Genomic DNA, 922,746 nt, shown 5'->3' on the forward strand with positions numbered 1-922,746 from the left:
CCCGATGGCGCTGCAAGGGCTCGCCGTCGTGCCCCTCTTCGCCGGTTTCGACCTCGACCGAGGCGTCGGACGGATCTTCTCCTACGACGTGACGGGCGGTCGGTACGAGGAGCAGGAGCACCACGCCGTCGGGTCCGGCTCCGTCTTCGCACGTGGCTCGCTGAAGAAGCGGTGGCGCTCCGGCATGACGGCGGTCGAGGCGGTGCGCGTCGCCGTGGAGGCCCTTGTCGACGCGGCGGACGACGACTCGGCGACGGGCGGCCCGGACAGCGACCGCGGGATCTACCCCGTCGTCGCGACGGTCACCGAGGCCGGCTACCTGCGGGTGCCCGACCCGGAGCTGGCGGCGGCGACGGACGAGGTCCGCGCGGCTCGGCGCGAGGGACGAGGAGGGCCGGCACGATGAGCATGCCCTTCTACGTCTCGCCCGAGCAGCTGATGAAGGACCGCGCGGACTACGCCCGCAAGGGCATCGCGCGGGGGCGGTCGGTCGTGGTGCTGCAGTACGACGACGGTGTCGCCTTCGCGACGGAGAACCCGTCCCGCGCGCTGCACAAGGTCTCGGAGATCTACGACCGGATCGCGTTCGCCGCCGTCGGCAAGTACAACGAGTTCGAGAACCTGCGGGTGGCCGGCGTGCGGTACGCGGACCTCCGCGGGTACTCCTACGACCGCGTCGACGTCACGGCGCGGGGCCTCGCGAACGCCTACGCGCAGACGCTCGGAACGGTCTTCACCACCGAGTCGAAGCCGCTCGAGGTCGAGCTCGTCGTCGTCGAGGTCGGTCGCGAGCCGGCGGGGGACCAGATCTACCGCCTCAGCTACGACGGATCGGTCGCCGACGAGCACGGCTGGGTGGCGATGGGCGGGCAGTCGGACCGGCTGGCGGCGATCATCGGTGAGCACTGGCGGCCCGGCATGAGCCTCGCCGAGGTCCTCGAGCTCGGCGTCCGTGCCCTCGGCGCGCCGGCAGAGGACGGTGCAGCGCCTCGGGCCCTCGGCGCGTCGAGCCTCGAGGTCGCGGTGCTCGACCGCACGCGACCGCGGCGCGCCTTCCGTCGCCTGACGGGGGCGCTGCTGGAGGACGTCCTGGGCACCGGACCGACCGAGGCGCCCCGGCCGGGGCCGGGCTCGGCCGAGCCCGGCGGGGACGAGCATCCGCCTGGTCCGGAGGACGGACCGAGCGCCGAGCAGCCGGAGGACTCCGCTCGCTGAGCGGCACGAGCAGTCCGGACCCGACGAAGGGAGGAGCCGCCGTGGACCGACGGATCTTCGGCCTGGAGACCGAGTACGGCGTCACCTGCGCCGCGGTGGACGGGCGCGGCCTCTCGGCGGACGAGGTGGCGCGCTACCTGTTCCGCAAGGTGGTGGCGTGGGGCCGCTCCTCCAACGTGTTCCTGCGCAACGGGTCGCGGCTCTACCTCGACGTCGGCTCCCACCCGGAGTACGCGACGGCGGAGTGCGACGACTGGCGGCAGCTGGTCACCCACGACCGGGCTGGCGAGCGGATCCTCGAAGGACTGGTGCAGGACGCCCAGCAGCGGCTGGAGCACGAGGGTCTGCCCGGCAGCATCCACCTGTTCAAGAACAACACCGACTCCGCGGGCAACTCGTACGGCTGCCACGAGAACTACCTGGTGCGTCGGCAGGGCGACTTCGCCCGCCTCTCCGACGTGCTGGTGCCGTTCCTGATCACGCGGCAGATCCTCACCGGCGCCGGCAAGGTGCTGGCGACCCCACGGGGAGCGGTGTACTGCCTCTCGCAGCGCGCTGACCACATCTGGGAAGCGGTCTCCAGTGCGACGACCCGGTCCCGGCCCATCATCAACACGCGCGACGAGCCGCATGCGGACGCGGAGCACTTCCGCCGCCTGCACGTGATCGTCGGGGACTCGTCGATGGCCGAGACGACGACGATGCTCAAGGTCGGTGCCACCGACATGCTGCTGCGTCTGGTCGAGGCCGGTGTCCCCATCCGGGACATGGCGCTGGAGAACCCCATCCGGGCCATCCGCGAGATCAGCCACGACATGACGGGGCGGCACCCCATCACGCTGGCGTCCGGTCGGACCGTGACGGCGATCGACCTGCAGGAGGAGTACCTCGCCCGGGTGGCGGACTTCGTCGGCTCGGAGGTCGGCCCGTCGCCGGAGACGAAGCAGGTCCTGGACCTGTGGGAGCGGGGCCTGCGGGCGCTGCGCACCGGGGACCTGTCCCTGGTCGACCGTGAGCTGGACTGGGCGATCAAGTACCGCATGATCGAGCGGTACCGCGCCAAGCACGGCCTGGAGCTGTCAGACGTGCGGGTGCAGCGCCTCGACCTCGCCTACCACGACATCTCTCGCACCGAGGGCCTGTACAACCTGCTCGCCGCCCGTGGCCTCGTCGAGCGGGTGACCACCGACGTGGAGGTGTTCGAGGCGACCGAGCAGCCGCCGCAGACGACGCGGGCCAAGCTGCGCGGCGACTTCGTGCGGGCGGCCCAGGATGCTCGGCGTGACTACACGGTGGACTGGGTGCATCTGAAGCTGAACGACCAGGCGCAGCGGACGGTCCTGTGCAAGGACCCGTTCCGGAGCGTCGACGAGCGGGTGGACCGGCTCATCGAGTCGATGTGAGGACCCGTACAGTGGACGGCCGGGCCGCGAGGTGGCCGTTGTCCGCACGGTGGACGAAGGAGGGACGAGGTGCGCCTGCGCGCTGCGCTGCTCGCGCTCCTCGCGCTGCTGCTCACGGCCTGCGCCGGACCGGCGTCGTCGGCGCCTGAGGTCTCCGTCTCCGGTGAGCCGGGCAGCAAGCCGATCCTCACCTACGTCGCCCCGCTCGATCCGGGACGGACCTACCGGTCCACCATCTGGCCCGGCACGGGGCCTGAGCTGCGCGACGGTGAGCCGGTGCTGCTGAACTACTGGGTGGAGAACGCCCGGACGGCCACCGTCGTCGCAGAGAGCTACTCGGCGAGCCCCGTGACGCGCGAGCTGACCCCTGCCGCGCTCGGCGCGGACCTGTACCGGACGCTGTCCGGCGCCCACATCGGCGCCCGGCTGCTCCAGGTGAGCCCGCCGGGGACCGGGGCCGGGAACGACGTGCCCACCGTCACCGTGGTCGACGTCCTGCCGCTTCGCGCCACCGGCCAGCACGTCGACCCGCCGCAGGGTCTTCCCACCGTGAAGCTCGCCGCGGACGGTGCGCCGACGCTGACGCCGACCGGGACGGACCCGCCCACCTCGCTGGTCGCCCAGCCGCTGATCCGTGGCTCCGGTCGCCAGGTGACGCGGAGCGACACGGTGACGGTCCAGTACGTCGGCTTCTCCTGGAAGACGGGCGAGGCGTTCGACTCCACCTGGAGCCGTGGCTCGCCGTCGTCGTTCTCTCTCGTGGACGTCCCCGCGTGGGCCGACGGCCTGGCCGACCAGCCGGTCGGCTCGCAGCTGCTGCTCGTGGTCCCGCCGACGTACGCCCTGGGTGCGACGCAGAGCCAGGAGCTGTCCGGGCAGACCGTCGTGTTCGTCGTCGACATCCTGGCGGTCGCCGCCGGAGGGACCTCATGAGCCTCGCCCTGCGTGTCATCCCGTGCCTCGACGTGGACGCCGGCCGCGTCGTCAAGGGCGTGAACTTCGAGAACCTCCGCGATGCCGGCGACCCGGTGGAGCTCGCGCGTCGTTACGACGCGGAGGGTGCCGACGAGGTCACGTTCCTCGACGTGTCCGCGTCGTCCGCCGGACGGGAGACGACGTACGACGTGGTGCGGCGCACCGCCGAGCAGGTGTTCGTGCCGCTGACCGTGGGCGGCGGCGTGCGCTCGGCGGAGGACGTGGACCGGCTGCTCCGGGCCGGTGCCGACAAGGTGGGCGTCAACACCGCGGCGATCGCCCGGCCCGAGCTCATCGCGGAGATCGCGCAGCGCTTCGGCTCGCAGGTCCTCGTCCTGTCCGTCGACGCCCGCCGTTGCACCGGCGAGACCCGGACATCGTCGGGCTACGAAGTGACCACCCACGGCGGTCGGCGTGGAACGGGGATCGACGCCGTGGAGTGGGCCGCCCGTGCCGCCGAGCTCGGCGCCGGAGAGATCCTGCTCAACTCGATGGACGCGGACGGCACGGAGGCCGGGTTCGACCTCCAGATGCTGACCGATGTGCGTGCAGCGGTCAGCGTGCCGCTGATCGCGAGCGGCGGGGCCGGCACGCCGGCGCACTTCGTCGAGGCGGCGCGGGCGGGCGCTGACGCGGTGCTCGCGGCGAGCGTCTTCCACTTCGGGCAGCTGACGGTCCGCCAGGTCAAGGACGCGCTGCGCGCCGCGGGGGTCACGGTCCGCTGAGGAGGGCACCCGCACCCGGGTGCTGCCGATGGACCGGGACCCGGCTGCCCGGCGTCGCCGTGGCAGGATCCTGGGGTGCCCGCTGAGCCCTTCGCCGCCCCGGCCGTCCCTGGTTCCACCGGTCTCGACCCGGCCGTCTCGGCGCGCCTCGCGCACGACGCGGCAGGTCTGGTCGCCGCCGTCATCCAGCAGCACGACACGCACGAGGTGCTGATGCTGGGGTGGATGGACGACGAGGCGCTGCACCGGACGCTCACCACGGGACGCGTCACGTTCTGGAGCCGTTCCAGGCGTGAGTACTGGCGCAAGGGCGACACGTCCGGCCACGTCCAGCTGGTCCGTTCGGTCGACCTCGACTGCGACGGTGACGCCGTGCTGGTGCAGGTCGAGCAGGTCGGCGCCGCGTGCCACACCGGGGCTCGTTCGTGCTTCGACGCCGGCGGTCCGCTCCCCGCCGTGGTGGGCGAATGAGCGCGCCCGACCCGGCCGTCCCGGGGGGGACAGCGGCGGTCGACGCCGTCGAGGTCCCGTGGGGGTCCACCTGGCCGACGCTGGACGGGTTCCGTGAGCTGGCGCGGGACAACCGCGTGATCCCGGTGGTCCGGAGGCTGCTGGCCGACGCGACGACGCCTGTGGGCCTCTACCGCGCGCTGGCGGGCGGGCGTCCGGGAACGTTCGTGCTGGAGTCGGCCGAGGCGGACGGCACCTGGGGGCGGTGGTCGTTCGTCGGCGTGCGGTCGCGCGCCAGCCTCGGGGTGGTGGACGGCCGTGCCGTCTGGTCGGGCGACGTACCGGTCGGCGTGCCGCGGGACGGGGACGTCCTGGAGGTGCTGGGCGCGACGCTCGAGGTGCTGCGGACGCCGCCCGTACCGGGTCTTCCGCCCCTGACGGGCGGCCTCGTGGGTGCGCTGGGGTGGGACGTCGTGCGCCACTGGGAGCCGACCCTGCCGGCGAAGGCGCCCGACGAGCTCGGGGTCCCGGAGGTGACCCTGCTGCTCGCCACCGACCTGGCAGCGGTCGACCACCAGGACGGTTCGGTCTGGCTGGTGGCCAACGCGATCAACTTCGACGCGACGGACGACCGCGTCGACGAGGCCTACACCGACGCGGTCGCCCGGCTCGAGGCGATGCAGGCCGGCCTGGTGGGAGCCGCGGAGCCCGCCGTCGCGGTGCTCGACCCGTCGCTGCCCGAGCCCGAGCTCCGCTTTCGCACCAGCCGCCTGGACTTCGAGGCGGCGGTCCGCACGGGGAAGGACGCCATCAGGGACGGTGAGGTGTTCCAGGTCGTGCTGTCGCAGCGCCTCGACCTCGACTGCCCGGCCGACCCGCTCGACGTCTATCGCGTGCTGCGGACCGTGAACCCGAGCCCTTACATGTATTACCTGCAGCTCCAGGACCCTCGCGGCGAGGACTTCGCCGTCGTGGGCTCCAGCCCGGAGACGCTGGTCAAGGTGACCGACGGCCAGGTGGTCACCTTCCCGATCGCCGGGTCGCGTCCGCGAGGGCGGACCCCGGACGAGGACAGGGCCCTGGCGGACGAGGTCCTCGCGGACCCGAAGGAGCGGGCCGAGCACATCATGCTGGTCGACCTGGCGCGCAACGATCTCGCGAAGGTGTGCGAGCCGACGTCCGTCGACGTGGTGGAGTTCATGTCGGTGCGCCGGTACTCGCACATCATGCACATCTGCTCGACGGTGGTCGGCAGCCTCCGGGCCGGGGCGACGGCGTTGCAGACGTTCGTCGCGACCTTCCCCGCCGGCACCCTCTCCGGCGCGCCGAAGCCCCGTGCCATCGCGCTGATCGACGCCGTGGAACCCGCCCGCCGGGGGATCTACGGCGGCACGGTGGGCTACTTCGACTTCGCCGGAGACATGGACATGGCGATCGCGATCCGTACCGCTCTCCTGCGGGGCGGCACCGCGAGCGTCCAGGCCGGAGCGGGCATCGTGGCGGACTCGGTCCCGGAGGTCGAGTACGCCGAGACCCGCGCCAAGGCTGCCGCCGCAGTCCGAGCGGTGCAGATCGCGGCACGGCTACGTCCGGCGCAACGGTGACCGCCCGCGCGGGACGCGGACGGTGGGTGGTCGTCCTGCTGCTCCTCGCCGTCGTCGTCTGGGCCGTCGCCGTCCCCACGTGGGTGAGCGCCGCCGGAACGTCCGTGCTGACCGGGACCGTGCAGGTGCACGTCCCCGGTACGAGGGCCGCACCGGGGATGGTGGGCGCTGCGCTAGCCCTGGCGGCCGCCGGTGCGGCGCTCGCGCTGGCCGGTCGGGTCGGTCGGTGGGTCGTGATGGCGGTCGTGCTGCTGTGCGGTGTCGTGGTCGCCTGGTCGGCCGTCGCGCTGCTGGCGGACCCCGGGCCCGTCGCTCGCCAGGCGGTCGCGGCTGCGACCGGCGTGGACCACCTCGTCGGGACGCCGCGGACGACGGCCGCCCCGTGGGCCGCGATGCTCGTCGCGGCCATCGTGGTCGTGTGCGGTGCCGCCCTGGGCCGCGCTTCGGCCCGATGGTCCGTGACCAGCGGGCGCCACGAGCCCGCACCTGCCCGTGCAGCGACGGAACGCGACGTCGCGACGATGCCCCCCGAGGCTCGGGCTGTCGTCGGACAGAGCCAGGACCCGACGTCTGCGCGCACCGCCACGGCAGCGCCGGAGCGCGCGCTGCCACCGTCGCAGCCGGCTCCCGGCGAACGGTCCGACGCGCCCGGCGCGCGGTCGGACGAGCCCGACGAGCGAGCCGACTGGGATGCTCTGACCCGCGGGGAGGACCCGACGTGATCGCCGCCGGCTCCGCCGGTGGGCCTCTCAGCTCTCCGCTACTGTGTCCGACAGCCGAGCACGAAGGGTACGAACCGATGGCAGACCAGCCTCTCGCCGACCAGCCGAGCGACCGCATGCTCGGCGCCGGCCGCACCGAGGCGGTCCACCTGCCACCGGCGGCGGCGCCCCGCAACCACGGCCGCACGGTCGCGGCGTGGACGACGACGCTGATCGTGGTGGTGGGTGCCGTGGTGGCAGGCCTTGGAGTCGCTCTCGCGGAGCCGTGGCTGGCGTGGGTCGGCGGCGGGGTGGTCCTCGCCGGGCTGATCGTCGGCAAGGTGCTCCAGGTGATGGGCCTGGGCCAGCCGGGTAGTGCCCGGGCCCGCGGCGGCCGCTGAGCCACCGCATCGGTGCAGCGGCCGGGGAACGTCCGGCCGAGGACGACCAGGAGGACGAATGTCCAGCCCCGAGGGACCCGACGGCGGCGCCGGTTCCGACCAGCCGCCCGTAGTGCCGGCGCAGCCGCAGGCACCCGCCTACGGAGCCCAGCCCCCCGAGGGCCCGGCGCAGCCCCATCCCGGGTCGCCGGCCGCGCACCCCGGTCAGCATGCGCCGGGGTACCCCGGCGCAGCTCCGACGGGGGCGGACGCCCCCTACGGTGGCGGCTACCCTGCCCCGGGTCAGACCTACGGCACCGAGCCCTACGGGAGCCAGCCCTACGGGAGCCAGCCTTACGGGGCCCAGCCGCAGGCAGCCCAGCCGTACGCGGGCCAGCCGTACGGTTCGGCGCCCTACGGCGCCCCCTACCCGGGATACCCGGGATACGGCCAGGTGTACCCGCGCAACGACCTGGGGATCTGGTCGCTGGTCCTCGCGCTGGCGGGGATCGTCCTCGGCTTCACGCTGCTGACCGGCATCCCCGCCGTGATCGTCGGCAGGCGAGCCCGGCAGGCGGTGGCTCGCGGTGAGGCGAACAACGACGGGATCGCCGTCGCCGGCATCGTGATCGGCTGGATCGCCACGGCACTCGGGGCGCTCCTCGCCATCCTGTTCATCGGGGCGATCGTCTTCGGCATCTTCGCCTCGACGTCCGGTCGCACGTACTGACGACGTATCCGGCGCGCGGAGACTGACCCGGCTCACCGGCCACCCGGCCGCACCGCCGTGGTCGGTGCGGGCGGCCCGGCGCCTCGAGGCAATCGGGTGGTACGCACCGTTCCATCCCATGACTCGCGGACGGTCCCCCGGCGGGCCGCCTTTACGATGGCCGCAACCGGACGGACCGGGCGGGAGGGGTGGGGGCCATGACCGTGCTGGACGACATCGTCGCCGGTGTCCGCCAGGACCTGGCCGAGCGCCAGGCGCTGACGTCGCTGGACGAGCTCAAGGAGCGGGCGCAGCGTCGGCCCTCAGCCCTCGAGTGCGTCTCTCGGCTGAAGGTCGAGGACGCCGTCACGGTCATCGCCGAGGTGAAGCGCTCGAGCCCGAGCAAGGGTGCGCTCGCCAGCATCGACGACCCGGCAGCCCTGGCCGCCGAGTACGAGAAGGGGGGAGCCGCCGCGATCTCGGTGCTGACCGAGCAGCGGCGCTTCCGGGGCTCGTTGGCGGACCTGGACTCGGTGCGGGCACGGGTGGACATCCCCGTGCTGCGCAAGGACTTCATCGTCACGCCGTACCAGGTGTGGGAGGCGCGGGCGCACGGCGCCGACCTGCTGCTGCTCATCGTGGCCGCGCTGGAGCAGACGGTGCTCGAGTCGCTGATCGACCGGGTGCACTCGTTGGGCATGACGGCGCTGGTCGAGGTGCACGACTCCGAGGAGGCGCGCCGCGCGGTCGACGCCGGCGCCCGCGTGGTCGGCGTGAACGCGCGGGACCTGCGGTCCCTCGAGGTGGACCGCGGCACGTTCGCGCGGGTGGCCCCGAGCATCCCGAACCACGTCGTCAAGGTCGCCGAGTCCGGGGTCCGCGGACCGCACGACGTGATGGACTACGCGCGAGCGGGCGCCGACGTCGTGCTGGTGGGGGAGGCCCTGGTCACGGACGACGCTCCCCGCCGGTCGGTGGCGGACCTCGTCGCGGCCGGTGCCCACCCCTCCCTGCGGGCGGTCCGGCAGTGAGCCCGTCCAGCGGCGGCCGTCCGGTTCCGTCGGACGCCCACGGCCCCGCGACCACGGGGCCGTTGTCCACGCACCAGGGACCGTACTTCGGTCAGTTCGGCGGCCGCTTCGTCCCGGAGGCGCTGATCGCGGCGCTCGACGAGCTGGACACCGCCTACCACAAGGCGCAGGCGGACCCGGCGTTCGGCGCCGCGCTGGCGCGGCTGCACCGCACCTACACCGGGCGGCCGAGCCCCCTCACGGAGGTCGAGCGGTTCGCCCGGCACGTGGGCGGCGGGGCGCGGGTGTTCCTGAAGCGGGAGGACCTCAACCACACGGGGTCCCACAAGATCAACAACGTGCTCGGGCAGGCCCTGCTGGTGAAGCGGATGGGCAAGACCCGGGTGATCGCGGAGACCGGTGCGGGCCAGCACGGCGTCGCCACGGCGACCGCAGCAGCGCTGATGGACCTCGAGTGCACGGTCTACATGGGCGAGGAGGACACCCGCCGGCAGGCGCTGAACGTCGCACGGATGCGCCTGCTCGGGGCGGAGGTCGTGCCGGTCCGCCAGGGCAGCCGCACCTTGAAGGACGCGATCAACGAGGCGCTGCGGGACTGGGTCACCAACGTCGAGACGACCCACTACCTGCTCGGCACGGTGACGGGCCCGCACCCTTTCCCCGAGATGGTGCGCGACTTCCACAAGATCATCGGCGAGGAGGCGCGCGCCCAGCTGTTCGACGAGATCGGGCGGCTGCCGGACGCGGTCGCCGCGTGCGTCGGCGGGGGGTCCAACGCGATGGGCATCTTCAACGCGTTCCTCGACGAGCCCTCCGTGCGGCTGTTCGGCTTCGAGGCCGGCGGTCACGGGATCTCCTCCGGCGAGCACGCCGCCCGGTTCTCCGGTGGTGAGCCCGGCGTGCTGCAGGGCGCGAGGTCGTACCTGCTGCAGGACGACGACGGTCAGACGCGCCCCAGCCACTCCGTCTCGGCGGGGCTGGACTACCCGAGCGTCGGCCCGGAGCACGCGTGGTTGCACGACATCGGGCGGGCCGAGTACCGGCCGGTGGACGACGACCAGGCCATGGAGGCGTTCCGGCTGCTGTGCCGCACCGAGGGCATCATCCCGGCGATCGAGTCGGCGCACGCGTTGGCGGGTGCCCTGCAGCTGGGGCGGGAGCTCGGGCAGTGGGGCGTCGAGGAGCCGGTGCTGCTGGTGAACCTCTCGGGGCGTGGGGACAAGGACGTGGCGACGGCGGGTGCATGGTTCGGCCTGCTGGACGAGGAGCCCACGGTGCTGGCGGACCAGGGAGAGCAGCTGTGACCAGCACGGACGTCGTCTCGTCGACCGGATCCCTGCTCGACGCGTTGGCGGAGCGCGAGAACCGCGCGGCGCTGGTCGGCTACCTGCCGGTCGGCTACCCGAGCGTGCCGGCGTCGGTCGACGCGGTGCGGACGATGGTCGACGCCGGCGTGGACGTCGTCGAGCTGGGCATGCCCTACTCCGACCCGGTGATGGACGGACCGGTGATCCAGCACGCGGTCGAGGCCGCCCTCGCCCGCGGCACGCGCGTGCGCGACACGCTGCTGGCGGTGGAGCAGGTCGCTGGTCGGGGCGCCCCGATCCTCGTCATGACGTACTGGAACCTCGTGCTGCGGTACGGCGTGGAGGCCTACGCGCGTGATCTGGCCGCCGCCGGCGGTGCCGGCCTGATCACCCCCGACCTCATCCCGGACGAGGCCGCAGAGTGGATCGCGGCGTCGGACCGCCACGGGCTCGACAGGGTGTTCCTCGTGGCACCCAGCTCGACCCCGGAGCGCCTCGCGCTGACCGCCGCGTCGTCTCGCGGGTTCGTCTACGCAGCCTCGACGATGGGTGTGACGGGGGAGCGGTCGACGGTCGGCTCGCGGGCGCAGCAGCTGGTCTCGGACACCCGCGCGGCCGGCGCTCGCCACGTGTGCGTGGGCCTCGGCGTCTCCCGTCCGGAGCAGGCGGCCGAGGTCGGCGCCTACGCGGACGGTGTCATCGTCGGCTCGGCGCTCGTCCGCGCCCTGGTCGACGCACCCGACGAGCGGGCCGGGCTCGCGGCGCTGACCGCGGTCACGCAGAGCCTGGCGGCAGGTGTGCGGAGCGCGAGATGACGCTCGCCGCGTTGACGGCGGCGATCCCCAGCCCGTCGCGCGGCGTGTGGCACCTCGGACCGCTGCCTCTGCGCGCGTACGCGTTCGCGATCCTGCTCGGGATCGTCGCCGGAGTGGTGATCACCCGACGTCGCTGGGTGGAGCGCGGTGGTGACGGCGACACCGCCCTCGAGATCGTCTACTGGGCGGTCCCGTTCGGGATCGTCGGAGGTCGGCTGTACCACGTGATCAGCTCTCCCGACGCCTACTTCGGACGTGGGGGAGACCCGGTCCGTGCCCTCTTCGTCTGGGAGGGCGGGCTGGGCATCTGGGGGGCTGTCGCGCTGGGTGCACTCGGTGCGTGGATCGGCGCCCACCGGCAGGGGGTCCGGCTCGCGCCGTTCGCCGACGCGCTGGCGCCCGGGCTGCTCGTCGCTCAGGCGATCGGCCGGCTCGGCAACTGGTTCAACCAGGAGCTCTTCGGCGGCCCGACGACACTGCCCTGGGGCCTGCGCGTCGACGACGCGCACCTGCCGGCCGGCTACGCGTCCGGGACGCTCTTCCACCCGACCTTCCTGTACGAGGTGATCTGGAACCTGCTGGCTGCGGCTCTCCTCGTCTGGTTGGACCGGCGCTACCGGTTCGGCCACGGGCGTGCGTTCTGGCTCTACGTCGCGCTGTACTGCGCGGGCCGGCTGTGGATCGAGATGCTGCGGATCGACCCGGCGCACCACGTCCTGGGCCTGCGGCTCAACGTCTGGACGGCCATCGTGGTCGGTCTCGGTGCGCTGGTAGCGTTCACCGTGGTCGGCCGCCGGCACCCCGGGCGCGACACGACCCTCCTGCTGGCCTCACCGGTGCGGCAGGACGACGAGAGGAACGCGTCGGACCCGACGCGGTGACCGCACCGCACCGTGGGACCACGCCTTGGTGTGCGATGCGGCCCCGGTACGACCGGTTGGTAGTGTCACCCCACGCATGCGGGCCAACGACGTCCCACACGCACCAGCTGTACGTGCGACCTTGTGAGGACGGTTTGATGTCGACATCGCACGTGACCCCAGGGAGCCTGCGGGCGCCCCTGGCCCACGGGCTGTACGACCCCGACGCCGAGCGCGACGCCTGCGGGTTCGCGTTCGTCGCCACGCTGCGCGGCACGCCGGGGCGCGACATCGTCGACGCCGGGCTCACCGCGCTGCTCAACCTCGACCACCGCGGTGCGGTAGGCGCCGAGGAGGACAGCGGCGACGGCGCGGGCATCCTCACGCAGATCCCCGACGCGTTCCTGCGGGACGTGGTGGACGCCGAGCTGCCGCCGGCCGGTCACTACGCGATCGGTCTCGCGTTCCTGCCCGTCGACGCCGACGAGCGCGAGCGTGTCGTCGCAGCGGTGGAGTCGATCGCGGCGGAGGAGAAGCTCGACGTGCTCGCGTGGCGCGACATCGTGGTCACCGCCGACCTCGTCGGCCCCACGGCGCGTGCCTCGATGCCCGTGTTCCGTCAGCTCGTCGTCGCGGACCCCGCGCGTGAGCTCTCCGGGATCGACCTCGACCGCCGCACGTTCCGCCTGCGCCGGCGTGCCGAGCGCGAGGCCGGTCTCTACTTCGCCTCGCTGTCCGCCCGCACGCTGACGTACAAGGGCATGCTGACCACCGGGCAGCTGGAGCCGTTCTTCGCGGACCTGTCGGACCCGCGGTACGCCTCGGAGATCGTGCTCGTCCACTCGCGCTTCTCCACCAACACGTTCCCGTCCTGGGAGCTCGCGCAGCCGTTCCGGATGATCGCCCACAACGGTGAGATCAACACGGTGCGCGGCAACCGGAACTGGGTGGCCGCCCGCGAGGGGATGATGCACAGCGACCTGCTGGGCGACCTCGCGCCGCTGCTGCCGGTGTGCACGCCCGGTGGTTCCGACTCCGGCAGCTTCGACGAGGTGCTGGAGCTGCTGCACCTCGCCGGACGGTCCCTGCCGCACGCGATGATGATGATGATCCCGGAGGCGTGGGAGAACCACGCCCAGATGGATCCTGAGCGGCGGGCGTTCTACGCCTACCACTCCACGCTGATCGAGCCGTGGGACGGCCCGGCGGCGATGACCTTCACCGACGGCACGCTCATCGGGTCCATGCAGGACCGCAACGGTCTGCGTCCCGGGCGGTACTGGGTCACGGAGGACGGTCTGGTCGTGTGCGCCAGCGAGGCCGGCGTGCTCGACCTCGACCCTGCGACGGTCGTCGCCAAGGGGCGTCTCGAGCCCGGGAAGATGTTCCTGGTCGACACCCGCCGTGGCCGGATCGTGGCGGACGAGGTGATCAAGGGCGAGCTGGCGGCCCAGCGGCCCTACGCCGAGTGGATGCGGGACAACGCGGTCCACCTCGAGCAGCTGCCGGAGCGCGAGCACGTTGCCCACTCGACCGCCTCCGTGCGGCGTCGGCAGCGGACCTTCGGGTACACCGAGGAAGAGCTGAAGATCATCCTGGCGCCGATGGGCACCAACGCCGCCGAGCCGCTCGGGGCGATGGGGTCTGACACGCCGGTCGCGGTGCTGTCGTCCCGTCCGCGGCTGCTGTTCGACTACTTCACGCAGATGTTCGCCCAGGTGACCAACCCGCCGCTGGACGCGATCCGCGAGGAGCTGGTCACGGCCATCGGTGGGGCCATCGGTCCGGAGCCGAACCTGCTGACCGACGGACCGGAGCACGCGCGCAAGCTGGTGCTGCCGTTCCCCGTGATCGACAACGACCAGCTCGCCAAGATCGTGCACGTCGCACGGCAGCCGGACCTCGGCTTCCGGGCCACGACGATCCGCGGCCTGTACCGGGTCGACGGCGGCGGTGCCGCGCTGCAGGCGCGGCTGGAGGAGATCTTCGCCGAGGTCGACGCGGCGATCGCCGACGGCGTGAGCTTCCTCGTGCTGTCCGACCGCAACTCGGACGCGGACCACGCGCCGATCCCCTCGCTCCTGCTCCTCTCGGCGGTGCACCACCACACGCTGCGCCGGCACACCCGCACGCAGATCTCGCTGGTCGTCGAGGCCGGTGACGTCCGCGAGGTGCACCACGTGGCGCTGCTGATCGGGTACGGCGCCGCTGCGGTGAACCCGTACCTCGCGATGGAGACCGTCGAGGACATGGCGCGCCGCGGCTACCTGCCGGGCGTCGCCCCGGAGAAGGCCGTCGCCAACCTGATCAAGGCGCTGGGCAAGGGCGTGCTGAAGGTGATGTCCAAGATGGGCATCTCCACGATGGCGTCCTACCGCGGCGCGCAGGTGTTCGAGGCGATCGGCCTGTCCCACGCGCTGGTCGAGCGGTACTTCACCGGCACGACCAGCCGGCTGGACGGCGTCGGGCTCGACGTGATCGCGGCGGAGGTCGCTGCGCGGCACGCCGACGCCTACCCGGCGTCGGGCAACCGGCAGCCGCACCAGTCCCTGGCGGTGGGTGGCGAGTACCAGTGGCGCCGCGGTGGTGAGGAGCACCTGTTCGACCCCGAGACGGTGTTCCGCCTGCAGCACTCGACGCGTACGCGTCAGTACGACGTGTTCCGTCAGTACACCCAGCGGGTCGACGACCAGTCATCGCGGCTGATGACGCTGCGCGGCCTCCTGCGGTTCAAGGACGGCGTGCGCCAGCCGGTGCCGATCGACGAGGTCGAGTCCGTCGAGTCGATCATCAAGCGGTTCTCGACCGGAGCGATGTCCTACGGCTCCATCTCGGCAGAGGCGCACGAGACCCTCGCCGTGGCGATGAATCACCTCGGCGCCCGCTCCAACACGGGCGAGGGTGGCGAGGACCCGGAGCGTCTGCACGACCCGGAGCGCCGCTCCCGGATCAAGCAGGTCGCGTCCGGCCGGTTCGGCGTGACGAGCGAGTACCTGACCTTCGCCGACGACCTGCAGATCAAGCTCGCCCAGGGCGCCAAGCCCGGTGAGGGTGGTCAGCTGCCGGGCCACAAGGTCTACCCGTGGGTCGCCCAGACGCGGCACTCGACACCCGGCGTCGGCCTGATCTCGCCTCCCCCGCACCACGACATCTACTCGATCGAGGATCTCAAGCAGCTGATCCACGACCTGAAGAACGCCAACCCGAAGGCCCGCGTTCACACCAAGCTCGTCAGCGAGTTCGGTGTCGGCACGGTCGCGGCCGGGTGCGCGAAGGCGCACGCGGACGTGGTGCTCATCTCCGGTCACGACGGCGGCACGGGTGCGAGCCCGCTGACGTCGCTCAAGCACGCGGGTACCCCGTGGGAGATCGGCCTGGCGGAGACCCAGCAGACGCTGGTGCTGAACGACCTGCGCGACCGCGTCGTCGTCCAGGTGGACGGTCAGCTGAAGACGGGTCGCGACGTGGTGATCGGCGCCCTGCTCGGTGCCGAGGAGTTCGGTTTCGCCACCGCGCCGCTGGTCGTCTCGGGCTGCGTCATGATGCGGGTCTGCCACCTCGACACCTGCCCGGTCGGCGTCGCCACGCAGAACCCCGAGCTGCGGGCCCGGTTCACGGGCAAGCCCGAGTTCGTCGAGACCTTCTTCGAGTACATCGCCCAGGAGGTGCGCGAGCACCTCGCGTCGATCGGCTTCCGGTCGATCGAGGAGGCGGTGGGCCACGTCGAGCTGCTCGACACCGCGGCGGCGGTCGACCACTGGAAGGCCGCCGGGCTGGACCTCGGCCCGGTGCTGGCGGTGCCGGAGCCGAAGCCGGGTTCCTCGCTGCACCACGTCAAGGACCAGGACCACGGCCTGGAGCGGGCGCTGGACAACCAGCTGATCGCGATGGCAGCCGAGGCCCTCGACCACGGTGAGCCCGTCCGCATCGCCCTGCCCGTCCGCAACGTCAACCGCACCGTCGGCACGCTGCTCGGTCACGAGGTGACCCGGCGGTACAGCGGTGCCGGCCTGCCGGACGACACGATCGACGTGACGCTGACCGGGTCGGCCGGTCAGTCCTTCGGCGCGTTCCTGCCCAAGGGCGTGACCCTGCGCCTGTTCGGCGACGCGAACGACTACGTCGGGAAGGGCCTGTCGGGCGGTCGCCTCGTCGTCCGGCCGCACCGCAGCTCGGTGCTGTCTGGCCGGAACAACGTCGTCGCCGGCAACGTCATCGGGTACGGCGCGACGTCGGGCGAGGCCTTCCTGCGCGGGCTGGTGGGGGAGCGCTTCGGTGTGCGCAACTCCGGCGCGACGCTCGTCGTCGAAGGGGTGGGCGACCACGCCTGCGAGTACATGACGGGCGGAACCGTCGTCGTGCTCGGTCCGACGGGGCGCAACCTCGCGGCCGGCATGTCGGGCGGCACGGCGTACGTCCTGGACCTGCAGCCGGCGCTGGTCAACACGCAGGCGGTCGCCAGCGGTGAGCTCGCGCTCCAGCCGCTGGACGACGCGGACGTCGTGCTGGTCACGGGCCTGCTGCGCCGGCACCTCGACGAGACCGGTTCGCCCGTGGCGGCGCAGCTGCTCGAGGACCCCGAGGCGGTGCGCGCACGGTTCACCCGACTGCTGCCGACCGAGTACGCACGCGTCCGCGAAGCCCTGTCCAAGGCCGCCGCCGAAGGGCTCGACCCCACGGCGCCGGGTGTGTGGGAGCGGATCCTGGAGGTGGCGCATGGCTGACCCGCGCGGCTTCCTCAAGGTGCGCGACCGCCAGCTGCCGCCGAACCGGCCGGTCGAGGTCCGCATCCAGGACTGGAAGGACGTCCACGAGCAGCTGCCGGAGGGTCAGCCGTTCCTGCGCGCCCAGGCGGGTCGCTGCATGGACTGCGGCATCCCGTTCTGCCACAACGGCTGCCCGCTGGGGAACCTGATCCCCGAGTGGAACGACCTGGTCTGGCGCGGGCAGTGGGCGGACGCGATCGAGCGCCTGCACGCGACGAACAACTTCCCGGAGTTCACCGGCCGCATCTGCCCGGCGCCCTGCGAGTCGTCCTGCGTGCTCGGCATCAGCCAGCCGCCGGTCACCATCAAGAACGTCGAGGTGTCGATCATCGACGAGGCGTTCGAGCGCGGGTACGTCACCCCGCAGGTGCCGCAGCGCCTCACCGGTCACACGGTCGCGGTGGTCGGCTCCGGGCCGGCCGGCCTCGCCGCGGCCCAGCAGCTGACGCGTGCCGGCCACACGGTAGCGGTGTACGAGCGTGACGACGCGATCGGCGGCCTGCTGCGCTACGGGGTGCCGGACTTCAAGCTCGAGAAGCGCCACATCGACCGCCGGCTCACGCAGATGACGGCGGAGGGCACCCGCTTCCGGCCCAACGTCGAGATCGGTCGCGACATCACCTGGGACGACCTGCGGGCCCGGTACGACGCGGTGGTCGTGGCCACGGGTGCGACGGTGCCCCGCGACCTGCCGCTGCCGGGCCGTGAGCTCGACGGCATCCACGTCGCGATGGACTACCTGCACCAGGCCAACGTCGTGGCCGCGGGTGGGACCGTGCCGGACCAGATCACCGCCGAGGGCAAGCACGTGGTGATCATCGGCGGCGGCGACACCGGCTCCGACTGCCTGGGTACGGCGCTGCGGCAGGGTGCCGCCTCCGTCACGACGCTCGCGATCGGCAAGCGCCCGCCGTCGCACCGGACCGCGGACCAGCCGTGGCCGACCGACCCCGTGCTGTTCGAGGTGTCGTCCTCGCACGAGGAGGGTGGCGAGCGCGCGTACCTCGCGTCGACCGTCGCCTTCATCGGCGGCGAGGGCGACGACGCCGGCGCCGTCCGTCACCTGCGCCTGGCGCGCACCGAGTACCTGCCGGACGGGACCCGGGCCCCGACCCCGGGTACGGAGCAGGACGTGCCGGCGGACCTGGTGCTGATCTGCATGGGCTTCTCCGGTCCCGAGACGAGTGCGCTGGTCGACCAGATCGGCGTCCGGGTGACCCGGCGGTCCACCATCCAGCGCTCGGCCGACTTCGCCGTCGGGCTGCCGGGCGTGTTCGTCGCGGGCGACGCCGGCCGTGGTCAGTCGCTCGTGGTGTGGGCGATCGCCGAGGGTCGAGCCGCGGCGGCCTCGGTCGACGCCTACCTCAACGGCCTGTCGGAGCTGCCAGCACCGATCGATGCCAGCACCCAGGCGCTGCGTCCCTGACCAGCAGACGAACGCCGCACGACCAGCACGTGACACATCACACCCGTGACCGCGGATAACCCCTGCCCACGAGGCGGGGCCAGGACGTTCGGCTGCGGCCCGAAAACCGAGAGGGAATAGGCTCGAACCATGCGTAGAGCGAAGATCGTCTGCACCATCGGCCCCGCGACGGAGTCGCCCGAGCAGATCCAGGCACTGGTCGACGCAGGTATGGACGTGGCGCGACTGAACCGCAGCCACGGTGAGACCGAGGTGCACCAGCGCGTCTACAACAACGTGCGCGCCGCGGCGAAGGCGTCGGGCCGCTCCGTCGCCGTCCTGGTCGACCTGCAGGGCCCCAAGATCCGCCTCGGCCGGTTCATCGAGGGGAAGCACTTCCTCGAGGTCGGTGACGTCTTCACCATCACCACCGAGGACGTCGAGGGCACCAAGGACCTCGTGTCCACCACCTTCAAGGGCCTGCCGGGCGACGTGAAGCCGGGCGACCCGATCCTCATCGACGACGGCAAGGTGCTGGTCCGCGTCACCGAGGTGGACGGCCCCCGTGTGGTCACGCGCGTCGAGGTGCCGGGCCCGGTGTCCAACAACAAGGGCCTCAACCTGCCGGGCGTCGCGGTGTCCGTCCCCGCGCTGAGCGACAAGGACGAGGAAGACCTGCGCTGGGCCGTCCGCGTCGGTGCCGACCTCATCGCCCTCTCGTTCGTCCGCAACGCGCGTGACTACGACGACGTGCGCCGGATCATGGAGGAGGAGGGCCGGGTCGTCCCGGTCATCGCCAAGATCGAGAAGCCGCAGGCCGTCGAGAACCTCAACGAGATCGTGCAGACGTTCGACGGCATCATGGTCGCCCGCGGCGACCTCGGCGTCGAGCTGCCGCTCGAGCAGGTGCCGCTGGTCCAGAAGCGGGCCGTCGAGCTGGCCCGCCGCAACGCCAAGCCGGTCATCGTCGCCACGCAGGTGCTCGAGTCGATGATCACCAGCCCCCGGCCGACCCGTGCCGAGGCCTCCGACTGCGCCAACGCGGTCCTCGACGGTGCCGACGCGGTGATGCTGTCCGGCGAGACGAGCGTCGGCGACTACCCGATCGAGGCGGTCCGCACCATGGCCCGCATCATCGAGGTGACCGAGGAGCTGGGTCGCGAGCGCATCGCACCGCTCGGCTCGACCCCGCAGACCCGTGGTGGTGCCATCACGCGTGCGGCCGCCGAGGTGGGCGACGCGCTCGGGGTGAAGTACCTGGTCACGTTCACGCAGTCCGGTGACTCCGCACGTCGGATGTCGCGCCTGCGGTCGGCGATCCCGCTGCTCGCGTTCACCCCGCTGGAGGCGGTCCGGAACGTGCTGTCGCTCAGCTGGGGCGTGCAGACGTATCTCGTGCCGAAGGTCGAGAGCACGGACGTGATGGTCTACCAGGTGGACCAGACGTTGCGCGCCCAGGGCCTGGCCGAGATCGGCGACGTGGTCGTGGTCGTGGCGGGTACCCCGGTCGGCGTGACGGGGTCCACCAACTCCGTGGTGGTGCACCGCATCGGTGGCGAGGAGCCGGAGCGCCTGCGCGTCCTGTGACGTCGGCGTCGCTCGACGCCCCCGCAGCAACCAGAAGAGCTCGCCGCGCGGCCCCGGACGGGGCTCGTGCGGCGAGCTCTTCTGGTTCAGCGCCCGCTGAGGGCGACCGGGCGGTGGGCGTCGATCGACACGCAGTACTCGCAGCGCGGACGTTCGTCCGTGCCCAGCTGCTTGTTCCACCAGGGGATCTCGCGACCCGCAGGGCACTCGTCGTCGTCGTGGAAGACCTGGGGGTCGGACGGGTGTGCCGAGTGGTACGCCTTGACCTTCATCGCGCCGGCCTCCTTGCCGTCGAGACGTCTGACCTGCACGGCCAGTGGATGGGACGACGTTAGGGCCCCCTGACGGGCGGGGCTGAGACTTAGGGCCCTGGTCCGGTGGACGGCCGGCACGGCGGTGGTCGGGTCGCCGCACAGCCTGCGCGCCGACAGGATCTCGGCATGAGCGGCGACGATCGGACGGGAGAGCGCGGGTGAACGACATCGACGTGCGAGACGCGATGGCGGATCAGCGGTACGAGGCGCGGCAGGGAGAGACGGTCGTCGGGGTGCTCCTGTACGAGCGGGACGGTGACGTGATCACCTTCACCCACACCGAGGTGGAGCCGCGGGCCGAGGGCACCGGTGTGGGGTCGACCCTGGCCCGCCGTGCCCTGGACGATGCCCGGGCCTCGGGACGGCGGGTGGTTCCGGCATGCCCCTTCGTCAAGGCGTGGATCGACCGGCATCGCGAGTACGTGGACCTGGTGCAGCCCTCGGGCCCGGTGCGATGACCTCGGGGCGCGGCGTCGCCCGTCAGTCCCGGACGGCGAACGTGGCGTGCAGCAGGTCGCGGTCCCGTGAGGACGGGCCGACGAGCAGCTCGAACTCGCCGGGCTCGACGACCCGCGTCGCGTCCGCGTCGACCAACGTGCAGTCCCGTACGGGCAGCTCGAGCTCGACGACCCGTCGCTCACCGGGTGCCAGCGCCACCTGCCGGTAGGCCTTGAGCTCCTTCTGTGCCCAGGTCACCGACGTGACGACGTCGTGCAGGTAGACCTGGACGGTCTCGAGGACGGGGCGGCCCCCGGTGTTCGTGACGGTGACGCGCGCTCGCACGGCGTCGTCCCGGCCGACCACGGGCGTGGAGACGACGAGGTCGTCGTACGCCACGCTCGTGTAGCTGAGGCCCTCGCCGAACGTGAAGGCGGGGTCCTGGGTCAGGTCGGCGTACCGCGTGCCGTGCTGGCCGGGCAGCTGGTTGTAGTACGTGGGTTGCTGGCCGACGTGCCGGGCGAACGAGATCGGCAGCCGGCCGCTCGGCTCCACCAGGCCGAGCAGCAGCTCGGCGATCGCCCGTCCGCCGCGCATGCCGGGGTTGGCCGCCCACACGAGCCCGGCGGCCTCCAGGGCGGACGGCGGCAGGACCAGCGGCTTCGAGGCGACGAGGACGACGACCATCGGTGTGCCCGTCGCCGCGAGGGCGTCGAGCAGGGCGATCTGCCCGCCGACCAGCTCGAGGGTGGCCGTGGAGCGGCCCTCGCCGACCAGCTCGATCCGGTCGCCGACCACGGCGACGACCACGTCGGCGTCTCGGGCCGCCTGGACCGCCTCGGCGATCAGCGTGTCGTCGGGCGGGCAGGGCACCGCGACCGCCGGACGCGGCTGACCGTCGGGGAAGAAGGCACCCTCCGGGTCCGGGCCGACGGTGACGACGTCCGCACCCCGGGCGTGCGTCACGGTCCAGCTGCCCGGCGCGTGCGCGCGCAGGCCGTCGAGCACCGTGGTCGTCAGGTGCCGCGGGTGGCCGTCGGGCAGCCAGTCCGCCTGGCCGGACGCCCCGGCCCAGTCGCCGAGCTGCGCGTGCTGGTCGTCGGCGTTGGGGCCCACGACCGCGACGCGGTACGGGCGGTCGGTGGGGTCCGCGGCGCGTCCGGTCGCGTCGGCGGTGAACCCACCGGCCAGCGGCAGCGTGCCGTCGTTGCGGAGCAGCACCAGCGACCGGCGGGCCGTCTCGAGGTTGACGGCGGCGTGCTCGGGTGCACCCACGACGGCGCGCTGGCGTGCGGGCTCGGGGCGGCGCGGGTCCTCGAAGAGGCCGAGCTCGAACTTCAGCGTGAGGATGCGACCGACCGCTGCATCGATCTCGCTCTCGGCGAGCAGGCCTCGGGCCACCGCGTCCTGGGCGCCGGCGAAGAACTGCGGCGTCGTCATCACCATGTCGTTGCCCGCCCGGACCGCCCTGGCCGCGGCGTGGGTGTGGTCCGGCTCGATCCGCTGCTCCCACACCATGCGGCCGACGTTGTCCCAGTCGGTGACCAGCGTGCCCGTGTACCCCCACTCGCCGCGGAGGACCTCGTCCAGCAGCCAGTGGTTGACGGTGATCGGGACGCCGTCGGTGGACTGGTAGCCGAGCATGAACGTGCGGCAACCCTCACGTGCCACGCGTTCGAACGGCGGCAGGAACCAGGACCGCAGCTTGCGGCGGGAGATGTCGGCCTCGCTGGCGTCCCGCCCGCCCTGCGTCTCCGAGTAGCCGGCGAAGTGCTTGGCGGTGGCGAGGATCGCGGTCGGGTCGGTGAGGCCGTCGCCCTGGTAGCCGCGGACCATGGCCGAGGCGAGCTCGCCGATGAGGAAGGGGTCCTCGCCGAACGTCTCGTCGACGCGACCCCAGCGCAGGTCCCGCGCGATGCACAGCACCGGGGAGAACGTCCAGTGGATGCCGGTGGCGGCGACCTCCACGGCCGTCGCTCGCGCCGCTCGCTCGAGGAGGTCGGGGTCCCAGGTGGCCGCCATGCCGAGCTGGGTGGGGAAGATCGTCGCGCCCTCGAAGAACGAGTGCCCGTGGATGCAGTCCTCGGCGACCAGGAGCGGGATGCGCAGCCGCGTCCCGTCGGTGAGGTCGTGGGCCTGCAGCACGTTGTCGGGGGAGGCGTGCAGGATCGAGCCGACGTGGAAGTCCCTGACGAGCGGCTCGACGCCGTCCTTGGCGTTGAGCTGCAGCATCTGCCCGACCTTCTCGGGCAGCGTCATCCGGGCGAGCAGGTCGGCCACCCGGGCGGGGACTTCCAGGCTGGGGTCCTGGTAGGGCAGGAGCGCGGTCACGACGACGGGTCCTCTCTTCTGCTGCGCGACGCCATCTCGAATCGATTCGAGGGTGGTCGGCGGCCACTCTAGCGGTCTCGCGGCGCGACGTGGAAGCGCTCCCGCGCGGCGGTCAGGGCGAGGCAGAGGCCGTCGAGAACGGGTGCCTCACCGGATGCGTGCCGCCCTCGCCACCCGACGGCTGCCGGACACCGGCCCGGACGTTCGGGCGCCGAGCGGATGACCCTGGTCCGGCTGGATGCGCCTGCAACGGTGGCGGGACCTGCGGCAACGGGTGAAGCATCAACCCCGAGGCTGACCGGTAGAGGCGGCCCGGGGGACAACGCCACACCAGACAAGGGAGCAGCAGCCATGAAGGGCTTCAAGGACTTCGTCATGAGGGGCAACCTCGTCGAGCTCGCCGTCGCCTTCATCATCGGCGCGGCGTTCGGCGCCGTGGTGACCGCCTTCACCAAGGTGATCATCGAGCTGCTGGCGAAGGCCGGCGGTGCGCCGAACTTCGACCAGTGGAAGCCGGGCGGACTGGTGTCGGTGGGGCCCTTCCTCACCGCACTGGTCGCGTTCCTGATCCTGGCGTTCGTCGTCTACTTCTTCATCGTCAAGCCGTACGAGGCGGCCAAGCGGCGGTTCGTCCGCAACGAGGAGGTCGACGCGTCGCCCGACGAGGACACGTTGCTGCTGCGGGAGATCCGCGACGCGCTCGTGCGCGGCGGTGAGGGTCCGGCGCGCGTGTAGGGGGTCGCTCAGCGGCGCGGTGCGCCGACCGCGCTGCGGTTGGCGCACCGCGTCCCGGTCGGCCTCCCGAGGGACCGGCCGTCGAGGCATCGACCGGCTCGGCACGGTCCCGCCGGACGCCATCGGGACTAGTTTCGAGGTGTGGCCCGCGCAGCGGCGGGACCGCCTCGGCGGACCGACGCTCGCACGGGTGTCCGTGAGCGTCAGTCCCGCCTCGAAAGGGTCGTCATGGCCGACATCGTCGTACTCGGCGCCGGGGTCTCCGGGCACACCGCCGCGCTGCACCTCGCTCGACAGCTGGGCCGGACCGGTGCCGGCAGCGCCCACACCATCACCGTCGTCTCCCCGAACTCCCGCTGGAACTGGATCCCGTCCAACATCTGGGTCGGGGTGGGGAAGATGCGCAAGGAGCAGGTGGTGTTCCCGCTCGAACCCGTCTACCGCCGCAAGGGGATCGAGTTCCGGCAGGCGCGGGCGGTGGCGATCCGACCGCTGGGTGACGACGACGACCCGCGCGGTGCGGTCGACGTCGTCTACACGGGCCAGGGCCGAGTGGGCGAGGAGCAGCGGCTTCGCTACGACTACCTGATCAACGCCACCGGGCCCCGGCTGCGGTTCGAGGCGACCGAGGGGCTGGGACCGGAGGGTCACAGCGTCTCCGTCTGCACCGCCGACCACGCCGCCGAGGCTGCGCGGCTCCTCGACGCGGTGGTGCAGCGTCTGCGAGCCGGCGAGCGGCAGACGTTGGTCGTCGGGATGGGGCACGGCACGTGCACCTGCGAGGGTGCCGCCTTCGAGTACGTGTTCAACGTGGACCACGTGCTCCGGGACGCCGGTGTCCGGGACCGCGCGACGCTGTACTACCTGACCAACGAGGCTCACCTCGGCGACTTCGGCGTCGACGGCATGACGTTCGAGGACAAGGGCTTCCAGACCTCCAGCGAGCTGTGGACGTCGTCGCTGTTCCGGGAGCGTGACGTCAGGCCGATCCTCGGGGCGCACGTGGAGCGGGTGGAGGAGGGCCTGGTGCACTACGAGACCCTCGACGGGAGCCACCACACACTGGGCTTCGACTTCGCGATGCTGCTGCCGCCGTTCGGTGGGGTGGGCCTGGCGGCCTACGACCGGGAGGGGCAGGACATCACCGCGGAGCTGTTCGCGCCGAGCGGTTTCATGAAGGTCGACGCCGACTACACCGCCCGGCCCTACGAGGAGTGGAGGGCGGCCGACTGGCCCTCGACGTACGAGGTGCCGGGGTACCGGAATGTCTTCGCCGTCGGTATCGCGTTCGCGCCGCCGCACCCGATCTCACGACCCCGGAAGAGCGTGAACGGAACCGTGATCGCCCCGTCGCCCCCGCGGACCGGCATGCCGTCAGGCGTGATGGGCCGCAACGTCGCGATGACGATCGTCGACCGCATCCACCAGGGCCCGGCCGCCCGGCCGCACCGGGCGTCGATGGCGAGCATGGGCGCAGCGTGCGTGGCGTCCGCAGGGTCCGACCTGCGCACCGGTTCCGCCGCGGCCATGACGATGATGCCGATCGTGCCCGACTACGACCGCTACCCGACGGGCCGGGTGCTCACCGACACCCGTGGCGAGATCGGGCTCAGCGGGCACTGGGTGAAGCTGATGCTGCACTTCCTGTTCATCTACAAGGCCAAGGGTCGTCCTGGCTGGTTCCTGATCCCGGAGTGAGAGATGACGAGCCTCAACCCCCTGCCCGGCGACCAGCCGGTCGTGGACCTGACCACAGCACCGTTACCCACCGCGGGCACGCTCCGGCGTCGACGCAACGTGCCCTATCAGCTCACGCGGTTCGTGGTGTTCAACGCGCGCATCATGCGGATGGTGCTGCGGGGGAGCCACTGAGCTGACGGCCGCCGTTCAGGCGGGCGCGCCGTCCGGCGGGGTCGACGCGCGGTCGGTCGTGCGCGACCGCGGTGCCCGCGTGCCCGGGCTCGGCGGCCGCCGCTCGGTGTTCCTCCAGGCAGGGGAGAGCCGGACGACGTCGCCGACGACCGTGACCGCGGGCGATCGCACCCCGACCCGTGCTGCCAGGTCGGCGATCGTCGCGAGGGTCCCGACCGTCGTGCGCTCACCCGGACCGAAACCGTCCTCGACGATCCCGACGGGCGTGTCGTCGGGGCGGCCCGCGGCCCGCAGCGCCTGGCAGGCCCTGCCGAGGCCGGCCACCGCCATGAGGAGGACGACCGTGTGGTCGCGTGCCGCGGGGACGGCGGCGATGTCGTCGTGCCCGGTCACCACCGTGAAGCCGGTCGCCACGCCGCGGTGGGTGACCGGGATGCCCGCGACGGCCGGGACCGCCACGGCGCTGGTGACGCCGGGCACCACCTCCACCGGCACGCCGGCGTGCCGGCAGACCTCAGCCTCCTCGGAGCCACGACCGAAGACGTAGGGGTCGCCGCCCTTGAGGCGGACGACCCGCCGACCGGCCAGGGCGTGCTCGACGAGAAGGTGGTTGATCTGGTCCTGCGGCACGGCGTGATGGCCTGGGGTCTTGCCGACGTCGACCACCAGCACGTCCGGGTCGAGCTCGGCCAGGACGGCGTGCGGGGCGAGCCGGTCGACGACCACGACGTCCGCCTCGGCGAGCAGCCGTCGCCCGCGTACCGTGAGAAGACCGGGGTCGCCCGGGCCGCCCCCGACGAGGGCGACCGAGCCCACGGCGTTCGGGGCCTGGCTCGCGCCGGGTGTGGTGCGGCGTCGCCTGCGCAGCGGCAGAGAGCCTGTCTTCAGGAGCGCGCCGATGGCGTCCCGCAACCCGCTCGCGCGCCGCGGGTCGCCGCCGGCGTTCACCGCGACCACGACGTCGTCCACCGTGGCGACCGCCGGCACCCAGGCCGTCGCCTGCGCCGCATCGCCGGCGTGCACGCACCAGACCCGGGCAGCGTCGGCATCGGCGAGCACCTGCCGGTCGACATCCGCGTCTCCCGTCGCGGTGTGGACCAGCCACGCGCCGTCCAGGTCACCGGTCTGGTAGCGGCGGCCCGACCAGGTGATGGTGCCCTCGGCGGCGAGCTTCTGCAACGAGGGGTCCGCCTGCGGCGCGACGACGTGGACGGCGGCACCGGCGTCGACCAGGGTGCGCGCGCGCCGCGCGGCGACCGGTCCACCGCCGACCACCAGCACGCGGCGTCCCGCCACGGACAGGGTGAGCGGGTACTGCGGGAGCTCCGTCACCGTGCGGTCTCCGCCGACAGCCCGCGCCGGCGCAGCAGGCCGCGCTCGACGGGGGCGAAGAACGCGAGCTCGACGGTGACGCCCACCACGAGGATCAGCACGATCGCCGCGATCACGGTCGTCATGTCGCTCAGCTCGCGCCCCTGCTCCAGGAGGGAGCCGAGCCCGAAGCCGATCTTGCCGCCGACCGCGATGATCTCGGCCGCCATGAGGGAGCGCCACGAGAACGCCCAGCCCTGCCGGAGGCCCGCGACGTACCCGGGCAGCGCCGCCGGCAGCAGGATATAGCGGACCTGCTCCCACGGGCCGGCCCCGAGCACGCGCCCCACCCGTCGGAACAGCGGCGGGACCTGGTCGACCCCCGAGACGAGGCCGTTGACGATCGAGGGCACGGCACCCATCAGCACGACGAAGTACACCGTGGCGTCGGACAGCCCGAACCAGATGATCGCGGCGGGTACCCAGGCGACGGACGGCAGCACCTGAAGTCCCGAGATCAGCGGGCCCAGAGACACCCGCAACCAGCGCACCCGGGCGACCAGCAGCCCGACGGGGGTGGCGATAGCCACCGCGACGACGAAACCGGCGAGGCCGCGTCCCAGGCTGGTCAGCAGGGCGGTCTGCGCGTCACCCGCGTGCCACAGGCCCAGGAGCGTGCCCGCGACGTCGGCAGGTCTCGGCACCACGTACCGAGGCTTGAGCCCGAGCGCCACGAAGCCCTGCCAGCCGGCGAGGAGCAGCAGCAGCGCGAGGGCCGGCGGCCACGCCCCGGTCAGCCGACGGCGGACGCGACCGGCGCGGTCCTGGTCCACCGTCTGCAGCGCGTCGAGCCCGGCCTCGAGCCGGCGGTCCACGTCGGAGGTCTCGGTGGCTGGTGCGGGGAGCACCGTCCGGACGGTGCTGTCAGACGGCATGGCGGCGGATCTCCTTGCGCAGGTGGTCGGTGATCTCGACCGCGAGGGCGGCGACCTGGGGCGCCTCGATGCGCCGATGACCCTCGATGTCGACGGTCCACTCGCGCACGATGCGCCCGGGGCGGCTCGACATCAGCAGCACCCGCTGCCCGAGGCGAACCGCCTCGCGGACGTTGTGGGTGACGAAGACGACCGTCCGGCCCGTCCGCTGCCAGATGCGCTCGAGCTCGTCGTGCAGCAGGTCGCGGGTGATCGCGTCGAGTGCGGCGAACGGCTCGTCCATCAGCAGCACCGGGCGGTCCTGGGCCAGCGCCCGCGCCAGTGCGACCCGCTGGCGCATGCCCCCCGACAGCTCGTGCACCCGCTTGGTGCCGGCACCGGCGAGGTGCACCAGCTCGAGCAGTTCCGCCGCGCGGGCCGACCGCTGGGCGGCGGGAACGCCGTTCAGCCGCAGGGCGAGCTCGATGTTGCGGGTGGCGGTGAGCCACGGGAGCAGCGCGGGTTCCTGGAACATCAGGGCGGCGCTGCCACCCGGCACGTGCACCGTGCCGGCCGTCGGCCGCTCGAGGCCGGCGAGGATCGACAGCAGCGTCGACTTGCCGCAGCCCGAGGCCCCGAGCAGGCAGACGAACTCGCCCGGACGCAGGGTGAGGTCGATACCGTCCAGCACGGGTGCGCCGTTCGCGGCGAACTGCTTGCTGACGCCCTCGACGCGAAGGGCGTCCGCACGGACGGGACGCGCGTCCTGGGAGGTGGCGGTCGAGGTCATGGGTCAGTCCTTCCCGAGGCCCGCGGCGGACACCGGTGCGGTGCCGGACTGCCTGCGCAGCTCGTTGAGCAGGCGCAGGTCGTAGATGCCGTCGATCGAGGCCGGGTGCGCGGTGCCTGCCGCGACGGCGTGCGCGAGCGACGTCTTGAGCGTCGCGGCGAGCGGATCGGTGGAGAAGGCGGTCTCGGCGAACGCGCGTGCCAGCACCTTGTCCGACAGGGGCTTGCCGCCGGTGGCGACGAGCTGGGCGTTGACGGCGCTGGCTGCGGAACCAGGGTTGGCGTGCAACCAGTCGACCGAGTCCTGCAGGCCCTGCAGCAGCGCGCGGACCGTGTCCGGGTGGGCGGCCAGGTAGCGGCGCGACACGATGAGGTGCGTGGTGACGAAGCTGCCGCCCGGCCACAGGTCCTTCTCGTCGACCAGCACGTGGGCGCCGCCCTCGAGCACCAGCCGGGACGCCCACGGCTCCGGCAGCCACGCCCCGTCGATCCGGTGGTCGGTGAACAGCTGGAACGTCTGCGCGTTGTCCGTGGGTGTGATCGTCACGTCTCCGCCGCCGCTGAGGGGGCTGCGGAGCCCCTGGTCGTGCAGCCAGGACCGCAGCGCGACGTCCTGCGTGCCGCCGAGCTGCGGCGTGGCGAGGTCGGTGCCCACCAGGTCGTGCGCCGAGGTGATCCCCGTGCGGACGACCAGCTGGGCGCCTCCCGACGTGCTGCCGGCGACGATGCGCAGCGCGTCTCCGCCGGACTGGATGAAACCGTTGATCGCCGGGTTCGGCCCGACGAAGGCGGCGTCCACCGCGCCGGCGTTGAGCGCCTCGATCGCGGCGGGACCGGCGTTGAACACCTGGGTGGTCAGGGTCGGGGTGCCGGCTGCCTTCAGGCGGGCGGCGAACAGGCCGCGCCCGACGCCGACGAGCGCGGGGGCGTGGGTGACGTTGGCGAAGTAGCCGAGGCGCAGCTCGCCGACCGGGCCGGTCTGCGCCGGCGTCGCGGCGCCGACGGCGGGGCTGCAGGCGGCGAGCGTCGCGGCAACGACCGTGACGGCAGCACCGGTCAGGAGGCGGCGCAGCCGGGGCCGTGACGATCTGCGCTGCATCGCGCGCCCGGTGGGGACGGTGGTGCGGGACATGGAGGTGCCTCTCGGTGGGTGTGCTCGGGCAGCAGGGACCCGCCTCAGATCGCGTCCGGATCAGATCGCGTACTGGACGGGCCGTGCGCCCGGACACCGCGCCGCGCTCAGCGGGTCACCGACCATCCCGGCGGCGAGCGTCATGCCGTCGTGCGCGTCGACCAGCAGGAACGCCCCCGTGCGGCGCGCCACGACGTACTCCTCGGCGGCGACCGGCGAGGCGAGGCGCAGCCGCACCTGGCCGATGTCGTTCAGCTCCAGCGAATCGGCCGGCTCGACCTGCGCGGTGTCGAGGTCGAGTCGTCCGTCCACCTCGCGCACCACGGCCTGCACGGTTCTGGTGGTGTGCTTGACCAGCACGCGCGCACCCGGCCGGAGCGGCCGGTCCGACAGCCAGCAGACGGTCGCCTGCAGGTCCTGCGTCGTGGTCGGTGCGTCCACCGCGGCGGCGAGCAGGTCACCGCGGGCGATGTCGAGGTCGTCTGCCAGGCGCAGCGTGACCGACTGAGGCGCGAAGGCGACCTCGAGGGGACCGTCCGCGGTGTCGATGCCCTGCACGGTGCTGGTGCGACCGGACGGCAGCGCGACGACGGGGTCGCCGACCGCCACCACGCCGGCGGCGATCTGACCGGCGTACCCGCGGTAGTCCCGCAGCAGGGGGTCGCGCGCCGCGTCCTGCGGGCGCAGCACCACCTGGACGGGGAAGCGGAAGGCCTCCGTCACCGGATCGACGCCGGCAGGCAGCTCCTCGAGCAGCTCGAGCAGGCTCGGTCCGGTGTACCAGGGGGTGCGCGCCGACCGGTCGACGACGTTGTCGCCGTCCAGGGCGGACACCGGCAGGGTGCGGACGTCGTCGAGGCCGAGATCGGCCGCGGCGGCCTGCACCTGCGCCGAGACGTCGGCGAACACCGCCTCGTCGAAGCCGACCAGGTCGATCTTGTTCACCGCGACGACGACGTGCGGCACCCTCAGCAGGGACGCGACGGCGAGGTGCCGGCGGGTCTGCTCGAGCAGGCCCTTGCGGGCGTCGACGAGCAGGACGACGACGTCGGCCGTGCTCGCACCCGTGACCGTGTTGCGGGTGTACTGCACGTGACCCGGGCAGTCGGCCAGGATGAACGACCGGCGGGCGGTGGCGAAGTAGCGGTACGCCACGTCGATGGTGATGCCCTGCTCGCGCTCGGCACGCAGGCCGTCGGTCAGCAGCGCGAGGTCGGTCGCCTCGAGCCCGCGGTCGCGGCTGACGCGTGCGACGGCGTCGAGCTGGTCGGTCAGCACGGACTTGGAGTCGTAGAGCAGCCGGCCGACCAGGGTCGACTTGCCGTCGTCCACGGATCCGGCGGTGGCCAGGCGCAGCAGCGTCGCCATCAGAAGTACCCCTCCTTCTTGCGATCCTCCATGGCGGCCTCCGACAGGCGGTCGTCGGCGCGGGTCGCGCCTCGTTCGGTCAGCCGCGTGGCGGCGACCTCGTCGACCACGTCCTGCACGTCGGTCGCGTCGCTCTCCACCGCGCCGGTGCAGGACATGTCGCCGACGGTCCGGTAGCGGACCCTCCGGACGGTGACGGGCTCGTCCTCCCGGGGCTGGGTGTGCGGACCGACGGCGATCCACATGCCGTCGCGCCGGAACACCTCGCGGTCGTGCGCGTAGTACAGGGCCGGTAGCTCGATGCGCTCGGCCGCGATGTAGCGCCAGATGTCCAGCTCGGTCCAGTTGCTGAGCGGGAACACCCGGACGTGCTCACCGGGTGCGTGGCGGCCGTTGTACAGGTTCCACAGCTCGGGTCGCTGGTTGCGCGGGTCCCACTGGCCGAACTCGTCCCGGAGGCTGTAGATCCGCTCCTTGGCCCGTGCCTTCTCCTCGTCCCGCCGGCCGCCGCCGAAGACGGCGTCGAATCGGTGGTCGCGGATCGCGTCGAGCAAGGGGAGCGTCTGCAGCGGGTTGCGGGTGCCGTCGGTGCGCTCCCGCAGCCGGCCGTCGTCCAGGTAGTCCTGCACCCGGGCGACCTCCAGACGCAGGCCGAGGCGGTCGACCGTCGCTTCCCGGTACGCCAGCACCTCGGGGAAGTTGTGCCCGGTGTCCACGTGCAGCACGGGGAACGGCACGGGTGCCGGCCAGAACGCCTTCAGCGCCAGGTGCAGCATCACCACGGAGTCCTTGCCGCCGCTGAACAGCAGCACGGGGCGCTCGAACTCGGCGGCGACCTCGCGGAAGATGTGGACCGACTCGCTCTCGAGGGTCTGCAGCTGGGTCAGCCGGCGCGGCGGCAGCGCCTGCTCGCCGGTCCGGCGGCCGGCCGGTGCGGCCGTGGCCGTGGTCGTGGTGCTCATCGGTGGATCCCGCATTCGGTCTTGGCGAGGCCGGCCCAGCGGCCGGATCGGGGGTCGTCGCCCGGGGCGACCCGGGCGGTGCACGGCTGGCAGCCGATCGACGGGTAGCCGTCGCTCAGCAGGGGGTTGAGGGGCACCTCGTTGGCCCACGCGTAGGTCAGGAGCTCGTCGAACGTCCAGGCCGCCAGGGGGTTGATCTTCACCAGCCCGTGTGCGGCGTCCCAGGCGACGATCGGCGTGCTCGTCCTGGTCGGGGCCTCCTCGCGGCGCACGCCGGTCACCCAGGCCTCGTAACCGGCGAGCTGCTCGGCGAGCGGCTCCATCTTGCGCAGCCGGCAGCACGCCGCCGGGTCCCGGGCGAACAGGTCCTTGCCGTGCGCGGCGTCCTGCTCCGCGACGGTCTGCCTGGGCAGCACGTCGATGACGCGCACCGGCAGCCGTTCGGCCACCACCTGCCGCGTCTGCAGGGTCTCGGGGAAGTGGTAGCCGGTCTCGAGGAACAGCACGTCCACGCCCGGCGCCGCCTGTGCGACCAGGTGGGGGAGGACGGCGTCGGCCATCGAGCACGCCACCGCGAGCAGCGGGCCGAACTCCTGCGCGGCCCAGGCGGCGACCTCCGTGGCGGGCGCCTCGGCCAGCCGGGGCGCGGCCTCCTCGACCACCGCGCGGAGCTCGTCGTCGGTGCGGCGGGTGCGGGTCGGTGCGGTCACTGCAGTGCCTCCTCGTCGGCGCGGTGGGCCCACTCCGCGAAGGTCTCGGGCCGGTCGGGACCCTCGGTGCGGTCGGCGACGTACCGCCGGACCACGCGCTCGACGTACTCGGCGACACCGTCGACGGTCACCTTGAGGCCCCGCACGGTGCGGCCGAGCCCCGGCTCCTCGCGGTCCGCGGACGCCAGGCCGCCCCCGAGGTGAACCTGGTAGCCGGGCACCTGCCGGCCCTCCTCGTCCTGCACCAGCTGACCCTTCAGGCCGATGTCGGCGGTCTGGATCCGGGCGCAGGAGTTCGGGCAGCCGTTGATGTGCAGGGCGATCGGGGTCAGGGCGTCGAGGTCCCCGAGCCGTTCCTCGAGCGAGTCGACGACGCGCACGGCCGCCGCCTTGGTCTCGACGATCGCCAGCTTGCAGAACTCGATGCCCGTGCACGCGATGGTCGACCGGCGGAACGGGCTCGGCTCCGCCTCGAGGCCGTTGGCGCGCAGCCCGTCGACCACGGTGCCGACGTGCTCGGCCGGCACGTCCAGCACCAGGAGCTTCTGGAAGGGCGTCAGGCGCAAGCGGGTCGAGCCGACGCTCTCCGCCAGGTCGGCGATCGCCAGCAGGGACGGCCCGGAGACGCGGCCGACGTACGGCGCCGCGCCGACGTAGAACCGCCCGTCCTTCTGCTCGTGGACGCCCACGTGGTCCCCGGACCGGGTCGGCGGAGGGGCGGGCGGACCGTCGGGCAGGGCGTACCCGAGGAACTCGTCCTGCAGGACCTGGCGGAAGCGCTCGGGCCCCCAGTCCGCGAGCAGGAACTTCAGCCGCGCCCGGTTGCGCAGGCGCCGGTAGCCGTAGTCCCGGAACAGGCGGGTGACGGCGAGCCACACCTCGGGCACGCGCTCCTCGCTGACGAACGCGCCGAGCCGTTCGCCGAGCCGCGGCGCGACGCTCAGGCCGCCGCCGACCCACAGGTCGAAGCCAGGCCCGAGTTCGGGGTGCACCACGCCGACGAACGCGACGTCGTTGATCTCGTGCACCACGTCCTGGCTCGGGTGGCCGGTGAGCGCCGTCTTGTACTTGCGCGGCAGGTTCGACAGCTCCGGGTCGCCGATGTATCGGCGGACGATCTCGTTGATCGCCCAGGTCGGGTCGATGATCTCGTCGGCCGCGATGCCGGCGACGGGGCTGCCGAGGATCACGCGCGGCACGTCGCCGCAGGCCTCGGTGGTGCTCAGCCCGACCGCCTCGAGGCGGCGCCAGATCTCGGGGACGTCCTCGATCTGCACCCAGTGCAGCTGGATGTTGTGCCGGTCGGTGATGTCGGCCGTGCCGCGTGCGAACTCGGTGGAGATGCGGCCGACCGTCCGCAGCTGCTCGGTGGTGAGCGCCCCGCCGTCGACCCGCACCCGCAGCATGAAGTAGCGGTCCTCGAGCTCCTGCGGTTCCAGCGTCGCGGTGCGGCCGCCGTCGATGCCCGGCTTGCGCTGCGTGTACAGCCCCCACCAGCGGAAACGCCCGTGCAGGTCGTCGTCGGCGATCGAGTCGAAGCCCTGCTGCGCGTAGACCTGCTCGATCCGCTCCCGGACGTTGAGGCCGTTGTCCTGCGCTTTCATCGCCTCGTTGCCGTTGAGCGGCTCGCGGCCGTCGACCGCCCACTGCCCGTTGGGCTTGGACGACTGGTGGGCCGGACGAGCGGTGCGGGGTGCTCGGACGGTGCTGGTGGGGGACGAGGTGGACATGGATCTCCTCGGGTGACGAGCGGGTCAGCGCGCACGTGGCCCGTCCACCGGATCGGGGGCGAGCGTGCGGGTGCAGCCGGCGAGGGGCTGGTGCGGCGCAGCGGCAGGCGCACGACGGCGCTGCGGTCCTGGCCGAGGACGCGGACGAGGGGCCGCGTCAGGGGGTGGTCAGCGACAGAGCTGACACGAGCGCCGAGGAGCGCAGACAGCGCGGCCCGGCGCCGGTCGACAGCACGCCGTGGGCACGAAGGTGCTCACGGCGGCGGCGCGGGACGCGCTGGGTCGACCGGTCATGGGCCGAGGCTAGGAGCGGTGTCCACGATGTGTCCATGAGTGCCCACGGAGTGGGACGTTCCGCGCGTGCGGCCGAGCTTCGCGGCGCGGCCCGCGGGACACAGGGAGGGGACCGCGTCCGCACAGGCGGGCTCCAGGACCCCGTGCGAGGGTGCCTCGATGCGTCGCTCGATCACGCCCCGTGCCGGTTGGTTGCTCGCAGCCCTCCTGACCGTGGCGCTGACCGGATGGGCACCGGCGGTCCAGCACCCGACCGCGGTCACCCCGACGCCTACCTCGTCCGCCGTGACCAAGGCCCCGGCTCGGCACTTCGTGTCCCGCCCGGACCTCACGCCGCCCGTCATCACAGCCACCACCGCCGATGCGGGCCTGGCGCTGGCGCCTGCCGCCGAGAGCGCGGACGTGTTCCTCGGCCCGAAGGACCTGGACACGGGCGTCGCCATGCAGGGCGAGCTGATCGTCGACGCGCACGGCCAGCCGGTGTGGGTCGACGGCAACAGCACCGGGACGTTCGACTTCCGCGAGCAGACGTACCAGGGCAGGCCCGTGCTGACCTACTGGGCGGGGGCGTCCTCCTCGTACGGCCACGGGGACGTCGTCGTCCTGGACCAGACGTACACGCGGGTCGCCACGGTCACCACGGGTGGCGACCTCGGCGCCCACCAGGCCGACATGCACGAGACCACCATCACGACGCAGGGAACGATGCTGCTGACGTCCTACCCGGAGGTCCGCGCCGACCTGAGCAGCATCGGCGGCCCGAAGGACGGCTGGGTGCTCGAGGGCGTCGCCCAGGAGGTGGACATCGCCACCGGACGGGTCCTGTTCGAGTGGCGCTCGCTCGACCACGTGCCGATCTCCGACACCTTCCAGCCGCTGTCGCCCGGTCAGGGCACGCAGGCGAACCCCTTCGACTACCTGCACATGAACTCGGTGTCGCTGGACGGTCCGGACCACCTGCTGATCTCGGCGCGCAACACGCACACGGTGTACGAGGTCGCGCGGGGGACCGGGGCCGTCACGTGGCAGCTCGGAGGGCGGCACAGCAGCTTCACCTTCGGGCCGGGGGCCGCGTTCGCGTGGCAGCACGACGCGCGGCGGCAGGCCGACGGCACCGTCACGCTCTTCGACAACGAGGCCCCGCCGACGTCCTCCCGGGGTCTGCGGCTGTCTCTCGACACGTCGACCATGGCGGCGACGCTCGTCGTGCAGTACCTGCCGCCCGCGGCCAGGGCGGCGGCCACGCAGGGTGACGTCCAGGTGCTGCCGGACGGCAACGTGGTGGTCGGCTGGGGCCAGGAGCCGTACTACTCGGAGTACACCGGCGCCGGACAGCTGCTCTCGGACTCCACCTTCACCGCCGGCTCGAGCTACCGGGCGTTCGTCGCGCCGTGGACGGGCACACCGACGGCGCCGCCGGATGCCGTGCTGCGGCGCAGCGGATCGGCGGGGACGGTCTACGTCAGCTGGAACGGGGCGACCCAGGTGGCGTCGTGGCGGGTGCTCACCGGGAACGACGCCTCCGACGCGGCGCCGGCCGCGACCGTGCCACGAGCGGGGTTCGAGACCGCGATCTCCCTGAAGCACCCGGGCAGCTACGTGGAGGTCCAGGCCCTCGACGCCGCGGGGACGGTGCTCCGCGGCGTCGTCGTCGGGTAGAGGGCGTCGTCGTCGGGTAGAGGGCCAGGCCGTGTCGACGGGCCGGCTCAGCTGCGAGGCCGGCCGCTCAGCCGAACGCAGCAGAAGCCCGGTGCGGGCGCCAGCTCGGCCCCGACGGCCGGCACGCCCAGTCCCTCGATGACGCCGTTGATCAGCGCGAGGTTCATCGCGCACACCAGGTCGGTGTGCTCAGCGGCGAGCCGGTCGAAGGGGCAGTTCGCCAGGCGCACGTCGCCGTCGACCGTGCGTGGCTCGTAGCCGTGCTCGGCCAGCACCTGCGCCGTCCGCTCCAACCCGGAGCCGTCGTCGGCCGTCCCCTGCACCGTGGACGCGGCGGCGAGCCGTCGCCCCTCCGCTCTTGCGGTCTCGCTGACGGCCTGACCGATCGGGGTCCCGTCACCGAGCGCCCGGTCGATGGCCGTGGCGAGCACGTCTCCGGCGAGGTCGTAGTGCCGCTCCGGCAGGGAGACCGAGACCTCCCGGTCGGAGCGGCGGTAGAGCTTCGACGGTCTGCCCGCCCCCGGCCCGGACCTGCCGGACAGTCGGCGGAACTCGACCTCGAGCAGGCCCTCCTCGACCAGGCGGTCCAGATGGAACTTCGCCGAGTGCAGCGGCATGCCGAGGGCCGTCGCGGCCTGCTCGCGGCTGACGGCGCGCGGCTCGGACACGACGTAGCGGTAGAGCGCCCGCCGGGCCGGTTCGGCCAGGGCACCGATCGCCGAGAGGTCGTCCGCGAGCTCGTCCGGCACAACAGCCCCTTTCTATCGGAGAGTCCCATTGACCTAAGACTGGGTTCGTTCTAACGTCCACAAGGTACACCGTTAGAGAGCTCAGGAGGCCGCCATGACCGAGACTCGCACCCGATCACGGGCGGCTCGTCAGGCCGTCGGACCACCGCTGACAGGCGCTTCGAAGCCGGCGGCGCTGCTGATGGGGCGGGACGGATCTGCTGCACCTGACCGGCGGGGCCGATGACGGGGGCCCAGTCGCTGGACCGCAGCGACGAGGCGTCGAACCTGTTGTCCTGGCGGCCCCGGGTGGCGCACGAGGCGGCGCCGGTGGACCTGGACGCTGCGGAGCGTGCGGCCGGCGCCCTGCTCGCCGCGCTCGGCCTGCCCGTGGACGACCCCGGGATGGCGGAGACCCCGCGGCGGATGGCGACGGCCTACGCCGAGATGCTGGCGGCCCGCGCGTTCGACTTCACCACGTTCCCCAACACCGAGGGGTACGACGAGCTGGTCCTTGTCCAGCACATCCCCGTCCGGTCGGTGTGCGAGCACCACATGCTGCCGTTCGTCGGGGTGGCCCACGTCGGCTACCTGCCGCGCGACCGGATCCTCGGCCTGTCCAAGTTCGCGCGCGTCGTCGAGCTCTTCGCCCATCGTCCGCAGACCCAGGAGCGGCTGACCAAGCAGGTCGCCCAGCTGCTGCAGGACCGGCTGGCACCGCGCGGCGTCGGGGTCGTCGTCGAGGCCGAGCACACGTGCATGACCCTGCGGGGTGTGCGGGCAGCCGGCACCCGCACGGTCACCTCGGCCCTGCTCGGGGCGCTGCGGGAGAACGCCTCCTCGCGAGCCGAGTTCCTCTCCCTCACCCGCACCCACCTGGAGGTCTGATGGACACGTTCGTGATCGTCGGCGGCGGGCTTGCCGCCGCGACCGCCGTCGGCGAGCTGCGCGAGCGCGGGTTCGACGGCCGCCTGGTCCTGGTGGGCGCCGAGCAGCACCTGCCGTACGAGCGCCCGCCACTGTCGAAGGGCTACCTCCTCGGGGCCGCCGAGCTCGACGACGCCTTCGTCCACCCGTCGTCGTGGTACGCCGACCACGACATCGAGCTGCGGCTGGGGACCGCGGTGACCGCCATCGACCCCGGCGCCCACACGGTGACCGCCGGCCAGGAACCGCTCGTCTACAGCCGGCTCCTGATCGCCACGGGCGCCCGGCCACGTCGGCTCGGGATCGCCGACGACAGCGGTGCGCCGGTCGCGTACCTGCGCACCATCGAGGACAGCCAGCGCCTCAAGGCCGCCCTGGAGCCCGGTCGTCGGATCGTCATCGTCGGGGGCGGTTGGATCGGCCTGGAGGTGGCTGCCGCAGCCCGCACGGCCGGCGCGGACGTCGTCGTGCTCGAGGCCCTCGCGATGCCGCTCGTCCGCGTGCTCGGGCCGGAGGTCGCCGAGGTGTTCGGCGACCTGCACCGGGAGCACGGCGTGGAGGTGCGCACGGCGGTGTCGGTCACCGGCGTCGCTCCTGACGGCGACCGTGCGGTGGTGACGCTCGCCGACGGCTCGTCGCTCACCGCCGACCTCCTCGTCGTCGGTGTGGGGGTCGCTCCCAACACCGAGCTCGCGGAGGCTGCGGGCCTGGAGACCGACAACGGAGTGCTCGTCGACGAGCGCCTGCGCGCCTCCGACCCCGACGTGTTCGCGGCCGGCGACGTCGCGAACGCGTACCACCCTGCCCTCGGGCGCCGGGTCCGCGTGGAGCACTGGGACACCGCGATCGAGCACGGGCGGACCGCCGCCCGCAACATGCTCGGGGCGGCAGAGGCGTACACCCGGCTGCCGTACTTCTTCACCGACCAGTACGACCTCGGCATCGAGTACGTGGGCAGCATCGGCCCGGACGGGTACGACGAGGTGGTCCTGCGTGGCGATGTGGCGGGCCGGCGGTTCACCGCGTTCTGGGTCAACGGCGACCGGGTCGTGGCCGGGATGCACGCGAACGACCGGGACGCCATCGAGCCCGTCCGACGCATCGTGACGGCCGGCCGGGTCGACCTCGGCCGGCTCCGCGACTCGAGAAGCCCGCTCGACGAGATCGCCTAGGTGCTGATCGCCATCGGACGGCTGTCGCAGACGGGTGCCCCGAGTGGGATTCGAACCGTCACTGCGGGTCCTGCACAGTGGAATATGGCGAGGAACCAAGTAGCCTCTGATCTGCAGCGATGGCGGTGTTTCGGAGTGGGATTTCTGCACCGAGTGAACCGGTGATGAAGTGCATGGAAGAGAGATCTTCCACGTATCTTCCACGGCGAGGGGGCGCGAGGGATGAGGCGGAGCTCGTTCGGGTCAGTCGAGACGCTGCCGTCCGGGCGCTACCGCGCTCGGTACGCGACGGCGGTCGGTCGGTGGAGGGCGGCGCCGACGACCTTCACGACGAAGGCAGAGGCACGTGCGTGGCTCGCGCGTGAGCAGGTGGCGTTGGAGCAGACCGCGGCTGGTTCGCCGAAGGCGACGGCAACGGTGCGGCCACCGCGCCTGCGTGACTACACCGCCGAGTGGATCGCCGAACGGCGAAACGGTCGAGGAGAGCCGTTGCGGCCGTCGACCCGGCGCACCTACGAGACCTACTTGCGCCTCTATGTGGCGTCCGCGCCACTCGGCGGGAAGAGACTCGACGAAGTCACTACGGAGGACATCCGGTCCTGGCACCGCGGGCTCGGGCCCGACCGTCCAACCGGTCGGGCCAGGGTCTACGCGTTTGTACGAACCGTCTTTGGGACGGCCGTGGCTGACGGACTCATCGATGCGAACCCCTGCAAGATCCGGGGAGCGGGGCAAGCGCGGCCGGCCACGCCTGTGGAGATCCTCACGGTCCAGCAGGTCGCGGAGCTCGCAGACGCGGTGGGGGAGCGGTACGCCGCTGCGATCTACCTCGGAGCCTGGTGTCAGATGCGGGTCGGTGAGGTGCTGGCGCTCCGCCGGCGTGACATCGACCTTCAGAACGCCGTCGTCCACGTTCGCCGCGGCGTGACCTGGATCGACGGCGTGGCCTCGTTCGGCCCGCCCAAGACAGACGCCGGTATCCGTGACTTAGCTGCGCCCGTGGCTGTCGTCGACGTGCTCGCCGCCCATCTCACCCGCGTTGACGCGGGTCCGGACTCTCTGCTGTTCGTCGGACGCACGCCAGGGTCACCGCCGCCCGTGCAGACGTTCTCCGACGCGGTGAAGCGGGCTGCGCGCCGATGCGGGCTGCCGGCGACGTTCCGCTTCCATCACCTGCGCCACGCAGGCTTGTCGCTCCTGGCCGAGGCTGGGGCCTCGGTTGCCGAGCTCCAAGCGCGCGCGGGCCACTCCACGCCGGCCATGGCCCTCCACTATCAGCACGCCCGCGCCATCCGGGACCGCGACCTGGCAAGCCGACTTGACGCCGTCATCGCTGGTACGGACGTGCCGAGCAGCTCCTGAGCGCCGCGCGGCGTCCGCTACTCGGAAGCCACGCTTCGCATCGGCCGCAGGACCTGGTCGACGTCCTCCCGTCGGAGACGGATGGACCGCCGTCCGAGGCGCATCGCGGGCAGGGTGCCGTCCGCGATGAGCATCCTGATGAACCGCGTCGTCACACGCAGGCGGTCAGCGGCCTCGGCGACTGTGAGCAGGTCGTGCTCGATACTGATGGTCATCTCTGCTCCTTCCGCTTGAGCTGCGGGCCCGTGGGCCGACCGCGCAAACGCGGCCGCCGGATCGACTGGCCCCGATCCCTGGTCGCAGCAGAACGTCCACGCTGCCTCGCCGAGTGGTACATCACGGTGACATCCACAGTGACGCCGCGCCGTCGCCGTGAGCGGACGGTTCAACTTCGCAATGACACATCGGTGCACGCCCTGGTTTACGGGATGCACCAGTCGTTCCCGCAGCTGGCTGCGTGTGCGCGGCACGAAGGTGCCCGACGAGACGACTTCGGCATCTCGCCCGGCCGGTGAGCGCGGCCCAGTGTCAACGACGGCTGAATCCTGACCAGGGGTCGTCGGCTGAATCTTGACCACCCTGCCTGGTTGTCGTTCAGTCCGTGGTGGCCGCGGGTGGGCGGCCGAGGTCGCGGTTCTTGAGGCGGTAGGAGTCGCCTTTGAGGGCGATGACGTCGGCGTGGTGGACGAGGCGGTCGATCATCGCTGCGGCGACGGTGTCGTCGCCGAAGACCTCGCCCCAGCGGCCGAACGGCTTGTTGGAGGTGACGATCAGGGAGGCCCGTTCGTAGCGGGCTGAGACGAGTTGGAAGAACAGGTTCGCGGCCTCGGGCTCGAAGGGGATGTAGCCGACCTCGTCGATCACGATCAGGGGGTAGCGACCCAGCCGGCGTAGCTCGTCTTGCAGGCGCCCGTCGTGGTGAGCGGTGGCGAGCCGGTCGACCCATTCGGAGGCGGTGGCGAACTGGACGCGGTGGCCGGCCTGGCAGGCCCGGACGGCCAGGCCGGTGGCCAGGTGGGTCTTGCCGGTGCCGGGCGGGCCGAGGAACACCACGTTCTCCCGGGCCGTGACGAAGTCCAGGGTGCCCAGGTGGGCGATCTGGTCGCGGGCCAGGCCGCGGGCGTGGTCGAAGTCGAAGTCCTCCAGGGACTTGCGGGCCGGAAACCTCGCGGCGCGGATGCGTCCTTCCCCGCCGTGGGCCTCGCGGGCGGCGACCTCGCGTTGCAGGCAGGCGGCCAGGAACTCTTCGTGGGTCCAGGACTCGGCGCGGGCCCGCTCGGCGAGCCGGTCGACTGCGTCCCGCAGGGTCGGGGCCTTCAGCGCTCGGGTCAGGAACGCGAGCTCGCTGGTCACGTCCCTGGTCGGGGTCTTGGTGGTCATCAGGCCACGTCCGTCAGACCGAACGCGGCGTCATAGGCGCCCAGGTCGCGTTGCTCGACCTCATCGGCCGGGTCTGGGATCGTCGGCCGGTGCGCCGCAGCCGACGCCATCGCCAGCGCTGCGGCCCGGTGGGCGGGGTCGGTGATCGTCTGCCAGCGCGCCCAGCACCGCTCGTGGGACGCGACGGTCTTGGCTCCCAGGCTGACGGTGACTCGCTCGAGGTCGGCGACCACGTCGACGAACCTGCCGACCGCGACCGGGTCGACCGAGTAGTCGTTGGAGCCCAGGCGCACGTAGTGATCGCGCGGCAACCGGACCCGCGCCCGCCAGCCCAGCTGCGGAGCGACCGGCGGCAGGGCGAGCATCGCGTCGCGGTCCGCGGCCCACCGCTCGACGGGCTTGCAGCCCAACGCCCGATGCGAGCGACGGTTCGCAAGAGGCAACCACTCGCTGAGCTGGGCGTTGAAGTCGCCCGGATCGGTGAACGTGCGCCCCGGCAGGAACGACGACTCCAGGTAGCCGTTCGCGCGTTCGACCAGCCCCTTGGCCTCCGGGTCCCGCGGCCGGCACTGGTGCACCCCGATGCCCAGGACCCCGCGGAACGCCTCGAAGTCCTCGGTGAGCTTCGGCTTGCCCGCGCGCCAGGACCCGACCGCGGCCTCGTTGTCCCAGACCAGCTCGCGCGGGACCACACCCATGCCCGACAGCAGCAACCAGTGACCGGCGATCAGGTCCGGCGCCTGCCGGGAGGGCAGCATCGTGGCGAACATCATCCGCGAGTAGCCCGCGACCATCACCAGCACCGGCGGGGACCCGACCTGCCCGGCACCCAGCGGCACGTCGACCGGCGGGAACCACAAGTCGCACTGCACCCGCGCCCCGGCCTCGTAGCTGGTCCGGGTCGCCGGATCCGACGGCAGATAGTACGGGCGCAGCACCCGAACTCGGTCCTTCAAGATCGTCAACGAGTGCGCCCAGCCGATCCGCTGCGCGATCACCGTGGCCGGCATCGTCGGGCACGAAGCCAACAACCCGCGGATGACCGGTTCGACCTGGTCGACCAACGACCCCTTCGCAGCTCGCTCGTACTTCGGCGGCCGATCACTGGCCAACGCCTTCTTGACCGTGTTCCTCGCGATGCCGAGCTCGCGCGCGATCGCCGAGAGCGCCATCCCCTCGACCCGACGCAGCCGACGGACCTCAGCCCAGTCCTCCACACCGATCACCCTCCGCAGGATCACGGCAGCCTGGTCAGATTTCAGCCGACGATCCCTGATCAGTCTTCAGGCGTCGCCGACACCCAGGCACTTCTATCGAGGTCGCCTGTGGCGCGTAATGCGGACTGCTGGACCACGGTGTGCCGTCGATTGCGATGCCCGCTGTCTGAGAGATGCAGACCGTGGAGAAGGCTGCGGTCTGGCCCGCCTGATGCGAGGGCGTCGAGGCGCGGGTCCTCCGGCCGGAGCACCGGGGCGGGTCGCCACGGCGGGTCGCAGTGCCGGCGAGAAGCGGGCGGCCAGGCGCTCGCCTATGTATGCGAGGAGCCACACCGGCGGAGAGATCCAGGCCCCTACGTAGAAGATCGCGAAGGCGACGAAGTACTGCCAGACCGGGCCGGCGGAGCGGAACGCCACGAGGACCGCGCCGGAGGCGATGGCTGACAGCACGGCCATCCATCTGACCCACCGCCGGAGCTCGAAACGCTCCTCCGGTGTGGTGCGCACAAGGCTCATCGTCGTCCTCGGCTGTGCGGGTCGTCCTTGAACTCCCGGCCAGCATCAACGTACTCCGGAGCCGCCTCCCAGCGGAGGCTCTGTCGCGAAGGACCGTCCATGAGGCGGACCTGAGGCTGGTTCGCGAGAGTTCTGCGAGAGTCGGGGGTGCTACGTCCCTGGGGCGGGGTGGAGCGCGGCCAGTCGTACACTTGTTCGAGTGACCGACGATCGTCGAACGGCCGCAGACGACCAGGACGTCCTGGGCTTCGACGCTCACGCCGACCGATACCAGGGCATTCGCAACGAGAGGCCGATTCCGCCGTCGGAGCGGCAAGTGATCGCCAAGCCTGCGATCGACGTAACGGCCTGGATCGTGTGGGAGAGAGACGGTCTCGAGGTGATCGACAGCAGGGCGGAGGCATGGGCTGGCCGGGACGTGCTCGTCGCGATGCGAGACAAGCGGTGGCGGCTGCTCGGGGTGTGGCTCGCGGCGCAGGACGTGAGGCGGCGGTAGGAGAGCTCGGGCACCGTGCATGCCGGCCGAGCCGCACGAGCTCGGTTCTGCGGAATCACCCGCTCCTGGACTTTCGTCCAGGTTCCCCTAGTGCCTACGGTCGGCGCGCGAACGCAGCGCGAGCTGGGTGATGCGAACGGTCACGGGGTTCCCGGTTCCCAGGGGGAGAACCGGGAACCCCAACGTCTGTCTGGCGTCTGCCGCCGCACGCCTGAGCGGCGCGTTGCCCACTGTGACGAGGGTGCGGACTTGCGGCCGGGCGACGCACCCGGCTGACGCCGGGCACGTCCTCGTGGCGTGCGCTTCGAGGACATCACGGTGACATCTGTGTCAGCGCGGTGATGTCACTGCGTTGTACAGCGCCTCTGCGGAACCTCTCTCGTGTCCACGCGACACGAGGAGGCGAGCATGACGACCGAGCATCGACGTGACCAGCTGGAATCCCGCCCGAGGATCGTCCGCACGAGCGAGTGCCTGCTGCAGGCGCTCGACGTCATCGACGACGAGGGCTGGGACGGGCCGACGGGTACGGCTCTGCTGAGCTTCATCCGATCGGACCTGGCCCGGCCCCTGGCGATCGAGTGTGACCTGCGGGGCTTCGTGGCTGCGCAGGCCGAGGCCTCCGCGTGGCAGGCGGCGTGGCGCGTGCTCACCATGCCGCAGCTGCGCGTCGCCGACTCGCCGTGGGGCGTTGTCTGGCGTGCGGCGAGACGCGCCGTGCACGGCGAGGTTGCCGCTGCCTCGTTCGGCACGTCCGAGCGGCACGCGTGGCACCTGCTCGCGGCCGACGGCATTCCGACCCCGCGTCTGGAGAGCCTCGACAAGTGGGCGGGCGCAGGCCTCGATGCGGTGAGCGACGAGTATCTGGCCGTGGGCGTCGACTTCGTCGTCGCGCAACGGCGAGCGGAGGTCGCTCTGTCGCGGGTCGGTTGGAGCCGCGATCAGGCCCAGGACATCGTGGCTACTGCTGTCGACGTCCAGGCGCTACCGAGGGACCCGCGGTGCACCCTCGTCGGCTGGCGCACCATGGCCGAGGAGCTCCGTCTGCCTCCTTGGCAGGCCCGCCGCCTGTGCATCGTCCTGCTCGGCACCCCGGACTGGTCGGGGCTCATCCCGCGGTTGCTTGCCGACGGCTCCGCCGCGTTGCGGGAGCCGGGCATGCACGCCGCACTGCGATCGACGCGGGTTCGCCGACACAGGTCGCCGGTCCTTGCGGCGCGTCGGGGTCTCGGTGCTCGCGGCGGCTCGTGCGCCGTTGTCCGTCGAGCAGGTCCTGGCCGCGTGTGTCGCGATGGACGGGCAGGCGCACCGGGTGATGCTGCCCGGCGTCGCGGACCCGCGTCAGGCGCGGCCGCTGGCCGGTACGTGGAGCGCGCTGGTCGAGGTGGCCCGGGACTTGTCGGCTGGCGGGGTCGACGTGGTTGTGGACGTGGGGCGTCTGGGTCATCGGTCGGAGCCGAGCGTGTGGCTGGAGGCGGCCGACCTGCTCGCGGTCGTGGTGCGCGGGGAGTTGTCCACGGTGCTGCCGGCGGCCGCAGCCGTCCGCGCGCTTGGCGCGGCACGTGCCGCCCGCTCGGGTGTTGTGGGCGTGGTCGTGGACCCCGACCCGTACAGCACTGCGGAGATCGCCTCGGCTCTGGGCGTGGCGGACGTGCTGACGCTGCCGCGTGACGCCCGAGCTGCTCGCGCGCTGATGAATGGCGCCAGTGGCGGGTGGCTGGACCGGTCGCCTCTGATGCGGTCGGCACGGTCGCTCGTGCAGCGGTTGACCGATCTCGTCCCCGACGTGACGCCGGCGGTGGCACGGTGACCGGCCTCGACGACCGGCCCAGGTCGGAACTCGTCCCGGCTGCCACGTCCCTCGCGACGGCGATACCGCGGCCGGCCCCCGGTGAACCCGTGCTGCCGGCAGCGGACCCGGTCACGGTGCGTCAGGTGCGTGCGGTGGTGGCCGAGCAGCTGGCAGAGCGGTTGCAGGCCCGGTCGGTGCAGTCGTCGGATGCCCGCCGGGAGCTGGCTCGTTCGCTCGTGGCTGCCGAGCTGTCCGAGCGTGGACGCGAACGGGTCCGCCATGGCGACGAGCCGTGGCCGGTCGAGGTGGAGCTGGCGACGGCTCGCGCGGTCATGGCGGCACTGTTCGGGTTGGGCCGGCTGCAGCCGCTGATCGACGACCCGGACGTGGAGAACATCGAGGTCGACGGCCACGACCAGGTGTGGGTGTCCTACGCCGACGGTCGAGACGTGCGCCACCCACCCGTGGCCGACTCCGACGCCGAGCTGATCGAGATGCTGCAGCTGCTCGCCGCGCGCACGGGCGGCGCCGAGCGGACGTTCACCTCCGCGCACCCCGCGCTGCATCTGCGGCTGGGCGACGGGTCTCGCTTGGCGGCCGTGGCCTGGACCACGCCCAAGCCGCACGTGGTGATCCGCCGGCACCGGGTGCGGGACATCGACCTGGACGACCTGATCGCGCTGGGCACGCTGGACTCCGCGCTGGCCGCGTTCCTGCGGGCGGCGGTCCGGGCCGGCAAGAACATCGTCGTGACCGGTCTGCAGAACGCCGGCAAGACCACCCTGATCCGGGCCTTGGCCAACGAGTTCGACCCGATGGAACGGTTCGCCACCATCGAGAAGGAGTACGAGCTGCACCTGCACGACCTGCCCGACCGGCACCCCCGCGTCGTCGCCCTGGAAGCCCGGGAGGGCTCCGCCGAGCATGACGGCGCCGGCAGGCGGCCAGGGGAGGTGAGCCTGTCCGACCTTGTGGTGGACGCGCTGCGGTTGAACCTGCGTCGGATCATCGTCGGAGAGGTCCGCGGGCCCGAGGTGCTGCCGATGCTCGAGGCCATGTCGACCGGCGACGGGTCGCTGTGCACGCTGCACTCGCGCACCGCGACCCACGCGATCGACCGGATCGTCACCTTGTGCCTGTCGGCCGGGGTGCACATGACCGACACGTTCGCCTACCGGCTGCTGGCCGGAGCGGTCGACCTGATCGTGCACATCGAGCTGCTCACCGAGCACGGCCAGCGGCGCCGCTACGTCTCCCAGGTGCTCGAGATCAACGGGCTGGGGGAGACCAACCGCCCGGCAACGACCGCCGTCTTCGGTCCGGGCGTGGACGGGCGTGCGGTCCCGCTGCACCGACCGGGGTTCCTCCCCGAGCTGGTCCGCGCCGGCTTCGACGAGCGTGTGCTCGACCACCGCGACGGGACGTGGACGACGGCACTGGACGGTGCGCGATGAGCACCGTGATCGCCGCCGTGGCCGGTGCGCTGGTCGTCGCGGGAGTGCTGATGGCTCTCGTCGGCGTGCGGCGCTCGGAACCGTCGCCGCCCAAGCAGCGGCGACGCCGGCCGCGGCCACGCTCGGCGGCGGACTGGTGGGGCCGGTGGCGGTGGGGCACCGCCGGCGGCCTCGGGCTAGTTGTGTGGGCCGTGAGCGGATGGCCCGTGGCCGGGATGATCGTCGCCGCGGTGCTCGTCGGGCTGCCGTACCTGCTCGGGTCGGCGAAGGTCGCCGCCCGCCAGATCGACCGGGTCGAGGCCATCGAGGAGTGGACCCGCCGCCTGGCCGACGTCCTGGCGACGGGCGTCGGACTGGAGCAGGCGCTGACAGCGTCGGCCACGACATGCCCGCCGCCGCTGCGCAGCGAGGTCACGGCCCTGGTGGCGCGGCTGACGGCCCGCTGGCCGGCCGAGCAGGCCCTGGGGGCGTTCGCGGACGACCTGGACGACGCCGCCGGCGACTTCGTCGTCGCTTCTCTGTTGCTGGCCTCCCGACGCCGCGGCCCGGGGCTGTCCGGCGTCCTGACCGCGGTCGCGGGATCGGTGGCCGACGAGGTCGCCGCCCGACGCAAGGTCGAGGCCGAACGCGCCAAGCCCCGCTCCACCGCCCGCCTCGTCACCCTCATCACCCTCGGTGTGGCCGGCGTGCTCGCGCTCAACGGCACCTACCTGGCCCCCTACGGCGACGGGCTCGGTCAGCTGGTCCTGGCCGCCATCGCCGCCGCGTTCACCGGCTGCCTGCTGTGGATGCGCGCCCTGACGCTGACCCCGCCGGCCCCGCGGTTCCTGACGACCGGTGCGGATGGGGGTGCGCGATGACGCCGCTGTGGCTGACGCTGCTGGCCGGAGGGCTCGTCGGCGGAGGCCTCATCGTCGCCCTCGCGGGACTGTCACCGGCCCACCCAGACCTAGCCGACGCCGTGCACCGGCTCTTGCCCACCGACGAGGACCTGCGGCTCACCGCGAGACCAGTCGCGACGGGACGGGCCGCCCGGCTCAGAGCCCGGGCACTCCCGCAGGTGGCGCACGGGCTCGGCCTCGACCGGTTCGCCACCGACCTGCGCACGCTGCACCTGACGCCGGAGGATCTGGCAGCCAAGAAGGTCGGCTACACCCTCGTCGGCCTCGTCTTCCCACCCCTCATGTCGACAGTTCTGCTGGTCGCAGGGGTCCGCCTACCGTTCACGGTGCCGACCGCAGCCGGGCTCGTGCTTGGCGGGGTGTTCTTCTTCCTGCCCGACCTGTCCCTGCGGCAGGACGCCACCAAGGCCCGTGCGGCCCTGCGTTCGGCGACCTGCGTCTTCCTCGAGCTGGTCGCGATGGAACGCCTCGCCGACGCCGGCCCCACCGAAGCCCTCGACCGAGCAGCAGCCATCGGCGGATCGGCGCAGTTCACCCGCATCAGCGACGCACTCCTGCGCGCCGAGCTGGCCGGGCAACCGTCCTGGACCGGCCTGACCGACCTGGCCGCCGAGACCGGGGTGAGCGAGCTGGCCGACACCGCCGACATCATGCGGCTGGCCGGCCGCGACGGAGCCGCCGTCTACGCCACCCTGCGCGCCCGTGCCGCATCCCTGCGGACCCAGCTGCTGGCCTCCTCGACCGCCCAGGCGAACGCCGCCTCCGAACACATGGTCGTGCCCGTGTCCCTGCTCGGCCTGTGCTTCATGGCCCTGCTGGGCTACCCCGCCCTGATGCGCATCCTGCTGTCCTGAACGGAGAAGACCATGCCCGTCCTGCTCACGCTCAGCTACCTGCACGCGATGGTCACCACCACCCGCGCCGACGTGCGTCGGCACGTAAACAGCGACGTGGGAGCGACCACGCTCGAGCTGGTGATCATCGTTCTCGGGCTCATCCTGGTCGCCGGGCTCCTCGTCGCAGCGATCACTGCCGCCGTCCAGCGACGCGTCAACCAGATCAACTGATGCGCACGCGACAACCCCGTTGCCCGACCGCCCGCGACCGTGGGTCGGTCAGCGTCGAGCTGGCTATCGTCTTCCCCGCACTGCTGGTCATCGTCACCGCGCTGATCCAGTACGCGCTGTGGTTCCACGCCCGCTCGCTCGCCTTGGCCGCGGCCCAGCAAGGGGTGAGCGTCGCCCGCGCCTACCAGTCCGCGTCGGCAGCCGGACGCGACAGCGCCCTCAGCTTCATCACCCAGCACGGTTCCGACACCCTCCTCAACGCCGCGGCAACCGTGTCCAACCCCGCAACCGGGCAGGTCCAGGTGATCGTCAGCGGCCGGTCCGTGTCCGTGCTGCCGGGCTTGGCCGGCATCACGGTCTCCCAGTCAGCGGCCGGACCGGTCGAGCGATTCACGCTGGCAGGCCCCCGATGAGACACGCGGCGATCGGCGGCGAGCGGGGAGCGGTGAGCCTCGAGCTGGCCATCCTGGTCCCGGCACTCCTCCTGCTGCTGGGCGCACTGGTCCTGGTCGGACGAGTCGAGACGTCCTCGTCCGCGGTCGAGCAGGCAGCCCGCGCGGCCGCCCGCGACGCCTCGATCGCCCGCACGCCCGACGCCGCCCGAGCCACCGCCATGCAAGCCGCGCAACGCGAGCTGGCCGGATCGGGCTGCGCGTCGTCCAACGTCACCGTCGACACGGCCGGGTTCACCGCGCCAGTCGGGACGGACGCGGCGATCCACGTCCAGGTGACCTGCACCGTCTCCGTGGCAGACCTGGCGATTCCTGGCCTGCCCGGCACGCGCACCCTCACCGGGGCAGCGACCTCACCCCTCGACCGGTACCGATCGCGATGACCCGCCCGCCCGCACCCTGGCGCACCGACCCCGACCGCGGATCGGTGACAGTCTTCTTCGCCATCACCGCCGTCGGACTGCTCCTGCTGCTGGGACTCGTCGCCGACGGCGGGGCCAAGCTCCGCGCCACCCAGCAGGCCACCGCCGTCGCCGCCGAAGCCGCACGCGCAGGCGGACAAGCCCTCGACACCGCCGCCGCCACGGCCGGAACCATCGGCCACGTCGACCGCACCCAAGCACTCCAAGCCGCCCAGCACTACCTGACCGAGGCAGGCGCCACCGGCACCGTCGCCGTCTCCGCCGACCGCACCCGACTCACCGTCACCGTCACCCGCACCGCCCCCACAGCCTTCCTGTCCCTGATCGGCATCGACCAGCTGACCGTCACCGGCCACGCCCAAGCCGTCCTCGTCGGCTCCATCACCGGAGGTGGCACATGACCACAACCCACACCCGCCACAACGGCGCCGACCTGGCCCGCGGCCTCGGCGCGACCCTCGCCCTGCTCGGCTTCGTCGCCGGCGTCCCGGCCGCCCTCGTCGCCCTCGCGCCCGTCTACCTGCCCAACCAGGTGCCCACCTGGGGGCAGCTGTGGGACCGAGTCATGACACCGGACGACGGGTCCCTCCTCCTGGCCGTCCTCGGCGCCATCGCCTGGATCGCCTGGGCCGCGTTCACCGGCTCGGTCCTCGTCGAGCTCACCGCCTCCGCGCGACGCGTGCACGCGCCGCGGATCCCGCTGCTCGGTGGCCTCCAGCGCACCGCCGCGCGCCTGATCGCCACGGCGGGCCTTCTGGTCGCCACAGCGAGCGCCATCACCACGCCAGCGAGCCCCGCCGCCGCCAGCGCGCTGGTCGCCACCCTCACGCCGGATGCGGCAAGAGACACCGCGGCGGTTGCTTCGCCGGCGGCACCCACGACGACGCCCACGTCAGCCGCCGCGGAACCGGCCACAGCGCTGCCGTCAATCACCGTCCACCGCGGCGACACCCTGTGGGACCTCGCTGAGCGCCACCTCGGCGACCCACTGCGGTACACCGAGATCCGCGACCTGAACACCGGCCGGACCCAACCCGACGGTGCGCAGCTACGCGACGCGGACTTCATCCAACCGGGCTGGACTCTCCTGCTCCCCGCCGACGCCACGGCCCTCCCGCCCGCGGTGCGTACCGTCGCCTCCACTGGCGAGGGTCCGTCCGTGATCGTGGAGCCGGGAGACACCCTCTGGAACATCGCGACAGAGCACCTGGGCGACGGCCACCGCTACCCCGAGATCGCCACCCTCAACGCCGGGATCACCCAGGCCGACGGAAGTCACCTCTCCAACCCGGACGTGCTGCGACCGGGCTGGGTCCTCCGTCTCCCGACCACTGCGCCAGTACCCGGAGTCCCGCAGCAGCAGCCGAAAGCCCAGTCGGCGGTAGGGCCAGACCTTCCCCAAACACCGGCGCCGTCGCCCGCACCGACCCCCAAGGTCGCCCCGACACTCACCGCGACGTCCGCACCGGCGGCCATCACGACGAACCGCGACGTGCAGGAGGCTGCAACCGGCACGTCAATCGCCCCCGCGCACGAGGACGAGCGCCAAGCGGCGAGCGCCTGGTACCTCGGCCTGGCTGCACTCGGCGCCGCCGGCATCGTCGGCGAGATCGCCCGCCGCCGACACCTGCAACAACGAGCCCGACGCGTGGGGGAGACCATCCCCATGCCCGAGCCCACCTCGCTCGCGGCGTCCGCCGAACGCACGCTGCGCACCGCCGCCACCCCGGTGAGCATCGACGCGATCCGTACCACCCTGCACAACCTCGCCTGCCGCAGCTTCAACGCCGGCCGCGAGCTCCCGCGGGTGGCAGTGCTGCTCCTCGACGAGCACAACCTGACCCTGGTGCTCCTGCAGGACATGCCCGAGGCGGTAGCCCCGTTCACCGCGACGACGCCGCGCACCTGGGTCGCACCGACCGCCGATGTGGCCGCCGAGGAAGCCATCGACGACCCCGCACAGGGCACCCCGTACCCGCTGCTCGTCACCCTCGGCCACACCGAGGATGCGACCCTCATCCTCAACCTCGAGGCAGCCGGAACGCTGACCGTCACCGGCGACGACACCACCGCCGACGAGGCGCTGCGCGCACTGGTCATGGAGGCTGCCACCTCCGACCTGGCCAGCCAGCTCGCCATCCACACCGACGACACCTTCACCGACCTGACTGACGCCTTCGAGGACTTCCGGCTGCGCACCACCGACGAACGCGACGACCGCACCAGATGGGCCGAATCGGTCTCCGGCCTGCTCGCCAAACGGAGCCTCGCCGACGTCCTGCAGGCACGCGCACGCCGCGAACTCGACGACGTCTGGCTGCCGATCGCCTTCATCGAAGCCAGCCTGACCGCGCCCCCGAGCCCACCCTGGAGCGGCGTGGTCACCCTGACCCGCCAGGAGGTAGACGGTGCCTGGACCATCCGAGTCAACCGCGCGGGAAGCGCCAAACTCGAGCCGTTCGACATCGCCTTCCAAACCCAGCGGCTGAGTCCGGAACAGGCCGACCACCTACGAGCGCTGCTCATCACCTCCCTGCCACCCGAACCACAGTCCGAGGACGCGGCTCGAGCGACCAGCGCGCAAGAGGACGCCGCGGCTCTACGTGCAGCCCATCCCGTCATCTACGAGCCCGACCTCGCGGCCGCGGGGATCAAGCTCAACCTCCTAGGCCCGATCCAGGTGGAGGGCATCGGTGGGCGGCCGCTCAGCCCGCGGACCGTCGAACTGCTGGTGTACCTCGCCCTGCACGGCCCCGCTACCGGCCCGGACCTCGACGAGATGATCTGGAACGGCGAACGAGGGAACGCGAACACACGCAACGTGTTCATCCGACGCGCCCGAGAGCGCCTCGGCGGAGCCGTACTGCCGCCGGTCGGCGTTGACGGATTGTTCCGTCTCGGCGAGAACATCGACACCGACTGGCGGAACTTCCGGCACCGACTTGCGCATGCTGCGACGTTCGGCGGCCACGACCAGGTGGAGGAGCTCGCCGCTGCGATGGCGCTTGTACGGGACCGTCCCTTCCGAGGGATCGCACCGACAGCGTACGTATGGGCGGAGCACGACATCCAGACAATGGTCAGCGCCATCGCCGACACAGCGGGGCTCCTAGCCCGCATTCACCACGAAGAAGGCCGACACCGCGATGCCATCAGCGTGGCGACCCTAGGCCTGTTGGTCGAGCCCAGCTCCGAGGAGTTGCAGGCGATCGCGATCAACGCCACCCTGTCGCACTCAGGGCCACAGGAGGCCCAGAGGCTCCGACTCCGATACTCCGAGCTCATGCTGAGGCTTGATCCCGAACTCGCCTAGCCCGGCGGAGCGCGCGACGAACCCGCGCGGGGCACAACGTCGGAGTTGGTGTGCGACTCGTGGCGGAGAGGTTCTGTCGGTGCCAGGGGTCACACTGTCAGTGTGACCGTGGTAGTCGTTGAGCTCGCTGGCCGATCCAGATGCAGCGGTGCAGGACCGCACTTGACCCGGCTAATCAACGGCACAGTCGGAGACCATGAGCCATGGCCGCTGGTCAGCAGGAGCGCCTGCGACTTGGAGCTAGTGCGCGTGGATGAGGATCGGTTCTGTCCGCGCACCGAGCGCGCGGTCCTCCGTTGAAGCCCGCCGCGCGCGCTCGGATGACGCCTGAGTTGCGAGAGATCTTCCGTGCCGCCGCCGCGATGACAGAAAACGGTGAAGAGCCCCACAAGCACCATCTCGTTCCACGATTTTACCTGGAACGTTGGGCGGATCACGGGAAGGTTCTAGTCACTGAACTCGGGCCTCCGAAGAAGAGCTTCTTGCTCAAGCCGCTCAACGCGCTGTACGAGACCGATTACTATCGCGTGACTCCAGGTGCCTTTGAAGGCGGCTCCCCAGTAGTATGGGAAGCATGGCTTCAGAAGATCGAGAGCCAGGCCGCAGTCATTTTCGCAACCATCGATGACAAGGGTCTTGAATCGCTCACTGAGGCTGAGCTCGGTCTCCTGACCTATTTCATCGGCGTCCAAGCCACCCGCTCTCGCAGTTTCCGGTACCAGAGTCGTTGGTGGATGGGTCCGGGCTATTTCGCAGCGTTTGAGTTGGGCAAACCCGGGGCGCTAGAAGCTCACCTTGAGCGGGCCGGCGAAATCGCCACGCCAACGAGGCTTGCCGAATTGCGCGCCTACTTTGATGCGGTCTGCTCGGATCCGTGGCAGGTTCCGATGTCTCCCGAACTGGACCTGAAGATGGCAATGGACGGCGCGCGAGTGGTGGCCGAAAGCCTCCGCAAGAGGCGCTTCGTAATGTATCGCACTGCCAAACCACTGGTAACTTGTGATGAGCCGGTCGTCATCTTGTACGAGTCGATGGCAGTCGATCATCCCTCTTATGGCGGGTACGACCGCGCACCAATTGTTGTACTCCCCTTTGGCCCTCATCAGGTTCTCGCTATGTTTCACCCCGGGATGCCGGTGCTGCACGATCCTGGCCGAGAAATTCGATGGGACGAGACGCTTGAGCTCAATCGCGCGATAGCGGGCAATGCGCATCGCAGCCTCGTCGAACTGTCAGACGGAAGGCTGGGGCGGAACCTCTACATCCCTGATCCGAAGCCACCTGCTCGCCTCGTGACCCTTGAGTCATCCAAATCCGAAGCGGGCGAGATTCTCTGGATGCCGTCGCAGCGCAGGTGGAGTGGTGAGCCTGATGCGCCAGTTCGTCCGGTCGCGTCATGGTGGCCGGCCTAGAAATATCCCGTTCCGGTTCCGGTCCCGGTTCGGTTCGGGATGCGGTCTCGGCGACCGTTGTCGGGCCTTCGCAATGCCTATTATCCGCAGACTCCGACTCAGTGGGCGTCCAGACGAGACCGCGAAGGAATTGCGAAGTAGACCGGGCTGGTGTATCTGGAGAGCGCCCACCCATTCACTTCGGCAACGCGACTCCAAGTCAGGGCTCTCTGACGAGCCGAGACGTGCCGGGATGTCGACTGTGACGCTTCGGTGGCGAAGTGCCAGGTTAGCGGGTTGTCCGTGCGCTGGGCCCAGAGTGACCACTTAGCCCTTCGGACCGCAGTCGAGGCTCGTCCCGGTGCGTCGTTGGGTGCGCTCCCCGATCTCCGGGGCGCTTCGTTGAGCGTTCCCATCGGGGATCGCGTACTGGCGCGTATTCTCCTAGACCAGTGACCTTCACCAGCCGCTCTGGCGGTCGACAGACTCGGCTGCCGTGTACGTGTAGTCCCGACTTGAAAGGACAAGACGTCAGATGACTGCTAGCAAGACTCCGGTGTTCATCAGCTTCGACTACGACCACGACGCTACCCTCAAGGACTTCCTGGTCGGACAGGCGAAGAACGAGGACTCACCTTTCTTTATTGCGGATTGGTCAATCAAGGACGCGTCGGCTGACTGGAAGGACAAGGCGACGTCTCGCATCAAGCGCGCAGAACAGGTCATCGTCATATGTGGTAAGCACACACACACCGCGAGCGGCGTTAACGTTGAGATCAGGATCGCCCGTGAGGTCGGTACACCATACTTTCTTCTTGCCGGTTACTCGGACGGCGGTAACATGAAACCGACTGCGGCGCTGGACACCGACAAGGTGTACACATGGAGCTGGAACAATCTCAAGACGCTTATCGCTGGTGGGCGTTAGTGCTTCGAGGTATCTGCGATGATTCCCGCGACGAAGACGCCCGTCTTCATTAGTTTCGACTACGACAACGACGCCGCATTGAAGGATCTACTTGTAGGTCAGGCGGCTAATTCGAGATCTCCCTTCTTCATTGCCGACTGGTCGATCAAGAAGGCAACCAACGGATGGAAGATCGACGCGAAGAGGCGCATCCAACGGTCGAGGGTTGTGATCGTTATCTGCGGCCGTCACACAAGCAAGGCCGTGGGAGTTGCGACGGAGATCGAGATCGCGAAGGAGGTAGGCGTACGCTACGTCCTCTTGCGAGGCTACAAGGACGGCAAGATCGAGCGCCCGGGTGGCACGTCGTGGGTCTTCGACACGATGTACGACTGGACATGGGACAACATGCGGAGGCTGACAGACATGCGCCCGTGGTGGAAGAGAATACGGTGGGCATGATCACGCCCATTGCACGGGGACCGTCCGCGGAGCGTGATTGAAATGGCAGACGAGAATGCTGGGACCCTACTTGAGCTATACAAGACCGCGGTTGAGATGGCAGACCGCGTGTCGGCTCGACGTGCGGGCGCCAACAGTTTCTTCGTCACATTAAATACTGCGCTCGCCACATTCATGGGTGTACTGAGTGCCGCCCAAAGGCCGATCTCGCATCAGGACCGTAGTTCGTTTGACGCTTTCGGTCTCTATGTCGTGGCTGCCGCGGGTGTAGTTTTGGCGATCGTGTGGTGGTCACTTCTACGCTATTACCGTCGCCTCAGTGCAGCAAAATGGGACGTCATCAACGGGTTGGAGGTACAACTCCCCGCCAGTCCGTTCACGGATGAGTGGATTGTGCTGCATCCCGACGAACCGGAGGAAAGTGCCCCGTCAATGAAATCGGGTCCCATCCGTGCCTTGCGGCACCGGGTCCAGCACCGTGAGGCGACCGTGGTCGAACAGGTTGTGCCTTTCGTATTTGTCGTGCTCTATTTCATCATTGCCGTTCGGGTGGCGATTCAGTGATGTATCTCGACGAGTTGGCGGAAGCGATACGAGGGGCTGTCCCACCCGAGGCGCTACCGGACGGCGACTCACTCCAGTTGTTCCGGGTCTACGCGGTTCTGCTCCTTGCCAAGGGCGAGGAGGTTTCGCGATCAGACGTCCACAACGCTTGGGTGGCCTGGATGGCAGAGCAAGATGGCGACCACGATGCGCTCGTCCCTTTCAGCGACCTCGACTCCAGTACCCAGGCCGAGGATTCCCCCTACGCGAGTGCGATCCGCGCCGTCGCGCGTTCGCGTTCGCGGGAGCAGTGACCTTTAGCCGTTTAGCAATCCGAGACGAGCAGGCGTCGCCGCCTCGTCAACCATGGCCACGAGGAGCACACGTGCGCCGTCGGTAGACAATCCGTTGCCGTGCGCGTCGCGTGTTGTACCCGCGGGCGCACTCCCGCTAGTAGAGGCTCCCTGACGGTGGGCGCCCTGGACTGGCATGGGGTGCGCTATGAGGTCGTACGCGGACATGATGCTCCTCCTGCGGGCGGCTGACCCTGGGATCACGCCCAACGACAACGGGCTTCCCGGACTGGCTGTGATGCGTCAGATCGTCGGGGCACTCCTGACCTGGGGTCTGGTCGCGTGCGTCGCGGGTCTGGTGATCTCGGTGATCACGTGGGCCGTTGCTCGTCAGCAGGGCAACTACGGCTACGCCTCCGGTGCCAAGACGGGCGTGCTGGTCTCGGCGGGCGGTGCGCTGCTGATCGGTGGGGCGAACGCGATCGTGGCGTTCTTCTCCGGCATGGGCGGGCGGATCTGACGTGGCCGCCGTGGTGACGAGCGTGTGCTCTGGTCCGCTCGATCTGGTCTGCCAGGTCACGGACGCCGTGCAGAGCGCGGCGTCCGACTACGTGGTGGGTGGTCTCGGTTCTGCCTTCGTCGGCGGTTCGGCCCAGGCGGGCCAGCTTGCGCTGACCGCGCTGGACACGACCACGGCGATCGATCTCGGTGCGAGCTGGTTCCGGGCCAACGTCGCGGTGATCGCCTCGATCGCGCTACCTGCGGTCGTCGGCCTGTTCGTCATCCAGGTACTCACGTCGGTGCTGCGCCGCGAGCCGGGCGGCCTCGCGCGGGGTGTCGTCGGGGTGGGCAAGGCTCTACTGGGCGCAGCGCTGGCGTTGGCCGTGACGCAAGTCGCGCTCACCTTGGTTGATGCCCTCTGCCAGTACATCGCCGGCTCGGCCGGCTACACGGTCGGTTCGGCGGCGGCGCGGTTCTTCCGGTTCAGCTTCCTGACCGGGCTGTCGCCAGCGTTGCAGCTGCTGCTCGGGCTGCTGCTGATGGTCGGGTTCGTGCTGCTGTGGGGTGTGCTGCTGTTCCGCAAGGCGGCACTGATCTTGGTGGCGGTGTTCGCGCCGATCGCGTTCGCGGGGTCGGCGTGGGACCAGACGCGGGTGTGGACCCGCCGGTGGTTGGAGATCGTCGCCGCGCTGGTGTTCTGCAAGGTCGTCATCGTCGTCACTTTCGTCGTGGGCGCCTCAGCGTTCTCGGGCACCGGTCCGGCCGTCGGCAGCGTGCCGGCCGGCGGTGACAGCACGGGCCTGTCGGACCTGCTCGTCGGGGTGCTGCTGCTGGCGATCGCCATCTGGGCGCCGTGGTTGACGTGGCGGTTCGTGCACTGGTCGGGGATGGAGGCCGCGACCGTGATGCACGCCAACGTGGCCGCCAACCCGATCAGCAAGGTCGGGCAGTCCGCGGTGACCACCACCAAGTTCGCGGCTCAGCACGTGGCGTTGACCGCGGTCACCGGCGGTGCAGGCGCGGGCGCAGCCCCGGCTCGAGGCGCCGCGGCAGCGGCAGGCGCAGCGAGCGCCGTCCGTCCGCCCGGGCAGCCCCCTGCGGCGCCGCGACCCTTGAGTGGCGGTGAGGGTCGATGAGCGCGCAGCAATCTGGGTCGGCGACGGTGTTTGGTCGGCTCGAGCGCCGCGGCGTCCTGCTCGGCTTGTCGGCTGCCCAGCTGGTTGTCGTCGGTGTCGCGGCGACAGTCGCGGTGACGGCGGTCTACTCCGCCGGTAGCGGGGGACTGCTCGTGTCGGCCCCGTTGTGGGTGGTGCTGCTCGTCGTGGGCACCGTCACCGTCGGTGGCCGTCCACTGGTCGGTTGGCTCCCTCTGGTAGCTGTGTGGCGGGGCCGTCAGCTGCTCGGGGCGACCAGCGTTGCGCGGAGCACCAGCACCCGAGTTGAGCCCCAGCCCCGCACGATCGCGCTGCCCGGCGGGGCCGGACACCTCGAACTTGTCGAGGAGCCGGCCCTCGGCGGCGTCCTAGTTGTCGACCGAAGGGCCGGCACGGCCACCGCGCTTCTGGCGGTGAACGCGTCGGGGTTCTTGCTGGGCGACAGTTCGGTGCAGGAGCACAAGGTCGGCGCGTGGGGACGGGTCCTGGCCGGCGTCTGCCAGCAGTCGACGATCGTCCGGATTCAGATCCTGGTTCGGACCGTGCCGGGTGGTCTGACCCCGGCGCGGCAGTGGTGGCGCGAGCACCGCGGCGCGAGCAGGAGCCCGATCGCGGATGCCGTCTCCGCGATGTTGGACGACAAATTCGTGTCCGCGCATCGGCGCGAGACGTTGCTCGCGGTGGCTGCGCGTCTTCCCCGCGGCTACCGGGGCGGGCACCGCGAACGTCTGCAACCTGTCGTCGCGCAGTTCGACGCCGTGGCCTCGTCCCTGCGGGCTGCCGACCTGAACCCGTCGGGCTGGCTGGACACCGCTCGGTTGGCCGAGGTGCTCACCAGTGCCTACGACCCGGCCGCAGCCGCGCGGCGCGAGGGCCTTCCCGCCCGGTCGATGCCGCCAGCCGACGGCGTCCACGAACGTTGGGCGTCCATCGTCGTCGGGACGGAGTTCCACGCGACCTACTGGGTGAGCGAGTGGCCCCGCACAGCGACGCACCCGGGGTTCCTGCAGCCCTTGCTGCTCGGGGACATCGGCGCCCGGGTCCTGAGCGTGATCGCGGAACCGCTGCCGACCGTGCGTGCCTTGCGGGAGATCCGCAGGGCGAAGGTCGAGCACGCCGCAGATGCCGCGCAGCGGGAGCGGATCGGGCAGATCGAGGACGAGGCGACCCGCGCTGAGGTCGCCGACCTGCAACGCCGTGAGGCCGAGCTCGTCGCCGGACACGGTGACCTTCGCTTCACGGGCCTGGTGACGGTCTCCGCGGGGAGCGAGGTGCAGCTGGAGGACCGGTGCGTGGCGCTGGAGACCGCCGCAGCGCAGGCCATGTGCGAGGTGCGGCGTCTGGTCGGCCAGCAAGGTGTCGCGTTCCTGGCCGGTGCTCTTCCGCTGGCGCGAGGTGTGCTGTGAGCGCCCGGTTCCGTACCCGGACCGGTCACTACTGGGCCGGGCCGGCGCTGCGGCTGCCCGCGCACCGCGCGTCCTCGGCGGTCCTGGCGGGGGCGTACCCGTTCCTGGCGCCAGCCACCGTGGATCAGGGCGTGCCGGTGGGGGTGGATTTGTTCAGCGGGGGCGCGTTCTGCTTCGACCCTTGGACCCAGTACGCGGACGGGACCCTCACCAACCCCAACGTGCTGCTTGCCGGGGTGATCGGGCAGGGCAAGTCCGCGCTGGCCAAGTCGCTGGCTCTCCGTTCGATCGCCGCCGGCTGGACCGTCTATGTGCCAGGGGATCCGAAGGGGGAGTGGGCTGTGGTTGCCGACGCGGCCGGCGGCACGGTCCTTCGCCTCGGACCCGGGTCGCCCACCCGGCTGAACCCACTGGACGTCGTGGGGGAGGACCGGCAGACGCTGCGGTCGCAGCTGCTGGCCGGTGTGGCCTCGGCGACCTTGCGCCGGGACCTGACCGCTGCCGAGCACAGCGCCCTGGACGCCGCCCTCGCTCACCTCTTGGGTCGAGGCACGATCACAGTCCGAGAGGTCATCGACGCCCTGGTGACCCCGGATACCCGCCTGGCGCGAGCAGACGGGCTGCGGGTGCAGGACCGGGCGGCCGACGGCCGCGATCTGGTGCACGGCCTGCGTCGCCTGGTCTCCGGGGATCTGGCCGGCCTGTTCGACGCCCCGACCACCGACGCCCTCGATCCGAGGGCGCCGATGGTGGTGCTCGACCTGTCGGCGTCGGGGTCCGACGACGACGCCCTGGCGATCGCCTCCACGTGCGCTGCCGCCTGGGTCGAGGGTGCCTTGGCCTCGTCGTCGAACCCGAGGTGGGTGATCTACGACGAGGCGTGGCGGCTGCTGCGCCATCCCGGGCTGATCCGGCGCATGCAGGCCCAGTGGAAGCTGTCCCGGGCGTACGGGATCGCCAACCTCCTCGTGCTGCATCGCCTGTCCGACCTGGACGCGGTCGGCCACCGCGGGTCCGAGACCCGCGCGCTGGCCGACGGGCTGCTGGCCGACTGCTCCACCCGCGTCATCTACCGGCAGGAGGCCGACCAGCTGGCGGCCGCGACGGCGTCCCTCGGGCTGACAGAGCCGGAGCGGGACCTGCTGCCGCTGCTGTCCCGCGGCACCGGGCTGTGGAAGCTCCCCGGGCGCAGCCACGTCGTACAGCACGTCCTACTGCCCATCGAGGAGCCACTGGTCGACACCGATGCCGCCATGCGCGCCGGGGGGTGGTCGTGATGCTGCGGTCCGACGTCGAGCAGCTGGCCGAGCGGTCGTTGCTGCGTGCGCTGATGGACGACCCCACACCGGTCGGGGAGGTGCGGGGCTGGTTGCGGCCGGGGGACTTCGCGGACACGTGGCACCGTGCCCTTTACACCGGCGTCATCGAACGGCATGTCGCAGGGGAACCCGTTCACCCGCAGGCGATGGCCGACGCGCTCACCGACCGGCTCGGCGCACGGCTGGCGGACTGGCCGCGGTTCGCGGCGCTGATCACCGCCACCCCCTACACGCCGAACACCCTGGCGTACGCGCGGATGGTGCTCGACACCGGGCTCCGCCGCGAGCTCGTCGGATTGGGGGTGCTGCTGCGGGCCGGCGCGGTGCAGTCCGCGGTCGACCGCACCAGCGTCCCGCTGACCACGACGTGCAACCTCGTCGACGTCGGCCTGGACGCCGCTGCCAGCCGCTGGGCCGCAGCCACCGGCGCCCCGCAGCATGAGGAGAACGTTGTGCCCTTGGCGTTGCGGGCCGCGTTCGGCAACGGCGAGGCGCAGGAGGGCGCAGCCCGGTACCTGGAGGCCCACGCGGGGCGTGACGTGGAGGCCGAGCGGAACCACGTCGCCGAGCTCGTCGGCGCCCTGATCGCCCACCCCGAGGCGGTCGGCGAGGTCGCCTCGTGGTTGCCGATCGCCGCGATCGGCGATCCCGGGTGGCGGTTGATCTACGGCACGACGCTCGAGCTGACCGAGCTGGGCGAACCCGTCGACCTGGTCACCGTCGCGTGGACGGCCCGCCAGCACGCCCAGCACGGCCCCGCGCTGCCCTCCCTGGACGAGCTCGGCCAGGCCGTCGAGTCCGGCTGGTACGCCTTCCCGACGGTCACGGCCCGCACGGTCGCCACCGACCAGGCCCGCCGGCTGGCGGACACGGGCGCCCGCCAGCTGCAGCAGGCCGCTGCCAACCCCGGCGTCCTCATCGGCGACCTGGTCGACACCGGGCACACGATCACCCACGCCCTGCGCCGCACCGCCGCCGTCCTCCCCGTCGACCACGACACGACCGCCCGGGTCATCTCGCTGCCCGGCATCACCCGCGCCCAGGAGCTGGCCCGATGAACGGCCGACCGCCGGTCAACCGGCAGCACGCTGCGGCCGGGAGCGCCGACCTGACAGGTTGGGCGCTGGCCGCCCTCGGTGGCCTGCTCGCCCTCGCCGGGCTCGTCTGGGCCGGCGCATTGGTCGCCTGCATCCTGACCGGCCGCCCAGTGCCCGACGGGGGACTGCTGCCCGCGCTGGCGTCGCTTGCGAACGTCGGTGACCCAGCCGCGGCCTGGCCGAACCGGAGCCAGCTGCCCGGACCGATCACCTACTGGTCCGGCACAGCCATCGTCCTCGCCCTCGTTGCAGTCCTCGCCCTCGCCGGTCGCAGGCTCTACCGGCAACTGTCCGGTGCAGGCTCGGAGGCGAACCGGCTGAGGTACCTGCCGGGCACCGCCCACCCCGCCGAGGTGCACCGGGCCGCCGACGCCCGTGCCCTGCTGGCACGTGCCGCCGTCGTGCGACCCTCGCTCGACAAGCGGGCCGAACCGCAGCAGATCGGCTACCGGCTCGGGTCGCTGCGGGGCCGGGACCTGTGGTGCACGGTCGAGGACTCGGTGCTGCTGGTCGGCCCGCCCCGCATGGGCAAAGGCCTGCACCTGGTCATCCCCTGGGTGCTGGACGCTCCTGGCCCGGTCGTGACGACCTCCACCCGACCCGACACCCTCGCCGTCACCGTGCGCGCCCGGCGGCGCCAGTCCCGACCGGTCGCGATCTTCGACCCCCAATGCCTCGCCGGCATGGCCGGGGGACTGGCTTGGTCGCCGATCCGCGGGTGCGAGGCGCCGCACACCGCGATGGTCCGCGCCCGCGGCCTGGCCGCCGGCGCCGGCCTGGGCAAGTCCGTCACCGACGCGGACTTCTGGGCCGGGCAGACCGAAACCGCCCTGCGCTGCCTGCTGCACGCCGCCGCCCTGGACGGGCGACGCACCATCGACCTGTACCGGTGGTCCCTGAACCCCGCGCTGGCCGAAGACGCCATCACCATCCTGAACCGGTCCTCCCCGGCCGAAGGCTGGGCGGACGCCCTCGACACGGTGGTTCATTCCGATCCGCGCACCCGCGACTCCATCTGGCTCGCCGTCCGTCAGGCGCTGGGCGCGATGGCCGACCCCGACGTCCTCGCAGCCCTCGACCCCAAACCCGGCACCGAGTTCGACCCCGCCACGTTCCTGCGGGAGTCCGGCACCCTCTACCTGCTCGCCTCGTCGGTCGCCGCCGCCTCCTGCGCCCCGCTGATCGCGGCGTTCGTCGAGGACATCACCGAGACCGCCCGCACCCTGGCCGCCCGCGCACCCGGCGCCCGACTGGATCCGCCCCTGCTGCTCGCGCTGGACGAGATTGCCAACCTCACACCCCTACCGTCCCTGCCGTCGCTGATGTCCGAAGGGGGCGGGTCCGGGATCACCACGCTGGCCGTGCTGCAGTCCCTCGCCCAAGCCCGCAACCGTTGGGGCGAGCACGCCGCCGACACCATCTGGGACGCCGCCACCGTGAAGGTCGTCCTCGGCGGGTTGGGCAAGTACCGGGACCTGGACGAGGTCGCCCAGCTGCTCGGCCACATCGACGAGCTCGTCGAGACCCGCACCGCCGGGCGTGGCGGCGACCGCTCCTCGTCCACTTCCGTGCGGTCCGTGCCGGTCATGCCCCCCGCGGTGCTGCGCACCCTCCCGTTCGGCACCGGGGTGCTCCTGCTGCGGCAGACCAAACCCACCGTCATCGACCTGCACCCATGGACCGCCCGCCGCGACGCCACCCAGTTGGCAGCCGACCGGTCCGTCGTCGAGCACGCCACCGCGACCGGAACGCAGATGCCCGCATGATCGGCAAGCTCATGACTGGCGCCCTGCTCGTTCTCACCGTGCCGGCCCTGGCCACCGTGACCGCGCTGTCCGTCGGCTCCAGCACACAGCGCTGCATCACCTCAAGCAGCGCGGCCCCCGTACCGGAGGCGACGTTCACTGCTGAGGCACTGCTGCCGGACTCTGGGCCCACCCCCGCGCCCGGGCCGACGAGTGGCGGATGTGCGCCGGGCCTGGGCGCGGGCGCCACCGGGGCGGCCATCCCCGCGGGCACGTCGTCAGATGTGGCAGCCGCGGTCAGCACCGGGCTGGCGTACGTCGGGGTGACCAGCGGCTGGTACCAACGCTGCGACCAGCTCGCCTGCCGCGCCTACGGCTACGCCAACTCCGAGTACGTCTCCGCGCACACCCACTGGCTGGCGATGCTCGCCACCGGCCACGCCCACCCCGGCGACCCCTGCCCTCCGCTGGGATCGTTCGTCTTCTTCAACACCGGCCGCCCCGACGGGCACGTCTCCCTCGTCGTCCAAGCCGACCCCTCAGGCTGCGACCCAAACGTCATCCAGGTCACCGCCAACGAGATCTACGACCACGCCACCGGCAACCACGGCGGCGTCTACCAGCTGTCCCTCGGCCGGCTGGAAGGCATGTACCTGGGCGGGCACGGGTACCTCGGCTGGTCCGACCCCGTCTGCGCCGGCGCCCTGCTGCCCGCCGGCGCCCGACCCGTCGCGGCCGGGAGCTGACATGCGCCCCACCGGCGGCCCCTCCACGGAGGAGAAGCTCACGGCCCTGCACGCTCAGCTGGTCGATGCCGTCGCGGAGCTGGTCCACTCCGACAAGTGGGCGCAGATGCTCACCGTCGCGGCACGGCTCACCGAGTACTCACCCTCGAACGTCCTGCTGATCGCAGCCCAACGCCCAGACGCCACCCGCGTCGCCGGCATACGCACCTGGAACGGCCTGAACCGGCACGTCCTCAAGGGCGAACACGGCATCGCGATCCTTGCCCCCTGCGTGTCCCGAAGCCGCGAGGAAGTCCCGCAAGAGGCCGACCGTCTGGAGGCCAATCCGCGAAGGGCGTCGGACAACGAGGAGCCCATGCCACGACGAGAGCTGCAGGGGTTCCGGGTCGTGCACGTCTTCGACGTCACCCAGACAGAAGGCGCCCCGCTGCCGGACGTCCAGCCGCAACTACTCGCAGGGCAGGCGCCTCGCGAGGCCTGGGACGGGCTCGTGACCCTCACGACGAGAGCCGGCTACCGGCTCGAACGCCGCCCCTGCCCAGCAGGCGTCAACGGCTGGACCGCACACGAGGACAGGCTCGTCGTCGTCGCCGACGACCTCGAGCCAGCGCAGGCCACCAAGACGCTCGCCCACGAGCTCGGACACATCCGCGCCAACCACGCCGGACGATTCCCCGAATACGCCATCGACCGCACGTGCCGCGGCGCCGCCGAGGTCGAAGCCGAGTCGATCGCGTACATCGTCACGCGCCACCTCGGCATGAATCCCACCGAGTACTCGGTCCCGTACATCGCCGGCTGGGCCGACGACCTCGACGTCCTCCGCCACCACATGAGCAGCGTCGTCACCGTCGCCCAAGGACTCCTCGGGGAGCTCGAACGGGTCGAGGATGTCGCTGCTCCCCGAGGTTCAGGTCCCGATCGAACCGCTCCCGACAAAGGCCCAGTGCTCGCGGCGCAATTGCGCCCGGGCCTCTCCGCGGTGCACACCCAAGTGTGACTGCGTTCCCGCCAGAACTTGTGGGGGTTCGGTCACGTTGCCTCTCGGGCGCGTCTCGGGCGCGTCTCGGGCGCGTCTCGGGCGCGTCTCGGGCGTCGCCGAAGGTCCGTCGCCGCTCCTCGGCGCGGCACAGGCTCCAGCTACCGTCTATCGTCCGATCGGGCCCCACGCGCGCGAGGAGATTGGTGCGTATGTGCGACCCGTCACTCCAGGGTCTGTGCGGCACGGGATCGCCAGTAGTCCGCAGCTGCGGCGCCCGCCAAGAGGGCGTCCATCTCGGCGCGATCTCGACTGAGAATCGTCGCGACGTCCTCGCCCGTGACAAAGGACTCCAGTCCGACCTCAAGCGCGTGCCGGCTCAAATAGCTGGCGAAGTCGCCGACCGACTCCACGGCAGGCATACCCGCCGGATTGCCATGCACCAACGCATTGCGTACGCGTGCTCGCCGAAGGTTCAGCACCTCGGCGCAGCGTTGATACCCATGCATGAGACGCCGGTACTCAACCGGGTCGCTGACGGACCGAAGCAGGCTCTCCACCCAGCCACGCTCGGACTCCACACGGCAGACCGCCAGGAGGTCGTGTTCGTGTTCGGCCACGAAGACGAGCCAAGGGCGGGCGTCGCTGGTCTGGTGGAGAGCACCCCTTAGCCGGTTGACTTCTTCGTATCTTGGGCCTGCTCCCAGCAGGCAGATGCTTACGGCGAGCCGAACGTCCGACCTCCATCGGCTTTGAGGCCATAGATCCGCCAGGTCTGTAAATAACTGTGCGGACGAGATTCCGGCGTGGGCGGCGACGTGTTGCACCACTCGGTCCTCGAGCGGGATGACACTGCGAACATCGGCGTCCGACGGGCGGCGAAGGGCCATCTCGCGGCTGTGGGGCCTGTCTGCCGCGGCCTGAACCTCGACGGCCGCCGCGAGGAAACGGGGGAGGGGGGCCGCAGCGAGCGCCGCCCCGAGCCGGGGGGCCACCTCTTCGATCGCGGCGGCCGTCATATTGGCGCCGTAGTAATCGTTGGCGAAGGACGTCTCAGGCGTCCGGGCCATGCTCCCCCCCAGCACTCCGTTGCGTACTATCGCCCACTCGGTGAGAAGGGGCCGAATGCCTGCCGACCGATGCACGCTCAGGCTCAACAGGGCGTCGACGATGGCCTCGGCTCGTCGGGCGGAACCTGCAACCCTAGTGACGCCAAGATCTACGCGGGCGAGGACATCAACGTCAGACTTCTCGTCGACGCGTTCCGCGACTCGGAAGAGCGACCATCGGGTGATGTCTGCGAGTTCTTGCTTACCAACGAAGTCCTGGCGATCGGCCGTGGCGTTCGGCACATACCAATGGGCGTCCATGAAGATCACGTTTCCCGCAACCACGTGCTCGACCCGCCCGCCGACGTAGCCCAGCCACACCACGACGTGCTCGTTGGCTGGTACCTCCATGACAAGTGCCCGAGCGCTCTCGAGTCGACCCGTCAGAAGTGTGAGCTCGGGGGTGGCACGGGAGGGCCGCACAACGTCGTCGGCTGCCAAGGTGTGCGCGAGGCGATTGAACGTCTGGCCAGGCTCGTGTCCGCGCAGGCGCAACTGTTCGAACAACAGATCCGCGATGTGGCGATGTCGCCGGTCGCTGAACCTTGGCTCGTGAGCAACATCGACAAGGTCTTCCCAGCACGCGGCGACGGCCCGATCACTAGCAAGTGCGTCTTGGAGTTCGTAGGCGGCTCTTGTCGCTGCCGTCCATGCTGGATCGGTCCGCTGGCCCGGCAGCTGGTGGAGGACCTTTCCGCCGCTGGCGGTGAGTCCGCCACGGCCGAGTGTCTGCAAGGACTCCTCGAAGGTTCGGAGCTCGGGCGCCAGCGTCCGAAGTAGGCGCTGCCCTAGCCCTGAGACGGACTCCTCGAGATCTCTGGCCAGGGAGCTGCGGTTCCGACCGTTATCCCAGGCGTCCTTGCCAGCGGCGAGTTCTAGCCAGTCGACGATCTCCTCTATAACGACAACCAGTGGAAGAGTTGTCGTGGAGCCATGGCGGCGATCGAGCGAGCAAACGAGGGACTTGATCCACGTTGGCTCGTCGTCCGGCCAATCGTCGCGGACGTTGTAGTCGATCATCATCGCGCAGCTCCAGGAACTCGACCCAGATGGGGAGACGGGGGCGGTGCCCTCACCTCGTTCGTGTCGCGGTCACGTCGCAGTGCGGCCTTCACATGCCTTCTCGGTCTGCGACAGCGGGTGGCCAGGATTGCCGAAGTGGAGTGTCCGGGCGTCGGCGCACCTCCGCACGCGAACGTGTCTCACGGAGCACGGATCACGGCCGCTGGCGAGCGCCGGTTTCGTCACGGCCCTGGACTGAGACCGCCCGTTCACGGTACCGGTCGGCTGCGGAACGCCACAAAGCGACGTAGGTAGTCCTGACCTGCGAGGCGACCATGACCACCAGGATCCCGACTACGACGACAGTCACGGAACCGGCGCCGGGCACACGATGCGCGGAGAAGGATCCCACCGCGTCACTGACACCCACGCCCACGAATGAACCGGCCACCAAGATCGCGACGTCGGTAGCGAGGACTCCGGCCTGCGATCGTTCGCGAAGCTTGTTTGCATAGATTGGAAGTAGGTGGTCGGCCACGTCGAAGCCGGATGCCCACGGGTCTGGGCACCGTGTGCCCCGTACCCGAGCATGCACCGGTGCGGCCGTGAGGGCCGCTACCTCCTCGGGACGGAGGAAGTCCAAGTCGCGGGGGTCCGACGTGGGGACCCGGCCTCGCCGATCCTCCACGACCCGCCGCACGTCCCGCGCCTGTTGCACCGCGTTTCTCATTGCACGCGAAGCCGTCGCAACTACGGCGACAGCTACGGCGACCGAAACCCACAGCATCGCCTGCTCACCACCGATCAAGGTCGGCTGAGTACGGTCGCGTGCTGGGCTTGACGGTGTCGGCAAGGAGCGCAACCCCAAGCCCAACAACTCCGACGAGAACCGCAAGCCCCAGCCACAGGGGATGCCATCGCGAGCCGAACAGTGCCGCATCCAGACAGGCGACAAGAACGCAGACGGCCGTCGCTAGCACCCAACGGGTGGCACGCACCCTCGCCTTGATCCCGCGCCGGGCCTCGGGGGCCAGCAGGTACACCGGAACCGATCGCAAGGTTCCAGGCACCGAGACGGTTGGGTGTGCATCAGGAACAGGAAGGGCCCTAACCGTTCGCCACGTTCGCTGCAACAAGGTCAGAAATCTCACCCCTGCATGATGTCGAAGGGCACCGACATGCGCGCTCATCCGCGCGGGATGCGGTGGCATCGGGGGCCCGCGTGGAGCCTGACCCGCTTCTCCGGACACCTGGTCTGAGGTGATGATCGCCTCGGAGAGGAGTCCTGGATGCCTGCCGCCAAGCCGCCGGAGTTCCGGCGTCGAGCAGTAGACCTGGCCCGCAGCGGCCAGCAGCCGGTCGCCAAGGTTGCGTCCGATCTGGGGATCAGCGAGTCGTGCCTGCGCCGCTGGATGGCCCAGGACGACGTCGACGCCGGCCGCCGCGAGGGGATCAGCACCGAGGAGCGTCGCGAGCTGGTCGAGCTGCGTCGACGTAATCGGGTGCTGGAGATGGAGGTGGAGATCCTCAAGCGCGCCAGCGCCTACTTCGCCCGGGAGAACGTCCTCCCGAAATGAGTGCCCGGCTGGTCCAGGAGCTGGCCGGCGACGGGGTGCCCGTCGCGGTGACCTGCCGGGTGCTCGGTATCTCCCGCTCCGGGCTCTACGAGGCCATCGTGCGCGCGCCCAGCGCCCGCGCGGTCGCCGACCAGACGCTGACCGCGACGATCACCGCGATCCACCACGGCTCACGGGCGACCTACGGCGCCCCGCGGGTCCATGCCGAGCTGCGGCTGGGCCTGGGGGTCGCCTGCGGACGCAAGCGCGTGGCCAGGCTGATGCGGGCGGCGGGCTTGGTCGGGGTCTGCCACCGACGCAAACGGCGCGGCCAGCGGCCCTTGCCGGCCCCGCACGACGATCTCGTCCAGAGGCGGTTCAGCGCCGACGGGCCGGACCGGCTGTGGTGCACCGACATCACCGAACACCCCACGAGCACCGGGAAGGTCTACTGCGCCGCGGTGCTGGACGTGTTCACCCGCAAGATCGTCGGCTGGTCGATCGCCGACCACATGCGCTCCGAACTGGTCGTCGACGCCCTGCAGATGGCGATCTGGCACCGCCAACCCGCCCCGGGCGCGATCGTGCACGCCGACCGCGGCAGCCAGTACACGTCCTGGATCTTCGGGCACCGGCTGCGCACCGCCGGCCTGCTCGGGTCCATGGGCCGGGTCGCCTCCAGCGTGGACAACACGATGATGGAGAGCTTCTGGTCGAGCATGCAGCGCGAGCTGCTCGACCGCCGGTCGTGGTCGTCTCGCGAGGAACTCGCCTCGGCGATCTTCGAGTGGATCGAAGGCTTCTACAACCCCGTCCGACGCCACTCCGGCCTCGGCTACCGGTCCCCGAACGACTTCGAGGACCTCCACACCGCCGCCACCGCGGCAGCATGATCAACCAACCGCACCTGTCCGGGAAACCGGGTCAGGCTCCCGTTGACGTGAGGGCACGTTGTGAGAGCAGCGCGGGTCGACGTCAAGTCGGTCACACAGATCTCGTAAACCGTGTCTCGGCTAGGAGAGACGGCATTGGGCGAACCGTCGTTGCCGCCGCACTCGATGGCGACCGGGGCGACTTTGCCTTGCGCCGCCATGGCGCGGCGATGGCCCAAGTCGCCGGAGCCTCCGGCGGCGCTAGTGCGGTAGAACGTGTGGGCGCGTCACTCTCGGTGGCTGCCGGGCCTGCACCCGAGCCGCGCGACCCAGTCGCCGATTCGAGCCCGTGCGATGGCGAACCGTTCGTGCCACAGCAGCGGTGCGTCGTGCGGTGCTGTGGTCGCGAAGGAGCCCTTCCAGGACAGGTGCAGGGCGGAGAGCTCTTCGATGAGCTCGGGGTGTTGGCGCCAGCATTCGGGGAGGGTGCGGTGGTCGAGTTGGTAGCGGTCGGCGAGCCAGAGCACCCATAGGTCGAGGCTTTCGAGGAAGAGGTGTTCGTCGTCAGGTGTCTGGGCGGACCAGGCGAATACAACGGGTGGTTGTCGTGGCTGCGTCAGTCGGGGCGGCGGGTAGAAGCCGTCGGGCTGGGTCATTACGGGGTCCTCCTAGCGCGAGGTGGGCGGGGTTGAGCTGAGGGCGGCGCCGCGGGCTGCGGTCTTGGCGGGCAGCCTGTCGTGATGGGCCGAGGTGGTGGTGATCTCGCCGAGCCAGGCGGCGTGGGCGGCTGGGTCCAGGGGTTCGGGCCCGAGTCTGTCCAGCCAGTGCGGGTGGGTCTGGAGGGCTGCGTAGGTCAGCGCGTGTATCCGTTCGTCGATGAGCTGGTTGACCTGGGTGAGCAAGTCACTCCCGGTGGTGTCGAGCCCGGTCGCGTCTGGGACGGCGCCGATGTCGCGGGCTTCGTCGCCGTGCCGGTCCAAGTACGACCGAGCCCCAGACAGGAGCTCTGACGCGGGATCCGTGCGGGGCTCGAAGGCGGTGATGAGATTGCCGAGAATGACGTCCGCATCCGGCGCGAGTCTCGCGAGGAGGTCGAGCGTCGTGAACACGCGTCCGGCGTCGGGGGAGCGCGTCAACCGGTCTATTGCCGGTTGCGTCATCCCGTGGTCGGCGAGGGTCTGGGTCCATCGGGTTTGGGCGGCGTCCGCGTACAGGGTGCGGGCGATGGGTTCGAGCCGCCGCAGGGATGTGGCCTCGTCCTGCCGGGTGGCAATCGTGGCTGTGGCGGACTGTTCGGCGCCGGTGGTGGCCAGGACGCGAGTGAGGATGTCGTGGGCGTCGAGGCCGGCGTGCGGGTCGGGCAGACCGTCGCAGTCGGTGTCGAGGGTGTCGGTGGCGACGTAGAGGTGGTTGGCCTCGCGGCCCCGGGTCATGGCGACGTAGAGGTTCTCCCGGGTCATGCCGGCGTGGGTGAGCACGTGCGCCCGGTCGACGGTGATGCCTTGGGCGCGGTGCGTGGTGGTGGCGTAGGCCAGCTCGACGTGGTCGGCGACGTACTGGGCCGGGAGCACGACAGGGTCGCTGTCCTGCGAGCCGGCGGTGCCGACGACGCCACGGCGGGCCAGGCGGGTCCGTGCGGGGGCGACGGTGAGGGACCCGTCGGGGTTGATGTGGTGCACGTCCCACAGGTCCCCGTTGCGCACGTACCCGCCGGCGGTCCTCAGGTGTCGGTCGTTGAGGCGGGTGACGATCCGGTCGCCGACCCCGAGGGAGGTCCCGGTGCGGGTGGTCAGGCCGCCGGGGGCGACGAGCCCGTCTTGGACGCGGTCGTTGTGGGCGCGGGTGTTCAGCGCGGTGACGGTGGCGGTGTCGGGGGCGAGCAGGACGGTGGTGTAGCCGGCGGCCACGTCGGTCGACCAGGCGGTGTAGGCCTCCTCGAGCATCGATTCCCCGGGCCCGGCGTGGATCCGCCCTGCGTCTTGGTAGGTCTCGAGGACACGGGGGTTGCCGTCACGGAGGGCGGTCGTGGCGACCGCTTCCCAGGGGTGGGTGAACCGCCACAGGCTGCGCAGCCGGGCCCCGCCGATGCGGGTGGCGAGCAGACCGAACGCGCCGCCGGCGTCGACGGCGGACAGCTGGGCGTGGTCCCCGACGAGCAGCACCTTGGCCCCCGCCGCGACGGCTTGGCGGGTCAGCTCGTCCAGGGCGAGGGTCCCGGCGAGGGACGCCTCGTCGACGATGAGCAGCTGGTCCGGTTGCAGGGTCCAGTGCTGCTGCTGGCGGTGGTAGTCGACCAGGGCAGTGTCGATGGTCCGCAGCCGGGTCAGGTCGATCCCGCTGGCGCGCTCACGCAGCGTCGTCAGCTGGTTGATCACACCTGCGCGAGTGATGGCTCCGGGGCCGGTGGACTCGTGCAGCCACTTGGCCGTGTTCTCACAGCTGATGCCCAACGCTCCGGCGAGGTTGGCCGCTGCGGTGGAGGACGGTGCGAGTCCGATCACGGACCCGTGCCCGTGGGTCCGTTCCCAGACCGTGCGCACCGCGGCCAGCGTGGTCGTCTTGCCGGACCCGGCAGGGCCGACCAGCAGGTCGACCAACCGCTTGGATCCCGCGATCGAGCGGACCGCCTCAACCTGGTCGTTCGCGAGCCGGCCGTCCGCGTCGCCGGGGAGGACCAGGGCGTCGTCAAACAAGGGAGCGGTCGGCGCCGTGAGGTCGGCGGCCGCATTCAGGAGGCGGATTTCGGCGTGGAGGATGACGGCGTCGGTGTACGTGTGCTCGTCGGGCCGGTCGAACACCGTGCCCCCGTCGGGACGGGTGTACCGGCCCGTTGCCTGAAGCACGGCCGGGGCCTCGAGGCTGATGCACCGCCCCAACGCCGCGTCGGTGACCGTGTCCAGGAGCTCGAGGCGGTCGGCCGGGGAAGCGGTGATCAGTGCTCGGGTGACGCGTGCTGCTTCGGAGAACACGTTCCACCGGGTCCAGGTCGAGCGCCGTTCGCGCACCCCGGCCAGCACCTGCCCGGCCAGGTCGTCGATGACAAGGCCCGGAACAGCCCCTGCCTGAACGGGTCGCACTTGCGAGTGACGGAGGCCCGCCGCGGTGAGGTCGCGCGGTGACATTCCGGTGACATCGGTGGCCCGCCGCCGCCACCTGCTCAAGAGCTCGCGCAGCGGGGAGATCCGTTTGGTGGGGCGGGTGGCGCGGGTGACCTGCTGGCGCAGCCGGGTGATCTCGATCCGGTTCGGCGCCCGCCCGTGCCCGGCGGCGAACCCGGCCACGGCGGTCGTCATGGCTTCGTCGATCTGGCTGGTGCGCTGGGAGAACGCCGTCATGAGCTCATCGCTGATCCCGTCGAGCTCGAACGCCAACGACCGGTGCGCACCCCGGGACCGCCACCCCCACCCCACGGGCAGCCGACGGGACAGCTCGTCGACCAGGAACCCGTTGTAGGCCTCGGAGACTGCGACGACCGCGTGGTGCAGTGCGCGGGAGTCCACCGACCGCCACGCGCCGTCGCGGCCTTGGACCTTGTTGGCCAGGACCACGTGGGTGTGCAGGTTCGGGTCACCGGCGCGGGAGTCCCAGTGGTCGAACGCCACCGCGACCGCCCCCAGCGTCGCCTCCTGCCGACACCCGGCGTGCCCGGTCCGGGTGTAGAGGGCCCGGTCCTGCAGGACGTCCATCGCCTGCTCGACCGCCGCGGCGTGTGCGTCAGTGACAGCCTGCCGGGTCCTTTCGTCGGCCACCGCCCACAGGGTCGAGACGGACTTCATCGCGGTGAACGTCAGGTCGAACCCGGCGACCACCGGCGAGGTGTCCCGGCCCAGCTCCACCCGGGTGATCGCCTCGACCGCCGCCTGCCGGGCCGGCGGTGACATGTCCGCCGGGAGCGCCTTGACCTGGGCCGCGACGCGGTCGGCGGGCGAGACCACAGCCGGGTAGGCCCGACCGAGCGGGACACCGGTGAGCGGGTTCAGTCCGTGCGCGAACAGCCGCGACATCCCCACCTCCTCGACCACCGCGCCCGCAGAGAGCACCGATCGGTCGGTAGTGGGGTCCGCAAGACCGGCCAGGCCTCGGCCGAGCCAGCGGCCCGGCGGGTTGCCCGACTCCAGGTAGTACGCCGTGACCGGGGCCGGCCCGGTGCGCTGGCAGTCACCGGTGGCGACCTACCGCAGCAGGTACCGATACCCGGCCCCAGCGGACAGCCGGTGCGTCGTCATCACCACCGCCGACCACCCCACCTCGGGCCGCCGCGCGCGTAGATCCCCACATCAGCGGGAGGGCGGATCCGCCGAAACACGCGACGGCGTCGGCCCGAACCAGAGCCCGGGTGCCAGAGGTGTCTAGCGGGTTGATGGCGGGGGCCCGGCAGGTCGATGGCGGCGGGAGGGTCGGCAGGTGCTGCGGGGCGGGGGGAGTGGGGGGCGGATGCGGTGCGCGAGGAGTGATCGGGCGGTGATGGTCGGATCGATGGGAGCCGGGGCCTTGGGGGCCGGAGATCACGGGGCGCAGCGGATCTCGGCGTCGCGTGTTTCGTCGATTCCGCACACCCGCTCATGAGGGACGGAGTCGTCCACAGAACATCGGCTGCCGGCCACGTGGACGCTGGCGTCGCATGACCCTGGGGCCGAGCGGGATCGGAGGTCACTATGAGCTACACCTGGTCGACGGGCGCCGCTGCGGTGCTCGAGCACGTCGGGAACGACTGGGCAGGGGTGTGGTCGCTGCTGTTCGCCGCGACCAAGGCCACCTTCCGCCTGTCTCTGCTGGTGCCGCTCGACCTGGGAGCCGAGCTGGCCTACGCCGCGATGGATTCCGGGGAGGCGCGCGACGAGGTCGGCTGGGCGCACCCCGACGTGCCGCTGGCGGCCCTCGCTGTCGATCTGGGGCCCGCGGGCCCCAGTCTCGACGTGGCGGACACCTGCTCTGTGATCGTCGGCCTGCTGGATGGCGCACTGCACTGGCTGACTCCGCTCGGCGCCGTCGACTGCGCGCCGAGCGACCGGCAGCTCGCGCGAAGGGTCGGTTCGAAGGTCTTTGCGGCTCGCGACGTGCTGGCGGCCCTGCGGTCATGAGGGCGACCTACGGTGACCTCGTCGGGCGCGCCGGGGTCGACATCCACACCGGCCTGCTGCAGGTGATGCGCCGGGGTTTCCAGGACCCCACTCAGGCCCAGAACACCGTCGGCACGTACTACGACCTGCTGGCCGCCCTGCGCAACCACGCCTGGTGGCTGCTCGACCCGGCGAAGGCTCGCCCGGCGGACCTGCCGCCCCAGGGCCGGGGTCGGCCCGACCACGATGACCTGGACCTTGTCGCGGCGAACCTCTTCGCCAGCCTGGGTCCTCTCACGCAGCGACCCGTGCCGATGCCGTACCCCGAACCGACGTTCGACCACCCGTGGCGCGACGCGGCCGTCAAGCTCGGCGTGGCCACCGACCTGCTCGCCACGCACGTGGGCCCCCGCTACGAACCGCGCTCCGAGCAAGCAGCCCTGGTGCTGGACCCCGAGCAACGCCACGGCGCCCTTGCGTTCATCGCCGCACTAACGGACCTGACCCTGAACGCCGACTCCGCGATCGGCGCCGCATGCCGACACCGCGACATCCCCTGGGAGCAGGTCAACGCCTGGCTCCCGGACCGGTCGACCAGCAAGTCGCTGACCCACCGGCTGCACAAGCTCGCGGCTGACCACGAGCACGGACGCGGACTGCGCGACGTCACCACGAATCTCTACCCCGTGCGTGAGGGCGACCCGGTCGTCGAGCTCGGCGACCGCATGCTGCGCCTCCGACACGCCGCCTGGCAGCTCGCCGAGACGACCCCGGACTACTCCGTCGTGACGCTGCACGACCTGGCCGGCCTGGGCATGGCAGCTCATCTGCACACCGCCCACGCCCATGGCATCGACTTCCGCGCGTCCAGCTCGCTGTCCAATCGCCTCGTCTCAACCGCACGCGCGTTCCAACGACTCATGGTCGACCTGGACGACTACCTCGCCCCGGGCCCGCCGGACCCGGGGATCCGGGTCGAGATCCTCGCCGCTCGCCAGATCCTCGCCGAGACCGTGCCGCTGCACCGGCCCGCGCACACGCTGACGATCTCCGACCCGAAGACGCGCGAGACACTCGAGGTACTGCACGGCGCGTGCGACGTGCTTGCCCAGGTCGCCCGCATGAACCAGACCACGTACGCGACCCTCGCCCGCTCGGATTTGGTACACATCCCGACCCGTCTCGTGGATGGCGAGACTCTCAGCGAGGACCCAATCGCCGCTGCGGCCAAGTTGACCGGCGCCCGCCGGATCCCCGCGCCCGCAGCCCGCATCAGGGCGACACTGCACCTCTACGAGGCCATTGGTGCGGTCACCGGCCATGTCCCGCCATATGCGGTGCCCTTGGCACGAGCGAAACAGTACGGGCCTCCGATCCTCTTCCGACCTGCGGAGTTCGAAGGACGACCGTGGCTCTCGCCGGACCTGGACTGACCGACCCCGCCGATCTCTGCGGGTCGGTCGGACTTGTTGCTGCGGGCAATGCTGGGCACGGTCCCGGAGTCCCTCGCGATCTGCCCGCTCGACGCCTCGCCCCGGCAGACGACGGCCACGACATCCCTACGGAACTCCTTCGGATGAGGTTTGGGCACGGTGTACATCCTTCCAGCGGGACCCTCGTCCCCACAGGTCGGGTCTCACCTATCCGTGAAGCAGCCCCCCGCCCGCGGCCCCAACTCAATGTGACACAACATCTACTCATCGGCGCTTGAGAAGAGGCGCATCACCTCCTGCCAGGCAAGAGACTCCGTGGACCATGCGTCTACGTCGCGTCCGGCAGCGAGGGTTGCGCAGTTCACGGCGTACGACGTAAGAGTCTGCGAGACTTCGCCCCGGCCGGCAGCTAGATGCCCTAGCGCGCCCTTCAGCAATGCGTACTGTGAAGGCGTTGCAGCATCCAGAAGTAGTTCGTCAGCGATTCTCACCATCTCGGTCGCTGCCGAGATTAGCTCTTCTTTGGCAGCTATAGCTGACGCATAGGCACCGAGAACTTCAGCCTCGATGATGACGGCAAGATGGCGGCCAGCGTGGACCTGGAGATCGACGCATTGAAAAGGCACAAGTGTTTGGCCAAATCTACTCGATACCCGCCGAGCGCCTTTTACTACCGCTCTCACGTTGCCGTGGTTGCGCGTGAGCATGGTCACTAGAGAATCGGCCTCACCGAGCTCCGCGACGCGGAGAATGACAGCCTCGTCTCGATACCGCGACTTCTCCGCCCTGTCCGGCGAAGGTCGCGCCGGCTTCAACGGGCGGTCGAAAAGCTCCGCCTCGGCTTCGAAGCGGGAGTCATCGTCGCGGGGATACGTCTCAGTCGGATCTAGATACACCCCCGGGAATAACGAGGCGCGGATCCATGCGACATCGACCAATTCCGGAAGCTGACGCGCGCCATAAGCCTGCAGGTATTCCAAGTCGTGAAACCGATCCGGCCGGCTCTGGCGGAGCATTCGTATCGATCGCCAACTGGATGGCCAACGTTGTGCCACCCGGAGGCTGTACTCAAGGGCAGTCGAGAAGATGAAAAGGTCTTCCCGAACCGCCGGATCGGGAACGCGATGGGATCCAGCGAATGCAGATGCCACGCTCCCGGTCCATCGCCGCCACTCCGCGTCGTTGGATCCGACCACGAGATCGAGGTAAGCCACCGTCCCAACCGACAGTCCTGTCCACGATGACAACACCGCTCGACGCAATTCCTTCTGATACTCACCATGATTGGGGCCATTAATCGCATCCTGGCGGGCTGCGTCAAGCAACAGATTCCAACGATGCGCCTCTACATGAAAATAGCTGCCGACGACCCTCTCGGGATCCGCGTACGGCGAGTACCGTGTCGGCAGCCACTCGTCGAGCTGCGCAGTGGTTGAGTATATGAGATTTCGGAAATTCTCAAGCTCTAGCGCTATCACGTCGTCGCTCAACTCCATGCGCGACCACCTTCAACAAATACGTACGGTAGATCATATTTCAATGTTGGTTTGCAGACTGACCTGTGCGATTTTCCATCTGCTGCGTGGCTGTGGCGGTCCGTATCGTACCGCTCGGTGATCACAACGCGATCTGGGTTGGCCCACAACAGGTCTGCGCGAAGTGACTCGAAATGCCACTCGGTCACTGCCCGTTCCGTCCGTTGCCGCGTATTAGCGATGACTTGGGACCCCGGCTGTAGGTCGCTGTAGGCGGTAGCGGTCCTTAAGAGCATAGCGACGAACGGTCCGATTCCTGGTCCATAGGCAAGCGCAAGCCTTCCGGCTGGGCGAAATCCTGCGCTGGCCGGGCTGAATAGCCGAAGCTGCGCTTCAAGAAGCACCGGCGGCGCGCCGGTGCAGTTCGTACTATTGACCCATTCATCAGCGGCGTCAATAACGGCTCGGCGGATTATCAACCCACCTAGTGAGTGACCCACAAGAACCAATTCGTCGTACTCTACGTTACTATTCGCAGGGTCACTGAACCGTGCAGCCGTGAAATTGACCGCGGGCGTCGGGTAGAAGTCTCGAATGTAGCGGCCGAGCCGCGCGGCCATAGCTGTGATGTCTTCCCTCGTCGAGTCGTACCCTATGAAGAGAAGGTCGGCTTCTTGCCACCACTGGTCGTAATCAGGGCTCACCGCGAAGTCGCCCCAGCTCTTGATGATGTCGCCCCACCACCCGTGCAGGAATACCACGAGGCGTTTCGCCGTCGTCGTGGAGGCCAGTCCGTGGACCTGAAGTGGATGGCTGATGTGTGAGTAGATGTGCGCGGACATCGTCTAGCAGTCTAGGGGTCAATGGCACGACGGGCCGTGTGACGCGCTCGGATCGTGACAGCTGGCGGAACCCCCCTGGGTGCATGGTCAGGACCCGCCGACTTGTAGGGGCTGCCTCGCCGCGCCAAGACCTCGTGAGCGCGGACCGTCGTGCTTGGTCGGCGTATTGATGCCGCCGGGCGATCGGGATGCGTCACTCCTTTGGCCGTAGCGCGCAACCGTGGTCCCGACGCGCCGAGGGTGTTCCGCCCGTCGGCAGCCGAGCGAGTGCCGGTGACGTACCGGATAGCGACTCTCGGTGCGCCCGACGCGCGGCGAGCGCTCGTGGACGGACGCCAGTTCTAGGACCGCCGCAGCCGCACCGCTCCGACGGTTCCGGCCGCGGTGACGACGACCGCTCCCGCGAGCCACGTGACGGCGCTTGCCGCGAGCATCTGCCGGGCTCGGTGCCACGTCGACGCGAGGGAGGCTCCGGCGACCACCACGCCGGAGCCGCGCGGACCCGACGGGCATCAGCCCGGTGACGTTGCCGTACTACCTGAAGAGAGATGTTCACCGGACGCCGTTGCCTCCGACGTGCCGCTTCCACTGGCTTCGACGCCCCTAGATAGCGCGCACCGTCGTGTTCGGGCTCGAACTGATCAGAATCATCCGACGGCACCAGGCGCGTCCGTATTGGCGGGCAAAGGAGGCCGAGACGCCTTGACTTCGCGTTCACGCTGTGGCCACTCGAGCACCGTCCGACCCGCAAGACGCTCGTCCCGGCGTTGGCGGTCGCTGCGGTTGTCTACCGGAACCACTGAGCTCCTCGAGCCACAGCAGCAAACCTGGCCATTGACCGCTGGGTTTGGAATTGTAGGTATTTCAAACTCAGCGGGCTTCCTTCACCTGTTCGATTCGACGTCGATCGGGTCCGATGACACATCCAATGAGTTCGCCAGATTCGGTCACTACGAGACTCGTCGAGACCCCGTTGTGGCTGAATGCGTAGAGATCGACTGACGCGCAGCTCGTTGTACGCAGCGCGCCGACAAGCGCATCGAGGCCGACTATGTCGTCGGGTTGTGACCGAAGGCGGCGGGTCTCAATGCGAAGCAACTCAGACGTGCTGGTGCGCGCATGCGGAACATCCTGCGGCCCCGCACTTCGAAGCTGCCTTGCCGCCAACTCGGCCGTACCTATGCGCGATTGGGCTTCAAGCGCCAGTTTGACTAGTTCTTCCTTGTTCATCACGGGTGAGGCTCCCACGGAAGGACGTCTGCGCCTGTAACGCGGCCCTTGATCAGCACTTCGCTCTCGTTGTAAACATCCGGCGAGGCCACGCGGCTGAAGCCTGCGTCATCCGCGTTGGCTATTCGCATTACCACGCCCGGACCGTTGCCTTCTGACGCGATGTCTCGGGCGATCGACTCATCCGTCGTCCAGGAAGTGAACTCGCTCAGTGTGTTGCCCCCGTTGTGGAGTGAAGGGCTGGCGTGGCCTCCCCGGGGCTCGGCGATCCCCTTCGCAGCGTCTTGCAGACCCGGATGGTCCGCTGCCAACCCTCGGTAGAGGAAGCTGCCCTCGTCTGCGGTCTCGGCAGCACGGGCTGCCTTGGCGACAGTCTTTCCTTCATCGGCAGCGTGAAGTACTTTGCCAAACGCGATAGCCTTGGCGCCGAACTCTACCAGCCCTGCGCCATCGATCGCGAATGATGTCGCTATTCCGATCCCCTGGCCCCATTTGTATGCAGCGGTGCAACTATTGGCGGGGTCTTCTGTTTCGCCGTTGAGACCGTAGTTGATCAGCCTTCGGATCTGTTGGGTGCCGCCGAAGGTGATCGCGTCGCCGAAGGCGGCGATGCCGTCGCTGAAGTTGTCGAGCCAGTCGAGACCGAGTGGGTCGGTGAGTTGGAGGGGGTTGCCGGGTGTGTAGGCGTAGGGCTGGTGGGTGGTGGCCAGGAGGGGGTCGATGGTGAGGAACTGGCCAGTGGTGGGGTCGTAGTAGCGGGCTCGTAGGTAAAGCAGTCCGGTGGGGTCGGTGTACTGACCGGCGTAGCCGAAGGGAGTGACGGCCGAGACGGGCGCGTCGTTGATGTCGGTGGGGGTGCCGTAGGGGCTGTAATCGCTGTCGGCGACGACGTTCCCGGAGTGGTCGGTGACGCTTCGGACGGATCCGGTCTGGTCGGTGTGCAGGTAGTCGACGCTGTTGTCGGCGTTGACCTGGGCGAGGGGGGTGGACCCGACCCCGTAGACGTACTGGTGAGTGCCGTCAGAGAGCAGCTCGGGGACGGTGGCGGTGGAGTCCCAGACGAAGCGTTGGGTGCCGGCAGCGGTGGTCGTGGTGGACCGCAGCCCGGACGCCTCGTAGGTGTAGGTGCTGGTGGCGCCGGTCGGGTCGGTCAGGCTGGTGAGCTTGCCGGTCTGGTCGTAGGCGTAGGCGGTGGCCTGGTCGCCGGTGGTGGCGCCGGTGCGTTGCCCGAGCGCGTTGTAGGTGTAGCTGGTGACCTGCCCGGGGGTGCCGTCGGAGGCGGCCGCCGCGGTGCGGGTGGTGACCTGCCCGGCGCTGTCGTAGCCCAGGGTCGTGCCGTCGGGGAGCTGGGTGAGCTGGCCGGTGCTGGTGAACCCGTAGGCGCCGGTCTCGGTGCCGGTGACCTGGCCGAGCTGCCCCAGCGGGTCCCACGTGTAGGTGGACGTGGTGGTCGCCGTGGTGGGGGGTGCGCGCGGTCCGGTGGACCGGTCGGCGGTTTGGGAGGTCAGCTGCCCGGCGTTGTCGTAGGCGTAGGCGAGCTTGAGCAGCTGGGTGCCGGCGGAGGTGTCCGAGGTGATCGCGGTGGTCTGCCCGGCGGTGTCGTAGGCGTGGTGGGTGGCCACGCCGTTGGGGTAGGTGAGGGTGTCGACCTGCCCGTCCTTGGTCCAGGAGTACTGGTAGTCACCCCCGGTCCAGTCCGACACCTTCGTCAGCTGCCCCGCCGCGTCGTAGGAGTACCCGACCGTGTTCCCACCCGGGTAGGTCAGCGTGGCCAGCCGGCCACCGGCGGTCCAGGCGTAGCCGACGGTGGCCCCGTCGGTGGTGACCGTGGTCGGCCGCCCCGCGCCGTCATAGACGTAGGTCGTGCTCGAGGACCCCGACGTGGCAGTCGTCACCCGAGAGGCGGCGTCGTAAGCACGGGTGGTCGCCGGGGTGGTCCCCGAGTAGGTGGTCCCCGTCAGCCGCCCGAGCCGGTCGTAGGTGGACGTGGCCGTCCCGCCGTCGGGGTAAGTGACCGTGGCCTGGTGCCCGGCGGGGTCGTAGGCGTAGGCGGTGACCCGACCCGCAGTGTCGGTGGTGGTTTTCAGCCGGCCCGCGGCGTCGTAGGTGTACTTGGTCACCGCCCCGGACGCGTCGGTGTAGGACGTCTGCCGACCCGCCGCGTCATAGCCCCAGGCCAGCGTGGATCCGTCGGCGCGAGTCACCTGGGTGGTGCGCCCCGCCTTGTCGTAGGCCGTGCTCACCGCCCGGCCCAGCGCGTCGGTCACCGTGACCGGCCGGCCGGCCTGGTCGTAGGTGGTAGTGGTCGCGTGCCCGTTCGGGTCGACGAATTTGGTAACCTGCCCCGCCGCGTCGTAGGTGTACGAGGTCGTGGCCCCCGACGGGGTGGTGGTCGAGACGACCTGGCCCAGCACGTCGAACGTGCTGGTCGTCACCCGACCGTCCGCGTCCGTGCTCGACGTGCGGTTCCCCGCCGCGTCATAGGTGTAGCTGGTCACCCCACCGTCCGGGGCGGTGATCGTGGCCACCCGGCCGGCCTTGTCGTACGACCACTTCGTCACCGAGCCGTTCGGGTCGGTCGCGGTGAGGCGCTGACCGGCGGCGTCGTAGGTGAACGTGGTGACCTGCCCCAGCTGGTCGGTGCTCGAGGTCACGTTCCCCACCGCGTCATACCCCATCGCCGTGGTCGACCCGTACGGGTCCGTCGTCGACAGGGGCCGGCCCGCCGGGTCGTAGGCGATCGTGGAGGTGTACTGGGCCGGGGCCGCACCCGTCACGTTCCCCCGCGGGTCCGTGGCCGACACCTGCCGGCCCACGGCATCGAACACCGCCGTGGTCACCGCACCGGTCGGGTCGGTGGTCGAGGCCAGGTACCCGTGCGCGTCGTAGGAGTACCGGGTCACGTTCCCCGTCGCGTCCGTCGCCGACGCGACCGTCCCGTCCGGGTTCACCGTGAACGAGGTCACCGCACCCGTCGGGTCCGTCTTGGACTGCAGGTTGCCGTGGCTGTCGTAGACGAACGTGGTGGTCTCACCGGCCGGGTTCGTCACCGTCAACGGCTCGTTGAACCCGTTGTACGTCATCGACGTCGTGCGACCCAACGGATCCGTCGCCGACAGCCGGTTCCCCGCGTCGTCATACGTGAACGTCGCGATACGACCAAGAGCATCAGTCTGCGACGTCACCTGATTCGTCGGCCCGTACGTGAAGTACGTCGTGGCTTCCAGCGTTGTGCCGGCCGCCTTCGTCTCCGAGATGACCTGCCCGTTGACGTACCGCTCAACCGTCTTCGACCCATCCGGATCCGTGATCGTGGTCTGCCCGTCCCCGTACGCGAAGCTGGTGGTGCGCTCCAAGGCGTCGGTCTGGGAGACCACCCGCGACGCGGTGTCATACGCGTTCGTCGTCACGCCACCGTCCGCGGCCGTCATGGACACCATGCGGTGCAGCAGGTCATAGGCGTAGGACTGCACGCTCCCGTCGGGCGCCGTGACGGAGGTCAGGTCACCGTCGGAGGAGTAGCCGTAGCTGACGGTGCGCCCGGTGTTGTCCGCCGCTGAGGCGACGTGGGCACCGGACCAGGTCAAGGTAAGGCCGCGGCCGCGGTCGTCGCTCAGCGTGGTGACGTGCCCCGATGAGTCCCTGGTCAACGTCACGCCCTGCCCGTTTCGGTCCTCCATCCGGGCCAGGCGGCCGCTCGCATCGAACCGGTAGGTCTGGGTGGCCTTACGGACCAGGACGAAGGTGCCGTCAGGGTTCTGCTTGAGGGTCGCCTGCACTCGTGCCGGCGCGCTGTAGGTGCCGTCTGCTCCGCGCACGAAGTCCAATGAACTGCCGTTCTCCTGCGTGATCCGCAGCTCGGACGCGTTGCCGACGGTCGTGCCCGAGGCGCCAGCGGAGATGGCGATCTGCATCTCGAGGCTGGAGGACCATCCGTAGCCGAACGCGCCGGCGACTGCGGAACGGCTGGCGCCGTACGAACGCACGACTGACAACGGCGCCCCCGAGCCCGTCACAGCAAGATCCGTGGTCGACTCCCAGAACTCACCGGTGCTGGTGTTCACCGGGTCGGCGTGGCAGCGGTCACTGCAGGCGACCGACGGGTTTGACCCGCCCGACGTCTCACCGGCAGACGTCGGACCAGTACCTGCCGAGCTCAGACGGCCGCTGATGGCGCGCACGTCGTTGGTGGGCAGGGTGTAGTTGCCGGGGGCGTCCTGGGCGACGTAGGCCACGTAGGTGTGGCCGCCTGGAGTGGTGCTTACGTTGTTGCTGACGGTGTTGCGTGAGGTGCCGCCGCAGGTGGACTGATTGCAGACGGCGACCAGCCGGGCCGAGTCGTCGTAGATGCTCAGGTTGTAGGGGCCGTCCAGGGGTGCGGTGGCCGTAGCCGTGACGCTCACCCAGTTCGGAGTCGTCGTGGCCCTCACTTGAAGCGTGACCGAACCGTTCCATCCAATGTTGGTGACGTGCACGCTTCCCGAGGTGGCGCGTACGTCGTTGCTGGGCAGGGTGTAGTTGCCGGGGGCGTCCTGGGCGACGTAGGCCACGAAGTGCCGGGTGGCGTTGGTCGTGGTGCTGACGTTGTTGCTGGTGACGTTGCGTGAGGTGCCGCCGCAGGTGGACTGGTTGCAGGTCGCGATCAGCTGGTGGGAGTCGGCGTCGTAGATGCTCAGGTTGTAGGGGCCGTCCAGGGGTGCGTCGGCGGTGGCGGTGACGCTGGCCATGGTGTTGTGCACGTCGACCTGGGTGCGGGAGATCGTCAGCGAGACCGTCCCGGACCAGCCGGTGTTCGTCACCGCCACCGTGTTGGAGGTGGCGCGTACGTCGTTGCTGGGCAGGGTGTAGTTGCCGGGGGCGTCCTGGGCGACGTAGGCCACGAAGTGCCGGGTGGCGTTGGTCGTGGTGCTGACGTTGTTGCTGGTGACGTTGCGTGAGGTGCCGCCGCAGGTGGACTGGTTGCAGGTCGCGATCAGCTGGTGGGAGTCGGCGTCGTAGATGCTCAGGTTGTAGGGGCCGTCCAGGGGTGCGTCGGCGGTGGCGGTGACGCTGGCCATGGTGTTGTGCACGTCGACCTGGGTGCGGGAGATCGTCAGCGAGACCGTCCCGGACCAGCCGGTGTTCGTCACCGCCACCGTGTTGGAGGTGGCGCGTACGTCGTTGCTGGGCAGGGTGTAGTTGCCGGGGGCGTCCTGGGCGACGTAGGCCACGAAGTGCCGGGTGGCGTTGGTCGTGGTGCTGACGTTGTTGCTGGTGACGTTGCGTGAGGTGCCGCCGCAGGTGGACTGGTTGCAGGTCGCGATCAGCTGGTGGGAGTCGGCGTCGTAGATGCTCAGGTTGTAGGGGCCGTCCAGGGGTGCGTCGGCGGTGGCGGTGACGCTGGCCATGGTGTTGTGCACGTCGACCTGGGTGCGGGAGATCGTCAGCGAGACCGTCCCGGACCAGCCGGTGTTCGTCACCGCCACCGTGTTGGAGGTGGCGCGTACGTCGTTGCTGGGCAGGGTGTAGTTGCCGGGGGCGTCCTGGGCGACGTAGGCCACGAAGTGCCGGGTGGCGTTGGTCGTGGTGCTGACGTTGTTGCTGGTGACGTTGCGTGAGGTGCCGCCGCAGGTGGACTGGTTGCAGGTCGCGATCAGCTGGTGGGAGTCGGCGTCGTAGATGCTCAGGTTGTAGGGGCCGTCCAGGGGTGCGTCGGCGGTGGCGGTGACGCTGGCCATGGTGTTGTGCACGTCGACCTGGGTGCGGGAGATCGTCAGCGAGACCGTCCCGGACCAGCCGGTGTTCGTCACCGCCACCGTGTTGGAGGTGGCGCGTACGTCGTTGCTGGGCAGGGTGTAGTTGCCGGGGGCGTCCTGGGCGACGTAGGCCACGAAGTGCCGGGTGGCGTTGGTCGTGGTGCTGACGTTGTTGCTGGTGACGTTGCGTGAGGTGCCGCCGCAGGTGGACTGGTTGCAGGTCGCGATCAGCTGGTGGGAGTCGGCGTCGTAGATGCTCAGGTTGTAGGGGCCGTCCAGGGGTGCGTCGGCGGTGGCGGTGACGCTGGCCATGGTGTTGTGCACGTCGACCTGGGTGCGGGAGATCGTCAGCGAGACCGTCCCGGACCAGCCGGTGTTCGTCACCGCCACCGTGTTCGACGTGGCAGCGACCCCCGACTGCGGAGGTCCCGTTGTTGGCAGAGAGGTGCCCACGAACGCCGTGAACGTCCGTGTGGCGTTCGTGTCGATCCTGACGGTCGTCCCGATGCTCCCGGAAGCGCAGGCGCTGGAGCCGTTGCCGCAGCTCATGATCAGGACACCGGTGTTGTCGTAGACACCGACAACAGTCCCCGGCAGGTACGTGCCGTTGATCGCCGGGCTGAACGTCGCTGTGATCGACGCGGTCGGGTTGTGCACGTCCACCGTCGAAGCCGACGAGCTCAACGTGACCGTCCCGCTCCATGGGATCGGATCGGCCGCCAGTGCGGCCGGCGCCGCCACCGTGCCGGTGACGATCAACGCCAAGGTTGCGATGACCGCGCCCACGAACCGGCCCCAGCCACGACGTACCTGATTCTCGAGCACGGTCCCCCCAGTCTCATGCGAGCGCGACGAGCCTAGGGAGAGCCCCACTCATGCACTGGGGAATGGAGGAAGTTCGCCCGAATGCACTAGCCGCAGCAAGTTCTGCAGACGCTCTCCGGGGCGATGCAGATCGCCACACCCCAGCGCTCGAGCTGCGTCAACGGGACTGCTAGCGCGGCAGGCGAGGGTGTCGGCCACTGTTCCCAACTACTCGACCACTCCTGACGACGTCTGGATCGGCACGCGACGGCGGGCCGTGCACGCAGAGGGTCGCGGCCGCTGGGTGCCTCTCAGGGGGCGTCCTCGCGAAGGCCGGCAGCCATCCACCGTCCGGTGAGCCACCACGCCCAGGGCGCGCAAACGGGCCGCCTCTGCGAACGTTCTTCCACGTGTCTTCCACGCGGACGTATCACTGCAGGTCAGTGGGTGCCCCGAGTGGGATTCGAAGCCCTATTCCCGCATTTTGAACGGTTCGGAATGGAGCGGAAGTGAGCGGAAATATGACCGCTGACCTGCGACGACGCTCCGGGCGCTAGTGACGCTGAGTTGATGCGCGCGTACTCTGGCTATGACACGAAAGTGACATGAATGGCTGGAGTGGGATTATGGCAACTCGTCGAAGCGGCTTCGGTCAGATCGTGCAGCTGCCCTCGACACGATGGCGTGCCAGGTACACCGTCCCAGGATCGATCCCACAAGTGTGGGTCAACGCACCGGTGACGTTCGAGACCAAGAGGGAGGCGCAGGTCTGGCTCTCTCGGCAGCACACGGCCGTCGTGGACAAGGTCATCGAACCGCGGGCAGAGGCTTCTCGCATGACGTTCCGCGAGTACGCCAGCGGCTGGCTGGACGAGAGGCGCAGCGCGTCCGGGCAGCCCTTGCGGGTGTCGACGAGGCGCGGGTACCAGCACCTGCTCGAGCACCAGGTGTATCCGACGCTGGGGGACCGGAGGTTGTCGGCCCTGACACCGGAGATCATCCTCACCTGGTACCGGTCGATGCTGCCGAACCGGCCGACGTCGCGAGCGCGGACGTACGCGGTGCTGCGCACCATCCTGACCACCGCCGTCGACGACGGGCTGCTGCAGAGGAACCCGTGCCGGATCCGCGGGGCCGGGCGATCGGTGCCCGCGACCCCGACCACCGTCGCCACCCCGGCGCAGGTCGTCGAGCTCGCCGCGCACGTGCCCGAGCGTCTGGCGCTCGCCGTGCTGCTCGGCGCTTGGTGCCAGCTGCGGAACGGGGAGGTTCTCGAGCTGCGCCGCGGTGACATCACACCGGAGCGGGTGGCCGTGACCCGTGGCGTCACGTGGGCCAACGGCGAGCCTCACGTGGGCCCACCCAAGACAGCGGCCGGCGTACGAGTGGTCTCGGTGCCGCCGCACATCGCGTCGGCCATCACCGACCACCTGGCGCGGCACACCGCGGCCGAGCCGAGCGCCCTTCTGTTCCCGGCGGAACCGGGCGGCGTCCGGCAGATGAACCCGGTGACCTTCTCGTACTACCTCAAGCGGGCGGTAGGCCGGACGTCACTGCCGCCGACGTTCCGGTTCCACTGGCTCCGGCACACCGGCCTGACGCTGGCCGCGCAGTCCGGAGCGACGATCGCCGAGCTGCAGGCTCGGGCGGGGCACTCCACCCCATCGACCGTGATGCTCTACCAGCACGCGACGGAAGTGCGAGACCGTGCGTTGGCCGATGCGCTCTCGAGGTTGGCGGCGGCTGACGCGCTCTCCGCCGTCCACGGCGGCTGAAGTGCGCCAGAACCGGTCGTTGGTCACCGGTCGACAGGCGGTACACGGACTACTTCCCAGCCGACCATGGAGCGCCCCCAACGTGCCACCAGATCGTCCACGCTGACGTTCGCACTCTCGACGAGTTGTGGGACTTTGGCCCATGGTCACTAGAGTTCGTGCCCGCATAGCGGGCGGCTCTGGCGGCAGACACACTTGGCGTTCCCGACACCTTCGGGCAATGTCGGTGGGCGGCCGTACGGTGGGGCTCGTGGCACAGTGCACAGCACCCCGGGAAGGTCACCGCACCGCAAGCGGTGCCGCCAACTGCCCCGTCCATGGCGGCCGTTACGGGGGCTACGGGGCTGGCTACTACCCGCCCCGCACCGCTTACACGCCGTCGACCGTCTACGCGCCGGCGCAGCCCCGGACGTACCCAAGTTACGCCAGTCGGTCATCTGGTCGGAGCGGACGTAGTAGTTCGAGCCGGTCGCGTCGACTGATGGTCACCTACTCGGCTACCGATTACAAGACGCTCAACCCCGTGCACGAGCAGGTTGTGCGCATTGCCAAGACGGACACCGATCGCCGCGATCTCGGGTCTGCTGCACGGATAGGTGACAGCGGGTCTCAGGCGGCGAGTGCGACCTGAGTGTTCATGATGGTCTCGAACTCGATGGGTGTCAGGCGCCCGAGCCTTTGTTGGCGTCGGCGGCGGTGGTAGGTCCTTTCGATCCAGGTGATGATCGCGATGCGCAGGTCCTGGCGGGTGGCCCAGCGACGCCGGTTCAGGACGTTCTTCTGCAGCAGCGAGAAGAAGCTCTCCATGGCGGCGTTGTCGCCAGCAGAGGCGACCTGGCCCATCGAGCCGACCAGGTCGTGGTGAGCCAGGACGCGGGCCACCTTCCGGCTTCGAAACTGGCTGCCTCGGTCCGAGTGCACCACGCACCCAGCGACGTCGCGTCGCCGCTGCACGGCGCTGACCAGTGCATTCACCGCGATCTGGGAGGTCATGCGATCACTGATCGAGTACCCCACGATCCGGTTGGAGAACACGTCCTTGATCGCGCAGAGGTAGATCTTGCCCTCGGCGGTGGGGTGCTCGGTGATGTCCCACAGCCATAGCCGGTTCGGCCCGTCGGCTCGGAACTGGCGCAGCACGAGGTCGTCGTGGGCCGGCGGGCCGGCCTTCTTGCCGCCTCGGGAACGCTTCTTTCCGAACACGGACCACCAGCCATTGCTCGAGCAGATCCGCCACACCGTGCGGTCGCAGGCGACCATCCCGGCCCGGGCCGCCTCGTCGGCCAGGAGTCGGTGACCGAACTCCGGGTCGTCGAGGTGGGCGTCGAACAGGGTGTTGGCCAGATGCGCCTGCTCGAGCTCACGAGAGGTCACGGGTGCGGCAAGCCAGCGGTAGTACGGCTGCCTGGCGAGCTTGAGAACCCGACACGTCACCGCGACGGGCACCCCGTCGACGGCGAGCTCACTCACGAGCGGGTAGAGCCTTTTCCCGGCAGATTCGCCTGGGACAAGTACGCCGCCGCGCGGCGCAGCACCTCGTTCTCCTGCTCCAGAAGACGGATGCGACGGTTGGCCTCGCGCAGCTCGGTCGACTCCGACCGGGTCACGCCCGGACGGTTGCCGTCCTCGACATCGGCATCACGCAGCCAGTTGCGCAGACACGACTCGGCGATCCCGAAGTCGGCCGCGACCTGCTTGAGCGGAGCCTCACCGCGTCGGGCAACCGCCACGACGTCCCGGCGGAACTCCATCGGATAGGGCCTGGGCACGGTGCACATCCTTCCAGCGGGGACCCTCGTCCCCACAGGTCAGGTGTCACCTATCCGTGCAGCAGACCCCTCTTCCTGTGCCACGCTTGGGATGACCGACAGGGTGCCGCCCTGGATTTCTACAACCACCTTGAGCGTCTTGAGGTCAAGGTGTGGTTCAGTGAGAGAGACGTCCCCTTGGGGACCTCGCTCCTGCGGCAGATTGATAGAGGGCTGAAGAACTCTCGCGCCGGAGTCGTGCTCGTGACGCCCTCGCTGCTCAAGAGCCTGAACGCGGAAGGAATAGCAGACAAGGAACTCTCCGCACTCCTCGCCACCGATCGCGTGATCCCGGTTGCCCACGGCACCACGTTCGAGGCGCTGCGGGACGTGAGCCCTTTGCTCGCGGCGCGGTCGGGCCTGAGCACGGGAGAGTCGTCGCTGGAAGAAGTCGCCGCGAAGATCGCGGATACGGTGCTGCTCGACTAGTTGGTGCAGGAGCGGCACAAGGAGGCGGCAAGCCGCCCGCCGGACCGCCGAGACCGTCTCGAGAGCGACGGCCGGCCGACCCCAGTCGCGCGCTCTCGAGGCGATCAGGAAGCCCGGAAGTGCTTGGAGTACTGCTCGAGGAGCGGCGGGATTGCCGGGTCGATTCGGGGGTAGTCGTAGAGCAGCACCATCGGCTCGTATCCCATGAGGAAGCAGTGGGAGTTGAGCCGCCCCAGTGAGACCTGTTCTTCGAGGGTCGCAGGCTCCTTGCGGAGGAGCTTGCGGATGGCGTCGATGGAGTCGCTCGCCTTGATGGCGAGCTCGGCCGCGCTGGAGGCGATCTCTGGCGGTTCGTCGGTCCATGACCTCAACGGTGTGCCGTGCCGGTAGGCCGTCGAAACGTGCTGTGGGCGCATCGTGCCTTCTCTGTCCTCGCGCGCGGCACAGCGTCAGCTCGCGCGCCGATCCCCTTCAGGTCTGTGGGACTTCCTTCGACGGATCACCGGACTCGATGTCCACGGGGCGGGCTGCCTGGGCGAACCAGCCCGTAGTCGGAAGCTCGCGCTTCGGCGGCGGGGGCGGGGCGTCGATGGCCGGTTGCCTGGGCCACAGGATCGTCGACCTTGCGCTGGCAGTCGTCAGCTCGAGGTGCTCGACGACGTGCCTGGTCTCCGGGATGCCGCACACGGGCCAGGAACAGACGAAGGCGAGCGGCCCGTCGGGCGGAACGGGGGACAGGAAGTAGGCGTGGTCGACGCTGAACTCGTCGCCGCCGCCGCCCGTGGGCGCCAGCATGGGTTCGTCGGCGCTTGGTGCAGGCGATCCGAAGTCGTCGCTCAGGTTCGTGGCTGCCCGGCCGTCGGCGTACTCCACTCCGAAGAGGAGCCGGCGATCTAGCGGAACGTCCGGCTGGGGGTAGAGGCTCACGAGCCGGTACAGGTCACCTGGGCGGTCAAGCCCCGCTGGCGGGACCCGCATGCGGACCGCCACGGTGAGGGCCACGCCAGTGGTGAAGGCGGTGACGCTGGTGATTGCGACCGCAACGTCATCCGTCCGCACCAGCACCACCGAGACGGGGACGGCCGATCCGATCTCGTTCTCCGGGCGTCGAAGCCGCATCAGGAACGCCTCGTGCGCGGCTCGCGACTCGGGATCGGCGTCGGGTGCCGAGCTGGCGGCGAAGTGCATGGACTTCATGCTGCTCCTCGAGTGACGCACTGGCGCGCGCTTTGGCCACTACTTCGGCGCTTGGAGAGGCGTGATGGTCGGCGCGATCCTCGCGCCTCTCACCTGCGACGGTGATAGCGCCGTCGATGGGTGTGATGCGGCTGTCGATCACCCGGTCCTCGGCGCCGCGAGCTTGGACGAACGCCGAGTTCGATTGCCAGGCCCTGAGATCTTGCCTGCTGTCGAGACCGGAGGGTGGTCGTGCCTCGGGGACGCGCCAGACGGAGCGATGTCGGCAGCGAGACTCAGCCGCGATGTCGCTCGCGCCGATGACGTCATCGTGAGGGGGGCAGCACGCGAACGTTGGGCGAGATTCCAGAACCGGCGGCGGGCGGGAGGTCGTGCGCGCCGGCGGTACGAGCAGCAGCGCAAGACGTGGCTGCGCCGGCACCGGCGCACGTGGTGGGCCGTCTACGGCGCCGCGGTCGTGTTCTGGCTGATCTTCTGGGCGCTCATGCGGCTGTACCCAGGAGACCAGTCCTGGTCGACATCGGCGGTGGCCGGTGGCCTGGTCGCGACGATCCTGGTGATGAGGCAGTCCCCGCCGGTCGCCATCGCCAACTGGCAGGCCGGCGCGTACGGCGAGGAAGAGACCGCCAAGGTGCTGCGTCCGCTCGAGCGCGACGGGTGGATCGTCCTGCACGATCTGGTGAACGGGAGCGGGAACTTCGACCACGTGGTACTCGGCCCCAACGGGGTCTTCTGCCTGAACTCGAAGTGGTCGAGCTACCGGTTGGAGGAGACGGACGCCGGCCGGCTCATCGGGCGACACGAGTACGACGAGGACGTGACCCTCGACGTCGAGCACACCCTGCGGCGCGCTCGAGCGGAAGCCAGCGCCTTGTCACGGCAGGTGCAGGCACGATGCGGGCAGAAGCTCTGGGTCCAGCCGGTCATCGTCTGGTGGGGGCCCGTCGCAAACGGCGGCAAGCTGCTCGACGGCGTCGGCGTCGTGCAGGGCAAATACCTCGCCGACCGCCTCCGTACCCAGCGCGGCCAGCCGATCCGCAACTACGAGGCCGTCGTGGCGGGGCTCAGACCGGGCCGACACAAGCGTTAGTGCGCTCGGCACGGCTCCGGCGTTGTATCGCGTAGCGCTACGCGATACGCTCGTGTAGTGATCGTGAGCTTCGAGCACAAGGGGCTGGAGCGGCTCTACGTGGACAGCTCGAAGCGTGGGGTGCAGGCGGCTCACGTGCCGAAGCTGCTGCGCATCCTGTCGGCTCTGGACGTGGCGCAGAGTCCCGCGGACCTGGCGATCCCGTCGTTCCGCACGCACGCGCTGAAAGGCGATCTGGCGGGGCAGTGGTCGATCTGGGTCAACGGGAACTGGCGGGTCACGTTCCGGTTCGTCGAGACCGATGTCGAGCTTGTGGACTACCAGGACTACCACTGAACGGGGAGTGAGTGTGATGGTGATGAAGACTCCGGTGCACCCGGGCGAGCTGCTGCGGGAGGACGTGCTCGCCGATCTCGGGCTGCCCGTCGGTGAAGCCGCGTCGCGGCTGGGGATCTCGCGGGTTGCGCTGAGCAGGGTGCTGCACGGGCACGCCCGGATCAGCCCCAACCTCGCGGTCCGGCTCGAGGAGGCCGGCGTGGGGACCGCCCGCGCGTGGCTGGCGATGCAGTCGGCCTACGACCTGGCCGCCGAACGCGCGGCAGGGGCACCTAAGGTTCGCCGCCTCAGCGACGTCGCCTGAGGCGTACGGCCCGCGAGCGACGGAGACTGGTGATCGACCCGTCTCTCTCTCTCTCTCTCTCTCTCTGTGTGTGTGTGCCGCTGCTCGGGGGGACTCCGGCCATCACCATCCGTCCCACCATGACCCCCTCAACTCCCACCATCACCCTCCTCTCCCACCATCACCCTCACCTCCGCCCCCTCTTCCACCTCGCCCCTCGCCCCTCACCTCTCCACTCCGCCCGACCCTCCTCCTACCTCCACATCCCCTCTATCCGCAGCACTCTTCTTGCATCTCTGCGATGCTCGCGTCCTCTCGGTCGCCCGCGGCGCAACCGTGATGCCTCCTTCGGTTGCCGTCCGCCGGTGAGTGTCGGCTATCCGCTGGATCGATCTCCTCCTGTGCGAGCCGACCCCCGCGCCGACACCTCCCGGCTGGTGGACTACGTCCGGTACTGCAGGAAGGGAAGTCGGGAAGAACACGGCCGTTGGGCGAGGGACGCGAACCGCGTTGCTACACGCGTTGCTACATCTCGTCCCATGAGTGGCCGAAAGGCCGTTCCGGACGAGTCCAGAATGGCCCGTGACCTGCGGTGATGCTGGTGGGCGATGCTGGGATCGAACCAGTGACCCACGAGAGTGGTCCATTAGCGTCCATCGATTTCCGTCTGTGCAGGTCAGGCCCCACGGCGGACACCGGCGGACGCGACCGGACAGGGTCGATGACAATTCGTTCCGGCTCTGCCCGCGCTGGCGTGGACTGACCGTCGACGTCGCCCTGCCCGGCGGCAGCCGGACCGGCTACTCGATCGTTGGCCGATGCGCGCCGCGAAGTTCGTCGAGGACCCGGTGCTCGACCAGGAGCGGGACGAAATCGCGAACCCGTGCATCCTCGAAATGGGCGATGTGGTGGCCGACCCGCTCCCGAACGCGAAGCCGGTCCACCTCGGGATGTCTGGCGGCTACTCGTTCCACGACCTCGTCCAGCGTGTGAGCAGCCTTGGCTTCAGTGGCCATCAACCGACTGTCCGCGTCGGCGGGTGCGCGGTCAAGGTCCCCGGTCGGCGCAGCCCGGGAGAGAGCCACAACGCGGCCGGCTTCACCTCCGTCGCCGGCGCCCCGCGCGGAGCGTGCTCATGCCACTGGCCTCTCCTTCCGGGGCAGGTCCGCGGAGCGGCGCATCCGTCGCCGAGATCGCCCCCGCCGTGCTCACACCCGCGGCGACCCGTTGCACGCCGACAGCGCCCGACGCGCCCTCTTTATGCCGTTTAGTCCAGATCCCTTGTCGCGCCATGTGCCTAGGACTAACGTCCCGGTTCACCGGTGTGCCGACGACGGCGCGCAAGGTCCCTCGTCGCAGGCGACCGGCTCCATCCCCGCGGTCCGCCCGCGTGGCGAGCCGCCGTCCCTGGGAGGCGCAATGAGGCGTCGTGCGTTGTTGAGGTCGGCCGCGGCAGCAGGTGTCGCGGTGCTCGGTGTCATCGGTCTGACGGTACCTTCGGCATCAGCCGATTCGGTGACGATCACCCCGGTGGTGAGCGGGCTCAGCTCGCCCCGTGGCCTGACGTTCGACGGCCTGGGGTCGCTGTACGTCGCGCAGGCGGGGGCGTGGTCCCCGACTGCACTGACGCACACAGGCGCGGTGACCAAGTACGCGGCGGGCACGTTCAGCACGCTGTGGAGCACCGGGTTCACCACGCTCAGCGATGCTGAGCACGGTCCGGAGGTGCTCGGCGTCGGGGGGATCAGCGCGCTGGGCAACGGCTGCATGAAGCACAGCAACGGTGCGCGCAACGGCTGCCAGGTGCAGGTCATCTCCAACGAGTCCACCGACGGCCTGGCGGCCAGGGGGATGGCGGGCGTCACGACGGCCGGTCGCCTGTACCGCCTCGACGGCGCGACGGGAACAGCCTCGACGCTGTCCGACGTGGGCGACCAGCAGTACGCCTGGACCGGCGACCACCACGACCTGGCCCCGAACGACTTCCCCGACTCCAACCCGTACGGCGTGCTTGTCACCCGGTCACCGGGCAGCGACACGATCCGCACCTTCGTCGTCGACGCCGGCGCCAACACCGTCAGTGAGGTCATGCGGGACGGCACCACCCGGGTGGTCTCCTACATCCCGAACGACCCGGTCGCGGACTCGACGCCCACCTGCGCTGCCATGGGCCCGGACGGGATGCTGTACGTCGGCACCCTCGACCTGGTCTACAACCTGTTCGTGCCGGGCGGCCCCGGCCGGTCGCACGTGTGGCGGGTCGACCCGAACGCGAGCTTCCCCACAGCTCCCGCGGTCTGGGCCTCCGGCCTCACCACGGTGACGGCCTGCACGTTCGACCGGTCGGGCAGCTTCTGGGCCACGGAGATGTTCGCGCCGAACACCTCGGGCGCACCCGGGGACGTGGTCCGCATCCCGTTGGGTCACCCGACCCAGCAGACCCGCTTCGGCACCGGCAGCCTCCCGCTGCCCGGCGGGATCGCCCAGGGGCCAGACGGGGCGATGTACGTCACGGTCGGCTCCGCAGACCCGACAGCAGGCAGCGGCGCAGTCATGCGCTTGAGCTTCTGACACGGGGTTCCCGGAGCGCGTCAGGGCCGGGATGGCGGGCAGCGCGTCGCCGTCCCGGCCCTCCGCGTGAGCATGGGCGCCGAGCTGACGTGGCACGGTTCTCGCAAAGGCGTCGGCCCGGTGGCGCGAACGTGCCGGCTCCCCGTCATAGCCGCCACGCCGGCGCGGATCACGAGCAGGCCGCAGTCCTCGCCCGTCTCCGCAGTCCCTTCAGCGGGCGCGCCACGACGCACGGACCCCGGCCCCCACGACGGGGCCGTCGGTCGGTCACGCGCATGCGAGCACCGCACGCAGCTGGTCGAGTGTGGGCGCGCCCGCCAGGCCGTCCGGGGTGCTGTAGACGCGACAGGTCAAGCCCACGACGGCGCGAGGCGCGGGGAAGAGGTCGACGCCGTCGAGCAGGATGCTCGGGGATCCATGGAAACCGAGTCGCTCGGCCTCTTCGGCGCTGTGCACCTCGCGCCTGGTCACCGTGATGTCGAGCCCTTCCGAGGCGAGCTCCACCAGGCGGCGGTCCGCGAGCTTCCAGTGGGGGCAGTCGTCGAAGTACAACAAGGTGACGTCCACGTCGGGGACGCTAGACCTTGATCCGCGGTACAACGTCAAGGGCCTATGGTGGGCTGGTGCTGATCGGAGAGCTCGCCGACCGCGTCGGCGTGCCGAGCCAGACCATCCGCTTCTACGAGCGCCGGGGACTGCTGCCGGCGCCCGCACGTGCGGCCAACGGGTACCGCAGCTACGACGCCTCGGCAGCGGCCCGGGTCAGGTTCATCCGCGCGGGACAGTCCGCCGGCCTGAGCCTCGTCCAGATCCACAGCATCCTGGACCTGCGTGATCACGGCCAGGCACCGTGCGCCCACGTCGCCCAGCTCATCGAGGAGCGGGCGGCCGACGTCCGCCGGCGCATCGCCGAGCTCACCGCTCTACAGCACGAGCTCGATCAGCTCCGCGAGCGGAGCCGACGGCTCGACCCCGGCGACTGCAGCGACGCCGATATCTGCCACATCCTTTCCGTAGCTGGATCGCCGGCGCCTGCCTGACTGTTGGCGTCCAGCGAAGAAGTCGACGCCTCAGCATCCCGATGGCGGACCGTGCCGCCGACGGCCCCACGAAGCTGCTACCGCGGGGCGACCTGAGCGATGCGATCACGGCGCAGCCCGTTGCCGGAGCGCCGCGTCAACGCGCAGGACTTGCCCTTAGCTCTCGAGGTAGGCCTTGGCCCTGTGGAGTGCCCCCACCTCGGCGCTCATGGTGCGCTGGACCGCGCCCGCCATGGCCAAGGCCTTGATCCCGGACAGCTCGGCGGCCAGCGTGAACCTGACCTCAGTTCCGTTCGGGACGACGTCGAACTGATAGCTCCCGTGTGGACGCACCGGCCCCGAGGTCGTCACGAAGGTGAGGAGCCGATCCGGCTCGAACCCCGTGACTTCGATGTTCGCCGAGATCGACCGTCCGCCGGGACCGGAGACCGTCTGCTCGTAGCGAGTACCGAGGCCGAGCCCCCCGGACCGCTTGATGGACACCACGCCAGATCTCCAGAGCGGGTCGTGCTCCGCATCCGCGAAGAACGCGAAGACGTCGGCGATCGGGCGCTCGATGACCACGTGGGCCGAGGCTGTCACCTGCTTGCTCATGATGTCGCTCCTCGCTCAACTCGTCGGTGCGCGGCAGTTGGCCAGCGTGTGCTGATTCTGTCGCTCCCGACGCGGCTTCCCGAGCTGGCGGTGAGTCGGCGCCCAGCAGCGACGACAACTCCGCGACCGTGTCGCGGGGAAGCGGGCGGAGCGAGCCACACATTGCACGACGACGGCGTTGGCTCAGCAAGAGGCGGCAGTCAGGGCGCGCCGGCGGTGGCGTCGAGCTGGCCCGGTGTCGACGGTCCGGCCATCGAGACGACCGTCGCGCCGTAGCGGGTGCTGGCGCCTGCGGACCCGTCGGTCCGCGCTTGTCGACGTGCCTGATGACCTGGCTTGTGGGGGGTTCGTTGCGGTCGTCCGCGAGGAGGTCGAAGACCTCCTCGACCGGCCGGTCGGTCGATCGGCCGGTCGCCATGGGGCCACGCGCGGGCCTCACGATGCTGCCACGCACGTGCGTCACGATGCCGACACCTTCGACGACGGGCGCACCGCCCTCGGATCAGAGCAGTGACCCTCGGGAGGCTCTGCGCGTACCGCGGCGTCGCGGCACGCGTCCCCACCTCATGACCGAGGTCTCGGCGGTGCAGGGCCGATGGTCCCCGGCGGTTTCGGCGCGGCTGCCCGCAAGTTCCGCGAGAGTTGCCAACGTGACTCGGCGCACCTGCGTACGGGCAGGTCGAGAGGCTGCCCTGCTACCCAAGCGCCTACTGTGCCTCAGCCTCGAGCCGACGCCGCAGCTCATTCAGGTTGGCCGGCATCTCCCGGCGTGCTTGTGGCACGACCACCAAGGGCACGAGCAGTCGCCCGATGCCGTGGCCCTCGAAGTCGACCGCGATCGTCAGCCGTGAGCGCTGATCGGTCAGCGACTCGACGCGTACATCGACGCGTGCCCGGATCGGGCCGTCCAAGCCCCGGATGCTCCAGCGGTGCGGCGGTTCGACCACCGTGAACTCGGACGTGCTCGCGCGGTTGGCGAAACCGATCCGGCGGACGGTTACGCAGCGCTCGCCAACCGCGGCGGGATGCGACATTTCAAGGTGACCTTCCACCACCCCCTCTTGCCACTCGACGAACGTGCGGGGGTCAGTCGCGTAGTCGAACACCCGACCGGCGGGCCGGGCGACCTCGATCGTGACCACGACGGGCGTCATCAGTGCGTCGCCTCCCCGGCCAGGAGTGCGAACCGGTCCAGGTAGAGGCGCCAGCCCTGCTCGTCGGCGATCCCGTCGTGCACCGCCTTCCATCCGAGCCCGTGTCGGTCGAGGTGGCGGTGCTCGACCTCCACCCGAGTAGCCGCATCACCCGCGGCGATGAAGCGCACCTCCACCTCACTGACTCGCTCGAGGTCGGTCTCCACCTGCCAGGTGGGCCCGATGTCCCACGTGAACACCAGGCGGTCCGGGGGATCGAAGACGAGCACCCGAGCCCACCGGCACTCGCTCCCGTGGATGCCCCGGTCGACTATGGCGCCGCCTACTCGCGGCTCGAGCACGGTCTCGGCGATCGGCTCCGGGAGCATGTTGTGCTCGGGTGGTTTGAAGTCACCCAGCCGCTCGGTGAAGAGCACGAACGCCTCGGCGGGAACCAGGGGGACGATCACCGACCGCAACACCGTCGCGCTCACGACGTCGCTCATTCCTGAAGTCCCTTCGCTTTGCGCTGCTTGCTGTCGGCCGATTCCTGCGCGACCTCGGAGAACCCGGCCAGGGTGCGCTGCCAGAAGGTGTCCATCTGGTCCTTCATCGCGCTCAACGCGACCGCGTCAACTCGATACACCCGACGGGTGCCCTTCACCTCGCCCACGACGACGCCGGCGTCTTTGAGCACACGAAGGTGCTGCGAGACCGCCGGCCGAGATATGGGCAGCCGATCGGCGAGCTCACCCACCGCACTGGGCTGTTGGGCCAGCACGGACATGATCTGCCGCCGCGAGGCGTCACCGAGAACGTCCCACGGCACCGCGGACCCGTTAGTCACCACGAACGGTAAGTGTTCACTTACCCAACTGGGTCGTCAAGTGGACGACTTCGCATGAGCCGGGTGCAGCACGCGAGGGATGGGCCGCGCTCGACGCCGAGCTGCCGTCGCACGGGGCGATTACGGTCACAGGAGGATGCTCGACTCGCTCACGGGACGAGCGCGTTCGCCTACTGCGTCACCAGGTCGGAGGCAGGGGAGGGCGGGACGATCTGCTCGGCCGGCGCCGGTCTGGCGAGGTGGAAGCCCTGGACCAGGTCGCAGCCCACGTCCTGCAGTGCGCTGAGCTCCGCTTGGGTCTCCACGCCTTCGCCCACGACTTTCAGCCCGGCTGCGTGTGCGGCGTGCACAGCAAGGGCGACCAGCTCGCGAGCTCCGGGGTCGTCGAGCGCGATCAGGCTACGGTCGATCTTGAGGGCTGACGCGGGCAGGTTGCGCATCTGCCCGATGGAGGTGTAGCCGGTGCCGAAGTCGTCGATGTGGATCTCGACACCTAGTCGCCGCAGCGCGATCAGCTGCGCCCGCATCACTGGTGCATCCAGCGGCACGGTCTCGGTGACCTCCAGAACCAGCCGTTCGGGGGCGATGCCCGCCGCCCCGCACGCGTCCAGGACGTCGTCGACGATGACGCTGGAAGCCAGGTGTCGACCAGAGATGTTGACGGACATCTGCGTGTGCGGTCGGCTGTCGTGATCCCAGGCGGCAGCCTGCGCGGCGGCGGTCGTCAAGGCCCAGCGTCCGATGTCGCAGATCAGCGAGCTACGTTCGGCCACGGGGATGAAGTCGCAAGGCTGCACCAGCCCGTGCCCGGGACGTTGCCAGCGGGCGAGCGCTTCATAGCCGACGACCGTCCCGGTGCTCAGCTCCACCAGTGGTTGGTAGTACAAGAGGAACTCCCCGGCGGCCATCCCGCGTCGGATGGCGTCCTCGGCGTCAGCCCGCTCGCGCAGCTCCTCGCGAAGCTGCTCACCGAAGACCTGCACGCGTGCGCGACCTTCGGACTTGGCTTGGTATGCGGCGGCGTCGGCGTTGCGGATCAGCTCGTCGGGCTCGTCCATGCCGGGCTGCGAACGAGCCACGCCGATCGAGGCGGACAGCCACAGCGAGTGCTCCCCGACCTGCATGCGCCGCTCGATGGCCTTCAGCAGCCGTGTGGCGATGTCCACGAGAAGGCCTTCGGAGTTGGCGTCGTGCACGAGGACGACGAACTCGTCGCCGCCGACCCGACCGACCAGATCGTCGGCGCGTACGACGTGTCGGATGCGGTCCACCACCCGTTGCAGGACCTGGTCTCCGACGGCGTGCCCGAAGGTGTCGTTGACCTGCTTGAAGTGGTCCAGGTCGAGGTAGAGCAGGCCGACCGGGTTCTCGGCCGCGTCCAGCGCGCGCAACCGGTTCTCGATGGCGTCCAAGAAGTGCGCCCTGCTGGTGGCCTTGGTCAACGAGTCGTGGGCCGACTGGTGCACCAGGCGGTCGTGCAGCTGTTCGCGCTGCCGGACTGCGCGCTGGGCCTGGTGCAGGGCCAGCTGCAACCGGCTGAGCACCACGGCCATGAGCGCGGTCGAGAAGATCAGGACGGCCCACAGATTCCGACCCGTGCCGTTGAGCAGCTCCAGCAGTTCGGCTGTCGGGGCGACCAGGATGGCCAAGGTGAGACCCGCCAGCCGGCGCCCGGTGATACGGCGCTCCTGAATCGCCGGCTCGGACAGATCCACCATCGTCGGATGCAAGGCGGCGGCACCAGCGAGGACGTACGAAGTCAACCACGTCGCGTCCAGCCACCGCGACGACGCCGCCGCCGTGCTGCCCAGCAGCGTGTAAGCGCCATCCGCCACGGTGAGCAACACGATGGACGCGACCAGCAGCCGGTAGGCCAGAGGCCGGTGACCACGACCGAACGTGAGGCGAGCGGTTACACCGAGCAGCATCACGTCCGCAGCGGGGTACGCCATCGACAGCAGGCTCGACGGTGTCACACCCTGCTCGGCGACGATCGGAGCGCCCACCACGATCCACGCCACCAAGCCCAGGCTGAGAGTCACGACAGCTGCGTCCAGGATCCCGACCAGGTCGCGCCCCGCGCCGCGGGAGCGCACGAGAACCATGAGCGCGCCCGCGAGCACCGGGTAGGCGGACAGGTACACCGCGTCGGCCGGAGAGGGAAACGGGTTCACCCCGAGGACGTCCTGGTACCAGGAGTACATCGCGTCTCCGCCGACGAGCAGCAGGACTCCCGCTGCCGTCAGCAACCACGCCACCCGCGAACGGGGCGCCCGCACGACTGTGCCCAGCACGACTCCCGCGACCGCGACCAAGCCGATCAGCTCATAGAGCACGTCGCGGGACAGCGCGGTCGGGGCGACGACCCACGCCGCCGCCAGCACGACCACTGCCAGCACGTAGCCCCTTCGGCAGCGATCCACGTCGATACACATCGGCCCAGGCGCCACAGTTCTGAACGCATGTCCACTACCACCGCAGGACGACGGCGTCTGGCTCGGCAATGGCCAGAGTGAGGGCGCGCCACCGGACGAGATCGCTTTCCGGTCGTCGACGACGGACCGGGCCGGAGGCCCGCTGGCCACCGTCCGGCGCGGTCAGGCCACGGGCAGCAGGATGCGGATGGTTGTGCCGCCGTCGGGGTCGGTGGCCGGCATCGCCGCGGCCGTGCCGCCGTGCCGTGCGACCGTCTCGCGTACCAGGAACAGGCCAAGTGCCGGAGCAGCTCGGTGAGGCGCTCCCGGCACCGGGGCGGTCGGCGGCGGAGGGCGGTGGGCGAAGCGGTCGAACAGCCGGTCCGCCTCTGCAGCGCTCAGGGTGGGGCCGTCGTCGTGCACGTCGACCGAGACGAAGCGACCGGTCCGCGCCACGGCGACCCGCACCGCGCCGCCGGCAGGCGAGTGACGGAAGGCGTTCTCGAGGAGGGCGAGGACGCACTCGCGGAGCGCGGCCGTCGGTATGCGGACGGCGAGCGGTTCTGCGGCCGAGTCCACCACAACGGCGAGCCGTGCCGGACCGGCAGAGGTCTGGGCGGTAAAGACGGCGTCCTCGACCACGGCGTGCACGTCCGTGCCTTCGTCCGGCGCGGGGCCAGGCGTCGCGCCGGGCTCGTCGGAGGCGGCCAGCAGGTCGTTGACGATGCGGATCAGGTTCTGCGCATCGTCGGCCAGCTCCCGGACCACCGGTGCGGCCTCCGACTCCGGGCCCGCGCGGCGCCCCAGCAGCTGGATCCGTGCGTGCAGCACGGTCAGCGGGGTGCGCAGCTCGTGGCTGGCGTCGGCGACGAACCGGCGCTGCCGGTCGAAGGCGTCCTCCAGCGGCCGGACGGCACGGCGGGCGATGAACAGCGTGGCCACGCCGGCGATCACCACCGCGGCGCCACCGACCAGCGCCAGGCCCAGCAGCACGTGGCCGGCGTCGATGGACAGCGTCAGGTCGCCTGGCTTGGGCGGCTCGGCACGCTCCGCCGGTGTCGACTCCAGCCACAGGTACAGGGCGGTGACGGTCAGCACGCCCGCGACCAGGACGGCCGCGGTGACGGCGACGGCCACGCCGATGGACACCACGGAGGTGCGCATCGCCCGGCGGGCGTCCGCGGACAGGCGCGCGCGGTCGCTCACGGGTGACCCAGCCGGTAGCCCCGGCCGCGCACGGTCTCGATGAGGTCCCGGTCCGTCTTGCGCCGCAGGTAGTGCACGTAGGCGTCGACGGTGCCCTCCGCCTCGCCGTGCGGGAACACCGCCGTGAGGATCTGGGTGCGGCTGAACACCCGGTCCGGCTCGGCGGCCAGCATCGCGAGGAGGGCGTCCTCGCGGACGGTCAGCAGGATCCGGCCCTCGTAGGGCGAGTGGATCTCACCGGAGCCGGGGCGGTAGGTCCACGCGCCGAGCTGCTGCTGCGGGCCGGCGTGGTCGCGGGTGAGCGCGCGGAGGCGGGCGAGCAGCTCGTCGAGCTCGAACGGCTTGACGACGTAGTCGTCGGCCCCCGCGTCCAGGCCGGCGACCGCGTCCGCCGTGGTGCCCAGGGCCGTGAGCAGCAGCGCCGGGGTGGCGACATGGCGGGCGCGCAGCCGGCGCACCACCTCGAGGCCGTCGAGGGTGGGGACGCGGCGGTCGAGCACCAGCAGGTCGAACTCACCGGTCAACGCTCGTTCCAGCGCGAGGCCGCCGTCGCCGACGAGCGTCACGTCGTACACGTCCGACAGCAGCTCGGCGACGACGGGGGCGAGGCGCGGATCGTCCTCGAGGAGCAGCAGGGACAGGCGGCGGGTGGGCACCGTCATGGCTCACGCTTCCCGGTCGGCGTCCACCAGCTCACGGTCCTGATTCTGGCCGCGTCGGCGCAGACCCGTGGCCACCAGGGGCAGGACGGAGACGACCACGACGACGATCGCGAGCAGGTCGATGTTCTTGGCGACGAACGGGATGCCGCCCAGCAGCAGGGCGACGAGAGTCAGGCCGACCACCCAGAGGAGCGCGCCGGTGACGTTCCAGACGACGAACCGCCGGTACCGCAGCCGGGCGGTGCCCGCGACCAGCGGCACGTAGGTGCGCACGATCGGCACGAACCGCGCCAGCACCAGCGACACCGGGCCGTACCGGTCGAAGAACCGCTCGGCCTCCGCCAGCCGGGCGGTGGTCAGCACGCGGGCGTCGTCGCGGAAGAACCGACGCCCGAACCGGTGGCCCAACCCGTAGCCGGTCTGGTCACCGACCACCGCGGCGGCCAGCGCGACGCCGGCGATCGCCCACGGTGACAGCCCGAGCTGGGCGCGCAGCAGCACCGCGGTGAGGATCAGGGAGTCGCCCGGGAGGAACGGGAACAGCACCCCGGACTCGATGAAGATCATCACCGCGATGCCGACCAGCGCCCACGGGCCGAGGGTGTGCAGCAAGGGCTCGGGGGAGATCGAGAGGCCCGTGGTGAGCCCGGTGGACACACCTCCGGACACTCCTGCGACCAGGGACGAGATCACGCGTGGTCTCCTTCGTGGGCGGGGGTGTCGAGGCGCACCAGCGCCAGCGCGCGCTGGGCCGGCGTCGTCGTGACCAGGACGGATGCGAGCGTGAAAGCGGACACCGCGTAGACGAGGGCCGCGACGACGTCGAGCGGGTAGTGCGCGCCCAGGTAGACCCGGGACGCCGCGACGACGACCGCCAGCAGCACCCCGACCGGCGCCCAGAGGCGGCTGCGACGGCCGCCGAGCAGCGCCAGGGCGGTCAGCACGAGCACCGCCGCCACCGTCGTGTGCCCGCTGGGGTAGCCGAAGCTCGTGTCCACCGGCGGCGGCGAGGCGAGCAGGGCGACGTCCGGACGCGGCCGGTGCACCAGCACCTTGAGCACGATCCCGCCGGCGAGCGTCAGGCCGGCGACGCCCAGCAGGACCACGGCCCGGCGCACCCCGACGAGGCGGGCGCCCGCCGCGCACAGCACGACGAGCAGCCCCAGGCCGACTGGTGGCGAGGCCAGCGTGCCGATGACCCCGGTGACCGCGTCGAGCGCCGGCGTGTGGTGCGCGGAGAGCCACTGGACGACGCTCAGCTCGGCCGTGGTCCACGCGCGCAGCGGAGCGACCACGAGGCCTACGAGCAGCACGACCACCAGCCCGGCGCCGGCCGGCACGGCCTGCGCGGGGCCGGACCGGGCTCGGGAGGTTGCAGCAGGGACGGCCTGCCGGCCTTCGGGGACCGGGTCGCGTGCATCCCGCGCCCGGTGTGCGGGCGGTGGGGTGCTGACGGACGGGAGGTTGCTGGTGCTGCCGCTCACGGGACCGCCTTCCTGCAGGGTCCCAGCCAGCGTCCCGTGACGTCGCCAAGAAACCGCCAAGCCGACCGCCGGTCGCGGCTCCCGGACGGTGAGTGCCCTCGCAATTCAGCAGGCCGCGTCCGTTCGACGCTCGTCGGGCGCGTACTCGGCCTGCGCAGCTATGACGCGCCACGGCAAGACCGGGGCGGACGACCAGCAGGTGAAGGTGACGGCCGCAGCGTGCGTCCACCCAGTGGGGTCCGCTCTTGGTCCGGGGGCGCGCAAGTGCTGCACCGCTTCCTGGAGGTTGACAGCCGGAATCGACTAGCGACCATACGTGGGCACGACAGGCCGGTCCGTTGGGAGGAGCGGTTGAGGAGGAGCCATGATCGGCGATCGCTAGGGCGTCACCAACGATGAGGTCGGACGGCGCTACCCGTGCGACGACTCGTGGCTTCGCCGTGCTTGCAGGCCTGGCGCGGCGTCACGGTAGGTGTGAATCCCGCCGGCAGGTGCCGGCGGTCGCGGCCAACCCGATGGACCCGGACTGCCGGTCTAGGAGGCTGCGGCGGAGCGTGTTGACGTGCCGATGCACACGTACCTCTTGAAGCTGGTGTGCGGTTCTCCGTCGCGTCTTCGCGCGACGGTGCACACCTGTTGCTGGAGGGGTGTGCGGTTCTGCTCGGTGCAGCCCGTCGTGTGTTGGTACGCGCTCCGCACTCCCGCTTGTAGGAGACGAGCCCCTGCTCGACTCCGTGGGCCTGGGGGTGCGAGGTGTTGTCGATCCACAAGATGGTCGGGGCCGAGGGGTTCCGGTACCTGACCCGGCATGTGGCGGTCCACGACGGCGCCGCGCCGGCGGGCCAGTCGCCAACTGCCTACTACGCAGCGACGGGCAACCCACCCGGCCGGTGGGTCGGCCGCGGCGTGGAGGCGCTGGGAGGTGCCGGGCTGCGCGTGCGTGTGGGGGACCGGGTGCACGAGCGGGCGCTGGAGGCGATCTTCCGGGACGGCCGAGATCCACTCACTGCCGAGCCGATCGGACGGCGGTTGAAGGTGGCGGGCTACGACCTGACGTTCACGGCGCCGAAGTCGGCGTCGGTGCTGTGGGCGTTGGGCGACGAGCCGACGCGCGCGGCGGTCGCGGCTGCGCACGAGGCGGCGATAGGCCAGGCCTTGGGGTTCGTCGAGGCGTCGGTGCTGCGGACTCGGGTCGGGCACGACGGAGCCCACCAGCTGAAGGCCCGGGGCCTGATCGGTGCGGCGTTCGATCACTGGGATTCGCGGGCGGGGGATCCGAACCTGCACACGCATGTCGTGGTGGCCAACCGGGTACAAGGCGTCGACGGTGCGTGGCGCTCGATCGACGGGGCGACCGTGCACCAGGCGGCCGTGGCGGTCTCGGAGCTGTATGACGCGTTGGTCACCGACGAGACCGCCCGCCGGCTGCCGGTCTCGTGGTCCTGGCGGGACCGCGGCGAGTCCCACAACCCCGCCCTCGAACTGGACGGACTGCCCGACGGTCTGCTGGCGGAGTTCTCCACGCGGTCGCGGACCATCGCCGCCGGGCTGGAGTCTTGGTCGGACACGTTCCGGTCCCGAACCGGTCGAGCCCCATCGCGAGTGGAAACGACCCAAGCGCGTGAACGGCTGACCCGGGCGACCCGGCCGGCCAAGGTCGTCCGCTCGTTGCGGGAGCTGCTGGCCGAGTGGGCGAACCGGGCCCGCGCGTTGACCGGTCTCGAACCGGTGGACCTGGCCGCGGCCGCGCTGTCCGGGGCGTACGGCCGGGCGTTGCACGCCCACGACGTAGGCCCGCACGTCCGCGCCGACTTGGTCGCCGGGGCGTTGCTCGACGCGTCCACGCGTCGGTCGGTGTGGTCGACGTGGAACCTGGCAGCCAGCGTCCTGCGGGCGTCGGAGCACCTGCCGATGGCCTCCCCGGCCGACCGGTTCGCGCTCACAGATCAGCTGCTGGCCCAGGCGGTCGAGGGGTGCATCCGTCTGGATGCGCCGGTCCCGGACCGGCCCGTCCGGCGCGGGGAGGAGAAGTACACCACCGCCGAGCTGCTCGGGGCCGAGTGGCTCCTGCTGGACGCCGCCACCCCGACCGGCACCCGCCGCCTGCGCGTGCCGCTGGACCCGCAGGTGGCCGCGTTCGTCGCCGGGCTGGGTCCAGATCAGGCCGGCGCGGTCACGGCAGTCGCCGAGTCGCTGGCCGGCCTGGACGTCCTGGTCGGCCCGGCCGGGTCCGGGAAGACCACCACCTTGGGCACCTTGGCGGCGATCTGGCCGGAGCACCGGCTCGGACAAGTGATCGCCCTGGCCCCGTCGGCGACCGCGGCACACGTACTTGGCACGGCGATCGGAGTCCGGGCCGAGACGACGGCCAAGTGGCTGCACGAGTCCGTCGGTTCCGGCGCGGTCGCCCGCGCCCACGCCCTGCGCACCGCCGGATACGCCGGAGAAGCGCCGCTGACCGTTCGGGCCCGGGTCGACCAGCTGACCGGGGAGCAGGAGCGCTGGCGGCTGCACCGCAACGACCTGCTCATCGTGGACGAGGCATCCTTGGCCGACACCCGCACCCTGGCCCACCTGACCGGTCAGGCCGCCGCTGCCGGGGCCAAGATCCTGCTCGTCGGCGACCCCCTGCAGCGCGGGGCGATCGACGCCGGTGGGGCGTTCGCGATGCTCGCCAACCGCGGCCCCACCGCCCAGCTGGCCTCCCTGCGCCGGTTCACCCACCCCTGGGAAGCCCGCGCCGTCCTGGCCCTACGGCACGGGTCGACCATCGCGATCGACGACTATGCCCGACACAAGCGCATCCAGGTCGGCAGCCACGACGACCTGCTCGACCGGGTCGCCGACGCCACCGCCACCGCCCTCACCAGCGGTGAGCAGGTCATCGCGCAGACCGTCGACACGGCCACAGCCGTCGAGCTGAACGCGCGGATCCACGCCCGTCTTCGTACCGAGGGACTTGTCGGTGACATCTCGGTGACACTCGCCGACGGACTGCCCGCCGGGGCGGGGGATCAGGTGGTGACCCGCCGCAACGACCGGCACCTGACCTACGGGGATCACCGGTGGGTTCGCAACGGCACCCTCTGGCACGTCACCGCCACCCACCCGGACGGGTCGCTGGATGTCACCGACACGGAGGGCGCCCCCACCCGCCTGCCCGCCGGGTACGTGGCCGCACACGTCGAGCTCGGCTACGCGACCACCACCGCCCGCTCCCAAGGCCTCACCGTCGATCTCACGCACAACCTCGTCGCACCCGGGACCGCCCGCGAAGACCTGTACGTGGCGATGAGCCGCGGCCGGCACGCCAACCACCTCTACCTGGCCACCACGACCCCAGGAGCCGAGTGCCTGCCGGGGGAGCAGCTGCCCAGCCCACAAGAGGTGCTCACCCAGATCCTGGCCACCACCCGGCTGGAGACCTCGGCCACCGACACCTGGGACCAGCACCACCCCGACCGGCCCCTGCACGTCCCGCTGCCCGTCCCGGCGAGACCGTCCACGACCCCACCCGTACCGGTCCTGCCCGAACCGCCCGTCCTGACCCGCTAATCCGCACCACCCGACCGAGGAGGAACCATGACCGCCCTCAGCACCGAGCACGACCTGCTCACCGTCACCGAAGCCGCCGACCGGCTGCGCGTGACCACCCGATTCATCCGGGGCCTCATCGCCGACGGCACCCTGCCCGCCCTCCGACTCGGCCGACGCAGCCTGCGCCTGCGCCGCGACGAGGTCGACAAGCTGCTGCGGCCCGTACGGCGCTGGACTGACGCGTAGACGCTGGCCGAACTGATGCCGACCAAGTGTCCCGACGTCAGGACGACGCCACGGGGCTGTGGTTGTGTGCGCCGTCGACGACCGTCCGCTTGCCGAGCGGTGTCTGGAGAGTGACTTCGAATGACGTGATGAGCGCCGCGGCATCGCAGACCTGAGCGAGGCTCCGCGCCGACGCGTACAGGGTGACCTGTTCGGTCGACTCATTGACGGCTACTTGGACGTCGTCATCGCAGCCCGGGGTGCCGTGCTGGACTCGTAGGGACAGCTGCCTGCCGTCCGCAGACGCCGAGTAGCCGACAACCTGAGCTGAGACGCGCCCGTGATGCGACGTGAGCAGCATCACCAGGGCCGTCGCTGCGAGTGCCAGGACCAGGAGTCCGATCACCACCCGACGGCCCGCGCCCGTCGCCTGAGCGTCGTCTGTTCGTAGGTCGGTCTGCATCGTTGCTCCCAGGTGGGAGGGCTTCGGCGTCGTCGCCGCGTAGATCGACCGTAGTGAGGCCCTATCCGCCGTGGAGCGGCTTCAGCTCACTGACGGAAGGCGCTCTTGCGTCGCCGACGCGACTTCACCCGGCGCGTCATATCGGGAGGCGGGGGACCGGGGACGCTGCCTCGCGCCCAGCATCCCGGTTGCGCCAGTGTTGCCCCGTGATCACCAGCCCCCGAGACGATGTTCTGCTGTCGAACCTCGGGTGGGTGGACGAGGGCGCGATCTGGCGTCTCGACGGCGCCACGCAGACGCACGACCTAGTTCCCGTCGACGGTGGCACGCACCTCCGCCTGGCGGCTGGCGACGGCGTCGATTCCGTTCTCGTCCAGCACGGCTTCGGCGGCCGAGTCGCGCTGTCCGTGCGGTCGTGGTCAGCCCTGGCCGATCCGCTCGTCGCCGTCGACGTCCACGGTTGGACGGCGCACGTCGACGGTGACCTTGGCGCGTTTCGTGGCCACCGTCGGCTGTTCGTCGGCTACCTCGACGAGGACGCCACGGGTGCCGCAGGCTACTTCCTGGTCGAGGTCGGCGTGCACGACGTGAGCGTTCGCCGACTGGACTGGTTCAGCCTCGACACGTACGACCTCGGGTACCAGAGCGTCGTGTCCGCGCTGGAGCTCCCGAACGGGAAGTATCTCTTCGGAGTCCAGCGCAGCTCGGAGCTCGTGCTCTGCGACCCGACGGACCTCTCGGTGATCCGCGAGGTGCCTCTGGCGGGCCGTGGGGGCAACCCGATGCCCTTCCTTCGTGCCAACGGGTCAGAGCTGTGGGCGGTGGACTACGACACCGTGGTCAGGCTCGATGCCACATCGCTCACCGTCGAGGACCGATGGCTGGGCCAGGTCGCCGGGCACGACGGCGTTCGGATGTTCCTCGGCGACGTGTGGATGTCGCACGACGAAGACGAGCTCGTGGTGGCACGCCCGGGATCAGGCGACGTGGTGAGCCTCGACCCGGAGAGCCTCCGTGTCGTCCGCCGCTGGAGGACCGGTGGTCAGCCCCTCACGGCCGCCAAGCTCGCGAACCAGCTGGTGGCTCGCGACTGGCAGGCGGGGAATCTGCTCGTCCCCTACGTCGAGGACTAGAGCGCAGCACCCCCGTTCGCCGGTGGGGTCCATCAGCGTGGTCGTCAGACCCGCCCCAGGGCTCGAGGGGCCTGGCGCCGCTGCGCCGAGCGGTGCGCAGCGGTACCCGTGCGATCGACCTTGTGACACGTATATGACACGCCAGCACGTTCTCGCAGGTCAGAGCTGTGCCCCGAGTGGGATTCGAACCCACACTGGATCGGGTTTGAGCCGAACGCCTCTGCCGGTTGGGCTATCGGGGCCGTGCTGCGAAGGATAGTGCCCGTGGTGAGCACCACACGGCGTGCTGCGATGGGCGCGAGGGTCCTGGCCACGACGCCGACTAGGCTGTGCCCGTGAGCCCGAAGGACACGCCCGGCGCGGCAGCCGACCTCGACCTGACCACCCCGACCCGCACCGAGGCCGAGCGCCCGGCGCCCGCGGCCCGGCCCGCGCGGCGTGCGGTGGTCGCCGAGGACGAGGCGTTGATCCGCATGGACGTCGTCGAGACGCTGCGGGACGCCGGTTTCGAGGTCGTCGGCGAGGCGGGGAACGGCGAGGAGGCCTTCGCGCTCGCCACGGAGCTCAAGCCGGACGTCGTCGTGATGGACGTGAAGATGCCCGTCCTCGACGGCATCTCCGCCGCCGAGAAGATCGGCAAGGCGCACCTCGCGCCGGTGGTGCTGCTGACGGCGTTCTCCCAGACCGACCTGGTCGAGCGGGCGCGCGACGCGGGGGCGATGGCATACGTCGTCAAGCCGTTCAGCCCGGCGGACCTGCTGCCCGCGGTCGAGATCGCGATCTCCCGCTACGCGCAGATCACGGCGCTCGAGTCGGAGGTCGCGGACCTTGCGGAGCGGTTCGAGACCCGCAAGCGGGTGGACCGTGCCAAGGGTCTGCTGATGACCAAGATGGGCCTGACGGAGCCGGAGTCGTTCCGCTGGATCCAGAAGACGTCGATGGACCGGCGGCTGACGATGCGCGAGGTCGCCGACGCCGTCATCGAGCAGGTCGGCGGGGGCAGCGCCTCCTGAGCTCGTGCGGCCTTGCGTCGCGCGTCCCCCCGAAGTGGGACTGGCCCTCCAGGTGGACAGTGGTCCATGATCGTCGAGGCGCACCGCGGGGGCACAGTGAGCCGTGGCCAGAGCCGGTCCCTGCGAGGAGGTACGAGCAGCCGTGCGTCCAGGTGTCCTGACCAGAACAGCCCGCGTCGAGGACGTCACCGAGCTCGTCAGCCTGTGCCTGGAGGCGCGGGCGGAGCTCATGGTCGGCGCGCAGCTCTGCACGGATGACCCGGTACGGCTGCGCGAGCAGCTGTTGATGCTGCTCAACGCCCCGGGCGGCGTCATCGTCGTCGCGACGCTCGACGAGAGGGTCGACGGCCTCCTGCTGGCGCGCATCGTCGGCCCTGGACCGTTCACCGACGCCGTCGTCCTCACCCTCGAGTCGCTGTACGTGCGCCCGAGCGCTCGTCGTCGCGGACTGGGCCACGCGCTGCTGCTGGCTGCGGTCGACATCGCCGACCAGGCCGGCGCGCTCGAGGTGTTCGCGTCCCCGCTGCCGGGAGCCCGCGGCATGCACAGGTTCCTCGCGCAGGCGGGTTTCGCCCCGGCCGCCGCCCATCGCGTCGTCACGACGGCCGCTCTCGCGCGGCGCCTGACCCAGGACCCGGTCACGTCGGCCGGCGCCGGACGGCGACCCTCACGGCACGGTCTCGAGGACCTGATCGCCCGTCGCCGCCAGGCCCGTGCGCGGGAGGAGGACCCGCTCGCCCCCGTGGCGGCGACCGGCACCCACGGCGCCCGTCAGTCGCGGATGTCGATCAGCATGCAGGTCACCCGGGCGGTGCAGAGCCGTCGTCCGCCGTCGTCGTCCACCGTCACCTCGTAGGTCGCCAGCGACCGACCCAGGTGGACGGCGGTCGCCACCGCGTGCACCCAGCCCTCACGGGCCGAGCGATGGTGCGTGGCGTTCAGCTCGATCCCCACGGTCGTGCGGCCTTCCCCGGCGTGCCGCTGCGCGGCGAACGAGGCGAGCGTCTCGGCGAGCACCGCGGAGGCGCCACCGTGCAGCAGCCCGAACGGCTGGGTGTTGCCGGCGACGGGCATGCGTCCCTCGGCGCGCTCGGCGGTCACCCGGGTCACCTCGATGCCCATGCGTTCGAGGAGGGTTCCGGCGGTCGAGGCGGTGTCGGACATGGCAGATAGGTTGGCACCCGTGAGCCAGACGCAGCCAGCGACCGTGTCCACCCCCGGCTCCGGGCCTCGTCCGCGGCTCCTGCTGATCGACGGTCACTCGATGGCCTACCGGGCCTTCTTCGCGCTCCCCGTGGACAAGTTCGCCACGTCGACCGGTCAGCCGACCAACGCGGTGTTCGGGTTCACCTCGATGCTCGCCAACCTGCTGCGCGACGAGGTCCCCACGCACGTCGCCGTCGCGTTCGACGTTGGTCGGACCACGTTCCGCTCCGAGACGTACGAGCAGTACAAGGCGAACCGGGACGCGAGCCCCGAGCCGTTCCGGGGCCAGGTGGGCATCATCCGGAGGCTGCTCGACACGCTGCACATCCAGGTCCTGGAGAAGGCCGGCTTCGAGGCTGACGACGTGCTGGCCACCCTGGCGTCCCAGGGTCGCGACCAGGACATGGACGTGCTGATCTGCTCCGGCGACCGGGACTCGTTCCAGCTGGTCGGCCCGCACGTCACGGTGCTGTACCCGGTGCGCGGCGTCTCCGAGCTGAGCCGCATGACGCCCGAGGCCGTGGAGGAGCGGTACGGCCTGCCGCCGCACCTGTACCCGGACCTCGCGGCGCTGGTGGGAGAGACGAGCGACAACCTGCCCGGCGTGCCGGGGGTGGGCCCCAAGACAGCGGCCAAGTGGGTTCTCGGCTACGGCGGTCTCGACGGGGTCGTCGCCGTCGCGGACACCATCCCGGGCAAGGCCGGTGAGTCGCTGCGTGCCAACCTCGAGCAGGTGCAGCTGAACCGGCGCCTGAACCGGCTGGTGGACGACCTCGACCTGCCGCTCGGCCCCGAGGACCTCGCCGTACGCCCCTGGGACCGTCAGGCGCTCCACACGATCCTCGACGAGCTCGAGTTCCGGACTCTGCGCGACCGCCTGTTCGCCATGCTCCCGGACGAGCGCCCGCAGGAGGCGCCGGCCGCCGGCGGAGCGCTGGACCTCGTGTCGGTCGGAGCCGGCGGTCTCGGGACCTGGCTGACGGACCGCGCCGGTCAGGTGCTCGGGGTGGACGTCCGCGGCTCCGGTGCGCCGGCGGGCGGCGACGCCTGGGGCGTCGCGCTCGCCGACGCGGCGGGGGAGGCGGTCGCGTTCGACCTCGCGGAGATCGACCCCGCGGACGAGGCCGCACTGGCGACCTGGCTGGCGGACCCGGAGGCGCCCAAGTCCCTGCACGGCGCCAAGGAGTCGTGGCACGCGCTGATGGGTCGGGGTCTGCCTCTGGCCGGGGTGGTGTTCGACACCGAGCTGGCGGCGTACCTGTGCCAGCCGGACCGGCGCGCCTACGACCTCCCCGACCTCGCGATCGGCTACCTGCGGCGTGAGCTCGGTTCCGACGACGGGGCGTCCGGCGCTCAGGGGTCCCTGGACCTGGCCCTCGACGGTGCCGGCGAGGGCCGCCGGGCGGCCGTGCGGGCCGCCGCCGTGCGCGACCTGACCGACGTGCTCGGAGCCGAGCTGGTGGACCGCGGTGCGCGTCGACTGCTCGACGACGTGGAGCTGCCGCTGCAGGCGGTGCTCAGCCGGATGGAACGGACCGGCATCGGCGTGGACGGCGAGTACCTGTCCGGCCTCGAGCGCGAGTTTGACCACCAGGTGCAGGCCGCGGCCGCGGACGCGTACGCGGTGATCGGTCGCGAGGTGAACCTCGGCTCGCCGAAGCAGCTGCAGGAGGTGCTGTTCGACCAGCTCGGCATGCCGCGGACCAAGAAGATCAAGACCGGGTACACCACCGACGCCGCGGCGCTGACCGACCTGTTCGCGCGGACCCAGCACCCGTTCCTCGAGCACCTGCTGGCGCACCGGGACGCCATCCGGCTGCGCCAGACGGTCGAGGGGCTGCTGCGGTCGGTCGCACCCGACTCACGCATCCACACGACGTTCCAGCAGACCATCGCCGCGACCGGCCGGCTGTCCTCCGCGGACCCGAACCTGCAGAACATCCCCATCCGCACCGAGGCAGGACGGCAGATCCGCCGGGCCTTCGTGGTGACGGACCCGTTCGCCACGCTCCTGACGGCGGACTACTCGCAGATCGAGATGCGGATCATGGCGCACCTCTCGGGTGACGAGGGGCTGATCGAGGCGTTCCGCAGCGGCGAGGACCTGCACAGCTACGTCGCCTCGCACGTGTTCTCGGTTCCCACCGACCAGGTGACGCCGGCGATGCGGTCCAAGATCAAGGCGATGAGCTACGGCCTGGCGTACGGGCTCTCCTCGTACGGCCTGTCGCAGCAGCTGTCGATCGACGTCTCGGAGGCGTCGGCGCTGATGGCCGACTACTTCTCCCGGTTCGGGGGGGTCCGTGACTACCTGACCGGCGTGGTCGACGAGGCTCGCGCCACCGGGTACACGGCCACGATCCTCGGGCGGCGTCGGTACCTGCCCGACCTGTCGAGCGACAACCGAGCCAGGCGCGACGCCGCGGAACGGATGGCCCTCAACGCACCGATCCAGGGCAGCGCGGCCGACCTGATCAAGATCGCCATGCTCGGCGTGGACCGCGAGCTCACCCGACGCGGGCTGCGGTCCCGTCTGCTGCTCCAGGTCCACGACGAGCTGGTGCTGGAGGTCGCGCCGGGCGAGGAGCAGGAGCTGGAGTCCCTCGTCCGCGAGCAGATGGGCGCGGCAGGGGACCGGGTGCCGGGCGGCCCTCTCGAGGTGCCGCTCGACGTCTCGGTCGGTACGGGTTCCAGCTGGCACGAGGCCGGTCACTGACCCGTCGGCAGGCCACGGCACGCGGCGCCACGGCCGCTCGGCCGCACCACTCGTCGAGCGGGGTCAGTCCGGTCGGTGGGCGCTGACGATCAGGGTCCCGGGAAGCTGGGCGCCCCGTACCGGTCCCCAACCGCCCCACGTCCGGGTGTGCCCGGCCGGCCACTCTGGTTCGAGCAGCCCGTCCAGCACGAGCCCGGCAGCCAGGACGTCGGCGACCAGCTCGCCCAACGTCCGGTGGTACTCGGTGTAGAGCACGCGGCCGCTGGAAGCCGTCTCGACGTACGGCCGGCGGTCGAAGTACGACCGCGTGGCGGTGAGCCCGCCGATCCCGGGGTCGTCGGGGAAGGGCCACCGCAGCGGGTGGGTGGTGCTGAACACCCACCGCCCACCCGGTCGCAGCACGCGCGCCACCTCGGCGTGCACCCTGCCTGGATCGGGGACGAAGGGCAGCGCCCCGAACGACGTGAAGGCGACGTCGAAGCTCGCGTCGGGGAAGGGCAGTGCACGGGCGTCCGCCTGGGCGGTCGGGACCCGGATGCCGCAGGCGCGGTCCAGCACCGCCGCGGCCCGGAGCATCCCGGCCGACACGTCGGTCGCCACCACCTCGACCCCTCGGTTCGTGAGCCACCGGGAGCACTGCGCGGCTCCGGCACCGACCTCGAGCACGCGCGACGACGCCGGCTCGAGCTCGCCCAGCAGGTGGCGGTCGGCCTCTCGCAGGCCCTCCGGGCACCAGACGAAGTCCGCGGCGCCCAGGAAGTCGCCGTGCTCCTGGAGGTACTCCTCGGCATTCGCGTCCCACCAGCGGCGCGACGCCCGGCCGCCCTCCTCTTCGGGGACGTCTCGGTACCCGGCCTCCGCGAGCTCGTCGTCCTCCGTCGCCGCCATGGCCCCATCCTGCCGGGCGCGCCTGGGACGACGGTCCGGCCGGTGCCGTTCCACCTCTGACTACGCTGGACGCGCGGCGAGCCCGACGGCGTGCCCCGCAGATCAGCTGGGGTGGACCGGACAACGAAGGAGTACGTCAGGTGCGAGTCGGACTGCTGACCGGGGGCGGCGACGTCCCGGGCCTCAACGCCGCGATCCGCGCGGTCGTCAAGCGTGGCGAGGGGGAGCACGGCCACACGATCGTGGGCTTCCGCAACGGCTGGAAGGGCGTGGCGGACGGCGACGTGCAGCCGCTCGGCCGCCAGGACATCAGGAACGTGCTGGCGACGGGCGGCACGCTGCTCGGCACCGCACGCTTTCACCCGCACCGCAACGAGGGCGGCGTCGAGGCGGTGCTCACGACCCTCGAGGCGGAGCGCATCGACGCGCTGATCTGCATCGGTGGCGACGGCACGCTGGACGCCGCGAGCAAGATCTCCGAGGCCGGCATCAACGTGATCGGCATCCCCAAGACCATCGACAACGACGTCTGGGGAACGGACTACTCGATCGGCTTCGACACCGCGGTGACGATCGCGACCGAGGCTGTCGACCGCATCCACACCACCGCGGAGAGCCACAACCGCGTGATGATCGTCGAGGTGATGGGTCGGCACGCCGGGTGGATCGCCGTGACGTCGGGCATCGCCGGCGGCGCCGAGCTGGTGCTGGCCCCGGAGGAGCCCTTCGACATCGAGAAGGTCACCCGTTTCCTGAAGCACCGGCACCGGGCGCACGCCAGCTTCTCCATCGTCGTCGCGGCCGAGGGTGCGGTCCCTGCACCGGGCACGGCCATGCACTACGAGACCGAGGTCGGCAAGTTCGGCGAGATCGTCGCCGGCGCCATCGGTGAGCGACTGAAGTCCGAGATCGAGACCCGCACGGGCTTCGACACGCGTGTGACGGTGCTCGGGCACGTGCAGCGTGGGGGCATCCCGACGGCGTTCGACCGGATCCTCGCGTCCCGCTTCGGCGTGGCAGCGATCGACGCCGCCACCGAGGGGCGGTCGGACGTGATGACGGCCATCCACGGCGAGCGGGTGGACCTGGTGCCGATCGCGGACATCGCCGGCAAGGTGAAGTACGTGCCCGACCAGATGCTGGCGGTGGCGCGGGCGCTCGCCTGAACGGCCGAGCCGCGTCGCGCGGCACCGACCGCGACTTGGCTGGCACCGCCGTCCACCGATAGGGTGGACGGCGGTGCCGCGCGCCCACGTGCCCTCCGACCGGCTCAACCGGTGCGGGGGAAGGTTCGGTGGCGGTCGGCGGTTACCACCACATCACCATCCATCTGTCCGAACTACTCCCTGTCCGCATCGGAGCCCACCCCTACATGAGCATCTCCACCCCCGCGAAGCCCACCTCGCAGCAGGTCGCGGTCAACGACATCGGCACGGCCGAGGACTTCATGGCGGCGATCGACGCCACCATCAAGTACTTCAACGACGGCGACATCGTCGAAGGCGTGATCGTCAAGGTCGACCGTGACGAGGTCCTTCTCGACATCGGCTACAAGACCGAGGGCGTCATCCCCTCCCGCGAGCTGTCCATCAAGCACGACGTGGACCCCGGTGAGGTCGTCAAGGTCGGCGACGAGGTCGAGGCCCTTGTCCTCCAGAAGGAGGACAAGGAGGGTCGTCTGATCCTGTCCAAGAAGCGCGCCCAGTACGAGCGCGCCTGGGGCACGATCGAGAAGATCAAGGAGGAGGACGGCGTCGTCACGGGCACCGTCATCGAGGTGGTCAAGGGTGGCCTGATCCTCGACATCGGCCTGCGCGGCTTCCTGCCCGCGTCGCTCGTCGAGATGCGCCGGGTGCGCGACCTCCAGCCGTACGTCGGCAAGGAGATCGAGGCCAAGATCATCGAGCTCGACAAGAACCGCAACAACGTGGTCCTGTCGCGTCGCGCGTGGCTCGAGCAGACGCAGTCGGAGGTCCGCTCGACCTTCCTGCAGACGCTGCAGAAGGGCCAGGTCCGGCCGGGTGTCGTGTCCTCGATCGTCAACTTCGGTGCGTTCGTCGACCTGGGCGGCGTGGACGGTCTCGTGCACGTCTCCGAGCTGTCCTGGAAGCACATCGACCACCCGTCCGAGGTCGTCGAGGTGGGCCAGGAGGTCACGGTCGAGGTTCTCGACGTCGACTTCGACCGCGAGCGTGTCTCCCTGTCGCTGAAGGCGACGCAGGAGGACCCGTGGCAGGCGTTCGCCCGCACGCACGCGATCGGCCAGGTCGTGCCCGGCAAGGTCACCAAGCTGGTCCCGTTCGGTGCGTTCGTGCGCGTCGAGGACGGCATCGAGGGCCTGGTGCACATCTCCGAGCTGGCCGTGCGCCACGTGGAGATCCCGGAGCAGGTCGTGCAGGTCGGCGACGACGTGTTCGTCAAGGTCATCGACATCGACCTGGAGCGCCGGCGCATCTCGCTGTCGCTCAAGCAGGCCAACGAGGGCTTCGACCCCACCTCGGAGGACTTCGACCCGGCGCTGTACGGCATGGCGGCGGAGTACGACGAGCAGGGCAACTACAAGTACCCCGAGGGCTTCGACCCGACGACGTCCGAGTGGCTCGAGGGCTACGAGGCTCAGCGCGAGGCGTGGGAGGCCCAGTACGCGGCCGCTCACGACCGCTGGGAGGCGCACCGCAAGCAGGTCGCGGCAGCTGCTGCGGCCGACGCGGAGGCGGCGACCGGCGGCGAGTCGACCTCCGGTGCAGTCCCGACGTCGTACTCGTCGGCCACCGACGAGGCGACCGGCACGCTGGCCTCGGACGAGGCGCTCGCCGCTCTGCGGGAGAAGCTGACCGGCAACTGACCCGGTCCTGCGGTCGATCGACGGCCGGTCACCTCTCGGGGTGGCCGGCCGTCGGCGTCTCCACCGTGCCGTGGTGGGCCTCGACGGCAGGCTCCGCTCGGGGAGAGCACGCCGAGGAGGCGCATCGAGCGCCGCGGCAGGGCACGATGGGCTGATGCAGAGGATCGGGCTCACCGGCGGGATCGCGGCAGGCAAGTCCGTCGCGGCGCGGCGCTTCATCGAGCTGGGCGCGGTGCTGATCGACGCCGACGCCCTGGCGCGCGAGGTGGTCGCGCCAGGGACGCTCGGTCTGGAGCAGGTCGTCGAGACGTTCGGCCCGGAGGTGCTCGCGGCGGACGGCAGCCTGGACCGGGCCGCTCTGGCGGCGCGAGTCTTCGCAGACACGGAGGCTCGGCGGCGGCTCGAGGCGCTGCTGCACCCTCAGGTCCGGCGGCTCGCGGCCGAGCGCGAGGCGGCTGCGGCGGCGATCGACCCGGACGCGGTCGTCGTCCACGACATCCCTCTCCTGGTGGAGACGGGCCAGGCCGAGACCTTCGGCATGGTCGTCGTGGTGCATGCGCCGCAGGAGCAGCGGGTCAGCCGGCTCGTCGACGGCCGCGGCATGCCGGAGGCGGAGGCGCGGGCACGGGTTGCCGCGCAGGCCGACGACGACGCGCGGCTCGCTGCCGCCGACGTCGTGCTGGACGGGACGGGCACCGACGACGAGCTGCGACGTCAGGTGGACCTCCTGTGGTCCCGTCTCGCACAGGAGCGAACCGCCGAACGGGACGCGGACCTGGCGTCCGCCGAGGAGCACCGCCGGCGCTAGACGCCGCCCACGGCTACCCCGGCGGTGGCGCCCGACACGCGCACGACGGGTCCACCGGCTCGACCACGCGCACCGCTAGCGTCGCCCCGGACATCGGCGGGACGTGGGGTGGTGCAGGATGCGGCGGGGCGCAGCGCTCGCGACGGCTTCGCTGTCCGTGCTCCTCTCGCTGGCCCTCGGTACGTCCGCCGTGGCGCTGCGCGAGGAGCCTCCGGCGCACGTGGAACGTAGCGGCGTGGAGGCGCACGACGTCCCGTCGGGTGCGCTGGGCACCGAGCGGCTGGCCGCCCTGCCACGCTCCGCTGCCCCCACCGGTCCGGCGGCGGTCGCGGACGAGCGGCACGCGGTCGTGGACGACGGGCGCGCGGCCGGCGGGTCGGGAGGCGACACGTCGTCGACCACCGAGGCGCCGCCCGCACCGGCGCCCACGGCTGCACCCCAGCCACCTCCGGCGCCAGCGGCGGCGGCGGCCGCAGCGCCGGACTGCGCAGCGCTGGCATGCGTCGCCCTCACGTTCGACGACGGGCCGGGTCCGGACACGGGGAGGCTGCTCGACGAGCTGGCGGCCCGCGGCGTGCACGCCACCTTCTTCGTCGTCGGTCGGCAGATCGCGAGGGAGCCCGGCGCGGTGGCGCGCGAGGTCGCCGCGGGACACGTGGTCGGCAACCACACCTGGGACCACGCGATGCTCCCCAGCCTGAGCGACGAGGCGGTCGCGGCGGAGCTCGACAGCACGTCGCAGGCCATCGTCGCGGAGGGTGCACCAGCTCCGACCCTGGCGCGGCCTCCCTACGGCTCCCTGTCGCCGTCGGTCACGCAGGCCTTCGGGAGCCGCGGGATGGCGGCGGTGCTCTGGGACGTCGACACGGAGGACTGGAAGAACCGTGACGCCGGTGTCACCACCGAGCGGGCTCTTGCCGGTGCGCACCCGGGGGCGATCATCCTGATGCACGACATCCACCCGTCGACGGTCGATGCGGTGCCCGGCCTGGTGGATGCGCTCCGAGCGCGCGGGTTCACCCTGGTCACCGTCCCGCAGCTGCTCGGCGCCCCCGCTGCCGGAGCCGTGTACGCCCACCGATGAACGGACCTTGGCGCGGACGGGTCGATCTGCCAATCTGATGCGCGATCGGGCGCAAGTCTTCGGACCGAACGTCCGATAAGAAGTCGAGGAGGCGAGGACGCCTCTCCGGCCCGCAACGGGCCGCACGTGAACGGAAGGCGGTGTGGCCTTGTCGTCGGTGGGGACCAGAGGCTGGGCGGCTCGGCCGTGGCAGTCCAAGGCATCGGTGTCCGTCGCCTCCGCGTCGATCGATGTCCCGCGCATGCTGGAGCTGGCGACCGCCGGTGCGCGCGGCATCGAGGACGACCGGGGCTGGGTGACGGTCGGTCCGCGGACGCCGGTCCGCGTCGACTTCCTGATGCGCGACCTGGCCCGGCCGGAGGCCGGCGAGATCATGCGGTTCCGGGTCGAGGCCGAACGCGCGGCGGGCCGGGTGACGGCTCGGTCGGCGATCGAGTCCTTCACGGTGAAGGACTCCGGCGTCGGGGGCCTGGTGCCGGTGGCCAACCGACGGCTGATCGGGTTCTCCGCGTACCAGGCGTTCATGGAGCGCTTCGCGGCGATGGTGCAGGCGGACGACATCTACTCGGTGGTCTCGTTCACCAGCGGCCGCTGACACCGCGGGCCGCTCGGGCCGGCGGTCCCGGTCAGGGCCGTCGGCGACCGTGTCGGTGGCCCGACGTACGGTGGACGCATGCGTCCCGTCACCGACCTGCAGCGGACGGTCGCGCCGTTCGAGGTGATCTCCGAGTACACCCCTAGCGGCGACCAGCCGACCGCGATCGCCGAGCTGACCCGCCGCCTCAAGGCGGGGGAGAAGGACGTGGTGCTGCTCGGCGCCACCGGCACCGGCAAGTCCGCCACGACGGCGTGGCTGATCGAGCAGGTGCAGCGGCCGACGCTGGTGATGGCGCCCAACAAGACCCTCGCGGCACAGCTGGCCACGGAGTTTCGCGAGCTGCTGCCCAACAACGCCGTCGAGTACTTCGTCTCGTACTACGACTACTACCAGCCCGAGGCGTACATCGCGCAGACGGACACCTACATCGAGAAGGACTCGTCGATCAACGACGAGGTGGAGCGGCTGCGCCACTCGGCGACCAGCTCCCTGCTCACCCGCCGTGACGTCGTCGTGGTGGCGACCGTCAGCTGCATCTACGGGCTCGGTACGCCGCAGGAGTACGTCGACCGCATGGTGACGCTCAACGTCGGCGACCAGGTGGACCGGGACCAGCTGCTGCGCCGGTTCGTCACCATGCAGTACACGCGCAACGACATGGCGTTCACCCGAGGGACGTTCCGGGTCCGCGGGGACACCGTGGAGATCATCCCGGTGTACGAGGAGCTTGCGGTCCGGATCGAGTTCTTCGGGGACGAGATCGAGGCGATCGCCACGCTGCACCCCCTGACCGGCGACGTGGTCCGTTCCGAGCAGCAGGTGCACGTGTTCCCCGCGACGCACTACGTCGCCGGTCCGGAGCGCATGGAGCGCGCCATCACCGGCATCGAGTCCGAGCTCGAGCACCGGCTTGCCGAGATGGAGCGGCAGAACAAGCTCCTCGAGGCGCAGCGGCTTCGGATGCGCACCACCTACGACCTCGAGATGATGCGCCAGATCGGCTCCTGCTCCGGGATCGAGAACTACTCGCGGCACATCGACGGGCGGGCACCCGGCTCCGCGCCGAACACGCTCCTCGACTACTTCCCGGAGGACTTCCTCCTGGTGATCGACGAGTCGCACGTGACGGTGCCGCAGATCGGCGCGATGTTCGAGGGCGACATGTCGCGCAAGCGCGCACTGGTGGACTTCGGGTTCCGCCTGCCGTCTGCGGTGGACAACCGGCCGCTGCGCTGGGAGGAGTTCGTCGAGCGCATCGGGCAGACCGTCTACCTCTCCGCGACGCCGGGCAGCTACGAGCTGTCGATGTCCGACGGCGTGGTGGAGCAGATCATCCGGCCCACCGGCCTGGTGGATCCGCAGGTGGTGGTCAAGCCCACGAAGGGACAGATCGACGACCTGCTCGCGGAGATCCGTGACCGGGTCGACCGCGACGAGCGCGTCCTGGTCACCACGCTGACCAAGAAGATGGCGGAGGACCTGACCGACTACCTCCTGGAGAAGGGCGTCCGGGTGCGCTACCTGCACTCGGAGGTCGACACCCTGCGCCGCGTCGAGCTGCTGCGCGAGCTGCGGCTCGGGGAGTTCGACGTGCTGGTCGGCATCAACCTGCTGCGCGAGGGCCTCGACCTGCCGGAGGTGTCGCTGGTCGCCATCCTCGATGCGGACAAGGAGGGCTTCCTGCGCTCGGCCACCTCGTTGATCCAGACGATCGGCCGTGCCGCGCGCAACGTGTCCGGCGAGGTGCACATGTACGCCGACCGCATCACGGCCGGGATGGCCACCGCGATCGACGAGACGAACCGCCGGCGCGAGAAGCAGGTGGCCTACAACCGGGAGCACGGGATCGACCCGACCCCGCTGCGCAAGCGCATCAACGACATCACCGACCTGCTCGCGCGCGAGGACGCCGACACCGCCGAGCTGCTGGGCGGGGCCGGACGGCAGGCCAGTCGCGGCAAGGCACCGGTGCCTGGCTTCGGGTCCCGACGCGGACCGCAGGACGAGCGCACGAAGCTCGTCGGTGCGGCAGCCGGGGAGCTGGCGGAGCTGATCCAGGACCTCACCGACCAGATGCACGCGGCCGCCGCCGAGCTGCAGTTCGAGCTCGCGGCCCGGCTGCGCGACGAGATCTCCGGACTGAAGAAGGAGCTGCGGCAGATGCAGGCCGCCACCGCCTGACCCCCGCCCAGCCCCGGAGGGCAGCGCCGGGTCGACCCGCGCGGCGCCGGCGGCCGGCGGTTCGCAGAGCGCTTCCCGGAATGGGTCGCCTACACTGGGCGGCGGAGGGGAGTACTCCCTTACGACGTCATCGTCATCACGGTCGCCAACGAAGCCGACCCGGTGACGTCGGTCCGGGCACGCTGAGAACGACCGCCCGCGGCAGAGAAGACCTCCGGTGATCTCGTCATGTGCACCGGAGGTAGTTCCATGGATGTTCCAGGCTGGGTGTGGGCGCTGACCGTCGGCGTCGTCGTCGCGATGCTCGTCGCCGACTACGTCGGGCACGTGCGGGCGGTGCACGAGCCGTCCTTGCGGGAGGCGGCGCGCTGGTCGGCCGTCTACGTCGGAATCGCCGTCGCGTTCGGCGTGCTGGTGTGGGCCGTGTGGGGATCGGGCCCGGGCGGGGAGTACTTCGCCGGGTACGTGACGGAGAAGAGCCTGTCCGTCGACAACCTCTTCGTCTTCGTCCTGATCATGTCCAGCTTCCGCGTCCCGCGGAGGTACCAGCAGAAGGTGCTGCTGACCGGCATCACCGTCGCCCTGGCGCTGCGGACCGCGTTCATCTTCCTCGGCGCGGCGCTGATCGCCCACGCGACGTGGGTGTTCTACGTCTTCGGTGCCTTCCTGCTCTACGCGGCCTGGACGCAGCTGCGTGCCGGGGAGGACGAGGGCGAGTACCACGAGAACGCGGTGCTCCGGCTGACGCGTCGGCTGTTCCGAGTCACCGACGACTACGCGGGCGACCACCTGGTCGTCCGTCGGGACGGCCGCAGCTGGATCACGCCGATGCTGGTGGTGATGATCGCGATCGGCTCGGCGGACGTGATGTTCGCGGTCGACTCGATCCCGGCGATCTTCGGGCTGACCCAGGAGACGTACCTGGTCTTCGCAGCCAACGCGTTCTCGCTCCTGGGGCTGCGGCAGCTGTACTTCCTGGTCGACGGCCTCCTCGACAAGCTGGTCTACCTGTCCTACGGCCTCGCCGTGATCCTCGCCTTCATCGGCGCGAAGCTGGTGCTGCACGCGCTGCACACCAACGAGCTGCCGCTCGTCAACGGCGGGGAGCACGTCGCCGTCCCGGAGATCCCGACCGCTGCCTCCCTCGTGGTGATCGTCGCCGTCCTGGCCGTGACCACCGCCGCCTCCCTGCTGAGCACCCGGCACCGCCCCGAGCGTGACCGGAGCACCGTCAGCGCCGCCGACACCGAAGGGGACCCCACCCGATGACCCACGAGATGCCGGTGCTCTTCCAGGTCGTGTCGCTCATCGCCGTCGTCGGTCTGCTCCTGGCGGACCTGGCGGTGATCGGCCGCCGGCCGCACGTGCCGTCCACCCGCGAGAGCCTCCGGTGGGTGGCCGTGTACGTCGTGCTCGCCCTGGTGTTCGCGGCCCTCGTCGGCGTCGTGGGCGGTGCGGTGCCGGCGGGGGAGTTCATCGCGGGCTGGCTGACCGAGTACAGCCTGTCCGTGGACAACCTGTTCGTGTTCGTCCTGATCATGTCGGCGTTCGCCGTGCCGCGGGACCACCAGCAGAAGGTGCTGCTGGTCGGCATCATCGTCGCGCTGGTGCTGCGCGGCGGGTTCATCCTCGCGGGCGCCGCGGTGGTCACGCGGTACAGCTGGGTGTTCTACGTGTTCGGCGCGTTCCTGGTGTACACGGCGGTGCACCTGCTGCGGGGCGGCGAGAGCGGTGACGACGAGTACCACGAGAACGTCCTCGTCCGGGCGGCACGCCGGTTCTGGCCGATCTCCCGGGAGTACGACGGCGGCGCGGTGCGCACGGTGGTCGACGGTCGTCGCATGTTCACCCCGCTGCTGGTGGTCTTCCTGGCCATCGGTACCACGGACGTGCTGTTCGCCTTCGACTCCATCCCGGCGATCTTCGGCCTGACGCACGACCCGTTCATCGTCTTCACGTCGAACGTCTTCGCGCTGATGGGTCTGCGCCAGCTGTTCTTCCTGCTCGGCGGCGTGCTGGACCGCATCGTGTACCTGCCGTACGGGCTGGCCGCCATCCTTGGCTTCATCGGTCTGAAGCTGGTCTCGGAGGCGCTCCGGAGCAACACCGTGCCGTTCGTCAACGGCGGCCGTGCGGTCGGCTGGGCGCCGGAGGTGCCGACCTGGGTGTCGCTGGTGGTGATCGCCGGCTCCCTGGGAGTGGCGACCGCCGCGAGCGTCGTGCACGCGAACCGGCATCGTCTGCCGGGCCGGCTCGGGCGGCCGACCGGCGACCGGGCCGACGGGCCGGCGGCCGACGAGACCGGAGCGCTGGAGCGCTGACCGCTGTTGCGAGACGGTCGGACCGCAGCCGCGTCCGCGTCCGCCGTCCGAGCGCCGAGTCGCCTCAGATGCTCGTGGACCAGGGCCCCAGGATGACGTCCCAGGCTCGCACGTCCGTCGTGCGGACCAGACCTTCACGGGCGAACGGGTCCTGGTCGAGAAGCTGGGCCAGCGCCTCCGCGTCGGCCGCACGGAACACCAGCAGGGCGCCGGGCTCGCCGTCGGCGAAGGGCCCGGAGCCGAGCAGCGCGCCGCGGTCGGCCTGACCGGCCAGCCACGCGCGGTGCTCCGGGCGGACCTGGTCGCGCACGTCGGCGCGCTCGTCGTACGTGTAGCGGACGGCGTAGGTGGTCATCGTCCTATCGTGCCCGAGCCGGTGCGGTGGCCCCAGCCGGAACGGTGACCCGAGCCGGGGCCGTGGTCGGTGGCCGGGACGATGGCAGAGTGACGTGCATGCCTCGTCATCACCGCACGTTGCTCACCGACGACCTGATAGCCCGGGTCCACGACCGTGCTCCGGTGCACGACCGGGACAACACGTTCCCGCACGACGACCTCGCCGACCTCCGTGCCGCGGGCTACCTGACGGCGTTCGTCCCCGCGGAGCTCGGCGGTGCCGGGCTGACCCTCGAGGAGGTCGCCCGTGAGCAGGTCCGTCTCGCGGCCGCCGCGCCGGCCACCGCTCTGGCGGTGAACATGCACCTGGTGGTGACCGGGATGGCCGCCCTCCTCGCCGCCGACGGTGACGACTCGATGGGGTTCGTGCTGCAGGACGCGGCGGCCGGGGAGGTGTTCGCGTTCGGCAACTCCGAGGCGGGGAACGACCTGGTGATGTTCGGTTCACGTACCCGTGCCGAGCGCGCGGCCGACGGCGGCTACCGGTACGTCGGCACCAAGATCTTCACGTCGCTGTCGCCGGTCTGGACGCGCCTCGCGACCTTCGGTCTCGACGACGCGGACCCCTCGGACCCCCGTCTGGTCCACGGGGTCGTCGCCCGCGAGCAGGGCGGCGTGACCGTCGGCGAGGACTGGGACACCCTGGGGATGCGCGCGACCCAGTCGGCGACGACGCACCTGGAGGGTGCCTACGCGCCGTCCGACCGCATCGTCCGGCGGCTGCCACCCGGGCCGAGCGCCGACCCCTACATCGTCGCGCTCTTCTCCGTCTTCGAGATCCTGCTCGCCGCCGTGTACACGGGCATCGGACGGCGGGCCCTGGAGCTCGGCGCGGCCAACACTCGGCGACGCACGTCGATGAAGTACGACGGGCGCAGCTACGCCGACGACCCGGACATCCGGTGGAAGGTCGCGGACGCCGCCCTGGTTCAGGACGGCGCCGAGCTCCAGGTGTTCGCCCTGGCGCGGGACGTGGACGAGCGGGTGGACCACGGAGCACGGCTGTTCGCGCAGCTCGTGGGGCTGAAGGTGCGTGCCACCGAGTCGGCCCGGGTCGTCGTCGACCTCGCGCTGCGGGTCAGCGGGGGCGCCGCCTACTACACCGGCAACGAGCTGAACCGGCTCTATCGCGACGTGCTCGCCGGGATCTACCACCCGTCGGACGACGAGTCCGCCCACGCGACCGTCGCGCAGTCCGTCCTGGGCCCGGTGAACGCTCGGTGAAGGTCTGCGCCACAGGACCTACGGACGCGTAACTTACGCAGCCGTAGGTTAGGCTGGGAACGTGCCGACGACGTCAGGACCGACCACTCACAGCTCGCCCACGACGTCGGTCCCGCGAGAGATCGACGTCGCCGACGAGCCGTTGAGCGCGGCGCTCGACCGGGCCGCCACGTCGTTCCCGGACCGCGTCGCCGTCGACTTCCTCGGGGCGACCACCACCTACCGGCGGCTCGCCGACCGCGTGGCCCGCGCGGCGGCGGTGCTCGTGGAACTCGGTGTCCGCCGAGGTGACCGCGTCGCGCTGGTCCTGCCGAACAGCACCTCGCACGTCGTCGCGGTGTACGCGGTGCTCCGGATCGGCGCGGTCGTCGTCGAGCACAACCCGACGTACGCGGTCGAGTCGCTGCGGCACCAGCTCGCGGACAGCGGTGCCTGTGTGGCGCTCGTCTGGCGCAAGGCGGTGCCGTCGGTGCTGGCGGCACGCGGGCCGGCGCTGCGAACCGTCGTGTCGGTGGACCTGGCACAGGACCTGCCGCTGCACTCGCGTCTCGCTCTGCACCTGCCCGTGCCCAAGGCGCGCACGATGCGTGCCGCCCTCTGCGGTCCGGCGGTCCCGAGCGGCGTCCCGTCGTGGCACCGTCTCGTCGCGGCGGCGGCCCCGCTGCCGGCCGACCATCCGGCGGCGGACGCGTCCGACGTGGCGCTGCTGCAGTACACGGGCGGCACCACCGGCACCCCGAAGGGTGCCGTGCTCACGCACCGCAACCTCGTGGCCAACGTGGCGCAGGGCCGCGCGTGGACCGGTGCGCAGGACGGCGTCGAGGTGGTGTACGCCGTGCTGCCCTACTTCCACGCGTTCGGGATGACCCTGTGCCTCCTCTACGGCACGGGTATCGCAGCCACCCAGGTGGTCTTCCCGTCGTTCGACCCCGCGACCGTGCTCGCCGCGCAGCGTCGCCGTCCTGGTACTTTCCTGCCCGCCGTGCCGCCGATGCTCGAGCGGCTCGGGGTCGCGGCCGAACGGACGGGCGCCGACCTGACGTCCTTCCGGTGCGCGCTGAGCGGTGCGATGGCGCTGCCCCGGGCGACCGCCGAGCGGTGGGAGCGGCTGACCGGAGGCCTTGCCGTGGAGGGCTACGGCATGACCGAGACGTCGCCGGTCGCGCTCGGCAACCCCCTGAGCCCGGCACGGCGCCCGGGCGCGCTGGGCATGCCGTTCCCGTCGACGCGGATCCGGGTCGTGTCGCAGGACGACCCCGAGCGCGACGTGCTGCCGGGTGAGCAGGGTGAGCTTCTGGTGGCCGGTCCGCAGGTGTTCGCCGGCTACTGGAACCGGCCGGACGAGACCGCGCACCAGCTGCTGGCCGGCGGCTGGCTGCGCACGGGCGACATCGTGCACGTGGACCCCGACGGCTTCGTCGTCCTGGTCGACCGGCTCAAGGAGATGATCGTCAGCGGCGGGTTCAAGGTGTACCCCTCGCAGGTGGAGGACCATCTGCGGACAATGCCGGGCATCGCGGACGTGGCCGTCGTGGGGGAGCCGGCGGGGGAGCACGGGGAGAGCGTGGTCGCCGCGGTGGTGCTGGAGGAGGGCGCGCACGGCATCGACCTCGAGGCGGTGCGCCACTGGTGCGAGGCTCGGCTGGCCCGCTACGCGGTCCCACGTCGACTCGTGGTGCTGCCGGACCTCCCGAGGTCGCAGGTCGGCAAGGTGCTCCGGCGCGTGGTCCGCGACAACCTCGCCAAGGCCCAGGTGGTCGTGCCCGCCGAGCAGTGAGGCGGTTCCCGGCGCGAGCCGCGCCTCACCAGCCGCGCGCCCGCCAGGCGTCCAGCTGAGGTCGCTCGCCACCCAGGGTCGTGTCGGGCCCGTGCCCGGGATAGACCCAGGCGGTGTCGTCGAACCGATCGAAGATCCGTTCCGTCACGTCGAGGAACAGCTGGTCGAACCGCGCCCTGTCGTTGCCCGTCGCGCCGACCCCACCGGGGAACAGGCTGTCGCCGGTGAACAGGTGCGCCCTCCCGGCGACGGCGTCAGCCTGGTCCGCGTGCGCCGGCTCGCGGTAGACGAGGGCGATGGAGCCCGGCGTGTGGCCGCGCAGCGCGATCACCTCGAGGACGGCGTGACCGACCGCGATCGTGTCGCCGTCCTGCAGCCGACGCTGGACCGGCCGGTCCGCGGCGGCCGCGACCGCGTCGGCGTCCGGCGCTCCGGCCAGAAGGGGCGCTCCCGTGACCGCCACCACCGACGCCAGTGCCGACAGGTGGTCCGGGTGGCGGTGGGTCGTGACGATCCCGTCGAGCCGAGCCGACGCCGCGCCCTCGCGCACCAGCGCGAGCAGACGCTCCGGGTCGGCGGCGGCATCGACCAGGAGCTGTGCGCCCGTCCTGCGGCACGTGACCAGGTAGGCGTTGTTGTCCATCGGACCCACCGACGCCTTGCGGATCTCGACCTCGTCCAGCACCCGCACGTCGCTGGGGCCGCCCGGTCGGACGTCACCGCTGTAGGTCATGGCGTGCGCCGGCGCTGGGCGAGCTCGTACTGGTGCACCGCCCGGACCAGCGCCAGGTGGGACAGCGCCTGCGGGGTGTTGCCGGCCATCCGCCGGTGCTCCGGGTCGTACTGCTCGGCGAGCAGCCCGACGTCGTTGGTCAGCCCGACCAGGATGTCCAGGACCTCGCGCGCCTCGTCCACCCGGTCGGCCCGCGCGAGCGCGTCCGCCAGCCAGAACGAGCAGGCGAGGAACGGGTTCTCCCGTCCGCCCACGCCGTCGTCCGTCTTGTCGGCGCGGTAGCGCAGCAGCAGGCCGGCGGAGACCTCCAGCTCCTTGCGGATCGCGTCGAGCGTGGCCAGCATGCGGGGGTCGGTCGGCGGCAGGAAGTCCACCTGGAACATCTGCAGCAGCGACGCGTCCGTGTGGGTGGCGCCCGGGTACTGCACGAAGCTGCCGGCCGCGTCGGACCACCCGTGCGCCAGGACGTCGGCGTGCGCTGCGTCCCGCTCGGTGCGCCACCGGTCCACGTCGCCGGGGACCCCGAGGGCCTCGACGGCCTTGACCGCGCGGTCCAGCGCGGCCCAGGTCATGACCCGCGAGTGCGTGAAGGCACGGGGACGGCCGCGCGACTCCCAGATGCCGGCGTCGGGTTCCCGCCACGTCTCGACGAGATGGTCGATGAGGTTGCGCTGGAGGGCCCACGAGGTGGGCGTCTCCTCGATCCCGGCGGCCCGGGCCATCTCGAGCGCGCACATCACCTCGCCCAGCACGTCGTGCTGCACCTGCCCCGAGGCGGCGTTGCCGATCCGGACCGGCTTGGAGTCCGCATAGCCCGGCAGGTGGTCCAGCGTCCGCTCGCTCAGCTCCCGCGCCCCGTCGAGGCGGTACATGATCTGCATGTCCACGGCGTCCCCGGCCACGGCGCGGAGCAGCCAGCTGCGCCAGTGCTCGGTCTCGTGCAGGTAGCCGTGCTCCAGCAGCGCCTCGAGGGTCAGGGCCGCGTCGCGCAGCCACGTGAACCGGTAGTCCCAGTTGCGCGCGCCGCCGAAGGTCTCCGGCAGCGACGTGGTGACGGCAGCGACGATGCCGCCCGTCTCCGCGTGGGTGAGCAGCCGCAGGACGAGCAGCGAGCGCACCACGCCCTGTCGGTAGGGCCCCGGCACGTCCGCCTGGGCAGCCCAGGAACGCCAGAGCCGTGCGCTTGCCGCCAGTCCCTCGGCGACGTCGCCGATGCAGGCGACCGGCTGCCACGACGGCGACCACGTCAGGGTGAGGGTGACCGACTCGCCGGAATGCATCGTGAACCGGTCCTCGTGCCGGTTGTGCACCGCCTCGGGCAGGCGGTCGCCGTGGAGCACCAGTGAGTCCGGTCCGGCGATCGCGTGGATGGCCGGCCTGCCGTCGGAGTCGGTCACGCGCTGGACCCACGGCCGGTACTGCCCGTAGCCGAACCGAACGACCCACTCGTGCAGGACGTCCACGTGACCGCGCGTGCACGTGATGCGCCGGACGAGGTCGGCACGGCCGTCGCCGAGCGGCATCGACTCCTGCACCACGGCGGTGCCGGTCGGGCACTCGTACGTCGTCTCCAGGACGAACGAGTCGTCCAGGTAGCACCGGGTCACGCTCTCGGCATCGGGGACCGTGAGGACCCAGCGGCCGTTGTCCGGGTCGCCGAGAAGGGCGGCGAAGCAGGCGCGCGAGTCGAACCGTGGCAGGCACAACCAGTCCACGGACCCTCGGCGGGAGACGAGGGCGGCCGTACGGCCGTCCCCGAGCACGGCGTACTCGTCGATCGGAAGCTGGTTGCTCATCGAGCCCATCGTCGCGCCCGAGGCCACGGCCCGCACGTTCGCCGCGATCGAACATGTGTGCGAGATGTCGGTGGTGGCACGTACACTCGACCACCGTGAACGACCGCCTGGTGGTCCGGGGAGCCCGCGAGCACAACCTGCGCAACGTCGACCTCGACCTGCCCCGGGACCGGCTGATCGTCTTCACGGGCCTCTCGGGCTCCGGCAAGTCGTCGCTGGCGTTCGACACGATCTTCGCCGAGGGACAGCGCCGGTACGTCGAGTCGCTGTCGGCCTACGCCCGCCAGTTCCTCGGTCAGATGGACAAGCCGGACGTCGACTTCATCGAGGGTCTGTCGCCGGCGGTGTCGATCGACCAGAAGTCCACCAACCGCAACCCGCGGTCGACGGTGGGCACCATCACCGAGGTCTACGACTACCTGCGGCTGCTGTTCGCGCGGGCCGGCGTGCAGCACTGCCCGGTCTGCGGGGAGCGCGTCACCGCCCAGACCCCGCAGCAGATCGTCGACCGGCTGCTGGAGCTGCCGGAGGGCACGCGCTACCAGGTGCTCGCGCCCGTCGTGCGTGGTCGCAAGGGCGAGTACGCGGACTTGTTCGCGGAGCTGCAGTCGAAGGGGTTCGCGCGCGCCCGCGTCGACGGTGAGGTGGTGCAGCTGACCAGCCCGCCGACCCTGGAGAAGAAGCTCAAGCACGACATCGAGGTCGTGGTGGACCGGCTCGTGGCGCGGGAGGGCGTGCAGCGCCGGCTCACCGACTCCGTCGAGACGGCGCTCGGCCTGGCCGGCGGTCTCCTCGTCGTCGAGCTGGTCGATGCGGACCCGGACGACCCGGAGCGTGAGCGGCGCTTCTCGGAGCGCAGAGCCTGCCCCAACGACCACGTGCTGACGCTCGACGAGGTCGAGCCCCGGACGTTCTCGTTCAATGCGCCCTACGGAGCCTGCCCGGAGTGCACCGGAATCGGCTCGCGCCTCGAGGTGGACCCGGAGCTCGTGGTCCCCAACGAGGACCTGTCCCTCGCGGACGGTGCGGTCGCGCCGTGGGCGCAGATCTCCGGGGAGTACTTCACCCGCGTGCTGACCGCGCTGGCGGACGACCTCGGCTTCTCGATGACGACGCCGTGGCGGGCGCTGCCGCAGCGGGCCAAGGACGCCGTGCTGCACGGCGAGAACCACGAGGTGAAGGTCCGCTACCGGAACCGCTGGGGCCGTGAGCGGCAGTACTCCACGGGCTTCGAGGGGGTGCTGACCTTCCTCGAGCGGCGCCACTCGGAGACCGACTCCGAATGGAGCAAGGAGAAGTACGAGGCCTTCATGCGGGAGGTGCCGTGCCCCGTGTGCCAGGGTGCACGCCTGAAGCCTGAGGTGCTGGCGGTCAAGGTGGGCGGCCGGTCGATCTTCGACGTGTGCCAGCTCCCGATCCGCGAGGCGCGCGCCTTCCTCGACGGCCTCGAGCTCGGCGCTCGTGAGCGCGCGATCGCCGCGCAGGTGCTCAAGGAGATCCAGGCGCGCCTCGGCTTCCTGCTCGACGTCGGGCTCGACTACCTCAGCCTCTCGCGACCGGCGGCGACGCTCTCCGGCGGTGAGGCGCAGCGGATCCGGCTGGCCACCCAGATCGGTTCGGGGCTGGTCGGCGTGCTGTACGTGCTCGACGAGCCGTCGATCGGCCTGCACCAGCGGGACAACCGACGCCTGATCGAGACGCTGACCCGGCTGCGGGACCTCGGCAACACGCTGATCGTCGTCGAGCACGACGAGGACACCATCCGCACGGCCGACTGGATCGTCGACATCGGACCCGGTGCCGGTGAGCACGGCGGCCACGTGGTCCACTCCGGCGACCTGCCGGGGCTGCTCGCCTCGCCGGACTCGATCACCGGCGCCTACCTGTCGGGGCGTCGCTCGATCCCGATGCCCGGCACGCGCCGGCCGGTGGACCCCGGGCGCATGCTGCGGGTGGTCGGAGCCCGCGAGCACAACCTCCGCGGTGTGGACGTCGCCTTCCCGTTGGGTGTGTTCACCGCCGTGACCGGCGTCTCCGGCTCCGGGAAGTCCACCCTGGTGAACTCCATCCTCTACACGGTCCTCGCCAACGAGCTGAACGGCGCCCGCCAGGTCCCCGGTCGGCACAAGCAGGTGACGGGCCTCGAGCACCTCGACAAGGTCGTCCACGTCGACCAGGGCCCGATCGGTCGCACGCCGCGGTCGAACCCGGCGACGTACACCGGCGTGTGGGACCACGTCCGCCGCCTGTTCGCCGAGACCTCGGAGGCGAAGGTCCGCGGGTACACGCCCGGTCGCTTCTCCTTCAACGTCAAGGGGGGGCGGTGCGAGGCCTGCGCGGGTGACGGCACCCTGAAGATCGAGATGAACTTCCTGCCGGACGTCTACGTGCCGTGCGAGGTGTGCCACGGCGCCCGGTACAACCGCGAGACGCTCGAGGTGCACTTCAAGGGCAAGACGGTGGCCGACGTCCTGGCGATGCCGATCGAGGAGGCGGCCGAGTTCTTCGCCGCCGTGCCGGCGATCGCGCGGCACCTGCGCACGCTCGTGGACGTCGGTCTCGGCTACGTCAGGCTCGGGCAGCCCGCGCCGACGCTCTCCGGAGGCGAGGCGCAGCGCGTGAAGCTCGCGGCGGAGCTGCAGCGCCGGTCGAGCGGCCGCACGGTGTACGTGCTGGACGAGCCGACCACCGGGCTGCACTTCGAGGACATCCGCAAGCTGCTCGGCGTGCTGCAGTCTCTCGTGGACAAGGGCAACTCGGTGATCGTGATCGAGCACAACCTCGACGTGATCAAGAACGCGGACTGGGTGATCGACCTCGGGCCCGAGGGTGGTAGCGGCGGCGGTCTGGTGGTCGCCGAGGGCACGCCCGAGCACGTCGCCGGCGTCCCCGCGAGCCACACCGGGCGGTTCCTCGCCGAGGTGCTGGAGCCTGAACGGGAGCGCGCGACCGCCTGACGTCCGAAGGGTCCCGGGCGGCGTCCCCGGCACCGCCGCTCGGACTGACCGGGGTGCTGAGGGGCGCGTCAGGCGCGCACGAGCGGTGTCGGCTGCACGCGGACGGCGAAGTTGACGCTCCGCATGATGAAGCAGTGCTCGGCGGCCTCGCGGTGCAGGCGCGCCAGGACCTCGTCGTCCACGGGAGTCCCGTCAGGCAGCGTGGCATCCGCGGCGACGACGACGCGCGGGTGCAGCACGACCTCCTGGAACTGGCCCTGCGATGCGCCCGACACCCGCATCGTGCCCGTCGCTCGGTCGCTGTAGCCGAGCACGGCCACGCCGTCGCGCGCCGCGAGGTGCAGCAGCCACATCATCTGGCACTGGGACAGGGAGGTGACCAGGAGGTCCTCCGGCGACCACCGGTCCGGGCTCCCGCGGAAGTGGGGGTCGGACGTGCCGAGCAGCACGGGCCGCTCACCGGCGCGCACCTCGTGGTCCCGGCCGTAGGAGGTGTACGAGGTCGTCCCGTGCCCGCGGGCACCGGTCCAGGTCAGGTCCACGGTGTACGTGTGCAGCTGCGGCATCCGCCCACGCTAGCCGGGCCGGCCGTCGACGGGGATGTGGGCACCGCGAACTACTCTCGAAGTCATGGCCGATCCCGCCTCCTACCGTCCCGCGCCGGGCGAGATCCCGGACCAGCCGGGCGTGTACCGCTTCCGGGACGAGCACGGTCGTGTCATCTACGTCGGCAAGGCCAAGAGCCTGCGGCAGCGGCTGAACAGCTACTTCCAGGACCCGTACAACCTGCACCCGCGGACGTACCAGATGGTCACCACGGCCGCCTCGGTGCAGTGGACCGTCGTCGGCACCGAGGTCGAGGCACTGGCCCTGGAGTACTCCTGGATCAAGGAGTTCGACCCGCGGTTCAACATCAAGTACCGGGACGACAAGTCGTACCCGTACCTGGCGGTGACCATGGCGGACGCGGTACCTCGGGTCCAGGTGATGCGCGGCGCGAAGCGCAAGGGCACCCGGTACTTCGGGCCGTATGCGCACGCCTGGGCGATCCGGGAGACGGTGGACCTGCTGCTGCGGGTGTTCCCGGTGCGCACGTGCTCCGCCGGCGTGTTCAAGCGGGCGCACCAGCAGGGGAGGCCGTGCCTGCTGGGCTACATCGACAAGTGCTCGGCACCGTGCGTCGGCCGCATCTCCGAGGACGACCACCGGCGGCTGGCCCAGGACTTCTGCGACTTCATGGCGGGGGACACCGCGCGCTTCACCCGTCGCCTGACCGCGGCGATGAAGGCCGCCGCCGCAGAGCTCGACTTCGAGCGCGCCGCACGGCTGCGCGACGACATCGCCACGCTCGAGCGGGCGACCGAGCGGAACGCCGTCGTGCTGCCGGACGGAACGGACTGCGACATCTTCGCCCTGGTCGGCGACGAGCTCGAGGCCGCGGTCCAGGTGTTCCACGTCCGTGACGGCCGAATCCGCGGCCAGCGCGGCTGGGTCGTCGAGAAGGTGGAGGAGGCGGACGACGCCGACCTGGTCGAGCGTCTCCTGCAGCAGGTGTACGGCACCGCGGACGCCGAGCTGGACGGCGGCACGGCCGCGGTGCCGCGTGAGGTGCTCGTACCGGCGCTGCCGACCAACCTCGACCAGGTCCAGACGTGGCTGACCGGTCTGCGCGGCGCGCGGGTCAGCGTGCGGGTGCCTCAGCGTGGCGAGAAGCGGGAGCTCGCCGAGACGGTCCGTCGCAACGCCGAGCACGCTCTGGCCCTGCACCGCACCCGCCGGGCGGGCGACCTCACCACCCGCAGCCAGGCGCTCCGCGAGATCCAGGAGGCGCTGGACCTGCCGTCGGCGCCGCTGCGGATCGAGTGCTACGACGTGTCCCACAACCAGGGCACCTACCAGTCGGCGTCGATGGTGGTGTTCGAGGACGGGTTGGCACGCAAGAGCGAGTACCGCCTGTTCACGGTGCGCGGGCCCGAGGGCGACGGAGCCAGGGACGACACGGCGGCGATGCACGAGGTGATCACCCGGCGGTTCCGGCGGTACCTCGCCGAGCGCTCCCAGTCCGGGGACGTGGAGCTGGGCGACGGGTCGTCCGACGACGACGAGGACGCCCCGACGCGGTCGGGCCCGATCGACGAGCGCACCGGCCGACCGGCGCGGTTCGCCTACCCGCCGAACCTCGTCGTCGTCGACGGGGGGCCGCCACAGGTCGCCGCGGCGGCCGCCGCGATGGCGGAGCTCGGGGTCGACGACGTGGCGCTCTGCGGACTGGCCAAGCGGCTCGAAGAGGTGTGGCTGCCGGGCGAGGAGTACCCCGTCATCCTGCAGCGCTCCTCCGAGGGGCTCTACCTGCTGCAGCGGCTGCGGGACGAGGCGCACCGGTTCGCGATCACCGCGCACCGACGCCGGCGGAGCAAGGGCATGACGGTGTCCGTGCTGGACGACGTTCCGGGTCTGGGCCCGGCGCGCCGGGCCGCGCTGCTCAAGCACTTCGGCTCGGTGCGCCGGCTTCGGGCGGCGACCGCCGAGGAGATCGCGAGCGTGCCCGGCATGGGTGACCGGACGGCACGGGCGGTGGTCGACGCGCTGGCGGGCGGCTCGGCGCCGTCGACAGCGGTCGAGGCGCCCTCGCGTCCCGGCGCGTCGACAGACCTCACCCCGCCGCCTTCGGAGCCCGCTGGCATCCTGGGTCCATGACGGACGAGCCCTCGCCCCTGACGGTGCCGCACGGGATCCCCGCCATCGAGGCCACCACGGCGGCCCCGGTGCTGGAGCAGCCGCAGGTGCTGGTGATCACCGGGATGTCCGGCGCGGGTCGCAGCCGAGCGGCCGCCGTGCTGGAGGACCTCGACTGGTACGTCGTCGACAACCTCCCGGCGCAGATGCTGGTGCACCTCGTCGGGATGCTGACGTCCGGCACCGCGGGGCAGCACGCGCAGCGGCTCGCCGCGGTGATCGACGTGCGCGGGGGCGAGTTCTTCGGCCACCTCGACACGGCGCTGGAGAACCTCCGCGCCACCGGTGTGGACCTCCGGATCCTCTTCCTGGACGCGTCGGACGAGGCGCTGGTGCGGAGGTTCGAGCAGGTACGACGGCCGCACCCCCTGCAGGGCGGCGGCCGCATCCTCGACGCGATCGGCGCCGAACGTCGCCTGCTGACCAGCCTGCGCGAGCGAGCCGACTGGGTGATCGACACGACGGAGCTGAACGTCCACGACCTCGCCCGCACCGTGCGGGAGGCGGTGCACGGCGAGGAGGAGGCCGACCTCCGCATCTCGATCGTGTCCTTCGGGTTCAAGTACGGCCTGCCGCTCGACGCGGACCACGTCGTGGACGTGCGGTTCCTCGCCAACCCGTACTGGATCAGCGAGCTGCGCCACCTGTCCGGCCGTGACGAGCCGGTGCGCGACTACGTCCTCGGGCTGCCCGGCGCCCTGGAGTTCGTCGACCGGTACGTCGCCGCTCTCGAGCCCGTGCTCGAGGGCTACCGGCACGAGGACAAGCACTACGTGACGATCGCGGTGGGGTGCACGGGCGGCAAGCACAGGTCGGTGGCGATCAGCGACGCTCTCGCGGCACGCCTGCGGGACCGGGGTCTGCGGGTGAGCGTGACGGCTCGCGACCTCGGCAAGGAATGACGTCCGGCCCGTCGGCCGGCCGCGGCCGTGCGGTCGCGGGGACCGCCCGACGTCACCACCGCGGCCCCTCGATGGTGGCGCTCGGCGGCGGTCACGGGCTCTCGGCCAGCCTGTCGGCCCTCCGGCTGCTCACCGACCGACTGACCGCCGTGGTGACGGTGGCGGACGACGGCGGCTCCTCGGGCCGGCTCCGCGACGAGCTGGGTGTGCTGCCGCCCGGTGACCTGCGGATGGCGCTCTCCGCCCTCTGCGACGACTCCGACTGGGGTCGCACCTGGCGGGACGTGCTCCAGCACCGCTACTCGTCGGACGGCCCGCTGGACCAGCACGCCGTCGGCAACCTGCTGATCGTCGCCCTCTGGGAGCTGCTCGGTGACCCGGTGCAGGGCCTGGACTGGGTCGGCAGGCTGCTCAACGCCAGCGGCCGGGTGCTGCCCATGGCAGCCGTGCCGCTGCGCATCGCCGCCGACGTCGTCGGTCCGGACGGTGTGCGGCGGGTCGTCGAGGGGCAGAGCGCCGTCGCGACGAGCGTGGGCCGGATCGAGCAGGTGCGTCTGGAGCCGGAGGCGCCGCCGGCGTGCACCGAGGCCGTGGCCGCCGTCCGTGACGCCGACTGGGTGGTGCTCGGGCCGGGCTCCTGGTACACCTCAGTGCTCCCGCACCTGCTGGTACCGGAGCTGCACGACGCGCTCGTCGCGCATCGCGGTCGCACCATCGTCACCCTGAACCTGCAGCGCGAGGAGGCCGGCGAGACGGCAGACCTGCCCGTCCAGGAGCACGTGGCCGTGCTCCGCGAGCACGCGCCCGACCTGCGGATCGATGCGGTCGTCGCGGACCCGGCGGCCGTCGACGACGTCGCCGGGCTGTCGCAGGTGTGCGCGGAGATGGGCGCGCGGCTGCTGGTGCGACAGGTGCGCCGTGGCGACGGCACCGCGCGGCACGACCCGTTGCGGCTCGCGGCCGCCTATCGCGACATCCTCGAGGGCTCATTCGGCGACGTCGGCGTCCGCAGCTGAGCTCGGCCGACCGTCGCGGCGTCGAGGTGCCCGGCCACCGGGGCGATGCGTGCCGGGCCGTGGGAGCGGCGGTGATGGCAGGATGACCCGCATGGCGTTGACGGCACAGGTGAAGGACGAGCTGGCCCGGCTGAAGGTGGACCGGACGTCCTGCCGGAAGGCCGAGGTCGCCGCCACGCTGCGCTTCGCCGGCGGGCTGCACATCATCTCCGGTCGCATCGTCATCGAGGCCGAGCTGGACACCGGGGTGGCTGCCCGGCGCCTGAAGCAGGCCATCTCGGAGGTCTACGGCCACGAGAGCGACATCATCGTCGTGTCCGGTGGCGGTCTTCGCCGCGGGAGCCGGTACGTGGTGCGCGTCGTGAAGGAGGGCGAGTCCCTCGCACGGCAGACCGGTCTCCTCGACAACCGAGGACGCCCCGTGCGCGGCCTTCCGCCGCAGGTGGTGTCGTCCGGCGTGGGAGAGGCAGAGGCCGCGTGGCGTGGCGCCTTCCTCGCGCACGGGTCGCTCACCGAGCCGGGGCGGTCGTCGTCGCTCGAGGTGACGTGCCCCGGGCCGGAGGCTGCGCTCGCGCTGGTCGGCGCCGCACGCCGGCTCGGCATCGGCGCGAAGGCCCGGGAGGTGCGCGGCATCGACCGTGTGGTGATCCGTGACGGTGACGCGATCAGCGCCATGCTGACGCGGCTGGGCGCGCACGAGACGATGCTGGTCTGGGAGGAGCGGCGCGTCCGCCGCGAGGTCCGCGGCACGGCGAACCGCCTGGCGAACTTCGACGACGCAAACCTGCGTCGGTCGGCCCGCGCGGCCGTCGCGGCCGGGGCGCGGGTCGAGAGGGCCTTCGAGATCCTCGGCGAGGAGCTGCCCGAGCACCTGCGCGAGGCCGGGGAGCTGCGGCTCGCCCACAAGGAGGCGTCGCTGGAGGAGCTGGGCAAGCTGGCCGACCCGCCGCTGACCAAGGACGCGGTCGCCGGTCGGATCCGCCGTCTGCTGGCGACCGCGGACAAGCGGGCTGCCGAGCTCGGCGTCCCGGACACGGAGGCGGGCCTCAGCCCCGAGCTGCTGGACCTCTAGACCCTCCGCCGGGCCACCCACCGGGGAGTGCCTGTGCAGGCCGGGCGTCCGGACCTTCGTCACACGCGTCCGGAGGCGCACGGTATAGGGTCGTGTCATCCGATCGTCACACGACCGTCACGTGCTGGGCACGTTCCTCTCCAGTAACCATCCTCGAGGGACGCAGCGCATGGGCCTGGGTGGACGGCCGGGCCGCACACCGGCGTGCGAGTGTTCCCACCACCAATTGTGTGCGCCGACGCGATCGGCGCGTGCCGAGGAGGGCAAGTGACCATCAAGGTCGGCATCAACGGCTTCGGCCGGATCGGGCGCAACTTCTACCGGGCGATCATCGCCTCGGGCGCCGACATCGAGATCGTGGGCGTCAACGACCTGACGGACAACAAGACGCTGGCGCACCTGCTCAAGTACGACACCGTGCTGGGCCGCTTCCCGCTGAGCGTGGACTTCGACGACGAGAACATCATCGTCGACGGCAAGAAGATCCGGGCGCTCGCCGAGCGGAACCCGGCCGACCTGCCCTGGGCCGAGCTGGGTGCCGACATCGTCATCGAGTCCACCGGCTTCTTCACGGACGCCACCAAGGCCAAGGCCCACATCGAGGCCGGCGCCAAGAAGGTCATCATCTCCGCCCCGGCGAAGAACGAGGACGGCACCTTCGTCGTCGGTGTGAACCACACCTCGTACGACCCGGCGACGCAGCACATCATCTCGAACGCGTCGTGCACCACGAACTGCCTTGCGCCCGTCGCCAAGGCGCTCAACGACGCCATCGGCATCGAGCGTGGCCTCATGACCACGATCCACGCCTACACCGGTGACCAGAACCTGCAGGACGGCCCGCACCGCGACCTTCGTCGTGCCCGCGCCGCCGCGCAGAACATCGTCCCGACCTCGACCGGTGCTGCCAAGGCTGTCGCCCTGGTGCTCCCCGAGCTCAAGGGCAAGCTCGACGGCTTCGCGCTGCGCGTGCCCGTCATCACCGGCTCGGCCACCGACCTGACCTTCACGGCCTCGCGCGAGGTCACGGTCGACGAGGTCAACGCCGCGGTGAAGGCCGCTGCCGAGGGCCCGCTCAAGGGCGTCCTGGAGTACGTCGAGGACGAGATCGTCTCGACGGACATCGTGACGAACCCGCACCAGAGCATCTTCGACTCGAAGCTGACGAAGGTGAGCGGCGACCTGGTGAAGATCATCGCCTGGTACGACAACGAGTGGGGCTACTCGAACAGCCTCGTCGCGCTGACCTCGTACGTGGGCGAGCGGCTCTGACCTCGCCGCACCCCCGGTAGCACAGTCATGCGTCCGCGTGCGCCCCGGCCCAGTGGCCTCGGCGCACGCGGACGCTGCTGTGTCCAGCCTCTGCAGTACTCCCCGGCGGCCGGCCCGGCCGCCTCAGCGAGGTAGGTAGGAGACCATGAAGACCATCGACGACCTGGGCGACCTGCGCGGCAAGCGCGTTCTCGTCCGCTCCGACTTCAACGTGCCGCTCGACGGTACGACGATCACCGACGACGGCCGTATCCGTGCCGCGCTGCCGACGCTGCAGGCGCTGCTCGCGAAGGGCGCCCGCGTGATCGTGATGGCGCACCTCGGCCGCCCGAAGGGTGCTCCGGACCCCAAGTACTCCCTGGCGCCGGTCGCCGCTCGCCTCGGTGAGCTGCTCGGTCAGCCGGTCGCCCTGGCCGAGGACCTGGTCGGCCCGTCCGCCAGGGCCACGGTCGCCGCCCTCGAGGACGGTCAGGTCGCGCTGCTGGAGAACGTGCGCTTCGACGCCCGCGAGACGAGCAAGGACGAGGCCGAGCGCGGTGCGCTGGCCGACGAGCTCGCCGCCCTGGCGGACGCGTTCGTGTCCGACGGGTTCGGTGTGGTGCACCGCAAGCAGGCGTCGGTGTACGACGTCGCGCTGCGCCTGCCGCACGCGGTCGGCAAGCTGGTGCTGAAGGAGGTCGAGTCGCTGCGCAAGGCGACCGACGACCCGGCCCGGCCGTACGTCGTGGTGCTCGGTGGCGCCAAGGTGTCGGACAAGCTCGGTGTGATCGAGAACCTGCTGACCAAGGCCGACCGCCTGGTGATCGGCGGAGGCATGGCGTACACGTTCCTCGTGGCCCAGGGCCACCAGGTCGGCACCTCGCTGCTCGAGGCGGACCAGGTCGAGACGGTCAAGGGCTACCTGGCCCAGGCGGAGAAGTCCGGCGTGGAGATCGTCCTGCCGGTCGACACGATCGTCGCCCCGACGTTCGCGGCGGACGCCCCCGCCACCGTGGTCGACTCGGAGGCCATCCCGGCCGACCAGATGGGTCTCGACATCGGCCCGAAGAGCCGCGAGCTGTTCGCCTCCAAGATCGTGGACGCCAAGACCGTCGTCTGGAACGGTCCTGCGGGCGTGTTCGAGTTCGAGGCCTTCGCCGCGGGCACCCGTGCCGTGGCGCAGGCGCTGGTGGACGCCGGCAAGAACGGTGCCTTCACCATCGTGGGTGGCGGGGACTCCGCCGCGGCCGTGCGTCAGCTCGGCTTCGACGAGGCCGCTTTCGGCCACATCTCGACCGGTGGCGGCGCCTCCCTCGAGTTCCTCGAGGGCAAGTCCCTCCCTGGCATCGCCGTCCTGGAGGACTGACCCATGGCTGACCGCACCCCGCTGATGGCGGGCAACTGGAAGATGAATCTGGACCACCAGCAGGCGATCCAGACCGTCCAGAAGCTCGCCTGGCTGCTCCAGGACGCCAAGCACGACTACACGGCCGTCGAGGTGGCCGTGCTGCCGCCGTTCACCGACCTGCGTTCCGTGCAGACCCTGGTCGACGCCGACAAGCTCGACATCGTCTACGGCGCGCAGGACGTGTCGGCGCACACGTCGGGCGCCTACACCGGCGAGATCTCCCCGGTGTTCCTCACCAAGCTGGGCTGCACGTACGTGGCCGTCGGCCACTCGGAGCGCCGGCAGTACCACGCCGAGGACGACGCCCTGGTCAACGCCAAGGTGAAGGCGTCCCTGGCGGCGGGCCTGGTGCCGATCCTGTGCATCGGCGAGGAGCTCGAGATCCGGAAGGCCGGGACGCACGTCGCGCACACGCTGTCCCAGCTGGACGGCGCGCTCGAGGGTCTCACGGCCGAGCAGGTGGCGACGATCGTCGTGGCCTACGAGCCGGTCTGGGCCATCGGCACCGGCGAGACGGCGACCCCGGAGGACGCCCAGGAGATGGCCGGCGCCATCCGCGCGCGGCTGGTCGAGCTGTACGACCAGGCGACCGCGGACGCGGTGCGCGTGCTCTACGGCGGTTCCGTGAAGTCCGGCAACGTCGCCTCGATCATGGCGAAGCCGGACGTCGACGGTGCCCTCGTGGGAGGCGCGAGCCTCGACCCGGAGGAGTTCGCGGCCATCGCCCGCTACCGGTCGCACGCCGTCGGCGCCTGACCTGCGCACGCGACCGGCCCGGGTCCTAAGGCCCGGGCCGGTCGTCGTCCTGCGATGCGATGGTGGATCAGGGCCGCCGCGTCGCCTAACCTGTACGCGGCCTCGCCCCGCGGCCCCGTCTTCGTCCTACGAGTGAGGATCGACCCCACACCGTGAATGCCCTGCGCATCGCTCTTCAGGTGGCACTGGTGCTGACCAGCCTGCTGCTCGTGCCGCTCGTCCTGCTCCACAAGGGCAAGGGCGGTGGCCTCTCCGACATGTTCGGCGGCGGCATCACCAGCAGCGCCGGCTCCTCCGGCGTCGCCGAGCGGAACCTGAACCGCATCACGATCGGTGTCGCCGTCGTGTGGTCGCTCGTCATCGTCGGGCTCGGGCTCGTCCAGCGCTGGTCCTGAGGGGGCTGAGTAGCCATGGCAAGCGGAAGTGCTATCCGGGGTTCGCGCGTCGGCGCGGGCCCGATGGGTGAGGCGGAGCGCGGCGACGCCGCACCGCGCGTGTGGATCTCCTACTGGTGCGCCAACGGGCACGAGACCAGGCCGAGCTTCGCGGAGGAGGCCGTCGCCGAGGCGCCCGTGACGTGGGACTGCCCGCGGTGCGGCTTCCCGGCCGGTCAGGACCAGGCGAACCCGCCGTCCCCCGTGCGCAACGAGCCGTACAAGACCCACCTCGCCTACGTGAAGGAGCGTCGCTCCGACGAGGACGGGGCCGCGATCCTCGACGAGGCTCTCGCGGCGCTCCACGCCCGCCGCGGTCGCTGACCACCGCGGGCTGGGCTCAGCTCAGCGCACGACCAGGATCGCCATCCCGTCGTACCCCTTGCGGCCGACGGTCTGGATCACGGTGCCCTCGACGTCGGCGCGCTTCGCGGCGCGCTCGAGGAACTGCCGGGTGCCCTGGACACGATCGTCGGGGTGGTCGGCCTCGAGCACCGCGCCGCCGCGAACGACGTTGTCCACGACGATGACGGTCCCCGGCCGCGAGAGCGCGACGACGAGGTCGAGGTAGCGCGCCAACGACTGCTTGTCGGCATCGACGAAGACCAGGTCGAACGGTTCCGTGCCGTCGTCGACCATCCGCTCGAGGGTGCTGGCTGCGGGCCCGACCTCGATCTGCACCCGGTGGCCGATGTCCGTCGCATCGAGGGAGTGCCGGGCGACGGCAGCATGGTCGGCGGCGAGCTCGAGTGACACGACGACGCCCTCCGGGCCCGCTCCGCGTGCGAGCCACCACGTCGAGTAGCCGCCGAGCGTTCCCAGCTCCAGCACGCGGCGGGAGCCCGTGGCACGCGCCAGCAGCTCGAGCAGTCGCCCTTGCGGCGCGGTGACCGCGATCTCGGGCAGAGCGGCCGTCGTCGCCGCCGTGGCGATCGCGTCGGGGACCGTGAGGTCGCCGAGCAGCGGTGCGACGAGCTCGTCGACCTCGGCCCAGGTGGATGCAGGACCGGCCGCCGCGGGCCGCGCCGGGTGGACGGGTGTGTCGTCGGCGTCGACGGTCACGTGTGACGCCGCCGCCACGTCCAGGAGCCAGAGGGTCCGGGCGACGCCGACGGCGCCTGCGGCCGGCACCTCGGTCGCGGGTGCCCCGCGCAGGGCAGCGGCCACGGCGTCGGCCTTGCCGTCGCCGGCTGCGACGACCCACACCTCGGCGGCCGCCTGGATGGCCGGGAAGGTCAAGGACACCCGCGGGGGCGGAGGCTTGGGGGAGTCGTCCTCGCCGACGACGGTGCAGTCGGAGACGGACAGGGTCGCGTGGCCGGGGAACAACGAGGCGACGTGGCCGTCTGGACCCATCCCGAGCAGCAGCACGTCGAACGGCGGCACCGCGAGGGGGGCATCCGCAGGTGCGTGGCGAGCGAGCTCGGCGGCGTACAGCCGAGCCGCCGCGTCGGTGTCCGGCACCTGCGCCGTGCGCGCCGGCATCGCGTGGACGTGATCGGCCGGGAGGGCGTCGCCGAGCGCGTCCAGCAGCGCCTCGCGGGCCTGGACCTCGTTGCGATCCGGGTCACCGTCGGGCAGGAACCGCTCGTCGCCCCACCAGACGTGCACGTCGGACCAGTCGACCGCGCCCCGGACCGGGCTGGCGGCGACGGCCCGGAGCACGGCGATGCCGACGGTGCCGCCGGTCAGCACGACGTGGACCGGGCTGTGGTCCGACTGCAGATCGACCAGCCGGGTCAGCAGCCGTGCGGCGGTCGCCTCGGCCAGGACGTCCGCATCCGGGTGGACGACGACGTGCGGTGCGCGGTTCACCTGGTCAGCCCTCGATCCTGGCGAGGCCCTTCGTCAGCACCTCGCCGTACACCTCGTCCGGGTCCAGCCGGCGCAGCTCCTCGACCAGGCACTCGCCGAGCTGGCGGATCGGCAGGGCGATGCGGTGGTCGGGCTGATCCGGCTGGTGCAGGGCAGCGGTCTTGCCGTCGGGACGGTCGAGCACGATCGGCCCGCTGCTCCGCTCGAGGCGGACCTGGGTGATGGCCGGCGCACCCTTCACGCGCTCGACGTGCACCGGGCAGCGCAGTGCCCAGGCGAGCCAGGCGGCCATCAGGTCCACCGACGGGTGCGTGCTCTCGCCGACGACGACGGCCCGGTGCACGGGCTCGTACGGCGGCTGCTCGAGGGTCGCGGCGATCAGCCCGCGCCACAGCGTCGCGCGCGCCCACGCGAGGTCCGTGTCGCCGTCCTGGTAGACGGAGGCCAGTCGCTCGAGGGTCTTCGACGGCGACGTGCACTGGGTGGTGTCCGTGATGCGACGGCGCCCCATCCGGCCCAGCGGCGCGGCTGAGGGGTTCTCCGGGACCTCGTTGGGCCACCAGACGACCGTGGGCGCGTCCGGCAGCAGCAGGGGCGTGATCAGGGTGTCCATCTCCTGGTCCATGTCCCCGGCAGGCCAGAGCAGGATCACCTCGCTGGCGCCGGCGTCGCCGCCGAGCCGGATCTGCGCGTCCAGGTTGGGCCGACGCTTCCGGCTGGTGGTGGAGAGCACGATGATCCGGCAGGGGTGCTCCCGGCTGGCGAGGTTGGCCGCCGCGATCGCGTCCTCCGGGTCGTGGTCACCGGTGTCGATCAGCAGGTTCATCACCCGGCCGAGGGCGACGACACCGCCCTCGTCGCGCTCGCGCACCAGGCGGCGGTTGATCTCGCGCGTGGTGGTGCTGGGCAGGTCGATGATCATGGCCGCCTCCAGGCCCTGCCGTCGCGGGCCATCATCGCGTCGGCCGACTCTGGTCCCCAGGTGCCGGCGCGGTACGGGTCGGGACGGCCCTTGCCGGCCCAGTAGTCGATGATCGGGTCGAGGATCTTCCAGGAGAGCTCGACCTCCTCGTGCTGCGGGAAGAGCGGCGGGTCGCCGAGCAGCACGTCGAGGATCAGCCGCTCGTAGGCCTCGGGTGACGACTCGGTGAAGGCGTGGCCGTAGCCGAAGTCCATCGTCACGTCGCGCACCTCCATCGCGGTGCCCGGGACCTTGGCACCGAACCGCACGGTGACGCCCTCGTCGGGCTGCACCCGGATCACCACGGCGTTCTTGCCGAGCTCCTCGGTCGCGGTGGAGTCGAACGGCAGGTGCGGCGCCTTCTTGAAGACGACGGCGATCTCCGTCACGCGCCGGCCGAGCCGCTTGCCGGTGCGCAGGTAGAACGGCACCCCGGCCCACCGACGGGTGTCGATGTCGACCCGGATGGCGGCGTAGGTCTCGGTGGTGGAGTTCGGGTTGAACCCTTCCTCCTCCAGGTAGCCGACGACCTTCTCGCCGCCCTGCCAGCCGCCCGTGTACTGGCCCCGGGCGGTGTGCTTGCCGAGGTCACGCGGCAGCCGCAGCGCGGAGAGCACCTTCGTCTTCTCCGCCCGCAGTTCAGCGGCGTCGAAGGAGACCGGCTCCTCCATGGCGGTCAGCGCGAGCAGCTGCATGAGGTGGTTCTGGATGACGTCGCGCGCCGCACCGATGCCGTCGTAGTAGCCCGCGCGGCCCGCGATGCCGATGTCTTCGGCCATCGTGATCTGCACGTGGTCGACGTAGTTGTTGTTCCAGATCGGCTCGAACAGCTGGTTCGCGAACCGCAGCGCCAGCAGGTTCTGCACCGTCTCCTTGCCGAGGTAGTGGTCGATGCGGAAGATGTCGTCCGGCCGGAACGCCTGGGAGACGATGTCGTTCAGCTCCCGCGCGGACTGGAGGTCGTGGCCGAACGGCTTCTCGATCACCACGCGTCGCCAGGTGCCCTCCTTCGGCTGCGACAGACCCGATCGGGCCAGCTGCTCGCAGACCAGGGGGAACGCACTGGGCGGTACCGAGAGGTAGAAGGCGTGGTTGCCGCCCGTGCCCCGCGTGACGTCCAGGTCCTCGACCGTCTCACGCAGGTGGTCGAAGGCGACCGGGTCGTCGAACGTGCCCTGGACGAATCGGATGCCCTCGGACAGCTGCCGCCAGGTCGCCTCCCGGAACGGGGTCCGGGCGTACTGCTTGACCGAGTCGTGCACGATCTGGGCGAAGTCCTGCGTCTCCCAGTCGCGCCGGGCGAAGCCCGTGAGGGCGAAGCCGGGAGGCAGCAGGCCGCGGTTCGTCAGGTCGTACACCGCGGGCATCAGCTTCTTGCGGGCGAGGTCACCCGTCACGCCGAAGATCACCAGGCCCGACGGGCCCGCGATGCGGCGGAGCCGTCGGTCCCGCGGGTCGCGCAGGGGGTTGACGCCCTCAGCGACCTTGGCGGGGCTCACTGCACCGCCTCGGCGTCGGTTCCCGTCGGTTCACCTGCGGCCGCGTCCAGGCCCTGCTGCACGCTGCCGAGCAGCTCGGTCCAGGCTGTCACGAACTTCTGCACCCCTTCCGTCTCGAGGCGAGCGGTCACCTCGTCGATGGACACCCCGAGCTTCTCGAGGCGCTCGATCGTGGCGGCCGCATCCTGGAGGGCACCGGTCACCGTGTCCGGCCTGATGACGCCGTGGTCGGACACCGCGTCGAGCGTCTTGCCCGGCATGGTGTTCACCACGTCAGGGGCGACGAGCTCCTCGACGTACATCGTGTCGCGGTAGGCGGGGTCCTTGACGCCCGTCGAGGCCCACAGCGGCCGCTGCGGGCGCGCCCCGGCCGCAGCCAGGGCCTGCCAGCGGGGGCCGGCGCTGACCTCCATGAAGACGCCGTAGGCCAGGCGCGCGTTGGCGATGCCGGCGAGGCCGCGCAGGGCTCCGGCCTCGGGCGTGCCGAGGGCGTCCAGCTGGGCGTCCACGGCGGTGTCGACACGCGACACGAAGAAGGAGGCCACCGAGGCGATCGGCGCCAGGTCGAGACCGGCGACCTTCGCCCGCTCCATGCCGGTCAGGAAGGCGTCCAGCACCGCCCGGTACCTGTCCAGGGAGAAGATCAGGGTCACGTTGACGCTGATGCCCTCGGACAGGGCCTGCGTGATAGCGGGCAGCCCTTCCTGCGTCGCCGGGATCTTGATGAACAGGTTCGGTCGCTCGATCTCGGACCACAAGGTGCGCGCCGAGGTGACGGTGCCCTCGGTGTCGTGCGCCAGTCGCGGGTCGACCTCGATCGACACGCGACCGTCGACGCCTCCGGTCCGCTCGTACACGGGCCGGAGGACGTCGCACGCGTCCCGGACGTCGTCCGTGGTGATCCGCAGCACGGCCTCCTCCACGGCGGCGCCGTCGGCGGCGAGCTCGGCGAGCTGACCGTCGTAGGCGTCACCGTGGGAGAGGGCGCTGGCGAAGATCGAGGGGTTGCTCGTCACGCCGACCACCCCGCGCGCGGCGAGCTCGGCGAGCTCGCCGCTGCGGAGCAGCTCCCTGGACAGGTCGTCGAGACAGACGGCCACCCCGGCCTCTGCCAGCTGCCGCAGAGCCAGGTCCTGGTGAGAGTCGTTCGATGCCATGGTCGTTCCCCTTCCGGTGGTACGCGTCAGGCGGTGGCGCGCGAGCCTCGCCCCAGGATCACGCAGGCAGGTCTCCCGTGCCCTGCGCAGTGGGGGAGCCGGCGCTGGACGACGGTGCCCCGCCCCCGCGCGCCGCGGCCAGCGACTCGTGGGCTGCTGCCGCCACGGCCTCCGCCGTGATGCCGAACTCGCGGTAGAGCGTCTCGTAGTCCGCCGACGCGCCGTAGTGCTCGAGCGAGACGGCGCGGCCGGCGTCGCCGAGCAGCTTGTACCAGGACATCGCGATCCCGGCCTCGACGGACACCCGTGCGCGCACGCCGGACGGCAGCACCGACTCGCGGTACTCCTCGTCCTGCTCGGCGAACCACTCGAGGCACGGCGCGGAGACCACGCGAGTCGGCACGCCGTCCGCCTCGAGCTGCTCACGTGCGGCCACGGCCAGCTGCACCTCGGAACCGGTCCCGATCAGGATCACGTCCGGGGTCCCGGTGGACGCCTCGACCAGGGTGTAGGCGCCGCGCGTCACCCCGTCGGTGGTCGCGAAGCCCTGCTCGCCGCGGGGGAACGTCGGCACGTTCTGCCGCGTGAGGATCAGGCCGACCGGGCCGTCGGTGCGCTCGAGCGTGGCCCGCCAGGCGGCAGCCGTCTCGTTGGCGTCGGCGGGCCGGACGACGGCCAGGCCTGGGATCGCACGCAGCGCGGTCAGGTGCTCCACCGGCTGGTGCGTCGGGCCGTCCTCGCCGAGGCCGATCGAGTCGTGCGTCCAGACGTAGACCGTCGGGATGCCCATCAGGGACGCCAGCCGGACGGCGCCGCGCATGTAGTCCGAGAACTGCAGGAACGTGCCGCCGTAGGCGCGGGTCAGACCGTGCAGCACGATGCCGGACACGATGGCGCCCATCGCGTGCTCGCGGATGCCGAAGTGCAGGGTCCGGCCGTACTCGTCGCCGGCGAACTCCTTGGTGGAGCGCTTGGACGGGATGAAGCTCGGCTCGCCCTTCATCGTCGTGTTGTTGGAGCCGGCGAGGTCGGCGGAGCCGCCCCACAGCTCCGGCAGCACGGGAGCGAGAGCGGAGAGCACGTCGCCGGAGGCGGCCCGGGTGGCGACGGCCTTGCTGGCGGGGAACACGGGCAGGGCGTCCGTCCAGCCCTCGGGCAGCTCGTGAGCCGACAGCCGGTCCAGCAACGCGGCCCGGTCCGGGTTCGCGGCGCGCCAGGCGTCCAGCTTCTCCTGCCACCGGGCGCGCTCGGCCTTGGCCTTCTCGGCCAGGGAGCCACGGGTGTGCTCGAGCACGGCTGGGTCGACGTCGAAGTTCTTGTCCGGGTCGAACCCGAGCTCCTCCTTCAGGCCCCGGACGGAGTCGCCCCCGAGCTTCGAGCCGTGGGCGGCGTGCGAGTTGGTCTTGCCCGGCGTCGGCCAGGCGATCAGCGTGCGCAGCGCGATGAACGACGGCCGGTCGGTGACGGCCTTGGCCGCCTCGATCGCCGCGGCCAGGGCGTCGACGTCCTCGACGTAGCCGTCGGCGCCGCCGACCGTCCAGTCCACCAGCTGGGTGTGCCAGCCGTAGGCGGCGTACCGGGCCAGCACGTCCTCGTTGAACGCGATCTGGGTGTCGCCCTCGATGGAGATGTGGTTGTCGTCCCAGATGACGACGAGGTTGCCGAGGTCCTGGGTGCCGGCGATCGAGGACGCCTCGCCGCTGATGCCCTCCTCGAGGTCACCGTCGGAGGCGATCACGTAGACCATGTGGTCGAACGGGCTGGTGCCGGGTGCGGCATCGGGGTCGAGCAGGCCGCGCTCGCGGCGTGCCGCCATCGCGAAGCCGACGGAGGACGCGATGCCCTGGCCGAGCGGCCCGGTGGTGATCTCCACGCCCTTGGTGTGCCGGAACTCGGGGTGGCCGGGCGTCTTGGAGCCCCAGGTGCGCAGGGCCTCGATGTCGGACAGCTCGAGGCCGAACCCGCCCAGGTAGAGCTGGATGTACTGCGTCAGGCTGGAGTGGCCGGCGGAGAGGACGAACCGGTCCCGACCGAGCCAGTGGGTGTCCGCCGGGTCGTGCCGCATCACGTCGTGGTAGAGCAGGTAGGCGGCGGGAGCCAGGCTGATCGCCGTCCCGGGGTGCCCGTTGCCGACCTTCTCGACCGCATCCGCTGCGAGCACCCGGACGGTGTCGACAGCCTTCCGGTCCAGGTCGGTCCAGCCGACGGTGGTGGCCAGGGGAGCCTTCGCGTTCACCACACCTCATTCCCGCCCGGGCAGGGCCGGACGACGACGTCGAGCGGCCCGCGGAGACCCGCGTCGGGGACGTTCGGACCGGCAGGCAACCGGCGCGCGTCGCGCCGACGGATGCTGCGCCACGAGCCTATCGCCCACCTCTGAGCACTCGCTGGGCGGGCACCAGGCGTGGGACGGCACCTCGGAGGCTGCGGCACCTGGGACTCAGGTCCCAATCACGACGGGCGATGCGTAGCATGACAACGCCCTAGGACGACGAGCCGACGATCGGACAGCACCGCGTGCGACTGACCAGCCCAGCGGAACAGGCGGGTGCGCCCGCGACGTCCGGAGCGCCCCACCACCCGTCCGCGGGCGGTGCCGGCCTGCGACGGCCGCCGTCGGGACCGGGAGCCGTCGGGGCCGTCGTGGGACCCGCAGGTCCGCACGGGCTGGTCGCGCTGCCGCCGGAGCCGGTCGGCTCGGGCCGCTGGGCACGGCTGCGGCACCGCATCGGGCTCTACGTGGCGCTGACGAAGCCGCGCGTGATCGAGCTGCTGCTGGTCACCACCGTGCCGACGATGCTGCTGGCGCAGCGCGGGCTGCCGCCGCTGTGGCTGATCGCCGCCACGCTGGCGGGCGGTGCGGGCGGGGCAGGCGCCGCGAACGTCCTGAACTGCTACATCGACCGGGACATCGACCGGGTGATGAACCGGACCCGTCGGCGGGCGACGGCCACCGGGGTGGTCAGTCCACGGGCGGCGCTGACGTTCGGCCTGGTGCTCGCCGCCGCGTCGCTGACGTTCCTGTGGCTGGTGGTGAACCCGGCGTCGGCCGTGCTCACCGCCGCCGCGATCCTGATCTACGTCGTCGGGTACACGCTGCTGCTGAAGCGGCGTACCCCGCAGAACATCGTGTGGGGCGGCGCCGCCGGCTGCTTCCCGGTGCTCATCGGATGGTCCGCGGTCACGGGCGGGGTCTCGTGGGCCGCGGCGCTGCTGTTCGGCGTCGTCTTCTTCTGGACGCCGCCGCACTACTGGCCGCTGTCGATGAAGTTCCGCCGGGACTACGCCGCCGCGGGCGTCCCGATGCTGCCGGTCGTGGCACCGGACCTGAAGGTCGCGCGCCAGATGCTGGGCTACGCCGTCGCGATGGTGGCGTGCAGCCTGCTGCTCGGTCCGGTGGCGCACCTGACCTGGGTGTACACGGTGGTGGCGGCGGTGCTGGGGCTGTGGTTCGTCGGCTCGTGCCTGACCCTGCTGCGGGCGGCCCGGGACCCCGAGCACCACCGGATGCGCGCCATGCGGGTGTTCCACCACTCGATCACGTACCTGACCCTGCTGTCCGTCGCCGTCTCGGTCGACGTGTTCCTGCCGTTCTAGCGGTCACCGGGCCGCCCAGATGAGCGAGGGTCCCCTGGCCGGGTCGCTCGACGCGTACCTGGCGCACCTGACGGTCGAGCGTGGCCTGTCCCGCAACACCCTCGCGGCGTACCGGCGGGACCTGAGCCGGTACCTCGCGTTCCTGACCGGGCGCGGACGCACGGGACCGGAGGACGTGACCGAACGTGACGTGGAGGACTACGTCCTGGCGGCGCGGACCGGTACCGACGGCGGCGCCGCCCTCTCTGCCGCATCGGCAGCGCGTGCCGTCGTGGCGGCCCGCGGCCTGCACCGCTTCTGGCTGCTCGAGGGCCTGGTGCCGGCGGACGTGGCGCACGACGTCCGTCCACCGGCGCAGCCGCGGCGGCTGCCCAAGGCGCTGTCGGTCGACGAGGTGGAGCGGCTGCTCGGCGCCGCGGGGCTCGGTGACGGCCCGGCCGCGCTGCGCGACCGGGCGCTCCTCGAGCTGCTCTACGCCACCGGGGCACGCATCTCCGAGGCGGTCGGTGCGGACGTCGACGACCTCGAGCTGGACGTCGGCCGTGCCTGGATCCGGGTGCTCGGCAAGGGTTCCAAGGAGCGGGTGGTGCCCGTCGGGCGCTTCGCGGCCGCGGCCCTCGAGGCGTACCTCGTGCGGGGAAGGCCGGCGCTGGCCGCCGCGGGGCGCGGGACGCCGGCGATCTTCCTCAACACGCGGGGCAGCCGGTTGTCCCGGCAGAGCGCCTGGTCAGCGCTCCGGACGGCGGCCGAGCGCGCGGGGCTGCCCGCCTCCGCCCACGTGTCGCCACACACGCTGCGGCACTCGTTCGCGACGCACCTGCTGGCGGGCGGTGCCGACGTCCGCGTCGTCCAGGAGCTGCTGGGCCACGCCTCGGTGACCACCACGCAGATCTACACGCTGGTCACGCCGGAGACGCTGCGCGAGGTCTACGCGGCGAGCCATCCGCGTGCTCGCTGAGCAGGTGCACGGTGGCCGGTCTGTCGCAGGCTGCCTCGGCAGGGGCTCCGGTAGGTTGTCCGCGTGGTGAACGCACGGTGAGCCAGACGACCGACACGCAACGGGATGCCGTCGGGCGTCCGCTGCCGGACTTCCCGGTCCCCACGTCCTTGGCCTCGCACGGACCCGCTCGCGTCATCGCGATGTGCAACCAGAAGGGTGGCGTCGGCAAGACGACCACCACGATCAACCTGGCCGCGGCGCTCGCCGAGTACGGCCGCACGGTGCTGGTGGTGGACTTCGACCCGCAGGGTGCGGCGTCCGTGGGGCTGGGCATCAGCCCGCACGAGCTGGACCACACCGTCTACAACCTGCTGATGGACCGGGGCGTCGGCTACGAGGACATCCTGCGGACCACGTCGGTCCCCGGCCTCGACCTGCTCCCCGCGAACATCGACCTGTCCGCTGCCGAGGTGCAGCTGGTCGGCGAGGTGGCCCGTGAGTCGGCGCTGGCCCGCGCGCTGCGTCCCGCGCTCGACTCGTACGACGTGATCCTGGTCGACTGCCAGCCGTCGCTCGGCCTGCTCACCGTGAACGCCCTGACGTCGGCGCACGGCGTGCTGATCCCGCTCGAGTGCGAGTTCTTCGCGCTGCGCGGTGTCGCGCTGCTGGTGGAGACGATCGAGAAGGTGCGCGACCGCCTCAACCCCCGCCTGCAGGTGGACGGCATCCTCGCGACGATGTACGACTCGCGGACGCTGCACGCCCGTGAGGTCGTCGCGCGGGTGCACGAGGCGTTCGGCGACACCTTGCTGCAGACCGTGATCGGTCGCACCGTGAAGTTCCCGGACGCGACGGTCGCGGCCGAGCCGATCACCACGTACGCCCCGACCCACTCCGGTGCGGCGGCCTACCGACAGCTGGCGCGCGAGCTCGTCGCCCGTGGCGACGCCGCCTGAGGGCGCAGCCGCTCCGACGCAGCCCGTCGGCGACGTCGGCGCGCCCGTGGTCGACGGACCTATGGTCCGGGCCGGCCGCGGCGCGTTCGAGGTGCACCTCGACGTCTTCTCCGGCCCGTTCGACCTGCTCCTCGGCCTGATCACGAAGCACCGGCTCGACATCACCGAGGTGGCGCTCGCGCAGGTGACCGACGAGTTCATCGCGCACATCCGCGAGGCGGGGCGCGACTGGGACCTGGGCCAGGCGTCGGAGTTCCTCGTCGTCGCCGCGACCCTCCTGGACCTCAAGGCCGCCCGGCTGCTGCCCACGGGTGAGGTCGAGGACGCGGAGGACCTGGAGCTGCTCGAGGCCCGGGACCTGCTGTTCGCCCGCCTGCTGCAGTACCGCGCGTACAAGGAGGTGGCGGCCGACTTCGGCCAGCGCCTGCTGACCGAGGGGCGGAGGTTCCCCCGGGCCGTCCAGCTGGAGCCGCACCTGGCGGCGCTGCTGCCCGAGCTCGTGTGGCAGCTGGGCGCCGAGCAGCTCGCCGCCCTGGCGGCCAAGGCGCAGGCCCCGCGTGCGGTCCCCCAGGTGGACCTGTCGCACCTGCACGCCCCACCGGTCAGCGTGCGGGAGCAGGCCGCGGTGCTGGTGGACCGGCTGCGGCGGCACAGCACGGCGACGTTCCGCTCGCTGGTGCAGGACGCGGAGTCGACGCTCGTCGTCGTCGCGCGGTTCCTCGGACTCCTCGAGCTGTTTCGCGAGTCGGCGGTCGCCTTCGAGCAGGTGGTCCCGCTGGGCGAGCTGACGGTGCGGTGGACCGGTACAGACGAGGGCGAGATCGCGGTGGCCGACGACTTCGACCAGCTCGAGGCGGACGACCAACCGGAGCAGAGCTCTGCGGAGGAGGGCACGGCATGAACGAGGACCACGTCGACGGTGCGGAGGCGGACGACGAGACCGAGGGGGAGACGCTCGGCGTGACGGCCGACGGTCCCGTCGCTGGCGCCGTCGAGCCGTCCGGCTCGCGCTCGAGCACCCCGCAGCCGGCGGCGGACGAGCTCGCGTTCGACGTCGACCAGCTGCCCGGCGGCGCGACGGCGACGCTCGAGGCCGTCCTGATGGTGGCCGACGAGCCGGTGCCGGCCGTCCGCCTTGCCACCGTGCTGGCCCTGCCGGTCGATCAGGTCGAGCGGCTGCTGCACGAGCTCGCCGACGAGTACGCCGGGCGGGACGGTGGCCGGCCCCGCGGGTTCGAGCTGCGCTCGGCAGCAGGCGGCTGGCGCATCTACTCGGCGCCTGCCTACGCGGACGTGGTGGGTCGGTTCGTGCTGGACGGGCAGTCCGCGCGGCTGACCCAGGCGGCGCTCGAGACCCTCGCCGTGATCGCGTACCGGCAACCGGTCACCCGCGGGCAGGTGTCGGCCGTGCGGGGGGTGAACGTCGACAGCGTGGTGCGCACCCTCGCGGCGCGCGGTCTGGTCGCCGAGGTGGGCACGGACCCGTCGAGCGGTGCGCTGTTGTACGCGACCACGGGATACTTCCTGGAGCGGATGGGCCTGTCGAGCCTCGACGAGCTGCCCCCGCTGGCGCCCTACCTGCCGGACATCGACGCGCTGGAGGGCCTCGACGGCAACGGAGGAGCGGCATGAGCGACAACGGGACGACCGGAGGTGGTCGTGCACGGCGGTCGCCGCAGCCGGGAGGCCGGGGCGGATCGGGCGGTAGTGGCAGTGGCGGTGCCGGCGGGGGCACGCCTCGCGGTCGGGGCGGTGCGCCGCGAGGTGCAGCGCCAGGTGAGCGGCGGGGAGCATCCGCAGCCGGTCGACGCAGCGCGCCGGCCAGGGGCGGCGCCCGGCGCCCGGCGGCACCCGCCGTGCCCGAGCGGGACGTGCACGACCCCGAGGGCATCCGGCTGCAGAAGGTGCTCGCGGGCGCGGGCCTCGGCTCCCGGCGCGCGTGCGAGGAGCTGATCGCCGACGGACGGGTCAGCGTGGACGGTGTCGTCGTGCGCGAGCTCGGCGTGCGGATCGACCCGACGAAGGCCGTGGTGCACGTCGACGGCGAGCGCCTGCAGCTCGATGCGACCCTGGTCACGATCGCGCTGAACAAGCCGCGCGGCGTCGTCTCCACGATGCACGACCCGCAGGGTCGTCCGTCGCTGTCGGAGCTGGTGGCCGACCGCCCCGAGCGGCTGTTCCACGTCGGCCGGCTCGACGCCGACAGCGAGGGCCTCATCCTGCTGACCAACGACGGCGAGCTCGCCCAGCGGCTGGCCCATCCGTCCTACGAGGTCGCCAAGACGTACGTCGCCGAGGTCGAGGGCGAGGTGCGGCCGTCGCTCGGCGCGGTGCTGCTGCGCGGGGTCGAGCTCGAGGACGGGCCCGTGCAGGTGGACCGGTTCCAGATCCTGCAGACCACGAACCGCGCGAGCCTGGTCGAGGTGGAGCTGCACGAGGGTCGCAACCGCGTGGTGCGCCGGATGTTCGACGAGGTGGGGCACCCGGTGGTCCGGCTGGTCCGAACGAGGATCGGCCCGATCCGGCTGGGCGACCTGCCTCCGGGCCGCACGCGCGTGCTGGGGCGGGTGGAGCTCGGCACGCTGATGACGGCGGTGGGGATGTGAGCATCGCGACCCGTGGTCCGGTGCGGGTGGTCGGCACCGGGCTGCTCGGCGCGTCCGTCGGCCTCGGACTGCGGCGGCACGGCGTCGAGGTGCAGCTGACCGACCCGTCACGCACCGCCCTCGCGCTCGCCCGCGACGTCGGCGCAGGGACCCCGGCGGGTCCCGACGACCCGGAGCCGGTGCTGATCGTGGTCGCCGCGCCCCCGGACGTGACCGCAGACGTGGTGCGAGCCGAGCTGGCGGCGCACCCGACGGCGGTGGTCACCGACGTGGCGAGCGTCAAGGGCTACGTGCTGGCCGAGCTGCGGGGCGCTCGGGCCGACCTGCGCCGGTACGTCGGCTCGCACCCGATGGCGGGCCGCGAGCGGTCCGGTCCGTCCGCCGCCGTCCCGGACCTGTTCCTGGGACGGCCGTGGGTGATCGCCGACTCCGGCGTCTCGCACCCCGACGCCGTGCTCGCCGTGCGGGCGCTGGCGGTGGACCTGGGTGCGTTGCCGGTCGCCATGGACGCCTCGGAGCACGACGCCGCCGTCGCGAGCGTGTCCCACCTGCCGCAGCTGGCGGCCAGCCTGGTCGCGGCGCGGCTGCGCGACCTGGACGACGCGGCGCTCGGGCTGGCCGGTCCCGGCGTCCGGGACGTCACCCGGATCGCCGCGAGCGACCCCGCGCTGTGGACCTCGATCCTGGCGGCGAACGCCCTGGCGGTGCGGTCCGTGCTGATGGAGGTCCGGTCGGACCTCGACGGCGTGATCGCCGCGCTGACCGACGCGGCCCTGGCCACCGGCCCGGAGGACGTCGCTCCGGGCGCCCTCAGCACGATCGCGCGCGCGATCTCCGCCGGGAACGCCGGCGTCGCCCGGATCCCGGGCAAGCACGGTGGTGCGCAGCGCGCCTACTCGGTGGTCAGCGTGCTGGTCCCGGACAGCCCGGGCGAGCTGGCCCGTTTGCTGGGCGACGTGGGGGCCGCCGGTGTCAACCTCGAGGACCTGCAGATCGAGCACGCCGCGGGCCGTCCGGTCGGCGTGGCGGAGATCTCGGTGCTGCCCGGCAGCGCCGAGCACCTGCACACCGAGCTGACGGCCAGGGGCTGGAGGGTGGTGCGGTGAACTCGCCGTTGGTGGTGGCGATCGACGGACCGTCCGGGTCCGGCAAGTCGAGCGTGTCCCGGTTGGTGGCCCGGCACCTGCAGCTCGCGTACCTGGACACCGGGGCGATGTACCGGGCGTCGACGTGGTGGTGCCTGCAGGAGGGTGTCCGGCTGGAGGACCAGGGTGCCGTGGCCGACCTGGTCCGTCGGATGCCGCTGGTGATGGGGATGGATCCGATGGCTCCCGGCGTGCATGTCGGCGGTGTCGACGTGGCCGGACCGATCCGCGAGACGTGGGTCTCGGAGGCGGTCAGCAAGGTGGCGACGAACCTGGCGGTCCGGGCCGAGCTGAACCGCCGTCAGCGCGACCTGATCGACGCGGAGCGCGCCGTCGGTGGCTTCGCGCAGGGCCGCGGGGTGGTCGCGGAGGGCCGGGACATCACCACGGTGGTGGCGCCGGACGCCGACGTCCGGGTGCTGCTGACGGCCAGCGCAGAGGCGCGGCTCGCCCGCCGGGCACGCGAGCTGCACGGCAGCGCGTCGGCTGCGGCCGTCGAGGCCACCCGCGACCAGGTGCTGCGGCGGGACGCCGACGACTCGGCGGTGGTGGAGTTCCAGACGGCCGCGGACGGTGTGGTGACGGTGGACTCCTCGGACCTGGACCTGCTCGGGACCGTCGCCGCCGTCCTGGCGGTGGTGGCGCGCGTCTGCGGACGGACGGTGTGACCGCGTCCGTCCCGGCGGACCTCGCGCCCTGGGCCGGTGGGCCGGCGTGGGCCCGATGGGTCGGACGGTTCCTCGGCCGCGTCGTCTGGGACACCCACCTGATCGGGGCCGAGCGCGTTCCCCGCACGGGTCCCGTCGTGCTGGCCGCGAACCACACGGGGGTGATCGACGGGCCGCTGCTGATCGGCATGGCACCGCGGCCGCTGCACGTCCTGGTGAAGCAAGAGATGTTCCACGGGCCGGTCGGTGCGGTGCTGCGGGCGGCCGGCCAGATCCCGGTGGACCGATCGAACGGTCGGTCGGCGCTCCAGGCGGGTCTTGCCGTGCTGCGTCGAGGCGGGGCGGTCGGCATCTTCCCGGAAGGCAACCGGGGCCGGGGCGCCGTCGACGACACCCGTGCGGGTGCGGCGTGGCTGGCCGTGCACGGGGGAGCGGTCGTCGTGCCGGTCGCCATCCTGGGCACCCGGCGGACAGGTGAGACGTTCGGTCACGTCCCCGGCCTGCGGCGTCACCTGGTGATGGAGGCGGGCGAGCCGATCGCGGTGCAGTCGGCCGGGTCGCGCAGGGAGCAGATCGACCGCACCTCGACGCAGCTCCGCCTGGCCCTCGCGGCTCTGGTCGCGGACCTGCAGGAGCGGTCCGGGATGCGGCTGCCGGCCGACGACCCGCGCCGGGACACGCTCGCACCCTGACGGGCAGCGGCGCGCGGACCCCCGCGAGGCGGGCCCGGCGTACGCCGAGACGTCCTGGTCCCTGCCGGGCAGCCGGGCAGGGACAATGGTGCGGTGAGCCCCATCGATCCGACGCCCGACCTCGAGCTGCCCGACGAGTCGACGACCGTGCCGAGCACGGTGCCGTCCGCCGAGCAGGTCGCCGCGGCAGTGGCCCCGCAGCCCGAGGACGCTGCCCGTGAGCGGGCGCTCCGCGCCGGTCTCGAGGAGTACGAGCTCGAGGACGAGGACCTGCAGCTGCTCGAGGGCGACGCGGGTGGCGAGGGCGCCACGGTCGCGCCGCTCGCGCTGCCCGTCCTCGCGGTGGTCGGTCGTCCGAACGTCGGCAAGTCGACCCTGGTCAACCGCATCCTGGGACGCCGCGAGGCCGTCGTCGAGGACACGCCCGGCGTGACGCGGGACCGGGTGACATACCCCGCCGAGTGGTCGGGACGGGACTTCCTGCTGGTGGACACCGGCGGCTGGGAGGTGGACGTCGCCGGGATCGACAAGCGGGTCGCCGAGCAGGCGGAGGTCGCGATCGACCTGGCCGACGCGGTGGTCTTCGTGGTCGACGCGACGGTGGGCGCCACGGACACCGACGAGCGCGTGGTGCGCCTGCTGCGGCGTTCCGGCAAGCCCGTGGTGCTCGCGGCGAACAAGGTGGACGGTCCCTCGATGGAGCCGGAGGCCGCCGCGCTGTGGGCCCTGGGCCTCGGCGAGCCGCACCCGATCTCCGCCCTGCACGGCCGTGGCACGGGTGACCTGCTCGATGCCGCCATGGACGTGCTGCCCGCGCAGTCGGCGCGCGACACCGCGATCCCGGACGGGCCCCGGCGGGTCGCGCTGGTCGGACGGCCCAACGTCGGCAAGTCCTCGCTGCTGAACAAGGTGGCCGGGTCGGAGCGGGTCGTGGTGGACTCCGTGGCCGGCACCACGCGCGACCCGGTCGACGAGCTGGTCCTGCTCAAGGGTGTGCCGTACGTCTTCGTCGACACCGCCGGGATCCGTCGCCGCGTGCACCAGACCAGCGGCGCCGACTTCTACGCGTCCCTGCGCACGCAGGCCGCGATCGAGAAGGCGGAGGTCGCCGTCGTCCTCGTCGACGCGTCGCAGCCGCTGACCGAGCAGGACACCCGCGTGATCTCGCAGGTGGTCGACGCGGGGCGCGCCCTCGTGATCGCCTACAACAAGTGGGACCTGATGGACGACGACCGTCGTCCGTACCTGGAGCGTGAGATCGAGCAGGACCTGGTGCAGGTCCAGTGGGCGCCGCGCGTCAACGTCTCGGCGAAGACGGGCTGGCACGCCGAGCGGCTGGTGCCTGCCCTGGAGACGTCGCTCGCGTCGTGGGACACGCGCATCCCGACCGGCCGGCTGAACGCGTTCCTCGGCGAGCTCGTGGCGGCCCACCCGCACCCGTTGCGGGGCGGCAAGCAGCCGCGGATCCTGTTCGCCACCCAGGCGTCGTCCCGCCCGCCGCGGTTCGTCATCTTCGCGACGGGCTTCCTCGAGGCCGGCTACCGCCGGTACATCGAGCGTCGCCTGCGCGAGACGTTCGGCTTCGAGGGTTCGCCGATCGCGATCTCGGTGCGGGTGCGCGAGAAGCGCCGGCGCTGACCGACCGGGTCGGGCGTACCGCTGACGGGTGCCCGGTGGCGGGTCAGTCGACGGCGATCCGTCCGCGCAGCGACTCCGCGTCGGGCAGCGACCCGGCCTCGTGGAGCTCGTCCAGCAACGCGCTCGCCTCGTCGACCTTGCCGTACACGTCCCAGAGCAGCACGCCCTGCAGGCCCTCGTCCTTGACGTAGTAGACGATGCCGTGCTCGTCCTCGCGGCCGGGCGCCCAGTCCTCGACCAGCTGCATCGACGCGTCCAGCCGTCCGACCGCCTCGTACCCGAGCTCGAAGATGTCCGACCAGAAGAACGGCGTGTGGTCGTACACCGGCAGCTCACCGCCGGTCAGCGTGGCGGCCATCGCTCGGCCGGCGCACGCACCGGAGCTCTGCGCGTGGTCGACGTGCTCGACGCGCCGGCGGCCCAGCCGCACGTCCGGGTAGTCCACGATGTCGCCGGCGGCGAAGACGAACGGGTCGAGCGTGCGCAGGTGCTGGTCGACGCGCACCCCGGTGTCGTCGACCACGAGGCCCGCTGCCGCTGCGAGCTCCGCGTTGACCTCGATGCCGAGGGCCAGGACGACACCGGCCGCCGCGAACGCCATCGGGTGGTCGTCCGTCCCGGCGTGCACCGCCACGCGACCCGCAGCCGGGCGCTCGAGCCACCTCGCGCGGGCCCGGGTGACCACCTGAACCCCGTGCTGGTCGAACGCTGCCCGGATGCGGCGGACGACGCCCGGGGGATAGGCGCCCGCGCCGATCTCCGCGTCCGGCGTCAGCAGCGTGACCGCGGCGCCCGCGGTGGCCAGGCCGGCGGCGATCTCGGTCCCCAGGAACCCGCCGCCGACCACGATGACGGGGCCGCCCGTCAGCGCCCGCGCCCGGTGGTAGTCGCCGAGGGTCCGGAAGTAGACGACCTCCCGGGACGGGCCGAGGTTGAGCTCGCGGGGCCGGCCCCCGGTCGCCAGGAGCAGCACGCGGTACCCGTACTCGTCGTCGTCGTTGGCGACGACCACGCGCTGCGCCCGACGGACGGCGGTCACCCGCGTGGACGTGTGCACCTGCGCACCCGTTGCGGCCGCGGTGTCGAGGAACGGCTCCGCACCCTCCGGCTCGCGCCACAGGTCCTTGGAGAGCGGAGGCCGCTCGTACGGCGGCTCCGCGTCGTCCCCGAGGATCGCGATGGACCCCGTGGCGTCGAGCTCCCGGATGCCACGGGCCGCGGCGTCAGCCGCCATCCCGCCGCCGACGATCACGTAGTCGTAGTCGAATCGCATGGGGGGCCTCCTCGCGACGCTCCTGCAGGTCACGCTAGGCCCTCCGGTGGTGCGGAGCGCGCCGAGACATGCCGTCGACCCGCACCCGGGCACCGGCCGGCGGAGGAGGGCGGCCGACCGCGTGGGGTAGCATTGCGCGCGGTCCTGCGGGGCCAGCGGGCTGTGGCGCAGCTTGGTAGCGCACTTGACTGGGGGTCAAGGGGTCGCAGGTTCAAATCCTGTCAGCCCGACAGTGAAGGTCCGGGGCAGGGGCTTGCAGGGGGCGATCCCTGCGAGCCCCTGAGCTGTCACCAGAGGTCTCGGGACCGGTGTCCTGCCCTGGATCGTGCCCGGAGGTCAGCTCGGACCGCGGTCCGTGGTGGTCCGTGAGACGACGTCCGCACCCGAATGCCCTGCGGTCCGCACGCGGGGTGACAGCAGCATCCGTACGAGGAGGAGTCGACCGTGCCCCAAGGGACCGTCCGGTGGTTCGATGCGGAGCGAGGCTTCGGCTTCCTCGCGCTCGATGACGAGGCCGACGACCTGTTCGTCCACGCCTCCGAGGTGGTGAGCGACGGCGGATCGGGCCTGCTCCGCGAGGGCCAGGTCGTCGAGTTCGAGGTGGGTCAGGGCGACCGCGGCCCGCAGGCACGTCGTGTCCGCGTGATCGGGGACCTCGCTGCCGATGCGCCGGTGGGCCTGCTCGGTACCGTCTCCTGGTACGAGCCGGGCAAGGGATACGGCTTCGTCGCGCCCGACGGCGGTGGCCCGGAGATCTTCGTGCACAGCTCGGCGATCGTGACCGGTGGCGTGATCTCGCAGGGGCAGCGGGTGGCGTTCCTGGTGGTCGAGGGGGAGAAGGGGCCGCAGGCGGACCACCTGCTGCCGCTCGGAGCCGAGGCGGCCCAGCGCGCCGTGGCGTCCGACGGGGCAGACGGCACCGTGACCTGGTACGACGCGGACAAGGGCTTCGGGTTCGTCACGCCCGACTCCGGTGGTGAGGACGTCTTCGTCCACGTCCGGGCGCTCGCCGGAGGCCTGGCCGAGCTGTCCGAGGGCGATCGCGTCACCTTCGACGTCGCCGAGAGCGAGAAGGGGCCGCAGGCTCGCAACGTCCGGCTCGTGCGCGGCTCGGCACAGCGCGGTGCCCCCGCCGCAGCGGCGCGCGGTCGGTCGGCCGGGCCGGCGACCCCGGGCCGCTCAAGGGGGTCGGACGGGCCGGCGCGCGGCGGCGAGGGCGTCGTGGCGCGCTACGACGCCGATCGGGGGTTCGGTTTCATCACGCCGGACGCCGGTGGTGCGGACCTCTTCGTGCACGTGTCGGTGGTCAGGGGCTCCGAGGCGCTGCAGGAGGGCGACCGCGTCCGGTACAAGGTCCGACAGAGCGACCGGGGACCGCAGGCCGACGGCGTCGAGCGGGTCTGAGCCCCACCCGGCTCACTCGGCCGGGGCGACGTAGTACCAACGTCCGTCCTCGCGGACGAACCAGGACCGCTCGTGCACGGCCTCGACGCCGCCGGTGGGCAGGACGTACGTCGCCCGGAACTCGACGATGCCGGTGTCGTCCTCCGGTCCGCCGCCGACCACGTCGACGACCTGCAGACCGCGCCACACCGGGTTGTCGGTCAGGTCGAGGGACGTCGGGCGCGTCGACGGATGCCATGAGTCGAGCAGCCAGGCCGCGTCGCCGTCGCGGAACGCGGCGAACCGCGACCGCATCAGGGCCTCGGCCGTCTCGAGCCCCGGACCGCTCCACGACCTGGTCACCGCCACCTCCGTGGGAACGCTCCGCCGCCGCGGACACACCGCAAGTCTCCCATCCCCGTTGCGGTGGGCACCCGGGCGTCATCACCACGGTCTTTAGGCCCTGTACCAGGGCCGGAGATCGGCACCAGGGTGGAAGGAGCCGAGAGCCGTCCTGGAGGGAGGCTCGGGATGCCACGCATTCCCGGTCCGCTGCGGAGGTTCCTCCCAGCGGGTGCTCCGGGCCCGGCGGCCGTCGCCGGCGTGCCGCAGGACCGCGTCGCGGACGCGATCGCCGAGCTGGAGCCCGTGTTCGCCCGGCTGGCACCGACGGAGGCGCTGTGCGACGGGATCGTCGAGCGGGGTCGGCTCGACGCCGAGGAGCTGCGCAGGCGCGCCGCGGACGAGGTCCGGAGCATCGCGGCCGTGGCAGCGCAGCGGGCGGCCGCTGAGCGTGCCGACGCCATGGCACACGCTCAGCAGGTCGGCCGGCAGGTGTCCGAGGCCGAGCTCGCGGCCGCGCGAGCGCGGACCGCACGGCTGTGGGCGCGGGCCGAGCGGCGCATGGGGGACTACGTCGCTCACGTCGCCGCCGCGGTCACCGAGCTGGTCGACGCAGGCGGGGACGACCGGCGATGAGCACGGGGTGGGTCGCCGTCGGTGTCCGGTCCACGGCGATGCGGCGGCGACGGCTCGGCCAGGAGGCGGCGCGCGCGTTGGCGGCCCGGCCCTCGTTGGCTGCCGCATCGTCGGAGCTCGCCAGCGGTCCGTACGCCCACGACGTGCGTCCGGACCAGACGCTCGCCGAGGCGCAGCGCGCCGTCGTGGCGACCTTCGTCTGGAACGTGCGGGTCCTGGCGGGGTGGGCACCGCGGGACGGTGTCGTGATGCTCCGCGCCCTGGCGGCACCCGTCGAGGCCCTCAACATCGACGAGCACCTGCGGCGTCGGGTCGACCCCGCACCGCCTGCGCCGTACCAGCTCGGCGCACTCGGGACCGCCTGGCCACGACTGGCGGCCACGACCGATGTGCAGGGCCTGAGACGGGTGCTGGCGCAGTCCAGCTGGGACGACCCCGGCAGCGACGACCTCCACGACGTCTCGGTGGCGATCCGGCTGTCGGCGGCCGGCCGGATCGCCGTCGACGTCCCGAACGCCCGTGCCTGGGCATCGGCTGCCGCCGCCCTCGTCCTCGCTCGCGAGCTGGCGTACCAGGCCGCACCGGGCGCCCGCGTTCGGTTCCTCGCCTCGCGGGTGCTGGGCCCCGCCGCCGGCGACGCGCTCTCGCTCCAGGAGCTGGCGGGCGCCCTCCCGCGGGCGGCACGATGGGCCCTCGCCGACGTCAGTGCGCCGGAGCAGCTGTGGCGCGCGGAGGCCGGCTGGTGGGCGCGGGTCGACCGCGAAGCCGCTGCGATGGCCGAGCGAGATGCCGCCGGTGCGGGGGCGCTCGTGGGGACCGTCGCGCGGCTCGCGGTCGACGCGTGGCGGGTGCGAGCGGCCTTGGAGCTCGCGGCACGGGGTGGCCACGTCGCGGAGGACTTCGGTGCGGTGGCATGACGCCCTGAACCCCGTGGGGATGCAGCGGGTGGCGCTGCTGGTGCCCGCCGACCAGCTGCGCGACCTGCTGGTGACGGTCGCCGACCAGGGCTGTGTGGAGCTGGACGAGCTGGGGGACCGGAGCCCCGGCGCGGCGGAGTCGGGTGCCGCGGCTGCGCTCCGGCGCCTGGGCCGGGGCGGCCAGGTGACGCCGCTCCTCGGCCGCAGGCCCGACCTCCCCGCCTGGGAGCAGGACGGCCGTGCGGACCTGCTGGCGGGCGAGGCCGAGCTCGATGCGCGAGCCGCGGACGCGATCACGCGGGGACGCGTGTCGGCGCTGGCCGGCTGGGCGCCGGCCGACGCCGTGCAGCGGCTTGCTCCCGCGCTGGCAGCCGTCGACGCCTCGGTCGTCGTCCTGCCTGCGCCACGCGGCGTCGACCCACCCACGCTGCTCTCCGAGCGCGGACCCGGCCGTGACTTCGCCGGGCTGGTCCGCACGTACGCGACGGTGCCGTACCGCGACGTCGACCCGTCGCTGCTCGCCGGCATCGCCTACGTGGTGATGTTCGGGATGATGTTCGCGGACGCCGGTCACGGTGCGCTGCTGCTGCTCGCGGCGCTGGCCGTCCGGTCCCGGCGGTGGCAGCGCCTCGAGCGGCTGGCTCCGTACTGGCTGTTCCTGGCCGGCGCCGGGCTGGCCAGCACGGTGTTCGGGGTCCTCTACGGCGAGTTCTTCGGGCCGACGGGCGTGGTCCCCGTGATCTGGCTGTCCCCGCTGGAGAACGCCGTGACCCTGCTGCTGGTCGCGATCGCGGTCGGTGCGCTGCTGCTCGCCGGGGCGTACGCGCTCGGCTCGGTCAACCGGTTCCGGGAGGGTGGCTGGCGACGCGCGGTGTACGCCCCGTCCGGGCTGGCGGGTGCGTCGCTCTTCCTCGGGTTCGGCACGCTGGCCGGCGGCCTGTACCTGCACCTGGCCGCCATGACCGTCGCCGGAGCGGTCGTCGCGGTGGCGGCGCTGGTGGTCGGCTACGTCGGGCTGCTCGCCGCGGCGGGAGGTGGCGCCGCCGGTGCCAGCCAGGCGATGGTCGAGCTGGTCGACCTGGTCGTCCGCCTCGGCTCCAACCTCGTCAGCTTCGCCCGGCTCGCCGCCTTCGGGCTCACCCATGCCGCGCTGGGCCTGGTGGTCTGGCAGGGAGCGACGGCACTGGCGCACCGCGGGTTGCTGGGAGTGGCGGCGGCCGTGCTCGTCTTCGTCGTCGGCAACGCGCTGACGTTCGGCCTCGAGGGCTTGGTCGCCGGCATCCAGGCGCTGCGGCTGGAGTACTACGAGCTGTTCTCCCGGATCTTCGAGGGCGAGGGCCGGCCCTTCCGACCCTGGCACGTCCCGCTCGCACCGACGGAGGCCTGATGATCATCTGGACGATCTGCCTGCCCGCGATCCTCGTCGTCGGGCTCGCCACGACCTGGGCGCTGCGACGTCGGGGCAGACCCGCCCTGCGCGTCGTCCTGGCCGCCAACGGGCTGCTGCTGATCGCGGCGCTCGTCGTGGTGGCGATGGTGGCCGGTGCGGGGCCGTCCGCCGCGGCCACCGCGCCCCAGGCCGTCACCGCGGCTGCCTCGACCGCCGCCAACGGGTCGGCGCTGATCGGGGCGGCCATCGCGGTGGCCGGGTCCTCCATCGGCGCCGCGATCGCGGTCGCCTACACCGGTGCCGCTGCGCTCGCCGCGATCAGCGAGCGGCCCGAGCTGTTCGGGCGCGCGATGGTGATCGTCGGGCTCGCCGAGGGCATCGCGATCTACGGGCTGATCGTGTCGATCATCCTGATCGGCAAGGCATGAGCGACGTCGCGGTCATCGGGGCGCCGGAGCTGGTGAGCGGCTTCGCGCTCGCCGGTGCGCGCACCTACGCGGTCCGGGACGCCGAGGAGGCGCGGGCCACCTGGCAGCACCTGCCGCCGACCGTCGCGATCGTGCTCCTGTCAGCGGCGGCCGCGGACGCCATCGGCGAGGCCACCGGCGCACGCGGCGCACCCCTCACCGCGCGGCTGCCGTCATGACCGCCGGCACGGCGACCCCTCCCGGTGAGGTCAGGGCCGCCAACCCTCTCGAGCCGCTCGAGCAGGCGTTGCTGCGCCGGGCGCAGGCCGATGCCGACGCGGCCCGGGCGGACGCCGAGCTCTCGGCGCGCACCCAGACGGACGCGGCACGCGCCCAGGCGGCCGAGGCCCTCGACCAGGCACGTGCCGCCGGCGAGGCGGATGCCGAGCGACGGCAGGCCCTGGACCAGGCCCGAGCGCGCCGCGAGGCGCGACGCATCGTCCTCGCGGCGGAGCGCGCGGCGTACGAGCGGCTGTGCACCGCGGCGCGTGCGGCGGTGCAGGAGCTGCTGGCCGAGCCCGCCCGGCAGGCGCGGCTCGGTGCGCTGGTGGTGGCCCGGCTCGGCACCGAGGCGCGGCTGGAGCCGCACCCGTCCGGCGGGGTGGTCGGCGTGGCGCCGGACGGGCGCCGGGTCGACGCCTCGGTCGACGCGCTGGTCGCGCACGCTCTCGACCGGCTCGACCTCGCGGCGTTGTGGGACGAGCGATGAGCGGCCGGGTGACCCGGGTCAGCGGTCCGCTGGTCGAGGTGGACGGCCTGGACGGCGTCGCGATGGCCGAGGTGGTCGCGCTGGGACCGGCGCGGCTGCCCGGAGAGGTCGTGGCGATCGAGGACCGGGTCGTCTCGGTGCAGGCCTACGAGTACACGGGCGGCCTGGCGGTCGGGGACCCGGTCGAGGCGTTGGGGCACCCGTTGTCCGCCACCCTCGGTCCGCAGCTGCTGGGTGGCGTGTTCGACGGCCTGCTCCGTCCGCTGTCCGACGCGCCGACGTGGCTCGGTCCGCGCACCCGCCACGACGCGGGGAGGAGCGAACGGGAGTGGCGCCCCGCGATCGCGGTCGGCGAGCACGTCGGCGACGGCGCCCTGCTGGGCACGGTGCCGGCGGGCGGGCTCGACTACCGGGTCCTGGCACCGCCGGGGGTGTCGGGCACGGTCGACCACGTCGCCGCCGCCGGTGCCCGCGGCACGGAGGACGTGGTCGCGGTGGTCGGCGGCGTCGAGGTCACGATGAGCCAGCGGTGGCCGGTCCGCCGCCCGCGACCGGTGCGCGAGCGCCTGCCCGCAGCAGCCCCGCTGGTCACGGGCCAGCGCGTGCTCGACGCGGTCTTCCCCCTCGCGCAGGGCAGCAGTGCGGCGGTGCCGGGTGGCTTCGGCACGGGCAAGACGATGCTGCTGCAGCAGATCGCCAAGTGGTGCGACGCCGACGTGATCGTCTACATCGGCTGCGGCGAGCGCGGCAACGAGATGGCGGACGTGCTCGACGAGCTCGGCGAGCTGACCGACCCGCGGACGGGTCGGCTGCTCGCCGACCGCACGGTGATCATCGCCAACACCTCGAACATGCCGATGATGGCCCGCGAGGCGAGCGTCTACAGCGGGGTCACCGTCGCCGAGCACTTCCGCGACATGGGCTACCACACGGTGGTCATCGCCGACTCGACGTCCCGCTGGGCGGAGGCCCTGCGCGAGCTCGGCTCCCGCTCGGGCGCGTTGCCGGCGGAGGAGGGCTACCCGGCGTCGCTGTCCTCCGCGCTGGCCGCGTTCTACGAACGAGCGGGTCGCGCGGTGACGCTCGGTGGCGCCACCGCGTCCGTGACGATCATCGGCGCCGTGTCTCCCGCGGGTGGGGACACCACCGAACCGGTGACCGCCCAGACCGAGCGCTTCGTCCGAACCCTGTGGAGCCTCGACCGGGGCCTCGCCTACGCCCGGCACTACCCCGCTGTGGCGTGGTCGGGGTCCTTCTCGCGAGACGCCGAGGGGCTGGCTGCCTGGTACGCCACCAACGGTGACCCGGGCTGGGGCGCTCGACGCGCCCGCGTCACCACCCTCCTGGCGGAGGCCGACCGCCTGGGCGAGCTCGCGGAGCTGGTCGGCGCGGGATCGCTGCCCGGCCACGAGCGCGTCGTCCTGCTGGCGGGTCGCCTGCTGCGCGAAGGGGTGCTGCAGCAGAACGCGCTGTCGGACAACGACGCGCGCTGCGCACCGGCGAAGACGGCGGCCCTGATCGATGCGGTGCTCGACGTGGTCGACCGGTGCGAGGCGGCGGTCGAGGGCGGCAGCACCGCGACGGAGATCGAGGAGCTCGACTTCTCGCCGTTGCTGCGCGCGGCCCAGGACACGCCGCCCGACGGGGTCGGCGGCATCGCGAGCCGTCGCCAGCAGCAGCTCGACCGGTTGGCGGCGCTGCCATGAGCACCACCGACTGGTTCCCCGTCCGCTACGCCGGTGTGCGGGACCTGCGTGGGCCGCTCCTCGTGGTGCGCGGCGTGGAGCGGGTCGGCTGGGACGAGTTCGCCGTCGTCCGGATCGTCGGTTCGGCCGGCGAGCCGGAACGCCACGGCCTGGTGCTCGAGGTCGACCACGATCTCGCGGTGGTGCAGGTGCTCGAAGGCACCGACGGGCTGGCGCCCGGCAGGACGGAGGTGGCGTTCGCCGGTGCACCGCTGCGGGTGCCGATCGGCCCCGGGTGGCTCGGGCGGGTCTGCAACGGGCGCGGGGAGCCGGTCGACGGTGGTCCGCCGATCGTGGCGGCCAGGACGGCGCCCGTCGCAGGCAGCCCGCTGAACCCGGTGCACCGCCGACCGCCGGCCGAGCCGGTGCTCACCGGGATCTCGGCGATCGACGCGCTGATGACGCTGGTCCGCGGCCAGAAGCTGCCGATCTTCTCAGCCGCCGGTCTGCCGCACCTCGAGCTGGCGGCGCAGATCGCCGCCCAGTCCACGTCCGGCGACGAGCCGTTCTGCGTCGTCTTCGCCGCGATGGGGGTCACGCACCCCGATGCCGACGCCGTCCGGGCCCGTCTGGAGGAGCGATCGGCCGCCGGCGAGCTGGTGCTGCTGCTCAACACCGCCGACGACCCCGTGATCGAGCGGATCCTGACGCCGCGCATCGCGTTGACCGTCGCCGAGGACCTCGCCTTCGAGCAGCACCGCCACGTGCTCGTCGTGCTGGCCGACATGACGAGCTATGCCGAGGCGCTTCGTGAGGTCGCGGCGGCTCGCGGCGAGATGCCCGGGCGCCGGGCGTATCCCGGCTACCTCTACAGCGACCTGGCCTCGCTGTACGAGCGCTGCGGGCAGATCCGCGGCGTCGCCGGCTCGCTGACCGTGGTCCCGGTGCTGACCATGCCCGGTGGCGACATCACCCACCCGGTACCCGACCTGACCGGCTACATCACCGAGGGTCAGATCGTCCTCACCTCCGACGTGCACGCCCGCGGCATCTACCCGCCGGTGGACCCGTTGTCGTCGCTGTCGCGGCTGATGCGCAGCGGTGCCGGTGCAGGTCGCACGCGCGAGGACCACCTGGAGGTGGCCGCCCAGCTGCTCGCAGCGCTGGCTCGCGCCCGTCAGGTGCAGCAGCTGGCGGAGATCGTCGGAGACGCCGCTCTCAACGGCACCGACCAGCTCTACCTGGAGTTCGCCACCACGTTCGAGCGCGTGCTGACCGACCAGGGCCAGGGCGAACGGCGCACGCTGGACGAGACCCTGGAACGCTGCTGGCAGGTCCTCTCGGTGCTGCCGGCCCGGGAGCTCACGATGCTGTCCCGGCGGTTCCTCGCGCAGCATCCCCGGACCGAGGGGTAGCCCATGCCGGTCGCCCGCTCCGTCCTACCCGGGCGCGCCGGTCGCCTGTGGCTGCGCGCGCGCCTGAGCACGGCGCAGAAGGGCCGCGACCAGCTCGACCGCAAGCTGCGCATCCTCCTGCCCGAGCAGCAGCGGCTGCAGACCCGGCTGGAGCGACGCGAGGCCACCTGGTCGCTGGCGTACGCCGAGGCGCAGACGTGGCTGCTGCGAGCCGTGCTCCTCGGTGGGGAGGACGTGGTGCGGTGCGCCGCGCCGTCGGGGACGGCCGAGGTCGAGGTGGTCTGGACCTCGGCGATGGGCCTGAGCTACCCGGAGGACGTGCTGGTCCGCACGGGGCCCACCGACGGTGCGGTCCTGGCGGGGAACGCCGCCGTCGTCCCGGCGACAGCGGCGTTCCAGGCGGCCCTGGTCGCCGGTGCCCGCGCCGCCGCCGCTCGCGAGGCGGTGGCCCGGCTCGCCGCCGAGATCGCGGTCACCCGCCGCCGGATGCGAGCCCTGGACAAGCGCTGGCTGCCGTGGCTGCGCGAGCGCCTCGCAGCCTTGGAGCTCACGCTCGAGCAGACGGAGCAGGAGGACGGCATGCGGCTGCGCCGAGCCGTCAGCGGCACGGTCGACAGGAGGTCGCAGCCATGATCGAACGGATCCTCGTCGCCATCGACGACACACCCGACTCGCTGGCCGCCGCACGCTTGGCCATCGAGCTGGCCACCGCCCTGCACGCCGAGCTCCGAGCCGTGCACGTCGAGGTCGACCACGGCCTCCCCAAGGTGGTCCAGGCCGCGAGCGGTGAACCGGGTGCCGGCGCGCGTCTCGCCGAGGCGGGCGTCGCGATGCTGCACCGGGTGAGCGCCCTCGCGGCGGCTGCACACCTCGAGCTGCAGACCCAGGTGCTCACCGGCGAGATCGCTCCGGCGATCCTGCACGACGCCCGTCAGTGGCGGGCCGACCTGGTGGTGCTGGGCAAGTCCTCCCGGTCGGCCAGCGGCGAGCCGTACATCGGCGCGCGGTCACGACACGTCCTGGAGTTCGCCGACCAGCCGGTGGTGATCGTGCCACCCCCCGAGGCCGCGGCGCGCTAGGTGCGCTCGGTGCCGTGCCGCGACGGCGTACCGATCCCGGTGCGGGCCTCGCCACGGCGACGGAGGAACTCGGCGACGGCGGGGTCCGCTGCGAGGTCGGCCGCTCTGCGGTACGCCTCGGTCGCGTCGCGACCGGCACGCGCGAGGAGGTCGGCGCGGGCCGCCCAGTACGGCTGGAAGTCGTCGGCGGCGGTGGGCAGGGCGGCGAGGCCGGCGTCGGGGCCGTCGATCCGTCCGGTGACGACGGCGGAGGCGACCTGCGCACCGCGCGTCGGAGCCGTCGCCAGCAGCGCGGCGTACAGCGTCCGCAGCGACGCCCAGCTCGTCGCGCCGGTCCGGCGGCGTTCGCAGTGCACCGCCTGGATCGCCGCCTCGAGCTGGAAGCGGCCGGGAGGGGCGGCCGACCGCGCGCGGCGCAGGTAGCCCTCGCCCTCGGCGATGAGGTCCTCGTCCCAGCTGGTCGGGTCCTGCTCGTCGAGCGGGACGAACCCGCCGTCGGCCCGTCGGGCGAGCGTCAAGGTGGTGAGGGCAGCGAGGGACCACGCCTCGGGCTCGTCGCCCAGCAGCGCGGCCAGCGTCACCGCCAGGTAGCGCGCCTCGCCTGCGAGCGTCTCGCGCCCGCCGCGCCAGGACAGGGCGGCGCAGCCGTAGACCGCCTCGAGGACGGCCGGAAGGCGCTCGGGCATCAGCCGACGGTCCGGGACGGCGAACGGGATGCCGGCGTCCCGGATCCGCCTCTTGGCGCGGACCAGCCGCTGCGCCATCGTGGCCGCAGGCACCGCGAACGCCCGGCCGATCTGGGCGGCGTCGAACCCGAGCACCGTCTGCAGCATGAGGGGCGCACGGACGGACTCGTCGATCGCGGGATGGGCGCACACGAAGAGCAGCTCGAGGCGCCGGTCGCCGATGGCGAGGGCGTCGAGGTCCGCGAACGGGTCCGCGGCGGCGCCGTGGTCCTCGAGCGGAACCGAGCGGCGGGTCGCGGCCGACCGCCACACGTCGCGCTGCCGGTTGCGGGCCACGGTGAGCAGCCACCCCTCGGGGTTCGTCGGGACCCCGACCTCAGGCCAGCGGCGCAACGCCTCCTCGAAGGCGGCGGACAAGGCGTCCTCCGCCGACGCGAGGTCGCGGGTCGGGGCCGCGAGCAGGGAGACCAGCCGTCCGTAGGACGCCCGGGCGGCGCGCTCGGCGGCCGTCCGGGCATCCGCGTGGCTCACCCGTTCGCCACCCACACGCCCTCGACCGTGTGGGTCGCGCCCGGGCGGATCTCGACGGCACCCCACTGGACCGGTGGTGCCTGCCTGGCCCACTCGATCGCCGCGTCGAGGTCGGGGACGTCGATCACGATCGTCCCGCCGAGCTGGTCCTTGGTGTCCGCGAAGGGCCCGTCCTGCACGCGGAGGACGCCGTCGCGCACCCGCACGGTCGTGCTCGACACCGACGGTTGCAGCACCTCGGCGGCGACCAGGACCCGCGCGGCCTGCAACGTCGCCGCATAGCTGGCGAACGCCTCCATGCCCTGCGCGATCGCCTCGGCGCCGATCGTCTCGGCGGACTCCTCCGGGTAGTGCAGCAGCAGCGTGTAACGCATGTGACTCTCCGCTCGGCTCAACGAACAGCGTATTCGGCGATGACGACGCCGGTCGTGGTGGGGATCGTGCGCCCCAGCGTCAGGTCGGCCCGCTCTCCGTCCCCGAACAGCCGGGTGCCGGCGCCGAGCACGATCGGGTGCACCTGCAGCGTGAACCGGTCGACCAGGTGAGCGGCGTGCAGGGCTCGGACCAGCTCGCCGCTGCCCATCACCATCAGGTCGGGTCCCCCGGCAGCCTTCAGCTCACGCACCCGCTCGACGCCGTCCCCCGCCAGCAGGGTGGAGGCCGGGTGGCGGAGCACCGTGCCAGGGTCACGTGAGACCACGTACTTCGGCGTCGAGAGCAGCACCTGCGCGAACGGGTTCGGTTCCGGCCTGGTGGTCCAGTGATCCAGCACGTCGCAGTACGTGCGGTGTCCGAACAGCAGAGCGCCGGGCGTCCGCATGCCCTCGGCGGCGTACGCCATCGACACCTCGTCCCGGTAGTCGGCGGCCCAGCCGCCGGCGTGGAAGCCGCCGCGGGTGTCCTCGTCCGGCCGACCGGGGCCCTGCATCACCCCGTCGAGGGTGATGTTCTGGAAGGCGGTGATCGTCGTCATGCTCGTTCCTCTCGGCCAGCCGTCGCGTCGTGCCCTGTCAGGGGGATGACGAAGGAACCGGCTCCGGATCGACAGCCGACCGCACCGGCGCGCCCGAGGGACGTGCGCTGCGACCGCGACACGCGCAAATGCGGGCGCTCCGGGCACCCGGTGCGAAAGGATCGCTCACGGCTGCGCCCTGCCAGCCGATAAGACGACGGACGACGCGCGTACCCACGGCCGGCACCTTGCACGTCACGCCGCCCGTGGGCACGGCAGGGGGGCTGCGGCCGCAGGCGTCGTCCCCAGCCGAAAGGGACCGACACATGGGCAAGTGGAAGATCACCCAGAACAGCACCGTCGTCCGCATCGCCGCGAGCGCAGGCACGCTCGTCGCCGTGGCAGTGCTGGTCGGCGCCGGGTACAAGTGGTAGCAGCTCCTCCGGGCGTCGGTGGTGCCGGGCGCAAGCGCCTGGCACCACCGACGCCGCTCGGCGTCTACGTCACGGCGGTGACGAGCCTGGGCCTGGTCGGCCTGGTGGTCACCGTGGTGGCGAGCTCCTGGCCGGGCACCGTCTCGCGGATCCTCGTCTGGCCCAGCGTCGTGCTGGCCGTGGCCGCGCTGGCCGGCGAGGTGCGGCCGATCCGGCTCTCGGGGGAGGACGACGCCGGCACCCTGTCGACGTCGGCGCCGTTCATCCTGGCCCTGACCGCGATCGGCGGCGTCGCCGTCGCGGTCATCGTGCAGGCGGTCGCCAGCCTGCTCGACGACCTGCTGCACCGTCGCGAGGCACGCAAGTCCCTGTTCAACACGGCCCAGTACGCGCTGAGCGTGCTGACCGCCCGTGCGGTCTTCTGCTGGCTGACGCACGCGCCGTTCCTGGGCGGACCGAAGCTGGTCGAGGTGCGGGACGTGGTCCCGCTGCTCGTCGCGGGTCTGGTGATGATCACCGTCAACCGCGTCCTGGTCGCCGGCGTCGTGTCCCTGGCGACGCGCCAGCCCTTCATCGCGGTGGTGACCGAGGACGGCGTCGCCCACGCCGTCACCAACCTGGTGCTCATCTCCGTCGGCTGCCTGGCCGGCGTGCTCGCCGCGGACGGAGCGGGCGTGCTGGTGCTCCTCGTGCCGTTCGTCGTGGCGGCGCACCTGCTCGCGGGGGCCGCCGCTCGGCACGCGCACCTGGCCTCGCACGACTCGCTGACCGGTCTGGCCAACCGCGACCAGCTGCGGCGGTCGCTCGACGAGGGCTTCACGGCCGCTGCGCGGACCGACGGGAACGGGCCCGGTCTGGTGCTCGTGGACCTGGATCACTTCAAGGACATCAACGACACCCTGGGCCACCCGGTCGGCGACCAGCTGCTGCGGCAGGTCGCGCGCCGGCTGGTGTCCGACCTGCCGGAGGACGTCGCGGTGCACCGGCTCGGCGGCGACGAGTTCGCGGTGGTGGTCGCGGGCAACCTCGCGGACGCGCAGCACGTCGCCCGGGTGCTGCTGCGTTCGCTCGACGACCCGATCCGGGTGGAGGGCCTCGACCTGCTGATCCGCGCGAGCGCCGGCGTCGCGGTCGCTCCCGAGCACGGCACCGACCCGCAGGAGCTGATGAAGCGCGCGGACATCGCGCTGTACTACGCCAAGCTCGAGCGGGACCGCATCAGCACCTACGCGCCCGAGTTCGACATCAACACCCTCGAACGGCTCCACCTGCTCGCCGACCTGCGCGCCGCGCTCGAGGCGGGTGACCTGTTCGTCGACTACCAGCCGCAGGTGGACCTCGCCGACTCCCGGATCGTGGGCGTCGAGGCACTGGTCCGCTGGGAGCACCCGGTCCGCGGTCCGGTGGCCCCGGACGACTTCGTCCCCCTCGCGGAGAGCTCGGGCCTGATCACGGCTCTGACGGAGTTCGTGCTGGAGACGGCGCTGGCGGACCTGGCGCGGTGGCGTGCGGCCGGCCACGACGTCCGCGTCGCGGTCAACCTCTCCGCCCGGCACCTGTCCGACCTCTCGCTGCCGCCCCGGATCGCCGCGACGCTCGCGAGGCACCAGATGCCGGCGACGGCGCTCGTCCTGGAGGTGACGGAGACCGGCATCCTCTCCGACCCCGCGCGCGCCGACCTGGTGATCAGCGCCCTGCGCGCACTCGGGGTCGGGATCGCCGTGGACGACTACGGCACCGGGAACGCGTCGCTCAGCTACCTCAAGCGGCTGGAGGTGGACGAGCTCAAGGTGGACCGGTCGTTCGTCAGCGACATCGCCACCGACACCCAGGACCTGATCATCGTGCGGTCCACCATCGCCCTCGCGCTGGCGCTCGGCCTGCGCGTGGTGGCGGAAGGCGTGGAGGACGAGCCGACCGCCGCAGCGCTGAGAGAGATCGGTGAGGTCATCGGGCAGGGCTTCCACCTCGGTCGTCCCACCACGCCGGGACGGCTGGCCGAGCAGCTGGAGCGGCAGGGCGGCCACTCCGTCACCGTCGGTGCCCGAGGTCTCTGAGCGATGCTCGTGCTCGCCGCGTGCCTCCTCGCGCTCGCGACGCCTCTCGTGGTCGGCCGCTGGCCCGCCGGCCTCCTGCTGCACCGGTGGCGCGCCCCGCTGCTGATCTGGGCGACCCTCGCCGTGCAGGTCGTCGTCGTCGAGGTCCGTCTGCCGCACGGGCTCGCCCCCGTCGCGCACGTGCTGACGTACGTGCTCGCGCTCGGCTTCCTGTGGCTGAACCGACGGCTGCCGGGGGCCGTGCTCGTCGGCCTGGGCGCGGCGTCGAACGGCCTGACGATCGCTCTGAACGGGGGCGTCCTGCCGGCGTCACGCTGGGCGACTTCCGCCGCCGGCATAGACCCGCACCTGGCCTTCGCCAACAGCGCCGTGGTGGACCACCCCGTGCTGCCGTGGCTCGGCGACGTCTTCGCCTGGCCGGTCCCGCTCCCGCTGGCGAACACGTTCAGCGTGGGCGACGCGCTGGTCGTCGCCGGCGTGGCGGTGGCCGCGTGGACGGGCGCCCGACCGGTGCGCCGCGCGGCCTGACGGTCCCGGCTGCGGCCGCGGGTCCGCAGCCGAGCCGTGTCGTCAGGCGCTCCTAGCCGATCTCCGCCGCCGCGGACCGTCCCGCCGTCCGGCCCGAGAACAGGCAGCCGCCCAGGAACGTGCCCTCGAGCGCGTTGTAGCCGTGCATCCCGCCGCCGCCGAAGCCGCTGACCTCGCCTGCGGCGTAGAGACCCGGGATCGGGACGCCGCCGCCGTCGAGGACCCGTCCGCTCAGGTCGGTGTGCAGCCCGCCGAGGGTCTTGCGCGTCAGGACGCTCAGCCGGACGGCGATCAGGGGGCCGGCGGCCGGGTCGAGCAGCCGGTGCGGGGCGGCGACGCGGATCAGCCGGTCGCCGCGGTAGCGCCGCGCGGCGCGGATCGCCGTGACCTGCGCGTCCTTGGAGAACGGGTTGTCCAGCTCGCGGTCGCGCGCCTCGACCAGGGCCTGCAGGCGGTCGAGGTCGATCAGCGGCGCGCCGACGAGCCGGTTCATCCCCGCCACGAGCCGCGGCAGCGTGTCGGCCACGACGAAGTCCTCGCCGTGCCGCAGGAACGCCTCGACCGGACCGGGCGTGCCGCGCCGCACGCGGGACAGCAGCAGGGGCAGGTCCTTGCCGGTCAGGTCCGGGTTCTGCTCGGAGCCGGAGAGGGCGAGCTCCTTCTCGATGATCTTCCGCGTGAGGACGAACCACGAGTGGTCGTGGCCCCTGCTCCGCAGGTGCCGGAGCGTGCTCAGGGTGTCGAAGCCGGGGAAGCACGGCGCCGGCAGCCGGTTGCCCTCGGCGTCGAGCCAGAGGGACGACGGCCCGGGCAGGATGCGGATGCCGTGGTCGGCCCAGACGGGGTCCCAGTTGTGCAGACCCTCGGTGTAGTGCCACATGCGATCGGCGTTGATCACGGCGGCGCCGACGGCCGCACCGATCTGCAGCATCCGCCCGTCGACGTGCGCCGGCACGCCCGCGACCAGCTCGCGCGGCGGTGCGCCGAGGCGCTCCGGCCACATCCGGCGCACCAGGTCGAGGTTGCCGCCGATGCCGCCGGAGGCGACCACCACCACCTGCGCCTCGTACGAGAAGCCACCGACCTCGACGCGGGACGACGGCCTGCCACGGCCGACGGACGACGCCTCGAGGACCGCACCGCTCACCCCCGTCACCGCGCCGTCGTGCGTCACCAGGGCGTCGACCCGGTGCCGGAAGCGCAGCTCCACCCGTCCGGCCGCGACGTGCTCGCGCACCCGCCTCTCGAACGGGTCCAGCACGCTCGGGCCCGTGCCCCAGGTGATGTGGAACCGCGGGACGGAGTTGCCGTGGCCCTCGGCCCGGCCGTCGCCTCGTTCCGCCCAGCCCACCACCGGGAAGAACCGCACGCCCATCGCCCGCAGCCACGCCCTCTGCTCCCCGGCGGCGAACTGCAGGTAGGCCTCCGCCCACCGGCGGGGCCAGTGGTCCTCGGGACGGTCGAACCCGGCGGAGCCGAACCAGTCCTGCCGGGCCAGCTCCAGCCGGTCCCGCACGCCCATCCGACGCTGCTCCGGGGTGTCCACCAGGAACAGCCCGCCGAGCGACCAGAACGCCTGACCACCCAGCGACTGCTCCGGCTCCTGGTCCAGCACCAGCACGCGCCTGCCGGCATCGGCCAGCTCGGCGGCGGCCACGAGCCCGGCGAGCCCGGCCCCCACGACGACGGCGTCGGCGTCCACATCGCTCCCGGATGATCGACGGGTGTCCCGCCGCAAGGGTCGCCCGTGGCGGCGCAGCAGGCAACCGTCCCGCGTCCGTCTGCGTCGGCGGCTGGCGGCATGATGGGCGCCGCACCCGCCCGCACACCGTCCCACGGCCGCCGTTCCGTCAGCAGGGGAGCCCACCATCACCGACAGCCAGCCGCGCGCGCCGCGGCCCGCCGCCGTCCCGGTGGTCGCCCGGCGCAGCATCCCGCACCCGTTCCGGGCCCTCCCGGCGGAGGTCGCCGTGCTGACGGCGGTCGCGTTCTCGGTCGCCCTCGGCTTCGGGATCGTCGCGCCCGCCATCCCGTTGTTCGCCAAGGGGTTCGGGGTCAGCAACGCCGCCGCCGGTGCCGTGGTCTCGGTGTTCGCCCTGGTGCGCTTCGTGTCCGCCCCGGCCGCCGGCAGGCTGGTGGACCACCTCGGGGAACGGTCGGTGCTGGCGGCCGGCATCGGCATCGTGGGCGTCTCGAGCCTGCTGGCGGGGCTCTCGGGCAGCTACCTGCAGCTGCTGGTGCTGCGCGGGGTCGGCGGCTTCGGCTCCGCCATGTTCACCGTCTCGTCCTTCGCGCTCCTGCTGCGGGTGGTCGCCCCGGACCAGCGGGGCCGCGCCACCGGCGTCTACCAGACGGGGTTCCTGCTCGGCGGCATCGCCGGTCCCGCCTTCGGCGGCCCGCTGACCGCCTGGTCGCTGCGTGCGCCCTTCTTCGTCTACGCCGGGACCCTGCTGATCGCCGGGGGAGTGGCCACCGTCTTCCTGGCGCGCACCCCGTTGCGTGCGCACGAGGCAGCCGCGGGAACGGCGGAGCACGTGCCCACCGGTCTCGGCACCGCGCTGCGCAGCTCGGCCTACCGGGCCGCGGTCGTGAACAACTTCGCCGTCGGCTGGGCCGTCTTCGGTGTGCGGGCGTCGCTGGTCCCGGTGTTCGTCGTCGAAGGGCTGCGGCTCGGTGCCTCCTGGACCGGCGCCGGCCTGGTGGTGTCGGCGGTGGTGCAGGCGATCGTCCTGGTGCCGGCCGGTCGCCTGGTCGACAGCGGAGGGCGCCGGCCCTTCCTGCGCGCCGGTGCCGCGCTCGCGCTGGCTGCCGGGGTGGCGATGGCGTTCGCCGGTGGCGCGCCGCTGTTCCTGGCCGGGATGGCCCTGTACGGCGCGGGGTCGGCGATGCTGGGCGTGTCGACCGCCGCCGTGGTGGGCGACGTGATCGGCGGTCGGGGCGGTACGCCGGTCGCCGCGTTCCAGATGGCCTCGGACGCCGGGGCTTTCGTCGGACCTCTCGCGGCCGGGGCGCTGGCGGACGCCGCCTCGTTCCGGGTCGCGTTCCTCGCCACGGCCGGCGTCTCCGCCCTGGCGCTGGTGGCCGGCCTCGTCATGCCCGAGACGCGCCGCGCCCGGCCGCCGACGGACGCCCCTGCCTGACGGGCACGGGTGCCACGTCGGCGTCGGTCATCGGCCGGTGGCGTCCCGGCTCCCTGCGGCGTCCGTCGCGGGGTCCCGCAGGTAGCGCAGAAGCAGCATGTCGTCGGCCTGGAGGACGCTCGCCAGGTGCATGCGGCGCGGTGTCTCCTCGGGGCCCACCGCGATGCGGCCGGCGTGCCCGCCCTCCAGGACGGGGCTGAGGGTGAGGCACAGCTCGTCGACGGCATCCGCCGCCAGGAAGGTGCCGAACAGGTGCGGGCCACCCTCGCAGAGCACCTGCAGCAGCCCGCGCTGCTCGAGCGCCCCGCGCAGCAGCCAGGGGTCGACCGCGCCGGAGCCGACCAGCACCACGTCGGCGACGGACGCCAGCTCGTCGCGCGCGTCCGGCGGCGCGGCGTCGTGGGTCAGCACGAGCGGGCGCACCGGCGCGTCGGTGAACACCGGGTGGGTGGGCGGCAGACCGAGTCGCGAGCTGACCAGGGCGAACGTCGGGTGCGGGGTCAGGCCGTGCTGCTCCCGCCAGCGGACGGCCTCGTCCTCGAGGCGCATCGCGCCGTAGCCCTCGTCGCGCAGCGTGCCGGCGCCGAGCAGGATCACGTCGGACAGCATCCGCAGCGTGTCGAACACGAGCTTGTCGTCGGCGTTGTTCAACCCGCCGGACAGACCGCCCTGGGTCGCCGACCCGTCGAGGCTCGCGATGAAGTTCATCCGCAGGTGCGGCCGGGTACGGTCCGCGACGGCGTAGCGGTCGAGGACGTCGTCACGGTTCAGCATGCGCGCACCTCAGCGGTTGTGCCGGTGCTCCACCGGCTCCCGTCGGCCGAGCACCGCCTCGACCATGCGCACCGCGTCGACGGTGGCACGCACGTCGTGCGCCCGCACCACCCGCGCACCGTGCTCGACGCACCAGGCGGCGACGGCGAGCGACCCGGCCAGACGCTCGTCGGCCGGGCGACCGAGCGTCTCCCCGACGAAGTCCTTGCGGGACAGCGCGACGAGCGTCGGGCCGATCGCCGTGATCTCGTCCAGCCGCCGGGTCAGCTCCAGGGAGTGGCTCGTGTTCTTGTTCAGGTCGTGCCCGGGGTCGACGACGATCCGGTCCCGTGCCACGCCGTGCGCCACGGCGTGCGCGACGCGCTCCTGCAGGAAGGCAGCCACCTCGGCCACCACGTCCGCGTACTGCGGACGTGGCAGGTGCACGTGGGGCGCGGCCAGCGAGTGCGCGACGACGACGGTCGCACCGGTGCGGGCCACGACGTCGAGCATCGCGTCGTCCCGCAGGCCGTTGGTGTCGTTGACCACGTCGGCACCGGCCTCGATCGAGGCGGCGGCGACCTCGGCCTGGGTGGTGTCGACGGAGATCACCACGTCGGACACCGCACGGATCGCGGCGACGACGGGCACGACGCGGTCGAGCTCCTCCGTGACGCCCACGGCAGGGGTGTCCGGCGAGAACGGGACACCACCGACGTCCACCCACGCCGCGCCCTCGGCCACCGCCCGCAGCGCCGCCTCCACGGCGGCCTCCAGGGCGAACGTCCGGCCGCGGTCGTAGAAGGAGTCAGGCGTGCGGTTGACGATGCCCATCACCGCGACGTGCGAGAGGTCCGGCGCTCGAGGCGTCCGCCGCCCTGGCGCGGGGGAGGCCGTCGGCTCGTCGGAGCTGTGGGTGGCCGTCGTCGTGGTCATCTCACCTGCACCTTAAGCCGCCGGTGGAGGGGAGCCCCGGACCGCACGGTGACGTCCCGAGGCATGGACGCCACGCGAGGCCTCGTTCGAACACCTGTTCGGGTACGCTGACGGCATGACGGATCCGGAGGCGCGCCACGCACCCGTGTCCGGCTCGCCGCGGAACCTCACCGCCTCGCGGGCGCCGCAGCAGCTGCCGGCACGCCTGGTCGCCAACCGTGACCTGCCGACCGCCGTCCCCGTGCGGCCGCAGGGGAACGTGCCGGTGATCGTGCGGATCGTGTGGTCGGACGGTGCCGAGGAGTGGCGCCCGGCGCGCGCGGTCCGATGGACGGCGACGCACGTGATGGTCGCCTGGCGTGACGACGAGGCGAACCCCCGTTCCGAGCGGCACGAGTGGCTGAAGGCGGGTGACGTCGCGCGCTCGGTGAGCTGGTTGGTGCCGCCGGGCCGTCCGTCCTGACCCGCGCCCGCGCCCACGCCGGACGGCCCCAGATCCGGTCTGCCCTGCTCTTGCGCACGCGCGCCGCCGGGGTTCGGATGTACCCATTTCTCGTCCCGATGGTGGGACGGGTCCGTGTCGACTCTGATCGGGGAGAAGTCGTGCGCAGACTCTTGGCCTCATCCACAGCAACCCTCCTGGGCCTGGCAACCGCAGGCGCCGCGGTTCCGGCCGCCGGGCTGGCCGCCGTCGCCGGACCGGCGGTCGCACCGTTCGCCGTCGAGGCGCCGGACACGCCGGACGCGGCGACCGCTGCCGGCACCCCGCCGGCCTGCGTCTCGCCGGCACCCGTCAAGAAGTACGCCTACTACCACTGCAACACACCGGACCAGGTCCGAGCGGCGCACGGGCTCCCGCCGCTGACGGCATCGAGCACCGAGGGCGCCGGCCAGACGATCGTCCTGGTGGACGCCTACGGCAGCCCCACCGCGCAGCAGGACCTGACCACCTTCGCCTCCACGTTCGGCGGTCCGACGCCGAAGTTCGAGCAGTGGTTCCCGCAGGGCCAGCCGGGGTTCCCGACCACGACGGTGAACGGCAACGGCAACTCGCAGTCGGGCCCGGCCGCGGCATCCGGCTGGGCCGGTGAGGCCACCCTCGACATCGAGTGGGCGTACGCACTGGCGCCGGCGGCGAACATCGTGCTCCTGGCGACGCCGCCGGCGGAGACGCAGGGCGTGCCCGGCCTGCCGAACCTGATGAAGGCGATCGACGCCGCGGTCGACCGCTTCCCGGCCGGCACGGTCTTCTCGATGTCGTTCGGCACCGACGAGTCCGCCTTCGGCAGCCCGGCCGCCGCCCAGACGCAGTTCGCCCGGTTCGACGCGACGTTCGCGCGCGGTGAGGCCAAGGGCGACTCGTTCTTCGCGTCGGCGGGTGACGGCGGCTCGGTCGGCTACACACGGGCGCACCGGCAGACCGCCACGAGCCCCGACCCGCAGGTCTCGTACCCCAACGTCTCCCCGTACGTCACCTCGGTCGGCGGCACGCAGCTGCAGAACGGGTGGACGTGGAACCCCACGACCGACGTGCCGTACCTGGCCGACGGCAGCCAGAACCCCGCGTACTTCGGCTGGACCACCGGCGGCAGCACCGAGCCCGTCGACAACGAGAGCGCGACCGGCATGATCACGGGCGGGGGTCTGTCGACGGTGTACGCGCGGCCGGACTACCAGGCCGGGGTCGCGGGCGTCGTCGGCACCCATCGCGGTGTGCCGGACCTCGCCTGGAACTCGTCCGTCAACGGCGGTGTGCTGGTCTACACGTCCTTCTTCCCGGGCGTGAACCGCGTCGGCTGGCACGTGTACGGCGGCACCTCGGCGTCGTCGCCGCAGGCGGCGGCACTGACGGCCCTCGCCAACCAGCAGCGCATCGCGGCGAACAAGGCGCCGCTGGGCAACCTCAACCCCGTGATCTATGCGACGTCCTTCCCGCGGGCCACGGCCTTCGCCGACGTGGTCGCGCACACCTACGGGACCACCCCGAGCGGTGTCCTGGACTCGAACCGGGTGTGGGACATCGGCGCCGACGGGGTCATCACGCCTGGCCCGGTGCCGGGCTACGCGACGACGCCCGGGTACGACCTGACCACCGGCTGGGGTGTGCCGGCCGGCCCGTCGTACGTGTCCGCGCTGGTCGCAGCGCCGTAGCACCGCCGCCGGCTCCCGGCCGGATCGCATGGCACCGCCGCGGGCGGCGTCGAGGAACGAACTCGGCGCCGCCCGCGGCGTCGTGCGCCACCCCCCGCCGATCCGCGCGCTGCCCCCGGTGAGCGCGCCCGAGATCCTGTCCGCCGGTCTGGCGACGCGTGGCGGACGGGGGCAGGCTCGGAGCGTCGGCACTGGGAGCGGAGGCGCGACGTGCAGGCGTGGGTGGTGCAGCGACCAGGCCCGATGTCGTCCGGACCCCTGGTGCGTGCGACCGTGCCGGACCCGGAGCCCGGCGACGGGCAGCTGCGGGTCCGGGTCGAGGCCTGCGGCGTGTGCCGGACCGACCTGCACCTCGCCGAGGGCGATCTGGCGCCGCGCCGGCCGAGGACGGTCCCCGGCCACGAGGTGGTCGGTGTCGTCGACGCCCTCGGTCCCGGTACCCGTCGGTTCGCCGTCGGCGACCGCGTGGGCATCGCGTGGTTGCGGGCCACGTGCGGCCGGTGCCGCTGGTGCCGGTCCGGCCGCGAGAACCTCTGCCCGGACGCACGCTTCACCGGCTGGGACGCCGACGGCGGGTTCGCCTCGCACGCCCTGGTCGGCGAGGACTTCGCCTACCGGCTCCCGCGGGACGTGCCCGCACCGGACCTCGCGCCGCTGCTCTGCTCCGGGATCGTCGGCTACCGCGCCCTGCGCCGCGCCACGCTGCCACCCGGCGGACGCCTGGGCCTCTACGGGTTCGGCGCCTCGGCGCACCTGGTCGCGCAGCTGGCCCTCGCACAGGGCGCCGAGGTCCACGTGATGACGAGGTCGGAACCGGACCGCGAGCTCGCGCGGCAGCTCGGCGCGACCTCGGTGCAGGGCGCCGCCGACGCTGCTCCCGTGCCGCTGGACGCGGCGATCCTGTTCGCCCCGGTCGGCACGCTCGTCCCGCCCGCGCTCCGGGCGCTCGACCGCGGCGGCGTGCTGGTGCTCGCGGGCATCCATCTGAGCGACGTCCCCGGCCTGGTGTACGAGCGCGAGCTGTTCTACGAGAAGGAGGTCCGTTCCGTCACGGCGAACACCCGGGCCGACGGCGAGGAGCTGCTGCGTCTGGCGCACGCCCTCCGCATCCGGCCTCGCACCACGGTGCGACCCATGGACGAGGCGGCCGACGTGCTGGCCGATCTCGCGGCCGACCGGTACGCCGGCGCGGCGGTGCTGGTGCCGTGAACGCCGAGCGCCGCGCAGCGGACCGGCCGGCCGCCGACCGGTCCGCCGCCGACCGGCCCACCGCCAAGGCTGGCATGGTCCGGGAACCGACCGTGACCCGGGAGCTGGTGCTGACGGACGACGTCGACCTGCCGCACCTCGCCGAGCTGGTCCCGGGCGCGGTCCAGGAGGTGCGCGACGACGCCGTGACGTTCCGTCAGCTGCAGCACGACACCGCCGACCTGCGCCTGGCTCGTTGGGGCGCCGAGCTGCGGGTCCGGCTGGACGGCCCGGATGCAGGATGGCGGCTCACCCTGCCGCTCGGCGACGGTGCCGGGCTGGACGGGACGGCCCTGGACGTCGTCGTCCACGAGCTGGTGGACGGCGACTCCGGTGAGCATGCGCCGGTGGACCTGCTCGACCTGGTGACGGCTCTGGTGCGAGGGGCCGAGGTCCGGCCCGTCGCACGGCTGCGCACGACCCGTACCTCCGTGCACCTGCTGGACCCGGCCGGGGCGGAGCTCGCGGCGGTCCACGACGACCGCATCGTGGCGGAGGTGCGGGCGCGTGGCACCGACCGCCAGCGGCGGGTGCGGATCACGGCGTTCGGTCCGGCGGCGGACGCGGAGCGGGCGGTCACGCGCCTGGTCGACGCGGTCCAGGCGGTCGCCGGCGACGTCGAGCCCGACGACGTCCGGCCGGGCGGCGTGCCGACAGCCCACCTGCCCGAGGTCGTGGTCCCGCGCCGTCCCGGCCGCCACAGCACGGCTGGTGAGGTGCTGCGGTTCGCGATCGCCCTGCATGTACGGGCCTTCCTCGCGGCGGACGTGGGGGTCCGTCGGGACCGGCCCGACGCGGTGCACCAGCTCCGGGTGGCGGCACGGACCCTCCGCAGCGCGCTGCGGACGTTCACCCCGGTGTGCGAGAAGGCCTGGGCGACGGACCTGCGCGACGAGCTGGCCGTGGCGGCCGACGCCCTCGGAGCCGTCCGCGACACGGAGGTCCTGTACGACCGTCTGGAGCGGGACGTCCGGACGCTCGCCGCCGAGGATCGCGTGCGTGCGCTCCCCGCGCTCGACGCGCTGCTGCGACCGCGTCTGCTCGAGGCGCGCCGGGCTGCGCTGGAGGAGCTGCGCAGCGACCGCTACCTGCAGCTGCTGGTCGACCTCGTCGAGGCGGCCGGCCGCCCCCTCCTCGTGGACGCGGCCGACGACGAGGCCGCGGACGTCCTGCCCGCACTGGTGGTGCACGACTGGACGCGTCTGCGACACGCCGTGCGGACCCTGCGGAAGGAGCACCCGGACCCGCACGACCCGGCGTGGCACCGGGCCCGGATCCTGGCCAAACGTGCTCGCTACGGAGCGCAGGCCACCGCGCCGAGCCTCGGCGAGCGCGCGCGGCGGTGCGCCGAGGAGCTGTCCGGCGTGACGGACCTGCTCGGCGAGCTGCACGACGGCGTGGTCGCGGCGCAGGTGCTCCAGGACGCCGCGCACGCCGCCGACGGCGCCGCGGGCTTCGCGCTCGGACGCCTCCTGGCGGTGGAGGACGCGGCGGTCGACCGCGCTGCGGCCGAGTTCCTCGCACGCTGGCCGCGGGTCCGGCACCGGCTGGGACGCCGACCCGTCGGCTGATCAGAGCTGCCGGCAGAGGGGCTCAGAGCACGCGCGAGAGGAAGTCGCGCGTCCGCGCCTCGCGGGGGGCGCCCAGCACCTCGTCGGGCGTGCCCTGCTCGACGACGACGCCGTCGGCCATGAACACCACCTGGTCGGCGACCTCGCGGGCGAACCCGATCTCGTGCGTCACGACGATCATCGTCATGCCCGACCCGGCGAGGTCACGCATCACGGCGAGCACCTCGCCGACCAGCTCGGGGTCCAGGGCCGACGTCGGCTCGTCGAAGAGCATCAGCTCGGGGTCCATCGCCAGCGCCCGCGCGATCGCCACGCGCTGCTGCTGGCCACCGGACAGCTGTGCCGGGTAGTGCTCCATCCGGTCGTCGAGGCCGACCCGACGCAGCAGGTCCACCGCCCGCGTGCGCGCCTCGTCCTTGCTGCGCCGGAGGACCTGCACCTGCGCCTCGACGACGTTGCCGAGCGCCGTCATGTGCGGGAACAGGTTGAACCGCTGGAACACCATGCCGACCTCGGCACGCTGGTGCGCGATCGCCTTGGGGTGCAGCCGGTACAGCGTCGGCCGGCCGCCCCGCACGCCCTCGCGGTAGCCCATCAGCTCACCGTTGAGGATCACCCGGCCGGCGCCGATCTCCTCGAGCTGGTTGATGCACCGCAGCGCCGTCGACTTGCCGGATCCGGACGGCCCGAGCACCACGCAGACGGTGCCCTTGGGCACCACGAGGTCGATGCCGCGCAGCACGTGCGCGTCGCCGAACCACTTGTGCACGCCGCGCAGCTCGACCATCGGCACCGTGGCGTCGGTCGTCGTGCTCACTGGACACCCCCGGTGGTGTGCAGGCCGCCGCCCATCTCGTCCAGCGGGGTCGGCTCCGGCGTCGTGTGCGCGGCGTTGATGGCCGCCTGCCGTGCGGCCCGACCGCGGCGCGGTCCCTGCGGGCCGGCGTTCACCTTGTGCACGTCGAAGCCGCGGCCGTAGTACCGCTCCAGGTAGTACTGACCCACCATCAGGACGCTGGTGACCAGCAGGTACCAGAACGCCGCGACGATCAGCAGCGGCACCGGCTGGAAGATCCGGTTGCCGACGGCGCTCGTCGCGTAGTTCAGGTCGAGCGTGAACGGCACCGCCAGCACCAGCGACGTCGTCTTGAGCATGGAGATCGTCTCGTTGCCCGTCGGCGGCACGATCACGCGCATCGCCTGGGGCAGCACCACCCGGCGCAGGATGGTGCCCTCCTTCATACCGAGCGCCCGTGCGGCCTCGTGCTGACCGCGGTCGACGCTCTGCAGGCCGGCGCGGACGATCTCCGCGAGGTACGCCGCCTCGTTCAGGGCCAGGCCGAGCAGCGCACCTCGGAAGGCCGTGATGACGTCCTTGGTGGTGAAGCTCAACCACTCGGGGCCGAACGGCACCCCGAGCGAGATCTTCGGGTAGAGCACCGAGATCAGGCCCCAGAAGACCAGCTGGGTATAGATCGGGGTCCCGCGGAACACCCAGATGTAGAACCACGAGACGGCGCGGGTCACCGGGTTGTCCGAGCCCCGCATCACGGCGAGCAGCACCGCGAGGACGACGGCGATCACCATCGACCCGACGGTCAGCGCGAGCGTCCACAGCACGCCCTGCAGCACCGGGGTGGCGAACAGGTACTTGCCGACCGTCGGCCACGCGAACCGGGGGTTGGTGATCAGTCCGTGCACCGCCATCGCGGCGATCACCGCGACGACGACGGCGGCCACCCACCGGCCGGGGTAGCGCACGGGCACCGCGTGGATGCGCTCGGGCTCCCGGCCGGGGGTGGTCGCGTCGGACCCCGTGGGGCTGCTCACCGTCGCGGTCTCAGCTGACGGTCGGGTTGAGCTCGGCCGTCTTCACCGCGCCGGCCTGGTTGCCCCAGGCGGTGAGGATCTTGCCGTAGGTGCCGTCGTCGATCAGCTTCTGCACGGCCTTCTGGATCGCGGTGGTCAGGGCCGTGTCGTCCTTGGACACGACGATGCCCTGCGGCGCGCTCGAGAACACGTCGCCGAGCTGCTCGAGCTGGCCGTTGGTCTGCGCGATCGCGTACGCGATGATCGGCGAGTCCGCGTACATCAGGTCGGCCTTGCCGCCCACCAGCGCGGTTGTGACGTCGCTCTGCTTGGCGTACTTCAGCGGGTTCGGCGCCTTCTTGCCGTCCGCCTTGCACTTGTCGATCACGGCGTTGAACTCGTCGTCCTCGACCGTGCCCGTCTGGATGCCGACCGTCAGGCCGCACAGGTTGGTCGGGTCGACCTTGTTCGGGTTGCCCTTCTGCACCGCGTATGCCTCGCCGGCCTGGAAGTAGGCGATCATGTTCGCCTGCTTCTCGCGGTCCGCGTTGATGGTGAACGACGAGATGCCGACGTCGTACTTCGAGCCGATCGCCGGGATGATGCCGGTGAAGTCGGCCGACTGCACGGTCGTCTTCAGGCCGAGCACCGCGCCGATCGCCTTGGCGAGGTCGACGTCGTAGCCGACAGGCGTCTTGCCGTCCTCGGCGATGTACTCCGCGGGGGCGTACGAGGTGTCCGCACCGACCGTCAGCGTGCCCGCGCTCTTCACCTTGTCCGGCAGCAGCGCCGCCAGCGTGTCGTCCTTCTTCACCGACGACGGGTCGAAGGTCGCCGCGGCGCTCGCTCCGGCGGCCGAGCCCGAGGAGGAGGCGGCCGGCGTACCGCTGCCACCCCCGCAGGCGGTCAGGCTGAGGGTCACCGCGGCGACGGCGACGAGGGCGAGGGGCGTAGTACGCACGGAAGGCCTCCAGGCGGCTCGCATCCCGTCGGCAGGGCGCTGGCGGGAGTCGGCAGGATCAGGCACCGGAACTCGGTCGGCGCCCGGGGCGGAACTTAGCGGGCACATGTTACGGCGCCGTGTCGCACGGATGCGCTGCCGTCCGCGGGAGGATCGCACCATGACCCCCGCCTCGAGCCCGTCCGACGCCGCGCCCGCCCCCGGAGAACGCCTGACCGGGCTGCGTCCCGGCACCCTCGGGACGCCGGGGACGTCGACGGCCACCCGGGTGCTGCTGCTGGGGTCCGGCGAGCTCGGCAAGGAGGTGGCGATCGAGCTGGTGCGACTCGGCGTCGAGGTGGTCGCCGTCGACCGCTACGCCGCGGCCCCCGCGATGGCGGTCGCCGCACGGTCGCACGTCGTCGACATGCTCGACCCCGAGGCGCTGCGAGCGGTGCTGGCCGTCGAGCGACCCCACGTCGTCGTGCCCGAGATCGAGGCGATCGCCACGGCCGTGCTCGCCGAGGTCGAGGCGACCGGGGTGCGCGTGGTGCCGACGGCGCGGGCGACCCGGCTGACGATGGACCGTGAGGGCATCCGGCGCCTCGCCGCCGAGGAGCTCGGCCTGCCGACCTCCCCGTACCGGTTCACCGACTCGCTGGAGGGGTTGCGCGCGGCGGCCGGGGAGCTGGGGCTGCCCGTGGTGGTCAAGCCGGTGATGTCGTCGTCCGGGCACGGGCAGTCGCTGGTGCGGTCCCCCGACGCGCTCGAGGAGGCCTGGCGGGTCGCGCGGACCGGAGGACGCGCCGCTGCGGCAGACGACGACGCGCCGGTCCGGGTGATCGTCGAGGGCTTCGTGCCGTTCGACACCGAGATCACGCTGCTCACCGTGCGGCACGTCGACGGCGTGACGTTCTGCGACCCGGTCGGGCACACCCAGGTCGACGGCGACTACCGCGAGTCGTGGCAGCCGGCGGCCCTGGACCCCCAGGTGCTGGCGGAGGCGCGGCGCATCGCCGAGCAGGTCACGGGGGCGCTCGGTGGCTTCGGCCTGTTCGGTGTCGAGCTGTTCGTCGTCGGCGACCGCGTGCTCTTCTCCGAGGTGTCCCCGCGCCCGCACGACACCGGGTTGGTCACCTTGGTGTCGCAGGACGTGTCGGAGTTCGGCCTGCACGCACGTGCGGTGCTCGGTCTGCCCGCGCCCGAGCCGCTGCGCCTGGGGGCCGGTTCCGACCAAGCGGCAGCCGCCTCCTGCGCTGTCCTGGCGTCGGGCGACGGCGTCCCGGTGTTCACGGGTGTCGACGAGGCGCTGCGGGTGCCGACGGCCCAGGTGCGCCTGTTCGGCAAGCCGGTGGTGCACGGGCACCGGCGCGTCGCGGTCGCGCTGGCGCGCGGCACCGACGTGGCGCAGGCGCGCGAGCGGGCGCGCGCGGCGGCGGAGGCGCTACGCGTCGAGCTGCACTGACGCGGGGGCGGGGCGGCGACCGGATGCGGTCGCCGGACCACCGCGTGACAGTGGAGGAGCGCTCGGCCGAGCGCATCGGTGCGCACGCGCACCCGCCGGGTGCGCTGCCGGAGGAGAGGACGGCCACCATGCCTGGACGCCACCCCGGACCCAGCGTGAAGGACAAGGAGCTGTACGAGAAGCTCCGCGACGAGGGCAGCTCGAAGGAGAAGAGCGCGCGGATCGCGAACGCGGCGGCCGCCACCTCCCGTTCCGCGGTCGGCCGCAAGGGCGGCCGCAGCGAGCAGTACGAGGAGTGGTCGGTGGACGAGCTGCGCAAGAGGGCCGCGCAGATCGGCATCGCGGGCAGGTCCCACATGCGGAAGGCCCAGCTGGTCGACGCGCTCCGGCACCACTGAGGCCGGCGCAACCGGGCGCCGCCTCGCGGGCGGCGTCGCAGGTGTCGGTTACCCTCTCCCGGCGGGACGGTCCGCGCTGACGACTCCGGCGGACGGCACCCTGTCGCACCCCGCCGGCCGGCCTGGTCGGACGAGGGGAGTGGGACATGCTGCTCGCTGCGCTGCTCGGCGTGGCCGCCGGGGCGCTGCTGCCCGTTCAGACGGCGGTCAACACCCGGCTGTCGGCGTCGCTGCGCTCGACGTTCCTGGCGTCGCTGGTGTCCTTCGGCATCGGGACCGTCTTCCTCGCCGTCGTGGTCCTGGTGCTGCGGCCGTCCCTCGCCGTGGGTGCGACGCTGGCGCACCGGCCGTGGTGGATCTGGATCGGTGGCCTGTGCGGCGTCGTGTTCCTCACGCTGAACATGGTGCTGATGCGCCGGCTCGGCGCCTCGGTGACCGTGGTGCTGCCGGTGCTCGGTCAGGTGCTCGGCGGGCTGCTGATCGACCTGACGGGCGCGTTCGGCGTCGCGGTCAGGACGCTGACGGTCTGGCGGGTGCTCGGCACGCTGCTGGTGGTCGTCGGGGCGGTGCTGGTCAACCTGAGCCGCCGCCCGGGCCCGCGGACCGGCGCAGCGTCCGGGCCGGGCGCCGCCGCGTCGCGCGCCCTGCCGCTGCTCGCCGTGGCGGCGGTGCTCGCGGGGGGCCTGAGCGCGGTCCAGACCACCGTGAACGGTGAGCTGGGGAAGGCGCTCGGCTCGTCGATCGGCGCGTCCCTCGCGTCGTTCCTGGTCGGCGCCGTCGCGCTCGTCGTGCTGAACGCCGTGCTGGCGGCGCGGGGCCGCCTGGTCGGGGCCGGCGCGTGGGCCCGTCCGCCGTGGTGGGGCTGGAGCGGCGGGCTGCTCGGTGCGACCTTCGTCGCCGTCAACGCCCTCGACGCACCCCTGCTCGGGACGTCGCTGACCGTCAGCGTCGTGCTCCTGGGTCAGATCGTCGCCGGGCTCGTCGTCGACCACAGCGGCGCCCTGGGCGCGATGCGGCGACCCCTGACGGCGCCCCGGCTCGGCGGCGCCGTCCTGGTGCTGGCCGGGATCCTCGCCGTGCGGCTGGGCGGCTGACCGTCAGCCTGCGACCGGTGCGGTCGTGCCCGTCTCGTGGAGCGGGGCGCGGAGCGCCGTGACCAGGCTCGCCGCGTCGTAGGGGCCGACGTGCCGCTTGCCGTTGACGAAGAACGTCGGGGTGGACAGCAGGTCCATCAGGTCGGCGTCGTCCACGTCGTCCTGGACGCGTCGGGACACGTCGCCGTCCTCCAGGTCCCGGGCGAAGCGGTCGACGTCCATCCCGAGCTCGTCGGCGTAGGCGAGCAGGTCCTCGCGCTCCAGGTGGTCCTGCCGGGCGAACATCACCTGTGCGAGGTCGAGGAACCGACCCTGGCGGTCGGCTGCCTCCGCCGCCTCGGCCGCCTCGCGCGCATGGGGGTGCACCCGGACGAGCGGCAGGTGCCGCCACACCCACACAACGTCGTCGCCGAGCTCGGCGAGCACCTCGTCCACCGAGCCGGTGGCCCGGCTGCAGAAGGGGCACTCGAAGTCGCCGTACTCGACGATCACCATCGGGGCGTCGGGCCGGCCGCGGTAGTGGTCGCGCTGGGCGTCGAACGGCCGCAGCAGCGTCTTGCCCACGGCCACCGGCGGCGACCACCGGTCGACGACGGCGAGCAGCGCCCACCCGAGACCGGCCGCGAGCACGGAGGCCACCAGCACCCCGACACGTGCCTGGGCGGCAGCGACCGGGTCCGGGATCGCGATGTCGGCGATCAGCAGGGCGATGGTGAAGCCGATGCCCGAGAGGGCCGCGCCGCCCGCCACCCGGCGGAGGCGGAGGCCCGGTGCAAGGCGGCCCCAGCTGCTGCGGTCCACCAGCGCGGTCGCGCCGGTGATGCCGACCAGCTTGCCCACCACCAGGCCGAGCACCACGCCCCAGAAGAGCGGGGCGCGCAGCGCGCCGCGCAACGTCCCGGCGTCCAGGGGCACCCCGGCGTTGGACAGCGCGAAGACGGGCAGGACGACGAACGACACAAAGGGTGCGACGGCGACCTGCAGCCGTTCGTTGATGGAGATCGACTCCCGCAGGCCGCGGGTCGCGGCGGCGGCGTAGCGGGGGTTCGGCGACTGCCGGAAGGCGCGGGTCAGGGCCTCGACGTTCTCCACGTCGCGCCGTCGCGGCGCGAACACGGGGATGAGCAGCGCGACCGCCACGCCGGTCAGCGTCGGGTGCACCCCGGCCGCGTGCAGCGCGAACCACAGCACCACGGCGAGCGCGCCGTAGACCGGCCCTCGGCCGGACGGCAGGAACCGTACCAGCGCGATGAGCCCGACCGTGAGGGCCGCGACCAGCAGCGCACCGAGCCGCAGGTGGGCCGTGTAGAAGAGCGCGATCACCGTCAGCGCGCCCACGTCGTCGACCACCGCCATGGTCAGCAGGAACACCCGCAGCCGCGCGGGGTGCCGGGGGCGGATCAGGGCCAGCGCGCCGATCAGGAAGGCCGTGTCGGTGGAGATCACCACGCCCCACGCGTGGGCGTCGCCCGACCGGCCGGCCACCAGCAGGAAGATCAGCGCCGGTACGGCGAGGCCGCCGAGCGCGGCCGCCGCGGGGACGACGGCGCGCGCACGCTCCGACAGCTGCCCGATGGTGACCTCGTCCTTGACCTCGAGGCCGACGGCGAAGAAGAAGACCGCCATCAGGGCGTCGTTCACCACCGAGTGGAGGGTGAGCTGGATCGAGGCCGACCCGAGCGACAGGCCCACGGGGGTTCCCCAGAAGGCGCCGTAGCTGTGCCCGACCGGGGAGTTGACCCACGCGACCGCCGCGACGGTCGCGGCGACGAGCAGGGCAGCCGACGCGCGGTCCCGGTCCATCCGCGGCGCGCGTGGCGTGGGCGGTGGCGCGCTGGTCAGCTGCAGGTCCGTGCTCATGGGGCCTCCCGTCGACCGTGGGCGTCTGGTCGTGCCAACTCCAGGCACCCGGTCGATCTTCCCCGTCCGTGGTCAGCGCCGACAGGCCCACGGACGAGGGCGCCGGGCGGTCGCGTCGCCCCGGCGCCCTCGCCGTGCTCCGCGGCGCTCAGGACGCCGCGGCAGCCATGCGGGACTCGTCGTCCTCGTCGCCCTTGCCCGCCGGCGGCAGCAGGTCCACGTCCGTCACGGACACCCCGGGCCCACGGGTGACCACGAAGAACACCGTCTGCCCGACGACGAGGTCCACCTCGGCCGGTGCGGCCACGGCATCGGTGATGGTGACGAGCGTGCCGGCCGACAGCCGGGACTGCCACGCCTCCACGTCCTTGGCGGATCCGAGCCGCGGCTGACGCACCCGCACCGTCCCCCGCAGCCCGGAGCCGTAGGCGTCGCCCCACTCGTGCGTACCGGCGGCGGTGAACGCGTGCGAGAAGCCCGACTCGTTCACCAGCCGGTCGCTGCCGAAGAACTCCTTCTCGCCGGCGATCGCGAACGGCCACGAGGCGTCGGTGCCGTGCCACATGACCATGTCGCCGGTCCGGATGCGGACGGTCGGCTGGTCCACGACGAAGCGCGTGCCCTCGCGGCGGACCGTGAGCACCGTCTGCGCCATCGCGCCGGCCTCGCCCTCCTCGACCTGCACCGTGAAGGGCGCCGCCGCCGAACCGCGGTGCAACGACCGCACCGCGTCGACGGGCGCCGCCTTCGCCGGGTGCGCACCAGCGGCGACCACCCCGTACCGGTACGTGCCCGGCCTCATGAACCGTTGCGCGTAGCTGTCGGTGAACCGCAGCACGCGGCTGTCCAGCTGGTCCGTGATCATCTCGCCCTCCTCACGCGCTGATGTCCGCGGAGAGCACCAGCTCGTCCTCGGGCGGGTTGTGCTGGACCTCGGCAGCGATCGTGTCGAGGGTGATGGTCACCGCCGGGTCGTTGGCGCCGGCCGCCGGCAGGACCGTGAACAGCTGCGGCTGCGCGTACACCGGGAACCGCGTGCCGCTGATGAACGGCGTGAGGATCGGGCCCAGCAGGCCCGTCAGCCCCGCGACCCCGATGGCGGCGACCACCGCGGCGACGAGCACCGCGAGGAACGGCCCGATCAGCGGCACCCACGCGACGGCTGCTGCTACCGCGGCACCCACCACGGCGAGCATCGCGGCCGTCGTCAGGCCGAACTGCAGGTTGGGCACCCCCTGCACCACGCCCTCGACCTTCCACGTCCCGGCAACCAGGGTGACGGCGATGCCGAGGTCGACCGTGGTCTTGACGTAGTCGGAGAGGTCGATCGGCACGGTGACCGTGGGCCAGACGATGTCGATCTTCGGGGTGCACACGTCCCCGACGCACGGGATGTGCACGCACACCTGCGGGATGTGGATGTCCGGCAGGAAGTCGCCGATGTCCAGCGACAACGACAGGTGCAGGTGCCAGTCCATCCGGAGGTCGGCGACGCGGATCGTCCCTGGCGGGATCAGGTCCACGGTGCCGGGGGAGGACAGCGTGGCGGTGGCGCTGTACGCCGCCGTGAACGGGCCGAACGAGCTGCTGCCGGAGGACGACTGGGGCGGCAGCCCGGCGGCGAGCGTGGTGAAGATCGTGGTGGCCGCGCCTTCGTCGATCGCGGCGATGATCTCGGGCATCGGTTCCTCCTAGAGGCTTCCGCGGGCCAGCACGGCGTCCGCCTCGATCAGCGGGCCCTGCGCCGGTGTCAGGGTGAAGGCGCCGACCCGGATGGCCGACAGCGGGACGGCGAGCGTGGCCAGCACCGCGCGCAGCACGGTGCCGAGCAGGCACTCCAGCACGGACTCGAGCGAGTCCGGGGTGACGTCGACCAGCTCGATCGCGTCCAGCGCGAAGCCGACCGCGGGCTCACCGCCCGACGAGGTGGGCACGAGGTGGCCGATGGCCGCGACGCCCAGCTCCGTGCACATCGGGTTGCGCGCCTTGCCGCGGGACTCGTCCCACCGCTCCCGCTCGGCCTTGGCCGCCTCGCGGGCAGCGCGCTCGTCGGCGCCCTGCGCACGCTCCCCGTGCGTCGGGTCGCCCTTGCCGCCGCGACTGGTGCAGTCGACGCACAGCTGCACGGTGGTCGTCAGCGAGAACTCACCCGGGCCGAGGGTCAGCTCCGGCGGGAGCGGGTCCTCCTGCTTGTACAGGTCCAGGTGAGGCGTGGTGAAGCGGACGTGCCAGTCGATGCCGCCCGTGCCCGGGAACGGGATCGCCGCCATGGCGGTGTCGAACCGGGTGGACACGGGGGTGAACGCCGGCGACCCGTACGACAGCAGGTGCGGTCGTGCGGTGGTCAGCGCTGTGACCAGGTCGTTCAGGGCCGACTCGTGTGCGGAGACGAAGACGGCCCACCCTTCGGTGAGACTCATGGTGCCCCTCCTTCTCGCGGTCCGGCTGGTCCGCGACACGAAGGAGGAGGGCGCTCGACACCGGCCAGATACGCCGCTGCCGGTGCCACCGCGGTCGGCGGCACCGGCAGGGCGTCCCCCCGGACCAGAGCTCAGATGAAGAGCAGCTGCGCGCCTTCCGTCATCTCGATGAAGTCCGAGGCGCTGATGATCGCCTGCACGTCGTCGCGCAGGTCCTCCTTGTCGACGTGGAACATGTCCGCCGACATCCGGCAGGCCCACAACCGGCCGCCGGAGGCGACGATCTGGTCGAGGAACTCCGGGACCGTCGGCACGCCGATGTCGGCGATCGACTTCTTCAGCATCCGGGTGGCCAGCGCCGTCATGCCGGGCGCGGGGGCCAGCGACTGCGGCATCCGCAGGTTGCCCACCGGCAGCCGCATCGCGGCGTTCCCGGCCGGGCTGAACGCCATGTCGTCCGCGCGCTCCGTCATGATCATGTCGAAGCCCCAGAACGTGAAGAAGAGGTCGACCTGGACGCCCTCGCCGAGCGCGGCGTTGCCGAGGATCAGCCCGGGGTACGCCATGTCGAGGTTGCCCTTGGAGCAGATGATCGCCAGCTTGCGGCCGGTGGGCTCGTCGGACCCGAAGTCCGGAGCGATGAAGGACTCCTCGGACATCACACGCATCCCTTCGGCTTGGGCAGGCCGGCGATGTACGCCATCTTCTTGCCGGGCTTGGCGGGGAACAGGGCGAACTGCTCCTTGACGGGGATACCGCCCACGGCCTGGACGCGGCGGGTGGTGGCGGTCTCCTTCTGCTCGAGGAAGTCCTTGCGCAGGAAGCGCACCACCTCCAGGTGGCGTTCGGTGAGCTCGATGCCGATGGCCTTGGCCAGGACGGGGGCGAGCGACTCGTCCCACTCGTCGTACTCGGTGAGGAAGCCTTCCGCGTCGACGTGCACCTGACGGCCGGCGATGGTCGTGACGGGCACGGTGTCTCCCTTCTCTTCGGTGGTGCAGGGTGGTGGCCGGGCCCCGGTCGGGGAGATCCGGGACCCGGGGCGTCAGGCGGCGTGCTTGCCGAGCATCGACATCCGCGAGCTGATGGGCAGCGGCCGGTCGGGGAGCAGGAAGTACCAGTAGAGGTAGCGGAAGCCGAGCTTCCCCCAGTGGTTCAGCCGGCTCTCCTTCAGCAGCGGGAGGCCGATGCGCGGCAGCGGGTACGTGCCCGGCAGCGGTTCCACCTCGTAGTTGAAGTCGATCAGCAGCGCCTTGCCGTCACCGCTCTCGATGAAGCAGTTCGAGTGCCCGTCGAACGACGCCGACGGCGCCCGTCCGGCGATCGCGTCCGACACGTTGGTCACCAGGACCGGCATGGAGAAGTGCGCGACCGACCCGGCCTTGGAGGTGGGGAGGTTCGCGGCGTCCCCGACGGCCCAGACGTTCGGGTGGTCGACCGCCTGGAGGGTGTGCGGGTCCACCCGGACGTGGTTGAGCTCGTCACCGAGGCCCGCGCGGGCCACGAAGTCGGCACCCATGTTCACGGGGACCGCGACGAGCAGGTCGAAGTCGACCTCACGCTCGTCGTAGGACACGATGCGCCCGGCGTCGGCGTCGACGTGCTCCAGCAGGAAGTCCGCCTCCATCGAGATGCCCCGGTCACCGAGCATCCCCCCGAGGCGCTTGGAGCAGACCTCCTTGGTGAAGGCGCCGTCCAAAGGCGTGACGTACACCAGCTCGGTGGCGTCGCGCAGGCCGCGCGCACGCAGGAAGGCGTCCGCCAGGAAGGTGAACTCGAGCGGCGCGACGGGGCACTTGATCGGGTTGTCGGCGATGTCGACCACCAGCCGGCCGCCCTGGAAGCGGGCGAGCGCCTCCCGCAGGGCGATCGACCCATCGAGCGTGTAGAACTCGTGCACCCCGCGGGCGAGACCGGCACCGTCGAGCATCCCGGGCGTCTGGTCCGGGCGCGGCGTCGTGCCCGTGGCGATCACCAGCTGGTCGTAGGAGAGCTCGCTCCCGTCCACCAGGCGCACCTTCGCGGCCGCCGTGTCGACGGAGTCGACCTCGCCCGTCACCACGTCCACGCCGCGGGGGAGCACCGCGCGACGGGACCGGACCAGCTGCGACTCGCGGTAGGTGCCGAACGGCAGGAGCAGCTGTCCGGGCTGGTAGACGTGCCGGTCGTCGACGTCCACCACGGTGATGCGATGACCCTGGTCGAGGTGGTGCCGCAGACCCGCTGCCGCCATGGTCCCGGCGGTACCGGCACCGAGGATGAGAACGTGCATCGGTGAGCCCCTTCTCACGGCGCGCCGTCCTCGTCGACGGCGTCCTGAAGTCGACGTTAGGCGTCGTGGCGGGGGGCGCCTGGGCCCAAGGGCCCGGTTACCCCTGGGGGTACCATCGGACCAGGCACGACGTAGGAGAGGATGGCCTCATGCAGCTCGATGTCGACCAGCTGGGGACAGCGATCCACCGGCTCAAGCGCGCCCAGGGCCAGATCGGTGCGGTCGTCCGGATGATCGAGGAGGGCCGGGACTGCGAGGACGTCGTCACGCAGCTCGCCGCCGTCAGCCGGGCCCTCGACCGGGCCGGTTTCGCCATCATCGCCACCGGGATGAAGCAGTGCCTGACCCCCGCCGCCGACGGTGCGCAGGACGAGGACGCCACGGAGCAGCTGGACGTGGCAAAGCTGGAGCGGCTCTTCCTCTCGCTCGCCTGACCGGACGCGCCTGAGCGGACCGGCCAGGCCCGGACCGCAGCAACCGACGCGCCAGCGGGTCTGGACTCGGCGGCGTCCCGCTGATGCCGTCGGGCCCTGGCGGGCCGCCGCGCACCCGCCTACGGTGAGCGGTGAGGGCGAGGTGAGTGGGATGCATGCATCCGTCGGTGACAGCGTCGTCGTCCACGGTCGCACGGTCGGCAGCCACGACCGCAAGGGCGAGATCCTCGAGGTGCACGGCCCGGGCGGGACCGAGCCGTTCCTGGTCCGGTTCGACGACGGGCACGAGGCGTTGATCTTCCCGGGGCCCGACCTGTCGCTCGTGCACCACGAGCACGGCCAGCCGCCGCGCGCGGATCTCGCCACCAGCTCCTGACCGGGGGACGGCGATGGCAGGCAACCGCGGCGCCACTGTGAGCGGTGGCGGCGGGGCCGTCTACGGCCTCGGCATGGTCGGCGCGCTCGTGTGGTTCTGGCAGCAGGTCGACGGGTTCTGGCCGCACGTGGTGGGCATCCTCAAGGCCATCGCGTGGCCGGCGTTCCTCGTGTACCAGGCGTTCGCCGCGCTGCAGCACTGAGGGTCGCTGCGCTCGCCCCGCGAGGCGGGGCCGGCTCGTCCAGGGTGGTGGTCATGCCCAGCCAGCCCCGCCGCGTCGTCGAGGACCCCGCGTCATCGTTGTGGTGGACAGCAGGGACCGGCGTGCCGACCTCCTCGCCACCCTCGGGCTGCACCGTGCGCCCGTGATCCTGGTCCACAACGGCTCGTCGGACGGGACGCCGGACGCCGTGCGCCGCGCGCACCCGGACGTCGAGGTGGTCGAGGCCGGCCGCAACTTCGCTGCCGCGGGCCGCAACGTCGGCGTGCAGCGGGCTCGCACGCCCTTCGTCGCCTTCGCCGACGACGACTCGCGGTGGGAGCCGGGCGCGCTGCACGCGACCGCCGAGCTGTTGGGCGCCCACCCCGAGGTCGCGGTGGTGCAGGTGGACCTCCTGGTGGGCGAGGAGAACCGCCGCGACCCGTTCTGCGACGAGCTCGCCCGCTCGCCGCTGCCCCGCGACGGCGCAGCCGCGATCCCCGTCCTCGGGTTCATGGCCTGTGCGGCGATGGTGCGGCGGGAGGACTTCCTCACGTCCGGCGGCTCCACCTCGCCGAGGGTGAGCCGCCGGACGTAGCGCACGCGGCCGACATGGTGGCCGGAACGCGGCCTGCGTCAGGAGCCGCGACGGGAGGCAGCGGCGAGGACGACGGCGCCCGCCACCGCGGCAGCACCGGCCAGCACGCCCTTGTGCAACGTCGCCCAGACCTGGGCGCTCGAGTCCTTGGAGCGGCCGTCGAAGTCACCGTGCGCTCCGTGGTCACCGGGCACCGGCTCGTACAGGTTGACGCCGAGCGGGGGCGTGGTGTCGGTGGTCGTCTGCTGCGCGTCGTAGCCCGTCCGGGCGAGGTACCGATCGAGGAGCGGGGCGATCACCCGGTTGCCGAGGATCGTGCCGACCGTCGGGTAGCCCACCCAGGTGGTGCGGCTCGGGTGCAGCGCGACGCGGGCCACCGCCTCGGCTCCGACCTCAGGTTGGTAGATCGGCGGCACGGGCTGGGAGTGGTGGGGGAGCAGGTTCTTCAGCCAGCTGAACTGGACGGTGTTCAGCGCCGGCATGTGCACCATGCACACCGTGATGCCGCTCTTGCGGTGCAGCAGCTCGGTGATCACCGACTCCGTGAAGCCGACCATCGCGTGCTTGGCCCCGCAGTACGCGGACTGCAGCGGGATGCCGCGGAACGCCAGGGCGCTGCCGACCTGGACGATCACGCCGCTGTCCCGCGCGCCCATGTGCCGCAGCGCCGCTCGGGTCCCGTTCACCACCCCGAGGTACGTCACTGCGGTGACGCGTTCGAAGTCGTCGGGCGCGACGTCGACGAACTGGCCGAACACGCCCGTCATCGCGTTGTTCACCCAGAGGGTGATCGGACCGAGCGTCTGCTCGACCCGCTCGGCCGCTCGGTCGACGTCCTCGTGCGCCGCGACGTCGGTGGGCACGCCGAGGGATCGCCGGCCGGCCGCTGCGACGTCGGCCACCGCTCCGGCCAGGCCGTCCTCACCCCGGGCGAGCACGGCGACGTCCCACCCCTCCGCGGCCAGCGCTCGGACGATCGCACGGCCGAGACCGGCCGAGCCGCCTGTGACGACCGCGACGCCGCGCGCCCCGGGCACCCCGTCGAGCGCCTGCAGCCGCCCCTCTCCCCGCGACTGTGGTGCGTGCTGGGTCGTTCCTTCCATCGTCTGCCTCCTCACATCGGTTCCTTGATCCCACGGCGCAGCAGCCACACGTTCGCGGGGGTGCTGGTGACGAAGCCGACGAGCATCGCCAGCTGCATCGCGGCCCAGAACTGCGCCGAGGCGACGGGCAGCCGCCCGCCGAACCATGCCGGCGCGAGCCACAGCTGCACGATCGCCATCAGGCCGTACATGCCCACCTGCCAGGCGACGATGGACAGGGTGTCCGCCTTGACGGCCTCGGCCAGGCCGCGGCCCGGAGACAGGTGGCGCATCGGCACGATCGCGGCGTACTGCAGCGCGACGCCGATGACGAACGCGAAGACGAGGTCGACCGTCCAGCGCGCGTACATCTCGTCCCGGAACAGGACGCCGGCGCCCGCGACCACGGCCGTGCCGGGGACCAGCACCACGGTCTCGCCGACGACGTCGCCGAGCGTGCAGCCGGCGCCGCAGTGGCTGGCGCCGGTGGCCACCACGACCCAGCCGGGGCGCCGCTCGGACGCGGGCCGCGGCTCGCGGCCCCAGCGCAGGTAGAACCACAGCCACACGAGGCCGCCGAACAGCATGGTCGCGGGCCAGGCCACCCGCATCACCGGCATGGCCGGCGGTCGGCGCACCACGTCCAGCAGCGTCCACAGGGCGCACGCGAGCCCGATGCCGAGCGTCGTCCACGCGACCACAGCCGTCCACGCGGGCAGGTGCGCTCCCGTGCCGGCGGCGGCCGTCACGAGGGCTCGACCCGTGGTGGACCGACGAGCCGCTGCCGGCACCGTCAACGGCCCAGCTGCGAGAGCTTGTCCTTGAACAGCGTGGTCGCGATCGCCGCCTTGTGGGGCTGCCCGCGCAGGAAGGCGGTGGCGAACTTGCGCGCCTGCTCGTAGCTGACCTTGCCGGGCATGGGCGGCTCGTTCGGGTCCACGACGACGTCCACGAGGGACGGCCCGTCGAACGACAGCGCCTCGTCCAGCGCCCCGCGCAGGGCGCCGGGGTCCTGCACCCGGACGCCGAACCCGCCGCACGAGCGCGCCCAGCCGGCGAAGTCCCCGGGCGGGTTGCCGAACCGCACGCCGTGCTCCGGGTAGCCGAGCACCATCTGCTCCCAGAGGATCTGGCCCAGGGAGTTGTTGTTGTTGATCACCACGGTGATCGGCAGCTGGTGCTGGGCCGCGGTGAGGAACTCGGCCATGAGCATCGCGAAGCCGCCGTCGCCGACGTACGCGATCACCTGCCGGTTCGGGTAGGCCACCTGCAGCGCGTTGGCGTAGGGCAGGCCCGGCGCCATCGTGGCGAGGTTGCCGGAGAGGAAGAACTCGCGCCCGGCGCGGATGGTCCAGTGCCGGGCGGCCCAGGTCGCGATGGTGCCCGAGTCGCAGGTGAGCACGGCGTCGTCGGACGCGAGCTCGTCGATCAGGCCGACCACGTACTGCGGGGCGATCGGGCTGCGGCCGGCGTCCTCCAGCGCGGTCATGTCGTCGCGCCACGACGCCATCGCCTTCTGGTAGCTCTCGAGGTGGTCCGTGGCCGGCCCGCCGTCCAGCAGCGGGAGCAGCGCCGCGAGCGACTCCTTGGCGTCGCCCACGATCGGGACCTCGGTGGGCAGGCGCACGCCGGCACGGGTCGGGTCGGCCTCGATCTGCACCACCCGAGCGGCGCCCGGCGAGGGCAGGTGCTTGGTGTACGGGAAGTTGGTGCCGACCATCAGGAGCGCGTCGCAGCTCTCCATCAGCTCCTCGCCGGGGCGGGTGCCGAGCAGCCCGATGCCGCCGACGGCGTAGGGGGAGTCGTCGGGGATGACCGCCTTGCCGGGCAGCGTCTTGACCACCGGCGCGCCCAGGGCGGCGGCGACCGCCAGCACCTCCTCGCGGGCTCCGCGGGCCCCGGCGCCGACGAGCATCGCCGGCTTCTGCGCGCCGTTGAGCACGGCTGCCGCCGCTCGCAGGTCCTCCTCGCGCGGCCGGCCCGGGGGAGCCAGGTAGATCGGCGACGTGGCCGGCGGGCGGGCGGGCGCGACGTGGGCGTACGGGTCCTCGTCCGCGTCGGCGATCTGCAGGTCGTTGGGCACCGTCAGGTGGGCGACGCCGCGCCGGGCCAGGGCCGTGCGGATGGCGATGTCGACGACGCCCGGCAGCTGCGTCGGGTTGGTGACCATCAGGTTGTACTCGGTGACGTCCTCGAACAGCTTGTCGAGGTCCACCTCCTGCTGGTAGCCCGTGCCCAGCACGCTCGTCTCCTGCATGCCGGTGATCGCCAGCACGGGCGCGTGGTCGAGCTTCGCGTCGTAGAGACCGTTCAGCAGGTGGATCCCGCCCGGCCCGGACGTGGCGAGGCAGACGCCGATCCGACCGGTCGCCTTGCCGTGCGCCGCGGCCATGAACGCCGCCGCCTCCTCGTGATGGACGAGGACGAACCGGATCTTGTCCTGCTGCCGTCGCAGGCCCTCCATGATCCCGTTGATGCCGTCCCCGGGGAGGCCGAACACGGTGTCGACCCCCCAGGCCGCCAGTCGTTCGATGAGAACCTCGGACGCGATCTTCGCCACGTTGGTGCACCGCCTCTCGGCCCCCAGGGGCCGTCGCCGTCCGTTCGACGCTAAGTCCGCCTTCTACGGACGGCCACCTGGCGCCCACGCGGCCGTCCGGATGTGGTGTCGCTCACGCGGGCCGTCCTCGATTTGACCAGGTAGGTAAGCCTGACCTAACTTCGCACCGTCGTCGGATGGAGATGAGGGACCCGTGGGGATCGGTCGCACGCTGCTGCTGGGCTTCGTCGCCGGCGTCACGATCCTGCTCGGGCTGCCGGTCGGGCGGCTGCGTCGGCCTGCACCGACGTTGCGCGCCGTGCTGAACGCCACCGCTGTCGGCGTGCTCCTGTTCCTGGTGTGGGACGTGCTGAGCCACGCCTGGGAGCCCGTGGACTCGGCCCTCGGGGCGGTGCACGACGGCACCGGTGGGCTGAGCCCGGTACTCGGCCTCGGTGCGCTCTTCGTCGTCGGCCTCGCCGTCGGTCTCGGGTCGCTCGTCGGCTACGAGCGCTGGATGGCGCGCAACGCCGCGGTCCGGCCGGCAGGTGGGGGCACCGGTCCCGTCGCCGGCGGCTCGGACCTTTCGCCCGTGGGTGCCCCTCCGGGTGGCGTTCCCTCGGCGCCGGCGGCTGGCCTCGGCACGGCGACACTCGCGCCGACCAGGACGGCGGCGGCCGCATCGGTGGAGACCGTTCCCGTGGCCGTGGGTGAGCGCCTCTCGTCGTGGTCTCCCGCGAGGCGGCTCGCACTGCTGATCGCCATCGGCATCGGCCTGCACAACTTCGCCGAGGGCCTGGCGATCGGGCAGTCCGCCGGGCGCGGCGAGGTGGGCCTCGCCACGCTCCTGGTGATCGGCTTCGCCCTGCACAACGGCACGGAGGGGTTCGGCATCACGGCACCGCTCGCCGGTGACCTGGACGCCGACGGCAACCGGCGGCGGCCGTCGTGGGCGTTCCTGCTGACCCTCGGCCTGATCGGCGGCGGTCCCACCTTCGTCGGCACCGCGCTCGGCCACGGGTTCACCAGCGAGCCGGTCAGCGTGCTGTTCCTTACGCTGGCGGCGGGCTCGATCCTGTACGTCGTCACCCAGCTGCTCGGCGTCGCCGCCAAGGCGAAGCGTGCGGACCTGTTGGCGGTCGGGCTGCTGATCGGCCTGGTGGCGGGCTTCGCCACGGACGCGATCGTCACTGCCGCGGGCGCCTGACAGGCCAAAGCCCTCGCCGGTGCCGTCGCAGCCCGCGCGATACCGGTCGCCGTCACGGGCATCCGACGGCACGCGCAGGCGCGACGGTCGACGAGATGCTGGTGACGCCGCTGCCCCCGTCTCGTGGCACGTCACCGGGACGGGGGACGATGCGGCTGCGCGCCTGCTCGATCCCTCGGCGCTCCGGTGCGCCAACCAGCTGGTGGTCGGGGCGCGCTGACCGGGTCGGCCCCCGACCGGCATGCCACGATGCCGTTGTGACGAACGCGGAGATGCCGGTCGGCGCGGCCGAGCCGGGGAGCGGCACGCCGGCGGCGACGGGCCCGACGGGCGCGACGGACGCTCCCGAGCCTCACGGCTCGCACCGCGCGGGCGCCACCGCGCTCGCGCTCGGTGCGCTCGGGGTGGTGTTCGGCGACATCGGCACCAGCCCGCTGTACGCGCTGCAGACCGTGTTCAGCATCGACCACAACGACGTGCAGCCCACGCCCGGTGACGTGCTGGGCGTGGTGTCGATGGTGTTCTGGTCCATCGCCGTCATCGTCTCCGTCAAGTACGTCGCGCTGATCATGCGGGCCGACAACGAGGGGGAGGGCGGCATCCTCGCCCTCGTCGCGCTGCTGCGGGACCGGCTGGGAGACCCCCGGCGGCTCGCCGCGGCGACGCTGCTGGGCATCCTCGGTGCGGCGCTGTTCTACGGGGACAGCGTGATCACCCCGGCGATCTCGGTGATGTCCGCGGTCGAGGGCGTGGTGGTCTCGGACCCCGCGCTGGTGCGGCTCGTGCTGCCGGTCTCGGTGGTGATCCTCACCGTCCTGTTCACCGTGCAGCGGTGGGGGACCGGGGCGGTGAGCCGGGCGTTCGCGCCCGTGATGGTCCTGTGGTTCGGCGTGCTGGCCCTTCTCGGGGTGCCGCAGATCGTGCAGAACCCGACCGTGCTGCGGGCCCTGTCGCCCACCTACGCGCTCACGTTCGCCGTCCACCGACCCTTCGTCGCGTTCATCGCGCTGGGCGCGGTGGTGCTGACCATCACGGGCGCCGAGGCGCTGTACGCGGACATGGGCCACTTCGGCCCGCACGCGATCCGGCGGGCCTGGTACCTGGTGGTGTTCCCGGCGCTGGTGCTCAACTACTTCGGTCAGGGCGCGATGATCCTGCGGGACCCGAGCACCACGGCGAACCCGTTCTTCCGGCTCGCGCCGACGTGGGCCACCCTCCCGCTGGTCGTCCTGGCGACCCTGGCCACCGTCATCGCGTCCCAGGCGGTCATCTCGGGCGCCTACTCGGTGTCCCGGCAGGCGGTGCGCCTCGGTCTGTTCCCGCGGCTCGCGGTGCGGCACACCTCCAAGGAGGAGGGTGGCCAGATCTACGTGCCGGCGATCAACTGGATCCTCTTCGTCGGCGTCCTGGTGCTGATCGCGGTGTTCCGCAGCTCGGGCCGGCTGGCCACCGCGTACGGCCTGGCGGTCACCGGCACCCTGTTCCTCACCTCGCTGCTGTATCTCCTGCTCGCCAAGCGGGTGTGGCACTGGGCGCTGTGGAAGGTGGTCGCCTACAGCGTCGTGGTCGGCGGTCTCGAGGTGCTGTTCTTCGGCGCGAACCTGCTGAAGATCGTCAGCGGCGGCTGGCTGCCCCTCCTGATCGCCGCGATCGTCGTCACGCTGATGACGACCTGGCGCAAGGGCGCGGCCACGCTGACGGCACAGCGGACGCGCCTCGAGGGACCGCTCGACGAGTTCATCGCCATGGTGCGCGAGAAGGACGTCCAGCGCGTCCCCGGGTTCGCCGTCTTCCCGCACCCGAACAAGACGACCACCCCGCTGGCCCTGCGCTCGCACGTCACGTTCAACCGGGTGCTGCACCGGCACGTCGCGATCGTGCAGATCGTCAACGAGAACGTGCCGCACATCCGGCACGTCGACCGCGTGGAGATCGACGACCTCGGCCACGGCGACGACGGCATCGTGCACGTGACCATCCACGTCGGGTTCAACGACAGCCAGGACATCCCCCGCGGGCTGGCGCTGGCGATCGGGAAGTCACCCGAGCTGGACGTCGACATCGCCGACGCCCACTACTTCCTCTCGGTGCTCACCGTCCACGCCACGGGGGCGCCGCGCATGACGGGCTGGCGCGAGCGGCTGTTCGTCTGGATGGCGCACAACGCCGCCAACCGCACGGAGGTGTTCCACCTGCCGCCCGAGCGCACCGTGGTGATGGGCGCGAACCTCGAGCTGTAGCGCGCGGTCAGCGGTCGAGGATCACCTGCAGCAGCCGGGCCGCCGCGGCGCTGGGTGCTCCGGGCCCCTGCCACACCGCGCGGATCCGTCGGCGCAACGGACCGCCGTCGGACCGTCGAGGCTGCTCCCCAGTGGCGAGCGGGACCGGCACCAGCCGCCCCTGGGCGAGCTCGGCCTGCACGGCCAGGCCGGAGATCACGGTCGGCGCGACGCCGGACAGCGCCGCTGCGACCAGGGCCGTCGTCGAGGCGACCTCGACCGCGGCCGTCGGCGTCACGCCGTCCCGGGCGAGCCAGCGCTCGAGCACGTCCCGGGTGCCGGACCCCGGCTCCCGCAGCGCGAGCGGGACGCCCGCGAGGTCCCGCGGCCGCAGCGGGGCGCCGCGGCCGGCCCACGGGTGCGCCGCGCGCACCAGCAGCATCAGCTCGTCGGTGCAGATCGTCGTGCTGCGCAGACCACGAGGGGCGGACGCGCCCTCGACGAAGCCCAGCGCCACGGCACCCGAGCGCACCTGCTCCGCCACGTCCGCCGAGTTCGCCATCCGCACCGCGATGCTGATCTCGGGCGCCTCGCGGGACATGCGCACCAGCCACTGCGGCACCAGGTGCTCCGCCACCGTCAGGCTCGCGCACACGGTCAGGTGAGTGTCCTGCTCACGGCGCAGGGCCCGGGCCGCATCCGTCAGGTCGGTCGTCGCGGTGAGGACGCGGCGCGCCAGCTCGACGACCAGCAGCCCCTCGTCGGTCAGCCCCGAGCCGGAGCGCCCACGGCGCACGAGTGCCAGGCCCAGGCGCCGCTCGAGGGCCCGGACACCCTCGCTGGCCGAGGGCTGGCTGATGCCGCTCGCTCGCGCGGCGGCGCCGATGCCACCCGTGTCCGCGACGGCGACCAGGAGTGCGAGGCCGCGCAGGTCGGGGAGCGCGGAAGGGAGCGAGGTCATAGCCGCAGCCTATGACGGCATCGCGAACAGCCTGCTAGCGACTCCTGACGCCCGGCGCGACCCTGATGGGGTGACGACATCTGAGACGGACGCGCCGACGTTGCCCACCCCTGTCGTGTCGATCCGTGCCATCGGACCGGGCCTCGTCGTCGCCGTGCTGCTCGGGGCTGCCGCGACGTGGGCCGGCACCCTGGTGCCGGTCGTCGGCGGACCGGTCGTCGGCATCGTCCTCGGGGTGCTGTGCCGGGAGCTGCTGCTACGGCGCGCGCCGTGGTCGGTGGACCTCGAGACCGGTGCACGGATCGCGTCGAAGCAGGTGCTGCAGGTCGCCGTCGTGCTGCTGGGCTTCGGGCTGTCGCTGAGCCAGGTGCTGGCGACCGGGCGGTCGGCGTTGCCCGTGATGCTCGGCACGCTGGCGGTCGGGCTGGCCGGGGCGGCGGTGCTCGGCCGGCGCCTCGGGCTCGATCGGGAGACGCGCACGCTCGTCGGGGTCGGAACCGCCATCTGCGGTGCTTCCGCGATCGCCGCGACCAGCGCCGTCATCGGTGCGTCCGAGGTGGCCGTCGCCACCTCCGTGACCACGATCTTCCTGTTCAACGCCGTGGCGGCGGTGCTCTTCCCCGTGGTCGGCCACCTGCTCGGGCTGTCGCAGGCGTCGTTCGGCCTGTGGGCAGGCACGGCGATCAACGACGCCTCCTCGGTGGTCGCCGCCGGCACCGTGTTCGGCGCGAGCGCGCTGGCCACCGCGGTGGTGGTCAAGCTGACCCGGACGCTGATGATCGTCCCGATCACCCTCACGTTGGCCGTCGGGGCCCACCGACGTGCCTGCCCCGCTGCCGGGGCAGCGGGGCAGCGTGGGCCCACGGTCCGCTGGACCCGGCTGGTGCCGCCCTTCCTCGTCCTGTTCCTCCTCGCCGCCGCCGTGAACTCGGCGCATGCGGTGCCGACCACCTGGCAGCCCGGGCTGGCGTGGACCGCACGGCTGCTGACGGCCGTCGCGCTCGCCGGCGTCGGGCTGCTGACGCCGGTCGAGGGCCTGCGCCGGGCCGGCTGGCGGCCGCTCGCGCTGGGCGGCGCGCTGTGGCTCGCCGTCGCGAGCAGCAGCCTCGCGCTGCAGGGGCTGACCGGACGCCTGTGAGGGTCCGGGTCCGCTCAGCCCTCCGCAGGGGCCGGCGGGATCCTCGGGCCCGACGGGTCGGAGACGTCGGCGACGTCGGGGTGCTGCCCGAGGGTCCGCGCCGCCACGGCGGCACCGGCCGAGGCGGCTCCGATGGTGACCAGCGCCCCGAGCACCAGGGCCGCGGGGACCCCCGGGCCGAGCAGCCCCGACTGGGTGCCCAGCGTCGCGGCGGCGACCGGGACGCCCAGCTGCGCGGCCGCCAGGGCACCGAGGGACACGGGCTGGCCGACGGCCCGGGTCGCGAGGTGGGCCAGCACCGCCCCGAGGCCGAGGGCGATGCCGAGCCCGACGAGCGAAGGCCGCCGGCCCAGCGCGTGCAGGTCGAGCGACGCACCGAGCCAGACGAAGAAGACGGGGCCCAGGAAGCCCTCGGTGACCGCGAACAGCTGCCGGGCCAGGCGCCGCGGCTCCCCGATGGCGGCGACCACCAGCCCGAAGGTGAACCCGGCGAGCATGACCGAGACGTGGCCGAGCTGGGCCACCGCGGCGAGCGCGAACAGGATCGTCAGGTTGCTCCGCAGCTCGAGGGCCAGCTTGCGACGTTCCGACACCCGGTGCAGGTGGTGCCGCCAGCCGCGCCGCTCGGCGGCCCGCAGCACCACGTACAGCACCGCCGCCGAGGCGACGACCGCCGCGGCGCCCAGCGCCGCGCGTGGTGCACCGGCCGGGTCGACGGCCAGGGGGACCGCGACGATGCAGGCGGCGTCGGCGACGGCGACCTGCGGCAGCAGCTGCAGCACGGGCGGACCGTCGAGCCGCAGGTTCTGCACAGACGGCAGGATCACAGCCGCCGACGACGACGCCATCAGGACCGCGTACAGCGCCGCGTGCCCGGTCCCGGTGAGCGCTGCGACGCCGAGCGCCAGCGGGACCGCGGCGACGACCACCACCCCGAAGCGCAGGAGTCCCACCGGCAGCGCGTCGCGCAGCCGCCGGTCGGCGACCGGCACGTGCGATCCGGCCACGAACATCACCAGCGCGAACCCGACGTTGGCCAGGAACGCGAAGGTCGGCTGGGACGCGTGCAGCGCACCGACTCCCATCGGTCCGAGCAGGATGCCGGCGAGCAGCTCGCCCACCACGACGGGCACGCCCCAGCGGCGCGGTGCGGCGAGAGCCGGACCGAGCAGGCCGGCGAGGCAGATCAGTGCGAGGGCGGCGAAGCTCATGGATCGCCGTCCGGCTGGGGCGACGGCCCGGTGCACGGTCTGTCGGGCGCGGCCGACGCGTGCCGGCCGGACTGGCGGGGGCGCGGCGGTTCGCCGTTCGCCACCATCCGCGCCACCGCCCCAGTCTGGCGGGCTTCGCGCCCACGGTGGAGGGGGTACGGCTGCGTGTCGCGGGAGCGGGGCGCGTGGGAGCGTGCGGTGCCGGGGAACGCGGAGGCACCGGGGGAGCGCGGTCAGCGGGCGAGCCGCTCCACGATGGTGCCGAACAGCCAGGGCGCCGCCTCAGCGACCGGCACGACGGCGCGACGCGCGGGCGACGCCGCCCACGTGACGAGCCCGGCGGTCAGCAGCCGGTAGTCACGCGTGGCGTGCAGCCAGGCGTGCTCGTAGGCGGTCGGGTCGTCGAGGTGGGCGATCGCCGCGTGCGCCTGCGCCAGGCCGACCCGCAGACCCTCGCCGGTCAGCGCGTCCACGTAGCCGGACGCGTCGCCGACCAACCGGACGCGACCGGCGGTACGGGCCCTCGTCCGCTGCAGCAGCGGTCCGGCACCGCGCACCGTGCTGGTGGGCGCGGCGCCGTCGAGCCGGCGTCGCAGGGACGGGAAGGACCCGAGCACGGTGTCGAAGTCCGCTCCGCGCGGGCCGAGCAGCGCCACGCCGACCTCCTCGCGGCTCACGGGCGTGACGTACGCCTCCGCCTCGGGGCCCCAGTGGACCTCCACGCGGTCGGTCCACGGGGCGACCGCGAAGTGCCGACGCAGCCCGAAGCGCGGGGGCGCGGTGCGGCGCCGCGGTGGGCCGGCCTCCAGACCGACCAGACCCCGCACCGTCGAGTGCAGCCCGTCGCAACCGAGCAGCCACCGACCTCGCACACCCGCCGCCTCGACGCTCGTCGGCCCGAGCCGGACCTCGGTGACGCGCGCGACGAGGTGCTCGACGCCCAGGGCCGCCGAGCGGGCGAGGAGGGTCTCGTGCAGCACGGTCCGCCGCACGCCCCTGCCGCGCCCGCCCCGGAACGCGTGCTCTGCCCGCCGGCGCTCGTCCCGGTAGGTGATGCCCGTCAGCGGATGCCCAACGGGGTCGACGCCCAGGCGGGTGAGCGCCGTCAGCGTCCCGGGCATCAGCCCTTCGCCGCACGCCTTGTCGATCGCGCCGACGCGGGGTTCGACGACCACCACGGACAGGCCGGCCAGCCGCGCCTCGATCGCGGCAGCGAGCCCGACGGGTCCGCCACCGACCACCAGCACGTCGGCGTCGACGTCGGCGCTCATGCGGAGGCGGCGTCGGGACGCGCCGCACCGGGTGCGTGGCGCAGCGCCGCCTCCTCGGCCGGGATCCGGAACCCCAGCAGCAGAACGGCGTTCAGCACCGTGAAGGCCACCGCGGTGATCCAGGCGCCGTGCACCAGGGGCAGTGCGACACCCTCCGCCACCACGGCGACGTAGTTGGGGTGTCGCAGCACCCGGTACGGGCCCGAGGTGACCAGCGGCAGGCCCGGCACCACGATGATCCGGGTGTTCCACCTCGGTCCCAGAGTGCTGATGCACCACCAGCGCAGCGCCTGGCTCGCCACCACGACCGCGAGAGCGGTCCAGCCGAGCGCGGGGACGAACGGCCGGTGCGCCGCCAGCACCTCGGCCGCGCAGGCGACCAGCAGCGCGGCGTGCAGCGCGACCATCGGGGGGAAGTGCCCGCGGCCGTGCTCGGTGCCACCCCTCGCGAAGGACCAGGCGGCGTTCCGCGTGGAGACGACCAGCTCGGCGAGACGCTCGAGGGCCACCACGCCCAGCACCACCAGGTAGGCCTCGACCGACACGGTTCAGACCTCCTCGGGACGACGGAGCACCACGACCTCCGCGCTGACCCCGGGGCCGAACGCGAACAGCACGGCGAGCTGCCCGGCGGACGGTTCCGCGTCGGCCAGCGTGTCGGCGAGCACGTGCAGCACCGAGGACGACGACAGGTTGCCCACCGCGGCGAGGGACCGGCGGCTGCGGTCCAGCGTCCCGTCCGTCAGGCCGAGCGCACGCTCGGCGGCGTCGAGGATGCGCGGCCCTCCGGGGTGCGCGATCCACGTGCGGACGTCGCCCAGGCCCGCGCCGAGCGGCTCGAGGCAGGCCTCGACGTCCGCCCGCAGGTGCGCCTCGACGACGTCGGCGAGGCCGGGTCCGAGCACGATGCGGAACCCGCTGCCGCCGATGTCCCAGCCGAGCATCCCCGCGGTGTCGGGGTAGACGCCGCTGCGCGTACCGACGACGTCCAGGCCGTCCCGGCCCTCGGCACGGCGGTCGCCGACCATCACCACCGCGGCGGCACCGTCGCCGAACAGGCCGCTGGAGACCAGGTTCGCCGGCGAGTCGTCACCGTGCTGGATGGTCAGGGAGCACAGCTCCACCGAGACGACGAGCGCGACGTCGTCGGGGTGTCCCACCAGGTAGTCGTGCACGCGGGCGACCGCCGAGGCGCCGGCCACGCAGCCCAGGCCGAACGACGGCAGTCGACGGATGTCCGGGCGTAGCCCGAGCCGCGCGACGAGCAGGGCGTCGAGCGACGGTGCACCGACACCCGTGACGGTGGTGAACAGCAGGAAGTCGACGTCGGCGGGGCGCACGTCCGCCGCAGCCAGCGCCCGACGCACCGCGTCCTCCGCGAGGTCCGCGCCGGTCGTCTCGAACAGGTGGTTCGCCTCGCCGAACCCGCGCAGCTCCGCGTAGCGCGCCAGCGGCAGCGCGAGGTGTCGCGTCCGGACCCCGCTGGCGCCGTGGAACCGGGCGAGCGCCGCGAGCCGGCCCGCGTCCTGCGTCAGCAGCGGCCCGATCGACGCGGTGATCTCCGCCTGGTCGTGACGGTGCGCCGCGAGCACCGGTGCGACGGACACGACCCGCGACATCACGGCATCGTGCCACGGGTTGCCGCGGGTTACCCGGTGGCGACGTCGACGGCTCGCCCGCCTGCCTCACGCGGCTACCAGCGGACGGTTCGCCCGAGGTAGTCCAGGTACTGCAGCCCGCCGTGACCGTGCTGGGCGGCCACGGTCTCGACCAGGTTCGGGATGCTCTCCTCGACGGCCAGCGGCGCGGCGGGACCCCCGAGGTCCGTGCGCACCCATCCGGGAGCCAGGAGCAGCAGGGTGCGCGGTTCGTCGTGATGACGGGCCGCGTAGCTGCGCATCAGCTGGTTCAGCGCCGCCTTGGACGCCCGGTAGATCTCGAACCCGCCGCGCTCGTTGTTCGCGACGCTGCCCTGGCCCGAGGACATGATCGCGATGGTGCCCGCCGGCTCCACCAGGTCCTGGAACGCCTCCACCGGCCGCGTCGGGCTCGGTGATGTCGACCCTCTCGACGGTCAGCCGACCCTCGGCACCCGGCAGCACCTGGTGCAGCGCCGTCGGCCCCGAACCCCGCACCGTGGCGACCACCGTCGAGCCGCGTGCGAGGTACTGCTGCGCCAGCGCGAGGCCGAGCCCACGGGAGGCTCCGATCAGCAGGACCCTGCGGTGCGGTTCCGTCGTCATGACCTCATCCTCGCCGTGGCGCACCGAAGGCGGCCCCTCAGGGCTGGTCCGGGACCAGCACGATCCGGCCGAAGACGGTTCCCCGGTCCATCTGCCGGTGCGCCTCCGCTGCCTGGTCGAGCGGGAGGACGGCGTCGACCACCGGGGCGAGCTGACCGCGGACGGCTGCGAGGAACAGCTGCTCGCGAGCCCGGTTCCGCTCCGCGGCGCCCACCGAGGCGAGGCTGAAGGTGGCGAACGAGCGCGACAGCTGGAAGGTCCGCAGCAGCGGCGCGGCGAGATCCGCTGGTGGGAACCCCGCCACGGCGCCGACGAGGACGTAGCGCCCGTTGGGGGACAGCCGGTCGAGGAACGCCGGGACGTCGGCACCGCCGACGACGTCCAGGACCACGTCGACGCTGCCGGCGTCGCCTGCGCCCGAGCGGTCCAGCACGTGCGTGGCCCCGAGGTCGCGCAGCCGACGACCGCGGTCGGCCGACGAGGTCGTGACGGCCACGGCGCCGGCACCCGCGCGCGCCGCGAGCTGGACGGCTGCGATGCCGATGCTGCCCGCGGCGCCGCGCACCAGCACGGACTCGCCGGGGGAGACGCGTGCATGGGCCAGCGCGAAGTGCGCGACCGTGGCGGCGCTGCCCAGCGTCACCGCAGCGACCGACGAGAGAGCCGACGGGATCGCCGTCACGTCGTCCACGTGCGCCACCGCCTGCTCGGCGTACGCCCCCGACGTCCCGGTCGCGGCCCACACACGTCGACCGACCCAGGACCCGTCCACCCGGTCGCCGACGGCGCTCACCGCGCCGGCCACCTCGCCACCGGCCACCGTGCCGACGGCTGACGACCCGAGCCCCCCGCGGCGGATCATCACGTCGACCCCTCCGACGCCGATCGCCTCCGTCCGCACCAAGACCTGGCCCGGGCCCGGCGACGGGATCTCCCGCTCGACCACCCGCAACCCGCTCGCGTCCCCGACGTCCCCGATGACCACTGCCCGCACGGCCCGTCCTCCTCGCTGTGGCTGCTACCGTCCGGGAACGTTACGGACGCCCCCGTCCACTTGCAGGAAGTGGGACAGATGGCCCCGCAGATGACCCGGCTCCGCGCGGATGCGCAGGAGAACCGAGACCGCATCCTCGCCGCGGCCGCCGAGCTGTTCGCGGAGCGGGGCCTGCAGGTCGGGATGCGCGAGGTCGCGCGCCGGGCAGGCGTCGGGCCCGCGACGTTGTACCGGCGGTTCCCGACGCGCCAGGCGCTGGTGGACGAGGCCTTCTCGGCGGAGGTCGACGCGTGCCGACGCATCGTCGAGGACGGCTGCGCTCAGGCGGACCCGTGGGCGGGTCTCACCGAGGCGCTGCGGGGCCTGCTGGTGCTGAACGTGCGGAACCGGGGGTTCGTCGACGCCTTGCTGTCCACCATGCCGACAGGGGCGCTCGCGCAGCATCGTCGTGAGCTGCTCGCCCTGCTCGACGGTCTCGCGGCACGCGCCCGTGATGCCGGTCGGCTCCGGGCGGACTTCGTCATCGACGACCTGGTGCTGGTCCTGTCCGCCGGCCGGGGACTGGCTGCCGGGCGCCGCGAGCTGCGCTCGTCCGCCGCGCACCGCTTCGCCGACCTGGCGATCGACGCCCTCCGTGCCGACGCGGGAGGGCCCCGCTGACCTGCGAAGATCCTCAGTGGCCGGGTGTCGATTCGCCGGGGACGGGGCGAACGCCCTCGAACTGCAGCTGCACGTGGCGGCGCCAGTGGCCCTCGGCGGTCATGTTGGCCATCGCCCGGGCCGGACCGGCTGACGCCCGACCAGATGGCGGAGGTGATGAGCGGAGAGCTGGGTGGCCGGTCGCCTACCGGCCCGTCACACTCGACGAGCTTGCCGCCGGCATCCGCAGCGCCGGCGCCGGCGACCGGGTGGTGCGGGACACGACCGACGTGTTCGCGGCGCACGCCGGCGGCATCTACGACGCGGACTGGGCCGTGGCGCAGCTCGGGCCCACCGACTTCGCCACCTGGTGCCGCACCGTGCTGAGGTCCCGGGCGCAGGCGCACCCCGCCTGGAGCTGAACGGCCTCGTCGAGCAGCGCACCGATCGTTGCTACCGTGCAAGTATCAGGGTGGCGCCGAGCACGGGAGGGGCGATGGTGCGCAGCGCGACCGAGGAGGCGCTCCTCGAAGCGGCCCGCGGCCTGATGCGCATCTCGCTGCACGCCGCCGACGGCGTCGGGGACGTGTCCGTTGTCCAGCTGCGCGCCCTGACGGTCCTCGACCACCTGGGCCAGGCGAACCTCGGCGACCTCGCCGACCACATGGGCGTCACCCCGTCCACCACCAGCCGTCTGGTCGATCGGCTGGCCGTCGCCGGTCTGGTGGAGCGGGCGACGGCCGAGCACAGCCGCCGGGAGGTCACGCTGCGCCTGACGACCCACGGCCGCGCGACGCTGCAGCGCTACGACGACCTGCGCCTGGCGGCGCTGCACGGGCTGCTCGCCACCCTCCCGGACCCGGAGCGTGAGGTGGCGCTACGAGGACTGCTCGCGCTCGGTTCCGGCGCGGCCGCCGTCGGTCGGAGCTGAGCCGCTGCCGGTGGTAGCCGAACGGGCGGCCGGTCGGCGATCAGAGGCCGGCGCTCCGGCTGTCACCCGACGCGCCACTCCGCGGCCTCCTCGCGGAGCGTCATCCCGTGCCCGGGGCCGGTGCCGACCACCAAGGCGCCGTCCTCCACGGGAGGCGCACCGTCGACGAGCAACGGCTCCAGCCGCGCGTGGTCGGCGAACCACTCGAGGTGACGCAGCGCCGGCAGGGCGGCAGCCACCGGTGCGTGCAGGGACGGCGCGCAGTGCCCGGACACCTGAAGGCCGGCGGCCGCGGCCACCCCGGCACAGCGGAGCCAGCCGGTGTAGCCACCGCACCGGGTGACGTCGAGCTGCAGGCAGTCCACCGAGGGCACCATGCGCGCGGCCTCGAAGACGTCCGTGAGGTACTCGCCCGCGGCGATGTCGCACCCGAGCACCCCGCGCAGCAGCGCGAGCCCCTGGAGGTCGTCGCTGCTCACCGGTTCCTCGAACCAGGTCACCCCGAGGTCGTCCAGCTCGAGGCCGACCCGGCGCGCCTCGCCGGGGGAGTAGCCGCCGTTCGCGTCGACCATCAGCGTGACGTCGTCGCCGGCCAGGTCACGCAGCTGCCGCACCCGGTCCAGGTCCCGGTCGCGCCGCTGCCCCCAGGACTCGCCGATCTTGATCTTCATCGCCCGACACCCCACGGACCGCCACCAGCCGACCTGCTCGGCGAGCTGGTCGGCGCCGAACGTGGTGAAGCCCCCCGAGCCGTACACCGGCACGCGGTCGCGCATCCGACCGAACAGGTCGGCGAGCGGCACGTCGACCAGGCGGGCCTTGAGGTCCCACAGGGCGATGTCCACCGCGCTCTGGGCCTGGGCGAACAGCCCGCGGGTGCCGAGGTTGCGGCCGGCGCGGTGCATCGCCTCCCAGGCACCGGGGACGTCCAGCGCGTCCCGGCCCCGCACCACGTCAACCAGCTCGGCCTCGACCAGCGCGGCGGCGGCGGGGGAGCTGTACGTCCAGCCGAGGCCGGTGCGACCGTCCGCCGTCACCTGGACCGTCACCGCCGTCGTGGCGTCCCAGGTGAACGTGCCGTCGGCCTCCGGCGTCGGGGTCGGGAATCGGTAGGCCGTGACGCGCACGTCCTCGATCCGCGGCGTCATCGGGGCCGCTCCGCGTCGACCAGACCCGTGCGGGCGGCGGCGATCATCCGGTCGGCCGCCCGTGCGGCCAGCGACATGATCGTCAGCGCCGGGTTGGCGGACCCCTGCGTCGGCAGCACGCTGCCGTCGGTGACGTAGAGGTTCGGCACCGCGAAGCTGCGCAGGTCGGCATCGACCACACCGTCCTCCGGCCGACGGGCCATCCGGGCGCCGCCGACCAGGTGGGCGTACCGCTGGACGGTCATCACCTCCTGCGCGCCGGCCGCCTGCAGGATCGTCTCCATGGACGCCTGCGCGGCGGCCATCAGCTGCCGGTCGTTGTCGCACCTGCTGTAGGAGAAGTGCGCGACCGGCAGCCCGTGCCGGTCCTTCTCGTCGGCCAGGGTGACCCGGTTGTCCGGCTGCGGGAGGAACTCGCACAGCGCACCCAGGGTCGACCAGTGGATGTAGTCGCGCATGTACTCGCGCAGCACCTCGCCCCAGTGGCCCTGCGCCGTGACGTGCTCGGACCAGGTGATCGGCAACGGGCTGACCGTCTGGATCGACCACCCGCGTCTGTACGGCTTCGTCGGATCCGTCTCGTAGAAGGCCTCGCTGGAGACCTCCGGCGGCGGCGCCTTGTACATGCGGACCTCGGAGTCGAACCGGCCCGCCGTCTGCGGCGCGCCCTGCACCATCAGGTACCGGCCCACCTGGTCGTAGTCGTTGCACAGGCCGTCGGGGAAGCGCCGGCTCGCGGAGAGCAGCAGCAGGCGCGGCGTCTCGATGCTGTACCCCGCGACGGCCACGGCGCGGGCCCGCTGCCGGTGCTCGAGCCCGTCGTGGAGGTAGGTGACGCCCGTGGCCAGGCCCGTGGCGTCGTCGACCAGGATCTTCGACACGTGGCACCTGGCCCGGATCTCGGCGCCGTGCGCGAGGGCGTCCGGCACGTGCGTGATCAGGGGGCTCGCCTTGGCGTCGACCTTGCAGCCCTGCAGGCAGAAGCCGCGGTAGATGCAGTGCGGCCGGTTGCCGAACCGCCCGTTGGTGATGGCGACGGGTCCGACGCGCGCCTCGATCCCGGCGGCGGCGGCGCCGCGCAGGAACACGTCGCCGTTCCCGCCGACCGGGTGAGCGTGGTGCGGGTACTCGTGCGGGTCGCCCCACGGCCACGGCTGGCCGGCGACCGGCAGCTCCTGCTCGATCTGCTCGTAGTACGGGCGTAGGTCGCTGTACGCGATGGGCCAGTCGGCGCCGACGCCGTCGGCGGTCCTGGTCCGGAAGTCCGACGGGTGGAACCGCGGCACGTAGCCGGCGAAGTGGACCATCGAGCCGCCCACGCCGCGCCCGGAGTTGTTGCTGCCGAGCGGCACCGGGTCGGTCCCACCGATCTGCCGGGGTTCCGTCCAGTACAACCGGTGCGAGCCGCGCTCGTCGCTGACCCAGTCCCGGTCAGGGTCCCAGAACGGTCCGGCGTCGAGGCACACGACCTTCCAACCGGCCCGGGCCAGGCGCTGCGTCAGAACCGAGCCTCCGGCGCCCGCGCCGATCACGACGAGGTCCACCTCGTCGTCCTCCGCGTACCGGCGCATGTCGTCCCGCAGCCGGTGCTGCGTGCGGTCGCCGTCGTTCGGCAGCAGCCACGCCGAGTCGTTGCGGGCCCGGATGCCGGCGTAGTCCGGGCCCCTCACGACGCCGACCCGCCGGCCGGCTCGTCGTCACCGGACCGTTCGTCGTGACCGAGCTGCCGGCGCACCAGGTCGGCGTGCCGTGCCCGGGCGCGCTCGACGCGCTCGGCGAAGGGCACCGGGTCGCGGTCGAAGCTGTCGGCCACCTCGAACGGCTCCCGAGCGTCGACACCGCGGTTCTTGTAGCCGCGCGGGTAGGCCGGTCCGGGGAAGCCCATCTCGTTCCAGGCCCACGGGTGGGAGTAGAAGGCGGTGCAGCCGTACCGGGTCCACAGGCTCCAGACGTGCTCGGCCTTGAGGCCCCGCCACGGCGAACCGTCCGCGCCGAGCTGCTGCACCTGGTGCAGCAGGGCGGCCTGGTCCTCGCGCGCAAGCTGGGCGAAGGGCTGCCCTGCGAGGTCGGCCGCGTCCTCGTCGAGCGCCGCCAGGCTGCGCCGCCAGGCGTCCCGGTCGCGGGGCATGTCGTCGTAGTGCCAGCCGTCGGTCTCGTCGGCCGCCAGACGTGCGTCGATCAGCGCCACCACCGGCACGCGGGGCTCGGAGTCCTGCCCCAGGAGGAGGTCCATCAGCGCGACGGCGCAGGCGTTCTCCGCGAGGGAGAAGAAGGACAGCTCCACCGGCGGCGCCAGGCGAGCCAGCACGACCCCCGCGGTCACCGTGTCCCACCGGTGCACCTCGTCGAGCACGTCGAAGCCCGGGAACCGGCCCCGGCCCTGCGGCGTCTGCGCGTGCTGGTCGGGCGCCCGGTACGGCCCCGTCATGCGCGGTCCTCGCGCCGCAGGATCGCGGCGAGCAGGCCCATGCCGCCGACCAGGCTGGCGAGCAGAGGCGCGAACAGGGGCGGCCCCATCTCGATGTTGTAGGACGCCATCTGCCAGCCGCCGGGCTTCTGCGCGATGCCCCGCCAGTGCAGGTAGGTGCCCTGCAGGCCGTTGACCACGATGGCCGCCGAGGCGAGGGGGAGCACCGTCTTGGCCGCGCGCTTGGAGAACACGCCGGCGACGGCGGCCGGGATCGCCGCCGGGAGGATCACCACCGGCCACCACATCATCTTGTTGCCGAAGCTCGCCGAGTCGTGCTCGGTGTAGATCTCTGCGGCTGTGATCGCGGCGCCGGCCGCCGTCAGCGCGGCCAGCGTCTGCTCGAACCGCCCGGTGCGGACGTCTGCCAGCATCCGGTCGAGGAGGTGCTCGGCGGCGGGCGCCGGGGCGGCGCTCCCGCGCCGGTGCGTGCTGCTGCGGCCCATCCTGGGACCTCCGATCGGGCGTCGGGAACCCGTTCATCGTTGGTCGATGGCAAATGTCCTGCAACTCGGCGACCGCGCCGGAGCTCAGCTGACCCCGATCCTCATCACCTGGCCCAGGGCCCGGCGCCGCCCCACCTGCAGCGCAGACGCGGCCCCGGCTACCCCGGCGAGGACCGGCAGCAGCACCAGCACCCACGTCTGCGCGACGAGCGCGGGGTCCCCGCTCTGCCCTGTGACCAGGCGTAGGTCCAGCGGTCCGAGGCAGAACGCGCCGAGCGCGGTCCCGGTGGCGAGACCGCAGGCCGTGGCCAGCAGCGTCCACGGCAGCGCCTCCCCGACAGCGACCCGTCGTACCTGTCGGCTGTCCAGGCCCAGCACCCGCAGCACGGCGAGGGTCTGGTCACGGCGGGGGGCGTCGGCGGCCGTCGCCAGCACGACGACGAGCGCCGCGAGGCAGAGGAGCACCGGAACGGCGACCCGCAGGAGCAGCAGGAGGCCGGCCGTCAGCGGCTCGTGCCGCCGCTCGTCGAGCCAGGCACCGCGACCCGTGACCGCCGCGGCATCCACGCCGGACCTCGCGACCGCCGCCTCGGCACCCGGACCGACCGCCCACAGCACATCGGCGTCGACCTGCCCGCCGGCGACGGCGGAGAGCGCCGCGCGGTCGACCACCACGAGGCTCGCCCACAGGCCGGTGCCGGCCAGCGCCGAGCTGAGCGCCGGGGCAGGTCCGACGGCACGCAGCGGGACCGTCTGACCGTTCCACAGCAACGACGGGCTGGAACGGCCGTCGCGCAGCGTCGCGGCCGCCAGCACCGGCAGCTGCCGCCCGGTGGGTCCGCCCGCCGGGTCACCGAGGGCCGCCATCGCCGGCGGCTCGGGGAGGGGAGTCGCAGCCAGCAGACAGCTGTACGCCTGGGAGTCGACCGCGAGGACGTCCACCCACTCGGTGCCGGCGACGCCGAACACCTGCACGTTCTGCTCGAGCCGTCCCAGGGCGACCGCGCGGACGCCCGCGGCGCCGTCGAGCTGCGTGGCCAGCGCGTCGAGCGGGTGGTCCCCGTCGGTGCGGACCAGGACGTCGGCTCCGACCGAGTCCCAGGAGCCCTGGGTCTCGCCGGCCGTCACGGTGGCGCCGACCACCGCGCCGAACGCGGTGAGCGCGGTGCACAGCGTGAGCGCCACGAAGGGCGCCGCACCGCCTGCCGCGGCTCCGCCGGCCGACGCCAGCATGGGTCCGGCGCGCCGGAGCCGCGCGGTGACCGGGACCGCGACACCGTGCAACGCGACGAGCACGCGCGCCCCGACGATCCCGGCGGCCACCGCCCCCAGTGCCGGTCCCAGGACGAGCAGCAGGTCGGCACCGGTCGGGTCGACGGGCAGCCCGCGCCGGCGCAGCGTGACCAGCGCCGCGCCGGCGACCACCAGGAGCGCCGTCTGGGCCGCCGCGACGCGTAGTCGGCGGCTGCGCTCGCCCAGGTCGTCGATCTCCGCACGACGCGACGGTCGACCGCGGACCGTCAGCACCCCGAGGACCGGCGCCGTCGCGACCGCCAGCACGAGGACGGGCAGCAGCCATGCCCACGACGGTGGCCCGGGCACGAGCAGGCGCCCCGTGACGAGCCCCGTGGAGCCGGCGAGCACGCAGAGCGCCGCCTGCTCCAGCGCCAGGCCGAGAGCCGTCGAGCCGAGGGAGGCGCCGCGGGCACGCTGCCGGCGAAGGACGGCGGCACGGCGACGGACCAGCAGCCACGAGCCGAGGGCCAGCACCCCGATCGACGCGGCCAGCACGCCCACGAGCAGGACGGACGCCTGGGCACCGGCCGCCAGCACCCGCGCCTGGACCCGTCGGGCGACCTGGTCGAGCTGCGTCCAGACTGTCGGCCGCGGCCCTGCCAGGCCCAGGTCGGTCGGAGCCGCCTGCAGCGCCGAGACGGCGCGCGCCACGGCGCCGAGGTCGGCGAACCGCAGCGCCTGCGCCTGCACGGGGAACGTGATGACGCGGCTCACCGCCTGCGGATCGAGCGCCAGACGCACGTCCGGCACCGAGTCCGCCGACAGGAGCGCGCCGAGGGTGACGGTCCGTCCCGCACCCGCTCCCCGCACGGAGGGCTGCAGGATCCCGGGGATCCGGGTCCACAGCGCGTCGCCCGGGTCCCGCGCCTGGAAGACGCCACTGACCGTGAGCTGGACGCTCAGACCGTCGGGCGCGCTGGCGGTGAGGCGGTCACCGGGATGTGCTCCGGTCAGGGCCGCCACGGGTGCGGAGAGCCCCACCTCCACCGGCCAGGGCTGGCCCTGCGAGATGTCACCGCCGGTGGACGCGCCCGGTGGCCGCCCCTCGACCCAGTCGACACCGCCGAACCCGTCGCGCCACAGGTAGGCGAGCCGCAGCCCGGCCGGGCCGGCCGGCGTCGCCTCCGCGAGCTCGGTGGTGCTGATCTCCGCCGACGGTGGACCCAGGACGTTCCCCAGCGGCCGCGGGAGCGCGCCGCGGACGTGCCCGGCGTCCTCGGTCAGCCGGCCCGCCGTGCCGGGGTCGCGGACGGCCTCGACGACGTGCTGGTCGAACGGTGCCGACACGGTCATCCCGGCCGACGGCTCGGCGGCGACGGCGACCTGCACCGCGTGGTCCGCCACGCGCCGGAGCTCACGAGGGGCGGCGTCGGCGAGGACGACGGCCAGCAGCAGCACGACGGCGAGGACGGCGAGCGGCCAGGCGTCCTGCGCCGCCCGGCGTCCCAGACCGGCGAGGCCGCCTCCCGTCCAGGTGCTCCACTCCCGCCTCCCGCGGGACGTCACGGCTGCACGTCCATCCGCAGATGGGTGGCGCTGGCGCGCCGCACCGCAGCCCGGGCGACGGGTACCGCCACCCCCGTGGAGCCGACGACGAGCAGCCCGACGAGGACCGCGAGCGACGTCCACGGCCAGACGACCAGCGCGTCGGGCACCGGACGACCGCCGCTGCTGGAGACCACGAGCAGCGGGCCGAGCGCGCGGCTCACTCCGGCTCCCAGCAGGGCGCCCGCGCCGACGGCCACCAGGCACACCGCGGCGTGCTGGGCGAGGAAGGTGGCGCGGACGGCCCGCCGGGACATCCCGAGCCCCAGCAGGCGAGCGACCTCGAGGTTCCGCGCGCCGATCATCGAGGCGACGTGCGCGGCCGTCCCCGACAGGGCGAGCACGCACGCGGCCGCCACCAGGGTCCACATCGCCGCGACGAACGCGATCCGTAGCGGTCCGTCACGCAGCTGCGCGACGAGGCCGTCACGCGCGGTGGGCTGTCCGAGGCCCGCCGCCCTGACCGCGGTGGCGGCCGCCGACGGGTCGGACACACCGTCGACCCACCAGCGGTCGGTCAGCGGTTCGAGATCGTGCAGCGCCAGCAGCGCGCGGCCGAGGGTCGTCCGGTCCACGAGCACCGCGCGGGTCCCCACGGCGGACGGCACGTACGGGACCACCCCGACGACGCGGGCGTCGAGCACGGCCTCGTCGACCATGAGGGACAGTCGGCCGCCCGGACCCACGCCGAGCTCGTCGGCCAGCGCCCTGCTGACCACCGCCGGCACCTCCTCGGCAGGTTCGCCCGCCACCAGCAGCAGGCTCCCGCTCGTGTACAGCAGACCGGTGAGCGACACCGACGCCGTGGCGGCGACCGTGGCTCCGTCCGCACCGTCGGGCTCGCTGACCTCGGCCCCGCGGGTGATCTGCCAGCCGTTCGGGGGCGACGCGCCGAACCAGGGCGCCGACGTCCCGGCTGGCACCGTCGCACCCCGGAGCACGACGGAGACCGTCAAGGTCGTCGTCTGGTCGAAGCCGCCGGGCGGTGCCGCACCCGGACCGAGGGCCAGCGCGAGGTCGAGGGCGGTCACCTGGAGCTGCTCGGCCGCCGGCAGCCCGCCGGCACCGCCGAGGGGCACGTCCACCCGGTGCGGCTGCCCGTCCAGCGGGACCTGAGCGCCCGGGCGGACGGCCTGGCCGCCCCACCGGTCCCGCACGACCAGGGACGGTGTGACCAGCACGGGCGTCCCGTCGGCCGTGGTCCCGGTGATCTCCAGCGCTGCCGGGGCGTCGCCGGGCAGCAGAGGTCCGGCGGGTCGTGCGGTCGCGAGGCGTGCGGTGACGTCGTCCCAGGTGGTGCCGCGCGGCGGGGGTGCGGCACCGAAGCCGCGCCGGACGTCGGTCGCGACGAGCTGCGGCGCGGACCCGGTGGCGTCGAGGCCGAGGTGGGTGCCGAGGGCGACGGGCCGCTGGGCCACCGCCATCGGGACACCGCCGGTGGCGGCCGCCAGCGCGGGACCCTCGTCGCCGGCGGCGACGTCGCCCGGGTCGATCTGCAGCTGCATGCCGACCTGGGCATCGGCCTGAGCCGCCTGGGACCGTTCCCACGTCGTCGCGAAGGTCAGTCCGAACGTCCCACCGGCGGTCGCGAGCACCAGCAGGAAGGCGCCCGCCGTGGAGTGGTGCCGGCGAGCCACCTCCCAGCCGGCGAGCGGCAGCACCAGCCGTCGCGACCGCGAGGCGTGCAGCTCGGCCAGCCGGGCCACCCACGGGAGCAGCCGCAGGGCCACGACGGCTCCGCCCACCAGGCACAGCACCGGGGCCGCCACCAGCACGGGGTCGACCGCGCTGCCGTTCGCCACACCGTGCGCGCGCAGCTGCAGGTACCCGACCACCCCGAGGCCCACCAGGATCACGTCCACGCCGGACCGCGCCACCAGCCCCACCCGTGAACGCCGTCGGGGAGGCCGCGTCGCACGGAGCGAACCGACCACCAGCAGCCCGCACAGCGCCACCGCCGCGCTCACGGCCGTCACGACCAGCGTCGCCGTGACACCGGTCGCGGCCGACAGCCCCGCGTCCGCCAGCCGGGGGACCGCCGCCAACGACCGGTACGCGGTGACCGAGAGCGGGACGGCGGCACCGCCCGCCACCGCCGCCAACCCCAGGGCCTCGACCGTCGCCCGTGCCGCGAGCTGGCTCCCCGCGGCGCCACGTGCGCGCAGCAGCACCGTCTCGCCGGCCCGGCGGTCGGCCAGGAGCCGCCCCGCCAGACCGAGGGCGGTGACCCCGAGCGCGGCGGCCAGCAGAGCCGCCACCAGCACCTCCGAGTCGGTGACCCCCAGCTGCTGCCGCATCCGCCGCAGCACGTCGGGGTAGTCGTCGGTCAGCGCCAGGGCCTGGGCCCGGGCACCGAGGCCCTGCTCGAGCGCCGTCCGCAGCCCCCCGAGACCGCCGCGCGCCACGGAGATGCCGGTCACCGTCGCGCCGTGCAGGTCGGGCGTCGTCACCACGTGGAAGCGGGCGACGGGGGAGTGCCCGACCAGGGTGCCAGGCGCGACCACCAGCGGACCGTAGGTCGGCAGACTGGCACCCCGCGGTGCGTACCCGGCCGCGCCCAGCGGGTCCCGGTCCCACGTCCGGTCCCCGCGCCGCGGCGTGAACGTCCCGACCACCTGCACGGTCAGCGGGTCGGCCGGCGCCTCGCCCAGGTGCTGCGGCGCCCCGGCCAGCACCACCGTCGAGCCCGGCGCCACGCCGAGCAGCCGCGCTGTGGAGTCGAGCAGGGCGACCTGCGTGAGCGAGGTGCCGTGCGCGGGCCACGTGCCGGCGGTCAGCACGGCGTGCTCCGTCAGGTCGTCGCCCTCGAGCAGGTAGGTCGCACGCAGGTCGCCGTCCGGCATGGGGGCCAGGTACCGCGGGGTGGACGTGGCCCACACCGACGTGCTCGTGGGGAACGGACGGAACGCCGCGGTCGTGGCCGCCGACACCTGGGCCAGCGCCGCGGCCACCACGTCCGGCTGCGTCGCGTCGTCCGCCATCGTGACGGCCGCGGTCACGGCGACGGAGGCGGGAGCTGTGCTGCGGACGGCGGCCTCCAGCGCCTGGTCCTGCGCGGCGGTCAGCAGCAGCGAGCACAGCCCCACGAGCGTCGCTCCGGCCACGGCCAGTGCGGTGACCCAGGTCAGCAGGCCCGCCTGGGCCCGGGCGCGTCGCAGCAGCAGGAACGGCGTCCGCACGCGTCGGACCACCGTCAGGTCCCCAGCCGGTCCGGCCGGCGCACCGTGCCGGGACGGCCCTTCACGCATCGACGACCCGGCCGTCGACCAGTCGCACGGCGCGGTCGGCCAGGGCGATCATCACCGGGTCGTGCGTCGAGACGATCGCCGTCATGCCCTCTGCCTCGACCACGGCCCGGATCAGCGCCATCACGGAGAGGCCCGTCTCGATGTCGAGCTGGCCCGTGGGCTCGTCCGCGATCAGCAGCCGCGGGGACACGGCTAGCGCGCGGGCGATCGCCACCCGCTGCTGCTGCCCGCCCGACAGCTCGGTGGGCCGTTGCGCGGCGTGGTCCGCGAGACCGACCAGCTGGAGGAGGAGCTGTACGCGGCGCTCCCGGTCGGCGACCGGCAGCCCGCGCAGCCGCAGCGGGACCCCGACGTTCTCGGCCGCGGTCAGCACCGGGATCAGGCCGAACGTCTGGAAGACGAAGGCGACGGTCTCTCGCCGCAACCGCACCAGCCCGGCTTCGTCGAGCCCCGTGACGTCCACCCCGCCGACGCTCACCGATCCCGCATCGGGTCTGTCGAGCCCGCCGACCAGGTTGAGCAGCGTCGTCTTGCCGGACCCGGAACGGCCGACCAGCGCCACCAGCTCGCCGGGCGCGACGTCGAACGACACGTCGTCCACCGCGTGCACGGCGTAGCGGCCCGCGCCGAACGTCCGACGCACGCCGCGCACCGCGACGGCAGCCCCGGTGGTCACCGCACCGACCCGTCGCCGTCGGAGCCCGACCCGCGCCGCCCGCCCGCGCCACCGCCGCGCCACACGCTGACGTGGTCCGCCTCGAGCACCAGCCGGACCCGGTGCGTCAGCGCGAGCGCCTCGCGGTACTCGCGCGGGACCTGCACCCGTCCCGCCCGGTCCATCACCGCGTACTCCTGCGCGGCGGCCGGGGCGGCACCGTCGTGCCCGGCCGTCGCCCGCAGCACCTCGGTGCTGGTCCGGCCGTCCCGGATGGCGACCGTGCGGGCGACCTGCTCGCTGACCGTCGGGTCGTGGGTCACCACCACCACCGTCGCCCCCGCCTCCCGGTTCGCGGTCCGCAGCGCCTCGAACACCTCCTGGGACGTCGCGGTGTCCAGCTCGCCGGTCGGCTCGTCGGCGAGCAGCACGCGCGGCGAGTTCGCCAGCGCGACCGCGATCGCCACGCGCTGCTGCTCGCCGCCGGACATCTGCCGCGGCAGCCGGTCCGCGCAGTGCCGCACCCCGACCATGCCGAGCACCTCGGCGGCCCGGCGCTGGCGCTCCCGACGGCCCACGCCGGCGAAGGCCATCGGCAGCAGCACGTTCTGCAGGCCCGTCAGGTACGGGACCAGGTTGTGCGCGGCCTGCTGCCACACGAACCCGACCATGGTCCGGCGGTACGCGACGCGGTCGCGGCGGGACATCGCCATCAGGTCCCACGGCCCCACCCGGACGCGGCCGGCCGTCGGCTGGTCGATCCCGGAGAGCACGTGCAGCAGCGTCGACTTGCCGGAACCGGAGGCGCCGACCACCGCGACCAGCTCACCCTCGTCCACCAGCAGGTCGAGGCCCTGCAGGGCCTGCACCTCGACCGGCCCGCTCCGGTAGATGCGCACCAGGGTGTCGCACACGATCAACGCGTCGTGGCCGAACTGGGGCGCCTGCGTCGTGCGCGCACCCAGGCCCTCCAAGGTGCTCTCGGACACCGGCCTCCCCCTGGTGCTGCGGGCAGCGGCGCCCGAGCGACGCCAGGCTATCGGGCACGACCGTCGAAGCCGGTCGACCCAGCGGATGAGCGCCGCGGCACGCGCACGACGGGCCCACGGGGGGATCGCTCCGCCCCGGGGCCCGTCGGCTGGTGCGCTACTTGTAGCTGACCGCCAGCTTGCTGCTCGTGGCCTGTGCGGGCGCTCGGACGGTCAGGGTCCGCGTCGCCGCGTCCCAGCTCCAGGCGTCCGTCCCGACGGTGTGACCGTTGACCTTGACCGTCGTGGGCGCGGTGGCGTCGGTGAACCTGACGGTCCACGACCGTCGGGCGACCTGGCCGGGGTACGAGCCGGCGGCGGGCTCGACCGTGAGCCGGTGGGTGTTCCCGTCCAGCACGTAGTCGATGCGGGTCGTGGCGTGCTGCGACGGGTCCGTGGTGGTGCCGTCGTCCTCGTAGAGGGTGAAGGAGCCCGGGGCACCCTCGGCGGCGGTGACCGTGACGGCGTCGAGCGGGTTCTGCACGTCGTTGGTCACGTCGGCCGTCCGCGTGGTGAGGATGCCGCCGGACCGCAGGAAGACGGGCATCGTGTCGAGCCCCGTCGTGACGTCGGCCGACGTGCCGCCCTGGTAGGTCGTGCCGGTGAAGTAGTCCGTCCACGAGGAGCCGGCCGGGAACCAGACCTTGGTCGTCGCCGTCGTGCCGGGTGTGGTGACCGGTGCGACCAGGACGTCGGGTCCGTACAGGTACTCGCTGTCCGCGTTCGCGTAGGCGTCCTGCTGGTCCGGGTACTGCAGGTAGAGCGGCCGGACGACGGGCGCACCGGTGGCGTTCGCCTGCTGGGCCAGCGTGTAGGTGTACGGCAGCAGGTCCTCGCGGAGGTTGAGGAACGTGGTGGCCGATGCCTGGGCGTCCGCGCCGTACTGCCACGGCAGCCGGTCGCTGTGGTTGGAGTGCAGGCGGTCGACCGGCTGGAAGGTGCCCAGCTGCACCCACCGTGCGTACAGGTCGCCGGGCAGCTGCGTGGAGCCCGGCTCGGTGCCGGGCAGCTGGAGCCCGCCGGTGTGGCCGCCGATGTCGTGGCTGATGTTGGTCAGCCCGGTCGCCATCGACTCACCGGGCGTGTACCCGATCTGGAACTTCAGCGAGTCCCACGTGGAGATGGTGTCGCCGGTGAAGTGCAGCGTGGTCCGCTTGTCGGCCCACGGTCCGGTCGGCACGGCCGAGCCGTTGCTGTACCCGCCGGCCTGGAGGGAGCCGTAGGCCCGGGAGAACGCGAACCCGCGGCCGATCCGGGACGAGGCGTCGGTGGCGTACTGCTGGTTGATCCACGAGTCGGGGGTCACGCCCTGGAGGGTCGACATCGACTGGTCGCAGCACCAGTCGAGCCACCACAGGTCGTTGCCCGCCGTCGAGATCGGCTGGTGCAGGCCGAAGTAGGCCGTCAGCTGCGCCGGGTTGCCGAAGTCGAACACGTAGCAGCCCGCGCCGCCGCCGGAGCAGCCGCCCGGCGCGAGCGTCCCGCCGGCCGTCGCCTGCGCCTGGGCGAACTGCGGGTCGGAGCTGAGGATGCTCGGGTGCACGTTGAGGCTGGTGTGCAGCCCCTGGCCGTGCGCCCAGCTGAAGAAGGCGGGCGGGTCCGGGAACTTGGTCGGGTCCATCTCCCAGCCGTTCCACCGGTTCGGGGACTTGAAGTCGGTGTCGACGACGAGCACGTCGAGCGGCACGCCGTGGGCCCGGAACGCCGGGAGGATCGTGTTCTCGTAGTCCGCCGCCGTGCGGTCGTAGTACTCCGAGTACCAGACGCCGTAGGCCCATCGCGGCAGCAGCGTCGAGGGACCGGTGAGCCTGCCGAGGTCTGCGAGGCCCCGCGCGTAGTCGGCGCCGTACGCGAAGACGTAGCCGTCCTGGTACGGGCTGCCCGCGTGCGACGGACGCTGCGTGACGGCCTTGGTCGACGGGTCGAGCAGGGCGGAGGCGGTGTCGTCGAGCAGGGACCAGCCGTCCTGGTACATCAGGCCGGGCGCGGTGGGTGCCGACCCGTTCTGGCCGTCCAGGCTGCGCCGGTAGCCGCCGAGGGGGGCGTGCGGCGCCAGGAGCGGGCTGTCGGTCGCCGTGACGGCGACCGTGTCGAGGTTGACGTTGCAGCTGGCCGCGTCCGGGCAGCCGAGGGTGACGGTGTTCTGGCCGGCGGCGAGGGTGACGGGGACGGCGACGATGCGCCAGGTGTCCCAGCTGCTGGTGGGCTGCATCGTCACCGACCCGGGATCGGCCGACCCGACGGTGACCGACATCCGGCGGGGCTGGACCGGCTGGCTCCCGGCCGCCCAGTTCGAGTAGCGCAGCTGCAGGCTGTACGTGCCCGCTGCCGGCACGCCGGTCACGGTGACGGCGTCCGCGGCACCGGCGTGCTCCAGACCCGCGACGAAGCCGGCACCGGAGTACTGGTTGTGGTCGGCGGCGAGCCTGGCACCGCCGGACAGCGCACCCGTCTCCGCCTGGCAGACGTCGCCGAAGGCGCAGGGGAGCGGTGCGGGGTTCGACGGGGCCGGGTACGCCACCCCCTGGTCGAGCACCGCCAGGCTGTCGATGTTCACGTGCCCGGTGTCCCCTGGACCTTCCTGGACCCGAACGGTGTGCAGGCCGGTGGTCAGCGCGACCGGCACCCGGGCCAGCGCCCACGTGTCCCAGCTGCCCGTCGGAGGCAGCGAGAACTGGGTCGGGGCACCGCCGTCGACGACCACGCTCATGGTCCGCGTGGTCTTCTGGCCGTCGCCGCCCCAGCTGTTCGCGTAGCGCAGCGCCAGGTCGTAGGTGGACGCCTGCGCCGGGTCGACGCTGAAGGTCACGGAGCTGCCGGTGCTGGCGATCTCGGCGACGAAGCCCCGTCCGGTGTAACCCCCGTGGTCCGTGGCGACGGTGACACCGGCCAGCGACAGGTCCTCCGCCTCGCACAGGACGCCGACGGCGCACGTGGGCGGGACGGCCGAGGCCCACGGAGCGGCGTCGACCTTCTGCCGGCCCGCGTCGAGGGACAGCTGCAGGTTGTCCTTGCCGAAGGGCCCGGAGCCGACCTTGTAGCGCAGGGTGGCCGCGGCCGTCCGGATGGTCAGCCAGCCGTCGCTGGTGTCGGTGGTGAAGGGCGTCCGCCCGAAGCCGTCGCGGCCGATCACGTTGAACGTGGCCGAGTCCTCGAACCGGCCGGTTCCGGAGTACTCCGTGCGGATCAGGGTGGGGGAGAGCACCTCGAACCGTGCGTCACCGGAGGTGACCGCCCCGGAGGTGGCGGTGGGCGCGGCGACCGTCTGGGCGTCGGCGGGGCCGGTCGCCGTGAGGGTGACCGCCGCGACGGCCGCCAGGGCGACCGCCGCGGGCAGCAGCCGTGACCGGCGCCGAGCTCTGCGTGCTGCGAGGGGGGATGTCACCGTTGAGCTCCCTTGTTCGAGGCTTCGTCCAGGAGGACTGCGAGCAGCGTTGCTAGGTACGTGAGGCGTGCAGGGCCGCGACGTCGGAGGGCGTCAGCGCCCGGTCCCACACGTGCACGGCGTCGATGGCGCCGGGCCAGAAGTCGGTCTTCCCACCTCCGGCGAAGGCCCGACCGATCGCCAGCGGGCCGCCGGACGCATCGCCCTGCGCCTGGTGGTTGACCGACGCCTGCGCCTGCCCGTCGACGTAGAGGGTGTAGGTGCCGGCGTTCGCGTCGTGGACGCCGACCAGGTGGTACCACCGACCGACCACGGGCGCGGCGTCCGAGAGCGCACGGCCCTCCCCGGTGGAGAACGCGAGGCGCTGGTCCGCGGCCGAGTACTGCAGGAAGAACCCGCTGGTCGTGGTGCCGTCCTGGCTCACCGCGGTGGCGAAGTGGCCCGTCGAGTCGAGCCGCACCCAGGCGGCGGCGCTGAAGTTGCCGACCGTGTCGAGCACGGGTCCGCTCGTCTGCCCGTACTGGCTGCTGCCGTCCAGCTGGATCGCCGAGCCGGACACGCCGCTCACCCACGCCGGTGCGCCGACGAGCGTCGCGTCGTGCCCGCCGGCGGTGTCGTGCGCGACGGTGCCGGAGCCCTCGTCGAGCGGCCACGACCCGACCGGGTCGGTGCGACCGGTGGGGAAGGCCGTGCGGACGTTCTGCCGGGCGTGCGTGCTCGACGCGACGTGCGCTGGACCGAGGTAATCCGCGGTGGCGACGACGGCGGCGAGGGTGCCGCCCCGGTCGCCGGCCGGCGGGGTCAGGACGACGTGGACCGTGGCGGTGGCGCCGCCCTCGATCGCGGGGACCGGGTCCGGACGGGTCGCGGTCCACCCGGCCGGCACCGCCAGCGTGACCGCGACCTGGCGCAGGGCCTGCGCAGTCGTGTTCCGCAGCATGATCGGTACGGTCGTCGGACCGTCGACCGGCAGCGGGTTGCCCGTACCGATCCCGACGGACATCGCGTCGCTGGACGGGCTCCACGCCTGGAGCTCCGTGACGCCGACGTAGGCGCCGGGCCGGTTGGTGAACAGCAGGCGGATCCGGCTGGTCGTCAGGGCCGGGAAGGTGATCTCGTTCAGCCCGTTGCCCACCGGCGCAGCCTGGTCACGAGTCTGACCCGGCACGTCGGCCCAGGAGGCGCCGTCCCAGTACTGCAGCTCGTACGCCGCCGCCGGCCGGACCCCGCCGCCGTCGTCGTAGCCGTACCAGCGCACGTCGCTGACGGGCGTCGGCACCCCGAGGTCGACGCCGTACCAGTCCTGGGCGTTGGGAGAGGCGTAGTTGGTCCAGCGCGTGTTCTCGGGCACCTCGTTGAACCACACCTTGCCGTCGATCGCGTTCCACGGGTCGTCGAAGCGCCAGGTGTAGGAGGTGATCGGCATCGGGTAGCCCGTGCGCAGCGGGTTCGTCGCGTCGTCGACCAGGCGGGGCGCCGCGTCGGTCGGTCGTGCGCCGAGGGTGACGGCGCCGACCTCGACGCTCAACGGCGCCAGGGTCGCAGACGTCGTCGACAGGGCGCCGTCGACGTAGACGCGCAGGCCGGCGCCCTGGTGGTAGTGGCTGCCGTCGCGGTCCCACAGCACGGTGACCTGGTGACCGTGGTACGGGACGTTCTCGACGAGGTAGTGGTCCCAGGTCGACGGCACCAGCGGACGGATGTCGAGGTGGCTGGTGGTGCTGGGACGCAGGCCGAGCAGCCCCGACAGCACCAGGTCGTCGTAGGTGGAGTGGTTGTAGTCCTCGCTGTGGTCGTACGCGTCGTAGATCCAGCTCGGCTGGTCCGGGTCGTGGGCCTCGGCGACGTACGGGACGCCGTTGCGCATCTGCGTCGCGGCGTAGGTGTGCAGCGCGGCGGCGTAGTCGGCGCTGGTGACGGTGCTCTGCGCCGGGTAGTCGTCCAGCAGGTTCGCCAGGCCGGTCAACGTCTGCGCGGTGGCGAACGGCCAGCTCGGTCCGTCCCACCGGCAGCAGCTCCCGGCCTGGTACATGAACAGCGGGCTGCGCCGCTCCGCCGTCGTCGGCCCGAACGCGCTGGCGAACCCCTGCGGGTCGAGCAGCTGCGCCCAGGCGCCCGAGTCGCTCGAGTCGGCCGCGTCGAACTGCCACGGCACGAACCCGATCTCCTCGCGGGTGTCGAGCAGCTGGTGACCGGGATTGCCGTCGCGCGCCATCGCGTAGTAGAAGCCGCGCGACGGGTCCCAGAGCCAACGCTGCATCGCGGCCTTCAGGTTGCTCGCCCGGGTCGCGTACTCGGCGGCGAGGGCGGTGTTCCCCGCGAGCTCGGCGAGCTTGCTGATCGCGACCGCGTCGCCGTACTGGTACGCGTTGATCGTCGGCCGGTAGCCCGCGCCGCCGTGGTACGGGTCGCTCGACCGGTACGAGGACGCCGAGAACTCCATCGCGTCCCACACCGGGACCGACCAGTACAGCCCCAGCGTCGGGTCGAGCTGCTTGTCCCAGCCGCGGTACTGGCGCACCAGCTCGGGCAGCATCGCGACGAGCGGCCGGAAGTCCCCGCTGACCTGGGCCTGCCCGTAGGCGGCGGAGGCCAGCCAGAAGCTGTACTCGTGCGCCCAGTCCGTCGCGTCGGCGTTGACGGCGTCGGTCGCGGGCTTGGGTCCCGCACCCGGTCCCGTGAGCCAGAACCGCACGTAGTCCTGGTCGTAGCTGGTGTCACGCAGCCAGCGGCCCTCGGTGATCTGGTGCCCGGCTGCGGCGTCGATCGCCTGGTAGGGGGCCGCGTACCCGCAGCAGTCGAGGAACTCCGTCGAGATCCACCCGTCGGTCGGGTTCGTGTACCGCAGGTGCTCCTTGAAGGTGCGCCAGCGGTAGTAGTAGACGGACTGGATCGTCGAGTCGGGCAGGTCGACGAAGGGGATGTTCGACTCGTACCAGGACTGGTCGTTGAAGCCGGCGAGGTAGGACGCGTCGTCGAGGAAGTGCGTCCCGCCGCCGGAGGCGGCAGCGGTGGGAGCGCCGGTCTGCGCGGCGGCCGCCCGGTCACCAGCGGCTTGGGCGCCGGGGGAGACGGCGACGGCGGCCACGCCCAGCGCGAGGGCGCAGAGCACTGCCTTGGTTCGCAGGAACGCCATGACCGGACCCCCGTCTGCGATGACGACGGCACCGGCTGCGGTGCCTGCGGACGCCAGTCAGTGAACAGCAGCGCATCACTTCGGTCAATACCGATCAGACTCGAAACGTGAGACGGCTGATGCACGCGTGCAGGCGCGTACGCCCGAGCCGGCGCTGAGGGGATGCGGCGGACGGTGCACACTCCTGAACGTGTAAGCGGTCTGGTATCAGCAGAATCGGTCATCCGGCTTTGAATCGGAACATGCTCCGGTTAGCCTGGCGCGATGGGTGCGGCACCTGCGGGCCGCACGCCCACGTCGCCAGGAGGCACCCGCATGTCCCGACCGACCAGCACCCCACCGAGTACGAGCCGGGCCGTCCAGCTCCTGTCGTTCGACGGTCCACAGGCGCTGCAGATCCGCGAGGTCCCCGTCCCGCAGCCGGGGCCGGGACATGTGCGGGTCCGGGTGATGGCGGCAGGCCTGAACCCGATGGACTGGTTCATGACGTCGGACCCGGCGACTGCGGCGCGCTTCCGGCTCAGCCTCCCGTGCGGGTTCGGGACGGACTACGCCGGGGCGGTCGATGCCGTCGGAGCCGGCGTCAGCGGGTTCGAGGTGGGCGACCGAGTGTTCGGCGGCGCCCTGTCGCGCGCGGTGGCCGACCACGTCGTCGTCGAGGCCGGAGGGACCATCGCAGCGGCCGGCGACGTGCACCACACCCCCAACGGCGTCGACGACCGTACGGCCGCCACCCTGACCATCGGCGGTTGCACCGCTGCCGATGCGGTCCGTCGCCTCGCTCAGCTGCCGCGACGAGCGAAGCCCTCGGTCAGCCGGCCGCCGACGCCGTCGAGCACCGTGTCGCACACGCGGATGAGCTCGCTCACCTCGCCGCTGGCCACGGCGGAACGGTGACCGGTGAGCAGCTGGTCGGCGAGCTCAGGGTCGTTCTCCCGCAGCCTGCGAAGCAGCCACTTGCCCGTGCCGAGCCAGGCTCCCCGGGAGCCGAGGGCGAGCTCCGCAGCCATCACCAGCACCTGACCTGCGACGACGTCGCGCTCACCGGAGTCTGTGGCGCCCGCGAGGTCGTCGAGCACATCCGTCAGCGCGAACCGGCGGTACTCCAACAGCTCCGCGGTCCACTCCGGGGGCCCGGCAGCCAGGTGCCTGCGCGCCCGCTCCTGCAGCTGCGCCACCTCCGCCCCGGCCAGCGGCAGGCCGGTGGCCAGCATGTGCGCGAGCGTGCAGCCACCCTGCTCACGCTCCCGTTCGAACCAGTACGCGACCGACTCGTCGGTGTGGACGAAGAGCTCGACCGGCACACCGTCGACCCGGATCGCCTCCCGGACGCGGTCCTCGGGGCCGGCCAGGACCACGATGTCCAGGTCGCTGGTGGCGGTGGCCCGCCCGGCAGCGACGCTCCCGGCCAGCACGGCCGCCCGAGCCTGCGGGAACCGCTCGGTCACGATCCGGCGAGCGAGTGCGACCAGGTCCATGCGCCACATCCTGGGGTAGCCGCGGCGGTCACGGCTGAACTGCTCGCTCGTCGGCGCCGTCGGCGCTCGATCGGGTGGATCACCGGTGCGCCTCACGACGGTCGAGCCTGAGCGCCCTCGTGCTCGAGCCGCTCGACGCGGGCGCGGGCGCGCTGCGACGCCCGTCCGGCCGATCGCGAGGCGTTCGCGGCCTCGCGCAGCGCCTCTCGGGCTCCCGCGAGTCGCGCGGCGAGCGCGTCGTTCTCCGCCTGCAGGGCCTGCAGCTCGTGCCGCAGCGCCTCAGCACGCTCGGCGAGCGCCGCGCGCCGCTCGTCCAGCTCCTGCACGGCGCGGTGCGCTGTCGCGGCCTGCTCGGCGGCGCGGCGGTCCAGCTGTTCGGCCTCAGCCAGGTCGGCACGCGCCTCGGAGAGCTCCGCGCCGCGTCGTTCCTCCCGGTGCCGGGCAGCCGCCTCCTGGCGCTGCTCCGATCTCCCAGCGCCAGCAGTCGCCAGCTCGGTGTCAGCGGCCGCTCGCCGCGTGTGGGGCAGCGGTGCTGCGCCGACGACGGCCACGGCCCCGTCGACGTCGACCGGACCGAAGCCCGACGTCTCCAGCGACGTGGTCAGCACACCCGACCTGACGGCGGCGGCGGCCGCCGGGTCCGCCATGGCCGCATGCACGGTTGCCTGCACCTGGCCGAGCACCGAGTCGCTCAGGTGCTGGCCCTGAGCTTCGGCGAGGGCCCGTGCCTGCTGGCCGATCGCCGTCAGCAGCCGCCTGCGCTCCCGGTCGAGCTCGCGGAGCTGCTCACCGGCCAGCGTCTCCTGCGCCTCCCGCAGCGCAGCCCCCACCTCGACCAGCTGCTCCACCAGGTCCCGCTCGTGCCGGACGAGCAGGTCGACGGCCCAGGCCGCCACGCTCGGCTTCGGCAGGCGGGAGACCTGCGCCGCGACCGTCCGGTCACCCTCGCGGCGCAGCTCCTTGGCGTGCGCGTCGCGGGCAGCCGTGAACTGCTCCAGGGGCAGGCCGTAGAGCTCGACGGCGACCGCACCGGTGGTCGTCACGCGACCCGCTCCACAGCGCTCACCGCGCCAGTGTGCCGACCCCGTCCGGTGCACGCGTCCCGGGCTGCACCGGCGGCCCTGCGGCGCGCGCCGGTTCGCCGACCTACGGGCGCGCGGAGTGCGTCGGCCCCGGCTTGGCGTGCGCCTGCTGAGAGATCTGCCGGCCGTCCACCCCACCGTCGCGGGCGTCCGCGGCGACGCTCTGACCGAACGCCGCGGCGGAGGGGAGGTCGCTCGGGCCCGGGTGGGCGGTGGCGTGCGGGTTGGCGTGCGCGTTCGGCGCGTGGCTGGCCGACGCGGACGCGCTCACCGACGGGACCGGCAGGGCCGCCGAGCCGGTGAACTGCTGTGCCACCGCGGGCGCCGCCGCGGCAGTGCCGACCGCCACCGCGGCGATCCCCACGCCGACCGCGGCCTTGCCGGCCACGCTCAACCCCGCGACCTTCGTCAGCAACGCGCCCGTCAAGGTGCCGCTCATGGTGCCCTCCGCAACCGTGGGGCTGCGCCGTCGCAGCGCCTCTCACCGGTGATATCGGTGCCGGGCCCGCGCACGGTCACGCGGTTCAGCGAAGTTCACTCCAGCGGCGCAACGGCCGACCCACCGCAGGCCGGTCCCCGCCGCCCGGCTGCCCGCCTGCCCGACTCGCGCAACTGCTCCGTTCCCGGACCAATCCGCCGGGCCGAGGGCGCCGAACCACTGCTGTCCGCAGTACCCGCACGTGTGGGCGGAGCGTTCCGCCCTGACAGGGAGTCATCATGCGCACGAGCCTCAAGCTGGCCTCCGCGGCGATCGGGGCGGCCGCCCTGCTGCCCCTCGGCGTCACCACGGCGATGGCCGCCGACGGCAGCGGCAACGCCAACCTGGCACCCGTCGCCCTCAACGGCGTCAACGGCAGCGGGACCGCCATGGTCACCGTCAAGGGTGACGTGGTGAGCGTCACGCTGGCGGCCAAGGGCCTGCTCGCCGACCAGCCGCACGCCGCCCACATCCACTTCGGCGCCGACGCCCGGCACGAGTGCCCCGCCGCGGCGGACGACGCGAACAAGGACGGGCACCTCACCACCACCGAGGGCGGCCCGGCCTACGGCCCGGTCGTCGTGTCGTTGACCAAGACCGGGGACACGAGCCCGTCGAGCGCCCTCGCGGTCGACCGGTTCGACACGGCGCCCGGCGGCAACCTCTCCTACCAGCGCGGCGACATCACCGTGGCCCCCGAGGTCGCCACCGCGATCCTGGCGGGTCAGGCGGTCGTCGTCATCCACGGCGTCGACTACAACGGCGACGGCAAGTACGACGGCTCCGCGATGTCGGACCTCGACCCGAAGCTGCCGGCCGAGGCGACGGACCCCGCGCTCTGCGGTGTGCTGAAGGCGGCCCCCGTCGGCGCCATGGCGACAGGTGGGGGCGGCGCGGCGGCGCGGCCGGAGCAGGGCCTGCTGCTCGCCGGCGGTGCGCTGCTCCTCGCGGGTCTCGGCACCGGGGCGTACGTCGTGCGTCGGGCACGCACGCAAGCGTGATGTCCTCGGTCCCCACGTTCCACGGCCGCCGCGGCCAGCTCGTTGCGGCGGCCGTGGGGCTGGCCCTGGCGGGTGCCCTGACCCTGGTCGTGGGGCTGCGCGCGCAAGCCGGGCCTCCGGCGCCGCCGCTCAGCCGGGTGGCTGCGACGGCGGCGCCCAGCCCGACAGACCCCCCGACGGACCTCCCGGCACCGGCGACGCCCTCGGCAACCGCCGCGCCGGCCGCCGAACCCGACCTCGGCCCGATCCTGCCGGCGTCGATCCCCGTCACGCTCGACATCCCCGCCATCGGCGTGCACACGACGAACCTCGTCCCGCTGAGCGTCGGCGCGGACGGCGTGCTGCCGCCGCCGACAGACTACGCGACCGCCGGCTACTACACCGGAGGCCCGACCCCGGGCCAGCTGGGAGCGGCCGTCATCGCGGCCCATGTGGACGGCAAGAGCGGGCCGGCCGTGTTCTACCGGCTCGGCGAGCTCACGCCCGGCGCCCTGGTCCACGTCACCCGCCAGGACGGCACCGTCGCCACGTTCACGATCGACACGGTCGCGCGCTATCCCAAGGCACAGTTCCCCACGCAGCTCGTCTACGGCAGCGCCACGTCGCGGGCCGAGATCCGGCTCATCACGTGCGGCGGTGCCTACGACCGCACGACGGGGCACTACGTGGACAACGTCATCGCCTTCGGCCACCTGGACCCGTGACCGAACGAGCCAGCCGGCAGCTCGCCGCGCCCGGCGCGGCGACGTGCCCGACACTGACGCTCATGCCCACCGCGTCGAGAGGTGCGCCCGACGAGGCGGACGTCCCACCCACCACCTCGGTCGACGACCTGCTCGAGCGCGCCGCCGGGGGTGACCAGCAGGCATTCGCCCAGGTGTACGACACGCTGTCGTCGGGCGTCTTCGGCACGTGCCTGGCGGTGCTGCGGGACCGCGACCACGCCGCGGAGGTGACGCAGGAGGTGATGCTCGAGCTGTGGCGCACGGCCCCACGGTTCGATCGCCTGCGCGGTTCGGCCCGGACCTGGGCGCTGACGCTGGCGCACCGACGGGCCGTGGACAGGGTCCGTTCCGTCCAGGCGGAGCGAGCCCGCGACCAACGGGTGATGGACACGCACCTCGAGCGCCCGTTCGACGTGGTGGCGGAGGAGGTCGAGGGCGCCATGGACCGTGCTCGGGTGCGGCAGTGCCTGGGTGGGCTGACCCCCACCCAGCACGAGGCCGTGGTGCTGGCGTACTACGGCGGGCGCACCTACCGCGAGGTCGCCGACCACCTCGCCACCCCGGTGGCCACGGTCAAGACCCGGATCCGCGACGGGCTCATCCGCCTGCGCGACTGCTTGGGAGTGGAGCGATGACGACCCCGGACCCGCCTGACGGCACGAGCGACCCGCGCGACCTGCTCGCGGCCTACGCGCTCGACGCGGTCGACGACCTCGACCGTCGCCGGGTCGAGGACCTCGTCGCCGCCGACCCCGACGCGGCGCGCGAGCTGGAGACGCTGCGCGCGACCGCCGCCGTGCTCGGCGCGGCCACGTCCGCAGCACCACCGCCGGAGCTGCGCCGTTCCGTGCTCGACCGGATCTCGGAGGAAGGGCAGGTGCCCACGCCGGCCCTCGTCGCGGGGGAGCGGGGCACCGTGCGGCGGCGCCCGCGCCGCACGTTCTGGGTGGCCGCCGCTGCCGCAGCCCTCGTCGCGGCGGCCGTGCCCAGCGTGCTCGCCTGGCGTCAGACCCAGGAGGTCCACCGCGTCCAGGCGCAGCAGCAGGAGGTCGTCGACCTGCTCGCCGACCCGCTCGCCCAGGTTCGCCGGGCAGACGTGCCCGGAGGTGGCACGGTCGTCGGTGTGCTGTCCCGGGACCGGGCCCTGTTCACGGCGTCCGGGCTCCAGGAGCCGGGGCCCGGCAAGGTCTACCAGCTGTGGGTCGTCCGAGACGGTGTCCCGGTCCCCGACGCGGTGATGGCCGCCGGCGCCCGAATCGTGCGCGCTACCCCGGACGACTACGTCGTCCTCACCCACCGCTACGCGGCAGGAGACTCCCTCGCGGTGACCGTCGAGCCGACCGGGGGCTCCCTCAAGCCCACCACGAACCCGATCGTGGTGCTCACGCCGGTCTGACCCAGCCGGTTCGAGCGGCCGCCCGCCGCCCCCCCGGCGCGCCCGCCGCCTCGCCGGCACGCCGGACCGGGCCTCCCCATTGACAACCCGCACCTCGTCTGGAAACGTATCCGCCAGCCGACGGAAACGTTTCCGTCTCACTCGATGGAGAGGCCGGCAATGAGTCGACGCCCGACGTTGCACGAGGTCGCCAACCTCGCCGGCGCGTCGCTGGCCTCGACCTCGCGGGCCCTGAACGGCATGGGCGCCAGCCCGGAGATGATCGAGAAGGTGCGGGCGGCGGCCGAGCAGCTCGGCTACCACCCGGACGCGGCGGGACGCTCGCTCCGGATGGGCCGCACGTTCCAGGTCGGCTTCGCCGTCGCCGACATCGGCAACCCCGTGTACGTGGACATGATGAAGGCGATCCACGAGGTGGTCGGGCCGCAGGGCTACCACGTGGTGGTGGCGACGACGGGGAACGACGTCGCGTCCACCGCGGACGTGATCCGTTCGCTGGCATCGGGCGTCGTCGACGGTCTGGTCATCAGCCCGCTGCGCTCCGACGACACGCTGGCCGCGCAGATGGAGCAGGCTCCCGTGCCGGTGGTCGTCGTCGGCCGAGTGCAGCAGGACACCACCCTCGACTCGGTGTGGGCGGACTCCGCCGCCGGTATCGGCCTGGCGGTCGACCAGCTCGTCGGTGTGGGACGACGGCGGCTGCTGTTCCTCAACGGTCCGTTGGGGACCACCCCGGCCTCTCGCCGCCTGCAGGGTTTCGAGGATGCGCTGGCTCGCCATGACCTGACGGCGGCGGGGATGGTGGTCGCCGACGACTTCACCGTCGACGCGGGCACGCGGGCGGTCGACGGTCTGCTCGACGACCCCGCTGCCGAACGTCCCGACGCCATCGTGGCGGCGAACGACCTCCTGGCGATCGGCTGCATCCAGGCGCTGCGCCGGCGGAACGTCCGGGTGCCCGACGACGTCGCGGTCACCGGCATGGACGACACGGAGATCGCAGCCGTGTTCTCGCCCAGCCTGACCAGCGTCGCCCTCGGGTCGAGGGAGCGTGGCCGGGCCGCTGCCGAGCTGCTGCTGCGCCGCATCGCGGGCGAGAGCGGGCCGGCGCAACGCGTCCACGTGGCCCCTCGGCTGGTCGTCCGCGAGTCCTCGGGCGGCCCGGCGTGAGCACGCTCACCGTCGGCGCGTCCGTCGACCGTCCCGTACGCCGACGGTCCGGGGCGGGCCGACGCCGGCAGAGCCGGGAGACGGCCGTGCTCGTCGCGCCGTCGGTGCTGCTCATCGTCGTGCTGTCGGTCGCCCCGCTGCTGGCCGGCGTCGCTCTTGCGTTCACCGACGCCCGGCTCGTGCACAACCCGCACTACTCGTTCGTCGGCGCCGCGAACTTCACCAAGCTCGCCGACAACACGATGTTCTGGTCGTCCTTCCGCATCGGCATCGTCTGGGCCGTCTCCGTCACGGTCCTGCAGCTGGTCGCCGCCATGGGTCTCGCGCTCCTGCTGAACGCCGACCTGCGGCTGCGGGGCCTGGCGCGCGTCCTGGCGCTGGTCCCCTGGGCGATGCCGCCCGTGGTCGTCTCGATCATGTGGCGGATGATCTACTCGCCGAACGCGGGACCGCTCAACGCGGTGCTCAGGGCCATCGGGCTGCCCGGGGACACCAACTGGCTCGGCTCGTTCACCACCGCCCTGCCGGCGGTCATCGCGGTCGGTGTCTGGGTGGGGATGCCGCAGACCACCGTGACCCTGCTCGCCGGGCTGCAGCAGGTGCCGGTCGAGACCTACGAGGCCGCCGCGATCGACGGCGCCGGGGCGTGGCGGCGCTTCACGGCGGTCACGATGCCGAGCCTGCGTCCCATCGTCACGTCCATCACGTCGCTGAACTTCATCTGGAACTTCAACTCGTTCAGCCTGGTGTACGTCCTCACAGAGGGCGGCCCGGGCGGCAAGACGATGCTGCCGATGCTGTTCACCTACATCGAGGCGTTCCAGAACCGGAACATCGGCTACGCCGCCGCGATGGGCGTGGTGCTCGTCGTGGTGGTCGTCGCCCTCCTGGGCCTGTACCTGTGGTCCCAGCTGCGCAACGAGGACAAGCCGTGAGGGCGCGGGCGCTCGTCCGGCCTGCGCAGTACGTCGCGCTGGCCTGCTACATCGCCTTCCTCGGGTTCCCGCTGCTCTGGCTCGTCTCGTCGTCCGTCAAGTCGTCGGGGGAGCTGAACTCCCTCACCGTCTCGCTCCTGCCCACGCGGGGCTGGGCCTGGGGCAACTACGCGGACGCGTTGGCACGGCAGGGCCTGATCCGGTCGGCGGGCAACTCGGCGGTGGTCGCCCTGGCGTCGACGGTGCTGGTGGTCCTGATCGGGATGCCCGCGGCCTACGCGCTGGCGCGGGTCCGTGGGGCGCTGCGCGCCGTCGGGACGGGCTGGATCCTGGTCAGCCAGGTCTTCCCGGTGATCCTGATCATCCTGCCGCTGTTCCTGGTGCTCCGGACGGTGGCCCTGACCGACTCGCTCGTCGGGCTGACCCTGGTGCACACCACGTACACGCTCCCGTTCGGGCTGTGGATGCTGCAGGGCTACGTGACGGCGATCCCACGCGACCTCGAGGAGGCCGGTGCGATCGACGGGGCGGGCAGGTTCACCGTGCTGCGGCACATCGTCCTGCCCCTGCTGATGCCCGGCGTCGCGGCGACGGCGATGTTCGCCTTCGTCTCCTCGTGGAACGAGTTCTTCTTCGCCCTCGTGCTGCTGCAGTCGCCGGCGCACTACACGCTGCCCATCGCGCTGAGCATGTTCGTCGGCGGCGAGGGCAAGGTCGCCCTCGGCCCCCTGGCGGCCGGCTCCGTGCTCGCCGCGATCCCCAGCATCGTCTTCTTCGTCCTGCTCCAGCGCCGCCTGGTGGGCGGGCTGATGTCCGGAGCCGTCAAGGGATAGGCCCGCGGCCCCCACCCGACAGGGCGTCGCAGCGCGCGACGCCGACCAACAGAAGGGAACGTCGATGAAGACAGTTCACCGCATGCCCCTCATCGCCGCCGCGGTAGCCGTGGTAGCCCTCGCCGGTTGCTCCAGCGGCGGCGGCAGCGCCACCGCGACCGGCTCCGGCACCTCCTCCGCCGCGGCGGCCGCACCGGTCACGCTCACGTTCCAGTCGCTCTCGGACCAGCCCGCCACCATCGCGGCGACCAAGAAGATCGTCGACAGCTGGAACGCCGCCAACCCGGACATCCAGGTCAACGTCGTCCAGGCGAGCTGGGACTCCGTCAACGACAAGCTGACCACGCAGTTCGCCGGCGGGACGGCGCCGGACATCATCCACGACGACGCCGCCTCGATCGTGTCCTTCGCCTCCGACGGCTACCTGGCGGACCTGACCGGCCAGATGTCGCAGGCCAAGAAGGACGACATCGGCAAGGGGCTGCTCGCCTCGGTGACGGTGGACGGGAAGGTCGTCGCCTACCCGACGGAGGTGCAGTCCTACATGGTGTTCGCCAACAAGACCCTCCTGGACCAGGCGGGCGTGACGATCCCCACCGGCGACTCGATGACGTGGGACCAGTTCCGGCAGATCGCGAAGGCCACCACCAAGAACGGGGTCGCGGGGGTCGGCTGGGGTCTGAAGAGCCCCGTGGCGACGTTCATGACCCTCGGCCTCGGGTCCGGCGGCACGTACTTCGACGGCACCGGCACCAAGGCGACGATCCACGTCGGGGACAACGAGCTGGCGCTGCCCAAGCTGGTGCACCAGATGGCCTACGACGACAAGTCGATCCTGCCGGTCACGCTGACCCAGTCCGGCTCCGAAGCCCTCGCCGCCTTCTACGGTGGCAAGGTCGCCATGACGGTCCAGGGCTCGTACCTGGCCGCCAGCATGGCCAAGGACGCACCCTCCGGCTTCAGCTGGGTGGTCCTGCCGCCTCTGGCCGGCCCCCAAGGTGCGGCGCAGGCCGCGGACCCGCAGACGCTGTCCGTCAGCGCCGACTCCAAGCACGCCGCCCAGGCCGTCAAGTTCCTCGAGTACTTCACCTCGAGCGACAACCTGGAGGCCGTCAACGAGGCCGACGCGCTGATCCCGGCGACCACCTCGGCGCAGAAGGCGATGGCGACCAAGCTGGGCTCCCAGAACGGCTGGGACCAGATCCTCAAGAGCGGCAAGGACTTCCAGTCGGCGCCGTTCCTGTTCGTGAACAAGTACTCCCAGTGGAAGAGCACGGTGGCGACACCGGCGTTCCAGAAGTACCTGGCCAACCAGATCGACGACGCGGGCCTGACCGACGCGCTGACCAACGGCTGGAAGCAGCTGGGCTGAGGTGTCACCGGGGCGGCCGTGTCCGGTGGCCGCCCCGGTCGGTGCAGGAGCATGCAGGGGGATCGTCGTGCGAGGAGGACCGGTGGACGGGCTGCAGGACCGCGTGACCGCGGTCATCACGGGGTCGGCCGTGGCCGACGCGCTCGGTGGGGCGACGGAGGGCTGGACGCCGCAGCAGATCGAGGAGCGCTACGGCGGCCGCGTCCGGGGCGTCGTCGGACCGTTCCACGAGAACTGGCGGGACGCGCGGCCGATCGCGCCGTACCACAAGGGCGACGGGCACGTGACCGACGACACCCTCATGACCAGGGCACTCGTGGAGGTGTACGCACGCAGGCGGGATCACCTCGACGCGTACGCGGTCGCCGAGGAGCTGGTGCCGCTGATGATCGGCGAACCCCAGTGGGTGCCGGAGCTGCAGGACACCGCCCTGCTGGTGCAGCGGGTGTTCCTCGCCGAGAAGTGGCTCGTGGCACGCCTGCACTACGGGCACGTCGACCCCCGGGAGGCGGGCGCGGGGAACATCGTCAACTGCGGCGCCGCGATGTTCATCGCCCCGGTCGGGCTGGCCAACCCCGGGGAGCCGGAGGCCGCCTACGCCGAGGCGATCGACGTCGCCGGGGCTCACCAGTCCAGCTACGGACGCGAGGCGGCCGGAGTCCTCGCAGCCGCGGTCGCGGCATCGGTGGCGCCGGACGCCACCGTCGACACCGTCCTGCAGGCCGCCCGCCGGCTCGCCCACGACGGCACCGCTGCGGCGATCGACGCGGTCCTCGACGCCGTCGCGGCCGTGCCGCCGCCGACGGACGACGACGAGGAACGGGACCTGGCCCACCGCGTCCGGGTGGCCGTCGCGCCCTTCGACACCGTCGGCGAGGACTACCGGGCGCCGACGATGGACGCCCGACGACCCTCACGGACCAAGTCGATCGAGGAGCTTCCCGTCGCACTGGCGCTGCTCGCCGCGCACCGGGGGCAGTACCGCCCAGCGGTGCTGGCGGCCGTGAACTACGGCCGCGACGCCGACTCGATCGCGTCGATGGCCGGTGCGCTCGCTGCCGGCTTGGGTGGTAGCCCGGCCGTGCCGACCGAGTGGCTGGACGAGGTCGAGCACGCCAGCCGGATCGACGTGCGGGCGACCGGGCGGCTCATGGCCGACGTCGTGACGGACCTGGTCGGTGCCGATGCCCGCCGAGCGTCCGAGCGCGCCGCGCGGCTGTCCGCCTTGGTGGAGCAGGCGGCAGGGGCGCGCCCGTGAGACTGACCTGGGCGCAGCCCGAGGACCTCCTCGCGCACGAGCTCGTCCAGTCGCAGGCCGAGGGCAAGGACGTGTCCGACGTGCGCGACCGCTGGGTGGCGGCCGGAGGCGATCCGAGCCCCTCCGTGTCCGGGGCTTCCGACGACCCGGCCATGCAGCCGCTGCGGCCGCTCGCCGGCGTCCTGCTCGACGAGCTGGACGCGACGCCCGCGGCCCTGGACCCGTCGCAGCCGGACGAGTGGGCCGACCTCGCAGAGATCCTCGGCGCGGTCGGCGACGAGCAGGCGGGCCCGGATCTCCACGCCCGGCTGGTGGGAGCCTGGACGGGCCGGGCCGCCGGGTGCGTGCTCGGCAAACCGGTGGAGAAGATCCCCCGGGAGGGCATCGAGGCGATCCTCCGGTCGACCGGCCGCTGGCCGCTGGACCGGTACTTCACCGCGGCGGGTCTGCCGGACGACGTGGCGGCTCGTTGGCCCTGGAACCGGCGCAGCGCGCCGACGAGCCTGGAGGAGAGCATCGCCGGGGCGCCGGAGGACGACGACCTCAACTTCCCGATGCTGGCGCTGCTGCTCCTCGAGCAGCACGGCTCCGCCTTCACGACCGACGACGTGGCGCAGCTGTGGCTCGACCACCTTCCCGCCGGACGCGTGTTCACCGCGGAGCGGGCGGCCTACCGCAACCTCCTCGAGGCGTACCCGGTGCCCGAGACGGCCCGACGGCGCAACCCGTTCCGGGAATGGATCGGTGCGCTGATCCGCGCCGACGTGTACGGCTGGACCAGCCCGGGACGACCGCTGCACGCCGCCGAGCTGGCCTGGCGCGACGCCCGGCTCAGCCACACGCGCAACGGCCTGTACGGCGCCATGTGGGCGGCGGCCCTCGCGTCCGCGGCCGTGGTGGCCGACTCGGTGGGGTCCGTCCTGGACACCGCCTCCCGCGTCGTCCCGCCGGCGAGCGCGCTCGCGGAGGCGATCGACCTCGGTCGCCGAGCCGGCCGTGACCACGGCACGCTCGCCGAGGGGCTCGACCGGCTGCACGCTCGTTACGACCGGCCGCACTGGGTGCACGTGCTGCCCAACGCCGCGACCATCGCCTTCGCGCTCGAGCGCGGCGGGGGGCGGTTCGGGGACAGCGTCTGCGCCGCGGTGACCGCCGGGTGGGACACCGATTCCGTCGGGGCGACCGTCGGCGGCGTCGTCGGTGCCCTGGTCGGCGTGCAGGGGATCGGCGAGCGGTGGACGACGCCGATCGACGGGCGGATCGCCACGTCGTTGCCCGGCGGCGAGCAGCGGATCGAGGACCTCGTCGCCCGGACTGCCCGGCTCGCGCAGGACGCGGGGAGCGGTCGATGAGCGGCAGAGTCGTGGTGGTCGGCTCCGCGAACGTCGACCTCGTCGTCGACGTGGCGCGGCACCCGTCACCGGGGGAGACGGTGCTGGGCGGGGACCTGCGGCGCAGCCCCGGGGGCAAGGGCGCCAACCAGGCGGTCGCCGCCGCCCGCGCGGGAGGGGCGACGACGTCGTTCGTCGGCGCGCTCGGTCACGACGACGCGGCCGAGCTCCTGCTCGAGTCGCTGCGGGACGCGGGCGTGAGCACCGACACGGTCCAGCGGGTCGACGTACCGACCGGCACGGCCCTGATCACCGTCACGCCGGACGGGGAGAACACGATCGTCGTCGCCCCCGGCGCGAACCCCCGCGTCCGCGTGACCTCCGCCGCCACCGCGGCCGTGGGGGAGGCGGACGTGATCCTGGCCCAGCTGGAGATCCCGCTCGAGGCGGTCCTCTCGGCAGCCGCAGCGCGCCGGCCCGGGTGCCTGCTGATCGTCAACGCGGCACCGTCGCGTCCGCTGCCCGACCAGCTGTGGGCGGCGATCGACGTGCTGGTGGTCAACGAGCACGAGGCCGTCGACCTCGGCCGGCACGACGGCGACGTCGACACCGCCGTGGAGCTCCTGCTCGCGAAGGTGCCGACGGTCGTGGTCACGATGGGCGAACGTGGCGCGCTGGTCGCGCGACGCGGCACCTCGGTGGTGCGCGTGCCCTCGATCGAGGTCGAGCCCGTCGACGCCACAGGTGCGGGCGACACCTTCTGCGGCGTCCTGGCCGCGCGCCTCGCCGGCGGGGACGACGTCGTCGCCGCGGTCCGGACGGCCACGGTGGCCGGAGCCCTGGCCGTGACCCGCCGCGGCGCGCAGCCGGGGGTGCCGGCGGCGGCCGAGGTCGACGCGACCCTGGCGGCGCTCGCATGAGCGACACCCTCGACCCGCTGGTGCCGCGACCGATCGACCTGCCGACCGTCGTCGACCTGCAGGGACCGCTCACCGCGGAGCTGGTCGACCGGATGGACGACGCCAAGATCTTCGCCGCGCCCGACCGGGAGGACGAGGTCCCGGCGTGGCGGGCCCGCTTGACCGAGTGGCGCGCGGCGTCGCGCGGCCGGATCGGCTACGACGGGCGGATCTACGACGAGCCGGGGGCCGCGTGGGCGGCCCGCTGCCACGCGGTCGCCCAGGTGTGGCTGTGGGACGAGCTGCTCTACGACGCCGAGCGGGCGACGTTCACCCCTGATCGGTTCGTCGCCGACGCGCGGGAGCGGTTCGGCAGGCTCGACGCCGTCGTGCTGTGGCACGCCTACCCGGTGATCGGCGTCGACGAGCGCAACCAGTGGGACTGGTACCGCGACGTCCCCGGCCTGCGGGCCCTGGTGAGCCAGCTGCACGACGCCGGCCTGCGCGTCTTCGTGGACTACAACCCGTGGGACGTCGGGACGCGTCGCGCCGGTGACGACGTCGACGAGCTCGCCTCGCTGGTCGCCGACCTGGACGCCGACGGTGTGTTCCTCGACACCCTGCGGAAGGCGGAACCCGAGCTGGTGGCGGCGCTCCGACGCGTACGACCCGGGATCGTGCTGGAGGGCGAGTCGAAGCTGGCGGTGGAGCGGATCGGTGACCACGCGACGTCGTGGGCCCAGTTCTTCGCCGACTCCGCCGTGCCCGGGGTGCTGCGCGCGCACTGGTTCGAACGGCGCCACATGCAGCACCACACGCGCCGCTGGCACCGAGACCACGCCGCGGAGCTGCAGTCGGCCTGGTTCAACGGCGTCGGGGTGATGGTCTGGGAGGTCGTGTTCGGCGTCTGGGTGGGATGGAGCCCGCGCGACGCCGCCACCGCTCGCCGGGTGCTCACGGTGCAGCGCGCGGCGGACGAGCTGCTGCTGGACGGCGAGTGGACCCCGCTGGCGCCGCTCGCGCCGCAGCTCCCCGGCGTGCACGCCTCGCGGTTCGCCCTCGACGGCGTCGAGCTGTGGGCGCTGGTCAACCGGGGCAGGAGCGACGTGACCGGGGCAGTGCTGCCCGCCGGGACCGTCGGCACGGTCGTGGACCTCACCGCCGCTCCCGACCAGGACCAGACGGCCGGCGGCGAGCACGTGCACGTGCCGGCTCAGGGCATCGCCGCGGTCCTGGTCCTTCGGCCGGGCGCCCCGGAGCCGTCATGGCTACCGGACCTGCGCGCGGCGATGCGAGGTCTCGAGCACGTGCCCGACGCCGGGTTCCGCCACCGCGTCGCCGTCCGGGTCGGGGCGACGGCGCCACCGGTCACGGACCGCGCGGCGATCGAGGGCGAGACGGTGGTGGTCCCGGCAGGCCCCTGGGCACTGACCGTCCGGTACCGGGCGCGGGAGACGGGGATGTACCAGGGCGCGCCGTACGTCGACGAGTGGAAGCCGCTGCCGCCGCGCCTGCACGACCCGCGGACGCTGCAGCGGGACGGCGTCCAGGCCGCACCCGTCGCCGTGGGTGCCGACGAGGTGAGCAACCGGCAGTTCGCCCAGTTCCTCGAGGCGACCGGCTACCGGCCGGCCACGCCGAACCGGTTCCTGCTCCACTGGGCCGACGGTCGGCCCGTCCCCGGCCATGAGGACGATCCGGTGGTGCACGTCGACCTGGCCGACGCGCGCGCCTACTGCGCATGGCGAGGCGGTCGGTTGCCGACGGAGGACGAGTGGCAGCTCGCGGCGCAGACCGGCCGTCTGCGGCGGCGGGCACCGCTGGTGTGGAACTGGACGGACAGCGAGCACACGGACGGGCGCACCCGGTTCGCGATGCTCAAGGGCGGCTCGGACCACGTCGCCCAGGGCTCCGACTGGTACTTCGACGGGGGACCACAGCCGCCGGAGCTCACGGCGAAGCTCCTGCTGCCCGGCCTGGGCCTGGCCCGGAGCCGGTGGATCGGCTTTCGTTGTGCGTGGGTGATCGAGGAGGAGCGACCATGAGCGCGCCGCACGACCGTCCGAGGGGACCGTTGTCGGACCTGCGCGTGGTCGACGCCTCCACCTTGTTCGCCGGCCCCATGGCGGCCATGCACCTGGGCGACATGGGTGCCGAGGTGGTCAAGGTCGAGCATCCGCGCAAGCCGGACCCGTCCCGCGGCCACGGGGTCGCCAAGGACGGCATCAACCTCTGGTGGAAGACCCTGGGCCGCAACAAGGCGGCGGTCACCGCGGACCTGTCCCGGACCGGTGGCCGTGAGGTCTTCCTCGCCCTGGCCCGCACAGCGGACGTCGTCATCGAGAACTTCCGGCCCGGCACGCTCGAACGCTGGGACCTCGGGTACGACGTGCTCTCGGCGGCGAACCCACGCCTCGTCCTCGCGAGGGTGACCGGCTTCGGCCAGGTAGGGCCCTACCGCAACCGGCCCGGCTTCGGCACGCTGGCGGAGGCGATGTCCGGCTTCGCCGCGCTGACCGGCGAGCCGGACGGACCGCCGACACTCCCGCCGTTCGGCCTAGCCGACGGCATCGCGTCGTTGGCCTGCGCCTACGCCGTCATGGTGGCCCTGCACGACCGCGAACGGACGGGCCGCGGCCAGCAGGTCGACCTGGCGATCATCGAGCCCATCCTGGCGATGCTCGGTCCGCAGATCACCCGCTGGGACCAGCTCGGAACGGTCCAGGCGCGCACCGGCAACCGGTCGTCCAACAACGCGCCACGTAACACCTATCGGACGGCGGACGGCCGTTGGGTGGCGGTCTCCACGTCGGCGCAGTCCGTCGCGGAGCGGGTCGTGCGGCTGGTCGGCCACCCGGAGCTCGCCGCGCAGCCGTGGTTCGCATCGGGCGCGTCGCGCGCGGAGCACGCGGACGAGCTGGACGCGGTGGTCGGAAGCTGGATCGGGCAGCGGACCCGTGACGAGGTCGCCGCGGCCTTCGAGGCGGCCGATGCCGCGGTCGCTCCCATCTACGACGCCCACGACATCGTCGACGACCCCCAGTTCGGCGCCCTCGGAACGATCCACGAGATCGACGACCCGGAGCTGGGACGCATGAAGATGCAGGGCCCGCTGTTCCGGCTGTCGGATGCGGACGCCGTGATCGCCCACACCGGACGGCCGCACGGCGCGGACACCGATGCGGTGCTCCGCGACCTCGGCTTCACCGACGGGCGCATCGCCGAGCTGCGTTCGGACGGCGCGATATGACCGGCGTCGTGGTGACGCTCCTCTACGCGCCGGCGGATCGGCCCGAGCTCGTCACCAAGGCGCTGCGCTCGGCCGCCGACGTGGTCGTGCTCGACCTGGAGGACGCCGTCGCGCCGGCCCACAAGGCCGGCGCGCGGGACACCGTGCGGGAGGCGGTGGCCAGCGCCGACCGTTCGATCCAGGTACGGGTGAACGCGCCGGGCACGCCGTGGTACGAGGGCGACATCGAGCTGCTGGCCTCGCTGCGGGCCGACCTCGGGGTGCGGCTGCCCAAGATCGAGGTCCCCGAGCAGGTGGCCGACGCGGCCCGCCGCCTGCCCGCCCGACCCCTGCACCTGCTCGTCGAGACCGCGCTCGGCGTCGAACGCGCCTTCGACGTGGCACGAGCCGACCCGGCGGTGGCCTCGCTCGGCCTGGGCGAGGCAGACCTGCGCTCCGACCTGCGCTGCACCTCCGACGAGGGTCTCGCCCTCGCCCGCGCACGGGTCGTGCTGGCTGCGCGGGCCGCCGGTCTGCCGTCCCCCGCCATGTCGGTGTACCCGCACGTCCGCGACCTCGAGGGCCTGCGTGAGTCGTGCACGGCGGGTAGGCGGCTCGGCTTCTGCGGTCGCGCGGCGATCCACCCCGCGCAGCTCGACGTGATCCGGAGCGCCTTCGCCCCGACGCCGGAGGAGGTCGCACAGGCGCAGCAGGTGGTCGACCGGATCGGGACCGCGACGGCCGCCGGCGTCGGCGCGCTGGTCCTGGCGGACGGCACGTTCCTCGACGTCGCGATGGTGGAGCAGGCCAGGTTCGTGCTCGCGCTGGCGTCCGCGACCGCGCACGAGTAGCGCTCCAAGGATGAGCTGACGAAGCTGGGCGGGCCATTCCGCGGAGCGTCTGGGCCCGTTCCCGGCGGGGGCGGCGACATCCGCCCCTGGGCTACGCGACCGGGCGCCGTCGGGCCGCGAACGTGGCGCGGTAGTCCTGGGGCGGTACGCCGACCGCCGCTCGGAAGTGGTGCCGCAGCAGCGAACCTGAACCGAAGCCGCATGCGCGAGCCACCGCCTCGATGTCCTGGTCGGTCTCCTCGAGCAGCTCCCGAGCCCGCTGGACGCGTTGGGCGGTCAGCCACCGCGCCGGCGTGGTGCCCGTCTGCGCCACGAAGCGCCGGGCGAACGTTCGGGGAGACGCCAGGGCACGCGCCGCCAGGGACGCGACGCTGTGCGGCTCGGCGAGGTTGGCCTCGGCCCACGCCAGCACGTCGCGGAGCGCGTCGTCGTCGCACTCCGGGACGGGCGCCACGATGTACTGGCGTTGTCCGCCGTCACGTTGGGGCGGGACCACCATCCGGCGCGCGATCGTGTTGGCGACGCCGGCGCCGAGCTCCTGGCGCACCACGTGCAGGCACGCGTCGATACCGGCGGCTGTGCCCGCGCTGGTCACCACCTGGCCGTCGTCCACGTAGAGCACGTCCGGGTCCACGTCGACCGTCGGGTACCGCTCGGCGAGCTCTCGGGCGTACCTCCAGTGCGTGGTGGCGCGCCGACCGTCGAGGACGCCGGCTGCGGCGAGCACGAACACCCCCGAGCAGACGGACAGCAGACGGGTGCCGCGCGCATGTGCGGCTCGGACCGTCCGGAGCGCCCTCTCGTCGTAGTGGCCAATCGTGGCGGCCGGGATCGTCAGCAGGTCAACGTCCTCGAGCTCGGCCAGGCTGTGGGTGACCTCCACCCGCACGCCGACCGCAGCGTCGACGCGAGGCCGGGCGGCGGCGATCCGCAGGTCGAACGACGGGACTCCCTCGTCGGTGCGGTCGATGCCGAAGACCTCGCAGACCACCCCGAACTCGAACATCGCCAGCCCGTCGACCAGCAGCACACCAACGGTACGGAGCATCCGGCGATGCTATCCGTCCTGGCAGGATCTTGCCGCACGGCGTCATTTCTGCCACTGTCGCGGGCCTGGCTCCGCGACCACGCTGGATACATGTCGCTCCTCCCCGTCCTCCTGTTCCTGGCTCTCCTCGTGGCGCCGCTCGTCGCCCTCGTCCGCGGTCCCGGCTGGCCCACCGCCGGCCCGAACCACCCCGATTCCGACCGGCTGCACACGGAGCGGCTCGCCGTGCAGGCGCGATGGGGCGAGGCTCACGACGGCGACCGCAGTCCGGCCCGATCGTCGAAGGGCCGTGCGGGAAGCCAGCGCGCGGCACGTCCCTCGGCGCACGGCCGGACGACTTGCCTCGGGCGCGGGCTCAGGCGCCGATCGGCCTGACGCGTCCTGGGCAGCCGCGGCGCCGAACCTCCGACCACGTCGGTCCTACCGACCCCCAGCGGCGAGGTCAGCCTGCCTCCGGGACCGCCGGCCTCGAGCCGCCTTCCACGGCGAACCGCTGCACGAGGGCCGCGGTGATCTGACGATGGCGCAGCAGGAAGGCGCTCTCGTCGAGCCGCTTGCGCCGCAGCCAGCCCGTGACCTCGTCGTTGCACTTGCTGGCGTTGCAGGAGCGGCATGCCGGCGCGATGTTGTCCAGCGTGTAGCGGCCGCCACGAGAGAGGGGGAGCACGCAGTCGCGCTGCAGCGGCGAGTCGACCGCTCCGCAGTACGCGCAGCCGCCCCAGGCGGCCTGGATCGCTGTCCACTGGGCATCGGTCAGGTCGTGCTCGACGCTGTCCATCCGCCGCTTGCGCCGGCGGGCCGCCCTGGCCTTCCGGGTGCGCGCGACCGCCATGCGGCAAACGTAGGCGCCCCTGGGTGGCGCGCGGCGTCCGCCTCGCCCGGGCGCGATCGACCGGTCCCTGCGCGACAGCCGCGCGTGGAGGGGTGACGATGGCAGACCGGTGCGCCCCGCGGCCAGGCGGGGAACCAGGGCGAGACCCGGGCTGGAGGCGAGACGATGTGCCGCTCGATGGACTGACACGAGACTTCTTCGCCCGCCCGGTCCTGCAGGTGGCACCCGAGCTCCTGGGCTGCACCGTCTCGCACGCGGGCGTCACGGTCCGTCTGACCGAGGTGGAGGCGTACGACGGGTCGAACGACCCCGGCTCGCACGCCTTCAGAGGCGTCACCGCGCGCACGCGCGTGATGTTCGGCGAGCCCGGGCACCTGTACGTCTACTTCACCTACGGCATGCACTGGTGCGCCAACCTCGTGTGCGGTTCGTCAGGCGTCGCGCGCGGTGTGCTGATGCGGGCCGGCGAGGTGGTCGACGGGCTCGACCTCGCCCGTTCTCGCAGGGCCGGAGTCCGCGACCGCGACCTGGCCAGGGGGCCTGCGCGGCTGGCCAAGACGCTGGCGCTCGGCCGCGACGACAACGGCGTCGACGTCTGCTCGCCGAGCAGCGCCTTCGTGGTGCGGGCGCCGTTCCGTGATCCGTCGGCCGGCTCGTCCGGCGCCCGCGTGAGGACGGGCCCACGCGTGGGCATCAGCGGGCTCGGCGGTGACGCTGCGGCGTACCCCTGGCGATTCTGGCTCGACGGCGAGGCCACCGTGTCGGTCTACAGGGAGGCCGCGGTCAGACGGCCACGGGCCGCTGACCAGCCGACGGGTCGGTAGGGCCGTCCACCGTTCGCGCTGCCGAGGAGCTCGGGGATGAGAGAGATCTGGACCATCGGGCACTGGACGTGCCCGGAGCAGACGTTCGTCGCCAGGCTCGTCGCCATCCGCATCGGCGTGCTCGCGGACGTCCGCGCCCACCCCGGCTCGCGGACCAGCCCGCAGTTCAGCCGCGACCTCATGCCGGGGTGGCTGGCGCGGGCGTCCGTCGGCTACGTGCACCTCGAGAGGCTCGGTGGTCGTCGCGCCAAGCAGGACGTCGACAGCCGCATCAACTCGGGCTGGCAGAACGCCAGCTTCAAGAACTACGCCGACTACACGCTGCTGCCGGCGTACCAGGAGGGGATCGACGAGCTGCTGCAGCTGGCCACCGAGCGCCGCGTCGCCGTCATGTGTGCCGAGCCGATGCCGTGGCGATGTCATCGACTGCTCATCTCCAACACGCTGACCGCCCGTGGCTGGACCGTGCGGCACATCGTCCGCGACTCCGACCCGCGGGTGCACCGGCTCGGACAGTGGGGCGCGGCGCCGGTGGTCGGCGCCGACGGTCGCCTGACGTACCCCGGTCCGATGCGTGACGAGGCGAGCGGGGGACCCGGGACCGGTTGACGATGCCACCCTCGTCCAGTCTGTGCGATGCTTAGCGATATATCGTCGAGTATCGCGATCAAGAGGAGTCGGACCATGTACCACCACAGCAGCAAGGCAGCCTTCGGTCCCGACCTGGGCAGCTTCGCCCGCAACATCGCCGGCTTCGGCATGGGCGGACCGGGCCCGCGCTTCCCGTACCCCGGGCGCGCGCGGCGCGGGGACATCCGCACCGCGGTGCTGCGGGTGCTGGCGGACGAGCCGATGCACGGCTACCAGATCATCCAGGAGCTGTCCGCACGCAGCGGCGGCACCTGGAACCCGAGCGCGGGCTCGGTGTACCCCACCTTGCAGCTGCTCGCGGACGAGGGACTGGTCGTCGCCGCCGAGAGCGGTGGCAAGCGGGTCTTCTCGCTCACCGACGCCGGCCGGGCGGCCGTCGCCGACCTGACCGACGAGCCCGCACCGTGGGACGTGGCGGCCGCCCAGTCCGACGTCACCGGGTACGCCGCGCTGCGCGAAGCCGGGATGCGGCTGGCCGCGGCGGTGGTGCAGATCGGCAAGTCCGGCGACAAGACTCAGATCATGTCGACCATCGAGATCCTCAACGGCGCGCGCAAGCAGGTCTACACGCTGCTCGCCCAGGACTGAGACGTGACGGAGTCGCCCCGGCTGCGCGCCCGGTACCGGCGGATCGTCACATTCTTCGCCGGGGTGACGGCGAGCTTCATCTTCTGGGAGATCGTCCTGCCCCGGTTGGGGCTGCAGCGGTGGTCGGACTCCAGCCGGGCGCACCGGAACCGTCGCACGGCGGTGCGGTTCCGGGCGCTCGCCCTGGCCATGGGCGGCCTGATGATCAAGGTCGGCCAGTTCCTCTCGGCACGCCTGGACGTGCTCCCGGCTGAGATCACCGAGGAGCTGGCGGGTCTGCAGGACGAGGTGCCGCCTGCCGCGTTCGCCGACATCCGGCGGTGCGCCGAGCAGGAGCTCGGGTGCACCTTGGCCGAGGCCTTCCGCACCTTCGACGAGGCGCCGCTGGCTGCAGCCTCGCTGGGCCAGGCCCACCGGGCGGTGCTCCGGGCCGCCGACGCGGCCGAGACGGGGTTCGCACAGGTCGTCGTGAAGGTCCAGCGGCCGGACATCGATCGGATCGTCGCCGTCGACCTCGCAGCCCTGCGCCGGGTGGGTCGCTGGTTGACCCGGTACCGGCCGGTCAGCAGCCGAGCGGACGTGCCGGCACTCGTGGAGGAGTTCGCGACCACGACGCTGGAGGAGCTGGACTACACCGCCGAGGCGCGCAACGCCGAGCACTTCCGCTGGGTCTTCGAGAACGACGACCGGGTCGGCGTGCCGCGGGTGGCCTGGGAGCACTCACGGCTGCGGGTGCTGACCCTCGAGGACGTCTCGGCGATCCGCCTCGGCGACTACGACGCGATCACCGCCGCGGGGATCGACCGCGCACAGGTCGCCGAGAAGCTGGTGGAGACCTACCTGCAGCAGATCTTCGACGACGGGGTGTTCCACGCCGACCCGCATCCCGGGAACCTCTTCGTCTCGCCCGTCGACGGGCACCGCGGGCAGTTCCGCCTGACGTTCATCGACTTCGGGATGGTCGGCCGGGTCCCCGACACGCTGCGCGCCTCGCTGCGAGAGGCGTTGATCGCCGTCGGCACCCAGGACTCCGCCCGGCTCGTGGCCGCCTTCACGTCCATGGGGGTGCTGCTGCCCACCGCCGACACCAAGGCGATGGACCTCGCCGTGGCCCAGGTCTTCGACCGCTTCGGCGGCATGGCGATGAGCGACCTGCGCAACATCAGCCACAAGGAGATGGCGGAGATCGGCCTGCAGTTCCGTGAGCTGCTGGTCAGCATGCCGTTCCAGCTGCCGGAGAACCTCCTGCTGCTCGGCCGGACGCTGGCGGTCCTGTCGGGGATGTGCGCCGGGCTGAACCCCGACTTCAACCTGTGGACGTCGATCACGCCGTACGCCACCACGCTGGTCTCCGGAGATGCCGGCGAGGGTGGTCTGTGGAGCACGATCACCACGGAGGGCGCCAAGATCGCCCAGTCGCTCGTGGCGCTCCCCGCGCGCACCGACCGGATCCTGACCCTCGTCGAGCGCGGTGACCTCTCGGTGAAGACGCCGCTGCTCGAGCTGCGGGTCCGGCAGCTGGACCGCTCGGTGCGGCAGATCCCGATGGCGATCGCCTTCGCGGCGCTCCTGCTGGCCGGCGCCGTGCTCTACCCGGCCGAGCCGACCTTCGCCAAGGTGCTCATGGCCGGGTCGGTGCTGCCGCTCGTCGGCGCCCTGCGGCGTGGACGTCGGCACCGCTAGGGCGTTCCACCCGCGCGCGCCGAGCACGACGACCGTCCGCGGGGAGCTTCTCCACCCGGCCTGAGGGCTCAGACCGAGACCTCGCCGGTCGATGCTCTGGTATGCACGCAGTGGTGCCTCGCCTGGCGACCGCCAGCCGGATGCCCGACGACTCCGGGGGAGCTGTGGCCGGTCTCAGGTGCACCGTCGGGGCTGGCGGCCGGGCCCGGACCCGCCACGTCCCGCACCCGGCGAGCCCGGTCGCGGGGGACTCCTCGTGAAGCTCCCCAGCGGGGTGGGCGAGACCGCGCAGGCGGGGATGTCGTCGCACACCCGCGAACGCCTCGGGCACCTCCTGGACACGTCGACGCGAACCGGCCCCGCATTCGCCGCCGCCCTGATCGTCCTGACGGTCGCCGCCGCCTGGCTCGGCACGTATGCAGCCGGGGGGACCAAGTCCGTGCTGCCCCAGATGTTCTACCTGCCGATCATCTTCGCTGCCGGGCGCTTCGGGTGGGCCGGTGCGGCCGCCACCGCGGGCCTCTCGGGGATCGTGACCGGTCCACTGATGCCGCTCGACGTGGCGGCGGGACTGGCTCAGACCCCGGAGGCGTGGGTCGCACGCCTCATCGCCTTCCTGACGGTCGGCGTCGTCGTGGCGTGGCTGACCGGGGAGTCGCGCGTCTCCGTCATCGACTTCGCTCGCGACGCTCGTGCCGCGCGAGTCCTCCTGCGCGGCCTCGAACGCGGGGACTTCACGGTCCACTATCAACCGGTGGTCGACCTGAGCACCCGCCGCACCACCGGGTTCGAGGCGCTGTGCCGGTGGGAGGGGGAGGCGCTCGGCGCGGCGTCCCCCTCCGTCTTCATCCCGCTCGCCGAACGGACCGGGACCGTCGGCCCGATCGGGCAGTTCGTGCTGCGCGAAGCCCTTCGTCAAGGTGCGGCCTGGCAGGGCGACGGGTGCGACGTGGTCATGGCGGTCAACGTCTCGGCGCACCAGCTCAGCGAGCCCGACCTGTTCTCGCAGGTGCGCACCGCGCTCCTGGACGCAGGGCTGCGGCCCGAGAACCTGTGCATCGAGATCACCGAGACGGCCATCGTGCGGGACCGTCCCACGGCGCTCGGCCACGTCCGGGCCCTGCACGACCTCGGGGTCACGATCGCGCTGGACGACTTCGGCAGCGGGCAGGCCTCGCTGGCCTACCTGCTCGACTTCCCCATCGACATCCTGAAGATCGACGTGGCGTTCGTCAGCACGGTGGATTCGGACGCCAGGAGCGCGGCGCTCGTGAGCGGCATCGTCCAGCTGGCCCGGGCGCTGGGCGCCAAGACGATCGCCGAGGGCATCGAGCGGCCCGAGCAGCTCGACACGCTGCGCGCGATCGGCTGCGACTACGGCCAGGGCTACCTCCTGGGCCGACCCGGGCCGGCGCCCTCCGGCCCGGCGCTGCTCGCCTCGGACCGCCCGGCGGCGATGTAGAGCACGTCGAGACACCGGCGGAGCGGTCGACCCGCTCGACCGAGCCGGTGCGCTCGGTCGAGCGGGTCGGGACGGCGGTCAGCCGCGGACGAGACCGTGCTCGGCGAGCAGCCGGGCGATCTGGGTGCCGCCCACCAGGCCGTTCAGCACCTGACGGCCGAGCGGCCCGCCGGGGATGTCGAGCGGCGCGCCGTCCCGCAGGTCGCTCGTCGCCTGCAGCAGCGTGCGGATGTCGTAGGTGGAGCCGAACACCTCGGGGATGCCGCGATCGATGTCGAGCAGCGTGTAGACGGCCTCCATCGGCGTCCGCACGGAGTACTCGACGGTGAAGATGATGTCCCGCTGCTTGGTCTCGGCGAACTGGCCGATGAAGGCGAAGTTCACCGATCCGTCGGGCACGACGTCCGGTCGGTCGCCAGCCTGGCGCGGCATGAAGAACGCCGTGACGTACGGCATCATCACCGGCACGGTCTTCGCGCCCGTGGCGGCCAGCTCGGGGATCTCCTCAACCGGAACACCCATGTGGTACAGCCACTCCTGGGTGATCTCCTCGCCGGTGCACTCCTGCATCGGCTTCTTCACGAAGTCGCCGGGCCGGTCGACGAACAGCGCGTAGACCCACGCGACGATCTCGTCCGGCTTCTGCTGCTTGAAGTGCGGCTGGCGGTTCACGGTCCACGACAGCAGCCAGCTGGAATCGCGCGCGGTGACGATGCCGCCGGTGACCACCTTGCCGGCGAACGGGTCGCGGCCGGCGATCTTCTCGATGTAGCGGGGGATGCGCTCGTCGAGCGTGGTGACGGTCGCCGACTCCCACTTGCTCTCGGGGATGTGCGAGCCGAACACGTCCGGGTGCCCGAACGACGGGTCCTTGGCGGCGATGCGTCGCCACAGGTCCCAGGCCGGTGCCGGCCCCTCGTCCAGCCGTGCCGGCGTGTGGTGGTCGCCGTTGTCGGAGTTCTCGGTGAGTGATCCGATGGTCATGAACAGCAGGTCGTTCTCGGACAGGTCGACGCCGTCACCGCCGGCGCCGTTCTCGCCCGACACCCAGTGGATCCGGGTGGCCTGCTTGCGGCCGGTGCCGGGGTCGATGTCGAAGTCGACGTCGGTGACCTCGGTCTCGAACCGGAACACGACCCCCTGGTCCAGCAGCCAGGTGTACAGCGGCAGCACGAAGGACTCGTACTGGTTGTACTTGCTGAACTGCAGGGCGCTCATGTCGCCCAAGCCGCCCATGTGGTGGATGAAACGGTGCAGGTACAGCTTCATCTCCAGGGCGGAGTGCCACTCCTCGAACGCGAGCATGGTCCGCCAGTACAGCCAGAAGTTGCTGGCGAAGAACTCGGGGGAGAAGACCTCGTTGATCCGCTTGTTCTCCAGCTGCTCACGGGTGGCGAGGAAGACCTTGATGAGCTCCTTCTGCGCCTTCTCCGACATGTCGAACTTCGCGTCCGTGCGGGCGTCCTGACCCTGCTTCTCGGTGACCCGCAGCAGGCTGTAGTTCGGGTCGTCCTTGTTCAACCAGTAGAACTCGTCGAGCACGCTCGCCCCCTCGATCTCCAGGGAGGGGATCGACCGGAACAGCTCCCAGAGCAGCTCGTAGTGGCTCTCGAGCTCACGTCCGCCGCGGATCACGAAGCCCTTCTCCGGCTCCTTGATGCCGTCGAGCGCACCGCCCGGCAGACGCAGCCGCTCGAGGATCGTGATCCGCGAGCCCGGCATCTGCCCGTCGCGGATGAGGAAGGCGGCACCGGCGAGCGAAGCGAGCCCCGCACCCACGAACCACGCCGTCTTGTCGTCCACGCCGGCAGGCTTGCGGGGACGCGCGAACGCCTCGTAGTTGCCGCTGCTGTAGTACATCGCCTTGCCTTTCGCTGTAGTCGTCCCGGGGGCCGGATGGCTAGCGGGAGGTGTCCTCGACGGACGACGCCAGGAATCCCTGGACGATCTGGGCCACCTGCTCGCGCAGCTCCTCGCCGGTGTCGGCACCCGGGTGCGCTCCGGTCAGCGGCTGGGCGAGCAGCAGGTTGAGGACCGCGAAGACGCTCCGGGCGGCACGGGCGGCGCCGACGGCGTGGGCGGGCTCGTGCCGGCGCCCGGCGTCGACGGCGTCGAGCAGCCGGGTCGCGACGAGGTCCTCGAGGCGACCGACGAGGGCCAGCCCCTCGCCGCGGTACTTCTCCGTGGGACCACCGAACAGCAGCTCGCGCTGGTACACCGCCGCGTTGCGCAGGTCGTGCGCGCCGCTCAGCACCGTCCCGACGAGCGCGTTCACCGCCGCCGTGACGTCGGGCTCGGCCGCGGCCCTGCGGTCGCCCTCGTCGATCGCGGTGCGCAGCTGCTCGTTGTAGACCATGAGGAACAGCTCGCCCTTGGTCGCCGCGTAGCGGAACAGCGTGCCGGCGCCGACGTCGGCACGTTCGGCGATCTCCTGGGTGGTCACGCCGTCGAACCCGCGCTCGGAGAACAGCGCCGACGCGGCCTCGAAGATGCGCGTGTACTTCTCGCGGGCGTTGCGCTCACGCCGCCCGGGTGCTGGCGGGTTGGTCACGGATCCTCCGGTGGGCGGGGTCGTCGGCGGGCATCCTCACCAGCCAATTACGGAGCGTACTCCGTTTCGAGTGCACTCCGAAACCGTGGTCGCACCGCCCACCTCTCCACGCCCGGCGCCGCGCGCAGGGCCCTGCGCGGGCTGATCGGGCTCGGGCTCTAGCCTCGGTCGCAGACCGGCGGGATCGGCTCGCCGCGCACCGCGGAGACACGCCCATGAGCAGCGCAGCAGGCGCCCCGACCAGCCCCCGGAAGCACCCGATCCCGCATCTGCGGCCTCGCACGCTGCTGAAGCGAGCCGATCTGGCACTGGTTCATCCGACCGTGCTCGCCGAGGCGGAGCATCGCGCCGCGAGCCTTCAGCTGCGGGTCGCCGACGCCATCACGTCGTTCGCCGGCTCGATGTGGTTCGTGTATCTCCACATCCTGCTGTTCGCCGTCTGGATGTCGTGGTTCGAGCAGTCACCGTGGCCGACGTTGACCCTCATCGTGTCGCTCGAGGCGATCTTCCTGTCGACCTTCGTCATGATCGGGCAGAACAGGCAAGCAGCGTTCCAGCAGGCCAAGGCCGATCACGACTACCAGGAGCAGGAGTCGCTCCTGAAGGAGAACACCGAGCTCACCCGGCTCATCCACGCCCTGTCCGAAGAGATCCACGCGCGCGTGCTCGCCGAGGTGCAGGCCGGGTTGGCGGTCACGGCGCGGCCCGAAGAGCCGCCGCACTGAGCAGCACCGGCCGGCACGCTCATCGGCGGCTCAGGAGACGGTCAGCTCCGTGTACATCCCGGCCGCGTAGTGCCCGGGCAGGTTGCAGATCAGCTCGTACCGTCCGGCCGGCAGGTCGAGGGTGGTCCAGCCCGCGGTGCGCGGCGCGATGCCGTCGCCGGTGCCGGATCCCGCGCTGCGGGACGCCTCGCCGAGGCTGCCGGACTCGTCGACCGTGCCGTCGGCGCCCACGGATCGCGCGCCCACCTGCTGCCCGTCGGCCAGCGGCAGCACCACCAGCTCGTGGGTGCGCCATCCGGTGTTGGCGAGCACCAGCGAGACCGTCCCGGACGGTACGGCGGCCCGGTCCACGACCAGGCCCATGTGGCCGCGGCCGCCCATCATCGCGCCCATGTCGACCGCCGTGATGCGCACGGTGGTGCCGTCCAGCCGGGGCACGGCCGTGCCGACGCGACCGCTCATCATCCCGCCGGCGCCGTGACCCGGGCCGACGGAGCTCCAGCCGCGGTTCGTGGTCGCGCCGCCGCCGGCGTTGCCGGCCCAGGCGACGGTCGCCGCCACCGAACCGATGAGCAGGACGACCGCGGTGACCAGAGCGGCGAGCAGCCAGCTCCGCCGTCGTCGACGCGGTCCTGCCTCTGCGGCGCTCATCGGTTCCCCGGCTCGCCGAGCGCCGCACGCACCTGCTGGTACGTCGCCAGGTCGATCTCGCCCGCCGCGAGGCGTCGGTCGAGGAGCTCGAGCGGCGAGGGTGCCGGTGCCGGTCCGAAACCGGTCGGTGGCGGCGGGAACGGCACGCCGTCGTTCGCCCGGTGCCCGGATCGAGCCAGAGCGACCACCAGCCAGACGATCGCGGCGATCAGCAGCACCCAGAAGAGACCCATGAACACCCAGCCGACGCCCATCCCGGCGCCGTACCCACCCATCATGACGATCTCCTCGGACAGCCCGGCCGGCACGTTCCGCCGACCTGATGCGAACCAGGCTCCGGCAACGATGCGAAGGCTCGGACATCGCGATGGTTGAGATTCGATGAAGGACCGCCGCAGCGGCTCCCGGGTAGCCGCTCGTCCTCAGGCCCATGGTGTCCAATGGCGCGTCCAGGATCCGTGCCCGGCGGGCGCGCGCCGGTCCGCTGGTCCTCGGGCCGTTGCTGCACGACCCCGACCGTCGCCGTGACCCTTCTGAGAGGCGTTCATCGATGAGCAAGAAGCGCACCCCGGAGCTGACCGAGCGTCAGGCACGCCTTGCGGAGGTCAAGCAGGCGCAGCGGCGCGCCGAGCGGCGTCGCCGCCTGCTGGTCTGGACGATCGTCGGCGTCGTGGTGCTCGCGCTGGTCGGGACGACCGTCACCGTGCTCGTGCGCCAGGCCGACCAGGAGGCGAGCGTCCAGGCTGCTGCCAAGGCCCCGATCCAGGGCGTCAAGACGTTCTCCGACCTGTCCCGCAACCACGTCACCGGCACCGTCACGTACGCGCAGAACCCGCCCGTCGGTGGCGACCACTCCGAGATCGTGCAGAACTGCGGCTACTACTCCGCGCCGGTGGCCGACGAGAACGCCGTGCACTCCCTCGAGCACGGTGCGGTCTGGATCACCCACGACCCGAACCTTCCCGCGGCCCAGCTGGCCACCCTGAAGTCGCTGGCCGCGACGAGCTCCTACGTCCTGGTCACGCCCCGCGCCGGCCTGCCGGCGGAGGTGGTCGCCTCGGCATGGGGCCTGCAGCTGCAGCTGAGCTCGACGGACGACCCCCGACTGGCGGCCTTCGTCACGAAGTACGCCAACGGCCCCCAGACCCCGGAGCAGGGCGCCGCGTGCTCCGGCGGGACGGGGACGCCCGACGCGCCCTGACGGCCGGGCCCGCTCCAGCGTCCAGGGCACAGGGCGGCGACGAGCCGGCACCCGCGGTCACCGCACGAGCGGCAGCGCTCGGTGAGCGCCGTCGGTTCACCGTCGGCTGCACCTTCCGCCCGCCGCGCGCCGGCCCGGAGCACCAGGAGCGCACCGAACACGACGCCGAGCACAGCCCACAGCTGCGGCTGGGTGAGGCGCCCGAGCACCCGGATGGTGATCCGGAGCATGTCGACGAGGAACCGAGAGACGCCCGGCAGCACGAGGTAGGCGCCGAAGACACCGAGCGGCGCGAGCCGGCGCTCCAGGCGCCACAGGACCACGGTGATCACGACTGCGGCGAGCGCCTGGTGCAGCGGGGTGGGGTGCACGGGGACGCTCGTGGGCACGGCGCCGTTGGTGAACGTCACGCCCCAGGGCAGGGTGTTCGGCGTCCCGTAGGTGCCGTCGCCGGACAGGAAGCGGCCGATACGGCCGATGCCGTACGCGAGGGCGAGCGGCGGCGGCGCCGGCGACCTCGGCCGGCGGCAGATGGTGGCGCCGGATGATCACGAGGCCGGCGCGCGCCTCCCAGCAGCCACATCGCGACGAGCGCGGCCGCGGCCGTGCTGACGCCGTAGCTCTGGACGTGAAAGGTCCCGATCGAGAAGAGGACGGGCAGCACCGGCGACTCCTTCCGTGGCGTGCGCAGGGCGCACGTGGGCGCGCTCCGCCCGGGGACCACGGTCGCGGCGGTTCCCTCGCCGCCCGGCTCCCGTGCGATCGACGTTCGATCAAGGGGCACGGGACCGGTTGGCACATATACCCCCATGGGGTATATGTAGGCGCGGGGACGACGAGAGGGGACGGAACGATGCCGGATCGGACGATCACGCTGCAGGTGACCGGGATGCACGTGAGCGGCTCGGCCGGCACCGTCGAACGACGGCTCGCCGCCCGGCCGGGGGTCCACGCGGTGGCCGCGAACGCGGTCGCCCAGACAGCGACGGTGACGTACGACGCGAGCGAGACGTCGGCCGCCGAGCTGGAGCAGTGGGTGCGCGAGTGCGGCTACCACTGCGCGGGCCAGTCCGTCCCGACGCACGTGTGCGATCCCCACGCCGAGCCGGCTCAGCCCGGCTCCGCGACGCCCCACGACCACGGGACGCCTGACGGCCACGACGGGGACGTGGTCCACACCGCGGCGGGTCCGCACGAGGCGCACGAGGCACCGGCGACGTCCCCGCACGAGGCGATGGGCCACGGCGGTCACCACGTCGGCATGTCGATGGCGGCGATGGTCGCCGACATGCGGCGCAGGTTCGTGGTCGCCGCCGTCCTGTCGGTGCCGATCGTGCTGCTCTCGCCGATCGGTCGGGACGTCCTCGGGTTCACCGCGGCGGCACCGTTCGGCCTGCGGGACGACGTGGTCGCATTGGTGCTGTCGCTGCCGGTGATCTTCTACTCCGCCTGGATCTTCTTCAGCGGCGCCGTCTCGGCCCTGCGTGCACGGACCCTCGACATGATGGTGCTGGTCGCCGTCGGGGTCGGCACCGGGTGGGTGTACTCCGTCGTGGTCACCCTCACCGGCGGCGGCGACGTGTTCTACGAGGCGTCCACCGTGCTCGCCGCGTTCGTCCTGCTCGGCCACTGGCTCGAGATGCGGGCGCGGGGTGGCGCGAACGACGCGGTCCGCACCCTCCTGGAGCTGGCCCCGCCCAAGGCGGTGGTGCTGCGTGGCGACCAGGAGCTCGAGGTCTCCACCGACCAGGTGCAGGTCGGCGACCTCCTGCTGATCCGCCCCGGCGCCAAGGTGCCCGTGGATGCCGTCGTCGAGCAGGGGCAGTCGGAGCTGGACGAGTCGATGGTGACCGGCGAGAGCCTGCCGGTGGCCAAGGCCGTAGGCGACGATCTGGTGGGCGCCTCGATCAACACCACCGGCGCGCTGCGCGCGCGGGCCACCAAGGTCGGCGCGGACACCGCGCTGGCGCAGATCGTCAAGCTGGTCCAGGAGGCGCAGAACTCCAAGGCACCGGGTCAGCGGCTGGCGGACCGGGCGGCGTTCTGGCTGGTGCTCGTCGCCCTGGTCGGCGGCGGGCTGACGTTCGTCGTCTGGCTCGCGGCCGGTGCGGGGCTGCAGGCAGCGCTGCTCTTCGCGATCACCGTCGTGGTGATCACCTGCCCCGACGCCCTAGGGCTGGCCACGCCGACCGCGCTCATGGTCGGGACCGGGTTGGGCGCTCACCGGGGAGTGCTCTTCAAGAGCGCCGGCGCCCTGGAGTCGCTCGCGCGGGTGCAGACCGTCGTGATGGACAAGACCGGCACGCTCACCTTGGGGGCGCCCGCGGTCACCGACGTCCGCACCCACGAGCTGGACGCCGGCGAGGTGCTGCGCCTGGCCGCGGCCGTGGAGCGGGAGTCCGAGCACCCCCTGGCGCGGGCCGTGGTCGCCGACGCGGAGCGTCGGGGGCTCGCCGTGCCCGCAGCGACCTCGTTCCGCGCGGTACCCGGGCACGGGGCGGCTGGCCGGGTCGACGGCAGGACCGTCCTGGTGGGAAGCCGCACGCTCCTGGCAGAGGAAGGTGTCGACCCGGGTGTCGTGACGGCGGACCAGGACGAGCTGGCCGGCGCCGGCCGCACCGCCGTGCTCGTGGCCGTCGACGGCCACGCCGTCGGCGTGATCGGCCTCGCGGACGCGGTGCGACCGACGTCCGCGGCTGCTGTCCGGTCGCTGCACGACCTCGGGGTACGGGTCGTCATGCTCACCGGTGACAACCAGGGCACCGCCGACCGGATCGCCGCCGAGCTCGGCATCGACAGCGTGATCGCGCAGGTGCTGCCCGGCGACAAGGCGGCGGTGGTCGCCCGGCTGCAGGCCGACGGCACCCGCGTGGCCATGGTCGGCGACGGCGTGAACGACGCTCCCGCGCTGGCCGGCGCGGACGTCGGCATCGCGATCGGCGCCGGCACGGACGTGGCCATCGAGACCGCGGACGTCGTGCTGATGCGCTCCGACCCGATGGACGTCGCCGTGGCCCTGCGCATCGGACGCGGCACGCTGCGCAAGATGCGCCAGAACCTCGGATGGGCGATCGGCTACAACGCCGTCGCCCTGCCCATCGCCGCCGGCGTGCTCGCCCCGGCGTTCGGCCTGGTGCTGCGCCCGGAGATCGCGGCCTTGTCCATGTCCGGCTCGTCGCTGATCGTCGCCACCAACGCCCTGCTGCTCAAGCGGTTGAGGCTGCCGCCGGCCGTGAGGTGAACCGTCGGGTCGGGGAGGGACCAGGTCGGGTTCATCAGGTCGTGATCGAACGTCCCGCCGACCTTCGCGCTTGCGCCGCCAGCATGGCCGGGTGCGCGTACCCGACGTCGCCGCGGCGGCGGCCTCTGACCGGGTCGTCCGGCGTCGTGACCTGCGCGCACCTCGGCCGGGGCTGCGCCTGCAGCGGGGCAGCAGGCGGCCACCACCTGCTCGGGCGTGGTCGCGGGGCCACAGCTCAACGGGCGTCTGAGGTGGCGGACCTGTGCGACCTGTGGCAGAAGCCCTACCGAGACCGCGCCGACGCCGTCGTCTCGGCACTCGTCCTGAACGGCGCCTTCCAGCACCGCTTAGGCCGGCCCCAGGTGCCTCACGTCGGGGTACCGGACCCTGGAGGAACGGGCGGCACTGCGGATCACTCGCGGCGGTCTGGCGGCACCGCCAGGGACGAGCAACCACGGTTGGGGCCTGGCGATCGACTTCTGCCCGGACACCTGCACCCGCCCGGCCGGGGCGTGGCTGAGGGCGAACGGGCGCACCTATGGCTGGGACAACCCCTCCTGGGCCAGGCCCGGCGGAGTGGGCCCGTACGAGCCGTGGCACTGGGAGTTCGTCGTCGGGGTGAAGGCGCTGGCCGGACGGTCGCAGGCGGGCGGCGAGCCGTGTTCAGCGCTCCTCCTTGCGCGGTGAGCACCCGCTCGGACCCACGTCGCGGCGTCGCTCACCCGCGGCCTTCACCGAGTCTTGATCGTGCGTGCGGTCACCGTTGACGCGGGCCTCCGATGCTGGTGGAACGGGCACCGATCGGCGTCCCTTCGAACGATGAGCTCCGGGAGGCCGACATGCCCGCGTGGTGCAGCGCGTCGTCCGGTCCCGGCTGGGTCCTGATGGTTGTTGCCTGGGCTGCTGTGGTCGGCCTGACGGTCTGGATCGTCTGCCGGTTGTTCCCCGCGCAGGTTCGACCCGACGCGCGCACGCTGCTCGAGGAGCGCCTGGCGGCCGGTGAGCTCGGCGTCGAGCAGTACCTCGAGCTGAAGCGCGTCCTCGACGACGGCCCGCGCCCCGCGGCGTGAGCCACGTCCGACCGCTCAGGACTCCGGCGGCAGGTCGATCTCGACGCGTGCACCGCGTCCCGGGCCGTCGCTGAACGCGGCGACCCGCCCGCCGTGCGCCTCGACCAGCGCCCGGACGATCGCGAGCCCGATGCCCGATCCGCCGTCCGTGCGCGACCGGGCGGTGTCCACCCGGTAGAACCGTTCGAACACGTGGGGCAGGTGCTCGGCCGGGATCCCGGAGCCGGTGTCGGAGACCGTCAAGCGGACGGCACGCTCGGGCGTGCGCGCCGCCGCGAGGGTGATCGCGCCGCCTGCTGGCGTGTGCCGCAGAGCGTTGTCCAGCAGGTTCCCCAGCACCTGGCCGAACCGGTCGTGGTCGACCAGCACACCAGGCAGACCATCACCACGCTCGACCCGAACGAGAACCCCAGCCGCGGACGCTCGGTCGGCGACGGCGGCAGCGGCGCTGAGCAGCAGGTCGTTCGGGTCCGTGCGCACGCGTGCGACCTGGACGCCGGGCGCCTCCGCGCGGGTCACGGCAGCCAGGTCGTCGGCCAGGCGGGTCAACCGCGCGCCCTGGTCGCGCAGCACCGCGATCGTCTGCGGCTCGAGCTCGACGACGCCGTCCTCGAGACCGTCCAGATATGCGCCCAGCGTCGCCACGGGCGTGCGCAGCTCGTGCGCGACGTCGGCCAGCAGTCGCCGACGCAGCTGCTCGCTGTCGGCCAGCTGTCCCGCCATCGCGTTGAACGAGGTCGCCAGGGCGTCGAACTCCGCGCCGAGCCGCGGCGTGGGCACCCGGGCGTCGAACCGCCCGGCGGCCAGGAGCGCGGCGGCGGTCGCGACCGCGTGCAGCGACCGACCGACCCGGCGAGCGAGCACCACCGCGACCGCGAGCGACGTGGCGAGCCCCACCGCCAGGCCCAGCCCGACGGACAGGGCCGACGCCGAGCGGAAGGCCTCCTCGGCGTGCACCACCGCGGCGGGGTCCGCGACCCCGGTACCCACCAGGTGCCGATGGAAGAGCACCGGTCCGGCGAACCCGGCCACGAGCCACGCCGTGACGCCTGCCACGCCCATCACCAGGGTGAACGCCACCACCAGCCGGGCGGCGAGCCCGGTCCGGCCGCCCCGGACCGGCCGGACGCTCGTGCTCATGCGCCGGTGCCCATGCGGTAGCCGACGCCCCGCACCGTCCGCACGAACCGCTGCGCGTCGACGGTGTCGCCGAGCTTCTGGCGCAGGTGCAGCACGTGCACGTCGACGAGGTGCTCGTCTCCCACCCAGCCGTCGCCCCAGACCGCCTCGATCAGCTGCCGGCGGGTCAGCACCGCAGCCGGGCGCCGGGCCAGGGCGGCCAGCACGTCAAACTCCGTACGGGTCAACGCCACCGGCTCACCGTCCACCTCCACCTCGCGGCCGGCGAGGTCGAGGTGCAGCGAGCCGACGACGAGGGGCGGGACCGACCCGTCCTGCGGGCGCCCCGGGTTCCCGAACGACCGGCGGGGCCGGCGTTGCATCGCGGCGATCCGGGCGACCAGCTCGCGGGGGCGGAACGGTTTGGTCACGTAGTCGTCTGCACCGACCGACAGGCCGATCACCGTGTCGAGCTCATCCGTGCGGGCCGTCAGCATCACCACGTAGCAGTCGGAGAAGGTGCGCAGCTGCCTGCACACCTCCACCCCGTCCAGCCGCGGCAGCCCCAGGTCCAGCACGACGACGTCCGGGTCCAGCTCCCGGGCGGCGTTCACCGCGTCGGGACCGTCGAACGCGAGCCGCACCTCGTAGCCCTCCCGGCGCAGGTACCCCGCGACGAGGTCGGCGAGGGGACGCTCGTCGTCCACGACGAGGGCGCGACGGGCGGCCGTTGCGGTGCTCACCCGGTCATTGTGATCGGACCCGCACGTGCGGCCGAACGTCTCGCCGCACCGCCACGGGGACCTTCATCGAACCTTGATCGGTTCGCGACGAGGGCTGAGGCCGCCCCGGCCAGGCTCGGACCCGTCCGGCGATCCGACCGGTCACCCGCTCGCCCGCGCTCACGCAGCGGCGACCGTGCGAAGGAGCAGCACTTGGGCACCGAGTCGACCCCACTGGCGGTCGTGGTGGTCACCGCGCCCGCGTGCCACCTGTGCGACGACGCCCTGCAGCGGCTGCGTGCCGTGGCGGGGCCGGCCGACCTGGCGCTGCGCGTCGTCGAGCTGGAGTCCGAGGAGGGCCGCGACCTGGTCGCCCGTCACCGTCCGCCGATGAGTCCGTTGGTGCTCGTCGACGGGGAGTTCTTCAGCTCGGGGCGGTTGCCTCAGCGCAAGGTCGAGGCGCTGGTCCGTGCCCGCGTCGAGGTCGCCCGGGACGGCGACATGTGGGCTGCCGCCGACCGGCGGGTGAGCTCGCATGGGTAGTCAGCTGCTCGCGACGGGCAGCGTGCTCGCGGCGTTCTTCGCCGGTGGGGTGGCGCTGTTCGCGCCGTGCTGCATCGTGTTCCTCGCCCCGTCCTACCTGGCCGGTGCCGTCAAGAGCGCCCGCTGGCGGCTGCTCCCGCTGACCTTCGTCTTCACCGCCGGACTGGCCCTCGTCATGGTGCCGTTGACGCTCGGGGCGAGCCTCCTGTCGGGTGCCATCGCCCGTTACCACCAGCCGCTCTACGACGCGGGCGGAGTGCTGTTCTTCGTCCTGGCGTGGCTCGCTCTGTCCGGGCGCATGTGGTCGCTGCCGTCGGCGTTGAGGGCGCCGGACACCACCCGGGGGGACAGCGCCTCCTTCTTCGCCCTCGGGGTGTTCTCCGGTATCGCCTCGTCCTGCTGCGCCCCGGTGCTGGCCGGGGTGATGACCCTGTCGGTGCTGTCCGGGTCGGTTGCCGGTGGACTGGCCCTCGGCCTGGCGTACGTCTTCGGCATGGTGTTCCCGTTGTTCGTGATGGCGCTGGTCTGGGACCGCGCCAAGGTGGGGGAGCGGCGCTGGCTGCGCCCACGCACCGTCCGCCTCGCCCTTGCCGGCCATCGCGTGGTCACCACGACTCTGAACATCGGCGTCGCCGCGGCCTTCGCCGTGATGGGTGGGTTCGTCATCGCCCTGGCCAACAGCCGGGAGATGACCGGCGGGTCCGCGGTGCAGAACGCCGCCGCACGTGGGCTGACCAGTGCCTTCCTCACCGTCGAGCGTTGGGTGGCGCCGCTGCCTGAGGTGCTGCTGGGGCTGGGGCTGCTGGCCGTCGCTTCTGCCTTCGTCTGGTTCACGCTGGCCGACCACCGGCGCCGGCCCGGGCCGCCCGCCTCGCAGCCTGCCGACGAGAGCCGCAGCACCGACGCCGTACCGCAGGACGCGCTCCCGTGCTGCCACGAACCCGCCAGCACCGCTTCGCACCAGAACGGAACCAGCCGATGACCTCCGGATCCGCCGTCAAGCGCGACCAGCACCGCGAGCAGGCGGTCGCCGCCGTGCGCCAGGCCCGCGAGGACGCGGCCCGTCGCGGCCGCCTGCTCCGCATCGCCGCCACGGTCCTGGGCGTGCTCGTGGCCGCCGGGCTGATCACCGCCGGCCTGCTGTCCGCCCGTCCCACCCAGCAGGTCGTCACCCGGGCCGCTCCCGACTTCACGCTCCCGGGCTCCGACGGATCGTCCGTCACGCTGTCGGCCCTGCGCGGCAAGCCGGTGCTCCTCTACTTCTCCGAGGGCGCCGGCTGCGACGCGTGCCTGGTGCAGATGCAGACGATCGAGCAGGACCCCGCCTTCGCCACCAAGGGCGTCACCGTCGTGCCGATCGTGATGAACACGGCCGCCCAGATCAACGCCGACCGGCAGCGCCTCGGGGTGAGGTCCGCCTTCTACCTGGACGACGGCACCGTCTCGAAGGAGTACGACGTGCTCGGCAAGGGCATGCACGCAGGCCTGCCCGGGCACGGGTTCGTCCTGGTCAACCCCGCCGGTCAGCAGGTCTGGGCCGCCGAGTACCCGTCCATGTGGCTCGCTCCGGACCAGCTGCTGAAGGAGGTCGGCTCGCGCCTGTAGCGCCCGGAGCCGCCAGCCCGCGTGACCCCGGACCTTCGGCCCTGGCGCCGACCCGTTCGAAGCGGTCGATTCGTACCGACGTCGCCTGGGCGTCTCCGGGCGCTCCGTCAGGGAGGCCGCGTCCGCGGCGCGGTGTGAGGGTTGCCATGCGTGGCCGCCTCGCGACCGATAGGCAGGACCGCCGTCGTCGGCGGCCCAGCAGGCAGCGAGTGGTGGCCGGCACGACTGCCGCGCTGGCGGTTCTCACCGTGGGCCTGGCCGGCTGCAGCGGGCCGCGGACGCCGCACCTCGACCTGGGCTCGTGCGGGGCGGACGGGCCCGACCACCCGGAGAGGTGCGCAGTTCTGCAGGTGCCCGTCGACTGGGCAGATCCGCACGGCCCCCGGATGGGGCTTCAGGTGCTCGTGGTACCGGCGCGCTCCGACGAGCCCGCTCCGGATGCGCTCTTCTACCTCGCCGGCTTCGGCAGCTCGGCCATCGGGGACGCGGAGTGGGCCTACCGGACGTTCGCGCCCCTGGAGGATCGGCACGACCTCGTGTTCGTCGAGCAGCGGGGCACCGGTGCGACGGCGGAGACGTGCACGCTGCCCCCTGAGGGCGGGGACGACGTGGCGGCGCTCGGCCCCGCGGTCACGCAGTGCCTCGCATCGCTCCAGCGGGACCCGCGTCATGACACGACGGCGGTGGCGGTGCGTGACCTCGATGCGGCTCGCGAGGCACTCGGCTACGAGACCGTCGACCTCTACGGCATCTCTTATGGCGTCACGATGGGGCTCGCCTACCTGCAGGCCCACCCTGAGCGGGTGCGGACGGCAGTCCTGGACTCCGGTTCCCTGCTCGACGTGCGCCTGTGGCAGCGGGTGCCCACGAGCGCGCAACAGGCCTTCGACGCGCTGGTGCGTGACTGCGCCGCGTCGCCCGCCTGCGCGGAACCAGGCACGTGGCACGGACATCTCAACGAGCCCGGCACCGCCGGGGCCGTGCAGACCATCCGTCGGGTACTGACCTGGACGCGCCAGCAGACGCGCAGCTGAGCTCGCGGTCGGGCCGTCTCGGTGCCCTGGTCCCAAGTGATCGATCGCAGCATCCACGCGGGCAGGTCGTCAGGCAGCTCCATGTGCTCGGTGGCGCGGCGAGAGGCGCTTCACGGGCGCCCCCGGACGGCGAGCGCCAGATCGGCGGTCCGACCGGGTCGGGGCCGCTGGCCACCGCGACCGGCCGCCGCGCCACCCTGCGTCGGGCGGTCCGGGGACCGGGCGTACCCTCGTCGCGACACCGGGAGGCCGTCATCAGGGTCGCCGTGCTCGCCTCGATCGCCCATCGGACCCCGCCGCGCTCGTACGGGCCCTGGGAGCAGGTCGCCTCGACGATCGCCGAAGGTCTTGTCGCCCGCGGGCACGACGTCACGCTGTTCGCGACGGCCGACTCCGCGACCTCGGGCCGGTTGCACGCCGAGGCGCCGGCGGGGTACGAGGAGGACGCCTCCGTCGACGCCAAGGTCTACGAGGCCCTCCACATCGCCGCCGTGTTCGAGCGGGCGCGCGAGTTCGACGTCATCAGCAACCAGTTCGACTTCCTGCCGCTCGTCTTCAGCCGGCTGACGCCGACCCCCGTCGTCACGACGATCCACGGGTTCTCCTCCGACCGGATCCTGCCCGTCTACCGCGCGTACGACGACGTCGTGGAGTACGTCGCCATCAGCGAGGCCGACCGCCACCCGGACCTGACCTACGCCGCGACCATCCACCACGGCATCGACACCGCGTCCTTCCACCTCGGGGCAGGGGACGGTGGATACCTGCTGTTCCTCGGTCGGATCCATCCGGACAAGGGCACAGCGGCCGCGATCGACGTCGCGCGCCGCGCGGGCATGCCGCTGGTGATCGCCGGTGTGGTCCAGGACGCCGAGTACCACCGGCGCGAGGTGGAGCCGCACGTCGACGGCACGAACGTGCGCTTCGTCGGGTCGGTCGGCCCTGCCGAGCGCGACCGGCTGCTCGGTGGGGCACGCGCACTGCTGCACCTGATCGAGTTCGACGAGCCCTTCGGGCTCTCGGTGGTCGAGGCGATGGCGGCCGGGACGCCCGTGATCGCCTACCCGCGAGGGTCCATGCCGGAGATCGTGCGGCACGGTGTCTCGGGGTTCCTCGTGCCTGACGTCGCCGGCGCCGTCGCGGCCGTCGCCCAGCTCGGGACCCTCGAGCGGGCCGTGTGCCGGACCGACGCCGTCACCCGGTTCTCCTCCGAGCGGATGGTCGACGACTACGAGCGTCTGTTCCGGCGCGTGGTCGCCGAGCACCGCTCGGCGAGCGACCGACGCTGAGCGCGAGGCCGTCGAGCAGCACGTGCCGGCCCGGCGGGTCCGATCCGCTCGGTAGCCTGGGCGCGTACGGAGGAACGGCACGTCCGGACCGCACCTGGTCGAAGAGGCGCGGCGACGCGGGAAGGCAACCGGTGGAGACCGCTCAGCGGAGCAGGGACGGCAGCGTTCACGTCACCGACGAGCGGTTCAACACCGTCTCGCACCTGTTCGCCGCCTGCTTCGCCGTCGCGGGTGCCGCGCTGCTCATCGTGCAGGCGGCCGAGCAGCGCGATGCCTGGAAGGTCGTCGGGTTCAGCCTGTACGGCCTGTCGGTGGTGACGCTCTTCGTCTCGAGCACGCTGCACCACGGCATCGACGGCGGACCACGGGTGAACGAGGTGCTGCGCACCCTGGACTACGACTCGGTGTTCCTGCTGATCGCCGGCTCGACCACACCGATGGTGCTGGTCCTGTTCCGCACCACCTACGGCTGGACGGTCCTGGCCGTGGTCTGGGTGATCGCCGCGGCGGGCATCGTGCTGCGCTCGATCCTGCGCCAGCTGCCGAAGTACGTCACCAACACCCTGTACATCGCTCTCGGCTGGATGCCGGTCCTGCTGGTGGGCTCGGGTGCGTCGGTGCCCGGGGGTGCGCTGGTGCTGATGGCCGCGGGCGGCCTGCTGTACAGCGCAGGCTTCGTGGTGTTCGTCGTCGAGCGCCCCAACCCGTGGCCGGGCGTGTTCGGCTTCCACGAGATCTGGCACGCGATGGTCGTCGTCGCCGCGGTCCTGCACTACCTGCTCATGTACTTCTACGTCCTGCCCGCCTAGGGACGCCCCGAGGGGCGGTGCGGTCAGCAGGCTGCCCTCGCGTCGCGGCTGACGCGGCGCCGCTCGTCAGCCGAACTGGATCTGCGCCGCCTCGCGCGCGACGGCGTCCGCGCGCTCCCGTTCCTCGAGCTGGCGCTGGCTGGCTGCGTCCTCACGAGCGGACTGCTCGGCGTCCAGCTGGACGTCGAGCTCACGCAACGCCGCCGACAGCGCCGCTGCCAGCCCGTCGCGCAGCTCCGCCAGCGAGGTGTTCAGCACCAGGAGGCGCCGGTCGGAGACGACCAGCTCGATCTGCGCGCCCAGGCTCTCGCTGAGTCGGTGGGCCAGCGCCGGGTCCTCGATGCGGGCACGTTCCGCGGGGGTGACCTGCCGCGAGAAGACGACCGGCACGGTGTAGCGCTCGGGCGCCGCGGGGGTGCCCAGCTCGAGGGGCAGCGCGGAGAGCAGCACAGACGTGAGCCGGAGCGGCTCCGGCGCCGAGGAGCTGGTGTCGGCCGCGTTCACCGTCGACCGGCTTCGCGGATCCGACCCTCGACGCCGAGGCGGTGCCGCAGCTGTCCGATGCGGATGCTGCCGACGACGAGCGCCACGATCCCGACGCCGATGCCGGCGATCAGGAGCGTCAGGGCCAACGGGGCCGTCCCTCGCATGCCGAGGAAGACGACCTCGACCGGTGCGGTGTTCTGCAGCATGAACACGATCAGCGCCACGAGGACGAGCGCGCCGACGACGAGGCCGACCCACGCGGCTCCCATCCGACTGCGCCGACGGGCGGCGGGCGCACCGGCCGGGGCGGGGCTGGGACGGGACGTGGAGCGCGGATCGTCCGGGAGGGAGGCCGAGGGGCCCGGGGCTGCGTTCTGGGTGGGCATGGTGCCCTCTTCCGCGGTGCCGGATGGCGGACCCTCACGACGGGGGTCCGGGGTCCCGGGACTGGTTCGATCCTAGGTCCGTCGGGACGCCTTCTCCACGGCAGCGGGGCCCGTCCGCGCACGCCCTGGACCTGCGAGCTCACCGAGCAGCGCGTCCAGGTCGACGGTCGCGATCCGCGTCCGGGTGTCGCTGCACCCGTACGGCAGCACCAGCCAGCGCGCGTGGAGCATCGCGCCGCAGGAGTACACGACGTTCGGCACGTAGCCCGAGCGCTCTGCCTCGTACGCGGTGAGGAGCGGACGGTCCAGCACCCCGCGCACCACCGTCGGGTCGTCGAGGTCCAGCAGCAGGGCCCCGATGCTGTAGCGCCGCATGGGCCCGACGCCGTGCGTGAGCACCAGCCACCCCGCCTCGGTCTCGATCGGCGACCCGCAGTTGCCCAGCTGGACGACCTCCCACGGACGGCGCGGCACCTGGACCTGGACCGGTGCCTCCCAGTGCAGCAGGTCGGACGAGCGGCACACGGCGTTGCTCTCCCGGTCCGAGCGGGAGAGCGCGACGTAGCTGCCGTCGATCCGTCGGGGGAACACCGCCAGGCCCTTGTCCTGGGCGCCCGGGCCGCTCGTCGGTGAGATCGAGAAGGTGGTGAGGTCCTCGGTCCGCAGCAGCCGCACGCGCACGTGGCGGCCGTCGTAACCCGTGTAGGTCCCCACGTACTGCGGGCCGGATCCGTCACCCGCGTCGAGCTGCACCAGGCGGACGTCCTCCATGCCGCGGCTCTCGGCGGCCGCCCGGGGCGTGAGCACCCGCTCCTGCAGCGCCGAGTCGAGGGGGAACCGCACGGTGTAGCTCGATGCGGCGATGGCCTCGAAACGCTCAACGGTGCGGGAGGTGGTCGCGCGGGTCAGCCGTTCGGCACGCAGTCGGCCGAGCGCACCGTCGAGCTCGGCGCGGGTGAACCGCTGCGGCAGGGCGTCGAGCACGAAGTCGGAGTCGGCACGGTCACCGCCCAGCTCGTCGAGGGCGTGCTCGAACGCCGTTCTGGCGTACCCGGTGGCCAGCTCGGTGGGCAGCACCGCGACCGCTGGAGGGACGTCGGCCCGGACCGTGCCGTCGACGTCCACCACACCGGTGCGCAGCTCGATGCTCGACCGGTGCCCTTCACCGACGGCCCGCACGCTCATGACGAAGCGGAGCGCACCGGGCGGCAGCCCCGTCTGGTCGGGGTGCGGCACCATCGAGGGGTTCATCAGGGCGGCGCCCTCGATCGAGACCTCCTGCGTGAAGGTGGCGCCGAGGAGTCGTCGACGGGGCGCTGAGAGCAGCCCGCCGCGGGGCACGCGGTGGCGGACGAGCTCGAAGTGCCGTTCCCACGTGACGTGCAGGTCGCGGTGGCGGCTCGAGAACAGCGTCTCCAGCTCCGCCAGCTGCGTGTCCACCTGCTCGTCGGTCAGGGCGAGGACCCGCTCGACGACGCCTCCGGAACGCGATCCGCCGGACGCCGCCAGCTCCTGACCCGGCAGGAACAGCGCGGCGACCACCCGCCGGGGGTCCGGGCTCAGCACCACGTCCGTGCGGTGCACCCAGGGCGGGTCCTCGGACGCGCTCACCGCACCGCGGCGGACCGCGACGCCTCCGCCACCTGGACGGTCGCGAGCCAGGCCAGCGTCGACTCGGCACCCTGGTTGAGGTTCACCGAGCCGCGCTCGAGACCGTCGTACCCGGCGCCCGTCGCCGAGTCCCGCATCGGCACGCAGCTGTCGTTGTCACCCTCGAACCACGCGACGCAGCGCGCGAGCACCCGCGCCCATCGCGCATCTCCCGTCAGGTCCCACGCTGCGGCGCTCGCCTCGGCCAGGGCCGACACCTCGATCGGCTGCTGGTCGAACTCCGGCCGGCGCACGTCGCCCGCCGACCGGCCGCGAACCGCCACCGGTGACAGGTGCGTCCCCACGGTCTGCTGCTCGACCAGCCAGCGCAGCAGCGTCAGCCCGTCCTGCTGCAGCTCGCGGTCGCTGAGGGCGGCACCGATGGCGAGCATCGCCTCGGGCACCACGGCACTGGCATAGGTGAGGCGACCGTAGGGCCACGGCCAGGACGGGTCGGTGCGGATCGGGAGCAGGGCCCGCCTCGCGTCGAGGAGCAGGGCGTACGCGGCGAGGTCCTCGGGCGCGACCGTCAGGAGGTGAGCAGCACCGAGAGCGGCGTACGCGACGGCCCGGGGGTGGACGGACCGTGCCCGGAGCGCCATCTCGGCGCCTCGTCGAGCCTCCTGCGCGAGCGCCTCGTCCGTCGGCTGGGCGGCCGCGACGCCGAACGCCCACAGCGCGCGGCCCCAGTGGTCGCCGGTCGAGGGCGCGTCGAGCCAGGTGCCGGCGTCGTCCCGTCGGTTGTGCATGCCCCCGTCGTCCCGTTGTGCTGCACGGAGGAAGGTGAGGGCCGTCCACGCGAGGGAGCTCACCTCGCGGGCCGGGCAGGGTTCACGCGCCGTCACGACGAGCGCGCGTGCGACGTCGTCGACGCACATCCCGTGCTCCGTGCGTGGCACGGTCCCGCGGGCGTGCTCGTACACGCCGAGGGGCGTGCTCAGGCGCAGCAGGTGGTCGAACGGTGCGGTCGTCATCACACTGCCGTCGGCACGGCGGCGGCGAGAAGGCTCCGGCCCAGCTCGAGGTACCGGGTCGCCACAGCCGGCCAGAGCAGGGACGACGCGAGCCGTCGCGACGTCGCGGCCATCCTGCCTGCGGCGCCGGGAGTGGTCAGGAGCTCAGCCAGGGCCGCCGCGATCGCCACCGGGTCGCGCTGCGGGACGAGGATGCCGGCCCCGCCGGACAACAGCTCGACCGCGTGCGGGAAGCTGGTGGAGATGACCGGCTTGCCCGCGACCACCGCTTCCGTCAGGACGCCCGAGGTCACCTGGTCGCGCGAGTCGTAGGGGAGCAGGACCACGTCGGCCTCCCGCACCACCTGCCGCAGCGCCGGCCCGGACAGGTACCGCCCGTCGAAGGTGACCGAGCCGTCCAGGTCGAGGTCGTGCGTCAACCTCACCAGGCTCTCCCGGTAGGCCTCGCCGTCGCGTTCCAGGACGCGCGGGTGGGTCTCGCCGACGATCCGGTAGGCCGGCAGCGGCGTGGTCTCGCGCAGGACCGACAGCCCACGCAGCGCCCATTCGATGCCTTTGCCCTCGGACAGCAGGCCCCAGGTGAGCACCGTCGGCCGTGCGGGAAGCACGTGCTGCATCGCGGACCGGTTGTCCGTGGCCCCGTGCGGGATCACCACGATGCGGGACGGCTCCACGCCCCACCCGGCGATGAGCCGGTCCCGGGCCGTCTGCGTCATGGTCACCAGCACCGTGGAGAACTCGACCAGCCACTCGAGCACCCGGCGCTGGTTCGCGCTCGGCTCCGTCAGCACGGTGTGCAGGATGCTCACCACGGGCACCGTCAGCAGCGGGAGCACCTGAAGCAGCGCCTCGCCGTCGGGCCCGGGGAAGATGCCGTACTCGTGCTGGATCACGGCGATGTCGTAGGTGTTCAGCGCGTCGGCGACACCCGTGGGCGCCCCGGCGTCCCCGGCCGCCCACTGGTGGACCACCGGCGGCAGCTGCGCCTGCCAGTGGTCGACCAACCGCACCACGCCGACGTCCGAACCGGTCGCCTGCAGGTGGGTGACGAGCGCCTCGCAGAACGTCGCGATGCCGCACTGGGTGGACGGATAGGTGGACAGGAAACCGAGCCGAACGGCCACGAGGCCCTCACACTTGCGTCACTCGCCGCAGCACACGCGCTGCCGTACGCGGAGGGAAAGAGGCCGCATCCTTGGCGACTGGCGGACGACGTCGCGGCAGGTCGCCGGGTCGTCACGCTGCGCTCATGACCGGAGCACGCTCCGATCGTAGAACCCTGAGGCTACCAGCCCGCGCCGGCACGGCCGTCCCCAGACGGAGGCGTCACTTCTACCCAGGCGCCCCGCGCACGTGCTCATCGATCGACGTCTGCCCCGTCCGCGCCGCTGTCAGCGGCTCGTGAAATGAGAAGCGTGGTACGTCTCGTAGAGACGTACCACGCTGACCTGCGACTACGTGGTGGGCGATACTGGGATCGAACCAGTGACCTCTTCCGTGTCAGGGAAGCGCGCTCCCGCTGCGCCAATCGCCCGTCGGGTGTGAACCGAGGTGGAGACGGGATTCGAACCCGTGTATACGGCTTTGCAGGCCGCTGCCTCGCCTCTCGGCCACTCCACCGGTGAGACCGCAGTCCCCAGCGGCTGTGAGCCGATGTGGAGAGCCTCCGAGCGGACGACGGGATTCGAACCCGCGACCCTCACCTTGGCAAGGTGATGCTCTACCAACTGAGCCACGTCCGCGCTGTCGACGTCCCCGGAGGGGCGCCGTGTGCGTCCCAGACTCTAACCGAGGTTCGCGACGAGAGTCCAACCGGTTGGCTGGCCGGCGCGTCCGCGCGGCCCGGCTCGCTAGCGTGAGCCCGTGCTGGAGCCCTCCGCGACCGCCTGGTTCGGCGGGGTGCAGGCGAGTGGCGTGCTCGAGGCGGTCGACCTCGCGCAGGAGCCCGATGCGCTGTCGCGACCGGGCTGGTGGGCCGTGGTGGGGGAGTTCGAGGGCCGGGTCCGAGCGTGGCGCTTCGCCGACGTCCGCGTCGGACGCGCCACCACCGTGCCGCAGCGGCCCCACGATCGCTGGGACGGGCCCGGGGCGGACGCCTGGTCGAGCTCGATGGGCGAGGCGGCGTACCGGGCGGGGGTGGAGACGATCCGGACACGGATCCGCGGGGGCGACGTGTACCAGGTCAACCTCTGCCGCGTCCTCGCAGCCCCCCTGCCTGCGGAGCCTCGCGGCCCGGACGCTGCAGCTCTGGGCCGACGGCTCGTCGCGGGCAACCCGGCGCCGTACCAGGGCGGGGTCCAGGTCGGCCCCACCGGCCACGACCCCGGAGTCTGGGTGGTCAGCGCCTCGCCGGAGCTCTTCCTCTCGGTCGACGGGGGCAGGATCAGCAGCGGTCCCATCAAGGGCACGGCCACGCACTCCGCCGGTCTGACTCCCAAGGACCGCGCCGAGAACGTGATGATCACCGACCTGGTGCGCAACGACCTGCAGCGGGTGTGCGTCCCGGGCTCCGTCGAGGTGACCACCCTGCTGGGCGAGGAGCAGCACCCCGGCCTGGTCCACCTGGTGTCGACCGTCACCGGCCGCCTCGACCCCGAGGTGGCACGCGCCGCCGATGCCTACCGGCAGGTGCTCGACGCCACGTACCCACCGGGGTCCGTCTCCGGGGCGCCGAAGTCGTCGGCGCTGCGCCTCATCCGTGAGCTGGAGCCCGTCCCGCGCGGCCCCTACTGCGGCACCGTGGGCTGGGTCCACGTGGCGGAGGACGGCTCCGTGAGGGCGCGGCTCGCGGTGTCGATCCGCACCTTCTGGTGGTCGGACGACGTGCTGCGCTTCGGTACCGGCGCAGGCATCACGTGGGGGAGCGACCCCGCCGCCGAGTGGGCCGAGACCGAGCTGAAGGCGGCGCGGCTCGTCGGGCTGGCGTCCCGCGCGAGGAGGTGAACCGGGCAGCAGGGCCAGGTGCCCGGGCGCAGGGCGCCCGACGCGGGATCGGCCGGACGGTCAGGCGGTGAGCAGCGCCGCGATCAGGGCGCTGATCTCACCCTCCATGCGGTCGCTCTCGGCACCGAGCGGTACCAGCGACTCCGTCGCCGCAAGGAAGCGGAGCACGGGCTCGGTCGGTGCGGCGAGGAGGGCGCTGCCCTCGACCCCGGACAGCGAGATGAGGGTGTAGTCCGGGTCCTCGTCCCGCCAGATCTGCACGTCACCCGTGCCGGCCGGCTCCTCCGAGCTGGCGTGCATGCCCTGCACCAGCAGCTCGCGGCCGAGCAGCCACGTCGAGGACGACTGGCCGCCGGTGAACACGGCGCGGACGGTGTAGGGATCGGTCGTCCGGAACGCCAGCTGGGTGCTCACCGGGACGACGCTCGCGTCGGAGCCGATGAGCTGCATCGCGACGACTTCGACGACGTCGTACGACGAGTTCGTCATCGGGTCCTCCACTGGGCGGGCTCATCGGACAGTCACATCATGGCAGCGGACCGCCGCATCTGGCGTGGTGGGTCGGCACCTTTCACCCGACCGCAGCAACCGAAGCCTGCCCGGTCACTTCCGTCGCCAGCCGAACGGGCGTATACGGGCATCCGCTTGCCGGTTCGGTGATCAGGCCAGCGTTGGGTAGCATCCTCTCGACGCCCGCTACGGTGGGTGCTCGTCGGGCGATTGGCTCAGTGGTAGAGCGCCTCGTTCACACCGAGGAGGTCACTGGTTCGAACCCAGTATCGCCCACACCTGAAGGGGTCCCGCCTGACGCGGGGCCCCTTCGCCGTTCCTGCGGGTGGCCTGCAAAGGTCGGGCGGTGGGGCGACGCGAGGCGAAATGGCCGAGGTCGGCTCGGTAGCATCGAGCCACGCCCGGCGCGGCTGCTGTCCGCCCGTCGCGCTGAACGTCCCGCCGCTTCCTGATGCCGACCAGCGGCGGCCACCGATCCCGAGGAGCACAGTCCGTGTCCGAGCCCATCAGTCTGACCGTCGACGGAGTCGAGACCACGGTCGAGGCGGGCACGACGGGCACCGACCTGTTCGCCGACCGTCGGGACGTCGTCGTCGTCCGCGTGGACGGCGAGCTGCGCGACCTGCACCTCCCGCTTCCGTCGGGCGCCACCGTGGAAGGGGTCACCATCGGGTCGCCGGACGGGCTGGCGGTCCTCCGGCACTCCACCGCGCACGTCCTCGCCCAGGCGGTCCAGGACGTCAACCCGAAGGCGCGCCTGGGCATCGGCCCGCCGATCACCGACGGCTTCTACTACGACTTCGACGTCGAGACGCCCTTCACCCCCGAGGACCTGCGTGCGCTCGAGAAGTCGATGGCGCGCATCGTCAAGGAGGGGCAGACCTTCCGGCGGGTGGACGTCACCGAGGCGGAGGCACGGCAGATCGAGGCGGACGAGCCCTACAAGCTCGAGCTGATCGGCCTGAAGGGCGACGCCTCCGACGACGACGGGGCGTCCGTCGAGGTGGGCCTCGGCGGCCTGACGATGTACCAGAACGTCCGCCGCGACGGCTCCGTCGCGTGGCAGGACCTGTGCCGCGGTCCGCACCTGCCCAGCACCCGCCTGATCGGCAACGGCTTCCAGCTGACCCGGTCCGCGGCGGCGTACTGGCGCGGCAGCGAGAAGAACCCGCAGCTGCAGCGGGTCTACGGCACCGCGTGGCCCACGAAGGACGAGCTGCGGGCCCACCTCGACCGGCTCGCGGAGGCGGAGCGGCGGGACCACCGTCGGCTCGGCTCCGAGCTCGACCTGTTCTCCTTCCCGGACGAGATCGGCTCCGGCCTGGCGGTGTTCCACCCCAAGGGCGGCATCGTCCGGATGGAGATGGAGGAGTACAGCCGCCGGCGGCACGTCGAGGCGGGCTACTCGTTCGTCAACACCCCGCACATCACCAAGGCGCAGCTGTTCCACACCTCGCGGCACCTCGACTGGTACGCCGACGGCATGTACCCGCCCATGCGGCTGGACACCGAGTACCACGAGGACGGCACCGTCAAGCGCGAGGGCCAGGACTACTACCTCAAGCCGATGAACTGCCCGATGCACAACCTCGTGTACCGGTCCCGCGGGCGCAGCTACCGCGAGCTGCCGCTGCGGCTGTTCGAGTTCGGCACCGTCTACCGCTACGAGAAGTCGGGCGTGGTGCACGGCATGACCCGTGCACGCGGGTTCACCCAGGACGACTCGCACATCTACTGCACCCGCGAGCAGATGCGCGACGAGCTCGCCTCGCTGCTGACCTTCGTGCTGGACCTGCTGCGCGACTACGGGCTCAACGAGTTCTACCTCGAGCTGTCCACCCGCGACCCCAAGAAGTCGGTCGGCGACGACGCGACGTGGGAGGAGGCCACCGAGACCCTTCGGGAGGTCGCCACCGAGTCGGGGCTGCAGCTCGTGGACGACCCGGGCGGGGCCGCGTTCTACGGTCCCAAGATCTCCGTCCAGGCGAAGGACGCGATCGGCCGGACCTGGCAGCTGTCGACCATCCAGCTGGACTTCTTCGAGCCGGAGCTGTTCGAGCTGGAGTACACGGCGCCGGACGGCTCGCGGCAGCGGCCGGTGATGATCCACCGGGCGCTGTTCGGCTCGATCGAGCGGTTCTTCGCGATCCTGGTCGAGCACTACGCCGGCGCGTTCCCGGCGTGGCTCGCGCCCGTCCAGGCGCTGGCCGTGCCGGTGGCGGAGACCTTCCAGCCGTACCTGGAGGACGTCGTCGCGCAGCTGCGTGCCCGGGGCATCCGCGCCGAGCTGGACGCGTCGGACGACCGCTTCGGCAAGAAGATCCGCAACGCCGCCACGCAGAAGGTGCCGTTCGTGCTGATCGCCGGCGGTGAGGACGTCGAGGCCGGCGCGGTGTCGTTCCGGTACCGCGACGGGCGCCAGGAGAACGGTGTGCCGATCGCTGACGCGATCGAGCGTGTCGTCGCCGCGGTGCACGACCGCGTCCAGGTCTGAGCGGTGAAGTACGACGACGCCCACGGGCCGACCGTCGAGGTCCCCGGCGACTTCGCCGGGGACCCCGACGGCTACCAGCGCCTGTGGACGCCGCACCGGATGGCGTACATCGGCGGGGTCGACAAGCCGACCGACGACCTGCCCGGACCCGGCTGCCCGTTCTGCCGCGCCCCGGGCCTGCCCGACGAGCAGGGTCTCGTCGTGGCGCGCGGTGAGGCGGCGTACGTCGTGCTCAACCTCTACCCGTACAACTCCGGTCACCTCCTCGTCTGCCCCTACCGCCACGTGTCCGACTTCACCGACCTGACCGCCGCGGAGACGGCGGAGGTCACCGAACTGACGCAGCAGGCCATGCGAGTGATCCGCACCGTCATGGCGCCGCAGGGCTTCAACCTCGGCATGAACCAGGGCGAGGTGGCGGGAGCCGGGATCGCGGCGCACCTGCACCAGCACGTGGTGCCCCGCTGGCGCGGCGACTCCAACTTCCTTCCCATCGTCGCGCGCAGCCGTGCGCTGCCCGAGCTGCTGGCGGACACCCGCGCGCGGCTCGCCGCGGCGTGGCCCGTCCGGGGGGAGTGAGCAGGTGCTGCACGGACTGCGCGGTGCGATGACACGGCTCTTCACCCCCGTCGCCCGGGTGCTGCTGCGGGCCGGCATCAGCCCGGACGCGGTGACGGCCACCGGCACCCTGGCCGTCGTGGTGATCGGCCTGTGGGCCTTCCCGACCGGTCACCTGCTGCTCGGGGCGGTGCTGATCGGCCTCAGCGCGCTGACCGACTCGCTCGACGGTGTCATGGCGCGCCAGGCCGGCCGGTCGGGCCCGTGGGGCGCGTTCCTGGACTCGACGCTCGACAGGTTCGCGGACGCGGCGGTGTTCGGGGGTCTCGTGCTGTGGTTCTTCGGACGGGGCGACGACAGGCTCGCGGCCGTGCTCGCGCTGGCCTGCCTGGTCCTCGGGTCGGTGGTGCCCTACGCGCGGGCCCGCGCCGAGGGCCTCGGGATGACGGCGTCCGGCGGCATCGCCGAGCGGGCCGACCGGCTGGTCGCCGTGCTCGTCGCGACGGCCGCCGTCGGCGCGGGACTGCCCCCCGTGGTACTCACCGTGGTGCTCGGCCTGCTGGCGGTCGCATCGGCGATCACGGTCGGCCAACGCATGGCCGCGGTGCACCGCCAGGTCGCGGAGGCCGGTCGGTGAGCCGTTCCGGCGGCGTCATGGTGCGCGGCTTCGCTCTCGCCTGGCGCTGGGGCCGGCATCTGCCGGGACCGGTGGTCCGCGCGGCGACGACGCTGGCTGCGGACATCACGTGGCTGCGTCACGGGACCGGCGTCCGGCGCCTCGAGTCGAACCTGCGTCGGGTGCGTCCCGATCTCGCGCCCGCCGAATTGCGGCGGCTGTGCCGCGCGGGCATGCGCTCCTACCTCCGCTACTACGGCGAAGCGTTCACGCTGCCCGGGTTCTCCCCGCAGCAGATTGCCGCACGGGTACGGGTGGTGGGGCGCGAGAACGTGCAGCAGCACCTGGACGCCGGTCGCCAGGTCGTCATGGCGCTCGGGCACCTGGGGAACTGGGACCTCGCCGGCGCCTGGGCGACGGCGGACCTGGCCCCGGTGACCACCGTCGCCGAGCGTCTGGAGCCCGAGGAGCTGTTCCAGGAGTACGTCGGCTTCCGAGAGGGTCTGGGGATGCGGATCCTGCCCCACACCGGCGGCAGCGACGTGTTCCGTGCCCTGGTCCGGGCCTCCCGGACCGGACCAGGGGTGATCCCGCTGCTCGCCGATCGCGACCTGACCGCACGGGGCGTCGAGGTGCAGCTGTTCGGCGAGACCGCGCGCGTCGCCGCAGGTCCGGCGGCACTCACGGTGATGACCGGTGCGCCGCTGTGCCCCGTCGGGATCAGCTACGAACGGCTCCGCGGGGAGCGCAGGCGGCGCGCCGGCACGCCCTGGGGGGTGGTGGTCGAGTTCTTCCCGGCGCTCGAGATCCCTGAGGAGCTGCCGCACCGCGACCGCGTGCAGGCGGTGTCGCAGGCCTGGGTCGACCGGGTGGCCGACGTCATCGCGGCGCACCCGCAGGACTGGCACATGCTGCAGCGCGTGTTCGTGGCCGACCTCGACCCCGGTCGGTACGCCGCCACGGTCGCGACCGCCACCGGGCAGCCATGATCGGCCCCGGGCCGGCGCACCGGCCGCTGCGGATCGGCATCGTCTGCCCCTACTCCTTCGACATGCCCGGCGGCGTGCAGTTCCACGTGCGCGACCTCGCCGAAGCGCTGATCGCGGCAGGCCACGAGGTCTCGGTGCTGGCGCCGGCGGCGGACGACACCCCCGTGCCGGACTACCTGGTGCCGGCGGGCCGCGCGGTACCGGTCCACTACAACGGTTCCGTCGCCCGTCTCACGTTCGGCCCCGTGACGGCGGCCCGGGTGCGCCGGTGGCTCGCGGCCGGCCAGTTCGACGTGCTGCACCTGCACGAGCCGGTCACGCCGAGCCTCGGCATGCTCGCGCTCTGGATCGCCGATGGGCCCGTGGTGGCCACCTTCCACACGGCGATCGTGCGGTCCCGGTCGCTGCAGCTCGCCTACCCGCTTGTACGGCAGTCGCTGGAGAAGATCTCCGCCCGGATCGCGGTGTCCGAGGACGCGCGACGGACGCTGGTCGAGCACCTCGGCGGCGACGCCGTGGTGATCCCCAACGGTGTCTACGTCGACCGGTTCGCGCATGCCGCACGGGACGAACGCTGGACCGGTACGCGCGACGCGCCGACGATCGCGTTCCTCGGTCGCCTCGACGAGGCCCGCAAGGGCCTGCCCGTGCTGCTCGGGGCCGTCGGTCGCGTGCTCGATGAGGTGCCCGGTGCACGGTTCCTCGTCGCCGGACGCGGTGACACGGGCGCCGACCAGGCGCAGGAGGTGCTCGGCACGCGCGCCGCGTCCGTCGAGTTCCTGGGCGGCCTGTCCGACGAGGACAAGGCCCGTCTGCTGTCCTCGGCCGACGTCTACTGCGCACCGCAGACCGGAGGTGAGTCGTTCGGGATCGTCCTCGTCGAGGCCATGAGCGCCGGCGCCGCCGTCGTGGCCAGCGACCTCGGCGCGTTCGCCCGCGTGCTGGACGACGGCTCGGCCGGCGTCCTGTTCCGCACCGGGGACAGCGTCGACCTCGCCGACACCCTGCTGCGGGTGCTCGGCGACGCCGAGCTGCGTCGCACGGTGGCCGACCACGCCCGGCAGGTGGTGCGCCGGTACGACTGGTCGACCGTCAGCGACCAGGTGCTCACGGTCTACGAGATGGCGGTCGCCGGGCGCGATGCGCCGGTGGGCGAGGACCCGTCGTCGTTGCGCGGCGCGCGGCTGATGGAGCTGCGCCGAGGACGTGAGCCCCGATGAGCCGGTTGGAGCTCGCGATCCTGCTGGTCGCCGTCGTGCTGCTGGTGCTCCTGTGGCTGGTCTGGGTGGCCGCGACCCGGCTGGACCGGTTGCACCGGAGGGTCGGTGCGTCCCGGGCGGTGGTCGACGCCCAGCTGGTGCGCCGTGCGACGGCGGCGGCCGAGCTGGCCACGAGCGGGCTGCTGGACCCCGCCAGCGCGATGATCGTCGGCGAGGCAGCCTGGACGTCGCTGAGCTGCGAAGGCCCCGAACCCGCGGCGCTCACCGTCCCGCCGGACCTGCGGCGGCTCCTGGACACCTCGTCGGACGAACCCGGCTCGGCCGCACGTCCACCGCAGCCCTGCGACCGGGGCCAGGTCGAGAGCGACCTGACCGCGGCGCTCCGCGAGGTGCTGCGCGACCCCGAGGAGGTGGCGGCGCTCCGCGCCGAGCTGGGCGGCGACGGGCTGCTCGACGACCTCGCGGCGGCCTGGTACCGGGTCCAGCTGGCGCGGCGGTTCCACAACGACGCCGTCGCACAGACCCGAGCCGCCCGCCGCGGCGCCCTGGTGCGCCTGCTCCGGCTCGCGGGCACGGCGCCCAACCCCACGACGCTCGAGCTCGACGACGCGTGGCCCGAGGGGCTGCCGATGGTGCGCCCGCGCCCCTGAACGGCCCCGCAGGGCCCTCGGAGCACCGGTCTACGATGGGCCGTCCCCCCACCGCAGAACGGATGAGCGAGGCGCGACGTGAGCACGGAGAAGGAAGTCCAGGACAACGGCGTGATCGGCACCGCGCGCGTCAAGCGCGGCATGGCCGAGATGCTCAAGGGCGGCGTCATCATGGACGTCGTCACCCCGGAGCAGGCCAAGATCGCCGAGGACGCCGGGGCCGTCGCCGTGATGGCGCTCGAGCGGGTCCCGGCGGACATCCGGGCCCAGGGCGGCGTCGCGCGGATGAGCGACCCGGACCTGATCGACGGCATCGTCAGCACCGTGTCCATCCCGGTGATGGCCAAGGCCCGCATCGGCCACTTCGTCGAGGCACAGGTGCTGCAGAGCCTCGGGGTCGACTACGTCGACGAGTCCGAGGTGCTCACGCCGGCCGACTACTCCCACCACATCGACAAGTGGGCGTTCACCGTCCCGTTCGTGTGCGGCGCCACCAACCTCGGCGAGGCGCTGCGGCGCATCAACGAGGGTGCGGCGATGATCCGGTCCAAGGGCGAGGCCGGCACCGGTGACGTCTCGAACGCCACCACGCACATGCGGACCATCCGGGACGAGATCCGCCGGTTGACCTCCCTGCCGGAGGACGAGCTGTTCCTCGCGGCGAAGGAGCTCGCGGCCCCGTACGACCTGGTGGTCGAGGTCGCCCGGGCCGGGAAGCTGCCGGTCGTGCTGTTCACGGCGGGTGGCATCGCCACCCCCGCGGACGCCGCGATGATGATGCAGCTCGGCGCCGAGGGCGTCTTCGTGGGCTCGGGCATCTTCAAGTCCGGCAACCCCGCCCAGCGCGCTGCGGCGATCGTCAAGGCGACCACGTTCTACGACGACCCGGACGTCATCGCGAAGGTCTCGCGTGGTCTCGGCGAGGCGATGGTCGGGATCAACGTCGACGACGTCCCGGTGCCGCACCGGCTGGCCGAGCGGGGCTGGTGACCACAGGCCGTCCCACCGACGACGCGCCGCGAGGCGACGCCGACGGGGGAGCGGTGTCCGGGCTGGGACCCGACTGGGTACCCGGCCCGGACGGCCTGCTGTTCCGGCGTGCCGCGCGGGTCATCCTGCTCGACGACCAGGACCGCGTGCTGCTGATGCGCGGCCACGATCTCGACCAGCCGGTCCGCAGCTGGTGGTTCACCATCGGTGGGGGCATCGCCGAGGGCGAGGCGTCGCGTGAGGCAGCCGTGCGGGAGCTCGAGGAGGAGACCGGCATCCGCCTGCACGCGGAGCAGCTGGTCGGGCCGGTGTACACCAGGTCCGCGATCTTCGACTTCTACGCGCAGCACTGCCGGCAGGACGAGGACCTGTACCTGGCCCGGATCGCCTCCGACGGTCTCGGCGAGCTCACCCGCGACGGCTGGACGCACGTGGAGCTGGACGTCCTCGACGAGGTGCGGTGGTGGGGGCTGGACGAGCTCCGGGCCGTCGAGATCGAGGTGTTCCCGGTCGGTCTGGTGGACCTCGTCGCCGCGCTGGTACCCGGTTGGGACGGCGTCACCCGGCACCTGGGCCTCGCCCGAGAGGTGTGACCGGCCGGGCCGTCCGACGGTGGGGCCGACGCCGTCGGACGTGACCTCCGCCCGCAGTCCTCAGGTGACCTGTGCGCGCAGTGCGTACGCCGGGTCGCGGTGCTCTCCGCCGTCGAGCACCGCGCGCAGCGCCCGTGCGGCCGTCAGCATGTCGACGTGCGTCAGGTACGGCGCCGCGACGCCGAGCCGGACCACGTCCGGCGTGCGGAAGTCGCCGAGCACGCCCCGCGCGGCGAGCGCCCGCACCACCCCGTAGGCCTCCGGGTGCCGGACGGACAGCTGCGAGCCGCGCCGCTCGTCCTCGGCGGGGGTGACGAGGTCCAGGGCGGGCACCAGCTCCTCGATCGCCTCTCGCAGGTACCGCGTCAATGAGAGGGAACGAGTCCGGAGCGCGCCGAGGTCGACGCCCTCGAACACTCCGAGCGCCGCCTCGAGCGCCACCATCGACAGCACGGGCGGTGTCCCGACCCGGAACCGGCCGATCCCGGGTGCCGGCTCGTAGGTGGGCTCCATGGCGAACGGCCGCGCGTGCCCGTGCCAGCCGGGCAGCACGTTGGCCGCCTCGACCAGGTGCCGTCGGGCCACGTAGAGGTAGGCGGGCGACCCCGGACCGCCGTTGAGGAACTTGTAGGTGCAGCCAACGGCGAGGTCGACCTGGTGCAGGTCGAGCCCCACCTCGACGGCCCCGGCCGAGTGGCACAGGTCCCACACCGCGAGGGCACCCGCCTCGTGCGCGGCAGCGGTCACGCCCGCGAGGTCCCACAACCGACCCGTCCGGTAGTCCACCTGCGAGTACGCGACCGCGCCGACGGGCCGTCCCTCCGCCGCGAGTCGGGCCAGGGCGGTCTCCGCCTCGTCAGGCGGGACGGTGACCACCGTCCACCCCACCTGCTCGGCCACCCCGGCCGCCACGTACAGGTCGGTGGGGAACGACCCCGGGTCGGTGAGCAGCACCGGTCGGTCAGGACGCAGCCGTGCGGCGGCGTGCAGCGCCTGGTGCAGCCGCACGGTCGTCGAGTCGCCGACCACCACCTGACCCGGGGCCGCCCCGACCAGCGGAGCGATGGCGTCGCCGACCCGCAGCGGGGCGTCCCACCAGCCGTGGTCGTTCCACGAGGCGACGAGGTCGCTGCCCCACTGCACCCGCACGGCATCCTCCAGCGCAGCCGCCACCCCTCGCGGCAGGGCGCCGAGCGAGTTGCCGTCGAGGTAGACCAGGCCGGGTGGCAGCTCGAAGCGGTCGCGCAGGTCCGTGCCGGCGTGGCGTCGGTCGAGCTCGCGCGCGCGGATCTCGAGCCGGTCGGGTGCCTCGTCGTCGGGGGGTGCCACGGGCGCCAGCCTGCCAGCCCGCGAGACCGACCTAGGATCGCTCCCCGTGACCACGACCGTCGGAGTCCTCGCCCTGCAGGGCGACGTGCGCGAGCACGTCGCCGCCCTCACGGCCGTCGGGGCGCGGGGCGTGCCGGTACGCCGGACGACGGAGCTCGACGCGGTGGACGCCCTGGTGCTGCCGGGGGGCGAGTCCACCACCATCGACAAGCTGCTGCGGGCGTTCGACCTGTTCGGGCCCGTCCAGCAGCGGCTGCGCGACGGGATGCCCGCCTACGGGTCCTGCGCCGGCATGATCCTCCTGGCCGACCGCGTGCTCGACGGCACCACGGACCAGCAGACGCTCGGCGGCCTCGACGTCACCGTGCGCCGCAACGCCTTCGGCCGCCAGGTGGACTCGTTCGAGACCGACCTGTCGATCGAGGGGATCGAGGGCGAGCCGGTGCACGCCGTCTTCATCAGGGCGCCGTGGGTCGAGGAGGTCGGGCCGGCCGCCCGGGTCCTCGGTCGGGTCGAGGGCGGCCATGCCGCCGGTAGGATCGTCGCGGTGCGCCAGGGCCCGTTGCTCGTCACGTCGTTCCACCCGGAGGTCACCGGGGACACGCGGGTGCACCGACTGTTCGTCGAGATGGTGCGCGGGGACCGATGAGCGGCGGCGGTGCCGCCCGGGCCGCGACCGCCGGCACGCACGAGGACTGAGGGGTAGCAGCACATGTCGGGTCACTCCAAGTGGGCCACCACCAAGCACAAGAAGGCCGTCATCGATGCGAAGCGCGGCAAGCTCTTCGCCAAGCTGATCAAGAACATCGAGGTCGCGGCCCGCACCGGTGGCGGTGACCCGGCGGGCAACCCGACGCTGTTCGACGCGATCCAGAAGGCCAAGAAGACCTCGGTCCCCAACGAGAACATCGACCGCGCGGTGAAGCGGGGCTCGGGCCAGGAGGCCGGCGGCGCCGACTACCAGACGATCATGTACGAGGGCTACGGGCCCGGCGGCATCGCCGTCCTCGTCGAGTGCCTGACGGACAACCGCAACCGAGCGGCGTCCGACGTCCGCGTGGCGTTCACCCGCAACGGCGGCACGATGGCCGACCCCGGGTCGGTCTCCTACCTCTTCTCCCGCAAGGGCGTCGTCATCGTGCCCAAGGAGGGCACCGACGAGGACGCGGTGACCGAGGCCGTGCTCGACGCCGGCGGTGAGGAGATCACCGACAACGGCGACACCTTCGAGGTGCTGAGCGAGGCCACCGACCTGGTGCCCGTGCGCACCGCGCTGCAGGACGCGGGGATCGAGTACGACTCGGCCGACGTCGTCTTCTACCCGTCGATGCAGGTCGAGGTCGACGTCGAGGGTGCCCGCAAGATCCTGCGGCTGATCGACGCCCTCGAGGACTCGGACGACGTGCAGAACGTCTTCACCAACTTCGACGCGCCGGACGAGGTCATGGCGCAGCTCGAGGACGAGGACTGACGCCTCACGGCGCCGCCCGGCACGTCGCGCACCGCGGCTGCCGGGCGCGGTCCATCATCACCACGTGCGCGTCCTCGGAGTCGACCCCGGCCTGACCCGGTGCGGCATCGGCGTGGTCGACGGGCTCCCGGGACGGCAGCTCCGGCTCGTCGCGGTCGGTGTGGCCCGCTCCGAGCCGACCGCCGAGGTCGACCAGCGGCTGTGGCGCATCGAGCAGCAGCTCGAGGAGTGGATCGAGGAGCACGGCCCCGACGCGGTGGCCGTCGAGCGCGTGTTCGCGCAGCACAACGTGCGCACGGTGATGGGGACGGCGCAGGTCGCCGGGATCGCACTGGTCGCAGCAGCCCGCCGCCGCATCCCCGTGGCGCTGCACACGCCGAGCGAGGTGAAGGCGGCCGTGACGGGCAGCGGCACCGCGGGGAAGTCGCAGGTGCAGACGATGGTCGCCCGCCTGCTGGACCTGTCGGAGCTGCCGAAGCCGGCGGACGCCGCCGACGCCCTGGCGCTGGCCATCTGCCACCTGTGGCGCCCAGCCGGTGCGCTGGGCGCCCCGCAACGGGCGCCCGGCGCGCTGACCCCGGCCCAGCGCGCGTGGGCCGCCGCGGAGCAGGCGTCGCGTCGGCGCGGCTGACCGTGTCGTTCGTACACGTGTTCGCTCCGGTGTGGCAGCATGGCGGCCGACGACGACCCGGAGACAGGAGGCCGCGGTGATCGCCTCGATCCAGGGCACCGTGCTGGCAGTTCGGCTGGACTCGGCCGTGCTCGTGGTGGGGGGTGTGGGCCTGCTGGTGCAGGCGACGCCGACGACGCTCGCCGGTCTCCGCGTCGGGAGCGCCGCGACTCTGTCCACGACGCTGGTCGTCCGCGAGGACTCCCTGACGCTCTACGGCTTCGCCGACGACGACGAGCGCGACGTCTTCGAGGTCGTCCAGACGGTCAGCGGCGTCGGGCCGCGGCTGGCCCTCGCCATGCTGGCGGTGCACACCCCGGACGGACTGCGCAGGGCGGTGGCCGACGAGGACCTCGCGGCGCTGCAGCGTGTGCCGGGCATCGGTCGCAAGGGCGCGCAGCGCATCGTCCTCGAGCTGGGCGACCGCCTGGGTGCCCCCGCGGTGCGCGCGGCCGCGGCCGGCCCGGTACCGGCAGCCGCACCCTCGGACCGCCGCGACCAGGTGGTCGAGGCGCTCGTCGGTCTCGGCTGGCAGGCGCGGACGGCGCAGGACGCGGTGGCCTCGGTGCTCGACGGCAGCACGGAGCCGATCGCCGCCGAGGACGTCGCCGGGGTGCTCCGCGCGGCGCTGCGCACGCTGGGCGGTGCGCGTGGTTGAGCCCCCGTACGGCGACGCGCCCGAGGAGACCGTGACGGAACGGTTCCGGGCCGACTCGCTGGTCCGCTCGGGTGCGGACGACGTCGAGCGGGCCGCGGAGGCGGCTCTGCGCCCTCGGCGGCTGGACGAGTTCGTCGGTCAGCGCGTCGTCCGCGACCAGCTGTCGCTCGTCCTCCAGGCCGCCACCGCGCGGGGCAAGGCGCCCGACCACGTGCTGCTGTCGGGACCGCCGGGGCTGGGCAAGACGACGCTGGCGATGATCATCGCGGCCGAGCTCGGCACGTCGCTGCGCGTCACGAGCGGCCCGGCCATCCAGCATGCGGGCGACCTGGCCGCGGTGCTCTCCTCCCTGGAGGAGGGGGAGGTCCTCTTCCTCGACGAGATCCACCGCCTCGCCCGGCCGGCCGAGGAGCTGCTGTACGTCGCCATGGAGGACTTCCGGGTCGACGTGATGGTGGGCAAGGGCGCCGGCGCGAGCGCGATCCCGCTGGCGCTCCCACCGTTCACCGTCGTCGGCGCGACCACCCGCGCGGGGCTTCTCCCGGCGCCGCTGCGGGACCGCTTCGGCTTCACCGGCCACCTCGACTTCTACGACGCCGCCGAGCTGGAGCAGGTGCTCGTGCGCTCGGCCGGCCTGCTCGGCGTCCCGCTCGACCGACGGGCCGCCGTGGAGATCGCCTCGCGGTCCCGCGGCACGCCGCGGATCGCCAACCGGCTCCTGAGGCGTGTGCGCGACTGGGCGGAGGTGCGCGGCGACGGGAAGATCGACCTCCCCGCCGCCCGTGCCGCGCTCGCCGTGTACGAGGTCGACGAGCGCGGCCTCGACCGGCTGGACCGAGCCGTGCTCAGCGCCCTCTGCACCCGTTTCGGCGGGGGACCGGTGGGCCTGACGACGTTGGCGGTCGCCGTGGGGGAAGAACCCGAGACCGTGGAGACCGTCGCGGAGCCCTTCCTCGTCCGGGAGGGCCTCGTGGGCCGCACCCCGCGCGGTCGCGTCGCGCTGCCGGCCGCCTGGGAGCACCTCGGTCTGCGGCCGCCGCAGCCCACGGACACGCTCTTCGCCTGACGGAACCGGATGGGACCCATGCGCGTTGGAGGCACCAGTCGCGGCGCCTAGACTGCGGCGGACACACCCGATCTGCAGGAGACTCCCGCGCCCATGGGCAACTACGGCTTCTACATCATCATCGCGCTGGCCTTCGGTGCGATGTGGCTCATGTCGAGCCGCACCCGCAAGCAGCAGCAGGCGGCGCAGGAGTTCCGCAACACGCTCGAGCCGGGCGACGAGGTGATGACCGGCTCCGGGTTCTTCGGCACGGTGGTCGAGGTCGAGGGCGACGTCATCACCCTCGAGTCCACGCCGGGCAGCCGTACCCGCTGGCTGCGCGCCGCGATCTCCAAGAAGATCGAGCCCGTCGTCGCCGAGATCGGCGAGGCGGACGACGACGAGGACGAGGACGAGCCCATCGACGTGCCGGACGACATCTCGTCGCTCGATCCGCTGCCGACCCAGGACAGCACCCGCCCCGCCGCAGGCACGAGCACGCCGTCCGCTGCCGACGAGCCGGGCACCACGGCGGAGCCGACCACCACCGACGGTGACCGCCCGGACCGCGAGGGTGGTTCGCAGACCAAGTAGCAGCACCGGCCGGGGGACGCGCCCTCGGCCTCGTCCCCACCGGCGGCAGGCGTCGCCGGTGCGCGCATGAGAGAGAAGACGTTGGCCGCTCCGACACGCCGGCAACACCCGGTCCGCACGCTCACCACGCTCGGCGTCCTGATCGTCGTGGCCTTCGCCGCGATCGTCGCGGGGACGAAGTGGTCCTCCGCGACGTTCGCGCCGAAGCTGGCCCTCGACCTCGAAGGCGGCACCCAGATCATCCTCACGCCGGTCGCGCAGCAGGCCGGTCAGGTGACCTCCACGACGATCAACCAGGCGATCGACGTCATCCGGCAGCGTGTCGACTCCTCCGGCGTCGCCGAGGCTCAGATCACCAGCCAGAGCGGCAACAAGATCGTCGTCGCGCTTCCCGGCCACCCGTCCGACGAGACGCTGAACCTGGTGCGGACCTCCGCCCAGATGGAGTTCCGGCCGGTGCTGCAGGTCGGCAACCCGGGCCCGTCGCCGTCCGCGACCGCCTCCGCCACCCCGACACCGGGGGCGACTCCGTCGTCCGCCGCCACCCCCGCCGCGACGCCGTCCGCCACGGCGACGGCCGGGGCGAACCCTGCCGCGTCCGCCAGCGCGAGCCCTGCGGCCTCCGCGGGCGCCACGCCGGCGCCGTCCCCCTCGGCCACCGGACCGACGTCGCCGAGCGACGTCGCCTACTACGTCACTCCGGACGTGCAGGCCAAGTTCGACTCGCTGGACTGCACACAGGCGTCCAACCGGACGGGTGGTGTCAACGGCCCGGCCGACGCCGCCTTCGTGACCTGCGACACCGCCGGCACCGCGAAGTACATCCTCGGGCCGGTCGAGGTCAAGGGCTCCCACATCGCCAGCGCCTCGTCGGGCCTCAACCGCCTGCAGAACGGCGGCACCGGCAACCAGTGGGTGGTCGAGCTGTCGTTCGACTCCACCGGCACCACGCAGTTCGGCAACGTGAGCTCGCGGCTCTACAGCGAGACGGCGCCGCTCAACCGGTTCGGCATCGTCCTCGACGGTCTCGTCATCGAGGCGCCGACGATGAACGGCGTCATCAACAACGGTCAGGCGGAGATCTCCGGGTCCTTCACCCGGCAGAGCGCGGCCACCCTGGCCAGCCAGCTGAACTTCGGCGCGCTGCCGATCAGCTTCCAGGTGGAGAGCGAGCAGCAGATCTCGGCGACGCTCGGTTCCGAGCAGCTGCAGAAGGGCCTGCTCGCCGGCCTGATCGGCATGGTGCTGGTCGTCATCTACTCGCTGGTCCAGTACCGGGTGCTCGGCCTGCTGACGGTCGCCTCGCTGGTGCTCGCCGCGATCATCACGTACGCGGTGATCACCCTGCTGTCCTGGACGCAGGGCTACCGCCTGTCGCTCCCCGGTGTCGCCGGTCTGATCGTGGCGATCGGTATCACGGCCGACTCCTTCATCGTCTACTTCGAACGGATCCGCGACGAGCTGCGCGAAGGGCGTGTGCTCGGCGGTGCGGTCGAGCGCGGCTGGGACCGGGCACGGCGCACCATCCTGGCGTCCGACGCGGTCAACTTCCTCGCCGCCGTCGTCCTCTACGTCCTCGCCGTCGGCAGCGTGCGCGGCTTCGCGTTCACGCTGGGACTGACGACGATCATCGACCTCGTCATCGTCTTCACGTTCACGCACCCGATGATGGAGATCATCAGCCGCTGGCCGTTCTTCACCGAGGGCCACCGCTTCTCCGGCCTCGACCCGCGGCGCCTCGGCGTGCCGACCACCCGCTACGTCGGGCGCGGCCGTGTGGTCACCGCTGGCGAGTCGACCGCGACGGCGGCCCCCGAGGCCGCCGACCAGGGGAGCGGTCGCCGCAACCCCGTGCCCGTCGGCTCCGGCGCAGGCACGGGCCCCGTGGCTGCCGCCGGCGGCATGACGATCGCCGAACGGCGGGCCGCCCAGCGACGAGCCCAGGCAGGCAGCCCGCCCACCGACGCCGGCGCCGACGAGACGCCCACCGCCACCGAAGGGGACGAGCACTGATGGCCGTCGGATTCGCCCAGTGGGGCAACGACCTGTACACCGGTCGGCGCTCGTACGACATCGTCGGCCGCCGTCGCGTCTGGTACGTCGTCGCCGCCGTGCTCGTCGTCAGCTCCGTGGTGCTGCTCTTCGCCCCCGGGCTCAACCCGGGCATCGAGTTCCGCGGCGGCTCGGAGTTCGTCGTCTCCGGCATCTCGAACAAGGACCAGCAGCTCGCGGTCACGACCGTGCAGGCCGTCGACACCAAGGAGGTGCCGCGCGTCAGCTCGGTGGGCAGCAGCGCGCTGCGCGTGCAGACCCGGACGCTGAGCAACACCCAGGTGGAGCAGGTCAAGGGCTCGCTGGCTAAGGCCTACGGTGTGCCCGAGACGCAGGTGACCAGCACGTTCATCGGCCCGACGTGGGGCGGTGACGTGTCTCGCAAGGCGGCGACCAGCCTCGTCGTGTTCCTCGTGCTCGTCGCGGCCGTCATGACGCTGTACTTCCGGAACTGGCGGATGGCCGTCTCGGCGCTGGTCGCGCTGTTCCACGACGTCACGCTGACCGCCGGCGTCTACGCGGCCGTCGGCTGGGAGGTCACCCCGGCGACGGTGGTCGGCTTCCTGACCATCCTCGGCTACTCGATCTACGACACCGTCGTGGTCTTCGACAAGGTGCGCGAGAACACGGACGGCGTGCTCGACCAGTCGCGCTACACCTATGCGGAGAAGGCCAACCTCGCGGTCAACCAGACGCTGGTGCGGTCGATCAACACCTCGGTCGTCGCGCTCCTGCCCGTCGCGTCGATCCTGTTCATCGGCGCGTTCGTCCTCGGCGCGGGGACGCTGCGAGACATCGCCCTCGCCCTGTTCGTCGGCATGCTGGTCGGCACGTTCTCGTCCATCTTCCTGGCGACCCCGCTCGAGGTGACGCTCAGGGAGCGGGAGCCCGCGCTGCGTGCGCACCGCGACCGGGTGCTCGCCGCCCGGACCGGATCCGGTTCGCCGGCCGCTGCCGGCGAGGCACCCCTCGTGGGCGCCGCCACGCGCACCGTCGGTCCGCTGCACCCCGGCTCGCACCAGGGCGTCGCGGCCCAGCCGCGCCGCCGGCGCCGGTGAGCGCCGCACCCGCAGCGTCCGGCGTCCCCGACCGTGCGGCGGTCGCGGCACGCGTCTCGGAGCTGATGCGCGAGGTTCCCGACTACCCGGAGCCGGGGATCCTGTTCCGCGACATCACCCCGGTGCTGGCCGACGCGCAGGCGTTCGCCGACCTGGTCGCCGTCATGGCCGCGGCCGCGCCCGGCCCAGTCGACCTGGTGGCGGGGATGGAGTCGCGCGGCTTCCTCCTCGCAGCACCCGTCGCGGTCGCGCTCGGCGCCGGCCTGGTGCCGGTGCGCAAGGCGGGCAAGCTGCCCGGTCCGACGCTCTCCGAGACCTACGAGCTCGAGTACGGCACGGCGACGCTGGAGCTGCACCCGTTCACGGTTCCGGCGGGCTCCCGGGTGCTCGTGCTCGACGACGTGCTGGCCACCGGCGGTACCGCGGCTGCCACGCTGCGCCTGTTCGCCGACTGCGGCGCCCAGGTGGTCGGCATCGGGGTCCTGGCCGAGCTGGCGGCGCTCCGAGGCCGCGACCAGGTACCCGGCGTACCGGTGGACGCGCTGCTGACCCTGCCGTGAGGCTCCGCCCGGACGGGCTGCGTGACGGCCCCCGGACGTCCCGCCGTACACTCGCACGCACACAGCGGTGCCGCTCCGCCCGACGGAATCGGTGACCCTCGTCAGGCGTTGGTAGTGGGACCGCGGGGAGAGGGGGTGTCGACATGACGGAGCAGCAGGTCGCGCCCGCGCAGTCGGACCCCGGCGACTCCCACGGCTCGAGCGCACGGTTGCGTGCGCGTCTGGCGCGGCTCAGCGGCCGCGGGACGACGACGTCGCCGGCGATCGAGCCGGTGCTCCAGGCCGCCCGGACGAACCATCCGAAGGCCGACCTGTCGATCCTCGAGCAGGCGTACGCCGTCGCGGAGAAGGCCCACCGCGGCCAGCTGCGCAAGAGCGGTGACCCGTACATCACCCACCCCGTCGCGGTCGCCACCATCCTGGCCGAGCTCGGCATGACGCCGTCCACGCTGGCCGCTGCCCTCCTGCACGACACCGTCGAGGACACCGACTACTCCCTCGACCAGCTGCGCGCCGACTTCGGTCCCGAGGTCGCGATGCTGGTCGACGGCGTGACCAAGCTCGACAAGGTCCAGTACGGGGACGCCGCCCAGGCCGAGACGGTCCGCAAGATGGTCGTCGCGATGGCGCACGACATCCGGGTGCTGGTGATCAAGCTGGCGGACCGGCTGCACAACGCGCGCACCTGGAAGTTCGTCTCCCCGGCCTCCGCCGAGCGCAAGGCGCGCGAGACGCTCGAGATCTACGCCCCGCTGGCCCACCGGCTCGGTATGAACACCATCAAGTGGGAGCTCGAGGACCTGTCGTTCGCGACGCTGTACCCCAAGGTCTACGACGAGATCGTGCACCTGGTGGCCGAGCGCGCGCCGGCCCGCGAGGAGTACCTCGGGATCGTCCGCGAGCAGGTCAGCGCCGACCTGCGGGCCGCGAAGATCAAGGCGACGGTCACCGGCCGCCCGAAGCACTACTACTCGATCTACCAGAAGATGATCGTGCGGGGCCGCGACTTCGCCGACATCTACGACCTGGTGGGCGTGCGCGTCCTCGTCGACACGGTCCGTGACTGCTATGCGGCGCTCGGCGCGCTGCACGCGCGATGGAACCCGGTACCGGGCCGGTTCAAGGACTACATCGCGATGCCCAAGTTCAACCTGTACCAGTCGCTGCACACGACGGTGATCGGGCCCGGCGGCAAGCCGGTGGAGATCCAGATCCGCACGCACGACATGCACCGTCGTGCGGAGTACGGCGTCGCGGCCCACTGGAAGTACAAGGAGAACGCGAAGAACGGCACCGCCGAGGCAGCCGGCGACATGACGTGGCTGCGCCAGCTGGTCGACTGGCAGAAGGAGACGGCCGACCCGACAGAGTTCCTCGACTCGCTGCGCTTCGAGATCGCCGGGTCCGAGGTCTACGTCTTCACGCCCAAGGGCGACGTCATCGCGCTGCCGCAGGGATCGACGCCCGTCGACTTCGCCTACGCCGTGCACACGCAGGTGGGCCACCGCACGATGGGCGCCCGGGTCAACGGCCGCCTCGTGCCGCTGGACTCGACGCTCGAGAACGGCGACGTCGTCGACGTCTTCACCTCCAAGTCCGAGACTGCCGGCCCGTCGCGTGACTGGCTGGGCTTCGTCAAGAGCCCGCGCGCCCGCAACAAGATCCGGCAGTGGTTCACCAAGGAGCGCCGCGAGGAGGCCGTCGAGCGCGGCAAGGACGCGCTGGCCAAGGCGATGCGCAAGCAGAACCTGCCCATGCAGCGGCTGCTGTCGCACGAGTCGCTCGTCGCCCTGGCGAACGAGATGCGGTACCCGGACGTCACCGCGCTGTACGGGGCGATCGGGGAGAACCAGGTCGCCGCCAGCACCGTGGTCCAGCGGCTGGTGCACTCCCTCGGCGGCGAGCCCGCGGCGGAGGAGGACATCGCCGAGACGGCGCGTCCTGGGCCGACGGCCCGGCGGGTGCGCACCGGCGACCCGGGTGTGGTGGTCAAGGGCGTCGACGACGTGTGGGTCAAGCTCGCCAAGTGCTGCACGCCGGTGCCCGGCGACGAGATCATCGGCTTCGTCACCCGCGGGGCCGGCGTCAGCGTGCACCGGGCCGACTGCGTGAACGTCGACAACCTGCGCAGCCAGCCCGAGCGGCTGGTGGACGTCAGCTGGGGTCACACGAGCTCGCAGCTGTTCCTGGTGCAGATCCAGGTCGAGGCGCTGGACCGGTCCCGGCTGCTGTCGGACGTCACCCGGGTGCTGTCCGACCACCACGTCAACATCCTGTCGGCGGCGGTCTCCACGTCCCGGGACCGCGTGGCGTTGTCCCGGTTCGTGTTCGAGATGGCGGAGCCGTCCCACCTGGCCTCGGTGCTCTCCGCGGTCCGGAAGGTCGAGGGTGTGTTCGACGTCTACCGGATCACCGGAGCCCGTACGGCGGACGAGCCGGCCATCCGGGCCTGAGCCCGCGCCCGGCGACCCGCTGGGTCCGGGGACTCACAGCCGTCCGAGCAGCTCGCGAGCCTGCCGCAGCCCGCGTCCTCCCGCGGCCTCCTCCAGGCGCGCCCGGGCCGCCGCGGGGTCGAAGCCGACCCTGCACAGCCCCTCGAGCAGCACGGCGGCCACCGGCGCGGGCAGCCACCGTGCGACGTCCAGCCCCGTCCGCTGCACGGTCGTCACCCGGGAGCGACCCAGGGTCAGGACGTCCTCCGCGGGGAGCGGGGCCTCGGCACTCGCCCGCCACGGGTCGGGGTCCGTACGCCGGCCCCTCGGGGGAACGAGCACGTCGACGCGTGACGGTGCAGGACCGCCGAGGTGCACCCATGCGGCACTCGCCCGGCCGACCACGCCGCGAGCCGGCACGACGTCCGCGACGGCAGCCAGCCGCATGGTCGGTGAGACGTCGAGACCGGCAGCGACGGCCACGTCGCCCCACAGCACCGCCACCGTCCCGTCGCGGCACATGCCGGCCCACGCAAGCGCTCCGACATCGCTCCTGCGGACAAGCTCGGGAACGGGTACGTGGACGGGCACGAGGGCATGGAGCGCGGACACGCCGTCAGCATGCCGTCGGGCACGGCGACCGGTCGACCGCCCTGTGGACGACCCCGGCCGCGGGGCCCGACGACGGGCGCCAGGCGCTCAGCCCCGGGCGTCCTGCGCTGCGCGCTGAACCTGCTCGAGCCAGGCGCGGCGAGCGTCGAGCGCCGCCTGCGCCTCCGCCACGGCCCGGGCGTCACCCTTGGCGCGGGCACGAGCGAGGTCCGCCTCGAGACCGGCGATCGCCTGCTCGAGCTGGGCGGCAGCCCCCTCGGCGCGCGCCCTCGTCTCCGGGTTGGTCCGGCGCCACTGGGCGTCGTCCGCCTCCCGGACTGCCTGCTCGACCGCCCGGAGACGGCCCTCGACGCGCTGCACGTCCCCGCGTGGCACCTTCCCGGCCGCCTCCCAGCGCTCCTGCACGGAACGCAGGGCCGCCTTGGCAGCCCCGAGGTTCCGGACCGGCAGCAGGGCCTCCGCCTCGGCGAGCAGCGCCTCCTTGACGACGAGGTTCGCCTGGTACTCCGTGTCGGTGGCCTGGTTGGCCGCGTCGCGTGCCGCGAAGAAGGCGTCCTGGGCCGCGCGGAACCGGGCCCACAGCGCGTCGTCGACCGGGCGGCTGGCCCGTCCGGCGGCCTTCCACTGCGTCATGAGGTCGCGGAAGGCACCCGCCGTCGGCCCCCACTCGGTGCTGGCGGACAGCCGCTCGGCCTCGGCCACCAGCGCCTCCTTGGCGCCCTTGGCTGCGGCGTTGCGCGACTCGAGCTCGGCGAAGAAGTGCCGCCGCTCGCGGTCGAACGTGGTGCGCGCGTGGCTGAACCGCTTCCAGAGCGCCTCCTCCGTCGCCCTGTCGAGACGCGGCCCGGAGCGCTGGGCCTCCTTCCACTGGTCCAGCAGCGCGCGGAGCTGTTCGCCCGCCGGCCGCCACTGGATCCGGCTGGGATCCGTCTCGGCGATCTTCTCCGCCTGCTCCACCAACGTGGTGCGCGCAGCGGCAGCTGCCTCGCGGGCGGCTGCACGCTCGGCCTCTGCGGCGGCCCGCCGCTCGGCGGCGACGGCACGGAGGGCGTCCAAGCGATCGCGCAGCCCGACGAGGTCACCGACCGCTGCGGGAGCCGCCAGCTCCTCGGTCAGCTTGCCGAGGGTCTGGTCGATCTCCTTGACCGAGAGGTCCGTCGCGGAGAGCCGCGCCTCGAACAGCACCACCTTGGCCTGCAGGTCGAGGAACCGACGCACGTAGAGCGCGAGTGCCTCGTCCGGGGTGGCCCCGGGGAACTGGCCGACCTCACGCTCGGTCCCGCCGTCGCGGACGAACACCGTCCCGGTGTCGTCGACGCGGCCGAACTCGGCCGCGCGCGCCGCTTCAGCGGGGTCCACCGGCGCGACCGGGGCGGGGGCCGCAGCCGGCGCGGTCGCCGCCGCCGCGGGTCGGCCGGCAGGACGAGGTGCAGGCCGAACCGAGGCGGGGCTGGGGCGGGGGCCGGGGCGAGGAGCCGGACGGGGTCCGGGGACCGGGGCCGACGGCGCGGGGGCGGTGTCCGGCAGCGGGGCCCCGGCCTCCGGCGCAGCCGGTGCGTCGGAGGTCGTGGGCTCCGCTGCATCGGCGGCGTCCGTGGTGGCCGTCGGCTCCGTGCTCTCGTCGGCGGGCGCGCCGTCGGCACCCTGGTCAGCAGGAGCGGGCTCGGCGTCGGACGACGCGGCAGCAGCAGGCTGCTCGGCGGGGGCGGTCACCGGCTCGGCGGCCGATTCGACTGCCGTGTCGACGTCGTTCGCGGCCTCCGCCGTGGTGGGGACCGTCGTGGCCTCGCCGTCCTCGTCGGGCGCCGTCGGCGTCTGGGGGCTCTGCGTCACTGGGTCTCCACTCCCTCGATGATGACGTCCGACGCCGGGGCGGTGGTGGTACCCACCGTCACGGTGCCCGCGTCTGCGATGGCCTTCAGCACGTCCAGACCAGACGTGATGTGGCCGAACACGGTGTAACCGCCCGCCGAGTCCGACGGGATCGTCGAGTCGGCGTAGACCAGGAAGAACTGGCTGCCCATCGAGCTGCCGTTGCCGGACTGCCGCGCCATCGCGACGGTGCCGGCCTTGTACACGTTGTCAGCGGGGGCGTTCTCGATCGGGCCCCAGCTGTACCCGGGGCCTCCGGTGCCCGTCGCCGTCGGGTCGCCGCACTGCAGCACGTAGATGCCCGAGGTGACCAGCCGATGGCACTTGGTCGAGTCGAAGTAGCCCTGGCCGGCGAGCGTGACGAAGTTCGCGACGGCCTGCGGCGCCGCAGCCCCGTCGAGCGTCATCGTGATGTCGCCCTTGTTCGTGATGACCTTCGCCGTCCAGGTGCGGTTCTGCGCCAGCGACTTGTCGGGCAGCACGCCGCCGTTGCCCGTGCGTGCCGCCGTCGAGATCGTCGCCTGGCCCGAGGGAGTCACGCTCGGCGCGGCGGTGGCCTTGCCGCCGTCCCGGGTCAGGCTGACCACGAGGACCACCGCGATGGCGACGACCGCGACCGCGGACCCGATGCCGAGCCCGAGGCGCTGGCGGTGACGGCGCCTCGCCCGCGCGCGAGCCTGGCGCTCCTGCCACTTCTCGAGCCGCCGACGCTCGTACTCCCGCTCCCGCTTGCTGGACACGCCCACCCCTCGTGATGTGCGGGCCAGGTGAGTGGGACCACCTGCGGCACCGCGCCGTAGGACCGGGCACAGTCTAGGCAAGGGGCGCGGCGCCACGACCACCACGCCCGCTGGTCCGACGGTGGATCTCGTCCGCCGTGCGCACGAGGTGGACGCTCTCCACGGACCGCCGGTCGTACCGTGCCGGGGTGGAGGTCCTCGAGGTGATCTCGCCCCTGCTCGGGGCCCGCTGCTGCGTCGTCGTGGGGGAGCAGGCGTCCTGCGTGGTCGTCGACCCGGGCGCCCTGGTCGCGGACACGGTCGTCGCGCTCGTGGCGCAGCGGGGCCTGCGACCGCAGGCGGTGCTGGCGACGCACGGGCACGCCGACCACACGTGGGACGCGGGTCGCCTGTCCGACCGGTTCGGCGTCCCCGTCGTCGTGCACGCGGACGACGTCTACCGGCTCGCGGACCCGTGGGGGACGCTCGGCGTGCTCGGCGCGGCGGTCGGCTCGCCCGACGGTCCGCTGGCGGCCGAGCTGCGCCGGCTCGGCGCCGACCCCTCGGAGTGGGTCGAGCCGCAGGACGTGCGTCCGGTGTGCGCGGACGGCGCGGCGGAGGAGCGGCTCGTGCTCGGAGAGCTCTCCGTCGTCGTCCGGCACGCCCCCGGCCACACCGAGGGATCGGTCGTCTACGTGCTCGAACCACCGGACGAGCGGCCGATCGCGATCACGGGGGACGTGCTCTTCGCCGGCACCGTCGGTCGGACGGACCTGCCGGGAGGCGACGCCGCGACGATGAGCCGGACCCTTCGGCTCCTCGCCCGCTCGCTGCCGCCCCGAGCGGTCGTCCTGCCCGGGCACGGCCCCGCGACCGACCTGGCGACGGAGCTCGTGCGGAACCCCTACCTGCGCTGAGCCGGGGACCGCCCTGGTGCGCTGTTCTGGGAGGATCGGTGCCCATGGCACGCCCCACACCGTTGTCCGGATTCCCCGAGTGGCTCCCTGAAGGTCGGATCGTCGAGCAGCACGTGCTGGACGTTCTCCGGCGCACGTTCGAGCTGCACGGCTTCGCCGGTGTGGAGACCCGCGCCGTCGAGCCGCTGGACCAGCTGCTGCGCAAGGGGGAGACCTCGAAGGAGGTCTACGTCCTGCGGCGCCTGCAGGCCGACCCGCAGCAGGAGGAGCGAGGCGACACCCTGGGCCTGCACTTCGACCTGACCGTGCCGTTCGCGCGGTACGTGCTGGAGAACGCCGGGCACCTCGCCTTCCCGTTCCGCCGGTACCAGATCCAGAAGGTGTGGCGCGGCGAGCGGCCCCAGGACGGCCGGTTCCGGGAGTTCGTCCAGGCGGACATCGACGTGGTGGGCGCGGGCGCGCTGCCGTACCACTACGAGGTCGAGCTGCCGCTGGTGATGGCCGAGGCGCTGTCCGCGCTCGAAGAGGTGGGCGTGCCGCCGGTCCGGGTGCTGGTGAACAACCGGAAGGTCGCGGAGGGCTTCTACCGAGGCCTGGGCCTGGACGACGTCGAGGCGGTGCTGCGCAGCATCGACAAGCTGGACAAGGTCGGCCCCGAGGTGGTGGCCGAGCTGCTCATCGCGGAGGCCGGCGCGTCCACCGACCAGGCGACGGCCTGCCTCGAGCTCGCGGCGATCTCCGGGCCGGACGAGGGCGTCGTCGACCGCGTGCGGGACCTGGCGAAGCGGTACGACGTCTCGTCCGACCTGCTCGACGAGGGCCTCGAGGAGCTGGGCCTGCTGATCAGGGCGGCGGCCGCCCGGCTGCCGGGGACCGTCGTCGCCGACCTGAAGATCGCGCGAGGCCTGGACTACTACACCGGCTCGGTCTACGAGACCGTACTGGTGGGCCACGAGCACCTCGGGTCCATCTGCTCCGGCGGCCGTTACGACACCCTCGCGTCCGACGGTGCGACGACCTACCCCGGGGTCGGCCTCTCGGTCGGCGTGAGCCGGCTCGTCTCCCGGCTGCTGTCCGCCGGCCTGGTGCGCGCCACTCGTGCCGTGCCGACCGCGGTGCTGGTCGCCGTGACGGACGAGGCGTCGCGGCAGCGCTCCGACGACGTGGCGGGCACGCTGCGGAGCCGCGGCATCCCCGTCGAGGTCGCCCCGGCGGCCGCCAAGTTCGGCAAGCAGATCCGGCACGCGGACCGTCGTGGCATCCCGTTCGTCTGGTTCCTCGGCGCCGACGGCGCGCCGGACGAGGTCAAGGACATCCGCTCCGGTGAGCAGGTGGCTGCCGACGCGGCAGCCTGGGAACCGCCCGCGGCCGACCGGTGGCCCAGGGTCGTGCCGGGCGACGCGCACTAGGATCGTGCGGGCGCCCCGCCGGGCGCGCACCCCCTGACGACGAAGGACGACCCGTGCTGCGCACCCACACCGCCGGCTCGCTGCGAGCCGAGCACATCGGCACCACCGTGACCCTCACCGGGTGGGTGGACCGGCGGCGTGATCACGGTGGCGTGGCGTTCGTCGACCTGCGGGACGCCTCGGGCATCGCCCAGGTGGTGATCCGCGACGAGGCCGTGGCGCACGAGCTGCGGGCCGAGTACGTGCTGCAGGTGACCGGCACCGTCGGCCGCCGGCCGGAAGGCAACGAGAACGCGCACCTGCCCACGGGCGAGGTGGAGGTCGTCGCCGACCACGTCGTCGTGCTCAACGAGGCGGCGCCCCTGCCGTTCCAGGTGTCGACGTCGCTGAACGAGCCGGTCGGCGAGGAGGCACGTCTCAAGTACCGCTACCTGGACCTGCGCCGGCCGGCGCCCGCGCACGCCATGCGGCTGCGCGCCAAGGTGAGCCAGGCGGCGCGCCGGGTGCTCGACGCCGAGGGCTTCGTCGAGTTCGAGACGCCCACCCTGACCCACTCGACTCCCGAGGGCGCCCGCGACTTCCTGGTGCCGGCCCGCCTCTCGCCGGGCAGCTGGTACGCCCTGCCGCAGTCCCCGCAGCTGTTCAAGCAGCTGCTGATGGTCGCGGGGATGGAGCGGTACTACCAGATCGCCCGGTGCTACCGGGACGAGGACTTCCGCGCCGACCGGCAGCCGGAGTTCACCCAGCTGGACGTCGAGATGAGCTTCGTCGACCAGGACGACGTGATCGCCGTCGCGGAGGGCGTGCTCAAGGAGGTCTGGGCGCTGATCGACGTGGACCTGACCACGCCGATCCCGCGGATGACCTACGCCGACGCGATGGCCCGGTACGGCACCGACAAGCCGGACCTGCGGTTCGGTCTCGAGCTGACCGACCTGACGCAGTACTTCGCGAGCACGCCGTTCCGGGTGTTCCAGGCGCCGTACGTCGGCGCCGTTGTGCAGCCCGGGGGAGCGGCGACACCGCGCCGCGGGTTCGACGCGTGGCAGGAGTGGGCGAAGCAGCGGGGCGCCAAGGGCCTCGCCTACGTGACGGTCGGGGAGGACGGCGAGCTAGCCGGGCCGGTGGCCAAGAACGTCTCCGACGACGAGCGCGCGGGGCTGGCGGCCGCCGTCGGCGCGAAGCCGGGCGACGCGGTGTTCTTCGCCGCGGGGAAGGCGTCCGAGGCGCGCGCGCTGCTCGGTGCTGCGCGGCTCGAGATCGGCCGGCGCGCCGAGCTGATCGACGAGGACGCCTGGTCGTTCGTGTGGGTGGTCGACGCCCCCCTGTTCAAGCCCACCGGTGAGGACGACGACGTCGCGCTCGGCACCAGCGCCTGGACGGCCGTGCACCACGCGTTCACGTCGCCCACGCCGGAGTGGGTCGACCGGTTCGAGGAGGACCCGGGCAACGCCCTGGCGTACGCGTACGACATCGTGTGCAACGGCAACGAGATCGGCGGCGGCTCCATCCGTATCCACCGCCGCGACGTGCAGGAGCGCGTGTTCGCCGTGATGGGGATCGACCACGACGAGGCACAGGAGAAGTTCGGCTTCCTGCTCGACGCCTTCAAGTTCGGCGCCCCGCCGCACGGCGGGATCGCGTTCGGCTGGGACCGCATCGTCGCGCTGCTCACGCACGCCGAGTCGATCCGCGACGTGATCGCCTTCCCGAAGTCCGGCGGCGGGTTCGACCCGCTGACGGGTGCGCCGGCCCCGATCACACCCGAGCAGCGCCGCGAGGCCGGGGTGGACGCCAAGCCGAAGGCCCCCGCGCCCGCACCCGCCGTCTAGGCCCCACCGCATGACCGTCCTGGACCAGGTGCCGGTCCGATGGCGGCACGACCGACTGGTGCGCTCCGACGCCCCTCGCCTGGGTGGCGCCCGCGTGCTGACGGCCGGGGATTCCTGGGTCGCCGTCACCGACGGCTCCCACGGCACCTCGGTCGTCGGCTACGGCGACGGGGGCGGCGCGGCGCGCCTGGTCACGGCGCTCGTGGCGGCGGGCGAGCTGCGGCCTCCGCTGCACTGGTTGAGCCTGCCGCGCGACGTCGACGTGCCCGCCGAGGTGGCTGCCGCGCTCCAGGTCGAGCCGCTGCCGGGGTGGGACTGGCTCTCGGTCGATGCCCTCCCGCCGGTCCTCCCGCGCGAGTCGCAGGTCGTGCGCCTGGACCTGGGCATCGAAGCGCCCGCCATCCGTGAGTGCTTGGAAGAGGCGAACCCCGGCACGGATGCAGATCCGGACGGCGCGCACGAGATCGCGTGGTGGGGTGTCCGCGGACCGCGAGGCGGTCTGCTGGGCGTCATCGGGGCGTCCGAGCGCGGCGGTGGCCACCCGGGGGAGCAGACGTGGCACCTGCACGGTCTGGGGGTGCGTCCGGGCGCACGGCGACAGGGGCTGGGAGCCGCACTGACGGCGGCCGCCGTGCGCGACGGCCTCGGCCAGGGTCTGCCGTGGGTGTCCCTCGGCGTCTGGGCGCACAACGAGCCGGCCCTGGCGATGTACGCCGCCCTCGGGTTCCGCACCGACCACCGCCGGCGGTCGTACCGACCCCGCGGGCAGGCGGGGACGCACCCGCACCGCTGACCGGAGCCCGCCGAGCTCAGTGCGTGATGGCCAGCCGCTCGTGCAGCCGGCGCAGCGGTGCCGGTGCCCACCAGTTCCACCGGCCGAGCACGGTCATCGTCGCGGGCACCAGCAGCACGCGGACCACGGTCGCGTCGACCAGCACCGCCACGGCCAGGGCGAAGCCGACCTCCTTGATCACCAGGAGGCGGCCGGCGACGAAGCCGGTGAAGACCACGATGACGATGGCGGCGGCCGACGTGATGATGCGCCCCGACCGCTGCAGACCGAGTCGCACGGCGTCGTCGCTGGTCGCCCCGCCGTCGTACAGCTCCTTGATCCGGGACAGCAGGAACACCTCGTAGTCCATCGCCAACCCGAACGCGAAGGCGACCACGAGCGCGAGGACGTACGTCTCGATCCCGCCGACCGAGGTGAAGCCCAGCAGCCCGGCCAGGTGCCCGTCCTGGAACGTCCAGACGAGCACGCCGAGAGAGGCGGACAGCGACAGCACGTTGGTGAGCAGGGCCTTGAGCGGGACCACCACCGACCCCGTCATCAGGAACAGCAGCACGAGCGTCGCGAGCGCCACGATGCCGCCGGCGATCCAGGCGCGTTGCGTCAACGCCTTCTGGAAGTCGAGCTCGTGCGCGGCCTGCCCGGTCACCCACACGGGGTAGCCCGGCCGCATCGCGCGGATCTCCGTCACCACGTCGCGCGCCACGCCGCCCGCGGGGTCGGCGGTCTCGGGCCGGACGCCGATCTGCACGTAGGAGCCGACCGCGGCGGGTGGGTCGACCGACCGCACGTGCGGCGAGCGAGCGAGCGTCGCGGCCAGCGCGGTGCCCTGCTCCATGGGCGCCTGCACCAGCACCGTGATGGCGGGGGCCGCCGCGGACGGGTACTGGTCCGCGAGCAGCCGCAGGAACGTCACCTGGTCGCTGCCCCGCGGCAGCAGCTCGGCGCCGGAGTTCCGGAGCTCGAGGTGGGTGAGGGGCGCCGCGAGGAGCGCCAGCAGCGCCAGCGCGCCGCCCATCACCCACCACGGCCGCCGCTGGACGCGGCCGGCCAGCCGGGAGAAGGAGCCCTCCTCGGACTGCACGTCAGACGTGCGGGCCAGCACGCCCCGGAGCACCGGGACGCGCGCCAGCACGCTGGGACGGGCCAGCCGGCGGCCGGACCACACCAGCAGTGCCGGGACGAGGGTCAGCGCCGTGGCCAGGGCGATGACGATGACGGCGACCGCGGCGCCGCCGATCGCCCGCAGGATGTCGGGCCGGAACACCAGCAGCCCCGCGATGGAGATCGCAACCGTCAGCGCGGAGAACGTGACGGTCCGGCCAGCGGTGGCCATGGTGCGCTCGACGGCCTCCGCCACGGCGCCGTCGCCCCGTCGACGCCGGCTGCCCACGCCACCGTCTGCGTCCGTGAGCCGGTGCAGCTCCTCGCGGTAGCGGCTGACCACCAGGAGGCCGTAGTCGATGGACAGACCCAGGCCCAGGACGGTGACGACGTTGACGACCGAGGCGTCCACATCCATGACGTAGGACAGCCCCAGCACCGCAGCGAGACCGCCGGCGATCGAGGCGAGGGCGCCGGCCATCGGCATGGCCGCCGCGATGAAGCCCCCGAACACGAGCACCATCACCAGCAGCGCCACCGGCAACGCGATCGCCTCGCCGGTGCGCAGGTCCCTCTCCACCTGGCCGGTGATCGCGTCGACGATCAAGGGGGTGCCGCCGACCACGCCCGTCACCTGGGGTGCGACCGGCCGCAACAGGCTCGGGGTGTCCCTGAGCAGGCCCTCGACGTCGTGCAGGGCCGTCGTCTTCGCCTCCCCGACGACGCCGGCACGCAGCTCCACCACGACGAGGAAGCCGTGCCCGTCGCGGGCGACCAGAGGGGCAGCCGCCGGGTTCGCCACGCCACCCGGCAGGACCAGCGGGTCGATCACGGACCCGACGCCCGCCACCGCGGCGAGCCTGGCCCGCTGCGGCGCCAACGCCTCCGCGACGCCGGCGGCCGACGGGTCGACGCCGCTGAGGGCCAGCGTCACCGACGCACCGCCCTGGGCGCTGCCGGCCAGGATCGCGTCCGCCGCGTCGCTCTCGGAGCCGGGCACGGCCGGCGCGCCGGTGCTCACGCGGTCGAACACCGTCTGCCCCGTCACGCCCACCCCGGCGACCAGGTACGCCACGACGGCGAGCAGCACCCACACGAGCACGGCCGTACGGGGGTGACGGGCGACGGCGCGGCCGAGACGTGCGAACACGCTCGTCATCGTCGCAGCAATCCCCGCCCTGCGCGTGCGCCCGCGTGGGTGGTCCCACCGGCCGGGGCGGGAGCGTGGGCGCCGGTGCGTAGGCTTCCCGCCGTGGACCTGTTCGACGCGGCGCAGTCGACCGCGCAAGGCCTGCCCGAGGTCGGGGCCGGTGCACCGCTGGCGGTGCGCATGCGACCGCGGACCCTCGGCGAGGTGGCCGGTCAAGCCCACCTGCTGGAGCCGGGCTCACCGCTGCGCCGCCTCGTCGAGCCGCAGTCGGCCGCCGCTCGGCGGGCGGCGCCCACGTCCGTCGTCCTGTGGGGACCTCCGGGGACCGGGAAGACGACTCTCGCCTACCTCATCGCCGCGACGTCCGGACGCCGGTTCGTGGAGCTGTCGGCCGTCACGGCGGGCGTCAAGGACGTGCGCGCGGTGATCGACGAGGCACGGCGCCGGCTGGCGACCGACGGCGGCGAGACGGTGCTGTTCATCGACGAGGTCCACCGGTTCACCCGGACGCAGCAGGACGCGCTGCTGCCCAGCGTGGAGAACCGGTGGGTCACCCTCGTCGCGGCCACCACCGAGAACCCGTCGTTCTCGGTGAACGGTCCGCTCCTGTCCCGCTCGCTGCTGCTCACGCTGCACCCCCTGTCCGTCGAGGAGGTCCGCGCGCTGGTCCGGCGCGCGGTGGCCGACGAGCGCGGCCTCGCCGGCGGGGTGGAGCTGGAGGCCGAGGCCGAGGAGCACCTGCTGCGGCTGGCCGGTGGGGACGCCCGGAAGGCGCTGACGATCCTCGAGGCGGCGGCAGGCGCTGCCCTCTCGGCAGCACCGGTCGCCACGGGGGACGAGGAGCCCCGCCCGGCGGTGGTCGACCTCGCGACCGTGGAGCGGGCGATCGACGTCGCCGCGGTCCGCTACGACCGGGACGGCGACCAGCACTACGACGTGATCAGCGCGTTCATCAAGTCCGTGCGCGGGTCGGACGTCGACGCGGCGCTGCACTACCTGGCCCGGATGATCGCCGCGGGGGAGGACCCCCGGTTCATCGCGCGGCGCATCGTCATCTCGGCGGCGGAGGACGTCGGCATGGCGGACCCGAGCGCCCTGCAGACCGCCGTCGCCGCCGCGCAGGCCGTGGCCCTGATCGGCATGCCGGAGGCCCGGATCATCCTGGCCGAGGCCGTGGTGCACCTGGCCACGGCGCCCAAGTCGAACGCCGCCTACCTCGGTGTCGACCGTGCACTGGCTGACGTGCGGGCGGGACGGATCGGCAGCGTGCCGGCGCACCTGCGGGACGCCCACTACGCCGGCGCGCAGCAGCTGGGGCACGGCAAGGGCTACGTGTACGCGCACGACGAGCCGCACGCGGTCGCCGCCCAGCAGTACCTGCCCGACGAGCTCGTCGGCACCCGGTACTACGAGCCCTCGGACCGCGGGTACGAGCGCCAGGTGTCCGAGCGGCTCGACCGGATCCGTCCCCTGCTGCACCCGGACGAGCCCCGCTGAGCCGGTAGAGGCCCCGCGCCGGCATCATGGGCTTCGCCGCGGTCTCAGGGCGGGCGGTCCCGGGGCCTCCTCACGTCCGGTAGAGTGGACGGGTTCGTCGTGCGCTCGCGTGCGACGACGCCTGGGGTCTCAGCCTCGCCACCGTCAGCAGCACAGAACCACCGTCGACGGCGGCTCCATGGTCGGCCCCACGCCCGCCGGACCCGGTGTCCGCCCGTGGGCGTGACGTCATCACCACGACAGGAAGAACATCTCTGTGACCAACGTGACCCGTTCGCGTCGTCAGGTCCGCCTGAGCCGCGCCCTCGGCCTGGCCCTGACGCCCAAGGCCGTCAAGCACTTCGAGAAGCGGCCCTACCCGCCCGGCGAGCACGGCCGCGCCCGTCGCCGCACCGAGTCCGACTACGCGGTCCGGCTGCGCGAGAAGCAGCGTCTGCGCGCCCAGTACGCGCTGCGCGAGAAGCAGCTCGCCAAGGCGTACGAGAACGCCCGCAAGGCCCCGGGTCTGACCGGTGAGGCCCTCGTCGAGGACCTCGAGACCCGTCTGGACGCCCTCGTGCTCCGTGCCGGCTTCGCCCGCACCATCCTGCAGGCGCGCCAGGTGGTCACCCACCGTCACGTGCTGGTCGACGGCAAGATCGTCGACCGTCCGTCGTTCCGCGTGCAGGAGGGCCAGACCCTCCAGATCAAGCCGAAGAGCCAGGCGACCACGCCGTTCCAGATCGCCGCCGCCGGCGCCCACCGCGACGTGCTGCCGACCCTGCCGGGCTACCTGGACGTGCAGCTGGAGAAGCTGTCGGCCGTGCTGGTGCGCCGCCCCAAGCGCGCCGAGGTCCCCGTGACCTGCGAGGTCCAGCTGGTCGTCGAGTACTACGCCCGCTGACGTACCCGTCGGGCGACGAGCCCGACACCTGCGCGAGAGCCCCGCACCGGTCCGGTCGCGGGGCTCTCGCGCACCCGGCCCCGGTCGGCCACGGCGCGGGGCCTGCGCGGGCGCGCCGGTAGGGTGGTGCGCTGGTGCGGCCGGAGCGCCGCACCGTTCCGCGGTGCCGCGTCGGGCGGCACCCGGCGTACGGACGACAGGACGGAGCGACCCATGTCCGGTGGCGACATCGCAGGCCTCATCGCCGCGGTGGCCTTCGTCGCGCTGGTCGGCTTCCTGGCGCTGCCGCTGGTGAAGCTCGGCCGGACGTTCGACTCCGCGACACGGGCGCTGACCGAGCTGACCGACCACACCGTCCCGGTCATCGACGAGGCCGCCAAGGCGGTGGCGAGCGGGAACCTCCAGCTCGAGAAGGTCGATGCCGTCACCTCCGCGGCCGCGTCCGTGTCGGAGAACGTCTCGGCCCTCACGGCGCTGATGACGGCGACCGTCGGCGGCCCGCTGATCAAGGTGGCGGCGTTCAGCCACGCCGTGCGGCGGGCGCTGGCGGGTGTGCGGCGGGGGAGCCGCTGATGCGCCGGCTGTTCTGGGTGGGCGTCGGGGTCGCCCTGACGGTGGTCGTGGTGCGGCAGGGCCGCGCGCTGCTGGAGCGGTACGCGCCACCGGAGGCGACCGCGGCCGTCGCCGGCGCGGGCCGCCTCGCCCGCGCCGCCGAGGGCGCACGCAGGGAGTTCGCGGCCGGGTTCGCCGAGCGGGAGCGTGCGCTGCGCGAGGCGCTGGTGGGCGACGTCGACGTCGACAAGCTGCGCGCCGAGGCACCTGCCCGGCGAGCCGCCCTCAGGGAGACGTTCGGCGGCCGCCACGCCGCACCGCCCGAGTGGGCGGAGAACCCGACCGAGGACCCGGACGACGACGACGGCTACGCCTTCTTCTGACCCGCCACCGGCTCCTCCGCCACCGCGGCGCCGGTGACGGAACACCGAGACGCCCCGCGACGCTGCACCTGTGAGAACCCGCCCGCCAACGGGCGCCGAACGACGACGAGGACATCATGCGCACCGCCGAGATCCGCCAGCGCTGGCTCGACTACTTCGAGAGCAAGGGCCACGCCGTCGTGCCGTCGGTGCCCCTGATCTCCCCGGACCCGTCGATCCTGTTCACCATCGCCGGCATGGTGCCGTTCATCCCGTACATCCTCGGCACCCAGCAGGCGCCGTGGCCGCGCGTGGCGAGCGTGCAGAAGTGCATCAGGACCAACGACATCGAGAACGTCGGCCGCACTGCGCGGCACGGCACGTTCTTCCAGATGAACGGCAACTTCTCGTTCGGCGACTACTTCAAGGAAGGCGCCATCGAGCTGGCCTGGGAGCTGCTGACGGGCTCGCAGGACGAGGGCCGGTACGGGTTCGACGGCGACCGCCTCTGGGTGACGATCTGGGACCAGGACGACGTCGCGCTCGACTCGCTGCGCCAGGTCGGTGTGGACCCGAGGCACATCGTGCGGCTGCCGCGGGAGGAGAACTTCTGGGACACCGGCCAGCCGGGTCCGGCGGGCCCGTGCGCCGAGTTCCACTACGACCGCGGTCCGCAGTACGGGCCCGAGGCGGTCGGCGGCACGGTGGACCCGGGCGGCGACCGGTACATGGAGATCTGGAACCTGGTGTTCGACCAGTTCATCCGTGGCGAGGGCGTCGGCAAGGTGTACCCGCTGGTCGGCGAGCTGGACAAGAAGGCGATCGACACCGGTGCGGGCCTGGAGCGCATGGCCTTCCTGCTCCAGGACAAGCAGAACATGTACGAGATCGACGAGGTGTTCCCCGTCATCACCAAGGCGGAGGAGATCTCCGGCCGCCGGTACGGCGCCGACCAGGCCGACGACGTGCGGCTGCGCGTCGTGGCCGACCACGTGCGGTCCGCCCTGATGCTGATCGGCGACGGCGTGACGCCGTCGAACGAGGGCCGCGGCTACGTGCTTCGGCGCCTGCTGCGGCGCACCGTCCGCTCCATGCGGCTCCTCGGCGTCCAGGACGCGACACTGCCGCACCTGCTGCCGGTCAGCCGGGACGCGATGAGCGCGTCGTACCCGAACGTCGCCGAGGACTTCAACCGCATCTCCCAGGTGGCGTACGGCGAGGAGGAGGCGTTCGCGCGCACGCTCGAGTCCGGGACGACGATCCTCGACACCGCGGTGCGCACCGCGAAGGCGAGCGCCGGGACGGACGTGCCGGTGCTCACGGGCGCCCAGGCGTTCACGCTGCACGACACGTACGGCTTCCCGATCGACCTCACGCTCGAGATGGCGGCCGAGCACGGCGTGCAGGTGGACGAGGGCGCGTTCCGCTCGCTGATGGCCGAGCAGAAGGCACGTGCCCGCGCCGACGCGCTGGCCAAGAAGACCGGCCATGCGGACACCTCGGCCTACGCGGACCTGCACGCGAGGCTGTCGGACGAGCACGGCCGTCCCGTGAAGTTCATCGGGTACACCGACACGACGGCGCGCGCGCACGTCGTCGGCCTGCTGGTCGACGGCGTCCCTGCGCCTGCGGCGGTCGCCCCGGCCGACGTCGAGGTGGTGCTGGACGTCACGCCCTTCTACGCGGAGGCCGGCGGTCAGCTCGCCGACACCGGAACCATCGTGCTGGACGGTGGTGCCCGCATCGAGGTGGACGACGTCCAGGCGCCCATCAAGGGCCTGAACGTGCACCGCGGGCGCCTGGTCGACGGCACGGTGACCTTCGGCGAGCCGGCGACGGCGACGATCGACACCGCGAGGCGTCGGGCGATCGCGCGGGCCCACACCGCGACGCACATGGTGCACAAGGCGTTGCGCGAGGAGCTGGGCCCGACGGCCACGCAGGCCGGGTCCGAGAACGCGCCGAGCCGGCTGCGCTTCGACTTCCGGTCGGGAGCCGCGGTGCCCGCGTCCTCCCTGTCGGAGATCGAGGGCCGGGTCAACTCCCGGCTGCAGGACGACCTCGAGGTCACCGACAAGGTGATGGACATCGACGAGGCCCGGGCGCTCGGTGCCATGGCGCTGTTCGGCGAGAAGTACGGCCGGCAGGTGCGCGTGGTGTCGATCGGCGGCGACTGGTCGCGCGAGCTGTGCGCCGGCACCCACGTGCGCCGTTCCGGCGAGCTCGGCCTGGTGACGCTCCTCGGCGAGGCGTCGATCGGCTCCGGCGTCCGGCGCGTCGACGCGCTGGTCGGCGACGGCGCCTACGGGTACCACGCCACCGAGCGCGCCCTGGTCGGACAGCTGTCGGGCCTGCTCGGCGCGCGGCCCGACGAGCTGGCCGACCGCGTGTCCGGGCTGCTCACGCGGCTCAAGGACTCCGAGAAGGAGCTCGCGAACCTGCGCCAGGGTCAGCTGCTCGCCCAGGCCGGTACGCTCGCGGCCGCCCCGCAGCTGGTGGGCAACACCCGAGTCGTCGTCCACGACGCCGGCGAGGTCGGTTCCGGTGACGACCTGCGCGGCCTGGTCACGGACGTGCGGTCCCGGCTCGGTGAGTCGTCTCCGTCGGTCGTGGCCGTCGGCGGCGTCAGCAAGGGCCGGCCGGTCGTCGTCGTGGCGACCAATGCGGCGGCCCGCGAGGCCGGCCTGAAGGCGGGGGCCATGGTCCGCGCCGCGTCGGCGGTGCTGGGTGGTGGCGGCGGTGGTCGCGACGACCTCGCGCAGGGCGGTGGGCAGGAGGCCGCCAAGCTGTCCGAGGCGCTGTCGGCCGTCGTCGAGGCGGTGCGTGCCTGAGGTCCCGGCCGAGCCCGTCGTCCGTGGGGTCCGCCTCGCGGTCGACGTGGGTTCGGTCCGCGTCGGCCTGGCGGTGAGCGACCCGGACGGGCTGGTGGCGACCCCGGTGGCCACCCTCGCCCGGGGCGCCGCTCGCGACGGTCTGCGCGCCGGTGACCTGGTCAGGCTCGTGCAGGAGGTGGGCGAACGCGGCGCCGCGGTGGTGTACGTGGGCCTGCCCCGGCACCTGTCCGGTGCCGAGGGCGCGGCAGCCGCGGCGGCCCGCGCGTACGCTGGCACCTTGGCGCAGGCGATCGCACCAGTCCCGGTGCGGCTCGTCGACGAGCGGATGACCACGGTTGCCGCTCATCGGGCGCTGACGGCGTCCGGCAGAGCCGGGCGCAAGCACCGCGCGGTGGTCGACCAGGCCGCGGCCGTGGTGATCCTGCAGGACGCGTTGGATGCGGAGCGCGCCACGGGCCGTCGGCCCGGGGAGCGGGTCGAGGCGGACCCGCGACGAGGCGCACTGGGGGGTCCGCAGGAGGACACGACGACTGGTGGAGAGACGCACAGGTGAGCAACAGCCGAACCGACTGGTGGCCGCCCCTCGAGGGGGAGTCGCACGCGACCGGTGAGCCGCAGCCGAGCCACGAGCCGCACGCTCCAGGGGACCTGTTCGGTGCGATCGAGACCGCTGCCGCGCCATCGGCACGCCGGTCGCGCTCCAGCGCGCGGGCGCACCGCGCGAAGGAGCGCAAGCACCGTCGCCGCCGCACGTTCCTGGTCCTGACCCTGGCGCTCGCGATGATCGTCGGCGCGGGCTACGTCGTGTACTCGCTGTTCGGCTCGTCCTGGCACCTCGGCTCGTCCAGCGGCGCCGTCTCCGACTACCCCGGGCCGGGCTACCCGTCGGCCCAGGTCGTGGTCAACGCCGGCGACAGCGGTTCGCAGATCGGCAAGACCCTCGTCGACGCGGGCGTCGTGGCGTCGCAGAAGGCGTTCACCGCGGCGTTCTCGGCCAACCCGGACGCGGCGAAGATCCAGCCCGGCACGTACAACCTGCTGCTGAAGATGAAGGCGTCCGACGCGGTCAGCGCCCTGCTCAACCCCGCGAGCCGGGTGTCGATGCGCGTGACGATCCCCGAGGGACAGACGTCCGCGCAGATCCTCGCCAAGGTCACCGAGGTGGCGCTCATCCCCGCCAAGGACCTGCAGGCCGCGGCTGCCGACCCGGCCGCCATCGGCCTCCCACCCCAGGCGAACGGCAAGATCGAGGGCTGGCTCTACCCGGCGACCTACCAGGTGCAGCCCGGTGAGACCGCCACCGCGGTGCTCAAGCAGATGGTGGCCCAGACCGTCTCGGTGCTGACGGCGAAGAACGTGCCGCAGGACCAGTGGGAGACCGTGCTGAACAAGGCGTCCCTGATCGAGCGGGAGGCCCGCCGCGACGAGGACCGCCCGATGATGGCGCGGGCCATCGAGAACCGGTTGGCCCAGGGCATGCCGTTGTCCATCGACGCCTCCGTCGCCTACGGCCTCAACAAGCCGGGGACGCAGCTGACCAACGCGGACATCCAGAACGCCGACAACCCGTTCAACACCTACAAGCACATGGGGCTACCGCCGACGCCGATCGCCTCGCCCGGCGAGAAGTCGATCGACGCCGTGCTCAACCCCGCGCAGGGCACCTGGTTGTTCTGGATGACGGTCAACGACGACACGGGCGAGACGAAGTTCGCGACGACGTACGCCGAGCACCAGCAGAACCAGGCGCAGCACGACGCGTGGCTGGCCAGCCGCGCCTCCAGCACCGCCACCCCGGCCGGCTGACCGGGGGCGGCGTGTCGCAGGAGCGCAGGGCGGCCGTGCTGGGCCACCCGGTGGGTCATTCGCTGTCACCGGTGCTGCACCGGGCCGCCTACGAGGCGCTCGGCCTGACCGGATGGCGGTACGACGCGATCGACGTCACGGAGGACCAGCTCGCGGACGTCGTCGGCGCGCTGGACGGGACGTGGGCCGGCCTCTCGCTGACGATGCCGCTCAAGCAGACCGTCCTGCGCCTGCTCGACCACGTCGAGCCGCTGGCCGAGACGGTCGGGGCCGTCAACACCGTCCTGGTGCAGCCCGTCGGGCGCACCGTGAGCCTGACCGGCGCGAACACGGACGTGCACGGGATCGTGGCGGCGCTGCGGGAAGGGTTCGCCGCGTCGGGACGCGACCTGCCCGCCGGGCCGTCGGCCGCCGTGCTGGGCGCGGGCGCGACGGCGGCGTCGACCCTGGCGGCGCTCGGTGAGCTCGGGTGCACCGCGCCGACCGTCTACGTGCGGGCCGTCGGCAGGTCGGGGCCGCTGCAGCGCGCGGCCCACCGGATGGGCGTCAGCCCCGTCGTACGCACGCTGGACCGTGCCGGGGCGGAGATCGGCGGGGCCGACATCGTCGTCAGCACGCTGCCCGCCGGTGCCGCCGACGCCGTCGCGGACCAGCTCGCCGGCCGCCCCTCGGGCGTCCTGCTCGACGTCGTGTACGCACCGGCGCGCACCGCGCTCATCGCGGCGTGGGAGACCGCCGGGGGAGTGGCGGTGGGCGGCGCGAGGATGCTGCTGCACCAGGCGGCCGAGCAGGTGCGGCTGATGACGGGTCGTCCGGCACCGCTCGCCGCGATGGACGCCGCGCTGCGGGACGCCCTCGCGGCGTCCGTCTGAGCCCCGGTTCGCTCCCCGGCCCGGACGCCGGTCGCCCGGCAAGGGTCGCGTCGCCGCGTGAACTTCCCCCGCGGAATCACCCGGACAGGTGTCCATCTTCTCAGGGCGTCGACCTAACGTGCCGATGCACGTCGAGAGGGCTGTTCGTCGTGGCACCTCTCGGACCGGCCGTTGAGTGGAGGACGCGTGAAGCAGCTCGGGGAGATCCTGCTCGACGAGGGACTGGTGTCGGAGGCGCAGCTTCTGGCCGCGCTGGACGAGCAGGGCGCGCGGAACCAGTCGCTGGGCCGCACGCTCGTGGAGCTCGGCTTCCTCAGCGAGGGTCAGCTGGTCAAGGCCCTCGCGGAGCAGGTCGGGATGCCGTTCGTCGACCTGGACGAGTACCCGGTGGACCGGGCAGCCGTCTCCATGGTCCCGGCCGCGTTGTGCCGTCGGTACACCGTCCTGCCCGTCGGCATCCGTGACGGGGCCCTGATGCTCGCGACCGCCGACCCGGGCAACGTGGTGGCCGTCGACGACGTGCGCACCGTGTCCGGCATGCAGGTCGTCTCGGTGGTCGCGACGTACGACAACGTGCTGCGCGCCATCGACCGGTTCTGCCGGGCCGACGACGAGATGGACAGCCTGACCAACGCGTTCGAGGACCAGACCCCCGAGCCCGAGACCGACCTGTCCCGGATGGGCGACTTCGTCGACGACGACGCCCCGATCGTCCGGTACGTCAACCTGCTGGTCACCCAGGCGATCACCGACCGCTCGTCGGACATCCACATCGAGCCGACCGAGCACGACCTGCGTGTCCGGTACCGCATCGACGGCGTGCTGCACGAGGTGCAGCGCTCACCGAAGAACATCCAGGGCGGCGTGATCAGCCGCGTCAAGATCCTCTCGGACATCGACATCGCCGAGAAGCGCAAGCCGCAGGACGGCCGCATGTCCGTGGTCCACAACGGGCGCAAGATCGACCTCCGCGTGGCGACGCTGCCCACCGTGTGGGGCGAGAAGATCGTCATGCGCATCCTGGACAACTCGACCGCGAGCCTGGACCTGCGCGACCTGAGCTTCCTGGAGCACAACTACGAGGCGTACCACGCGTCGTACACCAAGCCCTACGGGATGATCCTGGTCACGGGCCCGACGGGCTCCGGCAAGTCGACCACGTTGTACGCGACGCTGAACGCGGTGTCCCGGCCGGAGATCAACGTCATCACGGTCGAGGACCCGGTCGAGTACCGCCTGCCGAACATCAACCAGGTGCAGGTGAACCCGAAGGCCGGACTGACGTTCGCCGGCGCCCTGCGGTCGATCCTGCGCTCCGACCCCGACGTGGTGCTGCTCGGTGAGATCCGCGACCACGAGACGGCGCAGATCGCCATCGAGGCGGCCCTCACCGGCCACCTGGTGCTCTCGACGCTGCACACCAACGACGCGCCCTCGGCGATCACCCGACTGATCGAGATGGGCATCGAACCCTTCCTCGTCGGCTCGGCGCTGGACTGCGTTGTCGCGCAGCGGCTGGCGCGGCGGCTGTGCGAGAAGTGCAAGGAGCCGTACCGACCCTCGCCGGAGGAGATGGAGTCGGCACGGTTCCCCTGGATCGCGGGGGAGCCGGTCCCGGAGATCTTCCGGCCCGTCGGGTGCGTCTCGTGCTCGCGCACCGGCTACCGCGGCCGGCTCGCGCTGCACGAGGTGATGCGCGTGACCGAGGAGATCGAGCGGCACGCCGTCACCCACTCGTCCAGCGCGGAGATCGCGGCCACCGCGCGCAAGCAGGGGATGATCGCGCTCCGCGACGACGGCTGGCACAAGGTCGCGATGGGGCAGACGTCGATCGAGGAGATCCTGCGCGTCGTCGCATGACGCGGTGACGGGCACGACGAGCGTCCGACGACTGGACCGGTCGCAGGGGTCAAGCACTCGTCGTCCGATGCCGATGCAGCATCCGAGCGGATCTGCGCGCGCTCGCGCGCCGAGCAAGTGGAGGCGATGACGTGACCGAGTCGTACCAGCGGCCGGCCGAACCGACGCGGCCGTTGCCGCCGTACCGGCCGGCGGGGCCTCAGGCCACGGACGGCTCTGGCGCCCCCGTGTTCCACGGCGCCTACTCACCGGTCCCCTCCGAGAGCGCGGTGCAGCCGCAGACGCCTCCCTACGGCGCGCCCGCGCCAGCGGCAGCCCCGTACGGCGCCCCCGCACCGACGCAGCCGTACACCCCGCAGCCCGCCCCCGCCGCTACGCCGACACCGCCCGTCGGAACGCCGTCCGGCCCGACCGGCGCCCCCTCCCGTGCGGCTGCGCCGAGCGCAGCCAAGCCCGCGGGACCCGGCCACCTCGCGCGCGTCGGCATGACGGAGGAGCACGGCGACGAGCTGCCGCTCGACGACATCCTGCGCGAGATGGTCCGCCTCGGCGCCTCGGACGTGCACTTCACCACCGGTGCCGCGCCGACCGTCCGGCTGTCCGGATCCCTGCACCCGCTCGAAGGGTTCGGCATGGTGAAGCCGGAGCCGCTGCGCCGCACGCTGTACGCGATCCTCACGCAGAAGCAGCGCGAGCGCTTCGAGGAGGAGCTCGAGCTCGACCTCTCCTACGCCGTGCGCGGCCTGGCCCGCTTCCGCGTGAACCTCTACCAGCAGCGCGAGTCGATCGGCGCGGCCTTCCGCGTGATCCCCTACGAGATCAAGCCGCTCGAGGAGCTCGGCGTCCCGCCGGTCGTCGGGACGTTCGCCGGCATGCCGCGTGGCCTCGTCCTCGTCACGGGCCCCACGGGCTCCGGCAAGTCCACGACCCTCGCCTCGATCATCGACCTGGCGAACCGGTCCCGCGAGGACCACATCATGACCGTCGAGGACCCGATCGAGTTCCTGCACCGGCACAAGAAGTCGCTGGTGAACCAGCGCGAGGTCGGTCAGGACACGCACTCGTTCGCCAACGCGCTCAAGCACGTGCTGCGCCAGGACCCGGACATCATCCTGGTGGGGGAGATGCGCGACCTGGAGACCATCTCCGTCGCGCTGACCGCCGCCGAGACCGGTCACCTGGTGTTCGCCACCCTGCACACGCAGGACGCGGCCCAGACGATCGACCGCATCATCGACGTGTTCCCGTCCCACCAGCAGGCGCAGGTGCGCACGCAGCTCGCCGGCACCCTGCAGGGCGTCGTCTGCCAGACGCTGTGCAAGCGGGCCGACCAGCCCGGCCGCGTCGTCGCGACCGAGGTGATGATGGCGACGCCCGCCATCAGGAACCTGATCCGCGAGGGCAAGACCCACCAGATCTACTCCTCGATGCAGGCCGGCGCGCAGCAGGGCATGCACACCCTCGACCAGCACCTGGCCGACCTGGTCAAGTCCGGGAAGATCTCCTACGAGACGGGCCTGGAGAAGGCGCACCACATCGAGGACTACAACCGGCTGACCGGTCGGTTCTCCGGTCAGACGCAGGGTCAGGCGGCGATGGCCGACCCGGCGTACGGCAGCGCGTTCGGGGGGCAGGCGTACTGATGGCGACCGCGACGAAGACCTACGAGTACGCGGTCCGGGACCGCTCCGGGAAGATCATCAAGGGACGGGTCGAAGCCGCCTCCCAGGGGGCCGTGGCCGGGCGGCTGCGGGAGATGGGGCTGGCGGCCGTCTCCATCGAGGAGCTCAACACGGGGGGGCTGAAGCGCGAGCTCAGCATCCCCGGGTTCGGCGGCAAGAAGGTCAAGCTCAAGGACCTCTCGGTCATGGCCCGGCAGCTCGCCACGATGATCAACTCGGGTCTCTCCCTGCTGCGCGCCTTGAGCATTCTGGCCGAGCAGACGGAGTCAGCGGCGCTTTCCAAGATCCTCGCCCAGGTCCGAAGCGACGTGGAGACCGGCGTGGCCTTCTCCGTCGCGCTCGGCAAGCACCCCGACGTCTTCCCGCCCCTGATGGTCAACATGGTCAGGGCCGGCGAGGTAGGCGGATTCCTGGACGAGGTCCTGCTCTCCATCGCCGCCAACTTCGAGAAGGACGTGCAGCTGCGTAGCAAGATCAGGTCGGCGATGACCTATCCCGTGGTCGTGTTCGTCGTCGCGATCCTGGCCATGGTCGGCATGCTGCTCTTCATCGTCCCGATCTTCGCCAAGATGTACGCAGGGCTCGGGGCGAATCTACCATTTCTCACCAGACTGCTGATGGTGATGTCCAACGGTCTGAAATGGACCATCGGCCCCGTGATCATCGCCATCGTGGCGTTCGCCTTCTGGTGGAAGCGCCACAAGAACGACGATGCCGTGCGCGAGCGTGTGGACCCCTGGAAGCTCAAGGTCCCTGTGTTCGGCCTCCTGGCGCGCAAGATCGCGGTGTCGCGGTTCACCCGCAACTTCGGAACGATGATCCATGCCGGCGTACCCATCCTCCAGGCGCTCGACATCGTGGGGGAGACCAGCGGGAACATCGTCGTCGAGCATGCGGCGAAAGCGGTCCAGGAATCGGTCCGACGCGGGGAGTCCCTCGCCGGTCCGCTGGCCCAGCACCCGGTCTTTCCGCCGATGGTCGTCCAGATGATCTCCGTGGGTGAGGACACCGGTGCCTTGGACACGATGCTGGCCAAGGTCGCGGACTTCTACGACTCCGAGGTCGAGGCGATGACCGAGCAGCTCACCAGCCTCATCGAGCCCATCATGATCGTCGGCGTCGGCGGCATCATCGGTTTCATCGTCATCGGCATGTACATGCCGATCTTCCAGATCGCGAACGTCGTCCAGTAGACCGGTGCGCCGAACGGGTGAACTGCGCTCCGGGCCGGCTCACGGACTCAAGTCTCGGGGGCCCGGTGACGATGTCAGCATCGCTCGACCATGAACCGGCTGTGGCCGGACTGCCAATGAAGTCGCACACCCACTCGGGAGCTGACGTGATCGCTCGTATCCGCAAGTCCATGCAGGAGAAGGACCAGGGCTTCACCCTGATCGAGCTCCTCGTCGTCATGATCATCATCGGGATCCTGGCCGCCATCGCCATCCCCGTGTTCCTGAACCAGCGCAAGAAGGCGGCCGAGACCGCCGCCAAGGCGGACGTCTCCACCATCGGCAAGGAGATCGCCGCCTACTACGTCGACGGCACGAACGCACTGACTCTGGGCACGACGGTCGGTACCCCGAACGTCTGGACCCTCAAGGACGGCGCCACCGTCGTGACGAGCGGCAACCTCACCAGCAAGAACACCGCCGCTGCCGGGGCGACCGCCGGCATCGCGAGTGGCACCTCGTTCTGCGTCCAGGTTGACCCGTCGCCCTCGGTCGCCGGCGCTGCAATCTGGAGCTACACCCAGAACGGTCTTCAGAAGGGCGCCTGCGCCTGATCCTCCGCTGCGGGGGTGCGGCGGTTTCGCCCACCCCCGCAGAAGGGGCTTAAACCCCAGTCATCTCCGCTGAGCCGAATTTGGGAGTCGACGTGATCACTCGTATCCGCAAGTCCATGCAGGAGAAGGACCAGGGCTTCACCCTGATCGAGCTCCTCGTCGTCATGATCATCATCGGGATCCTGGCCGCCATCGCCATCCCCGTGTTCCTGAACCAGCGCAAGAAGGCGGCCGAGACCGCCGCCAAGGCGGACGTCTCCACCATCGGCAAGGAGATCGCCGCCTACTACGTCGATGGCACTCTCGCCCTGGCGCTCAGCACCACCGCCGGCACACCGAACGTGTGGAACCTGGCGGACAGCGCAGGTACTGCAGTCACTAATGGCAACCTGTCCGGCAAGAACACCACGATCGCGGGCCACATCACTGACGGAACGAACTTCTGCGTCGGTGTGGACCCGTCCGCTTCGGTTGCGGGCGCACAGGCCTGGTACTACACGCAGAACGGCCTCTCGAAGACGGCACCTGCCGGCTGCTGACCTCGTTGCAGTGCCCTGTGGGGCGGGGGCTCGACGCTCCCGCCCCGCAGGCGCAAGGGCATGACCAGACCGAGTCACCGGAGGGCCGACGTGCGTAGCGCGCGAGTCGAGAGACGGCTGAAGGCCGCCGAGGGCTTCACGCTCATCGAAGTCCTGCTGGCCATGTTCATCGTCGTCGCCGTCATGACCGCCGTCCTGGGCCTCATAATCTCCGCGCTCGGAACCCTCGCCCAGGCCCGACAGCGGCAATCGGGGTCCGCCCTTGCCACCGAGGCTCTCGAGTCCCTTCGGGCCCTGCCCTACGCGACGGTCACAGCGACCGCGGCAGGCGGATGCAACACGTCACTTGGCCTCGCCTCCACGTCGAACTACGTCTCCGGCGTAGCGCCGTCGCAGACCTTCACACCGACGGCCACGCTTCTGAACGTCCCGGCTGAGGCCCTCGTCGTGAACAACCAGTCGCCGTGCCAGCGCACGATCGTCCAGGGCAACACGACCTACACCATCCGGCAGTACGTGACGCGATCCGCGACCACCAACGCGTACAACCTCACCGCTATCGCGAGCTGGACGAAGTACCGGTCCGGCACGGCCTACTCGGTCGAGCGATCCACAGACTTCTCCCCGGCCGGTTGCCTGGTGACCACGCTGCACCCGTTCTCCGGCCCGTGCCAGGCTGCGTTCTCCGGGCGAGGAGGGTCGGACGCCATGCAGTTGAACGTGACGCAGTACGACCCCGCCACGTCGACGGTCGGCCCGCTCGTCGGGAGCCTCACCCTGCCAGCTGTCGCGAGCAGCCTCGAGGTCGAGCAGACCGTGGCGCTGATGTCGACGGGCGTCGGAGCGGGCGCTCAGGACGCCGCCGGCTCAGGTGTAGCGACCAGCAAGGTGCTCCAGGCGAACAGTGACCCCACCTCCAGCAGCGCGCGGAGCTACTCCCAGACCTTCACCATCAGCGGCGGGTCGCTGAGCCCGGCCCCCGCCTCCCTGACGGCCTCGTCGTCGAGCACAACACTCAACGGCGACATCGCTGCGGGCAGCTTGCTCTGCACCGTGCCCACCGCGACCGGGACGGTGTCGATAGCCACAGGCCCCTCCGGCGCGCTACGGCCGTGCAGCACGGCGACTGTCTCCGGTCCGGGCAACGCCACGGCGACACTCTCGTCGAACGCACTGCTGAGTGCCTCGGCAATCTCCGGATCGGCGGGAGCCGCGAACGTCGTCGGCGCGTCGACATCGGGAATCTGCGGCGCGGCGGCACCCGGTTGCGCGCACACGTCGGTGACGCGATCCGTCGGGCAGCTGACGTTCGCACCCGTGGTCGGTAGCTCCGGTCTCTGGCAGATCTCGACGCTCAAGGAGTTCGCCGTGTCCGAGGCCGGGGCCTCCGCCACCGCCACGGCGCCGAGCCGGTCCGGGGTTCTCACGCTCTGGAACGGATCCTCGTACGCATCCCCGGTCACGCTGTCTGCCTCCACCGCAGGCACGTGGACGTGGGGGACGGGGCCTACGCCCACCTACCCGGCGATCACCGCCGGGACGATGACGATCACCGGAAGCCTCACCATCACGGCCGCCTCCTCCACTGCCAGTGGGCCCGCGGACTGCGCCGCATCCGCGTGCGTGTCGACCCAGAAGAGTGGCTCGATCACGGGAACGTTCCTTGTGACGACACCGGATGGCACGTACCAGGTCGACATGGAGGTCGGCGGAGTCTCGGCGACCTCGGCTTACCAGGCGGCTCCCGTTGGCTGAGCACCGCGGCCGCGCGCGACGCGACAAGGGCACCACCCTCGTCGAGCTGATCGTCTCGATGACGATCTTCGGTGTCGTCATCGCCCTGGTGATGGGTGCCGTGATCTCGCTCATGACGGCCAGCAACGGCGCGTTCCGCCGGGCGGACGCACAGAGCGAGATCCGGTCCGGGCTGTCGGACATCAGCAAGCAGATGCGCTCCGGCAACGTCCTGTTCAGCCCCAAGGACGAGCCGACGGGAGTGCCGTCGTGCGTGAAGGCGGCTGACGGCTCCGATCGCGGCAGCTGCATGCGCATCTTCACGCAGACGAACGGGATACCCCGGTGCGTGCAGTGGCAGGTTCTCCAGTCGGCGCCGGGGGGGAACGGCAACTCCATTCTCCGCACCCGCAACTGGGACCCGTCGTGGTCGTCCACGAACGACGTGACAGCATGGCGCACGGTCGCACGCGGCTTGACGCTCGACCCCGCCAACCTCCCCTTCACGCTCGAGGGCGCAACCACTCCCTACGACCGCCGCCTCCTCGACGTCACCCTGCAGTCCTACGACTCCGACCGGCGCGTCAACGTCTCCATCGCGTCGTCGATCTCGGGACGCAACACGAGCTACGGGTACGACACCGGACGGTGCAATCCCGTCCCCGCCGAGAATTGGACGCCGTGACCATGGTCCGCGCAGAGATCTCTCCGAAGGCCCCAACCGCCAGCAAGCGTGACTCGGGGATCGCGATGGTCGTCGCCGTCGCCGTTGTCATGATGGTCACGGCCGTCGTCGCCACTGTCGTGGTTCTTGCCCTTCGCGAGACCGGGCTGTCCGGTCGAGAGCGTCAACGGGCCGTGTCCATCGCGAGCGCCGAAGGTCAGGTCGACAACCTCGTCTCCCAGATCGACCACGCGTCCATCAGCTCCCTCACGAACGGCACACTCTGCGGGACCATCCCTGCCTTCACCACTCGCGTCGGTCCCGACCCGCTGACCATCACGTCGACGGTCACCTACTTCCGGGCCGACGGCACGCAGATCACCAACTGCTCCGACGTGGCCAGCGGCGCGGCCCAGGCGCAGACAGCAGCAGTGCAGGCGACGTCGAAGTCCACCCCGCTGCAGAACCAGCCCGCGGCGGTCCGACACTTCGAGACCATCATCAACCTGCACCTGAACGTCAGCATGAAGCAGGCGATCTTCGGCAACACAGGCGTGGAGATCACCAACAACAACACGCACATCTACGGCGAGAACGGCACCAACAACGGCGACGTCTACTCCAACGGGTACGTGGACTGTCGGGGCGAGGTCTACGGTTCCATCTACGCGCAGACCACGGTGACCCTGGAGAACACCTGCGACTACATCGCGGGCAACATCGCGGCTGTAGGCAACGTGACGTCGACGACGAATGGCATCACACTGCTGGGCAGCATCACCTCGTCCCACGGCAACATCGCGCTCGACCGTCTCGGCCAGAACTCCAACCAGGAGTTCGACGGGAAGGCATGGGCGTACGGCACCGTCACGGGCAACATCTGCCCTAACGCGAAGTGCAACTCGAACTCCGCACCGAACCCACCGCCGAGCATCGGCTTCCCGCAGATCACGGCCGCACAGTGGACGGACCCCGTCTCCGTCCCCGGCGGTGCGGGATTCGTCCAGATCAACTTCTCGACGTGCGTCGCGGACTTCAACAACCCGCAGTCGCTGGGGTACTGGCTGTATCACAACGGCCCGACGTTGACGCAGAACACCCTTGTGCGGATGCCGGACAGCTGCACGGTGGACTTCACCAACGTCAACGGTCACGTCATGTATCTCAACAAGGACGTGGCGATCTTCGCGAAGGGAACCGGTGCCGCGAACGGCACTGCCTTCAACTTCACGGGCAGCCCCAATTTTGCGGGGACGGCCGGGCCGATCAAGAACCTGTACTTCATCCAGGATTACCAGACACCCCAGTGCTCCAAGATCGGGATCAACATCAACAATGCGGTGGACGTCCGCAGCACCAACAACATCCGAGCGCTGTTCTACACTCCGAACCAATTCTATTCGTCGTCGGGCACCAGCAACATCCAGGGACAGATCTTCAGTGCGTGCACGGCTGAGATCAACAACCAGATGAACCTCACCTACAGCCTCGTACCGGTCACCGGCATCCAGAACATCAACTCGATGTCCTACTCGGCGGACATCGTGGCGAAGCGGGAGACGTCATCCTGAGGACCCGTCGTGCCCGCTGAGTACGGCGTCTCCGCCGGCGTCCTGGATGCGACCGCGGCCGTCGTCGTCGGCCTGTTCGGCCTGCTCATCGGCTCGTTCCTCAACGTCGTCGTCTGGCGCGTGCCTCGTGGCGAGTCGATCGTCAGCCCGCCCAGCGCCTGCCCCCGCTGCGGCCATCAGATCCGGGCGCGAGACAACGTCCCGGTCCTGTCATGGCTGGTGCTGCGCGGACGGTGCCGCGACTGTGGTGAGCCGATCGCCCGCCGGTACCCGCTCGTCGAAGCCGGTACGGGCCTCGCGTTCGCCCTGGCCACCTGGCTGGTCGGCCTGTCTTGGACACTCCCGGCCGTCCTCTATCTCGTCGCCGTCGGCATCGCGCTGGCCCTGATCGACCTGGACGTGCACCGGCTCCCGGACGCCATCGTCCTGCCGTCGTACCTCGTCGCCGGCGCACTGCTCGCGTTGGCGTCCTGGAATCCCGGTGGCGTGAGCGACTGGCCGGCACTGCTGAGGGCTGCGATCGGCGCGGCGGTTCTGTTCGTCGTGTACTTCGCGATCGTGCTCGTCTACCCCGCCGGCATGGGGTTCGGAGACGTCAAGCTGGCGGGTGTCCTCGGTATGTACCTGGGGTGGTTCGGCTGGGGCGCACTGGCGTTCGGCTGGTTCGCCGCCTTCCTGCTCGGCGGCGCGTTCGCCATCGGGCTACTGGTCACCCGGCGCGCCAACCGCAAGTCCGGCGTGCCGTTCGGACCGTGGATGATCCTGGGCGCCTTCGCCGGCGTCGTGGCGGGCGGTCCCGTGCTCGGGTGGTACCTCACCCTCCTGTGACCGCGGTTCAGGACTCCACTGGCCACTGATCCTGCGACGGCACTCAAGTCGTCGAGCGACGGCACCGATAGGTCGGGAGAACCACTGCCAGCGGACGAAGGGATCCTCGTGGCCAGCACCCGCGTCATCGGACTGGACATCGGCTCGTCCGCCGTCCGGGCCGCCGAGCTCGAGTTCGGCGGCGGCGCCCGGACGGGCAAGGTCGCGCCGACCCTGCACCGGCTGGGGGAGGTGGCGCTGCCCGTCGGCGCCGTCCGTGACGGTGAGGTGGTGCAGCCGGAGACGGTGTCTGCGGCGCTGCGCCAGCTCTGGCAGGACACGAAGTTCGAGTCGAAGGACGTGGTGCTCGGAGTCGGGAACCAGCGCGTGCTGGTCCGCGACCTCGACCTGCCCTGGATGCCGCTTGCGCAGCTCAAGGCGTCACTTCCGTTCCAGGTGTCGGAGATGCTGCCGATGTCCTCCGACGAAGCCCTGCTCGACTACTTCCCGGTGTCGGAGTACGACGGGCCGCAGGGTCGCACCGTGCACGGGATGCTCGTGGCGGCACAGCGCGACACCGTCACCGCGAACGTCGTGGCGGTCGAGGGCGCGGGTCTCCGTCCGCTGATGGTCGATCTGAACGGCTTCGCACTGCTTCGCTCGCTCGCCCATGGTGACCTTGCGCGAGCCACGGTCGCGTTCGTCGACGTCGGAGCCACGGTGACCACGGTGGTGGTCGCTGCCAACGGAGCACCGCGGCTCGTCCGCAGCCTGCCGTCCGGCGGTCAGAACGTGACCAACGCCGTGGCGAGCGCGCTGTCCGTCTCAGGCCCGGACGCCGAGCGGATCAAGCGGGAGATCGGCATCGGGTACGCGCCGCCCCCAGAGCAGGCGCCTGCAGCCGAGGCGATCACCTCGGTGGTGCGCTCCCTGGTGGAAGCGATCCGCAACACCTTCGTGTACTACTCCGGCAACAACCCGGGCGCCGGCATCGACGTCGTGGTCCTCAGCGGCGGAGGCTCCCACCTGCCCGGCCTGGGTCAGTACCTCTCCAGTGCCAGCCGGCTGCCCGTGAACCTGGGTGATCCCGTCGCACCCCTGCGACCGGGCAAGTTGTTGAACCGGCAGACCCTCGCAGGGCGCGAGTCGCTCCTCGCGCTGCCCATCGGACTCGCGTACGGAGTGGCCGCATGACCGCGCTCGCCGACCCGCCCCGGGCGAAGAAGGGGCCCCAGACCATCGTCGGTGGTCTGCCGCAGGTCAACCTGCTCCCGCCGGAGGTGCGCGCCGCGCGCGGCCTGCGGAACCTCAAGCGTTGGCTCGCGATGGCGCTGGTACTCGTCCTCGTCCTCTGCGCCGCCGTGTTCGCGCTCGCGAAGTTCGCCAAGATGGCGGCCGACGACGAGCTCTCGACGGCCCAGGCAGAGACGCAGCGCCTCCAGACGGAGCAGCAGAAGTACGCGGAGGTGCCGCGCGTCCTCGGGGCCTTGCAGAACGTCACGACGGCGCGCGCGCTCGGCATGGCGACGGATGTGTCGTGGTCCTCGTACTACGCCGCCATCACCGCCGTGCTACCGGCCGACGTCAGCATCGAGTCCCTTGTGATGACCTCGCAATCTGCCTCTGGCACCGCCCCGACCGGAACCGCCCCGAACCCCCTGCAGCCGGCCTCGGTCGGCCAGGTCCAGTTCACCGGACGTTCGACGACAGTCCCCAACACCGCAGCCTGGCTGGACGCGCTCAACGGCGTTCCCGGCTTCGCTGACGCCTGGGCCTCGAGCGCCACCATCTCGCAGAGCGCGAACAAGACGACGTACTACAACGTCACGGTCACGGTGCAGGTGACCGCCGCTGCCTACACGCACCGGTTCGACGCGACGAAGAAGGTGGGCTGACGTGGCCGGCGCGAAGAAGGGCTCCTGGATCGGCGCGACCGTGTTCGGTTCGGTCGTCATCGTGGTCGCCTCGTGGTTCCTTGCCATCAACCCGACGCTCAGCGCGGCGTCGGACGTCCGGGCACAGACCGTTCAGGTGAAGTCGCAGAACGACGCATTGGCCCTCAAGGTGGCCAAGCTGAAGGCGGACTTCGCAAAGCTCGACGACTACAAGAAGCAGCTCGGTGAGGTGCGCAAGCAGATCCCCAGCACTGCGCAGCTCTCCGACTACCTGCGCCAGCTCGACACCATCGCTGCTGCGCACGCAGTCACGGTGACGACAGTGACCCCGGGTACGCCCACAGCGGTGGTGGCGAAGACGCCAGCGGTCCCGGCCGCGACGCCGACCCCTGCGGCCAGCGGCTCCGCGACGCCGGCGCCGACAGCCCCTGCCGACGGCTCGAGCGCCGGGGGCGCAGCGACGGGAACGGCGACTGGCACGGCAAGCGGTACGGCAGCCTCCGGTATCCCGGCTGGCTTCACGTCCATCCCGATGTCGGTGACCGTGCTGGGCTCTTACGACAACACGCTGGCGTTCCTTTCCGACCTGCAGACGGCGACACCGCGGCTCTTCCTGGTTTCCGGCTTCACGGGCACCGGCCAGCAGGACTCGCCCGCCTCGGGAGGCAAGCCGAAGACGTCGGTCGGGGACCAGGAGCTGGTGGTCAGCGGTTTCCTGTTCGCGCTACCCGACACCGCCGCGGCCGCCACCCCGGCACCGACGGCGACCCCGGCGCTCCCCGGCGCCGTACCCGGCAAGAACCCGCTCAACCCGGTCGGCGGCAAGTAGCCCCCGCCGCGAAGCGCACGACGGCGCCCGTCCGGTCCGACGACCGGGCGGGCGCCGTCGTCGTCGCTGGTCCGTGACAAGATCGCGCCCATGCTGCGTTGGCTGACCTCCGGCGAGTCCCACGGCGAGGCGCTTGTCGGCATCCTCGAGGGCATGCCGGCCGGGGTGGAGCTCCGGTCGGCAGACGTCCAGGCGGCGCTGGCCCGCCGCCGCCTCGGCTACGGCCGGGGCGCGCGCATGAAGTTCGAGCAGGACGAGGTCCACCTGCTCGGGGGAGTCCGGCACGGGCTCACGCAAGGCGGTCCGGTGGCCATCGAGATCGGCAACACCGAGTGGCCCAAGTGGGTCGACGTGATGTCCTCCGACCCGGTGGACGACCCCGAGCTGCTCAACCGCGCCCGCAACGCCCCGCTGACCCGGCCCCGACCGGGTCACGCCGACCTGGTGGGCATGCGCAAGTACGGGTTCGACGACGCGCGTCCGGTGCTGGAGCGCGCGAGCGCCCGCGAGACGGCGACGCGGGTGGCGCTGGGCACAGTCGCCGCGGCGTTCCTCGAGCAGGCCGCCGGGGTGCGGCTCGTCTCGCACGTGGTCCGGATCGGCTCCGTCGCCGTCCCCGAGGACGGCCCGCTCCCTGTGCCCGACGACCTCGCCGCCCTGGACGCCGACCCGGTCCGCTGCCACGACGCGGCGACGTCGGCCGCGATGGTGGCGGAGATCGACCAGGCGCACGACGACGGCGACACCCTGGGCGGCATCGTGGAGGTGCTGGCCTACGGCCTCCCGTCCGGACTGGGCACCTACGTCGAGGCCGACCGGCGGCTGGACGCCCGTCTGGCGGCCGCGCTGATGGGCATCCAGGCGATCAAGGGTGTCGAGGTGGGCGACGGGTTCCGCACCGCTGCCCGTCGGGGCTCGCAGGCGCACGACGAGATCGAGCGGGACGCAGACGGCCGCATCGTCCGCCGCACCAACCGCGCCGGCGGCATCGAGGGCGGCATGTCCAACGGCGAGGTGCTCCGCGTGCGCGCCGCCATGAAGCCGATCTCGACGGTGCCGCGCGCGCTTGCCACGGTCGACACGGCAACCGGGGAGCCGGCCCGAGCCCAGCACCAGCGCAGCGACGTGTGCGCGGTCCCACCGGCCGCCGTCGTGGCCGAGGCGATGGTCGCCCTCGTGCTCGCCGACACGCTGCTGGAGAAGACGGGCGGCGACTCGGTGGTCGAGGTGCGACGCAACCTCCAGGCGTACGTGGCGTCGATCCCGGAGCTGCTGCGCTGACCGGCGACCCGGCCACCGGGCGGTCGACAGAACGCGCAGGCGCCGCCGACTACCCTGCAGCCGTGCCTACCGCTGCTTCTTCCGGCCCCCGGGTCGTCCTCGTCGGGCCGCCCGGCGCCGGCAAGACCACCGTCGGTCTCGCCCTGGCGTCTCGCTGGCAGCTGGCGGCGCGGGACACCGACAGCGACGTCGAGGCGGCCGCCGGCAAACCGGTGTCGGACATCTTCGTCGAGGACGGCGAGGAGCGGTTCCGCGCCCTCGAGCACGAGGCGGTCGCACGGGCGCTCACCGAGCACGACGGAGTGCTGGCGCTGGGCGGGGGCGCGGTGCTGCACCCGGCCACGCAGGAGGCCCTCGCTGCGTACCGCGCGGGCGGCGGGGTCGTGGTGTTCCTCGACGTCAGCCTGGCCCACGCGGCGCCCCGTGTCGGCTTCAACCAGTCACGTCCGCTGCTGCTGGGCAACCCGCGGGCCCGCTGGAAGGAGCTGATGGACCAGCGTCGACCGGTCTACCAGGACGTCGCCACGATCGTCGTGCCGACCGACGGGCTGACACCGGAGCAGGTCGCGGAGCGGATCGAGTCGGAGCTCGCGACGCTGCGGACGCAGCGTCTCGCCACCACTCAGGTCACCCAGGAGGAGCGCTCGTGAACGACGCCAGGACCGTCACGGTGACGGGGGAGCGCCCGTACGACGTCGTGATCGGGCGCCATCTGCTCGGCGCGCTCCCCGGGCTGCTCGGGACCGACGTGCAGCGTGTGCTCGTCGTGCACCCGGCGGCCCTGGCGACCACGGCCGACGCCGTGCTGGCGGACCTTCGCCAGCACGGGTACGAGGCCTTCGGCGCCGAGGTCCCCGATGCCGAGGAGGCGAAGACGGCGCAGGTCGCGGCGTTCTGCTGGCAGGTGCTGGGCCAGGCCGGCTTCACGCGGTCGGACGCCGTGGTGGGCGTCGGCGGGGGAGCGACGACGGACCTTGCAGGGTTCGTCGCGGCCACCTGGCTGCGCGGCGTCCGCGTGGTGCAGGTGCCCACGACCGTGCTGGCCATGGTGGACGCCGCCGTCGGGGGCAAGACGGGGATCAACACCGCCGAGGGCAAGAACCTCGTGGGCGCGTTCCACCCACCGGCTGGCGTCCTGTGCGACCTGGCGGCGCTCGAGTCGATGTCCCCGCACGACTTCGTCGCCGGGCTGGCCGAGATCGTCAAGGCGGGGTTCATCGCCGACCCGGTCATCCTCGACCTGGTCGAGGCCAACATCGAGCTGCTCCGCGACCCCGTGGCCGCGGCGGGGTCCGACGTGCTCCTCGACCTGATCGAGCGCGCCGTGGCGGTCAAGGCCCGGGTCGTCGGCGAAGACCTCCGCGAGGCGGGGCTCCGGGAGATCCTGAACTACGGACACACCTTCGGGCACGCGATCGAGCACGTCGAGCGCTACCGCTGGCGGCACGGCGCTGCCGTCTCCGTCGGCATGGTGTTCGCCGCGGAGCTGGCCCGCCTGGCGGGTCGCCTGGGAGACGACGTCGTCGACCGCCACCGATCCGTCCTCACGGCGCTCGGCCTGCCGACCACCTACCGCGCCGACCGCTGGGAGCAGCTGCTCACCGCGATGCGTCGGGACAAGAAGACCCGCGGGGACCGGTTGCGGTTCGTCGTGCTGGAGGACGTTGCCAAGCCGACGCGGTTGGAAGGCCCCGACCCGACCCTGCTCGCGGCCGCCTACGCCGAGGTCGCGGACGAGCCCCGGCGGACCACAGCGGTCGAGCTGTAGGCCCGTCGAGGCTCGTCGACCTCCGCGTGCCGGTTCAGCCGGCGTTCACCGCCGTCGCGGGTGCTCCCGGTACCAGTCGCGCCAGATGATCCGGTGCACGGGGATCCACCGCGGGATCGACCGCAGCCCCGGGATGAACGGCAGGAGCAGCAGCCCGAGGGTCAGCAGCATCATCAGGCCCCAGACCAGCGCGTCCGCGTTGTCCGAGGTTGAGAACGGCGGCACCTGGTACCAGAACGTGTACAGCCACATCCACGGCTGACCAGGGAAGTTGCCGGTCTCGTTCATCATTCCCCACTGGTCGCCACCGAGATGGCGCGCACGGGCCTGGTCCTCCAGGTACGCACCGTCGGACAGCAGCAGCAGCGAGCGCGTCTGGTCCCCGCCGTAGAAGTTGCCCGACGAGGTCAGGGCACCCTCGAGTCCGCCGGTCTGCGCGAGCGTGAGGAACGCCGCGGAGATCGCCGGAACGGGCCCGTAGTCACCGTCGGCCACCTGCTTCGGGTCGTTGTCCGGCGCCTTGGACAGTGCGTCGCTGTACGCGGAGGCCCACGTGTTCTGCTGGTCCGGCGTCGCCCCGTTCCACGTCGTCAGCGCTGCGGTCAGGTCCGTGTTGCCGGTCACCTTGGACAGCGGCGTCAGCACCAGGTCGGCGGCCGAGTCGACAGGGATCCGCACGCCGGCCCACTTCTGCAGCTTGAGCGGTCCGAGGCTCTGGCCGTCACCGGCCGTGTTGTAGGGCGGGCCGTAGGAGGCGCTCGTCGTGGTGCCGGCGAGCTCCCCGGCGGCGGTCGCGACGACGTCGTTCGGCGCTGCGGCGGCCCAGTCGGCCATCGTGATCGCCTTCTCGTCCGGCGAGGAGAACACCGCGGCGAGGACGACCGTGAGCAGCGCGACGACGACGAAGGCGACGACGAACTCCTTCACCAGGTCGTACGGTCGCGTCGCGAACCCGTGGGAGTCCGGGGTCGTGCGGCGCACGTCGCGGCGCACGGGACGGGTGTCGGTGGCGGTGCTCATGACGCGTCCTCTCCGTCGGCGTCGATCGGCGGCACGATGCCGTGGCGGCGAACCAGGATCACGTGGAGCACGACGATCACCCCCAAGACGAGCGGCAGCAGCACCACGTGCCACAGGAGCATCTGGCCGGGGTTGAGCACGTTGAAGAACGCGCCGACGCCCACGGAGTTCAGCCCGTCCTTCGCCTGGCCGCTGATCCACTGCGAGTCGAAGTTCGACTGCGACAGGTACCCGGTGAACGCGGTGCCGATCGACCCGAGGAAGGCCAGGACCCCGGTCATCCAGGTCAGGGCACGGTTGCCGCGCCATGCGGCCATCCAGAACTTGCCCCACAGGTGGATGACCATGAAGGCGAAGAACAGCTCGACGCTCCACAGGTGCAGCGAGTTGACGAAGTGCCCCACGGACGAGACGTGCCACCAGCCGGAGCCCCCGACCGCCAGCAGCACGCCCGAGCCGATCACGACGAGCAGCGCGGCCAGCGTCAGCACGCCGAACACGTAGATCCACGACGACATGTAGGCGGGCTGCCGGTCGGGCAGCACCTGTCCCGCGGGGACCGTGCGCGCGAGACGCTCGCGGGTCCGCGCCGTCCAGCTGGTCGACGGCGTCGCCGGCGGGCCACCAGCCTGCGTGGCGGTCATCGGTCGCGCTCCGAGCGGTCGCGGTGCCGGCCGGGGAAGGGCAGCACCAGCGCCAGGACGAAGACGACGATCATCAGCCCGATGATCACGGCATTGGTGACGGAGATCTGGATGACGCCGGCGTCGATGTACCGCCCGGCCGGATCAGCAAGCAGGATCGCGTGACTCATAGGTCACCTCTCGGGCCGACGGTCCACCGCCGGAACCAGCGATGGCACCGCGTCTTTCCTGGTCAGGTTATCCCTGAGGGACCTAGGGCCCTAGGCCCAAGGTCCGCGTCTCCGCGACTTTGACGCTTCCTTAACACCTGGGGGATCGCTGAAAGGCACGATTGAGCAAACTGTGCGTCGGGCTTTCCCGGCCGATCCCCGCGGGCCGCTTCCATGTGGGAGACGGATGCCGGCGCCGGTCACCTCGAGGGCTGGCGGGCTCCCGCCGCTACCCTGACCGACGTGACCACCGTCCTCGTGCTGAACGGCCCCAACCTCGGACGGCTCGGCGTCCGCGAGCCGGAGGTCTACGGCTCGGCGACGCTCGCCGACCTCGTCGCCGCGGCAGGCGGCTGGGCCGCGGAGCTCGGGCTCGACGTCGAGGTGCGTCAGACCGACGACGAGGCGGAGCTCGTCGGATGGCTGCACGCCGCCGTCGACACACGCGCGCACGTCGTGCTGAACCCGGCCGCGTTCACCCACTACTCGTACGCCCTGCGCGACGCGGCGGCCCAGGTGACCGAGGCAGGCCTCCTGCTGGTCGAGGTGCACCTGTCGAACCCGCTCGCCCGCGAGACGTTCCGGCACGTGTCCGTGATCGGCCCGATCGCCACCGGGACGGTCGCGGGCTTCGGTTTCGACTCGTACCGCCTTGCCCTCGCCGCGATCGCTGCTCGCCTGTAGCAATCCACAAGAGCTCAGGCTTGTTGTATCGCCAACAAGGTGAGAACCTTGTCCCGTGTTCGTGGTGACAGCCGACCAGCAGGGGAGCCGTCGGTCGACCGACCAGGTCCCCGCCCTCCTCGCGGGCCTGCCGGACCTGAGCGGGATGCTCCTGCCCTTCGAGCGCACGGTCGGCGACGAGGTTCAGGCGGTCCTGGACGACCCGGTGTCCGTGGTCGAGGTCACCCTCCACCTGCTGCGCCTCGGCGGCTGGAGCGTCGGCATCGGAGCGGGTCCGGTGCTGGAGCCGCTGCCGGCGAGCACGCGGGAGGCGTCGGGACCCGCCTTCATCGCCGCGCGTGAGGCGGTGGAGGCCGCGAAGAACCGGGGCCGCCCCGTCCCGGTGGCGGTGCGCGGCGCCGCGCCGGCGGCCGCGCGGGACGCCGAGGCCGTTCTGACGCTGCTCGGCACCGTGCTCGTCCGCCGGTCACCCGCCGGCTGGGCCGCCGTGGACGCGGCGCGCGACGCGCTCGGACGCACCGGCGCGGACGGCCCGGTCCAGCAGCTCGCCGCGGAGCGCCTCGGCATCAGCCAGCAGGCGGTCAGCCAGCGGCTGCGTGCCGCCCACTGGGCGGAGGAGCAGGCCGTCCGGCCGGTGCTGGCCCGGCTGCTCGCCGCGGCCGGTCTGCCCGAACCGGCAGAGGGGGACGTCGGCGCGGACGGTTGACCGCGTCCGCGCAGCCCGCCAGGGTCGGGCACAGCTCGCCACAGCCGACGGACGGCCACAGCCAGGAGGTCGCATGCATCCCGCGCTCGTCGCGCTCGTCGTCGTCCTCGCGCTCGCCGTGTCGACCGCCGGTGGCTGGGCCGTCACCCGTCTGGTGCTGCACCTGGCCAGCCGCTCGTCCGACGCGGGGGAGCCGCTCAGCGGACCCGACGGCGCCGTCCTGCTGCGCGGCAAGCTCGTCGAGAGCGACGGTCCGGACGGTGCCCGAGCGCAGGCCGTGCTGCGCGGCGGCACGTGGGTGGGACTGCTCGAGCGGCTCGCCACCACGGGGGCACTGATCGTCGGGGAGCCGACCGCGGTCGCCGTGGTCGTCGCGGTCAAGGGCCTCGGGCGCTACCCGGAGCTGCGGGAGAACCCTGGCGCGTCGGAGCGGTTCGTCATCGGTTCGTTCGCGTCGCTGCTGTGGGCCGCGTCGATCGGGCTGCTCGCTCGGCGGCTGCTCGCGCGGTGAACGCCGCACGGTACGATGGTCGGCGGCCTGCGGCCCGGACCGCGGCACACCCCACGTCCCCCCACGGGCCCTCCCGACGCGGTGACGGGCGCGGCGTGCCTGCACCAGCCGCCCTCAGCACCCTCTCTCGACAGGAAGCGACACCGTGGCGACCACCAACGACCTGAAGAACGGCCTCGTGCTCCGCATCGACGGCCAGCTGTGGACCGTGGTGGAGTTCCAGCACGTCAAGCCCGGCAAGGGCGGCGCCTTCGTGCGCACCAAGCTGAAGAACGTGCTGTCCGGCAAGGTGGTCGACCGCACGTTCAACGCGGGCCTGAAGGTGGAGACGGCCAACGTCGACAAGCGCGACATGCAGTACCTGTACAAGGACGGCTCGGACTACGTGTTCATGGACGCCTCCACGTACGACCAGCTGCACGTCCCCGAGGAGACCGTCGGTGACGCGGCGCACTTCCTGCTCGAGAACCAGAACGCGCTGGTCGCGACCAACGAAGGCATCCCGCTCTACGTCGAGCTGCCCCCGTCGGTGGTCCTCGAGATCACCTACACCGAGCCGGGCCTGCAGGGCGACCGCTCGTCGGCCGGCACCAAGCCCGCCACCCTCGAGACCGGTTACGAGATCCAGGTGCCGCTGTTCCTCGAGACCAACACCAAGGTGAAGGTGGACACCCGTGACGGGAGCTACCTCGGCCGCGTGAACGACTGAGGTGGCAGCCCGCACCAAGGCCCGCAAGCGCGCGCTCGACGTCCTCTTCGAGGCCGAGCAGCGCGGCATCCCGCCGCTGACCCTGCTCGCCGAGCGCCTGGAGCACCCCGGCGTGCAATCGGCGGTCCCGGAGTACGCCGTCGAGATCGTCGAGGGTGTCGCGGCGCACCTGGAGCGGATCGACGAGGTGCTGGCGACGCACTCCCACGGCTGGACCGTCGACCGGATGCCGGCCGTGGACCGCCAGCTGCTGCGGATCGGCACCTGGGAGGTGCTCTACAACGACGACGTCCCCGACGCCGTCGCGGTGGACGAGGCGGTCAGCCTCGCGTCCGACCTCTCGACGGACGAGTCGCCCGCCTTCGTGAACGGCCTGCTCGGCCGCATCGTCGACCTCAAGCCGACGCTCCTCGCCTGAGGCGCCGGGAGCCCGGCGTCTCGCGCCTCAGCGCGCCGACGGGCGCACCGACGAGGAGAGGTTAGGATCCGCACCTGACAGACATCCTTTAAGGCCCGTCCAGAGAGGCGGGGAAGGGGGTCGCCAGATGAGTTCTGGCATGCGTGCACCAGGGGCGCAGACCGGCGGTGCCGAAGTGCTCGGCGCGGCGGAGATAACGCGGGCGCTGACCCGCATCGCGCACGAGATCCTCGAGCGCAACCGAGGAGCCGACGACCTGGTCGTCCTGGGCATCCCCACCCGCGGGCTCCCGCTCGCGCAGCGGCTCGTGGACCGTCTCGCCCAGGTCGAGCCCGGCGTGGACGCCGACGCCATCGGCGGCAGCCTGGACGTGACGATGTACCGCGACGACCTCTCGCACCAGCCCACGCGCACCATCGGCGCGACGCACCTGCCGGCGGGCGGCATCGACGGCAAGGTCGTGGTGCTGGTGGACGACGTGCTGTACTCCGGCCGCACCATCCGGGCAGCGCTCGACGCCATCAGCGACCTCGGCCGGCCCCGCGCGGTCCAGCTGGCGGTGCTGGTCGACCGCGGGCACCGGGAGCTGCCGATCCGGGCCGACTACGTCGGCAAGAACCTGCCGACGGCGGCGGGGGAGCGTGTGCGGGTCATGCTCGCCGAGACCGACGGCCGCGACGCCGTGCTGATCGAGGCGCCGCCGGGCGGCGGAGGCCCGGCGGGCGTCGTGCGCGACGACACGAAGGAGGTGACCCGATGAGGCACCTGCTCTCGGCCGCCGACCTGTCCCGGGACGAGGCGGTGCTGATCCTCGACACCGCGGCGCAGATGGCCGCGACCCAGTCCCGGCAGATCAAGAAGCTGCCGACCCTGCGCGGTCGCACGGTGATCAACCTGTTCTTCGAGGACAGCACCCGCACCCGCATCTCGTTCGAGACCGCCGCGAAGCGGCTCTCGGCGGACGTGATCAACTTCTCGGCCAAGGGGTCGAGCGTGTCCAAGGGCGAGTCCCTGAAGGACACCGCCCTCACCTTGCAGGCCATGGGTGCCGACGCCGTCGTGATCCGGCACCAGGCCTCCGGGGCGCCGCACACGCTGGCGACCGCCGGCTGGACGGACTGCGCGGTGGTGAACGCAGGCGACGGCACGCACCAGCACCCGACGCAGGCGCTGCTTGACGCGTACACCGTGCGGCGGCACCTGATCGGTGCGGGCGGGACCCAGGACGTCACCGGCCGGGACCTCGCGGGCCTGCACGTCGCGATCGTCGGCGACGTGCTGCACAGCCGGGTGGCCAGGTCGAACGTGCAGCTGCTGAACACGCTCGGGGCCCGCGTGACGCTGGTCGCGCCGCCGACGCTCGTGCCGGTCGGCGTGCAGACGTGGCCGTGCGCCGTCTCGTACCACCTGGACGAGGTGCTGGCGCAGGGTCCCGACGCGGTGATGATGCTGCGCGTGCAGCGGGAGCGGATGTCGAGCGCCGGCGGCGGGTTCTTCCCGAGCGCGCTCGAGTACACCCGCGGGTACGGTCTGGACGCGCGGCGCCTCGCCGGACTTCCCGACCACGCGATCGTCATGCACCCCGGACCGATGAACCGCGGGCTCGAGATCTCGGCCGACGCGGCGGACAGCCCGCGGTCCGTGGTCGTCGAGCAGGTGGCCAACGGCGTCGCGGTGCGCATGGCGGTGCTGTACCTGCTGCTGTCGGGCACAGGCCCCGCGGCCAGCACAGGCGACGAGGTCGTGGACGAGTCCGGTACGCCGGAGAAGGTGGGGACGGGCGCATGAGCCGGCTGCTGCGGGGAGCGTCGCTGCTCGGCGGCGGGGCCACCGACGTGCTCGTCGACGAGGGCCGGATCGTCGCTCTCGGGACGGATGCCCGGGACGCGCGCGCCGAGGTGGTCGACGCGGACGGCCTGGTGCTGCTGCCCGGGCTGGTCGACCTGCACACGCACCTGCGCGAGCCCGGCCGAGAGGACGCCGAGACGGTCGCCTCCGGGACGCGGGCTGCGGCACTCGGCGGGTTCACCGCGGTGCACGCGATGGCGAACACCTCACCGGTCGCGGACACGGCCGGCGTCGTCGAGCAGGTGTGGCGGCTCGGCCGCGACGCCGGCTGGGTGGACGTGCACCCCGTCGGCGCGGTCACCGTCGGCCTCGGTGGCGAGCGGCTGGCCGAGCTCGGGGCGATGGCGTCCTCCGCCGCCCGCGTGCGGGTGTTCTCCGACGACGGGAAGTGCGTCCACGACCCGGTGCTGATGCGCCGGGCGCTGGAGTACGTCAAGGCGTTCGACGGTGTCATCGCCCAGCACGCCCAGGAGCCGCGGCTGACCGAGAACGCCCAGATGCACGAGGGCGTCGTCTCCGCCGAGCTCGGCCTGGCCGGCTGGCCCGCCGTGGCCGAGGAGGCGATCATCGCGCGCGACGTACTGCTGGCCGAGCACGTCGGCTCGCGGCTGCACGTGTGCCACGTCTCGACGGCCGGGTCGGTGGAGATCATCCGCTGGGCCAAGGCGCGGGGGATCGCCGTGACGGCCGAGGTCACGCCGCACCACCTCGCCCTGTCCGACGAGCTGGCCCGCGGCTACGACCCCGTGTTCAAGGTGAACCCGCCGCTGCGGACTGCCGAGGACCTCGAGGCGGTCCGAGCCGCGCTGGCGGACGGCACGATCGACATCGTCGCCACGGACCACGCGCCGCACACCCGCGAGGACAAGGACTGCGAGTGGGCCGCCGCCGCGTTCGGCATGACGGGCCTCGAGACGGCGCTGTCGGTGGTGCAGGCGACGATGGTCGACACCGGGCGCCTCGGCTGGTCCGACGTCGCACGGGTGCTGTCGTCGACCCCGGCGCTGATCGGCCGGGTGGCCGACCAGGGGCGCCCGGTCGCCGTCGGCGAACCGGCGAACCTCGTGCTCGTCGACCCGACGGCGCGAACGCTGGTCGATCCCGCAGCACAGGCGACGCAGGCGACCAACAGCCCGTTCCGGGGCCGGGAGCTGCCCGGTCGCGTGGTCGCCACGTTCCTGCGCGGTCGGCCGACCGTGCTCGACGGCCGACCCTGCGACCAGTCGGTGGAGGTGCACGCCTGATGCCCACCTGGCTGTCGGTGACGATCCTGCTGGTGCTGCTGGCGCTGGCCTACTGGGCGATGCGCCAGGGCTGGCGACGACGTGAACGCCGATCGGAGGCCACCGTGCCCGTCGTGCCGGGCGCCCCGGCCGACCTCGGCACCGCCCGCACCGAGCCGCTGGAGGCGGTCTACGTCTCCTCGACCACTGCGGGCGACTGGCTCGACCGCGTGAACGCCCACGACCTCGGCGTGCGCAGCGCCGCGCAGGTGCAGGTGTTCGACGCCGGCGTGCTGGTGCGGCGCACCGGCGCGGCGGACGTGTTCGTCCCGGCCGCCCAGGTGCGCGGCGTCGGCACCGCGTCGGGCATGGCCGGCAAGTTCATGGGGCGCGACGGCCTCGTCGTGCTCACCTGGGCACCCGACGCCGCGCCGGAGGTCGGCCCGCTGCTCGACACCGGGCTGCTGGTCCGCCACCGCGCCGACCGGCCACGCCTCGTGGACGCCGTCCGCACCCTCGTCCCCACCACCGCCGGAGGTACCGCATGACCACCGCCGTGCTCGTCCTGGAGGACGGCCGCACCTTCACCGGCCAGGCGTACGGCGCCACCGGCCGCACGCTGGGCGAGATCGTCTTCGCCACCGCGATGACGGGGTACCAGGAGACGCTGACCGACCCGTCGTACCACCGGCAGATCGTCGTGATGACGGCACCGCACATCGGCAACACGGGCGTGAACGACGAGGACCCGGAGTCGGCCCGCATCTGGGTGGCCGGCTACGTCGTCCGTGACCCCGCCCGGCGGTCGTCGAGCTGGCGTGCACGACGCACGCTCGACGAGGAGCTCGAGGCCCAGGGTGTCGTCGGGATCAGCGGCATCGACACGCGCGCGCTGACCCGGCACCTGCGGGAGCGCGGCGTGATGCGCGCCGGCATCTTCTCCGGTGACGCCCTGCTCACCTCCGGCGAACGCCGCCCGGACGACGAGCTGCTCGACGAGGTGCTGGACGCACCCCCCATGGCGGGCGCCGACCTGGCGGGGGAGGTGTCCACCAGCGAGCCGTACGTCGTCCCGGCCCTCGGGCCCGACGGCCAGCCGCTGGACGTCCCCCGCGCGCGCGTCGCGGCGGTCGACCTCGGCATCAAGGCGATGACGCCGCACCGGATGGCCGAGCGGGGGATCGAGGTCCACGTGCTGCCGAGCACCTCGACCATCGACGACGTGCTCGCGGTGCATCCCGACGGCGTCTTCTTCTCCAACGGGCCGGGCGACCCCGGTGCCGCCGTTCACGAGGTCGAGCTGCTCCGCGAGGTGCTCGACCGCCGGATCCCCTTCTTCGGCATCTGCTACGGGAACCAGATCCTGGGCCGGGCCCTCGGGTTCGGCACCTACAAGCTGGGCTACGGCCACCGCGGCGTGAACCAGCCGGTGATGGACCGCGCGACGGGCAAGGTGGAGATCACCGCTCACAACCACGGCTTCGCGGTGGACGCCCCGCTGGAGGGCCCGACCGCGGCGCCCTATGACGACGGCCGGTACGGCCAGGTGGTCGTGTCCCACGTCGACCTCAACGACGACGTGGTCGAGGGCCTCGCGGCGCTCGACCTGCCGGCGTTCAGCGTGCAGTACCACCCCGAGGCGGCCGCCGGTCCGCACGACGCCGCGTACCTGTTCGACCGTTTCGCTGCCCTGATGGCCGATCCCGGCCTCGGCGGCGCGGGCGCCGCCCGACCGGCAGGCGGACCGCCCACCACCGCGACCGACGAGGAAGGTGCCGCCTGATGCCGCGCCGCGACGACATCCACAGCGTCCTGGTCATCGGCTCCGGCCCGATCGTCATCGGGCAGGCCGCCGAGTTCGACTACTCCGGGACGCAGGCCTGCCGCGTGCTGCGCGCCGAGGGGCTGCGCGTGATCCTGGTCAACTCCAACCCGGCCACGATCATGACCGACCCGGAGTTCGCCGACGCCACGTACGTCGAGCCGATCACCACCGAGGTGCTCACCTCGATCATCGCCAAGGAGCGCCCCGACGCGCTGCTGCCGACGCTCGGTGGTCAGACGGCCCTCAACGCGGCCGTCGCCCTCTCCGAGGCCGGTGTGCTCGACGAGTACGGCGTGGAGCTGATCGGCGCCAACATCGCCGCGATCCAGAAGGGCGAGGACCGCGAGCAGTTCAAGCAGGTCGTCGAGGTGTGCGGCGGCGAGTCGGCACGGTCGGTGATCGCGCACTCGCTGGACGACGCGCTGGCCGCGGTGGACGTGCTCGGCTACCCGATGGTGGTCCGTCCGTCGTTCACGATGGGCGGGCTCGGCTCGGGCATCGCCTACGACGAGGCCGACCTGCGCCGCATCGTCGGCCAGGGCCTGCACTACTCGCCGTCCACCGAGGTGCTCCTCGAGGAGTCGATCCTCGGCTGGAAGGAGTACGAGCTCGAGCTGATGCGGGACAAGCACGACAACGTCGTGGTGGTCTGCTCGATCGAGAACGTGGACCCGGTCGGCGTGCACACCGGCGACTCGGTGACGGTGGCCCCCGCGCTGACCCTGACCGACCGCGAGTACCAGCGGATGCGGGACATCGGCATCGCGGTGATCCGCGAGGTCGGCGTCGACACCGGCGGCTGCAACATCCAGTTCGCGGTGGACCCGGAGACCGGCCGGATCATCGTCATCGAGATGAACCCGCGGGTGTCGCGCTCGTCGGCCCTCGCCTCGAAGGCGACGGGCTTCCCGATCGCCAAGATCGCCGCCCGGCTGGCCGTCGGCTACACGCTGGACGAGATCCCCAACGACATCACCGGCTCGACGCCGGCCAGCTTCGAGCCGACCCTCGACTACGTGGTCGTCAAGGTGCCGCGCTTCGCCTTCGAGAAGTTCCCGGCGGCCGACCCCACGCTCACGACCACCATGAAGTCCGTCGGCGAGGCGATGGCGCTCGGCCGGAACTTCACCGAGGCCCTCGGTAAGGCGCTGCGCTCCCTCGACAAGAAGGGCGCGACGTTCCACTGGGACGGCGAGCCCGCGTCCGGCGCGGAGCTGGACGCCCTCGTCGAGTCCATCGCCCGGCCGACCGAGCGCCGCCTCGTCGACGTCCAGCAGGTGCTACGTGCGGGCGTCCCGCTGGAGACGGTGTACGAGCGGACCAAGATCGACCCCTGGTTCCTCGACCAGCTGCAGCTGGTCAACGAGGTCGCCGCCGAGGTCGCTGCCGCGCCGGCCCTCACCCGCGAGGTCCTGGCCCGCGCCAAGCGCCACGGCCTGTCGGACGCTCAGGTGGCGGTCCTGCGGGGGAGCAGCGAGGACAGCGTCCGGCACACGCGCTGGGCGCTCGGGGTGCGACCGGTCTACAAGACGGTCGACACCTGCGCGGCCGAGTTCGCGGCCCGCACGCCGTACCACTACTCGGCGTACGACGAGGAGACCGAGGTGGCGCCGCGCGAGCGGCCCGCCGTCCTGATCCTCGGTTCGGGACCCAACCGGATCGGGCAGGGCATCGAGTTCGACTACTCCTGCGTGCACGCGGCGCTCGCCCTCAAGGGCGAGTTCGAGACCGTGATGATCAACTGCAACCCGGAGACCGTGTCGACGGACTACGACACCTCGAACCGGCTGTACTTCGAGCCGCTGACGTTCGAGGACGTGCTCGAGGTGTACGAGGCCGAGCGGGCCGCCGGCCCGGTGGCCGGCCTGATCGTCACGCTGGGCGGCCAGACCCCGCTGTCGCTCGCGCAGCGCCTGTTCGACGCCGGCCTGCCCATCCTGGGTACCCCGCCGGACGCCATCGACGCGGCCGAGGACCGCGGCGAGTTCGGCCAGGTGCTCGCCGCCGCCGGCCTGCCGGCACCGGCGTTCGGCACCGCCACGACGTTGGCGCAGGCGCGGGAGACCGCCGCGCGCATCGGCTTCCCCGTGCTGGTGCGCCCGTCCTACGTGCTCGGCGGCCGCGGCATGGAGATCGTGTACGACGAGACCCAGCTGACGGAGTACGTCGAGCGCGCCCTCGCGGACGCAACCGTGTCCAACCGAGGCGTGCTGCCGCCGCTGCTGATCGACCGGTTCCTCGACGACGCGATCGAGATCGACGTCGACGCCCTGTACGACGGCGAGGAGCTGTACCTCGGCGGCGTGATGGAGCACATCGAGGAGGCCGGCATCCACTCCGGCGACTCGGCGTGCGCGCTGCCGCCGGTGACACTGTCCGCCACCGAGCTCGAGCGGATCCGCACCTCCACCGAGGCGATCGCCCGCGGGGTCGGCGTCCGCGGCCTGCTCAACATCCAGTTCGCGCTGGTGTCGGACGTGCTCTACGTCCTCGAGGCGAACCCGCGGGCGTCGCGCACGGCGCCCTTCGTGTCCAAGGCGACCGGCGTCTCGCTCGCCAAGGCCGCCGCGCTGATCATGGTGGGCCGGTCGATCGCCGAGCTGCGGCAGGCAGGCGTCCTGCCTGCCGAGGACGCGAGCGTGCTGGACCTCGCGGCGCCGATCGCGGTCAAGGAGGCGGTGCTGCCGTTCAAGCGGTTCCGCACGCTCGACGGTCACGCGGTGGACACCGTGCTGGGGCCGGAGATGCGCTCGACCGGTGAGGTGATGGGCTTCGACGCGGACTTCCCCACGGCGTTCGCCAAGTCGCAGCAGGCGTCGTTCGGCGGCCTGCCGACCTCCGGAACGGTGTTCATCTCCGTCGCCGACCGCGACAAGCGGGCGATCGTGCTGCCGGTCAAGCGGCTGTCCCAGCTCGGTTTCGAGATCCTCGCCACCGAAGGCACCGCCGTGGTGCTGCACCGGTCCGGGATCGACTCGCGGCTGGTGCGCAAGCAGTCCGCCGGCCGCGGACCCGGTGGAGAGCCGACGATCGTCGACCTGATCAGCGACGGGCAGGTCGACATGGTGATCAACACCCCGTCGGGCCAGGGCGCCCGTGCCGACGGCTACGAGATCCGCGCCGCCACGACGGCCGCCGACAAGGCGATCATCACCACCGTGCAACAGCTCGGCGCCGCCGTCCAGGCGATCGAGGCGGTCCGGTCGGGTCCCTTCGCGGTCACCAGCCTCCAGGAGCACGACGCGCGCACCCGGGCCCGCCGGGCGGCGCGCGCCGCAGCCGCCACACCACCGGCCGAGGAGACGTCCGGCGAGCGGGTGGCAGCGCTGTGACACCGACCTTCGGCACCCGTCTCGCCGCTGCGCGGGGCGCCCTCGGCCCCCTCTGCGTCGGCATCGACCCGCACCCCTCGCTGCTCCAGCAGTGGGGCCTGGCGGACGACGTCGACGGGCTCCGGCGGTTCGCCCTGACCGTCGTCGAGGCGGTGGCCGGCGTCGTGCCGGCGATCAAGCCGCAGTCGGCCTTCTTCGAGCGGCACGGCTCCCGCGGCGTCGCCGTGCTCGAGGAGGTCGTGGCGGCGGGGCGGTCGGCCGGGACGCTGGTGGTCGTGGACGCGAAGCGGGGGGACATCGGCTCGACGATGGGCGCCTATGCGGACGCCTACCTGCGTGACGGCGCCCCGCTGGCCGGTGACGCCCTGACGGTCTCGCCGTACCTCGGCTTCGGTTCGTTGCGCCCAGCCGTGGAGCTGGCGGCGGCGACCGGCCGCGGCCTGTTCGTGCTGGCCCTCACCTCGAACCCTGAGGGGGCCTCGGTCCAGCACGCCCGCGCAGCGGACGGCCGGTCGGTCGCGGCCCAGGTCGCGCAGGAGGCGGCGCGGCTCAACGCCGCCGAGCTGGCCGCCGGCGGCGGCTCCCTGGGGTCCGTCGGCCTCGTGGTCGGCGCGACCATCGGGGACGCGGCCGCGCGCCTCGGGCTCGATCTCGCCGCCGTGCAGGGTCCGCTGCTCGCACCCGGCGTCGGCGCCCAGGGCGCCGGACCCGCCGAGCTCGCGGCCGTGTTCGGCGACGCGCGGTCGGCGGTGCTCGCGTCGTCGTCGCGAGGCGTGCTGTCGGCGGGTCCGACGGTCGCCGCGCTCCGCGGCGCCGCGGAACGCGCCCGTGACGAGGCCGCTGCCGCCCTCGCCTGAGACCGCCACGCACCCGTCGCGGAGGAACGCCCGCGAGCCGCCCACGAGGGTGCGGACGCGGCATCGATGCAGGTGAAAGCGTGCACAAGGCCGCGTCACGTTTGCCGAGTGCCCAGGTGGTCGCTAGGTTCGATCTCGATCCTGCAGCCCACGAGGATCCCGGCCCACTGACGAGAAGGTGACGCGCGTGGCTCTCCCTCCGCTGACTCCAGAACAGCGTGCAGCAGCACTCGAGAAGGCCGCCGCCGCCCGGCAGGCCCGCGCCGAGGTGAAGAACCGTCTGAAGTACTCCCAGGGCTCCCTGTCCGAGGTGATCGAGCAGGGTCAGCAGGACGAGACCATCGGCAAGCTCAAGGTGATCTCCCTGCTCGAGTCCCTGCCAGGCGTGGGCAAGGTCAAGGCCCGTGCCATCATGTCCGACATCGGCATCTCCGAGACGCGGCGCGTGCGCGGGCTCGGTCCGCACCAGGTGAAGGCGCTCGTCGACCGCTTCGGGTGATCCCTCGCGGCCCGGTCGGCGGGCCGGGCCGCACCGCACCCGCAAGGAGCACCGCCCACCCATGACGACCACGCCCGCCCGGTTGACGGTGCTCGCAGGACCCACGGCCGTCGGCAAGGGCACGGTGTCCGCCGACGTGCGTGCGCGGTACCCGCAGGTCTGGCTCTCGGTCTCCGCGACGACGCGGTCGCCTCGTCCCGGCGAGGTCGACGGGGTGCACTACCGGTTCGTGTCCGAGGCGGAGTTCGACCGCATGGTGGCGGCCGGCGAGCTCCTCGAGTGGGCGGTGGTGCACGGTCGGCACCGGTACGGCACGCCTCGCGGGCCCGTTGAGCAGCGACTCGCGGCAGGGGAGCCCGTCCTGCTCGAGATCGACCTGCAGGGTGCCCGGCAGGTGCGCCAGAGCATGCCGGGCGCGCGGTTCGTCTTCCTCGCGCCGCCGTCGTGGGACGAGCTGGTGCGGCGGCTGGTGGGCCGCGGCACCGAGGACGAGGCCGAGCGGGAACGCCGGCTCGCCACCGCACGGGTGGAGCTGGCCGCCGAACCGGAGTTCGACCACGTGATCGTCAACGACGACGTGCACCGGGCGACCGACGAGCTGCTCACCGTGATGGGTGTGGTCACCGGCTAAGATGGCAGGCGGCTGTGCGGGCGTGCCCGCACCGAACCCCTTCTTCCCACCCACTCGTCGTCGGGAGCCCACCATGTCCGGAACCGTCGCCCACCCCACGGGCATCACCGACCCGCCGATCGACGACCTGCTGCAGCGAGCCGACTCCAAGTACGCGCTGGTGCTCTTCGCCGCCAAGCGGGCCCGCCAGATCAACGCCTACTACGGGCAGCTGAACGAGGGCCTGCTCGAGAACGTCGGCCCGCTGGTGGAGACGCGCCCGCAGGAGAAGCCGCTGTCGATCGCCATGCGCGAGATCGACAAGGGCCTCCTCACCGCCGAGCCGACCCCGCCCTCCGAGTAGCACCCCACGCCCGTGCGGATCGTCCTCGGCGTCGCGGGTGGCATCGCCGCGTACAAGGCGGTGCTGCTGCTGCGGCTGCTGCGCGAGGACGGTCACGCGGTGCGGGTGGTCCCCACCCGCGCCGCGCTCGAGTTCGTCGGCCGCCCCACGTGGGAGGCGCTGTCCGGCGAACCGGTGAGCACCGAGGTCTTCGACCACGTCGACGAGGTGGCGCACGTCCGCACAGGCCAGGAGGCCGACCTGGTCGTCGTCGCACCGGCGACGGCCGACCTCCTCGCGCGGGCCGCGGCCGGGATGGCCGACGACCTGCTGACGGCCACGCTGCTGGTCGCCCGCTGCCCCGTGCTGCTGGCACCGGCGATGCACACCGAGATGTGGCAGCACCCGGCCACGGTCGCCAACGTCGACACGCTCCGTCGGCGCGGGATCCACGTGCTCGACCCCGTGTCGGGTCGCCTGACCGGGCCGGACACCGGGCCCGGTCGGCTGCCGGAGCCCGAGGACATCGCCGCTGCGGCGCTGGCGCTGGTCCACGGACGCGCCTCCGACCTGGTGGGACGACGGGTCGTCGTATCGGCCGGGGGGACGCGCGAGCCGATCGACCCCGTGCGCTTCATCGGCAACCGCTCCTCCGGACGTCAGGGCATCGAGCTGGCTCGCGCGGCCCACGAGCGCGGCGCCCAGGTGACGCTGGTCGCAGCGAACGTGACGCTGCCGGCCCCGCCGGGCGTGCAGGTGGTCGCCGTCGAGTCCGGCGAGCAGCTGCGCGACGCGGTGCGGTCCGCCGCCAAGCACGCCGACGTCGTGGTCATGGCCGCCGCGGTGGCCGACTTCCGGCCCGTGCGCACGGCCGCCGCCAAGATCAAGAAGCAGCCGGGGGTGGGCCCCACCCCGATCGAGCTGGTCGAGACCGTCGACATCCTGGCGGAGCTGGTGCGCCAGTCGCCTCGCGAGGGGCAGGTGGTGGTCGGCTTCGCCGCCGAGACAGGGGACGAGGCCGGTGACGTGCTCGAGCACGGTCGGCGGAAGGCGATCCGCAAGGGCGCCGACCTGCTGGTGGTGAACGCCGTCGGCGCCGACCGGGGCTTCGGCGTCGAGCACAACGAGGTGACGGTCCTCGACCGAGCGGGCGCCGAGGTGGCGCGGGCGACCGGCACCAAGCTCGAGGTCGCGCACGCGGTGTGGGACGCGGTCCTGCCGCTGCTGTGACGCCGCGCCGCCCGGGTCCGGTACGGGGGCGCGCGACGGGGTGACGTTCGGCGAGCCCGTAGGCTGTCGGCCGTGAGTGCGTCCGCCGCCCGGTTGTTCACGTCCGAGTCCGTCACCGAGGGGCACCCGGACAAGGTCTGCGACCAGATCTCCGACGCGATCCTCGACGCGATGCTCGCCCAGGACCCGCTGTCCCGGGTCGCGGTGGAGACGATGGTGACCACCGGCCTGGTGCACGTCGCCGGCGAGGTGACCACCGACGCGTACGTCGAGATCCCGCAGGTGATCCGCGAGGTCGTCAACGAGATCGGCTACACGTCGTCGGACATCGGCTTCGACGGCGACTCGTGCGGCGTCTCGGTGTCGATCGGCCAGCAGTCGCCGGACATCGCGCAGGGCGTGGACAAGGCGCTCGAGGCCCGGCAGGACGACTCCGACCTGGACCCGCTCGACCTGCAGGGCGCCGGCGACCAGGGGCTGATGTTCGGGTACGCCTGCGACGACACGCCCTCGCTCATGCCGCTGCCGATCTGGGTGGCGCACCGGCTCGCCGAGCAGCTCGCCGCCGTTCGCAAGGCCGGTGTCGTCAAGGGTCTGCGGCCGGACGGCAAGACACAGGTGACGATCGGCTACGAGGGCGACCGTGCCGTCAGCCTCGACACCGTCGTCGTGTCCACCCAGCACGAGCCGGACGTCAACCTCGAGACGACCCTCGCGCCGGCGGTCGCCGAGCTGGTCGTCGGGCCGGTGCTCGCCGAGCTGGACCTCGACACGACGGGTCACCGCCTCCTGGTCAACCCCACCGGCCAGTTCGTCATCGGCGGCCCCAAGGGCGATGCCGGGCTGACCGGCCGCAAGATCATCGTCGACACGTACGGCGGCTTCGCCCGGCACGGCGGCGGCGCGTTCTCCGGGAAGGACCCCTCGAAGGTCGACCGGTCCGCGGCGTACGCGATGCGCTGGGTGGCCAAGAACGTGGTCGCCGCCGGGCTGGCGCGGCGGTGCGAGGTGCAGGTGGCCTACGCGATCGGCACGGCGCACCCCGTCGGCCTGTACGTCGAGACGTTCGGCACCGGCCAGGTGCCGATCGATCGCCTGACGGCGGCCATCCGCGACGTGTTCGACCTGCGACCGGCGGCGATCGTCCGCGACCTCGACCTGCTGCGGCCGATCTACCGTCGCACCGCCGCCTACGGACACTTCGGCCGTGAGCTGGCGGACTTCACCTGGGAGCGCACCGACCGCGTCGCGGACCTCCAGTCGGCCGTCGGCTGACCCGGGTCCCGTCGGGCCGGTCCACCGCCGACCGCGGTCGGGCTCCGTGGGTCGTCGGTGGTGGGATGGGCACGTGGACCTGACCGCGGCGCAGCCGACCCTGGCCGGCATGCCGCGGGTGCGGGCGCCGCGTCGCCAGCTGCCGGTCGACACCGCCGCCCGCCTGCCCGTCGCCCGCGTGTGCGTCGACGTGCAGCCGGCGCACCTCGACCGCGTGTTCGAGTACCTGGTGCCTGCCACGCTGGACGAGCGGGCCGTGCCCGGTTGCCGGCTGAAGGTCCGGTTCGGCGGTCAGGACGTCGACGGCTGGCTGCTGGAGCGCACCGAGGAGGCCGACCACGAGGGACGGCTGGTGCCGATCCGGCGGGTGGTGACGTCCGGTCCGGTGCTGACACCCGAGCTCGCGCGCGTCGCCCGGGCGGTTGCCGACCGCTACGCCGGGACGCTGGCCGACGTGCTGCGGCTGGCGGTACCGCCCCGGCACGCACGTGTGGAGGCCGAGATGGACGCGCTCGGACCGGCGCAGGCACCGGCGGCAGCGCCGGCCGCAGCCGGTGGCGCGTGGTCGGCGTACCGCGGGGGACCGGCGTTGCTGCAGCACCTGCTGGCCGGCGGTGCGCCGCGGGCGGTCTGGACGGCGCTGCCCGGACCGCAGGGGGATCGATGGCCCGACGCGGTGGCGCAGGCCGTCGCGGCCTGCGTGCTCGGCGGGCGCGGGGCGCTGGTGGTCGCGCCCGACCGTCGGGACGTCGACCGGGTGGTCGCCGCGCTGGAGCAGGTGGGGCTCCCGGCCTGGTCGCCCGCGGCGGACGGAGGCGTCGTGCGACTGACCGCCGAGGACGGTCCGGCGCCGCGGTACCGCGCCTTCCTCGCCGCGCTCGGCGGGCGCGCTCGGGTGGTGGTCGGCACCAGGGCCTCCGCGTTCGCCCCGGTCGAGGATCTCGGCCTGGTGGTCTGCTGGGACGACGGCGACCCGCTGCACGCCGAGCCCAGAGCGCCGTACCCCCACGTGCGGGAGGTGCTGACGCTCCGCGCCGAGGCCGCCGGCGCCGCCGCGATCTTCGGCGGGCACGGCCGCTCCGTCGAGGCGCAGGCCCTGGTCGAGCGCGGCTGGGCCGCCTCCGTGACGGCCGACCGCGCCGTGCTGCGCGCGCGCACACCGCGGGTCCGGGCGCTGACGTCCGTCGAGCTCGCCCGGGAGGGAGCGGCCGCGGCGGCCCGGCTCCCCGCACCTGCCTTCGCCGCCATCCGCTCCGCCCTCGAGCGGGGCCCGGTGCTGGTCCAGGTGCCGCGGGCGGGGTACCTGCCGGCTGTCGCGTGCACCCGCTGCCGCGCGACCGCCCGGTGCGCCGTCTGCACCGGACCCCTCGGCCTGACCGGGCCGGACGCCGTGCCCGCCTGCCGCTGGTGCGGCCGGCTCGCCACCGCCTGGCGCTGCTCGACGTGCGGCAACGACGGTCTCCGATCGGTCCGCGTCGGCTCCGAGCGCACCGCCGAGGAGATCGGCAGGGCGTTCCCCGGGACCACCGTCCGGGTCTCCGGGGCGAGAGCCGCGGCCGGCGTGCTCGCGCAGGTCCCCGACCGGCCCGCGATCGTGGTCGCGACACCTGGTGCCGAGCCGGTGGCGGCCGGCGGCTACGCGGCCGCGGTGCTGCTGGACGCCTCGGTGGCGACCACGGGGGACGCACTCTCTGCGGAACCGGACGCCCTGCGTCGCTGGCTGGCCGCTGCGGCCCTGGTCCGGCCGATCGGCGACGGCGGGGAGGTGCTGCTCGTCGGCGACGGTGCGGAACGCCCCACGCAGGCCCTGGTCCGGTGGGACCCCGCCGGTCTTGCCGCACGGGAGCTGGCCGAGCGGGCCGAGCTGGGACTGCCACCGGTGATCCGGGTCGCCACCGTCACGGGGCCGCGGGAGGCCGTCGGTCTCGTCGTCGGCCGGGTGCAGGTGCCCGAGACGACGGTCTGGGGACCCGTCGCCGTCAGCGCGCCGGGCGGCTCACCGGACCCGCTGGATCCGGACGTCCGCGCGATGCTGCGCGCCCCGCGCAGCCGGGGCGCCGAGCTGACCAGGGCACTCGCCGCCTCGGTCGCCGTCCGGAGCGCGCGCCGTGAGGGTGGCACGCTCCGCGTGCAGGTCGACCCTCAGGAGCTGCTGTGAGCACCGTGGACACCCTGGTGCTCGATCTGGGGAACGTGCTGGTGCCGTGGCACCCCGAGCGGGCGTTCGAGGGGCTGGTGCCGGACGAGGACGTACGGCGGTTCCTGGAGGACGTCGACTTCCCGGAGCTCAACCGGTCGCTGGACGCGGGCCGGGACTGGGCCGACGCACGGCACGAGCTGTCCGCGATGGGGCCGTGGTACGTCGACATGCTCGACCTCTACCTCGCCCACTTCCCTCGCACGCTCGCCGGTGAGGTCCCCGGGATGGCGCGTCTGGTGCGCGAGCTGCACGACGTGGGCCTTCGGCTGCTCGGGCTGACCAACTGGTCGGCGGCAACCTTCCACCACGCCGTGCCGGCCGCCCCGGCGATCGGCCTGCTCGAGGCAGTGGTGGTGTCCGGCCAGGAGGGCGTCATCAAGCCGGACCCGCGCATCTTCGCCCTGGTGGTCGACCGCTTCGGGCTGCAGCCCGCCGCGACGCTGTTCGTCGACGACTCCTCGGTCAACGTGGCCGCAGCGCACGCCGCAGGCCTCCCGGCGGTCGTCTTCACCGATGCCGGACGTCTGCGGGCCGACCTCAGGGCGCGGGGTGTGCCCGTGGCCGCCGCCTAGGATCGCAGCCGTGCGTCTGCTCTTCGCCGGGACCCCGGCCCCCGCGGTGCCCTCGCTCGAGGGGCTGATCGCCTCCCGCCACGACGTGGTCGCCGTTCTGACACGCCCCGACGCACCCTCCGGGCGCGGCCGGACCCTGACGGCCAGCCCCGTGCGCCAGGTGGCCGAGGCTCACGGCATCGAGGTGCTCAGCCCTCGACGGCTGCGCGACGAGGACTTCCGCGCACGGTTCGCCGCCCTGGCGATCGACGCCGTCGCCGTGGTCGCGTACGGCGCGCTGATCCCCGCGGACCTCCTCGCCGCGGTGCCGGAGGGGTGGACCAACCTGCACTTCTCGCTGCTGCCCGCATGGCGCGGCGCCGCGCCGGTGCAGCACGCCCTGATCGCCGGCGACGAGGTGACGGGCGCGACCACCTTCCGCATCGAGGAGGGCCTGGACACCGGTCCGGTGTACGGCCTGCTGACCGAGACCATCCGGCCGCGGGACACCGCCGGCGACCTGCTGGACCGCCTTGCGCACGCGGGTGCCGGGCTGCTGGTGCGGACGATGGACGGCATCGCCGACGGCACCCTGGTCGCCGTCGCGCAGGGCGGTGACGGCATCAGCCACGCGCCCAAGCTGACCGCGGAGGACGGGCGCGTCCGCTGGACGCATCCGGCGCACGCCGTGGACCGCCGCATCCGCGGCTGCACCCCCGAGCCGGGCGCGTGGACGATGCTTCCCGACGGCACCCGGCTGGGACTGGGCCCCGTCACACCGGTCGGGGAGACGCTCCCCGCGGGGGTGCTGCAGATCGGGCGGCGGGACGTCCTGGTCGGCACGGGCAGCACGGCCGTGCGCCTGGGGACCGTCTCGGCCCCCGGCCGCCGGACGATGCCCGCCGCCGACTGGGCGCGCGGTGCCCGTCTCGCCAACGGCACGGTCCTCGGGGCCGAGGCATGAGCGACGCCCCGCGGGCAGCCCGTTCGCCGGGTCCCGGCGACGACCGCCGCCGACCGTCCCGCGACCACCGCGACGCCCAGGGCCGCCAGCGAGGGGCCGCGCGCGCCGAGGGCCGCACCGCCCGTTCCGCGGCTGCCCCGGCGCAGCGCGCCCGGCGAGGCGACGCGCCGCGTACCGCCGCCCTCGAGACGCTGCGCGCCGTCGCCGGCTCGGACGCGTACGCCAACCTGGTCCTGCCGCCGCTGCTGCGCCAGCGCCGGTTGCACGGGCGCGATGCGGCCTTCGCCACCGAGCTGACGTACGGCACTCTGCGGCTGCGCGGGCGCTACGACGCGGTGCTGGCTCAGGTGGTCGACCGGGACCTCGACCGGCTCGACCCCGTGGTGCTCGACCTGCTGCGGCTCGGCGCGCACCAGCTGCTCGGCATGCGGGTGCCCGTGCACGCCGCCGTCTCCGAGACGGTCGCGCTCGCCCGCGAGCACGCCGGTGCCGGCGCGGCGCAGCTGGTGAACGCCGTGCTGCGCCGGGTGTCCGAGCACCCGCTGGACGACTGGCTGCACCGCATCGCCGACGCCGCGGACCCGGCCGGGACCGACACCTCGGCCCGGCTCGCCGTCGTGGAGAGCCATCCGGCCTGGGTGGTCCGGGCGTTCCGGGAGGCGCTGGTCGGCCACGGTAGTACCGCGGACGAGCTCGAGGCCGTGCTGCAGGCCGACAACGACGCGCCCGCGGTGACGCTGGTCGCCCGGCCGGGGCTGGTGGAGGTCGACGAGCTCGTCGCCGGGGGAGTCGACGCGGCACCCGGTCGGCTGGCCGGCACGGCCGCCGTGCTGCGCGCCGGCGACCCGGGGGAGCTCGCGCCCGTGCGCGACGGGCTCGCCGGCGTGCAGGACGAAGGCAGCCAGCTGGTGACCCTGGCGCTCGCCGCCGCACCGCTCGACGGACGTGACGAGCGGTGGCTGGACCTCGCCGCCGGCCCGGGTGGGAAGGCTGCGCTGCTCGGGTCGCTGGCCGCCCAGCGCGGGGCCCGCCTGGTCGCCAACGAGGTGCACCCGCACCGCGCCGAGCTGGTCCGCCAGTCGTTGCGGGCGGTGCCGGCGGCGGCCGTGGAGGAGATCCGCGTGGGCGACGGTCGCGACGTGGGTCAGCAGGAGCCCGGCGCCTACGACCGCGTGCTGCTCGACGCGCCCTGCACCGGGCTCGGGGCGCTGCGCCGGCGACCGGAGTCCCGCTGGAGACGGACCCCCGCAGACCTCGCGGCGCTCGGTCAGCTGCAGCGAGGGCTGCTCGCCTCGGCACTGGCCGCTGTGCGGCCCGGCGGCGTGGTGGCCTACGTCACCTGCTCACCGCACCTCGCCGAGACCACGCTCGTCGTCACCGACGCCTTGCGTGCCGCCGCGCGTGCGGGCACGGCGGCCCAGGTGGTCGACGCTCGTTCCGTGGTGCTCGCCCTGGTGCCGGACGGCCAGCCGGCGCCGGACCTCCCGGAGCGCCCCGACGTCCAGCTGTGGCCGCACGTGCACGGCACGGACGCGATGCACCTGACGCTGCTGCGACGGGACTGAGCAGGCGCCGAGCGCGGGACCCTACGCTGGCCGCGTGGCCGTGCGCATCCATCCCAGCATCCTGTCCGCCGACTTCGCCAACCTCGAGCGCGACCTCGGGGCGATCGCGACGGCCGACTACGCCCACGTCGACGTGATGGACCAGCACTTCGTGCCGAACCTGACGCTCGGCCTGCCGGTGGTCCGCCGGCTGGCGCAGGTGTCGCCCGTGCCCCTGGACGTGCACCTGATGATCGAGGACGCCGACCGCTGGGCCCCGGAGTACGCGGCCGCCGGGGCTGCCTCCGTGACGTTCCACGCCGAGGCCGCCCAGGCCCCGGTCCGACTGGCCCGTGAGCTGCGTGAGCGCGGCGTGCGGGCCGGTATCGCGCTGCGGCCGGCCAGCCCTGTAGAACCGCTGCTGGACCTGCTGGCCGAGTTCGACATGGTGCTGGTGATGACCGTCGAGCCGGGGTTCGGCGGTCAGTCGTTCATCGAGGGGACGCTGCCCAAGCTGCGGCGGCTGCGGCAGGCCGTCCGTGAGTCGGGGACGGGCACGTGGATCCAGGTGGACGGCGGGGTGTCCCGCGACACGATCGGCCGGATCGCCCGGGCGGGTGCCGACACCTTCGTCGCCGGTTCCGCCGTCTACGGTGCCGCCGACGTGGCGGCGGAGATCGCCGCCCTCCGCGAGTTCGCAGAGGCACCGATCCAGGCGTGACCTCGCCTGTGGCATGATCGAGGGCAGCAAGTCGAGTACACACACGTGCTCCGGGGTCGGTGCAATTCCGAGCCGGCGGTGACAGTCCGCGACCCGCGAGGTCCTCTCGAGGACCGGACGGTTGACCTGGTGGAACTCCGGGACCGACGGTGAAAGTCCGGATGGGAGGAGACGTGGCGACGCGCGGCGGTCCGCGCGTCGTGCGGTCGGGTGAGCCCTGCCGTCATCCCCGGAGCCCGAGAGGGACCGGGAGGCACGGATGGTGGGCACCGCCGAGACGAGCGCCGGTGTGCGCGCCGCGCAGCCGTCTGCCCGCGAGCGCGCCGCCATGGAGCGCGCGATCGACCTCGCGCGGCGAGGCCCGGCGCACGGGCCGAACCCACGGGTCGGTGCGGTTCTGCTCGACGCGTCCGGAGCCGTGGTGGCCGAGGGCTGGCACGCCGGTGCCGGCACCCCCCACGCGGAGGTCGCCGCGCTCACCGCCGCAGCCCGCAGCGGTGCGGACGTCCGCGGCGCGACGGCCGTCGTGACGCTCGAGCCGTGCGACCACACCGGCCGGACCGGCCCGTGCAGCAGGGCGCTGATCGAGGCGGGCGTCGCCCGGGTGGTGTACGCCGTGGACGACCCGAACCCGGACGCGGCCGGGGGAGCAGCACGCCTGCGGTCCGCCGGCGTGGACGTCGTCGGCGGTGTGCTCGCCGGGGCGGCGCGCGAGCTGCTCCGGCCCTGGCTCGCCGCCGTCGAGCAGGGTCGCCCGTTCGTCACGCTCAAGCTGGCCAGCAGCCTCGACGGCCGCGTCGCCGCGGCGGACGGCAGCAGCCGCTGGATCACCGGGACGGTCGCTCGCCGTCATGCGCACGAGCTGCGCGAGGAGGTCGACGCGATCGTCGTCGGCACGGGCACCGCCCTGCAGGACGACCCGTCGCTCACCGCACGGACCGCCGACGGCACCCTGACGGGGCACCAGCCGCTGCGGGTGGTCGTCGGGTACCGCGCCGTCCCGGGCGACTCGCGGCTGCGCGGCCCCGGCGGCCCGCTGCTGACCCTCGCGACCCACGACCCTGCTCAGGTGCTCGCGGCGCTCGCCGAGCGCGAGGTGCGGCACGTGCTGCTCGAGGGCGGCCCGACCCTGGCGGCAGCCTTCCTGCGCGCCCGGCTGGTCGACGAGGTGCACGCGTACATCGCCCCCGTGCTGCTGGGCGCAGGCCGGTCGAGCGTGGCCGACCTCGGGGTCTCCACGATCGACGAGGCCGTCCGGCTGCGCCCCCGCAAGGTGCGGCCGCTGGGACCGGACGTGCTGGTGGTCGCCGACGCGACCTGGGAAGGACGGGAGGACTGATGTTCACAGGCATCGTCGAAGAGCTGGGCGACGTGGTGGCGCTCGACCTCGCTGAGCCCGGCGAGGACGGCCAGCGCTCCGCTCGGCTGACGGTCCGCGCACCGCTGGCCACGTCCGACGCGCACCTGGGGGACTCGATCGCGGTCTCGGGCGTCTGCCTGACGGTCGTGGACCTGCCGGGCGACGGCACGTTCACCGCCGACCTGCTGCCGGAGACCCTGCGCCGGTCGGCGCTGGGGGAGCTGGCCGTGGGGGACACCGTGAACATCGAGCGCTCGGTGCCGGTGGGCGGCCGCTACGGCGGCCACGTCGTGCAGGGGCACGTCGACGGCGTCGGCGTGGTCCGTAGCCGCACCACCGGCGCGCGGTGGGACGACGTGGTGATCGCCCTCGACCCCGACCTCGCGCGGTTCGTCGCCGAGAAGGGCGCGATCGCCGTCGCGGGCGTCTCGCTGACCGTCACGACGGTCGGCGACGACGAGTTCGGCGTCTCGCTCATCCCGGCGACCCTCGGCGCCACCACCCTCGGCCGGCTCGAGGCCGGCGCGCACGTGAACCTGGAGGTCGACGTGCTGGCGAAGTACACGGAACGGCTGCTGTCGACCGCGGCGGTGGCACGGTGAGCGACGTCGTGCTCGGTACGGTCGAGGACGCTCTCGCCGAGCTGCGGGCGGGCAAGCCGGTCCTGGTGGTGGACTCGCCGGAGCGGGAGAACGAGGCCGACGTCATCCTCGCCGCGCAGTCGGCGACGCCCGAATGGGTCGGCTGGACCATCCGGCACTCGTCCGGCTACCTCTGCGCGCCCATGCCGGCCGCCCGCGCCGACGCCCTCGACCTGCCGGTCATGGTGCCGCACAGCCAGGACGCCCGCCGGACCGCCTACACCGTGACGGTCGACGCGGCGACCGGCGTCACCACGGGCATCTCGGCGGCCGACCGGGCCCGGACGCTGCGGGTGCTCGCCGACCCGGCATCCGGCCGCGGCGATCTCATCCGCCCTGGTCACGTGCTGCCGCTGCGGGCCGTCCCGGGCGGTGTGCTGCACCGCGGCGGCCACACGGAGGCGGCCGTCGACCTGTGCCGGCTGGCCGGCCTCGAGCCCGTCGCGGGCATCTGCGAGGTGGTGAACGACGACGGCTCGATGGCCCGGCTGCCGCAGGCTGCGGCGCTGGCCGCGGAGGCCGGCCTGGTGATCATCACCATCGAGGAGATCGTCGAGTGGCGCCTGGCCCACGGTGACGGGGTCGAGGCCGTCCCCGAGCCCCTGCGTCCCCGGGTCCAGGCCACCGAGAGCGCGTTCCTCCCGACGGAGTTCGGCGACTTCCGCGTCCACGGCTACCGCGACCTGCGGACCGGCGACGAGCACATCGCGCTGGTGCCGGTCAGCGGCCTCTCGGACCAGCCCGTCGTCCGGGTGCACTCCGAGTGCCTCACGGGTGACGCGTTCGCCTCGCTGCGGTGCGACTGCGGCCCGCAGCTGCACACTGCGATGGAGCTGGCCGCGACCACCGGTGGCGCCGTCGTCTACCTGCGCGGGCACGAGGGACGGGGCATCGGCCTGCTGGCCAAGGTCGCCGCCTACGCGCTGCAGGACGAGGGCCGGGACACCGTCGAGGCGAACATCGACCTGGGCTGGCCCGCCGACCGCCGGGAGTACGGCGCCGCCGCGGCGATCCTCACCGACCTCGGCATCGAGAAGGTCACGCTGCTGACCAACAACCCGGCCAAGGTGGCGGGTCTGCGCGCCCACGGCATCGACGTGGCCGAGGTGCGGGGCCTCGAGGTGGGGCGGACGCCGCACAACGCCGCGTACCTGCACACCAAGGCCACCGCGATGGGACACCTGCTGCACGCCGACGATGCAGCGACGCACGGACGAGTCGAGGAGGACGCCCGATGAGCGGCGCCGGAGCACCACAGCTGCACGTGGACGGCAGCGGGATGCGGGTGGTGGTGGTCGCAGCCAGCTGGCACACCACCGTGATGGACGGCCTGCTCGCCGGCTCGCGCCGCGCGCTGGCCGAGGCGAACGTCGCCCAGGTCGACGTGGTCCGGGTGCCGGGATCGTTCGAGCTGCCCGTGGCCGCACGGGCCGCGGCGCTCTCCGGTGCCGACGCCGTCGTGGCGCTCGGCGTGGTGATCCGCGGCGGCACCCCGCACTTCGAGTACGTCTGCCAGGCGGCGACCGGAGGGTTGACGCAGGTCAGCGTGGACACGGGGGTGCCGGTCGGGTTCGGCGTGCTCACGTGCGACGACGAGCAGCAGGCGCTGGACCGTGCCGGTCTGCCGGGCTCGAAGGAGGACAAGGGTGCGGAGGCGGCGCAGGCGGCCGTCGCGACGGTGCTCGCGCTGCGGTCGCTGGACGGCTCCCGGGACAGCGCCTGGTGACAACTAGGCTCACCGGCGTGAAGACGTTCGAGTCCCTGTTCGCCGAGCTCGCGCAGAAGGCCGTGGACCGCCCGGAGGGTTCCGGCACCGTCGCGGAGCTCGACGGTGGCGTGCACACCATCGGCAAGAAGGTGGTCGAGGAGGCCGCCGAGGTGTGGATGGCCGCCGAGCACGAGTCCGACGCCCGCACCGCCGAGGAGATCTCGCAGCTGCTGTACCACCTGCAGGTGCTGATGCTCGCCCGCGGGCTGACGCTCGACGACGTCTACACCTACCTGTGAGGACCCCGTGCTGAGGATCGCCGTCCCCAACAAGGGCTCGCTCTCGGAGCCCGCCGCCGAGATGCTGCGCGAGGCGGGCTACCGCCAGCGCCGTGACGCCCGCGAGCTGGTGCTGCCCGACCCGGACAACGACGTCGAGTTCTTCTTCCTGCGTCCGCGCGACGTCGCCGTGTACGTGGGAGCCGGGACGGTGGACGTCGGCATCACGGGCCGTGACCTGCTGATCGACTCCGGCTCCGCCGCCACCGAGCACCTGCCGCTGAACTTCGCCCGGTCGACGTTCCGGTTCGCCTCGACGGCGGGCCGGCTCACCGACGCCAGCGAGGTGGACGGCCTGCGCGTCGCCACGTCGTACCCCGTGCTGGTCGCGGGACACCTGGCGTCGCTCGGCGTGCAGCCCGCAGCCGTGGTGCGACTCGACGGTGCGGTCGAGTCGGCGATCCGCCTCGGTGTCGCCGACGTCATCGCGGACGTCGTCGAGACCGGCACGACGCTGCGTGCCGCCGGGCTGGAGATCTTCGGCGAGCCCATCCTGCGCTCGGAGGCGGTGCTGGTCCGGCGGGCCGACACCGACGTCCCGCCGGGTCTCGACGTGCTCACCCGTCGCCTGCAGGGCGTGCTGACCGCCCGCGAGTACGTGCTGATGGACTACGACGTACCGCTGTCCGTGGTCGACGAGGCGGTGCGGATCACGCCCGGCCTGGAGTCGCCGACCGTGTCCCCGCTGCACGACAAGCAGTGGGCCGCGGTTCGCGCGATGGTGCCCCGGTCCCAGACCAACAAGGTGATGGACGACCTGTACGACGTCGGCGCGCGCGCCATCATCGTCACGTCGATCCACGCCTGTCGGCTGTGACGGACGCGTCCACCCCCTTCCGCCCGCGGCTCGCCCGCGCGGTGACCCTGGCGGTGGGCGCCCTCGCCGTCGTCCTGACGATCCTGCTGCTGCTGGCGCTGCCCGAGCTGGCTGCCCTCGACAAGGCCGGGTTCGCACTGCTGGCCGTGCTGATCGCCGGGTTCTGCTGGCGTCAGGCGGACGTGCGGGCCGTCCCGGACGACGAGGGCCTGACCGTGCGCAACCTCGTGCTCCAGCGCCGGCTCGTGTGGGCCGACATCGTCTCGGTCCGGTTCGGCCACGGCCGGCCGTGGGTGCAGCTGGACCTCGCGGACGGCACCACGCTGGCCGTCATGGGCATCCAGCGCTCCGACGGTGCCTTCGCGAACCGCGAGGCACGGCGGCTGGCCACGCTGGTGGCCCAGCACACCGCCACCAGCCGGGACGACTGACCGAGCCGGACCCCCGCCGGTCAGCCCGCCGCGAGCGCGGCGGCGTGCACACCGGCCACCGCCGCGGCGAGGAACGACCCCGGGTCGTCGTCCAGGTCCCGTCCCATCGTCGAGAGCCGGACCGGGCACCGCCGCAGCGCCGCGACCAGCTCCGCGTCGGCCTGCACGTCCACCAGCCGGTGCCGTCCGGACAGCGTCGTGGTCTGGGCGCGGACCTGAGACCCCAGCTGGTCCAGCGCCTCTCCCACGCCCGTGAACACCGGGACGGGCACGTCAGCGGTCGCGAGCGCGACGCGCCCGTACGCGGTGAGCGAGTGGTGCGACACACCGCGGTGCCGCGGTCGGGGGTCGGCGCCGGACACCCGCAGGGACGCGACGGGCCGACCGTTCAGCGCGGCCGCGGCGTTGACGGCGTCGCCGGCAAGCACGCCGGAGAACCCCCAGCGGGTGTCGGTACCGAGGTTGCCCGGGCCCTGCGAGACGACCGCCAGGTCCGCACCGGCGACCAGCCGCGCGGCGAGCAGCGCCGAGTGGACGCTCACCGCCTCGAGATCACCGCCGTACGCCTGCCCCGCGGTGATGCACGTGTCCAACCAGCCCGCCTCGCGCAGCGCCGCCACGGTGCGCGAGAACGCCACCGGCAGCGCGCCGCCGTCGGTCATCACGTAGGCGATGCGTGGTGCGGGCCGCCCGGCCGCAGCCGCCGCGTGCCGGGCGCCGGCCACGACGGCGGGCAGCGCCGAGTGCAGGTCCGCGGTCACCACCGGCATGCCGAGCAGGTCGTCGGCGTCCTGGAGCAGGTCGTGGTGCGCCGACTCCTGGTCGTCCACCCCGAGCACCATCACCTGCTGCGGCGTGTACCGCGCCTTGACCAGGTGACCCGGCGCGGGCGGAGGGTCCGCCGGCAGCGCGTCCGTCCGGGCGACCACCAGGGCGTACCCGCCGGTGCCGAGGCCACGCTCCAGGGCCGTGACGTTCAGCAGCACCCGCGCACCTGCCTCGACCGGACCCACCACGTCGTCGTACGCCAGGGCCTGCAGCTGCTCGTCGCCCACCTGCACCAGCACCTCGTGCGCGCCGGTCCATCGCCTGCCGAGCGACACCACGGTCCCGGCGCGCCACGCGATCACCGTCCCACGCTACCGGCCACTACGGTGGTGGCCGATGGCCGCGCAGATCGACCCCGCCGAGCGCCTGCTCAACCTCGTCATCGCCCTGGTCAACACCCCCGGGCGGATGACCAAGGAGCAGGTGCGCCGGTCCGTCGCCGGCTACGCGGACGCACCGACGGACGACGCCTTCGAGCGGATGTTCGAGCGGGACAAGGACACCCTGCGCGAGCTGGGGGTCCCGGTGCTGACGGTCACGGACCCGCGGCACGGCGACGACATCGGCTACCGGGTCGACCCCGACGCGTACGCGCTTCCGCCCGTGCAGCTGACCGCGGGGGAGCTCGGCGTCCTGGCGCTGGCCGCCCAGCTGTGGCAGGACCGTTCACTGCGCACCGACTCCTCCCGGGCGCTGACGAAGCTGCGGGCCGTGGGTGAGGCGCCGGAGGCGAGCGACCTGGTGGCCGGCCTGGCGCCGCGGGTGCGCGCCGGTGGTGACGCGTTCGGCCCGCTGCTCGACGCCGTGCAGGCCCGGCAGGCCGTGCGGTTCGTCTACCGCGCGGCCACCACCGGCGAGGTGCGGGAGCGCGAGGTCGAGCCCTGGCGGCTGCTCGCGCGCCGTGGCGGCTGGGTGCTCGTCGGCCGCGACCGCCACCGGTCCGCGACCCGGTCGTTCCGGTTGAGCCGGATCGAGGGGACGGTCCGGCCCGTCGGCGAGCCCGGCTCGTTCCCGCCTCCGACACCGGCGGAGCTCGACGAGGCGCTGGCGACGTGGACCGCGGGCACCGAACGCCTCGCCGCGCTGGCGGTGCTGCCCGAGCGGGCAGGTGCGGCCCGCGCACGGGCGGTGGTGCCCGACGGCGACACCCCCCCACCACCGGACCTCACCGACGTGCCCGGAGTCGAGCGGCTGCTCGCCACCCGGGACCTGGTGCACGTGCCGTACCGCTCGACGCACGAGCTGGCCGAGGAGCTGGTCGCCTACGGCGACGCCGTCGTCGTGCTCGGACCTCCGGAGCTGCGTGCGGCCGTGCTGCGCCTGCTCCGCACGGCGGCCACGCTCGGCGGGGGAGGCGACGATGCCTGAGCGCGCGAGCGACCGGCTGCTGCGCATGCTCGGCATGGTGGCGTACCTCGACCGGCACCAGGGTGTGCCCGTCGACGAGATCGCCGAGCAGTTCGGCGTGACGCCGCGGCAGGTGCTGGCCGACGTCGACACGCTCTGGGTGACGGGCACCCCCGGGTACCTCCCGTACGACCTGATCGACTTCGACGCCACCGCGTACGAGCAGGGTGTGGTGCGGCTGACGGAGTCGCGGGGCCTGACCCGACCGCTGCGGCTGGGCGGTCGCGAGGCCGTCGCCCTGGTGGCCGCGCTGCGTGCCATGGCCTCGGCGCTGGGTCCGCTGCTGGACGACGAGCAGGCCCGCGTGCTGCGGTCGGCGCTGGCGAAGGTCACCGCTGCGACGGGTGATGCGGCAGCCGCCGTGGACGTGCAGCTGGCCTCGACGGCGACGCCGCAGGTGGCGGCGATCATCGCCGAGGCGCTCGCTCAGCACCGTCGCCTGCGCATCCGGTACGTGAACACCCGGGACGAGGCGAGCGACCGCGAGGTGGACCCGATCCGGCTGGTCAGCGAGGACGAGCGGACGTACCTGCTGGCGTGGTGCCGGTCCGCGGACGGCGAACGGCTCTTCCGCGTGGACCGCGTCCTGGGCGCGGAGGTGCTCGACGAGCCGGCCGAGGACCACTCGGTCCCGGAGGCGGCGGCCGTGTTCTCCCCGGGCCCGGAGGGCGAGCTGGTCACGCTGCACCTGGCCAGCCCCGGCCGGTGGGTGGCCGAGACGACGCCCGCCGAGGCCGTGCGCAACCTTCCCGACGGGTCCTTCGAGGTGGACCTGCGCGTCGTCCAGCCGGCCTGGTTGCGGCACCTGCTGCTGCAGGCTGCGGAGGACGTCCTGGACGTCCGGCCGGCCCGGGTCGCCCAGGAGGTGGCCCAGGTGGCTCGCGCGGCCCTGGCCGCCTACGGACCCGGGGAGGGCTGACAGTGCCCTGGGGACTGGTGTGGACCGTGCTCGTCGTCGCGACGCTCGTCGGAGCGGCCTTCCTGGCGCGGTCCCTGTGGCGCCGCGGACTGGCGCTCGGCCGGGCGGTCGGCGTCGCAGCCGAGGCGACCGCCGGAGCGGCCGACCACGGAACCGAGCGCGCCGACCAGCTGCGGGACGCGCACCCCGTGCCGGGACCCGCGCTCGGCACCGACCCGGCGGTGCTGCGGGATCGGCTCGCGCAGGTCCGCGCGGAACGGGCGCGACGACGGGCGGTCCGTGCGGACCGGCACCGGAGGACGTACGAGACGTGGCGTCAGGTGTGGCGCTGACCTGCGACGACGGCGGCTCGCTCAGGACGTCGCCCGAGCCTGCGTAGACTCGCCACGTCGTCCACCGAAGGAGTCGTCGGTCGTGTTTCGTGGCTTGTTCGAGGGTTGGCACCCGATCCTCCTCATCCTCATCGTGGTGCTGGTCTTCGGCGCGAACCGGCTGCCCGGGGCGGCGCGCAACATCGCCCAGTCGATGAAGATCTTCAAGCGCGAGCTCGAGAGCGGCGACGACAGGACGGCCGGCTCCGCGAGCGGCGCGCCCTCCACCGCTCCGACCGCGCCACCCGCGACGCCGCCCGCAGCCGCCCAGCCGAGCCCCACGCCGCCGGCGGCCCAGCCCGGGAGCACGCCGCCGGCCCCCGGACCGGACGTGCCGCCCACCGCCGGCGACGGCGCAGCGCGGGCCTGAACCGCACGTGAACGCCCGGTCGACGAGCCGGGCCCCGAACGGCCGCATGCCGTTGCGGGCCCACCTGCGTGAGCTGCGCCGGCGGCTGTTCCTCGCCGTGATCGGGATCGCGCTCGGCGCCGTCGTCGGCTGGTTCGCGTACCACCCCGTGTTCGAGGCCCTGATCCGGCCGCTGCAGCGGGTGGCGGCAGCACGGCACCAGATCGTCGCGATCAACTTCAGCGGCCTGGCGGCCTCCTTCGACATGCAGGTGCAGGTCGCGCTCTTCCTCGGCGTGCTGGTGTCCAGCCCCTGGTGGATCGGCCAGCTGTGGGCCTTCGTCACCCCGGGGCTGACGCGCCGCGAGCGCCGGTACGCGGTCCTGTTCCTCGCCGTCGGTGTACCGCTGTTCCTGGCGGGCGCGGCGCTGGCGTGGTGGGCGCTGCCGAATGCGGTGACGTTCCTGACGGCGTTCACGCCGGCCGGCGCGACGAACCTGATCGACGCACAGACCTACATGGCGTTCGTGATGCGGCTGATCCTGGCCTTCGGCCTGGCGTTCCTGCTGCCGGTGGTGATGGTGGCCCTGAACCTCGCCGGGGTGGTGCGCGCCCGGACGTGGGTCGGTGCGTGGCGGTGGGCCGTCGTCGCGATCTTCGTCTTCGCCGCGGTCGTGACGCCGACGCCCGACGCCTTCAGCATGCTCGGCATCGCGCTGCCCATGACGGGCCTGTACGTGGCCGCGGTCTGGATCTGCCTGGTGCACGACCGCCGGGAGGACCGCCGTCGCGTCGCGGCCGGCCTGCCGCGGCTCGACGGCACGATGCCCGACGACGAGCCGGACGCGCCGGGGACCGGGGCGGCGGGGACGTGAGCCGCCTCGGCGTGATGGTGAACCCGGCCGCGGGTCTCGGCCGCGGCGTCCGCACCGGCAGGCAGGTGCACGCTGCTCTGCGCGCGGCCGGGCACGTCGTCACGGACCTGTCCGCGCCGACCCTGGCGCAGGCGACCGACCGGGCTCGGGGTGCGTCGCTGGAGAACCTGGACGGGCTCGTCGTCGTCGGCGGCGACGGGGCGGTGCACCTCGCGGTCAACGTGGTGGCCGGGATCGGCCTGCCGCTCGGCATCGTCCCCGCGGGCAGCGGCAACGACATCGCGCGGAGCCTGGGCGTGCCGCGACGCGTTCCCGAGGCCCTCGCCCAGATCGACCGGGCGCTGCGTGCCGCGCCGCACCACATCGACGCGGTCGAGGTGGGCGCACCCGGCCGCGAGGCGGTGGAGTGGTTCGTCGGCGTGCTGTCGTGCGGTCTCGACGCCGCCGTGAATGCGCGGGCCAACGCCTACGGGTGGCCCAAGGGGCACGCTCGCTACCTGCGGGCGGTCGCCGGGGAGCTGCCACGGTTCCGCCCGTACGGGTACCGCGTGACGCTGGACGACGGGACGTGGGTCTCGGCGGGCACGCTGGTCGCTGCCGCGAACACACCGTGGTTCGGCGGCGGCCTGCGGATCGCCCCGGACGCCACGCCGGACGACGGTCTGCTCGACGTGGTGGTGGCCGGGCCCTTCAGCCGTGCCGGCACCGCCGGGATCTTCCACCGCCTCTACGCGGGCACCCACCTCAGTCACCCGCGGATCGAGGTGCACCGCTCGCGCTCCGTGGTGATCGAGCACGAGCCGAGTCTCGGCGGCCACCCACCCGTGGCGTTCGCCGACGGCGAGCGCATCGGCCCCCTGCCGCTCCGCGCCCGCGTGGTGCCCGGAGCGCTGCAGATCCTGGTCTAGGCGCCTGCCGCAACGGCGACGGGGCGGCCCGGAGCTCTGCTCCCAGGACCGCCCCGCCGCACGCGAGCTGCCGGTCAGTGCGCCAGCACCGGCTCCGCGCCGAGCGCCACCTGCTCCGCCACCCGGATCTCCCGGGCCGCGCGGGAGCGGAACAGCATCGCGCTGAGCACCGCACCGAGCAGGAAGATGCCGGCCGACCAGGTGTACGCCGTGGTGAAGCTGTGCAGCGTCGCCGCGCCGAGCACACCGGGGCTCACTGGTCCGTGCGCGGTGGCGTAGTGGCTGGCGGCGGTCGCGGCCAGCGTGTTCAGCAGGGCGGTCCCGATCGCGCCACCGACCTGCTGGCTGGTGGACACCATCGCCGAGGCGGCCCCGGCGAGGCGCTGGTCCACGCCGAGCGTCGCCAGCTGGAAGGACGCCGGCATGATCGACGCCATCCCCGCACCCATCACCACGAGCCCGGGCAGCACCTGCCAGTACGAGCTCGTCGCGCCCAGGGTGGTGAACCACGCCATCGCCACCGCGCCGAGCATCATGCCGAGCGGCACCAGCGCCTTGGCCCCGAACCGCGGCAGCAGCACGTTGGACTGCACCTGGGACGTGACGATGATCGCCACGACCATCGGCAGGAAGGCCAGGCCGGTGCGCATCGGGGTGAAGTGCAGCGTCGCCTGCAGGTAGTACGTCAGGAACAGGAAGACGCCGAACATCCCCGAGCCCGCGACCAGGATCGACAGGAACGACGCACCGCGGTCCCGGTCGAGGATCACCTCGAGGGGGAGAGCGGGGTTGGCCGCCGTGCGCTGCCGCCAGGCGAAGGCGCCGAGCAGCAGCACGCTGGCCGCCAGCGGCACCCACGTCAGGGCGGCGTCCCAGCCCTTGGGCTCCGCCTGGGAGAAGCCGAAGACCAGGGCGAAGAGCCCGGCCGAGCCGAGCGCGACGCCGATGATGTCCAGCCGGTGCTTGGCCGTCCCACCGGTGCGAGGCAGCAGCACCAGACCGGCCACCACCGCGATGACGGCGATCAGCACGTTGACGTAGAGGTTCCACCGCCAGCTGACGTTCTCCGTCAGGTAGCCGCCGAGCAGCAGCCCGATGGCGCCGCCCATGCCCGCGATGGCGCCGAACACCCCGAAGGCGCGGGCGCGCTCCTTCGGGTCGAAGAACGTGGTGGTCAGCACGGACAGGGCCGACGGAGCCAGCACGGCACCGAACGCGCCCTGGAGGGCACGAGCGGCGACCAGCAGCTCGAAGGTGCGTGCGGCGCCGCCCAGGGCGGACGCGACCGCGAAGCCGACGAGCCCGATCAGGAACATCCGGCGCCGGCCGAAGAGGTCGGACAGCCGACCGCCGAGCAGCAGCAGGCTGCCGAACGCCAGGGAGTACGCCGTGACGATCCACTGCCGGTCGTTGTCGCTGAAGCCGAGCGCCCGCTGGGCGGACGGCATGGCGATGTTCACGATCGTGGCATCGAGCACGACCATCAGCTGCGCGAGCGCGACGGTGGCGAGCACGAACCAGCGTCGCCGGCCCGCCTCGGGCGAGGGTGCCGACGCAACGGCCGGCGTGGTTGCGGAAGAACGAGAGGTGTCGGGGGGTTCTGGAACCGTGACGGTTTCTGCGGACATGGGTGTCCTCCGGGGACGTCGTGGTCGGTGGAACCACCGTAATACAAGACTGGTCAGTTCCGGAACCCTATAGTCTCGGTTTTGTGGTTGACATCCGTCGGCCGCACAATGGAGCGGACGAGGGGAGCGGGACGATGCAGGTCGACGACGACGCCGCGGTGCAGGTTCCCCGAAGGCCGGGGCGGCGGCGAGACGAGTCGCGAGACGACGCGATCCTCGAGGCGACCCGTCAGCTGCTGGCGGAGCGCGGCTACGAGGGCACCACCATGGACGCGGTCGCGGAGCGCGCCTGTGCGGGCAAGGCGACGGTGTATCGCCGGTGGCCGTCGAAGGTGCAGCTGGTCGTCGACTCCCTGCTGTGCGACGCGAGCAGCATCACCACGATCGACGACGTGCCGGACACGGGCTCGCTGCGTGGCGATCTGCTGTCCGTCTCGACGGTGCGCCGCCGCACCGACTCCGACGACGTCATGGCCGGGCTGATCCACGCCGTCGCCGCCGAGCCGGAGGTGGCGGCAGTCTTCAAGGAGCAGTTCGTCCGCGCGCGCGTCGCGCTGATGCGCGGCCTCCTGGTGCGTGCGCAGCAGCGCGGCGAGGTGCCCGAGGGTCTCGACCTCGACATGGTGGCCGCGGTGGCGCCGGCGATGATCTCCTACCACAAGACGGTTGAGGGCAAGCACCCCGACCAGGAGTTCCTCGTCCGCGTGGTGGACTCGGTGATCCTGCCGCTCGTCACCGGTCGCGCGGCGAGCATCCCGGCGACCACCTCGGTCGACACGCACTGAGCACCGCGGGTCGCCCCCGAGAGGACGCCGCCGCCAGCACCTACTGTGGAACGGTGCCCAGCACCTCCAGGACCGCAGCGGACGACGAGCTGTCACCGGCGGAGCGGTACGCCCAGGCCCGCCGACGGACGGTCCGGGAGCGGTCGTCGCTCGGCCGGTTCGCCGACCAGCTGCCGTTCCCGCTCGACCCGTTCCAGACGGAGGCGTGCGAGGCGCTCGAACGAGGCAGCGGCGTGCTGGTCGCCGCGCCGACGGGTGCCGGGAAGACCGTCGTCGGGGAGTTCGCGGTCCACCTGGCGCTGGAGGCGGGGCGCAAGGCGTTCTACACCACCCCGATCAAGGCGCTGTCCAACCAGAAGTACGGCGACCTGGTCCGTCGGTACGGGCCCGAGCGCGTCGGGCTGCTGACCGGCGACGTGACGGTGAACGGCGAGGCCGACGTGGTGGTGATGACCACCGAGGTGCTCCGCAACATGCTCTACGCCGGTTCACCGACGCTGACCGGCCTCGGCTACGTCGTGATGGACGAGGTGCACTACCTCGCCGACCGGTTCCGCGGCCCCGTCTGGGAAGAGGTGATCATCCACCTCCCCGACGACGTGCAGCTGGTGTCCCTGTCGGCCACGGTGTCCAACGCCGAGGAGTTCGGCGACTGGCTGTCCACCGTCCGCGGCGACACCACCGTGGTGGTCAGCGAGCACCGTCCCGTGCCGCTGGGGCAGCACGTGCTCGTCGGGCGCGACCTGGTGGACCTGTACGCCGGCCACGTCGACCCGACAGCCCCCGGCAACGACCCGCCGATCAACCCCGACCTGGTCCACCGGCTGCGCAACCGCCTGCGCGCGGAGGGTCCGCCGCAACGCCGCGGACCGGGTGACCGCGGCTTCCGCGGGCCCGGCGGCCGGGACCGCGGACCCGTGCGTGGCGGTGGCCGGCCGACGCCACGGTTCGTCGTCGTCGACGCCCTCGAGCGGGACGGGCTGCTGCCGGCGATCGTCTTCATCTTCTCCCGGGCGGGCTGCGAGGCCGCCGTCGCCCAGTGCCTGCACGCCGGCGTCCGCCTGACCAGCGCCGCCGAGCAGTCCCGCATCCGCCAGATCGCCGAGGAGCGCTGCGCGCCGATCCCGTCGGAGGACCTGGACGTGCTGGGCTACCCCGCGTTCGTCGACGCCCTGACCAGGGGCGTCGCGGCGCACCACGCCGGGATGCTCCCGCTGTTCAAGGAGACCGTCGAGGAGCTGTTCAGCCAGGGTCTGGTCAAGGTGGTGTTCGCCACCGAGACCCTGGCGCTGGGCATCAACATGCCGGCGCGCAGCGTCGTGCTCGAGCGCCTGGTCAAGTGGGACGGGTCGCAGCACGTCGACGTCACGCCGGGGGAGTACACCCAGCTCACGGGCCGCGCAGGGCGGCGCGGGATCGACACCGAGGGCCACGGCGTGGTCGTCGAGCACCCGGCGCTCGACCCGGTGCACCTCGCCGGGCTCGCCTCCAAGCGGCTGTACCCGCTGCGCTCCAGCTTCCGTCCGACGTACAACATGGCGGTCAACCTGGTCGCGCAGGTCGGCCGGGACCGCGCCCGGGAGGTGCTCGAGACGTCGTTCGCGCAGTTCCAGGCCGACCGAGGCGTGGTCGGCCTGGCCCGGCAGGCGCAGGCGCACGCGGAGTCGATCGCGGGCTACGCCCGCGCCATGGAGTGCCACCTCGGTGACTTCGCCGAGTACGCCGGCCTCCGGCAGCAGATCCGCGAGCGCGAGCGGGACCTGCTGCGAGCCGGGGCGACCGCACGCCGTGCGGAGGCGGTCCGGACGCTCGAGGGCCTGCGCCCCGGCGACCTGCTCCAGGTCCCGACGGGTCGCCGCAGCGGCTTCGCGGTCGTCGTGGACCCCGGCACGGACGGCGGCTTCGAGGGACCGCACCCGACGGTGCTCGGCACGGATCGGCAGGTGCGGCGCCTGACCGTCGCGGACGTCGGTCCGGGCGCCCGCACGGTGGGGCACCTGCACCTGCCGCGCGGCTTCAACGCACGGGTGCCGGCGGCGCGGCGCGACCTGGCGGCGCGACTGCGCTCCGCGCTGGAGGACCTGGGGCTCGACGACACCGGAGCCGCCCGCCGCGGCCGGCGGCACGGGCGTGGTCCCGACGAGGGCAGCGCGGCGGCGCAGGATGCCGAGCTCGCCGCGCTCCGGCGCCGGTTGCGGGCGCACCCGTGCCACCGCTGCCCGGACCGGGAGGAGCACGCCCGCTGGGCGGAACGCTGGCAGCGGGCGACCGCCGAGCACCGCTCGCTCGTCGCCCGGATCGAGGGTCGGACGGGCTCGATCGCGGTGGTGTTCGACCGGATCTGCGACGTGCTGGTGCGGCTGGGCTACGCAGCCCGCGGCGGTGACGAGCCCGGCAGCCTCGAGGTGACGGACGACGGCCGCTGGCTGCGCCGGCTGTACGCGGAGAACGACCTGCTGCTGGCCGAGTGCCTGCGCCGCGGCATCTGGGGCGAGCTCGAGGCACCCGGGCTGGCGGCACTCGTCTCCACGCTCGTCTACCGGTCCCGGCGCGACGACGGGGCCGAGCCGCACGTGCCGGGCGGACCGGGTGGCCGGCTGGGCCGGGCCCTCGATGCGACGGTCACCACGTGGTCGCAGCTGGAGGACCTGGAGCAGGAGCACGGGCTGTCCACCGTGCAGCCGCTCGACACGGGTCTCGTCGAGCCGATCCACCGCTGGGCCGCGGGGCGCAGCCTCGACGCGGTGCTGCGCGGTGGTGAGCTCGCCGCCGGCGACTTCGTCCGGTGGTGCAAGCAGGTGATCGACGTGCTCGACCAGATCGCCCAGGCGGCACCCGAGCCCGCCCTGCGCCGGACCGCCGCGGCGGCGGTGAAGGCCGTCCGCCGCGGAGTGGTCGCGTACTCGTCGGTCTGAGGCGGCCCACGGCGCGGGCGCCCATCGCGCGAGACGGCGGTGCACCGCCCTGACCTGCACAAGCGCGCGCGGATCGCGTGCCCTAGGGTTCGAGCGTGAGCTCAACCCTGTACCGCAACGGCGCGGTGCACGCGTCCTCCGACCCGTTCGCCGAGGCGATCCTGGTCGCGGACGGCACGGTGGCGTGGATCGGCTCGGACGACACCGCCGCCGGGCTCGCGGACCGTGCGGACGAGGTGGTCGACCTCGACGGGGCGCTGGTGGCGCCCGCGTTCGTCGACGCCCACGTCCACGTGCTCGAGACCGGCCTCGCGCTGGAGAGCGTCGACCTGTCGCCGGCCAGAGGGGTGCACAGCCTCGCCGACGCCCTCGACGCCGTCCGTCGGGCGGCGCAGGCGCGGCCCGACGCGATGCGGGACGAGCCTCTGCTCGGCTTCGGCTGGGACGACACCGGCTGGCCCGAGCACCGGCCACCCTCCGCCTCCGAGCTGGACGCGGCGGCCGGTGGCGCGCCGGTGTACCTGGCGCGGGTCGACGTGCACTCCGCCGCCGTGTCGTCCTCCCTGGCGGCCCGGGCCGGCCTGGACCGGTTGCCGGGGTGGACGCCCGACGGCCTGGTCACGCTGGACGCGCACCACGCCGCGCGGGACGTCGCACGGGACGTCAGCGGCGCTCGGCGAACCGCCCTGTACCTGGCCGCGCTCCGCCACGCGGCCGCCCGCGGGGTCGTCGCGGTGCACGAGATGTCCGCCCCGTCCGTCGACACGCGGGAGGGTCTGCTCGAGCTGCTGACGAGCACCGCGGACGAGCGGAGCGCACTGCCGCTCGTCGTGGGCTACCGCGCCGAGGCGTGCACCACCGTGGACGACGCACGGGCCCTCCTCGCTGCCCTTCCCGGACTGACGGGCATCGGGGGGGACCTCAACGTCGACGGCTCTCTCGGTTCCCGCACCGCGGCGCTCCGCGCGCCGTACGCCGACCGGCCGGGGGAGCGCGGGGTGCTCATGCTGAGCGCCGAGCAGGTGGCCAACCACGTCGCGGCCGTGACGCGGGCCGGCGTGCACACGGCGTTCCACGTCATCGGCGACCTCGGTATGGACGAGGTCCTGCTCGGCATCCGTGCCGCGGCCGACGTCGAGGGCCTCCCGGCGATCGCGGCAGCGGGCCACCGCCTCGAGCACGCCGAGATGGTCGACGCCCCCGCGTTGGCCGCGATGGTGCTCCTCGGCCTCCGGGTCAGCGCGCAACCGGCCTTCGACGCCGCCTGGGGCGGCCCCGGCGGGATGTACGCGGCCCGGCTCGGAGCCGGCCGGGCGATCGCGCTCAACCCGCTCGCCGACCTGGCAGCCGCCGGCGTCCCGCTCGCGTTCGGGTCCGACAGCCCCGTCACCCCGGTCGACCCGTGGGCCGGCGTCCGCGCGGCGGTGGAGCACACCGCTGCCGAGCAGCGCATCTCCGCCCGCGCGGCGTTCCGGGCCACGACCCGGGGCGGGTGGCGGCTCGCCGGGCTCGACGGCACCGGCGCAGGAGAGCTCCGGGTCGGGTCCCCGGCGCACCTCGCCGTGTGGCGGTCGGAGCACCTCACGGTGCAGGCCGGACGCGGTCAGCTGACGGCGTGGAGCGCCGAGGCGCGCGCCGGTCAGCCGCTGCTGCCCGACCTCTCGGCCGACGTGCCGCCACCCGTGTGCCTGCGCACGGTGCGCGGTGCGACGGTCCTGCACGACGCCCTGGGCTGATCGGACGACCCGGCACGAAACGCCCGCAGACACGCCGGTACGTCGATGTCCCTTTTGTCCCTTTCGCGCCCGCTGACCTGCACTGACGTACTGGCCCGTCACCCGTACGGAGGAACGGTGGCCCTTGAGCCCGGCAGCGCGCGGGGGTACGTTCGCAACCGGTTCGCCGACAGCGGCAGGACCGCCATCCCGAGGGACGAGCGGCCTTCCGCGCGCGGCGGACGAGCGGCCCGACCGGGCCCGCGTGTCCATCAGAGAACAGCGACGCTCGTCGTCCGCCGGTACGAAGGTCACGCGGGCCGGTCGGCCGGGCTCAGGCCCGGCAGGTCGGCACAACCACCTGCCGTACGCTGCACCGGTGCCCGCGCGTCTCCCGTCCCGAACGTGGACGCTGGCACTGGCGCTAGCCGGGGGAGTGCTCACCCGACTGGCCTTCCCGAGCCCCGGCTGGTCGCTCCTCGCGTATCCCGGCATGGCGCTGCTGTACCTCGCCCTCCGACGTGACAGCGCCCGCTGGAACGCCCTCGTCGGGCTGGTGTGGGGACTGGCCTGCATCGGTCCGTTGATCACCTGGGCCGACGACGCCGTGGGCGTCGTGCCGTGGCTGGCGCTGACGGTCGCAGAGGCGGGCTTCGTGGCGCTCTTCGGGGCGGCCTGGTCCTGGGCGCGCCGCGGCGAGGCGGTGTGGCGACGTGCCGGACTGCAGCTGGTGGTGTTCAGCGTCCTCTGGGTCGGTGCGGAGGAGCTGCGCCAGGTCTGGCCGTTCGGCGGGTTCCCCTGGGGTCGGCTCGCGTTCAGCCAGGCCGATGCGCCGATGGCGGCACTGATGTGGCTCGGCGGGACGCCCCTGACCAGCGCCGCCGTCGCGGCGACCGGGGTCCTGCTGGCCCGGGCGTGGCTGGCCGCACGCCGGCTCCGGCCCGCGGGGACGCTCGGCTGGCTGGTCGGCGCCGTCATGCTCGTCCTCGTCGGGCTCCTCGTCCCCCTCGACACGACGGCGCAGAGCGGCACGCTGCGGGTGGGCGCCGTGCAGGGGAACGTCCCCAAGCCCGGGCTCGACGCGTTCGACGAGCCCCGCAAGGTGCTGGCCAACCACGTCGCGGGGACGCAGGCGCTGCTGCGCGACGTCGCGCCTGGAGCGCTCGACCTGGTGGTGTGGCCGGAGAACGGCACTGACGTCGACCCGCAGGCCGACGCCGCCGCGGCCGCCAGCATCGACGCTGCCGCACGCGCGGTGCAGGCCCCCATGCTGGTCGGCACCGTCCAGTACCCCGCAGCCGGCGGCCGGTACAACACGTCTGTCTTGTGGCAGCCCGCACAAGGCGTCGTCGCGTCGTACACGAAGCAGCGGCCCGCAGCGTTCGCCGAGTACATCCCGATGCGCAGCTTCGTCCGGCACTTCTCGCCCGCGGTGGACCTGGTGACGCGGGACATGATCGCCGGCACCAAGCCGGGGTACGTGCCGCTCCACTCCAGCCGGCTGGGCCGGACCGTCGGCCTCGGGGACGTCATCTGCTTCGAGGTCGCCTACGACGCCATCGTGCGGGAGGCGGTGCGGACCGGGGGAGAGGTGCTGCTGGTGCAGACCAACAACGCCACGTTCGGCTACTCCGACGAGTCCACCCAGCAGCTCGCGATGTCGCGGCTGCGCGCGATCGAGCACGGACGGGCGACGGTGCAGATCTCGACCGTCGGCGTGTCCGCCGTGATCGCCCCCAACGGTGCGGTGCTGCAGCAGACCTCGCTTTTCACCCCGGCGCAGCTCGTCGCTACGCTGCCCTTGCGCACGTCGCTCACCCCGGCCGACCGGTTCGGGTCGTGGCCTGCGTGGATCATCGACGCCCTCGCGGTGTGCGTGGTCGTCGCCGGTGCAGCCGGAGCCGCCCGCGTGCGCCGTCCCCACCGGATCGAGACCTCGGTATGACACCTGCCAGCCACGTCCTCGTCATCGTCCCGACCTACAACGAGCGGGAGAGCCTCCCGGGCGCACTCGCCCGGCTCGCCGCCGCCGTCCCCGACGCGGACGTGCTCGTGGTGGACGACGGCTCACCGGACGGCACCGGCGACCTCACGGAGCAGCTGAGCGAGGCCGACGCCGCCGAGCGCGGCCGCAAGGCGATCCACCTGATGCGGCGCTCGGGCAAGCTCGGCCTCGGCACGGCCTACATCGCCGGGTTCGGCTGGGCCCTCGAGCGCGGGTACGACGCGGTGGTCGAGATGGACGCCGACGGCTCGCACCGCGCCGAGGACCTGCCCGCGCTGCTCGCGCGCAGCGGTGACGCCGAGCTGGTGATCGGCTCCCGCTGGGTGCCGGGCGGCCGCGTCGTCAACTGGCCCTGGCGCCGCGAGTTCCTCTCGCGGGGAGCGAACACGTACTGCCGGATCGCCATGGGCATCCCGGTCAAGGACGCGACCGCGGGCTTCCGCGTGTACCGCACCGACCTGCTGCGCCGGCTGGCCCTCGACGAGGTCGACTCGCACGGCTACGGGTTCCAGGTGGACATGACGTGGCGGGCGCTCAAGGCGGGCGCCCGCGTGATCGAGGTGCCGATCACCTTCGTCGAGCGCGAGCAGGGCGTCTCGAAGATGAGCTCCGGCATCATCCTCGAGGCCCTGGTGAACGTCGCCGTCTGGGGAACGCGCGAACGCTCCCGCCAGGTGGCGGGAGCGTTCGGTCGGCTGCTGGGTCGCCGCAGCCCGGCGGCGCGCTGACGCGCTGCGCGGCTCGCGGTCAGGCGCTGCGGCGCAGCTTGCCGGCGCGCAGCAGGTCGAGCCGCTCGTCGAGCAGCTCCTGCAGCTCGTTGATGGTGCGACGCTCCAGGAGCATGTCCCAGTGCGTACGGGCCGGCTTGCCCGCCTTGACCTCCGGGCGGGACGCATCGCGCAGCAGCGCCTCGGCGCCGCACCGGCACTCCCACGTCACGGGCACGTCAGCCTCGACCGAGAACGGCAGGATGATCGTGTGGCCGTTGGGGCAGTCGTAGAACGCCTGGAGCCGGGGGGCGAAGTCGACGCCGTCCTCGGTCTCCATGCTGTGAGAGCCGATGCGCATGCCGCGCAGTGACCGGTTCGCCATACGGGTGACCTCCATACCGTCCGGGACGGTCCGATGCTGATCGAGTGCTGGTCCAGCGACGCGCGCTGATGATCGTCCGAGGGGCTACAACGGGGCGGGACCTCGTCGTGTTCCATCGTGGAGTGAAGGTGTGGTGAACGCCACTCCAGGGCGGGCCGCCAGGGACCAAAGTCACGATATCGGGGGAGAGGCGATGAGCGACGACACCGGCACGCAGACGGCCGACAGCCACGACCGGATCCGCGTGGTCGGCGCGAGGGAGAACAACCTCCGCGACGTCGACGTGGTGCTCCCCAAACGGCGGTTGACCGTGTTCACCGGCGTCTCCGGGTCGGGCAAGAGCTCACTGGTGTTCGACACGATCGCGGCCGAGTCGCAGCGCCTGATCAACGAGACGTACAGCGCGTTCGTCCAGGGCTTCATGCCGACTCTGGCACGCCCGGACGTCGACCTGCTCGAGGGCCTGACCACCGCGATCATCGTCGACCAGAAGCGCATGGGGGCGAACGTCCGGTCGACCGTCGGCACCGCGACCGACGCCAACGCCCTGCTGCGCATCCTGTTCAGCCGGCTCGGACGTCCGTACGTCGGGTCTCCCAACGCGTTCTCGTTCAACGTCGCCTCGGCCACGGGGACGGGCCAGCTGACGAGGTCCGGCTCCGCGACGAGCGAGACCCGGTCGTTCACCGTCACGGGCGGGATGTGCCCGCGCTGCGAGGGCATGGGGTCGGTCAACGACATCGACGTGTCGCAGCTCTACGACGAGACGAAGTCGCTCGACGAGGGTGCCCTGACGATCCCCGGCTACACGCCCGGCGGCTGGGGCTACCGGCTGTACGCGTCCTCGGGCTTCGTCGACCCCACCAAGCCGATCCGGGAGTACAGCCCGGGCGAGCTGGCGGATTTCCTCCACCACGAGCCGGTCCGCATGAAGATCGAGGGCATCAACCTGACGTACGAGGGGCTGGTCCGCCGCATCCGGTCCTCGTTCCTGTCCAAGGACGTCGAGTCGCTGCAGCCGCACATCCGCGCGTTCGTGGAGAGTGCCGTGACGTTCACCACGTGCCCCGAGTGCGGCGGGACACGCCTGAACGAGGCGGCGCGGTCCTCGACGATCGCAGGCAGCAGCATCGGGGACCTGTGTGCGATGCAGATCGACGACCTCGCCGAGTGGGTGCGAGCGCTGGACGAGCCGTCCACGGCACCGTTGCTCGCGGGGCTCGCGCACCTGCTGGACTCGTTCGTCGAGATCGGCCTGGGGTACCTGTCGCTCGACCGCGCCACCGGCACGCTGTCCGGCGGTGAGTCCCAGCGGGTCAAGATGGTGCGACACCTCGGGTCGGCCCTCACCGACGTCACGTACGTGTTCGACGAGCCGACGATCGGCCTGCACCCGCACGACGTCGCACGGATGAACTCGCTGCTGCTGCGCCTGCGCGACAAGGGCAACACCGTGCTGGTCGTCGAGCACAAGCCCGAGGTCATCGCGATCGCGGACCACGTCGTCGACCTCGGCCCGGGCGCCGGCGCCGAAGGAGGCCGCGTGTGCTTCGAGGGGACCGTCGAGGGCCTGCGCTCGGCCGGGACGCTGACGGGGAGGCATCTCGACGACCGCGCCGCCGTCAAGCCGACCGTCCGCACGCCCACCGGCACGTTGCCGATCCGGCACGCATCCACGCACAACCTGCGCGCCGTCGACGTCGACGTGCCGCTGGGGGTGCTGGTGGTCGTCACGGGTGTCGCAGGATCCGGGAAGAGCTCGCTGGTGCACGGTTCCATCCCGCCGGGCGCCGGGGTCGTGTCGATCGACCAGGGGGCGATCCGGGGGTCGCGGCGCAGCAACCCGGCGACGTACACGGGTCTGCTCGATCCGGTCCGCACGGCGTTCGCGAAGGCGAACGGCGTCAAGCCCGCCCTGTTCAGCCCCAACTCCGAGGGCGCGTGCCCGGTCTGCAAGGGTGCCGGCGTCATCTACACCGATCTCGGGATCCTCGCCGGCGTCGCCACCACGTGCGACGAGTGCGACGGGAAGCGGTTCCAGCCCGCGGTGCTCGAGCACCGCCTCGCGGGCCGCGACATCAGCGAGGTGCTGGCCATGCCGGTCACCGAGGCGGAGACGTTCTTCGGGACGGGCGCCGCCCGGACACCCACAGCCCACGCAGTCCTGCGCCGGCTGGCGGACGTGGGTCTCGGTTATGTCAGCCTGGGCCAGCCCCTCACGACCCTGTCAGGCGGGGAGCTGCAGCGGCTCAAGCTCGCCACGCACCTGGGCGAGAAGGGCGGTGTCTACGTGCTCGACGAGCCGACGGCCGGCCTGCACCTCGCGGACGTGACCACGCTGCTCGAGCTGCTCGACCGGCTCGTGGACGCGGGCAAGTCGCTGATCGTGGTCGAGCACCACCAGGCGGTGATGGCGCACGCCGACTGGATCATCGACCTCGGCCCGGGTGCCGGGCACGACGGCGGACGGATCGTCTTCGAGGGAACTCCGGCCCAGCTCGTCGCGGATCGTTCGACGGTGACGGGCCAGCACCTGGCGGCCTACGTCGGCGGCTGACGCCCCTGGCGCTGCACGGTCTGCGCTGCTCGACGGGCCGGAGCCGCCTCCACCCGTCGCGCCGATAAGGTGCATTATGTCATTTCACCGATGAGAGACAGCGAGAGGAGCTGCGGCGCCCCTCCCCGCCGGCCCCTCAGGCGGCGAAGGACACCTCGGCTGTCGGCACCACGGCGGCGGTGCGGCCCGGCGCGCTCTGGTAGCTCCAGTACAGGTTCGTGTGCGTGACGACGTCGGCCGGCGACGGCGCACCCCAGGCCGTGAGGTCCTCCGTGGTGTGCGCGTCGCCGACCAGCGTCACGTCGTACCCGCGGGTGAACGCTCCGTGGATGGTCGACCGCACGCAGGCGTCGGTCTGGGCGCCGCAGACCACCAGCCGTCCGACACCCGCCTCGGCGAGCACGGCCTCGAGGACCGTCCCCTCGAACGAGTCGCCGTACGTCTTGGGCACCAGCGGCTCCGAGTCCTGCCGGACCAGCTCCGACACGTACTGCCATGCCTCCGTGCCGACCTGGAGCTCCTGGGACGAATGCTGCACCCAGACCACCGGCACACCTTGGGCACGCGCCCGCTCCACGAGGGCCCCGACGTTGGCGATCACCCGGTCCCGGTCATGAGCGTGGGCCATGACGCCGTTCCGGACGTCGACCACCACCAGCGCAGTACGGTCCCGAGCGGTCAAGGTGCTCACGTCATGCTCCTTCGGTGCTGTCCTCGGTGCTCGTCAGGCGACCGCCTCACGGTACCGACGCCCACCGACACGGCCGCCGTCAGGGGCGTAGCACCAGCTGGTAGCGCTCCTCGACCAGCTCGGGGTCCCGTGGCAGGCGTTGCCGCTCCCCCGTCCTGGCGAACCCCGCGCGCACGTAGAGGTCGCCGGCCGGCGTGTTGCCGTCCAGCACCCACAACGACACCGTGCGCGCGTCCTCGGCGGCGGCTGCGGCCTTGACCGCGTCCAGGAGGGCCCACGCCACACCGCGACGGCGTGCCTCGGGTGCGACCCACAACGACACCACGTGCCGGTCGTCCTCCGGCGACCCCGGCTCCTGCATCATGCTGACGAGCCCGCGCGGCACGTCCTCGTCGTCGAGGGCGAGCCACGTCGGCGTCGCCCGCAGCCGCATCCGCCAGTGCTTCTCGGTGAACAGCAGCTCGCGCTCGAGCGTCGCACCGAACGTCTCCGGCGACTCGCGCAGCGCACGGAGCCGTACCTGGGCCACCTCACGCCAGGACGACTCGTCCACCCGCACGATCCGCACCAGCACAGGATGCCGTATCGCCGTCCCCTTCCGGTCCACGGAGCACCGTGGTACCGAACGCGCAGGCCCACGGCCACCCGTTCAGCCGAGCGCCGGTCACGCCCTCCGGCGACGACCTCAGCCGAGCACCGTGTCCGATGCGGGGTCACCACCGTGACCCGCAGGGTCGGGCACGGAACGCGCTACGTCGGCCACCTGCTCCTCGGGGCGTGGCGGGACGGTCTCGTCGTCCTCGATCACCGGCACGTCCGGACCGGGGTGCTGCGTCACCGGTCGCTCCTCTCCTCGTCCGGGCCGCCCGCACCGGGTGGCCCACCACCGACCGGCAGGCAGCCGGTCAGAGCTCCAGCTAGAGCTTCACGACCTCACCGGGGTGCGCCGCGACCACGGTGGCCGAGGTCAGCCGCGCGAGCCAGTCCCCCGCCGAGCGGAGGCCCGCCTCGCTCAGCCACGCGTCGTGGATCGGCACAGCCCGAACGGCGCCGACGGACCGGACCCAGTCCACCGCGTCGGCCATCCGCAGCCACGGACCGCTGACCGGCGTCAGGGCGACCTCGACGACCGCCCCCGGCGGCGGTACGACGAACGCGTCCCCTGGATGCAGCACCGCGCCGGCCACCAGGTAGCCGACGTTGGTCCCTCGAGGCAGGTCCGGGTGGATGACGGAGTGCCACTCCCCCACGACCTGGACGTCCAGACCGCCCAGCGTCAGCTCGTCACCGGCGCGCACCTCGTGGAGCCGGGCCCGGTCGGCACCAGCCTCGGCCACGACGTCCAGCGCAGCCGCGGGCCCCCAGACGGGCAGGCCCGACGCCGCCACGGCGGCCCCGTCGACGTGGTCGGCGTGGTCGTGCGTCAGCAGCACGCTCTCCGCCCCTGCCAGCACCGTCGCCGACTCCCCGTACACGCCGGGGTCGATCACGAGGGCCCCGTCGGGCCCCTCGATGCGGACGCAGGACTGCGCCCAGCGGGTCAGTCGGATCGGCATACGCGCCATTGTGCGCCCCGCCGGCGACAGCACCCGGCGCGTTTGGCGGCCCGCCCTCGCCCGCAGATACGGTGGGCCGCGTGCTGGTGCTCGGTGTGTGCAGCCTCAAGGGCGGCGTGGGCAAGACCTCGGTGACGCTGGGCCTGGCGTCCGCCGCGCTGGACCGAGGCCTGTCCACGCTCGTGGTCGACCTGGACCCGCAGGGAGACAGCACCATGTCGCTCGCGGTCGACCGGCCCACGGGCGACGTCTCGACCGTCCTCGACGACCCGCGCGCAGAGACCGTCGCCGCCGCGACGGGTCCATCCGGGTGGGCGGACGGGGGGCTCGACGTGCTGGTCGGCTCCGAGCGGACCGTCCTGCACGACCGCGTCGACGACTCCGACCTGGACCGGCTCCGCTACGCCCTGTCCTGGGTGGCGGGCTACGACCTGGTCCTCGTGGACTGCCCGCCGTCCCTCGGCGGGCTGACCCGCACGGGCCTGACCGCCTGCGACCGGGCGATCGTCGTCACCGAGCCGGGCCTCTTCTCCGTGATGGCCGTCGGACGGGCGATGCGGACGATCGACGAGCTGCGCCGAGGCGCCGCACCGGCCCTGCAGCCGCTCGGCATCGTGGTGAACAGGGTGCGCGCCCGCTCGGTCGAGCAGACCTACCGCCTCGGCGAGCTCCAGACCCTCTACGGGCCCCTGCTGCTCAGCCCCACGGTCCCGGAACGCGCGGCGCTGCAGCAGGCGCAGGGCGCCGCGCAGCCGGTGCACGCGTGGCCCGGCGCCGCAGCGGCCGAGATCGCGGGCGTGTTCGACGCCCTGCTGGACCGCGCGTTGCGGGCGCCGCGGCCGCACTAGGACGCGACGCGAGAGAGCGCCCGTGCCGGACAGGCCGTCACGCACGCACAACCGCGCGCACGGCGCCGTCCAGGACCGACGTGCTCAGCCGGCGTTGCGAGCCCGACGACGCTGCGCAAGCTCGTCGTCGCCCGAGAGCTCCGGAGCCGCCTCGTCCTCGGCGCGCTCGGTGGGCAGCTCGGCGAGCGTGCCCTCCACCTCGCGCCAGACGCGCCCGACGGCGATGCCGAACACGCCCTGGCCGCCCTGCACCAGGTCGATCACCTCGTCCGCCGAGGTGCACTCGTACACCGACGCGCCGTCCGACATCAGCGTGATCTGCGCCAGGTCCTCCACGCCTCGCTCGCGCAGGTGGCCCACCGCAGTGCGGATCTGCTGCAGCGAGACGCCGGTGTCGAGCAGCCGCTTGACGACCTTGAGCACGAGGATGTCGCGGAAGCTGTACAGCCGCTGCGTGCCGGACCCGGTGGCCGGGCGCACCGACGGCTCCACCAGGCCGGTGCGGGCCCAGTAGTCCAGCTGACGGTAGGTGATGCCGGCCGCCTTGCAGGCCGTCGGACCGCGGTAGCCGATCGAGACGTCGAGATCCGGCAGGTCGTCGTCGAAGAGGAGGCCCTGGGCTCCGGGAGGGACCGACCCGCTGGTGGGGGCCGTCTCGTTCGTGGTCACCGGATCCTCCAGTACGCCGTCCACCGCGCCGTCGCGAGGGCGGCTGTGCCCGTTCGCGGGCGTGGGTTCTGCCGCAAAGGTAGGCCGCGGCCAGGGGCGACGCAACGACGCGCGTGGCGTGTCGCGACGGCGAGTCTCAACCTCTACCTGAAGGTCAGCTCGCGGACCCGCCGCCCTCGTCCGGCTCCTCCCCCGTGGCGAAGTCCTCCGCCGACACGTGCTCGAGGAAGTCGCGGAACTCCTCGATGTCGTGCTCCGCGGTGCTGGTGCGCACCTCCACGCCGGCCGCCGCGACGACCTCCGCCGAGCACAGCACCGGGCAGCCGAACCGCAGCGCGACGGCGATGGCGTCCGACGCCCGGGAGTCGACCCGCTCCCCCGCCCCCAGCACCAGCGCGGCGTGGAACACGCCGTCGAGCAGCTCGGTGATCTCCACGTGGCGCACGGTGCTACCCGCCGCGACGAGCGCGTCACGGAGCAGGTCGTGCGTCATGGGACGTGGCGGGACGATGCCGGCCTGGGCGGCGGCGATCGCGCTGGCCTCCGCCGGACCGATCAGGATGGGGACGAGCAACGACGAGTCCGGGTCGAGCAGCAGCACGACGATCTCGTCGTCCGCCAGATGCGTCCTGACGCCGACGACCTCGACCTGCACCAGACCGCCGCCCTCACCCACGCGTCCACGCTACGACGCGACGGTCGTTCCGTCTCACCGAGCAGGCAACTCGACTGGCTCGCGGCCCGGGCGGCCGTCGAACGGCGTGTCGGCCCTGGTCAGCGGGACGAGGTCGGGCGTGCCCGACTCACGGCTCCAGGCCGGCGACCGCTGCCCGCACGAGTGCCGTGTGCATCTGGGTGCACAGCTCGCCCACCTCCGCCGCAAGGGTCGCCGCGCGCGCCCGTGAGGCCGCGCTGCGCTGACCTCGCACGGGCGCGACGACCTGCTCGACGAGGTCCGCCTGGCGGTCCGCCGCCGTCCGGAACGACCGCAGGTGGCGCGCGTCGATCCCGTGCTCGGCCAGCCGGGCGGCCGCCAGGACGACGTCCCGCGCGTACAGGTCGAGGGCGCCGAGCGGACCGGAGCGGAGCACGCCCGCAGTGACCAGGTCCTCGACGAAGGCGGGCTCGACGCCGGTGTCACCGGCCAGGGAGTCGACTGTCCAGCGCGATGCCGGCCCCGTCGTCTCGCCGTCACGCGAGGCGAGCCGCGCGGGTGACGGCGCCTCGTCGTCGACCCCGGCGTCCAGCGCGGCGAGGTGCTCGGCGATCACCTTCAGCGGCATGTAGCGGTCGCGCTGCATCCGCAGCACGTAGCGCAGCCGCTCGACGTCCGCCGGTGAGTACTGGCGGTAGCCCGCGGAGGTCCGCACCGGCGCCACCAGCCCCTGCTCCTCCCAGAACCGGAGCTTGGACGTGGTCACCGCCGGGAACTCCAGCTGGAGCGCGGCGAGGACGTCCGAGATGCGCATGCTCGCGCGGCGCGAGATGCCCCGCGGCCACGGCTCGGCGACGGCCTGCCGAGCGCTCGGTCGACCAGCCTCGGGACGGCGCGCGTCCGCGAGGTCGTCCACCAGAGCGGGTCGGCGCGCGCCCGCGCTCATGCCCGCGCCTCGAGCGCGGGGAGTCGATCAGTCACCCGCGTGCACCCTCGCGGTGCGGGCTCGGGTGGAACGTCATCCGGAACTTGCCGATCTGCACCTCGTCGCCCGAGCGCAGCGCCACCTGGTCGATGCGCGTGCGGTTGACGTAGGTCCCGTTGAGCGAGCCGATGTCCCGTACCCAGAACTGCTGACCCTCGCGGACGAACTCCGCATGCTTGCGGGACACGGTCACGTCGTCCAGGAAGATGTCGGCCTGCGTGCTGCGGCCGGCCGTGGTCCGCTCGGCGTCGAGCAGGAACCGGGCGCCCGCGCTCGGACCGCGCTGCATCACCAGCAGCGCCGACGTGGGCGGAAGGGCCTGCACGGCCGCCGTCTCGTCCGGGGTGAGCCCGATCGGTGCGGCCTGCTCCACCTCGGTGGCCGAGACCCCGGTGAAGCTGATCGTCGTCTCCGGGCCCTGCGACCGTGGTGCGCCAGCCGGGACGGCGCCGCCGACGGGCTCGTCGTGCTGCATGTACGCCTCCCCTGTTCAGGGTCGCAAGACCCGACCGGGACGCGACCGTCCGCGCCCTGGTCAGGGACACCCTATGCAAACGCGCCGCCGGGCGCAGCCCCCACCCCTGCGACGGCCTAGGAGCCCGGGACGGCCGCCGGCGTGGCGTAGCGCGGCTCGGCAGCCGGACGCAGGGCGTCGACGTGGACCTCCGTCAGCTTGTCGACGGAGCCCGACCCGCCGTCGTTGCGGACGTAGGCCATCGCGCCCCCAGGGATGTCCAACGCGGTGGCGATCGTGTCGGGGTCGCCGATGACGAGCCACACGTACGGCGCGGTCAGCGTGGTGCCGTCGAGCTGCACGGCACCGGTCGACCCCGTGAACGCGCTGCTCGCGGTGACCCGCTGGTCGTTGAGCTGCACCGCCTCGGCACCGGCGTTCCGCAGCTCCTCCAGCATGTTCAGCATCGTGATCGGGCGTACCGACCCACCGTTGTCCGTGACGGTGATCCGCACGCCCGGCCCCACGGCCGGCAGCCGGCCGGCGAGGATGCCCTGCGTCGCCGCGCTGCGGCGGGCGGCGTCGATGGCGGCCTGCCGGTTGTTCGAGCCGCTGACCAGCTGGTCACGCTCGCGCTGCAGGTCGGCGGCCTCGCGGCTCAGCTGGTCGGAACGGGTGCTCGCCTCGTCCAGCAGCCGCACGAGGTCGTCCTGGCGCAGCTGGGACAGCGCCGAGTCCCCGTTCTGCCGCAGCTGCACGACGATCGCGAAGCCGAGGACGGCGCAGAGCACGCCGGCCAGCACCTGCGCACGGGTTGCGCGCGGGCGCAGGGCGCTGCCGAGGGCGGCCCAGCCCATGGGCCTGCTCGGCGCGGGCGCGCCCGACGGCTCGGGGGTCGCACCCGCGGCTCCGTCGTCGACCTCGCTGCCGGCGCGTGCCGCGTCGTCCGAGGTCGGCTCCGGCTCGAAGGTCGGCGGCGCCTCGGGCGGCAGAGAGGCGACCGCCTCGGCAGAGAGCTGCCAGGCGTGCGACTCCCGGAGCGCGGCGCCTGCGTCGTCCTCGGCGTCCGGCGGCAGGTCGGGCGTCGGGGCGGCGGCAGGCACGGTGTCCGTCACGACGGGTTCGTCGTCGACCCGATCCTCGTGGGCCCGGCTCTCGACGACCTGGTCCTCGTCGACCTGGTCCTCGTCGACCCGGTCCTCGTCGACCCGGTCCTCGTCGACCCGCTCCCCGTCGTCGCCCTCGTCGGCGCCGTGCTCGTCGAGCGGCTCGTCTTCCCGGCCGGACTGCTCCTCGAGGGCCGCTGCGTCGGTCGTGGGCGAGCCCTCGCCCGTGCCCTCCTGCGCCGGCGCGCCCACGCCGAGCGGTTCCTCGGAGAGACCCCCCGGCTCGTCGCCCTCGTGCGACCGCTGCTGCTCGGTCACGTCATGCCTTGAACAGGTGCCGCCGGATGGCCGCGACGTTGGAGAAGATCCGGATGCCGAGCACGACGACCACGGCGGTGGACAGCTGCGTGCCGACGCCGAGCTGGTCGCCGAGGAACACGATGAAGGCCGCGACCAGCACGTTCGACAGGAACGACGTGAGGAACACCCGGTCGTCGAAGATGCCGTCGAGCAGCGCGCGCAGACCGCCGAACAGGGCGTCGAGGGCGGCGACCACCGCGATCGGCAGGTAGGGCTGCAGCTCGGCCGGGACGGTCGGGTGCACCAGCAGCCCGATGACCACCCCGATGGCCAGCCCGATGACGGCGATCACCGGTCCTCCCCTCCCGTTCCCGGCGCGACGACGGACGACTGTGTCACAACCTCACCCGCCGCTGCACGAACCGACCGGGACGGCGTCGCCGTCGGCGTGGAGGCCGTGCGTGGGCTCGGCGTCGGCGACGGTGTGGGCGTGGGCGTGGGGCTCGGCGACGCGGACGCCGTCATCGAGGGCGTCGACGCCTCCTGCAGGGTCGTGGGGCCCGCACCCGGCAGCTGCAGCCGCCGTTGTGACGTCATGGTGACCCCGATCCCGTAGGTGGCGCGCAGCGTCGCCAGGTGCTGACCGGCGCTGGACCGTGCCAGGGACGTCTGCAGGTCGGCCGCGGACCCGATCGCCTCGACGGTGTACGGGTTCACCAACGGCACGAGGTCGACCAGCACCGCGCTGCCGGCCGTGCGGATCGCAGTGGTGGCGGTCAGGCGCTGGCCGTTGACCGCGATCGCCTCCGCACCGGCCGCCCACAGTCCGTTGACCAGCACCTGCAGGTCCACGTCCTGCACCCGCAGGTCGGGGTTGTCCTTCGTGGTGCCGTCGGACGGCGCGTCCGTCAGCACCACGCGCAACCCCGGCCCGGAGACCGGCACGAGCGCTGCGGACACCGCCCATCGCTGCAGCTGGGCCAGGAGCGCCGGGTCGTCGGAGCGCAGCGCCTGGTTCTGCAGCGCGGCGATCTGGGCGCTGAGATCGGCGTTCTGAGCCGCGAGCGACTCGGCGTCCGCGCGGTGCTGGCGGACCTGCTGCTCCAGCAACCGGCGGGCGGCCACCGCACCGGCCTGCGGCTGCCGCAGAGACAGGGTGGCGGTGGTGACGCCGAGACCGAGGAACAGCCCGACCACGACCAGCCAGACGGCCGTCCGACCGCCGCGGTGCGGGGCCCCTGTCAGTGCTCTGCGACGAGCCGCCTCGGCGTACCCGGGGTCCAGCGGTCGCCGCTGCACCTCCGTCAGCAGCGTCATCGAGGCGTCGCGCACGCTCTCGGGCACGTGGCTGTCGTGCCGAGCCATCACGCCGCCCGGGTCCGGACCCGCAGCACCCGGCGCGCCTGCTCCAGGTACAGCACGCCGGAGAACCAGTACAGGCCGACACCCCACAGGGCGAAGGCCCAGCCGAGGACGGTCGCCACCGTGCCCAGCGCGCCCTGCCAGGTCGCCAGCAGCAGCAGCGGGAACGCGTAGAGCAGCGCGAACGTCCCGGCCTTCCCCGCCAGGTGCACCGGGAGCGGCGGCTCGCCCACGCGGGCGAGGACCAGCAGCATCAGCGCGAGCACCACGTCACGGGCGACGAGAGCGACGACCAGCCACCACGGCACGACGCCGCGCCAGGCGAGGGCCACGATGGTGACGAGGATGAACAGCCGGTCGGCGGCCGGGTCGAGCAGCTGCCCGAGCCGGCTCACCTGCCCCAGCCGCCGCGCGAGCACCCCGTCGAGCCAGTCGCTCGCCCCGGAGACCGCCAGCACCGCGAAGGCCCACAGGTCCTGGCGGCGGACGAGGAGCACCGCGAACACCGGCACCAGCAGCAGCCGCGCGAAGCTGATCAGGTTCGGCACCGTGAGCACGCGGGTGCTCACGTCGTCGGTCCCGCTCACCGCCACCCCGCTCCCCACCGGCTCCCCGGACCGCCCCGGCCGACGTCGGCTCGGCGCCGCTCACGCCCCTCGGGGGCGCCCCCATCGTAGGTGCCGGGACCTGCGGACGGACCTGCGCCGCTCCGCGTGACGGCACGGGTCCTGACCGCGTGCGACGCTGGTGCCGTGCCCGAGCTGAACGACCCCGCGGTGATCCACCGGCTGCTCACGACACCTGGTCGCTGGGCCGTCGTCGGGCTGTCGACGAACACCGCCCGCGCCGCGTACTCCGTGGCCTCCTACCTGCAGGAGCTGGGTCAGGAGATCGTGCCGGTGCACCCCAGCGCGCCGACCGTGCACGGGGCCGCGGGGGTCGCGACGGTGCTCGACGTGCCGCCGCCCGTCGACGTCGTGGACGTGTTCGTCAACAGCTCCCACGCGGGACCGGTGGTCGACCACGCGATCGAGGTCGGCGCCGGGGCCGTCTGGTTGCAGCTCGGCGTGGTGGACGAGGCTGCGGCCGCACGGGCGCTGGCAGCCGGGCTCGACGTGGTCATGGACCGCTGCCCCGCCATCGAGGGGCGCCGGCTGGGGCTGCCGCGCCGCTGAGCGCGGCCGTGGTGCATGTCACCCGACGCGTCTCGCGGCGCTCCGGTCTGCGACAGGTAGGATGACCTGGTTCAGAGTTCGTCGCGTCCCCCCGGGCGCGTCCCGCAGGACCTCGCGGGCCGCCCTCGTGTCGTGCAGCCGCCGATGGCGGCCAGGTGTGTCGGGGAAGTGACCGGCCGGGCGTCGTACGCCTGGTTCAGGACTCACCCTCGATCGATCGGTTCCCCACGCCATGAGCACCACTCTGCCCGCTACCACCATGCCGCCCGCTACCACCATGCCCGCCTCCGGGTCCGAGCCCGCCGAGGCGCCGGCCACCCCGGTGCCGGCTGTCGCGACGTCGACGTTCGACGACCTCGACCTCCCCGCGCCGCTGCGCCGCGCGGTCGCGGACCTGGGCTTCGCCACCCCGTCGGCCGTCCAGGCCGCGACGATCCCCGCCCTGCTGGCCGGCCGCGACCTGGTCGGCGTCGCCCAGACGGGCACCGGCAAGACGGCGGCCTTCGGGCTCCCCCTGCTCGCCGCGATCGACCCGGAGCTGCGGGCCGTCCAGGCCGTCGTGCTGACCCCGACCCGCGAGCTCGCGCTGCAGGTGGCCGAGGCGATCGAGTCGTTCGCCCAGCACCTGCCGGGCGTCGGCGTGGTGGCCGTGTACGGCGGTGCTCCGTACCTGCCGCAGCAGCGCGCGCTCGCGCGCGGCGCCCAGGTGGTGGTCGGCACGCCCGGTCGCGTCCTGGACCACCTGGAGCGGCGGACGCTGGTGCTGGACGAGCTGCGCTTCCTGGTGCTCGACGAGGCCGACGAGATGCTGCGTATGGGCTTCGCCGAGGACGTCGACCGCGTGCTCAGCTCCGCGCCGGAGCGCCGTCAGATGGCTCTGTTCTCCGCCACGATGCCACCGGCGATCCGTCGGGTCGCCGAGCAGCACCTGGTCGACCCGGCGCAGGTCACCGTGTCCCGCCAGTCGTCGACCGTCACGACGGTCCGCCAGACGTACGCCGTGGTGCCGTTCCGGCACAAGACGGGTGCGCTGGCCCGGGTGCTCGCGGTGTCCGACGCGGACGCGAGCATCGTCTTCGTCCGCACGCGTGAGGCCGCCGAGCAGGTGGGCTCGGCGCTGGTGGAGCGCGGCGTCTCCGCCGCGTACATCTCCGGCGACGTGGCGCAGGGCGATCGGGAGAAGATCGTCGACCGGCTGCGCTCGGGGGCACTCGACGTGCTGGTGGCCACCGACGTCGCCGCCCGTGGGCTCGACGTGGACCGCATCGGCCTCGTGGTGAACTTCGACGTGCCCCGCGAGCCGGAGGCCTATGTGCACCGCATCGGGCGGACCGGACGGGCCGGCCGCGCAGGCGAGGCGCTCACCTTCGTCACACCCGCCGAGCAGGGCAAGCTGCGCCAGATCGAGCGCACCACCCGCGTGCAGCTCGAGCAGATCCAGATCCCGACGCCGGCGCAGGTGTCCGCCCACCGGGTGACCAGCCTGCTGGCTCGCGCCGACGAGCGGGCGGCGCTCGGCCGGCTCGAGGCGTACCAGGAGGCCATCGCGGCCCATGTCGCCGAGCGGCCGGGCACCGACCTGGTGCAGCTGCTCGCCGTGGTCGCCGCGCTCGCGGTCGGCGACGAGGGGCCGGCGCCTCGCCCCGAGCTCGGTGACGACCTCGACGACGCGCTCAGCCGCGCGCGGCTGACCGACGCACCCGAGCGGCACGGTTCGCAGCACACGTCCGACGGAGGTCGCCGGCGCACGGACACCCGTCGCGCGGACGGCAGCACCCGCTACCGCGTGGCCGTCGGCCACCGCGACGGCGTGCAGCCGAACGCCCTGGTCGGGGCCCTGACGAACGAGGGCGGGCTGACCGGCAAGGACCTCGGCAAGATCGACATCTTCGGGTCGTTCTCGCTCGTGGACATCCCGGCCGGCCTCACGCCCGAGGTGGTGGAGCGGCTGAGCCGGACGCGGGTGGCCGGACGGCCGCTGCGCATCCGGCTGGACAGCGGACCTCGCGACAGCGGACCGCGGGCCCCGCACGGACCGAGCCGTCCCGCCGGGCACGTGCACGCCGCCCGGCACTGACCGCGCAGGCGTCACCGTCGGACGACGGACGGCGCCCGGAGCACGACGACGAGGGCCCCGCGGCTGCTGCCGGCGGGGCCCTCGTCGTACGAGCCTGGCTGAGCCGCAGGAGCCGGGCGAGGCCCGTCGGCCGGGTGAGTCAGGCCCGGACCATGGCCGACTCGAGCGCGGCGGCGACCAAGGCGTCCACGTCGGCGGGGTCGGTGTCGAAGGCGCACATCAGGCGCACCTCCCCCGTCTCCGCCGCCCAGTCGTAGAAGTTGCACGTCTGCCGCAGGTCGGCCGCCATCGCCGCGGGCATGCGGACGAACACGGCGTTGCCCTGCGTCGGCTGGGTCGGCTCGATGCCCGGGACCTGCTCCAGGCCGGCGCGCAACCGGGCTGCCATCGCGTTGGCGTGCCGCGCCGAGCGCAGCCAGAGGTCGCCCTCGTACAGCGCGAGCAGCTGTGCGGAGACGAAGCGCATCTTCGAGGCGAGCTGCAGGTCGATCTTGCGCAGGTAGTCGATGCCCTCGACCGCCGACCTGTCGAGCACCACGATCGCCTCGCCGAGCACGGCGCCGTTCTTGGTCCCGCCGAGGGAGACGACGTCAACGCCGACGTCGCTGGTCAGCGCACGCAGCGGCACGTCGAGGAACGCCGCGGCGTTCGACAGGCGGGAGCCGTCGAGGTGCACGCGAAGGCCCTGGCTGTGGGCGTGGTCGGTGATCGCGCGGATCTCCGCGGGCGTGTAGGCGGTGCCGAGCTCCGTGGACTGGGTGATGGACACCACCCCTGGCTGGGCGCGGTGCGCGTCGCCCCGGCCGCCGAGCTGGGTGGCGACGAGCTCGGGGGTCAGCTTGCCGTCGGGGGTCTCGACCGGCAGCAGCTTCAGGCCGGCGACGCGCTCCGGGGCGGCGTTCTCGTCGGTGTTGACGTGCGCCGTCGCGGTGCAGATCACCGCACCCCAGCGCGGCAGCATCGACTGGAGCGAGATCACGTTGGCACCGGTGCCGTTGAGCACCGGGTACACGTCGACGTCGGCCCCCAGCTGCTGCGACAGCACAGCACCCAGCCGTGCGGTGTACGGGTCGGCCCCGTACGCGGGGACGTGCCCGCCGGCGGCCTCGGCGATGGCAGCGAGCACCTCGGGGTGCGCGCCGGCGTAGTTGTCCGAGCCGAAGTCGTGGTGGGACGGGTCGTGGAGTGCGGTCACGACCCCCAGTCTCGCGCACCGGTGCGACACGTCCGAGCGGCGAGGTCCGGCGGTGCAGGGCCGGCAGGCAGCCCGAGCGGGCGCGCACGACCTGCGTGATGATCGGGCCGAACGCCCGTCCATCCCGTCCGAGGAGGCCGCCCGTGACAGCGCCGGGGACGCCCGAACCGCAGACGCCGCAGCAGGCCGGCCGGCAGCAGCCGTCCGGCGGCGCGGGCCGGGACGACCCGCACGACGCCACCCGGCACGAGACCGAGGCGGAGCGCATGGACCGCAACTGGGACGAGCTGATGCAGGAGCTGCGGGTCACTCAGACCGGCGCGCAGATCCTGGTCGGCTTCCTGCTGACGGTGCCGTTCCAGCAGCGGTTCGCCCAGCTGGACCACTACCAGCGCAGCGTCTACCTGGTGCTGGTCGCGCTCGCGGTGCTGGCGACCGTGCTGATCGTCACGCCGGTCAGCCTGCACCGGCTGCTGTTCCGGCGGCGGATGAAGCGGGAGCTGGTCAAGGCGGGCAGCGTGTTCGCCCTCGCGGGGCTGGGCGTGCTCGCCGTCGTGCTGACGGGGGTGCCGCTGCTGCTGTTCGACATCGTCGTCTCACGGCCTGCGGGGTGGGTCGCCGCCGCCGTGGTGGCGGTGCTGCTGGCCGTCTGCTGGTGGACCGTCCCGCGGCTGATGGGACGCGGCGCGCCACCGCCGCAGCCGCCGCGCTGACGGACCGGCTCAGCGCCCGGCGTCCGCCGCGGCCGCCCGGCAGGAGCTGCAGGTCCCGGTCAGCTCGATGACGTGGTCCACGTCGGTGAAGCCGTGCGCCGCACCGACCTGCTCGGCCCAGCTCTCCGCCGCCGGCCCGTCGATCTCCACGGTCCGGCCGCAGCTGCGGCACACGAGGTGGTGGTGGTGGCTGCGCTCGGCACAACGGCGGTAGACCGACTCCCCCTCGGCGGTGCGCATCGTGTCGACCTCGCCGGAGTCCGCGAGCGCCTGCACCGTGCGGTACACGGTGGCGAGGCCGACCCCGGAGCCGCGGTGGCGCAGCAGGTCGTGCAGCTGCTGGGCGCTGCGGAACTCCTCGACGTCGTGCAGCAGGTCGAGGATCTCGGTCCGCTGCTTGGTGTGCCGTTGCGGCTCGGCCATCGGCGCGCTCCTGTTGAGAGTGATTCCCAGCAGTCTAGCGGGGTCGGTGCACCAGCTGGTCGACGGGAAGGGTGGTGATCACCCGGTCAGGGCCGATGCCGTGCTGCACGGCCCGTTCGCAGCCCGCGATCAGCCAGTCGAGCTGACCGGGCGCGTGCGAGTCGGTGTCGATGGTGAACACGCAGCCGGCGTCGACGGCGATCTGCAGCAGCTCGTGCGGCGGGTCGAGGCGGTCCGGACGGCAGTTGATCTCGACCGCGACGCCGTGCTCGGCGCACGCGTCGAACACGGCGTGGGCGTCGAACTCGCTCGGCGGCCGCGGGCGTCCGCGCGTCAGGCGGCGACCGGTGCAGTGGCCCAGCACGTCGGTGTGGGGGTCCGCGACGGCCGCCAGCATCCGGCGCGTCATCGCGGCGCGGTCCATCCGCAGCTTGGAGTGCACCGAGGCGACGACGACGTCCAGCCGCTGCAGCAGCGCCGGCTCCTGGTCCAGGGTGCCGTCCTCGAGGATGTCGACCTCGATGCCGGTGAGCACGCTGAACGGTGCGACGGCGCCGTTGAGCGCCTCGATCTCCTCGAGCTGGGCCGTCAAGCGTGCCGGGGACAGGCCGTTGGCCACCGTGAGGCGCGGTGAGTGGTCCGTGACGGCGAGGTACTCGTGCCCGAGCGACGTCGCCGCCAGCACCATCTCCTGGATGGACGTGGTGCCGTCGCTGGCGTGCGAGTGGGCGTGCAGGTCACCCCGCAGCGCAGCGCGGAGCTCGGCGGCCGGGCCTACGGGTGCGGGGCTGGAGGCCAGCTCGGCCTCGAGCCGGTCGAGGTACTCGACGCGGGTACCACGGAGCACCTGGGTGACCACCTCCGCCGTGCGGGCCCCGACGCCGGGGAGGTCGTCGAGCGAGCCCGCGGCGGCGAGGGCCAGCACCTGGTCCGGCGGGGTGCGCTCGACGCTGCCGGCGGCGGCGCGGAACGCCTCCGAGCGGTAGGCGCTGGCCTGGCCGCGTTCGAGCAGGAAGGCGATGCGTCGCAGCGCTGCGACGGCCTCGTCGCGCCCCTGCTGCGCCGTACGTCCGGTCACGAGGCCTTGCGGCGGGTGCGGCGGGCCGGCGGCTTGTCCTCAGCCTTCGCGTCCGTCTTCTCGTCCTTCTCGTCGGTGGCCTTCGTGGTGCGCGTCCGTCGCGCCGCGGATGCGGTCGCCGAGCCCTCGCGCGCCTTCTCGACGCTGCGCTGCAGCGCGGCGAGCAGGTCGACCACCTCGCCGCCCTCGCCGCCCTCAGCAGCCGGCGGGGCGGGCGGGACGCGCGTCTCGCCGCTGGCGATCTTCTCCTCGATCAGGTCCTGCAGCGCGGCGCCGTACCGGTCGTGGTACTGCGACGGGTCGAAGTCGGCCGCCAGGGAGTCGACGAGCGTGGAGGCCATCGCGAGCTCCTGCGGCTTGACCTGGACGTCGGTCTCCAGGATCGGGAAGTCCGCCTCGCGCACCTCGTCGGGCCACAGCAGCGTCTGCATGCAGATGACGTCGCCGCGGACGCGCAGCACCGCCATCGACTCGCGCTGCCGCAGCGCCACCGTCACGACGGCCATGCGGTCGGCCTGCTCGAGCGCGCCGCGCAGCAGCGCGTAGGGCTTGACGGCCGTCTTCTCCGGCTCGAGGTAGTACGTCTTGCCGAGCAGGATCGGGTCCACCTGCTCGGCCGGGACGAACTCCAGCACCTCGATCTCGCGCGACGTGGTCAGCGGCAGGGCGGCGAAGTCCTCGTCCTCGAGCACCACCAGCTTGCCGTCGTCGGTCTCGTAGCCCTTGGCGATGTCCGACCACTCGACGGTCTCCCCGTCGACGCTGCAGACCTTCTTGTACCGGATGCGGCCGCCGTCCTCGCGGTGCACCTGGTGCAGCGCCACCTCGTGCTCGCCGGTGGCCGCGTACAGCCGAACGGGCACGTTGACGAGGCCGAAGGCCACCGCGCCCTTCCAGATCGCTCGCACGTCGCCGCCTCGCCCTCGTCTCGCCGACAGCCCCGTGACCCCGGGCAGGGACGAGCGGCCGCGTGGCGCGGGGCCCGTTCCTGCAGGATGCCACGGACAGGCAAGGTTCGCCTCACCCCGCCGCCTCGGCCAGCGCAGCGACCCCGGAGGGGACCCGGTCGCCCTCGGCGCCCGCCAGCCAGTCGAGCAGGCCGCACACCGCATCGGTGCAGCCGCCGCAACCCGTGGTGGCACGCGTGGCGCGCGCGACGTCCGCCGGGGTGCGAGCCCCGTCGCCCCAGGCACGGACCAGCTCACCCTTGGTCACGCCGTTGCAGCGGCAGACGGTGGCGCGGTCGGGCATCAGGGTGACGGACGGCTCCGGCTCCGGACCGGCGCCCCGCACCGGTCGCAGCAGCAGGTGCGCCGGGTCCGCGGGGACGGGGGTGCGACGGGTGTACGCGGCGGTCAGGTCCGCCGCGACGGGCCCGGCGCCGACGCACGTGGCGCCGACCACCGCTCCCCCGGCGACGACGACCTCGACGTGCCGGCCGGTGCTCGGGTCGCTGAGGCGGACCGAGCGGTGCTTGCCGGCGGTGGTCGCGGCGCCCGTCAGGCCCATGGTGACCACCTCGAGCCCGTGCGCCTTGAGACGGACGACGTCGGTCGCCGCGCCCGCGTCGACCGTCCGGGGCCGTGGCATCGCTGCGGCCCCCCGTGCCAGCACCTCCGCGAGGCGCCGCGCCTGCTCCCACCCCTGTGCGACCAGACCGGACGAGCCCTCCGCCGGCTGCGCGCAGTCGCCGACCGCGTACACGTGCGGGTCCGACGTGGCGGCGTCGCCGTCGACGACGATGCCACGCCCGACGGCGAGCCCTGCAGCCGCCGCGAGGCCGACCTCCGGCACCGTGCCGGTGGCGAGCACGAGCAGGTCGGTGGGGAGCTCGTCGCCGTCGGCGAGCCGAAGACCACGCACCCGGCCGCCCCGCACGAGCACCGCGGCGGGGGGCCTGCCCGTGCGGACCGCGATCCCCAGCCGGCGCAGCCCGTGCTCGAGCGCCTCGGAGGCCGCCGCGTCGAGCTGGCGGTCCATCAGGTGCGGTCCCGCGTGCACCACGGCCGCATCCATGCCGCGCTCGGTCAACGCGCACGCGACCTCGAGCCCGAGCACTCCCCCGCCCAGCACGACGGCCCGCGCAGAGGTGGTGACGGCATCGGCGATGCTGCGCGCGTCCGCGAGGGTGCGCAGCGGGTGCACGCCGAGCGGGGCCGCCTGCAGCCCGGGCAGCTCCGGGACCCGGGCACGTGCGCCGGTGGCCAGCACCAGGGCGTCGTACGGCACCACGGCCCCGTCGTCGCAGGTCACCGTCCGTGCAGCACGGTCGATCGCGACCGCGCCGACCCCGCGGCGCACGGCGACGCGTCCGTCGGCGGCGGGCAGCGCGAGGGACTCCTCGTCCACCCGCCCGGCGACCAGCTCGCCGAGCAGCACCCTGTTGTACGGCTGGTGCGGCTCGGCGCCGAGCACGGTCACGTCGGCGTCCGGGCAGCGCCGGACGAGCTCCTCGACCAGCCGGGACCCGACCATGCCGTAGCCCACGACGACCACCCGCATCAGCGGGCCCCGGCCCGTACGGCGCCGACGGGCGCGACGCCGTCGCGGACGGGCGCCGGGCGCACGTCGACGGCGCAGACCTTGAACTCCGGCATCCCCGACACCGGGTCGGTCGCGTCGACCGTCAGCCGGTTGGCGCTGCCCTGCCCGGACCAGTGGAACGGCACGAACACCACCTCCGGGCGGGTGCGTGGGGTGACGTGGGCGGTCAGCACTGCCGTGCCCCGCGCCGAGCTGACCTCGACGAGGTCGCCGTCGTCGACGCCGATCCGGTGCGCCAGCAGCGGGTGCAGCTCGACGTACGGCTCCGGCTGCGCGGCCTCCAGCGCGGGTACCCGGTGCGTCTGGGCGCCCGACTGGTAGTGCTGCAGCACCCGGCCGGTCACGAGGTAGACCGGGGCGTCGGCGCGCAGGTCGTCGGCCGGACCGTGGTGGTCCACCGCGACCATGCGAGCGCGACCGTCCGCCGTGGGGAACCCGTCGGAGAACAGCCGCGGGGTGCCGGGGTGCGCCGGCGTCCCCAGCGGACCGGCCGGGCAGGGCCAGTGCAGCGCGTCGGCGTCGGCGTCCAGGCGGGCGTGGCTGAGGCCGCTGTAGTCGGCGACGCCCCCGGCGCTGGCCCGCGCGAGCTCGTCGAACACCTGGGCCGGGTCGGTCGGGAAGCCGTCGGGCACGCCGAGGCGGGCCGCCAGCTGGTGCAGCACCTCGAGCTCGGAGCGCACCCCGTCCGGCGCCTCGAGCGCGCGCCGGCGACGCAGCACCCGGCCCTCCAGCGACGTCGTGGTCCCCTCCTCCTCCGCCCACTGGGTCACGGGCAGCACCACGTCGGCCAGCAGCGCCGTCTCCGAAGGCACGACGTCGCACACGACCAGCAGGTCCAGCGCCTGCAACCGCTCGCGCACACGGTCCGCGTCCGGTGCGCTGACCAGCAGGTTGCTGCCGTGCACCAGCAGCGCGCGCGGACCGCCGGGGCGCCCGCACCGGCGCAGCAGCTCGACCGCCGGCACCCCGGGCCCAGGCAGCTCGTCGGGGTCGACACCCCAGACCGCCGCGACGTGCGCACGTGCCGCGGGGTCGTCGATCCGTCGGTAGCCGGGCAGCTGGTCCGCCTTCTGACCGTGCTCGCGGCCACCCTGACCGTTGCCCTGACCGGTGACGGCGCCGTAGCCGCTGCTCGGACGACCGGGCAGGCCGAGCGCGAGCGCGAGGTTGATCGCCGCGGTCACGGTCGCCGTGCCCTGCGTGCTCTGCTCCACACCCCGTCCGGTGAGGACGACCAGGCCACGTCCCCCGTGCACCGGTGCGGCCGCGGCGAGCAGCCGTGCGGTCCGCCGCAGGTCGACAGCCGGCACGCCGCACACCTGCTCCGCCCGTTCCGGCCACCACAGCGCCACGCTGCGGCGCACCTCGTCCGCCCCCGTCACCCGCTGCTCCAGGTAGCCGGCGTCCACCAGCCCCTCGGCCCAGAGCACGTGCAGCAGCGCGAGCAGCACCACGAGGTCGGTTCCCGGTACCGGTTGCAGGTGCACGCCCTGCCCGCCGTCGGTCAACGCCGCCGTGGCGGTGTGCCGGGGGTCCACCACGACGAGGCCGCCCGCGGCCCGCGCCGCCGCCAGGTGCGCCGTGGCGGGCGGCATCGTCTCGGCCAGGTTGCTGCCGAGCAGCAGCACCGCCTGCGCCTCGCCGACGTCGCTCAGCGGGAAGGGGAGCCCCCGGTCGACGCCGAGGGCACGGTTGGCGCCCGCAGCCGCGCTCGCCATGCAGAACCGGCCGTTGTAGTCGATGAACGGGGTGCGCAGCACCACGCGGGCGAACTTGCCCAGCAGGTAGGCCTTCTCGTTGGTCAGCCCTCCCCCGCCGAACACCGCGACGGCGTCCCGGCCGTGCGCGTCCTGCAGGGCGCGCACGCGGTCGGCGACGTGGTCGAGCGCCTGGTCCCACGGCACCGGGTGCTGCTTCCCGTCTGCGCCCCGCAGCAGCGGCGAGGTGAGCCGGTCCGGTGCCCGGAGCACCTCGGCACTGGTCCAGCCCTTCTGGCACAGGCCGCCACGGCTGGTCGGGAACGGGCGGCCGGCGACCGTGACCGGGGGTGCCGCGATGTCCGTCGCCGGGGTCAGCGTCATGGCGCACTGCAGCGCGCAGTACGGGCAGTGCGTGTCGACCGATGGTCCGCGCACGGCCCTCGGCAGGGTGGCGGTCGCCGGGGTGGCCGTCGCCTCGGTGGCGGTCGACGTGGGCGGGCTGCCGCTCACTCAGATCACGGCCGAGCTCAGTGCGGCACCCCGGCGGCGGTAGACCGCCCAGGTGACGGCGCCGAGCAGCGCGTACACCGCCACGAAGGTCCACAGCGCCGGCTCGAGGCTGCCGGCGAGCGTGTGCGACAGGGCGAAGCCGCGCGGGATCAGGAAGCCGCCGAACGCGCCGACGGCCCCGGCGATGCCGATGCAGCCCGCCGCAGCCTTGCGGGCGACGGCCGTCTCGTCCGGCGTGGTCGCGCCGAACCGGAACACCGCCGGGATCATCCGGTACGTCGCGCCGTTCCCGGCACCACTGGCGACGAACAGGACGAGGAAGGAGCCGAGGAACAGCGCGAAGTCCGTGGTGCGCAGCGCGACGACGGCCGTGGTCGTGGCGACCGCCATCACGGCGAACGAGCCGATCGTGGTGCGCGCACCGCCCCAGCGGTCCGCGAGCATCCCGCCCCACGGCCGCGCCACCGAGCCGACCAGGGCCCCGAGGAACGCGACGTTGGCGGTGACGTGCGGGAACGAGGACCGCAGCAGCGTCGGGAACACGCCGGCGTACCCGATGAACGAGCCGAACGTGCCGATGTACAGCGCCGAGATGATCCACGTGTGCCGGTTGCGCACGGCCGCCCCGACCGTCCGCGGCGCGCCCTTGGCCGACGTCAGGTTGTCCATCGACCGCCAGGCCGCGAACGCCGCGAGCAGCACCAGGGGGACGAACATCAGTCCCGCTCGTTCCAGGCGCAGGCCGGCGCCGGTGACGACCACCAGCGGGACGGCGAGCTGGACGGCCGCCGTGCCCAGGTTGCCACCGGCGGCGTTGAGGCCGAGCGCCCTACCCTTCTCCGCCTCCGGGTAGAAGAACGAGATGTTGGACATCGAGGAGGCGAAGTTCCCACCGCCGAGACCGGCGAGCGCCGCGACCAGCAGCAGCATGCCGAAGGAGGTGCCCGGCCGCTGAACGACGAACGCCAGCGCGGTGGCGGGCAGCAGGAGCAGGAGCGCGGAGACCACGGTCCAGTTGCGGCCGCCGAACAGGGGCACCGCGAAGGTGTACGGGATCCGCAGCGTGGCGCCGACCAGGCTCGGCAGCGCGATCAACCAGAACTGCTGGTCGACCGTCAGGTGGAAGCCGGCGGCGGCGAGCTGCGGCACCACGATGCTCCACGAGGCCCACACGGAGAAGCCGAGGAACTCGGCGAAGATCGACGGGACCAGGTTGCGCCGGGCGATGCGCCGGCCGGTCGACCGCCAGAACTCCGGGTCCTCCGGGTCCCACCGGTCGATCCAGCGACCGCGGGACGTCGGGGCCGCGTCCCGCGTCGGGACCTCGGTGGCGGTCACGTGGTCGGGTGCTGCGAGGGTCTCGGGCGTCGTCATGTCGTCTCCTGCGTCGTCGGGGCCCGCTCGGTGCCGTGGACGCTAGGAACGCCGTGTTTCCGGCGCGGTGGCCGGGCTGTTACCTCCGCGGAAAGAAGAACGCACGGTCGCGCCGGCGGCGCCGTGAGAACTCGCGCCTCGCGGCGACGACGTGCCGGCAGCGTCCGGCGGAGGCGCGGCCTGCCTCACAGCGGGCGCCGCAGCGGTGTGCGCGAAAGGTTCCACACGCGAAACGAGGTCGGCACGCCCGGCGAAACATGCCGTTCGTACGGTCGCAGCCCACAGCGGCCCCGCCCGGGCCGCCCGGAGACGGACCGAGGTGCACATGTCCCGCATCCCCAGCCAGCTCGTCGTGGTCGGTGGCGGCATGGTCGCCCAGCGCCTCGTCGAGGCGGTGCGTGCCCGTGACGAGGACCGCACCTGGCAGGTCACCGTGCTCGCCGAGGAGCCGCGAGCGCCGTACGACCGGGTGGCGCTGACGTCGTACTTCTCCGGACGCGACCCGGAGAGCCTCGCCCTCGGCGCGCCGCAGCTGTGGGCCGACCCGCTGGTGACGCTGCTCCGCGGCACCACCGTGACGGAGGTCGACCGGGACGCCCGCACGGTGCGGACCGACGACGGCCGCGCGCTGCGCTACGACCACCTGGTGCTGGCGACCGGGTCACGGGCTGCCGTGCCGGCGATCCCCGGTGCGGACCAGCCCGGCGTGTTCGTCTACCGCACGCTCGACGACGTGGCCGCCCTGCGCGGCTGGGTCGAGCAGGAGGCCGCCCGGCGCGGGCGCCCCGTGCGGGGGGCCGTCATCGGCGGCGGCCTGCTGGGCCTGGAGGCTGCCGGCGCGCTGCAGGCGCTGGGGGCGCGCACCACCGTGGTCCAGTTCGGCACGCACCTGATGTCGGCGCAGATCGACCTGGGCGGGGGGCAGGTGCTGCGCCGGCTGATCGAGGCGCTCGGCGTGGAGGTGCGCGTGGACACCGCGACCTCCCGCATCCGGTCCGACGAGCGGGGCAACGCCGGCCGGTTGGAGTTCGGCGACGGAGGTCGGCTCGACGTGGACGTGGTCGTGCTGGCCACCGGTGTGACGCCGCGGGACGAGCTGGGACGCGCAGCCGGCCTTCCGGTCGGGACCCGCGGGGGCGTGGTGGTCGACCAGACGTGCCGCACGCAGGACCCGCACGTCTCGGCTGTCGGCGAGGTCGCGTGCATCGACGGCGCCTGCATCGGCCTGGTCGCCCCCGGCTACGCGATGGCCGAGGTCGTGGTCGACCGGCTGCTGGGCGGGTCGGCCGTGTTCCCCGGTGCCGACACGGCGACCAAGCTCAAGCTCTCCGGCGTGGACGTCGCGAGCTTCGGTGACGCGTTCGCCAGGACGCCCGGGGCGCTGGAGGTGGTGCACTCCGACCCCGCGACCGGCGTCTACAAGAAGCTGGTCGTGTCCGACGACGCCCGCACGCTCCTCGGCGGCGTGCTGGTGGGCGACGCGTCCGCCTACGCGAGCCTGCGCCCGATGGTCGGCCGCCCGCTCGGCGCCGACGCCTCCGCGTACCTGCTGCCGGCCGGCGGCTCCGCGCCCGTCGCCGGCGACCTGCCGGACGACGCGACCGTCTGCTCGTGCAACAACGTGTCTGCCGGCACGGTGCGCGCCGCGGTCACCGAGCACGGCTGCACGGACGTCGCCGGGGTCAAGGCCTGCACGCGCGCCGGCACCAGCTGCGGGTCCTGCGTGCCGCTGGTCAAGCGGCTGGTCGGCGAGCAGCTGACCAAGGCGGGTGTCGCCGTGAGCAACGGCCTGTGCGAGCACGTGGCGCTGTCCCGGGCGCAGCTGTTCGACGCGGTGCGCGTCACCGGTCTGCGCACGTTCAGCGAGATCATGCAGCGGCACGGCACGGCCGTCGCCGGGCGCGGCTGCGACATCTGCAAGCCGGTGGTCGCCTCGATCCTCGCCTCGCTGGACGACGGTCACGTGCTCGACGACGAGCGCGCCGCGCTGCAGGACACCAACGACCACGTGATGGCCAACCTGCAGAAGGACGGCTCCTACTCGGTGGTGCCCCGCATCCCGGGCGGCGAGGTCACGCCCGAGGGGCTGCTGGTGATCGGCCAGGTGGCCAAGGACTACGGGCTGTACACCAAGATCACCGGCGGTCAGCGGATCGACCTGTTCGGCGCCCGGCTCGAGCAGCTTCCGCAGATCTGGCGGCGGCTGGTCGACGCGGGCTTCGAGTCCGGGCACGCCTACGGCAAGTCGGTGCGCACGGTGAAGTCGTGCGTCGGGTCCACGTGGTGCCGCTACGGCGTCCAGGACGCCGTCTCCCTCGCGGTGCTGCTCGAGCTGCGGTACCGCGGGCTGCGCTCGCCGCACAAGCTCAAGCTCGGTGTCTCCGGCTGCGCCCGCGAGTGCGCCGAGGCCCGCGCGAAGGACGTCGGCGTCGTGGCCACCGATCGCGGCTGGAACCTCTACGTGGGCGGCAACGGCGGGTTCACGCCCCGCCACGCTCGGCTGCTGGCCGAGGACCTGGACACCGACACCCTGGTGCGCACCTTGGACCGGTTCCTCATGTACTACATCCGCACCGCGGACCGCCTGCAGCGGACGGCGCCGTGGATCGACGAGGTCGACGGCGGGCTGGACGGTGTGCGGTCGGTGGTGCTCGAGGACAGCCTGGGCATCGCGGCCGACCTGGACGAGGCGATGGCGCGGCACGTCGAGGTCTACGAGGACGAGTGGAAGGCGACGCTCGACGATCCGGAGAAGCTGCGCCGGTTCGCCTCGTTCGTCAACGCGCCGACCACCGCGGACCCGTCTCTGGCCTACGTGGCCGAGCGGGGCCAGCCGCGCCCGGCCACACCCGACGAACGGGCGGATCCCGCCGTGCTGATCGCCGGCACCACGCTGGCGGTGCGGTCATGAGCCGCCCCCAGCCCGGCTGGACGGTGGTGTGCCAGCTGACCGACCTGGTGCCCGAGCGCGGTGCCGCCGCCCTCGTCGGCGGAGAGCAGGTGGCCCTGTTCCGGGTGGGCGACCGCGAGGTGCTGGCGGTGCAGCAGCTGGACCCGTACAGCGGGGCGCACGTGATGTCCCGCGGCATCGTGGGCTCGCGGGCCGGAGCCGTCACCGTCGCCTCGCCGATGTACAAGCAGGTGTTCGACCTGCGCACCGGCGCGTGCCTCGACCCGGTGGGCAAGGAGCCGCAGCACCTGCGCACGTGGCCGGTGCGGCTGGAGGGCGACGCGGTGCTGGTCGGCACGGCCGGCGCGCTGGTCGACGCCCTCGTCGCGCCCCTCGTCAGCTCCGCCACCCTCAACGCGACGGAGGCGCCGTGACGACCCTGCTCGGCATCGACCTGACCGACCGTCCCGTCCTCGTGGTCGGCGGCGGCCCGGTGGCCGCACGCCGCCTCGCGCACCTGCGGGACGAGGGCGCGCACATCACCGTGGTGGCGCCGGCGGTGTGCGAGGACGTCGTCGCGCTCCTGGACGACGTCCGCTGGGAGGCGCGGGAGGTCCGCGAGCAGGACCTCGACGGGATGTGGCTGGTGCACACGGCGACCGGCAGTTCGCTCGCCGACGCCGAGGTCGCCGGCTGGGCGTCCGCGCGCCGGATCTGGTGCGTGAACGCCGGCGACGCGACCCGCGGCTCGGCGCGCACCCCCGCGCTGACCGCCAGCGGTGAGGTGCTGGTCGGGGTCGTCTCGACGGGCGCCCCGGACCCCGGACGCACCGCGGCGGTGCGCGATGCCCTCGCCGAGCACCTGCGCACGGGCGCAGACCTGCGTCGGCGCCGACGCCCGCCGGGTGCCGGCCGGGTGGTGCTCGTCGGTGGCGGACCGGGTGCGGTGGACCTGCTGACCGTGCGCGGTCGTCGGGCGCTCGCCGAGGCGGACGTGGTGGTGGCGGACCGGCTCGGACCGACACCGGTGCTGGACGAGCTCGCCCCGGACGTCGAGGTGATCGACGTCGGCAAGACCCCCGGTCATCACGCCGTGCCGCAGCACGAGATCAACCGGATCCTGGTCGAGCAGGCGCAGCGCGGGCGGACGGTCGTGCGGCTCAAGGGCGGCGACCCGTTCGTCTTCGGACGCGGCGGCGAGGAGGTGCTCGCGTGCCGCCAGGCCGGCGTGCCGGTCGAGGTGGTGCCGGGCGTGAGCAGCGCCCTGGCGACACCGGCGGCGGCGGGCATCCCGGTGACCCACCGCGGGACGACGGCGGCCTTCCACGTGGTGAACGGCCACGCGGGTCTCGACGAGGCGGCGCTGACCGTGCTGCGCGAGCGCTCGGCCACCCTGGTGGTGCTGATGGGCGTGTCGGTGCTGGCCGAGCTGGTCGGCACGGCCCTGGCCGCCGGGGTCGACCCGGGTACGCCGGTGGCGATCGTCGAGGAGGGCACCACGGCGCGGCAGCGGGTGACGCGGGACCGGCTCGACGCGATCGCCGGGCGGGCGCAGGCCGTCGGCGTGCGCGCGCCGGCCGTCATCGTCGTCGGAGCCGTCGCCGCACCCGGTCTGCTCGACGCCGGAGGTGCGGGCGACGCGGGCGTTCGCCGCCAGCCCGGCTCCGACGAGACACTGGGCCCGTGACCGACCACCTCGACCCGACCCTGGCCGGGTGCACGATGCTGGTCACCGCCGACCGGCGGGCGGGTGAGCTGGGCGGCGCCTTGCAGCGCCGCGGGGCGACCGTCCGCTATGCCCCGGCGCTGAGCATGGTGCCCAACGACAGCGACGCGCTGCTCGTCGCCGCGACGCGTGAGCTGCTCGCGGCACCTCCGGACATCGCCGTGGTGACCACCGGCATCGGCTTCCGCGCCTGGGTCGAGGCCGCGGACGCGATCGGTCTGGCCGAGCCGCTGCTGGCGACGCTGCGACGTGCGCGCCTCGTCGCCCGCGGACCCAAGGCGCGCGGCGCGATCCAGGCCGCCGGCCTCCAGGCGGACTGGGTGGCGGAGTCGGAGACCTCGGCGGAGATCGCCGAGGTGCTGCTCGACGAGGGCGTCGCGGGGCTGCGGGTCGCGGTGCAGCACCACGGCAGCGGTGCCGACGGTCTCGACGAGGCGTTCACCGCTGCCGGTGCCCACGTGCAGAGCCTCGTCGTCTACCGCTGGGGACCCCCGCCCGACCCGGCAGCGCTCGAGGCCTCCGTCCGTGCCGCGGCTGCCGGTGAGCTCGACACGGTGGTCTTCACCTCGGCACCCGGCTGCGCGGCGTGGCTCGCCGCCGCCGACGCCGCCGGGGTGGACGCGGCGCTGCGCGGCCAGTTCGAGGCCGGAGCCCTGGTGGCCGCCGCCGTCGGCCCGATCACCGCGCGGCCGCTGCTCGACCGCGGTGTCGAGCCGCTGATCCCCTCCCGGGGGCGGCTCGGCGCGCTGGTGCGCACGATCGTGGACCACTACGGCGGCGTGCAGACGCTCGAGACCGCGGCCGGCCGCCTCCAGATGCGGCGGCGGGCGGCCGTGCTGGACGGCCGCGTCCTGGCCCTGTCCCCGACCGGCATCGAGCTGCTGCGGCTGCTCGCCGACGCCGGCGGCGACGTCGTCACACCGGCGCAGGTGCTCCAGTCGCTGCCGGGCGAGTCCACGGACGTGCACGCCGCCGAGGTGGCGATCGCCCGGCTGCGCCAGGCCACCGGCAGCCGGGAGCTGGTGCGCACGGTGGTGAAGCGCGGCTACCGCCTGGCCGTGGTCGACGGGCAGGAGGACCGGTGACGGCCACCGCCCCCGGCTCCGCCGCACCGGCCGCCCCGATCCTGGTCGGCTGCTCCCACGGCACCGACAGCGTCGCGGGACGGGCGGCGATCCGGTCGATCCTCGACGGAGTCCGTGCAGCCCGGCCCGGGCTCGACGTCCGCGAGGCGTTCGTCGACGTGCAGAAGCCCGAGGTGGCCGACGTCGTCGCCGGGGCGACGACCGCCGGTGGCGCGGCCGTGGTGGTGCCCCTGCTGATGTCGACCGGCTTCCACGCGCGGGTGGACATCGCCGCGGCGGTGGAGGGCCGGCGTGCGGCCGCCTCGCGCACCCTGGGCCCCGACGACCGACTGGTGCAGATCCTCCTCGACCGCCTCCGTCAGGCGGGGGCCGGTGCCGGGGACGCGGTCGTGCTGGCCGCGGCCGGATCCTCCGACCCCCTGGCGGCTGCCATGGTCGAGCAGACGGTCGAAGCGCTGCGCCACGCCTGGCAGGACGGCCCGGTGACGGTCGGGTACGGCTCCGCCTCGCTGCCCCGGGTCGCCGACGCCGTCGAGCAGGCGCGCCGCACGGGCGCAGCCCGCGTCGTGGCGGCCTCCTACCTGCTCGCCCCCGGCTTCTTCCACGACCGGGTGTCGGCCGCGGGTGCGGACGTCGTGACGGCCCCGCTCGCCCCGGACCCGCGTCTCGTCGAGATCGTGCTCGACCGGTACGCCGAGGCGAGCGCCCTGCTCCCTGACCACTGAGGCCCCCGCACCGCCGTCACCAGGTACGTCGCACGCGCGGCGGGCAGGATGGACCCGTGCTGCAGCCCATGCTCGCCAGCCCGGCGCCCGGCCTCGCCGAGCTGCCGCGCGGCCCGCAGTGGGCCTACGAGATCAAGTGGGACGGCGTCCGGGCGCTCGCGGACACCACCGGGGGCCGCCTGCGGCTGTGGAGCCGCAACGGCAACGACGTCACCGCCGCGTACCCGGAGCTCGGAGGCCTTTCGGTGCTGCCCGACGCGGTGGTCGACGGCGAGGTCGTCGCGATGGCGGGCGGTGTGCCCTCGTTCGCCGCGCTCGCGGCGCGGATGCACGTGCGGGACACGGCACGAGCGGCTGCGCTGGCCCGGTCGCAACCCGTCACGTTCGTGGTGTTCGACGTGCTGACGTGGCAGGGCCGCGACGTCACCGGTCTGACGTACGACGAGCGCCGCGCCGTGCTGGACCGGCTGCCCCCCGTCGACCAGGTGCAGCCCTCGCCCGTCTACCCCGACGGGGACACGCTGTGGCAGGTGACCCGTGACCACGGCCTCGAAGGGGTCGTCGCCAAGCTCCGGACGTCCACCTACCAGCCGGGCCGGCGGTCCCGGGACTGGGTGAAGCTGCCGCACCGGCGCAACCGCACGGCGCTCGTCGGCGGGTGGCGCGAGGAGTCGGCCGGTACCGGCAGGCTCGGAGCGGTGCTGCTCGGGGCACGCGACGAAGGCGGCGCGCTGCGGTACCTCGGCCGTGCCGGCAGCGGACTCGCCGGTCCGTTGGCGATCGCGGTACGGGGTGCGCTGGCCGAGCACGCTCGCGCGACCTCGCCGTTCGACGACCCCGTCCCGGCGACCGACGCGCGCGGCACCCACTGGTGCGAACCGCTGGTGGTGGTCGACACCCTGTACCTGTCCCGCACCCCCGGCGGCCGGCTGCGCCAGCCCGTGGTCCGCGGGGTGCGCACCGACACCGGTCCGGACCCGTGGGAGCAGGAGTGAACGGCCAGGTGCTGGACGTGGACGGCACGCCGGTCCGCGTCACGCACCTGGACAAGGTCCTGTACCCCGCGACCGGCACCACCAAAGCGGCGGTGATCGACTACGTGGTGCAGGTGGCACCCGCTCTGCTCGCACAGCTGCGGGACCGCCCGGTCACCCGGATGCGGTGGCCGGAAGGCACCGGTGCGGAGCGGTTCGTCGAGAAGAACGTGCCGCGGGGCGCGCCCGACTGGCTGCGGCACCGCGTGCTGCCGGCGTCCCCGGGCGAGGTCGACGAGGGCACCCGGCTGGACCTGCCCTTCCTCGACGGGCTGCCCGGCCTGGTCTGGGCCGCCAACGGCGGTGCGTTGGAGCTGCACACCCCGCAGTGGCGGGTCGGGCCGCGAGGCGGTGTCCGACCGCCGGACCGCCTCGTCGTCGACCTCGACCCCGGACCACCGGCGGGGCTCGAGGAGTGCGCGACGGTGGCGCACCTGGTCGCGGAGCGGCTCGCGACCGACGGGCTGACCGGCACCGTCCCGGTGACCTCCGGCAGCAAGGGCATGCAGCTGTACGCACCTCTGCCCGGTCACCGGCCCGCGACGCAGGTGCGGGCGTACGCGCGCGACCTCGCCACCGCGGTGGCGGCCGAGCACCCGAAGCTCGTGGTCGCCGTGATGCGCCGGTCGCTGCGACCCGGCAAGGTGCTGATCGACTGGTCCCAGAACCACCCGGCCAAGACGACGATCACGCCGTACTCGCTGCGCGGCCGCGAGGCGCCCACCGTCGCGGCGCCGCGCTGGTGGGACGAGATCGGGCCAGGTCTGAGGCAGCTGCCGATGGACGAGGTGGTCCGCCGCCTGCGGGACGACGGCGATCCCTTCGCCTGACCGCTCCTCCGATGGCGACGTCCCGCGCCCTGCGGCAGGGTCGAGACGGGCGGACGGGCAGTCCGTCACACCACGCTCGAGGAGGCCGGACATGGCACGCAAGCAGCTCCCGCACTACACGGTGCCCACGCTGACGCCGGAGGACGGCGCGACCGTCGCCGCGATCCTGCAGGACCGCCTGAACTCTCTGACGGACCTGCACCTGACGCTCAAGCACATCCACTGGAACGTCGTCGGCCCGCACTTCATCTCCGTGCACCTGATGCTCGACCCGCAGGTCGACGCCGTGCGCGCCCAGGCCGACGAGGTCGCGGAGCGGATCGCCACCCTCGGCGTCTCCCCCGTCGGCACGCCGGGGGCGCTGGTCGCGAGCCGCAGCTGGGACGACTACTCCCTGGGACGCGCCGGCGCGATCGAGCACCTCGGCGCTCTGGACCGGGTGTACGAGGGCGTGATCAGCGGCCACCGCAAGGCCGCCGCGGACACGGAGGAGCTCGACACCGTCACCAACGACCTGCTGGTGGGCCACCTGCACGACCTCGAGCTGTTCCAGTGGTTCGTGCGGGCCCACCTCGAGTCCGCCGGCGGCGAGCTGAGCACCGAGGGCACCAGCACCGAGAAGGCCTCGGCCGGTGCCGCCGAGCAGGGTGCGAAGAAGGCCGCATCGCGGTGAGCGCCCACCGTCCCGCCCGCGGGGCACCGGCCCCCGAGCGGGACGGTGCCGCCCGCCGGGCCGGCACGGACGACGGCCTGCGGACCGCTCGGCCCGAGGCCCGGGCGGGCAGCCAGCACCCGCTGGCCGGCGCGCACCGGCCGCACGTCGCCGCGAGGCTCGAGGACGCGCTCGACCGACGGCTGGCGCGGCTGCTGCGGTACCGCGGCTGGACGGTCCGGATCGAGCCGTACCCCGGCTACGGCGCACCCGGGTGGCTGCGGATCATGGCCCGCACCCTCCTGGCGGCACCCGTGGTCCCCGACGGGGACCTGCCGGGCACCGGTGCCGTGCAGGCCGGCGCGGGTGCCGGTGCGGTCCCCGTGACGCGCCAGCCGGCGGTGCGCGGCTGGCGCTCGTACCTCAGCGTGCCGGTGGCCGGTGCGGCGATCGAGGTGGTGGTCGGCGACCAGGTCCACCGGCTGCAGACCGACCGCGGCGGCTACGTGGACCAGGTGGTGGCGTGCGACCTGCCGGCCGGCTGGCACGAGGTGACGTTGCGCACCCAGGACGGCGTCACGGCCGTCGCTCCGGTCCAGGTGGTCGACCCCTCGGCACGGCTCGGGCTGGTCAGCGACGTCGACGACACCGTGATGATCACGCACCTGCCCCGTCCGCTGGTCGCCGCGTGGAACGTCCTGGTGCGCGACGAGAACGCCCGCGAGGCCGTGCCGGGCATGGCGGAGCTCTACCGGCGGCTGGTCGCGACGGAGCCCGGCGCACCCGTGGTGTACCTGTCCACCGGCGCCTGGAACGCCGCACCGGCGATCGGCCGCTTCCTGCACCGGCACCGTTACCCGCCGGGCACCATGCTGCTCACCGACTGGGGACCGACCAACACCGGCTGGTTCCGCTCCGGACCGGCGCACAAGGTCGCCCAGCTGCGCCGGCTGTTCCGCGAGTTCCCCGACGTGCGCTGGGTGCTGGTCGGCGACGACGGCCAGCGTGACCCGCAGGTGTACGCGGGTGCGGCCGGCCGGCTGCCGGCCCACGTGCGCGCGATCGCGCTGCGCGAGCTGACCCCCGGCGAGCACCTGCTGGCCAGCGGCGAACCCACGGCGCCGCCCGGCGGCCGTCGCGCCCAGCGGGACGCCCAGCACGAGGGTGTGCCCGTGGTCCGTGGCGGGGACGGCGCCGCGCTCGCGCAGCGGCTGGAGGCCGTCGGGGTGCTGCCGCACCAGCGCCCGGGACCCGCGGCCGCCGACCAGCCCGCCGACAAGGCCGCCGACAAGGAGGGTCGAGGCTGACCGCGGAGGGTCGAGGCTGACCGCGCCGCCGCCTCCGCGGCCCGACCTACAGCAGCTCGGGGTCGTCCCACTCCTCGCCGGCGGCGAGGTCCTCGTCGTCCGGCTCCAGCTCGGCCGACTGCAGCGAACGCGGCGCCCGACCCGGTTCCCCACCGGTCAACGCGTCGGCGGCTGCGAGCTGGGCCTCGTCGGGCACCCGGTCCGCGATGCGCTCCGCCGACGGGTCGGAGGTCAGGTCGTGGTCGCGGCCGCTCATGTCCCCGTTGTACCGGTCCGCGGCACGGTGCGCACCTCTGCGCCGCGCGCTCGCCGTTACTGTTCTTCGGTGACGACGACGGATGTCGGGCGCGGTGCGGGCACGGCGGACCCGGAGCCGCCCACCGAGGCGGTCAGCGCGGTGATGCGCCGGGCCAAGGTGCAGGCCGCCACCGAGCACACGACGGTCGGCCTGGTGCAGACCGCCTCTGACGGCACGGTCACCATCGCGTGCGCGTGCGGCATGACCCTCACCAACGGCCCTACCTGGTCGCTCGACGAGCACATCCGCCTGCACCGCGCCGAGGCGCGGTTCATCGCGCTCGCGGCGGCCGCGCCGGCCGGTATCCCCCGGCTGGTTCGCTGGCCCCTGAGCACCGAGGAGCACCCGTGACCGAGCAGCCCGCACCGCTGGTCGACCCCACCGTGCCGCCCAGCGGCACCGGCTGCGCGGAGTGCGACGCGTCCGGCGGCTGGTGGCTCAAGCTCCGCCGGTGCGCGGCGTGCGGGCACGTCGGCTGCTGCGACAGCTCCCCCGGCCAGCACGCGACGGCGCACTGGCAGGCGACGGGGCACCGGTACATGCGCTCGTTCGAGCCCGGTGAGAGCTGGTGGTGGGACTACGCCGCGGAGAGCTACGCCGAGGGCCCCGAGCTCGCCCCGCCGACGCACCGGCCGGTCGAGCAGGGCTCCCCCGCACCGGCCGGCCGCGTGCCGGAGAACTGGCACCAGCTGTTGCACTGACCCGCAGCGATCCCTAACCGGCCGCCGGGCCGGTACCCCGCCGGGCGACGGTCGTCAGCGGCGAGGGCGCCGGCCCGTGAACTCGTCCATCGACCCGGTGACGCCGAGCAGGTCCATCAGGGCGTCGAACGCCCTCGTCGGCAGCAGGCGCAGCGCCGGCACCACCGCCACCACGGCCGGCAGGGCGAGGCGGCCACGGCCGGACTCCACCGCGTCGAGGATCCGACCGGCGACGTCCGCCTCGCGCAGGATCGGCAGCAGCCAGGGCACGCGCGTGCGCGCCCCGGCGAACATGCCCGTGTCGACGTAGAACGGGCACACCACGAGGGTGGTCACCGCCGACCCCGCCCGGCGCAGCTCGAACCGGAGCGACTCGTCGAAGCCGACAGCGGCGTGCTTGCTCGCCGCGTAGTCCGCCTGCCGCGGCACACCGACCAGTCCGGCGGCGCTCGCCACGGTGACCAGCCGGCCCATGTCACGCTCAAGCATCCCGGGCAGGAACGCGCCGGTCACCCAGTACGGCGCCAGGGTGTTCACCTCGAAGGTCCGGCGCACCTGGGCCTCCGTCAGCTCGAGGAACGGCCTGCCCGACACCACACCGGCGTCGTTGACCAGCACGTCGACGCCGCCCATCGCGGCCGTCACCTCCGCCGCCGCGGCGTGCACGGCGGCGCGGTCCGTCACGTCGACCTGCCAGGCGTGCGCGACGGCGCCTCGACCGCGCACGTCGGCCGCCGCACGCTCGGCCGCCTCACCGTCCAGGTCCCACACCGCCACGTCGGCGCCCCGTTGCGCGGCACCCAGCACCAGCCGTCGCCCGATGCCGCTGGCTCCGCCGGTCACCAGCACGCGCCGTCCCGCGAGCGGGAACCCTGCGCCCATGGACGTCCCCTTCCGACCGGGCGCGGCCCCGTCGCCTGCGCTCCCGGCGCCATCGTGGCCGGACCGGAGCGCGGGCACCACCGGACCGCCGGGAACACGCGGCGGTGCGCCGGCACGTCACCCGATGGCGGCGCGTCGCGATCGCAGACGGTCGGACGTCCCCGGCAGCGCCTAGCATCCGAGGGTGGTCACCATGCGGCTCGGCTCAGGCGCTGCGGCGCGTACCGGCATCCTGCGCACCGGTCTGCTCACGGTGACCGCGCTCGGCGTCCTCGCCGTCGCGGCGTGCGCCGGACCCACGCCCGGCTCGGGCAGCGGCGGCACGACGACGACGGCCGCGGCGACTGCCGCCACGTCCCCGTCGCCCACCGCGACCGGGAGCTCGTCACCGGAGCCGTCCGCGACGGAGACCGAGACCGGGACGCCCTTCCCGACCTCGGTGGACACCGTTACGGCCGACCCGTCGAAGGACGCGGCCCTGACCGTGACCGACGTCCGGACGGCGACGCACGACGGCTACGACCGGGTCGTGTTCGAGCTCGGCGGCACCGGGGCGCCGGGATGGCGCGTCGGGTACGTGGACAAGGCGGTCGACGACCCGAGCGGGCAGCCGGTGCAGGTGCAGGGCGCGGGCGTGCTGCAGGTGATCATCAGCGGCACCGGGTACCCGACCGATACCGGCCAGAAGGAGTGGACCGGCAGCCCGCTGCACCCGGGCCTGCCGGTGGTGCAGGAGGTCCAGCTGCGCGGGGTGTTCGAGGGGCAGACGCAGGCGTTCGTCGGCGTCGCCCGGGCCGGCGCCTCGTTCCGCGTGTTCGCCCTGACCGCACCGGCGCGGCTGGTCGTGGACGTTCAGCGCTGAGCTGGCGCGCCGTGCGGTCGCGATGATGGTGCTGGCCCTCGCGGGTGCCGCGGGCGCCGCGGTCCTGTCCGGCACCGGTCAGGTGCTGCAGGCCGTCGCCGCACGGCGGCTGCCCGCCGGTGCCCACCTGGACCTGCGGCTCGTCGGTCGCCTGCTCCGGGTGCCGACCTACCTGGTGGCGCTGCTGCTGACGGCGGGAGGCTTCCTGCTCGCCGTCGTCGCCCTGCAGCGCCTGCCGCTCTTCGTCGTGCAGTCCGTCCGGGCCGCGAACCTGGTGGTTGCCGCCCTCCTCGCGATCCCCGTGCTCGGTGTGCGGCTGCGGGCGCCGGAGTGGTGCGGCATCGGCCTGGTGTCCACGGGGCTGGTGCTGCTCGCGACGTCGGTCGGGGCGCAGCCGCCCGCCGCGGCCGGCTCGACCGTCGGCCTGGCCGCCGTCGGCGTCGCGGTGGCGCTGGTCGCCACCGGCTGGCTCGTGAGCGTGGTCCGGCCGTCGCGCGGCACCGGTCTGGTGCTCGCCGCGCTGGCCGGCTGCGGGTTCGCCCTGCTGGCGGTCGGCGCCCGGCTCGCCGGACCGGTCACCGGGCCGGCCGTGCTCACGCACCCGCTGGTGTGGGCGGCGATGACTGCCGGGGTGTGCGGCCTTGCGCTGCAGGTGCTCGCACTCGGGCGGGCGGGTGTGGTGGCTGTGACGGCGGTGAGCGTCACCACCGAGACGTGCGTGTCCGCCGTGCTCGGCGTGCTGCTGGCCGGGGACCACGCCCTTCGCGGGCATGCGCCCACGGCCGTCGCCGCGTTCCTGCTCGTGCTCGTGGGCTCGACCCTGGTGGCCCGCGCACGCGTGCCGGAGGCCGTCCCCTCCGGCGCCGTGCACCCCCTGGTCCCCGATCCGCGGTAGGCCGCACCTCCAGACCGGTGTGACGCTCCTCGCCCTCGTCCACCGGGCCGCTGTCGGTCCGGCCTGGCACGCTGACCTCATGGTCATCTGGCCCGGACACCCTTATCCCCTCGGCGCGACGTACGACGGCGCCGGCACCAACTTCGCCCTGTTCTCCGAGGTGGCGGAGCGCGTCGAGCTGTGCCTCATCGACCCCGACGGCACCGAGCGGCGGGTGGACCTGCCGGAGGTGGACGCCTTCGTCTGGCACGGCTACGTACCCGCGGTGGCGCCCGGCCAGCGCTACGGCTACCGGGTGCACGGCCCGTACGACCCCGCGCACGGGCACCGTTGCGACCCCTCGAAGCTGCTGCTCGACCCCTACGCCAAGGCGGTGGACGGCCAGATCGACGGGCACGAGTCGCTGTACTCGTACCGCTTCTCGGACCCCTCCCAGCGCAACGTGCTCGACTCGGCGCCGCACACCATGACCGGCATCGTGGTGAACCCGTTCTTCGACTGGGGCCACGACCGGCCGCCGCAGCACGAGTACCACGAGTCGGTGATCTACGAGGCCCACGTCAAGGGGCTGACCGAGCGCCACCCGGCGGTCCCGGAGGAGCTGCGCGGGACGTACTCCGCACTGGGCCACCCGGCCGTCATCGAGCACCTGTCGTCGCTCGGCGTGACGGCGGTGGAGCTGATGCCCGTGCACCAGTTCGTCCAGGACCCGGCCCTCGTCGAGCGCGGCCTGTCCAACTACTGGGGCTACAACACCATCGGGTTCTTCGCGCCCCACAACGGCTACTCCGCCTTCGCGCGCTCGGGGCAGCAGGTGCAGGAGTTCAAGGGGATGGTCAAGGCCCTGCACGACGCCGACATCGAGGTGCTGCTGGACGTCGTCTACAACCACACCGCCGAGGGCAACCACCTGGGGCCGACGCTCAGCTTCCGCGGCATCGACAACGCCAACTACTACCGGCTGGTCGACGACGACCAGGAGCACTACTTCGACACCACCGGCACGGGCAACTCGCTGCTGATGCGCTCCCCGCACGTGCTGCAGCTGATCATGGACTCGCTGCGCTACTGGGTGCAGGAGATGCACGTCGACGGCTTCCGGTTCGACCTCGCCGCCACCCTGGCCCGCCAGTTCCACGAGGTGGACCGACTGTCCGCCTTCTTCGACATCGTCCAGCAGGACCCGGTGGTGTCCCAGGTCAAGCTGATCGCCGAGCCCTGGGACCTCGGTGACGGGGGCTACCAGGTGGGCGGCTTCCCCCCGCTGTGGACCGAGTGGAACGGGAAGTACCGGGACACGGTGCGGGACTTCTGGCGCGGGGAGCCGTCGACCCTCGGCGAGTTCGCGAGCCGGCTGTCCGGCTCGTCGGACCTGTACGAGCACACCGGCCGCCGGCCGCTCGCGAGCATCAACTTCGTCACGGCGCACGACGGCTTCACGCTGACGGACCTGGTCTCGTACAACGAGAAGCACAACGAGGCCAACGGCGAGGACAACCGGGACGGCGAGAGCTTCAACCGGTCGTGGAACTGCGGTGCGGAGGGTCCGACGGACGACCCGAGCATCCGGGTGCTACGGAACCGGCAGCGGCGCAACTTCCTCGCGACGCTGCTGCTGTCCGAGGGCGTGCCGATGATCGCGCACGGCGACGAGCTGGGCCGCACCCAGCAGGGCAACAACAACGTGTACTGCCAGGACGACGAGCTCGCGTGGGTCGACTGGGACCTCGACGAGGAGCGGGAGGAGCTGCTCGAGTTCGCCCGCCGCGTGATCGAGGTGCGCCGCGACCACCCGGTGTTCCGCCGGCGCCGGTTCTTCGCCGGACGCCCCGACCACGGCGGTGAGTCCGACCTGCGGGACATCGCCTGGTTCACGCCGGCGGGCCAGCACATGGAGGACTCGGCCTGGAACAACGACCAGGCGCGCTCGGTCATGGTGTTCCTCAACGGTGAGGCGATCGCCGAGCCCGACCGTCGCGGCGAGTCGATCGTCGACGACAGCTTCCTCATGCTGTTCAACGGGCACTTCGAGAAGACCACCTTCACGCTGCCGAAGCGCGACTACGGCGAGCGTTGGACGGCGGTCCTGGACACGGACTCGCAGGTGCCACCCGGCAAGGTGCTGCGCCCGCGCGCACGGCTGACCCTGGAGCAGCGGTCGCTGGTGCTGCTCACCCGTCCGCCGACGACGTCCTCCCCCGTCGCCTCCGGCTCGGGGGCCGCCGAGTCCGCGTCCCGCGAGGCCTCGCGCGTGACGCGGCCGCGGGCGTCCGCGACCCACCGGCAGGGCTCGTGAGCGAGCGTGCGACACCGGCCCGCCGGCTGGTCTCACCCGGCCACCCGGTGCCGGTGTCGACCTACCGCCTGCAGCTCGGACCGGACCTGACGTTCGACGACGTCGCCGCGCACGTGCCGTACTACGCCAGCCTGGGCGTGAGCCATCTGTACCTGTCCCCCGTGCTGCGGGCGGCGCCCGGGTCCACCCACGGCTACGACGTGGTGGCGCACGACGAGGTCTCCCCCGTGCTCGGAGGCCTCGACGGCCTGCACCGGCTCGCCGGGGCGGCCCACGACGCCGGGCTCGGCCTGGTGCTCGACATCGTGCCGAACCACATGGCGGTGCCCACCCCGGTCTGGCACAACCGGCCCCTGTGGTCGGTGCTGGCCGAGGGGCCGGACAGCCCCTACGCCTCCTGGTTCGACGTCGACTGGTCGGGCGGCGAGGGCGCGCTGCTGATCCCCGTGCTGGGCGACCGGATCGGGACGGTGCTGGCGCGTGGTGAGCTGACGCTCGAGCAGGAGGACGTGCTGGGCGACGGCGCTCGGGCGGTGCTGCGCTACCACGAGCACGTGTTCCCGGTCCGGACGGGCACGGAGTCGCTCCCGCTCGCCGAGCTGCTGGAGCGGCAGCACTACCGGCTGGCCTACTGGCGGGTCGCGGACGAGGAGCTGAACTACCGACGCTTCTTCGACGTCGACACGCTGGTCGCCGTCCGGGTCGAGGACCCGGCCGTCTTCGACGCGACGCACGCGCTCGTGCTGCGGCTGCTGCGAGAGGGCACGATCGACGGGCTGCGGATCGACCACCCCGACGGTCTGGCGGACCCGGCCGGGTACCTGGAACGGCTGCGCGAGGCGACCGACGGCGCCTGGGTGGTGGTCGAGAAGATCCTGGCGGGCGACGAGCAGGTGCCCGGCGACTGGTGGACGGCCGGCACCACCGGCTACGACGCGCTGTGGCGCGTGCAGCAGACCTTCTCCGACCCGGGCGGTGCCGCGCTGCTGGGATCCGTGATGCACCGGCTCGCCGGCGACACGTCGGACGCGTTCCCGGGGATCGTCGCGCGGGCGAAGTCCGAGGTGGTCGAGGGCACGTTGTACGCGGAGGTGCACCGGCTCACCGAGCTGGCGGCCGGCATCTGCCACGACGACGTCCGGCTGCGCGACCACACCTGGCGCGCGCTGCACGAGTGCCTCGTCGGGCTCCTTGTCGAGCTGGACCGGTACCGCGCGTACGTGGTCCCCGGGACGGCACCGCACCCGGAGGCCGTCGAGGCGCTGCAGTCCGCGGCGGCACGGGCGCGCCGCAGGCTGAGCGAGGAGCGCGCCGAGACGATGGACGTGGTCGTCGACCTGCTGCTCGGCCGCGAGGCGGGCAGCGCCGGACGCACCCGCGACCCGCGGCGCGACGAGCTGGTGGTGCGGTTCCAGCAGACGTGCGGGGCGGTCCAGGCGAAGGGCGTCGAGGACACGGCGTACTACCGCTGGACGCAGCTGACGGCGCTCTGCGAGGTCGGCGGCGAACCCGAGCGCTTCGCCCTGACCCCCACCGACCTGGCGGCGTGGGCGGCACGGGCCCAGGTGGTGGCGCCGCTGGCGATGACGACGCTGTCCACGCACGACACCAAGCGCGGCGAGGACACCCGGGCCCGGCTCGGCGTGCTGTCCGAGCTGCCGCACGAGTGGTCCGCGCTCGTCGACGCGCTGCACCGCTCGAGCGCACCGTTCCGCAGCGCCCTGGTCGACGGCCGCGCGGAGAACCTCCTGTGGCAGACGCTCGCCGGCACCTGGACCGCCCCGGGGCCGATCGAGGCGGACCGATTGGTGGAGTACCTGGTCAAGGCGGTGCGCGAGGCGAAGTCGCACACCTCGTGGGCGAGTCCCGACGAGGCGTACGAGCAGGCCGTCGTGTCGCTCGCGCGCCACGCCCTCGAGGACCCCACCGTCGTCGAGCTGTTCACCGGGTGGGAGCTGCGCACCCGTCCGGCGGTTCGGGCGGCGACGCTCGGGACCAAGCTGGTGCAGCTGACGCTGCCGGGCGTCGCCGACGTGTACCAGGGCACGGAGGTGCCGGCGGTGACGCTCGTCGACCCGGACAACCGGCGGCCGGTGGACACCGAGGACCTGGCCGCGCGGCTCGACCGGCTCGACAACGGCGCGGTCCCCCGCACGCTGACGGACGAGAAGCTCCTGGTGACGTCCCGTGCGCTGCGGGTCCGGCGCGACGTCACCGAGGCCTTCACCGGCCCGGAGGCGGGCTTCGTGCCGCTCGCGCACTCGTCCGGCCACAGCCTGACGTACGCGCGCACGGTCGCTGGCGAGGCCCGGGTGGTCGTGGTCGCCACGCGGCTCGGCGCCGCGGTCGAGCGGCTGGACGGGTGGGCCGACCACACGGTGGCCCTGCCGGAGGGGACGTGGCACGACGTGCTGACGGACCGCGAGGTGCCGGGCGGCGTGCAGCCCGTCGGCCCGCTCCTGGACCGGCTGCCGGTGGCGCTTCTCGTCGCGGGGGCCGTGTGATCCCGCACGTCTGGGCGCCGAACCCGACCGTCGTCGAGCTGGTCGGCGCCGACGGTGGGCAGATCGGCCCGTTGCACCGCTCGGCGGACGGGTGGTGGACGGGCGAGGTCGACCTGCCGGACGGGACGGACTACGGCTACCGGCTCGACGGTGGTCCCGCCCGGCCGGATCCCCGCTCGGCGTGGCAGCCGTACGGGGTGCACGGGCTGTCGCGGGTGTTCGACGCCGACCGCCACCCGTGGCACGACACGGGCTGGTCCGGCGTCGACGCACGTGGAGCCGTCACGTACGAGCTGCACGTGGGGACGTTCACCCCGGAGGGCACGCTGGCGGCGGCGGCCTCCCGCCTCGAGCACCTGGTGGACCTGGGCGTCGACCTGATCGAGCTCATGCCTCTCGCGGCGTTCGACGGTCAGCACGGCTGGGGGTACGACGGCGTCGCCCCGTACGCGGTGCACGAGGCCTACGGCGGTCCCGCAGCGCTGCAGGCGTTCGTCGACGCCGCCCATGGCGCCGGGGTGGGCGTGTGCCTGGACGTCGTCCACAACCACCTCGGTCCCTCCGGGAACTACCTGTCGCAGTTCGCCCCGTACTTCACGGACCGGCACAGCACCCCGTGGGGCGACGCGATCAACCTCGACGGTCCGGGATCGCCGCACGTCCGCCGCTGGATCTGCGACAACGCCCTCCGGTGGTTCACGGACTTCCACGTCGACGCCCTCCGGCTCGACGCCGTCCACGCCCTGCAGGACGGCTCGCCGGTGCACGTCCTGGCCCAGCTGTCCACCGAGGTGGGACGCCTGGCGGACCGCCTGGGCCGACCCCTGTCGCTGGTCGCGGAGTCGGACCTGGACGACGTGGTCACGGTCGAGCCCGTCGCCTCCGGCGGTTGGGGGCTCACCGGGCAGTGGGACGACGACGTGCACCACGCCGTCCACGCCCTGGTCACCGGCGAGCGGCAGGGCTACTACGTCGACTTCGGCACGCCGGCCGAGCTCGAGTCGGTGCTCACCGGGGCGTTCCGGCACACGGGCGGGTGGTCGACGTTCCGGCAGCGACGCTGGGGCCGTCCGGTGCCGGACGACGTGGACGGCCGCCGCTTCGTCGTCGCGGCCAGCACGCACGACCAGGTGGGCAACCGCGCCCTGGGCGACCGCCCGTCGGCGCGCCTGGACGGCGGTGGTCTGGCCGCGGAGGCCGCGCTCATCCTGCTGTCGCCCTTCAGCCCGATGCTCTTCATGGGCGAGGAGTGGGGCGCGAGCACCCCGTTCCAGTACTTCACGGACTACGCCGACGCCGAGCTGGGAGCCGCGGTTCGCGACGGTCGGCGGGCGGAGTTCGCCGGCCATGGGGACGCGGACGTGTACGGCGGCCCGGTCGACGTGCCCGACCCCCAGGACCCCCGGACGTTCCTGGTCAGCAAGCTCGACTGGTCGGAGCCGGGCCGGCCCGACCACGCCCGGCTGCTCGACTGGTACCGCCAGCTGATCGCGCTGCGCCGTGCCGTCCCGGACCTGCGCAGCGGTGACCGGTCCGCGACCAGCCTCGCGTTCCTCCCGCCGTCGGACCCCCGCGGCGCGTACGACAGGTGGCTCGTGGTCGGCCGGGCTGCCGCCCGTGTGGTGGTCAACCTGGCCGAACGAGCCCTCGACGTGCCGGTCGCGGCGCCGCAGGAGCCCGTGTCGGTCCGCGCCGCCTGGGCGCCCGGCACGCAGGTCGGCACCGTCGAGGGTCGGGTCCTCCCCGTGCGCGTCCCGGCACGGAGCGTCGTCGTCCTCGCCTGAGCCACGCGGGTCGGCTGCCCCAGGACCACCGCGCGCATCGGAGGCCGACGATCGCACCGTGGCGTCGGTCAGGCGATGGCGGCGCCGTCCGCAGCCAGTGCGCCGAGCCGCGACAGGGCCCGGTAGTACTTCTTGCGGTAGCCGCCGTGCAGCATCTCGGCCGAGAACAGCCCCTGCTCACCGGAGCCGCCGAGCAGCACGGGCACGTCCCTGTCGTAGAGCCGGTCCACCAGGACGACGAGCCGCAGTGCGACGTCCTGCCGGAGCACCGGCCGCACACCGGTGAGGCCGACGAGGGCGACGCCGTCCAGCAGGGCGCCGTACCGGCTGGGGTGCACGTGGGCGAGGTGCTCCAGCAGGTCGCCGAAGTCGTCGAGCGTCGCGTCGTCGCGGCCGGCGAGTGCCGCACGGACCGCCTCGTCGGGCAGCCCCGTGCGGTCGGTGACGGGCCGCCGGTGCCGGTAGTCCTCACCGTCGATCCGCAGCACCTCGAACCGCTCGGCGAGCGCCTGGATCTCCCGCAGGAAGTCCTCGGCGGCGAACCGGCCCTCACCGAGCGACTCCGGCAGCGTGTTCGAGGTCGCCGCCAGTGCCACCCCACGGTCCGCGAGCTCGCGCAGCAGCCGCGACATCAGGACGGTGTCACCGGGGTCGTCCAGCTCGAACTCGTCGATGCACACCAACCGGTGCGCCGCGAGCGCCTCGACGGTGGCCCGGAAGCCCAGCGCGCCGACCAGGTTGGTGTACTCGACGAAGGTGCCGTACGCCGTGCCCTCGCGACCCACCGCATGGGCGAGGGCGGCGAGCAGGTGCGTCTTGCCCACGCCGAAGCCGCCGTCGAGGTAGAGGGCCGGTGGCCGCCCCCGCCTGCGTCGGCGCAGCCAGCCGCCGGAATGGTCCGAACCGACCACCGCGGCGGCCGCCTGGCGCAGCCGGTCGAGCGCCGCCGCCTGGGAGGGGTGCGCCGGGTCGGGCCGATAGGTGTCGAACGTCTCGGCCGCGAAGTGCCGTGGTGGCACCAGCTCCGCGAGCAGCCGCTGCGGTGACGGTGCCGGGCTGCGTCCGACCAGGCTCCCCGCGCGGACGGTGGAGTCGGTCACGGTCGCCCACCCTACGTCCGCCTCGGCGGCACGCCGCGCCGGGCGACGGACCCTCTGCACGCCGGACCACCTAGGCTCGTCGCGTGACCGACACGATCGTCGTCCTCATCGAGGACACCCTGTCCCCCGCGGACGTCGACAAGCTGATCGCGCTGCACACCGACGAGGTGCTGCAGTACCGGGTGCTGGTGCCGGCCGACACGCAGCGGCCGCTCCTGCCGTGGATCGTGGACTCCCTGAGTCTCGGCGAGCTGCGCGAGGCGTGGAACCGCGCGGTCGGCAAGGAGCCGACGGAGCCGCAGGCCAGGGCGACGGCGACCGAGCAGCTGGCCGGCACGCTGGCGGCGTTCGAGGCCGCCGGTCGGCGCGCGGTCGGGACGGTGGTCCAGGACGACCCGATCCCCGCGCTGCGGGCCGCCGTGGCGGAGGGAGGCGTGCGGGAGGTCGCGGTGGTCACCGACCCGCACCTGCTCGAGGACACGTTCCACCGCGACTGGGCGTCGCGCGCACGCGAGGAGCTGAAGCTGCCCGTGCTGCACCTGTACCGAGGCACCAGCGAGCTCGGCTGAGCCGACCGGGTCGGCCGTCGAGCCGCCTGCCTGCGGCCGCGCCGTTCCCGGGACGCCCGGGCTCCGGGAGGCCGCCCATAGGATGACCGCGCACCGGACCGCCGCGGCCGGGCGTGCAGGAACGGAGAACCCGCCGGGATGACGGACGCAGCCGGGACGACGTACGGGAACGACGACTTCCTCCCCATCATCCTGGGGACCAGCGTCAACGCCTACAACCAGGCCCGGTCGCTGCACGAGGCGTTCGGCATCCGCTCGTTGGCCCTCGGCCGTGCGGCGCTCCGCGAGACGGCGCACTCGTCGATCATCGACGTGCGGGCGTACCGCGAGTTCGGCTCGCCGGAGTTCGTCGTCGCGACGCTGAAGAAGCTGGCCGCCGAGTTCCCCGGCCGCAAGCGGCTGCTGCTGGCGAACATCGAGTTCTACACGAACATCCTCATCGAGCACCGGGCCGAGCTCGAGGACGACTTCATCGTCCCGCTGGTGCACAAGCCGCTCGCCGACCGGCTGATGGACAAGACGGACTTCTACCGCACGTGCGCCGAGCTGGGCGTGCCGCACCCGGAGACCGTCGTCGTCCGTCAGGACGAGGCCGGCGACACCGCGCTCGGCGCGGACCTTCCCTTCCCGTACCCGGTGATCCTCAAGCCGTCCGACACCGACACCTACCCGCGTCTGCGATTCGAGGGCAAGCAGAAGGTGTACCTGGTGCAGCACGCGGCCGAGCTGCGGGTGCTGGTGGACCGGATCTTCTCCGCCGGTTACGTCGGTGACCTGCTGGTCCAGGAGTACATCGCGGGCGACGAGTCCGTGATGCGGGTGGCCAACACGTACTCCGACCGGCACGGGGTGATGCGCTTCGCGTCCCTGGGCCAGGTGGTGCTGACGGAGTACGACCCGACGATGGTCGGCAACAACAACGCGATCGTCAGCATGGCCGACGCCGAGCTGACCGAGTCGCTGCGCCGGCTGCTCGACAGCGTCGGGTACGTCGGCTCGGCGAACTTCGACCTGATGCACGACCGCCGGACCGGTACCAGCAAGGTGCTGGAGATCAACCTGCGGCAGGGTGCCACCAGCTACTACACGATGGCTGCCGGCGGGAACCTGACCCGCTGCTTCGTCGACGACCTGGTGTACGAGCAGGATCTCCCCGAGGTGATCACCACGGACGAGCGGCTGTGGATCAACGTCCCGTACCCGGTGGTGCTCGCCTACGCCCCGGCGTCCCTGCGCGGACAGGTGCGCGCGGCGGCCCGCCGGGGCGTGACCCACACGCTGCGGTACGCGCCCGACCGGAGCCTGGCCCGTCAGATCGACCTGCTGCGGATCGACCTGCGCCACACGCTGGACAACGTCCGCTACGCGCGCAACCGCCTCAACCGATAGCCGAGAGCACCACGTCGGCGATGCGCCGGGCGTCCGGGACGTCGACCCCGGTGGGCAGGTTCACCACGCGAGCGATCAGGTCCTCCGTCGTGGCCAGCGCGCCGTTGCCGGGCGTGTAGCCGTAGACGGCGGGGTCCTCGACACCGGGGAACAGCGCGGGCCGGTACCAGCGGCCGGCGTAGAAGCCGGCCTGGGAGACGGCGCTGAAGACGCGCTCGGCGGCAGCCGCGTCGGAGGCGAAGAACGGGAACCGCACCAGGGGGCGGCCGTCGCCGATGCCGGCGGGGACCTGCACGACGCCGGCCAGCGCGCGGACGTACTCGCGCACCGCCGCGGCGCGGCGCGCCTCGACGTCCTCCAGCGACGGCAGCACGGCGCGCATCTGCGCCTCGACCCATGGCGACGGTCCGCTCGCCCGTGCCGACAGGCCGCCACGGCGCTCGACCGGTGCGACCGGCGGGTCGAACGCTCCGGCGGACGTCAGCGCGTCGCGGACCGGTCCGGAGACACGCTTCGGCAGGCGGTTCAGCACCCGGAGCTCGTTGACGTACAGGCGGGCGGCGACGTCCTGCCGGCGCCCCGCCGCCGGCAGCGCGAGGAGGTCGCGGACCAGCCGGTCCCGCAACGCGCCGTCGCCCAGCCGGGGGTCGACCCAGACCGCTCCCCCGAATCGGGTCGGCAGCATCTTCTCGGCACCGAAGGAGTGGATCGACACGTCGGCCACCGGTTCGCCGCCCTCGTCCCGCGCCAGCGTCCCGACGCAGTGCGCGCTGTCCTCGACCAGCAGCGCGCCCACGTCGTGCGCCAGCCCGCGCAGCCGGACCGCCGCGGCGTCGTCCACGATGCCGAAGGTGTTCTGCAGCACGACGGCACGGGTCCCACCGCCGAGCACCAGTCGCTCGGGGTCGATCGCGATCGAGTCCGGCGAGACCTCGGCGTACGCCGGACGCAGCCCGGCGACCAGCACCGGGTCGACCGCGGTGCAGCAGGTGAACACCTGCGTGACCACGTCACCGGCGCCGCGCAGGTCGGCCACGGCGCGGAAGACGACCTCCATGCCGTACCGCGCCTTGTGCACCAGGAACCAGTCGGCCGGGTCCGTACCGGTGCGTGCGGCGAGCATCGCCACCACGGCGTCGTTGGTCGCTGACATGGCGCTCCGATGGCTCGGGGGGTGTGGCACCGCAGGGCCGGGTGGCGCGGGTGCGTGCCCAGCGGGGCGACGCTCAGCCTATCGACCGCCGTGTCGCCGGCCGGTGCGGCCGTCGTCGCTCGAGAGGCCCCGCCGAGCCCCGTCGATAGGATGCCCGTCGTGCCCCCCACCCCTTCGCCGCTCGTCGTCACGCCCGTCCACGACCGGGCGGCGTGGGACGCGCTGGTCCGTGAGCTCGGTGGTCACCCGCTGCAGCTGTGGGGCTGGGGCGAGGTCAAGGCCACGGGTCCGTGGCGTGCGCACCGGCTGCACGTCACCGCGGCCGACCGCACCGTGGGCGTCGCCCAGGTGCTCGTGCGTCGGCTGCCCTTCCCCTTCCGGGCGCTCTCCTACGTGCCCCGCGGGCCGGCCGTCGCGCCCACCGACCCCACCGCGGCCGTCGGCTACGGCGTCGGCGACGAGGCGATGCGGTCCGCTGTGGCGCAGGCCGTCGTCTCGTGGTGCCGCGCCAACGTCGGCGGGGTGGGCGTGTCCTTCGAGCCGGACTGGCCCGAGGGCACCTCGCTGCCCCTCACCGGCGCCGTCCCCGGCGACCAGCCGATCCTGCTGCCGAGCACGATCGTCCTCGACCTGACCCGGAGCGCGGACGAGCTCATGGCGGCGATGAGCCGCACCACCCGTGCGGACGTGCGCAGCGGCGGCCGGGAGGTGGAGATCCGCCGGGTGACCGACGAGGCGGGCGTCCGCGCGGTGCTCGAGGTGTACCGCGAGACCGCGCAGCACGCCGGCTTCGCGCTGCACAGCCCGGAGTACTACCTGTCCATCCACCGCGAGCTCGGTGACGCCTCGGTGGTGGTCGCGGCGTTCCACGAGGGCCGGCCCTGCTCGTTCGTCTGGGACGTGATGTCCGGCACCACCGCGTTCGAGCTCTACGGGGGTGTGAACGAGGCCGGCCGCAAGGCGCGCGCGAACGCCCCGGTCAAGTGGTTCGCGGTCCGGCTGGCACAGGACGCCGGCCTGCTGCGCTACGACGTGAACGGCCTGCTGAACGACGGCGTCTCGACCTTCAAGCGCTCGTTCGCCAAGCACGAGGACCAGCTCGTCGGCACCGTTGACGTGCCGTTCTCCCCCCTGTACCGGCTGTGGGTGCAGGCGGTCCCGCTGGCGAAGCGCGTGCTCCGGACCCTGCGACGGCACTGAGCTCCCCGGACACGCCACCGGGCCGGCCGCGCCACCCAGGGGCGATGCGGCCGGCCCGGTGCCGCACTCGTCAGGCGGGCTGCTCCGAGCGGTCCTCCGACCAGCCGGTGTGGAAGTAGCCGTCCTTGTCGACCCGCTGGTAGGTGTGTGCACCGAAGAAGTCCCGCTGCGCCTGGATCAGCGCCGCCGGCAGGCGCTCGGCGCGCACCCCGTCGTAGTACGCCAGCGACGACGCGAACGCCGGCGTCGGGACGCCGTGCAGCGCCGCGGCCGCCACGACGCGCCGCCACGCGCCGAGGCCGTCACCGATCACGCCGGCGAAGTACGGGTCGGCGATCAGCAGCGGCAGGTCGGCGTCCCGCTCGTAGGCCTCGGTGATGCGTCCGAGGAAGCGGGCGCGGATGATGCAGCCGCCACGCCAGATGCGGGCCATCGCGCCCCGGTCGACGTCCCAGCCGTACAGCGCCGAGGCGGCGGCGATCTGGTCGAACCCCTGCGAGTAGGCGACGACCTTGGAGGCGTAGAGCGCGGCGCGCACGTCGTCGATGAACGCCTCGGCGTCGTCGACGGCCCACGGCTCGACCGCGGCCGGCAGCACCCCACGGGCGGCGTCGCGCTGCGCCACCCCGCCGGAGAGGGCCCGCGCGAAGGTCGCCTCGGCGATCCCGGTGATCGGCACCCCGAGGTCGAGGGCGTTCTGCACCGTCCAGCGGCCCGTGCCCTTCTGCTCCGCCCGGTCGGCCACGACGTCGACGAACGCCGCGCCCGTCTCGGCGTCCACGTGGTGCAGCACGTCCGCCGTGATCTCGATGAGGTACGACTCGAGGTCCCCGGTGTTCCAGGTGGCGAAGACGTCGCCGATCGCCGCCGCCGAGGCGCCGAGACCCTGCCGCAGCAGGTCGTACGCCTCCGCGATCAGCTGCATGTCGGCGTACTCGATGCCGTTGTGCACCATCTTGACGAAGTGGCCGGCGCCGCCCGGGCCGACGTGGGTGCAGCACGGCTCGCCGTCCACGTGCGCCGAGATCGCCTCGAGCATCGGGCCGAGGGTGGCGTAGGCCTCCGCGGTGCCGCCGGGCATGATCGACGGCCCGTTCAGCGCCCCTTCCTCGCCGCCCGAGACCCCGGTGCCGACGAAGTGCAGCCCCTTCTCGCGCAGCGCCGCCTCGCGCCGCACCGTGTCGGGGAAGTGCGCGTTGCCGGCGTCCACCACGATGTCGCCGGGCTCGAGCAGCGGCACCAGCTCGTCGATGACCGCATCGGTCGGCGCACCCGCCTTGACCATGACGATCACGGTGCGCGGCCGGACCAGGCTGCCGACGAACTCCTCCATCGACGACGACGGCACGAAGGTCCCCTCGTCCCCGTGCTCGGCGACCAGCGAGTCGGTGCGCGCCTGCGACCGGTTGTGCAGCGCCACGGTGTAGCCGTGCCGGGCGAGGTTCCGCGCGAGGTTCCGGCCCATCACGGCCAGACCCGTCACACCGATCTGCGCGGTGGGGGTCGCTGTCGAGGTGCTGCTGACGGACATACGAGCGCTCCTTGAGGTCGCGATGGGCCTCGGTCAGCCTAGTGCGGGCCCCTGAGCAGCCCCGCGGCGTGCCGGGGGCTGGACAGGACCTCAGGTGCGTACGCTGCCGACGTGGCTGCCCCGGACGACGTGCCCGCGGTGTTCGTCCGCGCGCTGCGCTCGCTACGGGGGGTTCCCGTCCGCCCCGAGGTGGTTCTTGACGAGGTGCCCGGCCCCGCCCGGATCGCCCCGTTCACCGCCGCGCTGACGGCGGAGGTGCGCTCGGCCCGCCGGTCCGTCGCGGCCGACGAGCTCGCCTCGGGCCGGTTCGTCGTGCTGCACGACCCCGAGGGTCAGGAGGCCTGGGAGGGCCAGTTCCGGCTGGTCACGCTGGTGCGCGCCGGGCTGGACCACGAGCTCGGCGCCGACCCCCTGCTCGCGGAGGTGGCGTGGTCCTGGTTCCTGGACTCCCTCGCGGACGCAGGCGTCCCTCCCCATGCCGCCGGTGGCACCGTCACGCGCGTGCTGTCGCAGAGCTTCGGCTCGCTCGGCCCGCGTGAGGAGAGCAGCGACCTGGAGATCCGTGCCTCCTGGACGGCGACGGACGAGGACCTGCGCCCGCACCTCCTGGCGTGGACCCGGTTGCTCTGCACGGCCGCCGGCCTCGAACCGCTGCCCGACGGCGTGGTGTCGTTGAGCCCGCGTCGGTGACGTAGGCGCGCACGGGCTCAAGCCGTCACGGCCGGGTGCCGATGCCCCGGTGTGAGCATCCAGCCGCTGCGCCGAGACCCGCGGCTGCCGGCCGTGCCCCGGTCCCGGCCCGGGGTCATCCCGGCACCCAAGCGCGCCTCGTCCTGCGTCGTGGTGGACGAGCTGGGCGGAGCCGCTGGCGGCGCCCTCGAGGCGCTGAGCGGTCGCGACCTCGGGACGGTCGTCGTCCTCGCGCGACGGGCTGAGCCCGCGGAGGTCAGCTCGCTGCTCAGCCGCGGAGCCCGCGGTGCCGTCGTGGCGACGGAGCGCCCGCAGGAGAGCCGGACGGTACCAGGGGCCGCGCCCGACCTCTCCGTGCGCGAGATCGGCGTGCTGCGGCACGTGGCGCAGGGCTGCTCCAACCGGGAGGTCGGCGACCTGCTCGGGCTGTCCGCGCTGACCGTGAAGAGTCACCTCGCCCGGATCTCCCGCAAGCTGGGCACCGGGGACCGCGCGCAGCTCGTCGCGATCGCCCTGCGCGGCGGGCTCCTCGACTGACCGCAGGTCGCTCAGACGTGCTCGGGTGGTCATCGCACCGGAGCGGCACGCGGCTCCGGTGCGCGGAGCGGGGGCCGGACTCGCCTACGGTGGCCTCGTGACGGACGAGCGCGACGAGCTGGACGTCGTCGACGGTCCCGCTGCCGACGACGAGGGCCCGGCCGCCGTCGAGGTCGTCCCCCTCACCGAGCCCGCCGACGGCATACCCCCCGTGGTGGACACCCCCGAGGCGTTGGCCGAGGTCGTCGAGGCCTTCGGCAACGGGACGGGCCCGGTGGCCGTCGACGCCGAGCGCGCGTCGGGCTACCGCTACGGGCAGCGCACCTACCTCGTCCAGCTCCGACGGGAAGGCGCCGGTACGGCGCTGATCGACCCCGTCGCGCTGCCGGACCTCTCGGCGTTGTCCGAGGCGCTCGTCGGCGTCGAGTGGGTGCTGCACGCGGCGTCCCAGGACCTCCCCGGGCTCGCCGAGCAGGGCCTGCGCGCCTCGCGGGTGTTCGACACCGAGCTGGCGGCGCGGCTGCTCGGCATGGAGCGGGTCGGTCTCGCCGCGGTGGTCGCAGAGACGCTCGGCCTAGGCCTCGCGAAGGAGCACTCGGCGGTGGACTGGTCCACCCGACCGCTCCCGCTGGAGTGGCTCCGCTACGCCGCCCTCGACGTCGAGCTGCTGGTGCCGGTGCGGGAGATCCTCGCCGAGCGGCTGGCCGCGGCCGGCAAGGCGGAGTGGGCCGCGCAGGAGTTCGAGGCCGAGCGCACGGCCGCGCCACCGGCACCCCGGGTCGAGCCCTGGCGCCGCGTGTCCGGCCTGCACGCCGTGCGCGACGCACGCCGGCTCGCCGTGGTGCGTGAGCTGTGGGAGACCCGGGACGCGAACGCCCGGCAGCGCGACATCTCGCCGGGACGGGTGCTGCCCGACCACGCGATCGTCGCGGCCGCCCAGGCGCTGCCGCGGACCGTCCCCCAGCTCGTCGCGCTCCCGCAGTTCGCCGGTAAGGGCACCCGGCGCCGTGCGACCCTCTGGCAGTCGGCGATCGACCGAGCGCTGGCGCTGCCCGAGCGGGAGCTGCCGAGCGTGCGCGGGCCGCGGTCGGACGCACCGCCGCCCCCACGCGCCTGGGCCGACCGCGACCCCGACGCCGCCGCGAGGCTGGCGGCCGCGCGCGCGGTGGTCGCCACGACCTCGCAGGCCTGGAACGTGCCGGCGGAGAACCTGCTGCAGCCGGACCTGCTGCGGCGCCTGTGCTGGTCACCGCCCGTGCCCGCGGACCTGGAGGCGGTGCGCGCTGCGCTGGTCGCCGGTGGTGCACGCCCGTGGCAGGTGGACCTGATGGCTCCGCTGCTGACGCCGACGATCGGTGTCACGGCCGGCTGACCGACGCGGTGTTACTCTTCGGTAGCCTTCTGCATCTGGGACATAGGTCCTAGCTGCTGAGACACCCGGACACTGCCGTCCCAGGAGGCCCGATGCCGACCTCGCCCGCCCGCACCGTTCGTTCGGTCGCCTTCGTCGACGGTGTGCGCACACCGTTCGGCCGCGCCCGGCCGGACGGCCTCTACGCCGGCACCCGTGCCGACGACCTCGCCGTCCGCACCGTGCGGGAGCTGGTGCGCCGGCACCCGCAGCTCCCGCTGGACCGGATCGACGACGTGGCGATCGCTGCCGCGACGCAGAGCGGTGACCAGGGGCTCACCCTCGGCCGGACCGTCAGCCTGCTGGCCGGCCTGCCCCGCACGGTGCCCGGGTTCGCCGTGGACCGGATGTGCGCCGGCGCCATGACCGCGGTGACGGCGACCGCGTCGGCCATCGCGGTCGGCGCGCAGGACGTCGCGCTGGCCGGTGGCGTGGAGCACATGGGCCACCACCCCATGGGCTCCGGGGCCGAGCCGAACCCGCGCTTCGTCGTCGAGCGTCTGGTCGACGGCGAGGCGCTCAGCATGGGAGCGACGGCCGAGAACCTGCACGACCGGTTCCCCGCGCTGACCCGCGCACGCGCCGACGCCTACGGCGTGGCGAGCCAGGCGCGGTACGCCGCTGCGCTCGCCGCCGGGCAGATCGAGCCGGACCTGGTCCCCGTGGCCGTGTACGACCGCGAGCGCGGCTGGGGCCTGGCGACCGCCGACGAGCCACCCCGCCCCGGTACCACGCTGGAGGGGATCGCCGACCTGCCGACCCCCTTCCGGCCCGGCGGCCGCGTGACCGCAGCGACGTCCGCTCCCCTGACCGACGGCGCTGCCTCGTGCCTGCTGGTCGCCGAGGACGTCGCCACCGAGCTCGGTCTGCCCGTGCAGATGCGGATGGTCGGCTTCGGCTACGCGGGGGTGGACCCGGAGGTGATGGGTCTCGGTCCGGTGCCCGCCACGGAGCGCGCTCTGCAGCGCGCCGGGCTGACCATCGGCGACATCGGCCTGTTCGAGCTGAACGAGGCGTTCGCGGTCCAGGTCCTGTCCTTCCTCGACGCGTTCGGCATCGCCGACGACGACCCGCGGGTCAACCCGTACGGCGGTGCGATCGCCGTCGGCCACCCGCTGGCGTCCTCCGGCGTGCGGCTGATGATCCAGCTCGCACGCCAGTTCGCCGAGCGGCCCGACGTCCGGTACGGCCTCACGGCGATGTGCGTCGGCCTCGGCCAGGGCGGCGCCGTGATCTGGGAGAACCCGAGCTACACCGGGAGCGCACGATGAGCACCGCACCTCGCCCCGAACGGGTCGCGCACGCCCGCGTGCGGGACGTGACCCTGCCCCGCCGCCTGGGCGCGCTCGCCCTGGTCACGGTCGACAACGGGCTGGACCACTCCAAGCCGACCACGCTCGGTCCCGCCGGGGTGGCGGAGCTGACCGAGGCGCTCCAGACGCTGCAGGCCCGCGTGCGGCGCGGCGAGCTCGCCGCCGTCGCGGTGACGGGCAAGCCGTGGGTCTTCGCGGCCGGCGCCGACCTCACCCAGGTGACGGCCGTCCGGACCCGGGAGCAGGCGCTGGCCCTGGGTCGCAACGGCCACGCGGCGTACGAGCTGCTGCACTCGATGGGCGTGCCGACCTTCGCCTTCGTCAACGGCGTCGCGCTGGGCGGCGGCCTCGAGCTGGCCCTGAGCTGCGCCTACCGCACGGTGTCGGCGGACGTGCGGGCGCTCGGGCTGCCGGAGACCGGGCTCGGGCTGGTGCCGGGTTGGGGCGGCGCGTACCTGGTGCCGCGCCTCGTCGGCATCGAGCGGGCGCTCGAGGTGGTGCTGACCCGCCCGGCGGCGAACAGGCCCTACGGCGCCGCGGAGGCGGCCCGCATCGGCCTGGTGGACGTCGTGCTGGATGCCGCGGACTTCCTCGAGCAGTCGGTGCGGTGGGCGGCCGACGTGCTCGACGGCACGGTTCGCGTCGAACGCCGCCCGCTGGACGACGAGGCCACGTGGACCCACGCCGTCGCACGTGCCCGCGAGGTGCTCGACGCGACCGTCGCCGGCTCCCGTCCGGCCCCGTACCGCGCCCTCGAGCTGCTCTCGGCAGCACGCGAGGCGGACCGCGCGGCGGCGTTCGCCGCGGAGGACGACGCCCTCGCCGACCTGGTGATGACCGACGAGATGAGGGCGAGCGTCTACGCGTTCGGTCTGGTCGGCGGAGCGAAGCATCCGCAGCACGCGCCGGACGCGGCGCTGGCCCGGCCGGTCACCCGGGTCGGCGTGGTGGGCGCCGGGCTGATGGCCGCCCAGATCGCCACGCTGTTCGCGCGCCGCCTGAAGGTGCCGGTGGTGATGCGGGACCTGGACGAGGAGCGGGTGGCCCACGGGCTGGCTGCGGTCCGCTCTTCCGTGGAGCGCATGGTCGGCTCCGGACGCCTGTCCGCCGACGCCGGTGCCCGGGTGGTCGGTTCCGTCACCGGCAGCACGGAGCTGTCCGCGCTCACCGGGTGCGACCTGGTCATCGAGGCCGTCACGGAGCTGCTGCCGGTCAAGCAGCGGGTGTTCGCCGAGCTCGAGCAGGTGGTCGGCCCGGACACCGTCCTGGCGACCAACACCTCGGCGCTCTCGGTCACGGCGATGGCGTCCGGGCTCGCCCATCCCGAACGCGTCGTCGGCCTGCACTTCTTCAACCCCGTCGCCGCGATGCCCCTCGTCGAGGTGGTACGGGCGCAGGAGACCGACGACGCGGCGATCGCGACCGGCCTCGACGTGGTCGCACGCCTCGGCAAGACGGCCGTCCCGGTGCTCGACCGCCCCGGGTTCGTCGTCAACCGCCTGCTGGTGCTCCTGCTCGGCGTGGTGGTCGGCGCGATCGAGGACGGCACACCGGTCGAGGTCGCCGACCACGCGCTCGACCGGTTGGGCCTGCCGATGCCGCCGTTCGAGCTGTTCGACCTCGTCGGGCCGGCCGTCGGTCTGCACGTCCTGACGTCCCTGCGCGCCGACCTCGGCGAGCGCTTCCCGCGCTCCCCCGGCCTCGAGCGGCTGGTGGCGGACGGCACGGCCGTGGTGCTGCCGCGCCCCGCGCCGGGTCTGCCGCGGCGCGTCGACCCGGCGATCCAGGCGGTCTTCGACGCCGCCCGCGAGCACCCGCGCCGGGACACCCCGCTGGACGGCCCCGGGCTGCTCGACGCGGTGCTGACGGCACTCACCGTCGAGGTCGGTCACCTGCTGGACGAGCACGTCGTGCCCTCGGCCGACCAGGTGGACCTGTGCATGATCCTCGGCGCGGGCTGGCCGTCGCACCTGGGAGGCCTGACACCGCTGCTCGACCGCACCGGTTACAGCGAACGAGTCCTGGGACACCGGCTGCTACCGCCGGGCACGGCCGACGTGCCGCAGGACTGACCCGGACGCCCGCTGCACCGGCCCGCCCGCCCCTCGGCGCGGGACGGTGCACGCCGGGGACGACGACGGGCCCGGTGCGGCGGGAGTGATCCGCCGCGCCGGGCCCGTCGGTGCGTCGCTACGACCTCACGCGGTCGTGTGGAACGTGCGGGACAGCACGTCCAGCTGCTGCTCCTTGGTGAGCTTGACGAAGTTCACCGCGTAGCCGGACACCCGCACCGTGAGGTTCGGGTACTTCTCCGGGTGCTCGATCGCGTCCTCGAGGGTCTCGCGGGAGAGCACGTTGATGTTGGCGTGGTAGAGGCCCTCGCCCATGCCGGCGTCGAGGATGCCGACCAGGTTGCCGACCTGCTCCTCCTTGTCACGGCCGAGACCGGACGGGGTGATCGTGTTGGTCAGCGAGATGCCGTCCAGCGCGTCGTTGTAGTCGAGCTTGCCCACCGAGAGCATGGACGCGACCATCCCGTGCGTGTCCATACCGTTCTCCGGGTTGGCGCCCGGTGCGAACGGCGTGCCCTTCTGGTGGCCCGACGGGAACGACCCGGTCGCCTTGCCGTAGACCACGTTCGAGGTGATCGTCAGGACCGACTGCGTCGGCACCGCGTCGCGGTACGTCGGCAGCTTGCGGATCTTGTCCATGACGGTCTTGACCACCAGCTGGGCCAGCTCGTCGGCACGGTCGTCGTCGTTGCCGTACACCGGGAACTCACCCTCGGTGACGTAGTCGACCACCAGGCCGGTCTCGTCGCGCACCGGCGTGACCTTCGCGTACTTGATGGCCGAGAGGCTGTCCGCGACGATCGACAGACCCGCGATGCCGCAGCCGAGGGTGCGCACGATCTCGTCGTCGTGCAGCGCCATCTCGATCGACTCGTAGGCGTACTTGTCGTGGCTGTAGTGGATGATGTTCAGCGCCTCGACGTAGGTCGCGGTGACCCAGTCGAGCATCTGGTCGTACTTCGCCCACACCTCGTCGAAGTCCAGCGGACCGTCACCCTGCACGGCCTCGTAGCCCGGCACGATCAGCTTGCCGGACATCTCGTCCCGCCCGCCGTTGATCGCGTAGAGCAGCGACTTGGCCGCGTTGACGCGGGCACCGAAGAACTGCATCTGCTTGCCGATGGTCATCGGGGACACGCAGCAGGCGATCGCGGCGTCGTCACCCCAGTGGCAGCGGATCTGCTCGTCGGACTCGTACTGGATGGCCGAGGTCTCGATCGAGATCGCGGCGCAGAAGTCCTTGTAGCCGTCGGGCAGCGCCGGGTCCCAGAAGATCGTGATGTTCGGCTCGGGAGCCGGGCCGAGGTTGCGCAGCGTCTGCAGCAGGCGGAACGAGGTCTTGGTGACCAGCGCACGCCCGTCCTCGCCGAAGCCGCCGTCCGACCAGGTCGCCCAGTACGGGTCGCCGGAGAAGATCTGGTCGTAGTCGATGGTCCGCAGGAACCGCACGATCCGGAGCTTGAGGACCAGCGCGTCGATGATCTCCTGCGCGCCCTCCTCCGTCAGGGTGCCGGCGGCGATGTCACGCTCGGAGTAGACGTCGAAGAACTGCGAGAGCCGGCCGATGCTCATGGCGGCACCGTCCTGGCTCTTCACCGAGGCGAGGTACCCGAAGTACGTCCACTGGACAGCCTCCTGGAACGTCTGCGCCGGGCGACCCAGGTCGAACCCGTACTGCTCACCGAGCCGCTTGAGCTTCTTCAGCGCCTTGACCTGCTCGGAGTGCTCCTCGCGGTACCGGGCCCAGTTCTCGGAGAACGGCTGGTCGGCGACCGAGTCCTTGTCCTTCAGCTTCGCGGCGATCAGCGCGTCGACCCCGTACAGCGCCACGCGGCGGTAGTCGCCGATGATCCGGCCACGGCCGTAGGCGTCCGGCAGGCCGGTGACGATGTGCGAGCTGCGCGCGGCGCGGATGCGCGGGGTGTAGATGTCGAACACCGCGTCGTTGTGCGTCTTGCGGTACTGGGTGAAGATCCGCTTGATCTCGGGGTCGGGCTCGAGGCCGGCCTCCTTGATCGCGGTCTCGACCATGCGCCAGCCGCCGTTGGGCATCATCGCCCGCTTGAGCGGCACGTCGGTCTGCAGGCCGACGACCACGTCGTCGTCCTCGCTGATGTAGCCCGCGGGGAACGCGTCGATGTCCGCCGGCGTGTGGGTGTCGACGTCGTAGACGCGCTTCGCGCGCTCCACGGAGAGGAACTTCTTCTCCAGCGTGTCCCAGATGCCCAGCGTCTTCGCGGTGGGACCTGCCAGGAACGATGCGTCGCCGGTGTACGGCGTGTAGTTGCGCTGGATGAAGTCCCGGACGTCGATCGTGTCGGTCCAGGGCCCCGGCACGAAGCCGGTCCACTCAGCGGGTGTTGCGGTCGAGACCGGAGTCGCGGTAGTCGACATGGGACGCCTTCCTCCTTGGGGGGTCGTTGACCACCCTAGGAGCGAAGTCATGGGACGACTCGGGTCATAGGTCCTGGGATGAGTTGGGGCCCAGGCCAGAGGCCTGTGGCCTCCGTCACAGCGCTGTGGCGCCGCTCACATCACCGTGAGACCGCGGGCGCGGAACTGGTCGCGAACCCGCTCGACGAGCTCGGCGGACGGCGCCCGGACACCGTCGAGCTCGTACCGCATGCCCAGCTCGGCCCACTTGTCGCGGCCCATCTGGTGGAAGGGCAGCACCTCGACGCGCTCGACGGTGGAGAGCGCCTGCACGTGGTCGGCGACCTTCTCGACGTTCTCGACGGCGTCCGTCAGACCCGGCACCAGGACGAACCGGATCCACATCGGGGTGCCGTGCTCGGCCAGCCGTCGGCCGAACTCCAGGGTCGGCGCCAGCTCGCGGCCGGTGACGCGCTTGTACGTCTCCTCGTCGCCGGACTTGATGTCCAGCAGCACCAGGTCGAGGTCGTCGATCATCTCGTCGGTGCAGGCGCGACCCAGGTAGCCGGACGTGTCGATGGTGGTGTGGATGCCCATCGCCTTCGCGCCGCGCAGCAACCGCTTCACGAACGCGGGCTGCATCAGCGGCTCACCGCCGGAGATGGTCAGGCCGCCGCCCGTGGCAGCGAACACGCGCCGGTACCGACCGATGCGGCGGAGCAGCTCGTCGGCAGTCACGCTCGTGCCGCGGCGCATCTCCCACGTGTCGGGGTTGTGGCAGTACAGGCACTGCAGCGGGCAGCCCGACAGGAAGACGGTCATCCGGGTGCCCGGTCCGTCGACCGCGGTCACGAGCTCCCACGAGTGCACGGAGCCGAGCTCGCCCGTACGCACCTGCGCCAGCCGCTCGGAACGCTCGTGCTCCTCCGTCTCGAGGCCGGACGTCCCGGCGCCCTGCGCCCGCACGTTCGACCCGCCGACCAGCGGCAGCCCCAGCTCGACGACCGGCGCACCCGCCGGTTCGGCCACCAGCGTGCCGGTGCCGCCGGTGTTGGTGCCGACCTCGCCGCTCATACGGCACCGTGGAAGGTGCGGGACAGCACGTCGAGCTGCTGCTCGCGCGTCAGTCGGACGAAGTTCACGGCGTACCCCGAGACCCGGACGGTCAGCTGGGGGTAGCTCTCCGGGTGCTCCATCGCGTCGAGCAGCGTGGTCCGGTCGAGCACGTTGACGTTCATGTGGTAGCCCGTGGACAGCGTGTAGGCATCCAGCAGGCCGACCAGGTTGGCCACCTGCTCGGCACGGGTCCGGCCCAGACCGGACGGGAGCACCGAGCTGGTCAGCGAGATGCCGTCCTGCGCCTCGGAGTACGGCAGCTTGGCGACGGACAGCGCCGAGGCGAGCATGCCGTGCGTGTCCCGGCCGTTCATCGGGTTGGCACCGGGCGCGAACGGCTCGCCGTACCGGCGACCGTCCGGGGTGGACCCGGTCGCCTTGCCGTAGACGACGTTCGACGTGATGGTCAGCACCGACTGCGTGTGCAGCGCGTTGCGGTACGTCGGCTGCTGCCGGAGCTTGGCCATGAAGGTGCGCACCACCCAGGCGGCGATGTCGTCGACGCGGTCGTCGTCGTTGCCGAAGGTCGGGTACTCCCCCTCGATCGCGTACTCGGTGACCAGCCCGTCGGTGGTGCGCAGCGCGCGCACCGTCGTGTGCTTGATGGCGGACAACGAGTCGGCGACGACGGACAGGCCGGCGATGCCGCACGCGAGGGTGCGCAGCACCGTGCGGTCGTGCAGCGCCATCTCCAGGCGCTCGTACGCGTACTTGTCGTGCATGTAGTGCACGCAGTTCAGGGCGTCGACGTAGGTCTGGGCCACCCAGTCGAGCATCCGGTCGAACTTGGCGACCACGTCGTCGTAGTCGAGCACCTCACCCTCGACGGACGCCGTCACGGGACCGACCTGCCGGCCCGTCATCTCGTCCCGGCCGCCGTTGATCGCGTACAGCAGAGCCTTGGCGAGGTTGACCCGCGCACCGAAGAACTGCATCTGCTTGCCGACCCGCATCGGGGACACGCAGCAGGAGATCGCTGCGTCGTCGCCCCACGAGGAGCGGATCAGCTCGTCCGACTCGTACTGGATCGCCGAGCTGTCGATCGACAGCTCGGCGCAGAACCGCTTGAAGCCCTCGGGCAGCCGCTCGCTCCACAGCACGGTCAGGTTCGGCTCCGGCGCCGGGCCGAGGTTGCGCAGCGTCTGCAGGTACCGGAACGACGTCCGGGTCACCAGCGTGCGCCCGTCCTCACCCATGCCGCCGATCGTCTCGGTCACCCACGTCGGGTCCCCGGAGAACAGCGCGTCGTACTCCGGGGTCCGCAGGAACCGCACGACGCGGAGCTTGATGACGAAGTCGTCGACCAGCTCCTGCGCCTGCTCCTCCGTCAGCACGCCCGCCGCGAGGTCGCGCTGCAGGTACACGTCGAGGAACGTCGAGGTGCGGCCCAACGACATCGCCGCGCCGTTCTGCTCCTTCACCGCGCCGAGGTACGCGAGGTACAGCCACTGCACCGCCTCGTGCGCGGTGCGCGCAGGCCGGCTGATGTCGAGGCCGTACGACGACGCCATCTGCACCAGCTCGCCGAGCGCCCGGATCTGCTCCGCGAGCTCCTCGCGGTCGCGGATCACGTCCTCCGTCGAGCGCTCCATGTCGAGCGAGGCCTTCTCCAGCCGCTTGCCCTCGATGAGGGCGTCCACGCCGTACAGCGCGACGCGCCGGTAGTCGCCGATGATCCGGCCGCGGCCGTAGCCGTCGGGCAGGCCGGTGATCAGGTGGCTGGAGCGCGCCGCCCGCACTGCGGGCGGGTAGACGTCGAACACGCCGTCGTTGTGGGTCTTGCGGTACCTGGTGAACACGTCGACGATCTCGCGCGGCGCGGCGTAGCCGTAGGTGGCCAGCGCCTGCTCCACCATCCGCCAGCCGCCGTTCGGCATGATCGCGCGCTTGAGCGGCGCGTCGGTCTGCAGGCCGACGATCAGCTCGCGCTCCTTGTCGATCCAGCCGGGCCGGTGCGACGTGATGGTGGACGGCGTGGCGGCGTCGACGTCGTAGACGCCCTTCTCGCGCTCGACGGCGAACATGGGGGTCAGCTCGTCCCAGACCGCCAGGGTGCGCGGCGTCGGACCGGCGAGGAACTCACCGTCGCCCGTGTAGGGCGTGTAGTTGCGCTGGACGAAGTCCCGGACGTCGATGCGGTCCGCCCAGGGTCCGGGGACGAACCCCTCCCAGGCGCGCGGCAGCGCGCTGTCGCGGCGGAGGGAGGCGGCGGTCAGAGGCATCCAGAGCTCCAGGTATCGGGTCTACGACGACGTTATGACCCAATTCATAGGATGTCTCGGGACGTTCGTCCCCAGGTCGAACCGGTGCAGATACCGGTCAGTCGGACGCGCCGAGCGCGGTCAGCACGTCCGCGGCGACGTCGGCGGCACCGAGCCGCAGCTGGTCGACCAGCTGCTCGCGAGTCGCGTGCCCCAGGAACGCGCGCGGGACGCCGAACGACTGCACGGGCTCACGCAGCCCCTGCTCGACGCAGCGCTGAGCGAGCAGCGACCCGACGCCGCCCTCGACCAGGCCGTCCTCGAGCGTGACGACGTGCTCGTGCTCACCGACCAGCTTCACCAGCGTCGGCGGGACCGGCACCGGCCACAGCGGGTCGACCACCGTCACGGCCAGGCCGTGCGCCGCGAGCAGGTCGCCGACCGCCAGAGCGGTCGGCACCATCGCACCGACCCCGACGACCAGCACGCGCCGGGCCCCAGGGCGGTCCTTCACGGCGTGCCGGGCGAGCACGTCGACCCCGTCCAGGTGCTCGATCGCGGGCACGGGCTCGGGCAGCGCACCCTTCGGGTACCGCACGACCGTGGGAGCGTCGTCCACGTCGACGGCGGTGCGCAGCGCCGTGCGCAGCGTCGCCTCGTCACGCGGTGCAGCCAGGCGCAGCCCCGGCACCAACGAGAGCAGCGAGAGGTCCCACATGCCGTTGTGGCTGGCACCGTCGTCGCCGGTGATCCCGGCGCGGTCGAGGACGAACGTCACACCGGCACGGTGCAGCGCCACGTCCATCAGAACCTGGTCGAAGGCGCGGTTGAGGAAGGTCGCGTACACCGCCACCACGGGGTGCAGCCCGGCGAAGGCCATCCCGGCGGCGGACGTCGCGGCGTGCTGCTCGGCGATGCCGACGTCGAACACGCGCTCGGGGAACTCGGCGGCGAAGGGCGCCAGCCCGACCGGCTGGAGCATCGCGGCGGTGACCGCGACGACGTCACGGCGCCGACGGCCGATCCGGACGATCTCGTCGGCGAACACGCTCGTCCACCCGAAGCGTGAGGGCGCCAGGGGCAGGCCGGTCTCCGGGTGGATCTGGCCCACCGCGTGGAACCGGTCGGCGACGTCCTGCTCGGCGGGGGTGTACCCGCGGCCCTTCTCCGTGATCACGTGCACGATCACCGGACCGCCGTAGGCGCGCGCCCGGCGCAGCGCCCGCTCGACCTCGCGCTCGTCGTGACCGTCGACGGGGCCGATGTACTTCAGGCCGAGGTCCTCGAACATGCCCTGCGGCGCGACGACGTCCTTCAGGCCCTTCTTCAGTCCGTGCAGGGCGTCGTAGGCCAGGCGTCCCGGCGGACCGGACCGGCGCAGCGTCGCCTTGCCCCAGCTCAGCACGCTCTCGTACCCCTGCGTGGTGCGGAGCGTGTCGAGGTGCCGCGCGAGGCCGCCGATGGTCGGGGCGTAGCTGCGCCCGTTGTCGTTCACGACGACGACGAGGCGGCGGTCCTCCCCCGCGGCGATGTTGTTCAGCGCCTCCCAGGCCATGCCCCCGGTCAGCGCCCCGTCACCGATCACCGCGACGACGTGCCGGTCCGGCTCGCCCCGCAGCTCGTACGCCTTGGCGATGCCGTCGGCCCAGCTCAGCGCCGTCGACGCGTGCGAGTTCTCCACCACGTCGTGCTCGGACTCGCTGCGGCTGGGGTACCCGGACAGACCGCCACGGCGCCGCAGCTGCGTGAAGTCGGACCGACCGGTCAGCAGCTTGTGCACGTACGCCTGGTGACCCGTGTCGAACACCAGGGTGTCGTGCGGGGATCGGAACACCCGGTGGAGCGCGATGGTCAGCTCGACGACGCCGAGGTTGGGGCCGAGGTGGCCGCCCGTCCGCGAGACGGACTCGACCAGGAAGCGCCGGATCTCGCCGGCGAGCTCGTCCACCTCGCGGGGCGTGAGCCGCCGGACGTCCGCGGGCGACGAGATGTGCTCCAGGAGCCCCACGCTGCCCTCCCTCCGGCCGCCGCTCGACCGCCGCACCGCACGAAGGCCGAAGGACACTGTATGGCCGCTGGCCCCGGACCGTCGCGCTCACCGGCACGGGGCCGCAGCGCGCGGGCGGCGCACGGGCGGTGTACCCGCACTCGTCGACGGGCGGCCGCCCGGCGGACCCGGTCGCGACCCGAGGGCTGTCGTGCGACCCCCGGTAGGCTGTCTCGGAAAGGGGAACTCCCATGCGCTTCCTGCCCGGCCACACGGCCTCCGGCGACCTGACCTACGGCGACGTCTTCCTCGTCCCGTCCCGGTCGGAGGTCGTCTCCCGGTTCGACGTCGACCTCACCACCGGTGACGGCACCGGGACGACGATCCCCGTCGTCGTCGCGAACATGACCGCCGTCGCGGGGCGACGGATGGCGGAGACCGTCGCCCGCCGCGGCGGCCTCGCGGTGCTGCCCCAGGACACCCCGACGGACGTGGTGGCCGAGGTTGTCGCCTCCGTCAAGTCCCGGCACCCCGTCGTCGAGACCGCCGTGGTGGTCAGCCCGCACGACACCGTGCAGACCGCGGTCACCCTGATCGGCAAGCGCTCGCACGGTGCCGCGGTGGTGGTGGACGAGGGCCGCCCGGTCGGGGTGGTCACCGAGGCCGACTGCCGCGACGTCGACCGGTTCACCCAGGTTGCCGAGGTGATGGCGCAGAACCCGACGACGCTCGACCTGCACGTGCTGGAGCAGCGCGGGACGGCGGGCCTCGAGGACGCGTACGAGCGCCTGCACGCCTCGCGCCGTCGGTTCGCGCCGGTGGTGCGCGACGGCATGCTGATCGGGGTGCTGACCCAGGTCGGGGCGCTGCGGTCCTCGATCTACACGCCCGCCCTGGACGGGCGTGGCCGGCTTCGGGTCGGCGCTGCGGTGGGCATCAACGGCGACGTGCGGGCGAAGGCGGCGAGCCTGCTCGAGGCCGAGGTCGACGTGCTCGTCGTCGACACGGCGCACGGCCACCAGCGCAAGATGCTCGACGCGCTGGCAGCCGTCCGCTCGCTCGACCCGCAGGTGCCCGTCGTCGCGGGGAACGTCGTCACCGCCCAGGGCACGCGCGACCTCGTCGAGGCGGGCGCGGACATCGTCAAGGTCGGCGTGGGCCCGGGTGCGATGTGCACCACGCGCATGATGACCGCCGTCGGCCGGCCGCAGTTCTCGGCCGTGCTGGAGTGCGCGCAGGAGGCACGGCGACTCGGCCGCAGCGTCTGGGCCGACGGCGGCGTCCGGTACCCGCGCGACGTCGCCCTGGCGCTGTCCGCCGGTGCGTCGCAGGTGATGATCGGCTCCTGGTTCGCCGGCACGCACGAGTCGCCGGGCGACCTGCACACGGACCCCGACGGGCGGCTGTACAAGGAGAGCTTCGGCATGGCGTCCGCCCGCGCGGTCGCCGCTCGCACGCGCGGCGGCTCGCCGTTCGAGCGTGCGCGCAAGGGGCTCTACGAGGAGGGCATCTCCTCCTCGCGGATGTACCTCGACCCGCGTCGCCCCGGCGTCGAGGACCTGATCGACTCGATCACGGCCGGGGTCCGCTCCGCCGCCACCTACGTCGGGGCCAGCACGCTCGAGGAGCTGCACGAGCGTGCCGTGGTGGGCCTGCAGTCGGCCGCCGGTTACGACGAGGGCCGCCCGCTGCCGGACGGCTGGTGAGCCGGTGCGTCCTGCGCTGATCCTGACGCACGCGCCGCACGAGGGTCCGGGGCTGATCGGCCCGGGCCTCGGCGCGCCCTACCGGGTGCGGACGGTGCTGGACGACCCGGCACCGCGGCTGCCCGACGTCGACGAGCTGTCCGGGCTGGTGGTCATGGGCGGACCCATGGACGCCGACGACGTCGCCGGCCATCCGGGTCTGGCGGCCGAGCGTGAGCTGATCGCCGCCGCGGTGGACGCCGGCGTCCCGGTGCTGGGTGTGTGCCTGGGCATGCAGCTGCTGGGCCTCGCCCTCGGCGCACCGCTCCGTCGGCGGGCCGGGTCCGAGCTCGGGTTCGGCCCAGTCGAGCTCGTGGCCGACGACCCGGTGCTGTCGGCGCTCGGCGCCGTCGGCACGGCGCCCACGGTGCTGCACTGGCACTCCGACGCCGTCGAGCTGCCGGACGGCGCCACCCTGCTGGCCCGGTCCGCGATGACGCCGGTGCAGGCCTTCAGGGCCGGTTCGGCGCTGGGCATCCAGTTCCACCTCGAGGTCGGGGCCGACCAGCTCGAGCTGTGGCTGGCGACCCCCGAGATGGTCGGCGAGCTCGACGAGGACGAGGTGGATGCCCTGCGGACGGCGGCGGCGGCCCACCTGCCCGCGCTGACGGTCGCCGGCACCTCCGTGGTCACCGCGTTCGCCGACCAGGTGCGCAGCCGCGGGTGAGCACGGACGCCCGCGCCGAGCTGTCCGCGCTCGTCGCGGCGGGTCCGCCGTGGCAGCTCGACGCGTCCCGGTCCGTGGCGGTTCCCGGTTCGCGGGCCGCCGCGGTCCTCGTGCTCTTCGGCGTGCTCGACGCGGTCCCGGCACGTTCGGCGGCTGGCGCACCGGTCTCCACCGACCTCGACGTGCTGCTGCAGCGCCGTGCGGCGACCCTCGGGCACCATCCCGGCCAGATCGCCTTCCCAGGCGGCCGGCTGGAGGCGGGCGAGACGCCGGAGCAGGCCGCGGTCCGCGAGGCGGTCGAGGAGACGGGCCTCGACCCGGCCGGTGTCGAGGTGCTCGGTTCCCTCCCGGCGTTGCCGCTGCCCGTCAGCCGCCACGTGGTCACGCCGGTCCCGGCGTGGTGGGCACGTCCGTCGCGGGTGGCGGCCGTCGACCACCGCGAGACGGTGGACGTGTTCCGCATCCCCGTCGCGGACCTGCTGGACCCGGCGAGTCGCGGCACTGTGCGACTGCGTCGTGCACCGGCGGTCAGCACGCCGGCCTTCGAGGTCGCCGGTGTCGTCGTCTGGGGCTTCACCGCCCTGGTGCTCTCCGGCATGTTCGACTCGCTCGGCTGGACCCGGCCCTGGGACGCCTCGCGTCGCATCGAGCTGCCCTGACCTGCGGCACGCCGAGCGTGCACGCGCCCCGACGACGAGGCCGCCTCGACCTGGCCGGAACCGGACCAGGTCGAGGCGGCCTCGTGCTTCGGCGTCAGGCGACGCCGGCGACCTGCCGCAGCACGTACTGCAGGATCCCGCCGTTGCGGTAGTAGTCCGCCTCTCCGGGGGTGTCGATGCGGACGACGGCGTCGAGCTCGACGACGCTGCCGTCCTGCTTCGTCGCCCGCACGTGGACCGACCGGGGAGTGCGGCCCTCGTTCAGCACCGTGACGCCGGAGACGTCGAACGTCTCGGTACCGTCCAGCCCCAGCGAGTCGGCCGACTCACCCTCCGGGAACTGCAGCGGCAGCACGCCCATCCCGATGAGGTTGGAGCGGTGGATGCGCTCGAAGCTCTCGGCGATCACCGCACGGACGCCGAGCAGCGCCGTGCCCTTGGCCGCCCAGTCGCGCGACGAGCCGGACCCGTACTCCTTGCCGCCCAGGACGACGAGCGGCACACCGGCCGCCTGGTACGCGGTCGACGCGTCGTAGATCGCCTGCTGCTCGCCGCTGAGGAAGTTGACCGTGTAGCCGCCCTCGACGCCCGGCACCAGCTGGTTGCGCAGCCGGATGTTCGCGAAGGTGCCGCGGATCATCACCTCGTGGTTCCCGCGGCGCGAGCCGTAGGAGTTGAAGTCCTTGCGCTCGATCCCGTGCTCGGCCAGGTACCGGCCCGCGGGGCTGTCCGGTTTGATGGACCCGGCGGGGCTGATGTGGTCGGTGGTGACCGAGTCGCCCAGCTTCGCCAGCACGCGGGCGCCGCTGATGTCCTGGACGGGTGCCGGCGTGGCCGTCATCCCCTCGAAGTACGGGGGCTTGCGGACGTAGGTCGACTCGGCGTCCCAGGCGAACACGTCGCCCTCCGGGGTCGGCAGCGAGCGCCACCGGTCGTCGCCGGCGAACACGTCGGCGTAGTCGGCCGTGAACATGGCGCGGTCGATCGACGCGTCGATGGTGTCCTGCACCTCCTGCGGCGACGGCCAGATGTCCCGCAGGAACACCGGGTGACCGTCCTCCGACCGGCCGAGCGGCTCGGACTCGAAGTCGAAGTCCATCGTCCCGGCCAGCGCGTAGGCGATCACCAGCGGCGGGCTGGCCAGGTAGTTCATCTTCACGTCCGGGTTGATCCGGCCCTCGAAGTTGCGGTTGCCGGACAGCACCGAGACGACCGCGAGGTCGTGCTCGTTCACCACGGCCGAGACCTGCTCGTCGAGCGGACCCGAGTTGCCGATGCAGGTGCCGCAGCCGTAGCCGACCAGGTGGAAGCCGAGCTTCTCCAGGTACGGCCAGAGACCGGCCTTCTCGTAGTAGTCCGTGACCACCTGCGAGCCCGGCGCCATCGACGTCTTCACCCACGGCTTGGCGGTCAGCCCGTGCTCGACCGCCTTCTTCGCCAGGAGGCCGGCCGCGAGCATCACCGACGGGTTGGACGTGTTGGTGCACGACGTGATCGACGCGATCGCCACCGCGCCGTGGAACAGCTCGAACTGCTTGCCGTTGCTGTCGGTGACCGGCACCGTGCGGAGCGCCTGACCCCCTATGGCCGGGGAGTCGGAGGCCGGGAACGACTCCTCCTCCGCCTGGTCGACCAGGTCACGCACCTCCGGCGCGTAGGTGGGCAGGTCACGCTCGAACGCGGACTTCGCCTGCCGGAGCTCGATCCGGTCCTGCGGTCGCTTGGGCCCGGCGATCGACGGCACCACCGTGGACAGGTCGAGCTCGAGGTACTCGGAGTAGAGCGGCTCCGTGCCCGGGTCGTGCCACAGCCCCTGCTCGTGGGCGTACGCCTCGACCAGCGCGACCTGCTGGTCGCTGCGGCCGGTGAGCCGCAGGTAGTCCAGCGTGACCTCGTCGATCGGGAAGATCGCCGCGGTCGAGCCGAACTCGGGGCTCATGTTGCCGATGGTGGCGCGGTTGGCGAGCGGCACCGCGGCCACACCGGCGCCGTAGAACTCGACGAACTTTCCGACGACGCCGTGCGCCCGGAGCATCTGCGTGATGGTCAGCACGACGTCGGTCGCCGTCACCCCGGACGGGATCGAGCCGGTCAGCCTGAAGCCGACGACGCGCGGGATCAGCATCGACACCGGCTGGCCCAGCATGGCCGCCTCGGCCTCGATGCCACCGACACCCCAGCCGAGCACGCCGAGGCCGTTGACCATCGTGGTGTGCGAGTCGGTGCCGACGCACGTGTCCGGGTAGGCCCGCAGCACGCCGTCGACCTCGCGCGTCATCACCACACGGGCCAGGTACTCGATGTTGACCTGGTGCACGATGCCGGTGCCCGGCGGGACGACCTTGAAGTCGTCGAAGGCCGTCTGCCCCCACCGCAGGAACTGGTACCGCTCGTGGTTGCGCTGGTACTCCAGCTCGACGTTGCGCTCGAAGGCGTCCCGACGACCGGCGACGTCGATCTGCACGGAGTGGTCGATCACGAGCTCGGCCGGCGCAAGCGGGTTGATCCGCGACGCGTCCCCACCGAGCTCGACGACGGCCTCACGCATGGTGGCGAGGTCGACGACGCACGGCACCCCGGTGAAGTCCTGCATGATCACGCGCGCCGGCGTGAACTGGATCTCCGTGTCCGGCTGGGCGTCCGGGTCCCACGCGGCGAGCGCGCGCACGTGGTCGGCGGTGATGTTCGCGCCGTCCTCCGTGCGCAGCAGGTTCTCGGCGAGGACCTTCAGGCTGTAGGGCAGTCGCTCGACGCCCGGTACCGCTGCGAGCCGGAACACCTCGTACGAGGTGCCGCCCACCTCGATGGTGCCCCGGGATCCGAAGCTGTCGACACTCACGAGGTGCTCCTTCGCTGGACGGGTCGGTGCCGTGCGGCCAGGAGCCGGGCAGGACCGATTTATCTCGACGTCGAGATATCTTACCCTGCCCGACTCCCGACCGGCACCTCAGCCGGCGGGTGTGTCCCGGTGCTCGACCGCCTCGGCGGCCTTCCGCTCGGCCTCGACCAGACGCTCGTAGGTACGGGGGTCGTAGTCCGGCGTGCCCTGCTTGAACAGCTCCTCCGTCACCGCCCGCTTGGCCTCGGCCAGGCGCTGGGTGGCGACCTCCCTCTCCTCGCTCACTGCCGTGCTCCCTCCTCGGCGAGGTGACCGCCGTCACGACCACACTAGGCGCGCGCCGGTCGGCACGCACCGGCCGCGAGCGCCGCCTGCCGCGACGCGCGAGGGCCGATGTGGGTGGCTCGCGGACCCCGGCCGGTCAGCGCTCGAGGACCGCGACCGCCTCGAGGTGGTGCGTGTGCGGGAAGAGGTCGAACCCCTGCAGCCGCGTCAGCCGGTAGCCCGCCTCGCCGAGCACCCCGATGTCGCGGGCGAGTGCGGCCGGGTCGCACGCCACGTAGACGACGCGGTCAGGGCGCAGCGCCGCCACGGCACCGACGACGGCCCGTCCGGCACCGGTCCGGGGCGGGTCGAGCACGACGACGTCGGCGTGCACCACGTCGTCGGCCCGGCTGAGCACCTGGGCCACGTCGCCGTGGTGCAGCGTGACGTTGTCCCGGTCGTGCAGCGTCCGACGGGCGTCGCGCACGGCGCGCTCGTCACCCTCGACGCTCACCACGGACCCGGTCGGCCCGACGGCGTCCGCCAGGGGCACGGTGAACAGGCCGGCGCCGGAGTAGAGGTCCGCCACCGTGGCGCCGACGACGTCGCCGACACCGGCCCGGACCGCGTCGACCAGCACCGCCGGAGCCGCTCGGTGCACCTGCCAGAACCCGGCCGCGGACACGCGGTAGACGTCGTCGCCGACCCGCTCGTGGACGGAGGACCGCGCGTTGGGACGGGTGTCCGGGCGGCTGCGGCGCAGGTCGAACGGGACACCGTCGAGCAGCACCAACGGCTCGTCACCACCGGCGGGGGCGACGGCCTCGATCCGCGCCCCGGCGGGCCAGCGGCGCTCGAACAGGCCGAGCCCGGCGATCGTCTCGGTGGCGAGCGGCATGGACTCCAGCGCCTGGACGTCGTGCGACCGGAAGCGCCGCATGCCGGCACGGCCGGAGCCGTCGGCCACGAGGTCGATCCGGGTGCGGTAGGCCAGCCCGTCACGCTCCTCGTCGCCCGGCGCGGCCAGCACCGGCACGTCCGGCTCGACGTGCGCCAGCCGGCGCAGCTGCTCGTCGAGCACGGCTGCCTTCCAGGCGCGCTGCGCCGGCAGCGCCACATGAGCGAGCTCACCGCCGCCCACACCGCCGGGCCCCGCCGCCGGCCAGACGGACGGCACCCGGTCCGGCGAGGCCTCCAGCACCTCGACGGCGTCGGCGCGCCAGAACCGGCGTCCCTCGCCCGACTCGGTCAGCCGAGCGCGCACCCGCTCGCCGGGCAGGCTGTGCCGCACGAACACCACGCGCCCGTGCAGGCGTGCGACGCAGTGGCCACCGTGCGCGACCGGACCGACCTCCAGCTCGACCAGGGCGTCACCAGGCACGTGGCACTGTCCCCGGGGTGCGCTCCTCGAGGCCGGTCTGACCTTCGCTCGACGCCAGCTGCCACGGGACCGACGCGACCACGACGCCCGGCGTGAACAGCAGCCGCCCCTTCAGGCGCAGGGCGCTCTGGTTGTGCAGCAGGGCCTCCCACCAGTGCCCGACCACGTACTCGGGGATGTACACCACGACGAGGTCGCGCGGGCTCTCACGGTGGATCGACCGGACGTAGGCGACCACCGGCCGGGTGATCTCGCGGAACGGCGAGTCCAGCACCTTCAGCGGGACGGGCACCTCGAGCCGCTCCCACGCGGTCCGCAGCGCCGCCACCTCCTCCGGCTCCACGCCGACGGTCACCGCCTCGAGCACCTGCGGCCGGGACGCCCGGGCGTACGAGAGCGCCCGCATGGTCGGCCGGTGCAGGTGGGAGACGAGCACGATCGCGTGCACGCGGCTCGGCAGCGCCTTCGCGGAGCCGACGTCCTGCAGCGCCAGCTCGCGGCGCACCCGCGTGTAGTGCTTGTGGATCGCCTGCATGAGCAGGAACACCGCGGCCATCGCGAGGATGGCGATGTACGCGCCGCGCACGAACTTGGTGATCAGGACGACGAGGAGCACGGCGGACGTCATGCAGAAGCCGAACGCGTTGATGATCCGCGACCGCTTCATCGCCGCACGCTTCGCCGCGTCCTGCTCGGTGCGCAGCTCGCGCGTCCAGTGCCGCGTCATGCCGAGCTGGCTCAGCGTGAAGGAGACGAACACGCCGACGATGTAGAGCTGGATCAGGCGGGTGACCTGCGCGTCGAACGCCCAGATCAGGATGATCGCGCCGGCCGCCAGCGTGACGATGCCGTTGGAGAAGGCGAGCCGGTCACCGCGGGTGTGCAGCTGCCGGGGCAGGTACCCGTCGCGGGCCAGGATCGAGCCGAGCACCGGGAACCCGTTGAAGGCGGTGTTCGCCGCCAGCGTCAGGATGAGGCCCGTCACCACGGCGGTGATGGCGAACATCCAACCGGCGCCGTGGAACACCGACGCGGCGAGCTGGCTGATCACCGGGTGCTGCACGTACGAGTCGCCGACGGGAACCCCGTCCCGCAGCAGCTGCTCGGACGGCCGGTCCGCGAAGGTGACGCCGGTCGCGCGCGACAGCAGCAGGATCGACATGATCATCGTGATCGAGATGCCGCCGAGAAGAGCCAGGGTGGTGGCGGCGTTCTTCGACTTCGGCTTGCGGAACGCGGGCACACCGTTCGAGATCGCCTCGACACCCGTCAACGCCGCCGAGCCCGACGCGAAGGCCCGCAGCACCAGGAACGCGCCTCCCAGGCCCGTGACCCCGGTCTGGTACCCCGCCTCCGGGTTGAGGGTGAAGCCGGCGCTCTCGGCCATCGGGAGGTGCCCGGTCACGTAGCGGATCGCGCCGACCACGGCCAGCAGGCCGATCACGCCCATGAAGCAGTACACCGGGATGGCGAACGCGGTCCCGGACTCCTTGACCCCGCGCAGGTTGATCAGCATCAGCACGACGACCAGGCCGATGGCGAAGTCCCGCTCGTGACCCTGCAGGGCGGGGATCGCGGTCGCCGCGTACTGCGCGCCCGACGAGATGGACACGGCCACCGTCAGCACGTAGTCGACCAGGAGTGCGCTCGCGACGGTGACACCCGCGTTCGGGCCGAGGTTCACGGTGGCGACCTCGTAGTCGCCACCGCCCGAGGGGTACGCGTGCACGTTCTGCCGGTAGGAGGCGACCACGGTCACCATGACGACGACCACGGCGACGCCGATCCACGGCGACACGGCCAGCGCGGCCACCCCGGCGATGGACAGCGTCAGCAGGATCTCGTCCGGGGCGTACGCGACCGAGGAGAGCGCGTCCGAGGCGAACACCGGCAGGGCGATGCGCTTGGGCAGCAGCGTGTGACCGAGGCGGTCGCTGCGCATGGGGCGGCCCAGCAGGAGCCGCTTGGCCGCGTCGGCGATCTCGGACACGAGGCCAGATCGTATGCCCCGGGTGCGCCCGCCACAGCCGGGCCCGGCGCTCGCCAGGCTGGCCCTGGTGCAGGCCCTGGCGGTCGTCGAGCGCCCGTTCCGCGCCGGCCCGCCGCCCGTGGGGCCGCCTCACCGCCGGGCCGCGACCCTCCGACCGAGGCTGTAGCGTGACCGCCTGTGCACTTCGTGATCATGGGCTGCGGCCGCGTCGGCGCGACGCTGGCCCTCTCGCTCGAGGGCCGCGGCCACTCCGTCGCGGTGATCGACCAGAACCCCGAGGCGTTCCGCCGCCTCGACGCGAGCTTCGAGGGCAAGAAGGTCACGGGCCTCGGCTTCGACCGCGACACGCTGACCGGTGCCGGGATCGAGGACGCGTTCGCGTTCGCCGCCGTCTCCGACGGCGACAACTCGAACATCCTGGCGGCACGCGTGGTCCGCGAGACGTTCGGCGTGCAGAACGTCGTCGCGCGCATCTACGACCCGCACCGCGCGGAGATCTACCAGCGGTTGGGCATCCCGACGGTCGCGACGGTCCGCTGGACCGCCGACCAGGTGCTGCGCCGCATGCTCCCGATGGGCGCGCAGGACCAGTACCGCGACGCCTCGGGGCACATCAGCCTCGCCCAGGTGGACGTCCACGCGGGCTGGATCGGCCGACCGCTGCGCGCGATCGAGGCAGCCACCGGGGCGCGCGTCGCCTACGTCACCCGGTACGGCGACGGCATCCTCCCGGCCGCCGACACGGTGCTGCAGGAGAACGACGTGCTGCACGTGCTGCAGCGGGTCGAGGACGTGGACGCCGTCGAGCGCGTGCTCGGCACCGCACCGGGGGTGACGGAGTGAGGGTCGTGATCGCGGGTGCGGGATCCGTGGGCCGGTCGATCGCGCGCGAGCTGCTCGCGCACGAGCACCAGGTCACGCTGATCGACCGGCAGCCCTCCGCCATGCGGGTCGCCCAGGTGCCGGACGCCGAGTGGCTGCTGGCGGACGCGTGCGAGCTGCCGACGCTGCGCGAGGTCAAGGCGGACGAGTGCGACGTGATGGTCGCCGCGACCGGTGACGACAAGGCGAACCTCGTCGTCGCACTGCTTGCGAAGACCGAGTTCGGCGTGCCCCGCACGGTCGCCCGGGTGAACAACCCGAAGAACGAGTGGATGTTCGACGAGGCGTGGGGTGTCGACGTCGCCGTGTCGACGCCACGGATCATGACGGCGATGGTCGAGGAGGCCGTCGCCGTCGGCGACCTGGTGAAGATCTTCACCTTCCATCAGTCGCGCGCGGACATCCTCGAGCTCACGCTGCCGTCGGACTCGCCGCTGGTCGGCGTGCGCGTCGGCGAGATCGTCTGGCCGGCCGACACGGTGCTCGCCGCGATCGTGCGCGACACCCGGCCGCTGGCACCGAGCGCGGACGACACCCTCGAGGGTCGCGACGAGCTGCTGTTCGTCACCGGGCGGGATGCTCAGGAGCAGCAGCTGGAGGACCTTCTGCTGCACGGACCATCCGCCAGCTGACCCAGAGCACCAGCGCCGTCAGCGGCAGGCCCATCGCCAGCTTGGCGGTCCCGAGCCAGGCGACGTCCGACTTCAGGTAGAGCGGGACCTGGACGGCCAGCCGAACGGCGAACATGCCGACCCAGGGCCAGGTGGCCAGGGCGTACGCGCGGCGCCGCGACCGGTCGCCGCGCCAGGCGAGCACCGCGGACCACGGGCCGCTCGACAGGGGGCCGTCCTTGGCGAACAGGCCGACGACCAGACCGACCAGCGGGAAGCCGAGGACGATCGTCAGCGCCGTCCCGACGAGGTAGGCGCCATTGGTCAGCAGCCCGACCAGGAAGTAGTTGCTCGCGGCGCCGGACCGCCAGGCCCACACGACGCCGACGGCCACACCGAGCAGCCCCGAGAACGCCTGCGTCACCGGCGTCCGCTGCACCAGCCGCGCCACCACGGCCAGCACGGCTGCAGCCACCGCGGCGATCAACGCCGGCCGCAGCCGCTCCCCCGTCACGAGGTACACCACGACGAAGAGCAGGCCCGGCGCCACCGACTCCACCACGCCGCGGACGCCGCCGAGCGCCTCCGTCGCGGAGAACTCCTCGCCGGTCAGCGCCCTGAGCCCACGCGCGGACGCGCCCTGCTGCTCACTCACCGGGTCGGGGCTGGAGCTCGTACCGGGGGTTGAAGACGGTCCGGCGCCCGTCGACCACGCACACGAGACCTTCGGCACGCAGTCGCCGTCCCGGGCTGATGCCGGCGATCTCCCGTCGGCCCAGCCAGACGAGGTCGAGGGTGCCGCTCCCGTCGTACAGCTCCGCCTCGAGGGCGGCCACGTTCTCCCGCGGGCGCAGGGTGACCGAGCGGACGACGCCGGACACCCGCGCGCGGGTGCGGTCCCCCACCTTCTCGACAGGCGTGCAGCCGCCCATCCGACGCACCTGGTCGCGCTCTTCGTCGGCCTCGAGCTCGGCCTGGGAGGCGAGGAGGTGGTGCAGCCGTGACTTCAGGCTCATCGGGTCCTCATCTGATCTCGGTGATCTCGGGGCCGCGCCGCAACGGGTCGAAGTCCGGCTCGGCACCGCCCTCCGGACCGGCAGGTGCCGGTTCGCTCTGGTCCGGGAGACGCAGCGGCAGCAGGTCGCGCGGGGGCCGGGCGTCAGTGCCTCGTACGACGACGATCTGCGCGAACACCTGCTCGAGCGCCGATGCCGCCTCCGGCTCGACGGCGGCCCGGCCGGTCAGCACGCCGCGCAGGAACCAGCGGGGGCCGTCCGCGCCGATGAACCGCGCGGGGCGGTGCCCGGTGCGGCCCTCCGGCGTCCGCACGGGCATGCGGGCGAGCAGCTCGCGGCCGAACGGGCCGGGCAGGTCGTCGACGGTGCCGCCCTGCTGCGTGATCGATGCGGCGATCTCGGTGCGGATCTCGTCCCAGATGCCCTCGGTCCGCGGTGCGGCGAAGGCCTGGACCTGCATGATCGAGCCGTCGAGGGCGACCGAGACACCGGACACGGTGCGGCTGGCCTCGTCGATCTCCATCCGGAGCTCCATGCCCTCGATCCCCGGCAGCTGCACGGCACCGAGGTCGACCCGCGGCACGTCGACGGGGGCGTCCTCGACGTCCCACGGTCCCGTGGTGGGCGCGGACTGCGGGGACGACGGTTCAGGCGTCGTCACGTTCTCGTCCTGCGGGACGGCGTCGTCGGCGGCAGCACTCTTGCTGCCGCGCCGGAACAGGGCCACTCCATCTCCTCCCCGCCGTGCGCGTGCACGTCGGTCTCAGGCTCCAGTGTCGCTCTTCTGCGACGTGGACGTGCGATCGCCCGCTCCGCCGGCCGACTTCCAGCCCCCGCTCGAGCCGAACCCGCCGTCACCGCGGTGCGAGCCCGGCAGCCGCTCCGCCTCGACGAACCGTGCCCGCTCGACGCGCTGCACCACGAGCTGGGCGATGCGGTCCCCGCGGTGCAGCACCAGGTCGTGCTCGGTGTCGGTGTTGAGCAGGGTGACCGAGATCTCCCCGCGGTAGCCGGCGTCGACGGTGCCCGGGGCGTTCACGATGGTCAGCCCGTGCCGCGACGCCAGGCCGGAGCGGGGGTGCACGAAGGCGGCGTAGCCGTCGGGCAGCGCGATCGCCACCCCGGTCGGCACCGTGACCCGGCCCTGGGCGGGCACGGTCACGTCGATCCGGCTCACCAGGTCCGCACCCGCGTCGCCCGGATGCGCGTAGGACGGCACCGGCAGCTCCGGGTCCAGCCTCAGCAGCAGCACCTCGACGGTCGGCTCGGTCACGGGTGCCGACCCTACAGGCCGCTCGACCGGTGCGATGCTGTCCCCATGGCCGACAGCAGCCCCGTGGACGGGGCGACCGGGTCCCCTGGTGGCACCGCGTACACCGAACGGCTGTGGCTGGGTCCGCTCGGGTGGCTGCTCGTCGTCCTGTTCGGCATCGTGCTCGGCGTCGCCGTCCTGCCGGTGAACGACACCTTGGCCCTGGTGGTCGCCGTGCTCGGAGTCGCGGGCGGCCTGCTGGTCGCCGTGCTGACCACCACGCGGGTCGAGGTCGACCGCGGCACCCTGCGCGCCGGTGCGGCCCGGATCCCGGCCCGTCTGGTCGGTCCGGCGACCGTCCTGGAGGGCGAGGCGCTGCGCACGGAGCTCGGCCCGGCGCTGGATGCCCGGGCGTACCTCTGCCTTCGGGGCTGGGTGCACCGGGCCGTGCGGATCGAGCTGCACGACCCGCAGGACCCCACCCCGTACTGGGTGGTCAGCACTCGCCGACCCGACCGGTTGGTCGCCGCACTCTCGGCGGCAGGTGCTCGTACGTCCGCCCCGACGGGGGCGTGACCTCGCGGGCACGACGACGGCCGGCCCCGGAGGGGCCGGCCGTCGGTGGAACGGTCGCGTGGTGCGGGACGGCTCAGGCGGCGCACTCCGAGCAGACGGGCTGGCCGTCGCGCTCGTAGGCGAGCTGGCTGCGGTGGTGCACCAGGAAGCAGCGGGAGCAGGTGAACTCGTCGGCCTGCCGGGGCAGCACGCGCACCGACAGCTCCTCGCCGGACAGGTCGGCGCCGGGCAGCTCGAAGCCTTCGGCTGCTTCGGTCTCGTCCTCGTCGACCACGCCCGAGTTCTTGTCCGAACGCCGGGCCTGGAGCTCCTGCAGCGAGTCCTCGCTGAGGTCCTCCTCCGTCTTGCGCGGCGCGTCGTAGTCGGTCGCCATGGGGGCTCACATTCCGTGGACTGGTCTGGGGTACGGGTGCTCAATGCTCAGCGGGCGCGGTTTGTTCCCCGCGCGGAGGGGATTGTGCACCACATCCCGAGGGGATGCGAACGCGGCGCCGGCCGGTCTCGCCGAGCACCTCGCCGAGCGCGACGTCACTCGTCCGAGTCGGCGCCCAGGGCCTCGAGGAGAGCCACCACCTCGGCGACGAGGACGGGCGCCCCGGCGACCGTCATCTCGGCGTCCGCGGGGCGACCGCGCAGCCCCGTCACGACGGCTCCGGCCTCCTGTGCGATCAACGAGCCCGCCGCCATGTCCCACGGCTGCAGGCCCCGTTCGTAGTGCAGGTCGAGCGTTCCCGCCGCCACCGAGCAGAGGTCGAGCGCCGCTGACCCGATGCGGCGGATGTCCCGCACGCGCGGCAGGAGGTCGGCCACGACGCGGGCCTGTGCACGTCGGCGCTGCGCGACGTAGCCGAAGCCCGTGCTGAGCAGGGCGTCCGGCAGCGCCGGTGCGGGCGGCAGGTGCAGCGGTCGGCCGTCGAGCCATGCACCGGAACCGCGTCCCGCGGTGTACGTGATGCCGATGGTCGGGGCGTGGACGCATCCCGCCAGCACCGTCCACGTGTGCGGCGACGGCGCCACCGACGGGTCGGGGGACGTGACCGCCGCGACGGAGACGGAGTACGACGGCAGGCCGTACAGGTAGTTCACCGTCCCGTCGATCGGGTCCACGACCCAGGTGATGCCCGTGCTGCCCGGCTCGAAGCCGCCCTCCTCGCCGAGCACCGCGTCCCCGGGCCGCAGCTCCGCGAGCCGGCGACGCAGCAGCGCCTCGGAGGCGAGGTCCATGGCGGTGACCACGTCCTGCGGACTCGACTTCGTCGCGGCGACGGTGACCCGGTCCGGGCGTCCGTCGCCGACCAGGGCGCCGGCCTCCCGGGCCACCGCCTCGGCGACGGAGCGGAGCTCTGCGACGACGTCGGGGTCCGTCGGGGTGGGGGGCTGGCTCACGCCTCCATCCTGCCGCAGGGCTCGCGGCTCACCGGCCGAGGTGCGCCGCGCTGGGCCGGATGGGTGGCAACCTGGGCGCCGGAAGGGAGGCGAGAGGCCATGGGTGAGCTCGAGCTGGTGGGACTGCACGAGGACGGGGAGCACCTGGTGCTGTCCGGCCCCGACGGTCAGCGGTTCCGGTTGCGCATCGACGAGCCGCTGCGGGCTGCCGTCCGCCGGGACCGTCCGCAGCTCGAACAGCTGCGGTCGGAGCGCGCGGGCACTCTCAGCCCCCGGGAGATCCAGGCGCGGATCCGTGCGGGTGCCACGGCGCAGGAGGTCGCAGACTCCGCGGGCCTGCCCGTCGAGGCGGTGCGTCGCTACGACGGTCCGGTGCTGGCGGAGCGCGAGTACATCGCCGAGCAGGCGCGGTCGGCGCACGTCGGGCACGAGAACGGCTCCCCCGCGCTGGGCGACCTGGTGACCGACCGTCTGGCCGCACGCGGGGTCGATGTCAGCACGCTCGGCTGGGACGCGGCCCGCGACGGCGCGTCGCCGTGGACGGTGCTGGCGCACTTCGTCGTCGGAGGCGAGCCGCGCGAAGCCAGGTGGAGCTTCGATGCCGCCTCCCACGCTCTCGTGGCGCTCGACGACGAGGCGCGGTGGCTGTCCGAGACCGAGCTCGACGAGCCCGTGGGACGGCGCCACCTGGCGGCGGTGCGCGACGTCGTCTTCGACTTCCGCGCAGATCCGGCACCGCTCGGCGGCGAGGACCGCGAACCGGTCGCCGACCCGGTCGAACGGACGGCCGCCCTGCTCGACGACCTGCGCAGCCGCCGCGGCGTCCGTCAGGGCCTCGACGTCGAGGACGACGAGGACGACGGGGACCGGTTCGAGGGCTTCGGACCGCAGCGCGCCTTCGACCTCGGCACGTTCGAGCAGCAGGTGCCCGGCGCGCACCCCGTCGACGCCGACCCCGTCGCCGAGGCCCGGGTGCTGTCGGTGACGCACCTGCACGCAGCCGGCTCAGGCGACACGGAGGACGCGGCCGGCGAGACGCCACCGGTCGCGACGGTCCCCGCGCCTGCGGCGTCGCCGGACGAGCCGGCACCCGCGGCGGACCGTCCGCGGAGCCGACGGGGCCGGGCCAAGGTGCCGAGCTGGGACGAGATCGTCTTCGGCGCCAAGCCCGAGTGAACCGGGCGGCTCAGACCTCGGCGGGCTGGCCGGTGGTGGCCGTCAGCAAGGTCTGAGGGGTCGGGGCGGCGGCACGTGCGGTCGCCGCCGTCATCCGGCGCATGTGGTGGCGACGACAGAGCACCTCGTAGGCCACCTCGGCGGTGCCCGCGACGTCGCCGACGACCACCTGCTCCCCCTCGACCACCATCACCCCGTCCACGGTGCGGGCGTTGTGCGTGGCGCGCTGCCCGCACCAGCACAGGGCGCGTACCTGCAGCACCTCGACGCGATCGGCGAGCTCGACGAGACGTGCCGATCCCGGGAACAGCCGGGCACGGAAGTCGGTGCTGATCCCGAACGCGAACACGTCGACCGCCAGCTCGTCGACCACCCGCGCCAGCTGATCCACCTGCGCGGCGGTGTAGAACTGCGCCTCGTCCGCGATCAGGTAGTCGACCGGGCGACCGTGCGTGCGGCGGTGCACCACCTCCGCCCAGAAGTCGGTGTCGTCGTCGACCTCGTTCGCGCGCCGGGCCAGGCCGAGGCGCGAGGAGATGGTCGCGGTGCCCGCGCGGTCGTGGCGGGTGAACAGCACCCCGTCGCGCCCCCGTGCGGCGTGGTTGTGGTGCATCTGCAGCGCCAGCGTCGACTTCCCGCAGTCCATGGTGCCGGAGAAGAACACCAGCTCGGCCATCCGCGTCTCCCTCGAAGCTCTCTCACACCTGCGTGACGAGGCAGGGCACAAGCATCTCCTGGCGGGTCAGCGACCCGTGCACCCCGACCAGCCCCAGCGACGCGGGGGTCTGCGTGCGGGAGTCGACCACCGTGACCCGTCCGGTGGTGGCGACCACGACGTCCCCGATCACCGGCCGCACGCGGTCCGCCACGACGCCGAACCAGCCCGTCGCGACGGCCTCCTCGCGGGTCCGCACCACAGCCCCGTCTCCCAGCACGTCCTGCCAACGCCGCACCACGTCGGTGGCCTCGGCGGCCGGCTCGAGGTGCAGGTGCAGCGCCCGCGGCTCCCCCGCCACGAGCGCGACACCCTCGGCGAGCGCCGGTGTGCCGGCGACGTCCCAGCGGAGCGACGGGTCGACGTCCACCATGCCATGGTCGGCCGTGACCAGGAGCAGCGTGCCCGAGGGCAGCAGCCGGGCGAGGCGGGCGAGCTGGGCGTCGAGGGCCTCGAGGGCGTCGCCCCACTCCCAGGAGTCGCAGCCCGCGTGGTGGCCGACCTTGTCCACGTCACCCCAGTACAGATAGGCCACCCCGGGCCGCCGCAGCTCACGGGCGACGACGTCGACGCGCTGGTCGAGCGACTCAGCCGGACGGTACGTCGCGCCGGAGAGCGCCGCCCGGGTCAGTCCCGACCCCTCGAAGCGCGCCGGCCCGACGCTGAGCACCCGCACGCCGGCATCCGCCAGCCTGCCCAGCACGCTGCGCTCCGGCTGCCACGTCTCCGCCGGGGGCAGGTCCGTCCAGGAGACGAGGTTCCCCAGCCGGCCCGTCGCAGGGTCGCGGACGGTGTACCCCAGCATCGCGGTGCGGCCCGGCGGGAGCCCGGTGCCGAAGGTGCCCATGGCGGTGGCGGTCGTCGACGGGAACGTGGTCGTCAGGGGCGCCGAATCGAGCAGGAGGGACCGCAGGAACGGCGCGTGGCCCGACCGCTGCGAGAGGTTGGTGTGGCCGAGGCCGTCCACCAGCACGACGCACACCCGCTCGGCCGACGGCAGGCCCAGGAGCGCGCGGGCGGCGGCAGCTCCGGGCAGGTCGACGCCGAGGGCGCCGGCCACGGCGGGGAGCACCTGTCCGAGCGACCGGCCGAGCAGCTCCGGCTCGATCAGCTCGTCGTCGGCACCGGGGGTGCGCGCACCACCGAGGAGATGCGTCACCGGGTTGCCGCGGTGGCGGCGGACAGCCTGCGGGCGAACGTCTGAGCCGCACGCACGGCCTCCGCACCGTCCGCGACCGAGCTGACCCGGAGCACGACGTCGTCCGGCGCCAGGGTGCCGGTCAGCCCGTGGTCGGCCTCGCACTCCGGGTCCCCGCAGGTGGCCGGCTCGAGGTCCACGCGCGACACGGCGCCCCAGCCGATGACCATCGTCAGCTCCAGCGCGCCGTGGCCCTGGCGATGCCGCTGCGGGTCGTCGACCACGTGGGTGAGCGCCACCGACCGGAGCTCGCGCAGGGGCACGGCCTCGGTGGTGGCCGAGGCCGAGGCCGACGGGTGCTCGGCGTCCGGCGCGTGGTCGTCCACGTGGGCGACGACGAGGCGCGTCGGTGTGAGCACCAGGACGGTCACGTGACGGCGGACCTCCGCGTCGTCGAACGTGGTCTCCGGGTGCACGAGGTGCGCCTCGACGGACTCACCCGCGAGTGCGACGTCGAGCACGTCGGCCACCAGCTCGGGGTAGTACCCCGCCCGGTGCAGGTCGCGGTGCAGGTCCTTGTCCAGGGGTGTCACGGCAGGCACCGCACCATCCTCCCACCCCGCCGGGCGACGCTGCGGGTCACGAGCGCGGCAGGCGGCGGGTGGCGTCCGAACGGTCGGCGTGCGCGAGGGTCGCGGCCGCCGCGAGCACCACCGCACCGTGCTCGGCGACCACCACGGGGTTCAGCTCGAGACGGCGCAGCTCCGGCAGCCCGTCCGCGAGCACCGAGACGCGGGCGACGACGTCCTCCAGCGCCACGACGTCGAGGGCTGGCAGCCCGCGGTAGCCGAAGAGCCGCGGCGCCGTGCGGGGCGTCCGCACGAGCTGGCCGACGTCGACGTCCGTCAGCGGCGGCACGCCGTAGGCGGTGTCCCCCAGCAGGTCCGTGGCGTCTCCGGCGAGCCCGAAGCTGATCACAGGGCCGAACAGAGGGTCTTCGGCCGAGCGGATCACGCACGCGGAGCCGTGCGGCGCCATCGACTGGACCTCCAGGGGGTGGCCCGCGGGCGACGGTCCGAGCGAGGCGGCCAGCTCGAGCACCTCGGCCACGTCGGCCCGGAGCTCGGCCTCGTCGCCCACGTCGAGCCGCACGCCCCCGAGGTCGGCACGGTGCCGCAGGGCCGGGACGGTCGTCTTGACCGCGACGGGCCACCCGAGCTCGTCCGCCGCGGCCACGGCGGAGTCGGCGTCGTCGACGCCGATCGTCCGCTGCACGCGGATGCCGGCGCAGGCGAGCAGCTGAGCGGTCCGGTCCGGCTCCAGCCGCACCTCTTGTCCCGCGTCGGCGGGCAGCCACTCGCCGACGAGACGACGCGCGGCCCGCAGGTCGAAGCCCTCGGGATGCAAGGGGGCACCCCGGTCCGCCGCGCGCCACCGGGCGTAGCGAGCGGCGTGGCCCAGCGCGAGCACCGCGTCGGCCGGCGTGGCGTATGCCGGCACGGTCCGTGGCGCGCCGTCGGGACCGGGCGCCGTCAGCTCGTCCGTCACACCGTGCAGACCGCCCATCACCGCCACCGTCGGACGTCCCGTGCGGGCTGCTGCCTCGGCGACCGCCCGCGCCACCGTCGGGTCGAGGTCCCCGACCACGGGGATCCGCACGGCGATCACGGCGTCGAGGTCGGGCTCGTCGTACAGCTCGTGCACCGCCCGGTCGAGGACCTCCGGTGCCGCGTCCTCCGGGACGAGGGACACGTGCCGCCCGATCCGGAGACCGTGCGTCGCGGCGAGCTCGGCGACCAGCGTCGCAGCCGACGCGGAGCTGGCCAGGATGCCGGTGCGGCGTCCCGACGGCAGCGGCTGGTGCGCCACGAGCTGCAGCACGTCGAACATCTGGTGGGTGTTGTCCACCCGGATCACCCCGGACTGGCGCATCACCTGGCTGAGCACCCGCGCAGGTGCCTGGGTCGCCCGCACGGCGTGCCCGGGAGGCACCACCTGTCCGGACCGCCCCGCCGTCATCACGACGACCGGCTTCACCGCCGCGAGCCGGCGCGCGACCCGGGAGAACTTGCGCGGGTTGCCGACCGACTCCATGTGCAGGCCCACCGCGAGGGTCTGCACGTCCTCGGCCCAGAACTGCATGAGGTCGTTGCCGGACACGTCCGCGCGGTGGCCCGCGGAGACGAACTGCGACAGGCCGAGGTTGCGGTGCTCGAGCGCTGCCAGGAGGGCGACCGAGAACGGTGCCGACTGGCAGAACAGCCCGATCCCACCGGGCCCGGGCACGCTGCGTGCCAGGGACACGTCCAGCGTGCCGTCCGGACCCGTCGCGAGCACCCCGTACGAGGCCGGTCCGACCATCCGCATGCCGGCACCGTGCGCGGTCCGCAGCAGCCGACGTTGGCGCTCGAGGCCCGCGGCACCGTCCTCGGCGAAGCCCGAGGACAGCAGCACGACCGCGCGCACCGACAACCGGGACAGTGCCCGGACCACCGGTTCGGCCCGCTCCCCCGCCACGGCCACCGCCGCGAGGTCCACCGGACCGGGTACCGCGTCGAGGTCCGGCCACCAGGTGGCTCCCGTGCCGGCGACCGACTCCGGCGGGACACCGGTGGCGTGGACGACGACCGCCCCGCTGGTCGCCGCCGCCGCCAGGCCGGCGAGCACCCGCGTCACCATGCCGACGTGCAACGGCCGGGGGTCGTCGGTGCCGGGCCCGACGACGACGACGGACCTCGACTCGAGCAGCGCGCGCATCGACCGCGCCTCGGCCCGGTGCTCGCGGTCGGCCATCACCTCCTGCGAGCGGTCGGTCGGGTCGATGCCGAACGACACGGCGACCACGCCGTCCTCGGTCCGCTGGCGCACCTCGTAGCCCGCCTCTCGGAAGACCGAGATCATCCGGCCGTTCTGCGGCAGCACCTCGGCGACGAACCGGCGTACACCGCGCTCCCGCGCCGCTGCGGCCAGGTGCTCGAGCAGCACGGACGCCAGGCCGAGGCCCTGCCGCGCATCCGCGATGTTGAACGCGACCTCGGCGGTGTCCGGGTCGATCCGGTCGTACCGCGCGACGCCGATGATCCGCTCCTCGCCGGCCGACCCCGCCAGCGCCACCAGGGCCACCCGGTCGCGATGGTCCACGGTGACCAGCCGCTCGAGGTCCCGGTCGGACAGGCGACCGAGCGGTGCGAAGAACCGCAGGTAGGTGGATCGCTCCGACTGCCCGACGTGGAACGCCTGCAGGGCGTCGGCGTCCCGCGGTCGGATGGGGCGCACCCGCGCCGTGGAGCCGTCGTGCAGCACCACGTCCGCCTCCCAGGCGGCGGGGTATCCCGCCGAGCCTTCGGGGGCCGTGGCGTCGGGGTGCGACATGGTCCGAGGCTATCGGGCCGCCCTCACGGCGAGCCGGTGCGGGCGTGCCGTGCGGGTGCGACGCCGGTCGGCGACGACAATGGTGGCGATCCGCCCCCGCCCGACAGGAGTCCCGCCCGCATGGCGCGCCGCCCGGCCACCCCCTCGCTGCCTCCCGACGACCTCGTCGAGCACATCGTCGACATCGACGTCGCGAACGAGATGGAGGGCTCCTTCCTCGAGTACGCGTACTCGGTGATCTACGCCCGGGCCCTGCCGGACGCACGGGACGGGCTCAAGCCGGTGCAGCGCCGCATCCTGTTCCAGATGGGCGAGATGGGCCTGCGCCCCGACCGGCCGTACGTGAAGTCCGCCCGGGTGGTGGGCGACGTGATGGGCAAGCTGCACCCGCACGGCGACTCGGCGATCTACGACGCGATGGTGCGTCTGGCCCAGCCGTTCTCCCTGCGGCTGCCGCTGGTGGACGGGCACGGCAACTTCGGCTCCCTCGACGCCGGTCCGGCCGCACCCCGGTACACGGAGGCGCGGCTGGCGCCGGCCGCGCTGGCGATGACCCAGGGTGTCGACGAGGACGAGGTCGACTTCGTCCCGAACTACGACAACAAGCTGATGCAGCCCTCCGTGCTGCCGGCCGCGATCCCGAACCTCCTGGTCAACGGTGCGACCGGCATCGCCGTCGGCATGGCGACCAACATGGCCCCGCACAACCTCGTCGAGGTGATCGCCGCCGCCCGGCACCTGGTGCTGCACCCGGAGGCGAGCCTCGAGGACCTCATGCGGTTCGTGCCCGGGCCCGACCTGCCCGGTGGCGGCAAGATCGTCGGTCTGGACGGCGTGCGCGAGGCGTACCGGACCGGCCGTGGGGCGTTCCGGACGCGAGCGACCGCCCGGATCGAGAACGTGACACCCAAGCGCAAGGGCATCGTGTTCACGGAGCTGCCCTTCGGCGTCGGGCCCGAGAAGGTGATCGAGAAGATCTCCGAGGGCGTCAAGGCCAAGCGCATCTCGGGGATCAACGACGCCGTCGACCTGACGGACGGCACGCACGGCCTCCGCCTGGTCGTCGAGGTGAAGTCCGGGTTCGATCCCGACGCCGTGCTCGAGCAGCTGTACCGGCTCACGCCGCTCGAGGAGTCGTTCGCGATCAACAACGTCGCGCTGGTGGACGGTCAGCCGCGCACGCTGGGGCTGCGCGAGCTGCTGCAGGTGTGGGTGGACCACCGCGTGACCGTGGTGCGCCGCCGGTCGGCGTTCCGGCTGGCGCGACGGCAGGAGCGGCTGCACCTGGTCGAGGGCCTGCTGGTGGCGATCCTCGACATCGACGAGGTGATCCAGGTGATCCGCTCGTCGGACGATGCGGAGGCGGCCCGCGCCCGCCTGCGGACGGTCTTCGACCTGTCCGAGCCCCAGGCGGAGTACATCCTCGAGCTGCGGCTGCGGCGGCTCACGCGCTTCTCGCGCATCGAGCTGGAGCGGGAGCAGGCCGAGCTGGCGGCCGAGATCGCCCAGCTGCAGGCGCTGCTGGCCGACGACGCGCTGCTCCGCACGCAGGTGTCCGACGAGATGGCCCAGGTGGCTGCCGCGTACGGCACGCCGCGACGCACGATCCTGCTGGAGTCGGCGGGCGGCCCCTCCGTCAGCGGCGCCCCGGCTGCTCGCACCGCCGCCGCCGGTGCCGCGCCGCTGCAGATCGCGGACTCCCCGTGCTGGGTGCTGCTGTCCGCCACCGGCCTGCTGGCCCGCACGGCGTCCGACGAGGTCCCGTCGCGCGGGGCCGACGGTCAGCGCCACCGGCACGACGCCCTCACGTCCGCCGTGCAGACGACAGCGCGGTCCGAGGTCGGCGCCGTGACCGACCGGGGCCGGGTAGTCCGGGTCCCCGTGGTCGACCTGCCGGGGCTACCTCCCACCGACGGAGCGCCGTCGCTGTCGGGCGGTGTGCCGGTGGGCGAGGTGATCGGTCTCGAGCACGGCGAGCACGTCGTCGGGCTCGCCTCCCTCGCGACCGACGCACCACCGCTCGCCCTCGCCACGGCGCAGGGCACCGTCAAGCGGGTGCTGCCGGGTGATGCGCCGGGCAACCGGGACTCGTGGGAGGTGATTGCTCTCAAGGAGGGCGACGCGGTGGTCGGTGCGGCCGCAGCGCCCGACGACGCCGAGCTTGTGCTGATCTCCTCGGACTCGTCGCTGCTGCGCTTCGGTGCCGCTGCGGTGCGCCCGCAGGGCAGGGCCGCCGGTGGCATGGCCGGCATCAACCTCGCCGCCGGCCGCCGGGTCGTGGCCTTCGCCGTGGTGCCGGCCGGTACGGCGGACGACGCCGTGGTCGCGACCGTCGCGGGAAGCGCGGACGCCCTGCCCGGCACGCAGGCGGGTACCGCCAAGGTGACGCCGTTCGCGCTGTACCCGTCAAAGGGCCGCGCGACCGGCGGCGTCCGGTCCCAGCGGTTCCTGAAGGGCGAGGACACGCTGCTGCAGGCCTGGGTCGGCCCCGCACCCGCCCGCGCCACCGGCTCCGGCGGCCAGGCCGTCGCGCTGCCGGTTCTCGACGAGCGCCGTGACGGCTCGGGCACTCCCCTCGCCGCTCCGGTGCACGCGATCGGCTGACCGTGCACACCCCGTCCACCCTCGAGCTGCCACGGTCGGTGGTGCTCGCGCTGTGGCTGGCGGTCCGTGCGGATGCGACGACCGCCGCCGCCGCGGTGGAGGGCGACGACGAGCCGCACACGGTGCTGGGCGTCGAGCCGCCCGATCTGCGCGGACTGCTCGCGGGTACGGCCCGCCCCGTCGCGCAGGCCGCCGCCGTGCTCCCGGTGCCGGGCGACCCCGCATCGGCGCCGCGGGAGGTGACGGAGGCCGCCACGGTGGCCGGTGAGGCGGTGCTGCTACGGACGGCCGACGGCGGCTGCCGCGCGCTGGTGCCGCACATCCAGCGGTTCGGCTCCGCGATCGACTTCGGTCACCTGGTCGCGTGGACGGTGGTGGAGACGAGCGACTGGCGGCCCGGTGTGCTGGCGCACCTCGGATCGCTGGCGGACGCCGAGCGGGAGCTGCGCGAGGGTCTCGCGACCGCCACCGAGGCGCTGGTGGACCTGGACGTGGCCCGATGGCGGCCGGAGGCTGCGGCGCAGATCGGCGCCGTCCGGGACGCGGTGCTGCCGGCGTCCCGACTGCCGGTGGGCATCGAGGGCCGTCGCGTCCGGGTGCTCGCCAGCGCTGCGCGGCTGCGCGCGATCGTGCGGCTCGCGACGCAGGACGACGGCGGCGCGGTGAACCTGTGGCAGGCCGACCAGCGGTCCACCGCGCTGCGCGAGGTGGACCGGGTGGCTCGTCGAGCGCTCGCCGCGGCCGCGACGACGCTGGACACCTGACCCGCCGCGCGACGACCGGTGCTCGGCCCGCCCGCCCGGGCGTCCTGGCGCGCGTCAGCCCAGCACGGACCGGTACACCTCGAGCGTCCGCTCACCGATGGCCGACCACGAGAAGTGGTCCTCCACCCGCTGCCGCGCCGCGTGTCCCCACTCGGCGGCCCGCACCGGGTCGGAGACCACCTCGGTGAGCGCGGCGGCGAGGTCCTGCACGAACCGGTCCGAGTCGGTGGGCGTCCCCGTCCCGTCCTGCACCTGGTCGATGGGCACCAGCCGACCGGTGACGCCGTCGTCGACCACCTCGGGGATGCCGCCCGTGGCCGTGCCGACCACCGGCAGGTCGACCGCCATCGCCTCGAGGTTGACGATGCCGAGCGGCTCGTACACCGACGGGCAGGCGAACACCGTCCCGTGCGACAGCACAGCCACGAGCTCGGCGCGGGGCAGCATCCGCTCGATCCACACCACGCCCGTGCGCCGCTCGCGCAACCGCTCCACCAGGCCGCCGACCTCGGCGAGGATCTCCGGGGTGTCCGGCGCGCCGGCGCAGAGCACCAGCTGGACGTCCGCCGGCAGCAGCTCGGCGGCACGCAGCAGGTAGGGCAGACCCTTCTGCCGGGTGATGCGCCCGACGAACACGACGGACGGCCGGCTCGGGTCGATGCCCAGCTCACGCACCGTCTGCTCGTCGCGTGCGAGGTCCGCCTCCGAGGTGGGCCGCCGCCACGAGTCCAGGTCGATGCCGTTGTGCACCACGTGCACCTTCGCCGGGTCGACGGCCGGGTACGAGCGCAGGATGTCGGCCCGCATGCCACCGCTGACCGCGATCACCGCGGCGGCCGCCTCGTAGGCCGTCTTCTCCGCCCAGCTCGAGAGGGCGTAGCCGCCGCCGAGCTGCTCGGCCTTCCAGGGTCGCAGCGGTTCCAGGCTGTGCGCCGTCACCACGTGGGGCACGCCGTGCAGGAGCCCCGCCAGGTGGCCGGCGAGGTTGGCGTACCAGGTGTGCGAGTGCACCAGGTCGGTACCGGCCGTGATGCCGGCCACCATGGCCAGGTCCACGCCGAACGTCTGGAGGGCGGCGTTGGCGTCGCTCAGCTCGGCCGGGACGTCGTAGCCGTGGACGCCCGGGGCGTCCCGGGGTCCGTCGAAGCAGTGCACCTGGACGTCGATGGCGTCGCGCAGCACCGCGGTCAGCCCGGCGACGTGCACGCCGGCGCCGCCGTACACGTGCGGGGGGTACTCCCGGGTCAGCAGATCGACGCGCACGTCAGGCCTCCTCGCCCGGCCCCCGCGGGGCCACGGGCGACACGCTAGCGCGCCTTGCGGGAGCCGCCTCGCTGGCGCTGGTCCGTGGGCCTAGGGTTCGTGCCATGGCAACGCCGCGCGTCCTCGCTATCGTCCTCGCAGGTGGGGAGGGCAAGCGGCTGATGCCGCTCACCGCCCACCGAGCCAAGCCGGCGGTGCCCTTCGGCGGGATCTATCGCCTCGTCGACTTCGCCCTGTCGAACGTCATCAACTCCCGGTACCTGCACGTCATCGTGCTGACCCAGTACAAGTCGCACAGCCTGGACCGGCACGTGGCCCAGACGTGGCGGATGTCCCAGCTGCTGGGCAACTACGTCGCCGCGGTGCCGGCGCAGCAGCGGGTCGGCAAGCACTGGTACCTCGGCAGCGCGGACGCGATCTACCAGTGCCTGAACATCATCGACGACGAGCGTCCCGACATCGTGGTGGTGGTCGGCGCCGACCACGTCTACCGGATGGACTTCTCCCAGATGGTCGACTCGCACATCGACTCGGGAGCGGAGCTGACGGTGGCCGGCATCCGGCAGCCGATCAGCTGGGCGGACCAGTTCGGCGTCATTGAGACGGCGACGGACGACCCGACGCGCATCGCCGCCTTCCGCGAGAAGCCGAGCGACCCCGTCGGCCTGCCCGACTCCCCGGGCGAGATCCTCGCCTCGATGGGCAACTACGTGGCGAACGCCGACGCCCTGGTCCGGGCCGTCACGCTGGACGCCGAGGACGTCAACTCGCGCCACGACATGGGCGGCGACATCGTGCCGTACTTCGTCTCCCAGGGGACCGCGGGCGTCTACGACTTCATCCGCAACGACGTGCCGGGCTCCACCGACCGCGACCGCGACTACTGGCGGGACGTGGGCACCATCGACGCGTACTACGAGGCGAACCAGGACCTGATCTCCATCGAGCCCGTGTTCAACCTCTACAACGACGACTGGCCGCTCTACACCGGCTACATCGGGCTGCCGCCGGCGAAGTTCGTGCACGCCGGCCCCGGACGTCTGGGCCACGCCGCCGACTCCATCGTGTCCCCGGGCGTGCTCGTCTCCGGTGCGACGGTCGCCGGCTCCGTGCTGTCCCCCGGCGTGCGGCTGCACTCCTGGGCCCAGGTGACGGACTCGGTGCTGATGGACGGCGTGCACGTGAACCGGTACGCGCAGGTGCACCGGGCGATCCTCGACAAGAACGTCATCGTCCCCGAGCGCGCCCGGGTGGGCCTGGACCACGAGCACGACCTCGCTCGCGGGTTCACCATCACGGAGAGCGGCGTGACCGTCGTCCCCAAGGGCACCGTCATCGCGGACTGACACCACAGGACGCTCCCCAGCGCCGGCCCGCTAGCCTGCGCGCGTGACCACCATGCCCTTCGCGGCCCGCCCGGACCGGCTGGTGGTGATGGACGTGGACTCCACGCTCATCACCGGTGAGGTGATCGAGATGCTGGCCGCGCACGCGGGCAGCCGGGAGCAGGTCGCGGCGATCACCGACCGTGCGATGCGCGGAGAGCTGGACTTCGCCGCGTCCCTGCGGGAGCGTGTCGCCACGCTGGCCGGACTGCCGCTGCGGGTGCTCAGCGAGGTCCTCGACGAGGTGGAGCTGACCCCGGGAGCCGAGGAGCTCGTCGCCGGGTTGCGGGAGCGGGGCTGGCCGCTCGGGCTGGTGTCCGGCGGGTTCATCGAGGTGGTCGGCCCGCTGGCGGAGCGGCTCGGGATCGAGCGGCGCCGGGCGAACCGGCTCGAGGTGGCGGGCGGCTACCTGACCGGACGCGTCGCAGGGGCGGTCGTCGACCGTGCCGCGAAGGCCGCGGCGCTGCGCGAGTGGGCGACGGAGCTGCGCGTACCGCTGGACCGGACGGTGGCGATCGGCGACGGGGCCAACGACCTGCAGATGATGGCGACGGCGGGGTTCTCCGTGGCGTTCAACGCCAAGCCGGTGGTGGCGGCGCAGGCGGACGCGGCCGTGACCGGACGGCTCGACGCGATCCTCGAGCTCCCGCCGCTGCTGGTGCCGCGCACCCGCTAGCTGTACTGCCCAGGGACGTTGGTTGTTGGAGTGTGACGACACGCGGTAGCGGGTCATGGACGGACGAAGACCTCCGGTCGTGGAGTGGAGCTGCTGAGGTTCCGCTCCCACGACCTGGAGGTCTTCGTGTCCCACGCTAACGCTGCCTTGACGCCCCGTGCCCGGCTGCGGCTGGCGCGCCTGATCGTCGAGGAGGGTTGGCCGATCGCCCTGGCTGCGCGTCGTTACGACGTGTCGTGGCCGACTGCCAAGCGCTGGGCGCAGCGGTACGCCGCGATGGGCGAGGCCGGGATGGGCGACCGCTCGAGCCGTCCGCACCGCGTCGCCAACCGCACCCCGCAGTACCTGGTGCGTCAGGTGGTGCACCTGCGCTGGAAGAAGCGGCTATCACCGATCGCGATCGGTGCGCGGTTGGGGATGCCGGCCTCCACGGTCCACGCCGTCTTGACCCGCTGTCGCCTGAACCGGCTCTCGCACGTGGACGTGCGCACCGGTGAGCCGATCCGCCGCTACGAGCACGACCACCCCGGCGCGATGATCCACGTCGACGTCAAGAAGCTGGGCAACATCCCCGACGGCGGCGGGTGGCGGTTCGTCGGACGAGCCCAAGGCGATCGGCACCGGGCCGCGACGCCCGGCAAGACGAAGAACGCCCACTACAGCCCGAAGATGGGCACGGCGTTCGTGCATACCGTGATCGACGACCACTCCCGGGTCGCCTACGCCGAGATCCACGACGACGAGACCGCCGCCACCGCGATCGGGGTCCTGCGTCGGGCGGTGTCCTGGTTCGCCGCCCGCGGTGTCATCGTCCAACGGGTCCTGTCAGACAACGGATCGGCCTACAAGTCCCACGCCTGGCGCGACGCCTGCACCGACCTCGGCATCACCGCCAAGAAGACCCGCCCCTACCGGCCGCAGACCAACGGCAAGATCGAACGCTTCCACCGCACCATGGCCGCCGACTGGGCCTTCGCCCGGCACTACCCCTCCGAGACCGCCCGCCGGGCCGCCCTGCCAGGATGGCTCCACCAGTACAACCACCACCGGCCCCACTCAGCCATCGGCAAGGTCCCGCCCATCACCCGATTGACCAACCTGGCTGGGCAGTACAGCTAGCGCGCCCCCTCAGGGTCGGTGCACGGCCACCAGCCGCGCACGGCCCCGACCCAGGTCCGGCCAGCCGTCGTACGGCCGCAGCACGCTCCACGCCGCCGTCGGCACACCGGCGCGCACCTGCGCCACCGCGGCCGGGTCCGACCCGAGCGCGGCGAGCACCGCCGACACCGCCGAGATGGACGGCTCGTGGCCGACCACGGCGACCGTCCGCGCGTCCGTGGGCGTGGTGCGCAACAGCTCCACGAGGTCGGCCGCACCCGCGTCGTACACGTCGTCGCTCAGCAGCAGCCGGGCGTCCGCGCCGGAGGACCGGGCGACCAGCTCCCACGTCTGACGGGTCCGCAGCGCCGACGAGCACCAGACGACGTCGGGCAGCAGCCCCACTGCCGCCCACCGGGTACCGACCTGCGCCGCCTGCCGGCGTCCCTCCAGCGACAGCGGACGTTCGTGGTCCACCACGCCGTGCGGGCGGTCGGCCTTGGCGTGCCGGAGGAGCAGCAGCGTGCGCGTCGGCGCGGCAGCACCTGGCTGCACAGCCTCGGTCTCGTCGTGGGCCACCTGGGTCCCCCTCCCCCACGGCGGCCCGCGGGCTACTGGCCCATCGCGTGCACGCCACCGTCGACGTGCACGATCTCACCCGTCGTCGCGGGAAACCAGTCCGACAGGAGCGCGGCGACCGCGCGTGCCGTCGGCTCCGGGTCGTGGACGTCCCAGCCGAGCGGCGCCCGGTCCGGCCAGCCACCCTCCATCGCCTCGAACCCCGGGATCGACTTGGCCGCGGTCGTGCGGATCGGCCCGGCGGACACCAGGTTCACCCGCACCCCCGACGGGCCCAGGTCGCGGGCCAGGTACCGGGCCGTGGACTCGAACGCCGCCTTGGCGACGCCCATCCAGTCGTAGACCGGCCAGGCGTAGCGGGCGTCGAAGGTGAGACCGACGACGGCCGAGCCGCGCACGAGGAGGGGCTGGGCCGCCACCGCGAGGGACTTCAGCGAGAACGCGGACACGTGCAGCGCGGTCGCCACGTCGTCCCACTGGCCGGCGAGGAAGTTCCCGCCCATCACGGACTGCGGCGCGAACCCGATCGAGTGCACCACGCCGTCCAGGTGGTCGGTGTGCTCACGCAGCCGGTCGGCGAGCGCAGCGAGGTCGTCCTCGCTGGTCGCGTCGAGCTGGACGACCGGGACCGGCTCGGGGAGCCGCCGGGCGATCACCTCGGTCAGCCGGAACTGCCGCCCGAACGAGGTGAGCACCACGTGGGCGCCCTCCTGCTGGGCCAGGCGGGCGACGTGGAACGCGATCGAGGTGTCGGTGAGCACCCCGGTGATCAGCAGCGACTTGCCGTCCAGCAGACCCATGGCGGGACCCTTCGTCGATCGGATGCGTCAGGTGTCAAAGGTCGCGAGGTCGGGCGTCAGTGGCCCATGCCGAGGCCGCCGTCGACCGGGATGACGGCGCCGCTGATGTACGAGGCGAGCGGGGAGGCGAGGAACTCCACGACGCCGGCGATGTCGTCCACGTCGCCGAAGCGGCCGGCGGGGATCGCGGCGAGGTACGCCTGCTGCCGCTCCTGCGGGAGCGCCTGGGTCATCGCGGTGTCGATGAAGCCGGGGGCGACCACGTTGGCGGTGATGCCGCGGCCGCCGAGCTCGCGGGTGACCGAGCGAGCCATGCCGACCAGGGCCGCCTTCGAGGCGGAGTAGTTCACCTGGCCGGGGCCGCCGTACAGACCGACGACCGACCCCATCAGGACGATCCGCCCGTGGCGCATCCGGATCATGCCCTTCGACGCGCGTCGCACCACCCGGAAGGCTCCGGCGAGGTTGACGTCCAGGACGTCGTCGAACTCCTGGTCGGTCATCCGCAGCAGCAGCTGGTCGCGCGTGATGCCCGCGTTGGCGACGAGCACCTCGACGGGTCCGTGGGCCGCCTCGACCTCGCTGAACGCCGCGTCGACCGACGCGGTGTCGCGCACGTCCCCCACGACGGCCAGCGCACCCGCCGGCGAGTCGGCGGTCCGGTCCAGGGTGGCGACCTTGTCGCCCAGGGCGAGGAAGCGCTCGGCGATGGTGCGGCCGATGCCTCGTCCGGCACCGGTCACGAGGACGCTGCGGGGAGCACGGGCCGGCTGGGGCTGGGTCTCGTCGGAGGCAGGCACGGGTCACGACGCTAGCCGACGACGACGGCCGGAGGCCGGAGGGCACGGCTAACGTCGGCCGGTCCGCTGTTGTGGAAGGTCCACAAGGGACCGCCGACCTAGGATCTGTGGGTGAGCACGCCGAGCGGGCTGCCGCCGGAGCAGCCTCCGGTGCACCGCATCACCACCGCACCACCCTCGCTGTCGGCCGACCAGTCCCGCCGGCAGCGCAGCTACCTGATCCAGATGGGCATCCGGGTGGTGTGCTTCGTCGGGGCGGTGGCCACGTTCCACCGGGTGCCCGTGGTGGTGACGGTGCTGCTGGTGATCGGCGCCGTGGTGCTGCCGTACACGGCGGTGCTGGTGGCCAACGCCGGTCGTGAGCGGCAGGCGCGCGACGCGTCGTTCCTCGACCCGCGGCTGATCGGTTCGTCGCGCACGGACGGCCGCCCGGCCGCACCAGACCCCAAGGACACCGGCACCACGGGCGACGGCACGGCGTCCCGTGCGACGCCCGAGGAACGACGACGGCAGGCCGGAGGAGACCGATGAGCGGGGCGGACCTGGGCACGGGCGTGCCGGACACGGTCGGCGAGCTGGTCTGCAGCGGGCGCGGCTGCCGTCAGCGGGCGGCGTGGGGGCTGCTGTGGAACAACCCGCGCCTGCACACCCCGGACCGGCGCAAGGTCTGGCTCGCGTGCGACGAGCACCGCGGCTCGCTGTCGGAGTACCTGCAGGTGCGGGCGTTCCTGCGGGACGTGGTGCCGGTCGGCGAGCTGGTGCAGTCGGACCAGGGCGGTCCCACACCGTGAGGCCGGCCGTCCGCCGGGCCGTCGGGCTGGTGCTGATCGGGGTCGTCGTGGCGGTGACCTGCACCTTCCTGGGTCGGTGGCAGTGGCACCGGCACGTGGTGAAGGACCGGCTGATCGCCGTCGTCCAGGCGAACTGGGCGGCAGCGCCGGTGCCGTTGAGCACCCTCGCGCCGCCAGGGGCCGGCCTGACGCCGGCGTCGGAGTGGCGCTCCGTCCGTGCGGAGGGTCACTACGTGCCCTCCGCCACGGTCCTGCTGCGCAACCGGCCGGTGGCGAGCCACTCGGCGTACCACGTGCTGGTGCCGTTCGTGACGCAGGACGGGTCCGTGCTGGTGGTCGACCGCGGCTGGGTGCCGATCGGCAGCAACGGGTCGACCGCGCCGACCCCTGCCGCCCCACCGGCCGGCACGACCACCCTGGTCGGCCGCGTGCGCATGCCGGAGGCCGCGTCGACCCGTGGGGCGCCGGCGGGTCAGGTGCAGTCGATCGACGTCCCGCAGGTGCTCGCGGCCGCCGGAGCCGCTGCCCCCGCCGGCACCGCGTACCCCTTCTACGTGGCGGTCTCGACCGAGGACCCCGCCCCGGCGCAGGCGCTGGGCACCCTGGACCCGCCGGACACGGACCCCGGACCCCACCTGTCGTACGCGTTCCAGTGGTGGGTGTTCGCCCTGGGCGGGTTCGCCGCCTGCGTGTGGTCCGCGCGGCGCGAGCTGTTGGAGGAGCGCCAGGAGCGCGCCGCCGCACCGGCACGGCGCGCCGGCGACGCGGACGGCATCGCGGCCACGAGCGCGCCGGTGGCCCACGACGCGGGGCGGGACGAGACGGCCGGCCCGACGACGGCACCGGCGGAGGGCTCCGGTGCGGCCGACGAGGGCCGTGCTGCGGCCGGGCCGTCGCACAAGCGGCCACGGCGCCGGCCCGGGCGTGACGAGCTCGCCGAGGACGCGTTGGTGGACGCGCAGCTCGGCGGCGGGTCGCCGGGCCGGGCACCCGGGCGTCCGGAGGACGCCGAGCCACGCTGAGCGGCGGCCGAGGCTCGGTACGGTCTCGGCCGCTCCGGGTGGTCCCGCGCGGGTGACGTCAGGCGAGGGCGATCAGGTCCAGGTAGTCCGGTCCCCACAGGTCCTCGGCACCGTCCGGGAGCAGCAGCACGCGCTCGGGGTTCAGCGCCGCGACGGCACCCTCGTCGTGGCTGACGAGCACGACCGCGCCCGCGTAGCCGCGCAGCGCGGCGAGGATCTCCTCGCGTGACGCCGGGTCCAGGTTGTTGGTCGGCTCGTCCAGCAGCAGCACGTTGGCGCTCGAGACCACCAGCGCCGCGAGCGCGAGCCTCGTCTTCTCCCCGCCGGAGAGCACGCTCGCGGGCTTGTCGGCGTCGTCCCCCGAGAAGAGGAACGAGCCGAGCACCGAGCGCACCTGCGTGTCGGTCAGGTCGGGAGCTGCCGAGCGGAGGTTCTCCACCACCGTGCGGGACAGGTCCAGGGTCTCGTGCTCCTGGGCGTAGTAGCCGAGCTTGAGGCCGTGACCAGGGCGGACCTCGCCGGTGTCGCTGGGCTCCAGACCGCCGAGGATCCGCAGGAGGGTCGTCTTGCCCGCGCCGTTGAGGCCGAGCACGACCACCTTGGACCCGCGGTCGATCGCCAGGTCGACGTCGGTGAACACCTCGAGCGACCCGTACGACTTCGACAGGCCCTCCGCCGTCAGCGGGGTCTTGCCGCACGGCGCCGGGTCGGGGAACCGCAGGTGCGCCACCTTGTCGGACGCGCGCACCTGCTCCAGGCCGGACAGCAGCCGCTCGGCGCGCTTGGCCATGTTCTGCGCGGCGACGGCCTTGGTCGCCTTGGCGCGCATCTTGTCGGCCTGCGCCAGCAGCACCGCCGCCTTCTTCTCGGCGTTGGCGCGCTCCCGGCGCCGGCGCTTCTCGTCCGTCTCGCGCTGGGTCAGGTAGGCGTCCCAGCCGAGCGCGTACTGGTCGATCACCCCGCGGTTGGCATCGAGGTGGAACACCTTGTTGACGCAGGCGCGCAGCAGCTCGGCGTCGTGGCTGATGACGACGAACCCGCCGGAGTACGCCTTGAGCCAGTCGCGCAGCCAGGCGATCGAGTCCGCGTCGAGGTGGTTGGTCGGCTCGTCGAGCAGCAGGGTCTGGGCACCCGAGAACAGGATCCGGGCGAGCTCCACCCGGCGGCGCTGACCGCCGGACAGCGTGCCGAGACTCTGCGACAGCACCCGGTCGTCCAGGCCCAGGTTCGAGGTGATCCGGTGGGCCTCGCTCTCGGCGGCGTACCCGCCGGCGGCGGTGAAGCGGGCCTCGAGGCGGGAGTACCGCTCCATCGCGGTCTCGCGGGTGGCGTCGTCGGCGCTGGCCATCGCGCCCTCGGTCTCCCGCATCGCCCGCACCACCTCGTCCAGCCCGCGGGCGGACAGCACGCGGTGCAGCGCCAGCTGGTCGGCGTCCCCCGTGCTCGGGTCCTGCGGCAGGTAGCCGATCTCACCGCCGCGGGTCACCTGACCACCCGTGGGCTGCCCCTGACCGGCGAGCACGCGGGTCAGGGTGGTCTTGCCCGCGCCGTTGCGGCCGACGAGGCCGATCCGGTCGCCGGCGGCGACGCGGAAGCTGGTGGGCTCGAGGAGGACGCGGGCGCCGATGCGCAGCTCCACGCCCTGGGCGACGATCACTGGTGGGTTCCTCCGACGACGGGCGCTCGGGCCTTGGGCCGGGGCACAAACGCCCGCCAGTCTACGACCGGCTAGCGTGACCGAGGTCCGAGCAGCCTCGCTGCCGGCTGCCGGTGCCACCGACACGACGAGGCCCGGGCCACGACTGCCAGACGCCTGACGCGTCCGACCACCCGACCCTGACGACCGGAGCAGCCGATGTCCAGCGGATTCCCCCACCCGACGCCCGCCGACGACGCCGCCACCGGAGGGGCCGGCACCGACCGGCTGGCCGCCGTCGGCGCCGGGGCCGATGCCGTCCTCCCCGCGCCCGTCAGCCGACGCTCCCCCGCCGGCGACATCGCCCTGGTGGGTGTGCTCGCGGCGTTCATCGCCGCCTGCGCGGTGCTGCCGCCGATCCCCACCGGCACGGCCGTACCGATCACGCTGCAGACGTTCGCCATCACGCTGGCGGGGCTGCTGCTGGGCGCACGGCGAGGCGCGCTGGCGGTCGCGCTCTACCTGGCGGTCGGGCTGGCGGGCGTCCCGGTGCTGGCCGGCGGCACCGGGGGCATCGGCGTGCTGGCCGGTCCGACGGTCGGCTACCTGGCGGCGTTCGTGCCGGCCACCGCGTTGACGGGGTGGTTCGCGGGACTCGCGCGCAGGGCCCGGCCGGCACGTCGGTTCCTTGTGCTCGCCGCGGCCGGGGTGGCCGCCACCTGGCTGGTCGTCCGACCGCTCGGCATCGCCGGCCTCGCCTGGCGCACCGGCATGTCGGTGCAGGCGGCGTTCGTCGTCGACCTGCGCTTCTGGCCCGGTGACCTGATCAAGTGCCTGCTGGCGGCGGCCGTCGCCGCGGCGGCGCTGCGGGCGTTCCCGGACCTGCTGCGCGACCGGCGGTGATCGAGCTCGACCGGGCGGAGGTGACCGTCTGGACCCCCGATCCGGTCAGCGGTCGCGACCGCACCGTCCGGATCCTCGGCCCCGTGACGCTGTCGATCACGGAGCGCAGGGTGGCCGTGGTGGGCGCGAACGGTTCCGGGAAGTCCACCCTCGCCCGGCTGCTCGACGCCCTGGTGCTGCCCTCCGCCGGCACGGTGCGGGTCGACGGTCTCGACACGGTGCGGGACGGGGCAGCGGTGCGCCGCCGGGTCGGCTTCCTGTTCACCGACCCCGACGCGCAGGTGGTGATGCCGACGCCGGCGGAGGACGTGGCGCTCTCGCTGCGCCGGACCACGGGCAGCGCCGCGGAGCGCCGCTCGGCGGCCCGCGCCTGGCTCGACCGGTTCGGCCTCGCCGACCACTCGGACCTGCCGGTGCACGCGCTGTCCGCGGGCCAGCGGCAGCTGCTGGCGCTCGCCGCCGTGCTGGCCACCGAGCCGGCGGTGCTGGTGTGCGACGAGCCGACCACCCTGCTCGACCTGCGGTGGCGGCGCGTCGTGGACCAGCTCCTCGACGCCCTGGAGCAGCAGGTGGTGCTGGTCACCCACGACCTCGAGGCGGCGGCGAGGGCCGACCGGGTGCTGGTGGTCGACCAGGGGCAGGTGGTCCACGACGGTCCCCCCGGTCCTGCCCTGGTGCGGTACCGCGAGCTGATGAGCGAGGCGCCGCGGGCCGCCGGGGTGCGGGCGTCGTGAGTCGCCGTCGGGGCCGCGGAGCCTGGACGGGACCGCTCGGTCTCTACGTACCAGGGACCAGCCCGCTGCACCGCCTGCCTGTGTGGGCGTCCCTCTGCGGCACGGCGGCGTTCACGGCCGCGGTCGTCCTGGTCCCGGGCCTGCCTGCCGCGGCGGCCGGTGTGCTGGTCGCGTCGGCCGCTGCCGCGGTCGCCCGCCTGCCGTGGCGCCGGGTGGTGCTCGGGCTGCGGCCGGGTCTGGTCGCCGCGGCGTTCGTCGGCCTCGGCCGCTGGTGGACCAGCGGAGCGGCGGCCGGCGTGGCCGCCGCACTGGACCTCCTCGCCGTGGTGCTCGCCGGCGTCGTGCTCGCGGCGACCACCCCGGCGGACGAGCTGGTGAGGGTGGTGACCGGTGCGACCGCCGGCCTGCGGCGGTTCGGCGTCCGGCCGAGCTCGATCGCGCTCGGGGTCGCCGTGATGCTGCGCAGCGTCCCCGTGCTGGTCCAGGTCCTCGGGGAGTCCGCCGACGCGGCGCGGGCCCGGGGTCTGGACCGGTCACCTCGCGCGCTCGTCGTGCCGGCGGGGGTGCGCACCGTCGCGCATGCACGACGGGTCGGGGAGGCGCTCGCCGCCCGTGGGCTGCCGGACGACTGAACCGCACCGACCCACCGCCGGTGCACCGGCCACCCGGTGGCCGCTCCTCCGATGCCGGGTTAGCGTCCCCGCGTGACCTTCCACGAGGGCGGCGACTTCGAGGGCGGCCGGGTGCAGAGCCGCGGACCCGGACGCGGCATCGCCATCGGCGGCGGCGTGACGGGGCTCGTCGTGGTCGTCCTGGTCACGCTGCTCAACGGTGGCAACCTCGGCGACGTGCTGAACGCCGTCGGCGGCGGGTCGCAGTCCGGTGGCACGTCGCAGGGCACCACCATCCAGCGCTGCTCCGCCGAGCAGGCGAACACCCAGCGCGACTGCCGGCTGTCGGCGACCGTGCAGGGTCTGGACGCCTACTGGCAGCAGGCGCTGGCCGCCCAGGGCACGCCGTTCAGCCAGCCGCCGGTCGTCTCGTTCACCTCCCAGACGAGCACCGGCTGCGGTGCCGCGTCGAGCTCCACCGGACCGTTCTACTGCCCGACGGACCGGACGGTGTACCTGGACCTGGGCTTCTACGACCAGCTGCAGAGCCAGTTCGGCGCCCAGGACGGACCGCTGGCGGAGATGTACGTCACGGCCCACGAGTACGGGCACCACGTGCAGAACCTGCTCGGCACGATGAGCAAGATCGACCACCAGGGCACCGGGGCGACGTCCGACTCGGTCAAGCTCGAGCTGCAGGCCGACTGCTACGCCGGCATCTGGATCGGCCACGCCGCGACGACCAAGGACCCGCAGACGGGGGTGGTGCTCCTCGACCCCGTGACACCGCAGCAGCTGTCGAACGCGCTGGCAGCGGCGCAGGCCGTGGGCGACGACCACATCCAGCAGCAGTCCGGCGGCGGGGTCGACCCGGACACGTGGACCCACGGGTCCAGCGCGCAGCGGGAGAAGTGGTTCACCACCGGGTACCAGAAGGGCACCCTGGCGGCCTGCGACACCTTCTCGGCACCGAGCCTCTGACAGCACCCGGACGCGCCGGGGCGCCCGGGGACGCGCGGCGTGACGTACGGGCACGCGGGGACGACGACGCCCCCGCGACCGGTGTCGCAGGGGCGTGCCGACGCGGCGGTGCTCAGATGTTGAAGCCGATGGCCCGCATCTGCTCGCGCCCGTCCTCGGTGATCTTCTCGGGGCCCCACGGCGGCATCCACACCCAGTTGATCCGGAAGGCGTCGACGATGCCGTCCAGCACCTGGGCGGTCTGGTCCTCGATCATGTCGGTCAGCGGGCAGGCCGCCGACGTCAGCGTCATGTCGATGGTGGCGGTGTTGGTCTGGTCCACCAGCACGCCGTAGACCAGCCCGAGGTCGACGACGTTCACGCCCAGCTCGGGGTCGATGACGTCGCGCATGGCCTCCTCGACGTCGGCTGCGGTGGCCGGTTCCGTGCGGGCGCCGGGGTTCTGGTCGATGCTCATGCGTCCTCCTGGGTACGGGCGCCGGACAGGATGAGGGCGTCGGACATGGCGACCCAGCCGAGCAGGGCGCACTTGACGCGTGCGGAGTAGCGGGACACGCCGGTGAACGCCGCGGCGTCGCCGAGCGCCTCCTCGGCGGCCTCGTCGTCCAGGCCCGCACCGCGCGACTGCATCAGCGCGCGGAAGGAGTCGTGCAGCGAGTCCACGGTGCGCAGGTCCTGGCCGACCACGAGGTCGTGCAGCACCGAGGCCGACGCCTGGGAGATCGAGCAGCCCTGGCCGTCCCAGCGCAGGTCACGCACCACCGGCACGGGGCCGCTGGTGTCCACGTCGACCCGGACCGTCAGCTCGTCGCCGCAGGTCGGGTTGACCTGGTGGGACACCCCGCAGGCGTCGGCGTGCTCGGCGATCGCCACCGCGACCGTCCCCGACCCCTCGGGCAGGCCGCGCCCGTGCGGGTACTTCGCGTGGTCCAGGATCACCTGCTGGTACAGCTGTTCCATCGAGCCGGAGCTCACTGGTCACCTCCGTGTCGGTGGACGCGAGCGTCGTCGTCCGCACCGAAGAACGCCCGGACCCCCGCCAGCGCTTCCCGGAACACCTCGATCTCCGTCTCGGTGGTGTACACGGACGCGGTGGCGCGAGCGGTCGCGGCCACGCCGAATCGGCGGTGCAGCGGCTGTGCGCAGTGGTGGCCGACGCGCACGGCGACTCCGGCGTCGTCCAGCACCTGGCCGACGTCGTGCGCGTGCACGCCGTCGACCACGAACGAGACCGTGGCCAGCCGGTCGCGGTTCTCGGTGGGGCCGATCACCCGCACACCGGGCACCGAGGCCACCGCGTCGAGCAGCAGGCCGGCGAGCCGCCGCTCGTGCCCCGCGACGGCCTCCATGCCCAGCTCCGCCAGGTAGTCCGCCGCCGCCCCCATGCCCACGGCCTGGGCGACCATCTGCGTGCCGGCCTCGAACCGCTGGGGCGGCGGTGCGTAGGTGGTGTGCTCCATGGTCACCACCTCGACCATCGACCCGCCCGTGAGGAACGGCGGCAGGTCGGCGAGCAGCTCGCGGCGGCCGTACAGCGCGCCGACGCCGGTCGGACCCAGCATCTTGTGGCCGGAGAACGCCGCGAAGTCCACGCCGAGCGCGTGCAGGTCCACCGGCAGGTGCGGGACGGACTGGCAGGCGTCGAGGACGGTGAACGCCCCGACCTCACGCGCCCGGGCGACGAACGGCTCCACCGGGGTGATGGCGCCGGTCACGTTCGAGGCGTGCGTGAAGGCCAGCACGCGGGTGCGGTCCCCGACCACGGTCGCGAGCTCGTCGACCCGGATCCGGCCGTCGTCGTCCACCCCGAGCCACCGCAGGGTTGCGCCCGTGCGGGCCGCGAGCTCCTGCCAGGGCACCAGGTTCGCGTGGTGCTCGGCCTCCGTGACGACGATCTCGTCGCCCGGGCCGAGCGCGAAGCGGCGTGCCGCCACCCCGCCGCGGCCGAGGCTCGCGTTGGACATCGCGTACGCGACGAGGTTGATCCCCGCGGTCGCGTTGGACGTCCAGACGAGCTCGTCGGCCGCCACGCCGACGAACGAGGCGACCCGGCCGCGCGCGTTCTCGAACGCCTCGGTGGCCTCCTCCGCGAGCTGGTGCGCACCGCGGTGCACCGCAGCGTTCCGCTGGGTGTAGAAGTCCTGCTCGGCGTCGAGCACCACCTCGGGCTTCTGCGAGGTCGCCCCTGAGTCCAGGTACACCAGCGGCCGACCGTCGCGCAGGGTGCGCGACAGCAGCGGGAAGTCCGCCCGCACCGCGGCGAGCTCCTCGGGGCTCAGGGTGCGGGTGGCGTCCAGCGTGCTGGTCATCGGTCCTCCGCTCGGACGACGGTCAGGGTCGGTCGGTGCGTGTCGGTCACGGGCACCCGCTCAGACGAGCGGGGCGCCCTGCGTGAAGCGGTCGTAGCCCTCGTCCTCGAGGCGGTCGGCCAGGTCGGAGCCACCCTCCTCGGCGATGCGCCCGTCGACGAAGACGTGCACGAAGTCCGGACGGATGTACCGCAGGATCCGCGTGTAGTGGGTGATCAGCAGCACGCCGACGTCGGTGTTGCTGCGCACCCGGTTCACGCCCTCGGAGACGATCCGCAGCGCGTCGACGTCGAGGCCCGAGTCGGTCTCGTCGAGGATCGCGAACTTCGGCGAGAGCAGCTCCATCTGGAGGATCTCGTGCCGCTTCTTCTCGCCGCCGGAGAAGCCCTCGTTCACGGACCGCTCGGAGAACGTCGAGTCCATCCGCAGGTTCTCCATGGCGGCGCGCATGTCCTTGACCCAGGTGCGCAGGGCAGGCGCCTGCCCGGAGACGGCCGTCTTGGCGGTCCGCAGGAAGTTCGACACCGAGACGCCCGGCACCTCGACCGGGTACTGCATGGCCAGGAACAGGCCGGCACGAGCGCGCTCGTCGACCTTCATCGCCAGCACGTCCTGGCCGTCCAGGGTCACGGAGCCGGACGTGACGTGGTACTTGGGGTGACCGGCCAGCGAGTAGGCCAGGGTCGACTTTCCGGAGCCGTTGGGCCCCATGATGGCGTGGGTCTCGCCGCTGTTCACGGTGAGGTCGACGCCACGCAGGATGGGCTTGGGGCCCTCCTTGGTCTCGACGCTGACGTGCAGGTCGGAGATCTGCAGGGTGGACATGGTTCTCCTCGTTCTCAGAGCGGGGCGTCGACGTCCACGAGCACCTGCTCGCCGTCGACGGTCAAGGGGTAGACGGGCACGGGCCGGACGGCGGGCGGGGACAGCGGCTTGCCGGTGCGCAGGTCGAACCGCGACCCGTGCAGCCAGCACTCGATCGTGGCGCCCTCCACCTCGCCGTCGGACAACGAGACCTGGCCGTGCGAGCAGATGTCGCTGATGGCGTGCAGCTCGCCGTCCTCGTCGCGGACCACGGCGATCTCGACGGTGCCGTCAGCACCCTCGAGCTCGACGCGGAACGTCCCGGCCACGGGGACGTCGGACGCCAGGCACGCGCGCTGAGCGCTCATGCCTGCTCCGCCTCTGCCGGGACCGCCTCGCCGGTGAGGGGCGCGCCGTCGGCGCTGCCCTCCGCGTGCGGGGCGACGACGACGCCGGAGCGCGCCAGCTCGTTCTCGATCGAGGCGAGGAGACGGTCCTCGACCTCCGGGACGCCGATCTGGTGCAGCAGCTCGGCGAAGAAGCCGAGCACCACCAGCCGCCGCGCGTCGACCTCGTGGATGCCGCGAGAGCGCAGGTAGAACAGCTGCTCGTCGTCGAACCGACCGGTGGCGCTGGCGTGGCCGGCACCCTCGATCACGCCGGTCTCGATCTCGAGGTTCGGCACGGAGTCGGCACGGGCGCCGTCGCTCAGCACCAGGTTGCGGTTCAGCTCGTAGGTGTCGGTGCCCTCGGCCTTCGCCTGGATCAGCACGTCGCCCACCCACACGCTGTGCGCGCCCTCGCCCTGCAGGGCGCCCTTGTAGGCGACGCGGGACCGGCACGACGGCACGGCGTGGTCGATGAACAGGCGGTGCTCCTGGTGCTGGCCCGCGTCGGCGAAGTACAGGCCGAGCGCGTTGAGGTCGGCGCCCTCGCCCGTGAACTCGGCATCCGGTGTGATGCGCACTACGTCGCCGCCGAGGGTGACGACGATGTGCCGCAGCGTGGCGTCACGCCCGACCCGCAGCCGGTGCGCGGAGTCGTGCACCGAGCCCGGCGCCCAGTCCTGCAGGGAGATGACGGTGAGATGGGCGCCCTCGTCGACGACGATCTCGACGGTCTCCGCGAGCGTCGCCTGGCCCACGTGGTCGAGGACGACGGTGCCCTCCGACATCGGCTCCGCGTGCACCAGCAGATGGGTCGCGGTGGGCTCGAGGGACGAGCCCTCCACCACCACCGAGGTCACCTGGGAGGCGACCGCCTCGCGCGGCAGGGTGACCACCGTCGAGCGCGGGAACGACGCCCAGGACGCGGCGGCGATCCGGTCGCCCGGCTTGCCCGCGCTGCCCAGCCGCTCGTCGTCGCGGTCGACGATCTCGACCCGCACCTCGGGGCTCTCGACCACGGTGGTCAGCACGCCGTGCCCGGTCAGCAGCCCGTCACCGGCCGCGAGCAGCGGCGCCAGCCGGTCCATAGGCGAGAACCGCCACTCCTCCTCGCGCCCGGTGGGCACAGGGAAGTCGGCGACGTCGAAGCTGGTCCGCCGCGCGGCCCGGCTCGTCTCCGGCACCGCTGCGACGCCGTGGGAGTGCTTGCCGTCGGCGACGGCCCGGGAGTGGTCGGTCGACAGCCCCGTGGGCTCGTTCGTCGTGGTCGTCATCAGCCGACGGCACCTTCCATCTGGAGCTCGATGAGGCGGTTGAGCTCGAGCGCGTACTCCATGGGCAGCTCACGCGCGATGGGCTCGACGAACCCGCGCACGATCGTGGCCACGGCCTCCTGCTCGGGCAGGCCTCGGGACATCAGGTAGAACAGCTGGTCCTCGCTCACCCGCGAGACGGTCGCCTCGTGGCCCATCGTCACGTCGTCCTCGCGGACGTCGACGTACGGGTAGGTGTCCGACCGGGAGATCTGGTCCACCAGCAGCGCGTCGCAGAGCACGCTCGAGCGGGACCCCTCGGCACCCTCGAGGATCTGCACCAGCCCGCGGTAGGAGCAGCGGCCGCCGCCGCGCGCCACCGACTTGGACACGATGTGGCTGGACGTGTTCGGGGCGGCGTGCACCATCTTCGAGCCGGTGTCCTGGTGCTGGCCCTCTCCCGCGAAGGCGATCGACAGCGTCTCGCCGCTGGCGTGCTCGCCCATCAGGTAGACGGCCGGGTACTTCATGGTGACCTTGGAGCCGATGTTGCCGTCGACCCACTCCATGGAGCCGCCCTCGGCCACGGTCGCCCGCTTGGTGACCAGGTTGTACACGTTGGTCGACCAGTTCTGGATGGTCGTGTACCGCACGCGGGCGTTCTTCTTCACGATGATCTCGACCACGGCGGAGTGCAGCGAGTCGCTCTGGTAGATCGGCGCCGTGCAGCCCTCGACGTAGTGCACGTACGAGCCCTCGTCCGCGATGATCAGCGTCCGCTCGAACTGGCCCATGTTCTCGGTGTTGATCCGGAAGTAGGCCTGCAGCGGGATGTCGACGTGGACGCCCGGCGGCACGTAGACGAACGACCCGCCCGACCACACCGAGGTGTTCAGCGAGGCGAACTTGTTGTCCCCCGGCGGGATGACGGAGCCGAAGTACTGCTCGAAGATCTCCGGGTACTGCTTGAGGCCGGAGTCGGTGTCGAGGAAGACGACGCCCTGCTTCTCCAGCTCCTCCTGGATCTGGTGGTACACCACCTCGGACTCGTACTGCGCGGCGACGCCGGCGACGAGGCGCTGCTTCTCCGCCTCCGGGATGCCGAGCCGGTCGTACGTGTTCTTGATGTCCTCGGGCAGGTCCTCCCAGCTCGCGGCCTGCTTCTCCGTCGACCGGACGAAGTACTTGATGTTGTCGAAGTCGATGCCGGACAGGTCGGCACCCCACGACGGCATCGGCTTCTTGTCGAAGAGGCGCAGGGCCTTCAGGCGCGTCTTCAGCATCCACTCGGGCTCGCTCTTCAACGCGGAGATGCCGCGCACCACCTCCTCGGACAGGCCGCGGCGCGCGGTGGCACCGGCGAGGTCCGTGTCGTGCCAGCCGTAGCCGTAGGTCCCGATCGAGGCGATGGCCTCGTCCTGGGTCAGAGGCGTGGTGATCGGCTCCGTGGGTGCGCTCATGCTGTCGGTCCTTCCGTCGCGATCACGGGGGTGGTCGGTGCTGCTGGGACCCGGCGGGTGCCGGTGGGGATGCTGCCGGTCGGGATGCTGGTGGTGCAGACGTGGCCGCCAGAGGTCAGCGTCGCCAGGCGCTGGACGTGCACGCCGAGCAGGTGGCCGAACGCGCGGGTCTCCGCCTCGCACAGCTGCGGGAACTGGGCCGCGACGTCCTGCACGGGGCAGTGACCCTGGCACAGCTGCACGGCGTCGGTGCCCGGGACCGGACGCGCCGACGCGGCATAGCCGTGGTCGTCCAGAGCCCGCGCGAGCGCCTCCGCACGGGCGGTCATGTCGGTCCCGGCTGCGTCGACCGCCGGGGCGATCTGCCGCTCCAGGTCGCCGACACGCTCGGCGGCGAACTTCTCGACCGCCTCCTCGCCGGCGGCGCTGGCGAGGAACGCGAGCGCCTCCGCGGCGATCTCGGCGTACCGGTGCTCCAGGTCGTGCTGGCCCCGGGTCGCGACGACGAACCGGCGGGCCGGACGTCCGCGCCGGGCACGTGCACCGCCCGTCGCCGCGTGCGGTGCGATCTGCCCGTTGTGCTCCAGCGCGGACAGGTGGCGCCGCACCCCCGCCGGGGTCAGGTCGAGCGCAGCGGCCAGCTCGACGGCGCTGATCGGCCCGTCCGCGGCGATCAGCTCGAGCACGCGCTGCCGCGTCCGGGTCTCCAGGTCGTCCACCCGCCCGGAGGACGCTCCGGCGAGCACGCCTCCGGCCGGCACGACGACGGGCAGCAGGCTGCTCATGCGCACCTCCACAGGAGACGGGTTGACCGGTGCGACGAGCACCGGCTCGAGATGTCCAGGACCGACGCGGTGGTCGCTCCTGATATCGGCAACATCCTTGTTGCCAAAATACATCCCGGCAAGCAAGGCCTGCCTTCCTCGTCCGCGATGCGGCCACCGCGCGGGACGCGACGCGCGAGCTGCCCGGTCAGGCGCCCTTCGCGTCGCCGTACGACGTGGCCGTCCCCACGGAGAGCGGGAACTCGACCGGGAAGTCGCCGAACAGCAGCCGCCCGGCGGCCACCGCGGCGGCACGGACCTCCTCGACCACCACGGGGGCCAGGGCCGTCGGGGTGTGGACCACAAGCTCGTCGTGCAGGAAGTAGACGAGGTGCGGGCGCGCGGCGAACGGCTCCGCCGCGCGACCGACCGCAGCCGTCGGTCCCATCGCCCACAACCTGCGCCGCGTCTCCGCGATCCAGGCCAGGGCCCACTCCGCTGCCGTGCCCTGCACGACGAAGTTCCTGGTGAAGCGGCCCCAGCCCCGGCTCGCCACCCGGGCCCGGGACTCCTCGCCCGCACCTGCGTCATCGGACAGCGCCTCAACCTGGGATCGGGCCCAGGCCGCCCCCGGCCGCGGCGAGCCCCGTCCCAGCAGGGTCGACACCACCTCCCCGCGCTCGCCGGCGCGAGCGGCCGCCTCGACGTACGCCAACGCGTCCGAGTACGCCCGGGCGATCCGCGGCAGCACCGCTGCGCTCGCGCCGGTGGTGCCGCCGTAGAGCGCGCCCAGCATGCCGACCTTCGCCAGCGCCCGCTCCGGCACCACCCCGGCCGCCACCATCGCGGCGTAGAGGTCGTGGCCCCGGCCCGCTGCGGCGAGCTGCTCGTCGTGCGCCAGCCCGGCCAGCACGCGCGGCTCCAGCTGCGCCGCATCGGCGACGACCAGGCTCCACCCCTCGTCGGCACGCACGGCATCGCGCAGGTGACGCGGCAGCTGGAGGGCACCACCGCCGCTGCTGCCCCACCGACCGGTGACCACCCCTCCGACCACGTACTCGGGACGGAAGCGCCCGTCGTGCACCCAGGTGTCCAGCCACGCCCAGCCGTTGGCGGTGTGCAGGCGTGACAGCCGCTTGTACTCCGTCAGCGGTGCGACGGCTGCGTGGTCCAGACCCTCGAGCTCCCACTTCCGGGTCGAGGTCACCGGCAGTCCTACGCGGCGCAGCGCACGGAGCAGGTCCGGTTGCGAGTCGGGGTTCAGCGCCGGTGCGTCCAGCTCCGACCGCAGCTGCTCCGCGAGCTGCTCGAGACGGTGGGGCCGCTCACCGGCGCGCGGACGTGGCCCGAGGAGCGAGCGGAGCACCTCGTCGTGCACCGCCGGGTCCCACGGCACGCCGGCGTGTCGCATCTCCGCCGCCGCCAGCGCACCGGCCGACTCGGCAGCCAGCAGCAGCCTCAACCGTGCCGGTGGGGCGGCGTGCTCGACCGCCTCGTGCTGCGCGGTCAGCTCCGCCAGGCACGTCTCCTCGTCGAGCGGCCGCTCGGCCCGGACCTCGTCGAAGAGCGTCTCGGCGGGAGGTCCGGGCTCGGCCGGAGCCGGCGCGTCGAACGGGCCGGCCGCGGCGGTCGCCAGCCTCGAGGTGGCGACGGCCGGCGCGAGGCGCAGGACGCGATGCGCGAGCCGCAGGTCCAGGCAGCGATCGACCCGGACCCCGTCGGCCAGCAGGCCGGGGTACAGGGCCGACGTGTCGCTCCACACCCAGCGCGGCGCCGACTCGCGGCCGACCACGGCGTGCGGCACCCCCCGGTCCACGCGGCGCACCCGTGCGGTCACCCCGTCGGGGTGCCGGGTGACCAGGAGCAGCACCCGACCACCCTCCCGCACACCACCCACACGGCGCGCGGTCCGCCACCGCCCGCGCCAGGGGCCACAGGGCGCCGGGATAGAGTCGCGCCCGTGCCGCTCTCCCCAGCCGTCGAGGTGACGGGGCTGCTCAAGCGCTACGGCACGGACGTCGCGGTCGAGGGGCTCGACCTGGTCGCGGAGTCCGGACGGGTGACCGCGGTGCTCGGCCCCAACGGCGCCGGCAAGACGACCACCGTCGAGATCTGCGAGGGTCTGCGACATCGCGACGGCGGCGACGTGCGGGTCCTGGGCCTCGACCCCGCGCACGACGCCACGACGCTGCGACCGCTGGTCGGCGTGATGCTCCAGGACGGCGGACTGCCGAACACGCAACGGGCGGGCGACGTCCTGGAGCACGTCGCGCGCATGTACGCCGACCCGGTCGACACCGGCGAGCTGACGGAGCGCCTCGGCCTGCGCACGTTCGCGCGCACCTCCGTGCGACGGCTGTCCGGCGGCGAGCGGCAGCGGCTCGCGCTCGCCGTGGCGCTCGTCGGACGTCCCCGTCTGGTCTTCCTCGACGAGCCGAGCGCGGGGCTGGACCCCCAGGCGCGACACGCCGTGTGGGACCTCGTCGGCGAGCTGTCCGCCGACGGGGTGTCCGTGGTGCTCACCACGCACTTCATGGCCGAGGCCGAGGCCCTGGCGGACCACGTCGTGATCGTCGACCACGGGCGTGCGATCGCCTCCGGCACGGTCGCCGAGCTCGTCGCCTCGGGAGGCACCACCACGCTGCGCGTCGAGGCCGCGAAGCCCCTCGACCCGGCCGCGCTGGCGACGGCGCTGGGATCGGCGTTCACGGTCGAGGCCGCCGGCCGCACGGCCTGCAGCGTCACCGGACCTGTCGACCCCAGGTCGGTGGCTGCCGTCACGGCGACGCTCGCCGACGCGGACGTGCAGGTCACCCGCCTGGAGCTCGGCCGCCGCACGCTCGAGGACGTCTTCCTCGACCTGACCGGGCGGAGCCTGCGATGACCACCGCCGCCCCCGCCTCCAGGCGGATCGCCGCGCAGAGCGCCTTCGAGCTGCGCGCGGTGCTCCGCAACGGCGAGCAGGTGATGGTGACGGTCCTGCTGCCGCTGATCCTGCTGGGCGGCCTCGCGCGGGCCACCTTCGTCGCGCTGGACACGGGCGGCGCGACCCGCATCGACCTGGTCACACCGGGCGTGCTCGCGTTCGCGCTGATGAGCTCGGCCTTCACCTCACCGGCGATCACCACGGCGTTCGACCGGCGCAACGGCGTGCTGCGCCTGATGGCGACCACCCCGCTCGGCCCCACCGGGCTGCTCGTCGGCAAGCTCGTCGCCGTGCTGGCCGTGCAGGTGATGCAGGTCGTGGTGATCGGCGGTGCGGCCGTCGCGCTCGGCTGGCGACCCGAGCCGGGCGGCATCCTGCCGGCGGTCGTGGCCTGGCTGCTCGGCACCACGGCGTGGGGCGCGGCCGCCCTGCTCGCCGCAGGACGGGTCCGTGCCGAGGCGGTCATCGCGCTGGCGAACCTCGTGCTGGTGCTCCTCGCCTTCGGCGGGGTGGTGCTTCCCGCGAGCGTGCTGCCCGCCGGGCTCGCCCACGTCGTCGGCTGGCTGCCGTCGGGCGCGCTCGGCGAGTCGCTGCGTGCCGCGCTGCTGCACGGCACGTGGGCCGCCGGACCGCTGGCGGTGCTCGCCGTGTGGGCGGTCGCGCTGTCCGCCGCGGCCGCCCGCTGGTTCCGCTGGTCGTAGCCCGCCGGGACCGGTTCCGGCGGCGATCTACCCTGGTGACCGTGACCAGCGCAGCGGCCTCCGCACCTCTCGTCCGCGACCGCCTCGACACCTGGCGCTGGCGCGCGGTGGTGGCCAACCTCGTCGCGCAGGTGCTGATCATCGTCACCGGCGGTCTGGTGCGCCTGACGGCCTCAGGTCTCGGCTGCTCGTCGTGGCCCAGCTGCGAGCCGGGACACTTCACGCCGACCGTGCACGACGCGACCAGCTACCACCCGTTCATCGAGTTCGGGAACCGCACCATCACCGGTGTCCTCGTCGTCGTCTCGCTCGCGGTCGCGCTCCTCGTCGGCCTGGACCGCCGTCGCTCGGCGTCCTACCGCACGATGGCGTGGGTGCCCCTGGTCGGCGTGGTCGTCCAGGCCGTCGTCGGGGGGATGGCGGTCCTGTACCAGCTGCCGCCGGCCGTCGTCAGCGGCCACATGCTCCTGTCGATGGTGCTCGTCGCCGTGTCGACGTGGCTGGTGGTCCGCTCGCGCGAGAGCGACGCGGCGTCGACCCCCGTGGTGGACGGCGTCACGCGCCGGCTGGTCGCCGGCCTCGGCGTCGCGGCCGTCGCCGTCGTGGTCCTCGGCGTCGTGGTGACCGGGGCCGGTCCGCACTCGGGCGACGACCGGGTCGGCTACCGGTTCGCCGTCGACCCGTTCCAGATGGCGCGCGTGCACTCGCTGGCGGTCTGGCTCTTCGTCGCGCTGCTCGTCGCCGTCCTGCTGCGGCTGCGCCGCACCGGACCGGCCCCCGCCCGTCGCGCCGCCTGGCTGCTCCTCGCCGTCACCGCGGCGCAGGCGCTGATCGGCTACGTCCAGCTGTTCACCGGGCTGCCCATCGCCCTGGTCGACCTGCACATGCTGGGGGCCGCCGCGCTCGTCGTCGCGGTCGTCCTGCTCGCCGGCACCCTCCGCACGCGCGGTCCGGTGCCTGCTCTCCCGGCGCCGGGTCCGCAGCCCGCTGCAGCGGCCCGCGCCGCCTGACCGCCTCTCGAGGTCGGTCCACCGTCCCGCCGCGAGGCTCATGCTCCCGACGGCGGTGGCCTCGCTACGCCGTGACGACCTCGAGCGTGGACCAACCCGCAGCGCGGGCGGCCGCCGCCGCGAGGATCCCCACCACGGCCGTCGGGTTGTGCAGCCGTCCGCCGAGCACCGAGGCGACCGCCTCGTCGAGCGGCAGCCAGGAGGCGACCATCGTCGCCTCCTCGTCGATGCGCTCGTAACGGTCGCCGTGCGGCACCGGCGAGAGGTCCCGCGCCAGGTAGACCGTGATCGACTCGTCGGAGCTGCCCGGTGAGGTGAAGAAGTCGACCAGCCGCCACCACGAGGCCGCCCGCAGGTCGGCCTCCTCGGCGAGCTCGCGCGCTGCCGCAGCGACGGGGTCCTCCCCCTCGACGTCCAGCAGCCCGGCCGGCGGCTCCCACAGCTCCCGACGGACCGGGTGCCGGTACTGGGACAGCAGCAGCACCCGGTCCTCGTCGTCCAGCGCGATCACACCGGCCGCACCGGGGTGCGCCGTGTACTCGCGCAGCACAGGCTCGCCACCCAGGTCGACGTGGTCGGCGACCACGTCGAACACCGCCCCGTCGTGCAGCACGCGGTGCTGCACGACGGGACGGCTCGCGACCGTGTCGGTCGGCTCCGGGGTGGCGGGCCGGGTGGTCATGCGGAGCGCCGCTTCAGCGCCGCACCGACGAGGCCGGCGAACAGCGGGTGCGCCCGCGTCGGGCGCGACTTGAACTCCGGGTGCGCCTGCGTCGCGACGAAGTACGGGTGCTCCTCTCGCGGCAGCTCGACGAACTCGACCAGCGACGTGTCCGGCGACACGCCGGAGATCACCAGGCCGGCCTCCTCGAGCTTGTCGCGGTAGGCGTTGTTCACCTCGTACCGGTGGCGGTGCCGCTCGGACACCTTGTCGGCGCCGTACAGCTCCGCGACCAGCGAGCCCGGCGTCAGCACGGCCTCGTAGGCACCGAGCCGCATGGTGCCGCCCAGGTCGCCCTCGCCGCCGACGATCGCCAGCTGCTCCGCCATCGTCGCGATCACGGCGTGCGGCGTGTCCGGGTCGAACTCCGAGGACGATGCCCCGTCCAGCCCCAGCACGTTGCGGGAGTACTCGATCACCATGCACTGCAGGCCGAGGCACAGGCCCAGCGTCGGGACCTTGTTCTCGCGGGCCCAGCGCAGCGCGCCGACCTTGCCCTCGATGCCGCGAACCCCGAAACCGCCGGGGATCACCACACCGTCCACGCCCTCGAGCGCGGCTGCCGCACCGTCCAGCGTCTGGCAGTCGTCGGAGGTGACCCAGCGGATCTTCACCCGGGCGTCGTGGTGGAACCCGCCGGCCCGCAGCGCCTCCGTGACGGACAGGTAGGCGTCCGGCAGGTCGATGTACTTGCCGACCAGGGCGATCTCGACCTCGTGCGCCGGGCGGTGCACGCGCTGCAGCAGGGCGTCCCAGCCGCTCCAGTCCACGTCGCGGAAGGGCAGCGCGAGACGCTGCACCACGTAGGCGTCGAGGCCCTCGGAGTGCAGCACGCGCGGGATCTCGTAGATGCTCGGCGCGTCCGCCGCGGTGACGACGCCCTCCACGTCCACGTCGCACATCAGCGCGATCTTGCGCTTGGTGGACTCCGGCACCTCGCGGTCGGCGCGCAGCACGATGGCGTCCGGCTGGATGCCGATGCTGCGCAGCGCGGCGACGGAGTGCTGCGTCGGCTTCGTCTTGAGCTCGCCCGACGGACCGATGTACGGCACCAGCGACACGTGCAGGAAGAAGACGTTCGCACGGCCGACGTCGTGGCGCACCTGGCGGGCCGCCTCGAGGAACGGCAGCGACTCGATGTCGCCGACGGTGCCGCCGATCTCGGTGATGATCACGTCGACGTCGTCACCGGCCTGCGCGCGCATCCGCGCCTTGATCTCGTCCGTGATGTGCGGGATCACCTGCACGGTGTCCCCGAGGTACTCCCCGCGCCGCTCGCGGGCGATCACCGTCGAGTAGATCTGGCCGGTGGTCACGTTGGCCGAGCCGACCAGGTTCACGTCGAGGAACCGCTCGTAGTGGCCGACGTCGAGGTCGGTCTCCGCACCGTCGTCCGTGACGAACACCTCACCGTGCTGGAACGGGTTCATGGTGCCCGGGTCCACGTTGAGGTAGGGGTCGAGCTTCTGCATGGTGACCCGCAGACCGCGCGAGCGCAGGAGGCGCCCGAGGCTGCTGGCCGTCAGGCCCTTGCCCAGAGAAGAGGCGACGCCTCCGGTGACGAAGATGTGCCGGGTCAGAGAATCCGACCGCCCGGAGAGTCGGTGCGCGCGATCCATCACGGGCTTCCACCCTACCGGACCGTTCGACCGGCCCGACGCCGCGGCACGCCCCGCGGCGTCGTCGGGCGGTCCCGAGCGCCGCTCAGCTCCGGGCCGGTTCGTGCTCCGCTCGCAGCATCCCGTGCACGGTCTCGCGGTCCAGGCCCAGGACCGCCCCGACCACCACGAGCAGCGCGACGAGCCCGGCTCCGGCCGCCGCCCCGAGCGCGGTCCACGCGCCGGTGCCGGCGACGTTCGACACCGCATCCGCCACCCACCGACCCGCGACGGCTGCCACCGCACCGGCACCGCCCAGGACGAGCAGCGTGCGGGTCAGTCCGTCGAGCGCCGCCGGACCCGCCGCCCGCCGCAGCGCCACGAGCGTCGCGCCGCCCCCGGCCGTCATCCCGGCCGTCGTGGCGAGGCCGAGCGCGGTCAGCACGGCGGCACGGTCGGGTCCGTGCGACGTCAGCGCGACGACGGCCACCACCGCGACGACCGCCACCGTGCCCCAGCCCACGGCGGCGCTCACGACGGCCGAACGCGCCCGCTCGAGGGCGTACAGCGTCCGGGACACGTGGAACATCGCCGCGAAGCCGACCACCCCCGGGAGCATCCACGTGAGCAGGGCCGTCATGTCGGGCTGCACGGAGGGGCTGTGCGACAGCGCCGCGAACACCCGGGCCACCGCCGGTGCGGCCGCCAGCAGGGCCGCGGCTCCGGTGGCCGCGGCGGCCAGCACGGCGCGGGTGGTGAGCGCGGACAGCCGTGCGAACCCGTCCTGGTCCGAAGCGGCGACCCGCGCGGCGACCCGCGGGAAGGTCGACGTGGCCAGGGGCACGACGAGGATCGCGTAGGGCAGCAGGTACACCTGCTGCCCGTACACGAACGTCGTGTACGAACCGCTCGTGCCGCGGGTGACGGCGAGCTGCAGCACCACCAGCACCGAGAGCTGCTGGGCGGCGACGGCCCCGACACCCGCGAACGCCAGCGACCTGAACCGGCGTGCCACGCCCGGGGGGAACCGCAGCGTCGGACGGATGGCGACCCCGAGCCGACGTACCGGCACGAGCATCGGGAAGCACATGGACGCCACGCCCGCGGTGGTCCCCCAGGCCAGCACCTGCAGGGCGGCGCCGGGGACGGCGGCCGGGTCGTCCCGTTGGCCGTGCGCCAGCAACCCGTACCCGAGGAAGGTCGCGACGACAACCAGGGACGACATCACGGGCGCGAAAGCCGGCCAGAAGAACCGCCGGTGCGCCTGCAGCACCGCGTACAGCAGCACCGTCAACCCGTACATCGGCACCTGCGCCGCGAACACGACGACGAAGAAGCGCAGGACCTCGACCGCCCCCGCACCGCGGTCCCCGGCGACGAGGTGAGCCACCGGACCGGACACGGCCGCCAGCAGCAGCCCGAGCGGGGTGAGGACGAGCAGGGTCCAGCCGAGCGCGGCGCCGACGATCCGGTCCACCTCCGCCGCGTCGCGGCGCAGCACCGGTCCTGCCAGCAACGGCACGAGCGCGCCGGCGAGGGCGCCGCCGGCTGCCACCTCGAACAGCACGTTCGGCAGCACGTTCGCGGAGTTGTAGGCGTCGGCCACCCCGCCCATCCCGACGGTGCCCGCGCCGACCAGGTAACGGACGAAGCCCAGCACGCGGGACAGCGCGGTGACCACGGCGATCATCGCCGCGGCGCCCGCGAGCCCGCCGAGCAGCCGGCGGCGCGCGGGACTCACCCCCGGCCTGGCCGGCGACGCCGGCCCCAGGCGTCGACGGCCGCGAGCGCCGGCGTCCGCTCGATCACGGCAGTGAAGCTGACCCGTTCGCTCGCCACCGTGAGGGCACCGACGGTCACCAGCCACGCGATGCGGACGGCGCGCGGAGCGCTCTGCGCGATCGCCGTGCCGAGGGCCGCCCCGAGCGCGTTCGCGCCGCAGTCCCCGAGCATGTCGGTCTCGGCCAGATCGGGCTCAGAAGCCGCCACCGCGGCGCCGAGCACCGCGCTCGCCGGCACCGCACCGGGTCCGCCGGCCAGCGCCACGGGTCCGGCGACGACGGCGGCGGCCTTCAGCGCCCGACCTGGGCGCAGGTCGAGCAGGTTCACCAGGTTCGCCGTCCCGGCGATGATCGCGGCGTCCACCAGCACGTCGGCGGTGCGCCGTCCGCGGTGGCCCACGCGTGGGAGCAGCGCTGCCGCCACCACCGCCGAGGCGCCGATCCCCAGCACCTTCAGCCCCCCGGTCGTCAGCCGGCCCCGCGCCAGGGCGCCGAGGTGTCCGCGCAGCCCCTTGGTCGGCTCTGCGGCGGCTTCACCCAGGTCGTCGAGCAGCCCGAAGCCGCCGGCGCCCAGCACCGCCACGGCAGCCGAGAGGCCACCTCGCGCCGTCGTCGCCCCGCTCACCGCCCCCGCCAGCACACCGACGGTCACGGCCGGTCCCTCGAGCAGGCTGACCGGTTCGCCGGCGTGGTTCCGGCGCGTCCACCGGGCCGGCCCGCCGGGGGGCTGCCAGTCCAGCGCACCGCGGACCACCGAGGTGGTCGCGGCCGCCGCGAAACCGGTGAGGGCGCGGCGCAGCAGCCCGACGCTCACCCGGCGGTCCGGGCGCCGGCGGTCGTCGGCACCGCCGTGCGCGCCGGCATCGGGGACAGCCCGCTGCCGAAGCCGTAGTGGCCGTTGGTCCCCGCGATGCGCGCCGCGAGCGCCAGCGGCACCGTGACCTGGCCGGTGATCGTGTCCGCGCCGGAGACCGTGGTCACCGCACCGTTCAGCGACTTGTCGGCCAGCACGGCCGACACCAGCGAACCCGCCGCGACCGACCCGTCCACCAGCACGGCGCCGTGCGAGAACGACTGTGCCGCGCCGACCACCGCGAGCGCCGAGCTCGTCGCGTCCTGCGCCGGGGTCGGTGCCGGGGTCGCCGCGCTCGTCGTCACGACCGGGACGGCCAGCACCACGACGGCGTCGGCCGGCGCCGTGACGGGGTTGGCGAGCGTGATCAGCGGTGTCTGACCCGAGGACAGCAGCTGCAGCAGCACCGTGGAGTCCTGCGTCAGGGTGTCGGGCTTGCCGGACTCGGCGCGAACCAGCCCCTGCACCAGCGCCTGCGCCAGCTGCGCCTGCACGCCCGCCCCCTGGTCGGGCGCGGGGTTCAGGTAGCCGAGGAGGTAGCCGACCAGGCCCTGCCGGAAGCTGCGTTGGTCCGTCGACGACCACGCGTCCGTCAAGGTCACGTGGGCGCTGACCGTGGCGCCGGCCTGCGTGAGCCGGGCGTCGACGGCGGTGCGCTCGTCCTGCGGGACGGCGCCGAGCGCGACGACCGCGACGCGCCGGTCCTTCAGGGTCCCCTGCACCAGCTGCCCGCTCGCCGCGTCGAGGTAGGCATCGCTGTTCTTCAGCTGGCCCGCCGTGTCGTCGAGCTGGCTGCGCAGCTGCGCCTTCTCGGTGCGGAGCTGCTGCACCTGGCCCGTGAGGGTGTCGCCCAGCGTCTGCTTCAACGGGCCGGCGCCGAGCGCGATACCCACGGCGAGCGCGAGGAAGACGGAGATCAGGGAGACGAGGTGGTACCGGAAGTCGATCACTGGACGCGCTCTCGGTCGAGGTCGGGACGGGCAGCAGGCGGGTCGGACGTCACGGCAGGCCCCCGAACAGCCCGCGCACCCACGAGACGACGTCGTCGAACCGCGCACCGAGCAGCCCGTACAGCGCCTGGCCGCCGACGGTCGACGCGAGCGCGACGCCCAGCGCGAACAGTCCTGCGGCGATCAGCAGCACCAGCTGGAGGTTGGAGATGCCGTGCCGGTACAGCTGCGACACCCCCTTGGCGTCCACCAGCTTGCCGCCCACCCGGAGGCGGGTCAGGAACGTGCTGGCCATGCCGGAACGACCCTTGTCGAGGAACTCCACCAGCGTGGCGTGCGTGCCGAGCGCCACGATCAGCTCCGCGCCCTTGTCGTCCGCGAGCAGCATCGCCACGTCCTCGCTGGTCCCCGTCGCCGGGAACACCACGTAGGGGATGCCGAGCGCCTCGACGCGCGCCAGGCCGGGTGCCCGCCCGTCGCGATAGGCGTGCACCACCACCTCGGCACCGCACCGCAGGGCCCGGTCGGAGACGGAGTCCATGTCGCCGACGATGAGGTCGGGCCGCGCACCGGCCTCGAGGATCGCGTCCGCGCCACCGTCCACCCCGATCAGCACGGGGTGGAACTCCCGGATGTACGGGCGCAGCGCGACGAGGTCCTCCTTGTAGTGGTAGCCCCGCACGACGACGAGCACCTGACGGCCCTCGATGGGCGTGCGGACGTCCGGCACGCCGACGCCGTCGAGCAGCAGCTCCCGTTCCCGCCGCAGGTAGTCCATCGTGTTGGCGGCGAACGACTCGAGCTGTACCGAGAGGCCCGCACGCGCCGCCTCCATCGAGGCCGCGACGGACTCCACCGTCTGCAGCTCCCCCTCGGCGATCAGGCGGTCCTGGTCGAACACGGCGCCGTCCGCGACCCGGATCACCCGTCCGTCGGACACCGACATGACATCAGGGCCGAGGTCGTCGACGAGCGGGACCCCTGCCGCCACCAGGATCTCGGGACCCAGGTTCGGGTACCGGCCGGAGGTGGAGCGCGCGGCGTTCAGGACCGCCGCGGGACGGCAGGCGACCAGGGCCTCCGCCGCCACGCGGTCGAGGTCGAGGTGGTCGATGACCGCGACGTCACCAGGTCGTAGACGCTTGGTCAGGGCCTTCGTGCGGCGGTCGACCCGTGCCGGGCCCACGACCTCGTCGGCGCCGGCCGTATGACCGTGCCTGCGCAGGGAGAGTTTCATCGCGGTTCATCGTCCCACGCCCGACTGCGCCAGGAGCTCCGCCGCGTGCGCGCGAGCCGCCTCGGAATCCTCCTGACCAGCCAGCATGCGCGCCAGCTCACGGACCCGGTCCTCGCCCGCGACCGATCGGACGTCGGACTCGGTGACCACGTCGTGCCCGCCCGCCGTGGACTTCGTCACCACGAGATGCGTGTCCGCGAACGCGGCGACCTGCGCCAGGTGGGTGACGACGAGCACCTGCGCCGACCGGGCGAGCTGCGCCAGGCGTCGTCCGACCTCCACTGCCGCCTTGCCGCCCACGCCGGCGTCCACCTCGTCGAACACGAAGGTGCCCGGGGTCTGCGCCCGAGCGCCGCCCGACGTCGCCAACGACACCTCGATCGCGAGCATCACGCGGGACAGCTCGCCGCCGGACGCCCCCTTGCCGAGCGGTCGCGCCGGGGCGCCGGCGTGCGGCACCAGCAGCAGCTCCACCCGGTCCGCGCCGTGCACCGAGGGCTCGTCCGCGTCCTCGACCACCACCTCGAGGCGCGCGCCCGCCATGGCGAGACCGGCGAGCTCGGCCGTGACGCTCTCTGCCAGCCTGGTCGCGGCCGCGCGCCGGGCCGCGCCGATCTCGGCGGCCAGAGCCTGGACCTCGGCGTCGAGCTCGGTGCGGCGCGTCCGCAGCGCCTCGATCCGGCCGCCGTCGTCCTCGAGCTCCAGCAGCCGCAGACCCGCCTGCCGGGCCCAAGCCAGCACACCCGCGACATCGCCGCCGTGGCTCCGTGTCAGGGTGGCCAGCTCGGCACGCCGAGACTGCACGGCCTCGAGCCGCGCCGGGTCCGCCTGCAGGTCCTGCAGATACCCGGCGAGGTCCGTCGCGACATCCGCGAGCAGGTACCCCGCCTCGGCCACGCGTGTCGCCAGGGCCGCCAGCGTCGGGTCGTGCGCGCCCGCCTGGTCCAGCAGGCGCCGCGCGGCGTCCACGAGGAGCGTCGCTGCCGGAGCCTCGCCGACCTCGTCCTCACCGGCGAGCGCGCCGTGCGCCGCGCTCGCGGCAGACCGCAGGTCCTCGGCGTGGGTCAGACGCTCCGCCTCGTCGGCCAGCGCGACGTCCTCCTCGGGCTGCGGGTCGATCCGCTCCACCTCGGCGAGTCCGAGGCGCAGGAGCTCCGCCTCGCGCGAGCGGTCCTGCGCCCGCTCGACGAGCTCGGTCAGCTCGGCGCCCACCTGGGCGCTGGTCGTCCATGCCACCCGGTAGGCCGCCAGACGATCCCGGTGCTCCGGCCCGACGAACTCGTCGAGCGCCTCCCGCTGGGCCGCCGGCGTCCGCAGGCGCAGCTGGTCCGCCTGCCCGTGCACCGTCACCAGCGCGTCCGCGATCTCCGCCAGGACCCCGTGCGGCACGGACCGACCGCCGAGGTGAGCGCGGGACCGGCCCACGCTGTCCGGCCCGGCGGCCGTCACGGTCCGCAGCAGCACCAGCGAGCCGTCGTCGTCCAGCTCCGCGCCCGCGTCGGTCACACGCGCGATCGCGTCCGGGTGGCCGTCGAGGTGCACCCGTCCCTCGACGGCGGCCGCCGGCGCGCCGACGCGGACGGTCGCGGGGTCCGCCTTGCCCCCCAGCAGCAGCGAGAGGGCGGTCAGCACCATCGTCTTGCCAGCCCCGGTCTCGCCGGTCAGCACCGTCAGTCCCGGCCCCAGGGCCATCTGGGCCTGCCCGATGACGCCGAGGTCGCTGATCCGGATCTCCTCGATCACGGCACGTCCTCCGCGGGCGTCTCCGTCTGCTGCCCCCGCCCGGCCGGCCGGGCACCCACCTCTCCGGGCGCGACGGGTCGACCCCTGCGCGGCCGCACGACGGCGGAGTGGCCGCGCCAGCCCTGGACCGACAGGCCGAACTTGTTCACGAGCCGAGTGGTGAACGGCGCCGGTGTCAGGCGGGCCATCCGCACCGGCACGTCGCTCAGCCACACCTCCAGCCGGGATCCGGGGGGTGCGTCGAGCCTGCGCCGTCCGTCGTTCGTCAGCACCGCCCCCGAGGGTGACCGTTCGAGGATCTCCACCGCGACGACGCTGTGCGGACCGATCACCAAGGGGCGAGCGAAGAGGGCGTGCGCCGCCAACGGGACGACGATCAGGCCCTCGACGTCCGGCCACACCACCGGGCCGCCTCCGGAGAAGGCGTGCGCGGTCGAGCCGGTCGCGGTCGCGACGACGATGCCGTCCGTGCCGAACGAGGCGAGCGGTCGGTCGTCGACCTCCGTGATCACCTCGATCATCTTGGCCGCCTCGGTCTTCTGCAGCGCGGCGTCGTTCAGCGCCCACCCGGTGCGCTCCTCGCCGTTCGGGCTGATGACCCGCACCTCGAGCGTGCTGCGCTCCTCGACGACGAAGTCGCCGCTCGTCAGCCTCCGGACGGCCGCGGTGACGTTGTCCGGCTCGATCTCCGCCAGGAAGCCGACATGGCCGAGGTTGACGCCGAGCATCGGCACACCGGTCCCGCGGGTGAGCTCCGCGGCCCGCAGGATCGTGCCGTCGCCCCCGAGCACCACGGCGAGGTCGAAGGTGGGCAGATCCGCTGCCGTCGCGTCCTCCTCGGCCGTGACCGGCTCCACGCCGGCGCGCTCGAGCTCACGCACCACGACCAGTGTCGCGGCCACGGCCTCCGGCCGGCCGCGGTGGGTGACGACCAGTGCACGACGTGTCATGCGTCCTCCTCCAGCACGACCGAGTCGACGCGGCCGACGGGCATCGGCTCGACCCGTCCAGCGGCTCCCGGTGCGACGAGCCGCATCAGGTACTCGACGTTGCCGCTCGGCCCCGGCAGCACGCTCCGGAGCAGGTCCACAGGGGTCAGGTCCGCCGCGTCGGCCGCCTCGAGCACACCGAGCACCGCGTCCCTGCGGAGCGCGGGGCTGCGCACCACGCCGCCGGAGCCCAGCCGCTCGCGCCCCACCTCGAACTGCGGCTTGACGAGCAGCACGAGGTCGGCGCCCGGTGCCGCGACGGCCGAGAGCGGCGCCACGACCAGGCGCAGCGAGATGAACGAGAGGTCCGCGACGACCAGCTCCGGCGGCGGTTGCACGTCTCCGGCAACCAGGTCACGGACGTTGACACCCTCCCGCACGTCGACGCGCGGGTCGGAACGCAGCTCCGGACGCAGCTGCCCGTGCCCGACGTCCACGGCGACGACCGAGGCGGCGCCCCGTCGCAGCAGCACGTCCGTGAAACCGCCCGTGCTCGCACCGGCGTCCAGGCAGCGGCGTCCCGCGACCGCGAGACCCTGCGACCGCCACACGTCGAGCGCACCGGCGAGCTTGTGGCCCGCACGGGACGCGTACCCCGGATCCTGGGCGTCGGGCTCCACGACGAGCACGCGCTCGGGCTCGACCGCCACGGAGGCACGCACCACGCGAGACCCGTCCAACCGCACCCGGCCGGCCGCGATGAGCTGCCCGGCATCGCCGCGCGACCGGGCGAGCCCGCGACGCACCAGCTCGACGTCGACCCGTGCCACGACGGTGCTCAGCGGTCCGACTCGGCGAGCCGGTCCTGGAGCGCGGCGTGCACCGCCTCGAAGGCGGAGACGTGGGCCCGCAACGGAACGTCCGAGAGCTCGGCCAGTGCGCCCAACGCCTCGTCGACGCCGTCGTCGCCCGTGCCCTCGTCCTGCAGGGACTCGGTCACCCGCCATCCTCCCGATCGCGCCTGCCGTCGCTGCGGCCCTCGTCCACGCTACCGGCTGCAGCGGGACCCCACCCTCCACCACGCACAGGGTCGGACGGCACGCGTCAGACCGACGGCAGATCGGGGACGCTCGACGGCTCGACGGGCAGCCCGGCGTCCGCCGCCGCCCACGCCGCGGCGCATGCCGCTCGCACCAGGTCGACCGCGTCTCCGCCCGGTCGCAGCTCCAGCCGGCCACCGGCCACCCGTGCCGCAGCCTCGCGACACACCCACCACTCGTCGTTCGGCGCCGGCACCGGGTGCGGCTGCAGCAGCGCACGCAGATCCGCGCCGATGTAGTGCGGCCGCTGACCCGGCACGGCGAGCACGTCGTCGCGGGCCGTGCTCACGCCCGTGAGCACGTGGAGCCCCGGGAGGTCACCCGCCCGCGCACCCGCGAGGTCCGTGTCCAGCCGGTCACCCACGACCAGCGTCCGCACCCCGCCTGCACGCGCGATCGCCAGCTGGTACATCGTGGGCTCCGGCTTGCCCGCGCTGTCCGGCGTCACGCCGGTCGCGGACGTCACGGCGAGCACGAGCGAGCCGTTCCCGGGAGCGAACCCCCGTGCGGTCGGCAGACTGAGGTCGCGGTTCGAGGCGACGTACCAGGCGCCGTCCGCGACGGCGTAGGCAGCCTCCGCCAGCTGCGGCCAGGCGATGTCCGGGCTGAAACCCTGCACGACGGCGTCGGGGTGCTCGTCGGCCGACGACACCACCGCGAACCCCTGCGCCCGCACGGCGTCCCGGAGCGCGTCGGCACCGACCACCAGCACCTTCGCCCCGCCGGCGAGACGAGTGGCGAGCAGCTGCGCGGCTGCCTGTGCGGCGGTCATCACGTCGGGACCCGAGGTCGGGATACCGAGCTCCGTCAGCTGCTGGGCGACCGCGTCCGGCGAGCGCGAGGCGTTGTTCGTCACGAACAGCGTCCGCATTCCTCGCGCCCGCGCCTCGACGAGGCTCTCGGACGCCCACGGAACCCGCTCGTGCCCGCGGTACGCGACCCCGTCGAGGTCGACCAGGGCCAGGTCGAAGAGCTCGGCCAGCGGGCGGTCGGCCGCGAGCAGGCCTGCGCTCACGCCTCGTGCCCCGGACCGTCGACGTCGGCAGCTGACGGCGGGCCGTCTCCCGCCGGGGGGTCGACCTGCTCCCCTTCGACGGTGTCGTCGAGCAGGTCGTAGACCACGACGTCGTCCTCCTCGTCGATGTCCCCGGCCGCCTCGGCCAGCTCCTCGGCCGAGTAGGGGGCGAGCTCGCGCTCGGCCTCGTCGTGCCTGCCGCACGCGTCCAGGGCCGTGGCCCGCGCCTGTGCCGCGCGTGCCGCGAGCACGCCCGTCGCGGCACGCACCTGCGGAGTGCCGAGGGCCGCCAGCGCCGCCTCCGGCTCGTCGAGGTCGAGCCGCGCACCACTGACCACCATCGCCAGCTCGACCATCGCCTCGGCGGAGAGCTCCGCGACCTGCGGATCCTGCGCCACGACCAGCGCGCGCTCGGGGCGGCCGAGCCCACGCTCGCAGTCCGCCATCACGGGGAGATGCTCCGGTGACCCGTTCAGGCGGCGCACGGTGCGGAGCTCACGGAGCGCCTCGCCGTACCGGCCGGTGCGGTACGCCGCCAGACCCGCCGCCTCGCGCACGACGTCGACCCGCCCGCCCCGCCGCACGGCGGCCTGCGCGTGCTCGTACGCCAGCTCGGGATCGGACTGGAGCAGCCTGCCCACCATCACCAGGTGGCGGCCCACCCGTTCGGCGCTGTCCTTGCTCAGGGTGCGCAGCCGCCCTCGCACGTCCCTGTCGAGCATGCTGAAGGTGACGTCCTCGGCGACCTCCGGGTCGTGCGCGCGCGGCGGAGCGTCCGTGCCAGAACCGGCCTCCCTGACCGTCGCGGGGCGTCGCGCGTCATCACGCCGTGGACGGTCCTGCATCTGGTCAGCTCGCGGTGCACCACGTCGCGGACCCGTAGACGACCCCGTGGAAGGCCGATCGGTTCGACCCTCACGCCGGGGACCCGTCGAGGTACGTGCCGCGCGAGCATCGTCACGGGAGCCGCCGACCCTCCGGTCGTCGGCGGACCACGGACGCGCCGATGAGCCGGCTCGCGGTCCGGACGTGACGCCTCTGCCCTCTCCCCGCGGAGACCCCTCACGCGGGCGACCCGCAGCCTGGCTTCCGGCGAACCGATCGCCCGTTCCGTCGACGCTCCTCCGCGTGAAGGGCCGTTCGCCCCCACGCCGGCCCTCGCCGCCGTCACGGCCGCCCGACCGATACCCGGACGAGCGATCGGCGGAGCCCGCGCTCGACGGCGCCCCGTCGACCGGACGACCCTCACGGCCGGGTCGCTGCGGTCCGCGGGCAGCCCCAGCACTCCGGCCGGAAGCCTCACCACGGGACCGGCCGGCGGTCCCGAACGGCGCCCCCGACCCAGCTCGGGCGGGACGCGCGCCCCTCAGCTCGCCGCCGGAGGATGCGCCACTCTCGTCCTGGAGCGAACGCGCCTCCGAACCCCCTGGCCCCCACGTACGCCGCTGCTCAGGACGACGAGGACCGTCGAAGCCCGGACGGGAGGCTCCAGCCCGCGTCCCGCCCGACTGCCGAGCCCCACCGGCAGCGCGCGGCGAAGCACCGCGATAGCCCCGCTCGTCCGCACCCGTCGCTCGACCGCCGGCTCCGCCGCCGGAGCTCCCCTCGCGGGCGCCCTCCGCGGCTCGGGCCGCCGGGGCACCACCAGTGCTGGAACGACCGGAGCTGCTGCCCCATCCCGTCGACCGACCACCGGAACGCAACGCCCCGCCAGCAGCCCCGGCCTGCCGGCCCGCGCGACCCTCGGCAGAATCGCGACGGCCCTCGGCGCTCCCGGCACCACCGCGGAACGCCCGCTCGGTGTCACCGGTGCGCGGAGCTCGCGAGCTGCCCCACGACGATCGTGCAGAACCACCGCCGAAACCGGCCGCCGACCCACCTGCCCGACCGCCCGACGAACCACCGGACGCCCCGTCTCGGCCCCGCCCACCGCGGGACGCACCACGGTCCCGCTCGTTGCCGCTACGGCTGTCGCTGTTCATCAGGTCCTACCTCCACGATTCAAAGGGACATCATCCCATCCCGTTCAGCTGCAGACACGCGCCCGGTACGCCGTAGCCCAGACGCGGAGCAGCGGACATCTCGAACCGTGTCGTGAGCACCGCAGGACGATGGTCGACCACAACGGCCGCAGAAGGCGTGCCCGCGTCGGCCTGCACAGCAGCGGACCGGTGATCGAATGGGGGTGGCTTCACCGGGGGTTGGCGCATCGTGGTGGAGGCAGGGTGGTGGGTGAACGCAGAAAGGCCCACCCGGTTAGGGGTGGGCCTTTCTGGAATGGTGTTCGGCGGCGTCCTACTCTCCCACATCCTGGCGGGTGCAGTACCATCGGCGCTGAAGGGCTTAGCTTCCGGGTTCGGAATGGGACCGGGCGTTTCCCCTTCGCTATGGCCGCCGTAACGGTATCGAGTTGTCAAACGGGTTCCCGTTCGTTGCTCGGGAACCGCACAGTGGACGCGTGCATGATGTTGTGGTGAAGTGGTCGGCTGATTAGTACCGGTCAGCTGCGACGGTCGTTGGTCCCGTCTTCCACATCCGGCCTATCTACCCAGTGGTCTAGCTGGGAGCCTCTCACCCCTCGAGGGGGCATGGAAACCTCATCTTGAAGCAGGCTTCCCGCTTAGATGCTTTCAGCGGTTATCCCTTCCGAACGTAGCCAACCAGCCGTGCTCCTGGCGGAACAACTGGCACACCAGAGGTTCGTCCGTCCCGGTCCTCTCGTACTAGGGACAGCCCTTCTCAAGTTTCCTGCGCGCGCAGCGGATAGGGACCGAACTGTCTCACGACGTTCTAAACCCAGCTCGCGTACCGCTTTAATGGGCGAACAGCCCAACCCTTGGGACCTACTCCAGCCCCAGGATGCGACGAGCCGACATCGAGGTGCCAAACCATGCCGTCGATATGGACTCTTGGGCAAGATCAGCCTGTTATCCCCGGGGTACCTTTTATCCGTTGAGCGACGGCGCTTCCACAAGCCACCGCCGGATCACTAGTTCCGACTTTCGTCCCTGCTCGACCTGTCAGTCTCACAGTCAAGCTCCCTTGTGCACTTGCACTCGCCACCTGATTGCCAACCAGGCTGAGGGAACCTTTGAGCGCCTCCGTTACATTTTAGGAGGCAACCGCCCCAGTTAAACTACCCACCAGGCACTGTCCCTGGTCCGGATCACGGACCGAGGTTAGACATCCGAAGCGGTCAGAGTGGTATTTCAACGTCGACTCCACGAACACTGGCGTGCCCGCTTCACAGTCTCCCACCTATCCTACACAAACCGCACCGAACACCAATACCAAGCTATAGTAAAGGTCCCGGGGTCTTTCCGTCCTGCTGCGCGTAACGAGCATCTTTACTCGTAGTGCAATTTCGCCGAGTTCGCGGTTGAGACAGCGGAGAAGTCGTTACGCCATTCGTGCAGGTCGGAACTTACCCGACAAGGAATTTCGCTACCTTAGGATGGTTATAGTTACCACCGCCGTTTACTGGGGCTTAAATTCTGAGCTTCGCCTTGCGGCTGACCCGTCCTCTTAACCTTCCAGCACCGGGCAGGCGTCAGTCCGTATACATCGTCTTGCGACTTCGCACGGACCTGTGTTTTTAGTAAACAGTCGCTTCTCCCTGGTCTCTGCGGCCCTCCACGCTCCCCGGGCAAGCCGGTTCACGCTTGAGGCCCCCCTTCTCCCGAAGTTACGGGGGCATTTTGCCGAGTTCCTTAACCACGATTTGCTCGATCGCCTTGGTATTCTCTACCTGACCACCTGAGTCGGTTTGGGGTACGGGCGGCTAGAACCTCGCGTCGAGGCTTTTCTTGGCAGCATAGGATCACCCAGTTCCCGCTTGCGCGGTCACCGTCGGCTCTCAGGCTCAGGAGGGGCGGATTTGCCTACCCCTCACCCTACGACCTTGGACGTGGACTACCATCGCCACGCCGGGCTACCTTCCTGCGTCACCCCTGTTAATACGCTTACCTACTACCGGATCGGGTCGCGGCCCGTGCGCACCGGTGCCCCCGAAGGGGCGGTGGCACGCACGAGGCGCTGAGCATCACCGGGCTCGGTATGGGCGGTTCTTCGCCGGTACGGGAATATCAACCCGTTGTCCATCGACTACGCCTGTCGGCCTCGCCTTAGGTCCCGACTTACCCAGGGCGGATGAACCTGGCCCTGGAACCCTTGGTCATTCGGCGGACGGGTTTCTCACCCGTCATTCGCTACTCATGCCTGCATTCTCACTCGTGTGGTCTCCACCGCTGGGTCACCCCGCGGCTTCACCGCCCACACGACGCTCCCCTACCCATCCACACACCTGGACCACGAAGGCCTAGTACACGTGTGAATGCCACAGCTTCGGCGGTGTGCTTGAGCCCCGCTACATTGTCGGCGCGGAATCACTTGACCAGTGAGCTATTACGCACTCTTTCAAGGGTGGCTGCTTCTAAGCCAACCTCCTGGTTGTCTGTGCAACTCCACATCCTTTCCCACTTAGCACACGCTTGGGGGCCTTAGCTGGTGGTCTGGGCTGTTTCCCTCTCGACGACGGAGCTTATCCCCCGCCGTCTCACTGCCACGCTCTGGCTTACCGGCATTCGGAGTTTGGCTAACGTCAGTAACCTGGTCGGGCCCATCGGCTATCCAGTAGCTCTACCTCCGGCAAGAAACGCGTGACGCTGCACCTAAATGCATTTCGGGGAGAACCAGCTATCACGAAGTTTGATTGGCCTTTCACCCCTAACCACAGGTCATCCCCCAGGTTTTCAACCCTGGTGGGTTCGGGCCTCCACGCGGTCTTACCCGCGCTTCACCCTGCCCATGGCTAGATCACTTCGCTTCGGGTCTAGAGCACGCGACTGACACGCCCTATTCGGACTCGCTTTCGCTACGGCTTCCCCACACGGGTTAACCTCGCCACGTACCACTAACTCGCAGGCTCATTCTTCAAAAGGCACGCCGTCACCCCTGCTAGGGAGGCTCCGACGGCTTGTAGGCACACGGTTTCAGGTACTATTTCACTCCCCTCCCGGGGTACTTTTCACCTTTCCCTCACGGTACTTGTCCGCTATCGGTCACCAGGTAGTATTTAGGCTTACACAGTGGTCTGTGCAGATTCACTCCAGGTTTCTCGGGCCCGGAGCTACTTGGGATCCCTCTCGGGAGGCCGCATCATTTCGTCTACGGGGGTACCACCCTCTGTGCCGGGCCTTTCAAGACCCTTCGACTATGACACGGCTTTCTGACTCCCTGCCCGGTCGGCAGACCGGACCGAAAGGTCCCACAACCCCGTACGCGCAACGCCTGCCGGCTTGCACACGCGCACGGTTTGGCCTGATCCGCTTTCGCTCGCCACTACTCACGGAATATCTCTTCCTGCCGGTACTGAGATGTTTCACTTCCCGGCGTTCCCTCCACACACCCTATATATTCAGGTGCGGGTCGTACGACATGACTCGTACGGGGTTTCCCCATTCGGACATCCTCGGATCACGGTTCGTTTGCCAACTCCCCGAGGCTTATCGCAGGCTACGACGTCCTTCTTCGGCTCCTGGTGCCAAGGCATCCACCCTGTGCCCTTATCAACTTGACCACAAAAATCAAAGATGCTCGCGTCCACTGTGCAGTTCTCAACCAACGACCAGGACCCACCCGGAACACCCGGCGCCCACCCCCACCAGGGAGCAGTCCACCGGACCAGGGGCCTGCCGGCCACCCGACCCCTCCCACCACCCGGAGCAGAACCCCGACCAGCAGAAGCGATCATCGCGACCCCAAGGACAACACCCGCGAACGGCTGTTCCCTCAGGACCCAACAGCGTGCCTGGCCGACCCCCACCCCTGACCCACCCGTTCCCACCCGCACCCACCGAAGCGAGCACGACGTACTAGGACGAACCAGAAGCGACAAACCGGCCGTAGTCGATGTTCCACCCGTGAGCTCCACCCCCGACACGTACGGCCAGGGCATGGGCCTGGACACCCAACCGCACCCATGACAGGCACGACCAGCTGCCAGATGCTCCTTAGAAAGGAGGTGATCCAGCCGCACCTTCCGGTACGGCTACCTTGTTACGACTTAGTCCTAATCGCCAGTCCCACCTTCGACGGCTCCCCCCCAAAGGTTGGGCCACCGGCTTCGGGTGTTACCGACTTTCATGACTTGACGGGCGGTGTGTACAAGGCCCGGGAACGTATTCACCGCAGCGTTGCTGATCTGCGATTACTAGCGACTCCGACTTCACGGGGTCGAGTTGCAGACCCCGATCCGAACTGAGACCGGCTTTTTGGGATTCGCTCCACCTTGCGGTATCGCAGCCCTTTGTACCGGCCATTGTAGCATGCGTGAAGCCCAAGACATAAGGGGCATGATGATTTGACGTCATCCCCACCTTCCTCCGAGTTGACCCCGGCAGTCTCCCATGAGTCCCCGGCATAACCCGCTGGCAACATGGGACGAGGGTTGCGCTCGTTGCGGGACTTAACCCAACATCTCACGACACGAGCTGACGACAACCATGCACCACCTGTACACCGACCTTACGGGGAGCACATCTCTGCACTTTTCCGGTGTATGTCAAGCCTTGGTAAGGTTCTTCGCGTTGCATCGAATTAATCCGCATGCTCCGCCGCTTGTGCGGGCCCCCGTCAATTTCTTTGAGTTTTAGCCTTGCGGCCGTACTCCCCAGGCGGGGCACTTAATGCGTTTGCTGCGGCACGGAATCCGTGGAATGGACCCCACACCTAGTGCCCAACGTTTACGGCATGGACTACCAGGGTATCTAATCCTGTTCGCTCCCCATGCTTTCGCTCCTCAGCGTCAGTTGCGGCCCAGTGACCTGCCTTCGCCATCGGTGTTCCTCCTGATATCTGCGCATTCCACCGCTACACCAGGAATTCCAGTCACCCCTACCGCACTCTAGTCTGCCCGTACCCACTGCAAGCCCCAGGTTGAGCCTGAGGATTTCACAGCAGACGCGACAAACCGCCTACGAGCTCTTTACGCCCAATAATTCCGGACAACGCTTGCGCCCTACGTATTACCGCGGCTGCTGGCACGTAGTTAGCCGGCGCTTCTTCTGCAGGTACCGTCACTTGCGCTTCTTCCCTGCTGAAAGCGGTTTACAACCCGAAGGCCGTCATCCCGCACGCGGCGTCGCTGCATCAGGCTTGCGCCCATTGTGCAATATTCCCCACTGCTGCCTCCCGTAGGAGTCTGGGCCGTGTCTCAGTCCCAGTGTGGCCGGTCGCCCTCTCAGGCCGGCTACCCGTCGTCGCCTTGGTAGGCCATCACCCCACCAACAAGCTGATAGGCCGCGAGCCCATCCCTGACCGAAAAACTTTCCAGGCGCCCAGATGCCCAGGCACCTCATATCCGGTATTAGCCACCGTTTCCGGTAGTTATCCCAGAGTCAGGGGCAGGTTACTCACGTGTTACTCACCCGTTCGCCACTGATCAGACCAGCAAGCTGGCCATCACCGTTCGACTTGCATGTGTTAAGCACGCCGCCAGCGTTCGTCCTGAGCCAGAATCAAACTCTCCGTCAATGTCCAACGCCACCCAACCACCCGAAGACAGTCAGGCAACAGACACAACAAAGAACAACACAGATCTGGCATCAAAAAGGAACCCACCACCCACGGGGTGGACGACAGGCTCCCATCAACACCAAGCCCACCACGACACAACATCGCAGCAGACAACTTGGCATCGACTACTTGGCACACTGTTGAGTTCTCAAAGAACAGACGCTCATCCCGTCAGACCCTTGCGGGCCGGACCCGGAGGCTATCTCATCCGTTGCTGGCCCTTTCGAGGCCGGCACCGGAGGTTATCCCATCCAGTCCTGCTCTCCGACCACCGGATCCAGGGCGCACTGAGCGCCTCGAACCAGTGAGTGGAGTTTTGCTCTCGGCGGGACCGACCACCGGGTGTTCCCTGGTGTTCGTTCCTCCCTGCCGGGGGCCTGGAAGACATTACGCGACCCGCAGCCCGGAGGCAAACGTGCAGGTCAGCGCGGTGGCGTAGGCGTCGGGGGCCCCCGGCGCTGCGATGCGGTCGTGCCGACCGTCGTCGCGCGACCAGGTTGGGTCGGCGCCGCGTAGTGCTCCGGCGCGCGGTCCCTCAGCTGCCGGCGTTGCGGACGACCGCGAGCGAGCGCTTGCCACGACGGAGAAGGGCGAAGCCGCCGGCGAGCACGTCCTCACCCTCCAGGACGGCGGCCTCGTCGGCGACCCGGCGGTTGTTGACGGACAGACCGCCCTCCGCGACCGCACGCCGCGCCTCGCTCTTGCTCTTGACGAGCCCCGCCGCGGCGAACAGGTCGACCACCAGGTCGCCGGGGGCGCCGTCGGTGCCGGGAAGCTCTGCCACCGCGGCTCGCAGGGTGGACTCGTCGAGCTCCGCGAGAGAGCCGCGGCCGAACAGGGCCTGGCTCGCGGCGACCACCTTGGCCGTCGCGTCGGCACCGTGGACGAGCGTGGTCACGTCGCCGGCCAGAGCTCGTTGGGCGTCGCGGGCGGCGGGCCGGGTGCGGACCGCCTCCTCGAGCTCGGCGATCTGCTCCCGCGTGCGGAAGGTGAACACCTTGAGGTGGTTGACGACGTCCGCGTCGTCCGAGTTGAGCCAGAACTGGTAGAAGGCGTACGGGCTGGTCAGCTCAGGGTCGAGCCACACGGTTCCCGACTCCGTCTTGCCGAACTTGGTGCCGTCGGCCTTGGTGATCAGGGGCGTGGTCAGGGCGTGGACCGGGTCACCGGTCACCTTGCGGACCAGCTCGACGCCGGACAGCAGGTTGCCCCACTGGTCGTTGCCGCCGGTCTGCAGGGTGACGCCGTGGCGGCGGTGCAGCTCGAGGAAGTCCATCCCCTGCAGGATCTGGTAGCTGAACTCGGTGAAGCTGATGCCCTGCTCGCTGGCGAGCCGGCGCGCCACGGTGTCCTTGGCGAGCATCGTCCCGAGGCGGTAGTGCTTGCCGACGTCGCGCAGGAACGCGATGGCGGACAGGTCGGCGGTCCAGTCGAGGTTGTTCACCATCGTCGCGGCCGCAGGTCCGTCGAAGCGGAGGAGCGGTGCGATCTGGCTGCGGATGCGTTCCACCCAGCCGGCGACGACCGACGGGTCGTTGAGGGTGCGCTCCCCCGTCATCTTCGGGTCGCCGATCAGGCCGGTCGCTCCACCGACGAGGGCGAACGGGCGGTGACCGGCGTCCTGCAGGCGTCGGATGGTGAGGATCTGCACCAGGTTGCCGATGTGCAGGCTCGGGGCTGTGGGGTCGAAGCCGCAGTAGACCGCGACGGGACCGGCGGCTAGCGCCGCGTCCAGCGCGTCGCGGTCGGTGGTCTGGGCGACGAGCCCACGCCAGGTCAGCTCGTCGAGGACGCTGGTCACATCTGTCTCCTTGCACACGGGCGCCGAACGGCGCCCGACGGACGGTTCGGGTGGCCGGTGGTCAGGCCGACGCCGTGGCCCCGGGCGGGGTCCTTGCCGACGTCGGCGACCGATAGGCCGGGCGGTAGGCGGACACGGTGGGCTCCCCCGTCAGCCAGAACCGCCACGGGTGCCGCGCGGCGTCCCCGCCGGCACCGGACACACCGACCCGTGCTCCCTGCCGGTGCGCGGGCGCCACTGCAGCCTCGCCGCGGCGCAGCACGATCGCGCCGTCGGGCTCGGTGACGTCCGCACCGTTCGCGTCCAGGTCGAGACCGAGGCACACGGCCAGCCGCGCCGGACCGCGGGCCAGCTGGCGCTCGTTGTCCACGACGCCGGCCGCCTCCCGTCGGCGCCACGCCAGCTCGCGTCCTGCCACCACCTCGCCTGCTCGGAGCAGCACCGCGGCAGGGCGACCGGTGGGCTCCGCCACGACGTTGAGGCAGTGGTGCAGCCCGAGGTGCCGGTAGACGTACAACCGACCCGGTTCGGCGAACATCGCGGCGTTGCGCTGGGTGCGGCCGCGGTGGGCGTGCGAACCAGGGTCGTCCTCGCCCCGGTAGGCCTCCACCTCTGTGATGCGCACGGTCACGTCGCCCTCCGGCGACCTGGCGGTGAGATGGGCTCCGAGCAGGTCGCGTGCGACCGTCAGCACGTCGCGGGCGAACCAGACCCGGGCCGGGCACGTCCCGAGGTCCGGATCCCCGGGGCGGGCCGGCTCCACGGCCTCCCGCTGGCTGGTCACCGGGTCATCCTGCCGCATCCGTCGAGCCGGACGTCGGCCCGTTCCGCGGTGCGCTCGTGCGCGAAGTGACGGGCCTCCCGTCGCATCCAGTCCTCCCAGTGGCCGCGCATCGCCGTCCCGTCGCGAGCCAGCCCGCGCGCGAGCCGCTCGGCCGGTGGCGCCTCCACCCACACGCGGAGGGTGGCGACGGCATCGACCTCGCGGCGGGCGGATCCACAACCTTCGAGCACGAGGACGGTGGCCACCGGCACCTCGACCCACTCCGCGAAGCGGTGCGCGATCCAGTCGTAGCGCTGGAAGCGCCCGGGTCGGCCGCGTCGCAGCGGCTCGAGCACCTGGGCGGCCAGCCGGGGCCACAAGGTGCCTTCCAGGCCGGACCAGCCCTCGTACAGGTCGTCCAGGTGCACCACGGTCACGGTCGTGCCCCGCGCCCGCAGGACGGCCGCCACGGCCGCCGCGGTGGTCGTCTTGCCCGACCCGGCGGGACCGTCGATGCAGAGCAGCCGCACAGGGCCGAGTCGCGCCGCGCCGGCGAGGACGTCGTCCGCCAACGCCCTCGCCGAGCTTGCGTCGTCCGCTGAGGTCAGCGTGCCCACGTCCGCGCGTCGTCGGCTGCGGCACGGGCGCGGACGCGCTGCTCCGCCACGCGGACCGGTGCCGTGCCTCCGTAGGACGCGCGCGAGGCCAGCGACCCCTCGACGGTGAGCACGGACCGGACGTCCGCCGTCAGGTGCGGGCTGATCGCCGCAAGGTCCGCGTCGGTCAGGTCCCACAGCTCGATCGCGGGGCTGCGGCTCTCGCACGCGCGCACGCACGCACCGGCGATCTCGTGCGCCTCGCGGAACGGCACGCCCGTCCGGACCAGCCACTCCGCGACGTCCGTCGCGAGCGAGAAGCCCTGCGGGGCGACCGCCGACATCCGCTCGGTGTCGAACCGGAGGGTGGCGACCATCCCGGCGAACGCGGGAAGCAGGACGGTCAGCTGGTCGACCTGGTCGAAGACCGGCTCCTTGTCCTCCTGCAGATCCCGGTTGTAGGCCAGCGGCAGGCCCTTGAGCGTGGTGAGCAGCCCCGTCAGGTCGCCCACCAGACGGCCGGCCTTGCCGCGCGCGAGCTCCGCGACGTCCGGGTTCTTCTTCTGCGGCATGATGCTCGACCCGGTGGAGTACGCGTCGTCCAGCTGCACGAACCCGAAGTCCTTGGTCGACCACAGGATGACGTCCTCGGCGATCCGGGAGAGGTCGACGGCGACCATCGCGGCGACGAACGCGAACTCGGCGACGACGTCCCGCGAGGCGGTGCCGTCGATTGAGTTCTCAACGGGCCCGGCGAAGCCGAGCTCGGCCGCGACGGCCGCAGGGTCGAGGCCCAGCGACGAGCCTGCGAGCGCGCCCGAGCCGTACGGGGACAGCGCGGCGCGCGCGTCCCAGTCCTGCCACCGCTGGACGTCGCGCAGCAGCGGCCAGGCGTGCGCCAGCAGGTGGTGCGCGAGCAGCACGGGCTGGGCGTGCTGCAGGTGGGTGCGGCCGGGCATGGGGGCGTCGCCGGCCGCCTCCGCCTGGCCGATGAGCGCGTCCACGACCTCGAGCACCAGAGCGGTGAGCACGCGAGCCTGGCGGCGCAGGTACATCCGCACCAGCGTGGCGATCTGGTCGTTGCGGCTGCGGCCGGCACGCAGCCGACCGCCGAGCTCGGCGCCCGCCCGCTCGATCAACCCACGCTCGAGAGCGCCGTGGACGTCCTCGTCGTCGGGCGCGGGTCCGAACGCGCCGGACTCCACGTCGGCGCGCAGCGCCTCCAGCGCGGCCACCATCCGGGCCGTGTCCTCGTCGGACAGCAGGCCGGCCTTGTGCAGCACGTGCGCGTGCGCCACCGACCCGGCGATGTCCTCGCCGGCCAGCCGCCAGTCGAACTGCGTCGACCTCGAGAGCGCGGCGAGGGCGTCCGCAGGCCCGGAGGCGAACCGTCCGCCCCACAGGGCCCCGGCGATCGTGGCGGATCGAGCGAACGGATCAGGAGCGGCCACGTCAGTCCGTCCCGACTTCCATCGCGGCGGCGTCCAGCGCCGCCTCCTCGTCGCCGACCACCGCCGGGTTCGTCGCGATGACGTCCGCGCCACCCGCGGGCAGCGCGCCGAACAGCGTGCCGTGCTCGACGAGCACCTGACCCTGGTCGACGGGCTGGCTCGCGTACAGCTCGAGCTTGGCGCGCGAGTCGGCGATGTCGAGGTTGCGCATCGTCAGCTGGCCGATCCGGTCGGTCGGCCCGAAGGCCGCGGACTCGGTGCGCTCCATCGACAGCCGCTCCGGGTGGTAGGAGAAGCCGGGCCCGTCGGTGCGCAGGATCGTGTAGTCCTCCCCGCGCCGCAGCCGCAACGTCACCTCGCCCGTGACCACCGAGGCGATCCACCGCTGGATCGACTCGCGCACCATGAGCGACTGCGGGTCCAGCCACCGGCCCTCGTAGAGCAGCCGGCCCAGCCGCCGACCCTCGTTGTGGTACGTGGCGACGGTGTCCTCGTTGTGGATCGCGTTGACGAGCCGCTCGTAGGCCGCGAACAGCAGCGCCATGCCGGGCGCCTCGTAGATGCCGCGCGACTTCGCCTCGATGATCCGGTTCTCGATCTGGTCGGACATGCCCAGGCCGTGCCGACCGCCGATCGCGTTCGCCTGCCGGACGAGCGCCACCGGGTCGCTGTACCGCACCCCGTCGATCGCCACCGGCCGGCCGCGCTCGAACGCGATCGTCACGTCCTCGGTCTCGATCGGCACCGCCGGGTCCCAGAACCGCACGCCCATGATCGGCTCGACCGTCTCGAGCGACACGTCGAGGTGCTCCAGCGTCTTGGCCTCGTGCGTGGCGCCCCAGATGTTCGCGTCCGTCGAGTACGCCTTCTCCGCGCTGTCGCGGTACGGCAGGTCGTGGTCGACGAGGAACTGGCTCATCTCCGCACGTCCGCCGAGCTCGGTGACGAAGTCCTGGTCCAGCCACGGCTTGTAGATCCGCAGGTTCGGGTTGGCGAGCAGCCCGTACCGGTAGAACCGCTCGATGTCGTTGCCCTTGAAGGTGGACCCGTCCCCCCAGATGTCGACGCCGTCGGACTGCATGGCGCGGACCAGCAGGGTGCCGGTGACGGCCCGGCCCAGCGGCGTCGTGTTGAAGTACGAGCGGCCGCCGCTCCTGATGTGGAAGGCGCCGCACGCGATGGCGGCCAGACCCTCCTCGACCAGCGCGGCCTTGCAGTCGACGGCGCGCGACAGCTCGGCGCCGTACGCCATGGCGCGGCCGGGCACCTGCTCGATCTCCGGCTCGTCGTACTGGCCGAGGTCCGCGGTGTAGGTGCACGGGATCGCGCCCTTGAACCGCATCCAGGCCACGGCCACCGAGGTGTCCAGGCCGCCGGAGAAGGCGATGCCCACCCGCTCGCCGACCGGAAGCTGCGTCAGAACCTTGCTCACATCACGTCCTTGTCTCGTGCGAAGTCTCGCGTGGAGTCACGCCCTGCCGCGAGGTCGAGGAACCGCTGGGCCACCGCCGCGCCGGTGTCCGACTCGGCGGCGATCACCAGGACGGTGTCGTCGCCTGCGATCGTGCCGAGCACGCCCGGCATGGTCGAGTGGTCGATCGCCGATGCGAGGAACTGCGCACCGCCGGGCGGCGTGCGCAGCACGACGAGGGGGCCGGACGCCTCTGCCGTGACGACGAGCTCGGCGGAGAGCCGAGCCAGCCGGGCGGCCAGGACCTCGGTGCTCTCGGCCTGCAGGGTCGCGCGGCCGCCGCCCTCGACCGGCACGGCGTAGACGAGGGTGCCCTGGTGGCGCACCTTCACGGCCTGCAGCTCGACCAGGTCGCGGGACAGGGTCGCCTGCGTCACCGTGACGCCCTCGGCGGCGAGCAGCTCGGCGAGCTCCACCTGGGAGTGGACCTGCTGCCGTGCCAGCAGCGCCGTGATCAGCGCCTGTCGAGCGGCCTTCGTCGACGGCACCGACGTGGTGGTCATGCGTGCCCCTGGAGCAGGTACGTCAGCAGCGCCTTCTGGGCGTGCAGCCTGTTCTCGGCCTCGTCCCACACCACCGACTGGGGCCCGTCGAGCACCTCCGCCGTGACCTCCTTGCCTCGGTAGGCCGGCAGGCAGTGCAGCACCAGCGCGTCGGGTGCGGCCAGGGCCAGCGTGGCGGCGTCGAGCTGGAAGGGGACGAACGGCAGCTGACGCTGCTGCGACTCGCCCTCCTGACCCATCGACACCCACGTGTCCGTGGCGACCACGTCGGCGCCGGCCACGGCCTCGGCACGGTCGTGCACCACGGTGACCGAACCGCCGGTGACCGCCGCGACCCCCTGCGCCGCGGCGAGCACCTCCGCGGCCGGCCCGTACTCCTGCGGTGTGCCGATCCGCACGTGCAGGCCCGCCGTCGCGCCGCCGAGCAGGTACGAGTGCGCCATGTTGTTCGAGCCGTCGCCGATGTACGTCAGCGTCCGCCCGGGCAGCTCCCCCACCCCGCCACGGTGCTGCGCGACCGTCAGGAGGTCGGCCAGCACCTGGCACGGGTGGAAGTCGTCCGTCAGCGCGTTCACTACCGGGACGCCCGCCTCGGCCGCCATCTCCTCGATCCGCGCCTGGGCGTGCGTGCGCCAGACGATGGCCGCGACCTGGCGGCCCAGCACCCGCGCGGTGTCCGCGATGGACTCACGAACGCCGATCTGTGCCAGGTTCCCGTCGACGACCACGGGGTAGCCGCCCAGCTCGGCGACGCCCGTGGTGAACGACACCTGCGTGCGCAGCGTCGGCTTGTCGAAGATCACGGCGACGGCCCGCGGTCCCTCGAGCGGCCGCCGCGCGAACCGGTCGGTGCGCAGCTCGAGGCCCAGCCGCAGGACCTCGGTCTGCTGGGCCGGCGTGAGGTCGTCGTCACGAAGGAAGTGCGCCATCAGCTGGCCTCCTGGCCCAGGTCGGCCGGCATGCCGGCGAGGAAGTCGACAAAGGTGCCGGCCTGCTCACGGGTGAGCACGTACGGCGGCGCGAGGCGCAGTGTGGTCGGCGTGCACGGGTTGACGATGAAGCCCGCCTCGAGCGCCCGTGCCGCGACGACGGCGGCGACGGGCGCCGTCAGCTCGACGGCGATCAGAAGACCCTCACCGCGCACGGTGCCGACCAGGGGGTTCCCGGTCGAGGCGAGGGCGGCACGCCACCACTCCCCCAGCTCGCGCACGTGGGCCAGCAGGCCGTCGCGTTCGATGACGCCCATGGTGGCGAGCGCAGCGGCCGCGGCCACCGGGTTGCCGCCGAAGGTCGTCCCGTGCTGGCCGCGGCCCAGGCACGCGGCGGCGTGCTCGCCGAACGCGATCAGCGCTCCGACCGGGAACCCGCCGCCGAGACCCTTGGCCACCGTCACGACGTCGGGCACGACGCCGCCGCCGATGTGCGGGTGCTGGAAGGCGAACCACCGGCCCGTCCGACCCATGCCGGACTGGACCTCGTCGAGCACCAGGAGAGCACCGTTCTGCTCGGTAAGCCGGCGCGCCAGTGCGAGGTAGCCCGGGGGGAGCGTCCGCACGCCCGCCTCTCCCTGCACCGGCTCCAGGAACAGCGCCGCGACCTTCTCGCCGTCCGTGGCGAACGCCGCCTCGAGCGCGTCCGAGTCGCCGAAGGGCAGGAACTCCACGCCCGGGGGCAGCGGCTCGAACGGCTCCCGGTAGGCCGCCTTGTGGGTCAGCGCCAGGGCACCCATCGAGCGCCCGTGGAAGGCGCCCTCGAGCGCGAGCAGCCGCGGGCGCGAGCCGGCGGAGTGCCGTCGGGTCAGCTTGACGGCCGCCTCGTTCGCCTCGGTCCCGGAGTTGGTGAAGAACACGCGCGAGCCGGCGGGCGCACCGGCTATCGCCAGGAGCCGCTCGGCGAGCGCCACCTGCGTGGGGCTGGCGAAGAAGTTGGAGACGTGGCCGAGCGTGCCGAGCTGCGCACTGATCGCCGCGGTGAGCGTCGGGTGCGCGTGGCCGAGGGCGTTCACGGCGATGCCGCCGAGGAGGTCGAGGTACCGACGACCGTCCGCGTCCCAGACCCATGCGCCCTCGCCCCGCACCAGCACGCGCTGCGGCGGTCCGAACGTGTCCATCACGGCGTGGGTGTACCGATCTGTCCACTCCGCGACGGAGCCGCCCTCGGTGGCGGTGGGCAGCGCGTCGTCGCCGGCGCCGACCGCCACGTGCCGTGCGGCGGTCATGCCAGCACCACCGGCACGGGCGCGGTGGCCGGTGCCTCCGGCAGCTCCTCGTCCGGCAGCACCATGGTGCCGACGCCGTCGGAGGTGAACACCTCGACCAGGATCGAGTGCGGCTGCCGGCCGTCGATGACGTGCGCGCGCCCGACGCCGCCGCGGACCGCCCGCCAGCAGGCCTCCATCTTCGGCCGCATCCCCGAGTCCAGCCGCGGCAGCAGCGCCTCCAGGGTGCTCGCGCGGATGCGCCGGACCAGGGAGCTGCGGTCCGGCCAGTCGGTGTACAGGCCCTCGACGTCGGTGAGGATGACGAGCTTGCGGGCGCCGAGGGCGATCGCGAGCGCGGCGGCGGCCGTGTCGGCGTTCACGTTGAGCACCTGGGTGGGGTCCTCGATGTCCGGTGCGACGGTGGACACGACGGGGATCCGCCCGGCGTCGAGCAGGTCGAGCACCGCGCCGGGGTTGACCTGCACGACGTCGCCGACCAGACCGACGTCGATCTCTTCGCCGTCCAGCACGACGTTGCGCCGCCGGGCCTGCAGCAGCCCGCCGTCCTCCCCCGAGAGACCGACCGCGTGCGGCCCGTGGGCGTTCAGCAGGCCGACGAGCTCGCGGGACACCTGGCCCGTGAGCACCATGCGGACGACGTCCATGGCCTCCGGCGTGGTGACGCGCAGGCCGCCGCGGAACTCGCTGGCGATGTCCAGCCGCTCGAGCATCGCGTTGATCTGCGGCCCTCCGCCGTGCACGACGACGGGCCGCAGGCCCACCTGCCGCAGGAACACCATGTCCGCGGCGAAGGCGCGCTTGAGCTCGTCGTCCACCATCGCGTTGCCGCCGTACTTGACGACGACGAGCGCGCCGCTGAACTTGCGCAGCCACGGCAGCGCCTGGATCAGCACCTCGGCCTTCTGGTCGGGGCGCAGGTCGGTGCGCGTGTCGAAGACGGCGTCCTCGGGGAGCGGGGTCGGGTTCATGTGGTGTACGCGCTGTTCTCATGGACGTAGCCGTGGGTCAGGTCGTTGGTCCACACCGTCGCGTCGGCCGTGCCGGCGTGCAGGTCGATCTCGATGTGGACCTCGCGGTTCGAGGCGAGGTCGACGCCGGCGCGGTCGGCCCAGGCGCCGCCGGCGCGGCACACCTGCACCCCGTTGACCGTCACGTCGACCTGGTCCGGGGCGAACGGCGCGACGGACTCCGGCACCGTGCCGATCTGCGCCAGCACGCGTCCCCAGTTGGGGTCGTTGCCGAAGACGGCGGTCTTCACCAGGTTCGACCGCGTGACCGCGCGTCCGACGGCCACCGCGGCCGCCTCGGACGACGCGCCGACGACGTGCACGGCAAGGTCGTGGCTTGCGCCCTCCGCATCGGCCACGAGCTGCCGGGCCAGCGAGGCGGACACCTGCCGCACGGCGTCGGCGAACTGGACGTAGTCCGGCAGGACGCCGGAGGCACCCGATGCGAGCAGCACCACCGTGTCGGACGTCGACATGCAGCCGTCGGAGTCCACCCGGTCGAAGGTGCTCCGGGTCGCACCCTGGAGGGCGGTGCGCAGGCCGCCCGCGTCGACCTGGGCGTCGGTGGTGAGCACCACGAGCATCGTGGCGAGGGCCGGAGCGAGCATGCCCGCGCCCTTGGCCATGCCCCCGACGGTCCACGTGCCGTCCGGCGTCTCGACCGAGACGTGCGCCGTCTTGGCCACCGTGTCCGTGGTCATGATCGCCGTGGCCGCCGCGAGGCCGCCGTCGGTCGACAACGCCGCAGCCGCCGTGTCGACCCCGGCGAGCAGCGCGTCGATCGGGACGGGCTGGCCGATCACACCCGTCGACGCCACCACGACGTCGCCGGACGAGATTCCGAGCACGTCGCCCACCTTCTCGGCGGTCTCGTGCACGTGCACGAAACCCTCGGGACCGGTGCACACGTTCGCCGAGCCGGAGTTGAGCACGACGGCCGACACGACACCGTCGCTGACGACCTGCCGCGACCACACCACGGGGTGCCCCACCACGCGGTTGGTGGTGAACACCCCGGCGCCGACCTGCGCCGGCCCGTCGTTCACCACCAGGGCGAGGTCAGGCCGGCCGGAGGGCTTGAGCCCGGCGACCACGCCCGACGCGCGGAACCCGGCGGGCGCCGTCACGCCGGGTGAGGTGCCCGGGCTGGTGCCGACCAGGGCGTCGGCGAGATGGTCCGTCACGGTGCCACTCCGTCCAGAGGGAGGCCGAGGACCTCGGGCAGGCCGAGGGCCAGGTTCAACGACTGCAGCGCACCACCGGCGGTGCCCTTGACCAGGTTGTCGATCGCCGTGACGGTGACGACACGTCCCGCAGCGGCGTCGAGCGCCACCTGCACCTCGGCGGTGTTCGACCCGACGACGGAGGCGGTGGTCGGCCAGCGGCCAGGCGGCAGCAGCCGGACGAAGGGCTCGTCGGCGTACGCCGCCTCCCACGCAGCCCGCAGCGCGGCGTCGTCGACCCCGGGCGCGATGCGGGCCGTCGTGGTCGCGAGGATGCCACGAGACATCGGCACGAGCACCGGCGTGAAGGACAGCGACACGGCGGCGGCCCCGGCCGAGCGCAGGTTCTGCGCGATCTCGGGGATGTGCCGGTGCGTACCCGCCACCGAGTAGGGCGCGGCCGCGCCGAGCGCCTCGGCGGCGAGCAGGTGCGGGCGCAGCGCCTTCCCGGCACCCGAGTAGCCGACGGCGAGCACCGCGACCACGTCCTGCGGGTCGACCAGCCCGGCGGCCACACCGGGCTGGAGGCCGAGCGTCACCGCCGTGACGTTGCAGCCGGGCACGGCGATGCGGCGCGCGCCGGCCAGCGCGGTCCGCTGCGTGTCGGCGTGCTCCGCGCGGATCAGCTCCGGCAGGCCGTAGGGCCACGTGCCGGCGTGCGGGCTCCCGTAGAAGGCCTCCCAGTCGGCGGCGTCGACCAGCCGGTGGTCGGCACCGAGGTCGACCAGCACGGCATCGGAGCCCAGCGCCTCCAGCTCGGCGGCGATCTGGCCGCTCGCACCGTGCGGCAGGGCCAGGACGACGACGTCGTGACCGGCGAGCGCCTCCACGGAGGTCGGCTCGAGCACACGGTCGGCGAGCGCGTGCAGGTGGGGGTGGTGCTCAGCGAGCACGCTGCCGGCGTTGTTGTGCGCCGTCAGGGTGCCGATCCGGGCCTCGGGGTGGGCGAGCAGCAGCCGCAGCATCTCGCCGCCTGCGTACCCGCTCGCGCCGGCGACGGCGACGGTGAAGGACATGTGCATGAACATACACCAGAGTGCACGACGATTCGCTGACACGCCACGCCACGCCGCAGGCGTTTTGATGGTGCCATGCGCGCTGTCGTCGCCACCGCCCCGGGCGGTCCGGAGGTCCTGCAGGTCGTCGAGCTCCCCGACCCGGAGCCACGCCCCGACGAGGCGGTGGTCGCCGTCGCCGCGGCGGGCGTGAACTTCATCGACACCTACCGCCGGTCGGGCATCTACCCGATGCGCTACCCCCACGTCGTCGGCTCGGAGGGCGCCGGTCGGGTGGTGGCGCTCGGCTCCTCCGTCACCGGGGTGGCGGTGGGCGACCGCGTCGCGTGGACCGCCGCGAACGGGTCGTACGCCGAGCTCGCCACCGTGCGCGCCTCGGACCTGATCCCCGTGCCGGACGGGGTGTCGGACGAGACGGCCGCGGCGATCCCGATGCAGGGCATCACCGCCCACTACCTGGTCACCTCGACCGTGGAGCTGCGACCGGGGGACGACGTGCTGCTGCACGCCGCGGCCGGCGGAGTGGGTCTGCTCGCGACGCAGCTCGCCACGCTGCGTGGCGCACGGGTGATCGGCACGGTGGGCACCCCCGCCAAGGAGGAGCTGGCGCGCCAGGCCGGAGCGGCGGACGTGATCCGGTACCGGGAGCTCGACGACCTGACGCGACAGCTCCCGGCACTCGTCCGCGAGCTGACGTCGGGGGTCGGTGTGCGTGCGGCGTACGACTCCGTCGGCAAGGACACCTTCGACGCCTCCTTGGCCAGCGTGCGGCCTCGGGGGACGCTGGTGCTGTTCGGTGCGTCGTCCGGACCGGTGCCGCCCGTCGACCCGCAGCGCCTGAACGCCGCGGGCTCGGTGTACCTCACGCGGCCCTCGCTCGGCGCCTACACCGCCACGCGCGAGGAGCTGCTGGGCCGCACCGACGAGCTGTTCGCCCTGCTCGCGGACGGACGGCTGTCGGCCCGGATCGGGGCCAGGTTCCCCCTGCGGGACGCCGCCGACGCCCATCGAGCTCTCGAAGGTCGCCGCACCACGGGCAAGGTGCTGCTCACGCTCTGAGGCTCGCTGCCGGCGCTCGCGGTGGGCAGCGGTGCTGCCTCAGCCCCGGTCGCCCCGCGCCAGCTGCCGCTCGACCCGCCTGTCCGGGACCAGCCACAGCAGTGCGACCCCGGCGTAGAGGGCGATGGAGACCCACGGCTCCACGAAGGCCATGCCGACCCCCGCGGCGTAGACGAACGGCGAGATCCGCCCCTTGAGATCCGCACCGACCGCCAGCGCGAGCGTGGACCGCGGACCTTCGAGGGCGATGATCCGGCCCTGCAGCACCCAGTAGGCGATCGCTGCACACAGCGCCACCACCCCGTACGCCGCCGTCGGCACCGCCACCGCGTGGTTCTCGCCGAGCCACGCGGTGGTGAACGGGAACAGGGACAGCCAGAACAGCAGGTGCAGGTTGGCCCACAGCACCGAGCCGTCGACGCGACGCGCCGCGCCGAGCATGTGGTGGTGGTTGTTCCAGTAGATGCCGAGGTTGACGAAGCTCAGCACGTAGGCCAGGAACACCGGCAGCAGGGGCCGCAGGGCCGCCAGGTCGGTGCTGTGGGGCGCTCGCAGCTCGAGCACCATCACCGTGATCACGATCGCGATCACGCCGTCGCTGAACGCCTCGAGCCGGGTCTTCGACACGGTCGGAGCGTATCCACCGGCCGCTCAGCGGCAGCTCAGGACCGCAGCTCCGCCCCGAACCGCGCCTGCGCCGTCGCCACCACGGCGTTGCGGACCTCCGCCGTCTCGGCCGCCGTCAGGGTCCGGTCGGCGGCCCGGAGCCGAAGCGAGAACGCCAACGACCGCCTGCCTTCCCCGACCTGGTCCCCGACGTAGACGTCGAACAGCCGCACGTCCTCCAGGACGTCGCCCGCGGGGCTGCTCGCCGCGCCGTCCCGCACGGCGGCCAGCACGTCCGCCGCGGGTACGGCGGCGTCGACCACGAGCGCCACGTCCTCCTTGGCCACCGGGAACGTCGATACGGCCTCGGCCTGGACCGGGGCCGACGGCGCGGCGGCGAGCAGAGCGTCGAGGTCGAGCTCGAACGCCACGGCCCTGGCAGGCAGGTCGTGCGCGGCGACGACGGCCGGGTGCAGCTCGCCCGCATGGCCCAGCACACGACCGTCGGCAGCGAGCACGCGGGCGCATCGCCCCGGGTGGAACGGTGCACGGTCCGGCTCGGCTGCCACGTGCACCTCGACGCCGAGGCGCCGGGCCACGACGTCCACCAGGGCGAACGCGTCGGTGTGGTCCGCCCGCCGGGCGGGACCGGTCCAGCCGGCGCGCTCGCGCAGACCCGTGAGCACCGCCGCCAGGTGCCGCGGCTGGTCCGGGAGCGCCGCCGCCAGCTCGTCCAGCTGGTCGTCGGTCGGCAGCGTGCCACCCGGCAGCAGGGGCGCAGCCGGAGCGCCGGTACGCGGCAGCGTGACGAGCCCGGTCTCGAACAGCGCGAGGTCGCTCTGGCCACGACCCACGTTGCGGCGCGCGGTGTCCAGCAGCGTCACCAGGAGATCCGTCCGCATCAGCGGCTGGGCCTCCGAGATCGGGTTCGCGAGCCGCAGGGCACAGCGGCGGGCATCCCCGGCGGGCAGGTTCATCGCGTCCAGCTGCGCCGTCCCGACGAAGGGGTACGAGAGCACCTGCACGAGCCCCTCGGCCGCCAGTGCGTCGGCCACCGCCCGGCGCGCACGCTGCGACCAGGTCAGTCCACGTCCGGCGGGCGCCGCGGGCACCACGGACGGGATCGTGTCGTAGCCGCCGAGCCGCGCGATCTCCTCGACCAGGTCGACCGGCACCACCAGGTCGGGACGCCAGGACGGCACCTGCACGGACAGACCGGCCGCCGAGTCGGTCACGGTGCACCCGATCCGCTCGAGGGTGCCGCGCACCTCGTCGTCGGTGTACGGCACACCCACCAGCCGCGCCGGCAGCCGGGGGTCGAGCAGCACGGTGGGCGGCTCGGTGGTCCGGTCGACGTCCGTCCCGGTCTCGTCGACGGTCCCGCCGCCGAGCTCGACCAGCAGCTCCGCCACCCGGTCCACGGCCACCCGCGCGAGCTGCGGGTCGACCCCCCGCTCGAACCGCTTGGCCGCCTCGCTCGACAGCCGGTGACGCCGCGACGTGCGCGCGACGGTGATCGGGTCGAAGTGCGCACCCTCGATCAGCAGGTCCGTGGTGCCCCCCGCGACCCCGCTGTCCGCGCCGCCCATCACACCGGCCAGCCCCAGCACACGGGAGCCGCGTGCCCCGTCCGGGCTGTCGGTGATCAGCAGGTCCTGCGGGTCCAGCGCACGGTCCACGCCGTCGAGCGTGGTCGCGTGCTCGCCGGGCGCCGCGCGGCGCACGACGATCGGCGCGGCCAGGCCGCCCAGGTCGTAGGCGTGCAGCGGCTGACCGAGATCCAGCATCACGTAGTTGGTCACGTCGACCGCGAGGCCGAGCGGCCGCATGCCGGCCTGCACCAGCCGGTGCTGCATCCACGACGGCGAGGGCACGTCGGCGCGCACGCCGTGCACGATGCGCGCGACGAACCTGTCGGCGCCGGGGACGCCGTCGATCGGCGCCTCGTCGTCGATCTCCACCGGGAAGCCGCCCGCCAGGGGCGCGCGCTGCGCGTCGGTCGGCAGGCCGTGGTCCGTGAACCGGGCACCCGTCGAGTGCGCGTACTCCCGCGCGATCCCACGCATCGAGAAGCAGTAGCCACGGTCGGGCGTGACGTTGATCTCGAGGACCTCGTCACGCAGCCCGAGCAGCTCCGCCGCGTCCGCGCCTGCGGGTGTCTGGTCGTCGGTCAGCCCGAGGCGGGACAGCACGATGATCCCCGAGTGGTCGTCCCCGATGCCCAGCTCGCGGGCCGAGCAGATCATCCCGTCGGAGACGTGCCCGTAGGTCTTGCGCGCGGCGATCGGGAACGGGCCGGGCAGCACGGCGCCTGGCAGCGCGACGACGACGTGGTCGCCCGCGCCGAAGTTGTGCGCGCCGCAGACGATGCCGCGCGGAACGGTCGGCCGGCCCGCGTCGTCCAGCGCGTTGAACGCACCGACGTCCACCTGGCACCAGTTGATCGTCTTGCCGTTCTTCTGCAGCTCCGGATCGGCGGAGAGCACGTGGCCGACCACGAGCGGTCCGGTGACGTCGGAGCCGGAGTGGATCGCCTCCTCCTCCAGCCCCACCCGGACCAGGTCCGCGGCGAGCTGTGCCGCCGTCAGCCCCTCCGGGAGCTCCACGTGGTCGCCCAACCAGGCGAGCGGGACCATCACCACGTCAGATCACCGCCCGGAACTGCTCCGAGAAGCGCACGTCGCCCTCGACCATGTCGTGCATGTCGGCGATCCCGTGCCGCAGCATCAGCGTGCGCTCGATGCCCATCCCGAAGGCGAAGCCGGAGTACTCGTCGGGGTCCACCCCTACCGACCTCAGCACGTTCGGGTTGACCATCCCGCACCCTCCCCACTCGATCCAGCCCGGGCCGCCCTTCTTCTGCGGGAACCACAGGTCCATCTCCGCCGACGGCTCGGTGAACGGGAAGAACGACGGCCGCAACCGGGTGCGGGCCTCCGGCCCGAACATCGCTCGCGCGAAGTGGTCGAGCGTGCCCTTGAGGTTCGCCATGGTCAGACCCCGGTCCACCGCCAGGCCCTCGACCTGGTGGAACACGGGCGTGTGGGTCGCGTCGAGCGCGTCCGTCCGGAACACGCGACCCGGGCAGACGACGTAGACCGGCAGCTCCCGCTCCAGCAACGAGCGAGCCTGGACCGGGGACGTGTGCGTGCGCAGGACCAGGCCGGAGCCGGCAGGATCGACGAAGAACGTGTCCTGCATCTGCCGGGCGGGGTGGTCGGGACCGAAGTTCAGCGCGTCGAAGTTGAACCACTCCGCCTCGACCTCGGGCCCCTCGGCCACCTCCCAGCCCATGGCGACGAAGACGTCACCGACCCGCTCCATCAGGGTCTCGAGCGGGTGCCGGGCCCCGGCGGGGCGACGGTCCACCGGGAGGGTGACGTCCACGGCCTCCTCGACCAGCACCCGCGCGTCGCGCTCGGCCTCCAGCTCTGCCTCGCGCGCCGCGACGGCGGCGGTCAGCCGCCCCCGGACCTGGCCGACGATGCGCCCCGCCGCCGCCTTCTCCGCACCCGGCAGACCGCCGATGGCACGGTTGGCCAGGGCCAACGGGCTGCGCTCCCCGGTGTGCGCCTGACGGACCGCCTTCAGCGCCGCGAGGTCGGCAGCGGCGGCCACCGCCGCGAGCGCCTCGTCCAGCGCGTTCTGCATCGCGTCGGCGTCGAGGGGGGACAGCACCGTGCTCTCGTCGGGCATCCGAGCCTTCCAGGGTGGGACGACGACCGGCGCAGCAGGCGGACCGGCCCGGCCGCCACGCGCACGGGCGGCCGACCCGGCAGTCTAGTGGCGCGCCCTGCAGCGGCCCGGGTGCGTCCAGCACGGGGCCCACCATCCGTCTGACGAGCGACCGCCGACCGGCCGGTCAGGTGCCCAGCGGGAGCTCGCCGACCGGCACGTACAACGGACCTCCGCCGCGCCCGGCGCCCGGGGTGGACTCGACGAGCCGCAGGGACGTCACGGTCCACGTCGGCCCCTCGTACACCGCCAACGCCGAAACCAGGTCCTCCGGCAGCTGACCTTCTACCTCCCCGGCCGCACGCTCGGCTCGACCGCGCCCGGCTGCCCGACCACCACGGACGGCCGGAGCACCCGGTCGCACCCGGCCCACCGTCAGGTGCGGCCGCTCCCGCACGCGCACGTCCGGCGGAGCGCCGACCTCGTCACCGGCCCGGCCGCAGGCGCGCGTCAGCGCCCGGTGCTCCTCGAGGTCGCCTGCCACGCCGGTCCACAGGGTCCGGTGGGAGAACACCCCGGCGCCGCGCAGTCGCAGCGCGTACGGCTCCGCCGCAGCCGCTGCGGCCGCGAGCTCCTCGAGCAGGATCGGGGCGCTGCCGTCGGCCACGGTGCCGTAGAAGGCGAGCGTCAGGTGCCAGGTCTCCCGTGCCGCCCACCGCACGGGGCCACGGTCCTCCCCCGCCGTCGCCCCGCGCACGGCCGCAAGGGCGAGGTCGAGGTGATCGAGCACCTCCTCGGGCGGCCAGACCGCGGCGAACAGGCGCACGGGCTCAGAGCCGCACGTGCCGCTGGGCGCGCGCGGAGGCGTACAGGCAGACCGCGGCAGCCGTCGCGAGGTTGAGCGACTCGGCGCGGCCGTGCAGCGGCACCCGGACCACCGCATCGGCCAGCGCGAGGTCCTCGTCCGCCAGGCCCCACGCCTCGTTGCCGAACAGCCAGGCGGTCGGACCGGCGAGGTCGGGCGCGCCGGAGCCGGCGGTGTCCTGCAGGTCGTCGAGGTCCACGTCGCCGCGGCCGTCCGCGGCGAGGACGGTGACACGGGCGCTGCGCAGGGCGTCCACGGCGGCGGCGAGGGTCACCTCCTCGACGACGGGCAGGTGGAAGAGGGAACCCGCGGTGGAGCGCACCACCTTGGGGTTGTGCACGTCGACGCTCTCGGTCGAGAGCAGCACGGCGTCGGCTCCGGCGGCGTCGGCCACCCGCAGCACCGTGCCGGCGTTGCCGGGGTCACGTACGTGCGCCAGCACCGCGAGCAGCCGGGGACGCGCCGCGAGCACGGTGCCGAGGTCGTCGTGGCGCTGGTCCGCGACCGCCACGACGTGCTGGGCGTCCGGGCTCATCGCCTCGAGCACGGCGGCGTCGCCGACGTGCAGGTGCAGCCGCCGCTCGCGAGCCGACGCCACGATCTCCGGGTAGCGCTCCGCCGCACCCTCGGTCAGGTAGACGTCGTGGACGACGACGTCGGCCGTCGCCACCGCCTCGCGCACCGCCTGCGGCCCCTCGACGAGGAACCGTCCAGTGCGCCGACGTGCCGAACGCCCGGCCAGGGCGGCGACCGACCGCACGCGCTCGGCGCGCGGGTTGGTCAGCTCAGCGCTCACGGCCGGGCGTTCGGGTGGAGCGGGTCGACGGACCTCACGCAGCCGAGGGGGCGTTGACGTCCTCCGGCAGCGCATCCTTGGCCAGCTGGACCAGCGCGGCGAAGGCCGCCGCGTCGTTCACGGCCAGGTCGGCCAGCACGCGCCGGTCCACCTCGACGCCCGCGAGCTTCAGGCCCTGGATCAGGCGGTTGTAGGTGATGCCCTGGGCTCGGCCGGCGGCGTTGATCCGCTGGATCCAGAGCTTGCGGAAGTCGCCCTTGCGCGCCTTGCGGTCGCGGTAGGCGTACACCAGGGAGTGGGTGACCTGCTCCTTGGCCTTCCGGTAGAGACGGGACCGCTGACCGCGGTAGCCGCTCGCCCGCTCGAGGGTCGACCGGCGCTTCTTCTGGGCGTTGACCGCCCGCTTCACGCGTGCCACGTGATGCTCCTTGCTGGTCCAGGCTCGTCGCGCCCGGGACGCCCCGTGGGGCGTCCACGGGTCAGCGGCCGAGCAGCTTCTTGATCTTGGGGGTGTCGACCGACGAGACGACCACGTCACCGGCGATGCGGCGGGTGCGACGGCTCGACTTGTGCTCCAGCAGGTGCCGCCCGTTGGCCTGCTCCCGCATGATCTTGCCGGTGCCGGTCACGCGGAAGCGCTTCTTGGCACCGGAGTGCGTCTTGTTCTTCGGCATGGCTGCCGTCTCTCCTTGTCGTTCGCGCCACCCGGGTGCCCGGGTGGCTCGTGCCGTGCAGGTCCGCCGGTCGGCGTCCCGGCGCTGGTTCAGCTCGCCCCCTCCGTGGGAGCCGTGCGGTTGCCGGTGCTCGTGCTGCGCGCAGCCGCCGGCCGAGGCGGTGCCGGCCGCGGTGCCGCGGGGCGCGGGGCGGCAGGCCGCGGTGCCGACGCCTGCTCCCCGGCCGCGGGTGCGGCCGGCGCAGGACGGGGTGCACGCGGGGCCGCCGCTGCCGGCCGGGCCGCGGGCGCAGCCGTGCGAGGTGCAGGAGCCGGACGCGGGCTCGGCCGAGGCGTCGACGCCGGCGCAGCTGCCGGGCGCGCGGCGGACGGAGCCGTCCGTGCGGGTGCGGCAGCCGCGGGAGCCGCCGCTGCGGGGGCTGCGGGTGCCGGCGCGGCAGCGGGTGCCGGCGTCGCGGCGGCTGCTGTCGCAGGAACCGCGCCGGCCGCCTGCTCGTCCGCGGGAGCCGCTGCCGGCTGCTGCTGGGCCTCCGCCTCGGCATCGGCCGGCTTGGCCGCCGCCTGTGCCCGGCGCTGCTCGCTGCGCTGGTCCGCCTTCTTCTTGGTCGGCCCGAGCACCATGATCATGTTGCGGCCGTCCTGCTTGGGCATCGACTCGATGAAGCCCAGCTCGGTCACGTCGTCGGCCAGGCGCTGCAGCAGGCGCACGCCCATCTCCGGGCGCGACTGCTCGCGGCCGCGGAACATGATCATGACCTTGACCTTGTCGCCGCCCTTGAGGAACCGCTCGACGTGCCCCTTCTTGGTGGCGTAGTCGTGCGGGTCGATCTTCAGGCGGAACCGGATCTCCTTGAGGACCGTGTTCGTCTGGTTCCGGCGAGCCTCACGGGCCTTCATGTCGGCCTCGTACTTGAACTTGCCGTAGTCCATGATCTTGACGACCGGCGGGCGGGCGTCGGGGGCCACCTCGACGAGGTCGAGGTCGGCGTCCTGGGCAAGGCGCAGTGCGTCCTCCACGCGGACGATGCCGACCTGCTCGCCGTTGGGGCCGACCAGGCGGACCTCGGCGACGCGGATCCGATCGTTGATGCGGGGCTCGCTGATGTGGTGCTCCTCGAGAGTCGTGACGGACGACCGCCCGGGAACGAGGAAGGCCCCCGCCCTGGGCACAGGCGGAGGCCTCGACAGCACCGCACCGGTGGTTGGTGACCACGCGGCGGCACACGGCGCGGCCGTGTGCAGCGGACTGGACCCGGACCCTGTCGTCAGCACGTCCGGCGGACGTGCTGTGCGGTCGGGACCAAGGTGGGAGGTTCTCCACTTGTGCACCCGACGCCTGCGTCCGTCACGCGCCCCTGCGGATGGTCCGCGGGAGCACAGGACGGGGCCTGCGCCAGGTCAGTCGTGCCACAGGTTACCAGACGGCAGCCGCGGCCCTCCCGAGGCGGTACGCGGGGGCGCGGGGGGCGATGAGAGGATGCGTCCCATGACTGCGAACGCCAGCCCCGAGCCGCCGGTGAGCGCCTCCGCCGGGCCGCACGGCGCCCAGGCCACGACGACGGGTCCGGCTCACCTGCACGAGTCGGTCGCCGCGGCGACGCGGGACATCGCGGACGTGTCGGCGGGCGAGGTGATCAGCACCGCGGCCGTGCACCTGATGAGCGCGGCGGCGGTCAAGTGCGGGCTCGCGGAGGACGGGCCGGCAGGAGCCGGTGCCGCGTACCTCGACCTGGACGAGGCCCGGAAGCTGATCACCGCGCTGGCGGCCCTGGTCACGGCGTCCGCGCCGGACCTCGGCGACCAGCACGCCCGGCCGCTGCGCGACGGGCTGCGGTCGCTGCAGCTGGCGTTCCGCGAGGCGTCCCCGTACCCGGACGCCCGTGGTGAGGGCCCCGGCGAGAAGTTCACCGGTCCCGTGTCCTGAGCGGCTCGCTCCTATCCTTGCCGCGTGAGCGATGAGCCGACCGGCCTCGTCTGGAGCCAGCCCCCGCACCGGGACGACGAGACGCGGCCGCTCCCGGTCGTCGAGCCGGGTCGCCACGGGCGTCGGCGCCCCGCGCCCCTGATCGTCGTGCTCGTCGTCGCCCTGGTCGTCGCCCTCGTCGCGGTCGGCCGGATGATCCAGGTGACGACCGCGTGGCAGCGCTCGTCCGCGCAGTGGCAGGCGCTGGCGCACACCCACGGGGACCAGCTCGCCCAGGCCCAGGCGGATCTCAAGGCGGCGCAGGACGAGCTGACCGCCACCCGCTCCCAGCTCGACGCCGCGCAGCAGCGGATCACCCAGCTGGCCGACGAGAAGGCCAAGCTGGGCGACACCACCGCAGCCCAGCAGCAGCTCGCCGACTACCAGGCGCGGGTGTCCCAGGCCGCCGGCAAGGTCGCGACCTCCCTCGCCACCTGCATCGACGGCCAGAACAAGCTGATCAGCTACCTGGCCAACGCCTCGGCCTACGACCCGGCGTCCCTGGCGAGCTACCGGAACGACGTGCAGTCGTACTGCGGGCAGGCGACTGCCGCGAACACCGCGCTGCAGCGGGAGCTGTCGCGATGAGGCGTCCCGTCGCCGTCGCTCTCGTCGGCGGCACCACCCTGCTGGCCGGCTGCGGGGTGCTGCCCGGGATGCCCGCCCCGGTACCGACCAGCGTGGTGCCGACCAGCCTGCCGACACCGTCGATCTCCGCCGGCACGTCGACGCTGTCGGCGGACGGGTTCGACGCCGTGCGGCGGATGGCGGTGCGCATCCGCAACGTCGGCTGCGGCCAGGTGTCCACCGGGTCCGGCTTCGCACTGACGGACCACGAGCTGGTGACCAACAAGCACGTCGTGGCCGACTCGGCGTCCCTGCAGGTGTCGACGTACGACGGCCGCGACGTGGCGGTCACCGCGGCCAGCACCGCGAAGCTGGCGGACCTGGCGATCGTCCGGACCGCCGACGCGCTGCCGTCCGCGCCCCAGCTGGCCGCCCACGACCCGCAGACCGGTGACCCCGTGACGGTCGTCGGCTACCCGCTGGGCAGCCGGCTCACGCTGACCGACGGGCATGTCATCGGGTCCACGACGGACCCGCTGAACGCCACGCTCGGACAGGTGCTGGTGACCGATGCGCCCGTGGAGCCGGGCAGCTCCGGTTCGGCCGCGCTGGGAGCCGACGGCACCGTGATCGGCGTCGTCTACGCCAAGAGCACGGACGGGCACAGCTATCTGGTACCGGTCAGCACGGTGCGCCGGATGCTCGACGACAGCTCGGCCTTCAGCCCCGCGCCGACCTGCACCGGCTGACCCGGCGCCTGGTCCAGCGCGCGGTCCGCCGGTCGCGTCAGGCGCTGCGCAGCCGCAGCTCGAACGAGTCGACCCGCTCCGCGGCGACGGGGTCCGCCGCGAGCCGCTGACCGACCCGCTGCAGCAGCGCGTCGAGCTGCTGCCGGTCGAGCCCAGCGCGCAGCGTGAGGTCCACGGCGACCTCGGCACGCCCGCCCGGCACCGCCGCGCAGGCGACCACGCCGTCGAGCCCTTCCAGAGCTGCGCGAACGGCGTCCCGGACCGCCACCACCACCGCGCCGTCCGCGACCGCCGGTTCCCAGGAGCGGCCCTCCGCCAGCGCCACCACCGCCGGTCGCGGCACGGTCACGGCCGTCGGGCCCGCGGGGTCCAGGACCAGCACGGGCCAGCCGTCGGACACGGCGGACTGCGCCGCTCGGGACGCCTCGGCCGGTACCGGCCGGGCGTCCGGGCGCCACGCCGCCAGGGTGGCGACGCTGCTGAACACCGGCAGCGCGGTGCGCCCGTCCGCGATCTGCAGCCCGACGACGCCCGCCGACGCCGTCGAGTCGCCGGCGTGCTCGGCGGCAGCCTGCTCGGCGGACACCTCGGCGTGGGCCAGCACCGGCACCAGGACCCGGGTGCCGCTCAGCGCGGCCACGACGTCGGCCAACGACGAGCGGCCTGCCGCGTAGGCGCCGACCACGGCCGCGAGTGCCGGGTCCGCCGATCCGTCGTCGTGCGCGAACGCCGAGGTCGGAGGGAGCTCGCGCGGGCTCACGGCCGCCCGGCGACCTGCAGCGCCGCCTCCAGCGTGAAGGCGCCGGCGTACAGCGCCTTGCCCACGATGGCACCCTCGACGCCGACCGGGACCAGCGCGCGCAGCGTGCGCAGGTCGTCCAGGCTCGAGACGCCGCCCGAGGCGACCACCGGCGCGGACGTGCGGCCGCACACCTGGCGGAGCAGGTCGACGTTGGGGCCTCGCAGGGTCCCGTCCTTGGTCACGTCCGTCACGACGTAGCGGGCGCAGCCCGCGTCGTCGAGGCGAGCCAGCACCTCCCACAGGTCCCCGCCGTCCTGGGTCCAGCCCCGGGCCGCGAGCGTGGTGCCGCGCACGTCGAGGCCGACGGCGACGCGGTCCCCGTGCGCCGCGATGGCCGAGGCCGTCCAGTCGGGGTCCTCGAGCGCCGCCGTGCCCAGGTTCACCCGTGCCGCACCGGTCGCGAGCGCCCGGTCGAGGGAGGCGTCGTCGCGGATGCCGCCGGACAGCTCGACCCGGACCCCCCGCTCGGCGAGCTGAGCCGCGACGTCGGCCAGCAGCGCGGCGTTGGACCCGCGGCCGAAGGCCGCGTCGAGGTCCACCAGGTGCACCCACTCCGCCCCCGCCTGCTGCCAGGCGAGCGCCGCATCCAGAGCGTCGCCGTACCCGGTCTCGGAACCGGCCTCGCCCTGCACCAGCCTGACGGCCTGGCCGTCCACCACGTCGACCGCCGGCAGCAGCTGCAGGCGCGGCTCGCTCATCTCGTCGTGCTCCTCACGTCGGAAAACCGTCGGAAAACCAGGGACTGCCCTGCGGCGACGCGCGTCAGCGCAGAGAGGCGACCCAGTGGGACAGCAGCTGCGCCCCGGCGTCGCCGGACTTCTCAGGATGGAACTGGGTCGCGGCCAGGGGACCGTTCTCCACGGCGGCGACGAACCGGTCGCCGTGCTCCGCCCAGGTCACCAACGGCGGTGGCATCGGGCCGGGACGCGCTCCGGCTGCCGTGAGCGGGAACGACCGGGCGGCGTAGGAGTGCACGAAGTAGAAGCGCTCGTCCTCCAGCCCGGCGAAGAGCGTCGACCCCTCGGGAGGCTGCACGGTGGCCCAGCCCATGTGCGGCACGACCGGTGCCTCGAGGCGGTCCACCAGCCCGGGCCACTCCCCCAGCCCCGCGGTGCGTACCCCGTGCTCGACGCCCTCCGTGAACATCACCTGCATCCCGACGCAGATGCCGAGCACCGGCCGGCCGCCGGCAAGGCGGCGGTCGACGACCTGGTCACCCCCCACGGCGCGCAGCCCGGCCATCACGGCGGCGAACGCGCCGACGCCGGGGACGACGAGGCCGTCGGCCTCCTGGGCGCGGTCCCTGTCGGCGGTCAGCTCGACCTGCGCCCCGACCCTCTGGAGCGCGCGCACGGCGGAGCGCACGTTGCCGAAGCCGTAGTCCAGGACCACGACGTGGGGCTGCTGGGGCACGCCGTCAGGGTACCTGGGCATCGCGCGCCGTCTCCGCGGCGCCCGCGCCTGGGCCCGGCGCGGCACGCGGTGCGCAGGGTGGTGTCAGTCCCGTGGGCGCCGCCCTGCGAGGGTTCGCAGGGCCTTCCACCGGGTCATGCCGACGCTGGTCACCGTGCCCGGCACGTCGGCCGCTCGGAGGCCCCGGAGCAGCAGGTCCTCGAGGAGCTCGGGCGCGTCGGACAGCACCAGGCCGGGCGGGAGGTCCCGCGTGCGTTCGCCGCGGACCCAGTGCGTGGCGGACACCTGCTGCTCGCGGCGCTCCAGCAGCACGACCGGCACGGCGCGCAGCAGCTCGGAGATGGCGGCGGCCGCCTGCTCGCCGGCGCCCGGGTCGCGCAGCACGGCGATCGCGCCGACGTCCGACGGCACGGCGTCGACGTCGACCTTGGCCAGCGCGCAGGTGGCCGCCAGCGGCGCCGGGTCGGCCACCGGCGTCACGACCAGCGCGACGGACGGGACCTCGTCGTCCAGCCCCGAGAGGTCGTCCGGGATCTGCAGACCCGAGAGCGGGTCGTCGTCAGGCCCGGACGGAACCGGACCGGCGCCGCTCACAGGGCGCCCTTGGTGGACGGCACGCCCTCCACCCGCGGGTCGAGCGCCACGGCCGCGCGCAGCGCCCGTGCGAGCGCCTTGAACTGCGCCTCGACGATGTGGTGCGGGTCCCGGCCGGCCAGCACGCGCACGTGGATGGTCATCGCGGCGTGGTGCGCGATCGACTCGAGCACGTGCGCCGTCAGGGAGCCGGTGAAGTGGCCCCCGATCAGGTGGTACTGCTGCCCGGCAGGCTCGCCGGAGTGCACGAAGTACGGGCGGCCGGACACGTCGACGACCGCCTGGGCCAGCGCCTCGTCGAGCGGCACGGTGGCGTCCCCGAACCGGGCGATGCCGCGCTTGTCGCCCAGCGCCACGCGCAGCGCCTCGCCGAGCACGATGGCCGTGTCCTCGACCGTGTGGTGCGCGTCGATGTGGGTGTCGCCCCGCGACTGCACCGTCAGGTCGAGCAGCGCGTGCTTGCCGAGCGCCGTGAGCATGTGGTCGTAGAACGGCACCCCGGTGTCGATCGTCGTCCGTCCGGACCCGTCGAGGTCCAGCTCGACCACCACGCTCGACTCGCTCGTCGAGCGCTCCACCCGCGCCGTGCGACCGCTCACAGTCCCGCCACCTCCACCAGGGCGGCCTTGAAGGCCGCCGTCTCCTGCGGGGTGCCGACCGACACCCGCAGCCATCCGGCCGGGCCGACCTCACGGATCAGCACGCCACGGTCGAGCAGACCCTGCCAGACGGCGTGCGGGTCGTCGAGGACGCCGAACAGCACGAAGTTCGCGTCCGAGTCCGCCACGGTCAGGCCCTTCGTCCGCAGCCACGCCACGAGGTCGTCGCGCTCGTCCCGCAGCGCCCCGACCTGGGCCATCAGCTCCTCGGAGTGCGCCAGCGCCGCGCGCGCGACCGCCTGCGTCACCGCCGACAGGTGGTACGGCAGCCGCACCACGCGCAGCGCGTCGACCAGCTCGGATGCAGCAGCGAGGTACCCGACCCGCCCACCCGCGAGCCCGAAGGCCTTCGACATGGTGCGGCTCACGGCGAGGTTGGGGTGGTCGACGAGCAGCTCGAGCGCCGACGGTGTGCCGCGACGGCGGAACTCGCCATACGCCTCGTCGACGACGACGACGCAGCCGTCGGGTACCTCGTCGGCCGCCGCCAGCACGGCCTCGACGGTGGCGAGAGGCAGCGCGGTGCCCGTGGGGTTGTTGGGGCTGGCGAGGAGCACCACGCTCGGCCGCTCCTCGGCGATCACGTCGTGCGCGTGCGCGGGGTCGAGGCTGAAGTCCTCCGCGCGGCGGCCGGTGACCCACCGGGTCGACGTGTCACGGGCGTACTCCGGGTACATGGAGTACGTCGGGGCGAAGGACACCGCCGTCCGCCCGGGACCACCGAAGGCCTGCAGCAGGTGCAGCATCACCTCGTTGGAGCCGTTGGCCGCCCAGATCTGGGACGGGTCGAGCCGCACCCCCGACTCCGTGAGCAGGTAGGCCGCCAGGTCCGCCCGGAGGTCGGCGAAGTCCCGGTCGGGGTACCGGTTGAGGGTCGCGGCAGCGGTGCGCACCGCGGCGGCGATGTCGTCGACCACGGCGGGCGAGGGAGGGTACGGGTTCTCGTTGACGTTCAGCCGGACGGGGACGTCCAGCTGGGGAGCCCCGTAGGGGTGCAGACCTGCCAGCTCGGGTCGTAGGGGCAGGGCGGCACGCGGCTGGTCGGCGGTCACCGGACGAGTCTAGGGAGCGCCTCGAACGAGCCCCGCAGCAGTCCGCCGTCCGGGCCGGCGCGTGACGTCGTCCGCCCACGCTCGCGCGGACGCCGTCAGAAGCGGACCCGGACCGCCTCGCCGTGCGCCGGCAGCCGCTCCGCGTCGGCGAGCGCGACCACGCGGTCCGCCACCGCGGCGAGCGCCCCGGCGTCGTACTCGACCACCTGCACCGGGCGGACGAACGAGTGGACACCCAGCCCGCTGGTGAAGTGCGACGAGCCCCCGGTCGGCAGCACGTGGTTCGACCCGGCCATGTAGTCCCCGAGCGACACCGGCGAGTACGGGCCGACGAAGATGGCACCGGCGCTCGTCACCTGCTCGGCGAGCGCGGCCGCGTCCTCCGTCTGGATCTCCAGGTGCTCGGCACCGTACGCGTTGACCACTTCGAGCCCCGCGCGGACGTCGTCCACCAGGACGATCGCGGACTGCGTGCCCGCCAGGGCCGTCCGCACGCGCTCGGCGTTCGCCGTCACGGGCACCAGCTGAGCCAGCGCGGCGTCCACGGCGTCGGCGAGCGCCGACGACGGGGTGACGAGCACCGCCGCCGCGAGCGGGTCGTGCTCCGCCTGCGAGATCAGGTCCGCCGCGACATGGCGGGGATCGGCGGAGTGGTCCGCGAGGATGGCGATCTCGGTGGGTCCCGCCTCCGCGTCGATGCCCACACGCCCTCGGACCAGGCGCTTGGCGGCTGCGACGTAGACGTTGCCCGGTCCCGTGACCACGTCCACGGGCTCGCACAGCACCGCACCGTCGCGGTCGTCCTCCCCGACCGCGCCGTAGGCGAACATCGCCACCGCCTGGGCCCCACCGACGGCGTACACCTCGTCCACACCCAGCAGCGCGCACGTGCCCAGCACCACGGGGTCCGGGAGTCCGCCACGGTCCTTCTGCGGCGGCGAGGCGACGGCCAGCGACCCGACCCCGGCCTCCTGCGCCGCGACCACGTTCATCACCACCGACGACGGGTAGACGGCCAGGCCGCCGGGGACGTACAGCCCGACCCGCCGCACCGGGATCCAGCGCTGCCGCACCTGGGCGCCGGGCGCGAGGTCCGTGACCAACGGCGCGGGCCGCTGCGCGGCGTGCACCTGGCGGACGCGACGGATCGTCTCCTCCAGGGCGGCGCGGATCTCCGGTGCGAGCGCCTCGACCGCTCCCGCGAGGACGTCCGCGGGCACCCGGAGGTGCTCGGGGCGCACACCGTCGAACCGCTCCCCCAGCTCCCGGAGCGCGACCGCACCGCGGGTCCGCACCGCCTCCAGCACGGGGAGCACCGCGGCGACGGCGTGCTCGACGTCCAGCTCCGCCCGAGGAAGCGCGTCGATCAGCTCACGTCGGGACAGGGAACGGCCGCGCAGGTCGATGCGGGAGATCACGGGGCGCAGTCTAGGCGGGGCCCCCGAGACCGGCCCGGGGCGTCCGAGCCCGCGTGCGGCGCTCCCTCCTCAGGAGGCCAGGCAGCTCGGTCCCAGCAGCGCCTTCAGGTCGCCGAAGAGGGCCGGGGTGCGCTCCACGCGCAGGCCGTCGCCGAGCCGCATCACCGTCGCGCGGCCCGGGCTCGTCAGCCGCAGCCGAACCTCGGTGACGCCGGGATGCGTGCCCAGCACCTCCCGCAGCCGCTCGACCACCGGCGGTGTGCACCGCGCCACCGGAAGCGAGACGAGCAGCGGAGCGTCCGTGCCCTGCGAGATGTCCGGCAGGGTCACCTCGTTCGCCTGCAGCTGCAGCTGCTCGTCCCGGCGTCGCACCCGGCCGCGCACGACGAGCACGGCGTCCTCGGCCAGCACGGTGGAGTACGCCAGGTACGTCTCGCCGAAGAAGAGGACCTCGATCGAGCCCTCCATGTCCTCCAGCGTGATCACGGCCCACGGGTTCCCCTGCTTGGACATCTTGCGCTGGAGCGACGTGACGAGGCCCGCCACGACCACCATCGAGCCGTCCGGCCGCGCCTCGTCTGCGAGCAGCGTGGCGATCGACACGTCCGCCGCCGTCGTGAGCACGTGCTCCAGCCCGGACAGCGGGTGGTCGGACACGTACAGGCCCAACATCTCCCGCTCGAACTGCAGCCGCTGCCGCTTGTCCCAGTCCGGGACGTCCGGCACGGTGACCGCGAACCCGGGACCGCTGTCCGCGCCGCCGCCCATCAGATCGGCGAACAGGTCGAACTGACCTTCCGCCTCCTTGCGCTTCACGCCGATGACGGAGTCGACAGCCTGCTCGTGCACCAGCAGCAGCCCGCGTCGGGTGTGGCCCAGCGAGTCGAACGCACCCGCCTTGATCAGCGACTCGATGGTGCGCTTGTTGCACACCACGGCCGGCACCTTGTCCAGGAAGTCGGTGAAGGAGGTGAACGCCCCCTTCTCCTCGCGCGCCTTGACGATCGCGTCCACCACGTTGGCGCCCACGTTGCGCACGGCCGTCAGACCGAACCGGATGTCGTCGCCGACGGCCGTGAACAGGGCGGAGGAGGAGTTGACGTCCGGGGGCAGCACCGTGATGCCCATGTGCCGGCACTCGCCGAGGTACAGCGCGGACTTGTCCTTGTCGTCGCGCACGCTCGTCAGCAGGGCGGCCATGTACTCGGTCGGGTAGTTCGCCTTGAGGAACGCCGTCCAGTACGACACCACCCCGTACGCCGCGGAGTGCGCCTTGTTGAACGCGTAGCCGGCGAACGGGACCAGGGTGTCCCACACCGCCTGGATCGCCGCGTCGGAGTAGCCGTTCGCGCGGCACCCCGCCTGGAACGGGATGAACTCCTTCTCGAGGATCTCCTTCTTCTTCTTGCCCATCGCGCGGCGGAGCAGGTCGGCCTGGCCCAGCGTGTAGCCGGCCAGCTTCTGTGCGGCGCGCTGCACCTGCTCCTGGTAGACGATCAGCCCGTGGGTGATCCCCACGACGTCCTGCAGCGGCTCCTCGAGCTCGGGGTGGATCGGCTCGACGTTCTGCAGCTTGTTCTTGCGCAGCGCGTAGTTGATGTGCGAGTTCATGCCCATCGGACCGGGCCGGTACAGGGCGATGACGGCGGAGATGTCCTCGAAGTTGTCCGGTCGCATCTGGCGCAGCAGCGAGCGCATCGGGCCGCCGTCCAGCTGGAAGACCCCGAGCGTGTCGCCGCGCGCCAGCAGGTCGTACGTCGGCTGGTCGTCGAGCGGCGTGTCCTCGATGAGGATCGCCGGCTTGCCGTTCGCGACGATGTTCGCCAGCGCGTCGTCCAGGATCGTCAGGTTCCGCAGACCGAGGAAGTCCATCTTGATCAGGCCCAGAGCCTCGGACGCCGGCTGGTCGAACTGCGTGATGATCGCGCCGTCCTGCGGGCGCTTCATGATCGGGACGACGTCCGTCAGCGGGACGCTCGACATGATCACGCCGGCCGCGTGCACCCCCCACTGCCGCTTGAGGTTCTCCAGCCCTCGCGCCGTCTCCAGCACGCGCTGCGCCTCGGGGTCGGCCGCGACGACCTGGCGGAACTCCTCGGCCTCCGCGTACCGCGGGTGCTCGGGGTCGTACATGCCGGACAGCGGGATGTCCTTGCCCATGACCGCCGGCGGCATGGCCTTGGTCAGCTTGTCGCCCATGGCGAAGGGGAAGCCGAGCACCCGCGAGGAGTCCTTGAGGGCCTGCTTCGCCTTGATGGTCCCGTAGGTGACGATCTGGGAGACCCGGTCCTCGCCGTACTTCTCCGTGACGTAGCGGATCACCTCGCCGCGCCGACGCTCGTCGAAGTCGACGTCGACGTCCGGCCAGGAGATGCGCTCGGGGTTGAGGAACCGCTCGAAGATCAGCCCGTGCTTGAGCGGGTCGAGCTCGGTGATGCCCATCGCGTACGACGCCATCGAGCCCGCCGCGGACCCACGACCCGGTCCGACGCGGATCCCCTGCGACTTCGACCAGTTGATGAAGTCGGCGACGACGAGGAAGTACCCGGAGAAGCCGAGCTGCGTGATGACGCCGGTCTCGTACTCCGCCTGGCGGCGCACGTCCTCCGGCACCTCGCCGTGGTAGCGCCGCTGCAGGCCGCGCTCCACCTCCTTGATGAACCAGGAGTCCTCGTTCTCCCCCGGCGGGGTGTCGAACCGGGGCATGTAGTTCACGCCCGTCGTGAACTCGACCTCGCACTGCTCGGCGATCCGCAGGGTGTTGTCGCACGCCTCGGGCAGCTCGGCCCAGGTGCGCCGCATCTGCTCCGCCGACTGCAGGTAGTAGCCCGTCCCCCCGAAGGCGAACCGGCTGCCACCCTGGTCGGACGTCGGCTCGTCCAGCGTCGAGCCGGACTGCACCGCGAGCAGCACCTCGTGCGCGTGGGCGTCCTCCTCGCGCGTGTAGTGCAGGTCGTTGGTGGCGACGAGCGGTGCGCTGAGCGCCTCGGCGATGCGCAGCAGGTCCTTGATCACCCGGCGCTCGATGTCGAGCCCGTGGTCCATCAGCTCGACGTAGAAGTACTCCTTGCCGAAGATGTCCTGCAGCTCTCCGGCGGCGCGCAGCGCCTCGTCGAACTGACCCAGCCGCAGCCGGGTCTGCACCTCGCTGGAGGGGCAGCCGGAGGTGGCGATCAGGCCGTCGGCGTAGCGCGACAGCAGCTCGCGGTCCATCCGGGGCCACTTGCCCATCTGGCCCTCGAGGGACGCCTGAGACCCGAGCCGGAAGAGGTTGTGCATGCCCGCGGTGGTCCGGGACAGCAGGGTGAGGTGGGTGTACGCCCCGCGCGCGGAGACGTCGTCGGCCGCCTGGTGCGCCTCGCCCCACCGGACCCTGGTCTGGTCGAACCGGCTGGTGCCCGGGGTGACGTACGCCTCGACGCCGATGATCGGCTTGATCCCGTGGGCCTTGGCCTTCTGCCAGAACTCGAACGCGCCGAAGAGGTAGCCGTGGTCGGTGATCGCCATGGCCTTCTGGCCCAGGCGTTCCGCCTCGTCGAACAGCTCGCCGATCCGTGCCGCGCCGTCCAGCATCGAGTACTCGGTGTGCACGTGGAGGTGGACGAAGTCGGTGCTCTTCGAGCCACCCGCCGCTGCCATGCGGGCGATCCTACGTCGCCCCACCGACGCCCCCCGGTGTGTCGTCGGGTGTGCCGCGGCGGGGTCAGCGATACGTCGAGCGCAGCTCGTCCAGGGCGTGCTGGAGGTCCTGCGGGTACTCGCTGACGACCTCGAGCCAGCTGCCCGTCGCCGGGTGCTCGAAGCCGAGGCGGACGGCGTGCAACCACTGCCGAGTGAGCCCCAGCCGCTGCGCCAGCGCCGGATCGGCGCCGTAGGTGACGTCCCCGACCAACGGGTGGCGCAGCGCCGCGAAGTGCACGCGGATCTGGTGGGTGCGGCCCGTCTCGAGGTGGACCTCCGTGAGCGAGGCCCCGGGGAGCGCCTCGATCACCTCGTAGTGCGTCACCGACGGCTTCCCGTCCGCGACCACCGCGAACCTCCAGTCCGACGACGGGTGCCGCCCGATGGGGGCGTCGATCGTGCCGGTCGCCGGCGACGGATGCCCCTGGGCCAGCGCGTGGTAGACCTTCTCGACCGTGCGCTCCTTGAAGGCGCGCTTCAGGGCCGTGTACGCGCGCTCGCTCTTGGCGACCACCATCAGCCCGGAGGTGCCGACGTCCAGCCGGTGCACGACACCCTGCCGCTCGGCGGCCCCCGACGTGGACACCCGGTAGCCCGCAGCGGCGAGCGCCCCGACCACCGTCGGGCCGGTCCAGCCCGGCGACGGGTGCGCCGCCACCCCCACGGGCTTGTCGACGACCACCAGGTCGTCGTCGTCGTACCGGACCACCATCCCCGGCACCGGTTCCGGCGGCGCAGCGGCCTTGGCCGATGCCACGTCGGGGAGCTCCACCTCGAGCCACCCGCCCGCGACGAGGCGGTCCGACTTGCCGAGCGGCCGGCCGTCCAGGGCGACGGCGCCCGCCTCCACCAGGTCGGCCGCCCGCGTGCGGGACAGGCCGAGCAGCCGTGCCACGGCAGCGTCCGCCCGTTCCCCGGCGAGACCGTCCGGCACGGGCAGGCTCCGTCGCTCGCTCACTGCGGGACGTCGTCCGCCGACGCGGCCGCCCCGCCCCGCGCCACGCGCTCCGGCCTGCTGCCGTCCAGCTGGACACCGCGCATGGTCTGGAGCACCACCAGGACGGCGGCCACGACGATCGCCACGTCGGCGACGTTCCCGACGAAGAGGTGTCCGTAGGCGATGAAGTCGACGACGTGCCCGCGCGCAGGCCCTGGCGCCCGGACCAGCCGGTCGACCAGGTTGCCCACCGCGCCGCCGAGCAGCAGGCCGAACGCGAGCGCCCACCCGGTGGAGCCGAGCCGCCGCGACACCCGCACGACGACCACCACGACGGTCGCGGCGATGATCGTCAGCACCCACGTCATGCCGGTCGCGATCGACAGCGCGGCACCGGGGTTGAACACCAGCTGCAGCCCCAGGAGGCTGTCGAGCACCGGACGACGCAGACCGTCCGCCAGTGCACGGAGCGCCCACGCCTTCGTCAGCTGGTCGACCACCAGCACCAGCGCCGCGAGGACGACGACGAGACCGAGCAGCCGCCGGTGCGCAGGCGACCCGGCCGCGACCGGAGGCACGGCCGCGCTCCCGGCCCGCGCAGACCGTGAAGGGTCTGCATCGGCCTGCTGGGCGGTACCGGGGATCGGTCGTGGCTCGTCAGGCGTGGGCACCGCAGGAGTCTACGGGCGCGTCAGCGCCGTTCCTCGCGCTGCTTGCACTCGACGCAGAGCGTGGCCCGCGGGAACGCCTGCAGCCGAGCCTTGCCGATCGGCTTGCCGCAGGACTCGCAGGCGCCGTACGTCCCCGCCGCGATCCGCTCCAGGGCGTGACGCGTCTGCTCGAGCAGGTCGCGGGTGTTGTTCACCAGCGTCAGCTCGTGCTCGCGCTCGAGCGCCGAGGACCCGTAGTCGGCCTGGTCGTCACCGGCCCCGTCGCCGGAGTGCCGCAGCAGCTCGGACAGCTCGGCGTCGGCGTTCACCAGCTCGCCCTCGAGCCGCGCGCGCTCCGCCGCCAGCTCGTCGGCGACCTCCGTCACCTCGGCCGCCGTCCACGGCTTCTCACCGTCCCGTACGGGGAACTGCTTCACCATCGTGCTCAGGTCCTTGGTCTCGCCGCTCGCGGTGAGCGTGGTGAGTGCCTCGTTCATGGCCGTCGGTCCCCCCTCGCTGGAGTCACGCGAATGTATTCGTGTGCAGGCCGGAGCACAACAGGACACGCACCCGTTCGCCCGCGGTGACCGGCTGAAGTCTCGCGGAACCTGCCGCGCATGCCCGGTTCCGGCCTCGGCGCAGGTCAGGGACGCGAGCCGCGACGACCTCGCACCGGCCGGACCACGAGGTGGCGACGCCGCAGACGCACGACCGCCCGGCACCCCAGGAGGGGTGCCGGGCGGCTCGACGACGACGCTGCGGCCGCGGGAGGCCGCTGACTCAGATGCCCTGGACCTCGCCCACGGGCTGCGCCTGGCCGCTGCGCGGGGGCAGCGCGTTGCCGCGGTTGTCCAGGTCGCCGAGGAGGTTCTCGAGGTAGCTCTTCAGACGCGTGCGGTAGTCGCGCTCGAACACCCGCAGCTCGTCGATCTTGCGCTCGAGCAGCGACCGCTCCTGCTCCAGCTGGCCGAGCGTCCGCTGGGAGGTCTCCTCCGCCTCGCGGACGATGTGGGTCGCACGGGACTTGGCCTCGTTGATCAGGCGGTCGGACTCCTCCTGACCGCTGCGCACGTAGTCGTCGTGCAGCTTCTGCGCCAGCGCGAGCATCCCGGTGGCGGACTCGGGCTCGTTGCGGGGCGCCGGTGCCGTGACCGCCGGGATGGGGGGCGCGACTGCGGCGACGGGAGCGGGCGCGGGGGCCTGGACGGGCTCCGGGACGGGAGCGGGCTCCGGCTTCGGCGCGGGCGGCTGCTGCTGCGCGCCGGTGCGGCTCAGCTCCGCGATCCGACGCTCGGCTGCCGCGAGCTTCGTCTTGAGGTCCTCGTTCTCGTTCTGCACTTCGCGCAGGGTGTTGACGATCTCGTCGAGAAAGTCGTCGACCTCGTCCTGGTCGTACCCCTCGCGGAACTTCGTCGACTGGAACTTCTTGTTCAGGACGTCGTCTGCGGTCAGCAGTGCCATCGTCGTCACCTCTGTCGGTCGTGCTGCTAGGCCGGCGGCAGTCCACCGACCGCCTCGGGCCACCGTAGCGGACAATCGGCGAGCCGGACTCCCCCCGACACGCGTGCGGTCCGGGTGAGGAGCGGGGCCTTGCCGCGGCCCTCCGGCGCCCGTTCACCGCTGTTCGGCCGGGCGCGACCCACGCTCGACCCCTTCTGTCCTATATGACCGAGAGCAGCACGATGCAGATGAGGAACAGCACGGTGAACGCCAGGTCGAGCTGCACCGGTCCGAGCCGCAGCGGGGGCAGGAAGCGCCGGAGCAGGCGTAGCGGCGGGTCCGTGACGGTATAGGTCGCCTCGGCGACCACCAGAGCCACGCCCGTCGGGCGCCACGTGCGGGCGAAGACCTGGACCCAGTCGAGCACCATGCGCACGAGCAGGATCAGGAAGAAGACCAGGACCGCCAGGTGCAGGACGGCGCGGACCAGGCCCACCGGTCAGCTCTGGTTGTAGAAGCCGGGGCGCCCCGCCGCATCGGGGCCGTGCCCCTCACCGGAGACCTCGACCGTCGCCGGGGAGAGGAGGAACACCTTGCTGGTGACGCGCTCGATCGCCCCGTGCAGACCGAAGATCAGGCCGGCGGAGAAGTCGACGAGGCGCTTGGCGTCGGCGTCGTCCATGTCCGTGAGGTTCATGATCACCGGGACCCCGTCCCGGAACGCCTCACCGATCTTGCGGGCGTCGTTGTACGAGCGCGGGTGGATCGTGGTGATCCGGCGCAGCTCGCTGGACGTCGCCGCAGCGACGGCGGCACCGGTGACGCGGGTGGGTCGCCGCAGCGGGGTGACCTGAGCCTCGAACTGGTCCGGCACCTCGGCCTCCTCGACGTCGTCCTCGACCCACTCGTCCTGCTCCTCGGGCCGCTCGTCGGCCAGACCGAGGTACAGCATCGTCTTCCGCAACGCTCCAGCCATCGCGTCTGCTCCCATCCTCCGGACGTCTCCGGTCCCCCACCCGTCCGGGTCGACCCCCGGAGACGGCGCAGCGCCACCGGCGGAAGCACTGCGCTCGTCACGCTAGCAAGGCGTCCTCGCTGGTCGGCGGCGCGACACGCGGTGCCGCGGGCAGCAGCCGGACGATGCCGCAGGAGCGGCCCGTCGTCGTGCCGGCCGCGGTCGCCCGTCGGTGCGAGTAGAGGTCGGGATCCCGGAAGGTGTCGCGATCGACGCGGTGGACCCGGTGCACCCCTGATGCCGCCAGCAGGGCGACGACGCCGACGGGGAGGTCGAGCGCGGGGGTGCCCCACGACGTGGTCGCCGAGGTGGCCGGCACCACCTGAGCCACCGCGTCGCGCAGGTCGGCCGGCACCTCGTACGACCGTCCGGCGATCGACGGTCCCACCGCCGCGACGACCCGGTCCACGCGGGCGCCCAGGTCGTTCATCACGGCGAGCGCCGCCTGGACCACCCCGGCCACGAGGCCGCCACGGCCGGCGTGCACCGCCGCCACCACCCCGGCGTCGAGGTCGGCGAGCAGCACGGGGACGCAGTCGGCGACGAGGACCGCCAGCGCGACGTCGGTCCGCGTCGTCACCAGGGCGTCGGCCACCGCGACGGAGTCGGTCCCGTCCGCAGGAGGTCCGTCGACGACCACGACGTCGCGCCCGTGCACCTGCGTGGCGAAGGCCACCGGGACCCCGGCCCACTCCGCCAGGAGCTCGCGGTTGCGGCGCACCCGGCCCGGGTCGTCACCCACGGCGAGGCCGAGGTTGAGCCCGTCCCACGGCGGCAGGCTCACGCCGCCCGCTCGCGTGGTGAACCCGGCGCGGACCGACGGACCGAGGCCGGCCTCGAGAACCTCGAGACCGGCCTGCGGTGCGCTGGAGCTCATCGACTACTTGAGGAAGTCCGGCACGTCCAGGTCGTCGGTCTCGCGACGAGGCGGCTCCTCGGTGAAGACCCGAGGCACCTCGAGGGGACCCGTGAGCGGCCGGGGCTCCGCCTCGGTCGACAGGAAGGCAGGGACCGGCGAGGTGGCCGGCGCCTGGACGGGCTCGAGAGGCTCGGGCACGTAGGTCCGCGGCGCGGGGACGACCGGCGTCTGGTGAGCGCCCGGCAGGGCGGTCGGACGCGCCGCCGCGGCCTGCTGGCCGCCGCCGCTCACCTGGCCGAGGGCCCGCGCGTCCCGTCGCACCTGCGGCGAACCGCCGTCGAAGCCGGCCGCGATGACCGTGACCCGCACCTCGTCGCCGAGCGCGTCGTCGATGACGGCACCGAAGATGATGTTCGCCTCGGGGTGCGCCGCCTCCTGCACCAGTCGCGCGGCCTCGTTGATCTCGAACAGACCGAGGTCCGAACCGCCCTGGATCGACAGCAGCACGCCGTGCGCGCCGTCGATGCTCGCCTCGAGCAGCGGAGACGAGATCGCCATCTCCGCGGCCTGCACCGCACGGTCCTCGCCGCGGGCGAAGCCGATGCCCATCAAGGCGGAGCCGGCGCCCTGCATCACCGACTTCACGTCCGCGAAGTCGAGGTTGATCAGGCCGGGCGTGGTGATCAGGTCGGTGATGCCCTGCACGCCCGAGAGGAGCACCTGGTCGGCGGAGTGGAAGGCGTCGAGGACGCTGACCGAGCGGTCCGAGATCGACAGCAGGCGGTCGTTGGGGATGACGATCAGCGTGTCGACCTCGGCGCGCAGGGCGTCGATCCCGGAGTCCGCCTGGTTGGAGCGGCGCCGACCCTCGAAGGTGAACGGCCGGGTGACGACGCCGATGGTGAGCGCGCCGAGCGAGCGGGCGATCCGCGCGACGACCGGTGCACCGCCGGTGCCGGTGCCGCCACCCTCACCCGCGGTGACGAAGACCATGTCCGCCCCGCGCAGGACGTCCTCGATCTCCTCGGTGTGGTCCTCGGCGGCCTTCTTGCCGACCTCCGGGTCGGCGCCGGCGCCGAGCCCACGAGTCAGCTCGCGACCGACGTCGAGCTTGACGTCCGCGTCGGACATGAGCAGGGCCTGCGCATCGGTGTTGATCGCGATGAACTCGACGCCCTTGAGACCGACCTCGATCATGCGGTTCACGGCGTTGACGCCGCCGCCGCCGATGCCGACGACCTTGATGACCGCCAGGTAGTTCTGCGGAGCTGCCACGGTGGGTGCCTCTCGTTCTCGCGTCGTGCGGGTCGCGGCCGGGCCGCGGTCGCCGCTCCGACACGCGGAGCGTCGCTTCAACCTTCACCCTCAAGTTGAGGGTTAGAGTTATGTCAGGTCTGTCGTCAGTGCGTGACGCTAGGTCCGCACCTCATCCCGATCAACGACCGCGCCGCGCGTGTCGGCGGGTGATCCCTGACCGGCTCTCTCACCGCGTGATCGGCAGGCGCGGCGCCGACACGTCGTAGACGTGCGCTCCCTTGGCCGTCGGCGACGCCCGGAGCGCGGTGAGCACCGCGATCTTCAGGGCCGTCTCCTGGGAGCTGCCCCAGTCCACCTCGACACCGTCGCGCAGGTGCATCGTCACGGTGTCCTGGGTCTGGGCCGCCACGCCCGCGACCTCGGCCAGGAGTGCCGGTGGCAGCTGGCGCAGCACGCCGAGCACGGCCTGCAGCGTACGTGCGTCGTCGGCGGGCACGTCGACGACGGGCAGCCCGGCGGGCGCCGCATCGGCGCGGCCGACCTGGACGCCTTCCTCGTCGAGAAGGGCGAAGCCCGGCTTCGCCGCACCGGCCGGCGCCTGCTTCTCGGGGACGGCCGCCACGGGCTCCCGCGCGACGAGCTGGACGGTGAGCCCGTGCGGCCAGTCGCGCGTGACGCGAGCCTCCCGGACCCCCGGCACCTGGAGCAGCCGGTCCCGCAGCGCCACGGTCCCGAGGCGCGGCAGCGGGACGCCGCTGTCCTTCGCGACGACGGCCCGCACCTGGTCGACGGCCACGACGGTGCCCGCTCCGGCGACGGTCACGTCCGCGGGCCGCAGCGCCAGCACCGGGGACCAGAGCAGCAGCCAGGCGAGTGCGCCGACCACCAGGACGGCAGCCGCCGTGAGGGCGATCTGCCGACGCGCGAGCGTGCGGCGCGCGCGTGCCCGCTCGGCGAAGCGCTGCACCGAGCGCGTGGAGACGACCGGCGGGCGAACCGGGCCTCCGAACCGGCGCACCTGGTACGTGGTGGCCGTCTGGTACCGGCTCCCGGCCGGCGCGGTCGGCAGCGGGGACGGGCCGCTCGCCGCGGGCGATGGCGTGGAGGCGACGGGTTCGGCCGGTGGCACGCCCGTCTCGGCGGGCGGCTCGCGGACCGGTTCGCGGCTCGTGTCGCCGCCGGACGAGCGCGCACCCTCCGGTCGCGCGGTGCTCCGTGGCGTGGTTCGGCTCGGGGTCGGCGGCCGGGTACGCGGTGCAGGTGGGCGGGACGGGCTCATCAGGCGGGCCCCGCAGCACCCTGGTCCGCTCGGCCCGCGCCCAGCCGGGCGTCCAGGGCGGCGAGGACCACGGGTGCCAGCTGCGTCACGTCACCCGCCCCGACGGTGAGCACCAGGTCGCCCGGACGTGCCAGGGCCGCGACGGCGGACGCCGCCTCGGTCCTGCCGGCGACGAACCGGCCGCGACCCGGCGTGGTCATGCGGTCGGTGATCAGGGCACCCGTCACGCCGGGCTCGGGGTCCTCGCGCGCGGCGTAGACGTCGGTGACCACCACGGCGTCGGCGAGCTCGAGCGCGTGCGCGAACTCGTCGGCGAACGTCCGCGTGCGGGAGTACAGGTGCGGCTGGAACAGCACGAGGACCCGGCCGTCGCCGGCCACCTGGCGCGCGGCGCCCAGCAGCGCGGCGATCTCCGTCGGGTGGTGGGCGTAGTCGTCGACCACCCGCACCCCGCCTGCGGTCCCCCGGTCCTCGAACCGCCGTCCCGTGCCCCGGAAGGCACCCAGCGCCTCCGCGGCCGCGGCCGCGTCGAGACCCAGGCGGCGCAGCACGGCCCACGCGGCGGCGGCGTTCAGACCGTTGTGCGCGCCGGGGACGGCGAGCCGCACCACGACCCGCTCGGCGCCTGCGGCGAGCTCGGTCTCCCAGCCCTGCGCCGTGGCCCGGGTGGGACCTACCTGCACGTCGGAACCGGCCGAGCGACCGTAGGTCACCACCTCGACCCCGCGGGCGGCGAGGCGATCCCCGACGGTGCGCACCAGGCGGGCCGCACCGGGGTCGTCGAGGCACGCCACCAGCTGGCCGCCCGGACGGATGCGGTCCGCGAACGCCGCGAAGGCGGCCTCGAACGCCTCCCCGGTCCCGTAGTGGTCGAGGTGGTCCGGCTCGACGTTGGTCACCACGGAGACGAGCGGCCGGTAGGCGAGGAACGATCCGTCGGACTCGTCCGCCTCGGCGACGAACGGTCCGTCGCCGTGCCGGCCGCCACCGACCGGTCCTTGCGCGGTCAGCACCGTGCCGCCGATGGCGAACGACGGGTCCGCCCCGGCGTGCAGCAGCGCGGTCGCCACCATCGCCGACGTGGTCGTCTTCCCGTGCGCACCCGCCACGGCGACGGAGTCCCGACCGGCCATCAGGGCGGCCAGCGCCTGGGACCGGTGCAGGACGCGCAGACCGCCCGCACGCGCGGCCGCCAGCTCCGGGTTGGTCTCCCGTACCGCGGAGGAGATCACGACCGTGTCGACGTCCCGGACCGCCGACGCGTCGTGCCCCACGTGGACCCGGACGCCCGCGTCGCGCAGGCCGGGCAGCGCCGGGCCGTCCTGGGCGTCGGAGCCCGAGACGTCCAGGCCACGGGCGGCCAGCAGCGCCGCGACGGCGGACATCCCCGCACCGCCGACGCCGATCAGGTGCACCCGGCCGAGGGAGTCGACAGAGGGCACGTCGTCGCCCTGCTCCTCCGTACCGGTGGCGCCGCGCTCCGGAGACGCCGACGGCGAGGTCGGCCGTGCGACGGGCGGCAGCTGGTCGAGCACCAGCTGAGCCACCCGCTGCGCCGCGTCACGGACACCCACCGACGCGGCCGCTCGCGCCATCTGCTCCCGCTGCCGCACCGCGCCCGGTCCGACCAGCAGCGGCAGCGCATGGGCGCGCAGCCACGACGCGTCCAGCGCCGTGTCGTCCACCAGGAGGCCACCGCCGGCGGCGACGACCGAGGCGGCGTTGAGGCGCTGCTCCCCGTTGCCGACCGGCAGCGGCACATACACCGCCGGGATGCCGAGGGCAGCGAGCTCGCACACGGTGCCCGCGCCCGCGCGGCCGACCACCAGGTCCGCCACCGCGAGCGCCAGCTCCATCCGGGACAGGTACTCCAGCACGTGGTAGTGCTCCGCGCCGGGGAGGTCCTCCGTGGCCCGGCGGACCGGGTCGGCCTTGCCGCGGCCGGTGAGGTGCAGCACCTGCACGCCGGAACCGAGCAGGTCGCCCGCGGCCGCCGAGACGGCACGGTTGATGCTGAGCGCGCCGAGCGACCCCCCGGTGACCAGGAGCGTCGGGAGGTCGGGATCGAGGCCCAGCTCGTCGGCCGCGCGCCGCCGGACCGCTGCGGGGTCGGTCGCGCGTTCGTCCAGCAGTGCGGCGACCGCAGGGCGCAAGGGCAGGCCCGTCACCTGGGCGTGGGGCAGCACGGTTCCCGGGAACGTCACCGCGACGGCACGCGCCCACCGGGCTCCGAGCCGGTTCGCCAGGCCCGGCCGGGCGTTCTGCTCGTGCACCACGACGGGCAGCCCCCGGTGGCGCGCTGCGAGGTACGCCGGGGTGGAGACGTAACCGCCGAAACCCACGACGACCTGCGCCCCGGCGTCCTCCAGCGCGGACGTGGCGGCTCCGACCGCGGCGCGCAGCCGCGCGGGCAGGTGCAGCAGCGCCCCGCTCGGGCGCCTCGGCAGCGGGACACGGGGGACGATGGCGAGCGGCAGGCCGTAGGCGGGCACCAGGTCCGACTCGAGGCCCTCGCGGGTGCCGAGCACGGTGATCCGGATGCCGGGACGCGCGGCGCGCAGCGCGTCGGCGACCGCCAGCAGCGGGTTGACGTGGCCCGCGGTGCCGCCACCGGCGAGCAGGACCGAGCCCGGGTCGTCAGCCACGCGCGCGCCCCAGGACGGCCAGCGACCGGCGCACCACCGACGGTCGGGCTGCGAGCGCCTCGGCGGCACCCGGTTCCGAGCGGGCGAACGCCAGCACCACGCCGATCGCGGCCATCGTCATGATCAGGGCTGAACCTCCGGCGGACACGAGCGGCAGCGGGACGCCGATCACGGGCAGCAGTCCGATCACCACGGCGATGTTGATCATCGCCTGGCCGACGATCCAGCACAGGATCGCGCCCGTGGTGATGCGGGCCATCGGGTCGGGGTGCCGCCGGATCACGCGGACCATCGCGAAGGCGAGCAGCGCGAACAGGGCCAGCACCAGCAGGGTGCCGATCAGGCCGAGCTCCTCACCGATGATCGCGAAGATGAAGTCGTTGTGCGCGGCCGGCAGGTACGACCACTTCTCGCGGCTCTCCCCCAGGCCGAGGCCGCCCCAGCCGCCGCTCGCGAGCCCCCAGCCGCCGTGCAACGTCTGGTAGCACTCGTTCTGCACGTCGCAGCTGCCGGACAGCCAGGACCGGATGCGGCCGACGCGGTTGTGGCCGAGGGTGACCAGCGGGATGACCGCCGCGACGCCGCCGACGATCAGCGTCACCAGGTACCGGCGCGGCACCGCGGCGATCCACATCGCACCGAACAGGAGAAGCAGCAGCACCATCGCGGTACCCAGGTCCTGGCCGAGCAGGACCGTCCCGATCGGGATGATGCCCCCGATCGGGATGACGGGGACCAGGGCGTGCTGCCAGCGGTGCAGCAGCGGCAGCTTGCGGGCGAGCACCGCGCCGAGCCACAGCGCGAGGGCCAGCTTCAGCGCCTCGGACGGCTGACCGGAGAAGCCCGGGAGGCACACCCAGTTCTGGTTGCCGCCCGCCCCGCAGCCGAGGCCGGGCACGAACACCATCATCTGGAACACGACGCCGGCGGCGAGCGCGGGCCAGGCCAGCTTGCGCAGCACCCGCACCGGCAGCCGCGACGCGATCAGCATCAGCGGCAGTCCGATCAGCGCGAACTTGGTCTGGTCCAGGAAGACCGCGTACGCCGAGTTGCCCTTCTGCAGGGACTCGACGCTGGAGCTCGACAGCACCATCACCAGGCCGATCACCAGCAGCAGGGCCGACGACCCCGCCAGCACGTAGTAGCTGGTCACGGCGCTGTTCCAGTGCCCGAGCGCGGAACGACGCCGCGCCGGGTCCGCCGCGACGGCGTCCGCCTGGGCGGAGACCACGGGGTTCACGACTGCCCGGACAGGCCCCGGACGGCGGCAGCGAAGGCGTCGCCGCGCTCCGCGTAGGACGTGAACTGGTCCATGGACGCGCACGCGGGGGCGAGCAGCACGTTCACCGGGGTACCGGCGGGCGCCTGGGCGGCGAGCCGCTCGGCGGTCTGCACGGCACGGGTCATCACCGGTTCAGTGTCACCGGCGACCACCTCGACCACCGGGACCTGCGGCGCGTGTCGGGCCAGGGCGTCCCGCAGCGGTGCGCGGTCCACACCGATCAGCACGACGGCGCGGAGCCGGTCGCGGCGCTGCTGCACGAGCTCGTCGAACGTGGCGCCCTTCGCGAGCCCGCCGGCGATCCACACCACGCTCGCCTCGCCGAACGCCGCGAGGGAGGCGGCGGCGGCATGCGCGTTCGTCGCCTTCGAGTCGTCGATCCAGGCGACCGAGCCGCGCTGCGCGACGGTCACGATGCGGTGCGCCCCCGGTGCGAAGGCGCGCAGGCCGTCACGGACGTCGGCCGGCGCGACGCCGTGGGCCAGGGCCAGCGCGGCAGCCGCCAGGGCGTTGGACACCACGTGCGGCGGCACCTGCCCGTCCGGACCGGCCAGCTGCGCGAGGTCGTCCAGGGTCGCCAGCTCCTGGGCGTGCGTGTGCCGCAGCCGCGCGAACCCCCGGTCGACCAGCACGTCCTCGACCACACCGACCTGACCGACCGACGGCACGCCGAGGGTGAACCCGACGGCGACGGCGCCGTCGACCACGTCCGCCTCCTCGACCAGCCGTCGCGTCACCGGATCGGCCGCCGAGTACACGCAGGCCCGCTCCACCCGGTCGAGCACGCGCCCCTTGTCGGCCGCGTACGCCTCCATCGAGCCGTGCCAGTCGAGGTGGTCCGCCGCGACGTTGAGCACGGCCGCCGCCTGCGCCGCCATGCTGCTGGTGAAGTGCAGCTGGAAGCTGGACAGCTCGACGGCCAGCACGTCGTTGGCGGGGTCGGTCGCGGCGAGCACCAGCGGGTTGCCCACGTTGCCGGCGGCGACCGCGTGCTCACCGGCGGCCCGCAGGATCGACTCCAGCATCCCGACCGTCGTCGTCTTGCCGTTGGTGCCCGTGACGGCCAGCCAGGGCGCCGGCCCCGCGCCGTCCGCACGGTCGACGCGCACCCGCCAGGCCAGCTCGACCTCGCTCCAGACCGGTACGCCGCGCTCGACGGCAGCCGCGAGCAGGGGGTGCCGCGGCTGCAGGCCCGGAGAGGTCACGACGAGGTCGACCTCCGCGAGACCGTCGCGCGACAGGAAGTCGTCCGCGTCGTGCTCGTCCGCGTTACCGGGCCGGTCGTCGAACGTCCGCACCTGCGCCCCGAGCCGCTCGAGCACCTGCACGGAGGCACGCCCCGACAGACCGAGACCCGCCACCAGCACCCGCGCACCGGCCAACGTGACGTCCGGCGTGCCCGGTGACGCTGCCCTCGGACCGTCCACGCCGTCCGCCGAGCCGTCCACCGACGTCCGCACCTACCCCGCCACCCATTCCCCGTAGAACAGCCCCACGCCGAGAGCCACGAACAGCCCGGCGATGATCCAGAACCGGATCACGATCGTCACCTCGCCCCACCCCGACAGCTCGAAGTGGTGGTGCAGCGGCGCCATCTTCAGCACACGTCTGCCGGTCGCCTTGAAGAAGCCGATCTGGACCACGTCCGACATCACGATCACGACGAACATCCCACCCAGGATCGCCGCGAGGATCTCGGTGCGTGTGAGGATCGAGAACCCCGCCAGCGCGCCGCCGAGGGCGAGGGAGCCGGTGTCGCCCATGAAGATCTGCGCGGGGCTCGCGTTCCACCACAGGAAGCCGAACAGCGCCCCCGTGATCGCGGCGGCGACCACGGCGAGCGCGAGCGGGTCCCGGGTCTCGTAGCAGCGCGGGCCCACCGAGCCGAGGATCTGGCAGGACTGCTTGAACTGCCACACGCCCACCACCACGTAGGCGCCGAAGACGATGAGCGAGACGCCGGTCGCGAGGCCGTCGAGGCCGTCGGTCAGGTTGACCGCGTTGGACCAGGCCGTGATCAGGAAGTTCGCCCAGACGACGAACAGGACGAGACCGATCGCCGCGCCCGCGAACGCCAGGTTCAGGTCCGTGTCACGCACGAACGAGATGTGGGTCGAGGCCGGCGTCCGGAACCGCGCGTTGGGGAACTGCAGCGCGGCGACGGCGAAGGCGATCCCGACCACGCCCTGGCCGACGATCTTCGCCGCCGGTGACAGCCCGAGACTGCGCTGCCGGGAGATCTTGATGAAGTCGTCGAGGAACCCGACGACGCCGAGCCCCGCCATGAGGAACAGCACGAGGATCGCCGACGCCGAGGGCGCCGTGCCGGTGAGGAGCAGGCCGGCCAGCCAGCCCACGATCGTCGCGACGATGATGACGACCCCGCCCATCGTCGGCGTGCCGCGCTTGGTGAAGTGCGCGGTGGGACCGTCCTGCCGGATGAACTGCCCGTAGCGCCGGCGCACCAGGAACCGGATCAGCAGCGGCGTGCCGAGCAGCGCGGCGACCATGGACACGCCGCCGGAGATCAGGACCGCCTTCACTCGCCTGCTCCGACCAGCCGGTCGCCGAGCTGCCAGAGCCCGGCACCGTACGACGACTTGACCAGCACGACGTCGCCGGCGCGCAGCTCCTGGGCGAGGAACTGCTCGGCCGCGTCGATGTCGTCCGCCAGCACCACCTCGTCGCCCCACGAGCCCTCGTGGTTCGCACCGTCGCGGATCGCTCGCGCACCGTCCCCGACCACCACGGTCAGCCCGATGTTGAGCCGGACGACGAGCCGCCCGATCGCGTCGTGGGCCTGCCGCGCCTCGGCACCGAGCTCGAGCATCTCGCCGAGGACCGCCACCGAGCGGCGGTCGCGGCCGGCGAGCTGCGCGAGGGCCTTCAGCGCGGCGCGCATCGAGTCCGGGTTGGCGTTGTAGGAGTCGTCGACCACGGTGACGCCGTCCGGACGGTCCACCACGTGCATCCGGTGGGGGCTCAGGGCGTCCGCCGACGAGAGCCCCGCGGCGACGTCGGCCAGCTCGAGCCCGCCGACCAGCCCGGTGGCGGCCGCCGCCAGCGCGTTGTGCACGTGGTGCTCCCCCACCAGCCGCAGCCGCACGGACGCCGACCGTGGGGCGCGCGTGGTGCGAGCGTCGACCAGCGTGAACGCCGCCCGCCCCCGCTGGTCGAGCGTCACGTCGGTGGCGCGCACCTGCGCGGCCGGCGACGTGCCGAAGGTCACCACCGGTCCGGGGGCGAGCTCCGCCATCGCCATCACGCGGTGGTCGTCGGCGTTCAGCACCGCGACGCCGTCGGACCGAAGACCGCGGACCAGCTCGGACTTGGCCCGAGCCGTCGCCTCGACACCGCCGAACTCGCCGAGGTGGGCGGCGCCCACGACGAGCACGACGGAGACGTCCGGCGGCGCGATCTGCGTGAGGTACTCGATGTGCCCGATGCCGGACGCGCCCATCTCGAGCACCAGGTGCGTCGTCGCCTCGTCCGCACGCAGCACCGTCAGCGGCAGGCCGATCTCGTTGTTGAACGAGCGCACCGGCGCGACCGTCGGCCCGTCGGCCGCGAACAGCTGCGCCAGCAGGTCCTTCGTCGTCGTCTTCCCGACCGACCCGGTCACGGCCACGACCTGCAGCGCTGCACCGACCGGCTCGGCCGCGGCCTCGCGCAGCCGGGCGAGCACCTCACGGGCCAGGGCGCCGAGCGCCACCGTCACGTCGTCCACCAGCACGGCGGGCAGGGTTCCTCCTGCCGGGTGCGGCACGTCGTGCGCCGCGAGCACCAGCACCGCGCCCGCCTCCACCGCCCGCGCCGCGAACGCGTGCCCGTCGACGTGCTCGCCGGGCAGCGCGACGAAGAGCGCACCCGGGAGCACCTCACGCGAGTCCGACACCACCGGACCGCTGACGACGGTCCCCGGGTGCACCCCGGACAGCACGCCTCCCGTCGCGGCCGCGACCTCGGCCGCCGTGAGGGCGATCACGCGTGCAGCCCGGATGCCGCACCGGCCGCGGCGAGCCGCTCGTCCCGGACGGCGGTCAGCACGTCTCGGTCGTTGTAGCGGTGGAACACCCCCGCGACCTCCTGAGTCGGCTCGTGCCCCTTGCCCGTGATGATCACCGTGTCCTCGTCGCCTGCCAGGTCGAGGGCGCGCCGCACGGCGTCGGCACGGCTGGTCGTCACCTCGAGCACGTCCACAAGATCGGGTCGCTGCGCGCGGGCACCCTCCAGGATGGCCGCCCGGATCGACGCCGGGTCCTCCGAACGCGGGTTCTCGTCGGTCACGACGACGACGTCCGCCAGCCGCGCCGCGATCTCGCCCATCATCGGCCGCTTGCCGCGGTCCCGGTCGCCGTCGGACCCGAGCACGATCACCAGGCGCCCCGGCGTGATCGGCCGGACGGCCTCCAACGCCAGCACCAGCGCGTCCGGCGTGTGGGCGTAGTCCACCAGCGCCAGCGGGAAGCCGCCGCCGCGCTCGATCACGCGCTCCATCCGGCCGGGGATCTCGTGCGCGTGCGCGACCGCCTCGATCGCGGTCGGCAACGGCACGCCCGCCGTGTGCGCCAGCACCACCGCCGTCGCGGCGTTGGAGACGTTCACCAGTCCCGGCAGCGGGCTGGCGGCCTGGTGCCTCGCGCCGTCGGGCCCTCGGAGCACGAAGCTCGAGCCGACGCCGTCGAGCCCTATCTGCGCCTCGACCACCGCCCAGTCGGCCGTCTCGCCCACCGGGTCCCCGACGTGGGTCGCGACCGTCTGCACCGGGATCGGTGCGGAGGCGGCCAGGCGCCGGCCCCACTCGTCGTCGACCACGACCACGCCGCGTCGCGCCTGGTCGGTCGCGAACAGCCGCGACTTGTCGGCGAAGTACGTCTCCATGTCGCCGTGGAAGTCGAGGTGGTCGCGCTGCAGGTTGGTGAAGCCCACCACGTCGAAGACCAGACCGCGGACGCGGCCCAGTGCGAGCGCGTGCGACGAGACCTCGGTGCTCATCGCCGTCGCGCCCCGTTCCGCCGCCAGCGCGAGGATCGCGTGCAGGACCGGCGCCTCGACCGTCGTGCGGGGGCTCTCGATCGCCTCGTCCCCGATCCGCAGCTCGACCGTGCCGAGAACGGCCGTGACGGCGTGCACGGCGCGCAGCGCCGCGTCGACGAAGTACGTGGTGGTCGTCTTGCCGTTGGTCCCGGTGACCCCGACGGTGACCAGTCCCGCGCCAGGGTCTCCGTGGACCCACGCGGCCACCGGGCCCGCAAGGCCACGCGGATCGGCCGCGACGAGCACGGGAACCCGTGCCGCCACACCGGCGGCGACGGCTGCCGCCAGCCCCGCGTCGTCGGTCAGCACCGCGACGGCGCCCGCGTCGACGGCCTGCGCGGCATACCGCGCGCCGTGGACGGTGAACCCGGGGACGGCGACGAAGAGGTCGCCCGGCTGCACGTCGCCGCTGGCCATGCTGACCCCGCTGATGACTTTCCCGGCGACCGGAACACCCTCCGCCACCAGGGCGAACGCCTCGACCAGGTCGTCCACCCGACGGGCCGGGGGACTGAGCGGACGCATCCGTCCCTGGGGGGAGGTCATGGGGAGAATCTACCCGGCCGCTCTCGTCGGCCCGCTCACCAGGTCGTCGGGAACAAGGAGGCCTTGGTCCCCGACGGCGCCACGCCGAGCTCGGACAGCGCGAACCCCGCGACGTCGCTGAACACCGGCGCGGCGATCGTGCCGCCGTAGATGTCGGTCTTCGGGTTGTGCACGAAGACGCCGACCACCAGGCGCGGAGCGTCCGCCGGGACGACGCCGATGAAGGACGCGGTGATGCCGTTGGACTGCATGTCCTGGGCGGTTCCCGTCTTGCCGGCGACGCGGTAGCCCGGGATCGAGGCGGCCGCGCCGGTCCCGTCGTCGACGACGCTCTCGAGCATGGTCAGCACGGTCTGCGCGGTCTGCTCCGAGACCGCCCGCTGCGGCGCTGCCGTGGTGACGGGCGTGTACGTGCCGTCCGCCGAGGTCCACCCGTCGATCAGGTGGGGCTGCGGCCGCACGCCCTTGTTCGCGATCGTCGCGTAGACGTTCGTCGCCTGGATGGCGGTCACGGCAACACCCTGGCCGAAGAGCACCGTGTACTGGGTCCGGCCGTCCCACTGGTTGGCCGGGTGCAGGATGCCCGCCGACTCGCCCGGCAGCTCGATGCCCGTCGGGCTGCCCAGCCCGAACCTGCGCATGAAGTCGTAGCGCTGGTCCTTGGACAGCTGCTGGCCGACCATCACGGTCCCCGAGTTGGAGGACTCGGCCAGGATGCCCGTGGTGGTCCACTGCTCGGTCGGGTGCGGGTGGGAGTCCGTGAAGCTCTGCCCGTTCGGCGCCGTGTACTGGTACGGCACCGAGAACTGGGACGTCGGTGTCGCGAGGCCGCTCTCCAGCAGCCCGGACATGGTGATCACCTTGCCGGTGGAACCGGGTTCGAAGACGTCGGACACCGCTCGCGAGAGGGCGCCGCCGGCCGCTGCCCCGGGCTTGTTGGGGTCGATCGAGCCCGAGTCGGCGAGCGCGAGGAGCGCTCCGGTCGTGGCGTCCTCGACGACGATCTCGATGGTGTCCGCCCCCGTGGCCGCCTTCTGCGCATCGGCGGCCGCCTGGGCCTTCCACTGCAGGTCGGACAAGATGGTCAGCCGCGCGGAGTCGCCCGCCTTGGCGGGAGAACCGGTCGAGTACCCGCCCGGGATCGCCTGCCCCCCTGCGCCACGCTCGTACGTCTCCGAACCGGCGGTGCCGGTGAGCCGGCTGTTGAGGGTCGCCTCGAGGCCCTGCAGGCCCTTCCCGTCGGCGTTGACGAACCCGACGATGTTCCCCGCCAGCGTCCCCTTGGGATACACCCGGTCGGCGACCTTCTCCACCATCACGCCGTCGATCCGCAGGGCCTGCACGGACCGGGCGACCTCCGGGAGCACACCCTTGGCCACGTACCGGAACGTCGAGCTGCCCGCCAGCTCACCGCCCAGCTCGGCCGGGTTCACGCCCAGCACCGGGGCGAGGCGCGCCGCGACGCCGGCGGCGCCGTCGGGCGCCCCAGTCCCACCCGTGCTGCGGTACTTCGCGATCGTGCGCTGGTTGACGGAGATGTCGTAGCGCTCGACGGAGGTGGCGAGAGGCACACCCGCGGCGTCGGTGATCTGACCACGCTGCCCGAGCACCGTCACGGACGACAGGCGCTTCTCCAGGGCCACCTTGGCGATCGCCGGACCGGCGATGCCCTGGACCCACACCAGCCGCCCGGCGAACGTCGCGAGGACCAGGACCAGGACGACGACGAGCGCGGTGACGCGGCCACGCGGGCCTGCCTCGCGCACCGGCCGGGGGCCGCGCTGGGTCGGCACCTGCAGCAGCCGCGCCGCCTCACCGACCACGCGCCGACCGGCCGGGGTTCGGGCCGCGGTCCTCGCCATGCCCGCCACGGTGCCACGGCGAGGCTGACGTCCGGTCGCGCCGCGCGGGACCGGACGACCGGCACCGCGTGACGACGCCGGCGTGCGCGTCGGCGTGCTCATCCCGCCGCAGCCGGCGCCGGCGCGCCCTGGACGGAGCCGTCGGACAGCCGCAGCCAGCCCGTGCCGTTGGCCGGCACCATCCCGATGCCGCGCGCCGCCTGGGCCAGGCTGGCCGGCGCGGACCGTGCGTCGAGCTGCGCGACGAGGTCGAGCTGGTCCTGCTGCAGGCGACCGAGGCGGCTGGTCAGCGACGAGCGCTCGAACGCGCCACCCGCCATCGACGTGTTGAGCAGCAGGGCGGACAGCAGCGCCGCACCGAGGATCGCCATGCAGAGGAAGACGAACGGCACGCGGGTGCGCGCCTGCTGCGGCGCCCGGACCACGCGCAGCCGAGGGCGTGCGGCCGGCGCGGGACGGGGTGCCAGGGAGACGGGCGTGCCCGCCCGCAACGGCGATGCGCTCATGCGGCGGCTCCTCTCGAGGACGTGCGGCCCGGTAGCAGGTGTGTCGGCGTGGCTCGCAGGCGTTCCGCGGCGCGCAGCCGGACGGACTGGGCGCGGGGGTTCGTGGCCACCTCGTCCGGGCCGGCGAGCTCGGCACCCCGGGTCAGCAGCCGCAGGTACGGCGCGTGGTCGGCCGGCTCCACCGGTAGCCCGGCCGGCGCGCTCGAGTTGGCACCGACGGCGAGCTCCCGCTTGACCAGCTTGTCCTCGAGCGACTGGTACGCCTCGACGACGATGCGCCCTCCGACGGCGAGCGCCTCGACGGAGGCGGGCAGCGCACGGGCCAGGGCGTCCAGCTCGCCGTTCACCTCGATGCGCAGGGCCTGGAACGTGCGCTTGGCGGGATGGCCGCCCTGCGCCCGGGCCGCGGCCGGGATCGAGGCGCGCACGACGTCCACCAGCTCGCTGGTGCGCGTCAACGGCCGCCGGCTGCGCTCGCGCACCACCGCGCGGGCGATGCGCGGCGCGAACCGCTCCTCGCCGTAGGTGCGCAGCACGCGGACCAGCTGCTGCTCGTCGTAGGTCGCCAGCACGTCCGCCGCCGTCGGTCCGGTGCTCGGGTCCATGCGCATGTCCAGCGGAGCGTCGTGGGCGTAGGAGAAGCCCCGTTCGGCCTCGTCGAGCTGCAGCGACGAGACGCCGAGGTCCATCAGGACGCCCTGCACCAGGTCGATGCCGAGGCCGTCGAGCACCGCCCGCACCTCGTCGTAGACCGCGTGGACCGCCGTGAAGCGGTCGCCGAAGGGAGCCAGCCGCCGGCTGGCCAGCTCGAGCGCCTGCGGGTCCCGGTCCAGACCCACGACCCGCGCCTGCGGGAACGCACGAAGCACACCCTCGGTGTGACCGCCCATGCCGAGCGTGGAGTCCACCATCACGGCGCCCGGGTTGCCGAGCGCCGGCGCGAGCAGCTCGAGGCAGCGGGCCAGGAGGACGGGGACGTGCCGGGCTGCGGTGTCGTCGGTCGGCTGCTCCACGGCGCTCTCCTCTCCTGGTCCTGGTCGGGTTCCGGGCCGGGCGTCCGGCGCGAGCTCTCGGGGTACTGCCTGTCGGTGTGCTCTCGGTGCTGGTGCTGCGAGTCGTTGCTGGTCGGAGGCCCTCCACCGTCCGACCAGATCCCCCACCGGCTGTGCTGGCGCCGGGGAAGTGCGTCAGCACGGACGGGAGGAGGTCTCGCCGGGCGGTCGGGTGGAGCTGCGGGCTTCGTGCGGTGGTGCGGACTGCGGTGGTGCGGACTGCGGTGGTGCGGACTGCGGTGGTGCGGACTGCGGTGGTGCGGACTGCGGTGGTGCGGACGAGGTGACGGTCAGATGCCTTGCGGGAACACCTCCTCGGCGGTCTCGGCGTACTGCGCCTCCTGCTCGGCCAGGTACGTCTCCCACGCCTGCAGGTCCCAGAGCTCGACGCGGTTGCCGGCGCCGATCACGGCGACGTCGCGGTCGAGGCCGGCGTACTTGCGCAGCACCGGCGGGATGGAGATGCGGCCCTGCTTGTCCGGGAGCTCGTCGCTCGCCCCCGACAGCAGCACACGCAGGTAGTCACGGGCCTGCTTGCTGGTGACCGGGGCGGCCTGGGCGTGCTCGTGCATCCGGCGGAACTCGTCCAGCGGCAGCAGGAACAGGCAGCGCTCCTGACCCCGGGTCAGCACCAGACCCGGGGCCAACCGGGCGCGGAACTTGGCGGGCAGGATCAGCCGCCCCTTGTCGTCCAGCCGGGGTGTGTACGTGCCCAGGAACGGCGCGACGGAGCCCAGGACCCCGCCGAACGGCTCCTCGGACACCACGCCTCCCCTCGCCCGAGCACTCCCGACCTCACCACCGCGCACCACGCTACTCCACTTCCCTCCACCGAGCCGGGTAGGCGACGGCTTTTTCACCCCTCCTGGCGGGCGAATTCGCAGGTCAGTCGCGGTGGTGGAAAGTGGAGGGCGCCACGCGGCGGAGATCGCTCGGTCGGGCGACGACGACCGCGCCGACCCGCACCGCGGCGGTCTCGCCGCCCCACGCGCTCGGCGCTACGCCGTCTGCGACGTGGGGACGTGGCCTGCGCGCCACGCACGTCGGGCGCACCCGCTCAGGTGGAGGGAAGTGGGGCGGGCAAGTGCGCCGGCCGACGCGCTGCGGGATCGGTGGCACCGCACGTAGGCTCAGCCCACCTGCCCTGCGAGGAGGAGCGATGACGACCGACGTGCCATCCGGGTCGCAGCTGGACGACGTCGTCCACGTCACGGGCCGGATGCGCGCAGGGATCGAGTCGGTCATCACCGGACGCCCGGACCTGGTCCGAGTCAGCCTGGCGGTCCTCCTGGCAGAGGGCCACCTGCTCCTGGAAGACGTGCCGGGGGTGGGCAAGACCACCCTGGCCAAGGCGATCGCCCGGTCGATCGACTGCACGGTGGGCCGGATCCAGTTCACCCCGGACCTGCTGCCGAGCGACCTGACCGGCGTGAACATCTACCGGACCCAGACGCACGAGTTCGAGTTCCGCCCGGGTCCGGTCTTCGCCCACGTCGTGATCGGCGACGAGATCAACCGCGCCTCCCCCAAGACGCAGTCGGCGCTGCTGGAGTGCATGCAGGAAGCGCAGGCGACCGTCGACGGTCGCTCGTACCCGCTGCCCCGGCCCTTCCTCGTCGTCGCGACCCAGAACCCCGTGGAGATGGAGGGGACGTACCCGCTCCCCGAGGCACAGCGGGACCGCTTCATGGCGCGCCTCGCGGTCGGTTACCCGAGTGTCGAGTCGGAGCTCGAGATGCTCGACATCCAGGAGCGGTCCGACCCGATCGACGAGCTGCGTCCGGCCACCGACGCCGAGCACGTCGCCGCGATGATCGAGGTGGTCCGGCGCCTGTACGCCTCCGCCGCGGTGAAGCGTTACGTGGTCGACCTGGTCGGGGCGACGCGGGACGACCCAGGCCTTCGGCTCGGCGCCTCGCCGCGCGCTGCCATCCAGCTGCTCCGTGCCGCCAAGGCGGTGGCCGCCATGGCCGGTCGGGACCACGTGCTCCCGGACGACGTGCAGCAGCTCGCGGTACCGGTCCTGGCGCACCGCCTGCTCCCGAGCACGGAGTCGCGCCTGTCCGGGCGCACCACCGCGCGGATCGTCGAGGACGTCGTCGAGCGGACGCCGCTGCCCGCACCGGCCGCCACCTCGGCCCGGGTGCGTCGCGCGGCAGGCTGATGGTCCCGCGGCCGACCGTCCGGGGCTGGGCGCTCGTCGCGGGCGGCCTGCTCGCCATGGTGCTCGGCGCCCTCCTGGGCGCGGTCGACCTGGTGCGCATCGGCGTCGTCGCCCTGGTCCTGGTCGCTGGTGCCGAGGTCGGCGTGGCCGTCACCGTCCCGGGGCGCGGACGGCACCGGATCGAGGTGCGTCGGTCCGTCGAGCCGAACCCGGTGCACGTCGGTGAGGACGCCGACGTGCAGGTGGACGTGCTCGCGCCGGACTCCGGGGCCCGCGTGCGGCTCGCCGGCCTCCGGTTCGCCGAGCAGGCTGCGACGGAGCTGTCCGGCGGCCGCCCGTTGCGGGCGAGGGTGACCCGCTCTCCCGGGCGGGTGACCGTGCGCTACCCCGTGCGGGCGACCCGACGCGGCCGATGGCCGATCGGCCCCCTCGTCGTGACCCACGGTGACCCCTTCGGCGTGGTGCGCTCCCCCGCGACCCTGGGTGGGGCGGCCGACGTGGACGTCTGGCCGGAGGTCGTCGCGCTGCCGCCGCCGAGCGACGTCCTGGTCGACGAGCCGGATCGCGTGACCCTCGGGGCGCGCACCCCGTCGCCCGACGACGCGGCCCTGCGCGACTACCGGGAGGGCGACGACCTGCGACGCGTGCACTGGCGCAGCAGCGCACGGCGCGGGGCCCTGCTGGTGCGCTCGGACGAACGGGCAGGCATGAGGCCGGTCAGCGTGCTGCTCGACCAGCCCGTCCGGTCCAAGACGCTCGAGTGGTCCATCTCGTTGGCCGCCTCGATGGCGCTGGCGATGCTCGAGGGCGGGCACCCGGTGCGCCTCGTCGGCCTCGAGCCGACCACCGGCGACGACGTGTCGGAGATCCCCGAGTTCGTGCACTCCCGCAGCGGTCCGCAGGCGCGTGCCACGCTGCTGAACCGGACGATCGACCTGGTGGGGCCCCGCACCGACGCGGAGGCGGAGCAGCGTCTGCTCGACGGGGTGCGGCTGCTCGAGACGGCCGAGGGTGGCGCGGAGATGGTCCTCGCCGTGCTCGGACCGCTGTCGGCACGCGCTCGAGCGGCGCTGGTGCACGCCAGCAGCTCCTCGCACAGCTGGGCCGTGGTGCGGACGGACGGCCGGAACCCGGCCGAGGCCGCCGGTGCCGAGCACACGGTCCGGGCACTGCAGCGCGCCGGCTGGCGGGTCGGTCGCGCGACGGTCGGTGAGGACCTGATGGTCTGCTGGCGACGCCTGCTCGGGAGCGCGGCGTGACGACCGCCGACCGCGTCGAGGGAAACACTCGAGGCTGGCTCTCGTCGGCCCTCTGCGCGCTGGCCACGTGCGCAGCTCTGGTGGCCCTCGGTCGGCTCATCCAGCCGGGCCGCTGGCCGGCGGTCGCCTGCGTCGCGGTGATCCTCCTGGCGGCGGTCATCGCCGCCGTCCGCTCGCTCACGGGCTCCCCCTGGGTGCCGACGGTCGTCGGCGCCGTCGTCGCCTTCGCCGGCCTCGTCGTGCGGTACGGCGCACCGCCCGGGGGTACCCAGGTGCTGCCGACGCCGGACGCCGTGCGGCGCACGTGGGCGCTGGCAGGCGAAGGTGTCGCCCTGATCCAGGGCTCGTTGGTGCCGATGCCGTCGAACCGGTCGGCAGAGGTGCTGGTCGTCGCTGGCGCGGCGGCGGTGCTGCTGCTCGTCGACGCGCTCGCGCTCGGAGCCGGCGCGCCCGCGCTCGTGGCGCTCCCCCTGAGCGCCCTGTGGGTGCCCGCCGTGGTGCTCGGCTACCCGGCGTCCGGCTGGGCCGTCTTCTGGACGGGCCTGGCGTACCTGATGCTGCTGGCGCTGACCACGGCACCCGGAGGTCCGCAGGCCGACCTGGTCCGTCGCTCGAGCACGGCCTTCGCCGCCGCGGCCGGGGCGGTGGTGCTCGCGCTCGTCGCGGCGCCTGCCGTCGCGGCGTTCCCCGGCTGGTCGAGCGTGCGGCTGCCGACCCTCGGCGACGGTCCGAGTGGTCCGCTGGTCCTCTCGAGCAACCTGGACCTGCGCGACAGCCTCGGCTCCCGGTCCAGCCAGGTGGTGCTCCGCTACACGGTGTCCCGCCCTGCACCGCAGGACGGCTCCGGACCCAGCCCGGCCGCGACGTCCGCGGTGCCGTTGTCGATCGGTCCCCTGCGTGCCTTCACGCTCAGCTCGTTCGACGGTCGCCAGTGGTCCCGAGCCGGCGACGGCCCGGTGTTCCCGTTCGACGGCGGGTCGTGGCTCGGCACCGACTCCGCGACCCCGGACCCCGCCAGGGAGCTCGACGTGCAGGTCCGGCTCGAGTCCCTGCGCGAGACCCGCCTGCCCATCACCACCTTCCCGCGCACGGTGGCGGTCGACGGCACCTGGCGGTACGACCCGCAGCGCGACGAGGTCGTCGGGACCCAGGCCACCGCCGCGGGTCAGACGTACTCGATGCAGGTCGAGGTGCAGGACCTCAGCGCCGACCAGCTCATCGCCGCCGGTGCCGGTGCGCCGTCGGGCAGCGAGAACTACCTGCAGGTGCCTGCCACCCAGCACCTCGCGGACATCACGGCGCGCGCCGACCAGATCGTCGGGAACGCCACGACGGCCTACGACAAGGCGATGGCGCTGCAGCAGTACTTCCGCTCCGGGGCGAACTTCACCTACGACACCAAAGTGCCTCCGGCGACGTCCCAGGACGCCGTGTGGGACTTCCTGCAGTCCCGGCGGGGCTACTGCGTCCAGTTCTCCTCGGCGATGACGCTGATGGCGCGCATCCTCGGCATCCCGGCACGCGTCGCCGTCGGCTTCCTGCCGGGGACGCAGACCGGCAACGACGGCGAGTACGTGGTCACCGGCAAGCAGGCGCACGCCTGGCCCGAGCTGTACTTCGCGGGCTACGGATGGGTCCGGTTCGAGCCGACACCGGCCGTCCAGACGGGTGCACCCCCGGCCTGGAGCGACCCGTACGTCCGCTCGACCGGCCCCGGTGCGCAGGGTCCCAACGACCTCGGCCGCGCCGGCCAGGCCGCGACCGGTGGCGCGACCGGCGCCCCGGCGCCGGCGCCGCACCAGACGGTGACCACCACCGTCCACGGCAGCTGGGTGCCGACGGCGGTCACGATGGGACTGGTCCTGCTCGCCGCCGCCGCTGCGCTGCTCGTGTGGCGGCGCCTCCGGCGCCCTCCGGAGCTCAACGCCGAACGGGCGTGGCACACGCTACGGCGCCGCCTCGCGAAGCGGCACATCACGTGGGCCGACTCGACCACCCCACGGGGTTGCGTCCGCGCGGTCCAGGACACGCTGCTGGAGCTGACCGGGCGCGAGCTCCAGGGCGCTGCGTTGGAGAGCCTCACCGAGCTTGCGCGGACGGTCGAGGACGAGCGCTACGCACCTGCCCAGAGCCCACGGACGTCGAGCCAGCTCCATCACTGGATCGGCGAGACCCTCCGCGGGGTCGACGAGCTGGTCAGCGACCGCCTTGGTCGCGCCGCCGCTCCCAGCGGGCCTCCAGCCGGGCCATGAAGCCCTGCTTCGAGACGGACTTCCGCACCGGCCGGTGCACCTTGCCGTCCGTGCCCACCACTCCCTGAGGGCCGGCTGACCGCCGGGGCATCGCGAAGGCGAGTGCGACCGAGGCGAACATCAGCACGAAGCCGATCGCCCCGAGCCACGGCTTCGAGTTCGCCGCACCGAGGACCAGCAGCAGCAGCCCGACCACGGCGCCCGTGCCCGTGAGGACGAACCGCACCACGGGACGGCGTCGGCGCTGGGTGAGGGTGTTCGCCAGACGCGGATCATCTGAAGCGAGCTGGCGCTCCATCTGCTCGAGCACTCGCTGCTCGTACTCGGAGAGTGGCATGGCGACCTCCGATGCACCGATGGACCACGGCCTCTGGTCGCCTCAGGATAGATCGACCGGCACGAAGGTGGTAGTCGAGCGAGCGGGCGCCGCCTCGGCCGAGCCCGTCCGGATGGCCTGGGTGCCGAAACGGGAACGAACGGCGTCCATGGCCCGCTCGGCATCTCGACGCCCCGAGGTCTGCGCCGCGGCCTCCTCGAGAGTCGGCTGACGGACGGTCGTGGCGGCAGGTGAGAGCCCTTCCGCACGGACGCCGACCAGCCGGACCGGAAGACCGCCGAGGTCGACGCCGGCGAGCAGGGCGCGTGCCGCCAGGTAGATCTCGCGGCCGACGTCGGTGGGCGTGGTGAGCGTCCGGGCACGGCTCAGCGTCCGGAAGTCGGAGGTCCGCACCTTGATCGCGACGGTGCGCGCGACCATTCCGTGCCTGCGCAGCCGGGCCGCGCACCGGTCCGCCAGCTCCAGGACCTTGGTCTGCACCACGGCGAGGTCGGACACGTCCGCGACGAACGTCTCCTCGGCGCCGATCGACTTCTCCTCGCGGCCCGGCTGCACCGGACGAGGGTCCCGGCCCCACGCGAGGTCGTAGAGGTGCTCACCCGCCACCTTGCCGACCGCCCGTCGCACGGTGTCCACCTCGCTGTCCGCCAGCTCGGCGACCGTCCTGATGCCCCACCGGGCCAGCGCCGCCTCCGTCCGCTCGCCGACGCCCCACAGCGCGCCGACGGGAAGGATCCGCAGGAAGTCCACGGTCGCCGCCCGGGGCACGAGGAGAACCCCGTCGGGCTTGGCGTGGCCGGACGCGAGCTTGGCGACGAACTTGGTCGACGCGATGCCGACGGAGCACGTGATGCCGTAGCGCTCCCGCACCCGGGTGCGGATCAGCGCCGCGATCGCCGTGGGTGGTCCGATGCGACGCCGCGCACCGGCCACGTCGAGGAACGCCTCGTCGACGCTCACCTGCTCCACGAGCGCGGTCACGTCGCGGAGCACCGACATCACGCCCTCGGACACCTCGTGGTACGCGTGGTGGTCGGGCGGGACGACGACGGCCTGCGGGCACATGCGCAGAGCCGTGGACATCGGCATCGCGGAGTGGACGCCGAACGCCCGCGCCTCGTAGGTCGCGGCCAGCACGACCCCTCGCTGGGCACCGCCCACGATCACGGGCAGCCCGCGCAGCTGTGGTCGACGCGCAAGCTCGACGGAGGCGAAGAACGCATCCATGTCGACGTGGAGGATGGTGCACCCGTCCTCCTCGCTGCCCCAGTCCCGCTTGGCCGCGGCGGACCGGGGACCGCGACTCATGAGGCCCTCGCGGCATGGGCCTCGCCGTCGAGATACGTCCGCACCACGTCGACGAAGTCCTCCGCCTCGACGAGCGCCTGCTCGGCACGAGCACCGGTGACGAGGTCGAACCGACCCGCCTCGACCGCCGCCCGCAGCGGCGCCGCGTCCGCGAAGACCGCCCCCCACCGGCTCAACGACGGCGCGACGGAGCCGAGCTGGCCCCACACCGTGCGAGGCGCCGAGCGCCCAGCCGGTGCGCCCTCGGCCGCGACGACGGCCGCCGCGGCCCGCACGGCCGCGAGGTGCGCGTGGGACAGCTGCTCCCACGGCTCGGCGGAGAACTGAGCCGCCACGAGCTCAGCGTCGGCGCGGGCGAGCAGCTGACGGACGCGCGACGGAACCGGGGCACCGCCTGTGGTCACCGACCTCGGACTCGTCGCTCTCATCGCCGCACCTCCCGCCCTCATCATCGAACAGGTGTTCGATCGCCGTCAACCCGGACGGTACGCTGGCCACGTGCCGCCATCCCCGGGGCGTCCCCGACGGCGCCCACCCTCGCACCGACCACCCACACGGTCCGTGCCGAGCGACGAGCGGTGGCCGCAGGAGCCGGTGCGGATCAGCACGGGGACGGCGCAGGTGGTCCGGACGGCCGACGACCCGGACGGCGTCACGCTCCTGGTCAACGGCGTGCCGAGCTCGCACCTGGACCTCGCCGACCCCACGCGGCTCGAGTTCGAGTACATGCAGCAGATGACGGCCGTGCTGGACGCCTTCCGGCCTCCGCCCGCCGCGCTCACGGTGGTGCACCTGGGCGCCGGCGCCTGCGCGCTCGCGCGAGCCGTGCACGCGGCGCGGCCCGAGTCGCGGCAGCTGGCCGTGGAGCTGGACGGGCAGCTGGCGGCGCTGGTGCGCAGCTGGTTCGACCTGCCGCGGTCCCCCGCGCTGCGGATCCGGGTCGGCGACGCACGCACCGAGCTGGGCCGCCTGCCGGACGCCTCGGCGGACGTCGTCGTCCGCGACGTGTTCGCCGGCGACCGCACCCCCGACCCGCTCACCACTGCCGAGCTGACCGCGGACGTGAGCCGGGTGCTGCGGCCCGGCGGTCTCTACCTCGCCAACTGCGCCGACCGTCCACCGCTCACTCTGGCACGCTCGGAGGTGGCGACGGTCGCCTCGGTGTTCACCCACGTCGCCGCCATCGCCGAGCCGGCTCAGCTCAAGGGGCGCCGGTACGGCAACGTCGTCCTCGCGGCGACCGACGCGTCCGCCGTGCTGGACTCCCCCGCGCTGGCCAGGGCGCTGCGGTCCCTCCCCGTGCCGGCGCACCTGCTGCACGGCACGGAGCTGAGCGGCTTCGCGGGCCGGGCACCCGTCCGCCACGATGTGGACGAGGCACCACGCCCCTGACCGCCGGACACACGTCGGGGCCGCACCCCCACGAGGTGCGGCCCCGTCGTTCTGGTTGTGGTCCTCTACCGGAAAGCCCCGCAGGGGCTGCCGATCAGAGGGGACGGACGTGCTCGGCCTGCGGGCCCTTCGCGCCCTGCGTGATCTCGAACTCGACGCGCTGGCCCTCGTCCAGCGACCGGTAACCCTGGGTGTCGATCGCCGAGTAGTGGACGAAGACGTCGGCGCCGCCGCCGTCCTGGGCGATGAACCCGTAGCCCTTCTCGGCGTTGAACCACTTGACAGCACCCTGTGCCATGTCCTGATTCCTTCTGTCCCACCGGTGACGGCGCAGGCCCGCTGCCTCCGCCGTGCCGCAATGCCTCACGTGCTGCCCCGGGGTGGCACAGCCAAGCGCCGGTCAAGCGTCCGTACGTCACTGCAACGCAGGCATCCTTGCACGTGGGACGTGACGCACGCCACGGTTCTGGGACGAACGGACCTCGCTCCACGCAACGATCTGGTAAAGGGCTACCCCTCGTCGGACTGCTCGGCGAGGAACCGCTCGAACTCGGCGCCGAGCTCGTCCGCGGTCGGCAGCTCGTCGGTCGAGGCCAGCAGGTTCGTCCGCCCGATGCTCCGGGTGAACGCGTCGTACTGCTCCTCGAGCGCGTGCACCAAGGAGGCGACCTCCTCGGAGCCGGCCACCTGCTCGTCGATCTGCCGCATGGTCTGGTGCGCGGCGGGCTCCAGCGCCCCGACCTTCAGCTGCAGGCCGGTCGCGCGCTCCACCCGCCCGAGCGCCGCGATGGCGGCCTGCGGGAACGGCGACTGGGACAGGTAGTGCGGGACGTGCACCGCGAAGCCCATCGCGTCGTGCCCCGACTGACCGAGGCGGTACTCGAGGAGCGCCTGGGCGCTGGCCGGGACCTGCACGGTGCCGAACCACGCCGGCTGGTCCGCGACCAGCTCGGGCCTGGTGCCGTGCGCGGTGACGGACACCGGCCGCGTGTGCGGCAGACCCATCGGGATGCCGTGCAGGCCGATGGTCAGCGGCACGTCGAAGCGCTCCACCACCTGACGGACGGCGGCCACGTACCGCTCCCACTGCACGTCCGGCTCGGTGCCGTGCAGCAGCAGGAAGGGCACGCCCTGCTCGTCCTCGACCAGGTCGACCGCGAGCTCGGGCTCGTCGTACGACGTCCAGGTGGTGGAGTCGAAGGTCATCGCCGGCCGACGGGAGCGGTAGTCCATCAGCTGGTCGACGTCGAACGTGACCAGCCGGCGGGACCCGAGCTGCTCGGTGAGGTGCTCCGCGGCGAGCTGGCCGGCCTGGCCGGCGTCGACGAACCCGCGGACGGCGTGCACCAGCACCGGGCCGGAGCCGATGGTCGCACCGCGCGCGTCCACCTCAGCGGCGACCTGCGGGTCGACGTCGTAGATCTCGCTGGGATCCAGCATGTGGCGCCTCGCTCGTCCTCGTCCTGCGCCGGGCGGTGCACCCGGTCGAGGGTCACAACGCCGCGACGCCCCCGACTCTTCCCGGGACGGTTCCGCCGCGGGAGCCGTCGGCGTGAGCGTGCGTCAGTGCGCGGGGAGCCGCACGATCTCGACGAAGAACTCGTCGATCTGGCGCACCACGTCGATGAACCGGTCGAAGTCCACCGGCTTGGTCACGTAGGCGTTCGCGTGCAGCGAGTAGCTGCGGACGACGTCCTCCTCGGCCTCCGAGGTGGTCAGCACGACGACCGGGATCTTGCGGAGCTCGTCGTCGGACTTCAGCGCCTGCAGCACCTCGCGGCCGTCCATCCGAGGCAGGTTGAGGTCGAGCAGGATCAGGTCCGGCGTCGGGGCCTGCGCGTGCTCCCCCTGCTTGCGCAGGAACTCGAGTGCACTGACGCCGTCGGACACCACGGCGAGGCGGTTGCGCAGCTTGTTGTGCTCGAACGCCTCGCGCGTCATCAGGACGTCCCCGGGGTCGTCCTCCACCAGCAGCACGTCGATGATCTTCTGGTCCGGCACGGATGCACCGTCCTCTCGTCTCGTCAGGCCCCGGTCGGGCCGGTTCGGGTGGTGGCCGAGTCAGGTTCTGAACGGGCCAGGTCGTGGGCGGGTCAGGTCGTGAGCGGGTCAGGTCGTGAGCGGGTCAGGTTGTGAGCGGGTCAGGCGTTCGCGCGTCGGGTGTCGGCAGGGGGAACGGCTGCACCGCTTCCATGCCCTCCGGCCCGGACGGGCGTTCGACCTCGACCCCGGGCAGCGTCCACCGGATCGACGTCCCGGCGCCCGCCGTGCCGTCGATCCAGATCCGGCCGCCGTGGTACTCGACGATCTTCTTGCACAGGGCGAGCCCGATGCCCGTGCCCTCGTACACGTCCTTGGCGTGCAGCCGCTGGAAGATGACGAAGACCCGCTCGGCGTACTGCGGCTCGATGCCGATGCCGTTGTCCCGGCACTCCAGCTCCCAGAACCCGTCGTCCGCCGGCCTCGCGCTCACGTGGACCCGCGGCGCACGGTCGGGGTGACGGAACTTGATCGCGTTGCCGACCAGGTTCTGCAGCAGCTGCTCGAGCAGGGGCGGCTCGCCGCGGACCACCGGCAGCTCGTCGTGCGTCACCACCGCGTCGCTCTCCTGGATCCGCTCCGAGAGCGTGTCCAGCGCCGCGTCGAGCGCGTCCTGCAGGGGCACGTCCGAGCTCTCGCCGCCCAGCCGACCCACGCGGGAGAAGCCCAGCAGGTCCTGGATCAGCTGCTGCATCCGCTTGGCGCCGTCCACGGCGAACTGGATGTACTGGTCGGCCCGCTCGTCCAGCTGACCGCCGTACCGCTTGGCGAGCAGCTGGGTGAAGGACGCGACCTTGCGCAGGGGTTCCTGCAGGTCGTGCGAGGCGACGTAGGCGAACTGCTCGAGGTCGCGGTTGGACCGCCGCAGCTCCTCGGCCTGCTCGGTGAGTCGCGCGTGCGCCTCCTCCAGACCCGCGCGCGACGCCTGGATCTGCTGCACCTGGACGACGAGGGCGTGCCGCATCGCCTCGACGTCGCGCGCCAGCACCTCGAACTCCCCGGGGCCGTCCAGCGTGACCTCGTGCAGCAGGTCGCCGGAGGTCACGGCGCGGGTGTCCGCCGTCAGCTGGTCGATCGGGCGGAGCACCCAGCCCCGCAGGGCGCGCCAGAGCAGGACGCCGGCGACGACGGCCGACACGGCCAGCAGCGCGACCGAGGCCAGCAGCACCTGCGTGTACAGGGCGAGCCGGTTCAGCGCACCGTCCCGCTCGGCGCGCAGTGCGGTGGACAGGCCGCTCGCCTGGTCGTGGACCGCGTCGAAGAGACGCTGACCGGCCTGCACCTGCGCCGCCGCCACGGAGCCGGCACCCTGGGCCCGCACCTGCGCGACGACGGGGTCGGCCCACCCGGAGGTCCACGCCTCGGCCGCCGCAGCAGCGCGCCGGCCGGCGTTCGCGGCAGCGACGTCACCGGAGCCCGACAGGTCGGCCGCCAGGGCGTCGAAGCCGCCGTCGGGAGCGCTGCGGAGCGTGTCGAACGGTCCGAGCGTCGACGGGTCCGCGGCCATGGCGTACGAGAGGACGGCCGACCGGGCGTCGGCCAGCCCGGCGTAGGCGCTGTCCGCCCGGGTGATCTCGTCGAAGCTGCGCTGCGTGACCGCCCGCTGCACGGACAGCAGCCGAGCAGCGGCCAGCGTCGCGACCACCAGCACCACGGCGAGCACGACGGTCGCGGTCGTCAGCATGCCGGTCAGCCGGTCGCGCAGGGTGCGGATCGGAACAACCCGGCGTGAGGAGCGCGGCGTCGTCATGACCTCCGCCCGATCACGATCACCGCCGCGTCGTCGACGAGGTCGCCGCCGTGCCGGTCCCGCACGGCATCGAGCACCGTGGTCACCAGCGGGTCGTCACCGGCGCCGGGCGGCACCGCCGGGACGTGGCCGTGGGCGGCGGCCGCACCCTCGACCACCCGGAGCAGACCGTCCTTGCCGAGCCGCTCGCCCCCGCCGCCGACGGTCGCCTCGAGCAGACCGTCCGTGTAGAGCATCACGCGCCAGCGGTCCCCGAGCTCGAGCGGCAGCGGGTCCCAGCCACCGGGTACGGGGATGCCCAGGGCACGGCCCCGTGCCGAGGCGGGCAACAGCCGAGCCGGGTCGCCCACCAGCATGGGCACCGGGTGTCCTGCCAGGTACAGGTCGGCGTGCCGCCGGTCCGGGTGCACCGCCAGCATCGACACCGTGGTGAACAGCTCGGGCCGCGAGCGCTCGGTGGCCAGCACCAGCTCGAGCTGCCCGAGGATCTGCTCGGTCGGGACGCCGGTCACCACGAGCGTGCGCCACGCCGTGCGCAAGGTGGCGCCCAGCGCCGCCTCGTCGGGCCCGTGACCGCAGACGTCGCCCACCATCGCCAGCACGGTGCCGTCCGGCCGCTGCACCACGTCGTAGAAGTCGCCGCCCAGCAGACCGTCCCGGCCCGCCCGGTACCCGACGCGCACCTCGAGGCCCGGGTCCTGGACCGACGGCCTCGGCAGCAGCGCCCGCTCCAGCCGCGCCGCCTCCGCGCCTCGCACGAGGCTGCGGTACAGAGCCCTGTCGGTGTCCTCCAGCCGGCGGCGCTGCACGGCGTAGCGCACCGAACGACCGAGGCTCTCGCCGTCGACGTCGCCCTTCACCAGGTAGTCCTGGGCGCCTGCGGCGACCGCGGCGAGCCCCACCCCGTCGCCGGCAAGTCCTGTGAGCACCACGACAGCGGGCGCCTGGTGGGACAGCAGCCGCTCCAGACCCGCGAGGCCGACGGTGTCCGGCAGACCGAGGTCCAGCAGCACGCAGTCCACGTCGAGCCGCTCGAGCGCCTGGTCCATGGTGCGCACCCACGTGAGGCGCGTCTCCAGGCCGGCGTCCGCGAGGTGCTCCCGCACCAGCAGGGCGTCCCCGTCGTCGTCCTCCACCAGGAGGATGCGGAGCGGGCCGTCCGTCCGCGTCCCGACCGGGCCGAAGCGGGTGACGTCGTCCGACGCGGGCGGCGTGTGCCTCACAGGTCTCCTCTCCGGCCGGCCGTCTGGCGAAGCGTACGGCGGGGCACCGCCCGGCGCGCGGCGGGCGGTGGCGCAGCGCACCGCGCGGACACGCGCGTGCAGCGCCTACGCCGGAGTCGGATAATGGACGGCCGCCCGCGCCGATCGACACCCTCGATCGAACTCCGGGCGACGTCCGTGCAGGACCCGGAACGACGGCCACGGGCCGCCGGACAGGAGCGCAGCAGGTGGCAGGACGTCAGGACGAGCTCGCCGGCGAGCAGCAGGTGGTCGACGAGCTGTACGCCCGGCTGGACCAGCAGCGAGCCCAGACCCGGGACCGCCTCGCCGCGGTGCGACGGTCCGGCCCGTCCGGGTCCCCGCAGAACCGCAGCGAGCGGGACGCGTTCGCCACCCTGTACGAGGACCGGCTCGCGCAGCTGGAGGCGGTCGAGGACCGCCTCGCCTTCGGCCGGCTCGACCTGGACGACGGCCAGCGCCGCTACGTCGGACGCATCGGGCTGACCGACGCCGAGCAGACCCCGCTGCTGACCGACTGGCGCGCTCCCGCGGCGCGGGCGTTCTACCGGGCGACCGCGGCGCATCCCGAGGGGGTGGTGCAGCGACGTCACCTGGTGACGTCCGGTCGCACCGTCACCGGCGTCGAGGACGAGGTGCTCGACCTGGACCGGCTGGACGCGTCGGACACCGCCGGGACGCTGAGCGGAGAGGGGGCGCTGCTGGCGGCCCTCGGCGCTCGGCGCACCGGCCGGATGGGCGACATCGTCGCCACGATCCAGGCGGAGCAGGACGCGGTCATCCGGGCCGACCTGCAGGGGACCCTGGTGGTGCAGGGCGGTCCGGGCACCGGCAAGACGGCCGTGGCCCTGCACCGGGCGGCCTACCTGCTCTACGCGCACCGCCGCCTCCTCGAGCGCGCGGGGGTGCTGCTCGTGGGCCCGAGCAGGACGTTCCTGCGCTACATCGACCAGGTGCTGCCTGCGCTCGGCGAGACCGGCGTGGTCACCACCACGCTGTCGGAGCTGTACCCGGGCGTCGTCGGCGTGGCGCCCGAGGCCGCTGACGTGGCGGAGCTGAAGGGCCGTGCCGTGATGGCCCGCGTCGTGGCACGGGCGGTCCGCGCGCGCCAGCGCGTTCCCGCTGCACCGGTGAGCGTCCGGATCGACGGCAGGCTCGTGGAGGTGCGGCCCTCGGACGTCGCCTCGGCGATCGCACGCGCGCAGCGCCAGCACCGGCCGCACAACCAGGCCCGCATCGGCTTCGTCCGCGACATGCTGGGACGGCTCGCGGAGCAGTACGCCGCCCAGCTGGGTTTCCCCGTCCCGGCGGACGAGCGCGCCGAGCTGATGGAGGAGCTGCGGACGACGCGGGAGATCCGCATCGCGCTGAACCTCGCGTGGATGCCGCTGACGGCCGAGAAGCTCGTCTCCGACCTGTACGCCAAGCCGCACCGGCTGGCCGAGGCCGCACCGGAGCTGAGCGCCGCGCAGCGTCAGCTGCTCGCACGGCCGGCCGAGTCGCCGTGGACGGCCGCCGACGTCCCGCTGCTCGACGAGGCGGCCGAGCTGCTCGGTGAGGACGACCAGGCCGCTCGCGCCCAGGCACGCAACGCCGCACGGCGCCGTGCGGAGGAGGTGGAGTACGCCCGGCAGGTGCTCGCGTCCACCGGGGCCGGCGGGCTGGTCTCGGCGGAGTCGCTCGCGGACCGGTTCGCCGGCACCGGACCGTCGCTCACCACGGCGGAACGAGCCGCCGCAGACCGCTCCTGGACCTACGGGCACGTCGTCGTGGACGAGGCGCAGGAGCTGTCGGCGATGGCGTGGCGAGCGCTGCTGCGGCGCGTGCCGACCCGGTCGATGACGGTGGTCGGCGACGTGGCGCAGACGTCGTCGCCTGGCGGTGCGAGCTCGTGGTCCGGGATGCTCGACCCGGTGCTCGGCGGCTCGTGGCGGCTGGCCGAGCTGACCGTCAACTACCGCACGCCGGCAGTCGTCGCGGAGGCCGCGGGCCGCATGGCGGTCGCGGTCGGCCTGCCCGTCAGCCCCCTGACCTCCGCCCGCGACGTCGAGGACGCCCTGGTGATCGAGGGGGTGGCTGCCGACGAGCTCGTCGACGCGGCCGCGCAGCGTGCCCTCAAGGCGGTCGGCGACGTGTCCGACGCGGCCGGCTCCGGTCGGGTCGCGCTGGTGGCGGTCCCCCACCGCCTGCCGCACGTCCGCGCGGCGCTGGCGGCGCTCGGCCGGCCGGTCGCGGGCGCGGACGACGGCACGGCGGTGGACCTCGGTGCGGACCTCGTGGTGCTCAGCCCGGTCCAGACGAAGGGCCTGGAGTTCGACGTGGTCGTGCTCGTCGAGCCGGCCGAGGTGCTGCAGGAGAGCGCCGGGGACCTGTACGTCGCGATGACCCGGCCGACGCAGCTGCTGCACGTCGTGCACGCGAACCCCCTGCCGGACGGTCTCCGGCCGGCCTGAGGCCCTCGGGGACGTCCGCGGAGCGGACCGTTGCCCGTCCGAGGCGCGGACGGGCGCACCATGGTGTCGTGCTGAAGGCCCTGCTGCTGGAGAACATCCACCCCCACGCCCGCACCATCCTCACCGAGGCCGGGTTCGAGGTGGTCACGCGGTCCGGCGCGCTCGACGAGGACGAGCTGATCGAGGCGCTCGACGGCGTGCACATGCTCGGGATCCGGTCGAAGACCCAGGTGTCGGCCCGTGCGCTCGAGCACGCCCCGGACCTGCTCACCGTCGGCGCGTTCTGCATCGGCACCAACCAGATCGACCTTCGCGCCGCCGCGTCGCACGGCATCGCGGCCTTCAACGCGCCGTTCTCCAACACCCGGTCGGTCGTGGAGCTGGCGATCTCCGAGATCATCGCGCTCACCCGGCGGCTGGTGGACTTCGACCGGCAGATGCACGCGGGCGTGTGGAACAAGTCGGCCAGCGGCGCCCACGAGGTGCGCGGCCGGACGCTGGGCATCGTCGGCTACGGCAACATCGGCACGCAGCTGTCGGTGCTGGCGGAGAACCTCGGCATGTCGGTGGTGTTCTACGACACCGCCGAGAAGCTCGCCCTGGGCAACGCTCGCCGCATGCACTCGCTCGACGAGCTGCTCGAGGCAGCCGACGTGGTCACGCTCCACGTCGACGGTCGGTCCGGCAACGCCGGGCTGTTCGGCGCCAAGCAGTTCGCCCGGATGCGCGAGGGTGCGATCTTCCTCAACCTGTCCCGCGGTTTCGTCGTCGACTACCCGGCGCTGCAGGAGGCCATCACCTCCGGGCACGTCGCCGGGGCGGCGGTCGACGTGTTCGCGCACGAGCCGAAGCGCAACGGCGACCCCTTCGAGTCCGAGCTGCGCGGCCTGCCGAACGTGATCCTCACCCCGCACACCGGTGGCTCCACCGAGGAGGCGCAGGAGGCGATCGGGCAGTTCGTCGCCCACAAGGTGCGCGACTACCTCACCACCGGCTCGACGACCCTGTCGGTCAACGTGCCCAACCTCGCGCTGGACCAGGCGCCGGACGTGCACCGCCTGGCGTACCTGCACCGCAACGTGCCCGGCGTGCTCGCCGCGGTGAACGCGACCCTGGCCGAGCACGGTGTCAACATCGAGGGCCAGCTGCTGGCCACGCGCGGCGAGCTGGGCTACGTGGTGACGGACGCCGGGAGCCTGGTCGACGAGGCGGCCGTGACGGCGCTGCGGGACCGCCCCGAGTCCGTCCGCCTGCGTCTGCTCTCCTGAGGTCGGGACGACGACGGCCGTCGTCGCACTGCTGCGACGACGGCCGTGGTCGTGCACCTGGGAGCCCTGCCCGGGTCCGGGACCGGTCCGGCCCGGGTCGATCCCGGAACAGACCCCGATCAGCCCCGTGTCAGGCCGAGCCGCTCTTGCGCTGGAACCGACGCTGCACGGGTCCGGACGTCTCGGACCCGCGGACGGAACCGCTGCCCGCCGAGCCGTCGGTCGTCCGGTGCTGTGCCGACTTCTTCCGCTCCAGAGCCTCCCGGAACTTCGCCTTGGCGTCCTCGCTCACCGTCGGTGCGTGCTCCTCGTCCGCCATGGGCCCTCCCTCATAGTGCGGGCACCGCCCGCTGCCGCCCATCCGGGCGGCCTGGGGCCAGCCTGGCCCGTCGGCGTGACGACGGGCAAGCCGGACAGCCGCGAGACCCTTACCGGCCACCTCGGGTGCGCCGGCTCTGCCGTAGCGTCGGCCACGTGCACGCCTTCCCCGAGCCGGTACCGACCCGACGCGCGGCCGGTCTGATCCTCCCGTCCGTCTCTCTCGGGCTGTGGCAGAACTTCGGCCAGGACACGTCCTTCGACGCCCAGCGGGCCCTCGTGCTGCGCGCCGTCGACCGCGGCGTCTTCCACCTCGACCTGGCGAACAACTACGGACCCCCGCCCTTCGCCGCCGAGGAGGCCGTGGGTCGGCTGCTCGACCGGGAGCTCGCGGCGCACCGTGACGACCTGGTGATCACCACCAAGGCGGGCTATCGCGCGTGGCCAGGACCGTACGGGGAGCACGGCTCGGCGAAGTACCTCCGCGCGTCCCTCGACCGTTCGTTGCGGGCATTGCGGACCGACCACGTCGACGTCTTCTACTCGCACCGGTACGACCCCGCGACGCCGCTGGCGGAGACGATCGGTGCACTCGCGGGTGCGGTCCGCGCCGGGAAGGCACGGGCCGTCGGCATCTCCTCGTACTCGGCGGACCGGACCCGGGAGGCGCTGCGCGTCGCCGACGAGCTCGGCATCCGGCTCACGGTCCACCAGTCGGCCTACTCCATGCTGAACCGGTGGGTGGAGCGGCCCGGGAGCGACGGCCGGTCGCTGCTGGACGTGGTCGGTGACGCCGGGATGGGCATGGTGGCCTTCTCGCCGCTCGCGCAGGGGATGCTCAGCACCCGCTACCTGCACGGTGTACCGGCGGGCTCCCGCGCTGCACGGGGCGGTCCCCTCCGCCCCGAGTGGCTCACCGAGGAGGCGCTGGGGCACGTGCGCGCGCTGGACGAGATCGCACGGGCTTCAGGACGGACGCTGCCGCAGCTCGCGCTGGCGTGGGTGCTGCGCGACCCACGGGTGACGACCGTGCTGGTGGGTGCGCGTACGCCGCAGCAGCTGGACGAGAACCTGGCCGGTGCGGCGACCGCGCCGCTGACCGAGGACGAGCTCGTCGCGGTCGAGCCTCACGCCGTCGATGCCGGCATCAACCTCTGGGGTTCACGCTCGAGCGACCTCTGACGGCGGACCCGGCGGCGTCGGGACCGACGGTCGACCGTCGGCCGGGCTCGCAGCCGGCTCCTCCGTCGCGTCGGGAGCCACGTCGTCGGAGTCGTGGTCCTCGTGCGCGGCCCGCAGCACGGTGATCGCCGCCTCGAAGTCCTCCAGGGAGTCGAAGCCCTGGTACACGGAGGCGAACCGGAGGTACGCGACCTCGTCGAGCTCGCGCAGCGGACCGAGGATCGCCAGCCCGATCTCGTAGGCGTCGACCTCGGCCTGGCCGGACGAGCGGAGCGTCTCCTCGACGCGCTGCGCCAGCAGGGCCAGGTCGTCCTCGCTGACCGGCCGACCCTGACAGGCCTTGCGGACGCCGTTGACGACCTTCTCCCGGCTGAAGGGCTCGGTGGCGCCGGACCGCTTCACCACCGCGAGGCTCGTGGTCTCGAGCGTGGTGAACCGTCGTCCGCACTGCGGGCACTGACGTCGACGACGGATCGATGCACCGTCGTCAGACGTCCGCGAGTCCACGACGCGCGAGTCGGGGTTCCGGCAGAAGGGGCAGTGCACAGGGGTCCTCTCACCTGTGCCGCCACCCGGGGGCGGTCGGCGGCACCGTCGAACGACCCCTCCGACTCGTCGGGGTCGCAGGCGACGCTAAGCGACGCCTGCGGGCCGCGCAAGGAACGAAGGGCCGTCAGCCGGCGGCGGGAACCACCAGCTCCTCGCCCGCCACCAGGCCCGAGTCGCCCATCCCGTTCAGCTTCTGCAGCTCGACCACCACGTCCCGGACGTCCTGACCGGGACGCGCGACCGACGCGGCGATGCCCCACAACGTCTCGCCCGGCGTCACGACGTGCCGCTCGACCACCGGAGCGGAGGCGGGTCCGTCAGCCGCTGCCCTGCTCCCCAGGACGCCGACGCCGGCCACGAGCAGCAGCGAGAGCGCCGCCACCACGACGCGCCCCCGCCGGGTCAGCCGCAGCGGCCGCTCCTGAGCCGACCGCTCGTCCGCCGGCGCCGTCGCATCCGGCACCAGCCGGAGGTGCCGCTCCCGCGTCCCTGCGACACCGCGAGGCGCCGCCGCACCAGCCCGGACGGGAACGACCGCCGGACGTGCCGTGACCAGGATCGCGCTCATGCTGCCCACCTCCGTCGCGGGTGGCACCTCGCGGCGCCACCACCGGATCGAACATCCGTTCGTCGAACGTCTGTACGATGTCTACCAGACCCGACCGACATCCGTCGAGACACGCTCGAACAGGTGTTTGAGTCCGGGTGCCGCGGGCCATACGCTCGCTGCACGGCGACAGACCATCACCGACCACTGACACGACCCGCGCGGCGCTGGGACCAGGCGGGACGCGGACGGCGGGGTCGGTGGGCGCGACGGTCCGGCACGCCGCCGGCCACAGGGAGGACAGCGCGGTGACGGACAGCAGGCGGACGGACGAGGACGGGACCCTCGCCTCGGTGCACGCACTACCGGACGGCGCCCCCGACGACGAGGGGCTCACACCGCGTCAGCGGTTGGTGCTGGCGACGATCAAGCAGTCCGTCGAGGGCCGCGGCTACCCGCCGAGCATGCGGGAGATCGGCGAGGCGGTCGGCCTGACCAGCCCGTCGTCGGTCAAGCACCAGCTGACCGTGCTCGAGCGCAAGGGCTACCTGCGCCGGGACCCGAACCGGCCCCGCGCGATCGAGGTGGTCCAGCCCGACGACTCCCGTGCGGTGCGCATCGGGACGGCGGAATGGGCGGCCGGTCTCGACCCCGACCTGCCGGAGCTGGACCGCACCCCCGGGCCGGCATACGTGCCCGTCGTCGGACGGATCGCGGCCGGTGGCCCGATCCTCGCCGACCAGGTGGTGGAGGACGTCTTCCCGCTCCCCCGCCAGGTGGTCGGCGAGGGCGACCTCTTCCTGCTCCGGGTCCGGGGCGACTCGATGATCGACGCCGCCATCTGCGACGGCGACTGGGTGGTGGTACGGCGCCAGCCGGTGGCGGAGAACGGCGAGATCGTCGCGGCGATGATCGACGGCGAGGCGACGGTCAAGACGCTCAAGCGCACGGACGGTCACGTCTGGCTGATGCCGCAGAATCCCGCGTACGCACCGATCCCCGGCGACGACTCGACGGTGCTCGGTCGTGTGGTCAGCGTGCTGCGCAGCCTCTAGCGCGATCGGCGCACGCCAGGACGGCCCTGCGGGCCCGCCGGTCAGGACCGGCGAGCCCGCAGGCGTCGACTAGAACCCGAACTGCCGCGCGACCGACCGCACCGCGTCGGCGGACCGTCGCATGCCCGCGAGCTCGTCGCTGGACATCGGCACCGGCATCCGCTCGCCCACGCCGTCGGCCGCCACCACGGCCGGGACGGAGAGGCAGACGTCGCTGATGCCGTGGTAGCCCTCGAGCAGGGACGAGACCGGCAGGATGCGGTGCTCGTCCTTGAGGATCGCCTCGATGATGCGCGAGCCGGCGAGCCCGATGGCGTAGTTCGTCGCGCCCTTGCCCTCGATGATCTTGTAGGCGGACTCGACCACGTCGCGGGCGATCGCCTCCCGGACGCCGGCGGTCAGCGGACCACGGTCGCCGAAGCCGTTCCAGTCCAGCAGCGGCACCGCGCCGAGGCTCGCCGAGCTCCAGAGCGGGATCTCCGTGTCCCCGTGCTCCCCGGCGACGTAGGCGTGCACGTTCTGCACCGCAACCCCGGTGTGCTGGGCGATGAGGAAGCGCAGGCGCGAGGAGTCGAGCACGGTGCCGGAGCCGAACAGCTGCGACGGCGGCAGGCCGGAGATCTTCAGCGCCGCGTAGGTCACCACGTCGACAGGGTTGGTCACCATCACGTAGACGGCGTTCGGCGCCACGCGGACGATGCTGGGCAGCACCTTCTGCACCAGTGAGATGGTCGCCCCGGCCAGGTCGAGGCGGCTCTGGCCGGGCTTCTGCTTGGCGCCGGCCGTGAACATCACCACGTCGGCGTCGGCGAGGACCCCGATGTCGTCCGAGCCGACGACCTCCGCCATCGACATGAACTGGATCCCGTGCGACAGGTCCAGCGCCTCGGCCTCGACCTTCGCGCGGTTGATGTCGAACAGCGCCACGGTCCGCGCCGAACCCCTCATCAGCGCGGCGTAGGCCATGGTCGACCCCACGGCGCCCGCACCGACGATCGCCAGCTTCGAGGCCCTGCGGGGAGAGAAGACGGTCCCGTGCAGGCCACCCTCGTCGATGTCGTCGCTCTCGCTCACGGCTCCTCCTCGCGGTGCGCCGCGACCTGGCGGCGGCAGCAGGACGTTGGTCACGCCCTGACCGGATCACCCCGGTACTCGGAAGGCTAGTCGGCCGCCGCCAGCCGTTGCAGCGCGGAGAGAGCGACGTCACGCCGGGTCGTCGTCCAGAACGGCGGCATGCTCCTGGTCAGGAACGTGCCGTACCGAGCGGTCGCCAGACGAGGGTCCAGGACCGCCACCACACCCCGGTCGTCGACGGTCCGGATCAACCGGCCGGCACCCTGCGCCAAGAGGAGGCCGGCGTGCGTCGCGGACACCGCCATGAACCCGTTCCCCCCGGCCGCCGCGACGGCTTCCGTGCGAGCCGCCATGAGAGGGTCGTCCGGCCTCGGGAACGGGATGCGGTCGATGATCACCAGCCGGCAGGTGGCGCCCGGCACGTCGACGCCCTGCCACAGCGACAGGGTGCCGAACAGGCACGTCGACTCGTCGGCCGAGAACTGCGCGACCAACGTGGGCAGCTGGTCGTCGCCCTGCAGCAGCACCCGGACGTCGAGCCGCTGCCGCATCGCCTCGGCGGCCGCCTGTGCGGCCCGGCGGGACGAGAACAGGCCGAGCGTGCGACCGCCGGCGGCGCGCACCAACGCCTCGATCTCGTCCAGCTGAGCCGCTGTGGCGGGCTCCCGACCGGGTGGCGGCAGGTGCCGCGCCACGTAGCAGATCCCCTGCTTGCCGTAGTCGAACGGGCTCCCGACGTCGAGGCCCCGCCACGGCTGGGTGGCCTCGTCCCCGTTCGACGACCGCTCCGGGGGGACGCCGGTCTCGACGGCGGGCTGGGCCGTTGCCTCGGGCGGGCCGGTGAGGCCCATCGACCGGGCGACCGGCTCGAACGAGCCGCCGAGCGTCAGGGTCGCCGACGTCAGGACGGCCGAGCGACCGGCCAGCAGGTTGGTGCGGATGAGTCCGTGCACGGCGAGCGGGGCGACGAGCAGCCGCGCCAGGGTGCCGCCGCGACGATCCTCGGAACGGCTGCACCACAGCACCTGCCGGCGGGCGTCCTCCGGGTCGGCCGTCATCCGCTCGGCGACCTCGAAGAGGGACAGCATCGCGGTGCTGGCCATCTTCACGCCGCCGTCCGGGCCGCCGCCCGCCGCCGCGCGGCTCGGGTCCGGCTTCAGCGCGCTGAGCAGGGCGCGGGCGGCGTCCCGCACGGAGCCGACCACGTCACGCACGGCCGGTGGCAGGCCGTCGGCGAACCGTGTCTCCGGCAGCTCGACCAGCGTGGCGGCGAGCGCGCGGCCGGCGGCGTCCAGGTCGGTCGTCGGGACGCCGCCATGACGACGGGCCAGCCGGGCGGCGTGCTCCACGGTCGCCAACGACAGCTCGTCGGTCGCCTGCGCCGTCACCCTGTCCGTCAGCTCGTGCGCCTCGTCGACGATCAGCACCTGGTGCTCCGGCAGCACGTTCGGCGACCCCGACGCCGCGATCCCCAGCATCGCGTGGTTGGTCACCACGACGTCGGCCGCCCGTGCCGCGGCGCGGGCCCGCTCCGGGAAGCACTCGTCGACCATCGGGCACGTGGAGCCCAGGCACTCCAGCGACGTGACGGACACCTGCCGCCACGCCCGGTCGCTCACGCCGGGCACGAGGTCGTCCCGGTCCCCGCTGTCCGTCTCCTGCGCCCACTCCCGCAGCCGCACCACCTGCTCACCGAGGCTCTCGCGGCCGGCCTCGGCGTCGGGCGCCGGGTGGTCGGCCGCGCCGCGACGCTCGCCGAGATCGAACAGGACGGCGGTGTCGTCCTCCGGGTACCCCCCGGCCACCTTGTGCACGCACAGGTAGTTGTGCCAGCCCTTGAGCAGCGCCGTCGTCGGTCTGCGGGGCAGCCGGTCCGCCAGCGCGTCGGCCACCAGCGGCAGGTCCCGTGCGACCACCTGGCGCTGCAGCGCGAGCGTGGCTGTGGACACGACCACGCGCTCGTCGGCCAGCACCGCGTGACGGACGGCCGGGACGAGGTAGCCGAGCGACTTGCCCGTACCGGTCCCCGCCTGGACCAGCAGGTGCTCGCCACGGTCCACCGACTGGGCGACGGCCTCCGCCATCGCGTGCTGACCGTCCCGGCGAGCGCCGCCGAGAGCCGTCACCGCCAGGTCGAGCAGCTCCGCAACGGGGGGCTCGGGGGCTGGCACCGCGTCAGCGTAGTCGCGGCACGCGTCGACCCGTGCCGGTGCCGCGACGAGCGCGGGCGGGCCCGACCGCCGCGTGGGCGGGCTGCATCAGGCGCGACGGACCGCCACCGCGTTCAGCTCACCGGCGAGCGTCGCATCGACCCGGGCGCGCAGCCACGTGCCGTCCGGCGTGTGCTCCTCCGCATCGATGTCGCCGTGCTCGTGCACGCGGCTGACCAGGTCCCCGCGCGAGTACGGCACCACCACGTCGACCGGCACACCGGGGCGCGGCAGCTGGTCCGCGACCAGCTCCATCAGCTCGGCGATCCCCTCGCCGGTGTGCGCCGAGACCACCACGGAGTGCACCTCGCGGGAGCGGAGGCGGGCGATCGCCTCGGGGCTCGCGAGGTCCGCCTTGTTCAGCACGATGATCTCGGGCACGTCCATCGCCCCCGGGATGTCGGCGAACACGTGCCGCACCGCGGCGATCTGACCTTCGGGATCCGGGTGCGACGCGTCCACGACGTGCAGGATCAGGTCCGCGTCGGCCACCTCCTCGAGGGTCGACCGGAACGCCTCGACCAGCTGGTGCGGCAGCGACCGCACGAAGCCGACGGTGTCCGCCAGCGTGTAGACGCGCCCGTCCGCGGTCTCGGCCCGCCGCACGGTCGGGTCCAGCGTCGCGAACAACGCGTTCTCCACGAGGACGCCCGCTCCGGTGAGCCGGTTGAGCAGCGAGGACTTCCCGGCGTTGGTGTAGCCCGCGATCGCCACCGACGGCACCGCGTTCCGCTTGCGCGACGCCCGCTTGGTCTGACGCGATGGCTGCATCGCGGCGATCTCCCGGCGAAGACGCGCCATCCGGTTGCGGATGCGACGGCGGTCGAGCTCGATCTTTGTCTCGCCAGGGCCACGCGACCCCATGCCCGCGCCCGCGCCGCCGACCTGACCACCGGCCTGCCGGGACATCGACTCGCCCCAGCCGCGCAGCCGCGGCAGCAGGTACTCGAGCTGGGCCAGCTCGACCTGCGCCTTGCCCTCCCGGGACTTGGCGTGCTGGGCGAAGATGTCGAGGATCAGCGCCGTCCGGTCGACGACCTTGACGCGGACGACGTCCTCCAGGGAGCGCCGCTGCGAGGGAGCGAGGTCGCCGTCGACCACGACGGTGTCCGCACCGACCGCCGCCACGAGGCGCGCCAGCTCGGCCGCCTTGCCGGAGCCGAGGTACGTGCCGGGGTCCGGCGTGCGGCGGTGCTGCAGCAGCCCGTCGAGCACCTGCGAACCGGCCGTCTCGGCGAGGGCGGCGAGCTCGCGCAGCGAGTTCTCCGCGTCCTCCGCCGTTCCCTCGCCCCACAGCCCGACGAGCACGACGCGCTCCAGCCGCAGCTGCCGGTACTCGACCTCGGTGACGTCCTGCAGCTCCGTCGACAGACCGGCGACCCGTCGTAGCGAGGTGCGTTCCTCCAGCTCCAGCTGGTCGCCGTCGTAGGTGGTGTGCTCCGCCGCGGAGGACTGCAGCGAGGCGCCCGCCCGGGCGAGCACGCGTGCAACCACGTCGTCGGCCACCTCCTGCGCGGTGCGCGCCCTTTCAGGCGTCCCGTGGGTGGTGGTCCGGGGGTCGTTCACGCGGTTCCTCTCAGGTCGGTCCCTCCAGGGTCGCACGGGCGATGCGGAGCGGCGAGGCATTTCGCCGTGGGCCGAGCGGCGTGGCGGACGCCGATAGGGTCGGCGCGTGGGCGAGCAGGAGCACTACTTCACGGCCCGTCCGTCCTCGGCCGCCGAGCGGCGGACGATCGAGGTCGAGCTGGCGGGCAGGACCGTCGCGGTCCAGACCGCCGGGGGCGTCTTCTCCCCCGACCACGTCGACCTGGGCACCCGGGTGCTGCTGCGCTCCGTGCCGACACCCCCCGCCTCCGGCGACCTGCTCGACCTGGGCTGCGGCTGGGGCCCGCTCGCCCTGACGCTGGCGCTGCAGTCCCCCGATGCGCACGTGTGGGCCGTCGACGTCAACGAGCGGGCGCTCGACCTGGTGCGGCGGAACGCGGCGGCGCTCGGCCTGCAGAACGTCACCGCGGCGACACCGGAGGCCGTGCCCTCCGACGTGCGGTTCGCCACGGTGTGGTCGAACCCACCCGTGCGGGTCGGCAAGGAGGAGCTCCACGCGCTGCTCCGGCGGTGGCTCACCCGCCTGGAACCGGGCGGCGAGGCCTGGCTCGTGGTCGGCCGCCATCTCGGCGCCGACCCGCTGCTGCGGTGGTTGCAGGAGGAGCTCGGGCCGGACGTCCGCACGGAGCGGTCCGGCAGCGCCAAGGGGTTCCGGGTGCTCCGCGCGGAGGCGTCCCGGTCGGGCGACGACGTCGCCCGCTGACGGACCCGTCAGGACGAGGTCAGCGTCGCCAGGTCGACCGTCGCGTCGGCGACCAGCACCGCAGGACCGGCCAGCTCGACGTGCCCGTCGGCCCGGGCCGTGACGCGCAAGGTGCCCCCCGGCACGTGCACCAGCCACTGGTCCGGCGCCCCGTCGCCCGCCCAGGTGCGCACCGCGAGCGCCGCCGCGCACGCCCCCGTGCCACAGGAGGCGGTCTCGCCGACGCCGCGCTCGTAGACGCGCATCCGGACGGCGCCGACCGTCCCGCCGTCCTCGGTGGCGCGCTCCCCGAGGGGCAGCACCAGCTCGGTGTTGGTGCCCTCGGGCGGGACGGGGCGAACGGTCGGTTCGCGGGTCAGGTCGGCGCCCTCCAGCTCGTCGGCGTCCGCGACGACGACCACCGTGTGCGGGTTGCCCATGTCCACGCTGAGGGCCGGTCGCGCCACCGGCAGCCCCGGGACGTCGACCGTCGCGTCGCCGCCCGCCTGAACGGCCCCAGCGCCACCCGGCAACGACCACACGCCCATGTCGACCGAGTACCAGCGATCGTCGGCGACCCCCGCCGGGACCGGTACCTCCCGGACCCGTCGCACGCCGGCGCGAGTGCCGAGCACCAGCTCGCCGTCGCGGGGGTCCCAGAGCCCGAGGCTGCGCACCAGCGCCGCCAGCACCCGCACGCCGTTGCCGCACATCTGGGCGACGGAGCCGTCAGCGTTGCGGTAGTCCATGAACCACTCGGCACCCGCGTCCACCGCCAGCCTCGCCGCGTCCTCGACCAACCGGCGGGAGGCGACGAGCCGGATCACACCGTCGCCGCCGATCCCCGCACGTCGCTCGCACAGCGCCTGCACCAGCGCGGGTGTCAGGTCGAGACTCCCGTCGCGGTCGTCGATCAGCACGAAGTCGTTGCGTGTCCCGTGCCCCTTGGCCACGTGCAGCCGCTGGGCGGCGGGAACGGACGTCATGAGCCCAGACTACGGCGACCGTCGGGGCGCTCCGGCGGGGGTCCGAGCGTGCCGGCGTCGGCCCGCGCGACGACGTCGAGCGCCTGGTCGACCAGGTCGGGCGCCTGCGCGTCGAGCCAGTGCACGCGCGGGTCGCGGCCGAACCAGCCCATCTGCTTGCGCGCCAGCCGACGCGTCGCGGCCACGGTGGACTCGAACGCCTCCTGCTCCGTGAGCGAACCCGCCCGCATCGCGATCACCTGCGCGTAGCCCACCGCACGAGCCGCGGTCCGGCCGAGGCCGCCGGAGACCAGCCGGTCGACCTCGTCGACGAGGCCCTCCTCCCACATCCGTCGCACGCGCGCCGCCACGCGGGCGTCGAGGGTCGGGCGGTCGCAGTCCAGACCGATCCGGACGGAGGGCACCTCGTCGACGTGGTCGGGCAGCGCCGCGGAGTAGGGCCGCCCCGTCACCCCGATCACCTCGAGGGCCCGCACGATGCGCCTCGCGTTGCGCGGGCCGATGGCGTCCGCGGCCGTCGGGTCGAGCCGGCGCAGCTCGTCGTGCAGCGCTCGGGAACCCTCTGACTCGACACGCGCCTCGAGCGCCGCCCGGAGCGCGGGGTCCGTCCCGGGGAACTCCAGGCGGTCCAGCAGGGCCCGGACGTAGAGGCCCGACCCGCCGACGGCGACCGCCCGGCGGCCACGGCCGGCGAGCTCGTCCAGCGTCGCGCGCGCCCATCGCTGGTAGTCCGCCACCGAGGCGTCCTGCGACGGTTCCAGCACGTCGAGAAGGTGGTGCGGGACGCCCTGCCGCTCGTCGAACGGCACCTTCGCCGTGCCGATGTCCATGCCGCGGTACAGCTGCATCGCGTCGGTGTTGACCACCTCGCCACCCAGCGCGAGCGCCAGAGCGATCCCGAGGTCGGACTTCCCGGTGGCCGTCGGTCCGACGACGGCCACGACGAGGGCCGGGCGCGAGACGGACGGCACGCGTCGACCGTACCGGGTGCTGGGTACCCTCGACGCATGGCCTCCTTCGCCGACCGCGCGCGCGACTGGGTCGCCCGCCGGAGCCGTCGTCGGGCACCGGAGCCGGACGACGGGCCACCGCTGTCGGACGACGAGCTGCACGACCACGTCGCGGCCCTGCTCGCCCGGGAGCTGGGCGTCGCCGAGGCCGGCGAGGAGCTCCCGGTCCCCGTGACACCGGCCCGGATCGCCGCCTGGATGTCCGACAACGGCTTCTCCTACTTCGTGGACAACGACGGTGACCTCGGAGGTCTCTGGCGCGGCCGGCTGTTCTACTTCTTCCTCTTCGGGGAGCAGGCCGAGATCCTGCAGATCCGCGGGCAGTGGCACCGCGAGGTGGCGATCGAGCGCCTCGAGGAGGTGCTGGACCTGTGCAACGAGTGGAACGCCGACCGGATCTGGCCCAAGGCGTACGTCCGGGTCCGCGACAACGGTCGCGTCCACGTGATCAGCGAGGTCGCCGTCGACCTGGAGCACGGTGCGACCGACGCGCAGCTGCACCAGACGCTGTTCTGCGGCCTGTCGACCGGCAGCATGTTCTTCGACTCGCTGGACGAGCGGTACCCCGACCCGGCCGGGGTCGCCCCGTGAGCCGGCCCGGGTGGCTGCAGCGGGCCCTCGGCGGCCTGCCGACCCCCGCCAAGTCCCGGCTGGCCGACGACGAGCCTCCGACGCCGCTGGCCCGGTCGCGCGTCGCGGACTACCTGCGCGGCCGCGGCTACAAGTTCGTGGTCGACGAGGACGGCGACCTCACCGGCACCTGGGACGAGAACCGGTTCTGGTTCCTGCTGCTGGGCGAGCACCAGGAGATCCTCCAGGTGCGCGGCCGGTGGCACCGGATGCTCGCTCTGGAGAACCGGCCCGCCGTCGCACTGACGGTCAACGACTGGAACCGCGAGCGGATCTGGCCCAAGGCGTACCTCCGGGAGGAGGAGGGCCAGCTGGCGCTGTACAGCGAGGTCTCGGCCGACCTGGAGCCGGGCGCCACGGACGTGCAGCTCGCCCAGCTGATCGCGTGCGGCCTCGGCACCGGCGTGCAGATGTTCTCCGCGCTCGAGGGGATGCTGCCCGACCCCGGCGCGGCCGCCGAACCGCCGGACGTCCCCGACCACTGACGGAGTCAGAGGCCGCCCAGCACCTGGCCGAGCAGGATCTTGGCGATCATCGCCGCCGGGTACACCAGCGCGTAGCCGAGCGCCACGCGTGAGTCGCTGTTGGTCCGTGCGTTCGCGAACGCCAGCACGGCCGGCTGCGTCTGGGCACCGCCCATCAGGCCGGACAGCTGGGTACCGCCGATGCGGAAGACGCGCCGCATCACGACGAACAGCCCGCCGCCGACCAGCGTGGTGACCACCACGCCGAGCACCAGGATCCGCAGCCACTCCCCGGAGGAGAACGCCCCGCTGATCTGCGAACCGGCACGCGTCCCGGCCTGCGCGAGGAACACGAGCATGCCGAACTCGCCGATCGCCTGCGCGGACGTGTACGGCATCGCCGTCACCAGCGGCCCGATGCGACCGACCCGGCCCAGCACCAGGCCGAGCACCAGGGTCCCGGCCGCCGACCCGATGGAGAACACCCGGCCCGGCACGGGGAAGGCGACGACTCCCAGCAGCACACCGGCGGCCATGCCGAGGCCGAGCACGATCGGGGTGATGTCCGACAGACCCCGCGAGGAGTCCCCGAAGAAGGTGGACACGTCCTTCATCCGGTCCCGCGGCGCGATGACGCGCACGCGGTCGCCCAGCTGGAGCAGGAAGTCGTCGGTGGCCACCATGTCGACGTCGCCGCGGCGGACGCGCGACGCGGTGGCGCGGAACCGCGCCGCCAGCCCCAGCTCGGCGACCGTCCGTCCCGCGACGCGGGCGTTCGACACGGTGATCCGCCGGACGTCCAGGTAGTCGCGGTCCACCTCGAGATGGTGCGACGAGGTGTGCCCGAGCTCGCGGGTGACCGCCTCCACGTCGTCGGCCGGTCCCACCACGGTGACCAGGTCGTCGAGCAGCAGCGTGTCGCGCTCGTCCGCCGTGAGGATGGGTGACTGCTCGCCGTGCCGCACGCGCGAGAACTTGATCCGGTCGCCGTGGAGCTCCTCGAGCTCGGCGAGCCGCGGTGACGACTCGATCTCCACCCGCACCGTCCGGCTGATCAGGGCAGCCGGTGCATCGGTGTCCGCGGCGCGGTTGCGCAGCGCGAAGGACACCGCGATCAGCATGCCGACGACGCCGAAGAGGTACGTCACGGCGTAGCCGACCGTCGGCGCCGTCTGGTCGCCGGCCGCCTCGCGGGCCGCGGCGAGGGCGGGTGTGTTGGTCACGGCACCGGCCCACGCACCGGCCACCAGGGCCGGCTTCAGGTCGAGCAGCCGGCCCGTGCCGACCGCCGCGAGCGCCGCCACGGCGAGCACCCCGACCATCGACAGGATCGGTCCCAGACCGCGCCGGAGCGAGGCGAAGAAGGTCGCACCGGAGACGATGCCGACGCTGAACGTGAAGAGCGTCAGGCCCAGGGTGCCGAGCGTCTCGGGCACCTGCAGGTCGAGGCCGCTCGCCGCGCCCCATGCGCTGACCGCGATGGCCAGGAACAGCACCGCCGCGGCGCCCAGGCCCACGCCCTTGACCTTCAGGTGCCCGATCGCCGACCCGAACCCCACGATCACGAACAGCAGCAGGATCGGTTGCGCAGCGAGGAAGGCGAGGACGGAGTGCATAGGGACTCCTGCGGCTGGGTGCGACGTTGCGCCGCCATCACAGCAGCCGCATACCGCACCCAGCAGGGCCGAAAGACCCCGGGCCTTTCGGCCCGGGACGACGGGTCAGCGCATCCGTGCGGGCAGGCCCAGCAGCACCGGTCCGGTCGGCGTCGACGACCCGTGCGCATGGGTGTGCGCGCCGTCGTCCACGCCCCGTGCCGCCCACGCGTCGCCGGCACGCGTGCGGCGGACCTCGAACGGGCCGCCGTCCAGCGCCCCGTCCGCGACGAGGTGGTGCGGTGCGGCGTGCGTCACGCGGACGCGGACCAGGTCGCCCGGACGCGGCCGGCCCTCGAGCGGCAGGTCAGCCGGCACGGCCAGGTGGACCAGGCGGTTGTCCTCCGCACGACCCGACAGGCGGGCCGTCAGCCCGTCCTTGCGCCCCTCCCCCTCCGCGACCAGCACGTCGACGTCCCGGCCGACCTGCGTCCGGTTCTCCTCGAGGGAGATGCGCTCCTGGAGCTCGACGAGCCGCTCGTAGCGCTCCTGCACGACCGCCTTGGGCACCTGGTCACCCATGCCCGCTGCCGGCGTGCCGGGACGGGGTGAGTACTGGAAGGTGAACGCCGAGGAGAACCGCGCCTGCTCCACCACCCGCAACGTCGCCTCGAAGTCCTCGTCCGACTCGCCGGGGAAGCCGACGATGACGTCCGTGGTGATCGCCGCGTGCGGGATCGCCTCGCGGACGGCGCTCACGATGCCGAGGAAGCGCTCGGCCCGGTACGACCGCCGCATCGCGCGCAGCACCCGGTCCGAGCCGGACTGCAGCGGCATGTGCAGCTGCGGCATCACGGTCGGGGTCGCCGCCATCGCCTCGATGACGTCGTCGCGGAACGCCGCCGGGTGCGGGGACGTGAACCGCAGCCGCTCGAGGCCCGGCACGGCACCGACCGTGCGAAGCAGCCGGGCGAACGCGCCGCGTTCGCCGAACTCGACCCCGTAAGAGTTCACGTTCTGACCGAGCAGGGTCACCTCGATGGCGCCCTGCTCGACCAGGGCCTCCACCTCCGCGAGGATCTCCCCCGGCCGGCGGTCCCGCTCACGCCCGCGCAGGGACGGGACGATGCAGAACGTGCAGGTGTTGTTGCAGCCGACGCTGATGGAGACCCAGCCGGCGTAGACCGACTCGCGACGGGTCGGCAGCGTGGAGGGGAACACCTGCAGCGACTCGGCGATCTCCACCTCGGCCCGCTCGTTGTGGCGGGCCCGCTCGAGCAGCACCGGCAGCACGTCGAGGTTGTGCGTGCCGAAGACGACGTCCACCCACGGAGCTCGCTCGACGATGCCGGCCCGGTCCTTCTGCGCGAGGCAGCCGCCGACCGCGATCTGCATGCCGGGTCGGGCACGCTTGGCCGCTGCCAGCCGACCGAGGTTGCCGTACAGCCGGTCCGCCGCGTTCTCCCGCACCGCGCAGGTGTTGATCACGACGACGTCCGCGTCCTCCGCGGCGACGGCCTGCGGGTCGGCGCGCACGTAGCCCGCGGCCTCCAGCAGGCCGGACATGTGCTCGGAGTCGTGCACGTTCATCTGGCAGCCGAGGGTCTTGACCAGATAGGTGCGTGCGGCCGGCTCGGCCGTCGGGGTCGTGGACATCGCCGACCAGGGTACGACGGGGTCGCGGTCAGCCCGCCGTCGCGCTGGCGCGCAGCTCCCGGACCACTGTCACCTTGACCTCACCCGGGTACGTCAGGTCCTGCTCGATCTGCTTCGCGATCGCGGTCGCCAGGCCGGGCAACGCGGTGTCGTCCACCTCGGACGGTTCGACCACGACGCGCACCTCACGACCGGCAGCCATCGCCAGCGCCCGACGGACGCCCGGATGCGCGGCCACCAGGGCCTCGAGCCGGTCCATCCGCTCGACGTACTGGTCGAGCTCCTCACGACGAGCTCCCGGACGGGCGGCCGAGATCGCGTCCGCCGCCTGGACGAGCACGGCTTCCACCGTGGTCGGCGGCACCTCGTCGTGGTGCGCCGCGACGGCGTTCACCACGGCCTCGCCCTCCCCGCAGCGGCGGACCAGGTCGGCGCCGACGAGCGCATGCGTGCCGGGCACCTCGGCGGTCAGCGCCTTGCCGACGTCGTGCAGCAGCGCGCCGCGACGGGCGACCTCGACGTCGGCGCCGACCTCCGCGGCGATCGCCGCCGCCAGCTGGGCGCACTCGACGAGGTGCTCCAGGACCGTCTGCCCGTACGAGGTGCGCAGCCGCAGGCGCCCCAGCGTGGTCACCAGCTCGGGGTGCAGGCCGCGCACCCCCGCACGCTCGGCGGCCTCACCACCGGCCGCCTCGGAACGTTCGTCGGCGCCCGCCAGCGCTTCGGCGTACGCCGCCTCGATCCGCTGCGGATGGATCCGGCCGTCGGCCATCAGCGCCTCGAGCGTCACCTGCGCCACCTCGCGCCGGCCGGCGTCGAAGCACGACAGGACGACAGCGCCCGGTACGTCGTCGACCAGGACGTTCACGCCCGTCAGCGCCTCGAACGAGCGGATGTTGCGCCCTTCCTTGCCGATGATCCGGCCCTTCATGTCGTCCGAGGGCAGCGGCAGCACGGTGATCGCCGCCTGCGAGCTGGTCGGCACCGCCAGCCGCTGGACGGCCGTCGTCACCACTCGTCGTGCCTTCGCCTCGGCGGTGCGGCGAGCACTCGCCTCGGCGCGGCGCACCGCTGCGGCCGCCTCGTGGAGCGCCTCGTCCGTCACGCGGCGCACGATCTCGGCCCGCGCCTCCTCCTCCGTCAGGCCGGACGCCGCCTCGAGCTCGGCTCGCGCCTGCTGCTGCGCCTCTGCCAGGCGGCGTGCGACGGTGCGTTCCGCATCGGCCATCGTCCGCGCGGCCGCACGCTCGGCCGCGTCCACCGCGCGCGCCGACGTCCGCTCCTCCGCATCGAGCCGGTCGGCCCGTTCCCTCAGTGCGCGCTGGAGCCCGTCCAGCTCCTCACGGTCACGTCCGACGGCCTCCTCGCGCTCCGTGACGCGACGTTCACGCCGCTCCGCGTCGGCCAGCTGGGCCCGCGCCTCGTCCTTCATGCGGAGGACGTCCTCGCGGGCACCGCGACGGACCGCCTCGGCCTCCCGACGAGCAAGGAGAACCAGCAGGAGCGCCACGAGGCAGGCGCCGAGCAGTCCGACGACCGTGACGATCGAGGGGACGTCCACCCAAGCCTCCCAGCTGGTCCTCCGACGCCGGCACCGGCGGCGCCGGGCACCGGGCGCCGGCCCGGCACTCGGGCAGTGCCACATTGTCACGCACCGGTGCTGCGCTCGGGCGACGTGCCGACAGGCTGAGCAGGGCGAACCTTTCGAGCGTGATCGCTGACCACCGACCGCCGCTCGAGCGTCGCGGGGCTGTTCGCTCCGCGGGGGCCGCTCGGCCCGTCAGACGTCGGTGCCGAACCGGTCCTCGTCGCCACCGGGGTCCGCGCCCTCGTCGGCCAGTGCGTCGCGGACCAGCCTCGCCACGAGCCCGGGCGGGTACCCCTTGCGGCCGAGCGTGCCGTACGTGCGCCGGATGCGCGTCTGGCGATCCAGGCCACGGGTGGCCGCCAGCTTGCGGACGACGAGCGCGCGGGCGGCCGTCTCCTCGTCCTCGTCGCCGACCTCCTCCAGCGCGGTGGCGGCCGTCACCGGGTCGACGCCCTTGCGACGCAGCTCGTTCGCGAGGGCCGTACGAGACAGGCCGCGCTCGGCGTGCCGCGTGCGCACCAAGGAGCCGGCGTACGCGGCGTCGTCCACGAGCCCCACCTCGGTGAAGCGGTCGAGCACGCGGTCCGCGACGGTCACGGGGACGTCCCGCCGCGCCATCGCCTCGGCGAGCTGGGCCCGGCTCCGCGGTGCGGCAGTCAGCAGCCGCAGGGCGATGGCGCGGGCGACCTCCTCGGGGTCCGGCTCCCGGTCCACCGCCGCCGCGCCCGCCTCAGGTGGTTCCGAGGCGGGCCGACGGCGACGTGCGTCCCGCATGCTCAGAAGTCCACCGGCGCGCTCTCGGCCGGGTTGTCCACACGCGCGCCGACGCCGAGCTTCTCCTTGATCTTCTTCTCGATCTCGGCAGCGAGGTCGGGGTTGTCCCGGAGGAAGGACCGGGCGTTCTCCTTGCCCTGGCCCAGCTGGTCGCCCTCGTACGTGAACCACGAGCCGGACTTGCGGATGAACCCGTGCTCGACGCCCATGTCGATCAGGCCGCCCTCGCGGGAGATGCCGACGCCGTAGAGGATGTCGAACTCGGCCTGCTTGAACGGCGGCGCCATCTTGTTCTTGACGATCTTCACGCGGGTGCGGTTGCCCACCGCGTCCGAGCCCTCCTTGAGGGTCTCGATCCGGCGGATGTCCATGCGCACCGACGCGTAGAACTTCAGCGCCTTGCCTCCGGTGGTGGTCTCCGGGCTGCCGAAGAACACGCCGATCTTCTCGCGGAGCTGGTTGATGAAGATCGCCGTCGTCCCGGAGGAGTTCAGGGCGCCGGTGATCTTCCGGAGGGCCTGGGACATCAGACGGGCCTGGAGGCCGACGTGGCTGTCCCCCATCTCGCCCTCGATCTCGGCCTTGGGCACCAGGGCCGCGACCGAGTCGACCACGACGACGTCGATCGCGCCGGAGCGGATCAGCATGTCCATGATCTCGAGCGCCTGCTCGCCGGTGTCCGGCTGCGAGACCAGGAGGGCGTCGGTGTCGACGCCGAGCTTCTTGGCGTACTCCGGGTCCAGCGCGTGCTCGGCGTCGATGAACGCCGCGATGCCACCGGCACGCTGCGCGTTCGCGACGGCGTGCAGGGCGACGGTCGTCTTGCCGGAGGACTCCGGGCCGTAGATCTCCACCACGCGGCCGCGCGGGAGGCCACCGATCCCGAGCGCCACGTCCAGCGCGATCGAACCGGTGGGGATCACCTCGACGGGGGCACGCCCCTCGTCGCCGAGGCGCATGATCGACCCCTTGCCGAACTGGCGGTCGATCTGGCTGAGGGCGGCCTCGAGGGCCTTCTCACGGTCCTGCGGTGCGGGCATGGGTCCCACCTCGTCGTCTCGAGCAGCGTGCGCTGCGTCTGCGGGGGCTGGTCTTCGTCGTGGGCGACCGTATGTCCGACCACCGACACGGCCGTCGGGACCCCTCACCTCCCGTCGCGGCAGGCGTGCCGGACGGGCTGAGGGCGGTTCGACGGTTGATCGCCCGCAGACAACCTACCCGAACAGGTGTTCGACACCCGGCGACACGCCGGTCACCGAACGGCGTGCATCGAGGCGGTCGCGGCTACCGCGTGCCGACCGTGCGCACGGCCACCTGCTGCCCCGGCTCGAGGACGTGGGCACGGCACCCCGGCGCCTCGCGCTCCACCGCCGCGGCGAACGCCGCACCCGCCCGGTCCATCCAGCCGGGAGGGAGCCTGCGCGACACGGGGGCGTGCAGCGTGCCCCAGTGCACCGGCACGGCGTGCCGGGCGCCGACGACGGCGCAGACCCGCGCCGCCTGGACCGGGTCCATGTGCCCGCCGGACAACCGCGGACCCCACCCGCCCACCGGCACCAGCGCGAGGTCGATCGGCCCGCCGGCGAGCTCCGGCAGCCGCGCCATCTCCGGGTACGGCTCCGTGTCACCGGGGAACCAGACGCGCAGCCCTTCAGCGACCAGCACGAACCCGTTGGCGGCGTTCGGACGGTGCGGCATCGGGCGGTCCCCGTGCACGGCAGGCACCGCGCACACCGCCACGCCGGCTCCCGGTGCCGCGCCGCGCGCGTGCGACCCGCGGGGGCCGACGCTCAGCCAGACGCCCTCCGCGAGGCCGAGGGCACCGCGCACCTCGTGGTCACGCAGCCAGTGCGCGTTGGCCGGTGCCGTGAGCACCGGGACGTCGTCGAGCAGATGCAGGGAACCGAGCTCGGCATGGTCGTGGTGCAGGTGCGACAGGAGCACGACGTCGGCTCCGGACCACACCGCCGGCGCCGGCGCTGCGCCACGTCGGCGCAGCAGGCCGGCGTGGCGCCGCAGCAGGGGGTCCGTCAGCACGCGCACCCCCGCGACGTCCAGCACCGCGCTGGCGTGCCCGAGCCACGTGATGCGGACGACCCCGGGTCCCGGCGGGCTCGTCGAGCGTCCCGACCGCGTCATCGGCGTACCCCCGCGGACCGCGCCCACCTCACGAGATGAGCGTGCACCAGCTCGGCGCCGACCAGCACCCGGCGCCCGGCGACGTCCGTCCGGTCGGCCTCGTCGACCTCCCACTCCACCGGGTGCAGCAGGAACGGCCAGGACTGTGCGCCACCCAGTCCGCCGTGCGAGCCGACCTGACCCTCGAACGCGTGCACGTGACCGGAGGCTGTCACCGCCGACACGACCATCAGGTCGCCGGTGCACGGCAGCCGCCCGGCCCGTGCCAGGTCCTCGGCGGCACGCGGTCCGAGGCCGAGCACCGGGTCCGTGCCGTCGACCAGGGCCGACGAGCCGGCCCGCACGGGCTCGAGCAGCCGGACGCCCGCCTCCCCGACCGCCACCAGCCCGCGGTCGCGGGTGTCCACCACCACGACGCCGACACCAGGACGGCCGGCCAGACCGGCGACGAGGCCCGGGTAGAGCTCCTGCAGGTCCTCGAGCGTCAGACGGGCACCGTGCCGCGGGAACCAGACCAGGCCGAGGTTCCCCGACCCGGTGACGACGACCTCGGGCGGACCGGCGCTCGACGCCGACGTGACCGCCTGCCGGTCGGGCCCCGCGACGGCACCGCCCCTCCGCGGCGGCCCGACCAGGCGCGTCAGCAGCATCGTCAGCGGCCCGAAGTCCTCGCCGCCGGCGCTCGTCACACCGGGCGCGTCGGGCTCCGCCATCAGCTCGCGCACCGTGTCGAGCAGCGACCGTCCCTCGACCTGCTCGTACGTCGCGCCGAGCGACTGGCCATGGTCCGACAGGACCACGACGCGGTACCGCCGCGGCGCCCACGCCAGCACGCGCTCGAGCGTGCCGAGCACGCCGTCCAGCCCCTCCAGGGCGCGCAGCGCCTCGGGCCTGGTCGGGCCGGCGTGGTGGGCGACCTCGTCGTAGTCGACGAGGTCGACGAAGACGGTCGGCACACCCCGCGCCAGCGCCTCGGCGACGATCGAGGTGATCAGGTCGCGCAGCAGCACGTTGGTCAGCGCGCGGAGCGGGACGTACCAGCCGCCGCGGGACACGCGGGGGTGCACGCCGTGCTCGCGCTGGCGGCGCGCCTGGTAGAGCTCCTTCGCCATCTCCCCGACGGTGACGGTCAGCGCTCTGACCAGCACGAACGGCGAGGTGAAGAACCGCAGGTAGCCCTGGCCGGGCCCCAGGCCGCGCCGTCGACCGGTCCGGCTCATCACCAGGAAGCCCGTCGGGGCGTCGCCGGAGAACATCGTCGAGACCGCGACGCCCCCGTCCGCCAGCAGGCCGTCGCGCCCGTCCAGCCCGGCCTCGATGGCCGCGGCGTCCGCGGGATGGTTGGCGACGACGAGCCGGCCGAGCTCCCGGTCCCACCACCGGAACGCCGGGATCGTGCTCGAGTCCCCGTACAGCAGGCCGGCCTGGCTCGCCGGGGTGGTCGCCGGCAGCCGCGCCCACCACGGCTCGAGCCGGTGCGAGCCGTCGACGACCCACCGCTGCATCGTCGGCGCGAGGCCCGCCTCCATCGCCTGCTCCAGCACGGGGGCGGCGACGCCGTCCAGCTGGACGACGAGCAGACCGGCGGGCCGGTCGGGGTCGTCCGCAGGACGACCCGCTGCCGACGCGGCGCGACGGGCGCGCCGCACCACCCCGTCGACCACGTAGCCGTTGCCCGGTCCGGCCCACAGCCACCGTCCGGCGGCCATCACGAGCCCGGTGAGCACCAGCACCTGCACGACGGACCATCCCGACTCGACGTGCATGCCCGGCACGTACGCGAGCGCGGCCCACGCAACGGCCAGCTGGGCGCCGATCCCGGAGAGCAGCGCGGCGCCGGCACCGCCGAACCTGGCCACCGGTCGCAGCAGCGGTGCGACGACGAGGGCACCCACGGCGACCACGACCGCGGTCAGCAGCACCGCGAGGGGCGAGGAGGTCCGCACGCCGGAGACGACGGCGATCGCGGCCGCGAGCCCGACCGTCGTGGTGGCCAGGGACACGCCGGCGTCCGCCACGTCGGCCGGGGTGGGCCACCAGGCCGGTCGGCGACGGCCGGCCGGGCTCACCCGCGTGCGCGGCGCGGCGGGGCGGGGCGGCGCCGGTCCGCCCCCCAGCGGCGCGACTCGGGCACGTCGAGCTCGTCGCACAGGGCGTGCCAGATCTCACGGGGCTCCACGCCCTCGTCCAGCGCCTGGGCGCCCGTCCGGTCACCGAGCTCGCCGAGTCGCAAGTCGCTGACCAGCACCCGGCCGTGGGCGCGGCCCAGCACCTCGTCGACAAGGTCCCAGAACTCGCGGTACCGCACGGCCTCAGCCTGCCACCCGCCGGGCGCACGTGTCGGCGGGCCCCGCCATGATGGGCGCGTGGTGCTGGACCGCTTCTCCGAGCCGACCCGTGCATGGTTCACGGGCGCGTTCGCCGAGCCCACCCCGGCACAGCTCGGCGCCTGGGACGCCGTCTCGGGGGGTCAGCACGCGCTGGTCGTCGCCCCGACCGGTTCCGGCAAGACGCTGGCGGCGTTCCTGTGGGCGCTCGACGGCCTGCTGACCGCCGACCCGCCGGAGGACCCCGTCGAGCGGTGCCGGGTGCTGTACGTCTCGCCGCTGAAGGCCCTCGCGGCGGACGTCGAGCGGAACCTGCGGTCGCCGCTCGTGGGCATCCGTCAGGCGGCGACGCGGCTCGGTCGCGTCCTGCCGGAGGTCGCGGTCGGCACCCGTACCGGGGACACGCCGCCGGAGGAGCGGCGCTCGTTCGCCCGGCGCCCGCCGGACATCCTCATCACCACGCCCGAGTCCCTGTACCTGATCCTGACCTCGGCCGCGCGGGCCGGGCTCGCCGGCGTGCGGACGGTCATCGTGGACGAGATCCACGCGGTGGCAGGGACGAAGCGCGGCGCACACCTCGCACTGTCCCTGGAGCGGCTCGACGCGCTGCTGGACCGGCCCGGCGGCCCCGGCCCTGCTCAGCGGGTCGGTCTGTCCGCCACCGTCCGCCCCGTCGAGGCGGTCTCGGCGTTCCTCGCCGGGGCGCGGTCGCTCGACGACGGCGGGCGTCGGGTGGTGACCGTGCAGCCACCGTCGGTCAAGCGCATCGAGGTCGACGTCGTGGTGCCGGTCCCCGACCTCGCGGAGCTCGCGGCGGCACCGGTGCGCGACACCGGGCCCGCGAGCGGCTCGGCCGGCCCCCGGGACGAGCTCGGGGGTGAGCTGGTGGGCAACCGCTTCGGTGGCGACCCGGTGCCTCGCGCGTCGATCTGGCCGCACGTGGAGGAGCGTGTGGTGGACCTGGTCGCGGCGCACCGGTCCACGCTGGTGTTCACCAACTCGCGCCGTGGCGCCGAGCGGCTGACGGCCCGCATCAACGAGGTGTGGGCGGAGCGCGAGGGTGTGCGGGTCGGCGCGCCCGGTGCGCTGCAGCCGGCCTCGGTGCCGGGTCAGTCGGGGACCTCCGCCGGGGTGGACACGCACGACGCCACGACGATCCTGGCGCGGGCGCACCACGGATCGATGAGCCGTGCCGAGCGGACCCGGACGGAGTCGGAGCTCAAGGCCGGCGTGCTGCCGGCGGTGGTCGCCACCAGCTCGCTGGAGCTCGGCATCGACATGGGCGCCGTCGACCTGGTGGTGCAGGTCGGCTCGCCGCCGTCGGTGGCCAGCGGGCTGCAGCGCGTCGGCCGTGCGGGCCACCAGGTGGGGGCGGTGTCGCACGGCGTCGTGTTCCCCACCTTCCGGGGCGAGCTGGTGCCGGCGGCGGTGACGGCGGAGCGGATGCGGTCGGGCCAGCTCGAGGCGCTGTCCGTACCGGCCAACCCCCTCGACGTGCTCGCGCAGCAGGTCGTGGCGATGGTCGCCGTCGAGGACTGGCCGGTGGACGAGCTGGCCCGGGTGGTCCGCCGGTCGGCGCCGTTCGCCGGGCTCGGCGACGCGACGCTGCGGGCGGTGCTCGACATGCTGGCCGGTCGCTACCCGAGCGAGGAGTTCGCCGAGCTGCGGCCACGCCTGGTGTGGGACCGCGTCCGCGACGTGCTGACGGCGCGACCAGGCGCGCTGCGGCTCGCGGTCACCAGCGGCGGCACGATCCCTGACCGCGGGCTGTTCGGCGTGTTCCTGGCCGACGGCTCGACGAGCGCCGAGGTGCCCGTCGACGCCGAGCGCACCGGCGGTCGGCTGCGCGGCGGCAAGCGCGTCGGCGAGCTGGACGAGGAGATGGTGTACGAGTCGCGTGTCGGCGACACGTTCACCCTGGGGTCCAGCACGTGGCGGATCGAGGACATCACCCCGGACCGGGTCGTCGTGACGCCGGCGCCAGGGCTGCCCGGCCGGTTGCCGTTCTGGAAGGGCGACTCCCCCGGCAGGCCGGCCGAGCTCGGGCGGGCCATGGGGGCGTGGGTCCGCGAGGTTCTGGCGCTGCCGGCGTCGGGTGCCCGGGCCCGCGTCGAGGGCGCCGGCCTCGATCCCTGGGCGGCGGACAACCTCGTGGCCTACCTGCACGAGCAGCGCGAGGCGACGGGCGAGGTGCCGAGCGACACCGTGCTGGTGCTCGAGCGGTTCCGCGACGAGCTCGGCGACTGGCGCATCGTGCTGCACTCGCCCTACGGCGCACGCGTGCACGCGCCCTGGGCGGTCGTGCTCGGAGCCCGCCTGCGCGAGCGGTACGGCGTCGACGCCGCCGTGATGCATGCCGACGACGGCATCGTGCTGCGGCTCCCGGACCTCGTCGACATCGGCCTGGACGACCCGGTCGACCGACCGGTCGGCGACGCACCCGCCATCGGGCTGGACGACCTGCTCCTGGAGCCCGACGAGGTGGTCGACTCCGTGCGTGCGGAGCTGGGTGGCTCCGCGCTGTTCGGCGCGCGGTTCCGGGAGGCTGCCGGCCGCGCGCTGCTGCTGCCGCGCCGGCGGCCGGACCGGCGGCAGCCGCTGTGGCAGCAGCGGCACCGCGCGGCGCAGCTGCTGTCCGTCGCGGCGCAGTACCCCGACTTCCCGATCCTGCTCGAGGCCGTGCGCGAGTGCCTCCAGGACGACTTCGACACCACGGCGCTCGCCGACCTCATGCGCGACGTCCAGGCCGGACGCGTCCGCGTCCTCGAGGTGACCACGCCGCACCCGTCACCCTTCGCCCAGTCGCTGATGTTCGGGTACACGGCCCAGTTCCTGTACGACGGGGACGCCCCGCTCGCCGAGCGCCGGGCAGCGGCGCTCACCCTGGACCCGACCCTGCTGGCCGAGCTTCTGGGCTCGGGCGGACAGTCCCAGCTCGCCGACCTGCTGGACCCGGAGGCGGTCGAGCGGACCGAGGCCGAGCTGGGCGCCCTGGCGCCGGATCGTCAGGCCACGACCCTCGAGCAGCTCGCCGACGTGCTGCGCCGCCTGGGCCCGTTGCCGCTCGACGAGGTCCGGGCCCGCATCCAGCCGGAGCTGCGCGAGCAGGCCACCGACTGGCTCGGCGAGCTCGAGAGGGCACGGCGGGTGATCCGCGTGCGCATCGGCGGCCTGCCGCCCGACCACGCGGAGCAGTGGGCCGCCGTCGAGGACGCGGGGCGGCTGCGCGACGCGCTCGGCGTCGCCCTGCCCGTCGGCGTGCCCGAGGTGTTCACCGAGGTGCTGCCGGACCCGCTCGGCGACCTGCTGCGCCGGCACGCGCGGACCCATGGCCCGTTCCCCGCGGCGCAGGCCGCGACACGCTTCGGTCTCGGAGTCGCCGTGGTGACCGAGGCGCTGCGTCGGCTCGAGGGTCGAGGCGTGCTGGTGCAGGGCCGGCTGCGACCGGAGGTGCTGGGCGGTACCGGCGACGAGTTCTGCGACGCCGAGGTGCTGCGGACGTTGCGGCGCCGCTCGCTCGCCTCGCTCCGCGCCGCGGTCGAGCCGGTCCCCCCGCAGGCGCTCGGCGTGTTCCTGCCGCGGTGGCAGGGGGTGCTACCGGCGGGAGGAGGCTCGCGGAGCTCGGCGAGCGGTGCGCTGCAGGGCGTCGACGGCGTCGCGCGGGCCGTGGAGCAGCTCGCGGGCGCCGTGGTGCCGGCATCGGCGCTGGAGACGTGGGTGCTGCCCGCCCGCGTCCGGGACTACCGACCTGCGATGCTCGACGAGCTGCTCGCGGCCGGTGAGGTCGTGTGGGCGGGGCACGGAGCGCTGGCGGGGCACGACGGGCTCGTGTCCCTGCACCCCGCCGCGGTCGCGGACCTGACGCTGCCCGCGCTGCCGGACGGGTCCGCCGGCCCGACGGACGCGACGGCGGTCAGCCTGCGACGTCATGTGCTGGACGCGCTCAGCGGTGGTGGTGCGTGGTTCCTCGGTGCGATCGCGCAGCGCGTCCGCACCGTGGTGGCGGACGACGACGCCTGGTCCGGCGACGCCGTCCCGTCCCAGGCGCAGGTCGCCGACGCGCTGTGGGACCTGGTGTGGTCAGGACGGGTGACCAACGACAGCCTGGCGCCGTTGCGGGCCTGGCTGGGCACCGGCAGCACCGCTCATCGGGTGCGGCCTGCGACGCCGCGAGGGCGGGCGCTGCGACCGCGGCTGGGTCTGCGCGCGGCGGCCCGGCTGGGGTCGACCGCGGGTGCGTGGGCCGGTGGGGACGACGGCGCGGGCGCCGCCGTCGGACCGCACGCCGGCGGCCGGTGGTCGCTCCTGCCGCCTCGCGAGACGGACCCGACCCTGCGGGCGCACGCGCTCGCCGCTCAGCTGCTCGACCGCCACGGCGTGCTGACCAGGGCTGTCGCCGCCTCGGAGGGCCTGAGCGGGCAGTTCGGGGACGTCTACCGGGTGCTGGGCGCGCTAGAGCAGGGTGGACAGGTGCGGCGCGGGTACTTCGTCGAGCACCTCGGGGGTTCCCAGTTCGCGTTGCCGGGAGCGGTGGACCGGCTCCGGACCGATGCGCAGGTCGTCGACCAGGCTGCCGAGCGGGCTCGCCGACGTGACGAGGGCGACGCGGTCGCGGGCCCCGCTCTCCCCTGGCAGCTCGCCGGCGGCAGGGGCGACACGAACGGTGGCGCGCCGCCGGTCGTCGTCGTCCTGGCCGCGACGGATCCGGCGAACCCGTACGGTGCGGCGCTGGGCTGGCCCGACGGCCCGTCGCGGCCCGCCGAGGAGGGAGCAGGTCGGCACCGCCCCGGGCGAAAGGCGGGTGCGCTCGTGGTCCTCGTGGACGGCGCGCTGACCCTCTACGTCGAGCGCGGGGGCCGCACCACGCTGACGTTCACGGAGGACCGAGCGGTGCTGGGCGCCGCGGCGGCGGCGCTCGCCGAGGCAGCGCGCTCCGGACGCACCGGCCGGTTGACCATCGGCCGGGTCGACGGCGTCGAGGTGCTCGGAGGAGCGCTGCACAGCCCGTTGGGCAACGCGCTGGTGGGCGCCGGCTTCACCCCGACGCCCCGTGGCCTGCGACTCCGGGCCGACTCATGACCTGCGGTCGTCGCCGTGCCCGAGGGTGACGTGCTGCGGCGGACGGCCGCCTTGCTCGACCGCGCGCTGGCCGGCCACGTCCTCGTCCGCGCGGAGCTGCGCTGGCCCGGCGTCGGCGGCCTCGACCTGACCGGGCGGACCGTCCTCGGCACCGTCGCCTACGGCAAGCACCTGCTCACCCGTCTCGACGACGGCACCACGGTGCACACGCACCTGCGCATGGACGGTTCGTGGCGGGTGTGGCCCACCGGGTCGAGCCGCGCCGCCGGGCGCTCCCCGGACGTCCGCGCGGTTCTGGGCGCGGAGCACACCACGGCGGTCGGTTACCTGCTGGGGATGCTCGACGTGCTCCGCACCCGTGACGAGCAGGCGGTGGTCGGCCACCTCGGACCGGACATCCTGGCGGACAGGGTCGACGCCCCGGAGCTGCTGCGCCGATGGAGCGCCGCGGGCGGCCGTCCTGCCGCGGAGGTGCTGCTCGACCAGCGCGTCGTGGCCGGGATCGGCACGATCTTCATGGCCGAGTCGCTGTTCGCCGACCGCGTGTGGCCCTGGACGCCCGCCGACGAGGTGCCCGACCCGGGACACCTGCTCGCCGTGGCACGTCGGCTGATGCAGCGGTCGGTCGCAGTGGGACGGCCGGACGAGCGTGTGCACGGGCGCGCGGGCAGACCGTGCACCCGTTGCGGCGGTCCCGTCGCGGTGGGCACCGCCGGGGAACCACCGCTGCAGCGGGTGGTCTTCTGGTGCCCGCGCTGCCAGTCGCAGCCGGCAGCGGCCGGTTGAGGCCTGCAGGCACGACGGAGGGCCGCGACCCTCAGGTGCACGGCCCTCCGCACGTCACAGGCTGGGTAGCTCAGCCGACGGGCGCCAGCTCTCCACGGGACGACTCCCAGGTGCGCCCGTCCCAGGGGCGGCCGGCGACGGCAGCCGCCAGGTCCACCGGGACGGTGTCCGGGATCAGCAGGCCCTCGGCGACGGCGATCCGGTCGCTGACCTCGCGCAGCACCAGCGACATCGGCACGTCCAGCGCGTCGCAGATGCTCGACAGCAGCTCCGACGACGCTTCCTTCTGCCCCCGCTCGACCTCGCTGAGGTAGCCGAGCGACACCCGAGCAGCGGACGACACCTCACGCAGGGTGCGGCCCTGGCGCTGCCGTGCGTCCCGCAGCACGTCGCCGATCTCACGACGAAGAACGACCATCCGGGCTCCCCCCTTCGCATCACGCTGCTTGTGCTGCGAAGGGTTCCCCGTGAACGGGCCAACCCCCACGGCACCCGGCCGAACCTCGGCCGGAAGGCTTCCACCGTACCTTGCGGCACCCGCATGTGCGCCGCGGCGTCCGAGCGGACGATCCATCATCACGGTGGCTGCAACGCCGTCGGTACCCGGCGTGTTCCCTCACGACGGCACGGGCACCGACGGCACGACGGGAACGGGGCCACCCCTCAGGCGGCAGGCCCGGCCGCCTCCTCCAGTGCGAGGCGCAGCACCGCGTCGACCGCGCCGACCCGCACCTGCGCCCTGTCGCCGCTGAGCCGCAGCGACCGGACCCGCGCGCCCGCCGCCGTCGCGACGGCGACGTGGACCGTCCCCGGCGGGAAGCCGTCCTGACCTTCCGGCCCCGCGACGCCCGTGGTGGCGAGGCCGAGATCGGCACCGAGCCGCTCGCGCACGCCGTGCGCCATCGCACGGGCGACGTCCGGGTCCACGGCACCACGCTGCGCCAGCAGCTCGCGGTCGACGCCGAGCAGAGTCGCCTTCAGATCGGTCGCGTAGGCCACCACACCGCCTCGGAGCACCGCCGAGGCCCCCGGCACGTCGACGAGCGCGGAACACACCGCACCCCCCGTGAGCGACTCCGCCACGGCGACCGTCCACCCGCGACCACTGGCGGCCGCGAGCAGCCCGCGCGCCACCGCGACCAGGTCGTCGTCCGTCATGCCTACCGCGCGCCGGCCGGCCCCGGACGCGCCGCCCGTCGGATCCGCCAGGCGTCCCGCAGGTAGTCCAGACCCGTCACCACGGTGACCAGGACGGCCGCTGCCATCACGACCGCAGCCACCACGGCGACGAAGCCCGGCAGGTGGTGCAGCGGCAGGAGGTAGAGGCCGAGCGCGACGGACTGCAGCACGGTCTTGAGCTTGCCGCCGCGCGACGCCGGCAGCACCACGTACCGCAGCAGGAAGAACCTCATCACCGTGATGCCGACCTCGCGCACCAGGACCACCACGGTGACCCACCACGACAGCCCGCCCAGCAGGCTCAGCCCGATCAGGGCCATGCCCATCAGCAGCTTGTCGGCGATGGGGTCCAGCAGCTTGCCGAGGTCGGTGACGAGGGAGAAGCGGCGCGCGATCCACCCGTCCACCCGGTCCGTGAGCGCGGCCAGGACGAAGACCGCCAGCGCGGCCAGCCGCACGCCGACCTGCTGCCCGTGGTCCCACAGCAGCAGGACGCCGAAGACGGGGACCACGAGGATGCGCAGCGCCGTGAACCCGTTCGCCACGTTCCACGGCGAGGGAGCAGCTGCGTCGACCACCGGATCAGCCTAGAGGCGCTCGGCGGCGCAGCCGCGCAGCCGCGACCGCAGCGCCGGACTCACGGCAGCGGCTGCGCCCCGCCGAACAGCCAGCCCTGCCCGTACCGCCAGCCGTTCGCCTGCAGGAACCTCGACTGCTCGGTGTGCTCGATGCCTTCGGCGATGGTCACCATCGCGAGCTCCCGCGCAAGCGCTCCCAGGGCCCGCGCCACCCGGCCGGCGGTCGGGTCCGTCGGGATGCCGGCGGTGAACGACATGTCGAGCTTCACGCCGGACACGGGCAGGTCCCGCAGGTAGGACAGGGGCGAGACGCCGGTGCCGAAGTCGTCCAGGAGGACGGGGACGCCCGCGGCTGACAGCTGCGTCAGCTCGTGCCGGATCCGGGTGCTCGACGCCACGAGCGACGACTCGGTCAGCTCGACGACCAGCCGCCCCGCGGTCACGCGGTGCCGCGACAGCTCGGACAGCAGCGTCGTCGCGAACTGCCCGTCGCCCAGCTGGTCCGCGGAGACGTTGACGGACACCCACGGCCCGTCGGCACCCGAACGGGCCAGCAGCTCCACGGCACGGGTCGCGACGAGGGCACCGAGCGCCCCGAGGATCCCCGCCTCCTGGGCGTAGCCGAGGAACGTGCCCGGCAGCAGCAGCCCACGGCGCGGGTGCTGCCAGCGGACCAGCGCCTCGTAGCCGACCACCCTGACGTCCGCCAGGTCGACGATCGGCTGGTAGTGCACCACCAGCTCGTCGTTCTCCACCGCGTCGGCCAGCTCGCGCAGCATCCCCGTCGGTGACGCCACCGCCATCGACGGGTCGTAGACCTCGGTGCGCGAGCGTCCACCGGCCTTCGCGCGGTAGAGCGCGGCATCCGCTGCGGCGAGCAGAGCCGGCGCCCCGCCCTCGTCCGGCACGTCGGGGTCCAGTGTCGCGATGCCCACGCTCGCCGCCACCGTCAGCCGCCGGCGGGCGATGCGGACCGGTTCCCGCAGCCCCGCGTGCACCGCGGCGGCCACCTCGAACACCGCCTTGGCGGCGTTCTCGTCCTGCACCACCACCACGAACTCGTCACCGCCGAGGCGCGCGACGGTCCCACGCCGGTTGCTCGCGGCGCGCAGCACACCGGCGACGTGCACCAGCACCTCGTCGCCCGCCGCGTGCCCGTGCCGGTCGTTGATCTGCTTGAACCCGTCCAGGTCGCAGGCGAGCACGGCGACCCGGCCGGCTGCCCCCGGCTGCTCCAGGACGGTCTGCAGCACCTCCTGCAGCAGCGTGCGGTTGGCCAGGCCGGTCAGCGGGTCGTGCATGGCCCGGTGGGTGAGCATCTCGGCCTTGAGCTTGGACTCCGTCGTGTCCCGCACCTGGACGACGAAGTGGTCCGGGCTGCCGTCGTCGTCGCGGACCAGACCGACGTCGAGCACCACCCACACCAGGTGGCCGTCGGCCCGGCGGTACCGCTTCTCGAGCGAGAACCGGTGGTCCTCCCCCACCAGCAGCCGATGGATGTGGCCCTGCTCGGTGTCCCGGTCCTCGGGGGCCGACAGGTCGGCCATCGGGTAGCCGCTCAGCGCCCGCACGTGCGTGCCCAGCAGCTCGGCGAAGGCCGAGTTCGCCTCGATGATCTGCCAGTCCAGGTCGACGAGCGCCATGCCGATCGGCGCGTTCTCCATCGCGACCCGGAACTGCTTCTCGCTGCGCGAGAGGGCGTTCTCCACCTCGTGGCGTCCGGTGACGTCCACCAGCGTGGTCAGCACCGCCGGGGCGTCGCCGTCGCCGTGCGGCACCACCCGACCCGCGACCTGCACCAGCCGTACCGGTGCCGAGGCCATGCCCGGCACCGTCACCCCGACGACCAGCGGAGTGTCGCCGGGCCGGGTGCCGACGCTGAGCACCGCCGTGGGGTTCATCGCCATGCCGCGCTCGTTGATCATCACCACCGGCAGGTCGCCCACCGACCGCCCGACGGTCTGAGCCGGGTCGACGCGCAAGATGTCCGCCGCACGTTCGGAGATGTCCAGCACCTGCGACGACAGCGACTGCACCAGCACGCCCTCGCGCGTCACGGACTGCAGCGCGTCGTACCGGTTCCTCAGCTCACGGGAGAGGGCGAGAGCCTGCTCGACCCGCCGCACCTGCCGGCGCTGACGACCGATCAGCACCAAGAGGGCTCCGAGCGCGACGACGGCGACCGCGGCGGTGACGGGTGCGACCCAGCTGGGGACGCCCAGGCTCTCGAGCAGCCTCACCACGGGGCGTCGCGCCGGTCGTCGGCGGCGTCCTCCTCGAGGTACTCGTCGTCGTCCATGTCGTCCGCCGCCGGCTCCCCGCGGAGCAAGGCGAGCGTCCCAGGCAGGTCGTCGGGCTTGACGAGCACCTCGCGCGCCTTCGAGCCCTCGGACGGGCCGACGATCTCGCGCGACTCGAGCAGGTCCATCAGCCGGCCGGCCTTCGCGAAGCCCACCCGCAGCTTGCGCTGCAGCATCGAGGTGGAGCCGAACTGGGTGGTGACCACCAGCTCCGCCGCCTGCAGCAGCAGGTCGAGGTCGTCGCCGATGTCGTCGTCCACCTGCTTCTTGGCCGGCGCCGCCGTGACGTCCGGCCGGTAGACGGGCTTGAGCTGCGTCTTCACGTGCTCGACGACCGCGTGGATCTCGCTCTCGGTCACCCAGGCGCCCTGCGTGCGCATCGGCTTGGCGGCGCCCATCGGCAGGAACAGCGCGTCGCCCTGGCCGATGAGCTTCTCCGCTCCCGGCTGGTCGAGCACCACGCGCGAGTCGGTCAGCGACGACGTGGCGAAGGCGAGCCGCGACGGCACGTTGGCCTTGATCAGGCCGGTCACCACGTCGACCGACGGTCGCTGGGTGGCGAGGACCAGGTGGATGCCGGCGGCGCGGGCCAGCTGGGTGATCCGCTGGATCGACGCCTCGACGTCTCGTGGGGCCACCATCATCAGGTCGGCCAGCTCGTCGACGATCACCAGGAGGTACGGGTACGGCGCGATCTTGCGCTTCGACTCCGGCAGCGGCTGCACCTTGCCGGCCCGGACGCCGGCGTTGAAGTCGTCGATGTGCTTGTACCCGAACATCGCCAGGTCGTCGTACCGGGCCTCCATCTCCTTGACCACCCACTCGAGGGCCTCGGCGGCCTTCTTCGGGTTGGTGATGATGGGCGTGATCAGGTGCGGGATGCCCTCGTAGACCGTCAGCTCGACCCGCTTGGGGTCGACCAGGATCATCCGGACCTCGTCCGGCGTGGCCCGCATGAGGATCGAGACGATCATCGAGTTGACGAAGCTCGACTTGCCGGCACCGGTCGCGCCGGCGACCAGCAGGTGCGGCATCTTCGCCAGGTTGGCCACCACGTAGCCGCCCTCGACGTCCTTGCCGACGCCGATGATCATCGGGTGCTCGCTGCGCTTGGCGGCGGCCGACCGCAGCACGTCTCCGAGGGCCACCGTCTCGCGGTCCGTGTTCGGGATCTCGATGCCGATCGCGGACTTGCCGGGGATGGGCGAGAGGATGCGGACGTCGGCGCTCGCCACGGCGTAGGCGATGTTCTTGCTGAGCGCCGTGACCCGCTCCACCTTGATGGCAGGGCCGAGCTCGACCTCGTACCGCGTGACCGTCGGGCCCCGCGTGAACCCCGTGACCTGGGCGTCGATCTCGAACTGCTCCAGCACGTTGGTCAGCGCCTCGACCACCCGGTCGTTCGCCGCCGAGCGGACCTTGTGCGGGGCTCCCTTGGTCAGCACGTCCTCGGACGGCAGCAGGTACAGCACGTCACCGGACAGCATCGGCTGCTCGCCACGCGGCACGCCGCGCGTCGGCGGTGCGGCCAGGCCGGTGCTGGTCAGCACGCCCGCGTCGGGCGTCACCACGGTGGTCGGGACGGTGTCCGCCGCGCGGGCCGCCTCGACGTCGGCCGGGTCGAGCGGTGCGAGGTGGTCCGTGTCCTCGCTGCCCGTGTGCTTGGCGACGAGCGCGGCCCGCTCGAACGCCTCGTCACCCTCGTAGGCCTCGAGCCGTTCCGCCGCCGCGGCAGCTGCCGCCTCCGCGCGGTCCTTCCGCCGGCCGAGCAGCCCGCGCCGCTTCGACGGCTCGACGGGCTCCTCGGCGGTGTGTCCCTCGCGGATCACCAGGGGCGCGTCGTCGTCCTCGTCCTCCGGCGTGCCGTGGTGCGCCACCGCGGACCAGGCCGACCGGATGCGCGGGATCACCTGGTTCACCGGGGTCGCGGTGACGACGAGCAGCCCGAAGAGCGCGAGCAGCACCAGCAGGATGACGGCGACGACCGGCGTGAGCAGCGTCGCGAGCGGGGTGCCGACGGCGAGTCCGACGAGCCCGCCGGCCGCGCGGACGGCAGCGAGGTGACCGGTCGTCGGCACCCCCGCCGCGACGTGGAAGATGCCGCACACGGACACCGCGATCGCACCGACGCCGATGCCGATCCGGGAGTTCGCCGGACCGAGGTCGGGATGGCGCATCAGCCGGACGGCGAACCAGGCCAGCACCAGCGGCAGCACCAGGCCGACGCGTCCGAAGGCTCCCGCGACGGCGCCGTGCACGGCCGTGCCGGCGGTGCCGGACAGGCCGAACCACTCCCGCGCCCCCACGACGACGGCCAGCCCGAGCAGCGTGAAGGCGAGCCCGTCCCGACGGTGCGCAGGGTCGAGGTCCCGTGCACCGCGGCCGACCCGGCGCGCCGAGCCACCGACGACGTGCGCCGCACCCATCCACACCCCGCGCACCATGCGCAACGGCAGCGCGGCACGTGGCGGGGGCGCGGTGCGGGACGACGGCCTCCCGGACCCGGTCGGCCGGCCTGAGGAACCACGGCCGCCGGAGGCAGCGCCGCGCACAGCCCCGCGCGGTCGGTCGCCGGTGCGCCGGGCCGCGCTGGGTGCGGACGTACGTGCTGCCATGGTCCTCACGGTAGCGGCGGGTCCCCGCCCCACCCGCCGTGTCGGGGCCCGGCGGGCGCGTGTCGTGCACTGACGACGTGGGCCCACGGGCGCGAGCAGGGACGTTCGCCCTGGTCGACGGGCGGCGGCGGCCGTGTCGGTGGCCTCGCCTACGGTGGTCCCCGTGACGACCCGACGGCCGGCGACCGGCGTCCCGCAGCTGCAGCCAGACGACCCCACCCCCACCGGTCCGTCCCGCCGGCGCGGTGCAGGACGGCCCAACCGGGACGGCGCCGAATGAGCCGGCGCGGCGCGCTGCTGCTGGCCGCCATGGGTGTGATCTGGGGCGTCCCGTACCTGCTCATCAAGGTCGCCGTGGCCGACGTGAGCCCGGTCGACGTCGTCTTCGCCCGAACCGCCGTCGGGGCGCTGCTGCTCCTGCCGTTCGCCCGCCGCTTCGGCGGCCTGCGGGCGCTGCGCGGGCACTGGCCGGCGGTCCTCGGCTTCGCCGTCCTCGAGATCGTGCTGCCGTGGATCCTGCTGTCCAACGCCGAGCGCACGCTCACCAGCTCGACGACCGGCCTCCTGGTGGCGACCGTGCCGGTCGTCGCCGTGGTGCTCGGCCGCGTCGTCGACCGGCAGCCCGTGGCCGCGGTCCGATGGGCGGGGCTGGCGGTCGCGCTCGGCGGGATCGTGCTGCTGCTCGGACCCGGGGCGGCAGCGAACGACCCGTGGGCCGTCGTCCAGGTGCTTCTCGCCGCGCTGGGCTACGCCACCGCCCCGATCATCGCGGACCGCTACCTCCGCGACGTGCCGACCATCCCCCTCACCGCCACCTGCCTGGGTCTGACCGCTCTGCTGTACCTGCCGTTCACGCTGCTGACCGGGCACCCGCACCTGCCCGGGCTGCACGCCGCGCTGGCGCTCCTCGCACTCGGCGTCGTCTGCACCGGTCTCGCGTTCGTGCTGTTCTTCCGCCTCATCGCCGAGGTCGGTGCCGCACGGTCGACGCTGGTCGCCTACCTGAACCCCGTGGTCGCCGTCGCGCTCGGCGCAGCGGTGCTCCACGAGCCCGTCACGCTCACCGTGCTGCTGGCGACCGCGCTGATCCTGGTGGGGTCCGCAGCGGCGTCCCGGCGCGGCTCGCGGGGCACCGGTTCCGTGGGCCGGCGCGGCACGGAGCCCATGGTGGTGGCGGCTGGGTCGGCCGTGGCCGCTGCTCCAGCGGTGGGTGCTGCGTCTGCCGCGGCGCCGCGGCGGACCGACGAGCCGGAGCAGTGCCCGGCACAGTCCTGAGGGCGTCGGGCCTCCCACCCGTGCACGGACGGTGACGACGCAAAGTCGTTTGTCGCCTGTCGGAGGCCGGTGAGAGGGTCGTCCGCATGCCTGAGAGCCCGTACCGACGGTTGCTGCGCCTGCCCGGCGTGACACCGCTGGTGCTGGTCGCTCTCGTCGCACGGGTCCCCCACGCGATGACAGGAGTGGTGCTGACCCTCCACGTCGTCGGGCACCTGCACCTCGGCTACGGGCGCGCCGGTCTCGCGGCCGGGGCGATGACCGTCGGGATGGCGATCGGCGCACCGTGGCGCGGTCGACGGGTCGACCGGCTCGGGCTGCGACGCGCCCTGCTGCCGTCGGTCGTCGTCGAGTCGGCGGTCTGGCTGGTCGCACCGCGCCTCGGGTACGTGCCGTTGCTCGGCGCGGTGTTCGTCGCCGGGCTCTTCCTGGTGCCGGTGTTCTCGGTGGTTCGTCAGTCGCTGGCCGCGCTGGTCCCCCTGGGTCAGCAGCGCACGGCCTTCGCGCTCGACTCGGTCGCCACCGAGCTCACCTTCATGCTGGCGCCGGCCGTCGGCGTGGTGCTGGCGACCAGGGCGTCCAGCACGCTCGCGCTCACGGTGATCGGCGTCGCGACGGTCGGCGCCGGGCTGCTGCTCATGTGGTTCGACCCGCCCACCACCTCGCCTCGGGGGGCGGACGTCGACGCGCAGCCGGCCGGCGATCCTGAGGGCCACGTGGTCGGTCGCGGTGCGCGGGTGATGGCCACTCCGGGGCTGCTGGTGATCCTGGGAGCCTGCACCGCCGCGGCGCTCGTCCTCAACGGCACGGACGTGTCGATCATCGCCGCCCTGCGCAGCACCGGCCACGAGGCCTCGGTCGGCTGGATGATCGCGCTGTGGTGCCTCGGCTCCGTCATCGGCGGACTGGTCTACGGCAGTGGCCGGCGGGAGGTGCACCCCCTGGGGCTCGTCGCCCTGCTCGCGGCCCTCACGCTGCCCGCAGCCCTCGCCACGACGCAGGCGCAGCTCGCCGTGGCCGTCGTCGTCGCCGGCCTGCCGTGCGCCGCGAGCCTGTCGGCGATCAACGCCGCCCTGGTCCGCTCGGTCCCGGAGGGCCGACGCGGCGAGGTGATGGGCTGGAGCGGGACGGCCAACACCGTGGGTGCCGCGCTCGGCGCACCGCTCGGCGGGCTGGTGATCGACCACGTCGGTCCACGAGCCGGCTTCCTCGCTGCCGGCGGCGTGGGCCTCGTCCTGACGGTCGGTGCGCTGGTGCTGCGCCGCGTCGCACGCGCGGTCGGCGGGCGGTCCACGGAGGACCTGGACGGCGGTGAGGTTGCCGTCGCCGTACCGCCCACCGCCGATGGCGACGAGGAGCCGGCGGACCGACGAGGTGGCCGGGACCAGGCGGCGCCGACGCGCTGACGTGCTCGCGCGTCGGCGACGCGGTCAGGCCTCGCCGACCACCGGGGTCAGGCCTCGACGACCACCGGGATGATCATCGGCCGGCGCCGCAGACGGCTCGCCACGAACCGACCGACCACCCGGCGCACCACCTGCTGCAGCTGGTACGTGTCGACCGAGCTCGACCTGGCCGCCTCCTCCAGTGCCGCGGACAGCTCCGGCAGCACGGCGTCGAACACGGAGTCCTGCTCGGCGACACCGCGCGCGTGGATCTGCGGCCCGGCGAGCACCTTGCCGTCCGCCGAGCTGACGACGGCGAAGATGGACACGAAGCCCTCGTCGCCCAGGATCCGGCGGTCCTTCAGCTCGGCCTCGGTGATGCCGCCCACGCTCGAGCCGTCGACGTAGACGTAGCCGCACGGCACGGCACCGGCCACGGAGGCGCGCCCGTCGACCAGGTCGACCACCACGCCGTCCTCCGCCAGGACCACGCGGTCGGCGGGGACGCCGGTGCGGACGGCCAGCGCGGCGTTCGCGACGAGGTGCCGCACCTCGCCGTGGATCGGCATCACGTTGCGCGGCCGCAGGACGTTGTAGACGTAGAGCAGCTCACCGGCGCTGGCGTGCCCGGAGACGTGCACCTTGGCGTTGCCGGAGTGCACGACGCGCGCACCGAGCCGGGTCAGGCCGTTGATGACGCGGAACACGGCGTTCTCGTTCCCGGGGATCAGGCTCGAGGCCAGGATCACCGTGTCGCCGGGGCCGACGCTGATGCGGTGGTCGCCGTTCGCGATGCGCGACAGCGCCGCCATCGGTTCGCCCTGGGACCCGGTGCACATGAAGACGACCTGGTCGTCCGGCAGGTCGTCGACCTGCTTCTGGTCGACCAGCACCCCCTCCGGGACGTGCAGGTAGCCCAGCTCGGCCGCGATCGTCATGTTCCGGACCATCGAGCGCCCCACGAGGGCGACCCGGCGCTCGTGCATCGCGGCAGCGTCGAGCACCTGCTGGACGCGGTGCACGTGCGAGGCGAACGACGCGACGATGATCCGGCGGGTCGACTCGGCGAACACCCGGTCCAGCACGGGGCCGATCTCGCGCTCGCCCGTCACGAACCCGGGTACCTCGGCGTTGGTCGAGTCGACCATGAACAGGTCGACGCCCTGCTCACCGAGCCGAGCGAAGGCGCGCAGGTCGGTGATCCGTCCGTCCAGCGGGAGCTGGTCCATCTTGAAGTCGCCGGTGTTGAGCACGGTGCCCGCGGGCGTGCGCACAGCCACCGCCAGCGCGTCCGGGATCGAGTGGTTGACCGCGACGAACTCGCACTCGAAGACGCCGAGCTGCTCGGTCTGCCCCTCGCGCACGGGCAGGGTCAGCGGCGTGATCCGGTGCTCCTTGAGCTTGGCCTCGACGAAGGCCAGCGTCAGCTGGGAGCCGACCAGAGGGATGTCTTGGCGCAGCCGCAACAGGTAGGGCACCGCGCCGATGTGGTCCTCGTGACCGTGCGTGAGCACGATCGCCTCGATGTCGTCCAGCCGGTCCCGGATGTAGTCGAAGTCCGGGAGGATCAGGTCGACGCCGGGCTGGTTGTCCTCGGGGAACAGCACGCCGCAGTCGATCACCAGCAGGCGACCGTCGAACTCGAGGACCGACATGTTGCGGCCCACCTCACCGAGGCCGCCGAGCGGGACGATGCGCAGCGCGCCGGCCGCCAGGGCCGGGGGCAGGGTGAGTTCGGGGTGGGGGTGGCTCACGGGACTCCTGTCAGAGGGGCGCCGGTCAGCCGGCGACGAGGTCGAGCAGGCCTGCGCGCACCAGGTCCGTGCGCAGCGCACCGAGCTCGGCGTCGCTGAGCGGCACGATCGGCAGCCGGGTGGCCCGGCTGGGCAGCAGGCCGAGCAGCTGGAGCGCTGCCTTGGCGGTGGGAGCCTGCATGCCGGCACCGTTGAGGGCGTCGACCGCGGGCATGATCTGGCGGAACGCCGCGAGCGCACCGGCGTGGTCGCCGGACACCCAGCAGCGGGCGATGGTGGCGAGGCCGGGGGTCGCGATGTGGCCGACGACGGACACGATGCCGACGGCGCCCACGGCGAGCAGCGTGAGGAACGCCGAGTCGTCGCCCGAGTACCACGCCAGGCCGGTGCGCTCGATCGCCTTGGCGGCACCGTAGGTGTCACCCGTCGCGTCCTTGACGGCGACGATGCGGGGATGCTCGGCCAGCCGGTCCAGCGTCGCGGGCTGCACGCGGACCCCGGCGCGGCCCGGGATGTCGTAGACCATCACCGGGAGCTCGGTGGCGTCGGCGACCGACTCGATGTGCGTCGCGAGGCCGTCCTGCGACGGACGTGAGTAGTACGGGCTCACGACCAGCAGACCGTGTGCGCCGGCGTCCGCGGCCTGCTCGGCCATCCGCACCGCGTGCGCCGTGTCGTTGGAACCGGCGCCGGCGACGACGAAGGCGCGGTCCCCCACGGCCTCGACCACTGCGGAGACCAGCTCCGCCTTCTCCGGTGCGTGGGTGGTCGGCGCCTCGCCGGTGGTGCCGCTGAGCACGAGACCGTCGTTGCCCTGGTCCACCAGGTGCTGCGCGAGCGCGACGGCAGCGGCCACGTCGACGGCGCCGTCCGGCGTCATCGGGGTGACCATCGCGGTGAGCACGGACCCGAAGGGACGGGTGGAGGACGTCACGGCGGGCATGGGGTCACGCTACCGCCCCGGTCCCCGGCGTCCTGGACGCGTCCGCGCGGGCGTAGGAGCGGAACCGATACCGCGTCCCCGTCCGCGAGACGAGCCACGGACCGCCGTCGAGGGCCGCCTCGCGGGATCCGTCCGCCTCGAGCGGCTGGGCGCCGTCGACCTCGACGGGACGCCAGCGGACCGGATCCACCAGCGGCGCGTAGGTGTCCCCCGGCACGTCGAGGTCGACGTCGGTCACCTCGAGGCGGTCGGCACGCGTGATCGTCTCCGCGAACAGCGCCGCTCCGCCGATGACCCACGTCTCCTCGTCGGCCCCGACCAGCTCGAGCGCGGCCTCCAGCGACGGGCACACCTGCGCGCCCGCGGCGCGGTACGCCGGGTCACGCGAGAGCACGACGTTGCGGCGGTCCGGGAGGGGCCGCATCCGTTCCGGCAGCGACTCCCACGTCCGACGGCCCATCACCACGGCATGTCCGGCGGTGAGCCGGCGGAAGCGGGCCAGGTCCTCCGGCAGGTGCCACGGCAGCGTGCCGTCCCGGCCGATCACCCCGTCCGCCGTCTGCGCCCAGACGAGCGCGAGGCTCACACCGCCACCGGCGCCTTGATCGCCGGGTGGTGCCGGTAGTCCAGCACGTGCACGTCCTCGTAGGTGTAGTCGAACAGCGACGGCGCTCGGTCCAGCTCCAGCCGCGGTGCCGGGAACGGCGTGCGGGACAGCTGCTCGCGGACCTGGTCGACGTGGTTGTCGTAGACGTGGCAGTCGCCGCCGGTCCACACGAAGTCGCCGACCTCCAGGTCCACCTGCTGGGCCACCATGTGGGTGAGCAGCGCGTAGGAGGCGATGTTGAACGGCACCCCGAGGAACATGTCCGCCGACCGCTGGTAGAGCTGGCACGAGAGGCGTCCGTCGGCGACGTAGAACTGGAACATCGCGTGGCACGGAGCCAGCGCCATCTGCGGGATCTGGGCGACGTTCCACGCCGAGACGAGGTGCCGGCGCGAGTCCGGGTCGCGGCGCAGCCCGTCGAGGACGGCCGCGAGCTGGTCGACGTGGCCGCCGTCCGGCGTCGGCCAGGACCGCCACTGCACGCCGTACACGGGGCCGAGCTCACCGTCCGGCGCGGCCCACTCGTCCCAGATCGACACGCCGTGCTCCTGGAGCCAGCGGACGTTCGAGTCCCCACGCAGGAACCACAGCAGCTCGTAGACGACCGAGCGCAGGTGCACCCGCTTCGTCGTCACCAGAGGGAAGCCGGCCTGCAGGTCGAACCGCAGCTGTGCACCGAACAGGCTGCGGGTCCCCGTCCCGGTCCGGTCCGCCTTCCGCGTCCCCGTCTCCAGCACCCGGCGCAGCAGGTCCTCGTACGGCGTGGGCACGGACGCGTCGACCGGGCTCGTCATGGCGGACATCGTAGGTCGCGGACGCGGCAGGACATCGGGGGCTCGCACGGCGAGACTGGGGGCCATGACCGCCTCGTCGTCCTCACCGCCCACCGCTGGGACCGCACTGCCGGCCGACCTGCCGACCGGGCTGCTGATCGGTGGCGAGTGGCGGGCCGCCGGCTCGGGCGGCACGTTCGCCGTCCACGACCCCGCGACGACCGACGTGCTGGCGGAGGTGTCCGACGCCGGCGAGCAGGACGCCCTCGACGCCCTGACCGCCGCCGACGCGGCCTTCCGGGAGTGGCGGAGCGTCGCGCCCCGCGACCGCAGCGAGCTGCTGCGGGCGGTGTTCGAGGCGATCACGGCCCGGACCGACGAGATCGCCGCGGTGATCACCGCGGAGGGCGGCAAGCCCCTGGCCGAGTCCCGCGCCGAGGTGGCCTACGCCGCGGACTACGTCCGGTGGTTCGCCGAGCAGGCGGTGCGGATGGAGGGCCTGGCGCGGCGCGCGCCCGCCGGCACGCACTACCAGCTGGTGCTGCGCAAGCCGGTCGGTCCGGCACTGCTGATCACGCCGTGGAACTTCCCGATCGCGATGATCGCCCGCAAGCTCGCGCCGGCACTCGCCGCCGGCTGCAGCGTGGTGGTGAAGCCGGCACAGCTGACGCCGCTGACCACCGCCCTGGTCGCGGAGATCGTGCGGGCCGAGCTGGCGGCCCGCCGCCTGCCGACCGGGGTGGTCAACGTGGTGCCGTCGTCGTCCGCCTCCCGGATCTCCCGACCGCTGCTCGCGGACCCACGCCTGCGCAAGCTGTCCTTCACCGGCTCGACGGAGGTCGGCGCATCGCTGCTGAAGCAGGCGGCGGACGGCATCCTGCGCACGTCGATGGAGCTCGGCGGCAACGCGCCGTTCCTCGTCTTCGACGACGCCGACCTCGACGCGGCCGTCGAGGGCGCCGTGGCCGCGAAGATGCGCAACTCCGGCCAGACGTGCGTCGCGGCCAACCGGTTCCTGGTGCAGGAAGGGGTCGCCGAGGAGTTCACCGCGAGGCTGACGGAGGCGTTCGGCCGGCTCGTCGTCGGACCCGGCGACCGACCGGGCACCACGGTGGGCCCGCTGATCCAGCAGAGCGCCGTCGACCGGGTGACCGAGGTGGTGCAGCAGGCGGACGACGCGGGTGCACAGGTGCGCGTCGGCGGCATGCGGCCCGAGGGGCGCGGCTGGTTCTACCTGCCGACGGTCCTGGACGGTGTGACGCCGGACATGCGGGTGGTCACCGAGGAGGTGTTCGGCCCCGTCGCCCCGGTGCTGCGGTTCGGGTCGGAGGACGAGGGCGTAGACCTCGCCAACGCGACTCCGTTCGGCCTGGTCGCGTACGCGTACACCCGTGACGTCGGCCGGGTGATGCGCCTCACCGAGAGCATCGACGCCGGCATGCTCGGGGTGAACCGCGGCATGGTCTCGGACGCGTCGGCGCCGTTCGGCGGGGTGAAGCACTCCGGCCTCGGCCGCGAGGGCGGCGAGGCCGGCATCGAGGAGTACGTCGACCCCATGTACGTGGCGCTGTGAACGGCCACCACGCGGACGGCGCGCACGCGGACGGTGCGCACGCCGACGTCTCGGTCCGGCCGGCCGTCGCCGGCGACGAGCGCGAGGTGGCCCGCATCCAGCTCGCCGCCTGGCGGTCGGCGCACGCGGCGACCCTCGGGCAGGAGGTGCTGGAGAGCTTCGACGAGGGCGCCTTCGTGGAGCGCTGGGCGCAGGCGGTCCGGATGCCGCCGGCTCCCGGGTATCGCGTCCTCGTGGCGTGCGCGGGGCCGCGCGTGGTGGGCTTCGCCGCCGTCGCACCCGTCCCGCCGCCGAGGGAGGAGCCCTTGGCCGCACCGGGTGGCGTGATCCTCGCGCTCGAGGTGGACCCGCCGGAGCAGCGTGCCGGCCATGGCTCTCGCCTGCTGGCGGCCGCCGTCGACCTCCTGCGCGGGGACGGTGCCGACCAGGTCCAGACCTGGGTGATCGACGGCGACGAGGCACGCGACCGCTTCCTCGCCGGGGCCGGGATGGGACCGGACGGTGCCGTCCGGGACCTCAGCTCGGGAGAAGGTCCCGGTGGCGAGGCCTTCGTGGTGCGGGAACGCCGCTGGTACGCCTCGATCTAGGGACGCCGGTCGATCGAGGCGGGCCGGGAGCTAGGACTGCTCGCGTCCCCGGTGCAGCCGGCTCGCGCGGCGCAGGGAGCCGCGGGCACGACGTCGGTCCCCCGCCGCGTCGTACGCGAACGCCAGGCGATACCACGCGCGCCAGTCGTCCGGGGCAGCCTCGACGACCTGCCTGGCAGGCTCGAACCGCTGCCGCGCCACCTGCCGGTCGACCCGTCCGCCGGGTGACCGCGGCAGGTCGTCCACCGGCAGCTCACCGGCTCTGTCCAGCTCGTCCGCCATCCGCTGCACGTCCACCGCGAGCAGCCACTCCCGGACGATCAGTGCGATGACCAGCAGGGGAAGGACCAGGAACGCCGTGCCGAGGGCGATGCCGACCGCCCGGCCGGTAGCGATCAGCTGGACCGAGCGCACCCCGACCAGCCACACCCACACGGCCAGCAGGGCCGTGACCAGCACCGCACCGACCAACCCGGTGTACCGGCGCCGGGCCGGCGGCCGGTCGGGCTGCGCGGTCACGGCGTGCCCAGGCCGAGCAACGGCGCCAGCCCGACGGTCAGCCCGGGGAGGCTGCCCACACGGCGGACACCGAGCAGCACCCCGGGCATGAAGCTGGTGCGGTCGAACGAGTCGTGGCGGATGGTCAGCTGCTCCCCCGGGTTGCCGAGCAGCACCTCCTGGTGCGCGGTGAGCCCGCGCAGCCGGACGGCGTGCACATGGATCCCCTCGACCTCGGCGCCGCGCGCACCGTCGAGCGACTGCGTCGTGGCGTCCGGGACGGGACCTCGGCCAGCGGCGGCACGTGCAGCGGCGATGGCTCGCGCCGTGGCACGTGCGGTACCGGACGGTGCGTCGACCTTGTCGGGGTGATGCAGCTCGACCACCTCGACCGACTCGAACCAGCGCGCAGCCTGGGCGGCGAACGATTCGGCGAGCACGGCGCCGAGTGCGAAGTTGGGGGCCACGAGGACGCCGATGCCCGGGGCGTGCACCAGGTGGTCGCGCACCCGGTCGAGCGCCTCGTCGGTCCAGCCCGTCGTCCCGACGACGACGTGCACGCCGCGGTCGATCAACGCGTGCACGTTCTGCTCGGTGACGCTCGGGACGGTGAAGTCGACGGCTACCTGGGCACCGGCGTGCGACACGGCGGTGAGGTCACCGTCGGCGTCGACCTGCGCCACCAGCTGCAGGTCCGGTGCGGCGTCCACCGCCTGCGAGACGGTCGACCCCATGCGCCCGTGGGCGCCGAGCACGGCTACCCGGATCTCGTCGGTCACGGGGAGCCACCCTACCTATGGCGCTCAGGGCGTCGGACGCCCGAGCCGCTCCACGAGGCGCCGCAGGTCGGCCGGCGCCAGGCCGGTGAACCGCTCGACCTCTCGCGGGGGGTACGCCGGGTCCATGAACCAGCGCAGCGCCGCCACGGCCGCCTCGAGCCGCACCGGCCCGGCGCCGACCCGTTCACGCACGTACGAGGAGAACCGCACGGCCGACAGGTAGGCGGCCGGGGCCATGCCGAGCAGCGCGACGCACCAGCGATGAAGCTCCGCAAGCTGCACGCCCGCGAACCCGGCCAGGTCGACCGGACGCACCAGCCCACGCTCCTGGTCCACGCGGGCGACCACGTCGTCCAGGCGGTCCAGGTCCGCGGAGCGCTCGATCGGCTGCCGGGCAAACGCGTCGAGCAGCAGACGGGCCGCGTCGTCCTCCGCGCCGGCCGCGAGCAGACGTGAGGCGTCGTCCGCGACCGGCCCGACGACGTCCGCCAGCGGCAGCGCCCGGTCCGCGATCGGGCGCCCACCGCGCAGCCGCGCGGGACCGAGCGGGTGCAGCTGGAGGCCCAGCCGCACGCCCGGGCCCGTCTGCGTACGCACCAGCGCGTGCGTCCACGGGCCGCGGAGCTCCGGCTCCTCGGGCCGGCGCTCACCGGTGAGCGGGTCCACGAGCAGGCCGGTGGCGCCGGCGGTCAGCAGCACCAGGCCGCGGCCGTCGGGCAGCAGCACCTCGGCCTCGCCCGGACTTCCGGGCTGGTGCAGCACCCAGACGTGCTCGACGACGCCGCGCAGCGAGTCGGGCACCTCGATTCGCCGGTACGTCACCTCGGCCACGGCCATGACGCCATTGTGTCGCGCGGACAGCCCACCACGAGCGGGCATCGAGAGGACGATGCGTGGTCGTGGCGTCCCTTCGCGCATCGCTCGTGCCCGCCGTCCGCGACCTGCTCGCGATCCTGGTGGTCGGGCTCGTCGGCGGCTCGTTGCTCGCCGCGTGGTGCATCCACGTCGACGCCGCGGTGTGGACGGCGCTCGGCGTGCACATCCAGCCGGGCCTCGCGGATGCCGTCCGGCTCGCGATCGGGTGGCTGCGGATGGTGGCACCGTTCGCACTCGCCCTCTGGTGCGCGGGTCGCGGACGGGCGGGTGCCGGCGCGCGATGGCTACCGGCGTGGGCCGCGCTCGGTGCGGTCGCAGTCGGCACCGCCCTGGCTGTCGCGCCGTGGCCGCACGGGCTGCGGCTGGTGGACACCTGGCCCGGACCCGACATGCCCCTCGTGCCGAACGGTGACGGCTACTGGCGCCTCGGCCTGACCCCTGCGTGGGGTTATCCGGTCCTGTCGGCCCTCTTCCTCGCCGGAGCGGCGGTCCTCGGTGCCCGGGACGGGCGGAAAGGCCGCTTGGATGACGAGAGCGGGGACCATGCTTCCGTGCGCGCACCGGCACCGGTGCGGATGTCGCCGCTCGGTGCCGCACTGGTAGCGGTCCCCGCTGCCGCGGCGACGGCCGGTGCCGTGACGGTGGTCCTCACACTCTCCGCACGGTTCTCCGCGACGTCGTCGATCGAGTGGACCGCGGCCGCAGGCCCGCTCTGGTGGCTGACCCTCTCCTTGGTGGCGGCGGGGCTCGCCTCCGGCACCGGCCCGCTGGGTGTGGCCGGCGCCGGTGCGGCCGCACTGCCCGCCGTGGTCATGCCCGTGATGTCGTGGCTCGCCGGTGGCGACGACCTGCTGCTGGCGCAGGCGGCTGCGAGCCTGCTCGCGGGTGCCGTCCTCGTCGCGTGGCGACCCGGCATGGTCTGGGCGGTCGGTGCGCTCGGGCCCTCCGAGCCGCCCGTGCCTGCGGCGGCCGACGCCGAGCCTCTGGGCTGACGGCTCAGTCGCCGAACGGGCCGACGCGGACGACGCTGCGCGGCTGCGCCGCCAGCAGGACGGCCAGCGACTGGATGTCCACGGCGGTCACCGCGCGGATCCGCTCGAGCGACTCGTCCGTGCTGAGCAGCTCCCCGTGCACCAGCTCCGCGCGGCCGAGCCGGCTCATCCGGGAGCCCGTGTCCTCCATGCCGAGGACCAGGCCGCCGGACACCTGTCCGATGGACCGCCGGAGCTCGGCCGGCGTGATCGGGTCCTGTGCCAGCTTCTCCAGCTCGAGGACCAGGAGCGAGGTCACCTCGTCGACCTTGGCCGGCGTGCACCCGGCGTACAGGCCGAACAGCCCGGTCTCCGCGTGGCCGGACGAGAACGAGTACGTCGAGTACGCCAGCCCCCGCTTCTCGCGGATCTCCTGGAACAGGCGGGACGACATGCCGCCGCCGAGCACGGCGTTCAGCACGGTGAGGGCGAATCGGCGGTCGTCCGTGGCGGTCAGGCACAGGCCGCCGACGATGACGTTCGCCTGCTCGGTGGGTCGACGGACCGTCAGCTCCGTGCCGTCCGACGGGATGCCGAGCTCGCCTGCGAGGAGGCGGTCACCACCGACGCGACGCCCGACGGGCACGGCGTGGTCGTCCAGCGACCAACCACCGGCCGGCAGTGCGCGCAGCACCTGCTGGCACAACGCGTCGTGGTCCACACCGCCCGCTGCGGTGACTACCAGGGTCGCCGGCCGGTAGTGCTGGCGATAGTGCTCCCACACGGCGTCCCTCGGGACGTCGCGGATGGTCTGCGGCGTGCCTCCGATGGGTCGGCCGAGCGCGTGCGACCCGAAGACCGCCGTGGCGAACTGCTCGTGCACCACGTCGCTCGGGTCGTCGTCGTTCATCGCGAGCTCTTCGAGGATCACCCCGCGCTCGGTCTCCAGCTCGTCCGTGTCCAGACGGGCGGACGTGACCATGTCGGCGATGACGTCGACCGCCATCGGCAGGTCGTCGTCGAGCACCCGCGCGTAGTACGAGGTGTGCTCCTTGCCGGTGGCGGCGTTGGCCTCGCCACCGACGGCGTCGAACGCCTCCGCGATGTCCATCGCGGTGCGGCGCTCCGTGCCCTTGAACAGCAGGTGCTCGAGGAAGTGCGTCGAGCCGAAGTGCCCGCTGGTCTCGTCGCGCGATCCGACGCCCACCCAGGCGCCGACCGTCGCCGAGCGCAGACCGGGCATGTGCTCGGTCAGCACCCGGACCCCGCCGGGCAGGACGGAACGACGCACGAGTGCGTCGCCGTCCTGCCCGGCGGACTGCTCCGCCCCCGGCTGACCGGAGGCGACGAGCGGGAGGTCCAGCGGCACGTCAGGCGTTCGCAGGCGCCGCGTCGGTGGCGTCGGTGCCGGTCTCCTCGGAGCCGGCCGCCGGGGCCGCCGCCTCCTCGTCGACCACCGCGTGCAGCGAGAGCTTGCCGCGCGGGTCGATCTCGCCGATCTCCACCTGGACCTTCTGGCCCACGGCGAGGACGTCCTCGACGTTCTCGACCCGCTTGCCGCCCACCAGCTTGCGGATCTGCGAGATGTGCAGCAGCCCGTCCTTGCCCGGCGACAGCGAGACGAAGGCACCGAACGTCGTGGTCTTGACGACCGTGCCGACGAAGCGCTCACCCACCTCGGGCATGTGCGGGTTGGCGATCGCGTTGATCGCCGCCCGCGCGGCCTCCGCCGACGGACCGTCGGTGGCGCCGATGTAGACCGTGCCGTCGTCCTCGATCGAGATGTCGGCGCCGGTCTCCTCCTGGATCTGGTTGATCATCTTGCCCTTCGGGCCGATGACCTCGCCGATCTTGTCGACCGGCACCTTCACCGTGATGACGCGCGGCGCGAACGGGCTCATCTCGTCCGGCGTGTCGATCGCCTCGGCGATGACGTCGAGGATCGCGAGGCGCGCCTCCTTGGCCTGCGTCAGCGCGCCGGCCAGGACGCTCGCCGGGATGCCGTCGAGCTTGGTGTCCAGCTGGATCGCGGTGACGAACTCCCGCGTACCGGCCACCTTGAAGTCCATGTCGCCGAACGCGTCCTCGGCACCGAGGATGTCGGTCAGTGCGGCGTACCGCGTCTGCCCGTCGACCGTGTCGGACACGAGACCCATCGCGATGCCGGCGACCGGCGCGCGCAGCGGCACACCGGCGTTCAGCAGCGACAGCGTCGAGGCGCAGACCGAGCCCATGGACGTCGAGCCGTTGGAGCCGAGAGCCTCGGACACCTGGCGGATCGCGTAGGGGAACTCCTCGCGGCTCGGCAGGACGGGCACGAGGGCCCGCTCCGCCAGGGCGCCGTGACCGATCTCGCGGCGCTTCGGCGAGCCGACGCGGCCCGTCTCACCGGTGGAGAACGGCGGGAAGTTGTAGTGGTGCATGTACCGCTTGCGCGTCTCCGGCGACAGCGTGTCCAGCTGCTGCTCCATGCGGAGCATGTTCAGCGTGGTGACGCCGAGGATCTGCGTCTCGCCGCGCTCGAACAGCGCCGAGCCGTGCACGCGGGGCAGCACCTCGACCTCGGCGGACAGCGTGCGGATGTCCCGCAGACCGCGGCCGTCGATGCGGAAGCCGTCGGTGAGGATGCGCTGACGGATCAGCTTCTTCTGCACCGAGCGGTAGGCCGCGGAGATCTCCTTCTCGCGGCCCTCGAACCCCTCGGCCAGCTCGGCCTGGATCTCCGCCTTGATCTCGTCGAGACGGTTCTCGCGCGTCTGCTTGTCCGCGATGGACAGTGCCTCGCCGAGACGTGCGGTCGCGGCGGTCTCCACGGCGGCGTAGGCGTCCGGCTGGTACTCCGGGAAGACCGGGAAGACCTGCGTCTCCTTGGCCGCACGCGCGGCGAGCTCCGCCTGCGCGAGGCACAGGGACCGCAGGAACGGCTTGGCGGCCTCGAGGCCCTCGGCGACGACCTCCTCGGTCGGCACCGTGCCACCGCCGCCGTGCACCAGGCCCCAGGTCGCCTCGGGCGCCTCGGCCTCGATCATCGCGATCGCGACGTCGTCACCGACGATGCGGCCGGCCACGACCATGTCGAACGTGGCGCGCTCGCGCTCCGTGTACCGCGGGAAGGCGACCCACTGACCGTCGACCAGCGCGATGCGGGTCGCGGCGACCGGGCCGGAGAACGGCAGGCCGGACAGCTGGGTGGAGATCGACGCGGCGTTGATCGCCAGGACGTCGTACGCGTCGTCCGGGTGCAGCGCGAGGACGGTGACGACCACCTGGACCTCGTTGCGCAGGCCCTTGACGAACAGCGGGCGCAGCGGGCGGTCGATCAGGCGGCAGGCCAGGATCGCCTCGGTCGAGGGACGGCCCTCGCGGCGGAAGAACGAGCCGGGGATCTTGCCGGCGGCGTACTGCCGCTCCTCGACGTCGACCGTCAGCGGGAAGAAGTCGAACTGGTCCTTGGGGTGCTTGCCGGCCGTCGTGGCCGACAGCAGCATCGTCTGGTCGTCCAGGTAGGCGACGGCGGAGCCGGCGGCCTGCTTGGCCAGGCGGCCCGTCTCGAAGCGGACGGTGCGCTTGCCGAACTTGCCGTTGTCGATGACGGCCTCGGCGAACTGGATCTCGGGACCCTCCACGGGTGCCCTCCTTGTTCTCGAAGTGCGCCGGTGGGTCCGCGGCGGTCTTCGATCGAGGCCCTCGGCGCGCCGTGCGGCGGTCCGGGGGCCACTACCGAGGACCGGACGTGGGACCGGCGCGGCGGTGTGGTGTGACGTGGTGCGTACGTCAGGGACGCGTACCGGCCCCGACGCGGGACCAGCCCGGACCCTGTGCGGGGTCCGGGCTGGTCCGGTGGGTCAACGGCGCAGGCCGAGCCGCTCGATCAGGCTGCGGTAGCGCTCGATGTCGATCTTCTGCAGGTAGCCGAGCAGCCGACGACGGCGCCCGACGAGCAGCAGCAGACCACGACGGGAGTGGTGGTCGTGCTTGTGCTCCTTGAGGTGCTCGGTCAGGTCCTTGATGCGCTGCGTGAGCACCGCGATCTGGACCTCCGGCGAACCGGTGTCACCCTCGTGGGTCGCGTACTCGGTCATGATCGACTGCTTGGTGGCAGTGTCGAGGGCCAACGGTTCTCCTGGTGTCTCGTTGCGCGGCGCTCCGGGGCTTGTCCACCCGGGCTCTGTGGGTCCGCGGCCGTTCTGACGGCGCGTGAAGTCTACCAGCAGGTCTGCCGCCGGCCGGTTGGTCCACCTCGGGCCCGCCCGTCAGCCGCCGGGGCCAGCTGCCGCCGGTCAGCCGCCGGGCAGGACCCGTACGCCGGGGTCGGCGGCGCCGGCGAGCACCTCGCGCACCCGCGCCACGTCCTGCCCCATGCGCTCCAGGAGCTCGTCGACCGACGCGAACCGCAACGTCGGGCGGAGGCGTTCCACCAGCTCCACGGCCACCTCCTCGCCGTACAGGTCGAGGTCCGTGCGGTCCAGGACGTAGGCCTCGACGCGGCGCACCACGCCGTCGAACGTCGGGTTGGTCCCGATCGACACCGCGGCAGGCAGCACGCGGTCCGGGTCGTCGGGCGACACGGGGGTGCCGTCGGCGTGGGCCAACCGGCGCAGCCAGCCGGCGTACACGCCGTCGGCCGGCACCATGCCGGTCGCGTCCGGCGCCAGGTTCGCCGTGGGGAAGCCCAGCTCCCGGCCGCGGGCGTCGCCGTGCACCACCAGCCCTCGGATGCGGTGCGGCCGCCCGAGCACGCGCGCCGCCTGCCGCACGTCGCCCTCGGCGAGCAGCTCCCGCACCCAGGTGGACGACCACCGTCGGCGCAACGGGTCGGCGCTGTGGCCGTCGCCCACGCTGGGGTCCGCCGTGACGTCCTCCACGACCTCGACGTCGAACCCGTAGCCCCGGCCCAGCCGCGTCATCGCCGCCAGGTCCCCGCCGTTGTCCCGGCCGAAGCGCACGTCACGCCCGACGACGACGGTCCTGGCATGCAGCCCCTCCACCAGGTAGCGCCGGACGAACTCCTCGGGCGACTGCCGGGCGAAGTCCAGCGTGTACGTGATGAGCAGCACGGCGTCCAGGCCCGTCTCCCCCAGCAGCTCCAACCGGTCGGCGTCGCCCGTCAGGCGGGGCGGCGCGGTCTGCGGCCGGTGCACCTGGGCGGGGTGCGGCGTGAACGTGACGGCGACCGAGCGCAGGCCCGCGGCGTGCGCGTCCGACGCCAGACGCTGCAGCACACCCGCGTGCCCACGGTGGACACCGTCGAAGTTGCCGATGGTGACCACGCTCGGGCCGAAGTCCGCCGGCACCTCGCCCAGCTCCGTCCAGACCTGCACGCACGCTCCTGCTCGGGTCGTCCTCCGTGGTGGGCGTCCTCGACGCCGGTGCCCAAGCCTGCCACCTGCGCCGGTGTCCGCCGTATCCCTTGACCCCTGCGCCGGTGCAGGTCCTCGTCCCAGCGCCTCAGGCGGGGGCGAAGACCAGGAGGGGCACCGCCCGGTCACCCCGGTTCTCCAGGAGGGCCACCAGCTCGCCGCTCGGGGAGAACGCCGCCACCGGTCCGCCCGCAGCAGCGACGGCGTCCAGGCGCTGGCCGTAGGACAGCGCCCGGGTCTCGGCCTCGCTGAGCTCCCGGGGGGCGAACATCGCCCGGGCCGCGTCGGCCAGGGGCAGCACGGCGATCGGGCGGTCCGTCGGCGCGGCCTCGAGGACGTCGAGCGGGGTCGCCGCCTCGATGCCGTAGGCACCGACACGGGCCCTGCGCAGCGCGGTCAGGTGGCCCCCGGCACCCAGCGCGGCGCCCAGGTCGCGCGCCAGCGCTCGGACGTAGGTGCCCGACGAGCAGGTGACGGAGACGGCCAGGTCGACGACGGGGGTGCCGTCCGACGCCGACGACTTGCGCACGTCGAGCACGTCGAACCGGGACACGACCACGTCGCGGGCGGCCAGCTCGACCTCTTCACCGGCCCGGACCCGCGCGTAGGCACGCTTCCCGTCGACCTTGATCGCGCTGACCGCACTGGGTACCTGGCTGATCGGCCCGGTCAGCGCCGACACGGCGCGCCGAAGCCGCTCCTCGTCGAGCTCGGCAGCGCCGGCCGCGGCGACCAGCTCGCCCTCGGCATCGTCCGTGGTGGTGCTCTGGCCGAGGCGGATGGTGGCGTCGTAGTCCTTGTCCGAGCCGACCAGGTACGTCAGCAGCCGGGTGCCGCGCCCGATGCCGAGCACGAGGACGCCCGTGGCCATCGGGTCGAGGGTCCCGGCGTGGCCGACCTTGCGGGTCGCCGCGAGGCGTCGCACCCGGGCCACGACGTCGTGGCTGGTCATCCCGGCCGGCTTGTCGACCACCAGCAGGCCGTCGGCGGCAGTGGGCCGGTGGTCCTGCGCCCGCGCCGGGCGGTCTGGCCGGGCGCTCATCGGACGCCTGCGTAGCCCAGCCGGACGGGGCGGCCCGACGTCTCCTCGCCGATGCGCATCGGTGCGATCGCACCGGCGTCCCGCAGCCGACGCAGGCCGACGACCGCGCGGTCGCGCAGCGTGAAGGGGTCGATCGTGTTGACGTTCACCTTGGTGCCCCCCTCGAACCCCGCGAGCGTCGAGACGCGCCACTTCAGCACGATGCGCCACGGCATCGGCTCGGCCACGTCCGGCGGCCGGTGGTGCCACTCCTCGTTGCTGGGCGTGTGCACCCCGGACACGGCGTGCAGCGCGTGCACCAGGTCGGACACGGCGCGCACCTCCGCGTCGTCGTGCTCCCAGGGCAGCTGGTGCTCGCCGGTCGCGTACACCTCGAACGCCGGGTAGCGGTGGCCGACCCCGGCGATCGCGACCGCGTGCTCGTTCGCCGCGACCACGAGCCCGTGCCGCAGCGCGACGTCGAGCACCGCCTGGTTGTACAGGTCCGGCTCGTCGCGCAGCCGCTTACGCTCGCGCTCCACCTGGGGCCCGTGCTCGTCGATGGCCACCACCTGCTTGTGGAGGTGGTCGAACGACGCCCCCGCCGGCCGCAGCCAGTTCTGGAAGGCGGCGACGTACAGGGCGTCGGGCCGGGAGCCGTACAGGTCCTGCACCGTCCGCACCGTCATCGCCATGAACCGGTGGTGCTCGTCCGGCGTCAGCGTGCCCGACCCGGCCAGCTCGTCGTCGAACCGGGCGCCGTCGACCAGGTGACGGCGGGCCACCACCACGTCGTGCGAGCCGGCGAACAGGTCGACCGCACCGGCGAGCGGGTCGTCGGAACCGCCGGCGGGAGCAGCGCCGGCCGCCCCGCGGGCCCGGAGCACCGACACGACGTGGGCCCGGCCGGCGGGGTCGGCCACGTACCGCGCCGCACGGTCCGCCACGTCGGCCGGAACCACGTAGCCGTGGTTGGCCCGCCAGTAGTCGACGGAGAGGATCTCGTAGAGGTTCGGGATGCGGCGGACCTCGGCCACGGTCTCACCCAGAGCGGCGGCCGCGACGTGCTCGATCAGGCGCGGCTCCGGGTCGCAGACCACGCGGGCCTTCTCCGGCGGTGTCTCGGTGTACCGGTCCGGGCAGAAGGCGCAGAGCGCGTCGGCGCGCGCCGGGTCGACCGGCGACCGTTGTGCGGGCACGTCCGGCAGCGGGCGGTTGGCCCGGCCGGGCAGCGTCCAGACGGTGGTGCCCGTCAGGGGCGAGACCTGCTTGACGGTTCCGTCCGGCAGCCGGCGCAGCGGTTCGGTGTCCGCCTGGGTGGTCACGGCCGTCAGGCGGTGGGCCCGGCGGCGGGCTCGGCCGTCGACGGCGCGGAGCCGTCCGCACCGGCGTCCGCGTCCGACTCGCCCTCCTCGCGGAGGTCGTCGTCCGTGTCGTCCTCTGCCGGACGTCGGTACGGGTCCGAGTCCCCGGCGTACGACGCACGGGCAGCCAGGGCTGCGACCTCGGCGTCGCGGCGCGCCGCCTCGGACAGCGCGGCCTCGAGGTGGGCGGCCGTCTCGGGCACCGCGTCGAGGTGGAACGCGATCGTCGGCGTCAGGCGCAGGCCCGTCGCCTTGCCGACCTCGGAGCGGATCAGCCCCTTGGCGCTCTCGAGCGCGGCGGCGGAACCGGTCCGCGCCTCGTCGTCCCCGAGCACGGTGTAGAAGATGTCCGCGTGCTGCAGATCGCCCGTGACGCGCACGTCCGTCACCGTGACGTAGCCGAGCCGGGGGTCCTTGATGCGGGTGTCGAGCATCTGGGCGACGACCTGCTGGATGCGATCCGCGATCTTGCGGGCGCGGGGGCGGTCCGCCATGGCCTTCCTCCTTCGTGGTGCCGGCTCACGCCGGGATGTCGGTGCCGGGACGCTCGGTGCTCGTCGCCGCCCACGTGGGCGAGACCCGCACGGGACCGGGCGGGTCACCCGCGAAAGGTGACCCGCCCGGTGCGCGCCGTCAGGAGCGAGGCTTCTCGCGCATCTCGAACGTCTCGATGACGTCCTCCACCTGCAGGTCGTTGAACGACCCGAGGCCGATGCCGCACTCGTAGCCCTCGCGGACCTCGGTGGCGTCGTCCTTGAACCGCTTGAGCGACTCGATGGTGAGGTTGTCACCGATGACGCGGCCGTGCCGGAGCACGCGCGCCTTGGAGTTGCGGCGGATCTCGCCGGAACGGACCAGCGAACCGGCGATGTTGCCGAACTTGGAGGAGCGGAAGACCTCGCGCACCTCGGCCGTGCCGAGCTGCACCTCCTCGTACTCCGGCTTGAGCATGCCCTTGAGGGCCGCCTCGACGTCGTCGATCGCCTGGTAGATGACCGAGTAGAAGCGCACGTCGACGCCCTCGCGGTCGGCCAGGTCCTCCACGCGCTCCGCGAACTTCACGTTGAAGCCGATGATGATCGCGTTGTCGACCGTGGCCAGGTTCACGTCGTTCTGCGTGATGGCACCCACACCGCGGTGGATGACCCGCAGGTCGACCTCCTCGCCCACGTCGATCTTGAGCAGCGCGTCCTCCAGCGCCTCGACGGCACCGGACACGTCGCCCTTGATGACCAGGTTGAGGGTCTCGACCTTGCCCTGGGCCAGCGCCTGGGTGAAGTCCTCGAGGCTGATGCGCTTGCGGCGCTTGGCCAGGAGGGCGGCACGCTCGGCGGCCTCGCGCTTCTCGGCGATCTGCCGAGCGGTCCGCTCGTCGGGCGCCACCAGGAAGGTGTCTCCCGCGCTCGGGACCGACGCCAGGCCGAGGACCATCACCGGACGGGCCGGACCGGCCTCGGTGACGTTCTCGCCGTGCTCGTCGAACATCGCGCGGACGCGGCCGTGGGCCGTGCCGGCGACGATCGCGTCCCCGACGTGCAGCGTGCCGGACTGGACCAGCACCGTCGCGACGGCACCGCGACCGCGGTCGAGGTTGGCCTCGATCGCCACGCCGCGCGCGTCCTTGTCCGGGTTGGCCCGCAGGTCGAGGGCGGCGTCCGCGGTGAGCAGCACCGCCTCGAGCAGCTGGTCGATCCCGGTGCGCTGCTTGGCGGAGACGTCGACGAACATCGTGTCGCCGCCGTACTCCTCCGCGACCAGGTTGTACTCGGTCAGCTGCTGACGGATCTTGGCGGGGTTGGCCCCCTCCTTGTCCACCTTGTTCACCGCGACGACGATCGGCACGCCGGCCGCCTGGGCGTGGTTCAGCGCCTCGATCGTCTGGGGCATCACGCCGTCGTCCGCCGCCACCACCAGGATCGCGATGTCGGTGACCTGGGCACCGCGGGCACGCATGGCGGTGAACGCCTCGTGGCCCGGGGTGTCGATGAACGTGATCGCCCGGTCCACACCCTCGTGCTCGGTGCGCACCTGGTAGGCGCCGATGTGCTGTGTGATGCCGCCGGCCTCGCCCGCCACCACGTCGGTGGAGCGGATCGCGTCCAGCAGCTTCGTCTTGCCGTGGTCGACGTGGCCCATGACGGTGACCACGGGCGGCCGGGCCTGCAGGTCCTCGTCGGACTCGCCGGCCTCCTCCGCCTCCAGGTCGATGTCGAAGGACCCGAGCAGCTCGCGGTCTTCCTCCTCCGCCGAGACCATCTCGACGACGTAGCCCAGCTCGGCGCCGAGCGCGTTGAAGGTGTCCTCGTCCAGCGACTGGGTGGCCGTGGCCATCTCCCCGAGGTGGAAGAGCACCGTCACGAGCGAGGCCGGGTTGGCGTCGATCTTGTCGGCGAAGTCGTTCAGCGACGAGCCGTGACGCAGGCGCACGACCGTCGAGCCGTTGCCGCGCGGGACGGACACGCCGCCCAGCGACGGCGCCTGCATCTGCTCGAACTCCTGGCGCTTCGCGCGCTTCGACTTCCGCCCACGGACGGGACGACCGCCGGCACGCCCGAAGGCGCCCTGCGTCGAACCACGGCCGGCGCCACCGCTGCGGCCGCCACCGCCCGGACGTCCGGCGAAACCGCCGCCACCGGCGCCCGGAGCGCCACCCGGGGCACCCGGACGGCCGCCCGGACCACCGCGACCGGCGCCACGGCCCGCGGGGGCCGGACGCTCGCCGGGACGGCCGACACCGCTGGAGGTGCGGCCGGGCATCATGCCCGGGTTCGGACGCGGGCCGCCGGGACGGGGTCCCGCGGGGCGCGGACCGCCCGGACGGTCGCCCGCGGCGGCCGCGGGAGCACCCTCGGTGCGGCGCTCGCCCGGACGCGGCATGCCCTGGGAGGGTGCGAACGGGTTGTTCCCCGGACGCGGACCACCCGGGCGCGGGGCGCCGGAGCGGTCACCCTGCCGCGGCATCCCCTGCGAGGGCGCGAACGGGTTGTTGCCGGGACGGGCCTGCGGCCGCGGACCAGGTGCGGCACCGGGACGGGCCGGTGCGCTGGGCCGGGCGGCGGGCGCAGCCGGTGCCGCCGCGGAGGCCGCGGGACGCGCTGCCGGGCGGGCGCCGGGAGTGGCGGCTGCCGGGCGTGCGGGAGCCGGGGCTGCCGGGCGCACCGCCGGCGCGGGAGCTGCAGCGGCAGCCGGCGCGACGGGCGCGGCACTGACGGGCGCAGCGGGTGCCGACGCGGCCGGTGCCGGCGCGGCGGGTGCGGCAGGACGTGCGGCCGGGCGGACCGGAGCCGCAGGCGCGGCGCTGGTCGCCGCGGGGTACGTGTCGCGCAGCTTGCGCACGACGGGGGGCTCGATGGTCGAGGAGGGGGACCTGACGAACTCCCCCAGCTCGTTGAGCTTGGTCATGATGGTCTTGCTGTCGACCCCGAGCTCCTTGGCGAGCTCGTAGACGCGGACCTTGGGCACATCTCTCCTGTCTCGGTCCGCCCCGGACAGGTCGGACCGTCGTTAGTGCTGGGCACTCATAGCTGGGCACTCATCGGTGCGCGCTCATCGGGCAGCCATCGGCTTCCTGACCCGCTTTCCTCATCGACGGTGGCTACCCCTCCGGGACCGGCCCGGTGGGGTCCTGCTCCGACCCCTCGAGATGACGGCGGACGACGGTGACGTCCAGCAGACCCGGCACTCGCAGGGCCCGCCCGAACGCGCGCCGACGTTCGGCGAGCTCGAGACAGTGCGGATCGGGGTGCAGCCACGCACCCCTTCCCGGCATCCGGCGGCCGGTGTCCACCACGAGGACCGACGTTCCGGTCCCGGTGGTGCTGGCGACCACCCTCAGCAGGGCGTACCGGGGGGCTGTCGCACGGCAGCCGACGCACGTCCGGAGCGGGCCAGAGCCCGCACCGGAGGACGAGGGACGCCGGGCGCGCCGCCCAGGCGTGGCAAGTCTACCCCGGACCGCCTGCTCGGCGGCAGGTCGGGACCACACGCCGCCCGGCAGCGCGCTCTCGTCAGCGTTCGTCGGCCGCACCAGGTTGTCCCGCTGCCGCACCCGCGGCCGGTTCCGCGTCGGAGCGGATGTCGATGCGCCAGCCCGTCAGCTTCGCTGCGAGCCGCGCGTTCTGCCCCTCCTTGCCGATCGCCAGCGACAGCTGGTAGTCGGGCACGACGACCCGGGCAGCCCGGGCGACCGGGTCGACGACCGTGACCGAGAGGACCCGGGCCGGCGACAGGGCGTTGGCCACCATCTCCGCCGGGTCGTCCGAGTGGTCGACGATGTCGATCTTCTCTCCGTGCAGCTCCGCCATCACGGCGCGCACGCGACCGCCGAGCGGGCCGATGCACGCTCCCTTGGCGTTGACCCCGGGGACGGTGGCGCGGACGGCCATCTTGGTCCGGTGACCGGCCTCGCGGGCGATCGCCGTGATCTCCACGGTCCCGTCGGCCACCTCGGGCACCTCGAGGGCGAACAGCTTGCGGACCAGCCCCGGGTGCGTCCGGGACAGGGTCACCTGCGGACCGCGGTTGCCGCGAGCCACCTCGAGCACGTACCCGCGGATGCGCTCGCCGTGCACGTACTGCTCGGTGGGCACCTGCTCGTGCGCGGGCAGCACCGCCTCGGTGCCGCCGATGTCGACCAGCACCGTGCGGGGGTCACGGCCCTGCTGGATGACGCCGCCGAGCACCTCCCCCTCCTTGCCGCGGAAGGTGCCGAGCACCGCGTCGTCCTCGGCGTCGCGCAGGCGCTGCACGATCACCTGCCTCGCCGTCGAGGTCGCGATCCGGCCGAAGCCGGCCGGGGTGTGGTCGAACTCGGGTCCCAGCTCCACGGGTGCCGGGACGGCCTCCTCCTCCCCCTCGACCGGCGGGGCGTCGGGTGCCGGCAGCGGCTCGCGCGCCCACACCGTCACGTGCCCGGTCTGGCGGTCGAGCTCCACCCGGGCCCGTGGGTACGCACCCGGCGTCCGGTGGTACGCGGAGAGCAGCGCCTGCTCGATCGCCTCGACCAGCACGTCCAGGCTGATGTCCCTCTCGCGCTCGATCAGTCGCAGCGCCTGCATGTCGATGTCCACGTCACGCCTCCCCTCGCTCGTCGTCCCGCGTACCGGTGCCTGCCACGTCCTCGCCGTCCGGTCCTGGCTCCTCGACCGGGCCGAGCCCCTTCAGGTCCACCTCGACCCTGCCGTCGACCACCCGGTGCAGCGGCACCTGCTGCGGCGGACCCTCGACGGGTCGGCGTCCCTTGCCGGGCGAGGTCACCGGCACGACGACCGCCACCGCGTCGTCCGCCGGCCCGTCGACCCGGTCGAGCCGGCCCACCACCTCCGACCCGTCGTCGAGCCGCAGGCGCACCGAGCGCCCGACCGCGTGCACGTAGTGGCGGCGCTGCGTCAGCGGTCGGGCCACGCCGGGGCTGGACACCTCCAGCGTGTACGGGCCGGACGGCACGTCGGCCTCGTCGAGCGCGTCGGACACGGCTTGATGCACCAGCGCGACGCGGTCCAGGTCGAGCTCCGTCGTATCGTCCTCGGTCAGGTCGACGGTCACCCGGACCACGGTGCGCGGACCGGTGCCGACCACGGCGACGTCCTCCAGCACCAGGCCGGTCCGCTCGACGGCGGGTGCGACGAGCTGCCGCACCCGCTCCGGGGTCGCCGCCGCCATCTCCGCCTCCGCTCACCTGCACGTGCCCCCGAGGAGCTCGCCGAGGACCTGACCTCGCGACGTGCCGGACCAGCCTAACGAGTCCGCGCGTGCCGCCGGTCGCCGGTCGAGGGCCGTGGGAGGATCGCCCGCGATGAGCGCCCCAGTCCTCCGACGCAGCCACGCGGCCGTCGCCCTCGCCCTGAGCGTGGCGCTCGGCCTGGGACTCAGCGGCTGCGAGCTGCGGCTCGCGACCCCCGCCGCCACCGAACCTGCACGGTCGGCGGCCGAGGTGCTGCGTTCGCGAGCGGTGGACGACGCGCTGACGTTGGAGCAGACCGGGCGCGCGGCGCGCGGCACGGCGGCCGGGAGCGCCGCTGCGGTGGCCCCCGTGCTGGACGACGTCGTCGCGTTCAGCACGCGCCACGCGGCCGAGCTCGGAGGCGTGTACTCCTCGGGTCTGCACCCCAGCGGATCGGCCACCGCCACGCCGACGGCCACCGCACCGCCCAGCACCCCGGCGGACGTGCTGGCGGTGCTCGCCTCGTCGGCGACCGACGCGCTGGGCACCGCCGAGGCCGTGCCGGACGGCGGGATGGCTCGGCTGCTCGCCGCGATCGGCGCCGCTCGGGCCCAGCTCGCGAGCCGGCTGGCCACGGCACTGGGCCTGCCTGCGCCGGCCGTGACGCCGACGACAGGTACCGCGCCGCCGACGGCCGCCCCGTCGCAGAGCACGTCGGGGGCCCCGAGCCCGTCGGCGACCACGTCCGGCTCCGCGGCCGGGCTCAGCCCGGCCGACCTCGACGCCTTGACGGTGGTCCACGACCAGGCCGGCTACGGCCTGGAGGTGGTCGCGGCGAAGCTCGAGGGCGCGGCGCGTGCCCGGGCGCTCGCGGCCGCACGTGCGCACCGAGCGGCCGCGGAGGCCTGGGCCGTGCGCGCCGGGACCGCGGCCACCGCACGGGATCCGCGACGAGCGGCGTACACGCTGCCCACCGGTCTGCGTGACACCGCGACCGCGACGGCCCTCGCCCGGACCCTGGAGGAGGCCGTCGCTCGCGCAGACGCCACCATGGTGGCCGCCGCGCCTGCGGGCCAGCGCGGCGCCCTGATCGACGACCTCCGCACAGCCGCCGACGCGGTGGTCGCCTGGGGCGGCGCGCCGGACCCGCTTCCGGGGCTCGTGCTACCGACGACGTCGGCCGCACCGTCGGCCGCACCGTCCACCACCCCCACCCGCTGACGGTCCCCGCGACGCGCCGTCGCGGGGACCCCGGTCGGTCGGCGAGGAACCCGTCAGTCGGCGAGCAGCCCGTCCACGAGCTCGGCGACCACGTCGGCCGCCGTCGCCACCGGCACCTGCCGCGCCTCGCCCCCGACACGCGGGCGGACCTCCACCACGCCGTCGGCCAGGCCGCGTCCGACCACCACCACGAGCGGCACGCCGAGCAGCTCGGCGTCGGCGAACTTCACGCCGGGCGACACCTTCGGCCGGTCGTCGTACAGCACCTCGACACCACGGGCTGACAGCGTCCCGGCCAGCGCCTCGGCCGCCTCGAACACCGCCTGGTCCTTGCCGGTCGCCACCACGTGCACGTGCGCCGGCGCCACCGCCGCCGGCCACGCGAGGCCGCGCTCGTCGTGGTTCGCCTCCGCGAGGGCTGCCAGCACGCGGCTGACGCCGATGCCGTACGACCCCATGGTGACCACCTGGGCCTTGCCGTTCTGGTCGAGCACCGTCAGGCCCAGCGCCTGGGCGTACTTGCGCCCGAGGGCGAAGATGTGGCCGATCTCGATGCCGCGCGCCAGCTCGAGGGGTCCGGAGCCGTCCGGCGCCGGGTCCCCGGCGCGCACCTCGGCGGCCTCGATCGTGCCGTCGGCGGTGAAGTCACGTCCTGCGACCAGGTCGAACACGTGCCGACCCGCCTCGTTGGCGCCGGTGATCCACCGGGTGCCCGGCACCACGCGCGGGTCGAGCAGGTAGCGGACCGCCGTGCGCTCGCCGTCCGGGCCGACGGGCGCGTTCGGCCCCATCACCGCGGGACCGATGTACCCGCGCACCAGCTCCGGGTGGGCGGCGAAGTCCGCGTCACCGGCCGCCTCCACCTCGGCGGGGGCGACCGACGCCTCGAGCCGCTTGGCGTCCACGTCCCGGTCGCCGGGGAGACCGACGACGAGCAGCTCGCGCTCCCCGCCGGGGTGCACCAGCGCGAACACGACGTTCTTCAGCGTGTCGGCAGCCGTCCACGCCCGGTCCGGCCGCGGGAACCGGTCGTTGGCCAGGGCGACCAACGAGTCGATCGTCGGGGTGTCGGGCGTGTCCTCCACGTGCGGTGCCGGTGCGTCGTCCCAGGGCAGCGACGGCGGCACGACGGTGGTGACCGCCTCGACGTTGGCGGCGTAGCCGCCCGGCGACCGGACGAAGGTGTCCTCGCCGATCGCGGTCGGGGTGAGGAACTCCTCCGACCGCGAGCCGCCCATCGCCCCAGAGGTCGCGGCGACGATGACGTGCTCGAGGCCGAGCCGGTCGAAGATGCGCACGTAGGCGTCGCGCTGCGCCTGGTACGAGGCTGCGAGGCCGTCGTCGTCGAGGTCGAAGGTGTACGCGTCCTTCATGATGAACTCGCGCCCCCGGATCAGACCCGCGCGGGGCCGGGCCTCGTCGCGGTACTTCGTCTGGATCTGGAACAGCGTGAGCGGCAGGTCCTTGTACGACGAGTACAGGTCCTTCACCAGGAGCGTGAACATCTCCTCGTGCGTCGGCGCGAGCAGGTAGTCGCCGCCCTTGCGGTCCTTGAGCCGGAAGATGTTCGGCCCGTACTCGGTCCACCGACCCGTCGCCTCGTAGGGCTCCTTGGGCAGCAGCGCCGGGAAGTGCACCTCCTGGGCGCCGGCGGCGATCATCTCCTCGCGCACCACGCCCTCGACCTTCGCCAGCACGCGCAGGCCGAGCGGGAGCCACGTGTAGATGCCCGGCGCGGCGCGCCGGATGTACCCGGCGCGGACCAGGAGCTTGTGGCTGGCGACCTCGGCATCGACCGGGTCCTCGCGAAGCGTGCGGACGAACAGGCTGGACAGGCGCAAGAGCATGGGCGCAAGGCTAGTTGCCCGGCACTGGCGGTCCGGCACGCACGTCCGGCGCGGCCGGTGGGAGCGCGGCGCAGCCGTCGCAGGCGACGACGTCGGCGGCATGCGCCACGATGGGCGCGTGCCTGAGCTGCCGGAGGTCGAGGCGCTCGCCCAGTTCCTGCGCGGGCGGGCCGTGGGTCGCACCGTCACGGCGGTGGAGGTGGGTGCGATCAGCGCGCTGAAGACGTTCTCGCCGCCTCCGGACGCGCTGGTCGGGGCAGCCGTCGCCGACGTGCTGCGCCACGGCAAGTGGCTGGACCTCCTCGCCGCGACCCCGGCCGGTGAGCCGCTGCACCTGGTGTGGCACCTGTCCCGCGCGGGCTGGGTGCGCTGGTCGGAACAGCTGTCGACCACCCCGGTGCGACCAGGCCGGTCCCCCATCGCGCTCCGGCTCCGCCTGGACGACGGGTCCGGGTTCGACCTGACCGAGGCGGGCACGCGAAAACGGCTGGCGGTGCACGTGGTCGAGGACGTCCAGGAGATCCCGCAGATCGCCACGCTCGGCGTCGAACCGCTGTCCGACGAGTTCACCTCCGAACGACTCGGCGAGCTGATGGCGGCCCGCAACCAGCAGATCAAGGGGCTGCTGCGCGACCAGGGCACGATCGCCGGCATCGGGAACGCGTACTCCGACGAGATCCTCCACGCCGCCCGCACCAGCCCGTTCGCCCCGACGAGGTCGTTCGACGCGGAACGCACCCGGGTGCTCTACGACGCCGTCCGACGGGTCCTGACGGAGGCCGTGGTGGCCGCAGCCGGCAAACCGGCTGCCGAGCTCAAGGACTCCAAGCGCCGGTCGATGCGCGTGCACGGACGCACCGGGCTGCCGTGCCCCGGCTGGAACGGCGAGCCGTGCGGCGACACGGTCCACGAGGTGTCGTTCGCCGACTCGTCGCTGCAGTACTGCCCCACGTGCCAGACGGGCGGCAAGCCGCTCGCGGACCGCCGGCTGTCGCGGCTGCTGCGCTGACCCGCCGCGGCTCCGGCGGACGGTCGCGTCCCTGCCCGTCGCGCCGGCCGGTGCCGGAGAGGGCGGCTAGAACAGCACGGTGGCGTACGTGCCGACCTGCCGGAAGCCGACCGCGCGGTACGCAGCGACCGCCCGCACGTTGTGCGCGTTCGCGTACAACGACACCAGCGGCGCGATCTCGTCCCGGGTGGTCCGCACGACGGCTGCCATGCCGCCCTCGGACAGCCCCTCACCACGTCGGTCCGGCCGGACCCAGACCCCCTGGACCTGAGCCACGCCCCCCGCGACCGCCGCGACCTCCGCCTTGAACACCACCGAGCCGTCCTCGATCCGGACGAAGGAGCGTCGCTGGGTGATCAGCGACCGGACGCGCGCCTCGTAGAAACCTCCGGAGCCTGCGAGGGGCGAGTAACCGACCTCCTCCGTGAACATCGCGACGCACGCGGGCAGCACGGCGTCGAGCTCCTCCGGCCGTGACCGGCGCACCAGCGGGTCGGGGGCGAGCGGCGGGTCCGAGTCGATCACCATGGACGGCTGGTCGGGCCGCACGTCCCGGGCGGCGGGCCACAGGCCGTCCAGGCGACGCCACAGGTCCAGCACGTCGTCCCGGGGACCCACCAACGACGAGCACCGTCGGCCCCGGTACGCACCGAGCTTGGCGAACGCGTCGAGCGCCCGGTCCCGCACCGGCCCCGCCAGGCCGGGCAGGATCGGCACCAGGTTCGCCCCCACCCAGCAGGCCGCGACCAGCTCACCGGCCTCGGCGTACCCCCACAGCTCGCCGCCCGCCGACCGGAGGCCGGAGGTGCGGGCGTGGTCCAGCCGGGTCGTCGCCAGCACGGTGCCCACCGGGTCGAGGGCGCACAGCCCCAGCGCGCCGGTGACGTCCTCGTCGGTGAGGACGGCAGCGCCGGTGCGACCGTCGAGCACGGCGGCCCGCAGGGCTGTCATGCGGTGATTGTGCCGTACCGACGCGACCGGCGCGGCTCGGCCGGACCGGCCGGCGTGGCGGTGGGTCGCAGGGCTCAGCCGACGCTGACGGTGGGGGTGCCGGAGCCCGTCTCGACCGGGTCCATCGTCTCGGCCAGGCGCATGGCCTCCTCGATGAGCGTCTCGACGATCTTCGACTCCGGGACCGTCTTGATCACCTCGCCGCGGACGAAGATCTGGCCCTTGCCGTTGCCCGACGCGACACCGAGGTCCGCCTCGCGCGCCTCACCCGGGCCGTTGACCACGCACCCCATCACCGCGACCCGCAGCGGGACCTCCATGCCCTCCAGCCCGGCGGTGACCCGCTCGGCGAGCGAGTACACGTCCACCTGGGCCCGGCCGCAGGACGGGCAGGAGACGATCTCCAGCTTGCGCGGCCGCAAGTTGAGCGACTGCAGGATCTGGATGCCGACCTTGACCTCCTCGACCGGCGGGGCCGACAGGGAGACGCGGATCGTGTCGCCGATCCCCTTGCTCAGCAGCGCGCCGAAAGCCGTGGCGGACTTGATGGTGCCCTGGAAGGCCGGACCGGCCTCGGTCACCCCGAGGTGCAGGGGCCAATCCCCCCGCTCGGACAGCAGCTCGTAGGCGCGCACCATCACGACGGGGTCGTGGTGCTTCACCGAGATCTTGAAGTCGTGGAAGTCGTGCTCCTCGAACAGGGACGCCTCCCAGACGGCCGACTCGACGAGCGCCTCCGGGGTGGCCGAGCCGTACTTCTGGAGCAGCCGCGGGTCCAGGGAGCCGGCGTTGACGCCGATGCGCAGCGAGACCCCGGCGTCCGTCGCGGCCTTGGCGATCTCGCGCACCTGGTCGTCGAACTTGCGGATGTTGCCGGGGTTGACGCGGACGGCGGCGCAGCCGGCGTCGATCGCGGCGAACACGTACTTCGGCTGGAAGTGGATGTCGGCGATCACCGGGATCTGCGACTTGTGCGCGATCGCGGGCAGCGCGTCGGCGTCGTCCTGGCTCGGGACGGCCACCCGGACGATGTCGCAGCCGGCCGCGGTCAGGGCGGCGATCTGCTGCAGGGTCGCGTTGATGTCGGTGGTCGGCGTCGTGGTCATCGACTGGACGCTGATCGGCGCGTCGCCACCGACCTCGACCTTGCCGACGCGGATCTTGCGGGTGGGTCGCCGCGGCGCGAGGACGGGCGCCGGAGACGCAGGCATGCCGAGGTTGATGGCGGGGCTCACTGCCTCATCATCCCACTCAGCCGAGCCGGACCGGGTTGACGAGGTCGGCCCACACCAGCACCAGCCCCATGCCGCCGAGCACGACGAACATCCCGTAGGCGAGCGGGACCAGGCGCGCCGAGTCGAACGGGCGAGGCCGGGCCAGCCCTCGCAGCCGCGCCACCTGCCGCTTCGCGCCCTCCCAGAGGGCGGCGGCGACGTGGCCGCCGTCGAGCGGTGGCAGCGGTATGAGGTTGAACACGAACAGGCTGATGTTCAGGGCGGCGAGCATCTCCAGCAGGCCGACGGCCCGCAGGCCGAGGTCGACGCCCGCGGCCTTGTCCGAGGCGATCTCCCCGGCCAGCCGGCCGACGCCGACGATGCCGACCACGCTGCTCGAGTCGCGGGGCTGGCCGTTGACCGTCTCGCTGACCACCTGGGCGGTGCGCTGCGGCAGGGCGACCACGATCTTCATCGTCTGCCAGGTCCGGTCGGCCATCTGCCCCGGCAGGCTGAGCACGGACATCCGCTGGGTGGCGGTGGTCGGGGTGGCGCCGAGGAAGCCGGCCTTCTGGGTCTTGGCGGTGCCGTCTGCGTTGGTCACCACGTTGCCGTTGGCGTCCAGCACCGGGCGGTCCGTGACGATCGGGGTGACGGTCAGGGTGATCGGCGAGCCGGCGCGCTGGACCACCATCGGCACCGTCTGCCCGCCGGAGGCCCTGATCAGCGCCGTCAGCTGCGTCCACGACGTGACCGCGGTGCCGTCGTAGGAGACGACGTGGTCGCCCGGCTTGAGACCGGCTGCGGCCGAGGGAGCCGCCGGATCGCCGGCCTGGCACGTGGACGCGGTGGAGCTCGCGGGGAGAACGCACTGCGAGACCTCGGCCACGGTGGTGGTGGTGCCGGGGATGCCGATGCCGACGTAGGCGATGCCGAGCAGCACCACGGCGATCAGCAGGTTCATCACCGGGCCGCCCATCATCACCACGAGCTTCTTCGGCGTGGACAGGCGGTAGAACGCCCGGTGGTCCTCCCCCGGGTGGATCTCCTCGGCGCTGGCGGCGCGGGCGTCGGCCGCGAGCCGACCGGCCCACGTCCGCGGCTCCTTCGCCTCCACCGCGGCCGCGGTCGGGTACATGCCGACCAGCCGCACGTAGCCGCCGAGGGGGATCGCCTTGAGGCCGTACTCCGTCTCGCCGCGCGTGCGGGACCACAGCGTCGGGCCGAAGCCGACCATGTACTGGCTGACCCGCACACCGAACCGCTTGGCGGGGATCATGTGGCCCAGCTCGTGCAGGCCGATCGACGCCAGCAGGACGACGACGACGATGAGCACCGCCACCACATAGGCCATGAGCCGCGACCGACCTTCCGCCCGTTCCGGGCCGTCCCGTCCTGCGCCGGCAGCCGCCGGCCGCACCATTGTCCGCTGCCTGCCTGGGACCTGCCTCGAAACGGCCTGGGAAGGCGCCCGACGACCTCCGTCCGACGCAGCGGTCCGCGCACGGCCGACGGCACGGAGCGGCGACAGGCCGGTGACCAGGGGCTGTGGAACGATCGCGGCATGGCGTCCCTGCACCGCTCGCTGTGGTGGGACCAGCTGCTCACCGCCCGGCCGCAGGAGGCGGTGCCACGACCGCCGCTCGACGGCGACACGACGGCCGACGTCGCCGTCGTCGGTGCCGGCCTGACCGGTCTGTGGACCGCGTACTACCTCCAGGAGGCCGACCCCGGTCTCGACGTGCTCGTCCTCGACCAGGACGTCGCGGGAGCCGGTGCCAGCGGGCGCAGCAGCGGCTGGTGCTCGGCGCGGCTCGGCGTCTCCGCCGCGGAGCTGGCCCGCCTGCACGGTGCCGAGGGCGCGCGCGACCTGCGCGCCGCGATGCGGGACGCGGTCGTCGAGGTCGGGGGCGTGGCCGCCGCGGAGCACCTCGCGTGCGACTTCACCTACGCCGGCACCGTCAGCGTCGCGCGCAACGGCGCGCAGCTCGCGCGGCTGCGGGCGCACGCCGCGGAGGCGGCCGCCTGGGGCGACGAGCTCGAGCTGCTGGGGCCCGACGAGGTCGCCACCCACCTGGTGGCCGCCGGCGTGCTGGGTGGGGCGTACACCCCGGACTGCGCCTTCCTCCAACCGGCCGCGCTGGTGCGCCAGCTGGCCGACCTGGTCGTGTCGCGGGGCGCGAGGCTGGTCGAGCAGACCCGGGCCGTGCGCATCTCGCCGCGCGCCGTGGTGACGCTCCACGGCACCGTGCGCGCCCGGTGGGTGGTGCGCGCCGTCGAGGCCTGGTCGGCGCAGCTGTCCGGCTCCGCCCGCGACGTCGCGCCGGTGCGCACTCAGCTGCTGGCCACCGAGCCGCTGGACCGGCAGGTCTGGGAGCGGATCGCCCTCCGACCGGGTGGGACCTTCGAGGACGTCGCGCACCTGGCGCTCCGCGGCGTCCGGACGACGGACGACCGCCTGGTGCTGGGTGGGCGGGCGGCAGGAGGCGCGATCCGGGCGTTCGACGAGGTCCCCGGGGACCCGGACCCACCGTGGGAGCGGTTCGAGCGCGGCCTGCGGAGCCTGTTCCCCGCGACCGACGGCGTCGCGGTGACGCACCGCTGGGGCGGCCCGGTCGGCGTCCCCCGCGACGGTCATCCGTCGGTGGGTCTCGACGCCGAGTCCGGACTCGGCTGGGCAGGGGGCTACGGGGACGACGGGGTCGCAGCCGCGAACCTCGCCGGCCGGACGCTGGCCGACCTGGTGACAGGGGCGGACTCGCCTCTGGTCCACCTGCCCTGGGTGGGGCACCGGTCCCCGCGATGGGCGCGAGGCGTCCTGCGCAGCGCGGAGGTGACGGCAGCCGGCTGGGCGGCTCGCCTCGCCGACGAGGCCGAGACGTTGACGGAGCGCCGCGCCGGCGGCCGCTGACCGGCTCGCACCCTCGTCAGGCGCAGGCCGTGCCGGTCAACGCTCGTCGAGCAGCTGCCGGGCACGCACGCGGGCCCACCGCTCCGCGGCGAGAACGGTCGGCAGGTCGATGCCGTCCGCCGATGTGCCCGGGTGCTCGTCGAGCACGCGATGCACCGTCGCGACGATGTCGAGGAACCCGATGCGGCCGGCCAGGAACGCGGCGACGGACTCCTCGTTCGCCGCGTTGTAGACGGCAGGGTGCGTCGCCGACGCCGCCAGGGCGGCACGGGCGAGGCGCACGGCGGGGAACGCGTCCTCGTCCAGTGGCTCGAAGGTCCACGCCGTCGGGCCGGACCAGTCGCACGCGGGCACCACGCCGTCGAGCCGCTCGGGCCAGGACAGCCCGAGCGCGATCGGCAGGCGCATGTCCGGCGGGGACGCCTGGGCGACGGTGGACCCGTCCACGAACTCGACCATCGAGTGCACGACCGACTGCGGGTGCACCACCACGGTGATGTCCTGCGGCGGCACGTCGAACAAGAGGTGCGCCTCGATCAGCTCGAGGCCCTTGTTCACCATCGTCGCGGAGTTGATCGTCACCACCGGGCCCATCGACCACGTCGGGTGAGCCAGCGCCTGTGCCGCCGTGGCGGCCTTGCGCTCGTCGAGCGTGGTCCCCCGGAACGGGCCGCCCGAGGCCGTCAGCACCAGCCGGCGGACCTCGGCGTGCGTGCCGGACCGCAGCGCCTGGGCGATCGCCGAGTGCTCGGAGTCCACCGGGACCAGCTGGTCCTGCCGACGCTGCGCCGCGCGGACCAGGTGCCCGCCCACCACCAGGGACTCCTTGTTGGCAAGCGCGAGCGTGCTGCCCGCGCCGAGCGCGGCCAGCGTCGGCCCCAGACCGACGGAGCCGGTGATGCCGTTGAGCACGACGTCGGCTCCCTCTGCGGCGACGCGCGCGGCGGCGTCCGCTCCGGTCAGCACGTGCGTCCCGGTCCCCTCGAGACGCTCGCGAACCGCCGCGCCGGCCTCCTCGTCGGCCACGGCCACCACCGGCACGTGATGAGCACGCACCTGCGCCACGAGCAGGTCGACGTTCCCGCCGCCCGCGGAGAGACCCACCACCTCGAACCGCTCGGGGAACCGGTCGATGACGTCCAGCGCCTGGGTGCCGATCGAGCCGGTGGAGCCCAGCAGCACCACCGAACGGCGCGCGCTCCCCGTCACAGCGGCGTGCCCACCCGACACCGTGCTCACTCGACGCCGAGCAGCACCTCGACGGCGCGACCGAAGAACGCGTCGACCGAGGCCTCGTCGTACCCGTTCTTGCCGCTGCGCGAGCGGAAGGTGGCGTTGCGCACCTCTGCGGCGGTCAGCGGCGCGCCCGTGTCGAAGTAGGCGACCAACCGGTGGCAGAGCTCGTCGACATCGGCCGGCTCGTACCCTGGCTGACGCCCCTCCGGCGGCGCGAACCGGTCACCGTCGGGACGGCCCAGCCGGCCGTACAGCGTGCGCGCCTGCTCGCCGAGGTGCGCCAGCCACGCCTCCTGGCCCCGCTGGGCGACGAAGTCGGCACGGGACCGCGCCACGAACGCCGCCTCCAGGCGGTCGAGGGCGGCGTCGACCGCCGCGGTCACGTACCCGCCACGGATCATCGAGAACGAGACCCGGCGGACGTCCTTGCCGGACAGGCCCCCCGCGGGCCCCTGCTCGTACATCGACCGCGCGTGCGAGAAGAACTCGTCGACCTCGTCCGGGTCGTACCCGCGCCGCACGCTGGAGACCGTGCGGAACATCCCGTCGCTCACCGCTCCTCCTCGCTCGCCGGTGCACCGGCCGCCTCGTCCTCGACCGCCGCGAGCTGACCGCACGCGCCGTCGATCTCGCTGCCGCGGGTGTCCCGCACCGTCGTCGGGATGCCGTGCGCGCGCAGCCGCGCGACGAACTCCGCCTCCACCGCGGGGTCGCTCGCCGTCCAGCGGGAGCCCGGCACCGGGTTGAGCGGGATCGGGTTGCAGTGCACCCACCCCTGACCCCGCGCCGCGAGCTTCTCCCCGAGCAGGTCGGCGCGCCAGGCGTGGTCGTTCACGTCGCGGATCAGCGCGTACTCGATCGACACCCGACGGCCCGTCCTGTCGAAGTACCGGCGCGCGCTGTCGATCGCCTCGTCGACGCTCCACCGGGTGTTCACCGGGACCAGCTCGCTGCGCAGCTCGTCGTCCGGGGCGTGCAGCGACAGGGCCAGCGTCACCGGGATGCCCTCGTCGGCCAGCCGGTCCATCGCCGGCACCAGCCCGACGGTCGACACCGTGACGTTGCGCGCGGACAGCCCGAGACCCTCCGGCGGGGCCGCGACCAGGAGTCGCACGGTGGCCATCACCGAGCGGTAGTTCGCCAGGGGCTCGCCCATCCCCATGAAGACGACGTTGCTCAGCCGGGTCGCCCCGCCAGCCACCTCGCCGTCCGCGAGGGAGCGTGCCGCGCGCCGCACCTGCTCGACGATCTCGGCCGTCGACAGGTTCCGGGTGAGGCCCAGCTGACCGGTGGCGCAGAAGGCGCACGCCAGACCGCACCCGGCCTGGCTGGAGACGCAGAGCGTGGCACGGTCCGGGTACCGCATCAGCACCGACTCGACGCGGGCGCCGTCGAACAGGTGCCACAGCGTCTTCACCGTTGTCCCACGGTCGGCGGTCAGCGTGCGCGCCGGGGTCAGCAGCGGTGGGAACAGGTCGGCCGCCAGCGTGTCCCGAGCGGCGGCCGGCAGGTCGGTCATCGCCTCGGGGTCCACGGTGAGGTGCGTGAAGTAGTGCGTCGCGAGCTGGCGGGCCCGGAACGCCGGCTGGCCGAGCGCCTGCACGGCCGCCGCACGCTCCGACGGCGTCAGGTCGACGAAGTGGCGCGGCGGCTTGCCCCGCGGACCGCGGGACGGCGAGGAGAGGTCCAGCCGGACCGGGGTGCCTGTCATCGGACCGGCACCAGCACGGCGAGCACCAGGTACACCGCGGGCGCCGTGAGCAGCAACGAGTCGAGCCGGTCGAGCAGGCCGCCATGGCCGGGCAGCAGGCTGCCCATGTCCTTCAGCTCGAGGTCCCGCTTCAGCATCGACTCCGACAGGTCGCCGAGCGTCGCGGTGCACACCGTCGCGAGGCCCAGCAGCACCCCCACGTAGGGCTGCGCTCCGAACGCCACCTGCACGCCGACCACGCCGACCACGCAGGCCAGCACCACCGATCCCGCCAGCCCCTCCCAGCTCTTCTTCGGGCTGACGCTCGGCGCGAGCGGGTGCCGTCCGAGCAGCACCCCCACGGAGTAGCCACCGACGTCGCTCGCCACCGCGAGCAGGACGAACACGAGCGTGCGGGACGGCCCGTCCGGCTGGGCGAGCATCAGCATCGCGAAGCCGGCGAGGAACGGCAGGTACGCCGCAGCGAACGCCGCGGCCGTCGAGTCGCGCAGCGCGGGCCGGCCGGAGCCGTCCAGCACGCGCCAGACCACGGCACCGCCGACGGTGAGGACGAACGCCACGATCAGCGCCTCCGGACCGGCGGTGTACGCCGACACGAGGATCCCGATCGAGCCGACGATCAGCGGGACCAGCGGCAGGTGCACGTCGCGGCGGGTGAACGCGCGCGCGAGCTCCCACATCGCCCCGCAGACCAGGATCACCGCCAGGACGCCGAAGGCCTCCTTGCGGATGAACAGCGAGGCGACCACCACGCCGAGCAGGCCGAGACCCACCGCGACCGCGACCGGCAGGTCACGGCCCGGAGTCGGGGTGCGGGGGGCGGCGAGCTGCGACATCAGACCTCGAGCAGCTCGCTCTCCTTGGTGGCGAGCAGGTGGTCCACCAGCTCGACGTGCTTCTTGGTGAGGGCCTCGAGCTCCTTCTCGGCGCGGGCGACCTCGTCCTCGCCGGCCTCGCCGTCACGGGCGATCCGGTCCAGCTCGTCCTTGGCGTGCCGACGCACGCTGCGCACCGAGACGCGGGCGTCCTCGGCCTTGGTCTTCGCGAGCTTGACGAAGTCCTTGCGCCGCTCGGCGGTCAGCGCCGGGAGCACGACTCGGATCACGCCACCGTCGTCCGTCGGGTTCACCCCGAGGTCGGAGTCGCGGATCGCCTTCTCGATGGCGTGCATCGAGGACTTGTCGAACGGGGAGATCAGCATCGTCCGCGCCTCGGGCACGTTGAACGACGCCAGCTGCTGCAGCGGCGTCGGGCTCCCGTAGTAGTCGACCAGGATCTTGGAGAACATCGCCGCGTTCGCACGGCCGGTGCGGATCGACGAGAAGTCGTCCTTCGCGACCTCGATCGCCTTGTCCATCTTCTCCTCGGCCTCGAGGAGGGTCTCGTCGATCACGCCGAGCTCCTTCGTGCTGCGATGCGGGTGGGGACGGGGTCGTGGGCTGGGAGGTCAGCTCGTGGTGACGAGCGTGCCGATCCTCTCACCGTCGAGCGCCCGGGTGACGTTCCCGCGCTCCTCGAGGCCGAACACGACCATCCGGACGTCGTTGTCACGGCACAGGGACAGGGCCGTGGCGTCCATCACCTCGAGGCCCTGGACCAGCGCCTCGGTGTAGGTCAGGTGGTCGAGCTTGCGGGCCGACGGGTCGCGGCGCGGGTCGGCGCTGTAGACGCCGTCCACGCCGTTCTTGCCCATCAGCACCTCCTGGCAGTGGGTCTCGAGAGCCCGCTGCACCGCCACCGTGTCCGTGGAGAAGAACGGCATGCCTGCCCCGGCGCCGAAGATCACGACGCGGCCCTTCTCCAGGTGCCGGATCGCCCGCAGCGGGATGTACGGCTCGGCGACCTGGCCCATCGTGATCGCGGTCTGGACGCGGGTGCTGACGCCGGCCTGCTCCAGGAAGTCCTGCAACGCGAGGCAGTTCATCACCGTGCCCAGCATGCCCATGTAGTCGGCGCGAGCCCGGTCCATGCCGTTCTGCGCCAGCTCTGCCCCGCGGAAGAAGTTGCCGCCGCCGACGACGATCGCCACCTGCACGCCGTTGCGCACGGCCACCGCGATCTCGTCCGCGATGCGCCGCACCACGTCCGCCGCGAGCCCGACGCTCCCGCCGCCGAACGACTCTCCGGAGAGCTTGAGCAGCACCCGCCGGGTCCACTTGTCGGAGCGATCCTTGCCCTGCGGGCTCACATGTCCTCCACTGGTGGCCGGTCCGCCCGGGTACGGCGGGGTGATGCTGACGTGCCGGTGACCGGGCCCCGAAGGGCACCGGTCACCGGCACGGTGGTGCTCAGGCGCCGACGCGGAACCGCGCGAAGCCGGTGACGGTGCCACCGACCTCGGCGAGGACCTGGCCGACGGACTTCTTCGCGTCGCGGGCGAACGCCTGGTCGACCAGGACGTTCTCCTTGAAGAAGCCGACGAGGCGACCCTCCACGATCTTCGGCAGGGCAGCCTCGGGCTTGCCCTCACCACGCGCGGTCTCCTCGGCGATGTGCCGCTCGCTCGCGACGACGTCCGCGGGGACGTCCTCACGGGTGAGGTAGGTCGGCGAGTACGCCGCGATGTGCGTGGCGATGTCGCGGGCGACCGAGGCGCCGGCCGCGTCCGTGGCGACCAGCACGCCGACCTGCGGGGGCAGGTCCTTGTTGACCTTGTGCAGGTAGACCTCGACGTGCTCGCCGGCCAGGCGGGCGAGCCGCCGGACGACGATCTTCTCGCCGATGGTCGCCGCGATGTCGTCGACCACGGACTGCACCGGGGTGCCGTCCGAGTCGGCGGCGAGCAGCGCGTCCGCGTCACGGGCGCCGGAGGAGACAGCCGCCGCGAGCACGCGGTCCGCGAAGGAGATGAAGGTCTGGTTCTTGGCGACGAAGTCCGTCTCCGAGTTGACCTCGAGCAGCACCGCGCTCTGACCCTCGCCATCGGCCGTCGGGCCGACCCACGCCGTCACCAGGCCGTCGGAGGCCGAGCGACCCTCGCGCTTGCCGATGCCCTTCAGGCCCTTGACGCGGATGATCTCCAGCGCCTTCTCCGAGTCGCCGTCCGCCTCGTCGAGCGCCTTCTTGACGTCGAGCATGCCGGCGCCCGTCTTCTCGCGGAGCGCCTTGATGTCAGCGACCGAGTAGTTCGCCATCAGTGGTTCCTGTCCTCGTGTGCTCGTGGTGGGTGCTCAGGCCTCGGCCGGCGCGTCGGTGCCGGGCTCGTCGGCGGCAGGCGCCTCGACCTCGGCCGCCTCGGCGGCGGGCGTCTCGACCACGGAGGTCTCCTCGACCTGCTCCGCGACCTCCTCGACGGCCTCGGCGACCTCGGGCTGGGCAGCGGGGGTCACGTCGGCGGCGGCCAGGTCGGCCTCGGCACCGGCGAGCAGCTCGCGCTCCCACTCGGCCAGCGGCTCGGCCTCGACCGTGCCGGCGCCCTCGGCGGCAGCCGGCGCGCCGGAGTGGCGCTTGAGCAGACCGTCGGCGACCGCGTCGGCGATCACGCGGGTGAGCAGCTGGACGGCGCGGATCGCGTCGTCGTTGCCCGGGATCGGGTAGTCGACCTGGTCGGGGTCGCAGTTGGTGTCCAGGATCGCGACGACCGGGATGCCCAGCTTGCGGGCCTCGTCGACGGCGAGGTGCTCCTTGTTGGTGTCGACGATCCACACCGCGGACGGCACCTTGGCCATGTCACGGATGCCGCCGAGGGTCTTGGAGAGCTTGTCCTTCTCACGGCGCAGGACGAGCAGCTCCTTCTTCGTCAGGCCGGAGGCCGCGACGTCGTCGAAGTCGATCTGCTCGAGCTCCTTGAGGCGCTGCAGGCGCTTGTGCACCGTCGAGAAGTTGGTCAGCATGCCGCCCAGCCAGCGCTGGTTGACGTAGGGCATGCCCACGCGCGCGGCCTGCTCGGCGACGGGCTCCTGCGCCTGCTTCTTGGTGCCGACGAAGAGCACGGTGCCACCGTGCGCGACGGTCTGGCTGACGAAGTCGTACGCGCTGTCGATGAAGGTCAGCGACTGCTGCAGGTCGACGATGTAGATGCCGTTGCGCTCGGTGAAGATGAAGCGCTTCATCTTGGGGTTCCAGCGGCGGGTCTGGTGCCCGAAGTGGACACCGCTCTCCAGCAGCTGGCGCATGGTCACGACGGCCATGGCACGGTCCTTCCGGCGCTCGCCCAGGGCGTGCGCGCTCGTGCGGGTCCCGTCCAGGACGGGCACACCGCGGCTCGGTTGTCGGCCCCGACCGGTCGGTCGGTGCCCCTGGCGCCAGCCGGTGCACCGCGCCGGGCGTGGCCCGGACCGCTGCGATGCTCGGCCCCGCCCGTGGCGACCCGAGGGTCGTGAGGACGGGAGATGACGCGCGAAGTCGACCGGTACGGACCGGTCGCCGAGGCAATGCTACCGGATCGCTGCCGGCGCCCGGGCCTGCGACGGGGCACCGACGGCGGAGCGGGGGCAGCGCGCGGCCACGGACGGGGGCAGCAGCGGGCGCGGTGCGGCGGGCGGTCCCGGGGTCGTTCCCGCTCGAGCGACCACAGCCCCGTCCGGGTGCAGGTGCGGCACCGGGACAGGCCTGGAGAGCGTCGACCCGGTCGCGCGACCGGTTGGCTCGTCCGGTGCGGCCCGCTGCTCTCCGACCTCTGCCGACCCCGACGGCACCCGTCCCCGTCGCCCGTGGCCGTCGTGCGCGAGCCGTCGTCAGGCTCGCCGCCACCACGGCGCTGCTCGTCGGCACGGTCGCCGCCCCCGCAGCACCGAGCGCGTCCGTCCCGGGGAGCGTGATCGGTGCCGGCGCGCTGCGTGGCACGCCCCCGACCGGCGGACCGGTGGCCGTCTACCGGGCCCCGGTCCCGGGTACCCCCTCGTTCGCACACCCCTTCCGGGCCCCCGCGCAGCGGTGGTCGGCCGGCCACCGGGGCGTGGACCTCTGGCTGGGCGACGACATGCCCGTCCTGGCGCCGGCCGCCGGCACCGTGACGTTCGCCGGCACGGTCGTGGACCGGGGAGTGGTGTCGGTGCTCCACCCCGACGGGCGGCGGAGCAGCGTCGAGCCGGTGGTGGCTGCCGTGGTCGTCGGCCAGCAGGTGGGTGCCGGTGACGTCCTGGGGACTCTCGACGGGTCGGGCGGCCACTGCACACCCCGCAGCTGCGTGCACTGGGGCCTGCGGGAGGGTGACCGCTACCTGGACCCGGTGACGGTGCTGTCCGGTGGCGGGCCGATCGTGCTGCTCCCGGTGGCACCCGCCGGGTGAGGACGGCGTTCGATCGGGTTCGTCCGGACGCCGTCAGGCGTCCGCTGTCGCGTCAGGCGTGCTCCGCCTCGTCAGCCGCGCTCGGCCTCGACCAGTCGCGTCCGGAGCCGGGCCATCGCCGCGGTGTGCATCTGCGAGATGCGGGACTCGGTCACGCCGAGCAGCCGGCCGATCTCGGCCAACGTCATGCCCTCGTAGTAGTAGAGGACCACGACCATCCGCTCACGCTCGCCGAGCTGCTCGATGGCCCGCGCCAGCAGGAACTTGGTCTCCTGCGCCTCGACCGACCGCGCAGGGTCCTCCGACCGCTCGTCGCCGAGCGTGTCCCCGAGGGACACGGAGCCGGGCCGGTCGTCCCCGCCCAGCATCTCGTCGAGCGCAGCCACGTTGACGGAGGACAGCTGACCGAGCACGGAGCGCAGCTCCTCGACCGGCATCTGCAGGTGGCCCGCCACCTCGTGCTCGCTCGGTGAGCGGTGCAGGGTCGCCTCGAGCTCGCCGTAGGCACGGTCGACAGCGCGGGCCTTCGTCCGGACGGAGCGGGGCACCCAGTCCATCGCGCGCAGCTCGTCGATGATCGCGCCGCGGATCCGCGAGGACGCGTACGACTCGAACTTCACGGAACGACCCAGCTCGTACTTCTCGATGGCGTCGATCAGGCCGAACATGCCGTAGGACACCAGGTCCGCGTGCTCCACCATGCTCGGTAGACGCATCCCGACCCGGCCGGCGACGGCCGTGACCAGCGGCACGAAGCTCATGATCAGGCGCTCGCGCGCCTGGGGGCAGCCCGTGTCCTTGAAGGCCACCCAGGTGGCCTCGAGGTCCAGGACGGCGTCGGCGACCGGACCCGTCGGTACGGCGGTGCCTGCGGCGACGGAGCGCTGCTGCGGGATGACACCCTGCGGGGCGGTGCCGGCCGCATAGCGGTCTGCCGGCTCGGCCGTGCGCACGGACGAGCGGACCGGCGCGCTCAGGGGTGTGGTCATGGGGGGCTCCGTCCGGGGGCTCATGCGCGGGGGTGAGCGAGCTGGTAGGCGGAGCGCAGACGCTCCGCCGAGACGTGGGTGTACCGCTGCGTGGTGCCGAGGCTTGCGTGGCCCAGCAGCTCCTGGACGGTCCGCAGGTCCGAACCGCCCTCGAGAAGGTGCGTCGCGGCCGTGTGGCGGAGCGCGTGCGGGGCGACGTCGTCCACCCCCGCGGTGGCGGCAAGCCGGTGCACCGCATCCCGCAGCCGTCGCTGGTCGACACGGGCGCCCCGAGCACCGAGGAACAGCGCGTCGCCGGACATCGGGCCGGCCAGGCGGGGCCGACCGAGCTCGAGCCACGCACGAGCTGCCTGCACGGCGGGAAGGCCCACCGGCACCACTCGCTCCTTGCCGCCCTTGCCGAACACCCGCAGCGTCCGCTCGTTCAGGTCGAGGTCCGACAGGCTCGCTCCGCAGAGCTCCCCGACCCGTACCCCGGTGGCGTACAGCAGCTCGGCCGCCGCCCAGTCCCGCACCGCGACGGGGTCACCGTCCTGCGCCGCGGCCCGGGCCGTGTCCAGCAACGTGGTGACCGCAGGTTGCGCCAGCACGGTGGGCAGCACACCGGAGACCCGAGCCGTCGCGAGCCGAGCCGTCGGGTCGGATGCCAGGCGCCCGGTGTGGACGGCCCAGCCGAAGAACGTCCGGACGGCCGCCGAGCGGCGCGCCAGGGTCGCGCGGCTGTGCTGGCTCGCCGCCATCGCCGCGAGCCAGCCGCGCAGCGTGGTCAGGTCGATCGAGTCCAGGGTGCTGCGACCATGACGACCCGCGTACGCGAACAGGTGGTCCAGGTCTCCCTCGTAGGCGCGCACGGTGTGCTCGGACAGGCCCCGCTGGGCGCGCAGATGCAGGGCGAAGTCGGACTGCAGGAGGGCGCGCTCGGGCGCTCCCGCAGTGATCTCTGCCACGTACACATGCCTACCGTGACTGCTCGGCCGGATTCGGACAAGACACGCATGGGCACGCTTGCCGACCGCCTGGGCGAATGCGACGGCAATGTCCGATTCCGCGTCGACAATTGAGCCGAATGCCGTTGTTTTTCACCCGGTCGGCCGAGTGTCGGTCGCACGCGCCGACCGCCGAGCGGTCCACCGGTCTCCTGCGCGGACGGCGAGATCCTCGAGCTGCAGGATGCCGAGCGCTGCCCGCGCCTCGGCGACCGACGTGCCGGCGCGCGTCGCGATCGTCGACTCGTCCAGGCCGCCGCGCAGGGGCAACGCGTCATGGACCTGGAGGACCCTCGTGCCGAGGTCCGTGAGCGTGCCACGGCTGACCGCGTCGTCGCTGGTGCGGACGTCGCCGGCGTGGTGCAGGCCGCCCGGCAGCAGCTCGGCCACCTCGTCGGCGTCGGTCACGCACACCGCATGCCCTTCGCGGAGCAGCCGGTGGCATCCCGCGGACGCTGCGGAGGTCACCGGTCCCGGCACGGCGCCGACCGGCCGCAGCAGCGCCGCGGCGTGATGAGCGGAGCTGAGGGCGCCGGAGCGCCACGCCGCCTCCACGACCACGGTCGCGTCGGACAGTGCGGCGATCACACGGTTGCGTTGCAGAAACCGGGACTTGGTCGGAAGGGAACCCGGCGGGACCTCACTGACGAGGGCGCCGCCCGTTCCGACCGTTTCCTCGAAGATGCGCGCGTTCCCGGCCGGATAGGCGCGGTCCACGCCACCCGCGAGGACGACCAGGGTGAGGCCGCCAGCGCCGAGGGCGCCACGGTGCGCCGCTGCGTCGATGCCGTACGCACCGCCCGACGCGACACAGCTCCCCCGGGTCGCGAGGCCGTGAGCGAGGTCGTAGGCGACTCGCTCTCCGTACGTGGTGCTGGCTCGCGCCCCGACGACCGCGACGGTGCTGCGCGCGGGCAGCGCGCCGCGAACCCACAGAGCCGGTGGTGCGGCATCGCCCAGGTCGTCCAGACCGCGCGGCCACCCGTCGTCCCCCGGGACGACGAGATGACCGTTCAGGCGCTGCAGGGCGCCGAGGTCGCGCTCCGGGCACAGGGACTCGAGGCGCCCTGCCCAGCGCAGCAGGGCTCGGCCCAGCCGAGCGCGGTCGGCCGCGCCCATCTCCTCGCCCGCCGCGGTGAGCACGACGGACCAGTCGACGGCCCCCCGCGCTGCGGCACGAGCCCACGCGAGCGCGTGGGCGGCGCCGAGGATCCTGACCAACGCCCCGGCGATGCGGTCACCCGGCTCGACGAGAGCAGACCATGCAACCCGCGCCATCCGCTCCGCGGTCGCGGACGAGTCGTCCTCGTAGACGGTGCCGCTCACGCGCCCTGTCCTCGGGTCCGGAGCAGCAGCGCCCGGCCGACGTCGTCCCGCGACGGTGCAGCACGGCCCTGCAGGTCCGCGAGCGTCCAGGCGACCCTCAGCACCCGGTCCACCCCGCGCAGGCTGAGCGTCCCTCGGTCGAGCGCTCGGTCGAGGTCGGTCATCAGGCTGCGCCGCGGACCCAGGCGCTCGCGCAGCCAGCGTCCGGACACCTGCGCGTTGGTGCGCCACCCCGTTCCGGCCAGGCGCTCGACCGCCGCACCTCGGGCCTGCCGGACACGCTCCGCGACGACGGCGGACCGCTCCCCCGGTACGTCCTCGGCGCGTGCCGGGAGCACCTCGAGCTGGAGGTCGACGCGGTCCAGCAGCGGGCCCGACAGCTTGCCGAAGTACCGCCGCCGCTGTTCCGCCCGGCACGTGCACTCCAGCCCCTTGCCGACGGACCGGCCGCAGGGGCACGGGTTCGCCGCCAGCACCAGCTGGAAGCGAGCCGGGTACCGGGCTGCGCCGGCCGCCCGGTGCAGCACCACCTCGCCGTGCTCCAGGGGCTGACGCAGCGTCTGCAGCACCGCCGTGGGAAACTCCGGCGCCTCGTCGAGGAAGAGCACGCCGCAGTGGGCGCGGGAGGCCGCGCCCGGTCGCGGCACGCCGGAGCCACCACCCACGACGCTGGCCGGCGTCGCGGTGTGGTGCGGGTCCTCGAAGGGCGGCCGGCGGACCAGACCGTCACCCGCGTCGAAGGTCCCGGCGAGGGAGTGCACGGCCGTCACCTCGACCGCCTCCGCCTCGGCCAGGTCCGGCAGCAACCCGGGCAACCTCGCCGCCAGCATCGTCTTGCCGGCCCCGGGCGGTCCGACCATCAGCAGGTGGTGACCGCCCGCCGCCGCCACCTCGAGGCAGTGCCGCGCCTCGGGCTGGCCGATCACGTCCGCCAGGTCGGGGTCCACGACGGCACGCCGAGCCGGGACGTCGTCGTGCACCGGCGGCAGGTCCGGCACCTCGACGTCGGCCCCGTAGCGGCTCGCCACCTCCGCGAGGCAGGCGGCACCCACCACCTCGGCACCCGGGACGAGGGACGCCTCCGCCGCGTTGGCCGTCGGCACGACGACACGCGGGTGGCCGGCCGCCACGGCGGCCGCGACGGCCGGGAGCACCCCCCGGACGGGGCGCAGCCGACCGTCGAGCCCGAGCTCACCGATGTGGACCCGGTCGGCCGCCGCGGCAGCGTCCACCACGCCGGCGCCCGCGAGCGTCGCGACGGCGATCGCCAGGTCGAAGCCCGAGCCGGCCTTGGGGAGCGTGGCCGGTGAGAGATTGACGGTGATGCGCCGGTTGGGCCACACGAGACCGCTCGAGGTCACGGCCGCCCGCACCCGGTCCCTCGCCTCGGCCAGGGCGGTGTCCGGCAGGCCCACGAGTGAGAACGCAGGCAACGACGGCGCGAGGTGCGCCTCGACCTCGACGAGGTGGCCGGACAGGCCCAGCAGGCTCACCGCCCTGGTGCGGCCGAGGGTCACTCAGACCACCGCCACGAGGTGCTCGACCCTGGCGGCACCACGGGGTGGGAGCGTCACGGCGATGACGTCGATGCGGACGGATGCCGCGTGCACGTCGTGGGCGTCCAGCCAGGCGGCCGTCAGGCGACGCAGCCGTGCGAGCTTGGCGCCGGTGACGGCCTCCGCCGGCGAGCCGAAGCGGTCCGAACGACGCGTCTTCACCTCGACCGCCACCAGCTCGCGCCCGTCGAGGCAGACGACGTCGAGCTCGCCGGCCGCACAGCGCCAGTTGCGGTCGAGCACCGTCCACCCCGCGGCCTGAACGTGCGCCACCGCCACGTCCTCGCCGTAGCGACCTACCGCGTCCTTGGCACGCATCGAGCACCACCTCCCGGTGCAGGGTGCTGCGCGCCCGCTCGGCTGCGACCGGTCACGGTGCGGCGCCGGGTCCGTCGGCGCGATCACTCCGGGCTGGGGACGGCTCGGACGGGACGACTCCCGCCCCGACGCGCCGCCACCCCGAGCGCTCGGCGGGTCGGCACGGGGTGGCGAACGCCCCGCGTGGCGGGTCCGGTGCGCGACGCGGTCTACCGGCGCGCGACGACCCCGCTGGTCAGCGCGTGAACGGCGAGCCGCCCCCGAGGTCCAGCTCCGGCTTGGCGAGCTCCTCGACGTTGACGTCCTTGAACGTCACCACCCGCACCGACTTCACGAACCGAGCCGAGCGGTACACGTCCCACACCCATGCGTCGGCGAGCGTCAGCTCGAAGTAGACCTCACCCGCCGCCGAGCGCACCTGGAGGTCGACCTGGTTGGCGAGGTAGAAGCGCCGTTCCGTCTCCACCACGTAGGAGAACAGCCCGACGACATCTCGGTACTCGCGGTAGAGCGCCAGCTCGGCGTCCGTCTCGTAGTTCTCCAGGTCCTCGGCGCTCACCGCCCCATCATCCCCCTGCCCCGACGACGTCGGCGCCACGGCCGGTGGCGACCCGGCCGCGGACGAGCGGCGTGAGGGCCTCCTCGGCGACCCCGGCGACCAGCTCGGACGGCTCGTCGTCGCACTCGTCGTCCTCGGCCGCGGCCAGCGCGGCGAGCAGCGCGGCGTCGTCCGTGCCGGGCAGCCGCCAGGAACGGCGGTGCAGGTCGCAGGGACCCCATGTGCGCAGGGCGGCGATGTGCTCGGGGGACGCGTAGCCCTTGTTCTCGTGCCAGCCGTACTCCGGGTGACCGGCCGCCAGCTCCACCATCAGGGCGTCGCGCTCGCACTTCGCCAGGACGCTGGCCGCGGCGACGCTGGCACAGGTGCGGTCGGCCTTCACGCGCGTGAGGACGCGCGGCAGAGGCCCGACGGGCTCGTCGTCGAACGAGAAGAGGTCCGGCTGGGGTGCCGTGAGCCAGTCGTGCGAACCGTCGAGCAGCACCACGTCCACCGGTCCGCACACCGACGCCGCCTCCGCGAGCGCGCGCGTGCCGGCGAGGCGGAGCGCCGCGATGATGCCGAGCTGGTCGATCTCCAGCGAGCTGGCGTGGCCGACGGCCCTCGCGACCCCCCACCGACGTAGGGCGGGGACGAGGGCGGTCCGGGCGAGCGGGGTGAGCAGCTTGGAGTCCGCGACGCCCTGGGGCGCGGAGCGCGTGGTCGCCGCGACGACGACGACCCCGACGCTCACCGGACCGGCCAGCGAGCCGCGCCCCACCTCGTCCATCCCGGCCACCAGCGTCGCACCGTCACGCAGCAGCCCGCGCTCGTGGCGCAGGTGCGGCGTCGGGCGACCCACCCGAGCCGGTCCGGGGACGGCCGCCGGTGTCACGGGTTGGGCACGCCGGCGAACGTGGCCGACGGGTTGTGCAGCACGGTGACGCGCTGCAGCGGCCAGACGGTGACGAAGGCGACGCCCACCACGTTCGCCTCGGGGACGGAACCACCTCCCGGGTTCCCCTGGTGGTAGCGCGAGTCCGACGAGTGGTCACGGTTGTCGCCCATCACCCACAGGGAGCTCGGCGGGACGACGACGTCGAACGCCATGCTGCTCGGCTGGGACCCGGGCGCGACGTACGGCTCTTTGAGCGCGACACCGTTCACCATCACCGGTGCGCCGTTCCCCGCGCTGCTCACGTGGTCACCCGGCAGGCCGATCACCCGCTTGACCAGGTGCTCGCCGGCGTCGACCGGCAGCAGGCCCACCCACGTGAGCACGTCGTTGGCCGTGCGCTGCCAGCCGGACCGGGTCACGACCGGCTGGCTCTCCAACCAGCCGCCCGGGTCCTTGAAGACGACGATGTCCCCGCGGTGCAGGCTCAACGGCCCGGGGACCAGCTTGCTCACGAGGATGCGGTCGTTCTCGATCAACGTCTCGTGCATCGACGGCGACGGGATGTAGAAGGCCTGCACCAGGAACGTCTTCACCAGCAGGGACAGCACCAGCGCGCTGGCGAGGATCACCACGGTCTCGCGGAGCCAGGCGAACGCCCCGCCACGACGAGGGGCCGGTGCGCGGCGCTGGCGGCGCGTCGCAGCCGTCGCGCCGTCCCGCGGCGTCGGCTCGGTGCCGTCCAGGCCGGGGGTGGCGGGCTCGTAGGACGCTGGAGGGCCGGCGGGCGGGACGGAGGCGGGCGTCGCGGACCAGGGCCTCCCCTGGGCCGGCTGCGGTCGGTCGGAACGCCAGTCGGTCACCCGCACAGCGTCGCACGCCGAGCCATGCGATGCGGCCACCGGTGACGGCCCCGAGACGGCTCCCGCGGACGCACGGACGGACGGCCCCCGCCGTGCGGGAACCGTCCGTCCGAGAGAAGCAGCAGCTGCGGGTCAGCCCTTGGCCGGGACCGTCTCGCGCTTCTCCTTGATCTTCGCCTTCTTGCCGCGCAGCGAGCGCAGGTAGTACAGCTTCGCCCGGCGGACGTCGCCGCGGGTGACGACCTCGACCGTGTCGATCGCCGGCGTGTGCAGCGGGAACGTGCGCTCGACGCCGACGCCGAAGCTGATCTTGCGGACCGTGAAGGTCTCACGGACGCCGCTGCCCTGGCGGCCGATCACGACGCCCTGGAACGCCTGGATGCGGGAGCGGTTGCCCTCGACGACCTTGACGTTGACCTTGACGGTGTCGCCCGGGCGGAAGTCCGGGACGTCGGTGCGCAGCGAGGCTGCGTCGACGATGTCCAGCGTGTGCATGGTGGTGTCGCTTCCCCGCCCTGCCGCAGGTCAGGAACGATGCTGGGCGGACCTCGCCGACCGCACGAGGCGGGTCGGGGCGGTGCACCCGATGAACGAGTGGTCCGGCGTCGCCGGACCCGAGACGAGCACGGGACCGGGCGTCCTGGCGGTCTCCCCTGCGGCAGAGGACACGACCGACGCGCGCCGGTCCGCAAGTCTGCCACACGGCGGCACGGGCGGGGAATCCGGTCGCCCGCGCCAGCGGCGTGCCGGCCGGTGGCGGCTCAGGGAGTCGCGTCGACCGGCCCCACGGGGACCCGCTGCAGCCGGCCCTCGGCCACGACCCACCCGAGGGCCGCGAGCAGGGTGCGGTCCGCACGGTCGAGCTCCGTGGGGTCGAGCGCGGCGAGCAGGTCGGGCCGGCGCTCCGCCGTGCGCTCCAACGACCGGTCCCGGCGCCACCGGCGCACCCGGCCGTGGTGCCCGGACAGGAGGACGGGCGGCACCTCCAGGTCCCCCCACACCGGCGGCTTGGTGTAGACGGGGTACTCGAGCAGACCCGAGGACCCGTGCGACTCCTCCACCAGGGACTCCGGGTTGCCCAGCACCCCGGGCACCAGGCGGGCCGTCGCCTCGACGATCGCCAGCGCGGCGACCTCCCCACCGTTGAGCACGTAGTCGCCGAGCGACACCTCGCTGACCGCCCCGCGCGACCGGTAGTGCTCCATCACGCGGGCGTCGATGCCCTCGTACCGACCGCACGCGATGACGAGGTGCGGCTGGGTGGCGAACGCCTCGGCGGTGCGCTGCGTGAACGGCACGCCCGAGGGCGTCGGCACGACGAGATGCCCGTCGGCACCGAGCACGTCGTCCAGGGCGCGGCCCCAGACGTCCGGACGCATCACCATGCCGGCACCACCGCCGAACGGCGTGTCGTCCACGGTCCGGTGCCGGTCGTCGGTCCAGTCCCGCAGGTCGTGCACCCGCACGTCGAGCAGGCCGGAGGTGCGGGCCTTGCCCACCAGCGAGACGTCGAGCGCGGACAGGTACTCCGGGAAGATGGTGACGACGTCGATCCGCACGCTGCGCTCAGCCTCGAGTGTCGGTGGGGACGAGGTCGTCGTCCGGCTCGTCGTCGTCCGGCTCGTCGTCACGGACGACGACGAGGTTGGCCGCGTCCGAGGCGAGCAGACCGCCCGGGGGGTCGAGCACGACGCGGCCGCCGGGGACGTCGACCACCGGCACGATCGCCTGCACGAACGGCACGAGGCTCCGGGCACCGTCGGGCTCCCGCAGCACGAGGAGGTCGTGGGCCGGACCGCTCTGCAGTCCGACGACCTCGCCGAGCAGCCGGCCGTCCACGTGCTCGGCACGCAGGCCGACCAGCTGGTGCTCGTACCAGGCGTCGTCGTCCTCGTCCGCCTCCTCGGCGTCCACCACGAGGCTCACCCCGCGCAGCGCCTCCGCGGCGGTGCGGTCGGACGCCTCCGCGAACGTGACGAACCAGCGGCCCTGCTGCTCCCGCACGCGGGTGGGCGTCAGGGGCCCGGCGGACGCGGGGTCGGTGCGCAGCTCCCGGCCGACCACGAGGCGGTCGGCCGGGGCATCGGTGCGCAGGTCGAGCGAGACCTCACCGCGCAGGCCGTGCGCACGGCCCACGCGGGCGACGGTGAGCAGCACCGTCAGCGGCGGTCGACGTCCACGACGTCGATCCGCACCGCTCCGTCGCGGGACAGCGCCCCGACGACCGTCCGCAGCGCGCGCGCCGTGCGTCCGCCGCGGCCGATGACCCGCCCGAGGTCCTCGGGGTTGACCCGGACCTCGAGCAGCTCACCGCGGCGCAGGCTGGCCGCGCGCACGTGCACGTCGTCCGGATGGTCGACGATCCCCCGGACGAGGTGCTCGAGCGCGTCGGCGAGCATCAGGCCTGCTCGTCCTCGGCCGGTGCCGGAGCTGCGGCCTTGGCGGACGACGCGTCGGCCTTGACCTTCTCGGCGTCGGCGGCGACCTTGTCGATCGCGGCCTTCGGGTCGACCTTGGCGGCCTTGGTCCGCAGCGTGCCCTCGGCACCCGGGAGACCCTTGAACTTCTGCCAGTCGCCGGTGACCTTGAGGATGGCGAGCACCTGGTCGGTGGGCTGCGCGCCGACGGTCAGCCAGTGCTGCGCACGGGCGGAGTCGACCTCGATCAGCGAGGGCTCCTCGGTGGGGTGGTACTTGCCGATCTCCTCGATGACCCGGCCGTCACGGCGGGTGCGGGAGTCGGCGACGACGATGCGGTAGTACGGAGCGCGGATCTTGCCGAAGCGCTTCAGGCGGATCTTGGTGGCCACGAGCGGGGTGTTCTCCTGAGTCTGCGGGGTGGCCTCGCCGTGCCGCCCGTGGGGGTGGGGGCACCGGTCCAGCCGAGGGACACGGCGGCGCGCAGGTAGAGGGGCTGCGCATGCCGAGTACAGCGGGCCATTCTGCCAGACGCCTGGGGCGGCGCCCAACCACCGGCTCAGCGGGCTGCGACCACCTCGCCGCGCAGGACGACGGCCTCCGGCGCCGCCAGCACCCGGACGTCCTGACGCGGGTCCGCGGGATAGACGACGAGATCGGCCGGTGCACCCTCGTCGAGACCGGCGGCGCCGAGCCACGCGCGGGTCCGCCACGAGGCGGCCGCCACCACGTCGGCCGCCGGCAGCCCGGCCTCGACCAGCGCTGCGGCCTCGTCGGCGATCCGGCCGTGGCCGATGGTGCCCCCGGCGTCGGTGCCGAGCAGGATCGGGACGCCGGCGTCGTGCAGGTCGCGGACCTGGGCGTGCCGGCGGGCGTGCATCGCCCGCATCCGCGCGGCGTACACCGGGTAGCGGTCCGCCTGGTCGGCGATCGCGGCGAACCGCTCGACCTGCAGCAGGGTCGCCGTCACGGGGATGCCGGCGGCGGCGATGCGGTCGATCTGCCGGGCGTCGGCACCCGTCGCGTGCTCGAGGCAGTCGACCCCCGCGTCGAGCAGCGGGTCGAGGGCCTCGGTGGCGAACGTGTGCGCCGTGACGCGGGCACCGGCGGCGTGGGCGGCCGCGATCCCGCCGGTCAGCACGTCGTCCGGCCACAGCGGGCGGAGGTCACCCTCCGGACCGAGGTCACGGTCGATCCAGTCGGCGACGATCTTCACCCAGCCGTCGCCACGGGCCGCCTCCTGCGCCATCGCCGTGGGCAGCTCGTCCGGCGAGCTCAGCTCGCGGGCGTAGTGGCGCAGGTATCGCTTGGGCAGGGCGAGGTGGTGACCGGCGCGGACCAGCCTGGGCAGGTCCCGGCGGTCGTCCACCCACCGGGTGTCGGCCGGCGACCCCGCGTCCCGGATCAGCAGCACGCCGGAGTCGCGGTCGGACACCGCCTGGGCCTCGGCGGTCTCCCGGTCGACGGCCCCGTTAGCCCCGAGGCCGATGTGGCAGTGCACGTCCACCAGACCGGGCAGCACCCAGCCCGTGAGGTCCACGGCCGGGCCGGACGGCCGCTCGTACGTGATGCGGCCGCCCAGCACCCAGGCCTCCGGCGCCTCGAGCCCGTCGCCGAGCACCACCGGCCCGCGCAGGTGCAGGACGTCCGCCATGGCCGTCAGCGGCCGAGCAGCCCGTCGAGCCCGGAGGGCAGCTGGACGTCGGAGCCGTCGCCGCCCGGTGCCGGCGGTCGGCCGAGACCGAACGCGGAGCCCGGCGCCGCCGTCGTCGGTCCCGCGGTCGTGCGTTCGGCGGCCGCCCGCTCCTGCAGCGCCCGCTTCGCCGGGTTGCCGGACTTGCCCTTGACCTTGCGCGCCGGGGCGACCGTCCGGCCGCGCGACTTCTTGCCGCCCATGCCCGGCAGGTTCCCCATGCCCGGCATCGCGCCCATCCCGCCGCTGCGGGCCATCTGGCGCATCATCTTCTGCGCCGCGTCGAACCGGTCGAGCAGCTGGTTGACGTCCGACGGCTGGGTGCCGGAGCCGGCGGCGATGCGGGACCGGCGCGAGCCGTTGATCACCTTGGGGCTGCGGCGCTCCAGCGGCGTCATCGACTGGATGATCGCCTGGATCCGGTCCACCTCGCGCTCGTCGAACGAGTCGAGCGCCTCCCGCATCTGGCCCATGCCGGGCAGCATGCCGAGCATCTTCTTCAGCGGGCCGGCGTTGCGCAGCTGCTGCATCTGGACCAGGAAGTCCTCGAGCGTGAAGTCCTCGCCCGCGGCCAGCTTGCCGGCCATCTTCTCGGCCTGCTCGGCGTCGAACGCCCGCTCCGCCTGCTCGATCAGGGTGAGCACGTCACCCATGTCGAGGATGCGGGAGGCCATGCGGTCGGGGTGGAACACCTCGAAGTCGGTCAGCTTCTCGCCGGTCGAGGCGAACAGGATGGGCCGCTCGGTGACGCTGGCGATGGACAGGGCCGCACCGCCGCGGGCGTCGCCGTCCAGCTTGGACAGCACCACGCCGGTGAAGCCGACGCCGTCGGCGAAGGCGCGGGCCGTCGTGACGGCGTCCTGGCCGATCATCGCGTCGACGACGAACAGCGTCTCGTCCGGCTGCACGGCGTCGCGGATGTCGGCCGCCTGCGCCATCAGCTCGGCGTCGACGCCGAGCCGACCGGCCGTGTCGACGATCACCACGTCGTGCTGACGGCTGCGGGCGGTCGCGACCCCGTCGCGCGCCACAGCCACCGGGTCGGCGCCGGCCGGGAGCTCGTCGAGGTCGGCCGCGGCCTGGTTGCCGGGGTGCGGTGCGTACACCGGCACGCCGGCCCGCTCCCCCACCACCTGGAGCTGGGTGACGGCGTTCGGGCGCTGCAGGTCGGCCGCCACCAGCAGGGGCGTGTGGCCCTGGCCCTTCAGCCAGACGGCCAGCTTGCCGGCCAGCGTCGTCTTGCCGGCACCCTGCAGACCCGCCAGCAGGATGACCGTCGGCGGGTTCTTCGCCAGCCGCAGGTTGCGCGTCTGACCACCGAGGATGGTCACCAGCTCGTCGTTGACGATCTTGACGACCTGCTGGGCCGGGTTGAGCGCGCCGGAGACCTCGGCCGACAGCGCCCGCTCGCGCACCGCGGCGGTGAACGCGCGCACGACGGTGACGGCGACGTCCGCGTCCAGCAGGGCGCGACGGATCTCGCGCACCGTGGCGTCGATGTCCGCCTCGGACAGCCTGCCCTTGGTGCGCAGGTTGCGGAACGTCGACGTCAGGCGGTCGGAGAGGGTGGCGAACACCGCGGCAGACCTCGTGGGCTCTTGGGGCTACGGACGGTCCAGGGTACCTGCCAGCGCACGCCCGGCCCGTGCGACGAGGTCGTCCACCAGCCGCTGGCGCCACGTGGTCCAGGCGGCGGGTCCGGCCGCGGAGGCGTCCGCCTCCGTCAGCACCCGGAGCATGCCCAGCAGGTCCGCCCGGTGGTCCACCGCGGTCAGCAGGCGCTGCACGGTGGCCGGGTCGTCCAGGTCCTCGGTGGTGGCCAGCTCGGCGAGGGTCAGGTGCTCACGCACCAGCCGGACGACGTCCGCGGCGACCTCGTCCGGGAAGCCCATCCGCGTGACGACCGGGCCGGCGAGCCGTGCCCCCTCGACGGAGTGGTCGCCCGCGCCCGCCCGCTTGCCGATGTCGTGCAGCAGCGCCGCGAGCAGCAGCGTGTCCGACTGGTCGCCGGCGTGCCGGTCGCGACCGGCACGGGCCACCGTCTCCACCAGGTGACGGTCCACGGTGTGCCGGTGGATCGGTGACCGCTGCGGACGGTTGCGCACCGCGGCCCACTCGGGGATCCACGTGGTGACCACCCCCGCGAGGTCGAGGGCCTCCCACACCGGCACCTGCGCGGGCCCGGAGCCGAGCAGGCTCAGCAGCGCGGTGCGCGCCGAGCGGGGCCACGGCACCGGCAGCGGAGGGGAGGCCTCGAGGCTCGCGACCGTCACCGGGGACAGCACGAGACCGGTGCGCGCGGCCGTCGCGGCCGCGCGCAGCGACAGCACCGGGTCGTCGGCGGGGCGGGCGTCGGCGGCGAGCACCAGCTCACCGTCGTGCTCCACCAGGCCCTCCGCGATCGTGCGCAGCCGGGGCGGCTGCCGGCGGCCCCGCACCAGGAACGGTTTGGGCGCGGGCCGCTGCAGCGCCTGACGGGCGTTGCGGGCCGTGGTGTCCAGGGCATAGGAGATGACCCGGCCGGCCTCGGCGATGGAGGCCAGCAGGTCGTCGCGGTCGTCGAAACCGACCCGGCCCGCCACCTCGTCCTGGTCCGCCAGGATCAGCCGGTTGGTGTGGCGGCCGGTGACCAGCTGCACGGTGTCCCGCACGTCGAGCAGGTGCTCGTAGGCGGTGTCCACGGCGCCGTGCGGACGGTCGGTCAACCAGGTGGCCGCGAGCGCCGACAGCACGACGGCGTCGCGGATGCCGCCGCGCGCCTCCTTCAGGTCGGGCTCGATGAGGTAGGCCAGCTCCCCGTGCCGGTCCGCGCGCGTCCGGGTGGAGGCCAGCAGCTCGGGCAGTCGGCGCCGGGCGGCCGCGCGCCAGTCCTCGAGCAGCGCCGACATCGCCCGGGCCACGACCACGGGGTCGCCGGCGACGTGGCGCAGCTCCAGCAGCCCGACGGCCGCCGGAAGGTCCTTGGACGCCACCTGGCGGCACTGCGCGAGAGACCGCACCGAGTGGTCGAGCTCCAGCCGGGCGTCCCAGATCGGGTACCAGAGCCGCTCGGCGATGTGCGCGAGGTCCTCCGGCGACCGCCCACGGCCCTCGTGCACCAGCACCAGGTCCAGGTCGCTGACGGGCGAGGCGTCCCCGCGTCCGATGCTGCCGACCGCGCCGAGCGCCATCCCGGTCGTGTCGAGCCCGGCGGTGGCCGTGTCCCACAGCTCCGCCAGGCGCTGGACCACCAGGTCCGCGACCCGACGGCGGCGCAGCACCCCGTCGGCACCGGGACCCGCCAGCTGCTCGGCCAGGTCCAGACGCTCACGACGCAGGTCCCGCACCGCCAGGTGCGGGACCTGCGTCGGCCCCTGCCCGGCCGCTCCCCCCGAGGGCGGCCGCTCGTCGCTCATCGGCTAGAGCGCATCCGGCCCGTGCTCACCGGTGCGCACCCGGACGACGTCCTCGACGGGCGTCACCCAGACCTTGCCGTCGCCGATCTTCCCGGTCTGCGCGGCCTGGACGATCACCGTGACCGCCCCCTCGGCGTCCTCGTCGGCCACGAGGACGTCGATCTTCACCTTGGGGACCAGGTCCACCGTGTACTCGGCACCCCGGTAGACCTCCGTGTGCCCGCGCTGGCGGCCGTAGCCGCTGGCCTCGGTCACCGTCAGACCCGCCACACCGGCCGCCTGCAGCGCGGACTTCACGTCGTCCAGCCGATGCGGCTGGATGACCGCCGTCACCAGCTTGGTCATCACTTCACCTCCGTCACGACGCGGGTGGCGCCCAGGGTCTCGTACGCGGACTCACCGTGCACCGCGAGGTCGATGCCGCCGACCTCGACGTCCTCCGACAGGCGGATGCCGCCGGCGGCCTTGAGGATCGAGCCGATCACCCAGGTGAGCACGAAGGAGAACACCACGGCGAACGCTGCCACCAGCACCTGTGCGAGGAGCTGGGTCACGCCGCCGCCGTAGAACAGACCGTTCTTGGACCCGGTCGGGTACCACGCGCCCTGGTTGTTGGTGGCGAGGAACCCGATCAGCACCGTGCCGGTGATGCCGCCGACCAGGTGGACGCCGACGACGTCGAGCGCGTCGTCGAAGCCGAACTTGTACTTGATGCCGATCGCGACGGCGCACAGCACGCCGGCGACGGCGCCGATGACGATCGCACCCCAGGTGTCGACCGCCGCAGCGGCCGGGGTGATCGCGACCAGGCCGGCCACGATGCCCGACGCGGCACCCAGGGACGTCGCGTGACCGTCCCGGACCTTCTCCGTGGCGAGCCACGCCAGCATCGCGACGCAGGTGGCGAGGAACGTGTTGAGCCACGCACGACCGGCGACCGCGTCGGCGGCACCCTCGGACCCGGCGTTGAAGCCGAACCAGCCGACCCACAGCAGGGCTGCGCCCAGCATGACGAACGGCAGGTTGTGCGGCCGCATGGGCTCACGCGGCCAGCCCTTGCGCTTGCCGAGGAGCAGCGCGAGCGCCAGACCGGCCGCACCGGCGTCGATGTGCACGACGGTCCCGCCGGCGAAGTCGATCGGCGTCGAGATGTGCTGCGAGATGAACCCGCCGACGCCGAGGAACCCGCCGGCCCACACCATGTGGGCCATCGGGAAGTAGACGATCGTCGCCCAGATCACCGAGAACCAGATCCACGCCCCGAACTTCATGCGGTCCGCGATCGCCCCGGTGATCAGCGCGACGGTGATCACGGCGAACGTCGCCTGGAAGGCCACGACCGCGAATGCCGGCACCCCGCCGGACGCGAGCGGGCTCGCCGCATCGGTCAGGTTGTTCATCCCGAAGAACTGGAAGGGGTTGCCGAAGAACTGGTTGATGCCTGTCGTGTCGGTGCCGAAGGACATCGAGTAGCCCCACAGCAACCAGACGAAGCCCACGATCCCCGCTGCGACGTAGTTCATCATCAGCATGTTGAGGACGGACCTGCCCCGGACCATCCCGCCGTAGAAGAACGCCAGCGCAGGGACCGTCATCATGAGGACGATCACTGCCGACGTCAGCATCCAGGCGGTGTTGCCGGAGTTCAGCTGAAAATCTGCCATCAGCATCCGGATTACCCGTTTCTCCCGTCGCCAGCCGGGTGGCTGGACACGGGTCCAACGGTGGAGGACCGGCGTTTCCCGGCGACGCCGCGGGTGTTACGACGGCGTCACGAGCGCCCCTGGCACGTAAACATCGTGTGTCCGGGCACCCGTGGTCTCACGCTCCGAGAAGACCGTCCACGAACGCCTCCGGCTCGAAGGGCGCCAGGTCGTCGGCGCCCTCCCCCAGCCCGACGAGCTTGACCGGCACCCCCAGCTCACGCTGCACGGCGACGACGATGCCGCCCTTGGCCGTGCCGTCGAGCTTGGTCAGCACGATGCCCGTCACCCCGGCGACCTCGGCGAACACCCGCGCCTGCACCAGGCCGTTCTGCCCGGTGGTGGCGTCCAGCACCAGCAGCACCTCGGACAGCGGGGCCTCGCGCTGGATGACGCGCGTGATCTTGCCGAGCTCGTCCATCAGGCCGGCCTTGTTCTGCAGGCGCCCGGCGGTGTCCACGAGCACGACGTCGACGCCCTCCGTGCGACCCTCGCGCACCGCGTCGAACGCGACGGCGGCCGGGTCACCGCCTTCCCGCTCGGCACGGACCGTGCGGACGCCCACGCGGGAACCCCACGTCGCCAGCTGGTCCGCGGCCGCGGCCCGGAACGTGTCGGCGGCGCCGAGCACCACCGTGCGGCCCTGCGCGACCAGCACGCGGGCCAGCTTGCCGACGGTCGTGGTCTTGCCCGTCCCGTTCACGCCGACGACGAGCAGCACCGCGGGGACCGGCGCGCCGTCGGCGCCCGTACCGGGCTCCGTGCGCAGGCTGCGGTCGAGCGTCGGGTCGACGATGGCGAGCAGCTGCTCGCGCAGCAGCGCCCGGGCCTGGGCAGGGTCCGCGAGGCCCTCGACCCGCACGCGCGTCCGCAGCGCGTCGATCAGCTCGGTGGTGGGGCCGGCGCCCACGTCCGCGAGGAGCAGCGTCTCCTCCAGCTCGTCCCAGTCGTCCTCGGTCAGCCGGTCCCGGGACAGCACCGCCAGCAGGCGGGCGCCGAACGGGGATCCCGACCTCGCCAGCCGGTCGCGGAGCCGGACGAGGCGGCCGGCGGCGGGGGCCGGGACCTCGAGCGGAGGGGCGGCGACCGCCTCCTCGACCGGCGCGGTCGCGGTCGGCTCCGTCCCCGGCTGCGGCACCGGCGCGGCCTCGACCTGCGGCTCGCCGGTCGGGGCCGGAGGTGCCGGCGGGGCGGGCAGCGTCGGGGTGGTGGTGTCCCGACCGCGGCGGCGCACCAGCACGGTCGAGGCGGCGACCACCACGGCGAGCGGGACACCGCCGGCCAGCAACCAGGTCAGGAGCTCATGAGTCACCGGCACAGTCTGTCGGTGCGGAGGTGCCCGGGGCGAGCCGGCGCCTCAGCGGGAGGTGAGCACCCCGTGCTCGGCGTCGTCGGACCCGCCGGCGTCCCGGCCCGGAAGCACCCGGGCGGCCATCTCCCGCGCGTGCAGCAGCGGCTCGGTGAGCTCGTCCACGGAGACGTAGCCCTCGCCGCGCTCGACGTTGGCGGCGAGCATCTCGCCGAGCGAGACGTCGACGGGCTCGACCGCGGCGGCCCGTGCGGCGGCGACCTGGTCGGCATCCGGGTGGCGGCGGGCGCGCAGGCCACGCCGGAACGCCCGCAGCGGCGACTCCTCGTCCCGACCGCGCGGCGTCGACGCCAGGAGGACGACGACGGTGACGAGGAGCGCGACGACGACGAGGATCACAGCGGCCATGGGTCCAGTCTCCGTCGCCCGCGCGGCCTCGACCGGCAATGGTGGCGCATCCCACCGTGCCGGTCACACAACCTTCACACCCGTCCCACCCGGCGCCCCGACCGGACCGGTGGACCGGTCCGGCGGCCGCCTCAGGCCGGCACGTCCTCGCGGAGGCGCTGGCTGATCACCGTCGTGACACCGTCGTCCCGCATCGTGACGCCGTACAGCGCGTCGGCGATCTCCATCGTCCGCTTCTGGTGGGTCACGATCAGCAGCTGCGAATCGGCCTGCAGCTCGCGCAGCACCTCGATCAGCCGTCCGAGGTTGGCGTCGTCGAGCGCCGCCTCCACCTCGTCCATCACGTAGAACGGGCTCGGTCGCGCCTTGAAGATCGCCACCAGCAGGGCGACGGCTGTCAGCGACCGCTCGCCACCGGACAGCAGCGACAGCCGCTTGACCTTCTTGCCGGCGGGACGGGCCTCGACCTCGACGCCCGTGGTGAGCATGTCCGCCGGCTCGGTCAGCACCAGCCGTCCCTCACCACCCGGGAACAGCCGCGGGAACACCTGCTCGAACGCGGCGGCGGTGTCGGCATAGGCCTCCGCGAACACCTGCTCCACGCGCTCGTCGATCTCGCGCACGATCTGCAGCAGGTCCGCCCGGGACGACTTCAGGTCCGCCAGCTGGTCGGTGAGGAACTTGTGCCGCTCCTCCAGCGCCGCGAACTCCTCCAGCGCCAGCGGGTTGACGCGGCCCAGCAGAGCCAGCGCTCGCTCGGCGGCGCGCAGCCGCTTCTCCTGCTGCTCGCGGACGTACGGCACGGACGTCGGTGCCTCGGGATCGGGCTCGGTGCCGGGAGCGAGCACCACCGGCACCGGCTGGTGGGGGCCGTACTCCTCGACCAGCACCTCGGGGTCGATGCCGAGCTCCTCGACCGACCGCTGCGCGAGGGCCTCGATGCGCAGGCGCTGCTGGGTGCGGGCGACCTCGTCGCGGTGCGCCACGTCGGTGAGCTCGGCGAGCTGCGCCGTCAGCGCCTCGGCACGAGCGCGGGTCGCGGCGAGCTCCTGGTCCCGCTCCGCACGGGCGGCCTCGGCGGCGTCCCGCTCCTGCGAGGCGCGTCGCAGCGACTCGTCGAGCACCAGGAGCGCGCGGCGCGCGCCCTCGTGCACGGCGGCGGCGACGGCCGCCTGGCGGGCGCGGGCGCGTTCGCGCTCCGCGGCACGCTCGCGCGCCGTCCGTTCCGCGGCAGCGGCACGCTCGAGCGAGTCGGCGCGGCCGGCGAGCGCGCGCGCCCGCTCCTCGGCGGTGCGGAGCGTCAGTCGGGCGTCGGTCTCCCTGCCGCGGGCCGCTGTGGCGAGGGCCGCGGTCCGGTCACGCTCGGACGTGCGCTCGGCGACCGCGTCCTCACCGTCCGCCGGCTGGTCCTGCGCGGCAGCCAGCCGCTCGGTCAGCTCGGCGAGCGCCTCGGTGTCCTCCTGCAGCGTCCGCTCGGCAGCGTCGAGCGACTGCTGGACCCGCTCGGCCTCGGCACGGGCGGACCGCGCCGTCGAGCCCAGCGTGGCGAGCTGCTCCGCGACCGCCGCGAGCGCCGCGTCGGACTCGTTGAGCCGGTCGAGGGTCTCCTGGTACGCCTGTCGAGCAGCGGTCTGCTGGTCGCGTGCGCCAGCCAGCTCGAAGCGCAGCCGCTCCGCCAGGGCCTGCGCCTGCTCGGCACCCGAGCGCGCCTGGTCGAGGGCGGCCTGCAGGTGCAGGGCACTGGGCGCCTCGGCGGAACCTCCGGACGCGCGGTGGGCGGACAGCAGGTCACCGGTGCGGGTGGCGACGACGAGGTCGGGGCGGGCACCGAGCACCGCGCGGGCCGTGGCGAGGTCGTCGACGACGACGACACCGGCCAAGGCGGCCGTCACCGCGTCCCGCACCGCCGGCGGGCAGCGCACCAGGTCGACGGCGCGGTCGGCACCGGTCGGCAGCGGGAGGTCGTCGACCGGCCCGGCACCGGCGGGCGCCGCCGAGCTGACCAGCAGGCCGGACCGCCCTGCGTCCTGCTCGCGCAGGTACCGGATGGCATCGACGGCCGCGTCGACACCCTCGACCGCCACCGCGTCCGCGAGCGGTCCCAGGGCGGCGACCACCGCCTCCTCGTCGCGTGGGTCCACCGAGAGCAGGGCGGCCACCGACCCGATGGTCCCGCGCAGGCCGTCGGCCGCGAGGAGCGCACCGGCACCGTCCTTGCGCGACAGGCTCAGCTCGAGCGTCTCGGCGCGGGCCGTCAGCGTGCTGCGCTCGCGCTCGGCCTCCGCCAGCCGCTCCGTCAGGTCGCCGACGCGTTCCGTCGCCGTCTCCAGGGCGTCGGCCGCGCTCTCGTGGGCCGCGTCCAGGCCCTCCTCGCCCTCCTCGGCGCCGGCTACCTGGCCCTCCAAGGCCGCGAACTGGGTGGTCGCCTCCTCGGCACGGCGCTGCGCGGCCGCGTGCGCCCCGCGCAGCCGGCCGATCTCCTCGCCCGTCGCCTCGAGGCGGCTGCGGCGGGCGGCGACCTGGCCGGCCAGCCGCGCCACGCCCTCGCGACGGTCCGCGGCCGCCCGCAGCACGGAGGCCAACGCCTTCTCGGCCTCGGTGGCCACCGCCTCCGCCTGCTGCCGCGCGGTCACCGCACCCTCGAGCGCCGCGCGTGCCAGGTCCACCTCGGTGCCGAGCTCCGCCTCGGCGGCACGGGCCCGGGCCGCCTGGGCGACCAGGTCGTCGGGGTCCTGACCGCCGGACCGCTCCGGTGCGGCGGCACCGAGCAGTCGCACCCGGTCCGCGGCCAGCGACGCGGTGCCGCGCAGCCGCTCACGCAGCGCCGAGAGCCGGTACCAGAGCTCGCCGGCCTCCGTGACGGCGGGTGCAGCCTCGGCGGCCGCCCGCTCGAGCGTGGCCAGCTGGTCGCGGGTGGTCGCCAGCTCGGTGCCGACCTCGTCGCGCCGCGCCAGCAGCGCCGTCTCGTCCGCGGTCTCCTGCGCCATCGCGGCGGTCAGCTGCGCCAGGTCGTCGGCGAGCAGCCGGGCTCGGGCGTCCCGCACGTCCGTCTGCACCACGGCAGCCTTGCGGGCTACCTCCGCCTGACGGCCGAGCGGGCCGAGCTGGCGGCGGATCTCGGTGGTGAGGTCCGCCAGCCGGGTCAGGTTGGCCTGCATCGCGTCGAGCTTGCGGAGCGCCTTCTCCTTGCGCCGGCGGTGCTTGAGCACCCCCGCCGCCTCCTCGATGAAGCCGCGGCGCTCCTCCGGCGTGGCGCGCAGGACGGTGTCCAGGCGCCCCTGGCCGACGATGACGTGCATCTCGCGGCCCATGCCGGTGTCCGAGAGCAGCTCCTGGATGTCCAGCAGCCGGCACGAGCGGCCGTTGATCGCGTACTCCGACCCGCCGTTGCGGAACAGGGTCCGCGAGATCGACACCTCGGTGTAGTCGATCGGCAGCGCGCCGTCGGTGTTGTCGATGGTCAGGGACACCTCGGCACGGCCGAGCGGCGGCCGGCCGGCGGTGCCGGCGAAGATGACGTCCTCCATGGTGCCGCCGCGCAGGGACTTGGCGCCCTGCTCCCCCATCACCCAGGCGAGGGCGTCCACCACGTTGGACTTGCCGGAGCCGTTGGGCCCCACGACGCACGTGATGCCCGGCTCGAAGCTCAGGGTCGTCGCGGAGGCGAACGACTTGAAGCCCCGCAGCGTCAGGGTCTTCAGGTGCACGGGGGCAGCCTACGGTCGGGCACCGCGCGCGCCGCGGAGGCGGCGTCGGTCACAGGTGCGGGAACCAGAGGGCGATCTCGCGCGCTGCGGACTCGGGCGAGTCCGAGCCGTGCACGATGTTCTGGATCGCCGAGGTGCCCCAGTCGCGCGCCAGGTCCCCGCGGATGGTGCCGGGGGCGGCGGCGGTCGGGTCGGTGGCACCGGCGAGCGAGCGGAAGCCCTCGATCACCTTGTGACCTTCGGCCACCACCGCGACGAGGGGACCGGACGTCATGAAGTCGATCAGGGCCGGCAGCCACGCCTTGCCGAGGTGCTCGGCGTAGTGCTGCTCGAAGATCGCCCGGTCGGCGGTCCGCAGCTCGACGGCGGCCAGCGTGTAGCCCTTCGCCTCGATGCGGCGCAGCACCTCGCCCACCAGGCCCCGGCTCACGCCGTCGGGCTTGACGAGGACAAGGGTGCGCTGAACGGAAGGTGCGTCGGCCATGGCGGAAACCCTAGTGCCGGTCCCGGACCCGGCCGCCGTCAGACCCGACGACGGGGCCGCGCGGGCTCCACGGCGTCCGGGTGCGCGGCGTCGAAGACCGCTCGCTCCGCGTCGATCCGCACCCCGAGCCACAGGAACAGCACCCAGAGGACGGCGAACAGGCCTCCGACGCCGAACATCATCGGCACCACGAACCCGCACGCCAGCACCGGCAGCTGCGCCACGGTGCCGGCGACGGAGCCCCAACGCGGCCGCTGCAGGCCGGCGAGCACCAGCAGCAGCGCCGCCAGCCCCCCGCCGACGGACCAGATCGCCGCCGGCGGCGCCGACCGGAGGCCGAACGCCACCAGGGCGGCGAAGAGCACGACGAAGGCCTCGAGCAGCAGCATCGTCTGGCCGAGGACGATGCGCGCCGGGCGCTTGCGTCGCACGGCGGGCGCGGGGCTGGTCACGCGGTCAGGCTACCGGCGCGTCTCGACGACCCCTCGTCCCGCAACCGGTCGTCGTCGACGCGGCTCCCGGGCGGCGCGCGGCGCTCAGTCCTCGCCGAACTTGTCCTCGAACAGCGCGACCACCGCGTCCACCGCCTGCTGGGCCTGCTCCCCGCTGCCCTCGAGGATCAGGTCCGTGCCGTTGGCCACGCCCAGCGCCATCAGCTGGAGCACGCTCGCGGCGTCCACACCGCCCAGCCGCACGTGCGCGTCGAAGCCGGCGACCGTCCGGGCGACGATCGCCGCAGGCCGCGCGTGCAGCCCCAACCTGTTGGTCACCGTGACGGTGGTGCGGACGGCGCCGGGCTCCGTGGACAGCTCCGTGGTGGACGCCTGCTCGACCGCGGTGTGCCCGGGGTGCGGGTGCAGGACGTCCGCGAACGTGGCGACGGCGCCCTCGGCCGCCGCGAGCACCCCCTGGACCCCTGCCCCGCCCTGGGCGGCGACCGCAGCGGCCACGGCACCCTCGACGAGCGGTGCGTCGGCCAGCAGGACACGCTCCGCGACCGGCTCGTCGAGCATCTCCAGGACGGACTGCGCGGTCATCACGGCGGATCCGAGGTCCGTGAGGACCACGGCCGAGCGGCCGTCGGCGGTCGCCTGCTCCAGGGCGGCCTCGATGGCGTCGTAGCTGGTGCCGAGGCCGCCGTCGGGCATGCCGCCGGCCGGGAGCAGCGTGACGTCCGGTGCCATCTGCCCCGCGAGCTCGGCCAGCCCCTCGGCGATCAGGCGCGAGTGCGAGACCAGCACCAACGCCACCTGGACGGTCATGCGCCGGCCGCGTCCGCCGCCGCGCGCAGCAGCAGCTCGGTCGACCGGGCGCCGGGGTCCAGGTGGCCGATGGAGCGCTCGCCGAGGTAGGACGCACGCCCCTTGGTGGCCAGGAGCGGGATGGTGGCCTGCGCTCCCGTGGCCGCGGCGTCGGCCGCCGCCGCCAGCACCGCGGCGGGCGACCCGCCGTTGTCCGCCACCGACTCCGCAGCCTCGACCGCGGGCGTCCACGCGTCGACCATCGTCTTCTCGCCCGTGTGGGCCTTGCCGCGGGCGACGATGCCCTCCAGCGCCGCCTCCAGGACGGCAACCGCGGCAGCCGAGTCGAGCTCGGCCACCGCGGCCGCCTTCGCCGCACGCAGGTAGGCGGTGCCGTACAGCGGGCCGGCGGCGCCGCCGACCGTGGACATCAGGGTGGTGGCGACCAGCTTGAGCACGTCACCGACCTGGTCCGGTGGCGCCTCGAGGGCGTCGAGCTTGGCGACGACGGCGGTGAACCCGCGGTTCATGTTCTCGCCGTGGTCACCGTCGCCGATCTGCCGGTCGAGCTCGATCAGCTCCTCGCGGTGCTCCTTGACCACCTTCGCCGAGAGGCGCACCCACTCGACCGCCCACGCCACGTCCAGACTCATCCCGCGCTCCCTGGCTCGTCCGACCCGCTCACCGTCGCCGATGCCCCCGGCGACCGTCCTACCAGGCGCGCCTCACCAGCGCAGCGCGGCGGTGTGCACCGGCGCGTCCCAGAGGGCCGTGAGCTCGTCGTCCAGCCGCAGCACGGTGACCGACGCACCCTGCATCTCGAGCGAGGTGACGTAGTTGCCGACCAGCGACCGGACCACCTCGACCCCCCGGCCCTCGAGCAGCGCCCGCGCCCGCCGGTAGACGATGAACAGCTCCGACTGCGGAGTGCCGCCCATGCCGTTGACGAACAGCAGCACCTTCTCGCCGGAGGTGAGCTTCAGGTCGTCGGCGACCGGCGTGAGCAGCATCTCCGTGATCTCGTCGGCGGAGGCCAGCGGGATGCGGCGGCGGCCCGGCTCGCCGTGGATGCCGATGCCGATCTCGATCTCGTCCTCGGGCAGGTCGAAGCTCGGCTTGCCGGCGTGCGGGACCGTGCAGGCGGTCAGGGCGACGCCCATCGAGCGGACGTTCGCGATGACCTTCTCCGCGACGGCGACCACGGCGTCGAGGTCGTCACCGCGCTCCGCGGCGGCACCCGCGATCTTCTCCACGCAGACCGTGCCGGCGACGCCGCGACGGCCGGCGGTGTAGAGCGAGTCCTCGACGGCGACGTCGTCGTTGACCACCACCGAGCGCACCGTGACGCCCTCGGCGTCGGCCAGCTCGGCGGCCGTCTCGAAGTTGAGCACGTCGCCCGTGTAGTTCTTCACGATCGCTAGCACACCGGCGCCGCCGTCCGCGGCCTGGATGGCCGGGGCGACCTGGTCCGGGGTAGGAGACGTGAAGACGGCGCCGGGGACGGCAGCATCGAGCATGCCGAGGCCGACGAAGCCGGCGTGCAGGGGCTCGTGGCCGCTGCCGCCGCCGCTGACCAGGCCGACCTTGCCCTGCACCGCACCACCGGCGCGGGTGACGAAGATCGGGTCGGTGTGCACGGCGACGACGTCGGCGTGGGCCAGACCGAACCCCTCGACGGACTCGTTGACGACGTGCTCGGGATCGTTGATGAGCTTCTTCACTCCGGCGACCTGCCTTCCTCGGGTGGGCAGCTGTGCGGCGTCCCGAGGGTGGCGCCGATCGGCGTCGCGGGACACGGCGACCGGGACGCCGTCGTCCCGTGAGGCTCACCCTCGCCGGGGGCTGCACCGGACGCAAGTGCGCTGCCGCTGCACGTTCGTGCACGAGGTCAGGGGCGACCCAGCAGCACACGCGCCTCTGCAACAAGCAGCAGCGAACCGGTGACCAGGACGCCCGCGCCGCGCTCGACCTCGCTCTCGGCGCGCTCCACCGCGAGCGCGATCGCCTCGTCCAGCCGCTCGACGACGTGCACGCGGTCCTCGCCGAACACGTCGTAGGCGAGATCGGCCAGGTCCTGCACGTCCATCGCTCGCGGTGAGCCGGCGTGCGTGACGACCACCTCCGCCAGCACCGGCTCCAGCAGGCCGAGCATCGCCTCCGGGTCCTTGTCCGCCATCACGCCGACCACGCCGACCAGCCGCTCGAAGGCGAACGCCTCGTCCAGCGCGGCAACCATCGCCTCCATCCCCGCCGGGTTGTGGGCACCGTCCACGAGCACCGTCGGGCTGGACCGGACCACCTCGAGGCGACCCGGGGAGCTGACGTCGGCGAAGGCGGCGCCGACGACGTCGCCGCCCAGCGCACCGCCGCCGGTCAGCAGCGCCTCGGTGGCGGCGAGCGCGAGCAGGGCGTTGTGGGCCTGGTGCTCACCGTGCAGCGGCAGGAAGACGTCCTGGTAGATGCCGCCGATGCCGCGCAGCGTCAGCAGCTGCCCGCCGACGGCCACCTGGCGCTCCAGGACCGCGATCTCCTGGTCGTCGCGCACCAGCCGGGCGCCGTGCTCGGCGGCGGCCGCCTCGATCACCGCCTCGGCCGACTCGGACTGCGCGGAGACCACCACCGTGCCGCCGTCCTTGATGATCCCCGCCTTCTGGGCGGCGATCTCGGCCAGGGTGTGGCCGAGGTAGCGCTCGTGGTCCATCGCCACCGGGGTGATCACCTGCACCTGCGAGCGGACGACGTTGGTGGAGTCCCAGAGGCCGCCCATGCCGACCTCGACGACCGCGACGTCCACCGGCGCGTCGGCGAACGCGGCGAACGCCATCACGGTGAACACCTCGAAGAACGACAGCCGCGGCCCGCCGGCCTCCGCCGACCGCTGGTCGACCAGCTCGACGTACGGCGCCACGTCGTTCCACACCGCGACGAACTGCTCGTCGCTGATCGGTTCGCCGTCGATCGCGATGCGCTCGTTGACCCGGGTCAGGTGCGGGCTGGTGAACCGGCCGGTGCGCAGCCCGTGCTCGCGCAGCAGCCGCTCGACCATGCGCGCGGTGGACGTCTTGCCGTTGGTGCCGGTCAGGTGCACCACCCGGTAGGCGTCCTGCGGGTCGCCGAGCAGCTCGCACACCTGCCGGACGCGGTCGAGCGTGGGGTCGATCTCGTGCTCCGGTGCGCGGGCGACGATCGCGGCGTAGATCCGATCGGCCTCCTGACGGGCGGCCTCGGCCTGCTGGTCGCGGTGGTGGTCGGCGCCCGACGAGCCGCGGCGGCTCATGCCTCCACCCGGCTGACCTGGACGGCGAGCTCGTCGCCCGGTCGCACCTCGAACGAGGTCGCCAGCGTCTCGCGGGCGACGAACTCGCGGTGCGCCTCGACGGCCGGGACCTGGTCGGCCGGCACCTGCAGGTGCAGGTCGATCCGGTCGCTGACCCGCAGACCGGCCGCCTTGCGCGCGTCCTGCACCGCGCGGACCACGTCCCGGGCGTACCCCTCGGCGAGCAGCGCGTCGTCGAGCGCGAGGTCGAGCACGACGAACCCGGCGCCGCCCGGCAGCACCGCCGCCGCGACGTCAGCACCGGCCGCTCCGTCGACCACCGTCGTCAGGTCGTACTCGGCGGGCAGCAGCGGCACGTCGGTGCCGTCGTCGAGCGTCACCACCACCCCGTCCTCGGTCGCGCGCCACGAGCCGGCCTTGGCGGCGCGGATGGCGGTCTGCACGCCCTTGCCGAGCCGGGGCCCGGCCGCACGGGCGTTCACCGCGAGGCGCTGCGTGATGCCGAACCGGCCGGCCGCGTCCTCGTCGTCGGTCACCAGCTCGACACGCTTGACGTTCAGCTCGGCCGCCACGAGGTCGGTGTACGGCTCAGCCGCTGCCGGGTCGGCCACCGCGACGGTCAGCGACCGCAGCGGCTGCCGCACGCGCAGCTGGTGCGCCTTGCGCAGCCCCAGCGCCGTCGACACCGCGGAGCGGACCTGGTCGACCACGGCCGCCAGGTTCTCGTCGGCACCGTGCCCGCCCGGCACGTGCGTCGGCCAGTCGGTCAGGTGCACCGACCGCTGCCCGGTCAGGCCCCGCCACACCTCCTCGGTCACCAGGGGTGCGAGCGGCGCCATCACGCGGGTGAGCACCTCGAGCGCGGTCCACAGGGTGTCGAACGCGTCGTGGTCCTCCGCCCAGAACCGGTCGCGCTGCGTGCGGACGTACCAGTTGGTCAGCACGTCGAGGTGCTCGCGCACCAGGGCGCAGGCCGCGGCGATCTCGTAGGAGTCGAGCGCCGCGGTCGCCTGGGCGACCAGCTCGCCGGTGCGGGCCAGCAGGTAGCGGTCCATCACCGGCAGACCGGCGGCCCGCTCGTCGTCCACGGCCCGGGCGAGGTAGCCCCGCCCCCCGTCGGCCGCACCGGCGTACAGGCTGAAGAAGTAGTAGGTGCTCCACAGCGGCAGCACCACCTGGCGCACCGCCTCGCGGATGTTCTCCTCCGCCACCACGAGGTTGCCGCCGCGCAGCACCGGCGAGCTCATCAGCGACCACCGCACGGCGTCGGAGCCGTAGGTGTCGAACATCTCCATCGGGTCCGGGAAGTTGCGCAGCGACTTGGACGCCTTGCGGCCGTCGTCGCCCAGCACGATGCCGTGGCAGATCACCGAGGTGAACGCCGGCCGGTCGAACAACGCCGTGGCCAGCACGTGCAGCAGGTAGAACCAGCCGCGCGTCTGGCCGACGTACTCGACGATGAAGTCGCCGGGGAAGTGGTGCTCGAACCAGTCGGCGTTCTCGAACGGGTAGTGCACCTGCGCGTACGGCATGGACCCGGAGTCGAACCACACGTCCAGGACGTCGGGGATGCGGCGCATGGTGCTCTGCCCGGTCGGGTCGTCCGGGTTGGGCCGCGTCAGCTCGTCGACGAACGGCCGGTGCAGGTCCGGCTCACCGGCCTCGTTGCGCGGCAGCCGGCCGAAGTCGGCCTCCAGCTCGGCGAACGAGCCGTAGACGTCGACGCGCGGGTGCGCCGGGTCGTCGGACACCCACACCGGGATCGGCGTGCCCCAGTACCGGTTGCGGGACACCGACCAGTCGCGGGCGCCCTCGAGCCACTTGCCGAACTGGCCGTCGCGGATGTGCTCCGGCGTCCACGCGATCTGCTGGTTCAGCTCGATCATCCGGTCACGGAACTGGGTCACCCTGACGAACCAGGAGGAGACGGCCTTGTAGATCAACGGGTTCCGGCAGCGCCAGCAGTGCGGGTAGGAGTGCACGTAGGACGCCTGGCGCAGCAGCCGGCCGTCCTCGCGCAGGCGCCGGATGATCGGCATGTTCGCCTCGAACACCTGCTGGCCCTCGAAGTCGGGCACCACGGCGGTGAACCTGCCGGCGTCGTCCACGGACAGCAGCGTGGGGATGCCCGCGGCGTCGCAGGCACCCTGGTCGACCTCGCCGTAGGCGGGTGCCAGGTGCACGATGCCGGTGCCGTCCTCGGTGGTGACGAAGTCGCCGACCAGCACCTGCCAGGCGTCCTGCGTGCCGTGCTTCTCGGTGTCGGCGAAGTAGTCGAACAACCGCTCGTAGCGCAGGCCGGCCAGCTCGGCGCCGGGGACCTCGCGGGTCACCGCGGCCACCGCGTCGTCGGGGGCCGCGTAGCCGAGGTCCTTGGCGTAGCCCGGCAGCAGGTCGCGCGCCAGGAGGAAGGGACCGGTGCCGGCGGAGGTCCCCGCGGGGCCGGCCGGGACGACGACGTACGTGATGTCGGCGCCGACCGCCAGCGCCTCGTTCGTGGGAAGCGTCCACGGCGTCGTCGTCCACGCGACCGCCCGCACACCGGCCAGGCCGAGAGCCTCCGCCCGCTCCCCGACCAGGGGGAACGTGACGGTGACGGTCTGGTCCTGACGCTCCCGGTAGACGTCCGCGTCCATGCCGAGCTCGTGGTTGGACAGCGGGGTCTGGTCGCGCCAGCAGTACGGCAGCACGCGGTAGCCGGAGTACGCCAGCCCCTTGTCGTACAGCTGCTTGAACGCCCAGATCACCGACTCCATGAACGTCGGGTCGAGCGTCTTGTAGTCGTGCTCGAAGTCCACCCAGCGGGCCTGGCGGGTGACGTAGTCCTCCCACTCGTGGGTGTACGTCAGCACCGACTCGCGGCAGGCGGCGTTGAACGCCGCGATGCCCATCTGCTCGATCTGCGACTTGTCGGTGATGCCGAGGATCCGCTCGGCCTCCAGCTCCGCCGGCAGGCCGTGGGTGTCCCAGCCGAACCGTCGCTCCACGCGGTGACCGCGCATCGTCTGGTAGCGCGGCACGACGTCCTTGACGTAGCCCGTCAGCAGGTGGCCGTAGTGCGGCAGGCCGTTGGCGAACGGCGGGCCGTCGTAGAAGACGAACTCGTTGCTGCCGTCGGGACCGGCCTCACGCGCCTCGACCGAGGCGACGAACGTGCCGTCGGCCTTCCAGTAGGCGAGCACGTCCTGCTCGAGCGCGGGCAGGTCCGGGGAGGCGGGCACGCCCTGGGGCTCGGACTGGGACGACGGCGCGGACGGCGCGGGACGGTGCAGCGGATACGCCACGGCGAGACTCTCCTGGTTGCACGCACCCGGTCGGGTGCGGACGACTCCTGGTCACGAGGACGACGACGTCCGGACCGGCCGGACGACACCGCGGTACCACCTCGTTTGCCGGGCCCCGAGGGGTCCGGCCGCTCGCCTGCGGCTGTGACGGGCCTGCCCCGTCCGGTTCTACTGGGGGCCGCGGTGCTGCTGCGGACCTGTTCTTCCGGAGGCTCGCCGGTGATGGCCGGGTCGACGCCTGTGCCCCGAGTGTATGTCGGGGCGTCAGTACGTGAAGCGGCTCGTCAGTACGTGAAGCCCGCGACCTGCGACCGGAGGCCGGCGGCGAGCCGGGCGAGCTCCCCCGTCGACTCGTTGAGCTGGGACAGCGCGCGGGTGGACGACTGGGCGGCGTCGGCGACGCCGACGATGTTGCCGGCGATCTCACCGGAGCCCGTCGCCGCCTCCGTCACGGAGCGGGACATCTCGTTGGTGGTGGCCGTCTGCTCCTCGACCGCCGAGGCGATGGTCAGCTGGTGGGTGTTGATCTCCGCGATGATCTGTGCGATCTGCCCGATCGCCTCCACGGCACCGTCGGTGTCGGCCTGGATGGCGGCCACCCGGCGGGCGATGTCCTCCGTGGCGGTCGCCGTCTCCCGCGCGAGGTCCTTCACCTCGCCCGCGACGACCGCGAACCCCTTGCCCGCCTCGCCGGCGCGCGCGGCCTCGATCGTCGCGTTGAGCGCGAGCAGGTTCGTCTGCTCCGCGATGCTGGTGATCACCTTGACGACGTTGCCGATCTCCTGGCTGGAGGCGCCGAGCCGGGACACGGACTCGTTGGTGCGGTCCGCCACCTGGGTGGCCTGCTCGGCGACGCGCGCCGCCTCGTTGGCGGACACGGCGATCTCGCGGATCGAGGCACCCATCTGCTCGGCGCCTGCGGCGACGGCCTGCACGTTCCGGCTGACCTGCTCGGCAGCGGCCGCGACCGCGCCGGCCTGCGCGCTGGTCTCCTCGGAGCCGGAAGCGACCTGCGTGGAGATCGCGGACATCTCCTCCGAGGCGGACGACACGGTGAGGACGGCGTCGCCGACACCCCGCATGGTCGCGCGCAGCGTGCTCTGGGCACGCGCGAGGGCGCCGGCCATCTGACCGATCTCGTCGCCGGTGAACACGCGCGGCTCCCGGGTCAGATCGCCGTGCGCGAGCGCGTCCACCGAGTGCTTCACCTCGGCGACCGCCCGACGGATCGAGTTCGCCATCCGCACGCCCACCAGGGCCGACAGCAGCAGACCGACCGCCAGCGCCCCGACCGTCAGCTGCAGCGCGCGGTCACCGGCCGCCTTCGCGTCGCGGGCCTGACGGGTCATCGCGGCGGTCACCTCGCTCTCCACGTCGGTGAGGGCCGTGACCATCGCACCGCCGAGCGACGCCGCGCTGCTGTCGCGCACGCCCGCCCACGCGGTCTGGTCGCCGCTGAGCGCCGCCTGCATCAGGTCGCCGTCGACCACCTTGCGGTACGCGGCCAGCGCGTCGACGAATCCCTGCCAGTGGGCGGGAGCGGCGCCTTGGGAGGACGTGAAGGCGTCGACGAAGGCGGTCTCCGCCTTGTCCAGCCCCTGGTACGCCGTCGCGAGCTTGTCTGCCTGGGCCTTCTTGGCTGCCTGCGGGTAGGCCGCGACGGCGGTCACCTGGTTGCGGACCGTCCACAGCGCGTCCTTCAGCGCCGTCAGCGACGTGCCGACGGTGGCCTGGGTGTGCGCCAGACGCGCGGCGCCGGCCGTGATCTGCGTGATCTGCACGGCAGCCACACCTCCGAGCGCGACGGCGACGACCGCGAAGGTGGCCACCAGGCCGAGGATCTTGCCGCGCACCGTGAGGTGCGCTCGGCGGGCGGCGGAAGCGGTGGCAGGCGTGGTCATCGAGAGGCTCCGGTTCGAGGTGGACGGCTGTCCAACCCATCGGCCGTCGACACTCAGTCCTGACGAGACCGGAGGCCCGGACCGCCGGGTACCCGGCGGTCGCTGAGACAATCGTGGGATGAGCCCAGCACCGCTCGTCCTGCTCGACCTCGACGGCACCCTGACGGACTCGGCCCCCGGGATCGTGGCGTCGGCGCAGGCGGCCTACGCCGACCTGGGCCTGCCGACCCCCGACGCCGCGACGCTGCGCACCTTCGTCGGACCGCCGATCGCCGGGTCGTTCCTGGCGCACGGGGTGCCGGCCGAACGCGTCGGCGAGGCGATCGCCGCGTATCGCCGGTACTTCCGGGCCGGCGGCATGTTCGACAACGCGGTGTTCGACGGCGTGCCGGAGGCGCTGCGTGACCTGCGTGCCGCCGGCGCCCGTCTGCTCGTGGCGACCTCCAAGCCGACGGTGTTCGCCCGGCCGATCGTCGAGCACTTCGGTCTCGCGGAGCTGCTGGACGGGGTGTTCGGGGCGCCGCCGGACGACGTGCCGTCGTCGAAGGCCACCGTGATCGCCGAGGCGCTCGCCTCGCTCGGGCCCGACGGCTACGACCCGGCCACCACGCTGATGGTGGGCGACCGGGAGCACGACGTCATCGGCGCCCGTGCGCACGGCATCGACACGCTCGGGGTGGCGTGGGGGTACGCCGTTCCGGGCGAGCTGCAGGGTGCCGGGGCCGTGGTCGTGCTGGACCGCCCCGCCGAGCTGCTGCCCGCGGTGGCGGACCGCCTGCCGCTCAGCCCGCAGAAGGTGCGACCGGAGGCTGCGCCGACCACGGGAAGGTGATCCACCGGTCGGTGCGCCGCCACACGTAGTCCGGGTCGACGACCGATCGAGGCTTGGCGTACAGCACCGCGGTGCGCGCTTCGTCGCAGTGCTCGGCCACCAGCCGCTGCACCAGCGCCAGCGTCTCCCCCGTGTCGGCCACGTCGTCGACGACGAGGGCCCGCAGGCCGTGCAGCGCCGACGTGTCCAGCAGCGGCGGGAGCACGGCCGGCTCCGCCAGCCGCTCGTCGACCCCCGTGTAGAACTCGACGTTCAGCGTGCCGACCGCCTTGGTGCCCAGCGCGTACGCGAGCGCGCCACCCGGCGGCAGCCCGCCGCGCGCCACCGCCACCACGACGTCCGGCCGGAAGCCGGAGTCGACCACCGCCTGGGCCAGCTCGCGGACCGCGGTCCCGAACAGCTCCCAGCCGAGCACCTCGCGGGCGTCCGCCAGCTCGGCACCGGACTCGTCTGCCTGGGTCGGGCGTCCGATCGTCATCGGCACAGGGTAGGGGCGCCGCGTTGCCACCAGGTTGCGCACCGGCGGAGGCCCTGCGCCCTCGGCGCGCGGGTGCGCACAGCCGGTGCGATCCTGCGATCCATGGACCACACCGTGCGCGCGTCGGCCGTCCGGGCCGGCAACCACCCCGTGCTCGAGAACGGCGCCCGGCTGGGCTACGCGGCAAGCGGGGTGCTGCACCTGCTGCTGGGCTGGCTCGCCCTGCAGCTCGCCCTGGGCCACGCGGCCACGGCGGACCAGAACGGTGCGCTCGCGGCCCTGGCCAGCACCGGCATCGGCAAGGCGCTGCTGTGGGTGCTGCTGGCCGGGTTCATCCTGCTCGGCGTCTGGCAGGTGGCCGAGGCGATCGGCCGGTACGGCAAGCAGCGGATCAAGCCGGCCGCCAAGGCCGTGGTGTACCTGGCGCTCGCCTGGACCACGTTCAGCGTGCTGCGCGGTTCCGGGGCGTCCGGCAACCAGCAGTCCTCCGGCACGGCCGCCCGGCTGATGACCTACCCCGCCGGCCGGCTGCTGGTCGGTGCGATCGGCGTGCTGGTGGTCGTCGTCGGCGTCTACCACGTCGTCAAGGGCTGGAAGAAGACGTTCCTCACCGACCTGCGCGAGCACCCCAACGGTGGCGTCGTGCTCGCCGGCCGCATCGGCTACGTGGCCAAGGGCGTCGCGCTCGCCCTGGTGGGCGGCCTGTTCGTCTCGGCGGCGCTCACGGCGGACCCGACCAAGGCCAAGGGCCTCGACGGCGCGCTGCGCAGCCTGCTCGCGCTACCCCTGGGACGGGTGCTGCTGATCCTCGTGGCGGTGGGCCTGGCGGCGTACGGCATCTACTCCTTCGCCCGCGCGCGGTACGCCCGCGTCTGAGGCTGCCACCGGCGCTGCGGCCGCAGGGGGTGCCGACGTGGGCGGGGCTGCGTGCCGCCCGGTCCGCAGGGGCGCCGGCCCGGCCGCCGGTGCGAACGCCGACGTGGTCGAGGTCGGCGTCGGCGAGCCCGGTGCGGGCGGCGTCAGCTCCGGGGTGAACCGGCCGTGCCCGGACGTCGTGCGGTCGGGAGCGTCGTCGACCGGGACCCTCCTGGCGGTGTCCCGCCGCAGGTACCCGTACGCGAGAGCCGCGCAGACGGCACCGTTGAGGAACCCGGCTGCGACGTCGGTGGCGCTGTGCATGCCGCGGTACATCCGCGAGTACGCCACCGCGAACGGCACCAGCGCGCAGAGCACGGTCACCAGCACCCGGACCCAGGTGCTGCGGATCCGCTGCGCGAGCAGCGCGAGGCTGAACCACAGGGCCGTCGACGCGCCGGTGTGCCCGCTGGGATAGCTCGACGTCGGCGGTGCCTGGTCGAGGTGCGGGACGTCCGGGCGCGGCCGCCCGACGATGAGCGACGTGCTCAGGAACACGGCGAGCTCGAGCAGGACCGCGATCGCGGGCACGACGGCGGACCACCACTGACGCGTCGCCCACCACAGCAGCAGGACGGCGAGCAGCGTGCAGACGGCGATGACGCCCGTGCTGCCCGTGAGCGAGCCGTAGCGCGTCAGCGTGTTCATCAGCGGCGTCCGGCCGTCGGCGAGCGCCTGGCTCAGGGCGCGCTCCGACGGCACGCCGTGCAGCGGCCCGGTCAGCACGAGACCCAGGCCGAGCACCACGCCGAACAGCAGGACGGCCGGCAGCGCGGCACGGACCAGCGCGTCACGGGCGGCCTCCCGGACGGTGGGCGCGGAGCGGTCGGCGTCGTACCGGGTCAGGGCGCTCATCAGGGCTCCTCGGGGGACGGTGGGGCGGTGGAGGGGTGGTCGACCGAGGGTTCGTTCTGCGCAGCGGGACCACGGCCGAGGTAGCCGAGCGCCGAGCCCGCCGCGACGGCGGCCCCGAGCAGGTAGCCGCCCAGCACGTCGGACGGGAAGTGGGCGCCGAGCATCACCCGGTCCAGGCCGATCAGCAGCGCCGCCGCCACGGCGAGCACCACGCCGGTCGCACGTCCTCGGCGACGCAGCAGCGGCCAGAGCAGCACCAGCAGGACGATCGCGGCGACGGTCGTGTTGGTGGCGTGACCGGAGGGGAAGCTGTACCCCGGGGCATGGTCCACGGCGTGCTCGACGACGGGCCGTGCGCGGCCGACCAGCGCCTTGACCGCATTGCCGAGCCCCCAGCCCAGCAGCACCGTGATCATCGCCCACAGCGCCCGGGTGCCGAGCCCACGACGTCGCCAGGCCCACAGGCAGACCAGGGCGACGACCAGGTTGACCCATGGCGGCTGGAACGCGGCCTGGCCGGCGAGCAGCACCGACCGCAGGGTCGCGTCTGTCTGCGCGAGCGGGGTCATGGCACGGATCGCGGCGTCGTCGAGCCGGATCACGTCGGGCACGCCCACGCGGACGACGAAGGCGAGCACGGCGGCGGGGACGCTGAACGCCAGCGAGAGCCCCACGGCACGCAGCAGCCGCCTGCGGCGGGACACCGTGGCCTTCATGCCTGCACGGTAGGGGTGGCGCCCCACGACCGCGCGTCGAGCCGTGCGCAGCGGCGGACGACTGCAGGTGGCCGGTCCCCGCGCAGGTCGAGCGCGGTGCCGACCCGCAGATCGGCTCCGAAGATCGCGGGCGCAGGCGTCAGCAGGCGAGGATGTCGATCCTCCAGCCGGTACCGGGCGTATAGACGGCCGTGAACGAGAGGCCGCCGCCGACGCCTCCAGCGGACCCCTCCGGGAGGATCGTGCCGGTCCGCGTCGTGGCGGAGTCCGGCGCCTGGTCCCAGACGATGGTCGACACCTCGGTCTGCACAAAGCCGCCGCAGGCGCCGCACCCACGGTTGCGCAGGACGATCTCCGTCAGCCGCACGTCGACCTCGGCCCGCGCGAGCGAGGCCGGGTCCACCGTCGGCAGTGGTGGTGTCGATCCCGCGGCGGTCACCACGCCCGCGAGGTCCGCATCGAAGCGTTGCGCTGCGACGGTGCCGTTGCCGAGGCACAGCACCATGTCCTCGCCCTCCGCTCGGGCCGTCGTCCCCTCAGGCGGGATGCGGGTGTACGTCCTGTCCGCGAAACGGAAGGGACTCATCGCCAGCGTGCGGGAGGCGAGGTCGCTGTAGGTGGTCAGCACCCGCCGCATCAGCTCGCGAGGTAGGCCGCCGGGGATGGCAGAGCCGACGGCACCGAGGTCGAGCCCCTTCACTGCGGCGGCCGTCGACCGGTCGACCACGACGGTGTCCGCGTGGATACCCGTGTTGATCAGGGCCGCTGCGGCATGGAGCCGCCTGTCGAGGTCACGCGCCGCGTCGACGAAGGGGGCCAGATCGCGCTGCGCCGAGGCGCTCGTCAGGGGGGCCCTCGACGGCAGCGGGGTCGACGGCGTCGCGGACGGGGCCGACGACGACGGCGCCTCGACGGTGGGCGGCGCCGACGAACCGGGCACGCCGGACGGTGATGGGGACGGCGCGCCGGGGGACGCTCCCGAGCAGGCGCCGACCCCCAGGACGAGGAGGACCGTCAGACAGACCCCGCCCCTGCGCAGCCGGCACATGGTGCAGCTCCCTGCGAGGCCGGGCGCCACCGACGGGCACCGGCCCGCAGCTCGACTGTCGAACCCCGAGCGACGCCTGCACCAGGGCACGAGGTCCCGACCTGAGGGGCGCCCGGGATCGGGCTCGGTCGTCGGTTGACATTGACGCGGCGTCAACGCCTACCGTCGAGCAGGTTCGACGACAGGCGGCCTGACCAGGCCCTCCACCCCGAGAGGTGCACCGATGGACTCCTCCATCCAGGAGGTGGCACGGCTGACCGGCACGACCAGCCGGGCGCTGCGCCACTACGACCACGTGGGCCTGCTACCGCCGTCGCGGGTCGGCTCCAACGGCATGCGGTTCTACGACGCCGCAGCGCTGCTGCGGCTGCAGCGGATCCTCTTGCTGCGCGAGCTGGGGCTCGGGCTGACCGAGGTGCACCGGGTGCTCGAGCGTGAGGTCGACGACGTGGCAGCGCTGCGTCGCCACCTCGCCGTGCTGCGCGCGGAGCAGGAGCGCCTCGCGCGGCAGATCGCCTCCGTCGAACGAACCGTCACGGCACGAGAGGCAGGAGAGGAACTGATGAGCGAGCAGATGTTCGACGGGTTCGACCACACGGTCTACCGCGAGGAGGTGGAGCAGCGCTGGGGCGTGGCCGCCTACGAGGAGTCCGACCGCTGGTGGCGGGGGCTCGGCGAGGAGGGTCGGGCCGCCTGGCAGGCCCGGCAGGCGGCGCTGCAGGCGGACTGGCGCGCGGCGGCGGAGCGGGGCGTGGAGCCGGGCTCCGAGGAGGCGCAGCAGCTGGCCACCCGGCACGTGGCCTGGCTGGCCGACGTGCCGGGGACCCCGGGTCACGGCGGCACCCCGGTGCGTGCGTACATCGAGGGGCTGGCCGACATGTACGTCGCCGACCCGCGGTTCGCGGCGCACTACGGCGGCCAGTACGGCGCCGAGCTGGTGCGCGACGCGCTGCGCAGGTACGCCGAGCAGCACCTCTGACAGGACGGCGCCGGTTGCCGTCACCGGGCACCTGGTGACGGCCACCGGCGCCGGTCCCGGATCAGGTGCCGGTCGGCAGGCCGCGACCGACGAGCCAGCCGACCAGCGCCTCACCTGGCAGGTACGGCTGCCGCCACGACCGGGCGTCGTCGGAGGCGTCGCGGTCGTCGCCGAGCAGCAGGTAGTGGCCCGGCGGGACGCGGAACGTGCCGCGGAACACCGACGGGCTCGCGTACGGCTCGTCCAGCACGCGCCCGTCGACCGTGATCCGGCCGTCCACCAGCACCAGGTGCTCCCCCGGCAGCCCGACCACGCGTTTGACGATGCGGCGGCCCAGCTCGGCGGAGTCCGCCACCACCACGTCCCCGCGGCGCACGGCACGCCGCCCGAACGACCGGGTCAGCCACAGGGAACCGTCCCGGAGCGCCGGTTCCATCGAGCCGGACCGTACGACGGTGAGCCAGGGCATCAGCTCGCGCGCTGCGACGGCAGCGTGCCGAGGGTCTGGTGCGGCCGGTGGGCGCCCGTCGCGTGGTGGGCATCGCCGTGGTGGGCATCGCCGTGGTGGGCATCGCCGTGGTGGGCATCGCTGTGGCCCGCGGCGTAGTGCACGTAGTCGACGTAGGCCGCGACCGCGGCCCGTGCCGCCGGCAGGTCGCCGTTGTCGTGGTCCTTCAGCGCGCTCGCGGCGGCGAACCGCTCCACGACGCCCTGCCAGCGATCGGCATCGACCAGACCGTGCAACGGGACGAGCGAGCCGGTCTCGAGCGCCCGGTCGGCGGCCGTCACGGCGGGTGGCTGAGGGGTCCCGGACGGCTTGATGCCGTCGAAGCCCGCGCCCTCCCCCGCACGGTGCAGGCGCACCAGCGTCTCGAGGAAGCGCCGGTCGGCCCCGACCCGCTCGGGACCCAGGCCTGCGGCCACGGCGGCGAACGCCGTCCGCACCTCGTCCTCGTCGGCCGCGTGCACCCACGCCAGCGCGTGGTTGACGTCGCCGCTGATCAGCGCACGTCGGCCGGCCTTCACCACCGGGCCGTCCTCGGTGTCGCAGTGCGCGCTGGCCGGTCGCACGACGAGCCGCGCCGCTGCCCGCATGCCGCGTGCGATCGTCCGGGTGAGGGTCCTCTGGGGGGTCATCGTCCGCTCCTTCGTCGTCGGTGAGGCGACGGTACGAAGGCCGCGGACGGCCCGCCTTGACGCAGGTCAAGCACCCACCTGGTCAGGACGTCGCGCGCCGGTCCAGCGCGGCGGGATCGAGGATCGCGACGTCGCGCCCGGGGAGCACCTCGATCAGCCCGTCCCGCTCCAGGGCCCGCAACCGACGGCTGAGCGTCTCCGGCGTGGTGCCCAGGTACGCGGCGACCTGGTTCTTGGGCAGCGGCAGGTGGACCGTGGCGCGTCCACCGTCCCAGGTGCTGGGGGCGTCGAGCAGGTACGCGGCCACCCGGGTCCCGACGTCGGCGGACGCGAGCGCCGCGAGCATGCGCTCCGCGGAGGTCAGCTTGGCCGCGACGGCGCGCAGCATCCCCACACCGATGTCGGGCATGCGCGCGAGCAGGCGCGCCAGCTCGGCGTGCTCCAGCGTGCACAGCCGGGACGGCTCGACGGCGGTGGCGTCCTCCTCGGCCGGTGCGCCGGTCAGGAACGCCGCCTCGCCCGAGACGTCGCCGGGCCCCAGCACCCGCAGGATCGTGCGGTGCCCGCTCGCGCTGGTGCGGGACACGGCGACCCGGCCCTCGTGGACGACGAGCAGCCGCGACGACCGCTCCCCCGCGCGCACCACGACGTCACCGGCCTCGACCGAGACGGGACGCACGTGCCGGGCTACCTCCGCCTGCTGCTCCCGCGAGAGACCCGCGAACACGGGCACCCGCGCGACGCACGGGTCCGGCGACGCCGTGGTGGACGATCGGGACGCAGGCACGTCGGCATCGTCGCACCGGTCCGGGCGACCGTGACCGGCACCCGGAGGCCGGTCACCGCTGCGCGGCTCGCGGACGGTCGACGCCGAGGTCGTCGAGCAGCCGTTCGGCGGCCAGCCGGCCGGACACGAGCGCGGTCGGCACACCGGTGCCCGGGTGGGTGCTGGCGCCCGCGAAGTAGAGGTTGCGGTAGCGCGCGTGCCGGTTGTGCGGTCGCAGGTAGGCCAGCTGCGGCAGCGTGTGCGCCAGCCCGTGCGTCGCGCCCCAGGCGAGGTTGTGGTGCGCCTGCCAGGTCAGCGGCGTCGCGGTCGCCTCGACGGTCACGTGCGCGTCGAGGTCGTCGATGCCGACCTGGGACAGCCGCCGCAGCACGGCGGAGCGGGCCCTGACCAGCTCACCGGCCCACAGCTCGCGCTCCCGCTCCCGGCGGTCCGGGTCGGTGCCGTCGTAGGTCAGGTGTCCCGACGGCACCACGGCGACGAGGGTCTCACCGCCGGGCGGCGCCGCCGTCGGGTCCACCGAAGCGGGGGCGTGCACGTACACGCTGGGGTCGTCCGGCAGGGGCTCGTTGCGGTCGATGCTGTCGAAGTTCTCGCGGTAGCGGTCGCCGAGGAAGAGGGTGTGCGGCCGCAGCTGCGGGTACCGGCGGTCCAGCCCCCAGTAGAAGCTGATCGTCGACCCGGAGAACGTCTTGCGGGCCAGCCGCGCCGCCGGTGCGGGGTCCGGCAGCAGAGCGCGGTAGACGTAGGGCAGGTCGGCGTTGGCGACGACGACGTCGGCCGGCAGCACGCCGTCGTCGTGGATCCGGACCCCGGTCGCCCGGCCGCCCTCGACCTCGATGCGCCGCACCGGCTCGTCGTACCGGAACCGCACGCCCGCCTCGTCCGCGAGCGCCGCGAGCACCTCGACGATCCGGTACATCCCGCCGGTCGGGTACCAGACTCCGTGCGCGAGCTCGCTGTGCGGCGTCAGGGAGAACGTCGACGGCGCGCTGAACGGGCTCAGCCCCATGTACACGTCCTGGCACGTGAACGCCGCCTTGAGCTGCGGCGAGGCGAAGAACCGGGCCATGTGGCGGTAGTGCGGCACCAGCGCGTGGACCCGCAGCGCGAGGGCCAGGCTGCGGGGGTTGACGAAGTCCACGGCCCGGCGGAAGTCGCGCTCGACCAGGCCCGGCATCGACAGGTCGTAGTGCCGGCGCCCCTCCTCGAGGTAGCGCAGCAGGCCGCCGAAGGAGCCGGGCTCGATCGCCTCGAGCTGGCGGCGCATCGCCTCCAGGTCGGACGTCATGGCGAGCCGGGTGCCGTCGTCGAACACCATGTCGTACGTCGGGTCGACCCGGACGGGGGCCAGGTCACGGTCGAGGTCGGCGCCCAGCCGCGCCAGCTCGCTGCGGTAGAGCAACGGCATGATCAGCAGGGTCGGGCCCGTCGAGAACCGATGACCCTCCCGCATGAACTGCCCGAGCCGGCCGCCGGGCGCCCGGCCCTTCTCGACGACGGTCACGTCAAGGCCCTGCCGGGCGAGGTGGATGGCCGCGGACAGGCCGCCGACGCCTGCGCCGACCACGACCGCCCGGGTGCTCATGCGCCGACCGCCTGCCGCGCGCCACGGGCGGCCGCCGGCGACCCGGTGAGCGCCGACCGCGCGGTCCGCACCGCGATCCGCACACCGCCGCGCCACGTCGCCCGCTCGGGGTAGGACGCTCGCAGCCGGTACCCGTCGTGCTCGATCGCGTCCAGCACCCACTCGAACCGGGCGACGTACGCGTGACCGGCCAGCCGGCACCGTCGGCTCTCCACCTCGGTGAACGACCGGCGGCCCGCCGCGAAGCAGGACCGGGCGAGCGCCACGCGGTCCTGCACCCACGCGCGCACGTCCGGCTCGTGCACCCAGTCCAGGGGCTGGGCACCGTGCCGCACCAGCTCGGCCGGGAGGTTGAGATACCCCGCCTCGACGTCCTCGACCAGGTCGCGCAGCATGTGCGCGACGTGGGCGCCGCGCACCGCGACGTACCGGTCGGCACCGTGCGGCGCGCCCGCACCGTGGCCGATGCAGTGGTGCAGCGCCTCCGTCACCGCGACGGACAGGCACTGCGTGTACGCGTCGAGGGTCGGCGCGTCGACCGCTCGTCCCCGTCGACCGGCGTCGACCTGCATCACGTCGAGCATCGAGCGCAGGCAGAGCGGCAGCCCCTCGCCGTCCGGCGGGGGCACAGCCGGACGCAGGGGCCGGCGGTCGCCGTCGCGGTCGACGAGCCCGAGCAGCAGCGCCTCCTGCGGCCGCAGCGCGCTGCACGGTCGTCCGTCGAGCGCAGCCTCCAGCAGGGCACGCTGCTGGGCGACGAAGGCCAGCCGCCGCCGGTCGTCGGGTAGGTGCTCGTCCACCTGGTCGTCGAGCCAGCGGAAGTAGGCGTAGAGCGCGAAGCCGTCCCCTCGGAAGTCGCGGTCGGCCAGCCGGCGCACCGTGAGGTACGACTGCAGGCTCGCCGCCCGGGTGATGGACGCCGCGAGCGCGTCCTGGGTCGCACCACCGCGCCCTGGCATCCACCGCCGCCTTCTGTGCCGTCCGGCTTCTCCGGCCCCGATGCGCCCGGTCCGCACCTGCGCGCAGGGCGTCGTGCCGGTCCCTGCTGGGAACGTAGCCACGGCCCCCGCCCGCCCGCGCGGGTCCTCCGACCCATCCGAGCGATCTGCGTCACACCTCGGGACGTTCGTCCTCGGCAGCGATATAGTGAACAACGTGTCCAGTAATACCGACACCGCCCGACCTGGCCGGCCACGCTCCGAGCGGCGGAGAACCGCGATCCTCGAGGCCGCCGCCGAGCTCGCCCTCGCCGGGGGGTCGATCCCGACCATGGACGCCATCGCCGCGCGCGCCGGCGTCTCCCGGACCACCCTGTACAAGTGGTGGCCGTCGGCCGCCACGGTGCTCCTCGAGGGGCTGCTCGAGCACTTCCACGAGAGCATCGAGTTCGACGACGACCTGCCGGTGCGCGAGGCGCTCACCGCGCAGGTGGACGCGCTGGTGCACCTGCTGCGCGACACCTCCGCCGGGATGCTGCTGCGGCAGCTGATGGCGGCGTCGATCACCGAGCGCGACGTGGCCGCCGCGATGCTGGAGCACTGGCTCGAACCGCGCCGGCTGGCCGCGATCCACCACCTCGAGCGCGGCATCGCCACGGGCGTCGTCCGCCCGGGCACCGACACCGGACTGGTGACGGACACCTTGTTCGCACCCGCCTACTACCGGCTGATCTGGGGGCACACCGAGCTGGGCGACGACCTCGCCGAGCAGGTGTGCGCGCTGGTCTGGCCGAGCGTCGCCACCCCCTGATCCCCACCCCCTGATCCCCCACCCGCACCACCCGCCACCACAGGCCCACCACGAAGAAGGTCCACATGGTCACCGTCGCCAAGAACATGGTCGACACGCTCGTCGCCGCCGGGGTCAAGCGCGTCTACGGCATCCCCGGCGACTCGCTCAACGGCTTCACCGACGCGCTGCGCGGCTCGGGGATCGACTGGGTGCACGTGCGGCACGAGGAGGCCGCGGCGTTCGCGGCCGGTGCCGAGGCGGCGCTGACCGGCGAGCTGGCGGTCTGCGTCGGCAGCGCCGGCCCCGGCAACCTGCACCTGATCAACGGGCTGTTCGACGCGCAGCGGTCGGGCGCGCCGGTGCTGGCGATCGCGGCGCACATCCCGACGTCGGAGATCGGCAGCGGCTACTTCCAGGAGACCCACCCGCAGGAGCTGTTCCGCGAGTGCTCGGTGTACTCCGAGTACGCGAGCTCGCCGACCCAGATGCCGCGCATCCTGCGCACCGCGATGCAGACGGCGCTCGAGAAGAAGGGCGTCGCCGTCGTCGTGATCCCGGGCGACGTCGCCCTGGCCGAGGCCGAGGACACGCGCGTCACGCCGGTGCGTGCCGCCCGGCCGCGGATCCTGCCGTCCACCGCCGAGCTGGAGCAGGCCGCCCAGCTGCTGGGCGCGGGCCGCAAGGTGACGATCCTCGCGGGTGCGGGCGTCGACGGCGCGCACGACGAGGTCGTGGCACTGGCCGACCGCCTGGCCGCGCCGATCGTGCACACGCTGCGCTCCAAGCAGTTCGTCGAGCACGACAACCCCTTCGACGTCGGCATGACCGGTCTGCTCGGCTTCGCCTCCGGCTACCGCGCGCTCGAGGCGTGCGACACCCTGCTGATGCTCGGCACCGACTTCCCGTACCGGCCCTTCCTGCCCGAGAAGGCCACCGTGATCCAGGTGGACATCCGTGGCGAGAACCTCGGCCGCCGCACGCCGCTGGCGCTCGGCATGGTCGGCGACGTCAAGGAGACGGTCACCGCGCTGCTGCCGCTGCTGGCCAAGAAGACGGACCGCTCGCACCTGGACGACTCCCTCGCCCACTACCGCACCACGCGCACCAAGCTCGACGACCTGGCCACCCCCCGCAAGGGCGACCAGCCGCTGCACCCGCAGTACGTCGCCAAGGTGATCGACGAGGTCGCCTCGAAGGACGCCGTGTTCATCCCCGACGTCGGCTCCCCCGTCATCTGGGCCGCCCGCTACCTGACCATGAACGGCGACCGGAAGGTGATCGGCTCGTTCATCCACGGGTCGATGGCCAACGCGCTGCCGCAGGCCGTCGGCGCGCAGGCGGCGTTCCCGGGACGTCAGGTGGTGGCGATGTCCGGCGACGGCGGGGTCGCGATGCTGCTCGGCGAGCTGCTGACGTTCACCCAGAACAAGCTGCCGGTGAAGATCGTGGTGTTCAACAACTCGTCGCTCAACTTCGTCGAGCTGGAGATGAAGGCTGCCGGGTTCGTCACCAACGCGACCGGGCTGGAGAACCCGAACCTGGCCGGGATCGCCGCGGCGGCGGGCCTCAAGGCGTTCCGGGTGGAGCGGTCGGCGGACCTGCGCAAGGCCCTGGAGGAGGCGTTCGCGTACGACGGGCCCGCCTTCGTCGACGTGGTCACCGAGCGCCAGGAGCTGACCATCCCGCCGTCGATCAAGCTCGACCAGGCCAAGGGCTTCGCGCTGTACGCCCTGCGGACCCTGCTGTCCGGCCGCGGCGACGAGCTGCTGGACCTCGGGCGGGCGAACCTGCGCCAGGTGTTCTGAAGCCACGACCAAGGGCGTCAGCACCGTTCGGACCGATCGGGAGAACCGCTGACCGCCCGAGTGAGACGTGAGCGCCATTCGAATCCGACGTAAGCCCAACACAAGAATGGACGCGTGCACTAAATACCCACGAGCGCACCTCGAACTTGCGGCATCACGGGGCTATCGGCGCCGTCACGCCCGCCAGCCCTCTTGGGCGCCCGTCGACCGCTGCATCGACACGAAGAACCGTCTCTCGGCAAATCGCTGCGATGCGCACCAGCGTCGTCTCCGTTAGGTTCAATCGGTCTCCTACCAGTTCGATTCCGGCCGCCTTCAATGCCGCTCTGGTTTTCACATCAGAGCGCAACTGGCGACGGGTTAGCGATCCTAGGCCATGAGCGATCGCATTTCTCCCCTCTGCGACTTGATCAATCGGCTTCCAGTCAATTTTCACGTCCAGCCAATCCTTGTAGCGGCGCTGCTGGTCCACCCAATTTCCGGTGGCCCCGACCGCCGCGTCCGCCCAGACCTTGGAAACGACGACGTCCCTGCCGGGCTCCACGAGACCCTCGACCTCGGTCAGCAGGCGGTCCGCACAGAAGGCTTCCGTTATCGAGAGCAGGCGCATGAACGTGGCATGGCGCTGCATCTCCTGCCGGTCGAAGCTTGCGCTCCCGAGCCGTCGGCCTTCTCGCGAATGGACCATCTTGCCAATAACAGTTCGATGAGCCCCCAGCGTTCTACCAAGGAGAGCACACGCAGCCTCGGCGCGCTCCGACGCAACCCTCTCGCTCACTGTCCGATCGATTCAATCAGGATCCGATCCAGTTGGTTATCGGCGGCTTCGAGCGCCCTCGACCTGTCGACCTGTGCAAGGCCCCACAATGCCAGCGTCCGCCAAACGCTCCCAAGCCTGTCGACCGTCCCTGCCAGAACGTTCGGGTCGCCGCGTCCGATCCGTCCGAGCGCTGCTGCAGCATGTGCCGCCAATGCATCTGGGCCATGCTGAGCACGCTCGTGAAGCCACTCCACATGAGGCCGCCTGGCGTTACTGCCGCGAAGGAACCCCGAGGCATAGGCGATCCAGATCCCCTGCCAATCGCTAAGTAATTCGCTGCGAACCACTCCATCCAAGGTGCTGCGCACCGCGCGCCGTTCATTTGTTCCCCAGCCCGCAAGGGATTCGAGATACAGACTTACCTGTGGAGTGACACCCGGCTCAAATCGCAAGATTGCCTCAATCCAGTCGAGCATCTGTTGATCGCCGCCCTCCCCCAGTATGGGAAGCGCCCGGCTTAGAAGGGACTGAGTGATGGCAGCTTCCTGCCGCGATTGAACCTCCTCCGACTCATCCTCGGAAGCCCAGAGACTGAATGCGCGTTGCGCGGCCGACAAGCGTTCTGGGGAGATCTCATCTGACGCAGCTTGGGGAACGTCGGAAACTACTTCATCTTCGTCGACAGACCCCTCGATCGGAACGAGACCGAGAGTCGTTGACTCCTCCACCGTTGCGTCGTCCGAATATCTGTCCGTCAAAAGCGTAAGATCGATACCATCGCCGGCTGTTCCATCAAAGAGCCGCTTTTCGGCTTCTGTAAACGACGTCAAAGAGTTGCGATAGTGCTCTGCTTCGTACGTATATGTCTTCCGCTCGTTTAGCACGAGGCCGAGGGATCTCACTTCCGACGCACACGCCTCGAGGGCCCGGCGCGCTTCGCCCAGACTTCGCGTCGCAATGCGGAAGTCATCTGAATAGGTAACGACAGCGTAACCACGCCTCCGGAGCCTCCGCCGGACTGGATCAATATACGCGTCCCCGAGTACATCGCTGGACTGGTGAACTTGGGGTAGACCAACACGCCGACCCATCACTTGACCGAGTAAAGCAATCAGGCGATCGACGACCGGTTCGTCTCCGGTTTGCCCGATCAACTCGTCGGACAGTGTTTCGTGGTCCACGTATTCGTAGTATGCGGTGACGTCCGTCTTGCTGATGTGCGTTACATCTGGTACTGACAGCGGGGAATTTCGAAACTCCGCCATTGGGAGCCGGTGGACGAGGTTCGCCGGCAGCGCTTCGACAAGCCGGTTGCACAGTGCTCGGTACAGAGCGGCATCCTGGAGGCTCATCGTGGTGAGAGGCCTAGTGCCCCGCCAACCCTTCCCGGCGAAGACTACGTCGCCCCGCGCGCCAACCTCGAGGCGACGCAGTCTTGGACGTAGCCAAGTGGCTACGTCACGAGGACGGCCCAGCAACACTGCGTAGTCGTACCGTGGTGGCAACAGACGATGCTGCGTAGCTAATTCCCTCGAAGTTGCGCTCAGCACGTCGTCGAGCGTCAGGGCCACGCCGTCCTTCGTCATGCGGAAATGGTGCACGACGGCCGCGTCGGAACGCTAGCGGCGACCCAATCTCGCGATGGAACGGTGACCGATTCGCCCAAGATTCGGGCACTCAGCGAGAGTCCGGTTGCCACGATACGGACGTCGCTCACCCATAGGCGTAAGCCTTCACGCGCCGGTGCGAGCGATCGTCGTGTTGTTGGCCTGCGCCCGCGGGCGGACGACGAGCAGGTCGACGTTGACGTGCGACGGACGGCTCAGCGTCCACGCGATCGCGTCGGCGATGTCCTCGGCCACCAGCGGCTGGTAGCCCTCGTACACCTTCGCCGCCCGCTCGGCGTCGCCGCCGAACCGGACCAGGGAGAACTCCTCGGTGGCGACGGCGCCGGGCGCGATCTCGATGACGCGCAGCGGCTCGCCGACGATCTCCCAGCGCAGGGTGGTGGTCAGCATCTGCTCGGCGGCCTTGACCCCCGTGTAGCCGGCTCCGCCCGGGTAGGCACCGTGCGCCGCGGTGGACGTCACGACGACCACGTCACCGGCCCCGCGCTCGCGCAGGAGGGGCAGTACGGCCTTGGTGACGCGCAGGGTGCCGAGCACATTCAGCTCGTACATCGTGCGCCACTGGTCCAGGTCGGCGTGCTCGACGGGCTCCAGCCCCAGCGCGCCGCCGGCGTTGTTCACCACCGCGTCCAGCCCGCCGGTGACGCCCAGGTGCGAGACGAGCCCGGCGACGTCGTCGTCGCTGGTCACGTCGGCCGGGTACGCCTCGGCGCCGGTCTCCTCCGCGAGCGCCGCGAGACGGTCCGCGCGGCGGGCCGTGGCGACGACGTCCCAGCCGTCGGCGCGCAGCCGGCGGACGGTGGCCGCGCCGATGCCGGACGAGGCCCCGGTGACCAGGACTCGACGCGCGCTCATGCCGCACCCCCGGCGGTCACGGCCGTCAGCGCGTCGTCGATGATCGCCAGGCCGCGCCGGGCGTCCTCGGGGCTGATCACGCACGGCGGCACCACGTGGATGCGGTTGTCGGAGACGAAGGGCAGCAGGCCGCGGTCGAGGAGGGCGCGTTTCACGGCGCCCATCGTCGCAGGGCTGACGGGCCTCCTGCTGTCCCGGTCGGCCACCAGCTCGACCGCCCAGAACACCCCGGTGCCGCGTACCTCGCCCACCAGCGGCTGCCTGGCTGCCAGCTCGGCGAGGCCCGGGGCCAGCACGTCAGCGCCGATGGCGGCGGCGTTGGCCACCACCCCCTCGTCCTCCATCGCCGTGATGGTCGCCTCGATCGCCGCCATCGCCAGCGGGTGGCCGGAGTACGTCAGACCACCGGGGAACACCCGCTCGTCGAACGTCGCGGCGACCGCGTCGCTGATCAGCACGCCGCCGGCCGGCACGTACCCGGAGTTCACCCCCTTGGCGAAGGTGATCAGGTCCGGCACCACATCGTGCTGCTCGAAGGCGAACCACGAGCCCGTGCGGCCGAACCCGGCCATCACCTCGTCGAGGATCAGCACGATGCCGTACCGGTCGGCGATCGCCCGGACCCCGGCGAGGTAGCCGGGCGGCGGCACCAGGATCCCCGCGGTGCCCGGGACGGACTCGAGCAGGATCGCGGCGACCGTCTCCGGACCCTCGCACTGGACCACCCGCTCCAGGTGCTGCAGGGCACGTTCGCACTCCTCCTCCGGCGACCGGGCCCAGAACTCCGTCCGGTACAGGTAGGGGGTGAACACGTGCACGTGACCGCGCGCGTACTCGTTGGGCATCCGGCGCCAGTCGCCCGTCGCGTTCACCGCGGCGCCGGTGTTGCCGTGGTACGAGCGGTAGCCGCTGACCACCTTGTCGCGTCCGGTGTGCAGCCGGGCCATCCGCATCGCGTTCTCGTTGGCGTCCGCGCCGGCGTTGGTGAAGAAAACCTTGGAGAACCCGGCCGGCGCGTGCTCGACGATCTTGGCCGCCGCGCGGCCACGGGTCAGGTTCGCCGTCGCCGGCGCGATGGTCGTCAGCAGGTCCGCCTGCTCGTGGATCGCGGCGACGACCTTGGGGTGCTGGTAGCCGATGTTGACGTTGACCAGCTGGCTGGAGAAGTCGAGGTAGCGGTGGCCGGAGTGGTCCCACAGCTCGCAGCCCGCACCGCCCGCCAGCACGAACGGCGTCAGGTGCGCCTGCGCCGACCAGGAGTGGAACAGGTGCGCGCGGTCCAGGCTCGCCGCGAGGGCGTCGAGCTCCGGTCCGGTCGGGGCCGCGGCGGTCGGGACGGCCGGGGCTGCGTGTGGCATGAGCGAGGCTCCTCGTGGCGGTGCTGGTCGGTGGTGGGTCGGTTGCGCAGGGTGCTGCGGGCGGTGGGGACGGACCTCGGAAGGTTTCGTGCCGCCCCCACCGCCCGTCGGACTAGTTGCCGCCCTCGGCGAGGGTGACGGTGATCGGCTTGAAGCTCGAGCCGGTCACGTCGACCCCCTCGGCCTTGAGCTCGTCGAGTGCCTTGGTGACGTAGTCGTTGGTGTACGCGTCGGCGTCGGGCTTCTTGGTGATGACGGTCGCGCCCTGGTCGTTCTTGGTGCCCAGCGCGATGGCGACGGTCTGGTCCCAGGCCTTCTGGTCGATCATCCCGGCGCCGTCGGGCGACGGCCAGATCAGCTTGTTCACCTCGTTGGTCTGCCACAGCTGGTGGCTCTGGCCGAGCTTGGAGCCCGCGGCCACGATGATGTCCCGCGCGGCCTCCGGGTTGTCCCGGACGTAAGCCCAGCCCTTGATGCTGGCCTTGATGAACTTGACGGTCGTGTCCTGGTAGGCCTTGTCCGACGTGAGCTTGTCGGTGTTGGCCCAGATCGCGTCCTGCAGCATGGCGGTGCCCTCGCTGTTCCAGTCGACGACGTTGAAGTCGTCGGCCGTGTACTGCTTGCCGGTGGCCGGGTTCTTCGCCTCGAGCAGCTGCGCGTACTCGTTGTAGACCATCGCCTGGGCCGCATCGATGTCACCGGCGAGGAACGCGTTCATGTCGAACTGCTGCTGCACCAGCGTGACGTCCTTCGCCGGGTCGAGGCCGGCCTTGGTCATGCCGGCGAACAGCTCGAACTCGTTGCCGAAGCCCCAGTTGCCCACCTTCTTGCCCTTGAGGGCCGCGGCGGTGGTGATGTTCTTGTCCTTGAACGAGACCTGCAGCGTGCCGGAGCGCTGGAAGATCTGCGCCACGTCGGTGATCCCGGCGCCCTGCTCGCGCGAGGCGAGCGCCTTGGGCACCCACGCCAGCGCGTAGTCCACCGACCCGTTGGCCAGCTGGGTCTGCGGCACGATGTCGGTGCCGCCCTCGACGATCTGCACGTCGAGACCCTCGTCCTTGTAGTAGCCCTGCTTCAGCGCCGCGTAGTAGCCGGCGAACTGGGCCTGCGTGAACCACTGCAGCTGCAGCTTGACCGGGGTGAGCGCGCCGGAGCCGCCCGTCCCGGACGCGGAGGCTGCCGGTGCGGCGGCCGAGCCGCTGCTGCTGCAGCCGGTCAGCGCGAGCGCTGCGGCGGTCGCGGCGACGGTCAGGCCCCACGCGGTGCGCCTGGTGAGTCTCATCTGGCTCATCCCTTTCCTCGGTGCGGGGTGCGGCTCGCGGAGGGGCGAGACGCCGGGTCGGCCGGCCTGGCGCCGATGGCAGGCGGGACGGGTGGTGGGTTCAGGCGGCTCCCTGACGGCGGGCGACGGCGTGCTCGGCCGCGAGCGTGACCAGGTAGAACACGAGCCCGAGCGCGATCGCGCCGACGACGAACGCCCACGCCCGGGCGTAGGCCGAGCTGGACGCCGCGGCGGTGATCCGCGAGCCGAGGCCGTTCTGCAGGCCGCCGAAGTACTCCGCGACGATCGCGGCGATCACCCCGGTGGACGAGGCGATGCGCAGGCCGGTGAACAGGTAGGGCAGCGCACCGGGGACCGTGACGGTCCTGGCGAGCTGGCCCGGCGTGGCGGCGTAGGCCCGCAGCAGGTCGCGGTGCACGGGCAGCACCTGGCGCAGCCCGCGCAGGGTGTTGACGAACACCGGGGCGAACACGACCACGGCGACGATCAGCCGCCGCGGGGTCGTGGTGGTGGTGCCGAACATCGTGTTCAGCGCCGGTGCCAGGGCGACGATCGGCATCACGGCCAGCGCTGCGGCGGTCGGAGACATCAGGGCGTCCACCACCCGGCTGCGGGCGGCGAGCAGCGCGGCGCCGACCGCCGCGAGGGCCCCGAGCAGCAGCCCGACCAGCACGTTGGTGCCCGTCGCCACTGCGGAGCGCCACACCAGCGGCCACACCGTCACCAGCTGCGTCCAGATCGCGGTCGGCGCCGGCAGCAGGTAGGGCTTGACGCCGCTGACCTGGACGAACAGCTGCCAGCCCAGCAGCGCCAGCGCACCGAGCACGACGGGTGCGAGCCACCGGCGGACCGCAGCGGCCGTCATCGCAGGTCCACGCCGCGCGCCGCGGTCGCGCCACCGTGCAGCGCCTCGCGCACCGCGGTGACGTCGGCGAAGAACGCGCTGTCCTCGCGGGTGCCGTCCGTCCGGCTGGCCGTCGCGGCCAGGGAGATCGGCACCACCTGGCTGATCCGGCCGGGGCGGGCGCTCATCACCACGACGCGGTGGGACAGGAACACCGCCTCGGGGATCGAGTGCGTGACGAACAGCACTGCCGCGCCGCTCTCCGCGCAGATGCGCACCAGCTCGGTCTGCATCCGCTCCCGGGTCATCTCGTCGAGCGCCCCGAAGGGCTCGTCCATCAGCAGCAGGCTCGGTCGCTCCGCCAGCGAGCGCGCGATGGCCACGCGCTGCTGCATGCCTCCCGACAGCTGGCCCGGCAGGTGGCCGGCGAAGTCCGCCAGCCCCACCATCTCGAGCAGCTCGGTCGCACGTGCGGCCCGCTGCCGGCGTCCGACGCCGTGCAGCTCCAGCGGCAGCTCGACGTTCGCCTTGACGGTGCGCCACGGCAGCAGCCCCGCCTGCTGGAACGCGATGCCGTAGTCCTGCCCCTCCCGGGCCACGCGCGGGGGCTTGCCGAACACGGTCAGCTCGCCGGACGTCGGCTCGTCCAGGTCGGCGACCAGGCGCAGCAACGTGGACTTGCCGCACCCGGACGGTCCGATCAGGGAGACGAACTCCCCCGCGGCGACCGTCAGGTCGACGCCCTCGAGTGCGACCACCTCGCCGCTGCGGGTGCGGAACGTCTTGCCGACGCCGCGGGCGACCACCGCGGCGGCGGGGTGCGTGGTGACCGGCGCAACGGGCGCAGGAGTGGGGGTGGGGACGGTCACGAGGACACCTCCGCGTAGCGGTAGCGGCGCAGCAGCAGCCCGACGAGGCCGACGACCCCGGCGGCGACCAGGCCGAGGGCGGCGGCCGCCACGATCGCCGCCCACGGCTTGCCCGGGTCGCCGCTGGCGGACTGCGCGTACGAGATGATCAGCCGCCCGATGCCCCCGGGGGTCCCGGTGGACACCTCGGCGACGATGGCGCCGACCACGGCGGTGGCGGCGCCGAGCCGCAGCGCGGGCAGCACGTACGGCACGCTGGCCGGCAGCCGCAGCGAGACGAGCGTGCGCCACCACCCCGCGGCCTGGGCGCGGAACAGGTCGGTCTGCGCCGACGTCGGGGACTGCAGCCCCCGCAGCGCGCCGACGGCCACCGGGAAGAACGCCAGGTAGGACGCGATCGCGGCCACCGACATCCACCGCTGCCACTCGAAGGCGCCGAGGTGGATGCGACCGCCCCAGCCCACCACCAGCGGTGCCAGCGCGATCAGCGGGACCGTCTGGCTGAGCACCACCCACGGGAGCACCGCCGCCTCGGCCAGCCGGCTCCTCGCCATCAGCACCGCCAGCGCCATTCCGGCGACCACGCCGACCAGCCAGCCGGCCAGCGCCACGCGCAGCGTGAACCACCCCGCCTTGGTCATGGCGACCAGCACCGAGTCGGCACCGCGCGCCGAGGTCTCCGACCGACCCATCCGGGCGACCACGTCCCACACGTGCGGCATCGCATGGTCGTCGGTGCGCGGCAGCACGCTGGCGCCGAGCACGTGCACGCCCGCGGCGGGGACCACGGCCTTGACCAGCTCCCAGACCAGGCAGAGCAGCAGCAGGGCGGCGATCCCGTAGGCGGTCGCGCGCAGGGCGCGGTAGCGGTCGCCCGTCATGCCGTCGCCACCACGGGCTCGGCAAGCGCCGGGATCACCCGCTCGCCGTACAGGCGCATCGTCTCCTCCTTGTTGTCGTGCTGGAGGTAGAGCGCGTACTGCGTGCAGCCCAGGGACTCGAGCACCCGCAGCTTCTCCACGTGCTCGTACGGCGAGCCGAGCAGGCAGAAGCGCTCGACGATCTCGTCCGGCACGAACGTGGTGTGGGTGTTCCCCGCGCGGCCGTGCTGGTTGTAGTCGTAGCCCTCGCGGTCGCGGATGTAGTCCGTCAGGGCCTTCGGCACCGCGGAGTCCGTGCCGTACCGCCGGACGATCTCCGCGACGTGGTTGCCGACCATCCCGCCGAACCAGCGGCACTGCTCACGCATGTGCGCCCGTTCGGCCGGTGACTGACCGTCGCCGACGTAGGCCGGCGCGGCGACGCAGAACTGCACCTCGTCGGGATCGCGTCCCGCCGCCTCCGCCGAGTCGCGGACCGCCTTGATCATCCACGTCGCGATGTCGGGGTCCGCCAGCTGCAGGATGAACGCGTCGCCCACCTCGCCGGTCAGCTTCAGGGCCTGCGGGCCGTAGGCGGCCACCCACACCTCCAGCTGCGAGCGCGTCGCCCACGGGAAGCGGACCGTCCGGTCGTTGAGCGACGCGGCCCGGCCGTTGGCCAGCTCCCGGATCACCTGCACCGCCTCGCGCAGCGTCGCGAGGTTCGACGGCTTGCCGTTCAGGGTGCGCACCGCCGAGTCGCCGCGCCCGATGCCGCACACCGTGCGGTTGCCGTACATCTCGTTCAGGGTGGCGAACAAGGACGCGATCACGGTCCAGTCCCGCGTCGCGGGGTTGGTGACCATGGGCCCGACCTTGACCGTGTGCGTCGCCGCGAGGATCGCGGAGTAGATGACGAACGGCTCCTGCCACAGCAGGTGCGAGTCGAACGTCCACACGTAGTCGAAGCCGTGGGTCTCGGCCTGGCGGGCCAGGTCGACGGTCCGCCAGGCGGGCGGGTTGGTCTGCAGGACGACGCCGAAGTCCATGTGCGCCTCAGACCAGGTACTGCGACAGGTCGCGCTTGAGGAACTTCCCGTGGCCGGCGGTGCCGAGGAACTGCCCGTCGTCCACGACCACCGACCCGCGGGAGATCACGGTGTCGACGTGCCCGTCGATCTCGTAGCCCTCCCAGGCCGAGTAGTCCATGTTCATGTGGTGGGTCTTGCCCACCCCGATCGACGTGTGGCCGTTCGGGTCGTAGACCACCACGTCCGCGTCGGCGCCCGGTGCCAGCACGCCCTTGCGGCCGTACAGGCCGAACATCCGCGCCGGGGTGACGGCGATCAGCTCCACCCAGCGCTCCAGGCTGATCTGGCCGGTGACCACCCCTTGGTAGAGCAGGTCGACGCGGTGCTCCACCGAGCCGATGCCGTTGGGGATCTTGGAGAAGTCGCCGATCCCCAGCTCCTTCTGCCCCTTCATGCAGAAGGGGCAGTGGTCGGTGGACACCACCTGCAGGTCGTTGGTGCGCAGCGCCTGCCACATGTGCTCCTGGTGGTGCTCCGCCTTGGACCGCAGCGGGGTGGAGCACACCCACTTGGCCCCCTCGAAGCCGGGAGCTCCGAGCTGGTCCTCCAGGGTCAGGTACAGGTACTGCGGGCAGGTCTCGCCGAACACGTTCTGCCCGTTGTCCCGGGCGGTGGCGATCTGCGCGACGGCCTGCTTGGCCGAGACGTGCACCACGTACAGCGGGGCGCCGGTGTACTGCGCCAGCATGATCGCCCGGTGCGTGGCCTCCTCCTCGGCCTGCCACGGCCGGGAGATGCCGTGGTAGTACGGGTCGGTCTTGCCCTGCGCCACCAGCTGCTGCACCACGGTGTCGATCCACGACCCGTTCTCCGCGTGCATCATGATCAGCGCGCCGTTGTCCGCCGCCTTCTGCATCGCGCGCAGGATCTGGCCGTCGTCGGACAGGAACACGCCCTTGTAGGCCTGGAACAGCTTGAAGCTGCTCACGCCCTCGGCCACCAGCTCGTCCATCGCGTCCAGGGACGAGTCCTGCACGTCGGACAGGATCTGGTGGAACCCGTAGTCGATCGCACAGTTCCCGGCGGCCTTCTGGTGCCACAGCGCGTACTGGTCCAGCGGGTTCTCGCCCGCGTACTGGACGACGAAGTCGATGATGCTCGTCGTCCCGCCCCACGCGGCGGCCGTGGTGCCCGTCTCGAAGGTGTCGGAGGCGAACGTGCCGCCGAACGGCATCTCCATGTGCGTGTGCGCGTCGATCCCGCCGGGGATCACGTACTTGCCGGCGGCGTCGATCACGCGGTCCACGGAGGCCGCCAGGTCGTGGCCGAGCAGCGTGGAGCCGGGGTCGAGGATCGCGACGATCTTCTCTCCGTCGATCAGCACGTCGGCGGCGCCGCGGCCGGTGGCGTTGACCACCGTGCCGCCGGTGATGAGCGTGGTGGGCATGGGGCTCCCTTCGGGAGGGCCTGCAGGTGAGGTGGGCAGCGGGTCAGGGCGCGACGATCGGGCCGTACTGGTCCGGCCGACGGTCGCGGAAGAACTGCCAGCGCTCGCGCACCTCGCGGATCTGCTCCAGGTCCAGGTCCCGGACGATCAGCTGGTCGTCGGTGCTGGACCCGACCTCTCCGACGTAGTTCCCGTCCGGGCCCACGGCGTACGACGAGCCGTAGAAGTTGACGGCCTCGTCCCCGTACTCGTTGTCCTCCAGGCCCACGCGGTTGTTCGCGATGACGAAGTACCCGTTGGCCACCGCAGCGGCGGGCTGCTCGAGCTCCCACAACCGGTTCGAGACGCCGGGCGCCGTCGCGTTCGGGTTGAACACGATCTGCGCGCCGTTGAGCGCGAGCGTGCGCCACCCCTCCGGGAAGTGCCGGTCGTAGCAGATGTTCACGCCGATCTTGCCGACCGCCGTGTCGAACACCGGCCAGCCGGTGTTCCCGGGCCGGAAGTAGAACTTCTCCCAGAACTTGGGCAGGTGCGGGATGTGGTGCTTGCGGTACTTGCCCAGCACCGTGCCGTCGGCGTCGATGACGACGGCCGTGTTGTAGAGGACCCCGGGCTGGTCCTCCTCGTAGATCGGCAGCACGATCACGATGCCCAGCTCGGCGGCCAGCGCGGCGAAGCGGTCGACGGTCGGGCCGGGGATCGTCTCGGCGTAGTCGTAGTAGGCGGTGTCCTGCGTGATGCCGAAGTACGGCCCGTAGAACAGCTCCTGGAAGCCGATCACCTGCGCACCGGCGGAGGCCGCCTCGCGGGTCCACGCCTCGTGCAGCGCGATCATCGACTCCTTGTCCCCGGTCCAGGTGGCCTGGGTGAAGGCGACGCGTACGACGGTCATCTGCGGCTCCTCGGTGGTGCTCGGCATCGGGCGAGAAGCGGTACGTCGGGTCCGGCGGGGGCCGTCCCGGCCGCACCGCCTGGAATGTGACTGTCGAGGTTGGACATTTCTGCGGCGTTTCTCGGGATTTGCCGTGCGGGAACTTCCGGGGCGCCGCGTGTAAACAGTGGGGACCTTGGTCCGCACCGACCGCGTCCAGCACCGACGATTCCGTGGTGGACCAGGGGGATTCGCAGGGAGATTCGCAGCGGGACTCGCAGGCGGGGCCGCGCCGCGGGCACGACGAGCACCACCTCGGGCACGGCCGGGCCGCCGCGGCACGCCTCGCGGACCTGGTCGTCGACCGCAGCCCGCGCGGCATCGCCGCGACGGTGGCGCGGATGGTGCACACCGGCGGCCTGCGCCCCGGCGACCGGCTGCCGACCGTCCGGGCCCTCGCCGCGGAGCTCGCGGTCAGCCCCGCCACCGTCGGCTCGGCGTGGCACGCCCTGTCCGTCGTCGGCCTGGTGTCGTCCCGCGGCCGGGCCGGCACCACCGTGCTGCCCTCACCGGAGGACCGCGTGCCGCCGCGCTACCGCGACCTGACCGGCGGGGCGCCCGGCCGCCTCGACCTGTCCACCGGCACGCCGGACCCCGAGCTGCTGCCCGAGCTGGGCCCGGCGCTGGCGCGGGTCTCGGCCCGCATGCCCGCGGCCGAGACGGCCAGCTACGTCGCGCCGTCCCTGGTGCCCGAGCTCGAGCACCTGCTGCGCGGCACGTGGCCCTTCCCGCCGCAACGGCTGACCGTGGTCGACGGGGCGGTCGACGCGCTGGCGCGCACGCTCGACGTCACGTGCGGGTACGGCGACCGCGTGGCCGTGGAGGACCCGGGCTTCCCGCCGCTGTTCGACCTGCTCGACCAGCTGGGCCTCGAACGCGTGCCCGTCACGCTGGACGCCCACGGCATGGTGCCGGACTCGCTGGGGGCGGCGCTGGCCGCCGGGGCGTCCGCCGTGGTGCTGCAACCGCGCGCGCACAACCCCACGGGCGTCAGCCTGACGCCGACCCGTGCGCGGGAGCTCGCAGCCGCCGTGCGTGCGGTACCCCAGCCCGTCTGGGTGCTGGAGGACGACCACTCCGGCCAGATCTCCTCCGCACGGGACGTCAGCCTGGGTGCGCTGCTGCCCGACCGGGTGGTGCACGTGCGCTCGTACTCCAAGTCGCACGGTCCGGACCTGCGCATCGCCGCCGTCGGCGGACCCGCCACCGTGCTCGACGCGCTCGTCGCCCGCCGCCTGCTCGGCCCCGGGTGGACCAGCCGCCTGCTGCAGCGCGTCCTTGCGGACCTGCTCACCGACGGTCCCGCCGTGGACGCCGTCGAGCATGCCCGCCGGGTCTACCACGGACGCCAGCGCGCGCTCACGCAGGCGCTCGCGCACCACGGCCTGGAGCTGGTCCCCGGGGACGGCGTGAACCTGTGGGTCCCGGTGGCGGACGAGCAGCGTGCGCTCGTCCGGCTCGGTGCGGCCGGGATCCGGGTGGCCCGCGGCCGGCCGTTCGCCGCCACGGGTCAGGAGGGTGGCGGTCACCTGCGCGTGACGGTCAGCGCGCTGCGCCAGGACGTCGACGCAGTGGCGCGCGCGCTGGCCCTCGCGGCGGCGCCGTGACCGGCCGGTTGTGGGGCTCCGACCTGCGTGCCTAGGGTGTGCGCCGGAACCCCACCGGATGTTGGCGAGGGCCGCGCCGTCCCCACTGGGCGGTGCGATTCCGGGGAGCGACGTGCTCCCGTGTGAGCGGCGACGACGACGTGCGCCGACCCGCCACCTGCCGAGGAGCCCTCCCATGCACCGCCGTGCCGTCCCGTCCCGTCTGATGCTCCCCCTGGTGCTCGCGCCTGTCCTCGCGCTCGGCGCCTGCGCCTCGGGCGCCTCCGGTTCCGCGTCGTCGTCCACCACCGCGGCCGCCACGGCGGCGACGTTCAGCCCCGTCACCCTGGACGACTGCGGCACGCAGGTGACGGTGACCAAGCCGCCCACCCGCGTGGTGTCGATCAAGTCCAGCGCGACCGAGATGATGCTCGCGCTCGGCCTCGGCGACCGCCTGGTCGGCACCGCCTTCGCCGACGGGCCGGTGCCCAGCCAGTGGGCCGCCGCGGCGGCCAAGGTGCCGGTGCTCGGAGACACGCTGCCCAGCCAGGAGGCACTGCTCGCCGCGAACCCGGACTTCGTCTACGCCGGCTGGGAGTCCAACGTGTCGTCGTCCGGCGTGGGCGACCGGGCGACGCTCGCCTCGCGCGGGATCGGCACCTACGTCTCCCCCGCGGCCTGCAAGGAGAAGGGCTCGATGCCCGACCCGCTGACGTTCGACACCGTGTTCGGCGAGATCGGTCAGGTGGGGCAGATCTTCGGCGTGCCGGACCGCGCCGCGGCGCTCGTCGCGAAGCAGAAGGCCGACCTCGCGGCCGTGCACAAGCTGGCCGGCCACCGCACCGCGCTGTGGTACTCCTCCGGCAACGACACCCCGTACGTCGGCGCCGGCATCGGGGCACCGCAGATGATCATGGACGCCGCCGGCCTGACCAACGTGTTCGCGGACGTGCACGACACCTGGACGTCGGTCGGCTGGGAGAAGGTCGTGGCGGCCAACCCCGACGTGATCGTGCTGGTCGACGCGACGTGGAACACCGCGGCGTCGAAGATCACGGCGCTCGAGCAGAACCCGGCGACCGCCCAGCTGGCCGCCGTCAAGCAGCACCGGTACGTGGTGGTGCCGTTCGCCGCGACCGAGGCCGGCGTCCGCAACGTCGAGGCGGTGCAGACCGTGGTCGCGGGCGTGAACGCCCTGGACGGCGGCCCGGCGCCGACGGGCGGCGCCACGGCGGCCCCGAGCAGCACCACCAGCGCCGGCTGACGCCGGTGGCAGCAGGGGTCCGTCGTCTCCCGCTGACCGTCCTCGTGGCGGTCGGCGTGGTGGCGCTCGTCGTCACGGTGCTGGTGGCCGTGACGATCGGGCCCGCGCACCTGGCGGTGAGCGAGGTGGCGCGCAGCATCGGCGTGCACCTGCACCTGCTCGGAGCCGGTGGGGTGGCGCCCGTGCCGACGCTGCACGACGCGATCGTGTGGCAGCTGCGGCTGCCGCGGGTGCTCACCGCCGCGGCGGTCGGGGCGGGCCTCGCGCTGTCCGGCGCGGTGATGCAGTCGCTGACCCGCAACCCCCTGGCTGACCCGTACCTGCTGGGCCTGTCCTCCGGGGCCTCGCTGGGCGCCGTCGCGGTGCTGGTGGTCGGGGTCGCACTGGTGCTGCCGGTCGCCGCCTTCGCCGGTGCGCTGCTGGCGCTGGTCGGCACGCTGACACTGGCCCGGGCCGGCGGGACGCTGACGCCGGGTCGGGCGGTGCTGGCGGGGCTGGCGGTGTCCCAGCTCGCGGCGGCCGGCACGTCGTTCGTCATCTTCTGGACGGCCACCGGCGACTCCTACCGGGAGATCCTCGCGTGGCTGATGGGGTCGCTGGCCGGAGCGACGTGGCGGTCGGTCGCCATCTCGGCGGGGGCGCTGCTGGTGGTCGGCACCGTGCTGGTGCTCAGCGGGACACGGCTGGACGCCTTCACGTTCGGGGACACGAGCGCCGCGGCGCTCGGCCTGCACGTGGACCGCACGCGGTGGACGCTGATGACGCTCGTTGCCCTGCTGACCGGCGCGATGGTGGCGGTCAGCGGCGCGATCGGGTTCGTCGGGCTGGTGCTGCCGCACATCGTCTCGGCGCTGACCGGGCCGGCGCACCGGCGGCTGCTGCCGGTGGCGGCCCTAGCGGGCGGCACGTTCCTGGTCTGGGCGGACACGCTGGCGCGCACCGCATTCGACCCGCGGGAGCTGCCGGTCGGCATCGTCACCGCGCTGATCGGGGTGCCGGTGTTCGCTGTGCTGCTGCGACGGGGGCAGGGGTCGGCGTGGAGCTGACCATCGCGGGGGTCGGGACCCGGCTGGGCGGGCGGTGGGTGGTCGACGGGGTCGACGCGACGCCGCCGACCGGAGCGCTCACCGGCCTGCTGGGGCCCAACGGCGCCGGCAAGACGACGCTGCTGCGCCTGGTCGCCGGGCTGCTGGTGCCGCAGGCGGGCGCGGTGCTGGTGTCGGACGACGAGCCCGGTGCCGCGCCGACGTCCACGGCCGGCACGGCCGGCGCCGTCCCATCACGTCAGGTGCCCGTGCACCTGCTCCCCCGTCGGCACCGCGCCCGCCGCATCGCCCTGCTCGAGCAGGAGTCGAGCTCGGCCGTCCCGCTGACCGTCCGCGACGTCGTCGCGCTGGGCCGGATCCCCTACCGGTCGTGGTGGGGCACGGACGACGACCCCGCCGCCGTCGACCGCGCGCTCGAGGCCGCGGAGGCCGCCCACCTGGCCGACCGCGCGTGGGCCACGCTGTCCGGCGGCGAGCGTCAGCGCGTGCAGATCGCCCGCGCGCTGGCCCAGGAGCCCGCGCTGCTGCTGCTCGACGAGCCGACCAACCACCTGGACGTCGCCGCGCAGCTGCACCTGCTGGCGTTCGTGCGGAACCTCGGCACCACCACGGTGGCCGCCCTGCACGACCTCAACCTCGCCGCGGCCTTCTGCGAGCACGTCCTCGTGCTGTCCGCCGGTCGCCTGGCCGCCGCCGGCCACCCCGCCGACGTGCTCACGCCCGCCCTGCTGCGCCAGGTGTACGGCGTGGAGGCCGAGGTGCTGACCCATCCACGCACCGGACGGCCTGTCATCGCGTTCACCGACCGCTCCCCGGTCGGTCCGACCCCCCGACCCCAGGAGGACCGTTGAGGATCACCGTGCTGTCCGGCGGCGTCGGCGGCGCCCGGTTCACCCGCGGCCTGCTGGCGCTGCTGCGCGACCGGCTGCCGGACGGCGCCGGCGGCACCACGGCACAGGTGACGGTGGTGGCCAACACCGGGGACGACATGTGGCTCCATGGTGTCCGCGTCTGCCCCGACCTGGACACGCTGATGTACACGCTCGGCGACGCGGTGCACGAGGGCCAGGGCTGGGGTCGGCGGGACGAGACGAGCCGGGTCTCGGACGACCTCGCCGCGTACGGCCTCGGCTGGGAGTGGTTCACGCTGGGCGACCTCGACCTGGCCACGCACCTGGCGCGGACGCAGCTGCTGCAGGAGGGGCTGACGTTGTCGCAGGTCACCGCGCGGCTGGCCCAGCGATGGGACCTGGGCGTGCGGCTGCTGCCGATGAGCGACCAGCCGGTGGAGACCCACGTCGAGCTGGTCGACGGCCGGACCGTGCACTTCGAGGAGTGGTGGGTGCGCCTGCGGGCCGGCGTGCCGGCCCGGCGCTTCGTGCAGGCGGGGCTCGAGGTCGCGACGGCGGCACCTGGTGTGATCGAGGCGCTGACCGAGGCGGACGTGGTGCTGCTGCCCCCGTCCAACCCCGTGGTGTCGATCGGCACGATCCTCGCGGTGCCGGGCGTACGTGCCGCGCTGGCGGGGACGGCCGCACCGGTGGTCGGCGTCAGCCCGGTGATCGGCGGTGCGCCCGTGCGCGGCATGGCGGACGCGTGCCTGGCGGCGATCGGCGTGGAGACCTCCGCGGCCGCGGTCGCCCACCACTACGGAGCACGGTCGACCGGCGGCATCCTGGACGGCTGGTTGGTGGACGACGCGGACGCCGGCGCGGTGCCGGAGCTGGCCCTGGCCGGTCTCGCGGCCGCCGCGACCGGCACCCTGATGAGCGACGTGCCGACCACCGCCCGGATCGCCGCTGCGGCGCTGTCCCTGGTGGACCGGCTGCCGTGACCCACCGCCGCGCCCGGACGCGGCCGGACGAACGCGCCTGACCGGCGCGTCAGACCAGCCGGGGCAGCTGCGCGATCAGCGCCGTCGTACGCGGCCCCAGCGGGAGTGCCGCCGCCGCCCGGAGGTCGGCCGGGACGTCGACGTCCCGACGCAGCGTGGACGCCGCCGGGACGTCGAGCGGCACGTGCCCCAGCGCCCGGTGGGCCGCCGCCGACCCCGTCCCGAACCGCGGCTCCAGCTCGGCGGACGGCCCGACGGTCAGCATCGTCGTACCCGTACCGGGTGCATCGGCCACCAGACCGCGGTCCACGCCGTCCGCCGCGGTGAGCGCGTCCCCCAGGTCGGACGGCTGCAGCGCCGGCACGTCACCGAGCAGCACGGCCACCGGCGCCGGCAGATCGCGCCGGGCTGCTGCGGCGCCCGCGAGCACCGCCGCGTCCAGCCCGCTGCGCCGACCCGCGTGCGACGGTTCGCCCACCACCGTCACGCGCCGGAGCCGGGACGCCTCCTCGGCCACCGCGGGGTCCGCCGTCACCACCAGCACGCGGGCCACCCGGTCGCACGCGAGCGCCGCCTCGACCGTGTCGAGCGCCATCGCCCGCACCAGGTCGGCCCGATGGCCGGCCGCCAGCACCGCCGACAGGCGCGTCTTGCCGTGCCGGGCGTCCTTGACGGGCACCACCACGGTCCACGTCCGCCCGCCGGGCGCCGCCGCCGCGCCGTCTGTGTGCTCGTCGTGCACGCCGCTCCCGTCGCCTCCCGCGGGCCGACGACCCGCGGGCACACGGTAACCGGCCCGTGCGACCGGTCCGGCGCAGTGGTGTGATGCACGCATCACGGCTCCTGTGGAGGTGCGCGATGGTCGTCACGATCCTGCAGGCCGAGGTCGACCCGGCGCGGGCGGCGGACCTGGTCGGCGCCTACCGGGAGGGCGTCGGGGAGCTGGAGCCGGGCATCGTCGAGACGTACCTGCTGCACGACGCCCGCGACGACACGCAGTGGCGGATCGTCACCGTGTGGGCGTCGCTCGAGGCGCTCGACGCGATGCGGGCCGCCGGGCTGACGCCGCGAGGCGTGCAGTTCTTCGCCGCGGCGGGCGCAGCGGCGACGCTCACGGTGCTGGGTGTCGTCGAGCACGCATCGGCCTGACCAGACCAGCGGGCGTCCGTCCGCCCGGGCTCGGGCGCGGCGGCGGGACAGCCGCACCGCGCCGACACGCCGCGTGGGACGGGTTGGCGTCCGGCCCGTCGGCACCGCAGACTCCCCGGCATGAGACGAACGGGCCCGCTGGTCGCCGTGTCGGTGTCCGCCCTCCTGATCCTGTCCGCCTGCACGGCCGGTCCGTCGGGCACCGCGCACTCGACGTCCGCAGCGGACTCCGCCTCCCGCCCGCCGTCGTCCGCACCGGCGACCAGCTCGGCCGCCACCGCCGCCCCGAGCCCGACGGCGACGTCCACGACGGCGTGGCCGCCCGCGGCGCCCGCCGGCACCCCCGGCTACCTGGCGCCCGGCTCGGACCCCAGCGTGCTGCCCGGTCCGATCCTCATCGCGGACAAGAAGAACAACCGGCTCGTGGTGGTCAGCCCGCAGGGGCAGGTGCTGTGGCAGTGGCCGCAGGCCGGTGACCTCGCACCGGGCCAGACGTTCCTCATCCCCGACGACGCCTTCTTCACGCCGGACGGCAAGAGCATCGTCGCGACGGAGGAGGACAACTTCGTCATCACCCAGATCGACATCGCCAGCCGCAAGATCGTCTGGCGCTACGGCACCCCCGGCACGCACGGGTCGGGTCCGAACCAGCTGTGGAACCCGGACGACGGCATGATGCTGCCGGACCACACGGTCATCGCCCCGGACATCAAGAACTGCCGGATCGTCGACCTGTCACCGTCCTCGCAGAGCCCGCTCTGGACGCTCGGCACCCTCGGCTCGTGCCAGCACAACCCGCCGTCGCACTTCGGCAGCCCCAACGGCGTGTTCCCGCTGCCGAACGGCCACTTCCTGGTGACCGAGATCAACGGCGACTGGGTCGAGGAGATGGACCGCTCGGGGCACGTCTACTGGTCCACGCACCCGCCGACCATCACCTACCCGTCCGACTCCAGCCAGTACAAGCCGGGTCAGTACGTCACGGTCGACTACTCGAACCCCGGCCAGGTGGTGGTGTTCGACCAGTCCGGCAAGGCGATTTGGCGGTGGAACCCGAGCAGCGGCGACGGGAGGCTGAACCATCCGTCGCTCGCCGAGGGCCTGCCGAACGGCGACGTCATCCTCAACGACGACGCCAACCACCGCGTGATCGTGCTGGACCCGACGCAGAACAAGATCGTCTGGCAGTACGGGCACACCGGCCAGGCGGGTGACCAGCCGGGGTACCTCAACACCCCGGACGGGCTGGACCCGGTGCCGCCGCACTCGTACGCCACCGTCGTCGGGCTGACGGCCCCCGCTCCGGGCGCCTGGTAGCGGTCGCGCCCGCCGCCTCGTAGCGGGCGGCCGGTCGTCGGCCGCTAGGGAGCCGGCTGGATCCGGACGACGGTCGAGAGCGCGGACGTCTTCCCGGCCGCGTCCGCGGTCTCACCGCCGACGACGTAGGCGGAGTCCCCGAGCACCGCCATCCCCGGGTCCGAGGTGGGCGCCGGCAGGTGCCCGACGGCGGTCACCTGCCCGGACGCCGGGTCCAGGCGGTACACGACGTCCTGGTGCGCGGCGCCGCGCGTGCCGCCGACCACGAGCACCGCCCCGCCGAGGGTGGCCGCCGCAGCGTGCGAGAGCGGCGCCGGCAGGTGCCCGGCGACGGTGACGGCGCCGCTCGTCAGGTCGATGCGCTGCACCAGGTCGACCGGCGTGCCGGAGTGCTCCCCGCCCAGCACCCACAGCGCCCCGCCGGCCACGGCCGCGGCGGCGTACCGGACGGTGGTCGGCAGGTGCGCCACGGTGCGGAACGTCGTCCCGTCCGTGGTGGCCAGCACGTCCGCCAGCTCGGCCGTCGCGGCGTACCCGCCGACCACGTAGGCCGTTCCGCCGTCCACCGCCACCGCGTGGTCGGACCGCGCCTGCGGCAGGTGGCCCACCACGGTCCCGGTGCCGCCGGTGGTCGCGATCGCCTGCACCGGGTCCGTCGACGCGTTCACGCCGCCGCCCAGCACCACGGCGCGCCCGCCGAGCACCGCACCACCGGCGTCGTGGGTCGGCTGCGCCAGGTGCCCCACCACCGAGGTGGCGCCGGTGCCGGGGTCCAGCGTGAGGACGTTCGCCGTGGTGGAGCCCCCCGCCAGGCCGCCGAGCAGCAGCAGGCGGTCGCCGACGGCCAGCACCACCATGCGGGACGACGGCGTCGGCAGGTGCGTGGCGAGCGTGGTGACGGTGAGCCGGCCGGCCGAGGCGGCCGACGCCGATGCGCCGGGCGCCGAGGCCGCGGGCGTCGCGGCGGATGCGGCCGGCACGCCACCGGAGCTCACGGCGGCCGAGGCCCGCGTGCTCGCCGGTGCCGGTGCCGACGGGCTGCACGCCGCGACCAGGCCCGCTGTGGCCACGCCCACCGCCAGCACAGCAGCCGTTCCGGGGACCCGTCGTGCGGGCATGCGTCCTCCGTCGAGGGTGGGGGCGCGGCCGCAGGGTGCTGCCCGCCGCGGGTGGCCGCTGACCGGCCGGAGCGCCCATCAGACGACGTACGGCGCGTCCTGTCCAGCCGGGACCGGCCGGGTCTCAGCGGGCGGCGCGCCTCGGCAGGGCGAACGTCGCGGCCAGGCCGAGGGCCAGCGCGACGGCGGCCAGACCCGTGGTCACCTGGCTGGCGTGCACCATGGCGTCCGCCGCGGCCGTCGCTGCGGCGTGCATGCCGGGCGCCGCCTGCAGGCCCGCGATCGCGATGCCCGCGCTGTCCTTGACCGCCGTGGTCAGGCCGTCCACCGCGGCCGTCGGCAGGCCGACGGCGCCCAGGTTGGCGCGCGTGCTCGAGGCCAGCGTGGACACCAGCAGGCCGCCCAGCAGCGCGACGCCCAGCGCCGAGCCCAGCTGGCGCACGGTGCTCTGCAGCCCGGAGGCCTGTCCGCTCTCCTGCACCGGCACGTCGGACAGCAGCAGCGAGGTCAGCTGCGCGGTGGCCATGCCGACACCGACCCCGTAGCCGAACAGCCACAGGCACAGCGCGAGCGTCGAGATGCTGGTCGACAGGCTGAGCGCCAGCCCGCCGACCGCGACCGCCTCGAGCGCGAGCCCGGTCTGCACGATCGCCCGCTGGGACATCCGGCCGCTCAGCCGCGGCAGTGCGGCGGAGACCAGGAACGTGCCCATCGCGAGGCACAGGATCACGCCGCCGGTGCCCAGCGCGGTGTAGCCGAGGGTTCCCTGGAGCAGCAGCGGGAGGGTGAACAGCAGCCCGAACTCGCCGAACGCGACGATGAGCGCCGCCACGATCCCCGCGCGGAACGTGCGCAGCCGCAGCAGCGACAGGTCCACCAGCACGTGGTGACCGACGGCGGCCCGACGCTGCTCGACGACCACGAACGCGACCACCGCCAGCACGCCGCCCACCAGGGCGAACGGCACCGGGGACAGCGCACCGGACGGCTGCCGCGTCCAGCCGAACCAGGAGGACTCGATCAGCGCGAACACGATGCCGCCCATGCCCGCGGCGCTCAGCAGCACACCCCACGCGTCGCGTCCCGGCGCCGCGGTGGCGTCCCGGGTCTCCGGCACCACCCGCACGATCCCGACCACCACCAGCAGCCCGACGGGGATGTTCAGCCAGAACGCCCAGCGCCACGACACGTCGGTGGCCAGCCAGCCGCCCAGCAGGGGGCCGATGGCGGCCATGCCGCCGATCGCGGATCCCCACACGGCGAACCCGATCGCGCGCGCCCGCCCGGTGAACGTCGCGTTGAGCGTCGACAGGGTGCTCGGCACCACCATCGCCGCGCCGAGCCCCTGCACCAGCCGGGCCACGATCAGCTGGGGGGCACCGCCGCTCAGCCCGGCGACCAGGGACGCCGCCATGAACAGCACGATCCCGGCGGCGAACAGCCGCCGCCGCCCGTGCAGGTCGCCGAGCCGCCCCACCGTGATCAGCACGGCGGCGAACACCAGGGCGTAGGAGGCGTTGAGCCACTGCGCGTCGGCGGCGGTCAGGTGCAGGTCGGCCATCACCACCGGCAGGGCGACGTTGACGATGGTCGCGTCCATGATCACCAGCGCGACGCCGAACCCGATGGTGAGCAGCGCCGCCCAGGCGCGACGGTCGAGCACCCCGGACGGCCCGCTCGGCGGGGTGGGGACGGCGGGGGGTGCGGCGGCAGGTTGGGTCACGGCGGCGACTTTACCGACACCGTGTCGGCAAAATCAATCGGTGCCACCCGGGGGTCTCGACACCCCGTCGTTATCATGAGCCCGACCCGGCTCCGCGGCTCCGCGCTCGCGCAGCCCCGACCGGCAGCGAGGAGGCCGCCGTGCCCCGCATCCAGGCACCGACCGTCGCCGAGCACCGCGCAGCGCAGCGGACCGCCCTGCTCGACGCCGCCCGCGACCTGCTGTCGGAGGGTGCCACGGAGGCGCCGGCTCTGGCGGACGTCGCGCAGCGGGCGGGTCTGGCCAGGTCGAGCGTCTACTCCTACTTCAGCTCCCGGGAGGACCTGCTCGACGCCCTGGTCTCCGACACGTTTCCCCGCTGGTCCGGGTACGTGCACCAGCGGATGGCCCGCCAGTCGACGCCCGGCGGCAAGGTGCTGGCGTACGTCGACGCCAACGTGCACCTCGTCGCGCGCGGCGACCACGCGCTCGCGATGACCCTTGCCTCGGTCGCACGTTCGGACGCCCTCGCCGAGTCGACGCACCTGCTGCACGACGAGCTGCGCACGCCGCTCGTCGCCGCGCTCCGGGAGCACGGCAGCAGCGACCCGGACCGCACCGCCGAGCTGGTCCAGGCCCTGGTCTACGCCGTGAGCCGCATGGTGGAGGACGGCGTCAGCGAACGCCGCGCCCGCGGTCTCGCGCACGAGCTGCTGGAGCCCTACCTCCGGCGCACCCCGTCCACCGACTGAGGCCTGAGCACCTGGGTCCGCTCCCGCAGCTCCCGCTCGTCGATCTCTCCCCGGGCGTACCGCGCCCGGACGATCTCCAGCGCGGGGTCACGGTTCCCGTCCGGGCCCACGGATGCCTGTGCACGGCGCAGCGCGCGCAGCGCGACCGGGATCGCCGCCGCCCAGAACAGCAGGTACGCCGCCATGGACACCAGCCCCAGCGCGCGGGTGTCCCGGTCCGCCACCAGCCGGCCGCTGTGCTCGTAGAACGGGTGCACGTCAGCTCCTCTCAGCGGGCCGGGCACCGTCGGGCACCCGGCGTTCCGTCAGCGTCCGGGCCAGCCACCACACCGGGCCGCTACGCCCGCGGGCCGGTCGGGCCCAGCCCCCCGCGGGCTGCCCCGCCACGTCGGCGTGCTCGCGCAGCATCTGCGCCCACAGCGGCTCGATGAGCCCGTACGTCACCGCACGCTCGAGGTCGTGGAACACGTCGTAGCCGCGCGGCGTCAGCCGCAGCAGCCCGTCGTCCGGCGTGACCAGCCCGGCGGCTCGGGCCACCGCCGTCAGCCCGCGCACCGGTCCGGCACCCCTCAGGCCGTAGGTCGCCGCGAGGGTGGCCGGGTCGACCGCACCGGCGTACGCCTGCCAGAACGCCTCGTACGCCGCGCCGCCGAGCGCGCCGAGGTGGAAGCGCCGGGCGACGGGCACCCGGCCGGCGGCGACCGCCGCCTCGTACGCCGCCAGGCCGAAGTGGTTCACCAGCAGGTCCTTGCCCGTGACCGACGAGGCGCCGGCACCCATGCCGAGGAACCGGCGCCGGGTGATCGACGTGTACGGCGCGCTGCCCAGGCGGTTGAACGTCCACACCGAGCGGCGCTCGTACCCGCGGCGACGGGCGAGCTCCGCCACCTGCGACAGCACGGCGTGCTCGCGGCGGCGGGCGTGCCGCGCGACGCCGAACGGCGTGTACCCGAAGCGCATCAACGGGTAGGTCGACACCTGGTCGGCACCGGTCTCGAAGCACCAGGCGACGTCGTCGAGGAACGCGCGGACGGCGGTCGCGGCCGCCGGCGACGACCCCGGCAGGGCGACGTCGACGATGAGGTCCACGTCGACCACGGCGAAGCGCCCGACGGCCGCCAGCACCGCCCGGCGGGAGGCGTCCGCGTCGTGCGGCCGACCCAGCCGACGCAGCACCGGGTCGTGGAACGACTGCGCACCGATGCTGACCGCGTCGAACCCCGCGGCGGCCAGCGCGTCGAGCCGTGCGGGCGTGGCGTGCGTCGGCAGCACCTCGACGGCTCGACGTCCCGCCGTCGGCACGCGCTCGACCAGGTCGGCCAGCACCTCCGGGAACAGGGTGGGCGTCCCGCCCCCGACGTACAACGAGGTGAACGACCCGAACCGGGCCGTGTGCGCGTCGACGACCGCGTCGACCTCCCGCCGGAGCGCCTCCAGGTACGGCATCGCGGGCACGTCGCCCAGCCGCACCTTGTTGTAGGGGCAGAACGGGCAGATGGACGAGCAGAACGGGACGTGCACGTAGGCGCCGGCCGGGGCGTCGAGCAGCCGCACCACGTCGGCGGCCCCAGCGAGCGCCGTCCCGACGGGCATGGCACCCACCCCTCGCTCCCTGGACCGACCGACCACCGGGCCCGGGTCGCCCGTCAGGGCGCCCCGCGGTCGCCGGCCCGAGCCGCCCGACGGCGGCCCACGACCACCGCCGCCGCGGTCCCGCCGAGCAGCACCACACCGGCCACGAGGAAGGTCAGCGCGGGCCCCATCGTCCGGTTCCCGATCAGCACGACGGCGAGGAACGCGGCGCCGACCGCGCCGACCATCCACGCCCACAACGGGTCGCGCAGGTAGGTGATCACGGCGGCGACGGCGAGGACGCCGAGCAGGGCGGCCGCCACGGGCATCCCCCGACCGGCGGTGGTCGGGGCACCGATCACCGCCGCGACCAGCCCGAGCGCCACACCGAGGTGTCGGTGCGGCAGCCGGCGCGACACCAGCCACGCCCAGACCACCCCGTACCCGAACAGCAGCAGACCCCTCGTCAGGTCGGTCCGCGCGAAGTCGTAGGTGGCGTCCGGGCCATCGACCCGCGGCGCCGGCCACACGGCGTCCGGGACCATCCCCATCAGAGCGGCGCCCGCGACGAACACCGCCAGCTCGACCACCACGCTCGGCGCCACCAGGTGCACGGCGAGCATCAGGACGAGCGCGACACCGGCGGCCGCGACGCCGGACCACCGCGCCTCCCGGACCAGGAGCACCGTGGTGGCCGCGGCCAGGGCGACGGCGAGGGTGAGCACCACGCTCGCGGACCGCCGTCGCACGGCGTGCCGGGGGTCGGCGCCGGCCCGCTGCGGTCGCACCGGCCAGCCGACCAGCAGCCCGGCCACCGCTGCCACCGCGGTGAGGCCACCGGCGAGCAGCAGCTGCGTGCCGCGCGAGATCGTCGACCAGGACTGCTGCACCACCAGCGCGACGGCCGCCAGCACGAAGACGCTGCCGAGGTACACCCCCGCTTCGAGCAGCCGCCCGCGCCACGCGGGCACCGGCCGCGCGACCGGCGCCGCGACGGACGCCGCGGGTGACGCAGCAGCGACCGCGGCCGGCGCCGCCGCCATGGGCGCGGTGCCGGGCGGAGCGGCCTCCGAACGGGCGATCGCGGTCAGCACCGCGTCCGCCTGGGCACGGCTCAGCGTGCCGTCGGCCACGAGGGCCGCGAGCGCCGCCTGCACCGGGCCGCGAGGGGGTGTGCCGCCGGACGGTTCGAGGGCCGGTCCGGCCGGGGGAACGGGTGTCGTCGTCATCGCTGACTCCCTGCTCACGCACTGCGCGAGTCCTGGTTCCAGCGTCCTCCTCCGGCGTGCCGATGCCAACCGGTCGCCCGTACCCGGTCGGTCAGTACCCCCGGCTCGCCGCCTCCGCGCGGGACCGCTCGACCAGCGGCTCGTCGATCGGCTCGAGCTCCGCCGGCTCACCGCGTCGCGCCAGCGCCAGGGACAGCAGGGCGTCCGCCAGCACGGGGTTCGCCGGCAGCAAGGGGCCGTGCAGGTAGGTGCCGATCGCGTTGACGGTCCGGGCGCCCTCGGTGCCGTCCTCCCCGTTGTTCCCGTTGCCGCGCAGCACCCGGCCCAGCGCCTCCTGGCCGGCGCCCAGCCGGGTGCGGCCGCTGTGGTTCTCGAAGCCGTACAGCGTGCCGAACGCCTCGGTCTGCACCGCCGCGTTGCCGATCAGCCGTCGGTCACCGCCGATGGTCTCCACGTCGAACACGCCGATGCCGGCGATCTCCTCGCCCTCGTGCGTACGGAACCGCCGGCCGAGCAGCTGGTACGTGCCGCACACCATGAGCATCGGCACGCCGTCCTGCACCAGCTGGTGCAGCCGGTCGCCCTTGCGCAGCACGTCCGCCTGGATGTCCGCCTGGGCCGAGTCCTGTCCGCCGCCGCCCAGCACCAGGTCGGTCTCGTCCGGGAGGTCGTCACCGATGCCGACGAAGTGCACCACCGGGTCCAGCCCCCGCCACCGGGCTCGCTGCAGCAGCGTCAGCCGGTTGCCACGGTCCCCGTACGTGTTCATCTCGTCGGGGTACAGGTGCACCAGGTGAAGCGTCATCGTGCGGTCACCGTCCCCTTCACGGCCGACGCCGAGAGCATGGTGTGCAGCCGCAGCATGGCGGTGTACGTGGAGAAGACCACGGTCTCCCCCGGCGTGCCGGCGATGACGCCCACCGCCGCCTCGAGGTCCGGCTCGATGCGCCCGACGGGCACGTCGTCGTACCGCAGCCTCAGGGCCATGTCGACCGCCCTGATCCCCGTGGTCATCGCCACCTCCCGCCCGGCCAGCGGCGAGAAGTCCACGTCCCACAGCCAGGACAGGTCCCGCCCGTCCGCGACCAGGTCGTTCACGGCGACGACGACGGTCGTCCCCTCCCGCACGTAGGAGGCCAGCCCCTGCCGGAAGCTCGCCGGGTTCTTCACCAGGTTCAGCTGCACGTGGGCGCCGCCCGGCAGCGTGTACACCTGGCCCCGGCCGAATGCGGGCCGCACGTCGGCCAGCTGGTCCACCAGCGTGCGCACCGGGACGTCCGGCAGCAGGGCGTGCACCAGCGCCAGCGCGGCGGCGCCGTTCTGGAAGTTGTGCTGACCGGTGACCTGCAGCCGCGCGTCGAGCTCCTGGTCACCCACCCGGTATCGCGCACGGTCGCCGTCGAACGCGAGCAGCTCGACCCCCGGCGCCGGCGGGACCGGGGCCGCCTTCTCGAGCTCACCCGTCACGGTGGCGGGCGCCATGTGCGTCGCCGCACCGGTTCCGGTGCGCACCAGCTCGTCGTCCCGCGGGAAGTACCGCAGCAGCTCCGGTGCCACGCCGAACCGCTCCACGCGCACCCCTGTGGTCGGGGCGCCGGAGGAGAGCCGGGGGTCGTCGCCGTTGACCACCACGCCGGTGCCCGCGGCGCGCATGGCGCTGGTGATCAGCCGCGCGACGGTGTCCACCTCACCGAACCGGTCCAGCTGGTCGCGGCTGGCGTTCAGCGCGAGCACCCACGCCGGCGGGGCGGCGGCCGCCACCTGGGGGGCGTAGGCCTCGTCCAGCTCGAACACCGCGATGTCGAACGGCAGCCGGCCGGTCAGGTGCGCCTGCTGGCTGACGCTGCTGATGATGCCGCGCGTCATGTTGCTGCCGGTCGCGTTGGTCAGCACACGCAGCCCGTTGGCCCGCAGCACCTCGACCACCATCTTGGTGGTGGTGGTCTTGCCGTTGGTGCCGGTCACCATCACCACGCCACGCGGCAGCTGACCGAGCACGGCGGCCAGGTATCCCGGCACCAGCCGCTCGACCACCCGGCCCGGCATCGCCTGCCCCGCGCTGCGCCCGCGCAGCCGCACGGCGGCGGCGACCGCCTTGCCGGTCAGTGTGCCGAGAAGCCTTCGCACGCGTTCTGCCCTCTGCTCGACGGGCCCGGGTTCCCCTGCGGGCGCCCCGACCTTACCCGGCACCGACCGGACGACGCCCGGCCGGAGCACCTCCTCACGGCTCGCGACGCTCGCGCAGCCGGTGGTACGTCCGGTCCCGGTAGACCAGGGGGTGCCCGTCCCCACGGTCGGAGGCCTGCTGCGCGAGCACCGCCACCAGGTAGCTGCTGCCCACCGGCGCGCGCTGCACCACCTCGCCCTCGATCCAGGCCACGGCGCCCTCGATCACCGGCTCGCCGGTCGGCAGCAGGCGCCAGCCGCCGTCGGCGAACCGGTCGATGCCGTGCCGGGCGAACCGCGCCGCGAGCTCGTGCTGGTCGTCGGCGAGGAAGCTGACGGCCAGCGTCCGGGCCGCCTGCACCGCCGGCCACGACGACGACGTCGACGCGATCGAGAACGCCAGGATCGGCGGTTCGGCGGAGACCGAGATCACCGAGGTGACGGTCAGCCCCACCAAGGCACCGCCCGGTCCCCGCAGCCCGACCACGGCCACGCCTGCGGGGTGCCCACGGAACAGGTCCTTGAACCGCCCGGTCTCCAGCGGGCTCACGGCCGCCGCCTCCGTCCGTCGATCGTCTCGCAGGTCACCGTACGTCCGGCCGCGTCCGGCACGCCGGGACGTCCGGATGCCGTGCCGACCGCCGAGCGAGCACCGTTCAGGCGAACCGGACGATCGACAGCACCCCGGCCACCAGGCAGTACACGGCAAAGGGCGTGAGCGTCCTCGTCTTGAACCACCGCTGCAGGAACGTCGCCGCCGCGAGCGCCGCCACGAACGCCGCCCCGGCGCCGGCCAGGCTCTGCGCCCGGATGCCCTCGCCGAGCGGTCCCATCAGGTCCGGCACCTTGAGGACGCCGGCCGCGAGGATGATCGGCGTCGCCAGCAGGAAGGCGAACCGCACGGCCTCCTCGTGCGTCAGCCCGCGCAGCAGACCGCCCGCCATGGTGATGCCGGACCGGCTGATACCCGCCAGCAGCGCGCCGCTCTGCAACAGGCCGATCACGCCGGCGTCCCGCACGCTCACCTGCTGCGTCATCGCGACGTCCAGACCCGGCACAGGGCCCTCCGCGTCGACCGCGTCGGGTGCCGGCCGGTGCCTCGGCGCGCGCCGGCGCAGCCGCTCGGCGGCGAACAGCACCAGGCCGTTCAGGGTGAGGAACACCGCGGCGAACAGCGGCTTGGCGAACAGCGTGCGCAGCGGGTGCTCCAGCACCAGGCCGAGGAGCCCCGCCGGGATGGTGCTGACCACGATCAGCCAGGCGAGCCGCTCGTGCGTGGTCTCGATGCGCCGGTGCACCAGCGAGGTGAAGAACCCGCGGACGATGCCGACCCAGTCCCGCCAGAACAGGGCGACGAGCGCGAGGGCGGTCGCCACGTGCAGCGCCACGATGAACGCCAGGTAGGGCGACTCGGCCTTCGACTGGTCCGTCACCAGCGCCGTCCAGCTTCCCCCGATCCACGCCGGCACCAGGATCGAGTGACCCAGGCTCGAGATGGGGAACAGCTCGGTCACGCCCTGCAGCAGCCCGATGACGATGGCCTGGAAGTAGCTGATGTGGTCCACGCGCGGAGTCTAGGTGCCGGGTCTGAGGCTCCTGTCGGGGCGCGAGGAGCCGGCTGGGTACGTCCGGCGCAGGTGTCGCGCCGACCATGTGCAGGCGCACGACGGCGTCCGCGTGCGGCGCCTGGCCCCGGGCCGTCCGTTCGGGGCAGTATCGGCACCGGTCGTCCGTGCTCCGTCAGGCCGCCGCACCGTCGCCGCGGGAGCCGGCCGGTCGACCGACGCGCTCGCCGGCACCGTCCGGTGACCTACCCGCACAGGAGCGGACATGAAGATGGGTTTCCGCTGGTACGGCGAGGGGAACGACACCGTCTCCCTCGACGACATCCGCCAGATCCCCGGCGTGCAGACCGTCGTCTGGTCGCTGCACCACAAGCAGGCCGGCGAGGTGTGGGAGGAGGCGGAGATCGCGGCGGAGATCGCGACGATCACCGGGCTGACCGACGAGCACCGGGCTCGGGGCGTCACCAAGACGCTCGACGCGGAGGTGGTCGAGTCGGTCAACGTGCACGAGTCGATCAAGCTCGGCACCACAGTCCTGGGCATGAGCCGCGACGAGGCGATCGCGAACTACGTCACGACGATCGAGCGCCTGGGCCGGGCCGGCGTGAAGGTCGTCTGCTACAACTTCATGCCCGTCTTCGACTGGCTGCGCACCGACCTGTTCCACCCGCTGCCGGACGGGTCGACCGCCCTGTTCTACGACCAGAAGGTCGTCGACGGGCTGACCCCGGAGAAGCTGATCGCCGACATGGCCGCCGGCACGGGCGCCCTGACGATGCCCGGCTGGGAGCCCGAGCGCCTCGCGCACTTCGCGGAGCTGAACGAGGCCTACCAAGGCGTGACGCACGGGGACATGTACGCGCACTACAAGTACTTCCTCGACGCGGTGATCCCCACCTGCGAGGAGTACGACGTCAAGCTCGGCGTCCACCCGGACGACCCGGCCTTCGACCTGTTCGGCTGGCCGCGCGTGGTCTCCACGAAGGACGACCTGGCAACCGTGCTGTCCCTGAACGACAGCGTCTACAACGGCCTGACGCTGTGCCTGGGCAGCTTCTCGTCGAATCCCGAGGCCGATGCCGTGGACGCGGTGCGCACGTTCATGGACCGCATCCACTTCACGCACGTCCGCAACATCAAGCACCTGCCCGGCGGCAGCTTCACGGAGGTCGGCCACCGCGCCTCCGAGGGCTCCGTCGACACGATCGGGATCATGAAGGCCTACGCCGAGGCGGGCTTCACCGGCTACGTGCGGCCCGACCACGGTCGGCACCTGTGGGACGAGAACACGACCCGTCGGCCGCGGCCGGGCTACGGCCTGTACGACCGGGCGCTGGGCACCCAGTACCTGCTCGGCCTCTGGGACGCCTTCCGCTCCTGACCCACCTCGGCTGGTCGGCGCTCGCCGCGGGGCTCGGCTTCTTCCCGATGACCACTGCGAGCTTCGCCGTCGCGGTCTCCGTCGCCCGGCTGCAGCGTCGGGCGCCCGCCACGGTGCTCCTGGTCACCGGGCTGGCGCTGGCGGCCGTCGGCACCGCGGCTCTCGGTCTGGTCGGTCCGAGCAGCACGTACCTGCCGGGCGTCGCCCTGCCCATGGTGCTGATCGGTGCCGGCCAGGGGCTGGCATTCGGACCGCTCACGGCGTCCGGCATCGCCCGCGTCGACCGGACGCAGGCCGGCGCCACCTCCGGCGTGGTCAGCTCAGCCCACCAGCTCGGCGGGGCGCTCGGCATGAGCCTGGTCCTGGCTGTCTCCGGCACCTACGCCGAGGCGATGCGCGACGGCGCCGTCCTGATCGCCCTGGCCGTGCTGACGGCCGCCGCGCTCGTGGTGCCGGCGGCCGCGCGGCGCCGCAGGCCCTGACCGAGGACGGTTGCCCGCCTACCGGTCCGAGGTGGCGGCCCGGGATCCGGCGGGCTGCGACCCCGAGACGGCTGACGCGGGCAGGCCCGCGTAGATGCTCCGGTCCGCGGCGCGCCGGTCCCGACCGCGGGGCCGCGAGACCCGCCCCGGCACGCCCGAGCCCGTCGGCCGGTGCGGGACCCCGGCGGCCACCCGGTCTCGTTGCCGCGACGTCCACCGGCGCAGCGCCTCACCCTTCGGCAGCACCTTGAGCAGCGCGAGCGTGGCGTACATCAGCGTGTTGAGGGCCACGAACGTCGCCAGGATCTCGAAGCCCGACGAGTGCAGCAGGCGCTCCGGCAGCAGCACCCCCACCGGGAGCATCGCCGCGTGGACGGCCGTCACCGCGCCACCCCCACCGGGACGTCGGCCGTGGGCGCCGGGAGAGGGGCGGTGTGCACCACGTGGTTCCACCCGGCGCGTCGGCCCAGCAGGATGTCGACGACGCCGCGCACGTACACCACGTCGAGGAAGGCGGCGAACACCAGCTCGGGCAGCAGCAGCGCCGCGAGCGCACGAGCCCGCCAGCCGCCTGCCCACACCGTGACCACCCGCTCCACGGCGAAGAGCACCCCCATGCCCATCCAGAACGGGAACCAGACCCACCGATCGACGGACAGCACCGTCAGCGCGATGAGCAGCACGTACGCGCCCAGCGCCATCACCCCGTACCCGATGCCGAGCTGTTGCGACCAGTACCGGAACGTGGTGGGGGTCAACCCGTAGGCCGCGAGGTTCTCCAGCGCGCCGCGCTGCCACCGCAGCCGCTGTCGCCACAGCGCCCGCCACGTCGGCATCACCTCGGTGACCACCGTGCAGGCGGCCGGCGAGATCATCAGCGCGCCGAGGGACTTCAGCGCGATGGTCAGCTCGTTGTCCTCGGTCAGCGCGGCCGTGTCGTACACGTCCCCCGGCGTGCCGGGCAACGAGGTGCCGCGGTTCTCCGCCACGGTCCGCAGGGCCGCAGGTCGGAACATCGACGCGGTTCCCGTCAGGACGAACACCCGTCCCCGGCGCCGACGGATGTCCCGGCTGTACCGGCTGTACTCGTTGCGCTGGAACTGGCCCAGCACCCCGGCACCCTCCTCGCCGTAGAACAGGCCCCCCACAGCCATCAGCGCCCGGTCGGCCGTGAACTGCGCGACCGCCGCCTCGAGGAACCCCGGGGCCAGGCGGGTGTCCGCGTCCACCACCATGACCACGTCGTTGTCGCCCTGCCCGGGGAGCACCTCGCGCAGCACCTGGTTGAGCGCGCCGGCCTTCTTCTGGGTGTTCGCGACCGTCTCGACCACCTCGACACCGGCACGGCGCGCGACCTGCACGGTCGCGTCGGTGCAGTTGTCCGCGATCACCACGATCCGCTCGGGCGGGCGGGGCTGGTCCACCAGCGAGGCGAGGGTCTGCGGCAGGGACGCCTCCTCGTCGTGCGCCGGGATGAGCACGGTGACGGTCACCGGTCCGGCGAAGACACCCTCGGTCCGGGCCATCACCGGCTTCGGGGCGAGCGGATGTCCCAGGCCGTCGGCGGAGCGACGCGCTCGGTTGGCGATCCGCAGCTCGACGACCGCGACACCCACCGCCAGCAGCACCGCGAGCGCCACGGCCGCGAGCGCCACCGGCACCGACGGCGCCTCGGTCGCGTAGAGCACCCGCCACAGGCCGAGCAGATGACCCTCCAGGGGTGCCATCTGCACCGGGTTGCCGATCGCGCTCGCCGTGATCAGGAGCAGCGTCCCTGCGACAGCCGCGAGGCCGAAGACCGTCAGCCCGGCCAGCCGCGCGAACGCCCCGGTCTCCGCCGGTCCACCGGCTCGCGCGGCGTCCGCCCGCTCGACGTCCTGCTGCGGACGTGGGGCCGGGACGACGGTGTCCGGCGGCTCAGGCGGCGACGTCTGCCCACGCCGGGCCAGCACCGCCCGTCCCCGCGACACGACATCACGCGGAACACCTGCCCCGGACGCCGGCCGTTCCACGGATCCCCCCGTTCGGGGACCTGTGGACGAGGGTCCCTCGAACTACCCATCGGCGGCCGTTCACGTGAGCGAAGGAGTTCTGGACAAGTGACCAGGAAGTCACCCCGAGCGGCTGGTCCCCGCGGCCCGACGCCGGCTGGGCGTGCCTCTGGAACCTCGCCGCGGCCCTCGGCTACCTCGGCCTTCTGCTCACCGGGCTCTCGGCCCACCGACCTCCGAAGAACCGCTGGACGGCGTCCGCCACCCGATCGGGCCGCTTCTCGGGCGCGAAGTGGTCCAGACCGTCGAGCCGTAGCGCGTGGCCCCGCGGGATCACGTCGGCGAGGCGGCCCAGGGTGACCGCCGTGCCGCTCGTCGCGGAGCCCTTGCCCCGCATGACGAGGGTGGCCGCGCTGATCGCGGAGTAGTCGTCCGTCCGCGAGTCGAACCGTCCCACCTCGACGTGCTCGCGGACGGCCTCGGGCATCAGCGAGAGCATCCGGCGCCGCGCGTCAGCGCGGATCGCCAGGCGCAGGATCGCCCGCAGGAACCAGCGCGGCACGCGGCCGGACTGCTCGGGGTTGGTGCCGCGAACGAACGTCAGGAACGCCTCGAACGGCTCGCCCTCCTGGAGCTCGTGCTGCGTGCGGTCGATCCACCCGACGGGGATCGACCCGCCGTCGGACACCCCCGGCTCGTAGACGGCGACCCCGTCGAGCGCGGCGTTGCCGCACGCGAACCTCAGCGCGACCAGGCCGCCGTAGCTGTGGCCGAACACCAGGCGCGCCCCGGTCTGCTCGCGCACCGCCTCGAGGTCTTCGAGCTCGCGCTCGATGCCGTACCGATCGCCCTGCGGACCGCTGCCACCGCGGCCGCGACGCTGCACGACGTGCACCGTGTACCGCTCGCCGAGGTGGCCCGCGAGCGGGCCGAGCGTCTCGGCCGTCGAGAGCGCCCCGGGGACCGCGATCAGCCCGGGCCCCCTCCCCGTGGTGAGGTACTCGATCCGCGTGCCGTCGGCGGACGTCGCCACCTGGGCCGTCATGCTCGTCATGGGTGTCCTCACGTCAGAAGGGGAGGTCGTCTGCCGACCTGCGGGCACCGTACGCAGTCGCTCCGGGCCCGCTCCTGCTGCACGGGCGGCACGTAGTGCGCTTCGATGCGCTGGGCGGATGGTCCGCCCCCGGCGGCGCCGTCCGTACTAGTGCACCTGGAGGGGTGATGCCGGAACCGCCGACCTACGTGCGCGTCGCCGACTCGATCGCGGCCGAGATCCGCAGCGGTCGGATCGCAGAGGGCGCGCGGGTGCCGTCGACGCGTCAGATCGTCCGGGAGTGGGGCGTGGCGATGGCGACGGCCACGAAGGTGCTCCAGGCGCTGCGCTCCGAGGGCCTGGTCGACTCCGTCCGCGGCAGCGGCACCGTCGTCCGTCGCGGAGCTCGAGGCACCACGCACCTGACCCCCGCGACCCCCGCCGAGCCGACGCTTCAGCAGATCGTCGAGACCGCCGTCGGCATCGCCGACGCCGACGGGCTGCCCCTGGTGACGATGCGCCGGGTGGCGGCGCAGCTGGGCGTCGCGACGGTGACGCTCGGCCGGCACGTGAGGGGCCGGGAGGCTCTGACCCTGCACATGGTCGACAGCGTCTTCGCCGACGTGGCGCTGCCCGAGCTCCCCGTGACGGCGTGGCGCCCGCGCCTCGAGACCGTCGCCCACGTCTTCTGGACTGCGTTCGCGCGGCACCCGTGGGCGGCCGAGGTCTTCTCGCTCAGCCGCCCCCACCCGATCCCGTCCGTCATGCCGATCGCCGAGTGGTCGCTGAGCACCCTGCGGGCGATGGGCCTCCCCGCGGCGGAGGCGCTCGCGGCGCACGTGATGTTGTTCGGCTACGTGCGCGGCATGGCTCTCGCCCGGTCCGCCGAGCAGCAGGCGGTGTCCGACACGGGGGTGGGCGCGGACGACTGGGTACGCGCGCACGGCGACGTGCGGACGTGGCGCACGCAGGCTGACGCGCCGGGGCTCCGCTACGTCTCGCAGGAGGACGTGGAGTTCGACCTCGACGGCGTCTACGCGTACGGCCTGTCGCGCCTGCTCGACGGGCTAGAGGCCCGACGGCGGGCCAGCAGGTCCTAGCCCTGCCGACCGCTGCCCCAGTCGCACGCCGAGTGCGAACCAGGAACCACGCCGCGCCCGTCACCCGGTCAGTGCCGCTGCGCCAGACGCGCTCCCACGGCATGGGCGTGCTCGAGGAGCAGGCGCCCCAGCTCGGGGCGACGCGATGCGGAGAACCGCGGCTCGATCCCGGTCAGACTCAAGGCCCAGGCGGGTGCGCCGGTACGGTCGAAGACGGCGGCGCCCATCCCCCAGCTCCCCTCGACGATCAGCCCGGGGTTGACGGCGTAGCCCACGCGACGCGTCATGGCGATTCGCCGGCGGATGGCGTCGGCCGTGTGCGCGGCCCCGAACTGGTCTGCCAACGCATCGCCCCGGCCGTCCAGGTACCGGTCCACCTCGGCGCCCGGCAGGTGCGCCAGCAGGGCGAGACCGGCGGAGGCGACCCCGAGCGGGAACCGGATGCCCTCGTAGAGCACGAACGACCGGATGGGGAAGCTGCCCTCCTCGCGCAGCAGGCACACGGTCTCGTCCCCCCGCCGTGCCGAGAAGAAGGCGCTCTCCCCCGTCGCCGCAGCCAGCGACCGCACCGCGGCCCTGGCCACGCCGGTCACGTCGTAGCGCTCGGCGGCCACGGTGCCCATCAGGTACAGCTCGGGTCCCAGGCACCAGCGGCCGTCGTCAGCCTCGCGGTCGAGGAAGCCGTCGGCGACCAGCGCGGTCAGCAGTCGGTGGGCCGTCGAGCGGGCGAGGCCCGTCGCGGCGGCAGCCTCGGCGGTGGTCAGGCCTCCCGGCATCGCCGCGCTGACGGCCCTCAGCACGGCCGCGATGCGGCCCACCACCTGCGCCCCGTCCACGGTCGCCGCTGTCGCCACATTGTGGACGGGGCGCTGCCCCCTGGCCACGGGGTGGGCCGATCCCGACATGGTCATCTCCCTCCTGCCTACCGTGCGAAGCGGTACGGCCGCCGGCCGCATCGTGGACACGAAGGGGTGCCATGTCGATCCAGCCAGCCGCTCTGACCACGACGCCGCCGCCCGACCCGCGTCCCGCCGGACCGCCACCGAAGGTGTGGCCCAGCGCCCGGCAGGCCCTCGCGGACGTCGTGCACGACGGCATGACCGTCGCCGTCGGCGGGTTCGGCCTCTCGGGGAACCCGACGAGCCTGATCACCGCGCTGCGGGACACCGGCGTGCGCGACCTGACGCTGGTCAGCAACAACATGGGCGTGGACGGCAAGGGCCTCGGCCTGCTGCTCGAGGCGGGTCAGGTGCGCCGGGTGCTCGCGTCCTACGTCGGTGAGAACAAGCGGTTCGCGGAGCAGTACCTCGACGGGTCGCTGGACGTGGAGTTCGTCCCGCAGGGCACGCTGGCCGAGCGGCTGCGCGCCGGGGGCGCGGGCATCCCGGCGTTCTACACGCCGACCGGGGTGGGCACCCCGGTGGCGGACGGCAAGGACGAGGCGACGTTCGACGGGGTCCGCGCGATCCTCGAGCGCGGGATCGTCGCCGACCTCGCGCTGGTGCGCGCCCACCGCGCCGACGGCCAGGGCAACCTCCGCTACCGGCGCACGGCGCGCAACTTCAACCCCCTCGTCGCGACGGCCGGGCGGGTGACGGTCGCCGAGGCCGAGACGATCGAGGCGGACTTCCTGGACCCCGACGACGTGCACACCCCGGGGATCTTCGTCCAGCGCCTGGTCCGCGTGGAGATCGCGGACAAGGACATCGAGCAGCGGACGGTGCGGCACCGTGTGGACGCGTGAGCAGATGGCGGCCCTGGCCGCCCAGGAGCTCGAGGACGGGCAGTACGTGAACCTCGGCATCGGCATTCCGACCCTCGTGGCGAACCACCTGCCGGAGGGGGTGCGCGTCGTCCTGCAGAGCGAGAACGGGATCCTCGGCATGGGTCCGTTCCCGTACGAGGGCGAGGAGGACGCCGACCTGATCAACGCCGGCAAGCAGACGGTGACGCTGCTGCCCGGCGCCTCGGTGTTCGACTCGGCGACCTCGTTCGGGATGATCCGCGGCGGCCACGTGCAGACGGCCGTCCTCGGCGCCCTGCAGGTCTCCGCGACCGGCGACCTGGCCAACTGGACCATCCCGGGCAGGCTGGTCAAGGGGATGGGTGGCGCGATGGACCTGGTCGCCGGCACGCCGCGGGTGATCGTGCTGACCGAGCACGTCGCCAAGGACGGCTCGCCCAAGATCGTCGAGCGGTGCGACCTGCCGCTCACCGGGGTCGGCGTCGTCGACCGGATCATCACGGACCGCGCGGTGCTTGACGTCACGGACGACGGCCTGGTGCTGCGCCGGGTCGCGCCCGGCCACACGGTCGACGAGCTGCGCGCCCTCACCGGCGCGCCGTTCCGCGAGGACCTCTCATGAGCGTCGTCGTCGCCGGGTACGCACGTACGCCGTTCGCTCGCTACACCGGCGCGCTCGCGAGCGTCCCGGCGGTCGAGCTCGGAGCGGCGGCCGTCCGGGCGGCGCTCGCCCGGGCCGGGGTGGACCCGCACGAGGTGGACCGCGTGGTCGCCGGTCAGGTGCTCCAGGGTGGTGCCGGTCAGAACCCCGCCCGCCAGGCAGCCGTCGCCGCCAGCATCCCGCTGACCGTCCCGGCGCTGACGCTCAACGCGGTCTGCCTGTCCGGCACCGAGGCCGTCGCGGCGGCCGCCGCGCTGCTCGCGTCCGGCGAGGCGCAGATCGTCGTCGCGCTCGGCATGGAGTCGATGTCCCTGGCGCCGCACGCCTGGCCCGGCGCCCGTGCCGGTGCCCGGTACGGCGCGGTCGAGCTGCTCGACACCCTCGAGCACGACGGTCTGACCGATGCCTTCGAGCACAGGTCCATGGGCGCCTCGACGGAGGACGGCAACACCGACCTCGGGCTGGACCGTGCCTCGCAGGACGCCTGGGCGGCGCTCTCGCACCAGCGGGCGGAGGCGTCGCGCGACCTGGTCGCCCCGGAGATCACGCCTGTCGAGGTGGGTGGGCGTCGCCCCACCAGCGTCACGACCGACGACGGTGTGCGACCCGGCACCACGGTGGAGTCGCTGACCGCCCTGCGCCCGGCGTTCCGCCTCGACGGCACGATCACCGCCGGCAACTCCTCCCAGGTCACCGATGGCGCGGCGGCACTGGTTCTCATGACCTCGCAGGCTGCGGCCGACCGGGGCATCACCGGGCTGGCCACGGTCGAGGCGCACGCCCTCGTCGCCGGTCCGGACGTGCGGCTGCACGGCCAGCCCGCCGCCGCCATCCGCACCGCCCTGGCTCGCGTGGGCGCGACCCCCGCGGACCTGCGGGCGGTGGAGATCAACGAGGCGTTCGCGGCGGTCGCCGTGCACTCCACGGCGCAGCTGGGCGTGGACACCGCGATCGTCAACCCCTGGGGCGGGGCCATCGCGCTCGGCCACCCGATCGGCGCGTCGGGCGCCCGGATCGTCGGGACGCTGGCAAGGCAGCTCGTCGCCCTTCAGGAGTCCGGCCCGGACGCCCCGCTGGGTGCCGCCGGCATCTGCGGCGGCGGCGGCCAGGGCAGCGCGATCGTCCTGCGCGCCATCGGCTGAGCGGTTCATCGCACCGGCCGCCCCTGCTCAGGCGGTCAGCGCGATGTACTGCTCCTCGAGGTACTCCAGGATCCCCTCGGAGCTGCCCTCGCGGCCCAGGCCGCTCTGCTTCACCCCGCCGAACGGTGCCGCCGGGTCGCTGACCACGCCGCGGTTGACGGCGACCATCCCCGACTCGAGCCGCCGCGCGACGGCCACCGCGTCGCGCTCCTCGCCGAAGACGTACGCCATCAGCCCGTACTCGGTGTCGTTGGCCATCCGGACGGCCTCGTCCACGTCGTGGTAGCGGACCACCGAGGTGACGGGCCCGAAGATCTCCTGGGTGGTGATCGCGGACCCGTGCCGCACCCCGGTGAGCAGCGTCGGCGCGTAGAACGCACCGCCCTGCGGCGCCGATCCCCCGGTGACGACGGTGGCGCCCTCGGCCACCGCCGAGTCCACGAGCGAGGCGACCTTGTCCCGCTCCGCGACGGACACCAGCGCACCGAGGTCGTTGCCCCGGTCCAGGCCGGAGCCCACCCGGTACGCGGCCAGCTCGGCGGACACCCGCTCGACGAAGTCGTCGTGCAGCGAGTCGTGCACGTAGAAGCGGTTCGCCGCGGTGCAGGCGGAACCGCCGTTGCGCATCTTCGCCTGCAGGGACCCGGCGACCGCGACGTCCAGGTCGGCTCCCGGCAGAACGACGACGGGGGCGTTGCCGCCCAGCTCCATCGAGGCGCTCACCACGCGGTCGGCGCAGGCGTGCAGCAGCGCACGGCCCACCTCCGTGGACCCGGTGAACGAGAGCTTGCGCACCTCCGGACGGGCGAGCATCGCCGCGACCAGCGGTCCGGTCGGCACCGGGGTCACGAGGTTCACCACACCCTTGGGCACGCCGACGCGGCGGAGCACGTCGACGACGTAGGCGGCCGTCAGCGGCGTCTCGCGGGCGGGCTTCAGGATCGTGGTGCACCCGGCTGCGAGCGCGGGACCGAGCTTGCGGGTGGCCATCGCGGCCGGGAAGTTCCACGGAGTGACCAGCAGGCTCACGCCGATCGGGCGACGGTCGACGACGATGCGCTTGTCCCCGGACGGCGACAGCCGGTAGTCCCCGGGGATCCGGACGGCCTCCTCGGCGAACCAGCGGAAGAACTCCTTGGCGTAGCCCGCCTCCCCCATGGCGTCGCTCCAGGACTTGCCGTTCTCGCGCACCATGATCTCGGCGAACAGCTCGACCTCGTCCGTCAGCACCTCGTAGGCGGCCCGCAGCAGCTCGCCGCGCGCGCGCGGCGCCGTCGCCGCCCACGACTCCCGAGCTGCGGCCGCCGCGTCGACCGCCGCCATGCAGTCCGCCTCCGTGGCCACCGCGAACCGGGCGAGCACCGACAGGTCCGAGGGGTCCACGACGTCGAACCGGTCGCCCTCCGAGCCGGGGCGCCACTCGCCGTCGATGAAGAGGTCCGTCAGAAGGTTCACCGGGTGCTCCGTTCGCGCAGGGCGCCCACGTGGGCGCGTTCGAGGATGCCGAGCAGCAGCCCGTGCGTGACCGGCACGGGCGCGATCGCCACGAGCCGCGCGGACGCCAGGCCCAGCTCGGCGATGCGGGACAGCTGGTCGGCCGTCACGCCGAGGTCGGCGAGGGAGCCGGGGAGCCCGATCTCGCCGTTGATCCGGACGATGGCCGAGATCGCGTCGTCGACCCGCCCGGCCGTGGAGGGTGCCGACGATCCCAGGGCCGCACCCAGCTCGGCGAGCCGCCGGTCCGTCTCCTGCTCGCCGCGGATCGCCTCGAGCACGTACGGCAGCAGCAGGCCGGTGCCGAGACCGTGGGGGGTGTGCGTGAGCGCGCCGACCGGGTACTGCAGCGCGTGCGACAGGTGCGTGCCCGTCGCGCCGAACGACATCCCACCGAGCAGGCTGCCGTAGGCCAGGTTCGCCCGCGCCTCCCGGTGCTGCGGGTCGCGGACGGCCACGGGCAGCCAGCGGGCCAGCCGCCCTGCCGCCTCGAGCGCGATCGTGTCCGAGAACACGTTCCGGCCCGTGAAGACCGGCAGCACGCCGTCCCACGGCGGCGACAGCGGGGCCGCCGTGTACGACTCGACGACGTGCACCAACGCGTCGATGCCGGAGTGCGCGGTGACGCCGGCCGGCGCACCCAGTGCCAGCTCGCTGTCCACCACGGCCGCCGCCGGCACCAGGTACAGGCTGGAGATGCCGACCTTCAGCTCCCGGTCGGGGTCCGAGACCACCGCGACGGGTGTCACCTCCGACCCGGTGCCCGCCGTCGTCGGCACCGCCACCACCGGGGTGACCGGGCCGGGGACCGCGTTCTCGCCGTAGTACCGGTTCAGCGGACCCCCGTGCGCCGCGAGCAGCGCCACCAGCTTGGCGGCGTCGAGCACGCTGCCGCCGCCGACCGCCAGGATCACGTCCGGGGCGTAGGCCCGCGCGAGGTCACCGGAGGCGTCGAGCGACGCCGCCGGCAGCTCCGGCTGCACGTCGGTGGACACGCGCACCTCCAGGCCGGCGCCTCGGAGCGCCCCGAGGAGCTCCGCGAACAACGGCGTGCCGGCGACGTACGGGTCGACCAGCGCGAGGGCACGCCTCCCGTACCCGGCGAGCAGCGTGGGCAGCTGGGCGCGTGAGCCTTCACCGACATGGATACGTGCGGGCAGGCGCAGCGTGCCCACAGCTGACGTGCTCATGGGGATCTCCTCGGATGCGGTCGCCCCGCGCCGACGGGCGCGGTGGCGGTAGGCGCTACTTGATCGCGATGGCGTTGGGCGGCGACCCGACCCCGCCGATGACGTGAAGGGGCTTCACGGTGAGGAAGAACTCCCGGACACCGTCCGCCGCACAGTCCGCCGCGAGCTCGTCGAGCCTCCACAGCTCGCCCACCGCCATCCCCAGCAGGGCGATGAGCGGCCGGTGCAGCATGCCGCTGTGGTCCACGCCCTTCTCGGGGGCCGCCTCGCCGGGAACGCGGAAGTCCGACTCGACCACGGGATCGGCCTCCACGGCCAGGTTGTCGGCGGCCACCAGGGCCACCTCGCGGTCCCAGAGCCACCGCAGCACGTCCTCGCGCTGGGCGAGCCCGGGCGACAACCGCCACGGCGTGGCGGCCCGCTGCTCCGGTGTCCGGTGCAGGTAGTCCTCCGCCCAGCCCGTGCGCAGCAGCACCATGTCGCCGCCGTGGAAGTCGACGCCCTGGGCGGCCGCGATGCGGTCGAGCATCGCCGCGTCGAGCGCGACCGTGGACGCCGTGCGGTACTCGACCCCTTCCTCCTCGAAGAACCGCGGCACGTCGAGCAGCACGCCCCGTCCTACGATCCCTCGCTCCGCCCACGCGTGGATGCCCAGAGCGGTCGAGTCCGCTGTGTTGTCCTGGGCCGCGAGCCCGCCGTAGAAGCCGTGCACGGGATGGCCGATGTGGCGCAGGGCGTCCAGCTGGCTGGACGACTGCAGGTAGAAGGAGTCCAGCCAGTCGTCGCGGTGGAACTCGTTGTTGGCGAACACGTGGTGCTCGAGTGGTCGGCGGGTCCCCGTGGGGTACGGCTCGAACGCCGTCACGGGGTAGTCCAGCCCGAACCGGCGGCCCGTCCGCACCAGGCGAGCGGCCGCCGCGACCCTCTCGGGGGTCAGGTGGTTGATGGTGCCGAGCTGGTCGTCCGGGCCGAAGACCTGCCAGCTGGAGAACGGGGGCGTCGCGGCGGCCAGGTCATCGTAGGTCGGCAACTGGTCCCCCCTCGGCTCTGCCGCCGAGCTCAGCGCTGAGCTCGGCCGCCTTCCTGGTCAACGTCGCGACCAGGGGTCCACGCCGCTCCGCCCCGGCCAGCTGGTCGGCGCCGAGCACCGCCAACGTGGCGCAGATGCCCTCCTCGTCGAACACGGGCGCCGCCGCTGCGAACAGACCGTCCGGCAGGCCGACGACGCACGACCCGGTTCGACGCACCGTGTAGATCGCCGCCTCCATCTCGGCCCGCTGCTCCTCCGACAGCCCTGCCAGGACCCGCTCGGCGACGTGCTGGTCCGCCAGGTGCGCGAGGAACACCCTCGTCTGCGACGCCGTGACGTCCAGGAGCGTCCCGGGGTGGACCGTCACCACGACGGAGCGTGACGTGTCCTCCTGGGTGAGGGCGACGACCGGCCCGCGGGCGCCCCACAGGCTGAGCACGGCCGTCATGCCGGTCGCCGTGCTGAGCTCCGCGAGGTACGGCGGGGCCACGTCGACCACGCGCCGCCGGCCGAGGGCCTGGATGCCGAGCTGCAGCATCAGGCCACCGAGGACGAAGCCACCACGGCGGCGTCCCCTCTCCAGGATGCCGGCAGTGACCAGCGACGTGCAGTAGCGATAGGCGGTGGTCCGGTTCAGCCCGAGCTGTTCGGCGACGTCCAGAGCCGTCAGCTCCGTGGTGTGGGGGCCGAACAGGCCCAGGATCTGACCGACTCGGGACACGGACTGGATGTCGAAGCTCGTGCCCTCGGCCGCCTCATTGTTCGCCATGGCGGGATGGTATTTCATATGGAGAACATCTCCGGCGGTCCGGGACACGGCTTCGGTCAGCATCCGACGGCTCAGCCCGCGAGCCAGTTGGTCAGCTTCTTGGTCACGTCGTTGAAGTTCTTCGCGTACCAGGGGATGTCCTGGATCACTGTCTTGCCGGTGTTCACCTTCCCGAAGACCTCCACCTGCGCGGCATTCACGTCGAGCTTCGGCGTCGCCTTCTTGTTGATCGGCGCCACGCCGAGCAGCTCGGAGATCTTGGCCACCTGCGCCGGCTCCACGACGCTCGACACGAACTGCTCCGCCGCCTCCTTGTGCGCCGACCCCTTCGGGATGGCGAAGGCGTTGATCGAAGCGACCGTGACGTCCCACACCACCGTGAGCTTCTGGCCCTGCGCCAGCTGGGGCACCACGCGCGAGTCCGGCAGGAAGAACATGTCCACCTGGTCGGAGGCGACGGCCTGCTGCAGCGCGCCCACGTTCGGCGCGAACGTCGTGTCGTTGCGGATCGTGCCGAGCTTCTTCAGCGCCCGGTCGACGTCCAGCGGGTAGAGGGACCCGGGCGCGACGCCGTCGCCGAGGAGCGCGTACTCCAGGATGCCGTTCTGCAGGTTGGTGACCATGCCACGCCGGCCGGGGAAGTTCTTGGTGTCGAAGAAGTCGGCGACCGTCTTCGGACCCTTTCCGGCCGGGAAGGCGTCAGTTCGGTAGACCAGCGGCGTCGCATTGATCCAGTTGCCGATGTAGCACTTGCCCACGGCACCGTCGACCAGGTCGCCCTTGACCGCGGACAGGTCGAGCTGCAGGGGCTCGAAGAGCGTGCCGCAGTTCTGCTCCGCCGCGTAGGGCGCCGTCGCCAGGACGTCCCACTGGACCCGGCCGCTCTCGACCTGGGCCTTCACCTGCGCCACGTCGGGCGGGGAGGTGTTGACGAACGTGACGTTCGGGTGGGCCTGCGTGTACGGCTTCTGCCAGGCGGAGATCATCGCGTCCTGGCCGCTGCCGCCGTAGCCGACGAACGTCAGCGTGACGGGCTTGTCACCGCCCCCTGCCGTGCCCGTCGCCTGGCCGGCGCCGGTGCCGGCACCCGCCCCGGGAGCGGGGACCTGCGTGCTGCACGCCGCCAGGAGGCACAGGGCGGCGGTCGCCGCCGCGGTCGCGAGGCTGGTACGTGATCGGGACACCATCGTCATTTCCTCCAGGTCCAGGGCTGCTGCGGGGCCGTCGCGCCGTCCGAGGGATAGTGGGCGACCCGACGTTGGGCCGCTGCGCGGACGGGCTACGGGCTTCGTGAGGCTGAGCCGTCGTCTGTTCGCGATACGAACTGACGTCTACGCGATATGAACAGTGTAGTGGTGCGCCGCACTCAGCGACAAGTGGTCAGTCCGTTCGAGTTGCGGGATGCGAATTCCGTGTTCACATGTAGAACATGCCTCGCGCGGGCGACCGTGCCGTCGTCGCGGCGTCCCCGTCACGCCGCGACGACGCGCGCCCGCTCCGGCATCCACCAGGCCTGCACCCGGTCGCCGATCGACAGCGCCGCACCGAACGCGTCGAGGCGCGCACGCCCCGGGGCACCGACGGAGCCGAGGTTCAGCAGCAGCGTCCGGTACGGCCCCATGAACTCGACGTCGCGCACCGTCGCCGCGACGCAGTTCGCTCCCGGCGGCACGTCCGCCTGGTCGAGGGCGATGCCGAGGTCCTCGGGCCGCACCACGATCGCCCTGCGCTCCCGCACCCCCGGATGGGCCGCCACGGTGGTCGGCGCCACCGCGAGCGTGCGCCCGTCCCAGCCGGCGGAGCGTCCGTCCCAGCGGGCCGTGTCCCCGGCCGTCCCGCCGCCGATGTCCAGGACGTTCGAGTCGCCGAGGAACCGCGCCGTGAACAGCGTCTCCGGCTCGCGGTACAGCTGCTCGGGCGTGCCGACCTGCTCGATGCGCCCGTCGTGGAACAGCGCGATGCGGTCCGACAGGTTCATCGCCTCCTCCTGGTCGTGCGTGACGAACACGAACGTCGAGCCGACCTCGCGGTGGATGCGCCGGATCTCCGTCTGAAGGGCCGCCCGCAGGTTGCGGTCCAGCGCCCCGAGCGGCTCGTCGAGCAGCAGCGCCGTGGGGTTGAAGACGATCGCCCGGGCCAGCGCGACGCGCTGCTGCTGACCACCGGAGAGCTGGGCCGGGTACGTGTCGTCGCGGCCGGTCAGCTGGACCAGCTCGAGGACCTCGGCCACCTTCCGACGGATCTCCGCCTTGTCCATCCGCCGCTCCTGCAGCGGGTACGCGACGTTCTGCACCACGGTCATGTGCGGGAACAGCGCGTAGTTCTGGAAGAGCATGCCGAGGTTGCGGCGGTGCGGAGGGAGGGCGCCGACGTCCCGCCCGTTGAAGGCGATGGTGCCCTCGGTGAGCGTCTCGAAGCCGGCGATCAGGTTGAGCGTGGTCGTCTTGCCCGACCCGGACGGCCCCAGCAGGGTCATGAACTCGCCGGGCTCCACCGTCAGGGACACGTCGTCCACCGCGAGGGTCGCGATGCCGTAGTCCTTGGTGACGTGCTCCAGGCGGATCTGGGTGCCGCGCGCCGTCAGGTCGGACGCGGCGCCGGGCGCGTCGAGGGAGCGGGCCGTCGTGCGGGGGGACTGGAGGGTCATCGGGGGTCTCCTTGTCGTCGCGGGCGTCGGGTGCGCACCAGCTGGGGCAGCAGCAGGAAGAACGTCACGGACACCACGACGAGGCTCGACGACGCCGCGATGGTCGGGTCGAGCTGGTAGGTGACGCTGTTGTACATCTGGACCGGAAGGGTCTGGAACGTGGGCGAGCGCAGGAACAGCGCGATCACCACCTCGTCGAACGAGGTGACGAAGGCGAACACCGCCCCCGTCGCGATCCCGCGGCCGATCAGCGGCATGGTGACGCGCACGAAGGTCCGCGCCGGCGAGGCGCCGAGGGAGGCGGAGGCGCGCAGCAGCTTCGTGTCGAATCCGCCCAGGGCACTGGTCACCGAGATGAGGACGAACGGCACGCCGATCGCGGCGTGGGCCAGGACGTAGCCCGTCACCGAGCCCGTCAGGTGCCACTGGAGGAAAGACGCGTAGACCGCCACCGCGATGACGATCGACGGCGTCACCATCGACACCAGCAGCAGCGTGCGCACGAACCGGGCCGTCCGGCCCGTGAGCCGGTGCAGGCCGACGGCCGCCGCCGTGCCGACCGCGGTGGCCAGCAGGGCCGCGAGCACCGCCACCAGCACGGAGTTCCCGAGGGAGCCCAGCCACAGCGGGTCGGTGAAGAACCGTCGGTAGAGGTCCAGGGAGAAGACCTTGGGGGGGAACTTGAACGCCCCCTCCCCGCCGACGCTCACCGGGATGACGATCGCCGTCGGCAGGACGAAGTAGAGACCGACCAGCACGCCGATCACCACCAGCCACCACGGCACCGGGTCGACGCCACGGTGCCTGCGGCGGCGGAGCACGCGCGGCCGGTCCAGCACCGGCTCGGCGCTCGCGGTGGGCGTGCCGCTCAGGGCAGGGGTGGTGGTCATCGGCTCTCCTTGGTCCCGCTGGTCGCGACGACGCCGATCGCGGAGATGGTGCCGCCGACGCGGTTGGCCCAGGCGACGAGCACGAGAGTGGCGACCAGCCCAAGCATCCCCAGCGCACCCGCGCCGGCGAAGTCGAGGAGCTGCGTGGTGCGCTCGGCGAGCAGCTGCGCGACCAGGGACTGCTGCGGCGAGCCGAGCAGCGCGGGCGTGACGTAGAAGCCGAGGCTCAGCGTGAAGACGAAGATGAGCCCGGCCACGACACCGCCGCGGGACAGCGGCCAGTAGATCTTCCAGAACGCGGCCAGCGGGGACGAGCCCAGACCGCGCGCCGCGAGCAGCAGCCGGCGGTCGATCCCGCTCAGCGAGCTGTAGAGCGGCAGCACCATGAACGGCAGCAGCACCTGGCTCATCGCGATGGTGACCCCCAGAGTGGTGCCGACGAACGTGACGTGCCCACCAAGGGCGGAGACCACCGCCTGCACGGGGCCGCCCCGCTGCAGGATGAGCAGCCAGGCGAAGTTGCGCGCCATCACGGACGTCCAGAACGGCACGAGGACGACGACGAGCATCACCGCTCTCGCCCGCGGCCCGACGCGCGTCAGCAGGTAGGCGTAGGGGTAGCCGAGCGCGAAGGCGACCACGGTCACCTCGGCCGCGGTCCGGGCCGTCCGGACGAGCACCTTCACCGTCACGCCGTCCGTGAAGAGCCCGGTGTAGTTGTCGAGCGTCCACGTGGGGCTCGAGACGCTGCGCAGGAAGCTCTCCCCCAGCGGCACGAAGAGGATCGCTGTCACCAGCACGAGCGCCGGCGCCACCAGCAGCCAGCTGGCGCTCGGCGGCCGCCACCGTCGCGGTCGGGCGTTGGACATCCTCGTCCTCCTTGGGATTCGTTCGACGGACCGGCTCTGGCGGAGCCACCGTGGCTTGCGGTCTACGGCGTGACGAGGGCGCTGAGCTTCTCGGCCGCCTCGCGCAGCAGCTGCACACGCCGGCCGGATCGCTCGTCCGGCGAGAGGGTGGCCGTGGTCCCGATCAGGGCCACCGCCGCCTGGATGTCGCGGACGCCGAACACGGGGGCGGCCACCGACGCAAGCCCGATCCGGCCCAGGTCCGCCCAGGCGAGCCGATCCCGGCGCACCGTGGCGAGCTCGTCGCGCTCGCGGCGCATCTCCTGCGGGTCGAGAGCCGCGTGCATCCGGATGACGACCGCCGGGTCGGACTGGAACGCGAGCAGCACCCGCGACTGCGCGGCCTTGAGCTCGAGCACCGTGCCGACGCGCACCGTCAGCACCACCGCGCCGGTGGCCGCCTCCTCCACGAGGGTGACCACCGCCCCGGTGCGCCCCAGGAAGCTCAGCACCACGGTCAGCCCGGTGCTGTCGGAGAGCTGCCGCATCAGCGGGGGCGCGACCGTCAGGATCTGCTGGCGACCGGAGATGAAGGCGGCGAGCTGGTCCAGGAGCGGTCCGGGCCCGTAGCCGGAGTCGAGGAAGCCGGAGCCCTGCAGCGACTGCAGGTACCGGTGCGCGGTGGTGCGGTTCAGCCCCAGGCGCTCGGAGACGATCACGGGCGACAGCGACGGCGTCGTCCGGTCGAACAGGGACAGGATCATCGCCGCCCGCTCGACGGACTGGATCGCGCCCTTGTCCACGTCCACCAGCGGGACCACCTCGTCGGTGGTTGCCAGCTCACCGGTTGCGTCGGGCATCCCACCTCCTCGTGGCTCTGGTCCTGCTGCGACCGCCGCAACTCTGTTCGGCTTCCGACTGGCGACTTCGGGATACGAACAGTAGATGACGACTCCCGCCCTATCAACCCCTGCGGATTGATGGACAGGCATCGTCCTCGCTTCGTATAGTGAACGCGATTCGCACGATCCGAACATTGGAGGCACGCGGATGACCGCGACAACGGAGTCCACCAGCCCGTCACCCGCTCTGCTCAAGGTGCTCGACGGCGCCGTCGACCTGCACACGCACTCCGGGCCCAGCCCGTTCCCGCGCCGCCTCGACCACGTCGAGGCCTCGTACGACGGAGCCCGGATCGGGCTGCGGGCGATCCTGATCAAGTCGCACCACCACAACACGGTGATGGACCTGCTCGCGATGCGGAACCTGCTGAAGGACGCACCGACGCCCGCCTACGGCGGGGTGGCGCTCAACTCCGAGGTCGGCGGCATCAACCCGTCCGCCGTCGCGGTCGCGATCCGCATGGGCGGCCGCGCCGTGTGGGGGCCCACGGTCTCCGCGGCACGACACATCGAGGCGCACAGCCACGACGACGGCTTCCCGACGGCCGGGTCCGGGCTGGAGGAGGACGTCGTCTCGGTGTTCGACGAGTCCGGCGACGTCTCCGCCGCCACCGCGCGCGTCACGCAGCTGGTGGCCGACGCGGGGATCATGCTCACCGGCGGGCACCTCGACGCGGAGTCGCAGAAGGCGCTCTTCGCCACGGCCAAGGCGTCCGGCGTGCGGCGGCTGCTGCTGCACCACCCGGACTTCATCATCGGCGCCACCGACACCGACGTGGAGGAGCTGCTGGGCTACGGCGCCTTCGTCGAGCACGAGATGTCGATGTACCACCCGGCCGTGACCGCCCCCGGCTTCCCGATCAGCCAGCTCGTCGACTGGATCGAGAAGATCGGGCCGGACCGCACCGTCATCGACTCCGACCTCGGGCAGGTCGGCAACCCGCTGCCCGTGGACGGCTACCTCTACGTGATCGGCCAGCTGCTGGACCACGGGGTCAAGGAGGCCGACGTCCGGCAGATGATCTGCCGGAACACCGCCTTCCTGCTGGGGCTCGAGGAGAGCCGCTGATGCGCAGGGCCGAGAAGGTCGTCATCAGCACGGCGGTCACCGGCTCCGTCAACGTCCCCTCGCAGAGCGACCACCTGCCGCTGACGCCCGAGCAGGTGGTCCAGGCGGCCGTCGGAGCGGCACAGGCGGGCTCGGCGATCATCCACCTGCACGCCCGGCACGACGACGGGCGGCCGGCCTGGGAGCCGGAGGTCTGGGAGCGGATCGTGCCGCCGATCCTCGAGGCCACCGATGCGGTGCTCAACCTGTCCACCGGCGGCTCGTCGCAGATGAGCATGGACCAGCGCCTCGCGGCCGCCCGGCGGTTCGGCCCCGAGCTGGCCAGCCTGAACATGGGCTCGATGAACTTCGTCTACTCCGGCATCGCCGACAAGGTGACCAGCTGGAAGCACGAGTGGGAGAAGCCGTACGTGCTCGGCACGTACGCGAAGCCGTTCGTCAACTCGTTCGAGTCGATCGAGCGCACCCTGCGCGAGCTCGGCGAGGGCGGGACGCGCTTCGAGTACGAGTGCTACGACATCGGCCACCTGTACTCGCTGGCGTACTTCGTCGAGAAGGGCCTGGCGAAGCCGCCGCTGCTGATCCAGGGCGTGTTCGGCATCCTGGGCGGGATCGGCGCCCACCACGACCACCTCTCGCACCTCGTGGCGACGGCGGACCGGCTGTTCGGCGACGACTACCAGCTGTCCGCGTTCGCGGCCGGCCGCGACCAGATGGCGTTCGCCACGCACAGCGCCTGGCTCGGCGGCCACGTCCGCGTCGGCCTCGAGGACAGCCTCTGGATCGGCAAGGGACGCCTGGCGGAGAGCAACGCCCAGCAGGTCGCCAAGATCCGGGCCGTCGTCGAGGACCTCGGCCGACCGCTCGCCACCCCCGACGACGCCCGCCGCATGCTCGGCCTCAAGGGCCGCGCCGGCGTCACCCTCTGACCGACGCGACCGCCAGGAGGCCCCGCCCCATGAGCACCTACGCCAAGGACGACATCCGCTCGACGTTGGTCGCGGCGGCGCCCACCACCACCGTCGACCCGTCCACCCCGATCCGGCCGGCGCAGTGGATCGCCTTCCACGAGCTGCCACCCACCGCCGTCGGTGCCCACGGCGGACCGACCTGGACGGCCCGTGCCGCCAACCTCGTCGTCTCGTACACCGACGCGCGGGCGGGCGAGGTGCTGTCGCGCACCGGCCAGCCCGACGAGTACGCCGTGCTGATGAACTCCGACAGCGCACCGGTCCGCGTGACGGCCGGCACCACCCTGGAGGTGGCCGAGGAGGCGCTGGTCGTCGTCCCACCCGGCGACTCGACCGTCGAGGTGCTGGCGGACGGCCCGGTGGTCCGCGTCTTCTCCACCGTCGCCGACGACCTGCGCCAGGACGCCCTCAACGCGGCGGCCTACGCCGAGCCGGACCTGCGCTGCGCACCGCTGGAGCCGTGGCCGGACCCGGTCGGGGGCTTCCGTCTGCGGGTCTACCGGCTGGCCGAGACGCCGATCGTCCCGGGGCGCTTCGGGCGCATCTTCCGCACCACCACGCTGATGGTCAACTTCCTGGCGGAGGAGCCCGCCCCCCGCGACCCGCTCAAGCTCTCCCCCCACCACCACGACGACTTCGAGCAGATCTCCCTGGCGCTCAAGGGTCGGTTCGTGCATCACATCCGCTACCCGTGGGGCCCCGACTCCACGCAGTGGCGCCCGGACGAGAGCCGCGAGATCGGCTCCCCCTCCATCTGCGTCATCCCGCCGCCCACCGTGCACACGACCCAGGGTGTGGGACCGCACCAGCAGCTGGTCGACCTCTTCGCCCCGCCCCGCGTGGACTTCTCGGCCTCCGGCTGGGTGCTCAACGCCGACGACTACCCGGCCCGATGACGTCCACCGTCTCCCGGCGCAGCCTGTTCCGGGCCACCCTGGCGGACCCGGGCCGCCCCGCGCTGGGCACCTGGGTCAAGCTGCCGGCGATGGAGAGCGTCGAGCTGATGGCGCTGGCGGGCTTCGACTTCGTCGTGATCGACCTCGAGCACTCCGCGATGAGCATCGAGACGGCCTACCGCCAGATCGGCACCGCACTGATGTCCGGCGTCGCGCCGATCGTGCGCGTCCCGGCGCTGGACGCGGGAATCGTGCAGCGGCTCCTCGATGCCGGTGCGGAGGGGATCATGCTGCCGCACGTGGACACCGTCGAGCAGGCCCGCACCGCGGCGGCGGCCATGCGCTTCCCGCCGTTGGGCACCAGGGGCGTCGGTTCCACGGGGCGTGCGGGCGCCTGGGGCGCGCTCCCCCGGGCCGAGTACCTCCGGTACGGCCAGGAGGAGGTGGTGCTCATCGCCCAGATCGAGAGCGCGGCGGCGGCGCGCGCCGCCGGCGACATCGCCGCGGTCGACGGCGTCGACGCCCTGCTCGTGGGCGCGGCCGACCTGTCGACGAGCGAGGGTCGAACCGAGGACGACCCGCACGTGGTCGCCCTCATCGCCGGTGCCGTGGTCGCCGCGCGCGCCGCCGGCGTGCCGATCGGCAACGCCGGAGGCGCCGGGGCGGCGTCGGTGCGGGCCGCCGTCGAGGCGGGCTTCACCTTCACGTTGATGAGCAACGACGCCAGCCTGCTCGGCCAGGCGGCAGCTGCGGCCGTCGCCGCGGGACGGAGCGTGGCCCGTGCCTGAGGCCACCACCGGAGGGCTGCGGCTGCGGCTGCCCGTCGAGCTCCGCTGGGCCGACACCGACCAGTACGGCCACATCAACAACGTGGCGTTCGTCCGATACGCGGAGGAGGCACGCATCCGCGCGTTCGGCCTCCCGGACCAGCCGCAGTCCGCCGACCCCCGCCGGGAGCCGCCGGTGCTGGCGCACCTCGGCACGGACACGTTCACCATCACCGGCGGTCAGCGCATCGAGTACGTCCGCGAGCTGCCCTACCGTGGGCAGTCCGTGCTCACCGAGGTGTGGCTGTCCCGGATCGGGTCCCGCAGCCTCGACATGGACTGCCGCATCGTGGACCAGGACGACGTGGAGTACGCCATCGCCACCGTCAGCCTGGTCATCATGGACGTGGCCTCGCGCCGACCTCGGCCGCTCACCGAGGAGGAGTCGGATCGGCTGCGCCGCTACCTGGGTCCCGGGGTCACGTTCCGCTGACCCGGACGGTCCGACGTACGGCCCGCTCCCCCGCACTGTCCCGCACGCCCCTCCCCGGCCCTCGCCGGGACCGATCCCGTACCCGCCGTCCCTGGAGGAGAACGATGTCCCAGCCAACCGCACCCGCGGGCCTGCTGACCGGCAAGGCCGTCCTGGTGGTCGGCGCGAGCACCGGGATCGGCGCGCAGGCCGCCCGGGTGTTCGCCGACGAGGGCGCCTCCGTGGTGCTCGCCGCTCGCTCCACCGACATGCTCGAGTCCCTCGCGGCCGAGCTGCGCGGCGCCGGCCACGAGGCCCACGCGGTCGCCGGCGACGTGACGAGCGCGGCCGACACCGCCCGGTTCGTGGCCGCGACCGTCGAGGCGTTCGGGCGCCTCGACGGCGCGTTCAACAACGCCGGGATCAACCAGTACGGCCGCCTCGACGAGGTGACCGAAGAGGACTTCGACCGGATCATGGCGGTCAACGTCAAGGGCATGTGGCTGTGCCTGCGCGACCAGCTCCGCGTGATGCGTGACCAGGGCTACGGGTCCATCGTCAACACCTCGAGCGTCGGAGGCTTCCGAGGCAGCACCGGTCTCGGTGCCTACCAGGCGACCAAGCACGCCGTGATCGGCATGAGCCGCACCGCGGCGCACGACAACGGCCCCGCCGGGATCCGGGTCAACGTCGTCGCGCCCGGGGCCACCGAGACGCCCATGCTGGTCAAGTGGCGCGAGGACGACCCCGAGGCGGTCGCACGCCGCGTCGCACAGATCCCGCTGCGCAAGGCCGCGACGCCGACCGAGGTGGCCAACACCGCCGCCTGGCTGCTGAGCGACCGGGCGAGCCAGGTCACCGGTGTGGTGGTTCCGGTGGACGGGGGCTACTCCGCCTGACCGTCGAGCGCCTGGGCCAGCATCACCAGGATTCCGCTGGGGCCGCGCAGGTAGGTGAGCTTGTAGACGTCGCCGTACGTGGCGATGCCCCGCAGCGGGCGGTACCCGTGCGCGGCCGCCACGGCGACCGCCTGCTCCAGGTCGTCCACCGAGAACGCGACCCGATGCATCCCGATCTCGTTGGGCAGGGTCGGCTCGGTCTCGATCGCGTCCGGGTGGAGGTACTCGAACAGCTCGAGACAGCCATTGCCGTCGGGCGTCTGGAGCACGGCGACCTTGACGTGGTTCCCGTCGAGGCCGACCGCGGTGTCGGCCCATTCCCCGCTGACGGTGTCCCGTCCCTGGATGCTCAGCCCGAGGGCGGTGAAGAAGGCGATGGCCTCGTCGAGGTCGCGCACCGCGATCCCGACGTTCTCGAACCTGACGGTCATGAGCACCCGCTCCTCTGAGTCGTTCGGCCGCTGCTCGTCCTCGAACGGGCGTCGAACTCAGCGGCCGACGCCCGGACCTCTCCGGCCTGCGGGGACCGACGTGGACCCCGGCGACACGGTGCGTTCGACGCCGTGGAGGGCTCCTCGGTCACTCCGCCTCGCGCGCATCGGCGCTCGCAAGGAGCTCTCGCACGGACGTCGCGATCATCTCAGGCCGCTCAGCCTGCATGAGATGGGCCGAGTCCACCGCCTCGAACCGCCCGTCGGACAACGTCTGGACGTACAGCCGGTCGTGCTCCTGCGCGGACGCGACGAACGCGATCTCGTGCGGCTTCTGCCGCACGGGGCGAGACGCAGCCAGCACGGTCACCGGACACGCCGGCGGCGCCGGCGGCCGCCCGCGGAAGTCGCGGATCCCGTCGGCCACCGCCCTCAGCTCCTTGCGCGTCTGCGCCGTCCCGGCCGGGGTGAAGTCCTCGTCGAGGATCGTCTGGCAGGTGTCGGGCGAGTAACCGGTGCGCAGGTTGCCGAGGAACAGGCCACGCAGCGCCCGGACGTGGGTCAGAAGCTGCATCACGGCCATCATGCGGTCGGCCCCCGCCACTCTCGCGTCCCAGTCGTCGTACATCGGTGACGTCTCCGGCGTGGGGTCGACCAGGAGCAGGGCGCGCAGCCGCGGGGCGAGGCGCTCGGCCGCCCGGCGCGCGACGAGGCCTCCCATGCTGTGCGCGACGAGCACGAAGGGACGCGGGACGACCGCCTCGGTCATCGCGACCAGGTCGTCCGCCATCTGCTCGATGCTCAGCGCCCCGGCGACCGGTTCGGTTCGCGGGCGTCCCGCGCGGTCGTAGGTGACCAGGCGGGCCGCGTCCGCGAGCAACGGCAGGACAGGATCCCAGCAGGTCCGCCCGGCGCCCGCTCCGGACTCGAAGACCACCCAGTCGTCACCCAGCCCCGACTCCTCGACGTACACACTGCGGCCGTTCACCGCCACCCGCCGGCCTGGGACGTCACGCACTGCTGCCTCCCCGATCAGTTTCAGATTCGATACCGGTCGCAACTATGACACCATTGGGTGGTGAACGCCACGGAGGTCCTGCTGCATCCTGTGCGACTTCGGATCGTCGCTGCCCTGTCGGGCGCGTCGGAGCTGACCACCAAGCAGCTGTGCGAGCGCATCAGAGACGTCTCGCGCGTCACCGTGTACCGGCAGCTCGCCCTGCTGCTGGAGACCGGCTACATCGAGGTGGCCGGCGAGGACCGGGTCCGGGGCGCCGTCGAACGTCGGTACCGACTGCTCCCGGAGCGTCCGCGCATCGGCGCCGACCTGGCAGCGGAGATGACGATCGAGGACCACCGGCGCGGGTTCGCCGCCGCGATGGCCGTCCTGATCGCCGAGTTCAACGCCTACCTGGACCGCGAGGACGCCGATCCCGTCGCCGACCAGGTCGGCTACCGCCAGACGGTGCTCTGGCTCAGGCCCACCGAGCTCGCCGAGCTGCTGCGCCAGATGGTCGACGTGCTGCGTGGCTCGATGGGCAACGAGCCCGCGTCCGACAGACGGCCCTACGTGCTCAGCCCGGTCCTGTTCCCCCACGATCGGCAGACGCGGCCACGCGCCGACGCCTGATCCCGTCCCGGCCGGGGTCCGACGAGCCGCGGTGGCCCTCGCAGCACTGAGCTGCGGCGCCGCAGACGTCGGCCCGGGCCCGACCGCCGCACGCCGTCGTGCCCCCCACGCCCCGTGCCGGTCCCGTCCGGTGGTCAGCTCACCGCGGCCTTCGCCGGGTCGAGCTGGGTCTGCAGACCGTTGAGGTCGTCGATGAGGCCCTGGATCCGGACCCGCTCCTTGGCCGCCGCCGCTTCAGCGGCCGCGGTCGCGGTCGCCCGCTGGGACAGGGCAGCGTGGTCGCGCGCCAGCAGAGCTGCGGCGGCGGACAACGTCTGCTCCGCCGGTGCCAACGGCAGCTTCGTGCCGTCCCACCACGTCCACGACAGCTGGAGCCCGTTGCGAGTCGAGGCGGGCATCGCGGCGACCTCGGCGACCTTTGCGTCGTACGCGCGTTGGTAGAAGGCCACCGATGCGCTGTCCGCGGTCTGCTGAGCGCGGTCCTGCGCGTTCTTCGTCTCGCTCACCGCCAGCGCCTTGGAGGCTTCCTGGATGGTGGTGCTCATGCCGTCGAGCAGAGCCACGTCGGCTGTGTTCACAGCCACCAGCGCCGCCCGGTCCGCGATGAACCGCGCATAGACGGCCTCCAGCACAGGGTCGACCCCGCCGCCAGACGCCACGAGGGTGCCGACGTAGGCGAACATCTCCGTCGGACGGTTCTGCGGGTGCGAACCCACGGACCCGGCCAGCTCCTTCTGCAGCGTGCTGTCCGCCGGGAACGACGCCACGGCCGCCTCGAGCAGAGGAACCAGCCGGTCCCGCTCCCGCGTCGTGAGCGTCTCCCACGCCGCGTGCAACGTCTCGTGGGCGACGGTCAGCACCGCGAACCCGTGCAGCCGCGGATCGGCGGGCTCGTAGAGGACGATCTTGTTCAGACCCGTCAGGTAGCAGCCGACCGCCCCGTCAGCGAGCACGGCCATCGTGCGGGCGTTCACGCATTGGCCGGCAAAGCTCTTGGCGTCCAGCACGCGCGGGGCTGTGCCATAGAAGATCGCACGGCCCTGGGACGACAGGTGCGCCGCGTCAGCCAGCTGCACCGCCGTCGCCGAAGGCGCAGGAACCCGGCCTACCGCCCCCTGCGGGCGCGAGGCGACGGACGTCAGCACAGCCGCCAGGTGGTCGCCCGTCACCAGCCACCAGCCGCCCCCCATGACGGCAAGGACCACGAGCGCCGCGACCGCTGCCCTCAACCCACGGCGACCGGTCCGGCGGGACGGCACCACCGGGAGCGGTTCGGCCATCCGCCACCCGGTCGGCCGGGTGGCATTCCCTGCGGCCTCGTCGATCACCCACTGCGGGATGCGACCGCTGGGTGAGCGGGGCAAGTCGTCCGGGATCGGCACCACAGAGTCACCATCGGCTCGTGGCGACCAGCCGTTAAGCCCGCCGGCATGGTCGCACCCGATCGCACGTGCGGACGTCCCGACGGTGCTGCCCGGCAAAGAGACGTTATCGGTGCGGCAGCGTCGGCTTCCGCACCACGTGGTCGTCTCCCGCCTCAGCAAGAAGGCCGCTTCTCCCATCGGAGAAACGGCCTCTGACCTGCGGTGATGGTGGAGCTGAGGGGACTCGAACCCCTGACCCCCTGCATGCCATGCAGGTGCGCTACCAGCTGCGCCACAGCCCCTCGACCCGCAACCGCGAGCCGCGCCCCGGAGGGCGCCTGGAGAGTCTAGGACGATCCCCGGCCCGAACGCTAATCCGGGTTCCGGGTCTGCGACTCCGCCTCGGCGGGTGCGTCGGGGCCCGCGTCCCAGTCCCGGGAGGCGTCCGTCGGTCCGAGGTTGAAGCCGTGCAGCCGCCAGTCCGGTGCAACCGGCCCGTGCGAGGGGCTGAGGTCGGCCCAGTGCGCGTTCTGCAGGCCGATCACCCCGCGCCACGCCGGGTCCTGCCCCAGCAGCTCGCCCACCGCGAGCGCGATGGCCGCCCCGTGCGACACCACCACGAGCGTGTCGGCCTGTCCGAGCGCCGCTGCGTGGGCCCGGACCGCCGCACCGAGACGTGCGGCGACGTCGGCCCGCGACTCGGCACCGACACCGAGCGGGTCGCCACCGGCGCGCCAGACGGCGAACTCGTCCGGCCAGCGCTCGTCGATCTGCTCGCCGGTCAGCCCCTCCCACTCACCGAAGCTGCGCTCGCGCACCTGCGGGTCCACGGAGAGCGGCAGGCCGGTACCGCGGGCCAGGTACTCGGCCGTGGCCTGCGCCCGCGAGAGGTCCGACGAGACGATCCGCGTGGGCTCGTACCGGGCGAGGATCGTCGCCGCAGCGGTGCGGGCCTGCCAGCGGCCGACGGCGTCGAGGGGGATGTCGATCTGACCCTGCAACCGGCCGCTCGCGTTCGCCGCCGTGCGCCCGTGCCGCCACAGCAGCACGCGTCCGGCGGTCACTCCCCGAGGTCCTCGTGCTCCTGGCCTGCGTTCGACAGGCCCGCATGCTCCTGCTGCTCGACACCCCGCGAGTCAGCCGGAAGCTCGATCACCGGGCAGTCCTTCCACAGCCGCTCGAGGGCGTAGTAGACGCGGTCCTCGGCGTGCTGGACGTGCACGACGATGTCGCCGAAGTCGATCAGCACCCACCGGCCCTGCCCCTTGCCCTCTCGCCGCAGCGGCTTCGCACCGAGCTTGAACAGGGCCTCCTCGACGGCGTCGACGATCGCCCCGACCTGCCGCTCGTTGGTGCCGGAGGCGATGAGGAACACGTCGGTGAGCACCAGCTGCGCGCTCACGTCCAGGGCGATGATCTCCTGCGCCTTGCGGTCGGCGGCGGCGTGCGCCGCGGCGTAGGTCAGCTGCAGGGCACGGTCGGATGCGGGCACGGGGCTCCTCGGTGGCGCGTCAGAGCGCGGTGGTGGGGTCTGCGACGGCGGTGGCCAGCACAGAGACGACGGAGTGCGACGAGGGTCCCTCGGCGCCGGACGAGCCGGACGGGCGCCCGTGGTTCCACAGTGCGACGACGAGGAAGCCGAGCACGAAGGCCACGATGACCAGGACGATCAGGTGCAGCCACGTGTAGGGGTGGCGGCGCGCGACCGGCTCGTCGTCCTCGTCGTCCAGGTCCGCGGGCGGGGCTGTCCGCGGGGACGGGAAGGGTGCGCTGGGGACCTCGGACGACGCCGCGGCCGGACCGGCCGGCCGGGCTGCCGGGGTCGGGCTCCGAGTGGGAGCCGCACCGGGCTCCGCGACGGCCCACGAGCCGCGACGTGGCTCCGCCGGGGGCGTCGGGACCGGGGGCGTCGGGACCGGGGACGGCGCGGGCGCCTGGATGGCCGGTGCCGCCTCCGCACGAGCCGGCGTCCAGGCCGCGGACCGCTGGCCGGCGACCGGCTCCGCTGCAGCCGGGGTCGAGCCGTAGGACGGCCACGTCTGGCCCGTCGATGGCGAGGCATCCGTCGGCCTTCCCGACGCAGCCGTACGGCCCTCGGGAGCCCACGCCGGCGCGCTCTGCGCGCGTGGTCCGCGCGTGGCGGAGTCAGCGGCCGCACCCGGCGCCCACGTGGGCGCGCCGCCGCGACCAGGCTGGTTCGCGTCGCTCGGCCTGCCCTGAGGCGTGCTGCCGTTCGACGGAGCGGGCGCGAAGGCGGCGCGGGAGGGAGTCGCCGGTGGTGCCGAGGCCTCCCGCGGCACCGGGTTGCGGGCCGGCGGCGCCGCAGACGGACCTGGAGACGGATTGGCCGACGACGGGGAGATCGTCGCCGGTCCCCAGCCGGTGGCCGCGGCGGGGCGTCCGGCGAGGCCGGACGTCGGTGCGGCACCCGCCGCTGGCGCCCCACCCTGCGGGGCGCCAGCCGACGCGCCCGACGGCGCCATCGACGAGCGAGGACCTGCCGTCGGGTCGAGCGTGTCGCGTGTCGCGCGGCGAGAGCGGTAGGCCGCGTCGGAGATGACCGGCGGACGAACGCCGCCCTGCGTCGGACCGGCGGGCGGTGCGACGGACCCCTGCGCGGGTACGGGCGGTGGCACACGGCCGGGCGTCGCGGCACTCCGGGGCGCCGGGCCCAACGTCGAACGGCCGGGGACGGCGGCCGGCGCAGCGGGGGCGGGCCGTGAGCCCGACGTCGGACCGGACGTCGGCCGTGGCGCCGCCCACACGGGCGTCCCCCCGGAGGTCGGCTGACCAGGCGTCGGCTGCTCGCGCAGCGCACGGCGCGACGCCGTCGGAGGACGCGCCTCGGTCCGGGCCGGCTGCTCCGTCCCGGACGGCCCCTGCGGACGGGTCGGCTCCGGCCAGGACGACGCCGACGGCGCCCACTGGGGTGCACGTGCAGCTCCCGTGGCGGTCTCCTCCGCGGGGACGGCGGCCTCGGCGGCAGCACGCTCCCTCTCGCGGCGCCGCCGGCGCTCTCCGGGTTCACTCATCAGGACCTCGATACAACCTGTGCTTGCCGATGTACTGGACCACGCCGTCCGGCACGAGGTACCAGACCGGCATTCCGGTCCTCGCCCGTGCCCGGATGTCCGACGAGGAGATGGCCAGCGCGGGGATCTCGAGCACGCTGACGCGATCCCCCGGCAGCCCGTCCACCGACAGCGTGTGCCCCGGCCTGGTGACCGCGACGAAGTGCGCCATGGTGAACAGCTCGTCGGCATCCTTCCACGTGAGGATCTGCGCGACGGCGTCCGCTCCCGTGATGAAGTACAGATCGGCACCCGGACGCTGCGACTTCAGGTCCCGGAGCGTGTCGACCGTGTACGTGAGGCCGGGCCGGTCGACGTCTACCCGGCTGACCCAGAACCGCGGGTTCGAGGCCGTCGCGATCACCGTCATCAGGTAGCGGTGCTCCGCCTCCGACACCGGCTGGTTCTGCTTGAACGACGGCTTGCCGGTGGGGACGAAGATCACCTCGTCCAGGTCGAACCGCGCGGCCGCCTCGCTCGCCGCCACCAGGTGACCGTGGTGCACGGGGTCGAACGTCCCGCCCATGACGCCCACGCGTGGTCGAGTCATGGGCGGCGCGACGACGCTGGAGGTCAGTGCTTCGAGCCCGCGTGACGGAACGCGGACGTGATCAGCAGCAGGGCGGCGAGCCCCACGAACGCGCCGATGCCGAACACGGGTGCGGGGAACGGCAACGTGGCGCCTGCGGCCTCCTGGGCGGCGATCAGCGCAGCCTGCACGGGAACCTCCAGCGGTCGGGACGAGACGGCCAGTCTCTCACGGGTGCGGGACGGGTCACGGGCGGACGTGCCCGTCGCCGTGCACCACCCACTTGGTGGTGGTGAGCTCCGCGAGGCCCATGGGCCCCCTGGCGTGCAGCTTCTGGGTGGAGATGCCGATCTCGGCACCCAGCCCCAGCTGACCGCCGTCCGTGAACCGCGACGACGCGTTGACCATCACGGCCGCCGAGTCGACCTCCGCGACGAACCGCTCGGACGCCGCCAGGTCGCGGGTGCAGATCACCTCGGTGTGGCCGGTGCTCCACGTGCGGATGTGCTCGAGCGCCTCGTCGAGCGAGTCGACCACGCGCACGGCGATGTCCAGCGAGAGGTACTCGGTGGCCCAGTCGACGTCGGTCGCGGGGACCGCGGTGACACCGTCGGGCACCAGCGCGAGGGTCCGTTCGTCACCGTGCACCGTCACGCCGGCGTGCCCGAGCGCGGCCAGTGCGGACCGCAGGAAGGCCGCGGCGGCGTCGGTGTGCACCAGCAGGGTCTCGAGCGCGTTGCAGACGCCGACGCGCTGCGTCTTGCCGTTCAGCAGGATGGCCGTCGCCGCCTGCGGGTCCGCCGTCGCGTCGACGTACAGGTGGCAGTTGCCCACGCCGGTCTCGATCACCGGGACGCTGGCCTCGCGCACCACGGTGGCGATCAGGTCCGCGCCACCTCGGGGTACCAGGACGTCGACCAGGCCGCGCGCATGCATCAGCGCCACCGCGCCCTCGCGTCCGTACCGGTCGATCGACTGGACCAGGTCGGCCGGCAGTCCCTGCGCCTCCAGCGCCTCGCCGAGCACCCGGACGATCACCTGGTTGCTGTGCGCCGCGGCGCCACCGCCGCGGAGGACGACGGCGTTCCCGCTCTTCAGCGCCAGACCGGCGGCGTCCACGGTGACGTTCGGTCGCGCCTCGTAGATCATGCCGACCACACCCATCGGCACGCGCACCTGCCGCAGCCGCAGCCCGTTGGGCAGCGTGGAGCCGCGGACCACCTCACCGACCGGGTCGGGCAGGCCGGCGAGCTCGCGCAGCGCGTCCGCGATGCCCGACAGGCGCGGCGCCGTCAGCGTGAGCCGGTCCAGCAGACCGGCGCTGAGGCCGGCGGCGCGACCGGCGGCCAGGTCCAGCTCGTTGGCCGCGAGGATCTCGTCCGTCGCGGCCAGCACGGCGTCCGCCATCGCGTGCAGGGCCGCGTCCTTGGTGGACCTGGTCGCCGTGGCCAACGCCCGGGAGGCCGTCTTGGCACGCCGCGCGATCTCACGGACCTGGGCGTCCACGTCGCCGGTGCGCCCGGCCGGCGCCACGGCAGCGGCGTCGAGGGAGAGGGTCATCGGTCCAGGGTAGCCCGGGCCCGCCGGCGCATCAGGATCAGGTCGTCCCGATGGACGAGCTCGCGGTCGTACCCGGGTCCGAGCTCGGCGCGCAGGTCCTTCGTGCTGCGTCCCAGCAGGTCAGGGACCTCTTCTGCGGAATACGCGACGAGCCCCCGCCCGACGAGCGTGCCGTCCGGTGCGACGAGCTCGACCGGGTCGCCGGCCTCGAACTCGCCGTCGAAACCGGTGACCCCGGCCGGGAGCAGCGACTTGTGCCGCTCCACCAACGCCCGCACGGCACCGTCGTCCAGCACGAGCCGGCCCCGGGTCCGCGCGGCGTGCGCCAGCCACAGCAGCCGCACTGACGAGCGCCGCCCGGTGGCGGCGAACCACGTGCCGACGTCCTCGCCGGCGAGTGCCGCGGCCGCCTGGGCGGCGGAGGTCAGCAGCACGGGGACGCCCGACTGGGTCGCGATCGTCACCGACTCGAGCTTGGTCACCATGCCACCCGTGCCCACCGCGCTCCCCCGGCTGGTCACGTCGACGCCCTCGATGTCGGACGGACCGGCGACCAGGGGGATGCGGACGCTGCCCTCCCGGTCGGGCGGGCCCGTGTAGAGCCCGTCCACGTCGGTGAGCAGCACCAGTGCGTCGGCGTGCACCAGGTGCGACACCAGGGCCGCCAGGCGGTCGTTGTCGCCGAACCGGATCTCGTCGGTCGCGACGGCGTCGTTCTCGTTGATCACCGGCACCACGCCGAGGTCCAGCAGCCGGGCCAGGGCGCGGTACGCGTTGCGGTAGTGGCCGCGGCGCACCGTGTCGTCGGCCGTCAGCAGCACCTGGGCGACGCGGTGCTGGTGGGCCGCGAACGCCCGCGTGTAGTGGGCGATCAACAGGCCCTGGCCGACGGAGGCGGCCGCCTGCTGGGTGGCGAGGTCGCGCGGGCGCGCGACGAGCCCCAACGGCCCCATGCCGGCGGCGATGGCGCCCGACGACACCAGCACCACCTGTCCCCCGGCACCGAGCCGGGCGGCCAGCACGTCGACGAGGGCACGCAGCCGTTCCGGCTCGAGATGGCCGGTGCCGTCCGTCAGGGACGACGACCCGACCTTCACCACGATCCGGTGGGCGGCGGGCAGCTGGGCCCTGGTCTGCAGCGAGGCGGCGCTCACGGCGGGCATTCTCCCGCGCACCGGCGTGCCGCCGCGCCGACGGTCACCGGTCGGGATCGGTCCAGACGCCGGCCTCGCGCTCGGACCACAGCTCGTCGCGCGCGGCGGTCTTGGCGTCCATCCGCTCCTTGAACTCCGCACGCTTCTGGCCACGGGTCGGCCGCGAGTGGTCGTCCAGCCGCATGTCGGTGCCGCGGGGGCCACCGAGCAGCTCCGTGCCGGTCAGCAGCGTCGGCTCCCAGTCGAACACGACGGCGTTCGTCTCCGGTCCGATCCGCACCTCGTCACCCGCCACCGCACCGGCCTCGTACAGCGCCTCCTCGACGCCGAGCCGGGCGAGCCGGTCCGCCAGGTAGCCGACGGCCTCGTCGTTGCTGAAGTCCGTCTGCCGCACCCAGCGCTCGGGCTTGCCGCCGCGCACGGCGAACCAGACCTGACCGGCCGCCTCGCGGCGGGTCACCGTGAACCCGGTCTCGTCGACGGCACGCGGACGCAGCACCACCCGGGTCGGCTCCGGCTCGGGGGCCGCGGCACGAGCCGCCTCGACGCGCTCCGCCAGGGCGAACTCCAGGGCGCGCAGACCCTCGTGGCTCGCGGTCGACACCTCGAACACCGGCAGGCCGCGGTCGACCAGGATGGGCCGCACCAGCTCGGCGAGGTCACGCGCCTCCGGCACGTCGATCTTGTTCAGCACGACGACCCGGGGCCGCTTCATCAGCGGCACGCGGCCACCCTCGATGCCCAGGTCGCCGGCGTAGGCGCCGAGCTCGGCCTCGATCACGTCGAGGTCGCTGACCGGGTCCCGCCCGGGCTCCAGCGTGGCGCAGTCGAGCACGTGCACCACCACGGCGCACCGCTCGATGTGCCGCAGGAACTCCAGGCCGAGGCCCTTGCCCGCCGAAGCGCCGGGGATCAGTCCCGGCACGTCCGCGACGGTGTACCGGGAGGCACCGGCCTGCACGACCCCCAGGTTGGGCACCAGCGTGGTGAAGGGGTAGTCGGCGATCTTGGGGCGCGCTGCGGACATGGCCGCGACCAGGGAGGACTTGCCCGCGCTCGGGAAGCCGACCAGCGCGACGTCCGCGATCGACTTGAGCTCGAGCACGACGTCGGCGGCCTCGCCCGGCTCGCCCAGCAGCGCGAACCCCGGCGCCTTCCGCCGCGCCGAGGCCAGCTTCTCGTTGCCCAGACCACCGCGACCCCCGGCGGCGACCACGTAGCGCGAGCCCACGCCGACCAGGTCCGCGAGGACCTGCCCGTCGGTCGACTTCACCACGGTGCCGTCCGGCACGCCGATCACCAGATCCGGCGCGGTGCTGCCGTCGCGGTAGTCCCCCATGCCCTGCGACCCGGGCTGCGCGCGTCGGTGCGGCTGGCGGTGCAGGTCGAGCAGCGTGGTCACCTGGGGGTCGACGACGAGGACGACGGAGCCTCCGCTGCCGCCGTCACCTCCGTCGGGTCCTGCCAACGGCTTGAACTTCTCCCGGCGGATGGAGGCGCAGCCGTTCCCACCGTCTCCCCCCGTCGCGTGCAGCACGACGCGGTCCACGAACGTGGTCATCGCTCACTCCTCCCTGATCCGTCGGTGCACCGGAACCCCGGTGCGGGGTCGAGCTCGATGGTCACACGACGAAGGGGCGCACCGAAGCGGTGCGCCCCTTCGTCGACGACGGTTGTGCTGGACGTCAGACCTCGGCCGTGACGACGTCGATCACCTTGCGGCCGCGCCGCGTGCCGAACGCCACAGCGCCCTCGGCCAGCGCGAACAGGGTGTCGTCCCCGCCGCGGCCGACGTTGACGCCGGGGTGGAAGTGGGTGCCGTGCTGGCGGACGATGATCTCGCCGGCCTTGACGACCTGACCACCGAAACGCTTGACGCCGAGGCGCTGGGCGTTGGAGTCGCGACCGTTGCGCGAGGAGCTCGCGCCCTTCTTGTGTGCCATGACGAACCTGCTCTCGTACGACGAATGGTGACCGAGCGCGAGGCTCAGCCGATGGCGGTGACCTTCAGGCGGGTGAGGTCCTGACGGTGGCCCTGACGGCGGCGGTAGCCGGTCTTGTTCTTGTACCGCAGGATGTCGATCTTCGGCCCGCGCTCGTCGCGCACGACCTCGGCGGTGACCGTGACACCGGCCAGCGTCTTGGCGTCGGCGGTCACCTTCTCACCGTCGACCAGCAGCAGCGCCGGCAGCTCGACGGTCGCACCCGCCTTGGCGGCGAGACGGTCCACGACGACGATGTCGCCGACGGCGACCTTCTCCTGGCGGCCGCCAGCCTTCACGATCGCGTACACCACGTTGCTGCTCATCTCTGCTCGTCGTCCTGCGTCCTGTACCTGCATGCCCCCGGCGCCCGCGCACACCCGTGGCCGCAGGCCTGGGGGTTCGCGTCGGCGTCCGCCGCTTGGATCCGGGCGTCGCGGACACCCGCAACACGGAACGAGCGAAGGCACGCACGGTCGGCACGCTGAGCGCGCCGACACACCAGGGTACGGACCGCAGGAGCGGTGGTCAAACCTGCTCGGGGCCGGTGTCAGCGCCCGTCTCGGCGTCCTTCTCGGCGCCCGTGTCAGCGTCCGTCTCGCCGTCGGCCGCGAACACCTCCGGTGCCACCGGGGTCAGCGCGAGCGCCTCGGCGTCGCCCTGCTCGGCGCCGGCCGTCGGCTCGGCCACGGCCGACGTCCCCGACGGCGGCTGCGCATCGGGAGTGACCCCGTGCGCCGCCAGCTCGGCGAGCACGTCGAGCACGGGTGCCGGGGCGACCGCGGCCGGCTCGGCGTCCTCCGCCTCGACCACGAGCACCTCGACGGGCGCCGACGACACCTCGTCGCGGGCGGGCAGGTCCGGCACGGCCGGGACGTCCTCCGGTCCCGTGTGCCCCTCCTGGGGCGCGTGCTCGTGGGCGTGCGCCGCGGCCGCCGCGATCGTCGCCAGCGTCGCCTTGACCGCCTCGCGCGCCTCGGGCAGGACGGGCACCACCGGCACCGCCGGCGTGGCCACGGGCTCCCCCGCACCGCGCTTGCGACGCGAACGCTTCGCGGTCCCCTCGCTCGGCGTCGCCTGCTGCTGACCGGCGTCCGGACGCACGTTCCGCTCGATCGGGTCGGTGTGCACGATGAACCCGCGCCCGTGGCAGTGCTCGCAGGTCTCGCTGAACGCCTCGACGAGGCCCTGGCCCACGCGCTTGCGGGTCATCTGGACCAGACCGAGCGACGTGACCTCGGCCACCTGGTGCTTGGTGCGGTCGCGCCCCAGGCACTCGACCAGCCGACGCAGCACCAGGTCCCGGTTGGACTCGAGCACCATGTCGATGAAGTCGACGACGATGATGCCGCCGATGTCGCGCAGCCTCAGCTGGCGCACGATCTCCTCGGCCGCCTCGAGGTTGTTGCGGGTCACCGTCTCCTCGAGGGTGCCGCCGGCTCCGGTGAACTTGCCGGTGTTGACGTCGATGACGGTCATCGCCTCGGTGCGGTCGATCACCAGGGAGCCGCCGGACGGCAACCACACCTTGCGGTCCATGCCCTTGGCCAGCTGCTCGTCGACCCGGTGCGCGGCGAACACGTCGCCCGTGCCGGTCCACCGGCTGACCTTCGCGGCCAGGTCGGGCGCGAGCTCACCGATGTAGCCGGAGATCGTCGACCACGCGTCGTCGCCCTGGACCACCAGGGACGAGAAGTCGTCGTTGAAGATGTCGCGCACCACGCGGATCGCCATGTCGGGCTCGCCCTGCAGCAGCGCAGGGGCGGACGCGCTGGCGGACTTCTTCTCGATCGCCTCCCACTGGCCCCGGAGCCGGGCGATGTCCGCGCGGAGCTCCTCCTCGCTGGCACCCTCGGCGGCCGTCCGGACGATCACGCCGGCGGAGTCCGGGACGATGTCCCGCAGGATCTTCTTCAGCCGCGCCCGCTCGTTGTCCGGCAGCTTGCGGCTGATGCCGGTCATCCCACCGCCCGGCACGTACACGAGGTACCGCCCCGCCAGCGTGACCTGGCTGGTCAGGCGCGCGCCCTTGTGCCCGATCGGGTCCTTGGTCACCTGCACCAGCACCGCGTCGCCGGACTTCAGCGCCTGCTCGATGCGCCGGGGCTGACCCTCGAGCCCGGCCGCGTCCCAGTTCACCTCGCCGGCGTAGAGCACCGCGTTGCGACCCTTGCCGACGTCGACGAACGCCGCCTCCATGCTGGGCAGCACGTTCTGCACCCGGCCGAGGTAGACGTTGCCGACCATCGACGCCTGCGCCTGGTTGGACACGTAGTGCTCGACGAGCACCCCGTCCTCGAGCACCGCGATCTGCGTCCGGCCGTTCGCCTCGCGCACCACCATCGCGCGGTCGACCGACTCGCGGCGGGCGAGGAACTCGGCCTCGCTGATGATCTGGCGGCGACGTCCGGCGTCGCGGCCCTCACGCCTGCGCTGACGCTTCGCCTCCAGGCGCGTGGAGCCGCGGAGCGCCGTCACCTCGTCGCTGCGGGTGCGCGAACGAGGCTCGCTCTCGGCGGAGTCCGTGCGCGCCCCCCGACGACGACGGCGACGGCGACGGCTCGACGCGCCCTGCTCGTCCTCGGCGCCGTCCTCCTCGCCGACCTCGGTGGCCAGCTCCTCCTCGTGCTCGGACGGCTCGTCGGTCGCGCCGACGAGCGGCTCACCGGCCTCCGAGCGCGAACGCCGGCCACGGCCGCCACGGCGTCGACGACGACGGGGCGCGCCCTGCTCGTCCTCCGAGACCTCGGTGTCGACCTCGGCGTCCAGGTCGTCCTCCGAGACGTCGAGGGCCTCGTCGCCGGCGCCCTCCAGCTCGGCGCCACCCACGACCTCGTCGACGACGGCCACCTCGGGCGTCTGCTCGCCTCGCCCACGACCACGGCGGCGACGGGAGCGGCCGCCCTGCTGGCTCTCCTCGGCCACGGGCGCCTCGGCAGGCGTCTCGATCTCGGCGACGGCCGCATCGGCGCGCTCGGCGCGGCGCGCGGCCTCCGAGATCTCCTCGGGCGAGCCGGCACCGACCTGGGCCCGGCGACGGCGCTGCCGCGTCGCGGCGAGATCGGGCGCCTGGAACAGGAGCGCGGTCGTCGCCAGCCGGGGCGGCTGAGGGGCTTCGTAGGACGCGGTGGTCTGCGCCGCCGGTGTGGTCGCCTCGGGCTCGCCCGAGGTCGATGCCGCCTTCGGCTCCTCCTCGACCTCCTCCGCCACGGCCTCGGGCTCGGCGGTCTGGGTCGGCTCGACCTCCACCGTCTCGTCCCGCGCTGCCGAACGCGCGCGGCCGCCCGCCGGACGACGGCTCGAACGGCGACGACCGGCGGGAGCCTCCTCAGCCGCGGGCGCCACCGGCGCCTCGACGGCGGGTGCGGACGGCTCGGCAGCCGCGTCCGGGGCGTCGCCGGCCGCCGCGGTCCGGCGGACCGCTCGGCGGCGACGCGGTGCCGCGGACGGCTCCGCAGGGAGGTCGGATGCGGGAGAACCCGCCGTCCCGGTCTCGATCGACGCCGCCTCGGCGGTCGGGGCAGCGCCGGCCGGCGTGGCCGTGGCCGCGACGGGGATCTCCTGCTCGGGTCCCGCAGCTGTCGAGGTCGTCACCGGCGTCGGCGCCGCGACGGAGCGAGTGGCCCGGCGCCGACGCGGACGGACCGTCTCACCCCCGCCAGCCTGGCCGTCGACGGGTTCGGGGGTGGTCTGCTCGGTCACGCGATGTGCTCCTGGGTACCCACCAGCCCCGTGCCCACACGTCACGGTGCTGGTCGGGCGGTCGGTCGTCCTTCGGCACGGTGGCCGGGACGGAAGTCGGCGGTCGGGTCGCGGCCTCGCACGTCGGCGCCATCGCCTGCTGGCCCGGCTGGGCGGCCCCGGTCTGGGGCGTCCTGCCTGGCCGAGCGGCGGCTGGCACGCGGGACGCGCCGGACTGCGAGCTCGGTGGACGGGAGGGCGGTGTGGGCGCCCGATGTCCGCCGCAAGTATCGCACAGCACCCCTCCGGAGGCGGGAGCGACGAGCCTGGTCCGCGTCACCCGGGCGCGCCGCGCCGGCTGCGGGCCGGCCTCCGGCGGTCGGTCGTCGCCTGCCGAGAAGCGCGTCGCGACACGCCGACGCCACGCCGACAGGAAGACGACACCGCGTCGGCATACGTGACCTAGGTCCTAGGACCTCGGCCCTACGAGCCCTAGCGTTCCGAACGGGCCCAGACCCGCCTCGCCCTCAGGTGCGACGGGCGCAGGGCCTGCCCCGCCGCCCGATCCTGGACCCCCGGAGACCTGCGTGGACGCGCTGACCCTGGCCCGCTGGCAGTTCGGTATCACCACCGTCTACCACTTCATCTTCGTGCCGCTGACGATCGGGCTCTCGACCCTCGTCGCGATCATGCAGACGCTGTGGGTCCGCTCCGGGAAGACCGAGTGGCTACGCCTGACCAAGTACTTCGGCAAGCTGCTGCTGATCAACTTCGCGATCGGCGTGGCCACCGGCATCGTCCAGGAGTTCCAGTTCGGCATGAACTGGAGCGAGTACTCCCGGTTCGTCGGCGACATCTTCGGTGCGCCGCTGGCGATGGAAGCCCTGGCGGCCTTCTTCATCGAGTCGACGTTCCTCGGCCTGTGGATCTTCGGCTGGGACAAGCTGCCGAAGCGGGTGCACCTCGCGACGATCTGGCTCGTGGCCGGGTCCACCACGCTTTCGGCCTTCTTCATCCTCTCGGCGAACTCCTGGATGCAGCACCCGGTCGGGGCGACCTTCAACCCCGCGACGGGCCGTGCGGAGATGCACGACCTCGGCGCCGTGGTGACCAACCCGACGGTGCTGGCGGCCTTCCCGCACACGATCGCGGCGGCGTTCCTGACCGCCGGCACCTTCGTCGCGGCGGTCTGCACGTTGTGGATGGTCCGGCTGGTACGCCGGGGCGACGCCGACCGGGCACGCGCGGTCTACCGTCCGGGGCTGCGCCTCGGCCTGGTGGCCATCGTCATCTCGGGCATCGTCGTGGCCGGCTCCGGGCACTGGCAGGCGCAGCTGATGTTCCGCCAGCAGCCGATGAAGATGGCCGCGGCGGAGGGCCTGGTCAACACGGAGACCCGCGTCCCGCTGTCCCTGCTGACGGTCGGCAGCCTGAACAACGACCCGGCCAGCGTGCAGCACCTGGTGCAGATCCCCTGCCTGACGTCGATCCTCGCCGACAACACCTGCAACTCCACGCTGAAGGGCGTCGCGGACCTGCAGAAGCAGTACGAGCAGAAGTACGGCACCGGCGTGGACTACATCCCCAACCTCGCGGTGACCTACTGGTCCTTCCGGCTGATGATGGCGTTCGCCGCCTTCGCGGCGCTGCTGGCCCTGATGACGCTGTGGCTGACCCGCAAGGGCCGGGTCAGTGACAACGTCTGGTTGCGTCCCGTCGCCATGGCGGCGCTGCCCACGATCTTCCTGGCGTCGAGCGCCGGCTGGATCTTCACGGAGATGGGCCGCCAGCCCTGGGTCGTCGCGCCGAACCCCAACCCCGAGGGTGCGGACATGGTGTGGCAGCTGACGATGCGCGGCGTCTCGACGCAGGTGAGCGCCGGCTCCGTGGTGACCTCCCTGGTGCTGTTCACCCTGCTGTACGGGGTGCTCGCCGTCGCGTGGTACCGGCTGATGCGCCGGTACGTCGCGGGCGGCGTCGACGACGCCGGCCTCGGCGCCGAGACCCCCGCGGACGGTGGCGAGGGAACGGCCACCGACGTCGACCGCCCGTTGTCCTTCGCGTACTGAGACCGCCGGAGCCTTCAGACCATGAGCCACGAGACCCTGCAGATCCTTTGGTTCGTCCTCATCGCCGTCCTCTGGACCGGGTACCTGGTCCTCGAGGGGTTCGACTTCGGCGTCGGGATGCTCCTGCCCTTCCTGCCGCGCGACGAGCGTGAACGCCGCGTGATGATCAACACCGTCGGCCCCGTCTGGGACGGCAACGAGGTGTGGCTGCTCACCGCGGGCGGCGCGACGTTCGCCGCCTTCCCGGAGTGGTACGCCACCCTGTTCTCGGGCGCGTACCTGCCCCTGCTGCTGATCCTGCTCGCCCTGATCGCGCGCGTCGTGTCCTTCGAGTGGCGCGGCAAGATCAGCACCCCGAGGTGGCAGCGCAGCTTCTACTGGGGCCTGGTGCTCGGCTCGTGGGTCCCCGCGGTGCTGTGGGGCGTCGCGTTCGGCAACCTGGTCGCCGGTCTGAAGATCTCGCCCATGACCAGCACGGTGAGCAACCCGGGCGCCGCCCAGGACATCACCCGGACCACGCTGCAGTACACCGGCGGGTTCTTCGACCTGCTGACCGCCGGGCACGGGTTCGCCCTGCTCACCGGTGTGCTGACGGCCACCGTATTCCTGGCCCACGGCGCGCTCTTCCTGTCGCTGAAGACCGCGGGAGACCTCCAGTCGCGGGCCGCCGTGCTGGCGAAGCGGCTGTCCCTCGGCGCGCTCGGCGTCGGGGCGGTGTGGGCGGTCTGGCTGCAGCTCGCCTTCTCGCGCAACGCCTGGACGTGGGCGGCGCTCGTGCTCGCAGCCCTCGCCCTCGCCGCCGCGGCCTGGTTCGCGTGGGTCGGCGCCCACGGGCGGGCGTTCGCCGCCTCGGCGGTGGCGATCGTGGCGGCCGTGGTGCTGATCTTCGGCGCGATGTTCCCCGACGTGATGCCGTCCAGCATCGACCCGGCGTACTCGCTGACCATCCACAACGCCTCGTCCAGCGCCTACACGCTCACCATGATGTCGTGGGTCGCTCTGATCCTGACGCCGCTGGTGCTGGCGTACCAGGCGTGGACGTACTGGGTGTTCCGCAAGCGCATCGGCGTGCACCACATCCCCGAGCAGGTGGACGTGACCTTCGAGAACGCCCCGTCGCTGCGGTGACGGCCGCGTGAGGCCGCTCGACCCGCGGCTGCTGCGCTACGCCCGCTCCGCGCGAGGCTACGTCGCCCTGACCGTCGGCCTCGGCCTCGTGATGGGCGCCCTGGTGGTCGCGCAGGCGCTGCTGCTGGCGCACGCGCTCGGTGGTGCGGTGGAGCACGGCGCCACGCTCGCATCGCTCTCCGGCACCGTCGTGGGCCTGGTCGGCGTCGTGGTCGGTCGCGGCCTCGTCACCGCGGTGCAGGAGCGGTTCGCGCACCGTGCGGCCACGCGCGCCGTGGCCGAGCTGCGCAGCGGCGTCGTGGGGCGGGCCGCAGACCTCGGACCGCGGTGGCTCGCATCGGGTCAGGGCCCTGCGGTGGTGACCCTCGCGACGCGTGGTCTGGACGGGCTCGAGCCCTACTTCGTCCGGTACCTGCCCCAGCTGGTGCTCGCGGCGACGCTGACGCCGGGCACGCTGCTGGTGGTGCTCGGCCTGGACTGGGTGTCGGCGGCGATCCTGGTCGGCACGCTGCCGCTGATCCCGCTGTTCATGGTGCTGATCGGTCAGCTGACGCAGGGCCGCTCCGCCAGGGGCCTGGAGGCGATGCAGCGCCTCGGCGCCCAGGTGCTCGACCTGCTCGCGGGCCTGCCGACGCTGCGCGCGTTCGGGCGGCAGCGCGGCCCGGCCGCACGCGTGCGGGCACTGGGCGACGCGCACCGGCGGTCGACCATGGCGACGCTGCAGATCGCCTTCCTGTCCGGGATGGTGCTCGAGCTGCTGACCACCCTGTCCGTCGCGCTCGTCGCGGTGGCGATCGGGCTGCGCCTGGTCAGCGGCCGGCTGGACCTGGTGACGGGCCTGGCGGTGCTGATGCTCGCGCCTGAGGTGTTCTGGCCGCTGCGGCAGGTCGGGGCACAGTTCCACGCAGCCGCGGACGGCGTGGCCGCGGCCGAGGCGGCGTTCGGTGTCCTCGACACCCCGGTGCCCGCCCGGGACACCCAGGCCTGCCCGGACCTGTCCCGCTCGGCGCTGCGGCTCTCGGGTGTGGGAGTGCGGTCCGCCGGGGGTCTGACACCGGCCGGCCTCGATCTCGAGCTGGTCCCCGGCACCGTGGCGGCCCTCGTCGGGCCCTCCGGCGTGGGCAAGACGAGCACCGTCGAGGTGCTGCTCGGCCTGCTGGCGCCCGACCACGGCACCGCGCGCGTGCAGACCTCCGACGGCGGCTGGCTGGACCTGTCCGACGTCGACGGGCGCAGCTACTGGGACCAGGTGAGCTGGCTGCCGCAACGGCCGGTCCTCGAACCCGGCACCGTGCGGCAGCTGGTCGGCGGTCGCGACGACGACGCCCGGGCGCACGCCGCGGCACTGACCGGCCTCGACGCCGTCGTGGCGGGCCTCCCCCACGGCTGGGACCAACCGCTCGGGACGGGCGGTGCCGGCCTGTCGGTCGGCCAGCGGCAGCGCGTCGCGCTGACCGCCGCGCTGCTCGCGGACGCGCCGCTGGTGGTGCTCGACGAGCCGACGGCGCACCTCGACGCGGCCGGCGAGCAGGTGGTCCTGGCGACCGTCGCCGCACTGCGCGCGGCCGGCCGCACGGTGCTGCTCGTCGCCCACAGGCCCTCGCTGGTGGCCGGGGCCGACCACGTCGTCACGGTGCACGCCGAGCGCGCCGCCGAGGTGGTGGCGTGAGCACGGACCAGGGGCTCCCTGCGATCCCGGTACCCGTTGACGGCGTCGGGGCCGACCGCCCGCCCCGCGGCACCCTCCGTCGCGCCCTCCGGCTGCTGGAGGTGCCGCGCGGCCGCGCCCTGCTCGCGGTGCTGGTCGGCACGCTGGCCCTGGGCTGCGCCGTCGCGCTGGCGGCGGTCTCGGCCTGGCTAATCGCGCGTGCGTCGCAGATGCCGCCGGTGCTGCTGCTGTCCGTCGCCACGGTCGCGGTGCGGACCTTCGGCATCGGCCGCGGGGTGCTGCGGTACTGCGACCGGCTGGTCTCGCACGACGTGGCGCTGCGCGGCATGACGACGCTGCGCACCACGCTGTACGACCGCCTCGCGGCGGGACGCGCCGACGCCACCCTCGGCCTGCGTCGCGGCGACCTGCTCGCCCGGGTCGGTGCCGACGTCGACGCCGTCGGCGACGTGGTGGTGCGCGGCCTGCTGCCCGCCGGCGTGGCACTGACGCTCGGCGTCGGCACCGTCACCGCCATGGCGTTCTTCTGGCCGCCGGCCGCCCTGGCGCTGGCCCTGTGCCTGCTGCTGGCCGGCGTGGTCGCCCCGGCGCTGACGGTCCGGGGCGCACGCGCCACCGAGCGGCGGGCGGCGCAGGCCAGGGCCGACTCGTCCGCCGCGGCGCTGTCGGTCCTGGACGACGCCGGTCCCCTGCTGGTCTCCGGCCGCCTCGACCGCCGCCTCAGGGCGGTGCGCGAGGCGGACGCCCGCGTGGCCGCGGCCGTCGACACCGGTGCCCGACCGACCGCCCTGGCGGCTGGGATCGGCACCGCCGCGACGGTCCTGGCAGCGGTGGCGGCGCTGGTGACCGGCGTTCCCGCGCTACGCGCCGGTCTGCTCGCGCCCGTGGAGCTGGCGGTGATCGTGCTGACACCGCTCGCGGCGTTCGAGGCGACGGCGCTGCTGCCGGCGGCGGCCGTGCAGGTGCAGCGGTCCCGGGTCGCAGCAGCGCGCATCCTCGCGCTGCTGGACGCCGCAGACGCCCCGGTGGTGGACACAGGCGACGCCGCGCCGGCGGGGACGGGTGGCGGCCCGCACGTGCTGCGCGCGCGCGACCTGGCCGTCGGCTGGCCCTCCCGGTCGCCCGCGCTCACCGGCGTCGATCTCGACCTGCGGCCGGGCCGCACCGTCGCCGTCGTCGGACCGAGCGGCATCGGCAAGACGACCCTGCTGCTGACGCTCGCCGGTCTCCTCGATCCCCGCCGCGGGTCCGTCACGCTCGACGGGACGCCGCTGCGGATGCTCGACGACGCGGACCGGGCGGCCGGCGTCGTCGTTACCACGGAGGACGCGCACGTGTTCGGCACCACCGTCCTGGAGAACCTCCGCGTCGCCCGTGGCGACGTGACGCCGGACCAGGCCCAGGAGGCGTTGCGGCGTGTCGGTCTGGGCACGTGGCTCGCCGGACTGCCGGACGGGCTCGACACGCTCCTCGGCCCCGATGCGCGCACCGTGTCCGGCGGCGAGCGTCGTCGGCTGCTCCTCGCCCGTGCGCTGCTCGCCCCGGCCCCCCTGCTGCTGGTCGACGAGCCGGCCGAGCACCTCGACCCCGCGACGGCGGACGCCCTGGTCCACGAGCTGCTCGACCGGCCGACCGGCTGGGACGGCAGCCCGCGCGGGGTGGTCGTCGTCACCCATCGCCTGGCGCCCCTCGCCGCCGCCGACGAGGTGCTGTGGCTCGCCGACGGCACCGTGGCGGCACGTGGCACCCACCAGCAGCTGCTCGAGGGGACGCCGGGCTACCGTGAGGCGGTGGACCGCGAGCGGGTCGCGGCCGAGCCACAGGAGCGTGCATGACCGCAGTCCCTGCGCCCGGTCGTCAGGTGGGCGCCCCGTTCGAGCACGGTGTGCTCACGGAGGCCGGCACGCATCCCGCGACCCTCACCGGCGACGGCCTGACCGACCTGATGCAGGCGATCCTCTCGGTGGCCGGCGAGCTGGAGCTCTCGGCCGTCCTGGAGCGGTTCGTCCAGGTCAGCGCCGAGCTGACCGGTGCGCGGTTCGGTGCGATCAACGTGCTCGACAACCGCGGGGCCTCGACCACGTTCGTCTACACCGGCGTCCCCACGGCGATCGCCCGGATGCTCGCGCGGCCGCCGCACGCCCAGGGCGTCCTCGGCCAGATCCCCGACGAGGGGGCGCTGCGGCTGACGGACCTCACCAAGCACCCGGCGTTCCGCGGCTGGCCGGCCAACCACCCGCCGATGGGCTCGTTCCTCGGCGCCTCCGTGCGGGTGCGGGACCGCGTGTTCGGCCAGCTCTACCTGTCCGAGAAGCTGGACGGCAGCGCCTTCACCCAGCAGGACGAGGACACCGTCATCGCGCTCGCCGCCGCCGCCGGTGTCGCCGTCTCCAACGCTCAGCTGTACGCCGAGTCCGGCCGCCGGGAGCACTGGCTGCGCGCCGGTCAGGAGATCACGACGATGCTGCTCGAGGGCATCGACGAGGAGGAGGCTCTCGAGCACATCACCCGCACCGCACGCGACGTGGCCGGCGCCGACACGGCGGCGCTCGCGCTGCCCGGGCTCGCCGGTGAGCTGCTGATCGAGCTGGCCGACGGGCACGACGCCGACAAGCTGCTCGGCCAGGTGATGCCGGAGGGCGGCCGTGCGTGGACGGTGATGAAGGAGGGCAAGGGACTGATGACGCCGTCCCTGTCCGCCTCCCGCACGGTGACGCTCGCCGCGATGCGCGCCTTCGGGCCGGCGATGTTCGCCCCGCTGCAGACCTCCGGACGCGGCGTCGGCGTCCTGATCCTGCTGCGCCGCGTGGCCTCCCTGCCGTTCGACGAGGGCGACCTGGTGACCGCCGAGTCGTTCGCTTCGCAGGCGGCGCTGGCCTACGTGCTCGCCGAGGCCCGTCACGCCCAGGACGTCGCGGCGCTGCTCGACGAGCGCGAGCGGATCGCCCGGGACCTGCACGACCTGGCGATCCAGCAGCTGTTCGCCACCGGCATGCAGCTGGAGACGGTGCGCCGGCGCTCGGCCCGCGGTGTGGACGCGCACGAGCTGACCGCCATCGTCGAGGAGGCCCTGGACAACGTCGACGAGTCGGTGCGGCAGATCCGCCACATCGTGCACGAGCTGCGCGACCCGGACGCCGCCACGGGCCTGGTGGAGCGGCTGCGCCGCGAGGCGTCGCTCGCCCGCACCGGCCTCGGTTTCGCCCCGTCCCTGGTCATCTCCCTCGAGGGCGCCATGCTCGGCGCGGACGACGTCGAGGCGGAGGACCTGCTGGACGAGCGGCTCGACGCGCAGCTGACCGACGACGTGGTCGCCGTCGTCCGTGAGGGGCTGGCCAACGCCGCCCGGCACGCGCACGCCTCGTCGGTGACCGTGTCGGTGTCCGTGCGTGGCAGCGGACCGCAGGGCACGGTGCTGGTGGAGGTGCAGGACGACGGCATCGGCATGCCGATGCGTCGCGACCGCACCTCCGGCACCGGCAACCTCGCGGCCCGTGCCCGTCAGCACGGCGGGACGTTCTCCCTCAGCACGCCGCCGGACGGGCGCGGGACGCTGCTGACGTGGCAGGCGCCGCTCCCCTGAGCCCCGCCGGCACGCCGGCGTGCCGGCCCCTCCGGCCGGAGGGCCGACGTCCGCCGGTCAGTGACCGGGCTCGGCCCGCCAGCCGGAGTGCTTGCGCGCGGCCACCCAGGCAGCGACCTGCGTGCGCCGCTGCAGGCCCATCTTGGCCAGCAGCGAGGTGATGTGGTTCTTGATCGTCTTCTCCGCGACGCCGAGCCGGTCGGCGATCTCCCGGTTGGACAGCCCGTCGCCGATCAGGTCCAGCACCCGCAGCTCGCTCGGAGTCAGGTTCTCCGTCGGGTCCTCGTGACCGGCCCGCCGGCGGGTGACGGTCCGCTCGTCCAGCAGCGTCCGACCGGCCGCGACGGCGCGGATCACGTCGGTGATCTCCGCGCCACGCACGCTCTTCAGCAGGTAGGCCGCGGCGCCGGCGTCGAGCGCCTGCGCCACCGCGTCGTCGTCGTCGAACGACGTCAGCACGATGGCCTTGCTGTCCGGCAGCGTCTCGCGCACGGCACGCATCAGGTCGATGCCCGTCCCGTCCGGCAGCTGCAGGTCCACGAGCAGCACCTGCGGGCGCACCAGCGCGGCCCGACGAGCGCCGTCGGCGACGGAGCCGGCCTCGGCGACGACGGTCATGCCGTCCGTGCGCTCGACGACCTCGGCTATGCCGCGGCGGACGACCTCGTGGTCGTCGACGATCATGACGCTGATGGGGCGTTGGCGGTCGGTGCCCGCAGTCCCGGGGGAACTCACCGTGGCATCGTAGCGACCTGTGACGATCGTCCTGCTCCCGGACACACTCGACGGCGAACCCGTCCTTCCGGCACACGTCCAGGCCGTGCGCTACGCCGCCGACCGACCGCTGCCCGCCGAGGCCGACGAGGCGGAGGCGCTCGTGGTCTGGGGCAGCTCCCGTGCCTGGCTGGCCGAGGCCGCCGCGCGCGTGCCCAGGGTGCGCTGGGTGCAGTCGCTGGCCGCCGGGCCGGAGGACGTGCTGGCCGCCGGGTTCGGTCCCGAGGTGGTGATCACGTCCGGCCGCGGCCTGCACGACCTTCCGGTCGCGGAGCACACCCTCGCCCTGACGCTGGCCCTGGTCCGCCGCGTGCCCGACCTGGTGCGCGCGCAGCAGCAGCACCGCTGGGCGGCCGAGCTCGGTGGGTTGCAGCCGCTGCACCCCGAGGGCTCGGTGCGCACGCTCCTGGACGCCCACGTGACGGTCTGGGGCTTCGGGTCGATCGCCGCCCGCCTCGCACCCGCCCTCGCGGCGCTCGGGGCCCACGTCACCGGGATCGCGACCGCAGCCGGCGTCCGGCACGGGTTCCCGGTGGTCACCCGTGCCGCGCTGAGCGAGGTGCTGCCGGGCACCGACGTGCTCATCGGGCTGCTGCCCGCGACGGACGCGACCCGGCACGCCATCGGCGCCGGCGCACTGGCCCTCCTGCCGCCGCACGCGCTGCTGGTCAACGTCGGCCGTGGAGCGACGCTCGACGAGGAGGCGCTCGTCGCGGCCGTGCGCGCAGGCCGCCTGGCCGGCGCCGCGCTGGACGTGTTCGAGACCGAGCCGCTGCCGTCCGACTCACCCCTCTGGGACGAGCCGTCGGTGCTGATCAGCCCGCACGCCGCGGGTGGGCGGCCCGTCGGCGCCGCCGAGCTGGTCGCGGACAACCTGGTGCGGTTCGTGTCGGGCAGCCCGTTGCGCAACGTGGTGCAGCGGTAGCGGCCGGCGCGGCTCCCGTCAGAGGTGCGGCTGCCTCGGTCGCGGCTGGCAGCGGGGGCACAGGTACGACGAGCGGTTCATGAACTCCTCCCGACGCACCGGTGTGCCGCACCGGGGGCACGGGCGACCCGTCTGACCGTAGACCGCCAACGACCGGTCGAAGTACCCCGAGGCGCCGTTCACCGCGACGTACAGCGCGTCGAAGCTGGTCCCGCCCGCTGCCAGCGCCTCGCGCATCACCTCGGCCTCTGCCTCCAGCAGCCGCAGCCCGTCGGCCCGGCGCAGGCCTGCCGTCGGCCGGGCGTAGTGCAGCCGCGCACGCCAGAGGCCCTCGTCCGCGTAGATGTTGCCGATGCCGGACACCAGCGTCTGGTCCAGGAGCGCCCGCTTCAGGCCCGTGCGGCGGGAGCGGATCGCGTGCACCACGGCGGCCGGGTCCAGCGCGGGGTCCAGCACGTCACGGGCGATGTGCGCCGCCGGCGCGGGTATCGCCGGCAGTGCGGAGCCGAGGCCCCCGGCACCACCGTCGGGCGTGGGGACGAGGTCGGGCACGGACAGGTGGCCGAAGGTGCGCTGGTCGACGAAGTCGAGCCGCGACCCGTCGTCGAGCTGCAGCCGCACGCGCAGGTGCGGGTGCTCGACGGCCTCGTCGTCACCCGGCGGGTGCACCCGCAGCTGTCCGCTCATCCCGAGGTGCGCCATCAGGGCGTCGTCGTCGGAACCCAGCAGCAGCCACAAGAACTTGCCCCGCCGGACCGCTGCCGTCAGCGGCCGCCCGGCCAGCCGCGCGGCGAAGTCGAGTGGTCCGCCGTCGTGCCGGCGGACGCTGTAGTCGCGGTGCACCTGCACCCTGGCGACCGTGCGTCCGACGACGTGCCGCGCCAGACCGTCGCGTACCGTCTCGACCTCGGGCAGCTCCGGCAAGCGGTCTCAGCCGCCGAGAGTGCGGCCGTCAGCCACGGCCTGCGCCTCTGCCTCGTCCTGGGCGTCCCGGAGCGCGCCCAGGGCGAGATAGCCCGCCTCGGCCGCCTCCTGCTCGGCGATCTTCTTCGCCGAGCCCACACCCGTGCCGCGCACCTCGCCGCCCACCACCACCTGGGCGGTGAACACGCGCGCGTGGTCGGGGCCCTCGCCCGTGACCAGGTACTCCGGTGCGCCCATGCCGAGCGCGGCGGCGAGCTCCTGCAGGGAGGTCTTCCAGTCCAGCCCGGCTCCGAGGTCCGCCGCCCGCGTGAGGGTCGGTCCCACCAGCCGGTCCACCAGCAGCCGCGCCGTCTCCAGGCCGTGGGTCAGGTAGACGGCGCCGAAGACCGCCTCGAGGGTGTCCGAGAGGATCGAGTCCTTGTCCGCACCACCCGTGGCGAGCTCACCCTTGCCGAGGAGCACGAAGCGGCCGAGGTCCAGCTCCCGGGCGACTCCCGCGAGGGCGCGCTGCGACACCGTCGCCGCACGCATCTTGGCGAGGTCACCCTCGGGGTGGTCCGGGTGCTCCCGGTAGAGCCGCTCCGTGACGACCACGCCGAGCACCGAGTCGCCGAGGAACTCGAGGCGCTCGTTGGTCGGCAGACCCCCCGCCTCGTGGGCGAAGGACCGGTGGGTCAGGGCAAGCACGAGAAGCTCGGGGTCCAGGTGGACCCCGAGCTTCGTCAGCAGCTGATCGGCCGCGGTGCTCATCACGAGATCACCGCGCGAGGTCAGACGCCCTCGAACTCGCTGCGCACGGCCTGGGCGTACTGCCGGCCGTTGTAGGTGCCGCAGGAGGGACACGCGACGTGCGGCTGCTTGTCAGCCTTGCACTGCGGGCAGGTGGTGAGCGGCGTGGCAGTGGTCTTCCACTGCGAGCGGCGCGCCCGGGTGTTGCTGCGCGACATCTTGCGCTTCGGAACAGCCACGGCTAGCTCTCTTTCGTCTCGTCATCCTGGCCGACCAGGCTGCCCAGGGCAGCCCATCGGGGGTCAAGCGTCTCATGCGTGTGGTCCGGGTCGTCCGCCAGGTGCGCGCCGCACTGCGGGCACAGGCCCGGGCAGTCCGGCCGGCACACCGGCTGGAACGGCAGCGCAGGCACCACCGCGTCCCGCAGCGCGGGTTCGAGGTCGATCAGATCGCCCTCGAGCTCCCGCACGTCCTCCTCGTCGTCACCGTCCTGGATCGCGACCGCCGCACGTTCGGGGTACACGTACAGCTCGGCCAGGTGCACCTCGACATCCTCGAGCACCTGGTCCAGGCAGCGCACGCACTCCCCGACGGCCTGGCCGCGAACCGTTCCGGAGACCAGGACCCCCTCGGTCACCGCCTCGAGCCGGAGATCCAGCTCGAGTTCGGATCCTTCAGGGATGCCGATGACCGCCGTGCCGAGGTCGGCGGGGGCCGCCACCGTCCGGCGCTCGGGTCGCATCGACCCCGGTGCCCGGCCCAGCTCGTGCGTGTCCAGCACCAGGGGCGAGCGGGGATCGAGCTGGCCAGGGCGCTGCACGGCAGGTGTCCCCTCGTCGATCTCGGTCCGGACCACCACCGGCAGGACCAGCCGGCAACTCTACGGCACCCGGTAGGGCGCGCCAAAACGCAGCGACTACAGGCCCGCGGCGCCCAGGCGCCCCGCGAGCTTCGCGCGACCGGCCTGCACCTGGCTCAGCACCTTGCCCAGGTCGATCTCGAAGTCCGCCAGTCGCCGGTCGCAGTAGTCGTCGGCATCGCGCCGCAGGGCGTCGGCCTGCTCCTGCGCGTCGGCGAGCAGCTGTGCCGCGCGGTCGCGGGCCTCGACGGTGATCGCCTCGGCCTCGACGAGCCGGTCGGCCTGCTCCCGAGCGCGAGCGAGGATCGCCTCGGCCTCGGAGCGGGCGTCCGCACGCGCCGCGTCGGCGTCGGCCAGCAGTGCGTCGGCCCTGGTCAGCTGCGCCGGCAGGGCCGCACGGGCCTGGTCGACGAGGTCGAGCAGCTCCGCGCGGTTCACCAGCACGGACGACGACATGGGCATCGCGCGCGCCTGCTCCACCGCGGCCGCCAACGCCTCCAGCACGCCCTGCACACCGCCCGTGCGGTCGTCGATCTCGCTCACCACGTCACCTCCGTCGCTGCCGACACGCTCGGGCCGTCGGAGCTCGTCGCGACCCCCGCACCGCGCCCGGTACCGGCTCCCTCCGCCGCAACCGCCCGCAGGACCGCCTCGGCGACACCCGGCGGGACGAGGTCGTCGATCCGCCCGCCGTGCCGGGCCACGTCCTTCACCAGTGACGACGCGATGTGAGCCAGCGCCGTGTCGCCCGGGACGAACACCGTCTCGACGCCGGACAGGTGCCGGTTCATCAAGGCCATGGCGAGCTCGGCGTCGACGTCCGCACCGCCGCGCAGGCCCTTCACCACGGCGTCGGCACCCGTCTCACGCAGGAAGTCGGCGAGCAGCCCGTCGGTGGCGGCCACGCGCACCCCGGGCAGGTCCGCCACGGCCTCGCGCACCAGCCGCACGCGCTCGTCCACGCCGAGCAGAGGGCGCTTGGCGGAGTTGTGCGCGACCGCGACGACCACCTCGTCGAACATCGACCGCGCGCGCCGCACCACGTCCAGGTGGCCGAGGGTCACGGGGTCGAACGACCCGGGGCAGACGGCGAGGCTCACGGTGCCAACCTACGCCGGGCCGGTGCGCGAACGCCGTCAGGACGTCGTGGCGAACCAGACGTGGGTCTCGCCGTAGCCGCGCTCGCCGTCCGCCACGAGACCGTCCGGCCACGTGGGCCCGGCTCCCCGGGCAGAGCGCTCCACGACGACGACGGCGCCCGGCGCCAGCGCCGGCACCAGGGCGGCGAGGACGTCGTCGAGCGCGGCGGCGGGGACGTCGTAGGGCGGGTCCAGCAGCACGAGGTCCCAGGGCGCTGCGGCGGGGCGCGCGACGAACCGTTCGACGCGCTCTGCCACCACCTGCACGCGCGCGGCGAGGCCCAGCGTGGTCGCGTTGCGGCGGCACACGTCCGCCGCGGCACGGGCCGCCTCGACGAGCGTCACGGTGGACGCGCCCCTGCTCGCCGCCTCGAGGCCCAGCGCTCCGGACCCGGCGTACAGGTCGAGCACGCGGGCACCGGCCACCGCGTCGCGGTGCTCCAGCCGGGAGAACAGCGCCTCCCGGACGCGTTCGCTGGTGGGACGGGTCCCGCGCGGAGGGACCTGGAGGGTGCGACCGCCGGCCGAGCCCGCGACGATCCGGGTCACGGACGTCCCGTGCGAGCGCCGGTCTTCTTCTTCTCCTCCTCGAGGAGCTCCTGCTGGCGGGCCATCCAGTCCATGACGCCGCCCGTCGCCAGGGAGGACGAGATCAGCACGGCGACGACCGCCAGCGCGGCCTGCACCAGTAGCAGCGTGGGGCTCACGGTGCGCAGCAGGACGGCGATCCAGGTCGGGAGCAGGCCGAGGACCAGCACGTCCGGCCCACGGGCGATCACGGAGGCGACCCCGGTCGGCAGGGCGCCCATCGGCGTGGACACCAGCGGCTTGTTCCAGTCGGGCGCCGGTCGGTACGCCGCCCGCACCGCACCGGCGGCCCAGACGGGTGTCCCGGCCACCGCGAGCGCCAGCCAACCGGGCACGTCCGCCGCCCAACGCCCGAGCCCGGCGAACACGACCAGGTTCCAGACGAGCATCACCCCGCCCGGCACCACCATCCGCAACCGACGCACCGTCTTCGCCCCGAGCGGCAGCGCGCGGTCGAGCACAGGCGCCATCTCGCCGCGACGAGCACCTTCGGCCGTCGCGCTCTGCGCCACCATGCCGGACAGCAGCAGCGCGAGCAGGACGGCCGCCGGGGCCGCGAGCTGCGGCACGACGGTGGCGAGCAGCGGGATCAAGGCGGCGACCACCAGCTGGACCACGTGCCGCGACGAGCGTCGCAGCAGCACGAGATCGGCGGTGATCAGGGCGCTGGTGGCGCCGCGGACGGTGCGCAGGCGCGAGACACGGCGCCGGGCCGGCGACTCACCGCCGGCGGACAGCGCGCGGCCGAGCTCGCGGGAGTCCATCGAGACGACGGCCCCGACCGCCTGCGTCACCACGGAGCCGCTCTCACGCAGCGTGCGGGCAGGCATGCGGTCCAGCCGGCGGTCCACCACGGCCGCGAGCGCGACGACCGCGAGCGCCGCGACCACGAGCAGGGGCCACGACGGGACGGGCAGCGCCCCGACGCGCGTGCCCGCGAGCGTCAGGCCGATCGCGACCAGCGGCGCGGCGGCCAGCACGAGGTCGCCGACCAGGGCGGTGTGCCGACGGGCGACACCCAGCGACTGGCCGACGGCCGCGAGCAGGACCAGCAGCACCGAACCGAGGGCGCCCGCCGCGGCGGCGCGCAGCACGCGGCCACCGCCGTCGGCCAGCAGACCGGCGTCGAGCAGGGCCACGACGACCGCACCCGCAGCGGCGGCGACGAGCGGCAGCCGCCGAGCCGCCGGCCGCAGGAGGCCGCGACGCGGGACCGGGAGGCTCAGCCACCAGGACGCCTCGGCACCGCCGGCTGCGACCGGGCCGAGGCGGCCCGACAACGACACCAGCACGCCGACGAGTCCCGCGACCAGGACGGCCACCAGCGTCGGCAGGTTCAGCCCGTGCGGCGCTGCCACGGCCGGAGCGGGCGGCAACGCCACGCGCAGCTGCTGCGCCACACCGAGCGCCACGCCGACGGCGATCGCCAGCATGATGACCGCGTAGTACACGTCCGACAGCAGCGAACCGACGCCGGCGCCGGCCCTGGTACGGCCCGCCGCCGCGGTGAAACGTCGGACCGCCTGCGCGGACGGCAGCTCGCCGCGCTCCCCCGGCAGGACCGCGGGCGTGCCGTCGACCGCCTCCGACGAGGTCACGCCGGCACCTGGGCGATCAGCGCAGCCCCGTCCTCGGCCGACAGCAGCTCGCACCGTTCCTCGTCGACGTGCAGCGCCCGGTCCGCCACGCCGAGCACCAGTGCGGGGTCGTGGGTCGCGACCAGGACCGCGCCTCCCGCGGCCTTCTCGGCTCGCAGACGCTCCATCAGGCGCGCGTGCATCCGCCGGTCGAGCCGTTGCTCCGGCTCGTCCAGCACCAGGAGGGATCGCGGACGGGCGAAGCCCGCGGCGAGCAGCAGCCGACGCCGCTGACCGGACGAGAGGGCCACCGGCAGGGCCCGCGCGTGCTCGGTGAGGCCGAACTCCTCCAGCAGCTCGTCCACCCGGTCCCACGCGTCCCGCACGCCGTGACCGCGCGCGACCAGGTACAGGTGCTCCGCGACGGACAGGGACGGGAAGTAGGCGTCGTCGTCGAGCACGCTCGAGACCTGCGTGCGGAAGCCGATCTCGCGCTCGTCCACCTCGGAGCCGAAGACCTCCAGCCGCCCCTTCATCGGCTCCAGGAGCCCGATCACGGCACGCAGCACGGTGGACTTGCCTGCGCCGTTCGCGCCCACGAGCGCAAGGGCGCGGCCGGGCTGCAGGGTGAAGGTGACGGGTGCGCACACCGGGGCGCCGCCGTAGCCGACGAGCAGGTCCTGGGCGCGGACGGCGGGCAGGGGTTTCGGCACGACGGTCAGGGTAGACCGAGCGGGCGACCGTCCCGTGGGCCGGTCGGGGTGCCTGGGTGCAGGGCGTCGCGGTGCCATCCCGGTGGGCGGCCTCAGACCCGCTCGAGGAACTCCTCGCGGTCACCGGTCAGCCGGTCGGCGATCGCGGCGTCGAGCGGTGGCCAGCTCCGCAGCTCCGGGTCGTCCGCCACGAACCGCGTCGCATCTGCGCGGGCGCGTTCGATCACCTCCACGTCGCGGGCGACGCGGAGCAGCCGCAAGGAGCTCGTCCCGCCGGACTGCGCCGCTCCGAGGACGTCTCCCTCGCGGCGCAGCTCGAGGTCGGCGGCCGCGAGGGCGAACCCGTCGGACGTGGTGGTCAGCGTCGTCAGCCGGTCCCAGGCCGGTGTCCCCTCCGTCGCGTGCGAGACGAGCAGGCAGGTGCCGGGCGCGGTGCCGCGGCCCACCCGACCACGCAGCTGGTGCAGCTGGGACAGGCCGAACCGGTCGGCGTCGAGGACCACCATCACCGTGGCGGCCGGGACGTCGACGCCGACCTCGATGACCGTCGTGGTGACCAGCACGGGCACCGTCCCGGCGGCGAAGTCGGCCAGCACCTGGTCCCGGGCCTCCGCCGGCAACCGGCCGTGCAGCAGGCCGATGCGCACGCCGGCGAGCTCCGGGCGGTTGCCGAGGTCCTCCGCCACCTCGAGCACGGCGCGCAGCGGTCGGCGCGGACCGGCCGCGCCCTCGTCGTCGAGCAGGTCGGCGCCGTCCAGCTCAGCCTCCGGCGAGAGGGCCGACGCGTCGTCGGGATCGATCCGTGGGCAGACGACGAACACCCTGCCCCCGGCATCCACCTGCTCGCGCACCAGGGCCCACGTCCGGGCCATGTAGGCGGGTCGGTCCGCCGCCGCCATGAAGGTGCGTACGCCGCTGCGTCCGGCCGGCACCTCGGACAGGACCGACGTCTCGAGGTCCCCGAACACCGTCATGGCGACGGTCCTGGGGATCGGCGTCGCGGTCATCACCAGCAGGTGCGGAGTCGCCTGCGCCTTGGCGCGCAGCAGGTCGCGCTGCTCGACGCCGAAGCGGTGCTGCTCGTCCACCACGACCAGCCCGAGGTCGGCGAACTGCACGGTCGAGGAGAGCAGCGCGTGCGTCCCGACGACGATCCCGGCCCGTCCTCCCGCCGCATCGGCGAGCGCCTCCCGTCGGACCGCCGCCGGCTGGGAGCCCGTCACCAGCGTGACCCGGGTCGCCACGTCGGCCCCGCCGAGGAACCCTCCCTCCGCCAGATCGCCGAGGAGGGCCCGGAGGGTCCGGGCGTGCTGGACCGCCAGCACCTCGGTCGGGGCCAGCAGGGCGGCCTGCCCGCCGGAGTCGACCACCTGGAGCATCGCGCGGAGGGCCACCACCGTCTTGCCCGATCCGACCTCGCCCTGCAGCAGCCGCTGCATCGGGTGGTCGCCGGCCAGCTCATGCGACAGCACCTGCCCGACCTCACGCTGGCCCGCGGTCAGGGTGAACGGCAGCCGGGCGTCGAAGGCGTCCAGCAGACCCTCCGCGCGGCCGGGGCGTCGCACGGCAGCCTGCTGCGCCGCCTGCACCCGCCGGCGGGCCAGCTCGGCCTGGAGGACGAACGCCTCCTCGTACCGGAGCCGGTCCTGCCCACGACGCCAGTCGGCGTCCACGTGCGGCTCGTGCACGTCCGTCAGAGCCGAGCGCAGGGTCCCCAGGCCCTGGTCGGCCCGCACCCGGGGCGGCAGCGGATCGAGCACGTCGTCCTCGTCCAGACCAGCGAGCAGCCCACGGATCGCCTCCCGGATCTTCCACGACTCGATGCTCTTCGACGCCGGGTAGATCGGGATCGGCCACGCCGCCTCCGCGCGGTGCCGCTCCTCGTCCAGGTCGTCGCCGAGGAGCGTGAACGCCGGGTGCAGCAGCTGCAGCTTGGGGCCGTATCGGCTCACCGTTCCGGTGAACATCGCCCGGCGACCCGGCAGCAGCACGCCCTCGTGGTACTTCAGGACGCCCGTCCTGGCGGCGAAGAACCCGAGGTCGAGGCGACCGCGCCCGTCGGTGACCACCGCCTCCAGCAGCCCCCGGCCCTGTCGGGTGGTCCGTAGGGTCACCTGGACCACCTGGGCGACGACCGTGACGTGCTCGCCCTCCCGGAGGCCCGCCAGGTCCGTCAGCTGCCCGGGCTCGGCGTAGCGGCGCGGGTAGTGCCGCAGCAGGTCCCCCACCGTGTGCAGGCCGAGTCCCCCCAGCGCCTTGGCCGCTCCCTTCGACACCACGGCCGTCAGCGGGCGGTCCAGAGGGCGGTCGGAGCGCACGGCCGACGTACTGGCACGCGATGCCGCGCTCGAACGGTCGGCCACCTCAGTCCACCCCGATCCGCCACGCCGGTCCGGAGCCGACCGGACCGACCGGCACCGCGTCGAGGTCCGGGAACCGGTCCGCGAGCGCGCCGAGCACGGCGGCGCCGTCCCGCAACGGGTGCGCGTGCTGGAGGGTGACGGCCTGCGCGGACGGCAGCTCCGCGACCAGCCGGTCCACGGCGCGCACCACGTCGCCGACTGCGTCCGCCGCCTCGACGTCACAGCTGCGCAGCCGGAGCAGTGCGGCGCGCGCCTGTTCGGCCCGTCCGGCCGCGGCGCCACCGTGCGTGCCGAGCAGTGCGAGGGACGCGACGGCCGTCCGCAGCACGCCCACCGCCGTGTCCACGGCCTCCACCCGCACCCCGGGCAGCTCACCGCCGACACCGTCCGGGTCGACCAGGAGCCGGGCGGCTGCGGCGGCCTCCTCGGTTCCGGGGAGCACCACCACATGGTCGGAACCGGTGTCCGCAGCCGCGCGAACCAGGTGTGCCGCGTCCACGGGCGCCTCCGGGCACTGCACGACCACGACCGCACCACCGGTGGCGAACCAGCCGGCGGTCGCGGGCGACGCCGTCCCGATCACCACCCCGAGGTCGTCGCCCGCGGCCACCTGGGCGGCCGCCCCCTCGACGAGCCGCACCACCACCTGCTCGCGCGACCCGGCGGCCCCGCCCGCCTCGATGGCGGCCGCCGGCAGGTCGGTGTGCACGTGCAGGTGCCACAGGTCGTCCGCACCGACGACGGCGACCGAGTCGCCGACCTCGGCGAGCGCAGTCCGCAACCGGTCCCCCACCGCGGCGTCCGGCGCGGAGGGGCGGACCAGCATCATCACCTCGAAGGTGCCGCCGAACCCGGGTGCGTTCCGACCACCCGTCCGTGGGCCGCCCACCGGGAGCCAGTCCGGGGCGCCGGTCAGCGGAGCCGGTTGCCGGCCGGTGGGCGCCAGCAGCGCGCGCTCGAGCGCCTCGAGCAGCACCAGCAGGGCGCAGGCGCCCGCGTCGACGACGCCGGCCTGCCGCAGGACGGGGTTCCCCGCGCTGACCTGGCGCAGCTCCGCTCGCGCCTCCCGAACGGCCGCACCGAGCACCTGGTGCGCCGGCCGGCCGGCGCGGGCCGAACGGCTCGCGTGCTCGCCGACCTGCCGCGCGACGGTGAGCACAGTCCCCTCCTGCGGCAGCGCGACCGCGCGGGCGCTCTCGGCGGCGGCCCGCACCAGCGCCCGTGCCAGCAGCTCGCCGTCCGTGCCCGCCGCGCGGCCGGGGACGACGTGGGAGACGTCGCCGAGCCCGGCGGCGAACCCCTCGAGGTACTGGCTGAGGATGACGCCGGAGTTGCCGCGCGCCGACCGCACGCATCCCAGGGCGAACGCGCGCGCGACCTGCTCGGCGTCCGCGGACCGCGGCACCCGCGCTGCCGCCGCCGCACCCCCGGCCACCGTCAGCCGGACGTTGGTGCCCGTGTCCGCGTCCCGCACGGGGAACACGTTCACCGCGTCGATCCGGGCGGCCGACCACGCCATCGCGTCGGCGGCGGCCACGGCCCAGGCCCGCACGACGGCGCCGTCCAGCTCCTCCATCGACCTCCCCCTCGTCGCGGCCTACCCTGCCCGGGACCGCCGACATCGCGACCGCCCGCGCCATTTTGGACCCCACCGGACCGTGGGCTAGTCTTGTCCGGTTGTCCGGCCGGTCCGGACCACTGGTGGTGCCCGGCTCGGCTCCCATCGTCTCGCGACGGTGCCGGCGGCCGTGCGGAGCGCCCCACCTGGCGGACGGAGCTCGATCTCCGGCCCGTCCGGCCCTCGAACCATGCACCACTGAAGACCAGGAGAAGATCGTGGCTGCCAACTGCGACGTCTGCGCCAAGGGCCCGAGCTTCGGGCACTCCGTCTCGCACTCGCACATCCGCTCGAAGCGGCGCTGGAACCCGAACATCCAGCGCGTGCGCGTGGTCGTGGCCGGGACGCCGAAGCGGCTGAACGTGTGCACCTCGTGCCTCAAGGCCGGGAAGGTGCAGCGCGCGGTCTGACCGACCGGTCGAGCGTCACCGAAGGCCCGTGGGCTCAGCCCGCGGGCCTTCGTGCTGCCCGGGGGCGTCGACCAGCCGTCCTCGTGCCGGTGGACCCTCGCACCGCCGACGCTGCCACCGCCACAGGACGCTGTGGCATCGTGAGCCCATGGAGCAGCCCGACGAGGTGGTCGTCCGCCTGGCCGACGTCCACGACGCGTCCGGAATCGCCGAGGTGCACGTCCGGTCGTGGCAGGAGGCCTACGCCGGCATCGTCCCCGACTCGTACCTGGCGGACCTCGACCCCCACGAGCGCACCCCGGTCTGGGCGGACCTGCTGAGCAGGGGCCCCGCCGACGAGGTGCGGACCTGGGTCGCCGTGGTCGGCGACCGCATCGTGGGCTTCGCATCGCTCGGGCCCGGCCGCGACGAGGACAGCCTCAGGGCGGACCGCGAGATCTACTCCATGTACCTGTCCCCCGAGCAGTGGGGCCGCGGGGTCGCGCGGGAGCTGATGCGCACGGTGATCGCGGAGGCCGGCGCCGGCCGGCGCCTCGTCCTCTGGGTCATGGCGGACAACGAGCGAGCACAGCACTTCTGGCGCCGCCACGGGTTCCAGCCGGACGGCATCGAGAAGTACGAGGACGTCGGCGGTGCCGAGCTGCTCGAGGTGCGCTACCGCCGAGGCTGACGGGTCAGCCGCCGAAGTGGTCCCACCCCGGCGCGACGTCGGGCACGGCCCCGGCGACGAGCACCCCGGGACGGCCGCCGTGCGGCACCGGGCGCACGTGACCGACCACCCGGAACGGCTCCGGGAGCACGGCGCCGGGCGGGAACGTCGCGAGCAGACCGTGGTCCTCGCCGCCACCCAGCACCCAGCTGCGGGCGAGCTTCCCGAGCGCGCCGGCGGCATCGGCCAGGCGGTCCAGGTCGTCTCCGAAGGCGTCCTCCGCGCGGTCGAGGTCGATCACCACGCCGCTCGCGCGTCCCACCCGACCGGCATCGCGCAGCAGGCCGTCCGACACGTCGATCATGGCGGTGGCGCCGGCGCGAGCCGCCGCCGGCCCGGCGTCCAGCGGGGACGTCGGGCGCAGGTAGGCCGCCACCAGCTCGTCGTCCAGGTGTCCCCGGCCGGCGAGCAGCAGGTCGAGGCCCGCCGCCGACCAGCCGCGGACGCCGGCGTGCGCCACCACGTCGCCCGCCCGGGCACCGGACCGGCGCACCGGCGCCGCACCCTCGAGGTCACCGTGCGCCGTCACGCTGACCACGACGAGCGGACCACCGGACAGGTCGCCGCCCACGACGCCGACCCCGAGCGGACCGCACACCGCGGCGAGCCCCTCGGCGACGCCGACCGCCCAGTCGACCGGCAGGTCGCCCGGCATCACGAGCGCGACCACCAGGGCCGTCGGCCGGGCGCCCATCGCGGCGACGTCCGCGAGGTTCTGGACGGCAGCCCGCCGGCCGACGTCCATCCCCGACGACCACTCCCGACGGAAGTGCTGGTTCTCCACCAGCACGTCGGTGGTGACCACCACCCGGCCGTCCGGGGCGTTCACCACAGCGGCGTCGTCGCCGGCGGCGACCAGCGTCAGCCGGCCCCGCGGGAGCACCGGGACGATGCGACGGAGCAGCGCCTCCTCGGAGAGGTCACGGACGAGCAGGTCAGCCACGGCGGCCCACGCTAGCGCTACGGTGGCGTGTGCCCCTCCCGATGCCCGCCTGGCGGCGCCGTGCCGTCCTGCGGACCTCCGCTCTGCTGAGCGCCGCCGTGGCCGCCGGTCCTCTCGCAGGCTGTGCGAGCACCGTGCCCGTCGCCGTGGCGACGCACGCGACGGACCCGGTGTGCGCCGAGGTCGTGCTCAGCACGCCGGACGTGCTCAGTCCGGGGCTGCACCGGCTCGCGACCTCCGCGCAGGCCACCACGGCCTGGGGGACCGAGCAGGCACCCGTCGTCCTGCGGTGCGGGGTCGAGCCGCCGGGGCCGACCACCGAGCGGTGCGAGACGATCCAGACACCCAACGGCCCCAGCATCGACTGGCTGGTGATCCCGGCCGATGCTGCCGCCTCGAGCACGGGCGCGCCGACCGACTGGACGTTCGTCACCTACGGACGCGTGCCGGCGGTCGAGGTGCACGTGCCGGCCGAGGTGGCCGCACAGCGCTCGACGTCGTTCCTCGACGCGCTGGGGCCGGCGATCGCGCGGACGGCGAAGGAGCGTTCCTGCGTCTGACCGTCCCGACGGGCGACCGCCCTGGGCGTGGCGGTGCTCAGCGCAGGCCGGTGGGCCGTTCGAGCGCGAGGCGCAGGAGCTCGTCGACAAGCGTCGGGTAGTCGGTACCCGTCGCGGCCCACATCCGCGGGTACATCGAGAACGGCGTGAACCCCGGCATCGTGTTGATCTCGTTGACCACCACGTCGCCGTCGGGCGTGACGAACACGTCGACGCGGGCCAGACCCTCGCAGCCGACGGCGTCGAACGCCTGCACCGCGATCGCCCGGACCCGCTCGATGACGTCCGCGGGCAGGTCGGCCGGGCACTCGAGGCGCACGCTCGCCTCGTCGAGGTACTTGGCCTCGAAGTCGTAGAAGGCGTGCCGGTGATCGGTGACGACGATCTCCCCCGGGAGCGACGCCCGTGCCGGCCGGCCGTCCACGCCGCCCAGCACGCCGCACTCGATCTCGCGCCCGACGATCGCCGCCTCGACGACGACCTTGGGGTCGTGCTCTGCCGCCGCGCGGATCGCCGTCTCCAGGTCCGCCCAGTCGTCCACGCGGCTGATGCCGAGGCTGGACCCGGCTCGCGCGGGCTTGACGAACACCGGCAGGCCGAGCTCCTGCACGCGCGCGACCACACCCGCGGGGTCCCGGTCCAGCTCGCCGGGACGCACCACGCGGTACGGCCCGACAGCCAGCCCCTGACCGGCGAAGACCAGCTTCATCATCTGCTTGTCCATGCCGACCGCGGAGGCGAGCACGCCGGCCCCGACGTACCGGACGTCGGCCAGCTCGAGCATCCCCTGCAGCGTGCCGTCCTCACCGAACGGGCCGTGCAGCAGCGGGAACACGACGTCCACGGTGCCCAGCGCCTCGGCGACCCCTCCGCGCAGCACCTGCAGCTCGCGGTCGTCGACCGCCTGCGGCAGCAGCACGCGCGCCGGGGCGTCCGTCACCTCCGGCAGCCTGCCGCCGGTGATGGCCCAGCGGTCCGGGTCGTCGTCCACCAGCACCCACCGACCGTCACGGGTGATGCCGACGGCGAGCACGTCGTAGCGGTCGCGGTCGATCGCGCGGAGCACTCCCCCTGCGGTGACGCAGCTGATGGGGTGCTCGCCGGACCGGCCGCCGAACAGCACCATGACCCTGGGGCGGCGCGGGGCGGGAGTGTCGGACATCGCGCCGACCCTACCCCGAGCAGCGGGCTAACCTGCGCGGGTGAACGACACGTCGGAGCACCCGATCGGCCTGTCCCCCGCCACGCTGGCAGTCACCGCAGGCAGGCCGCCACGGGCGCAGGGCGCTCCGGTGAACCCCCCGATCGTGCTCTCCTCGACGTACGTGTCCCAGGGCGTGCCGGGCCCGGGCGAGCTCGTGTACACGCGCAGCGGCACCGAGACGTGGCGCCCGTTCGAGGAGGCGCTCGGACAGCTCGAGGGGTCCGCCCGTCCCGCCCTGCTGTTCGGCTCCGGCATGGCGGCGGTGGCAGCGGCGCTCTCGCTGGTGCCCACCGGCGGCACGGTCGTCGTGCCGCGGCACGCCTACCAGGTCAGCCTGGGCCTGCTCGACGAGCTCGAGGCACGAGGAGCCCTCACCGTGACGCGGGTCGACATCGCCGACACCGACGCGGTGGTCGGAGCCCTCACCGGGGCGGCGATGCTCTGGGTGGAGACGCCGACCAACCCGATGCTCGAGGTCGCCGACCTGCCGGCGCTCGTGGCGGCGGCGCACGGCGTCGGCGCTCTCGTGGCGGTCGACAACACGTTCGCGACCCCGCTCGGTCAGCGGCCCCTGACGCTCGGCGCCGACGTCGTCGTGCACTCGGTGACCAAGTACCTCGCGGGCCACAGCGACGTCGTCCTGGGCGCAGCGCTGGCGGACGACGAGACCCTCCATGCTCGCCTCCTGGCGCACCGGACGGTCCACGGCGCCATCGCGGGGCCCTTCGAGGCGTGGCTGGCGCTCCGCGGGCTGCGCACGCTGGCCCTGCGGGTCGAGCGGTCACAGGCCACGTCCGCCGAGCTCGCGCGCCGCCTGGCGGACCACCCCGGCGTCGCCGAGGTGCGGCACCCGAGCCTGCCGGGTGACCCGGGGCACCGGCGCGCCGCACGCCTGATGGAAGGCTTCGGCTCGATCCTCTGCGTCCGGCCCACGGGCGGACCGGCCGTCGCGGACGCGGTGGTCGGCGCCGTCCGGCTGTGGGTCCCCGCGACCAGCCTGGGCGGGGTGGAGTCGTCGCTCGAGCGCCGTCGGCGATACAGCACCGAGTCACCCACCGTCCCGGACGACCTGCTCCGGCTCTCCGTCGGCATCGAGGACGTGGAGGACCTCTGGTCCGACCTCGACGCGGCGCTGAGGGTCGCGACGCACCGCTAGCTAGATGCCCTCGGCCTTCGTCGGCCGACCCAGCAGCAGCGGGGCGAGCTCGTCCACCGGCAGGTCCTCGTAGAGGACGCGCACCACGGCCTCCGTGATGGGCATCTCGACGCCGCGGGAGCGGGCGAGGTCCAGCACGGGTCGGCACGTCTTGACGCCTTCGGCGGTGCCGCCCGTCGCCGTGATCGCCTCCGCCAGCGACATCCCCGCGCCGAGGTGCACACCGAGGCGGTGGTTGCGGGAGTCGGGCGACGCGCACGTCGCCATCAGGTCACCCATGCCGGCCAGACCGCCGAACGTGTCGGCATCGGCGCCCAGGGCCAGACCGAGCCGGGTGATCTCCACCAGGCCCCGCGTGATCACCGTGGCCATCGTGTTGAACCCGAGGCCGCGGCCCTGCGAGATGCCCACCGCGATCGCGATGACGTTCTTCACGGCACCGCACAGCTCGACGCCGACCACGTCGGGGTTGGTGTAGGGCCGGAAGTACGACGACCGCACGGAGCGCGCGACGAAGGCGGCGGTGTCCGGGTCCGTGCTGGCGACGACCGTGGCCGTCGGCTGCCGCTGGGCGATCTCGTGCGCGAGGTTCGGTCCGGAGATGACCGCGACCCGCCCCGCCGGCACGTCGAGCGCCTCGGCGACCACCTGGCTCATCCGCCGGTCGGAGGACAGCTCGACGCCCTTCATCAGGGACACGACGACGGTGTCCGGACCGATGGCCGACCGGAGGGGTTCGAGCAGCGCCCGCGCACCCTGCGACGGCACGGCGACGGCGACCAGGTCGGCTCCCCGTACCGCCTCGACGACATCGGCCTCGGCGGTGACGGTCGGTGGCAGCGCCACCCCGGGCAGGTAGGCCTCGTTGCGGTGCTCGTCGCGGATCTGCCGGCACACCTGCGGGTCGCGGCCCCAGACGGTCACGTCACAGCCGGCGTCGGCCAGCACCATCGCGAACGTGGTGCCCCAGCTGCCCGCCCCCAGCACGGCTGCGCGGGTGGCCGTGCCCGACGGGCGCGCGCCCGAGGTCGCGTCGTCCGTCACGACGCCGACGGAGTGCTGGTCGCCCCGCCACGACCACCCGGAGGCGGCACGAACCGCACGGCGGGGGCCTGCTCGCCGCGGATGCCCTCGAGCAGCCGCGTGATCGCCTCCATCACACGCTCCGTCGCCTCGCGCAGCGTCGCGGAGTCCATCGGTCGGTCGTACAGGTCGTCGAGCACCACGGGGGGCCCGGCGAGAACCTCGACGTGCGCCCGGGGGAACAGGTGCGGCACCTTGCCGTAGCGCGCGAGCAGGTGGTGCGCCCCCCACTGGGCGACCGGGATCACCGGGGCCCGGGTGGTCAGCGCGAGACGGGCCACACCGGTCTTGCCCTGCATCGGCCACATGTCCGGCTCGCGCGTCAGCGTCCCCTCGGGGAACACGACCACGCACTCACCGTCCCGGACGGCCTGGGCGCCCGCGTCCAACGACTGACCCGCGGCGCTGCTGTTGCGCTGCACCGGGATCTGGCCGGTCCCGCGCAGCGCGGCGCCGATCACGGGTGCCGTGAACAGGGACGCCTTCGCCAGGATCCGCGGCACCACCCCGTTGTCCCAGAGGAAGTGCGCCAGGGTCAGCGGGTCGGCCTGCGTGACGTGGTTCGCCGCGACGATGAACCCGCCCTCCCTGGGCAGGTTCTCCACCCCCTGCCAGTCCCGCCGCGTCGTGGCGAAGAGGACGGGGCGCACGACGGCGGCCACACGGCGGTAGGCGCGGTTCGCTCGCGCGGGGGTCGGCACGGCGACGATGCTAGCCGCAGCGTCAGCGCGGCTCCTCCCGGCTGAACTGCGCACCCAGCGCCTCGAGCTTGTCGGTGAACCGCTCGTACCCACGGTCGATCAGGCTGATGCCCCGCACGGCCGACGTGCCCTTGGCGGTCAGCGCCGCGATCAGGTGGCTGAACCCGCCGCGCAGGTCGGGCACCTCGATGTCCGCGGCCGACAGGGGGGTCGGTCCGGAGATCACGGCGGAGTGGTAGAAGTTCCGCTGCCCGAACCGGCACGGCCGGCTGCCGAGGCACTCCTTGTACACCTGGATGGTCGCGCCCATCCCGACGAGCGCGTCCACGAACCCGAAGCGGTTCTCGTACACCGTCTCGTGCACGATCGACAGGCCCTTGGCCTGGGTCAGCGCCACGACCAGCGGCTGCTGCCAGTCCGTCATGAACCCGGGGTGGACGTCGGTCTCGAGCTGGATCGAGTTGAGGTCGCCGCCCGGGTGGAAGAACCGGATGCCGTCCTCCTCGACGGCGAACTCGCCGCCGACCTTGCGGAACGTGTTGAGGAAGGTGGTCATCTCCGGCTGCGTGGCGCCACGGACGAACACGTCGCCCCCGGTCGCCAGCGCCGCCGAGGCCCACGAGGCCGCCTCGATCCGGTCCGCCAGCGCGGTGTGGCTGAAGCCGACGAGCCGCTCGACGCCCTCGATCCGGATCACCCGGTCGGTGTCGACGGAGATGATCGCGCCCATCTTCTGCAGGACGTTGATCAGGTCCATGATCTCGGGCTCGATCGCCGCGTTCGCCAGCTCGGTGATGCCCTCGGCGCGCACGGCCGTCAGCAGCAGCTGCTCGGTGGCGCCCACGCTGGGGTACGGCAGCGCGATCTTGGTGCCCTGGAGCCGCTGCGGGGCGACGATGTGGATGCCGTTGGGCCGCTTGTCCACCACCGCGCCGAACTGCCGAAGGATGTCGAGGTGGTAGTTGATCGGACGGTCGCCGATGCGGCAGCCGCCCAGGTCCGGGATGAACGCCTCACCGAGGCGGTGCAGCAACGGGCCGCAGAACAGGATCGGGATCCGGCTGGACCCGGCGTGCGCATCGATGTCCGCGACGTGCGCGGACTCCACGTCGGTCGGGTCGATGCGGACCGTGCCGGCATCGGCGTCGACGTCCACCCGGGCGCCGTGCAGGTCGAGGAGCCCCGTCACCACCTGCACGTCCCGGATCTCGGGGACGTTGCGCAGGACGCTGGGCGTCTCGCCCAGCAGGGCGGCGACCATCGCCTTGGACACGAAGTTCTTGGCGCCGCGGACGGTGATCTCACCGTTCAGCGGGTTGCCACCGTCGACGTACAGCAGGTCGGCCATCGCACCATCGTCTCTCATGGGTTCACGAGCCCCGGACCGCGGTCCCGGGTGCGGCGAGGATCCCACCCGAAACCCTCACAAGCCACCCGGGAGGTCCTCCGGTGGCACACAGGGAGCCGTGCGCCGTTCCGTCCTGGTCACGAACGCGGTGCGTGCCTCAGTGCTTCCCCTTGGACGACTTCTTCGCCCCGCGTGCCTTCGCCGAACCGGACGACGCCTTCGTCGTCGCGAGCTTCTTGCCCTTCTTCCCCTTCGCGGGCTTCGCGCTGTCGGCGTGCTTGGAGCCCGTGGGCTTGCCCTTGGACGTGGACTTGCGCTGCGACTTCGGCTCGACCTTCTGCCAGCCGGTCGACGCCGTGCCCGACGTCCCGACCGAGGCCGCCTCGTCCGTCGCTCGCGGCAGCGGTTCGGCGTCGGTGGGGACCGCCGCCGGTGCAGCCGGGTGAGCCGCCGCGGGGAGCCGTCCCGCCGGCGCGGCGCCGGCGTCCCCGCTGACCAACGCCTCGCGCAGCTGGACGCCCGGCCGGAAGCGGGCCACGGTCGTCGCGGCCACCTCGACCGCCGCCCCGGTCCGCGGGTTCCGGGCGGTGCGCGCGGACCGAGCGACCGGCTCGAACGTCCCGAAGCCCGTCAGGGCGACGCGTTCGCCCGCGACGAGCGCCGCCGTGATCTCGTGCAGCACCGCGTCGACCGCGTGCGCCGCCTGCGCGTGGCTCGCTCCGTCGCGTGCCAGACGTGTCGCGAGCTCGGACCTGCTGACCATCGGATCCTCCTCGGTGTCGGACGTGCTCCCACGCTAGGTGGTGCACGCCGCGCCCGAGGCCGGCACGCGGGACCAGATCGCGAACGACGTCTGGTCCCGCACCGAGCGTTCAGCTGGGGCGGGAGGCGCCCAGCTCGACGTGCACCACGGGCCGGGCCGCGACGATGGCGACCGGCGGCAGGTGCTTGGCCGGCAAGGTGGCGGGCCGCCACGCCTCACGACGGGCCTCGAACTCCGTGATCTCGGCCTCGTGCTGCAGCGTCAGGCCGATGTCGTCGAGGCCCTCCAGCAGCCGCCAGCGGGTGTAGTCGTCCACCGCGAACGGCACCACGACGTCGTCGCACGTGACCGTCTTCGACTCCAGGTCCACGGTCACCTCGGTGCCCGGGTGCGTCTCGAGGACCTTCCACAGCAGCTCGACGTCCTCCTGGGCGACCTGCGCGGCGAGCAGCCCCTGCTTGCCGGAGTTGCCGCGGAAGATGTCGGCGAACCGCGCCGAGATCACCACGCGGAACCCGTAGTCCTTCAGCGCCCAGACGGCGTGCTCGCGCGACGAGCCGGTGCCGAAGTCGGGACCGGCGACCAGCACCGAGCCGCTGCGGTAGGCGTCCTGGTTGAGCACGAAGGCCGGGTCACCGCGCCAGGCGGCGAACAGCGCGTCCTCGAAGCCCGTGCGGGTGACCCGCTTGAGGTAGACCGCCGGGATGATCTGGTCGGTGTCGACGTTGCTGCGGCGCAGCGGGACCCCGACGCCGGTGTGCTGGGTGAACTTCTCCATCGTCGTCGTCCTCGTCTCAGGCGGTCAGCAGGTCGGGGGTGAGGGGCGAGCCGTCCGGGGAGACGACGTCCGGCCCGAGGTCGGACACGGACGACAGCGTCCCGCGGATCGCGGTCGCGGCCGCCACGAGGGGCGACACGAGGTGCGTGCGACCGCCCTTGCCCTGCCGGCCCTCGAAGTTGCGGTTGGACGTCGAGGCCGACCGCTCGCCCGGCGCCAGCTGGTCCGGGTTCATGCCGAGACACATCGAGCAGCCGGCGTTGCGCCACTCCGCACCGAAGTCCAGGAAGATCTTGTCCAGGCCCTCCGCCTCCGCCTGGAGGCGGACGCGTGCCGACGACGGCACCACGAGCACGCGGACGCTCTCGGCCTTCTGCCGGCCCTTGACGAGCTTCGCGACGGCGCGCAGGTCCTCGATCCGTCCGTTGGTGCACGAGCCGATGAAGACGGTGTCCACCGCGATCTCCCGCAGAGGCTGCCCCGGCGTCAGGCCCATGTACTCGATCGCCCGCTCGGCCGCGACGCGCTCGTTGGCGTCCGCGATCTGCTCGGGCACCGGCACGTTGCCGGACAGCGGGAGCCCCTGGCCCGGGTTGGTGCCCCACGTGACGAACGGCTCGAGGTCGGCCGCCTCCAGCACCACCTCGGCGTCGAACTGCGCGTCGTCGTCCGACCGCAGCGTGCGCCAGTACTCCACGGCCGCGTCCCAGTCGGCCCCCTCGGGAGCGTGCGGACGGCCCTTGAGGTACTCGAAGGTCGTCTCGTCCGGCGCGATCATGCCGGCGCGGGCGCCGGCCTCGATCGACATGTTGCAGACGGTCATCCGGCCCTCCATCGTCAGGGACCGGATCGCCTCCCCGCGGTACTCCAGCACGTAGCCCTGACCGCCGCCGGTGCCGATCTTGGCGATGATCGCCAGGATGATGTCCTTGGCGCCGGCCCCCTGCGGCAGCTGACCGTTCACCGTGATCGCCATGGTCTTGAACGGTGCGAGCGGCAGCGTCTGCGTGGCGAGGACGTGCTCCACCTCGCTGGTGCCGATGCCGAACGCGAGCGCGCCGAACGCCCCGTGGGTGGACGTGTGCGAGTCGCCGCACACCACCGTCAGGCCCGGCTGCGTGAGGCCGAGCTGCGGACCGACCTGGTGCACGATCCCCTGGTCGGCGTCGCCGAGCGAGTGGATCCGCACGCCGAACTCGGCCGCGTTGCGCCGCAGCGTCTCGATCTGGGTTCGGCTGGTCGGGTCCGCGATCGGCAGGTCGATGTCGAGCGTCGGGGTGTTGTGGTCCTCGGTCGCGAGCGTCAGGTCGGGACGACGCACCCCCCGACCCGCCAGCCGCAGGCCCTCGAACGCCTGGGGACTGGTGACCTCGTGCACCAGGTGCAGGTCGATGTAGAGCAGGTCGGGAGCCCCGTTCGTGCCGCGACGCACCACATGTGCGTCCCAGACCTTCTCCGCCAGCGTGCCGGTCATAGGTGAGTCCCGTCTCGTCGTGCTGTCCCGTGTCCTCGTCGTCGGCGTCAGCCTCGGTACGAGTCGCTGCGCGACCCGCCGAACCCGCGGCTTGCATCTCAGGGTTCGAGACGCCAATATCGACCTATGGACAACTCTAGCGGAGTCGGCGTCCTCGACAAGGCCGCCTCCGTCCTCAGCGCCCTCGAGGCCGGCCCGGCGACGCTCGCGCAGCTGGTCACCGCCACCCATCTTGCCCGTCCCACGGCGCACCGCCTGGCCGTCGCGCTCGAGCACCACCGCCTCGTCGCCCGTGACCTGCAGGGACGCTTCGTGCTCGGACCTCGGCTGTCCGAGCTGTCGACCGCCGCGGGCGAGGACCGCCTCCTCGCGACCGCCGGCCCCGTGCTCGCCGCCCTGCGGGACCACACGGGTGAGAGCGCGCAGCTCTACCGCCGCCAGGGCGACATGCGCATCTGCGTCGCCGCCGCGGAGCGTCCGGTCGGCCTGCGCGACTCGATCCCGGTCGGCGCGACGCTGACGATGCTCGCCGGCTCGGCCGCCCAGATCCTGCTCGCCTGGGAGGAGCCTGACCGGCTCCACCGCGGGCTCCAGGGCGCGAAGTTCACCGCCACGATCCTGTCCGGGGTGCGCCGACGGGGCTGGGCGCAGTCGGTCTCCGAGCGCGAGGTCGGTGTCGCGTCCGTCTCGGCGCCCGTGCGCGGACCGTCCGGGCGGGTCGTCGCGGCCGTCTCCGTGTCCGGTCCGCTCGAACGGCTCTCCCGACAGCCCGGCCGGCTTCACGCCGCCGCGGTCGTGTCCGCCGCGAACCGCCTGACCGAGGTGCTGCGCCGCACCGGCGACTGACCTCGAGGTCGACGTCCACGACGCGGCGACAGCACGACGAAGGCCCGGTCACCTCGGTGACCGGGCCTTGTGCGTACCCCCGACCGGATTCGAACCGGCGCTACCGCCGTGAGAGGGCGGCGTGCTAGGCCGCTACACAACGGGGGCCTACGCCTTCGCGGCCGGAGCCGCGCGTGCGGATGAACACTCTACCCGATGCCCGGACTCAGCCGGACAGCGGACCAGCGGTGCTCACGCTGGGGTACCAGGACTCGAACCTAGACTAAGTGAACCAGAATCACTCGTGCTGCCAATTACACCATACCCCATGGGGGTATGACCTCCGCGATCCCGACGCACTCGGACGAGAGCGACAGGAGCAGCCCGGGGGCCGTACCGGCGGTGAACACTACCGGAGCCGCGGGGGCGGGTCCAACTCGCTGCAGAGCCGGCCCGTGCGCGGCCCGGCCAGGTCCCCGACCACACCGCGCCGGTCAGCAGTTCCGGCCGGGTGGCCAGGTCAGCGCGGGATGCGGCCGAACTCGCTCACGTCGTACCAGAGCAGGTCGCGGTCCTCGAGCCGCTGCACGGCTGCGTCGTCCCCGGCGACCGCGGCGACGACGTCCGCCGCGGCGGAGGGTTCGTCCACGTGCGCGCACACCACCGCGTCGGCAGGCACTCCCGAGAGGACCGTCACCGCGGTCACGTCGGCGTCCGGGTCCGCATCCGGTACCACCGACTCGTCCGGCACGTCGGCCGCGAGCACCAGTCGCAGTCGCGGCACGCCGGGCCGGTCCGCCAGCAGCGCCAGGCTCTCGTCGGCGGCGACGAGCTGAGCGACGAACTCCCAGCCCTCGTCGTCCTCGTCCGGAAGAGCGGCGCGCAGTGCCGCCGTCACGGCGTGGGCGCGCCGTGGACCACCATCGGCAGCGAGGTGGTCGAGCTCGTCGAGGGTTGCCGGCAGGTAGACGCGCACGGGGCCAGTCTGCCGGGCCCACGCTCAGCCAACAGCCACCGGCGCGGCGAGCCGCTCGACGACGGCCAGGAGCGCCTTGCGGAGCGCCGAGCCGGGGGCGCACTCGCGCAGCACCCGTCCGGCGAGCAGCGCGCCGTCCGCGGCCGCACGGTCCTCAGGGAGCGTGAGCACTCGGTGGACACCCGCATAGCGGGCGAGGGCGTCGTGCACGGCAGCCTCCGGCCGAGCACCTGAGGCGGAGGACCGCAACCGGTTGACCACGACGACCTGGGGGACGTCGAGGCGCAGGTCTGCCAGCTCCGAGAGAGCGCGGACCAGACGGGCCAGACCCACCGGGTCGCCCGCACCGACCACCACGACCACGTCGGCTGCCCCGAGCGCGCTCAGCGTCGCTGCGTTGCGCTGCGGGGCGCGGGTGTCGTAGCTCAGCTGCTCGTCCTGCTCGAGGCAGAAGCCCGTGTCGACGACCGTCCAGGACACGAGCTGACGTGCCACACCCCAGACCACGTCGAGGGCGGACGCGGGGAGCTCGGGCCAGCGGTCCGCCCGTGAGATCCCCGTCAGGACGCGCAGACGCTCGGCGATCGCCGGTGCGAGTCGCGCGAGCGACCGAAGGTCGAGAGAACCCTGACCGGCAGCGCGGGCAACGGCCGCGAGACCCGGCGCCTCGTCCAGCAGTCCGACGACCTGGGCGACCGTGCCTCCGTACGTGTCCGCGTCCACCAGCAGTGACGTCTCGCCCCGAGCCGCGAGCTCGGCGGCGAGGTTCACGGCCACCGTCGTCCGACCCGGGGCGCCGGTCGGTCCCCACACCGCGACGAGGCGGCCCCGCCGTAGCGGTTCGCGGAGGACGGCGTCGGCTCCCGTGACGTCCGGATGATCCGGGACCGCCACCTCGAGCAGCGCCGTCGCGCTCTCGAGCACGGTCCGCGCACCCGCCAGACCGTCAGGTGTCGGCACGACCAGGTCGGCACCGCACGCCTGCACCCGGTCGACGAGCCACGGACGAGCCGCATCGGCGAGTGCCACGACCTGCACCCCGGCGCGATGCAGCGTGAGCATCGCCTCCACGTCGAGCCGGTCGAGCTCCGCGGAGACGATCGCAACCCGGCCCAGGCCTGCCTCCGCGGCAGCGAGCAGCTCGGTCAGGTCCGCGCAGCGCCGGGTCACCGTGAACCGGCCGGCGGAGGCCTCGGCCGCACGAACGACGAGGCTCTCCGCCGCACCGCGGACCGCGCACAGCACCCCGACGGCCACCTCAGCCGCCCGTCCCCGGCACGGCGACGACCTCGACCGCGCCGTCGGTGGCCAGCGCGCCCAGCACCTTCGCGAGATCCGTGACCGGCACGAGGACGTGCACCGTCGTCGTCCCGCCCGCCGCGAACGCACCCGCGGGCCGGCTGACGTCCTCCACGGTGAGCCCCGAGGCCAGCTGCACCGGCACCGGCGTGGTGCCGCTCGACGTGGCCGATCGCTCCACCGCGGCGGTGAACCAGAGGTCGACCTGCGCGCCCGCCCGCACCGCCTCCGACGGCACGCCCGTGACCGGCACCGAGACCGGCCGCACGGCGAGGTCGGCGGCGGAGCCGACCGCCGACCTCGGCAGCAGCTCTCCGGCCTGCACGACCCGGAGCGCGACCGCATCGGCCGGCAGCTCCTGGTCCGCGCGCTGGTACCGCGCCAGATCGGCTCCCGAGAGCCGGACGTCGGCAACCGTCAGGCCGCTGGCACCGAGACGCTGCCCGGGCACCGTCGTGGTACGGGCGACGTAGACCGGGACCGAGTGCTGCGCCGCGCGGACCACCCAGGAGCCGAGTGCCACCGAAGCGGCCACCATCGCGATGCCGGCCAGCAGCCGCGGGTCTCGCCAGCCCGGGCGTCGCAGCCGGGCAGCGACCGGCAGTGGTAGCTCGTTGGACGCGGAATCCACCCAATCCCCCTCATATCGACGTCGTGCCCGCCTATCTTGGCCGGGTCGTCGACGCCCGCGGGCCGGTTCTGTGGACGAATCGGGGACGATCCCCGCCCATGCCACACTGCCGACATGGCACCGCGGTTCCTGACGCTGACCGACGTGACGGAGATCCTCAACGTCTCCCCGCAGCAGGCTCGCGCGCTGGTCGTCTCGGGCGACCTGCCCGCCATCCAGGTCGGCGGGCGGCACGTCTGGCGCGTCGAGGCGACCGAGCTGGAGAAGTACATCCAGCGGATGTACGCGCAGACCCGGGCACGTGCCGGACGAGGTGCTGCGGAGCCCCTGCCTGAGGACTGACGTCTCGCCAGGAGGCGATCGGTCAGCGAGAACGCACCACTCGTAGCGCAGCGACGGGCACGGTCCACACGGGCCCGCCCCGGCCCGTCCCCACGTCGACGTGGTCGGCACCCACCCGGTCGATCCGACCGACGAGCGTGCGACCTGACGTGTGCACCTGCACCTCGGCACGGTCACGGCCCAGCGCACGCAGGGTGGACCCGAGCCGGAGGCGGCGTTCCACCTCGGCTCCTGTCGGGCTGATGTGGGCGACGACGCCGACGAGGGCCTGGACGGCACCCAGCGGCACGAGCGCGTGCCGCGTACCCGGCTCGACGACCAGCATCCAGTCCGGACCGACCTCGACCAGCTCGCCGGCGACGACCGCGTCACGCTCCCCTGCGAGATCGCCCACGTGCACGCGCAGCTCATGACCACGTGTCGCACGGAGGCGGTCGCCGAGCTGCACGGTCGCCCGCTCGGCACGGACGAGCTCACCGAGCTCGCCCCGGGCCTCGTCGGCACGCGCGGCCTGCAGCTGCGCCTCCAGGTCGTCGAACAGCTCGTCCCAGCGCACGGCCGAACCGTAGGGGATCGGACACTCCGGCCGGTGCCAGAGGGGGACGTACTGGACAACTCGGGCTGGGATGCTCTACACCTACGTCATCAAACGACATCAAACGACATCAAATCGACCCCGACGCACGAACGGACGACACATGACCCGCTACCCCGATCCCCCGGTCGCCCGCGGCCACGCGCTCCGCGGCGCAGGCGGCCTGTGGCTGGCAGCGCTGACGGCCGGAGCGCTCGGCACGGGACTCACCCTTCGCCTGCTCGGGCTGGTCGGTTCGGCGGGTCCCTCGCGGGTCGACGGGTTCGTCGAGCTCGGCGTCGTCGCGGTCGGGGCTGCCGTGCTGGCGTGGCTGACGCTGAGCTGCGCGGTCGCCGCCGCATGCCTGACGGCGCGCGCGACCGGCGCCGGATGGCGGCGCGGTGAGGCGTGGGTGCAGCGCTGGGCGCCTGCGGTCGTGCGGCGAGCGGTCGTGATCGCCGTCGGAGCCGGGATCGGCCTCTCCGCGGCGACGGGAGCGTCAGCGGCCGATGCGGTGCCGACGGGATCGCCGGTGCCCACCGTCAGCGCGACGGCGGCACCGGACGCCGGACGGGACCTGGGCTGGGTGCCGACCGAGCCCGGCACCTCGGCGGTCCCGTCCGGCGCACCCGCACCGACGGTGCTCGGGGAGCCCGACACCAGGCCGGACGCATCGCTGCCGAGCGCCTATCCCCTCGGCACACCGGCGAGCGCCGGAACGGCCGGGGGTGCGGCCCGGACCGTCGCTGCGGAGTCACCGAGCGGCGCGCACGCGATGTCATCGAACTCACCGAGCGCGGGTACCGGCGTAGCGCCGGGGACCGTCACGGTCGCACCCGGCGACACGCTGTGGGCGATCGCCGCGAGGCACCTTCCGGCCGGCGCCGACGACGCGCAGATCGCGGCAACCTGGCCGGTCTGGTACGCGGCCAACGCGACCCGCATCGGCACCGACCCGGACCTCATCCGTCCCGGCCTGGTCCTCAGCGTGCCGGCCGACCTCCAGGGCTCGGCGTCATGACCGCCGCGCTCAGCGACCAGCCGGTGGGCACGACGAGCGTGGAGGACGTGATCGCGTGCGCGACCGCGCCCCTGCCTCGGGCCGGCTCTCGGGCGGCCACGCTGTCGCTCGCCGGGTCGCGTCCCCGGTCGGCCGAACGCGGAACCTCCGCTCCGCCCAGGCGCGCACCGTCCGGCCGGCCGACCGAGCTCCGCGCACGCCTCCTGCCGGCCCGCGGCGGTGCGTCGCCGGCGCAGGCCGAGGGTCCCGCGCACGGGACGGCAGTCCACGTCCAGCAGCGCATCACCGTGATGCGCTCCTCGGACCGGGCCCTGGTGCTCGAGTGCGCGGACGAGGAGCGGGGGGACCTGCCGATCGCCGAGCCCGCGGTGGTCGTGCGCCGGCTCGCGCTGGCCGCGGTCGAGGTCATCGCCGGCCTCCGGCCGGCCGCGCAGCTGGCCCGGTGGCTGACCCCCGGGGTGCTGCAGGCCGTCCGGATGCGAGCCGACCTGCATCGCCGGGCGACGTCCGCCGCGGGACGGGCGACTGTCGGGTCACGGCCGCCGGTGGTCCGGAGCACCCACGTGTGCCGGGTCGAGGAGCGCGTGGTCGAGGCCGCGGTCGTCGTCGACGACGGTTGCAGGGTCAGGGCCGTGGCCGTGCGCCTGGAGACCCACCGCGGGATGTGGCGGGCGACCGCGCTCGACGTCGGCTGAGTGACGTCGAGCGCGGTGCTCACACCACCTGGGAGGCGGTCAGCGTCGGCGCTTCCCCTGCTTGGCCGCCTTGCGCCGCGCCTCCCGGTTGGACCCGTCACCCGCGCCGCCACCCGAGGCCGGGCTGCGACGACCCGCCGTGTCCTCCGCCTCGGTCACCACACCGCCGTCACCGTCGGTCGACGGGGCCGAGTACTGGAGCGGCACCCGGGCGTCCGGGCCGTCGAGGCCCTTCGCGACGAGCCGGGCTGGAGCCGCGGTCCCCGTACCGGGTCCCGTCGCCGTCCGCGCGGCCGACTCAGCCGTGATCACCGGGGTTCCGTCCGCGGCTGCCGCCTGCTGCTCCTCGCTCGGGGCGACCTGCACCTCGAGGTTGAACAGGTACTGGACCGTCTCTTCCTTGATCGCGTCCGTCATGGCGCCGAACAGCTGGAAGCCCTCCCGCTGGTACTCCACCAACGGGTCGCGCTGAGCCATGGCGCGCAGCCCGATGCCCTCCTTGAGGTAGTCCATCTCGTAGAGGTGCTCGCGCCACCGGCGGTCGAGCACCGCGAGCGTGACCCGCCGCTCCAGCTGGCGCATGTTCTCCGAGCCGATCTGCTCCTCGCGGTCGGCGTACGCCACGTCGACGTCGGAGAGGACCTCTCGCTCCAGCACCTCGTGGGTCAGGCGCGTCGGCCCACCCGCCGCCTCGACGACCTCCTCGGGGGTGATCGAGATCGGGTACACGCCCCGAAGGGCGGTCCACAGGGTGTCGAGATCCCAGTCCTCGGGGCGTCCCTCGGCGGTCGCGGACTCGATGTACGCGCTCAGCACGTCGTGGCGGAAGTGCGCGATCTGCTCTTCGAGGTCCTCACCCTCCAGGACCCGGCGACGCTGCTCGTAGATCACCTCGCGCTGGCGCGACATGACGTCGTCGTACTTCAGGACGTTCTTGCGGATCTCGAAGTTGCGCGCCTCGACCTGGGACTGCGCCGACTGGATGCCGCGGGTGACGATCTTGCTCTCGAGCGGCATGTCCTCCGGGAAGCCGGCACGGGTCATCATCGACTCGGCCAGGCTCGAGTTGAACAGGCGCATGAGGTCGTCCTGCATCGACAGATAGAACCGCGACTCCCCCGGGTCGCCCTGACGACCGGAGCGGCCCCGCAGCTGGTTGTCGATGCGACGGGACTCGTGGCGCTCGGTGCCCAGCACGTACAGGCCGCCGAGCTCGACGACCTCCTCGTGCTCGGCCGCCACGGCCTCCTTGGCCTTCGCCAGCGCGTCCGGCCAGGCGGCCTCGTACTCCTCGGCGTTCTCGGCCGGGTCGAGGCCGCGGGCCGCCAGCTCGGCGACGGCCATGAACTCGGCGTTGCCGCCGAGCATGATGTCGGTGCCACGGCCGGCCATGTTCGTCGCGACCGTCACCGCACCCTTGCGACCGGCCTGCGCGACCACGGTCGCCTCGCGTGCGTGCTGCTTGGCGTTCAGCACCTCGTGCGGGACGCCCTGCTTCTTCAGCTTCTGGGAGAGGTACTCGCTCTTCTCCACGCTGACGGTGCCGACGAGGACGGGCTGGCCCTTGGCGTGCCGCTCGACGATGTCCGCGACGACCGCGTCGAACTTGCCCTCCTCGCTCTTGTAGACGAAGTCCTTCTGGTCGATCCGGATCATCGGCCGGTTCGTCGGGATCGGCACGACGCCGAGCTTGTAGGTGCCCTGGAACTCCGCGGCCTCCGTCTCGGCGGTGCCGGTCATGCCGGAGAGCTTGGAGTACAGCCGGAAGTAGTTCTGCAGGGTGATGGTGGCGAGGGTCTGGTTCTCGGCCTTGATCACCACCCCCTCCTTGGCCTCGATCGCCTGGTGCATGCCCTCGTTGTAGCGACGGCCCGGCAGGATGCGGCCGGTGTGCTCGTCGACGATGAGCACCTCGCCGTTGAGGACGACGTAGTCCTTGTCGCGCTTGAACAGCTCCTTGGCGCGGATCGCGTTGTTGAGGAAGCCGATCAACGGGGTGTTGAGGGACTCGTACAGGTTGTCGATGCCGAGGTAGTCCTCCACCCGACCGATGCCGGGCTCGAGGACGCCGACGGTCCGCTTCTTCTCGTCGACCTCGTAGTCGCGCTCGGGCTCGAGGCGGCGCACCACCTTGGCGAACTCGGCGTACCAGCGGTTGGCGTCACCGGAGGCGGGTCCGGAGATGATCAGCGGGGTACGGGCCTCGTCGATCAGGATCGAGTCGACCTCGTCGACGATCGCGAAGTTGTGGCCGCGCTGCACCAGCTCCTCGGTGCTCCACGCCATGTTGTCGCGCAGGTAGTCGAAGCCGAACTCGTTGTTGGTGCCGTAGGTGATGTCCGCGGCGTACTGCTCGCGGCGCTGCGCCGGCGTCTGGTTGGACAGGATCGTGCCGGTGGTCAGCCCGAGGAACCGGTAGACGCGACCCATCAGGTCCGACTGGTAGCCGGCCAGGTAGTCGTTGACCGTGACGACGTGCACGCCCTTGCCCGTCAGGGCGTTGAGGTAGGCCGGCGCGGTGGCGACGAGCGTCTTGCCCTCACCGGTCTTCATCTCGGCGATGTTGCCGAGGTGCAGCGCGGCGCCACCCATCAGCTGGACGTCGAAGTGCCGCTGACCGAGCGTGCGCCGTGACGCCTCGCGCACCGCCGCGAACGCCTCCGCGAGGAGCTCGTCGAGCGTCTCGCCGTCGGCCAGCCGCGCCTTGAACCGGTCCGTCTCCTCGCGCAGCTCCGCGTCGGACAACGCCGTGAAGCTGTCCTCCAGCGCGTTGATCTGGCTGGCGATACCGGACAGCTTCTTGAGGATCCGGCCCTCACCGAGGCGCAGGACCTTCTCGAGCATCGCTGGCACGCATGACTCCCGACGTGATCGCACCCCGTACGGGGTGGGGGCTGCACCGACCGCACGGCCGGGCCGGTCCATCGTAGGCGAGCCGCAGGCACCGGCGGTGGGCCGCCGGCCTGACGTCGCGCGAGGGAGCCGTCGGCCTCAGCAGGACGAGTCCGCGAGCGCCCGGCCCAGCTCCACGGCCAGGTCGCCGCGAGGCTCACCGGACCGGTCACCGACGAGCACGTCCCCCAGCCCGGTCCAGCGCGCCGCGAGGCGGAGCTCCGACGCGAGCTCCCGCGCGACGACGTCGGCCGGTGGGACGCCCCCCGCCGTCACACCGGACGGAGGCGCCGTGTGGGCCGCGTGCACCCGCAGCACACCCGACTGGCGATCGGCCTTCAGGTCGACGAGAGCCGCCAGGTGCTCGCCGAGGAGGAAGGGCAGCACGTAGTACCCCCAGACGCGCTGCGGCTCGGGGACGTAGATCTCGATGCGGTAGCGGAGCCCGAACAGCGACTCGACGCGACGGCGCTCCCACACCAGGGGGTCGAACGGGCTGAGCAGCGCTCGTCCGCGCGCGTGCCGCGGCACGGGCGGGGCGTCGCGGTGCCGCCACGCGCGGCCGTCACCCCACCCGGGCACGTCCACGGCGACGGCCTCACCGTCCTCCACGAGCTGCGCCAGCGCCACCGCCGTCTCGGACGTGCCGAGTCGGTAGTAGTCCGCGACGTCACGCAGCGTGCCGATGCCGAGCGCCCGTACGGAGGCGGCGACGAGGGCCCGGACCGCATCCGCCCGCGGTGGTTCCGGAGCTGCGAGCACCGGGGCGGGCAGCACCCGCTCCACCAGGTCGTACCGGCGCTCGAACGCTCCGTTGCGACCTGCGGAGGTCACCTGGCCCGTGAAGAACAGGTACTCGAGGACACGCTTGGCGACGGTCCAGTTCCAGCCCCAGTTCACCCCCCGACCGGGATGCTCGTGCTGCAGCCGCTCGTGCACCTGGGCGCCCGTCAGCGGCCCCTCGTCCGCCAGCATCACGAGGACGTCGTCCACCACCGGGCCGTGGGTGCGCGGAACCTCGCGGATGGCACCCCACGCCTGCGACTCGTAGTCGCGTCGACGCCAGTCGAACAGCCGGTAGTCCTCCGTGCGGATGAACGAGGCCTGGTGGGCCCAGCTCTCCACGAGCCGTCGTGGCGCTCTGCCCGCCGCCCTGTCGAGCACGGCCGGGTCGTAGGGCCCCAGCCGGGAGTACAGGGGCATCAGGTGCGCCCGGGCGAACACGTTCACCGAGTCGATCTGCAGCACGCCGAGGCGGTCGACCACCTGCTGGAGGTGCCGCGCGGTGACGGCGGCAGGACGCTCGGGACGCTCCCGGTGCAGCCCCTGGGCAGCGAGCGCGAGACGACGCGCCTGGCCCAGGGTCAGTCGTTCACCCGCGACGGACTCCCGGGCACCCGCGACGGACTTGCGGGCGCCCGCGACGGTGGTGGTGTCAGACACCCGCACATCCTGCCGCCGGGCACCCACATGCGGACGGCGCTCGGCCCGGGCGCCACGGCGGGCGTCCGGGCCGAGGGTCGTGCTGGTGGTGCGTCGCCGGGACGGCTCCCGGGCGGGGTGCTCAGCCGGCGAGGGCGTCCGCCACCACCACCGGTCCGGCGACCGGCGTGTCCAGCTTGATCACGCCGTAGCTCCAGCCGTGGCGGCGGTAGGCGACGGCGGGTTGCGCCGTCTCGGCGTCGACGAAGAGGTAGAAGTCGTGGCCCACCAGCTCCATCTCGTACAGGGCGTCGTCGACGGTCATCGGGGCGGCGTGGTGCACCTTCTCCCGGATGATCACCGGCGAGTCGCCGAGGGGGATCTCCACCGCTCCGTCGGAGACGGTGCGAGGCGCCCGCGGCGGTTCTGCCTCGGGGACGACCGGGGCGACAGGCTCCGTCGTGCTGACCGGGGCGGCCCCACGGTGGTCCTTGCGGCGGTCGCGGGTGCGGCGCAGGCGCTCCAGCAGCTTGGCCATCGCCAGGTCGAGGGCCGCGTACGCGTCGTCGGCGCACGCCTCGGCGCGGATGACCGGTCCCTTGTCCACGACGGTGAGCTCGACGCGCTCACTGCTGTCGGACTGGCGGGGGTTCGGCTCGTGCGACACGAGGACGTCGATGCGCTGCGCGCGAGGCGCCAGCTGTTCGACCTTGGTCAGCTTGCTGTCGAGATGCGCCCGGAACCTGGGTGACACCTCGGTGTGCCGACCGGCAACCACGATCTCCATGCGGGCCTCCTGGGAGGTGAGGGGCAGAGCCTGCAGGGCTCGCCCGGTGACGTGCTGTCTGTGCCCCTGGTGGGGGCAGGTGCGGCACCACCTCCTCGGCCTGCGCGGGGCGGTCCCCTGGCGGGGGCCGGCCGGTTGCGTCGGCTGGAACCTCCACGCTAACGCGCCTCCGCTCCGGCCACCAAGCGACCGGGCGGGGGTGTCGAGGCGAGGACGACGCCGGCCACGACCCGCGCCCCCGCTGCACCGAGCACGTCAGCCGCAGCGGCCGCGGTCGCGCCCGTGGTCAGCACGTCGTCTACCAGCAGCACGCGCGCGCCCGCGACCTGCGCGCGAGCTCGAACGTGCACGTGACCTGCGAGGTTGCGTGATCGCGCGCGCGCCGACAGCCCCGACTGGTCCGCGCCGGGCGACCGACGCAGGACGCCGGCCGCCGTCGCGCGGACGCCGCGGCACGCCAGCTCGTCCGCCACCGCTGCGGCGAGCACGCCGGCGGGGACCCATCCGCGGGTGCGCCGGGCTGCGGCGGTGGACGGCAGGGGCACGACCAGCACCGGGGCCGCGCCGGCCAGCACCGGCACGGCGGCCCGGGCGGCGTTCCGAAGAGCTGCGGTGAACGGTTGGGTCAGGTCGGTGCGGCCGTGGTCCTTCCAGGCGGTGACGGCGCGGCGCACCGGTCCGGTGAAGTCGGCGACGGCCCACCACGGCGGCGTCCTGCCGTCGAGCCGGTCCAGCCGGCCGGCGCGGTCCTCGCACCGCCAGGCCGGCCGTCGCAGCAGCGCGGCGCAGTCGCCGCACCAGGACTGGTCGTCGAGACCGCAACCGGCGCACGCGACGGGCAGGACGAGGCCGAGCAGCTCGACGGCGGCGCGGCGCAACCAGGTCGGCGCATCGGTCGGCACACCGACAGCGTGGTACCGGGCGCTGCGGCCCGGCCCGTGGAGCGCCGTCGGCCGAGAACGGTTCAGCGGCCGGCGGACCTGAGGGCGGCTCACGGGCCGCCCCGGGTCAGCCCGGGTACGCCGGGTCGTGCACTCCTGTGGCGCCCTGCACCGGGACCCAGGTGCGCCCGTCGTACCGGAGCAGCTCGCCCGCGTGCGTGGCGACGAGCATGCTGCGCTCCCCCACCCCCGAGGCGATCGACGCGGCATCTGCCACGTCCGGCAAGGGCTCCGACTGGCCGCCGACCGGCACGAGGCGGAGCGTGGACGGGCCGCCGCCGCCGCCGAGCACCCCGAGCGTCACCGCATCCGCCCAGACCACCTGGCGGGCATCGGCGACGGAGGCTCCCGCCCGGACGGGGGTGCTCAGCTGCTGCGGCGCCCCGGACGCGTCGCGGACGACGCCCGCGACGTCGATCGCGACCCCGTCGGGACCGTCCGACACCACGGCGACCCGGGTGCCGTCGCGCGCGACCGCGAGCGCCTTGACGGATCGCCCGACCAACCAGGGCGCCGTCAGCGTCACCTGCGAGCCGGCCGGCGTCACGGCGAGCACGCTGCCGCCCGTCGCGGTCCAGATCCAGCCCCGGCGGTCCACGGACGGTGCCGCGAGGCCTGCGCCCGACATCAGCACCCGGGCGGGCGCGGTCGCGGTCGGCGCCAGCACCAGCCGGTCCGTCCCCGAGAGCAGCACCTGCACCGACCCGTCGGCGCTGCGTGCCGGGCTGCGAGCGTCGAGACCCGCGAGCGAGCCGACGCCGGCCACCGGCTGGAGCGCCCCGTTCACCAGGCTGACCAGGGCATCACCCTGGATCATCACCGGGTCGCCGACCGCCGACGTGGGCAGGGACGTGGCGCCGTCGAGCGGCACGCCCGCGGCGCCGGCCCGCACGACGACGGACCGCACCTGCGGCAGCTGCAGCGACTGCTGCAGCTGCGCCAGCAGCAACCCGCGGTCGGCGGCCTGCACCGTCCGGGCCGGCTCGAGGTCGACCTCCGCGACGCCGTCGGCGTCCACCGTGACCGCCTCCGGCTTGAGCTGGACGCCGTCCGGCACGGCGGTGCGGACCGCGTCCCGCAGCCAAGGTGAGGGGCCGGCGAGCAGGCCCTTGACCACCGAGGTCGGCAGGTTCCGCGACGGGTACCACCGGGTCTCCGGGACGAGCACCTGCGAGTCGGGCGACAGGAAGTACAGCTGGGCGGCACGGAACCGGGAGGTGAAGGCGCCCTGGGACAGGATCAGCCCCTTGGGCGTCCCGCCGATCCGCCACTGCTGCCGGCTGTCCTGCACCATGTCGAACGTCACCGACTCACGACCGTCGGCGGAGGCCTCCGTGTAGCGCCCGTCGGCGTCCACCTTGCCGGCCACCTGCACCTCGACGGTCACCTGGGTGTCCGACGTGCGCTGCACCTGCGTGGCGGAGGCGACGACGACGCTGCCGAGCGGGTCCCAGCTGGAGCGGGCGTCCGGGGTCAGGAACTCCCGTGCGGCGACGAAGTCGACGAAGTCCCCGGACAGCCCGGCGGAGCCGGCGAGCAGGAAGCCCTCCACGATGGAGACGGGGTCCGCGTTGGGAGCCGGACCCTCGGCCACCACGACGACGGGGTCCCCCTCCGGGACGCGCGCATCACCCTTCTGCACCGCACCCTGCGTCGGGATGGCGCTGCACGCGGCGACCACCAGCACGGCCGCCGCCGCCAGGGCGGCGCGCAGCCGCTGCGGCATGCTCATCGGACCTCCTGGACCGGCTGGTCGGCGTCGGACCAGTCCGGCAGGGCCGCCGGATCCGAGCGCGGCCTCGTCGCGGCCACCGGCGCGGCCTGCTCCTGCGTCTCGTCCGGCACCAGCGAGAGCGGCGACGACTGGAGCCGGATGCCCGCCCGCCGCGGCAGGGTGAGCCGGAACGACGCTCCGCGCCCGGGGCGTCCCCACGCCTCGAGCCAGCCACCGTGCAGCCGTGCGTCCTCCAGCGAGATGGCCAGCCCCAGGCCCGTGCCACCGGTCGTCCGCGCCCTGGCGGGGTCCGCGCGCCAGAACCGGTCGAACACGTGCTGTGCCTCCCCTGCGGTCATCCCGACGCCCTTGTCGCGCACCGTGACGGCGACGGCGTGCTGGTCGGCGGCGACCGTCACCTCCACGGGCGTGCCGTCCGCGTGCTCGATCGCGTTGACGACCAGGTTGCGCAGGATGCGTTCCACCCGGCGCGGGTCGATGTCCGCCACGACGCGCTGCTCCGGCAGCACCACGGAGATCCACGAGCCCTTGCGCTCTGCGAGCGGCACCGAGGCGTCGACCGTGCGCACCACCACGTCGCGGACGTCGCGGCTCTCGGCGTCGAGCACCGCGGCACCCGCGTCGAACCGGCTGATCTCGAGGAGGTCGGCCAGCAGGTCCTCGAAACGGTCGAGCTGGGTGGACAGCAGCTCAGCCGAGCGCTTCACGGACGGCTCGAAGTCGTGCCGCGCGGCGTGGATGACCTCACCCGCCATCCGGACGGTCGTCAGCGGGGTGCGCAGCTCGTGGGAGACGTCGGACACGAACCGGCGCTGCAGCGTGGAGAGCTCCTCGAGCCTGCGGATCTGGTCCTGCAGGCTCTCCGCCATCTCGTTGAACGACTGGGCGAGCGTCGCCATCTCGTCCTCGCCCTGGACGCTCATCCGCTCGGTGAGCTGCCCGTTGGCCAGCCGCTCGGCCACCTGCGCGGCCCGGCGCACGGGCAGCACGGTCTGGCGGGTGACCAGCCAGGTGGTGGAGCCGAGCAGCAGCACGAGGGCCCCGGCACCGAGCGCGAGCGTGCGCAGCAGGAAGTCGAGCCGGTCCTGCTCCGCCTGCAGCGGGTAGAGGAAGAACAGCTGGTAGGTGCCGACCACGGGCACGGTGACCTGCTGGCCGACGACGACAGCCGGCTCGAGCCGGCCCCCCGCCCGCAGGGCGACGGACTGCCAGTGCTGGCCACCCGACGACGTGGCGGTCTTCAGGTCGGCGCTGATCAGGTCGACGTACGCCGCGTTGGTGGCGGTCGCACCCGCCTGGACCGACACCGCCTGGCCGGGCGCGCGCAGCAGGAACACCTCGCGGCCGCCGGAGCCCGCGTTGTGCTGCGCGCTCGTCACGTCGGAGAGCAGCTGCTGCACCTCGGCGCCCGTGGTCGCCGTCGCGGAGTCGAACGTGTTCTGGGCCTGCTGCGTGCTGCGGGCGCTCTCCTCCAGCACCTGCTGCAGCCGGGCGCGGAACAGCCCGTCCGCCGTGCGCTGGCCGACGTACGCGAACACGAGGGCGAGCGCCACCAGGCCGATCGTGAGCGTGGACGTCAGCACGCGGACCTGCAGCGAGCCGCGCCACCAGCGCAGCGCCGACCGGAGCCGACGGCCCCACCGGGCGCGGACCAGCCGCCAGACGCTCGTCATCCGGGGCACGGTGCACCCCCGGCCCGGCTCACGACGAGCCAGCCCCCGCCTTGTAGCCGACGCCCCGCACGGTCACGACGATGTCCGGGCGCTCCGGGTCGTGCTCGATCTTCGACCGCAGCCGCTGCACGTGGACGTTGACCAGCCGCGTGTCCGCCGCATGGTGGTAGCCCCACACCTTCTCCAGCAGGACCTCGCGGGTGAACACCTGCCACGGCTTGCGCGCCAGGGCGACGAGGAGGTCGAACTCGAGCGGCGTGAGCGAGATCGGCGTGCCGTCGCGCGCGACCCGGTGCCCGGGGACGTCGATCGTCAGGTCGCCGATCGTCAGGTGCTCGGGGGCTGGCTCGTCGCTGCGGCGCAGCCGCGCGCGCACCCGGGCGACCAGCTCCTTGGGCTTGAACGGCTTGGAGATGTAGTCGTCGGCCCCTGCCTCGAGGCCGAGCACCACGTCCACGGTGTCGCTCTTGGCGGTGAGCATGACGATCGGCACGCCCGACTCCGCACGGATCTGGCGGCACACCTCGTAGCCGTCACGGCCGGGGAGCATCAGGTCGAGCAGCACCAGGTCCGGCTGCGTCGCACGGAAGATGCCGAGCGCCTCGTCGCCGTCCTCGCAGAACGCGGGCTCGAAGCCCTCGGACCGCAGCACGATGCCGATCATCTCCGCGAGGGCGGTGTCGTCGTCGACCACCAGGACGCGTCCCTTCATGGCGGTCATTGTCGCACCTGACCTGCTCCGATCCCCCAGAGCCGACCGGGTGGTCCGCACCTGGCAGTCCACCCGTCCGGACGGCCCCCTACGGCAGGTCCCCGTGGCACGATGAGGCGTCGGCGGCCCGACCGTCGACGTGTCCACGTGCTGCGCCGGGACCGATCTCAGCCGAGCCTCACCCGAGCAGCCGGCCGCACCACCAGCTGCGCCGCCACCAGGGGAGCCCCAGCACATGAGCGAACCGCAGGACCCGTCCCGGCCGAGCGGCTGGGCGGCGCCCGGTGCGTCCGCCGGGAAGCCGGCCGACGACCGGCCGGACAGCTGGGTCCCGGCGGATCCTCCGCCCGGCCACGCGCCGCAGCCACCCGGGTACGGGCAGCAGCCGCCCGCCTACGGCCAGCAGCCACCGGCGTACGGCCAGCACCCACCGGCGTACGGCCAGCAGCCGCCCGCCTACGGCCAGCAGCCACCGGCGTACGGGCAGCAGCCACCGGCGTACGGGCAGCAGCCACCGGCGTACGGGCAGCAGCCACCGGCGTACGGGCAGCAGCCACCGGCGTACGGGCAGGCCGGTTGGGGACCGACCCCGTACGGCCCTCCGGGCGCCGGCGCCTGGCGTCCCCCCGCGCTGCAGCCCGGGATCATCCCGCTGCGGCCGCTCAGCCTCGGAGAGCTGCTCGACGGCGGGGTCCGGGCGATCCGTGCCAACCCCGCGGTCATGTTCGGCCTCGCCGCCGTGGTGGTCACGGTCGGCGTGGTGCTCTCGGCGATCGTCACCGCGTACGTCGGCGGCCTCCTGGCCGGTCCGCTCGACTCCTTCTCGCGTCAGCTCTCGGGCCTCCCCGACGCGAGCACCACCGACCTCGGTGCGATCTCGAGCCAGCTCGGCACCGCGTTCGCGACGTTCGCCGCCCTTCCCGTCACCGCGCTGGCCACGACGATCCTCGACGGCCTCCTCGTGGTGTCGGTCAGCCGCTCGGTGCTCGGGCGGCGTGCGACCGTCGGCGAGGTCGCGCGGTCGTGGCGGGTGTGGTGGGTGATCGGGTTCACCCTGCTGATGTCCCTGGCCGTGCTCGTCGTCGGCGGCGTGCTGGCAGCGGTGATGGTGTGGGCCGGTCGGAGCCAGCAGTGGGGGTGGCTCGCGTTCGGGGCCCTGGTGGGCGGTCTGGCGTTCGCGGTCGCCGCCGTGTGGGTGAACACCCGCACGCTGCTGGTGACGCCGGCGCTGATGCTCGAGGGCAAGCCGTTCTGGCGCACCATCGCGCGGGCGTGGCGGCTGACCCGGGGCAGCTTCTGGCGGCTGTTCGGGATCGCCCTGCTGGTCGCGGTGCTCGTCTCCGTCCTGACCCAGATCATCTCGGTGCCGTTCACCCTGGTCGCCGAGGGCGTGACCGGCGGGGTGACGTCGTTCTGGGCGGTCGTGATCATCTCGGTCGGCAAGGTGATCACGCTGACCGCGGCGACCACGTACCAGGCAGCAGTCATCGCGCTGCTGTACATCGACGTGCGGATGCGGCGCGAGGCGCTGGACGTCGAGCTGGCACGCGCGGCCTCGACCGACTCCCCGGCGTGACCGGTGCACGGGCGGTGGCCGTCGTCGCCGCCCTCGTCGGTGCCGCGGAGCCGCCGGTCCGTCCGGACGGGCCCACGGCCCAGCGATGGGCGCGGGAGGAGCTGCTCGATCCCGTCTACCACCAGCAGCAGAGCCTGCTCAGCCGGTTCCTGACCTGGTTGGGGCACCTGTTCAGCGGGATGCACGGTGCCGCCCTGCCGCCGCGCGGCGCCCTGGTCGCGGCGGCAGTCGGGCTGGCGGTGCTCGTCGTCGCCGGCCTGTGGGTGACCGGCCCGGTGCGGCGGTCCCGACGGACCCGGCCGGAGGCCGTCCTGGCCGCCGCGGACGGGCGCACGGCGGCCGAGCTCCGGGCGGCGGCCGATGCCGCAGCCGCTGCAGGCGACTTCTCGACGGCCGTCGCCGAGCGGTTCCGCTCCCTGGCCCGCGGTCTCGAGGAGCGCGCGGTGCTCGACGAGCGGCCCGGCCGCACGGCCGACGAGGTCGCGCGCGACGCCGGCGAGGTGCTGAGCGCGGTGGCGACGGACCTGGTCCGGGCGGGGCGCCTGTTCGACGACGTCGTGTACGGCGGTCGCGCGGCCCGACGCGCCGACGACGACGAGCTGCGGGCGACCGACGACGCGGTCCGCGCCGCCCGCCGGACGGTGTCGGTCGGCCACGCAGCCGAGGACGCCCCGTGACCGCGCCCGTGACCACGACCCTGGTCCCCGCCACCGGCGACGGGACGACGCCACGAAGCCGCGCAGCCCGACGCTGGCGCAGGGCCCGGGCGCCCCTGGTGGTGCTCGCCCTGCTGCTCGTCGGCGGCCTGCTCGCGGTGCTGCCCGCCCCGCGCACCTCCACCGCCCCCCTGGCGCCGGACAACCCCGGGGACACCGGCGCTCGCGCGCTGGCTCAGATCCTCACGCGCCACGGCGTGCACGTGCACTACGTCCGCACCATCGCAGCCGCGGAGAAGGCTGCGACGGCCGGCAGCACGCTCCTGGTGCTCGGTGACCTCTACCTGACGCCGGACATGGTCGGCCGGATCGGCCGCAGCGCGGCGGACCTCGTCCTCGTCGAGACGCCGGACGTGCTCGACAGGCTGGCCCCGGGCGTCACCCCGAGCTTCGGGGGCTCGACCGCCGACGTGCGCGGCGCCGCCTGCGACGACCCGGACGCCGTCGCGGCGGGGACGATCACGGCCGCCGGGGCGGTCCGCGGCCACGGCCCGGGCGTCACGGTGTGCTTCCCCGAGTCGGGCGCCGGTGCGGGTGAGGGCGGTGCGCTCGCGGTCGTCGCCGGCGCGCGACGCGTCAGCGTCCTGACCGACGCCGGCCCTCTGACGAACCGGTCCCTCGCCGACCAGGGGAACGCGGCGCTGGCCCTGCGCCTCCTGGGGGTGCACCCCGACCTCGTCTGGTACCTCCCGTCCTCCGACGACCTCGGCATCGAGCGGAGCTCGCAGGGCGGCACCAGCCTCACCGACCTGATGCCACCGTGGCTGGTGCAGCTGGGGCTGCTCGCCGTGGCGACGGTCGCAGTGGCGGCGGTGTGGCGTGGCCGTCGGCTCGGACCCGTGGTCAGCGAGCGGCTGCCCGTCGTCGTGCGCGCCGGCGAGACGACCCGCGGGCGCGGCCGTCTGTACCGACGCGCGGGCGCGCACGCGCACGCCGCCGCCGCCCTGCGGGCAGGTGCGGCGTCCCGCTCGGCGGCCCGCCTCGGCCTGCCCCGTTCCGCCGACCGACCGGCCACCGTGGCCGCCATCTCCCGTGCCACCGGCCGGCCGGCCGCGGACGTGGAGCACCTGCTGTACGGCTCGTCACCCACCGACGACCGAGCACTGGCCATGCTGGCCCGTGAGCTGGACCACCTGGAGAGCGAGGTTCACCGATCGTGAGCGACGTCCTGCCGCCGTCCCCCGTGCCGCCCTCGGCCGCGCCGTACCCGGCAGCGACCGCCGGTGGTGAGGGTGCCACCGTGCCCCGACCTGCCACCGCCCCGCAGCACGGGGCGGCACCGGCGGTCGGGGCGTACCCACCCGGCCCGGCGACGGGGCTGACCGGGTCCCACGCCGCCGCCCCGAGCCCCTCCGTCGACCTGCGCGGCATGCTGGCCGCGGTGCGGGCCGAGGTCGCCAAGGCGGTGGTCGGTCAGGACGCCGCGGTGACCGGCCTGGTCATCGCGCTGCTGTGCCGGGGCCACGTGCTGCTGGAGGGCGTGCCGGGTGTCGCCAAGACGCTGCTGGTCCGCAGCCTGTCGGCGGCCCTGGCGCTGGACACCAAGCGCGTGCAGTTCACGCCGGACCTGATGCCGGGCGACGTGACCGGATCCCTGGTGTACGACGCGCGGACCGCGGAGTTCTCGTTCCGGGCCGGGCCGGTGTTCACCAACCTCCTGCTCGCCGACGAGATCAACCGGACACCGCCGAAGACCCAGGCCTCGCTTCTCGAGGCGATGGAGGAGCGGCAGGTCTCGGTGGACGGCGCCGCGCGGCGGCTGCCCGACCCGTTCCTCGTGATCGCCACGCAGAACCCGGTGGAGTACGAGGGCACGTACCCGCTGCCCGAGGCCCAGCTGGACCGGTTCCTGCTCAAGCTGCTGCTGCCGCTGCCCGAGCGCGCCGACGAGGTGCAGGTGCTCGCCCGGCACGCCGCCGGCTTCGACCCGCGGGACCTGGCCGCCGCTGGCCTGCGGCCCGTCGCGGGCCCCGCGGAGCTCGCGGCGGCCCGCGCCGAGGTGGCCCGGGTGCAGGTGGCCCCCGAGGTGCTCGGCTACGTGGTCGACCTGTGCCGGGCGACGCGTGAGTCGCCGTCGCTGTCGCTGGGCGTCTCGCCTCGAGGTGCGACGGCGCTGCTCGCGACCTCGCGCGCGTGGGCGTGGTTGAGCGGACGGCCCTACGTGACACCGGACGACGTCAAGGCGCTCGCGCACCCCACGCTGCGCCACCGGGTCCAGCTGCGTGCCGAGGCCGAGCTGGAGGGCGTCACCGCGGAGTCGGTGCTGGACACCGTGCTCGCCTCGGTGCCGGTCCCCCGCTGAGGCGGCCCGATGGCGATCACGTGGCGTGCCGTGGCGCTGACCGCGCTCGGCGCCGTCCCGGTGCTGCTGCTGCCGGTCCCCGGCACGGTGCTCGCCTGGGTGGCGCTGGTCGCGGCGCTGTGCGCGGTGGACGTCGCCCTCGCGGCGTCCCCACGACGGCTGGCGGTGTCCCGGTCGGTGCCGGCGTCCGTCCGCAGGACGGAGCCGACGAGCTCGACGCTGACGATCACCAACCTCGACCGACGCAGGCTGCGAGGCCTGGTCCGGGACGCGTGGCCGCCGTCGGCGCTGTCGGCCTCGGGACCGGTCGAACCGGGCGCACCTGCCGCGCTCGGCCGACGGTCACCTCGCCACGCCCTGGACATCCCGGTGGGCGAGGCGGCCCGCGTGGTCAGCGCGCTGCGGCCCACCCGGCGGGGCGACATCCCGGCGGGTGCCGTGACGGTGCGCACCGTCGGTCCGCTCGGACTGGCCGGACGCCAGGCCTCGCTCCAGGTTCCCGGGCGGCTGCGTGTGCTTCCCGAGTTCGCCTCGCGGCGGCACCTGCCGAGCCGGCTCGCCCGGTTGCGCGAGCTGGACGGCCGCGCTGCGGTGCAGGTGCGCGGTGCCGGGACGGAGTTCGACTCGCTGCGCGAGTACGTCGTCGGAGACGACGTCCGGTCCATCGACTGGCGCGCGACCGCCCGTCGTGCCGACGTGGTGGTGCGCACCTGGCGGCCCGAGCGGGACCGGCGGGTGCTGGTGGTCGTCGACACCTCCCGCACCAGCGCCGTGCGGGTCCTGGACGCCCCGCGGCTGGAGGCGTCGATCGAGGCGGCACTGCTGCTCACCGCGCTCGCCACGCGGGCCGGTGACCGCGTCGAGCTGCTCGCCTGGGACCGCCGGGTCCGAGCGAGCACCGCCGGGCGGACGGGCAGCCGGGTGCTGCCGGCCGTCGCGGAGTCGCTGGCCGGTGTCGAGCCTGCGCTGGTCGAGGCCGACTGGGCCGGCCTGGTGGGTCAGGTGCGCAGCCGGCTGAGCCGGCGGTCGCTGGTGGTGCTGCTCACCACCGTGGACCCCGCCGCCGTCGAGCGGGGCGTCCTCGGCGTGGCCGCCGGGCTCACGGACCGGCACGTGGTGGTGCTCGCCTCGGTCGCGGACCCGGAGGTGGACGACCTGCGGCACGGTCGCCGCAGCGCGGCCGAGGTGTTCGACGCCGCGGCGGCCGAGCGCACCGTGCTGGAGCGGGAGGCGGTGGCGCAGCGCCTGCGACGTCTCGGCGTGGAGGTGCTGGACGCGCTCCCGGACGAGCTCGCCCCGCGTCTCGCGGACACGTACCTCGCGCTCAAGGCCGCCGGCCGGCTCTGAGCGCCCCCGGTGTCGGCGGCCGGCGTTACCGTCGCCGCGTGCCCGACGACCAGCTCTCCCCCCGTGCGCTGGGTCGCGCGCTGCTGGCCCGTCAGCACCTGCTGGCGCGCGCACCGGCGGAGAGCGACGGAGCGGCTGCCGCGGAGCGGCTCGTCGGTCACCTCGTCGGGCTGCAGGCCCAGAACCCCACGTCGCCGTACCTCGCGCTCTGGAGCCGCCTCGAGGGCTTCGCACCGGCGCACCTGGCCGCGACCCTGGCAGACCGCCGCACGGCCCGCGTCGCCGCCATGCGCAGCACCGTCCACCTGCTCACCGCCCGGGACGCGCTGGCCCTCCCGGTGCTGACCGCCCGGACCCTCTCGCGCGAGACGCGCGGCCTGTCTGCGGCGGAGCTGGACCGGATCGCCGTCCGCGCCCGGGAGCTGCTCGAGCGCACGCCGATGCGGCCCAACCAGCTCGGTCCTGCGCTCGCACCCGAGCTGCCGCACGTCCCGCCGAACAACCTCGCCTACGCCGCTCGCTGCCTGCTGTCCCTGGTGCAGGTCACACCGCGGGGGCAGTGGGGCGCCAGCATGGCCACCACGTGGACGACGACCGAGTCGTGGTTCGCCCCGGAGACGGTCGCGGCGGCTCCCGACGTGCAGGACCCCGACGTGCGGGCGGAGGTGGTGGGCGACCTGGTGCTGCGCTACCTCGCCGCCTTCGGGCCGGCGTCGGTCGCGGACGTGCAGGCGTGGTCCGGGTTGACGCGTCTCGCCCCGGTGGTGCAGGCACTGGGTGACCGGGTGGTGCACCTGCGCCCGCTGACGGCGTCGGCGGGACGGAACCGGACGGTGCTCCTGGACGTGCCGGACGCCCCGCGGCCCGACGAGGACACCCCGGCGCCGGTGCGACTCCTGCCCGACTTCGACAACGTGGTGCTGTCCCATGCCGACCGCACCCGCATCGTGCCCGAGGACGTCCGCCGCCGGCTGGTCACGCCGAACGGAAGCGGTCCTGGGACCGTGCTGGTGGACGGGCAGGTCGGCGGTGTCTGGCGGCTGCGTCGGGAGCGCGGCACGGCCGGTATCCGCGCACCCGGGTCGGTGACCCTGCTCGTCGAGCCGTTCGTGGCTCTGTCGCACCAGCAGCGGGACGAGCTGGACGCGGAGGCCCACGGGGTGCTCGCCCTGCTCGCCGGCGACGTCGAGGACCGTCGGGTCGAGGTCGCCGCCGCGTCGTGACGGGCGGATCCACGTGGCGGCCGCATGCGGCGGCGGCGCTGGTGCCCCTGCCGGCGCCGTGCCGTCAGCCCGCCGTCGCCACCGCGTAGCCGGCGCGGTCCAGCTCCAGGTCACCCGTCTCGCCCGCACGTGCCGCCCGCCGACCGAGCAGCAGCACGTACACCCAGAACGCCGCGAGCGACGCGAGCCCGATGGCGATCTTCGCCGCCCACGGCAGCTGGGACCCGGTGACGAAACCCTCGATCAGGCCCGACACCGCCAGGACCCCCACCAGCCCCAGCGCCACGGTGAACAGCGCCCGGCCCTCCTCCGCCAGCGCCCGCCCACGCGGACGGGGGCCCGGGTCGACCAGCGTCCAGAACAGGCGCAGACCGGCCGCACCGGAGACGAACACCGCGGTCAGCTCGAGCACGCCATGGGGGCTGATCAGCTGCAGGAACATGTCCAGCCGGCCGTACGCCGCCATCAGCCCACCGGCCGCACCCACGTTCACGGCGTTGCTGAGCAGGAAGTACACCGGCACCACGCCCGTGATCCCGGTGGCGACGCAGAGCGCCGAGATCCACGCGTTGTTGGTCCAGACCATGGCGGCGAACGTCACGCCGGGGTCGTAGTACGCAGCGAACAGCTGGTCGACGTACTCCTTGCGGCTGGCCGGCGTCCCCATCGCGGCCAGCGCCTCCGGATGCGTGGCGACCCACACGCCGGTGACGACGCCGACCGCGAGAAACACCACCATCACGCCGACCGTCCACCACCGGATCCGGTACAGCGCGGCCGGCAGCAGCACGGTGAGGAACCGGGCGACGTCCCGCCACGCCGGCTCGTGCGTACCGGCGATCCGGGCGCGCGCCCGGCCGAGCAGCTGCGAGAGCCGGGTCACCGTCTCCGGGTCGGGAGCGGCGGACCGCAGCGTCGACAGGTCCGTGGCGGTGGCGCGGTAGAGCCGCACCAGCTCGTCCGACTCGGCGCCCGACAGTCGGCGGCGGCGCACCAGCCGGTCCAGGCGGTCCCACTCCGGCGTCCGCGCGACCACCAGGGCGTCCAGGTCCATGCCGCACAGCCTGCCATCGCGACGCCCGGCGCCGGGGCCGTCGGGCCCGATAGCCTGCACCCGGACCTGAGGGAGGCACCGTGGACGAGGGCATCCTCACCGGCGAGGCCGTGCTGCTGGACACCAGGCCGGCCTCGTTCGCCTCTCGCGCGCTCGGCGCCGTGCTCGACCTCCTGGCCCTCGCCGTGGTGATCGGCGTGCTCGCCTGGCTGCTGTTCGGCGCGCTGAACCTGGTGCCGGACGAGAAGGCGGCTCGGGCGGTCGGCGTGGTGGCGCTGGCCACGGTGACCGTGCTGATGCCGGCGACGGTGGAGACGCTCAGCCGGGGGCGGTCGCTCGGCAAGCTGGCGATGGGCATCCGCATCGTGCGGGACGACGGTGGCCCGGTGCTGTTCCGGCAGGCGCTGGTGCGCGCCCTGACGGGCGTGTTCGAGCTGTGGCTGACGTCCGGTGTCGTGGCGCTCCTGGTCAGCGTCGCGCACCCGCAGGGCAAGCGGCTCGGCGACGTGCTGGCGGGGACCTACGCGGCACGGGTCAGGGGCAAGGCGCCGGTGCGCACGCCCGTGCCGATGCCGCCGTACCTCGCCCGCTGGGCGGCGCACGCCGACGTCGCACGGCTGCCGGACGGCCTCGCGCTCGCCGTGCGGCAGTTCCTGGCCCGGGCGCGGGCGCTGCACCCGGCCTCACGGATGGAGCTCGGCGGCCGTCTGACCGCGCAGGTGCAGCAGTACGTCCGTCCCCTGCCCCCGCCCGGCACCCACCCGGAGGACTTCCTCGCGGCGGTGCTCGCCGAGCGCAGGGAGCGTGAGCTCGCCGCCGAGCAGCGCCGGGCCGTCCGCGAGTCGGTCGAGGCGGCGGCGCTCACGCGGCTGCCGCACGCCATCCCGGACCCGGTGGACTGAGCGGCCCCGGCGCCGGTCCTCGCGGTGGTGCGGCCTCAGGACGACGGCGCCGTCCGACGCAGGTCCGGCTCGAGGTAGATCACGCGCGCGATCGGCACCGCCGAGCGCACCCGGACCTCCGCAGCGTCGATCGCGGCGGCGATGTCCGCGGCGCTGTCGTCCGCGGTGACCTCGATCTTGGCCGCCACCAGCAGCTCCTCGGGCCCGAGGTGCAGCGTCCGCAGGTGGATGACGGAGGCCACCCCGTCGCCGACCAGCGCCGAGCGGACAGCCGCGACGTCCGCCGCGGACGCCGCCTCACCGAGCAGCAGCGAGGTCGTCTCCACCGCGAGGACCGCGGCGATGAGCACCAGCAGCACCCCGATGCCGGCGGTCCCCGCGGCGTCCCACCGGCCGTCGCCGGTCAGCAGCGTCAGGCCGACACCGAGCCCGGCGAGCAGCAGACCGATCAGTGCCCCGGAGTCCTCCAGCAGGACCACCGGCAGCTCGGGCGCCTTGGCGGTGCGGATGAAGGACGGCCAGGACTGACCGGCCCGTGCGGCGTCCGACTCCCGCACGGCGGTGCGCAACGACGACGCCTCCATCACGAATGCGATGGCCAGCACGACGAGCGGGACCCACCACCAGCGACCCTCGAGGGGGTGCGGGTCGGCCCACTTGTGCCACGCCTCGTACAGCGCGAACAGGCCACCGAGCGTGAACAGCACGATGGAGACGATGAAGGCGTAGACGTACCGCTCGCGGCCGTAGCCGAAGGGGTGCGTCTCGTCGGGCACGCGCCGGGCGCGGCGGCCGCCGAGCAGCAGCAGCAGCTGGTTGCCGGAGTCGGCGACGGAGTGCACCGACTCCGCGAGCATCGAGCTGGAGGAGGTGAGCAGGAACGCGACGAACTTGGTGACGGCGATCCCGAGGTTCGCGGCGAGCGCCGCCATGATCGCCCTGGTGCCGCCCTCGTGCGCCATACCCGTCTCCCCCGGTCGTGCGGCCTGCGTCGACGCAGGTCAGCCTAGGCGACCACGCACCGACGGCGGCTCAGCCGCGGGTGACCGGCCGCGCCTCGTCGGCGAGGAGGACGGGGATGCCGTCGCGGACGGGGTACGCCAGCGGCCGGTCGGGGTCGGTCGACACCAGCTCGGGCTGCCCGTCCGGGCCCACCTCGTCGGTCAGCGTCGCCCCGGTCACCGGGCACCGCAGCAGCTCTCGTGCCCAGGGCTCCAGGCTCGTCGCCGGCTCGTTCATCGGTCCTCCCCCGTCCGCAGCAACGACAGGACGTCGTCGCGCACCTTGTCCAGCACGTCCTCGTCGGCCGCCTCGACCGTCAGCTCCACACCGTCGACCGCGGGCCGCACCGCGAACCACCACGGAGGTGGGGCGTCCCAGTGGGACACCAGCAGCCCGTCGCCCTCCTCGGACTCGACCGGTCCGCCGCCCGGTCGGGTCACGTAGGCCTCGACCACCCGCGCCACCGCGCCGTCGGCGTCCGCGACCTCGACGGCGATCGGCCCCGCCGTGACGTAGGGCTGGTACAGCTCGGCCAGCACCGACAGCGTGTGCGGCTGACGACCGAGCTCGGCGAGCACGTGCACCAGCGCGAGCAGGCCGGCGGTCGCCGGACCGGCGTCCCGGGCGACGAGCGCGCCGTCGGCGCCGCCGCCCAGCACGGCGTCCTGGACGACCAGCTGCTCCGCCAGCTCGGCACGGTGCACGCGTGCCGTGGCCGCACCAGCAGCGGCGAGCAGGTCCGGCACCGCCCGCGAGGTCAGGTCGTCGTGCAGCACGAGGGGGACGCGTCCCGCCGCCAGCTCCGCCGCCGTCAGCCGCAGGCCGACGACGGTGAGCACCGTCGACGGCGGCACGGGCTCACCTCGCTCGTCGAGGAGGTGCACCCGGCCACCGGCGAGCACCGCGCCCGCGTCGGCGCCGTGCTCGAGCACCACGCTGCGCAGGTCGGACAGGTCCGCTCCGGGGCCACTGACGAGCGTCAGCCGGACCGGGCCGTCCGCCAGCAGCTGCTGGAGCACCTCGGCATGGCCCTGGGTGCCGGCGTGCACCACCACGTGCAGGGTGCGGGCATTCCGGAGGTCGACGGCGTCCCGCAGCACCGCCAGCAGGCGGTCCGGGTCGTCAGCTTCCGTCACGGGTCAGGCTCCTTGGCGTCGAGGGCGCCGACGAGCCTACCGGCCGGCCCCGGGACCACCCGCGGGGCGGCCCGTCACGTCCTCGTCGCTGAGCGGCGTCCCGTCCCCGTCGAGCGCGAACCACGCACGGTGCTCGCACGCAGGGCAGGAGACGAACACAGCCGCGCGCCCGGTCGGCGTGCTCATCCGGATGCGGACCAGGTCGGTGGAGCCGCAACGCTGGCACTCGCGCGTCCCCTCGAGCAGCGGCCCGCTGCCCTGGCTGACCGACCCCAACGGGACGGGCCCCTCGGCGACGCGACGGGACTCGCGCCGCCGCGTCACCGCACGCTCTCCTCGCCGTGCACCACGCGGAGGTGTCCGCGACGGCGACCGTCCGGCGTGACGGGCTGCGCCACCGGCTCCGGCTCGAGCACCGCGACGGCGGGTCGACCGGCCTCACGGACGGCGTCCGCCAGGGCGAGCAGGTCGTCGTGGCTCGGGGCCGCGGGCTCGAAGTCGGGCAGCAGCCGGACCACCTCCCAGCCGCGCGGCGCGGTGAGTCGCTCGGCGTGCTCGGCGCACAGGTCGTAGGAGTGCGGCTCCGCCAGCTGGGCGAGGGGGCCGAGCACCGCGGTCGAGTCCGCGTAGACGTAGGTGAGCGTCGCCACCGCCGGGCGCGCGCACGCCGAGCGGGAGCACTGCCGAACGGATCGCACGCGCTGACGCTACAACGCAGGTGCGACACCTCGGCCGGGACACCCCCGGACGGTGCCCCGGCCTCGGGTGCGCCCGGCGGCGGCGACTAGAGTTCCGGTGGTGAGGTCACGAGGTTCTCGCCGGGTCTCGTTCCCCGGGCAGCTGCCCGGTCGGGGACGTCGCCCGGCGGACGCGGAGAGCACCGGTGACCGACTCCCGGAGCCGACCTCGTCGTCGCGGGCCCCGGCCGCCCACGCGGGGTCCCCGGCCGCGCCCGTCCGTCGTCGTGACCGTCGCGGTCGCGGTCCCCGCGGCCCTCTGCTGCCCAGCACGCTGCCGGCCTACCGGACCCGTGCGGAGCTGTTCGACGACCTGGTGCTCGACGCGGTCGAGGAGCTCGAGCGGACGTGGGCGCGGCAGCTCGACGGTACGGAGTTCGCCGTCGAGGACGTCCCGCCGTCCAACCCGGCACCCTGGGAGCGCGGCGGGGTGCCGCTGGGCCGGTGCTTTCCGTCCGACGCGGGGCTGCCGGCCCGGATCGTCGTCTACCGGCGGCCGCTCGAGGCGCGTGCCGAGGACCGCGCGGACCTTGCCGAGCTGGTGCACGACGTGGTCGTGGAGCAGGTGGCGCACCTGCTCGGCCGGTCACCGGAGGACGTGGACCCCCGCTACGGCGAGGGCCGATAGCCTGTCCGGACGATGAGCACCCCGATCCCGGCCGTCCGCGTCGTCTGCGTCGTCTACCACCCCGGACCGGAGCTGGCGCGGTTCGCCGCCGGTCTGCGGACGGCGAGCTCGCGACCCTTCGAGCTGGTGCTGGTCGACAACGGCGACGACCAGACCGTGTCGCGGGCGGTTGCCGACGAGCACGGTGCGCGCCTGGTCGTGCCCGGTCGCAACCTCGGCTACGGGGCCGCGGCGAACGTCGGTGCGATGGACGCGACGGCCGAGTGGCTCGTGGTGGCCAACTCCGACCTGGAATGGCCCGCAGGCTCGCTCGACCGGCTGCTCGACGCGGCCGCCGCACACCCCGAGGCCGGCGCCGTCGGACCCGCCCTGCTCAACACCGACGGCAGCGTGTACCCCTCGGCACGCGAGCTGCCGTCGCTCACCCAGGGCGTCGGCCACGCGGTGCTGGGCCGGGTGTGGCCGGGCAACCCGTGGACGCGCGCGTACCAGGCACGTCAGGAGACGGTCGGCGCGCAGCGTGCGGCCGGCTGGCTGTCCGGCGCGTGCCTGGTGCTGCGACGGCGGGCGTTCGAGCAGGTCGGCGGCTTCGACGAGGACTACTTCATGTTCTTCGAGGACGTGGACCTCGGTGAGCGGCTCGGTGCCGCTGGCTGGGTGAACCTCTACGTCCCGCAGGTGGCCGTCACGCACATCGGCGGCACGTCGTGGCGGTCGCGACCGGCCCCGATGATCCGCGCGCACCACGCCAGCGCCTGGCGGTACCTGTCCCGCCGGTACACCGGCTGGCGGCTGGCACCGGTGCGCCTGGTGCTGCGCAGCGGGCTGTGGCTGCGCGAGCAGGTGGAGCTCCGCGCGGCCCGCTGAGGCGGTCAGCCCAGTCCCACGTGCGGGTCCTGGCGGACGGCGATCCTGCCGGCAGCCGCGGGCTCGGGAGCCGGCAGCAGCAGGGACACCAGCGTGCCGTCGGCCTGTGCGCGCTCCGCAACCAGCGCCCAGGACGCGTCGACGGGGCCGTCCGTGGTGATCAGCGACACCCCGGCGACCTGCGTGGGATCGGCGACCAGCTTCGCGAGCGGCCACGCTGCCGTCGTCCCGGCGTCGACGCTGACCTGGTGCTCGTCGAGCACGCTGCCGTCGGACCGGAGCAGGCGCAGCGTCCCGGTGACGGAGGCGGCCGCGCCGGACCCCTGGGCCGTGGGGTCGCCGGACCGCGGTACCGCGCCCACCACGAGCGTGTCGACCGTCCCGGGCGCAGGCACCACCAGCCCGGCAGCAGGTGGCGCGGCGGCGGCCCAGGCCCGCTCGACCCGCGGCTGGGTGTCCAGCGCACCGGGCGTCCCCACCCGCGAGTACTCCGCGGCGGCGACCACAGGCTGATCCGCCTCGACGACGACCGTGTACTGCCCGGCGGGGAGCCCGCCGAGCGGGAGGTCGGTCACGGAACCGGCCGCCAGGTCCACGGTGCCCGCACCCGGCAGCGTGACCGGACCGTCGGACCCGAGAAGGCTCACCGTCGCCCTGGTGCCGCTGGCGCCCGGTGCGAGCAGTCGCAGCACCGGCGCGTCCGGGCTGTCCACCGTGGAGGCCTCCACGAGCAGCCCGGGGACGGTGACGCGCTGGGCCGGCGCGCTGCCAGGCACCACGAGGTCCGCACCGGCGGGCGTGAAGCCCCGGACGGCGCCGTCCTGCACCCAGGCGGACACCTGTCCACCGGTGGCCCGCACGTGCACCGCGATCGACCGCTGCGCCGCCGCGACCGCCTCGAGGGTGACCGACCGGCTGCCGTGCGGCGGCACCACCTGCGAGCCACCGGCCAGGTCGAGTCGTCCGTTGGGCCCCCACGCCTCGACCCCGACCTCGGCCGCCGTGCTGCCGGGGTTGACCAGCACCAGCACGGCCGTGCGGCCCAGGTCGGTCGAGCCGCCGACGAGCCACGCGTCCGAGGTCGGTGCCGTGCACGTCTCGGCCGAGAGGCCTCGCAGGTCACCGTCGGTCACCAGGCCGACCGCGGTCGCTGCGACGCGTGCACCACCGGTGCTGCCCGGCTCGGCGCGCACGACGACGGGTCCCGTGGTGCCCGTCAGCGCTGCGGAAGGCACGTCCGAGGACAGCGGTGCGAGCACCGCGGAGCTGCTGAGGGCACGCACCGTGCCGGCCCCGGACGTGCCCTCGTCGGGCGCCGAGAGCACGGACACCGAGGTGGCGGGCGGGACGGGCGCCGGGTTGAACCTCGCGTTGGAGGACGCCTTCGGCATGATCAGCGGGCCCGGGCACACCGCGGTGGCGGCGGAGGCGGGGACGGCGACCAGGGCCGGACCGTCCGCGGCGCTCCTCGGCGCCGGCAGCCGGCTCGCACCGACCACCGTGGCCGTCGCGAGCGCCAGGACCGCCACACCGGACAGCACACGCAGCCCCCGCTGCACGGCGGGACGGGCGCTCACGAGCGACCTGCCCGGCGCCGGCGGATCGGCAGCGCGAGCAGCCCGGTGACCACCCCGGTCACGGCGAGCAGCGCCAACCACCCGGACCGGGTCGGCGAGTCGTAGCGGACCACCAGGTGACCTGCTGCAGCACCGACCTCGAACGTCTGGCGCCAGCCGAGCTGCACCGACCGCAGCGGTCGTCCGTCGAGCCAGGCGTGCCAGCCGGGGTCGGCGCGCTCGGCCAGGACGAGGACCCGCGTGGGTGCACCCGCCGGGACGGTCGTGTCGACGTTCGCGTCGGTCGCCGCGACCGCTGTCACGGCCGTCGCCGGATCGGTCACGTCACCGGCCGCCTTCGCCAGCCGCGCCCACGACGTCACCACCGTCGGCGCCGGCGACCCGTCCGCGCCGACGGCAGGACGCACCCGCCACAACGTCCCGGACGCGTTCTCGGTGACGCGTTCCAGTCCCGGAGTCGCGTCGAGCCGGCCGACCAGCTGCGCCCGCGCGCCGGCCACAGGGTCGGTGTCCGAGGTGCCGACCGGCAGCGGTGGGACGACCACGTGGGCGACCGCCAGGCCGCCGAGCGGGCCGGCGACGTCGCCGGGCGCCGTGCTCGTCAGCCGGGCCACCAGCGTGCGGAGCTCCGTGGTCGCCGGGTCGGCGGCGACGACGGTCGCGGAGCGCAGCCCGCCGCCCAGCGACCCCGTCTGGACCGCAGCAGCCTGGTCGACCAGGTCCAGACCGTCGCCCCGCAGCAGCTCCCACGACACGCCGTCGGTCGTCGCGCTGAGCGCGAGGACCCGCGATGCGTCGGCACCCTGCTGGGCCTGCTGCGCGACAGCCGGCACCACCGGACGTCCGAGCGACCGCAGCGACGTCGCTCCGGGCGCCGTCCAGACCCACGAGGCGAGCGAGCCGACCGCGACAGCGACCACGACCACGCTCCCGAGCACCGCGAGCGGCTGGCGCCAGCCGAACGTCGACCGCGTCAACCTCGCCTGCAGCCGGTCGGTGCCGAGGGTCGCCGCGGTCAGCAGACCGAGCAGCGCCAACGACAACGACGCGCCGACCCAGGCCCGACCGACCCCGTCGGCGTCGTGCACGGCGGGCAGCTGCGCCTGCACGGTGGCGGCCGCCAGTCCGACGACGGCCACGAGCCATCCGACACGCACGCCGCGGGCCACCGCAGCGCCGCGCAGCAGCGCCAGCACGGCCAGCAGCAGCACGGTGCCGACGAGTGCCAGCGGCCAGCCGGTGGCCACCATGCCGTGCAGCCCGGCCGGCACGAGGGCGCCGGGATCGGTCGGTACGCCGAGCAGCCGCAGCAGAGGTCCGCTGGGGACGGACTGCGCGGGCAGACCGGGCTCGGCGAGCAGCAGCCGCAGCCCCGGCACCCCGCGGCGGACCACCTCGGCCAGCAACGGACCCGCCAGCACGACGGCCGGGACCGGCACCAGCAGCAGCCGGCCGCGCCGGCGGGGTGCCGTCGCGGCCGCCGCCACCGCCAGCACGACGGCCGGGACGAGCAGCACGGGTGCGCCGGCGACCGCGACGGCGAGCGCGAGAGCGGCACCGGCCGCCCCGGCGACGGAGCCGGTCGGGTCCGGCGTCCCGACGAGGGCAGGTCCGGGCTCCAGGTCCCCGGAGGGGACCGGCTCGCCGACGTGCTCCGGCGACGAACCGTCCGACGGCACGGCGGCAGCGACCGGGGCACCCCCGACGCTGCCGGCCGCCGAGGCGACGCCGCCCGCGGGGGTCGGCGCCGGCCGGGGCGACGGGATCGCCGTGGTCGGCGCGCTCGGCGCAGCGGCCTGCGGCTCCGCGTCCTCGTCGAGGTCGACGATGCCTTCGTCCTCGTCGTCCCCCCGACGCACCGTGACCAGACCGGAGAGCACCTGGTCCACGCGCTGCACCCCGACGGCGCGCGCCATGCCGAGCGCCACCCACGGCAGCGCGGCGTGGGCGACGACGGCGCCGAGGTGACCTCCGCCGATGCCGAGCAGGAGGGCGGGAGCGGCCGCCCAGACCAAAGCCGCCCACGCACGCACGCCCGCGGACCGGGTGGCCGCGCCGGCAGCGGCCCAGGCGCCGATGCCGGACAGGACCACGGCACCGAGCATCAGCACGTCCACCACGGCCTGCGTGTGCCCCGCCAGGAGAGTCGGCACCGTGAGCACCGTGAGCAGCGGGTCCGCCGGAGCGGGCTGCCCCAGACCGTCCCGCACCCAGCCGGAGGACGCCGCCCGCCACAGCTGCCCGACGGAGGACGAGCTCAGCGCGAGAGCGCCCCCGACCAAGCGAGCCCCCGCACCCACGACCGGTCCGAGCAGCCGCCCGAAGGCCGCGAGCGACGCCACGAGGAGCACCGCCGTCAGCCCCACGGCGGTCCACCGCCGGCGGGTCGCCATCGCGGCGAGCTCGCCGAGCTCCAGCTCGGACGGGGCGCGCTGCACCTTCCGCGCCTCGAGCCGAGCGAGCCGCCGATCCTGCTCCTGGGTCCACACGTCGCGCAGACCGGCCTGCAGCGGCCACAGGGTCCGCCTCGGGACGGCGCGGGTACGGGCGGCGACCCGCCTCGCGCGGAGCACGGCCCCGGGTCTGCCGAGCGCCGCGAGACAGCCGGTCACCTCGGCGACGGCGAGCCCCGGCTGCTTGACCGCCAGCTGACCGAGCGCGCGCACCACGGCCGCGAGGAGGCCGACGACGGCCACGAAGGGGACGAGCGGCAGCGGTGCTGCGACGAGCCGGGCGTGCACCGCGGACCGCCGGCGCGCCGCGAACGACCGTCGCGGGTCGCCGAGGTCCGGCTCACCGTCACCGTCGAGGTCCGTCTCGGGGCCGGCGTCGGCGTCCCGGAGTCCTTGGTAGAGGGCCTGAGCGTGCCGCACGACCGCGGCCGGGACCACCACGACGCGGTGCCCTGCGAGACGCGCGCGGCGGGACAGGTCGAGCCCGTCGCCGAACGGGCCGAGCGCGGCGTCGGTGCCGCGCAACGCGTCCCAGACGTCGCGCCGGACGAGCGCACCGGCGAGGCCGACGCCGAGCACGTCGGTACGCCCGTCGTGCTGGCCCTGGTCCAGCTCACCGGCCTCGACGTCGGACATCCGCCGGCCCCAGCGCGTGGTGCGCAGGCCGACCTCGAGCAGCCGCTCCGGTTCGGTCCACGTCCGCTGCTTGGCGCCGGCGACGGCCACCGACGGCGCGTGGCTCACCGCACGCATCAGCTCGAGCAGGGCGGTCGGCGCCGGCGCGCTGTCGTCGTGGAGCAGCCACAGCCACGGCGTGGGCGACTCGCCGAGGGCCTCGGCCACCGTCAGCAGCCCTCGCGTGACCGCCTGGCCGAAGGTCTTCGCCCCCGGTGCCGTCGTGCGCGCGAGCCGCGGTGCCGGGGCCGGGGAGCCCGCGAACGCCTCGTCCAGCGCCGCCGCGACGCCGTCCGGCCCGCCGACGTCCACGACCAGCACCCGCAACGGGCGTCTGACCTGTGCCGCGAGGGCGGCGAGCGTCGTCGGCAGGTAGCGGGTGAGCCCCGCGGTGACGACGACGGCGGTCACCGGCGCCGTCACGGGGATCGACGACGTCGTGGTGGTGGGGGCGGCTGGGCCCTGGACGGTCTGCGTCATGCTCGCGCCATCATGCGACGCTGCCGGGTGCCTCCCCGGCTGCGACACTCCCGCGACGCCGTGGGCCTCGCGGAGGTGGTCCTCAGACGACACGCCGCTTGAGCTTGCGCCGCTCGCGCTCCGAGAGCCCGCCCCAGATGCCGAACCGCTCGTCGTTGGCCAGTGCGTACTCCAGGCACTCGGCCCGGACCTCGCACTGGGTGCAGACCTTCTTGGCCTCGCGCGTCGAGCCGCCCTTCTCCGGGAAGAAGGCCTCCGGGTCGGTCTGCGCGCACAGTGCGCGCTCCTGCCACCCCATCAGGCCGTCGTCCTCGGCCTCCCCGAACAGGGCGTGCACGTTGGACGCCGAGACCGACCCGACCACCTTCGCGTCCGACGGGAAGCTCTCGTCGTCGTCGTCGAGCAGGTTCCACATACGTGCCTCCGTGCGGGTCTGGTGCTCGGTGCTGCCTGGGTCTGTGGGCTGTCCTCGGGCTGTCGAGTAGTCGAACCGGCCTGCCAGATCACTGCCCCGCGCCACCGCGGTTGCCATGAATTACACGCGTGTCGTTCTGGGGAGTCAACCGGACCCGTGGTATTTGTCCGCCTCGTCCGGGGTGAATTCTGGAAGCCTCGGCGTGTCGCCCTACCCTGGCGGCGTGCCGACCCTCATCGGGCCGCGCCCGGCCCGCTCGCGCGGCGGCAACGAGACGTCGGACCAACCCCGTGACGCGGTCCGGGCTCGCGCGTAGGGCTCAGTAGAGTCCGCACATGCTCGATCTCGACGTCGTCATCCCGGTGCACAACGCCCCCGACCACGTGCGCGCGTGCCTGGACTCCGTGGAGGCGGCCCTCCGCGGCCGGGGCACCCTGATCCTCGTCGACGACGCGTCGGACGAGCCGACCCGGACCCTGCTGGACGAGCGTGCCGCGGCGACGGGCGCGACCCTCGTCCGCCACGTCGAGCGGACCGGCTACACGAAGGCCGTGAACGACGGTGCCCGAGCGGGTCGGCGGCGGAACGTGATGTTCCTCAACAGCGACACGATCGTCCCGCCACGGGCGCTCGACAGGCTCTCCACCGCCCTCGACCGGCACCGTCGACTGGCCGTCGTCGGTCCGCTCTCCAACGCGGCGTCCCTCCAGTCGGTCCCCTCCACCAGCGGAACCGGAGTCGCGAACCAGACCGCGATCAACCCCCTGCCGCCGGGCGTCACGCCGGCGGACCTCGACGCGATGTTCGCGCGGCGCAGATGGGGCGCACTGACGTACGCGCCGCTGGTCCACGGGTTCTGCTTCACCGTCAAGAGGGCCGCCTTCGAGCAGCTCGGCGGGTTCGACGAGGAGACGTTCGCCGACGGTTACGGCGAGGAGAACGACTTCAGCTTCCGGGCCGTCGACGCCGGCTACCGGCTGGGGATCCTGACGAACACGTACATCTTCCACGCGAAGTCGGCGAGCTACCAGGACGCCGTGCGGGTCCCCCTGCTGGCGCGCTCGGCGGAGCGCCTCGACGCTCGGCACGGGCCCGAACGTCTGCAGCGCGCCAGCGCCGAGCTGCAGGCCAACGTTCCCCTCGCCCGAGCTCGGGAGATGGCGGCAGCGTTCTACGCCGCTCACACCGCCGCCGTCTGACCTTGTCGGCCGGTCGGCCGCCGCGCCGACAGCGCGCGGCAGCCGGTCCACCGTCGGTCAGACCAGCGCCTGCCAGTGTCGGCGCCACGCCGCCTCGGCGGCGGCATGCAGGGTCCCACCCAGCTGGTCGCCGGGCGGGAGGTACGCACCCGCAGCTCCCGCGCCGCAGCCGAGCACGTGCTCCGTGACGGCACCGGCGAGGGTGTCCAGGTGCGCCGGGACGGCGGTGATCCGGGGATGGAACCCCGCTCGCGCACCGTTCAGCTCGTTGGTGACGGCGAGGGCACCGGAGATCGCCACGTCGAAGGCGGCGTGACCGGGATGAGGGCTGGCCTGGAGGCAGAGCCCGACGTCCACGCGGGACAGCAGGTCGAAGTACCCGGGTCGGTCGAGCACACCGTGGTTGACGAGCGTCGCCGGTCCGAGGTCGACGTCCGGACCCGCCTCCCCCGCCATGACGAACGTCGCCGGCCGTCCGAGCGCCTCGAGCCGTTCCGCCACCAGTCGCAGGGTCGCCACGCCCAGGCCGAACATGTTCCGGGGTTTCGACGGCCGCCCGTACAGGTAGACGACCGGGACCTCGTTCCGGACGCGGCGCTCCGCCGCCACCCGCAGCTCCTCCAGGTCGAACGCCGGCGAGAACACCACGTCCGGGTCCACCCCCCCGTGCCCACGGGCCTCGAGCAGGTCGGCGACCGGACGCGAGTTGACCAGGCGACCGAAGCCGGCCTCGTACGTCGACTCGGCGATCGCCGAGTCGGTGGACCACCCGACGAAGCCGGGCTCGTAGTCCTGGATCAGGTAGAGCACACGTGCTGCCGGGAACCGCTCGGCACGGGCGGCGACGTCGAGGGCGTGCGCGGTCAGCCAGTGCGTGGCCAGCCAAAGGTCGGACCGACCCAGTTCGGCCCCGTCGAGCTCTGAGCGGTTGACCACCTGCCAGTCGGTGCCCGGGAACCGGTCGGTCAGCCAGGTGGAGGCCTGGAGCGAGGCCTCCGGCGAGCCGTGGCCGACGTTGAGCGTGATGAGCCGCAGGCGCCGGCCGGAGAGCCGGCCGAGCTCCGCGCCGACCTCCACGGCGGTCTTGACGCCGGCGAAGAGCGCGCCCGGGTGGAACTCGGGCAGCACGACGTTGACGCGCGGTTCCGTCGCGCCGAGGCCGGTCCAGAGGAGCGCGTCCGACCACGGCGTCAGGCCCGAGACGGCCGACCGAGCGTGGGGAACGGGGGCGGCCGAGGCATCGGGCCCCTCCGGTGCCGGTTCGACCTCCGCCTCGAGCTCGGCCGGTGCCGCGACGGCGACCGCGTCGTGCTCGGCGGGGTCGCCCGCCTCGTAGCTCGACCGCCCCGTGCCTTCGCGATTGGGTCCCTTCGTGACGATCACGAGGTTGTGGTAGCAGTGCACGGCCGTGACGTTGACGTCGGTGTACGACGGCTCGTACCCGGGCGGCGACCACTCCTCCCAGTTCAGGCCGTCGATGAGGGCCTTGGCCAGCCCCATCGTCGTCGTCCCCGCCGTGAGGTCGTCGCTGCCTCCCCATGCCGGCCAGTAGGACGTCTGGGTGTCCTCGACGATGTAGACAGCACCGTCCGGCAGCCGAGGGAAGACGAGGCGGAACGTCTCCCGCACGTGCTCGGGACGGTGGCTGCCGTCGTCGACGACCACGCGGACGTCGGGGAAGTCGGTGAAGATCCGGTCCAGCACGTCGGGATCGACCTGGCTGCCCACGTACGGGTGGATGCGGTCCGAGCGGACCGCGAGGCGGTCGTCGACGTCCAGCCCGATCACCTGGGCGTGCGGGAAGTAGTCCCGCCACATGCGCAGCGACGCACCCGCCCGCGCCGTCCCGCCGATCCCGATCTCGAACAGGGCGAACGGCTGGTCCCGCAGGTGCCCCAGGTGGCGCTCGTAGTGGTCGGTGTAGCGGTGCACGCCCCACTTGTCCGTCCCGTGCAGCACCGCCAGCTCGGTCATCGACGGGCGGGACGACGGTGCGCCGCCGGTGGCCCGGAGCAGCCGCCACACGGTCGCCGGGACGTGCGGCTTGACGTGCGCGACGCCCCACGACCTGAGCCTGCTGAGATCCATGGCCGAACCGTATCCATCGACTCGCAGGAGGAGCGGTGCCATCCGGGCCGCCGGCGCTGCGCCGTCCGGGCTCGCGCCGAGGTCCGGGGCCCACGTGCCTACCCTTGCCGCGTGGCTCCCACCCCCCGATCGGTCTCCGACCTTCTCACCGTGCTCCGAACCGATCCGGGACGACCCCGGCTCACCTGGTACTCGGGCGACGGCGAGCGGGTGGAGCTCTCCGGCGCGGTGCTGGACAACTGGGTCTCCAAGACGGCCAACCTGCTGGTGGAGGAGTTCGACGCGGGGCCGGGGTACCGCGTGCTGCTCGACCTGCCCGCGCACTGGCGGTCCGTGGTCTGGGCCCTGGCGGCATGGCGTGTCGGCGCGTGCGTCGTCACGCCCGGAGGCGATCCGTCCCCGGCCGACGACACGGCGGACCTGGTGGTGACGGACCGCCCCACCGCCCACCTCGGGGCCCGTGACCTCGTCGCGGTCGCCCTGCCGGCGCTGGCCCGGCGCTTCGACGCAGCGTTGCCGGCCGGTGCGATCGACGCGGCGGCAGCCGTGATGACGTACGCAGACCGCCTCGCCTGGGCCCCGCCGGTGCAGGCCGGCTCGCCCGCGCTCGTCACGCCGACGGGGACCACCGTCCACGCGGACCTGTTCGCCGGACCCACGGCCGACGACGCCCAACGCGTGCTGCTGCCCGCCGGAGAGCTCGCGGCGACGCTGGTCGACGTGCTCGGCGTCCTGTCGGCAGCCGGGTCCGTCGTCCTGGTGGACGACGCCTTCGCATCGGCACTGCGGCTCGACGCCGCACGCACCACCGCGCTCACCACCTCGGAGCGCGTCACGTCCGACCGGCTGTAGACGTCGGCCGGTCTGCTACGGCACGTCCGCCTGGACGAGTCGTCCCCGACCCCGGACGGTCAGGCGGCCGTCGCTCGCCGGCACGAAGGCGGCCTGGCCCTGGGTCAGCGTCACGGTGCCGTCGTTCGACGTCGCCACCGTCAGCTCCCCCGCGAGCGCCAGCAGGATCCGCGGACCCCGGCCGGGGAGCGGGTGGTCGTCGTCGTCGGCCAGCTCGGTGACGGACAGCTCGAAGTCGTCCACCGGGGCGTAGAACACCTTGGTCGCGCCGTGGAACACCTCCGGGGCGATCCGGATCGGAGGCGCCGCGACGTAGTCGACGTTGCGCAGCAGCTCCGGCACGTCCACGTGCTTGGGGGTGAGCCCCGCGCGCAGCACGTTGTCCGAGCTCGCCATGATCTCCACGCCGACACCGTGCAGGTACGCGTGCACGCCGCCCGCCGGCACGAACATCGCCTCGCCGGGCTGCAACGTCACGGGGTTGAGCAGCATCGACGTCACCACCCCCGGGTCGCCCGGGTACTCCCGCTGCAGCAGCCCGACGGTGCGGTCGGTGCGGGGTGACGGCGACCCGTCGGCGAGCCGGGCCGCGACTGCCTCGGCCAGCCGGGCCACCTCCTCCGGACCGGGCCGGGTCGCCGGGTCGAGCAGGCGGGTGAACGCCTCGCGGATGCCCTCGGTGGACGGCTTCTCCACCAGGATGCCGTGCAGCTCCTTGGCGAGCGGGCAGTCGAGGTCGGCGAACATCTCCGCTGCCCGGCGCGGGGCGCGGAACCCGCACATCGCCTCGAACTGGGTCAGCGCGTAGACCAGCTCGGGCTTGTGGTTGCGGTCCTTGTAGTTGCGGTGCGGCGCGTCGATCGGGACGCCGGCGGCGTCCTCCGCGTCGTAGCCGGCGCGGGCGGCGTCGATGTGCGGGTGCACCTGCAGCGAGAGCGGGTGCTCGGCGGCGATCACCTTGAGCAGGTACGGCAGCTGCGGGCCGAAGCGGTTGACCACGTCGAGGCCCAGCGCCTCACGGGGCGTCTGCCGCAGCAGCTCGACGAGGTCGTCGAGCCCGTCGTCCAGCACCAGGGACGGGGCGGACGGGTGCGCGCCCATCCACGCCTCGGCGAGCACTCCGTCGTGCGTCAGCGCCAGCGTGTCCTGCAGTGCGTTCGACGAGCCCCAGGCATAGGCCTGGGTCGCCTGGGTGATTCGGAGCACGTCAACCTCGGATCGGGAACCAGGAGCCGTTCGATGGTATCGACACCCCCTGCGCGAGGAGACCGCGGAGGGTCGTGCACCCGACCTCCTCACAGGACCTCCTGAACTGCGGTTCCGCCACGTGCCACGACTCGGCGTGCCAGAGCACGAGGTCTGTGCTAGGAGGCCCCCCGCGGTGGGACACTTCCGCCGTGCTCAGCGGTGCGGCGCCGTCGCCTCCCCTCCCCCGTCCGGCTCGTCGTCTCCGGCGGCCCCGCACGGCCCCCTCCGCCCCGCCTGTCACGGTGACGGCATGACCACCACGGGGCTGCTGAGGCGACAGCCGCCCGGCCTCGAGCCGACCTCTGGTGCGCCGACCGGTTCCGACGTCCCCGGGCGCTCCGCCCGCCGAACCGTCGCGGTGCTCGTCGTCGCCCTGACCGCGGCGCTCGGGGCAGCCGCCGTCCGGCTGGTCCTGCCGCCGATGGGGCTCACCGCGGTGGCTCTCGGCACCGTCCTGGTGCTCGCCGTCCCCACGTCACGGTTCCTCTCGCGCCGGATCCTCCTGACGGGCGCTCTCCTCTTCGGGGCCACCCCGCTGCTGTGGTGGGCGGACCTGCCCCTCGGTCGCCTCGGGCGCGCCGGGCTCATCGGCTCGCTGCTCGTCGGCGGCCTCGCGGCGTGGCTCGTCTCCGGTGGTCGGCGTGACGTCCGCCGCCGCGCCCGCGCGATGCTGCCGACCGTGCGGCCGGTCGACGCGATCCCGCTCCTGGCCGCCCTCGCCACCGCCTGGGTGGTGTCGGGCTGGCTCCGCGTGCGGTCCGGCTCCGCCGCCCTCGGCGCCCTGCTGCCCGGCTGGGACAACTCCGCGCACCTGGACATGGTCCAGATGCTGCTGCGCAACGGCGTCACGGTGGACCGGCTGGCAGCCCCGGCGGGTACCGTGTGGCAGTTCTCCGACTATCCGCAGGGGTACCACGCCGTGGTGGCGACGCTGCTCCAGGTCGGCGGGACGCGAGCGACGGACGACCCGGCCGCCGTCCTCGTGGCCTACCTGCACGCCGAGGCCTGGATGCTCGTCCTGCTCGGCGGTCTGCTCGCTGCGGCCGTCTGCTCGTTGCCGAGCCTGCGGCGACGACCGATGCTCGCGCTGCCTGCCGCCACGCTCCTGGTCGCGGGGTTCGTCACGGGCCCCGGCGGGTCGGCGTTCGTCGGCGGCTTCCCGAACTTCGTCTACGCGGCTGCGCTCGCCGCGTGCGTCCCGCTCCTGGTCGCGGGCATGCCGCGGGTCGCGATGCCGCTGCAGGTCGCCGCGCTCGGCGGCCTCGTCGTCGGCGTGGCGAACGCGTGGATCCTCCTGCTCGCCGTGGCTCTCCCGGCCGCCGCCGTGCTGGCCGTCCCGGTGACCAGGGCCCGTTGGCGAGCCAGCCGGCGGCGGTGGACGGCCACCGGCCTCGTGCTCGCGGTGGTGGCGGTGGGGACCTTGGGACCGCTCCACGTGATCTCCGGCCTGTCGGCAGGCAGCGTGCTGACGATCCGGGGTGGGATCGACGCACCGGAGCCGGGGTTCATCGTCGCGGTCGCCCTCGGCGCGGTGGCGCTCTGCCTGTGGACCTCGGCGTCCGCCCGTGGACGCGGGCTCGCCTGGCACGGGATCACGCCGGTCGTGGGACTGCTCGCGGCGCTCGCCGTCGGCGCATGGCAGCTGCACTCCGCAGGCGCGCTGTCGTACTACTTCTACAAGCTGCTGCTGGGCGTCGGCCTCGTCAGCCTGGCGGTGATCGCCGTCGGGCTGTCCGGCCTGACCGCCGGTGCCCTGACCCTCCCCGGACGGGGCCCGGAGCGATCCACCCGACGGTTCGTGCTCCACGTGCTGGCCGGCGTCGTCGCCGCCGTGGCGGCCGCTCAGCTGACCGGCCTCACCATCGACGGCCATCGGCAGTTCACCGCCCCGGCGCAGGCCCCCGAGCCGATGGGCTCCATCCTCACCGCCGCGGCGCACCCGCTCGAGTCCTCGCAGCCGACCCTGCTGCTGCCCGTCACCGCGGCGAGCCGACTCAACGCGCAGCAGTGGTACCTGGCCGTGACCGGCCGCTGGACGAAGCAGGCCAACGAGACGGCCTCGCGCGTGCTCCTCACGCCGGGCGCAGACAGCGCGGTCGTCGGCGCCCTCCTCGACGAGGCGCCGGACGCGGTCGTGCTGGTCGACCCGGCCCAGCTCTCGACGGCGCAGCAGGCGGCCGGCACCACGGCGCGCGGTCAACGCATCGTCGGCTGGTGAGCGCCGAGCTCCGCCGGACGGCTCCGCGGCACGGTTCCTAGACGAACCTGCGGACCACTCGCCAGTAGGCGGCGAGGACCCCCTGGAGCGGCTGCGCCCACGTCGGGAGGGGCATCGCGGTCGCATCGAAGTGGTCGATCCAGAGCGGGACCAGCCCACGGTCGGGCACCGTCCGCGCACCCTGCACGTCGCGGCGCCGCCGTCGGACCCAGTCCAGGTGCCGCAGCACCCAGCTCCAGCCCTGCAGCTTCTCGCGCCCCCAGCCCTGCCCGGCGGCCACGACCGCCATCGCGGCCTCGAAGCCCAGCAGGGCCGGCGCGAGCAGCGCCAACGTCCGGCTCCCGTAGCACGTCAGCACGAAGAGGAGCCGGTTCCGCTCGAGCAGGAACATCTTGCGGGAGTTGCGGCTGAACTCGTAGTGGTGCACCACGACGGCGTCCGGCACGTACCGGACGGAGTAGCCCAGCTGCCACGTGCGCCAGCTGAGCTCCAGGTCCTCCTGGTAGGCGAAGAACTCGTCCGGGAAGCCACCGAGGCGGTCCCACAGCTCGCGGCGCACGACGAGCCCGGCGCCGCTGGCCGACGGCACCGGACCGGCCAGCGCGTGGTCGGCCGCGAGGTCGCCCAGACCGCCCGCCCAGCACAGCCCCAGCACGTGCACCGGGTTGCCGGCCGAGTTGATCCGCGACTCGTCCTCGGCGAGCCGGATGCTCCCGGACGCGATGCCCACGCCCGGTTCCGCGGCCGTGCCCACCAGCCTGCGGAGAGCGTCGACCTCCACGATCGCGTCGCTGTTGACCAGGCCGAGGAACGGCGCGTCCAGGTGCTGTGCACCGACGTTGACGCCACCCGCGAAGCCGAGGTTGCGCGTCGGGGTCACCAGCGTCGCGCCGTGTGCCTCGCACAGGGCCGCCAGGTCGGCCCGCGTGCAGCCGTTGTCGACGACGACGAGCACGACGTCCACGCCCACCGAGGCGGCGACGGCGGCGATCGCGCGGTCGATCACCGGCTCAGGCCCGTACGCGAGCATCACGACGCCGACCCGCGGCGTCGAGCCGTCACTCATGTGCGACCACCGGGCCGGAACCCAGGCCGGACCCCACGTTGCCCGCCCACCGACGGACCCGGAGCACCGCCACCCCGCCGAGCGCCAGCAGGGCGACCACCGCGCCGACCACGAGCGCCGCGGCAGCGCGCTGGTCGATCGGCGCCTGCCACGCGCAGGTCGCCACCAGAGCGACGAGACCGACACCCCACCCCAGGACGACCACGCGCTCGTCGCCGAGCGCCAGGAGCACCTGGGCGGCCACCTGCGCGAGCATGAACGCGGCACCGGACGCGGCGATCGCCGTGATCACTCCCCGGCCGGTGGTGAACGTCGGGCCGAAGAGCAGCCGCACCAACCACGGCCCCAGCAGCCACACCGCCACCGTGCCCACTGCGCCCAGCGAGCCGGTCCACACCGCCACGAGCCGGCCGCGCGCACGGAGGCCGGTCGCGTCGCGGGTGCCGACGAAGCCGGCGAGACCCGGCAGCAGCACGGCCTGGACGGCCGCGAAGGCGAACAGCGGCACCCGGGCGATCACGAGTGCGGCGGTGAACAGGCCGGCCGCCGTCGACTCGCCCGGACCGGCGAGCAGCTGCACGATGACGGGGCCCGCGTTGGCGAGCGTCTGCGACAGAGCCGACGCCGCGACGAGCGTCGCGAGGGCAGCGGTGGCGCCGGCTCGCGGCACCACCGGGCCCGCGGTGAGCAGGCGGCGTGGTGCCGGGGTGGTGAGCAGCACGGCCACCACCGGCGACAGGAACAGGACGAGCGCGTAGAGGGCCGACCCCCGGACGCCGACGGCCGCGAGCGTCCCGGCTGCCGCGACCCGCAGCACACCGTCGACCGCGAGCTGCGCGCCGTAGCGGCCGAACCGCCCGTTGCCGGACAGCAGCCCCCGCGCCACGTAGGACATCGCCATCCCCGCCATCGCCGCGACGAGGAGCGCGACGAGCGAGGTGCGGCCGGCGAAGAGGTGCTGCGCGATCGGGCGCGAGAACGCCGCCGCCGCGACGGCGACGGCGGCGAGCAGGACACCGGCACCGCGGAGCGCATGGGCCGCGGCGGCCCGGTTGGCCGTCCCCGTCGCGCGGGCGATCGCGGTGCGGCGGGACAGCTCCTGCTCGAACGGCACGAACAGGCCGATGCCGGCGGCGTTGAGCACCGTCCACATCACGGAGAGCGGGGTGAACTCCTCGGCCGGCAGGCCACGGCCGGCCGCGGCCAGGAAGCCGTAGGTCGCCAGACCGTAGACGGCGAGGCCGGCCGCGACGGACAGCAGGCCCGAGGCGCCGCGCGTGCGCGAGGCCGTGCCCTCGTCTTCGGTCACCGTCACGACGCCGCTGGCCCGGCCGGCCCGCGCTCCGCGTCCTGCGGCACCGGACCCGGTCGCTCGTCCCGTGGTCCACCCGACCGCTCGAGGGCCTCGAACCGGTGGCGCAGCAGGGCGACCTCCTCGGCCAGCGTCTGCACCTCCCGCTCGAGGGACGTGATCTCGGCGCTCAGCTGGATCGCGACCGCCAGCAGCAGCACGAGGGATCCGAAGAACACCAGGTTGAGGGGCACCGCGACACCCAGCAGGTCCGCCAGCCGTCGCAGCGTGTCCGGCATCGCGACGGTGGCCAGCACGACCACCGAGACGACGATCCACAGCGCGGCGTACTTCTCCCGCAGGCGCCGACGGCGGAGCAGCTCCACCATGAAGCCGAGGATCAGGCACGCGCCCAGCACGGCCAGGACGTAGCCGCTCACACGCTCACTCCGATCGGCGGGACGGTCACCCGGCGGCGCGTGAGCGCGATCAGCAGGGCGAGGAACGCCCGCATCAGGTAGACGCCCGCCTTCCACGGCCGGTGGGACGGCTGCCCGGCGGACCGTTGCCTCATCTCCACCCCCACTTGCGTGACGCGGAGCCCGGCGCGCGCCGCGATGACGAGGGACTCCACCGTGTCGCCCAGGTACTCGGCCGGGTAGTGCACGGCGAAGAGCCGCACGGCGCGCGGGCCGGAGGCCTTGAAACCGGACGTCGTATCCGTGAGCGGCTCCCCCGCGACGCGGCTCAGGGTGGCGGCCAGGAGCCGCATCGCCCATCGTCGAGGTCCGCGCACCCGGTAGCCCGGCCGGTCCGCGAACCGCGCGCCGATGACGACGTCGGCGTCCTCGAGAGCTGCGACCAGGCGCGGCACGTCCTGGGGGTTGTGCTGGCCGTCCGCGTCGACCTGGACCACCACGTCGAACCCGTTCGCGAGCGCGAACCGGAACCCGGCTCGCATCGCGCCGCCGACACCGACGTTGAACGGGATGTCCAGCACGTCGACACCGCAGGAGCGAGCGACAGCGCTGGTGGTGTCCGACGAGCCGTCGTTCACCACCAGGACCCCGACGTCGGGCAGCGCTGCACGTACCTCGGCGAGCACCGAGGGCAGCGCGAGCGCCTCGTTCCACGCCGGCAGCACCACGAGGACGCGCTGCGCGATGACCTGAGGCACGGCGCACAGGGTACCGGCCTGCCTGCACCGGATCGGCGCTGCACGCCAGCGGTCGCCCTAGACTCGCGTGCGCCCGCGCAGCACGGCGCAGGACCAGCCTCGACGGACCAGAACGGCGGCCATGCCCACAGCCCATCGCCTCGTCGGCCGCCCGCGAGCGTTCCACTGGCTCGTGCTGGGCGTCCTCCTCGTCGCGCTCCATGCCGTGTGGTCGGTGACCATCCCTCTGATGGGTGCACCGGACGAGCCGTCGCACGTCGTCCGCGCAGCCGCCGTCGCCCGCGGTCAGTGGAGCGGCGACCTGGGACCGGCGCCGACCGACGGCAGCCGCCCGGGCGCCGGCACGATCGTGCAGCTGCCCAGCGACTACGCCGAGGCGCTCACGCTGCCCAACTGCTTCGCGTTCCACTCGGAGCAGCCGGCGTCCTGCCAGCAGGTGCTGCACCCGCCGACCGGAGCCACGGTGCCGGTGGAGACGTTCGCGGGCCAGTACCCGCCCCTGTACTACGCGCTCGTCGGCTGGCCGTCGCTGTTCCTGCACGCGGAGGCGAGCACCTACGCGATGCGGCTGGTGTCCGGGCTCGTGTCCAGCGTCTTCCTGCTGTGGGGCGTCGCCGGGATACGGCGTGCGGCCGCACCCGCGGCGGCCACGTGGGCGACACTTGCGGCTCTGACGCCGATGACGTTGTTCCTCGGGGCGACGGTCAACCCGCAGGCGCTCGAAATCTCCTCGGCGTTCGCGTTCTGGTCGGCGTGCCTGGCTCTCGTGCGCTCCCCCGGCCGACCGGTCCGGGCGACGGTGGTGCAGGCCGGCGTCGCCGGCGCGGTGCTGCTCAACTCCCGGTCGTCCGGCCCGGTGTGGGCCGTCGTCGCGGTGGTCGTCGCCCTGGTGCTCGCGCCGCCCGGACGTCTGAAGGTCCTCTGGCGCGCTGCGGCGGTGCGCTGGCTGCTGGGAGTCGGCCTCGTCTCCGGCGTCCTGGCGGCCGCGTGGGTAGCCCTGCACGGCGGCGTCGTGACCGAGCACGGCCTCTACCCGCAGTTCGCCAGCCCGGTCGTCGCGACCCGCGAGGTCCTGGGGCTGAGCAACCAGTACCTGCTCCAGCTGGTGGGCAACTTCGGCTGGCTCGACGCGCCGAGCCCGCCGGTGAGCACCGAGGTGTACCTCGTCGTCGCGGGCGCACTCCTGCTGCTCGGTCTGGCCGCGGCCTCGCGGCAGCGCGGGCGCCTCGCGCTCGCCCTCGCCGCCCTCGCCGTGGTGGGCGTCCCGTTCGTCCTGCAGGTCCCGACCGCCGGCGACACCGGCATCATCTGGCAGGGCCGGTACGTGCTCCCGGTCGCGGTGGGCGTCCCGCTGGTGGCGGCTGCCGCGGTCGCCGAGCTCCCTGCTCCGGTGCTGGACCTGGTCGCCCGGCTCACCCGATGGGTGGTCCCCGCCGTCGCCGTGGCCCAGGTCGGCGCCTACTGGTGGGCCGCGCGCCGGTACGCCGAGGGGCTGAGCGGTCAGCTGATCACCCGGTCGCCGCACTGGTCGTCACCCCTCGGCTACATGCCCGGGCTGGCCCTGTACACCGTGCTCGTGCTGCTGGTCGGCGCCCTGGCCTGGCGGTCGACGTGGTCGCGGCTTGCCCAGGAGGAGCTCACTCCGTCGGCGGAACGGGCACCGGCGGCCGTCGGCTGAACGAGCCGGACGCCCGCCGGCTCAGACCGGTGCGGGTCCGGGGCGGGTCGCCGATGCGGCACACTGGCTGCTCATGCGCGGCATCATCCTTGCAGGGGGCTCCGGGACTCGCCTGCACCCCATCACCCTCGGCGTCAGCAAGCAGCTGGTCCCGGTCTACGACAAGCCGATGATCTACTACCCGCTCTCGACGCTGATCGGGGCGGGCATCCGGGACATCCTGGTGATCACCACCCCGCACGACGCCGCGCAGTTCGAGCGGCTGCTGGGTGACGGCTCGCAGTTCGGCGTGTCGATCAGCTACACGCAGCAGCAGGTCCCCAACGGTCTGGCGCAGGCGTTCGTCCTCGGCGCCGACTTCATCGGCGGCGACTCCGCTGCGCTGGTGCTCGGCGACAACATCTTCTACGGCCCCGGCCTCGGCTCCCAGCTGCACCGGTTCCGTGACCTCGAGGGCGCCGCGGTGTTCGCCTACCGCGTCGCGGACCCGAGCTCGTACGGCGTCGTCGAGTTCGACGCCGACGGACGCGCCCTCTCCCTGGAGGAGAAGCCTGCCGAGCCCAAGAGCAACTACGCGGTCCCGGGCCTGTACTTCTACGACAACGACGTCGTGGCGATCGCACGCGACCTGAAGCCGTCCGCCCGCGGCGAGTACGAGATCACCGACGTCAACCGTCACTACCTCGAGCAGGGACGGCTGCGCGTCGAGGTGCTCCCCCGCGGCACCGCCTGGCTCGACACGGGCACGTTCGACTCGCTGCTGGAGGCGTCCGACTTCGTCCGGACCATCGAGTCGCGGCAGGGGCTGAAGATCGGCGCACCCGAGGAGGTCGCCTGGCGGCTGGGCTTCCTCAGCGACGACGAGCTGCGGGACCGGGCCGAGAAGCTGGTGAAGTCCGGGTACGGGGCCTACCTGCTGGGGCTGCTCTCATAGCACCGCATTCACGGCATTCACCCCGGAGAACGCGGCCGGGAACGCCTCAGGTGGCCGGGGCGAAATGGACCGCGCGATATTCTTGCGGCCCCGCCAGATCGAGGAGTTACGTGAACGACGCCCTGTCCGCCCGCCGCGCCGCCATCCTGGAGCAGGTCCGCGAGTACGCCCAGCTCTCCCTCGCGGCGCGCGAGTTCGAGCGGGGCGAGTCGTCGGTCCCGGTCTCCGGCAAGGTGCTCGACGGGGAGGACCTCGCCGCGCTCGTCGACGCATCGCTGGACGGCTGGCTGACCGCCGGCCGGTTCACCACCGAGTTCCAGGACACCCTCGCGCAGTACGTGGGCACACGCTCGGCGTCGTTCGTCAACAGCGGCTCGTCGGCCAACCTGTGCGCCCTGTCCGCGCTGACCAGCCCCAAGCTCGGCAAGCGCGCGCTGCAGCCGGGGGACGAGGTCGTCACGGTGGCGGCGGGGTTCCCGACGACGCTCAACCCGATCATCCAGAACGGTCTCAAGCCGGTCTTCGTCGACGTCGAGATCGGTACCTACGACGCCATCGGCGACCAGCTGCGCGAGGCGATCGGGCCCCGGACGCGCGCGATCATGATGGCCCACACGCTGGGCAACCCCTTCGACCTCGACCTGGTCACGCAGCTGTGCAAGGACAACGGCCTCTGGCTCGTCGAGGACTCCTGCGATGCGCTCGGCTCGACGTACCGGGGCCGGCGGACCGGCAGCTTCGGGGACACGGCGACGGTGTCCTTCTACCCGGCCCACCACATCACCACGGGTGAGGGCGGCGTCGTGTTCAGCAAGCACCCGCTGGTGACGCGGCAGGTGGAGTCCTTCCGCGACTGGGGCCGCGACTGCTACTGCGAGACCGGCAAGGACAACACCTGCGACAAGCGGTTCGGCTGGCAGCTCGGCGACCTGCCAGCGGGCTACGACCACAAGTACACGTACAGCCACATCGGCTACAACCTCAAGGGCACGGACATGCAGGCGGCGCTCGGGCTGAGCCAGCTGACCAAGCTGGACGGCTTCGTCGCCCGTCGCAAGGAGAACTTCGCGCACCTGTACGAGCGGTTCTCCCAGGTCGAGGGCCTGATCCTCCCCGAGGCGACCGAGGGCTCCGATCCCGCGTGGTTCGGCTTCCCGATCACGCTCGCGGACGACCTGGCCGTGAACCGTGAGGACCTGATGCGGTTCCTCGACGCGCACCACGTCGGCACGCGGCTGATCTTCGCGGGCAACCTCCTGCGGCAGCCCGCCTACCGGGGCATCGAGCACCGCGTCGTCACGGACCTGCGGAACTCCGACACCGTGATGAACCGGTCGTTCTGGCTGGGCGTCTACCCGGGCCTGACCAAGGACATGCTCGACTACGCCGCCGACGCGGTGACGCACTTCGTCGAAGGACGGGACGGCTCGTTCTGATGCACTACCTCGTCACCGGCCACACCGGCTTCAAGGGCGCGTGGCTGACGCTCCTCCTCGAGCGGCTGGGGCACACGGTGTCGGGGTTGTCGCTCGACCCCAAGCCGGGGGCGCTGTACGAGCGGGCCCACCTGCACGACGCCCTGGTGCACGACCTCCGCGTCGACATCCGGGACGCCGACACGACCCTTGCCGCGCTGCAGACGGTCCGCCCGGACGTGGTGATGCACCTCGCCGCGCAGCCGATCGTGCGGGAGTCCTACCGGGACCCGCGCACCACCTGGCAGACCAACGTCGACGGCACGTTCAACGTGCTGGACGCCGTCGCGCAGACCCCGGACGTCAAGGCGGTCCTGGTGGTCACGACGGACAAGGTGTACCGGAACGTCGACCAGATCTGGGGCTACCGGGAGAGCGACGCCCTGGGCGGCCACGACCCCTACTCGGCCTCCAAGGCGGCCGCCGACATCCTGACCCAGTCGTGGATCGCGTCGTCGGGCTGCACCGTGCCGACCGCGATCGCGCGGGCGGGGAACGTGGTCGGCGGCGGCGACGTCTCGGCCGACCGGCTGATGGTCGACCTGGTGGACGCCTTCTCCACGGACCGTCCGGTGCGGCTGCGCTACCCGCATGCGGTCCGGCCGTGGCAGCACGTGCTGGACTGCCTCTCCGGCTACGTCGCCCTGGTCGACGCGCTGCTGGCGGGCCGGGCGGCCGGCGAGGCGTTCAACTTCGGGCCGGGAACCGACTCCTTCGTGGAGGTCGGGGTGCTGGCGACCAAGGTCGCGGCCTTGTGGGGTCCCGGCGCGAAGGTCGAGCTGGACGACGCGCCTGCCCCGCACGAGGCGGGCCTGCTGGCGCTCGATGCCCGCAAGGCGCAGCTGGCGCTCGGCTGGCGCGACCGGCTGGACTTCGACGCGACCCTCGCGTGGACGGTCGGCTGGGCGCAGCGGGTGCTGGCGGGCGAGGACGCCCGAGCGGTGACCGTGGCTCAGGTCGACGAGTTCCTCGCGTCGGGCTCGGAGCGGCCTGGCGCGGGTCTGCCGTGAGCGCCGCGGCCGCGGACGACGTCCGCGACGTCGTCGTGGTCGGCGCCGGACCCGCGGGCCTCTTCGCCACGTACTACGCAGGCTTCCGCGGGTTGTCGGTGACCCTGGTCGACGCTCAGTCGGAGGCGGGGGGACAGATCACCGCCCTCTACCCGGGGAAGCTGATCCACGACGTCGCCGGCTTCCCGGCCGTGACCGGCTCGGCCCTCGTCGCCGGCCTGATGTCGCAGGTCAAGGAGTACTCGCCCCGGCTGCTGTTCGACACCGACGTGACGGGGCTCGAGCGCGCGGACGACGGCACCTTCGCGGTGCTGACCAGCGGTCGGCAGCCCCTCCGGACGCGGACCGTGGTCCTCGCCACCGGTGTCGGCGGGATCCACCCCCGCACGTTGCCCGTGGGGCACGAGTGGCACGGTCGCGGCGTGGTGTACGTCGTCTCGGACGTCGCCGCACACACGGACCACGACGTGGTGGTCGTCGGTGGCGGAGACTCCGCGCTCGACTGGGCGCTCGCGCTGCGGCCGGTCGCCCGGTCCGTGACGATCGTGCACCGGCGCCGTGCGTTCCGGGCCCACGCGGCGCTGCTCGAGCGGGCGGCGCGCGACGGCGTGGGCCTGCTCACCGAGGCCGAGATCCAGGCCGTCGAGGGCGACCACCGGCTGCGCACCGTGACGGTGCGCCGTGACGACGGCGAGGTCCTGGAGCTGCCGGCCGACACCGTCGTCGGCGCTCTGGGGCTGCTGTCGGCGCCCACCCCCTTCCCCCAGTGGGGACTGGACGTGCACCAGCGCAAGGCCGTGGTGGACTCCCGCATGCAGACCTCCGTCCCGGGCGTGTTCGCGATCGGCGACGCCTCGACCTACACCGGCAAGGTGTCGCTCATCGCGACGGGCTTCGGCGAGGCGGCCACCGCCGTCAACAACGCGGCCGTCCACATCGACCCCGAGCTGTCGCTGATGCCGGGTCACTCGACCGACGAGGAGCTGGCGCCGCCGTCCACCCGCTCCGTCCCGATCCCCGTGGTGGCGGCCGCTCGGAGGGACGAGGCGTGACGTACGTCATCGGCAAGGAGTGCATCGACGTGCAGGACAAGTCCTGCATCGACGTGTGCCCCGTCGACTGCATCTACGAGGGTGGTCGCAAGACCTACATCAACCCGACGGAGTGCATCGACTGCGGCGCGTGCGAGCTCGCCTGCCCCGAGGTGGCGATCTTCCCGGCGCGCAAGGCCCGCGGGAACGAGGAGTGGGAGACGTTCACGCGTGACAACGCGGCGTTCTTCACCGAGGTGCTGCCCGGGCGTAACGCTCCGCTGGGCGATCCGGGAGGTGCGGGCGGCGTGGTGATCGGGGTGGACACACCGCTGGTCACCGACTGGGCCGGCTGAGCTCCGGCCCGACTTCACGCGACGTCACGACAGCTGCAGGGGGAAGGACGAGGGATGGCCGCTGAGATCCACGCAATGGCCGAAGAGATCCAGGCGATGGCAGCCGAGATCGCCGAGAAGGCCGTCCCGGCGGAGCCGCGTCGCCCGATGATCTCGATCATCACCCCGTGCTACAACGAAGAAGCGAACGTCGACCGATGCGCCGCCGAGGTCGCCCGCGTCATGCGCGGCGAGCTGCCGGACTACGACTACGAGCACATCTTCTGCGACAACGCCAGCACGGACACCACGGTCGCCCGGCTGCGCGACCTGGCTGCGAGCGATCCCCACATCAAGGTGATCGTCAACTCCCGGAACATCGGCCCGTTCCGCAACGTGGCGAACGGCATGAAGGCGGTCTCCGGGGACTTCGTCATCCCGATGATCCCCGCGGACATCCAGGACCCGCCGTCGGTCGTGCCGCAGATGGTGGCCAAGATGACGGAGCAGACGGACGTCGTCTACGGGATCCGCCAGCACCGGAAGGACCCGTTCCACATCGCGATCGCACGGAGTGCCTACTACCGGCTCCTGAGGGCGAGCCACGGCACGACGGCTCCCCCGCACTCCGGCGAGTTCATGCTGGTCCGCAAGGAGTTCGTCCAGGCGATCAACGCGATGGACGACTCCTACCCGTACATCCGCGGGCTCGTCGCACAGATGAACCCTCGGTCCGACACGGTGCCGTACGCCTGGGGCGAGCGGGTGGGCGGCAGGTCGCGCAACTCGATGAGCGACCTGTTCGACCAGGGCCTCAACGGGATCGTCACCACGGCGCGGACCCCGGTCCGCTGGGCGATGCTGCTGGGCATCATCGGCGCGCTGGCCGGCATCGTGGCGGCGATCGTGGACGGGGTCGTCTTCCTTTTCGGGGACGAGAAGGTGCTCCAGGGCATCCCGACGTTGATCGTCGGGATGTTCTTGTTCGGCGGTGTCCAGCTCTTCTTCCTCGGCCTCATCGGCGAGTACGTCGTGAGCATCCACTCGTCCGTGCGCCCGGGCCCTCCCATGATCGAGCGGGAGCGCATCAACTTCTGAAGCGGCGGAGCGCCTCTCGCTCCGGGGCGACCCGGGATCAGGTGGTCGACCTCGCCGGCGGACGGGCGACCGATTCCCCGATCAGCTCGACGAGGGACCGCAGCGGGAGCCGCGCCTCATCGGCGAGGGCCTGCATCGCACGACCGTCCCCTGCGTAGACGTCGGCCGGGGAGCCGTCGGACGGAGCGCGCCTGACTGCGTCGGCGTGCAGGCCGTGGAGCTTCGCGACCTCAAGAGCGAGATCGCCCAGCTCGACCAGCTCACCACCTGTGTCGAACACGAGGCTGCGGCCCGAGGCCGCGGCCCACAGCGCGAGCGCAACCACCTCGTCCGCGCCGCAGTACGTCCTGCGGACCTGGTGCCCCGCCCGGACCGTGAGCGGGCCCCCCTCGGCCGCCATGGCGAGCAGGTCCCCGAGGGCGTAGCGGCCGTCCTGCGGCAGCCGCGGGCCGGCCAGGCTGAAGATGCGGGGAACGACGCACGTCGCTCCGACCTCATCCGCCGCGGCCTGGAGACGCGCTTCGGCGTCACGCTTGAGCTCGACGTACGGGTGCGCACCACGTGCGCCGGCGTCGCCGTAGACGGCACCGGAGCTGGCCACGACCAGCCACGCCGGTCGGTAGGTGCGGACGGCGAGCTCGACCGCCTCGGTGATCGACCGGTTCCGACGGCCGTACTCGTCGGCTCCGAGCGAGGCCATACGGTCCGGTGTCAGGAAGGCGAGGTGCAGCAGCGCCTGGGGCGCGGGATCCATCGTGCGCAGGGCCGCGAGGGGGTGCACCCGAGCGGTTCTGCCGTCCGCGACGGAGACGTCCCGGGCCGTGCTGGCGAAGGCGACGACACGGGTGGGCGCCTCGAGCGCGAAGGCTTCGTAGAGCAGGTCCACGGCGACGGATCCCAGCCAGCCGGTCGCACCGGTCACGGCAACAGGACCCACGAGACCGGACACCGCCTCACGGACGACGTCGATCGCTGCCCGCGAGCCGCTCATGCCACGCTTCGCGATGCAGATCGCCCGACGGTCACGTGCCCTCCATCTCGGTGGGCTTCACGCCGGGCTCCATCGAGCCGAACTCCCGCCCGAACGCCATCTTCGGGTAGGCGTTGAGGTCGGCGTCGATGCTCAGATGGAGCAGGACGGGGCCGTCCTGCGAGTGGAGGGCGTCAAGCACCTCGGCGAGCTGGTCGTGGTCCTCGGCGTGGAAAGCAGGGATGCCGTACGCCCGCGCGACCGCGCAGAAGTCGGGGGCGCTGTAACCCCACTTCGTCGAGTAGTAGCGCTTGTCGAAGTACGACTCCTGGAACTGACGCACCATCCCGTGGCAGCCGTTGTCGAACACGACCACCCGCACCGGTAGCTGCTGGCGGACCAGGGTCTGCAGCTCCTGGATGTTGCACTGGAAGCCGCCGTCGCCCGCGATCAGCACCACCTCTCCCTGCGAGGCGAGAGCCGATCCGATCGCGGCGGGCAGCCCGAAGCCCATCGAGCCCATGCCCCCGGAGGTCAGGAACCGCTGACCGGCACTCAGGGCGGCGCTCTGCGCGGCCCACATCTGGTGCTGCCCGACGTCGGTGACGACGGCCGCCGCGGCCGGGCGCGCCTGCAGGATCTGACGTACGGCCAGGTTCGGGTTCAGGCCGGCGGCCGGCACGTTCTCAGCTGTGTCCGGCCACGCCTCACGCTGCTCGGCCAGTGCCGCGAGCCACTCAGCACGGCCGCCGGTGGTCGTGACGGCGTCGAGCGCGAAGGGCAGGAAGGTCCGCAGGTCGTCGTGCAAGACGTCACAGCCGGTCACGTGGTTGTTCAGCTCTGTGGCGTCCACGTCGACGTGGAAGATGGCGCGGCTGCCGCGGAAGCCTGCGACGTCCGACCCGGTCTGACGCACGTCGAGCCGGCTGCCGAGCACCAGGAGGAGGTCGGACTGGGCCACGGCCCAGTTCGCCCAGCGGTTGCCGTAGCTGCCGATCACGCCCGCGTGCAACTCCGAGGTCGCCGGCAGCGCGTCCACGCCCATCAGCGTCCCCACGACGGGGATCCGCCAACGTTCGACGGCTGTGCGCAGCTCCTCGGCGACGCCGGCCGACTGGACGCCGCCGCCGGCGATGACCAAGGGTCGCTTCGCGTCGCGCAGCGCGGCGGTGAGCCGCGTCGTGAACGCCCCGCGCTCCTCCTGCCGGTCGTCTGACGCCGCGGAGCGTGCCACGACCTCGTCGGGGACCGCCGGCACGAGAGCCCGCTGGACGTTCATCGGGATGTCGAGCAGGACGGGCCCGGGCCTCCCCCTCGTAGCGACCTCGAAGGCCTCGGCCAACACCTTGGGGAAGCTGTCTGCGTCCGTCACCAGTCGCGCCAGCTTGGTGATGGGCGTGGCGATCGACACGACGTCGGTCTCCTGGAAGCCGCCCTGCCGGCCGCGGCCCTCCTCGTGCAGCTCGTACGTGTTGACCTGGCCGGTGATGAACACCACCGGGACGGAGTCGAAGTAGCAGCTGCCGATCGCGGTCAGCAGGTTCGTCGCGCCCGGGCCGCTGGTCGCCATCGCGACGGCCGGACGGCCGGACGTGCGGGCGAAGCCCTCGGCGGCGAACCCGGCGCCCTGCTCGTGGTGCATCGACACGACCGTGAGCGCGGGATTGCGGTGGATCGAGTCGAGCATCACCGTCAGCATGCCGCCGACCAGCTCGAAGACGTGGCTGACGCCGAGCTCCGGCAGAGCCTTTGCGAGATAGGCGGCGACGGTGAGCCGCTCGTCCGTGTCCGACACGCTCACTCGCCATGCCCTTCTGTTCGAACCGAGGTGTCGACCGCCGTGCGGTCGTCCGTCGCGACCGCGGAACGACGGAACGTGAAGTAGCGACCGGTGAGGAAGGTCCCCACGGCGACGATCACCATGATCGCGCCCTGCGTCGGGACGACGGGAAGGTGGCCGCCCTCGACCAGCAGCGGCAGCACGACGAGGTTGATGCACAGGACCACGCCGTACACGACGCTGAACCGGGCCAGGTCACCCCACCAGCGACCCCGCACCTGGTAGACGAGCCAGCGCTGCAGCAGGTACGCCTCGAGCACGCCGATGAGCGTGGACACCACCAGGACCACCTCGTAGTGGACCCTGCCGTGGGCAAGCTGCTGGATCGCCGCGAAGACGCCGAAGCTGAAGAGCGTGTTGACGACACCGACGGCCGCGAACCGGAGCGCCTGTCCACCGACCGACGCGCCCCGCAGGAGCGACGTGACCGACAGACGGCCCTGTCGCCTGGAGTCCGCCTGCGCCGGCACGGCCGGGTCCATCAACGGGCTCACGCTCGCGCCGCGCGATCGGCCCGGACCTGCACGCGGCGCATCAGGACCACATCTTCCAGGGCGCCCGGCCACCGTCCCACAGCTCGTTGAGCAGCTGCGACTCGCGGTAGGTGTCCATCGGCTGCCAGAAGCCGCCATGGCGGTACGCACCCAGCTGACCCTCGGCGGCGAGCTTCGCCAGCGGCTCGTTCTCGAGCATCATCTGGTCGCTCTCCCTGAGGTACTCGAACACCTGGGGCTCGAAGACGAAGAACCCCGCCGAGACCCAGTCGTCCATCTGCGGCTTCTCGCGGAACCGCGTCACCCGCTGCTGGTCGTCGATGTCGACGAGCCCGAACCGCGAGAGGGGCCGCACTGTGGTGATGGTCGCCAGAAGCCCCCGGGAGTCGTGGAACGCGCGCAGCTCGGTGATGTCGATGTCCGCGAGCCCGTCGCCGTACGTGACCATGAACTGCTCGCCGCGCACGTAGGGCTCGATCCGCTCGACGCGGCCCGCGGTCAGCGTCGCCTGCCCCGTGTCCACCACCGTGACGGTCCAGTCACGCTCGAGGTGGTCGCCGTGGAACTGCACGCTGCCGTCCCGCCCCAGGCGGATGGTGAAGTCGTTCGCCTGGCTCGCGTAGTTCAGGAAGTACGACTTGATCTGCTCACCCTTGTAGCCGGCGCAGACCACGAAGTCGGTGACGCCGTAGGTGGCGTAGATCTTCATGAGGTGCCAGAGGACCGGCTTGCCGCCCACCTCGACCATCGGCTTCGGCCGAAACTCGGTCTCCTCCCGCATTCGGGTACCGAGTCCTCCGGCGAGCAGTACAGCCTTCATCGCGTGCGTCTTCCTTCCGACCCCCTGGACGCGCCGGACCGCGCTGCACCGCGCAGTGGCGCTCAGAGTCTACTGGCCGAACCGAACGAACCCTTCCGGTAGTCTGCCGTCCCGTGCCGCGCGAGAGAAGCCGCCCATGAGCACGCCCCTCATCGAATCAGCGAGGGACCGCGGCGCACGGCTTCGGCGGGCTATCGGGCGAAACGTCGCAGAGATCACTGCAACGATCTCGCTCCCCGTTTCGATCCTATTCGTCCTCTCCATAGCCTTCAGCATGCTGGTGTTCGGCCACGGCGACCTCAATCACACAGTCGGGTCGTCGTACGCCTTCCTTTCCGGTCACTGGGCGGACTTCTACAGCTACAACAAGACCTATTTCGGCCGCAACGACTACTTTCCTTCGATCTACGTCGTCTTCGCCGCTTGGATGGCGCCCGTCAAGCTCCTCACGTCGCCGGGAGCCCAGAACGGGCTAGTGCTGAGCGCCCAGGAACTTCTGTGGGCGAGGCTCGGCCTGGTCCTCGTGTTCGCGGCCACCGTCGAGCTCGTGCGGCGGATCGCTCGGGAGCTCTTTCCCGAACAGGCGACGGTTCAGCGTACGGTCGTGGCTACCTACCTGCTCTCACCGTTCATCGCCTACATCGTCGGCGCCTTCGGTCAGTACGACATCATCGGCGTCTTCTTCACCCTGCTCGGATTTCTCTACTACCTGCGGGGCGACCGCTGGAGGTTCGCACTCTTCTTCGCCCTCGCGGCCTCGTTCAAGTATTTCGCACTGCTGGTGTTCGCGCCTCTGCTCGTACTGGCTTACAAGAAGCTTCGCGAGATGATCGCGCTCTCCTCCATCGCACTCTCCGTCATCCTCCTCGAAGCGGCCGCGTACGCGCACGATCCCGCCTTCAGGAGTGCCCTCTGGGGCATGGTGAAGGGCAGCGTCGGGGCGCAGGACAACCAGTCCTTGAAGGCCTTGGTGATCATCGTGTTCGCGGTGGGACTCGTACTTCTTTGGCGAACACGGGCATCTGGCCCTCTTCTCGGTCGGCTCGCAGTCTATTCCGCGGCAACCGTCTACGGCCTCATGTTCCTGGTTGTGACGTGGAACATGGTGTGGTTCGTCATCCTGGCACCGTTCTTCGCGCTGAGCATTGGGTACCTGCACCGGCCGGGCCGCTTCATCGTCTGGGAGAGCATCGTCTTCGCCGCGTACACGTGGGTTGCCGCCACGGTGTGGACCACTTCGGCGAATGTGGGATTGATCTCGGGCGGAGCTCTCCACGCTCTGTTCGGTCCGCCGCACCTGCATCTCAGCGACATCTACGCGCCGGCTGCGGTTCCCGCGCTGAGGATGGTGCTCACGGCCTACTTCGTCTCCCCCGTCCTGTTCTGGCTCGCAGACCAGGTCGACCGGCGGCGTGATCACACTCCCAGCCCGCAGACCGTCGCACGCGCGACGTGGGCCCTCCGCGCCGCGACGCCCGTTCTGGTCTTCACGCTTCCGGTCATGGCATCGATGACCATGCCGATGCGGCTCGCAAGGGCCATCACTCCCGTCGCGCCTGCCTACGTGATGGCACCCGCGCCGCTCTGCATCGGCCACGGGACGTCTGTCCAGGCGATAAGCGACTCGACAGACGTCGTTCAGACCATCGTCTCGACCAGGGACCAGCTCGCGGGCGTGTCGGTCTTGGTCGGCACCTATGGGAAGGCCGGCCACGGGACTCTCACGATCACGGTGCGCGACGGCGCTGGTACCACGGTTGACGTGTCCGCCACCGACCTTGCCCGCGTCGCGGACAACTCGCAGGTGTACGCGCTCTTCGCGAAACCCGAGCCCGACAGCGAAGGCCGCGCGTTCACCATCACGTTCCACACCGCGGGCGTAGCCAAGGACCTGGCACTGTGGAGCAGCGCGGAAGATTGCGCGCCCGACGCGACACTGACCGCCGGCGGCCAGCGGCAGGTCGGAGACCTCCTGCTCACCGAGTACTACCCGCGACCGTAAGGGGTACGGACATTGGCTCGAGGTACCCGGTCCGCTGAGGCGTCCGTGAACGATGCGCCGCAGTCGAGGGTGGATGCGGTCGATTCGCCAGCGTCCTGGTGGAGGAGGATCTGGAGAGACGTCGAACCGTTGATCTCCACGACCTCGGTGCCGGTCGCGGTCCTCTTCCTGGTGTCCATGGCCTTCAGCTTCGTTGCGTTCGGCCACCGGGACGTCGGCCACACAGCGGGTTCCTCGTACGCCTACCTCTTCGGCCACTGGACCGACTTCTACACGTACAACCAACCGACCTTTGAGCGGAACGACTACTTCCCCTCGATTTACCTCGTGTTCGCCTTGTGGATGGCGCCGGTCAAGCTCCTCGTGTCGCCTGGCATACAGAACGGCGTGAACATCTCCTCCTGGGAGATGTTGTGGGCGAAGTTCGGCGTCATGCTGGTGTTCGGCGCCACGGTCCTGGTCATGGTACGGATCGTGCGAGAGCTGTTCCCCGCTCGGCAGCAGACCCAGCGGATGGTCGTCGCAGCCTATCTACTGTCACCCTTCGCGGCCTTCACCGTCGGAGTTTTCGGCCGATACGACATTATCGCAATCCTCTTCATGCTGCTGGGCCTGCTCCATCTCCTTCGAGGGAACAAGTGGCGTTTCGCGTTGTTCTTCGCTATCGCCGTGTCGTTCACGTACTTCGCCCTCGTCTTGTTTGCCCCACTGCTCCTCCTGCGGTACAAGCGGCTTCGAGACCTTGTACTGCTCTCGCTCACGGCGCTGTCGATCGCTGCGCTCGAAGGTGCCGCCTACTGGAGCAATCCACCGTTCCACACCACGGTCTCGTTCCTCGCGGGGCAGTACCTCAAGGGCAACGGCCAACAGGGTTCTCTGCAGAGCTTGGTCTTGATCCTCATCGCCGTCGGCCTGTTTCTCATCTGGCGACTGCCTGTCGACCGGAGCACGCTAGGTGCCACCGCCGTGTTCGCTGGCGCCTTGGCGTATGGATTCATGTTCGTCGCCGTGAAGTGGAACCTGGCATGGTTCGCACTCCTGGCCCCGCTTTTTGCTCTGACCCTCGGATACCTGCGCCGGCCAGGACGGTTCCTGCTCTGGGAGAGCGGCGTGTTCGTCGCCTACATCTGGGTGGCAGTCAACCGTTGGTCCCACAACATCGACATGGAGATGCTCCGGCGCGGGTCGCTACGTTCGTTGCTGGGCCCCCCTCACCTCTTCCTCTCGGATCTCTATCGGTGGGCTGCGACGCCGTGGCTCAACGTCGTGCTGACGGTGTTCTTCCTGTCTCCGGTGCTCTTCTGGTTGCTGGAAAGAGCTGAGGCCACCCGGGCAGTCGAATCACCGGGGGACAGCCCGACGGTGGGTCCCGGGATCTGGGCCCTGAGGGCCGCGACGCCCCTTGTGTTCTGGAGCGTGCCAGTGATCGCCGCGCTCGTCATGCCGGTGTCTGCCGCCAAGTTGTTCACGCCGCAAGCAGCCGCATACGTGATGGAGCAACACCCGATGTGCGGCCCCGAACACAAGCTGCCGTACGGCCAGCTCCATGACGGCGGGACGGCCCAGCAGACGTTCGTCGCGCAGGCAGCGCGGCTCGGCGCGGTGTCCGTCATGGTCGGCACCTGGGGCCGTGAGATGAGCGGAACGCTCGTGATCGACGTGAAGGACGCCGCGGGCACGACCCTCGGCACACGGGACGTTGACCTGAAGCGCGTCCCCGACAACTCGGCGCTCTACGTGATCCTCGACTCACCCGCGGCGGATTCGTCCGGAGCGACGTACACAGTCACCTTCCGAACAGCGGGCGTCCCGACCACCTCGAGCTTCTCGCTGTGGGGGTCTAGCGACGACTGCGACCCGCACGGCACCCTGACGCTGGACGGCGTAGCCCAGGGCGGGGACGCGAACCTCACGGAGTACTACGCGCGTCGCTGAGGGCGGCCGTCACGGGAGGCGCCCGCGACGGCCGCAGGGGACGCCGCGTGGGGACCACATCAGCTATCCGCGGCGGAGGCCACGCGCGAGCCACGTCCGCGTCCGCCAGGTCCGCGAGCCTACGATGGCGCTGAGCTCGCGTAGGGCGTCGGCCTCACGATCTCGGGACCCGCGCAGCTCGAGCTCCAGGGCCGCGGCCCGTTCGCTCGCGTCGCCCACCTTCGTGCGCAGCGCTGCGTTGGCGGCGCGACTCTCGAGCAGCTCGGCCCGGCATGCGTCCCGCTCCGCCACGAGTGCCTCGTGCTCCGCCGCAGCCCTCTCGTGCGCCGCGACGTAGCCGCGATGGCCCTCGACCAGCTCGGCGTGCGCCTGCTCGAGCTCCCGGAACCGACCGACCAGCTCCTCGTGCTCGGACACCACGCGCGTCAGGTCGGCGCGGACCTCCGCGGCCTGCGCCGCGTGCCGAGCGCCGGAGCGAGCCACGTCGCCCAGCACGTCCAGCAGCACGCCGGGGGCGGGACGGGCCGCCGCCTCGTCGATGAGCTGCCGCAGCGCCTCGTCGTACTCCGCGCGGCGCCTCGGGTCCGTCAGGTCGACACGAGCGGCTGCCGCCAGCTCCGCCCCGAGCTGTGGCTCGTCGTGAAGACGCCGGATCGCCGCGGCGAGCGCCTCCGCGTCGCCGACCGGGTACGCGAGGCCGGTCTCCCCCGGCCGCAGGTACTCGGCCGGACCGCCCGCCTCGGCGTAGATCAGGGGCAGACCGAACTCCGTCGCCTCGAACGGCACGCGGCCGAAGGCCTCCGACCGCGAGGTGATGGCGACGGCGTCGAACCCTGCGTACATCTGCGAGCGGTCGGTGAACGTGTCGGCGTGCTCGACCAGGTCCTCGACGCCACGCGAGACGGCGAGGTCGCGAAGCCGCTCCCAGTCCCCCGGTGCCGCGGGGCCTGCGAGGACGAGGTGGACGTCCGTCCCCTCCCCACGCAGCACCGCAACGGCGTCGACGGCGTCCTGCTGCCCCTTGCCGGGGTTGAGGCTCCCGACGATCCCCAGCGACCACGGCCGTCTCACGTCGTCCACCGCGCCTCGTGCCTCCGCGGGCCCGACGACGCCCTGCACGCGCGGCACCGGGTGCAGCACGGTGACATCGGCCGCCGCCTCGCCGAACAGGTGGCGGCGCACAGCGTCGGAGTTGGTGACCACCCGCGTCGCGAGCGCGCGGACCGCGGCGCCATAGCCCTCCGGACCGCCGGGCAGCACCAGCCCGTGATCCAGGTCCCCGAACTCGCGCAGGTACCAGACGTGCGGGCGACGCAGCGCGGCCGCGGCGACCGCACCCTCGGGCACCACGCCGCTCTGGGTGAGCACCACGTCCGGGTCGATCTCGGCGAGCACGTCGAGCAGCCGTGGGTGGAGCAGGTCACGCGCCGTCCACGCGTCCGGCGTGCGAGCCTCGTCGTCCGGCCACACGGTCCACCACTCGAGCGGGGGGACGGCACTGACCGAGCCGCCCAGGGGCTCGAGCAGGGCACGCAGGCCCAGGTCGGGCTCCGGTGCGACGGTGTGCACCATCGAGCCCTGGCGGACCAGGCTCTCCACCATCTCCGCGTGGCTGCGCTCCGCTCCCCCCACGCTGCTGGAGTGCATCACGGCGGCGACGGTGGTGCACCGGGCGGCGGCCACGCAGTACAGGTTGGCCTGCTGCGGACCCTCGACCAGGTCGGACCAGGCGCGGCCGTCCGCCAGCTCACGCCAGCTCCGAACGTCCTCGTCGAGGACGAAGAGGCGTAAGCCCAGCGCCCGTAGCCGCTCGACCAGCTGCTCGGCTCCGGAGCCCGCGGCGGTCAGGGCAGCCGGGTCCACGGTGACCAGCAGGCGGGCGTCCTCGAACCTCGACAGCAGGCCTTCCAGGCCCGTGAGCACCGCGACGGCGTCACCTGCGACGTCGAGCCGGACGACGAGCCGCGTGCCACCGGTGAGCCCGAGGTCTGCTTCCGTCACCCCCTGGAGCGCCCCAGCGACCACCCGAACGGTGCCGGCATCGGCACCGTCGACGTTCCGCGACAGCACCTCCAGGTCCGCCGGAGACGCCTCCACCGCGACGACGGTCGCCGACGGCGCCGCAGACGCCGCGACGAGCGTGAAGTAGCCGACGTGCGCGCCGAGGTCGAGCACCACGTCGGCACCGGCGCAGACGGTGCGGAACAGTGCCGTCGACATCGGCTGGTACCCGCGAACCTCGTACAGGTCGCGGTGGCGCGCAGGAGCCTCGAGCTCGAAATCGCAGCCGAGCGGCTTCACCCGAGCCAGGGACTCCACGGTGGGCTCCAATCTGTTGGGCACGCCACCTGCTCCCGCGTCAGCGCGCTCGCTCGGGTCGCCCGCGGCCAGCCTAGGTGCCACGGGCGATCGCTCCTCAGGCCGGGACGGCGTCCCCCAGCGCGAGCGCGGAGAGGATGGACCCGACCATCGCCGGCGGTGCGTAGGCGGTACGCGCATGCTCGCGGGCGGCCTCGCCCATGGCGGGGCCCTTCGTCGCGTACTCGTCCACGATGCGACCCAGGTACTCGTCCCACTCGTCCACGCGCACCAACCAGCCGTTGCGGTCGTGCTCGATCGCTCGGGACATGGTGTACGTCGGCGAGGCGAGGGTCGGCACACCGACCACCGCGGCGTCGAAGTACTTGAGCTCGGACTTGCAGTTGGTGAACCTGTTGTCCTGCAGCGGCGCGATGTTCACCTCGGTCTCGGCGATGAGCCGCTGCAGCTCCATGTAGTCCGTGGGCGGCACCACGTCGATCCGGTCCTGAAGGTCCGCCAGCGCGGAGTCCTTCAGGTCCAGGTAGCCCACCAGCCGCAGCCGGACCGAGCTGTCCCGACGCAGCACCCGCGCCACGGCCGACGAGACCAGGCCGAAGTCGCGGTTGTGCGTCGGCGTCCCGCTGAAGTAGCCGAGGTGCAGGGCGCCGTCGCGACTGTTGCCCGCTGCCGACCGGGCGGCCACCAACGCGTCCGAGTAGGCGATCTGCTCCTCGCCCATGAAGTTGGGCACCACCCGTACCGGCTTGGACACGACCTCGCGGGACCGTGCGGCCAGGTAGTCGTTGGTCACCACCAGCTCGTCCGCCAGCTCGATCGTCTGCCGCATGCGGGCGAACGACGCGAACCACCAGTTCCACATGTGCTCGGCGGGCTCGAGCGTGCCCTCGTACTGGTCGAGCGTCCGCACCACCTCGGGCACCATCGCGATGTCGAACACGTAGTCGTCGATGTCGAACACGACCCGCGTGCCGAACCGCTTGGCCACCGCCATCAGCTGAGCGACCTGGTCGCTGTACGGCACCCGGCAGACGACGAGCACGTCCGCCTCCTTGGCGACGGACAGCAGCCGGTCGCCGTCCCGCTCCCAGAACCAGCTCGCGCTCACGCCGGGGACGTGCGTGTTCAGGGCCCTGGCCGTGTTGAAGCACCGGTAGCGGAACGTGCTGGCGTCCGGACCGCGGTAGTAGTACGCCACCTTGGTGGCCTCGGCGCGGAACATCCGGAGCCGGTCGACGAACGGGAGCTCCCACGGGTCCCGGTAGGTCATCGACCGGATCGGGATGTCATACATCCCCGAACCTCCGCGCGAGCCGGTCCACGACCGGCTCGAGGTTCTGCGCCCACGGCGCGAAGTAGGGCGTGTCGGCCGGCTCGAAGGGCGTGGCCGCGACGCTCTCCGCCAGGGCGACCGCGTCGCCGATCGCGCGCGCGAGGTCGTCCACCGTCGGCTCCGCCGTGATCACGCGGTCGGACACCTCCGCCAGGTCCTTCTTGCCGGGCCAGCGGTTGGTCACCACGACCGAGCCACCGGCCGCGAGGTCGAGCGGCGGGTAGCTCGGGTGCGGTGACGCCATCAGCGAGAGGCCGACGTCGATGCGCCCGAGCAGCTCGTGGTACTCCGCCCAGCCGAGCGCGTCGTGCTGCACGGGCCGCGACCCGTCGGAGAAGTCGACGCTCGGCACGCCGCGGCCGACGAAGTGGATCTGCCAGCGCGTGCGGTCCAGCGACCCGCTCTCCACAGCGGCGTCCAGCGCGGCGACCCCGAGGTCGAACAGGTTCCGCGGGTTGTTCGGGCGGGCGTAGAAGAAGAGGTTGCGACGCGCCCCCTTGCCCAGCACGCGACCCGGACGCAGGAACGGCGTGAAGGACGGCTCGAACGCGATGGCGGTCGACGTCAGGTTCGACACGCCGGTGGCGACCAGGTGGTCCAGCAGCTGCTGGGTGTTCACCACCACCTGCAGCCCCGGGTGGTTCATCGCCCGTTCGGCGCCGAGCGTCTGGGCGCCCGTCGGGTAGAAGCAGCGCTCGTCCTCCTGGAGGATGTAGACCACGCGCTCGGCCGGGATCGTGCGGAGCACCGACGTCGTCGTCCACCACGACGTCGTGAGGAAGATGTCGTCGTCGCCCGTCTCCAGGTAGTCCCCGGGGCTGGTCGGGATGTAGGCGAGCTCCGGCTGGCGCTCCGGCCGGGTGCCGACCGTGCGGAACAGGCCGTCGAGCCCGGAGCCGTCGGGCGCGCTGTGCCGGGTGACGATGCGCAGCCTGCGTCCGGTGCGGTCCGCCCAGAGGGACGCCAGCACGATCGCTGTGGCGACCCCCCCGAACAGGCTGTCGGAGCCGACCGAGTCGGTCACCAGGTTGATCCGCGGGACGTCCGGACCGGGGATCGTGCGCAGCACCCGCAGGTCGGGGTGCCGCTGCTCGAAGAGCTCGGACGCCTTGGCGCCGCCCATCACCTCGGCGCCCGTGGTGCCGGAGAGGTTCGTCCCGCGGCCGTTGGGACGGCGACCTTCCGAGGCACCGAAGCGCAGGTAGTGCGCCAGCGGGTTCACCCCTGCCGCCGCCACGTCCGCGTTGTGGGTGAGGTACCACGTGACGTCGAAGGCGGCGCAAGGGTCGTAGCCCAGCGCCAGTCCCTCCGTCAGGAAGTGCAGCAGCGGGTTGGCGCCGGCGCGCGCCACGTCGGGGTGCTGGTCCAGGTACCACGCCGAGCTGAAGCCCAGCGGGATCGGGTCCCGTCCCTCTGCCCCTCCGGCCAGCAGGAAGTGGTCCACGGGGTCCATGCCGCTCGCTGCGACGTCCGGGTTCTGCTCCAGGTACCACTTGGGGTCGAACAGCGCGTTGGGCTGGCGCAGCTCGGCGCGCCCGTACGTGACGTAGTGGTGCACCGGGTCCGCACCGGACTCCGCGATGTCCGGGTAGGCCTCGCGGTAGAACGTGGCGTCGAAGAGGGTCGCGAGCGCGGGATCCATCGCGCCGGCAGGGTGCGCGCTCTGCGGCCGGTGGAGGATCCGGCGGACCATCGCCCGAGCGCGCCTGCCCAGCGCTCTCTTGACACGGGTGAGCATTCAGACCTCATCGACTCTGTGGCACCGGAGCGGGAACGGGCCACAGGCTACTGCCCCGCATCGCCGCGCCCCGGCGTTGAGCCTCGGGCCCGTCGCGTCACCGCTCCGTCGTCGAGGCCCCGCACTCAGCCGAGGACGGCGCCCGCCGCCTCCGACCAGGCCGCCTCCCAGCCGCGGATGGGCACCACGTCCGCAGCGGCCAGCGCGCCGTGCCCGAGCACCGAGTAGGCGGGCCGGGGGGCCGGTCGCACGAAGCCCTCGCTCGTGGTGGGCCGCACGATGCCGGGATCCATCCCGGCCGCCGCGACCGCCGCCTGCGCGAAGCCGAACCACGACGTCTGCCCCGCCGAGGTGCCGTGGTAGGTGCCGGCGGGCGCACCCGCCGCGACCAGGCGCTCGACCAGGTCGGACAGGTCCACCGTCCACGTCGGCTGGCCCACCTGGTCGTCCACCACGTCGAGACCGCCCTTCTCGGCGGCCACCCGAGCGATCGTCCGGGGGAAGCACGGGCCGTGCTGGCCGTAGAGCCACGCCGTCCGCACGATGAGGTGGTCCGGCGCCTCGGCGCGGACCGCCCACTCGCCCGCGGCCTTGGTGCGTCCGTAGGCGGACCGCGGCGCGATCGGCGCGTCCTCGTCGTACGGCTGGTCGGCGTGACCGTCGAAGACGTAGTCCGTGGAGATCTGGACCATCCGGGCGCCGGCCGCACGAGCGGCCCGGGCGAGGTTGGCCGGCCCGACCGCGTTGACGGCGAACGCGGCGGCCTCGTCCGACTCCGCCTTGTCGACGGCGGTGTAGGCCGCGACGTTGACCAGCACGTCGAAACCGTCGACGAGGTTCGTGGTGCTCGCCGGGTCCGTGATGTCCACCTCGGCCCGGTCGATGCCCACCACGTCGTGCGACCGCGCCTCGAGCAGCGGGACGAGGTCCTGGCCCAGCATCCCTGCGGCTCCGACCACCAACCAGCGCACGCTGTCTCCCACCCTCGTCGTCACGGCCGGGGGCAGCCTAACCGGGCCGGTAGGCTGCCAGCCGCCACCGGCCTGGAAGGACATGTCATGACGTACCGCGAGCTCGCGATCCCCGGCGCGTGGGAGATCACGCCTGTGCAGCACGGGGACCCCCGCGGCGTGTTCCTCGAGTTCTTCCAGGGCGGTGCGTTCGAGCAGACCGTCGGCCACCGGTTCGGGCTCGCGCAGGGCAACTGCTCGGTGTCCGCAGCCGGCGTGCTGCGCGGCATCCACTACGCGGACGTCCCGCCGAGCCAGGCGAAGTACGTCACCTGCCCCAAGGGCGCCGTGCTCGACGTCGTCATCGACGTCCGGGTGGGATCGCCGACGTTCGCGCAGTGGGACACGGTGCTGCTCGACGACGTCGACCGTCGTGCGATCTACCTCTCCGAAGGGCTCGGCCACGCGTTCTTCTCGCTGGAGGACGACTCGACCGTGCTGTACCTGTGCAGCACGCCCTTCACCCCGGCGCGAGAGCACGGCGTCCACCCGCTGGACCCCACCGTGGGGATCGAGTGGCCGACCACCGACCGCGCGGGACGCCCGGTGACGCCCCAGCTGTCCGACAAGGACACCGCGGCGCCGACGCTGCTCGAGGCGGCCGAGCGGGGCCTGCTGCCCACCTGGGAGCAGACGCGGGCGTTCGCCGAGCAACTCGCCGGCTGAACGGCCGCCGCGGCAGGCACCGCAGGGTCAGCCCGTGCGACCCCTCCGGCGCAGCGCCGAGGTGTACGCCCGCGCGTGCGCCTCGGCCGCGGCCGCCCACGTGAACGTCCCGGCACGTTCGACGGCCGCGGCGGCCAGCGCCGAGCGACGTGCCGGCTCGGCCAGCAGCTCCCCCAGCGCGACGCCGATGGCGTCGACGTCGGGCTCGCAGTAGGCGACCGCGTCCCCACCCACCTCGGGCAGGGAGAGCCGGCGGGTGGTCAGCACGCACGCGCCACTGGCCATCGCCTCGAGGACGGGCAGGCCGAAGCCCTCGCCGAGGCTCGGGTAGACGACCAGCGCCGCACCGGACAGGTACCCGGCGAGGGCGTCCACGGGCAGGTAGCCAGGCCTGCGCAGCACCAGGTGCGGCGGCACGGACTGCACCGCCTGCTCGATGTCCGGGTCCCAGCCCGGGCCTCCGGCGAGCACCAGGGCCGGCGGGTTCGCCAGCCCCTGGCACGCCTTCACCCAGCCCCGGACCAGGGCCGGCACGTTCTTGCGGGGCTCGAGGGTGCCGAGGAACGCCAGGTACGGCATGCCGTCGGGGAGGTCGAGCAGGCCGCGCGCCCGTGCCTGCTCCTCCTCGCCGGCCGGATGGAAGCGCGAGGCGTCGACGCCGTGGAAGGCGACGGTGAAGCGCGCGGTATCCGCGCCCGTGTACCGGACGACCTCGTCCCTGGTGGCGGCGGAGGGGACGACGAGGGCGTCGGCGCGGTGCACCGCGACCCGGGTCGCCGCACGGAAGAACGCCGCCTTCGTCGGGAGGTGCAGATCCGGGTCGCTGAAGAACGTCGCGTCGTGCAGCGTGACCACCGCGGGCACGCCCGCCAGGACGGGCATCGTGTAGTGGGGGCTGTGCAGCACGTCCGGCCGCCACCGCCACGCCTGGAGCGGCAGGCCGAGCTGCTCCCACACGAGCCGCACCGGACGTCGGGCGACGGGCCCGGGCGCGGGTACCACGCGGCCGGCGCCGAGGAGCGCGGTGAAGTGGGAGACGTCGCGACGTTGCGCCAGCACGGCCACGTCGACGCCGGCCCCGGGTAGGTGCGCGGCGAGCTCGTCGACGTAGCGGCCCACACCGCCGCGTTCGACCGGGATGGCCGTGGCATCGAGAAGGACCCGCATCGACGCTCCCTCCGCACCGGCCGCGGAGCACCGTTCACCCCTGGTCCGACGGTCAACGTAGCGTCCCGGGCACGCGCCGCCCCAATCGGCAACGGGTCGCGACGGCTGACCTGCTGAGCTCCTCGGTGGCCGACGAGGCCGCACCGGAGCGGTCAGAGCGCCGCCCGCAGGTAGACCTCCGCATGGCCTTCCGCCGCCGCCGCCCACGTGTACCGGGCGGCGACCCGAGCGGACTCTGGGCCGGCCGTGCCGGACGTCGCAGCCGCGACGAGACCGGCCGCGATCGCGTCGACGTCCGTCGGGTCCACCGTCCACCCCACCTCACCGGCGAACTCGGCCATCGCCGAGCCCGCCGAGGTCACCACCGGCACACCGTGCGCCATCGCCTCGAGGACGGGCATGCCGAACCCCTCCCACAACGACGGGAACGCGAAGCAGGTCGCACCGGAGTAGGCGACCTGGAGGTCCTCGTCGGACAACCGTCCGAGCAGGTGCACCGAGCCGGGCGGCACGTGCGTCAGGGCGTCGGCCACGCGGTTCTCGGCGTCGCCCCAGCCGCTCGGGCCCACGAGCACCAGGTCCGCGTCCAGGGTCCCCGCAGCCCGCGCGGCGGCGAACGCGGCGACCAGGCGATCCACGTTCTTGCGGGGCTCCAGGGTTCCGCACCACAGGACGTACGGGCGGTCGACCCCGTACCGGCGTCGCCACGCCACGCGCTCCGCCTCGGACACCTCCCGGGCGCGCACCCCGTGCGGCACGACGGTGACCCGGGACCGGTCGATGCCCGCGTCGGCGCAGTCCCGAGCCGTCATGGCGGACGGGACCACCACCTGCGCCGCCTCGGCCCGCACCAGGTCCAGCGCCCGCCGGAAGTAGCCGTTGCCCCGTCGCGTGAAGTGCGCGGGGTCCCGCAGGAACGCCAGGTCGTGGACCGTCACCACCAGCGGCGCGCGGTGCCCCGGGAGCGCCCAGGTCGTGGCGTGCACGACGTCGACCGCACCGGTGGTGGACTCCGCGAGCGGGCGCCGCAGCCGGTTCCACGCCTCGTACAGCGCGATGCGAGGGAGCGGAGAGTGCCGGACGGGGCCGCTGGGTGCAGGTCGGGGCTCCACGCCCTCGGCGTGCCGGGCAGCCAGGCCGACCAGGTCCAGGTCCGTGCGCCCCGCGAGCGCCTCGGTGAGCGCCGCGACGTACGTGCCCGACCCGCCGGGGACGCGCTGCCAGCACTGCTCGACCGTGAGCGCGACGCGGACGGGGTCTGCCACGCGGCGACTCTAGACTCTGCTCAGCGGCGCTGACGGGGGGTGCGACGCGGTCGGTCTCGACGGGTGGGGGACTGGCCGACGGTCTAGGCTCGCAAGCCTCTGGACGGGAGGACTCGGTTGGTGCACGTCTGCACCGTGGTCACCGCTCGGCTCGCTCCGGCGGCGCGGGCCACGCTCGACTCGGTGCGGGAGCACCACCCGGACGCCGATCTCCACGTCGTCGACGTCGACGGTTCGGCCTCCTCCTGGCACGACGGCACGGTGCTGTCCACGACCGACATCGACGTGCCGGACGCCGACCTGCACGCCGCCGGCATGCTGGCGGACGACATCTCGCTGGTCTCCTGGCTCGTCCCGCGGCTGCTGCGCCACCTGGTCGCCGACCGCACCACGGCCCTCTTCCTGTGGCCCGGCGTGCGCGTGGTGGGCGACCTGCAGCACGTCGTCGAGGCCGCCGATCGCGACGGGATCGCCGTGGTCGCCCGCCGTGACGACCTGCCGCCGGACGACGGCGCGCGCCCCGCTCCGTCGGACCTTCAGGCCGCCGGCGCGTTCCACTCCGTCCTGCTGGCCGTGGGACCGGACGCCGCACGCGTGCTGGACCAGTGGATCGAGCTGTCCGACCCGGGGCACTCGACGCCCTGGCAGGCGGCCGTGAGCGTGCGCCGCCACGCGGTGCTGCCGGCGTCCACGGTGCTGTCCCGGTGGAACGTCGGCCCCGGCTCGAAGGTCGTGCACGGCGACGGCTGGACCCTCGACGGTGAACCGGTCACCGCCGTCGACCTGACGTCGTTCGACCCGTCGCGTCCCTGGCTCCTGTCCACGACCGACTCCGAGCTCGCCCGCGCGCTGCTGTCCGAGCACACCGACCTGGCCGAGCTGGCGCGCTCGCACGCGGAGCGCCTCGCCGCGGCGGCGGAGGCGGCCGGTGCCGCCGAGGACCGGTTCGCACGGACGGCGGACGGCATCGCCCTGCACCCGGCACTGCGGCGAGCGTTCCGTGAGGGTGTCCTCGAATGGCGTGCAGGCGAGAGTGCCGCGCCGCCGGACCCGTTCGACCAGGACGCCCCCCAGGCCTTCACGCAGTGGCTGAACGAGGTGGTGCCGGGCGACGGTCCGCCGATCACGCGCTACCTGTACGCGATCTACCTGGAACGTCCGGACCTGCAGCGGCGGTACCCCTTCGTCCCGGGGTCCGACACGTCGCGCCTGCTCGACTGGGCGGCCCTGCACGCGGGCCAGGAGGACCAGAACGACGCCCAGCTCGTCGCCGCCGCACTCGCCGTCGCGCGGTCGGCGGTCCCCGGCGCCACCTCGCGCGCAGCACGACCCACCGCCGCCCGGCTCTGGCTGTCCGGGCGCAGCGGACGACCGTTCGGCGTCAACGTCGTGGGGTACCTGCGTGGTGAGCTCGGGGTCGGCGAGGCCGCGCGCCTGGTGCTGGACGCGCTCGGCACCACGTCGGTGCCGACGTCGACGACCAGCGTGGATCGCTACCTCCACTCCCGCCAGCAGCTCGACGTCCCCGAGGCCACCGACCGCCAGACGGTCTACGACACGACCCTGCTGTGCGTGAACGCCGACCAGGTGGGCCCCGTGCTGGAGGACCTCCCCTGGTTCGCGGACACCTACCGCATCGGCCAGTGGTTCTGGGAGGTCGAGGAGTTCCCCGCGACCATGCACGGCGGGTTCAGCCACCTCGACGAGATCTGGGTCGCCAGCGACTTCGTCCGCGAGGCGATCGCTCCGCACACCGACCTGCCGGTCCACACGGTGACCCCGCCGCTGCCGCAGCGCCGCCCCGCGGTCCCGATGGAGCGTTCCGAGCTGGGACTGCCCCCCGACCGTCCGTACGTGCTGTTCATGTTCGACCACCTGAGCACGGTCGAGCGCAAGAACCCGATGGGCCTCGTCGAGGCCTTCCGCCGGGCGTTCCAGCCCGGCACCGGCCCGATGCTGGTCATCAAGTCGATCAACGCGGACAAGCGGGTGGGCGATGCGGAGCGCCTGCGTCTGCTGGTGCGGGACGAGCCGGACGTCGTCCTCGTCGAGGACTACCTGAGCAGCGGCGGCCGCGACGCGCTGGTGCAGGGCTGCGCGGCGTACGCGTCCCTGCACCGCTCGGAGGGCCTCGGCCTGACGATGGCGGAGGCCATGTCCTACGGCAAGCCCGTGATCGCCACGCGCTACTCCGGCAACCTGCAGTTCATGACGGACGAGAACTCGTACCTCGTGCCGTGGACGCCCACCGAGGTGCCGCCGCACACGGAGCCCTACCCGGCCGGGGCGCGCTGGGCGGAGCCGGACGTGGACGCGGCCGCGGCGCTGCTGCGTCAGGTGTTCGACGACCCGACCGCCGCCGCCGTCCGTGGAGCCCGTGCCGCGGCCGACATCGCCGAGCTGCACTCCCCCGAGGCTGCCGCCCAGGCCCTCGTCGCGCGGCTGACGCAGATCCACCGCGAGGCACCGGCGCGCGTCTGGGAGCTGCGGGCCCGCAGGGCTCGCCGGCTGGCGGGCCGGGTGAACCCGCTGCGCTGACCGGCTCGCGCCGTCGGGGCGTACCGGACGCAGGTCCGGCGTGCCCCGACGACGTGAGCGCTAGAGATCCTCCTCGGGCCCCGAACCGCGCCAGGCCTCGCCGAGCACGCGCCGCATGCGCCCCCCGGCTCTCCGGACCACCTCGCGAGGACCACCGGCGAGCATGTACTGCCGCGCCAGGGTGAGGTCGGTCTTCATCGTCGGACGAGGCTTCGCGAAGGCGCGACCGGCGAGCTCGGGCTCCTCGAGGCTCGACGCGAGGTCGACCGCGCGCCTCGGGTCGCGGCAGAACTCCACCAGCGGCCGCAGGGTCGAGCTCCACTGCATCTCGTGCGCGAACTCCCGCACGTTCCGAGTCGCAGCCTGCGCCGCGTCCGAGTCGTACAGCATCTCCTCGAGCGCCACGACCAGGGCGTCGACGTCACGCTCGGGCACGACGCGGCCCAGGCCGTGCTCGGCGATGATCTCCCCGAACGTGTCGCCGCCGGTGGCGACGATCGGCAGGGACGCCCACAGGTAGTCGAGGATCCGGGTCCGGAACGAGTACGCCGTCTCGACGTGCAGGAAGTGGGTCGAGACGCCGACGTCCGCGTCCAGCAGGTAGTCCGCCCGCTCGGCGTAGGGGACCCAGCCGTGGTTGAAGAACACGTGCTTGCCGGTGAGGCCGAGCTCGTCCGACAGCTGCTGGGCCTCCCAGGCCATCCGCATGTCGGGCACGCCGGGGTTCGGGTGCTTCAGGCCCATGAAGAAGAGCCGGACGTCCGGGTGCGCGGCGCTCAGCTTGTGCACGGCGCGGAGCAGCGTCAGCGGGTCGAACCAGTTGTAGATGCCGCCGCCCCAGATGATCAGCTTGTCGTCCGGGCCGATGCCCTTGACGGAGCCGCGGATCGCCGACCGCTGCTGGACGGGGGCCTCGTCCGGGATGCCGAACGGCACCACGGAGATCAGGTTGTCCAGGCTCATGCCCTCGTCGTACACGGACGGGTTGACCCGTCCCTGACCGGCGAGCTGCCCGAGCCAGAAGTCACGCTGCTTCTCCGACGCGCACAGCAGGAAGTCGGCGCGGCGCAGCTGCTCGTTCAGCACCCGGGTCGTCTCGCGCACCGCCAGCACCCTGCCGCCGGCGCCCAGGTCGCGCGCCTGCTCGAGCTGCTCGAGGTGCATCGGGTCGTAGACGTCCGCCACGATGATCTTCGAGCTCTGCTTCAGCCACGGCACCGCCTCGAGCAGGAACCCCTGGAAGACGATGACGTCGGCCCACTCGGTCGCGTCCTGCAGCGCCCGCCCGGTCGCGTAGGCGACCTCGAACTGCGCGCTGGTGGTACGGCAGCCCGCCGTCGAGACGAGCCGCACGTCGTGCTCGCTCGAGAGGGCCGCGGCGATCTCCCAGGCCCGGATCGCCGGGCCGGCCATCCGGTCCTGCAGCGGCTCACCGGTCACGACGAGGATCCGGTGCCGCGCCACGAAGTGCCGGTCGATCCCGAACGCCTTGACCAGGTCGGCATGGGCCCGCAGGTACGCCGGGTAGCCGTACGCGGGTTCGATCGCGTGCCGGAACAGCGGGAACAGCTGCCGGTCGCTGCGCCGGCGCTTCGCCTGGAGCTCGGCGCGGTCCGCCGCCAGCCCCTCGAGGTTCTCCACGAAGGCGTCGATCGCATAGGTGCTGGTCAGCGCCATCTTGGGCAGCTGGAGGTCCTCGACCCGCTCGTCCTGAGGGGACCGCTGCAGGTCCAGCGCGGTCGCGTCGACGTCGGTCCTGGCGATCGCTCGGCGGATCGCGAGCGCCATCGCCGCCGGCAGCGCCCGCGCGAGCGACGCGTCGTCGAGGTTCTTGTACATCGACATCAGCGCGTTCCGCTCGTGCAGGTACGCCTCGCGGTACTCGCCGAACTTGTTCATCGACGCGTGGTGACGGTGGTACGCGATCGACCGTGGCTCGTACCGCACGGTGTAGCCCAGCAGGTTGAGCCGCCAGCCGAGGTCGACGTCCTCGTAGAACATGAAGAACCGCTCGTCGAACCCGCCGACCTCGCGGAACACGGCGGTCGGCATCACCGTCGCCGCACCGGTCGCGAACAGCACGTCCTTCGGCTGGTCGAACGCCGCGTCGTCGGGCGCACCGACCTCACGCTTGTAGCCCATGCCGAACCAGGTCAGGGAGCCGTCGACGTAGTCGACCAGCTCGCCGTCCCAGTCCAGAACCTTGCACGCGATGGCGCCGATGCGCGGGTCCTCGTGCAGCGTGCCGACGGCTGCGGCGATCCACTGCCGGTCCGGGCGCGCGTCGTTGTTGAGGAACGCGACGAACTCGCCCGACGCGTGCGCGACCCCGAGGTTGCAGCCGCCCGCGAAGCCGGTGTTGGAGCCGGCCTCGACGACGACGGCGTCCGGCACCGCGGCGCGGATCAGCTCGACGCTGCCGTCGCCGGAGTCGTTGTCGACCACGACGAGCTCGAGCAGGTGAGCCGGCCAGTCCACCTCCTTGAGGTGCTGCAGGCACGTGATCGTGTCCTCGGCGCCCTTGTAGTTGACCAGCACGACGGACACCGAACCGGGTGTCACCTCGGGCTCTTCCCCGCTCATGCGGCTCCCCCTGCGATCTCGACGTCGTGCCGCACCATGCGCGCGACGATCTCGTCGAACGAGACGGTCGGAGACCACCCGAGCACCTCGTGCGCCCGTCGCGCGTCGCCTACCTGTACACCTGCATCCGCCGGGCGCACCAGCGACTCGTCCACCGCGACGTGGCGGTGCCAGTCGTCGACGCCCGCGGCCGCCATCGCCGTGGCGACGAACTCCTCGACCGAGTGCGTCACACCGGTGGCGATCACGAAGTCGTCCGGAACGTCGTGGCGGACCGCGCGGACCATGGCGTCCACGTAGTCGGGCGCCCAGCCCCAGTCCCGGCGGACCGACATGTCACCCAGCGTCAGCACGCCGGACCGGTCCCGACCGATCCGGGCGGCCGCCGCGGTGATCTTGCGCGTGACGAAGGTCTCCGGTCGCAGCGGCGACTCGTGGTTGTAGAGGATGCACGTCGCCACGTGCATCCCCCGGGAGCGGAACACCGCGGCCATCTGGTGCGCGTACGCCTTGGCCGCGCCGTAGGGCGAGATCGGCCGCACCGCGGTCCGCTCGTCCTGGGGCGTGCGCTCCGGCTGCCCGAAGATCTCGGCGCTCGACGCCTGGACCACCCGGACCTGTCGGCCGGACGACTCCTGGAGGGCCCACGCCGCCTCGAACACGTGCACGGCGCCGAGCCCGCTCACCGCGCCCGTCAGCGCCGGCTGCTGCCAGGAGAAGGCGACCGAGCTGATGCCGCCGAGGTTGTAGACCTCGTCCGGCTCGGTCTCCCGGAGGAGCCGCGCGACCCCGTCGTGGTCCGCGAGGTCGCCGACGTGCAGCGTGACGCCTGGTGGGAGCCGGTCGGCGACCAGGGAGCGGTCGTCGGAGGGCAGCACCATGCCGTGCACGTCCACACCCTCGCCGACCAGCTGCTCCGCGAGGAGGGTGCCGTCCTGGCCGGCGACACCGGTGATGAAGGCGACCGTCACGCGGTCACCGACCGGCCAGCGCCTGCTGCTCCTGCAGGTCGTTGTCCACCATCATCGCGACGAGCTGCGGGAAGTCGACCTTCCGCTCCCAGCCGAGCTTCTCGTGCGCCTTGGTCGGGTCGCCGATCAGCAGCTCGACCTCGGCCGGCCGCATGAACCGCGGGTCCTGCTTGACGTACGGCGCCCAGTCCTCGATGCCGACGTGGGCGAAAGCCCGGTCGAGGAAGTCCCGGATGGAGTGGGTCTCCCCCGTCGCCACGACGTACTCGTCGCCCTCGGGCTGCTGCAGCATGCGCCACATCGCCTCGACGTAGTCGCCGGCGTAGCCCCAGTCGCGCTTCGCGTCGAGGTTGCCCAGAGTCACGTGGTCCTGCAGCCCGAGCTTGATGCGCGCGACGGCCATCGAGATCTTGCGGGTGACGAACTCCGGTCCGCGGCGCGGCGACTCGTGGTTGAACAGGATGCCGCTCGAGGCGTGCATGCCGTACGACTCGCGGTAGTTGATCGTCATGTAGTGGCCGAACACCTTCGCCACGCCGTACGGCGAGCGGGGCCACAGCAGCGTGGTCTCGCGCTGCGGGACCTCCTGCACCTTGCCGAACATCTCGGAGCTGGACGCCTGGTAGAAGCGGACCCTCGACACGTCGTCGTGCGCGTACAGCCGCACCGCCTCGAGGATGTTCAGAACACCCTTGCCCGTCACGTCGGCCGTCAGGTGCGCGTTCTCCCACGAGTAGGCAACGAACGAGATGGCACCGAGGTTGTAGACCTCGTCCGGCTGGGCCGTCTCGAGCGCGCGCAGCAGCGACGAGAAGTCCATCAGGTCACCGGTGAGGAGCTTCACACCCGGGACGGTCTGCTCGACCAGCTCACGCTTGGGGTTGTTCTGGCCACGGATCAACCCGTAGACCTCGTACCCCTTCGACAGCAGGAGCTCGGACAGGTAGAGGCCGTCCTGGCCGGTGATTCCGGTGATCAGTGCGCGGGGCATGGTTCCTCAGAGGTGACAGGGATCGGGCCGTGCAAGCCTACCGGCTCCCCTCCTGGAGGGGTCGTGGACGAGGTGCCGGCCCCCCAGGCGCGGGATTCGTCACCCGTATGATCCAGACGTGCCCGGCTCACCCTTCGTCTCGTACGCCCAGAACCGTGAGGACGTCGTGCTCTGGCGCGCGCTGCACGACGTGGCGGAGGGCAGGTACGTCGACGTCGGCGCCAACGACCCTCGGCTGTTCTCCGTGACCCGCGGCTTCTACGACCAGGGCTGGCGCGGCATCACCGTCGAGCCGGTGCCCGCCTTCGCCGACGCGCAGCGCAGGGAGCGCCCCGAGGACACGCTGGTCGAGGCCGCGATCACCGACGGCGCCGTCGGCACCGTGACGCTGCACCTGATTGCGGACACGGGCCTGTCGACGCTGGTCGACGACGTCAGCGCGCGCCAGGCCGCGGACGGCTTCACCAGCGAGGACGTCACCGTCGCGGCGCGCCGTCTGGACGACGTGCTCGACGAGGCCGGCTGGCAGGGCACCGACATCCACTTCATGGTCGTCGACGTGGAGGGCGCCGAGCTGCAGGTGCTGCGCAGCGTCGACCTGACGCGCTGGAAGCCCTGGGTCCTCGTCATCGAGTCGACGGCTCCCCGCTCGACCGAGCCGACGCACGGCGAGTGGGAGGACATCGTCCTCGCGGCCGGCTACACGTTCTGCTTCTTCGACGGTCTCTCGCGGTTCTACTGCTCCGCGGAGCACCCCGAGCTGCAGCCGCTGCTGAGCTACCCCGCGTCGCCGCTCGACGAGTACGACACCGATGTGGACCGGACCCGTCGCGACACCATCGAGCGCCTGACCGGTGAGAACTCGAGCCTGACCGACGAGCTCGTCCGCTGGCGGTCGAGGGCGCTGACCCGGTGGGCCGAGCGGTCCGACGCACCACCGGCCGGGCGGGCAGAGGACCAGCAGCGGATCGCGGCGCTCGAGAAGGAGCTGCAGGCGACTCGAGCCACGCTCTCGTGGCGGATCACGGCGCCGTTGCGAGCCGTGCGCGGTCTGGGTCGCTGATGCGGTCCACGTCGACCGAGGACGCCCGAGCCTCCGAGCTCGCGGTGGCCCTCGGACAAAGGCTTCGCGCTGCCGCCGACGCGGCCCTCGAGACCTCTCCGCCCCCCGCTCCCGATCCCGTGAGCGACGCCGACTCGTGCCTGCAGGCCCTGGTCCGCGAGCTCGCCGGCACGGTCGACGCGCGACTGGCCTGGCTGACGCTGACCGCGCTCGCGGGAGCCTTCCCGGTGCCCGAGGACGTCCGCCACCTGCTGCGCGCCGCCGACCTGGAGGACGCCGAGGAGCTGACCGTCACCGTGCTCGACAGGGCCCACGGCCTCGCGGCGCGCCATCACTCCTTGGACCGGCAGCTCCGGATCGAGACCGGCGTGGTCGTCGACGTCGACATGTGCGCCCGATCGGCGTTCCACAACGGGATCCAGCGGACCACTCGCGAGGTCGTCTCCCGCTGGGGTGCCGACCACGCCATCCACCTGGTCGCGTGGACGGCGACCTCGGGCGCCACCCGGACGCTGACTCCCACGGAGCACGACCTCGCGGCGCGGTGGGACGAGAGCCTGCGTTCGGTCGTCGTGGAGCCGTCCTACGAGGCGGATCGGATGACCGAGCTCGTCGTGCCCTGGCGCACCACGCTCGTGCTGGCGGAGGTTCCGCTGCCCGATCGGTGCCCGCCGCTCGCCGCCCTCGCCGAGTTCTCCGGGAACCGCGTCGTGGCCATCGGGTACGACGCCATCCCCGTGGTGAGCGCCGACCTGCGGCCGCTCGGCGAGCCGAACGGCTTCGCGGCCTACCTGGCGCTGATCAAGCACACCGACCGCGTGGCGGGGATCTCCGGCTCGGCGTCCGAGGAGTTCGCCGGCTACGCCTCCGCGCTGGCCAGCCAGGGGTTGGCCGGGCCCGACGTCGTCGAGGTCCTCCTGCCGACGGAGGTGCCTCCGGCACCGAGCGGCTGGCACCGTGCCGAGCCACCCCGGCCCCTGGTCGTCGCCGTCGGCAGGCTCGAGCCGCACAAGAACCACGACGCTCTCCTCTTCGCCGCTGAGCGGCTCTGGCGGGAGGGCCTGCAGTTCGACCTGCACCTCGTCGGCGGCCCTGGCTGGGACCTTCACCACGTGCAGGAAACCCTCGAGCGGCTCGACCGCGACGGCCGGCCGCTGCAGTGGAGCCGGTCCATGGGCGACGACGAGCTGTGGGAGCTGCTGCGCTCGGCGTCGTTCTCGGTGTTCATCTCGCTGCACGAGGGCTTCGGGCTCCCCGTGGCCGAGTCGCTCGCCTGCGGTACCCCTGTTCTCACCACCGCCTACGGCAGCCAGGGCGAGATCGCGGCCGCAGGGGGCTGCCTCACGGTCGACCCCCGTGACGACGAGAGCGTGGTCGAGGGGTTGCGTCGGATGATCACCGAGCCGGGGCTGGTCGACGAGCTGCGGACGCAGGCGGCGAACCGTCCCCGGCGCACGTGGGACGACTACGCGGCCGACCTCTGGCAGGCCCTGGTCGAGGAGGAGGTCGGATGAGCGCCCCGCTGACGCGCCTGATCCAGGGCGTGGCCCGGCGGCACCGGCCCCCGACGGTGCCTCGCGACGAGTGGCGGTCACGGGTCGACACGCTCCTTCGGGTGCTCGAGCCGGACGTGCCGCTCTCCGGCGACGCCACGGCGCACCGTCAACGCCTCGTCGCGGTCCTGGACCGGTCCGGCACGGCTGAGACGTGGCTGGCGCTCGCTGTCCTCTCCGGCAGGCTCCCCACCGCCTCGGACGTCGTCGTCGCGCGGCGCCGGTCCCAGCTCGAGGGGTCGGCGGCGGTGCTGTCGGCGGCGCACACCCTGGCGACGCCGGCGTCCGCCCGGCGCCACGTCGAGGTGGTGGTCGGCCGGACGCTCGTCGACATGGGGGACCTGGTGCTCTACCCCCTCGGAACGGGCATCCAGCGGGTAGCGCGCGAGGTGGGCCGGGCGTGGCGCACACGGCCCGAGGCCCTGGCCGTCGGGTGGACGTCGGAGATGGACGGGCTCGTCCCGCTCGACGACGCGGCGCGGGACGCGGCGCTGAACCTCGCGCCGCGGCCCGAGGTCGTCCGTGGTGGCCAGCCACGGCGCACCCGGGAACGCGTGGTCGTTCCCTGGCGGGGCACCTACGTCCTGCCGGAGCTCGCGATCCAGCCGCGACGCTGCGCCTCTCTCCAGGCGCTGGCCGAGCACTCGCCCACCAGCTGCGGCGTCATCGGGTTCGACTGCGTGCCACTGACCTCACCCGAGACCTCGGCGCGTGGCTTCGCTGCCGTCTTCGCGCTCAACCTCGCCGCGGTCGCGCACTTCGACCGCGTCGTCGCCATCTCCGACGCCGCGGCGACGGAGTACCGCGGGTGGACGCGGATGCTCGGCGGCGCCGGTCTGCCGGGACCCGAGGTGATGCCGCTCGCGCTGCCCGAGCACGCGCCGCAGGCGTCCGACCAGGATCTCGAGCGTGCACGGCGCCGGTTCGTGGTCGCGGACCTTCCCCTGGTGCTCTGCGTGGGCAGCCACGAGCCGAGGAAGAACCACCTCGCCGTCCTGCACGCCGCCGAGCTGCTGTGGCGCAAGGGACTGCGGTTCAGCTTGACCTTCGTCGGCGGGAACTCCTGGAACAGCGAGGACTTCCGCGCGACCCTCAAGCGCCTGATAGGCGAGGGCCGCCCGGTGGAGTCGGTCAGCAGGCTCGACGACGCGATGCTCTGGGCGGCCTACCGGTTGGCGCGGTGCACGGTCTTCCCGTCGCTGAACGAGGGTTTCGGCCTTCCCGTGGCGGAGTCGCTGTCGGCAGGGACACCCGCCATCACGTCCCGTTTCGGGAGCATGGCGGAGATCGGTGGCGGTGGAGGCGCGCTCCTCGTCGACCCCCGGGACGACGGTGACCTCGCCGCGGCGCTCGAACGTCTGCTCGTCGACGACGAGCTGCACGGCCGGCTCACCGCCGAGGCGCGCGAGCGACCTGCCACCGGCTGGGAGCAGTACGCCGACGAGCTGTGGCGGCTGGTGCACGAGGACGGGACCCTCGCATGAGGCGGGTAGTCTGTCGGGGCCGATCGAGCGGTCGGCGACCACCCCACTCCGGAGCGACTCCATGACGACCATCGCGGACGAGCGGGCCGCCCGGCTGGCAGGGCAGCCCCTGCACGTCACGGGCCCGAAGCCCGGCCTGGCAGCCGGCACCGTCGGCACGGTGCGCGACGTGTGGGCGCACCGTGAGCTGCTCGACATGCTGATCCGCCGCGAGCTGAAGGCCCGGTACAAGGACTCGACGCTCGGCTTCCTGTGGAGCCTGCTGCGGCCGCTCGCGATGCTGCTCATCTACTACATCGCCCTGGGCAAGTTCCTCGGCGCCGCCCGGGCCGTCCCCAGCTTCGCGATCTTCATCTACACCGGCCTGACAGCCTGGGGGCTCTTCTCCGAGACGGTCACGACGGGCACCGGCTCCATCGTCGGCAACGCCGGGCTCATCAAGAAGGTGTACCTGCCGCGGGAGATCTTCCCGCTGGCGAGCCTCGGATCATCGCTGTTCAACTTCGCGATCCAGCTCGTCGTGCTGTTCACCGCCACGATCGTCGCGGGTCAGGTCCCGACCGGGATCCGCTGGTTGTACCTGCCGCTCGCGCTGGCCGTGATCATCGTCTGGGCCCTTGCGTGGTCCCTCCTGCTGTCCGCGGTGAACGTGTTCCTCCGGGACGTGCAGTACCTCGTCGAGATCGCGCTGATGATCGCCATGTGGGCCTCGCCGATCGTCTACGCGTGGCACCAGGTCGCCAGCACCGTGCACAGCGACACGATCAAGTCCCTCTACCTCGCCAACCCCGTGACGCTCGCGGTCCTCGGCTTCCAGCGGGTGTTCTGGGTCGGCGGCGACTCCCAGCTGTCCCCCGGCGGGCTCGCCGGCAGCCTCTGGATCGCGCTCGCGGTCGGCGCGGTCCTGGTGCTGGTCGCGCAGCGCGTGTTCGCGCGTCTGCAGGGCAACTTCGCACAGGAGCTGTAGTGGCCGCCCCCACCGTCATCGAGATCGAGGACGTCTCCAAGCGCTTCGTCATCCGCAAGGAGAAGTCGCTCAAGGAGCGGATCGTCAACTTCGGGCGGTCCAACCTCCACAAGGAGGACTTCTGGGCCCTCCGCGACATCAGCATGCACATCGAGTCGGGGACCACGGTCGGGCTCGTCGGACCCAACGGGTCCGGCAAGAGCACCCTCCTGAAGGTGATCGGCGGCATCCTGCAGCCGAACTCCGGGACCGTCCGCGTCCGCGGTCGGATCGCCGCCCTCCTCGAGCTCGGCGCCGGCTTCCACCCCGACCTCACCGGCCGCGAGAACGTCTACCTCAACGCGTCGATCCTCGGTCTGTCGACCTCCCAGACCGACAAGTACTTCGACTCGATCGTCGACTTCTCCGGGATCGAGCCCTTCATCGACACGCAGGTGAAGTTCTACTCCTCCGGCATGTACATGCGGCTCGCGTTCGCGGTCGCCGTTCACGTCGACCCGGACATCCTGCTGGTGGACGAGGTGCTGGCCGTCGGTGACGAGCCGTTCCAGCGCAAGTGCATGGACCGCATCCGCGAGTTCCAGCACGAGGGCCGGACGATCATCCTCGTCTCGCACGGCCTTGACCAGGTCGCGGAGATCTGCGACCGCGCCATCGTGCTGGAGCACGGCAACATCAAGGCCGACGGTCCCCCGCTGGAGTCCCTGCGCGTGCTGCGCTCCGACTTCGACCAGATGCGACAGGAAGAGCTCGACCGCAGCCGTCTCGAGGCCGTCGAGGTCCGGGCGGCGGCCGAGATCGTGGCGGTCCGGGTGCTCCAGGACGACTCCGACGTCGACGTCGTCGCGACGGGCTCGCCGGTGACCGTCCGGGTCCGGGTTCGCGCGGAGAGCCCGCTGGACAACTGGATCCTCGGGTTCGGCGTGGAGAGCGCGACCGGACAGACGATCTACGGCACCAACTCCAAGCTGCAGGGCACCCCGATGCCCCGTCTGACCGGCGAGCGCGACTTCGACTTCGACATCCCGGCCCTCCAGCTGGGCGAGGGCGCGTACAGCCTGCACGGTGCCATCGCGTCGACGACGGGTCCGGAGATCCATCGGCTGCGCGAGGCCGCGCGGCTCCGCGTCACGGCGGACGGCACCGAGGTCGGCTTCGTCCGCCTCGACGCGACCCTGGCCGAGCGCGTCTGACCCGATCTCCGCCGGGGCCTAGCGGCACTCGACGCTGTTCGGAGCGGCGATCCGGACGATGGCTCCGGTCGGATCGGCACCGTCGGCCACGAAGATCAGTCGGCTGGTCGGATCGGTGGCCGGCACGATGACCGACGTGTACCGCATCACGTCGTCGTAGGTCGGCTTGGCGGCCCCGGGCAGCGCAGCGGCCGCTGCCAGCGAGTCGCCGAGACGTGGCCCCGGCGGAGTCGTCACACCGGACGGGATCGCCGCATGGTTCGCGACGTCCCAGGCGAACAGCCGCTCACCCTCGAAGCCGATGCTCAGGCCGCCCCACCCGAGCCATGCCACTCCTGGCAGCCCGCACCCGGTCAGGTCGGTGTTCCGGTCGGCCGGGCCGAGCAGCTTCTCGATCGCCGACCGAGCGCCGTCCTGGTTCCAGCCGAGGCCCGCCACACCCTGAGCGCTCAGGGCCACCGCTGCGGCAGTGGGGCTGGTGACCGGCACCGGGCTCGGCGACGTCGTCGGCACCGAGGGCGTCGGCGACGTCGCGGGCGCAGTGGCGGCCTGGGTGAGAGTCACGGCGGTCGACGAGGACGGGGCGCCGGAGCCGGACGAACAGCCACCCAGCAGCGAGGCGCCGACCATGGCCGACAGGCCGACGACCAGCGGCATCCGCCGCACGCGCTGCAGATCCACGGTGACCCCCCGGCTCCCAGTAGGCCAAGCCTGTCACCAAGGCGGGGTCGCCGGGTGCGGAACGCGACGGCTCCCGGGGTGAACGGCGACCTCAGGCGGCTGCGCCGCTGTACTCCAGCACGCGGCACGACCGCTCAGGCGGGCTGCCGAGCTGCGGCGAGGTACCGGGCACCGGGCACGTCGCACCGGTGTCCACCCAGCCGGGCCGGGTCCAGTAGTCCAGGTACGTCCGGCACACGTCGAGCGTGTCGTTCACGCACATCGCCCGCGGCGGTTGGCCCGGCCGAGCCAGCTCGGCGTCGAAGGCGCGGTGGTAGGCCGCCGGGTCTCCGCCGCTCTTGAACGCGACGACGAACGCGGCGTGCCGCCCGTCCGTCAGCGCCCGGTGCAGCACGGGCCACATGTCCCAGTAGTAGCCACTGATGAACGTGATGCCGTTGGCGCGGGCGAAGTCCGCGGTCGCACGCGTCTGGACGAGGACGGTGGCGTTCGACGGTGCGCTCACCGGTCCGACGAGCGCAAGGCCGGCGGCAACAGCCGTCGCGCCGACCGCGATGCCGCGGACGACGGAGGCTCTGACGCCACCGGCGCGGACCCTCGGCGCGTAGGTGACCGCCAGCTGCGTCAGCGCGACGAGTGCGGCGGCGACCGAGGCCGCCAGCGCGACGAGCAGCAGGACGACGACGGGGAAGAAGTAGCGGACGACGAAACCGTTCTCCGCGACCCACGGGTTTCCCGTGAACACCGCCCAGTACAGGCCACCGAACGCGGTGGCGAGACCGAGGCGAGGCAGCAGCGCCGAGCGGCGGTCGGACGGCACCAGCACCAGGCACAGCGCCGCGACCACCAGGAGGGCGATGAACCGCACGGGCCGGAACGCCTCGAAGATCGACGTCACGGAGTGCGACGCGCCGTTGACCAGAGCCGGCAGGTCGAAGCGGAAGTACTCCTGGTTGGCATCCGGGATGGGACCGGCGTTCCCCCCGAACTTCGCGGAGAGGAGCGCCCAGACGCCGAACCACACGCCCCAGACGACGCCGAACACGGGCCACCGCACCCACTGCCGGCGACGCACCGCCTCGATCACCGCGAGGAACGCGGCACCGAGGATGGTGGACTGGTTGACGCCGACCGCGACGCCGACGAGCGCCACCGCGAGCAGCATCGTCCACCAGGTCCGGCGCTTCCAGAGCAGGAACGCGCCGAGGGCGGCGCCCCAGGAGACCGAGTACGGCTGGCTCTCGAGGGCGAAGATGTGCAGCTTCGCCGGAGCCATGACGGCGTGCACGGACGCGGTCATCACCAGGAAGAGCAGGGCGGTGGGCCAGATGCCACGCGCGCCGGTCACCACCCTCGAGCCCATCGACGCGAGGAGCAGCAGGACGACGTGGAACGCGACCGCGTTGATCATCAGGCACAGCACCAGGTTGGCGACGGGGTTCGCCACCGGGCTGGCCAGCGCCGACACCAGCGCCGCGAAACGGTTCTGACCCCAGAAGAACAGATCGACGTCCTGCACCGACATCACGGACTGCTGGACGCCGTCGGCCTGGAGGTAGTCGACCGTGTAGCGCACGACGGTCGCCGCCGAGAGCAGCAGGACGGCTAGCACGACGAGGGCGGCGGCCCACCTGGACCGAGAGCCGCCGGCTGCAGCGCGCACTTCCATCTCACTCTCCTGGTCGACGGAGCCCGGCCCTGGTGGTCGGACCCGGGCGTGCGGGAGCACACAGGGCTCGCTCGGGAAGCCCTCATGCTAGGTCACCGCGACGGTCCGTCCCGCACGCCTCGACTACCCTGGGTCGGTCGCTGACCCTGCGGCCCGTCGCCAGCCCCGAGGTTCTCCATGTCATCTGATCCACGCCCCGCTGCCGCGACCGTCGTCCCCTCGGACTGTGACCGGTGCGCCCAGGCGACCGTCCTGCTGGTGGTTCCCTGCCACAACGAGCAGCAGACGGTCGGCGAGGTCGTGCGCGCCTTCCGCAAGGAGCTGCCGGACGTCGTCGTGCTCGTCGCCGACAACATGAGCACCGACGCGACGACGGAGCGCGCCCGGGAGGCCGGCGCGGACGTCATCCGCGTGCCGATCAAGGGCAAGGGCCGGGCGGTGCGCCGGCTGCTGGAGCACAGCAGCCACGACGTGACGCTGATGGTGGACGGCGACGCCACCTACGACCCGTCCGTCGCACGTGCGCTGGTCCACCTCGTGTTCTGCGAGGGCTACGACCTGGTCAACGTCTCGCGCGTCATCCAGGAGACCGCCGGTGACGAGTACCGGCGCGGGCACCAGTGGGGGAACAACGCGCTCACCACGTTGCAGAGGCGCCTCACCGGCATCGGGCTCCGCGACATCCTCACGGGGTACAAGGCCTTGAGCCGACGCTTCGTCGCCTCGATGCCGGTCCGGTCCCACGGCTTCCAGGTCGAGGTGGAGATCGCTGCGCACGCGGTCGCGCTCGACCTCGCCTACACCGAGATCCCCGGGGCCTACTCCGCCAGGCCGGAGGGCTCCGTGTCGAAGCTCTCCACCTATGCCGACGGTTGGGCCATCCTGAGGTCGATCCTGCGCCTCTACCGGGACAACCGGCCCCTGCCTGCCTTCAGCCTGCTGGCGACGCCGTGGCTGCTCTTCAGCGCCGTGATGGTGGGCATCGCACTGGTCGACTACCTCCACACGGGCGCGGTTGCCAAGTTCCCGAGCCTGATCGCCGGTGTGGCCGCGTTCACCGTGGGGATGCTGCTCCTCACGGTCGGGTGGATCCTGGCCCGGACGCAGTCGCTGCGCCGGGACGAGCTGGCCCTGGCGGCAGCCAATGCGATCCGGGACGAGGAGTACCACCGCCACGTGCGGGGCTAGCTCCTGACCCGCCGAGCTTCTCGGTTCCTGGTCACGGGTACCGGGTGATGGCGCGCTGCCAGTACTCGGTGGAACCCGCGATACCGACCCGGACCGCGGACTCACCCTGGGCCAGCATCACCTGCGCCCAATACACCATCCCGTTCCACTCCGGCGCCCGACCCAAGAACGTCTGGTAGTACGCCGCCGACCGCTGCTGGGCCGCCTCCATCGACTGCCACACCGTGTACGCCACACCACCACGGCCCAACGACGGCACCCGCGCCACCCAGTACGCCACCTCCGCCGCCGACGGCTCCCGACCCAGCATCCGCTCGTACAACCGCGTCACGAACGCGTGATCCTCGTTACCCGCCAACAGGTAGAACTCCGGCGACTCGTAGAACAACCGCGCCACATCATCAGGACCCACCCGGCCCTGCTGGATCGCCGTCACCCACCCCGCCAGACCCGACGCATCCGGATCACGACCCAGCACCTGCTTGTACGCCGCCGTCACCCGCAGCTGGGCATACTCCGTCGAGCCGGTCAACGCCGTCACCATCTGCCCCGCAGACGCACCCGACACCACCAGACCAGCCCAACCCTCGACCCCAGCCGGCTCACCCTCACGACCCAGCAGATCCACGTACAACGCCCGCACCAACGACCGCGCCGCCGGCATGAGGTCGGTCGAGGAGCCGAACCAGTCGTTGAAGTAGTTCCAGAAGTTCCGGTTCCCGTAGGCGGAGCAGGCGTCACCGGTGCCGTATCCGGCTGCCAGCGCGGCGGCGTTCGGCTGGTACGGCGTGTAGTTGTACAGACCGGCGGTCGCCTGGTTCTCGATGACGACCTGCGACGAACCGCAGTCCTTGTTCGGGTTGTAGAGGATCGTGTTCGTCAGTCCGGCGCGGTAGCCGAAGGCCGTCGGGTTCAGCGCGTAGTTCTTGAACTGCCACGCCGCCTGGTACACCTGGTTGAAGAACCCGTAGTACTTGCTGTCGCACACGGACGTGTCCGGGCAGCCGTACCCCATCGCCTTCTGGTAGCGGGACGCGACCGCTGCCGCGCCCGTGGTCGTCACCAGCCCCTGCTCCTTCTGCAGGATCACGAGGATGACCTGGGGGTTGATGCCGCAGGAGGCGCCGACCTTGGCGATGATCGCCGAGGCGAGCTCGTCCGTCGCGCCGGTGTACCCACCGGGGCACCGGTTGTCGGGGGTCCGGGTGTTCGTGGTGGTCCGGTAGTTCTTCAGGCACGCGGTGCCGTCCGCACCGACGGTGCACCCGGACCCCTTGGCGTCGAGGAACTGCTGGACGTTGGTCTGCCCCCACACGGTTCCGGCGAAGAACACCGAGTCGCTGATGATGTTGCCCGCGCGGAACATCGCGAGGTTGGCCGCGGTCGACGGTGCTGCGGGCGCGGAGACGAGCGTCGCCGCGATGGCGACGACCGCAGCGGCGGCCGCCCCCACCCGTGCGACGAGACCGAGACGCGAGCGCACCTTCACGGGACCACAACCTCCACCACGGACGACGTCCCTCGAGAGGTCGCTGACGAGTACTGGACCGATGCCTTCCAGGTGCCGGACGTCTGCACCGCCACCGCCAGCTGACCGCACGCCGTCGTCTTGGCGTCGGCCACGGCGTTGCGGCTGGAGGTGAAGTGCGCGCCGGCAGGTCCGTCGACCGTCACCGTGCACTGGCCGCCGTTCTCCACGAGGTTCGCGACGTAGGCACCGACGACGATCGTCCCGTTCGACTGCTGCCACCCCGAGTACGTCGTGATCACCGGGACCTGCTGACGGGTGTCCGGACCCGTCCGCGTCGGCGTCGGGCTCGGCGTCGCGCTGGCCGAGGCGGAGGGCGTCGACGCCGGGCGCGTCAGCGTCGGCGTCGGGGAGGCCGTCGGCGTCGGCGAGTCGGCTGGTGCGCTCTCACTGGGCACAGCAGAGGCCGACGAGGCGGGTCCCCCCGACGTCGGCTCCACGGTCGCTGCGGTGCCCGCGGCACAGCCGGCCAGGAGCGCCCCGGCCGAGAGCAGCGGGAGGACGGCCCTGGCCGCGCGCCGGGCGGGCGTCGGGGACGGCGGCGTCTTCACGAGGCGCCATGCTGCCAGCGCGTCCCGAAGGAGTCGGAGGACGCGCCGCACGAGCCCGAAATGCCCCGGTGCGCCGATCATGAGCGCTCGGTTCCTGGTCACGGGTACCGGGTGATGGCGCGCTGCCAGTACTCGGTGGACCCCGCGATACCGACCCGGACCGCGGACTCACCCTGGGCCAGCATCACCTGCGCCCAATACACCATCCCGTTCCACTCCGGCGCCCGACCCAAGAACGTCTGGTAGTACGCCGCCGACCGCTGCTGAGCCGCCTCCATCGACTGCCACACCGTGTACGCCACACCACCACGGCCCAACGACGGCACCCGCGCCACCCAGTACGCCACCTCCGCCGCCGACGGCTCCCGACCCAGCATCCGCTCGTACAACCGCGTCACGAACGCGTGATCCTCGTTACCCGCCAACAGGTAGAACTCCGGCGACTCGTAGAACAACCGCGCCACATCATCAGGACCCACCCGGCCCTGCTGGATCGCCGTCACCCACCCCGCCAGACCCGACGCATCCGGATCACGACCCAGCACCTGCTTGTACGCCGCCGTCACCCGCAGCTGGGCATACTCCGTCGAGCCGGTCAACGCCGTCACCATCTGCCCCGCAGACGCACCCGACACCACCAGACCAGCCCAACCCTCGACCCCAGCCGGCTCACCCTCACGACCCAGCAGATCCACGTACAACGCCCGCACCAACGACCGCGCCGCCGCATAGCGCTGCGCCGAGTTGGCCGCTGCGGCGGTCGCCCGGATGGTGCCGAGCGCGGCGTATCCCTGGTCACCCGGGCAGTCGGTGTAGTCGACGTCCCGGTGGCCCATCACGCGTGGCAGCGTCACCGTCTGGTTCGCGTACCGCGACGTCTCACCGCCGGCCGTGTACTGCTGGTACGTGCCGTTCGGGTCGATCCCGTACGCGCCCAGACGCCAGCCGATGATGCGCCCGACGGCGTCCACCATGGCCGCGCTGGGCGTCTGCGTCGAGAAGGTCCCGAGCATCGCGACCCCGACGGTTCCCGTGTTGAAACCACCGGCGTGAACACCCACGACGGCCTCGGTCATGCTGTTGGCGCGGCCCTCGTAGATGTTTCCCCACTTGTCGACGACGAAGTTGTAGCCGATGTCGCACCAGCCGCGGGAGTCGATGTGGTACGCCTGGTCGTTCCGGATCTGCTGCTCCGCCTCGGCCATGGTGGTGTAGGTGTTCGCGTTCGCGGTGTGGTGCACCACGGCGCCGACAAGAGCCGGCGCCACGTCCGGCGTGCACACCTGAGGCCGAGCGCCCCACTGGTCTCGCGTCACGATCGTGGGTGCCAGGACGTCCGAGCGGACCATGCCGGACCGCGACGTCCGGTACGCGGCGGGGCTCGCGGTCGTCGTCGACGTCGGGCTGGAGCCGACGAGCGCGAGGCGCACGTCCGCGGCGGACGCCTTGCTGCTCGCCTTGAAGGAGATCTGCAGCGCGTCCGCGCCGCCGACCCAGACCGAGTCGGTCCCCGCCCGGGTCTGGTGCCGCGCGTCCGCCGAACCGCTGTCGGGTGCCGAGTCGCCCGCGTCGAACGGCTGCCAGGCGCTCCACTGCCCGTGGGAGCCCGTGCGGATCTGGGGCGCCAGCTCGGACGCCGGCACGTTCGTCGGCCACGTGAGGCCGACGGTCTGCACCCGCGCCGGGTCGACGGTCAGCGGCGGCGTCTCGACCCGACCGCCGGTCGAGGGACGGTCGGCAGCCACGGGGCTCTTCACCGGGTCGACCGGCGCGGCCGTGGGGCTTGCGCTCGGTGTGGGCGCCGCGCTGGGCGCCGGGGTCGGCGACGGCGTGGCCGCGACCACCACCGGCGTCTCGCGCACGGTCGCGCCCGGGTCGCCGTCGGGCGCCGGGGTGCTCGTGGCGGGGGTGCTGGTCGCGGGGACGCTCACGACGGGGAGGTCGACCGCGTGCGCCCTCTGCGGCACGCCTTGCACCAGGCTGCCGGTGACCACGGCGGCAAGAATCAGACAGACACGATAAATCGGACTTTTCGCCATGGCCGCAATTCCAGACAGCAGGTGACAGTTGCCACTGAAGGGTCGCCGCCACGACGCCACGCGTCAAGAGCGAAACGCACAACGAAATCAGTTCGATGCCTCAGAGCTCGTTCTACCACCGGACCGAGCCGCCTGGGGCCCGGATGGCGGGCGAAAGACGAACGTGCGGTAGGTCACAAAGCGGAAGAGCGTGGCCAGCCCGAAGCCGACGACATTCCCGGCGACATTGTCGGCCGCCGGCGACGTAAATCCGAGCAGATCGTGAGAAACCCACAGCGTGCCGACGGCGATCACCATGCCGGCGAGGGAGAAGGCGAAGAACAGCACCGCCTCCCGGCCGGTGTCCCGGCCACGGCGGTGGGCGAAGACGAAGTGCCTGTTGCCGAGCCACGTCACCACGGTCGCCACAGCCACCGACACAGTCTTGGCGGCTACCGGCGGCAGGCCGTGCGGCAGCCCGAAGGCGAGGAGGTTGAACAGTCCGGCGTCCACCAGGTACGCGACAGCGCCCACGGCGCCGAAGCTCGCGACCTCTCGCCCGACCTGCCGCCATGCTGCCCGAGGACCCTGCACCAGTCCCCCCGTCGCCAGGCCCCTGCGGTCACGCACGCGACCGCCCCCGTCTCTGGGACCAGAAGCGTACGGCGTCGGGCGATCGGCCACCCGCTAGCCTCGTCACGCCCACGAGCACCGAACCTGGAGGACCCATGACCACCGCTCGGGCCCTGGGAACGCCGAGGGCCGGCACCCGCACGGGACGCCTGACGTGACCGCCGGGACCGGTGGCTGACGTGCGCATCGTGCTGGACGGCACTCCCCTGCTCGGCCGCGAGACCGGTGTCGGCCGTTACGTGCGCGCGCTGCTCGGCGAGCTTCCCGACGCGGCCGACCACCGCTGGCCCGGTGCGCGGGTGGAGGTGTCCACCTGGTCGTGGCGGGGCCGGCGCATCGCGCAGCTGCCGCGCGGCGTGACGCAGCGGGGTCTGCGGGTGCCCGCGCGGGCGCTCCAGGCACTGTGGCAGCGGGCCCAGGTCCCCCCCGTCGAGGCGCTCGTCGGACGCACCGACGTCTTCCACGGCACCAACTTCGTCTCGCCGCCGACGCTCCGCGCACGCGAGGTGATCACCGTCCACGACCTGACCTACGTGACGCACCCGGGGACCGTCAGCGCGGCGAGCCTGGCCTACCGGCACCTGGTGCCGCGTGCGCTGCGCCGCGGTGCGCACGTCGTCACGCCGAGCGACGCCGTGGCGCAGGACGTCCGCGAGCACTACGGGCTCGCTGCGGACAGGGTGACGGCGACGCGACTCGGGGTCGACGCATCCTGGTCCGCAGCCACGCCCTTGCCCGCCCGGCGCCGCGACGAGCTGGGGCTGCCCGCGGACTACGTCGTGTTCGTCGGGTCGCTCGACCCTCGGAAGAACCTGCCGCGGCTGCTGGAGGCGTTCCGAGCGGCGCGCTCGGGCGGCGACGTCCCCGATCTCGTCCTCGCCGGACCCGCCGGCCGGGAGGAGAGCCTGGCGGGCGTGCCGGGGACCCACCTGACGGGCTGGCTCGACGAGCCGGACCTCCAGGGCCTCGTCGCCGGTTCGGCCGGACTGGTGCTGCCCTCCCTGGACGAGGGCTTCGGTCTGCCCGTGCTCGAGGCCCTCGCAGCGGGCCGACCTGTGCTGGCCGCCGACATCCCGGCGCTGCGCGAGGTCGGAGGCGACGTCGTGCGCTACGCCGACCCGCTGGAGGTCGACGGGCTGACGACCGGTCTGCTCGCGCTCGGCGGCGCTCCGGACGACGACGCCGCTCGTGCGGCGCGCCGGCAGCACGCCGCGGGGTTCACGTGGCGAGCGTGCGCCGAGGCGACGGTCCGGGCCTACGCCCGTGTGCTGGGCGACTGAGGCGGTGCGCACGGGGCGCCGCGCCGGCGCGACCGGTGCCTAGCGACCCGTCAGCGCCGAGAACCCACCGAGCCGGTAGCCGTTCGCACTGACGGCCGAGGCCGTGCCGGGGTCGACCAGCATGGCCGCCTCCGCTCCCCAGTGGTAGTCCCAGGCGAACCGCTCGAGGTCGGGTTCGCCTGCGGTGCCGGGGTGGCAGTTGATCTCGAGAGTGGTCGCCCCGCGGCGGGCGGCGGCCCGCAGCGCCGAGCCGAACGCCGCGGCGTCCATCGACCCGGCCTCGTCGAGACCTGCGTAGTCCTCGGTCCCCGTCAGGCCTGCGGCCGCGACGCGCGCCCGGAGGGGGCCGGCCAGCGCGCGCACCCCGAACCCCACGAGGCTGCGGGCGTGGCTCGTCGTGAGCCGCACGGCCGGTACGCCCGCTGCTCGCGCCAGCTCGACGACGACCTTCCCCACCGCCGGCCACAGGTGCGTGTGCTGGTGCGTGTCGACGTGCGTCACCGCCAGGCCCAGCGCGAGCACCCGTTCGAGCTGGGCGGACAGCTCGCGACGCACGTCGTCGGGGTCCAGACGGCCCAGGACGCCACGCTCGACCACGGTGCGGTAGGACAACGGGAAGGCGCCTCTCGCGTCGACCAGCGTGGGGATCTCGCGGGCCGTCAGCAGCGGAGGGTCCTCGCCGACGAGGGCGAGGTGGGCCCCCAGCTCGAGGCCGGGCCGCTCCCGCAGCACGCGTGCGGCGTCGTCGAAGGCACGGCCGACGGCGAGCAGCGACGTGGCCGTGACGATCCCGCGGTCGTAGCCCTCGGCGACGGCCGCGTTCACTCCCGGGGTCAGGCCCAGGTCGTCCGCCGTCACCACGAGCGTCCGCGCGCTCATGACCGACGCAGCTCGCGCCGCAGCCGCAGCATCTCGAGCACCATCGCCCGGATGACGGACGGCGACGACAACGTCGACACCCCGCGCGTCCGAGGGAAGTAGTCCACGCCGATCTGCATCAGGTGGAAACCGGCGTTGCGGGCCCGGACCACGAGCTCGGCGTCGATGAACGAGCTCTCGCTCACGGGGTGGACGGCGTCGACCACCTTCCGCGTGAGCAGCTTGAAGGAGAAGTTGATGTCGCGGACCCGGGTCTTGAACAGCGTCCGGATCAGGCCGTTGTAGAAGAACGAGTACACGGTGCGCACGGCACCCTCACCGGTGCGGTCCAGCCGGTACGCGCACAGCAGGTCCGCACCGTGGGCGCGCATCACCCGCAGCGCGCGCCGCAGCTCGGCCATGTCCCACGGCAGGTCGGCGTCCGTGTACAGGACGTAGTCGCCCGTGCAGGTCGCCAGACCGGTCTTGATGGAGCCGCCGAGCTTGCGGTTCTGCGCGTGGTGCACCACCCGGACGCGAGGGTCCGCAGCCGCGAGCGCGTCGGCGAGCTGCGGCGTGCTGTCCGTCGACGCGTCGTCGACGATCACCAGCTCGAAGTCGGAGATCTCCCCCGCCGAGACCATCTCCGTGCACACGTCCCGGGCCGCGCCGATCGCGGCGTGGATGCAGTCCTCCTCGTTCCACATCGGGAAGAAGACGGACAGAGTTCCCGCGTCGCTCACGACACCTCCACACCGTTGGCGAAGTACCAGGTCAGGACCACCATCGCGGCGGTCATCGCGGTCAGGGTCACGACGGCGACCCAGCGCGGTCGCTCCGCGAGCCAGTCACCGCCGGCCGCGAGGGCGGGGAAGGCGGCCAGCGCGTACCGACCGGCGCCCATGAAGTCCTTGGTGCCCAGGATCGGGATCGCGATGACGACCACCGTGTACGCGGCGTAGCCCCAGCCGAAGAGTCGGGTGATGCGCCGGACGAGCAGGACGACGACCAGGCAGGCGAGCGCCTGCAGCGTGAGGTTCGCCACCAGGGACCAGCGCCCGTGGTGCACCAGCCCGAGGTAGGCGACCTTGAACCACGTGCGCGGGCCGACGCCCTGGTTCCAGCCGGGTGACGACTCCGTCTCGACGAAGGCGAGCGGGTTCCCGAACTCGGCACCGAGGTAGGCCATCCACGCCAGGAGGCCGGCGAACGAGACCAGCACGCCGGCGTGCCTGAACCGCACCCGGCGGACCGACGCCACGAGATCACGCCAGCCGGTCCGGCCCGTCTCCTGCGCCAGCAGCTCCAGGATCCGCACGACGAGACCCACGGCCACGGCGATCCCGAAGGGCCGGCTGGCGGCGGCGAGCGCGCCGACGACGCCGGCCGCGAGGTACCACCGCCGGTCGACGAGGACGAACGCGCCCACCGCGAGCAGGAGGTACAGGCCGTCGGCGTACATCGTGCCGTGCAGGAACAGGGTGTACGGGTAGGTGAGCGCCACGGCGATGGTGAGCAGGGCCGACCGCCGCGGCAGCCGCCGCCACGCCCAGCTGCCGACCAGCACCACGGCAGCCAGTCCGCTCAGCAGGGCGACGAGCTGCCCGGCGAGCTGGACGTCCCCGACCACGGCGGCGACGGCCCGCACGAGCAGCGGGTACACCGGGAAGAACGCGATCGCCGACTGCTGACCCGGTGTGTAGGAGTAGCCGAACTGGGCGATGCCGGCGTACCAGCCCGAGTCGAACTGGAACCAGCCGTCGATCCACGTCTGCCCCGTGCCGCCCGCGCTGGGCCGTACGGCGTCCACGGCAGCCACGACGGAGGTCAGCCCGGCGGTGACGACGACGAACAACGCCACCACCAGCGACCAGGGGTAGCGAGCCGGCGCACGGTCGACGGAGCGTTCGCGCACAGGTGTGTGGCGCACAGGCGTGTGGTGAGTCATGTTCCCTCGGCTGGTGAACGCCCACGACACGGCTCCGGGCCGGACGGGCGCGAGCGAGCATAGTTGGTGCACTGACCACGCACAGGTAGTTGGGAGCAGCACATGGGTTGGGCGCTCGGGGCGGTCGCCGCCGCTGCGGCACTCTCGGGCACCGCCGTCGTGCTGCAGGCACGTGCCGCGCGCCGTGGCCACGCCGAACGTCTGCACGTCTCGGTCGCGTGGCGCCTGGTGCGCGACCCCACCTACGTCGTGGCGCTGCTGCTCGTCGCCCTCGGCTTCGCGGCGTCCTTCGCGGCACTGCGGGTGCTGCCGGTGTTCGTCGTGCAGGCCGGGCGCTCCTCGTCCCTCGCGGTCGCCGCGCTGCTCGCGACGAGGCTGCTGGGCAGCCGCCTGCACAGCCGCGAGTGGTGGTGGCTGCTCACCGTGGCCGTGGGCCTGGTGCTGCTCGCCTGGTCCACGCGCGCGGCGCCCGCGCACGGTGTCGCGGCGGCACCGGTCGTGCTCGTCGTCGGGGCAGTGGTCGTGGCGAGCCTGGGGACGTGGGTCGCGTCCCGTCCCCCGACGCGGGGCGCGGGGCTCGCCCTGGCGATCCTGGCCGGCGCCGGCTACGCGATCCTCGCCGGCGGGGTGCACACCCTCACGGACCTGCGGCCCCTCAGCCTCGTGGCGTCGCCCGCGACGTGGGCGTCCCTGGTCGGCGGCGTGCTCGGCCTGGCACTGACGGTGCTCGCCTTCCAGCGGGCGCCGGCGGTCGCCGTCACAGCCGCCCTGACGGCGACCGAGACCGTCGGAGGCGCTGTCCTGGGCATGGTCCTCGCAGGAGACCGGGCCGCACCCGGCCGCGGGTTCGCAGCCGTCGTCGGGTTCCTGCTCGTGGTGCTCGGCTCGAGCGCGGTGGGCCGGCTCAGCGCCCCCGACAACCCACCGTCCGCCGGATCGCGGGACGGACGGTCAGCCGACGAGCGGGGCCTCCCAGGCGCTCGACAGCATCTCGTCGAGGCGCCGGGAGGCGTGCCAGCCGAGCACCTCGTGGATCCGTGAGGCGTCGGCCACCACCGCAGGCGGGTCGCCAGCTCTGCGCGGCCGCGCCACCCAGCCCCCCGGCCGCCCCGCCGCAGCGCAGAGGTGCTCCACCACCTGCAGCACCGATGCGCCCTGCCCCGTGCCCACGTTGAGCACGTCGGGCAACGTGTCGCCCCGGTCGAGCCCGTCGAGGGCCGCCACGTGCGCGTCGGCGACGTCCTGCACGTGCACGAAGTCGCGGACGCACGTGCCGTCGGGCGTCGGGTAGTCGGTCCCGAAGACCTCCGGGGTCCGACCGTGCCGCAGGGCGTCGACCGTCATGGTCACCAGGTTGCCCGTCCCCCGGTCGGCCAGAGCCGGGTCACCGGCGCCCGCGACGTTGAAGTAGCGCAGCGACACGGTCCGCAGCCCCGTCGCACGTGAGACGTCGCGCAGCAGCTGTTCGCCGATCAGCTTGGTGCGGCCGTACGGGTTGACCGGGGAGGTCGGGTCCTGCTCGGTCACGGGCGTGTCGCCCGTGACGCCGTAGACCGCAGCGGACGACGAGAACAGGAAGCCGCGCACGTCCATGTCCGCGAGCGCCCGCAGGAGGACCAGCAGGCCGGTGACGTTCTGCTCGGAGTACCACAGCGGTCGCCGGAGGGACTCGTCGACCCGCTTGCGTGCGGCGAGGTGCACGACGAGCGCGACGTCGTGCTCGCGCGCGGCGGCCGCGATGCGGGGGGCCGAGCCCTGCTCCGCGAGGTCGAGCCGAAGGATCGGGACGTCGTCGACCCGGGCGGCGTCGCCGCTCGAGAGGTCGTCCACGACCAGGACGGGGCGCCCCGCCCGCCGCAATGCCTGCACGACGTGCGACCCGATGTACCCGGCACCGCCCGTCACCAGCACCGTTCCACCGCTCATCGCGCACCCGCGCCGACGTGCTGGACGATCACGGTCGGTCGCAGCGGGCAGCCGCCCATCCCCCCGGTCATGGCGGAACCGTACCGGCGGCCCGCGTACCGACCCGAGCCGTGCACCCGGCCCGGACGGGGCACGGGGTGCGTGAGACCATCGGCCGTGCCCATGACCGTGCCGCCCGGCTGCTCCTGCGCCCCGCCGGCGGTCCGGCCGTGAGTGACGCGCCGGCGGACGGCGACGGGGGCGTGCAGGGTCCCGCCGACGTCACCCTCGTGACGGTGACGTACGACGCAGGACCGCTCGTGCTCGAGTGCCTCGACTCCGTGGCGACCCAGCAGCTGCACGGCCGACGTCTCGAGGTCGTGGTGGTGGACAACGCGTCCTCCGACGGGACGGCGGACCTCGTCGCCTCGCGGCACCCGTGGGTCCGGCTGGTCCGATCGTCGACCAACCTCGGCTTCGCCGGCGGGAACAACCTCGCGCTGCGCCGGCTGCGCAGCCGGTACGTCATCCTGCTGAACAACGACGCCACCGCCGAGCCCGACTTCGTCGACCGGCTGGTCAGCGCCATGGACGCGGCGCCTGAGACCGTCGCCGCGATGGCCGCCACCGTGCTGCTCACGGAGCGGTTCCGGGCGGCCGACGCCGACGAACGGACGGCGGTCGAGGGGCCGGACGGGCGATGGGTGGCCGACGAGCTCGGCGGCGTCGAGCTGGTGAACTCGACCGGCAACGAGGTCCGCACCGACGGCTTCGGGATCGACCGGGGATGGCTCGCCGACTCCGCGCAGCACCATCCCCCACGGGACGTCTTCGGGTTCAGCGGGGCAGCCGCGATCCTGCGCACCTCGGCCCTCCGCGAGGTCGGGCTCTTCGACGAGCGGTACTTCATGTACTACGAGGACACCGACCTCTCGTGGCGGCTGCGGCTCGCCGGGTACCGGATCGAGCACTGCGCCGACGCCGTGGTGCACCACCGCCACGCCGCCTCGTCCGGGGAGGGAAGCGAGCTGTTCCGCTTCCACGACGCACGCAACCGCCTGCTGACCGTGTCGAAGGATGCGACGGCGCAGCTCGCGCTCCGTGTGGTGGGCCGCTTCCTGCTCACGACCGCGTCGATCGCCGTCCGCCGGTCCCAGCCGGCGCCGCTCGTCCGCACCCGGCTGCGGGCATTCGCCAGCTACCTGCGCCTGCTGCCCAGCACGCTGCGGGAGCGGCGCCGCATCGGTCGGGCGGCGCGCGTCGGACGGGGTGCGGTCGAGCAGCTGCTGGTGCCGCCGTCCCGTACCCCGGCGGGCGGGTACCGCTCCTGACGGGCACCCCGGCCACCGGCTAGCATTCGCCGCACAACCCCACCACCGCGAGGTCGTTCCATGCGCATGCTCGTCACCGGCGGAGCCGGGTTCATCGGCTCCAACTTCGTCCACCACACGGTGCGCGAGCACCCGGACGTGCACGTGACGGTGCTCGACGCGCTCACGTACGCCGGCGACGAGCGCAGCCTCGACCCCGTCGAGGGCAAGGTCGTCTTCGCCAAGGGCGACATCGCCGACCCCGACGTGGTCGACAGCCTGGTCAAGGACGTCGACGTGGTGGTCCACTTCGCCGCCGAGTCGCACAACGACAACTCGCTGCACGACCCGTGGCCGTTCGTGCGCACCAACGTGATCGGCACCTACCAGCTGCTGGAGGCGGTGCGCCGCCACGGTGTGCGGTACCACCACATCTCCACCGACGAGGTGTACGGAGACCTCGAGCTGGACGACCCGGCGAAGTTCACGCCGGACACGCCGTACAACCCGTCCAGCCCGTACTCGTCCACGAAGGCGTCGTCCGACCTGCTGGTCCGCGCCTGGGCCCGCAGCTTCGGCGTGCAGGCGACGATCTCCAACTGCTCGAACAACTACGGGCCGTACCAGCACGTCGAGAAGTTCATCCCCCGGCAGATCACCAACGTGGTCGACGGCGTGCGGCCCAAGCTGTACGGCACCGGGGAGAACGTCCGGGACTGGATCCACGTGGACGACCACAACGCCGCGGTGTGGACCATCCTCGAGAAGGGCCGCATCGGGGAGACGTACCTGATCGGCGCGGACGGCGAGAAGGACAACAAGACGGTCATCGAGCTGATCCTCGAGCTGATGGGCCAGGAGCCGACGGCCTACGACCACGTCAACGACCGCCCCGGTCACGACCTGCGGTACGCGATCGACGCCTCGAAGCTGCGCGACGAGCTCGGCTGGCGGCCGCAGTACACGACGTTCCGCGACGGCCTGGCCGCCACGATCGATTGGTACCGGGCGAACGAGGCCTGGTGGCGGCCGCAGAAGGACGCGACCGAGGCGAAGTACGCCCAGCTGGGCCGCTGATCTGCACAGATCCTCCACTGCGCCTGTCCGACCGCTCCGCCGCGCCCCCCGACACCGCTCCTAGGATCGATCCGTGCCAGCCCGCCACCAGTCAGTGCCGCATGCGCAGCAGCCCCGCCATGCGCGCGGCCTGAAGAGCCACAACGCCGTACGAGGCATCGCCCTCGCGGCGGTCGCGCTGGTCGTCTTCGGCGCCTCGAGCGCTGTGGCGGTCGCGCAGCGCCTGCAGAGCAACATCACGACGGTCGACGTGAGCGGCCTCACGGGCCCGCGCCCGTCGTCGATGGCCGCCGCCAAGCCCGGTGACCCGAATGCCGGCCAGCCCGTGAACATCCTGGTGATGGGCTCCGACACACGGGCCGGTGTCAACGCGTCGATCGGTGGAAACGACTCCGGGCAGCGGTCGGACACCGCGATCGTGGTGCACATCTCCGCGGACCGGTCCCGCGTCGAGCTCGTCTCGATCCCGCGCGACTCCCTGGTGAAGATCCCGGTCTGCCAGGCGACCAACGGCAAGTCGTCGCGGGCCAGCAGCAGCGCGATGTTCAACTCGGCGTTCGCCACCGGCTGGGACATGGGCGGCGACATGGCATCGGCGGCCGCCTGCGCGATCAAGACGGTCCAGCAGAACACCGGCGTGGCGATCGACCACTTCGCGGTCGTCGACTTCGCGGGCTTCCAGGCGATGGTCAACGCGATCGGCGGTGTGCCGATGTGCATCCCGCACGCCCTCCACGACACGTACAGCGGTCTGGACCTCCCCGCGGGCCAGCAGGTGCTCAACGGCCAGCAGGCGCTGGAGCTGGCGCGCGCCCGGCACGGCAACGTCGGCGACGGCGGCGACCTGGACCGGATCGGCAACCAGCAGCGACTGATCCAGGCGATGGTCAACGAGGTCCTGTCCAAGAAGGTCCTGACCAACGTGCCGAACCTGGTCTCGTTCCTGTCGGCCGCGACCAGCTCGCTGACCACCGACTCGGGTCTGCAGCTGCAGAACCTCACCGGGCTGGCCTACAACCTGCGCAACATCAACCGCGACAACGTGGTGTTCATGACCATCCCCACGGGACCGGCGCCGAGCGACCCCAACCGGCTGGTGTGGACGTCGGCCGCGGCGGCCATCTGGGCCAACATGGCGGCCGACAAGCCGATCCTCCAGGAGGCGGCGCAGCCGACGCCGACGACGGCGAGCACGCCGGCCAAGACCAGCGCGGCGGGCACCAAGACGAGCGCGGCGGGCGGCGCCAAGTCGGGCACCGCGACGCCACCGGCTGCCGCAGCGACCCCTGCCGCACCCGCACCGTCGGTGTCCAAGGCGGCCGGCCACGAGGCGTTCACCTCCGCGGACAACACCGGTTCGTGCTCCTGAGCCGTCGAGAGCCGTCCGCCTGGGGGCTCCGGTCGTGACGGCCGATGCCTCGACGCACGCGGCGGGCGCCCCAGGAGCTCGGAGCTCAGGCCTGGAAGCCCGTCCGCTGCTGACCGGACGCACGGAGACGCTCGCCCTTGCGCTCGGCGACCTCCCGCAGGCCGTCCTGGAACGCCACCATCGCGGCACGCAGGCGCGCGGCCTGCTCGTCGGCACCGCTGCCGAGGATCCGGACCGCGAGCAGGCCGGCGTTCCGGGCGCCGCCGATCGACACGGTCGCCACGGGCACCCCGGACGGCATCTGCACGATGGACAGCAGCGAGTCCATGCCGTCCAGGTGCGCCAGCGGCACCGGGACCCCGATCACGGGCAGGGCAGTGGCGGCCGCGAGCATCCCCGGCAGGTGGGCGGCGCCGCCGGCACCCGCGACGATCACCCGAAGGCCTCGGTCGGCGGCCGTGCGGCCGTACTGGAGCATCTTGTCGGGCTGACGGTGCGCCGACACGACGTCCAACTCGACCGGCACCTCGAACTCCGCGAGCGCAGCCGCGGCAGCCTCCATCACGGGCCAGTCCGAGTCGGAACCCATGACGATCCCGACGAGCGGCTGTGCTGGCATGGCGTCCTCCGGTGCGGTGCGTTCTGCTGCGGGCGGTCCCATGATGCCGCCCTGCCGGCGGAGGGTGCCGCATCCGTCCTGGCCAGCGGGCCGTTGGCACGCGCGAGGCGCGCCCGTCTCGCCAGGTCCGAGCGGGGTCCGTTCCGTACGATCGACGAGCACCCGGCCCGACCGGTCGGGACCAGGGGCGGCACCGAGGAGGACCAGTGAGCAACGAGCGACGTGCGGCTGGGACGCCGCCACCGAGCTTCGACCCCGGTGCCCGGCGCCCACGCCCTGATGGCGGCGAGGAGTCGCCGATCGTCGTGGGTACGTCGCACCCGAGCCGCCCGGCGACGCCTCGCCGGCCCGTCCCGCCCACAGGTGCGCCGCCGGCGGTCCCGCCTGCAGCACCGCCGCGGCGCCAGTCACGACCCGCCGTGCCAGGTGCCGCACCGGCGGCCGAGCCGACGCCCACCCGCATCGACCGGGCCGTGCCGCGCGCGGACCCGCGCTCTGGTCACGACGCCCGGCCTCCGGGCTCGACGCACGCGATCCCCGCACCGGTCCGACCGGCGGCGGCCGCCCGGCGCACCGTGTCCTCCTCCGGCCGTCCCGTACCGCAGGTCGGCGCTGCCGCACCGGTGCGCGGCGGTCAGACGGAACGGCCGGCGACGGGGACGGAACCGGCGGGAAGCATGCGCGTCCGTCGTCGCCGTCGTGCCGTCGTCCTGACGCTCGTCCTGGTCCTGGTGCTGCTCCTGGCCTGGCCCGTGGGCCTGGTCATGTGGGCGAACGGCCGCTTGCACCACGTGTCGGCGCTGTCCGCAGCGGCGGCGACACCGGGGACCACCTACCTGCTCGCCGGTTCCGACCAGCGGCCCGCGGACATGCAGGACGGCACAGCCGGAGCGCGGTCCGACACCATCCTGCTGCTGCACGTGCCCACCAGCGGTCCGACGGCCCTGATCAGCATCCCGCGGGACAGCTACGTCCCGATCCCCGGCCACGGCTCCAACAAGATCAACGCCGCCTACTCCTGGGGTGGCCCCAAGCTGCTGGTCGCGACGGTGGAGAAGCTGACCGGGATGAAGGTGGACCACTACGTCGAGGTCGGGTTCGGTGGCATCGAGACCGTGGTGAACGCGGTCGGCGGCGTCCACCTGTGCTCCGACCTCAACGTCAACGACCAGCTGAGCGGCCTCGTGTGGACGCCGGGCTGCCGCACGGTCGACGGGACGACCGCGCTGGCCTTCTCGCGGATGCGCTACTCCGACCCGACCGGGGACGTCGGCCGGACGGCGCGCCAGCGGCAGGTGATCTCGGCGATCACCAAGGTCGCCGCCTCCCCGGCCGTCCTCCTGGCCCCGGGCAAGCAGGTGGCCCTTGTCCGGGCGGGCACGGACTCGCTGACGGTCGACGACGCCACCGGCGTGCTGGACCTCGGCCGTCTCGCGCTCGACTTCCGGGCCGCGACGGGCCCGAAGGGCATCACGGGCACGCCGCCGATCAAGAACCTCGACTACCGGCCCGGCAACGTGGGAGCGACGGTGCAGCTCGACCCGGCGGCCACACCGACCTTCTTCGCGCAGATCAGGGACGGCAAGCTCCCGGCCGGCACCGTCGGAGGCACCCCGAAGTGACGTGACCTCCGGCCTCAGACGATGTCGCCCCGGATCAGGGCTGCGGCGCGGCGGGCCCGGTCGCGGACGTCCTCGAGGTCCTCGCCGCTGACGTTCACGTGGCCGAGCTTGCGTCCGGCACGCACCTCCTTGCCGTAGAGGTGCACCTTGGCCGCCGGGTCC

At 73.0% G+C, this 922,746-nt stretch carries 838 protein-coding genes, 9 tRNA genes, 3 rRNA genes, 2 pseudogenes and 1 riboswitch (2 of these 853 cut by a window edge); of the genes and pseudogenes, 398 read left to right on the plus strand and 454 right to left on the minus strand.

The window, feature by feature from the left end:
* The 17 genes from prcB to pyk all read left to right on the plus strand — a co-directional run.
* Positions 1–406: the 3' end of a proteasome subunit beta gene (prcB, locus tag QMF98_RS07595; protein ID WP_337975372.1), read on the plus strand. It extends 437 nt beyond the left edge of the window; only the last 406 of its 843 coding nucleotides appear in the window; its start codon lies beyond the left edge, outside the window; the stop codon is at positions 404–406.
* The gene (prcA, locus tag QMF98_RS07600) at positions 403–1,215 is read left to right on the plus strand and encodes a proteasome subunit alpha (protein WP_337975373.1); all 813 of its coding nucleotides are present in this window, start codon (positions 403–405) and stop codon (positions 1,213–1,215) included. The genes prcB and prcA overlap by 4 nt, the downstream gene beginning before the upstream one ends.
* A 41-nt stretch (positions 1,216–1,256) precedes the next feature.
* Complete coding sequence (pafA, locus tag QMF98_RS07605) at positions 1,257–2,618, plus strand: Pup--protein ligase (protein WP_337975374.1); 1,362 nt, start codon at positions 1,257–1,259, stop codon at positions 2,616–2,618.
* A gap of 69 nt (positions 2,619–2,687) precedes the next feature.
* Positions 2,688–3,551, plus strand: coding sequence for an FKBP-type peptidyl-prolyl cis-trans isomerase (locus QMF98_RS07610; RefSeq protein ID WP_337975375.1), 864 nt, complete (start codon positions 2,688–2,690; stop codon positions 3,549–3,551).
* Positions 3,548–4,318: an imidazole glycerol phosphate synthase subunit HisF gene (hisF, locus tag QMF98_RS07615; RefSeq protein WP_337975376.1), complete on the plus strand. Its 771-nt coding sequence runs from the start codon at positions 3,548–3,550 to the stop codon at positions 4,316–4,318. The genes QMF98_RS07610 and hisF overlap by 4 nt, the downstream gene beginning before the upstream one ends.
* A 75-nt stretch (positions 4,319–4,393) precedes the next feature.
* Positions 4,394–4,789 carry a phosphoribosyl-AMP cyclohydrolase gene (gene hisI / locus QMF98_RS07620; protein WP_291762659.1) on the plus strand — a complete coding sequence of 132 codons (396 nt, stop codon included), beginning with the start codon at positions 4,394–4,396 and terminating at the stop codon, positions 4,787–4,789.
* A complete protein-coding gene (locus QMF98_RS07625) occupies positions 4,786–6,372 on the plus strand; it encodes an anthranilate synthase component I (RefSeq protein ID WP_337975377.1) in 1,587 nt (528 codons plus the stop codon). The genes hisI and QMF98_RS07625 overlap by 4 nt, the downstream gene beginning before the upstream one ends.
* Before the next feature lie 26 nt (positions 6,373–6,398).
* Positions 6,399–7,094 carry a Trp biosynthesis-associated membrane protein gene (locus tag QMF98_RS07630; protein ID WP_337975378.1) on the plus strand — a complete coding sequence of 232 codons (696 nt, stop codon included), beginning with the start codon at positions 6,399–6,401 and terminating at the stop codon, positions 7,092–7,094.
* A 77-nt stretch (positions 7,095–7,171) separates the two neighbouring features.
* Positions 7,172–7,474 (plus strand): HGxxPAAW family protein, encoded by a 303-nt coding sequence (locus QMF98_RS07635; RefSeq protein WP_337975379.1) that lies wholly within the window; start codon positions 7,172–7,174, stop codon positions 7,472–7,474.
* A gap of 58 nt (positions 7,475–7,532) precedes the next feature.
* On the plus strand, positions 7,533–8,183 hold the full coding sequence (locus QMF98_RS07640; protein ID WP_337975380.1) for a DUF4190 domain-containing protein: 651 nt from the start codon (positions 7,533–7,535) through the stop codon (positions 8,181–8,183).
* 197 nt (positions 8,184–8,380) lie between these two features.
* Complete coding sequence (gene trpC / locus QMF98_RS07645) at positions 8,381–9,193, plus strand: indole-3-glycerol phosphate synthase TrpC (protein ID WP_337975381.1); 813 nt, start codon at positions 8,381–8,383, stop codon at positions 9,191–9,193.
* 62 nt (positions 9,194–9,255) lie between these two features.
* Positions 9,256–10,497 (plus strand): tryptophan synthase subunit beta, encoded by a 1,242-nt coding sequence (gene trpB / locus QMF98_RS07650; RefSeq protein ID WP_337975382.1) that lies wholly within the window; start codon positions 9,256–9,258, stop codon positions 10,495–10,497.
* Positions 10,494–11,315: a tryptophan synthase subunit alpha gene (gene trpA, locus QMF98_RS07655; protein WP_337975383.1), complete on the plus strand. Its 822-nt coding sequence runs from the start codon at positions 10,494–10,496 to the stop codon at positions 11,313–11,315. Before trpB ends, trpA begins: the two co-directional genes overlap by 4 nt.
* The gene (lgt, locus tag QMF98_RS07660; RefSeq protein ID WP_337975384.1) at positions 11,312–12,196 is read left to right on the plus strand and encodes a prolipoprotein diacylglyceryl transferase; all 885 of its coding nucleotides are present in this window, start codon (positions 11,312–11,314) and stop codon (positions 12,194–12,196) included. The genes trpA and lgt overlap by 4 nt, the downstream gene beginning before the upstream one ends.
* Positions 12,197–12,333: 137 nt before the next feature.
* A complete protein-coding gene (gene gltB, locus QMF98_RS07665) occupies positions 12,334–16,899 on the plus strand; it encodes a glutamate synthase large subunit (RefSeq protein WP_337975385.1) in 4,566 nt (1,521 codons plus the stop codon).
* Positions 16,892–18,367, plus strand: coding sequence for a glutamate synthase subunit beta (locus tag QMF98_RS07670; protein WP_337975386.1), 1,476 nt, complete (start codon positions 16,892–16,894; stop codon positions 18,365–18,367). The genes gltB and QMF98_RS07670 overlap by 8 nt, the downstream gene beginning before the upstream one ends.
* Positions 18,368–18,496: 129 nt before the next feature.
* Positions 18,497–19,933, plus strand: a complete 1,437-nt coding sequence (pyk, locus tag QMF98_RS07675) for a pyruvate kinase (RefSeq protein WP_337975387.1) — start codon at positions 18,497–18,499, stop codon at positions 19,931–19,933.
* 86 nt (positions 19,934–20,019) lie between these two features.
* On the opposite strand, the gene QMF98_RS07680 is transcribed toward pyk, so the two are convergent.
* A complete protein-coding gene (locus QMF98_RS07680; RefSeq protein WP_263730414.1) occupies positions 20,020–20,244 on the minus strand; it encodes a hypothetical protein in 225 nt (74 codons plus the stop codon).
* Between the two features lie 161 nt (positions 20,245–20,405).
* Here QMF98_RS07680 and QMF98_RS07685 point away from each other — a divergent pair, with 161 nt between their 5' ends.
* The gene (locus tag QMF98_RS07685) at positions 20,406–20,705 is read left to right on the plus strand and encodes a GNAT family N-acetyltransferase (RefSeq protein ID WP_337975388.1); all 300 of its coding nucleotides are present in this window, start codon (positions 20,406–20,408) and stop codon (positions 20,703–20,705) included.
* A 22-nt stretch (positions 20,706–20,727) separates the two neighbouring features.
* On the opposite strand, the gene QMF98_RS07690 is transcribed toward QMF98_RS07685, so the two are convergent.
* Positions 20,728–23,016 (minus strand): exo-beta-d-1,3/1,6-glucosidase, encoded by a 2,289-nt coding sequence (locus QMF98_RS07690; RefSeq protein ID WP_337975389.1) that lies wholly within the window; start codon positions 23,014–23,016, stop codon positions 20,728–20,730.
* Between the two features lie 351 nt (positions 23,017–23,367).
* On the opposite strand from QMF98_RS07690, the gene mscL reads away from it, so the two are divergent.
* The 3 genes from mscL to QMF98_RS07705 all read left to right on the plus strand — a co-directional run bounded on the left by mscL (position 23,368) and on the right by QMF98_RS07705 (position 25,623).
* Positions 23,368–23,751: a large conductance mechanosensitive channel protein MscL gene (gene mscL / locus QMF98_RS07695; protein WP_337975390.1), complete on the plus strand. Its 384-nt coding sequence runs from the start codon at positions 23,368–23,370 to the stop codon at positions 23,749–23,751.
* 228 nt (positions 23,752–23,979) lie between these two features.
* Positions 23,980–25,449 carry an NAD(P)/FAD-dependent oxidoreductase gene (locus QMF98_RS07700; protein ID WP_337975391.1) on the plus strand — a complete coding sequence of 490 codons (1,470 nt, stop codon included), beginning with the start codon at positions 23,980–23,982 and terminating at the stop codon, positions 25,447–25,449.
* 3 nt (positions 25,450–25,452) lie between these two features.
* Entirely contained in the window at positions 25,453–25,623 is a 171-nt protein-coding gene (locus tag QMF98_RS07705) for a hypothetical protein (RefSeq protein WP_337975392.1), read from the plus strand.
* Positions 25,624–25,638: 15 nt separating this feature from the next.
* Here QMF98_RS07705 and cobA (QMF98_RS07710) read toward each other — a convergent pair whose 3' ends face one another.
* From cobA (QMF98_RS07710) to QMF98_RS07745, 8 genes are read right to left on the minus strand one after another with little or no spacing between them, the layout of a single operon-like run.
* On the minus strand, positions 25,639–26,955 hold the full coding sequence (gene cobA, locus QMF98_RS07710) for a uroporphyrinogen-III C-methyltransferase (RefSeq protein ID WP_337975393.1): 1,317 nt from the start codon (positions 26,953–26,955) through the stop codon (positions 25,639–25,641).
* On the minus strand, positions 26,952–27,869 hold the full coding sequence (locus tag QMF98_RS07715; protein ID WP_337975394.1) for an ABC transporter permease: 918 nt from the start codon (positions 27,867–27,869) through the stop codon (positions 26,952–26,954). The genes cobA (QMF98_RS07710) and QMF98_RS07715 overlap by 4 nt, the downstream gene beginning before the upstream one ends.
* A complete protein-coding gene (locus QMF98_RS07720; protein WP_337975395.1) occupies positions 27,859–28,638 on the minus strand; it encodes an ABC transporter ATP-binding protein in 780 nt (259 codons plus the stop codon). The genes QMF98_RS07715 and QMF98_RS07720 overlap by 11 nt, the downstream gene beginning before the upstream one ends.
* 3 nt (positions 28,639–28,641) lie before the next feature.
* A complete protein-coding gene (locus tag QMF98_RS07725; RefSeq protein WP_337975396.1) occupies positions 28,642–29,769 on the minus strand; it encodes an ABC transporter substrate-binding protein in 1,128 nt (375 codons plus the stop codon).
* A 60-nt stretch (positions 29,770–29,829) separates the two neighbouring features.
* Complete coding sequence (locus QMF98_RS07730; protein ID WP_337975397.1) at positions 29,830–31,137, minus strand: sulfate adenylyltransferase subunit 1; 1,308 nt, start codon at positions 31,135–31,137, stop codon at positions 29,830–29,832.
* A complete protein-coding gene (gene cysD / locus QMF98_RS07735) occupies positions 31,137–32,114 on the minus strand; it encodes a sulfate adenylyltransferase subunit CysD (RefSeq protein WP_490715654.1) in 978 nt (325 codons plus the stop codon). The genes QMF98_RS07730 and cysD overlap by 1 nt, the downstream gene beginning before the upstream one ends.
* Entirely contained in the window at positions 32,096–32,809 is a 714-nt protein-coding gene (locus QMF98_RS07740; protein WP_337975399.1) for a phosphoadenylyl-sulfate reductase, read from the minus strand. The genes cysD and QMF98_RS07740 overlap by 19 nt, the downstream gene beginning before the upstream one ends.
* Positions 32,806–34,539, minus strand: coding sequence for a nitrite/sulfite reductase (locus QMF98_RS07745; RefSeq protein WP_337975400.1), 1,734 nt, complete (start codon positions 34,537–34,539; stop codon positions 32,806–32,808). Before QMF98_RS07745 ends, QMF98_RS07740 begins: the two co-directional genes overlap by 4 nt.
* A 453-nt stretch (positions 34,540–34,992) precedes the next feature.
* Here QMF98_RS07745 and QMF98_RS07750 point away from each other — a divergent pair, with 453 nt between their 5' ends.
* Entirely contained in the window at positions 34,993–36,492 is a 1,500-nt protein-coding gene (locus QMF98_RS07750) for an arylsulfotransferase family protein (RefSeq protein ID WP_337975401.1), read from the plus strand.
* A 47-nt stretch (positions 36,493–36,539) separates the two neighbouring features.
* On the opposite strand, the gene QMF98_RS07755 is transcribed toward QMF98_RS07750, so the two are convergent.
* The gene (locus QMF98_RS07755) at positions 36,540–37,241 is read right to left on the minus strand and encodes a helix-turn-helix transcriptional regulator (RefSeq protein WP_337975402.1); all 702 of its coding nucleotides are present in this window, start codon (positions 37,239–37,241) and stop codon (positions 36,540–36,542) included.
* Between the two features lie 222 nt (positions 37,242–37,463).
* Between QMF98_RS07755 and folE the strand changes: the two genes are divergently transcribed.
* The 3 genes from folE (at position 37,464) to QMF98_RS07770 (ending at position 40,681) form a co-directional block, all read left to right on the plus strand.
* The gene (folE, locus tag QMF98_RS07760; protein ID WP_337975403.1) at positions 37,464–38,108 is read left to right on the plus strand and encodes a GTP cyclohydrolase I FolE; all 645 of its coding nucleotides are present in this window, start codon (positions 37,464–37,466) and stop codon (positions 38,106–38,108) included.
* Positions 38,108–39,319, plus strand: coding sequence for an NAD(P)/FAD-dependent oxidoreductase (locus QMF98_RS07765; protein ID WP_337975404.1), 1,212 nt, complete (start codon positions 38,108–38,110; stop codon positions 39,317–39,319). Before folE ends, QMF98_RS07765 begins: the two co-directional genes overlap by 1 nt.
* A gap of 222 nt (positions 39,320–39,541) precedes the next feature.
* Positions 39,542–40,681: a tyrosine-type recombinase/integrase gene (locus QMF98_RS07770; protein ID WP_337975405.1), complete on the plus strand. Its 1,140-nt coding sequence runs from the start codon at positions 39,542–39,544 to the stop codon at positions 40,679–40,681.
* 17 nt (positions 40,682–40,698) lie between these two features.
* Here the strand turns inward: QMF98_RS07770 and QMF98_RS07775 are convergent, their stop codons facing one another.
* The 3 genes from QMF98_RS07775 to istA all read right to left on the minus strand — a co-directional run bounded on the left by QMF98_RS07775 (position 40,699) and on the right by istA (position 43,287).
* Positions 40,699–40,896, minus strand: coding sequence for an excisionase family DNA-binding protein (locus QMF98_RS07775; protein ID WP_337975406.1), 198 nt, complete (start codon positions 40,894–40,896; stop codon positions 40,699–40,701).
* A gap of 379 nt (positions 40,897–41,275) precedes the next feature.
* A complete protein-coding gene (istB, locus tag QMF98_RS07780) occupies positions 41,276–42,061 on the minus strand; it encodes an IS21-like element helper ATPase IstB (RefSeq protein WP_337973839.1) in 786 nt (261 codons plus the stop codon).
* On the minus strand, positions 42,061–43,287 hold the full coding sequence (gene istA, locus QMF98_RS07785) for an IS21 family transposase (protein ID WP_337973838.1): 1,227 nt from the start codon (positions 43,285–43,287) through the stop codon (positions 42,061–42,063). Before istA ends, istB begins: the two co-directional genes overlap by 1 nt.
* A 706-nt stretch (positions 43,288–43,993) precedes the next feature.
* On the opposite strand from istA, the gene QMF98_RS07790 reads away from it, so the two are divergent.
* The 23 genes from QMF98_RS07790 (at position 43,994) to QMF98_RS07900 (ending at position 66,256) form a co-directional block, all read left to right on the plus strand.
* Positions 43,994–44,290, plus strand: coding sequence for a hypothetical protein (locus QMF98_RS07790; protein ID WP_337975407.1), 297 nt, complete (start codon positions 43,994–43,996; stop codon positions 44,288–44,290).
* 1,210 nt (positions 44,291–45,500) lie between these two features.
* Positions 45,501–46,100 (plus strand): hypothetical protein, encoded by a 600-nt coding sequence (locus QMF98_RS07795; protein ID WP_337975408.1) that lies wholly within the window; start codon positions 45,501–45,503, stop codon positions 46,098–46,100.
* Positions 46,101–46,189: 89 nt separating this feature from the next.
* Positions 46,190–47,536: a TadA family conjugal transfer-associated ATPase gene (locus QMF98_RS07800; RefSeq protein ID WP_337975409.1), complete on the plus strand. Its 1,347-nt coding sequence runs from the start codon at positions 46,190–46,192 to the stop codon at positions 47,534–47,536.
* The gene (locus QMF98_RS07805; RefSeq protein ID WP_337975410.1) at positions 47,533–48,396 is read left to right on the plus strand and encodes a type II secretion system F family protein; all 864 of its coding nucleotides are present in this window, start codon (positions 47,533–47,535) and stop codon (positions 48,394–48,396) included. The genes QMF98_RS07800 and QMF98_RS07805 overlap by 4 nt, the downstream gene beginning before the upstream one ends.
* Positions 48,393–49,292 (plus strand): type II secretion system F family protein, encoded by a 900-nt coding sequence (locus QMF98_RS07810; RefSeq protein ID WP_337975411.1) that lies wholly within the window; start codon positions 48,393–48,395, stop codon positions 49,290–49,292. The genes QMF98_RS07805 and QMF98_RS07810 overlap by 4 nt, the downstream gene beginning before the upstream one ends.
* 12 nt (positions 49,293–49,304) lie before the next feature.
* On the plus strand, positions 49,305–49,505 hold the full coding sequence (locus QMF98_RS07815; protein ID WP_337975412.1) for a hypothetical protein: 201 nt from the start codon (positions 49,305–49,307) through the stop codon (positions 49,503–49,505).
* Positions 49,505–49,918 (plus strand): TadE/TadG family type IV pilus assembly protein, encoded by a 414-nt coding sequence (locus tag QMF98_RS07820; RefSeq protein WP_337975413.1) that lies wholly within the window; start codon positions 49,505–49,507, stop codon positions 49,916–49,918. The genes QMF98_RS07815 and QMF98_RS07820 overlap by 1 nt, the downstream gene beginning before the upstream one ends.
* A complete protein-coding gene (locus tag QMF98_RS07825; RefSeq protein ID WP_337975414.1) occupies positions 49,915–50,340 on the plus strand; it encodes a TadE/TadG family type IV pilus assembly protein in 426 nt (141 codons plus the stop codon). The genes QMF98_RS07820 and QMF98_RS07825 overlap by 4 nt, the downstream gene beginning before the upstream one ends.
* The gene (locus tag QMF98_RS07830) at positions 50,337–50,780 is read left to right on the plus strand and encodes a hypothetical protein (protein ID WP_337975415.1); all 444 of its coding nucleotides are present in this window, start codon (positions 50,337–50,339) and stop codon (positions 50,778–50,780) included. Before QMF98_RS07825 ends, QMF98_RS07830 begins: the two co-directional genes overlap by 4 nt.
* Positions 50,777–53,692: a LysM peptidoglycan-binding domain-containing protein gene (locus tag QMF98_RS07835; protein WP_337975416.1), complete on the plus strand. Its 2,916-nt coding sequence runs from the start codon at positions 50,777–50,779 to the stop codon at positions 53,690–53,692. The genes QMF98_RS07830 and QMF98_RS07835 overlap by 4 nt, the downstream gene beginning before the upstream one ends.
* Before the next feature lie 296 nt (positions 53,693–53,988).
* Complete coding sequence (locus QMF98_RS07840) at positions 53,989–55,104, plus strand: DUF4238 domain-containing protein (RefSeq protein ID WP_337975417.1); 1,116 nt, start codon at positions 53,989–53,991, stop codon at positions 55,102–55,104.
* Between the two features lie 535 nt (positions 55,105–55,639).
* On the plus strand, positions 55,640–56,011 hold the full coding sequence (locus QMF98_RS07845; protein WP_337975418.1) for a TIR domain-containing protein: 372 nt from the start codon (positions 55,640–55,642) through the stop codon (positions 56,009–56,011).
* Between the two features lie 18 nt (positions 56,012–56,029).
* Positions 56,030–56,452, plus strand: coding sequence for a TIR domain-containing protein (locus QMF98_RS07850; protein WP_337975419.1), 423 nt, complete (start codon positions 56,030–56,032; stop codon positions 56,450–56,452).
* A 42-nt stretch (positions 56,453–56,494) separates the two neighbouring features.
* Positions 56,495–57,016 (plus strand): RipA family octameric membrane protein, encoded by a 522-nt coding sequence (locus QMF98_RS07855; RefSeq protein WP_337975420.1) that lies wholly within the window; start codon positions 56,495–56,497, stop codon positions 57,014–57,016.
* A complete protein-coding gene (locus tag QMF98_RS07860) occupies positions 57,016–57,309 on the plus strand; it encodes a DUF7701 domain-containing protein (protein WP_337975421.1) in 294 nt (97 codons plus the stop codon). Before QMF98_RS07855 ends, QMF98_RS07860 begins: the two co-directional genes overlap by 1 nt.
* A gap of 187 nt (positions 57,310–57,496) precedes the next feature.
* The gene (locus tag QMF98_RS07865; RefSeq protein WP_337975422.1) at positions 57,497–57,808 is read left to right on the plus strand and encodes a DUF6112 family protein; all 312 of its coding nucleotides are present in this window, start codon (positions 57,497–57,499) and stop codon (positions 57,806–57,808) included.
* A 1-nt stretch (position 57,809) separates the two neighbouring features.
* Complete coding sequence (locus QMF98_RS07870; RefSeq protein WP_337975423.1) at positions 57,810–58,925, plus strand: type IV secretion system protein; 1,116 nt, start codon at positions 57,810–57,812, stop codon at positions 58,923–58,925.
* Complete coding sequence (locus QMF98_RS07875; RefSeq protein ID WP_337975424.1) at positions 58,922–60,349, plus strand: SCO6880 family protein; 1,428 nt, start codon at positions 58,922–58,924, stop codon at positions 60,347–60,349. The genes QMF98_RS07870 and QMF98_RS07875 overlap by 4 nt, the downstream gene beginning before the upstream one ends.
* Positions 60,346–61,626, plus strand: coding sequence for a putative type IV secretion/conjugal transfer ATPase (locus QMF98_RS07880; protein ID WP_337975425.1), 1,281 nt, complete (start codon positions 60,346–60,348; stop codon positions 61,624–61,626). The genes QMF98_RS07875 and QMF98_RS07880 overlap by 4 nt, the downstream gene beginning before the upstream one ends.
* Complete coding sequence (locus tag QMF98_RS07885) at positions 61,626–62,726, plus strand: DnaB-like helicase N-terminal domain-containing protein (protein ID WP_337975426.1); 1,101 nt, start codon at positions 61,626–61,628, stop codon at positions 62,724–62,726. The genes QMF98_RS07880 and QMF98_RS07885 overlap by 1 nt, the downstream gene beginning before the upstream one ends.
* Positions 62,723–64,531: a type IV secretory system conjugative DNA transfer family protein gene (locus QMF98_RS07890; RefSeq protein WP_337975427.1), complete on the plus strand. Its 1,809-nt coding sequence runs from the start codon at positions 62,723–62,725 to the stop codon at positions 64,529–64,531. Before QMF98_RS07885 ends, QMF98_RS07890 begins: the two co-directional genes overlap by 4 nt.
* Positions 64,528–65,256, plus strand: a complete 729-nt coding sequence (locus QMF98_RS07895) for a hypothetical protein (RefSeq protein ID WP_337975428.1) — start codon at positions 64,528–64,530, stop codon at positions 65,254–65,256. Before QMF98_RS07890 ends, QMF98_RS07895 begins: the two co-directional genes overlap by 4 nt.
* 1 nt (position 65,257) lies before the next feature.
* Positions 65,258–66,256: an ArdC-like ssDNA-binding domain-containing protein gene (locus QMF98_RS07900; protein WP_337975429.1), complete on the plus strand. Its 999-nt coding sequence runs from the start codon at positions 65,258–65,260 to the stop codon at positions 66,254–66,256.
* A 203-nt stretch (positions 66,257–66,459) separates the two neighbouring features.
* On the opposite strand, the gene QMF98_RS07905 is transcribed toward QMF98_RS07900, so the two are convergent.
* Entirely contained in the window at positions 66,460–68,367 is a 1,908-nt protein-coding gene (locus QMF98_RS07905) for a hypothetical protein (protein ID WP_337975430.1), read from the minus strand.
* Positions 68,368–69,635: 1,268 nt separating this feature from the next.
* On the opposite strand from QMF98_RS07905, the gene QMF98_RS07910 reads away from it, so the two are divergent.
* Positions 69,636–69,923 carry a transposase gene (locus QMF98_RS07910; RefSeq protein WP_337975431.1) on the plus strand — a complete coding sequence of 96 codons (288 nt, stop codon included), beginning with the start codon at positions 69,636–69,638 and terminating at the stop codon, positions 69,921–69,923.
* Complete coding sequence (locus QMF98_RS07915) at positions 69,920–70,795, plus strand: IS3 family transposase (RefSeq protein ID WP_337975432.1); 876 nt, start codon at positions 69,920–69,922, stop codon at positions 70,793–70,795. Before QMF98_RS07910 ends, QMF98_RS07915 begins: the two co-directional genes overlap by 4 nt.
* A gap of 266 nt (positions 70,796–71,061) precedes the next feature.
* Here QMF98_RS07915 and QMF98_RS07920 read toward each other — a convergent pair whose 3' ends face one another.
* Both QMF98_RS07920 and mobF (QMF98_RS07925) read right to left on the minus strand, forming a co-directional pair.
* A complete protein-coding gene (locus QMF98_RS07920; protein WP_337975433.1) occupies positions 71,062–71,430 on the minus strand; it encodes a hypothetical protein in 369 nt (122 codons plus the stop codon).
* Positions 71,431–71,442: 12 nt separating this feature from the next.
* A complete protein-coding gene (gene mobF / locus QMF98_RS07925; RefSeq protein ID WP_337975575.1) occupies positions 71,443–74,892 on the minus strand; it encodes a MobF family relaxase in 3,450 nt (1,149 codons plus the stop codon).
* Positions 74,893–75,429: 537 nt separating this feature from the next.
* Here mobF (QMF98_RS07925) and QMF98_RS07930 point away from each other — a divergent pair.
* Together QMF98_RS07930 and QMF98_RS07935 are read left to right on the plus strand one after the other, a co-directional pair.
* Positions 75,430–75,855: a hypothetical protein gene (locus QMF98_RS07930; RefSeq protein WP_337975434.1), complete on the plus strand. Its 426-nt coding sequence runs from the start codon at positions 75,430–75,432 to the stop codon at positions 75,853–75,855.
* Positions 75,852–77,267, plus strand: coding sequence for a hypothetical protein (locus QMF98_RS07935; protein ID WP_337975435.1), 1,416 nt, complete (start codon positions 75,852–75,854; stop codon positions 77,265–77,267). Before QMF98_RS07930 ends, QMF98_RS07935 begins: the two co-directional genes overlap by 4 nt.
* 260 nt (positions 77,268–77,527) lie before the next feature.
* Here the strand turns inward: QMF98_RS07935 and recO are convergent, their stop codons facing one another.
* The 4 genes from recO to QMF98_RS07955 all read right to left on the minus strand — a co-directional run bounded on the left by recO (position 77,528) and on the right by QMF98_RS07955 (position 87,374).
* Entirely contained in the window at positions 77,528–78,763 is a 1,236-nt protein-coding gene (gene recO, locus QMF98_RS07940) for a DNA repair protein RecO (RefSeq protein WP_337975436.1), read from the minus strand.
* Positions 78,754–79,584 (minus strand): esterase/lipase family protein, encoded by an 831-nt coding sequence (locus tag QMF98_RS07945; RefSeq protein WP_337975437.1) that lies wholly within the window; start codon positions 79,582–79,584, stop codon positions 78,754–78,756. The genes recO and QMF98_RS07945 overlap by 10 nt, the downstream gene beginning before the upstream one ends.
* Before the next feature lie 870 nt (positions 79,585–80,454).
* The gene (locus tag QMF98_RS07950; protein WP_337975438.1) at positions 80,455–80,817 is read right to left on the minus strand and encodes a hypothetical protein; all 363 of its coding nucleotides are present in this window, start codon (positions 80,815–80,817) and stop codon (positions 80,455–80,457) included.
* The gene (locus QMF98_RS07955; RefSeq protein WP_337975439.1) at positions 80,814–87,374 is read right to left on the minus strand and encodes an RHS repeat-associated core domain-containing protein; all 6,561 of its coding nucleotides are present in this window, start codon (positions 87,372–87,374) and stop codon (positions 80,814–80,816) included. Before QMF98_RS07955 ends, QMF98_RS07950 begins: the two co-directional genes overlap by 4 nt.
* A gap of 605 nt (positions 87,375–87,979) precedes the next feature.
* Between QMF98_RS07955 and QMF98_RS17015 the strand changes: the two are divergent.
* Both QMF98_RS17015 and QMF98_RS07960 read left to right on the plus strand, forming a co-directional pair.
* A pseudogene (locus QMF98_RS17015) lies at positions 87,980–88,135 on the plus strand (site-specific integrase); the annotation flags it as partial.
* Between the two features lie 54 nt (positions 88,136–88,189).
* On the plus strand, positions 88,190–89,128 hold the full coding sequence (locus QMF98_RS07960; protein ID WP_337975440.1) for a tyrosine-type recombinase/integrase: 939 nt from the start codon (positions 88,190–88,192) through the stop codon (positions 89,126–89,128).
* Positions 89,129–89,737: 609 nt separating this feature from the next.
* On the opposite strand, the gene QMF98_RS07965 is transcribed toward QMF98_RS07960, so the two are convergent.
* A protein-coding gene (locus QMF98_RS07965) for an IS3 family transposase (protein ID WP_337974643.1) occupies positions 89,738–90,897 on the minus strand; the annotation gives its coding sequence in 2 pieces (ribosomal slippage) (positions 89,738–90,616 and positions 90,619–90,897; 1,158 coding nt in all).
* 75 nt (positions 90,898–90,972) lie between these two features.
* Between QMF98_RS07965 and QMF98_RS07970 the strand changes: the two genes are divergently transcribed.
* Positions 90,973–91,365, plus strand: coding sequence for a toll/interleukin-1 receptor domain-containing protein (locus QMF98_RS07970; protein WP_337975576.1), 393 nt, complete (start codon positions 90,973–90,975; stop codon positions 91,363–91,365).
* A 104-nt stretch (positions 91,366–91,469) separates the two neighbouring features.
* Here the strand turns inward: QMF98_RS07970 and QMF98_RS07975 are convergent, their stop codons facing one another.
* Both QMF98_RS07975 and QMF98_RS07980 read right to left on the minus strand, forming a co-directional pair.
* Positions 91,470–91,781, minus strand: a complete 312-nt coding sequence (locus QMF98_RS07975) for a hypothetical protein (RefSeq protein WP_337975441.1) — start codon at positions 91,779–91,781, stop codon at positions 91,470–91,472.
* 55 nt (positions 91,782–91,836) lie between these two features.
* The gene (locus tag QMF98_RS07980; RefSeq protein WP_337975442.1) at positions 91,837–92,562 is read right to left on the minus strand and encodes a hypothetical protein; all 726 of its coding nucleotides are present in this window, start codon (positions 92,560–92,562) and stop codon (positions 91,837–91,839) included.
* Between the two features lie 457 nt (positions 92,563–93,019).
* On the opposite strand from QMF98_RS07980, the gene QMF98_RS07985 reads away from it, so the two are divergent.
* Genes QMF98_RS07985 through QMF98_RS07995 form a run of 3 tightly spaced genes read left to right on the plus strand, consistent with a single transcriptional unit; the run spans position 93,020 to position 94,292 of the window.
* Positions 93,020–93,652, plus strand: a complete 633-nt coding sequence (locus QMF98_RS07985) for a nuclease-related domain-containing protein (RefSeq protein ID WP_337975443.1) — start codon at positions 93,020–93,022, stop codon at positions 93,650–93,652.
* Positions 93,653–93,709: 57 nt separating this feature from the next.
* The gene (locus QMF98_RS07990; protein ID WP_337975444.1) at positions 93,710–93,988 is read left to right on the plus strand and encodes a type II toxin-antitoxin system RelE/ParE family toxin; all 279 of its coding nucleotides are present in this window, start codon (positions 93,710–93,712) and stop codon (positions 93,986–93,988) included.
* Positions 93,989–94,004: 16 nt separating this feature from the next.
* The gene (locus QMF98_RS07995; RefSeq protein WP_337975577.1) at positions 94,005–94,292 is read left to right on the plus strand and encodes a HigA family addiction module antitoxin; all 288 of its coding nucleotides are present in this window, start codon (positions 94,005–94,007) and stop codon (positions 94,290–94,292) included.
* A gap of 779 nt (positions 94,293–95,071) precedes the next feature.
* Here the strand turns inward: QMF98_RS07995 and QMF98_RS08000 are convergent.
* Positions 95,072–95,287 (minus strand): three-helix bundle dimerization domain-containing protein, encoded by a 216-nt coding sequence (locus tag QMF98_RS08000; protein WP_337975445.1) that lies wholly within the window; start codon positions 95,285–95,287, stop codon positions 95,072–95,074.
* A 499-nt stretch (positions 95,288–95,786) separates the two neighbouring features.
* Here QMF98_RS08000 and QMF98_RS08005 point away from each other — a divergent pair, with 499 nt between their 5' ends.
* Positions 95,787–96,842 carry a ScyD/ScyE family protein gene (locus QMF98_RS08005; RefSeq protein ID WP_337975446.1) on the plus strand — a complete coding sequence of 352 codons (1,056 nt, stop codon included), beginning with the start codon at positions 95,787–95,789 and terminating at the stop codon, positions 96,840–96,842.
* Positions 96,843–97,109: 267 nt separating this feature from the next.
* On the opposite strand, the gene QMF98_RS08010 is transcribed toward QMF98_RS08005, so the two are convergent.
* A complete protein-coding gene (locus QMF98_RS08010) occupies positions 97,110–97,409 on the minus strand; it encodes a thioredoxin family protein (protein WP_337975447.1) in 300 nt (99 codons plus the stop codon).
* Positions 97,410–97,465: 56 nt separating this feature from the next.
* On the opposite strand from QMF98_RS08010, the gene QMF98_RS08015 reads away from it, so the two are divergent.
* Positions 97,466–97,882 carry a heavy metal-responsive transcriptional regulator gene (locus QMF98_RS08015; RefSeq protein WP_337975448.1) on the plus strand — a complete coding sequence of 139 codons (417 nt, stop codon included), beginning with the start codon at positions 97,466–97,468 and terminating at the stop codon, positions 97,880–97,882.
* A gap of 156 nt (positions 97,883–98,038) precedes the next feature.
* Here the strand turns inward: QMF98_RS08015 and QMF98_RS08020 are convergent, their stop codons facing one another.
* The 9 genes from QMF98_RS08020 to QMF98_RS08060 form a co-directional block, all read right to left on the minus strand.
* Positions 98,039–98,476 carry an SRPBCC family protein gene (locus tag QMF98_RS08020; RefSeq protein ID WP_337975449.1) on the minus strand — a complete coding sequence of 146 codons (438 nt, stop codon included), beginning with the start codon at positions 98,474–98,476 and terminating at the stop codon, positions 98,039–98,041.
* A gap of 707 nt (positions 98,477–99,183) precedes the next feature.
* Positions 99,184–99,630 carry an SRPBCC family protein gene (locus tag QMF98_RS08025; RefSeq protein ID WP_337975450.1) on the minus strand — a complete coding sequence of 149 codons (447 nt, stop codon included), beginning with the start codon at positions 99,628–99,630 and terminating at the stop codon, positions 99,184–99,186.
* Positions 99,630–100,103, minus strand: a complete 474-nt coding sequence (locus tag QMF98_RS08030; protein WP_337975451.1) for an SRPBCC family protein — start codon at positions 100,101–100,103, stop codon at positions 99,630–99,632. The genes QMF98_RS08025 and QMF98_RS08030 overlap by 1 nt, the downstream gene beginning before the upstream one ends.
* Before the next feature lie 8 nt (positions 100,104–100,111).
* Complete coding sequence (locus QMF98_RS08035; protein WP_337975452.1) at positions 100,112–100,438, minus strand: ArsR/SmtB family transcription factor; 327 nt, start codon at positions 100,436–100,438, stop codon at positions 100,112–100,114.
* A 188-nt stretch (positions 100,439–100,626) separates the two neighbouring features.
* Positions 100,627–102,855, minus strand: coding sequence for a putative bifunctional diguanylate cyclase/phosphodiesterase (locus QMF98_RS08040; protein WP_337975453.1), 2,229 nt, complete (start codon positions 102,853–102,855; stop codon positions 100,627–100,629).
* A 198-nt stretch (positions 102,856–103,053) separates the two neighbouring features.
* A complete protein-coding gene (locus tag QMF98_RS08045; RefSeq protein ID WP_337975454.1) occupies positions 103,054–104,076 on the minus strand; it encodes a sensor histidine kinase in 1,023 nt (340 codons plus the stop codon).
* Positions 104,073–104,738 carry a response regulator transcription factor gene (locus tag QMF98_RS08050; protein ID WP_337975455.1) on the minus strand — a complete coding sequence of 222 codons (666 nt, stop codon included), beginning with the start codon at positions 104,736–104,738 and terminating at the stop codon, positions 104,073–104,075. The genes QMF98_RS08045 and QMF98_RS08050 overlap by 4 nt, the downstream gene beginning before the upstream one ends.
* Positions 104,739–104,741: 3 nt before the next feature.
* Positions 104,742–105,431: a DedA family protein gene (locus QMF98_RS08055; RefSeq protein WP_337975456.1), complete on the minus strand. Its 690-nt coding sequence runs from the start codon at positions 105,429–105,431 to the stop codon at positions 104,742–104,744.
* The gene (locus QMF98_RS08060) at positions 105,428–106,222 is read right to left on the minus strand and encodes a phosphatase PAP2 family protein (RefSeq protein ID WP_337975457.1); all 795 of its coding nucleotides are present in this window, start codon (positions 106,220–106,222) and stop codon (positions 105,428–105,430) included. The genes QMF98_RS08055 and QMF98_RS08060 overlap by 4 nt, the downstream gene beginning before the upstream one ends.
* A 753-nt stretch (positions 106,223–106,975) precedes the next feature.
* On the opposite strand from QMF98_RS08060, the gene mobF (QMF98_RS08065) reads away from it, so the two are divergent.
* On the plus strand, positions 106,976–109,777 hold the full coding sequence (gene mobF / locus QMF98_RS08065; protein WP_337975458.1) for a MobF family relaxase: 2,802 nt from the start codon (positions 106,976–106,978) through the stop codon (positions 109,775–109,777).
* A gap of 27 nt (positions 109,778–109,804) precedes the next feature.
* Positions 109,805–110,005, plus strand: coding sequence for an excisionase family DNA-binding protein (locus QMF98_RS08070; protein ID WP_337975459.1), 201 nt, complete (start codon positions 109,805–109,807; stop codon positions 110,003–110,005).
* Between the two features lie 37 nt (positions 110,006–110,042).
* On the opposite strand, the gene QMF98_RS08075 is transcribed toward QMF98_RS08070, so the two are convergent.
* Entirely contained in the window at positions 110,043–110,447 is a 405-nt protein-coding gene (locus QMF98_RS08075; RefSeq protein WP_337975460.1) for a hypothetical protein, read from the minus strand.
* A 53-nt stretch (positions 110,448–110,500) separates the two neighbouring features.
* Here QMF98_RS08075 and QMF98_RS08080 point away from each other — a divergent pair, with 53 nt between their 5' ends.
* Entirely contained in the window at positions 110,501–111,580 is a 1,080-nt protein-coding gene (locus QMF98_RS08080; protein ID WP_337975461.1) for a YncE family protein, read from the plus strand.
* Between the two features lie 168 nt (positions 111,581–111,748).
* Here the strand turns inward: QMF98_RS08080 and QMF98_RS08085 are convergent.
* Positions 111,749–111,822 (minus strand) — tRNA-Leu (locus tag QMF98_RS08085).
* A 135-nt stretch (positions 111,823–111,957) separates the two neighbouring features.
* Here QMF98_RS08085 and QMF98_RS08090 point away from each other — a divergent pair.
* Positions 111,958–112,593 carry an ANTAR domain-containing response regulator gene (locus tag QMF98_RS08090; protein WP_291757639.1) on the plus strand — a complete coding sequence of 212 codons (636 nt, stop codon included), beginning with the start codon at positions 111,958–111,960 and terminating at the stop codon, positions 112,591–112,593.
* A gap of 142 nt (positions 112,594–112,735) precedes the next feature.
* The gene (locus tag QMF98_RS08095; protein ID WP_337975462.1) at positions 112,736–113,449 is read left to right on the plus strand and encodes a GNAT family N-acetyltransferase; all 714 of its coding nucleotides are present in this window, start codon (positions 112,736–112,738) and stop codon (positions 113,447–113,449) included.
* Here QMF98_RS08095 and QMF98_RS08100 read toward each other — a convergent pair.
* On the minus strand, positions 113,365–113,757 hold the full coding sequence (locus QMF98_RS08100) for a hotdog fold thioesterase (protein WP_337975463.1): 393 nt from the start codon (positions 113,755–113,757) through the stop codon (positions 113,365–113,367). The two genes, QMF98_RS08095 and QMF98_RS08100, sit on opposite strands and share 85 nt — an antisense overlap.
* Here QMF98_RS08100 and polA point away from each other — a divergent pair.
* Entirely contained in the window at positions 113,756–116,515 is a 2,760-nt protein-coding gene (gene polA / locus QMF98_RS08105) for a DNA polymerase I (RefSeq protein WP_337975464.1), read from the plus strand. The two genes, QMF98_RS08100 and polA, sit on opposite strands and share 2 nt — an antisense overlap.
* A gap of 63 nt (positions 116,516–116,578) precedes the next feature.
* On the opposite strand, the gene QMF98_RS08110 is transcribed toward polA, so the two are convergent.
* Entirely contained in the window at positions 116,579–117,403 is an 825-nt protein-coding gene (locus tag QMF98_RS08110; protein ID WP_337975465.1) for a class I SAM-dependent methyltransferase, read from the minus strand.
* 140 nt (positions 117,404–117,543) lie between these two features.
* Here QMF98_RS08110 and QMF98_RS08115 point away from each other — a divergent pair, with 140 nt between their 5' ends.
* The 8 genes from QMF98_RS08115 (at position 117,544) to QMF98_RS08150 (ending at position 127,240) form a co-directional block, all read left to right on the plus strand.
* Positions 117,544–118,569: a 6-phosphofructokinase gene (locus tag QMF98_RS08115; RefSeq protein WP_291757532.1), complete on the plus strand. Its 1,026-nt coding sequence runs from the start codon at positions 117,544–117,546 to the stop codon at positions 118,567–118,569.
* A gap of 206 nt (positions 118,570–118,775) precedes the next feature.
* Entirely contained in the window at positions 118,776–120,248 is a 1,473-nt protein-coding gene (gene rpsA / locus QMF98_RS08120; protein WP_337975466.1) for a 30S ribosomal protein S1, read from the plus strand.
* Positions 120,249–120,402: 154 nt separating this feature from the next.
* Positions 120,403–121,056 (plus strand): dephospho-CoA kinase, encoded by a 654-nt coding sequence (gene coaE / locus QMF98_RS08125; RefSeq protein WP_337975467.1) that lies wholly within the window; start codon positions 120,403–120,405, stop codon positions 121,054–121,056.
* Between the two features lie 118 nt (positions 121,057–121,174).
* A complete protein-coding gene (locus tag QMF98_RS08130) occupies positions 121,175–122,140 on the plus strand; it encodes a polysaccharide deacetylase family protein (RefSeq protein ID WP_337975468.1) in 966 nt (321 codons plus the stop codon).
* 241 nt (positions 122,141–122,381) lie between these two features.
* Positions 122,382–122,735: a hypothetical protein gene (locus tag QMF98_RS08135; protein ID WP_337975469.1), complete on the plus strand. Its 354-nt coding sequence runs from the start codon at positions 122,382–122,384 to the stop codon at positions 122,733–122,735.
* A gap of 78 nt (positions 122,736–122,813) precedes the next feature.
* Entirely contained in the window at positions 122,814–124,919 is a 2,106-nt protein-coding gene (gene uvrB, locus QMF98_RS08140) for an excinuclease ABC subunit UvrB (protein WP_337975470.1), read from the plus strand.
* Between the two features lie 249 nt (positions 124,920–125,168).
* Entirely contained in the window at positions 125,169–126,188 is a 1,020-nt protein-coding gene (locus QMF98_RS08145; RefSeq protein ID WP_337975471.1) for a TerC family protein, read from the plus strand.
* A complete protein-coding gene (locus tag QMF98_RS08150) occupies positions 126,185–127,240 on the plus strand; it encodes a TerC family protein (protein WP_337975472.1) in 1,056 nt (351 codons plus the stop codon). Before QMF98_RS08145 ends, QMF98_RS08150 begins: the two co-directional genes overlap by 4 nt.
* A gap of 64 nt (positions 127,241–127,304) precedes the next feature.
* Here the strand turns inward: QMF98_RS08150 and QMF98_RS08155 are convergent, their stop codons facing one another.
* Positions 127,305–127,595, minus strand: a complete 291-nt coding sequence (locus QMF98_RS08155) for a YciI family protein (protein ID WP_337975473.1) — start codon at positions 127,593–127,595, stop codon at positions 127,305–127,307.
* Between the two features lie 98 nt (positions 127,596–127,693).
* On the opposite strand from QMF98_RS08155, the gene QMF98_RS08160 reads away from it, so the two are divergent.
* Both QMF98_RS08160 and QMF98_RS08165 read left to right on the plus strand, forming a co-directional pair.
* Positions 127,694–128,860, plus strand: coding sequence for an acyl-CoA dehydrogenase family protein (locus tag QMF98_RS08160; protein WP_337975474.1), 1,167 nt, complete (start codon positions 127,694–127,696; stop codon positions 128,858–128,860).
* Between the two features lie 61 nt (positions 128,861–128,921).
* Complete coding sequence (locus QMF98_RS08165; protein ID WP_337975475.1) at positions 128,922–130,637, plus strand: AMP-binding protein; 1,716 nt, start codon at positions 128,922–128,924, stop codon at positions 130,635–130,637.
* 25 nt (positions 130,638–130,662) lie between these two features.
* On the opposite strand, the gene QMF98_RS08170 is transcribed toward QMF98_RS08165, so the two are convergent.
* Both QMF98_RS08170 and QMF98_RS08175 read right to left on the minus strand, forming a co-directional pair.
* Entirely contained in the window at positions 130,663–131,370 is a 708-nt protein-coding gene (locus QMF98_RS08170; protein WP_337975476.1) for an MBL fold metallo-hydrolase, read from the minus strand.
* Entirely contained in the window at positions 131,367–133,166 is a 1,800-nt protein-coding gene (locus tag QMF98_RS08175; protein WP_337975477.1) for a glycoside hydrolase family 15 protein, read from the minus strand. The genes QMF98_RS08170 and QMF98_RS08175 overlap by 4 nt, the downstream gene beginning before the upstream one ends.
* Before the next feature lie 95 nt (positions 133,167–133,261).
* Between QMF98_RS08175 and uvrA the strand changes: the two genes are divergently transcribed.
* The gene (uvrA, locus tag QMF98_RS08180) at positions 133,262–136,123 is read left to right on the plus strand and encodes an excinuclease ABC subunit UvrA (RefSeq protein ID WP_337975478.1); all 2,862 of its coding nucleotides are present in this window, start codon (positions 133,262–133,264) and stop codon (positions 136,121–136,123) included.
* A gap of 68 nt (positions 136,124–136,191) precedes the next feature.
* Here the strand turns inward: uvrA and QMF98_RS08185 are convergent, their stop codons facing one another.
* Positions 136,192–136,689: an OsmC family protein gene (locus QMF98_RS08185; RefSeq protein WP_291757515.1), complete on the minus strand. Its 498-nt coding sequence runs from the start codon at positions 136,687–136,689 to the stop codon at positions 136,192–136,194.
* 64 nt (positions 136,690–136,753) lie between these two features.
* Here QMF98_RS08185 and uvrC point away from each other — a divergent pair, with 64 nt between their 5' ends.
* From uvrC to QMF98_RS08230, 9 genes are all read left to right on the plus strand, one after another.
* Positions 136,754–138,820, plus strand: a complete 2,067-nt coding sequence (gene uvrC, locus QMF98_RS08190; protein ID WP_337975479.1) for an excinuclease ABC subunit UvrC — start codon at positions 136,754–136,756, stop codon at positions 138,818–138,820.
* Entirely contained in the window at positions 138,817–139,761 is a 945-nt protein-coding gene (gene rapZ, locus QMF98_RS08195; protein ID WP_337975480.1) for an RNase adapter RapZ, read from the plus strand. Before uvrC ends, rapZ begins: the two co-directional genes overlap by 4 nt.
* Complete coding sequence (locus QMF98_RS08200) at positions 139,758–140,777, plus strand: gluconeogenesis factor YvcK family protein (protein WP_490715655.1); 1,020 nt, start codon at positions 139,758–139,760, stop codon at positions 140,775–140,777. Before rapZ ends, QMF98_RS08200 begins: the two co-directional genes overlap by 4 nt.
* Positions 140,778–140,868: 91 nt before the next feature.
* Positions 140,869–141,849 (plus strand): DNA-binding protein WhiA, encoded by a 981-nt coding sequence (gene whiA, locus QMF98_RS08205; RefSeq protein ID WP_263730578.1) that lies wholly within the window; start codon positions 140,869–140,871, stop codon positions 141,847–141,849.
* Positions 141,850–142,116: 267 nt separating this feature from the next.
* Positions 142,117–143,121: a type I glyceraldehyde-3-phosphate dehydrogenase gene (gap, locus tag QMF98_RS08210; RefSeq protein ID WP_337975481.1), complete on the plus strand. Its 1,005-nt coding sequence runs from the start codon at positions 142,117–142,119 to the stop codon at positions 143,119–143,121.
* A 145-nt stretch (positions 143,122–143,266) separates the two neighbouring features.
* Positions 143,267–144,466, plus strand: a complete 1,200-nt coding sequence (locus QMF98_RS08215; protein WP_337975482.1) for a phosphoglycerate kinase — start codon at positions 143,267–143,269, stop codon at positions 144,464–144,466.
* A gap of 3 nt (positions 144,467–144,469) precedes the next feature.
* Entirely contained in the window at positions 144,470–145,264 is a 795-nt protein-coding gene (tpiA, locus tag QMF98_RS08220; RefSeq protein WP_337975483.1) for a triose-phosphate isomerase, read from the plus strand.
* Positions 145,265–145,416: 152 nt separating this feature from the next.
* On the plus strand, positions 145,417–145,659 hold the full coding sequence (gene secG, locus QMF98_RS08225) for a preprotein translocase subunit SecG (protein ID WP_263730582.1): 243 nt from the start codon (positions 145,417–145,419) through the stop codon (positions 145,657–145,659).
* 15 nt (positions 145,660–145,674) lie between these two features.
* Positions 145,675–146,022, plus strand: a complete 348-nt coding sequence (locus QMF98_RS08230) for an RNA polymerase-binding protein RbpA (RefSeq protein WP_263730583.1) — start codon at positions 145,675–145,677, stop codon at positions 146,020–146,022.
* Between the two features lie 21 nt (positions 146,023–146,043).
* Here QMF98_RS08230 and pgl read toward each other — a convergent pair whose 3' ends face one another.
* Genes pgl through tkt form a run of 5 tightly spaced genes read right to left on the minus strand, consistent with a single transcriptional unit; the run spans position 146,044 to position 153,366 of the window.
* Positions 146,044–147,513, minus strand: coding sequence for a 6-phosphogluconolactonase (pgl, locus tag QMF98_RS16985; RefSeq protein WP_348773402.1), 1,470 nt, complete (start codon positions 147,511–147,513; stop codon positions 146,044–146,046).
* A 4-nt stretch (positions 147,514–147,517) separates the two neighbouring features.
* Complete coding sequence (locus QMF98_RS08245; protein WP_291757507.1) at positions 147,518–148,435, minus strand: glucose-6-phosphate dehydrogenase assembly protein OpcA; 918 nt, start codon at positions 148,433–148,435, stop codon at positions 147,518–147,520.
* Positions 148,432–149,973, minus strand: coding sequence for a glucose-6-phosphate dehydrogenase (gene zwf / locus QMF98_RS08250; protein ID WP_337975484.1), 1,542 nt, complete (start codon positions 149,971–149,973; stop codon positions 148,432–148,434). Before zwf ends, QMF98_RS08245 begins: the two co-directional genes overlap by 4 nt.
* Positions 149,970–151,130 (minus strand): transaldolase, encoded by a 1,161-nt coding sequence (gene tal, locus QMF98_RS08255; RefSeq protein ID WP_337975485.1) that lies wholly within the window; start codon positions 151,128–151,130, stop codon positions 149,970–149,972. Before tal ends, zwf begins: the two co-directional genes overlap by 4 nt.
* 58 nt (positions 151,131–151,188) lie before the next feature.
* Entirely contained in the window at positions 151,189–153,366 is a 2,178-nt protein-coding gene (tkt, locus tag QMF98_RS08260) for a transketolase (RefSeq protein ID WP_337975486.1), read from the minus strand.
* Between the two features lie 407 nt (positions 153,367–153,773).
* On the opposite strand from tkt, the gene QMF98_RS08265 reads away from it, so the two are divergent.
* From QMF98_RS08265 to der, 10 genes are all read left to right on the plus strand, one after another.
* Positions 153,774–154,727 carry a heme o synthase gene (locus tag QMF98_RS08265; protein WP_337975487.1) on the plus strand — a complete coding sequence of 318 codons (954 nt, stop codon included), beginning with the start codon at positions 153,774–153,776 and terminating at the stop codon, positions 154,725–154,727.
* A 19-nt stretch (positions 154,728–154,746) separates the two neighbouring features.
* Entirely contained in the window at positions 154,747–155,685 is a 939-nt protein-coding gene (gene xerD / locus QMF98_RS08270) for a site-specific tyrosine recombinase XerD (RefSeq protein ID WP_337975488.1), read from the plus strand.
* Between the two features lie 77 nt (positions 155,686–155,762).
* Positions 155,763–156,623 (plus strand): ParA family protein, encoded by an 861-nt coding sequence (locus tag QMF98_RS08275; protein ID WP_337975489.1) that lies wholly within the window; start codon positions 155,763–155,765, stop codon positions 156,621–156,623.
* Positions 156,607–157,524: a segregation and condensation protein A gene (locus QMF98_RS08280; RefSeq protein WP_490715656.1), complete on the plus strand. Its 918-nt coding sequence runs from the start codon at positions 156,607–156,609 to the stop codon at positions 157,522–157,524. The genes QMF98_RS08275 and QMF98_RS08280 overlap by 17 nt, the downstream gene beginning before the upstream one ends.
* Complete coding sequence (scpB, locus tag QMF98_RS08285) at positions 157,521–158,255, plus strand: SMC-Scp complex subunit ScpB (RefSeq protein ID WP_337975490.1); 735 nt, start codon at positions 157,521–157,523, stop codon at positions 158,253–158,255. The genes QMF98_RS08280 and scpB overlap by 4 nt, the downstream gene beginning before the upstream one ends.
* Positions 158,256–158,479: 224 nt before the next feature.
* A complete protein-coding gene (locus QMF98_RS08290; protein WP_337975491.1) occupies positions 158,480–159,229 on the plus strand; it encodes a pseudouridine synthase in 750 nt (249 codons plus the stop codon).
* Entirely contained in the window at positions 159,226–160,335 is a 1,110-nt protein-coding gene (locus tag QMF98_RS08295; protein ID WP_337975492.1) for a prephenate dehydrogenase, read from the plus strand. The genes QMF98_RS08290 and QMF98_RS08295 overlap by 4 nt, the downstream gene beginning before the upstream one ends.
* Positions 160,332–161,042 carry a (d)CMP kinase gene (gene cmk / locus QMF98_RS08300; protein ID WP_337975493.1) on the plus strand — a complete coding sequence of 237 codons (711 nt, stop codon included), beginning with the start codon at positions 160,332–160,334 and terminating at the stop codon, positions 161,040–161,042. The genes QMF98_RS08295 and cmk overlap by 4 nt, the downstream gene beginning before the upstream one ends.
* On the plus strand, positions 161,039–161,734 hold the full coding sequence (locus QMF98_RS08305) for a lysophospholipid acyltransferase family protein (RefSeq protein ID WP_337975494.1): 696 nt from the start codon (positions 161,039–161,041) through the stop codon (positions 161,732–161,734). Before cmk ends, QMF98_RS08305 begins: the two co-directional genes overlap by 4 nt.
* 147 nt (positions 161,735–161,881) lie before the next feature.
* Positions 161,882–163,372, plus strand: a complete 1,491-nt coding sequence (gene der / locus QMF98_RS08310) for a ribosome biogenesis GTPase Der (protein ID WP_490715666.1) — start codon at positions 161,882–161,884, stop codon at positions 163,370–163,372.
* Between the two features lie 43 nt (positions 163,373–163,415).
* Here the strand turns inward: der and QMF98_RS08315 are convergent, their stop codons facing one another.
* Positions 163,416–164,645, minus strand: a complete 1,230-nt coding sequence (locus tag QMF98_RS08315; RefSeq protein WP_337975495.1) for an FAD-dependent oxidoreductase — start codon at positions 164,643–164,645, stop codon at positions 163,416–163,418.
* A gap of 156 nt (positions 164,646–164,801) precedes the next feature.
* Between QMF98_RS08315 and QMF98_RS08320 the strand changes: the two genes are divergently transcribed.
* Both QMF98_RS08320 and QMF98_RS08325 read left to right on the plus strand, forming a co-directional pair.
* A tRNA-Pro gene (locus tag QMF98_RS08320) sits at positions 164,802–164,875 on the plus strand.
* Positions 164,876–165,089: 214 nt separating this feature from the next.
* A complete protein-coding gene (locus QMF98_RS08325) occupies positions 165,090–166,049 on the plus strand; it encodes a cold-shock protein (RefSeq protein WP_337975496.1) in 960 nt (319 codons plus the stop codon).
* 12 nt (positions 166,050–166,061) lie between these two features.
* On the opposite strand, the gene QMF98_RS08330 is transcribed toward QMF98_RS08325, so the two are convergent.
* A complete protein-coding gene (locus tag QMF98_RS08330) occupies positions 166,062–166,391 on the minus strand; it encodes a YchJ family protein (protein ID WP_337975497.1) in 330 nt (109 codons plus the stop codon).
* 168 nt (positions 166,392–166,559) lie between these two features.
* Here QMF98_RS08330 and QMF98_RS08335 point away from each other — a divergent pair, with 168 nt between their 5' ends.
* The 10 genes from QMF98_RS08335 to QMF98_RS08380 are packed head-to-tail and all read left to right on the plus strand — an operon-like array spanning position 166,560 to position 174,668.
* Entirely contained in the window at positions 166,560–167,006 is a 447-nt protein-coding gene (locus QMF98_RS08335; RefSeq protein ID WP_337975498.1) for a hypothetical protein, read from the plus strand.
* Entirely contained in the window at positions 167,003–167,923 is a 921-nt protein-coding gene (locus tag QMF98_RS08340) for a hypothetical protein (RefSeq protein WP_337975499.1), read from the plus strand. Before QMF98_RS08335 ends, QMF98_RS08340 begins: the two co-directional genes overlap by 4 nt.
* Positions 167,910–169,310: a V-type ATPase 116kDa subunit family protein gene (locus tag QMF98_RS08345; RefSeq protein WP_337975500.1), complete on the plus strand. Its 1,401-nt coding sequence runs from the start codon at positions 167,910–167,912 to the stop codon at positions 169,308–169,310. The genes QMF98_RS08340 and QMF98_RS08345 overlap by 14 nt, the downstream gene beginning before the upstream one ends.
* Positions 169,310–169,741 (plus strand): ATP synthase subunit C, encoded by a 432-nt coding sequence (locus QMF98_RS08350; protein WP_337975501.1) that lies wholly within the window; start codon positions 169,310–169,312, stop codon positions 169,739–169,741. Before QMF98_RS08345 ends, QMF98_RS08350 begins: the two co-directional genes overlap by 1 nt.
* Positions 169,738–169,959, plus strand: coding sequence for a V-type ATP synthase subunit F (locus QMF98_RS08355; protein WP_337975502.1), 222 nt, complete (start codon positions 169,738–169,740; stop codon positions 169,957–169,959). Before QMF98_RS08350 ends, QMF98_RS08355 begins: the two co-directional genes overlap by 4 nt.
* Positions 169,956–170,489, plus strand: coding sequence for a hypothetical protein (locus QMF98_RS08360; RefSeq protein ID WP_337975503.1), 534 nt, complete (start codon positions 169,956–169,958; stop codon positions 170,487–170,489). Before QMF98_RS08355 ends, QMF98_RS08360 begins: the two co-directional genes overlap by 4 nt.
* A complete protein-coding gene (locus QMF98_RS08365; RefSeq protein ID WP_337975504.1) occupies positions 170,486–172,195 on the plus strand; it encodes a V-type ATP synthase subunit A in 1,710 nt (569 codons plus the stop codon). The genes QMF98_RS08360 and QMF98_RS08365 overlap by 4 nt, the downstream gene beginning before the upstream one ends.
* Complete coding sequence (locus QMF98_RS08370) at positions 172,192–173,589, plus strand: V-type ATP synthase subunit B (protein WP_337975505.1); 1,398 nt, start codon at positions 172,192–172,194, stop codon at positions 173,587–173,589. Before QMF98_RS08365 ends, QMF98_RS08370 begins: the two co-directional genes overlap by 4 nt.
* A 3-nt stretch (positions 173,590–173,592) precedes the next feature.
* Positions 173,593–174,222, plus strand: a complete 630-nt coding sequence (locus tag QMF98_RS08375; protein WP_337975506.1) for a V-type ATP synthase subunit D — start codon at positions 173,593–173,595, stop codon at positions 174,220–174,222.
* Positions 174,219–174,668: a universal stress protein gene (locus QMF98_RS08380; RefSeq protein ID WP_337975507.1), complete on the plus strand. Its 450-nt coding sequence runs from the start codon at positions 174,219–174,221 to the stop codon at positions 174,666–174,668. Before QMF98_RS08375 ends, QMF98_RS08380 begins: the two co-directional genes overlap by 4 nt.
* Here QMF98_RS08380 and QMF98_RS08385 read toward each other — a convergent pair.
* From QMF98_RS08385 to QMF98_RS08395, 3 genes are read right to left on the minus strand one after another with little or no spacing between them, the layout of a single operon-like run.
* On the minus strand, positions 174,665–175,885 hold the full coding sequence (locus QMF98_RS08385; protein WP_337975508.1) for an RNA polymerase sigma factor: 1,221 nt from the start codon (positions 175,883–175,885) through the stop codon (positions 174,665–174,667). The two genes, QMF98_RS08380 and QMF98_RS08385, sit on opposite strands and share 4 nt — an antisense overlap.
* Entirely contained in the window at positions 175,882–176,259 is a 378-nt protein-coding gene (locus QMF98_RS08390; protein ID WP_337975509.1) for a YciI family protein, read from the minus strand. The genes QMF98_RS08385 and QMF98_RS08390 overlap by 4 nt, the downstream gene beginning before the upstream one ends.
* A 17-nt stretch (positions 176,260–176,276) precedes the next feature.
* The gene (locus QMF98_RS08395; protein WP_337975510.1) at positions 176,277–176,858 is read right to left on the minus strand and encodes a dihydrofolate reductase family protein; all 582 of its coding nucleotides are present in this window, start codon (positions 176,856–176,858) and stop codon (positions 176,277–176,279) included.
* A gap of 490 nt (positions 176,859–177,348) precedes the next feature.
* On the opposite strand from QMF98_RS08395, the gene QMF98_RS08400 reads away from it, so the two are divergent.
* Positions 177,349–179,328 carry a putative bifunctional diguanylate cyclase/phosphodiesterase gene (locus QMF98_RS08400; protein ID WP_337975511.1) on the plus strand — a complete coding sequence of 660 codons (1,980 nt, stop codon included), beginning with the start codon at positions 177,349–177,351 and terminating at the stop codon, positions 179,326–179,328.
* Positions 179,329–179,331: 3 nt separating this feature from the next.
* Positions 179,332–179,856, plus strand: a complete 525-nt coding sequence (locus QMF98_RS08405; RefSeq protein ID WP_337975512.1) for a DUF5317 family protein — start codon at positions 179,332–179,334, stop codon at positions 179,854–179,856.
* Positions 179,857–179,908: 52 nt separating this feature from the next.
* Here QMF98_RS08405 and QMF98_RS08410 read toward each other — a convergent pair whose 3' ends face one another.
* A complete protein-coding gene (locus QMF98_RS08410; RefSeq protein WP_337975513.1) occupies positions 179,909–181,558 on the minus strand; it encodes an FAD-binding dehydrogenase in 1,650 nt (549 codons plus the stop codon).
* Between the two features lie 268 nt (positions 181,559–181,826).
* Between QMF98_RS08410 and QMF98_RS08415 the strand changes: the two genes are divergently transcribed.
* Complete coding sequence (locus QMF98_RS08415; protein WP_337975514.1) at positions 181,827–182,996, plus strand: MFS transporter; 1,170 nt, start codon at positions 181,827–181,829, stop codon at positions 182,994–182,996.
* 27 nt (positions 182,997–183,023) lie between these two features.
* Here the strand turns inward: QMF98_RS08415 and QMF98_RS08420 are convergent, their stop codons facing one another.
* Together QMF98_RS08420 and folP are read right to left on the minus strand one after the other, a co-directional pair.
* Positions 183,024–183,770, minus strand: coding sequence for a pyrimidine reductase family protein (locus QMF98_RS08420; protein WP_337975515.1), 747 nt, complete (start codon positions 183,768–183,770; stop codon positions 183,024–183,026).
* A gap of 9 nt (positions 183,771–183,779) precedes the next feature.
* The gene (gene folP, locus QMF98_RS08425) at positions 183,780–184,685 is read right to left on the minus strand and encodes a dihydropteroate synthase (RefSeq protein WP_348773403.1); all 906 of its coding nucleotides are present in this window, start codon (positions 184,683–184,685) and stop codon (positions 183,780–183,782) included.
* A gap of 115 nt (positions 184,686–184,800) precedes the next feature.
* Between folP and QMF98_RS08430 the strand changes: the two genes are divergently transcribed.
* From QMF98_RS08430 to QMF98_RS08445, 4 genes are all read left to right on the plus strand, one after another.
* Positions 184,801–185,148, plus strand: coding sequence for a hypothetical protein (locus QMF98_RS08430; RefSeq protein WP_337975516.1), 348 nt, complete (start codon positions 184,801–184,803; stop codon positions 185,146–185,148).
* A gap of 140 nt (positions 185,149–185,288) precedes the next feature.
* The gene (locus QMF98_RS08435; protein ID WP_337975517.1) at positions 185,289–186,836 is read left to right on the plus strand and encodes a S53 family peptidase; all 1,548 of its coding nucleotides are present in this window, start codon (positions 185,289–185,291) and stop codon (positions 186,834–186,836) included.
* Between the two features lie 225 nt (positions 186,837–187,061).
* Positions 187,062–188,045, plus strand: coding sequence for a zinc-dependent alcohol dehydrogenase family protein (locus tag QMF98_RS08440; protein ID WP_348773405.1), 984 nt, complete (start codon positions 187,062–187,064; stop codon positions 188,043–188,045).
* Positions 188,042–189,655, plus strand: coding sequence for a CYTH and CHAD domain-containing protein (locus QMF98_RS08445; protein WP_337975519.1), 1,614 nt, complete (start codon positions 188,042–188,044; stop codon positions 189,653–189,655). The genes QMF98_RS08440 and QMF98_RS08445 overlap by 4 nt, the downstream gene beginning before the upstream one ends.
* A gap of 22 nt (positions 189,656–189,677) precedes the next feature.
* On the opposite strand, the gene QMF98_RS08450 is transcribed toward QMF98_RS08445, so the two are convergent.
* Genes QMF98_RS08450 through QMF98_RS08460 form a run of 3 tightly spaced genes read right to left on the minus strand, consistent with a single transcriptional unit; the run spans position 189,678 to position 192,425 of the window.
* Positions 189,678–190,442, minus strand: a complete 765-nt coding sequence (locus tag QMF98_RS08450; protein WP_337975583.1) for an amino acid ABC transporter ATP-binding protein — start codon at positions 190,440–190,442, stop codon at positions 189,678–189,680.
* A 26-nt stretch (positions 190,443–190,468) separates the two neighbouring features.
* On the minus strand, positions 190,469–191,485 hold the full coding sequence (locus tag QMF98_RS08455; protein WP_337975520.1) for an amino acid ABC transporter permease: 1,017 nt from the start codon (positions 191,483–191,485) through the stop codon (positions 190,469–190,471).
* Between the two features lie 10 nt (positions 191,486–191,495).
* Positions 191,496–192,425: an ABC transporter substrate-binding protein gene (locus QMF98_RS08460; protein WP_263730623.1), complete on the minus strand. Its 930-nt coding sequence runs from the start codon at positions 192,423–192,425 to the stop codon at positions 191,496–191,498.
* Positions 192,426–192,585: 160 nt separating this feature from the next.
* On the opposite strand from QMF98_RS08460, the gene purT reads away from it, so the two are divergent.
* The 3 genes from purT to QMF98_RS08475 all read left to right on the plus strand — a co-directional run bounded on the left by purT (position 192,586) and on the right by QMF98_RS08475 (position 195,361).
* Entirely contained in the window at positions 192,586–193,869 is a 1,284-nt protein-coding gene (gene purT / locus QMF98_RS08465; protein ID WP_337975521.1) for a formate-dependent phosphoribosylglycinamide formyltransferase, read from the plus strand.
* A gap of 128 nt (positions 193,870–193,997) precedes the next feature.
* Positions 193,998–194,267 carry a DUF7218 family protein gene (locus tag QMF98_RS08470; RefSeq protein WP_337975584.1) on the plus strand — a complete coding sequence of 90 codons (270 nt, stop codon included), beginning with the start codon at positions 193,998–194,000 and terminating at the stop codon, positions 194,265–194,267.
* Positions 194,268–194,413: 146 nt separating this feature from the next.
* Complete coding sequence (locus QMF98_RS08475; RefSeq protein WP_337975522.1) at positions 194,414–195,361, plus strand: DMT family transporter; 948 nt, start codon at positions 194,414–194,416, stop codon at positions 195,359–195,361.
* A 3-nt stretch (positions 195,362–195,364) separates the two neighbouring features.
* Here QMF98_RS08475 and nhaA read toward each other — a convergent pair whose 3' ends face one another.
* From nhaA to sqr, 7 genes are all read right to left on the minus strand, one after another.
* Positions 195,365–197,221 (minus strand): Na+/H+ antiporter NhaA, encoded by a 1,857-nt coding sequence (gene nhaA, locus QMF98_RS08480; RefSeq protein WP_337975523.1) that lies wholly within the window; start codon positions 197,219–197,221, stop codon positions 195,365–195,367.
* Between the two features lie 148 nt (positions 197,222–197,369).
* Positions 197,370–198,086 (minus strand): cupredoxin domain-containing protein, encoded by a 717-nt coding sequence (locus QMF98_RS08485; protein ID WP_337972670.1) that lies wholly within the window; start codon positions 198,084–198,086, stop codon positions 197,370–197,372.
* A gap of 10 nt (positions 198,087–198,096) precedes the next feature.
* A complete protein-coding gene (locus QMF98_RS08490) occupies positions 198,097–198,903 on the minus strand; it encodes a hypothetical protein (RefSeq protein ID WP_337972671.1) in 807 nt (268 codons plus the stop codon).
* Between the two features lie 9 nt (positions 198,904–198,912).
* Positions 198,913–199,641 carry a hypothetical protein gene (locus tag QMF98_RS08495; protein ID WP_337972672.1) on the minus strand — a complete coding sequence of 243 codons (729 nt, stop codon included), beginning with the start codon at positions 199,639–199,641 and terminating at the stop codon, positions 198,913–198,915.
* Positions 199,642–199,772: 131 nt separating this feature from the next.
* Positions 199,773–200,300, minus strand: a complete 528-nt coding sequence (locus tag QMF98_RS08500; protein WP_337972673.1) for a DsrE/DsrF/DrsH-like family protein — start codon at positions 200,298–200,300, stop codon at positions 199,773–199,775.
* The gene (locus QMF98_RS08505) at positions 200,300–200,614 is read right to left on the minus strand and encodes a TusE/DsrC/DsvC family sulfur relay protein (RefSeq protein WP_337972674.1); all 315 of its coding nucleotides are present in this window, start codon (positions 200,612–200,614) and stop codon (positions 200,300–200,302) included. Before QMF98_RS08505 ends, QMF98_RS08500 begins: the two co-directional genes overlap by 1 nt.
* 72 nt (positions 200,615–200,686) lie before the next feature.
* Positions 200,687–201,913: a type III sulfide quinone reductase, selenoprotein subtype gene (sqr, locus tag QMF98_RS08510; RefSeq protein WP_337972675.1), complete on the minus strand. Its 1,227-nt coding sequence runs from the start codon at positions 201,911–201,913 to the stop codon at positions 200,687–200,689.
* Between the two features lie 149 nt (positions 201,914–202,062).
* Between sqr and QMF98_RS08515 the strand changes: the two genes are divergently transcribed.
* From QMF98_RS08515 to QMF98_RS08530, 4 genes are all read left to right on the plus strand, one after another.
* Positions 202,063–202,347, plus strand: a complete 285-nt coding sequence (locus tag QMF98_RS08515) for a metal-sensitive transcriptional regulator (protein WP_337972676.1) — start codon at positions 202,063–202,065, stop codon at positions 202,345–202,347.
* 151 nt (positions 202,348–202,498) lie between these two features.
* Positions 202,499–202,723 (plus strand): DUF1918 domain-containing protein, encoded by a 225-nt coding sequence (locus tag QMF98_RS08520; RefSeq protein WP_337972677.1) that lies wholly within the window; start codon positions 202,499–202,501, stop codon positions 202,721–202,723.
* 13 nt (positions 202,724–202,736) lie between these two features.
* Entirely contained in the window at positions 202,737–202,925 is a 189-nt protein-coding gene (locus QMF98_RS08525) for a hypothetical protein (protein WP_337972678.1), read from the plus strand.
* Positions 202,926–203,028: 103 nt separating this feature from the next.
* Complete coding sequence (locus tag QMF98_RS08530; RefSeq protein WP_337972679.1) at positions 203,029–203,520, plus strand: glycosyltransferase; 492 nt, start codon at positions 203,029–203,031, stop codon at positions 203,518–203,520.
* A gap of 38 nt (positions 203,521–203,558) precedes the next feature.
* Here the strand turns inward: QMF98_RS08530 and QMF98_RS08535 are convergent, their stop codons facing one another.
* The 3 genes from QMF98_RS08535 to QMF98_RS08545 are packed head-to-tail and all read right to left on the minus strand — an operon-like array spanning position 203,559 to position 207,162.
* A complete protein-coding gene (locus QMF98_RS08535; RefSeq protein WP_337972680.1) occupies positions 203,559–204,623 on the minus strand; it encodes an SDR family oxidoreductase in 1,065 nt (354 codons plus the stop codon).
* An 11-nt stretch (positions 204,624–204,634) separates the two neighbouring features.
* Complete coding sequence (locus tag QMF98_RS08540; RefSeq protein ID WP_337972681.1) at positions 204,635–205,351, minus strand: DUF4396 domain-containing protein; 717 nt, start codon at positions 205,349–205,351, stop codon at positions 204,635–204,637.
* Between the two features lie 44 nt (positions 205,352–205,395).
* The gene (locus tag QMF98_RS08545; RefSeq protein WP_337972682.1) at positions 205,396–207,162 is read right to left on the minus strand and encodes a thiamine pyrophosphate-dependent enzyme; all 1,767 of its coding nucleotides are present in this window, start codon (positions 207,160–207,162) and stop codon (positions 205,396–205,398) included.
* A 193-nt stretch (positions 207,163–207,355) separates the two neighbouring features.
* On the opposite strand from QMF98_RS08545, the gene QMF98_RS08550 reads away from it, so the two are divergent.
* Positions 207,356–208,348, plus strand: a complete 993-nt coding sequence (locus QMF98_RS08550) for a ZIP family metal transporter (RefSeq protein ID WP_337972683.1) — start codon at positions 207,356–207,358, stop codon at positions 208,346–208,348.
* Between the two features lie 257 nt (positions 208,349–208,605).
* Entirely contained in the window at positions 208,606–210,588 is a 1,983-nt protein-coding gene (locus tag QMF98_RS08555; RefSeq protein WP_337972684.1) for a potassium transporter Kup, read from the plus strand.
* Between the two features lie 7 nt (positions 210,589–210,595).
* Here the strand turns inward: QMF98_RS08555 and QMF98_RS08560 are convergent, their stop codons facing one another.
* Positions 210,596–211,528, minus strand: coding sequence for a LysR family transcriptional regulator (locus QMF98_RS08560; RefSeq protein WP_337972685.1), 933 nt, complete (start codon positions 211,526–211,528; stop codon positions 210,596–210,598).
* 70 nt (positions 211,529–211,598) lie between these two features.
* Here QMF98_RS08560 and QMF98_RS08565 point away from each other — a divergent pair, with 70 nt between their 5' ends.
* Complete coding sequence (locus tag QMF98_RS08565) at positions 211,599–212,666, plus strand: YeiH family protein (RefSeq protein ID WP_337972686.1); 1,068 nt, start codon at positions 211,599–211,601, stop codon at positions 212,664–212,666.
* A gap of 14 nt (positions 212,667–212,680) precedes the next feature.
* On the opposite strand, the gene QMF98_RS08570 is transcribed toward QMF98_RS08565, so the two are convergent.
* The 6 genes from QMF98_RS08570 to QMF98_RS08595 all read right to left on the minus strand — a co-directional run bounded on the left by QMF98_RS08570 (position 212,681) and on the right by QMF98_RS08595 (position 218,385).
* Complete coding sequence (locus QMF98_RS08570) at positions 212,681–213,877, minus strand: cation:proton antiporter (RefSeq protein WP_337972687.1); 1,197 nt, start codon at positions 213,875–213,877, stop codon at positions 212,681–212,683.
* Positions 213,878–214,110: 233 nt separating this feature from the next.
* On the minus strand, positions 214,111–215,148 hold the full coding sequence (locus QMF98_RS08575; protein ID WP_337972688.1) for an NAD(P)/FAD-dependent oxidoreductase: 1,038 nt from the start codon (positions 215,146–215,148) through the stop codon (positions 214,111–214,113).
* Positions 215,145–215,693: an isoprenylcysteine carboxyl methyltransferase family protein gene (locus tag QMF98_RS08580; RefSeq protein ID WP_337972689.1), complete on the minus strand. Its 549-nt coding sequence runs from the start codon at positions 215,691–215,693 to the stop codon at positions 215,145–215,147. The genes QMF98_RS08575 and QMF98_RS08580 overlap by 4 nt, the downstream gene beginning before the upstream one ends.
* Positions 215,694–215,696: 3 nt before the next feature.
* A complete protein-coding gene (locus QMF98_RS08585; RefSeq protein WP_337972690.1) occupies positions 215,697–216,767 on the minus strand; it encodes a type III polyketide synthase in 1,071 nt (356 codons plus the stop codon).
* A gap of 74 nt (positions 216,768–216,841) precedes the next feature.
* Positions 216,842–217,183 (minus strand): SDR family NAD(P)-dependent oxidoreductase, encoded by a 342-nt coding sequence (locus QMF98_RS08590; protein WP_337972691.1) that lies wholly within the window; start codon positions 217,181–217,183, stop codon positions 216,842–216,844.
* Positions 217,184–217,428: 245 nt separating this feature from the next.
* Positions 217,429–218,385 (minus strand): zinc-binding dehydrogenase, encoded by a 957-nt coding sequence (locus QMF98_RS08595; RefSeq protein ID WP_337972692.1) that lies wholly within the window; start codon positions 218,383–218,385, stop codon positions 217,429–217,431.
* A gap of 78 nt (positions 218,386–218,463) precedes the next feature.
* Here QMF98_RS08595 and QMF98_RS08600 point away from each other — a divergent pair, with 78 nt between their 5' ends.
* The 3 genes from QMF98_RS08600 (at position 218,464) to QMF98_RS08610 (ending at position 219,955) form a co-directional block, all read left to right on the plus strand.
* Positions 218,464–219,045 (plus strand): TetR/AcrR family transcriptional regulator, encoded by a 582-nt coding sequence (locus QMF98_RS08600; protein WP_337972693.1) that lies wholly within the window; start codon positions 218,464–218,466, stop codon positions 219,043–219,045.
* A 251-nt stretch (positions 219,046–219,296) separates the two neighbouring features.
* Positions 219,297–219,446, plus strand: coding sequence for a hypothetical protein (locus tag QMF98_RS08605; RefSeq protein WP_337972694.1), 150 nt, complete (start codon positions 219,297–219,299; stop codon positions 219,444–219,446).
* A gap of 74 nt (positions 219,447–219,520) precedes the next feature.
* Positions 219,521–219,955, plus strand: a complete 435-nt coding sequence (locus QMF98_RS08610) for a MarR family winged helix-turn-helix transcriptional regulator (protein ID WP_337972695.1) — start codon at positions 219,521–219,523, stop codon at positions 219,953–219,955.
* A 62-nt stretch (positions 219,956–220,017) separates the two neighbouring features.
* On the opposite strand, the gene QMF98_RS08615 is transcribed toward QMF98_RS08610, so the two are convergent.
* From QMF98_RS08615 to QMF98_RS08660, 10 genes are all read right to left on the minus strand, one after another.
* On the minus strand, positions 220,018–221,103 hold the full coding sequence (locus tag QMF98_RS08615; protein ID WP_337972696.1) for an enolase C-terminal domain-like protein: 1,086 nt from the start codon (positions 221,101–221,103) through the stop codon (positions 220,018–220,020).
* The gene (locus tag QMF98_RS08620) at positions 221,100–222,773 is read right to left on the minus strand and encodes a GMC family oxidoreductase (protein ID WP_337972697.1); all 1,674 of its coding nucleotides are present in this window, start codon (positions 222,771–222,773) and stop codon (positions 221,100–221,102) included. The genes QMF98_RS08615 and QMF98_RS08620 overlap by 4 nt, the downstream gene beginning before the upstream one ends.
* Complete coding sequence (locus QMF98_RS08625; protein WP_337972698.1) at positions 222,770–223,531, minus strand: gluconate 2-dehydrogenase subunit 3 family protein; 762 nt, start codon at positions 223,529–223,531, stop codon at positions 222,770–222,772. The genes QMF98_RS08620 and QMF98_RS08625 overlap by 4 nt, the downstream gene beginning before the upstream one ends.
* Positions 223,528–224,016: a hypothetical protein gene (locus QMF98_RS08630; protein WP_337972699.1), complete on the minus strand. Its 489-nt coding sequence runs from the start codon at positions 224,014–224,016 to the stop codon at positions 223,528–223,530. The genes QMF98_RS08625 and QMF98_RS08630 overlap by 4 nt, the downstream gene beginning before the upstream one ends.
* 84 nt (positions 224,017–224,100) lie before the next feature.
* Positions 224,101–226,818: an FtsX-like permease family protein gene (locus QMF98_RS08635; protein ID WP_337972700.1), complete on the minus strand. Its 2,718-nt coding sequence runs from the start codon at positions 226,816–226,818 to the stop codon at positions 224,101–224,103.
* The gene (locus tag QMF98_RS08640; protein WP_337972701.1) at positions 226,815–230,036 is read right to left on the minus strand and encodes an FtsX-like permease family protein; all 3,222 of its coding nucleotides are present in this window, start codon (positions 230,034–230,036) and stop codon (positions 226,815–226,817) included. Before QMF98_RS08640 ends, QMF98_RS08635 begins: the two co-directional genes overlap by 4 nt.
* A 61-nt stretch (positions 230,037–230,097) precedes the next feature.
* Entirely contained in the window at positions 230,098–230,781 is a 684-nt protein-coding gene (locus QMF98_RS08645; protein ID WP_337972702.1) for an ABC transporter ATP-binding protein, read from the minus strand.
* Positions 230,778–231,749 (minus strand): ABC transporter ATP-binding protein, encoded by a 972-nt coding sequence (locus QMF98_RS08650; protein WP_337972703.1) that lies wholly within the window; start codon positions 231,747–231,749, stop codon positions 230,778–230,780. Before QMF98_RS08650 ends, QMF98_RS08645 begins: the two co-directional genes overlap by 4 nt.
* Positions 231,750–231,906: 157 nt before the next feature.
* Positions 231,907–235,173 (minus strand): TIM-barrel domain-containing protein, encoded by a 3,267-nt coding sequence (locus QMF98_RS08655; RefSeq protein ID WP_337972704.1) that lies wholly within the window; start codon positions 235,171–235,173, stop codon positions 231,907–231,909.
* A 52-nt stretch (positions 235,174–235,225) separates the two neighbouring features.
* Positions 235,226–238,309 carry an MGH1-like glycoside hydrolase domain-containing protein gene (locus tag QMF98_RS08660; protein ID WP_337972705.1) on the minus strand — a complete coding sequence of 1,028 codons (3,084 nt, stop codon included), beginning with the start codon at positions 238,307–238,309 and terminating at the stop codon, positions 235,226–235,228.
* A gap of 315 nt (positions 238,310–238,624) precedes the next feature.
* On the opposite strand from QMF98_RS08660, the gene QMF98_RS08665 reads away from it, so the two are divergent.
* Positions 238,625–239,206 (plus strand): alcohol dehydrogenase catalytic domain-containing protein, encoded by a 582-nt coding sequence (locus QMF98_RS08665; RefSeq protein ID WP_337972706.1) that lies wholly within the window; start codon positions 238,625–238,627, stop codon positions 239,204–239,206.
* Here QMF98_RS08665 and QMF98_RS08670 read toward each other — a convergent pair.
* The 3 genes from QMF98_RS08670 to QMF98_RS08680 all read right to left on the minus strand — a co-directional run bounded on the left by QMF98_RS08670 (position 239,092) and on the right by QMF98_RS08680 (position 241,308).
* Entirely contained in the window at positions 239,092–239,787 is a 696-nt protein-coding gene (locus QMF98_RS08670) for a nucleotidyltransferase domain-containing protein (protein ID WP_337972707.1), read from the minus strand. The two genes, QMF98_RS08665 and QMF98_RS08670, sit on opposite strands and share 115 nt — an antisense overlap.
* Before the next feature lie 92 nt (positions 239,788–239,879).
* The gene (locus QMF98_RS08675) at positions 239,880–240,830 is read right to left on the minus strand and encodes a hypothetical protein (RefSeq protein WP_337972708.1); all 951 of its coding nucleotides are present in this window, start codon (positions 240,828–240,830) and stop codon (positions 239,880–239,882) included.
* A gap of 103 nt (positions 240,831–240,933) precedes the next feature.
* Complete coding sequence (locus tag QMF98_RS08680; RefSeq protein WP_337972709.1) at positions 240,934–241,308, minus strand: hypothetical protein; 375 nt, start codon at positions 241,306–241,308, stop codon at positions 240,934–240,936.
* A gap of 278 nt (positions 241,309–241,586) precedes the next feature.
* Between QMF98_RS08680 and QMF98_RS08685 the strand changes: the two genes are divergently transcribed.
* The 14 genes from QMF98_RS08685 to QMF98_RS08750 all read left to right on the plus strand — a co-directional run bounded on the left by QMF98_RS08685 (position 241,587) and on the right by QMF98_RS08750 (position 256,347).
* A complete protein-coding gene (locus QMF98_RS08685) occupies positions 241,587–242,348 on the plus strand; it encodes a CHRD domain-containing protein (protein ID WP_337972710.1) in 762 nt (253 codons plus the stop codon).
* The gene (locus QMF98_RS08690; protein WP_337972711.1) at positions 242,348–243,052 is read left to right on the plus strand and encodes a class F sortase; all 705 of its coding nucleotides are present in this window, start codon (positions 242,348–242,350) and stop codon (positions 243,050–243,052) included. Before QMF98_RS08685 ends, QMF98_RS08690 begins: the two co-directional genes overlap by 1 nt.
* Before the next feature lie 62 nt (positions 243,053–243,114).
* Positions 243,115–243,708 carry an ECF RNA polymerase sigma factor SigK gene (sigK, locus tag QMF98_RS08695; protein WP_337972712.1) on the plus strand — a complete coding sequence of 198 codons (594 nt, stop codon included), beginning with the start codon at positions 243,115–243,117 and terminating at the stop codon, positions 243,706–243,708.
* Positions 243,705–244,469, plus strand: coding sequence for an anti-sigma factor (locus QMF98_RS08700; protein ID WP_337972713.1), 765 nt, complete (start codon positions 243,705–243,707; stop codon positions 244,467–244,469). Before sigK ends, QMF98_RS08700 begins: the two co-directional genes overlap by 4 nt.
* Positions 244,470–244,628: 159 nt before the next feature.
* The gene (locus QMF98_RS08705) at positions 244,629–245,639 is read left to right on the plus strand and encodes a LacI family DNA-binding transcriptional regulator (RefSeq protein ID WP_337972714.1); all 1,011 of its coding nucleotides are present in this window, start codon (positions 244,629–244,631) and stop codon (positions 245,637–245,639) included.
* Complete coding sequence (locus QMF98_RS08710) at positions 245,636–246,574, plus strand: carbohydrate ABC transporter permease (protein ID WP_337972715.1); 939 nt, start codon at positions 245,636–245,638, stop codon at positions 246,572–246,574. The genes QMF98_RS08705 and QMF98_RS08710 overlap by 4 nt, the downstream gene beginning before the upstream one ends.
* Complete coding sequence (locus QMF98_RS08715) at positions 246,571–247,407, plus strand: carbohydrate ABC transporter permease (protein WP_337972716.1); 837 nt, start codon at positions 246,571–246,573, stop codon at positions 247,405–247,407. Before QMF98_RS08710 ends, QMF98_RS08715 begins: the two co-directional genes overlap by 4 nt.
* 82 nt (positions 247,408–247,489) lie before the next feature.
* The gene (locus QMF98_RS08720; RefSeq protein ID WP_337972717.1) at positions 247,490–248,779 is read left to right on the plus strand and encodes an ABC transporter substrate-binding protein; all 1,290 of its coding nucleotides are present in this window, start codon (positions 247,490–247,492) and stop codon (positions 248,777–248,779) included.
* A gap of 82 nt (positions 248,780–248,861) precedes the next feature.
* Positions 248,862–250,037 (plus strand): ADP-ribosylglycohydrolase family protein, encoded by a 1,176-nt coding sequence (locus QMF98_RS08725; RefSeq protein ID WP_337972718.1) that lies wholly within the window; start codon positions 248,862–248,864, stop codon positions 250,035–250,037.
* The gene (locus QMF98_RS08730) at positions 250,034–251,389 is read left to right on the plus strand and encodes an ADP-ribosylglycohydrolase family protein (RefSeq protein ID WP_337972719.1); all 1,356 of its coding nucleotides are present in this window, start codon (positions 250,034–250,036) and stop codon (positions 251,387–251,389) included. The genes QMF98_RS08725 and QMF98_RS08730 overlap by 4 nt, the downstream gene beginning before the upstream one ends.
* Complete coding sequence (locus QMF98_RS08735) at positions 251,386–252,288, plus strand: ribokinase (RefSeq protein WP_337972720.1); 903 nt, start codon at positions 251,386–251,388, stop codon at positions 252,286–252,288. Before QMF98_RS08730 ends, QMF98_RS08735 begins: the two co-directional genes overlap by 4 nt.
* Entirely contained in the window at positions 252,285–254,312 is a 2,028-nt protein-coding gene (locus tag QMF98_RS08740) for an SUMF1/EgtB/PvdO family nonheme iron enzyme (protein ID WP_337972721.1), read from the plus strand. Before QMF98_RS08735 ends, QMF98_RS08740 begins: the two co-directional genes overlap by 4 nt.
* A complete protein-coding gene (locus QMF98_RS08745) occupies positions 254,309–255,517 on the plus strand; it encodes a CaiB/BaiF CoA transferase family protein (protein WP_337972722.1) in 1,209 nt (402 codons plus the stop codon). The genes QMF98_RS08740 and QMF98_RS08745 overlap by 4 nt, the downstream gene beginning before the upstream one ends.
* A complete protein-coding gene (locus QMF98_RS08750) occupies positions 255,514–256,347 on the plus strand; it encodes an HpcH/HpaI aldolase/citrate lyase family protein (RefSeq protein WP_337972723.1) in 834 nt (277 codons plus the stop codon). The genes QMF98_RS08745 and QMF98_RS08750 overlap by 4 nt, the downstream gene beginning before the upstream one ends.
* A gap of 91 nt (positions 256,348–256,438) precedes the next feature.
* On the opposite strand, the gene QMF98_RS08755 is transcribed toward QMF98_RS08750, so the two are convergent.
* Positions 256,439–257,395: a helix-turn-helix domain-containing protein gene (locus QMF98_RS08755; RefSeq protein WP_337972724.1), complete on the minus strand. Its 957-nt coding sequence runs from the start codon at positions 257,393–257,395 to the stop codon at positions 256,439–256,441.
* 442 nt (positions 257,396–257,837) lie between these two features.
* Positions 257,838–258,227: an HNH endonuclease gene (locus QMF98_RS08760; RefSeq protein WP_337972725.1), complete on the minus strand. Its 390-nt coding sequence runs from the start codon at positions 258,225–258,227 to the stop codon at positions 257,838–257,840.
* A gap of 98 nt (positions 258,228–258,325) precedes the next feature.
* Between QMF98_RS08760 and QMF98_RS08765 the strand changes: the two genes are divergently transcribed.
* The 5 genes from QMF98_RS08765 to QMF98_RS08785 all read left to right on the plus strand — a co-directional run bounded on the left by QMF98_RS08765 (position 258,326) and on the right by QMF98_RS08785 (position 263,435).
* Entirely contained in the window at positions 258,326–259,051 is a 726-nt protein-coding gene (locus tag QMF98_RS08765) for a DNA-3-methyladenine glycosylase (RefSeq protein ID WP_490715600.1), read from the plus strand.
* Between the two features lie 36 nt (positions 259,052–259,087).
* Complete coding sequence (locus tag QMF98_RS08770) at positions 259,088–259,660, plus strand: DUF488 domain-containing protein (protein ID WP_337972727.1); 573 nt, start codon at positions 259,088–259,090, stop codon at positions 259,658–259,660.
* Positions 259,661–259,735: 75 nt separating this feature from the next.
* Entirely contained in the window at positions 259,736–260,290 is a 555-nt protein-coding gene (locus QMF98_RS08775) for a PadR family transcriptional regulator (RefSeq protein WP_291757379.1), read from the plus strand.
* Between the two features lie 3 nt (positions 260,291–260,293).
* Complete coding sequence (locus QMF98_RS08780) at positions 260,294–261,973, plus strand: ABC1 kinase family protein (protein WP_337972728.1); 1,680 nt, start codon at positions 260,294–260,296, stop codon at positions 261,971–261,973.
* A 256-nt stretch (positions 261,974–262,229) separates the two neighbouring features.
* Positions 262,230–263,435, plus strand: coding sequence for an EAL domain-containing protein (locus tag QMF98_RS08785; protein ID WP_337972729.1), 1,206 nt, complete (start codon positions 262,230–262,232; stop codon positions 263,433–263,435).
* Between the two features lie 78 nt (positions 263,436–263,513).
* Here QMF98_RS08785 and QMF98_RS08790 read toward each other — a convergent pair whose 3' ends face one another.
* Both QMF98_RS08790 and QMF98_RS08795 read right to left on the minus strand, forming a co-directional pair.
* Complete coding sequence (locus tag QMF98_RS08790) at positions 263,514–265,295, minus strand: oleate hydratase (protein WP_337972730.1); 1,782 nt, start codon at positions 265,293–265,295, stop codon at positions 263,514–263,516.
* A 40-nt stretch (positions 265,296–265,335) separates the two neighbouring features.
* Entirely contained in the window at positions 265,336–265,986 is a 651-nt protein-coding gene (locus tag QMF98_RS08795; RefSeq protein ID WP_337972731.1) for a TetR/AcrR family transcriptional regulator, read from the minus strand.
* A gap of 215 nt (positions 265,987–266,201) precedes the next feature.
* On the opposite strand from QMF98_RS08795, the gene QMF98_RS08800 reads away from it, so the two are divergent.
* Complete coding sequence (locus QMF98_RS08800) at positions 266,202–266,711, plus strand: DUF1003 domain-containing protein (protein WP_337972732.1); 510 nt, start codon at positions 266,202–266,204, stop codon at positions 266,709–266,711.
* 30 nt (positions 266,712–266,741) lie between these two features.
* Here QMF98_RS08800 and QMF98_RS08805 read toward each other — a convergent pair whose 3' ends face one another.
* Positions 266,742–267,362, minus strand: coding sequence for a sulfocyanin-like copper-binding protein (locus tag QMF98_RS08805; protein ID WP_337972733.1), 621 nt, complete (start codon positions 267,360–267,362; stop codon positions 266,742–266,744).
* The gene (locus tag QMF98_RS08810) at positions 267,359–267,670 is read right to left on the minus strand and encodes an SHOCT domain-containing protein (protein WP_337972734.1); all 312 of its coding nucleotides are present in this window, start codon (positions 267,668–267,670) and stop codon (positions 267,359–267,361) included. The genes QMF98_RS08805 and QMF98_RS08810 overlap by 4 nt, the downstream gene beginning before the upstream one ends.
* A 242-nt stretch (positions 267,671–267,912) precedes the next feature.
* Here QMF98_RS08810 and QMF98_RS08815 point away from each other — a divergent pair, with 242 nt between their 5' ends.
* A complete protein-coding gene (locus QMF98_RS08815) occupies positions 267,913–268,563 on the plus strand; it encodes a thioredoxin-like domain-containing protein (protein ID WP_337972735.1) in 651 nt (216 codons plus the stop codon).
* 197 nt (positions 268,564–268,760) lie between these two features.
* Here the strand turns inward: QMF98_RS08815 and QMF98_RS17020 are convergent.
* Positions 268,761–269,096: pseudogene (locus QMF98_RS17020) on the minus strand (prolipoprotein diacylglyceryl transferase family protein); the annotation flags it as partial.
* Between the two features lie 320 nt (positions 269,097–269,416).
* Here QMF98_RS17020 and QMF98_RS08820 point away from each other — a divergent pair.
* From QMF98_RS08820 to QMF98_RS08825, 3 genes are all read left to right on the plus strand, one after another.
* Positions 269,417–271,804: a heavy metal translocating P-type ATPase gene (locus QMF98_RS08820; RefSeq protein WP_337972736.1), complete on the plus strand. Its 2,388-nt coding sequence runs from the start codon at positions 269,417–269,419 to the stop codon at positions 271,802–271,804.
* Positions 271,805–272,230: 426 nt separating this feature from the next.
* Positions 272,231–272,491 (plus strand): M15 family metallopeptidase, encoded by a 261-nt coding sequence (locus tag QMF98_RS17025; RefSeq protein ID WP_490715667.1) that lies wholly within the window; start codon positions 272,231–272,233, stop codon positions 272,489–272,491.
* Positions 272,492–272,643: 152 nt separating this feature from the next.
* Positions 272,644–272,874, plus strand: coding sequence for an SHOCT domain-containing protein (locus QMF98_RS08825; RefSeq protein WP_337972737.1), 231 nt, complete (start codon positions 272,644–272,646; stop codon positions 272,872–272,874).
* Between the two features lie 15 nt (positions 272,875–272,889).
* On the opposite strand, the gene QMF98_RS08830 is transcribed toward QMF98_RS08825, so the two are convergent.
* Complete coding sequence (locus tag QMF98_RS08830) at positions 272,890–274,014, minus strand: sensor histidine kinase (protein ID WP_337972738.1); 1,125 nt, start codon at positions 274,012–274,014, stop codon at positions 272,890–272,892.
* Positions 274,011–274,736 carry a response regulator gene (locus tag QMF98_RS08835; protein WP_337972739.1) on the minus strand — a complete coding sequence of 242 codons (726 nt, stop codon included), beginning with the start codon at positions 274,734–274,736 and terminating at the stop codon, positions 274,011–274,013. Before QMF98_RS08835 ends, QMF98_RS08830 begins: the two co-directional genes overlap by 4 nt.
* A gap of 192 nt (positions 274,737–274,928) precedes the next feature.
* Between QMF98_RS08835 and QMF98_RS08840 the strand changes: the two genes are divergently transcribed.
* The 6 genes from QMF98_RS08840 to trhA all read left to right on the plus strand — a co-directional run bounded on the left by QMF98_RS08840 (position 274,929) and on the right by trhA (position 279,995).
* Complete coding sequence (locus QMF98_RS08840) at positions 274,929–275,258, plus strand: thioredoxin domain-containing protein (RefSeq protein ID WP_337972740.1); 330 nt, start codon at positions 274,929–274,931, stop codon at positions 275,256–275,258.
* Entirely contained in the window at positions 275,251–276,240 is a 990-nt protein-coding gene (locus QMF98_RS08845; RefSeq protein ID WP_337972741.1) for a cytochrome c biogenesis CcdA family protein, read from the plus strand. Before QMF98_RS08840 ends, QMF98_RS08845 begins: the two co-directional genes overlap by 8 nt.
* Positions 276,237–276,863 (plus strand): peroxiredoxin family protein, encoded by a 627-nt coding sequence (locus QMF98_RS08850; RefSeq protein ID WP_337972742.1) that lies wholly within the window; start codon positions 276,237–276,239, stop codon positions 276,861–276,863. Before QMF98_RS08845 ends, QMF98_RS08850 begins: the two co-directional genes overlap by 4 nt.
* A gap of 212 nt (positions 276,864–277,075) precedes the next feature.
* Entirely contained in the window at positions 277,076–277,897 is an 822-nt protein-coding gene (locus tag QMF98_RS08855) for an alpha/beta fold hydrolase (RefSeq protein WP_337972743.1), read from the plus strand.
* A gap of 266 nt (positions 277,898–278,163) precedes the next feature.
* On the plus strand, positions 278,164–279,186 hold the full coding sequence (locus QMF98_RS08860) for a glycosyltransferase family 4 protein (RefSeq protein WP_337972744.1): 1,023 nt from the start codon (positions 278,164–278,166) through the stop codon (positions 279,184–279,186).
* A 131-nt stretch (positions 279,187–279,317) separates the two neighbouring features.
* Positions 279,318–279,995: a PAQR family membrane homeostasis protein TrhA gene (gene trhA / locus QMF98_RS08865; protein ID WP_337972745.1), complete on the plus strand. Its 678-nt coding sequence runs from the start codon at positions 279,318–279,320 to the stop codon at positions 279,993–279,995.
* Positions 279,996–280,061: 66 nt separating this feature from the next.
* Here the strand turns inward: trhA and QMF98_RS08870 are convergent, their stop codons facing one another.
* The 8 genes from QMF98_RS08870 to QMF98_RS08905 all read right to left on the minus strand — a co-directional run bounded on the left by QMF98_RS08870 (position 280,062) and on the right by QMF98_RS08905 (position 285,233).
* A complete protein-coding gene (locus QMF98_RS08870; RefSeq protein WP_337972746.1) occupies positions 280,062–280,499 on the minus strand; it encodes a hypothetical protein in 438 nt (145 codons plus the stop codon).
* Positions 280,496–280,750, minus strand: coding sequence for a LapA family protein (locus QMF98_RS08875; protein ID WP_337972747.1), 255 nt, complete (start codon positions 280,748–280,750; stop codon positions 280,496–280,498). Before QMF98_RS08875 ends, QMF98_RS08870 begins: the two co-directional genes overlap by 4 nt.
* Positions 280,751–280,939: 189 nt before the next feature.
* Positions 280,940–282,478: a glycoside hydrolase family 130 protein gene (locus QMF98_RS08880; protein WP_337972748.1), complete on the minus strand. Its 1,539-nt coding sequence runs from the start codon at positions 282,476–282,478 to the stop codon at positions 280,940–280,942.
* A complete protein-coding gene (locus tag QMF98_RS08885) occupies positions 282,475–283,491 on the minus strand; it encodes a glycosyltransferase (protein ID WP_337972749.1) in 1,017 nt (338 codons plus the stop codon). Before QMF98_RS08885 ends, QMF98_RS08880 begins: the two co-directional genes overlap by 4 nt.
* Positions 283,491–284,615, minus strand: a complete 1,125-nt coding sequence (locus QMF98_RS08890) for a glycosyltransferase (RefSeq protein WP_337972750.1) — start codon at positions 284,613–284,615, stop codon at positions 283,491–283,493. The genes QMF98_RS08885 and QMF98_RS08890 overlap by 1 nt, the downstream gene beginning before the upstream one ends.
* Before the next feature lie 335 nt (positions 284,616–284,950).
* Positions 284,951–285,025, minus strand: a tRNA-Val gene (locus QMF98_RS08895).
* Positions 285,026–285,040: 15 nt separating this feature from the next.
* Positions 285,041–285,111, minus strand: a tRNA-Cys gene (locus QMF98_RS08900).
* Positions 285,112–285,160: 49 nt separating this feature from the next.
* Positions 285,161–285,233: transfer RNA gene (locus tag QMF98_RS08905), tRNA-Gly, on the minus strand.
* Between the two features lie 121 nt (positions 285,234–285,354).
* Here QMF98_RS08905 and QMF98_RS08910 point away from each other — a divergent pair.
* Positions 285,355–286,434 carry a chorismate-binding protein gene (locus tag QMF98_RS08910; protein ID WP_337972751.1) on the plus strand — a complete coding sequence of 360 codons (1,080 nt, stop codon included), beginning with the start codon at positions 285,355–285,357 and terminating at the stop codon, positions 286,432–286,434.
* Between the two features lie 60 nt (positions 286,435–286,494).
* Here QMF98_RS08910 and QMF98_RS08915 read toward each other — a convergent pair whose 3' ends face one another.
* Complete coding sequence (locus QMF98_RS08915; RefSeq protein ID WP_263730747.1) at positions 286,495–286,923, minus strand: SsgA family sporulation/cell division regulator; 429 nt, start codon at positions 286,921–286,923, stop codon at positions 286,495–286,497.
* Between the two features lie 225 nt (positions 286,924–287,148).
* Here QMF98_RS08915 and QMF98_RS08920 point away from each other — a divergent pair.
* The 9 genes from QMF98_RS08920 (at position 287,149) to QMF98_RS08960 (ending at position 295,054) form a co-directional block, all read left to right on the plus strand.
* A tRNA-Val gene (locus tag QMF98_RS08920) sits at positions 287,149–287,220 on the plus strand.
* Positions 287,221–287,395: 175 nt separating this feature from the next.
* Complete coding sequence (gene thrS, locus QMF98_RS08925) at positions 287,396–289,438, plus strand: threonine--tRNA ligase (protein ID WP_337972752.1); 2,043 nt, start codon at positions 287,396–287,398, stop codon at positions 289,436–289,438.
* A 3-nt stretch (positions 289,439–289,441) separates the two neighbouring features.
* Positions 289,442–290,017, plus strand: a complete 576-nt coding sequence (locus QMF98_RS08930; protein ID WP_337972753.1) for an HIT family protein — start codon at positions 289,442–289,444, stop codon at positions 290,015–290,017.
* A gap of 4 nt (positions 290,018–290,021) precedes the next feature.
* On the plus strand, positions 290,022–290,633 hold the full coding sequence (gene pgsA / locus QMF98_RS08935; RefSeq protein WP_337972754.1) for a phosphatidylinositol phosphate synthase: 612 nt from the start codon (positions 290,022–290,024) through the stop codon (positions 290,631–290,633).
* The gene (locus QMF98_RS08940; RefSeq protein WP_348773359.1) at positions 290,630–291,601 is read left to right on the plus strand and encodes a phosphatidylinositol mannoside acyltransferase; all 972 of its coding nucleotides are present in this window, start codon (positions 290,630–290,632) and stop codon (positions 291,599–291,601) included. The genes pgsA (QMF98_RS08935) and QMF98_RS08940 overlap by 4 nt, the downstream gene beginning before the upstream one ends.
* Before the next feature lie 26 nt (positions 291,602–291,627).
* Positions 291,628–292,821, plus strand: coding sequence for a glycosyltransferase family 4 protein (locus QMF98_RS08945; RefSeq protein ID WP_337975586.1), 1,194 nt, complete (start codon positions 291,628–291,630; stop codon positions 292,819–292,821).
* The gene (locus tag QMF98_RS08950) at positions 292,818–293,471 is read left to right on the plus strand and encodes a hypothetical protein (RefSeq protein WP_337972755.1); all 654 of its coding nucleotides are present in this window, start codon (positions 292,818–292,820) and stop codon (positions 293,469–293,471) included. The genes QMF98_RS08945 and QMF98_RS08950 overlap by 4 nt, the downstream gene beginning before the upstream one ends.
* Positions 293,472–293,549: 78 nt before the next feature.
* Positions 293,550–294,461: a pyridoxal 5'-phosphate synthase lyase subunit PdxS gene (pdxS, locus tag QMF98_RS08955; protein WP_318529969.1), complete on the plus strand. Its 912-nt coding sequence runs from the start codon at positions 293,550–293,552 to the stop codon at positions 294,459–294,461.
* Entirely contained in the window at positions 294,458–295,054 is a 597-nt protein-coding gene (locus QMF98_RS08960; RefSeq protein WP_337972756.1) for an NUDIX hydrolase, read from the plus strand. The genes pdxS and QMF98_RS08960 overlap by 4 nt, the downstream gene beginning before the upstream one ends.
* A gap of 60 nt (positions 295,055–295,114) precedes the next feature.
* On the opposite strand, the gene kynU is transcribed toward QMF98_RS08960, so the two are convergent.
* Entirely contained in the window at positions 295,115–296,383 is a 1,269-nt protein-coding gene (gene kynU, locus QMF98_RS08965) for a kynureninase (protein ID WP_337972757.1), read from the minus strand.
* A 46-nt stretch (positions 296,384–296,429) separates the two neighbouring features.
* Here kynU and pdxT point away from each other — a divergent pair, with 46 nt between their 5' ends.
* From pdxT to QMF98_RS09015, 10 genes are all read left to right on the plus strand, one after another.
* Positions 296,430–297,032 carry a pyridoxal 5'-phosphate synthase glutaminase subunit PdxT gene (gene pdxT / locus QMF98_RS08970; RefSeq protein ID WP_337972758.1) on the plus strand — a complete coding sequence of 201 codons (603 nt, stop codon included), beginning with the start codon at positions 296,430–296,432 and terminating at the stop codon, positions 297,030–297,032.
* Positions 297,033–297,095: 63 nt separating this feature from the next.
* Positions 297,096–297,854 (plus strand): YebC/PmpR family DNA-binding transcriptional regulator, encoded by a 759-nt coding sequence (locus QMF98_RS08975; RefSeq protein WP_291762779.1) that lies wholly within the window; start codon positions 297,096–297,098, stop codon positions 297,852–297,854.
* A 64-nt stretch (positions 297,855–297,918) separates the two neighbouring features.
* Positions 297,919–298,485 (plus strand): crossover junction endodeoxyribonuclease RuvC, encoded by a 567-nt coding sequence (ruvC, locus tag QMF98_RS08980; RefSeq protein WP_337972759.1) that lies wholly within the window; start codon positions 297,919–297,921, stop codon positions 298,483–298,485.
* 76 nt (positions 298,486–298,561) lie between these two features.
* On the plus strand, positions 298,562–299,182 hold the full coding sequence (ruvA, locus tag QMF98_RS08985) for a Holliday junction branch migration protein RuvA (protein WP_337972760.1): 621 nt from the start codon (positions 298,562–298,564) through the stop codon (positions 299,180–299,182).
* A 31-nt stretch (positions 299,183–299,213) separates the two neighbouring features.
* A complete protein-coding gene (ruvB, locus tag QMF98_RS08990) occupies positions 299,214–300,248 on the plus strand; it encodes a Holliday junction branch migration DNA helicase RuvB (protein ID WP_337975587.1) in 1,035 nt (344 codons plus the stop codon).
* A gap of 93 nt (positions 300,249–300,341) precedes the next feature.
* Positions 300,342–300,821: a preprotein translocase subunit YajC gene (yajC, locus tag QMF98_RS08995; RefSeq protein WP_337972761.1), complete on the plus strand. Its 480-nt coding sequence runs from the start codon at positions 300,342–300,344 to the stop codon at positions 300,819–300,821.
* Positions 300,822–300,887: 66 nt separating this feature from the next.
* Positions 300,888–302,834: a protein translocase subunit SecD gene (gene secD, locus QMF98_RS09000; protein ID WP_337972762.1), complete on the plus strand. Its 1,947-nt coding sequence runs from the start codon at positions 300,888–300,890 to the stop codon at positions 302,832–302,834.
* Positions 302,834–303,931 (plus strand): protein translocase subunit SecF, encoded by a 1,098-nt coding sequence (gene secF, locus QMF98_RS09005; RefSeq protein ID WP_291762784.1) that lies wholly within the window; start codon positions 302,834–302,836, stop codon positions 303,929–303,931. Before secD ends, secF begins: the two co-directional genes overlap by 1 nt.
* Positions 303,928–304,491, plus strand: coding sequence for an adenine phosphoribosyltransferase (locus QMF98_RS09010; RefSeq protein WP_337972763.1), 564 nt, complete (start codon positions 303,928–303,930; stop codon positions 304,489–304,491). The genes secF and QMF98_RS09010 overlap by 4 nt, the downstream gene beginning before the upstream one ends.
* A 143-nt stretch (positions 304,492–304,634) precedes the next feature.
* Positions 304,635–306,944: a RelA/SpoT family protein gene (locus tag QMF98_RS09015; protein ID WP_263730765.1), complete on the plus strand. Its 2,310-nt coding sequence runs from the start codon at positions 304,635–304,637 to the stop codon at positions 306,942–306,944.
* A 33-nt stretch (positions 306,945–306,977) separates the two neighbouring features.
* Here QMF98_RS09015 and QMF98_RS09020 read toward each other — a convergent pair whose 3' ends face one another.
* From QMF98_RS09020 to QMF98_RS09030, 3 genes are all read right to left on the minus strand, one after another.
* On the minus strand, positions 306,978–307,445 hold the full coding sequence (locus QMF98_RS09020; protein WP_337972764.1) for a hypothetical protein: 468 nt from the start codon (positions 307,443–307,445) through the stop codon (positions 306,978–306,980).
* Between the two features lie 177 nt (positions 307,446–307,622).
* Positions 307,623–309,368 carry a DUF349 domain-containing protein gene (locus QMF98_RS09025; RefSeq protein WP_348773360.1) on the minus strand — a complete coding sequence of 582 codons (1,746 nt, stop codon included), beginning with the start codon at positions 309,366–309,368 and terminating at the stop codon, positions 307,623–307,625.
* Complete coding sequence (locus QMF98_RS09030; protein WP_337972765.1) at positions 309,365–310,147, minus strand: peptidylprolyl isomerase; 783 nt, start codon at positions 310,145–310,147, stop codon at positions 309,365–309,367. Before QMF98_RS09030 ends, QMF98_RS09025 begins: the two co-directional genes overlap by 4 nt.
* 188 nt (positions 310,148–310,335) lie before the next feature.
* Here QMF98_RS09030 and QMF98_RS09035 point away from each other — a divergent pair, with 188 nt between their 5' ends.
* The 4 genes from QMF98_RS09035 to QMF98_RS09050 are packed head-to-tail and all read left to right on the plus strand — an operon-like array spanning position 310,336 to position 315,077.
* A complete protein-coding gene (locus QMF98_RS09035; RefSeq protein ID WP_337972766.1) occupies positions 310,336–311,043 on the plus strand; it encodes an MBL fold metallo-hydrolase in 708 nt (235 codons plus the stop codon).
* Positions 311,044–311,087: 44 nt separating this feature from the next.
* Entirely contained in the window at positions 311,088–312,452 is a 1,365-nt protein-coding gene (gene hisS, locus QMF98_RS09040; protein ID WP_337972767.1) for a histidine--tRNA ligase, read from the plus strand.
* Positions 312,453–312,505: 53 nt separating this feature from the next.
* Positions 312,506–314,284 carry an aspartate--tRNA ligase gene (gene aspS / locus QMF98_RS09045; protein ID WP_337972768.1) on the plus strand — a complete coding sequence of 593 codons (1,779 nt, stop codon included), beginning with the start codon at positions 312,506–312,508 and terminating at the stop codon, positions 314,282–314,284.
* A 10-nt stretch (positions 314,285–314,294) separates the two neighbouring features.
* Complete coding sequence (locus QMF98_RS09050) at positions 314,295–315,077, plus strand: GNAT family N-acetyltransferase (protein ID WP_337972769.1); 783 nt, start codon at positions 314,295–314,297, stop codon at positions 315,075–315,077.
* Positions 315,078–315,093: 16 nt separating this feature from the next.
* Here the strand turns inward: QMF98_RS09050 and QMF98_RS09055 are convergent, their stop codons facing one another.
* Positions 315,094–317,337 carry an MMPL family transporter gene (locus QMF98_RS09055; RefSeq protein WP_337972770.1) on the minus strand — a complete coding sequence of 748 codons (2,244 nt, stop codon included), beginning with the start codon at positions 317,335–317,337 and terminating at the stop codon, positions 315,094–315,096.
* 93 nt (positions 317,338–317,430) lie between these two features.
* Between QMF98_RS09055 and QMF98_RS09060 the strand changes: the two genes are divergently transcribed.
* The 23 genes from QMF98_RS09060 to aroB all read left to right on the plus strand — a co-directional run bounded on the left by QMF98_RS09060 (position 317,431) and on the right by aroB (position 342,550).
* The gene (locus tag QMF98_RS09060; protein WP_337972771.1) at positions 317,431–318,825 is read left to right on the plus strand and encodes a replication-associated recombination protein A; all 1,395 of its coding nucleotides are present in this window, start codon (positions 317,431–317,433) and stop codon (positions 318,823–318,825) included.
* Between the two features lie 256 nt (positions 318,826–319,081).
* Positions 319,082–319,708, plus strand: a complete 627-nt coding sequence (gene rpsD / locus QMF98_RS09065; RefSeq protein ID WP_337972772.1) for a 30S ribosomal protein S4 — start codon at positions 319,082–319,084, stop codon at positions 319,706–319,708.
* Between the two features lie 213 nt (positions 319,709–319,921).
* Positions 319,922–320,281: a DUF948 domain-containing protein gene (locus QMF98_RS09070; RefSeq protein WP_263730775.1), complete on the plus strand. Its 360-nt coding sequence runs from the start codon at positions 319,922–319,924 to the stop codon at positions 320,279–320,281.
* Positions 320,281–320,643, plus strand: coding sequence for a hypothetical protein (locus tag QMF98_RS09075; protein WP_337972773.1), 363 nt, complete (start codon positions 320,281–320,283; stop codon positions 320,641–320,643). The genes QMF98_RS09070 and QMF98_RS09075 overlap by 1 nt, the downstream gene beginning before the upstream one ends.
* Positions 320,644–320,759: 116 nt before the next feature.
* A complete protein-coding gene (gene alaS, locus QMF98_RS09080; protein WP_337972774.1) occupies positions 320,760–323,453 on the plus strand; it encodes an alanine--tRNA ligase in 2,694 nt (897 codons plus the stop codon).
* Entirely contained in the window at positions 323,446–324,009 is a 564-nt protein-coding gene (gene ruvX / locus QMF98_RS09085; protein ID WP_337972775.1) for a Holliday junction resolvase RuvX, read from the plus strand. Before alaS ends, ruvX begins: the two co-directional genes overlap by 8 nt.
* Positions 324,006–325,262: an endolytic transglycosylase MltG gene (mltG, locus tag QMF98_RS09090; RefSeq protein ID WP_337972776.1), complete on the plus strand. Its 1,257-nt coding sequence runs from the start codon at positions 324,006–324,008 to the stop codon at positions 325,260–325,262. The genes ruvX and mltG overlap by 4 nt, the downstream gene beginning before the upstream one ends.
* Positions 325,263–325,273: 11 nt before the next feature.
* Positions 325,274–326,134 (plus strand): shikimate dehydrogenase, encoded by an 861-nt coding sequence (locus QMF98_RS09095; RefSeq protein ID WP_337975589.1) that lies wholly within the window; start codon positions 325,274–325,276, stop codon positions 326,132–326,134.
* Between the two features lie 186 nt (positions 326,135–326,320).
* The gene (locus QMF98_RS09100; RefSeq protein WP_291762800.1) at positions 326,321–327,994 is read left to right on the plus strand and encodes a GspE/PulE family protein; all 1,674 of its coding nucleotides are present in this window, start codon (positions 326,321–326,323) and stop codon (positions 327,992–327,994) included.
* A gap of 131 nt (positions 327,995–328,125) precedes the next feature.
* Positions 328,126–329,637, plus strand: a complete 1,512-nt coding sequence (locus tag QMF98_RS09105) for a type IV pilus twitching motility protein PilT (RefSeq protein WP_337972777.1) — start codon at positions 328,126–328,128, stop codon at positions 329,635–329,637.
* On the plus strand, positions 329,637–330,869 hold the full coding sequence (locus QMF98_RS09110; protein WP_337972778.1) for a type II secretion system F family protein: 1,233 nt from the start codon (positions 329,637–329,639) through the stop codon (positions 330,867–330,869). The genes QMF98_RS09105 and QMF98_RS09110 overlap by 1 nt, the downstream gene beginning before the upstream one ends.
* A 146-nt stretch (positions 330,870–331,015) precedes the next feature.
* Positions 331,016–331,462: a type II secretion system protein gene (locus QMF98_RS09115; protein WP_337972779.1), complete on the plus strand. Its 447-nt coding sequence runs from the start codon at positions 331,016–331,018 to the stop codon at positions 331,460–331,462.
* Between the two features lie 92 nt (positions 331,463–331,554).
* Positions 331,555–332,001 carry a type II secretion system protein gene (locus tag QMF98_RS09120; RefSeq protein WP_337972780.1) on the plus strand — a complete coding sequence of 149 codons (447 nt, stop codon included), beginning with the start codon at positions 331,555–331,557 and terminating at the stop codon, positions 331,999–332,001.
* 90 nt (positions 332,002–332,091) lie between these two features.
* On the plus strand, positions 332,092–333,756 hold the full coding sequence (locus QMF98_RS09125; protein ID WP_337972781.1) for a PilV family protein: 1,665 nt from the start codon (positions 332,092–332,094) through the stop codon (positions 333,754–333,756).
* Entirely contained in the window at positions 333,749–334,420 is a 672-nt protein-coding gene (locus tag QMF98_RS09130) for a PilW family protein (protein WP_337972782.1), read from the plus strand. The genes QMF98_RS09125 and QMF98_RS09130 overlap by 8 nt, the downstream gene beginning before the upstream one ends.
* A gap of 173 nt (positions 334,421–334,593) precedes the next feature.
* Positions 334,594–335,970 (plus strand): hypothetical protein, encoded by a 1,377-nt coding sequence (locus QMF98_RS09135; RefSeq protein ID WP_337972783.1) that lies wholly within the window; start codon positions 334,594–334,596, stop codon positions 335,968–335,970.
* A 9-nt stretch (positions 335,971–335,979) separates the two neighbouring features.
* Complete coding sequence (locus QMF98_RS09140; RefSeq protein WP_337972784.1) at positions 335,980–336,798, plus strand: prepilin peptidase; 819 nt, start codon at positions 335,980–335,982, stop codon at positions 336,796–336,798.
* 108 nt (positions 336,799–336,906) lie between these two features.
* Positions 336,907–337,971 carry a type IV pilus assembly protein PilM gene (pilM, locus tag QMF98_RS09145; protein ID WP_337972785.1) on the plus strand — a complete coding sequence of 355 codons (1,065 nt, stop codon included), beginning with the start codon at positions 336,907–336,909 and terminating at the stop codon, positions 337,969–337,971.
* A complete protein-coding gene (locus QMF98_RS09150; RefSeq protein WP_337972786.1) occupies positions 337,968–338,672 on the plus strand; it encodes a PilN domain-containing protein in 705 nt (234 codons plus the stop codon). Before pilM ends, QMF98_RS09150 begins: the two co-directional genes overlap by 4 nt.
* A gap of 1 nt (position 338,673) precedes the next feature.
* On the plus strand, positions 338,674–339,501 hold the full coding sequence (locus QMF98_RS09155; RefSeq protein ID WP_337972787.1) for a hypothetical protein: 828 nt from the start codon (positions 338,674–338,676) through the stop codon (positions 339,499–339,501).
* 90 nt (positions 339,502–339,591) lie between these two features.
* A complete protein-coding gene (gene aroC, locus QMF98_RS09160; RefSeq protein WP_337972788.1) occupies positions 339,592–340,782 on the plus strand; it encodes a chorismate synthase in 1,191 nt (396 codons plus the stop codon).
* Between the two features lie 62 nt (positions 340,783–340,844).
* Entirely contained in the window at positions 340,845–341,432 is a 588-nt protein-coding gene (locus QMF98_RS09165; protein WP_337972789.1) for a shikimate kinase, read from the plus strand.
* Positions 341,429–342,550 carry a 3-dehydroquinate synthase gene (gene aroB / locus QMF98_RS09170; RefSeq protein ID WP_337972790.1) on the plus strand — a complete coding sequence of 374 codons (1,122 nt, stop codon included), beginning with the start codon at positions 341,429–341,431 and terminating at the stop codon, positions 342,548–342,550. Before QMF98_RS09165 ends, aroB begins: the two co-directional genes overlap by 4 nt.
* Before the next feature lie 45 nt (positions 342,551–342,595).
* On the opposite strand, the gene QMF98_RS09175 is transcribed toward aroB, so the two are convergent.
* Genes QMF98_RS09175 through QMF98_RS09185 form a run of 3 tightly spaced genes read right to left on the minus strand, consistent with a single transcriptional unit; the run spans position 342,596 to position 344,384 of the window.
* Positions 342,596–343,570 carry a hypothetical protein gene (locus QMF98_RS09175; protein ID WP_337972791.1) on the minus strand — a complete coding sequence of 325 codons (975 nt, stop codon included), beginning with the start codon at positions 343,568–343,570 and terminating at the stop codon, positions 342,596–342,598.
* The gene (locus QMF98_RS09180; RefSeq protein WP_337972792.1) at positions 343,567–344,214 is read right to left on the minus strand and encodes a cytochrome b N-terminal domain-containing protein; all 648 of its coding nucleotides are present in this window, start codon (positions 344,212–344,214) and stop codon (positions 343,567–343,569) included. The genes QMF98_RS09175 and QMF98_RS09180 overlap by 4 nt, the downstream gene beginning before the upstream one ends.
* Positions 344,211–344,384 carry a hypothetical protein gene (locus QMF98_RS09185; RefSeq protein ID WP_337972793.1) on the minus strand — a complete coding sequence of 58 codons (174 nt, stop codon included), beginning with the start codon at positions 344,382–344,384 and terminating at the stop codon, positions 344,211–344,213. Before QMF98_RS09185 ends, QMF98_RS09180 begins: the two co-directional genes overlap by 4 nt.
* A gap of 282 nt (positions 344,385–344,666) precedes the next feature.
* Here QMF98_RS09185 and QMF98_RS09190 point away from each other — a divergent pair, with 282 nt between their 5' ends.
* The 29 genes from QMF98_RS09190 to QMF98_RS09330 all read left to right on the plus strand — a co-directional run bounded on the left by QMF98_RS09190 (position 344,667) and on the right by QMF98_RS09330 (position 371,768).
* On the plus strand, positions 344,667–345,107 hold the full coding sequence (locus tag QMF98_RS09190; protein WP_337972794.1) for a type II 3-dehydroquinate dehydratase: 441 nt from the start codon (positions 344,667–344,669) through the stop codon (positions 345,105–345,107).
* Between the two features lie 55 nt (positions 345,108–345,162).
* Positions 345,163–345,813 carry a hypothetical protein gene (locus QMF98_RS09195; RefSeq protein WP_337972795.1) on the plus strand — a complete coding sequence of 217 codons (651 nt, stop codon included), beginning with the start codon at positions 345,163–345,165 and terminating at the stop codon, positions 345,811–345,813.
* Between the two features lie 73 nt (positions 345,814–345,886).
* Positions 345,887–346,324, plus strand: a complete 438-nt coding sequence (locus QMF98_RS09200) for a hypothetical protein (RefSeq protein ID WP_337972796.1) — start codon at positions 345,887–345,889, stop codon at positions 346,322–346,324.
* 145 nt (positions 346,325–346,469) lie between these two features.
* The gene (gene efp, locus QMF98_RS09205; RefSeq protein WP_263730803.1) at positions 346,470–347,033 is read left to right on the plus strand and encodes an elongation factor P; all 564 of its coding nucleotides are present in this window, start codon (positions 346,470–346,472) and stop codon (positions 347,031–347,033) included.
* A 1-nt stretch (position 347,034) separates the two neighbouring features.
* Positions 347,035–347,451 carry a transcription antitermination factor NusB gene (gene nusB / locus QMF98_RS09210; protein WP_337972797.1) on the plus strand — a complete coding sequence of 139 codons (417 nt, stop codon included), beginning with the start codon at positions 347,035–347,037 and terminating at the stop codon, positions 347,449–347,451.
* A gap of 127 nt (positions 347,452–347,578) precedes the next feature.
* Positions 347,579–348,211, plus strand: coding sequence for a bifunctional pyr operon transcriptional regulator/uracil phosphoribosyltransferase PyrR (gene pyrR / locus QMF98_RS09215; protein WP_490715601.1), 633 nt, complete (start codon positions 347,579–347,581; stop codon positions 348,209–348,211).
* Entirely contained in the window at positions 348,208–349,239 is a 1,032-nt protein-coding gene (locus QMF98_RS09220; protein WP_337972799.1) for an aspartate carbamoyltransferase catalytic subunit, read from the plus strand. Before pyrR ends, QMF98_RS09220 begins: the two co-directional genes overlap by 4 nt.
* Positions 349,236–350,543: a dihydroorotase gene (locus QMF98_RS09225; RefSeq protein WP_337972800.1), complete on the plus strand. Its 1,308-nt coding sequence runs from the start codon at positions 349,236–349,238 to the stop codon at positions 350,541–350,543. Before QMF98_RS09220 ends, QMF98_RS09225 begins: the two co-directional genes overlap by 4 nt.
* Positions 350,543–351,070, plus strand: coding sequence for a PH-like domain-containing protein (locus QMF98_RS09230; RefSeq protein ID WP_337972801.1), 528 nt, complete (start codon positions 350,543–350,545; stop codon positions 351,068–351,070). Before QMF98_RS09225 ends, QMF98_RS09230 begins: the two co-directional genes overlap by 1 nt.
* A complete protein-coding gene (carA, locus tag QMF98_RS09235) occupies positions 351,067–352,305 on the plus strand; it encodes a glutamine-hydrolyzing carbamoyl-phosphate synthase small subunit (RefSeq protein ID WP_337972802.1) in 1,239 nt (412 codons plus the stop codon). The genes QMF98_RS09230 and carA overlap by 4 nt, the downstream gene beginning before the upstream one ends.
* Positions 352,305–355,679 carry a carbamoyl-phosphate synthase large subunit gene (carB, locus tag QMF98_RS09240; RefSeq protein WP_337972803.1) on the plus strand — a complete coding sequence of 1,125 codons (3,375 nt, stop codon included), beginning with the start codon at positions 352,305–352,307 and terminating at the stop codon, positions 355,677–355,679. The genes carA and carB overlap by 1 nt, the downstream gene beginning before the upstream one ends.
* A complete protein-coding gene (gene pyrF / locus QMF98_RS09245; protein ID WP_337972804.1) occupies positions 355,676–356,536 on the plus strand; it encodes an orotidine-5'-phosphate decarboxylase in 861 nt (286 codons plus the stop codon). The genes carB and pyrF overlap by 4 nt, the downstream gene beginning before the upstream one ends.
* Before the next feature lie 187 nt (positions 356,537–356,723).
* Positions 356,724–357,035, plus strand: a complete 312-nt coding sequence (mihF, locus tag QMF98_RS09250; protein WP_263730812.1) for an integration host factor, actinobacterial type — start codon at positions 356,724–356,726, stop codon at positions 357,033–357,035.
* A 61-nt stretch (positions 357,036–357,096) separates the two neighbouring features.
* Positions 357,097–357,666, plus strand: a complete 570-nt coding sequence (gene gmk / locus QMF98_RS09255; protein ID WP_337972805.1) for a guanylate kinase — start codon at positions 357,097–357,099, stop codon at positions 357,664–357,666.
* Between the two features lie 73 nt (positions 357,667–357,739).
* Positions 357,740–358,009, plus strand: a complete 270-nt coding sequence (gene rpoZ / locus QMF98_RS09260) for a DNA-directed RNA polymerase subunit omega (RefSeq protein WP_263730814.1) — start codon at positions 357,740–357,742, stop codon at positions 358,007–358,009.
* A gap of 12 nt (positions 358,010–358,021) precedes the next feature.
* A complete protein-coding gene (gene coaBC / locus QMF98_RS09265) occupies positions 358,022–359,218 on the plus strand; it encodes a bifunctional phosphopantothenoylcysteine decarboxylase/phosphopantothenate--cysteine ligase CoaBC (protein WP_337972806.1) in 1,197 nt (398 codons plus the stop codon).
* Positions 359,219–359,290: 72 nt separating this feature from the next.
* The gene (gene metK / locus QMF98_RS09270) at positions 359,291–360,493 is read left to right on the plus strand and encodes a methionine adenosyltransferase (RefSeq protein ID WP_337972807.1); all 1,203 of its coding nucleotides are present in this window, start codon (positions 359,291–359,293) and stop codon (positions 360,491–360,493) included.
* A gap of 109 nt (positions 360,494–360,602) precedes the next feature.
* Positions 360,603–362,651, plus strand: coding sequence for a primosomal protein N' family DNA-binding protein (locus QMF98_RS09275; protein ID WP_337975590.1), 2,049 nt, complete (start codon positions 360,603–360,605; stop codon positions 362,649–362,651).
* The gene (locus tag QMF98_RS09280) at positions 362,648–363,265 is read left to right on the plus strand and encodes an HAD-IA family hydrolase (protein ID WP_337972808.1); all 618 of its coding nucleotides are present in this window, start codon (positions 362,648–362,650) and stop codon (positions 363,263–363,265) included. The genes QMF98_RS09275 and QMF98_RS09280 overlap by 4 nt, the downstream gene beginning before the upstream one ends.
* A gap of 10 nt (positions 363,266–363,275) precedes the next feature.
* Complete coding sequence (locus QMF98_RS09285) at positions 363,276–364,208, plus strand: methionyl-tRNA formyltransferase (protein ID WP_337972809.1); 933 nt, start codon at positions 363,276–363,278, stop codon at positions 364,206–364,208.
* A complete protein-coding gene (locus tag QMF98_RS09290; protein WP_337972810.1) occupies positions 364,205–365,773 on the plus strand; it encodes an RsmB/NOP family class I SAM-dependent RNA methyltransferase in 1,569 nt (522 codons plus the stop codon). The genes QMF98_RS09285 and QMF98_RS09290 overlap by 4 nt, the downstream gene beginning before the upstream one ends.
* Before the next feature lie 34 nt (positions 365,774–365,807).
* The gene (gene rpe / locus QMF98_RS09295; protein WP_337972811.1) at positions 365,808–366,473 is read left to right on the plus strand and encodes a ribulose-phosphate 3-epimerase; all 666 of its coding nucleotides are present in this window, start codon (positions 365,808–365,810) and stop codon (positions 366,471–366,473) included.
* 41 nt (positions 366,474–366,514) lie between these two features.
* Positions 366,515–366,650, plus strand: a riboswitch (FMN riboswitch).
* A gap of 82 nt (positions 366,651–366,732) precedes the next feature.
* On the plus strand, positions 366,733–367,812 hold the full coding sequence (gene ribD / locus QMF98_RS09300; RefSeq protein WP_337972812.1) for a bifunctional diaminohydroxyphosphoribosylaminopyrimidine deaminase/5-amino-6-(5-phosphoribosylamino)uracil reductase RibD: 1,080 nt from the start codon (positions 366,733–366,735) through the stop codon (positions 367,810–367,812).
* Complete coding sequence (locus QMF98_RS09305; protein ID WP_337972813.1) at positions 367,812–368,435, plus strand: riboflavin synthase; 624 nt, start codon at positions 367,812–367,814, stop codon at positions 368,433–368,435. Before ribD ends, QMF98_RS09305 begins: the two co-directional genes overlap by 1 nt.
* The gene (gene ribB / locus QMF98_RS09310; RefSeq protein ID WP_337972814.1) at positions 368,432–369,712 is read left to right on the plus strand and encodes a 3,4-dihydroxy-2-butanone-4-phosphate synthase; all 1,281 of its coding nucleotides are present in this window, start codon (positions 368,432–368,434) and stop codon (positions 369,710–369,712) included. Before QMF98_RS09305 ends, ribB begins: the two co-directional genes overlap by 4 nt.
* The gene (gene ribH, locus QMF98_RS09315; RefSeq protein WP_337972815.1) at positions 369,709–370,200 is read left to right on the plus strand and encodes a 6,7-dimethyl-8-ribityllumazine synthase; all 492 of its coding nucleotides are present in this window, start codon (positions 369,709–369,711) and stop codon (positions 370,198–370,200) included. Before ribB ends, ribH begins: the two co-directional genes overlap by 4 nt.
* A 17-nt stretch (positions 370,201–370,217) precedes the next feature.
* On the plus strand, positions 370,218–370,481 hold the full coding sequence (locus QMF98_RS09320; protein WP_263730825.1) for a phosphoribosyl-ATP diphosphatase: 264 nt from the start codon (positions 370,218–370,220) through the stop codon (positions 370,479–370,481).
* Positions 370,482–370,488: 7 nt separating this feature from the next.
* Complete coding sequence (hisG, locus tag QMF98_RS09325; RefSeq protein WP_337972816.1) at positions 370,489–371,337, plus strand: ATP phosphoribosyltransferase; 849 nt, start codon at positions 370,489–370,491, stop codon at positions 371,335–371,337.
* The gene (locus tag QMF98_RS09330) at positions 371,334–371,768 is read left to right on the plus strand and encodes a PH domain-containing protein (protein ID WP_337972817.1); all 435 of its coding nucleotides are present in this window, start codon (positions 371,334–371,336) and stop codon (positions 371,766–371,768) included. Before hisG ends, QMF98_RS09330 begins: the two co-directional genes overlap by 4 nt.
* Before the next feature lie 20 nt (positions 371,769–371,788).
* Here QMF98_RS09330 and QMF98_RS09335 read toward each other — a convergent pair whose 3' ends face one another.
* Positions 371,789–372,898 carry a DUF3866 family protein gene (locus tag QMF98_RS09335; RefSeq protein WP_337972818.1) on the minus strand — a complete coding sequence of 370 codons (1,110 nt, stop codon included), beginning with the start codon at positions 372,896–372,898 and terminating at the stop codon, positions 371,789–371,791.
* Between the two features lie 34 nt (positions 372,899–372,932).
* Here QMF98_RS09335 and QMF98_RS09340 point away from each other — a divergent pair, with 34 nt between their 5' ends.
* From QMF98_RS09340 to QMF98_RS09365, 6 genes are all read left to right on the plus strand, one after another.
* Positions 372,933–373,964: a helix-turn-helix transcriptional regulator gene (locus tag QMF98_RS09340; RefSeq protein ID WP_337972819.1), complete on the plus strand. Its 1,032-nt coding sequence runs from the start codon at positions 372,933–372,935 to the stop codon at positions 373,962–373,964.
* Positions 373,957–374,922 carry a helix-turn-helix transcriptional regulator gene (locus tag QMF98_RS09345; RefSeq protein WP_291762843.1) on the plus strand — a complete coding sequence of 322 codons (966 nt, stop codon included), beginning with the start codon at positions 373,957–373,959 and terminating at the stop codon, positions 374,920–374,922. Before QMF98_RS09340 ends, QMF98_RS09345 begins: the two co-directional genes overlap by 8 nt.
* A 2-nt stretch (positions 374,923–374,924) precedes the next feature.
* Positions 374,925–375,254: a hypothetical protein gene (locus QMF98_RS09350; protein WP_337972820.1), complete on the plus strand. Its 330-nt coding sequence runs from the start codon at positions 374,925–374,927 to the stop codon at positions 375,252–375,254.
* Positions 375,255–375,336: 82 nt separating this feature from the next.
* Positions 375,337–375,663, plus strand: coding sequence for a twin-arginine translocase TatA/TatE family subunit (locus QMF98_RS09355; RefSeq protein WP_337972821.1), 327 nt, complete (start codon positions 375,337–375,339; stop codon positions 375,661–375,663).
* Positions 375,664–375,709: 46 nt separating this feature from the next.
* Positions 375,710–376,516 carry a twin-arginine translocase subunit TatC gene (tatC, locus tag QMF98_RS09360; RefSeq protein ID WP_337972822.1) on the plus strand — a complete coding sequence of 269 codons (807 nt, stop codon included), beginning with the start codon at positions 375,710–375,712 and terminating at the stop codon, positions 376,514–376,516.
* Entirely contained in the window at positions 376,513–377,424 is a 912-nt protein-coding gene (locus QMF98_RS09365) for a diacylglycerol/lipid kinase family protein (RefSeq protein WP_337972823.1), read from the plus strand. Before tatC ends, QMF98_RS09365 begins: the two co-directional genes overlap by 4 nt.
* A 74-nt stretch (positions 377,425–377,498) precedes the next feature.
* On the opposite strand, the gene QMF98_RS09370 is transcribed toward QMF98_RS09365, so the two are convergent.
* Positions 377,499–379,052 (minus strand): MFS transporter, encoded by a 1,554-nt coding sequence (locus QMF98_RS09370; protein ID WP_337972824.1) that lies wholly within the window; start codon positions 379,050–379,052, stop codon positions 377,499–377,501.
* Positions 379,053–379,186: 134 nt separating this feature from the next.
* Between QMF98_RS09370 and QMF98_RS09375 the strand changes: the two genes are divergently transcribed.
* The 5 genes from QMF98_RS09375 to QMF98_RS09395 all read left to right on the plus strand — a co-directional run bounded on the left by QMF98_RS09375 (position 379,187) and on the right by QMF98_RS09395 (position 387,200).
* A complete protein-coding gene (locus QMF98_RS09375) occupies positions 379,187–379,837 on the plus strand; it encodes a TetR/AcrR family transcriptional regulator (RefSeq protein ID WP_337972825.1) in 651 nt (216 codons plus the stop codon).
* A 53-nt stretch (positions 379,838–379,890) separates the two neighbouring features.
* Positions 379,891–382,752 (plus strand): DEAD/DEAH box helicase, encoded by a 2,862-nt coding sequence (locus QMF98_RS09380; protein WP_337972826.1) that lies wholly within the window; start codon positions 379,891–379,893, stop codon positions 382,750–382,752.
* A 95-nt stretch (positions 382,753–382,847) separates the two neighbouring features.
* A complete protein-coding gene (locus QMF98_RS09385; RefSeq protein ID WP_337972827.1) occupies positions 382,848–384,488 on the plus strand; it encodes an amidohydrolase in 1,641 nt (546 codons plus the stop codon).
* Between the two features lie 358 nt (positions 384,489–384,846).
* Positions 384,847–386,412 carry an apolipoprotein N-acyltransferase gene (lnt, locus tag QMF98_RS09390; RefSeq protein ID WP_337972828.1) on the plus strand — a complete coding sequence of 522 codons (1,566 nt, stop codon included), beginning with the start codon at positions 384,847–384,849 and terminating at the stop codon, positions 386,410–386,412.
* Positions 386,409–387,200: a polyprenol monophosphomannose synthase gene (locus QMF98_RS09395; protein ID WP_291762853.1), complete on the plus strand. Its 792-nt coding sequence runs from the start codon at positions 386,409–386,411 to the stop codon at positions 387,198–387,200. Before lnt ends, QMF98_RS09395 begins: the two co-directional genes overlap by 4 nt.
* 19 nt (positions 387,201–387,219) lie before the next feature.
* Here the strand turns inward: QMF98_RS09395 and QMF98_RS09400 are convergent, their stop codons facing one another.
* Positions 387,220–387,564 (minus strand): RNA polymerase-binding protein RbpA, encoded by a 345-nt coding sequence (locus QMF98_RS09400; protein WP_337972829.1) that lies wholly within the window; start codon positions 387,562–387,564, stop codon positions 387,220–387,222.
* 193 nt (positions 387,565–387,757) lie between these two features.
* On the opposite strand from QMF98_RS09400, the gene QMF98_RS09405 reads away from it, so the two are divergent.
* Positions 387,758–390,121, plus strand: coding sequence for an ATP-binding cassette domain-containing protein (locus tag QMF98_RS09405; RefSeq protein WP_337972830.1), 2,364 nt, complete (start codon positions 387,758–387,760; stop codon positions 390,119–390,121).
* A 136-nt stretch (positions 390,122–390,257) separates the two neighbouring features.
* On the opposite strand, the gene QMF98_RS09410 is transcribed toward QMF98_RS09405, so the two are convergent.
* The 4 genes from QMF98_RS09410 to QMF98_RS09425 form a co-directional block, all read right to left on the minus strand.
* A complete protein-coding gene (locus QMF98_RS09410) occupies positions 390,258–390,812 on the minus strand; it encodes an isochorismatase family protein (RefSeq protein WP_337972831.1) in 555 nt (184 codons plus the stop codon).
* Between the two features lie 79 nt (positions 390,813–390,891).
* Positions 390,892–391,380 (minus strand): GNAT family N-acetyltransferase, encoded by a 489-nt coding sequence (locus tag QMF98_RS09415; protein WP_263730844.1) that lies wholly within the window; start codon positions 391,378–391,380, stop codon positions 390,892–390,894.
* A 117-nt stretch (positions 391,381–391,497) separates the two neighbouring features.
* Complete coding sequence (locus tag QMF98_RS09420) at positions 391,498–391,650, minus strand: hypothetical protein (protein ID WP_263730845.1); 153 nt, start codon at positions 391,648–391,650, stop codon at positions 391,498–391,500.
* 79 nt (positions 391,651–391,729) lie between these two features.
* On the minus strand, positions 391,730–392,368 hold the full coding sequence (locus QMF98_RS09425) for an MBL fold metallo-hydrolase (RefSeq protein ID WP_337972832.1): 639 nt from the start codon (positions 392,366–392,368) through the stop codon (positions 391,730–391,732).
* A gap of 80 nt (positions 392,369–392,448) precedes the next feature.
* Between QMF98_RS09425 and QMF98_RS09430 the strand changes: the two genes are divergently transcribed.
* Positions 392,449–393,216: a ParA family protein gene (locus tag QMF98_RS09430; RefSeq protein WP_337972833.1), complete on the plus strand. Its 768-nt coding sequence runs from the start codon at positions 392,449–392,451 to the stop codon at positions 393,214–393,216.
* Between the two features lie 84 nt (positions 393,217–393,300).
* On the opposite strand, the gene QMF98_RS09435 is transcribed toward QMF98_RS09430, so the two are convergent.
* The 8 genes from QMF98_RS09435 to clsA form a co-directional block, all read right to left on the minus strand.
* Positions 393,301–393,885 carry a MerR family transcriptional regulator gene (locus QMF98_RS09435; protein ID WP_263730848.1) on the minus strand — a complete coding sequence of 195 codons (585 nt, stop codon included), beginning with the start codon at positions 393,883–393,885 and terminating at the stop codon, positions 393,301–393,303.
* Between the two features lie 154 nt (positions 393,886–394,039).
* Positions 394,040–394,561, minus strand: coding sequence for a bifunctional nuclease family protein (locus QMF98_RS09440; protein ID WP_291762872.1), 522 nt, complete (start codon positions 394,559–394,561; stop codon positions 394,040–394,042).
* A gap of 127 nt (positions 394,562–394,688) precedes the next feature.
* Positions 394,689–395,486: a transcriptional regulator FtsR gene (ftsR, locus tag QMF98_RS09445; protein WP_337972834.1), complete on the minus strand. Its 798-nt coding sequence runs from the start codon at positions 395,484–395,486 to the stop codon at positions 394,689–394,691.
* Positions 395,487–395,517: 31 nt separating this feature from the next.
* Positions 395,518–396,000 carry an FHA domain-containing protein gene (locus QMF98_RS09450; protein WP_291762874.1) on the minus strand — a complete coding sequence of 161 codons (483 nt, stop codon included), beginning with the start codon at positions 395,998–396,000 and terminating at the stop codon, positions 395,518–395,520.
* A 116-nt stretch (positions 396,001–396,116) separates the two neighbouring features.
* Complete coding sequence (locus QMF98_RS09455) at positions 396,117–397,403, minus strand: DUF881 domain-containing protein (protein WP_337972835.1); 1,287 nt, start codon at positions 397,401–397,403, stop codon at positions 396,117–396,119.
* 1 nt (position 397,404) lies between these two features.
* Complete coding sequence (locus QMF98_RS09460; RefSeq protein WP_291762876.1) at positions 397,405–397,737, minus strand: small basic family protein; 333 nt, start codon at positions 397,735–397,737, stop codon at positions 397,405–397,407.
* Positions 397,734–398,729: a DUF881 domain-containing protein gene (locus QMF98_RS09465; protein WP_337972836.1), complete on the minus strand. Its 996-nt coding sequence runs from the start codon at positions 398,727–398,729 to the stop codon at positions 397,734–397,736. Before QMF98_RS09465 ends, QMF98_RS09460 begins: the two co-directional genes overlap by 4 nt.
* A 20-nt stretch (positions 398,730–398,749) precedes the next feature.
* Complete coding sequence (gene clsA, locus QMF98_RS09470) at positions 398,750–399,334, minus strand: cardiolipin synthase ClsA (protein ID WP_337972837.1); 585 nt, start codon at positions 399,332–399,334, stop codon at positions 398,750–398,752.
* 165 nt (positions 399,335–399,499) lie between these two features.
* On the opposite strand from clsA, the gene QMF98_RS09475 reads away from it, so the two are divergent.
* Complete coding sequence (locus QMF98_RS09475; protein WP_291762879.1) at positions 399,500–399,922, plus strand: CoA-binding protein; 423 nt, start codon at positions 399,500–399,502, stop codon at positions 399,920–399,922.
* Positions 399,923–400,199: 277 nt separating this feature from the next.
* Positions 400,200–401,999, plus strand: coding sequence for a DEAD/DEAH box helicase (locus QMF98_RS09480; protein ID WP_337972838.1), 1,800 nt, complete (start codon positions 400,200–400,202; stop codon positions 401,997–401,999).
* A 139-nt stretch (positions 402,000–402,138) separates the two neighbouring features.
* On the opposite strand, the gene QMF98_RS09485 is transcribed toward QMF98_RS09480, so the two are convergent.
* Positions 402,139–403,194 (minus strand): threonine aldolase family protein, encoded by a 1,056-nt coding sequence (locus QMF98_RS09485; RefSeq protein ID WP_337972839.1) that lies wholly within the window; start codon positions 403,192–403,194, stop codon positions 402,139–402,141.
* 143 nt (positions 403,195–403,337) lie between these two features.
* Between QMF98_RS09485 and QMF98_RS09490 the strand changes: the two genes are divergently transcribed.
* Positions 403,338–403,907, plus strand: coding sequence for a DUF6328 family protein (locus QMF98_RS09490; RefSeq protein WP_337972840.1), 570 nt, complete (start codon positions 403,338–403,340; stop codon positions 403,905–403,907).
* Between the two features lie 9 nt (positions 403,908–403,916).
* Here QMF98_RS09490 and QMF98_RS09495 read toward each other — a convergent pair whose 3' ends face one another.
* The 6 genes from QMF98_RS09495 to QMF98_RS09520 form a co-directional block, all read right to left on the minus strand.
* Complete coding sequence (locus tag QMF98_RS09495) at positions 403,917–404,330, minus strand: Fur family transcriptional regulator (protein ID WP_337972841.1); 414 nt, start codon at positions 404,328–404,330, stop codon at positions 403,917–403,919.
* A 34-nt stretch (positions 404,331–404,364) separates the two neighbouring features.
* The gene (locus tag QMF98_RS09500; protein ID WP_337972842.1) at positions 404,365–405,408 is read right to left on the minus strand and encodes a PHP domain-containing protein; all 1,044 of its coding nucleotides are present in this window, start codon (positions 405,406–405,408) and stop codon (positions 404,365–404,367) included.
* A complete protein-coding gene (ku, locus tag QMF98_RS09505) occupies positions 405,405–406,316 on the minus strand; it encodes a non-homologous end joining protein Ku (protein WP_337972843.1) in 912 nt (303 codons plus the stop codon). The genes QMF98_RS09500 and ku overlap by 4 nt, the downstream gene beginning before the upstream one ends.
* A 112-nt stretch (positions 406,317–406,428) precedes the next feature.
* The gene (locus QMF98_RS09510) at positions 406,429–407,910 is read right to left on the minus strand and encodes an FAD-dependent oxidoreductase (RefSeq protein ID WP_337972844.1); all 1,482 of its coding nucleotides are present in this window, start codon (positions 407,908–407,910) and stop codon (positions 406,429–406,431) included.
* Positions 407,910–410,087, minus strand: a complete 2,178-nt coding sequence (locus QMF98_RS09515; RefSeq protein WP_337975591.1) for a molybdopterin oxidoreductase family protein — start codon at positions 410,085–410,087, stop codon at positions 407,910–407,912. The genes QMF98_RS09510 and QMF98_RS09515 overlap by 1 nt, the downstream gene beginning before the upstream one ends.
* 75 nt (positions 410,088–410,162) lie before the next feature.
* Positions 410,163–411,536, minus strand: a complete 1,374-nt coding sequence (locus QMF98_RS09520; protein ID WP_337972845.1) for an MFS transporter — start codon at positions 411,534–411,536, stop codon at positions 410,163–410,165.
* Between the two features lie 325 nt (positions 411,537–411,861).
* On the opposite strand from QMF98_RS09520, the gene nirB reads away from it, so the two are divergent.
* The 9 genes from nirB to QMF98_RS09565 all read left to right on the plus strand — a co-directional run bounded on the left by nirB (position 411,862) and on the right by QMF98_RS09565 (position 421,785).
* Positions 411,862–414,447, plus strand: a complete 2,586-nt coding sequence (gene nirB / locus QMF98_RS09525; RefSeq protein WP_337972846.1) for a nitrite reductase large subunit NirB — start codon at positions 411,862–411,864, stop codon at positions 414,445–414,447.
* A complete protein-coding gene (gene nirD / locus QMF98_RS09530) occupies positions 414,444–414,860 on the plus strand; it encodes a nitrite reductase small subunit NirD (protein WP_337972847.1) in 417 nt (138 codons plus the stop codon). The genes nirB and nirD overlap by 4 nt, the downstream gene beginning before the upstream one ends.
* Positions 414,857–416,113 carry a uroporphyrinogen-III C-methyltransferase gene (cobA, locus tag QMF98_RS09535; RefSeq protein ID WP_337972848.1) on the plus strand — a complete coding sequence of 419 codons (1,257 nt, stop codon included), beginning with the start codon at positions 414,857–414,859 and terminating at the stop codon, positions 416,111–416,113. The genes nirD and cobA (QMF98_RS09535) overlap by 4 nt, the downstream gene beginning before the upstream one ends.
* Positions 416,110–417,237 carry a uroporphyrinogen-III synthase gene (locus tag QMF98_RS09540; protein WP_337972849.1) on the plus strand — a complete coding sequence of 376 codons (1,128 nt, stop codon included), beginning with the start codon at positions 416,110–416,112 and terminating at the stop codon, positions 417,235–417,237. The genes cobA (QMF98_RS09535) and QMF98_RS09540 overlap by 4 nt, the downstream gene beginning before the upstream one ends.
* Positions 417,234–417,962: a sirohydrochlorin chelatase gene (locus QMF98_RS09545; RefSeq protein ID WP_337972850.1), complete on the plus strand. Its 729-nt coding sequence runs from the start codon at positions 417,234–417,236 to the stop codon at positions 417,960–417,962. Before QMF98_RS09540 ends, QMF98_RS09545 begins: the two co-directional genes overlap by 4 nt.
* 56 nt (positions 417,963–418,018) lie before the next feature.
* The gene (locus QMF98_RS09550) at positions 418,019–418,957 is read left to right on the plus strand and encodes an ATP-dependent DNA ligase (protein ID WP_348773361.1); all 939 of its coding nucleotides are present in this window, start codon (positions 418,019–418,021) and stop codon (positions 418,955–418,957) included.
* Positions 418,954–419,826 carry a non-homologous end-joining DNA ligase gene (ligD, locus tag QMF98_RS09555; RefSeq protein WP_337972851.1) on the plus strand — a complete coding sequence of 291 codons (873 nt, stop codon included), beginning with the start codon at positions 418,954–418,956 and terminating at the stop codon, positions 419,824–419,826. The genes QMF98_RS09550 and ligD overlap by 4 nt, the downstream gene beginning before the upstream one ends.
* A gap of 91 nt (positions 419,827–419,917) precedes the next feature.
* Positions 419,918–420,499, plus strand: coding sequence for a Dps family protein (locus tag QMF98_RS09560; protein ID WP_337972852.1), 582 nt, complete (start codon positions 419,918–419,920; stop codon positions 420,497–420,499).
* The gene (locus tag QMF98_RS09565; RefSeq protein WP_337972853.1) at positions 420,496–421,785 is read left to right on the plus strand and encodes an App1 family protein phosphatidate phosphatase; all 1,290 of its coding nucleotides are present in this window, start codon (positions 420,496–420,498) and stop codon (positions 421,783–421,785) included. Before QMF98_RS09560 ends, QMF98_RS09565 begins: the two co-directional genes overlap by 4 nt.
* A gap of 46 nt (positions 421,786–421,831) precedes the next feature.
* Here QMF98_RS09565 and QMF98_RS09570 read toward each other — a convergent pair whose 3' ends face one another.
* Positions 421,832–422,041, minus strand: coding sequence for a hypothetical protein (locus QMF98_RS09570; protein ID WP_263730875.1), 210 nt, complete (start codon positions 422,039–422,041; stop codon positions 421,832–421,834).
* Positions 422,042–422,110: 69 nt separating this feature from the next.
* On the opposite strand from QMF98_RS09570, the gene QMF98_RS09575 reads away from it, so the two are divergent.
* Both QMF98_RS09575 and QMF98_RS09580 read left to right on the plus strand, forming a co-directional pair.
* Positions 422,111–422,434 (plus strand): hypothetical protein, encoded by a 324-nt coding sequence (locus QMF98_RS09575; RefSeq protein ID WP_348773362.1) that lies wholly within the window; start codon positions 422,111–422,113, stop codon positions 422,432–422,434.
* Entirely contained in the window at positions 422,431–422,784 is a 354-nt protein-coding gene (locus QMF98_RS09580; RefSeq protein ID WP_337972854.1) for a UBP-type zinc finger domain-containing protein, read from the plus strand. Before QMF98_RS09575 ends, QMF98_RS09580 begins: the two co-directional genes overlap by 4 nt.
* Positions 422,785–422,838: 54 nt before the next feature.
* Here QMF98_RS09580 and QMF98_RS09585 read toward each other — a convergent pair whose 3' ends face one another.
* Positions 422,839–423,666, minus strand: coding sequence for an SDR family oxidoreductase (locus QMF98_RS09585; protein ID WP_337972855.1), 828 nt, complete (start codon positions 423,664–423,666; stop codon positions 422,839–422,841).
* Between the two features lie 193 nt (positions 423,667–423,859).
* On the opposite strand from QMF98_RS09585, the gene QMF98_RS09590 reads away from it, so the two are divergent.
* The 5 genes from QMF98_RS09590 to treZ all read left to right on the plus strand — a co-directional run bounded on the left by QMF98_RS09590 (position 423,860) and on the right by treZ (position 432,007).
* On the plus strand, positions 423,860–424,528 hold the full coding sequence (locus QMF98_RS09590; protein WP_337975594.1) for an AMIN-like domain-containing (lipo)protein: 669 nt from the start codon (positions 423,860–423,862) through the stop codon (positions 424,526–424,528).
* 25 nt (positions 424,529–424,553) lie between these two features.
* Positions 424,554–425,423 (plus strand): hypothetical protein, encoded by an 870-nt coding sequence (locus QMF98_RS09595; RefSeq protein WP_337972856.1) that lies wholly within the window; start codon positions 424,554–424,556, stop codon positions 425,421–425,423.
* A gap of 79 nt (positions 425,424–425,502) precedes the next feature.
* Positions 425,503–427,719, plus strand: coding sequence for a glycogen debranching protein GlgX (gene glgX / locus QMF98_RS09600; RefSeq protein WP_337972857.1), 2,217 nt, complete (start codon positions 425,503–425,505; stop codon positions 427,717–427,719).
* Entirely contained in the window at positions 427,716–430,223 is a 2,508-nt protein-coding gene (gene treY, locus QMF98_RS09605) for a malto-oligosyltrehalose synthase (protein WP_337972858.1), read from the plus strand. The genes glgX and treY overlap by 4 nt, the downstream gene beginning before the upstream one ends.
* A complete protein-coding gene (gene treZ, locus QMF98_RS09610) occupies positions 430,220–432,007 on the plus strand; it encodes a malto-oligosyltrehalose trehalohydrolase (protein ID WP_337972859.1) in 1,788 nt (595 codons plus the stop codon). Before treY ends, treZ begins: the two co-directional genes overlap by 4 nt.
* 68 nt (positions 432,008–432,075) lie before the next feature.
* Here treZ and zapE read toward each other — a convergent pair whose 3' ends face one another.
* Positions 432,076–433,107 carry a cell division protein ZapE gene (zapE, locus tag QMF98_RS09615; protein WP_337972860.1) on the minus strand — a complete coding sequence of 344 codons (1,032 nt, stop codon included), beginning with the start codon at positions 433,105–433,107 and terminating at the stop codon, positions 432,076–432,078.
* Between the two features lie 83 nt (positions 433,108–433,190).
* Between zapE and QMF98_RS09620 the strand changes: the two genes are divergently transcribed.
* Positions 433,191–433,676: a hypothetical protein gene (locus QMF98_RS09620; RefSeq protein ID WP_337972861.1), complete on the plus strand. Its 486-nt coding sequence runs from the start codon at positions 433,191–433,193 to the stop codon at positions 433,674–433,676.
* 138 nt (positions 433,677–433,814) lie between these two features.
* The gene (locus tag QMF98_RS09625) at positions 433,815–435,065 is read left to right on the plus strand and encodes a carboxylate--amine ligase (protein WP_337972862.1); all 1,251 of its coding nucleotides are present in this window, start codon (positions 433,815–433,817) and stop codon (positions 435,063–435,065) included.
* On the opposite strand, the gene QMF98_RS09630 is transcribed toward QMF98_RS09625, so the two are convergent.
* On the minus strand, positions 435,055–436,218 hold the full coding sequence (locus tag QMF98_RS09630) for a DegT/DnrJ/EryC1/StrS family aminotransferase (protein WP_337972863.1): 1,164 nt from the start codon (positions 436,216–436,218) through the stop codon (positions 435,055–435,057). The two genes, QMF98_RS09625 and QMF98_RS09630, sit on opposite strands and share 11 nt — an antisense overlap.
* A gap of 159 nt (positions 436,219–436,377) precedes the next feature.
* On the opposite strand from QMF98_RS09630, the gene QMF98_RS09635 reads away from it, so the two are divergent.
* A complete protein-coding gene (locus QMF98_RS09635) occupies positions 436,378–437,418 on the plus strand; it encodes a lipid II:glycine glycyltransferase FemX (protein WP_337972864.1) in 1,041 nt (346 codons plus the stop codon).
* Between the two features lie 70 nt (positions 437,419–437,488).
* Here QMF98_RS09635 and gnd read toward each other — a convergent pair whose 3' ends face one another.
* Positions 437,489–438,949: an NADP-dependent phosphogluconate dehydrogenase gene (gnd, locus tag QMF98_RS09640; RefSeq protein ID WP_337972865.1), complete on the minus strand. Its 1,461-nt coding sequence runs from the start codon at positions 438,947–438,949 to the stop codon at positions 437,489–437,491.
* Between the two features lie 111 nt (positions 438,950–439,060).
* Here gnd and QMF98_RS09645 point away from each other — a divergent pair, with 111 nt between their 5' ends.
* The 5 genes from QMF98_RS09645 (at position 439,061) to QMF98_RS09665 (ending at position 444,972) form a co-directional block, all read left to right on the plus strand.
* Positions 439,061–439,639, plus strand: coding sequence for a DUF3000 domain-containing protein (locus tag QMF98_RS09645; RefSeq protein ID WP_337972866.1), 579 nt, complete (start codon positions 439,061–439,063; stop codon positions 439,637–439,639).
* A 51-nt stretch (positions 439,640–439,690) separates the two neighbouring features.
* Entirely contained in the window at positions 439,691–440,176 is a 486-nt protein-coding gene (locus QMF98_RS17030; protein ID WP_337972867.1) for a helix-turn-helix transcriptional regulator, read from the plus strand.
* Positions 440,177–440,294: 118 nt separating this feature from the next.
* Positions 440,295–441,548: an HRDC domain-containing protein gene (locus QMF98_RS09655; protein ID WP_337975595.1), complete on the plus strand. Its 1,254-nt coding sequence runs from the start codon at positions 440,295–440,297 to the stop codon at positions 441,546–441,548.
* Between the two features lie 92 nt (positions 441,549–441,640).
* On the plus strand, positions 441,641–442,858 hold the full coding sequence (locus QMF98_RS09660) for a thiolase family protein (protein WP_337972868.1): 1,218 nt from the start codon (positions 441,641–441,643) through the stop codon (positions 442,856–442,858).
* Entirely contained in the window at positions 442,855–444,972 is a 2,118-nt protein-coding gene (locus QMF98_RS09665; RefSeq protein WP_337972869.1) for a 3-hydroxyacyl-CoA dehydrogenase NAD-binding domain-containing protein, read from the plus strand. The genes QMF98_RS09660 and QMF98_RS09665 overlap by 4 nt, the downstream gene beginning before the upstream one ends.
* A gap of 126 nt (positions 444,973–445,098) precedes the next feature.
* On the opposite strand, the gene pflB (QMF98_RS09670) is transcribed toward QMF98_RS09665, so the two are convergent.
* From pflB (QMF98_RS09670) to dxs, 4 genes are all read right to left on the minus strand, one after another.
* The gene (gene pflB, locus QMF98_RS09670; protein WP_337972870.1) at positions 445,099–447,366 is read right to left on the minus strand and encodes a formate C-acetyltransferase; all 2,268 of its coding nucleotides are present in this window, start codon (positions 447,364–447,366) and stop codon (positions 445,099–445,101) included.
* Positions 447,367–447,501: 135 nt separating this feature from the next.
* On the minus strand, positions 447,502–448,419 hold the full coding sequence (gene pflA / locus QMF98_RS09675) for a pyruvate formate-lyase-activating protein (protein WP_337972871.1): 918 nt from the start codon (positions 448,417–448,419) through the stop codon (positions 447,502–447,504).
* On the minus strand, positions 448,416–450,683 hold the full coding sequence (pflB, locus tag QMF98_RS09680) for a formate C-acetyltransferase (RefSeq protein WP_337972872.1): 2,268 nt from the start codon (positions 450,681–450,683) through the stop codon (positions 448,416–448,418). The genes pflA and pflB (QMF98_RS09680) overlap by 4 nt, the downstream gene beginning before the upstream one ends.
* A gap of 97 nt (positions 450,684–450,780) precedes the next feature.
* On the minus strand, positions 450,781–452,670 hold the full coding sequence (dxs, locus tag QMF98_RS09685; RefSeq protein ID WP_337972873.1) for a 1-deoxy-D-xylulose-5-phosphate synthase: 1,890 nt from the start codon (positions 452,668–452,670) through the stop codon (positions 450,781–450,783).
* Positions 452,671–452,900: 230 nt separating this feature from the next.
* On the opposite strand from dxs, the gene QMF98_RS09690 reads away from it, so the two are divergent.
* Genes QMF98_RS09690 through QMF98_RS09700 form a run of 3 tightly spaced genes read left to right on the plus strand, consistent with a single transcriptional unit; the run spans position 452,901 to position 455,720 of the window.
* The gene (locus tag QMF98_RS09690) at positions 452,901–454,355 is read left to right on the plus strand and encodes a GuaB1 family IMP dehydrogenase-related protein (protein ID WP_291762917.1); all 1,455 of its coding nucleotides are present in this window, start codon (positions 452,901–452,903) and stop codon (positions 454,353–454,355) included.
* 4 nt (positions 454,356–454,359) lie between these two features.
* Positions 454,360–455,061 carry a type 1 glutamine amidotransferase gene (locus QMF98_RS09695; RefSeq protein ID WP_337972874.1) on the plus strand — a complete coding sequence of 234 codons (702 nt, stop codon included), beginning with the start codon at positions 454,360–454,362 and terminating at the stop codon, positions 455,059–455,061.
* On the plus strand, positions 455,058–455,720 hold the full coding sequence (locus tag QMF98_RS09700; protein ID WP_337972875.1) for an NUDIX hydrolase: 663 nt from the start codon (positions 455,058–455,060) through the stop codon (positions 455,718–455,720). The genes QMF98_RS09695 and QMF98_RS09700 overlap by 4 nt, the downstream gene beginning before the upstream one ends.
* A gap of 94 nt (positions 455,721–455,814) precedes the next feature.
* Here the strand turns inward: QMF98_RS09700 and acnA are convergent, their stop codons facing one another.
* The 4 genes from acnA to QMF98_RS09720 form a co-directional block, all read right to left on the minus strand.
* Positions 455,815–458,559: an aconitate hydratase AcnA gene (gene acnA, locus QMF98_RS09705; RefSeq protein ID WP_337972876.1), complete on the minus strand. Its 2,745-nt coding sequence runs from the start codon at positions 458,557–458,559 to the stop codon at positions 455,815–455,817.
* Between the two features lie 108 nt (positions 458,560–458,667).
* Entirely contained in the window at positions 458,668–458,844 is a 177-nt protein-coding gene (locus tag QMF98_RS09710) for a translation initiation factor 2 (protein WP_263730899.1), read from the minus strand.
* A 136-nt stretch (positions 458,845–458,980) separates the two neighbouring features.
* On the minus strand, positions 458,981–460,204 hold the full coding sequence (locus QMF98_RS09715) for a class I SAM-dependent RNA methyltransferase (protein ID WP_337972877.1): 1,224 nt from the start codon (positions 460,202–460,204) through the stop codon (positions 458,981–458,983).
* Positions 460,194–462,194 carry an APC family permease gene (locus QMF98_RS09720; RefSeq protein WP_337972878.1) on the minus strand — a complete coding sequence of 667 codons (2,001 nt, stop codon included), beginning with the start codon at positions 462,192–462,194 and terminating at the stop codon, positions 460,194–460,196. The genes QMF98_RS09715 and QMF98_RS09720 overlap by 11 nt, the downstream gene beginning before the upstream one ends.
* Positions 462,195–462,386: 192 nt before the next feature.
* Between QMF98_RS09720 and QMF98_RS09725 the strand changes: the two genes are divergently transcribed.
* Together QMF98_RS09725 and QMF98_RS09730 are read left to right on the plus strand one after the other, a co-directional pair.
* Positions 462,387–463,037 (plus strand): potassium channel family protein, encoded by a 651-nt coding sequence (locus QMF98_RS09725; RefSeq protein ID WP_337975596.1) that lies wholly within the window; start codon positions 462,387–462,389, stop codon positions 463,035–463,037.
* Positions 463,034–463,708, plus strand: coding sequence for a potassium channel family protein (locus tag QMF98_RS09730; RefSeq protein WP_263730902.1), 675 nt, complete (start codon positions 463,034–463,036; stop codon positions 463,706–463,708). The genes QMF98_RS09725 and QMF98_RS09730 overlap by 4 nt, the downstream gene beginning before the upstream one ends.
* Here QMF98_RS09730 and QMF98_RS09735 read toward each other — a convergent pair.
* Genes QMF98_RS09735 through dut form a run of 4 tightly spaced genes read right to left on the minus strand, consistent with a single transcriptional unit; the run spans position 463,641 to position 465,976 of the window.
* Positions 463,641–464,342: a DUF3159 domain-containing protein gene (locus QMF98_RS09735; protein ID WP_337972879.1), complete on the minus strand. Its 702-nt coding sequence runs from the start codon at positions 464,340–464,342 to the stop codon at positions 463,641–463,643. The genes QMF98_RS09730 and QMF98_RS09735 overlap by 68 nt on opposite strands.
* Positions 464,335–464,703 carry an OB-fold nucleic acid binding domain-containing protein gene (locus QMF98_RS09740; RefSeq protein ID WP_291762924.1) on the minus strand — a complete coding sequence of 123 codons (369 nt, stop codon included), beginning with the start codon at positions 464,701–464,703 and terminating at the stop codon, positions 464,335–464,337. Before QMF98_RS09740 ends, QMF98_RS09735 begins: the two co-directional genes overlap by 8 nt.
* 7 nt (positions 464,704–464,710) lie before the next feature.
* A complete protein-coding gene (locus QMF98_RS09745; RefSeq protein ID WP_337972880.1) occupies positions 464,711–465,430 on the minus strand; it encodes a DUF3710 domain-containing protein in 720 nt (239 codons plus the stop codon).
* A 36-nt stretch (positions 465,431–465,466) separates the two neighbouring features.
* Positions 465,467–465,976, minus strand: a complete 510-nt coding sequence (gene dut / locus QMF98_RS09750) for a dUTP diphosphatase (protein ID WP_337972881.1) — start codon at positions 465,974–465,976, stop codon at positions 465,467–465,469.
* A 45-nt stretch (positions 465,977–466,021) separates the two neighbouring features.
* On the opposite strand from dut, the gene QMF98_RS09755 reads away from it, so the two are divergent.
* On the plus strand, positions 466,022–466,531 hold the full coding sequence (locus tag QMF98_RS09755) for a DUF3093 domain-containing protein (RefSeq protein WP_337972882.1): 510 nt from the start codon (positions 466,022–466,024) through the stop codon (positions 466,529–466,531).
* Positions 466,532–466,604: 73 nt separating this feature from the next.
* Here QMF98_RS09755 and QMF98_RS09760 read toward each other — a convergent pair whose 3' ends face one another.
* Both QMF98_RS09760 and QMF98_RS09765 read right to left on the minus strand, forming a co-directional pair.
* On the minus strand, positions 466,605–466,904 hold the full coding sequence (locus QMF98_RS09760) for a DUF4193 domain-containing protein (RefSeq protein WP_263730908.1): 300 nt from the start codon (positions 466,902–466,904) through the stop codon (positions 466,605–466,607).
* A gap of 155 nt (positions 466,905–467,059) precedes the next feature.
* Positions 467,060–467,917, minus strand: a complete 858-nt coding sequence (locus QMF98_RS09765; protein WP_337972883.1) for an inositol monophosphatase family protein — start codon at positions 467,915–467,917, stop codon at positions 467,060–467,062.
* Positions 467,918–468,016: 99 nt separating this feature from the next.
* Between QMF98_RS09765 and sepH the strand changes: the two genes are divergently transcribed.
* On the plus strand, positions 468,017–469,093 hold the full coding sequence (gene sepH / locus QMF98_RS09770; protein ID WP_337972884.1) for a septation protein SepH: 1,077 nt from the start codon (positions 468,017–468,019) through the stop codon (positions 469,091–469,093).
* A 10-nt stretch (positions 469,094–469,103) separates the two neighbouring features.
* On the opposite strand, the gene QMF98_RS09775 is transcribed toward sepH, so the two are convergent.
* The 4 genes from QMF98_RS09775 to QMF98_RS09790 are packed head-to-tail and all read right to left on the minus strand — an operon-like array spanning position 469,104 to position 474,318.
* Complete coding sequence (locus tag QMF98_RS09775) at positions 469,104–469,769, minus strand: thymidine kinase (RefSeq protein WP_337972885.1); 666 nt, start codon at positions 469,767–469,769, stop codon at positions 469,104–469,106.
* Between the two features lie 22 nt (positions 469,770–469,791).
* Positions 469,792–470,967, minus strand: coding sequence for an alkaline phosphatase family protein (locus QMF98_RS09780; RefSeq protein ID WP_490715602.1), 1,176 nt, complete (start codon positions 470,965–470,967; stop codon positions 469,792–469,794).
* Positions 470,964–471,548 (minus strand): DUF5998 family protein, encoded by a 585-nt coding sequence (locus QMF98_RS09785; protein WP_291762931.1) that lies wholly within the window; start codon positions 471,546–471,548, stop codon positions 470,964–470,966. The genes QMF98_RS09780 and QMF98_RS09785 overlap by 4 nt, the downstream gene beginning before the upstream one ends.
* A gap of 37 nt (positions 471,549–471,585) precedes the next feature.
* Positions 471,586–474,318 carry a GNAT family N-acetyltransferase gene (locus tag QMF98_RS09790; protein ID WP_337972886.1) on the minus strand — a complete coding sequence of 911 codons (2,733 nt, stop codon included), beginning with the start codon at positions 474,316–474,318 and terminating at the stop codon, positions 471,586–471,588.
* Between the two features lie 120 nt (positions 474,319–474,438).
* Here QMF98_RS09790 and QMF98_RS09795 point away from each other — a divergent pair, with 120 nt between their 5' ends.
* Both QMF98_RS09795 and QMF98_RS09800 read left to right on the plus strand, forming a co-directional pair.
* Entirely contained in the window at positions 474,439–476,922 is a 2,484-nt protein-coding gene (locus QMF98_RS09795; RefSeq protein ID WP_337972887.1) for a DNA gyrase/topoisomerase IV subunit A, read from the plus strand.
* A 2-nt stretch (positions 476,923–476,924) separates the two neighbouring features.
* Entirely contained in the window at positions 476,925–477,686 is a 762-nt protein-coding gene (locus tag QMF98_RS09800; RefSeq protein ID WP_337972888.1) for an Rv1486c family protein, read from the plus strand.
* A gap of 54 nt (positions 477,687–477,740) precedes the next feature.
* On the opposite strand, the gene glgA is transcribed toward QMF98_RS09800, so the two are convergent.
* A complete protein-coding gene (glgA, locus tag QMF98_RS09805) occupies positions 477,741–478,949 on the minus strand; it encodes a glycogen synthase (protein ID WP_337972889.1) in 1,209 nt (402 codons plus the stop codon).
* A gap of 104 nt (positions 478,950–479,053) precedes the next feature.
* On the opposite strand from glgA, the gene QMF98_RS09810 reads away from it, so the two are divergent.
* The 3 genes from QMF98_RS09810 (at position 479,054) to QMF98_RS09820 (ending at position 482,129) form a co-directional block, all read left to right on the plus strand.
* Positions 479,054–480,295 carry a glucose-1-phosphate adenylyltransferase gene (locus QMF98_RS09810; RefSeq protein ID WP_337972890.1) on the plus strand — a complete coding sequence of 414 codons (1,242 nt, stop codon included), beginning with the start codon at positions 479,054–479,056 and terminating at the stop codon, positions 480,293–480,295.
* A 52-nt stretch (positions 480,296–480,347) separates the two neighbouring features.
* Complete coding sequence (gene serB / locus QMF98_RS09815) at positions 480,348–481,010, plus strand: phosphoserine phosphatase SerB (protein WP_291762985.1); 663 nt, start codon at positions 480,348–480,350, stop codon at positions 481,008–481,010.
* Between the two features lie 126 nt (positions 481,011–481,136).
* Positions 481,137–482,129 (plus strand): IS481 family transposase, encoded by a 993-nt coding sequence (locus QMF98_RS09820; protein WP_337975562.1) that lies wholly within the window; start codon positions 481,137–481,139, stop codon positions 482,127–482,129.
* Positions 482,130–482,138: 9 nt separating this feature from the next.
* Here the strand turns inward: QMF98_RS09820 and QMF98_RS09825 are convergent, their stop codons facing one another.
* Genes QMF98_RS09825 through fabG form a run of 3 tightly spaced genes read right to left on the minus strand, consistent with a single transcriptional unit; the run spans position 482,139 to position 484,287 of the window.
* Positions 482,139–482,687, minus strand: a complete 549-nt coding sequence (locus QMF98_RS09825; protein WP_337972891.1) for a SixA phosphatase family protein — start codon at positions 482,685–482,687, stop codon at positions 482,139–482,141.
* A 32-nt stretch (positions 482,688–482,719) separates the two neighbouring features.
* Positions 482,720–483,487 (minus strand): enoyl-ACP reductase FabI, encoded by a 768-nt coding sequence (fabI, locus tag QMF98_RS09830; protein ID WP_337972892.1) that lies wholly within the window; start codon positions 483,485–483,487, stop codon positions 482,720–482,722.
* 56 nt (positions 483,488–483,543) lie between these two features.
* Positions 483,544–484,287 carry a 3-oxoacyl-ACP reductase FabG gene (gene fabG, locus QMF98_RS09835; protein ID WP_337972893.1) on the minus strand — a complete coding sequence of 248 codons (744 nt, stop codon included), beginning with the start codon at positions 484,285–484,287 and terminating at the stop codon, positions 483,544–483,546.
* A 111-nt stretch (positions 484,288–484,398) separates the two neighbouring features.
* Here fabG and QMF98_RS09840 point away from each other — a divergent pair, with 111 nt between their 5' ends.
* Genes QMF98_RS09840 through QMF98_RS09850 form a run of 3 tightly spaced genes read left to right on the plus strand, consistent with a single transcriptional unit; the run spans position 484,399 to position 486,100 of the window.
* Entirely contained in the window at positions 484,399–484,818 is a 420-nt protein-coding gene (locus QMF98_RS09840) for a DUF3099 domain-containing protein (protein WP_337972894.1), read from the plus strand.
* Positions 484,815–485,078 carry a hypothetical protein gene (locus QMF98_RS09845; protein WP_337972895.1) on the plus strand — a complete coding sequence of 88 codons (264 nt, stop codon included), beginning with the start codon at positions 484,815–484,817 and terminating at the stop codon, positions 485,076–485,078. Before QMF98_RS09840 ends, QMF98_RS09845 begins: the two co-directional genes overlap by 4 nt.
* Positions 485,075–486,100: an SURF1 family cytochrome oxidase biogenesis protein gene (locus QMF98_RS09850; protein WP_337972896.1), complete on the plus strand. Its 1,026-nt coding sequence runs from the start codon at positions 485,075–485,077 to the stop codon at positions 486,098–486,100. The genes QMF98_RS09845 and QMF98_RS09850 overlap by 4 nt, the downstream gene beginning before the upstream one ends.
* 58 nt (positions 486,101–486,158) lie before the next feature.
* Here the strand turns inward: QMF98_RS09850 and abc-f are convergent, their stop codons facing one another.
* On the minus strand, positions 486,159–487,757 hold the full coding sequence (gene abc-f, locus QMF98_RS09855; protein WP_337972897.1) for a ribosomal protection-like ABC-F family protein: 1,599 nt from the start codon (positions 487,755–487,757) through the stop codon (positions 486,159–486,161).
* A 198-nt stretch (positions 487,758–487,955) separates the two neighbouring features.
* Here abc-f and QMF98_RS09860 point away from each other — a divergent pair, with 198 nt between their 5' ends.
* The 4 genes from QMF98_RS09860 (at position 487,956) to ypfJ (ending at position 490,965) form a co-directional block, all read left to right on the plus strand.
* Complete coding sequence (locus tag QMF98_RS09860) at positions 487,956–488,639, plus strand: biotin transporter BioY (protein WP_337972898.1); 684 nt, start codon at positions 487,956–487,958, stop codon at positions 488,637–488,639.
* A complete protein-coding gene (locus QMF98_RS09865) occupies positions 488,636–489,373 on the plus strand; it encodes an energy-coupling factor ABC transporter ATP-binding protein (RefSeq protein ID WP_337972899.1) in 738 nt (245 codons plus the stop codon). Before QMF98_RS09860 ends, QMF98_RS09865 begins: the two co-directional genes overlap by 4 nt.
* On the plus strand, positions 489,370–490,005 hold the full coding sequence (locus QMF98_RS09870; RefSeq protein ID WP_337972900.1) for an energy-coupling factor transporter transmembrane component T family protein: 636 nt from the start codon (positions 489,370–489,372) through the stop codon (positions 490,003–490,005). The genes QMF98_RS09865 and QMF98_RS09870 overlap by 4 nt, the downstream gene beginning before the upstream one ends.
* Before the next feature lie 72 nt (positions 490,006–490,077).
* Entirely contained in the window at positions 490,078–490,965 is an 888-nt protein-coding gene (gene ypfJ / locus QMF98_RS09875; RefSeq protein WP_337972901.1) for a KPN_02809 family neutral zinc metallopeptidase, read from the plus strand.
* A 112-nt stretch (positions 490,966–491,077) separates the two neighbouring features.
* Here ypfJ and QMF98_RS09880 read toward each other — a convergent pair whose 3' ends face one another.
* The 9 genes from QMF98_RS09880 to QMF98_RS09920 form a co-directional block, all read right to left on the minus strand.
* Positions 491,078–491,422: a metal-sulfur cluster assembly factor gene (locus QMF98_RS09880; protein WP_263730930.1), complete on the minus strand. Its 345-nt coding sequence runs from the start codon at positions 491,420–491,422 to the stop codon at positions 491,078–491,080.
* Positions 491,419–491,925 carry a Fe-S cluster assembly sulfur transfer protein SufU gene (sufU, locus tag QMF98_RS09885; protein ID WP_291762986.1) on the minus strand — a complete coding sequence of 169 codons (507 nt, stop codon included), beginning with the start codon at positions 491,923–491,925 and terminating at the stop codon, positions 491,419–491,421. The genes QMF98_RS09880 and sufU overlap by 4 nt, the downstream gene beginning before the upstream one ends.
* An 11-nt stretch (positions 491,926–491,936) precedes the next feature.
* Positions 491,937–493,274 (minus strand): cysteine desulfurase, encoded by a 1,338-nt coding sequence (locus tag QMF98_RS09890; RefSeq protein ID WP_337972902.1) that lies wholly within the window; start codon positions 493,272–493,274, stop codon positions 491,937–491,939.
* A gap of 60 nt (positions 493,275–493,334) precedes the next feature.
* On the minus strand, positions 493,335–494,099 hold the full coding sequence (gene sufC, locus QMF98_RS09895) for a Fe-S cluster assembly ATPase SufC (protein ID WP_337972903.1): 765 nt from the start codon (positions 494,097–494,099) through the stop codon (positions 493,335–493,337).
* A gap of 14 nt (positions 494,100–494,113) precedes the next feature.
* Positions 494,114–494,446: a non-heme iron oxygenase ferredoxin subunit gene (locus QMF98_RS09900; protein ID WP_337972904.1), complete on the minus strand. Its 333-nt coding sequence runs from the start codon at positions 494,444–494,446 to the stop codon at positions 494,114–494,116.
* Positions 494,443–495,738 (minus strand): Fe-S cluster assembly protein SufD, encoded by a 1,296-nt coding sequence (sufD, locus tag QMF98_RS09905; protein ID WP_337972905.1) that lies wholly within the window; start codon positions 495,736–495,738, stop codon positions 494,443–494,445. The genes QMF98_RS09900 and sufD overlap by 4 nt, the downstream gene beginning before the upstream one ends.
* Positions 495,738–497,177 carry a Fe-S cluster assembly protein SufB gene (gene sufB, locus QMF98_RS09910; RefSeq protein WP_337972906.1) on the minus strand — a complete coding sequence of 480 codons (1,440 nt, stop codon included), beginning with the start codon at positions 497,175–497,177 and terminating at the stop codon, positions 495,738–495,740. Before sufB ends, sufD begins: the two co-directional genes overlap by 1 nt.
* Entirely contained in the window at positions 497,174–497,962 is a 789-nt protein-coding gene (locus tag QMF98_RS09915) for a helix-turn-helix transcriptional regulator (protein WP_337972907.1), read from the minus strand. Before QMF98_RS09915 ends, sufB begins: the two co-directional genes overlap by 4 nt.
* Before the next feature lie 187 nt (positions 497,963–498,149).
* Positions 498,150–499,811: a bifunctional 3'-5' exonuclease/DNA polymerase gene (locus QMF98_RS09920; protein ID WP_337972908.1), complete on the minus strand. Its 1,662-nt coding sequence runs from the start codon at positions 499,809–499,811 to the stop codon at positions 498,150–498,152.
* Positions 499,812–499,901: 90 nt separating this feature from the next.
* On the opposite strand from QMF98_RS09920, the gene QMF98_RS09925 reads away from it, so the two are divergent.
* From QMF98_RS09925 to QMF98_RS09935, 3 genes are read left to right on the plus strand one after another with little or no spacing between them, the layout of a single operon-like run.
* Positions 499,902–500,825, plus strand: coding sequence for an ABC transporter ATP-binding protein (locus QMF98_RS09925; RefSeq protein WP_337972909.1), 924 nt, complete (start codon positions 499,902–499,904; stop codon positions 500,823–500,825).
* The gene (locus QMF98_RS09930; protein WP_337972910.1) at positions 500,822–501,568 is read left to right on the plus strand and encodes an ABC transporter permease; all 747 of its coding nucleotides are present in this window, start codon (positions 500,822–500,824) and stop codon (positions 501,566–501,568) included. The genes QMF98_RS09925 and QMF98_RS09930 overlap by 4 nt, the downstream gene beginning before the upstream one ends.
* 41 nt (positions 501,569–501,609) lie before the next feature.
* Positions 501,610–502,578, plus strand: coding sequence for a COX15/CtaA family protein (locus tag QMF98_RS09935; RefSeq protein WP_337972911.1), 969 nt, complete (start codon positions 501,610–501,612; stop codon positions 502,576–502,578).
* A gap of 64 nt (positions 502,579–502,642) precedes the next feature.
* Here the strand turns inward: QMF98_RS09935 and QMF98_RS09940 are convergent, their stop codons facing one another.
* The 26 genes from QMF98_RS09940 to argC form a co-directional block, all read right to left on the minus strand.
* Positions 502,643–503,260 (minus strand): NUDIX domain-containing protein, encoded by a 618-nt coding sequence (locus QMF98_RS09940; protein ID WP_337972912.1) that lies wholly within the window; start codon positions 503,258–503,260, stop codon positions 502,643–502,645.
* Positions 503,257–504,918: a CTP synthase gene (gene pyrG / locus QMF98_RS09945; RefSeq protein ID WP_337972913.1), complete on the minus strand. Its 1,662-nt coding sequence runs from the start codon at positions 504,916–504,918 to the stop codon at positions 503,257–503,259. Before pyrG ends, QMF98_RS09940 begins: the two co-directional genes overlap by 4 nt.
* An 85-nt stretch (positions 504,919–505,003) precedes the next feature.
* The gene (gene murJ, locus QMF98_RS09950) at positions 505,004–506,638 is read right to left on the minus strand and encodes a murein biosynthesis integral membrane protein MurJ (protein ID WP_337972914.1); all 1,635 of its coding nucleotides are present in this window, start codon (positions 506,636–506,638) and stop codon (positions 505,004–505,006) included.
* Entirely contained in the window at positions 506,635–507,492 is an 858-nt protein-coding gene (locus tag QMF98_RS09955) for a hypothetical protein (protein WP_337972915.1), read from the minus strand. The genes murJ and QMF98_RS09955 overlap by 4 nt, the downstream gene beginning before the upstream one ends.
* Positions 507,489–508,481 carry a copper transporter gene (locus tag QMF98_RS09960; protein WP_337972916.1) on the minus strand — a complete coding sequence of 331 codons (993 nt, stop codon included), beginning with the start codon at positions 508,479–508,481 and terminating at the stop codon, positions 507,489–507,491. Before QMF98_RS09960 ends, QMF98_RS09955 begins: the two co-directional genes overlap by 4 nt.
* A gap of 49 nt (positions 508,482–508,530) precedes the next feature.
* Complete coding sequence (gene steA / locus QMF98_RS09965; protein ID WP_337972917.1) at positions 508,531–509,718, minus strand: putative cytokinetic ring protein SteA; 1,188 nt, start codon at positions 509,716–509,718, stop codon at positions 508,531–508,533.
* 6 nt (positions 509,719–509,724) lie between these two features.
* Positions 509,725–511,461, minus strand: a complete 1,737-nt coding sequence (gene recN, locus QMF98_RS09970) for a DNA repair protein RecN (protein WP_337972918.1) — start codon at positions 511,459–511,461, stop codon at positions 509,725–509,727.
* Positions 511,458–512,411 carry an NAD kinase gene (locus QMF98_RS09975; RefSeq protein WP_337972919.1) on the minus strand — a complete coding sequence of 318 codons (954 nt, stop codon included), beginning with the start codon at positions 512,409–512,411 and terminating at the stop codon, positions 511,458–511,460. The genes recN and QMF98_RS09975 overlap by 4 nt, the downstream gene beginning before the upstream one ends.
* Positions 512,408–513,220, minus strand: coding sequence for a TlyA family RNA methyltransferase (locus tag QMF98_RS09980; protein ID WP_348773363.1), 813 nt, complete (start codon positions 513,218–513,220; stop codon positions 512,408–512,410). Before QMF98_RS09980 ends, QMF98_RS09975 begins: the two co-directional genes overlap by 4 nt.
* A gap of 8 nt (positions 513,221–513,228) precedes the next feature.
* Complete coding sequence (locus QMF98_RS09985; protein ID WP_337975599.1) at positions 513,229–513,390, minus strand: hypothetical protein; 162 nt, start codon at positions 513,388–513,390, stop codon at positions 513,229–513,231.
* Positions 513,391–513,494: 104 nt separating this feature from the next.
* Positions 513,495–514,505: an HAD-IIA family hydrolase gene (locus QMF98_RS09990; RefSeq protein ID WP_337972920.1), complete on the minus strand. Its 1,011-nt coding sequence runs from the start codon at positions 514,503–514,505 to the stop codon at positions 513,495–513,497.
* Positions 514,502–515,227, minus strand: coding sequence for a hypothetical protein (locus QMF98_RS09995; RefSeq protein WP_337972921.1), 726 nt, complete (start codon positions 515,225–515,227; stop codon positions 514,502–514,504). Before QMF98_RS09995 ends, QMF98_RS09990 begins: the two co-directional genes overlap by 4 nt.
* Before the next feature lie 1,560 nt (positions 515,228–516,787).
* Positions 516,788–516,904: ribosomal RNA gene (gene rrf / locus QMF98_RS10000) — 5S ribosomal RNA — on the minus strand.
* 71 nt (positions 516,905–516,975) lie between these two features.
* A 23S ribosomal RNA gene (locus QMF98_RS10005) occupies positions 516,976–520,083 on the minus strand.
* Positions 520,084–520,520: 437 nt separating this feature from the next.
* Positions 520,521–522,038 (minus strand): 16S ribosomal RNA (locus QMF98_RS10010).
* The 16S, 23S and 5S rRNA genes sit together here, the layout of an rRNA operon.
* A 577-nt stretch (positions 522,039–522,615) precedes the next feature.
* Complete coding sequence (tyrS, locus tag QMF98_RS10015; protein ID WP_337972922.1) at positions 522,616–523,881, minus strand: tyrosine--tRNA ligase; 1,266 nt, start codon at positions 523,879–523,881, stop codon at positions 522,616–522,618.
* A 61-nt stretch (positions 523,882–523,942) separates the two neighbouring features.
* Positions 523,943–524,665 carry a DNA-3-methyladenine glycosylase gene (locus tag QMF98_RS10020; protein WP_490715603.1) on the minus strand — a complete coding sequence of 241 codons (723 nt, stop codon included), beginning with the start codon at positions 524,663–524,665 and terminating at the stop codon, positions 523,943–523,945.
* Positions 524,662–525,216: a uridine kinase family protein gene (locus QMF98_RS10025; protein ID WP_337972923.1), complete on the minus strand. Its 555-nt coding sequence runs from the start codon at positions 525,214–525,216 to the stop codon at positions 524,662–524,664. The genes QMF98_RS10020 and QMF98_RS10025 overlap by 4 nt, the downstream gene beginning before the upstream one ends.
* A 32-nt stretch (positions 525,217–525,248) precedes the next feature.
* A complete protein-coding gene (gene argH / locus QMF98_RS10030; RefSeq protein WP_337972924.1) occupies positions 525,249–526,691 on the minus strand; it encodes an argininosuccinate lyase in 1,443 nt (480 codons plus the stop codon).
* 1 nt (position 526,692) lies between these two features.
* Positions 526,693–528,123, minus strand: coding sequence for an argininosuccinate synthase (gene argG / locus QMF98_RS10035; RefSeq protein ID WP_337972925.1), 1,431 nt, complete (start codon positions 528,121–528,123; stop codon positions 526,693–526,695).
* Positions 528,120–528,665 carry an arginine repressor gene (locus QMF98_RS10040; protein WP_337972926.1) on the minus strand — a complete coding sequence of 182 codons (546 nt, stop codon included), beginning with the start codon at positions 528,663–528,665 and terminating at the stop codon, positions 528,120–528,122. Before QMF98_RS10040 ends, argG begins: the two co-directional genes overlap by 4 nt.
* On the minus strand, positions 528,662–529,594 hold the full coding sequence (gene argF / locus QMF98_RS10045; protein WP_490715604.1) for an ornithine carbamoyltransferase: 933 nt from the start codon (positions 529,592–529,594) through the stop codon (positions 528,662–528,664). Before argF ends, QMF98_RS10040 begins: the two co-directional genes overlap by 4 nt.
* Positions 529,594–530,883: an acetylornithine transaminase gene (locus QMF98_RS10050; protein WP_337972927.1), complete on the minus strand. Its 1,290-nt coding sequence runs from the start codon at positions 530,881–530,883 to the stop codon at positions 529,594–529,596. The genes argF and QMF98_RS10050 overlap by 1 nt, the downstream gene beginning before the upstream one ends.
* On the minus strand, positions 530,880–531,854 hold the full coding sequence (gene argB, locus QMF98_RS10055; RefSeq protein WP_337972928.1) for an acetylglutamate kinase: 975 nt from the start codon (positions 531,852–531,854) through the stop codon (positions 530,880–530,882). Before argB ends, QMF98_RS10050 begins: the two co-directional genes overlap by 4 nt.
* A complete protein-coding gene (argJ, locus tag QMF98_RS10060; protein ID WP_337972929.1) occupies positions 531,851–533,077 on the minus strand; it encodes a bifunctional glutamate N-acetyltransferase/amino-acid acetyltransferase ArgJ in 1,227 nt (408 codons plus the stop codon). The genes argB and argJ overlap by 4 nt, the downstream gene beginning before the upstream one ends.
* Positions 533,074–534,132, minus strand: a complete 1,059-nt coding sequence (gene argC, locus QMF98_RS10065) for an N-acetyl-gamma-glutamyl-phosphate reductase (protein ID WP_337972930.1) — start codon at positions 534,130–534,132, stop codon at positions 533,074–533,076. Before argC ends, argJ begins: the two co-directional genes overlap by 4 nt.
* 75 nt (positions 534,133–534,207) lie before the next feature.
* Between argC and QMF98_RS10070 the strand changes: the two genes are divergently transcribed.
* The gene (locus QMF98_RS10070) at positions 534,208–535,191 is read left to right on the plus strand and encodes a quinone oxidoreductase family protein (protein WP_337972931.1); all 984 of its coding nucleotides are present in this window, start codon (positions 534,208–534,210) and stop codon (positions 535,189–535,191) included.
* A 39-nt stretch (positions 535,192–535,230) separates the two neighbouring features.
* Here the strand turns inward: QMF98_RS10070 and QMF98_RS10075 are convergent, their stop codons facing one another.
* From QMF98_RS10075 to infC, 8 genes are all read right to left on the minus strand, one after another.
* Positions 535,231–535,818 carry a TMEM175 family protein gene (locus QMF98_RS10075; protein ID WP_337972932.1) on the minus strand — a complete coding sequence of 196 codons (588 nt, stop codon included), beginning with the start codon at positions 535,816–535,818 and terminating at the stop codon, positions 535,231–535,233.
* A 35-nt stretch (positions 535,819–535,853) separates the two neighbouring features.
* Positions 535,854–538,439: a phenylalanine--tRNA ligase subunit beta gene (gene pheT, locus QMF98_RS10080; protein WP_337972933.1), complete on the minus strand. Its 2,586-nt coding sequence runs from the start codon at positions 538,437–538,439 to the stop codon at positions 535,854–535,856.
* A 1-nt stretch (position 538,440) separates the two neighbouring features.
* Positions 538,441–539,493: a phenylalanine--tRNA ligase subunit alpha gene (pheS, locus tag QMF98_RS10085; protein ID WP_337972934.1), complete on the minus strand. Its 1,053-nt coding sequence runs from the start codon at positions 539,491–539,493 to the stop codon at positions 538,441–538,443.
* A gap of 166 nt (positions 539,494–539,659) precedes the next feature.
* A complete protein-coding gene (gene thpR / locus QMF98_RS10090; protein ID WP_337972935.1) occupies positions 539,660–540,298 on the minus strand; it encodes an RNA 2',3'-cyclic phosphodiesterase in 639 nt (212 codons plus the stop codon).
* Positions 540,299–540,302: 4 nt separating this feature from the next.
* Positions 540,303–541,121, minus strand: a complete 819-nt coding sequence (locus QMF98_RS10095; RefSeq protein ID WP_337975602.1) for a TrmH family RNA methyltransferase — start codon at positions 541,119–541,121, stop codon at positions 540,303–540,305.
* 46 nt (positions 541,122–541,167) lie between these two features.
* Positions 541,168–541,551 carry a 50S ribosomal protein L20 gene (gene rplT / locus QMF98_RS10100; protein WP_263732634.1) on the minus strand — a complete coding sequence of 128 codons (384 nt, stop codon included), beginning with the start codon at positions 541,549–541,551 and terminating at the stop codon, positions 541,168–541,170.
* 61 nt (positions 541,552–541,612) lie between these two features.
* On the minus strand, positions 541,613–541,807 hold the full coding sequence (rpmI, locus tag QMF98_RS10105) for a 50S ribosomal protein L35 (protein WP_263732633.1): 195 nt from the start codon (positions 541,805–541,807) through the stop codon (positions 541,613–541,615).
* An 89-nt stretch (positions 541,808–541,896) separates the two neighbouring features.
* On the minus strand, positions 541,897–542,976 hold the full coding sequence (infC, locus tag QMF98_RS10110; protein WP_337972936.1) for a translation initiation factor IF-3: 1,080 nt from the start codon (positions 542,974–542,976) through the stop codon (positions 541,897–541,899).
* A gap of 316 nt (positions 542,977–543,292) precedes the next feature.
* Here infC and QMF98_RS10115 point away from each other — a divergent pair, with 316 nt between their 5' ends.
* From QMF98_RS10115 to QMF98_RS10125, 3 genes are read left to right on the plus strand one after another with little or no spacing between them, the layout of a single operon-like run.
* Positions 543,293–543,730, plus strand: coding sequence for a DUF1844 domain-containing protein (locus QMF98_RS10115; RefSeq protein WP_337972937.1), 438 nt, complete (start codon positions 543,293–543,295; stop codon positions 543,728–543,730).
* A 24-nt stretch (positions 543,731–543,754) separates the two neighbouring features.
* Positions 543,755–544,357 (plus strand): hypothetical protein, encoded by a 603-nt coding sequence (locus QMF98_RS10120; protein ID WP_337972938.1) that lies wholly within the window; start codon positions 543,755–543,757, stop codon positions 544,355–544,357.
* Positions 544,354–545,085, plus strand: coding sequence for a S1C family serine protease (locus tag QMF98_RS10125; protein ID WP_337972939.1), 732 nt, complete (start codon positions 544,354–544,356; stop codon positions 545,083–545,085). Before QMF98_RS10120 ends, QMF98_RS10125 begins: the two co-directional genes overlap by 4 nt.
* A gap of 37 nt (positions 545,086–545,122) precedes the next feature.
* On the opposite strand, the gene QMF98_RS10130 is transcribed toward QMF98_RS10125, so the two are convergent.
* The 27 genes from QMF98_RS10130 to mraZ form a co-directional block, all read right to left on the minus strand.
* Positions 545,123–545,845: an SseB family protein gene (locus tag QMF98_RS10130; protein WP_337972940.1), complete on the minus strand. Its 723-nt coding sequence runs from the start codon at positions 545,843–545,845 to the stop codon at positions 545,123–545,125.
* Positions 545,842–546,585 (minus strand): bifunctional 1-(5-phosphoribosyl)-5-((5-phosphoribosylamino)methylideneamino)imidazole-4-carboxamide isomerase/phosphoribosylanthranilate isomerase PriA, encoded by a 744-nt coding sequence (priA, locus tag QMF98_RS10135; protein ID WP_291758554.1) that lies wholly within the window; start codon positions 546,583–546,585, stop codon positions 545,842–545,844. Before priA ends, QMF98_RS10130 begins: the two co-directional genes overlap by 4 nt.
* A 64-nt stretch (positions 546,586–546,649) precedes the next feature.
* Positions 546,650–547,321: an imidazole glycerol phosphate synthase subunit HisH gene (hisH, locus tag QMF98_RS10140; RefSeq protein WP_337972941.1), complete on the minus strand. Its 672-nt coding sequence runs from the start codon at positions 547,319–547,321 to the stop codon at positions 546,650–546,652.
* A gap of 63 nt (positions 547,322–547,384) precedes the next feature.
* On the minus strand, positions 547,385–547,894 hold the full coding sequence (locus QMF98_RS10145) for a hypothetical protein (protein ID WP_337972942.1): 510 nt from the start codon (positions 547,892–547,894) through the stop codon (positions 547,385–547,387).
* A complete protein-coding gene (hisB, locus tag QMF98_RS10150) occupies positions 547,891–548,493 on the minus strand; it encodes an imidazoleglycerol-phosphate dehydratase HisB (RefSeq protein ID WP_337972943.1) in 603 nt (200 codons plus the stop codon). The genes QMF98_RS10145 and hisB overlap by 4 nt, the downstream gene beginning before the upstream one ends.
* Positions 548,490–549,605 (minus strand): histidinol-phosphate transaminase, encoded by a 1,116-nt coding sequence (locus QMF98_RS10155; protein WP_337972944.1) that lies wholly within the window; start codon positions 549,603–549,605, stop codon positions 548,490–548,492. Before QMF98_RS10155 ends, hisB begins: the two co-directional genes overlap by 4 nt.
* A 95-nt stretch (positions 549,606–549,700) precedes the next feature.
* Complete coding sequence (hisD, locus tag QMF98_RS10160; protein WP_337972945.1) at positions 549,701–551,023, minus strand: histidinol dehydrogenase; 1,323 nt, start codon at positions 551,021–551,023, stop codon at positions 549,701–549,703.
* Positions 551,024–551,092: 69 nt separating this feature from the next.
* Positions 551,093–554,662: a DNA polymerase III subunit alpha gene (gene dnaE, locus QMF98_RS10165; RefSeq protein ID WP_337972946.1), complete on the minus strand. Its 3,570-nt coding sequence runs from the start codon at positions 554,660–554,662 to the stop codon at positions 551,093–551,095.
* 64 nt (positions 554,663–554,726) lie between these two features.
* Positions 554,727–555,662, minus strand: coding sequence for an RluA family pseudouridine synthase (locus tag QMF98_RS10170; protein WP_337972947.1), 936 nt, complete (start codon positions 555,660–555,662; stop codon positions 554,727–554,729).
* The gene (gene lspA, locus QMF98_RS10175) at positions 555,659–556,219 is read right to left on the minus strand and encodes a signal peptidase II (RefSeq protein WP_337972948.1); all 561 of its coding nucleotides are present in this window, start codon (positions 556,217–556,219) and stop codon (positions 555,659–555,661) included. Before lspA ends, QMF98_RS10170 begins: the two co-directional genes overlap by 4 nt.
* Positions 556,220–556,332: 113 nt before the next feature.
* Positions 556,333–556,788, minus strand: coding sequence for a TraR/DksA family transcriptional regulator (locus QMF98_RS10180; RefSeq protein WP_337972949.1), 456 nt, complete (start codon positions 556,786–556,788; stop codon positions 556,333–556,335).
* A 283-nt stretch (positions 556,789–557,071) separates the two neighbouring features.
* Entirely contained in the window at positions 557,072–557,752 is a 681-nt protein-coding gene (locus QMF98_RS10185) for a DivIVA domain-containing protein (protein WP_337972950.1), read from the minus strand.
* Positions 557,753–557,951: 199 nt separating this feature from the next.
* Entirely contained in the window at positions 557,952–558,227 is a 276-nt protein-coding gene (locus QMF98_RS10190; RefSeq protein ID WP_263732303.1) for a YggT family protein, read from the minus strand.
* A 3-nt stretch (positions 558,228–558,230) separates the two neighbouring features.
* A complete protein-coding gene (locus tag QMF98_RS10195; protein ID WP_337972951.1) occupies positions 558,231–558,707 on the minus strand; it encodes a cell division protein SepF in 477 nt (158 codons plus the stop codon).
* Positions 558,708–558,804: 97 nt separating this feature from the next.
* Positions 558,805–559,623: a peptidoglycan editing factor PgeF gene (gene pgeF, locus QMF98_RS10200; RefSeq protein ID WP_337972952.1), complete on the minus strand. Its 819-nt coding sequence runs from the start codon at positions 559,621–559,623 to the stop codon at positions 558,805–558,807.
* A 3-nt stretch (positions 559,624–559,626) separates the two neighbouring features.
* Positions 559,627–560,880 carry a cell division protein FtsZ gene (gene ftsZ, locus QMF98_RS10205; protein ID WP_337972953.1) on the minus strand — a complete coding sequence of 418 codons (1,254 nt, stop codon included), beginning with the start codon at positions 560,878–560,880 and terminating at the stop codon, positions 559,627–559,629.
* Between the two features lie 208 nt (positions 560,881–561,088).
* Complete coding sequence (locus QMF98_RS10210) at positions 561,089–561,991, minus strand: cell division protein FtsQ/DivIB (protein WP_337972954.1); 903 nt, start codon at positions 561,989–561,991, stop codon at positions 561,089–561,091.
* 149 nt (positions 561,992–562,140) lie between these two features.
* Positions 562,141–564,786, minus strand: coding sequence for a UDP-N-acetylmuramate--L-alanine ligase (gene murC, locus QMF98_RS10215; RefSeq protein ID WP_337972955.1), 2,646 nt, complete (start codon positions 564,784–564,786; stop codon positions 562,141–562,143).
* A complete protein-coding gene (ftsW, locus tag QMF98_RS10220; RefSeq protein WP_337972956.1) occupies positions 564,779–566,017 on the minus strand; it encodes a putative lipid II flippase FtsW in 1,239 nt (412 codons plus the stop codon). Before ftsW ends, murC begins: the two co-directional genes overlap by 8 nt.
* A 5-nt stretch (positions 566,018–566,022) precedes the next feature.
* Entirely contained in the window at positions 566,023–567,516 is a 1,494-nt protein-coding gene (gene murD / locus QMF98_RS10225) for a UDP-N-acetylmuramoyl-L-alanine--D-glutamate ligase (protein ID WP_490715605.1), read from the minus strand.
* Positions 567,517–567,528: 12 nt separating this feature from the next.
* Positions 567,529–568,611, minus strand: coding sequence for a phospho-N-acetylmuramoyl-pentapeptide-transferase (mraY, locus tag QMF98_RS10230; RefSeq protein ID WP_337972957.1), 1,083 nt, complete (start codon positions 568,609–568,611; stop codon positions 567,529–567,531).
* A complete protein-coding gene (locus QMF98_RS10235) occupies positions 568,608–570,053 on the minus strand; it encodes a UDP-N-acetylmuramoyl-tripeptide--D-alanyl-D-alanine ligase (RefSeq protein ID WP_337972958.1) in 1,446 nt (481 codons plus the stop codon). The genes mraY and QMF98_RS10235 overlap by 4 nt, the downstream gene beginning before the upstream one ends.
* A complete protein-coding gene (locus QMF98_RS10240; protein ID WP_337972959.1) occupies positions 570,050–571,651 on the minus strand; it encodes a UDP-N-acetylmuramoyl-L-alanyl-D-glutamate--2,6-diaminopimelate ligase in 1,602 nt (533 codons plus the stop codon). Before QMF98_RS10240 ends, QMF98_RS10235 begins: the two co-directional genes overlap by 4 nt.
* Before the next feature lie 35 nt (positions 571,652–571,686).
* Positions 571,687–573,513 (minus strand): peptidoglycan D,D-transpeptidase FtsI family protein, encoded by a 1,827-nt coding sequence (locus QMF98_RS10245; RefSeq protein WP_337972960.1) that lies wholly within the window; start codon positions 573,511–573,513, stop codon positions 571,687–571,689.
* A 98-nt stretch (positions 573,514–573,611) separates the two neighbouring features.
* Positions 573,612–574,019, minus strand: coding sequence for a cell division protein FtsL (gene ftsL / locus QMF98_RS10250; RefSeq protein ID WP_263732312.1), 408 nt, complete (start codon positions 574,017–574,019; stop codon positions 573,612–573,614).
* Positions 574,016–575,032 (minus strand): 16S rRNA (cytosine(1402)-N(4))-methyltransferase RsmH, encoded by a 1,017-nt coding sequence (gene rsmH, locus QMF98_RS10255; protein WP_337972961.1) that lies wholly within the window; start codon positions 575,030–575,032, stop codon positions 574,016–574,018. Before rsmH ends, ftsL begins: the two co-directional genes overlap by 4 nt.
* Before the next feature lie 329 nt (positions 575,033–575,361).
* Positions 575,362–575,808, minus strand: a complete 447-nt coding sequence (mraZ, locus tag QMF98_RS10260; RefSeq protein ID WP_337975604.1) for a division/cell wall cluster transcriptional repressor MraZ — start codon at positions 575,806–575,808, stop codon at positions 575,362–575,364.
* 422 nt (positions 575,809–576,230) lie between these two features.
* Between mraZ and QMF98_RS10265 the strand changes: the two genes are divergently transcribed.
* From QMF98_RS10265 to QMF98_RS10275, 3 genes are read left to right on the plus strand one after another with little or no spacing between them, the layout of a single operon-like run.
* Complete coding sequence (locus tag QMF98_RS10265) at positions 576,231–577,235, plus strand: AAA family ATPase (RefSeq protein WP_337972962.1); 1,005 nt, start codon at positions 576,231–576,233, stop codon at positions 577,233–577,235.
* Entirely contained in the window at positions 577,235–578,494 is a 1,260-nt protein-coding gene (locus QMF98_RS10270) for a DUF58 domain-containing protein (protein WP_337972963.1), read from the plus strand. The genes QMF98_RS10265 and QMF98_RS10270 overlap by 1 nt, the downstream gene beginning before the upstream one ends.
* Positions 578,491–580,746 (plus strand): transglutaminase TgpA family protein, encoded by a 2,256-nt coding sequence (locus QMF98_RS10275; protein WP_337972964.1) that lies wholly within the window; start codon positions 578,491–578,493, stop codon positions 580,744–580,746. Before QMF98_RS10270 ends, QMF98_RS10275 begins: the two co-directional genes overlap by 4 nt.
* On the opposite strand, the gene QMF98_RS10280 is transcribed toward QMF98_RS10275, so the two are convergent.
* Genes QMF98_RS10280 through QMF98_RS10290 form a run of 3 tightly spaced genes read right to left on the minus strand, consistent with a single transcriptional unit; the run spans position 580,691 to position 582,819 of the window.
* Positions 580,691–581,083, minus strand: a complete 393-nt coding sequence (locus QMF98_RS10280; RefSeq protein ID WP_337972965.1) for an SCO2097 family morphological protein — start codon at positions 581,081–581,083, stop codon at positions 580,691–580,693. The genes QMF98_RS10275 and QMF98_RS10280 overlap by 56 nt on opposite strands.
* A 42-nt stretch (positions 581,084–581,125) precedes the next feature.
* Complete coding sequence (dinB, locus tag QMF98_RS10285) at positions 581,126–582,391, minus strand: DNA polymerase IV (RefSeq protein ID WP_337972966.1); 1,266 nt, start codon at positions 582,389–582,391, stop codon at positions 581,126–581,128.
* Positions 582,388–582,819 carry an SAV_6107 family HEPN domain-containing protein gene (locus QMF98_RS10290; RefSeq protein ID WP_291758595.1) on the minus strand — a complete coding sequence of 144 codons (432 nt, stop codon included), beginning with the start codon at positions 582,817–582,819 and terminating at the stop codon, positions 582,388–582,390. The genes dinB and QMF98_RS10290 overlap by 4 nt, the downstream gene beginning before the upstream one ends.
* Before the next feature lie 133 nt (positions 582,820–582,952).
* Here QMF98_RS10290 and QMF98_RS10295 point away from each other — a divergent pair, with 133 nt between their 5' ends.
* Positions 582,953–583,783 (plus strand): spermidine synthase, encoded by an 831-nt coding sequence (locus QMF98_RS10295; RefSeq protein WP_337972967.1) that lies wholly within the window; start codon positions 582,953–582,955, stop codon positions 583,781–583,783.
* Between the two features lie 94 nt (positions 583,784–583,877).
* On the opposite strand, the gene QMF98_RS10300 is transcribed toward QMF98_RS10295, so the two are convergent.
* The 5 genes from QMF98_RS10300 to QMF98_RS10320 all read right to left on the minus strand — a co-directional run bounded on the left by QMF98_RS10300 (position 583,878) and on the right by QMF98_RS10320 (position 588,796).
* A complete protein-coding gene (locus QMF98_RS10300) occupies positions 583,878–584,081 on the minus strand; it encodes a cold-shock protein (RefSeq protein ID WP_263732321.1) in 204 nt (67 codons plus the stop codon).
* A gap of 212 nt (positions 584,082–584,293) precedes the next feature.
* A complete protein-coding gene (locus QMF98_RS10305) occupies positions 584,294–585,223 on the minus strand; it encodes a PAC2 family protein (RefSeq protein WP_337972968.1) in 930 nt (309 codons plus the stop codon).
* Positions 585,224–585,346: 123 nt separating this feature from the next.
* Positions 585,347–585,784 (minus strand): response regulator, encoded by a 438-nt coding sequence (locus QMF98_RS10310; RefSeq protein WP_263732323.1) that lies wholly within the window; start codon positions 585,782–585,784, stop codon positions 585,347–585,349.
* Positions 585,785–585,908: 124 nt separating this feature from the next.
* Positions 585,909–587,507, minus strand: a complete 1,599-nt coding sequence (locus QMF98_RS10315) for a sensor histidine kinase (RefSeq protein WP_337972969.1) — start codon at positions 587,505–587,507, stop codon at positions 585,909–585,911.
* Between the two features lie 62 nt (positions 587,508–587,569).
* Positions 587,570–588,796, minus strand: a complete 1,227-nt coding sequence (locus QMF98_RS10320) for a PP2C family protein-serine/threonine phosphatase (protein ID WP_337972970.1) — start codon at positions 588,794–588,796, stop codon at positions 587,570–587,572.
* A gap of 227 nt (positions 588,797–589,023) precedes the next feature.
* On the opposite strand from QMF98_RS10320, the gene QMF98_RS10325 reads away from it, so the two are divergent.
* Both QMF98_RS10325 and serA read left to right on the plus strand, forming a co-directional pair.
* A complete protein-coding gene (locus QMF98_RS10325) occupies positions 589,024–591,267 on the plus strand; it encodes a HelD family protein (protein WP_337972971.1) in 2,244 nt (747 codons plus the stop codon).
* A gap of 68 nt (positions 591,268–591,335) precedes the next feature.
* On the plus strand, positions 591,336–592,535 hold the full coding sequence (serA, locus tag QMF98_RS10330; protein ID WP_263732327.1) for a phosphoglycerate dehydrogenase: 1,200 nt from the start codon (positions 591,336–591,338) through the stop codon (positions 592,533–592,535).
* A gap of 130 nt (positions 592,536–592,665) precedes the next feature.
* On the opposite strand, the gene QMF98_RS10335 is transcribed toward serA, so the two are convergent.
* Complete coding sequence (locus tag QMF98_RS10335) at positions 592,666–592,854, minus strand: DUF5302 domain-containing protein (protein WP_337972972.1); 189 nt, start codon at positions 592,852–592,854, stop codon at positions 592,666–592,668.
* 155 nt (positions 592,855–593,009) lie between these two features.
* Here QMF98_RS10335 and QMF98_RS10340 point away from each other — a divergent pair, with 155 nt between their 5' ends.
* Positions 593,010–594,035, plus strand: a complete 1,026-nt coding sequence (locus tag QMF98_RS10340) for an aldo/keto reductase (RefSeq protein WP_337972973.1) — start codon at positions 593,010–593,012, stop codon at positions 594,033–594,035.
* Here QMF98_RS10340 and nrdR read toward each other — a convergent pair.
* A complete protein-coding gene (gene nrdR / locus QMF98_RS10345; protein ID WP_337972974.1) occupies positions 594,015–594,581 on the minus strand; it encodes a transcriptional regulator NrdR in 567 nt (188 codons plus the stop codon). The two genes, QMF98_RS10340 and nrdR, sit on opposite strands and share 21 nt — an antisense overlap.
* A 127-nt stretch (positions 594,582–594,708) precedes the next feature.
* On the minus strand, positions 594,709–595,152 hold the full coding sequence (locus QMF98_RS10350) for a LysM peptidoglycan-binding domain-containing protein (RefSeq protein WP_337972975.1): 444 nt from the start codon (positions 595,150–595,152) through the stop codon (positions 594,709–594,711).
* A gap of 287 nt (positions 595,153–595,439) precedes the next feature.
* On the opposite strand from QMF98_RS10350, the gene lexA reads away from it, so the two are divergent.
* A complete protein-coding gene (gene lexA / locus QMF98_RS10355; protein WP_263732332.1) occupies positions 595,440–596,186 on the plus strand; it encodes a transcriptional repressor LexA in 747 nt (248 codons plus the stop codon).
* A gap of 69 nt (positions 596,187–596,255) precedes the next feature.
* On the opposite strand, the gene QMF98_RS10360 is transcribed toward lexA, so the two are convergent.
* The 3 genes from QMF98_RS10360 to hflX all read right to left on the minus strand — a co-directional run bounded on the left by QMF98_RS10360 (position 596,256) and on the right by hflX (position 601,096).
* Complete coding sequence (locus QMF98_RS10360; RefSeq protein WP_337972976.1) at positions 596,256–597,260, minus strand: L-lactate dehydrogenase; 1,005 nt, start codon at positions 597,258–597,260, stop codon at positions 596,256–596,258.
* Positions 597,261–597,346: 86 nt separating this feature from the next.
* Positions 597,347–599,431: an ATP-dependent DNA helicase gene (locus QMF98_RS10365; protein WP_337972977.1), complete on the minus strand. Its 2,085-nt coding sequence runs from the start codon at positions 599,429–599,431 to the stop codon at positions 597,347–597,349.
* An 87-nt stretch (positions 599,432–599,518) separates the two neighbouring features.
* Complete coding sequence (gene hflX / locus QMF98_RS10370) at positions 599,519–601,096, minus strand: GTPase HflX (RefSeq protein ID WP_490715606.1); 1,578 nt, start codon at positions 601,094–601,096, stop codon at positions 599,519–599,521.
* Between the two features lie 46 nt (positions 601,097–601,142).
* On the opposite strand from hflX, the gene QMF98_RS10375 reads away from it, so the two are divergent.
* A complete protein-coding gene (locus tag QMF98_RS10375; protein WP_337972979.1) occupies positions 601,143–601,778 on the plus strand; it encodes a class I SAM-dependent methyltransferase in 636 nt (211 codons plus the stop codon).
* A gap of 8 nt (positions 601,779–601,786) precedes the next feature.
* On the opposite strand, the gene dapF is transcribed toward QMF98_RS10375, so the two are convergent.
* Positions 601,787–602,743: a diaminopimelate epimerase gene (dapF, locus tag QMF98_RS10380; RefSeq protein WP_337972980.1), complete on the minus strand. Its 957-nt coding sequence runs from the start codon at positions 602,741–602,743 to the stop codon at positions 601,787–601,789.
* Positions 602,740–603,714: a tRNA (adenosine(37)-N6)-dimethylallyltransferase MiaA gene (gene miaA / locus QMF98_RS10385; protein ID WP_337972981.1), complete on the minus strand. Its 975-nt coding sequence runs from the start codon at positions 603,712–603,714 to the stop codon at positions 602,740–602,742. The genes dapF and miaA overlap by 4 nt, the downstream gene beginning before the upstream one ends.
* A 36-nt stretch (positions 603,715–603,750) precedes the next feature.
* On the opposite strand from miaA, the gene QMF98_RS10390 reads away from it, so the two are divergent.
* Complete coding sequence (locus tag QMF98_RS10390) at positions 603,751–604,344, plus strand: type III secretion system chaperone family protein (protein ID WP_337972982.1); 594 nt, start codon at positions 603,751–603,753, stop codon at positions 604,342–604,344.
* Positions 604,341–604,868 carry a type III secretion system chaperone family protein gene (locus QMF98_RS10395; RefSeq protein ID WP_337972983.1) on the plus strand — a complete coding sequence of 176 codons (528 nt, stop codon included), beginning with the start codon at positions 604,341–604,343 and terminating at the stop codon, positions 604,866–604,868. The genes QMF98_RS10390 and QMF98_RS10395 overlap by 4 nt, the downstream gene beginning before the upstream one ends.
* 5 nt (positions 604,869–604,873) lie before the next feature.
* Here QMF98_RS10395 and QMF98_RS10400 read toward each other — a convergent pair whose 3' ends face one another.
* The 8 genes from QMF98_RS10400 to QMF98_RS10435 all read right to left on the minus strand — a co-directional run bounded on the left by QMF98_RS10400 (position 604,874) and on the right by QMF98_RS10435 (position 614,907).
* Positions 604,874–606,463, minus strand: coding sequence for an aspartate:alanine exchanger family transporter (locus QMF98_RS10400; protein WP_337972984.1), 1,590 nt, complete (start codon positions 606,461–606,463; stop codon positions 604,874–604,876).
* A gap of 105 nt (positions 606,464–606,568) precedes the next feature.
* Entirely contained in the window at positions 606,569–608,098 is a 1,530-nt protein-coding gene (gene miaB, locus QMF98_RS10405; protein ID WP_337972985.1) for a tRNA (N6-isopentenyl adenosine(37)-C2)-methylthiotransferase MiaB, read from the minus strand.
* Between the two features lie 28 nt (positions 608,099–608,126).
* Positions 608,127–609,659: a ribonuclease Y gene (gene rny, locus QMF98_RS10410; protein ID WP_337972986.1), complete on the minus strand. Its 1,533-nt coding sequence runs from the start codon at positions 609,657–609,659 to the stop codon at positions 608,127–608,129.
* Positions 609,660–609,878: 219 nt separating this feature from the next.
* A complete protein-coding gene (locus tag QMF98_RS10415; protein ID WP_337972987.1) occupies positions 609,879–610,460 on the minus strand; it encodes a regulatory protein RecX in 582 nt (193 codons plus the stop codon).
* Between the two features lie 2 nt (positions 610,461–610,462).
* Entirely contained in the window at positions 610,463–611,500 is a 1,038-nt protein-coding gene (recA, locus tag QMF98_RS10420) for a recombinase RecA (protein ID WP_291758630.1), read from the minus strand.
* Positions 611,501–611,744: 244 nt separating this feature from the next.
* Positions 611,745–612,599, minus strand: coding sequence for an MBL fold metallo-hydrolase (locus QMF98_RS10425; protein ID WP_337972988.1), 855 nt, complete (start codon positions 612,597–612,599; stop codon positions 611,745–611,747).
* The gene (locus QMF98_RS10430; protein ID WP_337972989.1) at positions 612,596–614,617 is read right to left on the minus strand and encodes an alkaline phosphatase family protein; all 2,022 of its coding nucleotides are present in this window, start codon (positions 614,615–614,617) and stop codon (positions 612,596–612,598) included. The genes QMF98_RS10425 and QMF98_RS10430 overlap by 4 nt, the downstream gene beginning before the upstream one ends.
* Positions 614,618–614,664: 47 nt before the next feature.
* Complete coding sequence (locus QMF98_RS10435) at positions 614,665–614,907, minus strand: DUF3046 domain-containing protein (RefSeq protein WP_337972990.1); 243 nt, start codon at positions 614,905–614,907, stop codon at positions 614,665–614,667.
* Between the two features lie 58 nt (positions 614,908–614,965).
* Between QMF98_RS10435 and QMF98_RS10440 the strand changes: the two genes are divergently transcribed.
* Together QMF98_RS10440 and QMF98_RS10445 are read left to right on the plus strand one after the other, a co-directional pair.
* The gene (locus QMF98_RS10440; protein ID WP_337972991.1) at positions 614,966–620,005 is read left to right on the plus strand and encodes an ATP-dependent helicase; all 5,040 of its coding nucleotides are present in this window, start codon (positions 614,966–614,968) and stop codon (positions 620,003–620,005) included.
* Between the two features lie 15 nt (positions 620,006–620,020).
* A complete protein-coding gene (locus QMF98_RS10445; RefSeq protein ID WP_337972992.1) occupies positions 620,021–620,791 on the plus strand; it encodes a DNA-formamidopyrimidine glycosylase family protein in 771 nt (256 codons plus the stop codon).
* A gap of 70 nt (positions 620,792–620,861) precedes the next feature.
* On the opposite strand, the gene QMF98_RS10450 is transcribed toward QMF98_RS10445, so the two are convergent.
* From QMF98_RS10450 to QMF98_RS10470, 5 genes are all read right to left on the minus strand, one after another.
* Entirely contained in the window at positions 620,862–621,209 is a 348-nt protein-coding gene (locus QMF98_RS10450; RefSeq protein ID WP_337972993.1) for a helix-turn-helix domain-containing protein, read from the minus strand.
* Between the two features lie 245 nt (positions 621,210–621,454).
* On the minus strand, positions 621,455–621,949 hold the full coding sequence (locus QMF98_RS10455) for a CinA family protein (protein ID WP_337972994.1): 495 nt from the start codon (positions 621,947–621,949) through the stop codon (positions 621,455–621,457).
* Between the two features lie 2 nt (positions 621,950–621,951).
* On the minus strand, positions 621,952–622,548 hold the full coding sequence (gene pgsA, locus QMF98_RS10460; RefSeq protein ID WP_337972995.1) for a CDP-diacylglycerol--glycerol-3-phosphate 3-phosphatidyltransferase: 597 nt from the start codon (positions 622,546–622,548) through the stop codon (positions 621,952–621,954).
* A gap of 59 nt (positions 622,549–622,607) precedes the next feature.
* The gene (locus tag QMF98_RS10465; RefSeq protein ID WP_337972996.1) at positions 622,608–624,791 is read right to left on the minus strand and encodes a putative bifunctional diguanylate cyclase/phosphodiesterase; all 2,184 of its coding nucleotides are present in this window, start codon (positions 624,789–624,791) and stop codon (positions 622,608–622,610) included.
* Complete coding sequence (locus QMF98_RS10470) at positions 624,785–627,292, minus strand: FtsK/SpoIIIE family DNA translocase (RefSeq protein ID WP_337975605.1); 2,508 nt, start codon at positions 627,290–627,292, stop codon at positions 624,785–624,787. The genes QMF98_RS10465 and QMF98_RS10470 overlap by 7 nt, the downstream gene beginning before the upstream one ends.
* A gap of 447 nt (positions 627,293–627,739) precedes the next feature.
* Between QMF98_RS10470 and QMF98_RS10475 the strand changes: the two genes are divergently transcribed.
* Together QMF98_RS10475 and QMF98_RS10480 are read left to right on the plus strand one after the other, a co-directional pair.
* Positions 627,740–628,738: a DMT family transporter gene (locus QMF98_RS10475; protein WP_337972997.1), complete on the plus strand. Its 999-nt coding sequence runs from the start codon at positions 627,740–627,742 to the stop codon at positions 628,736–628,738.
* An 86-nt stretch (positions 628,739–628,824) separates the two neighbouring features.
* Positions 628,825–630,144, plus strand: a complete 1,320-nt coding sequence (locus tag QMF98_RS10480) for an MFS transporter (protein ID WP_337972998.1) — start codon at positions 628,825–628,827, stop codon at positions 630,142–630,144.
* Between the two features lie 47 nt (positions 630,145–630,191).
* Here QMF98_RS10480 and QMF98_RS10485 read toward each other — a convergent pair whose 3' ends face one another.
* Genes QMF98_RS10485 through QMF98_RS10500 form a run of 4 tightly spaced genes read right to left on the minus strand, consistent with a single transcriptional unit; the run spans position 630,192 to position 634,221 of the window.
* Positions 630,192–631,877 carry a ribonuclease J gene (locus tag QMF98_RS10485; RefSeq protein ID WP_337972999.1) on the minus strand — a complete coding sequence of 562 codons (1,686 nt, stop codon included), beginning with the start codon at positions 631,875–631,877 and terminating at the stop codon, positions 630,192–630,194.
* 25 nt (positions 631,878–631,902) lie between these two features.
* Positions 631,903–632,820, minus strand: a complete 918-nt coding sequence (dapA, locus tag QMF98_RS10490; RefSeq protein ID WP_337973000.1) for a 4-hydroxy-tetrahydrodipicolinate synthase — start codon at positions 632,818–632,820, stop codon at positions 631,903–631,905.
* 4 nt (positions 632,821–632,824) lie between these two features.
* Positions 632,825–633,406, minus strand: a complete 582-nt coding sequence (locus tag QMF98_RS10495) for a dihydrofolate reductase (protein WP_337973001.1) — start codon at positions 633,404–633,406, stop codon at positions 632,825–632,827.
* Entirely contained in the window at positions 633,403–634,221 is an 819-nt protein-coding gene (locus tag QMF98_RS10500) for a thymidylate synthase (RefSeq protein ID WP_337973002.1), read from the minus strand. The genes QMF98_RS10495 and QMF98_RS10500 overlap by 4 nt, the downstream gene beginning before the upstream one ends.
* A 64-nt stretch (positions 634,222–634,285) precedes the next feature.
* On the opposite strand from QMF98_RS10500, the gene QMF98_RS10505 reads away from it, so the two are divergent.
* Positions 634,286–635,773 carry an NAD-dependent succinate-semialdehyde dehydrogenase gene (locus tag QMF98_RS10505; protein WP_337973003.1) on the plus strand — a complete coding sequence of 496 codons (1,488 nt, stop codon included), beginning with the start codon at positions 634,286–634,288 and terminating at the stop codon, positions 635,771–635,773.
* Positions 635,770–636,360 (plus strand): GNAT family N-acetyltransferase, encoded by a 591-nt coding sequence (locus QMF98_RS10510; protein ID WP_337973004.1) that lies wholly within the window; start codon positions 635,770–635,772, stop codon positions 636,358–636,360. Before QMF98_RS10505 ends, QMF98_RS10510 begins: the two co-directional genes overlap by 4 nt.
* A 30-nt stretch (positions 636,361–636,390) precedes the next feature.
* Here the strand turns inward: QMF98_RS10510 and QMF98_RS10515 are convergent, their stop codons facing one another.
* From QMF98_RS10515 to QMF98_RS10525, 3 genes are read right to left on the minus strand one after another with little or no spacing between them, the layout of a single operon-like run.
* Entirely contained in the window at positions 636,391–636,879 is a 489-nt protein-coding gene (locus QMF98_RS10515; protein WP_337973005.1) for a hypothetical protein, read from the minus strand.
* A complete protein-coding gene (gene dapB / locus QMF98_RS10520) occupies positions 636,876–637,637 on the minus strand; it encodes a 4-hydroxy-tetrahydrodipicolinate reductase (RefSeq protein ID WP_337973006.1) in 762 nt (253 codons plus the stop codon). The genes QMF98_RS10515 and dapB overlap by 4 nt, the downstream gene beginning before the upstream one ends.
* Positions 637,638–637,661: 24 nt before the next feature.
* Positions 637,662–638,474, minus strand: a complete 813-nt coding sequence (locus QMF98_RS10525) for a hypothetical protein (protein WP_337973007.1) — start codon at positions 638,472–638,474, stop codon at positions 637,662–637,664.
* 62 nt (positions 638,475–638,536) lie between these two features.
* Between QMF98_RS10525 and QMF98_RS10530 the strand changes: the two genes are divergently transcribed.
* The gene (locus QMF98_RS10530) at positions 638,537–639,505 is read left to right on the plus strand and encodes a hypothetical protein (RefSeq protein ID WP_337973008.1); all 969 of its coding nucleotides are present in this window, start codon (positions 638,537–638,539) and stop codon (positions 639,503–639,505) included.
* Between the two features lie 4 nt (positions 639,506–639,509).
* Here the strand turns inward: QMF98_RS10530 and QMF98_RS10535 are convergent, their stop codons facing one another.
* The 11 genes from QMF98_RS10535 to rimP form a co-directional block, all read right to left on the minus strand.
* Entirely contained in the window at positions 639,510–640,853 is a 1,344-nt protein-coding gene (locus tag QMF98_RS10535) for a M16 family metallopeptidase (protein WP_337973009.1), read from the minus strand.
* A 1-nt stretch (position 640,854) separates the two neighbouring features.
* Positions 640,855–643,110, minus strand: coding sequence for a polyribonucleotide nucleotidyltransferase (locus QMF98_RS10540; protein ID WP_337973010.1), 2,256 nt, complete (start codon positions 643,108–643,110; stop codon positions 640,855–640,857).
* Positions 643,111–643,329: 219 nt separating this feature from the next.
* Entirely contained in the window at positions 643,330–643,599 is a 270-nt protein-coding gene (rpsO, locus tag QMF98_RS10545; RefSeq protein ID WP_263732369.1) for a 30S ribosomal protein S15, read from the minus strand.
* A 165-nt stretch (positions 643,600–643,764) separates the two neighbouring features.
* Entirely contained in the window at positions 643,765–644,805 is a 1,041-nt protein-coding gene (locus tag QMF98_RS10550) for a bifunctional riboflavin kinase/FAD synthetase (RefSeq protein ID WP_337973011.1), read from the minus strand.
* Positions 644,806–644,932: 127 nt separating this feature from the next.
* Complete coding sequence (gene truB, locus QMF98_RS10555) at positions 644,933–645,886, minus strand: tRNA pseudouridine(55) synthase TruB (RefSeq protein ID WP_337973012.1); 954 nt, start codon at positions 645,884–645,886, stop codon at positions 644,933–644,935.
* Complete coding sequence (locus QMF98_RS10560) at positions 645,883–647,190, minus strand: DUF4921 family protein (RefSeq protein WP_337973013.1); 1,308 nt, start codon at positions 647,188–647,190, stop codon at positions 645,883–645,885. Before QMF98_RS10560 ends, truB begins: the two co-directional genes overlap by 4 nt.
* A gap of 5 nt (positions 647,191–647,195) precedes the next feature.
* Positions 647,196–647,723, minus strand: coding sequence for a 30S ribosome-binding factor RbfA (gene rbfA / locus QMF98_RS10565; RefSeq protein WP_337973014.1), 528 nt, complete (start codon positions 647,721–647,723; stop codon positions 647,196–647,198).
* A gap of 139 nt (positions 647,724–647,862) precedes the next feature.
* The gene (gene infB / locus QMF98_RS10570; RefSeq protein ID WP_337973015.1) at positions 647,863–650,691 is read right to left on the minus strand and encodes a translation initiation factor IF-2; all 2,829 of its coding nucleotides are present in this window, start codon (positions 650,689–650,691) and stop codon (positions 647,863–647,865) included.
* 133 nt (positions 650,692–650,824) lie between these two features.
* Positions 650,825–651,058 (minus strand): YlxR family protein, encoded by a 234-nt coding sequence (locus QMF98_RS17035; RefSeq protein ID WP_490715607.1) that lies wholly within the window; start codon positions 651,056–651,058, stop codon positions 650,825–650,827.
* A 178-nt stretch (positions 651,059–651,236) separates the two neighbouring features.
* A complete protein-coding gene (gene nusA / locus QMF98_RS10580; protein WP_291758684.1) occupies positions 651,237–652,298 on the minus strand; it encodes a transcription termination factor NusA in 1,062 nt (353 codons plus the stop codon).
* Position 652,299: 1 nt separating this feature from the next.
* Positions 652,300–652,890 carry a ribosome maturation factor RimP gene (rimP, locus tag QMF98_RS10585; RefSeq protein ID WP_337973016.1) on the minus strand — a complete coding sequence of 197 codons (591 nt, stop codon included), beginning with the start codon at positions 652,888–652,890 and terminating at the stop codon, positions 652,300–652,302.
* Positions 652,891–653,023: 133 nt separating this feature from the next.
* Here rimP and QMF98_RS10590 point away from each other — a divergent pair, with 133 nt between their 5' ends.
* Positions 653,024–654,112: a DUF4439 domain-containing protein gene (locus QMF98_RS10590; RefSeq protein ID WP_337973017.1), complete on the plus strand. Its 1,089-nt coding sequence runs from the start codon at positions 653,024–653,026 to the stop codon at positions 654,110–654,112.
* A gap of 53 nt (positions 654,113–654,165) precedes the next feature.
* Here the strand turns inward: QMF98_RS10590 and QMF98_RS10595 are convergent, their stop codons facing one another.
* Positions 654,166–655,959, minus strand: a complete 1,794-nt coding sequence (locus tag QMF98_RS10595) for a proline--tRNA ligase (protein WP_337973018.1) — start codon at positions 655,957–655,959, stop codon at positions 654,166–654,168.
* A 118-nt stretch (positions 655,960–656,077) separates the two neighbouring features.
* Here QMF98_RS10595 and QMF98_RS10600 point away from each other — a divergent pair, with 118 nt between their 5' ends.
* Entirely contained in the window at positions 656,078–656,968 is an 891-nt protein-coding gene (locus QMF98_RS10600) for an Fpg/Nei family DNA glycosylase (RefSeq protein WP_337973019.1), read from the plus strand.
* A gap of 66 nt (positions 656,969–657,034) precedes the next feature.
* Here the strand turns inward: QMF98_RS10600 and QMF98_RS10605 are convergent, their stop codons facing one another.
* From QMF98_RS10605 to QMF98_RS10615, 3 genes are all read right to left on the minus strand, one after another.
* A complete protein-coding gene (locus tag QMF98_RS10605) occupies positions 657,035–657,919 on the minus strand; it encodes a GNAT family N-acetyltransferase (protein WP_291758692.1) in 885 nt (294 codons plus the stop codon).
* Between the two features lie 74 nt (positions 657,920–657,993).
* Positions 657,994–659,130, minus strand: coding sequence for a flavodoxin-dependent (E)-4-hydroxy-3-methylbut-2-enyl-diphosphate synthase (gene ispG, locus QMF98_RS10610; RefSeq protein WP_263732589.1), 1,137 nt, complete (start codon positions 659,128–659,130; stop codon positions 657,994–657,996).
* A gap of 40 nt (positions 659,131–659,170) precedes the next feature.
* On the minus strand, positions 659,171–660,487 hold the full coding sequence (locus QMF98_RS10615; protein WP_337973020.1) for a M50 family metallopeptidase: 1,317 nt from the start codon (positions 660,485–660,487) through the stop codon (positions 659,171–659,173).
* Between the two features lie 210 nt (positions 660,488–660,697).
* Between QMF98_RS10615 and QMF98_RS10620 the strand changes: the two genes are divergently transcribed.
* The gene (locus QMF98_RS10620; RefSeq protein ID WP_337973021.1) at positions 660,698–662,044 is read left to right on the plus strand and encodes an NAD(P)/FAD-dependent oxidoreductase; all 1,347 of its coding nucleotides are present in this window, start codon (positions 660,698–660,700) and stop codon (positions 662,042–662,044) included.
* 36 nt (positions 662,045–662,080) lie between these two features.
* Here QMF98_RS10620 and dxr read toward each other — a convergent pair whose 3' ends face one another.
* The 8 genes from dxr to rpsB all read right to left on the minus strand — a co-directional run bounded on the left by dxr (position 662,081) and on the right by rpsB (position 669,121).
* Positions 662,081–663,253 (minus strand): 1-deoxy-D-xylulose-5-phosphate reductoisomerase, encoded by a 1,173-nt coding sequence (dxr, locus tag QMF98_RS10625; RefSeq protein ID WP_337975607.1) that lies wholly within the window; start codon positions 663,251–663,253, stop codon positions 662,081–662,083.
* 26 nt (positions 663,254–663,279) lie between these two features.
* Positions 663,280–663,834 (minus strand): DivIVA domain-containing protein, encoded by a 555-nt coding sequence (locus QMF98_RS10630; RefSeq protein WP_263732538.1) that lies wholly within the window; start codon positions 663,832–663,834, stop codon positions 663,280–663,282.
* Entirely contained in the window at positions 663,831–664,991 is a 1,161-nt protein-coding gene (gene rlmN, locus QMF98_RS10635) for a dual-specificity RNA methyltransferase RlmN (RefSeq protein ID WP_337973022.1), read from the minus strand. Before rlmN ends, QMF98_RS10630 begins: the two co-directional genes overlap by 4 nt.
* Positions 664,988–665,827 (minus strand): phosphatidate cytidylyltransferase, encoded by an 840-nt coding sequence (locus tag QMF98_RS10640; RefSeq protein WP_291758701.1) that lies wholly within the window; start codon positions 665,825–665,827, stop codon positions 664,988–664,990. Before QMF98_RS10640 ends, rlmN begins: the two co-directional genes overlap by 4 nt.
* Positions 665,827–666,384: a ribosome recycling factor gene (gene frr / locus QMF98_RS10645; RefSeq protein WP_291758703.1), complete on the minus strand. Its 558-nt coding sequence runs from the start codon at positions 666,382–666,384 to the stop codon at positions 665,827–665,829. Before frr ends, QMF98_RS10640 begins: the two co-directional genes overlap by 1 nt.
* Positions 666,385–666,438: 54 nt before the next feature.
* Positions 666,439–667,179: a UMP kinase gene (gene pyrH, locus QMF98_RS10650; protein WP_291758705.1), complete on the minus strand. Its 741-nt coding sequence runs from the start codon at positions 667,177–667,179 to the stop codon at positions 666,439–666,441.
* 100 nt (positions 667,180–667,279) lie between these two features.
* Positions 667,280–668,125 carry a translation elongation factor Ts gene (gene tsf, locus QMF98_RS10655; RefSeq protein WP_291758708.1) on the minus strand — a complete coding sequence of 282 codons (846 nt, stop codon included), beginning with the start codon at positions 668,123–668,125 and terminating at the stop codon, positions 667,280–667,282.
* Between the two features lie 36 nt (positions 668,126–668,161).
* Positions 668,162–669,121 carry a 30S ribosomal protein S2 gene (rpsB, locus tag QMF98_RS10660; RefSeq protein WP_337973023.1) on the minus strand — a complete coding sequence of 320 codons (960 nt, stop codon included), beginning with the start codon at positions 669,119–669,121 and terminating at the stop codon, positions 668,162–668,164.
* Positions 669,122–669,585: 464 nt separating this feature from the next.
* On the opposite strand from rpsB, the gene QMF98_RS10665 reads away from it, so the two are divergent.
* Positions 669,586–670,221, plus strand: coding sequence for a M23 family metallopeptidase (locus tag QMF98_RS10665; protein WP_337973024.1), 636 nt, complete (start codon positions 669,586–669,588; stop codon positions 670,219–670,221).
* Positions 670,222–670,292: 71 nt separating this feature from the next.
* On the opposite strand, the gene QMF98_RS10670 is transcribed toward QMF98_RS10665, so the two are convergent.
* The 29 genes from QMF98_RS10670 to QMF98_RS10810 form a co-directional block, all read right to left on the minus strand.
* The gene (locus QMF98_RS10670; RefSeq protein ID WP_337973025.1) at positions 670,293–671,210 is read right to left on the minus strand and encodes a FliA/WhiG family RNA polymerase sigma factor; all 918 of its coding nucleotides are present in this window, start codon (positions 671,208–671,210) and stop codon (positions 670,293–670,295) included.
* Positions 671,211–671,230: 20 nt separating this feature from the next.
* Positions 671,231–672,157, minus strand: a complete 927-nt coding sequence (locus QMF98_RS10675; protein WP_337973026.1) for a tyrosine recombinase XerC — start codon at positions 672,155–672,157, stop codon at positions 671,231–671,233.
* Positions 672,158–672,289: 132 nt separating this feature from the next.
* Positions 672,290–673,522, minus strand: a complete 1,233-nt coding sequence (gene dprA, locus QMF98_RS10680) for a DNA-processing protein DprA (RefSeq protein WP_337973027.1) — start codon at positions 673,520–673,522, stop codon at positions 672,290–672,292.
* Entirely contained in the window at positions 673,519–675,039 is a 1,521-nt protein-coding gene (locus tag QMF98_RS10685; RefSeq protein WP_337973028.1) for a YifB family Mg chelatase-like AAA ATPase, read from the minus strand. Before QMF98_RS10685 ends, dprA begins: the two co-directional genes overlap by 4 nt.
* On the minus strand, positions 675,040–675,396 hold the full coding sequence (locus tag QMF98_RS10690; protein WP_337973029.1) for a YraN family protein: 357 nt from the start codon (positions 675,394–675,396) through the stop codon (positions 675,040–675,042). It abuts the gene before it with no gap.
* A gap of 235 nt (positions 675,397–675,631) precedes the next feature.
* On the minus strand, positions 675,632–675,955 hold the full coding sequence (locus tag QMF98_RS10695) for a DUF2469 domain-containing protein (RefSeq protein WP_291758722.1): 324 nt from the start codon (positions 675,953–675,955) through the stop codon (positions 675,632–675,634).
* Between the two features lie 7 nt (positions 675,956–675,962).
* Positions 675,963–676,796, minus strand: a complete 834-nt coding sequence (gene rnhB, locus QMF98_RS10700; protein WP_337973030.1) for a ribonuclease HII — start codon at positions 676,794–676,796, stop codon at positions 675,963–675,965.
* A 29-nt stretch (positions 676,797–676,825) separates the two neighbouring features.
* Positions 676,826–677,692: a signal peptidase I gene (gene lepB, locus QMF98_RS10705; RefSeq protein ID WP_337973031.1), complete on the minus strand. Its 867-nt coding sequence runs from the start codon at positions 677,690–677,692 to the stop codon at positions 676,826–676,828.
* A 132-nt stretch (positions 677,693–677,824) separates the two neighbouring features.
* A complete protein-coding gene (gene rplS, locus QMF98_RS10710) occupies positions 677,825–678,187 on the minus strand; it encodes a 50S ribosomal protein L19 (RefSeq protein ID WP_263732575.1) in 363 nt (120 codons plus the stop codon).
* A gap of 266 nt (positions 678,188–678,453) precedes the next feature.
* Positions 678,454–679,251 carry a tRNA (guanosine(37)-N1)-methyltransferase TrmD gene (gene trmD, locus QMF98_RS10715; protein ID WP_337973032.1) on the minus strand — a complete coding sequence of 266 codons (798 nt, stop codon included), beginning with the start codon at positions 679,249–679,251 and terminating at the stop codon, positions 678,454–678,456.
* 7 nt (positions 679,252–679,258) lie between these two features.
* The gene (gene rimM / locus QMF98_RS10720) at positions 679,259–679,849 is read right to left on the minus strand and encodes a ribosome maturation factor RimM (protein WP_337973033.1); all 591 of its coding nucleotides are present in this window, start codon (positions 679,847–679,849) and stop codon (positions 679,259–679,261) included.
* A 2-nt stretch (positions 679,850–679,851) separates the two neighbouring features.
* Positions 679,852–680,091, minus strand: coding sequence for an RNA-binding protein (locus QMF98_RS10725; protein WP_263732578.1), 240 nt, complete (start codon positions 680,089–680,091; stop codon positions 679,852–679,854).
* Positions 680,091–680,501 (minus strand): 30S ribosomal protein S16, encoded by a 411-nt coding sequence (gene rpsP, locus QMF98_RS10730; RefSeq protein WP_337973034.1) that lies wholly within the window; start codon positions 680,499–680,501, stop codon positions 680,091–680,093. Before rpsP ends, QMF98_RS10725 begins: the two co-directional genes overlap by 1 nt.
* Positions 680,502–680,668: 167 nt before the next feature.
* Positions 680,669–681,763: an amidohydrolase family protein gene (locus QMF98_RS10735; protein WP_337973035.1), complete on the minus strand. Its 1,095-nt coding sequence runs from the start codon at positions 681,761–681,763 to the stop codon at positions 680,669–680,671.
* A 5-nt stretch (positions 681,764–681,768) separates the two neighbouring features.
* Complete coding sequence (gene ffh / locus QMF98_RS10740; RefSeq protein WP_337973036.1) at positions 681,769–683,379, minus strand: signal recognition particle protein; 1,611 nt, start codon at positions 683,377–683,379, stop codon at positions 681,769–681,771.
* A 27-nt stretch (positions 683,380–683,406) separates the two neighbouring features.
* Positions 683,407–685,197 (minus strand): [protein-PII] uridylyltransferase, encoded by a 1,791-nt coding sequence (locus QMF98_RS10745; protein WP_337973037.1) that lies wholly within the window; start codon positions 685,195–685,197, stop codon positions 683,407–683,409.
* A gap of 3 nt (positions 685,198–685,200) precedes the next feature.
* Positions 685,201–685,542, minus strand: a complete 342-nt coding sequence (locus QMF98_RS10750; protein ID WP_337973038.1) for a P-II family nitrogen regulator — start codon at positions 685,540–685,542, stop codon at positions 685,201–685,203.
* Positions 685,542–686,861 carry an ammonium transporter gene (locus QMF98_RS10755; protein ID WP_291758745.1) on the minus strand — a complete coding sequence of 440 codons (1,320 nt, stop codon included), beginning with the start codon at positions 686,859–686,861 and terminating at the stop codon, positions 685,542–685,544. The genes QMF98_RS10750 and QMF98_RS10755 overlap by 1 nt, the downstream gene beginning before the upstream one ends.
* Positions 686,862–687,018: 157 nt before the next feature.
* Entirely contained in the window at positions 687,019–688,212 is a 1,194-nt protein-coding gene (gene ftsY / locus QMF98_RS10760; RefSeq protein ID WP_337973039.1) for a signal recognition particle-docking protein FtsY, read from the minus strand.
* A gap of 45 nt (positions 688,213–688,257) precedes the next feature.
* On the minus strand, positions 688,258–688,617 hold the full coding sequence (locus QMF98_RS10765; protein ID WP_337973040.1) for a hypothetical protein: 360 nt from the start codon (positions 688,615–688,617) through the stop codon (positions 688,258–688,260).
* 131 nt (positions 688,618–688,748) lie between these two features.
* The gene (gene smc, locus QMF98_RS10770; RefSeq protein ID WP_337973041.1) at positions 688,749–692,324 is read right to left on the minus strand and encodes a chromosome segregation protein SMC; all 3,576 of its coding nucleotides are present in this window, start codon (positions 692,322–692,324) and stop codon (positions 688,749–688,751) included.
* Between the two features lie 49 nt (positions 692,325–692,373).
* Positions 692,374–692,808, minus strand: a complete 435-nt coding sequence (gene ndk / locus QMF98_RS10775) for a nucleoside-diphosphate kinase (protein ID WP_337973042.1) — start codon at positions 692,806–692,808, stop codon at positions 692,374–692,376.
* A gap of 38 nt (positions 692,809–692,846) precedes the next feature.
* The gene (locus tag QMF98_RS10780; protein ID WP_263729107.1) at positions 692,847–693,260 is read right to left on the minus strand and encodes a DUF4233 domain-containing protein; all 414 of its coding nucleotides are present in this window, start codon (positions 693,258–693,260) and stop codon (positions 692,847–692,849) included.
* 84 nt (positions 693,261–693,344) lie between these two features.
* Entirely contained in the window at positions 693,345–694,070 is a 726-nt protein-coding gene (gene dhaM, locus QMF98_RS10785) for a dihydroxyacetone kinase phosphoryl donor subunit DhaM (protein ID WP_337973043.1), read from the minus strand.
* Positions 694,067–694,702, minus strand: a complete 636-nt coding sequence (dhaL, locus tag QMF98_RS10790) for a dihydroxyacetone kinase subunit DhaL (RefSeq protein ID WP_337973044.1) — start codon at positions 694,700–694,702, stop codon at positions 694,067–694,069. The genes dhaM and dhaL overlap by 4 nt, the downstream gene beginning before the upstream one ends.
* A gap of 72 nt (positions 694,703–694,774) precedes the next feature.
* Positions 694,775–695,770, minus strand: coding sequence for a dihydroxyacetone kinase subunit DhaK (gene dhaK / locus QMF98_RS10795; protein WP_337973045.1), 996 nt, complete (start codon positions 695,768–695,770; stop codon positions 694,775–694,777).
* 167 nt (positions 695,771–695,937) lie between these two features.
* Positions 695,938–697,326 (minus strand): bifunctional folylpolyglutamate synthase/dihydrofolate synthase, encoded by a 1,389-nt coding sequence (locus QMF98_RS10800; RefSeq protein WP_337973046.1) that lies wholly within the window; start codon positions 697,324–697,326, stop codon positions 695,938–695,940.
* Positions 697,323–700,610 carry an isoleucine--tRNA ligase gene (gene ileS, locus QMF98_RS10805; RefSeq protein ID WP_337973047.1) on the minus strand — a complete coding sequence of 1,096 codons (3,288 nt, stop codon included), beginning with the start codon at positions 700,608–700,610 and terminating at the stop codon, positions 697,323–697,325. Before ileS ends, QMF98_RS10800 begins: the two co-directional genes overlap by 4 nt.
* A gap of 284 nt (positions 700,611–700,894) precedes the next feature.
* Positions 700,895–702,511, minus strand: coding sequence for a methyl-accepting chemotaxis protein (locus QMF98_RS10810; protein WP_337973048.1), 1,617 nt, complete (start codon positions 702,509–702,511; stop codon positions 700,895–700,897).
* Positions 702,512–702,629: 118 nt separating this feature from the next.
* Between QMF98_RS10810 and QMF98_RS10815 the strand changes: the two genes are divergently transcribed.
* Positions 702,630–703,343, plus strand: a complete 714-nt coding sequence (locus QMF98_RS10815) for an HAD hydrolase-like protein (protein ID WP_337973049.1) — start codon at positions 702,630–702,632, stop codon at positions 703,341–703,343.
* Here the strand turns inward: QMF98_RS10815 and QMF98_RS10820 are convergent.
* Positions 703,294–703,821, minus strand: coding sequence for a phosphoribosyltransferase (locus QMF98_RS10820; RefSeq protein WP_337973050.1), 528 nt, complete (start codon positions 703,819–703,821; stop codon positions 703,294–703,296). The two genes, QMF98_RS10815 and QMF98_RS10820, sit on opposite strands and share 50 nt — an antisense overlap.
* Positions 703,822–703,923: 102 nt before the next feature.
* On the opposite strand from QMF98_RS10820, the gene QMF98_RS10825 reads away from it, so the two are divergent.
* A complete protein-coding gene (locus QMF98_RS10825; protein ID WP_337973051.1) occupies positions 703,924–704,697 on the plus strand; it encodes a DUF1206 domain-containing protein in 774 nt (257 codons plus the stop codon).
* Here QMF98_RS10825 and QMF98_RS10830 read toward each other — a convergent pair.
* From QMF98_RS10830 to QMF98_RS10840, 3 genes are all read right to left on the minus strand, one after another.
* The gene (locus tag QMF98_RS10830; RefSeq protein WP_337973052.1) at positions 704,602–705,591 is read right to left on the minus strand and encodes a phosphatase PAP2 family protein; all 990 of its coding nucleotides are present in this window, start codon (positions 705,589–705,591) and stop codon (positions 704,602–704,604) included. The genes QMF98_RS10825 and QMF98_RS10830 overlap by 96 nt on opposite strands.
* On the minus strand, positions 705,591–706,307 hold the full coding sequence (locus tag QMF98_RS10835) for a phosphatase PAP2 family protein (protein ID WP_337973053.1): 717 nt from the start codon (positions 706,305–706,307) through the stop codon (positions 705,591–705,593). The genes QMF98_RS10830 and QMF98_RS10835 overlap by 1 nt, the downstream gene beginning before the upstream one ends.
* A gap of 139 nt (positions 706,308–706,446) precedes the next feature.
* Positions 706,447–707,247: a hypothetical protein gene (locus tag QMF98_RS10840; RefSeq protein ID WP_337973054.1), complete on the minus strand. Its 801-nt coding sequence runs from the start codon at positions 707,245–707,247 to the stop codon at positions 706,447–706,449.
* Positions 707,248–707,578: 331 nt separating this feature from the next.
* On the opposite strand from QMF98_RS10840, the gene QMF98_RS10845 reads away from it, so the two are divergent.
* The gene (locus tag QMF98_RS10845) at positions 707,579–708,334 is read left to right on the plus strand and encodes a MerR family transcriptional regulator (protein WP_337973055.1); all 756 of its coding nucleotides are present in this window, start codon (positions 707,579–707,581) and stop codon (positions 708,332–708,334) included.
* A gap of 61 nt (positions 708,335–708,395) precedes the next feature.
* Here QMF98_RS10845 and lepB (QMF98_RS10850) read toward each other — a convergent pair whose 3' ends face one another.
* From lepB (QMF98_RS10850) to QMF98_RS10870, 5 genes are all read right to left on the minus strand, one after another.
* Positions 708,396–708,803, minus strand: a complete 408-nt coding sequence (gene lepB / locus QMF98_RS10850; protein WP_337973056.1) for a signal peptidase I — start codon at positions 708,801–708,803, stop codon at positions 708,396–708,398.
* On the minus strand, positions 708,803–709,471 hold the full coding sequence (locus QMF98_RS10855) for a DUF6448 family protein (RefSeq protein WP_337973057.1): 669 nt from the start codon (positions 709,469–709,471) through the stop codon (positions 708,803–708,805). The genes lepB (QMF98_RS10850) and QMF98_RS10855 overlap by 1 nt, the downstream gene beginning before the upstream one ends.
* Before the next feature lie 82 nt (positions 709,472–709,553).
* Entirely contained in the window at positions 709,554–710,258 is a 705-nt protein-coding gene (locus QMF98_RS10860) for a Crp/Fnr family transcriptional regulator (RefSeq protein ID WP_337973058.1), read from the minus strand.
* A 52-nt stretch (positions 710,259–710,310) separates the two neighbouring features.
* A complete protein-coding gene (locus QMF98_RS10865; RefSeq protein ID WP_337973059.1) occupies positions 710,311–711,843 on the minus strand; it encodes a phytoene desaturase family protein in 1,533 nt (510 codons plus the stop codon).
* Positions 711,840–712,802, minus strand: coding sequence for a squalene/phytoene synthase family protein (locus tag QMF98_RS10870; protein WP_337973060.1), 963 nt, complete (start codon positions 712,800–712,802; stop codon positions 711,840–711,842). The genes QMF98_RS10865 and QMF98_RS10870 overlap by 4 nt, the downstream gene beginning before the upstream one ends.
* A gap of 196 nt (positions 712,803–712,998) precedes the next feature.
* On the opposite strand from QMF98_RS10870, the gene QMF98_RS10875 reads away from it, so the two are divergent.
* On the plus strand, positions 712,999–713,592 hold the full coding sequence (locus QMF98_RS10875; RefSeq protein ID WP_291758808.1) for a TetR/AcrR family transcriptional regulator: 594 nt from the start codon (positions 712,999–713,001) through the stop codon (positions 713,590–713,592).
* Positions 713,593–713,657: 65 nt separating this feature from the next.
* Entirely contained in the window at positions 713,658–715,379 is a 1,722-nt protein-coding gene (gene poxB, locus QMF98_RS10880; RefSeq protein WP_337973061.1) for a ubiquinone-dependent pyruvate dehydrogenase, read from the plus strand.
* Positions 715,380–715,533: 154 nt separating this feature from the next.
* On the opposite strand, the gene QMF98_RS10885 is transcribed toward poxB, so the two are convergent.
* The 11 genes from QMF98_RS10885 to QMF98_RS10935 all read right to left on the minus strand — a co-directional run bounded on the left by QMF98_RS10885 (position 715,534) and on the right by QMF98_RS10935 (position 727,205).
* Positions 715,534–715,989 (minus strand): hypothetical protein, encoded by a 456-nt coding sequence (locus QMF98_RS10885; RefSeq protein ID WP_337973062.1) that lies wholly within the window; start codon positions 715,987–715,989, stop codon positions 715,534–715,536.
* A 164-nt stretch (positions 715,990–716,153) separates the two neighbouring features.
* Positions 716,154–717,725: an RNA-directed DNA polymerase gene (locus tag QMF98_RS10890; RefSeq protein WP_337973063.1), complete on the minus strand. Its 1,572-nt coding sequence runs from the start codon at positions 717,723–717,725 to the stop codon at positions 716,154–716,156.
* A gap of 147 nt (positions 717,726–717,872) precedes the next feature.
* The gene (locus QMF98_RS10895; protein WP_337973064.1) at positions 717,873–718,622 is read right to left on the minus strand and encodes an SDR family NAD(P)-dependent oxidoreductase; all 750 of its coding nucleotides are present in this window, start codon (positions 718,620–718,622) and stop codon (positions 717,873–717,875) included.
* Positions 718,619–719,980 carry an aspartate aminotransferase family protein gene (locus QMF98_RS10900; RefSeq protein ID WP_337973065.1) on the minus strand — a complete coding sequence of 454 codons (1,362 nt, stop codon included), beginning with the start codon at positions 719,978–719,980 and terminating at the stop codon, positions 718,619–718,621. Before QMF98_RS10900 ends, QMF98_RS10895 begins: the two co-directional genes overlap by 4 nt.
* Before the next feature lie 112 nt (positions 719,981–720,092).
* On the minus strand, positions 720,093–721,262 hold the full coding sequence (locus QMF98_RS10905) for an ABC transporter substrate-binding protein (protein WP_337973066.1): 1,170 nt from the start codon (positions 721,260–721,262) through the stop codon (positions 720,093–720,095).
* A 100-nt stretch (positions 721,263–721,362) separates the two neighbouring features.
* Entirely contained in the window at positions 721,363–722,127 is a 765-nt protein-coding gene (locus tag QMF98_RS10910) for an ABC transporter permease (RefSeq protein WP_337973067.1), read from the minus strand.
* A complete protein-coding gene (locus QMF98_RS10915; RefSeq protein WP_337973068.1) occupies positions 722,124–722,975 on the minus strand; it encodes an ABC transporter ATP-binding protein in 852 nt (283 codons plus the stop codon). The genes QMF98_RS10910 and QMF98_RS10915 overlap by 4 nt, the downstream gene beginning before the upstream one ends.
* On the minus strand, positions 722,972–723,856 hold the full coding sequence (locus QMF98_RS10920; RefSeq protein ID WP_337973069.1) for an ABC transporter permease: 885 nt from the start codon (positions 723,854–723,856) through the stop codon (positions 722,972–722,974). The genes QMF98_RS10915 and QMF98_RS10920 overlap by 4 nt, the downstream gene beginning before the upstream one ends.
* The gene (locus QMF98_RS10925; protein ID WP_337973070.1) at positions 723,853–724,884 is read right to left on the minus strand and encodes a TIGR03842 family LLM class F420-dependent oxidoreductase; all 1,032 of its coding nucleotides are present in this window, start codon (positions 724,882–724,884) and stop codon (positions 723,853–723,855) included. The genes QMF98_RS10920 and QMF98_RS10925 overlap by 4 nt, the downstream gene beginning before the upstream one ends.
* A 7-nt stretch (positions 724,885–724,891) precedes the next feature.
* Positions 724,892–726,313: a dihydropyrimidinase gene (gene hydA / locus QMF98_RS10930; RefSeq protein WP_337973071.1), complete on the minus strand. Its 1,422-nt coding sequence runs from the start codon at positions 726,311–726,313 to the stop codon at positions 724,892–724,894.
* A 43-nt stretch (positions 726,314–726,356) separates the two neighbouring features.
* Positions 726,357–727,205 (minus strand): nitrilase-related carbon-nitrogen hydrolase, encoded by an 849-nt coding sequence (locus tag QMF98_RS10935; protein WP_337973072.1) that lies wholly within the window; start codon positions 727,203–727,205, stop codon positions 726,357–726,359.
* Between the two features lie 215 nt (positions 727,206–727,420).
* On the opposite strand from QMF98_RS10935, the gene QMF98_RS10940 reads away from it, so the two are divergent.
* From QMF98_RS10940 to cofD, 5 genes are all read left to right on the plus strand, one after another.
* Complete coding sequence (locus QMF98_RS10940; protein WP_337973073.1) at positions 727,421–728,851, plus strand: aminotransferase class I/II-fold pyridoxal phosphate-dependent enzyme; 1,431 nt, start codon at positions 727,421–727,423, stop codon at positions 728,849–728,851.
* 175 nt (positions 728,852–729,026) lie between these two features.
* Positions 729,027–730,094 carry a putative F420-0 ABC transporter substrate-binding protein gene (locus QMF98_RS10945; protein WP_337973074.1) on the plus strand — a complete coding sequence of 356 codons (1,068 nt, stop codon included), beginning with the start codon at positions 729,027–729,029 and terminating at the stop codon, positions 730,092–730,094.
* A 5-nt stretch (positions 730,095–730,099) separates the two neighbouring features.
* On the plus strand, positions 730,100–731,140 hold the full coding sequence (locus QMF98_RS10950; RefSeq protein ID WP_337973075.1) for a putative F420-0 ABC transporter permease subunit: 1,041 nt from the start codon (positions 730,100–730,102) through the stop codon (positions 731,138–731,140).
* Entirely contained in the window at positions 731,131–731,991 is an 861-nt protein-coding gene (locus QMF98_RS10955; protein ID WP_337973076.1) for a putative F420-0 ABC transporter ATP-binding protein, read from the plus strand. The genes QMF98_RS10950 and QMF98_RS10955 overlap by 10 nt, the downstream gene beginning before the upstream one ends.
* Positions 731,988–732,974, plus strand: coding sequence for a 2-phospho-L-lactate transferase (cofD, locus tag QMF98_RS10960; protein WP_337973077.1), 987 nt, complete (start codon positions 731,988–731,990; stop codon positions 732,972–732,974). The genes QMF98_RS10955 and cofD overlap by 4 nt, the downstream gene beginning before the upstream one ends.
* 49 nt (positions 732,975–733,023) lie before the next feature.
* Here cofD and cofC read toward each other — a convergent pair whose 3' ends face one another.
* Positions 733,024–733,716: a 2-phospho-L-lactate guanylyltransferase gene (cofC, locus tag QMF98_RS10965; protein WP_337973078.1), complete on the minus strand. Its 693-nt coding sequence runs from the start codon at positions 733,714–733,716 to the stop codon at positions 733,024–733,026.
* Between the two features lie 116 nt (positions 733,717–733,832).
* On the opposite strand from cofC, the gene QMF98_RS10970 reads away from it, so the two are divergent.
* Together QMF98_RS10970 and QMF98_RS10975 are read left to right on the plus strand one after the other, a co-directional pair.
* Complete coding sequence (locus tag QMF98_RS10970) at positions 733,833–734,123, plus strand: antibiotic biosynthesis monooxygenase family protein (protein WP_337973079.1); 291 nt, start codon at positions 733,833–733,835, stop codon at positions 734,121–734,123.
* Positions 734,124–734,243: 120 nt separating this feature from the next.
* Positions 734,244–735,440 (plus strand): outer membrane protein assembly factor BamB family protein, encoded by a 1,197-nt coding sequence (locus QMF98_RS10975; protein ID WP_337973080.1) that lies wholly within the window; start codon positions 734,244–734,246, stop codon positions 735,438–735,440.
* Between the two features lie 44 nt (positions 735,441–735,484).
* Here the strand turns inward: QMF98_RS10975 and QMF98_RS10980 are convergent, their stop codons facing one another.
* Both QMF98_RS10980 and QMF98_RS10985 read right to left on the minus strand, forming a co-directional pair.
* Positions 735,485–736,558, minus strand: coding sequence for a Kelch repeat-containing protein (locus QMF98_RS10980; RefSeq protein ID WP_337973081.1), 1,074 nt, complete (start codon positions 736,556–736,558; stop codon positions 735,485–735,487).
* Between the two features lie 124 nt (positions 736,559–736,682).
* Entirely contained in the window at positions 736,683–738,281 is a 1,599-nt protein-coding gene (locus QMF98_RS10985; RefSeq protein WP_337973082.1) for an MFS transporter, read from the minus strand.
* A gap of 140 nt (positions 738,282–738,421) precedes the next feature.
* Between QMF98_RS10985 and QMF98_RS10990 the strand changes: the two genes are divergently transcribed.
* Entirely contained in the window at positions 738,422–739,012 is a 591-nt protein-coding gene (locus tag QMF98_RS10990; RefSeq protein ID WP_291758860.1) for a TetR/AcrR family transcriptional regulator, read from the plus strand.
* On the opposite strand, the gene QMF98_RS10995 is transcribed toward QMF98_RS10990, so the two are convergent.
* The 7 genes from QMF98_RS10995 to QMF98_RS11025 all read right to left on the minus strand — a co-directional run bounded on the left by QMF98_RS10995 (position 738,982) and on the right by QMF98_RS11025 (position 745,544).
* Positions 738,982–739,269, minus strand: coding sequence for an SHOCT domain-containing protein (locus tag QMF98_RS10995; protein WP_291758863.1), 288 nt, complete (start codon positions 739,267–739,269; stop codon positions 738,982–738,984). The two genes, QMF98_RS10990 and QMF98_RS10995, sit on opposite strands and share 31 nt — an antisense overlap.
* Before the next feature lies 1 nt (position 739,270).
* Positions 739,271–740,605: a radical SAM protein gene (locus QMF98_RS11000; protein WP_337973083.1), complete on the minus strand. Its 1,335-nt coding sequence runs from the start codon at positions 740,603–740,605 to the stop codon at positions 739,271–739,273.
* A gap of 53 nt (positions 740,606–740,658) precedes the next feature.
* The gene (locus QMF98_RS11005; protein WP_337973084.1) at positions 740,659–741,813 is read right to left on the minus strand and encodes a hypothetical protein; all 1,155 of its coding nucleotides are present in this window, start codon (positions 741,811–741,813) and stop codon (positions 740,659–740,661) included.
* A gap of 91 nt (positions 741,814–741,904) precedes the next feature.
* Entirely contained in the window at positions 741,905–742,618 is a 714-nt protein-coding gene (locus tag QMF98_RS11010; protein WP_337973085.1) for a type 1 glutamine amidotransferase, read from the minus strand.
* A complete protein-coding gene (locus tag QMF98_RS11015) occupies positions 742,615–743,940 on the minus strand; it encodes a Mur ligase family protein (protein WP_337973086.1) in 1,326 nt (441 codons plus the stop codon). Before QMF98_RS11015 ends, QMF98_RS11010 begins: the two co-directional genes overlap by 4 nt.
* Positions 743,941–744,034: 94 nt before the next feature.
* Positions 744,035–744,529 carry a flavin reductase family protein gene (locus QMF98_RS11020; RefSeq protein ID WP_337973087.1) on the minus strand — a complete coding sequence of 165 codons (495 nt, stop codon included), beginning with the start codon at positions 744,527–744,529 and terminating at the stop codon, positions 744,035–744,037.
* Between the two features lie 106 nt (positions 744,530–744,635).
* The gene (locus tag QMF98_RS11025) at positions 744,636–745,544 is read right to left on the minus strand and encodes an undecaprenyl-diphosphate phosphatase (protein ID WP_337973088.1); all 909 of its coding nucleotides are present in this window, start codon (positions 745,542–745,544) and stop codon (positions 744,636–744,638) included.
* Between the two features lie 265 nt (positions 745,545–745,809).
* On the opposite strand from QMF98_RS11025, the gene QMF98_RS11030 reads away from it, so the two are divergent.
* Both QMF98_RS11030 and QMF98_RS11035 read left to right on the plus strand, forming a co-directional pair.
* Positions 745,810–746,925 carry a mannonate dehydratase gene (locus QMF98_RS11030; protein WP_337973089.1) on the plus strand — a complete coding sequence of 372 codons (1,116 nt, stop codon included), beginning with the start codon at positions 745,810–745,812 and terminating at the stop codon, positions 746,923–746,925.
* Between the two features lie 47 nt (positions 746,926–746,972).
* Entirely contained in the window at positions 746,973–747,407 is a 435-nt protein-coding gene (locus tag QMF98_RS11035) for an MFS transporter (protein WP_337973090.1), read from the plus strand.
* An 18-nt stretch (positions 747,408–747,425) separates the two neighbouring features.
* Here the strand turns inward: QMF98_RS11035 and QMF98_RS11040 are convergent, their stop codons facing one another.
* The 3 genes from QMF98_RS11040 to QMF98_RS11050 all read right to left on the minus strand — a co-directional run bounded on the left by QMF98_RS11040 (position 747,426) and on the right by QMF98_RS11050 (position 750,452).
* Positions 747,426–747,791 carry a hypothetical protein gene (locus QMF98_RS11040; RefSeq protein ID WP_337973091.1) on the minus strand — a complete coding sequence of 122 codons (366 nt, stop codon included), beginning with the start codon at positions 747,789–747,791 and terminating at the stop codon, positions 747,426–747,428.
* A complete protein-coding gene (locus tag QMF98_RS11045; protein ID WP_337973092.1) occupies positions 747,788–749,377 on the minus strand; it encodes a glycosyltransferase family 2 protein in 1,590 nt (529 codons plus the stop codon). Before QMF98_RS11045 ends, QMF98_RS11040 begins: the two co-directional genes overlap by 4 nt.
* A gap of 214 nt (positions 749,378–749,591) precedes the next feature.
* Entirely contained in the window at positions 749,592–750,452 is an 861-nt protein-coding gene (locus QMF98_RS11050; protein ID WP_337973093.1) for an alpha/beta fold hydrolase, read from the minus strand.
* A gap of 167 nt (positions 750,453–750,619) precedes the next feature.
* Here QMF98_RS11050 and QMF98_RS11055 point away from each other — a divergent pair, with 167 nt between their 5' ends.
* Positions 750,620–751,531, plus strand: coding sequence for a TetR/AcrR family transcriptional regulator C-terminal domain-containing protein (locus tag QMF98_RS11055; RefSeq protein ID WP_337973094.1), 912 nt, complete (start codon positions 750,620–750,622; stop codon positions 751,529–751,531).
* Positions 751,532–751,599: 68 nt separating this feature from the next.
* Here the strand turns inward: QMF98_RS11055 and QMF98_RS11060 are convergent, their stop codons facing one another.
* Complete coding sequence (locus QMF98_RS11060; RefSeq protein WP_337973095.1) at positions 751,600–752,436, minus strand: IclR family transcriptional regulator; 837 nt, start codon at positions 752,434–752,436, stop codon at positions 751,600–751,602.
* Between the two features lie 191 nt (positions 752,437–752,627).
* On the opposite strand from QMF98_RS11060, the gene QMF98_RS11065 reads away from it, so the two are divergent.
* From QMF98_RS11065 to QMF98_RS11075, 3 genes are read left to right on the plus strand one after another with little or no spacing between them, the layout of a single operon-like run.
* A complete protein-coding gene (locus tag QMF98_RS11065) occupies positions 752,628–753,275 on the plus strand; it encodes a CoA transferase subunit A (RefSeq protein WP_337975608.1) in 648 nt (215 codons plus the stop codon).
* A 4-nt stretch (positions 753,276–753,279) separates the two neighbouring features.
* Complete coding sequence (locus QMF98_RS11070; RefSeq protein ID WP_337975609.1) at positions 753,280–753,897, plus strand: CoA transferase subunit B; 618 nt, start codon at positions 753,280–753,282, stop codon at positions 753,895–753,897.
* Positions 753,894–755,078: an acetyl-CoA C-acyltransferase gene (locus QMF98_RS11075; protein ID WP_337973096.1), complete on the plus strand. Its 1,185-nt coding sequence runs from the start codon at positions 753,894–753,896 to the stop codon at positions 755,076–755,078. Before QMF98_RS11070 ends, QMF98_RS11075 begins: the two co-directional genes overlap by 4 nt.
* Before the next feature lie 27 nt (positions 755,079–755,105).
* Here the strand turns inward: QMF98_RS11075 and QMF98_RS11080 are convergent, their stop codons facing one another.
* The 9 genes from QMF98_RS11080 to QMF98_RS11120 all read right to left on the minus strand — a co-directional run bounded on the left by QMF98_RS11080 (position 755,106) and on the right by QMF98_RS11120 (position 764,806).
* Positions 755,106–756,533: an NAD-dependent succinate-semialdehyde dehydrogenase gene (locus QMF98_RS11080; protein ID WP_337973097.1), complete on the minus strand. Its 1,428-nt coding sequence runs from the start codon at positions 756,531–756,533 to the stop codon at positions 755,106–755,108.
* Complete coding sequence (locus tag QMF98_RS11085) at positions 756,530–757,762, minus strand: iron-containing alcohol dehydrogenase (RefSeq protein ID WP_337973098.1); 1,233 nt, start codon at positions 757,760–757,762, stop codon at positions 756,530–756,532. The genes QMF98_RS11080 and QMF98_RS11085 overlap by 4 nt, the downstream gene beginning before the upstream one ends.
* Before the next feature lie 55 nt (positions 757,763–757,817).
* A complete protein-coding gene (locus QMF98_RS11090) occupies positions 757,818–758,792 on the minus strand; it encodes a cyclase family protein (protein ID WP_337973099.1) in 975 nt (324 codons plus the stop codon).
* The gene (locus QMF98_RS11095; RefSeq protein WP_337973100.1) at positions 758,776–759,561 is read right to left on the minus strand and encodes an IclR family transcriptional regulator; all 786 of its coding nucleotides are present in this window, start codon (positions 759,559–759,561) and stop codon (positions 758,776–758,778) included. The genes QMF98_RS11090 and QMF98_RS11095 overlap by 17 nt, the downstream gene beginning before the upstream one ends.
* A 71-nt stretch (positions 759,562–759,632) precedes the next feature.
* Positions 759,633–760,745, minus strand: coding sequence for an extracellular solute-binding protein (locus QMF98_RS11100; protein ID WP_337973101.1), 1,113 nt, complete (start codon positions 760,743–760,745; stop codon positions 759,633–759,635).
* A gap of 287 nt (positions 760,746–761,032) precedes the next feature.
* Positions 761,033–762,208: an ABC transporter ATP-binding protein gene (locus tag QMF98_RS11105; RefSeq protein ID WP_337973102.1), complete on the minus strand. Its 1,176-nt coding sequence runs from the start codon at positions 762,206–762,208 to the stop codon at positions 761,033–761,035.
* Positions 762,205–763,098, minus strand: coding sequence for an ABC transporter permease (locus QMF98_RS11110; protein ID WP_337973103.1), 894 nt, complete (start codon positions 763,096–763,098; stop codon positions 762,205–762,207). The genes QMF98_RS11105 and QMF98_RS11110 overlap by 4 nt, the downstream gene beginning before the upstream one ends.
* On the minus strand, positions 763,095–763,967 hold the full coding sequence (locus QMF98_RS11115) for an ABC transporter permease (protein ID WP_337973104.1): 873 nt from the start codon (positions 763,965–763,967) through the stop codon (positions 763,095–763,097). Before QMF98_RS11115 ends, QMF98_RS11110 begins: the two co-directional genes overlap by 4 nt.
* Before the next feature lie 62 nt (positions 763,968–764,029).
* Positions 764,030–764,806, minus strand: coding sequence for an IclR family transcriptional regulator (locus QMF98_RS11120; RefSeq protein WP_337973105.1), 777 nt, complete (start codon positions 764,804–764,806; stop codon positions 764,030–764,032).
* A 190-nt stretch (positions 764,807–764,996) separates the two neighbouring features.
* Between QMF98_RS11120 and QMF98_RS11125 the strand changes: the two genes are divergently transcribed.
* The 6 genes from QMF98_RS11125 (at position 764,997) to QMF98_RS11150 (ending at position 769,922) form a co-directional block, all read left to right on the plus strand.
* Complete coding sequence (locus tag QMF98_RS11125) at positions 764,997–765,917, plus strand: DUF6282 family protein (protein ID WP_337973106.1); 921 nt, start codon at positions 764,997–764,999, stop codon at positions 765,915–765,917.
* Positions 765,917–766,846, plus strand: coding sequence for a 3,5-dioxohexanoate:acetyl-CoA acetone transferase (gene kce, locus QMF98_RS11130; RefSeq protein ID WP_337973107.1), 930 nt, complete (start codon positions 765,917–765,919; stop codon positions 766,844–766,846). Before QMF98_RS11125 ends, kce begins: the two co-directional genes overlap by 1 nt.
* A gap of 29 nt (positions 766,847–766,875) precedes the next feature.
* On the plus strand, positions 766,876–767,784 hold the full coding sequence (locus tag QMF98_RS11135; RefSeq protein WP_337973108.1) for a cupin domain-containing protein: 909 nt from the start codon (positions 766,876–766,878) through the stop codon (positions 767,782–767,784).
* The gene (locus QMF98_RS11140) at positions 767,781–768,572 is read left to right on the plus strand and encodes an HpcH/HpaI aldolase family protein (RefSeq protein WP_337973109.1); all 792 of its coding nucleotides are present in this window, start codon (positions 767,781–767,783) and stop codon (positions 768,570–768,572) included. The genes QMF98_RS11135 and QMF98_RS11140 overlap by 4 nt, the downstream gene beginning before the upstream one ends.
* Positions 768,565–769,044, plus strand: a complete 480-nt coding sequence (locus QMF98_RS11145; RefSeq protein WP_337973110.1) for an acyl-CoA thioesterase — start codon at positions 768,565–768,567, stop codon at positions 769,042–769,044. The genes QMF98_RS11140 and QMF98_RS11145 overlap by 8 nt, the downstream gene beginning before the upstream one ends.
* A gap of 104 nt (positions 769,045–769,148) precedes the next feature.
* Complete coding sequence (locus tag QMF98_RS11150) at positions 769,149–769,922, plus strand: SDR family NAD(P)-dependent oxidoreductase (protein WP_337973111.1); 774 nt, start codon at positions 769,149–769,151, stop codon at positions 769,920–769,922.
* Here QMF98_RS11150 and QMF98_RS11155 read toward each other — a convergent pair.
* Both QMF98_RS11155 and QMF98_RS11160 read right to left on the minus strand, forming a co-directional pair.
* Positions 769,910–770,353, minus strand: a complete 444-nt coding sequence (locus QMF98_RS11155; RefSeq protein ID WP_337973112.1) for a VOC family protein — start codon at positions 770,351–770,353, stop codon at positions 769,910–769,912. The two genes, QMF98_RS11150 and QMF98_RS11155, sit on opposite strands and share 13 nt — an antisense overlap.
* A 148-nt stretch (positions 770,354–770,501) precedes the next feature.
* Positions 770,502–771,371: an alpha/beta fold hydrolase gene (locus QMF98_RS11160; protein ID WP_337973113.1), complete on the minus strand. Its 870-nt coding sequence runs from the start codon at positions 771,369–771,371 to the stop codon at positions 770,502–770,504.
* Between the two features lie 60 nt (positions 771,372–771,431).
* Here QMF98_RS11160 and QMF98_RS11165 point away from each other — a divergent pair, with 60 nt between their 5' ends.
* The gene (locus tag QMF98_RS11165) at positions 771,432–771,983 is read left to right on the plus strand and encodes a helix-turn-helix domain-containing protein (RefSeq protein WP_337973114.1); all 552 of its coding nucleotides are present in this window, start codon (positions 771,432–771,434) and stop codon (positions 771,981–771,983) included.
* A gap of 134 nt (positions 771,984–772,117) precedes the next feature.
* Here QMF98_RS11165 and QMF98_RS11170 read toward each other — a convergent pair whose 3' ends face one another.
* From QMF98_RS11170 to QMF98_RS11230, 13 genes are all read right to left on the minus strand, one after another.
* Positions 772,118–773,263, minus strand: a complete 1,146-nt coding sequence (locus QMF98_RS11170; protein ID WP_337973115.1) for a hypothetical protein — start codon at positions 773,261–773,263, stop codon at positions 772,118–772,120.
* Positions 773,264–773,573: 310 nt separating this feature from the next.
* Positions 773,574–773,649: transfer RNA gene (locus tag QMF98_RS11175), tRNA-Ala, on the minus strand.
* A gap of 69 nt (positions 773,650–773,718) precedes the next feature.
* Positions 773,719–774,411 (minus strand): histidine phosphatase family protein, encoded by a 693-nt coding sequence (locus QMF98_RS11180; protein WP_337973116.1) that lies wholly within the window; start codon positions 774,409–774,411, stop codon positions 773,719–773,721.
* A complete protein-coding gene (gene rsfS / locus QMF98_RS11185) occupies positions 774,408–774,839 on the minus strand; it encodes a ribosome silencing factor (RefSeq protein WP_337973117.1) in 432 nt (143 codons plus the stop codon). The genes QMF98_RS11180 and rsfS overlap by 4 nt, the downstream gene beginning before the upstream one ends.
* Before the next feature lie 19 nt (positions 774,840–774,858).
* Positions 774,859–775,002 carry a hypothetical protein gene (locus QMF98_RS11190; RefSeq protein ID WP_337973118.1) on the minus strand — a complete coding sequence of 48 codons (144 nt, stop codon included), beginning with the start codon at positions 775,000–775,002 and terminating at the stop codon, positions 774,859–774,861.
* Positions 775,003–776,371: 1,369 nt separating this feature from the next.
* Positions 776,372–776,968, minus strand: a complete 597-nt coding sequence (gene nadD, locus QMF98_RS11195) for a nicotinate-nucleotide adenylyltransferase (protein ID WP_291759062.1) — start codon at positions 776,966–776,968, stop codon at positions 776,372–776,374.
* A 23-nt stretch (positions 776,969–776,991) separates the two neighbouring features.
* The gene (locus QMF98_RS11200) at positions 776,992–777,138 is read right to left on the minus strand and encodes a hypothetical protein (RefSeq protein WP_291759065.1); all 147 of its coding nucleotides are present in this window, start codon (positions 777,136–777,138) and stop codon (positions 776,992–776,994) included.
* 55 nt (positions 777,139–777,193) lie between these two features.
* Positions 777,194–778,507, minus strand: coding sequence for a glutamate-5-semialdehyde dehydrogenase (locus tag QMF98_RS11205; RefSeq protein WP_337973119.1), 1,314 nt, complete (start codon positions 778,505–778,507; stop codon positions 777,194–777,196).
* The gene (proB, locus tag QMF98_RS11210) at positions 778,504–779,670 is read right to left on the minus strand and encodes a glutamate 5-kinase (RefSeq protein WP_337973120.1); all 1,167 of its coding nucleotides are present in this window, start codon (positions 779,668–779,670) and stop codon (positions 778,504–778,506) included. Before proB ends, QMF98_RS11205 begins: the two co-directional genes overlap by 4 nt.
* 34 nt (positions 779,671–779,704) lie before the next feature.
* A complete protein-coding gene (gene obgE / locus QMF98_RS11215) occupies positions 779,705–781,222 on the minus strand; it encodes a GTPase ObgE (protein WP_337973121.1) in 1,518 nt (505 codons plus the stop codon).
* Positions 781,223–781,346: 124 nt separating this feature from the next.
* Positions 781,347–781,604, minus strand: a complete 258-nt coding sequence (gene rpmA / locus QMF98_RS11220; protein ID WP_263729203.1) for a 50S ribosomal protein L27 — start codon at positions 781,602–781,604, stop codon at positions 781,347–781,349.
* Between the two features lie 44 nt (positions 781,605–781,648).
* Complete coding sequence (gene rplU / locus QMF98_RS11225) at positions 781,649–781,957, minus strand: 50S ribosomal protein L21 (protein ID WP_291759644.1); 309 nt, start codon at positions 781,955–781,957, stop codon at positions 781,649–781,651.
* Between the two features lie 214 nt (positions 781,958–782,171).
* Positions 782,172–785,345 carry an Rne/Rng family ribonuclease gene (locus QMF98_RS11230; protein ID WP_337973122.1) on the minus strand — a complete coding sequence of 1,058 codons (3,174 nt, stop codon included), beginning with the start codon at positions 785,343–785,345 and terminating at the stop codon, positions 782,172–782,174.
* A 566-nt stretch (positions 785,346–785,911) separates the two neighbouring features.
* Between QMF98_RS11230 and QMF98_RS11235 the strand changes: the two genes are divergently transcribed.
* Genes QMF98_RS11235 through QMF98_RS11255 form a run of 5 tightly spaced genes read left to right on the plus strand, consistent with a single transcriptional unit; the run spans position 785,912 to position 793,773 of the window.
* Positions 785,912–787,393: a cytochrome ubiquinol oxidase subunit I gene (locus QMF98_RS11235; protein WP_337973123.1), complete on the plus strand. Its 1,482-nt coding sequence runs from the start codon at positions 785,912–785,914 to the stop codon at positions 787,391–787,393.
* A 21-nt stretch (positions 787,394–787,414) separates the two neighbouring features.
* The gene (gene cydB, locus QMF98_RS11240) at positions 787,415–788,521 is read left to right on the plus strand and encodes a cytochrome d ubiquinol oxidase subunit II (protein WP_337973124.1); all 1,107 of its coding nucleotides are present in this window, start codon (positions 787,415–787,417) and stop codon (positions 788,519–788,521) included.
* A 7-nt stretch (positions 788,522–788,528) separates the two neighbouring features.
* Positions 788,529–790,190: a thiol reductant ABC exporter subunit CydD gene (cydD, locus tag QMF98_RS11245; protein WP_337973125.1), complete on the plus strand. Its 1,662-nt coding sequence runs from the start codon at positions 788,529–788,531 to the stop codon at positions 790,188–790,190.
* On the plus strand, positions 790,187–792,025 hold the full coding sequence (gene cydC / locus QMF98_RS11250; protein WP_337973126.1) for a thiol reductant ABC exporter subunit CydC: 1,839 nt from the start codon (positions 790,187–790,189) through the stop codon (positions 792,023–792,025). Before cydD ends, cydC begins: the two co-directional genes overlap by 4 nt.
* Complete coding sequence (locus QMF98_RS11255) at positions 792,022–793,773, plus strand: sensor histidine kinase (protein ID WP_337973127.1); 1,752 nt, start codon at positions 792,022–792,024, stop codon at positions 793,771–793,773. Before cydC ends, QMF98_RS11255 begins: the two co-directional genes overlap by 4 nt.
* 57 nt (positions 793,774–793,830) lie before the next feature.
* Here the strand turns inward: QMF98_RS11255 and QMF98_RS11260 are convergent, their stop codons facing one another.
* Positions 793,831–794,457: a response regulator gene (locus QMF98_RS11260; RefSeq protein WP_263729860.1), complete on the minus strand. Its 627-nt coding sequence runs from the start codon at positions 794,455–794,457 to the stop codon at positions 793,831–793,833.
* Between the two features lie 70 nt (positions 794,458–794,527).
* On the opposite strand from QMF98_RS11260, the gene QMF98_RS11265 reads away from it, so the two are divergent.
* Positions 794,528–795,472, plus strand: a complete 945-nt coding sequence (locus QMF98_RS11265; protein WP_337973128.1) for an NAD(P)-dependent oxidoreductase — start codon at positions 794,528–794,530, stop codon at positions 795,470–795,472.
* Positions 795,473–795,490: 18 nt separating this feature from the next.
* On the opposite strand, the gene mutM is transcribed toward QMF98_RS11265, so the two are convergent.
* The 11 genes from mutM to QMF98_RS11320 form a co-directional block, all read right to left on the minus strand.
* On the minus strand, positions 795,491–796,396 hold the full coding sequence (gene mutM, locus QMF98_RS11270) for a bifunctional DNA-formamidopyrimidine glycosylase/DNA-(apurinic or apyrimidinic site) lyase (RefSeq protein ID WP_337973129.1): 906 nt from the start codon (positions 796,394–796,396) through the stop codon (positions 795,491–795,493).
* 6 nt (positions 796,397–796,402) lie between these two features.
* Positions 796,403–797,146: a ribonuclease III gene (gene rnc / locus QMF98_RS11275; protein WP_337973130.1), complete on the minus strand. Its 744-nt coding sequence runs from the start codon at positions 797,144–797,146 to the stop codon at positions 796,403–796,405.
* 20 nt (positions 797,147–797,166) lie between these two features.
* Positions 797,167–797,364, minus strand: coding sequence for a 50S ribosomal protein L32 (gene rpmF / locus QMF98_RS11280; protein ID WP_263729217.1), 198 nt, complete (start codon positions 797,362–797,364; stop codon positions 797,167–797,169).
* A gap of 2 nt (positions 797,365–797,366) precedes the next feature.
* Positions 797,367–797,945 (minus strand): YceD family protein, encoded by a 579-nt coding sequence (locus QMF98_RS11285; RefSeq protein ID WP_337975610.1) that lies wholly within the window; start codon positions 797,943–797,945, stop codon positions 797,367–797,369.
* 96 nt (positions 797,946–798,041) lie between these two features.
* Positions 798,042–798,527: a hypothetical protein gene (locus QMF98_RS11290; RefSeq protein WP_291759106.1), complete on the minus strand. Its 486-nt coding sequence runs from the start codon at positions 798,525–798,527 to the stop codon at positions 798,042–798,044.
* The gene (coaD, locus tag QMF98_RS11295) at positions 798,524–799,084 is read right to left on the minus strand and encodes a pantetheine-phosphate adenylyltransferase (RefSeq protein ID WP_337973131.1); all 561 of its coding nucleotides are present in this window, start codon (positions 799,082–799,084) and stop codon (positions 798,524–798,526) included. The genes QMF98_RS11290 and coaD overlap by 4 nt, the downstream gene beginning before the upstream one ends.
* A gap of 36 nt (positions 799,085–799,120) precedes the next feature.
* Positions 799,121–799,672: a 16S rRNA (guanine(966)-N(2))-methyltransferase RsmD gene (rsmD, locus tag QMF98_RS11300; RefSeq protein ID WP_291759109.1), complete on the minus strand. Its 552-nt coding sequence runs from the start codon at positions 799,670–799,672 to the stop codon at positions 799,121–799,123.
* Positions 799,669–801,309 carry a DUF6297 family protein gene (locus tag QMF98_RS11305; protein WP_337973132.1) on the minus strand — a complete coding sequence of 547 codons (1,641 nt, stop codon included), beginning with the start codon at positions 801,307–801,309 and terminating at the stop codon, positions 799,669–799,671. Before QMF98_RS11305 ends, rsmD begins: the two co-directional genes overlap by 4 nt.
* Entirely contained in the window at positions 801,306–802,001 is a 696-nt protein-coding gene (locus tag QMF98_RS11310; RefSeq protein ID WP_337973133.1) for an ABC transporter ATP-binding protein, read from the minus strand. The genes QMF98_RS11305 and QMF98_RS11310 overlap by 4 nt, the downstream gene beginning before the upstream one ends.
* Positions 802,002–802,093: 92 nt before the next feature.
* Positions 802,094–804,319 carry an ATP-dependent DNA helicase RecG gene (locus QMF98_RS11315; protein ID WP_337973134.1) on the minus strand — a complete coding sequence of 742 codons (2,226 nt, stop codon included), beginning with the start codon at positions 804,317–804,319 and terminating at the stop codon, positions 802,094–802,096.
* 46 nt (positions 804,320–804,365) lie between these two features.
* Entirely contained in the window at positions 804,366–805,940 is a 1,575-nt protein-coding gene (locus tag QMF98_RS11320; RefSeq protein WP_337973135.1) for a DAK2 domain-containing protein, read from the minus strand.
* Between the two features lie 260 nt (positions 805,941–806,200).
* On the opposite strand from QMF98_RS11320, the gene rpmB reads away from it, so the two are divergent.
* Together rpmB and QMF98_RS11330 are read left to right on the plus strand one after the other, a co-directional pair.
* Positions 806,201–806,392, plus strand: a complete 192-nt coding sequence (gene rpmB / locus QMF98_RS11325; protein WP_263729226.1) for a 50S ribosomal protein L28 — start codon at positions 806,201–806,203, stop codon at positions 806,390–806,392.
* Between the two features lie 148 nt (positions 806,393–806,540).
* A complete protein-coding gene (locus tag QMF98_RS11330) occupies positions 806,541–807,062 on the plus strand; it encodes a GNAT family N-acetyltransferase (RefSeq protein ID WP_291759119.1) in 522 nt (173 codons plus the stop codon).
* Positions 807,063–807,066: 4 nt separating this feature from the next.
* Here the strand turns inward: QMF98_RS11330 and QMF98_RS11335 are convergent, their stop codons facing one another.
* Entirely contained in the window at positions 807,067–808,035 is a 969-nt protein-coding gene (locus QMF98_RS11335) for a thiamine-phosphate kinase (RefSeq protein WP_337975611.1), read from the minus strand.
* Between the two features lie 50 nt (positions 808,036–808,085).
* Here QMF98_RS11335 and QMF98_RS11340 point away from each other — a divergent pair, with 50 nt between their 5' ends.
* Complete coding sequence (locus QMF98_RS11340) at positions 808,086–808,604, plus strand: DUF3515 family protein (protein WP_348773406.1); 519 nt, start codon at positions 808,086–808,088, stop codon at positions 808,602–808,604.
* A gap of 37 nt (positions 808,605–808,641) precedes the next feature.
* Here the strand turns inward: QMF98_RS11340 and QMF98_RS11345 are convergent, their stop codons facing one another.
* A complete protein-coding gene (locus QMF98_RS11345) occupies positions 808,642–809,766 on the minus strand; it encodes a D-alanine--D-alanine ligase family protein (RefSeq protein ID WP_337973137.1) in 1,125 nt (374 codons plus the stop codon).
* A gap of 40 nt (positions 809,767–809,806) precedes the next feature.
* On the opposite strand from QMF98_RS11345, the gene QMF98_RS11350 reads away from it, so the two are divergent.
* Positions 809,807–810,964, plus strand: coding sequence for a trans-sulfuration enzyme family protein (locus tag QMF98_RS11350; RefSeq protein WP_337973138.1), 1,158 nt, complete (start codon positions 809,807–809,809; stop codon positions 810,962–810,964).
* On the opposite strand, the gene QMF98_RS11355 is transcribed toward QMF98_RS11350, so the two are convergent.
* The 6 genes from QMF98_RS11355 to leuC form a co-directional block, all read right to left on the minus strand.
* Positions 810,965–812,008: an NAD(P)H-dependent glycerol-3-phosphate dehydrogenase gene (locus tag QMF98_RS11355; protein WP_337973139.1), complete on the minus strand. Its 1,044-nt coding sequence runs from the start codon at positions 812,006–812,008 to the stop codon at positions 810,965–810,967.
* Complete coding sequence (locus tag QMF98_RS11360) at positions 812,005–812,748, minus strand: lysophospholipid acyltransferase family protein (protein ID WP_337973140.1); 744 nt, start codon at positions 812,746–812,748, stop codon at positions 812,005–812,007. The genes QMF98_RS11355 and QMF98_RS11360 overlap by 4 nt, the downstream gene beginning before the upstream one ends.
* A gap of 22 nt (positions 812,749–812,770) precedes the next feature.
* On the minus strand, positions 812,771–814,096 hold the full coding sequence (gene murA, locus QMF98_RS11365; RefSeq protein WP_291759138.1) for a UDP-N-acetylglucosamine 1-carboxyvinyltransferase: 1,326 nt from the start codon (positions 814,094–814,096) through the stop codon (positions 812,771–812,773).
* Positions 814,097–814,253: 157 nt separating this feature from the next.
* Positions 814,254–814,859 carry an HU family DNA-binding protein gene (locus tag QMF98_RS11370; RefSeq protein ID WP_337973141.1) on the minus strand — a complete coding sequence of 202 codons (606 nt, stop codon included), beginning with the start codon at positions 814,857–814,859 and terminating at the stop codon, positions 814,254–814,256.
* A gap of 109 nt (positions 814,860–814,968) precedes the next feature.
* A complete protein-coding gene (gene leuD / locus QMF98_RS11375; RefSeq protein WP_337973142.1) occupies positions 814,969–815,637 on the minus strand; it encodes a 3-isopropylmalate dehydratase small subunit in 669 nt (222 codons plus the stop codon).
* Between the two features lie 16 nt (positions 815,638–815,653).
* Positions 815,654–817,111, minus strand: coding sequence for a 3-isopropylmalate dehydratase large subunit (gene leuC, locus QMF98_RS11380; protein WP_337973143.1), 1,458 nt, complete (start codon positions 817,109–817,111; stop codon positions 815,654–815,656).
* 126 nt (positions 817,112–817,237) lie between these two features.
* Between leuC and QMF98_RS11385 the strand changes: the two genes are divergently transcribed.
* Entirely contained in the window at positions 817,238–817,957 is a 720-nt protein-coding gene (locus tag QMF98_RS11385) for an IclR family transcriptional regulator (protein WP_263729237.1), read from the plus strand.
* Between the two features lie 74 nt (positions 817,958–818,031).
* Here QMF98_RS11385 and QMF98_RS11390 read toward each other — a convergent pair.
* From QMF98_RS11390 to QMF98_RS11410, 5 genes are all read right to left on the minus strand, one after another.
* Positions 818,032–818,104: transfer RNA gene (locus QMF98_RS11390), tRNA-Glu, on the minus strand.
* 89 nt (positions 818,105–818,193) lie between these two features.
* A tRNA-Gln gene (locus tag QMF98_RS11395) sits at positions 818,194–818,265 on the minus strand.
* Between the two features lie 191 nt (positions 818,266–818,456).
* Positions 818,457–818,912: a DUF6912 family protein gene (locus QMF98_RS11400; protein ID WP_337973144.1), complete on the minus strand. Its 456-nt coding sequence runs from the start codon at positions 818,910–818,912 to the stop codon at positions 818,457–818,459.
* Between the two features lie 24 nt (positions 818,913–818,936).
* Entirely contained in the window at positions 818,937–820,169 is a 1,233-nt protein-coding gene (locus QMF98_RS11405) for a CpaE/TadZ family protein (protein WP_337973145.1), read from the minus strand.
* A gap of 1 nt (position 820,170) precedes the next feature.
* Positions 820,171–820,842 carry a hypothetical protein gene (locus QMF98_RS11410; protein ID WP_337973146.1) on the minus strand — a complete coding sequence of 224 codons (672 nt, stop codon included), beginning with the start codon at positions 820,840–820,842 and terminating at the stop codon, positions 820,171–820,173.
* A gap of 114 nt (positions 820,843–820,956) precedes the next feature.
* On the opposite strand from QMF98_RS11410, the gene QMF98_RS11415 reads away from it, so the two are divergent.
* Positions 820,957–821,184: a helix-turn-helix domain-containing protein gene (locus QMF98_RS11415; RefSeq protein WP_263729240.1), complete on the plus strand. Its 228-nt coding sequence runs from the start codon at positions 820,957–820,959 to the stop codon at positions 821,182–821,184.
* Between the two features lie 22 nt (positions 821,185–821,206).
* Here the strand turns inward: QMF98_RS11415 and QMF98_RS11420 are convergent, their stop codons facing one another.
* On the minus strand, positions 821,207–821,740 hold the full coding sequence (locus tag QMF98_RS11420; RefSeq protein WP_337973147.1) for a hypothetical protein: 534 nt from the start codon (positions 821,738–821,740) through the stop codon (positions 821,207–821,209).
* Positions 821,741–821,882: 142 nt separating this feature from the next.
* Between QMF98_RS11420 and QMF98_RS11425 the strand changes: the two genes are divergently transcribed.
* Both QMF98_RS11425 and QMF98_RS11430 read left to right on the plus strand, forming a co-directional pair.
* Positions 821,883–822,779 (plus strand): LysM peptidoglycan-binding domain-containing protein, encoded by an 897-nt coding sequence (locus QMF98_RS11425; RefSeq protein WP_337973148.1) that lies wholly within the window; start codon positions 821,883–821,885, stop codon positions 822,777–822,779.
* Positions 822,776–823,474, plus strand: a complete 699-nt coding sequence (locus QMF98_RS11430) for an Rv3235 family protein (protein WP_337973149.1) — start codon at positions 822,776–822,778, stop codon at positions 823,472–823,474. The genes QMF98_RS11425 and QMF98_RS11430 overlap by 4 nt, the downstream gene beginning before the upstream one ends.
* 39 nt (positions 823,475–823,513) lie before the next feature.
* Here QMF98_RS11430 and secA read toward each other — a convergent pair whose 3' ends face one another.
* The 7 genes from secA to mtrA all read right to left on the minus strand — a co-directional run bounded on the left by secA (position 823,514) and on the right by mtrA (position 833,636).
* On the minus strand, positions 823,514–826,327 hold the full coding sequence (secA, locus tag QMF98_RS11435; protein WP_337973150.1) for a preprotein translocase subunit SecA: 2,814 nt from the start codon (positions 826,325–826,327) through the stop codon (positions 823,514–823,516).
* Positions 826,328–826,465: 138 nt separating this feature from the next.
* Complete coding sequence (locus QMF98_RS11440; RefSeq protein ID WP_348773366.1) at positions 826,466–827,809, minus strand: winged helix-turn-helix domain-containing protein; 1,344 nt, start codon at positions 827,807–827,809, stop codon at positions 826,466–826,468.
* 121 nt (positions 827,810–827,930) lie between these two features.
* Entirely contained in the window at positions 827,931–828,575 is a 645-nt protein-coding gene (hpf, locus tag QMF98_RS11445) for a ribosome hibernation-promoting factor, HPF/YfiA family (protein ID WP_291759171.1), read from the minus strand.
* Positions 828,576–828,733: 158 nt separating this feature from the next.
* Positions 828,734–829,477, minus strand: coding sequence for a ComF family protein (locus tag QMF98_RS11450; RefSeq protein WP_337973151.1), 744 nt, complete (start codon positions 829,475–829,477; stop codon positions 828,734–828,736).
* Positions 829,478–829,583: 106 nt separating this feature from the next.
* Complete coding sequence (locus QMF98_RS11455; protein WP_337973152.1) at positions 829,584–831,248, minus strand: LpqB family beta-propeller domain-containing protein; 1,665 nt, start codon at positions 831,246–831,248, stop codon at positions 829,584–829,586.
* The gene (gene mtrB, locus QMF98_RS11460) at positions 831,245–832,924 is read right to left on the minus strand and encodes an MtrAB system histidine kinase MtrB (protein ID WP_337973153.1); all 1,680 of its coding nucleotides are present in this window, start codon (positions 832,922–832,924) and stop codon (positions 831,245–831,247) included. The genes QMF98_RS11455 and mtrB overlap by 4 nt, the downstream gene beginning before the upstream one ends.
* 28 nt (positions 832,925–832,952) lie before the next feature.
* Entirely contained in the window at positions 832,953–833,636 is a 684-nt protein-coding gene (gene mtrA / locus QMF98_RS11465; RefSeq protein ID WP_291759183.1) for an MtrAB system response regulator MtrA, read from the minus strand.
* 235 nt (positions 833,637–833,871) lie between these two features.
* Between mtrA and QMF98_RS11470 the strand changes: the two genes are divergently transcribed.
* From QMF98_RS11470 to QMF98_RS11495, 6 genes are all read left to right on the plus strand, one after another.
* Positions 833,872–835,212, plus strand: coding sequence for a glycerophosphoryl diester phosphodiesterase membrane domain-containing protein (locus QMF98_RS11470; protein ID WP_337973154.1), 1,341 nt, complete (start codon positions 833,872–833,874; stop codon positions 835,210–835,212).
* Positions 835,209–835,889: a DUF4129 domain-containing protein gene (locus QMF98_RS11475; RefSeq protein WP_337973155.1), complete on the plus strand. Its 681-nt coding sequence runs from the start codon at positions 835,209–835,211 to the stop codon at positions 835,887–835,889. Before QMF98_RS11470 ends, QMF98_RS11475 begins: the two co-directional genes overlap by 4 nt.
* Positions 835,886–837,088, plus strand: coding sequence for a DUF4350 domain-containing protein (locus QMF98_RS11480; protein ID WP_337973156.1), 1,203 nt, complete (start codon positions 835,886–835,888; stop codon positions 837,086–837,088). The genes QMF98_RS11475 and QMF98_RS11480 overlap by 4 nt, the downstream gene beginning before the upstream one ends.
* 158 nt (positions 837,089–837,246) lie before the next feature.
* On the plus strand, positions 837,247–838,230 hold the full coding sequence (locus tag QMF98_RS11485; RefSeq protein ID WP_337975613.1) for an AAA family ATPase: 984 nt from the start codon (positions 837,247–837,249) through the stop codon (positions 838,228–838,230).
* 9 nt (positions 838,231–838,239) lie between these two features.
* Complete coding sequence (locus tag QMF98_RS11490; RefSeq protein WP_337973157.1) at positions 838,240–839,577, plus strand: DUF58 domain-containing protein; 1,338 nt, start codon at positions 838,240–838,242, stop codon at positions 839,575–839,577.
* 38 nt (positions 839,578–839,615) lie between these two features.
* Positions 839,616–840,800: a winged helix DNA-binding domain-containing protein gene (locus tag QMF98_RS11495; protein WP_337973158.1), complete on the plus strand. Its 1,185-nt coding sequence runs from the start codon at positions 839,616–839,618 to the stop codon at positions 840,798–840,800.
* A gap of 64 nt (positions 840,801–840,864) precedes the next feature.
* Here QMF98_RS11495 and QMF98_RS11500 read toward each other — a convergent pair whose 3' ends face one another.
* Entirely contained in the window at positions 840,865–841,854 is a 990-nt protein-coding gene (locus QMF98_RS11500) for a stage II sporulation protein M (protein WP_337973159.1), read from the minus strand.
* 80 nt (positions 841,855–841,934) lie between these two features.
* On the opposite strand from QMF98_RS11500, the gene QMF98_RS11505 reads away from it, so the two are divergent.
* Positions 841,935–842,756, plus strand: a complete 822-nt coding sequence (locus QMF98_RS11505) for an RDD family protein (RefSeq protein ID WP_337973160.1) — start codon at positions 841,935–841,937, stop codon at positions 842,754–842,756.
* Between the two features lie 35 nt (positions 842,757–842,791).
* On the opposite strand, the gene QMF98_RS11510 is transcribed toward QMF98_RS11505, so the two are convergent.
* From QMF98_RS11510 to QMF98_RS11530, 5 genes are all read right to left on the minus strand, one after another.
* Positions 842,792–843,718 carry a cation diffusion facilitator family transporter gene (locus QMF98_RS11510; protein ID WP_337973161.1) on the minus strand — a complete coding sequence of 309 codons (927 nt, stop codon included), beginning with the start codon at positions 843,716–843,718 and terminating at the stop codon, positions 842,792–842,794.
* Between the two features lie 70 nt (positions 843,719–843,788).
* Complete coding sequence (locus QMF98_RS11515; RefSeq protein WP_291759210.1) at positions 843,789–843,995, minus strand: Trm112 family protein; 207 nt, start codon at positions 843,993–843,995, stop codon at positions 843,789–843,791.
* Positions 843,992–844,894, minus strand: coding sequence for a phosphohexomutase domain-containing protein (locus QMF98_RS11520; RefSeq protein WP_337973162.1), 903 nt, complete (start codon positions 844,892–844,894; stop codon positions 843,992–843,994). The genes QMF98_RS11515 and QMF98_RS11520 overlap by 4 nt, the downstream gene beginning before the upstream one ends.
* A 36-nt stretch (positions 844,895–844,930) precedes the next feature.
* A complete protein-coding gene (locus QMF98_RS11525) occupies positions 844,931–845,218 on the minus strand; it encodes a hypothetical protein (protein ID WP_337973163.1) in 288 nt (95 codons plus the stop codon).
* On the minus strand, positions 845,215–845,592 hold the full coding sequence (locus QMF98_RS11530; RefSeq protein WP_263729267.1) for a DUF3499 domain-containing protein: 378 nt from the start codon (positions 845,590–845,592) through the stop codon (positions 845,215–845,217). Before QMF98_RS11530 ends, QMF98_RS11525 begins: the two co-directional genes overlap by 4 nt.
* A 100-nt stretch (positions 845,593–845,692) precedes the next feature.
* Between QMF98_RS11530 and QMF98_RS17040 the strand changes: the two genes are divergently transcribed.
* Positions 845,693–846,259 (plus strand): metallopeptidase family protein, encoded by a 567-nt coding sequence (locus QMF98_RS17040; RefSeq protein WP_490715608.1) that lies wholly within the window; start codon positions 845,693–845,695, stop codon positions 846,257–846,259.
* Between the two features lie 12 nt (positions 846,260–846,271).
* Positions 846,272–847,126, plus strand: coding sequence for a glycosyltransferase family 2 protein (locus QMF98_RS11540; RefSeq protein ID WP_337973164.1), 855 nt, complete (start codon positions 846,272–846,274; stop codon positions 847,124–847,126).
* Between the two features lie 5 nt (positions 847,127–847,131).
* On the opposite strand, the gene QMF98_RS11545 is transcribed toward QMF98_RS11540, so the two are convergent.
* The 3 genes from QMF98_RS11545 to QMF98_RS11555 form a co-directional block, all read right to left on the minus strand.
* Complete coding sequence (locus QMF98_RS11545) at positions 847,132–848,703, minus strand: DUF5719 family protein (protein WP_337973165.1); 1,572 nt, start codon at positions 848,701–848,703, stop codon at positions 847,132–847,134.
* Positions 848,700–852,311: a glycosyltransferase gene (locus tag QMF98_RS11550; protein WP_337973166.1), complete on the minus strand. Its 3,612-nt coding sequence runs from the start codon at positions 852,309–852,311 to the stop codon at positions 848,700–848,702. Before QMF98_RS11550 ends, QMF98_RS11545 begins: the two co-directional genes overlap by 4 nt.
* A gap of 82 nt (positions 852,312–852,393) precedes the next feature.
* Positions 852,394–852,726, minus strand: a complete 333-nt coding sequence (locus tag QMF98_RS11555; protein ID WP_337973167.1) for a WhiB family transcriptional regulator — start codon at positions 852,724–852,726, stop codon at positions 852,394–852,396.
* A gap of 335 nt (positions 852,727–853,061) precedes the next feature.
* Here QMF98_RS11555 and QMF98_RS11560 point away from each other — a divergent pair, with 335 nt between their 5' ends.
* The gene (locus QMF98_RS11560) at positions 853,062–853,925 is read left to right on the plus strand and encodes a glycosyltransferase family 2 protein (RefSeq protein WP_337973168.1); all 864 of its coding nucleotides are present in this window, start codon (positions 853,062–853,064) and stop codon (positions 853,923–853,925) included.
* Positions 853,926–853,982: 57 nt separating this feature from the next.
* On the opposite strand, the gene QMF98_RS11565 is transcribed toward QMF98_RS11560, so the two are convergent.
* A complete protein-coding gene (locus QMF98_RS11565; RefSeq protein WP_337973169.1) occupies positions 853,983–856,013 on the minus strand; it encodes a rhamnosyltransferase WsaF family glycosyltransferase in 2,031 nt (676 codons plus the stop codon).
* A gap of 111 nt (positions 856,014–856,124) precedes the next feature.
* Here QMF98_RS11565 and QMF98_RS11570 point away from each other — a divergent pair, with 111 nt between their 5' ends.
* Positions 856,125–856,865, plus strand: a complete 741-nt coding sequence (locus QMF98_RS11570; protein ID WP_337973170.1) for a TIGR03089 family protein — start codon at positions 856,125–856,127, stop codon at positions 856,863–856,865.
* A gap of 15 nt (positions 856,866–856,880) precedes the next feature.
* Here QMF98_RS11570 and manA read toward each other — a convergent pair whose 3' ends face one another.
* Positions 856,881–858,071, minus strand: coding sequence for a mannose-6-phosphate isomerase, class I (manA, locus tag QMF98_RS11575; RefSeq protein ID WP_337973171.1), 1,191 nt, complete (start codon positions 858,069–858,071; stop codon positions 856,881–856,883).
* Between the two features lie 292 nt (positions 858,072–858,363).
* Here manA and QMF98_RS11580 point away from each other — a divergent pair, with 292 nt between their 5' ends.
* Complete coding sequence (locus QMF98_RS11580; protein ID WP_337973172.1) at positions 858,364–860,331, plus strand: hypothetical protein; 1,968 nt, start codon at positions 858,364–858,366, stop codon at positions 860,329–860,331.
* A 37-nt stretch (positions 860,332–860,368) separates the two neighbouring features.
* On the opposite strand, the gene QMF98_RS11585 is transcribed toward QMF98_RS11580, so the two are convergent.
* Genes QMF98_RS11585 through QMF98_RS11600 form a run of 4 tightly spaced genes read right to left on the minus strand, consistent with a single transcriptional unit; the run spans position 860,369 to position 863,865 of the window.
* A complete protein-coding gene (locus QMF98_RS11585) occupies positions 860,369–861,397 on the minus strand; it encodes a glycosyltransferase family 2 protein (protein WP_337973173.1) in 1,029 nt (342 codons plus the stop codon).
* The gene (locus QMF98_RS11590) at positions 861,390–862,712 is read right to left on the minus strand and encodes a lipopolysaccharide biosynthesis protein (RefSeq protein WP_337973174.1); all 1,323 of its coding nucleotides are present in this window, start codon (positions 862,710–862,712) and stop codon (positions 861,390–861,392) included. Before QMF98_RS11590 ends, QMF98_RS11585 begins: the two co-directional genes overlap by 8 nt.
* Entirely contained in the window at positions 862,709–863,128 is a 420-nt protein-coding gene (locus tag QMF98_RS11595; RefSeq protein ID WP_337973175.1) for a DUF2304 domain-containing protein, read from the minus strand. Before QMF98_RS11595 ends, QMF98_RS11590 begins: the two co-directional genes overlap by 4 nt.
* Positions 863,125–863,865, minus strand: a complete 741-nt coding sequence (locus QMF98_RS11600) for a glycosyltransferase family 2 protein (RefSeq protein WP_337973176.1) — start codon at positions 863,863–863,865, stop codon at positions 863,125–863,127. The genes QMF98_RS11595 and QMF98_RS11600 overlap by 4 nt, the downstream gene beginning before the upstream one ends.
* A gap of 121 nt (positions 863,866–863,986) precedes the next feature.
* Between QMF98_RS11600 and QMF98_RS11605 the strand changes: the two genes are divergently transcribed.
* The 7 genes from QMF98_RS11605 (at position 863,987) to QMF98_RS11635 (ending at position 871,426) form a co-directional block, all read left to right on the plus strand.
* Entirely contained in the window at positions 863,987–865,543 is a 1,557-nt protein-coding gene (locus QMF98_RS11605; protein ID WP_337973177.1) for a DUF2142 domain-containing protein, read from the plus strand.
* Between the two features lie 73 nt (positions 865,544–865,616).
* Positions 865,617–866,477, plus strand: coding sequence for a glucose-1-phosphate thymidylyltransferase RfbA (rfbA, locus tag QMF98_RS11610; RefSeq protein ID WP_337973178.1), 861 nt, complete (start codon positions 865,617–865,619; stop codon positions 866,475–866,477).
* 110 nt (positions 866,478–866,587) lie between these two features.
* Positions 866,588–867,913, plus strand: a complete 1,326-nt coding sequence (gene rfbH / locus QMF98_RS11615; protein ID WP_337973179.1) for a lipopolysaccharide biosynthesis protein RfbH — start codon at positions 866,588–866,590, stop codon at positions 867,911–867,913.
* Positions 867,913–868,962, plus strand: a complete 1,050-nt coding sequence (gene rfbG / locus QMF98_RS11620; protein WP_337973180.1) for a CDP-glucose 4,6-dehydratase — start codon at positions 867,913–867,915, stop codon at positions 868,960–868,962. Before rfbH ends, rfbG begins: the two co-directional genes overlap by 1 nt.
* Positions 868,959–870,014 carry an NAD(P)/FAD-dependent oxidoreductase gene (locus QMF98_RS11625; RefSeq protein WP_337973181.1) on the plus strand — a complete coding sequence of 352 codons (1,056 nt, stop codon included), beginning with the start codon at positions 868,959–868,961 and terminating at the stop codon, positions 870,012–870,014. Before rfbG ends, QMF98_RS11625 begins: the two co-directional genes overlap by 4 nt.
* Positions 870,011–870,349, plus strand: a complete 339-nt coding sequence (locus QMF98_RS11630; protein WP_337973182.1) for a ferredoxin family protein — start codon at positions 870,011–870,013, stop codon at positions 870,347–870,349. Before QMF98_RS11625 ends, QMF98_RS11630 begins: the two co-directional genes overlap by 4 nt.
* 54 nt (positions 870,350–870,403) lie before the next feature.
* Entirely contained in the window at positions 870,404–871,426 is a 1,023-nt protein-coding gene (locus QMF98_RS11635; protein WP_337973183.1) for a glycosyltransferase family 2 protein, read from the plus strand.
* A gap of 37 nt (positions 871,427–871,463) precedes the next feature.
* Here QMF98_RS11635 and QMF98_RS11640 read toward each other — a convergent pair whose 3' ends face one another.
* Genes QMF98_RS11640 through rfbF form a run of 4 tightly spaced genes read right to left on the minus strand, consistent with a single transcriptional unit; the run spans position 871,464 to position 875,550 of the window.
* A complete protein-coding gene (locus tag QMF98_RS11640) occupies positions 871,464–872,417 on the minus strand; it encodes an NAD-dependent epimerase/dehydratase family protein (protein WP_337973184.1) in 954 nt (317 codons plus the stop codon).
* A gap of 31 nt (positions 872,418–872,448) precedes the next feature.
* Complete coding sequence (locus tag QMF98_RS11645) at positions 872,449–874,191, minus strand: thiamine pyrophosphate-binding protein (protein WP_337973185.1); 1,743 nt, start codon at positions 874,189–874,191, stop codon at positions 872,449–872,451.
* Positions 874,192–874,193: 2 nt separating this feature from the next.
* Positions 874,194–874,730 (minus strand): GtrA family protein, encoded by a 537-nt coding sequence (locus QMF98_RS11650; RefSeq protein WP_337973186.1) that lies wholly within the window; start codon positions 874,728–874,730, stop codon positions 874,194–874,196.
* A 40-nt stretch (positions 874,731–874,770) separates the two neighbouring features.
* Positions 874,771–875,550, minus strand: a complete 780-nt coding sequence (rfbF, locus tag QMF98_RS11655) for a glucose-1-phosphate cytidylyltransferase (protein ID WP_337973187.1) — start codon at positions 875,548–875,550, stop codon at positions 874,771–874,773.
* Between the two features lie 136 nt (positions 875,551–875,686).
* On the opposite strand from rfbF, the gene QMF98_RS11660 reads away from it, so the two are divergent.
* Both QMF98_RS11660 and QMF98_RS11665 read left to right on the plus strand, forming a co-directional pair.
* Entirely contained in the window at positions 875,687–877,552 is a 1,866-nt protein-coding gene (locus tag QMF98_RS11660) for a hypothetical protein (protein ID WP_337973188.1), read from the plus strand.
* 45 nt (positions 877,553–877,597) lie between these two features.
* Positions 877,598–879,487 carry a hypothetical protein gene (locus QMF98_RS11665; protein ID WP_337973189.1) on the plus strand — a complete coding sequence of 630 codons (1,890 nt, stop codon included), beginning with the start codon at positions 877,598–877,600 and terminating at the stop codon, positions 879,485–879,487.
* A gap of 63 nt (positions 879,488–879,550) precedes the next feature.
* On the opposite strand, the gene QMF98_RS11670 is transcribed toward QMF98_RS11665, so the two are convergent.
* From QMF98_RS11670 to rfbD, 4 genes are all read right to left on the minus strand, one after another.
* A complete protein-coding gene (locus QMF98_RS11670) occupies positions 879,551–881,134 on the minus strand; it encodes a glycosyltransferase family 4 protein (RefSeq protein WP_490715668.1) in 1,584 nt (527 codons plus the stop codon).
* A gap of 769 nt (positions 881,135–881,903) precedes the next feature.
* The gene (locus tag QMF98_RS11675; RefSeq protein ID WP_337973191.1) at positions 881,904–883,100 is read right to left on the minus strand and encodes a glycosyltransferase; all 1,197 of its coding nucleotides are present in this window, start codon (positions 883,098–883,100) and stop codon (positions 881,904–881,906) included.
* Positions 883,093–884,781, minus strand: coding sequence for a rhamnosyltransferase WsaF family glycosyltransferase (locus tag QMF98_RS11680; RefSeq protein WP_337973192.1), 1,689 nt, complete (start codon positions 884,779–884,781; stop codon positions 883,093–883,095). Before QMF98_RS11680 ends, QMF98_RS11675 begins: the two co-directional genes overlap by 8 nt.
* A 221-nt stretch (positions 884,782–885,002) precedes the next feature.
* A complete protein-coding gene (rfbD, locus tag QMF98_RS11685) occupies positions 885,003–885,848 on the minus strand; it encodes a dTDP-4-dehydrorhamnose reductase (protein ID WP_337975615.1) in 846 nt (281 codons plus the stop codon).
* 87 nt (positions 885,849–885,935) lie between these two features.
* On the opposite strand from rfbD, the gene QMF98_RS11690 reads away from it, so the two are divergent.
* Complete coding sequence (locus QMF98_RS11690) at positions 885,936–886,553, plus strand: dTDP-4-dehydrorhamnose 3,5-epimerase family protein (RefSeq protein ID WP_337973193.1); 618 nt, start codon at positions 885,936–885,938, stop codon at positions 886,551–886,553.
* Between the two features lie 27 nt (positions 886,554–886,580).
* Here QMF98_RS11690 and QMF98_RS11695 read toward each other — a convergent pair whose 3' ends face one another.
* Together QMF98_RS11695 and QMF98_RS11700 are read right to left on the minus strand one after the other, a co-directional pair.
* Positions 886,581–887,720 (minus strand): glycosyltransferase family 4 protein, encoded by a 1,140-nt coding sequence (locus tag QMF98_RS11695; RefSeq protein ID WP_337973194.1) that lies wholly within the window; start codon positions 887,718–887,720, stop codon positions 886,581–886,583.
* A gap of 152 nt (positions 887,721–887,872) precedes the next feature.
* Complete coding sequence (locus QMF98_RS11700; RefSeq protein WP_337973195.1) at positions 887,873–888,985, minus strand: glycosyltransferase family 4 protein; 1,113 nt, start codon at positions 888,983–888,985, stop codon at positions 887,873–887,875.
* Positions 888,986–889,105: 120 nt separating this feature from the next.
* Here QMF98_RS11700 and QMF98_RS11705 point away from each other — a divergent pair, with 120 nt between their 5' ends.
* Entirely contained in the window at positions 889,106–891,523 is a 2,418-nt protein-coding gene (locus QMF98_RS11705) for a glycosyltransferase (protein WP_337973196.1), read from the plus strand.
* A 60-nt stretch (positions 891,524–891,583) separates the two neighbouring features.
* Here the strand turns inward: QMF98_RS11705 and QMF98_RS11710 are convergent, their stop codons facing one another.
* The 3 genes from QMF98_RS11710 to QMF98_RS11720 are packed head-to-tail and all read right to left on the minus strand — an operon-like array spanning position 891,584 to position 896,068.
* Entirely contained in the window at positions 891,584–894,106 is a 2,523-nt protein-coding gene (locus QMF98_RS11710) for a glycosyltransferase (RefSeq protein ID WP_337973197.1), read from the minus strand.
* Positions 894,103–895,077: a GDP-mannose 4,6-dehydratase gene (locus QMF98_RS11715; protein ID WP_337973198.1), complete on the minus strand. Its 975-nt coding sequence runs from the start codon at positions 895,075–895,077 to the stop codon at positions 894,103–894,105. The genes QMF98_RS11710 and QMF98_RS11715 overlap by 4 nt, the downstream gene beginning before the upstream one ends.
* 4 nt (positions 895,078–895,081) lie before the next feature.
* Positions 895,082–896,068 carry a GDP-mannose 4,6-dehydratase gene (locus QMF98_RS11720; protein ID WP_337973199.1) on the minus strand — a complete coding sequence of 329 codons (987 nt, stop codon included), beginning with the start codon at positions 896,066–896,068 and terminating at the stop codon, positions 895,082–895,084.
* Positions 896,069–896,186: 118 nt separating this feature from the next.
* Here QMF98_RS11720 and QMF98_RS11725 point away from each other — a divergent pair, with 118 nt between their 5' ends.
* From QMF98_RS11725 to QMF98_RS11745, 5 genes are all read left to right on the plus strand, one after another.
* Complete coding sequence (locus tag QMF98_RS11725) at positions 896,187–897,131, plus strand: FkbM family methyltransferase (RefSeq protein ID WP_337973200.1); 945 nt, start codon at positions 896,187–896,189, stop codon at positions 897,129–897,131.
* A 119-nt stretch (positions 897,132–897,250) separates the two neighbouring features.
* Positions 897,251–898,645, plus strand: coding sequence for a glycosyltransferase (locus tag QMF98_RS11730; RefSeq protein WP_337973201.1), 1,395 nt, complete (start codon positions 897,251–897,253; stop codon positions 898,643–898,645).
* A complete protein-coding gene (locus QMF98_RS11735; protein ID WP_337973202.1) occupies positions 898,642–900,168 on the plus strand; it encodes a glycosyltransferase family 4 protein in 1,527 nt (508 codons plus the stop codon). Before QMF98_RS11730 ends, QMF98_RS11735 begins: the two co-directional genes overlap by 4 nt.
* 61 nt (positions 900,169–900,229) lie before the next feature.
* Positions 900,230–901,135: an ABC transporter permease gene (locus tag QMF98_RS11740; protein ID WP_337973203.1), complete on the plus strand. Its 906-nt coding sequence runs from the start codon at positions 900,230–900,232 to the stop codon at positions 901,133–901,135.
* Positions 901,135–902,328, plus strand: coding sequence for an ABC transporter ATP-binding protein (locus tag QMF98_RS11745; protein ID WP_337973204.1), 1,194 nt, complete (start codon positions 901,135–901,137; stop codon positions 902,326–902,328). The genes QMF98_RS11740 and QMF98_RS11745 overlap by 1 nt, the downstream gene beginning before the upstream one ends.
* Before the next feature lie 18 nt (positions 902,329–902,346).
* Here QMF98_RS11745 and QMF98_RS11750 read toward each other — a convergent pair whose 3' ends face one another.
* Positions 902,347–903,009 carry a hypothetical protein gene (locus tag QMF98_RS11750; RefSeq protein ID WP_337973205.1) on the minus strand — a complete coding sequence of 221 codons (663 nt, stop codon included), beginning with the start codon at positions 903,007–903,009 and terminating at the stop codon, positions 902,347–902,349.
* A 91-nt stretch (positions 903,010–903,100) separates the two neighbouring features.
* Positions 903,101–904,678, minus strand: a complete 1,578-nt coding sequence (locus QMF98_RS11755; RefSeq protein ID WP_337973206.1) for a hypothetical protein — start codon at positions 904,676–904,678, stop codon at positions 903,101–903,103.
* Between the two features lie 258 nt (positions 904,679–904,936).
* Between QMF98_RS11755 and QMF98_RS11760 the strand changes: the two genes are divergently transcribed.
* Positions 904,937–905,866, plus strand: a complete 930-nt coding sequence (locus QMF98_RS11760) for a glycosyltransferase family 2 protein (protein ID WP_337973207.1) — start codon at positions 904,937–904,939, stop codon at positions 905,864–905,866.
* A gap of 31 nt (positions 905,867–905,897) precedes the next feature.
* On the opposite strand, the gene QMF98_RS11765 is transcribed toward QMF98_RS11760, so the two are convergent.
* The 4 genes from QMF98_RS11765 to QMF98_RS11780 form a co-directional block, all read right to left on the minus strand.
* On the minus strand, positions 905,898–907,355 hold the full coding sequence (locus QMF98_RS11765) for a DUF4214 domain-containing protein (protein WP_337973208.1): 1,458 nt from the start codon (positions 907,353–907,355) through the stop codon (positions 905,898–905,900).
* A complete protein-coding gene (locus QMF98_RS11770; RefSeq protein ID WP_337973209.1) occupies positions 907,352–907,636 on the minus strand; it encodes a hypothetical protein in 285 nt (94 codons plus the stop codon). The genes QMF98_RS11765 and QMF98_RS11770 overlap by 4 nt, the downstream gene beginning before the upstream one ends.
* 407 nt (positions 907,637–908,043) lie before the next feature.
* Positions 908,044–909,939: a DUF4214 domain-containing protein gene (locus QMF98_RS11775; protein ID WP_337973210.1), complete on the minus strand. Its 1,896-nt coding sequence runs from the start codon at positions 909,937–909,939 to the stop codon at positions 908,044–908,046.
* A 132-nt stretch (positions 909,940–910,071) separates the two neighbouring features.
* Entirely contained in the window at positions 910,072–910,497 is a 426-nt protein-coding gene (locus QMF98_RS11780) for a GtrA family protein (protein ID WP_337973211.1), read from the minus strand.
* Positions 910,498–910,775: 278 nt separating this feature from the next.
* On the opposite strand from QMF98_RS11780, the gene QMF98_RS11785 reads away from it, so the two are divergent.
* On the plus strand, positions 910,776–911,876 hold the full coding sequence (locus QMF98_RS11785) for a glycosyltransferase family 4 protein (protein ID WP_337973212.1): 1,101 nt from the start codon (positions 910,776–910,778) through the stop codon (positions 911,874–911,876).
* 39 nt (positions 911,877–911,915) lie between these two features.
* Here QMF98_RS11785 and QMF98_RS11790 read toward each other — a convergent pair whose 3' ends face one another.
* From QMF98_RS11790 to QMF98_RS11800, 3 genes are read right to left on the minus strand one after another with little or no spacing between them, the layout of a single operon-like run.
* Entirely contained in the window at positions 911,916–912,755 is an 840-nt protein-coding gene (locus QMF98_RS11790) for a ChbG/HpnK family deacetylase (protein WP_337973213.1), read from the minus strand.
* A complete protein-coding gene (locus QMF98_RS11795) occupies positions 912,752–913,477 on the minus strand; it encodes a glycosyltransferase family 2 protein (protein ID WP_337973214.1) in 726 nt (241 codons plus the stop codon). The genes QMF98_RS11790 and QMF98_RS11795 overlap by 4 nt, the downstream gene beginning before the upstream one ends.
* Entirely contained in the window at positions 913,474–914,664 is a 1,191-nt protein-coding gene (locus QMF98_RS11800; protein ID WP_337973215.1) for a hypothetical protein, read from the minus strand. Before QMF98_RS11800 ends, QMF98_RS11795 begins: the two co-directional genes overlap by 4 nt.
* 120 nt (positions 914,665–914,784) lie before the next feature.
* On the opposite strand from QMF98_RS11800, the gene QMF98_RS11805 reads away from it, so the two are divergent.
* Positions 914,785–915,723, plus strand: a complete 939-nt coding sequence (locus QMF98_RS11805; RefSeq protein ID WP_337973216.1) for a DMT family protein — start codon at positions 914,785–914,787, stop codon at positions 915,721–915,723.
* Here QMF98_RS11805 and galE read toward each other — a convergent pair.
* Complete coding sequence (gene galE / locus QMF98_RS11810) at positions 915,634–916,608, minus strand: UDP-glucose 4-epimerase GalE (protein ID WP_337973217.1); 975 nt, start codon at positions 916,606–916,608, stop codon at positions 915,634–915,636. The genes QMF98_RS11805 and galE overlap by 90 nt on opposite strands.
* Positions 916,609–916,817: 209 nt before the next feature.
* Between galE and QMF98_RS11815 the strand changes: the two genes are divergently transcribed.
* The 3 genes from QMF98_RS11815 to QMF98_RS11825 all read left to right on the plus strand — a co-directional run bounded on the left by QMF98_RS11815 (position 916,818) and on the right by QMF98_RS11825 (position 920,343).
* Positions 916,818–917,918 (plus strand): glycosyltransferase family 2 protein, encoded by a 1,101-nt coding sequence (locus tag QMF98_RS11815; RefSeq protein WP_337973218.1) that lies wholly within the window; start codon positions 916,818–916,820, stop codon positions 917,916–917,918.
* 60 nt (positions 917,919–917,978) lie between these two features.
* The gene (gene rfbB, locus QMF98_RS11820) at positions 917,979–918,974 is read left to right on the plus strand and encodes a dTDP-glucose 4,6-dehydratase (protein WP_263729316.1); all 996 of its coding nucleotides are present in this window, start codon (positions 917,979–917,981) and stop codon (positions 918,972–918,974) included.
* A gap of 73 nt (positions 918,975–919,047) precedes the next feature.
* A complete protein-coding gene (locus tag QMF98_RS11825) occupies positions 919,048–920,343 on the plus strand; it encodes an LCP family protein (protein WP_337973219.1) in 1,296 nt (431 codons plus the stop codon).
* Positions 920,344–920,428: 85 nt separating this feature from the next.
* Here QMF98_RS11825 and purE read toward each other — a convergent pair whose 3' ends face one another.
* Positions 920,429–920,962 (minus strand): 5-(carboxyamino)imidazole ribonucleotide mutase, encoded by a 534-nt coding sequence (purE, locus tag QMF98_RS11830; RefSeq protein WP_337973220.1) that lies wholly within the window; start codon positions 920,960–920,962, stop codon positions 920,429–920,431.
* Positions 920,963–921,381: 419 nt separating this feature from the next.
* Between purE and QMF98_RS11835 the strand changes: the two genes are divergently transcribed.
* Entirely contained in the window at positions 921,382–922,584 is a 1,203-nt protein-coding gene (locus tag QMF98_RS11835) for an LCP family protein (RefSeq protein WP_337973221.1), read from the plus strand.
* Between the two features lie 14 nt (positions 922,585–922,598).
* Here the strand turns inward: QMF98_RS11835 and QMF98_RS11840 are convergent, their stop codons facing one another.
* Positions 922,599–922,746, minus strand: the end of a protein-coding gene (locus QMF98_RS11840) for a 5-(carboxyamino)imidazole ribonucleotide synthase (RefSeq protein WP_337973222.1). Its footprint extends 1,031 nt past the window's final position; only the last 148 of its 1,179 coding nucleotides appear in the window; its start codon lies beyond the right edge, outside the window — the gene reads right to left on this strand; it ends in the stop codon at positions 922,599–922,601.

This window comes from Cellulomonas sp. NTE-D12 (genome assembly GCF_027923705.1).
Lineage (GTDB): Bacteria > Actinomycetota > Actinomycetes > Actinomycetales > Cellulomonadaceae > Cellulomonas.

Bases quoted from the DNA above. Each gene is read 5' to 3' on its own strand.
- prcA (WP_337975373.1), top strand. From the start codon at position 403: ATGAGCATGCCCTTCTACGTCTCGCCCGAGCAGCTGATGAAGGACCGC.
- hisF (WP_337975376.1), top strand. From the start codon at position 3,548: ATGAGCCTCGCCCTGCGTGTCATCCCGTGCCTCGACGTGGACGCCGGC.
- QMF98_RS07625 (WP_337975377.1), top strand. From the start codon at position 4,786: ATGAGCGCGCCCGACCCGGCCGTCCCGGGGGGGACAGCGGCGGTCGAC.
- QMF98_RS07635 (WP_337975379.1), top strand. From the start codon at position 7,172: ATGGCAGACCAGCCTCTCGCCGACCAGCCGAGCGACCGCATGCTCGGC.
- QMF98_RS07640 (WP_337975380.1), top strand. From the start codon at position 7,533: ATGTCCAGCCCCGAGGGACCCGACGGCGGCGCCGGTTCCGACCAGCCG.
- trpC (WP_337975381.1), top strand. From the start codon at position 8,381: ATGACCGTGCTGGACGACATCGTCGCCGGTGTCCGCCAGGACCTGGCC.
- lgt (WP_337975384.1), top strand. From the start codon at position 11,312: ATGACGCTCGCCGCGTTGACGGCGGCGATCCCCAGCCCGTCGCGCGGC.
- gltB (WP_337975385.1), top strand. From the start codon at position 12,334: ATGTCGACATCGCACGTGACCCCAGGGAGCCTGCGGGCGCCCCTGGCC.
- QMF98_RS07670 (WP_337975386.1), top strand. From the start codon at position 16,892: ATGGCTGACCCGCGCGGCTTCCTCAAGGTGCGCGACCGCCAGCTGCCG.
- pyk (WP_337975387.1), top strand. From the start codon at position 18,497: ATGCGTAGAGCGAAGATCGTCTGCACCATCGGCCCCGCGACGGAGTCG.
- mscL (WP_337975390.1), top strand. From the start codon at position 23,368: ATGAAGGGCTTCAAGGACTTCGTCATGAGGGGCAACCTCGTCGAGCTC.
- QMF98_RS07700 (WP_337975391.1), top strand. From the start codon at position 23,980: ATGGCCGACATCGTCGTACTCGGCGCCGGGGTCTCCGGGCACACCGCC.
- QMF98_RS07705 (WP_337975392.1), top strand. From the start codon at position 25,453: ATGACGAGCCTCAACCCCCTGCCCGGCGACCAGCCGGTCGTGGACCTG.
- QMF98_RS07715 (WP_337975394.1), bottom strand. From the start codon at position 27,869: ATGCCGTCTGACAGCACCGTCCGGACGGTGCTCCCCGCACCAGCCACC.
- QMF98_RS07720 (WP_337975395.1), bottom strand. From the start codon at position 28,638: ATGACCTCGACCGCCACCTCCCAGGACGCGCGTCCCGTCCGTGCGGAC.
- QMF98_RS07725 (WP_337975396.1), bottom strand. From the start codon at position 29,769: ATGTCCCGCACCACCGTCCCCACCGGGCGCGCGATGCAGCGCAGATCG.
- QMF98_RS07730 (WP_337975397.1), bottom strand. From the start codon at position 31,137: ATGGCGACGCTGCTGCGCCTGGCCACCGCCGGATCCGTGGACGACGGC.
- cysD (WP_490715654.1), bottom strand. From the start codon at position 32,114: ATGCGGGATCCACCGATGAGCACCACGACCACGGCCACGGCCGCACCG.
- QMF98_RS07745 (WP_337975400.1), bottom strand. From the start codon at position 34,539: ATGTCCACCTCGTCCCCCACCAGCACCGTCCGAGCACCCCGCACCGCT.
- QMF98_RS07750 (WP_337975401.1), top strand. From the start codon at position 34,993: ATGCGTCGCTCGATCACGCCCCGTGCCGGTTGGTTGCTCGCAGCCCTC.
- folE (WP_337975403.1), top strand. From the start codon at position 37,464: ATGACGGGGGCCCAGTCGCTGGACCGCAGCGACGAGGCGTCGAACCTG.
- QMF98_RS07765 (WP_337975404.1), top strand. From the start codon at position 38,108: ATGGACACGTTCGTGATCGTCGGCGGCGGGCTTGCCGCCGCGACCGCC.
- QMF98_RS07770 (WP_337975405.1), top strand. From the start codon at position 39,542: ATGAGGCGGAGCTCGTTCGGGTCAGTCGAGACGCTGCCGTCCGGGCGC.
- QMF98_RS07775 (WP_337975406.1), bottom strand. From the start codon at position 40,896: ATGACCATCAGTATCGAGCACGACCTGCTCACAGTCGCCGAGGCCGCT.
- istB (WP_337973839.1), bottom strand. From the start codon at position 42,061: ATGACCACCAAGACCCCGACCAGGGACGTGACCAGCGAGCTCGCGTTC.
- QMF98_RS07805 (WP_337975410.1), top strand. From the start codon at position 47,533: ATGAGCACCGTGATCGCCGCCGTGGCCGGTGCGCTGGTCGTCGCGGGA.
- QMF98_RS07810 (WP_337975411.1), top strand. From the start codon at position 48,393: ATGACGCCGCTGTGGCTGACGCTGCTGGCCGGAGGGCTCGTCGGCGGA.
- QMF98_RS07815 (WP_337975412.1), top strand. From the start codon at position 49,305: ATGCCCGTCCTGCTCACGCTCAGCTACCTGCACGCGATGGTCACCACC.
- QMF98_RS07820 (WP_337975413.1), top strand. From the start codon at position 49,505: ATGCGCACGCGACAACCCCGTTGCCCGACCGCCCGCGACCGTGGGTCG.
- QMF98_RS07825 (WP_337975414.1), top strand. From the start codon at position 49,915: ATGAGACACGCGGCGATCGGCGGCGAGCGGGGAGCGGTGAGCCTCGAG.
- QMF98_RS07830 (WP_337975415.1), top strand. From the start codon at position 50,337: ATGACCCGCCCGCCCGCACCCTGGCGCACCGACCCCGACCGCGGATCG.
- QMF98_RS07835 (WP_337975416.1), top strand. From the start codon at position 50,777: ATGACCACAACCCACACCCGCCACAACGGCGCCGACCTGGCCCGCGGC.
- QMF98_RS07850 (WP_337975419.1), top strand. From the start codon at position 56,030: ATGATTCCCGCGACGAAGACGCCCGTCTTCATTAGTTTCGACTACGAC.
- QMF98_RS07855 (WP_337975420.1), top strand. From the start codon at position 56,495: ATGGCAGACGAGAATGCTGGGACCCTACTTGAGCTATACAAGACCGCG.
- QMF98_RS07860 (WP_337975421.1), top strand. From the start codon at position 57,016: ATGTATCTCGACGAGTTGGCGGAAGCGATACGAGGGGCTGTCCCACCC.
- QMF98_RS07865 (WP_337975422.1), top strand. From the start codon at position 57,497: ATGAGGTCGTACGCGGACATGATGCTCCTCCTGCGGGCGGCTGACCCT.
- QMF98_RS07875 (WP_337975424.1), top strand. From the start codon at position 58,922: ATGAGCGCGCAGCAATCTGGGTCGGCGACGGTGTTTGGTCGGCTCGAG.
- QMF98_RS07885 (WP_337975426.1), top strand. From the start codon at position 61,626: ATGCTGCGGTCCGACGTCGAGCAGCTGGCCGAGCGGTCGTTGCTGCGT.
- QMF98_RS07890 (WP_337975427.1), top strand. From the start codon at position 62,723: ATGAACGGCCGACCGCCGGTCAACCGGCAGCACGCTGCGGCCGGGAGC.
- QMF98_RS07895 (WP_337975428.1), top strand. From the start codon at position 64,528: ATGATCGGCAAGCTCATGACTGGCGCCCTGCTCGTTCTCACCGTGCCG.
- QMF98_RS07900 (WP_337975429.1), top strand. From the start codon at position 65,258: ATGCGCCCCACCGGCGGCCCCTCCACGGAGGAGAAGCTCACGGCCCTG.
- QMF98_RS07905 (WP_337975430.1), bottom strand. From the start codon at position 68,367: ATGATGATCGACTACAACGTCCGCGACGATTGGCCGGACGACGAGCCA.
- QMF98_RS07910 (WP_337975431.1), top strand. From the start codon at position 69,636: ATGCCTGCCGCCAAGCCGCCGGAGTTCCGGCGTCGAGCAGTAGACCTG.
- QMF98_RS07915 (WP_337975432.1), top strand. From the start codon at position 69,920: ATGAGTGCCCGGCTGGTCCAGGAGCTGGCCGGCGACGGGGTGCCCGTC.
- QMF98_RS07920 (WP_337975433.1), bottom strand. From the start codon at position 71,430: ATGACCCAGCCCGACGGCTTCTACCCGCCGCCCCGACTGACGCAGCCA.
- QMF98_RS07930 (WP_337975434.1), top strand. From the start codon at position 75,430: ATGAGCTACACCTGGTCGACGGGCGCCGCTGCGGTGCTCGAGCACGTC.
- QMF98_RS07935 (WP_337975435.1), top strand. From the start codon at position 75,852: ATGAGGGCGACCTACGGTGACCTCGTCGGGCGCGCCGGGGTCGACATC.
- recO (WP_337975436.1), bottom strand. From the start codon at position 78,763: ATGGAGTTGAGCGACGACGTGATAGCGCTAGAGCTTGAGAATTTCCGA.
- QMF98_RS07945 (WP_337975437.1), bottom strand. From the start codon at position 79,584: ATGTCCGCGCACATCTACTCACACATCAGCCATCCACTTCAGGTCCAC.
- QMF98_RS07960 (WP_337975440.1), top strand. From the start codon at position 88,190: ATGACGTTCCGCGAGTACGCCAGCGGCTGGCTGGACGAGAGGCGCAGC.
- QMF98_RS07975 (WP_337975441.1), bottom strand. From the start codon at position 91,781: ATGCGCCCACAGCACGTTTCGACGGCCTACCGGCACGGCACACCGTTG.
- QMF98_RS07980 (WP_337975442.1), bottom strand. From the start codon at position 92,562: ATGAAGTCCATGCACTTCGCCGCCAGCTCGGCACCCGACGCCGATCCC.
- QMF98_RS07995 (WP_337975577.1), top strand. From the start codon at position 94,005: ATGGTGATGAAGACTCCGGTGCACCCGGGCGAGCTGCTGCGGGAGGAC.
- QMF98_RS08000 (WP_337975445.1), bottom strand. From the start codon at position 95,287: ATGGCCACTGAAGCCAAGGCTGCTCACACGCTGGACGAGGTCGTGGAA.
- QMF98_RS08020 (WP_337975449.1), bottom strand. From the start codon at position 98,476: ATGAGCAAGCAGGTGACAGCCTCGGCCCACGTGGTCATCGAGCGCCCG.
- QMF98_RS08025 (WP_337975450.1), bottom strand. From the start codon at position 99,630: ATGACGCCCGTCGTGGTCACGATCGAGGTCGCCCGGCCCGCCGGTCGG.
- QMF98_RS08050 (WP_337975455.1), bottom strand. From the start codon at position 104,738: ATGACGGTGCCCACCCGCCGCCTGTCCCTGCTGCTCCTCGAGGACGAT.
- QMF98_RS08070 (WP_337975459.1), top strand. From the start codon at position 109,805: ATGACCGCCCTCAGCACCGAGCACGACCTGCTCACCGTCACCGAAGCC.
- QMF98_RS08075 (WP_337975460.1), bottom strand. From the start codon at position 110,447: ATGCAGACCGACCTACGAACAGACGACGCTCAGGCGACGGGCGCGGGC.
- polA (WP_337975464.1), top strand. From the start codon at position 113,756: ATGGCAGATAGGTTGGCACCCGTGAGCCAGACGCAGCCAGCGACCGTG.
- QMF98_RS08100 (WP_337975463.1), bottom strand. From the start codon at position 113,757: ATGTCCGACACCGCCTCGACCGCCGGAACCCTCCTCGAACGCATGGGC.
- QMF98_RS08110 (WP_337975465.1), bottom strand. From the start codon at position 117,403: ATGGCGGCGACGGAGGACGACGAGCTCGCGGAGGCCGGGTACCGAGAC.
- rpsA (WP_337975466.1), top strand. From the start codon at position 118,776: ATGAGCATCTCCACCCCCGCGAAGCCCACCTCGCAGCAGGTCGCGGTC.
- coaE (WP_337975467.1), top strand. From the start codon at position 120,403: ATGCAGAGGATCGGGCTCACCGGCGGGATCGCGGCAGGCAAGTCCGTC.
- QMF98_RS08130 (WP_337975468.1), top strand. From the start codon at position 121,175: ATGCGGCGGGGCGCAGCGCTCGCGACGGCTTCGCTGTCCGTGCTCCTC.
- QMF98_RS08135 (WP_337975469.1), top strand. From the start codon at position 122,382: ATGCTGGAGCTGGCGACCGCCGGTGCGCGCGGCATCGAGGACGACCGG.
- uvrB (WP_337975470.1), top strand. From the start codon at position 122,814: ATGCGTCCCGTCACCGACCTGCAGCGGACGGTCGCGCCGTTCGAGGTG.
- QMF98_RS08145 (WP_337975471.1), top strand. From the start codon at position 125,169: ATGGATGTTCCAGGCTGGGTGTGGGCGCTGACCGTCGGCGTCGTCGTC.
- QMF98_RS08150 (WP_337975472.1), top strand. From the start codon at position 126,185: ATGACCCACGAGATGCCGGTGCTCTTCCAGGTCGTGTCGCTCATCGCC.
- QMF98_RS08155 (WP_337975473.1), bottom strand. From the start codon at position 127,595: ATGACCACCTACGCCGTCCGCTACACGTACGACGAGCGCGCCGACGTG.
- QMF98_RS08160 (WP_337975474.1), top strand. From the start codon at position 127,694: ATGCCTCGTCATCACCGCACGTTGCTCACCGACGACCTGATAGCCCGG.
- QMF98_RS08170 (WP_337975476.1), bottom strand. From the start codon at position 131,370: ATGACCTACAGCGGTGACGTCCGACCGGGCGGCCCCAGCGACGTGCGG.
- QMF98_RS08175 (WP_337975477.1), bottom strand. From the start codon at position 133,166: ATGAGCAACCAGCTTCCGATCGACGAGTACGCCGTGCTCGGGGACGGC.
- QMF98_RS08185 (WP_291757515.1), bottom strand. From the start codon at position 136,689: ATGCCGCAGCTGCACACGTACACCGTGGACCTGACCTGGACCGGTGCC.
- uvrC (WP_337975479.1), top strand. From the start codon at position 136,754: ATGGCCGATCCCGCCTCCTACCGTCCCGCGCCGGGCGAGATCCCGGAC.
- rapZ (WP_337975480.1), top strand. From the start codon at position 138,817: ATGACGGACGAGCCCTCGCCCCTGACGGTGCCGCACGGGATCCCCGCC.
- QMF98_RS08200 (WP_490715655.1), top strand. From the start codon at position 139,758: ATGACGTCCGGCCCGTCGGCCGGCCGCGGCCGTGCGGTCGCGGGGACC.
- whiA (WP_263730578.1), top strand. From the start codon at position 140,869: ATGGCGTTGACGGCACAGGTGAAGGACGAGCTGGCCCGGCTGAAGGTG.
- QMF98_RS08215 (WP_337975482.1), top strand. From the start codon at position 143,267: ATGAAGACCATCGACGACCTGGGCGACCTGCGCGGCAAGCGCGTTCTC.
- tpiA (WP_337975483.1), top strand. From the start codon at position 144,470: ATGGCTGACCGCACCCCGCTGATGGCGGGCAACTGGAAGATGAATCTG.
- QMF98_RS08230 (WP_263730583.1), top strand. From the start codon at position 145,675: ATGGCAAGCGGAAGTGCTATCCGGGGTTCGCGCGTCGGCGCGGGCCCG.
- QMF98_RS08245 (WP_291757507.1), bottom strand. From the start codon at position 148,435: ATGATCATCGACCTGCCCAGCACCACCACGCGCGAGATCAACCGCCGC.
- tal (WP_337975485.1), bottom strand. From the start codon at position 151,130: ATGGCATCGAACGACTCTCACCAGGACCTGGCTCTGCGGCAGCTGGCA.
- xerD (WP_337975488.1), top strand. From the start codon at position 154,747: ATGAGCGAGGGTCCCCTGGCCGGGTCGCTCGACGCGTACCTGGCGCAC.
- scpB (WP_337975490.1), top strand. From the start codon at position 157,521: ATGAACGAGGACCACGTCGACGGTGCGGAGGCGGACGACGAGACCGAG.
- QMF98_RS08315 (WP_337975495.1), bottom strand. From the start codon at position 164,645: ATGCGATTCGACTACGACTACGTGATCGTCGGCGGCGGGATGGCGGCT.
- QMF98_RS08335 (WP_337975498.1), top strand. From the start codon at position 166,560: ATGCCACGCATTCCCGGTCCGCTGCGGAGGTTCCTCCCAGCGGGTGCT.
- QMF98_RS08340 (WP_337975499.1), top strand. From the start codon at position 167,003: ATGAGCACGGGGTGGGTCGCCGTCGGTGTCCGGTCCACGGCGATGCGG.
- QMF98_RS08350 (WP_337975501.1), top strand. From the start codon at position 169,310: ATGATCATCTGGACGATCTGCCTGCCCGCGATCCTCGTCGTCGGGCTC.
- QMF98_RS08355 (WP_337975502.1), top strand. From the start codon at position 169,738: ATGAGCGACGTCGCGGTCATCGGGGCGCCGGAGCTGGTGAGCGGCTTC.
- QMF98_RS08360 (WP_337975503.1), top strand. From the start codon at position 169,956: ATGACCGCCGGCACGGCGACCCCTCCCGGTGAGGTCAGGGCCGCCAAC.
- QMF98_RS08365 (WP_337975504.1), top strand. From the start codon at position 170,486: ATGAGCGGCCGGGTGACCCGGGTCAGCGGTCCGCTGGTCGAGGTGGAC.
- QMF98_RS08370 (WP_337975505.1), top strand. From the start codon at position 172,192: ATGAGCACCACCGACTGGTTCCCCGTCCGCTACGCCGGTGTGCGGGAC.
- QMF98_RS08375 (WP_337975506.1), top strand. From the start codon at position 173,593: ATGCCGGTCGCCCGCTCCGTCCTACCCGGGCGCGCCGGTCGCCTGTGG.
- QMF98_RS08380 (WP_337975507.1), top strand. From the start codon at position 174,219: ATGATCGAACGGATCCTCGTCGCCATCGACGACACACCCGACTCGCTG.
- QMF98_RS08390 (WP_337975509.1), bottom strand. From the start codon at position 176,259: ATGCGTTACACGCTGCTGCTGCACTACCCGGAGGAGTCCGCCGAGACG.
- QMF98_RS08395 (WP_337975510.1), bottom strand. From the start codon at position 176,858: ATGACGACGATCACCGCCTTCCAGAACATCACCCTCGACGGGGTGATG.
- QMF98_RS08405 (WP_337975512.1), top strand. From the start codon at position 179,332: ATGCTCGTGCTCGCCGCGTGCCTCCTCGCGCTCGCGACGCCTCTCGTG.
- QMF98_RS08420 (WP_337975515.1), bottom strand. From the start codon at position 183,770: ATGCTGAACCGTGACGACGTCCTCGACCGCTACGCCGTCGCGGACCGT.
- folP (WP_348773403.1), bottom strand. From the start codon at position 184,685: ATGACCACGACGACGGCCACCCACAGCTCCGACGAGCCGACGGCCTCC.
- QMF98_RS08430 (WP_337975516.1), top strand. From the start codon at position 184,801: ATGACGGATCCGGAGGCGCGCCACGCACCCGTGTCCGGCTCGCCGCGG.
- QMF98_RS08450 (WP_337975583.1), bottom strand. From the start codon at position 190,442: ATGGTCGAGCTGCGCGGCGTGCACAAGTGGTTCGGCGACGCGCACGTG.
- purT (WP_337975521.1), top strand. From the start codon at position 192,586: ATGACCCCCGCCTCGAGCCCGTCCGACGCCGCGCCCGCCCCCGGAGAA.
- QMF98_RS08470 (WP_337975584.1), top strand. From the start codon at position 193,998: ATGCCTGGACGCCACCCCGGACCCAGCGTGAAGGACAAGGAGCTGTAC.
- QMF98_RS08475 (WP_337975522.1), top strand. From the start codon at position 194,414: ATGCTGCTCGCTGCGCTGCTCGGCGTGGCCGCCGGGGCGCTGCTGCCC.
- nhaA (WP_337975523.1), bottom strand. From the start codon at position 197,221: ATGAGCACGGACCTGCAGCTGACCAGCGCGCCACCGCCCACGCCACGC.
- QMF98_RS08485 (WP_337972670.1), bottom strand. From the start codon at position 198,086: ATGATCACGGACCAGCTGGACAGCCGCGTGCTGCGGTTCACCGACAGC.
- QMF98_RS08490 (WP_337972671.1), bottom strand. From the start codon at position 198,903: ATGCCCGAGATCATCGCCGCGATCGACGAAGGCGCGGCCACCACGATC.
- QMF98_RS08495 (WP_337972672.1), bottom strand. From the start codon at position 199,641: ATGAGTCTCACCGAAGGGTGGGCCGTCTTCGTCTCCGCACACGAGTCG.
- QMF98_RS08500 (WP_337972673.1), bottom strand. From the start codon at position 200,300: ATGTCCGAGGAGTCCTTCATCGCTCCGGACTTCGGGTCCGACGAGCCC.
- sqr (WP_337972675.1), bottom strand. From the start codon at position 201,913: ATGCACGTTCTCATCCTCGGTGCCGGTACCGCCGGGACCATGGCGGCA.
- QMF98_RS08515 (WP_337972676.1), top strand. From the start codon at position 202,063: ATGCAGCTCGATGTCGACCAGCTGGGGACAGCGATCCACCGGCTCAAG.
- QMF98_RS08520 (WP_337972677.1), top strand. From the start codon at position 202,499: ATGCATGCATCCGTCGGTGACAGCGTCGTCGTCCACGGTCGCACGGTC.
- QMF98_RS08525 (WP_337972678.1), top strand. From the start codon at position 202,737: ATGGCAGGCAACCGCGGCGCCACTGTGAGCGGTGGCGGCGGGGCCGTC.
- QMF98_RS08535 (WP_337972680.1), bottom strand. From the start codon at position 204,623: ATGGAAGGAACGACCCAGCACGCACCACAGTCGCGGGGAGAGGGGCGG.
- QMF98_RS08560 (WP_337972685.1), bottom strand. From the start codon at position 211,528: ATGACCTCGCTCCCTTCCGCGCTCCCCGACCTGCGCGGCCTCGCACTC.
- QMF98_RS08570 (WP_337972687.1), bottom strand. From the start codon at position 213,877: ATGAGCTTCGCCGCCCTCGCACTGATCTGCCTCGCCGGCCTGCTCGGT.
- QMF98_RS08575 (WP_337972688.1), bottom strand. From the start codon at position 215,148: ATGAGCGCCGACGTCGACGCCGACGTGCTGGTGGTCGGTGGCGGACCC.
- QMF98_RS08585 (WP_337972690.1), bottom strand. From the start codon at position 216,767: ATGTCGCGGGTCGTGTCCGTCGCACCGGTGCTCGCGGCGCACCGTCAC.
- QMF98_RS08600 (WP_337972693.1), top strand. From the start codon at position 218,464: ATGGCCCCGCAGATGACCCGGCTCCGCGCGGATGCGCAGGAGAACCGA.
- QMF98_RS08610 (WP_337972695.1), top strand. From the start codon at position 219,521: ATGGTGCGCAGCGCGACCGAGGAGGCGCTCCTCGAAGCGGCCCGCGGC.
- QMF98_RS08615 (WP_337972696.1), bottom strand. From the start codon at position 221,103: ATGACGCCGCGGATCGAGGACGTGCGCGTCACGGCCTACCGATTCCCG.
- QMF98_RS08625 (WP_337972698.1), bottom strand. From the start codon at position 223,531: ATGACGGGGCCGTACCGGGCGCCCGACCAGCACGCGCAGACGCCGCAG.
- QMF98_RS08630 (WP_337972699.1), bottom strand. From the start codon at position 224,016: ATGGGCCGCAGCAGCACGCACCGGCGCGGGAGCGCCGCCCCGGCGCCC.
- QMF98_RS08660 (WP_337972705.1), bottom strand. From the start codon at position 238,309: ATGGCGTTCCTGCGAACCAAGGCAGTGCTCTGCGCCCTCGCGCTGGGC.
- QMF98_RS08665 (WP_337972706.1), top strand. From the start codon at position 238,625: ATGTCCCGACCGACCAGCACCCCACCGAGTACGAGCCGGGCCGTCCAG.
- QMF98_RS08670 (WP_337972707.1), bottom strand. From the start codon at position 239,787: ATGGACCTGGTCGCACTCGCTCGCCGGATCGTGACCGAGCGGTTCCCG.
- QMF98_RS08680 (WP_337972709.1), bottom strand. From the start codon at position 241,308: ATGAGCGGCACCTTGACGGGCGCGTTGCTGACGAAGGTCGCGGGGTTG.
- QMF98_RS08685 (WP_337972710.1), top strand. From the start codon at position 241,587: ATGCGCACGAGCCTCAAGCTGGCCTCCGCGGCGATCGGGGCGGCCGCC.
- QMF98_RS08690 (WP_337972711.1), top strand. From the start codon at position 242,348: ATGTCCTCGGTCCCCACGTTCCACGGCCGCCGCGGCCAGCTCGTTGCG.
- sigK (WP_337972712.1), top strand. From the start codon at position 243,115: ATGCCCACCGCGTCGAGAGGTGCGCCCGACGAGGCGGACGTCCCACCC.
- QMF98_RS08700 (WP_337972713.1), top strand. From the start codon at position 243,705: ATGACGACCCCGGACCCGCCTGACGGCACGAGCGACCCGCGCGACCTG.
- QMF98_RS08705 (WP_337972714.1), top strand. From the start codon at position 244,629: ATGAGTCGACGCCCGACGTTGCACGAGGTCGCCAACCTCGCCGGCGCG.
- QMF98_RS08720 (WP_337972717.1), top strand. From the start codon at position 247,490: ATGCCCCTCATCGCCGCCGCGGTAGCCGTGGTAGCCCTCGCCGGTTGC.
- QMF98_RS08735 (WP_337972720.1), top strand. From the start codon at position 251,386: ATGAGCGGCAGAGTCGTGGTGGTCGGCTCCGCGAACGTCGACCTCGTC.
- QMF98_RS08740 (WP_337972721.1), top strand. From the start codon at position 252,285: ATGAGCGACACCCTCGACCCGCTGGTGCCGCGACCGATCGACCTGCCG.
- QMF98_RS08745 (WP_337972722.1), top strand. From the start codon at position 254,309: ATGAGCGCGCCGCACGACCGTCCGAGGGGACCGTTGTCGGACCTGCGC.
- QMF98_RS08750 (WP_337972723.1), top strand. From the start codon at position 255,514: ATGACCGGCGTCGTGGTGACGCTCCTCTACGCGCCGGCGGATCGGCCC.
- QMF98_RS08755 (WP_337972724.1), bottom strand. From the start codon at position 257,395: ATGCTCCGTACCGTTGGTGTGCTGCTGGTCGACGGGCTGGCGATGTTC.
- QMF98_RS08760 (WP_337972725.1), bottom strand. From the start codon at position 258,227: ATGGCGGTCGCGCGCACCCGGAAGGCCAGGGCGGCCCGCCGGCGCAAG.
- QMF98_RS08765 (WP_490715600.1), top strand. From the start codon at position 258,326: ATGGCAGACCGGTGCGCCCCGCGGCCAGGCGGGGAACCAGGGCGAGAC.
- QMF98_RS08770 (WP_337972727.1), top strand. From the start codon at position 259,088: ATGAGAGAGATCTGGACCATCGGGCACTGGACGTGCCCGGAGCAGACG.
- QMF98_RS08775 (WP_291757379.1), top strand. From the start codon at position 259,736: ATGTACCACCACAGCAGCAAGGCAGCCTTCGGTCCCGACCTGGGCAGC.
- QMF98_RS08790 (WP_337972730.1), bottom strand. From the start codon at position 265,295: ATGTACTACAGCAGCGGCAACTACGAGGCGTTCGCGCGTCCCCGCAAG.
- QMF98_RS08800 (WP_337972732.1), top strand. From the start codon at position 266,202: ATGAGCAGCGCAGCAGGCGCCCCGACCAGCCCCCGGAAGCACCCGATC.
- QMF98_RS08805 (WP_337972733.1), bottom strand. From the start codon at position 267,362: ATGAGCGCCGCAGAGGCAGGACCGCGTCGACGACGGCGGAGCTGGCTG.
- QMF98_RS08815 (WP_337972735.1), top strand. From the start codon at position 267,913: ATGAGCAAGAAGCGCACCCCGGAGCTGACCGAGCGTCAGGCACGCCTT.
- QMF98_RS08820 (WP_337972736.1), top strand. From the start codon at position 269,417: ATGCCGGATCGGACGATCACGCTGCAGGTGACCGGGATGCACGTGAGC.
- QMF98_RS08825 (WP_337972737.1), top strand. From the start codon at position 272,644: ATGCCCGCGTGGTGCAGCGCGTCGTCCGGTCCCGGCTGGGTCCTGATG.
- QMF98_RS08830 (WP_337972738.1), bottom strand. From the start codon at position 274,014: ATGAGCACGAGCGTCCGGCCGGTCCGGGGCGGCCGGACCGGGCTCGCC.
- QMF98_RS08845 (WP_337972741.1), top strand. From the start codon at position 275,251: ATGGGTAGTCAGCTGCTCGCGACGGGCAGCGTGCTCGCGGCGTTCTTC.
- QMF98_RS08850 (WP_337972742.1), top strand. From the start codon at position 276,237: ATGACCTCCGGATCCGCCGTCAAGCGCGACCAGCACCGCGAGCAGGCG.
- QMF98_RS08875 (WP_337972747.1), bottom strand. From the start codon at position 280,750: ATGGGAGCCGCGTGGGTCGGCCTCGTCGTCGGCGCGCTCGTCCTCGTG.
- QMF98_RS08885 (WP_337972749.1), bottom strand. From the start codon at position 283,491: ATGACGACCGCACCGTTCGACCACCTGCTGCGCCTGAGCACGCCCCTC.
- QMF98_RS08915 (WP_263730747.1), bottom strand. From the start codon at position 286,923: ATGACGAACTCGTCGTACGACGTCGTCGAAGTCGTCGCGATGCAGCTC.
- thrS (WP_337972752.1), top strand. From the start codon at position 287,396: ATGCCGACCAGCGGCGGCCACCGATCCCGAGGAGCACAGTCCGTGTCC.
- QMF98_RS08950 (WP_337972755.1), top strand. From the start codon at position 292,818: ATGAGCCGGTTGGAGCTCGCGATCCTGCTGGTCGCCGTCGTGCTGCTG.
- QMF98_RS08975 (WP_291762779.1), top strand. From the start codon at position 297,096: ATGTCGGGTCACTCCAAGTGGGCCACCACCAAGCACAAGAAGGCCGTC.
- yajC (WP_337972761.1), top strand. From the start codon at position 300,342: ATGGGCAACTACGGCTTCTACATCATCATCGCGCTGGCCTTCGGTGCG.
- secD (WP_337972762.1), top strand. From the start codon at position 300,888: ATGAGAGAGAAGACGTTGGCCGCTCCGACACGCCGGCAACACCCGGTC.
- secF (WP_291762784.1), top strand. From the start codon at position 302,834: ATGGCCGTCGGATTCGCCCAGTGGGGCAACGACCTGTACACCGGTCGG.
- QMF98_RS09015 (WP_263730765.1), top strand. From the start codon at position 304,635: ATGACGGAGCAGCAGGTCGCGCCCGCGCAGTCGGACCCCGGCGACTCC.
- QMF98_RS09020 (WP_337972764.1), bottom strand. From the start codon at position 307,445: ATGTGCCGCGACGGGACGGTGGCGGTGCTGTGGGGCGACGTGGCCGTC.
- hisS (WP_337972767.1), top strand. From the start codon at position 311,088: ATGGCACGCCCCACACCGTTGTCCGGATTCCCCGAGTGGCTCCCTGAA.
- QMF98_RS09050 (WP_337972769.1), top strand. From the start codon at position 314,295: ATGACCGTCCTGGACCAGGTGCCGGTCCGATGGCGGCACGACCGACTG.
- QMF98_RS09055 (WP_337972770.1), bottom strand. From the start codon at position 317,337: ATGACGAGCGTGTTCGCACGTCTCGGCCGCGCCGTCGCCCGTCACCCC.
- QMF98_RS09070 (WP_263730775.1), top strand. From the start codon at position 319,922: ATGTCCGGTGGCGACATCGCAGGCCTCATCGCCGCGGTGGCCTTCGTC.
- QMF98_RS09075 (WP_337972773.1), top strand. From the start codon at position 320,281: ATGCGCCGGCTGTTCTGGGTGGGCGTCGGGGTCGCCCTGACGGTGGTC.
- alaS (WP_337972774.1), top strand. From the start codon at position 320,760: ATGCGCACCGCCGAGATCCGCCAGCGCTGGCTCGACTACTTCGAGAGC.
- QMF98_RS09110 (WP_337972778.1), top strand. From the start codon at position 329,637: ATGGCGACCGCGACGAAGACCTACGAGTACGCGGTCCGGGACCGCTCC.
- QMF98_RS09150 (WP_337972786.1), top strand. From the start codon at position 337,968: ATGACCGCGCTCGCCGACCCGCCCCGGGCGAAGAAGGGGCCCCAGACC.
- aroC (WP_337972788.1), top strand. From the start codon at position 339,592: ATGCTGCGTTGGCTGACCTCCGGCGAGTCCCACGGCGAGGCGCTTGTC.
- QMF98_RS09175 (WP_337972791.1), bottom strand. From the start codon at position 343,570: ATGAGCACCGCCACCGACACCCGTCCCGTGCGCCGCGACGTGCGCCGC.
- QMF98_RS09180 (WP_337972792.1), bottom strand. From the start codon at position 344,214: ATGACCGCCACGCAGGCTGGTGGCCCGCCGGCGACGCCGTCGACCAGC.
- QMF98_RS09185 (WP_337972793.1), bottom strand. From the start codon at position 344,384: ATGAGTCACGCGATCCTGCTTGCTGATCCGGCCGGGCGGTACATCGAC.
- QMF98_RS09200 (WP_337972796.1), top strand. From the start codon at position 345,887: ATGCATCCCGCGCTCGTCGCGCTCGTCGTCGTCCTCGCGCTCGCCGTG.
- pyrR (WP_490715601.1), top strand. From the start codon at position 347,579: ATGAGTTCTGGCATGCGTGCACCAGGGGCGCAGACCGGCGGTGCCGAA.
- QMF98_RS09220 (WP_337972799.1), top strand. From the start codon at position 348,208: ATGAGGCACCTGCTCTCGGCCGCCGACCTGTCCCGGGACGAGGCGGTG.
- QMF98_RS09225 (WP_337972800.1), top strand. From the start codon at position 349,236: ATGAGCCGGCTGCTGCGGGGAGCGTCGCTGCTCGGCGGCGGGGCCACC.
- QMF98_RS09230 (WP_337972801.1), top strand. From the start codon at position 350,543: ATGCCCACCTGGCTGTCGGTGACGATCCTGCTGGTGCTGCTGGCGCTG.
- carA (WP_337972802.1), top strand. From the start codon at position 351,067: ATGACCACCGCCGTGCTCGTCCTGGAGGACGGCCGCACCTTCACCGGC.
- carB (WP_337972803.1), top strand. From the start codon at position 352,305: ATGCCGCGCCGCGACGACATCCACAGCGTCCTGGTCATCGGCTCCGGC.
- gmk (WP_337972805.1), top strand. From the start codon at position 357,097: ATGACGACCACGCCCGCCCGGTTGACGGTGCTCGCAGGACCCACGGCC.
- rpoZ (WP_263730814.1), top strand. From the start codon at position 357,740: ATGTCCGGAACCGTCGCCCACCCCACGGGCATCACCGACCCGCCGATC.
- QMF98_RS09275 (WP_337975590.1), top strand. From the start codon at position 360,603: ATGCCGCGGGTGCGGGCGCCGCGTCGCCAGCTGCCGGTCGACACCGCC.
- QMF98_RS09290 (WP_337972810.1), top strand. From the start codon at position 364,205: ATGAGCGACGCCCCGCGGGCAGCCCGTTCGCCGGGTCCCGGCGACGAC.
- ribD (WP_337972812.1), top strand. From the start codon at position 366,733: ATGGTGGGCACCGCCGAGACGAGCGCCGGTGTGCGCGCCGCGCAGCCG.
- QMF98_RS09305 (WP_337972813.1), top strand. From the start codon at position 367,812: ATGTTCACAGGCATCGTCGAAGAGCTGGGCGACGTGGTGGCGCTCGAC.
- ribH (WP_337972815.1), top strand. From the start codon at position 369,709: ATGAGCGGCGCCGGAGCACCACAGCTGCACGTGGACGGCAGCGGGATG.
- QMF98_RS09340 (WP_337972819.1), top strand. From the start codon at position 372,933: ATGGCCGCGCAGATCGACCCCGCCGAGCGCCTGCTCAACCTCGTCATC.
- QMF98_RS09345 (WP_291762843.1), top strand. From the start codon at position 373,957: ATGCCTGAGCGCGCGAGCGACCGGCTGCTGCGCATGCTCGGCATGGTG.
- tatC (WP_337972822.1), top strand. From the start codon at position 375,710: ATGCCGTTGCGGGCCCACCTGCGTGAGCTGCGCCGGCGGCTGTTCCTC.
- QMF98_RS09370 (WP_337972824.1), bottom strand. From the start codon at position 379,052: ATGTCCGCAGAAACCGTCACGGTTCCAGAACCCCCCGACACCTCTCGT.
- QMF98_RS09375 (WP_337972825.1), top strand. From the start codon at position 379,187: ATGCAGGTCGACGACGACGCCGCGGTGCAGGTTCCCCGAAGGCCGGGG.
- QMF98_RS09395 (WP_291762853.1), top strand. From the start codon at position 386,409: ATGACACCTGCCAGCCACGTCCTCGTCATCGTCCCGACCTACAACGAG.
- QMF98_RS09400 (WP_337972829.1), bottom strand. From the start codon at position 387,564: ATGGCGAACCGGTCACTGCGCGGCATGCGCATCGGCTCTCACAGCATG.
- QMF98_RS09405 (WP_337972830.1), top strand. From the start codon at position 387,758: ATGAGCGACGACACCGGCACGCAGACGGCCGACAGCCACGACCGGATC.
- QMF98_RS09425 (WP_337972832.1), bottom strand. From the start codon at position 392,368: ATGCCGATCCGACTGACCCGCTGGGCGCAGTCCTGCGTCCGCATCGAG.
- ftsR (WP_337972834.1), bottom strand. From the start codon at position 395,486: ATGAGCGCGGGCGCGCGCCGACCCGCTCTGGTGGACGACCTCGCGGAC.
- QMF98_RS09450 (WP_291762874.1), bottom strand. From the start codon at position 396,000: ATGCAGCACGACGAGCCCGTCGGCGGCGCCGTCCCGGCTGGCGCACCA.
- QMF98_RS09480 (WP_337972838.1), top strand. From the start codon at position 400,200: ATGCCCGCCTCCGGGTCCGAGCCCGCCGAGGCGCCGGCCACCCCGGTG.
- QMF98_RS09495 (WP_337972841.1), bottom strand. From the start codon at position 404,330: ATGGCCGAGCCGCAACGGCACACCAAGCAGCGGACCGAGATCCTCGAC.
- QMF98_RS09510 (WP_337972844.1), bottom strand. From the start codon at position 407,910: ATGCGGGTGGTCGTCGTGGGCTACGGCATGGTCGGGTCCCGGCTGGTC.
- QMF98_RS09520 (WP_337972845.1), bottom strand. From the start codon at position 411,536: ATGACGACGCCCGAGACCCTCGCAGCACCCGACCACGTGACCGCCACC.
- nirB (WP_337972846.1), top strand. From the start codon at position 411,862: ATGTCCCGCATCCCCAGCCAGCTCGTCGTGGTCGGTGGCGGCATGGTC.
- nirD (WP_337972847.1), top strand. From the start codon at position 414,444: ATGAGCCGCCCCCAGCCCGGCTGGACGGTGGTGTGCCAGCTGACCGAC.
- QMF98_RS09560 (WP_337972852.1), top strand. From the start codon at position 419,918: ATGGCACGCAAGCAGCTCCCGCACTACACGGTGCCCACGCTGACGCCG.
- QMF98_RS09570 (WP_263730875.1), bottom strand. From the start codon at position 422,041: ATGAGCGGCCGCGACCACGACCTGACCTCCGACCCGTCGGCGGAGCGC.
- QMF98_RS09585 (WP_337972855.1), bottom strand. From the start codon at position 423,666: ATGGGCGCAGGGTTCCCGCTCGCGGGACGGCGCGTGCTGGTGACCGGC.
- QMF98_RS09590 (WP_337975594.1), top strand. From the start codon at position 423,860: ATGCGGCTCGGCTCAGGCGCTGCGGCGCGTACCGGCATCCTGCGCACC.
- QMF98_RS09595 (WP_337972856.1), top strand. From the start codon at position 424,554: ATGGTGCTGGCCCTCGCGGGTGCCGCGGGCGCCGCGGTCCTGTCCGGC.
- glgX (WP_337972857.1), top strand. From the start codon at position 425,503: ATGGTCATCTGGCCCGGACACCCTTATCCCCTCGGCGCGACGTACGAC.
- QMF98_RS09625 (WP_337972862.1), top strand. From the start codon at position 433,815: ATGACGGACGCAGCCGGGACGACGTACGGGAACGACGACTTCCTCCCC.
- QMF98_RS09630 (WP_337972863.1), bottom strand. From the start codon at position 436,218: ATGTCAGCGACCAACGACGCCGTGGTGGCGATGCTCGCCGCACGCACC.
- gnd (WP_337972865.1), bottom strand. From the start codon at position 438,949: ATGTCCGTCAGCAGCACCTCGACAGCGACCCCCACCGCGCAGATCGGT.
- QMF98_RS09660 (WP_337972868.1), top strand. From the start codon at position 441,641: ATGCCGACCTCGCCCGCCCGCACCGTTCGTTCGGTCGCCTTCGTCGAC.
- QMF98_RS09665 (WP_337972869.1), top strand. From the start codon at position 442,855: ATGAGCACCGCACCTCGCCCCGAACGGGTCGCGCACGCCCGCGTGCGG.
- pflB (WP_337972870.1), bottom strand. From the start codon at position 447,366: ATGTCGACTACCGCGACTCCGGTCTCGACCGCAACACCCGCTGAGTGG.
- pflA (WP_337972871.1), bottom strand. From the start codon at position 448,419: ATGAGCGGCGAGGTCGGCACCAACACCGGCGGCACCGGCACGCTGGTG.
- pflB (WP_337972872.1), bottom strand. From the start codon at position 450,683: ATGCCTCTGACCGCCGCCTCCCTCCGCCGCGACAGCGCGCTGCCGCGC.
- QMF98_RS09690 (WP_291762917.1), top strand. From the start codon at position 452,901: ATGCGCTTCCTGCCCGGCCACACGGCCTCCGGCGACCTGACCTACGGC.
- QMF98_RS09725 (WP_337975596.1), top strand. From the start codon at position 462,387: ATGGGCTGCGGCCGCGTCGGCGCGACGCTGGCCCTCTCGCTCGAGGGC.
- QMF98_RS09740 (WP_291762924.1), bottom strand. From the start codon at position 464,703: ATGAGCCTGAAGTCACGGCTGCACCACCTCCTCGCCTCCCAGGCCGAG.
- QMF98_RS09755 (WP_337972882.1), top strand. From the start codon at position 466,022: ATGGCCGACAGCAGCCCCGTGGACGGGGCGACCGGGTCCCCTGGTGGC.
- QMF98_RS09760 (WP_263730908.1), bottom strand. From the start codon at position 466,904: ATGGCGACCGACTACGACGCGCCGCGCAAGACGGAGGAGGACCTCAGC.
- sepH (WP_337972884.1), top strand. From the start codon at position 468,017: ATGGGTGAGCTCGAGCTGGTGGGACTGCACGAGGACGGGGAGCACCTG.
- QMF98_RS09775 (WP_337972885.1), bottom strand. From the start codon at position 469,769: ATGGCCGAGCTGGTGTTCTTCTCCGGCACCATGGACTGCGGGAAGTCG.
- QMF98_RS09790 (WP_337972886.1), bottom strand. From the start codon at position 474,318: ATGTCGCACCCCGACGCCACGGCCCCCGAAGGCTCGGCGGGATACCCC.
- QMF98_RS09795 (WP_337972887.1), top strand. From the start codon at position 474,439: ATGGCGCGCCGCCCGGCCACCCCCTCGCTGCCTCCCGACGACCTCGTC.
- QMF98_RS09810 (WP_337972890.1), top strand. From the start codon at position 479,054: ATGGCAACGCCGCGCGTCCTCGCTATCGTCCTCGCAGGTGGGGAGGGC.
- serB (WP_291762985.1), top strand. From the start codon at position 480,348: ATGCCCTTCGCGGCCCGCCCGGACCGGCTGGTGGTGATGGACGTGGAC.
- fabI (WP_337972892.1), bottom strand. From the start codon at position 483,487: ATGGGTCTGCTGGACGGCAAGTCGCTGCTGATCACCGGGGTGCTCACC.
- QMF98_RS09845 (WP_337972895.1), top strand. From the start codon at position 484,815: ATGAGCGGGGCGGACCTGGGCACGGGCGTGCCGGACACGGTCGGCGAG.
- QMF98_RS09860 (WP_337972898.1), top strand. From the start codon at position 487,956: ATGTCCAGCGGATTCCCCCACCCGACGCCCGCCGACGACGCCGCCACC.
- QMF98_RS09880 (WP_263730930.1), bottom strand. From the start codon at position 491,422: ATGAGCATCGACCAGAACCCCGGCGCCCGCACGGAACCGGCCACCGCA.
- sufU (WP_291762986.1), bottom strand. From the start codon at position 491,925: ATGGAACAGCTGTACCAGCAGGTGATCCTGGACCACGCGAAGTACCCG.
- QMF98_RS09890 (WP_337972902.1), bottom strand. From the start codon at position 493,274: ATGACCAGCACGCTGGACGCCACCCGCACCCTGAGCCCCGAGGAGCTC.
- sufC (WP_337972903.1), bottom strand. From the start codon at position 494,099: ATGTCCACCCTGCAGATCTCCGACCTGCACGTCAGCGTCGAGACCAAG.
- QMF98_RS09900 (WP_337972904.1), bottom strand. From the start codon at position 494,446: ATGAGCGCTCAGCGCGCGTGCCTGGCGTCCGACGTCCCCGTGGCCGGG.
- sufD (WP_337972905.1), bottom strand. From the start codon at position 495,738: ATGACGACCACGACGAACGAGCCCACGGGGCTGTCGACCGACCACTCC.
- sufB (WP_337972906.1), bottom strand. From the start codon at position 497,177: ATGAGCGCACCCACGGAGCCGATCACCACGCCTCTGACCCAGGACGAG.
- QMF98_RS09915 (WP_337972907.1), bottom strand. From the start codon at position 497,962: ATGAGCAGCCTGCTGCCCGTCGTCGTGCCGGCCGGAGGCGTGCTCGCC.
- QMF98_RS09930 (WP_337972910.1), top strand. From the start codon at position 500,822: ATGACCACCGCCGCCCCCGCCTCCAGGCGGATCGCCGCGCAGAGCGCC.
- QMF98_RS09940 (WP_337972912.1), bottom strand. From the start codon at position 503,260: ATGACCACCCGGCCCGCCACCCCGGAGCCGACCGACACGGTCGCGAGC.
- pyrG (WP_337972913.1), bottom strand. From the start codon at position 504,918: ATGGATCGCGCGCACCGACTCTCCGGGCGGTCGGATTCTCTGACCCGG.
- steA (WP_337972917.1), bottom strand. From the start codon at position 509,718: ATGAAACTCTCCCTGCGCAGGCACGGTCATACGGCCGGCGCCGACGAG.
- QMF98_RS09975 (WP_337972919.1), bottom strand. From the start codon at position 512,411: ATGACACGTCGTGCACTGGTCGTCACCCACCGCGGCCGGCCGGAGGCC.
- QMF98_RS09995 (WP_337972921.1), bottom strand. From the start codon at position 515,227: ATGCTCGACAGGGACGTGCGAGGGCGGCTGCGCACCCTGAGCAAGGAC.
- QMF98_RS10040 (WP_337972926.1), bottom strand. From the start codon at position 528,665: ATGACCACCACGTCGGTGCCGTCGACGAAGGCCGCTCGACAGGCGCTG.
- argF (WP_490715604.1), bottom strand. From the start codon at position 529,594: ATGGCGCACTTCCTTCGTGACGACGACCTCACGCCGGCCCAGCAGACC.
- QMF98_RS10050 (WP_337972927.1), bottom strand. From the start codon at position 530,883: ATGACCGCCGCACGGCACGTGGCGGTCGGCGCCGGCGACGACGCGCTG.
- argB (WP_337972928.1), bottom strand. From the start codon at position 531,854: ATGAACCCGACCCCGCTCCCCGAGGACGCCGTCTTCGACACGCGCACC.
- argC (WP_337972930.1), bottom strand. From the start codon at position 534,132: ATGTCCTTCACCGTCGCCGTCGCCGGCGCGAGCGGGTACGCAGGCGGC.
- QMF98_RS10070 (WP_337972931.1), top strand. From the start codon at position 534,208: ATGCGCGCTGTCGTCGCCACCGCCCCGGGCGGTCCGGAGGTCCTGCAG.
- pheS (WP_337972934.1), bottom strand. From the start codon at position 539,493: ATGCCCGACGAGAGCACGGTGCTGTCCCCCCTCGACGCCGACGCGATG.
- rpmI (WP_263732633.1), bottom strand. From the start codon at position 541,807: ATGCCGAAGAACAAGACGCACTCCGGTGCCAAGAAGCGCTTCCGCGTG.
- QMF98_RS10115 (WP_337972937.1), top strand. From the start codon at position 543,293: ATGACTGCGAACGCCAGCCCCGAGCCGCCGGTGAGCGCCTCCGCCGGG.
- QMF98_RS10125 (WP_337972939.1), top strand. From the start codon at position 544,354: ATGAGGCGTCCCGTCGCCGTCGCTCTCGTCGGCGGCACCACCCTGCTG.
- priA (WP_291758554.1), bottom strand. From the start codon at position 546,585: ATGAGCGAGCCGCGCCTGCAGCTGCTGCCGGCGGTCGACGTGGTGGAC.
- hisH (WP_337972941.1), bottom strand. From the start codon at position 547,321: ATGCCCAGGTACCCTGACGGCGTGCCCCAGCAGCCCCACGTCGTGGTC.
- dnaE (WP_337972946.1), bottom strand. From the start codon at position 554,662: ATGGCAGCGGCGGGTGGCTCGAAGAGCACCGACTTCGTCCACCTCCAC.
- QMF98_RS10180 (WP_337972949.1), bottom strand. From the start codon at position 556,788: ATGAACGAGGCACTCACCACGCTCACCGCGAGCGGCGAGACCAAGGAC.
- QMF98_RS10185 (WP_337972950.1), bottom strand. From the start codon at position 557,752: ATGGCACTGCTGACCGCAGACGACGTCCTGAACAAGAAGTTCCAGTCG.
- QMF98_RS10195 (WP_337972951.1), bottom strand. From the start codon at position 558,707: ATGGCTGGAGCGTTGCGGAAGACGATGCTGTACCTCGGTCTGGCCGAC.
- pgeF (WP_337972952.1), bottom strand. From the start codon at position 559,623: ATGAGCTCCAGCGCACCGCAGGCCGGTCTCGAGGTTCTCGAGGCCGGC.
- QMF98_RS10240 (WP_337972959.1), bottom strand. From the start codon at position 571,651: ATGACCTCCCCCCAGGGACGGATGCGTCCGCTCAGTCCCCCGGCCCGT.
- QMF98_RS10245 (WP_337972960.1), bottom strand. From the start codon at position 573,513: ATGGCGAGGACCGCGGCCCGAACCCCGGCCGGTCGGCGCGTGGTCGGT.
- ftsL (WP_263732312.1), bottom strand. From the start codon at position 574,019: ATGAGCGCATCGCCGTTGCGGGCGGGCACGCCCGTCTCCCTGGCACCC.
- QMF98_RS10265 (WP_337972962.1), top strand. From the start codon at position 576,231: ATGACGACCGACGTGCCATCCGGGTCGCAGCTGGACGACGTCGTCCAC.
- QMF98_RS10270 (WP_337972963.1), top strand. From the start codon at position 577,235: ATGGTCCCGCGGCCGACCGTCCGGGGCTGGGCGCTCGTCGCGGGCGGC.
- QMF98_RS10280 (WP_337972965.1), bottom strand. From the start codon at position 581,083: ATGCCACTCTCCGAGTACGAGCAGCGAGTGCTCGAGCAGATGGAGCGC.
- dinB (WP_337972966.1), bottom strand. From the start codon at position 582,391: ATGAGTCGCGGTCCCCGGTCCGCCGCGGCCAAGCGGGACTGGGGCAGC.
- QMF98_RS10290 (WP_291758595.1), bottom strand. From the start codon at position 582,819: ATGAGAGCGACGAGTCCGAGGTCGGTGACCACAGGCGGTGCCCCGGTT.
- QMF98_RS10300 (WP_263732321.1), bottom strand. From the start codon at position 584,081: ATGGCACAGGGTGCTGTCAAGTGGTTCAACGCCGAGAAGGGCTACGGG.
- QMF98_RS10305 (WP_337972968.1), bottom strand. From the start codon at position 585,223: ATGCTGGATCCCAGCGAGATCTACGACGTCGACCCGCAGGTCGCCGCT.
- QMF98_RS10315 (WP_337972969.1), bottom strand. From the start codon at position 587,507: ATGCTGACGACCGCGACCGTCGTGCTCGCCGTGGTGCTGGTGGTCGCG.
- QMF98_RS10335 (WP_337972972.1), bottom strand. From the start codon at position 592,854: ATGGCGGACGAGGAGCACGCACCGACGGTGAGCGAGGACGCCAAGGCG.
- QMF98_RS10350 (WP_337972975.1), bottom strand. From the start codon at position 595,152: ATGAGCGCGATCCTGGTCACGGCACGTCCGGCGGTCGTTCCCGTCCGG.
- hflX (WP_490715606.1), bottom strand. From the start codon at position 601,096: ATGCCTCGCCGCTCCGCATCGCCCGTGCGACCCTGGAGGGACCGACCT.
- dapF (WP_337972980.1), bottom strand. From the start codon at position 602,743: ATGACGTCCGTTCCCGCCGCCCAGCGGCTGCACGTGGCCAAGGGGCAC.
- QMF98_RS10390 (WP_337972982.1), top strand. From the start codon at position 603,751: ATGGCCTCCTTCGCCGACCGCGCGCGCGACTGGGTCGCCCGCCGGAGC.
- QMF98_RS10400 (WP_337972984.1), bottom strand. From the start codon at position 606,463: ATGCACTCCGTCCTCGCCTTCCTCGCTGCGCAACCGATCCTGCTGCTG.
- miaB (WP_337972985.1), bottom strand. From the start codon at position 608,098: ATGTCCACGACCCCGACGGCCGAGCCGGCCGCACGCACCTATCTGGTC.
- QMF98_RS10415 (WP_337972987.1), bottom strand. From the start codon at position 610,460: ATGCGGGACGCACGTCGCCGTCGGCCCGCCTCGGAACCACCTGAGGCG.
- recA (WP_291758630.1), bottom strand. From the start codon at position 611,500: ATGCCCGCACCGCAGGACCGTGAGAAGGCCCTCGAGGCCGCCCTCAGC.
- QMF98_RS10425 (WP_337972988.1), bottom strand. From the start codon at position 612,599: ATGACGCGGTCGGGACGCTCGACGAGCCCGCCGGGACCCGGGGTCGTC.
- QMF98_RS10450 (WP_337972993.1), bottom strand. From the start codon at position 621,209: ATGGTCGTTCTTCGTCGTGAGATCGGCGACGTGCTGCGGGACGCACGG.
- QMF98_RS10455 (WP_337972994.1), bottom strand. From the start codon at position 621,949: ATGACGGACGACGACCTGGTCGCGGTGGCGCGCGGGCTGCTCGCGGCC.
- QMF98_RS10470 (WP_337975605.1), bottom strand. From the start codon at position 627,292: ATGGTGCGCGGGGTGTGGATGGGTGCGGCGCACGTCGTCGGTGGCTCG.
- QMF98_RS10475 (WP_337972997.1), top strand. From the start codon at position 627,740: ATGAGCCGGCGCGGCGCGCTGCTGCTGGCCGCCATGGGTGTGATCTGG.
- QMF98_RS10480 (WP_337972998.1), top strand. From the start codon at position 628,825: ATGCCTGAGAGCCCGTACCGACGGTTGCTGCGCCTGCCCGGCGTGACA.
- dapA (WP_337973000.1), bottom strand. From the start codon at position 632,820: ATGCCCGCCGTGACGTCCTCCACCCGTCCCTTCGGGTCCGTGCTCACC.
- QMF98_RS10500 (WP_337973002.1), bottom strand. From the start codon at position 634,221: ATGACGAGCCCGGTCGACGCGTCCGTGCCCACGCCGTACGAGGACCTG.
- QMF98_RS10505 (WP_337973003.1), top strand. From the start codon at position 634,286: ATGACCGCCTCGTCGTCCTCACCGCCCACCGCTGGGACCGCACTGCCG.
- QMF98_RS10525 (WP_337973007.1), bottom strand. From the start codon at position 638,474: ATGGCCGTGGCCGAGGTGACGTACCGGCGAATCGAGGTGCCCGACTCG.
- truB (WP_337973012.1), bottom strand. From the start codon at position 645,886: ATGAGCGCCCGGCCAGACCGCCCGGCGCGGGCGCAGGACCACCGGCCC.
- rbfA (WP_337973014.1), bottom strand. From the start codon at position 647,723: ATGGCGGACCGCCCCCGCGCCCGCAAGATCGCGGATCGCATCCAGCAG.
- rimP (WP_337973016.1), bottom strand. From the start codon at position 652,890: ATGGCGGCGGCGACCCCGGAGCGGGTGCGGCAGCTCGTCGCACCCGCC.
- QMF98_RS10590 (WP_337973017.1), top strand. From the start codon at position 653,024: ATGAGCGCCCCAGTCCTCCGACGCAGCCACGCGGCCGTCGCCCTCGCC.
- QMF98_RS10595 (WP_337973018.1), bottom strand. From the start codon at position 655,959: ATGCTCTTGCGCCTGTCCAGCCTGTTCGTCCGCACGCTTCGCGAGGAC.
- QMF98_RS10605 (WP_291758692.1), bottom strand. From the start codon at position 657,919: ATGACAGCCCTGCGGGCCGCCGTGCTCGACGGTCGCACCGGCGCTGCC.
- ispG (WP_263732589.1), bottom strand. From the start codon at position 659,130: ATGCCTGCGTCTCCGGCGCCCGTCCTCGCGCCGCGGCGACCCACCCGC.
- QMF98_RS10615 (WP_337973020.1), bottom strand. From the start codon at position 660,487: ATGGCCTATGTGGTGGCGGTGCTCATCGTCGTCGTCGTCCTGCTGGCG.
- QMF98_RS10620 (WP_337973021.1), top strand. From the start codon at position 660,698: ATGGCGTCCCTGCACCGCTCGCTGTGGTGGGACCAGCTGCTCACCGCC.
- rlmN (WP_337973022.1), bottom strand. From the start codon at position 664,991: ATGACAGGCACCCCGGTCCGGCTGGACCTCTCCTCGCCGTCCCGCGGT.
- QMF98_RS10640 (WP_291758701.1), bottom strand. From the start codon at position 665,827: ATGTCGCAGCTCGCCGCCCCCCGCACCCCGACTCCGGGCCGTGACCTG.
- tsf (WP_291758708.1), bottom strand. From the start codon at position 668,125: ATGGCGAACTACTCGGTCGCTGACATCAAGGCGCTCCGCGAGAAGACG.
- rpsB (WP_337973023.1), bottom strand. From the start codon at position 669,121: ATGGCCGTCGTGACCATGCGCCAGCTGCTGGAGAGCGGTGTCCACTTC.
- QMF98_RS10670 (WP_337973025.1), bottom strand. From the start codon at position 671,210: ATGACCACACCCCTGAGCGCGCCGGTCCGCTCGTCCGTGCGCACGGCC.
- QMF98_RS10690 (WP_337973029.1), bottom strand. From the start codon at position 675,396: ATGCGTGCCAAGGACGCGGTAGGTCGCTACGGCGAGGACGTGGCGGTG.
- rplS (WP_263732575.1), bottom strand. From the start codon at position 678,187: ATGCACACGCTGGACATCGTCGACGCAGCCTCGCTGCGCACCGACGTC.
- QMF98_RS10725 (WP_263732578.1), bottom strand. From the start codon at position 680,091: ATGCTCGCCGACGCGCTCGAGCACCTCGTCCGGGGGATCGTCGACCAT.
- QMF98_RS10735 (WP_337973035.1), bottom strand. From the start codon at position 681,763: ATGGCGGACGTCCTGCACCTGCGCGGGCCGGTGGTGCTCGGCGACGGG.
- QMF98_RS10745 (WP_337973037.1), bottom strand. From the start codon at position 685,197: ATGAGCGACGAGCGGCCGCCCTCGGGGGGAGCGGCCGGGCAGGGGCCG.
- QMF98_RS10750 (WP_337973038.1), bottom strand. From the start codon at position 685,542: ATGACCAAGCTGGTGACGGCGGTCATCCAGCCGCATCGGCTGGACGAC.
- QMF98_RS10755 (WP_291758745.1), bottom strand. From the start codon at position 686,861: ATGGCAGATTTTCAGCTGAACTCCGGCAACACCGCCTGGATGCTGACG.
- QMF98_RS10765 (WP_337973040.1), bottom strand. From the start codon at position 688,617: ATGGCCGCTGTGATCCTCGTCGTCGTCGCGCTCCTCGTCACCGTCGTC.
- ndk (WP_337973042.1), bottom strand. From the start codon at position 692,808: ATGGCCGACGCACCTTCCGTTCAGCGCACCCTTGTCCTCGTCAAGCCC.
- dhaM (WP_337973043.1), bottom strand. From the start codon at position 694,070: ATGACCGTCCAGGTGGCGTTGGTGCTGGTCTCGCACTCGCGCCTGATC.
- dhaL (WP_337973044.1), bottom strand. From the start codon at position 694,702: ATGAGTCTGGACGTGGCGTGGGCGGTCGAGTGGGTGCGCCTCTCGGCG.
- QMF98_RS10800 (WP_337973046.1), bottom strand. From the start codon at position 697,326: ATGAGCCGCCGCGGCTCGTCGGGCGCCGACCACCACCGCGACCAGCAG.
- QMF98_RS10810 (WP_337973048.1), bottom strand. From the start codon at position 702,511: ATGACCACGCCTGCCACCGCTTCCGCCGCCCGCCGAGCGCACCTCACG.
- QMF98_RS10815 (WP_337973049.1), top strand. From the start codon at position 702,630: ATGAGCCCAGCACCGCTCGTCCTGCTCGACCTCGACGGCACCCTGACG.
- QMF98_RS10820 (WP_337973050.1), bottom strand. From the start codon at position 703,821: ATGACGATCGGACGCCCGACCCAGGCAGACGAGTCCGGTGCCGAGCTG.
- QMF98_RS10825 (WP_337973051.1), top strand. From the start codon at position 703,924: ATGGACCACACCGTGCGCGCGTCGGCCGTCCGGGCCGGCAACCACCCC.
- QMF98_RS10830 (WP_337973052.1), bottom strand. From the start codon at position 705,591: ATGAGCGCCCTGACCCGGTACGACGCCGACCGCTCCGCGCCCACCGTC.
- QMF98_RS10835 (WP_337973053.1), bottom strand. From the start codon at position 706,307: ATGAAGGCCACGGTGTCCCGCCGCAGGCGGCTGCTGCGTGCCGTGGGG.
- QMF98_RS10845 (WP_337973055.1), top strand. From the start codon at position 707,579: ATGGACTCCTCCATCCAGGAGGTGGCACGGCTGACCGGCACGACCAGC.
- lepB (WP_337973056.1), bottom strand. From the start codon at position 708,803: ATGCCCTGGCTCACCGTCGTACGGTCCGGCTCGATGGAACCGGCGCTC.
- QMF98_RS10855 (WP_337973057.1), bottom strand. From the start codon at position 709,471: ATGACCCCCCAGAGGACCCTCACCCGGACGATCGCACGCGGCATGCGG.
- QMF98_RS10865 (WP_337973059.1), bottom strand. From the start codon at position 711,843: ATGAGCACCCGGGCGGTCGTGGTCGGCGCAGGCGTCGGCGGCCTGTCC.
- QMF98_RS10870 (WP_337973060.1), bottom strand. From the start codon at position 712,802: ATGCCAGGGCGCGGTGGTGCGACCCAGGACGCGCTCGCGGCGTCCATC.
- poxB (WP_337973061.1), top strand. From the start codon at position 713,658: ATGGTCACCGTCGCCAAGAACATGGTCGACACGCTCGTCGCCGCCGGG.
- QMF98_RS10885 (WP_337973062.1), bottom strand. From the start codon at position 715,989: ATGCGCCTGCTCTCGATAACGGAAGCCTTCTGTGCGGACCGCCTGCTG.
- QMF98_RS10890 (WP_337973063.1), bottom strand. From the start codon at position 717,725: ATGACGAAGGACGGCGTGGCCCTGACGCTCGACGACGTGCTGAGCGCA.
- QMF98_RS10895 (WP_337973064.1), bottom strand. From the start codon at position 718,622: ATGAGCGCGCGTCGAGTCCTGGTCACCGGGGCCTCGTCCGGCATCGGC.
- QMF98_RS10900 (WP_337973065.1), bottom strand. From the start codon at position 719,980: ATGCCACACGCAGCCCCGGCCGTCCCGACCGCCGCGGCCCCGACCGGA.
- QMF98_RS10905 (WP_337973066.1), bottom strand. From the start codon at position 721,262: ATGAGACTCACCAGGCGCACCGCGTGGGGCCTGACCGTCGCCGCGACC.
- QMF98_RS10910 (WP_337973067.1), bottom strand. From the start codon at position 722,127: ATGACGGCCGCTGCGGTCCGCCGGTGGCTCGCACCCGTCGTGCTCGGT.
- QMF98_RS10920 (WP_337973069.1), bottom strand. From the start codon at position 723,856: ATGACGGGCGACCGCTACCGCGCCCTGCGCGCGACCGCCTACGGGATC.
- QMF98_RS10925 (WP_337973070.1), bottom strand. From the start codon at position 724,884: ATGGACTTCGGCGTCGTCCTGCAGACCAACCCGCCCGCCTGGCGGACC.
- hydA (WP_337973071.1), bottom strand. From the start codon at position 726,313: ATGCCCACCACGCTCATCACCGGCGGCACGGTGGTCAACGCCACCGGC.
- QMF98_RS10935 (WP_337973072.1), bottom strand. From the start codon at position 727,205: ATGACCGTCGTACGCGTCGCCTTCACCCAGGCCACCTGGACCGGGGAC.
- QMF98_RS10945 (WP_337973074.1), top strand. From the start codon at position 729,027: ATGCACCGCCGTGCCGTCCCGTCCCGTCTGATGCTCCCCCTGGTGCTC.
- QMF98_RS10970 (WP_337973079.1), top strand. From the start codon at position 733,833: ATGGTCGTCACGATCCTGCAGGCCGAGGTCGACCCGGCGCGGGCGGCG.
- QMF98_RS10975 (WP_337973080.1), top strand. From the start codon at position 734,244: ATGAGACGAACGGGCCCGCTGGTCGCCGTGTCGGTGTCCGCCCTCCTG.
- QMF98_RS10980 (WP_337973081.1), bottom strand. From the start codon at position 736,558: ATGCCCGCACGACGGGTCCCCGGAACGGCTGCTGTGCTGGCGGTGGGC.
- QMF98_RS11000 (WP_337973083.1), bottom strand. From the start codon at position 740,605: ATGCCCGTCGGGACGGCGCTCGCTGGGGCCGCCGACGTGGTGCGGCTG.
- QMF98_RS11005 (WP_337973084.1), bottom strand. From the start codon at position 741,813: ATGACGACGACACCCGTTCCCCCGGCCGGACCGGCCCTCGAACCGTCC.
- QMF98_RS11010 (WP_337973085.1), bottom strand. From the start codon at position 742,618: ATGACGCTTCACCTGGTGCACCTGTACCCCGACGAGATGAACACGTAC.
- QMF98_RS11030 (WP_337973089.1), top strand. From the start codon at position 745,810: ATGAAGATGGGTTTCCGCTGGTACGGCGAGGGGAACGACACCGTCTCC.
- QMF98_RS11035 (WP_337973090.1), top strand. From the start codon at position 746,973: ATGACCACTGCGAGCTTCGCCGTCGCGGTCTCCGTCGCCCGGCTGCAG.
- QMF98_RS11050 (WP_337973093.1), bottom strand. From the start codon at position 750,452: ATGACGAGCATGACGGCCCAGGTGGCGACGTCCGCCGACGGCACGCGG.
- QMF98_RS11055 (WP_337973094.1), top strand. From the start codon at position 750,620: ATGCCGGAACCGCCGACCTACGTGCGCGTCGCCGACTCGATCGCGGCC.
- QMF98_RS11060 (WP_337973095.1), bottom strand. From the start codon at position 752,436: ATGTCGGGATCGGCCCACCCCGTGGCCAGGGGGCAGCGCCCCGTCCAC.
- QMF98_RS11065 (WP_337975608.1), top strand. From the start codon at position 752,628: ATGACCGTCGCCGTCGGCGGGTTCGGCCTCTCGGGGAACCCGACGAGC.
- QMF98_RS11070 (WP_337975609.1), top strand. From the start codon at position 753,280: ATGGCGGCCCTGGCCGCCCAGGAGCTCGAGGACGGGCAGTACGTGAAC.
- QMF98_RS11075 (WP_337973096.1), top strand. From the start codon at position 753,894: ATGAGCGTCGTCGTCGCCGGGTACGCACGTACGCCGTTCGCTCGCTAC.
- QMF98_RS11085 (WP_337973098.1), bottom strand. From the start codon at position 757,762: ATGAGCACGTCAGCTGTGGGCACGCTGCGCCTGCCCGCACGTATCCAT.
- QMF98_RS11095 (WP_337973100.1), bottom strand. From the start codon at position 759,561: ATGGCGAACAATGAGGCGGCCGAGGGCACGAGCTTCGACATCCAGTCC.
- QMF98_RS11105 (WP_337973102.1), bottom strand. From the start codon at position 762,208: ATGACCCTCCAGTCCCCCCGCACGACGGCCCGCTCCCTCGACGCGCCC.
- QMF98_RS11110 (WP_337973103.1), bottom strand. From the start codon at position 763,098: ATGACCACCACCCCTGCCCTGAGCGGCACGCCCACCGCGAGCGCCGAG.
- QMF98_RS11115 (WP_337973104.1), bottom strand. From the start codon at position 763,967: ATGTCCAACGCCCGACCGCGACGGTGGCGGCCGCCGAGCGCCAGCTGG.
- QMF98_RS11120 (WP_337973105.1), bottom strand. From the start codon at position 764,806: ATGCCCGACGCAACCGGTGAGCTGGCAACCACCGACGAGGTGGTCCCG.
- QMF98_RS11125 (WP_337973106.1), top strand. From the start codon at position 764,997: ATGACCGCGACAACGGAGTCCACCAGCCCGTCACCCGCTCTGCTCAAG.
- kce (WP_337973107.1), top strand. From the start codon at position 765,917: ATGCGCAGGGCCGAGAAGGTCGTCATCAGCACGGCGGTCACCGGCTCC.
- QMF98_RS11135 (WP_337973108.1), top strand. From the start codon at position 766,876: ATGAGCACCTACGCCAAGGACGACATCCGCTCGACGTTGGTCGCGGCG.
- QMF98_RS11140 (WP_337973109.1), top strand. From the start codon at position 767,781: ATGACGTCCACCGTCTCCCGGCGCAGCCTGTTCCGGGCCACCCTGGCG.
- QMF98_RS11150 (WP_337973111.1), top strand. From the start codon at position 769,149: ATGTCCCAGCCAACCGCACCCGCGGGCCTGCTGACCGGCAAGGCCGTC.
- QMF98_RS11155 (WP_337973112.1), bottom strand. From the start codon at position 770,353: ATGACCGTCAGGTTCGAGAACGTCGGGATCGCGGTGCGCGACCTCGAC.
- QMF98_RS11170 (WP_337973115.1), bottom strand. From the start codon at position 773,263: ATGGCCGAACCGCTCCCGGTGGTGCCGTCCCGCCGGACCGGTCGCCGT.
- nadD (WP_291759062.1), bottom strand. From the start codon at position 776,968: ATGACTCGACCACGCGTGGGCGTCATGGGCGGGACGTTCGACCCCGTG.
- QMF98_RS11205 (WP_337973119.1), bottom strand. From the start codon at position 778,507: ATGACCCTCTCCCTCGACGCCGCTGCCGTGGCGCCGGCCGGGCGCACC.
- proB (WP_337973120.1), bottom strand. From the start codon at position 779,670: ATGCCCGCCGTGAGCGCCGCCTCGCTGCAGACCAGGGCCCAGCTGCCC.
- obgE (WP_337973121.1), bottom strand. From the start codon at position 781,222: ATGACCACGTTCGTGGACCGCGTCGTGCTGCACGCGACGGGGGGAGAC.
- rpmA (WP_263729203.1), bottom strand. From the start codon at position 781,604: ATGGCACACAAGAAGGGCGCGAGCTCCTCGCGCAACGGTCGCGACTCC.
- cydB (WP_337973124.1), top strand. From the start codon at position 787,415: ATGAGCCACGAGACCCTGCAGATCCTTTGGTTCGTCCTCATCGCCGTC.
- QMF98_RS11255 (WP_337973127.1), top strand. From the start codon at position 792,022: ATGACCGCAGTCCCTGCGCCCGGTCGTCAGGTGGGCGCCCCGTTCGAG.
- QMF98_RS11260 (WP_263729860.1), bottom strand. From the start codon at position 794,457: ATGATCGTCGACGACCACGAGGTCGTCCGCCGCGGCATAGCCGAGGTC.
- rnc (WP_337973130.1), bottom strand. From the start codon at position 797,146: ATGAGCACCGCGGCCGATCAGCTGCTGACGAAGCTCGGGGTCCACCTG.
- QMF98_RS11320 (WP_337973135.1), bottom strand. From the start codon at position 805,940: ATGGAGGAGCTGGACGGCGCCGTCGTGCGGGCCTGGGCCGTGGCCGCC.
- QMF98_RS11330 (WP_291759119.1), top strand. From the start codon at position 806,541: ATGGAGCAGCCCGACGAGGTGGTCGTCCGCCTGGCCGACGTCCACGAC.
- QMF98_RS11340 (WP_348773406.1), top strand. From the start codon at position 808,086: ATGCCCGCCTGGCGGCGCCGTGCCGTCCTGCGGACCTCCGCTCTGCTG.
- QMF98_RS11345 (WP_337973137.1), bottom strand. From the start codon at position 809,766: ATGTCCGACACTCCCGCCCCGCGCCGCCCCAGGGTCATGGTGCTGTTC.
- murA (WP_291759138.1), bottom strand. From the start codon at position 814,096: ATGGCCGACCTGCTGTACGTCGACGGTGGCAACCCGCTGAACGGTGAG.
- QMF98_RS11370 (WP_337973141.1), bottom strand. From the start codon at position 814,859: ATGGTCAGCAGGTCCGAGCTCGCGACACGTCTGGCACGCGACGGAGCG.
- leuD (WP_337973142.1), bottom strand. From the start codon at position 815,637: ATGGAGAAGTTCACCCAGCACACCGGCGTCGGGGTCCCGCTGCGCCGC.
- leuC (WP_337973143.1), bottom strand. From the start codon at position 817,111: ATGACCGGCACGCTGGCGGAGAAGGTCTGGGACGCACATGTGGTGCGT.
- QMF98_RS11385 (WP_263729237.1), top strand. From the start codon at position 817,238: ATGGACAACTCTAGCGGAGTCGGCGTCCTCGACAAGGCCGCCTCCGTC.
- QMF98_RS11415 (WP_263729240.1), top strand. From the start codon at position 820,957: ATGGCACCGCGGTTCCTGACGCTGACCGACGTGACGGAGATCCTCAAC.
- QMF98_RS11425 (WP_337973148.1), top strand. From the start codon at position 821,883: ATGACCCGCTACCCCGATCCCCCGGTCGCCCGCGGCCACGCGCTCCGC.
- QMF98_RS11430 (WP_337973149.1), top strand. From the start codon at position 822,776: ATGACCGCCGCGCTCAGCGACCAGCCGGTGGGCACGACGAGCGTGGAG.
- hpf (WP_291759171.1), bottom strand. From the start codon at position 828,575: ATGGAGATCGTGGTTGCCGGTCGGCACACCGAGGTGTCACCCAGGTTC.
- QMF98_RS11455 (WP_337973152.1), bottom strand. From the start codon at position 831,248: ATGAGCATGCCGCAGCGGCTGCGCGCCGCCCTGGCGGCGGCGGCCGTG.
- mtrB (WP_337973153.1), bottom strand. From the start codon at position 832,924: ATGACGAGCGTCTGGCGGCTGGTCCGCGCCCGGTGGGGCCGTCGGCTC.
- mtrA (WP_291759183.1), bottom strand. From the start codon at position 833,636: ATGAAGGGACGCGTCCTGGTGGTCGACGACGACACCGCCCTCGCGGAG.
- QMF98_RS11470 (WP_337973154.1), top strand. From the start codon at position 833,872: ATGAGCGAACCGCAGGACCCGTCCCGGCCGAGCGGCTGGGCGGCGCCC.
- QMF98_RS11490 (WP_337973157.1), top strand. From the start codon at position 838,240: ATGGCGATCACGTGGCGTGCCGTGGCGCTGACCGCGCTCGGCGCCGTC.
- QMF98_RS11500 (WP_337973159.1), bottom strand. From the start codon at position 841,854: ATGGACCTGGACGCCCTGGTGGTCGCGCGGACGCCGGAGTGGGACCGC.
- QMF98_RS11510 (WP_337973161.1), bottom strand. From the start codon at position 843,718: ATGGCGCACGAGGGCGGCACCAGGGCGATCATGGCGGCGCTCGCCGCG.
- QMF98_RS11515 (WP_291759210.1), bottom strand. From the start codon at position 843,995: ATGAACGAGCCGGCGACGAGCCTGGAGCCCTGGGCACGAGAGCTGCTG.
- QMF98_RS11540 (WP_337973164.1), top strand. From the start codon at position 846,272: ATGAGCACCCCGATCCCGGCCGTCCGCGTCGTCTGCGTCGTCTACCAC.
- QMF98_RS11550 (WP_337973166.1), bottom strand. From the start codon at position 852,311: ATGACGCAGACCGTCCAGGGCCCAGCCGCCCCCACCACCACGACGTCG.
- QMF98_RS11555 (WP_337973167.1), bottom strand. From the start codon at position 852,726: ATGTGGAACCTGCTCGACGACGACGACGAGAGCTTCCCGTCGGACGCG.
- QMF98_RS11560 (WP_337973168.1), top strand. From the start codon at position 853,062: ATGCTCGATCTCGACGTCGTCATCCCGGTGCACAACGCCCCCGACCAC.
- QMF98_RS11565 (WP_337973169.1), bottom strand. From the start codon at position 856,013: ATGGATCTCAGCAGGCTCAGGTCGTGGGGCGTCGCGCACGTCAAGCCG.
- QMF98_RS11580 (WP_337973172.1), top strand. From the start codon at position 858,364: ATGACCACCACGGGGCTGCTGAGGCGACAGCCGCCCGGCCTCGAGCCG.
- QMF98_RS11585 (WP_337973173.1), bottom strand. From the start codon at position 861,397: ATGAGTGACGGCTCGACGCCGCGGGTCGGCGTCGTGATGCTCGCGTAC.
- QMF98_RS11605 (WP_337973177.1), top strand. From the start codon at position 863,987: ATGCCCACAGCCCATCGCCTCGTCGGCCGCCCGCGAGCGTTCCACTGG.
- rfbA (WP_337973178.1), top strand. From the start codon at position 865,617: ATGCGCGGCATCATCCTTGCAGGGGGCTCCGGGACTCGCCTGCACCCC.
- rfbG (WP_337973180.1), top strand. From the start codon at position 867,913: ATGCACTACCTCGTCACCGGCCACACCGGCTTCAAGGGCGCGTGGCTG.
- QMF98_RS11635 (WP_337973183.1), top strand. From the start codon at position 870,404: ATGGCCGCTGAGATCCACGCAATGGCCGAAGAGATCCAGGCGATGGCA.
- QMF98_RS11640 (WP_337973184.1), bottom strand. From the start codon at position 872,417: ATGAGCGGCTCGCGGGCAGCGATCGACGTCGTCCGTGAGGCGGTGTCC.
- rfbF (WP_337973187.1), bottom strand. From the start codon at position 875,550: ATGAAGGCTGTACTGCTCGCCGGAGGACTCGGTACCCGAATGCGGGAG.
- QMF98_RS11660 (WP_337973188.1), top strand. From the start codon at position 875,687: ATGAGCACGCCCCTCATCGAATCAGCGAGGGACCGCGGCGCACGGCTT.
- QMF98_RS11670 (WP_490715668.1), bottom strand. From the start codon at position 881,134: ATGCACTCCAGCAGCGTGGGGGGAGCGGAGCGCAGCCACGCGGAGATG.
- QMF98_RS11675 (WP_337973191.1), bottom strand. From the start codon at position 883,100: ATGTATGACATCCCGATCCGGTCGATGACCTACCGGGACCCGTGGGAG.
- QMF98_RS11680 (WP_337973192.1), bottom strand. From the start codon at position 884,781: ATGGATCCCGCGCTCGCGACCCTCTTCGACGCCACGTTCTACCGCGAG.
- QMF98_RS11690 (WP_337973193.1), top strand. From the start codon at position 885,936: ATGACGTACCGCGAGCTCGCGATCCCCGGCGCGTGGGAGATCACGCCT.
- QMF98_RS11695 (WP_337973194.1), bottom strand. From the start codon at position 887,720: ATGCGGGTCCTTCTCGATGCCACGGCCATCCCGGTCGAACGCGGCGGT.
- QMF98_RS11710 (WP_337973197.1), bottom strand. From the start codon at position 894,106: ATGAGCGGGGAAGAGCCCGAGGTGACACCCGGTTCGGTGTCCGTCGTG.
- QMF98_RS11720 (WP_337973199.1), bottom strand. From the start codon at position 896,068: ATGCCCCGCGCACTGATCACCGGAATCACCGGCCAGGACGGCCTCTAC.
- QMF98_RS11735 (WP_337973202.1), top strand. From the start codon at position 898,642: ATGAGCGCCCCGCTGACGCGCCTGATCCAGGGCGTGGCCCGGCGGCAC.
- QMF98_RS11740 (WP_337973203.1), top strand. From the start codon at position 900,230: ATGACGACCATCGCGGACGAGCGGGCCGCCCGGCTGGCAGGGCAGCCC.
- QMF98_RS11755 (WP_337973206.1), bottom strand. From the start codon at position 904,678: ATGGAAGTGCGCGCTGCAGCCGGCGGCTCTCGGTCCAGGTGGGCCGCC.
- QMF98_RS11790 (WP_337973213.1), bottom strand. From the start codon at position 912,755: ATGAGCGCGCGGACGCTCGTGGTGACGGCGGACGACCTGGGCCTGACC.
- QMF98_RS11805 (WP_337973216.1), top strand. From the start codon at position 914,785: ATGGGTTGGGCGCTCGGGGCGGTCGCCGCCGCTGCGGCACTCTCGGGC.
- galE (WP_337973217.1), bottom strand. From the start codon at position 916,608: ATGAGCGGTGGAACGGTGCTGGTGACGGGCGGTGCCGGGTACATCGGG.
- rfbB (WP_263729316.1), top strand. From the start codon at position 917,979: ATGCGCATGCTCGTCACCGGCGGAGCCGGGTTCATCGGCTCCAACTTC.
- purE (WP_337973220.1), bottom strand. From the start codon at position 920,962: ATGCCAGCACAGCCGCTCGTCGGGATCGTCATGGGTTCCGACTCGGAC.